This is a genomic window from Ahrensia sp. R2A130, from assembly GCF_000179775.1.
GTDB lineage: Bacteria > Pseudomonadota > Alphaproteobacteria > Rhizobiales > Rhizobiaceae > Pseudahrensia.
The window spans coordinates 288,358-971,718 of sequence record NZ_AEEB01000003.1 but is presented as its reverse complement, the minus strand read 5'-3'; the positions used below and the strand labels follow the sequence as shown (position 1 = coordinate 971,718).

Here is a 683,361-nt window from a genome sequence, read left to right as displayed (position 1 = left end):
ACGTGTCGGAAGAAAAGCTGGAACCGCGCCTTGGCGAACGGGCGGATAATTTCCGCAACGAGCGTGCGATGCCGCATGACATTCCACATCGGGTGCAAGCGTTGTCCGCCGACCTTGAAACATTCGAGGAGGATGACCGTCTTGCGCTGGTCTTGATGCAACATCCTGAACATCGAGCCATTGCCAAACGTGTTCAGACAATCGCGCAACATCCATACGGTGAAATCCGCGATAATCTCGTCGCGGAAGGTATTCGGCCGATAGACCTGTTGCGGTGCAAACTGTCGTTCTTCGGTGCGTCCCGCTTCGACCCGCGTTCGGACCGTTGGACCCGCATTACGCTTTACGCCGGTGCGCCGAGCGCCGATGAATTGACGGCAGAAAATGCAGGCGATTGCTTCTTGCCTGCATCGGCAACGCCTGCATGAAAGCCGGACATATCTCTCAAAACGAGTGGCTTGTGACGTTGCAAAAAGCTGCCATCGCCCGTGGCGTCGAACGCGAAACTGCGCGTGAACTTGCGGTCGGTTGCGGGCTATACCGAAGCGAAGAGGCGCTGGCGGAACTTGTTCTCGCGTTGACGAAATTCGCCCATGGAAAATCTGCCAAATTCGCAATCGGAGACGATAGCATCTGGCGGGCAGGGCAGGCGCGGGCGCTGATCGATGGACCGTCGATGATCGACCTTGCGACGATTTCCAGCGGCGTCGAAGCGCGTGTCGATCATCCATCGCTGCTACACGCCTTTGCCATCGCGCGAACTCAGGAAACCGGTGAGCATTTTTCCGACATTGCCAACAGCCTGACGCCAACGGATTTTGGTACGCCGGTGCTGATCCATGCTATTGCGGTGGCCAAGCCGATGGAGCGGATATTCAACACCTGCGCGCCGGATAATGCGGACTTTCGCGCGTTGCAGGTTATGGCTAGCGATCTGCTGGTTCCAGCAGACGACGCTAGCCGCGCTGATGCTGGCGCAGGTAATTCAGACAATGATTAATTCGACTTTGGAGAAAACACTATGGCGCAAATGACGCTGGACGAGATCGAGACACTGGCAACAAATGCGCTGGTTGGAGCAGGGACTTCTGCCACCAATGCGGGTGCCGTTGCGCGATCGACCCGGATGGCGGAACGTGATGGTGTTCGGTCGCATGGCTTGATGTATGTGCCGATCTACGCCGAGCACGTCCACTGCGGGAAAGTGGACGGTAAGGCCGAGCCTGCCGTCGAAACACCCAAACCTGCGCTGGTGCGTGTCGATGCGAAGTCCGGCTTTGCCCACCCGGCGATCGATGCGGGTTTTGATGCTATGGTCGATGCTGCACGTTCGCAGGGTGTGGGTGTGATGAGCATCTTCAACTCTTATAATTGCGGCGTGCTGGGCCACCATGCGGAGCGCATTGCGCGGGCGGGATTGTTGGGCCTTTGCTTCACCAATGCGCCAGCCTCCATCGCACCGGCCGGCGGCAAGAAGCCTGTCGTTGGCACCAACCCGTTTGCGCTTGGCGTCCCTGGCCCGGATGGCGAACCGACATTCGTTATCGACCAATCTGCTTCTGCCATCGCCAAAAGCGAAATCATGCTGCGGAACCGCGAAGGTGAACCCATTCCCGAAGGTTGGGCGCTGGACGCTGACGGCAACCCGACGACCGATCCGGCCATTGCGCTGAAAGGTTCCATGGTGCCATCGGGCGGAGCAAAAGGGTTCGGCGCTGGCTTGATGGTGGAGGTGTTTGCCGCTGCCCTTTCAGGCGCGGTGTTGGGCAAGGATTCCAGCCCGTTTTCCGGCACCGTAGGCGGCCCGCCCAACACGGGACAGACCTTCATTGCCATAGACCCGGACCCGCTTTCCAGCGGTGGTTTTGGCGAACGCGTTGCAGCGCTTGCTGAAGCGATTACCGCGCAAGAAGGGTCACGTTTGCCCGGCTCACGCCGTGTGGCAGCGCGGGCCAACACGTCCGGCAAAATCGAAGTGCCGGACGATCTGGTGGAACGCATCCGCGCCTTTGGCTAAGGCGATTTAGCCTTGATGCATGGCGTGTTTGGCGTCGATGCCCTCGGTGGTGATCATGGCATCGTCGATCTCGCGTTTCTTCTGCGCCAGCAATTTGCGCTGGTAGCGGGACTGTACGATGTCCACCAAAAGCAGCACCACGAGGACGAAGTAGAAGGTCGTTTTTGCCATCGGCTCCACGGGGTAACCGAACAGCATGATGTGGGCGAGGTGGCCACCTTCCGACACCAGCATGATGCCGACGATAAACAAGACGAAGAGGCCTAGCACTTCGTACATGCGGTTCTTCGACAAGAAGTCTGACACGCGATCTGCCAGAAACAGCATCATCAGGCCGGAGATGATGATGGCGGTCGCCATGATGAGGAAGAAGTCGGTCAGCGCCAGCGCCGACAGGATGGAATCGAACGAGAACACGAGGTTCATGATGACGATCATCGTGACCACTTGGGCGACCGATTTTATGCCGCGCTGCGCATCCGCATGGGGGTCATGAACCGCCATCATATGCATGATTTCTTTCATCGCCGTATAGATGATGAAGGCGCCGCCGAAGAGAACGATAAGCGAATGGCCGCTGATCTTGCCTTCCAGAATGCCGGGAATATTGACCGTGTAAAACGGTTCCTCGAAATAGGCGATTGCCTGGGTGACCACGAAGAGCAGCACGATACGCAGCGCAATCGCCATGAGAATACCCATGCGACGCACCCGTGATTGATCAGCGAGCGGTACGCGCTTCGACTCGATGGAAATGTAAAGCAGGTTATCGAAGCCAAGCACGGCCTGAAGCAGAACGAGCATGAGAAGCGTGAAGAAGTTTTGCAGCGTGAGAAGTTCAGCCAGCGAAAAGGTTTCAAACATTGATGCGTCGCCTGTAAATGAAGTGATGGGCCATGTGCTGGCCGCCTGCCAATAATGACGTATAGCGCTTTAATGCGCCCAGCGCGAAACCCGTTCCCACTCTGGTGCGTTTGCACAGCAGTGAAGTTTTGAAAAAGGTTAGATCATGAGCGCTCCTTGGAAACATGTCTGGATTACCGGTGCGAGCTCCGGCCTTGGCGAAAACTGCGCCCGCAAGCTGGCCGAGCAGGGGTGCCACGTTTCGATCAGCGCCCGTTCGGAAGACAAGCTGAATGCTATTGCAGATGGCAATTCCAACATCAGCGTCTACCCGTGCGATGTAACGGACCGTGAAAAGATGAACGCGGTCAAGGACGAGATGGAAGCGGCGCATGGGCCGGTCGATCTCGTTATTTTGTGCGCGGGAGCATGGTTCCAGAGTTCATTGACCGAGATGAAGCCTGAGAATTTTCAGAAGACGCTGGACGTAAATATCATGGGTGTCGTCAACGGTCTCGATGCCGTGCTGCCGGATATGATTGCCCGTGGTGAGGGGCATATTTCGTGGGTGTCGTCGGTGGCTGGTTATGGTGGTTTGCCCAATTCCGCCAGCTACGGTGCAACCAAGGCTGCGCTCATCAATATGGCGGAAGGTTCGCACGGCGAATTGGCCCGCAAGGGCATCGCGCTTTCGGTCATCAACCCCGGTTTTGTGCGGACGCCGATGACGGATAAGAATGATTTTCCAATGCCATTCCTGATGGAGCCGGAGGATGCTGCGGACAAGATGATTGCCGGATTGAAGGCGAAGAAGTTCGAAATCGCGTTCCCGTGGCAGCTCGTTTGGATACTCAAGTTCCTGAATATATTGCCGTATTGGCTCTACCTTCGGATCATCCAGAAAATCGCATGATATTTCGGGAAATAATGCAATCTTTGGGAAAACTTGGCCGTTAAATCGAAGGAAGCGGCTCGAAATCACGAACAATCGGGGCGGGCGGATGATCGGGACTGGGCTGTAGCCTCATCCCTTTTTTCCAAAGCTTCACCGCTTCCCAATGAATACCCGCGACGATTTTTACGGTCATCAAAGGGTAGCGGAAAAATGCGCGAAGAAGCGATTTGTCGGTCAGCTCGTCGCGGCTTCCGCGGAAATGCGTTCGCAGTGTCGCTGCTCCGTCCAACTTCAAAGCTACGCCTACGGTCAGCTCTGCGGCGGGCGGGGTGACATGGAAAAGGTAGTCGCCCTCGACCTTGTTGAAGGGGGAGACGTAGAACAGTTTCGCCATGCCGTGGCGGGCCGTACCGTTAACGAGATTGCCCGCGTGCAAAACGTAGGTGAGGTCTTGTCCGAATGTGTTGCGGACCTCGTAGATCATCAACACGGGGCGGTTTTCAGCGTCGACGCAAAAATAGACCGTGAGCGGATTGAAGGCGTAGCCGAGGATGCGGGGGTAGAAGAGCATGGTTATGCGCTCGACCTGTTGCTCAACGCCGGCGCGGCGAACTTCGCTCCATGCGAACTCAGAAACGGATGAACCGTCCCGCAAACCATGGTCGCGGTGGCGCAGGGAAAACAGGTTGAACCGACCCAGTGAAAACAGTTTCAGACCGTTGGTGGTTTCCGCGATGCGATCCACGTCGAGCGCCATGGAGAAGACGCGATAGTTGAGCCGGTGCTCCACGGGACGGATGCGCTTGTGGACGACTTCACCGTGATAGAGCGCGCCGCCGGACATCATTATTCTGCTGCTTGAAGCTGTGCCGCCGGATTGGAAATCGTGATGCGACCGGACTCGTTTTCGACTTCCCACGGGCGACGGACGCCGCCCAGTTGTTCAGCAACGGCAAGGCCGGACTGCAGCCCGTCTTCGTGGAAGCCGGAACCGAAATGCGCGCCACAGAACCATGTGCGGTTCGTGCCTTGGAGTGACCAAAGCTCTTGCTGCGCGTTCAGCGCGGCTTCATCGAAAAGCGGGTGGGCGTAGTCAAAACTTGCTGCGACGTTTTTCAATTCCATGTCTTCCGGCGGGTTTAGGGTGACGAAGATATCTTCGTCTGTGCCCAAATCCTGTAGCGCGTTCATCCAATAGCTCAGGCACAGGCGGCTGTTGGCATCCGGGGGCTGGCCGGGCTTGTCGAAGTCGATGTAATTCCAGGCATCCCAAACGCGGCGGCGCTTCGGCATCGCGGCGGGGTCGCGGTGAAGAACGGCGCGGTTCGGGGTGTAGCGGAATGAGCCCAGCAGGCGTTGCTCTTCTGCCGATGGTGCATCGAGCATATTCAGCGCCTGGTCGGCGTGGGTGGCGATGACGACGTCGTCGAAAGTTCGCACCACGCCATCTGCACCATGAACGTCCACGCGGTCGTGGTGGCGGACCACGCTTGTGGCTGCAGCATTCGTTTGAACGGCGAAATTTCCGTCGGCCACGACGGCGTTCAAATAGGTGCGTGAACCGCCTACGACCGTTCCCCATTTCGGGCGGTCTTCAACCTGCAACAGCGCATGGTTTTGGAAAAAGGAGATGAACGCGCGGGCGGGGTAATCCATCACGTCGCCCGCATCGCTGGACCAGATGGCGGCACCCATGGGCAGCAAGTGGTTTTCGATGAAGGCGCGGCTGTAGTTTTTGCTGGCCAAGTAATCGCCAAGCGATTGTTCGGTAGGAATAGCGTCGAGATCGGCAGCGGCTTCGCGAAAGAACCGTAGGATATCGCGTATCATCAGCCAGTGTGAGGGCTTGGCGATATTCGAGCGCTGACCGAAGAGGGCGGAGTAACTGCCGCCAGAATATTCGTAGCCGCCGGAAAACCGCGACACCGCAAAGCCCATGGTGGTGTCGTGAACCGGCACGTCGAGATGATCGAATAGGGCGACCAGATTGGGGTAAGTGGCGGTGTTGAAACAGATGAAACCCGTGTCCACGGCGACTGTTTGGCCGTTCACATCCATGTCCACGGTGTTGGTGTGGCCACCCAACCGGTCGTCAGCTTCCAGCAGCGTTACGTCGTGTTTTTTGGACAGTAACCAAGCGGCGGACAGGCCGGAAATGCCTGAGCCGATAACAGCGATATTTTTGGTGTTCATCTGGCCCGTTTCCATAATCGGATATAAATCCGCACGCTTTACATCAGGCTCCCAGTTACGGGATGCCCGCTGGTCGGGTTTCATGCAAGAGCCGATCAGCGTTTGGCGATGAGCCGGTTCAATTCGTCACGCCAGTCGATCATGCGGATGGGGGTTCCGTGGACGCCGTTTTCAAACGACACCATGCGGACGGGGTAGTTCGAACGGCGTGCCCGCAGTTTGCCGAGGAAACTGCGCCAGCCCGAGTGCGGGAACACCACGTCTGCCGTACCGTGAGCGACGACAATGGGTAAATCGCGCGTGTTACTTTTTATCGTCGCGCTGTCGAGAAAGCTGTCGTTCCAGCGGGCGCCCAGAAGGATGATGCCATCCAGCAGTGCGGCTTTGGCGGGGTCCGAGGCCAGCCGCCAGCAAATGCTGCCGCCCATAGAGCCACAAGCGATGTACAGTTTTCCGGCAGGTGACAGAACGCGGGCATGGGTGGCTAGTGCTTCGATATCGCTCGTGCCTTTGGGGCCAAAGCCTGCAAAGTCCGGTGTGATGAGCAAGCCGCGATTGCGGGCCATCAGGTTTTGCAGACGGTTGAAATTGCCGCCGAATGTCCAGTCGTTCACGCCCTGTCGGCGGTTGCCGCCCTTGCCGTGAACGTAGATTACCGTGACCGCAGCGCCGCCATTGTAAGCACCGACTTCGAACTTTTTCTTTGTGCCATTGGGTGAGGCGTAGCTGCGCACGCGGCGCTTCCACCGCACGGATGTATCGACGAAACGGTCATGGGCCTTGCGGCGCAGAACCTTGTCGCGGGCGACCATGTCGCGCTCGCGGTTGTAAGCTACAGTGATGTCGCCGGCACCGTCTTGTGTGACGGGTGCCGGATAGTTGAAGAGGTCGTTTTTGAACGGTGCCAGTTGTGCGGCGGCGGGAGCGGTCAACAACATTGCCGCTGAAAGAACGATTGCTCTCAATGCCATTTCGGTTCTCCCGCGACAGGTGTGATGCGCTTGGCGAGTTGGTTTTCGCGGTACGAAATCCAGCTGGCAGCCACGACGATTATCGTGCCGCCTACGATCACCCATGGGTCCACAGCTTCACCGAACACGAACCAGCCGAGTGCCACGGCCCAAACCAACTGTAAAAACGTGATCGGCTGGGTGACTGAAATAGGAGCGGCCGCCAGCGCCCTCGTCATGGCGTAGTGGCCGAAGGTGGCGGCGATGGCGCAGGCGAAGAGGAAGCCCAGCTCGCGCATGGTGGGCCACTGCCAATCCCACAGCGCAAGCGGAAACAGGAATATAGTCACGCAGATGGTGAGCATCACCACGATATCGGTGGACGACATGCGGCCCGTCAGGCTTTTCGTCATCAGGTAGGAAGCGGCGAACAACGGCGCGGTGCCGAGCTGCGCCAACTGTCCGATTGAGACTTCCTGAAAGCCGGGTCGGATGATGATGAGTGCGCCGATCAAACCTGCCACGACGCCGGCCATGCGGCGCAGGCGCAGCTTTTCGCCGAGGAAAATTGCCGCGCCGATGGTGACCACGATGGGCGTGACGTAGCCGATGGCTGTCACCTCGGCGATGGGTATGCGGGCCATGGCGAAGAACCACAGTGTCACACCAAGCGCATGGGCCAAGCCGCGCAGAGCGGAGAATTTTATCAGTTCGAATTCAGGCACATTTCGCATCATGCGAAAGATTGCCGGGGCCAGCAGCACGAGGCCAAAAGCGTAGCGGATGAAAGCTGATACCGGCGCGGGTAAGTCGGAGCCGAGTTCGCGCACGATGCCGGTGACGACCACGAACATGATCGTCGTCACAACCATCCACGCGATACCCTGAAGGGGGAGTGTTCGCGATGGTTTGACCGGTACGCTGGCTATGCTCACCGCAACAGTTGGGCGATTGCGGTGTCGGATGGTTTCGGCGTCATCTTCGGTGCTTCAGACGACAGGCAGCCAAGCTTTTGATCGCGCCAATGCGGTACGTTCTGCGCCATGATGCACTTTGCCATGTAGGAGCGGTCGTCCACCGTGAGGCAAATGATATCGCCGATCTCGTGGCGGCTGCCGAACTTGTCGGTGCAGTAGCACTCGATGACGCTGCCATCCTTGCGTTTTACATCGGCAAGCGCCGCCGTGGAGGCGGTGGCGAACAGTGCAAAACTGAGCAGCAATCTCAACATGCCTAAAGACTAGCACAGGTTCCGGCTTTGAACAGGGGGGTGCGTTTCAACTATCGCGAACCGAAGCGTTGATCGAGCCACGCGATGAAATCCGCCGTTGTCTCGTCGCGGTTTATTTCGTTCAAGCTTTCGTGGCGTGTGTCGGGCAGCAGGTTCAACGTGACATCGGACATGCCGCGCGCGGTCATTCTATCTGCCAGGTTCTGCATCGCCTTGCCGTTTTCGGTGCAAGGGTCTTTCAACCCGCCCACCAGATGCACGGGCAGGGTGGCGGGCAGCTTGGCCAGTTGAGCGTCGTCGGCACCAGCTTTCACGCCATCGGTGACGGACAACCACAGGCCCATGGTGACGGGAAAGCCGCATAGCGGATCAGCGACATAGGCATCCACCTCGGCGTCATCGCGCGACAGCCAGTCGAAGTCGGTGCGGTTTGGGGGAAAGGCTTTGTTCCAGGTATCGAAGGTCAGTGTTTTCGCAAGGCCGGACGGGACGTCGGAGCCTTTGAATGCTTTCTGAAATTTGAGGATGGAACGGAATACGGCGAGCAACGCACCGCCCTCAGCACCGGAATTCCAGCATGCGATGGCATCGGATGCGGTGGGATTTCGCAGCGCATGGTTCAGCGTGATGATCGAACCCATGGAATGCCCGAAGGTTATGAGCTGGGTTTCGGGATGTTGTTCCCGCGCCAGTTTTTGAACGGCGGTAACATCTGCCAGCACACCGTCGAGGCCGTCCGGTCCGAAATGGCCTAGCGACGATTGTGGGTGCTGCGTTCCGCCGTGGCCGCGATGGTCGTGGGCGATCACTGCATAACCGGCTTTAGTTAGCGCGTTCGCAAAGCGGCCATACCGCCCCGCATGTTCCGCCATTCCGTGGTTGATGTGGACGATAGCTTTTGGTGCGGCAGATGGTGCAGCGCGATAGATGGCAGCCGTGGTTCCGGTGTCCAGTTTCGTTTGCTTTGCTGTCCAGTCCATATATCAGCCCACCGTTTTCCTGTGCGGTGATACCAAGCACGGCTAAGGTGTTTTGACGAGGGTGTGATATGGCTCAGCCGCATTACCGGAACCGTCTGACGCCTCGCGCCGTTACGCTGTGTAATCCCGAACATTCGAGCATGACCCATGGCTGACGACAGTCGCGACCTGACCAGCGGCTCCGTTCGCAGCCGCCTGTTTCAATTAGCGGGCCCGATGACGCTTGGCATCGCGGCGGTTATGGCCGTTCCGTTGGCTGATAGTTATTTTCGGGGGCAACTCGGCACGGGTCCGTTGGCGGCCCTATCGCCCCGCTAATCTCATCTTTTGCAAACGAGAGCTTAGGTGCTGAGGTTATGGGCTTCGGACGTTGAGAGACATTTATCTGAGCGGTTTTTTCGTATTTTGTAATATAAAGTAATAATATTATTATATTTTACAACCAAGTACAACCGTCGAAAAATCTTTCTGTTTCAGTTGGTTCTCGAAAATGCAGCGAAAAATTTGGATTTATTACTGAATTACAACCAAGTTCGCGTACTTTACAGCAATCTGTAATTTCTAAATATCTCGGGTGAGGAATTCGATCAAAGCGCGGCTAGTGCGTTAGGCGACATGAAAAAAGAAACCCGAACTGAGCGTTTGGTCAGGTTAGAGAAGCAGCTCGAACATTCGATAGCTAAAAGTAAGGAAGCTGGAAATTCCGATTCTGAGTATTGGCTCACAGCTGCGAAACACAGTATTTCACGTACACTTGTTAGAGACGACGAGATAGAAGTTCTGATCAAATCGGGTGAGAAAAAATCAGAGAATAGTTGAATTCTTATTGCGATACCACACGGTACTGGCGCGAAAATTTTGATGAAAACAACACAAGATTTCGATTTTAGAACTGTAGGGGGGCATCTTAGGCTTCGTGCTTGGCGGAAATTTCGCGGGCTAAGTCAATCATCGGTCGGATCAGAAATCGGGGTCACATTTCAACAGGTTCAAAAGTACGAAAGTGGCGTCAGTTTAATACCAAGCAATCGATTGAAGGTTCTTAGTAGGAAGTTTTCCGTGGACCCTGAGGTGTTTAATTCTGACGCAAATTTGTTTGTCGATTGCATACGATATTCCATGATGGCTGAAAATAATACGTCTGAGAGTATTTTCCATGATGCTATTGAATTGAACTTAATACTTATGTTGGACGAAAATTATAACCTAAATATCAGGGCTTTGGCGCTCTTGGCTGACTACGTTGAACTAGGCGTGCCTATGTCATCGCAAGGAGTTTCGAATTGATTGCTGAAGATCAAAAATTTAAGAACATGAAAATACATTTGGACGGCGGTACTTTTATCCGCTGTCATTTCGAAGCCTGTACTATTGTTTTTTCGGGTGTCGTTGGATCTCATCTAGAAGGAAATCGGTTCGAGTCTTGCACCTTTGCTTTTTCTGGTCCTGCTCACTCTATGATCCGATATTTGTCATTCCTATCTCAAGCTGGCGACGTTGGCAGAGATACGGTTTCGAACCTATTCGCTGCAATCCAGAGCAGCCCGAAAACAAAAAGTTTTCAAACGCCGAGTAACTTAAACTAAATTTTCTGAAGACGGGATATATAACTGTGAGTGCGCAAACCTAACGATTTTCCGATCCTGTTTCGCCCTGATGTTTTCATATTTGCGCTTATGCGGGCTCGGCCATGCTGCGCAGCAAACGCTTTGTCCTCGATGTCGATTGTTATGGTATCCAGCGTTTGATCGTTTCTTCCCCGCGCCTTGTTTCGCGCGGCTTGCGCCGTTACATCACGGCCAACAGTTTTCCAATTCCCGCGCAGACTTTCCGTCGCGCCGCACACTTAGCGGAGGCAGCCCCTATGGCACGCCAGTTCATCTACCACATGCAGGGCCTCACCAAGACGTACACGGGCGGCAAGAAGGTGCTCGATAACGTTCACCTGTCCTTCTACCCGGACGCCAAGATCGGTGTGCTCGGCCCCAACGGTGCCGGTAAATCGACCTTGCTGAAAATCATGGCCGGTACGGACAAGGACTGGACCGGTGAAGCGTGGGCGGCCGACGGCACCAAGATCGGCTATCTGGAGCAGGAACCGCATCTCGACCCCGAGCTGAATGTTCGTGAGAACGTGATGACCGGTCTTAAAGAGAAAACGAGCATCATCGACCGCTACAACGAGTTGATGATGAACTATTCCGACGAAACTGCTGATGAAGGCGCTGCACTTCAAGACCAGATCGACGCTGAGGGTCTTTGGGACTTGGATGCGAAAGTCGATATGGCGATGGACGCGCTGCGCTGCCCTCCCGGTGATGCTGACGTTACTCCGCTTTCCGGTGGTGAACGCCGCCGTGTTGCGCTTTGTCGTCTGTTGCTGTCGGAACCCGATCTGTTGCTGCTCGACGAACCGACCAACCACCTCGACGCGGAAACCGTGTCATGGCTCGAAAAACATCTGCGCGAGTTCAAGGGCGCCGTGATGATCGTGACCCATGACCGCTACTTCCTCGACAATGTGACGGGCTGGATTCTCGAACTCGACCGCGGGCAGGGCATTCCCTACGAAGGCAATTATTCCGCCTATCTGGAAAAGAAGAAAAAGCGGATGGTGCAGGAAGGCCGCGAGCAGGACAGCCGTATGCGCCAGCTCGACCGTGAACGCGAATGGATGGGCACCAGCCCGAAAGCGCGACAGGCGAAATCGAAGGCCCGTATCAACAAATATAACGATCTTGTGGAAGCGGCTGACCAGCGCAAACCTTCCGACACGCAGATCGTCATTCCTGTGGCAGAGCGTCTTGGCCAAGTGGTGATCGAAGCTGAAAACGTGTCGAAGGGTTTTGGCGACCGCCAGCTCATCGAGAACCTGTCGTTCAAACTGCCCGCCGGTGGTATCGTCGGCATCATCGGTCCCAACGGTGCCGGTAAAACGACGCTGTTCAAGATGATCACCGATCAGCTCGACCCCGACACCGGCACCATGCGCGTGGGCGAAACCGTGAAGCTGGGCTACGTCGACCAATCCCGCGACAGCCTCAACCCTGACGCCACCGTTTGGGAAGAAATTTCCGGTGGTGCCGAGGTCATCAAGCTGGGCAAGCACGAGGTGAACTCTCGCGCTTATGTCGGCTCGTTCAATTTCCGTAAGGGCGACCAGCAGCAGAAGGTCGGCACGCTGTCCGGCGGTCAGCGCAACCGCGTGCATCTGGCCAAGATGTTGAAGTCCGGCGCTAACGTGCTGCTGCTCGATGAGCCGACCAACGACCTCGACACTGAAACGCTATCGGCGCTCGAAGATGCGCTCGAAGAATTCGGCGGCTGCGCCGTCATCATCTCGCATGACCGCATGTTCCTGGACCGTCTTGCCACCCATATGCTGGCTTTCGAAGGCGACAGCCACGTGGAATGGTTCGAAGGCAACTTCGAGGATTACGAGAAAGATAAGATCCGCCGTCTCGGAGACAACGCGTTGACGCCGAAGCGGATTCACTTCAAGCCGCTGGGGCGCTGATGAACTTATACATCTTGCTTGCTCTGAAGGAGGGCGTCGTGCATCGTTGATCGTCTATTTGATTGCCTCAGGTAAACTAATCAATGTCCTTCTACTATTGGCACACACTTGTCGTGGACGATTTGGCCGGTCCATTCGACGGTCGTGATACGAAAATTCACACCGATACAAACAAAAATCCGGATTGGTCGGATATGTCGATCTCGACGAATATCGGTTCGAGTTCCGTAACGTTTGATGAGGCAGAGTTTTCCGGGAATATAAGCCATTTACTTAATAACCGCACCGACTCATACGGTGAGTACGTGGCATCGTTCCGCGACACGGTGGTTTTCGACACGCTTTCATCTGATACCGACTCTGTCGGCCTCAGGTTTTCAGGCACGCTGTCGGGTGGCGAAGGTAACTCGTTGTATGGACGCGATCTAAGCGCGTCTAACTGGCATACGGTTACTACGACTGTAAGCGCGACAAACGTTTTTACCGGGGTGCGCTATTTCGAGAGTTTCGAGTGGGAATACGGTGTAACCAACAGCATAATTCTCGATATACCGATTTTTGGTCGGCTTGAAGCTTACGACGTGTCGTATTCGATTAGAGTGGACAAAGACAGTTCCGGCTGGCTGTCATTTGACTACGATGTCGACATTGCACAACCCGAAACCGTCGTGGTTTCCTCAAGTTCCGGGCTACACGCCGACAGCACTGATATAGAAAATATCATCGTTTTGACGCATGGTTGGCAGCCGTACTTATTGTCCAGACCGGACGAAATTGAAGGCCTTGCGACCTTGCGGGATGCTTTGGAGGCGAGACTGGAAGCCGAAGGTGTTCGGGACAATACGCTTATAGTGGAATACAAATGGCCGGATTCGGTTACGCCGCTGAATTTCCTCGCTTACGGAGAGGCGCGCGATGCAACTTACAATGCGGGACTACAGCTTAGTTCAAGCTTGGGTTCTCTAATTGGGGTGATCGACTCAAAAGATGAGGAGCGGGCAAGTCCTAATGTTCATTTTATCGGGCACAGTTTGGGCACATTGGTAAACGCGTTTGCTGCTCAATCACTATCATCGACCGATTATGTTCAGCAGGTAACTATTTTAGACAGTCCCCTTGATCCTGCAAAATTCTTTAATTCCTCGGAGTTGGCAGCTCTCGTTGATGGCGGTCTATCCGGTGCGGATGCCATCCCTCATGAACCGTTCTTTTGGACTTACATGAATTCCAGCAATATCGGCTACGTCGATAATTATTACGGCGATCAAACCAGTCTTATTTTCAAGGCGGCGGACAATTACGGACAGCCCATTGTTGGAACTGGACCTATTGTCGGAGAAGGCGGGGTTGTGTTCCCCGGAGCCAATCATGGCGAGGTTGTCGACGAATACGCTGAGATTGTCAGGAACGGGGATTGGCATTCGCCTGCTATAGGCAATCTATCCATCCCTCAGGCTTGGAACCCTCAATCAGTATTTGAGATTTTGGACATTGAGCGTGGCGGAGAGGAAGCCGATGTGCTGGTAGGGGACGATACCCAGAACTGGATTCTCGGTTACGATGGATCCGACTCGCTGATCGGTGGTCTGGACGCAGACCGCATGTTTGGTGGTCGAGGCGACGATTACTACCAAGTTGAGAATATCGCTGATGTCGTAGTTGAACTCGCAGGCGAGGGCGACGATATCATCGATACGTTTGTGTCTTACGACGTACCCGTGAATGTCGAGGTTCTGCGGATGCAGGGGACCGATGATCTGGCCACGAATGGTTCGGTGAACCGCGATATCATTCAGGGCAATTCCGGCGACAATTACATCAACGGTGCTGGTGGTCTTGATGTGATGATTGGTGGTGATGGCAATGACACCTACACCATCGATGACTCACAGGATGCAGTGGTCGAGGCCGTCGGTGGTGGTGATGACGTTATTTATTCCTCTGTCGATTACCTAATGAACCCTGATCAGGAAATCGAAACAGCCATTCTCACTGAGAATGCGGTTACGTTGCGCGGTGATGATTCCGACAATCAGCTGTTCGGCAATGACCTCGTCAATGTTCTCGAAGGCAAAGGCGGCACGGACTATCTGCTTGGGCTTGGCGGCGATGATATTTTTCAGGTGTCAAAAGAGGCTAATGCGACCGACCTCGACGTTTTCGGCGACTTCGAAGGTGCCGGTGTTATAGGCGGCGACCGGATTGCACTCGACGCTGCCCAGTGGGGCATGGACGGCATCGTCACGCAGCTTTCACAAACAAGCTTCGAAGTCTCTCGTGCCGATGGCACCAACGGCCAGCAGTTCATCATCGCCAATCTGGAACAAGGAAATAATGGCTTGTTGATGGGGGATGATTATTATTTTGGTTAGGCAACAAAACGGCGGTTTTTCAATCGCTTGAAGCGGGTAGGCTGGGTGTATTGGCCGGATTAGCTGTTGACGCTACAGGCGCAGCAGCGTTTCTTAGCGGCCATGAGATCATTCCGTTTGGAGAACCCTATGCGACTTTTGAAAACCCTTGCTCTTACTGCCGCTCTTTCCGCATCGCTTGCCATGTCCGTTTCGACATCGGCGCTGGCTGAAGATGCGTCCTGCTCCACAGTCACATTCTCCGATGTGGGCTGGACCGACATCACTGCCACCACTGCTGCGACCACCGAAGTGCTAAAAGCGCTGGGCTACGAGACCGAAATCAAGGTGCTGTCCGTGCCGGTGACATACGTATCGCTGGCCAAAGGCGATGTTGATGTGTTCCTCGGCAACTGGATGCCGACCATGGAAGGTGACATTGCGAAATATCGCGAAGACGGCTCGGTAGAAACCGTTCGCGAAAACCTCGAAGGCGCGAAATACACGCTGGCCGTCAACAAGGCCGCCGCCGATATGGGCATCAAGACTTTCGCCGACATCGCCAAGAACAAAGATGCGCTCGATGGCTCCATTTACGGCATCGAAGCGGGTAACGACGGCAACCGCCTGATTCAGGATATGATCGACAAGAATGCTTTTGGCCTTGAAGGCTTCAAGGTCGTTGAGTCCTCCGAAGCCGGTATGCTGGCACAGGCCACCCGCGCATCGAAAAAGGGCGAGCCTATCGTGTTCCTTGGTTGGGAACCGCACCCAATGAACGCCAATCTGGAAATGTCCTACCTCGAAGGTGGCGATGATTTCTTTGGCCCGAACCTCGGCGGCGCAACGGTCTATACCAACGTGTCCAAAGGCTATGTCGAGAAGTGCTCCAATGTCGGCGCGCTGCTGAAAAACCTGAAATTCTCGCTTGCCATGGAAAACGAGATCATGGGCGCGATCTTGAATGACGGCACAGAGCCATCTGCTGCTGCATTGGCATGGATGAAGGCCAACAAAGACATGGTCATGGGTTGGCTCGACGGTGTGACCACCAAAGACGGTGGCGATGCAAAAGCCGCAGTCGAAGCTGCGCTGGCTGGCTAATTCGCCTGTTTGAAAAACCTACGGGGCAGGGCGCGCAACGTCCTGCCCCGTTTCTTGTTTGGTGCGCTGTTTGGAGTTGACGTGTGATGGAATGGCTAACCGACAATAAGATCCCGGTGGGGAAGGCGGCTGAAAGCGTCGTGGATTGGCTCATCGCCAATGGCAGCGCGTTTTTCGATGCGCTGGAAAATGGCCTATCCGTCATTGTGGAAGCCATTCTGGCAGTGCTGCAGTTTCCGCCCCCGCTTATTGGCGTAGCCATAATCACGGTGATGTCGTTCCTGCTGCACCGTTCGATCATCTTCACCATCGCAATGGCGGTTGGGCTGCTTTTCATCGTCAACCAAGGTTACTGGGAAGAGACGACCGAGACGCTGACGCTTGTGCTGTCATCAGCCTTCCTATGCATGGCTATCGGTGTACCGATTGGCATTTATCTCGCGCATCATCCGCGTGCGTTTGCGATTGCGCGGCCGATACTCGACCTCATGCAAACGCTGCCGACCTTCGTTTATCTCATACCGGCCATCATCTTCTTCGGTATCGGCATGGTGCCCGGTCTGGTTGCAACCGTGATCTTCGTCATTCCGGCACCCATTCGTCTGACACAGCTTGGTATCGCGGCGACGCCTGCGGCCCTTCGTGAGGCTGGTACGGCCTTTGGTGCATCGTCATGGCAAATGTTGCGCAAGGTTGAGTTGCCCTATGCGCTTCCGCAAATCATGGCGGGGCTGACACAAACAATCATGCTGTCCCTCTCCATGGTAGTCATTGCTGCGCTGGTGGGGGCTGATGGTTTGGGCATTCCCATCGTGCGGGCGCTGAACACGGTGAACACATCGCTCGGCTTTGAGGCCGGTTTCGTGATTGTCGTTCTGGCGATCCTGCTGGACCGATTGCTGCGCGTGAAGAAGACATCGTGATGACCGCTTCTTCTGAAATTGCAAAGCCCATCGTTTCCTTCAAGGACGTCTCTATTGTCTTCGGGGCTGCGCCAAAGACCGCACTACCGATGATCGACGAAGGTCGAAACCGCGCCGAAATTCAGGAAGCGACCGGCCAAATTCTCGGTGTTGCGGAATGTTCGCTCGACGTCATGCCCGGTGAAATCGTCGTTCTTATGGGCCTGTCCGGTTCTGGAAAATCAACGCTCTTGCGCGCGGTCAACGGGCTTAACCCCGTCGTGCGCGGCTCCGTGGAAGTGGCGATGACTGACGACCTTGTCACCATGGCCGATCCTGCTAAAGCCAATCGCTCTACCCTGCGGAAACTGCGGCAGCAACGGGTTGCGATGGTATTCCAGCAATTTGGCCTGCTGCCATGGCGTAGCGTGCGCGACAATGTAGGCTTCGGATTGGAACTTTCCGGCATGGGCAATGCAGCTCGTCGCGAACGTGTCGATGAGCAACTTGAACTCGTCGGCTTATCGGACCGTGGCGACAGCATGGTGGGCGAATTGTCTGGCGGCATGCAGCAGCGTGTTGGCCTTGCGCGCGCGTTCTCCACTCAAGCACCGATCCTGCTCATGGACGAGCCGTTTTCCGCGCTGGACCCACTGATCCGTGACAAACTTCAGGATGATTTGCTGGAACTGCAGGAACGGTTGAAGCGCACTATTATTTTTGTCAGCCATGACTTTGAGGAAGCCATCAAGCTGGGCAACCGCATTGCGCTTATGGAAGGTGGTCGTATCATCCAAACCGGTACGGCGCAGGATATTTGCCTCAACCCTGCGACAGACTATGTGGCCGCGTTCGTGGAGCACATGAACCCGCTTTCCGTGCTGACCTCAGGCACGATTTCCACGGCCATCATCGGCTCCGACACGCCTTCGGGTCCATCCGTTGCCTACGACATGGCGCTTGGCCCGCTCATGGAAAAACTGCTCGATAGCGGCGGTTCGCTGGAGGTTACGAAGGACGGGCGTGTGGTTGGTATGGTCGGCATGGCTGACGTGGTGGCCGCGCTCAACCGTCGCTAAGTCGTACTTCGATCACACACGATAAAGCCGCTGCTCCGGAATACGTGCCTGCACTTTCTCGCCCGGTTTGATCGTGCCAGGTTTTTCGACCCACGCCACCAAACCGCGGCGGTTTCGCGCGGCTTTTACAAAGTCCAGTTCCACATCATCGCGGCCTTCGAAATGGCTGGCAATCGCACGGCCCGAAACACGGCAAGGCGCGTTGTCGCCGTCGATACGAAGCGTAACGCCACCTTCGAAAAACAGACATGTACGGGGTGGGAGTAGCGTAAGATCTTCGATCCCGTCGATCGTGAGATTCGCGCCGATCCATTCCGGTTTGATCTCTGGCAAGTCGAGAGCGCGCGCAACAACGCGCAACTCAGCAGGAGACAGAATGGAGAGCTGACGCTCGTTCGCCATTTCCGTGCCACGTGGATACCACGGTTCACGCCCACCGGATTTGCGCATATGGCCCGCATGATAATCGCCGGGAATGCCCGCAAAATCGAGGTCAAGCTGGTCCACCGCTTCGGTGCTAAAGCTGTTGCCCTTTGCTTTGAAGGTGCCTGAAACCACAGCATCAATGCGCTGTGCCTTCACCACATTGTCGGCCTCGTGATGGTTTGCAAACAGGTCGGCCATGTTAAAAATCTCTCTTCTTCGATGTGCCGTTCATAATGCAGGTTGTCTGTTTGCAAAAGCATTTGCGTGCCTCAAATCCACCTCGCATTTTCGTTAGCGTATGTTCTGGAACGCAGCCACGCCAGCCGCGTTGGTTTCTCAACAGTCCTCTTCAATCAGGTGCTTTCATGATCCGTTCGCTTCTTGCATCCGTCGCCATCACTGCTTTCACGTTGACGCCAGCCCTTGCTGAAACCTTCCCCATTGAGGGGTCGCAAGGCACGAAATTACAGGGCGAGGCAGTCGCCAGTTTCGATCAACCTTGGGCCATGACGTTCATGGATGACACGCGTGCGCTGGTCACCACCAAACCGGGCAAGCTCATCGTGGTTGATACGACCGATGGCTCCACAACCGAAGTGACGGGCGTGCCCAAAGCCACCGTTGGCGGGCAGGGTGGTATGGGCGACGTGGTGCTGCATCCCGACTTTGCGAGCAATGGCATGATCTATCTGTCTTTCGTTGAAAGCCTTGATGGTGGTGCCACACGCGGCGCCGTGGTGGTGCGCGGCAAGCTGGTTATGGCTGAAGGCAAGCCTCCTGCGCTGGAAGGGATCGAACCAGTATGGACCCAGCTTCCGAAATTACCGGGGCAGGGGCACTTCTCTCACCGCATCGCATTTGGGCCGGAGGGCAGCCCGCAAGCAGGCAATCTTTTCATCACATCCGGAGACCGCCAGAAGCAGACACCGGCGCAGTCTTGGGACATGGCGCTTGGTAAGGTCATCCGCCTGAATGATGATGGTTCTGTACCTGCGGATAACCCGTGGCAGGACAAGGGAGAACTGGCGAAGACGTTTTGGTCCACCGGACACCGCAATCTCTTGGGCATCGACTTTGATGCTTCCGGCCAGCTTTGGACGAACGAGATGGGTCCTAAACACGGTGATGAATTGAACCGCATCGAGGTTGGCAACAACTACGGTTGGCCGGTCGTTTCCAACGGCGACAACTATAACGGCGTGCCAATTCCCGACCACGACACGCGACCCGAATTCAACGCACCGGAGGCCTTCTGGGTACCGTCCATCGCACCTGCTGGGCTGGTAATCTATGACGGCGACACATTCGCCGACTGGAAAGGCGACGCCTTCATCGGTGGCCTCGTCAGCCAAGCGTTGATCCGTGTGGATATCGCCGCAGATGGTTCTGCTAGTGAAGCCGAGCGCTATTCGTGGAGAAAGCGTATCCGTGAAGTCGAGCAAGGGCCGGATGGAGCGATCTGGGTGCTTGAGGATCGCGACGGTGGCCGCCTCGTGAAGCTTACACCAGCCGGTTAGACATCGTCCGGATCGAATGGCTCCGGCAGATCTTCGGGGTTCTCCAAACCCCGTGGGCTGCCCCACTCCCGCAACTTGTCGTCAATCTCACCTGCCACAAAAAATCGTGCTGATTCGTGATCGTAGCCGTCGTCGCGAAGCTCGTCGTAGTCGGTGTGCATGTGCCGTATATGCGCGACGGTGGCCAAAAACGCACCGTCTCGCGGTGCCAATGATCGCATATGTTTGGACCGTGCGGCCTCGGCAATAGGCGCAAAATCAGCATAGGGCGCGAGCGGAATAAGCTCCCGCAGAGCTTTGTTGATAGCCTTCTGTCGCGGTGTCGTGGCGCGCATCAGCTTAGCGGGCTAGCCGCGATTCCAGCCAATGGGCGGCCTGCAGAGCTTTGGCGTCCTGCCCGAACGGAGCGATGATCTGAATACCAAGTGGAAGCCCTGTGCCATCGGCCAAACCTGCAACGTTGACGCAGGGCATGCCGAGTAACGTCCACAAGCGGTTGAAGCTGCTGTCGCCGGTAAACCCCAAACCTTCCGGTGCGGCACCCGTTGACGATGGAGCAATGAGCACGTCGCATTTATCAAACAGATCGCGGCTCGCCTTACGTGCGCGGTTGGCGATGCGTCTTGCGTCATCATAGGCGTCCGGCGTCACCGTTTCGCAGTTATCGAGATAGTCGCGCAAAGGCCCGCTCAACAGATCGCGGTGGTTCATGGCCTCGAAGGCCAACGCGTGTCGGGCCTCGAATTCTTGAATGGGGGTATGGGCCGCGTGAGCTGCTGCGACTGCCGTAGGCTCTTCGATATTGGTAACAGGCGCGCCCCAAGCTTTGGCGCGCTTGGCAGCGTGGTTGACAGCCTCGCGCATATCGACGCTCATTAGGTCGTCGATTGTAGACGCAAGAAGCCCGAAGCGCGGCGGTGTCTCATCGGTCCCGGAAACATACAAATCGCGCCCTGACATGGCTGAAGCCACAAAGGCACAATCGGCTGCGGTGGCTGCAAAAAACCCCGGTGTGTCCAGCGACCAGGAAAAGTGCTTCATGCCCACTGTAGGGAACAAACGAAAGCTCGGTTTATAGCCTGACACGCCGCAAAAGCTGGCAGGACGAATAACCGAACCACCGGTTTGCGAGCCTATGGCAGCCGGAAAAAAGCCTGCCGCAACGCCTGCAGCGGAACCGGAGGATGAGCCGCCCGGCGTGTGATTATGGTTGTGCGGATTGCGGGTCGCGCCGGGCGTAAACCATGCAAATTCCGTCGTTACCGTTTTGCCCGCAATGGTGCCGCCAGCGCGCCGCAGCATGGAAACGAGCGCAGCATCAGCTGCCGGAACATGGTCTTCGTAGATCGGCGAACCGTAGCAGGTTAGTGCATCTGCCGTGTCGAAAATATCCTTCACCCCAACCGCGATACCAGCCAACGGGCCTTTGTCCGGTTCGGTGTCAGGGTTGCGGTGGCTGTAGATGTTGAGATCAGCTTCGCGCTCTGCCGTTGCTTCATCACCAAGCCGAAGTGCTGCGGTAGCTGACAGCTCGCCACGTTCGATCTGTCGGGCAATATCTTGCGCGCGCAATGGTGCGAGAGGGTGCGAGTTCATGGCCGTGTTTTCTGTTATCAGCGTGGCGCGATACGTTTCCATAACCTGCCGTCGATCGCGATCAAACCGCTAAGAATGAGCGCCATCCCCACAATGTGTCGCGTTTCTAGCGTTTCACCGAGAAAGATCATTCCCAACACTATTGCCGAGGGCGGCACCAGAAAGGTTACGAGGGAGACATTCACCGCGCCTGCCTTTGACAGAATTTCGAAAAACAGGATGTAGGCGAAGGCGCTGCATATCACTGCCAAAGCAATCACGCTCCAGATTGCCAGCGCCGAAGGCATCGGCAGTGCCCACGGTTGGTCCCAGAGCAATGCCAGTGGTGCGATGAGTATTGTGGATGCTGTGAGCTGCCCGCGTGCGGTTTCCATTGGTGGCACTTCAGCAAAGCGCTTTCCGAACACGCTGGCAAAGCCGTAGGAAATTGTTGCCCCCAGCACCGAAAGCTGCGCCCAAGCGGATGCTTCCAGTCCTGCAAATGCGGCGCTGCCGATAAGCGTTGCAACTCCTGCAAAACCCAAAATAATACCTACCACCTTAGGTGCCGACATACGCTCGTCGCTGGTGGTCTGGTGAGCGATCAGGACAGTCCAGATGGGTGTCATCGCATTGACGATTGCGGCCAGTCCTGCGCCGATTTCCTTTTGGCCAATGAAGATGAGCAGAAAGGGGATGATATTGTTCAGCACCCCCATGATGGCAAAATTCTTCCACGCTTCGCGGTTGTGCGTGAAGCCGGTGCGCCAGAAAATAAGGACCGCATTAAGAGTGAGCGATGCCAGCGCGACACGCAGCAAGACTAACGTCAGCGGTGGGATTTCCAGAACAGCGATACGGGCGAATAGAAACGACCCGCCCCAGATGAAGGCCAGCAGAAACAACATGGCCCAGATGCGGGCGGATGGGGCGGGGTGTGATGTCATCGCCCGCCTGTCGCACCTTCAGCGTTCCGCAACCACCCGATAATGGTTTTCGTAGATTCTATTCACAGATGCGATAAGGGTTGGGATTACCGATTGTGCGGCCCAAATCGAGGTGCAGATGCGTGGCGTGTGCAGCGTTCGAGCCGGGGCCAAGAACGGTGGTGAAGTAATCGCAAGCGCCTTCGCGGACGGCGTTGAAATAGGCAGCTTCCCGCTCCTTCATGCCGCTTGAATCCCGAACGTCGATAACCGTGCCATCAGCGAAGCTGAATGAGAGAATATCCAGACCATAGCCGAAAGCGTGTTCAGACAATTTGCCTGTCAACGCGTTGTTGCGACGGCGGCACTGGAAGCCTGTTCCTGCTGTGATTTTCGTCAGTTGAGTTTCGAGATGAATTTGTGCGAGCGGCTGCGCGCGGTAAGTTATGTAGTTGGAAAGTGCTGTTGCGAACACGCAATCAACCGTTGCTTGCGATGACAGCGAGACCGGCATTGGGCCTGAAAATGTTGTGACGGAAATCGGCTGCTGAATACGGCACTCAGGATATTTGCCCTTTGGCGATGGCGATGTTTGCGCGTCACTCTTGGCAGCGAGTTCAGGAATGCACTGAGCACTGACCACCCTTTGCGGGCGAGGTTTCGATGCGGGGTCGGGCTTTTTTTCAGATTTTAATTCAACGGGTTTGCGGCGTGTCGGCTCTGCGGTTTGTTGATTTTCTTCAATGGTTTGCTGTGGTTTTCTGTTTTCTTGAGTCGGTTTTTGCGCGGGCTCAATGACCTGCGGTGATGCAGGCGAATTGCGCGGTGCCGGTAGCGTTACATCTGCTTGCGGAGCGGTATCAGCCAGATCATCATCTTCCACGCGTCCGCCTGGAATATCGTCCGGCAGCACATCGTCTGGAACAGTTTTCTGACCTGATACAGGTCGCGGGTCGGGCGTCGCAACCTCACCCTTCCGGCTGAGCAATTCTCGCTCGACAGGACCGGCCAAAGCGGTGGAACCGATGCTGACTGCAATGGCGCTGGCAAGAAGGTGGCGGACAAGAGCCATGTTGATTTCGGTCTCCGTGATGATCGGTCACGATTGCAGATTTGGTGCGTGGCGGTCTAGGTGGCTTAAAGTTTAGCTCGGTGCCGTCACATGACCCAACCCCTCAAAACCAAAAGCGTTGCCATTATTGGAGCCGGCATGGCTGGCTTTGCTGCCGCCAAGATATTGGCCGATGATGGCTACAAGCCGGTGATGTTTGAGAAAAGCAAAGGCATCGGCGGCCGTATGGCGACGCGACGTATCGATGACGAGGTCGCTTTCGACCATGGCGCACAGTACGCGCGGGTACGAAGCGATGAGTTTCTCGCATTTCTGGTTGGTTTGGGTGACTCTGCGGGCGTTTGGACGCCCCGCGTAAAGGACGACACGGTTGCGACCGATAAGCCGCTTTATGTTGGCGTGTCCGGTATGAACCGGTTGCTGGAACCACTGCGCGAGCGTGTTGACCTTCGTCTCAATACTTTGGTTTCGGGCCTGCTGGTTGGCGCTGATGGTGTGATCATAACTCTCGAAGATGGTTCTACAGAGAGTTTTGATCGTGTGATTTGCACCATTCCCGTACCCCAAGCACGGGTGCTGTTTGGTACGGATCAAGCGTTGGTCGATGCAATGTCGGTGGTCGAAGTTGATCCATGTTGGTCGCTGATGGTGACATTTGAACAACCGCTGGGCGTTACTTTTGATGCTTGGCGCAACGTCAGCGACGAACTCGGCTGGGTCGCGCGCAACACGTCGAAGCCGGGTCGAAATGGCCTTGATTGTTGGGTTGTCCATGCGCGTGGCGATTGGAGCCGCGAACACCTTGAGCGGACCAAGGAAGACATTGCGCCGGACATGCTGGCAATGTTCGCGGATGCTGTGAGCATCGATTTTCCAGAGGTGCGGTCTGCCCGCGCCCACCGCTGGCGCTATTCGCAAACAGTCACGCCACTGGGGCAGTCTTACCTTCAATCCGCCGACGGTCGCTGCTTTATCGGCGGCGATTGGGCGTTGGGTGGGCGCATCGAAGCGGCATTCGGTAGCGGCACGGAGATGGGCCGTGCCGCCATTGCCGCGCTAGGCTGATGCTTTCCCGTAGCCACCGGCTGCGGGTGTGTTGAGGATGACGGCTTCGCCGGCGACGACTTCGGTTTGTTCGGCTGGTGCTAAAAGTTGAATCGTACCATCCAAGCGGCGAATTTCGGTCTTGCCGCATTCGCCATTGCCACCGCCCGCAATGCCACGCGGGGCGTTAAGGCGGCTGGAGCCGATGATGGCGCAGGTCATGTCTTCGAGGAACCGCATGCGTCGCGTCGTTGCATCACCGCCGCGGAATTCCCCTGCGCCGCCGGAGCCGCGACGGATGGAGAATTCCTCCAGCACAACTGGGTAGCGCATTTCCAGAATTTCGGGGTCCGTCATGCGCGTGTTGGTCATGTGCACATGCACGGCGTCGGCACCGGGGAAGGCGTTGCCTTTGCGGTCGATACCTGCGGGGGAACCGCCACAGACGGTTTCGTAATTCTGGTGGCGTTCATTGCCGTAGGTCAGGTTGTTCATGGTGCCGGGGGCGTTGGCAAATGCGCCAAGCGCTTCGAATAAGCAGTTGGTGACGTGCTGGCTGGTTTCCGTGTTGCCAGCGATCACGGCTGCGGGATAGACGGGGCGCAACATGCAGCCATCTGGCACTATGATGTCGATGGGTTTCAGGCACCCTGCGTTCATGGGGATGTTGCCGTCCACCATCATGCGGAACACGTAGAGCACGGCTGCACGGGTGACGGGCAGGGGTGCGTTGAAATTGTTCTTCTGCATGTCCGACGTGCCGGTGAAGTCCACCGTCGCCTTGCGGGCGGCTTTATCAACGGTAATCTTGGCGACGATTTTCTGGCCGGTATCCGTGGGATACACCGCCTCGCAATCAGACAATTGGTCGATGACGCGGCGCACGCTTTCTTCGGCGTTGTTCTGAACGTGGGTCATATAGGCATCGACGACGTCCTGCCCGAAATGGGTGACCATCTTGCGAAGTTCGGCAACGCCTTTTTCGTTGGCGGCCACTTGGGCGCGCAAGTCGGCCATGTTCTGGCTAACATTGCGGCAAGGGTATTTGTGGCCGGTCAGTACGGCCGCCATTTCGTCTTCGCGGAAACGGCCTTCATCGACGAGTTTGAAGTTGTCGATCAACACACCTTCTTCTTCCACATGGGTGGCGAGTGGTGTGGCGGAACCGGGGGCGAGGCCACCGACATCGGCGTGGTGGCCGCGCGAGGCGACGTAGAACAGGATTTCGTCTTCTTTAGCGTCGGCGGAAAGTTCACCACCGAAGACGGGCGTGACGACAGTGATGTCCGGCAAGTGAGTGCCACCATTGTAAGGGGCGTTCAGCACATAGACATCGCCGGGTTTCATCGTGCCTTTGTTCAATTCGATGATGGTTTCCACAGAGCGGTCCATGGAGCCCAAATGCACCGGCATGTGGGGCGCGTTGGCGACAAGCTGACCGTCTGCATCGAAGACGGCGCAGGAATAATCGAGGCGCTCCTTGATGTTCACCGAGTAGCCGGTGTTCTGGAGCGTCACCCCCATCTGTTCGGCAATCGACATGAACAGGTTGTTGAACACTTCGAGCAACACGGGGTCGGCAGCGCCGTCCGTGCCGATCACAGCCTCGCGGGCCATCTTCTCGGTGCGGGTGAGGATGATGTGATCGAGGGCGTTGATCTCGGCAGACCATCCGGCCTCCACAACAATTGTCTGGTGGTCTTCGATGATGAGCGCGGGGCCGGTGAATGTGTTTCCTGGTGCGAGGTTTGCGCGACGGAACACGTCAGCGTCGTGGGCAGCGTTTGTAGAGAACATGTGTGTCGATGCGGACGCTGTAATACTGCGTGCATCGAGCGAATGTTCCGCTTCACTTGCGGATGCACCACCGCCGACAGCTTCCAATTCGATCGCTTCCACGATCAACGGCTTGTCGAAGGCAAAGCCGAACTGTGCGCGGTGGGCCTCTTCGAATGAAGCGCGCATGGCGGCTTCATCGGCCAGCGGCACGGCAATCGGGGTGTCGGTGCCATCGTATCGTAAGTGAATGCGGGCGTGGGTTTTGGTCTCGTCGGCAGGCACGCCTTGGCCGAGAACTTCTTCACGCACGGCTTTGTCCAGTTTGGCACGCCATATTTCGATCTGGGCCAAACCATCAGCGTCTAGCGGTTGAATGATGGCTTGCGAGCGGCTGGCGCGAATGTCTGCCAAACCCATACCGTAAGCGGACAGAATGCCGGAAAACGGGTGGATGACAACTTTCGTCATGCCCAGATTGTCGGCCACAGCACAGGCGTGTTGGCCGCCTGCGCCGCCGAAGCAGGTGAGGGCGTAGCCCGTCACGTCGTAGCCGCGCTGGACGGAAATGGTCTTGATGGCGTTGGCCATATTGTCGACCGCAATGCGAAGGAAGCCATCGGCAACCTGTTCAGGTGTGCGGCCATCGCCGATTTCTGCAGCAAGTGCGGTGAATTTTTCACGCACGGTTTCGACATCGAGTGGCTGGTCCTGATCGGGGCCGAAAATCGCGGGGAAGTTTTCCGCCTTCAGTTTGCCCACCATGATGTTGGCGTCGGTCACCGTTAGCGGTCCGCCACGGCGATAGCCTGCAGGGCCGGGGTTGGCGCCAGCGGATTCCGGGCCGACGCGGAAACGACCGCTTTCGTAGAAGAGGATGGAGCCACCACCGGCAGCGACGGTATGGATTCGCATCATGGGCGCGCGCATGCGAACGCCAGCAACTTCGGTTTCAAACGCCCGTTCGTATTCGCCGTCGCAATGGGAAACGTCCGTGGACGTGCCACCCATATCGAAGCCGATGACCTTATCGAAGCCGGAAAGAGCAGATGTTTCCACCGCACCCACGACGCCACCGGCGGGGCCGGAAAGGATTGCGTCCTTACCCGCAAACAGGTCGGCATCGGTGAGGCCGCCAGAGGATTGCATGAACATGAGGCGCGGTTGGTCTGTCGCGTCGCCGCCCAATTCGCGGCGAACCTGATTGACGTAGCGGCGCAGGATAGGTGACAGGTATGCGTCCACGACTGTGGTGTCACCACGACCGACGAGTTTGGCCAAAGCGGAAACTTCATGGCTGACAGAAACCTGAGCGAAGCCCACGGAGCGGGCGAGTTCAGCGACAGCCTGCTCATGTTCTGGGTATTTCCATGCGTGCATGAAGGCGATGGCGATGGCATCGACACCGGACGCGCGCACGGCTTCGAACTCAGCGCGGATGGCGTCGAGGTCGGGTGCAGCTTCTACGTTGCCGTCTGCCAGCACGCGCTCATCGACTTCTACAACCTGCTCGAACAGCTCTGCTGGTTTGATGATCTGACGGGCGAAAATATCGGGGCGGGCCTGATAGCCGATGCGAAGTGCGTCACCGAAGCCGCGGGTGATGAACAGCGCCACGCGGTCGCCCTTGCGTTCCAGCAGCGCGTTGGTGGCGACCGTGGTCCCCATTTTCACCGCGCCGATGCGGGCGGCGGGCAGCTTTTCGCCACGTGGCACGCCAAGCAGATTGCGGATGCCTTCGATGGCGGCATCGGGATAGGCTTCCGGGTTTTCCGACAGCAGCTTGTATGGATGCAGCGACCCGTCAGGCGCACGGCCAACGAGGTCTGTGAATGTGCCGCCACGGTCGATCCAGAAATCCCATTTGCCGCTCATCTTGATATTCTCCATACTCCCGATATGGGTGAGTTGTCGGCAATTTGTCGATAAATTGTCAATGAAAAACTTCTTATCAGCCATGATAGATGTGAGTGACTACAGGAGACGAGATGGCAAAGCAGAACAATAATGGGCAGCTCGGCCCCATCGTTTCGTCATCGCATCTGGCCGATGGTGCGATGCCTGCGCTGTCTGAAATGGAGTTCGCGCTTATCGTGGCGCAGAGCGCATTCGCCCGCTGGACGACCCGCTGCATGGACGCTGCCGGGCTGACAGGACTGACCTCACTTGAGGTGCTCGTCTTGCATTCCGCCCACCACCGCGAGCGGGCGAAAACGCTGGGCGATTTGTGCACGGTGTTGAACATCGAAGACACGCATCTGGTCAGCTATGCGGTGAAGAAACTGGTAAAGCTGGGGCTGGTGGAAAGCGGCAAGCGCGGTAAGGAGAAGACTGTTGCTGCGACCGAAAAAGGGCGCGAGGCATGCGAAAAATACAAGAACGTCCGTGAGACTTTGCTGGTTTCCAGCATAGTGGAAATGGGTTTGAACGAGGACGAAGTGAGCCGCGTGGCGGGGCTGCTTCGGGCGATTTCCGGTCAGTACGATCAAGCTGCTCGCGGTGCGGCCAGCCTTTAGGGAGATGACGATGGAATACGTACAGCTAGGCCGCACTGGCACACAGGTTTCGAAACTTTGCTTGGGCTGCATGTCGTTCGGCACGCCCGGTGGGCCGACGCATCCTTGGGTAATTCCCGAAGCCGATGGCGAGCCATTCTTCAAGCTGGCTGTGGAGAGCGGTATCAATTTCTTCGATACGGCGGATCACTACAATTACGGCGATAGCGAAGAGATCACCGGACGGATGCTCAAGAAATTCGCGCGGCGCGACGAAATCGTGGTGGCGACCAAGGTTGGTCTGACCATGGGCGAGGGACCGAACAAGCGCGGGCTTTCGCGCAAGCGCATTATCGAAGGCGTTGATGCATCACTGAAGCGGTTGCAGATGGATCATGTCGATCTGCTCTACGTGCACCGTCTCGACCCCGACACGCCGGATGAGGAAATGCTGGAAGCACTCGATCATGTGGTTCGAGCGGGCAAGGTCATCTACCCCGCCGCATCGTCGATGTATGCGTGGCAATTTGCGAAGCTGCGTGAGATGCAAAAGGCAGCCGGTTACACGCCGTTCGTTGCAATGCAGAATCTCCTCAATCTGGCTTACCGCGAAGAAGAGCGTGAGATGTTGCCTTATTGCGAGGCGGAAGGTGTGGCGGTGGTGCCATGGAGCCCGATTGCGCGGGGCTTTCTTGCTGGTAACAAACCGAAAGAAGGCGAGGGAACCAACCGCGCCAAAATCGATAAGGCGGGGCATCTGTTCGGCGCCAAGCAGGATTACGCGATTTTAGAACGGGTGCAGGCGGTGGCGGAGCAGATCGGAACTTCACCGGCTCAGGTCGCCTATGCGTGGGTGTTGCAACATCCAAACGTCACCGCACCTATCGTCGGTGCAACGAAACTGCACCAGCTGGAAGAGGCGATAGCGGCTTGTGATGTGAAGCTGACTGCAGCGCAGATCAAACGGCTGGAGACGCCTTACAAACCGCGTGCCGTGATGGGACATCAGTAAAGGTTATTTTTGACCCACGCTTTTTTGTCCAATACGGGCGCGACGACCAAGCAGCACCATTGCCAACACCGCGACCGCAAACAGCACTGTTTCAAACGTTACCGCTTCGCCCAGTAAAGCCGCAGCAATAGCTAGAGTGAAGAATGTTTGCAGCAATTGCAGTTGGCCGATGCGCGACAGGCCGCCCATGCGGAGGCCGGTGTTCCAGGCAAAGAAACCGAGAAACATCGAGAACAGGCTGACGTAGCCAAAGGATAGCCAGTGGCTCGTTTCGGCGGCGACGAATGATGCAGGGTCCGCGAGCCACCATGTTGCAAATAGAGAGGCCGGCAGCATTAGAACCAACGCCCAGCAGATCACTTCCCAGCCGGGCAGATGAGCTGATAGTTTGCCCGATACAACGTAGCCAGCAGATGCGGTAACCGCAGCGAGCAACAACCACAGATCACCGACTTCGGTGCCGGTTTTCCCGCCACCGGCTCGCAATGTGTAGATGATGACCAGCACAGCGCCTGCGATTCCGCAAATCCAGAACAGGGCGGATGGTCGTTCGCCTGCCCACAAGGCTGCGAAGATTGCTGTCGTGAGCGGCAGAATTCCCAGAACTACACCGCCGTGTGCAGATGGCACGGTGACCATGGCCAGCGCCATGAAGCCGGGAAAACCGAAGACCAAAGTAACGCCTGCAAATGTGAGCGCGGTCCAATGGTGGAACGGAAATTTGCGCTTCATCACAAGCAAGGTAGCAGTGGCGAGTATGCCAGCAGCGGCGGCGCGCGCGAACGTCAAAAAGCCGGGGTCGAACACTTCCACGCCGATGCGGGTCGCTGGAAGCGTGCCTGCAAAAATAATGACGCCTGTCAGACCCAGCACGATGGCGAGAGCTGGTGGCCCGGATTGGGGAGCACTGCTTGGCGCGGTGGACATGTCAGGTGGCTCTCATCACAGCGAAGTTGCAGCCGTGGCATAAAACAGTCTCGCGGCGAAAGCCCTTGCGTGATAAGATTCGCAAATGTCGATCTGGACCGATATCGGTGACTTTCTGGGCACCACCGTTCCTGCCGCTTTTACGCAGGTGGTCGAACAGGTGCGAACTGCGTTTGTCGGCGACCCGGAAACCCGCAGAAAGGTTTCCTTTTCCGTAGCCATTATTGCGCTTTCGGCAAAAATGGCGAAGGCGGATGGCGTGGTTACGCAGGACGAGGTATCCGCTTTCCGCGAGATTTTCGCCGTGCCGGACCACGAGCTGGATAACGTTTCGCGCCTCTACAATCTGGCGAAACAGGATGTGGCTGGTTTTCATTCCTATGCCAACCAGGTGCGTTCGCTGTTTCCCGGTGACGACCCGACCGATGCCGATATTTTGACCGACGTGCTGGATGCACTGTTTCACATCGCCAAGGCAGACACGTTTATCCACGAGAATGAGTTGCTGTTTCTAGAAGATATTTCCGTTATTTTCGGTTTTGATGCTGCTGCCTTCGAAGGGTTGAAAGCGCGACATATGCTCAATGCTGCGGATAACCCGTATCGCGTTTTGGGTGTCGAGCCAGACCTATCTTACGACGAGTTGAAGACCGCTTACCGTCAGCGGTTGCGGGACAATCACCCTGATAAGCTCATCGCTCGTGGCGTTCCGCCGGAATTCGTGGCCATCGCGAATGAGCGAATGGCCGCGATGAATGTGGCGTGGGAGACGATTGAGAAATTGCATCGACCTGAAACCCCCGATGCCAAATCGACCCAAGCGACCGAAGCTTCGTGAGCCACTCATTCAAAGCCGACAGCCCGAACGTTGACTGGATCGAAGAAGCCGTGAATTTCGGCGAGCGGCGCGGTGTCGATGGGCCTGATATTTTGCTCCTGCATTATACCGGCATGGACAGCGGCGACGGCGCGCTGAAATGGTTGTGTTGTGAAGAGAGCGGCGTGTCGTGCCACTATCTCATCTTTGAAGATGGCCGCACGTTGCAAATGGTGCCGGAGCGCTTGCGGGCGCACCATGCTGGCGCTGGCAGTTGGGAAGGGCGCGAGGACGTGAACTCCCGCTCCATCGGTATCGAGATCGTCAATGGCGGTCACCCGGCAGGCCTGCCGGAATTTCCGCCAGAGCAAATGCAGGCGGTCGCGGATCTGTCGCGCGATATTATCAAGCGCCATGGCATCGCAGCCCATCGGGTATTGGGTCATTCTGATATAGCGCCCGGCCGTAAGGTCGACCCCGGCGAAGCATTTGATTGGTCGTGGCTGTCGCAGCAAGGTGTTGGACTCTGGGTGGAGCCGGTGGAGGCTGCGTCAGGTTTGTTCCTTCAAGAAGGCGACGCCGGAGACCCGGTTCAGGCCCTTCAAGGCATGCTTGAACTTTATGGTTATGGACTGGAATGTGGCGGTAACTTCGACCGCAAGACGCGAGACGTCGTTGAGGCGTTTCAGCGCCATTTTAGGCCCAAACGGGTCGATGGAGTGGCTGATATTGCGACAATTGCGACCTTAAAGGCGCTTTTGGACGCAAAGCTGTTGAAAAACGGCTCTGACTCAATGTAACAAAATGTTACGGAGCGCGATAAGTTTGTGGCAAGGCTGCCTTATTCTGTCCGCCCTTTCATCGTCAGACACTCAAGCTCGCAGACTCCTTATGGTTGTTATGCGTCTGAATGTCTTCGCCACTGTCGGCGTCTCACCTTCGAGTCTTTGGGAATTCGAGATGAAATCTGCTTACTCCGCCGCCTGTGCAGCGTTCCTGTGCGCACTACTCGCTGGATGCCAAACGTCTCAGGTTGGAGTTAGTTCCTATTCCGGACCGGAAGCTTCCACAGCCTCCGTACCGACAGCGCTCCGTAATGAAGCGACAAGTTCAGCACGCACACCGCAGCAGCGTGCAGCAGAGAAGAAGCAGGCCGAGACCGATAAAAAAGAAGCCTCCGGTGAAACACCTTCCGCATTCAGCAACGAAGCAACCAGTTCCGCGATGACGCCAGAAGAGCGTCGTGCGAAACGCGACGAGGCCAAGAACGTGCAGACATCGCTTCTGCCGGGTGTGAAATGGGAAAAGAACGCTGCCAGCGCCGCGATCAAGCCTGCAGCGGAAACAAAATCTAAGCGCCAGACACCGCAAAAGGCGATGAATTCCCGCTACTCGAAATATTCCAGCATTATTCGCCGTCACGCCAAGGCGAACGGCATTCCTTATCGTTTGGCCAAGGCTGTTGTTCAGGTCGAAAGCAACTTCAAAGCCAAGGCCCGTGGTGCCGCCGGTGAAATCGGCTTGATGCAGATCATGCCAACGACCGCCCGCTACATTGGCTACAAAGGTAAGATGGGTGCTCTCTACAATCCTGAGACCAACATCAAATATGGCATGAAATATCTCGGCAAGGCGCACCGCCTCGGTGGTGGCTCAACCTGCGGTACGATCCTGAAATATAACGCCGGTCACGGTGCGAAGAAAATGAACAAGATCAGCCGCAAATATTGTGCGCGGGTTAAGGGCATTCTCGCAAAAGGCTGAATTAGGTAGCGGGCTCTGACTGCACTAGTTTTTTGATCTTCAGCGCTTTTTCAAAATGATCTAACCGGTGCGTTGAAATCCACCAGGTTGCCGCTTCCATCAGAAGTTCAGGGTCATCGTTACGGTTCTTGAAAAACGCGTAGAACGATAATCCAACGGTTTCCCCCTTCTTTTCGATCTTCTTGTCGCACACCTCGATAATTTTCGTTTGCAGCGAATCTCGCATGTGGCTGGCCTGTTTGGTTGGAAGATCGAGGAGTTGTTACCACCTCGATTGAGCGCACGTAATGACGTTGCCGCTGGTGTAGCCGCTCCGGCATTGCTGTTTTCGTTTGACCCGCCGTCATCCACCCCGCACAACGCGGCCACCAGCTGGCTGGACGGCCGCCCTGCACAGAACCGAAAGGGGTGCGGGGAGGAAAGTCCGGGCTCCATGGAAACACGGTGCCGGATAACGTCCGGCGGGGGTGACCCCAGGGAAAGTGCAACAGAAAGCAGACCACCGGCCAGCTTCTTCGGGAGTGCCGGCAAGGGTGAAAGGGTGGGGTAAGAGCCCACCGCAGGCGTGGCAACACGCTTGGCACGGCAAACCCCACCGGGAGCAAAACCGAATAGGGACACGTGAGGTTCGGGCAACTGGATCGGGCCGGTTTTCAGGCTTTTGCGTGTCCGGGTAGGTTGCACCGAGGTGGCGCGCAAGCGTCATCCCAGATGAATGGTCGTCAGCCGTTTTGCGCTTGCGCATGGCGGTTACAGAACCCGGCTTACAGGCCAGCTGGTGCCTTCTTTTACGCCACATATCATGGCGTATTTCAACGCTCCCTTAACCTTCAGGCTTCATCTTCTCTTAACCGCGAGCATTGGTTCGTGAAGGTGCGCGTGCGCGCAGACGGGAATGGTGGAAATCTCTTGTGGCAGGCAGTGATGATCGAGGGGCAGGTGGGGCAGACGTTACGACGCGCCTTCGTTTGCCCTCCACTTCTGTTTTGGGCCGCAGTTACGCGCTTAGCCGTGCGGGTAGGGCGCAGCTTCGCGCAGGCCGCGATACGAAACGTCTTCGTCTTCCCGGTGCACCAAACATGAGCACGCCCGACCAACCCCACATTCCTGTCATGCTGGAGGAAGTGCTTCGCGCGCTTCGTCCGCTTGATGGCTCCACCATCGTTGACGCAACCTTCGGTGCTGGCGGCTACAGCCGCGCCATGCTGGGTGGCGGTGCAACGGTGATTGGTATCGACCGTGACCCTGATGCCGTGGCGGCAGCGCAACCCATGCTAGCAGAATTCGATGGCAGCCTAACTCTACACCACGGCCGTTTTTCTCAACTCGACAAAATTTGTCGCTCTGCCGGTCACGAGACCGTTGATGGCGTGGTTGCCGATATTGGCGTGTCCTCCATGCAGATCGATCAGGCTGAACGTGGCTTTTCCTTCCTGCGCGATGGTCCGCTGGACATGCGAATGGAGCAAAGCGGGCCGTCGGCTGCCGATGTTGTGAACCTGCTGCCCCGCAATGACCTGACCCGCGTCATCGGTATTTTGGGCGAAGAGCGACAGGCATCCCGCGTTTCCGCGCAGATCGTTGAAGACCGCGCCAAGCGCCCCTTCGAGACCACGCTTCAATTGGCGTCGCTGGTCGAAAAAGTTTTGAGCCGTAAGGCGAAGGATAAGATCCATCCCGCCACCCGCACGTTTCAGGCGCTGCGTATTTTCGTCAACGGCGAGTTGGACCAGCTGGCGCAGGCGCTGCTGGCAGCGGAGCGCGTTCTCGTTCCCGGCGGACGGTTGGTGGTGGTGACGTTCCATTCGCTGGAAGACCGGCTGGTGAAGATTTTTCTGAAAGACCGTGCAGAGCAGGCGAGCGGTTCGCGGCACATGCCGGTGGTCGATATCACCACGCCGACATTCAACCAGATCAAGCGTGGCGCAATTTCGGCTTCTGCTGCGGAAGCTGAAATAAACCCGCGCGCCCGTTCTGCGAAGTTGCGGTGGGCTGTTCGCACTGAAGAACCGCCACGGGTTAATTCAAATGGCGATGATCTTTCTATATTCGGGCTGCCGCGTTTGCCCGATCCTGCTTCCATTTCTACAAGCTAAGGCATTTTTGAGATGATCCGCATCACTGACGCTGTTCTGCTTGCGACTGCTATTTGCGGTGCGGTTTACACGTTCCAAATCAAATACGAGGCAGAGGCTGCGGCAAAAGGCATGCGCTCGCTGAACGCTCAGATCGTGGCCCAGAATCGGAAGATCGCATTGCTTCAGGCTGATTGGGCGTTGGAGACCAGCCCGGCCCATCTGCAAATTCTGGCAGACCGCTACGCCAAACAGTTGAAGCTGCAGGAACTGGATTCGCAACAGATCATCGACCGTACGGAACTGCCCGCGCTTCGCATCGAGCGAACCGAGCCTGATGCGGAAATTTACGCCGATAAAGATGGGTCGGTGCTGACAGGCGGTATTGGCGAATTGCTGGAACGGGAGGCGCAACGCTAATGACCGTTGTGTTGAAAACACTGAAATCGATCCGTGTCACGGCTGCCCGCTGGCTGCCCGTTCGCGCTGCCCCCAGACGTCGTGAGGACCTCGCCACGCAAACTCGCGATCGCTTGATCGTTGTCATGTGCGGTGTCGTGGCCGTGTTTTCGATCATTCAGGGCAGGCTGGTTTATCTTGCTGCTGACGATGTGACCGGCCCTCGCGCGCGCATTGGTGCTGATATGGCAATCGAAGCAACACGCCCACGTATCCTGGACCGCAACGGGCAAGTGATGGCGCTGGATATCGAAACCCAGTCGCTGTTTGCCGAACCGAAATTGATCGAGCGGGCGCAGGAAACCTACGACATGCTCGCCACCGTTCTGCCGGACCTTCCAGAAGAAAAGCTGGTGAAGCGCTTGAAGGGCGATGCCGGTTTCATCTGGGTGAAACGCGAACTCACCCCTCGCCAGCAGGCTGATATTCTGGCGCTTGGCCTGCCGGGTATCGGCTTTAGGCCTGAAACGAAACGCTACTACCCCGGGGGCGCGACAGCGTCGCATATTCTGGGTCACACCAATATCGATAATCAGGGCATTGCCGGTATCGAGAAGCATCTCGATGACAGCTGGTTGCGCGATTTTCATGCCGCAGGCTTTGGTGTGAAAAAAGAGCTGAAGCCAGTTCAGCTTTCCGTCGACATGCGGGTTCAGCATTTTGTCCGACAGGCGCTGGTGACAGCGATGGAAAAATACCGCGCTATCGCCGCCGCCGGTGTCGTACTCGACGCCAACACAGGCGAAGTGATCGCCATGTCTTCACTGCCGGATTACGACCCCAACAACCCGGTCGATGCGCTGAAAAAAGACCGTCTCAACCGCATGAGTGCAGGCCTGTTCGAGATGGGCTCGACATTCAAGACCTTCACCACAGCGATGGCGCTGGACAGCGGCAAGGTGAACCTTCGTTCGCGTTTCGACGCCACCAAGCCGTTGCGTATCGGTCGCTTCACGATCAATGATTTTCACGGTAAGCGCCGTGTGCTCTCGGTGCCGGAAGTGTTCATCTATTCATCGAACATCGGCACTGCGAAAATGGCTGATGTCGTTGGCATTCCCGGCCACAAGGAATTTCTGACACGCATCGGCCTGCTGGATAAAATGCAGGGCTTCGAGTTGCCGGAAGTTGCCAAGCCGACCCAGCCGAAGAAATGGAAAAAAGTGAACTCGATCACGATTTCCTACGGCCATGGCGTGTCCACCACGCCGCTGCAAACTGCGGTTGCTGCCGCGTCACTGGTCAATGGTGGTCGCCTGATTCCGCCGACGCTGTTTCCGCGCAGTGCGGACGCTGCCGCGATGGCGGGCAAGCAGGTGCTGAAGCCGCAAACGACGGATGCCATGCGCTATCTGATGCGCCTCAACGTGCTGAAAGGTTCGGGCAAAAGGTCCGACGTTCCGGGCTTTCTGGTGGGCGGCAAGACCGGCACAGCGGAGAAGGTCGTGAACGGGCGTTATTCCAATGACAAGCGCTTCAACGCTTTTCTGGCAACCTTCCCCGTTAATGATCCGCGCTACATTGTGCTGGTTATCGTGGACGAGCCGAAGCCTGAGAAAGGCAAGAAATACGCGACAGCTGGCATGAACGCCGCGCCCGTTGTGGGTGAGATCGTGCGCCGCTCTGCCCCGCTGCTGGGTGTGGAACCAGACTTTCGGGTGCGCGACACCGCCACGCTTTCGTCCTACACGAGGTAGAGAAGCGACACGCGATTCCCGCAGCAGCACGGCGGAAGGATTTTTCATGCGTTTGAATGACTTGCTAGGCGGCGGCTTGCCGGAAGCGTCCCGCGATGATGTGGGCGCCTTAGACATCACCAACGTTACGGTGGATTCGCGCAAGGTGAAGCCCGGTGGGCTTTTCATCGCTGTCTCCGGATCTGCCCAGGATGGCGCGAAATTCGTGCCGATGGCAGTGGAAAACGGCGCGGTTGCTGTGCTTGCAGATCGCGATGCGGACATCGGAAAAATATCGGTGCCTGTTTTGCGAAACGGCAACATCCGCAAAGCGCTGGCCAATATCGCGTCGCGGTTTCATCCGCGCCAACCCGAAATTATTGCGGCTGTCACCGGCACGGCTGGCAAGACATCCGTTGCGTCCTTCCTGCGTCAGATTTGGGGCCACAAGGACGACGCCGTACCAGCGATGATTGGTACGACCGGTGTGTTTGCGCCGGGCCGTTCCGACTACGGATCGCTCACGACGCCAGACCCCGTGAAACTGCACGAATTGCTGGACGAGCTGGCAGGCGAGGGCGTGACCCATTGCGCCATGGAAGCGTCTTCCCACGGTCTCGACCAGATGCGGCTCGATGGTGTGCGCCTCGCTGTGGCCGGTTTTACCAATCTTGGCCGCGACCATCTCGATTATCACGCTGATATCGAAGAGTATCTCACCGCGAAACTGCGCCTCTTCGGCGACCTGCTGAAGCCCGGTCAACCGGCTGTCATTTACGCTGATGATGAGTTCAGCGGGCGGGTGATCGACCACGCAGAATTCCATGGATTGGATGTGAAGACGGTCGGTCGTGAGGGCGAGTTCATAGCGGTGAAGCGCATCGAGCAGCACCGCACGTCGCAGGTGGCGGAAGTGGTTTGCGACGGTGAAACCTATCGCGTGGAACTTCCGCTCGCGGGTGAATTCCAACTGGCAAATGCGCTGGTCGCTGCCGGTATGGCGATTGCTTCGGGCATGGAGGCGAAGGCTGCATTTATCGCTCTGACCACGCTCGAAGGTGCATCGGGCCGGTTGGAACTGATCGGCAAGACCACCGAGGGTGCCGCTTGTTACGTCGACTACGCGCACAAGCCTGAAGCGCTGGAAAATGTGCTTGCCGCATTGCGCCCCTACACGACGGGCCAGCTCGTTCTCGTCTTCGGCTGCGGCGGCGACCGTGACCCCGGCAAGCGCGCCATCATGGGTGAAATCGCGGCCCGTATGGCGGACCGTGTGATCGTCACCGATGATAATCCCCGTTCTGAAAACCCCGGAAGCATTCGCGCCGCTATTATGGAGGCCGCGCCTGACGCGACTGAAATTGGCGACCGGTACGAAGCGATCATCAATGCCGTCGAGGGGCTGGGAAGTGGCGACACGCTCATTGTTGCGGGGAAAGGCCACGAAGAAGGGCAGATCGTCGGCGACACGGTGCTGCCGTTCTCCGACCATGCCGTTTTGCGCGAAGCGCTGGCTTTGGATGATGCTGGAGAGGTTGGTGCAGATGAGGTCGAGGAAACCGCCCATGAAACTTTGTCCGTGGTCGAAGATATCGAGCCGGAAGCAGAGCTTGTTGCAGTAGAGCCTGAGATCGAAGCTGAAGGCGATCCTGTTGCGTCTTATCAGCAAGAGACGGAATCGCACACGCCGCCGCTTTGGACCCTCGACGCTATGGGTGAGGCGACCAAAGGTTGGTTGCCGGACGGCGACACAGAAATTGCGATCACGGGCTTGTCCATCGACACGCGCAGCTTGCAACCGGGTGACGCCTATTTCGCCATCCGGGGTGATGTTCACGACGGACACAAGTTTGTTGCAGCAGCCCACGCCGCAGGCGCTACAGTCAGTGTCGTGGCAAAGGATTGGGTTGGCCGGTTGGAAGGTGACTGCGGGAGACTGCTGGTCGTTGATGATGTTCTTCACGCGCTGGTGCGCCTCGGTCTTGCCGCCCGGGCCCGCACGTCGGCGCAAGTGGTTGCGATCACCGGTAGCGTCGGCAAAACGACCACCAAGGAAATGTTGCGAACCGGTCTTGCTGCTTGCGGCCATGTTCATGCCGCCGTCGCCTCGTTCAACAACCACTGGGGCGTGCCGCTGACGTTGGCTCGGATGCCAGCCGATAGCGACTTTGCGGTGATCGAAATCGGCATGAACCACCCTGGCGAGATCACGCCGCTGGTTCAGATGACGCGCCCGCATGTTGCGATCATCAACAACGTCGCCGCCGTGCATTTGGGTGCATTTGATAGCGTGGACGAGATTGCTCACGCCAAGTCTGAAATTTTCGATGGTTTGATACCGGGTGGCACTGCCGTCTTGAACGCAGATGACGAACGACTGCCCATCATGCTCGATCGCGCAACAGAAGCAGAAGTCGCCAACACAGTCCTCTTCGGCGAAGCGCCGGACGCTGATGTGCGGTTGGAAAAACTAAACCTGATGGATCACGCCTCCACGCTTTCCGCCAACGTGATGGGCGAACCCGTCATGCTGAAGGTCGGAGCGCCCGGACGGCACATCGCGCAAAATGCGTTGGTGGTTCTGGCCGTGGCCAAACTGTTCGACGCCGACCTTGCAAAGGTCTCGCTGGCACTGGCCGAGATGGAAGCTGTGAAGGGACGTGGGCAACAGCACAAGCTATCGGTCGGGCAGGGCGCGGCCGTGTTGATCGACGAAAGCTACAACGCCAACCCGACCTCGATGGCAGCGTCACTCGATCTGTTGGGCAGCCGCGAACCAGCACCGGGCGGTCGCCGCATCGCGGTGCTGGGCGATATGCTGGAACTGGGCGCAACATCGGCGCAACTTCATGCTGACATCGCAGACCCCATAAGCGACAACCGAATTTCGCGTGTCTTTTTGGCAGGGTCGGACATGCGCGCGCTGCGCGACACGCTGATGAACACCAAGGGCGTTCACGTCACCTGGTGCGATACAGCAGACGAGATCGGGGCCATCTTGGCCGATGAAATTCGCTCCGGTGATGTGGTGATGGTCAAGGCTTCGCTTGGAATGGCGTTTGCGAAAGTAATCAACCATTTGCTAGAGCGTTACGGCGACAAACCGGACGTGTGACACGCGACCACAAGCCTTGCGCGGTGAAAACCGAATGCCGGGCGCAATCGAGGACTATCGATGCTTCACTATCTGTCCGGGTTTGGCGACAGCCTGCCGCTGTTCAACGTGTTTCGTTACATCACATTTCGCACCGGTGGTGCGCTCATCACGTCGATGATGATTACGTTCCTGTTTGGCCCAATGATTATTCGTGCCCTGCGCGGAGTGCAGAAAAAGGGACAACCCATTCGCTCTGATGGCCCTGCAACGCATTTCAAAAAAGCCGGCACGCCCACCATGGGCGGCTTCATCATTTTGATCGGCATCGTCGGCGCGTCGATGCTCTGGGCCGATCTGTCGTCCGTGCTGGTTTGGACCGTGTTGCTGGTCACGTTGGGCTTTGGCGCGATCGGTTTTTACGACGATTATCTGAAAGTGACCAAAGCCACCGACAAGGGCTTTTCCGGCAAGATGCGGTTGCTGCTGGAGTTCATCATCGCAGCGTTGGCCTGCACTGCGATCATGCTGTTTGCCGATAAGGTCGCGAACGTTCAAGCGGTTGGGAATGATCTGGACCTGTCGTCGGCGCTGACCTTCCCGTTCTTCAAAACGCTGGTGCTGCAACTCGGCTGGTTCTTTGTTATCTTCGGTGCCTTCGTCATCGTGTCCGCTGGTAATGCGGTCAATTTGACGGACGGTCTCGACGGTCTCGCTATCGTTCCGGTGATGATCGCTGCTGCGTCTTTCGGCGTGATCGCCTATCTCGCGGGTAACGCCATTTTCGCTGATTATCTTCAAATCCACCATGTGCGCGGCACGGGTGAGCTGGCCATTATTTGTGGCGCTGTTATTGGTGCCGGTCTTGGCTTTTTATGGTTCAATGCGCCACCTGCCGCCATCTTCATGGGCGATACGGGCTCGCTGGCGCTTGGTGGAATGTTGGGCACCATTGCTGTCGCCACCAAACACGAGATCGTCCTTGCCATCATCGGCGGTTTGTTTGTGATGGAAGCGATGTCGGTCATTATTCAGGTCGCGTCGTTTAAGCTCACGGGTAAGCGCGTGTTCAAAATGGCGCCGATCCACCATCATTTCGAGCAGTTGGGCTGGACTGAAAGCCAGGTCGTCATTCGCTTCTGGATCATCTCCATCGTCTTCGCGCTGATGGGTTTGGCTACCCTGAAGCTACGCTGATCGAAAAGAAGCAGCTGCGCTAATGATTACTATCGATGTCACACACGAGCAAACGGTCGCGCTGTTCGGTCTTGGTGGTTCTGGTCTTGTTACCGCTGCTGCGTTGATGGCTGGCGGAACACAGGTCATTGCGTTCGATGACAATCCCGCAAGCGTCGAGCGTGCGGAAGCGCAGGGCATTACGTGTGCTGATTTGCGGACCATAGACTGGGACTGTGTCGATGCGCTCGTTCTCGCCCCCGGCGTGCCGCTAACCCATCCGCAGCCGCATTGGACCGTGGAATTTGCGCGCCGCAGCGAAGTGCCGATTGTGGGTGATGTCGAATTGTTCTTCCGCCAGATGGCGAAGGCCGGACGCCCCGCCCCGGTGATCGCGATTACCGGTACCAACGGCAAATCCACCACCACTGCGCTCATCGCACATGTGTTGAAGCAGGCCGGACGGGATGTGCAGATGGGCGGCAATATTGGCCGTGCTGTGCTGGACCTCGACCCGCTGTCGGAAACGCCCGCCAATCAGGTCTATGTGGTGGAAATTTCATCCTATCAGATCGACCTTGCGCCATCGATTGCGCCGCATGTCGGCCTGCTGCTCAACCTGACACCGGACCATCTGGAGCGGCACGGAACGTTGGAAAATTATGCCGGGATCAAAGAGCGGCTGGTGGCTGCGTCGGATCTCGCCGTTGTGGGGTTGGACGATGAACATTGCCGCGCAATTTCAGGCAGAATTAGCGCTTCTCGTACGCCGCTTGTAACGATTTCCAAAGATGGTGCTGCAGATGTCTTCTTTGCCGATGGCAAGCTGATTGTTGATGGCGACATGGTCATCGATCTGTCGGGCGTCGGGTCCCTGCGCGGTCAGCATAACGGTCAGAACGCTGCTGCGGCTTTCGCCGCCTGCCGGGCCGTGGGCTTGTCCAGCGAGGAAATTCAATCGGGCTTCAACAGCTTTCCCGGCCTCGCGCACCGTATGGAGCAGGCGGGGCATGTGGGCGATGTGCTGTTCGTCAATGACTCCAAGGCCACCAATGCCGAGGCGGTCGCGCCCGCCTTGTCCAGCTTTCCGAAGGTCCACTGGATCGCTGGTGGCTTGGCAAAAGACGGTGGCATCGGATCGCTTGCTCCGCAGTTCGACCGCATAGCCAAGGCTTATTTTATCGGAGAAGCGGCAGGATCGTTTGCAAGTCAGCTTCCGGATACCATTCCTTATGAAATTGCTGGCAGTTTGAAACAGGCCGTTAACCACGCCGCACGCGATGCTTCGCTTGCGGCTGGAAAGGGGGCAGAGGCGGTTGTGCTTCTGTCGCCGGCAGCGGCCAGTTTCGACCAGTTTCCGAATTTCGAGAAACGGGGCGAAGCGTTCAAGGATGCGGTGGCAGCGCTGGAGGGATACGTTCCCATCGGCGGCTGACGGCGCGTTTCACGCCGTTGAAAAAGGTTGCCGCCGCCATGATGTCTCGTGCCCGCAAATCCCCCGTTGCCGACTGGTGGTGGAGTGTCGACCGGTTGCTGCTGTTGGCAGCCCTGTTGCTGTTGGCATTCGGCTTCTTGCTGTCACTTTCATCCAGCCCTGCGGCCACACACCGACTGCCCATCGACGATAATTTTCATTTTGTGAAACGCCATGCGGTCTTCGTGGTGCTCGCGTTTTGTGTGCTCATCGGCACATCGTTTCTCGACATTCGTAACGTGCGCCGTCTGGCATTTCTCGGCTTTGCAGGTGCTTTGCTGGTCATGCTGGCCTTGCCCTTCATGGGCTATTCGGCGAAGGGCGCAACGCGCTGGTTCGAGCTTGGTCCAATCAAGTTGCAGCCGTCGGAGTTTCTGAAGCCAACCTTCGTTATCGTCAGCGCGTTTTTGTTTTCTGAAAGCTCGAAGCGGCCTGATATTCCCTGTACAGCGATGGCGATGGGGCTTTATCTGCTCTGCGCGGGGCTTCTGATTATTCAGCCCGATTTTGGACAAACGGTTCTCGTCACCGTGGTTTGGGGCGCGATGTTCTTCATGGCCGGAATGTCCTGGCGTCTCGTCGGATTTCTTGGTGGGTTGGCCGTCGTGGGTTCCGGTGCGGCTTACACGCTGATCCCCCATGTGCGTGACCGTATCGACCGCTTCGTCACGGGCACCGGCGACACATTTCAGGTGGATCGCGGCCTTCAAGCCATCACCAACGGCGGCTGGTTGGGGCAGGGGCCGGGCGAGGGTTCCGTGAAATACGGCCTTCCTGACAGTCATACCGATTTCATTTTTTCCGTCGCTGCCGAAGAGTTCGGCATCCTGCTCGCCATGGTTCTGGTCGGCCTGTTCGCCTTCGTCGTGCTGCGCGGCTTGTGGCACGGTTTGTCGGAGCGTGACCGTTTCGTGCAACTGGCCGTGTGCGGTCTGGTGCTGCAATTTGGCGTTCAGGCCTGCATCAATCTTGCGGTCAATCTTCAGCTCATTCCTGCCAAGGGCATGACGTTGCCTTTCATCTCTTACGGTGGCTCTTCACTCATTGCGGTGGCGTTCGGCATGGGCCTCGTTTTGGCGCTGACGCGGAAGCGTGCGGAGAGCTATCGCCGGTCCGAGGCACGAACGGTCCGTCGCCCCGTGCAGCTTGCAGGAGCACCAGCGTGAGCAACTCCATACTCTTGGCCGCTGGTGGCACAGGTGGGCATCTGTTCCCTGCGCAGGCGCTCGCACAGGAACTGAAGTCGCGCGGCTGGACCGTGCATTTGGCAACGGATAAACGCGGCACCCGCTACACGAGCGCTTTTCCCGGTGAGGCGGTACACGTTGTGCCATCGGCAACGTTCGGTTCGAAGAACCCGGTCGCGATGGCAAAATCCGCATGGACGCTGTGGCAAGGGCTGCGTGCCGCTGGTCGGGTGGTGCAAGCTATCGCGCCCAAGGCTGCGATCGGCTTCGGCGGTTACCCAAGCCTGCCGCCGATGTTCGCTGCCAATCGTTCCGGTGTGCCGCTGGTGTTGCACGAGCAAAACGCTGTTCTGGGCCGTGCCAACAAATTGCTATCGGGCCGTGCTGCCGCTGTGGCTGCTGGTTTTCCGAGCGACAAGCTTCCCGCTGGCACGACGATCACGGGCAACCCGTTACGGGCCGAAATTCTCGATATACTTGCCCAAGGTGCGGCTTACGCGCCGTCTGCTGGCGACGCACCGTTTCATCTCGTGGTCATCGGTGGGTCACAAGGCGCGCAGTTTTTTGGTGATACCATTCCGGCTTCCGTTGCTGCATTGCCGGAAGCCTTCCGTCGTCGCTTACGCCTGACATTGCAGGCCCGCGAAGAGCAGGTGGACGGCGCTAAGGCGTTGTTGGATGAGGCTGGTATCACGTCAGTGGTTGCGCCGTTTTTCGACCGTATGGGCGAGCGGCTTTCTTCTGCACATCTGATGATATGCCGCGCGGGTGCTTCCACGGTGTCGGAAGTCGCGGCCATAGGTGTTCCGTCTGTTCTTGTGCCGTACCCTTTTGCGCTCGACCACGATCAGGCGGCCAACGCTGCGGAGCTAGTGGCAAATGGTGGTGGCACCATAGCGCCACAATCGACGCTGGATCGGTCCAAACTCACTGGCCTAATCGCGGCTGCCATGCAGGAACCGGACAAGCTGTCCGCGCAGTCTGCGGCAGCACGTGCGTCTGCCAAGCCACGGGCCACGCATGATTTGGCTGATCTGGTGGAAAAGGTCGCCAAAGGCGGCTAAAGCCTCTGCCGAACAGGCCATCATCGGTCCTTGAAACACTCCCAACTCGAAGGGAAACGCCCCCATGCGCATGGCGGACGATATCGGTCTTATTCATTTCATTGGCATCGGTGGCATTGGCATGTCTGCGATTGCCGAGGTGCTTCACAATCTGGGCTACTCCGTTCAGGGTTCCGACCAGAATGACGGTGCCAATGTGCAGCGATTGCAGAAAAAAGGCATCGCGGTTCATGTCGGCCACCGTGCCGAAAACCTTGGCGAAAGCCGCGTGGTGGTAACATCCACGGCAATCAAGGAAGACAATCCTGAACGCATGGAAGCCAAGGCGCGCAGCCTGCCCATCGTGCGCCGTGCTGAAATGCTGGCGGAGTTGATGCGCTTCAAACAGGCGGTCGCCGTTGGCGGCACCCACGGCAAAACCACTACTACGTCGATGGTCGGCGCGTTGCTGGAGGCGGGCGGGTTGGACCCAACTATCATCAACGGCGGCATTCTGAACGCCATCGGCACGAACGCCCGCATGGGCGATGGCGCTTGGATGGTGGCGGAGGCTGACGAAAGCGACGGCTCCTTCCTCAAATTGCCCGCCACAGTGGCGGTGGTGACGAATATCGACCCCGAGCATCTCGATCATTACAAGACGTTCGACCGTGCGAAAAAAGCCTTCCGGCGTTTTATCGAAAATCTGCCGTTCTACGGTTTCGGCGTTATGTGCATCGACCATCCTGAAGTGCAGGCGCTTGTTGCGCGGGTCGAAGATCGTCGTCTGGTGACCTATGGCAACAATCCGCAGGCCGATGTGCGCTTTCGCAACGTGCGCGCGCAGGGCGCGAAGAATATCTTCGACGTCGTCATTCAGGACCGGCGTTCGCCGGATGCTATCGAGTTGAACGATCTCGAACTGCCGATGCCCGGTATTCACAATGTGTCCAACGCCACAGCCGCGATTGCGGTGGCTTGGCAGCTTGGGGTTGGCGCACAGGAAATTCGTGATGGGCTTGCAGCCTTCAAAGGCGTGCGCCGCCGCTTCACGCATACTGGTTCGTGGAACGGCGTCGAAGTGTTCGACGACTACGCGCACCACCCCGTTGAAATCTCCGCCGTGCTGAAAGCGGCACGCTCGGCTGTTCGCTCTGGCGATGGCACGGGCGGTCGGGTGATCGCGATCAAACAGCCCCATCGCTACACGCGCCTTGATGATTTGTTCGAAGAATTTGCGGCCTGCTTCAACGATGCCGATACGGTTTATGTCGCGCCGGTCTATGCGGCGGGCGAGCAGCCTATCGATAACCGCAACGCTGCGTCATTGGCCGAAGCCATCCGCTCCAGCGGGCACCGCGACGTGCAGGCCATCGAAGGGCGCGAAGCCATTGCCGATCTTATTCGCGCCAAGGCCAAGCCCGGCGACTACGTGCTGTTTCTTGGCGCTGGCGACATTACCGGTTGGGCCCATGCGCTGCCCGATGAGTTGGCTGCAAAATGAGCGGACAAGCGATCTTGGACCGTATCGATACGTCCGCCATTCGCGGACGGCTGACGGCGGATGCACCGATGTCGAAGATCACATGGTTTCAGGTGGGTGGACCGGCAGACCTGCTGTTTCAGCCTGCCGATGAAGATGATCTTTCAACGTTCCTGAAGATGCTGCCCGCCGATGTGCCGGTGATGGTTGTGGGCATTGGCTCTAACCTGCTGGTGCGTGATGGCGGGATCGACGGCGTTGTGATCCGCCTGTCGGGCAAGGGTTTTGGTGGGATTGAGTGTGTCGGCGATACACAACTTCGCGCAGGTGCTGCAGCACCCGACAAGCGCGTTGCCGCTGCGGCGTTGGATGCGGGGCTGGGCGGTTTCGCCTTTTACCACGGTATTCCCGGCGCTATCGGCGGCGCACTTCGAATGAACGCCGGGGCCAATGGTACGGAGACGACGAACCGCGTGGTGGAGGTTTCCGCCATCGACCGGCAGGGCGAACGCCATACGCTTTCTCATGCCGATATGGGCTACGCTTATCGCCACAGTGGCGCTGCGAAAGATATCATTTTCACGTCTGCTCTGTTAGAAGGTGAGCCGGCAGATGCGGCTGACATTCGTGCTGCGATGGACGAGGTGCAGCACCATCGCGAGACCGTTCAACCCATCCGTGAGAAGACCGGTGGGTCGACCTTCAAGAACCCTGATGGTCATTCCTCATGGAAGCTCGTTGATGCTGCAGGTCTGCGCGGATTTTCCATTGGCGGCGCGCAGATGAGCGAGATGCATTGCAACTTCATGATCAACACCGGTGGAGCCACCGGCCATGATCTGGAGACGCTGGGAGAGACGGTTCGCGAGCGGGTGTTTGCCGATAGTGGGGTGCTGCTGAACTGGGAAATCAAGCGGCTTGGTCGCTTCGAAAGTGGTCGCGAAGTGGTGCCGTTTCAGCCCTAATAACGCGCGATGTGATTTGCGACTAGCACTCATGTTTCGGGTGAGGTCGTGAGTCGTTCACGTCTCGTTCTTCCGCGTTTCGAAAATAGTTAACGGTCGAGCAAAATTTTCTTCGCCTGTCGATAATTTGCAAATTCACGAGTCTTTTGAGTCCGTTGGGCAGGCTGGTTCGTGAGTTGATTCAACGCTGTAACATGAGTTGATCGGTGCAGATGCTTGATCGACCCACGACCCTGTGATTCCCCTTTGCGCGGGGAAGCCTTTGGGATCGAAAACATGAAGCACGTTGCTGTCCTGATGGGCGGATGGTCGTCGGAACGACCTGTCAGCCTGTCGACGGGCAATTCCTGCGCCGATGCGCTGGAGGCCGAAGGCTATCGCGTCACGCGCGTCGATGTTGATCGCAACGTCTCCGCCACGCTGGCCGACTTGAAGCCCGATGTCGCCTTCAACGGATTGCACGGTCCTCATGGCGAGGACGGTACGATTCAAGGCATCCTCGAATATCTCGACATTCCCTACACCCATTCCGGCGTCATGGCGTCCGCGCTTGCAATGGATAAGGAGCGGGCCAAAACCGTTGCCCGCCGTGCAGGTATTCCTGTTGCAGAAGCCAAGGTGATGCACCGGCTGGAAGCGGCTGAAAAACACGTAATGAAGCCACCCTACGTGGTGAAGCCCGTCAACGAAGGTTCCAGCTTTGGCGTGTTGATCGTCTGCGAAGACCGCTCTACGCCGCCACAGGAACTATATTCCGACGAGTGGCCATACGGTGACACAGTTATGGTGGAACGATTCATTCACGGGCGCGAACTGACATGCGCTGTCATGGGTGATGTTGCGCTGGGTGTGACCGAAATCACGGCAGCTGACGGTGGCTGGTACGATTACGATGCGAAATACGCCGAAGGTGGCTCCACGCACGTCCTTCCGGCAGAAATTTTACCAAATATTTACCAAAAAATACAAACTCTGTCGCTCAAGGCGCATGAGGCTATCGGCTGTCGCGGGGTATCGCGTTCCGACTTCCGGCTGGACGACCGCGTTAATGGAACGGGTGAACTGATCTGGCTGGAAGTAAACACCCAGCCCGGCATGACACCCACCTCTCTGCTTCCCGAATTGGCCCAACACGCGGGTCACACATTCGGTGATTTGCTGAGCTGGATGGTGGAGGACGCTTCTTGCCAACGCTGACCGCATTTGCCGGTACCTTTTCAACGTTTGCGCGTTCACTGCGCCGCATCGTCGTCGGTGATGACGAGCCCGTTGCGGTTCGTGCCGCTTTGCGTCCGCGTATGCGGGTAGCCAAACACGCGCTGGATCGTACGCCGCTGCCGCGTGCCGGTGTCGGCTCCGCTCTGGCTGTTGCTTTCATATTCGGTGGCTGGACGCTGGGTGCAGGGCAGGGTGTGACGAGTAATCCGGTGGTAGATGCTGTTGCCGGTCTTGTGGGCATGCAGGCGACCGATATTCGGATCACCGGCCAGATCGAAACATCCGAGGCCGACATCATCGCCGCTCTCGGCCTTGGCGCGAAAGGTTCGTTGATTGGCTTTGATGCCGACGAAGCCCGCGCTCGATTGATGGAACTTCCTTGGATCCGCAACGCTGCAGTTCGCAAACTCTATCCTGGCAAGCTCGCGATTGCTGTTGCCGAACGTCGTCCTGCTGCTGTGTGGCAGTTGAACGACCGGCTGACCGTGGTGGACGGGAAGGGCGCGAAAATCGCCCGCTTCGGCATCACCGATCTTTTGCAGAACCGTTTCGCGCACCTGCCGCACCTTGTGGGTGAAAACGCCTCGCTGTCTGCCGCTAAAATTCTGCCGCTGGTCGCCGATCATCCCATCATCGCAGGTCAGGTGTCGTCTTACGTGTTTATCGCGGAGCGTCGTTGGGATCTTGAATTGTCCAACGGCATGAGCGTGAAGCTGCCGGAATATGGTGCGAAAAAAGCGCTGAACCGTCTCGCCACTTTGGCCGGTGAAGACCGGTTGCTCGAGCGTGAAGTTGCCACCGTTGATCTGCGTCTATCGGACCGCATCACTTTTGCGCTGGAACCGGCGGCCGCCAAGACCCGCGCCGAACTTGTGTCCGCCCGCCTCAAGGCGATGAAAAAAGCGGACCGCAAACTATGAGCCTGTTCCGTCCATCATCGCGCAACCGCCATCCGTCTGCTGTGTCCGCATCGCAGGGCACAATCATTTCCGTGCTCGATGTCGGGTCCAGCAAGATGTGCTGCATGATTGCCAAACTGCGCCCGCAGGAAGCTGGCGGCGTGCTTCCGGGCCGCACCCATTCGGTCGAGCTTCTGGGTTTTGGTCACCAGCGTTCCGCCGGTATCAAATCCGGTACGGTCGTGGATATGGACGAAGCCGAGCGCTCGTTACGGCTGGCTGTCGATGCGGCTGAACGTTCCGCTGGTTTAACCGTCGACCAACTTATCGTCTCGGTTTCTGCCGGCCGTTTGTCGAGCGACACTTACGCATCTTCCATCCGCCTTGATGGCAATGCGGTGGATGAAACCGACGTCAATGATGTGCTGGCTGAGGTGCATGACAATTCCGGTCACGAAGGCCGTACCACGCTGCATGCCATGCCGGTGGATTATACGCTGGATGGTGCCGCTGGTATCGCTGATCCGGTCGGCCTGATCGGTGAAGAGCTTGGTGTCGCCATGACCGTCACCAGCGCCGATGACGGCCCGCTTCAGAATTTAGAGAATTGCATCAACCGCACGCATCTGTCTGTTCAGTCCATGGTGGCAGCACCTTACGCGTCCGGTCTCGCCTGCCTCGTGGCGGATGAAATGCAGATGGGGTGCGTCTGCATCGATATGGGGTCGGGTACGACGACCGTTTCGATTTTCCTCAACGGCCAGATGGTGTTTGCCGACGCCATCGCGGTCGGCGGCCAACATGTGACCATGGATATAGCCCGCACGCTTTCCACCCGCGTGGCGGATGCCGAACGCATGAAAGTGCTGCACGGCAAGGCCGTCGCCAACACGACGGATGAGGGCGAGATGCTCGCCATTCCGACGCTGAATGACGACCCCCACGTGATGCCGCAGCAGATTTCCATTGCACAACTGTCGCAGATCGTCGGGCCGCGTATCGAAGAAACGCTGGAACTGGTTCGTGACCGTATCGCCCGTTCCGGCCTCGGTGGAGCTGTGGGTCGCCGTGTCGTGCTGACAGGTGGTGCCAGCCAGCTTTCCGGCGCTGCAGATATTGCCGCCCGCGTGTTGGGCGCTGATATTCGCCTTGGTCGTCCGCTTGGTATTTCGCGTTTGCCGCAAAATGCCAAAGGCCCCGCATTCTCTTCCGCATCCGGTTTGTTGATCCATCCGCAGATCGCCGGTCGCGAATATCATCCGCGTCATTCCCGCTCCACACCACGCCTTGGCGTTGCGGGCGAAGGCGCGTTTTCCCGCATGGGCAGGTGGTTCAAAGATGCCATCTGATTTCGAATCGACAGAACCCATTCATCCACCCCCGGAGGCCGGCCTGAGTTTGCCGACTGACACCCGCGAGAGCGGGGACACCGAACAAGGCCCTCCACTTCAAGCTAGGCCATTACCGAAGGACGAAACCATGACCATCAATCTGCAGAAGCCCGAAATTACCGAACTCAAGCCCCGCATCACCGTATTCGGTGTCGGCGGTGGTGGCTGCAACGCGGTCAACAACATGATCACATCCGGCCTCGATGGCGTGGATTTCGTGGTGGCCAACACTGACGCGCAGGCGCTCTCCGCTTCCAAAGCCGAACGCATGATTCAGATGGGCGTGCAGGTGACCGAAGGTCTCGGTGCCGGTTCGCAGCCCGAAGTCGGCGCTGCTGCTGCTGAAGAATCACTCGACGAAATCAAGGACCATCTGACCGGCACTCACATGTGCTTCGTCACCGCCGGTATGGGCGGCGGCACCGGTACAGGTGCTGCACCCGTTGTGGCCCGCGCTGCCCGCGAAGCCGGTATCCTGACAGTGGGCGTTGTCACCAAGCCGTTCTCGTTTGAAGGCGCGCGCCGCATGAAACTGGCCGATGCCGGTATTGGTGAACTGCAGAAGAACGTCGACACGCTGATCGTCATTCCCAACCAGAACCTTTTCCGCGTCGCTGACGAGAAGACCACCTTTGCCGGTGCCTTTGCCATGGCCGACCAGGTTCTCTATTCGGGCGTCGCCTGCATCACCGATCTGATGGTGAAAGAAGGCCTCATCAATCTCGACTTTGCAGACGTGCGTTCCGTGATGCGCGAAATGGGCCGCGCCATGATGGGCACCGGCGAAGCATCCGGTGATGGCCGCGCGATGGCTGCTGCTGAAGCTGCGATCTCCAACCCGCTGCTGGACGAAACATCCATGGCCGGTTCGCAAGGCCTGCTGATCTCCATCACCGGCGGCAAGGACATGACCTTGTTCGAAGTCGATGAAGCTGCAACCCGCATCCGCGAAGAGGTGGATTCAGAAGCCAACATCATTCTGGGCGCAACCTTTGATGAATCGCTGGAAGGCGTCATCCGCGTGTCCGTTGTGGCAACCGGTATCGATGGTGAAAACTCCGTTGCAGGAATGCCCGATCTTCAGCGCATGAACGACGCTGCCGAGCGCCTGCGCCAGACCGTTGCACCGAAGCTGGAAGCTGCTCCTGCACCGACCGCTGAAGCTCTTGGCGTGGCACAGGTCGAAGCGGAACTGGCTCTGCCATCCGCGATCGAAATCGAGCGTCCTGCTCATTCTGAAATCGCAGCGCCGGTTACTGCCGAGATCATCGACCCGATCAGTGATGCTGAATTCCAGTCTGCGCTTGAAGCACAGATTGCAGCGCCTACACCATCTGAGCCTGTGCAACTGCCTATCGCACACCGCGATACCGCAACGCAGCAGAATCCACCTGCAGAAGAAAACGGTCCATTGGGAATGTTCCGCAAGCTGGCCAATACAATCGGCGGTCACGGTGCAACTGAACCAGCGTCTGCGCCGGCACCAGTGGCGACCCGCTCGGTTCCCGTAACGGCCCCCGCGCCAGCCCCGATTGCAGCGCCTGCTGCACCACGGGCAGACGCTTCACCTTACGCTGCACCGCGCAATGCGGGTCTCGACATTCATGGTCGTCCTGCCGCAACTGCCCGTCCGTTGGCTGAAGAAGACCAGCTGGATATCCCGGCATTTCTGCGCCGTCAGAGCAACTGACACTGCATTGAACTGACGCGATGCGGTAAAATACGCCGCCTCGACGTTAATTATTGAAAAGCCCGCGAGTCGCAAAACTCGCGGGCTTTTTCTTTTGTAATGAAGCGTGATCCGAACCTTACCGGTTCGTTAACACTTCAATGCAATTTTAACGTTTCGTGAACTCGTCAAGCTACCTCAACCCGTTGTAGTAAATGCGAAAATTCACGTGTTGCAAATATGCTGCGATGTTAACGGACGGTAAGAAAGCGTGATTTGGTCTAAAATGCGGCAATCTGTAGGTTCTGCCGCAACGCCGAAGATGGCGACTCGCAGATCACGACCCGGGGGGCACACGGGTTTCTTCCAAACTGGAAGATATCAGCAAGTCGAGACACTTCTCCGGACCGACGGTCTCATACCTCATGGTTGGGGGCCGAAACGGGCAAACAAATTTACAGCAGGGGCCAAGGCCACTGCGCCAAGGGGTTAGCATGGTATCCATGAACACAGGCAAAGCTGCAGCCAAGAAGACGCTGCAGAACACATTGGCCGGTCGCGTAGAATTCAACGGCGTGGGCGTTCACAGTGGCAAACCTGTTTCCATGTCGATCTCTCCGGCTGATGCTGGAACCGGCATTACCTTCATTCGTAGCGATCTGCCTGTTGAAGAGCAGCGCGATATTCCAGCCGACATCACGGCTGTTGCCGCAACCGACCTTTGCACCGTGCTGGGCGATCCTTCCAAAGGTGAGGGCGGCAACCACGTCAAAACCGTCGAGCACCTGATGGCCGCCTTGATCGCTATGGGCATCGACAACGCTATGATCGAAGTTGATCGCGCTGAAATTCCGGTGATGGACGGCTCCTCCGAGGTCTTTATCGAAGCTTTTGAAAACGTCGGCATCGTGGCTCAGGCCCGCACCCGTCGTTACCTGCGCGTGTTGCGCGAAGTGCGCGTCGATATGGGCGCTTCCTACGCAGTCTTTACGCCTTGCTCTGATGGTCGGGGCGACGTCACAGAATATGACATTGAAATCGACTTCGACACGCCGCTAATCGGCCGTCAGTCCTGGTCCGGTGAGCTTTCACCATCGACCTTCAAGAACGAACTTTCCCGCGCCCGTACATTCGGTTTCATGCGCGATGTCGAGAAATACTGGGCCGCCGGTTTCGCGCTCGGTTCCAGCCTTGAAAACTCCGTCGTCATTGCCGACGACCACACTGTCATTAATCCGGAAGGCCTGCGCTACGAGCAGGAATTCGTTCGCCACAAAGCGCTGGACGCCGTGGGCGATCTTGCTCTGGCCGGTGCGCCGTTCCTCGGTACCTACAAGTCCTACCGCGGTGGCCATCGTTTGAACGCTCTGGCACTGGAGAAACTTCTCTCCGATGAGGCCAATTACGAGTGGACCGACGGCGAACCTGCTTCGCAGTCTAATGGCCGTTCCGTCGGTCGCGTAGAGTTGGTTGCTGTTCGCGCTCCTGCTTACAGCGCTGATAAATCCTGATTTCTTAGGTTGCCGGTTTTTGGCCGGTATTTTTGCAACAACGCCTAACTAAGGCGTGTGCCGTTAAGCACTGCCTTGAAAATGTGCCATTCAGCGCCCAGCAGTGCGGTAGTTGCCTTGGCGTTCATGCGTGCGGGGTGTAGAATTTTGGCTGCCTGACATCTATCGTCAGGCGGAAACGCTTAAACCACTTGATGGTTGGTGTGTTGAATGGTGGGAAATATGGTTCTTCGTTCTGGATTTATCGTTGCTGCGGCTCTTGCGCTCGGCGTTGCTGGCTGCGCCAAGGACGAGGACATCAATTCCTTCGTCGACCCGACGGTGCCTGCCGATCAGACCTATAACGAAGCGCTTGCCAATCTCGATGCCGGCAACTCTTCGGAAGCGAAGAAAAAATTCGCCAAGCTGGACCGTCAGCATCCGTATTCCAACTACGCCAAAAAGGCGGGCGTCATGTCCACTTATCTGGCTTATCGCTCTGCTGAATATCCTGAAGCGATTGCCCGCGGTAAGCGCTTTGTGCAGCTGTATCCGTCGAACGCGGAAGCGCCTTATGCGCTGTATCTCGTTGGCATGTCCCACTTCCGCCAGATCAATGATGTGACGCGTGATCAGGACAGTGCGAAAGCTGCCTATCAAGCTATGAGCAACCTCGTGCAGCGCTATCCCGAGAGCGAATATGTAGAAGATGCCAAACGCAAAATGCGCATCTCGAAAGACCAGTTGGCCGGTAAAGAAATGCTGGTGGGCCGTTATTATCAGGAGCGTCGCGAATATCTCGCTTCCATCAACCGTTACCGCACCGTCGTCGAGCAATTTGAAGACACGCGCCATGTGGAAGAGGCGCTTGCCCGTCTGACCGAGAGCTACTACGCGCTGGGTCTGCAATCTGAAGCGCAAACTGCTGCTGCTGTGCTGGGCCATAACTTCCCTGACAGCCAGTGGTACAAAGACAGCTATGCACTGTTGGACAAAGGTGGCCTTCGTCCGCTTGAGAATCAGGGTTCTTGGATTTCAAAAGCTGGCCGCTTGATCACCGGCGCATAGAGCCGCGCCAAGTTTCATCTTTATTTGAAAGTCAGGCTGAACCTCGAACAGGTTTAGCCTTTGGCTTGGGATGAAGCGGAACAAACCAAAAACATATAGACGTGACGGCTGGTTTGTGGTGGCCTGACTGTCTAAGTATTCCTGTATCGTTGGGCCGCTTTATTGTGGGCCGGGCAGATGGTGAGAACGGGCATGTTGCCTGCCAAACCTGAACAACCGGCAATCCGACATTCGGCATAGTTTTCAATCGCGGTACGCCCTTCATGCTCGCAGCGCTTTCAATTCGGGACATCGTGTTGATCCGCGCACTCGACGTGGATTTTGGCGCTGGCCTTGCGGTGCTGTCAGGCGAAACCGGTGCTGGTAAATCTATTCTGTTGGACTCTCTCTCACTGGCACTCGGCGCGCGGGGCGACGGCGATCTGGTGCGGGTGGGGGCAACGCAGGGGCAGGTCTCCGCAGTTTTTGACGTACCAGCGGACCACGGTATTTTCGATACGTTGGAAGAGCATGACCTTGTTGGCGATAGCCGTAGTGAAGGCGTCATTTTGCGCCGCACGCAAAACGCTGATGGCCGCACGCGGGCGTGGATCAACGACCGTCCTGTCAGCGTCACCCAGCTTCGCGCCATCGGTCGACATCTGGTGGAAATCCACGGACAGCACGAAGAACGTGCCATGGTGGACCCAGCTGCTCACCGCGATCTGGTGGACGCTTTCGGCGGGTTGGAAGGGCAGGTTACCGAGGTTCGCGCCGCCCACGTCGATTGGCGCGACAAGTTGCGTGAGCTGAATGTGCTGAAAGCTCGCGTCGAAAAGGCTGCCCGCGATGCAGATTACCTACGCGCCAGCGTGGAAGAATTGAATGAGCTTTCCCCCAAGGAAGGCGAAGAGGAAGAGCTCGCCGGTCGCCGTCAAACCATGATGTCGGCGGAAAAAATCGCCACCGACATAAATGAAGCTTACGAGGTGCTGGCCGGCCAGGCCTCGCCGATGCCGACTTTGGTGAACGCCATGCGGAAACTGGAGCGCAAGGCAGATGCCGCGCCGGGCCTGCTGGACACCGCAATCGAGGCTTTTGGCGTGGCCATCGACGGCCTGTCGGCAGCGGAAGATTCGCTGCAACACGCGCTGCGCCTGTCGGAATTTGACCCGCGTGAGTTGGAAAGTGCCGAAGAGCGCCTGTTCGCGCTGCGTGCCGCCTCCCGCAAATATAATGTGCCGGTGGAAGGTTTGGCCTCTCACTCTGCGCAACTGTCACAGGATCTCGCTGATCTTGATGCGGGCGAGGGGCGCTTGACCGAGTTGGAGGCCGCAGCAACAGGGGCGCACAACACGGTCAAAACTCTTGCGCTCGATCTTAGCGCCGCCCGGCAAGCCGCAGGCGAACGCCTGTCTGGTCGGGTGATGGAGGAATTGCCGGCGCTGAAACTCGACCAAGCCCGGTTCTTTGTGGCCCAGACCGTGGACGCCTACGAAATCACGGCTGACGGCTGCGACACGATCGAATTTCATGTGCAGACCAACCCTGGCACACGACCTGGCGCGATGATGAAGGTCGCCTCGGGCGGCGAGCTTTCACGCTTTTTGCTGGCGTTGAAAGTGGCGCTTGCTGATCGTGGTTCGGCCCCGACCTTGGTGTTCGACGAAATCGACACTGGCGTCGGCGGTGCCGTGGCGGATGCTATCGGCGGGCGGTTGGCGCAATTGGCTGAACACGTTCAGGTGCTGTCAGTTACTCACGCACCGCAAGTCGCCGCCCGCGCCGTGGCGCATTTGTTGATCTCGAAAGCCAAATCGGAAGGAAGTGGTGATGCCGTGGAAACCAAGGTTGAGCCCATCGACGGCGATGCCCGATTGGAAGAAATCGCCCGCATGCTATCCGGTGCCGAAGTGACCGACGAAGCCCGCGCTGCTGCTGCCAGATTGCTTGCATCATGAGCGGTGAGCCGATCCGTGAGATCGTGCCGCGCAAACTGACCGACGAGCAGGCAGCAGAAGAACTGGCCGCGTTGGCATCGGAAATCGCCGAGCATGATGCCCGCTATCACAACGATGATGCGCCAACGATCAGCGACGGTGCTTACGATACACTTCGGAAGCGAAACACTGCAATCGAGGAGCGTTTTCCCGATCTGGTGAGGGAGGATTCGCCATCCAATAACGTCGGCTCTCCGGTGCAGAGCAAGTTCGACAAGATCACCCACAAGGTGCCGATGCTGTCTTTGGACAATGCGTTCGACGATGGCGATGTGGCTGATTTTTCCGCGTCTGTGCGACGATTTTTGAACTGGAAAGAGGGCGACCCGCTAACGTTTACGGCGGAACCGAAGATCGATGGATTGTCGCTGGCGCTGCGTTATGAACGCGGCGAACTCGTATCCGCCGCAACGCGGGGCGACGGGCAGGTGGGGGAAAACGTCACCGCAAACGCCCGCACGGTGAAGGACATTCCGCGCAAATTGTCAGGCGGTAACGTGCCGGACATCGTGGAAATTCGTGGCGAGGTTTACATCGGCAAAGCGGATTTTGCTGCGCTGAATGTCGAGATGGAAGCTGCGGGTAAGCAGCTTTACGTCAATCCGCGCAACACGGCAGCGGGTTCGTTGCGCCAGTTGGACAGCCGCATCACCGCATCGCGGCCCTTGAAATTTTTCGCCTATGCTTGGGGGGAAATGAGCAAACTGCCTGCCGATACGCAATTTGCGATGATCGAACAGATGGCGGCGTGGGGGTTCTCCACCAACCCACTGACAGCGCGATTGGAAAGTGTAGAGGCGCTGGTCGCCCATTACCGCACGATAGAAGAGTCGCGTGCGGGGCTCGATTACGATATCGATGGCGTTGTCTATAAGGTCGATGATCTCGGCTTGCAGGGTCGCCTTGGTTTTGCATCCCGCGTTCCGCGCTGGGCTATCGCGCATAAATTTCCGGCGGAACTGGCCACCACAATTCTGCGCGAAATCGAAATCCAGATCGGTCGTACTGGCGCGCTTTCGCCCGTCGCGCGGCTCGATCCCGTCACCGTCGGCGGCGTGGTGGTGTCCAATGCCACGCTGCACAACGAAGACTATATCGCAGGTGTCGGTTCAAATGGAGAGCCCATTCGCGAAGGCCGCGACCTGCGTATCGGCGACACGGTGACGATTTTTCGCGCAGGCGACGTCATTCCCAAAGTCATGGATGTCGATCTGTCGAAGCGCACGGCAAAGGAGCCGTTTGAGTTTCCGACCGTTTGCCCGGCCTGCGGAAGTCCTGCCGTGCGGCCCATCGATGAGAAGACTGGACGGGCGGACTCCGTACGCCGCTGCACCGGTGGTTTCATATGCCCTGCGCAAGCTGTCGAAGGTATAAAGCACTTCGTGTCGCGCAATGCGTTCGACATCGATGGTTTTGGCGACAAGCAGGCCGAGCTGTTTCACGAGTTGGGAATGGTGATGAACCCTGCCGATATTTTCACGCTGCGAGAGCGCGACAAGCGTTCGCTAAAGCGGCTGGAAAATCGTGATGGTTACGGGAAGACCAGCGCCAACAAGCTGTTCGATGCCATTGACGATCGCCGCAAAATCGACCTGCACCGCTTTATCTTTGCGCTGGGTATTCGCCATGTCGGCGAGGGCAATGCAAAGCTGCTGGCACGCCACTATCGTGATGCGGATACGCTACTTGCTGCCATTGATGCGGCGCAGGATCGCGAAGGCGAGGCTTGGGTGGAGATGCTCGACATCGATGGTTTTGGCGAAACTGCCGCCACAGCTCTACTGGATTTCATGGCCGATCCGAACCGCCGTGGCGTGGTCGATGCCTTGCTTACAGAAGTGACGCCGAACCCTGTCGAACAGGTCGCGTCATCCTCGCCCATTGCGGGCAAAACAATCGTATTCACCGGTACGTTGGAACAGACGACTCGCAGCGAAGCCAAGGCCGTGGCGGAGCGCTTGGGTGCGAAAGTTTCCGGTTCGGTATCGGCCAAGACAGACCTGTTGGTTGCGGGTGAAAAGGCTGGATCGAAACTGAAGAAAGCCGCTGAACTTGGTGTCGATACGCTGGACGAGCAGGGTTGGCTCGATCTTGTTGCGAGTGCTTAGGATGATTTCATGAGGTTGGGGCGAAACGGTACGGATGCCGAGAACGATCCGCGTATCGAAGTGCAGGCAGAACTCGCGCGTAGAGAGAAACTGGTGTGGGCAGACCGCCCGCGTCGCTTGCGGTCACATGTGATGGCAACGTTACCGATCTTCCTCTTTGGCATACCCTTCTTCGCGTTTGCCGTTTTCTGGACGGCTGCTGCAGCAGGGTTCGACACACCCTCATCCTCTGATCCGTTCTCGATGATTTTCCCGCTTTTCGGCGTGCCCTTCATCCTCGTTGGCCTTGGCTTGTTGTCCAGTCCAATATGGGCGCTGCATAAGGCTCGAAAGACAATTTACGGGCTAACGGAAGATCGTGCGATCGTTATCACGCATGGCTTCAGCCGCAGTGTGAAGTCTTACAATATCGCCGATATTTCCCGATTAGAACGCATCATGCATGGCGATCAGTTCGGCGATCTTGTGTTCGGTGAAGAGCGGCGGCGCGGTAAGAAGGGGCGCACAATAACAACCAAGATAGGGTTTTACGGCATCTACGATCCCAAACGGCTCGAGGAAACGATGCGTGATCTCATGCGGGATGAGACATGAGCATTGCTCCTGCGCCTTCAGAGCGCGCTGAATTTATGGAAGGCGTTCGCGACAGCGCGCCATTCGTTTTATCGGTCTTTCCGTTCGGTCTTGTGGTGGGTGCACTTGCGATAAAAAGCGGCGGCGGTGCGGTGGAAGCGATGCTGCAAAGCGTTTTGTTTTTCGCTGGTGCCAGCCAGATCGTCATGTGGGAACTCTACGGGCTGTCGTCGCCATTATGGGTGATTGCGCTTGCTGTTTTTGCCGTGAATTTCCGTCTCGTGCTGTATTCTGCAGCCATTGGCCGCAAGCTTGAGCCATTACCCAAACGCAAGATGGTGGGCGCACTGTTCCTGCTCCAAGACCTGTCATTAGCTGTCGGTCTGCGCCGCGCGGATGAAGTTGGGCGTCTCAGCTGGGGTTACCATATGGGGCTCGCTTCGGTGCTGTATGTCGTGTGGCTGGCGGCGACGGCGGTGGGTATCGGGTTTGGTTCGTTGATCACCGACCCCAAGGCTATTGGCCTCGATATGTTGGTGCCGATTTACTTCATGCTGCTGGTCATGAATTTTCGCACCAAGCCAAATGCGGCTGCGATCTGCGGAACGAGCGCTGTTATGTGCGCGCTGGTCTATTACGCCTTGGGTTCGCCGTATCACATCGCTGCTGGTGGCATTGCCGGTATGGCTTTGGCTGCGATGCTGGCGAAACCTACGGTATCCGATGCGGAGGCTGCGGATGTTTGAGCAGCTGGATTGGTATCTGATGCTTGTCGTGTTGGTGGGCAGTGCGGTGACTTTGGTCAATCGCCTTGCGGGCCACTATATTCTGGCGCGTTTCGAACCTATTCCCTACCGCGTGGAAGCGGCGCTGGAAGCTGTGCCTGTCGCCGTGATGACAACTCTTGTGGTTCCCGCTGCAATCAACGGCGCTTTTCCGGAATGGGTCGCCCTAGCGGTGGCATTCGTGCTGGGGCTTCGCCTGCATTTCCTCATCGCGGTGTTGGGCGGTATCACGGTTTTGTTGCTCATGCGGCAGGCCGGACTTTAGGCATTTCGTTCAAACTGGGCGGGTGGCCTCGCGCAGCCAGCCTCTCACATCGCTTGAAACGCCTGAAGATAGCTCGTCGAAAACGCGGGCGTGATAGCTGTTCAACCATGCTGTTTCCGCCCCTGTCAGCAGGTCGACATCTACCAACCGCAGGTCGATAGGGGCGAAGGTTAGCGTCTCGAAACCGAGCATCGGTTGATCGCCGCCGGACACATGGTCTGCGTTATGCACCAACACTAAATTTTCAATACGGATGCCGAACTCACCCTCGCGGTAGTAGCCCGGTTCGTTCGATACGATCATGCCAGGCTTGAACGGCTCCATGCCACGTTTGGAAATGTTCTGTGGCCCTTCGTGGACCGATAGATATGAACCGATGCCGTGGCCGGTGCCGTGGCCGTAATCCATGCCAGCTTGCCACAAAGCGATGCGGGCGAGGCCGTCGATATCGACACCGCGTGTGCCAATGGGAAAACGTGCCATGGCGATTGCGATATGGCCCTTCAACACCAATGTGAAGGCGCGTACCGCATCTGCCGGCGGTGCACCGATGGCGACGGTGCGTGTGATGTCAGTTGTGCCGCAGTCGTATTGTCCGCCGGAATCCACAAGGTAAAGCTCGCCTGTCTGCAACGTTCGGTTGGTAGTTTCATCAACACGGTAATGGACGATTGCGCCGTGGGGGCCACTGCCGGAAATCGTATCAAAGGAGATGTCGCGCAGTTCCAATCCCGAGGCTTCGCCTTGCTCGCGGCGGAAATTTTCCAGTCGCGCGGCCGCCTCTATTTCATCGACGGATCCGTGGGATTGCCCGTCCAACCAGTGCAGAAAGGCGCACATGGCGATGCCGTCTTGGATGTGAGCGCGGCGGGAGCCTTTGATCTCGGCTTCGTTCTTGATGGCGCGGGGCAGAATAACGGGGTCGCGCGCTGCGATAACGGTACCGCCGCCGCCTTCTACAATCGTGGTCAGCGCAACAGAAGCTGAGTCCGGATCGAGCATGACCGTGCGGCCATCACTAAAGGTGGCCAATTCTGCATCCAATGTTTCGGGCGCTCGAAGATCTGCGACTTGGGTGAGAAACGCGCGCACTTCAATGTCGAGTTTTGCCTCGTCGATGAACAGCAGCGGTTCGTGTCCTGCCCGCAAGAGGGCATGGGCGAGCACAAGCGGGGTGTGGGCAACATCTGTGCCGCGAATGTTGAACAGCCACGATACTGACGTTGGATCGCTGATGAGGCAGCCATCGGCTCCATTGGTGGCCATGGTCGCTTCCAACTCTTCCAGCTTGTTGCGTGTCGTGCGTCCTGCCAGTTTAAAATCGTGGATGTGGACGGCACCGGCAGGTGGAGCGGGCTGGTCGTGCCATACGGCGTCCAGCGGGTTTTGAGTAAGCGGCTTGATGGTTGCGCCGGCTTTCTTAGCTGCGCTTTCAAGTTTGGCGAATTCGCGTGCGCCATGCAGCCACGGGTCGATGCCGATCACGGTGCCGCTTTCAATGTGGGATGAAACCCATGCAGGCAAATCGGTTTCAGTGTTCAGTACAACGCCCCAGTGGTCTGGGTCGGTCTGCTGCCCGGCTTGTAGGGTGTAGCGACCATCCGTCAGCAAGGCGGCACGGTTTTGTGTGATGATGGCGCTGCCTGCGGAGCCGGTGAAGCCTGAAATCCAAGCTAGGCGCTCTGCTTCGGCAGGCAGGTATTCGTTGTTCTGTGCATCGCGGTGGGGAACAATAAAGGCGTCGCAGTCGTGACGCTCCAACTCGCCGCGCAGAGCATTCAATCGATCGGCACCGCGCACCGGTTCACGAGCGGCTGTGAAGTTTTGAAACATGGGGCACCGGCGGTTCGAATTGTCTTGCGTCACCTATAGCCCATCAATGCGCTTCGTCACATCGGGCTATGTAACGGCTTGCTACAACAGGTTAATTGGTTCCTTGTTTTGCCATGCGTTTGGTGCATGGCAGAGATACGTCAGCCCCTCTTACAAATCTCGGCGTAAAACCTATTTCTAACTCATCGGACGAACACATCGGGTGAACGTCCTGGATGACAAGGATAAGACCATGGGCCTGCGTAACGCTTTCGACAAAATGATCATTGCTCGTGAGAAACAGGCTCGTCGCTACGTAGCCGGCGCTCTCCTGAACATGGATGACGAGACGCTGAAACGCGCTGGTCTGACCCGCGACGCACTGCGCCGTCAGGGCCCATCCAACTATCCGTTCTAAGCTTTAGATCCAGACGTTTTTCAAACGGGCGTGCCGCGCAAGCGGTGCGCCCGTTTCGCGTTTGGTACTTAAGCTTTGCGCATTAGCAGCGTTAGCCAGCCGTTGTGGATCAGCGCTTCATCAAAGACCAAACCTTGCGAACGATAGCGCGCGACAAGCCGTGTTTTTTGGTGCGGTAACAGGCCTGACAAAATGACGTGTGCGCCTGAGTTTAAGTGCTGAACCATCGGCTTGGCCAGTTGCTGAAGCGGGCCTGCCAAAATGTTGGCAAAGACCAGGTCGACATCACCAAAACGGGCAAAGCAAGGGTGCTCGAAACCCGTGGCGGTTTCGCATATCACGTCGCTGGCGACGCCGTTCAAACGGCAATTGTCGCGGGCAACATCGGTCGCAACCGGGTCAATATCTGTTGCGAGAACAGGAATGCGCAGTGCTTTTGCCAACGCTATGGCCAGCACGCCGGAGCCTGTTCCCACGTCCAGCGCGGATCGCAAGCGTAGCGGGCGGGAGCTTGATCGGCGCAGGCATTTTTCCAGCATCATCAGACAACCGGCGGTCGTGCCGTGGTGGCCCGTTCCGAAGGCGAGACCGGCATCGACCTGCACAGTGATCGGGCGGTTGGCGACGGCTGCGGCATCGTGGCCGCCATGTACGGTGAAGCGCCCTGCATGGACGGGAGCTAGGTCGCGCAGCGTTTCGCTTACCCAGTCTGTGATGGTTATTTCTTCGCGCAGCAGTTCGCTTGCAGGGGCGTTTTCGCCCAAAGCGTCAGCAACCAAACCGCGCACGCGGGTCTCGTCGTCAGCTTCGCAATAGATGCCGTATTGCCAATTGTCCGTGTCGTCCGGGTCTTCAAAAAGCGCGGTGGTCAGCACCTCTTCTTCAAAGACAGGATCGAGCACTTCGGCCAACGCGAATGCGTCAGCGCGCAGCGTGATGAAATAGAGGCGGATCGATGGTTCGGATGATTGTTCTGGCATGGCGATCGTTTGCACCAAGGTGCGGTGGGCCACAAGGCCGTGGGCCGATCATCCGTTACTTCGTTTCCTTTTCGACCATTTCCAACGCGTCTTCGTCTGCCGCAGCATCAACGGCCTTGGCTTCCTCAGCCTTCACTTTGGCGGCTTTGTTTTTCTTCTCGCCACCGTTTTTAGGTGTGGGGCCGAACGCCATCACCACGTCTTCCAGTTCCGGCACATTTTCCTGATCGCCATGCTTGAAATGGATGTCACCATTGGGCTTCACCCAGAACATGGTTTCGGTGTTTTCAGCGCGGGTCTCGCGGTAGTCTTCGTGGGAAAACTCGTCGGTGATGCGCGTGTTCTGGAAGGTCCAGCCCTGCCACATGTTGGTGCGTAGTTCAGATAGCGACTTGCCTTCATCGAAAAGCTGCCGCCCACCAAGCGTTACGCGGAGAGCGTTGCGTTCCTTCTCGTTTCGCAAGTTGCCGATCTGGAAGACGTTGTTTCGACCGATTTCCGGCCCGTATTCGGTGCAGACGAGCGAGTTGTAGGCGTCGTTGTCGGTTGCTGCGAGGATGTGGCTGTAGCGGTTGAAGATGATGTCGTGATGGGCGGATTCCGACAGCACGTCGCCATAGAACACCGGTACATCGGCCAGCCGCGCCTTTCGAATATGGTTCCAGTTGCCGTCTGCGATGAGGACGGGAATTTTCATCTCTTGCAGCTTTTCCGCCAACGCCTGCGTCCATGATGAGCCGCCGACGATAAGCAGGCCGGGGCGTTCGGCAGATTTTAGACCGAGCGCACTGGCGAGCGGGCCAAGCGAAAAGCCGTGCAGCAGAATTGTTGCGGCCACCACGAGGAAGGTGAGGGCAACGAGTTGGTTGCCTGCTGCCACGCCACTATCGGCAAGTTCTGCGCCGAACAGGCCTGCTACGGCTACGGCCACGATACCGCGTGGCGCGATCCATGAGATCAGGAAACGTTCGCGAAGGTCGATGCCCGAGCCGATGGTGGCCAACATGATGGCAATCGGGCGGGCGACAAAAAGGATGAGGAAGACGAACACAACCGCGCCCCAGCCCAACGCCTCAAAATCATAAAATCGCAGCGATGCGGTGAGCATGATGAACAGGCCGGAGACTAAAAGCACTGTGACCGTTTCTTTGAAGCGGCGCAGTTCCGTGAGGCTGGCCATCTTCGAATTGGCCATGGTGATGCCCATGATCGTGACTGTAAGGAGCCCGGATTCCTCCAAAATCAGGTTGGAAACCGAGAACGCCAACAATACGACGGCGAGAAGCACCGGCGCTTTGAGAAAATCCGGAACGAGACCTCTTGCGAAAACCGATGCCATGGCGCGACCGAGCAGCAATCCGCCGCCCACAGCAACGATAGCCCCAAGGACGACCATGCCTGCCAATGTGTAACCACCAAGATCGCCGTACAGGACGAGATAGACCTGAAAGGCCAGCACTGCGAACAGCGCGCCAATAGGGTCATTGACGATAGCTTCCCACCGCAGCAACGAGGCGGGGCGGGGCGACAGTTGCGCTTGCCGTAACAGCGGCATGATGACCGTGGGGCCAGTGACGACGAGAATGCCGCCCAGCACTGCTGCGGCTCCCCAAGGCAACCCCGCTGCGTAATGCGCGGCAAGGGTAGAGAATATCCACACGAGCGGACCACCGATCAAAATGACCCGCCGGACAGCCTTTTCAGTCTCTCGGATTTCCGAGAAATTGAGCGTCAGTCCGCCTTCAAACAGGACGATTGCGACGGCCAACCCGATGACGGGTTTGTAGAGATCACCGAAGTCTCCCTTAGGATCGAGATAGCCGAAGACCGGACCCAGCAGAAAACCTGCGACCAGCAGAAGAGCGATGGCAGGGATACGCAGCCGCCAGGCGACCCATTGTGCCGCGATACCGGCAGCACCGATGACCGCAATTTGCAGGGGAAGACTGTCCATTAAGCTGTTCTCATTTGCCGTTCGGCGGGAGCCTGACGCTCCTCTTACAGGTGCAAAACGGCTAAGTGAACGACAAACGCGCCTGACAACAGGTTCGTTCCGGTCACTTAAATACAGCCTGTATGGTCGTTAGCCCATCATATCCATGGCGCGATAAGCCTCGACATCGCCGTTCAGCCAGCAATTCTGCAAACCCTGAAGGGTTGCGGAGGGGAGCGCGTCGGCGCTGATGACGATCAGGGTACCGTCTTCCGTCCACATATCCATAACGTCACAGGCAACCGATGCCGGATCGGACGCGAGAAACGCCTGTGCCGGTGTTATGTCGGTACAAAACTGCTCTTGCTTTAGCGCGTGCATGGTCGGTCTGCTTTCTCGAGGAAAGAACAAGGTGCCAGCGCGAGGTGCAGGCCGGGATAATATATTCGTTCGACTTTTATCGTTTCTCCCATTTGGCTCTCATCGTTTCCCTCAATCGTGATCGGCCACGACCTTGCGCGTTGGCGGACATCGCGATTGCATGGGGCATGAGAATCCTCCCGACACTGTTATTCGCCGCGGCCTTTCTGGCAGCCTTTACTTCTGCACAGGCCAAGACCGCTTGCGCGCTGCCTACACCTTGCGAGGTGACGGGCGAGAATGGCGGCACCTATTACGTGGCCGCGCCGGAAGACTGGGATGGAAATGGTGGTTTGAAGCCGTTCGTCTTTTATCACGGCCACAGCGGGTCCGGCGCAGGCGTTGCCAAAAACAAGGGGTTGGCGAAATCGCTGGCGGAGCAGGGGTATCTGCTCATCGCGCCGGATGGACCGATGCTGCGCTATCGCAACCGCGAAACGCGCGGTTGGCCGGCGCGTGTCCAAGGTGAAATCAAACGAAGTGACCGCAACGATGTAAAGTTCACCGAAGCCGTGCTGCGTGACGTGGCACAGCGCTTCAAGCTGAACTTGGACGATACCGTCATTTCCGGCTTCTCCTCCGGTGGTTCCATGGCGTGGCACTTCTCCTGCTATTCTACGATGCAGGTTGCAGGCGTAGTGCCAGTCGCTGGGGCGCTGCGGCGACCGCACCCAAACAATGGCGTCGTTCAGGCGGATGGCTCTATCGCGCGATTCTGCCCCGGTGGGCCGCGCAAAGTGGTTCACATTCACGGTTGGTCGGACAAACAGGTACCGTTGGAAGGTCGTGGCATCGGCGAGTGGCATCAGGGCGATGTATTTGCCTCGCTCGACGTTCAGCGCCGCACCAACCGCTGCAATTCGCGCCCTGATATGGTGGAGGCCAAAGGTCCGTTCTGGTGTCGTGCCTTTACGTCTTGCGAAACGGGGCAGGCGGTGAAGTTTTGTCTGCACCCCGGCGGCCACGGCATGCCGCAAGGCTGGCTGGAAACTGGCCTCAACGGATTAAGCAATCCCGGCAACTAATTGGCCTGTCTTGCGTTGCTCCCACAGCGCCTAAAGCCGCACTTGACCCAACAGGGCGGTGCGGCCAAAACCGCCATAATTAGAGCCGGCTAACAGCCGGACAGCAGGGCCGGAAACCGGCCACTCACGGAGAACAAGCATGAGCGAACGCACCAGCGAGGGTGGCCTTCAGGTCGCCAAAATCCTTCACGATTTCATCAACGTAGAAGTGCTGCCCGGCACTGGCGTCGAGACGGATGCGTTCTGGGATGGTTTCGGCAAAATCGTCGCCGATCTTGCTCCGCGCAACGCGGAACTGCTCGCCAAGCGCGATGACCTTCAGGCCAACGTCAACGAATGGCACAAGGACAATCGCGACGGCTTTCAGAATATGGAAGTCTACGAAAACTTCCTGCGTGACATTGGCTACATCGTGCCTGAAGGTCCGGCGTTTTCCGTCTCTACCGGTCATGTGGATGATGAGATCGCAGCCATCGCCGGTCCGCAGCTTGTTGTTCCCGTGCTCAACGCCCGTTTCGCGCTGAACGCGGCCAACGCCCGCTGGGGTTCGCTCTACGATGCGCTCTACGGCACGGACGCGATTTCCGAAGAGGGCGGTGCGGCCAAGGGCGGCGGTTACAACGAAATTCGCGGCAACCGCGTCATCGCCTGGGGCCGCGATTTTCTGAACACAGCGGTTCCGTTGGCCTCTGGTAGCTGGACCGACGTGCAGGGCTTCTCGGTCGAGAATGCTGAGTTGAAAATTGCTATGGCCGACGGCTCCACCACCGCGCTGGCCACCCCATCGGATTTCTGCGGTTACAAAGGCACCGAGGCTGGTCTCGACAGTATTTTGCTCGCCAATAACGGCATGCATATCGATATCATCATCGACCGCCAGCATCAGGTCGGCCAAACCGATCAGGCGGGCATTGCTGATATCGTTCTGGAATCCGCGCTCACCACGATCATGGACAACGAAGATTCCATCGCTGCCGTGGATGCAGAAGACAAGGTCGGCGCCTACCGCAACTGGCTTGGTTTGATGAAGGGCAATCTGGAAGAGACGCTGGAGAAGGGCGGCAAGACCATCACCCGCCGCCTGAACGATGCCCGTGAGTACCTGTCCCCCACCGGCGAGGACGTGTGGTTCAAGGCGCAGGTGTTGATGCTCAACCGCAATGTCGGCCACCTAATGACCAATCCGGCCATCCTGATGGCGGACGGTGGTGAAATTCCTGAAGGCATCATGGATGCCGTCATTTCGGCTGCTTGCTCCAAGCACGACATTGGCGGCGGCAACGGCGCAGAAGACGGCCACCGGAAGAACTCTGCCCACGGCTCCATGTACATCGTGAAGCCGAAGATGCACGGGCCTGAGGAAGTGGCGTTCGCCAGCGAGATTTTCGCCCGCGTGGAAGAGCTTCTGAACATCGCGCCCAACAGCCTGAAAATGGGCATCATGGACGAAGAGCGCCGCACCACGGTGAACCTGAAAGAGTGCATCCGCGCTGCCAAGGATCGTGTCGTGTTCATCAACACCGGCTTCCTCGACCGCACCGGCGACGAGATGTTCACCTCGATGGAAGCGGGCCCGATGATCCGCAAGGGCGACATGAAACAGTCCGCATGGATTGCCGCCTATGAAGACTGGAACGTCGATATCGGCCTCGAATGCGGCCTCGCCGGTCACGCGCAAATCGGCAAGGGCATGTGGGCCATGCCGGACCTGATGGCCGCCATGCTGGAACAGAAAATCGGACACCCGAAGGCCGGTGCCAACACCGCGTGGGTGCCAAGCCCCACAGCCGCCACGCTGCACGCCACCCACTATCACGAGGTGAACGTCCACGAGGTGCAGGCCGAGTTGAAAAACCGCGACCGCGCCAAGCTGGCCGACATCCTGTCCATCCCCGTCGCTTCCCGCCCCAACTGGACGCTGGAGGATATTCAGGCCGAACTCGACAACAACGCGCAGGGTATTTTGGGCTACGTGGTCCGCTGGATCGACCAGGGCGTTGGCTGCTCCAAGGTGCCGGACATCAACGATGTAGGCCTCATGGAAGACCGCGCGACACTGCGAATTTCCAGCCAGCACATGGCCAACTGGCTGCACCACGGCATCGTGGACAAGCAGCAAATCCACGACACGTTCGCCAAGATGGCCAAAAAGGTCGACGAGCAAAACGCTGGCGATCCCGCCTATGAGAATATGTCAGGCCGCGAGAGCGAAAGCGTCGCGTATCAAGCCGCACTGGAACTGGTGCTGAAGGGCAGGGAACAGCCGAGTGGGTACACGGAGCCGGTGCTGCATCGTAGACGTTTGGAGAAGAAATCCAGCCTCGCCAGCTGACGGCGTGTCTAAACGTTACATGCGGCACGTTAACCACTGTTCGATTTAACGCTTCCATAAATACACGTCATTGTTACTCTAGTTGAGGGCAGATATGTGGGGTGCGTTGTGGCGGCGCAGCTTTTGGAATTGAAAGACAACGGTGCGTTATCGCGTGTGGTAAAATCTGCACGACTTGTTTTGAATGGCGACTTGAGTTTTCTGGCAGTGGAAACTGACGGGACTTTAGCTATAATTGACCTGGATGGCCTTACCTACGGCTATAATAGCTCACCAATTTCCTTTGCATCTCTTAAGTTGGATCAGGGGCAAATACTGGATATTTCTGATGTTCAGTCCGAAGATCATCAATCTACATTAGATTTACTCTTCTCTTCCTTCGGGACAGTGCGTTCGGCATTTATCGCTTCAGTGCCTACCACAATGGTAGGGCGAGCTTTTATTATCGTTCTGGGTCTGCAACCTCGTGAGCAACTGTCGACCGAACAACATTGGGAAATGCAGAGTTACGTCGAGTTGGCGGGTGATATTCTGGGCTTGATCGACAAGCTGTCGAAGCCGGATATCCTGCTTCAAGCGAGAGCATTGGCGTTCGATGCCGTTACAATCCCTCTGGGACTCGTTAGCAAATCGGGCATCTATCTGGACGTCAATAACTCGCTGGCAGCGTTGAACGGCATGACCAAAGAGGAGCATGTCGGGAAAAGCCTTGAAGAGGTCATTCCAGATATGGCGACCGCGTCCAGAAAACACCTCCGCCGCGCCATTGAAACCGGACAGCCAGTCATCAATGTGGAATTCGAGCTTCCCTCTGCAGAAACCGGCGGCGAACCTCGTCCATTCGCGATCAGCATTTATCCCAATTCCAGTGATGGCGAAGTGTTGGATCGTGCCTATTTTGTTATTATGGATCTGCAGGCGCATGCTGTCTATTTCGGCAAACGCCGGGATCAGAACCAGCAGGCTCAGATCGCGAATTCCGGTTTCGCGGAAAATTCGCCGCTCACGCCAAATCCTTCAGCAGGGTTTATTCTCGATACTTTGGTCAAGCAGCCGAAGTTGCGATCTCGCAAAGGCAGTTCCTACACCACGCTTCGCACTTGGCGGGCGGGTATCAAAGACAGCCAGATCGTGGCTATGCGCCATATGAAAAAGGCAGCGGATGCGAATTTCATCAATTCCGTGGCTGAAGAAATCGCAACCCATGTCAAAGTCTTGGTTGGTGCAGCTGCCATAGATCAGGTGGTGCCGGTTCCGGGAGGTCATACTGTCGATATGGAGCCATTTTCTGTGAGCATCGCACGGCAGGTTGCCAAGCTCATCGGTTCGGAGTTCGTCGAAGCTGTCAGCTCGCCACCGCGCAAGGGGTCTTCGCACCCGCGCAAGAGTTCTCGCCTGCCAAAGTTGATCCGGACAGCGTCCGTATCAGGAACCGTTCTTGTCGTCGATGATATCGCTTCATCCGGTGCGCATTTGGAACAGGTCGGCGAAGCCCTAAAAGGCGAAGCCGATGGATTGTTTAAAGTGGCCTGGATTGGCCCAAGTGGTCGCTAAGGGGCTGTTTACTGCAGCAATTCGTGTTATCGGCACGCCACGACCCGCAGGAGAGAGCGCATAGGCGCCGCCGAAGGAGCAACCGCCCCGGAAACTCTCAGGCACCATGGACTGCGGGAACCCCTCGGCTTTGGGGGGAGAATACAATCTGGAGAGTGGTGACGGCCTGATGGCTGTTGCCCACCGAAGGAGAAAGTGACGGCATGGCAGCTTGTTAAGTTGTTTGCCTGAACCAAACTCTCAGGTTTCACGACAGATGGGGTCATGCGCCAGCTTCGCTCGCGCGTGCCCGCAACATCGTCTTCAGGAAACCTGTCATGGTCGCCCACATCACGCCTACAAAAACCAAGTCCATCGCTGTCATCGGGGCCGGAATCACCGGCGTCACCACCGCTTACGCCTTGGCCAAGCGCGGCTTCGACGTCACGCTTTTTGACCGCCAGCCTTATGCTGCGATGGAAACATCGTTCGCCAATGGCGGCCAGCTTTCAGCGTCCAACGCCGCCGTGTGGAACCAGCTCGGCACCGTCATCAAGGGCATGCGCTGGGTGATGAAGAAGGACGCGCCGCTGCTCGTCCATCCCGGTCCGTCGTGGCACAAATATTCGTGGATGGCCGAATTCCTCCGCGCCATCCCGCGCTACGAAGCCAACACGATCGAAACCACGCGCCTCGCCATTGCCGCCCGCGAACACCTGCTCGAATGGGCGGGGGAAGAGAGCATCGACTTCGATAAGGAAGATCGCGGCATCCTGCATATTTTCGAATCTGAAAAAGAATTGAAGTCTGCCCAGAAGGTAACCGACCTACTCGCCAAAGGCGGGTTGGTGCGCGAGCCGGTAACGGCTGCGGAAATCGCTGCGCTCGAACCCACCTTGCGCGACGATTATGTCGGCGGCTTCTTTACCCCGTCAGACTTCACCGGCGACGTTCACAAATATTCCATGGGCCTCGCGGACGCCTGCAAGCGCCGCGGTGTGAAGATGAAATTCGGCACGGCTATCGACAAGGTTCGGCAGCACCGCGAGGGCGGCATCTTTATCAAACACGGCCCGTTGCTGGGCGAAGAGCGCGAGTTTTCCAAGTTCGATAACGTGGTTATCTGCGCCGGTGTCGGCAGCCGTCATCTCGCCGCCCAGCTAGGCGACCGCGTGAATGTCTATCCCGTGAAGGGCTATTCCATCACCGTGATGCTGGACGATAAGGCCTCGCAGGAAGCCGCGCCCCGCGTAAGCCTGTTGGACGAAGAAGCGAAAATCGTGACCTCGCGCTTGGGCGACAACCGTTTCCGCGTGGCGGGCACGGCGGAATTTGCCGGTGAAGACCGCGACATCCGCTCCGGTCGCATCGTGCCACTGACCAACTGGGTGCGGAAGAACTTCCCCGGTGTTTCCACCGAGCACGTTGTGCCATGGGCCGGCCTGCGCCCGATGATGCCCAACATGATGCCCCGCGTCGGCAAGGGCAAAGCGCCGGGCGTGTTCTACAACACCGGCCATGGCCACTTGGGTTGGACGTTGAGCGCGGCCACGGCAGACATGATCGCTGCGACGGTAGAAGCGGATTTTATGAGCAACGCGGCCTGATTTATCCCCGCCCGGTTTTACGGGCGTATGGTGGGCGCACTTTCCCCCACGAGCCGACGGTCCGGACCGTCCTTACCGTCGGGGGAGGGCGATCCTTCCGTCGCGCGCGCTTAACGAACGCAAGCGGGCGGAGCTCTATGTCGCACCGGCAGAGCTGCCACAACAGCTTCGGGACCGGACGTCGAACGTTAGCAATGGCGGGCCGAAGGCAAGGTCGATGAAACGTGAGTTTTGTGTTCGGGGAGGTGACGGGAATGGTGTTGAGACACACTCGCAGCAGGATCGAGCGGGGCGAAGGCGTATGCCATTTCGCCGAAACTAACGGCTAACGGCAGACTTCTTCGTCCCGCTGGCTCACATGTTGCCAACCGGGCGCCGAAAGGCGCGCCGGATTTTCGTGCAGGCTGAATGGCAGCTTACGGACGCCAGTAGTTGAAGTGGTCGTGCACGGTTTCACCATCGTACTGGCCACGCATGTCGATCAGCGGTGCGCCTTTTGGAGCGAGCGTCGTTAGCGTTTCGAGGTCCAGTTGTTCGCGGAACACGCGGTGGCCCAGCGTTACGATGACAGCGTGGTAGGCGCCGCCTTCGAACGGGTCGTCCACAATTGTCGTGCCGCGACCGCCTTCTGCGTGGTCATCATCGGCGACGGGATCGAAGTTGAACACTTCGGCTCCCTGCGCCCACATATAGTCCATCATTTTGAAGGTCTTGGAATTGCGGGTATCGGGGCAATCTTCCTTGAAGCTGCGGCCCAAAACCAGCACGCGTTTACCGGCCAGACGTTCGCCCTTGGAAGCGAAAAGTTCTTCCAGCTTGTCCACGAGGAAGTAGGGAGTTTGCTCGTTCACCGAACGGCCGGCGGCGACCAGTTCCATGGACAGGCCGTGACGACGGCCCGCATCCACCAGATAATAGGGGTCCACCGCGATGCAGTGACCACCCACCATGCCGGGGCGATAGTTGTGGAAGTTCCACTTGGACGAGGCGGCGGCGATAACGTCGGACGCGCGAATACCCATCTTGTCGTAGAGCGCCATGAGCTCGTTCATCAGGGCGATATTGACGTCGCGCTGGGTGTTTTCGAGGATCTTGGCCGCTTCAGCGACACGAATGGAGGCAGCGGGGAAAAGACCGGCCTTCACGACGCGGGAATAGAGAACTTCGAGAAATTCCGTCACCACAGGCGTCGAGCCTGCTACGATCTTCTTGATGTCGGCCAGCTTACGGGTCGGGTCTGCAGGGTTTATGCGTTCCGGCGAGTAGCCGAGGTAGAAATCAACACCTTCGCGCAGGCCGGAAGTGGCTTCCAGAATTGGCAGGCATTTCTCTTCGGTGGTGCCTGGGTCAACGGTGGATTCATACACCACCACGCAGCCCTTTTTCATGTGCATGCCGATATCGCGGGAGGCCGCGAGCAGGGGGGTGTAATCCGGCCGGTTGCGGCTGTTCACCGGTGTGGGCACGCAAACGAGAATGACATCAGCGTCGGCGAGATCGGAAGCGTCGGTGGTGTAAAGCGCATCGGCTTCCGCCAAATCAGCGCCGGTCACTTCGCCGGTGCGATCAATCTGGTTTTTCAGTTCGGCAATCTTTTCGCCGTCGATATCCAGGCCGATGGACCGGCTGTTGTGGGAAAATCCGCAGATGAGGGGCAGGCCGACATAACCAAGACCGACGACAGCGACGCGGGCCATAACTGGATCGGGCAGTGCTACAGGTTCGTGGTCGAGCAGTTGTAACGGCGCGCGCCTACGGGATGCTTCGTCAAATGCAATCGCTTCTACTGGCATAACCAAGGGAGCGGCGGCTTGCGCTGCATCGTGTTTCATAAAAATCATTTTCTGCCCTGCTTCAGTTCGCCCTTGGGCGCTTTCATGCCCTTGCGTTCACAATAGCTGGGCGAAATTTCCCATTCGTAACAATGGGTCACAAATGGGCAGCGACTGCGCACATGGTGAAAAAACCGTTAGCAGCGGCGCCGCTGAGATCAAGGAGGCTGATGAAAAGGGCTTGTTCAGGCGGGAAGGCCACCCCACTTATTGGGAACAAGGCATTAACCGGTGGAGAACCGACATGACGAAAAAGACAAAGATTGAACCTTTCGGTTCGCAGGTCGAATTCGCAGAGTTCGGGAAAAACGCCATCGCATATGTGCGCGAAGTGACCTCAGACGATCTCAATCAGCGTTTTCCGCAGGGGCCTGAGCTTCCGCAAGGTGTTGATCTTTGGGGATTGTTTACCGCGGATGGGCACCCGATTGCCGTGGCGGATGAGCCTATGGCGCTGGTTCACAATGCAAGCGAAATGGAACTGGAAACGGTCCAGCGCCACTAGCGGCTTCGAGACAACCGCAACTGCCCAAGATCAGGCCGCGTTGGCGCGGGGTTCGGCGATAAGCAGATCGAAAATGCGGGACGGGTCTTCGCTGGCACGGATTTCGGCCAGTTTCTCTCCGTCGCGCAACAGACGGGCGGCGCGCGACAAGGCTTTCAAGTGGTCGGCACCGGAGCCTTCCGGAGCCAGCAACATGAAGGCTATGTCGATAGGCTGATCGTCCATTGCATCGAAATCGAGAGGCTTAGACAGACGGGCGAAGACGCCGACAATCTTCTCGATGCCCGCCAGTTTGCCGTGTGGAATGGCGACACCGTTACCAACGCCTGTGGAACCAAGCTTTTCACGCTGCTGCAGGATTTCCAGAACATCGTGTTCGTCGCGATCGACGAGACGCGCGCCAATAACGGCAAGCTCCTGAAGAAGCTGGCGCTTGGAGCCAGCCTTCAGGTGCGTCACGACGCTATCGCGCGAAAGGATGTTCTGGAGTTCCATGTTAGGCGCTGTCCGTTACGCTGCTGTTGCGCTTTTAGCAGCGCCTTTTGATGGATCGACCCAGCCAATATTTCCATCCGCGCGGCGGTAGACGATGTTAATGTCACCGGAACCTGCGTTGCGGAACACGTTGACGGGATCGTCCATCAATTCCAACTGCATGACGGCCATGGCCACGGTTTGTGTGCGCACGGTTGTACCTGATTCTGCGATCACCAGAGGGGCTGAGTCTTGCTCGAGTTCTTCGTCTCCACCGGGTGTCTGCATTACGGAATAGGCGACTTCGGCCTGTTCCATGGATTGGCGGTCGTTGTGGTGGTCTTTGAGTTTACGGTTGTAGCGGCGCAGGCGTTTTTCGATGCGGTCTGCAGCATGGTCGAATGCGCCATGTGCATCGGGCTCACGGGCGCTGGTTTGCAGCACGACGCCGGAGTCCAGATGCACCATGCAATCGGCGATAAAGAAGGAGCCTTGTTTTTCCATAACAACGTGACCGGAGAATCCGTGACCAAAATATTTGTCCACAGCGTCGTTGATACGATCTTCGATACGGCCCTTCAGGGCGTCGCCGATATCCATCTGTTTTCCGGTGATACGCAGGCTCATGCGGTGCTTCCTTCTTCTTCGTCACGGCCGAAGCGGCCACGACACGAGTCTCAATTTAAGCCCCACGACTGTCGCGGTACAGATTGACAATGCAAAAATTCCGGTGCCCGAACTCGCTCGGGTCACGGCAAATCACTATCGGCTTGTTCGGATGGGTGGGGCGAGACCCGCGTTGGGCGGCGATTTAGGAAAAGTGGTGGCCGCTGTCAACAAACCCTGTTCGCGTCACCCTCCCTATTCTCAGCCCGCTTGTTCGATGGCTCGCTTTTCGCGGCGGCGTTGTACGGAGGAAGGAATTGCCATTGCGTCGCGATATTTTGCGACTGTGCGACGGGCAATATCTACGCCGCGCCCGCGCAATGCTTCGACTATTGCGTCGTCGCTGAGAACTGTGCGGGCGGTTTCGGCGTCGATAAGGGTGCGAATCTGCGCCCTAACGGCTTCGGCGGAATGGCCGCTGCCATCGTCGCCTTCAGTCGCGCCCAATGCCGTGGTGAAGAAATATTTCATCTCGAACAGGCCGCGCGGGGTCATGAGATATTTGTTCGAAGTGGCACGGCTGACGGAGGATTCGTGCATGGAAATGTCTTCGGCCACCTGTTTCAGCGTCATGGGGCGCAAATGGTCTATGCCGTGGATGAGAAAGGCATCCTGACGGGAAACGATAGACTTGCAGACTTTGAGAATGGTGTTGGCGCGTTGATCGAGACTGCGGGTCAGCCAGTTGGCGTCGGCCGCGCATTGTTGCACGAATTCATGGGCTTCGGTGGGTCGTGCGCCCTTGGCGCAGTCGCGGTCGACACGGGTGAGATAAGTTTCGTTCACCAAAACGCGGGGCAGGGTCTCGCTATTGAGCTCGACAATCCAGCTGCCGTCTGACGCTTCGCGGACCTCGGCATCCGGTGCGACGTGTTGCGTGGCTTGGCTGGAAAATGCGGTGCCGGGCTTCGGGTCCAGCGCCTGAATTTCCAGAACTGCAGCGCGCATGTCGGAGGCGTCGAGACCCGACAATTTCGCGAGCGCTGCGTAGTCGCGGCGGGCGAGAAGCGGAAGATTATCGATGAGGCTGGCCATTGCAGGATCGAAACGGCCGCGTTCGCGCAATTGCAGCGTCAGGCACTCGCGCAAATCGCGGGCACCAACGCCGCACGGGTCCATGCTTTGCAGCAGGTCGATAGCGGTGTTGGCTACCTCTTCGGTGCTGTCCAAGCGCTCTGTCAGCGCCAGTAGATCGAGTTGAAGGTAGCCACCATCATCGACGAATTCGATCATCGTTTGAACGAAAAATCGGACCTTTAGCTCGCATCGCATCAACGAAAGCTGCTCGTGGAGGTGGTCGTGAAGACTGGGTGCTGTAGTTGCACGCTCTGCAATATCCCAGTCATCGCTGGATGATGCAGACGAAATCGCAAGGCCGCCGCTTACGGATGCCGATTTATCCTCGTTGCCCACCGATGTGCGATCGTTGCGGTAATCCTGCTCGTCGGGAAAGACGTTTTCCAGGCTGGTACCAAGATTGTCGGCAAGAGTTTGAGCACTCACGTCAAGTTCAAGCGATAATGCGCTCAAAGGTTCGCGTTCATTGGATGACGTTGATTCTGGAACGTCACTGCGCCTGTCGTCGGCACCGTTTTCAGCGCGTTCAAGAAAAGGGTTCTTTTCCAACTGCTCGTCGATGAAGGCGTCGAGCTCGATATTCGACATGGCCAGCAGTTTGATCGACTGACTCAGCTGTGGCGTCATGACGAGAGACTGCGTTTGTCCCTGTCTCAACTTCAGCTTTTGAGAAAGTCCGATCATAGATGCCCGTACCCAATACCAAAACGGTCAGCGGCCTTGGCCAGCGCTTGCATAACAGCTTTAAGGCTGCGGCAAGTTCCGTGCCAGTTTACGCTTTGTGGGTTCGTTCTAGCAAGCTAGTCGACATCAAAGTGTGAATTGATCGCCCAGATACAGCCGCCGAACGTCAGGATTGTTAACGATCTCTTGCGGCGACCCATGGGTAAGCACCTGACCGGAGGCGATAATATAGGCCCGATCAATCAGACCGAGCGTCTCGCGGACATTGTGGTCGGTGATGAGAACGCCGATGCCACGCTTGGTAAGATGGCGAACGAGATCCTGGATATCGCCCACCGCGATGGGGTCGACGCCAGCAAAAGGCTCATCGAGCAGCATGAAGGCTGGACGCGATGCCAGCGCACGGGCGATTTCGAGGCGGCGACGTTCACCGCCAGACAGGGCGATGGAAGGCGATTTGCGCAAGTGGCCGATCTTGAATTCGTCTAGCAGCGAGTCGAGTTGCTCAGCGCGTTTTGAGCGATCTTTTTCGACCACTTCAAGGACGGCTTTGATGTTGTCCTCGACCGAAAGGCCGCGAAAAATCGAAGCTTCCTGCGGCAGATAACCGATGCCGAGGCGGGAGCGCTGGTACATTGGCATGTGGGTGACGTCATGGCCGTCCAGCTCGATCTTGCCTTCGTCAGGCTGAACGAGACCGGTGATCATGTAGAAACAGGTGGTTTTGCCCGCGCCGTTGGGGCCGAGCAGTCCAACAGACTCGCCACGCCGAACGCCGAGGCTGGCACCATCCACCACGGTGCGGCCTTTGTAGGTTTTTTTCAAACCACGCGCGAGCAGAACACCATCGCGGGCACGAGGCTCGATGGGTGTGCCGGGAGGGTGCGGTGCGGCAGAATGGTCTTCCTGCAGGGTGGATTTTTTGCGCATCCTTGCCGGCAGTGCAGGCAGCTTATCGCGCAAGAGTGCAATAGCTCGTTCGCGCTTCTTCGGCTTAACAGGTGGAGCGGGTATGGCGGTGTCAGAGACGGACAAGTGTGGGGCCTAGTTCTTTTTCTGGGTGCCGGGGGTGAAGGTCACCGTAGTGCGCCCCTTCGGACAAGCGGTCATGCGAGCTTGGTTATTGTTCAGATTCGCAACCAGCTTGCAGCCGGTTGCGACATTGTCAGCGCCTTGACTGACAACGACTTTGCCGGTGAGCGTGATTTGTTCGGTCGCTGTTATGTAAATTCCTTTGTCGGCGGTGACCGTATTCTCTTCGGACGTCGCAACCAGACCTTCGAACATTTCAAGTTTCTGCACATCCCGTTGAGTGCCTTGGCCACCGGCACCGTAGGTGACGATCAACTTACTGGTGGTCATGGTGCTTTTGCCCTGCACGACGACGACGTTGCCGTTGAAAACGGCTTTGTTCTGCTCATCCAACACTTCAAGCGAATCTGCTTCGATCTGGATCGGATCTTTGCCGTTGGAGCGGAAGCCATCGAAAGCGGCGCCGGAAACCTGGGCGAGGGCGGAGGTTGCAACGGCGGCTGCAAGGCCAAGGGCTAGAAGAGTTGTTCTGATCACGATGTGCTCTTTCAAAACTCGGTTCAGTTGGTGGCGGGGGCAGCCGAGGGAATGGAAGGCTCACCGCGTTTGATAGGCTTGTTGATGATCATTTTCACACGTTCTTTGAACAGAACACGCTTACCATTGTCTTGCACTTCGACCGAAGCTGCGTCGATCGTTGTTTCGCCACGCACAACGGTGACCGGCTTGTCGGACTTCATTGAGCCAGACTTGATGTCGATCTCGGCGTCATCAAGGCGAATATCCATACCGCGTGCGCCGGTGATGACCACACTGTCGAACAGGCGCATGGTTTCTGCCTTTTGGTCGTACACGCCGGAGCCTGCATCGACTTGGGCAAATGAGTTTGCGTCCATGGGGAGCTTGGCGTCGATGGCAGTCAGTTCTACAAAGCCGGGCTTGGTCAGGTCTTGCACCGCGCGGGCGGCCTTCACGTCATAGGGGCGTTTGTTGGCATCGAAGCCTTTCATCTTGGGCTCCTCCATGACCAGTTTGCCGTTGCTGATGGCGGAGGAAAGGACTTGAATGTTACCAAGCGGGGTCCAATTCCAAAGCGTCTGGCCTGCGAAAACCAGCACCATGAACGTGGCTACACCGGGCAGCGCCCAGCGGGAAATGCGAACAGCGACCGAATGGCGTTGGGCACGGGCGAAGTCTTCCGGAGTTCGTCGGTTTGCTGCGGGTGCGGTTTGTGTCTGAACGGCAGGCGCGGCTGTGATATTCTGCGCAGCGGCAGGCATGTCGAGATGCGCTGTGATCGTGCCGCTGGTCATGACTTGTTCCTGAATGCGGCTGTGGTCAATTCACCGCCACCTTGTCTGCTTGCCCTGCCGCGTCGCCCACGCAGCTTTGCCCCTAATGATGTTGTGCGTAGCGGAGATTTGCGGTGCGAATATGTTCCTGTCTCCTTTAGTCGCGCCTGCCTAGCTGTGTGCGAAGATGTCGGTGTCTTCCCAGCCTGCAAGGTCCAGCAGGCAGCGGGTGGGCAAGAATTTGAAACACTCGTCTGCCAGATGCTGGCGATCTTCGCGGGCCAGCCGCTTGAGCAGCGCATCACGAAGAGCATGAAGGTGAAGTACATCGGAGGCGGCGTAAGCCTGCTGCGCCTTTGTCAATTCTTCTGCTGCCCAATCGGAAGACTGCTGGACCTTGGACAGATCAACGCCAATCAATTCGTGGGTGAGGTTCTTAAGTCCGTGACGGTCCGTATAGGTACGGGTGAGGCGCGAGGCGATTTTGGTGCAGAAATTATTGTCCGAGAGCGCGCCGAATGCGTGGTATAAAACGGCTATATCGAAGCGCCCGTAGTGGTAAATCTTCTGCACGTTCGTATCGACCAGAAGTTTCTCGATATTGGGAGCACTGGTCTGGCCTTTTTCGATTTGCACCACGTCTGCCGTGCCGTCACCGGGCGAAAGCTGCACTACACAAAGGCGGTCGCGGCGGGGGCGCAGGCCCAGAGTTTCGGTGTCGATGGCGACGCTGTCGGAATAATTCGACAGATCGGGCAGATCGTTTTTATGCAGGCGAATTGTCATGGAAAATTGCTTTTCGGGCATGTGGCACACTTTAAGTGCGGTTAGAAATCGAAAGCCGCACGAAAAGCATACAGGAAAAGGGTTGCATTTGAATAACCATGAACGCCGCATCGGGGGATAATCACGGCTCGTTTACGTGCAATTATTGCTGGTGTGCGTGAGTGTTCGTGTGTGGCGATGAGTGATTGATGGGGAACTGGGTATGAACGGCGGCGGCGATACACTTCATATTCTTGGTGCCGGCGGTCATGCTGCTGTGGTGGCTGACTGTGCAGGCGACGCCGGATATTCTGCAATCTGTCTCTACGCAGATGCGGAACCGTTGGTGGCATTACCTTCCGACTGGTCGTTCGAGCTAACCGTTGATCCGGTGGCTACCATCGCTGCGCGGGGTGGAAGTGCCCATGTTGCGATTGGTGACAACGCTTTGCGCGGAAAATTTCTTGCTGCATTGCTTGGTGCCGGGGTCGATTACCCAGCGATATTTCACCAGAAATGTTCCATTAGCCGGTTGGCCAAAATTGGCGACGGCACTGTGGTGCTGGCTGGTGGTGTCGTGAATGCCCGTGCCGAATTGGGGCAGGGTGTCATCGTGAATTCCGGGGCAGTGGTGGAGCATGATTGCCGCCTTGCCGATGCGGTTCACCTGTCGCCACGTGCTGCTATTGCGGGTGGCGTTACAATCGGTGCGCGAAGCTGGATCGGTATCGGCGCCGTGGTTCGTGAAAGCATTACGATTGGTGATGATGTGGTTGTTGGAGCAGGCGCTGCTGTGGTCAACGATGTGCCATCTGGAACAACCGTTGTGGGCGTTCCGGCAAAACCGATCTGAAAATCGCGGTAGTTTAGGCTGCGATATACGCTTCCAGAACTGCTGCCGTACCATCGCGCCAGATGGAGGTGAGCGCTGTATCGAAGGCTTCTGCGAACGCGTATTGTTGTGCGAGCGCGCCATAGATTTCGGTCATTTTCAGCCAAGCGTTGGAATTTTCTTTGGCAAGCACGGCCTGGCGATTCAGGTTTTCCCAATCGGGATCGTTGGGCGCGACAGGGTTTCCGCCCTCTGTTACGCCGTAGCAGTAACGGCACCAAAGTGCGGATTCTAGCGCGAGGCCGTGGACGGAATCACCAGCTGCAAGACGGGCCTCGACGACTGGTAGGATGAATTTCGGTTGTCTGTTTGAGCCGTCAAAACACAGGCGCGGGATCGTGTCGCCGATGGCGGAGTTCGAGAAACGCTCTGTCACCTTGGCCAGATAGTCGGTCTTCGAAACGCCAGGAATATCCGGCACGGTGGGCACGATTTCTTCGCGCTCCAGCTTGGCGAGGAAGTCGGACACGAGCGGATGGAGCATTGCGTCATGGACGAAATGGATGTCGAGAAGACCGGCAGGGTAGGCGATCGTTGCGTGGCCGCCGTTCAAAATACGCAGCTTCATCAACTCGTATGGAGCGACGTCGGTGACGAACTCCACGCCCACGTTTTCCAGTGCGGGACGACCGTTGGTGAAAGTGTCTTCCATCACCCACTGGCGGAACGGTTCGCAGGCTACGGGGCGGGCATCGGCAATGCCGAATTCATCTGCCACCATGTCGATTTCGCGTTGCGAGGTGGCGGGCGTGATGCAATCCACCATGGAGTTGGGGAAGGCGACGTTGTTATCCACCCATCCGGCAAATGCCGTATCCTGCAACGCGGCAAGGCCCAGCGTGGTGGCGCGGGCTACGTGTCCGTTTTCAGGAAGATTGTCGCAGGACATGATCGTGAAAGGGGCGGTGCCGGCATCGCGGCGCGCGCGCAGGGCTTTCAGGATGCATCCGAAAACAGTTTTCGGGGCGTCGGGAGAGGCAGCGTCTGCGGCCACATCGACATGTCCTGCTTCGAAGCCCCCGGTCGTGGCGTCGATGTAATAGCCGCCTTCGGTGATCGTAAGCGATACGATGCGGATGGCCGGGTCGGTCATGGCCGCCACCACGGCGTCGGGGTGGGTTTCTGCATAGTCGATCATCGCGCCGCACACGCGGGCGGAAAAGCCATTGGGGTCGAGTTCGACGACGGTGGTCAGCCAGTCTTGTGCGGCCAAATCCGCGCGGATGGCTTCATCGTTTCCGCGCAGGCTTGCGCCGACCAGCGCCCAATCATGGTCGTGGCCCATATCGAACAGGCGGTCGAGATAGATGGCTTGGTGGGCGCGGTGAAAATTGCCGAGGCCGATATGCAAGATGCCACGGGTCAGCGCGCTTCGGTCGTAGCTTGGAACGGCAACATTATCGGGCAGCGATGGGAGCGTGGAATTGGATAATTTCAGTGTCATCAGCTCATCCACTGGCCGCCGTCGACATTGTAGGTTTGCGAAACAATGTAGTCGGATTCGGCTGATGCGAGAAATACGGCCATGCCGGTGAGATCGTCAGGTGTTGCGAAACGTCCGGCAGGAACGCTGGCTGAAACTTCAGCTTTCTTCTGGCCGGGCTTCTTGTTTTCCAGCTTAGCGAACATGGAATCGACGTGTTCCCAATGCTCGCCGTCGACCACGCCGGGGGCGATGGCGTTGACGTTGATGCCGTGTTTGATGAGGTTCAGGCCCGCCGATTGCGTCATGGAAATAACGGCGGCTTTGGTGGAGCAATAGACCAGCACGAGGCCTTCACCACGGCGACCGGCCTGCGATGCCATGTTGATGATTTTACCGCCATGCCCCTGATCAAGCATCTGCTTGGCGGCGGCCTGCATGGTGAAGAGGGTGCCTGCCACGTTGACGGCATAAAGCTTGTCGTAGCTTGCGCGGGTGATATCGACCGTCTCTGCTGCATCGAAAAGGGCGGCGTTGTTGACGAGAATGTCCAACTTGCCAGCCTTGGTAACGACCGCGCTAATTGCTGCGTCTATGCTGTCCTGATCGCTGACATCCAGATGCACGGCATAGGCCGCATCGCCAAGTTCAGAGGCGGTGGCCTGCGCGGCGGTAAGGTCAATGTCTGCAACCGCTACTGTTGCACCTTCGCGAATATAGGCCTGCGCAAATCCGCGACCAATGCCACGAGCCGCGCCAGTAATCAGCGCAGACTTCCCGCCAAGTCGTGCCATTACATCCGCAGTCCGTCATCACCGAATTTGTGAATGACGGCGGCGTCTGGTGTCAGATAAACCGTGTCGCCATGCTTAACGGCAACGTCCCCGGCGGCACGAACCGTCAATGGATCGCAGCCTTCCACGCCATGGATGTGGATGAAAGTATCGGAACCCAAATGCTCAGCTACGCCTACCGTGCCTTTCCAAGCGCCGTTCGTCGGCGTAGTGGCTACAGAGATATGCTCGGGGCGAATGCCGATGGTCTTGGCACCGAATTTCGCAGCTTCGGAACCCTCGATGAGGTTCATTTTGGGAGAACCGATGAAGCCTGCCACGAAGATGTTTTGTGGCGTGTGGTAGAGGTCGAGCGGGCTGCCGACCTGCTCGATGACACCGGCCTGCAGCACCACGATGCGGTCGGCCATAGTCATGGCTTCCACCTGATCGTGGGTGACATAGATCATGGTGGTCTTCAGGCGTTTGTGCATCTCGCTGATTTCCAGCCGCATGCCGACGCGAAGTGCAGCGTCGAGGTTGGACAACGGTTCATCGAAAAGGAACGCTGAGGGTTCACGAACGATGGCACGACCAATGGCGACACGCTGGCGCTGACCGCCTGAAAGCTGGCCGGGTTTGCGGTCAAGATAATCGGTCAGGTTCAGGGACTTTGCAGCCGCTGCGATGCGGGTGTTCTGCTCGTCCTCGGACATGCCCGCCATCCGCATTGGGAAGGCGATGTTCTTGCGAACCGTCATGTGCGGGTAGAGCGCGTAGGACTGGAAGACCATGGCCAGGCCGCGTTTGGACGGCGATACCTCGGTGACGTCTTGACCGTCGATGATCACCTTGCCTGCGGTCGTGTCTTCAAGGCCTGCAATGATGCGCAGAAGGGTGGACTTGCCGCAGCCGGAAGGGCCGACAAAAACGGCGAATTCGCCTTCTTCGATGGTCAGGTTCAACGGTGGGATGACTTCGGTCTCGCCGAAACGCTTCACCACATCTTCAAGTACAATATGTCCCATGATGTTTCCTTACTTCACGGCGCCGAAGGTGAGACCCTGGACCAATTGTTTCTGACAGAACCAACCCAATACAATGATCGGCCCGACTGCTGCTGCGGAGACTGCGGACAGGCGGCCAAAGAACAGGCCTTCCGGAGCGCGGTTGCCTTCGATGAGTGCCGACAGGGTCGATGCTTCAGTCGTGGTAAGCCGGACGGTCCAATAGGCCTCATTCCAGCAGAAGATGAAGGTCAGCAATCCGGTCGAAGCGATGCCGCCCCAAGCCAATGGAATGAGAATTTCCTTGATCTCGCCCCAGGTGTTCACGCCGTCCATCTGGCCGGCCTCGATGATGTCCTTCGGGATCTCTTTGAAATAGGTAAAGAGCATCCAGATGGCGATGGGCAGGTTGACCAGCGTCAGTACCAAGATGATGACAAAGTGGGTGTCGTAGATCCCGAGACTCTTGGCCAGGAATGTCATGGGGTAAAGCACGGCAGCTGCGGGCAGCATCTTGGTGGACAGCATCCACATCAAGACATCCTTGGTGCGTTTAGTCGGGTTGAACGCCATCGCGTATGCTGCGGGAACACCAACGACCAGCGCCAAAGCTGTGGCGAGAACCGAGGTGATGACCGAGTTCGTGGCGAAGCGCCAATAGTCGTAATTTTCGGTCATGTTCAGATAGTTGTCGAGCGTCGGCGTGAAGAAGAACAGGAATTCCGGCTTCACCGCGTCGGCGTCTGTCTTGAAACTGGTGAACACGAGCCAAAAGATCGGAAAGAAGAAAATAAGCGCGACGACCCAAGCAAAGACAGGTCTGCCGATGGTTCCGAATTTCGAATTTTGTGCAACGATAGCCATGAGCCTGCTCCCTATTCCATCAATGTTTTGCCGACCATGCGCAGCAAAAATATTGCGATGATATTGGCCAGGATGACCGCGAAGATACCGGTGGCGCTTGCCGCGCCAATGTTGTTGTTGGCGAATTCGCCGATCAGATAGGGCAGGTTCTTGTTGCCGTTGCCCCGGCTGACGATTTCGATCTCGGCGTAAAGCGACAGATGAAAAATGGCCTGGATCATGACGACGATCGCCATGGGTCGCCCCAGATGGGGCAGGGTGAGGAAGCGGAACATCGCCCACTTGCTCGCCCCGTCGAGGATGGCGGCTTCCTTCTGCTGTTCGTCTTCCGACTGCAGCGATGTCATGAAGATGAGAACCGCGAACGGTGTCCACTGCCATGTCACCATCATGATGACGGCGTAAGCGGAGTTCTGGGACGAACGGAAAGAGATCGGTTCGAATTTGGTCCACAAAGAGAAGAACCATCCGACAAGAGGCGCATCTTGAAGTGAGGCAACCACGTTGTTAATGCCGTCGATGGCCAAACCGTTCAGGCCGAGGACCGGATCGAGGATCATGTTGATCCACAACACGGCGTTCACCGCGGGCATGATGAAGAATGGTGATATGAGCAGCACCCGAACAATGCCCTGACCGGGGAAGGCTTTGTTGATGAGCACAGCGATCAAAACGCCGAGAATTACGGTCAGGAACAGAATGCTGCCGACAATGAAGACGCTGTTCTGCATCGCAAACCAGAAGTCTTTGGCATTGAGGACGTATTCGTAATTGCCGAAGCCGCGCCAGTTGTCGATGGACGGGCTTGTCCATTCAGGCCGGTTGAGGCTGTTGAGGACATAGCGAATGAAGGAGAAAAACAACGTGAAGCCGAGCGGCACGATCATCCATACAAGCAGTAGAATGACTGCTGGCGCTTGCAGAAGTCGCGGAAGCGTTCTGTTCGACATTATATCGTTCTCCCCAGAAACCAAAGATCTCGCAAACTCCGCTGCGTTAGGATTTTTTGGACGTTCTCACCACTTAAGGCGCGCCACCGTAAGGTAGCGCGCCGAAGAGCGGGGGTGAGCCCGAAAGACCCGACACCGTGTGCCGGGTCCTGCAGTGAAGCGTGGCTTATTCGTAGTAGCCAGCTTCTTTCATGACGGAGTCCGCGTTGGACTGAGCTGCCGCGAGGGCTTCCTCAACTGTCTTGGCACCGGAGAGAGCTGCAGAGAACTCCTGTCCGGCAGCGCTGCCGATTTCCGGGAATTCCGGGATCGCGACGAACTGTACGCCGGTGTAGGGCTTCAGTTCGGTGGGATCTGGTGCAGCCGAGTCGATAGCTGCCATCTCAGCAGATGCGAATTTCGCAACGGCCTTGAATTCCGGATATGCGTAGGTCGAGGTGCGCGTACCAGTTGGAACCTTGCCCCAGCCGAAGTCGGGGTGGTTTGCAACGGCCTTGATGTAGTCTTTCGACGTTGCCCACTCGATGAAAGCTTTTGCTTCAGCGGTGTTCTCGGTACCCGATGGTACAGCCATTGCCCAAGCCCAGAGCCAGTTCGCACCGACCGGGTTACCGGCGTTAGGCGACTGTGCGTAGGCGACCTGATCGCTTTCCAGGAAGGAAGCAGCGATTGTGGCATCGATCCACATACCGCATTTGCCTTCGTTGAAGAGCGCCAGGATCTCGTTGAAGGAGTTACCTTCGGATCCTGGAGGGCCGTATTTGCCCAGCAGATTGACGTACATGTCCATCGCAGCTTTCCACTCTGGCGAGTCGAGCTGTGGCTTCATGTCTTTGTCGAACCAGCGCGCGCCAAAGGAGTTTGCGATAGTCGTGATGAAGGCAGCGTTGTCGCCCCAGCCTGGTTTGCCGCGCAGGCAAGCACCGTAAACACCGTTGTCAGGATCGTGCATCGCTGCAGCGGCCTTGGTGATGTTATCCCAGCTGTCATTGTCCGCGATGGTGACACCGGCTTTGTCGGCCAGATCTTTGCGGTACATCACCATGGAGGATTCACCGTAGAATGGCGCAGCATAGAGCTTGCCGTCGTAGGAGAGACCCTTGCGCATGGCGGGCAGGATGTCGTCGACATCGTATTCTGCGCCGAATTCGAGTGGCTCGATCCAGCCTGCTTTACCCCAGATTGGAGCTTCCTGCATGCCGATGTTGATGATGTCGTACTGACCACCACCGGTTGCTGTGTCGGACGTGACCTGCTCGCGCAGAACGCCTTCTTCCAGCGAAACCCACTTCAGCTCGACACCGGTGTCTTTGGTGTAAGCTTCAGCGACCTTCTTCATGTTTTCCATGTGACCGTTGTTCACGATCGCGATGGTGAGTGATTTGGCGTGGCCATCTGCAAATGCAGTGGTTGCGCTCAGTGCCATTACCGAACCGGCAACGAGCCCGAGTGCGGATTTGGAAATCATGTTTCCGAGTTTCATCCTGTTTCCTCCCAAAGGTATGATGAATGTAAAAGCTAATGCAGCGTTCATGCGGGAGTCAACGAGAAATTTTACTCCTGTAAACTTTGGGTGTTTTGAAGCTAGGCCGATGCCCGCATAACAAGCTTACCCGGGAACAGCACTTCAGGCCGATTTTCACCAGGAGATTCCCCATCGATCATGCTGAACAATATCTCCACGCTGCGCTCAGCAATCGAGCTGTAGTCCTGTGCCACAGTGGTGAGTGGAGGGCAGGTGAATTGTGACCACGGATGGTCGTCATGGCCAGCAATTCGCAACGAACAGCCTTCGCCATATCCAACGCGAATGTCGTTTTGATAGGCCGCCGCAATTAGGCCAACCGCAAGCCGATCATTACTGCACAAGACTGTTTCTGAAGGCAGGGCGCAGCTGGAGAGTAGGCGGTTGCCTTCTTCGAGGCCGATGCGTTCAAAATCCCATTCCGAACGATCCACCTGTATGACCATCGGTTCGTGACCGAGTTGTTTCATCGTTTCAATATAGGCGTTGCGGCGTTTGTTTGCGTTGGGATTGACCGGCTCCATCTCAAAGAAACAGGGTGGCTCACCGGTGCGACAAAGGTAATCCACGATCATCTTGGTCGCTTGCATATTGTCGTGCCCAACAAAGGCCTCGCCGACGTTCAGGTTGCTGTCGAACACGACTGTTGGAACTTCTGACGTGAAGCTTTGGACGTTATCAAAATCGGAACTGCGACCCAACGGCGCTATCAACGCTCCTGCTGGTCGGAGCGATTGAAGGGTCGCCAGCGCATGGTTTTCAAGGTCGCGTTGTCCATGTGCACTGAACACCAGCGGCCAGTAGCCTGCCTCGATGCAGCGGCGCTCAATCATGCGCATGATTTCGGCAAAGAATGGGTCGCTGGAATAGGGAACGACGATGCCGATTGTTTTGGTCAGTTTGCGGTTCTGGTTGATGGCGAAAATGTTGGGCCGGTAATCGTAGCGTTCCAGGGCAAGTTCGATCTTGCTGCGTGTCGTAGGGCGTACGCTTTCCGGTGCGTTGAAATATTTCGACAGTGTTGGTCGCGAAATTCCGCTGACCACCGCCAGCTCCTCCATCGTATTGACCCTACGTCCGCCCATCTGCCTGCACCTTTCTAAACTTTCTTCACGTTGAATTTAATCAATGCGCCAAGCCGCAAGCAATAGTTTACGCGCGTATTTTTATCGTTGACATTAGATAGGCTGAAAAGCGTTGGTCAAGGGTCGGAGCAATTGTCGGCACGACGTAGCAACTCTTTGCCAGATGCCGAGTATCATCACCTCGTTCAATGGCTGCTGCATCAAACGAGGTGCAGGCGTTCGCCGAGCCCATTCTCAATCATACTGAGGAGGACTGTCGAATTTCGTTGTCTCGAATTTCGATGCGGCCTAGGCTTCCCTTGATGGTTCTTGCTCGAAGAGATTTGAGCGGGATGAAAAGGGAATACGGTGAGGCGTAGCCAGAAGGCACCAAACCCGTAACTGCCCCCGCAACTGTAAGCGGCGAGCGTTTCCGAAGAACACCACTGAATGAACCCCGCTCCAATGAGTGAGGCGATTTTGGGAAGGTTCGGATACGCTGTGACCCGCAAGTCAGGAGACCTGCCATCGTGATTTCACTCAATCCGGACGGGGATGTCTGGTAAGGAGACCGACGATGGAACATCTGCGTTTATTGCGAATGATCACGGGCTCATTGCCAACTCCGTTGATATGCGGAGGGCAATATGAGCCATCGACCACGTCACAAAATCACCGTTTGTGTATCCTGCCGGCACAAGAATAGCGAGTGTCGCCCCGGCCTCGCGCTTATTGAGAAACTGCGCAGCGCTATAGATGTTGCCTCCGACGTTGTGGGCGATGATTTTGCCGTGTCCGGAGTGGCCTGCATGGCCGGTTGTGACAGGCCTTGTACGGTGGCCTATCAGGCATCTTCCAAAACGACATATCTGTTCGGCGATATCGACGCCGATGCTGATATCGATGATCTCGTGGCATTTGCGCGTCAGTATAACGACCTGTCTGACGGGTGGTCTTCGGCCACAAAACGTCCTGTTGGTCTCGCTGAAAAAACGCTGGCGCGTATTCCAGCTGCCATTTTGGCGACCCACGTTACCGAAGAGCTGTTGCAATGACCGCTGCTGACACATCCACCGCCAATGTTGTGCTGGAATTGTCAGGCGTCGGCTATCTCACACCTGCGGGCAAGCCGTTGGTGGGCGAGATGGATATGAGCGTTCAGCGCGGCGAAATCGTCGCCATCGTCGGCCCCAATGGCGCGGGCAAGACGACGCTGATCCGGATGATTACCGCGCTGGCGAAAGCTACCTCAGGCACCATTCTTATTTCTGGTCTTCGGCTTGACCAGATGTCCTTTGCAGAGCGGGCGCGCCGCATCGCATATGTCGGGCAATCCGATGAGCCGGATGGGCGGCTGACTGTTCGCCAGTATGTGTCGCTTGGTGCCTTGCCGCTGACGCCGGATCGCCGTGACCGTGTTTCTTTGGCGCATTTGGATAATGCGATTGAGGCTGTCGGACTTTCCCCATTCGCGGCGAGCCGTATGGATAGCTTGTCAGGTGGTGAGCGGCAAAAGGCGAAGATTGCCCGTGCCATGTGCCAGCAGCCAGAACTTTTGGTGCTGGACGAACCGACGAACCATCTTGATCCGCAGGCGAGGGGGGAATTGCTCGGCCTCGTTGCGGACATGGGCATATCGGTCGTGGTCGCGCTTCATGATCTCACTTTGATCGAAACATTCGCCGACAAGGTTGCGGTGATGCAGGCTGGCCAACTGTCGGCCTTCGGCACTCCGCAAGATGTGTTGTCGCCCGAGCGGGTGCAGGACGTCTTCAATGTCACGATGCACCGTTTTCAACATCCCGGTGAAAGCCGTTTCATTCCTGCGCTGGATATACAGATCGCAAGACCATCCAACCGTTCGGCACTCAACAGCTGAATTTGAAAGCAGTCCCAATGACACGATTTATGATCGCACTGGCCATGGCATTGATGGCAGGCACGGCTCACGCTGCGCCTGTTACTGTCGACAATTGCGGCAAACCGCTCACCTTCGACAAGACGCCGGAACGCATGGTTGTTCACGATATCAACATGTCGGAAATGGCATTCGCGCTTGGCTTACAGGACCGGATGATAGGCGTTACCGGCATCACCGGCTGGTATAAAACAAGCGCCGAATTTGAGAAAAAACTCGGCGATATTCCTGAACTTGCGTCTAAATATCCGACGCTTGAGAACCTCGTTGCAGCTTCTCCCGACACGCTTTTTGCGGGCTGGTACTACGGCATGAAGCCGGGTGGTGATGTGACGCCGGACACGCTCGCTCCTCAGGGCATCAAAACCATCATTCTTACCGAAAGCTGCGTCCATCTTGATAAAGGCCGCAAGCCCGCATCGATGGATTTGCTGTTCACAGATATCGAGCGTCTTGGCGCGATATTCGACAAGGAGGATGAGGCAGATGCTTTGATTTCGGCTTGGAAAACGCAATTGGCAGGTATCGAAAAGTCAGTAGGTGACACTGACGCAAAACGCGTGTTTCTCTACGATTCCGGCGCTGACAAACCTTTTACCGCTGGAAAATTCGCCATCACCACCGCGATGATCGAGGCGGCAGGCGGCACCAATGTCACCGCAGATATGCACACCAGCTGGGGAACGACCTCATGGGAAGCCGTGGCGGCTGCTAATCCGGAATTCCTTATCCTGCTGGATTATCAAACCGGCGATGGCGCTGAAGGTCTTTTGGCGTTTCTCAAAGAGCATCCGGTGATGAAGTACACTGACGCTGTCAAAAACGAGCGCTTTATAAAGCTGCGCTATGAAGAACTTACGCCTGGTCCTGACAATATCGACGCTATCGCAAAGATCGCGCAGGCCATGCATCCAGAGGCGTTCTAGTTGATATGAAGCTTGCGCTGACGTTTGCTTCAGGTCTGCTGATCCTGATCGGGTTGACCGTTTTGGCTATTGCGGTGGGTTCGACAACTTTGCCCACCGGCGTAGTGATGGAAGCGTTGGGCTATGCTGTCACCGGACAGTCACCGGCAGATGATGCACATCCGCTGATGCGGATCGTTCTTGACCTACGGCTGCCCAGAGCCTTGTTGGCGTTAGTCGTGGGAGCAGGGCTCGGCATCGTTGGTTGTCTTTTGCAAACCGTCACGCGCAATGATCTTGCTGACCCGTTTTTGTTCGGCCTGTCATCGGGAGCTGCGGCGGGCGCGGTTCTGGTTATCACCGTAACCGGCGATATGCTGGGCATCTGGACGCTTCCGATTGCAGCCTTTGTTGGAGGCTTGTTGGCGTCTGCCATCGTGCTGCTTCTGGTGACAAGGCTGGAAGACCAAGGCCCGGCGCGTCTCGTGTTGGCTGGCCTTGCTGTATCGTTCTTGTTTGCAGCGATCACCAACTACATGGTGTTTGCAGGCGACCAACGCGCTGCGCATTCGGTTCTCTTTTGGACATTAGGTGGCTTGGGTTTGGCGCGCTGGGAATTGCTGCCTATTGCGCTAGCCGGTCTTGCAGCCGTTCTCATCTATGCGCAGACGCGCCATCGCCAGCTTGATGCGTTACTGGCAGGCGATGACACGGCGATGACGTTGGGGGTCAATGTGCCTGCAATGCGTGCCATCACGTTCCTCGTTTGCGCGTTCGCGACAGCGGCATTCGTGTCGCTAACAGGGGTTATCGGCTTTGTGGGCCTCATGGTGCCGCATCTGGCGCGCAGCTTGGTCGGGCCACTCCACCGCTCGCTCACGCTATTGGCCGCTGTTATTGGTGCTGGTCTTCTCGTTGCAAGCGATACGCTGGCTCGCACGATCCTGATGCCGCAGGAGCTGCCCGTCGGCATCGTAACCACAAGCATAGGCGCGCTGTTCGTGCTGCTTATCCTGCGCAAGGTATGATGGTTCCGCACATGCGCAACTTCAGCAATAACGCGAAATAGAGGGGTGTCGCTGGTGCCCAGAAGAGGACTCGAACCTCCACGACCTTGCGGTCACTGGCACCTGAAGCCAGCGCGTCTACCAATTCCGCCATCTGGGCACAGATGCGAACCGGCCTGCGTGTAGATGTGGGATGGGGGCAAGTCAATCACTTATGGCAGCTTATGAGGCTATCTTCTGCACGCAGGTGCAGCGGGATGTTATAAAGCTGCGGGAAACGTCACAGGGCAGTGTGGCGCTACCATCGTCGCCGTTTCCATTTGGACGCAAAGCGCTTAGGAAACAGGCCAACATCTGATCCACTTCGGCAGCGCGACTGCTGAAAACACGAGCTTGTATTAGCTCTGCACAAGACGAGGTTTTCGCCCATGTACACCAATAAGCTCGTCACCGTTTTTGGCGGTTCCGGATTTCTGGGGCGTTACGTTGTGCGGGAACTGGCTGAACGCGGTTATCGGGTACGCGTGGCATGTCGCAGACCGGATCTTGCAGGCCATGTTCAACCGTCCGGTGATGTCGGTCAGATCCAGTTCGTACAGGCTAACCTCCGTTACCGCTGGTCTATCGACCGTGCGGTTGAGGGAGCTGACATCGTGGTCAACACAGTTGGCATTTTGGCGGCCACTGGCAAACAGACGTTTGATTCGCTTCAAGCTCGTGGTGCCGGTTGGGTTTCCGAAGCAGCGGCTGCTGCTGGCGCGAAGATGGTCCACGTATCCGCCATCGGTGCTGATGAGCAATCCAAGGCCGACTACGCCCGCACAAAAGCGCTTGGAGAAGATATGGTTCGCAAAGCGTCGCCAGACGCGATCATCATGCGCCCGTCGATTATATTCGGCCCTGAAGATGACTTCTTCAATCGCTTTGCGGGCATGGCACGTATTGCGCCTGCATTGCCATTAATCGGTGGCGGCAAAAGCCGCTTCCAGCCCGTCTATGTGGGCGATGTTGCCAAGGCCATCGCCAATGCAGCCGATGAAAAGCTGGAAGCTGGCAGCACGTGGGAACTGGGTGGCCCGGAAGTTCTGACCTTCCGCGAGTGCATGGAGCGGATGCTTGATGTCATCGACCGTAAGCGAGCGCTTGTTTCCCTGCCATTCCCCATTGCGTCAGCCATGGGCAGCTTGCTGCAATTTGCACCAGGCGCACCCATCACGCCGGGGCAGGTGGAGATGCTAAAGAGCGACAACGTAGTGTCCGACGATTCTATAACGCAAAATCGGACACTCGAAGATGCGGGCGTTGAACCGACTGCGCTTTCTGCTGTTCTTCCGACCTATCTCGTGCGCTTCCGCAAGCACGGTCAGTTTGAGGCCAATCGCGGGCTTTAAGCTGCATTGATCTTGAGGATTGGCCAAGCGGTGTGAATCCGTGTCGATCCGGCAACATGTCGTTAGGTAATGCCTATATTCTCGCGAAAGCGTGACGGAATGCGCCGCACGTCCTAATTGTGCCTTTCTGCCTCGGCGTTAAATTGCTGCAAACTCTTGCAGCTTAGAATTCGCTAATATGACGACACCACTTGTTCAGGCGGTGTTCATTTGCTGGCAACTAAACTGCCGAATGGCACCACGCACTGGAAAGTAATTTCATGCAGACCCGACTAACCAGAACTCTTCTCGTCGCTGCTCTGTCGTCCAGCTTTGTGGTCATTGCTCCTGCGGTGCCTATCGTGGCTGCGCCAGCCCAGGCTGCGAACCTGTTCGACTCTCTCTTTCCACGCGCTGCCGAACGGCGCCGCGCAAAGCGCGCGGTACGACGTCTTGAGGCGCAACGTTACTACGAGGCGGAAAGAAGTCGTTTGCGTGCTGAGCGTAAGCGTCAACGCCGTGCAATCAGCAAGCCGGCCCGCATTAAAAAACCAATTTTCAAGCAATATGCCGTGCGCAAACAAAGCACTGTTGCGCTGGCAGGTCTTGCCGCCGCTTTCACAGCGCATGATCAAAAGCTTCTAGCTGCAGATGCGCTGCGTGGCGAAGCAGATGACCGCGCAGAATTGACGACCGGAGCGGTGGTCATTCCCACTATGGGCCCTACCGGTGTTGTTCCCGTTATTGCCGAGCCTGAAACTGCGCCAAACGCTGCGCCTGAGCGTGCGCCGTTGCCAACGGTTCGCTTGTCTGCCGGCGCTGAATATCTCGAGGGTATGAAACTGACCGCCCGTTCCGGTTTGGGTAAGGCGCTTGTTTCGCATTATCGCACAAACCCGGCATTCCTTTGGCTCGACGCTGATGGCAATCCGACGCCTGCCGCTCTTGAAGCTCATGCCATGTTGAAAGATGCGGATGCGGAAGGCCTAAACGCTGTCGACTACGCTGTGCCCCTGCCGACAGATGGTGCAGATGGTCCACTGAAAGCTGCAATGGCGTTTGAATTTGCGATGACGGCTGCTGCTGCACAGTATCTTGCAGATGCGCGTTTAGGCATCGCGGACCCGAACCGCGTTTCCCACTACCACGATTTTAAAGGTCTGAAGGCTGACTACAAAAAGCTGGTCGCTAAGTTGGCAGAAGAGGCGGCGCCTGCGACTGTGCTTGCTTCGGCTCATCCGGCAGATGCTAGCTACACAGCGCTGAAGCGTGAATTGGCGACGCTCTTGATTGAAGCTGGTGATGTGAAGATCATCACGATCAAGTCCGGCACCTTTATCCGTCCCGGGGGCACAAACGATCAGGTCGCCTCGATTGTCGAAGCGATCTCGTTGAAGATGAGCGCTGAAGAACGCGCTGAAGCTTTTGATGCGCTGATGATGGACTACAGCGATGGTGTTTACATAGAAGAGGCCGTTGAACTTGTTCGCGCGTTCCAGAAAAAGTCTGGTCTCAAGCCAGACGGTATTGTGGGTAAGAATACGCTGGCACGGCTGAAGTTCGACAGTCCGAAAACCAAGATCGACAAAGTGCGCCTCGCGATGGAGCGTTTGCGCTGGCATCCCGATAGTCTCGGCAGCCGTCATGTTTTCATTAACCAGCCCGCTTATCGCGCTACATTGATGAACGGCGGTAAGCCGCAGATTTCCATGCGTGCTGTCGTTGGCAAACCGCAGCACCAGACCAACTTCTTCCACGACGAGATCGAATATGTGGAATTCAATCCTTATTGGGGTATTCCACGTTCGATCCTCGTCAACGAAATGCTGCCCAAACTGCGCCGCAACCCATCACATTTTGACAATCTGGGCTATGAAGTAACCACGCAGGGTGGTCGCCGAATTTCATCAAGTTCCGTCGATTGGTGGAGTGTCGGTTCCAACTTCCCGTACAATGTGCGCCAGCCCCCTGGGCCAAAAAATGCTCTGGGTGAGCTGAAGATCATGTTCCCCAACAAACACGCCATCTACATGCACGACACGCCCGCCAAGTCATTGTTCAAGCGTGAAAAGCGCGCTTACAGCCACGGCTGTGTGCGATTGGCAGACCCTCGCGCAATGGCGGCTGCCGTGCTCGGCACTCGCGTTGATGATGTATCAGCTGAAATTTTCGACCGTCAAAACAAGACGCGCCGCTTGAAAACCAAGCTACCGGTCTTTGTGTCCTATTTTACGGCATGGCCTACCGCTGATGGAAAGGTTGAGTATTTCGGCGATGTTTATCAGCGAGATACGGCTTTGCTGAAGGCGATGAGCATGGAAGCCAAGGCACGTGAAAATGCGCGGGTGAAGTCCACGCTGGGCTGATCATCCTCTCTGGTAACCGGTATTGAAAACGGGTTCGCTGCCAACGCATCGGACCCGTTTTTACGTTCAGCCATTGCTTTTGGCCGCGCGATACACGACATAGCGGTTAGCATAAGCCGCATGACCGGCTGCGCGAGCGTCGCCCCCTGACATCGAAAGAGATGTCGGAAGGTTGGCGTACCCTCCCTACCATCGGACGGATATGCCGTCCCGAAAGACAGATTTTGACCAATTCCCAAGACAACGCTCTCGCCAATGGCGAGCGCGACACTTCATCTGATTCCGACAACAATGTCCGTCCGGATTCATCCATTTCCGCCAGTAACGCCTTCTCCGCACTTGGCCTGTCCAAGCGTGTGGTGCGGCCACTGGCCGTGCTGGGTCTGAAAGACCCGACACCGATCCAGACAAACGCTATCCCGCTCGTCCTTGAAGGCCGGGACGTAATGGGCCTTGCCCAAACGGGCACCGGCAAGACCGCAGCATTTGGTTTGCCTTTGATCGACCGGTTGCTGTCGGATGGCGATAAGGTTCAGCCGCGCAGCGTTCGTGCGCTCATACTCGCGCCGACCCGCGAGTTGGTGAACCAGATCGCTGATAATCTGCGGGCCTACGTGAAGAAGACGCCTGTTTGGGTGTCGTCAGTCGTTGGCGGGCAAAACATCAACACGCAAATCCGCCATCTGGCAAAAGGCACCGACGTGCTTGTCGCGACGCCGGGGCGTCTGCTCGACCTCGTCGACCGCAAGGCGGTGAAGCTGGATACGGCGAAATATCTGGTGCTCGATGAAGCCGACCAGATGCTCGATATGGGTTTCATCCACGCGCTGCGTCGTATCGAACCGCTGCTTGGCCGTCCGCGGCAGACGCTGTTGTTTTCCGCAACTATGCCAAAACTGGTGGAGGAGCTTTCCAAAAGCTATCTCACCAACCCCGAGCGTATCGAAGTCGCGCGCGCTGGTAAGGCAGCTGATAAGGTGCGCCAGAGCGTTCATTACATCGCTACTAAGGATAAGCTGAACCTGTTGTCGAAGCTGCTGGCGGAGCGTCCTGATGACCTTTCGCTGGTCTTCGGTCGCACGAAGCATGGCTGCGAAAAGCTGATGAAACAGCTTGTCGCGCAGGGTTTCGCGGCAGCATCCATCCACGGCAACAAAAGCCAGGGTCAGCGCGATCGTGCGCTGCGCGAGTTCAAGTCAGGTGCTGTGCGTATTCTGGTTGCCACCGATGTGGCCGCTCGCGGTATCGACATTCCTGCCGTCAGCCACGTTTACAATTTCAACCTGCCGGAAGTGCCGGAAAACTACGTTCACCGCATCGGCCGCACGGCACGCGCTGGGCGCGATGGCGAGGCAGTTGCCTTCTGCGCGCCGGACGAACGTAAGATGCTGCGAGATATTCAACGCCTGATGAACTTCGATATCGAAGTCGTTGGCGATGACGGCTCAATGAATTCGTCCGAACCCGACGCGCCCACAAAGGCGCAACGCGGTGGACGTGGCGGTGGCGGCGGTGGTGGCCATCGTGGTGCCAGTGGTGCGCCGAAGAAGCGACGCGGTAACGCTCGCCCTGCAGGTGGCGAAGGTACGGGTAGTAAACCACCTTCGAAAAAGCATCCACGTCGCGCGGCGCAAAACCGCGGGGAGGGTGGTCGCGGTGAAGGTGGTGATGCAGTGGCAGCACCGCGTTCCGAAGGCGGTCGCCCTAAGCGGACCAAACCTGCTGGTGGCAACCGTCGCGGTGGACCTTCTGGTGCTAAGCCAGCGACGGCTCGCGGTGATGGACCATCGGCTGGACGTCCACCGAAACGCAACACCAAGCGGCCACGCGGTTAAAAAATGGCCCGCGACACCGATTGCGGTGCGCGGGCCGAATTTTATGCGGGCTTACTTGCTGGTATAGCGCGGCATTTTACGGGTCTTGGATTTGACCTGTGATTTGACCGACTTGCCCGGGGCGACATAGGCTTTGACCGAGTTGTCACGCTTTTCCGTAATCGACTTTTCAGTCTGGGTTGGGAAGGCCAAGTCGACAGGCATGGGAGAAATGTTGATGGAAGCTGCAAAGGCACTGGTTGCCGAGAGCGAAGCTACGAGGATAGCGGTGAGAATGCGCATGATCTGTCCTTTGTCTTTCAAAATGAAGGGCGGTAGGGAACCGCTCTTCGGTGTGATAAACGGTATCTAATCACCGTTCAGATGTATAATTAATCACTGATTAGATTCTTGCAAGGGAATGTTGTAAAGAAAAATGACTGAGCAAGAAAAATCATATCATCACGGAGGCTTACGCCTTGCGATTTTGCAGGCAGCAGAGCGGAAAATCGCTGATCAGCCGATTCAAACGCTCTCTATTCGTGAGTTGGCGCGGGAAGCGGGCGTGTCGCCGGGCGCGCCATATCACCATTTCGGAGACCGAAACGGGCTGATGCTGGCGCTGTGCGAATACGGGCTCGACAAGCTTGTAGAAGCCGTTGGGGCGGTGCAGGGAAACGAACTGTCGACGAAAATCAAAGCTTATCTCGACTTCGCGGAAGCCCATCAAGAGCTTCACGATCTCATGTTCTCGGACGCCGCTGACGAGGCAGACCTCGACAACAGCTTGCAAGCAAAGCGGAACCTGCTGTTTGCTCAAATTCGCGCTGATCTTCAGGCGAGCAACCCTGAAAGAGGCGACACCGAACAGACCGATGACGCCATGGCGATCTGGTGCTTCTTGCACGGCGTCTCCCGCCTGTGCTGCAAGCCCGCCATGTTGGAAATCGTGCCGTCTGAAGACCTGCAGCGCTTTATCATGCGATCGATCGAGGCGTTAAAGGCGCGCTAGTTAAGGCTAGAAATTCGGTTTGGTTTAGCGTCTCCTTTCGAACTAGCTAGATTGCAGCGCACATTTGTTGGTATGAAGGCAGTAGTAATTGCAAAATCGAGGCTTCGAAACTTGCATCAAATTTAACCCTTGAAATGGATTCGGATTCCTATTAACTAAGTTTTAAGATTCTTGGAATCGTACAATTATAGTTAAGGAATCCATTATATGGTTCGTTATGGAAAATCACAAAAAGCGAATTTCGGAACGAGACCTTGTATTCCCGGTGCTGCGTTTGATTGCGGAGTTTGGAGATGAAGAGGGCGGGCTTGATATCAGTCAGATCACCCATCTGCTTCGTCAACGTCTGGTTCTTTCAGTCGAAGATAGAGCCATTCTGAGTGGTCGAAAGGATGATCGTTTCAGCCAAGTCGTCAGGAATTTGGTGAGTCATAGAACGCTACAACGCAAAGGATATGCCACTTATGAAAAAGATTACCGATTTCGACGTGGAGCATTATTTCTCACCGATCTCGGTGCGGCAGAAATCGGAGTAACACTTAAACCCAGACAGCCAGATTTATTTTACTGAGAAGGAGGAACAAGAACGAAAAAAAATGGCACCACGGTTACCCGTGATGCCAATGACAAACTCAATCAGCTCTAGCGGAACTGTTTTAAGTTAGCCGACACCGCTTTTACAGCACGCATGAGCTTCATATTCAACAAAGAATGGAGGCTTCAATGCCCAATTATTACGTTAACAGAAACGCTCAATCGAATGGTGATCATGAGGTTCACACGACCACAGGATGCTCCAACCCAGCCAATCCAGAGAATCGGATTGCGTTGGGCAATCACCTTACTTGCACAACTGCAGTTCAAAAGGCGCGGCAATATTACAGCCAGGTAAATGGCTGTTATTATTGCACTAAAGCTTGTCACACGACCTAAATAAATTGACCCTCACTGCAAAACACAGTGAGGGTCAATCCTCGATAGTTTGCCGTTCAAGTGCCCTCCACGAAGCTATCCAAAACCCGCTTTTCGCCAGCTTTTTCGAAATCAATCGTCAGTTTGTTGCCGTCGATATTGGTGATGGCGCCGTAGCCGAACTTCATGTGGAAGACGCGTTCGCCCAAGCCGAATTTACTGTCTTCTGCGCCGATGACGCTCTTCGCCACCAACTCACCTTCGATGGTCCGAGGGCCGCCGTTATAGGTGGTCTTATGGCCGGAGCGGGTGCCCCATGCTGTCTTGGCGTCGTCGGTTGCGTTTGCTTGCGCGCGTTTCCAGCCGGGGGAGGAGTAGCTGGAGCCATCGAAACCGGAGCGTCCGAAGTTGGAATTGCCGAAGCCGTTGCTGCCCGCTTTCTCGCTGTTGGCCGCTTTGTCGAAGCGGCTTTCGCCGTAGCCGCCATTTGCTGCGCCCCATTGGCGTCCGCTACCCAGTCCGCCCGCGCCATAGCCACCGTAACTGCCCGATGGTTCGACGACTTCGACATTGTCGGCGGGCAATTCGTCGATGAAGCGGGAGGGAATCGAGGACTGCCACTGGCCGTGGATGCGGCGGTTGGAGACGAACCAGATGTGGCAGTTCTTCTTGGCGCGGGTGATGCCGACATAGGCGAGGCGGCGCTCCTCTTCCAAGCCGGAACGCCCACCTTCATCCAAGCTGCGCTGGTGGGGGAACAGACCTTCTTCCCAGCCCGGCAGGAACACGGTATCGAATTCCAGACCCTTTGCGCCGTGTAGCGTCATTAGCGTGACGGCATCTAAATTGGGGTTGTTTTCGGTGTCCATGACCAGCGAGACGTGTTCGAGAAAACCGCGCAGGTTCTCGAATTCGTGCATGGAGCGGACGAGTTCTTTCAGGTTGTCCAGGCGGCCCGGTGCTTCCGCGCTGCGGTCGTTTTGCCAGAATTCTGTGTAGCCGCTTTCATCAAGGATGATTTCGGCAAGGTCGGTATGGCTGGTGCTGTCGATGAGCTGCGCCCAACGTTCGAAATTCAGCGCCAGCGTTTTCAGCGTGCCGCGCTGTTTTGCGCCGAGTTCCGATGTCTCCACCATCTCCTGCACAGCGACCAGCATAGGAATGCGACGGACGCGGGCGTGATCGCGGATTTTCTTGATCGTGGTGTCGCCGAGGCCGCGTTTCGGCGTGTTAACGATGCGCTCGAAAGCGAGGTCGTCCGCTGGCTGGCAGACGACACGGAAATAGGCCATCGCGTCGCGGATTTCCAAACGCTCGTAAAAGCGCGGGCCGCCGATGACGCGGTAGTTCAGGCCGAGCGATACGAAACGATCCTCGAACTCGCGCATCTGGAACGATGCGCGCATGAGGATTGCAATATCGTTGAGCGCGTGGCCCTTGCGCTGGACGGCTTCGATTTCTTCGCCGATTGCGCGGGCTTCTTCTTCGGAATCCCAACCCGCCGCGACCTTAACCTTTGGTGCATCGGTGTCGGTATCGTCGGTGAACAGCGTCTTGCCGAGGCGACCTTCGTTGTGCGCGATCAGGTGTGATGCGGCTTTCAGAATGTGCGTCGTGGAGCGGTAATTGCGCTCCAGTTTGATGACCTTGGAACCGGGAAAGTCCTTGTCGAAGCGCAGGATATTATCCACTTCCGCCCCACGCCAGCCATAGATTGATTGGTCATCATCACCGACACAGCAGATATTCGGTTCTGTCGTGTCATCGGCAATTTGTTTGGTCGGTTCGATATTGTCCGGAGATGATAAGACCGCGGGATTGTCCGAAGCTGATTTGGAGGCGCTATCGCCTTTGCCTGCCAGCAATCGCAGCCACAGATATTGGGCGACGTTGGTGTCCTGATACTCGTCCACCAGTATGTATTTGAAGCGCTCCCGGTACTCCAACAATACGTCAGGGTTCTCTTTGAACAGGCGGATGCACTCCACCAGCAGATCGCCAAAGTCGCAGGCGTTGAGGATTTTCAGACGGTCTTGATAGGCTCGGTAAAGTTCACGGCCACGACCGTTGGCGAAAGCGCGGGCATCGCCTTCGGGAACCTGGCTTGGTGTCAGCGCCTTGTTTTTCCAGCCGTCGATGAGACCGGCGAGCTGTTTCGCCGGCCAGCGTTTGTCGTCGATATTTTCAGCCTGAATAAGCTGCTTCATCAGGCGGACTTGATCGTCGGTATCGAGGATCGTGAAGCCGGATTTGAGCTGCACGAGTTCGGCGTGACGGCGTAGGATTTTTACGCAGATGGAATGGAACGTGCCGAGCCAGGGCATACCCTCCACCGCTTCACCCACTTGGGCCGCGATGCGGTGCTTCATTTCGCGCGCCGCTTTGTTGGTGAAGGTGACCGCCAGAATTTGGCTCGGCCACGCCATGCGCTGTTGCAGAATGTGGGTAATGCGCGTCGTCAGCACCCGCGTCTTACCGGTTCCTGCGCCAGCCAGCACGAGCAGGGGGCCTTCCGTGGTCAGCACGGCATCGCGCTGCTCCGGGTTCAGGCCGTCGAGATAGGACTGGGCACCATCAGCCGAAGCCGGACGCGATGCGCCTAAGGCGCGCGCTGTGATGGAGCCGCCGGATTGGGGCCGATTCGGGACAGGTTCGTTCATGGTCCGTACTTAGGCAGTCCGGACCTTTCTGCCAAATCTTGATTGTCAGGAAAGCTGCTACCTGCTGTCGCCGAACATGTCGCCCAGCCCACCGAGTACGGAGCCTTCGCCCGTGCTGCCGCCGTTTTGCGGTGCGGAGGCATGGATGCGACCTGCTAGGCGGGAGAAGGGCAGGGACTGAATCCATACGCGACCGGGGCCGCGCAATTTGGCGAAGAACATGCCTTCGCCGCCAAAGATGGACGACTTGATCGACCCTGCGCGCACAAAGTCGAAATCTATATCACCGGTATAAGCTGCGACGCAGCCGGTATCGACGTGGATTTCTTCGCCCGGTGCCAGGTCGCGAACGGTGGTCGTGCCGCCGACATGGACGAAAGCCCAGCCGTCACCTTCCAGCTTCTGCATGATGAAACCTTCACCGCCGAACAAGCCGGTCATGACCTTGCGTTGGAACTCGATGCCGATGGTCACACCGCGTGCGGCACACAAAAACGCATCTTTTTGGCAGATCAGGCGCCCGCCGACTTCGTCCAGTTTCACGGCTGCGATATGGCCGGGATAAGGGGAAGCGAAGGCGACGCGGGCTTTGCCGTCGCCGTTGTGGGTAAAGACTGTGGTGAACAGGCTTTCACCCGTGATGAGCCGCTTGCCCGCACCAGCCAGTTTGCCCAGCAGCCCGGCAGGCGCTTTGTAGGAGCCATCGCCGAAGGCTGTGGTCATCTCGATTGAGGGTGCCTTGAACATCATGGAGCCGGCTTCTGCGACTGCGCTTTCACCGGGGTCGAGTTCGATTTCCACGAACTGCATTTCGGAACCGCGAATGTCGAAATCGATGTCATCGTCTATGCCGCTATCGCGCTGGTGGCTGACATTGGGGACGGAAGGAACGGTGGACCAAGGCATGACATATCCGAATCAAGAGCGAGATTTGTGCAGTTTGATACCTTGAAAACTGCATGTCTGTGCAATCGTACACAGTGCGAAGCTTAGCGGTGTTCTTCCACGCTCATGTCCACCAGTGCAGTGTTGTAGGTGCGAAGTGCAGCCACCTGCGTGGCCCAGCCGACTATTTTGGTGGCGTCAGTGGCATCGCGCACTGGCAGGCGGGCGAGGCCACTTTCATCGAAGGTGCGGAGTGCTGCTTCCAGCGTGTCGTCGGGGCGTAAGACGACAAGGTCTTCTTCATCTGGCATTGCAGGGTCATCGTCTTCTGCAAGTGGTGCCATGAAAGAGGCGACCATGGTGTTGCGAACCATGAAGCGGTGCGGGCCGTCTGTTACGCGCATGCCGCGCATTTCCAGCTGCCACTGGAAATATGACCGCCCATGCAGCGCCTGGTTGATGCCGACGGCGATGGAGACGGTCAGCAACAATGCAATGGAAAGTGTGTAACCGCCGGTCAACTCGAACACCATGACGAGGGTTGATATGGGGGCCCCGAGTACAGCAGCTGCCACCGCACCCATGCCGAGAATAGCGTAAAGGCCTTGTGATGAGGCGAGTTCGGGAAAGACCTGCGACGCGATCAAGCCGAAGGCGCCGCCCACCATCGCACCTATATAAAGCGATGGTGAGAAAATGCCGCCACCGAAGCGCGATGCCAGCGTGATGGATGTGGCGGCGGTCTTCCAAACGATGAGTGCAAGCAGCAGCGGAAGCGTGAACTGGTTTTTCAACGCCATATCTGTTGCTTCGTAACCGACCCCCAGAATTTCAGGATAGAACACGCCAATGGCCCCCACCATCAAACCGCCGACAGCAGGGCGCAGCCAAAGCGGCATCGGAACAGCGCGGGCCGCGCGGTCGGTCTGTATCAGGCTCATTTGGAAGATTACCGCGACCATGCCGCAAACTACGCCGAGTAGCGCAAAGGCGGGGAACTCTAGGTAGGACGTGATCTGATATTCTGGAATTGAGAATGCCGCCGCATCGCCGAACCAAAGCCGCGTGAGTATGGTGCCCATCACAGATGAGATAACGATGGGTATGAAAGAGCGCTTGGAGTAGTGGCCGAGTATGACCTCATGGGCGAACAGCACGCCTGCGATGGGCGCGTTGAACGATGCCGATACGGCGGAGGCTACGCCGCAAGCCAGCAGGGTGCGGCGGCTCCAAACGGGCAGCGTGAACAGTTGGCACAGCGACGTGGCAATTGCGCCGCCCAGATGTACCAGCGGTCCTTCTCGACCGGCACTTGCGCCAAAGCCGAGCGATAGCGCGCTGATCGCGGCGGACCACAGGCCCGTGCCTATTTCAATGTTTCGGCCGCCGTGTGCTTTGGCTTCGATAACATCTGCCACGCCACCAGTGCGTCGTCCGGCTACGAAACGATCAAGCAGCCAACCAATGAACAGGCCGCCGATACAAGGGGTGAGCAATATCCATAGCCAGTGAATTTCTCGGGCTGCTGTCGTCACCGTTTCGGTATGCACGCCAAGCCACGTCAATTGAACCAGACCGATAGCTTCACGGAAGGCCACAGCTGCGATGGAGACCAGCAAACCGATGGCTAGCGAAATCAGCCACAGTTGTGGTTCCTTGCTGTCCATGAAGAACTGCACATTGGGCCTGACCCAACCGCGCATCTGACTTGGGCCATTACGGCAAGCATTCCAGAAACGGGTTGGCAGATCACTCATTCACGTAAGGCTCTGTCTGGTCCTTGGAGCATCGTTTCAATTCCGCCGAATGCTGATGGGTTGCCCCATGCCTGACGGACGACCGGCTTTGCCATGTTCTGCTGAAACGCCGTCAAGCGTGGCCATGATGTCATCTGGGAAACTTGCGACCTTAGGGCCTGTCATGTCCACATGCAGCGTAAGGCTTTCGCATGTTGCGCTAAGCCAACCGTCCGAATGATGCAGCTGTGCGAAGCAGTGCAGACGTTTGGCGTCGTAATCCACCAGTTGGATTGTGGTGTGCACTGTGTCGCCCAGATGAATTTCCTTCAGATAGCGAATATGGGCGTCAGCCGTGTAGGTCGTCAGCTTACGTTCTTCGGCATAAACCGGGCCGAGACCGAGGTGTTCGAAGAAAACGTCTATGCCGTTGTCGAACAGGACGCTATAATACGCCATGTTCAGATGTCCGTTGTAATCGATCCATTCCGGCTTCAACAGTTGGTCGGGGCTGCGAAAGGGTAGGGCATGCGTCATTGTTTTTCCTTTCAACGGCGTAACAAGAAGGTGTGCGGCAGTGGACCACGACCCGGCTTGTGATAATCTGCTAGGCTATGGTGTAGCGCTTGCACAAGGGCGGCGTTGAAAGACGCGTTGTCGTGGTGCTTTATTTTACGCTTATTCGACGCAAATACCGGCATGCCCGGGAAGGAAAACGTATTTATGGCACTCGCCGATCTTCAGGCCGCCAACCGCAATGATGGTGGCATCGAAACCGCCATCAGCATTCTCAAGCAACGCTTTGGGGAGCGCCTATCGACCCATCAGGCGTTACGCGAACAGCATTGCCACACGACGACGTACATTCCTTCGCAACTGCCGGACGCCGTGGTGCAGCCGCACACGACCGAAGAGGTGCAGGACATCGTGCGTATTTGTGCCGAGCATCGGGTGCCGATCATTCCCTTCGGAACGGGCACTTCGCTCGAAGGTGGTGTGAACGCGCCAGCCGGTGGAATTTCCGTTGATCTTATGAAGATGAATGCGATCTTATCGGTCAACGCGGAAGATCTCGACGTGACGTTGCAGCCCGGCGTAACGCGCGAAGATTTGAACATGTATCTGCGCGACCAAGGTCTATTTTTCCCCATCGATCCCGGTGCGAACGCTTCGCTGGGCGGAATGGCATCGACACGGGCTTCCGGTACGAACGCTGTGCGCTATGGCACCATGCGCGACAATGTCGTGAACCTGACCGTCGTCATGGCTGACGGGCGTGTAGTAAAGACGGCCGGCCGGGCCAAAAAATCCTCAGCAGGCTACGACCTAACTCGTCTCATGGTGGGCTCGGAAGGCACGCTTGGTATCATCACCGAATTGACGCTGAAGCTGCACGGTATTCCGGAGCAGATATCATCGGGCATCTGTCATTTTCCAACTGTCGATGACGCCTGTAACGCGACGATTCTAGCCATACAGGCAGGTTTACCGCTCGCGCGTATCGAGTTGTTGGATGCGTTAATGGCCCGTGCGACCAATCTCTATTCAAATACGGGTTACGAGGAACGACCTACATTGATGCTGGAATTCCACGGCTCGCCAGCTTCCGTTGCCGAGCAGACCGTTCTATTTTCTAACATTGCAGAACAGTTCGGCGGGACCGCAATCGAATGGCGGGAAACTGTTGAGAGCCGTAACGCCATGTGGAAGGCGCGTCATGATGCCTATCCGGCAATGCTGGCCTATCGCCCCGGTTCGCAGGGCATCGCGACCGATGCCTGTGTTCCGATCTCGCGATTGGCCGATTGTCTGGCTGAGACGATTGCCGATGTTGAAGAGCTCAATCTGGTTGCGCCCATTATTGGCCATGTGGGAGACGGGAATTTTCACGTTTCGCCACTGGTGATGATGGACGATGCCGACGAGGTTGCGCGGGCCGAAACTATGATCGAGCGGCTAAATCTGCGCTGCCTGTCTATGGAAGGCACCTGCACAGGTGAACACGGCATCGGGCAAGGCAAACGCCGCTTTTTGCGTTTGGAACACGGGGCAGGCGCGGATGTAATGTCGGCGATAAAAATGGCGCTGGACCCGAACGATATTATGAACCCCGGCAAGGTTGTGGGGCTGGATTGATCGCTGTTGGCAACCAAGGACGAGGTGACGTGCGATGAGGCTATTTGCCTTCCTCGGCGGTCTGCTTGTGCTGTTGCTGGTGGCTGCTGTTGCCGTTCCGCCGTTTGTTGATTGGGGGCAATTCAAAGACCGCTTTGAGGCTGAAGCGTCGCGGGTGATCGGCCAACCTGTAAGGGTTTCCGGGCGCACGAAAGCCAAGCTTTTGCCGTTACCTTCGGTGACCTTCACCGAAGTTTCTGTTGGCCCTGAAGGTGCACCGCTACTCCGGGCCTCCACCTTTCACGTCAACGTAGAACTGGCGCCACTGTTAAAGGGTGATGTGCGTATCGTTGATATGGCGATGGACGGACCGCAGCTTGATATCGCTCTCAATGAAGAGGGGCGTTTGGTTTGGCCGGAAGGGTCTGACAACCCGCGTGTGCCGCTTCGCGCTGAAGAGGTGGCTGTAGAAACGATCACCATCACCAACGGTCAGCTGCGTCTTTCCGACAGCCGGAGTGGGCGGGTTATCGAGCTTGCCGAAGTCGATGCAATTGCTTCTGCCGACACGTTGATCGGACCATGGCGTGGTGAGGGAAAGTTCACGCGGGACGGCATCCGTAATCGTTTCTCGGCAAGTTCCGGCCAGTGGAAGTCTGCGGGTCGGATAACCCTGAAGCTTGATCTGGAGCCGCAAGACCAACCCTATGATTATGCGCTGGACGGCACGTTCCGCTTTCAAAAACGGGTGCCAGCATTCGATGGCATCGCGCGGGTGAAACGAGCCGGCAATCCGAGCGACGCAGATCGTATTAGTTTCCCGCGTGTGGACCGCGCCACTGCACTTCCGGTGCAGCTAGAGGCCGATGTTCAGATCGCAACCGGAGGCGCGACATTCCCTGCATTCAAGCTGGATATAGGGTCTGCAATTGATCCCTATACGGTTACGGGTACGGCGCAGGCGGTGTTTGCGCAGCGTTTGAATTATCGGGTCGAGGCGGAAGGCCAGCAGATAAATTTGGCACGGTTGGAAGCTGCCTCACCGCAGTCTGAAGGCCAGTCGGCACAGTCGCGTTTGGAAGCGGTGTTGAATGTTTTGCGGCAAATTCCTGTGCCTGTCACACAGGGCGAGATTAGCCTTTATCTCCCAGCAGTAATTGCAGGTGGAACGGTCATTCGCGAGGTCGGTTTTGATGCACGCCCTGCAAAGGGGGCAGCCGATAGTTGGGAAATCCGAAACCTCGAAGCGCAATTGCCGGGTCGTACTGAACTTCGGGCTGATGGCGTACTGGACCCGGGCACCGAACCTCGCTTCGATGGCAATCTCATAGTTGCTTCCAAGCAACCTTCCGGCCTTGCGAAATGGCTTGGGCACGAGCCGGGAGAGGCGCTGCGGCAGCTGTCATCTGCGGGGATATCCACCAAGGCTGCCATTACCTCGAAGTCTGCGGTTTTGGATGATCTGGAAATCATCGCTGACGGCCAGCAGTTGACCGGGCGGATTGTTCGAAACTCATCTGCGGGCGGTCGTCCGTTGATTGAGGCGGACCTGTCTGGAACCGGTTTGGTGATTGAGCAAATGCAGGAACTTGCGGCCATGGTGTCCGGCGGCGGCAGCCCTGTTGCGCGCCATGATTTGCAGGTGGCGCTTTCTGCAGACCTGGTGGAATGGGATGGCGTCAGGGCCAATGGTGTGGTCGCGCGTGGGGAACGGCGCGGCGATATTGTTCGCTTGGAAACGCTTGAAATTCAGGATGTCGAAGGTGCTCGGGTTGATGCCACCTTAGACTTGAAAGGCGTGCCGCAGCGGCTGCGCGGAAATGCAAAGATTCAAATCACAGCTCAGGATGGTGAGGGCATTGCACGACTTCTGTCAGAACGAACCGGTCGTCCGCTGGTTCTACAAACCTGGATTTCTGATCCGGTTACGCTTGCTGATCTCGATGTGGCTTTGAGGATGGAAGCGGGAGATAACAGTCTTACCCTAACCGCCTCCGGAAATATGGGCGACAGCAGTTTAGATGCCTCTGCCGCTGTTGCGGCATCGGCTGAAAAACTCGCATCCGAGATGGCGCAAAGCCGTTGGACTGGCAGGGTTGTTTTGGACAATCCGCGCGCAGATTTGTTGCTCGCGCAGTTGGGTGTCACCGCTGCACCAATCACAGCCGAGGGAGCGTCGGTCGGGCGGGGTGCGCTTCGGGTGACTTTTGATGGCTCACCATCGCAAGGCTTGGCAACCGACGGAGCGTTGACCTTGCAAGAAGGTTATCTGAGTGGTGCGGGGAATACCCGTCTTGGCGGCACCGCTGCACAGCCCACGGTCAAGTTCGGCGGTACCGTTATTGCGGAGACACCAGACTTGGGCAGTCTCGCCGCATTGATGGCTCGACCGCTTACCCAAGACGCATTTGGTGTCTCTGCGAAGGCGCGTGGCGCTTTGACGTTTGATACGGCGAAGGCCGAGGCCACGCTTGATGATTTGTCCGCCAGATTTGGAAACAGCTCCATTTCTGGAAGGTTGGAACTCAACGCCAATGGTCCTGATCGTGCTGCACTTAAGGGGCGCTTGGAGGTCGATCAGGCAACGACCGCAGGGCTGCAAGCTATGGTTGGTTCCGGCGTGAAACTTCCCGCGCTTGCCAGTCTCGACGGGGATGTTGAACTCTCTCTAAGCCGTCTGAAAGTGACTGAAGGGCTTGATGCTGAACAGGTAAAAGCCACTGTTCGTCTCAATGACGGAGAACTGCAGTTCGATGATCTTTCTGCGCGTATGTTGGGCGGGTCTGTACTGGGGCGAATGCAGTTGGGTCGTGCTGGCGCGGCACAAACGGTTGCTGGTGACCTAACGCTATCACAGGGCGATGCTGCCGTTGTCACAGACTTAATAGGCTTACCCAATAGGTTGTCCGGGCGGGTTGGCGGCCAGTTGCGGTTCACTTCTAGTGGCGAAAACCCTGATGAAGCCCTCCAAACTTTGGCCGGTAGCGGGCGGATTTCTATTGAAAATGGCGAATTGGCCGGTCTGTCGGACGAAGCACTTGCGCCATTGTTGGCGCGGATTGATGCGCTCGATCCAACTGCTGTGCCAACACCGGCATCAATTGAAGATGCCGCACGCGAAGAAGTTTTAGCTGGTTCGTTTCAGTTTGGAGAATCGCAAGGAGATATTTCTGTTGCAAGCGGTGCTGTGCGCCTGTCTGGACTAAATCTTGTTTCATCAAAGATGCGCATTGCCGCAGATGGGCGTTACGATCTCAAAACAGAGCAGTTAGAGATTGGTGCGCGTGCTGGGTACGAAGCCGGGCGGGAAGAAATCGTCGGTGCGTCGCCTGAACTGGCGATACGTTTGGCAGGTTTGCCTGATGACTTGCAGGCAGAAGTTGATGTCGCTCCCATGACCACTTTTCTTGGATTGCGCGCTAGCGAAAGCAGGGAACGCCGCTTCGTGGCAGAGCAGGAATCTGTTCTTGAGCGTCAACGTCTTCAACGAACCGCCCGTCTGTATCGTTTGCAGGACGAGGCTGCTGAGCGCGCCCGCAAGGCTGCTGAAGCGGAAGCTGCTGCCGAACGGGAACGGATCCGTAAACGCGATGAAGCGGAAGCTGCACGTCGTGCTTTGGCTGAGGAGGTGCGTGCTGCTGCCCAGCAACGTGAAGAAGCCGAGCGGATTGCTGCGGAAAGACGCGCCAATGAGGCTAGCAGCCGTGCACGCTTGGAAGAGCTTCGCCTAAGGGCTGAACGTGAGCGGGCTGATGAGCTTCGTCGCCGTGCCGAGGACGCCCAGCGAGACCTAATCTTTGACCGGGATTTGTTTTAGCGGTTTAGGTCGCGACGTTTTCAGTCGCTAGTTTCTTGAGGTGATTAAAGACATACAGGCGCAGTGCCGACGATAGGTTGCGCTCTGTACCGCGAGTGGTGTCGATTTCGGCCACCAGTTGTGACAGCGAAACGCCTTGAGTGGCAGCAAGCGCCTTTAATTCTGCCCAGAACTCATCTTCCAGCGAGAAAGAAGTTCGGTGCCCACGGATGGTGATCGAGCGTTTGACGCTCACTTTTTCCGAAATGCGTCGAGCGATACGACATCTGCGCTTGCCGCTTCGCCGTCATCCTCGGTCTCCGGCAATTTAGCCTCTTTAACCTCGGCGCGTTCTTTGTCTGTCTCCACACGAACCGGTGAGGGTAGTGCGCTTACCGATGCGGGATTTGCAGGGCCTTCTTCCTCGTCTTCATCTTCGACGTCGGCATCGAATTGCAGGCCGAATTGAACGGAAGGGTCGAAGAAACCTGTGACAGCAGGAAAGGGGATCAGCATCGTTTCCGGAATGCCGTCAAAGGATAGACCGATCGAAAACGAGTGCTCTGTCGTTTCCAAATCCCAAAACTGGTGCTGGATAACGATGGTCATCTCGTCAGGATATTTTTCACGCATACGCGATGACAGACGAACGCCTGCATGACCGGTATCGAATGTAATGTAGAAATGGTGCTCGCCAGGCAGACCTGTGCGGGCCGCTTCTTGGAGCACTTTTCGCACGACACCGCGTAGTGCTTCCTGCGCTAGAATATCATAGCGGATCAGGTCTTCGATCTCTGTGTCGTCGGTTGTATCGTTCATCGGGCGCGTGGGCTCGTATTGCTCATTTATTAATGGAGTATGGGGTGCCAAAGCCGAGTGGGCCATACACTTTCTAAAAAATTACGCGCGTAAACGACGAAATAGTGCGGACAACTGCCAAAAATGAGCAAAAGTGGAGGCTTCTGTTGCCAGGTGCCTCCGAACCCCGCCTAAGGATATGACCCCCTAGGACTTAAAGTCGAAGTCGAGGCACAGCTTACGCTGCGACCCGTGCTTCTGCATAGTTGTTATCATTTGCAACTACTATAATGGCCCGATATCGGTGGGTACCATGCCGAGCAAAAACGCAGTCTTTACACCCTCGTCGATCCTATTTCGCCCCCGCCAGACAGCTTCGATTGGCTATTAAACAAGCCGTCTGGTGGAGGCGCCGGGTACCGCCCCCGGGTCCGAATGGTTTATTACACAGGTCATTTATCGCCATATCCGGATTGCTCCGGCACAACCAACATAGGGTTGGCACAGGCTTTTGAAAAGGGCAGGTTTTTGCCATCGGCTTTCTGGCGCTGCCTGCGTATCGGCAATTCAGGAAAGAGCGATGCTTTGGAAGCCGACTGGCGGCGATCCGGAACTCCAAAAGGAACTCATCCATGAGCGAATATCATGACGACGTGAAACGCTACGATTCAGGCGCTGATGAAGGCAAGATCGATGCCATCGTCAAACATTTGGGCATCGCTTTACGCGGGCGTGATTCTTCGCTGGTGTCTTGTTCCGACCAAACCGAACTCGACCGCGTGCGCGACAAGTGGTGCATGAAAAAGCTGGGTCAGGCCAATGGCGAAGCCTGCGAAAACGCTATCGGCAAAGTGTGTGAAATGATGAAGGGCGACCGCAACAAGAACCGTGTGACCTTCTATTATCTCACCGCTAAAGAATTGGATGTGTTGGATCAGCTCTAGAAGCGGTTCTATAATCCCACGAAAAAAGGGGCGGTCCGCTGGACCGCCCCTTTTTAATTCCATCAGCTATGCTGAAAACTAGCCGTAGACAGCTTCTTTTTTGAAGTGCTTGGCCAGCATGTAATAAACCACCGCGCGATATTTGTTGCGGTTGGATTTGCCATAGGTGGTGATGACAGAATCGATAGCCTCATCGAGCTGTGGACCGTCGCCGAGACCGAGCTTTTTCATCAGGAAGTTCTTCTTGATGCGTTCAAGCTCTTCTGGATCGGAGCTTGCGACGGTCGAAGCGTCTGCGTTGTAAATGGATGGACCGCAGCCGATGGTCACTTTCCGCAGAAGGTCCATGTCCGGTGACATGCCGCATTTGCTACGCAAGTCGTCCGCGTATTGCTCGATTAGTTCGTCCCGTTTGCTCATCATGCTCTCCTCAGCACATTTAGTGATGTATCCGACCGCAAGACTTGCGGATCGGGAATTCGCGTAAATGTGTTAACGGGGTCAACGCGGTACGTCTATGGAGATGATGAAACCATTGTGGGCTGTGGATGCCGCTTCTGTAAGGCTGGCGCAGACGCATGTCTCGTGGTGCAAGGACAACCATGCGCGCTTATCTCGATCTTCTGCAGCACATTCTCGATAACGGCACCGACCGCGGTGACCGCACAGGCACCGGCACGCGGTCGGTCTTCGGTCATCAGATGCGGTTCGATTTGGCTGATGGCTTTCCAATGGTCACGACAAAGAAGCTGCACCTGCGGTCGATTATCATCGAACTGCTGTGGTTCCTCAAAGGCTCTTCGAACATCGCCTATCTGCAAGACAACAAAGTGCGGATTTGGGACGAGTGGGCAGATGAGAATGGCGAGTTGGGGCCGGTCTATGGCGTACAATGGCGCTCTTGGCCGAAGAGTGATGGCTCGACGATCGATCAGATTGCTAACGTTATCGAGCAGATCAAGGCTAATCCGAATTCACGCCGATTGATGGTGTCTGCATGGAATCCTGCGTTGGTGGACGAGATGGCACTACCGCCTTGTCATGCGCTGTTCCAATTCTACGTCGCAGACGGAAAACTGTCCTGCCAACTCTACCAAAGGTCCGGTGATGTCTTTCTTGGTGTGCCGTTCAACATCGCGTCCTACGCGCTGCTAACGATGATGGTGGCGCAGGTGACGGGGCTGAAACCCGGCGAGTTTATTCACACGTTGGGCGATGCGCACCTTTACGCCAACCATTTTGATCAAGCCCGCGAACAGCTTTCGCGGGAGCCACGTGCACTGCCGCAAATGAAAATTGACCCATCGGTCGATGATATTTTCGGCTTTGAGTACGAGCATTTCGAACTCACCGGCTACGATCCGCATCCGCATATCGCGGCGAAAGTGGCGGTATGAACCCGCGCGTTTCGATTGTCGTTGCCGCTGCGGAAAACGGCATTATAGGCGCGGATGGCGATATGCCTTGGCGGTTATCGTCTGATTTGAAACGCTTCAAAGCGCTGACCATCGGCAAACCAATGATTATGGGGCGCAAGACCTTTGCCTCCATAGGCAAGGCCCTGCCGGGGCGCACATCTATCGTCGTCACCCGTGACCGAAACTATCAAGCCGAAGGTGCGGTGGTCGTGTCCGATCTGGATCAGGCTTTCGATCTGGCCCGCGAGGTAGCGTTTGCATCACAGGCAGATGAGATCGCTATCATCGGTGGGGGGCAAATCTATGCGCAGACGTTGGAACGCGCAGATATTGTTCACCTCACGACCGTTCACGCCGATCCCGAAGGCGACACGAGTTTTCCAACTCTTGATCCCCAGGAATGGTCTGTGGATCACGAGGAAACGGTGCCAGCAGGCCCTTCAGACAGCGAACCGACAACCTATCGTATCTATGAGCGAAAGGGTTCTGCATCTTGATCACCGGCCAGCGCGGCCTTGCCGCACCTTATCGTTTGGTAATTCGCGGTCGGCTTCGTTGAAAGCGATGCACCGCAACCCTATAACCTGACATGAACACGGCTCTTTCTGTGCGCGGTTAAGCCTGCCATAGAGCAAAGCTACAATTTCGACGATCAACCGACTTCTTGAACAAGGACATTATATGCCCTGGAGCAATCAAACCGGCGGTGGCCGGCCTGGTGGAAACAATGGCGGCCCAACGGGCGGCCCGTGGGGTCAGCCCCCACGCGGACCCGGAGGCCCTCCCGGTGGAGGCGGCGGTGGCGGTGGTAACCAACCGCCGGACCTCGAAGAAATGCTGCGCCGCGGTCAGGATCGTCTGAAAAACATCATTCCGGGCGGTGGCCCCGGTGGTGGCGGTGGCGGTATGCAGATTGGTGCTGCCGGTCTTGGCATCGTCGCTGTTCTGCTTGGTGGCCTATACCTCTTCTCCTCTGCCTATCAGGTGGAAGCGGATGAATTGGCCGTGGAAACCGTATTCGGTGTTCCGCGTAACGACGTTAATGAAGCTGGCCTGCACTTTGCATTCTGGCCGTTTGAACGCGTCGACAAGGTCAACATCGGTGTTCGTCAGGTGAATATCGGTTCCAGTGGCCGTGGTGGTTCGCAGCAGGGCTTGATGCTCTCCGGCGATCAGAACATCGTCGATGTGACCTTCTCGGTTCAGTACGATGTGAACGTTCCCAAGGACTTCCTGTTCAACGTCAATGATCCGACCGGCATGGTCGAGGAAGTGGCGGAAAGCGCCATGCGTGAAATCGTAGGCCGTCGTCCGGCGCAGGATATCTTCCGTGATGACCGTCAGGGCATCGCGCAGGATGTGCGTGAGATTACGCAGAGCATTTTGGACAGCTACGGCACCGGTATCGGCATTCGCGCACTGAACATCGAAGACGTGGCACCGCCTGCAAAAGTTGCCGACGCGTTTGACGAGGTGCAGCGCGCCGAGCAGAACGAGGACCAGTTCCAGGAAGAAGCGAACCGTTACTCCAACAAAGTGTTGGGTGAAGCGCGCGGTGAATCTGCTCAAATTCGCGAAGATGCTGCCGGTTACAAAAGCCGTATCGTTCAAGAAGCCGAAGGTGAGGCCGCGCGCTTCATCTCTGTTTACGAACAGTATGCCAAAGCACCGGAAGTGACGCGCAAGCGCCTGTTCCTTGAAACTATGGAAGGCGTGCTGCGCGATTCCAATAAGGTCATCATGGAATCCGGTGGTAACGGGCAGGGGGGCACAGGTGTTGTGCCATATCTGCCGCTGCCTGAAATTGGCAAACGTGCCAACTCCACCAACAACGGGGGAACCAACTGATGAGCAATCGTCTCACCGCCATCCTCGGCGCTATTGCCGTCGTCATTCTGCTGCTGTGGAGTTCGTTCTTCGTGGTCAACGAGCGTGAACAGGCTATCGTTCTTCGCTTCGGTGAAATCGTCCGTGTTGAAAGTGAACCGGGCCTCAATATGAAATTGCCATTCGGCTTCGCCGGTTTGGACACGGTCCTCATCATCGAAGACCGTCTGTTGCGCTTCGATCTGGACGATATTCGTGTTCAGGTTTCCGGTGGTAAGTTCTATGAGGTCGACGCCTTCATGACCTATCGCATCTCCGATGCTGCCAAGTTCCGGCAGCAGGTTGGTGCTTCTGTCACGCAGGCTGAAACACGGCTTCGTTCGCGTCTCGATTCGGCTCTTCGTCAGGTCTATGGCCGTCGCGGTTTCGAAGCAGCTCTTTCCGAAGAGCGTTCGGCCATGATGCGCGAAGTGCGCGACCAGATGCGTCCGGAAGCCGAAAATCTCGGCATTCAAGTCGATGATGTTCGTGTGCGTCGTACCGATCTGACCGCGGAAGTGTCCGATCAGACATTTGAGCGCATGAGCGCTGAGCGTCTGGCAGAAGCGGAACGCATTCGTGCCCGTGGTCAGGAAGCGGCCCGCCGTATCCGTGCATCTGCGGATCGTCAGACTGTGGAAGTGAAAGCCGAAGCCCAACGCGAAGCCGAAATTCTCCGCGGTGAAGGCGAAGGGGAGCGCAACCGTATCTTTGCAGAAGCCTACACCAAGGACGCGGAATTCTTCGAATTCTACCGTTCCATGCTGGCTTATAAAGAAGCGCTTGAGAATTCCGACACGACCTTGGTTTTGTCGCCGGATTCGCAGTTCTTCCGCTTCTTCCGCGATGCAAACGGTGCGCCAACGCGCTCCACGACAGGCTCGAACTAACTAACGGTGCGCCGACCATGGCTGAGATATTGGCTATGATCGGCGCATTTATCGCCATTGAGGGTGCGCTTTACGCTGGCGCACCCGGCTTTGTACGCCGAATGGCAGCGTTGGTGACTGAGATGGACGACCGCGAGATGCGAGTAGCTGGCTTCGTCGCCCTGTTCTTAGGCGTTGGAATTGTCTGGCTGGTGCGCGGATGACGAAGATTTAATCTCAAATGAAGGCGCGAACGGATGACACCGCTCGCGCCTTTCTTCACGATAAGACCATGATTTGCTGGCCGGGTGTTCCCTGCCACCACGGGAGATCGAATATGATCAAAAAGCTGTTCATCACCGCCGCCGCAGCGGCCGCCATGTTTACGACGCCTGCGCTGGTTTCGTCCTCTGCACCGGGCCTCGTGCCACTGGCGCACGCTGCCGGTCCTGTATCTGTGGCGGATTTGGCTGACGAGTTGATCGGCGCTGTGGTGAATATTTCTACCTCACAGAACGTTGGCAACAACAATGAAGGTACCAGCCGCGCGCCGCGCCCGAAGGTGCCTGATGGTTCGCCATTTCAAGATTTCTTTGATGAGTTCTTCCGCAATCAGGAAGAGGGCAACAGCGGCCCACCAAGCCGTCGCAACCAGCCGCGCAAGGTGAGCTCGCTTGGGTCCGGCTTTGTAATCGATCCTGCCGGTATCATCATCACCAACAACCATGTGATTGCCGATGCAGATGAGATCGAAATCGATTTCACTGACGGCACTTCGCTAAAAGCGGAAGTGATCGGTACTGACCCTAAAACTGATATTGCCGTTCTTCGAGTGACGCCGGAGAAACCCTTGCAGGCTGTGGCTTTCGGAAAGTCGGCAGGTGCCCGCGTTGGCGACTGGGTTATGGCTATCGGCAACCCGTTCGGGCAGGGCAGCTCCGTGACGCTGGGCATTGTGTCCGCCACCAAACGCGATATTCGTTCCGGCCCTTACGACAGCTTCATTCAGACGGACGCGGCCATCAACCGGGGTAATTCCGGCGGCCCACTGTTCAACATGGATGGTGAGGTTATTGGTATCAACACCGCGATTATCTCGCCTTCAGGTGGCTCTATCGGTCTGGGTTTTTCCATCCCCTCCGACCTCGCTATTAACGTCATTCAGCAACTGCGTGATTTCGGCGAGACTCGTCGCGGTTGGTTGGGCGTGTCCATCCAGCCCGTGACGGATGACATTGCCGAAAGCCTGTCCATGGCTGAAGCGCGTGGTGCGCTTGTTGCTGGTGTCACAAACAAGGGCCCTGCAAAAATCGCTGGTATTCAGGTTGGCGATGTCATCCTCGACTTTGACGGCAAACGCATTGAGCAGATGCGCGATCTGCCACGCATTGTGGCGGAAACGCCGGTCGGAAAAGCTGTTGATGTGGTCGTGCTTCGCAAGGGCGAAGAAGAAACGGTGCCGGTGACGCTGGGTCGTCTGGAAGATGGTGAGAAAGCTGCTGCCGAAGAAAGCGCAGAAGCAAAAGAGGAAACGGATGAGCCGAAGCCCGTTGTTGCGCTGGGCATGACCTTTGGCGAGTTGACCGACGAGCGTCGCGCCGAGTTCAAGATTGCCGATGATGTGAAGGGCGCGCTGATCACTGAGGTTTCTGATGGTTCCGCTGCTCAGGACAAAGGTATCAAACCCGGCTCTGTGATTAGCGAAATCGGACAAGAAGCGGTTGATACACCGGCAGATGTTGAGAAGCGCCTAGCAGCACTCAAGAAGGACGGTCGCAAAAAAGCGCTGCTTCTGGTTGCCGCCCCAGACGGTGACCTTGGATTTGTGGTGCTGAGCCTGAACTAAGTTGCTTCTGTGTTAATGGCGCTGGAACAGCGTAAGTGCTGTTAAATCAAATGACTGCATGAATCTGATAAGAAGGGCGGGCATCGAGTGCCCGCCCTTTTTCATTTCAAGTGCTGCCAAAATTCAGCCGACGAAATCGGCTTTGCGATAGCCCTGAATGTAGAGCAACGCCGTTAGGTCACCGTGATCGATGCGGAACTTTGCCTGTTCGGCCACTACGGGCTTTGCATGCAAGGCCACGCCGCTGCCTGCCAGTGTGAGCATGTCTAAATCGTTTGCACCGTCGCCAACCGCCATGACGTCATCTGCGGTAAGGCCACGTGCTGAGATGATCTCGTTCAATGCAATTGCTTTTGCTTCCTTGCCCAAAATTGGGTCGACCGCTTGCCCGGTCAGCTTTCCATTATGGCTTTCCAGAATGTTGGCGCGGTTTTCGTCGAAGCCGAGTTTTTCAGCAATGGCGCTGGTGAAGGCGGTGAAGCCACCCGACACGAGGGCGCAATATGCACCGTTGGCCTTCATAGTGCCGACCAATTGCGCACCACCCGGCATTGGGTCGATGCGGCTGTTAAGAACATCGTCCACAATGGTGTCTGGCTGCCCGCCCAACAGTGCGAGCCGCTCGCGGAAAGCGTCTTCGAAATCCACTTCCCCACGCATGGCGGCAGCCGTGATTGTGGCGACTTGTTCGCCAATGCCTGCAACGACTGCCAGTTCGTCGATGCATTCCTGCTGAATCATCGTGGAGTCCATGTCGGCCAGCAGCACGCTCTTGCGGCGGTTGTCGGCGTCCTGCACAACCACATCAATGGCCGCGCCGTTCAACGCGGCTAGAATGGCGTCACGGTCTCCGGAGGCGGTGTTCAACGGCAGATCGCAAGCGATGCCATCTGCCAAGAAATAAACGCCGCTGGCCCCAATTGCGTCGCGGGCTGTATCAGCAAGTTCTGGGGTAAGGCATGGGTTGGCCGGATTGGCGATAAGAGTGGCGACGCGCTCGCTCATTGGATATTTCGCTTTTGAAAGAGGGGCAGGGCGATGAATGAACCTCGACCGGATGCGATTTTGATAGCTGGACCTACTGCTAGCGGCAAGACAGGCCTAGCGGTTGAAACTGCACTTCGAGTTGGTGGCGAGATTATCAACACGGACTCTATGCAGGTTTACCCCAGTCTGCCGACCCTTACAGCGCAACCGAGTATGGATGAGCGTCAGGGCGTGCCGCATCATATGTTTGGGCACGCGCCACTTAATGAGCCCTACAGCGTTGCGCGCTGGCACACGGATGCGAAACTGGCTTTCGAAGATGTGCGAAGCAGAGACCGTGTTCCTGTTTTCGTTGGCGGAACCGGCCTTTATTTTAAAGCCATGCTGGAAGGCCTTGCGCCTGTTCCAACGATTGATCCGCAAATCCGCGAAGAGGTCCGTCAACGATCTTTGATTGGTGGCAGCGCTGCGATGCATGGCGAACTGGAGACTGTAGACCCTGATACGGCTGCAACGGTGCGACCAACAGATACCCAGCGCATCTGCCGCGCGCTGGAGGTTAAATTGTCGACGGGTCGTTCTCTGCTGGATTTTCGCAAGGAAGCTAAACGCGACCCGTTGCTCACGAAACATAGTGTTCAATCCACCGTGCTGATGCCGGACCGGGCTATATTGCATGAAAGGATCGAGGCGCGAGCGGTGACGATGCTTGAAAATGGAGCTCTTGATGAGGTGAAAGCCATCATCCGTCTCAATCTCCCGGCAGACGCAACTGTGATGCGCGCAATCGGTGTTCCGCAAATTACAGCCTTTCTTAACGGTGAGATCGGAAAGGTCGAGCTGCTACAGCGTCTTCAGGCTGCGACCCGACAATACGCAAAGCGACAATCTACTTTTTTCCGCGGACAGTTCGGAAATGATTGGGTTTTTCGCGATCCGCACAAAAGCTGATTTACATTCCAAACTGCTGTTCGGTTAGCCTTGTGTTTAGCTCTCGTCGTTAGTGTCTTTGCAATAGTTTCGTCTGCAATGACGGAATGGCTGGGTCACTTGCATTTCCCGGTTTCTCGAAGAGTGCGGAGCGTATGAAGCGATCGCAGGACGCAATATTCTGGATTTACGCTATCGGTGCCGCCGGTAGCCTGCTTCTGGCTGCCTCGTTTTGGGCCCTTCAATCCCTTCAAAACATTATATTTTTGGGTTTAACCGGTGAGCAGATTTCGCTTATTCTTGCATTGGTTACGCTGCTGTTCGGTCTCGTTGTGGCGCTTCCGGAACTTCGCTCGAAAGCCAAATTCAGCGAGGAATTGTCTGGTCGTACTGCCGAGCTTGAGGTCGCGGTCGTCACCGATCCGCTGACCAAGCTCTACAACCGCCGTTATTTTGAAGATGCTTTGAACGAGTATCTGGCTGAGTTCACCAAGATCGGTGCACCTCTTGCTGTGCTATCTCTCGATCTCGATCACTTCAAAAGCGTCAACGACACCTATGGCCATGATGCCGGGGATGTCGTTTTAAAACGCCTTGCTGAAAATTTGCAGGGGCTGATCCGTGAGCATGACATCGTTGCGCGAACGGGTGGCGAAGAGTTCTGCATTGTGGCGCCCTTTGCCAATCCTGCTCAAATCCGCCCATTTGCCGAGCGCATATGCCGTCATGTCGGCGAAATGCGCGTGGATATCGGCAATGTTGTCTTGCGCCCAACTATTTCGATCGGTGTTGCCTCCACCGTGGATGGTGTTTCCAACGTCAAAGAGCTGCTCAAACTTTCAGATCACAGGCTGTATTTGGCCAAAGAACAGGGCCGAAACCGCGTAGCAGCGTGATTTTTGGGGAAATGGCTGTTGACGCGGTAAAGCAGGCGTCTAATGTTCCAGCAACTTAATGGAGAGAACTATGTCCGAACTGGTAATCGTAGTGGGAATGCGCGTGGGCGTGATGGGCTGAAGGCCATCACGACGATGAAACGCGCGCCAGGCTCCTTCGGGGGCCTTTTTTATTGGGCGAATGACTTTTGGAAAGAATGGGAAGAGACAGATGAATACGCAGATTGAGACCGCTGAAGATTTAGGCCGCGAAATGACCGGCGCAGAGATGGTCGTGCAAGCGCTCATCGACAACGGTGTAACGGATCTGTTCGGCTACCCCGGCGGTGCTGTGCTTCCTATTTATGATGAGCTGCATCAGCAGAATAAGATTCGGCACATCCTCGTGCGTCACGAGCAGGGCGGCGGCCATGCGGCTGAAGGCTATGCGCGGTCCACCGGCAAGCCTGGCGTTCTTCTTGTCACGTCTGGCCCTGGCGCGACGAACGCGGTGACACCACTTCAGGATGCGTTGATGGATTCCATTCCCTTGGTTTGCATCACGGGGCAGGTGCCAACGCCGTTGATCGGTTCGGACGCGTTTCAGGAATGTGATACGGTTGGCATTACTCGGCCCTGCACCAAGCACAATTGGCTGTGTTCCGATGTAAACGATCTTGCCGGTATTCTGCACGAGGCTTTCCACGTTGCCACGCATGGAAGACCCGGTCCTGTGGTTGTTGATGTTCCCAAGGACGTGCAGTTCGCTACTGGCACTTACTATCCGCCCAAAGCCTTCGATCAGGGTGCTTACTCGCCCAAGACGAAAGGCGACGCACAGGCGATTGCTGATGCTGTCGCGCTGATGGCATCTGCCAAGAAGCCGATTCTTTACAGCGGTGGTGGTGTCATCAATTCCGGTGATGAAGCCACCAAGCTGTTGCGAGAGCTTGTGGCGGAAACGAATTTCCCCATCACCTCTACGCTCATGGGTCTCGGTTGCTACCCGGCTTCCGGTGACAACTGGCTCGGCATGTTGGGCATGCACGGCACCTATGAAGCCAACATGACGATGCATGATTGCGATGTGATGGTGTGCATCGGTGCCCGTTTTGACGACCGCATCACCGGTCGTCTCGACGCATTCGCGCCTGATGCCAAGAAAATTCATATCGACGTCGACCCGTCACAGATCCACAAAGTCGTCCATGCTGATGTGCCGATAATCGGTGATGTCGGCTCCGTTCTGGCCGATATGTTGGCCGAATGGCGCAAGCATAAGCACGACGCGCAGAAGGCCGAATTGAAGGAATGGTGGGCGCAGATCGATACTTGGCGCGCGCGCAATTCGCTCGGTTACAAGCAGAACGACGACGTTATCATGCCGCAATACGCCATCGAGCGGCTGCATGCGCTAACCAAAAACCAGAAGACATATATCACGACCGAAGTGGGTCAGCACCAGATGTGGGCGGCGCAGTATTACGGCTTCGACGAGCCTAACCGTTGGATGACGTCAGGCGGTTTGGGCACGATGGGCTACGGCCTGCCGGCGTCCTTGGGCGTGCAGATCGCACATCCTGATGCGCTGGTGGTGTGCATCGCGGGTGATGCCTCCGTGCAGATGAACATTCAGGAAATGTCGTCGGCCATGCAGCACAACACGCCGATTAAGATCATGATCCTGAACAACGAATATATGGGCATGGTGCGGCAATGGCAGCAGTTGTTGCACGGCAACCGACTGTCGAATTCCTACACCGAAGCCATGCCGGACTTCGTGAAACTAGCTGAGGCTTACGGGGCAAAAGGCATCCGTTGTACAAAGCCAGGTAAGCTGGATGAGGCCATTCAGGAAATGATCGACCATGATGGCCCGGTGATTTTCGACTGCTGTATTGTGGCGCTAGCCAACTGCTTCCCGATGATACCGTCGGGCAAGGCGCATAACGAAATGCTGCTGCCGGATGAGGCGACGGATGAGGTTGTCGGTTCTGCAATCGATGAAGCTGGCCGCGCGCTGGTCTAACGCAATCAAAACGGCGGCAGGTGCTACCTGCTGCCTCTCACCCCAAGGTGAGGCTGAAAGAGACAAGGGACCAGCAGATGGCCGATAAAATGCAAAATCAAGGCAACCCGATCGTATCGCCGCCGGCGTCCGCGTATTTCATCACGGCCAATCAGGACCAAGTGGTGCAACACACGCTATCGGTGCTGGTGGACAATGAATCCGGTGTGCTGGCACGGATAATTGGGCTGTTTTCAGCCCGTGGTTACAATATCGAAAGCCTGACGGTTTCCGAGACCGAACACGAGCGACATCTCTCGCGCATCACAATCATCTCCACCGGCACGCCCAAAGTGTTGGAGCAGATCAAACGACAACTCGAGCGTATGGTGCCCGTCCATCGTGTGGTTGACCTCACTCTAGTTGCCCACGAGCGTGGCCACGACAAACCGTTGGAACGTGAACTTGCGTTGGTGAAAGTGGCTGGCACAGGCGATCATCGCGTCGAAGCCCTTCGGCTGGCCGAAGCTTTTGGCGCGCAAGTGGCTGATGCCAATACCGGGCACTTTGTCTTCGAGATTACGGGCCGTCAGAACAAGATCGAGCAGTTCATTTCCATCATGGGGCCGTTGGGTCTGGTTGAGGTTTGCCGCACCGGTATCGCTGCGATGAACCGTGGTCCTGAGGGCATGTAATTTCTGCATGATTGTTGGCTATCCGAACGCGCCTTGTGCGCTTTGTCACAGCCATGCCGCGATGTTGGCGGTACTACTGAACGTGCAAAGGGGATGGATCGGTTTTCTCCGGAACCATTTGCAAGCAGCGGCTTTCAATCGCCCCTGAATAGTCGTTGTGGAGATTGCGGCGTTCCATCTGGAATGCCGCAATTTCATTTTTAAGGGCCGTTTGGTAGCAGGCCGCAATGGTGGACGCTGGCCCGTGCGGCGCGGTATGCTTTCTGCCAGCATCCTCTCGATCTCCTGCAGCTTATGACGAATACCGGCTCGCTTCCCCAATCCATCGACGCGACGAGCGAATTGCTCAACGCCAACGACTACGTTGCTGACCGTGCGCTGGCCACCGTTGTGTATTTATCGCTGAAGATGAACCGGCCTCTGTTCCTCGAAGGCGAGGCGGGGGTGGGTAAGACGCAGATCGCCAAGACCTTGTCTGAGGGGCTGGACCGCCCGCTGATCCGTCTGCAGTGCTACGAAGGCCTAGACATCTCCACTGCCGTTTACGAGTGGAACTACGCCGCGCAGATGATCGATATTCGCATGCGCGAAGCCTCAGGCGACACGGACCGCGATGCTATGGAGCAGGGGATTTTCTCCGAACGGTTCCTCATCCGCCGGCCAATCCTGCAAGCGCTACAGGCAACCGATGGCAAGGCGCCGATACTGCTGATTGATGAGTTGGATCGCACGGATGAGGCGTTCGAAGCTTTCCTTCTGGAAGTTCTCTCGGACTTTCAGGTCACGATACCTGAACTTGGAACCATCAAGGCCGAAGAGCCGCCTATCGTCATCGTGACCACCAACAGGACGCGGGAAATCCACGATGCCCTCAAGCGCCGGTGTCTCTACCACTGGGTGGACTATCCCGATGCGGAGCGCGAGTTGGAAATCGTCAATCGCAAGGTGCCGAATGCCTCTGCTGAACTGGCGTCACAAGTTGTCGCTTACGTGCAGAAATTGCGGAAGATGGAACTGTTCAAAAACCCGGGCATTGCCGAGACGCTCGACTGGGCCACTGCGTTGCTGGAACTCGATAAAATCGCACTCGATCCGCAGGCTGTGTCCGACACGCTTGGTGTGCTGTTGAAGTATCAAGACGATATCGCCGCGATTCAAGGCAGTGCTGGTGCAGAAATTCTGCGTGAGGTGCAGGCCGAAGCGAGGGCTGATGGTGCAAAGGCAGGTGCCGGAAAACCGCAGCTCTGACATGGCAAAAGCCTGCGTCACAGACACAGACGATATCGCCGAAGGCAAGCTGCCGGAAAACATCGTCTATTTCGCCCGTGCCTTGCGCGATGCTGGCCTGAAACTTGGCCCCGCCAGCGTGGTTGATGCTGTGGACGCTCTGCGGGCGGTGGGTATTGGCAGCCGTGATGATCTCTACTGGACGCTGCATTGCATATTAGTGGCCAAACGCGAGGACCACGCGACCTTTGATGAAGCGTTCCGGCTGTTCTGGCGCTCCCGTGATCTGGTGGAAAAGATGATCGCCATGTTCTCGCCCATGTCCGACCCGCGTACCGAGCCAGAGAAAGCTAGGGCTGCCCAGTCACGTGTTGCCGAGGCATTGTTCGGGCAAGAGGAACGCGAGGAGGCACCGGCAAAGCCGGAGTTGGAGATCGACGCGAGCTTTTCCATGAGTGCCAATGAAGTGCTGCGGACCAAGGATTTTGCACAAATGTCGTCGGCAGAGTTTTCTGCAGCTCGTGCCGCTATCGCGCAATTGTCGTTGCCAGACGACAAGATAAGGACGCGGCGTTTTAGGTCTGATGCATCAGGCAATCGTGTCGATATGCGATCCGTTATGCGTAAAGCGATGGCGACCGGTGGCGACCTGCTGTTGCCGCAGTTCAAATCGCCCCGCGAGGTGCAGCCGCCATTGGTGGTGCTGGCAGATATTTCCGGTTCCATGAGCCAGTACAGCCGTATTTTTCTGCATTTTCTCCACGCACTTTCCGGCAAGCGCGGGCGGGTACACACGTTCCTGTTCGGTACGAGGCTGACCAACATCACACGCGCCTTGCGCAGCAAAGATCCCGATCAGGCCATGGATGATGTGGCAGCGCAGGTGTTGGACTGGGAAGGCGGAACGCGCATCGGCGCGACGCTGCACCAGTTCAATCGCCAGTGGAGCCGCCGGGTGTTGGGGCAGGGGGCTAGTGTACTGCTAATCACCGATGGTCTGGAACGTGCGTCCGACGATCATGCTTTGGCAGAGCTGTCCGTCGAAATGGAGCGGTTGCAGAAAAGCTGCCGCCGCTTGATCTGGCTGAATCCTCTCTTGCGCTTTGATGGTTTTGAGCCTCGTGCAGCTGGTGTGCGGACCATGTTGCCCTTCGTTGATGATTTTCGCACGGTTCATTCGCTGGATTCTCTCACCCAGCTTTGCGACGCTCTTGATGGTCGAAAGCCGCAACGGAACCTGAGGATGACCGGATGAGCGAGATTACAGACGACGCTTTGAACATCGCGGAACGCTGGACTGGCGAAGGTCGCGCTATAGCGCTTGCTACCGTCGTGGAGACTTGGGGTTCCGCGCCACGTCCTGCTGGCAGCCAGTTGGTGATCGATTCTGACGGCAATTTCGAAGGTTCAGTTTCCGGCGGTTGTGTGGAGGGAGCCGTGGTGTTCGAGGCCGTCGAGGCCATTGAAACCGGTGCGCCTAAAATGCTGGAGTTCGGTATTGCCGATGAGGCCGCTTGGGAAGTTGGTCTGTCCTGTGGTGGGAAGATTCGCGTTTATGTTCAGCCGGTTGCGCGCGCGTGAAGAGCTCTGACCTCATTGTACTGAATGCTCTGCGTGCAGCCCGCCAACCGGCAGTCGTTGTGACAGAAATCGCTAGCGGTGATGTTCAGGTGCTCACTCAGGCAGAGGCATTGGCGCATGGGTTGGTCGATGAGATCAAGCCCCGCCTGCTGACTGGGAAGTCCGGCATGGTGGGCGTTGCCGGTGCTGAGTATTTTATCCAACTGCACCTACCGCCACCGCGTTTGGTCATAATTGGTGCCGTGCATATTTCGCAGGCGCTCGCGCCGATGGCGGCGCAATGTGGTTACGATGTTGTTGTGGTTGACCCTCGCACGGCCTTTGCAACCCCGGAGCGTTTTACCGGTGTGACGCTGCAAGCAGATTGGCCGGAACAGGTGTTGGATGCTGATCCGTTGGATGCTTGGACTGCCGTTGCAGCTGTTACCCACGATCCGAAGATAGACGATCTGCCCTTGAAGCGCGCGTTGGATGCGAGATGCTTTTATGTGGGTGCCTTGGGTTCGCGAAAAACTCACGGCAAGCGTCTCTCCCGTTTTGCCGAAGCGGGGTACGATGAGAGCCTGGTCTCGCGAATTGCTGCGCCCATTGGCTTAGATATCGGTGCGGCTAACCCCGCTGAAATCGCAGTCGCAGTGATGGCGCAAATCATTGAAGCCCATCGCCGCCGTCCCCTTGGCGACTTGGATAGCGCAGCATGATTTTTGGAGCGGCGCCGGTAGCGGATGCGGTGGGCTGCATTTTGGCTCACTCTACAGATGTCGGCGGCGGACGATTGAAAAAGGGGCGTTTGCTGAACGCCGAAGACGTCCAAGCTCTAGCCTCTGCTGGTCATAGTGAAGTGATTGTCGCGAGGCCTGACTCTGCAGATGTGCTGGAAGATCAGGCCGCTTTGCGCATTGCCAAGGCTTTGAACGCAGATTCTCATTTCTGCGGCTTGGCGCTCGCCGAACCGGGCACAGGGCGTGTGAATCTCCACGCCGTTCGGGCCGGTTTGTTTGATGTACAACGCGATGCGGTGGATCGGCTGAACCGCATTGATCCTGCAATTACACTCGCCACCCTTCCTAATGACAGCGTGGTGGAAGCTGGACGCATGGTGGCGACGGTGAAAATTATCCCGTTTGCCGTTGCTGAAGCGGATGTTGCTGCTGCCGAAGCATTGGCACGTGATAGCTTCATGCTGGCGGTTCATGCACCCACGGCGATGCGTGTCTTCCTCGTCCAGACCGAATTGCCGACCGTAAAAACGAGCGTGCTGGATAAGACCGCTCAACGTTTGGCCGATCGTTTGGCGCTGTCCGGTAGCAAAATTGCTGGCGAATGGCGGGTTCCGCATAGCGAGGCCGATGTTATCGAAGCTTTCACCGCTATCGAGAATGTTGGCGATTTCAGCGACGAGCGCGACATGCTGGTCATTTTTGGCGCGTCGGCCATCACAGACCGCGCAGACGTCATTCCCGCGGCGCTGAGGGCAGTTGGCGGCACGGTTAGTACGGTTGGTATGCCTGTCGATCCTGGTAATCTTCTGATGACCGGTCGTCTGGGTGGCCGGAACGTCATTGGCGCGCCTGGTTGCGCGCGCAGCCCTGCAGAAAACGGCTTCGATTGGGTGCTACAGCGTATAATCCATGTAGGCGGCTGCACCGATGAATGGATAAGCGGGCTAGGGGTCGGTGGGTTGCTGATGGAAATCCATGACCGACCCCAGCCGAGAGAAGGTTGATATGATCGGTGCCATAGTCCTTGCTGCTGGCCGGTCCACGCGCTTTGGCGAAGAGAACAAGCTGCTGGCAGAGTGGGGTGGCAAGCCTCTGGTTCGCCATGTGGTCGATGCGGCGTTGGCCAGCCAGCTTGACCGAGTGGTGGTTGTGACGGGCCACGAGCCGGAGCTGGTTGAGGCCGCGCTTCAGGAGGGTATAGCGACTATCCAAAATTACGAATTTCGCGAGGGTATGGCGGGATCGATTAGAGCCGGAAGTTACCGGCTGCAGGGGCATATGCACGTCATGGTTCTGCTTGGGGACATGCCACTGGTGACTTCGCAGCATATTGATCGAATGATCGCGGCTTTCGATGGCGAGCGAATTGTAGCCGCGACCTGCGACGGCGAGATCGGCAATCCGGTACTTTTCCCGAAGACGCAATTCGCACCATTGAAATGCCTTGATGGTGATCGCGGTGCACGGTCTTTGATGAGTGAAAATTCCACTATCACAGTAGAGATAGGGCAGGCGGCTGCGCGTGACTTCGATACACAGGACGAGCTAATCGCTCACTCCACCGGTCCAAATACCTCCTGAAACGAATCTTTCAAAGCAATGTCGCAATCGTCCATTGTGACAGGCAAGCCGAGGTCCACGAGGCTGGTGACGCCGTGTTCGCGAACGCCGCAAGGAATGATTCCTTCGAAATGGGAAAGTTCCGGTTCGACATTGATCGAGATGCCGTGGAACGACACCCATTTGCGTAAGCGAATGCCGAGCGCGGCAATCTTGTCTTCGGCGACCTTGCCGTTCTGGGATGGTCGGTCTGGGCGTTGCACCCAGACACCGACCCGGTCGGTGCGTCTTTCTCCACGAATGTTGAACTTGTCCAATGTTGCGATCAGCCAATCTTCAAGCGCGATTACGTATCGGCGCACATCTTTCTCACGTCGGTTCAGGTCTAGCATCACATAGGCCACCCGCTGGCCCGGGCCGTGATATGTGTACTGCCCGCCGCGACCGGTCTGAAAAACGGGAAAGCGATCCGGTTGGGTCAGGTCGGCCCCGTCGGCGCTGGTGCCTGCCGTATAGAGTGAGGGATGCTCCACAAGCCATACGCATTCTGCAGCTTTGCCGTCCGCTATCGCGTTGACCCGTTGATCCATGAAGGCGATAGCGTCTTCGTATTGAGTAATACCTGATGCGACGATCCACTCGACAGGTCGCATATCGGCATCGTTCATGAAGCTTGAGGCTGCCGATGCCGTATCGCGGGCATTGATTTTTTTGCTTTTCATATGCCTGCTTTCGCAAAAGCGCTTGTGTCTCGGCAACCCCTTTGTTACATCGCCCGCGCACCAGTGAAACGACCCTGGCATGTGCGGCCGTGGCGGAACTGGTAGACGCGCAGCGTTGAGGTCGCTGTGGGGTTAAACCCGTGGAAGTTCGAGTCTTCTCGGCCGCACCAGTTTTTGCAGATAATCTGCCCTTACGGGCAAGCTGCATTCTTAAATTGCCAGACTAATTTTCCGCCGAAGCAAGGAAGCGTTCCATGCCGAAGGGCTTTGCGTTGCCTGGCGCTAGATATGGGTTTGAAAAGGCAATTACGAAATAAAGTATGAGCCCTGTGTAAGCGGCGAACGCAGTGATTAGGCCCAGATTGACGGGCGTAATTTGCCAAGTGAAGTAGGCTGCCGAAATAAGCACGATCCCTGAAATTGCTGCTACCAGAAAGAGGGTAGAGGTCTCGGAGAGCGCGGCATTTTCCCGTGCCTCCCGCAGTTCTGATAGCTCACGAATATCGCTGAGCATGAAATTGAGCAGTCGTTCCTGCCGTTTCGTTTCCGGTGTGAGTTCAAGAATCGCTTCATATGTCGTCTCCCAAGACTTCCAAGCTTGAATTGAAAGGCTCCGCGGGCCTGCAAGTGCAGGCCACTCCTTCTCAACCACCACTTTCGCGTAGCTAACCAGTTCTGTGCGAATGCTGTCGGCATCATCGCCGCCATAGCGCTTTAAATCGTGATAGATGTCGCCGACCATGGCCGCTTCACGGGCAGATGTGTTGTGGACGTCTTTAATGCTGTCGAGTTCTTGAGCGAAGACGAGTGCTAACACGAGGCCGTGGAGGGCTGCGATGCGAAAGAGAACTGAACCTGCAAGGTCGTGGGTTTCTTTAGTTGCGTAATGACCCACGAGTTTCCGCGTTACCGCAAGGGTTGCTAGTGAGAGCGCGATAATGACGGCAATAAATACTGTTGCAGAAAGAACTACGGGCAGACTGAGCAGCGCACTCATGATGGCGTCCATTGAATTGGTCCCGGTTTGAAGCTGGTATTGAATCTGGATCGGCCTTCAGTTGGACCTGGCGAACTAAGCTTTGCCTTCCAAATCGCGCCTTGGCCAGCGCGTCAGCCAATTTGATAGGAGGGGCTTAGTTAATATCATCGGTTGGGGTGCGGATGATGGCGTGGTATTCCAAAAATTATTGGCGGCGAAAAACAGACCCGTCTTTATTGAAGGTAGGATGATGAACGACAAGGTTGATATGCCTGATCCTGCCGAAGACGTTGTCGATGAGACTTTGGTTGCCGATATGCGGCCCGAAGATATCACTTCAGAAACGCTATACACCGAAGACGGCGCGGTCCGCACCGAGGTTGTTCAGGTCGTCGAAAGCGCCATTGAGAACGACAACGACATTGCCTTGCGCGTGGCGTTGGTCGATCTGCACGAATCGGAAGTCGGCGACATTCTGGAAGCGTTGGAAGAGGGTAACCGCTCCAAATTTGTTGAACTCGCTGGCGATGCTTTTGACTTTGCAGCGCTAACGGAAGTTGATGAGGCCATCCGCCTCGATATTGTCGATCAACTCGACAATGAGAAGGTTGCCGAAGCCGTCCGCGAACTGGATTCAGATGACGCGGTCTACATTCTTGAGGACATGGAGGATGAGCAGCGCGAGGAAATTCTTGCGCGTATCCCGTTTCAGGAACGTATCAGGCTTCGCCGCTCACTTGATTATCCCGAAGAGTCTGCTGGTCGGCGTATGCAGACCGAGTTTATCGCGGTGCCGCCGTTTTGGACCGTGGGGCAGGTGATTGATTATGTGCGTGCAGGCGAAGACCTGCCGGATCGCTTCTCAGAACTTTTCACTATCGACCATCGCTTCAAGCTAGCGGGAATTCTGCCGCTGGACACACTGCTGCGCGCGCCGCGCGATACGGTGATCGAGACAATTCACGACACCAATTCCCACCCGATTGCAGCCGATGTCGATCAGGAAGAGGCTGCGCGAATATTCGAGCAGTACGACCTTCTCTCCGCTCCTGTTATCGACGACAGCGATCGCTTGGTCGGTGTGTTGACCATCGATGATGTGGTGGATGTGATCCAGGAAGAGGCCGCTGAAGATATTAAACGTCTCGCCGGTGTTGGCGACGAGGAACTCTCGGACAGCGTGCGCGATATTGCCCGTTCGCGGATCGTTTGGCTGACTATCAATCTGGCGACTGCAATTCTTGCTTCGGTTGTGATCGGCATGTTCAACGCCACCATAGAGAAGATGGTGGCACTTGCTGTGCTGATGCCCATTGTTGCTTCCATGGGCGGGAATGCCGGTACACAGACTATGACCGTGGCGGTGAGGGCGCTCTCCACGCGTGATCTTGATGCCTATAACGTGCGTAAAATCGTGCGAAAAGAACTGCTCGTTGGTGTGTTCAACGGGGCGGTCTTTGCGGTGATGATCGGCTTAGTCGCTACGGTTTGGTTCGGACAGCCATCACTGGGTGTCGTGATCGCAATAGCGATGGTGGTGAACATGATCTTCGCAGCAGCAAGCGGTATTTTGATTCCCATCGCACTCGATAAATTCGGTGCTGACCCTGCCATCGCATCCGGCGTGTTCGTGACGACGGTGACGGATGTTGTGGGTTTCTTTGCCTTTTTAGGGCTGGCAAGCTGGTGGTTCGGCATTTGAGCCGAACGTCTGATTGACTTTTACGTAAATCAGCCAAACATACAATGTAGCCGAAGTAAGAGCGCCCGACTTGACCGAGTATCACTCCATTACCGACCTCACTCGCGAGTTTGACGTCTCCACACGCACGATCCGTTTTTACGAAGACGAGGGGCTTATCAAGCCTTTACGACGCGGTCGCACACGGCTGTTCCGACCGTCTGACCGGGTTTTGCTGAAGCAGATTCTGCGCGGCAAGCGGCTTGGGTTTTCTATCGCGGAAATTCGCGAAATCATTGAGGTCTATCGCGCTTCAAAGGGTGAAGAGCCTCAGATCAGGCTGATGATGGCGCGCATTCAGGAAAAGACTGCAGAGCTTGAACAAAAGCGGCGGGACATCGAAGAGACACTAGCGGAGATGAACGCCGCTGAAGCGCAGTGCATCACACGTTTGGACGAAATAGGTGCTGCCAAATAGCTTGAGGCTCTCTTAGAGCCATCGCCGCACCATTTTTATGTAGTCCGGCCACTGTTGAGGAAAGAGCGCTGCCATGTGCCGCTCTTCGCGCTTGATCGCGAACTCGGCCAGAATCAGAAAAAGCGCTGCTCCGCCCAGCAGAAACCATCTGCTGCCCAGCGCGAATGCGAAGCCGACCATCAACATTACATTGGCGAGATAAATCGGATTGCGGGAATGGGCAAATGGCCCGTCCATGATGAGGTCCGTTGCCGATTTATGGGGCATAATGTTTGCCCGATGACGGCGAAAGGTCATCATCGCCCAGACATCGATTGCTATGGCCGCAATCACGATGGCCCAGCCGGTGCCGCGCATGAATGTCGTCACATCTTCCGGTTCCCAGCCTAGCGGTATGGTTTTGTCGAACACCCAGCAAAGCGCCATCATGCCGATGGTCATGAGCGGAGGCAGGGGCCAGGAATTGGGCGGGGCGATGGGTTTGTCGGTCATGGTTGCAAGTCACAGGATTCGCACCCTGTGTGCAAGTCATAGGTGAGTGGTTTGACACGTGACTAAAAAGTCACCTATAAACGTTGCATGGATACGATCTTCAAAGCGCTGAACGACCCGGCCCGCCGCGCGGTGTTGGACCTGTTGCGGGAACGCGATGGGCGCACTTCCACGCAAATCGAAGAGGCGCTTTTGGCGTCCGGTTTCGAGATGACGCGGTTCGGCGTGATGAAGCATCTCAAGGTTCTGGAAGTGGCCGATCTCGTCACCGTGCGCCGGTCCGGTCGATTCAAACATCACTATCTCAACGCCGTACCCATTCAGCAGGTCATGGACCGCTGGATGGAACCGCTGGTGGCCAAGCCGCTTGCGCGTGCGGTTCTCGACTTGAAAGCGTCCATAGAGGAGGACAAAACATGACTGCCACCGCACCACAGACGACGTTAGAAGAGCCGGACTTCATTCTGGCGACCGATATTGCTGCGCCACCGAAGAAGGTTTGGGAAGCGCTTACGGAATCGAACCACGTGAGGGCCTATCACTTTGCGTTCTGCACCATCGAAGGCCAGTTGAAGCAGGGCGAACGGTTCGATCACAAACTGCCGGACGGCAATTTGATGCTCGGAGGCAAGGTTATTTCCGTCGATCCGCCGCATCGGCTGGAAATGACGTTTGAGCCGGGTTGGGCCGGGCCAGACGCACAGTCGTCGCGCTGTGTTTACGAAATCGAAGCGACCGATACCGGCTCACGCTTCACCGTGCTGCATTTTGCAATTCCGGAAGGGCAGGACGGTGTGAAGGAGGGGTGGGCCAACATCGCAAACCGCCTGAAAGCCTATCTCGAAGATGGCATTACCAATCAGGAGTATGAAGCATGAGCACCGAGCTTACCTTCACGATGCTCACCGCGTTGCTCGCTGCGTGCCTCTGGATTCCCTACATCGTCGGTGTGAATTCCAACGAGTTCGAAGGGCAGGCGGAAAGCTTCGTGCGGCCGCCCGATCATCGGTTGATGCCGGCATGGGTTCATCGCGCCCACCGGGCCCACCTCAATCTTCTGGAGCAATTTCTGCCCTTCGCTATCATCGTCGTGATTGGTCATCTCGCCGGGGCGATATCTGGCTGGTTTGGCATTCTCGCCATCGCGTTCTTCGCGCTGCGGTGTGTTCATGCCGTGGGTATGATTTCCGGCTGGACGCAGATGCCGTTGCGCCCGCTGATCTTCACAACAGGGTTTGGTATCACGATAGCCTACGGCGTTCTGGTTCTGCTGAACTGAAGCTTGTCGCCAGCCTGACCATGCGGCATCGTGCGGGAAAGCAATTTCCTCACGGTGCCGCATGTCCATTCGCCCACTGCAAGACGGTGATTTTGATCGTTGGAAGCCCCTTTGGGATGGCTATTTGACGTTTTATGAGGCCGACCTTCCTGAAAGCGTTGCCCATTCCACCTTCGCCCGCATCATAGACCCTGAAGGCGATTTGCACGGTTTCGGATGGTTCTCCGAAAATGGTGAAATGCTGGGCATGACGACATTCCTCTACCACCCCACGACATGGGACGAGCGCTACCGCTGCTACTTGAATGACCTGTTCACGGTGCCCGCCGCGCGCGGTAAAGGTGTGGCACGGGCATTGATCGAGGCTGTGTATGACGCGGCTGCCGCTGCTGGCTCCGATCAGGTATATTGGACCACGCAAGAGTTCAATTATGCCGGTCGGATGCTCTACGACCGTGTGGGCAGCAAGACCCCCTTCATCAAATACAACAAGGTTTTGGACACATGATAGCCAACGACATCCGCGCCTTCGATTTCGCTCTGGGTGATGAGGCCGACATGCTGCGGGACTCCGTGCGCTCGTTTTCGCAGGACCGCATCGCGCCGCTGGCTGCTAAAATCGACAAGGAAGACTGGTTCCCCATCGAGCTGTGGCCGGAGATGGGTGCTTTGGGTCTCCACGGTATTACAGTGCCGGAAGAGTGGGGCGGAGCTGGCCTCGGTTATCTGGAACATTGCATTGCCATGGAAGAGGTCAGCCGCGCGTCTGCCTCTGTCGGCTTGTCCTACGGCGCGCACTCGAACCTGTGCGTCAATCAACTGTCACGCTGGGGTAACGAGGATCAGAAGGGTCGCTATCTCGAAAAGCTGGTGACCGGTGAACATCTCGGCGCATTGGCTATGAGCGAACCTGGGGCGGGGTCGGACGTTGTGTCGATGAAACTGCGTGCTGAAAAGAAGGGCGACCGCTACGTGTTGAACGGGTCGAAATTCTGGATCACCAACGCGCCGCAAGCCAACACGCTGATTGTCTATGCCAAGACCGATCCGGATGCGGGGCCGAAGGGCATAACTGCATTTCTTATCGAGAAAGAGTTTGAGGGTTTTTCCATCGCGCAGAAGCTCGACAAGATGGGGATGCGTGGGTCTGAAACCGGCGAGCTGGTTTTTCAGGACTGCGAGGTTCCTGAAGAGAATATTCTCGGCGAATTGAATGGTGGTGTGAAAGTTTTGATGTCAGGTCTAGACTACGAGCGCGCAGTGCTCGCCGCCGGCCCCATCGGCATCATGCAGGCTGCGATGGATATCGTGTTGCCCTACATTCACGAACGCCAGCAGTTCGGGAAATCCATCGGCGAGTTCCAGCTCGTGCAGGGCAAAGTTGCCGACATGTATGTTTCGATGAACGCTGCGCGCGCTTACGTTTATGCCGTTGCTAAAGCCTGTGACCGAGGCGAGACGACTCGCGAAGATGCAGCGGGTGCGATCCTGTTTGCTGCTGAACGCGCCACGCAGGTTGCGCTTGATGCGATCCAGTTGCTTGGCGGCAACGGCTACATCAACGACTACGCCACAGGGCGTTTGTTGCGTGATGCGAAGCTGTATGAAATCGGTGCGGGTACCAGCGAAATTCGCCGTATGTTGATTGGCCGTGAATTGTTCGCCCGCAGCGGTTGATATGCGGATGTGTGCAAAATTTAACAGAGCGAAGGAGTTGTTGGTTTTATGAACGGTGCATGAACCGGTCTTTCCGGTTCGGTTCAGGTGGGCGGTCCCAATGTGGTTCTCGTCAATAGAACGCTACACCGCCTTGGGGCAGGGGTGGGCCTTAATCGAGGAACCGACAACATGACCTTCAATCTTCGCAACACCATGATCGTGGCCACTGCATTCGCAGCGGCGATGTATTCCACCACCAACGCCAATGCTGAAGGCTATCACGTGCAGAAGCAGGCACGCACCCACGCCATCGCGTACAACGATGTGCTGAACGTTCGCGCATGGCCTGCTGCCAGCTCTCGCATCAAGTTTGGCGTCAACAACAACCGCAAGGTTTACGTTCAGCGCTGCATCATCAAATCCGGCACCGACTGGTGCAAGATCCGGCGCGGCGGCCGCACCGGCTGGGTGAATGGCCGCTATATCATCAAGGGTGGTGAAACCTTCGCCCGTCCGCATTACACGGCTTACGGCTGGCACTAACCGCCGTATTCAATGAGATTTTGCCGGGAGCGTCACGGACGCTTCCGGCTTTTTTATTGCGGATTAGTTCGAGCAATCGTCCCGCAAGCTCATCAGTCGCTCCGTGCCAGCCGTATCAAGACTGTTGGCGAGGTAGGGAGCGAAGAGGCCTTTCGCTTTCATGCCATCGGTCATGCACCCACAAAAACGCTGGCAAAACACGCCGTCGCGCAAAACCTCGCATGACCGTTTGCACTCACTGACAAAGCGCTCTGTTTGGTCCGGCGGTCCCACGACCGTTGTTAAGCACCAGATCAGGGCGATGAGAACAGGCTGGTGGATGAGGTAAGTCGCAAGCGAATGACGCGCGATAAACATCGCTGGTCGTTTCGCTATTTGCGGCAGGGCGACGGTGCGCAGGTGAGCAGGCAAACTGGTGCGAAGGCATAGTTTGGTTGTGGCTATTCCAGCGAGCGTGGCTGATAACCACGGGAACAATGGCACGTAATCGTTGGAAGAGCGCGGTGTTGGATTAAGACCAGCCCACCACAGCCATGGCGATGAAAAAAGCTCTGCCGTAACATTCTGGCCGATCCAGAACACGCCAACTGCCGTGATCGCAGCCACCCACCACGGCAGAAATACGAAGCCGGTACCCACCACTGTGAACAGTGCGATGGCGTGAAGAATGCCAAAGAAGATGAAAGCGTCGGGAACTGCAAACCATGTAGCAACTGTGATGATCGCAGCTGCACCTGAAATCTGGGCGAGACGGATGCCCCATGCCTGCCAGTTCATCGCACTGCGTGCTGAGAGGACCAGACTGACGCCGACTAAAAAGAGAAACGTGCTGGCGATTCCACGGGCAAAGAGTTTCCAGCCACCTTCAGCCGTCAGGCCAGGTTCCGCCCAACCGAAGAACTCCAGATCCCACGTAAAGTGATAGATTGCCATCGCGACCAATGCTGCGGCACGGGCAAGATCAACCGCTTCCAAACGTGATGGATTTTTCGCTTCTGCGGGTGGGGTGATTGCGGCGCTCATGGTGCGGCGATAGCATTGCGGTGAAGCGCACGAAAGTCGCCGCACAACTGGAAAGATTCGCAATCATGATTACTCTTCACGCCAACGGTGCAAACATTCCCGCTCTCGGCCTCGGTACATGGCAGTTGCGGGGAGAGGAATGCGCGTCAATCGTCGAACAGGCGTTGCGCGTGGGTTACCGGCATATCGACACTGCGATCATGTATGAAAATGAGGAAGCGGTAGGTGAGGGCATTCGTGCGTCCGGCGTTGACCGAGACGACATTTTCCTAACGACCAAGGTATGGCCAACGGATGTCACGCCTGAAGGTTTTGACGATGCAGTTGCCGGATCGTTGGAGCGACTCGGTGTCGAAAAAGTTGATCTTCTGCTGATCCATTGGCCGCCGAAAGAGCATGACGAAACGGTTTGGGCCCGCCTGCTGAATGGTGCTGCCGATGGCGGGCAGACCGACCACATCGGCGTGTCCAACTTCACGTCGCGTCAGCTTGGCGCGATGGTGCAAGCATCAACGCGACCTCTTGCGTGTAATCAGGTTGAGAACCATCCCTATCTGGATCAATCAATCCTCCGCGCGACCTGTGCTGAGCACGGGATGGCTTTGATGGCTTACTGCCCGATCTTTCGAGGCGAGCCCCTGTTTTCCGAACCTATCATCGAAGAGCTGGCCAAGAAGCACGAGCGCACCAAGGCGCAGATCGTGTTGCGCTGGCATATTCAACACTCCGGCTGCGGTGCTATTCCCAAAACTGCGACGCCGGAACGGTTGGCGGAGAACAAAGATATTTTCGACTTCGCTTTGGCCGTAGAAGATATGCGCGCGATCAAGACGCTGAACGTACGCCACGAGCGCATTTGCGACTTTGAGTTCTCACCGGAATGGGACGCTGCCTAAGCGCTTTTCGGCTCGCTTCGCGCTACCGCCAGTCCGGCAAGAACCAGCACCAACGCGATGAGTGTCGCTGGGCCGATAACCTCGCCAAGAACCAGCGCCCCCATGATAACGCCGACCACCGGAATGACGTTGAGCGCTAGGGCAAACAGCGCGTAGCCAACGCGCTTTACGATGGTGACGCGCAGCAGTTGCGCCAGCGCTGTCGGCATTATTCCAAGGTAGATGAGTGCCCAAAAGGCGTCGCTTGAGATACCGGTCGGAGGCGGCCCGACCGTCGCGAAAGCCAACGGCACGAGCATGATCATGCCTGCAAAGAATATCAAAGTGACCAGTCGAACCGGCGGAATATCGATACGGCGAATTAAAATGCCGGAAATCGTGTAGCAAATTGATGCTGCAACCACAGCCAGTTGCGCCATGACTCCCGCGCCTCCCAGACCTGTGAGGGCGTCTGCGCCCAAGACCGTAAGAACGCCTGCGAAACCAATCACGCAGCCGAGCGATTTTCGCCAACTGATCTTCTCATCATCTGTCGTGAGATGGGTTGCGATAAGCGCAAAGAAGGGGCCAACGCCCATTAGCAGAGAAGTCAGCCCTGCATTGATGGTCGTTTCGGCCCACGAGATAAGCAGGAATGGAAAGACCACATTGAAGGCTGCGGTTATGAACAACAGAACCCAGACTTTCGGCCCTGCCGGCCAGATGAAGCCGCGCCAGAGCGCGTAGGGCAGCAGCACCGCAAAGCCGATCACCACGCGCCACGTCGCTACCCAGACGGGTCCGGTATCAACGACTGCAATCTTGATAGCGATAAAGGCTGACGCCCAAACTATGGCTGTGACCGCCATCATCAGGAAATCGACGGGCTCACCGCGAGAAAGTTTTGGACTGCTTTGCATCGCGCCAAAAAGCACGGTGATACTGGCTTCGCAATCGAAAGCTGCGCTGTTGTCGGCTTATCGTTGCTGTTGGCGCGTAGGTGGCGAACCGCTAGTGTCGCGATAATTCCGAATAGAGCGAAACTACTCTCCGCATGAGCGCTGCCAACATCGCATCGACCCCGACACTTCCTCCCGTCACGGCACAGACCGTTGAAATTGGAGGCGGTGATCTATCGCAAGAACTGGTGGAGACCGGTGAGAAGCTGGCGCTGAGTCTTTGGCAAACGATCTACCAGCCGTGGACGCTTTACCAACTCGGCATAGTCATCGCCTTATATCTGGTGTGTTTGGCGATTTCGAAGCAGCTCGAACCGCCACTTGAAAACTGGGTGCGCGGGCTGAAGCTGAACTCCGGTTTCCTGCGGGTGCTGGCTGCGTTGCTGCGACGTGTGGAGTGGATTCTGTTCGTTCCGGCCTGTTACCTCGCATGGGTCTGGGCGGATAGCGTTACATATCCGTGGAACACATTTATCCTGCGCAGCGCCTATCTGCTTGCAGCGGCATGGCTGGTTATTAACGTCGCATCGCGCGTTATTCGCTCGCGACCGATTTCCAGAACCATTGCGATGATCGCATGGATCATCGTGGCGCTCAGCCTGACCGGTTATCTCGCCGCTACGCAGTCGGCCTTGGACGCCGTTGCGTTCTCTGCAGGCGAGGTTCGCATCTCCCTGCTGGTGGTGATGAAGGCCGTCGCGTTGCTGGTCATTCTCGTCTGGCTTGCGTCAAACACCGGTAACTACGCAGAAACCCGTATCCGCCGCATGACGGATTTGACGCCAAGCTTACAGGTCTTGATGGGCAAGTTGATCAAGATATTTCTTGTTATCATGGCGATTGTGGTGTCGCTCAACTCGGTTGGTATCGATCTGACAGCCTTTGCGGTCTTTTCCGGTGCCATCGGTGTCGGCCTTGGCTTTGGTCTTCAGAAGGTTGTGTCCAACTTCATCTCCGGCGTCATCATCCTGCTGGATAAGTCGATCAAACCCGGCGACACGATCCAACTCGACCAAACCTTCGGTTGGGTGAGAGAGTTACGCTCGCGCTTCGTCTCTGTGGTGACGCGCGATGGTCGCGAGTTCCTGATTCCCAACGAAGACTTTATAACCGAGAAGGTGATCAACTGGTCTTACACTGACAATCTCGTACGTCTCGATGTTGATTTTGGCGTGTCCTATGACAGCAATCCCCATCAGGTGTCAGAACTCTCAATTGAAGCGATCAACGCCTTGGATCGCGTTAGCAGCGTCAAGAAGCCGGTTTGCTGGATGACGGAATTCGGCGATTCATCGTTGAATTTCAAAGCGCGCTTCTGGATTTCTGATCCGCAGAATGGACTTACCAACATTCGTGGCCTCGTGATGCTGGCGCTGTGGGATGCCTTCAAAGAGAACGATATCGGCATTCCGTTCCCGCACCGCGAAATCATCATGCGCACTCCGGTCGAAGTCTCACAGCCACCTACAGAAGACTAAGCTCCTAGCATTATGGGGGAGGTTGGCGTTAACCATCTGTTAACAACGTGACCGCGATAATGGCTTGATATCATTGGGCCATGCAGAATCGTCATGGGTGGTATGCCCTCAAATGGTTCGATTTTGGCCACTAGCCACTTGTTGTTGAAACAGGACAGGAATACACAGCCGCTGCAACCTGAAAACACCGCAAGACGGTGTGCTGCATTCGCCGTATCGGCATTCTTTTTTCATTTTTGGGGCCAAATGGAACACACCGTAGAAAAGTCTTGTTGGAGCATCACCCTCTGGGCGGTGTTCGTCGTCGTCGGGCTGGTTGGGCTCGCCACATTGGTTGCTAATCCACCGCATGTGGAAACATCTTCCGCAGGCGCGACGACAAAATCGCGCGTCGCAAATTCCGACGCTGCGACAAAAATCAGCCAGTAGACCGAGCCCGCAATCAAAGCGCCTTTCTGCGCACCTTCCACGGTGCTAGCGTTGAGCCGAACTTGAATTTGGCCGCGACACTCTCATGAGAAACATCTCTGTAATTTATGTAGTGCCCATCACCGGTGCTTCGCTGTGAGCGCGCTCGACGTCTCGGCTCCGCTCGTTGGTCCGATGGTGGAGATCAACCGCCAGTCCTGGCAGCGCGTGAATACGGAACTTGATGAGGCACTTTCAGAGGCGGCAGCGGGCGGCAGTGAAGCTTCACGGCAGCGGCACCTCGATCGCGGGAAAATGCTGCCGCGTGAGCGAGTGCTGGCTTTGCTCGATCCCGGAACCCCATTCCTCGAAATCGGTGCCCTTGCCGCCAAGGGCGAATATGGTGGCGACATTCACGCTGCCGGATTGATTGCCGGTATCGGGCGCGTATCCGGACATCAGGTAATGATCCTTTGCAACGATGCGACGATCAAAGGCGGTACGCTCTATCCATTGTCCGTGAAGAAGCAGCTGCGCGCGCAGGAGATTGCGGAGCAGAACATGCTGCCCTGCGTTTATCTGGTCGATTCAGGTGGGGCCAACCTTCCCAACCAAGCGGACGTATTTCCCGACCGTGACCATTTTGGGCGGACGTTTTTCAACCAAGCCAACATGAGCGCCAAAGGCATAGCGCAGATCGCCTGTGTCATGGGTTCATGCACTGCTGGCGGTGCCTACGTGCCCGCAATGGCCGATGAGACCGTCATAGTGCGTGAACAAGGCACGATCTTCTTGGCAGGTCCGCCGCTTGTAAAAGCCGCAACCGGCGAGAACGTGACTGCCGAAGACCTTGGCGGAGCGGATGTGCACACCCGTCTTTCCGGTGTTGCCGACCATATGGCGGCCAATGATAGCCATGCACTGCAGATTGTGCGCGATATCGTGGCAGGCTTGCCGCCGCAAACCAGCGCGATCGATACGACTGATTTCGACGAGCCGCTCTATCCGGTGGACGATCTGGAGGCGGTGGTGCCGACCGATCTTCGCAAACCCTACGACGTGCGTGAAGTTATTGCGCGACTGGTCGATGGCTCGAAGTTCGATGAATTCAAAGCCCGATACGGAACCACACTCGTGACGGGCTTCGCCAAAATGTCCGGCATGCCGGTGGGCATCATCGCCAATAACGGCATCCTGTTTTCTGAAAGTTCGCTCAAAGGCGCGCATTTTGTTCAGCTTTGTTGCCAGCGAAAAATCCCGATTATTTTTCTACAGAACATCACCGGCTTCATGGTCGGGCGCGACTACGAAGCGGGCGGCATAGCAAAGGACGGAGCCAAGCTCGTCACCGCCGTCGCTTGTGCGCAGGTGCCGAAACTGACGCTGATCATTGGTGGTTCTTACGGCGCTGGCAATTACGGCATGTGTGGACGGTCCTACTCGCCACGCTTTTTGTTCATGTGGCCAAACTCCCGCATCTCGGTGATGGGTGGCGAGCAAGCAGCGCAGGTGTTGGCGACGGTGAAGCGCGATGGCATCGAACGCCGTGGTGGCGAGTGGTCCGAGGTGGAAGAGGCCGGGTTCAAACAACCCATCATCGATCAGTTCGAAGAGGAGGGGCATCCCTTCTTCTCGACGTCCCGCCTTTGGGATGACGGTATCATCCAACCGAAAGATACGCGCCGCGTTTTGTCACTCGCGTTGGCTGCGGCATTGAACGCGCCTATTCCCGAAACGCGCTTCGGCACGTTCAGGATGTAGCTGGTCGCCTCTTATGGAATACGGGCTGACATTTTTCATTGTGGCAGGCGTTATCGTCGTGCTGACCGGCATATCCAAGGCCGGCTTTGGTGCTGGTCTGGAAATGATGGCGGTGCCGACAATGGCGCTGTTTATCGCACCTCAGGTGGCCGCTGGTATCATGCTGCCTATCCTCGTGACCATCGATATGGCGAACCTATGGCGCTACCGCAAAACGTGGCGTGGCAAGGTGCTGAAAATCATGTGGCCTGCCGCCGCAATCGGCATCGGTGCGGGCGCTGCGACTTTTCACTTGTTGAATGCGGATGTGTTCCGCTTCGGTCTTGGCATCTTGTGTTTCATTTTTATCGTCCATCGGCTTGCTCAACATGTGCTGAACAAAGTCGCGACGGAGGGATTGCCCAACTGGCTGGTCGCGATTTTAGGCGCAATGGGAGGCTTCACCAGCTTTGTGGCCCACGCCGGTAGTCCGCCCGTAAAAATGGTTCTGTTGTCTGAGAACCTACCACCGAAGGAATTTGTGGGCACGAATTCCTACCTTATGGCCGGCATCAACGGCATGAAGCTCGTTCCGTATTTCTGGCTGGGGCAGCTATCGGTGCAGAATCTCACCACATCGCTGCAACTCGCACCGTTCATGGTGGTGGGTATTGCGGTAGGTTTCTGGCTGAACAGCCGCGTCTCGGCCGACGTTTTCACAAAGCTGATCTTCGCAGCCCTTGCCATTATTGGTGCAAAGCTGATCTGGGATAGTGCTCCGCTGCTGTTCTAGCTTCTGTTCACCTTGTGTTTCTCGCCGCCACACCGCAAAAGGGAAGGCGAGGCACTTTATTTGCGTGGCACCTTCCTTGCAATTTTCTCCTGAACAAGACGCGGCGCTGGTCGCAGTTTCCGACTGGCTCAAACAGGGCTTTCCGCAGGTTTTCCGTCTTTTCGGTTTTGCCGGAACGGGCAAGACCACGCTGGCACGCCATTTGGCCGAAGGTGTGGATGGCGACGTGTTATTCGCCGCGTTTACCGGCAAGGCTGCACTTGTTCTACGCTCACGCGGGGCAAAAAAGGCCAGCACTATTCATTCACTGATTTATCGACCGCGTGGCGAGGAGCTTGTGGAGGATGGTGATACCGGCAAGTCCAACATGACGCCGTTGTTCAGCCTGAATCGCCAAAGCCCTGTGGCTGAGGCATCGCTCATCATCATCGATGAGTGCTCTATGGTGGACGAGCAACTGGGTGCGGACCTGTTATCGTTCGGAACGCCTGTTCTGGTGCTGGGCGACCCCGGCCAGCTTCCGCCTGTTTCGGGTGGCGGTTTCTTCACAGATCACGAACCGGATGTGCTGTTGGAAACCATTCACCGGCAGGCACGGGACAACCCGATTATCGATCTGGCTGCCATGGCGCGGAACGGCGAGCCGATTCCCCACGGCACCTATGGCGATAGCAAGGTGATCCGCAAAGCCGATGTCGATCAGTCCGAGGTTCTGGCCGCCGATCAGGTGCTGGTGGGCACAAACCGCACTAGGCGGCGATATAACCAACGCTTGCGCGACTTGAAGGATTTTCAGGGGGCATTGCCTGCGTCTGGAGACAAATTGGTGGCGCTGCGGAACGATCCGGCCAAAGGTCTGCTGAACGGCTCTTTGTGGACCGTGAAAAGCGCGCCACAAACATCCAAGGCCTTCATGAACCTGCTCATCACGTCGGAAGACGATGGGATGGAACGACAATCTGCCCGCATCAAAGTGCTGAAAGCCGCGTTTGAAGACCCGGAAACCGAAGTGCCGTGGCAGATGAAACGCCGCTACGACGATTTCGATTACGGCTACGCGCTTACCGTGCACAAATCACAGGGTTCGCAGTGGGATGATGTCTATCTGTTCGACGAAAGCTATGCGTTCCGCGATCACTCGCAGCGGTGGCTTTACACCGCGATCACGCGGGCGGCGGAACGCATCACAATCGTAAGCTAGGCGAACTCGACCTTAGCTTTCATGGCCAATGCGCCATCAGGCGTTTCAGCCCAAACAGTGTCCGTTCCATTCCAATGGATGCTGAAGGGTCCCGTGTCGTAGAGCGGTGAGATTGCACGATAATCGAAGCTGGAAATTCGTTTTCCATTGCCATGTCGTGCAGCCAGATCAGCCAACAATGTAGCTGTAAACGGGCCGTGGAAGATCAAGCCCGGATAGCCTTCGACGTCGCGGCAATAGTCCACATCATAATGAATGCGGTGGCTGTTGAAGGTGAGCGCCGAGTAGCGGAAAAGCTGGACGGGCGAGGGCGTAATAGTCTCGGTGACCACCGCATTTGCAGGCGGTGCAGTTGGTTGCTGTGCAGGCTGGCCTGGCTCGGGGTCTTCGCGGAAGACGAGGCTTTGCTCTTCTGTGAAGCGGCCCGCTCCATCAGCGCCGCGATGGTCGTGCACCACGGTCACGAAACAAAGCGGACCGGTGCGTCCTTCTTTCATCACCACATTTTTTATCGTCGATATGCGCTTAACTGTTTCGCCGAAAAGTACGGGCGAGGTGACATCGAAACGACCTCCCGCCCACATGCGGCGGGGCAGGGCGACCGGTGGCAAAAACTCACCCATGGCGCTATGACCATCACGCCCCAAAGCGCTGCTGCGTGCTTCCGTCGGGAAGTAGAACCGGTGCCAGCCCAAGGGCAATTCGTCGCCAGTTTTCAGTTTTGGTTCGCGGTCTAGTGTCGCCTGCATAAGCCGTGCGGGCCCAACGTGAATCGTGTCGCTGGCTTCTTCGGTCTTGCCGATCCATGCGCGCAATTTCGCTTGATCCATGGTTCTTTCGGTTTCGCTCATGCTGTTTCTCCCACCTGTTCTTTCAGCCAGCCTATCAGTTGGGCCGCATCTGCCGTTAGGCCTTTATATCGGCGTTGCTCATCGCTCATATCGCGAAACTGACGGCAGAGGAGGGCGAGATTTTGCCGTCCTGTCGCGTTGTCTTTCAATCTCTCCAACTGCCGCAATTTGGTTCGTACGGTGAAGAGAATGTCACCGCTCTCCGGCAGTTTGTGTAAAGTCTGTAACTCCGTGCGGAGATATGCTTCGCCACCGGGCGGCAAGCCTTTCTCGCTGGTATGAGTCTCCCCCTTTTCCTCACGTAAATTGTAGTGGGGATCGAGCGACCAATTGGTGCGCCATAGGGGCGTATCTGCGCGAAGCATGTCGAAAATTCTGGTGATGCGGGAATGCATCCGGTCGTCAATCGGCACTGGCTCGTGGATGCGCTCCATAGTCTTGTCGAACTTGTCCTTGAATCGCCAAGATGACGGAAAGGCGAGGGAACCAGCAACCAATCGCCAGCCGTCTTCTTCGCGGCGCATAAGTAGTAGGTCGTCAGGAACGAGAAGTGCTGCCGCTGAAATGGGATGAGACGGATTGGCCTCTATCCGCACTTCGCCATCCTTGGTCGCAGTTCCGTAAGTTTCGAATTTCCAAGGGCTTGCGGGAATCAGGTGAAGTGCATCGCGAATTAGGCGCGCGACCTCCTCTTGCGCTGCTAGCGTATCGGAGCGTCCCATATTCACATCATGAAACGCTGTATCATACAGGGTGAGTTTCTCAGCGCGGAATGGTTCGACGTCTTCGTCCATCACCAGCCACGGTTGTCCGTCAATCGGCTTCAGGCCAATCGCAAATGGTGTTGCTAGCGCGATTGCTGGCGGAATGTTCGGCGCATCATCGTGGTTCTGCATGTTGGTTGATGGTTCCGTTTGCAGGTCTGTTCCGCTGGCGTTACTCATCGGTGAACGCAATCGCGAGTACTCAATATGGCAGTCGCTCTCTCCGTCAATCTCAACGCTGTTGCACAATTGCGCAATCGTCGCGATCTGCCGTGGCCATCGGTTGTTGGTATCGGGCGTATTGCTTTGGAGAACGGGGCTCATGGTCTGACGGTGCACCCCCGCCCTGACGAGCGCCACATTCGCTTTTCCGATTTGCCGGATTTACGCGCGCTGATTGATGATGAATTTCCGAAAGCCGAGTTCAATATCGAGGGCTATCCGACCGACGATTTTCTAGACCTTTGCGATACAAACGCCCCGGAGCAGGTAACTCTGGTTCCTGATGATCCTTCGCAGGCAACGTCTGACCACGGCTGGGACTTCAAGGCGAACCACAACATGCTTGCACCGATCGTGGCGCGTTTGAAGTCTAGCGGATTTCGCGTGGCGCTGTTTGCAGATGCGGACCCGGAGGGCGTGAAATGGGCGGCAGATACTGGTGCAGACCGGATTGAGCTATACACCGGACCTTATGCTGCGACCTATGACAGTCCATCGGCTGCGGAGCGCGAGCTGGATGCTTTGCAAGCGACTGCGGATGCTGCGCGGGAGGTCGGTCTTGGCACCCACGCCGGGCATGATTTGACCGTGGCCAATCTGCCGCCTCTCGTTGCGCGAATTCCGGATCTGTTCGAGGTTTCTATCGGCCACGGATTGACCGCAGATGCGCTGGAATTTGGAATGTCGGCCACTGTGAAGCGTTTTCTTTCAGCTTGCGGGCACTGACAGCGCCACATTCGTTGCCTTTGCTGCGCGGCAACGCTAAACCACCGCCGAAACGTGGCGGAAAGTCACGGACGCTTTCCACCTACCCAGCCTATCTGGCCCAACATACCTAAGGGGACACGCCATGCGCGTTTATTACGACCGCGATGCGGACTTAAATCTGATCAAATCCAAAAAGGTCTGCATCGTGGGCTACGGCTCGCAGGGTCGCGCGCATGCGATGAACCTGAAAGACTCCGGCGCCAAAGACGTGGTCATCGCACTGCGCGAAGGTTCTGCGACAATCAAAAAAGCAGAGGCCGACGGCTTCACTGTGATGTCCGTTGCTGATGCTGCCAAAGTTTCCGACCTGATGATGATGGCTGCTCCTGACGAGTTGCAGGCTGGTATCTGGAAAGATTCCATCGCCGGTAATATCCGCGACGGTGCTGCGATTGCATTTGCTCACGGCCTGAATGTGCACTTCAACCTCATCGAGCCAGGTTCCGGCATTGACGTCGTCATGATTGCGCCAAAGGGCCCCGGCCACACTGTGCGCGGAGAATACCAGAAGGGCGGCGGTGTGCCTTGCCTGATCGCCATCCATCAGGATGCGTCCGGTAATGCCCATGATCTTGCGCTTTCTTACGCCTGTGGCGTTGGTGGCGGTCGCTCCGGTGTTATCGAAACCACGTTCCAGGAAGAATGCGAAACCGATCTCTTCGGTGAGCAGGCTGTTCTTTGCGGCGGTGTCGTCGAACTCATCCGCGCCGGTTTCGAAGTGCTGGTGGAAGCCGGTTACGCGCCGGAAATGGCGTATTTCGAGTGCTTGCACGAAGTGAAGCTGATCGTTGACCTGATCTACGAAGGCGGCATTGCCAACATGAACTACTCGATTTCCAACACTGCCGAGTGGGGCGAGTACGTTTCCGGTCCGCGCGTGATTACACCGGAAACAAAGCAGGTCATGAAAGATATTCTGACCGACATCCAGACCGGTCGCTTCACATCCGAGTGGATGCAGGAATGGCATTCTGGCGCGGCCCGCTTCAAAGCGACCCGTCGTATGCATGATCGTCATCAGATTGAAGAAGTCGGTGAAAAACTGCGCGGCATGATGCCTTGGATCAAAGGCAATGCTCTGGTCGACAAAGATAAGAACTAAAGCATCAACCGGGTTGTTCTTATAAGAGCAACCCGGTCCTTAGCTGCTGACGCAAATCACAAAAAAGGCCCGCGTAAGCGGGCCTTTTTCGTTTTGGTGTTTCGCTATGTCTAGCCGCAGCGGCGGTAGTGGCCGCTATATGCGAGGTACAGACCTGTGCGCGGGTTGTAGCTGCGATACTTGGCAGCGCAACGTGCGTGGCGACCGCGATAATGGCGACGCGGCGCAACGTAGCGCGGACGCTCGTAATACACACGGCGATAACGACGTGGTGCATAGTAGCGCGGCTCGCGATAATGCCTGCGGGAACTGCGGTAATAGCGCCGTGGCGCGTAGTGTCTGCCTGAACGATAATGCCGACCGGAGCGATAGTGGCGCCCGTGACGGTAGCGTTTGTGGCTACGGCGATAGGAGCGGTCTGCAATAACAGCGCCTGCTACAGCGCCAATAAAGATGCCTGCTGCGATGCGGCGTTCACGCTTTCCTGCTTCCGCTGATGGCGTAACGGTGGTTGCGCCGATGGTGAAGGCAGCAATCGCTGCAATCGCCAGTGTAAATAGTCGTTTCATTGGTCTTCTCCTTGAATTTGCAACCGGCGGCACTTGCCCCGGTCCTGCTCTGCTCAAGGTGCGGCCAGCCGCATCACCAGCCTACGCGCCTTACTCAAGCGCAAAACTGCGCTTGGCGGATAGCATTTCATAACAAATCGTTAATTGTAAGGGCGAGTTTGTGACACGTTAGGGCAAGCTGTGTAGGGGTTTTACATGAGCTTACGCATCGCCACCTTCAACGCTGAGAACCTTATGGCGCGGTTCGATTTTTCCGGTTGGAAGCGGGAGGGGCGCCGCGACCGATCCTTGACCCTTCGCGAAATTGAAACCGAGGCGCAGTTTCGTGCTTTGGAGCAGGCGAGGGTCGTATCTCATGAGGATGATGCCCGTCAGATGACCGCGCTGGCTATTGCAGATTGCCGCGCCGACATCATCTGCTTGCAGGAGGTCGAAGATCTGGCGACGCTGGAGGCGTTCGAGCGCAACTATCTGCTGCCTATGACAGGTCTGGACTACCCACAAAAGGAATGGCGGCAGGGCAATGACGGGCGTGGCATTGATGTGGCTATCATGGCGCGTGAGAAGACGGCAGACGGTGAAGAGATCGAAATACGTTCGGTCAAAAGCCATGCAGGTCGAACTATGGCTGACCTTGAGGTGCTGACGCCGCGACTTATCGAATTGGGGTTTGAAAAAGACACCCGGCTTTTTCGCCGCGATTGCCTTGAGGTGAACCTAAAAGTCGGTGGCAAACATTTCACCGTTTTCGTGGCCCATTTCAAATCTATGGGTGGGCCGCGTGGTGGGCTGACGGGACGCGACTTCACCATGCCCGTTCGGCAAGCGGAGGCTGCAGGTGTGAAGCGCATCATCGAAGATAGATTTGGTGCAGAACGTGCAGCGGATATGCGCTGGATGGTCTGCGGTGACCTGAATGACTACGCCGCTCGTCTCGCCATCACTGGTGATAAAGCCGCTGGGCACAGCTTCGACTGGATCGCGGAAGAGACCCACGGTAGCGCGCCGCTTCTGGATGATGGTTTTGCGATCAATCTCGTGGATCGACGTGCACAAGATGATCGATGGACGTTGTTTTACGCTAACGGCAAGTCAGCCTCAGCCCGCCTGCCGCAGGAGCGACCCACGCGCCATCTGGTGCAGTTGGACTATCTGTTGGCATCGCCGCGACTTGCAAAGGGCAATGCAAAGGCTGTGCCAGACATCATCCGTAATGGGCAGCCATATCGGACAGTGTTTCCGCCCGACCAAGAGGTTGAGCGGTATCCGCGCACGGGTTGGGACCGGCCCAAGGCGTCCGATCATTGTCCGGTTGTTGTCAGTCTCGACATGGTGTGATGTCTCCCTTCCGCAGTTTGGCCGAGTCGGCAAACAGCCGGTCGCCATCAGGAGACGAACATGACCCTTTCCCTTTTTGAAATCGCCGCTTTGCTTTTGGCGCTTTCGGGATTCTTTGGCTGGTTCAACCATACAGTGCTGAAGCTTCCCCACACGATTGGGTTGCTCGTCATGGCGCTAATCTCTTCCGTCGCGCTGTTGGGTTTGGAAAGCGTTGTCCCATCGCTCGGCATCACCAGCACGTTGCAGGGTGCCATTGGCCAGATCGATTTTTATGCAACCGTGATGGAAGGAATGCTCGCCTTCCTGCTGTTTGCGGGTGCGTTGCATGTGGATTTCTCGTTCCTGCGCAGCCAAGCGTGGGCCATCGGCTTGATGGCAACTGTAGGCGTTGTTTTGTCGACCTTCATAGTGGGCGTAGGCTTCTGGTATCTGTCATCGCTGTTCGGCTTTGAGGTTCCGCTTATCTGGTGCCTCGTTTTTGGCGCGCTCATCTCGCCCACAGACCCTGTTGCCGTTCTCAGCCTGTTGAAATCCATCAATGTGCCTGAAGCATTGGAAGCCAAGATCGCCGGTGAAAGCCTGTTCAATGATGGCGTTGGCGTCGTCCTTTTTGCAATTCTGCTGACCATTGCGACATCAACAGGCTCCACCGAAGTAACAGTGCTACAGGTAGGTGAACTCTTCGTCGTGGAAGCGCTTGGCGGCGCCGTGTTGGGTGCTGTAACCGGTTGGATCGCTTACAAAGCTATGTCCACTATTGATGAGCACATGCTGGAAATTCTGCTAACGCTAGGCATTGTTGCGGCGACTTACGCCATCGCGCTTCGGCTTCATCTTTCAGGACCAATCGCCGTCGTTGTAGCCGGCCTGCTAGTGGGCAACCGTGGTGCCGACATGGCCAAGAGCGACCATACCAGAGTCTCTATGTTCAGCTTCTGGGAGCTGATCGATGAAATCCTGAACTCGGTTCTCTTTCTGCTTATCGGGCTGGAGGTTCTTATCATTTCTCTCGATCCCGGTTTCGCCTGGGTTGCGGCTGCCACCATTCCGCTGGTTCTCGCCGCGCGCTTCATCGCGGTTTCTACCCCGATCATGTTCTTGTCCATTCGCCAAAATTTCGAGGCCGGCGCGATACCGGTCCTGACGTGGGGTGGGTTGCGGGGCGGTGTATCTGTGGCCTTAGCATTGTCGCTGCCAGCCGTGACTCACAAACCGTTACTGCTGGCGTGCACCTATGCGGTCGTGCTGTTCTCGATCATCGTGCAAGGGCTGACCGTTAAAGCGGTCGTTAATCGCACTGTTGATCCGACGCTTATCTAGCCATCGAGGAAATGACATGAACGATAATAGGGGCCGCCGTTTCGCAATTTACGATGTGTTTTCAGCCGTTGTCATGGGCGGCAACCAGCTCGGTGTTGTTTTCGACAGCAAGGGTCTGGACAAAGAGAAGATGCAGGCGATTGCGAAGGAGTTCGGCTTCTCGGAAACTGTGTTTCTGTTCGAGGCGGAAGACGCGGCACATTCCGCTAAAGTCCGCATTTATACACCGGCCCGCGAATTGCCCTTTGCTGGCCATCCGACGGTGGGCGCGGCCATCGCCGTCGCGCGCGAACGCGGTATGGAGCAAGTGGGGCAGGGTATTGTTGTGCTGGAGGAAAATGTCGGGCCCGTGCGCTGTGGTGTGCGTTTCGATGATATTGGCGCGTTTGCAGAATTTGACGTGCCGGTTTTGGCGAGCTCTTCCGGACATGGACCGGACAAGGATGCGGTAGCCGCTGCTCTTTCCATTGGTCCACACGAGGTGGGCTTTGAAAACCACGAAACGAGTGAGTTTAACGGCGGGTTGCCCTATGAGTTCGTTCCGGTGAGAGACCGTGGCGTGCTGGATCGCGTGAAGCTTATCCCCGAGCTCTGGTCTAAAATCACGGCCTATCCCGATCACGACGGCGTCTATGTTTACTGCCGCGATACGGTGAACCACGACAGCCATTTTCAGGCCCGCATGTTCGCGCCGGGGAGCGGGATTGCAGAAGACGCAGCGACAGGCTCGGCCGTGTCCTCATTTGCTGGTGTCATTATGAAATTCGACCGACCGCGTGACGGATCGCAGGTGTTCAACATCGAACAGGGTTTTCAGATGGGTCGCCCGTCCATCATCCGACTTGAAATCGACGTTGAAAACAGGACGATGACGAGTGCCCGGATTGGCGGTTATGCAGTGCGTTTCGGCGGTGGTGTGCTGGAGGTTTAAGCGAATGCAGAAGGTGATTGCTGCGCTGCTTTCCGCTTGTTTTGCACTGCCGGTGACACTTGCTGTTAGCGCAGAACTGCCGTCCTCCGGTGACACCTTATTGCCGACTACGGATGCTGAAATCCAGCTAGGGCGCTTGCTGTTCTACGACCGCGTTCTGTCCGGCAGTTATCGCGTGTCTTGCGCTACTTGCCACAATCACGACCGTGCGTCTTCGAATGGATTTGCCTCGCCGCTTGCTGGTGATGAATTGGCAGTCGGCGGTTTGCCACTTTACGACGCGCTGAAACCTTCCGCCAAACACGCGCCTGCATTGTTCAATCTCGGCTATGCAGAATTTTACACGCTATTTTTCGACGGACGCGTTCAGCTGCAAACGGACGGGACCATTTCGACACCTGCGAGCGAAAATCTGCCAGAGATGCTTCGTGACCCACTTGCAGCTCAAGCGCTGTTTCCCGCTGTGACTGGCGATGAATTGGTGGGGAGTGTTGATAGCGATGTGCGCGATGCTGCGCAAAGAGGGCACTCTGCAATATGGGATGCGTTGGTCGATAGGCTGCATGATTTACCCGGTTATGAAGCGCCGGTTTTAGCCGCTTATCCAGATGTCAAAAGCCTCAAAGAGCTTCGCATCCATCATGTGGGTAACGCTATCGGCGCGTTCGTTGCGCATGAATGGCGTGCTGATCGCGCGCCTTACGACAGTTGGCTGGCAGGTGACCAAACCGCGTTGAATTCAGAACAACAGCGTGGACTGAAATTGTTCGAAGGCAAGGCGCAATGTTCAAGCTGCCATAAGGGGCGCTTTCAGACTGATCACGCGTTCCACAATAGCGCGTCACCGCCATGGCGGTTCGATCAACCGTTGAACGAACGAGACTTTCATCGCGATAGGTCTGATGTAACAGGATTGCCGCAGGACAGACATCGTCGCCGTACCATTTCACTGCGTAACATCAATGCCACTGCACCTTACGGTTTCGCTGGCAGTCATGAGGTGCTGCGAAGCTATGTCGAGGACCACATCGCGCCAGATGCGGGTATGCGGCAATGGTTGGCGCAGCGCGAGAAAGATCAAGCCGCGGAAGTTCTTGCTACAGAAATACTGGTAACCCACGACATGCCAAGTGTTCAGCTTACGCAATCCGAGATTGACGACCTGATGGCCTTTCTCGAAAGTCTGACGGATGAACGAAGCCTTTCTGGCCGTTTGGGAAAACCTGCAGACGTGCCCAGCAATCTCGCATTGGACTGAACGCAATGAACCAATACGCCGCCATACGATCTTCGTCCGAGACCGCGCCGATTGCTGATTTTCGCAGCGATACGGTCACGCGCCCATCTGCTGACATGCGACAAGCAATGGCAGAAGCGGAGGTGGGTGATGACGTTTACGGAGATGATCCGACGGTTCGCGCGCTTGAAGAAAAAGCTGCCGACCTGCTTGGTAAGCCTGCCGGAATGTTCGTCGCGTCAGGCACGCAATCCAATCTTGCTGCGCTTCTGGCCCATTGCGGTAGAGGCGAAGAATACATCGGTGGTGTTGGCTATCACATTGCAAAATATGAAGCGGGTGGAGCAGCCGTTTTGGGCGGTATCTCACCGCGCCACCTGACGCCACAAGCCAATGGTGCGTTGAACCCGGATGACGTGCGCGATGCCATCAATCCTGACGATTCCCACTTTGCAATCTCACGTTTGGTTTGCATGGAGAACACGTTCAACGGGCAGGTGGTCGACCAAGCGCAGATTGAGGAGGTGGCCACTATTGCTCACGATCACGAGCTTTCCGTCCATCTCGATGGCGCGCGGTTGATGAATGCGGTCGTCGCGTCAAACCGCAGCGCTGCTGAACTTGTTGAGCACATGGACACTGTTTCACTCTGCCTGTCGAAGGGTTTGGGTGCGCCCGTGGGATCCGTCCTGTGCGGCCCAACTGATTTCATTATAAGGGCTAAGAGGGCGCGCAAAATGCTGGGCGGAGGGCTGCGGCAGTCCGGAGTTCTGGCCGCCTGCGGTCTATACGCTCTGGAAAACAACGTGAGACGCCTCGCTGACGACCATGCCAGGGCCAAGCAACTTGCCGAACGTCTTTCCCAACTGGATGGTGTTGAAATCGACCTCGCATCGGTGGAAACGAACATGATCTGGCTGAAAATTCCGGCTGAACGAACCGTGCCTTTATCAGCGCATATGCGTGAACTTGGTCTTGTGGTTTCGGAACCTTCGGGGCGGGACCGTGTGATGCGGTTGGTATGCCATCTCGATATTGATGACTCCCATGTTGATAGCGTCGCAAATGCTTTTGCTGACTGGTTGGCAAGCTCGTGAGCGCGCCTGTTGCAATGGTCACGGGTGCCGCGCGCGGTATCGGTTTAGCGACGACGAAACTGCTGTTGGAAAGCGGCCACCGCGTTGTGATGCTTGACCGTGATGGCGACGAACTACGTAGGGCAATGGAGAACCTTTCAGGAGATGTCTTTGCCGAGATCGTAGATGTTTCTGAACCGGAAGCCGTCAATGCTCTCGCCGAGCGTGTTGGAGATCAGTTCGGTTCGCTCTGCGTCTTGGTCAACAATGCAGGTGTGGCGGACTTTGGCCCGATTGCTGAAACTGATTACGTCCGCTGGCGGCGTGTCATGGAAACCAATCTGGATGGGGTGTTTCTGATGACACAGGCCATGACCAGTCTGCTGGCGAAAGGGGCGGAGCTCTTTGGCAACGCGGCTATCGTCAATATTGCTTCTATATCAGGCCTGCGGGCCAGCACGTTGCGCGTGGCCTATGGCACGTCAAAAGCTGCGGTCGTGCAGCTGACGCTTCAACAGGCTGCTGAACTTGGTGAAATGGGAATTCGTGCCAACTGCATCGCACCGGGGCCTGTAAACACGAAGCTGGCACTGGCCGTTCACAGCGATGAAATTCGCGCCGCCTATCATGATGCTATTCCGCTGAATCGGTATGGATCGGAAAGCGAAATTGCCGAAGGCATCTGTTTTCTCACTAGCCCAAAGGCCAGCTACATAACGGGCCAAACTTTGGCCGTTGATGGTGGGTTTGAAGCCGTTGGTATTGGCCTGCCTGCGCTACGGGACTAGATAGCGAAAGCCGCTAAATTCAGACTTTTTGGCAAGGCTTTGTGTACCTTAACCGAAGGTTAATCCTCAGGCGCGATTATCCAGCTTGCAGCGCAGAATGCTGCATCTGGAGGTTCGATCATGGCCGTATTGCTAGCATTGCTGATTAGCGGATCAATTCAGGTCGCGCAGCTGACACCTGCCGAAACGCTAGACCCGATCACCACCGGTGGTCCTATCACCCAGCAGATGAAGCTTGAGTGGCAAGAGCGCCGCGACGCTTACGAGCAATGTAAGGCTTGCGTCTCGCAGCAGCCTTTCCCCGAAGGTGAATTGCCCGAAGACTGATCGCTCGTATTAATGACCGCCCATGACGCCCGTGCGGATATCATAGTCCACCGGTAAGCCGTATTCGGGGTCATCATCACTATCGACCATCAACTGTCCGGCCTTGTTCAACAGGTAATGGCAGTCACGTGACAGATGCCGCAGTTGAAGTGTTTTTCCCTGCGCTTCGTACTTGGTCGCTAGCGCCTCGATGGCCTGAAGAGCGGACTGGTCCACCACGCGGCTATCGAGAAAATCAACGATCACGAGAGACGGATCATCTTTAGGCGAGAATAGCTCGGCAAAGCCTTCCGTCGACCCGAAGAACAGCGGACCATCGATTGCGTAAACCTTTGCGCCTTCCGGCGTAATGTCGGTTTTAGCATGAATGCGGGTGGCATTGTTCCACGCGTAGGCCAGGGCGGAGACGATGACGCCCACGACCACGGCGATGGCAAGGTCGGTCAAAACCGTCACGACGGTGACAAGGATAATCACGAGACCGTCGGTAAGCGGGATTTTGCCGAACAGCTTGAGGCTGTTCCAGGCAAAGGTACCGATCACCACCATGAACATGACGCCGACAAGTGCAGCCAGTGGGATCTGTTCGATGAGTGGGGAGGCGACCAAGATGAATGCGAGAAGGAACAGGGATGCGGAAATGCCCGACAGGCGCGTGCGGCCGCCTGATTTTACGTTGATCATAGACTGGCCGATCATGGCGCAGCCGCCCATGCCGCCGAAGAAACCGGTGACCGTATTCGCCGCGCCCTGAGCCAGACATTCTTGCGACGAGCCACCGGATTTGCCTGTGATTTCACCCACGAGGTTCAGCGTCAGAAGGCTTTCGATCAGGCCGATGGCCGCCAGAATGATCGCATAGGGGAAGATAATTTCCAGCGTTTCCCAAGTCATAGGAACGCTGGGAATGCTGAATGGGGGCAGGCCGCCCTTAATGCTGGCAAGATCGCCGACGCTTGGGACGTCGATCCCAAAGGCCAAGACGATACCTGCGGTGATACCGATGCCGGCCAGAGGCGCTGGAATGGCTGTCGTTACGCGTGGGATAAAGTGAATGATCGCCATTGTGAGCGCGACCAGACCCAACATTAGGAAGAGCGTGGAGCCGGACATCCATTCCTTGACGCCATCGGTTCCGGGAACCTGAAACTGGGTGAGCTGGGCGAGGAAAATCACGATGGCCAGACCGTTCACGAAGCCCAGCATGACTGGGTGAGGGACGAGGCGAATAAATTTTCCCAGTCGGAACACGCCTGCAAGAATTTGTAATATTCCCATCAGCACAACGGTGGCGAACAGATATTCGACACCGTGTTGGGCAACCAGCGCGACCATAACAACGGCCAACGCACCGGTTGCGCCCGAAATCATTCCGGGGCGGCCACCGAACATCGCTGTGATCAGACCGACGATAAAGGCTGCGTAAAGACCTACTAGCGGATGGACACCCGCCACGAACGCAAAAGCCACGGCTTCAGGCACCAATGCCAGAGCAACCGTAAGGCCCGAAAGCACCTCGGTTTTGATCCGCATTGGCGTGAAGCTTGCCAGATCCATCTCGCCGCTCTGGTCGAATGGCAGGCGTTTGGCGAAGGTTGCAAGCGTTGCTCGGACCATGGGGGATTTTCCGTAATATCTGGGCGGGCGCAGCTGCCGTGACCGCATAATTTGGGCGGTTGGCAGAAGGCTGTGGATGAAGTGCACCGAATGCGCACAAACAGGGAAGGTATTGCTGCGGGTTAATCCTTTGTTGACCACGTCTGTCAATAGTTTGGGGCAAGCAAGGTGCGTCTCGCACCAGCCATTTTCGCCTCAAGGACAAACCTATGGCCGCCAGTGCATCGCCTCGCCAGTCGTCGTTTTTCGCTCCGCGTGAGCCGCGCATGGATGCGGGTGAGGGGCCATTCGGTTTTGGCTTGGCTGTTTCGGAAGATCAAACCGCTGCTCCTCAGTCGAAGCCTGCGCGGCTTGTGATGCCGAATTCGGAGCTTACTTCTGCGAAAGCGGGAAACGCGAAACGGTCAGTACCCGTGCGCAAGAAAGACAAAGCGCTTATGTCGTCGGCATCGCGCTCACTTCAACCCGGGCTGTTCGATGAATTGGACCGGACTGCGTCACGCACAGTTGCGGAGCCAGAGGTTAGTGCGGTCCATGAAGAGATCGCAATCACTGCAGCCCCTAGCATATCCGAAACTGCGCCTCGCGCCGGCGGTTCCTATGGCATGACAATCACAGCGTTCGCCGCAGTCGTAACTGTTGCGGGCGGTCTTGGTTTTGTAACCGCGCCTGAACCGGAACTCATTACCGGCTCTATCGCTGTTGTAGATCAGGTTTTGCAGGCACCGGTGGTTCAACCGGCTGCGTTTTTACTGCCTCAGGCGCAGACCGTGTCATTGCCCGTGTCTGCGGCGTTGGGTGTTGGCGAAGGTTTTCTGCTCAAAGTACTCGTCGTTTTGCTTTCGCTGTTCATCGCCGTCGGGGGTGGGTTTTGGTGCCTGCGCCGTCTGTTGTCCCCGAAAGCATCAAGCCTTCATTTTGATGGTCGCGACCAGCGGATTGATGCCTCATTGGTTCCGCCAAATATCTCAGCACGCTAGCATGCCTTTCACGCAGGGCTTGGACAGCTAGCTCAAAGCGTCATGTTGTCGGTGGTTGCCTAACGGTGTATTTGGTGTGTCGCAAACAAGATGGTTTTTGCCCTTACAAGGGGTCGGTTGCTATTGGGAAACCGTTTTAAGTGTGCAGAAAATGGAGCTGCTTGTGCTGCGCTCCGCTTCGCCGTTTTGAGGGAATAGACCATGCAGACCAGAGCTCGTGCTGTTGTCATTGGCGGAGGCGTCGTTGGCGTCTCCACACTCTACCATTTGGCCAAGAAGGGCTGGACGGATAGTGTCCTCATAGAACGCAAAGAGCTGACTTCCGGCTCCACCTGGCATGCAGCCGGTCTGCTGCCGCTGTTCAATATGTCCTATTCGGTCGGTCAGATTCACAAATACTCCGTGCAATTTTACCAAGATCTTGCGGTCGAAACCGGCATGGATACGGGCATCCGCATCGTCTCCAACATTCGGTTGGCGCGCAGCCAGGAGCGATGGGACGAATACGAATATTATATGGGCGTTGCCGAAACCATCGGTATCGATGTTCGCAAGATCACCAATGAAGAGATTGCAGAACGCTGGCCTTACGTGAACACGGAAGGTCTATTGGGCGGCATCGAACACCCGGACGATGGTTACATCCAGCCCGCTGATTTGACGCAGGCGCTGGCGAAAGCTGCCCGCGACATGGGCGCAAAAATTCACCGCAATAACGGTGTGAGCGCTATTACCAAAAAAGAAGACGGTGGCTGGATCGTGGAGACCGACGAGGGCTCTATCGAATGCGAGCACGTCATTTCCTGCACCGGCAATTTCGCGCGCCAGACGGGTCGCATGGTCGGACTGAATGTTCCCGTCATTCCTGTCGAACACCAATATATCGTCACAGAAGCGCATCCTGAAATTCAGAAATTCCGCGCTGAAGGTGGGCCGGAACTCTGCGTCCTGCGTGAAAGCGATTCCGCTTGGTACATGCGTGAAGAAGCCGGTGGCCTCATTCTCGGCCCCTACGAAAAAGGCGCGCCCTGCTGCTATGTCGATGGTCCCGACGATGACAGCGAGTACGAGTTGTTTCAGGAAGATCTCGACCGTCTTATGCCCCATATCGAAACCGCCGTTGAGCGCGTGCCGTATTTCGGCGAGGCAGGCATCAAGAAGGTTTATAACGGCGCGATTGCCTACACACCTGATGGCAACCCGATCATCGGACCTGCGCCGGGACTGGACGGCTTCTGGTTGAACGAAGGCCATTCCTTCGGCATCACCGCTGCCGGTGGGGCAGGGTGGCAGTTGGCGGAATGGATCGTCGACGGCGAACCGACCATAGACATGATGGGCGTCGACCCGCGCCGCTACGGCCCATACGCCACCGAAGGTTATCTGCGTGAGAAGAACGAGGAAGCCTATTCCAACGTCTTTACATTGCACTATCCAGACGAGGAACGCTCCGCTGCACGTCCGCTGAAGACCACGCCATCCTACGAGCGCCAGAAAGATCATGGAGCCGTTTTCGGTGCCGTTTATGGCTGGGAGCGTGCCAACTGGTATGCGCCTGAAGGCTACGAATTGCCTGCCGAGAAAGTTGGTGTTGGCGCTGACGTGATCATTCAGGAAAATCACGCGCCTGCCGATTATACGGGCCGCATTCGCGAACAGTGGTCGTTCCGCCGCTCCAACTATTTCGAGCATGTCGGCAACGAGGTGAAGGCCGTCACCGAAAGCTGTGGCCTGCTCGACATGTCCGCTTTTGCCAAGATGGAAGTTTCAGGCCCCGGTGCGCGCGAGTGGCTAGAATCCATTCTTGCCAATAAAATTCCCAAGAAACGTGGCCGCATTGCGCTCGCCCATGTGCTCACCAAGCATGGTGGCGTGAAAAGTGAATTCACCGTCTATGAGTGGAAGCCCGGACGCTTTTATCTGGTATCTGCTGGTTCTTATGAAGCGCACGACCACGATGTGCTGCGCCGCCATTTACCGATAGACGGTTCCGTCACGCTCAAGCCGCTGACAACGCAGCTCGGTGTGTTGGTTCTGGCCGGGCCCAACGCCCGTAAGGTGCTTGAGAAACTGACGCGCTCGTCGCTTACAAACGCCGATTTCCCATGGCTTTCCGGCCAGCCGATTTCAGTCGGCAAAGCGTCGGCCCATGCACTGCGTGTGAATTTTGTTGGTGAGCTTGGTTGGGAGTTCCACCACCCGATGGAGCAGCAAAATGCTCTTTGGGACGCTATCATGGAAGCTGGCGCAGAGTTCGGTATCAAGCCGTTCGGAATCCGCGCCATGACTTCGATGGCTATCGAGAAAAGCTACCGCCTGATCCCGCGCGAACTCTCAATCGAATATTCGGCCTACGAGTCCGCGCTCGACCGCTTCATCAAGATGGACAAGGAGTTCGTCGGTCGCGATGCGCTCGCTGCTCGCCATGAAAAAGGCGACGATTGGGTGTTTGCAACGCTTGAAGTTCACGGCGTTACCGACACCGATGCGCGCGGTTCTGAAGCAATCTACCGCGATGGAACATTGGTTGGACGCGCGACCCACGGCGGCTTCGGCTATCGCACCGGTAAGTCGTTGGCGCTATCTATGGTCAAACCAGGCAATGGCGAAATTGGCACCGAGCTTGAGATCAAACTGCTGGGCAAGATGCACAAAGCAACGGTGATCGAAGAAGGTGCGTTCGATCCGAAAAACGAACGCCTGCGCGCTGACGCGTGAATATAGGTGAGGCGGCTTAAGCCGCCTCGTCTTGCCGTTCGTTTCGTTCTTGCTGCGGCGATCGACCGTAGAGTTCGCGGTAGCATTTGGAAAAATGCGAGGCCGAAACGAAGCCACAGGCAACGGCGACTTCGATAACGGGTAGCGATGATTGCAGCAGTAGATGTCGTGCACGATCCAGCCGGATCTCCAGATAATACCGCGCGGGTGAACGCCCCATGTTCTGGCGGAACAAACGTTCGATCTGACGGCGGGACAGCCCTGCATATTCAGCAATATCCAGCAGTGTCAGTGGTTCTGAAAGATTGGCTTCCATCATTTCGATGATCGACAGAATACGAACATTCTGAACACCCAGTCTTGCCCTCAAAGGTAAGCGCTGGCGGTCGTGGGGGCCTCGCACACGGTCCGTCAAAGCCTGTTCGCAAATCGCGTTGATGAGGTTGTCGTCATGGTCTTCCGCGATGAGCGATAACATCATATCGAGTGCCGCTGTACCGCCAGCGCAAGTCCAGACATTGCCGTCGACTTCGAAAAGATCGGCATAAACGTCAGCTTTCGGGAATTTTTCCTGAAATCCGGGCAGGTTTTCCCAATGTATGGCGCATCTTCTGCCAGATAACAGGCCCGCCGAGGCCAGAACGTAAGCGCCGGTACACAATCCACCAACAGCGACACCGCGCTTGTGCTCCTCGCGCACCCAGCCCAAGAGCGACTTATCCGTGAAGTTTTCGACATTTATGCCTGAGCAGACGAAAACCATGTCCGGTCGTTCACGCCCGGCCAACATGCGCCGCTCGTCGGTCAATGATGTGTTGACGGAAACCTCCACACCGTTCGATGCCGTAACGGGGTTGCCATCAGAAGATGCTAGTCGCCAGTCGTAGCTCTTCCAGCACAGCATTCTGTTGGCCAGACGCAACGCTTCGATGGCTGTCGAAAAAGCAATCATCGAAAAATCGGGAACGAGGTAAAACACGATCGATCGTGTTTTGCGTTCGGTCGGTTGCGACGGTGCTGCGGGCACCGATTGCTGACCTCTTTCTAGCTGATCCATCGCATGCCTCCCAGCAGATGAACGTGCTGGCCGGCCGGACAGCGCTGTAAACTAACACTAAACGCCTGTGTCGCAAAGCGGCTATTCGTTTGGTTCTATCGGATTGATCAACCTGGCCTTTACCAAGTCTGTTCATTGGCTTGCAAAGGGTCAACGCCATAGTGGTGGTGAACAAACCCTTGTGGAATTGCGCCATGACCGCTGCTCTTGAGATTTCCGGCCTTGTAAAAGCCTTCGATAAACCTGCCGTTCAGGGCCTTGATCTGGAGGTCCGCGGAGGCGAGTTTTACGCGCTGCTTGGGCCGAACGGTGCGGGCAAAACAACGACGCTTCGGATGGTGGCCGGGCTGCTGCAACCGGATGCCGGAAACATTTCTGTTTTTGGTACAGATGCGTTGGCCGATCCGATTGCTGCCAAGGCAAAGGTCGCTTGGGTATCGGACGAGCCGATGATCTACGACAAGCTCACCCCACTTGAATATCTTGAATTCGTGTCCGGCCTTTGGGGCGTGCCTGCAGCATTGGGCGAGGCGCGTTCGCTGGAATTGGTGGATTGGTTGGGTCTCGGCCCGCATGCTGGTCAGCGTTGTGGTGGTTTTTCCAAGGGTATGCGCCAGAAGGTGGCGTTGGCCGGTGCGCTGGTTCACGAGCCGCAGCTCATCATTCTTGATGAACCGCTTACGGGTCTCGATGCTGGCTCTGCACGGCAGGTGAAAGATGTTTTATTGGCCAAGGTGGCGCAGGGAACAACGGTTATTATGACCACCCATATTTTAGAAGTTGCTGAACGCATGGCGCAGCGCATTGGTGTCATCGCCAATGGTCGCCTGATCGCTGAAGGCACGTTCGATGAACTACGCGGACGTTCTGTCGGCGGTAGCACGACCTTGGAAGAGGTCTTCCTTGAACTTGTCGAAGATGGCGGTGCAGAACAGGCGCTGGCAGCATGAATATCTCTGCACAAAACCCTGTCATATTGCCGGTCCGCTGGTTTGCGGGGCATGAAGCGCGGCTGATCTGGCGTGATTTCACGTCCTTGATGACTGGCGGCAAACCGCAACGCACGGCGTTGGTGTTCGCCATCATTGGCGGCTTTGCGATTGCAATCCACGCTTATGCTGCTTGGCTGCTCGGTCCTGCTGTTGAAGCAGGTATTGGTCCCACGCCACAAACGCTGATGATTGTCGGCGGTTCGTTGGTGATGTTCGTGTCGCTAATGATCAGTCAGGCCATCGAGTCCGTTACCCGCGCATATTATGCGCGTGATGATCTGGATCTCATCCTCACATCTCCTGCGTCTGCCGAGCGGCTGTTTCACGTCCGCACCAGCATATTGGCAGTCCAGACGGTGGCGCTTTCCGTGTTCATTGCGTCGCCCGCGATCAATGTTCTGGCGTGGCTTGATGGTCCGAAATGGCTGTCCGCTTACGGTGTTCTGATTTCACTCGGCCTTATGTCGACCGCATTTTCTGTTGCTTTGACACTGGTGCTTTTCCGTTTCCTCGGGCCACAACGCACACGCCTTATCGCGCAAATCGTTGCTGCGATCATCGGTGCTGGTTTCGTCATTGCGCTGCAAGGCTTTGCCATTATTTTCGGGCAAGGCGTGTCGCGCTTTGCTTTCTTTGAATCCGCTCAAAACGCCTCGGCGATGCCCGCTTTGGATAGTGCGTGGTGGATCCCTGTGCACGGCGCGATGGGCAATGGCGCAGCACTTGCCTTTATGTTGGTGCTCGGGTTCGCCGTGTTGGCGCTGACGGTCAGCTTTTCCGCGCGTCGCTTTGCAACGGACGTGCTTGCGGCTGCCGGTTTGCGCGAACCGCAAGCAAAAGTAACGGTCTTCAAGGGCTTTGCGCGCAACCAGAATCTGCGTGCAGGTCTGCGGAAAAAAGAATGGCGATTGCTGGCCCGTGATCCATGGTTGGTATCGCAGACGCTGCAACAGATCCTTTATCTCGTGCCGCCGGCATTGCTGCTCTACGTGAATTACGGCTCTGCTGAAGGGGTCGATACGGTTGTTGTCCCCGTCATCGTTATGGCGGCTGGCCAGTTGGCCGGCGGTCTCGCGTGGCTTTCGATTTCCGGCGAAGACGCCCACGAGTTGATTGTCACCGCGCCGGTGAAAGCGACCACCGTTTTGCGCGCCAAGATCGAAGCCGTGATGGTTGTCATCACTTGGGTGCTGGTACCGTTTGCAGCCGTGTTGGCGATGTTCTCGCCATGGGCCGGTGCTGTGGTGCTGGCCGGTGGAGCAGGGGCATCTGCCTGCGCCGTTTTCATCCAGTTGATGTTCCGCAGCCAAGCGAAACGTAGCCTGTTCCGTCGCCGTCAGGTGTCGTCGCGCGCTGCGACTATCTGCGAAGCACTAGCGTCGATCTTCTGCGCTGCGACGGCTGCTGTGTTGTTGCTTGCACCAATTCTGACGTGGCTGCCGATGATCGGTGTGGGTTTGGTTATGCTGTTTGCCTGGCTTCTACGGCCTTCAGAAAACCGCGTTTAGACGCGGCGCCGGCCACCGCGCCGGCGTCCGCCGCTCGCCCCGTCTGTGGTGGCATTGCTGACGACAGGTTTTGGTAGCGTCACTTCTGCTTCAAGCCGCGGAAACGCGTCCACCTTGTTGGGGAATGCCGTGGCGTTGATGAAGTGCTCTTGGAACCGTGGCTCGATTGCGGTTTCGATCTTCTCGATCTCGCGAACGGTCGACTCGATTTCGCGACGGTGATTCCTGTTGAGCAACGCCATGCGCGCACCGGTACCAGCGGCGTTCCCGACCGCTTTCACGTTTTCGATTTCGCAGTCTGGAACGAGGCCCAGCACTAGGGCATATTTCGGGTCGATAAAGGTGCCGAAGGCTCCAGCAAGCGACACCTTCGCCACGCGATCCGTGCCATGCTTGTCCAACAGCAATTTGACCCCGGCATAGAGTGCAGCTTTCGCCATCTGGATTGCGCGAATATCGCCTTGGCTTACAGTGATCGCGGGGCCACCTTCGGCTTGCCATAGCTTGTAGGAAAACGTGCGCTTGTCTTCGATGATGCGCGGCGAGTTCGCAGCCTTGCCGCCGTCCACCGTGCCGTCCTGCAACACGATGCCAGCGAGGAACATTTCTGCGACGACTTCGATGATTCCGGAGCCACAGATACCGGTGACGCCGATATCCTTCACGGCTTCGGCAAAACCTTCCTCATCCGACCACATCTCGGCGCCGATGACGCGAATGCGCGGTTCCAGCGTGACAGGATCGATGCGAACCCGTTCGATCGCGCCTGGCGCGGCGCGTTGGCCGCTGGAGATTTCTGCGCCCTCGAAAGCGGGGCCGGTCGGCGAGGAGCAAGCAAGTGTCCTGCCTTTATGGCCGAGCACGATTTCTGCGTTGGTGCCGACGTCCACGAGTAACGTCATTTCGTCAGCCGCTTGCGGCGCTTCGCACAGCGTGGCGGCTGCGGCGTCTGCACCCACATGGCCCGCGATGCAGGGCAATACATAGACCCGCGCGCCTTCGTTGACGTTCAAGTCCAGCTCGCTTGCCCAAGTGTGCACCGCGCCGGAGACCGCCAATGCAAATGGCGCGCCGCCCAGTTCTGTCGGGTCGATGCCGAGGAACAGGTGGTGCATGATCGGATTGCCGACGAAAACGCAGTCGAGGATATCATCGCCGGTAATGCCTGCTTCAGCGCATACTGTTCCAACCAACTCGTTGAGCGCTTCACGCAGTACGTTGGTCAGCTTTTCGCGCCCGTCCGGGTTCATCATCACGTAAGAAACGCGGCTCATCACGTCTTCGCCGAAACGGATTTGTGGGTTCGACGTGCCCGCCGTCGCCAACACGCGGCCGGACAGCAGCGAGGTCAGATTCATCGCAATCGTGGTCGATCCGATATCGCAGGAGATGCCAAACGCTTCGTTCTTCAGCCCCGGCCATAGCGACACAAGGGTGGGGCGGGATGATTCCAAATCTTGATGGATGGCTGCGGTGACGGACCATTCGCCTTTGCGAAGGATTTTTTGCACGTCCGCAATGAGGTGCTGCGAGACGAGCAGGTCTTCAAAGCCCCACTCGGTTTCCAGCGCGACTTTCAGCCTGTCGAGATCGCCAAGTGGTTTGTGCATGTCGGGCTCTTCGACGTCGACATAGCACATCTGAATTGCGGGGTTACGGTGAATGTCGCGGGTATCGGCAGCTTTGCGAATGCTCTGCTGGCTGACCGTGGCGTCGGCAGGAATTTCCACCACCATCGGCCCTTGAACCGTTGCGGAGCAGGACAGGCGTCGGCCTTCCTTCAGATCGCCACGCTTCTCTACAAACCTTGCTTCCTTCGGCGACCATTCAGACACACTTTCAGCAGCAGACGTAATGCCGTGCTTGGCAAACTGCCCGAACTGCGGCTCCACCTGACAGCGCCCACAAATACCCCGCCCGCCGCAAACGGATTCGACATAAACGCCGAGTTCACGTGCGGCGTCGAGGAGAGGTGTGCCAACGGGAAAGTGCCCGCGCTTGCCGGATGGAGTGAAAATTATGAGGGGATCGGATATTTGGTTCATAGTCTAACTACTGAATTCTCGTCGCAAGAGACCAGACTGCGGACACCATTGTGGCCGCGAGAAGGATTTGAAGCGCTAAAGATAGCACTCTTCCAAAGGACTTCGACATCCTAAACTGGTTCTCCGCGACGAATTTGCGAACGGCAAAATTCATCAATTCAAGACTACGGATGTACAAGAAGAGGGAAAAGAGTGTGAAAGCGGCAACTGGTACAATCGCCAGATAATCTGTCGAACGAATTACACTTCCATCTAACATGGGAGTTGTCGTTTCACGATTATTCCAAAGGTAAATTGCTGCGAATGCGCAAAATGCAGCGCGAATTATCATACCTACAAGGTCTGAAACATATTTTGCCTGATTGAAACGAGCTTCATTCAGTTCGGCATCCTCGGCGGTCGGCTCACCCGTTGCTATCAAACTTTGTTTTCTCACGAACCCGTACGTGCAGCGCGTCCACCACGGCGTCCACTGGCGCGACCGCCTGTTGCTACCGGAGCTGCAGGGGCGGTGCCGGGTGCTGCTACGACGTGGCCCTTGAAGTTTCTGATCCATTCGCCGCAGTCAGCGTCATTGCCTGCCAACACATTGGCGGCGTGGACCATTTCCATTTCCTGCGGGCGGCAGGGGTTCATGATGGCGCTGGTCATGCCAGCGGAGATGCACATGGGAATGAAAGCGGCGTTGATGCCGTGGCGATGGGGCAGGCCGAAGGAGACGTTGGACAGACCGCATGTGGTGTTCACACCGAGTTCTTCGCGCAAACGCCGCACCAGTGCAAAAACCTGCTGGCCCGCCGTACCCATCGCGCCGATGGGCATGACGAGGGGGTCCACGACAATATCGTGCGCGGGGATGCCGTAATCGGCGGCGTGCTGAACGATTTTCTTTGCGACTTCGAAGCGCACGTCAGGATCTTCGGAAATGCCGGTCTCGTCGTTTGAAATGGCAACAACCGGTACGTTGTATTTTTTGATAAGAGGAAGAATCGCTTCCAGCTTTTCTTCTTCGCCGGTGACCGAGTTCACCAGCGGGCGACCCTTGGCGACCTTCAGACCTGCCTCGATGGCGGCCGTCACCGAACTGTCGATGGACAGTGGCACGTCCACCAATTCCTGCACCATCTCCAGCGTTTTCACGAGAAGCGCGGGCTCGGTGGCGTTGGGATCGACCGATGTGACGCCTGCGTTCACGTCCAGCATGGTTGCACCTGCTGCAACTTGCGCCAGTGCGTCGGCTTTGACGGTCTCAAAGTTACCTGCCTGCATTTCAGCTGCCAGTTTCTTACGGCCTGTCGGGTTGATGCGCTCACCAATGACGCAGAATTTTTCCTCGAAACCGATCACGATTTCCTTCGAGGCGGAGGCAACGACTGTTCTGGTCATGTGGATGTTCGTCCTGATTGGTCTGTGTGCGACGCGTCTAACGCCGCCTGTTCTGGTAATTCTTGCGGTGATAGCGCGGCAACGGCTCACTCAAACGCGACATGAAATCACACATTTACGAGCATGGTACAGCTAACCATATTGCGACACAGAATGCCGCTTATGTTCCAATACGACTTGCATCACATTCGTCACACGTTCAAGTATGCCGTGTGCCGCACAGTAAATGGCGCAATCAGAATATTACAGCTATAGCCTGCAGAGCGGGCCGCAGTTTAGAAAACAGATCAAGAGGTTCTTTCTATGTCCGATGCCATCTACAGCGGTGACATTTCCGGTAAGCCCGTCGTTTCCATTGAGTATTTTCCTGCTGACGGCTTGATAAAAGAGCGCGCGCTGGCAACCGGCGCTCATGCGTTGCGTCGCTTTGACCCTGATTTTCAAACAGTGACTTTCGGTGCAGGTGCATCGCCTGTAGATGGTTCTGTCGAGTGGTCCACCCGCTTGTCGCAACTGACTGAAGTTCCGACTGCCAGCCACCTGACGCTTTGCACGTTTCCCACCAAAGCCGAGTTGTTCGCCTTTACGGATGAGCTTTGGCAGGCGGGCATCAAGCATCTTGTCGTATTGCGTGGGGATGCTGCTTCTGATGATGGCGGTTTAGGTGAGTTCGAATCCGTGGCCGATGCTGTTCGCGCTCTTCGTAAGCGTCGTGGATGGGAAATCTCGGTTTCTTGCTACCCTGAAACTCACCCCAAGGCGGAAAGCCGTGCTGCTGATATTGCTGTGCTTCTGGACAAGCAGCGCGCTGGGGCCAACCGTGCGATGACGCAGTTTTTCTTCGATAATGATGACTTCTATGCTTTTCGCAAAGAAGCGCGTGATGTTGGCGTCACCATACCGCTGGTGCCGGGCATTATGCCTATTCTTAACGCTGAGAAGATTTTCAGCTTTGCCGAAGATTGCGGTGCAAAGGTGCCTGCCGGTCTTCGCCAACGTTTTGAGGCTTGCGGCGATGACAAGGCAAAGCGCTCTGATGTCGCTCGCGAGTTCGTTCAAGAACAGGTTCGTGATTTGGCTCAGAACGGCGTCAAAGCTATTCACGTTTACTCTATGAACCGTGTGGATTTGACTGCGGATGCCATCCGCGCGTTTCAGGCTTGCTTCGATGGACGCGAAACCCGCGCGAAGTTGCGCCTCGTCAGCTAAGCGTGAGCTTGGCCGAGCGGGGCGGTTTGATAGCTGCCGCGCTCGTGTAGCCAATCGGCTGATGCCTGCAGACCACCAAACGGGAACACATGCATTTGCGTGATGTTCGTTTCGCCGGACAGCCATGCCTGTTCGATGGGTGACACCACTTCTTCGGGCGAATGTTTGGTCGCGAGCATGGCAATTGCGCCAGTGCGTTTCTTGAAGAAGTTCAGCGAGTTACCAACGCCACACATTGCGGCATACTTGATGAGTGTCGTGATCTTGGCAGGTCCAGCCACGCCAAGATGAATCGGTGTGTCGATGCCATCAGCTTTAAGCGCTTTCGCCCAGTCGATGAATTTTTTCCCGTCAAAACCAAACTGTGTGACGATGCGAAATTCTGCATCGCTTTGTGCACCAAAGGCCAGTTTGTCACGCAATACGTTCATTACGTCCACGCCTAGATAGGCCGGATTACCTTCGGGGTGGCCGCCAACCGCAATGAAGTTCACGCCACGACGATCAGCAACGCCGGTTTGTAAAATGTCCAATGACTGTGAGTACGGCCCCATCTGGGACGGCGCTTCGCCAGCGATAATCAAAATATCGTCGACGCCGCCTTCATTCACCAACCCGGCAATGCGGGCGTCGAGCGCGGCTTCACTTTCGATGCGGCGTGCAGGAACGTGGGGAACAGGGGAGTAGCCGAGGCCGCGAACTGTGGCCGCAGCCCTGATGAGGTCTTCTACCGGATCGACACCAACATCGGTGATATAAACGCGGGTGCCGGATGGCAGCATGCCCGCGGTCAGTTTCCCATCGTGAACGTGTTTTGCAGACACTTCCATCGATGCCGGAATATGGCTCATGTGATCGTTCGTCATGTTTCGCGGCCCCCATTCTTAACCAAAGCGACGAGTCGCTCCTTGTCATATTCTGCTTCGATTGCGTTCATCGCAGCGTCTGCTTCGGCTTCTAATTCGTCGCCAACCTCTTGCGGGTCGCCACGTCGCCATTCTGCCAGATATTCATCTGTTTCAGCAGCACCGGTGCGCATGGCGGCCATATCGATGGCTTCCGTGAAGCGCAGTGAGAGTTCGCGTTTGGCCTGATTGCGACGGCCTGCTTTGACCATCACCTGTGCAGGGATGTCGCGCCAATAGACGATTTGTAGCTTGGCCATGGGGTGTTCATCTCAATAAGTGTCGCGCGACTTTCGTCGAAAGCGTAGCGGAGAAAATGCGTGTTGGCGACGGAGTAATCTTCCGTTTGCGACGCACAGCTTCGTGAATGCGTTTAGCGGCGCTTTGCGCGCAAGATAATCTGCTCGGCGGGCCTGGTTGTCAGCCTTGCCACAGGACGCACGGTTTGACCCGGTTGCATTGAGAAGTCGAAGTTTCTCGCCAGTTGCGCGATGATGAGTGTGGCTTCGATGGTGGCGAAATTTGCACCAACGCAAACGCGGGGGCCGAGGCCAAATGGCATGTAAGAACCATCTATGATGTCTTTTTCGCGCTCTGGCATAAACCGCTCGGCGTCGAACTCGTCGGGCTTATCCCAATAATCGTGATGGCGGTGGATGACCCATGGTGCGATCATCAACATCGCGCCTTTCTTGATCTTTCGCTTGCCAATTTTCGTAGCTTCCGCCGCAACGCGTGGAATGAAGGTGATGGGCGGGTAGAGGCGCAACGTTTCCTTGAACACTGCGCGGGCGAAATGCAGATCGCGAATGTGGGAAAGCTTGAGCGGTGCGTCGCCCGCTATCGCCTCAACCTCCTCACGCACGCGCGCGACGATATCGGGCTGGGTGGCCAAAACGTAGAAGCACCATGTCAGCACGCTGGCGGAGGTTTCGTGGCCAGCCAGAAAGAAGACGCCCAACTGGTCGATCAGTTCTTCGCGGGTGAATGGTTTGTCGTCATCGTCGCGCGCGCCGATAATGTCGGCTGCGATGTCTTTATAATTGGCACCGGGTTGCAGATGGCTGTCCAACAGCTGCCCGAGGCAATCGCGTATCTTCGCGCAAGCCTCCAGCACGTGCTCGTGTTGCGGAATGTCATTCCACGGCGGGTCCATGATGAGGCGGCGAATTTCGACATGCGCCACGCTGCGTTCGAAAATGGAAAATGCCTCGAAGACGTCTTTGGCGATTTGCGATTTCAGGGTGGTTGAGAAAACTGTCCGACAGATAACGTCCGCCGTGAGGTGGCTCATTGCCATATCGAGAGAGAAGGGCGTGCCGCTTCCTGCATCGCGCTCCAATTGTTTTTCGAAGTCTGACAATGCGCCTGTCATAGACTGGAACGCCGCTGACAAGCGCATGTGAGTGAAGGCAGGAGCGACCATGGCCCGTTGTTTGCGCCAGGTGTCCGCGTGCGAGACGAAGATTGAGTCGCCGATAAGCGGTGCCACCGCGCCCACCATCAGATCGTTTTTCGGATAGATATCTGTGGGGTCGGTGAGAATGGTTCGCACCACCTTCGGGTCGTTCAAAATGATGATCGAACGTCGCGAATAGCCGATTGTGCCGGACGACACGCGATACACTTCCTTTGGCAGCAGGCCGATGAGGTTACCGTCGCGGGTTATCGCTGCACGCAAGAGTGCTGATAGTGGGCCCAGCGATTTTGGCCGTGGCGGTGTGAACGGTGCAATTTTTTGCAAAGTGGCTTCCGACTTCAAGAACCTGAAAGCCCCTTGAAACGCATCGGGGGGCGGGCGTAGTGTCAGTTTAATTGGACAAGGTAAGTTGTCCAGTCAAACTAAACCGGATTTGCCCATGGACCTGTTCCACATCCTCGTTGCCATGCACATCTGTACAGGTGCGGTTGGTTTGGTGGCGTTTTGGATTCCTGTCTGGTCGCAAAAAGGCGGTAGTCGTCATGTGAAGGTAGGGCGCGTTTTCACCATCTGTATGTTGGCAACTGGCACGGTTGCGGTGGGTATCGCGACCACAACTCTTGTTTCACCGCTGGAAACCCATCCGAAGCTTGATGATGCAGCGCTGGTGCGCGGAATTTTTGGTTGGATGATGCTTTATCTCGCCGTGCTGACCATCAATCTGGCTTGGTACGGCTGGAGCACGGCGGTCTATAAACGAGAGCACGGCCGCAACTGGGAGTGGCGCAATCTCGTGCTGCAGGTGCTGGTCACAATCGCTGCTGCCAACTGCCTTTGGCAGGGCTACAATCTGCAGGGTTGGCCGATGGAAGCCAGCCTTATGATGGGCATTTCCTTCGTTGGCTTTGCGACAGTTGCCACCAATATGTGGTTCCTGATGAAGGAGCGACCCGGCCCGAAAGACTGGCTTCTGGAGCATATCAAAGCGCTCGTTGGTGCCGGTATTTCGGTTTACACAGCCTTCCTCGCGTTTGGCGCGGTGCGGCTTATGCCGGAAGCTGCACTGAACCCTGCGCTGTGGGCTATACCGCTGGTGACCGGTGTTTCGATTATCATTTATCAACAGGCGAAGGTGCGACGGAAACCATCTGCTGGTCGTCGCAAGCGCAGCGAAGACGTGGTGGCTGCAGAGTGAAAACTGCATTGGTGACGCTTGGGCGGTTGCCCAAGGGGCTCGATATTTGTCGCGCGCTGAACGAGGCAGGATGGCGAGTGATTGTCGCCGAACCCTCGGAGCGACACCTGTGTGGTTTGTCCAATAGCGTCGCAAGAACCTTGCCTGCTACCGCGCCCAATGATGATGCCGATGCTTATCTGAACGACACGCTGGATATCATTCGCGGCGAGGGTGTGCAGCTTGTTGTACCTGTTTCCGAAGAGATCATTCACGCCAGTAAGTTAAAGCGGCACATGCCTAATGGTGTGCGGTTCTTTGGCATGGACCATGATGATCTGCTGCTGCTTCACGATAAATTTGCGTTCAGTAAAAGCGCTGCAGCTATCGGTCTTGCCGTTCCGGAAACGGCAATGCTGGGAAGCCCGGAAGCTGATGAGATGGTCTCGCAATATCGGGTCATCGTGAAGCCGCTCTATACGTGTTCGGGGCAGGGGCTTCGATTCATAGAACGCGGTGATGCGCTACCAGCAAAGACCTCTCAACCGATGCTTGTTCAGCGTGCTTTGCCGGGTCGGCATTCCAGCAGTTTTTCGGTCTGTCACGAGGGGCGGGTCATTGGGACTGTGATCTATCGCCCGGAAATCCTGTCCGACACGGTCAGCGTTGCTTTCCGGCAGGACCGACATGCTGGCGCAGAACGACAATGGGTAGAGCAGTTCGTTGCCGCGCAGAATCTGTCGGGCTTTCAGTCTTTCGATTTCATCGAAGATGAGGCCGGTGAGTCTTGCGCCATCGAATGCAATCCGCGTGCGACCAGCGGCATTCATTTCGTCACGGCTGAAAGCCTTGCTGCTGCCATCACCGATCCGGCCAATTGCCGATCGCTCGAATTTCGCAACGAGCCGGTAATGTACCAACTTTGGCCAACACTTACCGAGACGCAAAAGAGTATGTTCCGCTGGGGCGCTGGGTATGGCCACAAGATGACGACCTTGCTTGGTGCAAAGGAAGCGAATTTCTCCTGGCGCGACCCGATGCCGGTATGGGGGCAACCATGGGCCGCATGGCAAATCATGCGCGATGCGATGGGTAATGGTGTCAGCTTTGGTGAAGCTGCCACGCAGGACATCGCGTGGTTCGGCGATCCACCCTCAGTGGGTTGACTTCAGCCAAACCGCACAGCGTTCGCCGATCATGATTGTCGGCGCATTCGTGTTGCCGCCGATCACGCGGGGCATGATGGATGCATCTGCAATTCGCAGGCCTTCGACACCGTTCACCCGCAATTTCGAATCCACCACCGCACCAGCGTCCGAACCCATTCGGCAGGTGCCAACGGGGTGATAGACGGTGTCGGCGCGTTTGCGGATGATGGGCTCCAATTCCGCATCCGATTGCAGCCCTTCCGTGTGCAGTTCTTTTGCGCGCCATGGGGCTAGTGCGGGCGCATAGAGCAAATCGCGCATCTGCTTCACGCCTTTGGTCAGCAGGTCGAGATCGCGTGTATCGGTAAAGAAACCCATGTCGATTTCGACCTTGTCGCTGGGCTTGTTGGATTTCAGCCGCACTTCGCCACGGCTGTGAGGGCGCAAGACGCAAACGTGGCATGAGAAACCGTGGCCCAGATGGAGCTTGCGATTATGGTCGTCCACTATGCCGACAACGAAGTGATATTGGAGGTCTGGCCTGTCTTCGTCGGCCGCAGATTTCACGAAGCCGCCGGTTTCAGCAAACGTCGTCGTCAGCTTGCCGGTGCGTTTGTTGCGCCAGTTCACAATGCCTTTGAAGATATCCGCCGTGCCGGAAAAAGAGAGGCCGAAGACATCTTTCTTCTTCGATTTGAAGGCCATCACATAGTCGACATGATCCTGCAGATTCTGGCCGACTTCCGGTGCATCGTGGACGACTTCGATACCGTGCTCGCGCAAATGCTGGGCTGGCCCGATGCCGGACAGCATGAGCAGTTGAGGGGTGTTGAAAGCGCCACCCGCCAAAATTATTTCGTGGTTTGCGGTCAGCGTCTCTTCGTTGCCACTGCGCTTTACCACTATGCCGGTTGCGCGTTTGTCATCGAACACCAAACGCTGCGCCATGGTTTTCGTCATCACGGTTAGATTCGGCCGGTCCATGTGAGGGTGAATGTAGGCTGCTGCCGCGCTGCATCGTTCGCCATTTTTTTGTGTGACTTGATAAAACCCGACGCCCTCTTGCGTTTCGCCATTGAAATCATCCGTCACCGGCACCTGCATTTCGCGGGCGGCATCGAGAAATGCATTGGAGATGTCGTGAGGTGATCGAGCGTCACTGACAGAAAGCGGGCCATCGCCGCTGTGCAATTCCGAGTCACCGCGCGCATTGCCTTCGGACTTCAGGAAATACGGCAGCACATCTCTCCACGACCAGCCATCAGCACCCAGCTCCTGCCATTCATCATAGTCTTTGCGGTGCCCGCGAACATAAAGCATGGCGTTGATCGCGCTGGAGCCGCCCAGCGTTTTGCCACGCGGTTGAAAGCCTTTTGCTCCCAACTTCTCTGCCTGCGCTTTCGGGTTGTAGGCCCAGTTCAAAATGGGAGTGGGGAGGATCGCGGCGATGCCTGCAGGCATTCGGATTATGGCGTTTTTACCTTCGCCACCAGCCTCGATGAGGCATACCGAAATACTTGGATCTTCGGAAAGGCGACCAGCTACGGCGCAACCGCCAGACCCGCCACCGACGACGATGTAATCGAAATTTTTCATAACTCTCCCTTTGTGAAGTCACTTTGGAGAGCGAGTGGCTAGAGCGTCAAGCGGCACCTGTAAGGGCAGGGATTAAATCGCCGTAGCCGGTGAATCGTCTTTCGTAGGCCAGGCCCAATCGCTCCGCAGCCGCGCGGGCTTTGGCATCGAGTTCAGGGTCATCGGTCTGCGCTAGATAAAGCGCCTTGGTGTAGTTACCGAAATACATATCCCGCAGCTCCGGATGCTTATCCAGCCCAAGCGGCTTCACCATAAAAGTGTCGAAGTGGCGGGCGAGAAAGTCTGTGATGAAAAAGGTGGTGATGTGTTCGCCATCCTCCGCGTCGAACTGCTCGTTGCCAATATAGAAAGAAAAGCAGTGTGGTCCTGCAATGCGCTCTACACCAAGGCGCTCACAAACAGAGTCCAAGTGTCCACCTGTTCCGCAATCGGCGTAGGCCACGAAGATGCGCTCAAAGCCATCTGCGCGTGCTGAATGTATAGCCTCTTCCACGCCCGGCGCGATGCGTTCCGGGTGGTGGTGCCAATCGGCCGGCAGGCATTTCAGATCGATATGGTCGAGACCAAGTTGCTCGGTGACGGCCAAAATTTCCCGCGCAATCATGCCGCAACCGATGACGCGCACCGGTTGGGGCTGATGTGTAGTCATCAACTTAAGAAGACGGGCGCTGGTTGTGCTTGCGCGCCATGTAGTCCTTTGCGGTTTCCACTGCGACTGCCGCGTCGCGGCAATAAGCGTCGGCACCAATGGCCTGACCAAACTCATCGTTGAGCGGCGCGCCACCGACGAGAACGGTGTAGTCGTCCCGAATGCCTTTTTCGATCATCGTATCGATGACGACCTTCATATAAGGCATTGTCGTTGTGAGCAGGGCGGACATGCCGATGATGTCCGGTTCATGCTCGTCGATGGCATCGAGATAGTTCTCGACCGGGTTGTTGATGCCAAGATCGACCACATCGAAACCTGCGCCCTCCATCATCATACCGACAAGGTTCTTGCCGATGTCGTGAATGTCGCCCTTCACTGTACCGATGACCATCTTGCCCTGCTTCGGTGCGCCGGTGGCGGCAAGCAGCGGACGCAGAATGAACATACCGCCCTTCATCGCGTTGGCGGACAGCAAAACTTCGGGGACGAACAGAATGCCGTCGCGAAAATCCTCGCCGACGATCCGCATGCCTTCGACCAGCGCTTCGGTGAGCACCTTGTAGGGTGCCCAGCCACGGTCCAGCAGGATTTGCGTGCCTTCTTCGATCTCCGGCTTTAGCCCGTCGTAAAGATCGTCGTGCATTTGCAGCACGAGCTCTTCGTTGGACAGTTCGGTGAGGATGATATCTTCTTCGTCAGCCATAAACGTGGTTCCTTGCTCACGGCACTTTCTTGTGCGGAGAGTGTACTTTCCTACAAAAACGTCAACCCTTTCCAAAGCGACTCGCCGCGCCGCATTTAAGGTGGTGTATTGATGGAAAATTGAGAGTGGAAAAGCGACCATGTATCAGCAAACGAAACGTATTTTTGCGATTGGTGTTATCCTTGGCACTGCAAGTGCTGCGCTGGCGCATTCCGGTGCGACGGGCATCGTGAAAGAACGAATGATGACGATGAAATCGGTCGCCGCTTCAACCAAAGTGTTGAGCCGTCTGGATTGGAGTAATGTCCAGGCTGCGCGAACGAGTGCTGAGCGCGAAGCTACGGCGATTGCTGTCCATGCAAAGAAGATAGTCGCTCAGTTCCCTGTCGGCAGCACGCAGCATCCTTCTGAAGCCGGCAATCGCATATGGAGCGAGCAGGACCGCTTTGCAGCCATCGCATTGGAACTGGAGACCTCCGCACAAATGGTAGTGGAGCTTGCGCCTGCTTCATCAAATAATGCGGATATCGCGGGACCAATGAAGCGTCTGACTGCGACTTGTAAGGCTTGCCACGCAGACTTTCGGGTGAAGCGCTAGAAGCCCTGTTTTTACGTATTCTGGCATTTGATTTTTCGGTCGCATTTCCCTGCGACCTATCGCCGTTGCGACAGGTCTGTTCGCGCTCAGGCACTCGCATCTCGCTGCGCAATCGGATACTGCCGCCACAAGTTACTGTTCCGGGAGAGCGGATCATGAGTGAAACGGGTGGACGACGCGCTAGAGGCGGACGCGCAGGCGGTGGTGCAGCAGCAAGGCGGGCGGAGCGCACGTCGAGTGTTGTGGAGCATTTGCCTTATATTCAGCGCAAAATTTCCAATTTCGATATTCTCGATACCGAAGCGATGGACATCATCGAAGCCAATGCCGACACGGTGCTGGAAGAGATTGGCATTGAATTTCGCGACGACGCTGAAGCCCTTGCCATGTGGAAAGAGGCCGGTGCCGACGTTCAGGGCGAACGGGTGCATTTTCCCAAAGGCCTTTGCCGCGAGTTGATGAAGACTGCGCCTTCAAGCTTCACCCAGCACGCGCGTAATCCTGAACGGTCGGTGGAAATCGGTGGTCGCAATCTTGTTTTCGCCCCCGTATACGGCCCGCCATTCGTGCGCGATCTTGAAGGCGAACGTCGCTATGCGACGATGGAAGATTTCCGCAATTTCGTGAAAATGGCCTATATGGCACCCGCTATGCACCATAGTGGTGGCACAGTTTGTGAGCCTGTCGATGTGGCCGTGAACAAGCGCCATCTCGACATGGTCCACGCGCATATGACGCTGTCTGATAAGCCCTATATGGGCTCTGTTACCGCACCTGAACGCGCGGCAGACACGGTCGAAATGTCGAAGATTTTGTTTGGCGAAGATTTCGTCGATAATAACTGCGTCGTCACATCGCTGATCAACTGCAACTCGCCCATGGTTATGGACGATACTATGCTGGGCGCGCTGAAAGTTTATGCGCGCGCTAATCAGGCCTGTATCGTTTCTCCCTTCATCGTTGGCGGTGCCATGTCCCCTGTCACAGTAGCGGGTACGCTGACACAGGTGCTCGCCGAAGCGCAGGCGGCGATTGCGTTCTCGCAGCTTTGCCGCCCCGGTGCGCCGGTCATCATGGGTACGTTCGCGACGTCGATTTCCATGCAGTCGGGCGCACCAGCCTTCGGAACACCGGAACCTGCACAGGTGCTTTATGGTGCGGCACAGTTTGCCCGCAAATTCGGTGTTCCGTTCCGCTCAGGTGGCTCGTTGACCGGTTCCAAACTGCCTGACGCACAGGCCGCATATGAAAGCGCCAACACATTGCAGCCGACAGTTTTGGGTGGGGTGAATTTCTCGCTCCACGCAGCCGGTTGGTTGGAAGGCGGGTTGGTGTCGTCCTATGAAAAATTCGTCATGGATTGCGACCAACTTGCTGCCGCTCAGAAGATGGCTGCTGGTGTTGATGTGACCGAACACGGCCAAGCAATGGACGCGATCCGCGAAGTTGGGCCGGGCAGTCATTATCTTGGCTGCGATCACACGCAGAACAATTTCAAAACCGCGTTCTACCGCTCCACAATATCTGACAACAATTCGTTCGAGCAGTGGGAAGTGGAGGGCAACAAGTCAGCTCCCGAACGCGCCAACGTGATTGCGCGCAAATGGATTGCGGACCACGTTGCGCCCGAAATGGACCCAGCCAAACGCGAAGCGCTGGACGCGTATGTGGCGCGCAAGAAGGAGTCCATGCCGGACGCCTTCACCTGAACACGCGAGGTCAGGGCACCACATTGTCGGGAAGTTAAAAGCCGCGAAGAAATTGCGGATTTTATCCAGCAATCCGTCTGGAAGGCACCTTTGCGGCCAAACGAAAAATGAGATCGCTTTGAGTAACCTTGCAGATGAACTGAGATCCGACGTCCAAGGGCTGTTGGCTGCATCTGGTATGATGCCGTTCGGCTGGTTCACAGTCGACGGCGACCAGCGTGACCGAAAGCGACCCGCGCTTCTTATCGGTAATATCGGATCTAGCCTTTGGCCTGCATTCAGTCGAAGCGTTGAATTTTCCGACGGTTTGAAGAATCCAATGGATCGCTGGACCAAAGAAGTGGTCGAACCGATTGCCAGTGAGTTGAAGGCCGAAGCGCGTTATCCATTTGGCCAACCACACTGGCCGTTTCAAACTTATGCCAAGGCTGCGACTGGCATGGACAACAGTCCACTTGGACTCGTGATCCACCCAGAATTCGGGCTTTGGACAGCTCTAAGGGCGGTTTTTGTTTTCGACGACGACTTCGAGGTGCCGACGCATCATGTCGATTGGCACCCGTGCGATTGCTGCGTCGACAAGCCTTGCCTCAGCACTTGCCCAGTCGATTCATTTGGGCCGGATGGCTATGACTGGAAAGGTTGCAAGGCACACGTCGCTTCAGAGCAGGGCGTTGTTTGCTTAAGCGGCGGCTGCCTGGCTCGTCATGCGTGTCCGGTTGGCACCGAATACGCATATGATAACGAGCATCAGGCTTTTCACATGGCGGCTTACATCTAGCGGCGTCTGCCACCGCGACGACGACCACCGCCTTCGCTGCTGTCTTTCTGCTCAGCCGTAGAAATCTCGTTCACGAGTGGGCCTGTTGCCGCCACCACGTCCACCAGTTCAGGGCGCTTACGCTTCTTGTGCGTGTCGATAGCCCCACGCATGGCTGCGAGGTGCTCATAGGATGTACCGCAACAACCGCCAATGATCGCTGCGCCGGCGTCGATGGCGTAGCGCGCATAGTCAGCCATCAGTTCCGGCGTGCCTGTGTAGATGACCTTGTCGCCGGAGACGCGCGGGACGCCGCAATTCGCTTTGGCGACAACAGCGATCTTGTCTTGCGGCGCGGCTGTCATGTCTAGGATCGAGAACAGGAGATCGGTGGCACCGACACCGCAGTTAGCACCGATAGCGATCGGGCCAGCGGGGCGGGTGGTGGCAATTTCCATCAGTTGCGTGGGCGTGATGCCCATCATGGTGCGGCCAGCGGTGTCGAAGCTGGCGGTGAACACGAAATCGAGGCCTAGCGCTTCGGCAGCATCTGCTGCTGCATCAATTTCTTCGCGTGCCGACATGGTTTCGATCCACATGACATCGGCACCGCCATCGCGCAGGCCGATCATCTGTTCAGTAAAGCTTGCGATAGCAGCTTCGCGCGTAAGTTCGCCCAGCGGCTCAAACAATTCGCCGGTCGGGCCTACAGAACCGGCAACCAAAACAGGACGACCGGCGGCATCGGCAACTTTACGAGCGAGTTTTGCAGCTTTTTCGTTGAGCTCCGTCGAACGCTCTTGCGCATGGTGCAGCTTCAAACGATGGCGGTTTGCGCCGAATGTATTGGTGAGAATGATATCTGCACCAGCATCAACGAAGCCCTGATGGAGCGACATGACCTTTTCAGGTTCGTCCTCGTTCCACAGTTCCGGCGCGTCACCGGAAAGCAGTCCCATATTGAAGAAGTTTGTTCCGGTCGCTCCGTCTGCAAGCAGCACACCTTTTTCGTCCAGCAGTTCGCGCAGGCGACCCATGACGTCGATTCCTCGTTGCGTTGAAGCACTAAGCTTTAGGGGCGTATTGATGGCATCACAACGCCAAGACCCTGCGTGATTTTCGTGATTTAATCGATATGAGCTTCCCTATGGCCGGTTTGCCACACAGCCATATCTTGCGATTGCAGAATTCCCATGCCATTGAACACGCGAAGCTTTCCGGTCACCTTTAGAGGGAGCCGGCCGCGACGTCAGGAAACTGGCTTGACGCGGCGCCGCGCGGGCGGGAGGAAAACCGCGCGGCGAACTTCGGCGGGGGCCGGAGTTCAAGTCCACGGGCTTCGATGAAATAACTCCACAGCAGATTTATTGAAGCCCTTCAGGTGCTAGCTAAAAGACGCTTGTCCCAAGGGTAATTTGACAGCAACTCGTAGCCTGTCTCTGTAATGAGGCATTGGTCTTCCAGCTTCACGCCTTCATGGCCGCCGTGGCGACCGACATAGCTTTCCACGCAAACGCACATGCCGGGTTCCAACACGCCGTCGTAACCGTGGTGTTCGTGATCGACCGCATAGCGGATGGAGGGATATTCATCGCACAGGCCGACGCCGTGGAAGAGAACACCGTAGCGTGTCGGCATGCAGTCATCTGGCAATTGGGTCGCTGTCATCGATAGTTCGCGGAAGGACAAGCCTGGCCGCAGCATCGCGGTGTTGGCCTCCATCTGATCGATTGCGATTCGGTATAGTTCGCGCTGTTCCGCTGTTGGATCACCGTCGCCAGCGAGCCACGTGCGGGATATATCGCAGCAAAATCCGTAGGGTCCGATGAGGTCCGTATCAAAGGAAACGATGTCACCATCTTCGATGATGCGGGCGGACGATTCCTGAAACCAGGGGTTGGTTCTTGGGCCGGAAGCGAGCAGGCGGGTCTCGATCCACTCACCGCCGCGCCGAATATTTTCCGCGTGTAGAACGGCCCATAGATCGTTCTCGCTCATACCGGGCTTCAGCGCACGTTCCATCTCAGCCATCGCTGCTTCGCAGGACACAATTGCACGGCGCATGCAGATAACCTCATCGTGCGACTTGATCTTACGTGCCTCTTCCATGAGGTCTTCGCCGTAGATCACTTCGATGCCATTCTTCTCGAGACAAGGCACACCGTGGCTGTCCACCTGATCGAAAGCGCAGCGCATGTTGCCGCCGCCGTGTTCGCGCAAAATGGCTGCAATATCGTCAGCCCAGTTTTGGGCGAATTCCATGCAACGATTACCGCCCTCGAAATAGAACCACGCTGTGCAGCCGCGAACCTCGTCCACCATTCCTGTGTGGTCGGACAGATGTTCGCAGCTGTGGAATTCAAAAAGAATGACCGGACCATCGGTCGCAATGAATACGCAGCGCACCGGATTGTGTGCTGTCCAAAGCTGCATGTTGGTGCAATCCGTGGCGTATCGAATGTTCAGCGGATCATAGAGATGGATGCCGGCAAGATCGCGTTTGCGCAGTTCTGCACGGATACGGTCCAGTCGATAATGGCGCATGGCACCTAGATCAGGTGCAGCAAGGTTGGCGGTTTTCCATTCGGTTTCAGCAAGTTCGCCGTATCCGATGAGATGTTGATTCAGGCTTGCCGCCTTGGCGCGGGCATAAGCCTCCAGCTCCTCGAAGCCTGCATCCGTGCCGGGGTGCGTAGGAATAGCGAAGGGTTCGATCTTGCGTTTGTGGCGTCCGAACCCACTTATAGTACTCACGTGAACGTTCATTGCCTGCGCCCTCCTATACTGAGGCTGACATGAGGCTTCGGCCAACGACATGTCGAACCGCGTCAATTTGCGGAAGGGTGTGTCGTTTTCGTGTGCTAACGCTGGTTGAAGAGAGCGATTCGGTGGACAATGACCGAACGTCTAGGGGGAGTTTCTATGTTGGACGAAAAGCTTTGGAGTAAGAGGTTAGCGGCTTATAAATTGCCGCGTAACGGACGCGCGCTCTGGGAACTTACAGCCACGGTGGTGCCTTATGCCGCTGGCATTGTTACCATGTATTATGCGTTGCAAGTGAGCGTGCTGCTGACGCTGCTTTTGTCCATTCCGACAGGTGCGATGTTGGTGCGCCTGTTCACCATCCAACACGATTGCGGACACTACGCTTTCTTCACATCTAAGAAGGCGAATGACTGGGTTGGACGCCTTCTAGGTGTCTTCACCTATACGCCTTTCGACGACTGGCGCCGTGAACACGCCCTTCACCATGCAGGTTCCGGCAATTTGGACCGTCGTGGTTTTGGCGATATCGACACGCTTACAGTTCGCGAATATCGGGCGCTTTCGAAAGCTGGAAAGTGGAAATACTGGCTCTACCGCCATCCGGTAGTCTTGTTTGCCATAGGCCCGGCTTATCAATTCCTACTTCGCCAACGTTTGCCCACAAGCAAGACAGCCAATTCGATGCCTGTGTGGTCTGCAATGTCTACGAATGTCGGCATTGCGATTGTTTCCGGTCTGATGATCTGGGCGATGGGCTGGCAGGCATTTCTACTCATTCAAATTCCAACCGTTGTAGTTGGCGGTGCTCTCGGGATCTGGTTGTTTTACGTGCAGCACCAGTATGAAGAGACTCACTGGGACTTTGCAGAAGAATGGCAACGCGAAGAGGCGGCACTTCACGGTTCGTCTTTCTACGACTTGCCGAAGTGGCTCATGTGGTTGACCGGTAATATCGGTATCCATCACGTCCATCATATCTCGAGCCGGATACCATTTCACGCCTTGCCCAAAGTGCTGAAAGACTTTCCCGAGCTGCGCGACATAAACCGCCTCACGCTGTTGGACAGCATTAAGTGCATGCCGCTTGCGCTGTGGTGCGAAGAGCAGCGCAAGCTGATCAGCTTCCGTCAGGCACGTTTGCAGCTAGCGTTGGTTCGCGTCTAAAACACTCTACGAAGAGTTGCGGCGACTTACGAGAAGTCGCCGCGCATCCGCTTGCCCTCAGGGTCGAAGGGCGGTTGGTCCTGAAGCGTTGCTGAGCACATCTCTCCGATGATTTCCACATTCACGCCTTGGGCCCGTACGGTTTCAAGATGTTCTGTGGGTATGTAGCCTTGCGCCAGTGATTGGCTGACATGGTGCCCGTAGCCGCCAGAGGTTATCCAGCCGATCACTTCGTCGCCCAAGAAAATGGGTTCGTCGCCGATGCAGTCTGCATCGCTTGCCCCTGTGACGTTGAGGCAAATGCGGGTGAGTGGTGGCTTCTCCGAATGGGCGAAGACCCCGTCGCGGCCGATGAAATCGTTCTTCTTCTTTGAAACGAACCGATCAAGACCCGCCTCGAACGGTGTGTAGATCGGACGGAATTCGCGGAACCATGTGCCGAAATGTTTCTCCAGCCGCATGGCGAGCAAGGCGCGCATACCGAAAGGCTTGATGCTGAGGTCCTCACCTGCATCCATAATGCCGGTATAGAGGCGACGCAGATATTCCGGCTTCACCCAGATCTCGTAACCCAAATCACCCGTGTATGAGATGCGATTCACGAAAGCGGGCACGCTGGCGATCACGGTTTCGCGGTAGTCCATGAATTTAAAAGCATCGTGGGAGACGTCTTCATCCGTTAGCTTCGCAAAGACTTTCTGCGCGTTTGGTCCGGCAATCGACAGGCCCGTGAGTTCGAGGTTGAGATTGCGAATGGAGACCGATCCGTCATCAGGCAGATGCTGTTCAAACCAGCGCATGTGATAGATTTGCGCCTGACTTGATCCCCACATCTGGAAGCGTTCGTTGCCGACGTTGGGGCCGAAGCTATCCACACCCGCGCAAGCTATGGTGAAGTCGCCGTTGATCTTGCCGTCGTGGGTGACCATCGATGTAAGGGCAAGGCGCCCTTCCTTTGGAATGAAGTTTGTCATGACATGGCCCAACCACGCCCGAGCGCCGGGGCCTGTTACTTCGTATTTTGCGAAGTTGGAAATATCGGTGACGCCGACATTCTCGCGGCAGTTTTTCACTTCCGCTTTTACATGTTCGAAGTCGTTGGAACGGTGGAATGAGAATTCGTCCTCCGCATTTACGCCATCAGGTGCGAACCAGAGCGGCGTTTCCAGTCCCCAGCTGTCGCCCATCACAGCACCGTTGGCGAGGTGAATATCATAGAGCGGCGTCGTTTGATGCGGGCGCGCAGCGGGCAGTTCCTCATTGGGAAAACGGATGCGGAAGCGGCGGGAATAGTTCTCGCGCACCTTCGCATTCGTATAATCGCGGGTGACGTGCGGGCCGAAGCGGGCGACATCCATGCCCCATATATCGTAGCCGGGGTCGCCATCGACCATCCAGTTGGCGAGGGCGAGACCAACGCCGCCACCCTGCGAAAAGCCTGCCATAACTGCGCAAGCCGACCAATAATTCGGCACGCCGCGCACAGGGCCAATCAATGGATTGCCATCAGGTGCGAATGTGAAAGGGCCGTTGACGATGCGGCGGATGCCCGCTTTTTCGAAGGCAGGAAAATGCTTGAAGCCGATTTCAAGCGAAGGGCCGATGCGGTCCAGGTCTGGCTCCAAGAGTTCCTGTGCAAAGTCCCACGGAGTGTCTTTTGGAGACCATGGTGTTGCACGCTTTTCATAGGTTCCGAGCAACATGCCATCGCGTTCCTGACGCAGGTAAATCTCGCCTGAGAAGTCGATTGCGTGGATGACTTCCTTGCCGGTGGAGGCGTTGATTTCTGCCACTTCGGGCATCGCTTCCGTCAACAGATAATGGTGTTCCATGGCCAGTACCGGCAGTTCAACGCCGACCATGCGGCCCACTTCGCGTGCCCATAGGCCACCAGCGTTGACCACGTGGTCAGCAGTCATTGTGCCTTTGTTGGTGACGACATTCCACACGCCCTTGGCTGCGTCCCAATCGAGGCTTTCTACCTTGCATTGCAGCTCAATTTCAGCGCCTCCGATCTTGGCGGACTTCGCGTAGGCGTTGGTGGTGCCGTAAGGGTCGAGATGGCCTTCGACCGCATCCCACATAGCGCCGACGAAGTATTTTTCCTCCAATAGAGGCAGCAACTCCTTAGCCTCTGCGGTGGAAATCATCTCGGTTTCCATGCCGAGATATTTGCCGCGCGCGTGGCTCATTTTTAGCCATTCGAGACGTTCCGGCGTGTCTGCCAGCGCGACGCCACCCGTCAGGTGCAGGCCGCAGGTTTCTCCCGAAATTTCCTCAAGTTCTTTGTAGAGGCCGATTGTGTAGTCCTGCAGCTTGGCAACGTTCGGATCGCCATTCAGTGCGTGGAAACCGCCCGCCGCATGCCATGTTGACCCGCAAGTAAGCTGGTCGCGCTCCAGCAAGACAACATCCTTCCAGCCTGCTTTCGTGAGGTGAAACAGCACGGAGCAGCCAACAACACCGCCTCCGATAACGACCGCTTGCGCGTGGGATTTCATGGTCTGGCCCTTTCAGGACTTACGGATAGCTTATGTTGGTAAGAGGTTGACGCGTTGAGAGAATGCGGGCGATGCGCGAATGCGCCACGAAAGGTCATGAAGCGTTGAAACTGCGACATGTGCATCTCTAGAAACATTTCTATTGATGCTGCTTGTTGCCGAAAGCCAACTGTCCGGCCATCGTCGCCAAGAATGCACAAGCGAACAATTCAATGCCTTCTTCCAGCAACGGGCTTCCGGAACGTTCGGCAACTTCCGAAAACAGGGCTAGTAGCGCAAGCAACGGGAAAGGCCACCAGACAAGTGAACGGATGATGGTTGCTTTTTCTGCCCAAAGCTGAGGCAAGAACCGCAGCCCCCAGAAGATGAGCGCTGCCAGCACGATTGCTGTGACCAGAAATTTTGTCGGTTCGCCCACGCACCAGCCATCGGATACCGCCTGACAATTTGGCGTTTCGCGGACGAATAGTGCGAAGCTCATGGCGAGTGTGGCGAGAGCCATTGAGGCCACTATCGGATGCAGCAGGCGAGACAATGCAACGAGAGTTAGAACAACCGCCACTGATAGAAGGAACTGTTGTTCCGCTTCAAAGCCACGGTTTTCGACGAACAGGTTGTCCGGGCTGATGATGTAGGTGCCAATAGCCAATACAACGGCGATCACCAGTGCAATGATGCAAAGGCGGGCAGGAGGTAGGCAGGCGCGCAGTTCTTCTACGGTCATGGAACCTGTGGTTCTTCAAGCGAATAAGCTTGCCACACCGATACGATAATTCGCGCGCTTTGCACCATCAGAAATCGGTTGGCGCACCACCTTCTTCCTTACGTCTTTCGACGAAGGCCTCCAGCTCTTCGCGAATGGCCTCATCTAATGGTGGGGCTTCAAACTCTTCGATGATCTGCTTGTAGATTTTATTGGCACGTTCCGGTGTGCGAACTGAACCGCGTTCTTCGAAGTTTTCGTAGTTGTTCCAGTCGGAGAGAAACGGGGAGTAAAACGCGGTCTCGTAGCGATCTTGAGTGTGTTGGACGCCGAAGAAATGGCCGTTGGGACCAACCTCTTTGATGGTGTCTATGGCCAGTGTGTCATCATCCACGACCATCGGCTTCAGGTAGGATTGAAACTGTTGGAGCACTTCGCAATCCATGATGAATTTTTCAAACGAGGCGCAAAGACCGCCTTCTAGCCAACCGGCAGCGTGATAGACCACGTTGGTGCCTGACGTGACGGCCGCCCACATGGAATTCATATATTCCCATGTCGCTTGAGCGTCCGGCACGTTAGCAGCGCAAACACCGGATGAGCGCATAGGCAGGCCATAGAAGCGGGCCATTTGACCCGTAATTTGTGTAGCGCGAACATAGTCCGGCGTGCCGAAAGCAGGCGCACCTGTCTTCATATCCACATTGGATGTGAAGGTTCCGATAGCCGCAGGACAACCGGGTCGGATGCACTGCATCAAGACGATTGCGGCCAATCCTTCTGCAAGCGATTGGGTGACTGCGCCCACCATTGTGACCGGCGCCATGGCTCCTGCCAGCGTAAATGGCGTCACGATTGTCGGCTGCCCACGCCGTGCCAAACGCATCAAACCGTCCAGCATTGGAATGTCATGTTTAAGCGGGGAGGTGGAGTTGATGTTGGTGTACATGCGCGGTGTCGCGTCAAATTCCTCATGGCTCAGGCCGCCGGCGATGCGCGTCATCTCCATCACGTCTTCCACGCGCTCTTTGCCCAAGGAATAGGCGTGTACGGCTTTGTCGGTGATGGTGAGCTTGTCGTAGAGGCAGTCGAGGTGTCGCACAGATGGATGCAGGTCCATCGGTTCGACAGGGTAACCACCGGCAAAATGGATGCAGTTGAAATACTGCGTCAGCTTCAGGAAATTTCGGTAATCCTCACGCGTGCCGGTCCTGCGTCCATTGTCGATGTCGGAGCAATTTGGCGGACTGGAAACGTTGCCGAACAGAATGTGTTTGTCACCAATTGTGATGGTGCGGTCCGGGTTCCGCGGGGTAACCGTGAAGTGGTTCGGGGCGAGGGTGATTTTTTCCATTACCATGTCGCGGTCCATGCGAACGTTTTCGCCGGTCACCGTTGCGCCATGGGCTTTGAGAATATCGGCGGCTTCCTTGTTCAGGAATTCGATGCCGATTTCTTCGAGAATGCGCATCGCGCCATCGTGGATTTTTGCAACGCCCTCTGCATCCACAGGCTCTATCGGAGCGTCGCGCATGATGGGAATATCCCACGGCATCTGCCTTATGGCTGGGCCGCCGCGTCGCACATTGCCGCGTCTTCCGCCACCTCGGCCGGCTCGCGTTCGCTGTTCTGCTTCGACTGGTTCGGCCACGACTTAATCCTCCCGATTTCGTCGGACGGAAGCTTGTCTGCGATGATTCAATCCGGCAAGCGGTTTTGTAGCACTTTAGAGATTTTCGATGCGAAGCATCATTCAAGGGGAACCGAACCCATGACCGCATTCAACCTATCCCGTCAGCCAGCACAGGTTCTGGCCGCTGGTAGCCGCCATCAGACGGGCACTTTGATTTCCGAGACCTTTGGCGCTGGACGCAGGGTTCTGCTGGTGGCGGACCCTGTGATGGCCGAGCTTGGTCATCTGGGTGAGCTGCGGGAAGTCATTGAGAAGGCCGGTCATGATGTGGTGACGTTTTCTGATCTGGCGAGCGATCCGAAGGAGGCGTTTGTTGACGCTGCTGTTGAGTTGGGGCGTGCTGAGAATTGTGATTGTGTAGTGGGTCTTGGCGGCGGATCTGCGTTGGACACGGCAAAAGTGGTCGCCGTGCTGCTGCCATCGGGAGACGGAGCCGCAAATTACCGTTTGGCCGTTAAGCCTTTGCCTTGGCGCACTGTGCCGTTGGTGACTTTGCCCACAACTGCTGGCACGGGGAGCGAAACAACGGGCACGTCGATCATCTCGCAGCCTGACGGTGTGAAGAACTGGTTTTGGGGTCCGCCATTAATTCCGGATATGGCAATTATGGACCCCGAACTTACGGTTGGCTTGCCACCGTTCTGGACCTTCTACACCGGTATGGATGCGCTGGTTCATGCCATCGAATCCCGCACAAACCGCTACCGCTATGCGCCAAACAATGCGGTTGCTGAACGGGCTATCAGCCACGGTATTTCCTCACTTGAAGAAGCGGTAAAGGATGGCTCATCCATCACCGCTCGTTCGGGGATGATGGCTGCTGCGGCCCATGGTGGCACCGCGATTGGTAACACCGGTTGTGCGGTCGCGCACAATATCGGCCATGCAATGGGTTCCCTTGCAGGCGTGCCGCACGGACGAGCGGTTTCCATTGCGTTGGTGCAGACCATGGAATGGGCTGCGCAGGGTGCGCCGGACGGCTACGATGCGGTGGCTCACATCATGGGCGGCGAGGGGGCAGGTCATGTCCATGACAATCTTCATGCTTTGGCTGAGCGATGTGGCTACGGCCTCAGCCTAGATGCTGATGAACGAGAGAAGCTGGATGAAGAAGCCTTGGCGCGCGCCATGGTTGAGCCCGCCAATATCGATATGTTGACCGCCACCGCCCGCGACGCAGAAGATGGCGATGTTGAAATTCTAGCTGCGATGGCGCTTCGTTAGACCTCTTAGCAGCGGCCTAGACGCTCGCGTCCAATGCGGTTGCCTAAGCGATCAAAGGTCCAGCGATAACGGTCGTTCTTGAAGCAACCTTCGACTTGAGCCTGAAGCTTTTCCGCACCGCGGTCTTCAAGGTTGGTCAGTACATCCAACACTGTTTCGGAGGTGCATTTGCCGCTGGCTTGCTGGCGAACTGTGTCACCGTAGCTGTCGATGCGAAGCCCAACCTTTTCTACGCCGCGACATGCGCTCACACGCCAGCCGTCTCGCACTTGTTCCATGTTCAGGTTGGAGTAGCCGTCACGCTGAAGTTTCGCGATGAGATCATCTTTAGACATCGCAGAAGCGCAACGACCGACACGCTGCCGATTGCCGATCTCGCCATAACGGTTGATCGAGACTTCGACCAACCTGTCTCTGCTGCATGCTTCAGCAAGATACGGCGCACGACGGCGTTGCAGCACGCGAATGCGATCGAAACCGGCTCGCGTTAGAATGTCCGGGATGTCACTTGCTTTGATATCTGTTTGACATGCGCCGACGCGTTGCTGGTCGCGCAAGCGGCCAAAACGTCCGACCGAAACCTCCATGCGATCATTTCCGCGACAGGCGAGGGCGGTATAGGGTGGTCTGCGTGTTTGGGTTACTTCAACCCGGTCAAACCCGTTCTGCTCCAATACTTCGACGAGACGCCCCGGATCAAACTGCCGTTCGCATGGTCCGATGCGCCGTTCCGAACGAACTTGTCCACGCCGGTTTACAGCCACGCGAACGCGGTCGTCGCCGTTGCAGGCTTCAGCCGTAATTCGTGGAGGCTGGGCGTCAGTTACGACAATACGTCTATAGCCTTGCCGTTCGAGCGCAGCTTGCACACGAGCTGATACGTTGCGTCCATTCTGCGGCTTAGGTTTTGCGACCGGGCGTGAGCCTAGATCGCAGTTTCCGAGCGGTGTCGTGCTTGTGATGCGACCTAGGATAGAAACCTTCACCAGAAATTTGCTGTCGCCCCGGCATGCGTGGGTGCGTACGATTGTAAGACCGCGAGTAACGACCTTTCCCTCACGAAAACCGCCAGCTTCCAACACCCGCAAAATCGTGGCGTCATCGTTCGACAGATTGATCGACTGAGCCGTTGCTGGCGCGGTGCCTGCAAATATTGCTGCCAATGAACTCAGTGCAAATGCGGCACTTGGGAGAGCTTTTGTGGGAAATTTCATGCTTCTACGCCCGATCAATGCGATTCTCGACAAGAACTGTGTGCCGTAGCGCCTCGTTTCGCAACTCGAAGGTTAGTTGGCGCTGTCAGCTAGCTGTTGGAAGAAGGCAGAGTGATCCGGTAAACGCCTTTGAAGTCTTGGGGGTCGACCGGCTTGCCCTTGCGTCTGATTTCGATTTCACCAGCCAACGCCATGGCTACGGCTTGGGCGCGGATCGGCTTCATATGCTGCCGCCACACCTTTTCGTCCTTGCCACCAATAGCGCGCGCGACCTCGGACGGGCAGAGCGATTTAGATGCGCCCCGCTCTCTCGCAAGTTGCATGATTTTTTGGTGTAGATCCGGATCGGGTGCGTCAGACACCTCTTCAATGTCGTTTTCATTCTCGCTCATGGCTTCTTCCCAATTGGCCAGCCGTCATGCTTCGCCTTAACTGCGAGTAACACAGCGTAGGCTTGGTGCCACTGCCAACATGGTAAACGAAACGTTGTGGTAAGCATTTTGCCCCATCATGCTTGTTGGAATCTTTCCATTTTTGGATCGACGAGGAAATTTGCATGGCCGCTTGGAAGCGCAATCATTTTTTGTCGTTGCTTGGTGTGTTGGCGATAGCTCTTGTGTGCTCGGCGCTTCAGGGACGTGAGCCACTGCGGCATGTGCAGTCACAGCTGACTGATATGCGTTCCGGTGCGGTTGAACGACCGGCAACCGGCGATCTGCTGTTTCTCGCAATCGATAAGGAAAGCGTTGATCTGATCGGTCAATGGCCATGGCCACGCAGAATTCATGCAACGATTATCGACAAGCTTCTGGCTGCCGGTGTGCGTGATATTGCGTTCGATATTGATTTCTCGGCGCGTTCCCAAATTGAAGACGACCGACTGCTTGCCGACGCCTTGGCCCGTGCCGATGGTATGGTCATTCTGGCAGCATTCCAGCAGGCAGAAAGTATTGCTGCTGGTGCTCGTATTGCCACGAATCGGCCCATTGACGTTCTGCTCAGCCATGCATGGCCTGCCTCGGTCAACGTCATGGCCGACAAGAGCGGTATCGTGCGCTCTGTTCCGATATTGCAGATCGCTGATGGCGAAATGCTTCCGAGCCTTCCCGCTCTGCTGGCCGGTGCTGCGTTGGAGGAGGGGCCGCCGGTTTGGATCGACTACTCTATCGCGCCGTCATCCATTCCAGTTCATTCCGTAGCTGACCTTCTCAATGATGCCATTCCAGCCGGCGCACTTTTGGAAAAGAAGGTGCTGGTTGGCGCATCTTCTGTAGAACTGCGTGATACGCTGACCGTTCCCGTTCACGGGCTTTTGCCGGGAACTCTCGTTCAGGCATTAGCGACGGAAACGTTGATGCAGGACCGTTCGTTGGCTTTCACAGATGCCATCTGGGTGGTGTTGTTGGCACTGACGCTTTGTCTCCTACTTTTTATAGTCAGCCAAAGACGCTCTGTACCGACACAGATGTTGCTGACCTTGATCGTTATCGGCGGGCTGGAGCTGGTCGCTACGTGGCTGCAGATGCGCTACGCGCTTATTCTCGTCACGGCCCCTATCCATTTGGCGCTCATTTTAACCGGCGCAGGCTTTATTGCGATAGCGCTTTACCGCAGCAGGATTTTGATCGCGCGTTCCGGTATCGAGTCGCGAGACCTGCGCCAAATCTTGCGGCAAGTTGTGACGGACAATTTCGACGCTGTGCTGGTTTGCGATCCGAAAGGGCGCGTTATTTTTCAATCAAGCGCTGTCCAAACCGTCTTTGGCAACCATGTTGGTGACGTCAAAAGAGACAACCTCAATGCAGCCGAGCTTTTGCCGGAACCGATTGTTTCAGAAATGCTTCAGCTCGTTGGTTTCATAAGTGATCCGACTGATGAGCTGCCGGAGCCTTTGCGGAAGACGCGGGTCGTAGATGTTGTCGACGAACAGCGGCATGTCGAATACGTTATCACCCCCTCACAGCTAGGTGTGGAAAGCGTGGCCGAGTTGCGACACCGGAATTCTTCGCGCCATCTCATGGATAACTCTTTTGTTTGCCTTGTCGCGCGTGATGTCACGGCTGATCAACTTCATTTGGAAGAGGTTCAACGCAACGCACGGTTTGACCGTTTAACAGGCGCGATGAATCGCGCGTGGTTCGTTGAATGTCTTGATGCCGCGATGACAAATGAGGCCAACAACACAGTTATTTTCACTTTCGAGTTGCATGGAATGCGTGCGGTGAACGGCACATTTGGAATGGACTTTGGCGACCGTATTCTGGTCGACATGATGTTGCGTCTGGAGCGTTTTGCGCCAACCGGTGTGTCGGTTGCCCGGTTGGAGGGGGATACGTTTTCGGTTCTTCTTGATGTAGCCCATGATGAGCCTGCTGCTCGGGAACTGGCGCTTGATCTCAAGCACGTGCTCGAGGAGCCTTACCAGACAGGTAAAACGAAAGCTTTCATTCGCAGCACCATGGTGATGGCAACCTCTTGGCAGGGGCACAACAGCGGCGAAGATTATGTTCGTGCCGGTGAGTTGGCGCTTGCCTTTGCTCACGAGAATCCGGGTCCAGCAGTGACGGTTTATGCCGAACAGGTTGGCTCTAAAATTCAGCGGATGCTGAAAATTGAACGGGCACTTTGGGATGCCTTGGAAAACGATGAATTTCATCTGGTTTATCAACCGCAGGTACGGTTGAGCGACGAGCGTGTTATCGGAGCAGAGGCTTTGGTGCGCTGGCAGAGCGAGACGCTTGGTCCGGTCTATCCTGATGAATTTATCACAGTTGCAGAGCGCACGGGTTCGATACAGGCGCTTGGGGCTTTTGTGCTAGATCAAGCCTGTCGTGAAGCCTTGAACTGGCCGGAAGACACGAAAGTGTCGGTTAACGCTTCTGCCGCTCAACTGGCGGTTGGCGACTATGTCGGTGTCGTCGAGCGCACACTGAAATCAACGGGCCTCCCGGCCTCACGTCTGACCATTGAACTGACGGAATCTATGTTGGTTGCTGATGCCGGTGCAGCACTGGCGCAGATGCGACGTTTGAAGGCGATGGGCGTATCTATTGCGCTGGACGATTTTGGTACGGGCTATTCGTCTCTTCAATATCTGTCGAAACTTCCAGTCGACACCATCAAGATCGACCGCGCTTTCGTGCTTGATCTGGAGCGTAACGAAAAAGCGTGGTCGATCATCGACTCCATGCTGACGTTGGCCAAGGGCATGGGAATTGCCACCTGCTGCGAAGGTATTGAGACCTCAGAACACAGCGATAAAATGCGCGATGCGGGCTGCACCACGGCGCAGGGCTACTTATTTGGTAAGCCGCTATCTGTTGATCAGTTTCGCGCGAAACTGAGCCAGCGACAGGAATTGGCCGCCTGATTTTTGGCGAGTTGCGCCCAAACTCTTTTAGCTTTCTTGAAACAACACGCGAACGGCGCGACAATGCGGCGTCAGGCTGGGCACATCCGGTGTTGAGCTGACGATTCTGGGAGCCCGCATGGCCTATCGTAATTTTTCGACCGAGCAGCTTCAGGTGATGGACAATGGCCATCATCTGCATCCTTTCACCGACCACACAGCCCTCCACGAAGGCGGAGTTCGTGTGGTGACACAGGCTGATGGTCATCATTTTACAGACAGCGATGGCAAGAAAATTCTCGATGCCATGGCAGGTCTTTGGTGCGTGAATATCGGTTACGGACGCGAAGAACTGGCCAAGGTCGCCTACGATCAGATGCGCGAGTTGGCCTATTACAACACGTTTTTCAAAACGACCCATCCCGCTGTCGCACAATTGGCGAAGCGGATTTCCGATCTCGCTCCAGCCCACATGAACCGGGTATTTTTTGGTGCTTCGGGTTCGGAGAGCAACGATACTGCGATCCGCACTGTGCGTCATTATTGGAACCTCGTCGGCAAGCCCGACAAGCAGATCATCGTCTCGCGCCAATACGGCTATCATGGCTCTACGATTGCCGCGTCGTCTATGGGCGGTTTCGATGTTATGCACGCGCAGCTTGGTCCGGCACTGCCAGGCTTTCGCCACGTCATGGCACCTTATGCATTTGGTGAAGCCCATGACGGTGAAAGCGATGAAGTGTTCGGCCTTCGCGCGGCACAAACGGTCGAAGATGAGATTCTGGCCGCTGGTCCTGAGAATGTTGCTGCGTTCGTTGGCGAACCCATTCAGGGGGCAGGGGGCGTCAAGATTCCGCCCGCCAACTATTGGGGTGAGGTGCAGCGCATCTGCCGTAAATACGATGTGCTGCTTATGTTGGATGAGGTTATCACAGGCTTCGGTCGAACGGGTGAATGGTTTGGCTGTCAGGCCATGGGCATAGAGCCGGACACCATGACATTGGCGAAGGCAATTACTTCTGGTTACCAGCCACTTTCCGCTGTCGTGTTCAGTGACCGTGTTGCTGATGTGATTTCCAGTAACGGCGAATATTTCCACGGCTACACCTATTCCGGTCACCCTGTTGCCTGCGCTGTTGCGCTGGAAAACATCGACATTATCGAGCGCGAAGGTTTGGTGGAGCGCGTTCGCGATGAGACTGGGCCATACCTGACGCAGCGGCTGAACGAAGTGCTCGGCGACCACGCAATCGTTGGTGAAATTCGCGGTTTCGGACTTCTGGCAGCCATTGAAATTGTAAAAGACAAGACCAGCAAAGAGCGCTTCCATGGCGATCTCGATGCAGCGTCTGTCGTGCGTGACCATTGCATTGAAGCGGGTATGATGATGCGTGCCGTGGGCGATACGATGATCCTGTCACCGCCACTAACGTGGACAAAAAACACCATCGACGAGGCTGCAGAACTCGCCCGCATCGCACTCGATAAAACCGCCGCCGAACTTCTTTAGGAGACCAGATATGGACGCTCTTTCCACCGCTGATGGACCATTTGATCTCAATCAGGATCAGCGCTCGATGCGTGACATGATGCGCGATTTTGCTGCGGAAAAGGTCGAACCCTTTGCCGTGCAGTGGGATCAGGACCGGTACCTTCCGATGGATGTTGTGCGCGAGACTGCCGGTCTCGGAATGGGCGGACTTTATGTACGTGAGGATGTTGGTGGCAGCGGATTGTCGCGGCTGGATTCACTGGTGGTGTTCGAAGCGCTTGCGCAGGGTTGTCCGGCACTGTCTGCCTTCATCTCCATCCACAATATGGTCGCGTGGATGATCGACGTGAACGGTACCGAAGAGCAGCGCCAACATTGGTTGCCCAAGATGACGTCCATGGATGTGGTGGCAAGCTATTGCCTGACCGAACCGGGCTCCGGCTCCGATGCAGCGGCGTTGAAAACCAAAGCGGTGAAGGACGGGAACGAGTATGTGTTGTCCGGCACCAAGCAATTTATCTCAGGTGCGGGAACCAATGGTCTCTACGCCGTAATGGCGCGCACGTCTGATGATGGTGCAGGCGGTGTGTCGTGCTTCCTCATTGAAGACGGAACACCTGGCCTTTCTTTTGGTCCGCAGGAAAAGAAAATGGGCTGGCACGTTCAGCCCACCGCACAAGTCATTTTGGATGATTGCCGCGTTCCGCCCGCCAATATGCTGGGCGGCGAGGGTAATGGCTTCCGTATTGCAATGTCCGGTCTCGATGGTGGGCGCTTGAATATTGGCGCGTGCAGCGTCGGTGGCGCGCAATTGGCGCTGGAAAAGGCGCAAGCCTATGCCACGGAACGCTCTGCATTCGGCAAACCTATCGGACAGTTTCAGGCAACGCAGTTCAAGCTTGCGGACATGGCAACAGAACTCGAGGCCGCTCGCGTGCTGCTCTACAGCGCGGCTGCGAAGCTGGATGCCAAAGCCCCTGATGCGACCAAGGCTTGCGCTATGGCCAAGCGCTTTGCGACCGATACCGGATCGAAAGTAGCCAACGACGCGCTGCAGATATTCGGTGGCTACGGCTATCTCGCCGACTACGGCGTGGAGAAGATTGTGCGTGATTTGCGCGTCCATCAGATACTCGAAGGTACGAATGAAATTATGCGGGTCATCATTTCCCGCGCCATGGAAAAGGAAGCAGCGGCATGAGCCTGAAAATTGCATTTATCGGGCTGGGTAATATGGGCGGCCCGATGGCGGAAAATCTAGCCAAGGCCGGTCATGCCGTCACCGCTTTCGACCTGAACGAAGCTGTTGTTGCGACTGCTGAACATGGCGGGTGCGGAACGGCGGCCAACGCTGTTGAAGCTGCAGATGGAGCGGAAGTGATTATCACCATGTTGCCTGCGGGGAAGCATGTTGTTTCGGTTTATGAGGAGGTCGAGGACAAGATTGCTAGGGGCACCTTGATGATCGACTGCTCCACAATCGATATTGAATCGGCAAAACGTGCGCATGAGATCGCGGCGGGGCAGGATGCACACAGCGTCGATGCGCCGGTATCCGGCGGTATCATGGGCGCGAAGAACGCCACACTCACCTTCATGGCTGGCGGTAGCGATGCGGCATTGGATGCTGCCACGCCCGTTCTCGACGTAATGGGCGCGAAGATGGTGCGTTGTGGTGGCGCGTCAGCAGGGCAGGCGGCGAAGGTTTGCAACAATATGATTCTCGCCATCACCATGATCGGCACCTGCGAAGCTTTTGAGATGGGCCGTAGGCTCGGGCTGGAAGATCAGGCACTTTTTGATGTGGTGTCCACCGCCTCCGGCCAAAGTTGGTCCACTACAACCTATTGCCCCGTACCAGGGCCGGTGCCCACATCGCCTGCCAACAACGGCTATGCGCCGGGCTTTGCCGCCTCGCTTATGTCAAAGGATTTGGGGCTTGCCGCCCAGGCTGCGGAAACAACTGGCGCCTCCACACCGTTGGGAACACATGCGCGTGCGCTCTACGATACATTCTGCAAAAATGGCGGTGCCGATACAGATTTCTCCGGCATCATCGAAATGTTGCGCAAAGTGTAATTTTTTTTGCGACGCCGTATTCCCGGATCGGCACAGTTTTCCGGTAATGCTTCCAGCGCTAAAGCCTATATTTGCAGCTTGAGCGGTTAATTAGGCCTCCTGTTTGTTCGCTAGTTTCCATAACGGCGGGCGGTTGGCGACCGTCGGTTTTACTCCTCGTCAACCATCCCTTAGCCCCCCGTTAGGAAAGCCAGCCTAGTGTCGATCTCAAGGACGGATTGATCGCTGTTCCTGTTTCCCGGATCTGGTTTTGCGTACCGGGGGATAACGACGTCGACCGCGTATTTGGTTCGACACCAGTATGAATTGAGTACCTAAACCCCGCAGGAGAACCGCTTATTAGGCTGTCCTGCGGGGTTTTGCGTTTAGGCTTCCTGCGCTAGAGCGGCACTATGACAAAAGCGCGATCCATCATGTTGCAGGGTACCGGCTCTGACGTCGGCAAGACGGTTCTTGTGGCTGGCCTTTGCCGGTGGGCCACGCGGCGCGGGCTTTCTGTTGCGCCGTTCAAACCTCAAAACATGTCGAACAATGCAGCCGTCGCCGAAGTCCCACTGGCTGACGGTTCTGGTGGAGAGATCGGTCGTGCCCAATGGTTGCAAGCGTTGGCGTGCGGGCGACCGTCCAGCGTCGACATGAACCCTGTGTTGTTGAAGCCGCAGTCAGAGACCGGCAGCCAGATCGTGGTGCACGGTAAGGTGCGGGGCAGTGCCAAGGGACGCGATTACCAGAAGCTAAAGCCGCAATTTCTCGATGCCGTTCTGGAAAGCCACAAACGGCTTTGCGAAACGTCGGACCTCGTCATCGTGGAAGGAGCTGGATCGCCGGCGGAGATCAACCTTCGACAGGGTGACATCGCGAATATGGGCTTCGCGACAGCCGCCAATGTGCCTGTGGTTCTTGTGGGAGACATCGACCGTGGCGGAGTGATCGCCAGTCTCGTTGGCACCCACGCGATTTTGCCTGACGCTGACCGCGCCATGATTGCGGGTTACCTGATCAACAAATTTCGCGGAGACGTTTCCCTGTTCGATGATGGTTTGACGGCTGTCGAAGGTTTCACCGGGTGGAAGGGTTTTGGTGTCGTTCCGTGGCTACCAATGGCCAACCGGTTGCCAGCTGAAGACTCGGTGGCTTTGGAGAAAGGCGTCGACAATTTTGATGCCGGGGTCGGCGATGGAGCCACCGTTATCGTGCCAGTGTTGTCACGCATCGCCAACTTCGATGATCTTGATCCACTCCGGCTTCAACCAGGCGTGCGGCTCGTTTTCGTTCGGCCCGACGATGCTTGGCCGGTCGATGCGAAATTGGTCGTGCTACCGGGCAGTAAGTCCACCATTGCCGATCTAGAGCAGTTCAGAGCTTTGGGTTGGGACAAGCGTCTCGCGAGCCATGTGGAGCGCGGTGGCCACGTGTTGGGTATCTGTGGTGGCTATCAAATGCTGGGCCAAGTGGTGCGTGACCCTGATGGCATCGAAGGGCTTCAGAAAGAGGCTAAAGGGCTCGGTTTCCTCGATGTCGAGACCGTTCTCGTTCCTCAAAAAACCGTCCTCAATCGCGTTGCGATTGATCCACGGTCAGGCGCTCGTTTGGATGGATATGAAATTCATATGGGCCGCACCACAGGCGCAGATACTGCTTCGCCGATGGTCATGCTGGATGGTGCACCTGACGGCGCTGCCAACAAAGATGGCAGCGTTCGTGGCTGCTATCTTCATGGTCTTTTCGCTACGGACGAATGGCGTTCTGAATATCTGAAGAGTGTTGGAATCAGCGCACCGCTTATCCAATACAGGGATACTGTCCAAACAGCGTTGGACGAACTTGCCGACGCTCTCGAAGAGGTCGTTGATCCAGCAATCTTCGATCTTTGATACCTACGCTCTTGGTGCTGCGAACATAACGTCGGTGGATGTCGCGTATTGAATTGACGCGGTCTGGCGCTTGCTATTGTGTCGCATCTGCAAGTGGTCTGCCGCGTGCGCTTTACGGTGCACTGGCGGAGCAAAAGGGAATGTGACAGGGCTGACCCAAGTAGGGGGCCTTCAACCACAGCCGACCCCGCGACTGTAGCGGTGAGGTTCCTCTCATATCCACTGCCGTTCATTCGGCGGGAAGGGGAGAGGCAACCTGTGATCCGTAGCCAGGAGACCTGCCATCTGCACCGGTCGAAGCGCTTGCGCCGCGGCCACTAACCGGCGAACGGGAAATTTCGTCAGTGCAGTGTCTGTGGAGCATGTCTCCATGATCCCGCATGACCTCCCGAAAGCTATCAACGCCGTACGTGTGTGCGGTTATCGAAGACATTGGAGCTTTTGCGTTATCGAACAGAATCTCGTCCATGCAGGCGCGGAGACAGAACTTTTACACCACGGTCTTGTCTTGGGTGGGGCGCGGTCGGGTAAGAGTGCGTTTGCAGAAAAACTGGTTCTGGCAAGCGGTCGTCGCCCTGTTTATTTTGCGACCAGCCAAGTGTTCGATGGCGAGATGGAAGCCCGCGTCGATATCCACCGCCAACGCCGTGGCGACGAGTGGACGCTCGTTGAGGAGCCCCTTGAACTGGTCGATCTCTTGGCAAACCAATCAACCCAAGAAAGCTGTATTCTCGTTGATTGCCTGACGTTGTGGATCACCAATTTGATGATGGCCGAGCGGGCTGTGGACGATGAAGCAGATCGTCTCGTCGCGTTGATAGAAAGCCTCCCGTCGAATGCCAGAATCGTCTTCGTCTCCAACGAAGTCGGACAGGGCATCGTGCCAATGAACAAAATGGCGCGCGATTTTCGCGACCATGCCGGACGTCTTCACCAGAAACTTGCAGCCGCTGTTCCGAACGTGTGGTTCGTCACTGCAGGCCTGCCCCAAAAATTGAAATAGAGCCCCATCATGGACGCCCAGAAAATTCCTGCCACTGTCATCACCGGTTTTCTCGGTGCTGGTAAGACCACGCTTATCCGCAATCTGCTGGCGACCGCCAACGGCAAACGCATCGCGCTCATCATCAATGAGTTTGGTGACCTCGGCGTCGATGGCGATGTTTTGGCCGGTTGCGGAGACGAGACCTGCACGGAAGACGATATTGTCGAGCTGACCAACGGCTGCATCTGCTGCACTGTGGTTGATGATTTCATTCCCACCATCACCAAACTGATGGAGAGTGACCGCCGCCCGGACCACATCGTTATCGAGACGTCGGGCCTCGCGCTGCCACAACCACTGGTAAACGCGTTTAACTGGCCGGAAATCCGCGAGCAGGTGACGGTGGATGGCGTCGTAACTGTAGTGGATTCTGCAGCCGTCGCAGCGGGCCGTTTTGCCCATGACCATGATGCCGTGCAGCATCAGCGCGAGGCTGACGAAAGCCTCGATCACGATAGCCCACTTGAAGAATTGTTCGAGGACCAGATTAACTGTGCCGATCTGATCGTGCTGAACAAGACGGACCTTCTGCCGCTCGCCGCCATGGCTGCGGTGGAGCACGAGGTCATGCACGCTACCAAGCGTAAGCCGAAAATGATCCGTGCGGGCGAGGGCTCTTCGCCCAGCGCCGCCGTGCTTCTGGGCCTCGGTGTCGGCAGCGAAAACGATATGGAAGCGCGGCTTTCCCATCACGAATTGCACCACGCGGACGGCCACGAACACGACCATGATGATTTCGAGAGTTTCGTCGTTTCAGGCGGTGCGGTGGCTGATGTGCCGACGCTGAAAACCGATTTGGCGAAAATCATCGAAGCCAATGACGTGCTGCGTCTCAAAGGCTTTGTCGAAGTGTCCGGCAAGTCCATGCGCCTCGTCGTTCAAGCTGTGGGCAACCGCATCGATACCTATTTCGACCGCGACTGGCAGGCGGACGAGCAACGCGGTTCTCGCTTGGTGGTGATTGGTCAGCACGACATGGATGCGACTGCGATCAACGCTGCCGTTCAGGAAGCGCTGTCGTAAGCCATGCATCTTCTGCTCGCTCAGAAGGGGGCGTTGGCCGACGACGATGAAGCCATCGATCTCGGCCAGACGCCCGGCGATGTGCTGTTCGTCTCCGCCGCCGACACCGAACTTGCAGGCTTGGCTTCGGCGCATGATGGTTCGTTCGAGCTTCGCCTGGCGAACCAGATGCGGCTGGCCCATCCGCTTTCGGTGGACACATGGTGTGAAAATACGGTCGCCACTTCAAAGCTGGTGATCGTGCGTGTGTTGGGTGGTGCGAGCTACTTTGCCTACGGTCTTGACGCGATCTACTCAGCTTGTCGCGCGAATGGTGTCGAGATGATCGCGCTGCCGGGTGACGACAAACCGGACCCGTCGCTGGACCGGTTCAACACAGTGCCGGACGAGGTGCGTCTGGGATTGTGGCAGTTGCTTATGCAGGGTGGACCGGCAAATTTCACCGGATTTCTAGATGCTACTAAAGCGATTGCTGCTGGAACCACGCCGCGCATCGCTGAACCGCAACCACTGTTGAAAGCCGGTGTCTATTGCGCTGGTGAGGTGCGGGGTGATCTAGAAACTTTGCGTGCCAAATGGGTTTCTGACCGCCTTGTTGTACCGATCATTTTCTATCGCGCTTTGATGCAGGGCGGTTCGACAGGACCGGTCGACGGATTGGTAGAAGCGTTGAACGCAGCAGGCTGCAACCCGCTGCCGATCTACATTTCGTCGCTTAAAGACGCTGTGAGCCAAGAGGTCGTTCGCGGACTGTTCGGACAGACCTTGCCGCCGGTCGTCATCAACCTCACCGGATTTGCGGTGTCCACGGTTGAAACCACGCTTGGTGCCGAACGCGTGCCAACGGTGTTGGAAGAAGGCGGTGCTGTGGTGTTGCAGGCCGTGCTGTCAGGAGGCGCGCAAGATGCTTGGGCCGATGGCGCCCAAGGGCTTGGCGCGCGCGACCTTGCGATGAACGTCGCCCTGCCGGAAGTCGATGGCCGCGTGCTGTCCCGCGCTATCGCGTTCAAGGATGCGGCTCGATACGACGACGCAACCCAGTGCAATATCGTGCGTCACGAACCTGTTGCCGACCGGATTTCCTTCGTCGCTCAACTCGCTGCGAATTGGGCACGCTTGCGGGGGACTAAGCCACAGCATCGAAATGTAGCGCTTATTCTGGCCAACTACCCCAATCGTGATGGCCGCCTAGGCAACGGCGTCGGACTGGATACGCCCGCTGGAACGGTGGCGGTGTTGGAGGCTATGGCAGAGGCTGGTTATGCAACCGGCGACGCCTTTGCCGACAGCGAAGCGCTGATGGATTGGCTTCAAGCTGGACCCACCAATGCCGCGCGCGACGGTAGAGAGATCCGCGAGACTCTGTCGTTGGACGCATATGATGAAATGTTCGCAGAGTTGCCGCTGGTCGTGCGCGATGCGGTTATGGAGCGCTGGGGGGAGCCGTCAAGCGACCCCTACATCGATAGCGATCGCTTCGCGCTTCCGCTGTCCCGGTCCGGCAATACCTTCATCGGCATCCAGCCTGCGCGCGGCTACAATATCGACCCGACCGAGACCTATCACTCGCCGGACCTCGTGCCGCCCCACGGCTATTTTGCGTTCTACTTTCATCTGCGTCGGCAGGGCGTTCACGCCACCGTTCATATGGGCAAGCACGGCAATTTGGAGTGGCTTCCCGGCAAGGCGCTCGCGCTATCGCAAGCCTGTTACCCCGAAGCGGTGTTGGGGCCGGTGCCGAATATCTATCCGTTTATCGTCAATGATCCGGGTGAGGGCACGCAGGCGAAGCGGCGAACCGCTGCCGTTATCATCGACCACCTTACGCCGCCGCTAACGCGGGCGGAAAGCTACGGGCCGCTGAAGGAACTCGAAGCGCTGGTGGATGAATATTACGAGGCCTCCGGTGTCGACCCGCGACGGCTGGTCTATCTCAAGAAGGAAATTCTGCAGCTGCTTGAGGTCACAGGTCTCGATAAAGATGCAGGTATCGACGGCGACGATAGCGATACTGCGCTGGAGAAGCTCGACGCCTATCTGTGCGAGCTGAAGGAAATGCAGATCCGAGATGGCCTGCACATTTTCGGGCGCTCGCCAGAAGGGCGGCTGAAGACCGATCTTACCGTTGCACTGGCTCGCGTTCCGCGTGGCTTGGGCGAGGGTGCGGAGGCCAGCCTACAACGTGCGTTAGCCGCCGATCTGCTGGACGACCCGTTTGATCCGCTTGATTGCCCCATGGGCGAAAGTTGGGAAGGTGTGCAGCCCACCGTCTTGCAGACCGTGTCCGAAGACCCTTGGCGCACGAACGGCGACACGGTGGAGCGCATCGAATTGTTGGCCGCAAAGTTGGTGTCCGGCGAACTGGCCTGTCATGTCGATTGGCTTGCAACTCAGGCAGTTTTGGACGGTATCGAAACCCTCATAGCACCTGCTGTTGAAAGTTGTGGCCCTGCTGAACTCGATGGTTTGCTCACAGCACTCGACGGTCGGTTCGTCCCGCCCGGCCCATCCGGCGCACCAACGCGAGGACGGCTTGATGTGCTGCCGACTGGGCGCAATTTCTATTCCGTCGATACCCGCGCCGTTCCGACACCGGCAGCCTGGTATCTGGGCCAAAGGTCCGCCGACTTGTTGCTGCGCCGCCACCGGCAGGAACATGGCGAGTGGCCCGCTGCGCTGGCGCTTTCAGCGTGGGGCACATCGAATATGCGCACCGGCGGTGATGACATCGCGCAGGCATTAGCGTTGATCGGTGTGCGACCCGTGTGGGACCACGGCTCGCGCCGTGTGACCGGAACCGAGATCATCACGCTGGCCGAACTGGGTCGCCCGCGTGTTGACGTGACGCTCCGCATTTCCGGCTTTTTTCGCGATGCGTTTCCTGCCCAGATTGAAATCTTCGATAAGGCGTGCCGCGCGATTGCCGCGCTTGATGAAGACGATGCCGACAATCCTATGGCGGCGCGTGTGAACGCTCAAACGCTCGCGCTGGAAGCCGAAGGCATGGATGCCATTACTGCCCGTCGCAATGCTGGCCATCGTATTTTCGGCTCGAAACCCGGCGCTTACGGGGCAGGCCTGCAAGCGCTTATCGACGAGAAGGGTTGGGTTGATAAAGCCGATCTTGCCGAGGCTTATTTGCAGTGGGGAAGCTACGCCTATGGCGCGAAGGAGGAGGGCGCTCCGGCGCGAGCCGAGTTCGAAAGCCGTCTCGCAAACGTCGATGCTGTGGTTCAAAACCAAGACAATCGCGAGCACGACCTTCTGGATTCCGACGACTATTATCAGTTCGAGGGAGGCATCACTGCTGCGGTCGAAGAATTATCCGGTGAACGCCCTGCGATCTATCACAACGACCATTCACGGCCTGAACGGCCTGTCATTCGCACACTCGATGAGGAGATAGGCCGCGTTGTTCGCGCCCGCGTGGTGAACCCGAAATGGATCGCGGGTGTCATGCGCCACGGTTATAAGGGCGCGTTCGAGATGGCTGCGACCGTGGACTATATGTTCGCCTTCGCCGCCACCACCGGCAGCGTGCGGGACCATCATTTCGATGCCGTTCATGCAGCCTATCTTGGCGATGACGACGTGCGCGATTTCATTGCTGACAAGAATCCCAAGGCACTTGAAGAGATGGTGGACCGGCTATTGGAAGCAATCGAGCGTGGGTTGTGGACACCGCGCTCCAACTCGGCGAAATTCGACCTAGAACAATTAGCGGACCGCGGGTCTGCGGAAGGATCATCTGATGGCTGAAAAATCGAAGACGCTCGAGAACATGACCGAGGAAGAACTGAACGCGCGCCACACCGACAAGATGAAAAAGAAGAAGGCGGCGCGCGACAAGATCATCGCCACCAAGACCCGCGAGAAGGGTCTGGTGATGGTTCACACCGGCAAGGGCAAAGGCAAATCCACCGCCGCTTTCGGTGTCGTTTTCCGTGCACTTGGCAATGGTATGAAGGTTGGTGTCGTGCAGTTCGTGAAAGGCAAATGGCAGACGGGCGAACGGGTGATCCTCGAAAAGCTGGGCGATCAGGTGACCATGACCGCGATGGGCGACGGCTTCACTTGGGAAACGCAGGACCGGCAGCGGGACATCGATGCAGCCCGCGCAGCATGGGAGCGCGCTAAGGAAATGATTATGGACGATGAGCATGACCTCGTGCTGTGTGACGAGCTCAATATCGTGCTGCGATACGACTATCTGCCTGTCGAAGAAATCGTAGAAACCCTGCGCAACAAACCGGAAATGAAGCACGTCATTATTACAGGTCGAAATGCCAAGGATGAACTGATAGACTTTGCCGACCTCGTCACCGATATGACGATGGTGAAACATCCTTTCCGCGATGGCGTAAAAGCGCAGGTCGGGATCGAATTTTAAGAGCGGGCAGACGGCATGGGCATTCTCGACGACATTAAAGAGTATATTTCTGGCAACCCCTCAGTGAAAAAACTATCGGATGATCCGCAACTGACGTCGGAAATTTTGCTGCTCGTCAGGATGATGTTTGCCGACGGTGAACTGACGTCTGAGGAACTGCGCTTCTTCAAACTCATGTGCTCCACCGTCTTCGGCATCCGCGAAGAGGATGTTCCTGAGGTGCTCGCGTATCTTAAAGAGATTGGCTACGAGACCAACGCCCGACAGGCCGCCGGCACCTTCGAACACATGGACCATGCCCGTAAAAAAGAGGTGCTCGTTCACGTGGTTTCCATGGCGCGGGCCGATAATCGGCTCGTCAAGGAAGAGGTCGAGATGATCGCCCGTATTGCGCGCGTGCTCGACGTTTCCGTCGATGAGTTGAAAACCATCGTGTAAAGCAGCCGCCATGTGACGGTTTGCGGCCAACAGTGTCGCGAAAGCGTTTGCGGCGGGACGACTCCCACTATACCAAGACGATAAGTTCGATGGTGCCCCCCAGAAATGGATTTGGGGCTGAAAGCAATTTTCGTGCGGCTGACCCAAATAGGGGGCCAGAACGGAAGCTGTCGCAGAAGTTGCCGGTCTCGATCCGGCGCTTGCCCCTTCGACACGAGATGATCGCAAGGGAGCGTAAGCCAAATGACTGTTCAAGAAAAAATCGGCGTAATGATTTGTGGCCACGGTAGCCGCAACCAGAATGCTATGAAAGAATTCTCCACCGTATCCGAAGGGCTGAAAGGTCGGTTCGGCGATGTGCCAGTGGAATACGGCTATCTCGAATTCGCCAATCCCGTCATTTCCCACGGCCTCGATAAGCTGCGTGATGCAGGCTGCACCAAGGTGCTGGCGGTGCCGGGCATGCTGTTTGCTGCAGGCCATGCGAAGAACGACATTCCCTCTGTGCTGAACACATATCAGGCGCAGAATCCGGGCATGGAAGTGATTTACGGCCGTGAGCTGGGTGTTGATCTGAAAATGATCCGCGCAGCTGCTGCCCGAATTCAAGAAGCGATCGATGCTGCCGACAGTGAGGTTCCGCTGACGGAGACCATGCTGATGGTGGTTGGTCGCGGGTCTTCTGATCCGGACGCGAACTCTAACATCAATAAAATCATGCGGATGTTGTGGGAAGGCTTTGGCTTTGGCTGGGGCGAGGTTTGCTATTCCGGCGTGACGTTCCCACTGGTGGAGCCTGGCCTCGAACATGCGGCAAAGCTGGGCTACCGGCGCATCATCGTCTTCCCGTATTTTCTGTTCACCGGCGTGCTCATCAAGCGCATCTACGGGTTTACCGATGAAGTTGCGGCTCGGCATGCCGACATCGAATTTCTGAAGGCTGGTTATCTTGGAAGCCACGAACTCGTGCTTTCGACATTTGTTGACCGGGTGAACGAGATCGAGGCCGGACAGAACGTGATGAACTGCCAGATGTGCAAATATCGCGAGCAGGTTCTGGGCTTTGAAGATCAGGTTGGCTTGGCGCAGGAAAGCCATCACCACCACGTCGAAGGTATTGGCGGCGGGTTGGAAAATTGTCCCTGTAAGGGGGATTGCGATGCGTCTTGCCGCGATGAGCAGTTCTGCAAGGAGCACGGCTTGAAATGGACGCCATTGCATTCTCACGATCATGCACATGATCACACCCATGGCGACGGGCATAGCCACGACCATTCGCACTCCCATGATGACGGGCACCACCACCACCCGTACCCCCACGCTGACCATCCTCTGGGGCCCAACAGCATGACCCGCACCAGCCCGAACCTGAAAAAGGACTGATGCCTCTCTACGACCGCCATGTGATTGTCGACTGGTCTGCGGCCAACACGCCGAAGCGTGGGCGGGATTCCATCTGGCTGTGCGCGATGGAAATCGCCAAGGGGCAGGTGAGCGAGACCGCGCTGGAAAACATTTCCACCCGCGATCAGGCAATGACGCGGTTATACGAGATGATCGACGAGGCGCTGGCGGCTGACAAGCGGCTGTGCATCGGGCTCGACTTCGCCTTCGGATACCCGCGTGGCGGCGCCAAACGTATGACGGGCCAAGGACGTTGGGATAAGGTCTGGAACCATCTCGCGGCTCAAGTTGAAGACGATGACACGAACAAGTCGAACAGGTTCGATTTAGCCGCGCGGCTCAATCGTGAGACTTTCGATGATCTCCAAGGTCCGTTCTGGGGGCTGCCCAACGGGCACAACGGTCGATATCCGGGCCTAGGGCCGAAACGCCCAAGCTACGATGCGCTGCCTGAAAAAAGGCTGGTGGAGCAACGCGTGCCACGCGCTCAACCCGTTTGGAAACTTGCTTATACGGGGTCCGTTGGGAGCCAGACTTTGCTTGGCATTGCACGACTTGCTGCCTTGCGGGCGCGGTACGGGTCTAAGGTTGCGGTCTGGCCGTTCGAGACGGATTTTGCTGAAAAATTGGAAGCGCCCGTTCTCATAACCGAGGTCTATCCTTCGCTCATGGCTGCGCGGGCGGAAAGCGGTTTGCCGAAGGATGCAATTCAGGTTCGGACGCTGTGCAGCCGTTTCGCTGGTCTCGATAGCCGCGATGGATTTGCTGAACACCTCGCTTGCCCATCATCTTTGAGCGATGATGACCGTAAGATCGTGCTGGCTGAAGAAGGCTGGATTGTCGGCGCATCGACAGGTCTTGCCGACCCTGACAAAGCGGGCATCGTGCCTGCCATGCGACAATCTGCGAACCGCCCGCAGCCGGTGCATGTCGCACAGCGATCAATGGACTATGTGTCCGGTCCGGCTGCCATTTATCGCGCATCATTCGAAGAGGTTCAGCAGGACGAGCGACTGGCGAAACTGTCCGGGAATATGAGGACCGTGGCGACCCGGCTCATCCACTCATGCGGCATTCCGGATATCGTGGAAGACCTTGATTGGTCGAAAGGCGCAGCGGCTGCTGGAAAGGTTGCGCTGCAACGTGGGGCTAACGTGTATTGCGATGTCGAGATGGTTCGAAACGCGATTATCGCGAAGAATCTGCCGTCCCTCAATCCGTTGGTCTGCACGCTCAACGACACTGGTGTCGAGGAACATGCCCGCACCATTTCCAACACGCGGTCTGCAGCAGCGGTGGATTTCTGGGGCGAAGATTTGCACGGTGGCGTGGTCGCTATCGGCAATGCGCCCACGGCTCTGTTTCGCCTGCTGGAACGGCTGAAAGAAACCGGCGAGAAGCCGATCCTCATCATCGGCATTCCGGTGGGCTTTGTTGGCGCTGCGGAGTCCAAGCAGGCGTTGGCTGAGTCAGGCCATCCCTTCATCACTGTGCACGGAAAACGCGGTGGCTCGGCCATGGCAGGTGCTGTCGTCAACGCACTTGCGGGAGGCTTGAACTGATGTCGAATGAGACAGATGGACTGTCGATGAAGGTGATGGCGAACGGCTGGTACGGCCTGTCCTTCGGTTTGCTGATCGGGCTGTTGATGCGCGCGCCGGGGGCCGATGCCGTAGAGCCTGCTTTCGCAATCAACCTATGCGTCATGGCTGCGCTTTGGCTCGGCATCGCAATCGGAAACCCCACCAGCAAAAGCCGCGCTTATGCAGATATTGCTGCCGCTACAGCGACTTTCGTTTTGGCAGCTGTGGCGTTGCGGACCGAACCGATGCTGATGATCGCCGGATTTCTGTTCCAGACTTGGTGGAGCCTTGAACACCGTTCGGCCCGCTGGGGTGTCATCGGCCCGGTCTGGTTTCTCATCTTCGCATCGATGGCCAATCTCGGTTTTGCCATCGCATTGTTGGCACTGCTGACGGTGTTTTGATGGTTGCGCCTTGGTTGCATATCATCGGCATCGGCGAGGACGGTATCGCCGGACTGGCTGAATCTGCGCGGCGCGCGCTGGAGGAAGCCGAGGTCATCATTGGCGGTGATCGTCATCACGAACTTGCGGCCAACGTTACGGCAGAACGGATGCGTTGGCCGTCGCCGTTCAATGCGATGATCGACACGATCCGCGCGCAGAGCGACCGCAAGCCGGTTATTCTGGTGACGGGCGATCCGCTTTGGTATTCCGTCGGTGCACGTATCACGAAAGCTATTCCGGCAGACGAAATCCGCTTTCATCCGCAGCTTTCCGCTTTTCAATGGGCTGCTGCGCGGATGGGGTGGAGCATTGCGGATTGTGAGACTGCGACCGTTCACGGTCGAGCTGCCAGCCAGTTGCTACCTCACCTTGCCCCTAACATTCGCATTCTGCTTTTGACAAAAGATCGAACGACGCCCGCCACGGTGGCGGCTTTGTTGAATGAATGGGGCTTTGGCGAGAGCCGCATGACGGCACTTGCGGCATTAGGTGGGGAAGCGGAACAGCGCTTTGATGGCCTGGCAGTGGATTGGGCGCACGATGTGCCGGACTTCCACACGCTCGCGATCGAATGTGTGGCTGGGCCGGATGCCCGCTGGTATCCGCGTGGCGGCGGTCTGCCGGATGACGCTTTCGAGCATGACGGACAGATGACCAAGCAGGATGTGCGCGCCGTTACGCTGGCTAAACTTGCGCCATATCCGGACGCGATGTTGTGGGACATTGGTGCAGGGTGCGGGTCGGTGAGTGTCGAATGGATGCGCGCCGCGCGTGGTGCGGTGGCGTATGCGGTCGAACCAAAAGCGGAACGTCGTGCGATGATCGTCACCAATTCCGTCGCATTGGGAACCGAGAAAATTATCGTGGTCGAAGGCAAAGCGCCCGCCGTCTGTGCCGAACTTCCCCCACCGGATGCCGTGTTCATTGGCGGTGGAGCTACCACGCCCGGAGTGTTTGAAGCTGCATGGTCGGCGCTTCGCCCCGGCGGACGTTTGGTTGCTAATGGCGTGACGCTGGAAACCGAAAGCCGATTGGCCGATCTTCACCGCGAACACGGTGGCGAGATGGCTCGAATTGCTGTGCAGAAAGCGGAAGCTGTCGGCCCATATCGCGGCTGGCGCGCCTCCATGCCGGTGACACAGTGGTGCGTCGTCAAACCTATGGGAGAAGACGAATGACCGGCACTCTTTACGGCTTGGGTGTCGGTCCGGGTGATCCTGAATTGCTGACGCTGAAGTCTCATCGCATTCTCACGTCATCTCCTGTTGTTGCTTACCCAGCGCCGGATGATGGCGTGAGTTTCGCGCGTTCCATCGTGGCGGAATTCCTGCACAATGATCAGGTGGAATTTCCTATAATCGTTCCCATGCGGGTGGAGCGGTTTCCGGCAAAAGATGTTTACGATCAAGCGGCTCTTGGAATCGCATCGCATCTTGATTCAGGTCGTGATGTCGCGGTGCTCTGCGAGGGTGATCCGTTCTTCTATGGCTCGTTCATGTATCTCTATGAACGATTGGCCGGTCGTTATCCGGTGCAAACTGTGCCGGGGGTTTCTTCGTTGATGGCATCGGCTGCGCGGTTGGGACGTCCCCTCGCTGCGCGCAATGATGTGCTCACCGTGGTTCCCGGGCCGAGTGATGACGATACCATTCGTGGGCATTTGCAGAGCGGTGACGCCTTAGCTTTCATCAAGGTCGGTCGCCATCTGGAACGTCTGTGCGGGTTGATTGCCGAGGCAGGTTTGACCGGGCAGGCGGCTTATCTCGAACGGGTCACTCTACCTGCCGAACGGATCACGCCGTTGTCCGATGTGCCTGAGGGCGCCGCGCCGTATTTTTCGATCATTCTGCTTTATCGCGGAGCTGAAGACTGGATCACCAGATTGCCGGTTGCGAGCGCGTGAGTGCAAGACCCGTGATTGTTGCGTTGACCGATGCGCCTGTCTTGTCTGCTTTGCGTGAGGCAACGGGTGCACGTGTCCACGGACTGGAAGGTCGTGTGAGCAACGCTGATGTATCGTTCTCGCAAACGAAGCAGCATCTTCAGCATCTCTTTCGCGACGGGCATTGCATCATTGCTGTTATGGCGACGGGGGCGGTGGTGCGATTGCTGGCGCCTGTCATCGGTGAAAAACAAACCGACCCTCCGGTGATCGCCGTTGCAGAAGACGGGTCGAGCGTCGTGCCGCTGTTGGGCGGTCACCATGGGGCAAACCAGATGGCGCGGGTGCTGGCTGAAAAATTGAACGGCCACGCTGCGATTACCACTGCTGGTGATTTGCGTTTCGGCCTTGCCCTGGATTGCCCACCGAAACCGTGGGTGCTGTCCAATCCTGAGCAGGCGAAGGACGTGATGGCGGCTTGTCTGGCCGGACAAGCGGTTTCCGTGGACGGTGAGCTGGCCATGGATGCTGATTGGGTCCGCGAAGGTGATCTTACTTTCAGCGACAACGCACCAGTGCGCCTGACGTTCGATAAACGCGCGTTCGAAGCTATGCCGCACCAGCTTATCTATCGGCGGGCAGACCATGTTCTTGGCCTTGGTTGTGAGCGTGGTGCGCCTCTGGATCAGGTTCGTTCGCTGGCGCTTGATGCGCTTGAACAGGCCAACCTACATCGCGATGCCCTCGCTTGCTTGGCGACCATCGACCTGAAGGCAGATGAAGCTGCGTTGAACGACCTTGCTGTTGAATGGAACTTGCCGCTCAAGCTGTTTTCTGTGGAACGGTTGGAACAGGAAACGCCGCGTTTGGTGCATCCTTCCGACGTGGTTTTCGCTGAAGTGGGTTGCCATGGTGTGTCCGAAGGCGCAGCGCTGGCGAGCGTCGGGCAGGGTGGTGAATTGATCTTGCCGAAAATCAAATCAGCCCGCGCAACGGCCGCGCTGGCAAGGGGAAATGTCATGGATATCGAACAGGCAGAAGCGCGTTCAAGGGGCAAGTTGTTCGTCGTGGGCATTGGCCCCGGCAAAGACGATTGGCGTTCGCCCGAAGTGACATCAATGGTGTCGCAGGCAACCGATTTGGTGGCCTATTCTCTTTATCTCGATCTGCTTGGACCGCTGACTGAAGGCAAGACCCGCCACGACTTCGACCTTGGTGCGGAAGAGGACCGCGTTCGCCATGCGATGGAATTGGCGGGGCAGGGCAAGGATGTGGCGCTGGTCTGCTCCGGCGATGCGGGCATCTACGCCATGGCGACACTGGTGTTCGAGCTGATGGATGATGGCGATTTGTCGGACGCGGCCAATCGTATCGAAGTGCAGGTCTCGCCCGGAATTTCCGCTCTGCAAGCTGCAGCTGCTCGTGCTGGTGCGCCGCTGGGGCATGATTTCTGCACGATTTCATTGTCGGATCTTCTTACCCCTTGGGAGATGATCCAGAAGCGTGTGCGTGCCGCGGCTGATGGCGACTTCGTTATCGCATTCTACAATCCCGTTTCCCGCCGCCGTCGCACGCAACTGGCGTGGGCGCGGGATGTTTTGCTGGAGCAGCGGGGTCATCATGCGCCTGTCGTTCTGGCGACCAATCTTGGGCGTGAGGGTGAACTTGTTCGTATTGTACCACTGGGTGAATTGCTGGTGGATGATGTTGATATGCTCACCGTCGTCATCGTCGGGTCGAGCGACAGCCGTGTCGTGAAAACCGGCGATGGCAAAAGCTACGTTTACACACCGCGCGGTTACGCCGCCAAGGATACCTCCCGCATAGGAAATGCAGCATGACCGTTTATTTCATCGGCGCTGGCCCCGGCGCGCCGGACCTCATCACAGTGCGCGGATTGCGGCTTATCGAGAACTGTCCGGTTTGCCTTTACGCAGGTTCGCTCGTGCCTGAGGAAATCGTGGCCGCTGCGCCTGCTGATGCGTTGGTGATGGATACCGCGCCCATGCATCTGGATGCGATCATAGAAGAGACCCGCAAGGCACATGAAGCCGGTCACGACGTTGCCCGTGTTCATTCCGGCGACCCGTCGATCTACGGCGCGACGGCGGAACAGATGCGGCGCTTGGATGCGCTGGATATTCCTTATGAAGTTGTGCCCGGCGTCCCCGCATTTGCTGCTGCGGCTGCTGCGATGAAAACGGAGCTTACGCTGCCCGAAATCGCGCAGACGGTTATCGTTACCCGCACCGGAATGAAGGCATCTTCCATGCCGGAAGGTGAGCAGTTGGAGGTGCTGGGCAAATCCGGCGCAACGCTGGCCATTCATCTGTCGATCCGCAATCTTGTTTACGTACGCGAAGCGCTGGAGCCATATTACGGCGCAGACTGCCCGGTGGTCATCGCCTATCGCGCGACGTGGCCGGATGAACTTTATATCCGCACTACGCTGGCGGGAATGAAAGAGGCGGTGCGCGAGGCCAAGATCACCCGCACGGCACTCATCATGGTCGGTCCGGTGCTGGGCGATGTGGAGTTTCGTGACAGCGACCTCTACAACAAAGACTACTCCCACGTGCTGCGGAACCGCGGCAAAAAGAAGCGTGAGGCTGCTTAGGCTGCGATAAACGAGGGTACGATGGCTGACAAAAAACGGGTTCTCATTACTGGCGCTGCGGGCGGTATCGGCCTCGCGTTGATCGAGTATCTCGAGGACAAAGGGTTTTATGCCCTCGTCCACGTTCGCGACCGTGCACGTGCTGAAAAGCTGGTGGGTAACTATGGCCGCACAGCTGTTTGGGGCGATCTCACCAAGCCGGATGAAATTCAGGCTCTGGCTGAACAGGCGATTGCTGCCGGACCTCTGGATTGGATCATCCACAATGCTGGAATTTTGACCACCAGCACAGCCAAAGGTGGACACGGTGTCGGGCTGCACGGCGAGGTTAATGTTATCGCGCCAATGGTGTTAACCCGTGCGCTGGCATCTCACATGGCAAAAACATCCAGCGATCCGGTTGTTACTGTTGTGTCGTCATCAGCCGCCAACATGGCGCGGGCGCATGACTATGCCTCTTTGGCTGAACCGGATGGCTCATCGCTATTTGGGCATTATGCGGTGTCGAAAGCGGCGGCCAATGCTGCTGTTGTACGCCTTGCGGAAGAGTTTTCGGCGTTGCGTATTTACTCGACAGAGCCTGGATTTGTGAAGACTGACATGACAGCTGGTAACTCCCACATGCCGTCGACTTTGCGCTGGGCGTCCAAAATTATCGCATCAACTCCGGAGCGTGCAGCGCGGCGATGCTTTGCCTATCTGCTGGAGAACAACCCTCCGACCGGTTCGGTCATTCAAAAGGGTAAGGTTTTTAAAGACGCCAAGGCCGTTTGGCGAAGTGCGGAAGGGCAGGGCAATCTGTCTGCGTTGCTAAAAGCCGCAGGTCTGCCGAGCTAAAAGCTTCGTTAGCTTTTCGGCCGTTTCACCATGACGACAGGAATGTTTAACAATCGGGCGGCCTCAATTTTGGCGTAAGCACCGGCGCCGCCGGAGTTGCGGCAAACGATGGTGTCGACATTGTTTGCCTTCAGAAATGCCTCTTCAATTTCTGCCTCAGCAGACGGGCGAGACAGCACCAGCTTGAAATCTGCAAATGCGAGATCATGCACAGGTGGGTCGATCATCCTGATTATGAAACGAACGTTGGTTCGATTTTCGAATGCCTCCAGATATTGCGATCCAAGTGCCAACAGAACCGTGCTTCCGGCACGTAAATTTGCAGCTGCAGACTTCAAGTCGGCCACGGAGTGCCAAACATCACCTTCAACCGGCTGCCATATTTGCCGCTGATTTCGTTCGAACACGACGCCCGTCGCCTTTGCTGCCAGGGACGCATTGCGGCTTATAGTCTCCGCAAAGGGATGCGTGGCATCGATCAGGCGGGTGATATGGTTCTCCGCGATCCATTGAGCCAGCCCATTTGCGCCGCCAAAACCACCGACGCGCAACTTACCTTTCACCTCTCGCGGTTCCTTCGTTCGTCCGGCAAGCGATGTCGTGACGTCATGGCCTTCCGCCACCAGTTTCGCGGCCAACGCTACAGCTTCGCGCGTTCCGCCTAACAGCAGGATACGGTCAGCGCTCACGGGCAATGACCTCGCCCTGTCGGTCGACGATAAGAACTTCCACATCAACTGCTGCGCCGCGCAAGATACCCTTTACGATTGTCAAAGCTTCACGAGCGACATCTTTTGGCAGGTCGATTTCCATTGATTGCGCCATGGTCAGCACTTCGGCTGCCGTGTTTGCGCCTAGAATTTGGTCGCGGATAATTTTCTTCATCGCAAGGCTGGGCATGTCTTCGATCAGGCGGTCCACCCGACCGGCAAGCCACATAAAATCCACTTGGCTGCGGCCGGAATGGAGATCCAACGCGCCCTGTGCAAGCTTAGTGAACTTCGCAAAACCGCCCGCTAACGTGATCGCAGGAACTGGATGTACGCGCAAATATTTCAGCAATCCGCCGGCAAAGTCACCCATGTCTAAAAGTGCTGTTTCGGGCAATTCGTAGATGCGCTGTGCGGCGTCTTCCGACGTTGAACCTGTCGCTGCAATAACTCGTTCGTAACCGGCTTCGCGCGCGACATCTATGCCGCGGTGGATAGAGTGAATCCAAGCGGCGCAAGAAAACGGATGCACGATGCCGGTGGTTCCAAGAATGGAAAGTCCCCCGACGATACCGAGCCTGCCGTTCCATGTTTTTTCTGCCATCGCAGCACCGTCGGGGACGGAGATCGTGATTTCGAGATCGGGCGACATCAGATGATCACCGCAAAGTTCGGCCACGACATCGCGCATCATTTGGCGTGGAACCGGGTTGATTGCCGGTTCTCCGGGCGGGATGGGCAGGCCTGCTTTGGTGACCATGCCCACACCTTCGCCCGCGCAAAAGACGACACCTGATCCTTCAGGCAGCGGGCGCACTGTTGAGATGATAGTGGCGCCGTGGGTGACGTCTGGATCGTCGCCTGCATCCTTCACGATCCCCGCGCTAGCGCCTGCCTCGTTGAGGCTTTCGTAACACAGCGGAAAAGCTGGTGTTTCGCCCTTTGGTAGGGTGATCGTCACGGGATCGGGAAACTCGGCGGTGATCAGCGCTGTCAGCGCTGCTTTAGTTGCAGCGGTCGCGCACGCACCCGTGGTCCAGCCGCGTTTTAAAGGGGTATCGGAACTGGGTTTGTCGCGCGCCATGCCTGACCTATAGGCGACATAAATGGTGCGCAAAAGCGCTGGTTTCATTCTGCCTTCCGGTGCATTATCGCGCTATGACTGAGGGGTTCGCAAATTTGCCGATTTTAGAAGCCGGCCACGTGTGGCTGGTGGGTGCCGGGCCGGGTGATCCCGGGCTGCTAACTATGCACGCGGTCAACGCGCTGCGGCAGGCGGATGTGATCGTCTATGATGCGCTGGTAAACGAAGCGATCCTCGATCTGGCAGCACCGAATGCCCAGCGCGAATACGCAGGAAAACGTGGGGGCAAGCCTTCACCAAAGCAGCGTGATATTTCGTTGAAGCTAGTCGAATTGGCCCGTGCGGGTAAGCGCGTCTGCCGCTTGAAGGGAGGCGACCCTTTCGTCTTTGGGCGCGGTGGTGAAGAAGCGCTAACGTTGGTGGAGCACGATGTTCCCTTCCGCATCGTGCCGGGTATCACTGCGGGAATCGGTGGCCTTGCCTATGCGGGCATTCCCGTAACCCACCGCGATACCAATCAGGCCGTTACGTTTTTGACCGGCCACGATGCTGGCGGTGTGGTGCCTGATGCAATCGACTGGACGAGCGTTGCAAAAGGCTCTCCGGTGATCGTGATGTACATGGCGATGAAACATCTTGATGCGATTGCATGCCGACTGATGGCCGCAGGCCGCTCACCGCAAGAGCCGCTGGCGCTAGTATGCAATGCCGCCACCGACGCCATGCAGGTACACGAAACGACACTGGCTGAGGTTGCCACCGCCGATGGGTTGGTACGCCTTAAAGAACTTGGTCTTGCCCCGCCCGCCATCGTCGTCATTGGCGAAGTGGTGCGCATGCGCGCCGCGTTGGATTGGATGGGTGCGCTGGATGGCAAGGTACTCACCAGCGACCCGCTCGACATGCGTGGCCGCGCTGAAAGCGCCTAAGCCTGCAATGGGCTCGTCGTGAACTTCCAACGAGGTTTCATGATCGCTGCACCGTCTTCCGGCAGTGGCAAAACCATCGTGACGCTGGGACTTTTGCGAGCGATGCGAAATGCCGGTTTCGCCGTTCGCGGGGCAAAGTCTGGTCCTGACTATATCGATCCTAAGTTCCACGAAGCAGCTTGCGGACATGCGAGCGTCAATCTCGATAGCTGGGCGATGCGGTCCGAGTTGATCAAAGGCTTGGCATCAGGCGATGGAACGCTCGTGGTGGAAGCTGCGATGGGATTGTTTGATGGCGCGGCGGACGGTTCCGGCAGCGCTGCCGATCTTTCGATTCAGCTTGGTTTACCGGTGGTGCTGGTGGTGGATGCGGCGCGTCAATCGCAATCCATCGCTGCGCTGGTGTCGGGATTTGTGAACTTCAGAAGTGATGTTCAGATTGCGGGCGTCATTCTCAATCGGGTGGGTAGTGATCGCCACGATTCGATGTTGCGAGCGGCGCTGGCGCAAATCGAAATGCCTGTTTTCGGCAGCATCAAACGTGATAACCGGCTCGAATTACCGTCTCGGCATTTGGGGTTGGTTCAAGCGCAAGAACGGTCTGATCTTGAGAAATTTATGCAGAATTCCGGAGAAATCGTCGGCAATTCTGTAAATATGAATGCTTTGGATAATTTAGGACGTGATTTCAAAGGTCTGTACGAGAAAACGTCAATTCCGCCGCTTGGACAACGCATTGCAATCGCGCGCGATGAGGCTTTCTCATTCGTCTATCCGCACATGCTGGAAAGCTGGCGCGAGCAGGGCGCAGAGCTTCAATTCTTCTCGCCGCTCGCCGATGAGGCGGTGCCAAACCACGTCGATGCCGTTTTTCTACCGGGTGGATATCCTGAGTTGCATGCACAGAGATTGTCTAACGCTTCCAAATTTCATCCTTCGCTTAATCAAGCAGCTGCTCGGTCTGCAATCATTTATGGCGAGTGCGGAGGCTATATGGTTTTGGGAGAAGCCTTGATTGATGCGGATGGCGCCCCGCATCAAATGGCCGGTTTGTTGCCCGTCACGACCAGCTTTGCCGAACGAAAACTATCGCTCGGTTACCGCAACGCGCGGCTTCTGTCGCAGCTTGGACCGATACCAGCGGGTAGTGTTTTAGCGGGGCACGAGTTTCACTATTCCACTGTTGTGGCGCAGGAAAATGATAGACCGCTTTTTGCAGCAAGTGATGCTTTGGGACAGGATTTAGGCCAGCTAGGGTTGCAACGGGGCAGCGTCTCCGGTTCCTATCTGCACATGATCGATTTGCGACCGGAGGCTGCATGAAGGCGCTTGAACATGGCGGACGGCTTGACGCTGCAATCGCGAAGCATGGCGGTACAGCAAAGCAGTGGTTGGATCTTTCAACCGGCATAAACCCACGCGGTTATCTTGTTGGAGAAGTGCATCCCGACGCTTGGGCGCGTCTACCGGATACTGCGCGTTGGACAGCCGCGGTGGAGGCTCAACGCCATTCCTGCGAAGCGCCGCAACAGGCCGGGATTTCACTTGCGCCAGGCACGCAGATGCACATCCAGCAACTGCCTACGCTGTTCAAGCCTCAACCGGTTGCTATCGTTGGTTTCACCTATCAGGAGCACGCCCATTGCTGGAAGCGGGCAGGGCACAATGTTCTCATTACCGATGGATTGGAAAGTGCGAAGGCGACAGCGCGGATCATAATTGTCGTGAACCCAAACAATCCCGATGGCCGGCAATACGACCCCGATGAGTTGGCAGCTCTTGGTCGCAGCCTTGGCAGCAAGGGTGGTTTGCTGGTGGTTGATGAGAGTTTTGGTGATGTTGCACCAGACTTAAGCGTTGCGCCGCAAACCGGATTTGACGGGCTGGTAGTTCTTCGCTCCTTGGGAAAATTTTACGGTCTGGCTGGTGTGCGCTTTGGTGCTGCAATTGGCGCACCTGCTCTCACAGACAAGTTGGACGAAACGCTCGGCCCGTGGTCGGTATCCGGCCCAGCGCTTGATTTGGCTGCTCGCGCGCTGTCCGACCGGACATGGCGCACGCGTATGCGCCGCAAATTGAAGGCTGACCGTGACGACCTTGAAGCGACGTTGAAAGAGCGCAGCTTCAGGCTACTTGGCGGTACAAATTTATTCGTGCTGGTGGAAACTTCGCAGTCCAAAGCGCTTGCCGAGCACTTGGCTGGACATCGCATTCTGGTGCGTCAGTTTTCTGCCAAACCTGATTGGGTGCGTTTCGGTTTGCCGGGTTCGCTGCCCGCATTGAAACGTCTGGCAAAGGCGCTGGATGGAGCTCCTGGTTCGGTAGCGGTGTAGTTATGCTTCTACTTGCCTGCGCCATTGCGCTCGACATGGCGGTGGGCGACCCCGATTGGTTGTGGCGTCGTGCGCCCCATCCTGTTGTCTGGATTGGTAAGTTGATCGGCTGGGTTGATGACGTTCAACATCGTTTGTTCCGGTCCGTCACTTTTCAGTTCGCTGTAGGCGCTTGGTTATTGCTTGTTCTTGCCGTGATCGCATTTCTGATCTGGCTTTTGGTCACCACAATTCAAGCGGTTTTTCCCATTTTTGGCTGGTGTTTCGAACTGCTGATTGTCGCGGTGCTGATCGCGCAGAAGAGCCTTTCAGACCACGTTGCGGCGGTGGCTGATGGTTTGCAAAATAACGGTCTGACCGGTGGACGCATTGCCGTTGCAATGATTGTCGGGCGCGATGTCGAGAAACTGGATGAGACCGGCGTGGCGGCTGCGGCCATCGAAAGCTGCGCCGAGAATTTTTCAGACGGTGTTGTTGCTCCAATCCTTTGGTACGCAATTCTGGGCCTTCCCGGCATCGTATTTTATAAGGCGGTGAACACTGCAGACTCGATGATCGGACATCGCGATCCTCGTCATGAATGGTTTGGAAAGCCTGCTGCCATTTTGGACGACTTGCTCAATTGGCCTGTAGCAAGACTGTCCGCGCTCTTGGTGTTTTTTGTCTCATTGTTGGGGACTGCTTCAGCTTCCGTCCAAGATATTTGGAAGGTCACATTGCGTGATGCCCGCACCCACCGCTCGCCCAATGCCGGTTGGCCTGAGGCTGCGTTCGCCGCAAGCCTTGGCATCGCGCTCGGCGGACCTCGCATCTACCATGACGGACCTGTCGATGCGCCATATTTGAACCCGCAGGGGCTGCGCTCATTTGGTGTAGGCGAGATCAGGCGCGCGATTTCACTCTTGTGGCGTTGCGCCTTTTTGATTCTTGGCGCCGTCATCCTTGTCTGTCTCACTGTCCTGCTCAGCTAGCGGTCGAGGCTGAACCGGGCCGTTCGCCAGCACTTGTGCGATTGCAGTCTCATCGTCTTCGAAGTCGATCTGCATGACGGGGTTCTCCACCAGATCGACGATGCGCTTCACCATTTTACTGTCGGGTTTCCTCAGCTTATCTATGATCGTGAAGTGGTTTGCGTTGTCGAGAATTTTTGTCTCGCAAGACGTGCCAAGCATCGACCACCGCCGAGTAATTGCCCTGCTCTGACGATGGTATTCATCGCTTTCTTTATCCCCAACCCAAGCCTGAAACCGGTGCAGCGGAGGTGGCATCCAATCCAGCGGGCTAGAGGCGCGTGCGCTCTCGATATCCATTCCAAGCGCGTCGTTTATCGGCGTTTGCAACAATGGAGCGAGGTCGTAGAGACCGGAGATTCCCATGGCGGATTGCACGAGGTCTTCCGGTAGATCGGGGTGAATGCCCGGCCAGTCGGTAGCCAACATACAGGCCGCTAAATGTCCGCCTGCGGAATGGCCGGTGACGGTGAGTGGACGTTTGTAGGTTTGATAAAGAACGAGGCATGCGCGGCGCATTTCGTTTATGATGCCGGAAATCGTAATGTCCGGTGCAAGCGTGTAGGAAGGCAGAGCGACAGCCATTCCATTGCCCAAAAGACCTTCCGCCATATGGCTGAAGGCCGAGCGGTCCAGCCGCTGCCAGTAGCCACCGTGGATGAAGACAACAATGGGCGACGTTCGCGCATTGCCCACTTCATCGTCCGGCCAAAACAGGTCCATTTTGTTGCGGGTCTCAGGGCCGTAGGCGAGGTCGTATTCGGCGTCTAAACCTTTGGTCGCGCGGAAGTTTGCAGCGTCTTCGATATAGGCGTCGATGAGCTCTGCAGAGTTTTCGACGCGGCCTGAATTGTCGTATTCGGCTGCGTAATCTGGTCTGGTCATGCGTCGTTCTCCGCTAGGGCTATAGCTCGGGCTAGATCAGGAGTGGCTGCCACCAGAGCCTTGGCAGCATTGCTTTGCGGCGCGTCGAAAACGCTGTTGCAAGCCCCACGTTCGACGATACGCCCCGCATCCATTACCATCACTTCATCGCAGATCGCCCGCACCACGCCAAGGTCATGGCTGATGAACAACCACGCGATACCAAGGCGGTGGCGAAGATCTGCGATCAGATCCAGAATTTGCGCCCGAATTGAAACGTCCAACGCGGAGACCGGCTCGTCGGCAACGATCAGTGAGGGGCGCGTGATGAGCGCACGGGCCAGCGCCAAACGCTGCCGCTGCCCGCCAGAAAATTCGTGGGGGTAGCGGTGCAGGCTGTCGGCGGGCATGGCGACTTCTGCAAGAGCATCCAGCACGCGCTGACGACGTTCGTCCGCGCTCAGTTTTGGTTCCAGATGAAGCGGTTCGGCGATGAGACGTTCTACCGTGTGGCGTGGATCGAAAGAACTGCCGGGGTCTTGAAACACGGCTTGAACGGCACAGCGTACGGGCCGCATGGCGGCTTGATCTGCTGTGGCAATATCAGTGCTATTGATCAGGATCGAGCCGTTTGTCGGTTTGTCCAGCGCGAGTATCATCTTTGCCAGCGTGGATTTTCCGCAGCCTGACGCACCAACGAGACCGAGGCTTTCGCCCGCGCGAATATTGAAGCTGACATCATCGACCGCGCGAAATGGTTTGCCCTTTTGGAACAGGCTTTGGCGTGGTGTGGAGTAGTCGCGGGTGATGTTCTGAACTTGAACGATGGGCGCAGCAACCAACGCAACATTGGCAGGCTTCAGCGCTGGCCGGTGGGTCGAAGCTGCTGCCAATTTCGCCGTATAGGGATGAGCCAGCGACCGCAGCACGCTCTTTGTGGGGCCGTGGTCGACAATCTCACCCTCGCGCATGACGATCAAGTCGTCCGCCATATCCGCCACCACAGCGAGGTCGTGGGTGATAAGCATGAGCGCCATGCCGCTGTTTTCTACGCGGGCGCGCAGAAGATCGAGAATTTGTGCCTGCAGGACGACATCGAGCGCGGTGGTGGGCTCGTCTGCGATGAGCAGATCGGGCGATTGGGCGCAGGCCATGGCGATGGCGACACGCTGGCGTTGACCGCCGGAAAGTTGGTGCGGAAAACGACCCAACGGGAACCGCTCAACCGGAAGCCCTACGTCTGCCATGAGCTTTGCCGCTTGCCGGTGCGCTTCGCTTTTTGATGCGCCGGTGTGCAGGCATATGCCTTCTGCGATTTGATCGCCGATGGTGTGGACGGGGTTCAATGCCGTCATGGGCTCTTGAAAAATCATGGCGATGTCGTCGCCCCGCAAGTCCTGCATCAATTCGTCTGGGGCATTCAGGAGGTCGTGTTCTGCGAAATTGATGCTGCCTGTGGTGTGAGAACCCAGCGGTAGAAGCTGCATCACGGACAGCGCCGTCATGGATTTTCCCGAACCGCTTTCGCCGACGATGCCGAGGGTACGCCCCGGTTTCGCCTCCAGCGAAATGCCGCTCAGGATTTTGCTGCCGCCGATGCTGAGATGCAGATCGTTTATGGTTAGGCTCACGAGCGCAGCCTCGCCAGTTTCGGGTCGAGTGCATCGCGCAGGCCATCGCCCAGAAGGTTGAGGCCGAGCACGGTGACGACGATGGCAATGCCCGGCGCGATGGCCATATGGGGCGCGAAGCTCATCATCGTTTGCGCTTCGTTCAACATGCGGCCCCAACTGGGGAAGGGCGGTTGCGTACCGAGGCCGACATAGGCGAGGCCTGCCTCCTGAAGGATGCCCAACGCGAGTGCGATGGTGGCCTGGACGATCAGAATATCAGCGATGTTCGGAACGATATGTTCCACCGTGATGCGCGCCGAGGATTTGCCGGACACACGGGCGGCGGCGATGAAGTCTCGTTGCCACAGGGCCAGCGCTCCGCCACGTGAAAGCCGCGCAAAGACGGGAATGTTGAATATGCCGATGGCGATGATCGCGTTGATCGCACCGGGACCGAAGACTGCAGAAATCATCACGGCAGACAGCAGGGCCGGGAAGGCGAAGATGACATCGTTGCCGCGCATAAGAGCCTCATCCGGCAGGCCGCCGCGTGATGCTGCCCAACACCCCAACGGAACGCCGATGCCCATGCCGATGACCACGGCCACCACAGCGACCGCGATGGAGTTGCGTGCGCCGACCATGATCATGGAAGCGATATCGCGGCCAAAATGATCCGTGCCGAACCAGTGCGCGGCAGACGGTTTTTGCAGGCGGTCGCCGATGGCCAACGACGTGACATCGTAGGGCGTCCAGATGAACGAAATCGCAGCCATCGCGCAGATGATGAGCGTAACCGTCAGGCCGATCACGAAGCTGCGGCTGGCAAACGCGCTTTCACGAAAACCGGGCAGGCGATGAGTTTCCGGTACGCTCATGCAGGCGCCTTCCGCAGGCGCGGATCGACCACGGCGTAGAGAAGATCGACGATGAAATTGATGATGATGTTCGTCGCCACCAGCATCATGACCACGCTTTCAACCACGATGATGTCGCGCTGGGTGATGGCTTGAAACACGAGCCGCCCAAGACCGGGAAGATAGAACACGTTTTCGATTATGATGGTGCCGGCCAGCAGATAGGCGAATTGCAGGCCCATTATCGTCAGCACCGGAATGAGTGCGTTTCGCAGCGCGTGGCCCCACAGTGTCGCGCGGCGGCTCAAGCCCTTCGCGCGGGCTGTGCGGATATAGTCTTGCCCCATGGTTTCCAGTAGAGCCGAGCGGGTGACGCGGGCGAGGATCGCAGCTTGCGGCAGTGCCAATGCAATTGCGGGCATGGCGAGTGCTTTCAACGCTGGAAACACGCCTGCATCCCACCCCGGAAAGCCGCCTGCTGGCAGCCATTGCAGGCCGATGGCGAAGACATAGACCATCAACAGCGCGAACCAGAAATTCGGAATTGCGATGCCCACTTGGGTGATGCCCATTACCACCGTGTCGAGCATCGAGCCTCGACGCGATGCCGTCCACACACCTATTGGGATCGCTATAGCGGTCGATAAAACCAGCGCGATGATTGCGAGCGGAAGACTTACCGTGATGCGGTCTGCCACCAGATACGACACCGGTTCAGAGTAGATATAGCTGGTACCAAAATCGCCCTGCACCATACCGCCGACCCAACTAAGATAACGCTGCCAAAGCGGCAGATCGAGGCCCAACCGTTCGCGTAGAGCGGCTACCGCTTCATCGGTCGCGTTGATGCCCAGCATCACCTGCGCTGCATCGCCCGGTACCACTTCCATCGTGAGGAACACGAATAGCGACGCGACCGCGAGGGTTGCGATGGCCCATGCGGCCTTGCGGATGAGAAGATACGTCATGTGGCGGCGAGACTAGGGCAGGAGATGCGCGCTCACAATTACACTCTCTCAAGCCTCTGTCGATCATGCCACGGGCGACGTTGTGTCGTGTGGCCGCTACAAGGTGAGGATGGACGCATTCTTTCGATTCTTTGAAGCCTTTGGCCGCCCCTTCGAGCGCACAGACCAAGGCCCACCGCCCGCGCCGGGTTTGGGCTTTCTCGCCCATTTCGCAAGGCAGACGCCTTGGTCATTTACGGCCATGTTGGGGTTGGGGGGAGCCACCGCTCTGGTCGAAGCTCTCCTGTTCATCTTCGTTGGTTTGATCGTCGACATGATGAATGGCGGAGAGGCGTCTGCAATTTTCACCGACAACGCGACCACGCTCATCGCCATGGCCGTTCTTGTGGCCGTGATCCGCACTATCATCGCTACGGCGACTGCGGTCGTGGAAGAGCAAATTGTTGTGCCTGAGTTTTTTACGCTGGTGCGCTGGCAGTCTCACCTTGCTGTTTCACGTCAGGACGTCGGGTTCTTTGATGACGAGATGGCCGGGCGTATCTCGCAGAAAGTTTGGCAGTCTGGGCAAGCGTCCGGCGACTTCATGGTGTCGTTGCTCCAGATCATCTGGTTCATATCGATTTTCGCATTGACGACGCTGGTGGTCATTGCAGGCCTTGATTGGCGTCTGATGCTGCCTGTCTTGTTGTGGTTGGTTCTGGTCGCCGTTATCGCGCGCGTAGCAGTGCCGCGGGTGCGTGATCGGGGTAGGCGCATGGCTGAACAAACCGCTGTGCTGACAGGGCGTCTGGTGGATGGCTACGGCAATATCCGCACCGTGAAGCTGCATGCTGCCGAAGCTGCCAATGACGACTACATTCGCGCCGCTTGGGATGATGTTCTGGTGCTACTGCGCCGCTTTACCCGTGCCATTGCCGGTATGCGGATCGCGTTTCAGGCTGTGTCCAGCACCATGCTGGTTGTTGTGGCGGCTATGGCTCTTTGGTTGTTTTCGCTTGGAGAGTTAACCGCCGGTTCGGTAGCAATCGCACTGGCGCTTTGCCTGCGACTGAACCTGCTAATGGGACGGTTGTTGGGGCTATTGAACGGCTTGTTCCGCAATTTTGGCACCGTTCAAAACAGCGCTGCGCTCATTTCCCAGCGACCGACAATCGTTGATGCAGCCGATGCTTCTGAACTGGTTGTGAGAGACGCGGCAGTTGCGTTTCGCAAAGTTGATTTTGCCTATGAGGGGGCGTCTTCGGTTCTTGAGAATTTCGACCTTGCTATCGCACCTGGAGAAAAGCTGGGCATCGTGGGGCCATCGGGTGCAGGCAAGACGACGCTGCTTAACCTCTTGCTGCGCTTCAACGATCTTGATGCCGGGGCCATCGAAATTGATGGGCAGGAGATCGCCAAGGTTTCCCAGACATCGCTTCGTTCAGCCCTAGGTATGGTGTCTCAGGATACGGCGCTTCTGCATCGCAGCGTGCGAGACAATATCGCGTTCGGTATGAGCGATGTGAGCGATGAAGCGGTGTGGGATGCTGCACGACAGGCGCAGGCAGACGGGTTCATCGAAGTGCTGCGCGACGCCAAAGGACGCACAGGCCTCGATGCTCATGTGGGCGAACGTGGAGTGAAGCTTTCCGGTGGTCAGCGACAGCGGATCGCGCTCGCCCGCGTGTTCCTGCGCAATGCGCCGATATTGCTTTTGGACGAAGCGACTTCCGCACTGGATTCTCAAGTTGAGGCCGCGATCAACGAAAATCTGGCTGAGTTGATGCGCGGTAAAACCGTCATCGCTATCGCCCACCGGTTGTCCACCATCGCTCATCTGGACCGGCTGGTGGTGGTGGAAGATGGCCGGATTGTCGAAAGTGGAACGCATGACGAGTTGCTGCTGACAGGTGGGTTATACGCTGATCTTTGGGCGCGACAGTCGGGCGGGTTTCTCGATATTTAGGCTGCGAGAAAGTCTGTCACGGTTTTGGGCAGCTGTCCTGCTGCCAGCTCAGGCGGATGACCTTGACCAGATGCTTCGACGACGGTGAGATTGTTGCCGAGACTTTCCTTCATGGCCGTAACTTCTTTGTTGGTGACCAGCTTCGATTGCTCGCCGTGAATAAGCAAAACGGGCCGGTCTTTAAGGATCGCCAGTTCTTTCCAATATTCTGGCTGTTTGTCGTCGAAGCTGCCGCTGTTGGAATCGCGCACGAGATCGCGGGAACGGTCTCGCACGGGTTTACCGTTGTCATCGCGCCAGATCGCACGGGCGTAGGCTTTCAACTCGTCGGCGCTGCGGCCTTCCAAAAACTGTGATCGTCCGGCGGTGAGGCGTTCCACGGCCTCTTCCCAAGTTGCCGGTTCGCCACCGCGCTGGATGCGTGCTGTGTGCGCTGCGATACCGACGGGGTCGAAGGCGGGCGCGCCATCGTTGAACACGACCTTGCGGCAAAGGGTGGGACGGCCGGGCAGGGCGTTGAAAAGGATACCTGCAGACCGTCCGCTGACCAGCATGTCCACGTGATGCAAGTTCAAGCCGTCGCAGATCGAAATCAGATCGGCCGCGTCCGTTTGAACATCCGTTCCCGCAGCCTTTGCGCTGCTGGAGCGGCCACGGCCCCGCATGTCAGGGGTTATGATCGACGCAGGTCCATTCGTTTGCGCCAAAGCTGCGTGAGCAATTAATGTCAGCTGTCGTGCGTTCCCCAACTCTCCATGAAGCGCCAACAGGTGATTGCAGCTGCCGGTTCCGCCATCGGATCGGGTATAACGCCAGCCGTGCAGTATCTCCCCGTCGCGCATGGCGAGCGAAAAGGACGTGCGGGTGATATCTTGTGCTTCTTGGTCGCTCATGGTGTCCAGCGCTGGCGGGTAATTAGGACCTAACCCTGAAACAGCATAAACGTTGCCGCAAGAGACCTAGCCGCGACGACCTGCGCGAATGTCTTCGGAAATGGTCAGGCGTCCACCTTTGAGACGGGTCTTATAGACCTGATAATTTTCCATCACACGCTGCACATAGTTGCGGGTTTCCGAATAGGGGATCGTCTCCACCCAGTCGATAACCGTGTAGAGCTTTGCGCCACGGGGGTCACCAAAGCGCTCGATCCATTCTGCAGCACGGCGTGGCCCGGCGTTATAAGCGGCAAAGGTCAGCACGAACGAACCTCCGAAACGATCCATTTGTTGATCGAGAAATGCGGTGCCGAGCCGGGCATTGTAGCTGGCATCCGTGGTGAGTTTGCTGCGCGAATAGCGGATGCCGATAGATTGCGCGGTGCGTTTGGCCGTTGTCGGCAGCAGTTGCATGAGGCCGAGCGCGTTTGCAGGGGAACGGGCATCGATCTGAAATGTGCTTTCCTGCCGCGCGATTGCGTAAGCAAGAGGCAGGCCGGCACCGCTTGTTTTCGTCTGGCGCGAAATCGCGCCCAGCGGCCAGGCGAGACGGTCCGCACCGCGACCGCGCAGGAAAGCGGCTTTGCCAACTTGAAGTGATAATTGGTAGTCGCCGCGTTTTTCTGCCCTTGCTGCCAGCAAGGCGAGTTCGCCAGCGTCTTCTATATGGCGGCCTAGATGGCGGTAGATGATGCGGGCGCGGCTGGCATGGCCACCAGATTCAAGCTTCGCGATGGCTTTCACCAGCTCGTATTTCGCAAACGTCTTGCGGTCACCGCCGCTGGCGTTGCCCTTGGAAATGTTGATCGACTTGCGCCCCAATTCGCGGGCCGCAAGCTGGCCGTAATATGTGGTGTCGTGTTCTGCAGCGCGGCGGTAAGACACCGTGGCGTTGGATTTTTCGCCGTTGGCGGCATAGCTGCGGCCCAACCAGTAGTGACCGCGCGATTTGCTGAGTGGTGTGCCGGCCATTTTTATCAAACGAGCGAAATGGCTTTGCGCGGTCTTCGCATCTCCGCGCTTACGCAGTGCGATCCAACCAGCTTTGAAAGCTTGGTCCAATTGCCGGCGCGCAGATTTGGGTGTGTTGTGGGCTGCTAGCCGATAAGCGAGGTGGGTTTTGTTCGCCTCCAGCAGATCGGATATGACGATGCGCTGTTGCGTCCAGACTTGCTTTGCGACTGGTGCCGACAGCGACTTGGGATCAATGGCCAACAGCGCGTTGGAAGCGTTGGTGATGCGTTCGCGCCGTGTGTCGTACATCGCTTTCGTCAGCAGATGCATCGAATTGTTCTGCTGGCTCTTTGGTACGGCAGCAATGCGCTTGCCTGCGTCGCGGTTCTTGCGTTCCACCGCGATGCGCGCGGCGACCATGTGGGTCACGCCCGCTTTGCCTGCCAGACGCTCTGCGCCGCGCAAGCGACGTTTGGACAGCAGCATTTCAACACGGGCGCGATAGTCGGCACGGGTGAGAATGCGACCGAAGCGTTGTTCGATGGTGCGCTCGGTTTTGGCGTCCAGTTTGCTGCCACGCCATACAGGAGCGATAATGCTAAATGCGGATTTCGTGCGACCGGCGGCAAGATGTGCCTTGGCCAGCGCGATGCGGCCTTCATCGGTAACAGGTTCGGTCGCGCTGAAGGCAACGGCCAGCGCTTCGCCAGTGGTGGATTTGATCAACGCGCGTTCAATGTTGGCGCGCATGGTCTTTTGGGCAGGCCAATGGGGAAGTTGTGCCGCAACACCTGCAATCCACATGGCATCGAGGTTTTTGCCTGAAACGGCCAATGTCCAGCTCAATACGCGATATTCGAGTGAGGTTTTGGACAGTCTGGAAAGCGCTGACATGGCTTCGCCGGTGCGGCCACGCTTCACGGCGGCAAGACCGGCCTTCAGCGTTTTGGACGCACTTGCGTTGTCGCTGGCTTGGGACTTGCCGTTTGTGTTGGTGAGGCTGGCGGCGCTGCCATAGGTTTTGGCGGCGGCCACATGGGTGGCGGCGAATGGTAAGGCCATGCCCGTGGCGATGAGAGCTGCCACCGCGCAGCCGGTCGTCCAACGTTTCGATGATGTCGTCATATCTGCCGCCTCAACATATTTGCCCATGCCAACACGGCATGATCAGGTCGAAAGTGGCACCATGACGGCAAACGGTTTCCGGCAGGTTAAGCAAACCTTACCGCAACCGGTTAGTTTGTATTTACCTTGGTGCAGATCGTCGCGGCAGTTGGTGGAGGCAATGGTTGCCGCGACGGGGGGCGATGCCTATGGTCGCGCCGCGCCACCCGCGCAGTATTTTATTTCTCCGGAGCATAACCCGTGTCCTTTTCTGCCTCAGCTTTCACCGGCTCGTTTCCCGCCCTTGCTACACCGTTCAACACTGACGGATCGGTGGACGAGAAGGGATTTGCAGACTTTGTGGAATGGCAGATTTCCGAAGGTACCAATGGCCTCGTTCCCATGGGTACGACCGGTGAAAGCCCCACCGTCACGCATGAAGAGCACAAGCGCGTTGTCGATATCTGCATTGAGGTCTCTGCTGGCCGCGTGCCGGTTATTGCAGGTGCAGGTTCCAACAACACGGCTGCCGCTATAGAATTTGCCCAGCACGGCGAGAAAGCCGGTGCCAATGCGCTGCTGGTGGTGACGCCTTACTACAATAAGCCGAACCAGCGCGGCATGTTCGCCCATTTCGACGCGGTGGCGAAATCCACGTCGCTGCCCATCATTCTTTATAACGTGCCGGGTCGTTCTATCGTTGATATTTCGCCTGAAACCGTTGGCGAATTGGCGAAGGTCAATGACAATATCGTCGGTATCAAAGATGCCACGGGCGACGTTGCCAGAGCCAGTTTGCAGCGCGCGACTTGTGGTGCTGATTTCATTCAGTTCACCGGCGAAGACGGTTCTGCTCTCGGCCATCGCGCCCATGGCGGTGTCGGCTGCATCTCGGTGACAGCAAACGTTGCACCGCGCCTGTGTTCTGAATTTCAGGCAGCGCTTGCTGCGGGAAATCGTGAGCTGGCGCTGGAGCTGCAGGACCGCTTGATGCCGCTTCATACGGCCATGTTCCTTGAACCCAGCCCGGGCGGCGCTAAATATGGGTTGGAACTGCTGGGCAAGATGAAGAACATCATGCGTTTGCCCATCGTGCCGATTTCTACAGAAACCGAGCAACGCGTGCGCGCTGCGATGGTACATGCCGGATTGCTGAACTAGCTAACGCCGCGCCTGCCAATCAAAGGACCAGCCACTTTATGGCGAAGAAGAAAGCTGAAGGCGTCGGCAAGATCGTCGCTGAGAACCGCAAAGCGCGCTACAATTATGCTATCGAAGATAACTTCGAGGCGGGGTTGATGCTGCACGGTACCGAAGTGAAATCGCTACGCACCGGCAAGGCGAACATTGCGGAAAGCTACGCTAATTTCGAAGACGGCGAGATGTGGCTGATCAACGGCTATATTCCCGAATATCTGCAAGCCAATCGTTTCAACCACGAGCCACGTCGTCGCCGTAAATTGCTGATGTCGAAGCGTGAAATCTCGCGACTGTCTCAAGCCATTGCCCGTGATGGCATGACGTTGGTGCCCTTAAAGCTCTACTTTAACGACCGTGGCATGGCTAAGCTGGAAATCGGCTTAGGTAAGGGTAAAAAGAACCACGACAAACGCGATACCGAAAAGAAACGCGATTGGAATCGTGAGAAGGGCCGTCTGTTGCGGGATCGCGGTTAGACGGGCTTCTCTAGGAAACGGGCCGCGCCTCGATGATGACGAAGGCCTGAGCCCACGGAAAATCATCGGTGATGGTGACGTGAATAAATGGCTCCGTGCCCTCCGGCATCAAAGCGAAGAGTTGCTCTTCCGCACCATTGGTCAGCTTCATTGTGGGCTTTCCGCCGGGCAGATTCACCACACCCATGTCGCACCAGAACACGCCTTTGGCGAGGCCTGTGCCTAGCGCCTTGGAACAAGCCTCTTTAGCCGCAAAACGCTTTGCATATGACGCAGCGCGGTTTTTGCGGCGATCTGATTTTGCCTGTTCGGCCTCGGTAAAAATGCGGTTGGTGAAGCGATCGCCGAACCGTTCCAGAGATTTCTCGATGCGGCGAATGTCCATCAGGTCGCTGCCGAGGCCGATGATCATGCTTCGCTCACATTGCCTTTGGGTGCGGCGTTGCGCGCCCTGTCGCGAAGTTCGATGGCCTTGGCCATGAGTTTGGCCTGCCGCGCCTCACGGAAAAGGACTGCAGTTCGGCGAACGATGAAATATATCGGGATCGCGAAAAACAAACCCATGAGTGAACCACCCACCAACATCGGCCACAGGACGGGCTCCAACAGCCGGTTAAACGCGAAGCCGAAAGCGTCCCAATCGAAATGAGCGGCGGCTTTTCCCAGAGATTTCAAAGCTGCGATCAGTCCTTCATCACCCTTCACGGCCTTTTGCCCCAACAGGAAACTGCCGAGCTCATAGGCACCGACCCAGATGAGCGGGAAGGACAATGGATTGCCGAAAAACGTGCCGAGCGCCGAGGCGATGACGTTGCCCCGTATCAACCAAGCGAGAATAGCGGCGACGAAAAAGTGGAGGCCCATGAACGGTGTGCAGGATGTGAAAACCCCCACTGCAACGCCGCCTGCCACAGCATGAGGAGTAGCAGTTAGGCGCAGGATGCGTTTGGTCACGTAGCGACCGGAACGCAACCAAGAGCGGCGGGGCCAGATCAGCACCCGGCACGTCTCCCACCAAGTGGGTTTTATGCGCCTTTTCATCAGCATTTCTTACGCAACTTCCCATTCCCGCACGGCCCCACACCGCGCGATCTGCCCTTGTTCTAACCCAGTGCTGTTAACGCACGGTATGTGATCGCACTATGGCGGTAGATGTGGCGATTGATAGTGAATCGTTTCAACCCATGGACCTTTCGACCGTGGTGACGACATCCAACACTCTTATGTCCCGCAGCAAACGCGATAGATGTTTCAAATCCCACACTTCGACACCGAAAACCAAACGCGTCAGGTTAGCGTCCTGCGGTGACATGAACAGGTTGGTGATGTTGGCGTCTGCCGAACCGATAATGTCTGAAACCCGTGCCAAAGTGCCGGGAGCGTTTACGGCAATCACATCGATTTTTGCTGGAAAACGCTCGTTGCTTTGCGGTGCGAGGTCCCAGCGCAGGTCTAGCCATTCGTCGGATAGGTCTTCGAACTCCGTTAGTGCTTCAGCACCGATAGGATAGACGACGATGCCTTCGCCTGGCTTCAGAATGCCGACAATGCGGTCTCCCGGCACTGCGCCTATTTCTTCGTTCATTGATACCGCCTTGCCCGATGCGCCCACAACGGGAATGGCGTTGCTGAGCGCCTCTGCGGCTTCCGCATATTTTTCACGCCGCCTGCCGGGTAGACGGAACATGAAATCTGCAGCACCTGACAGGCCAGACATATTGAACCAACCGTCGCCGGACGGTTTTGTCGATGCGCCCACACGTTCCACACGATAATCCGGAAAGACGGCGGTCATAACGTCGAGCGCGGGCAGTTCGCCGCGTCCGACGGCTGCAAGGGCGTCGGCGACACTGGGGCGCGCAAGTTTTGGCAATACGGCCTCAAGTTTGGCAGGTTCGAATGTCTTGCCGCCGCTGGCGAAGGTGGATTTCAGGATTTTTTCGCCCATGCCGGAATAGCGCTGGATGCTTTCTTCACGGGTGGCGCGGCGAATGCCTGCGCGGGCCTTGCCTGTAACAACGACATTTTCCCACGCCGCAGGTGGCACCTTGTGAGAGCCTCGGACGATGTTGACCTCATCACCATTTTTCAACTGGGTAATGGCAGGGGCAGGGCGGCCGTTGATCTGGGCGGATGAGCAGGAATTGCCCACATCTGTATGAACGGCATAGGCAAAGTCGATGGCGGTTGAGCCACGCGGCAATGCGATCAGGCGGCCTTTGGGGCTGAAACAGAAGACCTGGTCGTGAAACAGTTCCAGTCTGGTCTGCTCCATCACATCATCGGGATGGTCGGGATCGGATAATGATTCGACCGTGCGCCGCAGCCACGCATAGGCACGGCTTTCTGGTAGCAATTCGGATTTCGCCCGGTTCTCGAAATCGTCCGCGTTGTAGATGCCGTCTTTATAAAGTGAATGCGCCGCGATGCCTTGTTCGGCAATTTCGTTCATGCCGTGGGTGCGGATTTGAAGCTCGACACGTTCATTGGATGGCCCAATGACGGTGGTGTGGAGAGAGCGATAGTCGTTCTGCTTTGGCGTCGAGATATAGTCTTTAAAGCGCTCCGGCACTGCGCGGTAGCGCATATGCACCACGCCCAGCGCAGCGTAACATTCTTCATCGCGCTCGACGATGACGCGAAAGCCGATCAGGTCGGAGAGTTGCTCGAAGGAGACCGAGTTGCGATCCATTTTGCGGAAGATGGAGTAGGGGCGCTTGTAGCGACTTTTAACTGTCGCGGTAATGTCGGCAGCGGCTAGGTCGCTCACGACGGTTCTTTCGATTTCTTCTACCAGACTGCGGGTTCGTTCGCGCATCTCCGCCAGCTTTTCATGCATTAATGCGTGGGCGTCCGGGTGCAGGTTTTGGAAGGAAAGCTCCTCCAATTCTTCACGTATGGATTGCATGCCCATGCGCCCGGCCAGCGGCGCGTAGAGGTCCATGGTTTCTTGGCTAATTCGTTCACGCTTATCAGGTGGAACGTGGTGCAGGGTACGCATGTTGTGCAGGCGGTCAGCGAGTTTCACCAGCAGCACACGCACATCATCCGCAATGGCGATGAGCAGGCGACGCAGATTTTCGCCTTGCCGTGTTTTCTTGGAAACCAGTTCGATTCCCTTGAGCTTCGTCAGTCCTTGTACGAGCTCACCGATCTCCTTGCCAAATTTCGCATCGATTTCGGCACGGGTGGAATCGGTGTCTTCGATGGTGTCGTGAAGCAGTGCGGCAACTACGCTGGCTTGATCAAGTTTCAGGTCCGTGACGATGGACGCCACTTCCAACGGATGGGTAAAATACGGGTCGCCGGATGTGCGGGTTTGGTGGCGGTGCTGGTGCATCGCGTAGACGTAGGCACGGTCCAACAATTCCTGATCGGCACCGGGAATATAGGACTGTACCCGTTCAAAAAGTTCCGTCTGGCGCATCATGTGCGCATGTTCCAACAACCTTGCTCAAAACCACATTAAAAGCATGATGTTTGGGGCGTGGCGTTACAAGCGCTAGAACCTGTTCTATTCGCGTTTTGACAACAAAAAAGGCCGACAGGGTTAGCTGTCGGCCTTTTTGAGACTTTAGTGACGCTCTGAACCTAGAAGTCGTCGGTTTTTTCCGGCGCAACAAGATTCTGCAGGCTCGACAGCAGATCTTCTTCAGACATGTTGTCGAAGGTAACGAGTGCGGGCGCATCTTCTGGTTTATCGGCAGTTTCGCCTTCGGCTGTGATCGGTGTTTCCATCACGTCCTCGGCTTCGTCCACTTCAACGTGCTTCTGCAGCGAATGGATCAGATCTTCCTTCAGATCGCCGGGCGAAAGCTGCTCGTCAGCAATTTCGCGTAGAGCAACGACAGGGTTTTTATCATTGTCACGATCAACGGATATCATCGCACCGGACGAGATTTGGCGAGCGCGGTGGCTGGCCAGCAGTACGAGTTCGAAACGGTTGGATACTTTGTCGATGCAGTCTTCAACGGTGACGCGTGCCATGGACAGCCCCCTGACTTGTGGTGAGTGCTTGTATTTTCGGAAAAAAGCGATTGGGCGTTGACTACTGTGTAGTGTGGGCGAAAGCAAGGCAAACCGTCACTGATGACCCGCCATTTGAACCAAATCTGCCGTTAGGCGGTTGCAGGGGTAAGAGTTGTGAAATCTGACAGCAGGAAAAGCGAGAGCCGCATGTTCGACGAACGAGAAAAAATCGCATTGATGATTGATGGCGCGAACCTTTACGCCACGTCGCGGGCATTGGGGTTCGACATCGACTACCGGCAAATGCTGGTAGCTTTCCAGAAGCGCGGCTACGTGTTGCGGGCTTATTATTACACGGCTTTGGTGGAGGATCAGGAGTATTCCGCAATCCGTCCGCTGATCGATTGGCTGGACTACAATGGCTACCGCGTGATCACCAAGCCGGCCAAGGAATTCACTGATGCTTCCGGTCGGCGCAAGGTAAAGGGCAATATGGACATCGAACTGGCGGTAGATGCGCTCGATCTCGCCGACACGGTAGACCATTTCGTGCTGTTTTCCGGCGATGGCGATTTCCGTGCTTTGGTGGAATCTTTGCAGCGAAAAGGCAGGCGGGTGACTGTTGTTTCCACTACATCCAGCCAGCCGCCGATGATTGCAGATGAGTTGCGCCGACAGGCAGATGTGTTCATCGATCTGAAAAGCCTGCAGGATGAAATCGGTCGAAGTGGCGGTGACCGTTCGGCACGGGCAAAACCGGCAGAAGATGAGTTTGATGATGACGATAATTACGGTGATGATGATTGACCGCTGAACATTCAGGCCTTGCGCTAGCCGACCCGCTGCGCGATTGCCCGCTTTGCCCACGACTGGTGGAATTTCGTCACGAGTCGCAGGAAAAATATCCGCATTTTTACAATGGTCCCGTACCAAGTTGGGGGCCGGATGCAGCCGATGGCGGCGCCAAGAGCGTTAAACTGCTTGTGGTCGGTCTTGCACCTGGAATGAAGGGTGCAAATGCAACGGGGCGTCCTTTCACCGGCGATTGGGCTGGCGATCTTCTTTACGCAACTCTCGATAAGTTCGACTTCACCGAAGGCACGTTTGCAGCTCATCCCGGTGATGGTTTGAAATTGAAGGGCTGTGCAATCACCAATGCGGTGCGTTGCGTACCGCCGCAAAACAAACCTGTTGGAGCCGAGATCAACACTTGTCGCCAGTTTCTTACGCAGACGCTGGATGAGTTGCCGAATCTCAAAGTCATGGTGACGTTGGGCAAGATCGCCCATGACAGCCTGTCGCGTACTTTGGGCGAGCGGGTGGCAGCCCATCCCTTTGGTCACAATCGAGAAACTGCGATGGGCGGCTATGCTGTGGTGTCGAGTTATCATTGCTCGCGCTACAACACGAATACCGGTCGTCTGACGCCCCAAATGTTCGAAGATGTGTTTGCCCGCGCCCGCGCTTTGGCTGACGGCTAACAGATCAATCTTTGCGGCTTGCCGCATGGCCCGGCAGTCGGCATAAGCACCCTGCCTTTTCCCGCCGCAGCAATCGCGGCCAGCTGGAGCGCATCGCGTGGCCGCAACTCGTCCGCCTAAAGAAGAAAATGCCGTCTGGGAGACCGTGTCTGTTATCATTCAGGCACTGCTATTGGCCGTCGTGCTTCGCACATTCCTGTTCCAGCCGTTCAACATACCGTCAGGCTCTATGAAGCCGACGCTGCTGGTGGGCGACTACATTTTTGTGTCGAAGTGGAGCTATGGATATTCCAAGCATTCCTTCCCGTTCAGCCTAGGGCCGTTTGAGGGGCGTGTGTGGGAAGGCATTCCCGAACGCGGCGATGTCGTCGTGTTCAAATACCCCAACGACACCAGCAAAGACTACATCAAGCGCGTGATTGGGCTGCCGGGTGACACGGTGCAGATGCGCGACAGTGTGGTTTACGTGAATGACAAAGCCGTCACCCGGGGCGAGCAAGGCGTGTTCGTGGACGAAGGTTCTCGCCGTTCCACACCGATTTATATCGAAACGCAGGACAGTGGCCGAAGCTACGAAACCATAGACTTCGACCCCGGTACGGTGGCCGACAACACGGAAGCATTTGTGGTTCCGGAAGCGCATTACTTTTTCCTTGGAGACAACCGCGATAATTCTGCGGACAGCCGCTTCGATGTGGGCATGGTACCTGCCGAAAATCTGGTCGGTAAAGCGCAGGTCATCTTCCTTTCCTTGAAGGATGGCACACCGGCTTGGCAGATTTGGAATTGGCCATCGGATATGCGCTGGGACCGCATTTTCAAAGGTCTGTAGGGTTTGTCTGCGCGCAAAAGCACCAACCGGATTGCCGAGCTTGAAGAGCTGATTGGCTACACATTCGCCAGCCATGATCGCTTGAAACGCGCACTTACCCACGCCAGCGCCACCCGCAAGCCGGGTGATAACTCACACTACGAACGGTTGGAGTTTTTGGGCGACCGTGTTTTGGGCGTCTGCATAGCCGAGATGTTGTTTGAAACGTTTCCTACCGCGCCGGAAGGCGAGCTGTCGGTGCGGCTGAATGCTCTGGTGAGTGGAAAGACCTGCGCGGCGATTGCTGATGAAATTGGTCTCCATGCCTTCATTACAACTGGCAATGACGTAAAGCATGTTACCGGAAAACGGATGCGTTCTGTGCGGGCCGATGTCGTTGAATCGGTTATCGCTGCTATCTATCTGGATGGTGGACTTGAACCGGCTCGTGACTTCATCACCCGTTATTGGGCTGGTCGTTTACACGAAACCGGTGCTGGAATTCGTGATTCAAAGACTGCATTGCAGGAATGGGCTCACACCCATTCAGGCGAAACGCCTGTCTATACGCTGGTTGAGAAAACAGGTCCGGACCACGATCCGTTGTTTAAAATTTCGGTTGCCATTCACGGTGTATCGGGAGGCAATGGAGCAGGGCGTTCAAAGCGCGCTGCCGAACAGGCTGCTGCACGTGCTGTGCTGTTGCGCGAAGGCGTTTGGAAAGAAGATGCCGCAGGGCTGATTGAGGAAGCTGGATGAACGATATGACCGACACGCCGACCGATGAAGCGCCGACCGCAGATGTGGGACCGTCACGCGCTGGCTTCGTCGCGCTTATCGGTGCGCCCAATGCGGGCAAGTCGACGCTTATCAATCGCCTTGTTGGCACGAAAGTGTCCATCGTTAGCCATAAGGTGCAGACGACCCGCACGGTGGTACGGGGTATCGCCAACCGCGACAATTCCCAGATCATTTTCGCCGACACACCCGGCATCTTCCAGCCGCGCCGCCGTTTGGACCGCGCCATGGTGGACGCTGCATGGGGCGGGGCAAAAGACGCAGACATGATATGCCTGCTGATCGACAGTGAGCGCGGTATTCGCGGGGATGCCGAGCGTATTCTCGACAAGCTGAAAAACGTGCATCTGCCCAAGGTTTTGTTGATGAACAAAATCGACCGCGTGCAGCGAGACAAGCTGCTGGCCCTTGTCGACCAAGCCAACAAGGCCGTGAATTTCGACCGCACCTTCCTCATCTCGGCCATGAATGGCGACGGTTGTGAGGACTATATGGACTATCTGAAAGACGAGCTGCCGGAAGGTCCGCATCTTTATCCGGAAGACCAGATTTCCGATCTGCCGGTAAAGATGCTGGCGGCAGAAATTACCCGCGAGAAAATCTTCCTGCGCTTGCATCAGGAGCTGCCTTACAGCGCCCATGTGGAAGTCGAAGGCTGGGAAGAGCGCAAGGACGGGTCGGTGAAAATCGATCAGGTGATCTACATTCAGCGCACGGCACACAAAAAGATGGTGATCGGTGCGAAGGGCGAGGTCATTAAGGCGATTTCCACCGCGGCCCGCACCGAGTTGGAGCAGTTGCTGGACCGCAAAGTGCACCTCTTCCTATTCGTGAAGGTGCGTGAAAACTGGATCGATGACCCCGAGCGCTACCGCGAGATGGGCCTGGAATTCCCGAAATAACCTATGGAATGGACCGATCAGGCGATTGTTCTGGGCGTTCGCAAACATGGCGAAACGAGTGTCGTTGCCGAATTGATGACGCGTCAACGCGGGCGGCATCTAGGCCTCGTTCACGGTGGGCGGTCCCGCACTATGCGGCCCATATTACAGCCGGGGAACCGTGTAACCGCGACCTGGCGTGCACGGCTCGATGAGCATTTGGGTCAGTTTCGTATAGAAGCCGACAACCTGCGAGCGGCGCGGTTGATGGAGACCGACTACGCAATTTATGCCCTGCAAACTTTGGCCTCACACCTGCGTTTGCTGGCGGAGCGCGATGCTCATCCTCAGCTCTACGACACGCTCGATCTTGTTCTGGATGCGCTGGATAATCCTGCCGCGGCGGGCGAATTGGTAATCCGTTTTGAACTGGCATTGCTGGACGAGTTGGGCTTCGGCCTCGACCTCAATGCCTGCGCGGCGACGGGTGCGCGGGCTAATCTTGTAAGCGTATCACCGCGCACCGGTCGTGCGGTTAGCGGTGCGGCTGCTGCCCCTTATGGCGACCGGCTACTGGCCCTGCCATCATTCCTCACCACCGCGCAGGCCGACCGCACGAGCGGTGCAGATGAAGAAACTTTAGCGCAGGGCTTCGCGTTGACCGGGCATTTTTTGCATCGCAACGTGTTCGGAGCGCGGGGGATAAATCCGCCTGCTGAACGCGACAGCCTGATCCGCGCAGTAACCTGAACCAACAGAAAGATAACCTAATGCCGATGGAAGTGATTGATGGTCATGAGGTTCTTATCGGAACGATACCTATGAAGGACGCTGCCACGATGTCTGGCCTGGAAATGATGCAGGGCATTTGTGCAGGGCGTTTGCCTGGCCCCAGCATTTGTGTGGCTATGAATTTTCGGATGCTGGAAGTCGAAGAAGGTGCAGTGACCTTCGCTGGTACGCCCAATGATGGTGTGATGAATCCCATCGGCACTGTGCATGGTGGTTGGGCGGCGACCATTTTGGATTCCGCGCTTGCTTGCTGCGTCCACACTCTTTGTCCGGTCGGTTATGCCAGTACATCTATCGATCTGAAGGTGAACTTCGTGCGCCCCATTTTGCCGACCACCGGCAGATTTTTTGCCAAAGGAAGCGTCATTCACCCCGGACGCCAGATCGCCACTTCGCAGGCCACGCTGACCGATGAGAACGGCAAGCTTTATGCCCACGGCGTTCAGGCTTGCTCGATCTTCAAAATACCCGTCTAGGCGGCGTTCGGTATGGCGGGCCTGTCGACTGGCTTTTCCTGAATGGGCATGTGGATGATTGCTGCGAAAATGCCCAACGCCACGCCCAGCCACCAAACGGTGTCGTAGCTGCCAGTTGTATCGCGCAGATAGCCGCCGAAATAGACGCCCAGGAACGATCCGATCTGATGCGACAGGAAAACGACTCCGCCCAACAGCCCCAGATGCCGAGTGCCGAACATGATGGCGACCAGCGCATTGGTAGGCGCCACGGTCGAAAGCCAGAGCAGGCCCATGATGATGGAATAGACGATGACCGTAGTGGGCGAGGGTGGCAAAAGCAGGAATGCTGCGGTGGCGATGGAACGCCCTATATAAAGCAGCGAAAGCAGCCACGGTTTTGAATATTTCTGCCCCAATACGCCGGACGCGAGCGATCCGAAGATGTTGAAAAGACCGATGAGCGCTATGCCCCAGACGGCGAGGTTCACGCTGAAACCGAGATCGGTGATGTAGCGTGGGAAATGCGCTGTGATGAACGCCACCTGAAAACCGCAAACGAAAAAGCCGGTTATGAGCAATAGATAGGAGCGGTGGCTCATGGCTTCGCTCAACGCCTGGCCGATGGTTTGCTCAACCGCTTCTTGCGTCATCCGCGCGTCCCGTGCGCTGCCATACAGCGGGATTGCGAGCACGGGAATAATGAGCATGAGCGCGGACAGAAGCACCAAGGCGTGCGACCAGCCGAAATTCGCGATCAAAGCGGCTGACAGCGGCGAGAACAGGAACATGCCTGCAGAGCCTGCTGCCGTTCCCATGCCGAAGACGATGGAGCGGTTCTCAGGCGACACGTTGCGCGCGAAAACCGACAATATGATGCCAAACGAACCCGCTGCAACGCCCAAACCGACCAACACGCCGCCGCCGATATGGAGCGCGGTTTCGGTTTCTGCCGTGCCCATGATGAACAGGCCAAGCGCGTAGATGATGCCGCCGGCGGCCAGCGATCTCCAAGCGCCGTAACGGTCCGCCAGTGCCCCAAAAACCGGCTGACCCAAACCCCACGCGAGGTTCTGAATTGCGATAGCGAGACCGAACGTCGTGGAGGTCCAGCCCATGTCGGCCAGCATCGGGGCCTGGAAAAAACCCATGGCAGAACGCGGACCGAAAGCCAGCAATGCGATGGTGCAACCGCATGTAATAATGAGCCAGACCGGCGGTTCCCAGCGGGTGGCGCTTGTGGAAGCCATGATGATGTTCCTTACGCGGTTTGCGCTGCTTTACATGCGCGTGTCGCGCCGGAAAATAGATGCGCTATCGCCGCTGTTGGCCTAAAGCTGTCGCAGAACCTTTGCCTGATGGAAAGACGCACCCATGAATTTCGATGACATCGCCGAACAACTCGTTGCAGCCCGTAGAGACGGTGTGCAAGCCGACTTGCCCGTGGTGGAAGGTGGGCTGTCCACCGAAGATGCGATGGCGATCCAGAACAAGGCCAACGCGGCCTATGGCGGCAAGCGCATCGGCTGGAAAGTCGGCGCGACCAATGAGGCGGCGCAGAAAGCCTTCGCGATCTCCGCCCCTTTCTTCGGTCCCATGCCGGATAGCGCATTGGTAGAAAATGGCGGAGCCATTGAGAAGAAACCGACGGTTGCTGCTTGTGAGCCCGAATACGCATTCAAAATGGCCCGCGCTTGGCCTGCCGAAGGCGAGGCGGTAAGTGCGGAGACGGCGACTTCTGCCGTGGCGTCCGTCCATGCCGCCATCGAAGTGATCGGTCGCCGCACAGGCACCGCCGCTTACCAGAATGGCACGGGCATCACGCTGGATTTCGCAGGCAATTCGCAGTTCATCGTGGGTGATGAAGTCGCTGATTGGGCATCTGAAAATTTGGCTGACGGCGTGGTGGAATCCATGGTCGACGGCGAAGTTGTGCAGACGGGAAACGGCCAGCCTGTTATGGGCGATCCGATCAATTCACTGGTTTGGTTGGGTGAGCAGTTGGTCGCGCAGGGCGACCGCATCGAAGCTGGCGAATGGGTGTCCACAGGCACCTGCACCCCGCCGGTCCCGGCGCAGGCGGGCACCACCTATTCGGCGAAATTCGCCGACTTCGGAAACGTCAGCGTGCGCTTCACGTAAGCCAGCTGTGCGCCCGCAAACCTTGCAGGCAGCGATGAGCGACCGCATATAGACCTAAGATCACGGAATATCAGGAGGCCGCATCATGGCCGAATCCCTTCAGGCACTGGCAAGTCAGCCGCTCGTCACCGCGTCCGGCAAGAGCTTTGAGCGTATTGAGCGCCCATCGCTGGAATTCACTGCTGAGGTGGAGCGCGAGACAGCCCCGCTTTACGAAAAGGTGCGCCATCACATTCCCGAGATCGAGTGGCCCATCCACGCGCCATATGTCTATGCGATCAACAAGCTGAAGAAGCAGCGCAACGCTGCAATTTTGGCCCACAACTACCAGACGCCGGAAATCTATCACTGCGTGGCTGATATTGCGGGCGATTCGCTGCAACTGGCGATGGAAGCGACACGGGTCGAGGCCGATATTATCGTTCAATGCGGCGTGCACTTCATGGCGGAAACTTCGAAGCTGCTGAACCCGTCCAAGACCGTCCTCATCCCCGACATGAAGGCTGGCTGTTCGCTGGCGGATTCGATCACAGGTGCCGACGTGCGGTTGTTGCGTGAGGCCAACCCCGGCGTGCCAATCGTCACCTATGTGAACACATCTGCCGACGTGAAGGCCGAGAGCGACATTTGCTGCACATCATCGAACGCCGTGCAGGTGGTGGAGAGCTTTGGGGTCGATACGGTCCTGCTGATTCCCGATGAATATCTGGCGCAGAACGTCGCGACACAGACCGATGTGAAAATCTTGACCTGGAAAGGCCATTGCGAAGTTCACGAGCGGTTCACCGCCGAGGAATTGTTGGCCTACAAAGAGGTCGATCCGGCAATCCAGATCGTCGCCCACCCCGAATGCCCGCTGGAAGTGACCGCCGTGGCCGATTTCACCGGCTCCACCAAAGGCATGATCGATTACGCGACTTCGCAAAAGCCGGGCGCGAAAGTTCTTCTGGTGACGGAATGTTCCATGGCATCCAACATTCAGGAACAGGCGCCGGGCGTTGAGTTCATCAAGCCCTGCAATCTTTGCCCGCATATGAAGCGCATTACACTGCCCAAGATACTCGACAGTCTGCTGGAGATGAAAGAGGAAGTGTTGGTTGATCCGACCATGGCGGAAAAGGCCAAACGTGCGGTAGAGCGCATGGTCAATCTGAAGAATTGATATGGACGTCTATCAGGCGTTCTTTTCGCTCAAACCCGGTACCAAAGACCTCGAGTTCGTCGCCGATCTGACGCGGATGATGGAACATCTTGTCGAAGCGAAGAAGATCGAAGGCTGGCGGTTGTTGCGCGCCAAGCTCGGCCTGACGCCTAAGACCATCGGCGGTGAATTTCAGCTGCTCATGGAAGTCCGCAATATGGCGCAGCTCGATGCGGCTTTTACCATCGCAGCCAAGCGAAGTGGCGATATGGAAGTGATGCATTTCGGCGTGAACTCGAAGATCGAAGACATCACATTCGCACTCTACCGCGACTTTCCCGATGCCGTGCGGCAAACCGGGGAAGAATTGTTCTAAAAAACGGTGTGTCATCAATCTGTCGCATCGGTTTTTTGACGACCTCACCGTTAGCCGCGCTATAGTGATCGGACACCTTGCTGCCGTGTCCCGGCAGACGCTGCGTCTTACGGACTTGCGGCCATGACCGAACAGCTTTCATTTCTCCGCCCCGTTACGTGGATGGGTACCGATGATGTCATCATTATCGGTGGCGGCCTCGCCGGGCTTTTTTGCGCGCTGAAACTAGCGCCGCGACCCGTTACGATTTTAACGGCAGCGTCGCTGGGGCGCGGTGCATCGTCCGCCTGGGCGCAGGCGGGAATCGCTGCTGCGGTGAAAGAAGGCGATACGGTTGAGAAGCATGTCGCTGACACCGTCACCGCCGGTGCTGGAACCGTGGACGAGAACATCGCTCGCCTGATGGCCGGTCAGGCTGCAGACCGTATCGATGATCTTCTGCGCTTCGGCGTGCCGTTTGATCGCGACCTTGAAGGTCGGCTTGAAGTGGCGCGGGAAGCTGCCCATAGCGAAGAGCGTATCGTCGGCGTGCAGGGCGACAAAGCGGGCAAAGCTATAATGGAGGCGCTGGTCGCCACCGTACGCGACACGCCATCCATCCGTGTGCTGGAAGGCTATGTGGTGCAGGACATTTTGACCCAAGGAAAATATGTCGATGGGGTCGTGGCTCGTGATCAGGCGGGCAGGGGGCCGAACAAAATTCGTTTGCCCGCGCGGGCCGTTGTTATGGCTGCCGGCGGCGTTGGGCACCTTTACTCAGTTACCACGAATCCCAGCGAAGCCCGTGGTGGCGGTATCGGTATGGCCGCGCGCGCTGGTGCTATTCTGGCAGATATGGAGTTCGTGCAGTTCCACCCCACCGCGATCAATGTTGGCAAAGATCCAGCACCGCTGGCGACAGAAGCCCTGCGCGGCCACGGTTGCACATTGGTGAATGACGCTGGTGAGCGGTTCATGGTTCCGATCCACCACGATGCCGAACTTGCGCCGCGTGATGTGGTGGCGCGTGGCATCTTTGAACAGGTGAAATCCGGCAAAGGCGCGTGGCTGGATTGCCGCGAAGCTGTTGGCGCGACCTTTGCCGAAGAATTCCCGACAGTGTTCGCTTACTGCAAAGAAAATGGCATCGATCCGGTGACCGAGCTTATTCCTGTGATTCCCGCCGCGCATTATTTCATGGGCGGAATTCTGACGGATGCCAACGGCCGCTCTTCACTGGATGGTCTGTGGGCTTGCGGCGAAGTGACATCGACGGGCGCCCACGGCGCAAATCGGCTGGCCTCGAACTCGTTGCTGGAAGCGGTCGTTTTTGCCGCGCGGATCGCCGAAGATATTCAGGGACTTCTACCTGCTCACAAGCTCAATCCATGGGCGCAGGATTCTGTGGAACTGACCGAAGCTGATGATGACGGCACCGACACAGAAGCCATGGCAACGTTGCGTAAAACCATGTCCGACGAGTTTGGCGTGGTAAGAACCGGCGAGGGTATGAAGGCCGGTCTGGCAATCATTATGGAGCTGGAACGCAACAATCAGCGCCAACGCTTCGATAACGCGCTGATTACCGCGAAGATGATCGCGGTATCAGCCATTCGCCGCCACGAAAGCCGTGGTGGTCATTACCGCACCGACTATCCTGAGCCGGTGGCGGAACTGGCCAAGCGCAGCTTCATCACAAAAAAACAGGGCGACCAGTTTGCTGAAGACATGATAGCGAACGGCAATAGTGAGAAATTGTCAGTATGAGCATTATTCCCCACGCACCCAGCTTGCCGCCCGTTATGGTGCGCGATGCCGTTCGTGCAGCACTGCTGGAAGACCTCGGCCTAGCTGGCGACCTCACAAGTAATGCCACCATTCCGGCTTCTGCAACCGCGCGTGCGGTGATGAACAGCCGAGAAGAAGGCGTTTTGGCAGGCATCACAATCGCCGAAGCTGCGTTTCGGGAATCAAGCGCTGAGTTGAGTTTCGAGGCGCTTGTTAAAGACGGTGAGTCGCTCGCTCCCGGTCAGGACGTGGCGATTATCGAAGGCCCGGCTCGCGCTATTCTCGCTGCCGAACGCGTTGCATTGAACTACGCCTGCCACCTGTCTGGTATCGCATCTTATACCGCGCAATTTGCGCGCATCATCAAGCACACAACGGCTCAGGTTTGCTGTACCCGCAAGACCATTCCGGGGCTGCGAACGTTTGAAAAATACGCCGTCAAATGCGGTGGTGGTTCCAACCATCGGTTCGGGTTGGATGATGCGATCCTGATCAAGGATAATCACATTGCAGTCTGCGGCGGTGTTCAGCAGGCTATCGCGCAAGCGCGCGCTTTTGCCGGTCACCTCATCAAGATCGAGGTCGAAGTCGACACACTGGAGCAACTTTCCATCGCGCTGGAAGCTGGCCCTGACGTTGTCATGCTGGATAATATGAGCCTGGAGCAACTTCGAGAAGGCGTTGCCATTGTGGATGGGCGTATCCCTATCGAAGCATCCGGCAATGTGAACATCGACACGATTCAAGGCATCGCCGAGACAGGCGTCGATATGATCTCCACATCGAAGATTACCATGAGCGCACCGACGCTTGATCTTGGGTTGGATATACGCATCAAAAGCTAGCTGTTGCGGAGCCTGCTGTGCCAATTTGTGAAACCTTGTCTTCACGAAAGACCAGTAGTCTCCTGTCGTGATCTATCGTGTTTTGATGCGGTTTCAGATCAAGAGAAAGCTTTGGAGATAGGCGATGACGCATACGCCACTTACCGCTAGTGCCGAAACACAGCCCACGGAAACTAATGTAGACGCACGAATTCAGCGCCAACGTACGCTGAAAGAAGGCGTTATTTCCTATAATGAGGGACATATTTCCACGAAATGCACCGTTCGTGATCTTTCCCCCGGTGGTGCTAAGTTACGCTTGCCCAACGATATAGCGTGGCCCAATAGGTTTCGCCTTCATATTGCATCAGACGGAATAACCGCCGAATGTGAAATTCGGTGGCGTGATGGGCTTACATTTGGTATTGAATTCATTGGTGAACTGCGGATGGATGCCGGTCAGAGCAGGCAAATGAATGTGACTGTGCCCGTTGCTCGCCCGAGTCTGTTGCGCCGCAAATAATCTTTAGACTTTCAGTGTGAACGGCTCACCCTGCATGCAATTCACACCTCTGCCAATGGCCTGAACTGCTTTTGTTAGGCGACCATTTAAATTCAACTGTTTGTCAGCCAGCCGGATCATCATAGGATTTGGTGTTGCTGTAGGGCTAAGGCTGCGCAAGCGGGATGTTAGTTCATCAAAATCTTGATCAAAGTTGCGGGCCGCAGCAATCATCAATGCAGACGCTGTCGAGCGGCTGACGCCTAGCCAGCATTGGCACAGCAACGGCTCTTCTCCGGACCAGCGACGACCGAGTTCAATTATCTGCGAAACGTCTTTGCGGGAAGGTGCGATGTAGCCAGCTAGCGGTCCTGGAATGTCGTTGAACTCCAGCGCCAACCACTCGCGATCTATTGCGATAGGTTGAGTGATGGATTTCCCCGGGCCAGCGAGAGAGACCATTGTGCGAGCACCCGTTTGCGCGATGACTTTGTCGAGCTCTGACAACGGGCTAACAACAATTACGCTCATCGCAGTGAATCCAACTCTTTATAGCGGGCAGCGAACTTTGCCTGCGCTTCTCCCGTTGACCACGGTTCAAGCGGCAGCATATCCGCCGACATTCCGTTGGGTCTGTTGAAATGCTTCTCAGCCTCTTGAACCGTGAAGCCAGCTAGACCGGTGGCCTCAAACCAAGCGGCAGCGCGATCCGCGAGTTTGATTGCTTTTTTCAACTTCGCAGGAATGGCGCTTTGCAGGCCAAAACGTTGATGGATGGCAGCTTCCAATCTGTTTTCAACATCGCGGTAATTGCCGCCCAGCACCTGTTTGAAAGGCGAGATCATGTCGCCGATCACGTATTCCGGCGCATCGTGTAGAAGCGCTGCGATGCGATCATCAACGGTGGCCGCTGGCTGTTGAATAGCAAAAATCTGTTCCACCAAGACGCTGTGTTGTGCGACCGAAAAGGCGTGCTCGCCATGGGTCTGGCCGTTCCAACGCGCAACGCGCGCAAGGCCGTGGGCAATGTCTTCCAGCTCTACATCGAGCGGTGATGGATCGAGCAGATCAAGGCGGCGACCGGATAACATGCGCTGCCAAGCACGGCCGGCAGGAAGAGCTGGCGTCATTGCGGCCAAGCGTAGTTCACCCAATCGGGCAGGGTGAGCATTACTTCTGTGCCATCAGCCGTGATTGGTGCGCCTTCCGTGATGGCTTTGGCTGCGCGGTCGAGGCGTACCAGCGCTAGGCCATGTTGGCCCGAAACCGACCCCAAGGTTCCGATTGTCCGGTCGCCCACCATCAATTCCGCACCAGATTCTGGAAGGTCATTCACTGCTGCAACATTTACGAAACGACTGCGCGCGGTGCCGCGATGCTGCATGCGGGAAACGACTTCCTGGCCAACATAGCAGCCTTTGTCGAATGCAACGCCGGAGCCTTTGGAGAACTGATCCATCGACATGTCGTGCGGGAAAACGCTACCCGGTTCAGCATCGACGCCTAATTCAGGAACGCCCAGCGCAATGCGGTGGGCAAGCCATGCATCATCGTCTGCTTTGGCTTCTGCTTGCATCCGATATGCGCGCCAGCCTAGTGCGGAAAGGCGAGGGTCGTCGAAGGCATCATCCGGTCGAGTGGCGTCGCCCCAGCTGGTAACAACGGCTTCTTCGAGCGGAGCCAGATCGACTTTCGCGCGCAGTTTGTAAAAGCCCAACCGTTTTATCAGCTCGTCACGCTGCTCTGCTGCGCAATCGAAACGGTAGCCGCCATCTATAGGTGTTATGAAGAAGTCGAACAGAATTTTGCCCTGCGGTGTCAACAACGCACCGAAGGCTGGCTTGCCGCTGATCAGGCATGTGACCAAATTTTCGAGAAAATGCGTCGCGTCCTCGCCCGTGCATGAAAAGGTGGCGCGATTGGTGTGTAGAATCTGGCTCATATCAGTCCCCTGACACGAAAAACGCCCATCGCCCATCCGGCGTTATGCCTACGCGATAGAAAATGTAGCTGCCAAATTCTTCCGAATCCAAAACTTCGCCTGCGGTCATAATCGTGAAGAGTTCCACTTTTTGCGGGCCGGTGAGTTTATCCAGCGGGTAGGCGAAGAAATATGGCCAGACATACAGTTCGAAATCGCTGCCTTCATCCATGTGAACGTAGCCTGTTTCCAGCACTTCTTTAAGGATGGCCAGAATTTCTATGCCGTCGCCGTCGCCTGAAATCTCTTTTAGAAAGTCGATTGGGTCAGCCTCGTTGCCGCCAATCGACAGGCTGGTGGCCTCTTCGCCAGTGCCAACGATGGGACGCAGCATTTCGATGTTACCGGTTTCAACGGCGTCCAGAATGCGTTGCCTCGTTTCGCGCACGGGGACAGGTAGCTTGGTAAAGTCACGTTCCACCATCGGGACCGGGCCGGAGGGCTGTGCTGCTCTGCCAGGTTCGGCTGCTTCATCGTCTGCCGTTGGGGCTGTCTCGGCTTCCGGTTGCTCGTCAGTCGTTGCGTCGTTTTCCAGCCCGGTTTCGGTGTTGGGCAGCGGAATGCTCTCGCCATCTTGAGCTCTGGGCACAATGAACGCGCGGGTTGGTACTTTTTTGGTGAGCGCGGACTGTGCGAATGCAGGTGCAACCGATGCGAAATTGATCATAGCGGCAAGACAAGCTGCTGTGGTGAGCGCGGGTATCAGTGCAAGACGAAACATCATGCCGGTAGTGCTAGCACAGCCGTGTTTTGTTTCCACGTATAGAGTCGATTGGCAGGCAGAGGCGCGTTGCGGCTATTGCAGCACGCGGCTGGCGTCGAAATGGCCGGAAGCAAGACGATCTGACAGACTTTCGATAAGGCCGCGTACGTTGTCTTCGCCGGCTTCGGTGAAGAGGCGTGTCAGGGCTACATCAATGGCAGAATCAGCTAGGATCGTTGGCTCGATGCCTTCTTCCAGTGCGCTGTCCCATGCTTCGTGCAGGAAATGACTGGCAACGCGCTGCTTCTCTTCGCGAATAAGCGCGTCAAGATTTTCATCAGAATCCAGAATCATATTGCCCGTCTCGCCTTGGCGTCGCCGGAGTACATGCTCCGATCTCAGCGCTTTATCTAACGCTTTGGCGCCGATGTGTGAACCGGTCGGTCGGCAGAGTGTGACGAAAAGGTTAATGCGCGCAGACACACTGCCCGCTTATCCACCGATAAGCCGTTTCCTTCAGCGCCCGTAACGGCGGTTGATCTGTCCGGCCAGTTGAGCCCCTTCTTCGACGTAGCGCTGTGATGCGAGTCGGGCGGATGATGTGCAAGTGGTGTAGCTGGCATCGAATGCACGATAACCGCGGTTGAATCGTGCGATCATGCGCGCTTTCCGCTTGGGCTGCGGCTCTTCAAGTTCGACCATGTTCGCCATGGCGTCACGCCACTTGCTGCCTTCGTTGGTGCCGCACAAAGCCCGCAGATAATGAATTGAACCCAGCACTTCCGATAAACGCATAAGCTTCGGGTCGTAGGGTGCTAACAATTCTGCTGCAGGCGGTGGCGTTACCTCGGTGTCCTCCAAAGCCGCATCTTGCGCGAGGGCGGGATTGGCGAGGCAAAGAACAATCAAAACTGGAATAGCGAAGCGCAACATGTGGCATGTTTGGCCCAGCATGGGGGCGGCTTCAAGGCGATTCTTCAAGCCTGCAGTTCGGTAATGAATTTTCGGCTCTCTCGCACCAGTTCTAGGGTGTTGGCGGTCAGCGGAATGCCGTCCAACTCGTCCAGCGTAAACCAGTTCACCGCTGCTGCATCATCGCCTGCCACGGCAATGCCGTATGGGCTTAGGGCGACGAACATGGCCAAGACGTAGTGGCGCTCAACTCGGTCATCGCCATCGCGCATGATGATTTCGAAAAAGCGGTTGAAGGCCACACGGTCGATGGTGAGGCGGGTTTCCTCTTTTACTTCGCGCCGCGCCGCGTCTTCCACCGTCTCGCCCAGTTCCACCAACCCGCCGGGCATGGCCCATGTGCCAGCATTCGGATTGACCGAGCGGCGGGCGAGCAGAATTTTCTCGCCACGCCAGATCGCGGTGCAAGCGCCGAGCAGCGGCGAGGTGGGATAATGGCGTGAAGACTTGGATGGCATGGCTTCGCTTAGCGCAGCGCTTCGGTTAGGAACAGGGTTGGATGTTTGTGGCGACAGGAGGCTGACCATGTGCGGGCGATTCAGCCTTGAAACCAATTGGACGGAAATGGTGCGGCAGTTTGCGCTGCGCTCCAATGTGGACCGTGGTCCCGCGCTTGCGCCGCGCCTCAACATCGCGCCGACGCAGCCGATCTTGATGGTGGGAGAACTGGGCGGGCAGGAGCGGAACGCGCTTCTCGTGCGGTGGGGATTTCTGCCCACATGGGTAGAAGACCCTAAGGACTTCCCACTCATCATCAATGCGCGTAGTGAGACGGCGATTTCCAAACCCTCCTTCCGCCACGCCATGCGCCACCGCCGCGCGCTCATTCCGGTCTCCGGTTTTTACGAATGGCAGCGCTTCGGGAAGGGGCAGCCGAGCCAACCTTATTATGTGAGGCCCCGCGATGATGGCATCATCGCGTTCGGTGCGTTGATGGAAACATGGACGGAGCCGGGCGGCACGGAAATGGACACGGGCTGCATCATCACCACTGCGGCAAACGACAGTTTTGCACCGATCCACCACCGCTTGCCGCTGGTCATTCAGCCGAAAGATTTCGACCGTTGGCTGGATTGCCGCACGCAGGAACCACGCGATGTCGCTGACCTGATGGTGCCGGTGCAGGACGATTTTTTCGAAGCAATTCCGGTGGGCAAAGCGGTGAACAAGGTCGCTAATGATGCCCGCGCCATTCAAACGCGCGTCGAGCCGATGACCGATGACGGCAAAGCGCCGGAAGCGGCTGAACAACAATTGTCGATGTTCTGATGGAAAATACGTCTCTGTTCTGGCCCGTTGCCAGCGGCTTTGCGCTGGGCGGTGGTCTTATCATCGCTATCGGTGCGCAGAACGCATTTCTGCTGCGGCAGGGACTGCTGCGGTCCCATGTTTTCATCCTTTGCCTCATCGCGGCGACGGCGGATGCTGCGCTCATCATCGCCGGTGTGGCAGGCGTCGGCACGTTGGTGCAGTCGAACCCAACCTTGCTGAAAGTCGTCACCTTGGGCGGCGCGATCTTCCTAACAGTTTACGCGCTGCAAGCGGCATGGCGGGCGTGGAAGCCGGACGCTTTGGCGGTGGAGGGGCAGGCGCCTGCATCGCTGGGCAAGGCGGTTTCCACCTTGCTCGCGTTCACGTTTTTGAACCCCCATGTCTATCTCGATACCGTGGTGCTGGTGGGGGGTATTTCGGCGCAATATGTGGGCGATGCGCGGGTGGCCTTCGCCGTCGGTGCCGTGCTGGCGTCTTTCGTGTGGTTCTTCTCGCTCGGTTACGGGGCGCGGCTGCTGACACCGCTTTTTGCCAAGCCGCGGGCGTGGCAGATTTTGGACGGTATCATCGCGATCATCATGGCGCTTCTTGCGCTATCGCTGCTTCAACGCTTCTTCACGTCTTGACGGCAGGGTGTGTGGCAACGATAAGCGAGGCATGACCATGCGCATCACCATCTGCTGCATTATTATTTCCTGAGTTTCTCGGGCCGGTCGATCTTTGCCACATCCTCAATTCCGGTCCGCAGCTTCCCTGCCACAGCCGAGATTTATCCGTGACCCAACTCACTCTCTACAACACGCTGACCCGCTCCAAGGAGCCGTTCACGCCAATCGATCCCAATAACGTTCGCATGTATGTCTGTGGGCCGACGGTCTATGACCACGCCCATATCGGCAACGCGCGGCCTGTCATCGTGTTCGACGTGCTGTTTCGCCTGCTGCGTCATATCTACGGCGAGGATGCGGTAAAATATGTTCGCAACATCACCGATGTCGACGACAAGATCATCGACCGCGCCCGCCGCGATTTTCCCGATCTCGATTTGAACGCGGCCATCGCGAAAGTGACGGAAAGCACCACCGCGCAGTTTCAGGCCGACATGAAGGCGCTCGGCTGTCTCGAACCCACAGTCGAGCCGAAAGCGACCGAACATATCGGCGGCATGGTGGAGATGATTTCCACGCTCATTGCCAAGGGCAACGCTTATGTCGCGTCCGGCGCGAAAGGGCGCGAGGTGCTGTTCGACGTCACGTCGGACGATGATTACGGCGTCCTGTCCAACCGCAAGCTGGACGACCAACAAGCAGGCGCACGGGTCGCCGTGGAAAGCCACAAGCGCAACCCCGGCGACTTCGTTTTGTGGAAGGAAAGCGCTGCCGATGAGCCCGGTTGGGACGGTGGCTTCACTTCTTCATCTGGGGGCGAAACCATCCACGGTCGCCCCGGTTGGCACATCGAATGTTCCGCCATGTCGAAAGCCCATCTGGGCGAAACCTTCGACATTCACGGCGGCGGGCTGGACCTCATCTTCCCCCACCACGAAAACGAAATCGCCCAATCCTGCTGCGCCAACAGCACCGACCGCATGGCCAACGTGTGGATGCACAACGGCTATCTGCAGGTCGAGGGCAAGAAGATGTCGAAAAGCGACGGCAACTTCATCACCGTGCATGACTTGTTACATACGGAGAAGGTGGGTGGCCGCAAGTGGCCGGGTGAAGTGGTGCGACTGGCAATCCTGATGACGCATTATCGTGAGCCATTGGATTTCACGGTGCGGCGGTTGGAAGAGGCGGACGACATTCTGATTAAGTTGAATAGGATATTTGACAGTCTCATGACGTCGACATTTGCGAAAGCTATTAGTCGCCCACCAGAACGCGCTGGCACGAACTCAGCATATAGGACAGCCAATCGAACAATTCTTAGTCTAGTTGAAGATCTCAATTTTAAGGCTGTACTTGATTTCCTAATCAGAGAACTCCGTGTTTCCTATCACAATCTCTCAGAAGAGAAGCAGTCTGATTGGCTTGATGCACTTGCTCGCATATTCCTGATGCTGGGCATAAAACCAGCACCTCAGCAAACAAGAAACGACGTGCGAGATAGCCAAATCGCCTATGCGGTACGGTCAAGAGCCGAAGCGATAGCTTCAAAGAATTGGCCTGTAGCTGATCGTATCCGTGACGAACTCCTCGCCCAAGGCATCCAACTCAAAGATGGCAAAGACCCGGAAACGGGTGAACGAACCACGACATGGGAGGTGGTTCGATGAGCCGCGAACGTCTGTATCTATTCGACACCACATTGCGCGATGGCGCGCAGACGCCGGGCGTCGATTTTTCGGTCGAGGACAAGATCGCCATTGCCGGAATGCTGGATGCGTTCGGTTTGGATTACGTCGAGGGTGGCTACCCCGGTGCGAACCCGACGGACACAGCGTTCTTCGAAAAACCGCGCACGAAAGACGCCACCTTCACCGCATTCGGCATGACGAAACGGGCAGGGGTTTCGGTGTCGAACGATCCGGGGCTTGCCGCGATTTTGCAAAGCAGCGCGTCGGCCATCTGCTACGTCGCCAAGGCGTCGGACGTGCATGTGCGCGTGGCGCTGGGCTGCACGAATGAGGAAAATCTCGACAGCATCCGCCAGTCTGTCGAGGCCGCGATTGCGGCGGGCAAGGAGTGCCTTGTCGATTGCGAACACTTCTTCGATGGCTTCAAATCCAACCGCGAGTACGCGCTGGCCTGCGCCCGCACGGCGGTGGAAGCGGGCGCGCGGTGGGTCGTGTTGTGCGATACCAATGGCGGCACCCAGCCCATCGATATTCGCGCCATCGTGGAAGCGGTGATCGAGGAGGCCGTGCCGGGCGACCATCTGGGCATCCACGCCCACGACGACACAGGGCAGGCGGTGGCCAATTCGCTGGCTGCCATCAACGCCGGCGCGCGGCAAATTCAAGGCACGATCAACGGTATCGGCGAACGTTGCGGCAACGCCAATCTCATCACCATCATCGGCACGTTGGGGCTGAAGCCGTCTTTCAACGAACGCTTCGAGATCGGAATTTCGGACGAAAAACTGCGCGGGCTTTCCAAACTGTCGCGCACATTCGACGAGTTGCTCAACCGCGCGCCGGACACGCAGGCGCCATACGTCGGCTCGTCGGCCTTCGCCACGAAAGCGGGCATTCATGCCTCCGCGCTTATCAAAGACCCGTCCACTTATGAACATGTGGAGCCGGAAGCTGTCGGCAACAACCGCAATCTCATGGTGTCCGATCAGGGCGGCAAATCGAACTTTCTCGATCAGCTCGGGCGGCGCGGCATCGAAGTGGCGAAGAACGATCCGAAACTCGACACGCTGATATCCATCGTGAAAGAGCGCGAGGCTTCCGGCTACGCTTACGAAGCGGCTGAGGCCAGCTTCGAGCTGCTAGCCCGCCGCACGCTCGGCACCGTGCCGGAGTTTTTTCGCGTGGAAGGTTTCCGCACATCGGTGGAGCGCCGTTTCAACGCCATGGGCGACGTCATCACCGTGTCTGAAGCCGTGGTGAAACTGGAAGTGGGCGGCGAAATTCTCCTGTCCGTCGCCGAAGGCAACGGTCCCGTCAACGCGCTCGATAAGGCTTTGCGTACAGATCTCGGCCGCTACCAGAGCGAGATCGAAGGGCTGGAACTGGTGGATTATAAGGTCCGCATCCTGAACGGCGGCACCGAGGCCATCACGCGCGTGTTGATCGAATCCGCCGATGCCGAAGGCGCGCGCTGGTGGACGGTCGGCGTGTCCGACAACATCATCGATGCCTCGTTTCAGGCGCTGATCGACAGCCTGAACTACAAGCTGGTGAAGAGCGGGGCGACCGCTTGAATACTCTCGCTGCGCCCGCGCCTAAACCGGCGGGCGATGAGGCAAAAGCCGGGTTCTTCTACGCGCTTGCCGCTTATGGGTTGTGGGGTTTCCTGCCGCTCTATTTCTGGGTGATGGAAGGCGTGCCGGTGCTGCAAATGTTGGCGCACCGCGTGGTCTGGTCACTGCCTGTGGCGCTGGCCGTTTTGGCAGCGACCGGGCGGTTGGGCGAATTGTGGGCGTTGCGGAAACAGCCGAAACTGCTTGCCATGATGGCCGTCACGGCGACTTTCATAACGGTCAATTGGGGCGTCTATATTCTATCGGTGGAGATGAACCTCACGTCGCAGGCCGCGCTCGGCTACTATATCAACCCGCTCATTTCCGTGCTTCTAGGCGTGGTTTTGCTATCGGAGCGGTTGGACCGCTTGCAGAAAATTGCCATCGGCCTCGCGCTGACGGGTGTTCTGGTGAAAACGATATCTGGCGGCACGTTTCCATGGATCGCGCTGACGTTGGCATTTTCGTTCGCCTTTTACGGCTATCTGCGGAAAACCGTCGCCATCGGCCCGACAGCGGGTTTCACCGTGGAAGTGGCGCTGCTGTTTCCCATCGCGTTGGGCTATCTCATCTGGGCTGAAATGCAGGGCGTGGGCCGTTTCACGCAATCGCTTGAGATGGCGGGGTGGCTCGCTTTTGCCGGGCCTGTTACGGCTGCGCCACTGATCCTCTACGCCTACAGCGCCAAACGGCTGCGGTTGGCGACGCTGGGGCTGATGCAATACATCGCCCCGTCGATGATTTTTCTGTTGTCCTTCACTTTGTTTGGCGAAGAGTTGGACATGGCGCAAATCATCACTTTCGCGCTGATTTGGAGCGCTTTGGTGCTTTACACGATATCCGTCATGCGGCCTGCAAAGCAGGGATGATGCCTTCCACCGTGTCGCTCATCAACGGGCGCGCGCGATGAGGGCTGTGCAGAAAGCCTGCACCTTCCATGTGGTCCATCAGCTCGCTGTAGGGGGTCCAGAAACCGCCGGAATTCAACAGAACCATCGGCTTGTCGTGCTGGCCGAGCTGCGACCAGGTTAGAATTTCCACCAGCTCTTCTAATGTGCCGATGCCGCCGGGCAAGGCGACGAACGCGTCTGCGCGGTCGAACATCATGCGCTTGCGGGTGTGCATGTCGGGCACTTCGATCATGTCTGCACCGGCGAGTTCATCTGCACCGTGCTCCTGCTCGCGCTTGATCAGGAAGGTCGGGATGATGCCGGTCACTTTGCCGCCGCCCGCCAAAACGCCCCTGGCTACCGCGCCCATAAGGCCACGGTCACCACCGCCATAGATCAGGCCCATATCGGCATTTGCTATGAGCCCGCCCAGTTGTGTTGCTTCCGCGACATAGCGATCATCGGTACCCGGTGAGGAGCCGCAATAGACGCAGATATTTTTGAATGCGGGTTTGGTCGTCGATGTGGCCATGGGGCGAGTCTCTGTTGCGTTTGGGCTGCGTTTGGTTCCTGTCGCCATAATGTGTTAACCACGCTGTGCCCAGATCATATGCTCTCAAGGTTTTTCTGCCTGTGGAGTTTAGTTTGGGCAGGGGCGAAAGGTGGTGGTGCGTATGTTGGGTTTTCTGGGGAATTTTGCGGCTTGGGTGCCAGCAGCCGGTGTTGCAACCGCCTCTGCGGCTTTGGTGGCTGGTTACGTCGTGGTCAACGATATTGATCTGTTCTCTCAAGACGTTTCACCGGCACCGATTGCTCTCGCTAATACAGACCAAGCCAAGGCCGATCTTAAACCGGCTGTGAAGGTTCCCGAAATTACTAAATCTGCCCTGGGACCAAAGCCTCCATCTTTCGATATTTTGCGGGTCGAAAAAGATGGCTCAATACTCATCGCCGGTCGTGCGCCAGCAAACGCTTCGGTCGAGCTTATCGATCAGAATGGGGAGGTCATCGCGACCACGAAGGCGTCGAACGCTGGCGAATTCGTAATTCTGCCTGGCGCAGAACTGTCGCCCGGCGACTACACGTTCTCACTTCGCGCCACACTGGAAGGCTCTGCTTCCATCGTGTCAGCGCAAGGCGGAGTGGTTCGCATTCCCGACCGCAATTCAACGAACAAAGATGGTGTGTTGGCCATGATCGTAGAGGGCGGATTGCCCAGCCGCATCGTAGCCAAGCCGTTTGCGGAAGAGGTGGAGGTAGCGTCCATCGCACCTGCCAAGGGTGTCGCCACTGACGCTGTGCCGCCAGCCCAAGAAGAACCGAATGTTGAGCCTGCACCAACTGAAGCAACTAATGATGCTGTGCTTTTGCCGCCAAAACCCGTGGTCGAAGAGGCGGTTGCTCAGCAGGTTGCACCTGTCGCTGCGAAGAATCCAACAGCCGTCTCCGTTGAGGCGGTCGAGGTTGAAAACGATACGGTCTTCATCGCCGGCGCTGTCAAACGCGGAAAATCAGTACGCGTTTACATAAATAACGAAGAGGTGGGCACAGCGCGTGGAACGCAGGATGATCGCTTTTTGGTGAAAAAGGAATTTCCTTTGGCAGCGGGCTCTCACTCGGTTCGTGCCGACGTACTTGATGCAACATCAGGAGAGGTTACGGGCCGTGCGGAGGTTCCGCTGGTGCATGAACCGCTGAACGATAGCGCAGATGTAGCAAGTGTGACCCCTGTCGCATCACCGCCTGCGCAAGCGGCTTCGCCAACCTATACGGTGCCCATCCGAACAGGGTCTGCAATCATCATCAAGCCGGGCGACAACCTGTGGCGCATATCGCGACGCAACTACGGGCAAGGCGTTCGCTACACCACGATCTATGAGGCCAACCGCGAGCAAATCCGCAATCCTAACCGGATTTACATCGGCCAGATATTCAAGCTGCCCCATCGCGCCGAGCAATAGAAGCGCATCCTGCGACCGCATGCGCGGTGGCTAAAGCTTGCAGAACCTTGCGGGCGTTCCCACATTCATCGTAAGAAACCGATGAATCGGAGGGACAAGCCATGCCGCGCCGTTGTAACAGCGAATTCGACTATGGTTTCGACCGTGCCGGTGAGATGGCTGACGTCTTCGCCGCTCTGTCCAACCCTGTGCGCATTGTTATTCTTCGTCATGTTGCCAGCAACGCCAATTGCGGCTGCAAGGACATCACCGATGTTCTGCCTCTAGCACAGTCCACCGTGTCGCAGCATCTGAAGGTTTTGATCGAAGCTGAACTCGTTCATGTGGAAACCGTGCCACCTCGCTCTCGTTATCGCGTCAACGAAGTTCTTCTGAAGAGCCTTTCGGACACGACCTGCGATTTTCTGAATTCCTGCTGTAATGGCGACCGCGCCGAAGCCTGATCGGGTTTTGCGAATATCCTTTTGAAAGAATCCCTTGTCCGAATCCGATGAAATAAAAAAAGACCGTTCGTCGCTGGCGACGGTGGTAGACCTTTGGCCTTACCTTTGGCCCGCTGACCGACCTGACCTGAAAGCCCGCGTCTTTTGGGCTGCATTTTTCCTGGTGCTAGCGAAGCTGATTACGGCAGTTATTCCGTTTTTCTTCAAATATGCCACTGATGCATTGAATGGGTTGGAACCGGAGGTCTGGTGGATTCCGATGGTCATGATGACGCCGATCATCATGGTCATTGCTTACAATGTTTCGCGTCTCGTGATGTGGGGCTTCACCCAGCTTCGCGATGCGCTGTTCGCCCGTGTCGGCCAGCATGCTGTGCGCCAACTTGCCTTCAAGACTTTTACACATGTTCACACGCTGTCGTTGCGGTTCCATTTGCAACGCCGCACCGGTGGTTTGTCGCGTGTCATCGAGCGTGGAACGAAGGGCATCGAAACTATCGTGCGCTTCACGATTTTGAACACACTGCCGACCATTCTCGAATTCGCGCTCTATGCGGGTATCTTTTGGTATTTCTTCGGGTTCTGGTACGTGGTCGTTATCGCCGTGACGGTGTGGGCTTATAGCTGGTTCACCATCCGCGCCTCTGACTGGCGCATCCAAATTCGCCGCGACATGAACGCCTCCGACACCGAGGCGAACACCAAGGCAATCGATTCACTGCTGAACTTCGAGACCGTCAAATACTTTGGCAACGAGCGCATGGAAGCAGATCGCTTTGATGTTTCGATGGCGAAATACGAGAAGGCAGCGACGAAAACATGGACATCGCTCGGCTGGTTGAACTTCGGCCAGATGGCGATTTTCTCAACCGGCATGCTGATCTGTATGGTCATGTCGGCCATGGCAGTTCAGCGCGGTGAGCAGACCATCGGTGATTTCGTGCTGATTCAGGTCTTTCTGATGCAGCTGTCGATTCCGCTCAATTTCATTGGTTTCGTGTATCGCGAAATCCGACAGGGGCTCACCGATATCGAAGACATGTTCGAGCTTTTGGGTGTCCCTGCCGAGGTGGTGGACAGCCCGGACGCGAAGGACCTTGTGATCGATAAGTCCGCGATCCGCTTCGAGAACGTCTCCTTCCACTACGATCCCAACCGCCCGATATTGAAGGATGTTTCTTTTGAAGTTCCGGCAGGCAAAACGGTTGCGATTGTCGGACCTTCCGGCGCAGGCAAGTCTACCATTTCGCGGCTGCTTTTCCGCTTTTACGATGTGCAGCGCGGTGCGGTTACCATTGATGGTCAAGACTTAAAGAATGTTACGCAGGAGAGCTTGCGGTCCGCTATCGGTATGGTCCCGCAGGACACGGTGCTGTTCAACGATACGATCGAGTATAACGTCCGCTATGGCCGTATGGATGCGAATTTAACGGAAGTACGTGAAGCGGCTGATATGGCGCAAATTGGAGACTTCATCGAACGCCTGCCGCAGGGTTTTGACACGCCTGTGGGCGAGCGTGGGTTGAAGCTTTCAGGCGGTGAGAAGCAACGCGTCGCAATTGCGCGCACGCTTTTGAAAGCGCCACCGATTCTCATTCTCGATGAGGCGACTTCAGCGCTGGACACTCAGACCGAGCAGGAAATTAAAGCTGCACTCGATATCGTATCGCGCAACCGTACGACGGTCGTAATTGCACACCGCTTGTCGACAGTGATCGACGCTCATGAGATCATCGTTCTGGAAGAGGGGCGGATCAAGGAGCGCGGAACCCATGGGGATTTGCTTGAGCAGGACGGTCTTTACGCAGCCATGTGGAACCGACAGCTTGAGGCTTCTGAAGCGGAAGCTGCATTGCGCGCCGCGCACGATAGCGATGAAATGGGCTTGGTGGTCCGCCGTCGCCCGGTTGAAGACGAAGGCTAGTTTCTGTGCACTCGTTTGCACGGTTTCAATTGCGACAACCTCTCAATCGCATGCGGTAGAACCGGTGCAGCTGGAGCTGCTTCTTGCAATCGACTCATCAACAAGCGTGAACCGCCGCGAGTATGCGCTGCAGCGTGACGGTCTCGCCAACGCCTTTCGAGATGAAGGCGTTTTGCGATCCATCAGGTCTCTTCAACCGCTAGGTCTGGTGATTTCCGTGGTGCAATGGTCTGAGCGTGGACGTCAGATTACATCGGTTCCGTGGACCCGTATTTCCGGTCGTGCTTCTGCAGAAGCCTTCGCGGCGCGCCTTGCAACTATGCCTAGGGCAGTTCGCGGTATGACGGACATTGCCGGCGCATTGGATTTTTCCCGTATTTCCATTCAGCAAAACGCCTACCGTGGCGCTCGTATGGTTATTGATGTCTCGGGTGATGGCTCTTCGGGGCAAAGCGATCCTTCATCCGCTCGTGACAGGGCTGTGAACGCTGGAATAACGGTGAACGGCCTCGTGATTCACTCCAAGGAATATGATCTTGGAACACTGGCTGATATCGACCTGTTCCAGCACTATTCTCAGCGAGTGACTGGAGGACCAGGCTCGTTCGTTATGGAGGCTGCCAACTACAATGATTTCGCTGATTCCATTCGTCGCAAACTCATTCGTGAGATTTCGGGTGCGGACTTTGCCGAACTCGTTCCAAGCCGATAGAAGACCTTGAGAACCAACATTTGAAAGCCAATCCATGTCCGTCGTAAAATCTGTCCGCGAGGCCATGGTTCCAATCCATCCCGCTGGCTATCCGTTTATCGCCATCTTTGGGGTGGTCTCGATCCTGCTGGGTTTCCTGTGGCAACCCTTGTTCTGGATAGGCGCCATTTTGACCGGCTGGTGTGCGCTGTTTTTCCGCGATCCTATCCGTGTGGTGCCGATAGACGATGATCTTATCATCAGTCCGGCTGACGGCACCGTGTCATCTATCGGTCAATTCGTGCCGCCGGCAGAGTTGGAACTGGGGGATGAGCCCCGCACACGCATTTCCGTTTTCATGAATGTCTTCAATGTCCACATCAACCGTGCGCCTGTGCGTGGTAAGGTGATCGTTTCCAAGCACAAGCCGGGTGCATTTTTGTCCGCTGATCTGGACAAGGCATCGATTGATAACGAACGGCACAGCATCGTAATTGATGGTCCGCATGGTCCGGTTGGGTCGGTTCAGATTTCCGGTCTCGTCGCACGTCGTATCATCTGCTGGAACGATGCTGGCGATACGCTGGGGCAGGGGGAACGCTACGGCCTCATACGTTTTGGCTCCCGCGTCGATGTGTTCTTGCCGGACGGAGCAACGCCGCGTGTGGCGCTTGGGCAAACAATGTTGGCTGGTGAGTCCATTTTGGCAGCCCATGGAGATGCCGTGCCGACTAGCCCTATTCCGCGGTCCATCTAGGCCATGAAAGCTCCGTTTCCCGAATTCGACCCCAAGGCCAAGGTTGACCCCAAAGCTGCAACGAGTGTCGAGCCGCCAGAACTCTTCCCGCCTGATGACGATGAGGGCACTGAACCGATTCACCGTCTGCGCGACGTTCCGTTCCGCATGCTGGTGCCAAACCTCATCACGCTTGGTGCGATTTGTTCCGGCCTTACCGCCGTTCGATTGGCTTGGGAGTCGCGGTTTGAACTTGCGGTTATCGCAATCGTTTTTGCTGCGATTCTGGATGCGTTGGACGGGCGGGTTGCCCGTATACTGAAGTCGTCATCATCCTTTGGCGAGCAGATGGATTCGCTCGCTGATTTCGTTAACTTTGGCGTCGCACCGGCGCTCGTCATGTATCTTTGGGTTCTCAAAGACATGCGCACTTTAGGCTGGGCGGTTGCGCTTATTTTCGCGATCTGCGGTTGCTTGCGGTTGGCACGTTTCAACGTGATGTTGGAAGATCCTGACAAACCGGATTGGTCCGTTGATTTCTTCACCGGCGTACCGTCACCAGCCGGCGCCTTGCTGGCGCTGCTGCCGCTCTATTTAGGGCAACTCGGGCTCGAACGTGGTATCGGCGTGGCGGCCTTGTCCTCGATCTATTTGCTTTTCGTCGGCTTCCTGATGGTGTCGTCACTGCCCACATGGTCTGGCAAACGGGCAGGGCAACGCATTTCACGTCGCCTCGTTGTGCCGCTGATGTTGGGTTTGCTGATCGCTGTGGTGCTGTTGTTCAGCTACCCGTGGGCGGTGTTGAGCGTGGTGTGCATCGCTTATTTGGCAACGATTCCGTTCAGCGTACGAGACCAGTCCCGCCGTTAAGTGCTAGAGAAACAGGCCCGCTTGTAAACGGGCCTGTTCGTTTACTCTGCAGCGTCGGAGATTGGTCGCTTGCGGTTATCACCCTCGTTGGCTGCTGCCGGCATGGGCACGATGCTGGCATCTTCTCCATCTCGCACAACTTCTCGCTCGACAGCTTTTTTCGTTTTCTTGTTGGCGGCTTTTGGCGCAGGTGCTGCGGTTCTTGCGTCCCGCATCATTGCATTCAAGTCGGCCAGCGCAGGCTCTTCCTCATCCATCACGGCCGCTACCATCTTGCGGGCTCTCAGACCTGCAATCTTGCTTGCCGTCCATTTGAACGGTGCTGCAAGGTTGGCTGGAAGCGCCAGCATTGATGGGATCATCACCAACGTCAGGATTGTGGAGAAGGCGAGGCCGGAGATGATGGCCGTCGACAGCTGCACCCACCATACCGATGTGATGCCACCCATGGAGATGGTGCGCGAGAAAAAGTCCATGTTTATCTGCGTCGCCATCGGCACAAGGCCAAGAATAGTGGTGACAGTGGTCAACATGATAGGGCGCAAACGCTGTGCCGAGGTTTTCAGCACAGCTTCGCGCGTTTCCACGCCCTCTTCACGCAAGCGGTTGAAGGTGTCGATCAACACGATGGCGTTGTTCACAACGATGCCCGCCAACGCGATCACGCCCGTGCCCGTCATGATTACGGAGAACTTTTGGCCTGTCGCCATGAGGCCTAGAAGCACACCAACAACCGCAAAGATGACAGTCACAAGCGTGATGATGGTTTGCCAGAACGAGTTATACATCGTCAGCAAAATAATGAACATCAGGAACAGCGACGCTATGGCCGCCTTGCCGAGGAAGGCCATGGATTCAGCCTGCTCTTCGTCTGCGCCCTTGAACACGAACTGCACGCTGCTTGGCCACGTTTGCTGATCCAACCAGGCTTGCACTTCGGCAACCTTGTTGTCGGGAGTAACGGCCTTGCCGTTCTCCATGAAACCATCTTCGATGTTGGCTTTCACCTCCATTGAATAGAGGCCGTCCTTACGGGTGATGGATGACACTTTTTGCTGCGGCGAGCGCGTGACAAAGTTTGCCAGTGGCACCTGTCCGCTGGTCGTTGGCAGCTTCAGTTTATCGAGGGTCGCAAAGCTACGTTCCTCGGCAGGCAAGCGGACGCGAATGTCCAATTCGTCTTCTGAATCGTCAGGGCGATATTTCCCGATAGGCACGCCGTCCGTTACCAGTTGAACCATCGAGCCGATGGACACGATATTTGCGCCGTAGCGACCTGCTTGTTCCCTGTCGACAGCGAGTTCCCACTCGATACCGGGCAGGGGACGACCGTCTTCGATGTCCTGAAGACCGGCAATGCCATCAACGAAAGCGCGTGCTTTGGCAACGGATGCGACCATCGCATCATAGTCGGTGGATTTCACCTGCAAACGAACGTCTTTACCGGTAGGTGGACCACCTTCGATTTTACGAACCTCGACCTTTACGCCGGGCAGAGCTGCTGTTTTGTCACGGATTTCGGCGAAGATCTCCGTCGCCATGCGGCGGCAGCAGAAGTCGTTCAGTTCGATCTGCAACTCGCCTACAACGTCGGCAGGTTTGTCCTGCACGCCGCCAATTGGGCTGCCCTGGCCACCGCCACCGGGGGCTGTGGCCGTGGAAACGGAGTTGCGAATGCCGGAAATAGTGAGAATTTTCGCATCCACCTCAGCTACTACATCGCGCACCTGACTGGCCGACAGGTTGCCACGTGCCGATATGAGGACGATCGCTTGGTCGGGTTCTTCATCAACGAAAAACTCAACACCGGCATTGCTCGACGGGAAGGCGATGAACATCACGTAATAGGCCGTGCCTAAAATCGTAAGCATCACCAGCGCGTTGCCGAGCAAGTTGCCCGAAGTCCATTTCAGGAAGGTGAGATAACCGCCCAGAGCGCCGGGGACTTTCTTGATGTCCAGATCGCGTTCGGATGTGAACATGAGGGTGACGGGGTCACGTTCTTTCTCTCTGTTGCTGCGCCAGTTCAGGAACGCCCAGACGAGAGGGAAGGTGACCAGCGCAACCACAAGGCCGAGAATTGTCGCGATACCGTCGCCAAAATCGAAGCCGATCATTTGGCGTGTCGCTTCTGCTGCCGATGCGCCAACCGCGTTCAGGCCCAGATCAACGCCACCGTCAGTTAGCGCGAAGACTGCGAAACCCATCATGATGGACGTCACGATTGCGGTGAACAGCACCCCACCGCTGCGTCCGATTTTAGTCGCAATCCAGCCGGTTAGCGCACCTGTGGTCGGTAGGAAAATAAGCGCGGTCAGCAGTGATGCTGTTAGAACCACGATCACCATGATTGGCAGATAAGACATGAATTCGCCGGGAACACCGGGCCACAGAAGTAGTGGCAAGAACGCGGCAAGCGTTGTCGCCGTGGACGACACCACAGGCCAGAACATTAGCTGCGCGGCGCGTTTATAGGCTTCGTCGGCCGGCATGCCTTCCGATAATTTTCGGTCCGCGTACTCGGTCACCACAATCGCACCATCGACCAACATGCCAACGGTCAGCACCATGCCGAACAGCACCATCATGTTCACAGTGATGCCGGCGAGAGCCAGGATGAGGAAGCCGACGGCGAAGGAAACGGGGACCGAAAGCCCCACCAACATGCCTGACCGCAAGCCAAGCGATGCCACTACAACCACCAGCACCAATGCGATAGCCGTCATAATCGACGCCTGAAGCGAACCCTGCACTTCGTTGATGAAGGAGGATTCATCCAACAGGAAGTTGATCTTGATCGTGGAAGGCCAGTCTTTGGAAAACGCAGCAACCTTTTCACGAACGGCTACGTTATTTTCGATGATGTTCTCACCGATGCGTTTCACCACTTGCAGCGCAATGGCCGGTTCGCCGTTTACGCGGGTGTATGCACTTGGGTCTTTGAAGGTGCGCCGGATTTCAGCGACCTGACCCAGCGTTACGACAGCTTCGCCGTTTTGCTTGATAGGGATCGAATAGACGTCAGCCGCGCTTTCCACGAGGCCGGGGACTTTCAGGTTGAAGCGACCCGAGCCATTGTCCAGCGTACCGGCAGCGACAAGCTGGTTATTAGTCGCCAGCGCGTTCAGCAATTCCGTCTGCGTGATGTTGTAGGATTCGAGTTTTGCAAGGTCGAGAACGACCTCCAGCATTTCCTCACGTTGACCGGAAAGATTAGCTTCTCGAACAGAGGTGATTGCTTCCAACTCATCCTTCAAACGGCGCGAATATTGGTAAAGTGTCCGCTCCGGTACGTTGCCCGAAAGTGTCACGATCAGCGTTGGCTGAAGCGCGAAGTTGGTTTCGTTGATGATCGGTTCATCTGCATCAGCAGGCATTTCGGCCTTTGCCTGATCCACTTTGTCGCGAATGTCGGCCAGCACTTTATCTTTGTCGGTGCCGATCTCGAATTCAAGAACGGCAACCGCATTCGACTGGTTGGCCAGCGTTGTCAGTTCTTTGAGGCCATCCAGCCCACGCAGTTTTGTTTCCAACGGCCGCACGAGCAGCCGTTCGGCATCGCCGGGTGAAATGCCCTGCTGCACAACGGAAACGAAATAGACCGGAACATCGATGTCCGGTTGCGCTTCCTTGGGGATGGTGACGTAGGAATAAGCGCCGGCGATAATCATCACCAGCATCATCATAACAACCGTCTTGGGACGGCTCAGAATGCTTGAAAGAGCCGAGGTCATGAGCGGGCCTCATTCGTTGTAAGCTCGGTTGTCGGGGCATCCGGTGCGGTTTCACTAGCGGGCGCCGTGGCGGTATCTGCTGGGACTGCCTCTACTGTTTCACCGGCAGCGACAAAGTTTTGCCCCAGCGTTATGACTTTCAGACCCGGTGTCAGGCCGGAGACCCAAATGCCTGTCTGGTCTTGCGCCAAAATCGTGATCGGGTGGAACGACACCTTGTTGTCAGTATCGACGGCGCGAACGCCAACTTCGCCGTCATCTGCCAAGGTGATCCAAGCAGACTCCAACTGGTAGGCCTGCGTTGCTGCTAGAGGAATGCTGGCCTCCGCGGTCAATCCATCGCGGATCATACGGTCACTGTTTTGAAGTTCGATTTCGATGCCGAATGTGCGGGTCGCCGCGTCTGCTGCGGGGGAGATGAAGGACAGTTTGCCAGGCACTTTCACTCCGCCGATGAGTTCGACTTCGGCTTTCATACCCTCGGTTAGTGCCACCACATTTGCTTCTGCAACCTGACCTGTGAACAACATCGGGTCTGTGTCCAACAGGGTGACGCAAACGCCGCCGGGGGCGAGATTGTCGCCAACCTGTGCAGTTGGGCTCTGTACGAGACCGGCAGTGGTTGCACGAATTTCTGTGCGCGACATTTCTTGTTTTGCAGATGCCACTGCAGCTTCGGCAGCGTTAAGGCCTGCCTGAAGTTCCCGCAACTTGGTGCGCGTTGCAAAGCCGCGTTCCACCAACTGGTTGGTTGCGTCAAAGTCAGCCTGCGCCTGATTGAGGCGCGCTTGCGCTTGTATCATTGTGGTCTGGCGAATGCCTTGGTCTATGACGCAGAGCAGATCGCCCGCCTTAACGGTGTCTCCCTTGCTGACCAGACGTTGCTCTACCGTTCCGCCGGTTTCAGCGCGCACGCTGATGGTCGCATCAGCTTCAGTGCGACCGCGAACCGAAAGGTTTGAGACCCGTTCGGTGGGCTGCAATTCAGTTACGCGAACGCGAAAAGCTTCCGTGACACGCTTGGCCTCACGGTCTGCGATTGGTTCTGATGAGCCGTCCCCCTGACCACCCAAAATGAGGTTGCCGGTGAACATCCAGCCGCCAATGGCCGCCAGAATTGCAAAGGATACGAGGTGGGAGCCGCGCAGTTGCATGATAAAATTCCCTTATTCGGCCGCTGCAAGGACAGGGGAGGAGGCGGCTAATTGGTTTTCAGGAAGGCTGGTTCCGGCGATGGCTTCCAGTTCGCCACGTCGTGAGCGAATGAAAGCCAGACCGGTTGTGAGGCAAGTGCGACCGTAGTCGCCGACCCAATCCGCTCCGGCCATATCAACCTCGCGGACTTCGCCGTCAATCATGGCGATTTCGTTCTCTAAATATTCGATCTGACGGTCTATGGCGACGCGTATATCTTTCGGATCCATCAACTCTGCGCACATTGCGAGGAGCAAAAATCCGCTTTTGAAGATGTCTTTCTGGGCGGGTTGTTTCAGGCTTTCCAGAAATTCCAACCGGCCCCCATCGCTGATGGAGTAGACCTTACGGGCAGGTTTCCCGACCTGCTGTTCTTCGCGCTGTGTGACAAGGCCATCATCGTGGAGGCGACCGAGAGTGGGGTAAATCGAACCGAAGCTCGCATCAACGAAATGGCTGAAATGCCCTTCTGAGACCAGTTTCCGGATTTCATAGCCGGTCGCGTCTCCGCAATTAAGAACGGCGAGGCATAGTGTTCTGACGTTCATAAGGGCTCGCGAGCGGGTCGTGATGATATGTTGGATCTATATATGTGCGATAATCATATATCAAGCAAGCATATGCTCGACCGATAGTGCTCTAACCGTCAGCTGACTGGTACAAGAATAGCGTCGTTTAACCAGTAAAGCGTCAAAATGCCCAAATAGGTTTTACGTTTTTGTTCAAGTGCTTGAAATGTCATTCATAAAAGCGCAGGAAACGGTGCTTTGTACAAATTAACCGGTAGGTCACGTCGTATTTGCCCAAGTTAGAGTCTTAGGCGCTTTCCGTCAGAAAACCCTGTTTGGACAAGCTGTATACTCCACCGTTTGTGTCGCAATCTTCCGATGCCAGTTCCAATACAGCGGGGATAATCGCCGAGGCTTCGGTCACGGTTTTCGGGTCCTCGCCCGGTGCGTATTGCGCGCGCATCTTTGTACGCAGATGGCCAGGATCCAAAAGGTTGGTGTTCAAAGCGTTCAGGCGGTTTTCCGCCGCATAGCTTCGTACCAATGCTTCTAGCGCGGCTTTAGACGCGGAGTAGGGGCCAACAAACGCTTTGGAATTACGCGCGGCACCGGAAGTGAGGAAAATTGCCCGTCCCGCATCGCTTTTTTGCAAAAGCGGATCAAGCGAGCGTATCAGCCTGTAATTGGCTGTAACATTAAGCGCAAAGACCTGCTCGAAAACGGCTGGCTTATTTTGCGCCAAGGGTGTCAGAACGCCCAACGCGCCAGCATTGCCGACCAATATATCGAGCTTGCCCCAACGCTCGTTGATGGAGCCGCCCAAGCGGTCGATAGCGTCGAAATCAGTCAGATCGAGAGGAACCAGCGTGGCCGTTCCGCCGTCTTTGCGAATAGCGTCGTCGAGATCTTCAAGCCCGCCAACCGTGCGTGCAACGGCGATCACGTGGGCACCAGCACGGGCTAACCCCAGAGCTGCTTCATAACCAATGCCGCGCGATGCACCGGTGACGAGAGCAACGCGGCCTTCCAGAGGCTTCTCACTCATGGCTCAGTTTCCGCCAGACAGCATAGAGATTGGGCGGACGTTATCGCCACCGACGTTTTGCCCGCCTTCGCGGTCCGTCAGCGAGGTCGGGTAGTCGCCAGTGAAACAGGCGTCACAAAATTGCGGCTGGTCGTTATCACGCGCTGCTTCGCCCGCCGCTCGGTACATGCCATCGACCGAAACGAAGGCTAGGCTGTCAACTTTGATGAAGGCGGCCATCTCTTCCATGCTCATGCGGGATGCGAGCAATTTCTGCTTTTCAGGTGTATCGACGCCATAAAAGCAACCGGAAACGGTGGGGGGCGAAGCGATCCGCATGTGCACTTCGCGGGCACCGGCATCCCGTACCATGGCAACGATTTTCTGGCTTGTTGTGCCACGCACGATGGAGTCGTCCACCAGCACCACGCTTTTGCCCTCGATCAGGCGGCGGTTGGCGTTGTGTTTCAGCTTCACGCCCATATGGCGGATCTGGTCGGACGGCGCGATGAAGGTGCGCCCGACATAATGGTTGCGGATGATACCCAGCTCGAAGGGCAGTCCGGCTTCCTGACTGTAGCCGATGGCTGCGGGCACGCCGCTGTCCGGCACGGGCACCACGATATCAGCATTGCAGGGCGCTTCGCGGGCTAATTCTTCGCCGATGGCCTTGCGCACGGCATAGACATTTTCGCCCTGCACGGTGGAATCCGGCCGGGCGAAATAGACGTATTCGAACACGCAAAAGCGCGGCTTGGCAGCTTCGAACGGGAAGTGGCTTTGCAAGCCGTCCTTGTCGATCACCACCAGTTCGCCGGGCTTCACATCACGCACGAAACGCGCGCCGATGATGTCCAGCGCGCAGGTTTCCGACGCCAGCACGTAGGAGCCATCGAGGTCGCCCAAGACGAGGGGGCGCACACCAAGTGCATCACGGCAGCCAATGAGCTTTTTAGCCGACAGGGCGACCAGCGAGAACGCGCCTTCGAGCTGTTTCACCGCGTCCGTCAGTTTCGGCACCAACTGCTGTTCGGTGCTGGTGGCGATGAGGTGAAGAATGACTTCGGTGTCGGAGGTCGATTGGAAGATCGCGCCACGGCGCTGCAACTCGTCGCGCAGGGTGGCCGCGTTGGTCAGGTTGCCGTTATGCGCTACCGCAAAACCGCCGCCTGCAAAATCTGCAAAGAAAGGCTGTACATTGCGCATGCCCTCGCCGCCGGTGGTGGAGTAGCGGTTGTGCCCGATAGCGGCATGGCCCGGAAGGCGGTCGATGACGGACTGCTTTGAAAAGGTATCGCCAATCAAGCCGACGTGGCGCTCTGCGTGGAAGGTGGCTCCATCAAAGGCGACGATGCCCGCCGCTTCCTGTCCGCGATGCTGCAGCGAGTGCAGGCCGAGCACGGTCATGGCAGCGGCATCGGCCTGTCCGTAGATGCCGAAGACACCGCATTCTTCGTGAAATTTATCGGCGTCTTGCATGGTGGGTCATCCAGCTTTGAGGTCGGTTAGCATTCAGGTGCGCTGTTCAGCGTCCTGTTCACCTTCGCGTGGTGCGTCTTCGCTTTCAAAGAAGCGTTTCACAACGTCTTCGAGATTTTCGGGCAGTGAATCGCGGATGTTGGTGCCGATGGATACCAGCATGGGGCGCGATTTTGCCTGCGCCACCCATTCCGGCTCGTTGTCATTGGCAAGCCACAGGAAGCCCATCAGAGTGATGATAACAAGCAAAGCACCGCGAGCGGCTCCAAAGATGAAGCCCAATGTGCGGTCCAGAACACCGACACGGCTGTCGATAATCATGTCGGCCAGCAGCATGGTGAGATAGCTGACGATGATGAGAACGACGAGGAAAATCGCCGCCGCTGCAATCGCATCCGTGACCAGCGAGCCTTCCTGAAGCGAGGCATGCAGACCGGCGACCATGGGCGACAACGCTTTGTAGAACGATGCGGCGGCAACAGCAGCTGCAACCCAGGAGACGATAGACAGGACTTCGCGGGAAAAGCCGCGGATCATCGCCAGAAGTGCTGAAATCAACATGATGACGACGAGAATACCGTCGAGCAGGGTGATGGACATGTAACGTAGCCTCGGAGTGCTGTTCGGCGCTGGGTTTAGGCGCCCATTGTGGCGCGGCTTTGGGCGCTAATGTGCAGGCGGCCACTCTTTGCCGGAATTGCGCCCATGGGGCAAGCGTTGCCGGTGGATCATCCCATCAATCATCATTTTTATCCGACGGTAATTCGCCCGGTGTGACCAGATCGACCACGAGATCGGACAGGCTTTCCAGCGTGTTGAGCCGCATGCCGGGTGTTTTTGCCAGTTCCGATGTCTTTGCGAAAGTGGCTTGCTCGAAGCCCAATTTGCCTGCCTCTTTCAACCGCGCGGAGGCTTGCGACACCGGACGCAGATGGCCGGACAGGCTGACCTCGCCGAAATAGACACAATTATCCGGCAATGGTTTGTTCGCCAGCGACGAGACGAGGGCGGCGGCGACCGCAAGATCAGCCGCCGGTTCGGAAATGCGGTAGCCGCCTGCGACATTGAGATAGACATCGTGGCCACCCAGCCGCACGCCGCAGCGGGCTTCGAGTACGGCCAAAATCATAGACATGCGCGCGCTTTCCCAACCGACGACCGCGCGGCGGGGCGTTCCCAATGATGATTCGGCAACAAGCGCCTGAATTTCGACCAACACAGGTCGACGTCCTTCAAGTCCTGCGAAAACGGCAGCTCCGGGGGCGGCCTTGTGGCGTTCACCGAGAAACAGTTCGGACGGGTTGTTGACCTGCTTCAACCCCGTATCGGACATTTCGAAAACGCCGATTTCATCCGTCGGGCCGAAGCGGTTTTTAACGGCGCGCAAAATGCGGAAATGGTGGTTGTTCTCGCCTTCGAAATAAAGGACCGCATCAACCATGTGTTCCACCACGCGGGGGCCGGCGATCTGGCCTTCTTTGGTGACGTGACCGACGAGGACGATGCAGGCGCCGGACTGTTTAGCGTAACGGATCATCGCCTGTGCCGAAGCGCGCACCTGGCTCACCGTGCCGGGTGCACTTTCTACCGCATCGCTCCACAGGGTCTGGATGGAGTCGAGCACGACGAGATCGGGGCGTTTCTTGTCCCCTTTGAAAGTTGCTTGAAGCGTGGTGACGATGTTTTCGACATTGGTTTCTGCCACCAGTTGGACCGGTGACTTTTCAACGCCTAGCCGCTGCGCCCGCAGCCGTACCTGCGCCACGGCCTCTTCGCCGGATACATAAACGACGTTATTGCCCGCGCGGGCCAGCGCGGCGGACGCCTGCATAAGAAGTGTCGACTTGCCAATTCCGGGGTCGCCGCCAAGCAGCAGGGCAGAGCCCGGCACAAAACCGCCGCCGGTGACACGGTCGAGTTCCGCGACCTTGGAGATTATGCGGGGAGAATCTTTCGTATCACCGTCCAGCGGCTCCAGTGGGATGATGCGTCCCTTGCGCTGAACTTTGCCCGGTCCGGTGGCGACGCCTGTGTTCGGGCTTTCCTCCACCAGCGTGTTCCACTCGCCACAAGCCTCGCACCGACCGGACCATTTGCCGGAAACGGCTCCGCAACCGGAGCAGACGAATTGGGTTTTCGGGGCGGCCAAGGTTCAGCCTGCTGCAGTGGTGGAGGGGAGAAGGCCGGTGGGTTCGCCGTCTATCGTTTCCAGATTTTTGCGCTTCCAGTAGTCGCGCACCCCGTCACGGCCCATGTCTTCATAAAAGGGAAGGAGTTCGTCTTCGCCGCGACTTTTCACAAAATCCATCAACGGGACCCCCGTGCCGCAGGACGTTTGAACCAGATCGATATCGAGGCTGAAAATCTGGCGGTTGCCTGCGGTTTCGGGAAATCGCGTGATGGCTTCATCCCAACCGGCATCATGGGGGTGCAAGACATTGGCGTTACCATAGACCCGTAAGATCAAGGCGTCGCCTTCGAACGCGCAGAACATCAGCGTCATGCGCCCATTTTCCTGCACATGGGCTGCGGTCTCGTTGCCGCTGCCAGTGACGTTCAGCCAGACGATCTTGTTGCGGTCCACAACGTGCAACATTCCGCCCATGCCTTTGGGCGACACATTTACCCGCCCATCGCGCCCGGCGGTGGCCACGAAAAACACCGGCTGTTTTTCGATGAAGGCGGTCAGTGTCGGGTTGAGGCGTTGCGCGGTGGGCATAGTGTTTCGTGCTCTGTGATAATTAGAACATATATAGAACATAAAGTACCTTGCGCCAAGAGCCGATCTTATTTCCACAAATCTTTCCCCGCGTATTTCCCGTCCTGTATCGTGCCCATCTCACCCCGCATGAGCCGGTCGTCCGGACCGACCTGATGACCGTGGGGTGACGATCCTTCCGTCGCGCGCGCTTAACGGACGCAAGCGGGCGGAGCGTCGGATGCCACACGCCAAACGCCAACACTCGGGCGGTTTACAGGGTAATGTCGCGGCACCGGTAACGGTGTGTTCTGTCGATGCAGAACTTGATGGCGAAAGCCGTTATCGCGGATGGGGGCCGACTTGCAGGCTGAGAGATGTCTGCGCAGCAGGATCGAGCGGGGCGAAGGCGTAAGCCATATTTCGCCTGAAACTACAGGCTAACGGCAGACACCTTTGCTCCGCTGGCTCACACTTTTGACGGGGTCGCTTTCGCTCGCCAAAGGCGATAGGCGACACCTTTTGCGCTCACGCTGTCGGCCACAAGTGGCCTTCGCTGCCCAATTTATGGGAATGAGCGCGGCACAACTAGCGCCGGGCGGCTCTTCGCCGCCTGCTGATCGCTCGGACGCTGGAAGGCGGGTCGAGGTAAAGTCGTGTCCAAACCCAACCCACACTCCGTCATCCTTGGGTCGGTGTCTGAGGATGACCAGCTCGGGGGTGAGCGTGGGGTGCGTGACGTCCCGCAGGCCTCGTGACCACCCACTCCGACTCTGGACCGCTCAAAGAAAGAAATACCACATGCGTCGTGGCGGGCAAAGCGTCAGCCGCCGATGATCTTCCGGGCGTATCTCGCGCCAAGACCTGTGAGCAATTCATAGCCGATGGTTCCAGCGGCGCGGGCAACATCATCCACCGGCACGTTGTTGCCGAACAGTTCGATCCAGTCGCCTTCGCCGATCGCGTCATCGGGCATGTCGGTCACATCGAAGGCGGCGAGGTCCATGGAGATGCGGCCGACGCCTTTCAGCGTGTGGCCCTTGTAATGGGTGACGGCAGCAGGAGCCACGAAGCGCATGGGCACACCGAAATTGCTGGCGGCGCGGTGGTAGCCATCGGCGTAGCCGGTGGACACATAAGCGAGGCGGGTGCGGCGGGTCATGGTCTCACTTGCGCCGTAACCGACGGCACCGCCGCGCTCGACCCAGCGGGTCTGCACCACGCGGCCTTCGAGCGTGACGACGGGGCGCATGGGATTGTCGACATCGTTCAACGCTTCGCCGCCGTAAAGCGCGATGCCAGGACGGGCGAGGTCGAAAGTATGATCTGTTGCCTGCAGGTCGGCAGCGCTGTTGGCTGCTGAGCGGGGGACACCGGGCAGAAGGTCTGCGCCTTGCAGGAAGCGTTCGCGTTGGGCCTCTGTCTGTGGGTGGCCGATATCGTCGGCGCAGGCGTAGTGGGTCATGAACAGCTGAACGTCGAGATGGTCCATCAAATGCGGTTGTTCGACGGTTCGGGCGAGTTCGTCGTAGCTGAGGCCGAGGCGGTTCATGCCGCTGTCCATATGGATCGCGCAAGGCAGGGGCGTGCCGCGCTGCTTTGCGGTTGCGGCCCAATTTTCGATCTGGGTGACGGAGCCGAGACATGGGATCAGCCCCGCATCGGCAAGCGCATTTTCAGCGCCGGTGAATAGGCCGTTGAGGATGAAACATCGTGCGTCGGGCGCAGTCTTCATCACGCGCAGACCTTCGCTGGATACGGCGACGAAGAACGTGCGGCAACCGGCGTCCCAAAGTGCGGGCACCACCACTTCGATGCCGCAGCCGTAGCCGTTGGCCTTCACCACAGCGCCGCATTCTGCGGGGGCGGCAAGTTTGGCGAGGTGGGTGTAGTTGGCCTTCAGCGCATCGAGGTCGATGGTGACACGACCTCCCGCCAACGCCTCGTCGATAACGTCCATCTTTATTCGAACTGCTCGGGAATGTGGCTGTCCTCCGCGAGGTCCGAGAATCGGGTATATTCGGGCTGGAAGGCGAGGTTGGCGATGCCGGTGGGGCCGTGGCGCTGTTTGGCGATGATGACCTCGGCCTTGCCGCGACCTGCCTCGTAGCGAATGAGGTTCTTCTCGTAGTCCTTGGAGTCCACATCGGCGATGGCGCGTTCGGCGTAATACTCGTCACGATAGACGAACAGCACCACGTCGGCGTCCTGCTCGATGGAACCCGACTCACGGAGATCGGACAGCTGCGGGCGTTTGTCTTCGCGGTTTTCCACCTGACGCGATAGCTGGGAAAGGGCGATGATCGGAACGTTCAATTCCTTCGCCAGCGCTTTCAGGCCGGTGGTGATTTCGGTGATTTCCTGGACGCGGTTGTCGGTGCGTTTGTTGCCGGACATCAGCTGGATGTAGTCGATGATGAGAACGTCCAGACCGCGCTGACGCTTCAAACGGCGGGCGCGGGCGGCCAGCGCGCCGACGGAAATGCCGCCGGTCTGGTCGATGTAGAGCGGGATCTTGCTCATCATCTGGCTACAACCGACGAGCTTCTCGAACTCACTGTCGTTGATTTCACCACGGCGAATTTTGGAGGACGAAATCTCGGTCTGTTCGGCGATGATGCGGGTGGCGAGCTGTTCAGCCGCCATCTCCAGCGAGAAGAAACCGACGATGCCGCCATTTACCGCTTTGTTCGTACCGTCGGGCTGCACTTCGAACTGGTAGCCCTCAGCAATGTTGAAGGCGATGTTGGTGGCAAGCGATGTTTTGCCCATGGCGGGGCGACCGGCCAGCACGATGAGGTCCGACGATTGCAAACCACCCATGCGGTTGTCGAGCGTTCGTATGCCGGATGCTACACCGGACAGATTGCCGTCGCGGGAGTGAGCCGCTGCGGCCATGTCGATGGCGGATATGACTGCGGAATTGAAATCGGAGAAGCCGCCATCATAGCGGCCCGTCTCGGCCAGTTCGAACAGGCGGCGTTCGGCGTCTTCGATCTGCACCGACGGCACCATGTCGACCGGTGCATCGAAGGCAATGTTGACCATGTCTTCGCCGATGCCGATGAGATTGCGGCGGATGGCGAGATCGTAGATCGAACGTCCGTAATCCTCGGCATTGATAACCGTGGTAGCTTCGACGGCCAGCTTCACCAGATATTCGGCAACGGTTATTTCACCGATTTTTTCATCTTCCGGCAGAAAGGTTTTGATGGTGATCGGGTTGGCGCGCTTCACAGCGCGAATCATATCGGCTGCCACGTTGTAGATTTGCCGGTGCAGCGGCTCGAAGAAGTGGTCGGCTTCGAGAAAGTCCGAGACGCGATAAAACGCATCGTTGTTGACCAAAATAGCGCCCAAAAGCGCCTGTTCGGCCTCCATATTGTGCGGTGCCGTGCGGTAGGGCGTTTGGCCTCCACCGGTTTGTTGGCCCGATCCGGGACCGGGAATCACATTGTCTGCTGCATCTGCCATGGGGAGGGTTTAACGCGGCAAAGGCACAACGCGCACGGCAAATGTGGTCTGGCGCGGAAAGAAAAAATTTCTAGCATGGGCGCTGGCTGCGACAGCGGGGATAACGTGCAAAAACGGCGGAGCTTTCGCCCCGCCGCTTGCAATTTTCTTGGAAGTGAGTCCGTCCGTCGCTTATGCGCTGGTCGTGTCTTCCGGAACTTCGACGTCGGCATTGTCGCCTGCACCGGCGCCTTCGGCGTCGATGTGGGCTTCTTCGTCGGGACCGGTCGCGCCAGCGTCGTCGAGGGTTTCTGCGGCAGCTTCTGCATCTTCGGGGTTGTCGAACACGTCGTCGATGGACAGTTCGTCCTCTTCGGCCACTTCGTCATCGCGGTCGAAGGCGTCACGGGATGTGAGGTCTTCACCGGCTGCCTGGCGCACGGCTTCGTCTTCGGAGCGGGCAACGTTCATGGTGATCGTGGCTTCGACTTCCGGGTGCAGCAGGATCAGAACCTCGTGGAGGCCAATGACTTTGATCGGCTGGCGAAGATCGACCATGGAGCGACCGACTTTGAAGTCGTTATCGGCCAATGTCTGCACGATATCGCGGGCGGCGACCGAACCGTAGAGCTGGCCGGTTTCACCAGCGGAGCGCACGGCGATGTAGGTGTTGCCGTTGAGCTGGGCAGCAAACGCCTCAGCTTCGGTCTTACGCTCTTCGTTCTTGGCTTCCAGCACAGCGCGCTGGCCGTCGAAATAGGACTGGTTGGCTTTGTTGGCGCGAAGAGCCTTGCCTTTGGGCAGCAGGAAGTTGCGGGCGTACCCGTCTTTGACTGTTACGGTATCGCCGAGGTGGCCGAGCTTGGCCACGCGTTCAAGAAGAATGACATCCATGGGATTTGTCCTTTTAGGTTGAATTCAGGTTGTGGGTGGAACGCCGGCGCGACGGGCGCGCAGGCCGAGAAGGGTTTCGGCAAGGCCGAGGATAAGAAGCAGCACGAGAGCGACCCCGAATATGAGCAATACGAAGTAGAGCGCGAACAAAATGACGCCGCGTCCGGCCATACCTTCGGTAAGGCTGTGAATGGTGGCGAGGCCGACTGCGATGAACATCATTCCGAAAGCGCCAGCGAAAACCATGCCCAACACGCCGAGGGTGGAATCACCGCCGATCAAGATAACCGCGATGCTGGCACCGAAAATTCCAGCCGCACCAAAGGGCAACGCTACCTGTGAGGGCAGGTGGTCTTTCGGACGGCTCGAACCGTGCTGGCCGGAGGCTGCGATAGCGCGTGAGAAGCGTGCGCCTAGCGCCATGGAGTAGAGGTAGAGCAGGATTAGAGAAAACGGCACAAGAAGTGGAACCGCTTTAACTAAAGAGCTCGCCATCTCCCTCACCTGCTGTGTCGCAGTAGGAGCCGCTCGCATGAGTTCTTCAAGCTCTTTGGATGTCTCGGAGAAGCGATCTCCAATCACAACTCCGATCAGTACAAAACCGATGCTTACTATTAGCGCGACCTGAAATAGAATTTTGGAAAGTGGATACCACTCCAAAACGCCGTCGCCATTGTCGTCTCTCGAAAGTCCGGCGACATAACCGACGTAGAGAGCAGGCCCGACAAACAGTATCGCGATAAGCATTGCAGGCTCGATGCCCATGAGTACCGCAATCAAGAAGAGGGCAATCAGGCCTGCAACTCCTGCAAGGCGAGGCCCTAGAGATAAAGATGCCACGAACAATGGCACCAACATGAATACCCAAAGTAGGGAGCCCAAACCGCCCAAGCCAACGGGTGCGACGGCGAAAAACGCTGTCAGCAGACCACAGGCAATGGTGATGAGGAGTGGGCGGTTGTTCATGATCTCGCTGTCCTACCCGAGTTGAGCAGTTAGAGCAGCGGCGCGACAATCGCGCCGCCAGTCAGCATTCAGTTAATGGCTTACTTGATGACGTAAGGGATCAAAGCAAGGAAGCGGGCGCGTTTGATGGCACGGGCCAGTTCACGCTGCTTTTTCAGCGATACGGCTGTGATACGCGAAGGAACGATTTTGCCGCGCTCGGAAATGTAGCGCTGCAGGAGTTTGACGTCCTTGTAGTCGATCTTCGGTGCGTTTTCGCCGGTGAATGGGCAAGTTTTGCGACGGCGCTGAAATGGGCGGCGTGCGGGGAGCTGTTCGATAGCAACCATGGGTCTTTATCCTCTTGGTCGGAAAATTACTGGTGAAACGTGTCGTCTGCAGATCAACGTGGAGGACGTGGACCACGTGGACGACGATCATCGCGATCGGATTTGCGAAGCATCGCGGACGGTGCGTCCTCGTGCTCTTCGACCTTGACCGTCATGTAACGCAGCACGTCTTCGTGGATGCGCATCTGGCGTTCCATTTCGGCAACCGCATCGGACGGTGCGTCGATGTTGATGAGCGCGTAATGAGCCTTGCGGTTCTTTTTAACGCGGTATGGCAGGGTTTTGAGACCCCAGTTTTCGATCTTGCCGACGGAACCGCCGTTTGCTTCCAGAACGCCTTTGAAGTGTTCCACAAGTGTGTCGACCTGCTGGGACGAGACGTCCTGGCGAGCCATGAAGATGTGTTCGTAAAGTGCCATGAAGGGCAGCCTTTCCTCGAGTACGTCATGCTTCCGGTGCGAAGCCTCACCGACCTATCTACTCGTGAGAGGAGGAAAGGTGGTTCGATGTGTCAGGAGCGGGAGCACGGGAGGACGGCGTGCATTGCACACCTGCGGGAAAACCCGCCCATCCGTTCAGCCACCAACCGGAAGCCCGACTGTTGCAAGCGCGTGTCTATAGGAATTTCGACATGATGCAAGCGCTATAGAAGCCGCAAAGTGATGACGCCTGCAAGAACGAGACAGGTGGCCAAAATCTTGCCGCCGGTCAGTTTCTCGCCAAGGAATATGACGCCGATGAAAAGAGCGAAAACGGTGGATGTTTCGCGCAAGGCCGTCACCACAGCGATGGGCGCTTGCGTCATGGCCCAAACCACCAGCGCATAGGCGGTAACGGAGCCTGTACCGCCCAGAATGAGCGGCTTCAGGCCAACGGTGAATGTCGCCTTCAGCGCGTCGAGATTGAGGAACGCCATGAGGGCTGCAAAGACGAAGGCATTGATGACCGTCATCCAGGCGATGTAGCCGATGGCGTGTCCGGAGACGCGGGCGCCCAGACCATCGAGCAACGAATATGACGCGATGAAGACTCCAGTGATCAGCGCTGCACCAACGGCGGTTGGGTTCCGCAAGCCGTCGCGGCCCTTCACCAAGCCAAGCGTGAAGATGCCGAAGACGATGAGCGCGATACCAGCCAATTCGCTCGTCGCGAGATCAGCGCTCAACACGGCGACCGAAAACAAAGCCACAAGGGCAGGGCCGCTGCCACGTGCAATCGGGTAAACCTGAGTGAAGTCGCCAAGACGGTAAGCGCGCATAAGGCTGAGTTGGTAGCCGGTGTGCACGACGACCGAACCGGCAAGATAAGGCCACGCTTCGGCAGGTGGCATCGGAACGAAAGGCAGGACCAGCAGGCCCAAAGGGGCGTGGCCGATGGTGACGGCGGTCATGGAGACGACCTTATCGGCGGTGGATTTTACCAGCGCATTCCACGATGCGTGGATTGCGGCGGCGCACATCACTACCAGAAAGATGGTGACGGTCATGCAGCGGTCATTGCTTGTTCCAGCGCCTGTGAGACGGCGTTGCAGATGGCGGCATAGTCGGTGGAACCGCGCCAGGCAGCGTCTCGGACCTTCTGCAGCACATCTATATCGGCAACAATCCGACCCGGGCGCGGCGACATCACCAACACTCGGTCCGCCAGATAGACTGCCTCGAAAACAGAATGGGTGACGAACAATAGAGTATGCGGATCGCAGGTGTGTCGTTCCAGCAGTAGGTCGTTGAGGCGGAAACGGGTGATCTCGTCCAACGCACCGAAGGGTTCGTCCATCAACATGATGTCTGGTTCGGTGACCAGTGCACGGGCGATCGAGGCCCGCATCGCCATACCGCCGGATAATTCACGCGGATAGGCAGAGGCAAATTCGGAAAGTCCGACTTCTGCCAAGGCTTCTGCGACGCGCTTGTTCGTGTCGGGTTTACCGTGAAGCGACAGCGGCATGGCGACGTTCTTCGTGATAGTTGCCCAAGGCAGCAGCGTCGCTTCCTGAAACACGAAACCGACTTCACTATCGGCTGCGACCTGAACCTCGCCAATCGTCGCGTCCTGCAGTCCGGCGACGATCCGCAAGATGCTCGACTTGCCGCAGCCGGACGGGCCGAGCAGCGCGACCCGTTCGCCGACCGAGACCTGAAGCGAGCAATCGTGCAATGCTTCCACGCCATTGTCGTATCGCAGTGACACGTCGCGCAATTCCACTGCTGGAGCGGGTGCGTGTGCAGAGGGGTTGTTGAAGTCGTCCATGGCTTGGTCTAGGGCAGCGCGGCGTCGTGTTGCAACGTAATAAGACGCGTGACGAGGTTTGCGAACCTCGAGTCATTTCAAGCTGATGCAGGAATCGCCTGACGCATGATCGTCGTTGATAATCTTCACAAGCAATTCGGCGGTGTTCATGCCGTCGATGGTGCGTCGCTGACCATCGAGACCGGTTCCATAACGGGGCTCATCGGGCCGAACGGCGCTGGCAAGACGACGCTGTTCAATATCATCGCAGGTCTGTTCCCGCCGACGTCGGGCACGATCCATCTTGATGGCGAGGACATCACCGGCCTCGAACCGCATGAGTTGTTCGGCAAAGGCCTGCTGCGGACGTTCCAGATCGCCCACGAATTTTCAACGCTGACCGTGTTGGAAAACCTTATGATGGTGCCGCCGAACCAGCTTGGCGAAAAGCTGATGAACACGTGGATACGCCGTGGTGCTGTGGCCGCTGAAGATCGCGATATCCGCGACAAAGCGCTGGAGGTGATCGACTTCCTCAACCTCGGTCATCTCACACACGAGAACGCGGGCAACCTTTCCGGTGGGCAGAAGAAGCTGCTGGAACTGGGCCGCACCATGATGGTGGATGCGAAGATCGTGCTGCTCGACGAGGTTGGCGCGGGTGTGAACCGCACATTGCTGGCGCAGATCGGCGACGCGATCATCAAGCTGAACGAAGAGCGCGGCTACACATTTTGCATGATCGAGCACGACATGGATTTCATCGCCCGCCTTTGCGACCCCGTTATTGTGATGGCCGAGGGTGCGGTGCTGGCAACCGGCACGGCGGCAGAAGTTCGGGCCAATGAAGAGGTCATCGAGGCCTATTTGGGTACCGGCCTCAAAAACAAGACACCAACTGCGAAGGCGGCTGGCTGATGTTCATGGAAGGCTTGAACCTCACCGGCGGCTATGGCGGCGCAGACATTCTCAAGGGCTGCTCGCTAGGCGTCGAAAAGGGCGAGATTGCTGTGATCGTCGGGCCGAATGGCGCGGGTAAATCCACTGCGATGAAGGCTATGCTGGGGATGCTGGATATCCGCGAGGGTTCGGTGATGCTTGACGGCGAAGACATCACCAAACTTTCGCCGCAAGACCGCATCGCCAAGGGCGTCGCTTTCGTGCCGCAGACTGCCAACGTCTTCACCGGCATGAGCGTCGAAGAAAACCTTGAAATGGGGGCGTTTCTCCGCACCGATGATTTCTCCGGCACCATGAACGAGATCTACGACCTGTTCCCCATCCTGCGCGAAAAGCGCAACCAGATGGCGAGGGAATTGTCCGGCGGGCAACGCCAGCAAGTTGCTGTTGGTCGCGCGTTGATGACACAGCCTTCGGTGTTGATGCTGGACGAGCCAACCGCAGGCGTCAGCCCCATCGTGATGGACGAACTCTTCGATCGTATTCTGGAAATCCGCGAGAAGGATGTCGCCGTCTTGATGGTGGAACAAAATGCCCGTCAAGCGCTGAACATCGCTGACCGTGGCTACGTGCTCGTCACCGGCGAAAACCGCTTCACCGACACGGGGGAGGCGCTTCTCGCCAACCCCGAAGTCCGCGCTTCGTTCTTGGGAGGCTGATGATGGATTTCCTCAACGCCATCGTGCTGTTCGCCAATTTCGTTTTCGTTCCGGGCCTCGCATACGGCGCGCAACTGGCGCTGGGCGCGCTGGGCATCACGCTGCTCTACTCCATCTTGCGCTTCGCCAATTTCGCCCATGGCGATACGATGGCGTTCGGCACCATGGTCACGATCCTGCTGACGTGGTGGTTCCAGTCGCTCGGCATCAGCTTTGGGCCATTGCCCACAGCTTTGTTGGCGTTGCCTTTCGGGGTGGCCGCCACCGCGGGCTTTGCATTGCTGACTGATAAGCTTGTGTACAAGCACTACCGGCAGGTGAAGGCCGTGCCGATCCGCATGGTGATGGCGTCTGTTGGTGTGATGTTCGTGATGAACGGCGTCGTGCGCTTCATCATCGGGCCGAACGATCAGAGTTTCTTCGATGGTGAGCGCTTCATCATCAAGGCGCGTGAATTCAAGAAAATGACGGGGCTGAACGAGGGGCTGGCGATCAAGTCGTCACAGGCGCTCACCGTTGTCGTTGCGATCATTCTGGTGGCTGCGCTGTTCTGGTTCCTGAACCGCACCCGCACAGGCAAGTCCATGCGGGCGTTTTCAGACAACGAAGATCTCGCTCTGCTGTCCGGTATTTCGCCCGATAAAGTAGTAGCCGTAACGTGGATACTCGCCGCTGGTTTGGCGACCATCGCCGGCGTGCTTTACGGCCTCGACAAGAGCTTCAAGCCCTTCACCTATTTCCAGCTGTTGCTGCCCATGTTCGCAGCCGCCGTTGTCGGCGGGGTGGGGCAGCCGGTGGGTGCTATTCTTGGCGGGTTCGTCGTTGCTTTTTCAGAAGTCACCGTCACCTATGCCTATAAGAAATTCATCACATATCTGGTGCCGGAAAGCTGGGCGCCGGACGGTCTGATGCAACTGCTGTCGACCGACTATAAATTCGCGGTCTCCTTCATCATCCTCGTCGTGGTGCTGCTGGTGCGACCCACCGGCCTGCTGAAAGGGAAGGTGATATGAGCCTGCCTCTGCGCGCCTTTTCGGGCTTCGCCATCATCGCAATTCTGCTCGTTCTCGTGGGTATTACCCAGTCGTGGAATGTGGCGTTGGCCATGGCTAATCTGGGCATCATCTCCGCCATCATGGCGCTGGGGGTGAACATCCAGTGGGGCTACGCCGGCCTGTTCAACGTTGGGATCATGGGTTTTGCCGCGCTCGGCGGTATGGCGGCAGTGTTGGTTTCGCGTGATCCGGTGGCAACCGCGTGGGCTGCCGGTGGTGCCAATCTCGGGTTGGCGCTCGTGGTGTTTGCAGCCGTTGTCGCGCTGGTGACGTATCTTGTTCGCACGATGAAAAAAGGTGTGGCGAAGAACCTCTCGGTTACGCTGGCGATCATCATCGGTTATTTCGCCATCCGATATTTCTATGACCCTGCCGTGAACGCCATCGAGGCGGACGACCCTGCAAGTTCCGGTTTCCTCGGTGGCCTTGGTCTGCCGATCACGCTGTCCTGGTTCGTGGGCGGCGTGTTTGCGGCTGGCGCTGCGTGGCTCATCGGCAAGGTCGCCCTTGGGCTGCGCTCGGATTACCTCGCCATCGCAACGCTGGGCATCTCAGAAATCCTGATCGCCATGATGAAGAACGAGGACTGGCTCACGCGCGGCGTGAAGAACGTCACCGGTTTGGACCGCCCTGTCACTGTGCCATACGAGGTCGATCTTCAGGTCAGCGACACATTCATCGGTTGGGTGGAATGGTGGAACGCCTCTGCGCTTTCAGCCGTCAGCGGCGATGAACGTATCGCGTTGTTGAAAAACCTCGTGATCGAGCAATCCAGCATCTTCGTGAAGCTGTCTTATATGAGCCTGTTCCTGGCCGTCTTGCTTGTCATTTTGGCGCTGTGCGTCTTCGCGCTGGCGTCACCTTGGGGCCGCATGGTGCGGGCTATCCGCGACAATGAAGTTTCTGCAGCTGCGATGGGCAAAAACGTCAAGCGTCGCCATTTGCAGATCTTCGTTTTGGGCTCCGCAGTCGTGGGTATCGCCGGTGCGATGCTGACCACGCTGGACGGGGCGTTCTTTCCGACCAGCTACCAGCCGCTGCGCTATACTTTCCTCATCTGGGTGATGGTGATCGTTGGTGGTTCCGGCAACAATCTTGGCTCGGTGCTCGGTGCGTTTCTCATCTGGTTCATCTGGATTCAGGCGGAATATGTCGGTCCGCTGGCGATGGAATGGGCGGTGTCCAGTCTCGATCCTGCCAGCCCAATTCGCGCGCATCTGCTCGACAGCGCCCAGCACATGCGTCTGTTCATCATGGGAATCGTGATGTTGACGGTGATGCGTTTCTCGCCCGGCGGGCTGCTGCCGGAGCGGCTGGCGCTGCATAAGCGGGTTTAATCGGGTCGGCGGTTAAATTCCGCTGCAGTTTGTCTTGATTGCGTTGCAATTGTGCGACAGGTTGCGCCCCAATGGTGCGGCAGCGTGCCAATTCGTTGGAGAGATATCCGGCGGATGGGCAGCGAGCGCGTCGGGAGGGCGCGTCACCACCAACTATCAATCTATCCCAGTCTTTTGGAGACACACATGAAGAAGATCCTTCTCGCCACAACCATTTTTGCAGGTCTGACCGGCGCAGCATTTGCTGACGGTCACGAAGTCAAAATGGGCGTGATCCTCGGTTTCACCGGTCCTATCGAATCGCTGACACCAGCAATGGCAGGCGCAGCCGAACTCGCCATGTCGGAAACCGCTGGCAAAGTGCTCGATGGCAAGACCGTCGTCCCCGTGCGTGGCGACTCCACCTGCACAGATGCTGCAGCCGCTTCCGCTGCCGCCGAACGTCTCATCACCGCTGAAGGCGTTGTTGGCATCATGGGTGCTGATTGCTCCGGTGTGACCACTGCCATCGCCAACAATGTAGGCGTGCCGAACGGTGTGGTGATGATTTCGCCATCCGCCACGTCGCCAGCGCTGACCAGCATCGACGATAAGGGCTTCTTCTTCCGTACCGCACCATCCGATGCCCGTCAGGGCCAGGTTCTGGCCGACGTGTTGAAGGACAAAGGCATCACCAAAGTCGCCGTGACCTTCACGAACAACGACTACGGCAAAGGCCTCGAAGCCTCCTTCAAGGAAGCGTTTGCAGCCGTTGGCGGTGAAGTCGCGATTTCAGCAGCACATGAAGACGGCAAGGCCGACTATTCCGCAGAAGTCGGCGCGCTCGCCGCTGCCGGTGCAGAACACCTCGTGGTCTTCGGTTATGTCGATCAGGGCGGTAAAGGCATCATCCAGACGTCGCTCGACACGGGCGCATTCGACAAGTTCATCTTGGCAGACGGCATGATCGGCGAGTCGCTGATCGAAGCTATCGGCGATGATCTCAACGGCACAATCGGCACGTTGCCGGGTTCCGATTCCGATGGCGCGAAGAAATTCGCCGAAGTGATGAAGGCTGCCGGTAACGACAAAGTCGGTCCGTTCACGCCGGAATCCTACGACGCTGCTGCGTTGATGATCCTCGCCATTCAGGCTGCCGGTTCGACCGACCGCGCTGCTGTGCAGGCGAAAATCATGGACGTGGCCAACGCGCCGGGCGAAAAAATTCTGCCAGGTGAGCTGAACAAGGCCATCGAAATCCTCAAATCCGGTGGTCAGGTGGATTATGAAGGCGCGTCCAACGTCAAATTCACCGACGTCGGTGAAGCTGCTGGTTCCTACAAGGAACTGGAAGTGAAGGACGGCAAGTTCGAGACCATCTCGATCCGCTAAACGCTTCGAGTTATGACTTTGAAACGCCCGGTCGTCTCCGTGACGATCGGGCGTTTTCATTTGGAGGACTGAGATGAAGACTGGCGCACAACTGCTTGTGGAAACGCTGCTGACAAACGGCGCAGAGATCGGCTTCGGCGTGCCGGGGGAAAGCTATCTCGCGGTGCTGGATGCGCTTTACGATGCGGGCGATGATTTCCGCTTCATCGGCTGCCGCAACGAAGGCGGTGGGGCGTTCATGGCGGAAGCCTACGGCAAGTTGACGGGCAAGCCGGGCCTGCTGTTCGTCACGCGCGGGCCGGGCATCACCAACGCCTCCATCGGTATTCACACTGCCATGCAGAACTCATCGCCCATGGTGGTGTTCGTCGGCCAGATCGCAACAGGCCTGCGGGGGCGGGAGGCCTTTCAGGAGGTCGACTACAAGCAGGTCTTCGGCGGCCTAGCCAAATGGGTGGTGGAGATCGACGACGCGGCGAGGGTGCCGGAACTGGTGTCGCGGGCGCTTACCGTCGCGCAATCCGGCAGGCCGGGGCCTGTGGTGGTGGCGCTGCCGGAAGACATGCTGGTGGCGAAGAGTGATGCGCGCATTCGGCCTGCGGTGACGGCGATGAAGCCCCATGCCAATGCGGGCGATGCAACCCCAATAATGGAACGCATTGCACAAGCCGAAAGACCTGTCGTGATCGTAGGTGGTGGAGGCTGGAATTCCAACGGCAAGACTGCGCTGCAAAACTGGGCAGAGGCGAATGCGCTGCCCGTGGTTGCCGCATTTCGCTGTCAGGATTTGATCGATAACAACTCGCCCAGCTATGTTGGTGATTCTGGCGTCGGGATGCCGCCCCATGTGCGTAAATTTCTTGATGAAAGCGATCTCATCATCTGCATCAATGCCCGCTTCGGCGAGATGCTGACGGACGCATGGACGCTGTTCGAACCCGAAACTTTCGACACACCGCTGATCCATATTCATGCCAGTGAGGCCGAACTGGGCAAGATATTCACGCCAGACGTTGCGGTGATGAGTTGCCCGAACGCGGCTTGCACGATGTTGGCTGGAACGTCCGTTATCGACGCACCTGTTTGGGCTGAACGTACCGTCACACAGCACAAGACTTGGGCTGCGACCATCGCTGCACCCATGCAAACAGGTGCGGTCGATATGGCGGCTGTGATGGAGATCATTCGCGACACGCTTCCCGATGATGCCATCGTCACCAATGGCGCGGGCAACTTTGCAATCTGGCCGGGTCGTCACATCGTCTATGGCGAGGGTATGACGATGCTGGCCCCGCAGTCCGGTGCGATGGGGGCAGGGGTGCCATCGGCCATTATGGCCAAGCTGGTACAACCGGAACGCTTTGCGCTGTGCTTTGCCGGTGACGGTGATTTCCAGATGAACTGTCAGGAACTCGGCACGGCGCTGCAACATGGTGCAGCACCCGTCATCTTGGTGCTGAACAACGGCACTTACGGCACGATCCGCATGCATCAGGAGCGGGATTATCCGCGCCGCGTTAGCGGAACGGAAATCGTAAATCCCGACTTTGCAGCACTCGCGCGATCTTATGGTTTCCACGGTGAAACGGTGGAGCAAACGGATGATTTTGCCGACGCTTGGAAACGAGCCTGCAAGTCTCCCACCGGTGCTGTTCTGGAACTCATCACCGATGCCGAAGCCATAACTCCGCGCACTACAATCACTGCGCTGCGTGGGGATCTCTAGCGCTTCGCCTTGATTTCACGAGCCGACTTGCTCAACTAGACCCCATACACGCCAAACTGCAGGATTTTTCATGCTCGCACTCACTTTTCCAGGACAGGGTTCGCAAGCCGTCGGCATGGGCCGCGCCATCGCGGATGCTTACCCCGAAGCGAAAGCCGTGTTCGACGAGGTGGATGACGCGCTGGGCGAAAAACTGTCGGCGGTCATTTTCGATGGTCCTGACGACGCGTTGACACTTACCACGAACGCCCAGCCGGCGTTGATGGCGGTATCGCTGGCTGTGTTGCGGGCAATGGAGTCGGAAGGTTTCATGGTCACCCGCGCCGATTACGTTGCTGGTCACAGTCTTGGTGAATACTCGGCTCTCGCGGCTGCCCGCGCCATTACGATCGGCGACACCGCCCGCCTGCTGCGTATTCGCGGTGAGGCGATGCAGGCTGCTGTGCCGGTGGGTAAGGGCGCGATGGCGGCCATCATCGGCCTTGAGCAGGATGCGGTGGAAACCGCTTGTACCAACGCCTCGCAGCCCGACGATGAAGTACAGATCGCCAACGACAATGGCGGCGGACAACTGGTTATTTCCGGTCACGCTGGTGCGGTCGAACGCGCCATGGAAGCCTGCAAGGAGGCCGGTGCCAAGCGCGCGCTGCCGTTGCCTGTTTCCGCGCCGTTCCACTCCACGCTGATGGCACCTGCTGCCGACCGCATGAAAGATGCTTTGGCCGCTGTGGACATCAAACCCACCATTGTACCGTTGGTTTGTAACGTGCTGGCCGATCCGATTTCCCACCCGGAAGACATTCGCAAAAACCTCGTCGAGCAAGTGACCGGTCGTGTGCGCTGGGCTGAAAGCGTCGAATACATGGCAGAGCAGGGGGTCAATCGCATTTGGGAGGTCGGTTCCGGCAAAGTGCTGACCGGTCTTGCCCGACGCATCGACCGCACCCTCGAAGGCACTGCTATTGGCGCGCCTGACGATATTTCTGCCGCGCTCGCGCAGCTCGGCTGACCAGTAAATTTACGGAGACAAACCATGTTCGATCTGACCGGCAAAACTGCCCTCGTTACCGGCGCTTCCGGTGGCATCGGCGTGTCCATCGCCAAGGCGCTTCATGCGCAAGGCGCGACTGTGGGTCTCCACGGCACCCGCGAAGAACGGTTGAAAGAAATCGCCGATGAGATGGGCGGTCGCGTTCACATCTTCCCAGCCAATATGTCCGACCCAGAAGCCGTCGCGGCACTTGGTAAGAAAGCCGAAGAAGAGCTTGGTGGTCTGAACATCCTCGTCAACAATGCGGGCATCACCCGTGACGGATTGTTCGTTCGCATGAAGGATGAAGACTGGGATGCGGTGATGAATGTGAATCTGCGTGCAGCCTTCCAGCTCACCCGCGAAGTCACCCATCCGATGATGCGCCGCAAGGGTGGTCGCATCATCAACATAACGTCGGTCGTCGGTGTGACCGGCAATCCCGGACAGGCAAATTACTGCGCTTCGAAAGCGGGCATGATCGGCATGTCGAAATCGCTGGCGCAGGAAATCGCATCGCGCGGCGTGACGGTGAATTGCATCGCGCCCGGCTTCATCGAAACACCGATGACGGACGCGCTGAACGACAAGCAAAAAGAGATGATCCTCGCCAAGGTGCCAGCCAAGCGGTTGGGCACGGGCGACGAGATCGCATCCTCCGTGGTGTTCCTTGCATCCGACGAATCCGCCTACATGACGGGCCAGACCCTGCATGTGAACGGCGGCATGGCGATGCTTTAATTTGCGCTCTTATTTTTGCGCTCACGCTGTCGGGCTTCGCCCTTCGCTGCGCGGGCGCGGCGCAGCTAGCGCCGGGCGGCTCTTCGCCGCCTGACGTTTCGCTAAAATGCGAAACGTCTTTGGCTTGATCGGACGTGCACGGATTGGCTGCGATCAGCCTTGAAATATCAAGCCGCTGCCGATGACCACGAGTGCTGCACCCGCGAATGCACCTGCGGCGGGGCGTTCTTTGGTTTTCATCCAGATCAGCGGCAGCATAAGGGCAGGCGTGGTGGCGGATAGTGTGGCGATGATGCCGGTTTCGCCACCGCTGAAGCCGTAGAGCAGCAGGGTCATGCCTAGCGCCATGGCGAGGAATGCGGACAGGCACACGACCGCGAACAGCTGCTTGGTCATCGTCACTTTTGCCTTGAGCGCCTGCATCGGGAGGAAACCCAACAGCGAAAGGCAGATTCCAGCTACGCCGACGCGCATGGCTGAAATCGTCACCGGATCAGCACCGGATTGCATGACAGGGCGGATGATGAGCGAGCCTACAGCTTGCCCCAATGCCGCGATCAACCCGCAGGCCACGCCGATCCACAAAGCGCCTTTGATACTTTCCCAGTGGTGGCGCTGCTCTTTGCGCTTGCCGTAGAGAATCGCCAGCATCACGCCTGCCGTCACCAACGCGATGCCGAACCATTCGCCTGCCGCTAGGGTTTCGCCAAGCACCAACCATCCCAACACTGCGGTCATGGGTGCGTTGCATGAAAACAGCATGGCCGTTCGACGCGGGCCTAGGCGGTTCAGCGTAATGAACAGAAAACTGTCGCCAAGAAAAATGCCGATCAGGCCCGACGCGATGATGGTGAGCCACCAGTTGCTATCGACCGTGCTGAAACCCTCGCGCCCCAACAGCGCGGTTGCCCCGATGAAGACCAGCAACATCACCAGCGTGACCCATTGGCGGTAGCGCACAAAGGCCATCGCGCCCATTTCCCCCGAGGGGCCGGACGATACGAGGCCGTTCAACGCCCAGCACAAGGCAGCCGCAAGGGCGGAAAGTTGGTAGATATCCATGGGACCAGCGCACCGATAAGAGTCGCGCCGCGCTACGCCCTTTCAGCCTGTCGCACAAGCAAAGCTGCCCTGCGGATGCCTTCAGCGGCTGAACGAGCGAAAATACGCAAGATTTCGGTGCATAGAACCTTCATCCTATCTGCCGATTGTCGCTTGATATGTAGCTAGGCGTTAACTAGGTAGAACCAGCAATTTAGCAGGCCGATAACGGAGAATACCATGAGCGATACAGAAGCACGCGTGAAGAAAATCGTTGTCGAGCATCTCGGCGTTGAAGAAGACAAGGTCGTGTCCAGCGCTTCCTTTATCGACGATCTGGGCGCAGACAGCCTCGACACCGTCGAGCTGGTGATGGCTTTCGAAGAAGAGTTCGGCGTGGAAATTCCAGACGACGCTGCCGAGACCATCCAGACTGTGAAAAACGCCGTCGATTATCTCGACAAGCACAAGGCCTAGGCCTCTACCGTCTGAGCGTTGGGCGCGGGAAACCGCGTCCGCCGCGCAGGCTATGCCGCGCCCCGTGCGGCGCGGTGAGTGTTCACTCCACCGAAAACGGGTATTTCCATGAGACGCGTCGTTGTAACGGGTATCGGCATGGTGTCGCCAGCTGGCGGTACCGCTGAATCCAGCTGGGCCAACATTCTTGCCGGTAAAAGCACCGCGCGGAAGGTGACCGATTTTCAGGTCGATGATCTGCCCGCGCAGATCGCTTGCCAGATACCGCGCGGCGACGCGCTGGATGCCTGGAACCCTGACGACTGGATGGAGGTGAAGGAACAACGCAAGGTCGATCCTTTTATCGTCTATGCCGTTTCCGCCGCGACGCAGGCCCTCAACGACGCCGGTTGGCACCCTTCTACAGAAGACGAAAAATGCGCCACCGGCACCATGATCGGGTCCGGCATCGGCGGTTTGCAGGGTATCGAGCAGACATCGCTTTTGCTGGCCGAGCGCGGCCCGCGCCGCGTGTCGCCGTTCTTTATCCCGGGCCGTTTGATCAATCTCGCATCCGGCTATGTCTCGATCATGCACGGCCTCAAAGGCCCCAACCATTCTGTGGTGACGGCCTGTTCCACCGGCGCACACGCCATCGGCGACGCTGGCCGTATGATCGCGCTTGGTGATGCCGACGTGATGGTTGCTGGCGGTGCAGAATCGCCCGTATGCCGCATTTCGTTGGCCGGTTTTGCCGCCTGCAAAGCGCTGTCCACATCCTACAATGATGAACCTGAGAAAGCGTCGCGTCCTTGGGATGCTGACCGCGACGGTTTCGTCATGGGCGAGGGCGCAGGCATCGTCGTGCTGGAAGAGTACGAACACGCCAAAGCGCGAGGAGCCAAGATTTATGGCGAGCTTGTCGGTTACGGTCTCTCCGGAGACGCCTTCCACATCACCGCACCTGCTGAGAATCACGAGGGTGCCTATCGCGCCATGAAGGCTTGCTTGAAGCGTGCTGGAATTGATGCTTCCGAGATCGATTATGTGAACGCCCACGGCACCTCAACCATGGCGGACACGATGGAATTGGGCGCAGTAGAGCGCCTTGTGGGCGATCATGCGCCTAACCTTTCCATGTCTTCCACCAAATCTGCCATTGGACACCTGTTGGGCGCTGCCGGTTCTGCTGAAGCGATTTTCTGCCTGCTCGCCATGCGCGACGGCATGATGCCGCCGACGCTGAACCTCGATAAATTGGACGTGGAAACGCAGATCGATTTGATCCCGCACAAAGCGAAAGAAAAAGAGTTGACCACTGTGCTGTCAAACTCCTTCGGCTTCGGCGGTACCAACGCCGCGCTTGCGTTCACGAAAGTGAACTGACGCACGAAGTTCGGCACCGACGCGCAGTTCTGCCATATTGAATTGCTTGTTTTAGCCAACACGGTTCGGTGAAGCGAACCCACCGATTTTGAAGAAGCGGCTTGAACCTTGAGTGACAACGACACCCCATTCGGACGCCAACCACGAGACGGTGCCTCCAACGAGGCAGGCGGTTATCGCCCCCGTTCCGAGTACGCGTTGCCACCACAAGCGCAAGGTCGCCCGGCGCCGCAAACGCCGGAGCAACCGCGTCCCGAGCCGGTGTACGAATATCGCGATTCCGTATCGCGTGAAGGCTTGGAACCTGTTGGCGAACTGCCGCCCACCAGCGACCCGAGAACGAAACGCCGGTCGCGGTCTGCCAAAAGCATGACGGTACGCCTGTTCAACTTCATTATGACGCTGGCAATCATCGGTGCGCTGCTGTTTGTCGGCTCCGTCTGGTACGGCAAGACGCAGTTCGAAGCGCGGGGACCGTTGGAACAAGACACGACATTCGAGGTTCCGCGCGGTGCCACTTTCGCATCCATAATCACTGGTCTCGAGCAGCAGAACATCATCCCCCAGCAAGGGCCTTTGCGGGTTTTTCTGCGGGGCGTTCAATCGTCGGGAAAAGCGTCTGATTTGAAGGCCGGTGAGTTTGCATTCAATCCCGGCATGTCTATGCGCCAGGTGATGATGCAGTTGACTGAGGGTCGTGCGATCACCCGTTCGGTCACGTTCCCGGAGGGCTGGACATCCTATCGCATTGTCGAGCGCATCATTGCCGATGAACGTTTGACGGGTGACGTTCTTGCCGTGCCTGCCGAAGGCAGTCTTTTGCCCAACACCTATGCGGTGCAAAAAGGCGATACACGTGATCAGTTGATCGTGCGGATGAAGGATGCTCAGCAGAAATCGTTGCGTGAAATCTGGAACAGCCGCGCTGATGGGCTACCTCTGAAGTCACCAGAAGAACTCGTCATCCTCGCTTCTATCGTCGAGAAAGAAACCGGCATCGGCTCGGAACGCCCGCACGTCGCGTCGGTTTTCATAAACCGCCTCAACAAAGGAATGCGGCTGCAGACCGACCCGACCGTGATTTACGGCATCTGGGGTGGTGAGGGTAAGCCGAAGGATCGGGGCGGTCTGCGCCGTTCCGAGCTGGATCGCCAGACGCCGTATAATACCTATCAGATCAACGGTCTGCCACCGACACCGATTGCCAACCCTGGCCGCGCTTCGATGGAAGCTGTGGCCAATCCGTTGCAGACTGATGACTTCTACTTCGTTGCTGATGGCACCGGCGGGCACGTCTTTTCGAAAACGTTGGCGGAGCACAATGCCAATGTGAAAAAGTGGCGGGCGATTGAAGCGCAACGCAAGCAGGATGCTGAAAAAGCGGCCAGCGAAGATGCGGATGCTGACACAAGCACGGCAAACTGACGCCACGCGTTGAAGTTAAACATTAATTCTGTTTGAGCATTAGGCCTCGCCTTGAACGAACAGGCGCTATGGAACACTCTAAAACCAGTTTTGCTTTTCAGAGTGCAGCCTTGTCCGATTCGTCCCCTTCAGACACGTCCACAACGCACGGTGTCGTGCCGCCACGTACCGGTGCGAACCCTGCCATGCAGCCTATGTTGCGCCGTGGTTTGATGCTGGTTTTGTCTTCACCGTCCGGTGCCGGAAAATCGACCATTGCGCGCAACCTGCTGCGGGACGATCCGGATTTGTCTTTGTCGGTATCCGTCACCACCCGTCCGCGCCGTGGTAGTGAGATTGATGGCAAAGACTATCATTTTGTTACCGAGCAAGCGTTTCTCGATATGCGTGACAATGGACGGCTGCTGGAATGGGCCGAGGTTCACGGGAACTACTACGGCACTCCGATGACGCCTGTTCAGGCCGCGATGGATAAAGGGCAGGACATGCTCTTTGATATTGACTGGCAGGGTGCCAGACAGATGTTCGAGGCTGTCCGCGCTGACATCGTATCGGTCTTTATCCTACCGCCATCGATGGAAGAGCTGCGCGCCCGATTGGAACGGCGGGCGGAGGATTCGCCGGAGATCATCACGCAACGGCTGGAGAATTCGCGCAACGAAATGCGCCATTGGACCGAGTATCAATATCCGCTGGTGAACGACGATCTCGACAAATGTTTTGCCGATGTGAAGGCAATTTTGCGCGCCGAGCGTTTGGCACGGGACCGCCGTTTGATGGCTGTTACAGATTTTGTAGAAAGCCTGCTGGAATAGGTCTAACGCCTATTTCTCGTTAGCCAGCGCCACGAAATCTTCTACGGCTAGTTCCTCAGCGCGTTTCGTGCCTTCGATGCCGGTTGCTTCCAGTCGGCTTGCACCGTTCATGCTTTTCAGGCTTTGGCGCAGCATTTTGCGGCGTTGGCCAAATGCAGCCTGTGTGATCTTTTCAAGATCGCTCACTGCGACAGGCAAAGGTTCTGCGCGGGGCTGCACCATAACGACGGATGATGTGACCTTTGGTGGCGGCCAGAAAGCCTGCGGCGATAGGTCGAATGCTATGTCGGCATGGCTGCGCCAACCGGCCAGAACACCAAGGCGACCCCATGCTTTGTCACCCGGTTCAGCGCAGATCCTCTGAGCCACTTCCCTTTGGAACATCAACGTCATGCCGTTCCAAAATGGTGGCCAATTGGTTCCGGTAATCCAGCCGGTAAAGAGTGGTGTGGCGATGTTATAGGGTAAATTGGCCGCGATTTTTACAGGGCCGCTTGCGCCTGCATCGGCAAGAACCTGTTCGTGGTTGAGCGCCAACGCATCTCCCTCGATCACCGTCAAACGCCCCGGATAAGCGTCCGAAATTTCCGCTAATACCGGAATGCACCGCGCATCACGTTCAATGGCCACGACATGTTTTGCCCCGCTTGCTAATAGCGCTCTGGTGAGGCCGCCGGGTCCTGGGCCGATTTCCAAAACCGTGTGCCGGGTGAGATCACCGGCAGCGCGGGCAATCTTCATTGTGATGTTGAGATCAAGCAGGAAATTTTGACCAAGCGACTTCTTTGTCGCCAGTTCGTGGCGGTCAATCACCTCGCGCAGTGGCGGTAGATCGTCGATATGGCTCAATGTGTGGCCTTGAAATTTTGACTCATTTCATCGGCCATTCGCAGTGCAGCAAACGTGCTGGCGGGGTTGGCCTTGCCGGTTCCTGCGACATCAAATGCTGTGCCGTGGTCTGGCGATGTGCGCACGAAGGGTAGGCCCAGCGTCACGTTTACGGTCTCATCGAAGGCCAGTGCCTTAGCAGGTATCAAGGCCTGATCGTGATACATGCAGACGGCTGCATCGTAGCGCGCGCGGGCAGGGGCGTGAAACATGGTGTCGGCTGGCAGCGGGCCCCAGCAATCAACACCGGCTTCCCGCAATGTTGCGATTGCAGGTGCGATGATGTCGCGATCTTCCGTGCCCATCGCGCCGTCTTCGCCGGCATGCGGGTTCAGGCCAGATATTGCTATACGTGGAACCGCGATGCCGAAACGTCTTTTCATGTCGTCGTTGGTGATAGTAACTGTCTCGATGATGTCCTGCGTGGTCAATGCACCGGGTACATCCGACAAAGGAACATGAATGGTGACGGGCACCGCTCGTAGTTCCGGGCCAGCCAGCATCATAACAGGCCGTACCGGCGAGGATTGCCCGGGAAAATGAGCGGCAAGTTCGCCGAGATATTCCGTGTGTCCGGGATGACGAAAGCCTGCGTCGTAGAGTGACTTCTTGTTGATCGGCAGCGTGACGACGCCCCGCGCATGTCCATCGCATACCGCAGTTACAGCGCTGTCGATGGCTTCGATTACGCCTGCTCCATTGCTCGTTTCTGCAACGCCCGGGCGTTCGGAGAGCTGGTTCTTTAGTGGCACCACCTGGAGTTCGCCTGCATTGTTCGCGGTAGGTTTTGCGAAGTCGTGCTGCACGATCTTGAGATCGAGGTTTAGCAATTTGGCGCGGGTGTTCAACTGATCTGGGTCTGCAAAGCAGATCAAGGGAGGCAGGGCGGCTTTAGATGCCACCAAGGCAAGAAGAATATCAGGTCCGATACCGGCGGGCTCACCGATGGAAACCGCAAGCGGCAGTTCAATTTGACGCGTCATATCAGCGGCGCTGAATTGTAGCGCGTTCCTTCAACTCGGCCAGATACTTCTTTTCCGTCTCTGATTGCTGCTCGGCAAAATTTGCGCCGCCGAAGAGGTCGGCCGATGTGCTGGATGTCGATGCACGCACTTCGCGTTTGCGACAAAGGGCGAGCATTTCAACGCCTTTATCGGTATCTTTCGTGCGCGTTACGCCGCCTTCGCTCAGGGCTCTTATTTCCTTTGCCCATTGGGGAGGAAGTTGCGAATCCAACAGGCGTCCGCGGTCGCGAACGGAGACGTCACGGAGAGATTTGGCCAGTTCGAGGGCATTTGTGCAGCCGTTCATACGCGTGCGGAACTGGTTGGCCTGTGCACGGCGGGCTGAAAGCTGACCGCGCTTGTCTGAGGGCACGACGAAGACGATTTGTTGCAGCGTGTATTCGCCTTCTTTTGCCCCTTGGGTTCCTGCAGATGACAGGAATCGTGGGCCTTTTGCTTTTTCGCCCAGACCGCCCCGGCCGGACGCCTCAGCGCGCATGCGGCTGCCTACGGCGCGCTGCCACGATAGGGATGCACGGATGTAGTCCTTGAAGCCGCGAACTGTGGTGCCGCTTCGGGATAGAACCTGACCAAGTTGAGGCTGTGTGAGTTTGTTGTTCTTGGCAAAACCTGCGTAGGCCGAACTGACCTCTGCATCGGACGCGACGGCATTAATCCTTCGCGCTTCTTTCATTTTGATCGCTTCGTCGATCAATTCGTTCGTGGCAATTGTGGTCGCGTTGCCCTTCATTCGGCGCAAGCGCACGAATTTGGCGCGGCGTGCAATATCGGTGCTGGTAATAGGTGTTTCATTGACCAAGACGGCGATGCGTGTGCCACCACGTTTGTTGATTGTTGCAACCTTGGGCGCGCCGACCACAGATTCTTGTGCCGGAATCGGTTCCTGCAAGGCAGATGTGGCGGATGACTTGCCGGAACCCGTGCAGCCCGCCACGGCAAGTGCTGCCAGCAGGAGTGAGGTAATCGACAAAGTTTTCTGCGGTGTCATCATTGTTATATTGGCTTACTAGCCCCTCTTAGCCGCCGATTTATCTGTTTTATTGGCCCGGTCGGCTGTCTTCTTCCCCGACGGGGAGATTTGGCCGCCAATTGCGGCACGGTCATGATCTATTCGTTGGCGAGGCGATCGAGCGTATTATCGCTGACCGTCTGCTGGAAGTCGCCCAGCGTCCGCAGCGAAATCTTGAAGGACACGGTTCTGTCCGGATCGGAATCGTCCAATGTGGAGTGGGCTTCTGTGAAAGCGATAGAGAAAGTCAGACATTCATCGATATACGACAAGAGCAGGGTGTCGCTGATAAGCGCATGGTCCTGAAGATCGTATGTAACCTGAGCTGATGCGCTCCAGTTTTCGGTGAAATTGATCGTTGTACCGGCAGCAATCTGGCTCCGATCATCAGGAAACGCGTAGTCAGGTTGAGCGGCGATGAATGCGTAACTGGCAAAAGCGCTGCCCCATGCGTTGCCATAGCTCGCCTCGACCTCACCACGACGCAGATCAATGCTGTCCTCGTCGAAACGGCCTTGCACACCGAGTGACCAGCCCGAGCTGCCGCCGAGAGAAAGCGCGGCGACGTAGTCGGACGTGTCTGATTCCAGACCTGATTCTTCGCCCGTGTTTGTCAGGTCGTCTTCGCGGGCAAATGGGTTGTGGTCACCAATTACGAAGCTTTGGCCCACCAAGCCGTTTAAGGTCACGCCATTGTCGAAGATACCAGAGTAGCGCAGGCCGATATTGGCACGGCTGCCATCTTCGATACGATCATAACCTGAGAATTTGTCGCGGTTAAACAGGTTGTTGGCATCGAAAACGAGGCTCTGGGCGTCTTCATTGGGTCGGGCGCCGGTGTAGCCAAGTTCGGGACGCAGGAAGACCTGCGCAATAGGTTCGAACACGTGACTGGATGTTTCGGTGGTCACGAGTAGCGGGTAGCGAACCTCGATACCGGCTGTTGGCAGGAAACGTGATGCATCGCCTCGATCAAATGACGAATTGGTCGCCAATGATGCGCTTGAGGCTTGGCCAGTCGCTTCCATGAAGTCGCCGCGAACCGAAGCTATTGGTGTGACCACAAAGCCGAAAGACGTTTCGATGGATTTTTGCCAGCTTAGGTCGACGCTGGCTCGAAGAGTTTCCCCGTTGATACCATTCACGCGGTTGTCGCCAGATGCTTTGATCGTGGCATCGAGTTGATTGCGTTTGATCGCAGCCACATTGACGTCAAGCTTGAACTCACCGCCAAGGAATTCGTCGTCGCGCACTGTGTTATAATCGAGAACCGGCAGAACAGTGGGCTGCTGGCTTTCGAATGAAAATGCGTTGCCCGTGCCCACAATAGTTTCGTTTTGAACCAGATATTGCTTGGCCGAGAGATTGAAATAACTGCGTTTTGCCAAGCCTGTGAGGTAGATCTGGTTGGTGACGTTCTGATCTGACAATCCGCTGATATCGTAAGTGCGGGCAAAGTTGCTGTCGCTCTGGGCAAGCAGGTTCCAGCCGAACGCCCAGTTCGGGTTAATATCGAAACGCCCATTGCTGGCGATCAATCCGCGTTCTCGCTCGCTGTTGTCCGGCGCGAATTCAAAACGGCCTTTGTTCTCTTGGCTGATGCCAGCGATGCGGATGTTGTAGAAGCCGTTTTCCAACTGGTGGCGCCACTCGGCCTGACCAAGAAAGCCCTGCTGGTTGTAGTAGGTGCCTGTCGCAGTCAGGTCATGGGATGGACCGGTTACGAGGAAATAGGATTGCTCGTAATAGGCACCGCGGTCGCTGCTATACCCGACGCGTGGGATCAAGAATCCGCTTTTACGTTTGATAGAGGGATCGGCATGCTGGAAGTAGGGCAGGAAGGCGATGGGCGCGCCGAAGAGTTCAAAGCGTGCATTGCGGTAGGTCACGGTTTTCTCGACACCGTCGAGAATGACTTTCTCGGCCTTGATCTGCCAGATGGGCGCCTTGTCCGGGCGTTCCTTGCAAGGCTCACAAGCAGTGTAAACGCCGTGGTTGAATACAGTTTTTTGTCCGGCAAAACGCTCGGCACTTTCAGCGGCAAAACGTGTGTTGTCTGGTGTTTCCACGCGCAGCGCGTTGACGAAGCCTTCGCCGAAATCATCGGTTAGATCAATTTCATCTGCAAAAATCCGGTTCCCGTCCGGCTCCAGAATTTCGACATTGCCGAAGGCTTTCACACGGCGTGTCTGCTGGTTGTAGGATACCCGGTCAGCAACAACATTGTACCCGTCATAGTCCATCTGCACGTTGCCGCGCGCGGTGACGATCTCGTTGTCATTGTCGTAAATCAGTTCATCCGCTTTCAGCAGAAGCTGGGCGTTCGGGTCGCGCTGCTCAAGGCTTTGGGCAAGGGCTGAACTTGTCGTGCCAATGCCCTGAAGGGCAGGGGCTGCGACCAGTGCAGTGGACAGCAGAAGCAGGCGGGCGGCTGACGCAATTCTTCGTTGCGCCGCAAGCGGGGCGCGAACGTGCCTATGGCTAGGGGCGGCGTTCATTCAGCCGTCCTCCTGATGCAGAAGCACCGTAATCGCAATGAGACTTCCCACCGTCGCAGGTGACCATGCGGCAATGACTGGAGATACCAGTCCGTTGCTGCCAAAAGTCACCACTAATTTCGTAAGAACATACAGCACGAAACCCGCCACAACGCCAGTCAGGATGCGCTTACCGTTGATGCCAAATCGTGCGAATGTTAATGAAACGGTGCCCGCAAGTAACACCATGGCCACAAACAGTAGCGGCAGAGCTAGAACCGAGTGCCAGCGCGTCTGAAACGGCTCGGGCGGACGGCCCGCCCGTTCTGCCAGTTCAGCCTGGTCGTCCAAATCCCAAAAACTCACCCTTTCGGCACTTGTCTGGCGGATTTCGAGCAATTCTGCCGTTATGGAAACCGGCACTACCATCACCGGAACGACCTTTGGTTTTTCACCAACGGTGAGGATGTTGGCCCGCTCCAACACATATCGGTTGGGCAGTGAGTCGGTGCCTGGTACCGCTTCTGCAAAGTTTGCCGAAGCAGCATCGATACGCTGTTCCGGCTTGCCGTCCTTGTCGAACAGGTAGAGCGAAACGCCCGACAGCTTTTTTCCGCGTTCCGCAGCTACTGCTGCGCGCAACACCATATCACCATCGGGGCGCGCGATGCGGGTCCAGAAATTCCATGTGGTGTCGCTTGTAACGCCAGTATTTTTTGCAAATACGACACCTTCCAACGACAGGGAAGACGCCTGCAAACGTAAGGAAAGCGGATTGTAAATCAGGCCCATTACAAGGCCTACGACTGCGGCAGCTGCACAAATGGGCGCAAGAAATTGCCACACAGAAACGCCTGAGGCCCGCGCCACAACCAGTTCCAACCGTTTGTTAAGCAGCAGCAGCGACGCCGAAGCTCCGAAAAGCACGGCGAAGGGAACGATATTTTCCGACAGAACAGGTGCGCGCAGCATAACAATGCTGACAACGTCGAAAAAGCCCACATCATCGATGCGCGCGGTACGGCGCGATAATTCCAACATATCCACAAGGGCGATGAGGAAGAAGAACACGAGGAAAACAAACATCGTGTTGCGCAAGAAATTCTTCGCCAGATATACGCTGAGTGTCTGGCCAATCATGACGCGTCACCAGCCAGTTTAGGTCCTATTGCTGCGCGCTTGGCAGAGACAATGAAGGCCGTGAATTTTTCCCACCGCTGTTGAATGTGCGATGAGAAATCCGGAGGAAAAAATACCTTGTCAGTTGCGAGTAATCGGAAGGAATTACCGATTGCTAACAAAGGGATGCCCCACACTGCTACCCATAACAAAGGCGTTGCTTTCAAGTTGTTTTCCACCAGAATTCCCGCACCACGAAGCAGGATCACGAGCACAACTGTGCTTGTGATCAGGACTGTTAGGCCTTGCCGGTGCGACTGCGGGTTGCCCATGCAAACGAGAATGACAATCGCCACCATAAAAGCGTACAGCCCGCTGGTGAAACGGGTATGGAACTCGACGCGAAAGCGATGCGGTGCGCGTTTGAACATCTCATCAGCAGGGTCGGGCGAAAACAGTTCCGACGTACGAAGTTCGCCTCGCGAGCGTGATTTTCCGTCGCCCGTACCACCTGAGAACGTCGACAGGTTAAAGGCGTAGCTGTCGAAATCGATGAAGGAGCTGTTGTTGGTCTTTACCGTCGTGCGTTGCACCTGGCCCTGACGAAGTACGAGGTAGGCGTCTTCTCCGATTTTTGAGATGGTGCCGGAATCTGCGAGATAGGTGAGATGCTCGTTTTCATCGCGCGTGTCGGTAATGAAAACGCCTTTCAACTCGCCACCGGGCAAGCGTGTTGCGATGTGGAACATCAATCCACCGCCTAGCTGCTGAAACTCGCCGTCTTTCACAACCACTGAAATCAGGTCAGCCCGCATGGTGTTCACGGTCTCACGCATTTTGGTGAGCGAGTGGGGGCCGCCATAAAGCGAAAGAAAATAGATCATGATCGCCATAAGACCGGCCAGCCACAGGAACGGACGGGCAAGCGACCAGCGGGATGCGCCTGATGCGTGCATCACCACCATTTCCGACTCATCGTTTAATGCGGAGATGGTTCGCACCATTCCGATCATCAGCGCCAGCGGTGCAACAGCTGCAATCAGGCTGGGAACGCCCAACGTGGTGATCGTCAAATAGGTCATGATGCCCTGTCCCTTGGACATGATGACATCGACTTCCTGAACCGCACGAACCACCCAGATAACGCCCACTAGCCCTGCCAGCGCTGTGGCGACCATCACCAGAGCTTTTTTGAAGACATAGCGTTCTAGGAGGCTGAGACCCATGCAGGCTGCGCTCTCTGTGCGGTTGATCTGTAAGGTTGTACGTCAAATTGTAGTCGGGCGATTAAGCACTCGTAATGGCTAAAAAGCGGCAAATGAACGGGGTTAATGAAGCGTTCTCATGCTGGCAGCGCTTTGTTTAGCGGTGGTGCAATGTGGCCACTGCGATGCGCCTTTGACCCTGCTGCCGTGAGTGCCTACCTATTGGCGGTGGGGCTGCGATAACCGCGCCCAAACGCCCATTTTACCGGAGTTCGCAATGAGCCGACTGCCCAAGATCACTTTCGCGTCAAACGAGTTGCCCAAAGACGGTGGCCTCGTCGTTCTCACCGATAAGTCGCTTACGCTTCCCGATGGGGTCGCCAGTGATTCCGTAACGCGGGCGCTGGATGTTGCCAAATTCGAAGGTGGCAAAGGCAAAACGGCGCAGATCTTGTGCCCGGCTGACAGTGGCCTCGACCGCTTGATCGTTCTCGGCACCGGTGATGTGGACGATCTGAACGAGCAGGACTGGCTGAACCTTGGGGGCAAGTTGCAGGCGGCCACTGGTGAAGGGGCCATCGCAATCGCTGCGCAGAACCCGATGCAGGCCGTTGCTATGGCGCAGGGTGCTGTTCTCGCATCCTATAAATTTGACCGCTACAAAACCAAGAAAGGCGGCAAGAAAGACGAGAAGAAAGATGCTCTCGCTCTTACATTCCATACCGATGACGTGGCTGCTGCAGAAGCTGCATGGGAATCGGCATCAGGCATCGCTGATGGCGTGATGCTGGCCCGCGATCTGGTTAACGAACCCGCTAACGTGCTGACACCAAAGGATTTTGCAAAACGCGCCAAGAAGCTGTCGAAGCTTGGTTGCAAGGTCACGGCCCTTGACGGCAAGGATATGAACAAGCTGAAGATGGGGGCGCTGATGGGCGTTGCCCGTGGTTCCCGTAATCCGCCACGCATGGCGATTATCGAGTGGAACGGCGGCAAGGAAGGCGAGAAGCCGGTGGCCTTCGTCGGTAAAGGTGTGACCTTCGATACCGGCGGCATATCGCTGAAACCGCCGGCAGGTATGGGCGACATGAAGGGCGATATGGGCGGCGCTGCCGCTGTTACCGGTCTTATGCACGCGCTGGCTGCCCGTAAGGCGAAGGCCAACGTCGTCGGCATCATCGGTCTGGTGGAAAACATGCCCGACGGCGATGCCCAACGCCCCGGTGACATCGTCACGTCTATGTCCGGCCAGACTATCGAAGTGCTGAACACGGATGCAGAAGGTCGGCTCGTGCTGGCGGATGCGCTGTATTATTGCCGCAAGGAATTCGATCCTAAATTTATGATCAATCTTGCTACGCTAACCGGTGCCATTCTTGTGGCACTCGGCAACCAACATGCGGGTCTGTTCTCCAACGATGATACCTTGTCGGAACAACTTTCTGCTGCTGGCGCGGTGACGAATGAGAAGGTCTGGCGGATGCCGCTGACCAAGGAATATGACAAGATGATCGACACCAAAAACGCCGATATGAAAAATATCGGCGGTCGTTTCGCTGGCTCGATCACCGCCGCGCAATTCCTACAGCGCTATGTCGGCGATACACCATGGGTGCATCTGGATATTGCAGGCACCGCGATGGATTCGCCGTCCACTGACATCAACAAATCATGGGCGTCGGGTTACGGCGTTCGTTTGCTGGATCGTTTGGTGGCCGATAATTACGAGAGCTAACTTCGACTGGAATTGAAGGCGGCGGCTCTAGTTTTTGGAGTCGCCGCGCTTGAACCAGATGTTGCCGTAGTACGTGCGCATGCCGAGGCGGTAATTCCTCATCAAACCGTCGCGCATAGCTGCCAATTCGGCAGCCGCTGCAACGTGATCGGCAGATCTGTTGGCCTTGCGTTCAGCACGGCGCATTTCCCGTTCGGCCTTTTTGCGTTGGCGCTCCAGTGACAGACGGAAGCGTTCAGCTGTGCTTCCCTTCTCCCGCATCACGCCTTCTCGGTCGAGTTTGGTCAGTAGGAAGGTTGTCTTGCTGCTGCCCAATGTTTCAATGACGGGTTTCTCACAAGACAGTTTCCCGTCGTCCAAGGTGCAGCTCGGAGTGTCATTGGCCAAAGCGGTTGCGGACAGCGTGAACAGCCCTAAAATTGCGATGGCGTAGCCGGTTTTGGAAATTATGGACATGGAAATGCCAAACCTGTCTTGCGGGCTAGTGCTTATGGGGAATACGAATGCCGGAACAGGCGTTTGCGTGCAAGTCTTGCGCCCATAACCGAACGGACAGGCCGCTTTGACCGATATCCATTTCTACCACCTGACAACCGGAAAGCTGGAAGCAGCACTGCCGCAGCTCGTGGAAAGGTGTCGTGGCCGTGAATGGAACGTCGTCATTCAGGCCGGACAGGAAGCTGCTCGCGACGAACTGGACGAGCTGCTTTGGACCTACAACGACGAGAGCTTTTTACCTCATTGGCGCGAAGGAAACGGGCCGGGTGAGGGTGGCGATAACCCCATCTGGCTCACCACCGGCGACGAACGCCCCAACAACGCCGCTGTCCGTTTCGTGGTGGCAGGTGCAACCGTATCAAAGCCTGAAGACTATGAGCGCGTCATCACCATGTTCGATGGCTACGACGACAATGCCGTCGCCCAAGCGCGGAGCCAATGGAAAGAGCTAAAAGCGGCTGGTCACACGCTGACCTATTGGCAGCAGAATGAAGAGGGGCGCTGGGGGAAGAAGGGATAACGTGCCAACCGGTCATTGCATCAACGATTGGTGGAACCACGTTTCTCGCTTCTCTTCAGCTGTGCTGAAAGGCAGACCGACTCGGCTCTGTACTCTGCAGAGCAATCCAATTTCGGGTTCTTGAACCCCTTGCCAAGTTTTACCCATTCATCGGTCCATTTTTGACGGCAAACAGCAGCTGTTCGTTGAACCTCACGGCACGGGAACTTCAAACTGGATCTGCTTGAAGACTGGGTGTTTTGTGGTGTCGATTGGTTATTCGTTTTTGCGGTCTGTTTGCTTCGAGCGCGTCTCTGGGCCGCTTCTGCCGCGCGTTTGGCTTCTGCTGCACGTTGAGAACGGGTCGTTACACGTCCTGTTGATGGATCGACTTGCTGAGTTCCGACATCGCGCTGTTGTCGCTGAAAATCCTGATTGGTTTTATTAGCGCTCCGGAAAATAGCTTCGCGTGAGGCCCTCTCGCGGCGTGAACGTTCCCGGCTTTTGCGGTTACGGTCGCGTTGCTCGCTCACTTCTGAACGAAAGCCTTCTGCAAGACTGCGGGCGGCGCGGACCATTTTCTCCGCGTTTCGTTGCACCTGCTCAGGGGAGAGAATTTCACCGCGATTGAGACCGAAGCTTGCGGCGAACAACTGCGTTTCTTTGCTTTTGATGGCCGGAAGGCGGGTGCGATAGGCGTTAATGTCAAACTCGTTCAAGACTCTGCTGCGGCATTTAATGGCTGCGCGGTTGATGCGCACAGCGCGGCGTTTGCTCTTGATGTCGCCAACCGACGCGCTGTTTTCGGTTCTGCAATTACCGACCTTCATTTTGCTTTCCGGCAGGCCGCGTTTGTAGTCCGACATGTATTTTTGGTAGGCGACATTTGCGGTCTTGGACTGGCGTCTCTTATCGCTGAAACCTTGCAGGCGCTTGCCCATGGCCGCCGCTGCACGTCGAGCGGCAGGCCCGGTCAGCAGTTCGTGCGGGCGCTTCGCATTGGTATCAACTGTCCCGTAAAAAGACTGGCTTGTGCTCCCAAAATTTCGCGCCCTGCTTGCGGCGAGGCGAAGCCCCTCCGGCGAAGTGTCTATTCTGGAATCGTAGCATTTGGGGCAATAGGTCCAATCGGTCTTCACCATTCCATCTGCTGAAAGCTGCACGGTGCTTGGTAACGCCGCGTAATAATTTGCAGTGGATTTTGATTTACCGAAACGGGCCAATGCCGTTGTGCCCCAGTTTGTCATCTGGACCGCACCAAAATTACGTGGTTTGAACACCAACCGGTAGAGCGGGAAGCCAAGACTGTAATCTTGCTCGACCTGCACATGCATGATGGTGAAACCAGCACCTGATCCACGCCTGCTTGCCCGGTCTGCGTTGCGGAATTTCGTTGCGCCTGCACGATCCGCAATCACCAGCATGTAGCTTAGTGAACCCTGATCCTTTGGCACCGCTTGCCGATATTGCTGAATATTCTGCTTCCGCTCTTGCAGGGTGTACTTCAGCGCACTCGATCCGCCACCTTGAGCCGCTCCCTGACAGCCGCTGATAAGCAGCGCTGACGATAGCGATACGATCATGACGCAAGTTCTGGGCGATATAAAAAACATTGTAACGTGCTAAAGATAAGAAAATGCGGAGGTTATTGCTGCTAGATTAGCGCGGTGGGACGTTCTGGCCAGTGTTTGTAGGACACAGGATTTGGCAAAATTGCATCGCCGTTTCCGTTCTATCATTTCGCGTATTCCCCGCGCCAAATGTTCGGCAGCTTAGCCCGCCAAAGCCTCGCTCAATTCCAGCCATTCTTCTTCGACACCAACGAGCCGGCGTTCAAACTCTGCCTTTTTCATCGCGATATCGCGGATGCGCTTGGCGTCTCGTTCGGTGCTGGCTTGGGCGAGCAGTTTGTCGAGCTTTTTGATCGCTTCGGCAGCCTTCCCCATCGTCGCCTCCAACTGCTTTACGCGGGCGCGGGAGCCGGACTGGTTGGAGCGCAGTTTTGCTTCGCGGCGGCGGCGTTCGGCAGCGTCCACATCGGCCGCGGATGGTTTGGCCTTCGACTTCCCTTGGGCCTCTTTCTCGGCTGGCTTGCTCTTCGGTGAGCCCGGACCTTTGAGGATGAGGCGGCGATAGTCTTCCAAATCCCCATCGTAGGGACCAACCGTGCCATCATGGACGAGCCAAAGCCGGTCCGCACTGGCTTCCACCAGATGACGGTCATGGCTGATGAGAATGACCGCACCGCGATAATCGTTCAGCGCCATAACAAGGCTTTCGCGACTGTCGATATCGAGGTGGTTGGTCGGTTCGTCCAAGATGAGGAGGTGCGGTTGGTGGAATGTTGCGAGGCCCAACAGCAGTCGCGCTTTTTCACCACCGGACAGCGACTTGGCTTTCGTGTCCATCTTTTCTGCGCCCAGCCCCATGCGGGCAACGCGGCCGCGCAATTTGCCGTCAGGCTCGTTTGGCACCAGCTTGCGGATGTGATCGACCGGCGTTTCTTCCGGAACGAGATCGTCCATATTGTGCTGCGCGAACATCGCGATCTTCAGCTTTTCCGACCGCCGCACCAAGCCGCCGGTGGCGTCCAAGCGACCAGCGATCAGCTTCGCAAATGTCGATTTGCCGTTGCCGTTCGCACCCAGCAGCGCGATGCGGTCATCAGCATCGATCCGCAATGTCATGTTTTCGATGACGGGCTGGCCCGGAGTGTAGCCAACCTGCGCGCCTTCCATATTGATGATGGGCGAGGCGGGACGGCGTTCAGGGCTTGGGAAATGCAGTGGCGCTACGTCTTCTGTTTGCACGGCAGAAATCACGGCCATCTTCTCCAACGCCTTCACGCGGCTTTGGGCCTGCGTGGCTTTGGATGCTTTCGCTTTGAAGCGATTAATGAAGCTTTCCATATGGGCGCGTTTGGCGTCCTGCTTCACCTTCATTTTGGTTTGCAGCGCGTTGCGTTCGGCGCGCGTTTTCTCGAAGAAATCGTAGTCGCCCTTGTAGGATGTCAGCTTGCGGTTTTCGAGATGGATAATCGTGTTGCAGCAGGTGTTCAGCAGGTCGCGGTCATGGCTGATGATGATGACCGTGTGCGGATAGCGGGAGATGTAGTTCTCCAGCCACAACGTGCCTTCCAGATCGAGATAGTTGGTCGGTTCGTCCAGCAGCAGCAGATCAGGTTCGGAAAACAGAACGGCAGCCAGCGCCACGCGCATGCGCCAACCGCCGGAGAAAGCTGAACATGGCCGCGCCTGCGCTTCTGCATCGAAACCGAGGCCGTGAAGAATCGCACCGGCGCGGGCTTCTGCGCTGTGCGCTTCTATGTCGTTCAGGCGGGTGTGAATGTCGGCGATGCGGGTAGGGTCGGTCGCGGTGTCGGCCTCAGCCAGCAATTCTGCACGTTCTTTATCGGCTTCGAGCACTGTTTCCAGCAGAGAAAACTCTGTGCCAGGCGCTTCCTGAGCCACCTGGCCCAAGCGCATTTTCTTACGCATCCGCAGCGAGCCGGTCTCCGGCCCGTATTCGCCGGTGATGAGCTTGAACAGCGTGGTCTTGCCGGTGCCGTTGCGCCCGACAAAGCCTACCCGCGCGCCCATGGGCACATGAATGGAGGCATTCTCGATGAGCAGGCGGCCCTGCATGCGGAAGGTCAGATCTTCGATATGTAGCATGGCCGCCTTCTGGCCCGCCGCGCCGCAAGGTGCAAGCGGTTATAAGGCGGCAAGCCGCTCCACACGCTGAAAATATATCAAATCGAGGGAAGGGGCGTCGTGGCCCATATGGGTCATCGCTGCATGAACCTGCCCGCGATGGTGGGTCTGGTGGTTGAACAGGTGAGCAAGAACAGGCGCGCGGGCCTGCGTTACAGCCTCGGGATTCGTCACCGGCGTGTACGTGAAGGTGTTTGTGAAATCCTCTGACGTGAGGCCATTCGTGTAGTCGATAATGCGCTCATCCATTCCTTTGCGCGCCTTAAGCAAGTCATCGAATGTTTCATGCAAGATCACGTCCAGGCTGGTGGGTGCTCCCGTGGTGCCGGTCAAACGAGCCATCCATATCTCGTCGGCCACAAGTATGTGGTTCAGCGTTGCGTGTATGGAGCCGAAGAAGAGGCCGACATCGCGTCGATATTCCTCATCTGAAAGCTGTGCCGCAGACGTGTAAAGCAGGCGATTGGCCCAGCCATTGTAGCGGGCGAACTGGGTAAAATGATCGTGCATGCGCTTGTGCCTCCGTCCGACGATGCTTACGCGAAAGCTAACTGAACCGGAGACGAACGCCCATGACCATTTTGCATTACGAACTTTGCGGCGCAGACAGTGCCCAAGTCTTCAGCCCGCATTGCTGGAAGAGCCGCATGGCGCTGGAGCACAAGGGATTGGACTATAAAACGGTCGCAGTTCCGTTCACGCAGGTCGCTACCCTGGAGGGCGGCGATGCTCGTCGTGTGCCGGTGATCCGCGACGGCGATACCGTTGTCGAAGACAGTCTGGCGATCGCGGAATATCTTGATGCCAACTATCCGGACACCCCTTCCGTATTGGGCGGGCCGGAAGCGGCCGCGCTTACCAGGTTCGTTGGCAACTGGTCGCAGAGAAACCTTCATCCGGCTGTGTCCAAGCTGGCGATGCTGGATATTCACGATGCACTTGCAGATACCGATAAGGCATTCTTCCGCCGCACCAGAGAAAACACGCTCGGGAGCACGCTGGAAGAATTTTCCGCAAAGTTTCCGAAGGATGGTGCAGAGTTGGGGCGTGCGCTGGAACCATTTGCCACGACGTTGCAGGGACAGCCCTATTTGGGCGGGAAAACTCCGCTCTTTGCTGACTACATCGTCTTTGGAGCGCTTCAATGGCTGCGCGTTACCAGCCCGCTGGATGTGTTGGACAAAACCAGCCCTGTCGGTGAATGGTTCGAGCGGTTGCTGGACATGTATGATGGTGTGGGCCGTTCCGTACCCAAAGCGGCCTAGCTTGCAGGCAGCGCGGGCAGGGGCTATGGAGCGGCCAACGTCGTTGGGTCAGCCCTGCGGCCTGTCATCTCCCACCTTTCGATATTCGACAAAGGAGCCAATCCATGGCCATCGAACGCACATTCTCCATGATCAAACCAGACGCTACTGCGCGTAACCTTACAGGCGCGATCACCAAGCACCTTGAAGACAACGGCCTGCGCGTCGTCGCCTCCAAGCGCGTGCACATGAGCCTGCGTGATGCAGAAGCGTTCTACGCCGAGCATTCCGAGCGTCCCTTCTTCGGTGAGCTGACAGAATTCATGTCGTCCGGCCCAACCGTCGTTCAGGTGCTCGAAGGTGAAGGCGCAATTCTCAAAAACCGCGACGTCATGGGCGCAACCAACCCTGCGGAAGCTGACGCCGGCACCATCCGCAAGGAATATGCTCAGTCGCTGGGCGAAAACTCCGTCCACGGTTCCGACGCTCCAGAATCCGCTGCACGCGAAATCGCTTTCTGGTTCGCCGAAAACGACATCGCGGGTTAAGCGCTTTGCTTGGCCTCACGCTGTCGGCTTCGCCTTCGCTCCGGCGGGGCGGGCTGACCGCCCGGTCGCTCTTCGCTCCGGTTGGAGCGTGGCCTAGAGACTGAAAAGAGCCTGCCGCGAGTTGATCGTGGCGGGCTTTTTTTGTGTGCGGATTTCTGTTTAGCCTGTTGGTTGGAGGAGATCGAAAATGACCCTAACGGCTGGTACCGATGCGTCCGAAGAAAAGCGCGACTACACGCTAACCGGCGAAAGTGCGCGGCAGGCTGTTGAGCGTGGGTTGGTGTCGGCGCAGTGGTATCACACCGATGTCGACCGCAAGGCGCTGCGCGAATTGATGGAGCGCAAGGATGGGCCTGCCATCCGCGATACGCTTTTGTGGCTTGGGCTAATGATGCTGTTTGCGGGCATCGGTATCTGGCTGTGGCCGAGCTGGTGGTCCGCGCCGTTTTGGCTGGCTTATGGCGTGCTCTACGGTTCGGCGGGGGACAGCCGTTGGCACGAATGTGGGCACGGCACAGCGTTCAAGACCAAATGGATGAATCGCTGGACGTACCAGATCGCGTGTTTCTGCATGATCCGAAACCCTATCGGCTGGCGGTGGAGCCACTCGCGCCACCACAGCGACACGATCATCGTTGGCCGTGACCCCGAGATTAACATCATGCAACCGCCTGATTTGGTGGTGGCCGCGCTCAATATGGTGGGGGTTCTGGATGCGTGGACGGGCATCAAGACCATGTTCATCAACGCGGCTGGCCGCACGGCTGGGGATCAATCGCTCTATGTGCCGGAACCGGAGCAGAAAACCATGTTTACTATCGCCCGTTGGTGGGTGGCTATTTACGCGGCGACCATCGCGCTGGCGGTAACGATTGGCTCTATTCTACCGCTAATGGTTATCGGTCTGCCGCGCCTCTACGGCGCTTGGCACCATGTGCTGACCGGTATTTTGCAACATGCGGGATTAGCCGAAAACGTTCTGGATCATCGTCTCAACACCCGCACCTTCTACGCCAACCCGATCAGTCGTTTCATCTACTGGAACATGAATTATCACGTTGAACATCACATGTTTCCGATGGTGCCGTATCACGCGCTGCCGAAATTGCATGCGCTCATCAAGCACGATCTACCGGAACCGAACACGGGATTCGTCGATGCGTTCGGTGACGTCTGGCAGGTGCTGAAACGCCAGATGGCGGGCGAGGATTATTGGCAGAAGCGGGAGTTGCCGAATGGTGCAAAACCGTATCGTGACGAGTTCCACGGCGACGTGGCGCTGGCCTAGCTTTCCCACCGCGCCTTTGCGCTGTTATCTGCATCCTTCGCATCCACCCATTCGCCCTCGCCACCATCGACCCGATGTTCTTTCTTCCAGAACGGCGCGTCGGTTTTCAGGTAGTCCATGACGTAGCGGCAGGCGTCGAAGGCGGCGTCGCGGTGGCGGCTGGTGGCGCATACGAAGACGATGCGTTCGCCCGGTGCGATTTTGCCGTAGCGGTGGATGACGAGTAGGGCGTCCACGGTGAAACGCTCGGCTGCGCGATTGGCAGCAGCCTCGATCTGGCTTTCAGCCATGCCGGGATAATGTTCCAGCTCCAGCGCCGAGAGGCTTTCGCCCTCGCTGCGGCAAAGGCCGGTGAAGGTGGCGACGGCACCCACATCGGTGCGGCCGGCTGTTAGCGCATTTTGTTCGGCAGCTGGATCGAAGTCTTCTGCCTGAACGCGGACGACAGGTGTCATCTCAACCGCCGGTCATGGGTGGGAAGAGCGCGATTTCGCGCGGTTCACCGATGGGCGTGGATTGATGCACGAGTTGCTGGTCCAGTGCCACTCGCACGATGTCCGGGTTTTCTAACGCGTAGGCATAGCCATCACCACGACCGGCCAGCCAGCCGAGAAGTGTGGTCACGTCGGTTACTGTTTCCGGTAGGTCGACAGTCTCTTCCGCGAGGCCAATGCGCTCGCGCAGCCATGCGAAATAGAGGACTTTCGTCGCCATTAATCGTCAATCATGTGTTTGACGCCGGCGCGGAAATAATCCCAGCCGGTGATGAGAGTGACCGCAGCGGCGACCCACAGAAGCGCCAAGCCAGCCTGCGTGGTGAAGGGTAAGATCTTGTCGCCTGCAGGCCCAGCCAACAGGAATGCGATGGAGACCATCTGCAAGGTTGTCTTCCATTTCGCCAACTGGGTGACGGGGACGGACACCTTCAGATCGGCCAGATATTCGCGCAGGCCAGAAACCAGAATTTCGCGGCTCAAAATCACCACGGCTGCCCAAATTGACCAACCCGCGATAGAGCCGTCAGCGGCCAACAACAGCAGGCACGCTGCGACCAGCAGCTTGTCCGCGATTGGGTCGAGCATTTTGCCCAATGATGATGTTTGCTGCCAGATGCGGGCCAGATATCCGTCGAAAAAATCTGTCACCGATGCAAAGACGAACAGGCCGAGTGCCCACCAACGGGCGGTGTCGGTGGAATTGTCGCGCTCGGTGAGGTCGAAGCACAGCACCACCAAGGGCACCACGAGAATGCGGGCATAGGTCAGCAGGTTGGGAATGCTCCAAGGGCCTGCTTGCCGGGTGGGGGTGCGCTGTTCTTTCATGATGGTGTCAAAGCCTATCGGCGGGCGTATTTCAACTCGCCATTTGTGTTGAAGCGTATCAGCGGCTTCAATTTTTCTGGAACCGTCACCCTTTTTGGAAGTGCGCGTGAATGCGGCGCGCCATGTTCTCGCTCACGCCATCAACCTCCATCAAATCTTCCACCGCAGCACGGCCTGCAGCTTTCGCGGAACCGAAATGGTGCAGAATTGCGCGCTTGCGAGACGGGCCAATGCCTTCGATCTCGTCTAGCGGGTTTTTTAGCTGGTCCTTTTTGCGCTTGGCGCGGTGTGTGCCGATTGCAAACCGGTGTGCTTCGTCGCGCAGGCGCTGGATGAAATAGAGCGTCGGATCGCGCAGGGGCAGGGTGAAATCTTTCTTGCCCGTCTGGTGGAATCGCTCTCGGCCCGCATCGCGGTCCACGCCTTTCGCTACACCGACCAGCGTGACCTTATCCTCCAGATCAAGCTCCTTCATAATCTCGCGACACGCGGAAAGCTGGCCCGCGCCACCGTCGATGAGAACGAGATCAGGCCACGCTGGCATCGTGTCTTCTGCAGATTCGTCTTTGGGCGACTCGTTGCCATTTTCTTTTTTCAGGCGGGCGAAGCGTCGGGTGAAGACCTCTTTCATCATTCCGAAATCGTCGCCCGGCGTGATCTCTTCGTCCTTGATGTTGAACTTGCGGTACTGGTTTTTGGCGAAGCCGTCCGGCCCCGCGACGATCATGCCGCCTACTGCGTTCGTGCCCATGATGTGGGAGTTGTCGTAAACCTCGATGCGGCGGGGTGGGCGGTCGAGTTGGAAGACTTCCTGCAGGCCTGCCAGCAATTTGTTTTGCGTCGCGCTTTCGGACAGTTTTCGGCCCAGTGCCTCGCGGGCATTTCGGGCGACCTGTTCCATCAACTCGCGCTTTTCGCCGCGTTGCGGCTTGGAAACGACGACCTTGTGGCCCGCTTTTGCAGACAGTGCCTCGGCCAGAAGTTCTTCCTGCGCCAACTCGTGTGAGGTCAACACCATACGCGGCACGGGCTTGTCGTCGTAGAATTGCGAGACGAAAGCCTCCAGCACTTCGGCTGGTTCGAACGTTTTGTCTGCGCGCGGGAAGTAGGCGCGGTTGCCCCAGTTCTGGCCCGTTCGGAAGAAGAATACCTGGATGCAGAAATGGCCCTGTTCTTCGTGGATGGCGAAGATGTCGGCCTCTTTCAGGTGCTGCGGGTTGATGCCTTGATGGCCGGAAACATGTGAAAGCGCAGCAAGGCGGTCGCGGTAAATCGCGGCGAGCTCGAAATCCATCTCGTCCGATGCTGTTTGCATGCGGGTGGAAAAGCGCTGTTTGATTTCCTGACTGCGACCCGACAGGAAATCCTTCGTTTGCTTCACCAGGTCTGCGTAGTCGTCTTTGGACACTTCGCCTGTGCATGGCCCTGCGCAGCGTTTGATCTGGTGCAACAGGCAAGGGCGCGTGCGGTTCTGGTAGAAGCTGTCAGTGCAGGTGCGAAGCTGGAAAATGCGTTGTAGCGCGGTGATGGTGCTGTTGACCGAACCTGCATTGGCGAACGGGCCGTAATAGTCGCCTTTACGGGTGCGGGCGCCGCGAAATTTGAACAGGCCCGGGGCATCGTGGTCGCTGGTGAGCAGGATATAGGGAAACGATTTGTCGTCGCGGATGAGCACGTTGTAGCGAGGCCGCAACCGCTTGATGAGGTTGGCCTCCAGCAGCAGCGCCTCGGTTTCGGTGTTCGTGGTGACGAACTCCATGTTGGCCGTTTCCGCGATCATTCGCGCGGTGCGATTGCCGCCATGGCCGACGCCGCGGGCGTAGCTCGACACGCGGTTTTTCAGGTTCTTCGCCTTGCCGACGTACAGCACGTCACCAGCGCGGTTCATCATGCGATAAACGCCGGGTTTCTTCGGCAGGCGGGTGACGAAATCGGCGATGACCTCCGCGCCAATTTTATCGGACGGGGGCGCTGTTTCTTCCCAGATTACGTCTCCGCTGTCGCGCGGTTTGGCGCGTTCGACGGTCTCCGTCGACTTATCCGGTGAAGGTGCAGAATCACTCATGGCTTTGGTTTAGCGCAGGCAGCGCCATCACCACAAAGCGTCTTTGACGCAGGCCTACAGCATCACCGTGGCGACGAGGTAGGCGACGTAGGAGGCGAGCAATACGCCGCCGATGCGTTTGCCGATGCGGACGCCTTTGAACATCGTAAGTGCGATGAGGAAAACGGTCGCTGCAGCCATGATCCAGATGTCGAACGTGACCACATGGCTCGCCACAGGAATGGGCCCGGCAACCGCAGCGGTGATGCCCATGATAGCTGCGATATTGAAAAGGTTCGAGCCGATGACGTTGCCGATAGCGACGGAGGAATTGCCCTGCCGCGCCGCCTGAATGCTGGTGGCGAGTTCCGGGAGTGACGTGCCGATGGCAACGATGGTCAGGCCGATGATTTCTTCCGGTACGTTCCAGATCGTGGCGATTGCCACGGCGTTGTCCACGGTCAGCCAAGCGGCCAGAGGCAGCGTCAGCGCTCCAGCTATCAGCAGCATCGCGATACGTTTCGTGTCGGTGGGGATTTCACCGACTTCATCTTCGATGCCGGACATATCATCGTTGGCAGACTGCTTGCGGGCGGCAAGAAATTGCTGACCAAGAAAAAGGAAAAGACCCGCCAGAAGAATTAAGCCTGAAATCTGGCTAACCTCGCCGCCTTGCAGCGCAATCATGAAGCCGATGGTCATGACCGCAAGGAACCCAAGCGTTACGCGGGTGTCGTCTTCACCGGAGTTAAGCGCTGCAAAGAAGGCTGGCACCGACAGCACCAGCAGAACATTGGCGATGTTGGAACCGACCACATTGCCCACCGCGAGACCGCCTTTGCCAATCCATGCCGCATCGAGCGAAACCACAAGTTCCGGAGCAGAGGTGCCAAAGGCTACGATTGTAAGGCCGATTATGAGGGGGGAGATCCCGTAACGGTTTGCCAGACCCACCGCGCCTTTGACCAGCCAGTCACCGCCAAAGACAAGCAGAACCAGGCCGAGAGCAAGGAGCAAATAGACGAGCATCGAAATTCCGGAAGTTCAGCTGGCTTCGCAAACAGTTAGGAACCGATGCGCCCGCCTGCAAGGGCTGAACGCGGTTCCGGCACCGATGTTCAGCACTATGTGTAAGACACTAGGCCGAGGGGAGAAGCGCTGCCAGATCGGCGTGATCGGTCGCAAAGCCCTGCTGCCATTTACGCACTGCCGGATGGGCGTCTTCCCATTTTCCTGCATAGCGCAAATCGAGATAGCCAAGGGATGCTGCCAGCGCGATGCCGCCGATGTTCAGGTTTGCGCCGGTCTCAGGCAGGTCGTCTGCAATTGCGGTGAGCGCACGGTTGGCCTTGTCCCAAAGGCGGTCCAGCCATGGCTGGTGCACCTTGTCCTCGGGGCGGAAGCGCATTTCGTAAATGCCGCCAACTGTGACGTCGTTCAGGCCGTCGCAAAGCGCCTCGTAGCGCTCGGCCAGATGTGGTTGCGCGGTGGGAAACAGTTTGCCGTTGCCGACGCGATCCAGATGACGGGTGATGACGCGGCTGTCGAACAGACCGGTTCCATCTTCCAGCACGAGGCAGGGAATTTTTGCCAGCGGATTGGCTTTGTCGAGGCGCGGGTCGCCGTTTGTGGCATCCACATTCACCACGTCGATTTCAACACCAGCGTGGTGGGCGGCCATGACGACCTTGGAAACGTAAGGGGAGGCCGCAGCCGCTAGGAGTTCCATCAGTAGTTCAAAACACGACAAGAGCCGTCGAATTCGTTCCAGCGGTCATATTTGCTCATGCAATATTCCACGTTGAAACCGTTGCCTGCAAAGCCCGCGCCGCTTTCGATAAGGAAGAACAGTGTCGGGTGCGTGCCGTCGGACATCTGCGCGTGGCCACGGCAATAGCGGCGGTTCACTTCGCGCAGATCATCATGGGGCTCGTTCACCTGCCGTTCGTGAATGCGGGTGATGTCTGCGATGAAAATATCGGGCTGGGTGTGATAATCCTGCGCGTTGTTGAAGCGCTTGACGATATCGTTCAGCACCTTGGCGTCGTGGCAATCCGGGAAGCTCTTGTGCTGGATGAGTTTGTCCAACAGTCCGGCTGATGCCGGTGCCACGAAGGCGGAGGCCGCAAGCGATGCAGCAAGGATGATGCGGGTGAACATGGAGGCGCTCCGTGTAGTCGGTTGTTTTCTTGTCAGCGCGGATGGGCCCGAAGTCAACATTTCACGAGCGTCCAGACAGGTTCTGAATGCGGAAACCATCAGATGCTTTCAGACCGTCTTGTTGGCGCAACACTCCGGCCAGCCATGGCAACAGCGTGTTCAGTTCTTCACGCAGTGTGTAGGGCGGATTGGCGATGACCATGCCGCAGCCGTTCAGGCTTTTGGGGTCGTTGGGCCGCTTCACCACCAACTCGGCGTTCAGCAGGTCGGGGAAGCCCATGGTTTGCAACGTGCCGAGCCATTCGTCGGTGTGGTCGCGTTTTTTCACCGGATACCATAGCGCCACGGTGCCACCCGCCCAGCGCTTGCGGCATTTTTCCAATGCGTCGATCATGCGGTCGAAGTCGTGGCCGTCTTCGAAAGGTGGGTCGATGAGCATGATGCCGCGCGCTTCTTTCGGCGGGGTGTGGGCACCGGCGGCGAGCCAACCATCGAGATGCTGCACACGGGTCTGGTAATCGCCTGCAAAATTGGAAGCCAGGACCGGGTGATCCTCTTCGTGCAACTCGTAAAGCGCCAGCCGGTCTTGTTTCCGCATCAGGTGGCGGGCGACGGCAGGCGAACCGGGGTAGGTGCCTTCGGGCGAAGCTGCGACAGCTTCTTTCCAGGGCGCGATGATTTCAGCGACGGCAGGCGAAACCGTAGCCGACAGCACTTTCGCGACGCCCAACTCGGCCTCGCCGGTTTTGCCCGCTTCCACCGATGCCAGATTGTAGCGCCCAAGACCAGCATGGGTGTCGTAGATGCGAAAGGCTTTTTCCTTGCCTTTCATATAGTCCACCAGCCGCGCCAGAATGATGTGTTTGAACACGTCAGCAAAATTTCCCGCGTGATAGGCGTGGCGATAGTTCATAGCGGGTGCGTGCTTTCGTTTGATCGGTTAGGCTCATCTAACAACTCGCCAACAGCATCGCCACCTTCGCGGAGTGCCAGCCATGAATAAACCTATCGATCAAACCACGCTGCATATGGCAACGGCCTGTCCGCACGACTGCCCGTCCACCTGTGCGCTGGAAGTAGAAGTGCTGGAGGGCGGCAAAATCGGCCGCGTTCGCGGGTCGAAGGACAACACTTACACCGACGGTGTTATCTGCGCGAAGGTCGCCCGCTATGCCGAGCGGGTGAACCATCCGGATCGTTTGCTGAAGCCTGTCCAGCGGGCAGGGGCGAAGGGTGCCGGTGAGTGGCGCGGCATCGATTGGGACGATGCGCTCGATCTCGTGGCCGAGAAGTTTTTGCAGGCTGAGCAGAAGCTGGGTGCGGAAACCGTCTGGCCTTACTTTTACGCTGGCACGATGGGGCTGGTGCAGCGCGATTCGATACAGCGCCTGCGCCACGCCAAAGGCTACAGCCAGCAGTTCGACACGATTTGCGTGAACCCGGCATGGAGCGGATTTTCGATTGGCACCGGCAGATTGATGGGGCCGGACCCGCGCGAAATGGCGGTGTCGGATTGCGTTGTGATCTGGGGTACGAATGCGGTGGCGACGCAGGTGAACGTGATGACCCATGCGGTGAAGGCGCGGAAATCGCGCGGCGCGAAAATCGTCGTTATCGACATCTATGAAAATGCCACGATGAAACAGGCCGACCTCGCGCTGTTGCTGCGCCCCGGTACCGATGGTGCGTTGGCTTGTGCCGTGATGCACTGCCTGTTCCGCGATGGCACTGCAGACCGCGCTTATATGGCGAAATTCGCCGATTGCCCTGACGAGCTGGAAGCGCATTTGAAAATGCGTACACCGCAATGGGCGTCCGAAATCACCGGGCTGCCGGTGGAGCAGATCGAAGAGTTTGCAGCGCTTCTGGGCAACACACCGCGCAGTTATCTGCGGCTCGGTTACGGTTTCACCCGCTCGCGCAACGGCACCACGGCCATGCACGCTGCCAGTTCTATCGCCACGGTTTTGGGGGCTTGGCAGCATAAAGGTGGCGGGGCGTTTCACTCCAACTCCGGCATTTTCAAAATGGATGGTTCGCTCATTCAGGGCGACAGTTTTGCCGACCCGAACGTGCGTGCGCTGGACCAATCGCAGATCGGACAAGTGCTGACCGGTGATGCGAAAGCGCTGCGCGGCGGCCCGCCCGTGACGGCGATGCTGATCCAGAACACCAACCCGATGAACGTCGCGCCGGAACAAAATCTGGTACGCGAAGGATTTGCGTGGGACGATTTGTTTGTGGCTGTCCATGAGCAATTCATGACCGATACGGCTGCGATGGCCGATCTCGTTTTGCCCGCAACCATGTTTGTAGAGCATGATGATATTTATCGCGGTGGTGGGCATCAGCATATTTTGCTGGGGCCAAAGCTTGTGGACGGGCCTGAGCTTTGCCGCACGAATTTCTTTGTTATCGAAGAGTTGGCGAAGCGGCTGGGTGTCGCCGACCATGACGGGTTCGGGTCCGACGAGCGCAGCCTGATCGACGATATGCTGAAGCGCAGCAATCGTGGGTCATGGAACGAAATCCACCGCGACCGCTGGATCGATTGCCAGCCGGATTTCCGTGAGAGCCACTATCTCGATGGTTTCGCCCATGCCGATGGCAAGTTTCACTTCAAGGCGGATTGGAACGCTGTGCCTTGGGGTCGTCCGCCTGAAAGTCTCGGCGTTTTGGGGCCGGTGTCTGATGCGCCAATGCTGCCGGACCATTGGGCGGTGACGGAAGAGGTGACCGAGAAATTCCCGTTCCGCCTCGCCACGTCACCGGCGCGGTCGTTCCTTAATTCTACCTTTGCTGAAACAACCAGCAGTAGGAAAAAAGAAGGGCGGCCAACCGTGTTGGTTCATCCCGATGATGCGGCGTCGCTCGGCATTGCTGATGGTGATGCGGTGCAGTTGGAAAGCGCTCGCGGCACCTGCCAGCTTCATGCGGAGTTCTTCGAAGGTGTGCGGCCCGGCGTGCTTGTCAGCGAGGGTATCTATCCGAATTCCGCCCATGCGGATGGTAAGGGGTTGAACAGCCTGACCGGGGCTGACCCAGTGGCGCCCCATGGCGGTGCGGCGTTCCACGATAACCGCGTGCGGTTGGTGAAGCTCTAGGCCTGGTCTTCAGCAGTTTTTATTTCTGGCAACATGAGGACATCGTCGATTGTAACCTTACGATCTTCGACCGCCTCGTCGCCGGACCAGCGGACCATTTTTTCCGCTATCAAACGCACGGCGTGGGGGTAGAGCTTGTGCTCCATGTCCAGCACGCGGGTCGATAGGGTTTCGGCGTCATCATTGGGGTGCAGCGGTACAACGGCCTGCGCGATAATCGGACCAGCGTCGAGTTCCGGGCTTACGTAATGCACCGTGCACCCATGCACCCGCACGCCGGCGTCAATGGCGCGTTCGTGGGTGTCTACGCCGCGAAACGATGGCAGCAGGCTGGGGTGAATGTTCACCACCTTGCCGCGCCATTTGCCAAGCAACGTTTGCCCGACAATCCGCATGTAACCGGCCATGCAAACCAGTTCCGCGCCAGCTTCCGTCATGGCCGCGCAGATCGCTTCTTCATGGGCTTCGCGGTCGGGATAGGCGGTGTGATCGACCACGCGGATGGGAAGGTCATGTTCGCGGGCTAGTTCAAGACCTAGAACATTTGGGCGGTTCGATAGAACGAGAACGATTTCGGCAGGAAAATCCGGGTCCATACAGGCGCGGGCGAGCGAGCCCATGTTGGAGCCGCGACCGGAAATCAGGACCGCAACCTTCAGCTTGCTCATGCGGTGGCAGCCCAGTTGATCTGGCCGGAGTAGCTGACTTCTCCATCACCTGCGGTGACCGTGCCGATGGTCGAGACGCGCTCGCCTTCGCCGGTCAGAATTTCGGTGATCGCATCTGCGCGATCAGCCGCAACCACAAGCACCATGCCAGTGCCGCAGTTGAAGGTTCGCAGCATTTCCGTTTCTTCGACGCCACCGGCATCCTTCAACCAGCTGAAGACAGGTGAGGGCGTAACTGCATCTAGGCCGATGGCAGCACCAAGATGTTTGGGCAAAACGCGGGGCAGGTTTTCCGTCAGCCCACCGCCGGTGATGTGGGCGAGTGCGTGGATGCCGCCAGCGGCCAGCGCCTTGAGAACGGGTTTCACGTATATGCGTGTAGGCGTAAGCAAAGCCTCGCTCAGATTGCCGCCTTGGAACGGTGCGTCGCTAGACCAATCCAATTCTGCACGTTCGACAATGCGGCGAACAAGCGAGTAGCCGTTGGAGTGGACGCCGTCGCTGGCCAGCGCCAATAGCACATCGCCTTCTGCCACATTGGCGGGCAGTAGGTCGCCGCGTTCGACAGCGCCGACGGAAAATCCAGCCAGATCATAATCGCCCTCGGCATACATGCCGGGCATTTCTGCCGTCTCGCCGCCGGTCAGCGCGCAACCCGCCATTTCGCAGCCTTTAGCGATGCCTGCAATCACGTTTTCAGCCACGCCATTGTCCAATTTTCCGGTGGCGAAATAATCGAGGAAGAACAGCGGTTCCGCGCCCTGAACGATGAGGTCGTTCACGCACATGGCGACGAGGTCGATACCAATCGTGTCGTGTCGACCTGTTTCGATGGCGATGCGCAGCTTCGTGCCGACACCATCGTTAGCGGCGACCAGAAGAGGGTCGGAATAACCTGTGGCCTTCAAATCGAAGACGCCGCCAAAGCCACCGATTGTGCCGTCGGCACCGGGGCGGCGTGTGGCTGCGATCAACGGACCGATTGCGGAGACCAGCGCGTTGCCGGCGTCGATACTTACCCCTGCGTCGGCATAGGTAAGGGGCACGTTGTGTTTTGAATCTTTGCTCATGGCGCTCCCTTAGCGGGCAAGCGTGGCCACGTCTTGTCCCACGCATCGCACAGTGGTGGAAAACTTATCGTAGATTGATGCGATGAGCGAACTTATCGCCATCGGAAATGGTCACCTGTGTGAAACCGGCCATGCGGCAAAGGTCAAGGAAATTCAGGTCTTCCGGTGTCTGCATGTTTTGAAAAAGCGGTGACGTGCGGGCCTGCGCTGTAAGAGCTGCAAGCAATCCGCGCATACGGTAAAGCGTGTCGTAGCGCCCCGGACCGCTGGCGACGATGATGAGCTTTTCGCCTTCCGCGCCTTTGGCAAAGATATGATAGTCGGGCGCATAACCACGCTTTAACTGCTGCGCGTTCAACCCGACTGTCAGGCCAATCCGCGAACGCCGATCAGCGGTGGGAATGGGGTCAAGCGGTGAAACATAGACCTCTTTCGTGTCCGGATCGGGATAGTAGTAGCCTGCGTGGCTGTCGCTTGCGGAGGCGGGGTGTGTTGTCAGAACTAAAAGCAGGGCTATGAAAATGGTTTTGATAATCCTGGATAGCGACATGGTTCTGGCCATCTTGTGGGTCTTGCAGGGCAACTGAAAAACATCGTCGCGCCGGGTCGTGATAGATGTCAATTCACTGCGAAGTGGATTCAACAATGCAATAGAAAAGTCACAGCCGTTTAAGATGATGTAATGACAGCCCTTGCGGTTGAAAACGTCGCTATGGCACGACACATCAATACCGAATGACGCACTGGCGTCAGCCTAACGAAACTTGTTGCAGAAAGCCGCCGTGACCATACCCAACATCATCACAATCGCGCGCATTATGCTCGTTCCTGCCATCGTCTGGGCGATGTTGCACGACCGCATGGCGCTTGCGTTCGCGTTGTTTGTGATTGCGGGAATATCGGACGCTGTGGACGGTGCACTGGCGCGGTGGCTGAAACAGCAGAGCGAATTTGGCACGATGCTGGACCCAATCGCCGACAAAGCGATGCTTGTGGCTGTCTTTGTACTGCTGGGCTTCATGGGCCACATACCGTCGTGGCTTGCGATTCTCGTGGTCTCTCGGGACATTATCATCGTGGCAGGTGTGCTGGTGGTGTTCGTGGCCGGACGCCCCTTCGAGATCGCGCCGTTCTGGGTATCCAAGGCCAACACGGTGGCGCAAATTCTACTGGCAGCTTTGGTGCTCGGCCTTCTGGCGTTTGAACTGGAAGCCGAAGGCCTGACAATGCTTCTGATATACGCCACCGCTATTCTCGGTGTTGTGTCTGCGCTGGCCTATATCGTTGAAGGATTTGCAGTGATGGAACGCGATGTGAAAACTGCCGAAAATGAAAAGCTGCCAACGCCAATCGAACGAGAGGCTGCTGAATAATGGCCGATGAGCCACTGTTAACACCGTCTGCCCGCCGCCAGTTGTTTTTCTGGCTTGGCGCATTCGTCGTCACCGTTTTGTTTCTGATCGTGTTCCGCTCGATCCTGTTGCCTTTCATCGCGGGCATGGCGCTGGCCTATATGCTCGATCCGGTGGCGGATAAATTGGAAAAGCTGGGCGCAAGCCGCTTGCTGGCGACGACTATTATTCTGTTCGTTTTCATCATCATGTTCGCGCTGGCGCTCATTTTGCTGGTGCCTGTTTTGTCGAACCAGTTTAGCGGTCTAATCCAGCGTATGCCGTCTTACGTGACGAGCCTGCAGAGCCTTATCGCCAGCGTGGAAAAGCCTTGGCTGCGTGATCTTGTGGGTGAAAGCGCCGACAATATTCGCGAAAATCTCGACGGGCTTTTGCAGCAGGGTGCGGGCTGGGCCAGCACCGTTCTTGGTTCCATTTGGCAGTCCGGTAAGGCGCTTGTGGACGTGTTGTCGCTCCTCGTAATTACCCCAATCGTGGCATTTTATCTGCTGCTGGACTGGGACCGGATGACCGCCAAGGTCGAAAGCTGGTTGCCGCGCCAGCACAAGGGCGAACTGACCGGCATTGCCGACGACATGAACGCAGCGATTGCCGGTTTTGTGCGCGGGCAGGGCACAGTTTGCCTCATCTTAGGCACGTTCTACGCTTTGGGTCTTACGCTGGCGGGGCTGAATTTCGGCCTGCTCATCGGAATGATCGCCGGCCTCATAAGTTTCATTCCCTTTGTCGGGTCCATAATCGGCGCAATCCTCGCTATTGGCGTGGCACTCGTACAGTTTTGGCCGGACTATATTTGGATTGGCGTTATTGCGGGTATCTTCGCGGTTGGGCAGTTTTTCGAAGGTAATTTCCTTCAGCCAAAACTGGTGGGTGAAAGTGTTGGTCTTCACCCTGTCTGGCTTATGTTTTCGCTGTCAGCCTTCGGTGCACTCATGGGCTTTACCGGCCTGTTGATTGCGGTGCCGGTGGCTGCCGCAATCGGTGTTTTGGTGCGCTACACACTTGGCCGCTACCTGCAAAGCCAACTCTATTTGGGTCGCGGCACCCGTGATGATGCTGGTGCGGAATGAGCCTGTCGCCGGTTGATCAGCTGCCACTGGATTTGCCGACAACCGCACAGGCGGCCCGAGCCGACCTTGTGGTGGCTTCCAGCAATTCACACGCGGCTGCTTGCGTTGACGCGTGGCCGGATTGGGCGGCACCGGTCGCGGTGCTTGCTGGCCCAACGGGTTCCGGCAAATCCCATTTGGCTTCCATCTGGTCGTCCATGAGCCACGCTGTTGTTCTGTCGCCGGGCGATGCGGTGCTGGCCGGTCGCGCTATGCTTCTTGAAGATGTGACGGCAGGCGGGTTTTCTGACGAATGGCTTTTCCACGCCATGAACGCCGCAATGCAACCCGGTGGTTCGTTGCTCATCACATCGCGCCAATGGCCCGGTGAATGGGGCGTGTCACTGCCGGATTTACAGTCACGCTTGCGTCTTGTGCATCTGGTGGAGTTGCACGAACCAAACGACGAATTGCTGCGCGGTGTGTTGTTCAAATTGTTTGCAGACCGGCAGTTGATCGTTGATGCGGCTGTGATTGATTACTGCATCACGCGCATGGAACGTTCGCTTGCATCCGCGCTTGCGGTAGTGCGGCAACTCGATGTGCTATCACTGGCGCGCAAGCAGGCCATCACCAAACCCTTGGTGGCGGAAGCCCTGCGTATGACCGAAGAAGGAGCCATCGCGTGAAGGCAATTTTGCCCGACGAATGGGCGGGCAACCCCGCACGCTACGTGAACCGCGAGTTCTCGTGGTTGCAGTTCAACCGCCGCGTTTTGATGGAAGCGGAACACACGGCCAACCCGCTGCTGGAACGGCTGCGGTTCCTGTCGATCTCCGCCGATAACCTGAATGAATTCCTGATGGTCCGTATCGCGGGCCTTGCCGGACAAGTGCGCGAAAACGTGGCGACGCTTTCAGACAACGGTCAGACGCCGGAAGAGCAGTTGGCAAGCGCCACCCGTGAGATCGGCGATCTTCAACGCCACCAGCACGCAGTTTTGGCGCAGTTGGAAACCGAACTCGACGAGCATAACATTGCCATTCTGGCAGGCTCTGAAATCACAGAAGACGAGCGCGAATGGATCGAGGATTATTTCCTTACTGATATTTTCCCCGTTCTCACGCCGCTGTCCATCGACCCCGCGCATCCGTTCCCGTTCATCCCAAATCTGGGCCTGACAGCAGTATTCAGTCTTGCGCGCAGGGCAGACAAAAAACCGATGACGGCATTGGTGCGCTTGCCGGGCAGTCTACAACGTTTCGTTGCTTTGCCGGTCACGGAAGAGGGGGCCGACGGGATGCCCGTTGCGCCCACGCGGTTCATTGCCGTGGAGCAGATCATCCAGCTTTTCATCGATCGTTTGTTCCCCGGTTACGTCGAGGTGGAAAGCGGCATGTTCCGCCTCGTGCGAGACAGCGACATCGAGGTGCAAGAAGAGGCCGAAGACCTCGTGCGGCTGTTCGAGACCGCGCTTAAACAACGTCGTCGTGGCATCGTCATCCGTCTGGAATTCACACCTGCAACGCCCGACACATTGAGGAAATTCGTCAAAAAAGCGCTGCATGTGCGCCGCGAAGAGGCTGCGATTCTGGATGGTATGCTGTCGCTCGATCATCTGAAGGAAATCGTCTCGGCAGCAGATGGCAAGCTGCGTTACGAGTCTCACAATCCGCGTTTTCCCGAACGCATTCGCGAGCATAACGGCGACTGTTTCGCGGCCATTCGCCAGAAGGATCTGGTGGTCCACCATCCTTATGAAAGCTTCGACGTTGTGGTGCGATTTATCCGGCAGGCGGCTGCGGACCCGGACGTGGTGGCGATCAAGCAGACGCTCTACCGCACGTCCAACGACAGCCCCATCGTGCAAGCGTTGATCGAGGCTGCGGAAAACGGCAAATCCGTCACCGCATTGGTGGAGCTGAAAGCCCGCTTCGATGAAGAGGCCAATATCCGCTGGGCGCGCGATCTCGAACGAGCAGGCGTGCAGGTTGTCTATGGTTTCATCGAATTGAAGACCCACGCCAAACTTTCGCTTGTGGTGCGTCGCGAGCAGGGCCGGCTGGTTAATTTCTGCCATATCGGTACGGGCAATTATCACCCGACCAACGCGCGTATTTATACCGACCTGTCTTACTTCACCGACGATGCTGCCATCGCCATGGACGTCGCCCGCGTGTTCAATTTCATCACCGGCTACGCTCAACCAAGCGGTTTGAAGAAGCTGCTGGTCTCACCTTCGAACATCCGCAAGTCGTTGACCAAACTCATCGACAACGAGCGGAAGCACGCGAAGGCCGGAAGGCCCGCCCAGATCTGGATGAAGATGAATTCGCTCGTCGATCCGAAAATGATCGATCAGCTTTACGCTGCAAGTATCGACGGTGTTCAGATCGATCTCATCGTGCGCGGTATCTGCTGCCTGCGCCCACAGGTGCCAGGACTGTCGGAAAACATCCGCGTCAAATCCATCATCGGGCGCTTCCTCGAACATGGCCGCATCTTCTGCTTCGGCAATGGCAGCGGCCTGCCGTCTAAGAAGGCGCTGGTCTATGCCGGTTCAGCCGACCTGATGCCGCGCAATCTTGACCGTCGCGTCGAGGTTCTCGTGCCACTGGAAAATGCGACCGTTCACCAACAGGTGCTGGACCAGATCATGCTCGGCAACCTGATGGACAATCAGCAGAGTTGGGAAATTTTGCAGGACGGTACAGCGCAGCGCATCGAACCCGCCGAAGACGCTGCACCCTTCGACGCGCAATCCTATTTCATGAACAATCCAAGCCTTTCGGGGCGTGGCAAGTCGCTGAAAAAATCTGCGCCGGTTGCCGTGCTCGATCCAAAAGCTGCGCGAGCGCCTGCGAAGGAACAGCCTGCTGCGACGGATATTGAAGTGACTGCACCAGAAATCGAAGCTGAAGCCACCTGATGACGCGTACTCTCAAATCCATCATCCGCGCCCAAGGGCGGCTGCGGAAACTCAATCCGGTGGCGATCATCGATATCGGCTCGAACTCGGTTCGTCTGGTTATCTATGAAGGTCTGTCGCGTTCGCCGACGCCGATGTTCAACGAGAAAATTCTTTGTGGCCTTGGTGCACACATCGCCAGCACTGGACGGCTGGACGATGAGGGGGTCGAACGAGCGTTGGCGGCATTAAGGCGCTTTCGCGTGTTGGCTGATCAGGTGGGCGCAGACGAGATGTATCCGCTCGCGACGGAAGCTGCGCGGGTTGCGGAAAACGGGCCCGATTTTACGCAGCGCGCCGAAGAAATTCTCGGCTGTAAAATCCGAATTCTGTCGGGCAACGAAGAGGCGACCTACGCAGCAAATGGCGTGGCTTGTGGCTTCGTCAGCCCTGTGGGCGTGGTGGCGGATATGGGCGGTGGGTCGGTAGAGTTTACCGCCATCGACGGCAAGCCAATTGGCAAATCCATCTCGCTGCCGTTGGGCGGCTTGCGGCTGGTGGACGAGAGCAACAATGACGTGATGTCCGCCCGTAAGCTGGTGAAAGAACAGTTGGCCAATAACCCTGTATTGGCAAAGCAAAAAGGCGGAACCTTTTACGCGGTTGGCGGCACTTGGCGGTCTTTGGGCCGCTTGCATATGGCGCGGGCGAACTACCCGCTGGCCGTCATGCACAATTACGAAATCTCGGCCAAAGAGGCCAAACGCCTGTGCAGCAGGCTAACCGGTAAGAACGGATCGGCCATGCGTGGCATTGAAGCTGTTTCTACCAACCGTCGCCATCTGTTGCCCTTTGGCGCGGTGGTGTTATCGGAAATCATGCGGCAAATGCAGCCGGAAAAAATCATGTTTTCCGCGCTTGGTGTGCGCGAAGGCTACCTCTATTCGCTGCTGCCTCCGAAGGTCCAAAAGGCCGACCCGCTGATTACGGCAGCGGAAGAATTCGCCGTATTGCGCGCCCGCTCTCCTGCCAATTCCCGCGAGTTGGTGCGTTGGACGGGCCGTGCCTTCAAGGCGTTCGGCGTGAAGGAAACGGAAGAAGAAAAGCGCTATCGCAAGGCTGCCTGCCTGTTGTCAGACATTACGTGGCGGAGCCATCCGGACTACCGGGGCGATCAGGCGCTGAACCTCATTTCTAACGCCGATTTCGTGGGCGTCGATCACCCCGGTCGCGCCTATCTCGCACTGGCGAGTTACTACCGCCACGAAGGGTTGATGAAAGAGGATGTCAGTCCGGAGATCATCGCAATCGCATCGCCGCGTATTCGAGAGCGCGCTCGACTGCTGGGCGCGTTGTTCCGCGTCGGTTTTCTGCTGTCGGCGGCCATGCCCGGTGTCTTGCCCAAAACGCGGTTCGAAGAGGCGAGGGGAGACGGATACCTGCTTACCGCGCCGAAGAGCCATGCAGATTATTATGGCGAGCGCTTGCAACGTCGCATCAACGGCTTGTCGTCGGTGCTGCAATATCCCGTCGAATGGGCGCTGGATTAAAATTTCTCCCCGCCCGTTTCACATCGGTTAAGTTCGCCATTCTCTTGTGCGCGAGCCGGTGGTCCGGACCGACCTGTCCGCCGCACGAGGGCGATCCTTCCGTCGCGCGTGAGTAACGTTCGCAAGCGGGCGGAGCGTCGGATGCCAATGGCCGAACGCCAACACTCGGGCGGTTAACAGGGAGATGTCGCAGCGTCAGCAATGGCGTGTCCTGACGATGCAGGACTTGGGCTTCGAAAGAGGTGCACTGCGGATGGGGGCCGACATGCAGGTTGAAAGACACCTGTGCAGCAGGATCGGGCGGAGCGAAGGTGTGCGTCACCTTACACCGAAACTACGGTATGAGACGAACACTTTCGCTCCGTCGGCTTACTTTTACGGGGTCGCTTTCGTTCGCCAAAGGCGAACGGCGACACCTTGCTTATCGCTCGGACGCCGGAAGGCGGGTCGATGCTTTCGCACAACCATTTCTAATTACCAATCAACTGTCATCCCCGCGCAGGCGGGGACCCACTTATCGACAAGCTGCACTCTCGCGAAGAAAAGACGACGCGGCCCTACCGCGCTCAATCATTACCGCATCATTTAGCAGAAGAGTGGTCCCCGCCTGCGCGGATATGATAGTCAGGAGTGGGTAGGAATTGCGAAAAAGTGATTCCCTAGAATTGTTTATGCCGATCCCTTCACCATCAGATTCAGTGCCTGCACACACGCGCCACTCGCTCCTTTTCCGAGGTTGTCGAGCAAGGCGATGAGATTCACATGGGTGTCGTTGCCGAAGACGTGGAGGTCCATCGTGTCGGTTCCGGCCAGCATGGTGGCATCGAGACGGCCCACCGCATCGCTTTCAGCCAGAGATGCGACGCGAACGTTGGTTGCGCCTGCGTAATGGGTTTCCAGCGCGGTATGAAGTTCGGCGCGGCTGGCGGCATTCGTGGCGGCTAGATGTAGTGGAACTTGCACGATCATGCCTTGGGCGAAACGGCCTACGGAAGGCGAGAACAGTGGTTCGTGATCCAAGCCGCCGTAGAGGGTGATTTCCGGCACGTGTTTGTGGGTCAGGCCCACCGCGTAGAGGAAATGCGGGGCGCTGATGGAGTCGTTGCGGGAGGCATCTTCCATCTGCGCGATCATGCCTTTGCCGCCGCCGGAATAGCCGGAGACTGCATTGATCGTCAGCAGCGCGTCGGATGGCAGAACGCCTGCCGCAGTGAGCGGATGGATGAGTGCGATTGCACCCGTGGAGTAGCAACCGGGATTGGTGACGCGGGTCGCGCTTGCGATTTTGTTCGCGTGGCCGGGGTCTAGCTCGGCAAAGCCGAAGGTCCAGTCGGGGTCCACACGGTGGGCGGTTGAGGCGTCGATAACTCTCGTATCACCGTCGATCATGGCGACTGCCTCGATGGCGGCATCGTCCGGCAGACACAGGATCGCGATGTCGGCTTCGTTCAACAACCGCCGCCGTGCCTCCACATCATGCCGATCGGCATGGGGAATGGACAGCAATTTCAAATCCTCGCGGGCGGAAATGCGGGTTATGATCTGCAGGCCAGTCGTGCCGTGCTCGCCATCAATATAGATTTTTGGTGTCACGATTTCGGGCTTTCCAATTGTGCGGGCGGCGGGTTCAGCGAAGGACGCTTCCGTTCCCACAAGGTGCCGAGCATGTACATGGCGATGGTGGCGCCAGCGTTGGATGTGATGTCGGCATGGTCGTAGGCGGGGGACACTTCCACCACGTCTGAGCCGACAACTTGCAGGTTTTTCAGGTGCCGCAACGTCAGCAGCGCTTGTGCGGAAGACAGGCCGCCGACGACGGGCGTGCCGGTGCCAGGAGCATAGGCCGGGTCGAGGCAGTCGATATCGAAGGTGAGATAGACATTTGTGCCGTTGGTGCGTTCGTAAACGCGCTTGGCGGCAGCCTCCGGTCCCATCTCGTGGAAGGCCAGCGCGTCGATGATTTCGATCCCATAGTCCTGCGGGGCGTGGGTGCGGATGCCGATCTGGATGGATGTATCGGGGTCGATCAAACCGTCTTTCACGGCGCGCGTGATCATGGTGCCGTGGTCGACGCGCTTGCCGTCATCGTCCCATGTGTCCTGATGGGCGTCGAACTGCACGAGAGAGAGCTTGCCGTATTTTTCGGCATGGGCTTTCAGCAGCGGATAGGTGACGAAATGGTCGCCGCCGATGGACAGCAGGTACGGGTCGCTTTCGGCATTGATGATAGCCGATGCCTGTTCGGCAATGCGGGCTGGCACCTGCTCGTTATAGCCGTAGTCGAATTCGCAATCGCCGTAATCCACGGTCGCGAGTTCGTCGAAGATGCGGGAACCGAAGGGGTATTGGGGGTCGTTGTCCATACCGGCAGATGCGCGGCGCACGCCTTGTGGGCCGAAGCGTGTGCCGGGGCGGTTGGACACTGCCGCGTCAAACGGTATGCCCCAAACAACTGCATCCACGCCTGCCAGATCTTTGGTATATTTGCGGCGCATGAAAGAAAGCGCACCTGCGAAGGTGGGGTCTTTCGATTGGATGTGCAGGTTTTCAGCGGTGAAGGCTGTATCGGTTTTGGACATGGCGGGTTTTCCGGTTCGGCAATTTCAACTGGAGTCACAACGCAAAAAGGCGGAGCATGTTGCCCCGCCTTTTCACAAAAATTCGTGGGGTGTGAAGCTTTAGCGCTTCGAGAACTGGAAGGAACGACGGGCTTTCGCGCGGCCGTATTTCTTACGTTCAACAACACGGCTGTCGCGTGTCAGGAAGCCACCGGCTTTCAAGGTCGGGCGAAGCTCCGGCTCGAAATAGGTGAGAGCCTTGGAAATGCCGTGGCGCAAAGCACCGGCCTGACCGGATAGGCCTCCGCCTGCGACCGTAGCGACCACGTCGAACTGCGTGTCACGTCCGGTAGCCAAAAGCGGCTGGCGGATGAGCATCTGCAAAACGGGACGTGCGAAATATTCGGTGAAATCCCGAACTTTCGTAGCCTTCGTGCCTTCACGACGGTTCTTCTTGGCGACTTCGCGCTTCTTGGTTGCACCTTCGATGATGATGCGACCTGTGCCTGGCTTCAGCCAAACGCGGGCGACCGCGTCTTTACGTTTGCCGGTGGCGTAAGCACGGTTGTGCTCGTCCACCTTGCGCTCATAAACAGGCGCTGCAGGATTACCTGCAAGCGACGGGTTTACGGGCGCTGCTTCTGCAGCTTCACCTTCGGCAGGTGCGGCAGCAGGTGCTTCGGTTGCAGCGGCGCTGGTTGCAGCACCGAGCTCTTCGAGAGACTTGATTTCGGCCATGTTTACGCGACCCTTTTATTCTTGGGGTTCATGCCGGCGACATCAACGGTTTCGGGCTGCTGAGCTTCATGCTTGTGCTCGGCATCAGCATAGACGTGCAGATTTTTCATCTGGCGACGGGACAGAGGACCACCGGGCATCATGCGCTCGACGGCTTTCTGCATCACGCGCTCTGGAAAACGGCCTTCGAGAAGGGCTTTCGCTGTGCGCTCTTTGATGCCGCCGGGATAACCGGTGTGCCAGTAGTATTTTTTCTGCTCGTACTTGTTGCCGGTGAAGGCGACTTTGCCGGCATTGATGATGATGACGTTGTCCCCATCATCGACATGCGGTGTAAAAGTAGGCTTGTGCTTGCCGCGCAGACGGTTTGCGACGAAGGAAGCGAGGCGACCTGGAACCATGCCGTTGGCATCGATCACGATCCACTTCTTCTCGACGTCCGCTGGCTTTTGCGTGAACGTTTTCATGGGAAGACCTGAAAGTTGGAAAAATTCGAATGTACAGACAGGCGCAAGCCGTTCTGTGCTGGGGTTTCTATAGGAGAGGGGTAGGGAACGGTCAAGGCGAGTTTCTGTGCCGTTTCTCGTGAAAACTACACGAAAACAAAGCGTTAGAAAATAGGTATTATTTTACCACATCATTTTTGGCGGAAATCAGCCGGTGGAATGGCGTAGGTGCCGGTGGCGTGGGCAATCGAGCCGCTTTCTTCATCTGCTTGGCGAATGTCGCAATCGAATACCATCAGCCGTTTGCCCAGTTTCAAAATCCGGCAATGGCCCAACAGGCGGCCAGCTTCTGCCTTCCGCATGAAGTTGATGTTGAGATTGGTGGTCACCGTCAGCGCCTGCCGCCCGATATGGGAGAGCGCGCAGGCGTAACCGCCCAGATCGGCCAGCGCGAAAAGGGTGGGGCCGGACACCGTACCGCCGGGGCGAAGGTTGGCGTCATTGGTGGTGAGCGCCACGGTGACGGTGCCTGCGCCGACGTCGATGATTTCAAGATCGGCATATTGATCGACAATCTGCGGGAAGACTTCCGGCAGGTAGGCGTTCAGTTCTTCGGCGGTCATGCAGGGGTGGAGTGTGGCGCTCATCTTTGGTCCGGCGTTACGTTCTTTCGCCTCAGTGTAGCGAACTCGTATTTTCGGGCAATCGTGCGGGTTGATGCAAACCAGTCGGGGGCATACCAATGCAGGGCACACTGCAAGTGACCTTATAATATTACCGGAGCGCCTGATGGCCGAGATCGTGAATATCAAAACTGCTGAAGCGATGGGCGATGCACCGGTGGTTGTGCAACTGCTCGAAGGCGGCATCACACGTTTGGTGCTGAACCACCCGCCCGCCAACGCGCTGTCCGATCAGGTGATCGCAGATTTGATGACGGCGCTGGAGCGGGCCGAAGGCGACGATACCCGCGTCATCATTCTGGCGGCTAACGGACATTTGTTTTGCGCGGGTCACGATCTTAAAGAAGTGACAGCAGCGCGGGAAGCCGAAGATGGGGGCAGGGCATATTTCACCGACCTCATGGTGCGGTGTTCCGAATTGATGCAGGCCATTGTGAACCATCGCTGTCCGATTATCGCAGAGGTGAACGGCTTGGCGACAGCCGCTGGCGCGCAACTGGTGGCGTCCTGCGATCTGGCGATAGCGTCTGAAGATGCAGCGTTCTGCACGCCGGGCGTTCATATCGGCCTGTTCTGTTCCACGCCGATGGTCGCGCTTTCGCGCAACGTGCACCGCAAACACGCGATGGAAATGTTGCTGACCGGTGAGGCGATTACGCCCAGCCACGCCCGCGAAATCGGCCTCATCAACCGCGTTGTGCCTGTGGACTACTTGCAGAAAATCACGCTGCAATACGCCCGCAACATCGCCAAGAAATCCAGCCACACGTTGAAGATGGGCAAACAGGCGTTCTACCAGCAGGCCGACATGCCGTTGGCGGAGGCCTATGCTCACGCCGCCGAAGTGATGGTGGAAAACATGCTGGTGGCAGATGCCAAAGAAGGCATCGGCGCGTTTCTGGAAAGCCGCGATCCGGAATGGACCGATGGGTGATCACGACCACTATACCGACGCGCATATTCGCGCCGTTCTGAAATCTGTCAAAACAGTCGCGATCATCGGGGCTTCCGCGAACACCGTTCGGCCTTCGTTTTTCGTAGCGCAGTATATGGCAGCAAAGGGATACGAGCTTTATCCGATCAATCCGGGGCAGGCGGGTAAGCCGATTGCGGGGGCTATGACCTATGCAACGCTCGCCGATGTGCCGGTGGCGGTCGATATGGTCGATATCTTCCGCAAGCCGGAGGCATTGCCGGGGATCGTGAGGGAAATCATCGCGCTGGAAACACTGCCGAAAGTGGTATGGCTGCAACTCGGCATTCGTGACGATGCGATTGCTGCTGCGCTTGAAATGGCGGGGATCACGGTCATTCAGAACCGCTGTCCGAAGATCGAATATGCGCGGCTATGCGGTGAGATCGGCTGGACCGGCTTTAATAGACGCACCATTTCATCGAAGAAGCCGAAGCTCGCAAAAGGCTTCCAGCATTACAGTTTGGACGGCGAATGAAGGGTGCATTGGTCGAACGCGGTCTGTTCTTGGCTATCCGCGTCATGATGATTTTGGCCGCTGGGTCCATCGGTTTCGTCCTCCTGTCAGCTGCAGGTCTGCAAGACGAAAACACGGAAGCCTGGCAGACGATTGGTGTCGATGAGCTTGTGCCGGGGACAGGAAAGCGGATCGTGGTTGCAGGCGAGCCATATCTGGTGCGGCATTTATCTGTGCCTGAAGTGCGGTTGGTCCAGTCGCGGGCCAATGCAGCTTCATTCGAACAGCGTCTGGTTTCGGTCGCCGTCAATGCAGGCCTGTCATTTGGAACATTTACGGTTGTTCCGGCCAAGCGTGGCGAGCCCGCGTGTGAACTCATATTTATAGCAGCATCGGGAACTACCGACGCGGCTTATCTCAACGGGTGCACCGACCAGCGCTACGACCTGATCGGACGTGCCGTCGAGCCAGCGACCGTTGACTTGCCGCTGCCGAATTTACGAGTGCGAAGCGGTGAATTGCAAATTGCACCGCCCGTCGAATAAGCGCTGTGAGCAGGATTTGCCAAAAGGCATCAACCATTCGCCAAACCGTTCTTTGACGCGCCGCGCGACATGACGGATAACGCGCTCACAGAATTTGAGACCAAACAGGACGACATATCATGGCCCGTGAACCTGGCTTCGACACACTTGCAATCCACGCTGGCGCACAGCCGGACCCTGCCACCGGCGCGCGCATTACGCCGATCTACCAGACTGCGTCGTTCGTTTTCGATGACGTGGACCACGCAGCCTCGCTGTTCGGCCTGCAGGCGTTCGGCAACATCTACACCCGCATCACCAACCCGACGACCGCCGTGCTTGAAGAGCGCGTCGCGGCGCTGGAAGGCGGCACGGCAGCGCTGGCTGTCTCATCGGGCCACGCAGCACAGCTGTTGGTCATGCATACATTGTTGCAGCCTGGTGATGAATTCGTTGCCGCCAAGAAGCTATATGGCGGGTCGATCAACCAGTTCGGCCAGTCGTTCAAGCATTTTGATTGGCATGTGAAATGGGCGGAAGACACGTCGCCTGCAGCCATCGAAGCTGCGATCACGGATAAGACGAAAGCAATCTTCATCGAAAGCCTCGCCAACCCCGGTGGCGTGGTGATGGACATCAACGCAATCGCGGAGGTCGCGCGCAAGCATCACATTCCGCTGATCGTGGACAACACGATGGCCACGCCATATCTGTGCCGCCCGATCGAGCATGGCGCAGACATTGTTGTGGAATCGCTGACGAAGTTCCTCGGCGGTCACGGCAATTCCATGGGCGGTGTCATTGTCGATGGCGGCACATTCGACTGGGGTAAAGACGATCGCTTCCCCGTGCTGACGCAACCGCGCCCTGAATATAACGACATGGTGCTGGCCGAAACTTTCGGCAACTTCGCCTTCGCTATCGCCTGCCGCGTGCTCGGCCTGCGCGATCTTGGACCGGCGATTTCGCCGTTCAACGCATTCCAAATCCTCACCGGCATCGAAACGCTGTCGCTACGGATGGAACGTCATTGCGAGAACGCCATGAAGGTCGCGCAATATCTGCAGGGTCACGACAAGGTCGAGTGGGTGTCTTATGCGGGCCTCGAAGGCGATCCGCATCATGAATTGCAGCAGAAATATATGCCGAATGGCGCAGGCGCTGTGTTCACTTTCGGCTTGAAAGGCGGCTACAAAGCGGGCGTCGATGTGGTTTCCAATGTCGAGATTTTCTCGCATCTTGCGAACATTGGCGACACCCGCTCGCTGATCATTCACCCCGCATCGACCACGCATAAACAGCTCGACGAAGAGCAGCAGACTGCCGCTGGTGCGGGACCGGACGTGATCCGCCTGTCCGTCGGTATCGAAAGTGCTGATGATCTGATCGGTGATCTGGCGCAGGCGCTGAAAGCCGTCTGACGAAATTCGACCTGCGGCGCATATCTTTGCGCCGCAGGTCACCACGTCCCCACATTTCGTGGTATGGTCTGCCAATGCCACGCATTTTCGCTCTTTTCATTCTGTTTGCCACCGCCGCCTGCACCCAGGCGACGCCCACCGCTGTGCTTTCCACCGAGCCGCTGGGCGAGGCTAAGAAAACGGGTGAGTTCGCCAATATCAATGTCCAGCCGCAGGGTCAGACGGCGCAGATTACCGATCAGGAAAGCGAGCAGGCCAAGGCTGAATTGAGAGCTGCGGGGCAACGCAGTGCTGCCCGCAAGCAAAGCGTGGAAGCCCAGAGCAACTCTGCCGCCGAAGTGCAGCGCCTGCGACGTCTCGCACTGGCTGAACAGAAGCGCAGGCTTGCAGAAATCGCCGCCACCAATCGCCAGAATTGAGCCTTGCAGTTTAATGCAGCGCCGTTGCGATGGTGGGAGCGGCGGCGTATCACGGTTACGCATTTCCTTTAGGTAGCAGCGAATCTCATGTCTGAACCTCTCCGCCTCGGCGTCGCCGGTCTTGGTACCGTCGGCTCCGCCCTCATCCAGCTCGTTCACAACAAGCAAAATATGCTGGCAGATCGCTGCGGCAGAACGATCCGCGTTACGGGTATGAATGCCCGCACGGCAGGACGCGATCGCGGATTTTCGACCGACGGTATGAAATGGTTCGATAACCCCGCCGATCTTGCTGTCAGCGATGATATCGACGTTTTCGTCGAGCTGATGGGCGGCGAAGACGAACCGGCCTTGGGCGCGGTGAAAGCGGCACTTTCCGCTGGCAAACACGTGGTCACCGCCAACAAAGCGTTGCTTGCCAAACACGGTGTGGAACTGGCGCTGTTGGCCGAAGAAAACGGCGTGCTGCTGAACTGCGAGGCTGCGGTTGCCGGTGGTATTCCGATCATCAAAGTGATGCGCGAGTCACTCACGGCCAACGCCGTTACCCGCGTGTTCGGTATTTTGAACGGCACCTGCAATTACATCCTTACGCGTATGGAGGCCGAGGGCATGACCTTCGAAGACTGCCTCGCTGACGCACAGAAACTGGGTTACGCGGAGGCCGATCCGACCTTCGACATTGAGGGTAACGACACGGCGCATAAGCTCGCTATTCTCGCCAGTCTCGCTTTCGGCACGCAGATTGCGGGTGATGCGATCTATCTTGAAGGCATCACCAAAATCACCATCGCCGATATCGAAGCGGCCAAGGAGATGGGTTACCGCATCAAGCTGCTGGGCGTGGCCACGCGCACAGCGGCTGGTGTGGAAAGCCGGGTGCACCCCGCTATGGTGCCGTTGGGTTCTGCGATCGCCGAAATCGGTGGTGTCACGAACGCTGTTGCTATCGAGGCTGATACGGTGGGTTCGCTGATGATGTCCGGCCCTGGTGCGGGTGGAGATGCCACGGCATCTGCGGTTGCGGGCGATATTTGCGATATCGCGAAATCCAAGCCCGGTCGGCAGCACGGCCCCGTTCTCGGCCAACCTGCAAATACACTGGTACCGCACGAACGCTCTGCGATGACCGCACATTCCGGCGGGTATTTCCTGCGCCTCAACGTGGTCGACAAACCCGGCACCATGGCGTCCATCGCCACGCGTTTTGCCGAACATGATATTTCGCTTGAAAGCATCGTGCAGAAACGTGGTGCCACCGATGATGGTGAAGCGCCCATCGTATTGGTCACCCACGAGACCAGCGAAGAGGCCATCGGAAAGGCGCTTGCCGGCATCCAAAGCGATGGCCGTTTGCTGGGCGAAGCTCAGATGATCCGCATCGAAAAGCTGAATGAGAGTTGAGATTCTAATTCGCTCCACCCTCTGAATCGATTGTAACCGTTTGCCTTTTCCGCGCCGCTCCCCGACAAGAGCGGTAACACGAACCGCAGAAATACGAGCCGCACCATGGATATGACCTCATCGAAAAACACCGGCCATCTGGACCGGATGCTGACCATGGAAATGGCACGGGTTGTTGAGGCTGCTGCGGTTGCTGCTGCGCGTGAGCGCGGGCAGGGCGATGAGAAAATCGCCGATCAGGTAGCCGTCGATGCCATGCGGACCGAGTTGAACAACCTGCCGATTTCCGGTCGCATCGTGATCGGTGAAGGCGAGCGTGATGAAGCGCCGATGCTCTATATCGGCGAAGAGGTTGGTAAAGGCGGACCGGAGGTCGACATCGCGCTCGACCCGCTTGAAGGCACGACGATTTGTGCCAAAAACCAGCCCAATTCGCTTGCTGTGATTGCTATCGCGGAACGCGGCAAACTGCTCTACGCGCCGGACGTTTACATGAACAAGATTGCCATCGGCCCGGGCTATCCCGCTGGCGTGGTGGATATCGATGCCAGCGCTACGGAAAATCTCCACGCCGTTGCCAAAGCAAAAGACTGCAAGGTGTCGGAAATTTCCACCTGCATCATGGATCGCTCACGCCATGCTGATTTGATCGCGGAAGTACGCGCTGCCGGTGCCGCCATTCGCCTGATCGGCGATGGCGATGTGGCGGGCATTATTCACACGACCGAACCGGACGAGACAGGCATCGACCTTTACATGGGCATTGGTGGTGCGCCGGAAGGTGTGTTGGCCGCAGCCGCTTTGCGCTGCACCGGCGGCCAGATGCAGGGGCGTCTCATTCTCGATACCGACGAGAAGATCGAGCGCGCGGCGCGTATGGGTGTCGATAATCCGAACAAGGCTTACACGATGGAAGAAATGGCGTCTGGCGATGTGCTGTTTGCCGCCACCGGCGTGACCGACGGCAACATGTTGCGCGGCGTGAAATTCAAGGATGGCATGGTCGATACGCATACGGTCGTGATGCGGTCATCCACCGGCACCGTGCGTTGGATCGAAGCGCGCCACCGCGACTCCACCAAGTCCTAATCAGTACAGCTAGTCTGTAGCGCTGCGAACCTCTTCGGCGAGGAGGCGCAGCGCGTCCGGCATGGATAGCTCGTGATTGAACTCCCCGCGTTCCAGAAACGTGATAATCTGCGCCATGACCAGCGGATTGTTCATCATGAACGTGTGGCTGACGGGCAGGGTGATGTGATCTTTCATGCCCTCAAGCCTGGTGCTCTCAACTGAGACTTTGCCGTCATTCGCCTTGCCGATGATCGCACCCGTGATGGGGTTGATGGAAATATCACCGGCAATGATGCCGGTTTCGACATCGATCGATGGAAGAGACGCTGTGAAGTTTCCATCACGGGTGCCGAGCTGCAAACCTGCGGGGCCATTGAACCAACCGAAAGCTGCAAGATCACCGAATGTATCGACAAGTTCCGACCCTTTGTTGGGCGGAGCCATCATCACTACGCGCCCGACATTTTCCGGTCGTTGTTCAGCCAGCCAGGCACGAACGAGAATACCGCCCATGGAATGGGTGACGAAATGTGTGCGTTGGCCGCCGCAGGCTTCGTGCCAATGGGGAAGGGTCCGGTCCACCAATTCGGTGATGGAGGCCTCTTTGGATGGATAGGATTCGTTTCGGACATCGTAGCCTGAACGCTCCAACACCTTTTCAAGCACCAGCATTGAGCGCGAACTGCGGGCGAGGCCGTGCAGCATGACCACGCAATCTTTCGGCGCGAAGGCTTTGTTTTTCTTCGTGGTCATTATGTCGGGCTATTCCAGTTCGATGACCTGAATGCGGCGATCCTCGAAGCCGAGCGCGATTTCACCGCGCTTGAGTTCGAGCGCCTGCTTGCCGAACATTTCGTGCCGCCAGCCGCGAAGGGTGGCAACGTCGGCATCATCATCGGCAGCGATCTTTTCAAGATCATCCATTGTGGCGATGATCTTGGTGGCCACGCCGTTTTGTTCGGCCACGGCCTTGAGCAAGACTTTGAGCAATTCCGCGGCGGCACCCGTGCCTTCCGGCGAACGTGTGGCGCGGGGAATGCGCTCGAGGTCTTCCTCGGGAATGTCCATCGCCGCGTCCACAGCGTCGATCAGACCTTCGGCAAAGCGGGAGTTTTCGAAGCCTCGGGGGAGAGCGCGAAGGCGGGACAATGCTTTCTCATCCCGCGGCTGTTGTTGAGCGATTTCGTATATGGCGTCGTCTTTTACGACACGGCCACGGGGCACATCGCGATCACGCGCCTGCTCTTCGCGCCATTGAGCAACGAATTTCATAACGGCCAATTCACGCGGCTTGCGCACGCGCATTTTCAGGCGTGACCAGGCTTTCTCGACGGGCAGGTCATAGGTCTCGGGATTGGTTAGAACATCCATTTCCTCATCGACCCAATGTTTGCGGTTCTTCTTTTCAAGGTCGGCTTTCAAGCTTTGATAGACATCGCGCAGATGGGTGACATCGGCGAGCGCATAGTCGAGCTGCTTCGTGGTCAGCGGGCGTCGTGCCCAGTCGGTGAACCGGGACGATTTGTCGATCACGCCACCTGTGATGCGGGACACAAGCGCGTTGTAGGCGACCGAGTCGCCGTAGCCACAAACCATCGCGGCGACTTGCGTGTCGAAGAGCGGCTTAGGGACGAGACCGCCGAGATGATAGACGATCTCAACGTCTTGCCGTGCGGCGTGGAAGACTTTGACCACGCTGGTGTCGGCCATCAGCTCGAAAAATGGCTGCAAGTCGATACCGTCAGCCATGGGATCGACGATACATTCGTCATCCGGCCCGGCGATCTGGATAAGGCACAGGATCGGCCAAAAGGTCGTCTCTCTCAGGAACTCCGTGTCGACGGTGACGTAATCGTGCTGGGCGAAGTCCTTGCACGCGGTGGCAAGCTCTTGTGTCGTTTCGATAATTTTCATTCGACAACCTAATCTGCGGAGAGCGCTTTATCCAGCCCGTACATTGAAAGGTACGCGGTCGGTCTTATTTTCGTTTGCGCTTACCCTGAATCATACGCTGCATGACGGGGGACGTGCGTGTTAGCCAGTTGAATTTTCCGCGCCCTTTTGCGTCCACAGCTTCGCGCACCTGCATTCGGTAAAGCGTGATGAGCGCTAACGAACCGTGGGTTGCGCTTATGAAGATGAAAAGCGCCGAGGGGCCATAGAGTTCCACCATGAGTGATGAAACCGGTGGGCCGAAACTCGCGCCGATGCCGTAGAAAAACATGAGACCAGCGGCGACCAGCACGTATTGGTCGGCGTTGGCGCGGTCGTTCGCATGGGCGGCTGCCAGCGAATAAAGTGGTAGCGAGAACGCGCCGAACACGAAGACACCTGCGTAGATGAGCCACGCGTCATCGCCTGCTGCGAATGAAATGAAGAGGCTGGCGAGCACCGCGCCAACGGTGGTCCAGATGAGGATCCAGCGCCTGTCATAACGGTCAGACAACATACCAAGCGGATATTGTAGCACCGCGCCGCCGACCACGCCGAGCGATATGAACGTCGCCACTTGGCTGAGAGAAAAATTCTGCACTTCGGCAAACAGTGGCCCAACAAAACGGAAGGCGGAATTGGTCATGCCGATGGCGATGCAGCTTGCGCTGGCGACCGGCGATAAGCGCCAGACTTCACGCAGATCGAAGCGCACGAATTTGGGTGGTTTCGGGTTCGAGTGGTCGCCAAGCGCAACCGGCACCAATGACAGCGAAATCATCAACGCCATGATGGCCAACAGTGTGAAGCCTTCCGTGCCAACTGCAGGCATGAGGAACTGTCCGCCGGACACCGCCAGAATATCGATGATGCGATAGACGCCAGTGACCTTGCCGCGAGCCTCGTTGGACACACCGGAATTCATCCAGCTTTCGATGGTGGTGAACAGGCCGGAAAAGCAGAAGCCGATGATGACGCGCGCGATGAACCAGACCCATGGATCAACGACCATGACCATGACAAGCGTCGCACAAGAGGCCAGCGAGGCGAGGGCTGCAAAAACACGCACATGGCCCACTGCGCGCAATATGCGAGGCGCGAACATGCAGCCGCCAAGGAAGCCGAGGAAGTTCGCAGAGCCCAAGTAACCGATTTGCGCTGCGCTGAATCCCTCCTGCGCACCGCGAACGGCGATGACGGTGGAGAACAAGCCATTGCCCGCCAGCAAAATTGCAGCGGCGATGAGAAGTGGGAAGAGGGGGCGTAGGGCCAGCATGTTCGCGGTGCCGAAGATCAGGTGTCACAACGCTAACAGCAAACGCACTGAGGCGACATGCCAAATAAAGCATCCGGGGGCTGCGTCATTCGCATGGCAGCGCTGCAGTTGAGGTGGACGGCAATCTTGACTTTGTACGGCCTGCATGGCCAAACGCGCGCAATCGAAAGGCCCGCCGAACGGGCCTGTTGGCGGTGCCGCAACGGCCTGTCATTTCGCCAGTCAGGATACCATCTATGCACCGTTACCGCAGCCACACCTGTGCCGATCTTCGCGCGTCGAATGTTGGTGATACCGTTCGCCTTTCCGGCTGGGTTCATCGCGTGCGCGATCATGGTGGCGTGCTATTCATCGACCTGCGCGACCATTATGGCATCACACAGGTGGTGATCGATCCGGACTCCAACGGCTTCAAAACTGCCGAAGACGTTCGTTCCGAGTGGGTGATTTGCCTTGAAGGAAACGTGAAAGCGCGCACCGAAGAGACCGTAAATTCTGATCTGCCGACGGGCGATATCGAGATTTACGCCCGTGAAATCGAAGTGCTGTCGCAGGCCGCTGAATTGCCGATGCCAGTGTTTGGCGAGCAGGAATATCCCGAAGACATTCGCCTGAAATACCGTTTCCTCGACCTGCGTCGTGAGACGCTGCACGCCAACATCATGAAGCGGCAGGCTGTTATTTCCGACATGCGGTCGCGCATGGAGACCGCTGGTTTCTTTGAATTTCAGACGCCGATCCTGACGGCATCTTCGCCGGAAGGCGCGCGCGATTTCCTCGTGCCGAGCCGTATCCACCCCGGGAATTTCTATGCGCTGCCGCAGGCGCCGCAGCAATACAAACAGCTGATCATGATGTCCGGCTTCGACCGCTACTTCCAGATCGCGCCGTGTTTCCGCGATGAAGACCCGCGTGCCGACCGGCTGCCGGGCGAGTTCTACCAACTCGACCTCGAGATGAGCTTTGTCGAGCAGGAAGATGTTCTGACGACCATGGAGCCTGTGATTACTGAAGTCTTCGAGCAATTTGCTGACGGTAAGACGGTGACGAAAAACTGGCCGCGCATTCCCTACCGCGAAGCGATCCGCAAATACGGCTCCGACAAACCGGACCTGCGGAACCCCATCGAAATGCAAAACGTGTCGGAGCATTTCCGTGGCTCGGGCTTCAAGGTCTTTGCCGGTATTTTGGATGCTGACGACAACAATGAAGTTTGGGCGATTCCGGTCAAAGGTGCTGGCAGCCGCAAACATTGCGACCGCATGAACAGCTGGGCGCAGGGCGAAGGTCAGCCCGGCATGGGCTACATTTTCTGGCGCGAGCTGGAAGGCAAGTTCGATGCGGCAGGGCCGATTGCGAAGAACATCGGGCCGGAACGCACCGAAGCCATGCGCGAGCAACTTGGCCTAGAACTGGGCGATGCCGTGTTTTTCGCCGCCGGTAACCCGGCCAAATTCGCATCCTTTGCGGGCGATGCCCGCACCAAGGCCGCTGAGGAAGCCGGTCTCATCAACGAGAACGCTTTCGAGCTTTGCTGGATCGTGGACTTCCCGTTTTACGAATGGGACGAGGAGAACAAGAAGGTCGAGTTCGGTCACAACCCGTTCTCCATGCCCAAGGGTGGCATCGACGCGTTGAACAACGAAGACCCGCTGAAGATCGACGCCATGCAGTACGATATGGTGTGCAACGGTTTCGAGATCGCTTCCGGCGGCATCCGCAACCACTTGCCGGAAACGATGGTGAAGGCGTTCGGCATCACCGGCCTGTCACAGGCCGATGTCGAAGAACGCTTCGGCGGTCTTTACCGCGCGTTCCAGTACGGCGCACCGCCGCACGGTGGCATGGCCGCTGGTGTGGACCGTATCGTGATGTTGATCTGCGGCACCAAGAACCTGCGCGAGATCACCATGTTCCCGATGAACCAGCAGGCGAAAGACCTGCTGATGGGCGCACCAAGTGCGGTGGACAAGCCGCAGCTGAAAGACCTTCACTTGAAGCTGAACCTGCCGAAAGAATAGATTTGGCAGTAGAGTTTTTCGTCGGCGAAATGGCTCTTGGCCATCGCCGACGATTAGGCGCTCGTCATATTTCAGCGCCGTATTTTCGGCCTCGCCCGCTTTTTCGTAGCGTCGAGTGCCTGCGCCGCTGACTGGTGAATAGGCAACTTGCTTGCCCATTCGACGTTACTGCGTGTGACGCCGATATCGTCGAGAATCTCGTCATCAAGCGATAACATGCCCCGGAACGCATCCCGCGCGACGTGCGCTTCTCTGTGAGCACGGTAGCGGCGCAAAGCGTTAGACAGATAAGCCTTCAGCATTTGTACGACCGTCGCTCCCAATGGACGCGGAGGCAATTCGGTGCAGCAGGGTGTTGATTGGTAGGCCATGGGTCTCTCCTTGAATGGTCACTGTCTGTTCAACCAAGCTGGGAGAGGTTGGCGATTCAATCAAACGAATAGATTTGACATTATCTATGATTTTAATTGATGATTTGATGTAAGGAGCATTGATATGACCGAACAGATACAAACACCGCTGATCGAACTGGATCTGCTGAGAACCGTTGTTGCAATAGCGGATACGGGTAATTTCTCTGCTGCATCCGAGGCTGTTTTCCGCACGCCGTCTGCTATTTCCATGCAGGTGAAGCGGATTGAAGAACTGCTGGGACGGCAGATATTTATTCGCGAAGCCCGCCATGTTTCGTTGAACGAAGATGGTGAAACGCTGGTAACCCATGCCAGACGAATGCTGGCGATGAACGCTGATACGGTGTCGAAATTCGTGTCACCGGAAATGTCCGGCATGGTTAGGCTCGGCGCAATTGACCATGCGGTCGACAGATTTCTGCCTGCGGTCTTGCGCGATTTTGCGAAGACACACCCCCAAATCCGGGTCGATGTAACGGTCGAGAATTCAGAACCGCAATATGAAGCTTTCCGACGTAGCGAGTTGGATATCGTGATTATCACTTGCCAAAATGATGGCAACGATAGTCGCAAGGTCGAACCACTGTTCAAGGAAGCTATGGTTTGGGCGGGTTTGAAAGGCGGCATTGCGGCTGAACGGGTGCCGTTGCCCGTTTCGGTTTGGGAGCAAACATGCGTCTGGCGGGAAAACGCGCTGGAAGAACTTGAGGCAAAAAACCGGGATTATTGCATCACCTTCAAGAGCGCACATCTGGCAGGCCAAAAGGCGGGTTTGCGTGCTGATCTGGCAATCGCGCCATTGCCGCTGTCATCCTGCGATGGGGAAATTGTGCCTCTGGACGCCAGACACAATCTGCCAGAACTCGACCATTACACGATGGGCATGATGGTGCGTGCCGATGCTGAAAGCGAGGTGCTTGCGGTGGCTGATGCTTTGCGCGCTAACGCTGCCAACACCATAGGGTGGAGGCCGCAAGAGACTGCGATGGGTGCACCAAACGTAATCGAGCGCGTGGCCTGAAAAGCAACGTGCCGGCGTTCTGATATGGGATCAGGTTGATCCTATGATGCTGGCGCGTTGGTATCTTTCGCCCGAATATATCCTGCTGAAACCTGCGCTATACGCGCCGGGTTCGTTACCGGCGGGAACATGGTTTGGAATTTTCCGTCGCCATCCAGCAGGAAAATGAAGGACGAATGTGAGAACACTTCGCCTTCTTCGGGGTGGGTGAAGAGGAATTCCTTTTTCACGTTGAACGCCTTGTAGGCTTCGGCAAGCGCACTCTCGTCGCCGGTAAGGCCGAGCATGCGGGGGTGGTGTTTGGCCATCGTGATTTGAAGGTCGGCTGGTGTGTCGCGCTCGGGGTCGACCGTCACCATGACGGGCGTTGCTGCGATGCCCATGCCGTCCAGCAACTCGGTCGCCTCCGCCATGTTGGGTAGCGCTAGTGAGCAGACGGCCTTGCAGTGGCCATAGCCGAAAAATACCAGTTGTGGTCGGCCGTCCGGGCTGGCGGAGCGGCGGGTGTTGCCGTGCTGGTCGGTGAGTTCGTAGTCGCCGGATTTCAATTGCGGAAAACCGGGCGTGTTGCTGGTATCGACCGGCGCGGCAGACAGGCTGGCGACTTTCGGTTTCGGGTCGATTGTTTCACCGAACCAAGCAGCAGCGCCGCCGACGAGCAAGCCGCCGACGATTGCCGTTGCCGCGAGGAGGCGGGTCGATAGCACGGTGCTACTCGTTGTCTTTCAGATATTGCTGATCGAACTCGACACCGAGGCCGAAATGGCCTTCAGCAGCCAGTTGTTTCAACACGCGCGGGTCGCGGCGGAACCATGGGCCTTTGCCTTTGGCGTCGGGGTTCTTTTTCGCCCAGTCTTTGGTCCACTTATTCGCCTTGGTCCATTCGGCGTCGCCCTTCGCGCGGATCTTCTGGACCATGTAGAAACGTGATGGGGAGTCCTCATCATCGCCGATCATCACGCCATCGACGTCCACGGCTTTGTTGCAGAAGGGCAGGAGATCGGCGGTTGCGCCGTTGAAGGCGGACTGGGCGTTCTTCAGCACCATGACGAGCGCGTTGTCGGCATCGCGGACGACACCGAGGTTGCGGCGGCCATCACCGCAATTATCTGCACAATTGCCCGATAGTTCGCACATGATGTCCACGACTTTGCCGGAGAACATCGCCTTTTCTTCACCGTATAGGCCCCATTCTTTTGCAGTTGAGCCTTCGGAAAAATCTGCGGCTTGCACGGATGTGGCAGTGAGCAAGGCGGCTGCAGCAAATACGAATCTGGTTGAAAATCTGCTCATCGTGTTCAGCCTTTCGGTTTCTTGGGAGCGGAAAACGGCGGCACGGAATCGTAATCTTCATGGCTGCGGAAGGTGATGCCTTTGTTCTCCACCACCTTGTCCACGAGGATGTAGTTTACACCGTCACGCTTGTAGTGGGTGCCCTTGGCGCGAATTTCGTCGCTGGCCAATTCCATCACTTTGTCGGTCTGGGCAAGTGGGTCTTCGTCTTCGATTTTCAGCACCATATAGACCGCGCCATCTTCGGTACGGATGCCGACCGGTATGCCGCCTGCCGCGCACCACAGCGCGCATGTGTGGTGGGACGTGCCGCGCACAGCTTCGGAAAAGCCCATGACGCCGGAATAGTAGCACCATGTGTCGATCACCTCGCCGGTGACTTCGATAGTCTCGCCCGTAGCGAAGGCTGGAGATGCGAAAAGCGAGGTGGTGGCTATGCCAGCTGCCGCAAGAAACGATTTTGAGCGTGTGAACATTGGTTTTCCCTAAATGCCAAGTTGTCGCAGGCTTGCAGGCCGTGCGGTCTGGCGCAATGGTCCGCCGTTCACGTTTTCGATCACGATTGTGCAATCGCCTCTATGACGAATTTTCTTTTTGCGATGCTGTTGCTTCTGGGCAGCCCGGGGCCGGGTGTGTTGACGCTGGCCGGTGTCGGTTCAGCCTTCGGCTATCGCGCGGGCTGGGCTTACGGGGCAGGGCTGTTCGTGGGTTCGAATATGGTGATGGCAGTGGCCGCTGGCGGGTTGGCTGCGCTGTTCCTCGCAAATGAAAGCCTGCGGCTGGTCTTCACGCTGCTGTCCACCGCGTATCTGCTGTATCTGGCAGCGAAAATCGCGTTTGCAGGATCGAAGCTCGCGTTCATAGGCGCGGACAAGGCACCGGGCTTTTGGGGCGGTATCACGCTGCAGGCGATCAACCCGAAGGCCTATGCGGTGGGGACGTTTGTGTTCTCGAACTTCCCGATGTTTCCAAATCAACTCTGGCTGGAAATCGCGGTGAAATTCGTGCTGCTGAATGCGGTCTGGATTCCGATCCATGTGCTGTGGCTGGCAGCGGGTGTGGCTGTGAATTCGCTTGATCTTCGACCCGCCGTTCAGCGCGGCATCAACATCGCCATGGCACTGGCGATGTTAGTTGTTGTCGGGTTGGCGCTTGCGTCCAACTTTTCAGGTTAGGCGCTACTTGGCCTTGACCTGAAGGTTCAACATTTCCGGCAATGCCTTCGGATTGGTTTGGCCGGTAACGATAAGGCTGCCGACGGAAACTGGCGCTGCTGGTTTGGCCTCGACCGATAGGGTGCCTTTATCCTTCACGAATGTGCCAACGGCTTTCGTCACCATGTCCGTCAGATCCGGCATGCCGAGACTGGCCATACCCATGCCGAGAAACATAGGTACGGAAGCGGCCAGTTGATCGCCGGTGGAGCCCATCTGCTGGCCCTGAAAATCGAGCAGACGTTGTGTTAACGATTGGTCGGTGAGCGACAGGCTGAAATCGTTGAGGTCGAGTTCGCTCAACAGTGCGATCACACCGGGGGACACTTGGCTTGTGGGGTTGGAGAGGTCTTTTGCCTGTTGGTCCTGCAACCGCTTCATGAACTCTTCCGTGTAACCAGACAGGGCATAGGCCATGTCGAGATCGAACATGTCCTTCAGTTTGATGTTCATGTTGTCGAGCGCGGCAACGCCGGTTGAAGGCGTGTAGGAGCCCGTTCCGGTCATGTTCATTTCCAGCTGCTCGTAACCGAGCTGCCCCAGCACGGCTTTCGCGCGCGGGTCCGGAATTTTGGTCAGATCGGCACGGATGTCCTTGATATTGGATTCCTGAGTAAACGACTCGCCGTCGGATGCCTTGCGAACTGCGGTTGTGGTGCTGGCCATGGAGAAGACTTCTGCTCCACCAACGGACACGGAGACATCTGCGATTTCCATGTCCAATGGTGTATCGAACAACGCCAATGGAGACGTGCCTTTGCCGAACGGCATGTCGAGGCCGGACAGGGTGAATTTGCCCATACGCCCGCTGGCGACCTTGCCCGTGCCGGTGAAGTTCGCGACGTCGATGCTTCTCATCTTGAAACGGCCACTGGTGCCGGACGCCATCATCTCGCCTGCACGCAAAGGCACGTCGAAGTCAGTTAGGGAAACGCCGTCGATTGTGAAGTTACCGTCGCGTGTGCCGCCAACGATGCCGCTGAAGTTGTAGCTGCCGAAGCGAACGCGTTTGGCCTTTTCCTCGTCGGTGAGGTCTTTTTTCATCAGGATTTTCGGCCAGTCGCCGAGTTTGGTTTCGATCACCGCGATGGCTGCGGTCGAGCCGCGCTTCTCGTCGACGAATTTCGTCTCGGTGGCGCGGATGGCGTCGTAGATCACGCGATCATCGGCCTCTTTAAGACCGTTGACGGCCAGTTCCTTCATCTCGATATCGGCACCGCTGGGCGCGTCTATTTTTACGTCTTTCAAAACAAATGACGACGGGTCGATTTCTTCGACGCTGCCATAGGTGAGCTTGGCGTCGCCAGCGAACATCTCATTCAGCAGGGTCAATCCTTCAGCAGCATAAGCGCCGGGTGACAGTGCCACGATGGCAGCGGAGGCGAGCAGGGTGGAGCGGGTGAATTTCAACATGAAACAGCTTTCTTGAGAGCTTCGGATTTAGTTGCAGCATAAACGATAAAAGATGGGCGAAACGTGACCTTACGCACAGTATGCGCGGGCTTGGGAAAACGCTGCGATTGCGCTACCGCAACACCATGGGAAAACACGACCAACCTGGTGATGATTCGGACGGCGGTGATGACCGCGGTATCGAACCCATCGATCTGAAAACCGCGCTCGAAGAGCGATATCTTGCTTATGCGCTGTCCACCATCATGGGCCGCGCTTTGCCGGACGTCCGCGACGGCATGAAGCCGGTGCACCGGCGTATTCTGCACGCCATGCGCCTGCTGCGGCTCAACCCCGAAGCGGGCTTTGCCAAATGCGCCCGCATCGTCGGTGACGTGATGGGTAAATTTCACCCCCACGGCGATGCCTCGATCTATGATGCGCTCGTGCGCCTGTCGCAGTCGTTCGCCGTTCGCTATCCGCTGGTGGACGGGCAGGGCAACTTCGGTAACGTGGACGGTGATAACCCCGCCGCCATGCGCTACACCGAAGCGCGGATGACGCCAGCGGCAATGTCGCTGCTTGAGGGCATCACCGAAGACGCCGTCGATTTTCGCGCAACCTACAACGAAGAAGACGAAGAACCGATCGTCTTGCCAGCGGCTTTTCCGAACCTGCTTGCCAACGGGTCTGCCGGTATTGCTGTGGGCATGGCGACCAACATTCCGCCGCACAATGTGGAAGAACTTTGTGACGCTGCGCTGCATCTCATCAAGTTTCCCAATGCCGGTTTCGACAAGTTGATGGAATTCGTGCCGGGACCGGATTTCCCGACCGGTGGCATCATCGTTGAAAGCCCGGCCTCGATGCTGGAAACATACAAGACCGGCAAAGGTGGTTTTCGCCTGCGCGCACGGTGGGAAAAGGAAGATCTCGGTCGCGGCCAGTGGCAGATTGTCGTCACCGAAATTCCCTATCAGGTCGGCAAGTCCAAGCTGATTGAAAAGACGGCTGAACTGCTGTTGGCGAAAAAGCTGCCGCTGCTGGACGATATCAACGATGAAAGTGCCGAAGATATTCGCGTTGTGCTGACGCCGAAGTCTCGCTCAATCGATCCTGCGCTGTTGATGGAACAATTGTTCAGACTGACCGATCTGGAAACACGCTTTCCGCTGAACATGAATGTGCTGGACGGCGGTAAGGTGCCGAAGGTCATGTCGATCCGTGACGTGCTGCGAGCATGGCTGGAGCACCGCAAGGTCGTGCTGGTGCGCCGCAATCGCAACCGCCTCGCGCAGATCGAGAAACGCCTGGAGGTGCTGGGCGGCTACATCATCGCCTATCTGAATATTGATGAAGTGATCCGCATCATTCGCACGGAAGACCATCCGAAACAGGCGTTGATCGCGCGGTTCGAACTGACCGACGCACAGGCAGAGGCCGTTTTGAACCTGCGCTTGCGGGCGCTGCATAAGCTGGAAGAAATGGAACTTCGCAAGGAGTTTTCTGACCTGAAAGAAGAGAAGGCGTCCATCGAAGGGCTGCTGGCCAGTGACGAATTACAGTGGAAGACGATTGCCTGGGAAGTCGGGCAGACGAAGAAAAAATTCTCCAAGGCAACCGATCTCGGCGCACGGCGTACGACCTTCGAGACCGCGATGGAAGTCGATCTCGATGCGGTTGCTGCGGCAATGATCGAGAAGGAGCCGGTGACAATCGTGGTGTCACAAAAGGGCTGGATACGAGCGCTGAAAGGCCATGCACCGGATTTTGCTGCGCTGACCTTCAAGGAAGGCGACAAGCTGCTGACGGCGTTTCATGCCGAGACCACCGACAAGCTGCTGATGTTCACCACTGCCGGTAAATTCTACACACTGGCAGCGGACAAGCTGCCCGGCGGGCGCGGCCATGGCGAGCCGGTTCGCATCATGGTGGATATGGACAATGACGCCGATATTCTGTCGCTGTTCATCCACAAACCGGGCCGCAAGCGGATGCTGGTTTCATCTTTGGGCAACGGTTTCGTGGTGGCGGAGACTGATCTGATTGCCAACACCCGTAAGGGCAAGCAATCGCTCAATGTGGCGATGCCTGTGGAAGCAAAGCTTTGTCCTGCAACCGATCACGAAGGTGAAGCGGGTGACCATGTTGCTGTGGTGGGCGAAAACCGAAAACTGCTGATCTTTCCGCTCGATCAAGTGCCGGAAATGGGACGCGGCAAAGGCGTTCGGCTGCAGCGCTACAAGGATGGCGGCGTGAAAGACGCGCGGCTGTTCAAGCTGGCTGACGGTCTAAGCTGGACCGACAGCGCAGGCCGCACCCATACGCGCACGGCAGACGAGTTGAAGGAATATATCGCAGATCGCGCGCAGGCCGGACGCATGGTGCCGAAGGGCTTTCCAAAGTCCGGGACGTTTGCGGGCTAACGCCTACTTTGCCGCCTCGATTACCGCCAGCGCCAGATTTTCTACACGCCAACCCAGCTTGCTGGGTGTCTGGCCTAGCCGCGCAATAACGATGCCCTGTTTGGGCACTATCGCGACGGACTGGCCGTCGTGGCCTGCCAACCAGCGAACATCTGCCAGTTTCGGATCGACAGGTTCGCCGCGTGCATCACGGGCGCGAGGCGGTTCTACCCACATGTGACCGCGTGCGTAGCGGCCATCGGATGCCGGGTGTGGTTCCAGCATCCAGTCGACATAGCCCGGTGGCAAAAGCTGTTGCACGCCGACCTTGCCGTCATTCAGCAGGAACTGCCCGAACAATGCCCATTCGCGTGCGGGGGCGTACATATAAGAGCCGCCGATAAAGGCGTCAGCCGTGCGTTCGATTACCGCGTTTTTCATGCCTATTGGTTCAAAAAGCTGGACTTCGGGGTACTGCATCGGCGGTGCGAAATTGCGGCCAGACGCGCGGGAGGCCTCCAGCTTGTCCACCCAGTAACGCGACAGGGCTACTGATGTGCCGGAGGAATAGGTGAAGTCCTTGCCGATGCGCGAACCGTCCGCGGTGTCAAGCGGCTTGTCGAGAACGTAGTTGGCGGGTTCTGGCTCCAGATAGAGCAGGCGGGTGACGTCGGAGACGGCCGCGTAGCCTTCATCCCAGTTCAACCCGCTGGCCATGCCCATTAGGTCGGCGGAAGAAATCTTGGCGCGTTCATCGTTCTTCCAGCCATCGAATAAGCCCGTGTCGGTTCGAGACAACACGCCTTGTTGTTCCAACCGCCCAATGATGGCGGCGGTGACCGTTTTGGTCATGGACCAGCCAAGTAGTGGGGTCTTGGCGTCGAAACCTTCAGCGTAGCGTTCAGCGACAATCTTACCGTCTTTCAAAACGACGACCGCCCGCATGCCGGGGCCGACAAGGTCGTTCTTTTCGATGATGCTCTGGAGGTCTGCGTTGATTGCGGTTTCCGGCGCGGCCTCGCCCGGCTGTTTGGCTTCGGCGTTTGGCAATGGCTCCAGCGGCGCATCACCATAGACATTGCGGCAACCGGCCCCTGGCGTGTGGACGGCCCTGGCCTTCGCAAAGAGACCCAACATGCTGGTGTGGGTGGAGCGGGTGGCCTCGTCGTTTTCAGCGCGGACAAGTTGCAGGCTAGGGTCCACAGGTACGATGTCGTTGGCGAGAATTTCGTCAACCTCACGCCCCGCCATATAGGTGTTGGAGCATACGATTTTTGCTGCAAAATTGGTGGCGACCAACAGGCGTTCTGGCGGCGCGACGGCGAGAAAAATGCCTGCTCCCGTAATCACGAAAACCACCAGCGCCAGCGCGCCCAGCAAAAATTTCTTCATTCTGTAACCTCATACCAACCGGCGACACCCAGACGCTCCTGCGGCAGGTAACGCGCCTTGTAGTCCATCTTTGGCGAACCTTCGACCCAATATCCCAAATGACAGTGGGGAAGCCCATTACGACGGGAGCGGTCGATTTGGTCGAGAATGATGAAAGTGCCGAGGCTACGGCGGTCTTCATCAGGCTCAAAAAAGGAATAGACCATCGACGGCCCCGTGGGCAGCTGGTCGTAGAGCACCACCGCGATGAGTTCACCTTCGCCTTTGCCGGTGATGCCGGTGTCGACGCCACGCCTGCGGTATTCGATCAGCGCCGTGTCGACATGGGTGTCTTCGATCATCATCGCGTAGTCGAGGACTGTCATGCCCACCATGCCGCCGTCGCGGTGGCGGCTTTCTATATAGCGGCGGAACAGGGAATATTGCTCGGCAGTTGGCGCTGCCGGAACCAGCTCGCCGATGAGGTCTTGGTTGCTTCGCCATATGCGGCGCATTGATTTGGTGGGCTGGAAGCGGTCCACAAGCACGCGTGTTGCGGTGCAGGCGCGGCATTTTTCGCAGGCGGGGCGGTAGGCGATGTTCTGGCTGCGGCGAAACCCGCCTTCAGTCAGTTGCGCGTGGACCGCCGGTGCTTTTTCTCCCACCAGATGCGTGAACACCTTCCGCTCCTGCAAGCCGTCCAGATAGGGGCAGGGCGAGGGGGCCGTGAGGTAGAATTGCGGTGTGTCGAGCGAATGAGCGGTCATGTCATCACAGACCGTAATAGATCGGCGCTGCGAATGAAAAGACGATCCAGAGTAAAATTATGAGGGGCACGCCTGCCTTCAGATAGTCGGAGAATTTGTAACGGCCCGGGCCGAGCACCAGCAGATTGGTTTGATAGCCGACGGGCGTTGCAAACGAACAGTTAGCGGCAAAAATGATGCAGACGATGAAGGCTTCGATCGGGGCATTCAGCTTCGTGGCGATACCGATGGCGATGGGGGTGAACAGCACGGCGGTTGCATTATTGGACAGAACATTAGTCAGGAAAGCTGTGACGATGAAGAGTGCGGACAACACCACCGCTGCCGATTGCCCGGCCATCAGGTCGACGACACCGTTGGCGATGGCCGCAGCGCCCCCCGTTCGTTCCATGGCGATGGCGGCGGCAAGCGATGCGCCGACCATCATGAAAATTTGTCGGTCGAAGGAATTTGCGGCTTGCCGGATGGACAGGCACCCTGCGGCAATGACCGCGTAGGCACCGATGATGGCGGCTGCAACGATGGGCATGATGCCGGTAGAAGCTGCGAGAATAACACAGGCAAAAATTGCGATGGCGCGGGGTGCGTAGGCGCGCAGCGGCACTTCGCCGGCAGATTGTTCCAGCAGCAGCAGCTCGCGGCTTTGGCGCAGGCGCTCGATGTCTTCCGGCAGGCCGCCGATCAACACCGTATCGCCCGGTTCCAGACGGATATTGCGAACCAGCCCGCGCGTCATCGACGAGCGGCGTTGCAGGCCGATGACCATGGTGCCGTAATTGGCGCGGATTTTCGACGCTTCCACAGTGCGGCCCGCATAGCGCGAACCGGGTGCAATGACGGCCTCTGCAATCATGAAGTTCTCGGTGATGCCCGTGAGCTTGTCGGAGCGGCGTTCTTCGGCGCGCTGGTCGGATGGCATTTCAGGCAAGCTTGCTGCGCCGGTGGCGAGCGCTTTGGTCAACGCCCTGCGGGTTGCTGCAACAATGACGGTATCACCGGCTTGAAGTGCAATGTCTTCGAACGGCGGCAGGATTGCTTTGCCGTCGCGCTGGATGGAGCGGACGGTGATACCTTCCAGCGATGGAAAGAAGCCAGCGATGGACTCTTCGCCTTCAAGCGGGTGGCCGGTTCCCACCGCGATCTGGGACAGAAATTGCCTGCCTGATGGGCGGGTGGTTTCGGCTGACGGGTCATCGCGGCGCAACAAAAATGGCATGATGAAAATGACGTAGAGAAAGCCTGCGCCTGCCAAAACAGTGCCGAAAACCGTGAAATCGAAGAAGCCGATGATGATGTCATAACGCTCTGCCACGCCAGCCACCAGCAGATTGGTGGACGAACCGATGAGGGTCGTCATGCCACCCAAAATGCCGACATAGGACAGCGGCATGAGCGCTGAGGACGCTGCGAAATTACGCTTGGCCGCAATCGCCATCACGATGGGAATGAACATCACCACCACCGGTGTGTTGTTCAAAAATGCACTGGTGACGGCTGCGGTAATGAGGAGAACGAAGATGGTTCGTGTGGGGCTCGAGCCGCCGACTCGGGACAGAATTTCCGCCGGCCGTTCCAGCGCATCGGTGTTGAACAGCGCTTGGCCGATGACCAGCAGGGCTAAAACCGTGATGAGGGCAGGGTTGGCAAAACCAAGAAGCAGATCAGCGGCGGACACTGCCTGTTCTTCGGAAATTTCGGGGCGCGGCACCAGCGTAAACAGCGCCATGAGCGCAACGATGGTTGCCAGCGATACGCCTTCGATCGACCAGCGTTCCGACGCAAAGGCAATGATGGTGCAGGTGATGATCCCGAAGGTCACCCACATGTGCAGATTGTCCATGAAGCGAGCCGCCGGTCCTGAGCGGGACCATCCCGCAAAGCGCTCGCAAACCTAGCTGGTTGCGGGCGCTATATAAAGCCAGTTGCGGTGCGGCGGTTCCGCTATGCCTGTATTAAAGTGGCAGGCTTAGGCGCGACCAACATATGTGCCGAGCAGAATATCGTGCAGCAGGCGCTTTTTCGATGAGAAGAATGACACGAGAAGCGGCAGGAACACGGCAATGCCCTGGATGAACCAGAAGAGCACGACGTGCAGGACGGCGATCACAGGGTTCAGCTTTTCGCCGTCCAAACGGTTCACCTTGATGCCCATCATGGACATGCCGACGGTCGCTTGACGTTCACCGCCCATGGTAAAAGCGTTATAGAAGCCTGCCACGACAAATGGCAGCACCGGGAAAAGGCCCCATGCGAGACCAAGTGTTGGAATGCCCAGAATTGCGACTATGATGGCGAAAGGAATACAAAGCACCGCAATGATAAGATAGTCGATCAGGAACGCGAAGGTTCGCGCGGTGCGGACGCCGTCCAATTCCTGCGCTGTCACGACCCGCGCTCCGGTCTGATTGTCGATTACTGTATCGTTCATGGATGTCCGCTTTCGGTCTGCCTCGTTCCCCTAATATATGGGAATGAGCAGGGTGCCGTTCAAGCGAAAGCTGATTTTCTCACGTGATTGCGGGGCTTTGCGCGTTTAGCTTTTCCGCAATGTGCATGGCGTGATATGTCAAAATCCCGTCAGCACCGGCGCGTTTGAAGGCGATCAGACTTTCCATGCGGACGCGGTCGCCATCCACCACTCCGGCGGCTGCTGCCAGCTCGATCATCGTGTATTCGCCGCTCACCTGGTAGGCGAAAACGGGCATGGAGAATTCGTCCTTCATGCGGCGGACAATATCGAGATAGGGCATGCCGGGTTTGACCATGAGCATGTCTGCGCCTTCATCGATATCCTGTTGTGCTTCTCGCATTGCGTCTTCGGAATTGGCCGGGTCGATATAGTAGGTCTTTTTATCGCCCTGCAGCAGACCTTCGGTGCCGATCGCTTCACGATAAGGTCCATAGAAGCCGGACGCATATTTTGCGGTGTAGGACATGATCGCTACGTCTTGATATCCGGCTTCGTCCAGCGCGACACGAATTGCACCGATGCGGCCGTCCATCATATCGGATGGTGCGATGATGTCTGCTCCGGCCTCGGCTTGAACCAATGCACCGGCGACTATTTGCTCGACGCTTTCATCATTCACGATCTCACCGTCGCGCAGCACGCCGTCGTGACCGTGGTCGGTGAAGGGGTCGAGCGCGGCATCAGTCATCACGCCGATTTCCGGCACCGCCGCTTTCACCGCGCGGATGAACTCGCAGATGATGTTGTCGGGGTTGGTGATTTCCGAACCCGTGGTGTCGCGTTTTTCCAGCGCCACATTGGGGAAGGGGGCAATGAGAGGAATGCCGAGACTGGCCGCTTTTTTGGCGACGAGGACAGCATGGTCGATGGTGAAGCGGGAAACGCCGGGCATGGCGTCTATGCTCTCTTCGCGATCTTCACCTTCGATCAGGAAGATCGGCAGGATGAGATCAGCCGGCGACAGGCGCGCTTCAGCCACCATGGCCCGCATCCAGGGGCAGCGGCGGGTGCGGCGCAGACGGGAACTTCCGGTCAACTCGTCGATAAGATGGGAAGTGTCGGTTGGTTTCTTCGGGGTGACCAAGGCTCGTCTCCGTCAAGGACGTTTTGTCCAATGTGTTGGACAGTCCTAGCGCGGGAAAAACCGTTTCGCCAAGCGCAGATGATAGAATCGGGTGAAAGTTTGATTCAGATGGTGAGTGCGCGCCGTAAAGCGTGACCAAAAGTGCAAATCATGTTTGAAAGCGTCATGGCCGAGACGCACGACATCAGCTTCGAGATTGAAGGGAAGGCGGGCATCATCACGCTCGACCGTCAACACGCGCTCAATGCGATAACTTCTGACATGGTGGATGGCATCGCGGCTGCGTTGGATGCTTGGGAGGATGATGAGCGCGTCACCCGCATCATCATCCGCGCGGTGCCGGGCAGGGCGTTCAGCGCCGGTGGCGATATTCGCCAGCTTTACGATCAGGCCGTGACTGGCGCGTTCGATTTCGATTTTTTCGTGCGCGAGTACCGGCTGAACGAGCGCATCCACGCGTACCCAAAGCCATATATCGCAATGGTGGATGGTATCGTGATGGGCGGTGGCGTTGGTGTTTCGTATCACGGCTCACACGTTGTGATGGGCGATCAGGCGCGGTTTGCGATGCCGGAGGTCGGGATCGGCTTCTTTCCTGACGTTGGTGCGTCCTATCTGTTGTCGCGGTTGAAAGGGCCTCTCAGTGTAAAAGCCGGGTTGTTCATCGGTATGACCGGTATCCGTATAAAAGCGCCGGACGCTGTGCAGCTGGGGCTTGCAAGCCACCATGTACCAGGCGAGCAGTTCGATGTTGTCGTTGAGCGATTATGCGAAGGTGGCAATGTCGATGAGATTCTGGCCGATGCGGCAATCATCAAGCAGAACTGTGCTTTGGCTGGTGATGCGGAATTGATTGCCGCCGCTTTTTCTCAAGACGACCCGCTCTCCATGATCGCAGCATTGGAAGCCAACGGCTCTAACGCAGCTGAAAGTATAGCGGCGAAAATGCGGGCCATGGCACCGCTTAGTCTCTTCGTCGCAAACCGTCTGGTTCGGAAAGGTCGCGGTCTTGATATGCGCGGCTGTATGGAGATGGAGTATCGTCTTGTTCGCTCCATGCTCACCGCGCCGGATTTCCGTGAAGGCATTCGGGCGGCGATCATCGACAAAGACGGCGCGCCTAAGTGGCAACCTGCGCGGTTGGAAGATGTGACGCCGGAGATGGTGGACGCCTGTTTCGCCGATCTTCCAGAAGGAGTGCCGCCGCTATGGTGATCCTCGCTAACGAGCAACGAACCAAAACCGGCGCAGCGAAGGTGGTCGAAGTTATCATAACGGTTTTTCTCGGCCTCGTCGCGCTGGGCTTCTTCGCACTGGCCGTTCACGCGTGGCTGCGGATGATCGGTTTTTGGCCTGGCGATGCTAACAGTTTCGATACGATGGATGCCACCTGGCGCAGCTACAGCGCTGTGCAGGCCGTGTTGCTGCCGGTGGTGGCTGTGGGGCTATGGACGGGCAATGCGTGGGGCCGCGTGGTGTGGTTTATGGCGGTCGCGCTGCATTGTGCTGCGTTCTTCACGTTTGCCAGTGGTTTGCAGTGGCAACTGGAACTGCTGATTTTCCACGGCGCCAGTTTGGCGATCTACCTGGTTTTGCTGATCGTCGGTTTGATCGTCACGAAGAAAGCCTGATCAAACAGCCTTTCGCTAAAATTAAAATCAATGTTTTCAATAATTTGCGATTCACTTGGTAACTTCACCTTAAGGCTGTCGTTTGACTCAAATTTTATTCGACGTGGCTACATTGTGTTGCAAGGCAGACGACATGATCCGCCGCAACAGAACAACGAGGCCACACAATGAACAACGCGAACACCGCAGAAATGATCGGCTTACCAGCCGAACAACCTACCGATAAGACTGACATCAAGCCGGTCTATCTTGAGGCTCTTACGCTGGTGGAACGTCTCCACCGTCGCCTGCTCGATGTCATCAAGGACGAATTCGAACGTAACGGCATTTCCGATATCAACGCTGTTCAGGCTTTGCTGCTCTACAATCTGGGCGACAGCGAACTAACAGCCGGTGAGTTGCGCACACGCGGCTACTATCTCGGCTCGAATGTTTCCTACAATCTCAAGAAGCTGGTCGATATGGGCTATATCCATCACCAGCGTTCGCGCACCGACCGTCGTTCGGTTCGTGTAAGCCTGACGGATGAAGGCAAGAAAATTGCCGGTATGGTCGATGCTTTGTACGAGCGTCACACCCAGTCTCTGGAGCAGATCGGTGAAATCGACCCGGCCAGCTTCGAGAAGCTCAACAAGTCGCTTCAGCGTCTTGAGCGCTTCTGGACAGACCAGATCCTTTACCGCCTGTAAAAAGCGAGCCGCGCTGCGGCCTCGGCGCGACGTGTTCCCCTTCGTATCCATCGCAACAGCGGCGGATGCGGAGGTAAAGCCGTTCGGTTTTGCCAATTTTGCCACAATAGAAGGGTAGGCGATACCTCGTAGGGATTTTCTATCATCAACTGTTTACCATTCTCGCCCTAGATTATCGGTGCGTGAGGGGCCAGATATGGTGCGGAGTACGGTCCCTCTATGAACCGTCCGTAAGAACCAAGGCACTTGTTTCACCATGTCCGCAAATACCCCTATTTCCCGTCGCACCGCACTCGGTCTTGCTCTCGCTTCTGCATCTGCTGCGGCACTGCCCCACCAGGCACTGGCTGAAACTGCGATCGACCGCATCCTGAACGCGCCAAACCGCGACAGCTGGAACGATTCCTTCGATGCCACCGCGCCGACAAAGGCGAAGGTCGTTACCTCGACGCCTATCTTTGCGCCGCAGACAATCGATTCTGTTCAACAGGCGATTGCTGAATACTCCAACATCGTCCGCAACGGCGGCTGGCCACGCGTGCCTGCTGGTAAGAAGCTGGAACTTGGTGTTTCAGATGATGCCGTTCGTGCTCTTCGCCAGCGCCTGATCATTTCCGGCGATTTGCCGCGCGGTGCAGGCGTCTCTCCTCAATTCGACACATATGTCGATGCTGCTGTGAAGCGCTTTCAGGCGCGCCACGGTCTGCCGTCCGATGGTGTTATGGGGCGTTATTCCTTTGCTGCGTTGAACGTTTCGGCTCCAATCCGCCTTGGTCAGCTGCAAACCAACCTCGTGCGCCTGAAAGCCATGTCCGGCTATCTGGGTGATCGCTATGTGATGGTGAACATTCCTGCCGCTGAAATCGAAGCCGTCGAACTGGGCCGCGTTGCCCAGCGTCACACGGCAATCGTGGGTCGTGAAAGCCGCCAGACGCCGATTCTCAATTCGAAGATTTATGAGCTGAACCTCAATCCTTATTGGACGGCACCGAAGTCGATCATTTTGAAGGACATTATTCCGCTGATGCGGAAAAACCCGAATTACCTGACCGAGAACAAAATCCTGCTCTTCGACGGCAACAGCCAAGAGGTTTCTCCGCAGTCGGTGAATTGGAACACGGAAGAGGCGGTCAAGCTACGCTTTCGCCAGGAGCCTGGCCGCATCAACGCTATGGGTTCGGTAAAGATCAATTTCCCCAATCCACACGCCGTTTACATGCACGACACGCCGCAAAAAGGCATTTTCAACAAGCTTCTGCGCTTTGAGTCGTCCGGTTGTGTGCGCGTGAAGAACGTGCGCGATCTGCTGGTGTGGTTGGCCAAGGACACGCCCGGCGCGTCCCGCTCCAATATCGAGAGCATCATCGCCTCCGGTGACCGTACCGATCTGAAGCTGACCGCTCCGGTTCCCGTCTATTTCGCCTATGTCAGCGCATGGTCGAACACGAGCGGCGTCGCGCACTTCCGTGATGATATCTACCAGCGTGATGGTGTGGACGAACTGGTGTTGAGCCAGAATTAAGCTCTTTCAGACGCAAATTTCCCAAAACTTGTCGCAGGTGCAGCCCTTGGGTTGTGCCTGCTGTTGGTTTAAGACGCGATCAACTGCTTTTTTGCCCTTAGAGGTGCCTCATGGCTTCTGCTGAAAAACTGGTCCCCGGATCGATCCACGACACATTCTTCAATCGTTCGCTTGCCGATACGGACCCTGCTATTGCGAAGGCGATAAGCGGCGAACTTGGTCGTCAGCAGCATGAAGTCGAGCTGATCGCATCGGAAAACATCGTGTCCCGCGCCGTTTTGGAAGCGCAGGGTTCGATCATGACCAACAAATATGCGGAAGGCTATTCAGGCCGCCGCTATTATGGTGGTTGCGAATTCGTCGATATTGCCGAAGATCTGGCCATCGAGCGTATTTGCAAATTGTTCGATTGCGGTTTTGCGAATGTTCAGCCGAATTCCGGTTCGCAGGCCAATCAGGCCGTGTTCCTGGCGCTGCTTCAGCCCGGCGATACAATTCTCGGCATGTCGTTGGACGCCGGTGGTCACCTGACCCATGGTGCGAAACCCAACCAGTCCGGTAAATGGTTCAACGCTATTCAGTATGGAGTGCGCAAGGAAGACGATCTGGTGGACTTCGATCAGGTCGAAGCGCTTGCCAAAGAGCACCAGCCGAAGATGATTATCGCCGGTGGTTCCGCCTATCCGCGTCAGATCGACTTTGCCCGTTTCCGTGAGATTGCCGATAGCGTCGGTGCTTATCTGCTGGTGGATATGGCGCATTTCTCCGGTCTCGTGGCCGGTGGCGCGCATCCAAGCCCGTTTCCTCATGCCCATGTGGCGACGTCGACGACGCACAAAACACTGCGTGGTCCACGTGGCGGCATCATTTTGACCAACGATGAAGCGCTGGCGAAGAAATTCAACTCTGCGATCTTCCCCGGCATTCAGGGCGGCCCGCTTATGCACGTCATCGCGGGTAAAGCGGTCGCGTTCGGCGAAGCGCTGACACCGGAATATCGTTCTTATGTTGCCGATGTTGTCGAGAACGCGAAGGCGCTTGGCGAAACGCTGCGGGCAGGCGGGCTGGATCTCGTATCCGGCGGCACGGACACCCACGTTTTGCTGGTCGACCTTCGACCCAAAGGCGTGACGGGCAAGGCTGCTGAGGCAGCACTTGGTCGTGCGAACATGACCTGCAATAAGAACGGTGTGCCGTTCGACCCTGAAAAGCCGATGGTGACCTCCGGCGTTCGTTTGGGAACGCCTGCTGCCACCACACGCGGCTTCGGAGTTGCCGAATTCCAGCAGGTCGGCGAATGCATTCTGGAAGTGCTGGACGGGCTTGCTGCTAACGGCGAAGACGGTAACGGCGAAGTCGAGCAGGCCGTGGCGAAGAAGATTATCGCGCTCACCGACCGCTTCCCGATCTACCCGAACCTGTAAGCCACGATGCGCTGTCCGTTCTGCGCGGCTGAAGGGTCGCAGGTCAAAGACAGCCGTGCGTCGGAAGATGATACCGCCATTCGCCGCCGCCGCGCTTGCGGTGAATGTGGCGGTCGCTTCACGACATTCGAGCGCGTTCAACTGCGCGAACTGACCGTGCTGAAAAAGTCCGGCCGCTCTGTGCCGTTCAACCGCGAAAAGCTGGAAAAGTCGCTTAGTCTTGCACTGCGGAAGCGCGATGTGGATGAGGCGAAAGTTGCACGAATGGTGTCGAGCATTATTCGCCAGCTAGAGGCGAGTGGCGAGACGGAGATACCTGTCGACACCATCGGAGCCATGGCGCTGGACGCGCTGAAAGACGTCGACCTGATCGCTTACATGCGGTTCGCAAGCGTCTATCGCGACTTCAACGAGGCAGGAGATTTCCGCTCGTTGCTTGATGAGCTTGAGGCCGATGGCGAGAAATGAGCCACGCACCCACGCTGAATGGATGGGTGCTTGTTTGCGACTGGCGCGTCGCCATCGCGGGCTAACAGGCACGAACCCCAGTGTTGGCACGTTGCTGGTGAAAGACGGGCGCGTTGTCGGTCGAGGCATCACCGCCAAGGGCGGCAGACCCCACGCCGAACGGGTGGCGCTCGATCAGGCCGGACCAAATGCGGTGGGTTCTATCGCTTACGTCACGCTGGAGCCCTGCGCTCATCACGGTGCAACCCCTCCCTGCGCGCAGGCGCTGATCAACGCTGGTGTTGCCGAGGTTCACACCGCCTATATCGACCCCGATCACCGTGTTGATGGCAAAGGCCATGCGATGTTGCGTGAGGCCGAAATCGCGGTTCATGCCGGGCAGGGCAGCGAAATTGCGGGTAGTGACATGCGTGGCTATCTAACCCGCAAGCGGCTGGGTCGTCCGATGGTCACGCTGAAACTGGCCGTCTCCCGCGATGGTATGTTGGGGCGAACGGGCGAAGAGGTTTCGATAACCGGTCCGCTTGCACGCGCCATGGTTCACCGGATGCGTGCCGAACACGATGCGATTGCTGTCGGGCGCGGCACGGTCGAGGCGGATGACCCTGATCTGACGTGCCGTTTGTCTGGATTGGAAGCGCGTTCGCCGGAGCGTTTCATCTTTGACAGTGCTGGTGTGCTGACAGAGACGTCGCGCTTGGTAGCCAGCGCGCGCACCGTGCCTGTTCATCTGATTTCGACGCTGCCGGGCTTGCCTGAGCATCTTCTTGCAAGTGGCGTCCGTCACTTCGCTGCCGAAGCAGAGAATGGCCATATCGCCTTGCCGGAAGTGCTGGACGATTTGGGCGCACGCGGCATTTCGAGCCTCATGTTGGAAGGCGGAGCGCAACTGGCTAGCAGCTTTTTGAACGCTGGACTTGTGGACGAAATCGCTTTCTTTGTTGGCGCGAAGGATGTGGGGCCGGATGGGATCGCTTCTCCGATCACGCTTGCCACCATTCCAGCGGAATTCAATGCCGGTCGCACATTGCAACTCGGTCCCAATCAACTGCATTTCTTTTCCAAAGGCTAGGCCATGTTCACCGGCATCATCACCGACATCGGCACCATCGAAAGCGTGGAGCAATTGCCGCAGGGCAGGCGCTTTACTGTGGCAACTGCCTACGACGTGGACGGCATTGATATCGGGGCATCCATCGCGCACGCAGGTGTATGCCTGACTGTCGTGGAAAAGGGGCAGGGCACCTATCAGGTCGAAGCGTGGGAGGAAGCTCTTCGTCTCACCACGGCGGCCGATTGGACTATGGGCACTCGTTTGAACCTGGAACGCGCGCTCAAGGTTGGCGATGAGTTGGGCGGGCACATCGTGGCCGGTCACGTCGATGGTATGGCTAACGTGGTGTCCGTGAAAGACGAAGGCGATGCCACGCGGTTCACGCTGGAAGCGCCTGAAAACCTTGCCCGCTTTATCGCCGAAAAAGGCTCCGTCGCGTTGGACGGCACTTCGCTTACCGTTAACGGCATCGATGGTGTTCGTTTCGATGTATTGCTGATCACCCATTCGCTCTCCGTCACCACTTGGGGCTATATGAAAGCCGGTGATCGTGTAAATCTCGAAATCGACACCATGGCCCGCTACGCAGCACGTCTCGCCGAGTTTCCTTCCACCTCAACCTGATTGCCGCATGATACTTGAGGCCAAGACCGGCCCCGCGACACTGCATTCGCCTTGTCATGTGCGCGCGGCCATGGTTTGAGCGGCCCAACCGCAGCCGGACCCATATCATGCCGCATATTCTCGTAATCGACGCTCCCTACTATTCGCACATCTCCAAAGGCCTCGTGGCTGGCGCGGAGGCAGTGCTGAAAGATCGGGGTGCGACGTGGGACAAGTTGGATGTGCCGGGCGTGCTGGAAATTCCAGCTGCCGTTTCGATGGCACTCGAAGGCATGGCGACCGGCGGCAAGCATTATGATGGATTCGTCACGTTGGGCTGCGTTATTCGCGGCGAAACGGCACATTTCGACATCGTGGCATTCGAAAGCGCCCGCGCGATCATGGATCTGACGATTGCCGAATGTTTGGCACTGGGTAACGGTATTCAGACCACCGAGAACGAAGAGCAGGCCAAGCGCCGTGCCGATACCGATGATCTCAACAAAGGCGGACACGCCGCCAGCGCTGCACTCGATATGATCGAACTTCGCAACCACCTGATGGGGGCCTAACCGATGGCCACCAAAGAACGCGCCATGAAGCCCGCCAACAAACGCGGTTCTGCTCGTCTTTCCGCCGTGCAGGCGCTGTACCAGATGGATATTGGCGGAGCGGGTCTGACCGAAGTGGTTGCGGAGTACGAGAACTTCCGGCTGGGCCATGAGATCGACGGTGAAACCTATCTCGACGCAGACCCATCATGGTTTCGCGGCATCGTCGGCGGTGTGGTTCGCGACCAGAAGAAGATCGACCCTGTCATCCATGATGCGCTGACGAAAGACTGGCCGCTCTCGCGTATCGACTCCACCCTTCGCGCCGTGTTGCGGGCAGCGGTGTTCGAACTCATCAACCGCCCGGACGTAAGCGCCCGCGTTGTGGTGAGCGAGTATATCGAGGTGACGAAGGCGTTCTTCGAAAGCGACGAGCCGAAAATGGTGAATGGCGTGCTGGACAAAGTTGCCCGCCAGCTTCGCGACGGCGAACTCGACCCGAAAAACCTGCCCGAAGGCGAGGCAGTCGAACCGCTTGCTGTCGAAGGTAAAGATGATGCGGGCGACGCACCTTCCGACCAGTAGCCATGGCGGCTGACGAAACCCATTTTATTCAGACATACCTTGCGCCACTCGCGTCGCCGGCAGCTTTGGGTTTGCGTGATGATGCGGCCTGCCTGAGCCCAAGCGCAGGAACCGATCTTGTCATCACCGCCGATACGCTGGTGCAGGGTACACATTTTCTGCCTGATGACCGGCCTTTCGATATTGCCGTCAAAGCCATCACCGCCAATTTATCGGACCTGATTGCCAAGGGTGCAGATCCGGTGGGATATACGCTGGCACTCGCTTTTCCTGAAAGCCCGTCTGATGATTGGATGAAGCAGTTCGCCGACGGGTTGAGCCAGCAGGCGCATGGTCTCCTGCTTGGCGGTGATATGACCGTTGGCGGCGATACGCTGGTAATCTCCGTTACCGCTTTCGGCGAAGTACCACAGGGAAAAATTGTGCAACGGCGCGGTGCATCGGTGGGCGATGTGATTTTTCTATCAGGCTGCATTGGCACCAGCGGCGCCGGGTTGCAGGCTATCCGTGATGTGCCTTGGGCGAAGCAAGCCGGATTGAGCGCAGCAGAGATTTCTGAACTGGCATCCGCCTATAGCGCGCCGATGATCGCCTTTCCGGATCTGGTGGCTGGTCTCGTTCGAACTCATGCCACGGCATCAATGGATGTCTCGGATGGCTTGCTGCTCGACCTGCAGCGACTGTGCAAAGCAAGCGAAGTGGGCGCGGTCTTGCAGGCAGATTCGGTTCCGTTGAACGCAGTCGTTTCACAGCTGGTAGATGCTGGTGCGTTTAGCCTCGAAGACGCTTTCACTGCGGGGGACGATTACGTCGTTTTGTTCACCGCGCCCGCATCGGCGCTATCCGAGCTGACATCGGGGCCAATGGCGAAGTGCCATCATATTGGAACGATACAAGAAGTCGGTTCTGGCGTGGTTGTTACGGATGTTTCCGGCCAACCTATGCCGATGGGCACACGGGCGGGATACGATCACTTTTCGGGCGGTTGATTGGGTTGGGCGTGTCGCCTTTCTTCCTGCGGTGTGCGACTGCTGAGTCACATCGAAACCAGCAATCAGCACTAACAGCCCATGTCCTCTGAACCGACCGGCGCACCGCAAGCCCAGATCGATATTGACCCGAACGCATCCGCAAAGCGCAACGCGCTGCTGTTGTCTTTGGCTCAGGCTGTTTGCGGTTCTGCTGCTCCTATTTCCATCGCTTTGGGCGGCTTGGCGGGGCTTTATCTGCTGGGTGCTGACAAGTCGCTCGCGACTGCTCCGGTGACGGGATACAATCTCGGCGTCGCGCTGATGGCGCTTCCGGCGGCGATGTTCATGGCGCGCGTCGGCAGACGTTTGGGTTTCATGTTCGGTTCGGTCATCGGTATCTGCGGTTCGCTGCTGTGCAGTTATGCGCTGATACAGGCCGATTTCTGGATGTTCTGCATCGGCATGGCGATGTCAGGTGGGGGCAGTTCTTTCGTCCAGCAATTCCGGTTTGCCGCTGCCGACCAAGGGACGCCGGACTTTAAGCCAAAGGCGATTTCATGGGTGCTGGCAGGCGGCATCTTTGCAGCGATTATCGGTCCGCAAACGGCGATTTATTTCCGTGATTTCTTCGCACCGATAGAATTTGCAGGCGCTTACTTTGCCGGCGCATTCCTTTGGTTGGCTGGCGTGTTCGTGCTGTCCATGCTGCGATTCGAGCGTCCTGCTACCAAGGCTGAACGGGCAGGGGCAGACAAGGGCCGCCCGCTGATGGAAATCATGGCGCAGCCGCGTTTTATGGTATCTGTGCTTTGCGCCACAGGTTCCTATGCCTTGATGTCGTTCGTCATGACGGGCGCACCGCTTGCGATGGCGATGTGCGGTTTTTCGCCGGACGATTCGACCTGGGGCATTCAGTGGCACGTCATGGCGATGTTCGGCCCATCCTTCTTCACCGGCAATCTCATCGCGCGTTACGGCAAGGAAAAGATCGTCGCTATTGGCATGGCTTTGCTCATCGCTTGCGCGCTGGTTGGACTTTCGGGAATTACGCTTGGCAATTTCTACATCGCGCTCATTTTGCTGGGTGTCGGCTGGAACTTCGGGTTTATCGGTGCGACCGCGATGCTGACCGATTGTTACGAGCCATCCGAAAAATCGAAAGCGCAGGGTGCAAACGATTTCATCCTGTTTGGTTTTGTCGCCTTCGGTTCGTTCATGTCCGGCCAAACGCTGAACACATTTGGCGAAGGTGGCTGGGATGCCATCAATATGGTGGTCTTTCCGGTCGTCGCTCTTTGCCTTGGTTCACTGGGCTGGTTGGCGCTGAAAACCCGCCGCGCGACTGCAAGCTAAAGCGAATTTCCGACCACCTGCGACAATATCCGCCGTTTTTTCGCCTCAAAGCTTGAAATTTTCCTAACTGCCGCTAGTCCTGTGCGCGGAAGTCGGGAGCCTTCCAAAGCTCCCGCCCGAAAAAACGTTCTGCTCTACCCGGCCAAATTCTGAAGCGGGATCATCAGGACACATCATCAACTCGGGAAGTTGAAAATGACCCCCCTTTATTTCGCAATCGTCTGCGGACTGTTGTCGATCGTCTATGCCATCTGGGCCTCGCGCTCGGTCATGAGCGCAGACGCCGGTAACGCTCGCATGCAGGAAATCGCTTCTGCAATTCAAGAAGGCGCACAAGCCTATTTGTCGCGCCAGTACATGACCATCGCCATCGTTGGCGCTGTTGTTCTCGTCATCGCATGGGCGCTGCTTGGTCCCGTTGCTGCCATCGGCTTCGCAATCGGCGCAATCCTGTCGGGTATCGCAGGTTTCATCGGCATGCTGGTTTCGGTGCGCGCCAATGTGCGCACCGCACAGGCTGCTTCGAAGTCGCTGGCTGGTGGTTTGGACATCGCGTTCAAATCCGGCGCGGTCACCGGCATGCTGGTTGCAGGTCTCGCGCTTTTGGGCGTTGCGGTCTTCTACTGGGTGCTGACTGGCCCGATGGGCCTCGCCAATACCGACCGCACCGTCGTTGACGGCCTCGTGTCGCTTGGCTTTGGCGCTTCGCTTATCTCCATCTTTGCCCGTCTAGGCGGCGGCATCTTCACCAAGGGTGCAGATGTTGGCGGCGATCTCGTCGGTAAAGTGGAAGCTGGTATCCCTGAGGATGACCCCCGTAACCCTGCCACCATCGCAGACAACGTTGGCGACAACGTTGGTGACTGCGCCGGTATGGCGGCTGACCTGTTCGAGACCTATGCGGTCACCGTGGTTGCGACCATGGTTCTTGCATCAATCTTCTTCACAGGTGCTGAAGCTTCGCTGCTGATGCTGCTGCCATTGGTGATCGGCGGCGTTTGCGTGCTGACTTCCATCGTCGGCACGTTTGCTGTGAAACTGGGCTCCAACAACTCCATCATGGGCGCGCTGTACAAAGGCTTCATCGCCTGTGCCGTGCTGTCGGCCATCGCGCTTGGTGCGTTGATGTTCTTCTGGGTTGGTTTCGATACGTCGTTCACCACATCCACGGGCACCACCTTCACCGCTGCTGACCTGTTCTACTGCATGTTGATCGGTCTCATCATCACTGGCCTCATCATCTGGGTGACGGAATATTACACGGGCGTCGAATACCGCCCGGTGCGTTCCATCTCGCAGGCATCGGTTACGGGCCACGGCACGAACGTGATCCAGGGTTTGGCTATCTCGCTCGAAGCGACTGCGATTCCTGCGATCATCATCATCGTCGGTATCCTTTCGACACACGCTCTGGCCGGTCTGTTTGGTATCGCGATCACCGTGACTGCCATGTTGGCTGTTGCCGGTTTCGTGGTGGCGCTCGACGCTTTCGGTCCCGTGACCGATAACGCCGGTGGTATCGCTGAAATGGCTGAACTGCCCGCAGAAGTACGCGCCACGACGGATGCGCTCGATGCAGTTGGTAACACGACCAAAGCTGTCACCAAGGGTTACGCGATTGGTTCCGCCGGTCTCGGTGCGCTGGTGCTGTTTGCAGCCTATACAGAAGACCTGAAGTTCTTTGCTTCAACCGCTCAGGAAGGCTCGGTCTTCTTCGGCATCAACGCTGACACTCTGTTCAACCTGTCGAACCCCTACGTAGTGTCCGGCCTGTTGTTCGGTGGCCTGCTGCCGTTCCTGTTCGGTGGCATGTCCATGACTGCTGTCGGCCGCGCTGCCGGTTCGATCGTTGAAGAGGTGCGTCGCCAGTTCAAGGCTGATCCGGGCATCATGGCCGGTACGTCGAAGCCCGACTATGCCCGTGGCGTCGACATCCTGACCAAAGCTGCGATCAAGGAAATGATCCTGCCATCGCTGCTGCCGGTTCTTTCGCCGATCTTCGTCTATTTCGCGGTCTCCGCGATCTCGACACCGGCCAACGCATTCGCTGCTCTTGGCGCGATGCTGCTGGGTGTGATCGTGACCGGCTTCTACGTGGCTGTTTCAATGACCGCCGGTGGCGGTGCCTGGGATAACGCCAAGAAGTCCTTTGAAGATGGTTTCATCGACAAAGACGGCGTGAAGCACGAAAAAGGTAGCGACGCGCATAAAGCGTCCGTGACCGGCGACACCGTTGGTGATCCCTACAAGGACACCGCTGGTCCAGCTGTGAACCCGATGATCAAGATCACGAACATCGTGGCGTTGCTGCTTCTCGCAGTTCTCGCACACTAACCTGTGTCAGCCCGGCCTCTCATTGAGGTCGGGCAGTTCACAAACAAAAAGGCCCGCGAACCGTTCTGGTTCGCGGGCTTTTTTGTTGTGCTTAGTAGCGCTAGCGGCCGAGAACGTTGCCCGGGTTGATAGAGCCTGCCGCGTTCAGAAGCTGTCCGACGAATGACAGTTCCTTGCCTCCGGTTGGTGTGACGCGACCGATGAAGTCGAACACTTTGCCGTCTTTCAGGCCGTAATTGGCGATCTGCTCCACCTGATCATTCTGGTCCATGTTCACAGCCAACACGCGCTGGTCGACGACCTGCGCTGCAAGGAATGCCACCGGGCGCTCCTTGCGTTGCGAGATGTAGTAGAATGTCTCGGTGCCGTCAGGCTCGGTCTGTGTCGTGGACGGTGTTCCCAGCGTTAGCAGAACCTGTTCGCGGGACGAGCCTTCAGGGACGAGGGCCAGCGCTTGATCGTTCACCTGATAGCCGTGGGTGTAGACCTGCCGACTAGGGTTACAGGCGGTCAGGGCGAGACTGACGGTCAGCGTTGCCAGCACCAGTGTAGCGCTTGCGGTTTTGCTTCGTTTCATGGTCATTTTCCCACTTCAATGCCCGGTTTAGACAGGTTTAGGCAGATTCAAACAGGGGCCGACAAAACGACCCTTTGAGATAGTACGCGGCGCGACCTATATCACACCAAAGCGCATACCACCTGTTTGGCGTAGCGCAGTTGAAATACTTCTAACGGACCCTGCCGCCATGTTCAAAGCCCTGATGGGCCTCGCTTCGAGGCACAAAGCGCCGCCCCGCCATGCAGACCGCCTTTATGGCGCGGTTGTGGCGCGCGCCCGAGATCCGTTGTTTTTCGCAAGATATGACGTTCCAGACACATTTGACGGGCGTTTCGAATCGCTGGTGTTGCATCTTTTCCTGCTGCACCACCGGTTGAAGGATGGATCGGATAAAGTGCGTTCTGTTTCTCAGGGCGTTTTTGACGCCTTTATCGATGACATTGATGCGTCTCTTCGCGAGGCAGGTGTGGGCGACCAGACGGTGCCCAAGCGCATCAATAAGATGACCCGCGTTTTTTACGGCCGCACAGGGGCAATCGAAGAAGCAATTGCTGCTGATGATCCGTTGCAGGAGATGGCAGCGATGGTGGCCAGGAACGTGCGACCGGATGAAGACGTAATAAGTGAAGCTGACCGTGCGTTGGCCGCATATTTGCTCGCGGGCGTCGAGAAACTGGCCGCGATGAATGAAGACGATATATTGGGCAGTTCCGACCCTTGGCCCCCGATACAGCAGGAGAGAGCAGCATGAGCGATTTGCCATTTTCCGTTCCGGTGAACGTGCGCACGCTTCCCAGCCGTGGCCGTGTCGAGGACTTCACCGCCGATGACGACCAACGTGCCGCAATTGCCGAAGATCAGGGGCTGATCGAGGTCAAAAGCTTCCACGGCTTTGCAACCGTAACGCCGTGGAAAAAAGACGGTGTGATGGTGCAGGGCAAGGTGCGGGGTAACCTCGTTCAGGCCTGCGCTGTGTCTGGTGATCCACTGACCGCAGACCTTGATGAAGAGTTCAATGCCGTATTTGCGCCGGAAGGCAGTGTGCTGCTGAAACCCAAGCTCGACGTCGATGGCGAGATCATTCTTGATCCGGAAGGCGATGATCCGCCGGAACCGTTCACCGGAGATTCGATTGATTTGGCAGAGGTCTGGTTGGAGTTTCTCGCGTTGAGCATCGACCCGTTTGCCCGCATTGAAGGTGCAGAACTGGACCAAGAAGAAGCTAAAACTGGCGAAACTTCTCCCTTTGCCGCATTGGCCGCTTTGAAAGAAAAATGACCAACCCACGTCTTATATGAGCCTTCTATTGGCCTTGGTGGACCGATATGCGAAAGCGAACCTCGCTTTTGCCCGTCTGCCCGGCGCGCCTGAACTACGATCTGGAGCATCATGACATCCAACAAGACCATTCGCGTCGCCCTCGATGTTATGGGCGGCGACCACGGGCCTGAAATTGTGCTGGAAGGTGCCGAGCTTTCGCGCCGTCGTTATCCTGAAATCCGTTACATGCTGTTCGGTGAAGCTGAAAGCGTTCTGCCGGTGCTGGAGAAGTATCCGCGCCTGAAGGAAGAGAGCACATTCCATCCTTGCGAAATGTCCGTGCCGATGGACATGAAGCCTAGTCAGGCGTTGCGGCAGGGCCGCAAGAAGTCCGGCATGTGGATGGGTTTGGAAGCCGTGAAAGCTGGGGAAGCCGATGTGATGGTTTCCGCCGGCAACACCGGTGCGTTGATGGCGATGTCGAAATTCTGCCTGCGCATGATGGACGGGATCGAGCGGCCTGCGCTGGCGGCAGTTTGGCCCAACCAGCAGGGCGAGAGCATCGTGCTTGACGTTGGTGCAACCATTGGTGCCGAGGCTGATACGCTGGTTGACTACGCGCTCATGGGCTCTGCCATGGCGCGGGCTTTGTTTTCGATGGAGCGTCCACGCGTTGGTCTGCTGAATATCGGTGTTGAAGAGGTCAAAGGCCTTGAAGAAATTCGCACCGCCGGTGCCCGCCTTCGTGAACTCGATATGGGCAATATGCACTATGCCGGTTTCGTCGAGGGTGATGATCTCGGCAAGGGCGGCGTCGATGTCGTCGTAACCGAAGGCTTTACGGGCAACATTGCGCTTAAAAGCGCGGAGGGCACCGCAAAGCAAGTCGGGCAATATCTACGCGACGCCATGAGCCGCACGTGGATGGCCAAACTTGGCTACATCCTTGCCAAAGGTGCATTTGAACATCTGCGCCAGAAGATGGACCCGCGGAAGGTCAACGGTGCAGTGTTTTTGGGCCTCAATGGTATCGTCATCAAAAGCCACGGTGGTACGGACGGTATAGGCATCGCCAGTGCCATTGATGTGGGGCACAATATGGTGCGCAATGATTTGCAGGCGAAAATTGCCGATGATCTCGAACGTGCCCGTTTTGGTGAAGAGCAGCCGGACACTGAGATGCAAGAAGCAGAAACGCCAGAAACCGCCGAAGGTGTCGCTGAACAGCCGGTCACGGTAATTGAGCCTAAAGCGGAAACGCTACAGCAGCCGGGTGAAGCAGACGCAGGAGAAAAAACATGATCCGCTCCATTATCGTCGGTTCAGGCGCTGCCAAACCCCGTAACGTCGTCACCAACGCGGAACTCGAAAAGCGCGTTGAAACGTCTGACGAATGGATTCGCCAGCGCACTGGCATCGAGCAGCGCTGGATTGCTGAAGACGATGAGACGACGGCGTCTCTTGGCGAAAATGCAGCCCGCGCTGCCTTGAAAGATGCCGATCTGACGCCGGACGATATCGATCTCATTATTTTGGCGACTTCGACGCCCAACAACACATTCCCCGCATCAGCTGTCGAAATTCAGAACCGCCTTGGCATGACGCACGGCGCGGCCTTCGACATGCAGGCCGTTTGTTCGGGCTTCGTCTATGCGCTCACAACTGCCGACGCCTTCATTCAGGCTGGACAAGCAAAGCGGGTTTTGGTGATCGGCTCGGAAACCTTTTCTCGCATTCTCGACTGGGAAGACCGCACCACATGCGTCTTGTTTGGTGATGGGGCAGGGGCCGTGGTGGTGGAACGCGGCGATGGCGTTGGCATGTCTAATGATCGCGGCATCCTGACCAGCCACTTGCGTTCGGACGGCTCTCATAAGGACAAGCTCTTCGTGGATGGTGGACCTTCGACTACCGGCACCGTGGGGCATCTGCGGATGCAGGGCCGCGATGTATTCAAACATGCCGTGGCAATGATCACAGATGTGATCGAAGATGCTTTCTCTGCTACCGGACTGAACGCTGATGACATCGACTGGTTCATCCCGCACCAGGCCAATAAACGCATCATTGATGCCTCCGCCAAGAAGTTGAATATCGCGCCTGAAAAGGTTGTGATGACGGTGGCCGAACACGGCAACACGTCAGCAGCGTCGATTCCCCAAGCCATCGACGTTGCCGTGCGCGACGGGCGCTTAAAAAAGGGCGATCTGGTGTTGCTTGAAGCCATGGGCGGCGGGTTCACATGGGGTGCGGTGCTGGTTCGCTGGTAGGTCTCGCGCCCAATAGAAAAATTCTATCGGGCTTTTTGACGCTGGCTCCTGCGAAAGTGTAAAGCTGGATTGACGCTTTCGACCGTCACCACTAACTTATACTTGGAATGTACGAGAGGGGCGCCGGCACAGCGCTCTCACCGGGAGCTTGAATTAGCAATGTCGGAAAAAACACTCACGCGAGCAGATTTGGCTGAGGCGGTTTACCGCAAAGTCGGACTTTCACGTCTGGAATCATCTAAATTGGTTGAGGCCGTTCTTGAAGAAATCTGCCAGGCAGCAGTTGATGGCGAATCCATCAAACTGTCATCTTTCGGCACGTTTGCGGTTCGCTCAAAGAATGAACGCGTCGGCCGTAACCCCAAAACCGGTGAAGAGGTGCCTATCACCAGCCGCCGCGTCATGGTGTTCAAGCCGTCCAACATTCTGAAATCCCGCGTTCTTGATGATCACAAGGCACGTTCTGACGGCAAAAAGTGACGGTGAGCGCGGCACTTGCGTCGCGCCTATGAGGTTCTAGTCTAAGCGGGGACCGAATCGAACCGGATGCACCTGCCATGGCTGATCAGGCTAAAAGCCCCGATGCGTTCAAAACTATCTCCGAAGTCGCAGAAGATCTCGATCTTCCGCAACACGTGCTTCGTTTTTGGGAGACGCGCTTCAAACAGGTGAAGCCGATGAAGCGCGGCGGTGGTCGTCGCTACTATCGCCCGGAAGATGTGTCGCTGCTCAAGGGCATTCGTTTTCTGCTCTATGCGCAAGGTTACACCATCAAAGGTGTGCAGCGTATTTTGAAGGAACAAGGCAGCCGTGCGGTCATCTCTGCACCAGAGGGGGGCTTTGCGCTTGCCACTGATACTCCGCAAAAGTCTGCTGTTTCCATCTCGGAAATTACCCGTGGCGAAACCGGAGCCGGTGCTTCTGCATCAGGAATGCGGGAGAGCCTGCAGGGCGCGCTTTCAGAACTGCTGGAATGCAAGCGCCTACTGGATCAGGTGCGTTAAATCCGGCTTGATTTGATGCTGCGCGTTGCGTAGGAACCGCGACAGTCGGAGTATGGCGCAGTCCGGTAGCGCACTCGCCTGGGGGGCGAGGGGTCGTAGGTTCGAATCCTGCTACTCCGACCATTTTGCTCGGTGGATGACTGAGTTTCCGAACACATACCGAGCGAACCTACGATTCTTTTTTCGCATCGCTGTGCGACGGCGGGGTTCGTATCCTTTGCCTCGGACTACTTTTAGGCTCTAGATGATAGAGGGCTTAGGGATTTCCAAATTCGCTTGGAGTTTCGGGAATTGCGGTGATATTTTCGAAAAGTAACGCGAATTTTCCCGAATTATAGCGTGCCTTCTGCGAGATATTTCCGCTCCAGCGCCATGCAGCCCCAGATGATGCCGATGAGCAGATACACGTGGCGCCAGTGGTCTAGGTCGATGACCCAGCCGACGAAAATGTGTCCGAGGAACACGCACCATGCGGCTTGCAAATAGGGCTGCCACGGGCGGCGTCGACCGAGCAGGGCAGCGCCACCAACGATGGTGATGAGCGTCATGAACATCCACGCTATGAACCCAAGCCAGCCATAGGCCATCAGCGATTTGACGTAGATGTTGTGGGTGTCTTCGCCGAGGAGGAGACCGAATTCGAGCGGACCGATGCCCAGCGGATTGACCAATGCCCATTCGAAACCGATGGCGTGGCGGGCAAAGCGCCCCAAACGCACGCCGTCATAGTCCTGCACGACCTTCGCACGTTGGGAAAACATGTCCGAGACCGTATCGAATTGCAGTGCGACGACCAAAAGTAGAATGACGGACGCCAGACCAAGAGCACCAAGAACAACAAGGCGCACTTTGGTTCGTGGGTCAGGTGCTGTCATCAGCAATACGACGAAAAACGCAGCACTTGAGAAAACGGTCAGGCCCCATGCGGCACGGGAGAATGACAAGAACAGGCCTGCAAGCAGGACCAGCAGCAATGCGGCGCGGACCGGTGCCAGCGAAATGGAACGAAACAGTAGGCCGTAGAGAAGGTAAAGCGTCGGCAAAACGAGGAACGGGCCAAAGACATTAGGGTCCTGAAAAGCTCCTTTGGCGCGATCGTAGAGCGTGAAAAGTTCCGCACCTGGAAATGCGCCGAAATAGCCTGCCACACCTAAAAATGAAGAGATCACCGCTCCCAGAACATATCCACGCATCAGCGGACGCAGACGGCCGGAATCGTTGTGGATCACCGCGCACCAGAACACCGACGTTAGGCCAAGAAACAGCGATACGGCGAGGTAAAGAGGAATGCCTTTCCAGTCGCCCATGGTGAACATGGACAGCAGACCGCCGAAATTGAAGAACACCCAAACACCAGCCAGCGCGACCGCCAGACGACCGAAGGTCATGCCTGCCAGCACATAAAGTGCCATCAACAGCAGTAGGAACAGTTCGTAAGGCGCAGGTTCACGAATGACAAAGCCGCCCAGAAGGGCGGCCAGTCCGATGGCAAATGTATCGAGGCGCGAGAGTATCGGATCACGCGTGCGGGGAGGGGCAGTGTTAACGGCGGGCCTGCCCGCTGCGCTATACCCGTCAGCGCTCGCGTAAGGGGTAGCCGTGGCGCTCAATATGCATTCTCGGTGTTCAGAAGTTTGATCGGCGTGATGATGCAGATGTAGAGGTCGAAGAGCACGGACCAGTTCTCAATGTAATAGAGATCGTGCTCCACACGTTTCTGGATTTTTTCGGGATTATCGACCTCACCGCGCCAGCCATTCACCTGCGCCCAACCGGTAACGCCCGGCTTCACCTTGTGACGACCGAAATAGCCGTCAACCACTTCGTCCCAGAGTTTGTTTTCCGTGTGGGCATTCACCGCGTGGGGGCGGGGGCCGACAAGGGATAGCTCGCCGCGCAGCACGTTAACGAGTTGCGGCAGTTCGTCGATGGACGATTTGCGGATGAACCGACCAACGCTGGTGACGCGTGGATCGTTTTTGGTAACGACCTTTTTGGCAGCGACATCAGCCTGATCGACATACATCGAGCGAAATTTCAGAACGTCGATGACCTCGTTGTTGAAGCCAAAACGCTTCTGTCGGAAGATCACCGGGCCTTTGGAGTTCGCCTTGATGGCGATAGCCGTCACCAGCATGACGGGCGACAGGGCGATCAATCCGAATATCGAGAATACAATGTCGAACGTGCGCTTCATCACCGAATCCCAGTCGGCAATTGGCTTATCGAACACGTCGAGAAACGGCACTGAACCCACATAGCTATAGGCACGGGGGCGGAAGCGCAGCTTGTTGGTGTGGGCCGACAGACGGATGTCCACCGGTAGCACCCAAAGCTGTTTCAGCATGGCCAGCACGCGGCTTTCCGCAGTGATGGGAAGTGATACGATGAGCATGTCGATGCGGGCGCGGCGACCAAATTCAACCAGTTCGGAAATCGTTCCCAGCTTGGGATAGCCAGCGACCATCGGTGGCGAGCGGTCGCTGTTGCGATCATCAAAGATACCGCAGATGCGGATGTCATTATGGGGCTGCGCTTCAAGGCTGGAAATCAGATCGCCAGCGTTCTCACCACCACCAACGATGACAGCGCGGCGTTCAAGGCGACCATCGCGTGTCCAGCGGCGAATGACGTTGGATACGACAAGACGGGACAGGATGAACCAGCCGAAACCTGCCAGATACATCGACCCGAACCAGACGCGGGAAAAGTCCAAAGACATGCGCATGAAGAAGGCAGAGAGCGTGAACATGGCAAAGACTGCAGTCCACACCATGAAGAAGCGCCCGAACTGGCGCATATGTGTCCGTAGTGATGCGACTTGGTAGCAATCAACGGCTTGAAGACCGGTGACGGTGAGCAAGCCCAACAGCACGACGGTGACGGCGTAGTTCCAGCGGAAACCGTCGATTGGCACGACATAAACGAATGTGATCGCGAGACCGATAGCTGAGATCATCAGCACATCAATAAGGCGTATCCACGCGGCGACCGCAAAAGGCGATACGGAATTCTGGGCAAACTGCGCTGCAACCTGTTCGGCGCGGTGCGACAGCTTTGCTGAATTGCGCGGCGCAGAACCTCCTTCTTGCGCCATCATGTTCGCTCGACTGAACGTGGCCTTTGGATCGTGATCTTCTGCAAGTATGTCGTTCATGTGGAACTGCCCATCCCGGAGTTAATCTGCGCAATTTGCGCTTGATTGAACTTACGACGTCCATATTTCCGAAAGGTTTCACCAGTCGTACACACACGCCCGTTTGATGCGATTAGTGCGTTGTATGGCGAATAGGGTTAATCAGCTGTCCATCGCGGCTTCGTAGGCTTTCATTACGTCGGCAGCCATAACGCTGGAGCTGTGCCGGTCGTGAACCAGTTGCGCCAGTTCTTCAGGGTCGGGCAGTTTCAGGCTACCTTCCAAGTGGCGGATCATGGTCTTTGCCATTTCCTGCGGATCGCCTGCGGGAATGAGATGCCCGTCAAATGGCGTCAGAATTTCCGGAATGCCGCCAACGCGGGTGGCCAACAGCGGAATTTGAGCGGCCAGCGCTTCCAGTACGATGTAAGGCATGCTTTCCGCACGGGATGGAACAACCAGCGTTTTGCCAAGCGGGAAAGCAACGCGTGCAGGCATTGGGTCGAAGAAACGGGTTTCCACTTGCGGAGCCAAGCCTGCTGCCACCTGTTTATAGCGCTCAAGATCCGGACCATCACCGACCAGTGTTGCGGTGATCTTCTTATTCAGTCGCTCGGCCACGATGGGTAGTGCATCGAGAAAAACGTCCACGCCCTTCAGATCGCGCATCATGCCGATATAGAGAAGGTCGCTCGCATCTTCAGCGGGTTTTATGTGCTCGAATTCCGGTTCGGTTATGCCGTTGCGGACGATGGAGTAGGAGGTGGTAAGGTTTGGAACCTTTGCGAGATAGCCGTCCTGTTCGTATTCACAAACGAAGACGAGGCGATCTGTGAAGCGCTCCAGCAGCCGTTCCAACGTGCCGTAAACACGGCCCGACATCGTTTTGGTGTCGTAATGCACTGAGCCACCATGCGGGCAATAAAGCCGCGCAGGCTTACGGCTACGCCAACCCAAAACGGAACCGATGAGCCGTGCATACGCCCCGCCCTTTGCGCCGTGGGAGTGCAGAATATCGAGATCCATCGACCGCAACAGACGGGTAAGCTGAAACATCACCTTGAGATCGGATGGTGAAATAGCGCGATCCATGGTGACGCGATGTAGACCGAGATCGAGATCGGACTCCAACTGCGCCATCATCTTTTCTTCGAACTCACCGCCGGTGTTGTCATCACAAATGACGCCAACCCGATGGCCCGCCGCTTTCTGTTCAGCGATGAGGTCGCGGACATGGCGGAAAATGCCACCGACGGGAGATCGGAAGCAGTGAACGATAGCAAGTGACTGGCTCATGGGCGCGATCAGAACAGGCGTTCGCGGGCGAAAATTGTATCACCCGGCATGATGGGGTCGGTGATTGGTACGCGACCAGTAATGACCTTGCCATTGATCTGGCGTGTGAGATCGACCGTCTTCTGGTGCGCGCGTGCGGAGAAGCCACCGGCGACGGCGACAGCGTTTTGCACGGTCATTCCAGGCACATAGGTATATTGTCCGGCGGCGCCTACTTCACCCATGATGAAGAAAGGACGGTAGCGTTCTACTTCCACCGACACATCAGGATCGCGTATGTAATCGGCAGCCAATGCGGTGGCGATGGATTTTTCGATCTGCTTCACAGTGCGGCCGCGAGCGGGCACTGCGCCGACAAGCGGGAAGGCGATATAGCCTGCCTTATCGACGCTGTAGCTGTTGGTAAGGTCGGTTTGTTCAAACACGGTGATGCGCATGCGGTCGCCACTGTCCAGGCGATACGGCTGTTGCAGCACTTTGTGCATGGCGGGTGGTGGTGGGGTGTATGACTTGGCGCAGGACGCCAGCAATGGGGCGCTAACGGCAATTCCAAACAGGGAAACGAACGCACGACGGTTCATCATCATTCACCACTCAAAACATAAGGTGCTGCCAACGGGGCAAAGCACAACTCGGTACTAAGGCGACTAAACGCCACTATGGTTAAGCTCGGGTAAAGGATGGCAACACCGCGAAACGTTTGATGTCGGTGACGAGAAAGACCAACCGTGCGCGCTACTCTTAACGCTCTGGTTACCATGAAATGAGAATGTCGCCCGGCGTATAATGTATGGAAATCCTCGCGATGAGCGGCCAGCACGAACTCACCAAAGATGTAGATGTCGACCTTGCAGGCATCTTCTCCAGCATATGGAGGCACAAGGGCAAACTGCTTTTGGCCGCCACGTTGGCCACGGTGCTCGCCTATTTCGTGTTGCAAACAATCGATCCGAAATACAAAGCCAGCGCACGCATTCTGATTAAGCAGAACGAACAGGTGCTGGGTGCGCCTACCGGGCAGACGCCGCAGCAAACGACTGATCGCTTTGATGAATCGGGTATGGCCAGTCAGGTGGAGTTGCTGCGCTCACCGGAACTTATCCGCGGCGTTGCCGAAAAGCTTTCCATGCAACAGCGCGAAGTGCTGGCGGGCGACGGTGGCGTGTCTGCGCCCAAGCGAATTTTGCAGATGCTGGGCTTGGTCAGCGATACCAGCAACGTGACGCAGGAAGATCGTCTCTACGAGGCTTTCGATGATAATCTCGTTGTGTACCAGGCGGAGCGTGCGCGTGTTGTCGTGGTTGAATTCACGTCCACAGACCGCAAATTGGCGGCTGAAATTCCCAACCTCATTTCGCGCGAATATCTTGTGTTGCAGGAAAAGCTTGCCCGTGGTGTTGGCCAGGACGAACTGGAATTGCTGAAGCCTGAAGTTGACGCACTGCGCACAGCTGTTCGTGAAGCTGATGGCAAAGTTGCTGATTTCAGAGAGAATTTCGACATTCTTGATGGTGCCGGCACAGGTACATTGGCAACGCAGGAACTGTCTGAACTAGCCACCGAGCTTGGCCGTGTACGTGCCCAGCGGTCGCAGGCTGAAGCTGATGCGAACGCGGTCTCCCGCGCTGTGCAGTCCGGTCAGCTGGACAATGCCAGTTCTGTTCTCAACTCGCCGCTGATCCAGCGCCTGCGGGAGCAGCAGGTTTCGTTGAACGGACAATTGGCGGAACGTTCCACAACGCTGCTGGCTCGTCATCCGGTGATCCAGCGGCTTCAGTCGCAGATTTCTAACCTCAATTCCCAGATCGGTCGTGAGGCCCGCAAAATTCAACGCAGTTTGCAGGAAAACGTCCGTACCGCGCGTTCGCGTGAACAGGCGCTTGTCCAACAGCGCAATACTTTGAAATCGGAGTCCGGTCGCGTCGGTCGCCGTCAGGTTGAGCTTGCAGAATTGCAGCGCGATGCAGATGCCAAACGCCAACAGTTGAACGCTTACTTGTTGTCCTATCAGGAAGCGCAGGCCCGCACGGCGCGTGAATATGTACCGGTGGATGCCTTCATTTTCGCAAGCGCGAACCCGCCGTCGCAGTCTTTCTTTCCAAAGGTCCTGCCCATTCTGGCAGGCACATTCTTCGGTGTTCTGTTGCTTGGCGCAATGGTGACGCTGGCCGGTGCAATCCTTACCGCGCCCGCAGCCGGGCAAACTGCGGCTCCCGCTCGTGTCGAGCCCGATACGGCTGCGCATTTGCAAAGCTACGCATCTGCAAAGCCAGCACCTTACGAACCGCAAACACAGGAACGGCGCGTCTTTACGCCAGCTATTGAAGCCGCCAAACGAGCGGCAAGCGTAATTTCGCCACTGCGCAGCGTTGATGCACCTTCCATGTCGCCGGAAGAACCGGTTGCCGGGAACGCTCTTTATCCGGGTATGACCGCAAATGATGCTGCATCAGCTTCTTTCCAACCGCGCTCCAACGCTGTTGCTGCTGCGACCGAACACTTGCTGCAGATCGGTGCCAAGCGCGTTGTCGTCGTCCCGGATGAACCCGGCAATGATGGGCGTGCAACAATGACGCTCGCCCGCCAGCTTGCCGAACGCGGTGCGCGTGTCGTGCTGGTCGATATGACGGAGGAGGGACACGCTTCCCAATCCATGCTGGGATCGCGGGACACTGCCGGTATTGGCGAACTCATCACTGAAGGTTGTGACCTTGGTGAAGCGCTGCACCGCGATACAGGTTCGCGGGTTCATGTGATCCCGATAGGTCGTGTTGCCGCGTCCGCTTCACCGCAGACCGCGTCTAAACTTGCCGCTGTTCTGGGCGCGCTACGCCATTCCTACGACTACGTGGTCGTGGATCGCGGCATGACGGAACTGGTCGGTCTTGACCGTGTGTTCGATAATGACACCGTGGTGGTGATCTCGTCGCAGCGTGACATCGAGACGGCCAAACGCTTGCACGATATTCTGCTGCGTGGCGGTTATGGCGATGCAATGATTATGTCTGGCAACGCTGTAGGCCAGATGGATGCAGATCGTCCGTTGCAGCGGGCGTAACGTCTAAACGCGGCCGTAAAGACGAGCGCGCAGGCGTTTTCCTGCTGTCCATAATTTCGGGTTGGAGCGCATCAGGCGCTTGGCAAACAGTTTCGCTTGCACATAGCTTGTGTAGCCCAACGCGGTGCGTTTTAGCGCAATGTTGGTCTCAAACATCGCCAAACGCTGGTCGCACCACGATGTCTTGTAACGCTCTTCGCCACGACCAAGGTCGAACGTATGCAGGCCGCGTTTCACGCAGTCTTCGATCACCAGATAGATCAGCATTTCGCCAGGTGAAATGGCTGTATATGCATCGTCAGCTATGGCGGTAAAACAGCCGTGGAATTGACCGTTTAGAATGCCGCCTGCAAACACCGCGCGAAGCTCGCCGTCGATCTCCAGCCCGTAAATCAAAAGTGCCGGTTCGTCCTGCCCAAGGCTGGCGGTTGCCAGTTCGCGAAAGAACGGCACCACGCCTTCGTTTTCAAATGTGTTCCAAATGCCGGCTTTGTCGAAGCGCTTTGCGGTCAAATCCATGGCGGTGTCCATGAACCAGTTCACTTCGTCCGGTGTGGAAGCGATGCGGAGATGACCGCCGCCGACGCTTTTCAACTTGTTGGTTTGCGAACGGAATTTCTTGCGTTTGCGCGAACCGTTGCGCCGGTTAAGGGCCGCGTCAAAACCACCTTCCAGTGAAAGCGCGTAGCCAAGATTGTGAGATTCCTGCCAGCGCAACAGCGCGAACGGATTGGTTGTCGCGTCCCAACTTACCGGTTGGCAGCAAAATTCCAACACGTCGACCGGGGCCAGTAAGTCGGCCATTTCCGCCACCAAAGCCTTCATGTCTGCGGAGGTAAGGCGTGGGATCAGGTCTTTATCAAACAGGCCCATACAGAAGTTGGAATGGGTGTCAGAGAGATAGCTGACCATGCGGTAGATACCGCGCCGATAGATGCTGAGAGGTAGAATGAACAGCACTTCGCCGCGCTTGCGCCCCACGACAATGCGCGGGTCCATCTTCGCGCCCCGGCCAGCATGTCGCGACCATGATTCAACCCAGTCATAGCTTTGATAAAGAGACGATGGCGCACGGGAGACGATATCGTCCCATTCATCGCGAAGACCTGCCATATCGTCATAGACGCTCAGCTCAATTGTGCCGGTGGCTGCGAGGTCGAGTTTGCTCTTTGCTAGCGGAACAGGCGCACCCGCTGCTGCGGGCACGACGTCATGCGCTGCCAGACTAGTGGCAAAGCGTGCTTTGGCATCTCGTTTCAAAATGGCGCTCCCCACCAAATGGCCTCGTCTTTATCGCAGGATTATTTCAACATTTAGCCTTTAGCCATTGATCGTTCCTTTCGATGTTCGAGAAACGGTTGTCATGATTAACGCAAAGACCAAACGCACACGGCAGATCCTTGCGGGCCTTCATATGACCGGTTTGGACAAGCTTTATCAGCAGTTTGAGAACGAACTCGGTATCATTGTGACGCTGCATCATGTGGCGCCACCTGAGACGAAGGCTTTCGATCCCAACGCATTGCTGACAGTGACGCCGGACTTTCTTGATGCCGCTATTGGACTGTTGAAGGCGAGGGGCTTCGATATCGTTGATCTTGATGAAGCCTCACGTCGCATTGTCGAACCCAAGCGCGGTCGCAGATTTGCAGTGCTGACATTTGATGACGGCTACAGGGACAATCTCGTCCACGCGAAACCCGTTTTGAACGGACACGAGGTTCCCTACACGATATTCATCGCGCCCAATCTGGTGGATGGTTCGGCCTGCATATGGTGGGAGGCAATCGACCAGGTCGTGGCATCGCGCGACAATCTGATGGTTCAAATGGATGGCCGCAACGAATTACTGGATTGCAGCACAACCGAAGCAAAGTATCGCAGCTACGATATATTGCTGGATTGGCTGACAAAGCGCGTGGACGAGGCCGATGTTCAGGCCCGTATCTGCGAACTTTGTACGTTGAATAAAATGGACGCGGCCCAACTAACCCGCGATCAGATTATGTCATGGGATGAGTTGCATGAGATCGAGGCTGATCCAAAATGCACACTCGGTGCGCATACGATGAACCACGCGGCGGTGGCGCGCCTCAAGCCGGAATCCGCGCTTGCTGAAATGGTTCAAAGTGCGACAGTTTTGGAAGCGCATTTCGGCAAGCGCCCACGCCATTTTGCCTATCCCTATGGATATAGAGAGGCCGCTGCGGGAAGAGATTTTGAGTTGGCGCGTGAAGCTGGTTTTACAACTGCGGTAACGACGCGCCCCGGCCTGCTTTACCCGCAGCACAACGATCACATGACCGCACTTCCGCGCGTTTCGGCCAATGGGTTGTTTCAGAAAATGCGGTATTTCGGGCCGTTGACCACCGGTTTGCCGACGTTGCTCAATCGCCGTGGGCGCAGGCTGGATGTCGCTTAATCTGGTTTAAACGCTTTCGGTGCTCATCCATTTGATGATGACCATGGCCGGTAGCACCCATAGAAAGCCGCTAAAGCCAAAATAGAGCATGTGCGCCCACCACGGAGCCGCTGCCAATGTGGCAGATGCGATAGCAACCGCGACTAGTGAATAGACGCAAACCAGAATTACGATCAAAAACATGCCGATCATTTTCTTGGCCCGAAGGGGCAGGGTGGTGCGCATGGTGGTCGCCTTTAGTTGGCCAGTGTCTTGGAAGTTGACATAGAGCGCCATGACCAACCGTGCCAGCCCTATAAGGGTGCGACAGATGGCTTCCACGACCCAATCAGCCCTTTACACAAGCTGATCGCGACGACACATGAGGTCCGTATCGTTCTTGAACCTGAGATGACCCGTGGAAAGTGCCCTGACCGCACCTGCTGATCCCCACCGCGCCGTTCGCCTTTGGCTTATGTTTGTGGCGTTTTTGATCGTCGTGATGGTGCTTGTTGGCGGCGCGACGCGGCTAACGGACTCTGGCCTTTCCATCACCCAGTGGGAGCCGATCAAAGGGTTTCTGCCGCCGCTCACGGCTGAAAAATGGGCGTCCGAATTTCTCGAATACCAGCAGACAGACGAGTTCAAACAGGTCAACAGCGCTATGACGCTGAGTGAATTCGAGTTCATCTACTGGTGGGAATGGGGTCACCGTTTTCTGGGGCGTTTGATCGGTTTGGCGGTGCTTATTCCGATGATCGTGTTTTGGGCTGCCGGCCGTTTGCCGGGTCGCCTCAAGGGCGGCGCACTGGCCGTGTTCTTCGGCGTTTGCCTGCAAGGTGCCATTGGCTGGTGGATGGTGAAGTCGGGCCTCGTTGATCGGGTGGATGTTTCGCAGGTGCGCCTTGCAGTTCACCTGACCATGGCCTGCCTGCTGCTGGCGTTGGTGCTGTGGTTGGCGCGCGGATTGCTACCCCGCCCTGCGCCTCCATTTCCTGCATTGGCTTGGCAAGGTGCGGCGGTATTCGGGTTGGTTTTGGTTCAGATATTTGCTGGTGGCCTTGTCGCCGGTCTTGATGCGGGCATGGCCTATAATTCGTGGCCTGACATGAACGGCGAAGTGCTGCCCGCAGGCGCTTGGGCTATTGATCCGATTTGGAAGAACTTCACCGATAACGCGATCATGACGCAATTCGTCCATCGCGTGACTGCCTATCTGCTTTGGGGCGCGGTTGCGCTTCAAGCTGTCTGGATATGGCGCGCGGGCGGAGGCGTGCACACGAAACGGGCCTTTGTGTTGTTTGCTCTAGTGACCGGACAAGCCATGATCGGCATCATCACATTGGTGATGCAGGTGCCTTTGCAATGGGCGCTTCTGCACCAGTTTGGTGGCGTCGTTGTTCTATCCGTTGCGGTCATTCATTGGCGAGCGATGGCTGGTCCTTCGAAGATTACCGCGATTGCATCTTCGCAGAACGGTCCGGCCACGCTACAGCCGGTGCATGACAACGCCTGACCGCCCCTTTCTAGACGTCGAATCCAGTATCAGCGGGCAACGCTGGGAAGAGCGCATGAGCCGCACGCAGGCGGGGCAGGCAGAGGCTATGCGCGAGCGCCATTCGATCCCCGAGTTGGTGGCTCGGGTTTTGGCGGCCCGCGATGTGACGGCCGACGAAGCGCTGGGTTTCCTTGACCCGAAACTGCGCGATCTTATGCCAGACCCGTCTCTACTCACCGGAATGGATGCGGCGGCTGATCGTTTGGTTTCCGCAATCGCCGCAAAAGAGCCTGTCGCGGTATTCGGTGATTACGACGTGGACGGCGCAACGTCCTCGGCTTTGCTGGCAGCGTTCCTGCGCAATTTTGATGTGCCGGTGGAAATCTATATTCCTGACCGTATTTTTGAAGGCTACGGCCCTAACGAAAATGCCATTCGCGAACTGGCCGAACGCGGCGCGAAACTGCTGGTGACGGTGGATTGTGGCTCGACTTCCCATGACGCGCTGGCGGTAGCGAAATCGCTCGGTCTCGATGCGGTTGTCCTCGACCATCATCAGGTGGGCGATGAGCTCCCCGACGTTATCGCGCTGGTAAACCCTAACCGGCAGGACGATCTTTCCGGTCAGGGACATTTGTGCGCAGCGGGAGTTGTATTTCTAACGCTCGTGGCGACGCAGCGGGCAATGCGTCAACAGGGAAAACTGCCAACCGATAAGCCGGTCGATCTGATGCAGTCGCTTGATCTCGTGGCGCTCGGTACTGTCTGCGATGTGGTGCCGCTGAAAGGCCTGAACCGCGCCTTTGTAACTCGCGGTATCGAGGTGATGCAAAAACAGCGAAATGTGGGTTTGGCCGCACTCGCCCGTGTTGCACGACAGGACGGACCGGCAGCGCCGTGGCATCTCGGCTTTGTGCTCGGTCCGCGCATCAATGCGGGCGGTCGCATCGGCGATGCTGCTTTGGGCGCGCGGTTGCTCACGACTTCCGATCCGACCGAAGCGGAAGAGATCGCACAGCAATTGGACACGTTGAACGGCGAACGACAGAACATCGAAACGGCCATGTTGGCGCAAGCTATTGACGAGGCCGAGGCAGAAATCGGGTTCAGCGAAGGGCCGTCTGTTCTAGTGACGGAAAGCGACACTTGGCACGCGGGAGTGGTCGGCCTTTTGGCTTCGCGCCTGAAGGATCGTTTCAATCGCCCGACCTTCGCGATTGCTTTTGATGGTCGAGGGCGCGGGCAGGGGTCCGGCCGTTCTATTCCCGGTTGCGATCTTGGCCGTACGGTTCGTGCGGCAGTCGATGAAGGCCTGCTGCTCAAAGGTGGAGGCCACGCCATGGCGGCGGGTATCACCATCGAACGAGATAAGCTGGGCGACTTCCGCGCGTTCATGGAAGAACGCCTCTGCGATGATGTGGCAACGGCGCGCCTGTCCCGCAGCGTTCGCATTGATGGTGCGTTGAGCGCGCGGGGCGCGACCGTAGAGATGTTCGATCAGCTGGCCGCTGCGGGTCCGTTCGGTGCGGGCCACTCGCAACCGTTGCTGGCCTTTCCGCGCCACACGCTGCGCTTTTCAGACGTTGTGGGTAAAGGCCATGTGCGCTTTTCCATTGGTTCGGCTGATGGCGCGGAACTGCGCGGCATCAGCTTTCGCGCGGTGGATACGCCGTTGGGCGATGCGTTGCTGGATGGTCGCGGCAAGGTGATGCATTTTGCGGGAACCTTATCGGCAGATTTCTTTCGCGGCACACGGCGTGTGCAGTTGCGATTGGTCGATGTAGCGCTCGCGCAATGAAGGCGCAAAGCGCATATGTCGCAGAATTTGAGGCATCCACACCCCGCACGAACCGTTAGCCTGCCAGCATGTTGATCGATGCTCAAAACATTCACAAAAGCTTTGCTACGCAGGACGGCCCGCTGCCAGTGTTGCGCGGTGTGGACCTGCAACTCGACAAGGGCGAAACGTTGGCGCTGACCGGCGAAAGTGGCTCCGGTAAAAGCACGCTGCTCTACCTCATTGCAGGGTTGGATAGCGTCGATGACGGCACCATCAGCGTAGCTGGCCGACAGGTGCATGGGTTGGACGATCAGGGTCGTGCGGAATTGCGGCGTGAAACCGTAGGTATCGTTTTCCAACAGTTCAATCTCATTCCCTCACTTACCGTGGGTGACAACCTGACCTTCCATGCGCGCCTTGCCGGTCGTGAAAATGAAGCGTGGACCGCTGAGTTGGCAGAACGTCTGGGTCTGACTGATTTTTTGCGTCGCTACCCCGAACAGCTTTCCGGCGGGCAACAGCAGCGTGTTGCCATTGGCCGCGCTTTGGCCGGGCGACCCAAGGTTGTGCTGGCGGATGAACCCACCGGCAATCTCGATGAAGAAACCGGCGAGCAAGTAGCTCAGCTGTTGCTCGATCTGGTGCGCGATACCGGCGCAGGCCTGCTTGTTGTCACCCATTCGTTGCGTCTTGCTAACCGGCTGAACAAACGTGTGCACCTCGCTAACGGGAAACTCGCTTGATGCGCGGTTTTCAGTCTGCGCTTTCTGCATTGCTGTCCCACTGGCGGCGCAGACCAGGGCAGTTTGTGACGCTGGTTCTGGGTCTATCGCTTGCCACTGCACTTTGGACCGCCGTGCAGGCAATCAATAGCGAGGCGCGCAGCAGCTATGATCGGGCTGCCAATCAGGTTGCCGGTGCTGATCGTGCGACTTTGGAAAAGGCAGACGGTGGCGCGATTTCGATGGGAGATTTCGTCCGCCTTCGCCGCGCGGGTTGGCTTGTAACGACGGTGCTGGAAGGCCGTTTGCAGCGAGGGCGTGTGATCATAAGGATCGTTGGTATAGACCCGCTGACATCCTCTGCCGGACCTTTGAATTTCGAAGGTGGTTCGGCTGAAACCCCTTACGAGATCCAAGATTTTATCGGCCAAAACGGCCTTGCTTTAGCTGCACCGGAAACGATTGCCGAATTGGATGGCGTTCCAAATTTACCGCGCTTAATACCGCAGGAGGGGCTGCCGCCACGAACACTAACTGTGGACATTGCTGCCGCCCAAGCCCTGCTGCAGCGGCCTGATGCGGTGTCCCGTTTGGTGCTGCTTGATCCGCAGCCTGTTGGTGCCGCCCCCTTGGGCGACATCGCGCCCGATCTGACACGAGTGGAACCGCAGACCGGACAGGATCTCGCGCGCCTGACGGACTCGTTCCACCTCAACCTCACCGCGTTCGGGCTGCTCACTTTTGCGGTCGGCCTGTTCATCGTGCACGGCACAATCGGTTTAGCCTTCGAACAACGCCGGGTGATGTTCCGCACGTTGCGGGTGCTCGGCGTGTCGTTGAAGCAGCTCGTGGTTGCGCTGGTGGTCGAACTCGCAGCATTGGCCGTGCTGGCAGGAACGGTGGGCGTGTTGTTGGGATCGGTTTTAGCGACGCTGTTGTTGCCCAACGTCGCCGACACTTTGCGTGATCTTTACGGCGCGCAGGTTTCCGGCAGCCTTGGTTGGCGCGCGGACTGGTGGGCGAGCGGCATCGCAATTGCTTTGTTGGGCACGGCGATTGCCGCTGCAGGCAGCTTGTGGCGCATTCGTTCGATGCCGATATTGGCATCAGCCCAACCGCGCGCTTGGGCTATGGTGTCGTCCAAAACACTGGTGATGCAGGCCGTATCCGGTTTCGTCTTTTTGGGTTTAGCAGCCGTTTTACTCGGCCTCGCAAGCGGCATTGTTGCTGCCTTTATCATCATTGCTCTCGTGCTTGTTGGCAGCGCCTTATTACTGCCGCCGCTTGCAAATCGGTTACTGGATTTTGGTCAATCGTTGGCTCGTCGCGCAGGTGCCGGGGCGACGGCACAGTGGTTCTGGGCGGATACGCGTCAACAGATTCCGGGCCTGTCGCTGGCATTGATGGCGCTGTTACTGGCGCTGGCGGCCAACATAGGTGTTGGCACGATGGTGGGCAGTTTCCGCACGACATTTGTGGGTTGGTTGGACCAGCGATTGGCGGCAGAGTTTTACGTCAACGCGCGTGATGGTCAGCAGGGCGAGAAGCTGAAAATCTGGCTTCAGACGCGCACCGATGCAGTGCTCCCTATTGTTGAAACGGAAGCCACGCTGGACGGGCGCAAGGGCGCAATTTTTGGCGTGGCCAACCACGCGACTTACCGTGATAATTGGCCGTTGCTGGAGCGTACGCCTCAAGTTTGGGATGAGGTCGCGCGGGGTGAGGGTTTGCTGGTGAACGAGCAATTTGCGCGCCGGTCTGGCTTGTCCTTGGGGGACGAAATATCAGCAGCGGGGCTGCCACCCACGCCGATTGCAGGTGTGTATTCCGACTACGGCAACCCCGCGCCGCAGGTCATGGTCGGCCTGTCGAAATTCTCCGCGCTTTTCCCGAATATCCCGCAACAGCGGTTTGGTGTCCGCGTTCCGCCGGAACGGGTCGAGGCTTTGAAGAATGAGATATCTGCTGAATTTGGCATTGAAGAGCGGTCGATGATTGATCAATCAGCTATCAAAGACCTCTCGCTCAGCGTTTTCGAGCGAACGTTCAGGGTGACGGATGCACTTAATGTTCTCACGTTGGCGGTGGCCGGCTTTGCGATCTTCACATCACTGCTCACATTGGCGACCATGCGTGTGCCGCAGCTCGCGCCTGTTTGGGCGTTGGGACTGACGCAGCGGCGGCTGGCCGCGCTCGAACTCGCCCGCACGGCAATACTGGCCCTCGTCACGGTCGTGCTTGCGGTTCCGGTGGGTCTGGCTCTCGCGTGGTTGCTGCTAGCAGTCTTGAATGTGGAAGCGTTCGGTTGGCGTATTCCGATGCAGGTGTTTGTTGGCGATTGGTTGCGGCTGGGTCTGCTGGCGCTGCTTGCCGCGCTTTTGGCGGCAGCAATTCCTGCCCGTCGTATGGCAGCCATGGCGCCTGCCGATCTTGTGAAGGTGTTTAGCCATGAGCGTTAGGTTTCTCGCTGCATTTGCACTGGCATGCTGGCTTCCAGTTGCCGCGCTCGCGCAAGGTTTTGGCGGCCTTGGCACGACCAGCGAAGGCTATGCGGTGCCGTCACCTGACGGCACGATTTCATTTCCGGCTGACCATGCAGCTCACCCCGATTACCGCATCGAATGGTGGTATGTGACTGCCAATATGACTGGGCCGGATGGGACGCCTTACGGTCTGCAATGGACACTCTTCCGCTCCGCCTTTCGCCCCGATGGTAAGCCCGGTTCGCAATTTTGGATGGGCCACGCTGCGGTGACGACACCTGACAAGCATTTCGTTGCCGAGCGTCGTGCGCGGGGCGGTATCGGGCAGGCTGATGTCGATGTGGAACCTTTCAACGCCTTCATTGATGATTGGGCGCTGAAGGCTGATGAGGGGCGCGATATTGATCGCGTTTCCATGGCTGCTTCAGGTGCTGATTTTGCGTTTTATGTAAAGCTGATCGCGCAGGGGCCGCTGGTGTTGCAGGGCATCAATGGTTATTCGCGCAAATCGGAAAGCGGCACGGCAAGTTATTATTATTCGCAACCCGCTTATGCCTTGAAGGGCACGTTGAAACTGCCATCTGGCGATGTTGCTGTCACCGGCTCCGCGTGGCTGGATCGGGAATGGTCGAGCCAACCGCTTTCCGGTGGGCAGCGCGGGTGGGACTGGTTTTCACTCAGCTTTGAAGACGGCCACAAAATGATGGCGTTTCAATTGCGTGAGGCTGAAGGCAAGAGTTTTACCTCTGCAACATGGATCACGCCGCAGGGCGACCCGACGCCAATTGATAATGGTGAGTTACAGCTTGAACCGCTGGCGATCAGCGATGTCGGTGGTCGTGATGTGCCTACAAGTTGGCGACTGCGTCTGCCGAGCCGTGATGTTGATGTGACCGTCGAAGCGCTCAACACACAGGCTTGGATGGCGACTTCGATACCCTATTGGGAAGGGCCGGTGACGGTGAGTGGTAACCGGAAAGGCAGAGGCTATCTTGAGATGACGGGTTACGACCGGCCGGACGGGTAGGGAATTGCGCTGCGGGTCGTGAGGCCGGGTTTTAGTTCGACGGGAAGAACCTCGACCGGATCGCGCTTTACGCCTTTTATGCGCGCAATCAGCGCCTGCGCGCCCTTGCTTCCCATTGTGCTGCGAGGGGTGGCGGAAGTCGTCACTCGAAGGGGAAGCACACGGTTAAGCGCCAGATCATTGAAACCGGCGATGCCGATATCGTCGGGAATTTTCATGCCACGGGCCTCGCAGGCGATGATGCCGCCAAGCGCCATATGGTCGTTCATGAAATAGATCGCGTCTGTCTCAACGGGCACTTCGTCCAGCAATGCTGTCACGCCATCTTCGCCTGCTGAAAATGAGCGGGCGTTGCTGATGCGTTTGTCCGCCACGAGTTCCACTCCCGCAGCCGCTAATCCGCGTTTGAATCCCTTGGCTCGTTTTTCTGCGCGCGCGTCAAAGCCTTTCCGGACACCTATATAGGCTGGGCGTCTGTAGCCCAGTTCAAGCAAATGATCCGCCATCGCGTGGCCGGCAGCCTCGTGATCGATGCCGACGCAAATATCGATAGGGTCATACGTTACGTCCCAAATCTGTAGGACAGGAATACGGGCGGCGCGCAGGCGTTCTTTCGCCTGTCTGGACTGATCGACGCCGGACAGCACCAGCCCGGCAGGTCGCCATGCTAGAATGCGCTCTATCCATTCGTCTTCGTTCTTGCGGGCATAGTCGGTCGTGTCGAACACGGTTTGGAATCCGTATCGCGTGAAGACGGTTCGCATGCCGTCGAAAATATCGCCGAACACTTCATCGTTGAGTGTCGGGACCGACACACCGATCAATGTTGAGTTTGCAGCAGCCAGCGAACCGGCCAGACTGCTGGGTTCGTAACCAAGCGCGCGGGCGATATCGAGTATAGCTGCACGACGCTCTGCCGACAGGCCTTCCACGCCCCGCATTGCTCGCGACACCGACATTGTACTGACGCCTGCGACCCGGGCGACTTCATCAATTGTAACGCGATTGGAGGGGCCGCGACGGCGCTTTCTGATGGTGGGATCGGCCAAGAAGTGCTTCCGTGTAAACGTTCATCTTTACGTTAGCGCTAACGTAGCACATGGGCAAATGCGGCGAAAATTGGTTGTTTTGACGGCTTAGCGTGTCTCAACTGTCGCATGGCCCGTTCAAGAGGCCTTTCTGGGAGTGACTTGTGCCGAAGATTCGTTTCGAGCAAATCGAGAAATATTACGGGAGCGTTCGCGTTCTCCCGCCGCTGGATCTTGAGTTGGATGACGGCGAGTTCACCGTGCTTGTCGGCCCATCGGGTTGCGGCAAATCCACCACATTGCGGATCGTAGCCGGGCTGGAAGAATTGTCCGGAGGTGAGATCTACTTCGACGACAAACCGATCAGCGGCTTGGAATCGAAAGAGCGCGATCTGGCGATGGTGTTTCAGGACTATGCGCTCTATCCGCACATGAACATCGCCAAGAACATGTCGTTTGCGCTGCGTTTGAACCGCACACCAAAAGCGGAAATTGACGAGAAGGTGAACCGTGTCGCTGAGATGCTGAACATCGGTCAGTTGCTTGATCGTAAGCCTGCAGAATTGTCAGGCGGCCAGCGCCAGCGTGTCGCCATGGGCCGTGCGCTCGTTCGCGATGCCTCGACGTTCCTTTTTGATGAACCGCTCTCTAACCTCGACGCCAAGCTGCGCGGTAAGATGCGCACCGAGCTCGCGGAAATGCGCGATAATCTCGACAAGAACATGATCTACGTCACGCATGACCAGATCGAAGCAATGACGCTGGGCGACCGTATCGTGGTCATGTCGGAAGGCATCATCCAACAGCAGGGCACGCCGGAGCAATTGTTCAAAGAGCCCGTGAACCGGTTTGTCGCTGGCTTCATCGGCAGCCCGACCATGAATTTCCTCGACGCTGAGATTAGCGAAACGGGGAAGGGCGTAACGGCTTCTGGCGACGGCTTTTCGCTTCTACTGGATGGACCGCTTGCGCAGCGTCTTAAATCTCATTCGTCGAAGAAGGTTGCTCTCGGCATTCGTCCGTCGTCGTTCAGCGACGATGTGTCTGTGGGACCGACCATGGACTTGCGACTGATCGTTTCGGAATATTTGGGCGCACAATCGACGCTCGTCACACGCTGCGGCAGCGAAGAGGTTCTGGTGGAGCACAACAGCTCTATTCCGCCTCGCGCTGGCGCTACGATGACGTTCGCCTTGCGCACCGACGAAGTTATGGCTTTCGATACCGAGACCGGTATTCGGATCTAATTCACTCAGCACTCTGGAGGAGAAACCTATGCTGAAATCACTAACCGCGACATTGATCGCATCGACCATCATGGTCGCTGGTACATCGGCGGCACTTGCCGACGGTCACGCCACCGGCCCATACGCGGCATATGCCGGTCAGACTGTGACTGCCATGTTCCCCGCGCACCCACATTACAACGCTGCCATGAAGGTGCTTCCGCAGTTCACGGAAGAGACCGGCATCAAGGTTGAAGTCGACCAGCTGCAGTATCTGAAAATGCGTGAGCGCCAGACACTGGAACTCACCAAGCGTGAAAGCGACTACGACCTCATCGGTTATGTCGTGTTCTCCAAGGCCGATTATGTGTTTGCCGACCAGCTGGAAAACCTGGCCCGTTACTTCATGAACCCGAAACTCGCCGATCCGAACTACGACGCGGAAGACCTGATCGACGGTTACGTGCAGAACATCGGCGTTGCCGGTGGTAAAAAAGGCTACCTTCCAGGTCCGACAGGTTCGCTCTTCGGCGTACCATTCGGTTCGGAAACTTCGGTTCTCGCTTACCGCAAGGATATCTTCGAGAAGCACGGCATCAAGGTTCCAGAAACCTATGACGAGTTGCTCGACGCAGCCTGCAAGATTCCTGAAGTTGAAAAAGGTATGGGCGGCATGGCCTCCCGCGCAGCTTCCGGCCATCAGGCATCGCACGCTTTCCTTCTGCACCTCGCCCCACTTGGTGGCCGTGTGTTCGACGACAACTGGAAGCCGATCATCAACAACGAAGCCGGTGTGAAAGCAGCCAACGCGCTGAAGACCATCGTCGATTGCGGCCCAGAAGGCGCCACGACATTCGGACCTTCGGAAGCTGCCAACTCGTTCAAACAGGGCAACGCTGCCATGTTCATGGACTCCATCGCTTTTGCTGCCGGTTTCGAAGATCCCGAGCAGTCCAAGGTTGCTGGTAAAGTCGGTTACGCGCTGCACCCTGAAGGTGTTCGTCGCGGTTCGCAGACCGGTGGTTTCGGTATCGGTATCCCGAAAAATGCGCAGAACAAAGAAGCGGCCTTCCTGCTTCTGCAGTGGCTGACGTCCAAAAAAGGTGACCTCGCTGTCGCCATGCAAGGCGGCAACCCATCGCGTTTCTCCACATATGAAAACGCAGAACTGAACGCGAAATACCCTTATTCCGCGACATTCGGTGAAGCGCTGAAATATGCTGACCCAGACTGGCGTCCAATCATCCCAACATGGGGTAAAATCAACGCCGACATCGGTACGTCCATGTCGAAAGTCTTGACCGAAGGTCTCGACCCGCAGGAAGCGCTGAACGGCGTTGCCGAGCGTGCTGAAAAGACCATGGACGAAGCCGGGTACTACACCTGGGTCAACGTCAAGTAACGGGAACCTCCCGACGGTCGCTCCTCGTTTGAGCGGCCATCTCCGTCCGATGGTTTCGAGCATCGGACGGAGAAAACTTCCGACTTCGCAATGGTCTGATTAGCGTTTTCGACGCACCGGGCGAATTGCGGAAAGATTTCGAACCAAACGAAAGCCGCGAACGCGCCATGACCGCCGCATCCCGCATCAACCGTATGACGCCTTATCTGTTTCTGGCTCCGGCTGCGCTCGTGCTGGTGATAGCGCTGCTCTACCCAATCGGCTTCATGATCTACGCGAGCTTCCTCGATTGGCGGCCATCGCAATATATTTCCGAGGCCGAATGGGTCGGCCTTCGCAACTACATCAACCTCGCTTCCGATGAGGCGTTTCTGGAAAGCTTCGGTGTCACGCTGCGCTTTGCCGCAATCGTCGTGACCCTTGAGATGGCGCTCGGCGTCGGTCTCGCGCTGCTACTGGATCGCAAACTGCGCGGCATGGCGGCACTCCGTACCATCTTCATTTTGCCAATGATGATCGCGCCCATCGTTGTCGGTCTCATGTGGCGCTACATGTACCACCCAACCGTCGGCATCTTTAACCGCACGCTGAAGGATTGGGGCTTCGATCCCATCCCGTGGCTGTCGGACGGTTCATGGTCCTTCGTAGCTGTGGTCATCGCAGACGTTTGGCAGTGGACGCCCTTCATCTTCATTCTGTCACTGGCGGCGCTTCAATCGTTGCCGCAGTCGGCATTGGAAGCTGCCCAGATCGATGGCGCATCCGGTTGGCAGAAGATCATCTACATTAAACTGCCGCTGATGATGCCGGTGCTCATCGTGGCAGTGCTGTTGCGTCTGATCGATGCCTTCAAAGTGCTGGAGGTTATCCTTGTGATGACCAATGGCGGACCGGGGCTGTCGACCGAGATTCTATCGCTTCGAATATTCAGGACCGCGCAGGAATTTCAGGAACTCGGCTACGCAGCCGCAATGTCCAACTACCTGCTCATCATGCTCATGCTGCTGACCATCGCGATGTTTGCCTATAACAGCTTGACGGAGCGCCGCTCCGCCCGTCTGCGGGCTGCTGCGCAGGAGGACGCGTAATGGCCGCTCCAAACCACCAGACAGCCAAGGGTAACGCGATCTTCTACGCCATCATGATGGTGCTGATCGTTCTCGCGCTCGGCCCGATCATGTTGATGCTGACCACGTCGTTCAAGGCGAATATCGACATCAATGATGCCAGCGTTTCGTCATTCTTTTTCACGCCGACGATCAAAAACTACGAAGCGGTTTTGTGTGATGTGCTTTGGTACAAACCGGAAAGCGTAGATTTCTGCGATCCCACATTCAGCCGCGCGTTGGGCAACTCGATCTTCATTGCGTTAATCTCCACCGCGTTGACGCTGGTGATCGGCTGCATGGCGGCTTACGCCTTGGTTCGCTTCCGCTTTATGGGTCGCGGTACCGTTTCCATGACGACATTGTTGATGCGCATGGTTCCACCTGCCGTGCTGCTGGTTCCGGTCTTTGGTATCTGGACGTTCCAGTTTGGCCTCGACAGCACCTATACTGGCATCATTCTCATCTATGTAGCGATGAACCTGCCATTTGTGATCTGGATTTTGCAGAGCTTCATTGTACAGGTTCCGATCCAGCTTGAGGAAGCGGCACGGATGGACGGGGCGAACCCGTTTCAAGTGTTCTTTCTCGTGGTGTTGCCGATCATCAAGCCCGGTTTGGCTGCTGCTGCGATCTTCACATTCCGCATCGCTTGGAATGAGTTCCTGCTGTCCAACGCACTTGCAGGTCGCAACACGCGCACCGTTCCTGTCACCATCGTGAACTCGATCACTGAGTACAATATCGACTGGGGTGTCATCATGGCGACGGGCATGCTGCTCGCAATCCCACCGGTGATCTTCACCTTCATCGCGTCCAAACAAATCATCACGGGCATGACAGCGGGGGCCGTTAAAGGTTGACCCGATGCTGGAATGGTTCCTCGCCCCGATTGACCTGACCCGTCCTCACGATGTCAGCTTTCTGACCGCGTGGCACGGTCGCTTCATGGTGTTGGCTTGGGGCGTCATGGTTCCGGTCGCCATCCTCTGGGCGCGCTTCTTCAAGATTGCAAAAGGCCAGAAATGGCCTGAAGAACTGGACAACAAGGTTTGGTGGCGGTCGCACTACATTCTTCAAAGCCTTGCGGCATTGGTGATGCTGTTTGCGATCTGGTTGATATGGGCACCTGCCGGTGATTCAGACATCGCCTGGTTGCATCGCTTCATCGGCTGGACGCTGACTGCGTTTTGCGCGACGCAAATTATTGCTGGCGCAACGCGCGGATCAAAGGGCGGGCCGACTGACCCGCGTGGCAGCATGTTCGGTGATCATTTCGATATGACGCCAAGACGTTTGATGTTCGAGTATCTGCACAAGACGTTGGGTTATATTTCCCTCGCACTCAGCTGGTTCACCATCTATCTCGGCATGTGGATCGCCAACGGTCCGCGTTGGATGTTCATATCGATCAGCATCTGGTTCTTGCTGCTGGCTGTGGCATTTATCATTTGCCAGAAACGCGGCATGGCGATGGACACGTATCAGGCCATCTGGGGCACCGACCCGAACTTGCCGGGCAATCGCCGCAGGCCAATCGGGCCGGGTTACCGCCGCCATTGATGAGCTTATTCGAACGTTTCCGCACCGATTTCTACCAATGCAGCATTTGCGCAAGCCAAATCCTGGTCGCCAGAACCTGAGCCGATGCCGATGCCGCCAATGAGTTTTCCGTCATGACGGATGGGAAGGCCACCGGGCAGGCCGGTCACGTTATTCTGCGTTGCCGCAGCGATTTTGGGCTGAAAATCAGCTGGAATAGCAGCGCTTGGTGCATTGTTGGACGCAGCCGTGCGGGCTTTCGTCAGTGCGCTTTTCTGGCTGAGGAACTTCGCGCCCGTCATACGAAGCGTGATGATGGTGTCGCCGCTAACATCGACGATGGCGATGCACTGCGGTTGGTCGATTTCAGTCGCTTTTTCAGCTGCTTTTTGCGCCATGCGCATTGCAGCGTCATGACTCAGCTGTTTGGTTTCGATAAAGTCACCCATTGCAGAATTCTCCCGATCTAATCGAATTTATAATTGAGGAAGCCATGTCTTTTTTTGAAGTACACGACCCGCGTTTTGGCAGCTATGTCATGTTCAACGCGCCGGTGAAACAGATTGCGACAGGTTTTGATTGGGTCGAAGGTCCGGTGTGGTTCGGTGATGCAAACTGCTTGTTGTTTTCCGACATTCCCAACCATCGCATCATGCGCTGGACGCCGGGCGAGGGGACGTCGATTTATCGCGCGCAGAGCAATTATTCCAACGGCCATACCCGTGATCGCGAAGGACGTTTGGTATCCTGTGAGCACGGGACACGTCGTGTCACGCGCACGGAATATGATGGCTCGATCACGGTCATTGCAGATTGTTTTGATGGAAAGCCGCTGAACTCACCTAACGATGTGGTGGTGAAGTCGGACGGTTCAATCTGGTTCAGCGATCCACATTATGGAATCAAGACGAACTACGAAGGTTACAAATCCGAACAGGAACTGCCTTGCGTCGTCTATCGGGTCGATCCGCAAAACGGCGACATCTCGGTCGTTGTAGATGACCTTGGTTGCCCTAATGGCCTCGCGTTCTCCAAAGACGAGAGCATTCTTTACGTGGCTGATACCGGTCCGATTTTCGAAGCCGATGCCCCCCGCGCGATCCACACATATGCGGTCGATGGCAATACATTGGGTAAGGGCAGCCATTTCCACACCATCGACCCCGGCGCAGCGGACGGTATCCGTATCGATGAAGACGACAACGTCTGGTCGTCAGCCGCAGATGGGGTTCATTGCATTTCGTCTGAAGGCGATTTGATGGGCAAAATTCTGGTGCCGGAAATCGTGTCCAACCTGTGCTTCGGCGGTCGCGCTAAGCACGAACTTTACATGACCGGGACGACAAGCGTTTACCGCGTCATTCTCAATCGTTCGGGCATTCAGATACCTTAAGGCTCTTTGCGAATGTATGTAATGAGGAACATCAAACAGGCCAGCAGAAAGAATATCGAACCGAACATCGCCCAGAAATTACCGATGCTGGCCATAATGAAACCGCAGGCTGAAATGACGAATAGCAGCCATCCAATCAGGTCTATTCGGCGGTTGCTGATTTTGAACATGGGGCGATCTTGAGCGGAATTTTGCGAATTTAAGAGTAGCGTATCCTGTTAGCGGCCTTCCAGAAATCGCATCAGTCCGGTTTCCCCAGCATCAAGATTGTTTCGTCTGCGTCCGCTCGTCAGGCCGGGGTCCAGTTTGCCGTCAAGATAAACGTCTAAAAGCGGGCTATGAACATAGCTGTTTCGCGCAACTGTAGGCGTGTTACGCAGCTTTTCTGCGACCTGTTTAACGGCAGCGACTGCATGCTTTCGTGTGGGCTTGTCTGCGGTTTTGCACAGTTGTTCCAATGCCAATGCAGACCCTCCGAAGGTACGGAAGTCCTTTAGCGAAACATCAGCTTCGGCGATGTCTGATAGATAAGCATTAAGCTGTGTAGCGTTTAGCGGGGCCGCGTTTCGCCTTGGCTGAAATAACCGTTTGCCGCCGCGTTTTTTCAAGGCTCGAAGCCTGCGTTTTAGAGCAGGGTCGCGCAGCCGCACCTTTGCTTCTTTTCCGGATTTTGCCGTAAAATCCAGCGTCAGTTCGCCGTCACTTTCATCGACATGTTTGTTCAAAAGTGTTGCCGTGCCTGCCGTACCATTTGCGGCATATTGTTCATGACCAGCGCGAACCCATTGGCGGTCGACCAGCCGCAATGCCGTTGCTGCAAGGCCGCGATCGTCTGAAAGTGGTTTGGTGATGTCTTCGGAAATAGCATCGCGGATACGCGGCAGTGCTTTGCCGAAACGCTTGAGGCGTGCGGCCTTTACGGCTTCACGCACGTCTGTCCAACGATCATGATATATGTATTGCCGCCGCCCTTTGGCATCATTGCCAATGACCTGAATATGCGCGGCAGGATCCAACGCCATGCGGACGTCAGTCCATGCTGGTGGCACTGGAAAACTGTTGAGTTCTGAAATCCGCCCTTCAGGAACGGGCCTGCCGCCTAACGTGTAAACGGTCTCATCTCCAGCACTACATCGTTCAACGAGCAAGTCTTCAGTGGGAATGACGAGGAGGCCCAAACGTTGAGCCTCCCCGCCATGAGTGATGCGGTTTGTGCGCCGCGTCATCTCACTATGCCTTGCGCACTTCACTGTGCGATTTCAGCACGGCGTCGCCGTCTTCCTGCTTGATGTAATAGGCAGGCTCGTCATCACTGGCTTCTCGGGTAACTTCGTTACCTTTGATTTTTCGTGTGATCTTTTCGGTGTATTTTGTGTCGATCTTGCCAGTACCGGTGCCATTGCCCCAGTCCCACTCGACATTCGTGCCTTCGCTATAACCGGCCATTGTCGGCCTCCTTACGCTGCATTCAGGTCGAGTTTTTCGTTCTCGCCCATGTCCGGCGCTTCGTCGGTGAAATAGCCTTTGGCGACTTCAAATCCTGCCTTGGCGATGTTCACATCATTGTCCCAGAATTCAGCCTGATCCGGCTTTACGGTAATGATGGCAACATCAGCCTTCTTCGGGTCGTCACCGAACCATGCTATTGCGGCTGCATCCCACAGGCGTTCTATCAAGGCTTGGTCGGTGCTCACCTCGGCGTGGCCTGAAACTGACACGTAGATCATGGATGATGAATCCACGAAGGACAGCGCGATATCGCGGTCGTGATGTAGCTCCTCGACTTTATGCGACTTACGGTCTGTGATGAAGTGGATGAGACCTTCATCCGCTTTCACATAGGGTGCCATCGGGCGGGACCGCAGAACGTCGCCGTCCTCGGTTGTGACCATACAGGCCGTCATTGGCTCGATGAGGTTCCAGAACTTCGTGAGTGCTTCTTTGCGTTCGTTGGACATAGTGATGCCTCCTGTTCGGGTTCGCGGCGACAACCGGTTGAATAGGAGACTGGTTCCGAAATATCTCGATTTCGAATGCGTGCGGAATGTCGCAGTTTGAATTTCGAGGCTAATTTTAGCTGGCCGGATCGGTAGGCGTGGTCGGCCAGTGGTCCTTATGGTGAATTGTTATAGATGATGAGTGATGCGAAAGCCTCGCTTGCGATATTCCTGTTTTTCAAGTCAGTGCATAAAGTTCTCAGATGTTCCCACGAGGGGCGAAGCTGCTGATAAGGTGGTAAGAACCTTGCAATAATAATGACCGGCGTTTGGGCGGCGGTTTTGGGAGCCTATACCGTGAGCACGCCGAAAAATTCCAACGACACGCAGCTGACCGAAGATGCGCTGGCCTACCACGCGCTGCCGCGCCCTGGTAAGCTGGAGGTTCGCCCCACCAAACCGCTGGCCAATCCGCGTGACCTGTCGCTGGCCTATTCGCCTGGCGTTGCAGAAGCCTGCACGGCGATTGCGAAAGATCCTGCGGCTGCTTCGCTGTATACCGGACGTGGCAATCTCGTGGCGGTGGTCTCCAACGGTTCTGCTGCGCTTGGTCTTGGTAATATCGGACCGCTGGCGGCCAAGCCGATCATGGAAGGCAAGGCGGTGCTGTTCAAACAGTTCGCCCATATCGACTGTTTCGACATTGAACTCGACGAGAGCGATCCGGAAAAATTTGCTGAGCATGTGATCGCGATGGAGCCGACCTTCGGGGCGATCAATCTCGAAGACATCAAAGCACCGGATTGCTTTGTGGTGGAACGCATCTGCCGCGAGCGGATGAACATTCCGGTTTTCCATGATGACCAGCACGGCACCGCAATCGTGGTGGGTGCCGCAATCACGAACGCCTTGCTGCTGACGAACCGTGAGTTTGCTGATCTGAAAATCGTATCAACCGGCGGCGGTGCGGCGGGCATTGCTTGCCTTAACATGTTGATGAAGCTTGGCGTGAAGCGCGAGAATATCTGGCTTTGTGACATCGACGGTCTCGTTCACAGCTACCGCACCGACGATATGGGACCAGAGAAAACCGCCTTCGCCCAGACCACGGACAAGCGCAGTTTGAACGATGTGATTGATGGGGCAGACCTGTTTCTCGGTCTGTCCGGCCCCGGCGTGTTGAAGGCCGAAATGGTGGCTCGGATGGCCGATGATCCGATCATTTTTGCGCTCGCTAACCCGACACCGGAAATCATGCCGGAAGAGGTGAGGGCGGTGGCGCCGGGCGCCATTATGGCGACTGGTCGTTCGGATTATCCCAATCAGGTGAACAACGTTCTGTGCTTCCCGTTCATCTTCCGCGGTGCATTGGATGTGGGTGCGACCACGATCAATGACGAGATGCAGGTCGCCTGCGTCGAGGGCATCGCGGCTTTGGCGCGTAAGACGTCCTCTGCGGAGACGGCTGAGGTCTATGGCGAGGAAGACCTGAAGTTTGGTCCGGACTATCTCATTCCCAAGCCTTTCGATTCCCGTCTGCTCACCGTTGTTGCCGGCGCTGTTGCTAAGGCTGCCATGGAGACCGGTGTTGCCGAGCGTCCTGTCGCAGATTTCGATGCCTATATCGCCAAGCTGAATGCGTCGGTTTATCGCTCGTCGATGTTGATGCGTCCGGTTTTCGATCAGGCTGCTTCTGTTGTTCGTCGTATCGTGTTTGCCGAAGGCGAGGATGAGCGGGTTTTGCGTACCGCTGTTGAGATGATCGAAGAAACCAACGACTTACCGATTTTGATTGGCCGTCCCGAGGTCATCTCACACCGGGTGAAGAAGCATGGATTGCCGCAGTCGATTGCGGATCAATTCGAGATCGTCAATCCAGAGTCCGATGCGCGGTATCGCGAATATTGGGACACGTATCACGCTGCAATGGCGCGCAAGGGCATCTCTCCGCAGCTGGCACAGGCGGTGTTGCGTACGAATACGACCGTCATTGCCGCCGTCATGGTGGCGCGGGGCGAGGCGGATTCGATGATTTGCGGCACCTTTGGTAATTTCCCGTGGCACCTGTCCTATGTCGAACAGATGCTCAAGACGGATGAGCTTTCGCCTGTTGGTGCGTTGTCGTTGCTTATTCTCGATTCTGGTCCGCTCTTCGTGGCCGATACCCACGTGAACAGCGAGCCGACCTCGCAGCAGATTGCTGATACCGTGGTCGCTACCGCGCGCCATATTCGCCGTTTTGGTATCGAACCCAAAATCTCGCTTTGCTCCAACTCGCAATTTGGGACGCTGAACACTGAGAGCGCCATTCGTATGCGTGGTGCCTTGGACATCCTCGATAAGGCCGGCCACGACTTCATCTATGAAGGCGAAATGCCGGTGGATGCCGCGCTCGACCCTGAAATTCGCGCGCGTCTGCTTCCCAACAGCCGTATGGAAGGCAAGGCGAATGCGTTCGTGTTCTCCAATGCCGAGACTGCCGGCGGTGTTAAGAACTCGCTGAAATCCGTCACCGGCGGTATCGAAGTCGGCCCGATATTGATGGGCATGGGCAACCGCGCTCATATCGTGACGCCGTCGATCACTGTGCGTGGCTTGGTGAACATCGCAGCGCTCGCCGGAACGCCGGTTCAGACTTACGCTTAAGCGATTGCAGCCTAGATAGCTTTGCCGCGAGACAGCACGCGAAGTCCGACATATTCACGGGTGAGGCGGTCTGCTTCCCACTTGGCGGCGTTGCTTTTAGCGCCGTCATCTTCCAGCGCTTTTCGAAAGCCGCTGCGGAGACGTTCGATCTGATCGTCCACGCGGGCGGCAATATCCTTGTCGTTGATCGGCGCACCCGCTGCGGTGTTGCACAACAGGCAGCCACGGTTTTCGCCTTTTTCAAGCGTCGCGCGAGCGCCCTGGAACACTGCGGAGATACGCTCTTTGCCCGGCACGTCTTCACTCTTCAGGCGTGCTTCGCCGGGTGAGACATAGATTTCGTCATAGGCGTTCAGCGCGCGCAGGAAGAGTTCCTTTTTGGAACCGAAGGCTTTGTAAAGGCTGCCGCGCGTGATCTCCATCGCATCCAGCAGATCGTGCAGGCTGGTGCCCTCATAACCCTTTTCCCAAAACGCATTCATTGCGGCTGAGACGGCCTCATCCATGTCGAATTCTCTGGGGCGGGCCATGGGTTTTCTCCTTCAGCTTTCGTGCGCCATACTATTATAAACCAATTAGTACACAACCCACTGTTCTGTGATGAGGTGTTACTAGACCATTCGGTTCCTAACGCTCATGTTGGCTTCATCGAAACAGCGGCACCACAGATAGCCGCCCCAATGAGGATCAACTACAATGTCTTTCACCACCCTTCGTGCCATCGCCCCCGGTGCTTCCGCTGCTCTTGCCCTTGGCCTGATGCTGGCCACCACCAACGTTGCCAAGGTCATGGCGGCAGAAGAGATCGCCACCGGCTCATTCTACGGCGAGAGCAAACACGTCACGACCGGCTCGGTGACCATCGAACGTGATGGCGACAAGGTCTTTGTGGTTCTCGGAGAGAATTTCTCTCTCGATGGTGCACCCAACCCGACATTGGGTTTCACGAAGGACGGAAAGTTCGACAAAGCGACAGAGTTTTCCGATCTGAAAAAGCTCAACGGCCGTCAGGTCTATGAGCTGCCCAAGGGCATCATGGTCAGCGCATATGATGCGATCACAGTGTGGTGCGCCAAGTTTGCCGTGCCGCTCGGCTCCGCAAAACTCAAATAGCCACCCCTTCAAGTCTTGCTAGGTGTGGTGGTTCCTCCCGGCCACCACGCCTTGCGGCCACCCATCCGAGACCCTCAGGATACCACGATGACCATGATCATGGACAACAATCAGGCTGACACGAGCCTTGCCAACCGCTTCGCACTGCCGAAGATCGATGTTAGTCTTATCGCTACCGCTACTATCGCAGGTGCCTTCGCGACGCTCGGTTTCGACCTGTTCGGCCAGACGATCTCACCCATGTTGAAGAGCGTTGCTTCTCCATTCTTAGGTGCCAAGCTTGCACCAGTGGCGCTAGCCAATCAGTCGCTTGCCGTCATTTTGGGCCTGCCCGGCAAGACGATTTCCGGCCTCGGTATCGGCCACGCCATGCATCTTCTCACCGGCTTGCTGCTCTATCCGCTTGGTTACATGCTGGTGTTCAAGCCCATCGCGGATGCGATTTTACGGACACCATGGTGGGTGAAGGGTGCTGTTTACGGCGCTGCGCTCTTCGTCTTCGCGCTCTACATCATGGCGCATCTGGTGGCCGGTAATCCGCCGTTCCTCGGCTGGGGTGGCATCACATGGGTCGCGCTTTGGGGGCACATGGTTTTCGGTCTGATCGTTGCCTGGTTCGATCACCGCCGCGCCATCTAGACAAACACAGTTTTTTCCCAAATGAGGGCGGGCGAGCCATCGCCCGCTCTTGTTTGTTAGGGCGACGATTTCTTCAGCAGGTCGCTTTCCCACCGCTTCCGCATGGTGTGCAGGAATGTGTAAACGCCGAGGAAGATGACGGGCACGGAAATGCCGATAATGATGGCAGGAGATAGCCAATCCGGTAGCACGCCGGTGAGCGATGCCGCCATGTAGGACACAAGGCCCACAAGATAGTAGCTAATCGCAACTGCGGACAGACCTTCCACGGTTTGCGCGATGACGACCTGCTGGCGGTGGCGGGCATCCATGCTTTTCAGCAAGAACTGGTTGTCGCGGTTGAGTGACAGGTCGATGCGTGTTCGCAAAAGGGAAAGCGCCTGGTTGAGATCATCGATCAAAACCTGCTGGCGACGCACAACACTCTGGATAGTGGACACGCCTGGATTGAGCCGCGAGCGCACGAAGCCGGTAACGGTTTGCAGCTCGCCCAGTTTTTCCTCTTCCAACGAGTCCAGTCGTTGTTGGACGATTTCGTTATAGGCAAGGCTTGCTGCGAAACGGTAACGGCAGCCTGCGGTTTCCGCGTGGGCTTCCTGCATCAGTGTCGAAAGCCGCTCGAAATGAGCTTCATCATCCAGCTCTTTCGCCTCCGAATTCATGGCGGACATGATGGTGCCCAACTCCATTTCGAAGCGGCGCAGTTTCTCGCCGGTGCGGCGGGCCAAGGGCAGGCCAAGCAGGCACATGTTGCGGTATGTTTCGACTTCCAGCAGCCGCTGTATGCGACGGCCCAGCTGTTCGCTAGGCGCTGCCGGTGCTTTTACCACAAACGTGATGAAGCCGTGCTCATCGGGAAATAGCGTGGAGCGCACTTCCAGATCGGTGCAAATATGCCCGCCCATGATGCGGCTGCCGAATGTTAGCTCCTTGAAGCCTGTCGATTTCGGCGAATGCAGCAGAACCCGCGTTAGGCAGATCGTTTTTACATGCTCGATGGTTGTGAGATCCCGCAGGAACTCACCGAGCTTGCCCTCTGCATCATCTGCGGAGCGCCGAAGCATGATCGAGACGAATTCGGAGTGCTGCTCAACTTTTACGGCGACGCCCTGACGTATAACCGCCCAATGACGTTCGCGAACCGCTTCGCTGGGAATTTCAAATACTGCGAGGATCTTCGCCAGTTCATCCGTTCCGGCCTGAAAGCACAGATGCACGACCTGATCGTCGTTCGAGACCGGCATGGCCGGTCGGGCATGCGGTTCCAGCACCAATGTGGAGCGGTCATCGTGAAATTGCCACGAAGCGGAAAGCGGTAGGGTTTGAATGGGGGCAGGGGTCATGCCTTGAGGGTCTTTCGTTCTATCAAAGTCGGCGGCCCCCTCAGGTCACCCTTTCTCCATAGGGCGGGTAGCGACGATTGGGAAGCGCAATGGATGCGGTACTTCCACATTAGGAGATCGCTCGCTAATACCACGGCCATGACCACCGAGCACAAATCCATCAATCGCGCCGCACCGGTACTGAGCTATGACGTGAACACGCCAAGCAATGCTTTGCCGCGTTTCGCCGTCGCACCGATGATGGATTGGACGGATCGGCACTGCCGCTACTTTCACCGTCAACTCACCCGCCATGCCTTGCTCTACACAGAGATGGTTGTGGCCGATGCTTTGATCCACGGCGATATCGAACGGCATCTGCGGTTTCATGCTGATGAGCATCCGTTGGCGTTGCAACTGGGTGGGTCCGAGCCTGAGAAGCTGATCTTTGCTGCGAAACTGGCGCAGGACTGGGGCTATGACGAGGTGAACCTCAATGTTGGTTGCCCATCCGATCGCGTGCAATCCGGCACATTCGGCGCCTGTTTGATGCGCGAACCGGAATTGGTGGCGCGGTGTGTGGAAGCCATGAAATCGGTGGTGGATAGTCCCGTTACCGTGAAATGCCGCATCGGTGTGGATGATCAGGAACCGCGAGACGCTTTGTTCAAACTGGCTGCAGATGTTTTTGCTGCCGGCGCCGACGGGCTTTGGGTTCATGCGCGTAAGGCTTGGCTGAAAGGCCTTAGCCCGAAAGAAAATCGCGATATTCCTCCTTTGGATTACGAGATCGTGCGGGAGCTGAAGAGGTCGTATTCAGATCGCTTCATTGGCCTAAACGGTGGTTTGGCTACTCTCGAGCAAGCGCAGCATGAGGGGCAGGGGCTTGATGGTGTCATGTTGGGGCGTGCTGCCTACCATGATAGCGACCAGCTGCGCGCTGTGGACAAATTGTTCTACGGCGATGATGCCGATTCTATCGATGACACCGCTCTATGCGAGGCAATGATGGAGCATGCTGCCGCCCATATCGCCGCTGGTGGCAGGCTGCACCATGTGACCCGCCATATGCTGGGCCTGTTTTCCGGCCGCCCCGGGGCGCGGCGCTATCGCAACGTGCTTTCGGTCGGCGCAGTGCCCCGTGATGCTGGGCCTGAGGTGATTGCCGATGCGTTTTCCGTAATGCGCCAGCAGGCGTCTGCAGCTTGAAGTCGAATGTGGAAATTAACCCTTTTTGCAAACTGTTTGCCTTAACCGTTGCTTAACCACAAAAGCCCGCGCAACGTGATCTTGAGCCGGTGGTACTGGCTCGTGAAGCGGATGCAGGTGTCGGGGCCGGATAAGAGCCCACCGCTGGATCGTACAGTCTTTACACGGGTTTGACCCAGTCGACGGCGTTTTATGCGCGTGAGGCTGGGACCGCGTAAATGTGCGATGCTAGACACCAGTCTAACACGCCATTTCAGACCCGGGGGCAGTGCCACCAGAACCTGTGCAGCATGGAACCCCATGTTGCCGCACTCTGGTCTGTGAGGTTGTCATGACCGACATGAAATCGAAATTCGCACGCGCGATGGGCGTAGCCCTTACGACTGCGTTGCTGGGCGGCGCGACACCCGCTTTTGCATCCGACGCGCACTGTTTTCCTAACGCCAAATTCGAACCGAGCGAGCCTGAAGACCGCTACGCTTTGGGCTTGATGACCGACCCTGAACAGGTGGCAGCCATCGAAGAATTGCAGGAGCTGCAATGGTCGTTGCGATTGAGCGTGCTGCCCGTAACCCGCCTTTCCGCAAAGCGTGATTTCTTCCCGGGTCGCGATCCGCTGGAGCAGCTTGATGCCGTGGATGGTACAGCAAGGCTGACCTACGAGGATGAAATTGCGAACCGTCGCACGGGCTCGAAATATATGTACGTCTCACCGGCCATGAAGCGGCTGGCGCGTCAGCGATCTGAATTGCGTTCGTTGAAGCGTAAGCCGTGCAACCCGCACGTTCTTTACTTGGGCAGCTATTAGGCTTTCTTGATCGCCGCCCTGACCAGATAGAGGGACAGTGCAGCTGCATTGGAAACGTTCAAGCTCTTGATGGGGCCGGGCATGTCCAACCGTGCAAGTGCTGTGCAGGCTTCGCGGGTTTGTTCGCGCAGGCCTTTGCCTTCGGCACCCAACACAAGTGCCACCTTCGACGGTTTAAGATCGTCGAGGGTTTCCTGCACTTCAAGCGGACCTTCGCTGTCCAAGCCGATAACCGCGAAACGATGCTCGCGCAGTTCATCCAGCGATTTGGACAGGTTCCGTATCGCCAGCATGTCCACCATATCCACCGCGCCAGATGCCGATTTTGCCAACACTCCGGTTTCCGATGATTGGTGACGCGATGTGACCAACACGGTCTTCACGCCCATGGCGACCGCGGATCGCAAGATCGCGCCTACATTATGCGGGTCTGTGACCTGATCGAGCACCAGAATGATCTGGTCGTCGGCGAAGTCGTAAAGATCTTTCGGTTCCTCGCGCAGCAGTGGTTCGCAATCGAGCAGCAGGCCTTGATGCACGGAATCCGCGGTGACCATGCGGTCTAGATCGGCTGTTTTACCGATGCGGATATCTAGGTCGGGGTGCTGCGCCAGCGCGTTGTGGTCCAGCCGCTCCATGCCACTATCAGTGGCGAGAAGCTGGCGCACTTTGCGCTTGGGGTTGCGAAGCGCTGCATCGACGGTGTGCACGCCGTAGAGCCAGACGTTTTCGACGATTTCGCCGCCTTTTGGACCACCACGGTTCGAACCGCCTCGTTGGCCTCTGGGTTTGCCGCCCTTTTTGTTGGTGGGGGGACCATCATGTTTTCTTATATTTTTCATGGCCGCCGTATGGCACATGAAATGCCTTGCGTCCTGCATTTCCGTGCGGCCAAGCGAAAATACCCGTCAGCGAAAAACTGTGGGGGAAGAAGAAGCGGGAACCGGTGGGGCGTGAGAGACGACCTATGCCGGTATTTTCGGCGAACGGTCACCCGTCACGCCCCACCCGGTTCTGCTGCGGGCGCCGCGAAAATCGCCTTTGCCCTCACACACCACTACATTTACGGCCCTTGCGGGCCGCACCTGCACCCCAACAGGCAGCCACGCACGATACGTGACCCGGGAAGAGAGCGCGGGGCTCCGAAACGCCTGGCCGTAAATTCCAGCCGCTCCGGAAGAACCGACCCCGCACGACAAGCCAACGGTGCGCACCGCCGGTTCCCTGTGAGAGGTGGGGCGATGATGACATGGTGGGGACGGGCGGGGAGAAGTTTTTTGACAGGGCTGAATGTCGCTACAGCAATGTTCCGTATATCGGATTATGCGACTTTAAGATCAGATGCTTTATCTGAATTAGATAGATGCGTTCGCCCGCACTCTCTTAATAATCTAAAGAATGATCGCAGAAGGCGGTTTTCATCGACGAAGTCGTCGACAAGGCCCGAAGAGCGGAGAGTTGCGATGGTTTGGTTGATTGTCCACGGCCCAACAGTTTTCGCATTGGGCACCGACAAAAGCCATTGGTACGGAAGCGATGAAGCCAGAGCCCGGAGCGGACGTTTCATTAGTACACTGGAGGACGTGATTGCAGGCGATGCACCGAACCACTTGTATCTCGGTGGAAAGTCCGCGTCAGACATGCCTGCACTTTTGGCGCATCCGCTATGGAACTGTAGTCAAGAATTCCGCGATCTCATCGAAGAGCTGGAACCTGGCATCCATGAGTTTTCACCCGTTCCTGTCTACGACAAAAAGCTGGAAAACGTCGTAGCAGAACGCTTTCTTCTCAGAGTTCGACAGTGCGTTCCGACCATTGATCCGGATACGTCCAATCCGGAAATAATTCATAGACCTTCCCACGCACCCGAAAGCGGGGATTTTTGGCTTAACTTGGCCCTATTACCTCTGGAAAAATATAAGAAGGCACCACCACTCAAGTTGAGTATGAAGTTCCCGTCCGATGTACATCTGTGGAGGGATTCTGTTCGCAATTCGTACGAGCAGGTTTTCATCTCGGATTTGATGAAGTCAGAAATGGAGAAACGCGGACTGTTTCAAGAGAAAAACTTGGCTATGTACCCTGCGGAGTAAGGTTTCGCAGTTCCATACAAGCTGCCTGACCAATCATCCTCGTCGCAAAAACCATCCTTTTTGCAACGGCAAATGGCACTGAACGAATTCAATAGCTTAGGTTTCGCAAAAATTAGTCGCAGAACTCGACCGGCTGTCCGACTAAAATGCTAAAGCGGAAATTCGTTTCACACGATGAGGCCCGCACACTCGATTGTCATCCCCGCGAAGGCGGGGACCCACTTTGCTGCTTAGTGATGTGGCGATGGTTTGGTGCGATTGGGGGAGCATCGCACTTCCAGCATAACCGGTGGAACTTGTTGATGAGTGGTCCCCGCCTTCGCGGGGATGACAGTGGAGTGGGGATGAAAACCGGGGGGTGGTCGTCAACGGAGTAGGGGCGGGCATGGCACGGTAGGATGTGGCAGCATGCTCACCTCATCCTCCTGTTGTCATCCAGGACGGCCGAAGGCCGAGCCTGGACCCAGAAAACAAGCAGAAGATCGCGCTTCCGCGTCTTCATATGGACGCGCTGTGCGCGGAGTCTTTGCTGGGTCCCGGCTCGCGCTGCGCGCGTCCGGGATGACAGGGGAGGGATGTGGGAAGATTAATAGAGTGCGAGGCAGGAAATCGAACCCCGCACGCGAAGCGTGCCCTCAAAGAATCGAGGGTTCGTTCCAAAGCCGTTCAGAACCGAGGCATCAAAAGCGGATAGATTGGAGCGGGTGAAGGGAATCGAACCCTCGTATTCAGCTTGGAAGGCTGCTGCTCTACCATTGAGCTACACCCGCATAATGCGAACCTATCGTGCCGGATGCACCCTGCCAAGCGGCAGTGCACATGCATTTTAAGGCTAGGCAAAAGCGCTGGCTGGTGGAGGAGGCTGGATTCGAACCAGCGTACGCTAAGCGAACGGATTTACAGTCCGTCTCCTTTAACCACTCGGACACTCCTCCAAGCCAGCGAGAGCGGTTATGGCGAAGGGCATTTTCACTGTCAACGTGAGAATGGGGCGATAACGAATGATATTGGGAAATAGGCCGCGACTTGCCAACCATATGCTGTGGCGTTGACACGCAAGAGGTTGCGACAGCATAGGAAAAGCCAAGCGCGGGTATGGTGAAAAGGTATCACGCGAGCTTCCCAAGCTTAAGTTACGAGTTCGATTCTCGTTACCCGCTCCAGTTCGTTGCTTCGTGCGATCAAACGCAGCAAAACTCTCCAATGCCTTACTTCATGCTCATTATAGCTGGTGTTGTGTTCGCCACACTCAGTCCGCCTCCGGCGATAGCGCACAGCACCTGCAACACATCTTCGGAACGATGCAGGGGTTGCGGGTGCAAGGGCGGTCCGGGCTATAGACATATTGCAAGTGGACGCTGTGTCGGCTTCAGACAATTGAAAAAGCGTTGCGGTACTCCGTCGACGCGGTATTGCCGGTTCGAGAATGCACCCGGCACGGGAGCCAATCGCAAATGCGCGACACACACGCACGCGAAAAAACCAAAGGGTCGGAAGAAAACGTCGCGGTAGCCGACCGCAAGCGAACGCTGACCTATACGGTGTTGCGGTCGGGGTGGGAATCCATCGTTAAGTTGGTGGATGACGGCGGGCTTGCGATTGCCTCCAACGTGGCGCTTTCGCTGCTTTTGTCGCTGTTTCCGTTTCTCATGTTGGTGGCTTCGCTGGTGCGGTTCTACGGAAACCCCGAGCTGGCGGAGGGCGTGGTCGATCTTGTGTTGGGCCACTGGCCCGGTGATGCGGCAGCGCCGATTACGCGCACGGTGGAGACGCTGCTGGATCAACCGGCGGGGGAGTTCTTCTCTTTCGGAACGGTTATCGCGCTGATATTGGCGAGCAACGGCGTGGAGAACGCTCGTGATGGCTTGAACCGCGCCTATAAGGTGAAGGAAACGCGGTCGTTTTTGTGGCGGCGACTTCAGGGGGCGTTCTTCGTGGTTGTGGGGGCGGTAGGGTTCATCCTTTCGGCCTTCATTTTGGTCGCCACACCCATCGTGTGGGATTTTGCGGTTTCGAAGTTCGATTTTCTCGAAGAGTTCGGCCTGTTGGTCACTGCTGGAAAATACTCCATCGCCATCGTGCTGCTTGGGCTGATCCTGTTCGCTTTCCATCGATACCTGCCGGATACGCGTTACCGGCGGCGCAGCATCATCTGGGGCATCTTGCTGACGATTGGTGCGATTCTGCTTGGCTCCTATCTGTTCGGCATCTACCTGCAGAACATCGCCAATTACACCGCGCTCTACGCGGGTCTTGCCGGTATGATGGTGGCCATCGTCTATCTGTATTGCATGAGTGTGCTGATGCTGTTCGGTGCGGAATTCAATTTTGCGCTGGCAAAGCGTCTGGCCGTCCAGCGAGCAATTCGTAAGAGCGCGCAGATCGCTGAGGCCGAAAAACCGGTTGAAGCGGAAAAACCGCAAGGAACCTCTTGATCGCAGGGCAGCTTGTCGTTAGCGGTACGCGGCGCATAGGGGTATAGCTCAGTTGGTAGAGCGACGGTCTCCAAAACCGTAGGTCCCGGGTTCGAGTCCTGGTGCCCCTGCCATGCGTAATTTCTCTAGAAATGGCCGGATGTCAGTTGCTGCATGAAGCGCGGCATCTGTTTTTTGACTTTGAAAAACCCTGCGGTTGCGTGGGGCCATATCAAAGCATCCCAGTCGCGCTGCAATTCGATCACCGCGATATTTCTCTCCTTCAATTTCGCAAATGCCGGTTTGAGCGCGTCTAGCGTTGGGCCTTGCGGCACAATTGCGACGGCCAGTTGTTGGATGTCATTTTCGGCGCACCAGTCGGTGAGGGCGGTTGCGTTTTTCAAGGTCGTTGCGGGCGGGTGGCTCAATTTCTGCAAGCGATCCGTCTGATCTGCCAGTGCTTCTCGTTCGAAATTGACGACAGCTTCCGCGGCACCATCTGCTGTTCGCAGGTTTGAGGTTGCGAAGGTCGTGATGGATTCGAACGTTTGGTCGCCTATCAGGTCTTCGACATGACAATCGTCGTCGGTGAGGAGCAGTGCGGTTTTCATACCGTTTCGCAAAGTGCCGCCTTGTCGAAGAGACTCGCGGTCAGGAAGATCGACGTCTGCAATCTCTTCCGCTTCGGTGGCGAGTTCGCCCCGTTTGGGTGAGAAGCGTCCGTTGCTGCACCGGTTTATAATCGCTGGGTCTGCAAGGTAGGTTTTGCCTGCGGTGTGAGCGCCCGCCACCCAGCGCCATGAAAGTGTATTGGAGGCTGCGTCGCCGTCGAGCAGATGATGGAAGAAGAATTCTGCGCCCAACGACCAGGGCAGGCGAAGCGTGTGCACCCAGATACTGGCAAACGACATGCGCGCGTGGTTGTGGAGATAGTTGGTTTCCACCAGCTCTTGCGCCCAAACGTCAAAGCACTCGATGCCGGTGCGGCCTTCGATGGCCTGCTGATAGGCGTGGTGGATACCGGTATTAGAGCTGAGGCGGTCGCGCTCATCGGCAACATCTTGCAAATAGTCGTTCCAAACCGTCGGGCGGTGTTCGAGCCAGCCCTTCCAATAGGTGCGCCAGACAATTTCCTGCACAAATTTACCCGAAGCTTTTGCGCCGTGGGTTTCCAGCGCCAGCAGGGCGAGTTCCTGTTCTGTCATCAGCCTTCGGCGGATGTAAGGTGAGAGCTTGGAAACTGTACTGTCACCTTCCAGACCACGGTCGATATTGCGGTTGCTCGAATAGTTGCTGCCCATTTCGGGGGCAAAGTTTTCCGCTTGCTTCAGGGCGTTTTGGCGGGTGGCGGGGAAGAAATTGTTTTTGTTCATGTGCGGACAACTTGAAACTGGACGGGTGGCCCTCGCGATAAAACTGCTTTTGGCGAGGGGATGTGTGGGCTTGCATGGTGCGGCTGTTTGCAAGATATGGCCAGCATGAGCGAGGGGATGGGACAAGATGCATCAGTCGTGATGGACCGAGATGCGCAGGACGACGCAGGGCTTGTGCGGCGAAGCGCGGCTTCGCTCTTTGTTGCCGTGCGTCGGGCGTTTCGGCCCGCCCGGCCTGCCTTGTCGATTAAGCGGATCAATCGGCTCCATCTCCTGCTTGCACTTGCTACGTTTGGAGGTGCGCTTTTGCTGACCTTCCTAGTCTTGGACCGTCCGACTGCTGAATGGGCAGAATTGCTCGCGGAAAGTGGCAGCGAACTTTATCACGCGGCGCAGATCGTCACTTATATAGGTCTGGCCGGTTGGATGCTGGCGGCGCTTCTCGTCTGCGGGCTAACAATTTCTGTGAGCCATTGGCGGCAGATGGTCCGCGATGACATGATGAAACGCATCGTGCTTTACGCCGACATCAACTTCGCATTTTTCGCCATTGGTATTTCCAGTTCGCTGGCTTGGATCATCAAGAACATGATCGGTCGTGCCCGCCCGCGCTTCATGGATGATATGGGGCTGTTGGCGTTTGAACCGATGTCATTCCTTGCGCGCTTCGCCAGCTTTCCATCGGGGCATTCGGCAACCATCGGTGCGGCCGCTATGGTGCTCACGCTTCTGGTTCCGCGCTACGCCAAACTTTGGCTATCGGTGGCGTTTGTTGGGGGCGTCAGCCGTGTCGTGGTTCAGGCTCACTATATGACCGATGTTGTGGCCGGGCTCGTGTTCGGGGCAGGGCTGACACTTTGGGGCGCTCGCCATTTGGCCCGTCGCGATTGCATGTTTCGGATCGAAAACGGATGGCTGCCTAATCGCAGGCGCCCGGTTTGAGTCGGGATCATTGCGGACTGGCTGGCTCATTCCTCTTACGTTCCGGTCAATTCGGGATATCGGACGCGTTTTTCTGATAAATTTTGCGAAATATCAAAAAAATAAGGTCAATTGGTCCGTATTTGCGTTCGGTCAACCCTTGACCGTGTCAGAAATATGTCTTGTATTCCCGCTGTCAGAGGACACCGCGTTCTCATGTGTTGCGTATCAGACTAGCACTTTCCGGATACAAGGAGAGGCAGGTTGATGCAGAGCAGTACGGGCACTTCGGGAGAGATAACAGGGCAGACTGCGCTAGTCGCGTGTGCCCCTATGTCTATTTCGACAGCTGCTTTTCCGCGGACGTTCCTTCGATACGAACTATTCGAACAGGGAAACAGGAAAGGCTGCTACCCCATGAAAACCAAACTTCTTTCGCTTGCGCTCGGCGCTGCCGCTATCGCAATGACCGGCACCGTCGCTTCGGCTGCCACTCTCGACGACGTTAAAGCCAAAGGCTTCTTGCAGTGTGGTGTCTCCACCGGCTTCCCAGGCTTTGCTTTCACCGATGACGCTGGCAACTGGCAGGGTTTTGATCCGGCACTGTGCCGCGCCATGGCTGCTGCAATTTTCGCTGGCGACTCCAATGCCGTCAAATTCACGCCAACCACCGGTAAAACACGCTTCACAGCGCTGGCTTCCGGCGAAGTTGACGTGTTGGCCCGTAACACCACCGAGACGTTCTCGCGTGATGTCGACCTGAAGTTCACTTTCGGTCCGGTCAACTACTATGACGGTCAGGGCTTCATGGTCCGCAAGTCGCTGGGTGTGACATCCGCACTCAACCTGTCCGGCGCAACGATCTGCGTTCAGACCGGTACGACCACCGAGCTCAACCTGGCCGACTACTTCCGCGCCAACAACATGACTTATGAGCCCGTGCCAATCGAAACCAACGCTGAAGCGCAGGAAAAATACCTCGCCAACGCTTGCGACGCTTACACCACGGATGCTTCCGGTCTTTCTGCTACTCGTTCCGCTTTCGAAGCTCCGAACGATCACATGATCCTGCCGGAAATCATTTCCAAAGAGCCACTCGGTCCACTCGTCCGTCAGGGCGACGATCAGTGGGCAGACATCCTGAAATGGACCCTGCTTGCGCTTATCACTGCTGAAGAAAAAGGCGTGACAGCCGCAAATGCTGACGAAATGAAAGCAAGCTCCACCGATCCAGACATCCAGCGTCTTCTTGGCGCTACCGAAGATGGCTTCGGCGCGATGCTCGGTTTGGACAATGACTGGGCGCTCAACGCCATTAAGGCTGGCGGCAACTATGGCGAAATCTTCGCCAAGTACCTCGGAACCGACACCGCTGTCGGCATCGAGCGCGGCCTGAACGCACTCTACACAGATGGCGGCCTGATGTACGCCGCACCAATCCGCTAAGGATTGAAATTGAGGGCGGTGATCCAAACGGATCACCGCCCTTTCTTCTTAAAGCTCGCGAAACACGCGGCAATTTCATTTATTTCGCTTTCGACGCGCGCCGCGCTTCAGGGCAATTCAACAGTTGTTTTGGTGTGTCTTTGGGCCCGAAACGCTGAGTACGAGGGGGCGGCATGAGCGTTGCAGCCGAACTAGACGGGCCAGCGGAACCCTTCCGCCTTTCGCAACTCTTTTACGATCAGCGATACCGGTCCATCACACTGCAGATCATCACGATCGCGGTGTTCATGTTGATGGTATCGTGGCTGGTCACGAATGTGATTCAGAACTTCGAAGACCTCGGAAAAACCTTCGGCTTCGATTTTCTTTGGCAACCTGCCTCCTATGACATCAACCAGAAGTTGATCGAATATTCGTCGGTCTCGCCGCATTGGAAAGCCGCGATTGTCGGCATTCTTAATACTCTCGTGGTGGCTTTTCTCGGCTGTATTCTGGCAACCATCATTGGCGTTGCGGTAGGCGTCGCTCGCCTCTCCAAAAATTGGCTCGTCGCTAAATTGATGACGGTCTTCATCGAAGCGATGCGCAACGTTCCGGTCCTGCTGTGGATCCTGCTTGCATCCACGGTGTTTTCCTCAGCATTGCCATCACCGCGACAGGCTCCTGTCATGTTGGGCGGAGGCTTCGTTCCCACCAACCGTGGTTTCTACGTTCCTGCACCCGTCTTCAACGACGGTTCGATTATTCTGGGCATCATTTTCATTGCCTCGATCATCGGGGCTTTCATCTTCCGCCGCTGGGCCGCCGCAAGGCAGGCGCGCACGGGTGACATCCTTCCCGTGTTCCGGATCACGATGGCTATTCTCATCCTCCCCGTGTTCGTCATGTTCTTCCTGCTGGGCATGCCCATCGGTCTTGAGCTGCCGGAATTGCAGGGTTTCAACTTTCAGGGCGGCCTCTACATTCGCAGCAGCTTCATGGCTCTGTGGCTGGCGCTTTCGTTCTATACGGCAGCTTTTATCGCAGAAAATGTCCGCGCTGGTATTCAGGCGATATCTAATGGCCAGTCCGAAGCGGCCTATTCGCTAGGTCTGCCGCCGAGTCGCACGATGAACCTCGTCATTCTTCCGCAGGCTTTGCGCATCATCATTCCACCGTTGATCTCGCAATACCTCAACCTGACCAAGAACTCGTCTCTCGCCATCGCCGTTGGCTATATGGATGTGACGGGCACGCTGGGCGGCATCACGCTGAACCAGACGGGCAGGGAGATGGAATGTCTCCTGCTGGTCATGGGGTTCTATCTTATCATCTCACTGCTCATTTCGGGTGCGATGAACATTTACAATAATTCGGTATCGTTGAGGGAGCGCTGATCTATGTCCGATACCCACGCTGAAACGGTGCGCTACGTCGCCACCCATGAACTGCCGGCGCTTCCGGCACCTGTGAACACCAGAGGCCCTGCCGCTTGGGCAAGAGCAAATTTCTTCTCGACCCCACGCGACACCATTCTTTCCATCATTGTTGGTGGTTTGATTGCGATCGGGCTTTGGAAATTGCTGCCTTGGCTTGTTTTCGATTCTGTATTTGTTGCGGGGTCGTTGAATGAGTGCCGCGAAATCGACAGTGGCGCATGTTTCGCCGTTGTAACATCGCGGTTCAACCAGTTGATATTCGGCTTCTATCCGCCGGAACTCTTCTGGCGGCCAATCCTGGCATTCGTGCTGATGTTGGTAGCATTCGCACCTGTGCTTCACGACAATCTTCCGCGCAAAATGCTCTGGTTCTCAGCAGTGTTTCCGCTATTGGCCTACTGGCTGATCTGGGGTGGCACCATTTGGGGCCCGCTGATGATCATCGCTATGATTGCTCTTGCATTCGTCGCTTTCAAAGCCGTCGCAAAATCCGTCAATCCCGTTGTTGGGCTTCTCGCAGCCGTTGCTGTTGGAATACTTTGGATGCTGTTCCTGCACGATCCAATCGTTAGTGCATTGAGCAGTGCCGTGAACGTAGGCCTCGAACCTGTGGAATCGAGCAAGCTGGGCGGCTTTCAGATTACCTTTATCATCGGTGTAACAGGCATCGTCGCATCGCTTCCCATCGGTATTCTTCTCGCATTGGGTCGTGGTTCTGACATGCCGACACTCAAGATGATCTGCGTCGGCTTCATCGAATTCATACGTGGCGTACCGCTCATCACGCTGTTGTTTGTGGCATCCACGCTGCTCAACTACTTCCTGCCGCCGGGCACCAATTTTGACATCGTGCTGCGGGTCATCATCATGGTGACGCTGTTTGCTTCTGCTTACATGGCTGAGGTCATTCGTGGCGGTTTGGCCGCTTTGCCGAAAGGGCAGTATGAAGCGGCTGACGCTTTGGGGCTGAACTACTGGCAGGCCACGCGCCTCATCATCTTGCCGCAGGCTTTGAAGATTTCGATCCCAGGGATCGTGAACACCTTCATCGGTCTGTTTAAAGACACGGTACTCGTGTCCATCATCGGCATTCTTGATCCCATTGGGATCATGCAGCCTATCCGCTCGTCTGCCGAGTGGAACGGTATCATCTGGGAGCTGCCCATATTCGTCGGGTTGGTGTTCTTCATCTTCTGCTTCCTGATGTCTCGCTACTCCATGTATTTCGAGCGCAAGCTCGACACCGGTCACCGTAATTAGGAGCGCCACAATGGCTCGCACACCCAAAAAGCCAGCGGCTGCCACCACCGGCAACGCACCAGAGGCGATCTCGAAGCCAAGCACTCCTGATGACCTGAAGGCCATCAAAGGCGTGGGCGGCGTTCTGGAAACGAAGCTGAACAAAATGGGCGTTTGGACGTATCACCAGATCGCCGGCTGGAAAAAAGCCGAGGTCGATTACGTCAATCAGTTCCTGAACTTTTCAGGCCGTATCGAGCGTGATGAGTGGATCAAGCAGTGCAAACGCATGGCGAAGGATGCGCCGAATGCGACAGCAGGCGCCACTGCCAAATCAGCATCCAAGAAAGCTGCTGCAGCCAAGAAACCGGCTGCGGCTAAAAAAGCTGCAGCTGCGAAAGCTAAGGCGCCAGTGGCTACGAAGGCTCCAGCGGCCGCAAAGGCTAAGGTAAACGGTACGAAGCTTGCCAAGTCATCGGCTGCTACAACGAAGGCTAAGCCGAAACAGACCACCAAGGCATCAATTGGTACCGTTCCATCGGTCGCACGGTCCGCAGATACTTCTGCAGCTACAAAGCCCGCCGGAATTGCATCCATCCCACCCGTTCCCGCGCAAGCGGCTTCCGCTGATGCCGGTACAAGCATGTCCGTTTCGGACACCGATGTTGCCATCGAAATCAACCAGATGAACAAGTGGTACGGCGACTTTCACGTGCTCAAAGACATCAACCTGAAGGTTATGCAGGGCGAGCGTATCGTTGTTGCAGGTCCATCAGGTTCCGGTAAATCCACGATGATCCGTTGCATCAACCGGTTGGAAGAGCATCAGAAGGGCCAGATCATCGTTGATGGTATCGAGCTCACGTCTGATCTGAAAAAGATCGACGAGGTTCGTCGCGAAGTCGGAATGGTGTTTCAGCACTTCAACCTGTTCCCACATCTGACGATCCTGGAGAACTGCACATTGGCGCCGATCTGGGTTCGCAAGATGCCCCAGAAAGAAGCTGAAGACATCGCGATGCACTTTCTTGAGCGCGTGAAAATCCCAGAGCAAGCCAACAAATTTCCGGGCCAGCTTTCCGGTGGTCAGCAGCAGCGTGTGGCGATTGCCCGATCGCTTTGCATGAACCCGCGCATCATGTTGTTCGACGAGCCCACATCGGCGCTTGATCCTGAGATGATCAAGGAAGTTCTGGAAACAATGGTGGGTCTCGCCGAAGAAGGCATGACCATGATCTGCGTGACGCACGAGATGGGCTTTGCCCGTCAGGTGGCCAACCGCGTGATCTTTATGGATGCCGGTCAGATTGTTGAGCAGAACGAGCCTGCCGAGTTCTTCGACAACCCGCAGCACGAACGCACCAGAGAGTTCCTCAGCCAGATCCTGCACTAGTCATCTACGCCTTTAATGGGCGGGAATATGTGACGTGAGAATTTTAAGAATTGCGCTGCGGTGGCTCCTACGAGTTGCCGCAGTTCTCGTTTTTATCGTTATCTTCTATCTAGCTGCGGCATGGCTGACGGCGGGTGTTCCGCGGCATATCACCAGCGCGCCTCTGCAGTCTGGCGGTGAGCGTGAAGTCCTATTGATCCAGACGCTTCTGCATGTGGACATAGCGGTCCCATACGACAGTGCGCTTCTGGCGAAATTTCCAGAGCTGGAAAACACCGATCTGCCGCTGGATGACCCCAACCTGCAATACGTAGCTTTTGGTTGGGGTTCGAAGGCGTTCTACACGACGGCTGGGCAGTATTCCGACATCCGTCCTGCGGCCGTCATTCGCGCTGTTACAGGTGATGATGCGGTGATGCGCGTGGTGGCGATGGGGTATCTCAACCCCGATGCCGATGATGTTGCTACGCTTTCGTTGAGCGTAGAGGCTTACGATAGTTTGCTGGCGTCGATCAAAAACAGTTTTACTACCGCGCCATCATCCGTCGCACTGCCGCTTTCCGGTCTTTCCATCGGCCCGTTCGATGCGTTCTTTGCCGCTAAAGGCCATTTCAATATCATCAATCCGTGTAACCAGTGGGTCGCTGATGTGTTGCACGATGCTGGTGTTCCTGTGGGGCGTTGGACGCCCACGACCTATTCGCTGATGCACTCTTTGGAAGAACTTTCGCCCTCCAATTTCCAGCGATAAATCCAGTCGACACGCTTTTGCAAACGCTCCTGTGGCGTGTGGCGCAGCACGAAATTACGCGCAAAGCTTAGCGGCTGTGGTAGGTGATAAATGCGACGGTTCTTGCGGGCCGTCGCCATGACTTTCGACACGCGCTCCATTCGCTCTTGCCCATATTGTGCAAACGCTCCGGCGAGATCACCGGTTTTTGCGCCGCAACACTTTGCCAGAACGGCGGCGTCTTCGATGGCCTGCGCTCCGCCCTGCGCTGCAAAGGGCAGCATGGCGTGGGCGGCATCGCCTATCAGCACCACGGGACCGTGGGACAGGGCCCTCGGTTTTTCTGCAGCGAAAAGCGGCCATCCGGTCCAGTTGAGTTTGTCTGAGGTGAGATACTCCGCGACAGGCGCATTCCAATTGGCGAAGTGTTGATTGAACGCGGCTCGATCTGTCAGAGGAATCATCTGGCCACGCTTTGGTTCGGCCTTGTCCGCCCATTGGGTCACGGCAACCAGATTGATCTCCCGGCCCATGCGCATGCCATATGTCACCAAATGCGAGTTGGGAGCCATCCAAAGATGCGTGTTGTTCGCCTCAATGCCATTTGGAATAGTACCTTCATTGAGCGCGGTGGCGCGCCACGCGATCTGGCCGGAAAACTCCGGCTTGGCGCGATCAGGAATGATGTCTGCCAATGATGACCAAACGCCGTCTGCAACGATCAGGCCGGTGGCATTGATCTCGCGGGCTGTCGTGCCGGATTGGGAAAGGACCGTCACGCCATTGGCATGGACGGCGGCATCCAGCACCTGTTCGTCGTAACGAATTTCGATGTCTTCCAAGCTGGCGCATTGACCGGCAAGTAGCGCTGCAAGGTCAGCACGGTGTATGACTGCGTAAGGCGCGCCGTGGCGTTTGCGGATTGTTTTGCCAAGTTCAAAGCGGTTCAACTCCGCGCCGGAAGAAGCGTTGTGCAGGGCGATATGCTCGGGAAAGGAGGCTGCACCGCGCAGCATTTTACCCAGTCCGAGACCATCGAGAACCCGAAAAGCGTTTGGTGTAAGCTGTATGCCCGCGCCTTCGCTGCGCCGCGATGGTGCGCGTTCCAGGACGATGATGCGAAAACCTTCGCGGCATAGGGCAAGCGCAGCTGTAAGGCCGGCAATGCCGCCACCGGCGACAACCAACGTGCGCTTGTCATTTGTCGTGCCCATATCAGGCGCGGCTGCCATGTCAGGCTGTTTCAGCGTCCATCAGGCAATTGGCCGGATCGGACTCGTTTGCCGCGAGGCTGGCGTCGAAGCGGAACAGGGTGGAGCAATAGGGGCAGACTTTTTCATCATCATCGCCCATGTCGAGATAAACGTGTGGGTGATCATAGGGCGCTGTTGCGCCGATGCACATGAACTCGCGCACGCCGATTTTGATCGTCGGTACGCCACCGTCGTTGTGAAAATGAGGGACAATCGCCTTCGCCATAGTGCTCGCCAGTCGTAGATGGGTGGTGGATGCCGTTCATGTTCGTGTAGTGCAGAGCGAACAGTTTGCAAAGCACTTGCCGCACCATCGTGCGGCGCAAGGAGAATTTGTCGTGGTGAATAGCGCAACGAGTGAAGAGCAGCAGATATTTTCCGGCGAACGGGCCAGCATCGCTTATTTCGATCTTGCTTCGGTCGGCGCAGAGCGCGGCACTGTATTGCTGGTACATGGCTTCGCCTCCACCGCGCAGGTGAACTGGATCGGCACCAGCTGGTCGCAGACTTTGCGGCAGGCGGGTTATCGCGTCATCGCGCTGGACAACCGTGGCCATGGGGCAAGCCAGAAGTTCTATGACCCGGCGGACTACGGGCCGGATATTTTTGCAGCTGACGCGCTGGCACTGCTGGATTACCTCGGCGTCGAGCGGTGTTATCTCATGGGCTATTCCATGGGTGCACGTATTTCATGCTGGCTGGCGCATCAGGCACCGCAGCGTTTTCCTGCCGTCGTGTTCGGCGGAATGGGTGAGCACATTTACGGCGGGCGTGGCGGGTACGCAGAGATTGCCGAGGCGCTTGAGGCCGATGATCCCGATGCTTCGGACAATCCGGCGGCGAAGGGCTTTCGTATCTTTGCAGATCGGGTCGGTGCTGATCGTTTGGCGCTGGCTGCTTGCATTCGTCCTTCCGCCCAACAACTTACGCCGGAAATTGTAGCGGGTCTTACTGTGCCGGTTCTTGTCGCTGTTGGTGATGAAGACGGAATTGGTGGAAGCGCCACGGTGCTGGCGGACCAAATTCCCAGCGGTGAGGCCTTTGTGATTGAAGGAAAGGACCACATGAAGGCTGTGGGCGATCTAAGCTACAAGAAGCGGGTTGTCGCGTTCTTTGAGGCGCACTCCTAGATGTCGGATTGCAATATGTTAGCGATCGAATTTGAAGGTGCGGAGGGCAACATTCTGCGCGGCGATATTGCTGGACACGACCACGAAGAAGGCAACGACATCGTGTTGTTTCTCCATGGCGGCGGACAGACCCGCCACGCCTGGAAAGGAACGGCGCAGGAGTTTGCAGCGTCCGGCAGAACGGCGATTACGCTGGATGCCCGTGGTCACGGTGAAAGCGATCATGTCCCCAGCGGACGCTACCGGTTCGACCATTTTGCTGAAGATGTGAATGCCGTGCTGGAACAGATCACAGCGCGCTACGGCAGGCCAATTGTGGTGGGCGCATCCATGGGCGGTTTGTCTTCGATGTTGGCGCACAAGATGCGCGTGGAGACTGGCAGGTCAGCAGGCTTTGATGCGCTGGTGCTCGTGGACATCGTGCCTGATATGGCCGCTTCCGGCATTGACCGAATTTTGTCGTTCATGAGCGATGGATTGGAAGCCGGTTTTGCATCGGTAGAGGATGCGGCCGAAACGGTGGCGGCCTATCTGCCGAACCGCTCTGCAAAAGGCAGTGTGCGCGGCTTGGCTAAAAATCTGCGGCAGCGCGAAGACGGGCGTTTCGTGTGGCACTGGGATCCGAATTTCGTGCGTGGACCGAACGCGATTATCACCGGAGAAAACAACACGGCAGAAGCGTTTAATCGCGCGGCTGATACGCTGGATATGCCGGTTCTGCTGATCCGTGGTGGCCGTTCCGATTTAGTAACACCGGAAGCTGCGCAGGCGTTTCTGAATAGGGTGAAGCAGGCACGTTTCGTGGACGTCTCCGATGCCGGTCACATGGTGGCGGGTGACCGGAACGACGTCTTTGGCGAAGCCGTTCGGGAATTTCTCGACGCGCTTTAGTTGCCACGAAATTCCGCTTTGCGGCGGGCTGCGAAAGCTGCGCGCCCTTCCGCATAGTCCGCGCTTTCAAACGTCGCGTCGCCCGCAGCTTGAGCTTTGGAAAGTTGCTCTGCGGTGTTCGCGAAGAGTGACAGCTTGTTGGCGGCATGGCTTAGCGGTGCGCCTTGCGCGATTTTTGTTGCAAGCTGGGTGATTTCGGAAGCCAGTTTTTCGCTGCCCGTCGTGGTAAGAAGGAAGCCGCTTGCCTTCATTGTAGCTGCATCTTCTACCGTCGCTGCGAACAACATTTTCCGCAGCATTTGTAAGCCGACGGCGTTTGCCAGCATGTCCATGGCCTCTGCCGGATAGGCGAGGCCGAGTTTAGCTGCTGGCACTGCAAAGGTTGCGTCTTCAGCCGCCAAACGAAGATCGCATGCTGCTGCCAAGCCCAACCCGCCGCCGAAACAGCAGCCACGAATTTCCGCGATTGTGGGAACAGTGGCGTTTGCCAGCGCTTGAAAGGCGACGACGTTGTCGTCTTCATATATCCGCGCGGAAGCTGCATCGGCACGCACGGTGTCGAACTCGCTTATGTCTGCGCCTGCGCAAAAATGTGCACCCTGGCCAACCAAGACGATTACCCGTGCGCCTTGTTCAATCAGCGTATCGACCGCTTTGCTAATGGCGCGCCAGCCGGCCTGATTTAGTGCATTGCGGCGTTGCTCATTGGCGATAGTTATCCGGCCGATATGATCTGAACAGGCAATGTGAACGGCGGTGTGATCAATACTTTGTCCGATATTGTGCATTATGATGTTCTCACTATCGGTTGATGGCCCTTCAATCTGGCTCGCCATTGCCCTATGTTCAGTTCCGCTGCAAGCAAGCCCAAGGCGCTAAAATGTCTGCTTCCGATACGATTAAAGACGATCCAGTAGTCCACCTCGATCCCGTTTGGGGCGCTGTGCGTGAAGAAGCGCAGGCTGCGTTGGACAATGATCCCGCTTTGGGAGGCTTCTTGTTTCGCTCAATCTTGAGCCAGAAAACGCTCGAGCAGGCGGTGATCACGCGCATTGCGCACCGTCTCGAACATGCCGATTTATGCGCCGATACCATTCGCGCGACCTTTGAAGAGATGATCCGTGCCGACCCTGAATGGTCGGCCACGATGCGCGTGGATATCGCTGCCGTCTATGATCGCGATCCTGCCTGCACGCGCTTCATCGAGCCTATTCTCTATTTCAAGGGTTTCCACGCCCTACAAACGCACCGGCTGGCGCATTGGGCGTTCAAGCAGGGGCGACGCGACTTTGCGCTTTATCTGCAAAGCCGCAGCAGCGAGGTTTTCCAGACCGACATCAACCCCGAAGCCCGTTTTGGTCGCGGTGTGTTCATCGACCACGCTACCGGGTTGGTTGTCGGCGCCACTGCAGTTGTCGGCAATGATGTGTCGATCATGCAGGGCGTAACGCTGGGCGGTACCGGCAAGGAATCAGGCGATCGCCATCCCAAAGTTCAGGACGGTGTTTTGATTGGGGCCGGCGCCAAGGTGCTTGGTAACATCGAAATCGGTCATTGCTCGCGCATCGCGTCCGGTGCGTTGGTGGTTAAAGCTGTTCCGCCAAAGACAACTGTTGCCGGTGTGCCAGCCCGTGTCGTTGGCGTGGCCGGATGCGCGCAACCCTCTCGCACCATGGATCAGATTCTGGCAGAGACCGTTCAGCAATAACTAACACGCGCCGCAAAAGGGCATTTTATGCTGAAACAGGACGAAATCGACAAACTGACCGACTATTTGAGCACGCTGTTTTCCAGCGATTCCATCGCGGTTCTGCAGCACCCTGAAGAGGATAATGTTGCGCTTGTTGCCAAGGATCAAAACTTTTTCGCTCGCATTGACCGCGATGAGGACGAAGGCGAGTTGTCATACAATTTCTCCAAGGAAATTCCCGACCAGCCGTTCGACGAGCTGAACGCTTCGGTGAAGGAAATCTTCAATTCGCAAGCCGTCGAAGTGCGTCGCCGTCCCAACAAATCCGACAGCGCTGAAATCTACAAAGGCGAGGAGTTCCTCGGTGTTTTGTACGACGATGATGATGCGGGCGACGGCATGCAAATCTTCAACATGGCAATCCTCGATATCGACCTTGAAGGCGATTTCGACGCTGATGATGAGGACGACGCCTGATGGCGATCTATGAGTTGGACGGAAAACGGCCCGATCTGGCCGGTTCCGATACCGCAAACGACCGTTGCTGGATCGCGCCCGACGCACAGGTGATGGGCGATGTCGTGCTGGAAGAGGATGCGAGCGTCTGGTTTGGTGCTGTACTGCGCGGCGACAATGAGCGACTGCACATCGGCAAAAATTCCAACATCCAGGAATTGTGCATGCTGCACACCGATATGGGTTTTCCGCTCACGGTGGGGGCTGATTGTACGATTGGCCACAAGGCCATTTTGCACGGCTGCACCATAGGTGAGGGCTGTCTTGTCGGTATGGGCGCGACCATCATGAATGGTGCTGTCATCGGCGAGGGGTGCCTGATTGGTGCCGGTGCGTTGGTGCCGGAAGGCAAGGAAATTCCAGCAGGCTCCATGGTGATTGGTGCACCGGGTAAGGTTGTTCGCGAATTGAACGATGGCCAGAAGGCTGCGCTTAAGATGGCAGCGGCCAGCTATGTCGCCAATTCCGCGCGTTTCCGCAAAGGCCTGAAGCGGCTCGATTAGCGCTTTCGACTACCTCTAAAATAAGTGGGCCGACACGTCGGGCATGACATGCCGGCCCTTGACCGGGTCGCTGTGGGGACGGGGAAGTGGGTGCGACCGGATCAATCTTGTGTTCAGGCAACCGAAGTTACCCGAAAATTTCTAGTAGCCCGCGACTTGCGAACGACGATCTTTGATCGATGTCCAGCGGCCGGAATGAAAACGCGATTGGCGTTTCAGGTACTGGTAAGGCGTTTTGCTCCAAAGCGAGACTTTGCCGCGCAGATTATCAAGCGCGAAGTCGCCGCGATCTGTGCGAACCGTCAGCACTGCATGGCCTTCGCCGTTTGCCTGTTTCACAACTGTGATGAGCAATGACGATGCAGGCCAACCCTTTTGCATCAACATATAGCGTTTCAGCAGGACGTAATCCTCGCAGTCGCCATAGGATTTTGGGTAGGTCCAGTGCTCTTCGACACCGTAAAAGTCTTGATCTGTTACAGGTGATACGGCAGCATTTGCGTAGGCGTTGATTTCCGTCAGCTCACGCCAGCGCTTTTTCGTCAGCCGCATGGGCTCCGCGTTTTTGGTGCGAACCGCACATTCCTGCGGTAGTTGCTGGCAGAAGTAAGCATGCCCGATTGGTTGGGATGTATTCCCACCCATATTCATATGCGCTGTTGCTGCAAAACTGGTCGTTGCTGTTGCCCCCAGCAAGACCAACGCGCCCAGCGTTGTTCCAAGTCGTTTCATTGTCGTCATCATGGTTTTAGTCTCCCGTCCACGAGGAGACCATGCCATTGTCGACTTGCTGCGCGGTGCAGTTTGGTCGCAGCTTTTGAGACGAATTTGCATCTAACTTTCCCGCCGAATTCTAGGGAAAGTTAACCATTGGAAATGGGCAGTGGGCAACTGCCAAGGAAATGACAGTTACGTCATGTCTGTTTTCTGGCGGCTAGATAAGTTCCGACAGCGATGGTGCTGGATGGGCACGGTCGAATTCGACACGCAGGCCACCGGGATAATGTTGAACAACGCGGCCTGACAGGCCTGCAACTTCCACCTGTGCCGACAGGGCAGGAATAACCTCGCAGGTCATGCTGGCACCTGACAGCGAAAGATCCTTGATCTGCACGGGATATGAGCGGCCATCGGTAAGGACCAAGCGCTCATTGCGTTCGTTGATGTTGGGAGTTGATGGGCCATCGCTCAGGACCTGATCGATAAGGTCTCTATCGGCATAGCTCTCGATATGCTCGGCCAGCTTATCGCGTTTACGCTCGGTCAGTTCCAACGCGAGCACAAAGCCGCCTTCGAAAATTCGCGTCACCTCGCCGGAAAGTCGCCCGAGTTCATCAAGGTAGACGATGATCGTTTGGCCGAGTTCTGCGGAGTCGAGTGCGGTGATGCTGACAGCGTTGTGCTGGATGTCAGTCGTCTGGCACGGCAATTCCAGCCCGTTGGGCAAAAGACAACGACCGGAGAGCTCCAGACGAAAGCGCTCGACGGCGCGATCATCTTCAAGATCATCGAGATACGGCTCGTCTGCGGATGGTTCCGGGATAATTTCGGGCAACTGGCTCATTTTGTGCGCACTGAAAGCTAAACGTGTGCGCACATAATGGCTGAACGTGGTTAACGAAAGCTGGCCGTTTGCCCGTGTTCGAAGCTAGTCTTGGCGGCCGCCTTCGATCACGGTGAAAGCACCAACCCGACGACGACCATTATCCGAGGCGCTGTCGTTTGACGTTTCGAACGGTTCGTTTGTTGGCAGGATTGACGGTGCTTCTTCGATATGGCGGCTGCCACGGCGTCGCTCGCTTGGGAATGGATGAAGATTGCCGGGCTCGCTCTGCAAGATGCGGTGATCGTTTGTATCCCACGGAACATCTGCTGTGCCGAGTGTTGGCGTGCTCTGCTCTTCCCACGGGCGAAGCATGCGGACGCTTTCAAGGCGGGCCGAGGTGATGGCCGCAGATCTGTCCCAACGTGGTTCACCAATGGTTGTGGTTATGCCAAGTGTGCGTTTGCCCTGTGCTCCGTTGAGGAACAACGGCATCAACAGTGTTTCCATTGCGACTGCATTGCCGGCGACATCGAGACCGGTGCTGCTCATCAAAACCAGATGGCCGTCACCGCCAATGTTGTTAGTCCAGTTGTCCACGGTGCGCTCGTCGACACCGTCGTAAGGCCAGGAGAATGGCTCGCTCTTCAACTCGCGTCCATAGATGTTGCACAGGTGCGTACCGGCGAGGCGGTAGTGATTGCGTGAACCAATACGCTCCAGCACAAACATGTCCGCCAACAGGTGAGGGCAGTCGTGGGGAAGCACGTCGCTGCGGTCCGGCCAGGCAAACGGGCGTGTCGGCACGGCACCGCTTCCGGTTTTCTGGAAGAGATCCATCCAATAGGAGAGCATCTCTTTTGTCTTTTCGTGGCGCATTTGGCTCGGTCCCTTTGCGGCCTGTGCCGAACTGATACGGTTCGGAACAATCCTGCTGCTGTTCGCCGACTGCGTTGCAGATGCCATGCCAGAGTGCCGCCGGGGCAGGGTGGAAGCCGCTTTTCCAAAGCGAAACAACTTGTTAACCTTAACGAACTGCTTCGATTGCGCAGATCATGTTTACCTGTCATTAAGGTGGGGAATTCCACGGCGGCACTACGATCCTTTGTGCCGGCAGGTTTTAAGCCCCAATAAGCTTTGGGGCGCAGCAAAACTACAGTCTGATAAACGACCTTGTCGGGGGACGGGGAAGTGGGCAGACAACAGCCCGGTGCTTCGCGCACCGGGCTTTTTTTTGGCCTGATTCTGGGTGTTTGGGTTTGAATATGAACGAGTTACAGAGACCAGAGCCGGAAGCTTCAGGGCCAGAGCCCTTGGAAGCCGAAAAGCCTAAGACGCCACCAGCTTTCAACCTCCCCGGTATCATCATGCTGTTGGGCGGGATAATGATTGCTGTTCACACACTCCGCAGCGAGATTTTGAGCACCGCTGCAGATTATGAAGTTCTTGAGCGCTTCGCCTTTGTTCCGGGCTTTTATGACGCTCCTGCGCAGGCGTTGTCCTATCCTTGGGCGCGCTTCTGGACACCGGTCAGTCACGCTTTTTTGCATGGCGACTGGACGCATTTGTTGATCAATCTCGTTTGGATGGCAGCGTTTGGTGGCGTGGTTGCCATGCGGTTCGGGGCAGTTCGCTTCATGATATTCTTCGCCGTTGGAAGTGCTGCTGGAGCGTTCGCTCATTATTTATCGGCGATGGGCGAACTCGTTCCGCTTGTTGGCGCATCGGGCGCGGTATCGGCTTGCATGGGTGCTGCGATGCGTTTTGCATTCGGTGATGGGCGCATGGCGCTGCGACCGGAGCAGCGGGCAACCGCGCCTGCAATGGGGCTTGTCGCGTCGCTGACCAATCGCAACATCATGATCTTCATCGGCGTCTGGTTCGCGCTTAACTGGCTGATCGGGTCGGGCGTCTTGCCCATCGCTGGTGAAGATAGCATCGCGTGGCAAGCTCATGTGGGCGGCTTCGTGTTGGGCTGGTTGGGCTTCGCATTGTTTGATCCGCTGTGGCGGGACCGGCTGCGATAGGGTGCTTACTTGCCGTAAACTGCTTTCGGATCGAAGAGCGGCGCATCGCCGACGATCTTCAATTCTGTATCCGGTCCGGTGCCAGTGACGCTGCGATAAAAGCATGAGCGGCGGCCCGTGTGGCAGGCAGCGCCGTGGCCCTGTGGCCTCGCGATCACCCAGATCGCGTCCTGGTCGCAATCGACGCGAATGTCTTCCACGACCAGCACGTTTCCCGATGTGGCACCTTTGTGCCAAAGCTCGGCTCGCGACCGGCTCCAGAAATGGGCTTCGCGGGTGGAAATCGTCAGCGCCAACGCCTCGGCGTTCATATAAGCGAGCATCAGAATTTCGCCGCTGTCAGCATCGCTGACGACGGTTGTTACCAGACCTGCGGCGTCGAATTTCGGCGCGAGGATGATGCCTTCTTCGTGGGTGTGCTTGTCCATATTGGATTCAGGCAGCTTGGCGCAGCAGTGTCATGTAACGAATCTGCTCCTGCGGATCATCGCGATAGGCACCGGTGAATGTGGTGGTCAGCGTGGTCGAGCCGTCTTTCTTGATGCCGCGCATGACCATGCACATGTGCTGCGCCTCGATCATCACAGCAACGCCGCGCGGTTCCAACACATCTTGAATGGTGTGGGCGATTTGCGATGTCAGGGCTTCCTGCGTCTGCAAACGACGGGCGAAAATATCGACTACACGGGCGATCTTCGAAAGGCCGACGACCTTACCATCGGGCAGGTAGCCGACATGGGCCTTGCCAATGATCGGCACCATGTGGTGTTCGCAGTGGGAATGAAAATGAATGTCGCGGATGACGACCATATCATCATAGCCGGACACTTCTTCGAAGGTACGGCCCAAGGCTTCCGTTGGGTCTTCGCCATAACCGCTGAACAATTCGCTGTAGGATTTAGCGACGCGGGCAGGGGTGTCTTGCAGGCCTTCGCGGGTGATATCGTCGCCGCTCCAGCGCAGCAGTGTTTTTACCGCAGCTTCGGCTTCGGCGCGTGTGGGCTTTGCTGGTAGTGTGGATGTCTCGTCGCCTTCCCGCAGGATGGCGTCAGTATCGACGATCTGGTCCATGATTGTTTTCCAATTCAAGGCTGCCCTTTATGTGAAGCCGGGGCATTTGGTCGAAACGGTGACGACATGCTGCGAGCGTGTGACAAACGATCTGTTTGTTTTCGGCTCCGCTGGTCCTAATATAGGGTAGAGCAGGCCTTTGCCAAGCGCTGCCCGCGAAGCCCACTGTCGCAATGGATATATATGCCATGAGCATCGATTCTGTTTATAACGCCAAAATTCTGGAATATGCGGGCAATATAGGCTCCATCGGGAGGCTGGATGCGCCGGATGGGACAGCGAAGGCGCACTCGAAATTGTGCGGCTCCACGGTAACCGTTGATCTCTCCGTTGAAGATGGTCGCATCGCTGAATACGCGCAGGATGTGAAAGCCTGCGCGCTGGGGCAGGCGTCTGCCGCGATTTTTGCAAAAGACGCTGTCGGGCGTTCGCTGGTTGAGCTGGAAGCATTGAAGGCTCGTATGCACGCGATGTTGAAAGACGGCGGTGAGCCGCCGGAAGCGCCGTTCGACGAGCTGAAATTCCTTGAACCTGTGCGCGAATACCGTGCCCGTCACGCTTCCACGTTGTTGGTGTTCGACGCTGCGGTGGACGCGATGAAGCAAGCCGTGTCGCAAGAGCGTTCGGTTGCCTAAAGGCTACAACCGCAATTACTCAGGCCCTTGGCCTAAGACACCCGCGCGGCTTCTGGGCGTCGGGCTGATCCGATTCTACCAACTAACGTTTTCAAGCTTCATCGGCGGCAATTGCCGCTACGTGCCCACTTGTTCTGAATATGGCTATGAGGCCATCGCCCGATACGGCCTTCTTCGCGGTGGTCTTATGACGCTGCGCCGTGTTGGCCGCTGTAACCCTTGGCGAAGCCTGAAGGGCAGCCACGGACATGACCCCGTTCCGTAAGAAAACGGGCCTTTAGAGGTTGTTAACCCTCATGCGGCCATGGCAAAGGCACCAACGACCACCCGCGACTGTATGCGGGACTGGATGACCGGAGCAGAACCATGTCGAATGAATCCCTAGAAATCCGCTTTCCTGACGGCAATGTCCGTCACTACGACCCCGGCACGACCGGCCGCGATGTAGCCGAAGGCATTTCCAAATCCCTTTCCAAAAAGAGCATGGCCTACATGCTCGACGGTAAGCTGACAGACCTGTCGGCACCTTTGGCCGCGTCTGGCGATCTCGAACTCGTCCTGCGTGATGACGACCGTGCGCTGGAACTCATTCGCCACGATTGCGCGCATGTGCTGGCGGAGGCCGTGCAGGACATCTGGCCGGACACAAAAGTGACCATCGGGCCGGTGATCGAAAACGGCTTCTATTACGACTTCGACCGCGAGACGCCGTTCACACCTGAAGATCTCGAACGCATCGAAAAGAAGATGCGCGAGATCATTCAGCGCAATGATCCGTTCACCCACGAAGTGTGGACGCGCGATCAGGCCAAGGCGCATTTCGAGAAGATCGGCGAGACCTATAAGGCCGAATTGATCGATGCGATTCCTGAAGGCGACAACCTGAACATCTACAAGCAAGGCGAGTGGATGGACCTTTGCCTTGGGCCGCACGGGCCTTCGACGGGCAAAATCGGCAACGCTTTCAAACTTATGAGCGTCGCGGGTGCCTATTGGCGTGGTGACAGCGACAACCAGATGTTGAGCCGCATCTACGGCACGGCTTGGGCTGACGAGAAGCAGTTGAAGCAATATCTGCACATGCTGGAAGAAGCGCAGAAGCGTGACCACCGGAAGCTTGGTCGCGAGATGGACCTGTTCCATTTTCAGGAAGAGGGGCCGGGCGTTGTGTTCTGGCACGCGAAAGGCTGGAAGGTCTTTCAGCACCTCGTGTCCTACATGCGCCGCCGTATCGAAGAGCACGGCTATGACGAGGTGAATGCACCGCAGATTCTCGACAAAGCCTTGTGGGAAACATCAGGCCACTGGGGCTGGTACCGCGAGAACATGTTCACGACGGTAACGGAAGACGAGCGCCAGTTCGCCATCAAGCCAATGAACTGCCCCGGCCATGTGCAAATCTTCAAAAACGGGTTGAGATCTTACCGCGAACTTCCTGTAAAAATGGCGGAATTTGGGAATGTACACCGCTATGAACCGTCCGGTGCCCTGCACGGGCTTATGCGGGTTCGCGGCTTTACGCAGGATGATGCCCACGTGTTCTGCACACCGGAGCAGCTTGAAGAAGAGTGCCTGCGGATCAACGATCTGATCCTGTCCACCTATAGTGACTTCGGCTTTGGCGACATCGTGGTGAAGCTTTCGACACGTCCTGAAAAACGGGTCGGTTCGGAAGAAGGCTGGGACCGCTCGGAAGAGATTATGGGCAAGGTGCTGGAGAAGATCGCTGCTGATAGTGACGGGCGCATCAAGACCGAGCTGAACCCGGGTGAGGGCGCGTTTTACGGACCGAAATTCGAGTATGTGCTGCGCGATGCCATTGGCCGCGATTGGCAGTGTGGAACGACGCAGGTCGATTTCGCGCTACCGGAGCGGTTCGGCGCGTTCTACATCGACAAGGATTCGCAGAAGCAGGAACCGGTCATGGTTCACCGCGCGATCTGCGGGTCCATGGAGCGGTTCATCGGTATCCTGATCGAACATTTTGCCGGTCATTTCCCGCTGTGGATTTCGCCGCTGCAGGTGGTCGTTGCGACCATCACCAGCGAGGCTGACCCCTATGGTGAAATAGTCGCGGAGGAATTGCGCGAAGCTGGACTTCGGGTCGAAACGGACTTCCGCAACGAGAAGATCAACTACAAAGTGCGCGAGCATTCGTTAGCGAAGGTGCCCGTCATCATCGCTGTCGGTGGTCGCGAGGCGGAGGAGCGGACCGTTTCCGTTCGTCGTCTCGGCTCCAAACACCAGACCAGCATGACGCTGGATGAGGCGGTTGCGAGCCTTTCGGATGAGGCGATTGCGCCGGATATCCGCCGGAAGATGGAAGCCAAGGCTGCGAAGCTCGCCGCCAAAGCCTAGTTCAGTAGAATTTCGATCCGCTTTTCTTCACCGGTTCCCACGGTGAAGGGCTGCCGGAATTCTTCTGCACCATAGCGGACGGCGGCTTCGTACTCGCCTTCCGCCAGCACCAATGACGGCGCGATTGATGAACTGGCGAACACCTGCTCGCCATCTGCGGTGAACACGGTCCACGCCGTGTTCGCCACCGCTACGCCACCGGCTTCCGACACCGCACGTAACGATATGGGCGAACCGCGGTGTTGGAGTTCGGCCTTGGTCAATTCGCCTGCCTTCACCTGAAGGTCGGCACGGACGGTGGCGTTGATGGTGCCGTAGCGTGACAGCACGTGGTAGGTGCCCGCCTTCAGCCGGATGATCTTGTCTCCTGCAACGTTGAGCGCGATGAGCTGGCGCTCACCGCTTTCATCCGCCTCGCGCTCGTAAATCGAAAACCGCAATTTTTCTGATGGAATCGGTTTGCCCGCCGCACTTGCTGCCAGCTGTAGACCGCCAGCCTCCAAAACCAATTCTTCCGTGCTGCTCTCACCTGACAGGACCACGCGCTTACCGGCTCCGGCCCGGCCAAACGCTGCGTGAATAAAGTAGGTGCCTGCATTCAGGTCGAAAGTGCCTGTGCCGCCGGTCGCTGTTGCGATGAGAGGAAGCGCCTCACCATCTCCGCCTCGCCTGTCGCGATAAACACGCCAGACCATTCCATCTTTGAGAACCGGCCCGTCGGTCACCAATTTTCCGGACAAAACCAAGCGGTAAATCGGGCGCCCATTTGTAAGATCGACGGCGCCTTCGGCATAGATTGTTTCGCCGCTCGCCAAGGAGGGCACGAAGCAAAGTGCAACGAAAATGAGGAAGTGTCTCAACATGGTTCTGGTGTCCTCGAAAATCAGCCCATTTTCAAGGCAAGTTCGCTTCGCTACATGGAACGCTTGAACGAACATGAGGCGACAACGCCATGAACGACCAGCTTGAACACCTTCGCAACCGCCGCTCCAGCCTATCGATGACCTTGGCAGAACCTGGTCCAGATGAGGCGCAATTGCGAGATATGATGACGATCGCTGCACGTGTGCCTGACCATGGAAAGCTCGCGCCATGGCGGTTCGAGGTGTGGACGCCAGCATTCCGGCAACGGGTGCACGGTGAACTTCAAACGATGCTGGACAGCTCCGATCTGCCGGATGTCGAGAAGCTGCGCAAAGGCATCGAGAAGCTGCTTCACGCGCCCACCGTCGTTGCCATTATCAGCACAGCCACGAATCATCCAAAAATTCCGCTGTGGGAGCAGCATCTGAGTGCGGGTGCTGCCTGTATGAACATGCTGCACGCGGCCAATGCCCATGGATTCGAAGCCCAGTGGCTGACCGCTTGGTATGTCTACGACACTCGTGCTTCAGCAAAATTGGGCCTTAACAATGGTGAGCAGATCGCCGCTATTGTTCACATCGGTTCCTCAGATGTCGCCAAGCAGGAGCGGGACCGCCCGAATCTCGATGATATTTTGACGGTTCGGGAGGCTTAAGCTGCATGTTCTACACTGCAGAAGAGGGGCATTCATTGCCGTTCAACCCGTTCAAGGCCATCGTTGCGCCACGTCCTATCGGCTGGATTTCCACATTGACCAAGGATGGTGCTGCCAATCTCGCACCCTATTCCTTCTTCAACGGCGTAGGTGACGCACCCGAAATGGTGATGTTCGCTTCTGGTGGGATGAAAGACAGCGCGCGCAACGCGATTGATACCGGCGAGTTCACCTTCAATTTTGTGGGCCGTGCCATGAAGGATGCGATGAATGCATCGTCCGCTTCGCTGCCATATGGCGAAGATGAGTTCGACCATGCTGGATTGACCAAAGCCGCCGGAGCCACAGTTGCTTGCCCGCGAGTGCAGGGGGCAGCGGCTGCGATGGAGTGCAAGCTTGTTGAAACGCTGACGCCCCAAACGCTTTCCGGGGAACCATCAAGCTATACGATTCTGGTTGGTCAGGTGACCGGCACCTTCATTGATGATGCGTTTGTGACAGAAGGCGGTCGTTTCGACATCGCCAAGGCGGACCCAATCATGCGGGCAGGGTATCGCGATTATTTTGGCGATGGCGGTTTGTTCGAAATGGAACGGCCCGGCTGACACTTGGCGCTGTTGTGAAGAAGATGTCTTGTTAATGTCGCAATTCGGGCCTACTTGATGCTCATCGAAATTAGACGAATACCTGCTGCCTCCCACCATCTACGATGGTCTCGCAACGGAATATCTCTTCAATCTCGACCACCGGCATCATTTCGATGCCTCCATTGCAAGACTCGAAAGTGAATATCATGACTTCAGGTACCGTAAAATTCTACAATGACACCAAAGGCTTCGGCTTCATCCAGCCAGATGACGGCGGCAAGGACGTGTTCGTCCACGCTACCGCTCTTGAGCGTAACGGCCTTACCGGTCTGTCCGAAGGCCAGAAGGTTTCCTTCGAAACCGACATGGACCCACGCTCCGGCAAGCCAGCCGTCAGCAAAATCGAAGCTGCCTAAATTTTTGGTAGTTTCTGGAGATTTTTTCTCCAGATGATTTTAAAGCCTCGGTTCGAAAGAACCGGGGCTTTTTGTTTTTTAGTGACCAGCGAGGGCCAAAGTGCGTTGCGCTAGTCGCAGGTGAGGGCGATCCACCATCTTGCCGTTGACCGATAAAACGCCTGCATCCGGTTCTGCGTTGAAGGCATCGACAATGTCGCGCGCGGTGGTGATCTCATCTTCAGTGGGGGACATGGTGGTGTTGATGGGCGCGACTTGGGCCGGATGAATGGCCATCTTCCCGGTAAATCCATCCATACGCGCTTCGCTGCATTCGTCTGCGAAACCCTCGGCATCTGAAAAATCGGGAAAAACCGTGTCCAACGCTTGAACGTTACAGGCATTCGCCACCAGCAATGTCACGGTCCGGGCATGGCGGAAAACGTCCGTATAACGCCCTCGCTCATCACGTTTGCGCAATGCTCCAATATCTGCGGAAAGATCTTCTGCGCCCCACGTGACGCCGGCCAGTCGCGGTAGATCGGCATCAGCATAGCTACCGACATTCAACAGGCCGCGAGCCGTTTCTGTGATAATGGCGATGATTTTCGTTGCACCATCAGTCTGGCCCACCTGCGCTTCATGGGTTCTCAGCATCGCTGATAGCTTTTCCACATCGCTGGCATGTTCGCATTTTGGCAGTACCACACCTTTTGGCTTCCCGGGCATGATGGCTGCTAGATCTGCCTCGACCCAACCGGTGTCGAATGCGTTGATGCGGACCCAAAGTTCAGGCGCTTTTTCGGTAGCGTTCTGCAAGTAGGTCGCGCTGGTTTCGCGGGCCTTTTGTTTGGCGGAAACTGCGACCGAATCTTCCAGATCGATGAACAAGGCGTCCGCGCCACTTGAGCCTGCTTTTTCGAGCTTTCGCTCGCTATCACCGGGAACGAAGAGTGCGCTCTTGATCATGTGTTTGCCTCCGGCCGCTTCAACATCATGGCTTGGCGGACGCATTCACACACCAACTCGCCACGTTGATTGAAACCTTCATGTTTGAATTCGACCACGCCTCTGTCCGGCTTGCTTTTAGAGGCGCGCAAGGAGGTGACTGTCGTGCGTGCGGAGACGGTGTCACCCTGCAAGACGGGGGCTGGAAAGCGTGTGTCGGTCATGCCCAGATTGCCGATTGTGGTGCCGAGTGTCGTGTCCTGCACCGAAAGACCGATCACGAGGCCCAGCGTGAGCAGTGAGTTTACAAGCGGCTCGCCCCATTCGGTGTCTTTGGCAAAGTGACGGTCGATATGCAGCGGTTGCGGATTCATCGTCATCAGCGAAAACGACATATTGTCGGCCTCTGTGATGGTGCGGCGCAATTCGTGCTCAAAAATCTGACCCACTGAAAACTCGTCGAAATACAGGCCCGGCATACGAATTCACCTCGGATTTTGCGTCAGCGACATGGTTAGCACGAATTCAATAAACGTGGTGAACGATCGTTTAACGCTTTCGCTTTAGCTTCCATTGCAGGGCGACGTGTTTTGGACGCCCGTGTATTGCGTTTTGTAGTGTTGGAGTAGTGTTGTGTTTGTGGAACGTTTTATGGCGTGGGCTGTTGCCCAACCGTCTTCCGTGCGTGCTGAGGGCATTGCCGATCTTACTGCCGCTTACCGCACCGATCAGGTTGCCGATCAGGATATCGAAGCGACCGAGCAGGTTTTCACTCTCTTTCTTGATGATCCCGATATTGTTGTGCGTAGAGCGCTTTCTGCAGGTCTTGCGACAAGCGACCGTGCGCCACGCGCGCTTATCTGGTCGTTGATGAATGACATTTTCACAGTTGCCGAACCGATCTTCGCCCGCAGCACACGCCTTACATCTGCTGAACTTACCAACGCCGCTACGAGCGGTTCATCCGCTATCGCAACCCTGATCGCAGGCCGCTCGCTGCTTGACGGGCAGGTGGTGCGTGCCATCGCCAAAGACGGTTGCGCTGATGCTGTGGAAGCGCTGCTGCACAACAGAACGATCATATTGGGTTCCGGCCTGCTGGATGAGGTCGCACAGCGCTTTGCTGATGATGGTGCCATTCGCAACGCGCTTTTGGACCAGCCGCAGATTTCCGCAATCTCCCGCCACCGTCTTGCTGCTGCAGCTGCTGCCGATATGGCGAAACTTACAATCGGCAACGCGACGCGTATTGCTGCTGTCGCTTCTGATGCACTCGACAAAGCTACTGTCGAGATCGCTACGCAGTGCGATGTGGCTGACCTTTCGATCTATGCAGCGCATCTTAGTGAGCAGAATGTCATTACGCCGTCACTGTTGGTCCGCAGCATTTGTGTGGGCAACGCGGCACTTTTCGAGACGATGTTTGCCACTGCAACATTGACCAACCTTAGCCGCGTTCAATCTATCATGGACGACAGCCGTCGCAGTGCCTTCCGCGCGTTGTGCAAGAAGGCTAATCTGCCCGTAGCGTCTCTACCATTGTTCGAAGCTGCTCTGAGCAACTGGACGCTTTGTGACGACCCGATGGACATGGTCGAAGCGCTGTTGGCTGCTGTTGAGGGTGAAGAACTTGTTGACGGTGCTCTTGTGGGCCTGCTGGGTCGCATCGCATCTGAACTGCATCGCAACCAGTCGCGCCGCCCGGACCAGCTCCTTCTGGCTGCAGCCTAGTAGCGAAACTGCTCGTCGAGGATTCGCTCTTCCCACGAGTGGTCCGGGTCGAACATCAGTACGCCGGTCATCTCGCGGTCTTCGTGAACGTGAACTTCGATTGCTGACTTAATTTCCGTGTTGTCGGCTACAGCATTTACCGGGCGTTTTTCGGTTTCCAGCACGGTTATCCGAACCTTCGAATGGTTGGGCAGCAACGCACCGCGCCAGTTGCGAGGGCGGAATGCGCTGACCGGTGTGAGCGCCAATAGCGGCGCTTTCAACGGCAGAATCGGGCCGTGGGCTGACAGGTTGTAAGCTGTCGAACCTTGCGGCGTTGCCACCATCAAACCGTCGCACACCAGCGCCTCCATGCGCTCGCGCCCGTCGATCTCAATGCGGAGTTTGGCAGCCTGTGCGGATTGGCGGAAGAGTGAGACTTCGTTGAACGCCATGGAGCGATGTTCGACGCCATCGGCGTCGGTGACAACCATTTGCAGCGGATGAATGCGGGCGCGGTGGGCTTTTGCGATACGGGCGGGCAGGTCATCGACCGCGTATTCATTCATCAGAAACCCGACTGTTCCCTTGTTCATGCCGTAGATCGGTTTACCCGCTTCCATCCACTGCAGCTGCGTTTGCAGCATGAAACCGTCGCCACCAAGGGCAACGATGACATCTGCTTCGGCAGGCGAGGTTTGGCCATAATGGTCCGTCAGTTCCGCCAAGGCCTGTTGGGCAGTCTCATTTGAGTTGGCGAGGAAGGCTAGGCTTTGGTTTGCCATGGCACCGGTGTGAACTGGCTGAGGGACGCAGAGCCTGCCACGAACTGCGCTGGAAAGACCAGCACCGTTCGCGACCCCAAGCTACTAGAGTTAAGCTACGATATTTTCTGCAGCAGTGCGTTCACGGAGTCCTTCGCGTCTCCGTAGAGCATCCGCGTGTTGTCCTTGAAGAACAGCGGATTTTCGACGCCGGAATAACCGGTACCTGCGCCACGTTTTGAAACGAAAACCTGCTTCGATTTCCAAACTTCCAGAACCGGCATACCGGCGATGGGTGAGTTCGGATCGTCCTGCGCCGCCGGGTTCACAATATCGTTGGACCCGACAACCATCACCACATCCGTGTCCGGCAGATCATCATTGATCTCATCCATTTCCAGCACGATGTCGTATGGCACTTTGGCTTCTGCCAGCAGCACGTTCATGTGGCCGGGCAGGCGGCCTGCTACGGGATGGATCGCGAAACGGACGTTCTTACCTTTGGCGCGGAGGCGTTGGGTAAGCTCTGAAATTGCTCCCTGCGCCTGGGCCACCGCCATGCCGTAACCGGGAACGATGACGACGCTATCGGCTTCATCCAAAGCTGCGGCGACCGTGTCGGCATCGGTGGCGATCATGTCGCCTTCGACTTCCATCTGCGGGCCGGATGTTCCGCCGAAGCCGCCGAGGATGACCGAGACGAACGAGCGGTTCATCGCCTTGCACATGATGTAGCTGAGGATTGCGCCGGACGAACCGACAAGCGCGCCCACAACGATGAGCAGATCATTGCCGAGGGAGAAGCCGATAGCTGCTGCTGCCCAACCCGAATAGGAGTTCAACATAGACACGACGACCGGCATATCCGCACCGCCGATGCCCATGATGAGATGGTAGCCGATGAACAGCGCGGCCAGCGTCATGATTGCGAGCGGCAGAAAGCCGCCGGTGTTGAGATACCAGAACAGGGAAAGAACTGAGATCGCAGCGGCAGTAGCGTTGAGCATGTGGCCGCCGGGCAGTTTTTCAGCCGCGCTTGTGACGCGACCGGACAGTTTGCCATAGGCGATGACCGAACCGGTGAAGGTGATCGCGCCGATGAAGACACCGAGGAACACTTCGACCTTAAGAATGGTCAGCTCGACCGCGCTTTTCTTGGCCAGCAAGGCGGCGAAGCCTTCGAGCTGAAGAACCGCGTTGGGGTCGAGTTCTGCAACGCGCACCATTTCGATATGGGCGTTCAGGCCCACGAAAACGGCGGCAAGACCGACAAGTGCGTGCATACCGGCCACGAGTTCCGGCATTTGGGTCATTTCGACCTTCGATGCCAATTGGTAACCGATGATGCCGCCAAGGCCGATCAGAATGATCGACAGCAACCATAGGCCCGAACCAGGGCCAATAAGCGTGGCAGTGACGGCGAGCGCCATGCCGACAATGCCGTACCAGACGGCGCGTTTTGCGCTTTCCTGACCGGACAGACCGCCCAGTGAGAGAATGAAAAGAATGGCTGCGACGACGTAGGCCGCGGTTGTGAAACCGTAATCCATCGACCGTTCCCCCTTAAGACTTCTGGAACATGGCAAGCATGCGCCGTGTGACGAGGAACCCGCCGAAAATGTTGATGCCCGCCATGAAGACTGCCAGTGCCGACAGCACAATCACCAGCCAAGAGCCGGACCCGATCTGCATGACCGCGCCCAGAATGATGATCGACGAGATAGCGTTCGTAACGGCCATAAGCGGCGTGTGAAGCGAATGCGACACGTTCCAAATAACCTGAAAGCCGATGAACACCGACAACACGAATACGATGAAGTGCTGCATGAAACTGGCCGGGGCCACTAGGCCGACCGCGAGCAGTAAGGCCGCGCCAACCGCGATGAGTGTGACCTGATTTTTCGTTTCTGCCTTGAACGCGGCAGTTTCTGCAGCGCGCTTCTGCTCAGGCGTTAGCTCCGGCACTTTTTCTTTTTTCGGAGCGGCAGCTATCGCTGCAATCTTGGGTGGCGGCGGTGGGAAGGTCACCTTTTTCGCGTGGGCAACCGTAGCGCCACGGATCACATCGTCTTCCATATTGTGAACGATGACACCGTCTTTTTCCGGGGTCAGGTCCGTCATCATGTGGCGGATGTTGGTGGCGTAAAGGTTGGAAGATTGCGTTGCCATGCGGCTCGGGAAGTCGGTGTAACCAACGACGGTGACGCCGTTTTTGGTCTCGATCTTCTCGTCCTTGACGGTCAATTCGCAGTTGCCGCCGCGTTCTGCTGCAAGATCAACAATGACCGAGCCGGGCTTCATTGCGGCGACCATGTCTGCTGTCCACAAGATCGGAGCATCACGGCCAGGAATCAGCGCCGTGGTGATGACGATGTCGACGTCTTTGGCTTGCTCGGCAAAGAGTTCGAGCTGCTTTTCGCGGAATTCAGGAGAGGAGGGGGCCGCATAGCCACCGTCGCCGGAACCTGATTCTTCAAAATCGAGCAGTAGGAATTCTGCGCCCATGCTCTCAATCTGCTCGGCAACTTCCGGTCGCACGTCGAAGGCGCGCACGATTGCACCCAAGGATTGCGCCGTACCGATGGCCGCAAGGCCAGCAACGCCTGCGCCAATGACCAACACTTTCGCTGGTGGCACCTTGCCGGCGGCCGTCACCTGACCGGTGAAGAAGCGTCCGAAATTATTGCCCGCTTCGATAACAGCGCGATAACCTGCGATATTCGCCATGGACGACAGGGCATCCATTTTCTGCGCGCGGGATATGCGGGGCACCATGTCCATGGCGATCATTGTGGAACCGGCCTTCGCCGCATTTGCCATCAATGTCTTGTTGTCGCTTGGATAGACGAAGGAAATGACCGTCTGGTCTTTCCGCATCTTCTTGGCTTCAGCTGGCTGAGGCGGGCGAACTTTCGCCACTACGTCTGCTTTTTCCCAAAGCTCGGCTGCGGTCTTGGCGACCGTCACACCGGCATCTCGGTAGTCTTTGTCTGAAAAACGTGCGGCTTTGCCTGCCCCGCTTTGGATCATACAATCGAAGCCTAGCTTCTGCAGGTCTACCGCAGACTGTGGCGTCATCGCCACGCGGCTCTCGTCTTTGACTATTTCTTTAGGTGCGCCGATAATCGTCATGCGGTTTTCCCGTTTTCAAGCAAGGATCTGAGACCACGTTGCAACGCAGCGCCTCATTCCTTCGTATTAATTTCTGGCTCCCACTTCGTTCTAGGCAGCGATTTCGTAAAAGGAAACGCCAACCGAGCTTAAACCCGCGCAAATGTGTCGCAGGAGGCAATTCTGAGCAGTAATTTACGGAAAATTGGTGCCCCCAACACGATTCGAACGCGTGACCTACTGATTACAAATCAGTTGCTCTACCAGCTGAGCTATAGGGGCTTCGCGGATGCGTTTATCGCGGGTCGGCGCATTGTGCAAGCGGGTAAAGGCTAGTCTCTTAATGTCAGGCGATCGCCGCGTTTTTCGTAGGACGATAGTGATTCCATGAATTGCTGGCCGAGCAGGCTGGTGCCGAGACGCCCAGGCTGGGCGACCATGACGCGCAGGTTGCTGCGTTCGATCCCCCCTAGGTAGAGACTGTCGATTGTCGCCATTGCGGAGCGACCCGTTCCGTTGGCGGTTTGGGTCAGAACCGTGAAAGCCAGATTATCAACATCGATTCCCGCCGCTTCCGCGTCTGTTGCAGCCAGAACAATTGCCGTTGCACCGGTGTCGACAAGAAAGCGCACGGATGCATCGTTCACGCCTGCCACGGCTTCGAAATGGCCATTGTCTGAGCGGATGAGAGTGACCTCTGTTCCGCCTTCCGTTGTGCTGCGTGAGATCGGGCTGCCGGGAATCAGGCCAGCCGTCAGGCGCGAGCCCAAGTCCTGAAGGTCGAAACGCAGCACGTAGCCACCCATCAACACCGCGATGATGAGGGCCCAGAGCGCCAACTGTTTTACAGAATCACCCAGCCGCACACCGTTGCCGAACATTCCGAAGCCAACAAATATGGCCCATAAAATGCCAGCGCCCGCGATTGCAAACTTTTCAGTCTCCATGCCCATGGTCGTGCCGGTATCGCCGGTGGCGATGAGCGCTACGAGAAGCAGCCCCGTCAGTCCGATCAATATCCAGAAGATGCGGGGCATCGGTTCAGCCGGTTTCTGACGATGATAGATCTATGACGTCACGGGTGCGCTGCCGCTGGAGGTTGCGCTTTGTAACTCGGCGGGGCTTTCGTTCCAGCTTTGCAATGCGGTCAGGCAGCTCGTCAGCCATCAAACGCTGGCGTTCAGCTTCTGGAATGTCGATCCAACTGGTGATCTCTGTTCCGGTGCGTCCACATCCGAAGCAATTGCCGGTTTTCTGGTCGATGGAGCATACGAGGATGCATGGGGAGGATATTGTGCTCATGGCGCTTGTGTAGTCGCTGCAAGCGCAATCCAAAAGCCCAGATGTGCGATCTGCTGTGTCGCACCCAGAATGTCGCCGGTATGCCCGCCGATATGATGGTGAGCTAATTTGGTCATAGCGAGCGTTCCAAGCGATGCGGCGATCAGCACTATGAGCGTCGTCTGTATTCCGAAGGTTGCTGCGAGAAGGAGTGCAGGGGCCAACGATATTACGAAAGTCGCTCGCATAGTGCCATGGTCCGGCATGCCGAAGCGTGCGGACAGGCCTGCCTCGTCTTTCCGTTGAGATTTGTTCTGGCTGCTTGTTGGGCGAGCATTGTCTATCGAAACCCAAGGCCACAGCATTGCTGCGCGTGAAAGGCTTGCGGATGTTATGAGCGAAATGGCGAATTGGGTTGAAGACATGGCGGATAATGTTTGGGCCATCAGGGCTGCGGTTAGAGACAGGCATAAGATCAAGGCTAATGTGCCATAGGTGCCGATGCTGCTGTCGCGCATGATCTCCAGCTTGCGGGCAATCGTATGTCCGCCCCAGAAGCCATCTGCGACATCGGCAAGACCGTCTTCGTGAAGCGCGCCTGTGATGATGATTGTTGTAGCTATTGCTATGATCGCAACCACAAGTGGCTGCAAACCAAGCCATATCGAGATGGATGCCAGAATGGTGGCTGGCGCGGCGATGATGATTCCGGCCAGCGGAAATGTGTGGGCCTGTTTCTGAAAATCGGGCAGCGGCGTGTTTTCACTATACGGGACCGGCAGGCGCGACAGAAAACGCAGCGAAGCCAACGTATCGGCAGGCAGATTGCGTAGGCTCTGCATAGTCTGTCGCTCCGGTGGTCGTTGCGGGTTGCCATCACGCCGCAAGCAGAATGCTTGTTTGCGTGCCACGCTGCGATATAGGTCGGCAACCGCATTCGCAATCAGACCTGAGCTCATGGCCGATACTGCAATTCCATTCGACGACATTCGTAACCTGCTCAACGATCTGCCGGGACCGGACACCAATGCCGCGCGTTTGGTGGCGGAACGTGACGCGCAACTGACGAAACCTGCTGGTGCCTTGGGCAAGCTTGAAAATCTCGCCGAGTGGGTTGCGACATGGCAGGGCAGGCGTCCTCAAATCACACGTCCGCTGGTGGCTATTTTTGCTGGCAATCACGGTGTGACCGATCAGGGCGTTTCGCCGTTCCCGCGCGAAGTGACCGCGCAAATGGTGGGCAATTTCACCAATGGCGGCGCGGCGATCAACCAGATTTGCGCCGCTTACGATTTGGGTCTGAAGGTGTTCGACCTCGCGCTCGACCTGCCCACGGGCGATATTTCACTGGAAGCCGCTATGGATGAGCGCACGTGCGCCGCCACTATGGCGTTCGGCATGGAAGCCATTGCCGGAGGCACCGACCTTTTGTGCATCGGCGAAATGGGCATCGGAAACACCACAATCGCGTCTGCGATCTATTGCGCGCTTTTCGGTGGGACTGGCGCAGATTGGGCCGGTCCCGGAACAGGCCATGACGATGCCGGTGTGAACCTGAAAGCCGAGGTTATCGACCGTGCGCTGGAACTTCACAAAGACGGTCTGCGTGACCCGCTGGAAGTGTTGCGTCGCCTAGGTGGGCGAGAAATTGCAGCTATGGCTGGCGCAATCCTCGCTGGTCGGGCGCAACGGGTGCCTGTCATCATTGATGGGTATGTGGCCGGTGCGGCCGCTGCCGTGTTGCATGCGGCTGACCCATCATCGCTCGATCACTGCATTTTTGCACATGTCAGTGCCGAGCCAGCCCATGCGCGCGCGTTGGCCGCCATGGGTAAGGAGCCGCTGCTGAACCTAGATATGCGATTGGGCGAGGGCACAGGTGCTGCACTTGCTGCCGGTATCGTTAAGGCTGCTGTACAGTGCCACACCGGCATGGCGACCTTTGAAGAGGCTGCAGTGTCCAACCGCGATGCGGCAGACAGCTAGGCCAAATCTACGCTGACATTGCGGGCGCTTGAACGACCTTCTGACGTTCACGCACTTTGGCGTTTTCGTTCTGGTCAGCCTGAGCCGTCGGCATTACGCGGCTGCGCGGGAACGTTGCTGTTACTTCGGTGCCCGCGCGAAGCTTTGAGCGCAGATCGAAGCGGCCATCGTGCATCTGCATCAAGGCTTGCACGATAGGCAGACCGAGACCGGTGCCTTGTTCCGCGCTTTTAATCGCGATTGAACCTTGGCCGAACGACGATAGAACGATGGGAATTTCCTCTTCAGGAATGCCCGGACCGGTATCGCGAATGGTAATGTATTGGCCACCACCGGAGGTCCAACCGCATTTCAACCAGATGGTGCCGCCCGACGGTGTAAACTTGAGGGCGTTGGACAGCAGGTTCAAAACGATCTGCCGCACCGCACGGGCATCTGCCCATACCGCAGGCATGTCGGGCTGAAGCTGAATGACCAGCTGAACTTTTTTCTGGTTCGCCTTCAGCTTCACCATCTGCTGCGATTCTTCTACCGCATGACCCAGTTTGACAGGCTCTTCGTTCAATTCGTAACGGCCAGCCTCAATGCGCGACAGGTCTAGAATTTCGTTGATAAGCTTTAGAAGGTGCGCGCCTGAGCGGTGAATGTCGGCGAGGTATTCTTTGTAATTGTCGTTGTCGATTGGCCCCATGACTTCGTTGCTCATAATCTCCGAAAAACCCAAAATAGCGTTCAGCGGCGTGCGCAATTCGTGGCTCATGGTGGCGAGAAAACGTGATTTTGCGAGGTTGGCTTCTTCGGCGCGCCTGCGTGCTTCTTCCGAGATGCCGCGTGATGCTTCCAGCTCCATCACCAGCTGGTCGCGTTCGGCGCGCGAGCTTATTGCATCGAGTTGGCCATCACGGATCAAACGACCCACGAAATGATAGAATGCGAGCGATACGATCATCAGCATCGCAAGACCCAAGGCAGGTACAGTGCTGACCATCATCAGCTGTAAGACGATGACCGTCAGCAAGGGCGCAGCGGCTGCAATGACGCCCCAGGAAATATTGCGCGAAGCGATGAACGAAAGTGATGTGACCACCATCGCGCCAAGGAAACACATGATCGAGAAAGCGCCGCTGGTTTCCAGCACCGGTAAATGAGCGAACAGGCCCGCCCACAAAACGCCACCGGCAAACTGGAAAGCTGTGAAAATACGCAACCATTTCTTCCGGTCGGTTTTGTCCTTTTCGAGCGCCAGAAATTTTTTGGCGTAGAGCTGGTTCAAGATTGCAAGTGCGGTGCTGCCGATGAGCCACCCGCCCAGAACCATAAGGTCGACGCCGAAATGCGTGGTGTAGGTAGCTATGGCCAGCAGGCTGATGACCATCACGAATGTTTGCTGCTGAACGTGTGCGTGACGGACGAGCAAATCATGATCGAAACTGGCTGCATGGGCATCACGAATGGTGGTGTGATTGCCTAATCCTTGGCGTGCCGCCTTAACCGCGCGGCCGGATTTTGACTGGCCGCTACCGCCGCGCTTTTCCACGATGGTTTTATCGGCGCGAGCCGAGGGCAGCGGAGATGCGGGCGTGTGCATCGGGTTGCGGAACTTTCAGAATTTCATTCGTCCCTGCATTTTGCTGCAAGATGGATAACTACGGGTTAAGAGCGATCACCTGCGAGTTCACAATTTGGTGGAAAACTGTGAAAAACCCGGCACTGGTGCAAGCGTGAGAAGATGGTTCCGAAAAGCTATGGAATTGGCATTGGCTGGCGCTGTTTTGGTGGCGATGTTTCTCGCAGTTGCATGGTTGGAGACGCGGTCAGTCCGCAGCCTTGAAGGGCGGGCAATCGCGGTCGATGGCGATTCGCTGGTAATGGACGGTGAACGCCTTCGCTTGGAGGGGATCGACGCGCCTGAAATGGACCAGACTTGCACACGCGGTGGAACTGAATGGGCGTGCGGACGCGATGCGAGAACGGCCTTGCGCAGGCTCATTCGCCCTGGCGTGGTTTGCGTAACGTCACGGGTCGATCACTATGATAGATGGCTTGCACGTTGCACGGTTGGCGAAAACGATGTGGCTCGGAAAATGGTACTTTTGGGTCTTGCCGTTGATTACGGGCGTTTTGAAGCCGAAGCGTTGGACGCTCAGAATCGTGGCGTGGGAATTTGGGCTGGCGACTTCGAAAACCCGCAAGACTGGCGGCGCAATCGCAGGATAGAATCACGAGCCGGTATTGGTGCATGGGAAAATTTGCGGCGCTGGATGCGCGGCGTTCGACACAATGATGTTCTGGGGGATGAATGATGAAACTATATGATGGCGGCAGAGCGCCCAACCCGCGACGGGTTTCGATTTACCTTGCAGAAAAAGGCATCGACGTGCCGCGTGAGGTCGTGGACATGGGGGCGCTTCAACACCGCAGCGATGCGGTGAGCACCCTTAATCCGCTGCAGCGGTTGCCGGTTCTGGAATTGGATGACGGCACCGCGATCACAGAAACAATCGCTATCTGCCGGTATTTTGAAGAACTGCACCCGGAACCGGCTCTGTTCGGCACTGGGGCGTTGGAGAAAGCACAGATCGAGATGTGGCAACGACGGGTCGAGTTCGGTCTGCTGCTTCAGGTCGCCAATGTTTTCCGCCATTCACACCCCGCAATGGTTGAATGGGAAAAGCCGCAACTCGCCGAGTTTGCTGATGCAAACCGCCCAAAAGTGGAAGCTTTTTGCCGTTTCTTGAATGCGGAACTCGCGGATCGTGAGTTTATAGTTGGTGGTGCGTTCAGTGTGGCTGACATCACGGCTCTCGTTGGGCTCGACTTCATGAAACCGGCCCGCCTTGCCATTCCCGATGACTGCGAACACTTGTCTGCCTACCACGACCGTCTACGCGCCAGACCATCGGCTAATGCCTGAGGATCTCTCCGCATTGCAGACCGGAATTGATGCCTGTCGCATCTGCATTGAACGGCCCGCGAAATTGCCACTTCCCCATGAACCCAGACCGGTCGCATGGCTTTCGTCTTCCGCGCGGCTTTGTATTGCGGGGCAGGCGCCGGGCTTGCGGGTGCATAAAAGCGGCTTGCCTTTCGACGATGCGTCTGGAAACCGGCTGCGGGAATGGATGGGTATCGACTGTGATCAGTTTTATGATCGCGAGAAACTTGCCATCGTGCCCATGGGTTTTTGTTTCCCCGGTTACGATGCGAAAGGTTCCGATTTGCCACCGCGTCGTGAATGCCGCGCCGTATGGCACGATGATGTTTTCGCCGCGATGCCGCAGATCGAGCTGATCATCGTCATTGGCCAATACGCCCAAAAATACCATCTGGGGTCGCGGATGGCGCGGAATATGACCGAGACTGCACGCGATTGGCGGACACACCTGCATAGCAACGAACATCGTGTCGTTCTGCCCATTCCCCATCCAAGCTGGCGCAACACAGCTTGGTTGAAGCGCAATCCGTGGTTCCAGAATGAGGTGGTGCCGGTTTTGCAGGCTCAGGTTCAGCGTTTGATGCTGTGATTTGCGTTCACTGATGCCGTAGCCAGGGGCGTGGAAAACGGTGTAGAATAATTTTCTACAGCGCGGAGATGGAGAGCGTCATGGACCGGATCGACAAAGCAATTTTGAACCTGCTGCAGCATGACGCGACCATGCCAGTGGCCGAAATCGGTCGCCGTGTTGGTCTGTCCACCACGCCGTGCTGGCGGCGTATTCAAAAGATGGAAGAAGACGGTGTCATCACAGCGCGGGTGGCTTTGCTGGACCCACAGTCGGTCAACGCTAAGGTCACGGTCTTTGTTTCTGTACGAACGGCCAGTCACAATGCGGAGTGGCTGAAGCGGTTTTCAGAGGTCACATCCGAGTTTCCCGAAGTGGTGGAACTGTACCGAATGAGCGGCGATATCGATTATCTGATGCGCGTCGTGGTGCCTGATATCGCGGCCTATGACCGCTTTTATCAGAACCTGATTTCGAAGATCGATATCACCGACGTGTCGTCATCGTTTGCCATGGAGCAGATGAAGTACACGACGAAGTTGCCGCTGGAAAACCTTCTAGCATAACGTTATTTTCCGCTGGCGTTTAGCCGCGCAAGCAGCGCGCTCGTGTCCCAGCGGTTGCCACCCATGCGTTGCACTTCGGCATAGAACTGGTCGACCAATGCCGTGACGGGCAGGCTGACGCCTTGCGTGTTGGCTTCTTCGAGGCAGATCGCCAAGTCTTTGCGCATCCAGTCCACGGCAAATCCGTGCTCGTACTGGCCCGCGTCCATTGTTTCGTGGCGGTTTTCCATCTGCCATGAACCTGCTGCGCCTTTGGAAATGACATCCACGACCTTCTTGATGTCCAAGCCAGCTGCCTGACCAAGGTGGATCGCTTCCGACAGACCTTGAACCAGGCCGGCGATGCAAATCTGGTTCATCATTTTTGTCAGTTGGCCCGCGCCGGTGTCGCCCATGAGGCCGACCATTTTTGCGTAGCTTTCAATGACCGGTTTTGCGGTATCGAAGGTTGCCTGATCGCCGCCTACCATGACCGTCAACACGCCGTTTTCGGCACCTGCCTGCCCGCCGGACACCGGTGCGTCGAGAAAACCAAAGCCCTTTTCTGCCGCGATCGCTGCCAATTCGCGTGCGACATCGGCAGATGCCGTGGTGTTATCAATGAAAATTGCACCGGACTTTACGGTCTCAAAGGCTCCGCCTTCGCCGGTTGTTACCGAGCGCAGATCATCATCATTACCAACGCAGCAGAATACGAAATCGGCGCCATCAGCTGCAGCTGCAGGTGTTGGGGCATGGCTGCCGCCGTGTTCTTTCGCCCACGCTTCGGCTTTGGCTGCGGTGCGGTTGAAGACCGTGACGTCGTGGCCACCCTTGTTTTTCAGGTGTGCGGCCATGGGGTAGCCCATGACGCCTAGTCCGATGAAAGCAACCTTGGCCATGCGAAGTCCTACTGCGAAATTGTATTAGTGGTCGGTAACAAAGCCTGAGCGGCGCCGCAATCGGTGAGCGAATTATCGGAAGGCGGTGAACGGGATGAAGCTGATCAGTTGACCCTGTTTTACCGCAGCGCCGTCCTCTGAAAGTTCGATGAAGCCGTCGCTTTCGCGAAGTGAGGAAATAAGGCCTGAGCCGTCGCGCGGGTATTTGGTAGCGTGAGCCATCCCGCCTTTGTGAGAGAGGCTACCGCGCAGGAATTCCCGCCTGTCTGGTTTGCGTGACTGCATGTCGAAATTGGCCTTCACCTGAAATCTGGCAGGTTCGAACCAGTCTTCGCCACCAAGGCGGCGGATTGCTGGGTGGGCGTACATCAAGAAACACACCATGGCGGCAACCGGATTGCCCGGCAGGCCGAAGAAATAGGCATCGCCACCGGACGCTTTGGGCATTTGACCGAACATCATGGGTCGCCCAGGTTTGACCGCGAGTTGCCACATATGGCGTTGGCCGAGTTCATCCAATGCTGCGAGCATGTGGTCTTCTGCGCCCAGTGAGGCACCACCGCTTGTTAGAACCACATCGCATTCTGCAGATGCTTTCAGCAGAGCCGCATGAACATCTGCTGCGGTGTCCTGAACAATGCCGTAGTCGACGACCTTTACAGGGAGGTCGCTCAGTAGTGCCTTCAGAAGCGGGCGATTGACGTCGAAAACCTCGCCGGACCGCAATTGTGTGTCGGCAGATGATGGCTCCCGCAATTCGGCTCCAGAAGAAAGGATACCGACTTTGAGCTTGTTGGAGACTTGCAGCGATGATGTGCCAATTGAGGTGAGAGCGGCCAAGTCCGCAGCGCTGATCCGCTTGCCCGTTTGCACCACCAGATCGTGCTGTTGGAGATCTTCTCCGGCGTGGCGGCAGTTTGCGCCTTGTTTCAATTTTGGAGGCAGCTTGACCGTCTCACCGTAAACCTCGCAGTCCTCCTGCATGGCTACGGTGTCAGCATGGGCTGGCATGACGGCGCCAGTGAAAATACGCGCAGCACTCGTGGGCTCGAGTGGGTCGGGCGCAAGATTTCCTGCTGCGATGCGTTGGAAAACGGGGAGCCAACCCCGCGCAATATCCTCGTATCGCACAGCATAGCCGTCCACAGCGGCGTTCGTGTGCAGCGGCACTGGAAAAGTGGCTGGGACAGGCGCAGCGGCTACGCGGTTCAGCGCTTCTTCGAGCGGAATCGCTTCCAGTGACGCGATGGGCGAAAGGCGACTTTTCAGAAGCGCGATGGCCTCGCCATGTGTCATGCGCTCCTTGTCTGTGAAGAAGCAGTCGTTGATCGGCCGTACCGTCATCTCCGCAGACCCGTTTGGGCGCAGATGAAAGCCGCAATGGCAGTGATGTCGTCGCGCCGAAACTGGGGCAGGGCGCAAGTGTTGTCCGCTGCCGTATTGGCTAAGGCTACGACGCTTGGATGCTCAGCATGCACGGGTGGTCGATCAGCTCGTGTTTCGCCCATACATTCGATTTTTGAAATGGGGCTGGCTTTGAAGCCCTCAACAAGCACCAGATCGCATGGGGCGAGCCGCGCCAGCATGTCTTCCAGTTCGGTTTCAGAGCCACCGCCTTCGTGCATCAACGCCCATCGTTGTTGGCCGACGATGGCGACCTCTTGAGCGCCTGCCTTGCGGTGGCGGAAGGAATCCGTGCCTTCGCGGTCGATATCGAAACTGTGATGGGCCCGTTTGATGGTGCTCACTTTCAGGCCGGATGCAGTCAAGTGTTCGACGAGACGCTCAACCAATGTGGTTTTGCCCGTGTTCTTCCAGCCTGTGATGCCAAAAACCGCCTTCGCATCACTTCTCATAGACCCAACCTCTTGCGGGCAATGTCCAGGTCTTCCGGGGTGTTGATGTTGAAGAACGGGTCGTCATCCATATCGAACTCGACTTCGGAAAGTTCGTAGCGTTTTGCGAATTCCAGAATTTTGCGTTTGTCTTCTGCAACGAGGAAATGCCGAAGATCGTCGACCAGTGATACGGGCCAGAGGCCGAAAACCGGATGAACGCGCCCACCTGAACGCGCCATTGCAATACCGTCGCCCGCGCTCTCAGACAGACGCTCCACGAGATCAAGCGGAATAAATGGGGTGTCGGACGCGCCGCTGATGACGTGGGAGGCACCTTGTTCGGCAGCCCATTCCATACCGGTCAGCACGCCTGCCAATGGCCCGACATGCCCTTGAACTGTATCGGCAAGCACTGGCAGTTTTTCGTCTGCAAACCTCTCCGGATCGCCGTTGGCATTGATCGCAAGATGCTTGACTTGTGGTGCAAGTCTTTCGATGAGCAGCGAGATCGCAGGACGTCCGCCCAACGTCATCAGGCTCTTTTCCTGCCCGCCCATGCGGCGCGACAAGCCACCAGCCAGAATGATGCCCGCGATCATGATGCGTCATCCGCTTTGTTGTCGAAAATAACCCGTTCTTGGCCAGCTAGAATTGTGAAGCGGTCGCCTCGCGCGCGACCGATCAATGTCAGGCCGGATTGCCGTGCCAGTTCTACACCCCAAGCGGTGAAGCCGGAGCGCGAAACCAGAATCGGGATGCCCATCATCACTGTTTTGATGACCATTTCGGAGGTCAGCCTGCCGGTGGTGTAGAAGATTTTGTCGTCCGCCGTTTCATTGTGCTTCGCCATCCAGCCCGCGATTTTGTCGACTGCATTGTGGCGACCAACATCTTCCACATAAACGAGCGGCTGATCTTCACGGCATAGCACGCAGCCATGGATCGCTCCGGCGTCGAGATAGAGGCTGGGCGTGGTGTTGATCTGTTTGGTCAGTATCGGCAGCCAGCTCGTGTGAAGGCGAGCATTGGATGCCAGTTGAATGTCGTCGAAAGCGTCAATCACATCGCTGAACACGGTGCCCTGCGCGCAGCCTGATGTGCGAACGCGTTTTTTCGATTTTACCTCGAAGTCTGTTTCCACTGGCGTTCGCACGATCACCACGCCAAGTTCATCATCGAATTCTATGGTGTCGATAGGATCAGTCGCGCGCAGCATGTTCTGGTTGATGAGATAGCCGAGCGCCAACAGGTCCGGATGGTCACCGATGGTCATCATTGTGACGATTTCCTGGCTGTTCAGGTAGAGCGTCAGTGGTCGTTCAGTGACCACGTGCAGGTCGACCGTATTGCCGTTCTGATCAAGACCGGTGACAGCTGTGGACAGGCCTTTGGCCTTTGGGTTCGGGGCGAGGAGATAGCTCATAACTGGCTTGTAGGGCGCAATGGTCTAGCCATCAAACGGCTTCCTGCGGTTTCAGCATCCGCGCATTTCGCCACATCAGCCATGCCACTGCGGTGCCGCCAATCGATGACAAAGCCATGATGATGTAGAGCGGCTGCGCGGCGTTCTCGATGGTGATAAGCGAGCCGGAAAGAGCTGCAAGTGCAGCACCGCCTGCAAGTTGAAAAAAGCCAGCCAAACCAGACGCGCTGCCTGCCAATTCGGGCCGCACGGACACCGCACCAGCGTTGGCGTTGGGCAGTGTCATGCCGTTGCCTATGCCGACTAAGACCATCGGCAGAAACAGATAGAGCGGGTGAGGCGTGTATAAGCTCATCAAATAAAGTGCTGCGAAAACGCCGACACAACACACCACGCCGCCCCACATCATCATGGGTTCGATACCTATGCGCTTGGAATACCTGCCCGACAGAAAGTTGCCTGCCATGTAGCCGATTGCCACCAGCGCAAAGTGCATGCCCAGCACTGAGGGGCTCATTCCGATAATCTTCACCCCCACGAAAGGCGCGCCGCCCAGAAAGGCGAAATACGCGCCGGAAGCGAGGGTGGAGCACAGCGTATAGCCCCAAACCATGGGTTCGCGCAGCAGGCTGCCATATTCCTTGATCTGCTGTGCCGGTGGTTGCGGGTTAGAAGTGTGGGTTTCGCCCAGATCGAACCAGATAAGAGCAAACATCAGTATTCCGACAAAGAACAGCACCACGAACGGCCCGCGCCAGCCGAACGCCTCGCCTGTGTAACCGCCGATTGTCGGTGAGATCATGGGAATGACAGCCATGGCCATTGTCACATAACCAATCATGCTGGCCGCATCACTGCGGTCGTAAAGGTCACGTATGATGGCTCGTGATAGCGAAATCGCAGCTGCGCTTGTCGCCTGAAGCACGCGCCCGACCAGCAGCATTTCGATGGATGTGGCGAAGATGCACAGCAACGTAGCGGCTATGAAAATAACGGCTGTCGTCAAAAGGACGGGGCGTCGCCCAAAGCGGTCTGCGAGAGGGCCGATGAAAAGCTGCGAGACCGCAGTGGCTGCAAGAAAGATCGTCAGCACATATTGCGCGATGGCCGGCGTCGTTTTCAACGCGATCCCTATGTCAGGCAGGACCGGCAGGAAGATGTTCATCGACATGACCGAAAGGCCCGCGATGATGGTCAGCGTTGCGATGCTCGGCGGTGTGGTTGCACCCTTCCAAAACGGGCGCTTTGGAATGTGTTGCCCGACTGAGCTGGGGGCAGTCGGGCTGTTATCTTCGGGCGATGTCATGTCTCGTGACTATGCCCTTGGGCGCTGCTTTGCCAGAGCTAAATGAGGCGCTGAATTCGATCCAAGACTGAGGCCACAGCGGCCCACAGCCTCGAAAAATTGAAGTGAAACGCTTCGGGTTTAACCCTCGGTCAAGCCAGCTTTACCGCGCTTGCGGTCGAACAAGCCGCCGAACATTGCGTAAAAGGCCAGCGAACGTTCGCGGCGGGCGGCGACCAGACCATTTTTGATGTCGGCGTTGGTGATCGCAGAGTTATGGTGTGTGGTGCGGGTCATGGTCTTTTCCTCTTCCGACTTGTTCGCCGCCGATTTGTTCGATTGCGATGAAGCCAAACTAGGGGCTGGTTTTTTTCCCGACAAACTCGTAAAACTCGCCGTCAGATCAAATTATTTGAACTGAAACGGATTGGATAACTGATGGCCTATCGTTTGCCCCCGCTCAATTCCTTGCGCGCTTTCGAAGCGGCGGCGCGGCTGATGAGCTTTCAGAAAGCAGCAAGCGAACTGTTCGTGACGCCATCTGCCCTGAGCTATCAAATACGGCAGTTGGAAGATCACCTTCAGATGCAGCTTTTCGAACGCCACAACCGTGCGGTTTCGCTGACGACGGCAGGCGAGCGGCTTTACCCCGGAACACACGAGGGTTTTGAGCGGTTGCAGGGCGCGGTTCGTTCTGTTGCCCGCACGGTGCAATCCAATGTCTTGGTTGTCTCCAGCGGCCCCGCCTTCGCTGCCAAGTGGCTCGCGCCTCGTGTTTATCGCTTCGTTGATGAATATCCGGAGATCGAATTGCGCATCGCAGCCAGCCTGAAGTTGGTGGATTTCAACGTTGACGAAGTGGATGTGGGCCTGCGGTTTGGCGGCGGTGTTTATGACGATCTCGTGAGCGAGCCGCTGTTTGATGAGGCTGTGCTGCCTTTGATCAGTCCTGATTTGCTGGAACGTTACGGTGGCAAGTTGGATGAAGCAGCGATGCAATCCATCACGTTATTGCATGATGATTCAGTGAGCTTCATGAAGGGCCACGCGAACTGGGCGCAATGGCTCGAGCGCGAGAATATTGCTGGTGTCGATACAGAAAAAGGGCCGCGCTTCAACCACGCCGACCATGGATTGGACGCGGCGGTGGACGGGGCTGGCATCGTGATGGGTCGCTTGTCGCTGGCTATGCGTGACATCAGGTCAGGGCGATTGGTGGCGCCGTTCGACAGCTATGTCATTCCCGAGGGTGGCTTCTTTTTCGTGGCCCCTGAACAAGCGTTCGAACTGCCCAGAATTAAGGCATTTCGATCTTGGATTAAGGCTCAGGCAGAAGAGGAAGCCGTTGAGATTGAAGCTTTTCTTGCCGACAAGCGCTCGCGGTAAAAGGTGAAGAGACCTGATCCGACAACGATTACCGCGCCGATGATCGCGAGCGTGTTGGGCACATTTCCAAAGGCGAGATAACCCAGAATTAGCGCCCAGATGAGGATCGAATATCTGAACGGCGCAACGAAGCCGACATCGCCGTGACGCATGGCAAGCACCGAAAACTGGTACCCCATCAATACCAATATCGCGGCAATAAGCAGGCCGATCCAAACTGTGGTTTCCACTGCGATCCATGGATCGAAAGACGCACCTATCAATCCCATGATGGTGATTGCGATTGCCGTCATGACGCTAACGAGACTGGAAGATACGCCGGATGGTAGCTTGCGCGTAGCCATATCGCGCAGGGTTAGAAACGCCGTGCAGATCAAGGCATAGATCGACGCGCTGGAGAATTCTTCTCCGCCCGGCTGGATGATCATCAGCACGCCGATAAAGCCAACTAGGATGGCTACATAGCGTCGCCATCCAACCCGTTCTCCGAATATGAAAGCTGCGGTCAACGTGATCGTCAATGGCAAGATCTGAAGCACGGCTGTGACATTGGCCAACAGCATTTGCGACAGCGCCGTGAGGAAGAAATAGGTTCCGCCGACTTCGCCGATCACGCGCAGCCATACCGAACCGTGTTTCATCTGGGTGGGTATCGTCGTTCTGGTTTGCCAGCCGCCCCGCAGCAGAAACCAGAGTAACATAAGCGGTACTGCGAAAAGCCCACGCAAGGCGATGGATTGAAACAACCCGATATCTGCCATTACCCACTTCATCAGCGCATCGTTAAAGGCGAAGCCTGCCATCGACAGCGTCATGAACAACGCGCCTTGGGCGTTGTCGCGTTCGCTAAATACGGGTGCGGAAATAGTCATGAGTGCAGTTCAAAGAAAAAGGCGTCGCCCGCAAGTGGGACGACGCCTTTTGTTGTTCAGTCCCGGTGATCTGTTCTAGCGAACGATAACCTTGGCACCGACCTTGGCGCGCTCGTAGAGGTCCGACACGTCATCATTTGCCATGCGAATGCAGCCAGACGACATGGCTTTGCCAATGGTCCAAGGCTGGTTGGTGCCGTGGATGCGGTAGATGGTGGAGCCGATATACAGGCCACGCGCGCCCATTGGGTTCACGCGCTTGTTCTTGGGGCCACCCTTGTAAAAACTTTTAAGTTTGATGCCCTGTTCACGTTTTACGCGCGCGATCATTTCCTGTGGAGGCGTCCAGCTTGGCCATTTGGCCTTGCGGGTAATTTTGTGAGTGCCGTTCCATTCAAACCCGTCACGACCAACGCCGACACCATATTTCATGGCACGGCCACGTTTGGTGACGAAGTAGAGACGGCGTTCGTCTGTATCGATGACGATAGTGCCGGCTGAATATTGCTTGTCGAAGCGAACCATCCGTTTGCGGATGGGCGATTTGTCGGACATGTAGCGGCGTTTGCTGGGCTTGCGGCCCTCTTTCCACGACATGCTGGAAATATCGTACCAACGCTCGGCAGCAGCGTAGGCTGCAGGGGCAGGCATCATGGATGCGGCAACGGCGACGGCAAGGCCTGTCAGCGTGGCGCGCAGTGCGGTCATTTTCAAAAACACTTGTGTTCTCCTCAGTATCGATCGGGGCAGATCATGGCGGCGCGTGTGTGCAACTTAAGGGTTAACACGGTAAGGGTGCGCTACCGCCAGAGGCTACGCGTGTCATTTATGACATTTCCTGCCCGTGCTGCACCCTCGCAACACTTGGCTAAAACTAGAGAGAACCGCCTAACCGAGGTTTAATTCTTTGAAGAAGTCGTTGCCTTTGTCATCAATGACGATGAAGGCCGGGAAGTTTTCGACTTCAATTTTCCAAACGGCTTCCATGCCAAGTTCTTCATATTCCACAACTTCTACATGTTTAATGCAGTCTTGCGCCAACCGCGCAGCAGGGCCGCCGATTGAGCCCAGATAAAAGCCACCATGTTGGGCGCAGGCGTCTCGTACCTGCCGTGAGCGGTTTCCTTTGGCCAACATAACCATGGAACCGCCAAAAGCCTGAAACTGATCGACATAGCTATCCATGCGTCCGGCCGTGGTTGGTCCGAAAGAACCCGACGGCATTCCGGCTGGCGTTTTGGCGGGGCCGGCATAATAGACGGGGTGATTCTTCATGTAGTCCGGCATCTCTTCGCCGGCTTCCAGTCGCGCACGAATTTTGGAATGAGCGAGGTCGCGCGCCACGATGATGGTGCCTGTGAGCGAAAGCCGTGTTTTGACGGGGTGCTTGGACAGTTCGGCCAAAATTCCGGCCATGGGCTGGTTCAGGTCGATATCGACCATGCCACCTGAGAACTCTGCTTCATCCACTTCTGGCATGTATTTCGCTGGATCATGCTCCAGCTCTTCGAGGAAGATGCCGTCTGCGGTGATTTTTCCCAACGCTTGCCTGTCTGCCGAGCAGGACACACCAAGCCCGATGGGCAGTGATGCACCATGGCGGGGCAGGCGGACGATGCGGACGTCATGGCAGAAATATTTGCCCCCGAACTGCGCGCCCACGCCCATCTGGCGGGTCATTTCGTGGACTTTTTCCTCCATCTCGATGTCGCGGAAGGCGTGGCCTTGCTCGGAACCTTCGGTCGGCAACCCGTCGAGATATTTGGTCGAGGCCATTTTCACGGTCTTGATGCACTGCTCAGCGGAGGTGCCGCCGATGACAATGGCGAGATGGTAAGGTGGGCAGGCGGCTGTGCCGAGCGTGAGGATTTTCTCGCGCAAGAATTCCAGCATCCTCTCCTCGGTGAGCAGCGATGGCGTGCCTTGGTAGAAGAACGTCTTGTTTGCAGACCCGCCGCCCTTGGCGATGAACTGGAATTTGTAGCTGTCCACACCTTCTGAATAAATATCGATCTGACCTGGCAGATTGTTGCGGGTGTTCTTCTCTTCGAACATCGAAAGGGGCGCGAGTTGTGAATAGCGCAGGTTCTTTTTGTCGTAGGCATCCATGATGCCTGTGCTGATCGCTTCTTCGTCGTTGCCAACGGTCAGCACTTGACGCCCGCGTTTGCCCATAACGATGGCGGTGCCCGTGTCCTGACACATGGGCAGGACACCACCGGCGGCGATATTGGCGTTTTTCAGCAGATCGTAAGCGACGAAACGGTCGTTCTGGGTGGCCTCGTCGTCTTTCAGAATGTCCGCAAGCTGCGAAAGATGCGCGGGACGCAGCAGGTGGTTGATATCCATAAACGCTTGTTCGGACAGCAAGCGAATACCTTCGGCTTCGACCTTGAGGAACGGTGTGCCGTCCACGTCGACTACTGACACGTAGTCGCTGCTTAGCTTGCGGTAAGGCGTTGGATCATCACCCAGTGGAAACATATCGACATGAGCGGAGGTGGTGCGTTCGTTTGACATGTCGGATCGGTTCTCGCGTTGTTTCCCGGATTTGAGAAACTTTTAGCGCGTGGAAGCGGCAGAAACACCCCTGAACGCACACGAAATTCGCGGCTGGGGCAGAACGTAACAAATGTAGGTTGGATGGTGGGCGATACTGGGATTGAACCAGTGACCCCTGCCGTGTGAAGGCAGTGCTCTCCCGCTGAGCTAATCGCCCATCCGTGGAACCCTATAGGGGCGGGTGCGTTGAGCCGTCAAGCGGTTCACTCGTTCGCCTGAAGCTGCGTAACCGCGCCTGCAAGCTCGGCGAAGTCATCGATCATCATGCTGGCACCCAATTCACTGATGGGGCAGTCGCTGTAGCCGAATGTAACAGCGATGGACGGTATGGATGCGGCCTTTGCGGCAGCTATGTCATTGATGCTGTCGCCGACCATGATGCATTGTGAGGCGGTGAACCCGAGTTCTTCGGCCAAATTGGTCAGATGCTTCGGATCCGGCTTCTTCACTGGATAGGTATCACCGCCGACGATCAGGGCAAACCGGTCTTCCCCGTCCAAAATGTTGAGAAGCTTTTTTGCCAGCCGTTCGTCTTTGTTGGTGCAGACTGCCAGCGTGAATCCTGCGTTCGACAGACCTTCCAGAGCGGCAATGCAGTTGGGATAAAATTCGGTTCCGTCTGCGATATGCGCTTCATAATGCGTGAGAAACCGCTCAAAAAGTAAATTTGCCTTTCCATCAGGTATGGGCCGGTCATGGTACTCGAACGCCTTCGCCAGCATCGCCTTAGCGCCCTGACCGACGATGTGCCCCACCGCTTCCATGGGAACCGGTGGCAGGTCGAAAGTAGCCGTCGCTGCGTTTAGTGCAGGGATAAGGTCGAGATGACTGGCAACCAGTGTGCCGTCGAGATCGAAGATGATGAGCGGGCGATTGGCCATAATTTCACGTCTTGTAGCGTTTTCCTGTTGTTGGTCATGCGTTGTGGCCTTCCAAAGAGCAATGGTGGTGGCGGCGAATGCAGTCTTCGTGTTAACCGCGCGTCAAAGCCGGTTTAATGGCCTGGAGGCCGATGTAATTATGACCACCATGAAGCAACGAGCAGGCGAGGCCGCGCTCGACTATGTTTCCGATGGCATGAAGCTTGGAATTGGCACTGGATCGACAGCAGAAGCCTTCGTGCGTGCGCTTGCGCCAAAAGTTGCCGACGGTCTTTCGATCATCGGTGTTCCTACATCGGAACGCACCCGCGAGCTTTGTGAAGAGCTTGGCGTGCCGCTGACAACGCTGGAAGAGACGCCTCATCTCGATCTCACCATTGATGGCGCAGATGAAATCGATCCTGATCTAGCGCTTATCAAGGGCGCAGGCGGTGCATTGCTTCGCGAAAAGATAGTAGCAGCAGCCTCGGATCGCATGATTGTGATCGCCGACACCAGCAAGATTGTAGAGACGCTGGGCACCTCATTTCCTGTGCCGATTGAAGTCGACCGGTTCGGATTGGCTTCAACGCGCAATGCGATTGAGAAGGCTGCCTCACAGCTTGGCCTTTCAGGTGACATTGTTGTGCGTACCAATGGTGACGCACCATACATCACTGATGGTGGCCATCTCATTCTCGACGCATCTTTTCGCCGTATTGTGGACCCAGAGCGCCTCGCGGTTGCTTTGAATGTAATTCCCGGCGTTGTGGAACACGGGTTGTTTGTCGGGCTTGCTGATATTGCTATCGTAGCGAGCGGCACGGGTGTAGAGATCGTGACCGCGAGCGGCGGAAAATAGGGCCTGCCGAACTTTCGGGTTCGGAACTTTGGCGAGAAATTAAACGGGTCGGCGGTTTGCCGGCTGCAATGTGCTTCAAGGAGCTCGATTATTATGACTTCACTGTTTTTCCGGCCTGTCGCTGCCATCGTCTTGAGCGTCGTTTTGGGTGCAACCTCTTTGGTTGCCGTATCGGCGCAAGAGATTTCCGAAAGTCATATGAGCGCGGCCCGCAAAGCGATCACGGCAACGAAGGCAACCAATACATTCGATAGTATTCTGATCGGTGCATCAGCACGGTTGAAAAATACATTGACCGCCAATAGCCCTGATCAGGCTGATCGCATCAGCACCGTGGTTGACGAGCAGGCCATCGCTTTGGCACCGCGTCGTGGAGACCTGGAAGGCGAGGCGGCCCGGCTTTTTGCCAATACGTTCACCGAATCTGAACTTACCGATATTGCGAATTTCTTCGGCTCACCCGTCGGCGAAAAATATCTCGATTCTACGCCGATCCTCGTGCGCGAGCTTGATAAAGCCGCGCGCATCTGGGCCAACGGCATCGCCCGCGATTTGGGGCAGAGCGTCAACAAGGCGTTGGCTGCTCCAGCGAACTGAGGTTCGACATCTGATAGGGTTAGGCTATTGCTGACCGCGTAACAGCTTTCGAGGATTCCGCTTTGGCTTACGACTATGATCTCTTCGTCATCGGCGGGGGCTCCGGTGGTGTTCGCGCTGCAAACCGCACCGCTGCTTTGGGCAAAAAGGTAGGTCTGGCAGAAGAGAGCAGATACGGTGGAACCTGCGTTGTGCGCGGCTGTGTTCCCAAAAAGCTCTACGTTTACGCATCCGGTTATCACGAGCATTTTGAAGATGCGGAAGGCTACGGCTTCAAGGTTGGAGACGTTTCCTTTGACTGGAATACCCTCGTCTCCCGGAAAGAAGCCGAGATCACAAGGCTGGAAGGCCTTTATCGACGTGGCCTTTCTGGCAATGAGGTCGAACTCTTCGACACTCGTGCGGAATTACGTGGGCCGCACAGTGTTTGGTTGAAATCGGAAGATCGTGAAGTCACTGCGGAGCGTATTCTTATCGCGGTTGGTGGCACCCCAAACCGCCACGAATCTGTCGAAGGCCATGAGTTGGCAATCACGTCAGACGAAGCGTTCGATCTGCCTGACCTGCCAAAAACTATTTTGATCGCAGGCGCTGGCTATATCGCTGTCGAATTTGCCGGAATTTTCAACGGCCTCGGCGTGGACACCCAAATTCTCTATCGCGGACAGGAAATCCTGTCCGGTTTTGACGATGATGTCCGCGCGCTTTTGCATTCTGAATATGAGAAGCGCGGTATTCGTATTCGCACCCATGATGTTTTTGCAAAGATCGAAGAGTTGGAAGGCGGACGCCGCCGCTGTCACCTGAAGAGCGGCGATGTGGTGGATGTCGACTGCGTCATGCTTGCGCTCGGTCGCTCGCCGCTAACGGCCAGTCTCGGCCTGGAATATGCCGGTATCGCGACTGACGCCAAGGGTTACATTGAGGTCGATGATTATTCCCGCACCAGTTGTGAGAGCGTCTGGGCTGTTGGCGATGTAACAGGTCGCGTTCAGCTGACGCCGGTGGCGATCCACGAATCCATGTGTTTCGTGTCGACAGAATACCGCGACACGCCACAGCGCCCGGACCATGAAATGATCGCCACTGCTGTCTTTTCGCATCCTGAAATCGGCACCGTGGGAATGACTGAGCTCGAGGCTTGCGAAGCCTATGACGAGTTGAACGTCTTCAAGGCTAACTTCCGCGCCATGAAATACGTGCTGCCTGATCGCGATACCAGGATGCTGATGAAGCTGATTGTCGACGCGAAAACCGACAAGCTGGTTGGCGCACATATAGTTGGGCCAGACGCTGGCGAAATGGCGCAGCTCCTTGCCATCCCTATGAAAATGGGCTGCACGAAAGCTGATGTGGATGCCACTATGGCGCTACATCCATCTGCTGCCGAAGAATTGGTGACGATGTACGAGCCAAGCTACACGGTGAAGGCTGGCATCCGCTCGGATGGTACGCCTGTTGCCCCTGTTAACATAATGGAACCTGCCGGTAACGCCTGATGCTCGCGGGAGCCACGCGCTCCTGCTTTCGGGAGTGATGTCGTTCATCGTGTCCGGCATTGCTACCGCACGTGTTTTAGGCGTTTCGGACGGTTTTCTGATGACGTGGCTGCCGTCTTGGGCACGTCTTAGGCCATCGCTTTTTCCTGCGTGCTGTTGATCGCGCCTGTTGCCCGCAAGCTGGTGGTTGGCTGTTGGGCCGCCACCTGCCTAGTCGGGGCGTTTGTTCTCCAACAGATATCGGATCACCGTCGGCCAGTGGCTTTCCCGATGGACCGAGCGGAAGAAACCGAGATGTCCTATGGGTCCGGATGGTCCTGGTTCAATGACATGATGCGTCAGATCAGCCGCCGTATAGCGCGCCATGAACGTTTCAACGGCCCGCTTTGTGGCCCATGGATCGTCGGCTGGTCTGAAGCTCGCTAACGGCAGTTTGACGTTCGGGAAATGTCGCGTGGCGGGCACGTCTTCCAGATCGAAGAAGTAATCCGGTCGAGCAATCCAGTCCGCCCAATCCTTCATAATCGTGCCGGGCATGCCACCCGCACCGGGAAAACTATCGGGCACATGACCCCAGAATTTCGCTAAGGCTCTGCCTGCGATTTGAGTTTGTAGCCAAACGCGGATCGGCTGGTCTGTTCCGCGCCAATATCCGTTCAGCGTTGCAACGGTCCCGTAACGCTCAAACAGTGACCACGCAGCCGATAGACCCGGTGCTTGGCCCCCATAGGAGTGTCCAAGCCCGACGATTGGACCGCCTTGCACGTGATCTTTCAGAAATTCGGCAACTGCGGTGAAATCATGTTCGCCCCATTGGAACATCCGCAGTTCCGGCCAACGGCTCCTATCACCTTTGGAGCCGTGCATGCCGCGATAGTCATAGGTCAACACTGCGGGTGCGCCGCCATAGATCAGGGCTTGAGCAAATTTCGTGTAGTAGCCACGCGGCGCACCGGCGGCAGAAGATATGAGAACGGCCGGTTTTTCGCTGTTAGGTGAGGGTGCCTGAAAAAGTGTTGCCCCCAGCGGCCAGCCACCTGCACTTACCAGTGTGAGGTCGCGAATACGCTCCGTCATGCCGTGCCGCCCAATCGAACGGTCGAGATGCCTTGCAAAAGCCCAAGCTTGGCGTCAAAACGCCTGCAAACAAAGAGGCGGCCCATGACGGGCTGAGGAGTAGTGATATGACCCAAGCGTGGTCCCCCAATTCGTGGCGTTCAAAACCGGCGTTGCAACTGCCGGAATATCCCGATGCTGATGCCCTTGCAAAGACCGAAGCTCGGTTGGCTTCGTTTCCTCCGCTGGTATTTGCAGGTGAGGCGCGTGCGCTAAAGGATCATCTCGCTGCCGTGTCACGCGGCGAGGCGTTTTTGCTTCAGGGCGGCGATTGTGCCGAGAGCTTTGCCGAGCACGGTGCTGACAACATTCGCGACTTCTTCCGTGTGTTTCTGCAGATGGCTGTGGTGCTCACCTACGGTGCCGCCAAGCCCGTCGTGAAAGTTGGCCGTATTGCTGGCCAGTTCGCCAAGCCGCGTTCGTCTGCGATGGAAACCAAGGATGGTGTCGAACTGCCGTCCTATAAGGGCGATGTGGTCAACGGGATCGAATTTGATGAGGAGTCTCGTATTCCCGATCCCGAGCGCCAGATCATGGCCTACCGCCAGTCTGCCGCGACGCTGAACCTGCTTCGTGCTTTCGCTCAGGGTGGCTATGCCAACCTGAACCACGTACACCAGTGGACGCTTGATTTCGTCAAGAACTCACCGCAATCGCAACAGTATCAAGAGCTTGCGTCGCGCATCACGGAGTCACTCGACTTCATGCGCGCCATCGGTATGGACCCGGAGAACAATTCCAATCTACGTGAAACTGATTTCTTCACCAGCCACGAGTCGCTTCTACTTGGATACGAAGAAGCTCTCACGCGCGATGATTCAATCACTGGCGAACCATACGCCACGTCCGGCCACATGCTGTGGATTGGCGACCGTACCCGTCAACCTGACCATGCCCACGTGGAATATTGCCGTGGTGTGAAAAACCCGATTGGCTTGAAATGCGGCCCGTCCACAACACCCGATGGTTTGCTGGAACTGATCGACATTCTGTCACCCGACAATGAAGCCGGTCGCCTGACGCTCATCGCACGTTTCGGCCATGATAAGGTTGGCGAGCATTTGCCAGCACTCATTAAAGCCGTTGAGCGCGAAGGCAAAAAGGTCGTTTGGTCCTGTGATCCGATGCATGGGAACACCATTTCTTCGGACAGCGGCTATAAAACCCGTCCTTTCGAGCGCGTGATGGGTGAAGTGAATTCCTTCTTCGACGTCCATGACGCTGAAGGTACGATTGCAGGCGGTGTGCACGTTGAAATGACGGGTAAAGACGTAACGGAATGTACTGGCGGTGCACGTGTCGTCTCCGACAGCGAACTTGGCGACCGTTACCACACCCATTGCGATCCACGCTTGAACGCTGATCAGTCGATTGAACTGGCGTTCCTTGTGGCTGATCGCTTGAAGCAGGCTGGCCGTTCAGCACCTGCTGAAGAGAAAGCAGCGTGACCCGCAACGGCTCATGCTCGTGCGGAGCGATTACGTTCCGCACGACCGGGTCTCTACGAGAATTGGCGGCGTGCCATTGCTCGCAATGCCGCAAGCAGAGTGGCCACTTCTACGTGGCCACTGACAGCGCGGATTCCGACCTTGCGATCAGCGACCCGTCTGAAAAACTGAACTGGTATGCAGCGTCTGACATAGCCAAGCGCGGGTTCTGCGGCACTTGCGGTTCTGCGATGTTCTGGAAGGTCAATGACAGCGATACGACTTCGATTCTGCTCGGATCGTTTGATGGCGAAACCGGCTTGACGCTCGACCGCCATATCTTTGTTGCCGATAAGGGCGACTACTACGATATTCCGACAGACGCCAAACGCTTCGATGGCGACGATTTGCACGATCCAAGGCCGCGACGCGGTTGATGCATCTCGCATCAAAACGCCTTACTGTGCTTCTCAGGCCATCACATTAAGCGCTGCACATGACCCAAGCTACTGACACACTTCGCATCGCAATCGCGCAGATGAACCCGACCGTTGGCGATGTCAGCGGCAACACGGATCTCGTGCGCGAAGCGCGGTCAGACGCGGCGCGGCAAGGTGCCGATCTTGTGGTGTTCACCGAACTTTTCATCTCAGGCTACTCGCCCGAGGATTTGGTGTTGAAGCCTGCTTTCATCAAGCGATGCCGCGAAGCAGTCGAAGCCTTGGCAGAAGAGACGAAAGATGGTGGTCCTGCCGTTCTGGTCGGGGTGCCGTGGCAGGCTGAAACTGGTTTGCACAATTCTGTGGCGCTGCTCGATGGTGGCGCTATCAAACTGCGCCACAAGGTCGATCTTCCGAACTATGGCGTCTTCGACGAGAAACGCGTGTTTGCCCAAGGACCGATGCCGGGACCTTTGAATTTCCGCGGTGTTCGCCTTGGCGTGCCGATTTGCGAAGATATTTGGGGCGATTTGGATGTCTGCGAAACGCTTGCAGAAAGCGGTTCGGAAATTCTGATCGTGCCCAACGGCTCCCCCTATTACCGGCAGAAGGTGGATGTGCGCTATCAGGTGGTGATGCGCCAGGTCATCGTGACGGAGCTGCCTATGCTCTTCGCAAATCAGCTGGGCGGGCAGGACGAATTGGTGTTCGACGGTGGTTCGTTCGTCATGAACGCCGACAAGAGCATCCCTGTTCAGATGAACCAATTTGAGAGCAGCGTCGCACTTACGACATGGCGCCGCGGCTCGGACGGTTGGGCCTGCGATCGCGGAGTGCAAACTCGTCTTCCAGACGTGCAGGAATGCGATTGGCGCGCCTGTGTTCTGGGGCTGCGCGACTATGTTGAGAAAAACGGCTTCAAGAATGTGGTGCTCGGCCTGTCGGGCGGGATCGATTCTGCAATTGTTGCCGCGATGAGCGTTGATGCTTTGGGTGAAGAGCGCGTGCGCTGCGTGATGCTGCCTTACCGCTACACGTCCGATGAGAGCCTCAAGGATGCGCAGGACTGTGCAAATGCGCTGGGCGTTCGATATGAAACCATCCCGATTGAACCGCCGGTTCAAGGCTTTCTCGACACGCTGTCCGATGTTTTTGAAGACACTGCCGAAGGTGTGACCGAGGAAAACCTGCAGTCGCGCGCACGTGGTGTCATTCTCATGGCGATCTCCAATAAGTTCGGCTCAATGGTGGTCACCACTGGAAATAAATCGGAGATGTCAGTTGGTTACGCTACGCTTTATGGCGACATGAATGGCGGTTTCAACCCGATCAAAGACCTTTATAAAATGCAGGTCTATGGCCTGTCGGATTGGCGCAATAAACACATGCCGCCGGACTGTCTCGGCCCATCGGGCGAGGTGATCCCGCAAAATATCATCGACAAAGCGCCGACTGCCGAACTGCGTGAAAACCAGACCGATCAGGATTCGTTGCCGGAATATCCGGTGCTGGATGCTATTCTGGAAAGCCTCGTGGAAAACGAAATGTCGGTGGACGACATCGTCGAGAAATTTGGCTTCGAGCGCGCCACCGTCGAGCGGATGGAGCATCTGCTCTACATCGCGGAATACAAGCGCCGACAGGCTGCACCGGGTGTGAAGATCACGCGACGCGCATTTGGTCGTGAGCGCCGCTACCCGATCACCAACAGGTTCCGTGACCGGTGAACCCGTTTGCGCCGACCAATTGGCAGCTGGCTCACGGCCGCACGCTAACGCTTGGGCCGAAGGCGCAGGTGATGGGCATCCTCAACGTCACACCGGATTCGTTTTCAGACGGTGGTCGCTTCGTTGATATCGATACGGCGCTAGATCAAGCTCGCGCGATGGTGGAGCAGGGCGCTTCGATAATCGATGTGGGTGGAGAATCCACCCGTCCCGGTGCTGATGTGGTGGATGGTAAGACGGAACGGGCGAGAGTGCTGCCCGTGATCGAGACGATTGCTGATAAGCTCGACGTTGCGATCTCGATCGATACCTATCGTGCTGATACAGCCAAGGCTGCTGTCGCGGCAGGTGCTCATATCGTGAACGATGTTTGGGGGTGCCAGCGTGAACCTGCGATTGCAGAGGTCGCAGCCAGAACAGGTGCTGGCCTCGTCATCATGCACACAAGTCGTGAGCGTGATGTGACGGGAGATGTGATGGCCGATCAGGTCACTTTTCTGCGCCGTTCGCTCGATATTGCGGCTGCAGCCGATGTCGGTCCAGCGTCCATTTTGCTCGATCCGGGCATCGGGTTCGGCAAGGACGCAGATGCGAATTGGGAAATTTTGGCACGGTTGGAAGAACTGATGGCTATGTCTCATCACCTGTTGATCGGAACTTCTCGCAAACGCTTCCTTGGCGAATTATCGGGGCACGATGCTGATCAGCGTGATGCTGCAACTGCGGCAACAAGCGTGTTGGCCCGCAAAAGCGGTGCGGCTGTGTTCCGCGTTCATGATGTGGCGTCCAACGTGGATGCTCTTGCCGTGGCGGATGCCTGGCGTGAAAGGGAATTGGCCTGATGGCAACGGGTTCAAAATATCAAATCAAACTGCAAAATTGTGCGTTCTATGCTCACCACGGTGTGTTGTCTGAAGAAACGCGCATGGGGCAGCGTTTCTTTGTGGATGCAGTTCTTCAGGTTGAGACCGAAGCAGACATCGCCGAGGACCAGATCGAAGGTACAGTTCACTACGGCGAGGCATTCGCGGTTATCGAGCGCCTTGTGACAAAGCAGACCCGCAAGCTTATCGAGGCGCTGGCTTCGGACATCGCAAAAGGTTTGCGCGCGGAATTTCCAGCGATCAGTCATGCGAGCATCACTGTGCGAAAACCATCTGCGCCCATCGAAGGAATTCTGGATTACGTCGAGGTGACGGTGTGCGACCCGCAGTGATGCGCCGCGCCTGGCTCGGTTTTGGTGGCAATATCGGCGACGTCGAGGCGGCGCTGCGTGTGTCGCTAACCGCGTTGGACGATCATAGGGACTGCGCTGTTGATGCCGTCTCACCGCTGTACAAAACGCCGCCATGGGGCCTGTTGAACCAGCCGCCATTTTTGAATTGCTGCGCGCAAATCCGGACTACGTTAGAACCCGAAGCCTTGCTCGACCTTTGTCAGAACATTGAGCTAACGGGAAAACGGGAACGGCTGGAGCGTTGGGGCCCGCGAACTATCGATATCGATATGTTGGTCTTCGAAGGTGTCGAGCAGGACAGCGATAAGCTGACCTTGCCGCACCCCCGCATGCAAGACCGGGCGTTTGTCATGCTTCCATTGTCGGATATTTCACCGGACTTGCAAATTGCAGGGCGCTCGGTGGCAGAAATTCTAGCCGACCTTGATACAAATGGGATCGAGCCGGTGCTGAGCGTCCCGGATTGGTGGCGCGCTAGTTGAGGTCGAAAGATGCGCGTTTAGGTGCGCCTTCGCGGTTCATCGTCAGGCCAATGAAGGGTACCTGTTTGCCTTTCACATCCACCAAAATGGTGATGTTGAGCAGGTTAGCGTTCTTCAGGTTTGCAACCATGGTGCCGGTTAGCGCTTTGCGCTTGATGCGCAAAAGCATTTTTCCGCCACGACGCTTGCCGGATGTGATGTCCAGACCCTTGCCCTCGGCGCCATCGAGAAATGCACCTTGGAAGCCTTTGCCACGTTTGGAAACAGTTGCTTCGATGGGCTGGGAAAACAGGCCGACACGGCATTTGCCCGAAAGCTTCATCGAGGTCGCTGCCTCATTCGTTCCTGCCAGACGACAGGTGAAGCGGGTGTTCTTGTAGGGCCCATTTACAATTGTGCCTGCGCCTGCCCAGGTACCGGACACGGTGTTAAAATACTTCGTGTCGGAAGCATGTGCAGCGGTGCTCGCGACAGCGAGCGAGACGGCGGCAAAAGCAAAACGGGTGGCAAAACGAAACGGGAAACGCATAACTCAATTCCGGACTCTGGTACTGCTGCGACTATCTGCCGGATTGGTTAACGCTTCGCTTCCGTCCGGCCCGAAGGTTCATCTTGTTGCGTAAAGCGTGTCAGTTCGCCCATGAAATCGCCAACGGTAGGGCGGTATTTCGCTGAGAATGGAAGAGGCCGGCAGATGTCGATTGCCGAGATGCCGATACGGGCGGTCAGCAAGCCGTTCACCACGCCTTCGCCCAAACGGGACGATAGTTTCGCTGCAATTCCGTGCCCCACGAGTTGCTGAACAAGGCCATCGCCAATGGCTATAGAGCCGGTCACGGCCAGATGCCCGACGACGTTTCTGGCCAAGCGCCAGAAGCTCAACGTGCCCGGGCGACCGCCATACAGATCGGCCAGAGCGCGTATAAGGCGTGTGTTCTCCACCAACACGTAGCCCACGTCGATCAACGCGCGAGGCGATACTGCTGTGACGAATGACACTCGTTTGGCGGATGCCATGACCAGCTTTGTTGCTTTGGCATCGAGGCCTGTCATCAGGTCGCGCTCTGCAAGCTGTACGAGATCAGCACCATCGATGATCTCGTTGAGATGCGCAGAAAGCTTGTCGCGTCCGGATTTCATATCGGCGCGGTCGTTGTAAAGTTTCAACAGCTTTTGCCCGATTGTTTTGGCGGCTTTAGCGTCGTCAGTTTCAATGGCAACGAGCGCTTCGCCTCGCAGGTCATCGATACGCGCCATGCGTCGCAGACCCCACAGTTCTCTAATGGTAACGGCCAAAGCCGCAAAAAATAGTAGGCCTGTCAGGGCGACCGCCAGCCAGCCAAGCCAGTCTTGGCGTGCAAAAAGATCACGAATGAGTTGGTCGACCCATAGGCCGATGGCGAGAGAGATGAGCGCACCGAGTGCGGTGAGAAACAGTTTGCCCCAGCCAAAACGGCGGTGTTTGGGAATTGCCACTGGCGGCGTGAGTTCCTCGGCCAGCTTCATGTCTTGGGCAATTTGAGGTGGCAATCGTTGAGCCGCTTCATCGGGCGTCGCCACCAGCACCGCTTCAGGCGTCGCTGTGCGGGGTTTGCGCTTCTTCACGGTCGGCTCTTGTTTTGGCGCCTCTGCTGACGGGGCAATAGTCGTGTCGTCAGGTAGATCGAAAGCTCTGGGTTTGCGGCGTTTGGTCATCGCAGTTTGTCTCCGATGAGGAATTCCAAGGCCCGGTCAAGGCGGATGTGGGGAAGGGAAAGGTTCACGCCTTCAGCCGTTTTTTGAAGTTGGGGAGGGCGGAAGCGAAGGAAACGAAGATCACCTTCTACGCCATCATATTGAAGCGCCTCATCGGGGTTTTCCGGTAGGTCGCCGGGGAAGAGCGCTGTTTTCGTGTCTCCATCGAATGTCTTTTTTCCGAGCCGTTCGCCTTTTTTAGGTGTTCCGACGATAACGGGCAGCGTGTCACCATCTTCCTTCATTTCGGCCTCTGTGGTGGCCCGTACCGCCGCCATGGCCACTACGTCTGTCTCAGCACCATCAAACTCGGCCTGTTGCATCGCTTTGCCAACCAGCTGCTGAAGGATCGCTTCCAGGCGGTCATGGTTTTCGTGGTGAAGGTGATCTGCTTTTGTTGCAGCAAAAAGAATACGATCCGTCCTCGTGCTGAACAAAGATGTGAGCCACGAACGTTTGCCAGGATTAAAGCACTGTAGAATATCTGAGACCGCATTCTGCAAATCTTCCACTGCAGATGGCCCAGCGTTCAAAGCTTGCAAGGCGTCCACCAGCACGATTTGACGGTCTAGCCGTGCGAAATGCTCTCGGAAAAACGGACGCACGACCAGAGTTTTATAGGCTTCGAAGCGTCTTGCCATCATCGCGTGAAACGTGCCGTCTTCTGCGCTTTCACCAGCGGGTAAATCCAACGGTGAAAAGGTGAGAGCGGGCGAACCTTCTAGGTCGCCGGGCATCAAAAAACGTCCCGGTGGGAGTGTTGAAAGAGCCTGCTCATCCTCACGGCATGAGCGCAGATAGCCGGTGAAAGTCGCCGCCAGTTTTTCTGCAGCAACATCGCTTTCAGGCATACTGGGTTGGGTTTCGCGAAGTGCTTCGTGCCATTTTTTTGCCAGATGATTGCGTACGGGAAGGCGCGACAGTTCCAGCGCTTCAGCAGACCATTGTTCGAAGCTTTTGCCCAGAAGCGGCAGATCGAGCAGCCATTCTCCCGGATAGTCGATGATATCCAGCGTTAGTTCACCGGCACCGAATGTGCGATTCCAAGTGGAGGCGGACTGATAGGCGATGCGTAGACGTATTTGCGAGATTGCACTGGTAGAATTCGGCCAGATACGCTCGTTCAACAGAGCTTCCAGATGTTGCTCGTATTTAAACCTCGGCACGGCATCATCGGGCTGTGGGCTCAATCGCGCTTCTTCAATGCGCCCATCTGCTTGTGCGGAAAACAGCGGCAGGCGACCACCGTTGAGCAGATTATGAATGAGCGAAGTTATGAAGACCGTCTTGCCAGCGCGCGAAAGGCCTGTGACGCCGAAGCGCAAGGTAGGCTCGAACATATGAGAAGCTGCGTCCGAAAGATTATCGAACACGATCAAGGCATCATCGGACAGCCGGGTTATCTTCGCCACGTTCTGCGACCTCCGGCTTACGTCGTTTCCAGAGATTTGGCCGTCACGAAATTGGTCAGCTCAGCAGATGATCTGCCAAGTGCCGACCAAGCCCCATCGAATTTCAAAATCGAAAGCGCTGATGTTGGGTAGCCTTGGACCGCAAGTGTTGTGGCCTCCAACGAACCGGGTGTTGCAAGATAACGCACCAGTTCATCGCAAGTGGGATTGTGGCCAACGAGAAGCAGGCTCTCAACTTTTGTCGCCCAGATTTCTGACAGATATGTATCGACGCTCCCCGCATAGATCGCTTCGACGTAGTCGATCGATGCTTCGCCGAGTGCGGGGGCGATTCGCGCTACTGTCTCTCTGGTTCTGGCAGATATCGATGCTACGACCCGCGCCGGGGCGATGCCTTGCTGTTGCATCCAAGATTGCAGCATCTCGCACTGCTTGCGTCCACGCCCGTTAAGCGGGCGTTCGATATCCGCAACTCCGGGCTGTGCCCAGGATGATTTCGCGTGCCTAAGGATAAAAAGTGTCTTCATCGTCAAGACCTAAGGCGAAGTTAGCCAACTGCCAAGCGGAACGGTGCTCTGTGTTGGGTTTTCTACAATGGTGAATGCGGGAAGCGGCCTCGTTGTATGGCGAACCAGTGGCCTTGATGTGGAATGAAGTGGTGCGTATACGAGCTTCAACACTCCGCGGGGCAGGGGCTTATCAAGCCGAACAACCGGGGTAGTGCTTTGGAGGGAGACCAAGAATGTCAGCACTTCTCAAGGACTATACGCCTACTGAATCTGAGAAATTCATGAATGCGCAGCAGCAAGCTTATTTTCGCGACAAACTTTTGGCGTGGAAAATAGATTTGCAGAGCGAGGCGGCTACTACGGTTGAAACGCTTCAGGAGCATAATCTGAATGCGCCTGATCTCAACGATCGTGCGTCGTCGGAATCTGACCGTTCTATCGAACTGCGAGCCCGTGACCGTCAGCGCAAGCTCATCACCAAAATCGATCAAGCGCTTAAGCGTATCGAAGATGGTGAGTACGGTTTCTGCCAAATTTCAGGTGAGCCAATCAGCTTACAACGTTTGGAAGCCCGGCCTATCGCCACGATGTCGCTTGAAGCTCAGGAACGCCACGAACGCCGCGAGAAAGTCTACCGCGACGATTAAGCTTGATCTTTAGATGTCTAGATAAATTCAGAGGCGGCCCTTCGGGTCGCCTCTTTTTTTGCCGTCTGCGATTATGAGCGTGTCGCTGTTACATCGCCTGAAGCTGGCTTCTCTGTTGCGCTGTCCATTGTAACCGTTGGCTCGGTCCGAACAGGCTGTGCACTTGGTGCTGGACGTTGAGGTGCCGCGATTGGGGCCGGACTTGCTGCAGGCGGTGTTGGTTTTGGCGCTGCCACAGGTTTTGGTTCTTCCACTGCTTTCACAGGCGCAGGTTTTGCTGGTGCTGGATCAGGCGCTGCGGGCTTGGAAGCTGTTTTGCCGGATTGAGCCTGCGGGCGCTGACGAATATCTGATTCGATGACGAGGTCGTTTCCGCCGCCAATCATAATCAAATGTTCCACATCATCACGACGCACCAAAACGATGCGGCGACGGTCATCGACCTGCGCTGCATCTGTAATCGCCAAACGTGCCTGTTTGCTGCGGCGACCACCTGCCAAACGCGGTGTCCGCACAAGCTTCATCACAAGCCAAAGGATGAGCAGCGCAACGAGAACCACGCCCAAAAGTGCAATCCAATTGGCGGTTGCCGGGTCAATGCCCGCAACAGGGGCGTCAAAAAATTCGATCATCGCGACAGGTCCATATTCGTTCGTTGAGGCTGGAAACAACAACCGGCCCAATGTTGCGCGGCACAGTGTCCATGCCGCGTTGTTCCGTCAAGTTTTACAGATACCTATACTCATGAACACCAAGGCTTTTGTTCGGCGGCACGATGTGATTCAAACGCGCAAACGCGCGCGGGGAACTGGCCAGATGAATCAAACGTCCCAGACGGACCTACAGCTAACCGATAAAGGCGTTGTCGGTGACGAAAAACCCGACCCGCAAGCTCCGCTGATTGATCGCGCTGAACGGGTCAACAGCGTTACGCGCCTTTTAGTGGTGGGGCTCGTGCTGCTGGGCTTCATGGGGCTTTTCACTATTCTGCCTGACGAGATGGCGCGCCGCGCAACGCTCATTATTTTGGGTCTGCTCGCTATGGTGGGCGTGTTCTTTGTGTTCTCGCTTGCGATTGGCTGGGTGCATCTTTCGTCACGTACGCGTGGCGACACATTCGCCAAATCGTTTCTGGATGGCTTGAGCCACGGCGCTGTGGTGATCGATTGGAATGGGCGGATTGTTTACGCCAACCATTCATATGGCGATATGACGGGGGCCACCAAAGCCAGTGACGTGGCGACTGTGGAACGGGTGTTTGCTCATTCGGATGAAGCTTCCGAGATCGTTTACCGCATGAACCAGAAGGTGCGTGCCGGCGAAACAGTGACAGAAGAATTCCGAATGATCCGCGATATTCGTGATCGTGATGCCAGTGGCGAAGCGTTCGCTCCGCGCTGGTATCGACTGACCGTCCGGCCGCAGGACCATGAAGACCACAAGCGACCATTGCTTGTTTGGGAAATCAGCGATGTCACGCAGGAACGTGCGCGACAGGAGAGTGTCTTTCAAGAACTCCAACATGCAATTGATTATCTCGATCATGCGCCAGCAGGTTTCTTCTCTGCCGGTGCTGATGGCGGCATCGTCTACCTTAATGCGACGTTGGCTGACTGGCTGGGAATTGATCTTGCACAGTTCAAGCCGGGGAGCATTTCAGTCTCCGAGTTGATTCTGGGTGATGGCGCGGCACTGCTTGGGTCGCTTGAAGTCGAACCTGGCGAAAGTGGCACCTCTGTTGTTGATCTCGATCTGGCACGTTCCAACGGCCAAAGCTTGCCAGTGCGCCTCTATCATAAAGTGCCTTACTCTCAGGACGGCGCGCCGGGCGCGACCCGGACGCTTGTTCTCAACCGCAGTGCCGGTGAGGGAATTTCAGAAGAGTTGCGCGCAGCGGAGGTGCGCTTCACGCGCTTCTTCAACAATACGCCCATCGCGATTGCGTCCTTTGCAGAAGACGGATCAATGGTGCAGTCCAACGCTCCATTCCAAAGGTTGTTTGCGCCTGTTCTCGCTGCCGCAAAGCGCCACCGCAAGGATGGCATCACCATTGATCAGCTGTGTGGAGAAAACGAGCGTGATGCCCTCCTGCTGGCCATGCAGGCGGCAAACGATGGCAAAGGCGAAATCGCCCATGTTGATTCAACATTACCATCCGTCGTCTCGAACCTGACGGGGGAGGAGGCCTCTGTTCGCTACCTGTTGTCTGCGGTTGCAGATGGCGAAGCTTCAGACGATGCAACTGGCACCAAGAGTGAGCGGGCTATCCTCTACGCGATCGATATGACCGAGCAAAAAGAGCTCGAGCGCCAGATGGCGCAAACGCAGAAGATGACTGCTGTCGGTCAGCTTGCTGGTGGTATTGCGCACGATTTCAACAACGTGCTGACCGCGATCATCGGCTTCTCCGATCTGCTGTTGGCGAATCATAGACCTTCAGACCCGTCGTTTCCCGACATCATGCAGATAAAGCAGAATGCTAACCGCGCAGCGGTGTTGGTTCGGCAACTGTTGGCATTCAGCCGTCGTCAGACATTGCGACCGCAGACGCTTTCTGTCCCTGATGTGCTATCGGACTTGCGCTTGCTGCTTGAGCGCTTGGTCGGTGACAAGATCAAACTGGACATGAAACATGGCCGCGATCTTTGGAATCTGAAGGCCGATATCGGCCAGTTCGAGCAGGTTGTCGTGAACCTGTGCGTGAACGCGCGCGATGCGATCAACGATACGCCACAAGGTCATGCCGGTGGTGGAGGGGCAGTCACCGTATCCACCCGCAACATGTTGGCCGAGGAAGTGAAGCCGGGAGTTTTTCACAAGGAGCTTCCGGCTGCGGACTACGTGGTCATCGAAGTGTCAGATACGGGCACCGGCATGTCGCCCGAAGTGATGCAAAAGATCTTTGATCCGTTCTTCTCCACAAAGGATGTGGGCAAGGGCACCGGCCTTGGCCTTTCTACGGTTTACGGCATCATTAAACAGTCCGGCGGCTATATTTTCCCTGAATCCGAAGTCGGGCAGGGCACCACCTTTGCAATCTACCTTCCTCGTCACGAGACGACTGCCGCAGAAGCGCAGGAAGCTATTGAAGAGGCCAAATCCAAAAAAGACGAAGGCAAACGCGATCTTGCCGGTAGGGCGACGATCGTCTTCGTTGAAGACGAGGATTCTGTGCGGGCCGTCGGTTGCCGGACGTTGCAGGCCCGGGGCTATACCGTACACGAAGCTGAAAATGGCGTCGAAGCCTTGGAGTTGTTGGAAGAGTATGGCGACGAGGTCACCCTCGTGGTGTCCGACGTTGTGATGCCGGAAATGGATGGTCCGACACTCCTCTCGGAAGTCCGAAAGCTCGGCAATTCGGTGCCATTCATCTTTGCGTCTGGCTATGCGGAAGATGCGTTCGAGAAGAATCTGCCAGAGAGCGAACACGGCAAGTTCGGTTTCATTCCCAAGCCATACTCGCTGAAACAGTTGGCGACCGCTGTGAAGGAGCAATTGGATGGTGAAGTTGGTCCTCGTGGTGATCTCATGGATTAATCGACTTCCGGCTGAATTCCGGTGGGTTGATAGAGATTATAAGGGCTGGTCTTTTGATAGCAGACAAAAAAGAGGCGCCGGATTGTTCGATCCGGCGCCTCTTTCGTTTCAATGTGGCGTTCCTCTAAAAGAACTTACGCTGCCACCAACCACTCTTTTTGGGCGTATCGTCTTCAGGTGCCTCAGCTGTGGCCGCAGGAGGTTCTACTGATGCGGTTTCGGTTGCCAATGCGGCTTCCTCAGCAGTATCAATAGGAGCTTTGAGGCGAGACGTTCTGCGCGCAGGCTTGGCAGGTTCGGCTTCAGCAGGTGGTGCCTCTGCAACAGCCTCTTCGCTTACTGCCTCCGTTGCCACTTCGGCTACAGGTGCTTTTCTCGTGCGACGGCCAGTTGGCTTTGGGACGTCCTCTTCCGTTGACGCATCCTCTGCTGCTGTGTTCTCGGTGACCGCTTGACCTTCAGATGCTGTCTCAGCTTCGGCCTTTGGTTTCCGGCGTGAGCGTTTGGTGCGGGCAGGGCGCTGAGGCGCCTCACCTTCATCATCTGATGTCGGTTCGGACTGCGCTTCCGCGTCACCGCTTTGGGCGTTAGCACCTTCTTCGGAGGCTTTCGCTTCACCATTTTCATCACGATTGTCATCGCGACCACGGCCACCACGACGGCGGCGGCGACGGCGTTTTTTGCCTGTTCCTTCGCCATCTTCGTTGCGTTCTGTCGCAGGTTGTTCGTCCGAGGGCGTTTCAGCAACAGCGTTTCCGGTGTCGTCATCAGCCTGCACTTCGATTGTGTCCGGATGGACAGCGGTATCGGCGACTGGTGTGCGGTTGGACAATTCGCCCTTTTCGATAGCGCACGGCGTGTTGCCGAGGCTTTCATCGGTGGCGACAGTGATGGCCACACCAAACCGGGCTTCGAGATCCGAAAGGTTATCGCGCTTACCGTTCAGCATGTAGAGCGCGGTTGCGCTGCTGACCTTTACGGTGAGATCGTTGGCGGACGAGCGGTTAAGATGCTCTTCGACTGCGCGAAGCACGGACAACACGACTGACGACGACGAGCGTACATGACCAAGGCCTTCGCACATTGTGCAAATCTGAGTCGTGCTTTCCAACACCGAAGCGCGAATGCGTTGGCGTGACATTTCCATAAGACCGAAATGTGAAATACGGCCAACCTGAATACGGGCACGGTCTTGTTTCAGTGCGTCTTTCAGACGTTTTTCAACAGCACGAACATTGCGGCGGTCATCCATATCGATGAAGTCGATGACGATGAGGCCCGCAAGGTCACGCAAGCGAAGCTGTCGGGCAACTTCATCTGCGGCTTCGAGGTTCGTGTTGACTGCCGTTTCTTCAACGGAGTGCTGGCGGGTTGAACGGCCAGAGTTCACGTCGATAGCAACGAGAGCTTCTGTCTGGTCAATGATGATGTAGCCGCCGGATTTCAGCGTCACCTGTGGTTGCAACATCGCGTCCAGCTGCGCTTCGACACCCATGCGGGCGAAGAGCGGGATGCGGTCACTGTAGAGTTTCACACGCTGGGCATGGCTCGGCATCAGCATCGACATGAAGTCGCGTGCTTCTTTGTAACCGGCCTCACCAGCGACCAGAATTTCACCCGTGTCATGGTCGTACAGATCGCGGATCGAGCGTTTAATAAGGCTGCCTTCCTCGTAAACGAGGCATGGTGCGGTCGATTCAAGCGTGAGCGTGCGAACGTTTTCCCACAGGCGCATCAGGTACTCGAAATCGCGCTCGACGTCGGTACGTTCGCGGCTTGCGCCTGCTGTGCGCAGGATCACGCCCATGCCCTGCGGCACTTCAAGGCTGGTTGCGATGGACTTCAGACGCTTGCGGTCGGCAGAGTTTGTGATCTTGCGCGAGATACCGCCACCGCGTGCGGTGTTTGGCATCAGCACAGAATAACGGCCGGCGAGCGAAAGATATGTGGTGAGCGCTGCGCCCTTGTTGCCGCGCTCTTCTTTGACAACCTGCACCAGGAGAATCTGGCGGCGCTTGATCACTTCTTGGATTTTGTAGTGACGGCGCGGTGCGCGACGGGCTGGAACTTCTTCCAAAGCGTCTTCCGGCGAACCGACCTCTTCTACAGGTGCGTCCGACGATGTTTCGTCTTCCGATCCGTTGTTTTCTCCGCGGCGACCACGTGAGCGGCCACCACGGCCGCGACCACGACCACGGCGGGAGCGAGGCTTTTCTTCCGCATCAGAATCATCACCATCGGAAGCTTCAGCTACAGCTTCGTCATCTGTTGTGGCTTCGTCGTTGGACGCTTCTGCTGCAGCAGATTTCCGGCTGCGGCGGCGCCGTGGTTTGGTTTCCTGCGCTGTTTCATCGTCGCCAGTTTCGGTCGTTGCCTCTTCTGCAACTGCCTCGTCTGGTGTTGCTTTCTTGGTTCGCGATGTGCGGCGACGCTTGGGCTTATCTTCGGCCTCAGCGTCTGCTGCGGGTTCCGCTGCTACATCAGCAGTTTCTTCGCTGACTTCAGGTTCTGCTTTTTTACGCGATGTGCGGCGGCGCTTTGGTTTTTCTTCGGCAGCATCTGCTTCAGGAGCTGCTTCTGCCTGCACGTCGGCGGCTGTGTCTTCAGCCACCACTTTTTTACGCGGCGCACGACGTCGCTTCGGCTTCTCTTCAGTTTCAGCTTCTGAAGCTTCTGTTGTCTCCGTTGTTTCTTCGGTGGCAACAGGGGCTTTGCGAGTTGTGCGACGGCGCTTTGGCTTTTCAGCTTCGTCAGCGGTCGGCGCTTCAGCTTCTTCGGCTGCAGCTTTTTTCTTTGGCGCAGCGCGTTTGCGCTTTGGCTTTTCTGCAGGCGCAGCTTCTTCCGATACGACATCTTCGCCTTCGTTGTCGGCGTTCAGCTCGGCGTCGGAGTCATCTGATTCTTCGCTCGTCTCTTCGTTGCGTGGTGAACGGCGACGTGAGCGGCGTTTGCGTGTCTTGGGCGCAGCTTCGACTTCGTTATCGTCAGAATCGCTATCATTATCGTCGTCGGACTGGTCGTCCTGCTGGTCGATAGCGGCATCAGCTTCGGCTTCACGGGCGGCGTGGTTGCGCGCGTCTTCTGCCTCGGCATCAATCAATGCCTGACGGTCAGCTACGGGAATTTGATAGTAGTCTGGGTGCACTTCGCTGAAAGCGAGGAAACCATGGCGGTTGCCGCCATAATCGACGAAAGCTGCCTGAAGCGATGGCTCTACACGCGTGACTTTGGCGAGATAGATGTTACCGCGAATTTGCGTCTTGTGCTCCGACTCGAAGTCGAATTCGGCAACCTGGTTACCCTTGACGATCGCGACCCGGGTTTCTTCCGGGTGGCCCGCATCTATGAGCATCTTGTTGTTTGCCATTGGAATGTCTTTCCGCAGGTCTCCACCGTCGCGCCAAAGACCTTAATCCGTCGATCAGTAAAGTTCGCGGGAGGTCGCTGATGGTATGGGGTGATCTGCTATGTTCGAAACCGCTTGGGTCGGCTGCACTTGGCAAGACCAACGGTTGCCCACTGGAGGTCGACGTCGGGCAAGGCATCGAGAATGCAGCAGCGCCTAGCGTGGCAAGATTTATCCTGCCGGGCGTTATGTGCGTCGATGTGCCGGTCGTTTCCATGATGTGGAGCGGTTTCCGCCATGTTGAGATCTGCAAGGCACATGCCCGGCAGGATCGGTGATTGCGCGGGTGACCACGCGTTTGCCCCTTGGCCAAATATGATGGCGAGGGCTGTTGCTTCGCGCGATCTGCTCTCCAGGGGTGCTGGAACGCGGCAGCCGCGCAAATTCGAATCTTCCGGCCAGAAGTTTTTGTTCAAGAATCAACAGGACAGTCAGCTGCAATAATGCCGCCAAACACTCGGCAAAGCGTTCATTCGGTCAAGCGTTTCGATGTGGGGTGCAGTCCGCAACCCGTATGCGCATCGAACGTAGCTTGCGGCCCCAATGCCCGCAGTTCCGTTCCCGCAGGATCCATATAACTGGTCCGTTGGCCGTGTTTAAGACTTAGGCACGCATCTATGAAAACACAAGTCGTGTTGTAACAGTACAACGAGAGCGTGATCAGCGTTTAATGTTGCGCTGCAATTCGTTGACGCACCATTAACCATGTTTCATGCACCGTGCATTATGTTGTTCCGTTCTGCATTCGCGTTGATCCTGACGCTGTGCCTGCTTTTTGGCGGGGGCGGGCGTATTGCTGCGCTTGCAGCGCAAGAAACCGCGCCTGAACCGGCCATCGCTTTTGCCGCGCGTGTTGTGGGTGACAAAACGCGGACGCGTCTGATTGTCGATTTTAATCGTGACGTCGAATTCGAGACGTGGTTTCTGGCAGAACCTGCGCGCCTTGTGATCACGTTGCCGCCGACGTTGTTTTCCATTGAAACGGAAGGGCGCAAACTCCCCGACTCCCTTGTGTCCGGTATTTCCTTTGGTGCGGCAGATGCAAACCGCAGTCAGGTTGTGCTTGCGCTTTCCGGCCCCGCAAGCGTTCGAAACGCTCAATTGCGTCTGGTCGTTGGTGAAGACCGCAGCAGGCTTATCGTCGAACTGGTGAAAAGTGACCCGAAGAGTTTTGCCGCTTCCGTTCGCAAGCCGGAAGAGGAAAAACCTGTTGTCGCGGTGAAGCCACCTGAAGAACAGCGGAAGTTCGTCGTTGTGGTCGATCCCGGCCATGGCGGTGTTGACGGTGGTGCTACCGGCCGTGGCGGCACCAACGAAAAAGAGATCACGCTTCAATTCGCCATGCTGATGCGTGAGGCGTTCAAAAAAGACGACCGCTATCAAATTATGCTGACCCGCGATGATGACAGTTTCGTTTCTCTCGATGATCGCGTGGCATTTGCGCGTCGTCATCATGCGGACCTGTTCATTTCACTGCATGCAGATTCGTTGCGCCAGCGGTCCATTCGTGGCGCAACCATCTACACCTTGTCAGAAGAGGGATCGGATACGTTGTCGCGAATCTTAGCCCGCAAGCAAAATCGCGCTGACCTCATGGCTGGTATGGAACTGCCGAAGGTGAAGCCCGGCGTGGCCGACATTCTGATAGATCTTACGCGGCGTGAAACGGAAGTCTATTCCGTACGGCTGGCGCGCAAAATGGTGGACAGCATGCAGGATGAGATCAAACTGATCCGTAACCCGCACCGTCACGCCGATTTTGCTGTGCTGCGCGCACCGGAAGTGCCGTCGATTTTGCTGGAGATGGGGTATCTGTCTAACGCTGAAGACGAGCGGTTGATGGCGTCACCCAAGTGGCAGGCGAAAGCCGTGATTGCGCTTAAAAAAGCGGTCGACAAATTCTTTGCCCCACGGTTTGCAATGCGATGACCGGGGCGATGAACTGCACGGTGCAAAATTACAACAACACATACGCATTTGGCGTGTGGCAAGATTTGCCACACTACGCTCCGATTTCTATCGCTAAAGCAGGGTCGAGCTGGTGCGGCGAAAGCCGGTTCAGGGCAGGGCGTATGCCTGACGATTTGTTTGGTGCAGCAGTGCTGCGCTGGAACCGCGAAAAGAGAATGACATGATTTTACGGCTGTTCGGATATTTGTTCGGCATTGGCACCGTTTTGCTGCTTGTGGGCGCAGCTATGGTGTTTCTCTACGCGAAAGATCTCGAAGCCGAGCTTCCCGACTATGAAGTTTTGAGCCGCTACGAGCCGCCGGTGACCACGCGCATTCACGCTGCTGACGGTGGTCTGATGGCTGAGTACGCCCGCGAGCGTCGGCTGTATCTTCCCATTCAAGCGATCCCGGACCTATTGAAACAGGCGTTCATTTCTGCGGAAGACAAGAACTTCTACCGCCATGGTGGCGTCGACTTTCTCGCTCTTGGCAACGCTGCTTTTGCGTATGGCGAGGCAAAGCTTTCAGGTCGTGATGCCCGCGCTCGTGGCGCTTCGACAATCACGCAGCAGGTTGCGAAGAACTTCCTGCTTACGAGCGACCGCACCGCTGACCGTAAGATCAAAGAGGCAATGCTAGCCTTCCGCATTGAGGAAGCATATTCGAAAGAGAAGATCCTTGAACTCTACCTGAACGAGATCTTCTTCGGTCTTGGCTCCTACGGTGTAGCAGGGGCATCGCTGGCCTATTTCGACAAGTCCGTTGGTGATCTCGACGTTCACGAAGTCGCCTATCTGGCTTCGCTTCCCAAAGCGCCGAACAACTATCACCCGTTCCGCCACACGGACCGTGCCATCGAGCGCCGCAACTGGGTGATCGGTCGTATGGCGATCAACGGTTACATCACGGACGCACAGGCCAGCGAGGCGCAGGCCAAGACACTCGGCGTTCGTACAGAGCGGAAGAACACTTTCGTTGCCAGCGGCGAATATTTCTCAGAAGAAGTGCGTCGTGAGATCATCGACCGTTACGGCAACGATGCGCTGTATGAAGGTGGTCTTTCGATCAGAACCACGCTTGAGCCGGACATGCAGGCAAAAGCGAAAGCTGCTCTTTCCAGAGGTTTGCTGACCTATGACCGCAAACGCGGCTATCACGGTGCATTCGATACGCTGACGCCGGAAGAAATAGCGGATGACTGGGGCAAGGCGCTGATTGAGAAGAAGGCTCTGCGGGACCGCCCTGAATGGACGCAAGCCGTTGTTTTGGACGTGAACGAAAGCACCGCCCGCATCGGCATCCGCCCTGAGCGATTGATCAATCAGGGTATTTCCGACGAACGCGCGGAAGGCTCAATCATTTTTGAAGACGCTCAATGGGCACGCAAACTGACGAACCGCGAAGGCGGCAAGAGAACGTCCGGTAAGGCGGAAACTTTTGCAGACGTTCTGAAGCCTGGCGACGTCATTCACGTCAGCAACAAAGATGGCCGTTGGGTGCTGGAACAGGTGCCAGAAGTCGGTGGCGCATTGGTCGCGATGGACCCCCACACTGGCCGCGTGTTGGCACTGGCTGGTGGCTTTTCTTTTTACGATTCACAGTTCAATCGAGCGACGCAGGCAAACCGCCAGCCGGGTTCCTCGTTTAAGCCCTTCGTTTATGCGGCGGCTTTGGACAATGGTTACACTCCTTCATCGGTAGTGCTGGACGGTCCGTTCAAGAAGGACCAAGGTGGTACGCTGGGTGTTTGGGAACCCAAGAACTACGGCGGCAAATATGCCGGCCCATCAACGCTTCGTCGCGGTATCGAGAAATCTCGCAACCTGATGACTGTGCGCCTGGCCAATGACATGGGCATGCCGCTTATCTCAGAATATGCCAAGCGCTTCGGCATCTATGACAAAGATATTCGCGGTCTCGCATCATCGCTTGGTTCGCGCGAAACAACTGTTCTTAAGATGGTCACAGCCTATTCGGTGTTGGCCAATGGCGGCAAAAGCATCAAACCTTCGCTGATTGACCGCATTCAGGACCGTTACGGGAAAACCATCTACCGCCACGAAGAACGCACCTGCGAAGCTTGCCAAGCGGAAAAGTGGGACGGGCAAGCCGAACCTGCACTGATCGACAATCGCGATCAGGTTCTCGACCCGATGACTGCGTATCAAATCACCTCCATGATGGAAGGAGTCGTCCAGCGTGGTACAGCCACGTCCGTTGCTGCGCTCGGAGTGCCTATTGCCGGCAAAACCGGTACCACAAATGACGAAAAAGATGCTTGGTTCGTTGGCTATTCGCCGGACATGGTGGTGGGTGTCTTCGTCGGCTACGACCGGCCTGAACCAATGGGTAAAGGCAACACGGGGGGCGGTTTGGCTGCGCCCATCTTCACCGAGTTCATGCAGGCTTCCATGAGCCCAACTGCTGCTATCGATTTCCGCGTCCCCAACGGCATCAAGCTGTTTCCAATCAACGCAAAGACAGGTCTTTTGGCCCGCCCCGGGCAGCCCGGCGTTATCATGGAGGCGTTTAAGCCTGGCACCAAGCCGCCGAGCAAGCAGACCGTTATCGGCTTCAAAAGCGAGATGTTGCGTGGCCAGCTTCGCGTTAACAAGGAAGCGCAGGAAGCTGTTCAACAAGGAACGGGTGGCCTGTTTTAACAAGCCACTAGCGTAGCGCCAAAAGCGGGCATAGGGGAGAGGTATGAGCCTCTTTCAAATCCGCACGCGCATACAGACTTGCTTTCATAGCGAAGAAACCCTCGCATGAATTTTTACGCGCAAAATGCCCGCTGGCTCGTGGGTGGCTTTCTGCTGGCGATGTTTTCCGGCTTCGGCCAAACGTTCTACATTTCCATCTGGGGCGCTGAAATCCGTGAGGCTTTTGACCTGAGCCATGGCGGGTTCGGGCTGGTCTATCTGGTTGGAACTCTGGCCAGCGCGCTGACCATGCCGTTCGTTGGGCGTTTGGTGGATGTCACCAGCGTTGCGGTGACTGCCTCCATCGTGATCGTTTCGCTGGCGATTGCGGCTGCCTCCATGGCTGTCGTGCAGTCAGTTTGGCTACTTATCGTGACCATCTACCTTTTGCGCCTGTTCGGACAAGGTATGATGACTCATACGGCGATCACCGCCATGGGGCGCTGGTATTCGGCCAATCGCGGCAAGGCCGTATCGGTCGCCTCCATCGGTCATCAGTTTGCCGAGGGACTGGCACCACTCACCTTTGTATGGATCGCTGGGTGGTTGGGTTGGCGCGGCAGTTGGTTGGCCGCATCTGCTGTGCTGCTGTTCGTGGCGCTCCCAGTCATCGTGCTTTTAATGCGTGTAGAGCGTGTGCCGCAGTCTGCAACAGATGTGGACGGCTATGCGGTTGAGACGGGTCGACAATGGACACGAGCGGAAATGCTGCGCGATCCGCTCTTCTGGCTTGCCGGGTTGGGCATTTTCTCACCAGCGTTTATCGGTACGTCGATCTTCTTTCATCAGGATTATCTGATCGACCTGAACGGCTGGTCACGTACCAGCTACGACCTATCCTTCGCGGTCATGGCCATCATTACTGTCAGCATGTCGCTCCTCACCGGTTATGCGGTTGATCGTTTCAGCGCGGCGCGGTTGTTACCAATTTTTATGGCTCCGCTGGCGGCGGCTTGTTTCGTGTTGGGTTCTTTCACCAACCCAGCAACATTGTTTATTTTCATGGTCCTGTTGGGCTTATCCTACGGCATGACCTCAACCTTGTTCGGCTCCATCTGGCCGGAGGTCTATGGCACCCGCAATCTCGGTTCGTTGCGGTCGGTCACCGTGTCTTTGATGGTGTTCATGTCGGCCGCAGGCCCAGGTGCTACGGGTGCGTTAATCGATTATGGAATCCCGTTCACGACACAGCTGATATTTATGGGAATGTTCTGTTCGGTTTCTATCATTGCCATGTGGTTTGCATCGCAAGGATTCCTTGCAAGGCGCAGACCGGTTGCGCCTGCCTGATCGCTTGGCTACAGCCGCTACATGACCGATATTTCCACACCCATCGTCCGCTTTGCACCATCGCCCACCGGGCGCCTGCATGTGGGCAATATCCGCACCGCTTTGTTCAACAAGCTCTTCGCTCTCAAACATGGCGGCAACTTCGTGTTGCGCATGGACGATACCGATACCGAGCGCAGCACGTCTGAATTTGCCAAAGGCATCGAAGAAGACCTGCTTTGGCTTGGGGTCACGTGGGATCGAATGGAGCGGCAGTCGGACCGCACCGAACTCTACGATGCAGCGGCTTCCAAGCTGCGGGAAGCTGGTCTTCTATACGCCTGCTATGAAACTGCCGATGAGTTGGACCGTCGCCGCAAACGTCAGATGGCTCGTGGTCTGCCGCCAGTTTACGACCGTGCTGCGCTAAAACTGACGGATGAAGAACGCGCGGCCTTCGAAGCAGAGGGCCGAACCGCCCATTGGCGCTTCCTGCTTCCTAACCATAGCGGTGATCCGTTCGAGACCAAGCGCACCGAGGTGCATTTTCCCGACCTTATGCGAGGTGACCAGACCGTTGATCTCGCCTCAATGTCGGACCCTGTTCTTGTGCGAGGCGATGGCACTTATCTCTACACGTTGCCTTCCGTGGTGGACGACCTCGACATGGGCGTGACCCACGTTATTCGTGGTGCGGACCATATTGCCAATACAGGCGTCCAGATTGCGGTGATGGAGGCTTTGGGTGGCAATGCGCCAACCTTCGGCCACCACAATTTGTTGCAGGATGCATCCGGCGAAGGTCTGTCGAAGCGTAAAGGCGCTTTGTCTATCGCGAGCCTGCGGGAAAGCGGGTTGGAGCCGATGGCAGTTGCCAGTGTTGCTGCTTTGACCGGTACGTCAGCTGATGTTGAAGCGCTGTCTTCTTTAACTGCTTTGGCAGATGTGTTCGATCCATCGACCGTATCGAAGTCCAACTCGCGTTTCGAACCACGAGAGATTTCAGCACTGAACGAACAGATCCTGCACCAGATGCCTTACGCAGATGCCCAGCCCCGTTTGCAGGCACTTGGCTGCGATGAAGGACATGTCTTTTGGGAAACCGTGCGTGCCAATATGACCGTGCTTAACGATGTAAGCGACTGGGTACCTATCATTCGTGAAGGGTTTGACGGTGCGATTATCGACGATGATGATCGCGATTTCCTGATCACTGCCGCCAAGGCTCTTCCTGCTGCGCCTTGGGGTGATGATGTGTGGAAAGAGTGGACCACTGCGTTGAAGCAAGAGACAGGCCGCAAGGGTCGCGGACTTTTCATGCCGCTGCGCAAGGTACTGACCGGACTTGAACACGGTCCGGAACTTGCCCCGTTGTTATCGCTTATCGGTCGGGAAGAAACTCTTCGCCGACTACCCTGATCGGACGAATTTCGGCAGGTTTGACATCAGAATGGTTGTCGATATTCGCCAGCGTTTCTTCTGCTGCAACCTGAATGGGCTTTTCGTCACCTGAGATTGTCTGAACAGCTGCTGGTCGCCAGGATGGTCTTGCCCGCGTGCTGACCTGTTCGACTGCGAGTTTCTTCTTTTTCTTCAAAGCTTTTTTGTTGAACAGCGGTGTGGCTATCTGCGGCGCTTCGCGTTTCACCAGCCGGTGGTTGCACGAACAGTTCGGATCGAATTTCTGTTTGAACGCGAAAGCGCGGGGCATGGCAGCGTAGTCGGTGCCATCAGCGTAAGAAATAGACTGCGCCATGCTCTCGTTGCTGGCCCTGTGAAAATACAGTTGCATCTCACGGCCCGGGCATAAATCGGCACAGGCTTCTGCGTCTTTTTCAAGATTTTTGGTCCGCGTGGAAAAGCTCACAGGGAAGGCGTATCCATCGCAAGTTCGCACGCACAGTGAGCGGACTTTGGCCTTGCCGTAGCTGCTGATAGATGTCGTCTGCAGTTGTTTTTCTTCGACCGGTTTATCGCTGAATGTCTTGCGGACTGTTCGTTTGATGCGAACTCTCTTGCGCGATTGCACAGGCTCGCGGCCCAGGACCACGACTTTGCGCTCGGCCAACGGGGCGGACCGTGTGCTTCCGAACAGACGCTCCAAAATCGAAACTGGTTTCTTCTTGGCTGTGGTTGTGCCGCAGTTGTTGCGCTGGTGAAGTCGCTCCAACTGCTTTTTTCCCTTATCGGATTCCGCGCGCGTCAATCGGCGGTCCGAGGCGCGCTTTTGCCCGCGCAGTGTTGGGCAAGCTTTGTGTTGCCGGGGGCCAAAGAAGCTTGGTTGCGCCGTGCAGCCCAAAAGCTTCATGCGTTTGGACAGTCCCACGTTTTTGCGTTGTTCAGCCGATGCCACGCGGCCTGATGAGTAGGCTGCAAGTTCGCTTTCGATCTTCACGCAAATGTGGGATTTTGCTTCTGCACTGGCGATGAATCCGGGGGTAATTGAGAACGTCACCGCAGCCAAAACAGCCGCGCCTGCAGAGCGCAAACAGAACCGTTTTGAGTTAAGCTGCAAGGCCAAATGCACAAGTTCCGCTATCACGACCCGTGTCATACGGGTTTCACTTCATGATTATGCGCAAATGCGGTTGCTGTCGGGTTAAGCGATTGGGCGGCAGTTTAGAAAGCGTGGGGGAACAACCCGCCGTCGATCAGAATGTTCTGGCCCGTGATGTAGCCGCCATGTGCCGAGCAAAGAAACGCGCAGGTGTTGCCGAACTCTTCCGCAGTGCCAAAACGCCCGGCTGGAATTTCACTCATTTGGCGCTGCGCCGCTTCATCAAATTCGATGCCGGCAGCTTTTGCACCGGCGGTGATTCCACCTCGCAAGCGTTTGGTGTCCATTTTGCCGGGGAGGATGTTGTTCATCGTTACGTTCTTGCCCGCGTAGAGTGGCCGAACACCAGCGAGGAACGCAGTGAGACCAGCGCGTGCGCCCGACGAAAGGTCCAGCCCTTCGATCGGCATAAGAACCGATAGCGAAGTGATGTTGACGATACGCCCAAAGCCCCGTTCAGCCATGCCCGGCGCAACCGCCTGAATGAGTTCGATGGGCGTAACCATGTTCTGCACAACGCCATCGAGAATCGCTTGGCGGTCCAATTCATCCCAGTTCTTGCGCGGCGGCCCGCCGTTGTTGTTCACCAGAATGTCGGGGTTCGGACAGGCTTCCAACAACGCCAGCTGCGCGTCATGGGTGCTGACATCGCCTGCCACTCCGGTCACCTTTGCACCTGTTGCTGCATGAATTTCTGCCACCGTTGCTTCAACTGTTTCGGCGGTGCGGGCGTTGACGATGACTTCGCAGCCGGCTTCAGCAAGCGCTATTGCGCAGCCTTTGCCCAGACCTTCGCTGGATGCGCATACGATGGCCTTACGGCCTGAAATTCCGAGATCCATTTGGAAAACTCTCCATTATTTTGGAAAATCATTGCAGAGTTTGGGAAACGAACAAGGGGGTTTCCGAAAACCGGCCTCGAAAAGGGAAAAAGACTCGTGCAAGTTGGAGGCCATTATTCAACCGCACCGTTCGCCCCATGAAACCGTTGCCGCAATATAGCGATATCGTCAGCGCCGCCGAGCGGTTGGCCGGTCATGCCGTGCTGACGCCGTTGTTACGCAACGATGTATTGGACGAGCTCGCTGGCGGGCGAATTTTCCTAAAGGCGGAAAATCTGCAGCGCACCGGATCTTTCAAGTTTCGTGGCGGCTATAACTCTGTCTCGCAATTGCCTGATACAGTTAGCAAAGGCGGTGTGGTGGCCTGTTCGTCGGGCAACCATGCTCAAGGTGTTGCTGCCGCTGCGGCCATGTTCGGCTATCCCGCTACCATAGTGATGCCGTCGGATGCACCGCAAACGAAGAGGGATCGCACCCGCCGGTTGGGCGCAACGGTTGTGGAATATGACCGCTTTACGGAAGATCGCGATGCGATTGCCGGGAAAATTGCCAGCGAAACGGGTGCTACATTCATTCACCCGTACGAGCACTTCGACGTCATCGCAGGGCAGGGTACTGCAGGTTTGGAAATCTGTCACCAGATGGCCGCTCTTGGCCAAACACCTGACGACGTCGTCGTTTGTGCTGGGGGTGGCGGCTTGATGGCGGGAATTCTGCTGACCATGGAACAGCATTTTCCCAATGCAACGGTCTATCCTGCAGAGCCCGTTGGCCACGACGATCAAGCCCGTTCCCACGCTTCAGGCGTTCGGCAGGGCGGCAATGTACAAACAACCAGCCTCTGCGATGCCATCGTTACTCCTATGCCAGGTGAGAAATCATTTGCGATATGCAGCGGGAAACTGGGCGCAGGACTGACTATTTCCGACGAAGAGGCGCTTGCGGCAGTAGCCTTCGCCTATCGCGAAATGCGGATCGTGCTGGAGCCGGGTGGCGCTGCTGCGCTGGCCGCCATCCTTTCCGGCAAGCTGGAAACCAAAGGTCGCTGCGTGGTTGCGACTTTGTCAGGCGGTAATGTGGACGATGATGTCTTCAAGCAGGCTTTGGACCTCTAGAAATGGACACTGTCGATCATCTCGCCAAATTAGTTGGGCCTGCAAAGGTCGATTTTCAGCGCAATACTGATGGCGTTTTGGTGACTGCGTCAGGCCCTTGGACAATCGCGTTCATTGAAGAGGTCGACGATGATATTCGTGCTTTTTCCATCGAAGGTTCTGCGAAACTTGTTTTAAACACGACGGCTGCAACGCAATTAGACACATCCGGTGCTTGGCTGATCGAGCGCCTTCGGCAACGTGTTGAAGAAGCGGGCATCGCATTTTCTCACGAAGACGACGAACCTCGCAGGCAGCAACTGGTGGATGTGATCCACCGGCGCGAGCGGCCCGAGACCGATGCACCAACACAGACGAAAAGCTGGCGCGGCCCCATCGTACGGCTGGGCGAAATCGGTATTGAGTTTGGCCGCGATTTGATGACTGCACTTTATATTTTGGGCTCGTCGGTTCGCGGGCCTTCGTCCAACGGCGGTTCTGGTCGCGGCCTGCGTGTCATGTCGATCCTGAACCAGATTGATCAGATGGGCTGGCGCGCAGTTCCGGTCGTTTTTGTCATGTCGTTTCTGATCGGCGCAATTATCGCGCAACAGGGCGCGTATCAGATGCAGGCCTATGGTGAGGAGCTGCTGGCGATCAGCCTCGTGGGTATTCTTCACTTCCGCGAGGTTGGCGTATTGCTGACGTCGATTATGGTGGCGGGCCGCTCCGGTAGTGCCATTACGGCGGAAATCGGTACCATGAAAATGCGTGAAGAAATCGACGCGCTACAAGTGATGGGCCTCAATCCGGTTGGCGTGTTGCTGTTTCCGCGCCTGCTCGCCATCATGATTTGCCTGCCGATTTTGACGCTGTTGAGCAATATCGCGGGCATTATGGGGGCGATGGTGGTGATGGACATTTATGTTGGAATCACGCCGTCGCAATTCATCACTACGTTGACCGAAGACATCTCGCCGCGTCACCTTGCTGTTGGGTTGGCGAAGGCACCGGTCATGGCACTCATCATCGGACTTGTTGCTGCTGTGGAGGGTTTGAAAGTTGGTGGTAGTTCGGAGTCCCTCGGACAGCGCACTACTGCGGCAGTCGTGAAATCTATCTTCCTTGTGATCGTGGTGGATGGCCTGTTCACGATTTTCTTCTCAGCGATGAACTTCTAGCCCATGTTTCCGCGCGGCGAGATCATATTGGGTGTTCGAGACATTCACGTATCCTTTGGTACGGCTCACATTCTGCGCGGGCTGGATCTCGATGTTCGTGCTGGAGAAATTCTGGGTTTCGTTGGTGGTTCAGGCACCGGTAAGTCGGTTTTGATGCGGGCTGTTCTCGGATTGGCGCAAAAGCAGCAAGGCTCGATCAAACTGTTGGGGCAGGACTACGATTCTGCTGATGAAACGACGCGCAACACGATGGATCAACGGCTAGGTGTTTTGTTTCAACACGGTGCACTGTTTTCTTCGCTTACTGTAAGAGAAAATATTCAGGTTCCGATGCGTGAATATCACTCACTTTCGCAGAAACTGATGGACGAACTTGCGGCTTTGAAGATGGATTTGGTGGGTTTGGCGGCACATGCAGCTGACCGTTACCCGTCCCAGCTTTCCGGCGGAATGGTGAAACGCGCAGCATTGGCGCGCGCTCTGGCGCTCGATCCTGATCTGGTCTTTTTAGATGAACCGACCTCCGGCCTCGACCCTATAGGCGCCGCTGATTTCGACGAACTGATCTCGTCCTTACGCGATACGCTTGGCCTCACCGTTTTCATGGTGACCCACGACCTCGATAGTATTCACGCCGTCTGCGACCGTGTGGCGGTGCTTCGGGACGGTAAGGTGTTGGTGGCAGGCTCGGTCGATGAAGTTTCATCGGTTGAGGATGAGTGGATACAGTCATATTTCCGCGGCAAGCGCGCCCGCTCATGAGGGATGCTGTCATCTGTATGCAGAACCGCGATCTATGGTTGTGGTGTGGCCTAGGGGGGCGCTAAAAGCGGCATATGGAAACACGCGCTAATACCATTGTTGTCGGACTGTTTATGCTGTCGGCGCTCGTCGCGTCGTTTGCGCTTGTCTATTGGTTCGGGGCCGTGGGCGACAAAGACCGCATGCAGCGCCTTGATGTGCGCATTCAGGGCGCGGTCTCAGGGTTGGTCGAGGGCAGCATCGTTCAGTTCAACGGCATTACGGTCGGTCGCGTTACCGGCCTTGCTTATGATAAAGATGATCCGCGTTTCGTGACGGTGAACACGCTTGTCGAGCCTGACGTTCCGCTGCGCGAGGACACCCGCGTCAGCGTTGGTGCCCGTGGCCTTTCAGGCGGTTCCTTTATCCAGTTGGAAGGCGGCACGCCTGATGCCTTGCGATTGGTGCAGCCGAACACACCGCGCGATGGCGTGGTGGAGCTTAAGGGTAATCCGTCTGCATTCACCGATATTATAGATCAGGTTGGATCGATTGCTGTACGGGCCGAGAAAGTGGTCGGCGTGTTGGAAGGCTTCGTGGAGCGCAATGATCAGGTGATTTCCGATACGCTTATCAACACCCGAAAATTCTCAAAGGCGTTGGCTGATAACAGCGAAGGCGTGGAGCAATTTCTCGCCAGCGCACAGAGCGTTGGCGTGTCGCTGGAAGCGCTGTCCGGCAAAATCGACGGCACTGTGACCCGCGTTGAAGCCATTCTTGCAGCCGTCGATCCGCAAACCGTATCTGGCACGCTTGAAAATGTTGAGAGCTTTACAAAAGGGTTGGCCGACCAACGCGCGGAAATCGAAACGCTTATTCAGGCTGCAGGGCAAGCGGTTGCCGATGTGCGAGGTGCTACGGCTCGCGTCGGACCGATCATCGGACGCATTGAAGAAACGGTGCAAGCCGTTGAACCGGCCCGTGTTCGCACCGCAATAGCTAATCTGGATCAAGCAACTGCGCGGGCCAGGGCCGTGTTGGAAGTTGTGGACGAAGAATCCGTGCAGCGTACCATAAGCAATGTTGAGCGCGCCTCATCCTCCATCGTGACCGCCACTGGACGCGCCAACGATATTATCTCTGCAATCGACGCAGAAACTGTGAAAGCGTTGGTGGCGGATATGCGGGTTGCGACGCAAAATGTTTCGACATTGCTGGCAGCGGTCGATGCGGAGCGCGTGAATGCCGCAGTTGATGATGTGTCCAAAGCTGCAAGGGCGGCTTCGGAAGCGGCGACTGATGCACGGGGCATCGTCACTGATGTTCGTAAGGTTACACAACCGTTGGGTGAACGGGCTGGCGACGTAGAAAAAATCCTCACCGATACGACCGAGCTGGCAGCGCGCCTGAACGAATCGTCGAAGAAAGTCGATGCGTTGCTCGAACAAGCCGGTGACTTGCTGGGCACCGAGGGCGATGGTGGATTGGCCGCAGATGCACGTTCCACATTGGCAGAGTTCCGCCGTACGGCGCGTAATTTCAGCGGCAATATGGCCCAGATTACTGGGTCAGTTACGAAGCTGGCAGATCGTGGCCTAGGGGACACACCGGCTCTCATTCGCGCCGCCACGCAGTCGCTCAGTCGCCTCGACCGTGTTATCCGCAACATTCAAGACAATCCGTCCTCGTTGATCTCCGGCTCCGGCGGTTCGCGTGTTCGGGAAACAACGAACGGTCGACCCCGACGATAAATCGGGCAACGGGCGGCAGGCAAAGTTTCGGGTAACAAAGCGGTATGATCTTCAAGGCAATCACAACAACGCTTCTGGCAGCTTTCGTGCTGTCTGGCTGCCAGTTGCTGAAAGCGCCGGAAAAGCCACGTGAAACCTATGAATTTTCTGCGCCCTCATTTGATGGCGGCGTTGCAGGTGGCACCAACGCGCAGTTGCTGGTCAAACTGCCAACGTCACTAAAAGCAATAGATAGTGAGCGCATGATTTTGCGCCCGACACCCAAGATCATAACTTATGTGGCCGGCGCTCAGTGGTCCGACTCGGTGCCGCGCCTCGTGCAAGCGAAGCTGGTTGAGGCTTTCGAGAACACTGGTTCAGCTGGCGCTACGGCGAAACCAGGTGATGGATTGGTCATCGACTTCCAGTTGATTCCAGATATTCGCCGTTTCGAGATCATTGGTGGTGAGGCTGTAATCGAGGTTTCGATCAAACTGCTTTCAGACAAATCGGGCAGGGTAGTTGCGTCGCGTATCTTCACGACAAGTGCTGCTACCGGAGGAAACCAGCCGGAAAACTATGTGGCTGCGTTTGATCGCGCATTCAGCTCATTTGCCGAAGACGTCATCGCGTGGACATTTCGTCAGGTCTAACGGTTACGTCTAAGTTTCCGTTCTAAGCCGCCGCTTCCAACCAGATCGGCACGTGGTCGGATGGTTTTTCCCAGTCGCGAACAAACGAGTCGATTCCGCAACCGTTGAACATATCTGCCGCTTCTGCTGACATGAGCAGGTGGTCGATACGTATACCGTGGTTCTTGGGCCATGCGCCGGCTTGGTAGTCCCAGAATGTATAGATGCCATCTGCGTTGGCTGATGAACGTAGAGCTTCTGTAAATCCGAGGTTTTTCAATGCCTCGAAGCGGGAGCGGGTTTCGTCGCGGAACAACGCATCGCCTTCCCAAACTTTCGGATTCCAACAGTCGTTTGGCTGTGGAATGACGTTGTAGTCGCCAGCCAAAATGAGCGGCTCTTCAAGCGCCAACCTGTCGGCGGCCCAAGCGTGGAGGCGGTCCATCCAGCGTAATTTGTAGTCGAATTTACGTGGGTCATCGACTGGATTGCCGTTGGGCAGATAGAGCGAAACCACCCGCAGTGATTTGCCTTCTATCGAGAATACGCCCTCGATAAAGCGTGCTTGTTCGTCTTCATCTTCGCTTTCTCGAAGAAGGGGCAAGCCTCGATTGACCTCGTCGAATGGCAGGCGGGAGAGAAGGGCGACGCCATTGAAACCCTTCTGGCCGTGGGTTTGAACGTTATAGCCTAACGCTTCTATCTCAGAGGCTGGAAAATTCTCGTCGACAGATTTGATTTCCTGCAAACCAACAATGTCCGGCTCGGCCTGTTTCAACCATTCGATCAGTACATCGTGTCGGGCTTTGATGCCGTTGATGTTCCAGCTTGCGATTTTCACCTCTGGCTCACATCGAAAATGAGGTACCGCAACCGCAAGACGCGGTAGCGTTGGGATTACGAATCTGGAAGCTCTGCCCCATTAGATCGTCGACAAAATCGATGATCGATCCATCCATATATTGCAGCGAGATCGGGTCGATCAGCACGGTAGCGCCTTCGCTGGCCAGCACGATGTCATCGTCGGACTTCGCGTCGGTGAGATCGAATTTATAGGAAAAGCCGGAGCAGCCGCCGCCTTCTACTGACACGCGCAGGGCATTCATGTCCGGCTCGGTGCTGAGAATACGCGCTACCCGTTTGGCCGCCGCTTCGGACACCACAACGCCGTTCACTTCGGCTTCGCTGCTTTGGGAATTCATCTCTTTGGACCCTGTCATTGGACTAGCCTTCTCATGCTCCGCTCACCCAACTATGTAGGAACGGGCACGGTGAGCGTCAATTATACGATTCTACCACCATCTATAGCTATATGCGGTGAGGCGAGAGCGTGACGACGGATATTTCGACGCTAGAGCCTGCGGAGCGATTTGGTCTCGCCCCCTACGCTTGTGATTGGCGCCATTCCCGGGGACGGTTGTTGGCAGAGCCTTCCAGCCCGACGCGCTCGGATTTTCAGCGCGACCGCGACCGCATCATTCACAGCGACGCCTTTCGTAGGCTTATGCACAAAACGCAGGTCTTCGTTCACAACCAAAACGACCATTTTCGCACTCGGCTAACGCATACGCTTGAAGTGGGCCAAATTGCGCGATCTTTGGCGCGGTCTCTCAATGTCGATGAGGACCTCGCTGAAGCTTTGGCGTTGGTTCACGATTTCGGCCACACGCCGTTCGGTCATGCGGGAGAACGCGCCCTGTCGCGGTGTTTGGAGCCTTGGGGTGGGTTCGAGCACAACGCCCAATCGCTTCGTGTGGTGACAGCGCTTGAGCACCGCTACGCCGGTTTCGATGGGTTGAACCTGACATGGGAAGTGCTCGAGGGCCTGGTGAAGCACAACGGTCCGCTGACCGATCGTGACGGTGACCCGCTGGATGAGCCGGTGCCAACCGCCATTTTCGCCTACAGCGAAAAGCACGACTTGCAGCTTTGGAGCTGGCCTTCCGTTGAAGCGCAATGTGCGGCGATTGCTGACGATATTGCCTACGACAATCACGATCTCGATGATGGTCTCCGGTCCGGGCTTTTTGACATCAATGATCTAGGTGACGTGCCGCTCTGCGCTGAGATTTTGCATGAAATCAGTCGTGATCACCCTAATCTGGAACGCTCTCGGATGATCCATGAACTCGTGCGTCGGCAGATCACGCGCATGGTGGAGGATGTGATCGCTGAAGCCTCCGGCCGTTTAAGCGAAGCTGCGCCCGTCAGTGCCGATGAAGTGCGGAAGCTGGACTACGCAATCGTAGCGTTTTCGCCTGTAATGGATGTGCTGGAGAAGGAGCATAAGCGCTTCATGTATCGCCGCATGTACCGGCACCCCAAGGTTATGGGCGCAGTGGGAGCGGCGGAGCAGGTGGTTGAGGAGCTGTTTCATCGGTACTTCGATGATCCTAACGCTATGCCTGCTGATCCTGAATGGCGGTTGGAGAATTTGGATGGTCACACAAAGGCCGGACGCATTGCTGACTATATTGCAGGAATGACCGATCGCTATGCCATGCAGGAACATGCGCGGCTGTTTGACCACACACCGCAACTGGGATAACCGCTGCCCACCGCAGCAAAGCGGCACTTATCCCGTATTTTGAGCAGTTTATCGCATGACCAACGTCTTCCAAGACTTCGAGCAACGCATTACGAATGTTCTGCAAGCCCTTCCAGATGTTGTAGAAAGTGGCGCTGATGTATCGCGCCTAACGGTCGAGCCACCGCGTGATTTGAGCCATGGCGACCTCGCTACCAATGCTGCGATGATCCTTGCCAAACCGATGAAAACCAACCCGCGCGCGCTGGCGGCGACTATTGCTGCGGAATTGGAAAAGGATGCCGATGTCGCATCCGTCGAGATTGCCGGTCCCGGTTTCATCAACTTGCGTCTTGTCGATGGCTTCTGGTCTCGCGAACTAACGCGCGTTTTGACCGAGGGTAGGCGCTATGGCGCCGATGCTACCGGCAACGGCAAAAAGGTGAATGTGGAATATGTTTCCGCCAACCCAACAGGCCCGATGCATGTCGGCCATTGCCGCGGTGCGGTTGTTGGTGATGCTATGGCGAACCTGCTGGAATTCGCGGGTTATGACGTTGTGCGCGAGTATTACACCAACGACGCTGGTGGACAGATCGATGTTCTCGCCCGCTCTGCGTTCCTGCGTTATCGGGAGGCGTTGGGTCAGGATATCGGGAAAATTCCTGAAGGCCTTTATCCCGGTGAATATCTGAAACCACTGGGGCAATCGCTGGTCGATGCTCATGGCGATGCGCTTCTGACGATGGATGAAAGCGACATGCTCGCTATCGTTCGCCCTGCGGCAATTGATGCGATGATGGACCTCATCCGCGCTGATCTCGCTGCTCTTGGTGTTCATCACGATGTGTTTTTCTCAGAGCGTAGCCTTCATGCGGGCGGCGAACAGGGCAGCGCGATTTCGAAAGCCGTGAACCGCCTAACCGATATGGGGCTTGTCTATACCGGCACGCTACCCCCCCCCAAAGGCACTGCGCCGGAAGATTGGGAAGACCGTGAGCAGCTTTTGTTCCGCTCCACCGATGTGGGCGACGATATGGATCGTGCGTTGCAGAAATCCAGCGGCGACTACACTTATTTTGCTGCTGACGTCGGTTATTTTCAGGACAAGTTCGACCGTGGCTTTGAAGAGATGGTTTTCGTGCTCGGCGCAGACCATGGCGGCTACGTGAAGCGCATGGAGGCGCTTGGGAAAGCAATTTCCGAAGACACGGCGAAAGTCACAATCCGTTTGTGCCAGTTGGTCAAACTGTTCCGTGATGGCGAGCCGGTGACTATGTCGAAACGTTCCGGCAATTTCATAACGCTGCGTGAAGTGGTGGACGAGGTTGGGCGCGATGCTGTGCGCTTCATGATGCTCTATCGGAAGAACGATGCGCCCTTGGATTTCGATTTCGCCAAGGTGAAGGAGCAGTCTCGCGACAACCCGATCTTCTACGTTCAATACGCCCATGCACGGTGCCATTCCGTGTTGCGGCAGGCCGCTCGCGACATGCCGAACCTTGATATTTCGGCTGATGCTTTGCGCGCTGCGAAGACGGAACTACTGCTTGATGATGGCGAAGATGGCCTCATGCGGAAGCTTGCGGAATACCCGCGCGTGATCGATGCAGCAGCCCGTTCGCAGGAGCCGCACCGCCTGTCATTTTACCTTTACGACCTGGCCGCGCTTCTGCACGGACAGTGGAATAAGGGCCGTGATGATGTGACTTTACGGTTTATTCACCAAGAAAACCCAGAATTGACCTTGGCCAGACTGGGTTTGGTTACGGCTGTCTCTGAAATCATAGCTTCCGGGCTTGCGATTATAGGGGCGGATGCTCCGCAGGAAATGCGGTAGCTGGAATTTGGCCGTAATCTTTCTGCACCACCAGTATTGGCGAGTTTTGAGTTAGGCACGACGCGTTTCGTCTGTGCCGCGTGCGGGGGGTGCCCGGCACGAGAGACAGGTGTCAGCTGTGTTCCCATATACCCCAGACGATCTTTGCCCCGTTTTGCTTCCGTCCTTTTGTGACGGCGAGACCCATTTGTGCTCCGCGTCCAATGCGGCTGAGGACCAGCTTGCCGAGCTGTCACGGCTCGTGGGCTCCGGCACCACGCTTGGCAGCGCAGGTGCTTCGCAATCTTTCCATGATGATCTGGCAATATTGGACCGCCCAGTAGCTCCGGCCCGCCCGGCATCTCCTCCAGCGCCCGTTGAGGCTGTGACGCCGCAGATTGAAATGGTCGATCATGCGCCACCGTTGCAGTTCGATTTGGAGATGGAATTGCAGCGTGCCTTCAATGGCGACCCTGCCGCCGCACCAGCACCTGCAGAAAAACCTGCGACGCTGCCATTTGCATCTATCGCTGCTGCAGCTGCTCCTTCAGTGGCGAGAGCCGTCGCAGATCCAGCACAAGTCACTCCAGCCACCACAGCGAAACCGAAAGTCGTTTCCGTTGTCGCGGTTAAACATGAAGCTCCAAAATCCACTGAGCCAGAAGCCGACTTTAGTGATCTTATCGCGGAAGAATTGGATCGCGCACTGCAGGAAGAAATCGCATCTGAAGGTTTGGGCGCAGAAACTGCGGCAGCAGCTGCGCCATCTTTAATGACCGATCCGGTTCTTGAAGCGGGGGGCGGCTTTTCCGCTGCTCCGGTAGCACCCAGAGCAGAAGCACCAGCCAAGGCTCCGATGCCTAGGATGGCACCTGAGCCCGATTTCAATGATGCTTATTCTGATCTAGTGGCCGATACATCTGACCCGGTTGCTGAATTCGATACCATGGTCGCGGATGCTCAGGCTCCCATCTACCACGAAGAAGAACTGCGCGTTCCACAGGTGCCGTTCGAGCCGAAACCCGCCAACCGCGGCGGGCGTAAAGCTGCGCTCGTTCTGTTGGGCGTTGCGATGCTAGGCGCGACAGCGGCGCTTGGCGTTTCGCTGTTCAGTGGCGGCGGCAGCAACCAAGGCGAAGTGCCTGTTCTTATGGCCGAAAAAGATCCTGTAAAGGTAAAGCCTGAAGATGCCGGCGGCAGTGTTGTGCCGAATCAAGATCAGGCGGTCTATGAAAGCGTCGAAGGTAAAGCTGTCGAAGCGCCGAAACAGGCCGAACTGCGCGACACCACCGAGACCCCAATTGCTGTCCAGACCACACGTGTCATCGAACAAAACGACGGTGCGCCCAAGGCTGCTGATCGCATTTTAACGCCGAAGCGCGTGCGCACGACCGTTGTGCGGCCTGATGGCTCTATCGTTACGGATGGTCCGCAGGAGACAGCCTCTGCTCCGCTGACTGCTCCAATCGTGGCGCCCACCCAGCCAACCGGCGCTTACACGGCACCAACTGCTGATCCGGCAACACCTGCGGCACCAGCCGCGCCGGTTGCTAAGCTTGCACCAACACCGGTGAAAATCGCTCCGGTAAAAGTTACCGCAGTGCCTGTTACGCCGGAACCGGTACCGGCTCCAAAGGTTGAAGAGCCTGCGCCAGTTGCTGCTGCACCAGCACCCGAATCTAAGCCAGCGCCAGCACCGGAGCCTGTGACGACCGCTTCTACCGCACCATTTGCGGTGCAGATTTCTTCCCAACGTTCGCAGGCTGCAGCACAACAATCCTACGCAGACATCTCCCGACGTTACGCCAGTATTGTTGGCGGCAAGGGCGTGGATATTCGTAAGGCTGTTGTTAAAGGGCGCGACTATTACCGCGTCCGCATTCCTGCGCAGTCTCGTAGTGAAGCCAACGCCATGTGTTCCAGCCTTAAATCTGCTGGCGGAGATTGCTTCGTCACCCGCTAAACGGTTGCACAAACTGCCGAATCAACGCCCGTCGTGCACAAGCACGGCGGGCGTTCGTCTTTTGGGCGCAGCGCAAAGCCGCTATCTTTCGGCATGGAAAAAGGAATCACTACAGCGACCGACCGAACCACCGCTCTGCTTTGCGGTGTTCGTGGTCTTGAACTCACCGATGAAGAGCGCGCCTTTATCAAGCGTTTTCAACCGTGGGGTTTCATCATATTTGCCCGCAACGTGGACAATCCCGATCAGCTTCTGGCGTTGACGGATGAGATGCGCAGCCTGTCCGACCACGATGCGGTTCCCATATTGGTCGATCAGGAGGGCGGTCGTGTTCAGCGGTTGAAGCCACCACATTGGCCTGCATATCCAACCGGCAAGGCGTTGGGCGATGTTTATCGCCGCGATAAGTCTGCCGGATGCCGCGCCGCATACCTCATGTCCCGTCTACATGCCTTTGATCTGCACGCAGTTGGGGTGAACGTTGATTGCCTGCCGGTACTCGATGTGCCTACGCCTGATGGTCACGACGTTATCGGCGATCGCGCCTATGGCTATGATGTGGAGACTGTGACTGACTTGGGGCAGGCGGCATGCGAGGGGCTGATGGCTGGAGGCGTTCAACCGGTGATAAAGCACATTCCGGGCCACGGGCGTGCAACCGCTGACAGCCACCATGCGCTACCCGTCGTGAGTGCGGATCTTGAGACGCTACGCCGGTCGGACTTCAAGCCATTCACAACGCTACAACACATTCCCATGGCGATGACGGCCCACGTTATTTACTCGGCCATCGACCCGAAACTGCCCGCCACGACGTCTAAAAAGGTGATGGACGAGATCGTGCGTGGCGAGATGGGCTATGATGGCTTGGTCATGTGTGACGACATCACCATGGGTGCACTTTCCGGTGGGTTATCTGATCGAGCTCGTGCCATATCGGCTGCGGGCTGCGATATTATTCTCCACTGCACAGGGCATATGGATGAGATGGTGGAAGTGGCCGAGAACACCCCGATTTTGAAGAATGATGCCTTGCGACGCGCGGAACGAGCCGTCGTAGGCTTATCGTCGTTCGATGATGCCGACGTTGCGGAAACGCGTCGCGAGTTCGCCGAGTTGATGGGCGAGGGGCCTTTGGTGGCCGCGGCTGACCCGACCGACTACGGACGCACAGCATGAGCGAGCCAGCCGCGAAACCGGATAACAATCCCGATCTTTGGGAAAGTGCCACGCCGGTAGATCGTGCGGTCAGTGACCCCGGATTTACAGTGGATATTGATGGCTATGAAGGTCCGCTCGATCTGTTGTTGGCGCTTGCCCGCACCCAGAAAGTCGATCTGGCGAAGATTTCGATCCTGCAACTGGCCGTTCAATACCTCGAATTCGTCGAGAAGGCCCGCAAGCTTCGACTGGAACTGGCTGCTGATTATCTCGTGATGGCGGCTTGGTTGGCCTTCCTGAAATCAAAGCTGTTGTTGCCGGAACCTGAAGAAGAAGAGGGGCCGAGCGGCGAGGATCTCGCCAATCAACTGGCGTTCCGCCTGCGGCGGCTGGAAGCTATGCGTGATGTGTCAACGCGGCTGATGAACCGGAACCGGCTTGGCCGCGATGTGTTTGGCCGCGGTGACCCTGAGCCGGTGATCGTGCACCGTGAACAACGCTATAACGCGACGATGTATGACTTGTTGTCGGCCTACGCAGCACAGAAACAGCGTCAAAGCGTGACCACAGTTACCATTTCGCAGCGGCAGGTTTGGTCGTTGTCAGAAGCCCGGGAAATTCTGGCGCGGCTAATTGGTGGCTTGGCCGATTGGACTCCGCTTGATGTCTTCTTGTCGCGCTATCTCGATGAGGGGTCTGATCGGCGTGGTGTGCTGGCCAGCACTTTTGCTGCATCACTTGAAATGGTGCGTGAAGGTAAAATCGAAGTCCAGCAGGCAGGAAATTTCGAACCGCTCTATATGCGGCGACCAACCACCAAATTGACCGACTCATTGGCGCAGACAACGTGAGGAACAAGCGATGACTGCAGACAATACAGCCGTGCACGCTGAAGATGCTGACGACGATGGGGCAGTCAGCAGCAATGTTTTGCGGTTCCCAAGCAGCATCGAAAGCGATGACGAAACGTCACCGGAAGCTTCTGATATTCCGCGTCAGGCACGGATGATCGAAGCCATTCTTTTTGCTTCGCACGAGCCGGTTCCTGAAAAACTGCTTGCAGAACAAATGCCAGAAGGTACCGATACGGCGGCGCTGCTTCGCGATGTTCAGGCTGCCTATGAGGGGCGTGGCGTCAATCTGGTGAAACTCGGTGATGCATGGGCATTCCGCACGGCAGAAGACCTGTCATTCCTGTTACAGAAGCAGGCCGTGGACCAACGCAAACTATCGAGAGCTGCCCTCGAAGTTCTGGCGATCATCGCCTACCACCAGTCTGTCACGCGCGCAGAAATTGAAGATATTCGTGGCGTTGCAACGTCTAAAGGCACGCTGGACGTGTTGATGGAAACCGGTTGGGTGCGGATGCGTGGCCGGCGGAAAACACCGGGACGACCGGTAACTTATGGCACGACACCTGATTTTCTCGATCACTTCGGGCTGGAGCGCGTACAAGATTTACCCGGTATGGACGAATTGAAGGGCGCAGGGCTGCTTCAATCTGATATTCCAAGTGGCTTTTCTGCGATGCCGATCCTTGGTGATCCCGATACGCTAGATGATGATGAAGACCCGTTGGGTGCGGATGATATTGAGGAATTAGGCCTGCTGCCGCCAACTGGTGGTGACTAGGGCGCTGCGCAAAAGCCAAAAAAGCTGGCTTGCGGCCTAGTTTTTTCCCCAAAGCAACCTTAACTCAAGAAGATAGCTTCGGCGACGAAAGGCGTGTTGCGGCACCGGCGCTGAGTCTCTAGTTTGCCGCTCAACAGTACGAGAAGCGCATGACGCGCTGTTCTCAAGGGAGAGTATTTATGGGTCAGATCGGTATTTGGCAGATCGCTATCGTTGCAGTTGTGGTCGTTCTTTTGTTCGGTCGCGGCAAGATTTCCGCCGTCATGGGTGATGTCGCCAAAGGCATCAATTCCTTCAAGAAAGGCTTGAAGGATGAGGATACGACCACTGCTGATGCTCTCGAAGAGGGCAAGGAAAAAGTGATCGACGCTCACGCAGAACGCACGAAAAGCAGCTAATCTTCGCTGCTAAGCCTGCTCGCATAAACCTCATCTACTAGGCCAGGAGCCTCGACGTGTTCGACATCGGCGCGACAGAAATGCTCGTGGTGGCTATTATCGCCATCCTGTTCGTCGGCCCGAAAGAGCTGCCGGGCATGCTCAGAACGTTTGGCCGAACCACGAAGAAATTGCGTGGCATGGCGGGCGATCTTCGCCAGCAGTTCGATGAAGCGATTGAAGACGCTGAGCTGGACTCGGTACGCGATACGATAAACGACGCTCGCAAACTCGATCCAACCAAAGCTATCAAGGACAAGCTGAACCCGCTCAAGGGTGAGTTGGAAGATGCCAAATCCATGATTGAAGAGGCTGCCGACTTCGATCCGAAAAGCTTTTCTGCGAATTACGGCGATGATGTTGGTGAGCCTGCAGCAAAGCCCAATCCCAGCGTAGGCAAGAACGCTGTTCCTGGATTTGCGGAGGTCCCACCTCCCGAAGCTGCAAAGCCGAAAACCAAGCGCAAGCCCACCGCCAAGTCAGCAACGGCCAAACCGGCAAAAGTAACTGCTACCAAGAAGCCTGCAGCGCGTAAAACGACTGCCTCCAAAAAGACGGATTCTGCCAAGCCAGCTGCGGCAAAAAAGCCTGCTGCAACGACCAAACGACCTGCTGCGAAGTCTGCAGCTAAGAAAACGGCGGCCAAAGCGTGAGCGAGACCGATATCGACGACACCGCAGCGCCACTGGTCGAGCACCTAACAGAACTGCGGCAGCGCCTTATCAAGGCGCTTATAGCTGTTGCGATCGTCTTTCTGATTGCGTTCATTTTTGCAGACAAGATTTTCCAGATTCTCGTTGTTCCTTACGAGCGGGCGGCTGGTGAAAATCAGGAACTGACGCTTATTTTCACTGCTCCGCAGGAATTTTTCTTCGCGCAGCTTCGTATTGCGTTGTTCACCGCACTCTTCGTTGCGTTTCCGGTGATCGCGTCTCAGATCTACAAGTTCGTTGCGCCGGGGCTCTACAAAAACGAACGTGGCGCTTTTTTACCGTTTCTGATTGCAACGCCGATCCTGTTTTTCCTAGGTGGTAGCCTCGTATATTTCGTGGTCATGCCGCTGGCGATGGCCTTCTTCCTGTCAATGCAGATGACGGGAAGCGATGGTGCTGCGGCCGTGCAACTGCTGCCGAAAGTATCGGAATATCTTGGGCTGATCATGACGTTGATCTTTGCCTTTGGGCTGGTCTTCCAGATGCCGGTGGTTATTTCGCTGTTGGCGCGGGCAGGGCTGGTGACCGAGCAGGGGCTTAAGGACAAGCGCAAATGGGCGGTTGTGCTGACATTTATCGCTGCTGCCGTTCTGACGCCGCCGGACCCTGTAAGCCAGATCGGTCTTGCCGTGCCAACGCTGCTTCTCTACGAATTGTCGATCTATGCAACACGACTCATCGAGCGCAAACGCGCCGATAAGGAAGAAGCAGAAGCGTAACATCCTGTTCGCTGGCTTCCGCCCCAGCTGACGGTCTAATTCATGTTTGATATTAAATGGATACGCGACAACCCTGAAGCATTCGATCAAGGGATGGCGCGACGCGGCCTTGGCCCGCAGTCTGATCGTTTGCTCGCGCTAGATGAAGCGCGGCGCGACCACATCTCCAAAGTTCAGGAAGCCCAGGAAGCACGCAATGCTGCTTCCAAGAAAATCGGTGCTGCAAAAGCGCAGGGCGATGAAGCCGGTGCGCAGGCAGCGATCAGTGAAGTTGCGAAGCTCAAGAGCTTTCTACAGACCGGCGCAGATGAGGAACGCACACTAAGTGCAGCTTTATCTGAGGCGCTGTCGACCCTTGATAATGTGCCGGCCGATGACGTTCCCGATGGTGCCGATGAGGCAGACAATGTTGAAACCCATCGTCACGGTGAGCAGCCCGCATTCGCATTCAAACCCAAGGAACATTGGGAGTTGGGCGAAGCGCTTGGCCAGATGGACTTTGATGCTGCTGCAAAGCTTTCAGGTAGCCGGTTTGTCGTTCTCAATCGCGGACTAGCACGGTTAGAACGGGCCTTGGGCCAGTTTATGGTTGATCTGCACGTGGATGAGCACGCCTATCACGAAGTTGCTCCACCAGTTCTGGTGCGTAGCGAGGTGCTTTTTGGCGTCGGTAACCTGCCCAAGTTCGAGGATGATCTCTTCAAGACTTCAGATGACCGTTATCTCATCCCGACATCTGAAGCGCCGCTGACCAATCTGGTGCGTGAATCGATTCTGGACGAGAAGACACTGCCGCGTCGCTACACGGCGCTGACCAATTGCTTCCGTGCGGAAGCTGGTTCTGCCGGTCGCGATACGCGCGGCATGTTGCGTCAGCATCAGTTCGCGAAATGCGAAATGGTTTCGATAACGACGCCAGATAATTCTGATGCGGAACAACAGCGCATGGTCGGCTGTGCAGAAGAGGTGCTGAAGCGCCTTGGTCTGCATTACCGGGTGGTGAAACTATGCACGGGAGATCTTGGATTTTCTGCGCGCCGCACCCTCGATATTGAGGTTTGGTTGCCGGGGCAGGATACGTTCCGCGAGATTTCCTCTTGTTCCACCTGCGGCGATTTTCAGGCTCGCCGCATGGATGCGCGCTACAGGCCGGAGGGTGAGAAGCAGCCCGTTCACGTTCATACGCTCAACGGGTCGGGCATTGCTGTCGGGCGTGCTTTGATCGCGGTTATGGAGAACTATCAGAACGAAGACGGCAGCATACGGGTGCCGGACGTTCTGCAATCTTACATGGGCGGAACGACCGTCATTGAGGCAACTTAATGCGCATTTTGATTACGAATGACGACGGCATCAATGCACCGGGTCTTGCTGTTATGCAGGCAATTGCCGCTAAATTTTCCGATGATGTGTGGACCGTTGCGCCTGAGACGGACCAGTCCGGCCTCGCGCATTCGCTAACGCTCAACCATCCGCTTCGCCTGCGGGAAGTCGCGCCGAAAACATTTGCGGTAAACGGCACTCCTACGGATTGCGTGATCATGGGTGTTCGTCAGGTTGTCGATGGTCCCGTTGATCTGGTGCTCTCCGGCGTGAATGCGGGGCAAAATGTTGGTGACTACGTTACCTATTCCGGCACCGTGGCAGGAGCTATGGAGGGTGTCCTGTTGGGCATTCGCTCGATAGCTCTCAGCCAGGCATTTAGCTTCGACTCACACCGCAAGGTGCCTTGGGAAACTGTGGAAGCGCACGGGGAGGCCGTCATTCGGTCCTGTCTTGATCTCGAGCTACCCAAGGACACGCTGATCAACATCAATTTCCCGAATTGTGGGCCTGATGACGTTGCTGGAATTGCGGTTTCTACCCAAGGGAAATTCGAGCATGGGCTTGGTATCGGTGAACGGGCTGATGGTCGTGGCCTGCCATATTACTGGCTTGAATTCATTGGTGAGCCGCCGGTGAACCAGCCCGGAACAGACATTGCAGCATTGGCTGAAAACCGGATTGCTGTGTCGCCCATCCGCATGGACATGACCGACCATGGAACGATGGATATGATGCGGGATACTTTGAAAGACGTAAGCCTTTGAGTGTTGCGCCAGAAAATTGGGATGGCGTCGAGGGCACGATAGGTCTCCTGCTGCGGCTGCGCGCTCTTGGTATTATGGATGAGACTTTTCTCACCCATGTGGAGAAGACACCACACGAACATTTTGTAGCGCCTGAACATGCGCGCTTTGCATCGCAGCCGTTCCCGCTGCCGCTACCATGCGGGCAGTTGGCCCATTCGCCAGATACGACCATTCGCATGCTGGATGCCGCGAGGCTGCATGCCAAAAATACGGTTTTGGAGATTGGTACAGGCGGTGGTTATCAAACGGCTTTGCTCGCCCGGATGACCAAGAAAGTTCATTCTATTGATCGCTACCGAATGTTGATAACGCGTGCCAAGGACAAGCTGGCGCGGTTGCAACTCACCAATGTCACATTTGATCAAGCGGATGGTTTGAAGTTGGGCGAAAACGGTGCGCTCTATGACCGCATTATCTGCGACATGAGTTTCGACTCGATGCCGCGCTTTCTGCTGGATAGCCTTGCCTCTGGCGGTATTATCATAACGGCTATTGGACCTGATCAGGGTGAGCAGATGGTTGTGCGCTTGATGAAAATCGGCAGCCGTTTTGAACGCGAAGACCTGTTTCCTGTCCGGTTTGCGCCTCTGGAGCCTGGGTTGGCAAAGGCACTTTAAAGAATTTGTGGCAATTCTTGGCCGTGATTTAACCGGCGATTAAGCCTGTTCCTGTTCTATCGGAGGCGTTGTACCGAGTATTCCGATGGATAAGTTATGCGTTCCAGCATCATCGCACCCCGTTTGCGCACGCTTTCAAGAGCTTCCGGCTTGCTTTGTTTGGCAGCCGTTACCAGCGCTTGCAGCAGCGGCGCGAGCCGGTTTGATCAAGTGCTAACCGCTTCTATTCCGTCGAGTTCAAATCAGTCGCAGATCATTGGCGGCGCGAACAACGCGCAATCGACAGCGACGACTGCACGCAATGGAATTTATGTCGCCAATCGAGCGACCAACCTGCCATCTGCCACAGCAACGCAACTTGCACCTGCTGTTAGCACCACATCGCTTCCAGCTGTCTCGCAGGTTCGCCGCTATCCACCAACAGCCGGCCGTCCCATCGTAGCATCAGGTGCTGATGCTGTTGCTTCACTGAGCCAGCGTCAGGCATTGCCGCCTAGTGCTGCTCAGGTTCGCGCATCGGTTCCATCTGCTCCGCCAGCTCCTAAGGGCGCCTTCGTTCTGGCTCCGCCAGTTCAGAACCCCAATGTTCTGACGACCGGTGGCACTGACCCGGTACAAACATCGTCGATTGCTTCCAACGTTTCGCAAGCGACAACTGGCGCACCCGCAACCCGTGGTTGGCAAGGTGCGACTGCTGCATCTGTTGAGCTGAAGCGCGGTGAGACGCTTTATAATCTGTCGCGCCGCTTTGGTGTTCCGGTTAGCGCATTGATGACGGCCAACAACATTAAAAATGCTGATGACGTTCAGGCTGGCACGCGGATAAATATCCCGTCTTATTCCTACGACACGTCCGCACCCGTTTCTGCGCCTGACCAGAACCCCATTGTTAAAGCGTCGCGGGCCTCGCGTGGCTTTCAGGGGCAGGCAGTTGGTAAGGTGACGACGCCAAAAACCCGTGCTGAGCGTGAGCTTGCTGAAAGACCGGAAGTTTTGCCGGTCGCGCCCCGTAACCAGAATGTTGCAAGTGTCGGCACGTCTTATACCGTTGTTTCAGGCGACACGCTTTACGCGATTGCGCTGAAGCACGGAAAATCTGTGGCTGACATTCAGACCGCAAACAACATGACGACGACTAACGTACGTCTCGGCCAGCGCCTTGTGATCCCCGGACGTGTTGACCGTTCAGCAACAGCCAGTATTCCCAAGGCGCAGTCGCAGCAGGTCGGTCCGGTTGTAACCAAGAAGCCAGCTGCGAAGAAGCCGGTTCAAACGGCAAGCGCCTCTGCGGCGGCAGGTTTCCTCTGGCCAGCCCAAGGTAAGATTTTGTCGCGCTTTGGCGAACGTGGTCCGCAGGGTTCCAATGATGGCATAGATATTTCGCTACCGGTTGGTACGCCCGTAAAGGCTGCCCGTAGCGGCACGGTCATCTATTCAGGTTCTGAACTGGAAGATTTCGGCAAGCTCATTCTCGTTAGCCACAACGATGGCTGGGTGTCGGCCTATGCCCACGCCAGCCAGACATTGGTCAGCCGCGGAGACAAGGTTTCGCGCGGGCAGGTGATCGCAAAATCGGGCAAGACCGGCAACACGACGGTTCCAAAGCTACATTTTGAACTGCGGAAGAATTCCAATCCGCAAAACCCGATGTCGCACCTCCCACGCTAACCGACCCTAGCTGAGGCGATGACCGAGCCGCCCCGCCAATTCTTGAACGAACTGCCACGCGACGCGGCCTGACCGGCTGCCGCGCGTGGTGGCCCATTCCAGTGCATCGCGTCTCAACTCTTCGTCATCTGTGCTGATGCCGAAATGCGCCACGTAGCCATTCACCATGGCGAGATACTCATCCTGCGAGCATTTGTGGAAACCGAGCCACAGTCCAAAACGGTCTGAAAGTGACACTTTCTCTTCAACAGCCTCACTAGGGCTGATCGAGGTGGAGCGCTCGTTTTCAATCATGTCGCGCGGCATGAGGTGGCGACGGTTGGAGGTGGCGTAGAAGACCACGTTTTCGGGCCGACCTTCCACGCCGCCATCGAGCGCTGCTTTCAGTGCCTTGTAGCTGGTATCGTCATGATCGAACGACAAATCATCACAAAACAGGATGAAACGGTGCGGCTCATTGCGAAGCAGCGCTAGAAGTTCCGGCATTGAATCGATGTCTTCGCGATGAATTTCAATCAATTTCAGCGGGTTATCGGCGCGTTCTTGATTGATGGTTGCGTGGGCTGCCTTAACAAGTGACGACTTGCCCATGCCGCGCGCACCCCACAGCAAGGCATTGTTGGCGGGCAGACCGTCTGCAAAACGAGCCGTGTTGTCGATAAGAATATCGCGAACCGTGTCTATGCCGTGCAGCAACACCATCTCGACGCGGTTGACCTTCGGCACCGGTTGCAACCACCCAAGCGCTGCGCTCCAAACGAAGGCATCGGCGGCTTTGATATCATTATCGGGGTGGGCCGGCGGCACTGCGCGCTCGATTAATGACGCGATCCGGTCGAGTTTTTCACCCAGACTTTCAAGGCTGATGGTTTCGGACATCGGGTACCCAGTGCTTCGTTTGATTTCATCGAATGCCTAGCAGTCGCACAAAGCTGGCGAAAGCCATCAAGAATACCGCCTCAAGCGGCGCGGGTTCGGTTGCAATGATAGGGTCGGACCCTATATTGCGGCCCACGAGGCAGAGGTATCTCTGCGCGACGATTCACACACCCGATTCACGAGAATAGCAGGCGCCGATATGTTCATTACCCCAGCTTACGCACAGACTGCCGGAGGTGCCGGAGGCGGCGTAATCGAGCTGCTGTTCCCACTTATTCTGGTGGGCGGTATTATGTGGTTTCTTGTTATCCGGCCACAACGTCAGGCGCAGAAGAAACGCGATGCCATGCTGGCTGCCGTGAAGCGCAACGATACGATCATCACCGGCGGCGGCGTTGTCGGCAAGGTGACCAAGGTTATCGACGATGCTGAACTTGAGGCTGAGATCGCTTCCGGCGTCAAAGTTCGCTTGATGCGCTCGATGATCGCAGACGTTCGCGTTAAGGGTGAGCCGGTGGCTGCCAACGACACGACACCGCCGGAAGACGGCGAAAAGCCTGCCAAGAAAAAAGGCTCCCGCACGCGCGTCTAATAGCGCCGTCCATCCGCAAAACTTTGGCGGCCGTTGCCGCATAGGGATACCTAACCATGCTGCATTTCTCGCGATGGAAAATGTTCTCCATCCTCGCTGCCGTTTTTCTCGGTATCATGTTGGCGCTGCCAAACATGTTCAGCCAGGAGCAGTTGAAAGCGCTTCCAGACTGGATGCCGAAAAAGCAGATCAGTCTGGGTCTCGACCTTCAGGGCGGGGTGCACCTTCAGGTCAAAATCGAGCGCGATGACATCGTGGCAGAGCGTCTCGAAGCGCTTGTCTCCGATATTCGGCAGCAAATGCGGGACCGGACACAGGGGCCACTTGGTTACAACGGCATTCGCGCCAGCGGTAATGGTGTAACCGTTCGGCTTCTCAGCGCCGCTGATGCGCCAGCTGCCATTGAACGCCTATCTACTTTGACCGAACCCGTGACAAACGCTTCGTCGCTTCTGGGTGGTCTTGGTGTGGTCGAGGTCGAGCAATCTGCACCATCTGATGGTGTCTTGCGCTACGACCTGACCGATGACGGTATTGATGAGCGTCTTCGCTCCGCTGTCTCTCAGTCCATCGAAGTTATCCGCCGACGTGTGGATGAACTGGGTACGACAGAACCGGTGATTCAGCGCCAGGGCGTTGACCGCGTCATCGTACAAGCCCCCGGTTTTGATGATCCGGAACGCTTGAAAGAGGTCATCGGTACGACCGCGAAACTTGGCTTTCACATCGTCGACAACTCTATGAGCGCTGCTGATGCGCTCTCAGGTCCCCGTCCTCCTGTTGGTACAATGGTTGTTCCAACCAGCGACCCTGAAAGCGGTGAAGCCAACGTTCTGATCCAGCGCCGCGTTTATATTTCCGGCGAAGATCTGGTGGATGCTCAGCAGGGTTTCGACCAACGGACCAACGAACCTATCGTGACATTCCGCTTCAATAACAAAGCGTCACAAGCGTTCTGCCGCTTCTCTTCCGGCAATATCGGTAGCCGCTTTGCTATCGTTTTGGACGACACTTCCATCTCAGCTCCAGTCATTCGCGATGCTATCTGCGGCGGCTCTGGCCAAATTTCCGGTAGCTTCAACGCGCAATCCGCAAATGACCTCGCCGTTCTTATGCGCGCTGGTGCATTGCCCGCCGACATTACTTTTGTTGAAGAGCGCACCGTCGGCTCCACACTCGGTGAAGACTCCATCGCAGCTGGTCAGTTCGCTGCTCTGATCGCTGCTATCCTCGTCATCGTCTTCATGCTGATGGCCTATGGCACTCTGGGTATCATCGCCAATCTGGCTCTGGCGGCCAACGTCTTCATCATCATGGGGTTGTTGTCTGTGATCGGCGCCACGCTCACACTGCCCGGCATCGCCGGTATCGTGCTGACCATGGGTATGGCTGTTGATGCAAACGTTCTTATTTACGAGCGTATTCGCGAAGAGAAACGGGCAGGGCGTTCTATCATGCAGGCCGTGGATATCGGCTTCCGGCAGGCGATGGGCACCATTCTTGATGCCAACATCACCACGCTGATTGCGGCCTTCATTTTGTTCTACCTCGGTTCCGGCCCCATTCGCGGCTTCGCGGTTACGCTGGCAATCGGCATCGTGACGTCGGTCTTTACCGCGTTCACGCTTACCCGCCTGATGGTCACGCTTTGGCTTCGCTGGAAACGTCCTCGCGACTTGCCCGGCAGCCTGATAACACTCGTGAAGGCCGGTACGCATGTCAATTTCATGCAGTGGCGTAAGATCAGCTTCCCGCTGTCGGCTGTTTTGCTGGTGGGTTCGCTTGCAACATTCGTGATCTCGAACCTGAACTACGGCATCGATTTTCAGGGCGGAACGCTGATTGAATATCGCACCAAGGCTGCGACAGAGAATGCAACAACGCTTCCGCCTGCTGATCTCGCCGATGTTCGCTCGCGCCTTTCCGAGCTCAATCTGGGCGATGTTCAGGTTTCGACTTTTGGGCAACCAGAAGAATTGTTGATCCGCATCGAAAGCCAGGATGGTGGCGACAACGCCGAACAATCAGCGTTGGCAAAAGTGCGAAGCGCGATGGATGATCACGAGTTCCGCAGGCAGGAAGTTGTGGGACCAACTGTGTCTGGCGAGCTCGCTCAGGCAGGTACTCTTGCAGTTCTCGTCTCGCTACTGGCGATCATGGTCTATATCTGGCTTCGCTTTGAGTGGCAGTTCGCGCTTGGTGCCGTTGCTGCAACCATGCACGACGTGATTTTGACGATCGGATTGTTTGCGCTTCTGCAAATAGAATTCTCGCTATCGTCTATCGCGGCCATTCTCACGATTGTGGGCTACTCGCTCAACGATACGGTGGTTGTCTACGACCGGATTCGAGAGAATTTGCGAAAATACAAGAAGAAGCCCATCCGAACGCTGCTGGATATGTCGATCAACGACACCCTGTCGCGTACCGTGATCACGTCTTTGACCACATTGCTGGCGCTCGTTTCGCTCTACATCTGGGGTGGGGAGGTGCTGCGTAACTTCACCTTCGCGATGATCTTCGGCATCTTGGTTGGTACTTACTCGTCCATCTTCATCGCTGCGCCAATTCTGATCCTGTTCAAGCTGCGGCCTGATGCTTTGGACAAAGGTGCCAACGATGTGTCGCCGTTCGGCGCACAGGAAGCGCAAGAGGTTCGCTGATTTGAGTGAAGAGACCGGCCAGACCCGGCAGACAGGATTGGTCTTTCAACAGGCGCATTTTCCCGGCCGCGCACCGGTGGACAGCTACGGTAATGGCGGTTTTCGTTTTGCCGATATGTCTCACCGGGGTTCAATCCTTTGCCTCCCGTCAGGCATCTACGGTTGGTCTGCCAACCTGCCTACCGACCTGACTGTAGAGAACTTTGCTCAGGTTCTGCAGGAAGACGGGCTTGAGGTTCTTCTAGTGGGAACCGGCACTGATCTGGTGCCTGTCTCGCAGAAATTGCGAGACGCACTATCGGCAAAAGGCATTGCTTGCGATCCCATGGGCACAGGTGCCGCTGCGCGAACGTTCAACGTACTTTTGGGCGAAGGCCGTGCTGTCGGGGCCGCCTTGCTGGCTGTTAAGTGACCGCGCTTAGCCTTGGTCGGGAATATCTTGGGTCCCTGAAACAGCGCGAACCATTATTTTATTTCGCTGACCTTCTTCTACCGGAACCACTACGGGGAACGGCACAAGTGCTGCATGCCTTCCACGGTGAGCTGAATGCGCTTGCTGCGAAATCGACCGAACCAATGGTGGGGCAGATCAGGTTCCAGTGGTGGCAGGAGGTCATCGAGGGCGGGCGTGATAACGAGGCGAAGTCTCATCCACTCGCGTCGCAATTGCTGCTGGGCGTTCAATCAGGTGTTTTCGATCCGCAAATGCTGACGCGAAAAATCGAAGCGCATATTTTTGACCTATACCATGACCCTATGCCCGATTTTCCAGCGTTTGAGGTTTGGTGCGGTGAAACACGTTCGGTTCTGTTCCAGCAGCTTTTGGCAACGGACAGAGCTGTTGATGGCGCATATGCTGATGCCTGCGGTCATGCAGGTGTAGCATTGGGTTATGCCGATGTTTTGAGTTCGCTGCCCCTGCATCGCGCAGCAGGACGACGGTTTTTACCTACAGAATTGTTGCAGCAGCACGAATTGCCGGAAAACGATTGGTTCAGCGCTCCTGATAGACTTCATGTGGATGTGATCCGCGCTGCCGCTTTGTTGGGACTTTCGCATCTCGATAAGGCCTTAACTGCTCTAGCTGCCTGTCCAAGCGATATACGCCCGTTGTTTTCCCCACTTTCGCCACTGCGTTCGACACTCGACATGCTCTCCAAGGCAGGCACCGATGCATTTGAAAAGCCTTGGCGGCTTAGCCAGTTGCGCATGCAATGGCAGTTGTTTCGCGGAATTTAATTTTTATCCGCTACTCTTTGTTCACTCTCTGCCAACCGTTTTCTGATTTTGTACGTGTTGGGGTCATGGGCGTTCGATACACTTAAGACAGTCTGAAGGAGAGCGACATGGACAAGCCACTACTGGAATGGCAAAGGCGTTTGCGCGGTATGGACGAGGCGACCTTGCTCGAAGCCTGGAAGAAGAAATCCAAAGATGATGGCGCTTGGACGCGCGAACCAGGTTGGTTTGCTGTGGTTGCTGCGCGCATGAAGCAACTCGGTAATATGGGCATCGATCTGGATGATGATACGCGCAAAACTCTTTGTCGCACCGCTATAGAAATCATAAACCGGCTTGAACACCAGTTGGCAGACGCCCGCGCTCCACTGCTGAACGAAATCCGAGATCTACATTCGGAACGCGATGAATTCGATCAGAAATTCGGAACGAAGACTGCGCGCTACTACATGTATGAGCAGGGCATTATCGACGTATTAGGCGACAAGCAGCCGTTCTCTGCGCGCTAATACGCACCGTCTCCGCTGCTACTCAGCAGCGGTGGCTTCAGGTTCTTCTGCCAACCAATTTGCCATATCATCAAGCGCTCGGCCGGTTAGCGCACGCTTTTTCGCGATTGCTTTGTCCTTCCCGCGCCAACGACCTTCGTGATCTTCAGGCTTCACGATCTGCACTGGCGGGAAGAGGCCGAAATTGACGTTCATCGGCTGAAAGCTCTTTTTGCCCTGCGGTTCGTCATAAGCGATGTGACCGCGAGTGATATGATTGAGAAGCGCACCCATGGCCGTTGTTTCCGGTGGTAGCTGAGGCTTATGTCCTGCACGTTCCTGCACAATGAAACGGCCTGTCATCAAGCCGATTGTAGCTGATTCCACATAACCTTCGCAGCCGGTGATCTGGCCGGCGAAGCGAACTTCTGGACGGGAACGCAAGCGTAACGTGTCATCCAGCAGGCGAGGGGAATCGAGATAAGTGTTTCGGTGCAGGCCACCTAGTCTCGCAAATTCCGCATTCTCCAATCCGGGGATAAGCCGGAAAATTTCGGTTTGAGCGCCGTATTTCAGCTTCGTCTGGAAGCCGACCATATTATATAACGTTCCCAAAGCGTTATCTTGCCGAAGCTGGACAACAGCGTAGGCTTTGGCCGTCGGGTTGTGAACATTCGTCAGACCCATTGGTTTCATCGGGCCGTGGCGCGGGGTTTCACGACCGCGCTCCGCCATAATTTCGATGGGGAGGCAGCCATCGAAATATGGTACGTTCTCCCACTGTTTGAATTCGGCCTTATCGCCTGCGATCAATGCATCAATGAAGGCTTCGTATTGGTCGCGGTCCATTGGGCAATTGAGGTAGTCTTTGCCTGTGCCGCCGGGCCCGACCTTGTCGTAGCGCGACTGGAACCAAGCCTTATCCATATCAACACTGTCGAAATGGATGATGGGAGCGATTGCATCGAAGAATGCGAGGGCATCTTGTCCGGTTTCTGCAGCAATGGATGCGGCTAGGTCCGGCGCTGTCAGCGGACCGGTGGCGATGATCGTCGTTCCCCAGTCTTTCGGTGGCAGGCCCGTCACCTCTTCGCGGATGAGCGTAATATTGGGGTGCGCGTCGATAGCGTCGTTGACCTTACCGGCAAACAACTCGCGATCGACGGCAAGCGCGGAGCCTGCGGGCACCTGCGTTTCGTCGGCACAACGCATGATCAGCGAGCCGGACATCCGCATTTCCTGATGCAACAGGCCAACAGCGTTGGCTCGGGCATCATCAGACCTGAAGGAATTGGAGCATACCAATTCTGCCAAACGGTCTGTCTGGTGGGCTTCTGTGCCGCGTATGCCGCGCATTTCGTGCAGGATGACGTGGTGACCGGCTTCAGCCAACTGCCAAGCTGCTTCGCTACCGGCCAAACCGCCGCCGATGATGTGTACTGGATTATCGCTCATGCGTTCGTCTAGAACGCCCGTTGCATGGTGACAACAGCCTATTGCTGGACTGTATCGGGCCGCTGGTCGCACCATGGTTGTTCGGCTACACCAAACTTATGAAACCCGCTCTCTCCATCATCTGCATTTCGCTTGGTATGTTCGCCGCTGGCTGCACATCGTCCATAGACCGTACGATTAGCACCTATGGCGCTGCGGGAACGCCCATGACGATTTGCTCGGGCTTCGGATGCGCGATCAAAGACAAGATGGTCTTTTCAGAATCTGACAGAAACAGCTTCGCACTGGCTATGGACACTGCGGATGATGCAAATGCCGAGCGGGCTGCTCTACGCAAAACCATCGGTCTTATGGAAGCCGCCACCCGCCGAAACCTGCGCCAACGGGCGGACAATCCATTTTCCTATCAAATTGATCGGGGAAAACGTGGGCAGATGGATTGTGAGGATGAGTCTCTCAACACGACCCGCTACCTGACATATTTGCAGGCCGAAGGGTTGTTGAAATTCCACAAAGTGAACCGGCATTACGCCAATCGTGGCGTTCTGCTGGATGGTCGCTATCCGCACAAAAGTGCGCGCATAAAAGCGGATGACGGTTCCGATTGGGCTGTCGATCCATGGAAGACCGCAACAGGCGGTGCTGCCGAAGTGATGCCACTGAAACAATGGTATCGTGAGCGGAACAGTGCCTCTCAATACGAATAACGCGACTAACATCTAAGCTAGTTGCAGAAACAAAAACGCTCGCTGCGGGAGGAGCAGCGAGCGTTTCTAGTTTGCTCTGAGAAGCTTGGGAGGAGGTGCCTTCAGAGCGAATTCGACCCATCATGGGAGGGTTGATGGATCGAAATTTTTATTTTCATCTTTCAAACTCGTGGCGCGGGAATATGTTCCCGAAACACTTGTCGAAAATTATTATTTAGCTGCGGACAGCGCGTTTAGCGATGAACGGAATGTCGCCGCGGGAAATGCCGAGGTCGTTCAGTTCACGATTAGACAAGCCGTTGAGTTCGTTGCGCGTCTGACGAACGCGGTTCCAAGTGCGGATGTTGTCGAAGAGGTCCATGGTTTCGTTCCTTGATGTGGTGCGAACCAATCAGCGGCCCGCCATTTGCAAAGCGCGTTGCCTGTGCATCGCGTAACCCACATCTAGGACTCTGGGCGAATTTGACGAGGGCTAAATAGGCATTGCAGCTATGCAATGAGTGCATTGCCCCTTACGTAAACGTAATGCCTTATTAATCTATTCTGCAGCAGCCAAATTCGAGCCTGAACGTCGCTTTAAAAGGTCTTTCAAAAAGGTGCCTGTATGGGAGCGCGGGGCTTCAGCAATCTCTTCAGGTGTGCCCATGGCGACCATTTCGCCACCGCCGTCTCCGCCTTCTGGGCCGAGGTCCATGACAAAGTCAGCGGTCTTGATGACTTCAAGGTTGTGTTCGATGACAGCAACTGTGTTTCCGCTGTCCACAAGCTCATGAAGAACGTCCAACAGTTTGGCGACATCGTGAAAATGAAGGCCTGTGGTGGGTTCATCCAAGATATAGAGCGTGCGACCGGTGGCGCGCTTTGATAGCTCCTTGGAGAGTTTCACCCGCTGCGCCTCGCCGCCAGAGAGTGTGGTCGCCTGTTGGCCGATTTTGATATAATCGAGCCCGACCCGTTTCAGCGTCTCCATCTTGTCGCGCACGGAGGGGACCGCAGAAAAGAAGGTGCAGCCCTCTTCGACGGTCATATCCAGAACGTCTGCAATGGACTTTCCTTTAAACTGCACCTCCAACGTCTCGCGGTTATATCTTTTGCCGTCGCAGACATCGCACGTGACATAGACGTCCGGCAGGAAATGCATCTCGATTTTGATGACGCCGTCGCCCTGGCAGGCCTCGCAGCGCCCGCCCTTCACATTGAACGAGAAACGGCCCGGCATGTACCCGCGCGCTTTGGATTCCGGCAGACCTGAAAACCATTCGCGGATCGGGGTGAAAGCGCCGGTGTAAGTGGCCGGGTTGGAGCGCGGCGTGCGGCCGATGGGCGACTGGTCGATGTCGATGATCTTGTCGAGATGTTCGAGACCTTCGATCCGGTCGTGTTTGGCCGGTTGGGCTCGTGACTTGTTGATGTGGCGCGAAGCCGCTTTGTAGAGCGTTTCGATCAGGAATGTGGATTTGCCGCCGCCGGACACGCCGGTAACTGCGGTGAAGGTGCCGAGCGGAATTTCGCCATCGACGTTTTGCAGGTTGTTGCCGGACGCACCAAAGACTTTAAGCATTCGTTTGGGGTCGATAGGGCGCCGTTCAGCAGGAACTTCCACCGCCAACTCCCCTGACAGATATTTACCGGTGATCGATTTTTTGGACTTCATGATCGCGGCTGGCGTGCCTTGCGCGATAATCTCGCCGCCATGGATGCCAGCATGGGGGCCGATATCGACCACATGGTCTGCAGTCATGATCGCGTCTTCATCGTGCTCGACCACAATGACTGTGTTGCCGAGGTCGCGCAGATGGCGAAGCGTTTCCAGCAAGCGGGCATTGTCGCGTTGGTGCAGGCCGATTGACGGTTCGTCCAACACATAAAGTACGCCGGTGAGGCCGGAACCGATCTGCGAGGCGAGGCGGATGCGTTGGCTTTCGCCACCGGACAAAGTGCCGGAATTGCGCGATAGGCTGAGATAATCGAGGCCAACATCATTCAGAAACTGAAGCCGTTCGCGAATTTCCTTCAGAATGCGGGAGGCGATTTCGTTTTGTTTGGCGGTCAACCGGTTTGGAAGGTCCGCGAACCAGTCATTGGCGTGACGAATGGACAGCTCAGCCACCTGCGATACATGCCTACCGTCGATCTTTACAGCTAGCGCTTCCGGTTTCAGCCGGTAGCCTTCGCAAGCGAGGCATGGCTTGCGGGACATGTATTTTTCGATCTCTTCGCGCATCCACGAAGAGTCCGTCTCTTTCCAACGCCGTTCGAGATTTCCGATCACGCCCTCAAAGGGCTTTTTCGTCTTATAAGTGCGTAAGCCATCGTCGTATTTGAATTCGACGGCCTTGCGACCGGTTCCAAACAGAATGGCGGTTTGGGCGTCTGCGGATAGCTTATCCCAAGTGTCCGAAATCTTGAAACCGAACACCTTGCCGAGCGCGGAAAGGGTCTGCGCGTAATAGGGTGATGGGGATGAGGATTTCGACCATGGCGCGATGGCGCCTTTATTCAAAGCAAGTGAACCGTCGGGAACGACAAGATTTTCATCCATCTTCTGCTGAGATCCCAAACCATCGCAGGAAGGGCAGGCGCCGAAGGGGTTGTTGAATGAGAACAAGCGCGGCTCGATTTCCGGAATCGTAAAGCCGGAGACCGGGCAGGCGAATTTCTCAGAGAAAATAATGCGTTCGTGAGTGTCGTTCTTCGACTTGTTCTTGGAGCCGCCGGCTGCAGTTTCTGATTCCGGCAACGGCTTGTCGGCCAATTCTGCGACTGCCATGCCGTCCGTCAGGCGAAGCGCTGTTTCCATTGAGTCGGCAAGGCGTGTGGCCATGTCTTCGCGCACAACTATGCGGTCCACCACCACGTCGATGTCGTGTTTAAATTTCTTGTCGAGGGCAGGGACGTCGGCTATTTCTAAAAACTCGCCATTCACTTTGACGCGCTGGAAGCCTTTTTTCTGAAGTTCGGCGAACTCTTTCTTGTACTCGCCCTTACGGCCCTGAACGATGGGGGCAAGAAGGTAGAGGCGCGTGCCTTCTTTCAGATCCATGACCCTATCGACCATCTGGCTTACGGTCTGGCTTTCGATGGGGAGGCCGGTCGCTGGCGAGTAAGGCACACCGGTGCGGGCGAATAGCAGGCGCATATAGTCGTAGATTTCGGTTACGGTGCCGACGGTGGAGCGCGGGTTCTTCGATGTTGTCTTCTGTTCGATGGAAATGGCGGGCGACAGGCCATCAATCTGGTCGACATCCGGCTTCTGCATCATCTCGAGAAACTGGCGGGCGTAAGCTGACAGCGACTCGACATAGCGGCGCTGACCTTCGGCATAGATGGTGTCGAAGGCGAGTGACGATTTGCCGGAACCGGACAGGCCGGTCATCACGATCAACGAGTCTCGAGGCAGGTCGATATCGACATTCTTCAGGTTATGCTCGCGCGCACCGCGCACCGAGATGAACTTGTCGTTGGGCTTTTTGCGGGCTGTCTTTTTCGCGGCCATTGGTCGTCCTGCATGTAATTCGGTCTGTTACAACCGTTGGCTTGAGCTACACCCGTGGTTGCTTGCGTCGCAACCCGAACAGGTCCGTCTTCAACGCATCACCCCCAACCCCGTTGCCGCACCTTTGTTCTGATGGCGGGCTGTTGTCACACGGAAATAGAACATATACAGAACATTATCGCGTCACGCAATCTGCTGAAAGCAGTGGATAAGGGTGCCAACGAGCGCGAACGTGGCGGCGCGATGTGGTGAATAAGACAGCGAGAGCGGCAGCCATAAGCGTGCCGCCGAAAAGTGTAGGAGAGTTTCATGGCTGGTAGCGTCAATAAAGTGATTTTGGTGGGTAATCTGGGGCGTGATCCGGAAATTCGCCGCACGCAGGATGGCAAGGCTATTGCCAACTTCTCCATTGCGACCTCTGAAACATGGCGCGACCGCAATAGCGGCGAACGTCGTGAAAAGACCGAATGGCACCGCATCGCCTGCTTCAACGAGGGCTTGAACAAGGTCATCGAACAGTATGTGAAGAAGGGCTCGAAGGTTTACATCGAAGGCCAGCTTCAGACGCGCAAATGGACCGACAATGCCGGTGTTGAAAAATACACGACTGAAATCGTGTTGCAGAATTTCACAGGCGTTCTCACCATGCTCGACAGCCGTAACAGCGGTGGCGACGGCGGCGGAGACAGCTTCGGCGGTGGTGGCGGCGGGGGTCAGATCGGTGGATCCGGCGGCGGAAACTACGGTGGCGGCGGTAGTGGGGGCGGCAACCAGGGTGGTGGCTTCCCAAGCGGCGGCGACATGGATGACGATATCCCGTTCTAGGAGTGTATCTTGTCCGGTCTCTTTGAGCGTTTGAAAGCTGATTGCGCTAGCGAATGGTCTGCTTACGTGGACCATCCGTTCGTCGCGGGTTTGGGCGATGGGTCGCTTCCGCAGGCTTCCTTTCAGGATTATCTAAGGCAGGACTATCTGTTCCTCATCCAGTTCGCCCGCGCCTACGCGCTTGGCGTTTACAAAGGGCGTGATCTTGCGGAGATGCGTGGCGCCCTCGAAGGTTTGAAGGCCATTCTTGATGTGGAAATGGACCTGCATGTGCGCCTGAGCGCACGATGGGGCGTGACCGCAGAGCAGTTGGAAAACACAGTCGAGAAGAACGGCACCATCGCTTACACGCGCTTTGTTCTTGATGCCGGGCAAGCCGGTGATCTGCTTGATCTATTCGCAGCCTTAGCGCCCTGCATGATCGGTTATGGCGAAATCGGTAAGCAATTGGCGGCGCAGGGTGCCGCAACTGAAGACGCTACGTACGGTGAATGGGTGCGCGAATATGCGTCGCCCGAATATCAGGAGGTTGCCCAATCCGCGCGGGACAATCTGGATCGCTTGGCTGAAACGCTTTTGACCGAGGCGCGCTATCCGCATCTGCGGAAATTGTTTGCGAAGGCTTCATTGTTGGAAGCTGATTTCTGGCAGATGTCTTGGGATAACAGATAGGTAAGGCGTTGAAGCAACGTCTCACCCACATCGCATTGGTCGTAGCCGACTACGACGAAGCAATTTCTTTTTATTGCCAAAAGCTGGGCTTTGACCTGATCGCAGATGAGGCGCAGCCAAAAGAGGACAAACGTTGGGTGTTGGTTCGGCCACCAGGGGGCGATGGGTGTTCAATTCTTCTCGCCAAAGCCCGGGTCGGTCAGGAACATGCCGTCGGCGACCAGTGTGCGGGGCGTGTTTTTCTCTTTTTAGAAACTGACGATTTTGATCGCGATTTCCAACGATACGTGTCTGCCGGGGTAAACTTCATTCGGGAACCCAAGACCGAGGCCTATGGAACGGTTGCCGTTTTCGAAGATCTGTACGGAAATCTCTGGGATCTGGTAGAATTCACGAAATAGCCGCGCTGATTTTCGCGTGATATGCTCTCGTGTCGCTCCAGAATTTCGAGAATTTCCCATGCCAGTCAAACGCCTGCTTCTCAGCTTAACCGTTCTTGCCGGTCTCACTGTTCCTGCTTTGGCCGGTGATGTCGTGGTGGATAAGGTGAAAGCCAGCCAAGGCAGTGATGGAACATGGCGGTTTGACGTGACTTTGAGCCATACAGATGAAGGCTGGGATCACTACGCTGATGCCTGGGAGGTTCTGGCGCCTGATGGTACGTTGCTGGCGCGGCGAGAGCTGGCCCATCCCCATGTTGAAGAGCAACCGTTCACCCGCTCGAGATCAGGCGTTCAAATTCCCGATGGTCTCGATCACGTTATGGTTCGCGGACGTGACAAGGTTCATGGATATGAGGGTGCTGCTGTTCGCTACGACTTGCCGTAGGGTGTCAGCCCAGCAGTTGCTTCATGCCGTCCGCCACGAATTGTACGGACAATGCGGCCAGCAGAATGCCGAACAGCCGCGTTATCACCATGCCGGTGGTTTCACCCAATATGTCGTTCAGCCGGTTTGCTAACAAGAGTGCCACAAGCAGGATCAGGCCGACTGAAAGCACGATGCCCGTCAGCGCACCGTATTCGGCAATTGTCGTGAAATCGCTGGACAGCAAGATCGCCGCTGAAATAGCGCCCGGCCCGGCTATAAGTGGAATAGCGAGTGGAAATACTGCGATGGAGCGCATTTCCTGCGTGCTCAATGCACGCTGGGCCTGATCCTCGCGGCGTTCTTGCCGTTTTTCAAAGACCATCTCAAAGGCCGTATAGAAGAGCAGCAGGCCACCTGCGACACGGAAAGCGGGCAGGCTGATACCCAGCAGTTCCAGCAGTGGTGCGCCGATAATCATAAACAGCAATATGATGCCGATACCCAGCAACGTGCCGAACAGCGCAATCTTGCGCCGCGCCTCGCCTGACAAGCCCACCGTTAGCGCCAGAAAAATAGCGATCTGACCGGGAGGGTCGATGGTAACGAAAAACGTCGCGAAGGCGTTTAGCATCTGATCTGTGGTCATGGCGGTGCCTCTTAAACCGGTCTCTCACCATCCATCACTACTCCGCGCGAGCGGTTTCGTCATGGCCAGATTGGCAACAGACGGGTTTTGCCAACCGCTTTCTGCAAGCTTTATTCATGTTTGGTCGAAAATCCGCCCAACGTATTGATAAGTTGCGGTATTTCATCCCCATCCGAATGCCCTGCAATTGGAGGTCATCTCGCCGATGGTGTAAGATCGTTTCACTGTTTCGGCATTGATTCTGCCGACAGATGGAGAAGCAATTTGGCCGACGAAAACGATAACGAAACCGATCGCGACGACAACGTAGAATCTGCCGGAAATGACGGTGGAGACGGCGCGTCGAATGATGGCGCTATAGTCCCGTCCGCACACGAAAATATCTCTATCGTCGATGAGATGCGCCGGTCTTATCTCGACTACGCCATGAGCGTGATCGTCAGCCGTGCGCTTCCCGATGTGCGTGACGGCCTGAAGCCTGTTCACCGCCGCATTCTGTATGCGATGCACGAAATGGGCCTCGACCACACGAAATCTTACCGTAAGTCCGCCGCCGTCATTGGCGAGGTGATGGGCAAATATCACCCACATGGCGACTCTTCGATTTATGATGCTCTCGTTCGCATGGCGCAGGATTTTGCCATGCGCCAGATGCTTATAGATGGGCAGGGGAATTTCGGCTCCATCGATGGCGATAAACCCGCTGCAATGCGTTACACCGAGTGCCGTTTGGCGCGTATTTCGGACGTGCTGCTGGACGATATCGACAAGGAAACGGTTGACTTTCAGGCGAATTATGACGGTTCCCAGCGCGAGCCGATGGTTCTGCCTGCACGTTATCCCAACCTGTTGGTCAACGGCGCTGGCGGTATTGCTGTCGGTATGGCGACAAACATTCCGCCACATAATCTGGGTGAGGTAATCGACGGTTGTCTCGCTATGATCGACAAGCCGGATATCGAACTTGCCGAACTTATGGAGCTCATTCCCGGTCCTGATTTCCCCACCGGCGGTATGATTTTGGGTCGTGCGGGCATCAAATCGGCATACGAAACAGGCCGTGGCTCCGTCATTATGCGCGGCAAGGCCCATATCGAAACAAGTGGCAGTGACCGCGAGGCGATCATCATCAATGAAGTTCCCTATCAGGTGAACAAGGCATCGATGGTGGAGAAGATTGCGGAGTTGGTGCGCGACAAACGCATCGAGGGCATTTCTGCCGTTCGCGACGAAAGCGACCGCCAAGGCTACCGTGTTGTTATCGAGGTGAAGCGCGACGCAGTTGCAGATATCGTGCTGAACCAGCTTTATCGTTACACGCCGTTACAAAGTTCTTTCGGTTGCAACCTTGTTGCGCTGAACGGCGGCAAGCCTGAGCAGATGAACCTTGTTGACATGCTGCGCGCGTTTGTCGGCTTCCGTGAAGAGGTTGTCACCCGCCGCACGAAATTCCTGCTCAACAAGGTTCGCATTCGTGCCCACGTGTTGGTCGGTCTTGCCATAGCAGTCGCCAACATCGACGAGGTGATTGCGCTTATTCGTAAGGCACCAGACCCTGCGACGGCCCGCGCGCAACTCATGGAACGTCGTTGGCCGGCGAAGGATGTTGCACCGCTGATTGCGCTAATCGACGACCCGCGTCACCGCATCAATGAAGACGGCACGTATAATCTCTCCGAAGAGCAAGCGCGTGCCATCCTTGATTTACGGCTTCAGCGTTTGACGGCTCTTGGCCGTGACGAAATCGCCGATGAATTGAACCTGATTGGCGCGGAGATCGCGGACTATCTCGATATTCTATCCAGCCGTGCCCGCGTGCTTGATATTGTCCGCACGGAGTTGGGGGAGGTTCGCGAAGAATTTGCTAATCCGCGCCGCACTGAAATTATCGACTCCGGCTACGAGCACGATGATGAAGACCTCATTGCTCGCGAGGAAATGGTCGTGACGGTTACCCACGGCGGCTACATCAAGCGTGTTCCGCTGGCCGCTTATCGCGCGCAGGCGCGGGGGGGCAAAGGCCGTTCCGGAATGTCGACCAAGGACGAAGATTTCGTCACACGGCTTTTCGTGGTCAACACACATACGCCTGTGCTGTTCTTCTCGACGCGTGGCATCGCCTACAAATTGAAGGTCTGGAAACTGCCGCTGGCGCAGCCGCAGGGGCGCGGCAAGGCGATGGTCAACCTGTTGCCGCTGCAAGCTGGCGAAACGATTACGACCATTATGCCGCTGCCGGAAGATGAGGGCAGTTGGGATTCGTTGGACGTTATGTTTGCGACAACACGCGGCACAGTGCGCCGCAACAAGCTATCGGACTTTGTGCAGGTAAACCGCAATGGCAAGATTGCCATGAAGTTGGACGATGAAAACGATGGAATTATAGGTGTCGAAGTCTGCTCGGCATCCGATGATGTGCTTCTGACGTCATCTGCTGGTTACGGCATTCGCTTCCCGGTTGATGATGTCCGCGTGTTCAACAGTCGCAATTCCGTTGGCGTTCGCGGCATCCGCATGGGTGCGTCCGACCACGTTATTTCCATGGCGATCATGCGCGGTTTCGCAGCCACGCCCGAAGAGCGCGTTTCCTACATCAAGCAGGCATCAGCATTACGCAGAGCGGCTTCTGCTGATGATGGCGAGGATGCAGATCTGGACGTAGTAGCCGATGATGAAGAAGTGACGGTTGCAAGTTCGCTTCCTGAAGAGCGCTATATTGAAATGGGTGCGGCAGAACAGTTCATCTTGACCATTACCGACCAGGGCTATGGCAAGCGGTCATCCAGCTACGATTTCCGAAAGTCCGGTCGTGGTGGCAAGGGCATCAAAGTGACCGATGTTTCCAAGGAAGGTGAGATCGGCCAGTTGGTTGGGGCGTTCCCGGTGGAAGATTCTGACCAGATTATGCTGGTGTCGAATTCCGGCCAGCTTATCCGTGTGCCTGTTGATGGCATTCGTTTTGCCAGCCGCAGCACCAAGGGTGTTCGTGTCTTCCGCACTGCGAAAGACGAGTCCGTGGTCGCGGTCGAGCGCATCTCTGAAGTACAGGATGACGATGAGGAAGATACAGCTGAGGATTCCGAAGCTTGATTTTTCGATCGCTCGAGCGTTTGATTTTGATCAAGCGGGCGAGAGCGCCTAATAATGGATTTGGATGAATGATCGACACACCCAGCCTGCTAACATTCGTTATCGCCAGTATCGCAATTCTCGTCGTGCCCGGACCAACCGTCACCGTAATTGTGGCCAATAGCCTCCGCAATGGAACGCGGGCAGGGCTGTTGAACATCGCTGGCACCCAAGCAGGTCTCATCATCCTGCTTGTTTTGCTGGGTTTAGGGTTGGAGGCCATCACTCAAACGGTGGCTTGGGCGTTTGATTGGCTGCGTCTGATTGGTGCAGGATATCTGATTTGGCTCGGCATCAAACTGCTGCGCAGTAATGGCGATCTGGGCATGCCTGACGTTAAGTCACGCAGCGATACGAGCTATTTTGTGCAGGGCTTCATTGTGATTTTGTCCAACCCAAAAGTGCTGTTTTTCTTCGGCGCCTTCCTTCCGCAGTTCATTGATCCAGCTGGCTCAACCTTCTTACAAACAATGGGTTACGGCCTTTTGTTCATGGTCTTGGCGACTTTGCTGGACACTGCTTACGCCCTTGCTGCTGGACGTGCTGGTTCGCTGCTTTCGCGTCGCAACGTTCGTGGGGTAGAAATAGCCGGTGGCTCATTGATGATCGGTGGCGGCCTGTGGCTTGCAGCCCAACAGCGATAGGGCCTCGGTTGCATCAATCAGACAGAGTCTTTAGCGAAAGCCTATGACAGGCAAGGCATTTTATCCCGGATCATTCGATCCCTTCACGCTCGGCCATCGCGACGTGTTGCGCGCTGCTTTGCGCTTAAGCGAGACTGTGGTCGTGGCGATTGGTCGGCACTCGTCCAAGGCGGGTATGTTGAGCCACGACGAACGGCGCGAATTGATTGAAGCCAGCCTAACTGCTGAAGAAGTGTCACGTATCGAAGTCGTGACGTTCGATGATCTTGCCACGGAAGCTGCTGTTCGCCATGGCTGCACGACAATGGTTCGCGGGCTGCGTGACGGCACCGATCTCAACTACGAAATGCAACTGGCTGGAATGAATGGACAACTCCGGCCTGAGGTTCAGACCGTTTTTGTGCCTTCAACTCCGGCAACCCGCCACATCACCGCCACTCTGGTTCGTCAGGTGGCTGCAATGGGTGGTAATGTTGCCCCCTTCGTGCCGGAACCGGTGGCCCAGCGCCTCGTTGCCCAACACAAAAAGATTTAGGCGAGCGAACCGCCGCCGATACCTCAGGAGAGCCAATATGAAACTTGCTGCTGCCCTTGCTTTGGGCCTGAGCATGACCGTGTCGTTCGCGGCTATCGCTGCTGATAAGGCCAACACCCTCATCATGCAGTTGAAGGATGGTCCTGTTACCATCGAGCTTTTGCCGGATGTGGCACCAAAACACGTTGAGCGCCTGAAGACGCTCGCTAACAAGGGCTTCTACGACGGTTTGAAGTTTCACCGCGTCATTCCGGGCTTTATGGCCCAGACCGGCGACCCGCGCGGCGATGGCACTGGCGGTTCCGATTTGCCGGACGTTCCAGCCGAATTTTCGTCGGTTCCGTTCAAGCGCGGTGTGGTCGGCATGGCGCGTTCGCAGAACCCGAACAGCGCAAACTCGCAGTTCTTCATCATGTTCGATGATGGCGAGTTCCTGAACAACCAATACACCGTCTTTGGACGTGTGACCGATGGCATGGGCAACGTCGATGCGATCAAAAAAGGCACCAGCGCCAACAACGGCTCGGTCTCGAACCCAGACACTATCGTGAAAATGCGGACCGCCGACCAAGGCTAATGCATCTCGCGAATTCATTTCAAAATCTCAAAGGACTGCAGCATGGCTGACATCAAAGACCCCGAAAACACACTCATTCTCGACACCACTAAGGGTGAAGTCGTGATTGAGCTTCTGACCGAAGAGGCGCCAGAACATGCCGCGCGCATTAAGGAATTGGCCCGCGAGAATTTCTACGACGGCATCATTTTCCATCGCGTGATCGATGGTTTCATGGCTCAAGGCGGTGACCCAACAGGCAGCGGCATGGGCGGTTCCAAGAAGCCGGACCTGAAGGCTGAATTCAACGACACGAAACACGTGCGCGGCGTTTGCTCCATGGCGCGTTCGCAGAACCCCAATAGCGCGAACTCGCAGTTCTTCATCTGCTTTGATGATGCGACCTTCCTCGACAAGCAGTACACCGCTTGGGGCCGCGTGATCGAAGGCATGGAGAACGTCGATGAGTTCTCGCGTGGCGAGCCACCGAAGAACCCCGACAGCATCACGACCATGAAAGTGGCTGCTGACGCGTAAGCTAGCGGCTCGAATATCTGGGCGCTGCGGGCGAAAGCCTGTGGCGCCTTTTTTTGTTGAAGGTCTGGTTTTGTTGAGGAGACGGTCGTGAAAATCGACGCATTTGATTTTGAGCTGCCGGAGGAGCGGATAGCTCTCCGTCCGGTCAATCCGCGCGATTCAGCAAAATTGCTTACCATCAACGCGGGACGTGACGGTGAACTGGCGGATCGTGTTGTGAACGAGTTGGCTGAGCTGCTGTCGCCCGGCGATGCATTGGTCTTCAATGACACCAAGGTTATTCCGGCTCAATTGGAAGGCATTCGGCGTCGTGAAGATGTTGAGGCGCGTGTTGGGCTGACACTTCATATGGAAGAAGCGCCGGATACGTGGCGTGCTTTTGTCCGGGGTGCCAAAAAGCTGAAATTGGGCGAATTGGTCGAGTTCGGTGGCGCGGATTTCACGGCTGAAGTGCTCGAAAAGGGCGACGCTGGCGAGATCGTGTTTCGGTTCAACAGATCCGGCCAAGCCTTGCGGGACGCGTTGGCCAAACGCGGGCATATACCTTTGCCGCCTTATATCGCGCTCAAACGAGGCGAAGACGAGCGGGACCGCAGCGATTATCAAACTATATATGCCCGCGACGAAGGCGCAGTTGCAGCCCCAACCGCTGGCCTACACTTTACCGACGAGCTTATGGCTAAGCTCGACGCGCGTGGCATCGAGCGGCACTTCGTGACCTTGCACGTCGGTGCAGGCACGTTCTTGCCCGTGAAAGTGGACGATACAGATGACCATGTGATGCACAGCGAACGCGGCATTGTTACACAAGAGACAGCAGATGCGCTCGCGCGGGTTCGATCTCGTGGCGGCAAAGTCGTCGCTGTCGGTACGACCTCATTACGACTGCTGGAAAGCGCGGCACAGGAAACTGGGAAAGTCACGGCTTGGCAGGGCGCAACGGATATTTTCATCCAACCCGGTTATAATTTCCTAGCCGTCGATGCGCTGATGACAAATTTCCATTTGCCGAAATCTACGCTTTTTATGCTGGTGTCGGCATTTGCTGGCTTGGATACGATGCGCAGAGCTTACGAACACGCGATTGAAAACCAATACCGCTTTTACAGCTATGGTGACTCGTCGCTGCTTTTCCCCGCATTAAGCGCTGAAACAAAAATAGGCGACACCTCTTTCGAAGTGCCGCCTACAAAAGCTCGATAATTCGCGGCTTGCTAGCGCACGATCACTTTCACGTTGCGCCCAACATTGGCGTAGAGATGCTGGATGTCTTCGTTACGCAGCCGTACACAGCCGCTTGAAGAGGCGGTGCCGATGGAAGCGGGATTGTTAGTACCGTGGATGCGGTACAGCGTGTCGCGCTTGCCCTGATAGAGATAGAGCGCAGCCGCACCCAATGGATTTGCAGGGCCGCCTGGCTGGCCGTTGCGCCATTTTGCCAGATGCGGTTTGCGCTTGATCATGGAAGCCGGTGGCGTCCAGGTCGGCCATTTGGCCTTACGTTTGATGCGGGCGCTGCCTTTCCAGCCAAAACCGGCTTTACCCACCGCCACGCCATAGCGCATTGCGCGGCCGTTGCCGAGCACATGGTAGAGATGCTTGCTGCCAGTATCGACGATGATAGTACCTGCTTTTTCGCGCGTTCTGTAGCGAACGGCTGTGCGCTGATAGAGTTTCGCACGAGCCGCACGGCGCTTTTGGGCCTTCGCCGTTCGCTGTCTCGACTGCTTGATCCGACGTGCTTTCGCGCGTCTTGCACGGTCACGTGAACGAGCGCGTTCACGCTGCTTGGCGCGTTTCTTTGCACGGGCTTTCCAACGCTCACGAAGAGTTTTCTGTTGGGCAACATTGATCACCAAACCATCAGCGTCGATTAGTTCAGTAAAATCGGGCTGGCTTGTGTTGGGCGCGATGACACGCGCTTGGGCAGGCAGGGCAAAAAGCAGCAACGCGGTCAGCATTGCTGCGATTACGACGGGTATTTTACGCATAAATAATTCTCGTTCGGCAGGCTCCATTGCCCCCACTTTGCCGTCACATCGGCCCTAACTTCAACGAGCCTTGGTGATTCTTCTGCTATCGACAGTCAGGTAATTGCGGACCTGTTGCTGGAATATCGCGGCTAGAGCGAGCCCATAGGTCGCGTGGACATACTACGCTGAAACCAGCCATGCTTTTGCGACGTTACTCCGATAACCAACTGCGGGCACGCGAGGAGACTACAATGGCTTTAACTTCAACTCTTCCCAAGGCAATTGCGCTAGCGATTTCGCTTTCATTGCCGATTGTTGCGGTATCGACTGCGGCGCCTGCTTTCGCGCAAAGTGTGAGTTTTGAAAGTGCAGAAACCGTTATTGGTGGGCAGATGCGTGCGTTCAGGGCGCGTAAGCACGATGAAGCGTTTGGATACGCTTCGCCCAATATCCGTAAAATGTTCGGAAACACAGACCGTTTTGTTGGCATGGTCAAAAGTGGCTATAGCGTTATTTACGGTGCGCAGAGCTGGACTTTCGGGCGCAATCGCCTTGAAGGCAAAGTCATGTATCAGGAAGTCGACATCATTGGACCTGATGGCTTTGCGTACGCAGCTTTATACACGCTGGAAAAGCAGGCGGATGGCACTTGGCGCATTGCCGGTGTGCAGGTCCGCAAGGGCGCTGCTGTCGCTACCTAGAAACGGCTACAGCGCAGCTATATCGCCTTTGGCCCAACCGTCTTGGGTTTCGGCCATGTAATCCGCGTAACGGCCCTGTTCGATTGCGTCACGCGCTCCAGCCATTAGCTGTTGGTAATAGGCAAGATTGCTCCAAGTCAGCAGCATTCCACCCAACGCTTCGTTGGCACGCATGAGGTGGTGAATATAGGCGCGGCTGTAGTCGCGCGCAGCCGGGCAGTCAGATTGTTCGTCTAGTGGACGATGATCTTCCGCGTGGCGGGCATTGCGCAGGTTCAATTTTCCGAAGCGGGTGTAAGCCGTGGCATGGCGACCCGCGCGGGTTGGCATTACGCAATCGAACATATCGACGCCCCGCGCGATGGACTTTAGCAAATCGTCCGGTGTGCCAACGCCCATCAGGTAACGCGGTTTTTCTGAAGGCAGTTCAGGGCATACCGTCTCCAGCATCCGCAGCATTGTTTCCTGCGGTTCGCCTACCGCAAGGCCGCCGATGGAATAGCCCTTCATGTCCATTGCACGAAGTGCGCGGGCTGATTCGACACGAAGTGCTTCATCATCGCCGCCCTGCACGATACCGAACATAGCGCGGGCGCTGTGATCCGATTGTGTTTTGAAGGCTGTGTGGCTGCGTTCTGCCCAACGCAATGAAAGCTGCATCGCACGTTCTATTTCATCGCGAGACGCGGGCAGGGCGATGCATTCGTCGAGTTGCATCTGAATATCGCTGTCGAGCAGTGCCTGAATTTCGATAGAGCGTTCAGGAGTTAACTCGTATTTTGCGCCGTCGATATGGCTTTTGAAGGTCACACCCTGTTCGCTCATCTTACGCAGATTGGCGAGCGACATGACCTGAAACCCGCCTGAATCGGTGAGGATCGGGTGGGGCCAGCGGGCAAACTCGTGCAAACCGCCAAGCTTTGCCACGCGCTCTGCGCCGGGGCGCAGCATCAGGTGGTACGTGTTGCCGAGAATCACGTCTGCGCCCAGGTCGCGAACCTGATCCATATACATGGCCTTCACCGTGCCTGCGGTTCCTACGGGCATATATGCGGGCGTGCGGATCGAGCCACGAGGCATCGACAAAGTGCCGCGACGTGCTTCGCCATCGGTGTTGTGAACGGCAAACTGGAACGTCGCCGATGTCTCGTCGCGCTCGCTCATATCGTTCGGCTCTGGCTAAATGGAAAATGGTGAGCCCACACGGACTCGAACCGTGGACATCCTCATTAAAAGTGAGGCGCTCTACCAACTGAGCTATGGGCTCTCCGGCGCGTTTCCGCAGCGGATGGCGATGCAATATGCAAAGGTTCTTCAAGCGTCAACCAGCACGTGCCAACGTGGTTGAAAAAGTCGCGCATCCGACAACTTTTTATCAAGATGACATTGCACGGACATCGGGCACAGACATTGCTAACGAGAAGGTGACATATTGTGGAGTGCCCGATGCCGCCATTTTGTGGCACCGCTGTCCTAACCTGTGATCCGATAAGCTGCTGATGACTTCTGAACTCACCCTTCTTGGCACCCTGTTTGCAGGACTGCTGTCGTTTCTGTCGCCGTGTGTGCTGCCACTTGTGCCGCCATACCTGACTTATCTTGCCGGTTCGTCGCTCGATGAGCTGACCGGGGAGCAGGACAGCCGTACCATTCGCAACCGCGCTTTGGGCAATGCGGCGTTTTTTGTTCTGGGTTTCACCTGTGTATTCGTGGCGCTTGGCGCTGGTGCTTCCACGTTCTCGCAGGTCATCCGGCAGAATCAGGACGTGCTGTCGACGATTGCAGGTGTGGTCATCATCGCCATGGGGCTTCATTTCCTCGGCGTGTTCAGATTCGCGTTGATGTATCGCGAAGCCCGCGTGCAGGTCAGCCCGGAACTCACCCGCAGCGCGACAGCCGCTGGTGCATTCGTAATGGGGTTGGCTTTCGCGTTTGGCTGGACGCCCTGCATCGGACCAATTCTCGGCGTGATTCTCGGCATGGCAAGCACCAGCGATACTGTGGGTGAGGGCGCTTTTATGCTGGGTGTCTACTCGTTGGGCCTCGGCATACCGTTCATGCTTGCCGCGCTGTTTGCAGGCCCGTTCCTGCGGTTCCTGCAGAGGTTCCGGCGGCATTTGGGGTTGGTGGAAAAGGCTATGGGCCTGCTGCTCGTGCTAACAGGCATCGCATTCCTAACCGGCGGAATGCAGACCATGGCGTTCTGGTTGCTGGAAACGTTCCCTGCGCTGCAACAACTCGGCTGACGAGTTTCCAGCGGCTTCGCTGATTAGCGCAACGTATAGAGGCGGGTCATGCGGCTGTAGTTTCGCTTGTCGCGGGCATCGAACAGGTTATTACGTTCACTATCCTGCTCGCTTAACCGATCAACCAGTTTCGCAGCGCGACGGTCCAATTGGCGGCACGTCTTGGAGCGGGGTAGCTTGCGCAGGCCGCGATGCACCTTTTGTGCGAATTCCTTGTAGTAACGACCATGCACGCGCTCGTGCTTGACCAGCAGGTTCGACATTTGCCGCCAGCGTTTACGGTGCCGCTTCGTGACACCTTTGGTGCTCGACAGCTTTGGCAGCGTGTATGTGATTTTCAACGCGACCTTCGCATTGATGATGCGACAACCCTTTGACGTTTTGCGGCGAACGAGTTGATACGTCACATCGCGCGAAGCCGTCGCCCACGCACGTTTGCGGTGCTGAAGAGAAAATGGGCCTTTGCGGCTCATGGATTTAGCGAAGTCAGAGGGTGTTTTGCCGGAAATACGGTAGTATTTCGTGCTTTCCTTGATCTTCAGCCCTTTGGCGGCATGGGCAGGAGCCGAAATGCTGACTGCAGCCATAATCGACGTGCCTAGGCAGATTGCGACAAGCCGTTTGAAACCCGAAAATACCACGCTACTTGCCCATCACCTTTGCCACGCCTGCGCCAACTGTAGCGCGACAATACTAACTGAATAGCCCAAGGCCAGCGTTTGTAATCTTATTGCGGCAATCGGGCCACTAGGTGCCGCGCTTTAACATCCGCGAGTTGCGCTGTTTAGCGACCAAGCCTGCAATGCGCGTCTGTTCATCAGCGTCAAATTTTTGCTGCATCGCGTGGTGCGTTTCCAACTCGCGATCGACGATTGCCATACCGCGCTTGCGCACATCGGCACAGTCCGGCCCCGGCTCAAGCTCTTTCAACTGCTCTTCGATTCGTTTGGCGAATGCGAATGCGATACGCACGTGAACGGCCTCATGCAGGCGCGTATAGGCGTCCATATTGTCCCAAGCAGCCGCCAGCTCACCCTTGGCTTTCGCGCGGCCAGTCCATTTGGGAAGTGTGACTTTCGCATCCACCGTTACATTGGCCGAGCGAATGGCACATTGGTTCTGCGTAGGTTTGAAGCGAATCTGCGGAATGATTTTGATGCGCGCCACTGCAACAGCGTGGCGTCCGCCGGTCAATTTCGGGCCTTTGCGGAGGATTTCCCGATCCAAATCAGCGGTGCTGTTGCCCTTGATCGAATAATAATCGACCGAAACACGGTTCTCGGAAACCGACTGGCAGCCAGCGAGAAGGATAAGGCCGGTAATGGCTAGCAAGCGTCGCATCACGGCCCTTTCTCGTTCTCATCGCCGCATCTGATGCGAATGTTATCGTTTCTGCAAGTAACAGCTACGTGCAGTATCGCTATCCGGTTCCTGCTTTCGCGCCGATCCACTCGTAACCCGGTACCGGCTCTTTCGGCACAAGAAACGCGAGACCTAGTGAAGCCAAGGCCATCGCAGTTCCGCACAAAAACACAGCCGCCGGACTGGTAAGCCACAGGATGCCAAAGCCTACCGGAATGAAAACGGCGGCAATGTGATTGATGGTGAAAGCGACACCCGTTGTGCCCGCAATATCGGCAGGGTCTGCGATCTTTTGAAAATAGGTTTTCTTGGCAATCTCCATCGCGAAGAAGGCGTGGTCGATGATGTAGAGTGCAATCGCGATCATCGGATCGGTGACGAAGGCGTAGGCGGTGAACACCATGGCCAAGCCTGCATATTGCACGATCATCGCATTGCGATCACCGATGCGGCCGATGAACTGGCCCAACAATGGTGCGGAAATCATCATCACCAGCGCGTTGGCAAAGAACAGGCCTGCCACATCAGCAAAGCTGTAGTCGAAGCGTTCGACCATCATCCAACTGGCGAAGACGAGAAAGATTTGACGTCTCGCGCCTGCCAAAAACGTTATAGCGTAGTAAAGCCAGTAGCGCTTTCGCACGATCAGGGATTTTGTTTGCGCGGTTGCCTCTGGATAGGTCGGCCAAGCTGCAACCATGAAAGCTACAAACGCCAGCGTAACGACACCCGCCGCTGCAAACATGACAGTGTAGCTGACCGCGAACACGTTTCCGATGCCGAAAATCGCACCGTAAGCAGCAAGCTGCGCTAATGAACCAACTCCCAGAATACGGCCCATGGTTTTTGCCGCCGTCGCCTTGGGAAGCCATTGCAGGCTGAGCGATTGATGCATCGTCTCGTAGTAGTGAAACCCTACGGACCCGATGAAGGTGGTGATGTAGAAGCCCATATGGCTTGGAAACACGCCTGTTGCGGCGGTTCCCAAAGCCAATAGTGCCAGCGATACCATAGCAAAAGTTTGCTCACGGATGGCCAACAGGAAGAACACCGCGGCGAATGAGAGAAACCCCGGTATTTCACGGATAGACTGCTGCAGCCCGATTTCCTTGCCGGTGAAACCCAGCACCTCGAATGCAAAGTTGTATTGCAGTGCGGACCATGAGGCGAAGGACAGCTGCATCGCTGCCGCCATCACCATCAACAAAACCGCAGGTGTGCGCCAGCGCGATGTTGGCATTGAAAGGTCTGGCGCTTGAACGGTCATTCCTTTCCATATGCCTCGCTATTGAGGCGGGCAATGGCTCTGGCGGCCAACACATGATTGCCAGCACGAGGAGCTTGGCGGTACCTTACAAAAAAGCAGCCCGCGATTGCCGACATCATGCCCCGTTTCACACCACTAGCCGCTGATCTTCCATCGACTGTTCCCTTTGTCGGGCCTGAAAATACCGAACGGGCACGCGGCCGCAGCTTCCGTGCGCGGCTGGGTGCGAATGAAAACGTGTTTGGACCTTCCCCCAAAGCCATTGAGGCCATGCAGAAATGCGCGGCTGAAGAGGCATGGTGCTATGGCGACCCGGAAAGTTTCGCGCTGCGTGACGCGATTGCAGAACACCACAACGTTGGCGTCGAAAACGTTGTGGTGGGCGAGGGGATCGACGGCCTGCTCGGTACGTTGACGCGCTTGCTGGTTCAACCCGGCACGCCGGTGGTCACGTCGCTTGGCGCTTATCCTACGTTCAATTTTCAGGTCGCAGCATGCGGGGGCGCCTTACACGCAGTTCCTTATCGCGATTGGTATGAAGACCCTGATGCACTGGCAGCAAAGACGTTGGAAACCAACGCGCCGCTGACCTATCTGGTCAATCCCGACAACCCGATGGGTACGTTTCACCAGCCAGCGGTAATCACGAAGCTTGTGGACCAACTGCCGGATGACGGTTTGCTGTGCCTCGACGAAGCCTATTGCGAGTTTGCGCCGCAAGACGAGTTGCTTCCAATAGACGTCAGCAACACCAAACTCATTCGTTTGCGAACATTCTCCAAAGCCTACGGTATGGCGGGCGCGCGGATGGCATATGCCATCGGTCACGCGGATCTCATCGGTGCATTCAACAAGGTGAGAAACCATTTTGGCGTGAACCGTATCGGGCAGGCCGGTGCTCTTGCAGCCTTGGGTGACCGAGACTGGCTCACACACTGCGTTTCACAAATTGCTGACGCCAACGCCCGATTGGCCGACATTGCGCGTGACAACGGACTAGCACCATTGGGTTCGCACGCTAATTTTGTTGCCATGGACACGGGCCGCGACGGAGCATTTTCCAAAGCGGTGGTGGAGGCGTTTGCTGCGCGGGACATTTTCATTCGTATGCCCGGCGTTGCGCCTCTGAACCGACATATCCGCATTTCTGCTGGAACTGAGCATGATCTGGATATCATTGCAGAAGCGATGCCTGCGGTTCTTGAAGAAGCAGACCGCGCAACATCGTCCGGCGCCTGAACTTCCACTGCTTGAACCTGAGCCAAGCTTCGGGCAAACGAACGCTATGAGCACAAAACACACACCGCGTCGTCTCGATCATTTGGTTCTGCCAGTGGCCGACGTCGATATTGCCCGTTCCCGCTACGAGAAACTCGGCTTCACAGTAGCGCCCACGGGCGTTCATCCGTTTGGAACTGAGAATTGCTGCGTGTTTTTTGAAGATGAGACGTTTCTTGAACCAATCGCCATCGCACAACGCGAAACCTGCGAGGCGGCAGCTTTGGCGGGCAACACGTTTGTTGCTAACGACCAGACCTATCGCTTCCGGCGCGGCAATGAAGGCTTTTCCCATCTTGTTTTGAAGTCTGACGATGCAGCTGCCGACAAGACGCTTTACGAGGCCACAGGCCTCGATGGCGGCGATATGGTGCATTTTTCGCGGGCTTTTTCGACACCAGACGGCCAAAGCGGTGAAGTGAGTTTCGAGCTGGCATTCGCTGGCGATCAGCGCGCTCCGGATGCGCAATTCTTTACCTGTCAGGTGTTGAACGCCCCAAAGGTCGACCGCAGTGCGCTACAAGCGCATGCCAACGGCGTCGTGGGTTTGAAAGAAGTCATTCTGTCGGAACCTAATCCGACTGACTTCCAGTATTTCTTCCAAACTTACCTCAACCAGCGACACATGGATGTTGATTCCTTCGGCATGTCGTTCACGACACACGGTGGTGTGGAGGGTGCGCAGGTTTCCGTTTACAGCCCGGATGGGATGCGCGCGTTCTTTGGGATGGATACGGAACGTGACGAACGTGGATTGCGTTTCGAGGCGTTCATCCTTGCTGTTACCGACCTAAGCGCCACACGCACTTTGTTGGTTGCCAATAGCGTTGCATTCGACGAACTGCGCGGACGGATTGTCGTTCGACCACCTGAAGACGAAGCTGCGGGCCAAGCCACAGGCTCCAACCATGGAACCGGGCAGGGCACCACGATGATATTTGAGGAAGTTGCATAATGAGCGCTGTTGAACCGCAAGCCAGCGTAAAAGTCGGCGATGTTACTTTTGCGCAGGATGCGCCGTTTTCGCTGATCGCTGGTCCCTGCCAGATGGAGGGCCGCCAACACGCTTTCGATATGGCGGGCGGGATGAAGGAAATCTGCGGTAAGCTGGGCATCGGTCTCGTCTACAAATCGAGCTTCGACAAAGCGAACCGCACCAGCCTCTCCGCCAGCCGTGGTATCGGGCTTGAAGCCTCGCTTGAGATATTCTCAGACTTGAAGAAAGAGTTCGGCCTGCCAACGGTGACAGACGTTCATACGGCAGAGCAATGCGCGCTTGTGGCCGCGCATGTTGATGTCTTGCAGATACCAGCGTTCCTTTGCCGTCAGACTGATTTGCTGGTCGCAGCGGCTGAGACAGGCGCCGTCATCAACGTGAAAAAGGGACAGTTCCTTGCGCCTTGGGACATGAAAAATGTTCTGGGGAAACTTACGGGAGCCGGCAACGGCAATGTCTTGATGACTGAGCGTGGCACGAGCTTCGGCTACAACACTCTGGTCAATGATTTTCGCGGGCTTCCGGAAATGGCTTCGATGGGGGCGCCGGTTGTGTTCGACGCCACCCATTCTGTGCAGCAGCCCGGCGGGCAGGGTGGTTCTACCGGTGGTCAGCGTGAATTCGTGGCGACCTTGTCACGTGCTGCAGTCGCAGTTGGTGTGGCCGGTCTGTTCATCGAAACGCATGACGATCCCGACAACACCACGTCTTCAGACGGCCCCAACATGGTGCCGCTGGATCAGATGCCTGCGTTGCTCGAACAGCTCATGGCCTTCGACCGTATCGCCAAAGGCCTCTAGTCGGCCGGCTGCTTCGTAGCGTCCGTAATCGCCTGAACCAGCGTATCGGCGGCCTGCGCGCCCATGACTGCGTATTTCTGGTCTATAATGAAGCACGGCACGCCGGTCACGCCCATCTGTTGGGCGGTTGCGATCTCTTCCTGCACTTCAGCGCGGTCTTTTTCCGTGGGTAGAAGTGATGCCACTATAGCGGTGTCCATACCCGCGTGTTCGGCAGCTTCTAGAAGAACATCGTGTTTGCCGATATTCGCGCCTTCGAGAAAGAACATTTGGAAAAGCCGCTCGACCAACAGGTTTTGTACGTCGCCGCCTTCGTTCTGGGCCCAGCGGATCAGGCGGTGGGCATCCAGCGTATTGGGTGAGACGGCGATATCGGAGAATTTGAAGTCGATCCCTTCGGCACGGCCTGCTTCTTCAATGCTGGAATAAATCTGCTGGGCGCGTTCCGGGCCGCCGAACTTGTCTTCTAGATATTTCGTGCGGTCTTTGCCCTCCGGCGGAAGGGTTGCGTCCAACTGATAGGGCCGCCAACGAACTTCCGTTGAGATGGAATCGTCAAGCTTACCAAGGGCTTCTTCCAGGCGCCGTTTGCCTATGAGGCACCATGGACACATGACGTCGGATACAACGTCGATGGACACTATTTTCGATGTTGGGTTTTGCGCACTCATTTTACTTCCTCGGTGGACCACCAGGTCGGGTATTGGGGCCCATAGAGTGGTTCGGCATCAGGCCGGCTAACGGATGTGCGCCGTGCGACAAAGCGTTGGCCCAGATGATATAGCGGGATGACGTAATGGCCGGAAATCAACAAACGATCATAAACCCTTACGGCAGCTACATATTCTTCTTCGGTACGTGCTGCGAGAAGAGTTTCAATGGCTGCATCTATAGCGGGCTCCGCCGTTCCTGCGAAATTGAACGAACCTTCGATGCTTTTGGACTGCGATCCCCAGCGGTAGGATTGTTCAGCTCCGGGAGACAGTGACGATGAATAGCTTGCAACGATGAGATCGAATTCGAACGAGCCTTTGCGCGCCTGATATTGCGCATCGTCAACGCTGCGCGGTTGAACATCGATGCCCAGTTTACCAGCAGATTCTTTGTAGGAAAGAGCAAGTCGTTCCACGTCTGCACCGCTAATGTTGGAGTCGCCTGCGAGCAGCATCTCCATCGATAGCTGCTTGCCATCAGGGCCAACTAACTTGCCTTCTACCAGCTTGAAGCCCTCGCCACGTAAAATACCCAGCGCAGCGCGTAGCAACTTACGGTCGAAACCGGAGCCGTCTGAAATTGGGGCCGTGTAGGTGCCATCTAGAACATCCGCGCTTACGGCATCTGGGAAGGGGGCGAGAATAGCTTTCTCTGCTTCACTTGCCGGTCTGCCGAGCGAAGATAACGGGCTGTTTTGCCAGTAAGACGATGTGCGTGTGTAAGCGCCGAAGAACAGGTTTTCATTGGCCCATTCGAAGTCGAACAGCATGGCCAACGCCTTGCGGACATTGCGATTGTCAAAGGGTTTGCGCCGTGTGTTGAACACGAAACCCAGCATGCCCGAAGGTGTTTTCTTGGCGAATTCTTCCTTCACGACATCGCCATTTGTAACGGCTGGAAAGTCGTATGCCGTGCGCCACTTGGCCGGGCTGCCTTCAGGATAAATTTCGAAAAGCCCCTTCTTGAAGGCTTCGAATTGAGCGGTGCCATTGCGATAATAGTCCACGCGCACCGTATCGAAATTGTGGAAGCCCTTCATCTGGGGCTCGTCCTTGGCCCAGTAGTCCGGATTGCGTTGGTAGGTGATGCGTTCGCCCGGTTTCACCTCGGACACGGTGTAAGGTCCGCTGCCCAATGGAGGCTCGATGTTGCTTTCACCAAACTTTTCCACGTCAGTGGCGTGTTTCGGTAGAACGGGCATCAGCCCGAAAAGCATAGGTGTTTCGCGCGAAGCGCGGTCGTTGAAGGTGAGCTTGACCGAATTATCGCCGGTCTTTTCCATTTTCTCGACGGCTTTCATGCGTGAATTGTAAGGCGGTCGCCCTTTTTCGCCCAGCAATTCGAATGTGAAGATGACGTCGTCGACGGTAACCGGCTGTCCATCGGCAAATTTCGCCTTGGGGTTCATGAAGAACTCGATGCTCTTGCGGTCCTCCGCCATGTCGACCTTTTCAGCGAGATGGCCGTAAAGCGTGAATGGTTCGTCGCGGGAGCGCTGCAGGAGCGACTCGATGACCAAATTGCCGAAGACGGGGTCCCATATACCTCTCCCGCCAGTGCGGATGCTTTTCAGATCGAACGGGTTGAGGTCATCAAACGAGCCCAACACGCCATAGACCAATCTTCCGCCCTTGGGTGCGTCGGGATTAGCGTAAGGGAAATGTGCGTAGTCAGCGGGCAGTGCAGGTGCACCGCGCATGGCAATGCCATGCTGGGGCTCAGCATGTGCTGGCGACGCGACTGATATGAGCACTGCAGAAAGTGCCGCAACCCAACTCCATCTCAACATTGTCATTGGTTTCGTCCCCGCATGGCCATCAGTCAGATTGGTGCTGGTCTGGTGAAGGGTCTGCAACCGCAGAAAGCGAATCAACCAGATAGCGCTGTTAGATAAGTTTGGTCGTTGGCATCAGTTTGGCAACAGTCGCGCAACAGCTTACCGGTCTCGCGCTTAGCCGCTTGTCATTGTGACGCCGCAATTGATAGAGACACGGACGCACGCACATTTGTAACGTAAGTTGTTGGTCGCGAAGCAATTCGTCCACACTCATTCACAGTCAAAATATCAGGATGCCAGTCATGTCGATCAACCTTTCCCGTTTTGCAGCTCCGGCTGCCGCGATGTCGCTGGCGGTGGCATTTGCCGCTCCTGCGTCTGCCCAACAAGCCCAGCAGGCTCCGACCTGGGCGAAGATTTGCTCTAAAGTCGGCGAAACAGACATCTGCAACGTTCAGTACAGCATTGTCACGAACACCGGCCAGTTGGTCACCGGCGTGAATCTGCTTCAGTCGAAGGGCGCAACCAGCCGCCGTATCTTTCAGGTTGCCGTGCCATCAGGCCGCTACATTCCTGAAGGCATCAAGGTGAAGATCGACAACGGCAAGGAGAACACCTTGCCTTACAGCCTTTGCCTGCCAGACCGGTGCCTTGCGGAAATTCCGTTGTCCGAAGGTCTTGTAAAGGCACTTAAGGGCGGTGGTGAAGTTACGCTGACATCCACCAACTTCCGTGCCCAGAAAAACCCGGTGAAAGTTTCCCTGAACGGCTTCACTGCATCCTTCGATGGCCCGCCATTGAAGCGCGATGAAGTGCAGAACCGCAATCAGAAGATTGGTGAAGAGCTTAAGCGCAAAGCGAAAGAAACTGCTGACAAGCTGAAAGCTGCTCAGGAAGCTGCAAAATCCGGCAACTGATCTTTCCGATCAATAGCCGATAATGAAAGGCCGATGCTCTTGGAGCATCGGCCTTTTTGTTGGAATTCTAAAAACCGCCTAGTGGCTGATCTGGTCGCGTGGCTCGTAGGCACCAGCGTCTGTGCGATGAAAAATCTCATCGATTTGCGGGTGGCGCAGCGGCTCGTCATCACTGTCGGGCACCAAATTCTGCTCGGAGACGTAAGCAATGTACTCAGTCTCCTCGTTTTCGGCGAAGAGATGGTAAAAGGGCTGGTCTTTGGCAGGGCGAATGTCTTCGGGAATGGCATCGTACCATTCGTCGGTATTATCGAATGTGGGATCGACATCGAACACGACTCCACGGAACGGATATACCCGGTGCTTAACCACCTGACCGATCTGAAACTTAGCGGTGCGCATATCTGCCTCGTTACTCCTGCTGCTGCTTCACAATAGATTACTGGTGGCCACACTTCCAGTGGGGGATATGGTTGATCAGCGAAGCTTCTTGACCCGCATTCCCGTCAGGCCTAGCCACTCACCATCACAAATTTTCTCGGGTAGCCCCGCACACAAGGACTGAAATCGACAACATGGCCGCGATTCTCTCCATGGCGTTGCCGTTCTTTGGGCTGATTCTGCTTGGCTACGTCACTGCGAAATACAAACGACTGGATGTCAGTGGTTTGGCGTGGATGAATTTCTTCATCGTCTACGTGGCGCTGCCAGCCCTGTTCTACAATTTGCTATCGCAAACACCCATAGAGAAATTGGGTAATTTCGCGTTCATATTTGCCAGCCTTTTGGGCACCTATATCGCCTTTGCCATCGCGTTCGCTATTGGCACTGCGGACACCGGCGGCGATATTCGCCAATCGACCATACAGGGGCTTTCCGGCGCCTATGGTAATATAGGTTACATGGGGCCTGGCATCGCTATTGGCGCGCTCGGCGAGCCGGCTGCGGTGCCTGTTGCGTTGATTTTGTGCTTCGACAACACGCTTCATTTCGCCATGGCACCATTGATGATGGCGATGTCGGGCGAGGGGGAGAAACAGTCCCCACTCAAGCTGGCTTGGGATGTGTTGAAAAAGATCTTCACCCATCCATTCATCGTGGCCACCATCGTGGGTGTGACCGCTGCAGCGTTAGAATTTAAAGCGCCGGAAGCGGCGCAGGTGTTGCTCGACTATTTGCAGGGTGCAGCGGCACCCTGCGCTCTGTTCGCAATGGGCGTTACCGTAGCACTCGCTCCGCGCGGCAATTTCCCTAAGGTCATGGCGGCTTTGGTACCGGTGAAGCTGATCGTTCATCCGGTGATTGTCTATTTGCTTTTGAGTTGGGTGGGCGACTTCGATCCGGTTTGGGTCTATGCGGCCGTAATTCTGGCTTCGCTTCCAACGGCCACCAACGTATTCGTCATCGCGCAGCAATATGATGTTTGGGTGGTTCGAGCATCGTCGATGGTTCTGGTCTCCACCATTGCGTCAGTGGTAACCGTCACAGGGCTGCTGTGGCTCATCGCCACGAAGACGCTGCCGCCGGACCTCTTTCCATCCGTTTGAACGAGACTACCGCGCGCCCAGACCTTGTCGCATTGCGAAACGGCGTAGTGGCTCAATGTTCCGCAGTGCTGCAATTCCGGCAACGCGCCCTGCCTGAACGGGCAGAAAGTCTGTCAGCAGTGAACGGTTCATAATGTCGACGCCAGTCGTTCGCAAATTTACGTCTGCTAGGCGACGGCTGTTGTAGGCTCTGGCGAAAGCCTCGGTTCCCGGTTCCTGATCAGCAAGCGTTGCAATCACGTCACTGATATCGCGGGCAGCAAGGTTGAAGCCTTGTGCGCCGATAGGCGGGAAAACGTGTCCGGCTTCGCCGACAAGCGCCACGCCTTTAGCAGCAAAGCGGTTTGCTGTTAGGCCGGTTAGCGGAAATGCCTGCAACCCGCGTTCGGCTGTAACTTTACCGAATGACGATTGCAGTCTGTCTTCAATGCGCATCGACAGAGTTTCGATGTCGAGATCAATCAGATCATGAGCGTCTTCAGGCTTCACCACCCACACAAGGCTCGAGCGGTGTTTCGTTCCCTTGATTGATGGTAATGGCACCTGTGTGAAGGGGCCGCTTTCGGTGTGGAATTCTGCCGAAACGCCGCCGTGAGGCAAACTGTGCGCGAAGGTCGTGACCAAGGCCGTTTGAGGATAGGACCAGGATCGGGTCGAAATTCCCGCAGCCTCTCGCAAGACAGAATTTCGGCCATCTGCAGCGATGACCTGAGGTACAGTCAATTCAGTGCCGTCATCTAACTGAAGCGTAACACCTTCAGATGAAACCTCGGCGGCGCTCACCAAAGCCGCATGACGCTGGACGTTGGCCATGTTTGTAAAAACCTGCTCGACCCGCTCGCACATGAGATTATTTGGGACATTGTGGCCGAAAGCATCCAGCCCGACCTCTGCTGCCTCAAAGTCTGTGATAGGTGCGCGGAGCAGTCTTTTTGAGCCGTCGATAAGGCGCATGGTCTTCAGTGCGGCGCTGTGTTCTTCGATGCCATCCCATAGTCCCGCTGCATCAAGCATCTCGACCGTCGGGTTCAGCATGGCGGTCGTGCGGCCGTCTTTGCTTGCTGCTTTTGGCGCAACCAGATGTACCTCGTGGCCAGCTTGAGCAAGTACGGCGGTTGCAATCAAGCCGGTCAAACCTCCACCAACCACTGCAAGAGGTATTCCGGCAACTTTTGTCGAGGTCATGAAATCCTACCTATTTGCTGCGCCTAAGCGTTTTGACGCTTCACCTGCGTCGCATACGTCTTCATATAGCTTAGGTTTCCTTGCACCCAATGGCATGGCCCGCCGCGAAACGTCACAGGAACATGCTTTGCCGACAAATGAGACCATCACTTCCGATCAGACAACAGGTTTCGAGAACCTGTCACGGACAGATGGCTTTCTGGCCAGCACGATCTCCAAACCACGCTGGCCGGTCTACGCCGCGACGCTGATCGCCGTTTTTATCGCGTGGTTCTGGATCGTCGCAATGTCGAAGGCGAGCGTTGGCAGTGGTTGGGAAAGCTGGGCCGGTGAAGGTTCTCTCATCGCCATTCTGATCGCGCTATGCACGCCCAACACTGCAACCGCTTCAGTGATCGAAGTGTATTCGGCCAGCGTCGCCATGTGGTTCATTATGTCGATTGCGATGATGTTGCCATCGGCGGCGCCGCTTATGCGTACTTATGCTGATATTGCCGATGTCGCTGCAGGCCAGGGCAAAAAAGTGGTTTCGATAGGCTATTTGTTAGCCGGTTATTTAGTGTTGTGGCTGGCTTTCTCGCTGGCGGCGGCAGCACTTCAAACCGTGCTCATGTTAGCGGATGCAGCTTGGTCGCCCTTACAACCTTTGGGTGGCCTTATAGCCGGTATAATTCTGCTGGGTGCTGGGGGGTACCAGTTTTCGCAACTACGGCACGCCTGTTTGGAGAAATGTCGCAACCCGTTCGCCACGTTGTTCGGTCAATGGACCACAGAACGCCAAGGCGTTTTCCGTATCGGTATGGAGCAGGGCCTCTTCTGCGTTGGCTGTTGCTGGGCGCTTATGCTGGTGATGCTGGTCGTCGGTACCATGAATTTGGCATGGATGGCATTCTTTACGCTTTTTGCGGTTGCGGAAAAATCCGGTTCCGGCAAGGTGACGTCATACGTTTCAGGCGGCATAATGCTCGTCTGGGGGGCTGGTTTGCTGGTCCTGTCTGCAATCAACTTCTGATCTGAACAGCACTGGACGATCCCAAATGGCTAAACCCGACTGGAGCATGAAGGGCGAACTCGTCCTTGCCTGTAACTGCACCGTATTTTGCCCATGCGTGCTGTCGCTTGGCGATCACCCGCCGACGGAAGGCTATTGCCAGACATGGGCAGGCTTCCGCGTCGATGAGGGCCATTTTGAAGACACCGACCTGTCCGGCATTAATCTGGGTCTGATGATGGAAATTCCCGGCTATATGAGCCGTGGCAACTGGACCGCCGGTCTGTTCATCGACGACAAAGCCTCCATCTACGCCACAAAGGCCATCACCAAGATCTTCACCGGCAAGGTGGGTGGGACGACTCACCTGCTTTCGATCCTCGTTGGCAATTTCCTTGGTGTGAAACGCGAGCCAATTTCTTACGAAACCGAAGGCAATACGCGCAACGTGAAGATCCCGAAGATATTGGATGGATCGGTTACGCCGGTGCCCGGAAAGAACGGCGACGAGGGTACGGTTATCAAAAATTCCCAGTACTGGATTGCCGAAGAAATCATCGTGGCAAAGTCCAATCGTTCGCGTTTCCGTGCCTTTGGCCGCAACTGGAATTTTGAAGGTCTGTCTGCGGAAGTTTGCAAGCTGGATTGGCATAGCTGATCCATTGGGTTAAGCCCGCGCGATGAATCGACCGGCCAACAATGTAGTGATCGCGTTTGCGGTCCACCTTTTTACAGCGTCCGGTGCGTTCTGGGCGTTTTTGGCGTTGGTGGCTGCTGCCGAGCAGAATTTTACGACCATGTGGTTCTGGCTCGGCGTCGCCCTTGTGGTGGATGGTGTTGATGGCCCACTGGCGCGCTACTTTAATGTGAAGTCGGTTTTGCCGAACTGGTCCGGCGAATTGCTGGATTGCATCATCGACTACGTGACCTTCGTGCTTATTCCGGCATTTGCGCTCTACCAATCGGGCTTTCTGGCCGAAATCTATTCGTTCATCTGCGCGGCGCTCATCGTTTGCACGTCCGCGATCTATTATGCCGACACACGTATGAAGAGCCGCGACAACTGCTTTATCGGCTTTCCGGTGTGCTGGAACATGCTGATCTTCACGCTCTTCGTGATGTCGCCAAGCTGGTACGTCGCGTTCGGTGCGGTGATCGTATCTGCTGCGCTGACCTTCGCGCCGATCATGTTCATCCATCCGGTGCGGGTGAAACTGATGCGTCCATTAAATCTTGGTGTGCTGGCACTTTGGGGCGTGTTCGGTTGCGTTGCGCTTTATGCCGGATATTACGGACAAGACGTGCCGTATTTCGCAATCGTGGGCATCACGATCACCGGACTATACCTATATTGCGTAGGCTTCGTGTTGCAGTTTCTCGGCAAGGTGGCTTAATCGCGGTTGAGAGCAGGGCGAACCAATAGGCGCGCGCGATGATTGAACTTCTCTACGACCCGGCTGTCTGGGCTAGCTTTGCGACCCTCACGATTATGGAAATCGTGTTGGGCATCGACAATATCGTTTTTATCTCTGTGATTATCAATCGTTTGCCTCCCGAACAGGCCGAGCGTGCCCGTAAGATTGGTCTCGCGCTGGCGCTCATTTTCCGCATTGCTCTGCTGCTGGTGATTACGTGGATCATCGGGCTGCAAAGCGATTTGTTCACAGCATTTGGTCATGCGTTCTCGTGGCGAGACCTCATTTTGATCGGTGGCGGCGTCTTCCTGATCTACAAGGCGACTGCCGAAATTCACGAGGAGTTCGAGGGCGAAACCGAGGAAGAAGAAGCCGAACGATTGTCGGTCACCAGCTTTGCGTCGATCATCGGTCAGATCATCGTTATCGATATCGTATTCTCAGTTGATTCCATCATCACCGCCGTCGGCATGGCCGAACACGTGGAGGTTATGATTGCAGCTGTAATCGTGGCGGTCGGCATCATGTTTGTTGCGTCCGGTACGGTCGCAGACTTCATTCGCCGCCACCCCACCACCAAGATGTTGGCATTGGCATTCCTTCTGCTTATCGGCGTTTCGCTGGTGGCAGACGGTTTGGGCTTCCACATTCCACGCGGATACATCTACGCAGCCATGGGCTTCTCAGTGCTTGTCGAAACGATCAATATTCTGGCCGGTCGCAAGCGCAAGAAGCAGCGTTTGACCAAAAGCCAGTGACACCGCTTCGATGACATTTGCCTCATCGGCCGCCCTCCGTATGCCGGGGGTGATGCCAACCTCGCTGATTTTCCTGCTGGAAGCCTTCGTGCTGGGCAACTGGATACCGCGCATACCGGAAGTGAAGGCTGTGTTTGGCTTCACCGCTTCTGAATTAGGTTTGGCGCTTTTCGTCATTTCACTAGGTACGATGATTGCATTTCTGGCCGGTAGCTTCGTGACGAAACTGCTCGGTCTGCGGCTCGCGTGTACGGTCTTCAATCCCATTTGGGCGTTGTCGATCATGGCGATCCCGTTCATGCCGAACGGCTTGGCCATGGGACCGGTGTTGCTGGCGGCGGGTATCTCAATCGGCATGACAGAAATTGGCATGAACACGGCTATTGATCGGCTGGAAGTCCGCACTGGCCGCCGTTTGATGTCGAAGGCTCATGGCTTCTGGTCGTTGGGTTCGCTTCTCGGTGCTGGCGTTGGTACCGGGTTTGCTGTGATGGACGTGTCGCTAACAGTGCATTTTGCGTTGGTATTGGGTGCGACCGCACTGGTTATGGTCTGGGCTGGTTTATCTATGCCGGAGTTCGACCGCGCAAAACTCGACGATGGGCCGCCTTTCAAATTGCCCAATCGAGGTCTGATCCTGCTTTGCATCATGCCCATCGGTATCATGTTGATCGAAGGTGCGTTTATCGACTGGTCTGCGCTCTTCGTGCAGCAGGAGTTGCAGGCCGGGCCGTTGGCCATCGGCTCGATCTTCTCCGCTTTCGCACTCGTGATGACCGTGACACGCTTTTCTGGCGATATGCTGCTTGAACGATTTGGCTCGCTGCGTGTCGCAAGGGTGTCCGGCGTGTCGGCGACCTTCGGGATTGCGCTGTTCTCGCTGTCGCAAAGCGTTCCTGTGGCGTTTCTTGGCGCATTGTTCTCTGGTCTCGGTGTCGCGATATTTTATCCGCTGGTGATGAGCGCTGCCGCAAAGCGCCCCGGTGATTCCGAAGACAACGTAGCTGCAATGTCGCTGTTTGCTTTCACAGCTTTCATGATCGCGCCGCCGGCAATCGGCTTTTTGGCGGACGCTATCGGCTTGCGCTGGGCGCTGGCGCTGCTCATACCAATTTCCATGACTGCCCTTGTGCTATCGGGCGAATTGAAAAAGGACGCATAGACCATGGGGGCATTTATCGAAGTGACTGAAACCGGTGGGCCGGAAGTCTTGAAACTCGCCCAACGCGATGTGCCGACACCTGGCGCAGGTGAAGCGTTGGTTCGTCAAACCGCCATCGGACTGAACTATATCGACGTCTATTTCCGAACCGGCTTGTATCCCGCGCCGTCGATGCCGTTTACGCCCGGTATGGAAGGGGCAGGGGTCGTTGAAGCGGTTGGTGAGGGCGTCACCGTCGTAAAGCCGGGCGACCGTGTGGCCTATGCATCAGCTCCAGTGGGCGCATATGCAGAAGAACGGCTCATTGCCGCAGATCGTCTTATGATCGTCCCTGAGGGCATCTCGGATGACGAAGCCGCAGCTATGATGCTGCAAGGCATGACCGCGCAATATTTGCTGCGACAGACGTTTAAGGTGAAGGCTGGCAACACCGTACTTTTCCACGCGGCAGCTGGTGGAGTTGGCCTCATTGCAGGGCAGTGGGGCAAAAGCCTCGGTGCAACCATGATCGGGACTGCAGGTTCGCCCGAGAAAATGGAATTGGCGAAAGCCAATGGCTACGACCACGTGATCAACTATCGCGATGAAGATTTTGTAGAGCGGGTGATGGAGATCACCGGTGGCGCAAAATGTGATGTGGTTTACGACTCTGTCGGCAAGGACACGTTCCCCGGTTCGCTGGATTGCCTGAAAACGCGCGGTATGTGGGCGAGCTTCGGTCAATCATCCGGCAAGCTTCCCGATGTGGATCTTGGTATCCTGGCTGCCAAAGGCTCACTTTTCGCAACGCGCCCAACACTGTTCAATTACATTGCGACACGGTCGCAGCTTGAAGAAACCGCTGGCGATCTGTTCGAGGTGGTGCAGTCCGGTGCGATGAAAATTGCCATCAATCAGACATTTCCGCTTGCCGATGCCAAAGGGGCTCATGAAGCTCTGGAAGGCCGCAGAACGGTTGGTTCAACGCTGCTCAAACCATAGTCAGCCCACGTGTGGATTGCGCGATAAAGTGATGGTGCGAAACCGCTGTGAACACTAAGGTTTTCCAATGAGCGCCGACGATGCAAAGCTTCTGGAAACCAAGGGCCTGACCAAGGTCTTCGGTACTTTGCGCGCTAATGATCAGGTCGATTTCGATATTCGTCCCGGCGAAATTCATGCTCTTCTGGGCGAGAACGGCGCGGGCAAGTCGACACTTGTAAAAATGCTCTTCGGCTCGTTGCAGCCGACCGGGGGGATCATTGAGTGGCGTGGCGAGCCTGTAACCGTGCCTTCGCCTTCTGTAGCAAGAAGCATGGGTATCGGCATGGTATTCCAGCATTTTTCTCTGTTCGAAGCACTTACTGTGGCCGAGAATATCGCGCTGTCCATGGAGCCGGATGTAAAAACCAGCCAAGTTGCCGAACGCGCACGGGAGCTTTCGAAGCAATACGGTTTGCCACTCGATCCTGACGCACTTGTGGGCGATTTGTCTGTTGGAGAGCGCCAACGTATCGAGATCATTCGTTGCCTTATGCAGGACCCTTCACTCGTTATTCTGGACGAGCCAACATCGGTGCTGACACCTCAGGAAGCGGATACGCTTTTTGAGACGCTGTTCCGGCTGCGCGACGAAGGGCGGGCGATCCTCTACATTAGCCACCGGCTGGAAGAGGTTCAGCGGTTGTGTTCGCGGGCGACAATCATGCGCCACGGCAAGGTTGTAGATATTTGCGATCCACGTGAGGAAACAGCGGCGACTTTGGCTGCCCGCATGGTTGGCGCTGAATTGCAGGATATTCGTCCTGCGCCCGTTTCGCTGGAAGCTGCGCCAGTCATTCTCTCAGTTCGTGGCCTATCTTTAGCACCTGACAACCCCTTTGCCGTTGCGCTGAAAAACATCAATTTCGACGTTCATTCCGGTGAAGTTCTGGGCATCGCAGGCATAGCAGGCGAAGGGCAGGGCGAGTTCTTTTCTGCTCTTTCCGGCGAGGTTGAGCAATTGCCCACCGGCGGAACCATAGAGTTGCGCGGCAATGACTTGTCGGCGCTGAACATCAGTGAACGTCGCAAAAAAGGCGCGGCATTTGTACCAGAAGAACGCCACGGCCACGGTGCTGTGACGGGCATGCGACTGACCGACAACATGTTGTTGGCTCGCCATAAATCCGATCAAGATAGCTTTCAAAGCGGTGGCGGGTTGGGCGTCATCGTCCGCAGCGCAATTCGCTCTGCAACAGACCGCGTGAATGCCGCCATGGACGTTCGCAAAGGCGCACCTGACCCCAATGCGGGGTCGCTGTCAGGTGGCAACTTGCAGAAGTTCATCATGGGCCGTGAGTTGGACCGCCAACCCGCGCTGCTTGTGGTAAACCAGCCGACATGGGGGGTGGACGCTGGCGCTGCGGGCCATATTCGCCAATCGCTTGTTGATCTGGCAGCTTCTGGTTCTGCAGTGATCATGATCTCGCAGGATCTCGACGAGATTTTCTCAATTGCCACGCGCATCGCGGTGATCGCTAAAGGCACGCTAAGTGAACCGACTGACGCGGCTAAAATGAGCCGTGAGGCCGTTGGTTTGCTAATGACAGGGCAGACTTCTGATCGGGCAGAGGTGGCGGCATGAGGATCGAACTCATCAAGCGGGCGGATGCTTCGCCGCTGTTCTCTATCGCGTCACCCTTTATCGCACTTCTGCTGACGATGATCGCGGGAGTGATCATGTTCCTGCTGTTGGGCAAAGACCCGGCAACTGGTCTTTACACGTATTTCGTGCAGCCGCTGCTCGACACCTGGTCACTTGAACAGATTTTGGTGAAGGCAACACCGCTGGCGCTGATCGGTATAGGCCTCGCTGTTTGCTTTCGTTCCGGCAACTGGAACATTGGTGCTGAAGGCCAATATCTTATCGGTGGTGCGTTTGGTGCGGCACTTCCCGTGTTTCTGCCGGGCGTCGATACATGGGTCTTACTGCCGGCAATGGTCCTCATGGGTATGCTGGGCGGGGCGCTATACGGCGCTATTCCAGCACTGCTTAAAACCCGCTTCGGAGCGAATGAAATCCTCACCAGCCTTATGCTGGTTTACGTCGCTCAACAGCTGGTCGATTGGCTTGTTCGCGTGCCGTGGCGTGATCCCAAAGGTATGGGCTTTCCCGGCACGCCAAGTTTTCCGTCGGGCGCGCAGATGCCGAAGCTTTGGCAATATGCAGACGCCCATTATGGGCTGGTGCTTGCAGTCGTGTTGGCAATTATCGTCTGGTTTGTGCTTTCACGAACCATGAAGGGCTTTGAGATCGCCGTTCTTGGCTCAAGCGCCCGCGCGGGGCGGTTTGCCGGTTTCAGCGCACGACGTATGACAATTTTTGCCTTCTGTGTTTCCGGCGCTCTGGCAGGTTTAGCCGGTATTGCCGAAGTGTCTGGCACCGTTGGCAAACTCGATGACAAACTATCTCTGGGCTACGGATTTTCCGCGATAATAGTAGCATTTTTGGGCCGCTTAAACCCGCTTGGGTGCCTTGCTGCAGCCTTCGTGCTGGCGCTCACCTATATCGGCGGTGAAAACGCGCAGATCGCTATGGGCATTTCAGACCGTGCAACACGGGTCTTCCAAGGCCTGTTGCTGTTCTTCGTTCTCGCAAGCGATACGCTCATCCAATATCAGGTCCGCATCGTTTCGACAGCAGCAAGGTCCGCATAATGGACGTTTGGGTTTCCATAATTTTGTCGGTCTGCGCGGCTTCCACGCCGCTGCTGCTGGCCGCAACCGGCGAACTCGTCGTTGAGCGCTCCGGCGTTCTGAACCTCGGCGTCGAAGGCATGATGATCATGGGAGCCGTCTGCGCGTTTGCCGGGGCTCAACTAACTGGCGACCCGTTTGTCGGAGCATTATTCGGTATTGTGGCCGGAGCCGCGTTCTCACTGCTCTTCGCCTTTCTCACGCTCATTCTGGTCGCCAATCAGGTTGCAACCGGCCTTGCACTTACGATCCTTGGTCTGGGCCTCTCAGGCATGATTGGCGAAGGCTTTGTAGGCCAGCCGGGCATCAAGATGGAGCGTATCGATATACCGTTCCTTTCTGATCTGCCTATCATCGGCCAGTTGGTCTTCGGTCAGGATCCGATTTTCTATGCATCAATCGCTCTGGTAATCGCCGTCTGGTTCTTCCTTTTTCGCAGCAGAAAAGGTCTCCAACTGCGAGCTGTTGGCGACAGCCACAGTTCGGCCCACGCACTTGGCATAGGGGTATTAAAAACACGCGCATTGGCTATCGTTTTTGGCGGCGCATGCGCAGGTTTGGCCGGTGCTCATTTGTCTCTCGTTTACGTACCGCAGTGGGTTGAAGGCATGACGGCGGGCAGGGGGTGGATTGCACTCGCGCTTGTTGTGTTCGCCTCATGGCGCCCCGGACGTCTCATCATCGGTGCGTACCTTTTCGGCGCAGTCAATATCGCGCAGTTCCACATGCAAGCGCAGGGCTTTGGCATACCGGCGCAGTTCCTGACATCGCTGCCCTATATCACAACAATCGTGGTGCTGGTCTTGATCGCCCGCAATCGCCGTCTCACAATGATCAATACACCCGCCGCACTGGGCCAGCCTTTCGTGCCCGATCGCTAAACACTTGCCTTCTTCTCATCTGTTTTCTCAACTCTCCAAGGATCAAACATGAAAAAGACCATTATCGCGCTCGCCGCAGCCACCGCCCTTTTGGGCACAGGCACCGCAGCGCTTGCCGACGGCCACGCCAAAACAAAAGCCTGCTTCATCTATATCGGCCCAACGGGCGATTTCGGCTGGACCTATCAGCACGATGAAGGCCGCAAGGCCGTCGAAGCGGAATTCGGCGATAAGGTCGAAACTGCATTTTTGGAAAACGTTCCAGAATCCGCTGAAGCGCAGCGCCCGATCGAACAGTTTGCCCGTTCCGGTTGCAACATCATCTTCACGACCTCGTTCAACTACATGGACCCGACCAACAAAGCTGCCGCAAAGTTTCCGGACGTGAAATTCGAACACGCCACCGGCTACAAGCGTGAGCATGCCAACGTTTCGACCTACTCGTCGAAATTCTATCAGGGCCGCTACGTGCAGGGTCAGATCGCAGCCAAAATGTCGACAACCGGCGTTGCCGGGTACATCGCGTCGTTTCCGATCCCAGAAGTTGTGCGCGGCATCAACGCGTTCATCCTGGGCGCACAGTCTGTGAACCCCGATTTCTCACTGAAGGTGGTCTGGGTGTCTACGTGGTTCGATCCGGCCAAAGAAGCTGATGCTGCCAAGGCATTGATCGACCAAGGCGTCGACATCATCACGCAGCACACGGACTCCACAGCGGCCATGCAGGTTGCTGCAGAGCGCGGCATCAAAGCTTTCGGTCAGGCTTCCGACATGATCAAGTTCGGCCCTGAAACACAGCTAACCGCAATCATCGACGACTGGGCCCCGCAGTACATTGAGCGCGTGAAAGCTGTGATGGACGGCACGTGGAAGCAGCAGGACGTTTGGCACGGTATGGACCACGGTTCCGTTGCCATGGCGCCTTACACCAACATGCCGGACGACGTGAAAGCTATGGCTATGGAAACGGAAGCCAAGATCAAGGCCAACGAATTCGAACCCTTCACCGGCCCGATCATGAAGCAAGACGGTAGCGAATGGCTGAAAGACGGCGAGAAAGCCGACATCGGCGCTTTGCTGGGCATGAATTTCTACGTCAAAGGCGTAGACGACAAACTGCCACAGTAAGCTTGAACCTACGAGTTGATGAAGGGCGCAACAGGCCACTGTCGCGCCCTTTTTCGTTCAGCGGAAAGCGCCGCATGCGCCGCCCGGTTCCTCTGGAGCGTTTGTCTGGATTTTCATGGCGTTTGAAGGAAGAGAATTGGACCCGTCAATCACTCGTCTGGCAATTCACCTTCAGGGAATGGCTGAATTTCTACGCATTCAGTGCACAGCTCGTAACCGGAGCGATGCTGAGCCCACGTCTTCTGATCTGGATGGTGAAGCGTTCCGGTGCTCATTTGGTCTAATGATTGCTCGTCGAGCTGAGCGTGCCGTTCAGGCACAAGCACTTCCGGTGTGGTGGCGGTGAAGATCGTACCTGTGACGATCAGTGCAGCAATGAGGTCCATGACCAACTCCTTCATCCGCCCGATGTTGAAGCTTTCCTGTAATAAGATTTAGGGGGCCGAATTAAAGGTCGCGTTACGGAGCATGGTAAAATTGTTCTTATCGGCAAATTCGATTTCGCGGGAGCTAATTAGCACTTGCCGGTCTTCAAACCATCCGGGTGTGAGTTCACACGGTGGAGGTTGATAAGGTCACAGCATACTACGCAGCGGCTTTCGCATTCTTGGAAAAGGACTGAATTTTAAAAGTTCCAATTTCAAAGGCTGTTGCAGACATACCAAAGTTCCAGCGGCCAATTTCGATACTAGCTCACCAACCATGATACACACATTTTATCACAGCGCCGAATGGCGAGGATGGGGAGCAGCATGGAAACTTGGATATGGGCTACGCTCGCTGCTGCATTCTTGCAGAACCTTCGTTCCGCAATGCAGAAGGCAATCAAGGGTCGTTTGTCGAACACCGGTGCCGCTTACGCCCGGTTCTTCTATGCTTGGCCGTTCGCCGTGGCTTACTGCGCGGCACTGATGTGGTGGACCGGTGAGCCGATCCCCGACGTTCATCCTATTTTCTTTGCATGGGTTGCTGCTGGCGGCCTCGTGCAAATTGCATTCACAGTTCTGTTGATGTGGATGTTTTCCTTCCGGTCGTTTGCGGTAGGAACTGTATTTTCCAAGCTGGAAATCGTCATAGTCGCAATCGCTGGCGCGTTGCTGCTTGGCGATTTTCTTTCGCCGCTGGCGTGGTTCGCAGTGTTCTGCGCAGCACTTGGTTTGCTGCTGTTGTCTTTAAAAGAAACGAGCCTCAACGCCGCTTCCATTCGCGAGGGCCTCACCAGTCCTGCCACAGCAATTGGTCTTCTTTGCGCTACGTGCCTTGGCTTGTCCGGCGTCTCGTATCGTGGTGCGACACTGTCTATTCCGGACAGTTCGTTCCTTGTGCGCGCAGCGTTTACGCTGGCCGTTGCACTGGTTTTCCAGACCATTGCCATGGGCCTTTGGTTCCTGTGGAAGGACCGTGGCCAGTTGCGCGCGGTGATTGCGGCTTGGCGACCGGCGCTACCCATCGGTATTGTTGGCATGGCGTGTAGCGTGGGGTGGTTCACGGCGTTTGCGCTGCAAAACGCAGCTTACATCCGTGCCGTGGGACAGGTGGAGTTGATATTTACGCTGGCGGTCGGCTGGTTCTGGTTCCGCGAGAAGGTAACTTGGCCGGAGCTTGCGGGAATTGCGCTCATTTCCGCTGCCGTGATGATGATCGTGCTGGCCGGCTAGACCTCTTTGGTGTCGAACATCAGCAGTTCCGCGCCACCGGTGGCGAAATTCCCCAGATCGGCAGCGGCTGCCTGACCTTCGGGCGAGGCGAGCGCAGCGTGGATCGTGGCCATGTTGGCAAAGTGCAAAATCGCCACCAGATGCACGCCGTTGCCCTCGTCTGGTCCAGCGACTGGCCCGTCGTTCAACTCGTATTTCAACAAGCCGGGGATGGTCTTGGCCAGCGGCAGATGGGTGGATGCGTAATAGGCATCGAACGCTATGGCGTCCTTGGGTGTGCGATAGACGGCGACGAGTTGGGCCATGACATTTCCTCCAGTGCGAAGGAGCCAGCGTGGCGCAAGGGCGGGTGGCTGACAAGCTGTGCCGACCATGCAAACGCCGGACATGCCAAAGCGCCCGGCCACCGTTGCGGTGCCGGGATGTGCTGGCAGTCGGGAACCGGTGGGGCGTAAGAGACGACCTATGCCGGTATTTTCGGCGAACGGTCACCCGTCACGCCCCACCCGGTTCTGCTGCGGGCGCCGCGAAAAGCGCCTTTACCCTGACACACCACTACATTTACGGCCCTTGCGGACCGCACCTGCACCCCAACAGGCAGCCACGCACGATACGAGGCCCGGGAAGAGAGCGCGGGGCTCCGAAACGATTGGCCGTAAACTCCAGCCGCTCCGGAAGAACCGACCCCGCACGACAAGCGAACGGTGCGCACCGCCGGTTCCTTGTGAGAGGTGGGGTGATTATGGGGGCTTGGGAGAGGGCGGGGAGAGAAAAGTGGACGCGCTACTTCAGATTTCCGATCAGTCATGTCGTTGCCAACCAGACAGATTTACGGCCGTGGTAGTGGTATAAATCGCAACTGAGATTTGAAGCCCAAACTCTCGATGAATTTTGTCGACTCTGCAAACGCCAATTTAGCTAGGAAAGGAACAGTCATTCTGCCGTCGTCGTTAGGCATATCGGCTATTACAAACTCCACAATGAAGTCCTCTCTGGCCATTGCGCGGATCTTCGCCGCTGTTTTTGGATGTCCTTCTTTTTCCAGAATGTCTGCAAAATCACCACGTACACGGTCATCGGCGAGCAACTCTGCGGATCGACGTCCTTGTTCGAAAAGGTACGCCGTAGAACTGGGTGATCTGCCAGTTCGCTTTACATGGATGAATCGCAATCCCTCGGGATCAAAGAGATCGCAGGCCTCTAACTTCGAGAATGCCCGATCAGCGCCGCCAAACCACTTCTGGTCCAGTAACAAGTATCCCGATGATGCGGCGGCACGGGTGTTATAGACCTCTTCAGCTTCGTAGCTAAGAGCGTGTGTTTTCTTACCTTTTTTAGATGTCTTGATAACTGTTCGCGCGTTCCAGCTTGGAAGAGATTTATCTTCTTCACGAACATGTCGATCAAAATAATCCTGCGCTGCGACCCGAATGGCGTCCGAAGGAACATACCATTGACCCTCGCTGATCACATGCTGCACTCCGTGCTTATCCTGCAGGCCACCGACTAAGCACCTATAAATTGACTTGCGACCAAGCATCCTATGGTCATCAGAGAACACGAGCACGTAGTCTTGATCCAAATGCTCTGGATGGATGACGGCGGCAGCGGGTCCCAATGCTTCTCTATAAACGGCGACACTTATATCCGGCTTCTCGCCTTTCATGCCGCGCCCCTGGAGTTTCGTGTAACTAGCTTCTCCGCTCAAAAAGGCTGGAAAACCAAGTTCAAAACCGGAGTCCGCCGTGCAAAGTAGATCGGCAGTTTGCTGTTTTAGCTCACGTATCTGAATCGGATCGACCACTGGTTTCAAGTGATCGTAATCCGCGAAGGCTGTGCTTTGGTAATCTATTGCTGCGTACAAATCTAAAGCGCGCTCAGCGACATCAGGAACCTCCGACAGAGGTTTCTTTGACGCGAAGGATAAAGATGAAGAGCCAACTGCTTGAAGCATAGTAGGATCATTACTTACCGGTCCAGCAACACGCTTGAGGAGCTCGAAGGAACGCAGGCCACCGAACGACTCGTAGGTGCTAGCTGATACGCTCTGCATAGCGGAATTCTTTGCGTCGATGAGGCTGGATCGCTGGATTGTTTTTAGGCCGCTTGCTGAAAGTAGGTTCATAGCAACCAGAATCCCGAAGTCGTGAACCTTGGTTTGATCGTTGAGCAAACTCGCGCCGTAGCCAAAAGTAAGTGCGAAACGCCGCTCTTTTGCAACAAAAGTCACGATGGATGCCGGAGAACTTCCCTTCTTCTCTGGGATTTCGAACGTTGTCCGGAGCGTAGAAAACCACATTGGCTCTTTAGGGAATGAATTTGTGAAAAAGCCTTCCATTTCAACAGCAGAGCCGGCCAAGCGGGTCATCCTAGACACCTCACCCGAAGTCAGCTTCTCTCGGAAATTCTCCGAGAGGACCTCAACTGCTGCTGTGCCGGGCTTGAATAGGTGCAGAGAGAACTTTTCCGACTTTGGCATCCTACTAGCCTCCCTCCGCTTTCATTCTCTCAGCTACACCCCGTAGTCCCGCCACAGCTGTCGCACTTCAAACACGTCCCGTTCCGCACCAGCGTAAAGTTCTGACATTCGGGGCAGCTTTCGCCTTCGTAGCCTTGCATTCTGGCCATCTCCCGCTGCTGGCCTTTGGACGGCGTTTGGGCGGGGGCGACTTCGGTGGTCGAGACTGTGGTGCGGCTGTTTTCTTCGTAGTCGCGTTTGAAGGCGACGGCACCGTCGTCCATCAGGCCGATTGGCTGGGTGGCCACCGCTACAGCAGCTGTAGTGCCACCGATGGAGGTGACGGTGGCGGCAGCTTTTCCGCCAGTTGGAGCGGATGCCGAGGCGAAACCGGCGGGCGTGTTGCCGTCGATCTTGCTGGAAACCACCGACAGATTATGACCACGGGTGAGGCCGCGGCTGACGGCTTCCGCTTCGCCAGCCTTCACGCCTTTGCCCAGCGCGGTGGAGCCGAAGTCGGACGTGTCCACATGGGCCAGATCGTGACGGTCGAGATAGGACACGGCCAACTCGCGGAACACGTAGTCGAGGATCGACGTGGCGTTCTTGATGGCGTCGTTGCCCATGACGATACCGGCAGGCTCGAACTTGGTGAAGGTGAAGGCCTCCACATATTCGTCCAGCGGCACGCCGTATTGCAGGCCCAGCGAAATGGCGATGGCGAAGTTGTTCATCATCGCGCGGAAGGCGGCGCCTTCCTTGTGCATATCGATGAAGATTTCACCGATCTGCCCGTCATCGAACTCGCCGGTGCGCAGATAGACCTTGTGGCCGCCAACGACGGCTTTCTGGGTGTAGCCCTTGCGGCGGTTCGGCAGCTTCTCGCGGCGGCGAACCTCTTTCTCGATGATGCGCTCGACGATCTTTTCGGAAATCTGGGCGGCAGCGGCGGTTTTCGGCGCTTCGATCAGGTTGTCCAATGCATCTTCATCCTCATCGTCTTCCACGAGAGAGGCGTTGAGCGGCTGGGACAGTTTGGAGCCATCGCGGTAGAGCGCGTTGGCCTTCAGGCCCAGCTTCCAAGACATCATGTAGGCCTCGGTGCAGTCCTCAACGGCTGCGTCGTTCGGCATGTTGATCGTCTTGGAGATCGCGCCGGAGATGAACGGCTGTGCGGCCGCCATCATCTTGATGTGGCTGTGGGTGGACAGCGACCGCGTGCCGATGCGGCCGCAGGGCGTCGCGCAATCGAAGACGGCGAGGTGCTCGTCCTTCAGGCCCGGTGCGCCTTCCAGCGTCATCGCTCCGCAGCAATAGATGTTGGCCGCCTGCACTTCGTCCTTGGAGAAGCCAATGGCGCCCAGAAGATCGAAGGAGAAGTCGTTCAGCTGCTCGTCGTTGAGGCCCAGCGTTTCCTTGCAGAAGGTTTCGCCGAGCGAGAATTTGTTGAACACGAACTTGATGTCGAACGCCTGCGCGAGACCAGCCTCGACGGCTTCGATCTGCTCCGGCCCAAAGCCTTTGGATTCCAGCGCGCCGTGGGAGACAGCGTTGGAGCCTTTCAGCGTGCCGTTGCCGACTGCGTAGGTGATCATGCGTTTGATTGTGGCTTCGTCGTAGCCGAGCGAACCGAGAGCTTCCGGCACGGCGCGATTGATGATTTTGAAGTAACCGCCACCGGCGAGCTTCTTGAACTTCACCAGCGCGAAATCCGGCTCGATGCCCGTGGTGTCGCAATCCATGACGAGGCCAATCGTGCCGGTGGGCGCAATGACGGTAGATTGGGCGTTGCGGTAGCCGTGCTCGTTGCCAAGCTCGACGGCGCGGTCCCATGCAGCTTTCGCGTGGTCTGATAGGCCAGCCCAGCGGGCGCGGCCTTCGAGCGATGCGTGGTCCAGCGGGACTGGGTTGATGGCGAGTGCGTCGTAACCTTCGGCATTGCCGTGGGCGGCGTTGCGGTGGTTGCGCATGACGCGGGCCATGTGTTCGGCGTTCGGCGCGTAGCCGGGGAAGGGGCCTTGCTCCTTGGCCATTTCAGCCGATGTTTCGTAGCAGATGCCGGTCATGATCGCGGTGATGGCACCGCAAACAGCGCGGCCTTCATCTGAATCGTAAGGAATGCCAGCGGTCATCAGCAGGCCGCCGATGTTCGCAAAGCCGAGGCCGGTGGTGCGGTAGTCGTAGGACAGCTGCGCGATTTCCTTCGACGGGAACTGCGCCATGAGGACAGAGATTTCCAGCACCATCATCCACAAGCGGGTGGCGTGTTCGAAGGCTTCCACGTCGAACGATTTATCGTCGCGACGGAATTGCAACAGGTTCAAAGAGGCAAGGTTACAGGCCGTGTCGTCGAGGAACATGTATTCCGAGCAGGGGTTGGACGCGCGGATTGGGCCAGCTTCGGGGCAAGTGTGCCAATCGTTCATGGTGGTGTTGTAGTGCAGGCCTGGGTCAGCGGACTGCCATGCGGCGTTGCCGATTTTGTCCCACAGCTCGCGTGCCTGAACGGACTTCACCACGGAGCCATCACGGCGGGCGATCAGATCCCAAGTGCCGTCAGCTTCGACAGCGCGCAGGAAGTCGTCTTTAATGGAGACGGAGTTGTTGGAGTTCTGGCCGGAGACGGTGAGGTAAGCGTCGGAATCCCAGTCGGTGTTGTAAACGGGGAATTCGATGTCGGTGAAACCCTGCTTCGCCAGCATGATGACGCGGGCGATGTAGTTTTCCGGAACCGAGTTGCGCTTGGCGGCGCGGATTTCGCGCTTCAACACAGGGTTGGATGCGGGCTCGAAGCACTGGTCGCCATCGGCCTCGCAGTTGATGCAGGCCTTCATGATGGCGGTCATGTGCTTGGAAACGACCTTGGAGCCGGTCACGATAGCCGCGACTTTCTGCTCTTCTTTCACCTTCCAGTCGATATAGGCCTCGATATCGGGGTGATCGATATCGACCACCACCATCTTGGCCGCGCGACGGGTGGTGCCACCGGATTTGATGGCACCGGCTGCGCGGTCACCGATTTTCAGGAAGGACATGAGACCGGAGGACTTGCCGCCGCCGGACAATGGTTCGTTCTCGCCGCGAATGTAAGAGAAGTTGGAACCGGTACCGGAGCCATATTTGAACAACCGCGCTTCGCGGACCCAAAGGTCCATGATGCCGCCTTCGTTCACCAGATCATCGCCAACGCCCTGAATAAAGCAAGCGTGGGGCTGCGGGTGCTCGTAGGAAGTCTTTGATTTCGTCAGCTTGCCGGTTTCGAAATCGACATAGTGGTGGCCCTGCGCGGGGCCATCGATACCGTAGGCCCAATGCAGACCGGTGTTGAACCACTGTGGGGAGTTCGGCGCGACCTTCTGGGTGGCCAGCATGAAGCAAAGCTCGTCGTAATAGGCCTGCGCGTCTTCTTCTGTGGTGAAGTAGCCGCCCTTCCAACCCCAATAGGTCCATGTGCCGGCTAGACGGGAGAACACCTGCTCGGCGGTCATTTCCGGGCCGTAGCGCTCTTCTTCAGGCAGCTTCTTCATTGCGTCCTTGTCTTCAACGGAACGCCACAGGAAGGAAGGAACGGAGTTCTCTTCGACCTTCTTGAGAGCCGCTGGCACACCTGCTTTGCGGAAATACTTCTGCGCGATGATGTCAGCCGCCACCTGGCTGTACTGTTCCGGCACCAAAATGCCTTCCAGTTTGAAGACGCTGGACCCGTCCGGATTTTTGATCTCGCTCGTTGCGGTGCGCATGGGCACGGCATCGAAAGGAGACTGGCCTGCGGTGGTGTAGTGGCGGTTGATACGCATCTTATTCGTGTCCTCGTGTGTCGCACTTCAGGCAGGTTGCCGAGTGCGCAAATCTTTGTTTTGGCGGGCAGCGTAAAACGCTCGCCCCTCCCTCAAAATTCCCAGAACCGGCGGCGCATTCGCCATCCGGCCATATGTGAAGCTTCGTTAGTTGCCCCGTCGGTATTCATGACTGCCATCAAGATCCGCGATCCGACCAAACGGTACTCGCAACATTCCTCAAACCACACAAATTGCCGCCCCGGATGTCGGTGTCGCAATGCGAAACCATTCCCCCGGCGGAACCAAAGCGGTGCCTGATGGGTCGTTGGTGAAATGCGGATACCCGTACCGATTCCAACCACCAGCGACGCTTCTTTTTTGGGCGCAAGCAGGCCCAAGCGTCAACCGGTTCCACATCATCTAGGGGGTGCTGTGGCCTTGCAGGCACAAGATAGGCGATTGCGCGACCAACGTCCAATCCCCAAGAGGTTTTGGAGATAAAGGTGCCGAAACAAAGAGAATTTGCAGATTTGTCCCCAAGGGCAATTTTGTGAGGGAAAAAACCGCACCCCCCAATTTCCGCCACTCCAGACTTTTTGTGACAAATTTGCGAAAAAATTGGTTGACCAAACGCTTCTCCACAGATCGCCTGATTCCCGATGCAGAAGTGCTAGACTGAGATCAGAATCGGCTGCGGTAGAAGTGTCGATTCAACTTTACACAATCGCTGCCGGAGAGCCTGATATGCGCCACGCCTTGAAACTTGCCGTGATTGGCTCTGCGTTTGCTTCTGTTGTCTCGCCAGCATTTGCAGAATCGTTCAGCGCCCATGTGAAGAAGTTGGAAGCGCGGGCGATCAAGGCCGGAATTTCCAAGAGCATTGTCAGCAAGGCCACAAGAGGCCTGAAGGCCGATCCGTCCATCGACCGCCTGACCAAAAAGCAGCCAGAACTGGTGAAACCCATCGGTGGCTATATAACCAGCCGCGTGAATGGTCGTTTGGTAACGACAGGCCGCGCCAAAGCGAAAGCCAACCGCAGGCTGGCCAAGAACTTAAAGAAGACCTTCGGCGTCGACCCGAATATCGTTTTTGCTATTTGGGGCATGGAAACCGGGTTCGGCGCGGGCATTGGCAAAAGTAATGTGCCGCGTTCGCTGGCGACATTGTCATGGAAGCAATATCGTGGCGACTTCTTCACCAAGGAATTCGTAGATGCGCTGCGGATCGCTGAAGCCGAGAAGCTGGACCCGCGCAAAATGGTTGGATCGTGGGCCGGTGCCATGGGGCAAACGCAGTTCATCCCGTCTAGCTTCCGCAAGTTTGCGGTGGACATGAACAACAATGGCAAGCGCGACCTTTGGCGTGAGACTGGCGACGCGCTGGCCTCGACCGCAAACTTCCTCGCCAGCTACGGATGGGTGCCAAGCCAGCCTTGGGGCATGCCCGTCAGCCTGCCAAAATCACTGCCGCGCGATGCCGCGACCCGAAGCTGGGCTGATTGGGCCAAGCGCGGCGTGAAGGCTTCCGGCAAACGCCGGTTTCCGAAATCCGGCGATGCGACGATGTTCTTTCCCGCAGGCGCGGAAGGCCCAGCTTTTCTTATAACGTCCAACTACGAGATCATACGCGAGTACAATTCTTCCGACGCCTACAGCCTTTCGGCAGCGCTGGTGGGCGACCGCATCGGCGGGGTAGGGTCGTTCAAGCCCAACTGGCCCACCGGCAAGACACTGAACAAAGCGGAACGAATGAAAGTCCAGTCGCGTTTGGCTGCCAAAGGCTTCGATGTTCCCAACCGGACAGGCCGCATCATCAAGGGTGTCCGAATGGCGATCCGGGACTTTCAACGTTCTATCAAGGTAACGTCGGACGGCTATCCCGATCAGGAGCTACTGCGGCAGCTTTCACGCTAGGCGCAATCCCGACAACTCATGTACAATTTATTCCCCAAGCCCTTCGCGGACAGCCCGTTGCCGCGCAAAAGCTGGCCGGATCGTTTACCCCTTTTCATGGTGCTGGCCGGAAAACGTCATCAAATCATGATCGGGCTGATAGCGCTGGCAATCGCAGCGCTGACCGTCGCCCCTATCGAATTGCAACGCAACATCATCAACGAAGCCATCGAGGGGCAGGATTTCGATTTGCTGCTTTGGCTGGCTGGTCTTTATCTGGCGGCCATTATCGCGCTGCAGGTCTCGAAATACGTCTTTGGAAATTACCAGAACTGGATTTCCCAGACGACTGTCCTGCGGATGCGAAAGCGGCTGTTTCCCAACTGCAAAGACCATGACAACGAAGACGGGTCGGGCAATGCGGTCGCCGTGCTCGGCAGCGAGGCCGACTATGTCGGCGAGTTCGTCGGTACAGGTTTTTCCGATCTGGTGGCTGATGGTGCAAAGCTGCTGTTCGCCATCGGCTACATGCTCATCGTCGAACCGCTGGTCACGCTGGTGGCGCTGGCGTTCTTTATTCCGCAGATCATTTTGGTTCCGCTCATCCAGAAACGGCTGAACCACTACATGCGCCAGCGCACCGATTATGTGCGCGACCTCTCCGACGACGTATCGAGCGCGCAAGAGGGGGATTGCGGCGAGGATGAGAAAAAGCGGGTGTTGGGCGACATTTTCGACAACCGTGCATCCTCCACCAGCCTGAAATATCTGATGAAGGCGCTGGTCAACATCATCAACTCGCTGGCACCCCTCAGCGTGCTGGTGTTCGGCGGTTACATGGTCATTCAAGGCGAAACGACCATCGGCACGATTGTTGCCTTCACCGGCGGTTTCGAGCGCATGTCCGGCCCGCTGCGGGCACTGGTCGATTACTACCGCGTCGCCTCATTACGCGCCGAACAATATGGCAAGATCGTAAGCTGGGACACGAAACGCGGCGAAAACGGCAGCGCAGGAGAAGGTGGCGATGAGGAAACTGCGGGATCTGGAGTACCTGCATAAAAGAGGACCTTTGGTGCCGCTTAGGCTGCCCATCGTCGGTCGCGTCCACTTTGCCACCCACCACGACGCCGTATCTGCGCTTTTGAAGGACAGTGATCGCTTTCGTATGCGCGATACAAAGGGTCGGGTCGTCGGTCTGAAATGGTGGATGCCACAAGCGTTGCAACGGCTGGCCGACAACATGCTGTCCAGCGACGACCCGCAGCACCGCCGTTTGCGCCAGGCCGTGGATGATGCTTTCGCACGCCGTCCCGTGGTGGATATGGCGGCCAGCGTGAAACAACGCGCTAACGATCTGTTGGACGACCTGTCCCGCACCGAACCCGTCGATCTCGTTTCCGCCTATGCCTCGGCTCTTCCTATTGCGGTCATCGCAGACCTCATCGGCCTGCGCCAGAACACCCGGGCAGTGTTCTTTGAAGCTGCACAGCACCTTGATGGCGTCACCGGTGCACTGAGTTTTCTGCGCATGTTCGGCCCACTAAAGCGCGCCCAAACTGCCATAGGTGATGAAATCATCGCTATTCGTTCAGGCGGTGGTGAACCCGGACTTCTGTCGGGACTGGTGGAGGGGCAGGGTGGTGAAAGCGGCCTTACCGACAATGAAATCATCGCCATGGCGTTTCTGCTTTTGATGGCCGGACAGGCAACCACCAAAAGCCTTATCAGCCTTGGCATTAATGAATTGCTGAACCGGCCCGATGAGGTCACAAAACTGCGCGAGACTTCGACTGGATGGCCGCTAGCGGTGGAAGAACTGCTGCGCTACTGCGCGCCGGTTCAAATGACCAAGCCGCGCAAGGTTCATGCGTCGGGAGATTTCTTCGGCACGGAACTGAAGATCGGCGACACGTTGATGGCCCATATCGCCGCCGCCAATCGCGACCCTGCCTATTTCGATGCGCCCGACGAATTGCACCTAGACCGCAAGCCTAACCGGCATGTGGGTTTCGGCACTGGCGTGCACTTCTGTCTAGGTTTCCAACTTGCGCGAATGGAAGCGAAAATCGCACTGCAAACGCTGTTCGAGCGTTTCCCAAACATGGCGCGCGCTGGCGAGCCTGAAAGGCTCAAGACCCTGGGCCAAGCCGGATTGTCGAAATTGCCGGTCCAGTTGAACTAGCGGGTCGCACCGTTGATCTTCATATCCCGCGCGACCATTACGACCACGCCGACGAACAGCGCCGAGCCGAAGAAGTAATACGTGCCGGGCAGGGCGAACCATGCTTCCGGCCCCACGGATTTCGAGAAGATGTAGGTCGCAAATAGCGGCCCGATAATCATCGCCAGCGTGTTGATCGACCCCAACACGCCTTGCAACAGCCCTTGCTCATTGTCCGGCACATCTTGAGACATCAGCGCCGTCAACACCGGCGCGCAAAGACCCCAGCCCAAAATATGAAACGCGATGCCAGGATATATGAGCCAACCAGCGGTAATGAACGGCAGCAGCGCAAAGGCGATGGTGGAGATGATGTAGCCTGTGAACAGCACGCGCCGCTCACCAAATTTCGGCACGACGATCCGCACCAGGTAGCCCTGTACGAAGGCCATGCAGACACCGACCCACGCCAGCGAGTAGCCAGCATAAGCCACGTTCCAGTCGAACTGCGCTTCGGTCCACAGCACCCAGATGCCCTGCAAACCCTGCTGCGCGAGGCCTGTGAGGAAGAAGGCTGCGATCAGAATCCCAAGCGAAGCGTAGCGGCGCACGTAGAGAATGGCTTTGAACGGATTGGCCTTGCTCATGTCGATAGCTGTGCGCTTTTCCGGCGGCAGGCTTTCCGGCACATAGAAGTAGCCGAATATGAGGTTGGCGAAGGATAGGCCAGCCGCAAGCCAGAACGGATATTGCAACCCGTATTGGCCTAAAACGCCGCCGATCAACGGCCCGATTGTGAACCCCACGCCAAACGCCGCGCCAAGCAACCCAAACGCTGCAGCACGATCTTCGCGCGGTGTGACATCAGCAATATAGGCGTTCGCGGTCGACACTGTTGCGCTGAAAACGCCCGCAAATATGCGCGCCACCACCAGCCACCAAAGGTTCGGCGCGAGCGCTAGTATAATGTAGTCGACCCCCAAGCCGCCCAGTGAAATCAACAGGATGGGGCGACGGCCGTAGCGGTCCGACAACATGCCGATAAACGGGCTGACGAGGAACTGAACGGCGGCGAAACCAGATAGCAGCAACCCATAGATGAAGGCGCTATCGGAAAAACTCTGCCCCGATAGCTCTTTCACCAGTTGCGGCAGGATCGGCCAAGCGAGGCCCACGCCCAACATATCGATGACCACGGTCGCGATAATGAAGGTTATCGCCGCTTTGGGAGCAGTGCCTGTTGGCGAGGTGCCTTTTGGAATGGAGTCTGCGGCGCTCAACGGGCAGCACCTTCGAAAATCAGCCCTAATTCCAAGGACTGGCCATGTTGAGGAAACATAATCCTCGCCTTTCGCAAAATTCGAAAAGCGGTTCCTCAAGCAAGTGAGCCCGCCGCCCTATCTTAATTGCACCGGGGTAGGCGCAACGTGCGCTGCCTTTAACGTAAAAGGGAATGCCACGCTATGGCTGATTTGAGCGCTACATCTTGCGATGCCAGTCAAAAATTTGGCGATGACAAGTCTTCCCGTATGGACGTCTTTCCAGCCTTCTTCAAAGTGCGTGACCGCGAAATAGTAATCGTTGGTGGTCGCGATGAGGCAGCCTCGAAGCTACGCCTTGTCTCTGAAACCTCCGCCCGTTTCACAGTGATCGCGGAAGAAACCAGCGAAGCCATGGATCGCGCCATCGCGTTGTCCGGCGCAACGCTGCTCACACGTTCGTTTCAGTTTGAAGACCTTGCCGATGCCGCGCTGGTGTTCTCGGCAATGGAAGACGAGCAACTCGACACGCAGATCGTAGAAGCCGCCCGCATGGTCGGTGTGCCGGTCAATGCCGTGGACAAACCGCATCTTTGCGATTTCATCACGCCGTCCATCGTCAACCGCGCACCTGTGGTGGTGGCCGTCTCCACCGATGGCACCGCGCCCGTGCTGGCCCGCCGTATCAAAGGGCAGGTTGAAAAGCTGTTGCACCCGCGCACCGGCGCGTTGGCTCGTTTCGCCGATGCTTTCCGTCCAGCTGTTGCCCGAGTGATGTCCAATGGCCGCGACCGCCGCATTTTCTGGGAGCGCTTCTTCAACACAGAGCCGGCCCGCGCCGTGCTGGATGGTCGTGAGGGCGAAGCCTGCGCTGCCACCCGCGATCTGCTGACCGCTGATAAGGATCGCGACGGTCTTGTCTCCCTCATCGGCGCCGGTCCCGGTGCCGAAGATCTGCTGACGCTGCGCGCCCATCGCGTGCTGCAAGATGCCGATGTCGTTCTTCATGATGCTCTCGTGCCACTGGAAATCGTTCGTATGAGCCGTCGCGATGCTGAGATCATTTCAGTCGGCAAGCGCAAGGGCTGCCATTCCAAATCACAGGACGAGATCAATCGTTTGATGGTTGAGAAAGCCCGCGAAGGCTTGAAGGTCGTTCGCCTGAAATCCGGTGACCCGATGATTTTCGGTCGCGCCGGTGAGGAACTCGCTCACCTCCGCAGCCACGGTATCGCCAGCGAAGTGGTGCCCGGTGTCACCGCGGCACTTGCCGGTGCTGCTGAAGCACAACTGCCGCTCACCCTGCGCGGCACAGCGTCATCGGTCATCTTCACGACGGGCCACGATTTAAATGGCGATCATCTGCCGGACTGGGCGCAGCTTGCGCTCTCCGGCGCGACGATCACCGTTTATATGGGCCGCACCGTTGCCCGCCGCACCGCGGATCGTCTGGTGCAGGCCGGTCTGCCATCTTCCACACCCGTCGCGGTGCTGGAAAATATCGGCCGCAGCGACACCCGCCGTTTGGTCGGCACGTTGGCTGATCTTGAAAAACTAGGCGACGAGAAGACGGCTGAAAGCGCCGCGCTCATCGTCATCGGCGAGGCCGTTGCAGGCCTCGATCTCGACCGTTGCGAACCCATCGTAACAGCTACCCAATCACATCTTATTGCAGCTTAAGGAGAACTCTCATGTCTAACCTCAAAGCCCCAGTCATCTTCACCGCCAACCGCTTGCTCGACGGCGAAGCCGTATGGCTCGGCGCCAATGGCCGTTGGGTCGAAAGCCCTGCCTCTGCCGTGGTCTCCCACACTGCTGAAGAGTTGGAAGCCACTCGTATCGCCGCCGCCCGTGGCGACCGCGAGAACCATGTGGTCGAGCCCTACGAAATGCCGGTTACTATCGAAGCAGGCGCTGCCGTCCCAGCATCCTACCGCGAACGTATACGCGCCGCAGGCCCGACCATTCGTCTGGACCTCGGTAAACAAGCGCAGCAGCCGCTCGCCGCTTAATTTGCGCTCACGCTGTCGGCTTGCCTCCGTTCACGGCTCGACAGTCGAACCGCTCATTCGCTTAATCTGAAAGCACCTCCCATGTACCGCTATGACCAGTTCGACCGCGACTTTGTTGACGCCCGTGTCGCCCAATTCCGCGACCAGGTGGAACGCCGCGTGTCCGGTGAATTATCGGAAGACAATTTCAAACCGATCCGTTTGCAGAACGGCGTCTATCTGCAGTTACACGCCTACATGCTGCGCGTGGCGGTGCCATACGGCACGTTGAACAGCGCCCAGATGCGGATGCTGGCCCATATCGCGCGCAAATATGATCGCGGTTATGGCCACTTCACTACGCGCCAGAACATCCAGTACAATTGGCCGACCCTGTCGGATATTCCAGACATTCTGGAAGACCTCGCCAGCGTCGAAATGCACGCCATCCAGACCTCCGGCAATTGCATCCGCAACGTGACCGCAGACCACTTCGCAGGTGCTGCCGGTGATGAGGTTGCTGACCCGCGCCCCTATGCGGAAATCCTGCGTCAGTGGTCCACGGTTCACCCGGAATTCCTGTTCCTGCCGCGCAAGTTCAAGATCGCCGTCGTCGGTTCCGACAAGGACCGCGCTGCGATGCAGTTCCACGACATCGGTCTTCAGGTGCGCCGCAACGATGAAGGCCAATTGGGTCTTCGCGTTTTCGTGGGTGGCGGCATGGGCCGCACGCCGATGATCGCCAAGCTGGTGCGCGACTTCCTGCCGGAAGCCGACGTGCTTGCCTATTGCGAGGCGATTTTGCGCGTCTATAACACCTATGGCCGCCGCGATAACAAGTACAAAGCGCGCATCAAAATCCTCGTTCACGAGACAGGGATCGACGTGCTGCGTAAGGATATCGAAGCCGAATTCGAGCGCATCCGTGGTGGCGTTCTCGATCTGCCGCAGGCGGATCGTGACGATATCGCAGCCTATTTCGCAGAGCCTGATTTCGAGCAACTTCCCGCGCAGAGCGAGACCTTTGAGACTGCAATCGCAGGCGACAAGAGTTTCGCCCGCTGGGCCGCGCAGAACGTCCACGCCCACAAACGCGATGGCTACGGCATTGTGACAATCGCGATCAAAGGCACCGGCGAAGCACCGGGTGATGCGACAGACGCGCAAATGGAAGTTATGGCCGATCTTGGCGAACGCTATTCCTTCGATGAATTGCGCGTCAGCCACGAGCAGAATGTCGTGCTGCCCCATGTTAAGCTGGACGATCTGCCCGCCGTTTATGCTGCGCTGCTGGAAGCAGAATTGGCAGCCTCAAACGCTGGTCTCATCACCGACATGATTGCTTGCCCCGGTCTCGACTATTGCGCGCTGGCGACGGCCCGTTCCATCCCCGTGGCGCAGGAGCTGTCACAGCGCTTTGCTGATCTCGACAGACAGAAGGAAATCGGCGAGTTGAAGCTGAAAATTTCCGGCTGCATCAACGCTTGCGGCCATCACCATGCCGGTAATATCGGTATTCTGGGTCTCGACCGTCGCGGCGTCGAAAATTATCAGATCACGCTGGGCGGTTCCGGCGATGAGACGGCGGCTGTCGGCGAAATTGTCGGCCCTGGCTTTGGTGCCGAAGAAATTGGCGATGCGGTGGAAACGCTGGTCGCGACTTATCTCGGCCTGCGCCTGACGGATGATGAAACCTTCCTTCAGGCCTATCGCAGGGTAGGGGCCGCGCCCTTCAAGGCTGCGCTTTATCCCGCTAAGGAGGCTGCGTAATGAGCACGCTTTTTGACCAATCCGGCGAGCGAGCCGACGATTGGCTGCGCGTCGAGGGCGACCAGCCGGTGCCTGCCACTGGTAATGTGATTGTGTCCATGGACCGTATCGCAGAGGCGCTGGACGCTGGTCGCAATGGACAGATTGGGGTTCATCTCGACCCGCTGGACGAGGTGACGGAGATTGCCGATCATCTCGACCGCATCGCGCTCATTTCGCTCGATTTCCCAAGCTTCGCCAATGGTACGTCGTACTCCAAAGCCCGTTGGCTGCGAGAGCGCCACGGCTTTACCGGCACACTGCGTGCCACTGGCGATATTCGTATCGATCAAGTGATGTTCTTCTACCGCTGCGGTTTTGATGAGTTGCTGATCGACCACGAACCAACAATCGAAGCGTTGAAGGCCGGCAAGTCACCAGCAATCAGTGAGCTTTATCAGCCCGCGCTTGGCGCAGAGGTGAAAGCAGGAAGCCGCCCGTGGCAACGCCGCTGGGCAGCAACAGGGAAGGGTGCGTGATGCAGATCCATGTGAACACCACAGATGGCCGTTCTGCCACGCTCGACGCGCTACCCGGTTTCCGCGTGATGGAAATCATCCGCGATTGGTCGAGCGAGTCCGGCATCGGTATCAAAGCCGAATGTGGCGGTGCCTGCGCTTGCGCCACCTGCCACGTTTATGTTGCGCCCGAATGGACCGCAAAGCTGCCCGACATGCTGGAAGAGGAAGAGGATCGGCTGGACGAAGCCTTCGACGTCGAAGCTAATTCCCGTCTCTCTTGCCAACTTTTGATGAGCGAAGAGCTGGATGGCCTCACCGTGACCGTCGCGCCCGACGCAGTGCTTATCGTCGAGCGCGAGGCCGCATAAATTCGGCTAGAAGCCCACGCGTAGGCCTACAAAGGCGTTGTGGGTATCAAAGTCGAAATCGTTTCCTGCGCCGGTTACAGAACTAAGGTTTGCGTCGATACTCTGGTACCGGTAGCCGACCTCTGCCGTAACACCGTCTATCACTTCAAACGCAAGGCCGGCGGTTGCCTGATAGGCGAAACCGCTGTCTGAATCGTTTAACGCGACGCCGCCCGGCAATGCGCCGGCCAACGGAGTGACGCCGTAGCCGTCAGCCTCCACGCGGCCATAGCCGATGCCTGCACCGAGAAACGGTTTGAACCGGCCCAAATCAAAATCGTAATACCCGCTCACCATAACGGTTTGGCCTGTGGCATCGCCAAAGGACTGGCCGGACGTGAAGGGCGTGACACCGCCTGCACCGTCAAAGGCCGTATGGGTATCTACGTCGAAATTGGAATAGGAATACTCCACCTCGGCGCGAAGATTGTTTCCGTATTTATAGCCCAGCGCGATGACGCCCAGATATCCGGTGTCGTACTCGTTGGACACTGAGGCGATGCCGAGACCGCCAACATTGAAGGCCGTGTCATCGAGCAGCGAAATGCCACCACGGCCAGCAATATAGAAATTGCCAACGCCATCGGAAACGACAGCGGGTGGGGCTTCAGGAACCGGATCGCTCTCCGGCAGGTCTGCAGAAAGTGCGGAGCCCGTAAACAACATAGAGCTGGTGAAGAGAGCCGCTAATGTCGTGGCGGCCAATATGGTGCGCGTCATGTCAGGTCCTTCCAAATGATGGCCGCGCCACTGCAGGCGCGACCGGCACGATTAGAAAAGACGTAAAAACGCGAGGCAATTGCGGCAGTGGCGATCAACAATTGCCCGCCACTGTCACAAGGTTTGAGCCGGGCTTAACTCTTTGGTGTCGGATAGACTTCCATCGACATGACATTCACCGTGTCCGGCTGGCTGATGGCGTATATGAAGGCGTTGGCAATGTCGTCGGGGCGCAAGGCATCCGGCTTTTCGCTGTCGAAAAAGGGCGTGTCCACCATGCCCGGCTCTATGTTGGTGACGCGCACGCCGGTGTCCTTGGTCTGCTCGAACATCATGCGGGCAAAGCCGTCGACATACCATTTCGTGGAGGCATAGACGGAGCCCGGAATAGTGACATGAGCGGCGCGCGAACCGGTGAGAACGAGATGTCCACCGCGGGTTTTCATGTGTTCTTGCGCCAATTTCGCCGTCACCGTCATTCCGAAGCAGTTGACCATGATCATGGTCTCAAATTGCGGAATATCTTCATCAAGGTTGCCGGATACCGATGCGCCAAGACCGGCATTGGCGAACACAACATCTAGCGGACCGAAGGTGTCGGAAGCGGCTTTGAACATCGCACGTTGATCGTCCGGCTTCGTCACGTCGCAGGAAATCGCGACGGCGTTGTCGGAGCCAAGTTCAGCGACGAGCGCTTCCAGCTTGTCTTTGGAACGGGCGGCAAGTGCCACCTTGTGTCCGGCTTTGACAGCGTGCCGCGCGCAGGCTGCGCCGATACCGGACGACGCTCCGGTGATGAGGATGTTTTTGGACATATGACAGTCTCGCTCTTCTACAAATCTTGGGAGGAGGTTCTGCTATCACAACCCGCCTGAGCGCTGCGGGTTTCGCGCCTTCCAAAAGAATGATGAAGCGCAAAGAAAAAGGGCGGCACCATTGGCACCGCCCTTTCTCAATTTAATGTCGTACCGCTTAGAGCGAGTAGTACATGTCGTACTCGACCGGGTGTGGGGTCATTTCGTAGCGCTCGTTCTCTTCTTCTTTGAGAGCGATATAGGCTTCGATCTGGTCCTCGGTGAAAACACCGCCTTCCGTAAGGAACTTCATGTCCTTGCGGCAGGCATCCATGGCTTCGCGAAGCGAACCGCAGACGGTTGGGATCTTCTTGAGCACTTTTGGCGGCAGATCGTAGAGATCCTTGTCCATAGGTTCGCCCGGGTGGATCTTATTCTTGATGCCGTCGAGGCCAGCCATGAGCATCGCGGAGAACGCGAGGTATGGGTTTGCCATCGGATCGGGGAAACGCACTTCCATCCGCTTGCCCTTGGGCGAAGAGGTGTAGGGAATGCGGCAAGATGCGGAACGGTTCTTCGCGGAGTATGCGAGAAGCACGGGTGCTTCGTAGCCCGGTACAAGACGCTTGTAGCTGTTGGTGGACGGGTTGGTGAACATGTTCAGCGCTTTGGCATGTTTGATGATGCCGCCAATGTAGAACAGGCACATTTCCGACAGACCGGCATATTCATCGCCGGCGAAAAGCGGCTTGCCGTCTTTCCAGATGGACTGGTGAACGTGCATGCCGGTACCGTTGTCGCCAAAGACGGGCTTGGGCATGAAGGTCGCGGATTTGCCATAGGCGTGGGCGACGTTCTGAACAGCATATTTGTACAGCTGCACTTCGTCTGCCTTACGGGTCAGCGTGTTGAACAGCATGGAAAGTTCGTGCTGGGCCGCAGCCACCTCGTGGTGATGCTTTTCGACCTTCACATTCATCTTGCCGAGCACGGTGAGCATCTCGGAGCGGATGTCCTGTGCGGAGTCGACAGGGTTGACGGGAAAGTAGCCGCCTTTGGTGCGTGGACGGTGACCCATGTTACCGGCTTCGTAGTCGGTGTCGGTGTTCGTGGGCAGCTCGTCAGAATCCACCTCGAAGCCCGTTTTGTAGGGGCTCGACGAGAATTTCACATCGTCGAAGATGAAGAATTCAGGTTCCGGACCGAAATAGGCCGTGTCACCAAAACCACCGGAGGTGATGTAGGCTTCAGCGCGTTTTGCGGTCATGCGCGGGTCGCGGCCATAGCCTTCGCCGGTGTCCGGCTCGAGAATGTCGCAGAAGATCGCCATCGTGGAATGAGCGTAGAACGGGTCCATGTAGGTCGTCTCAAGATCCGGCATGAGAACCATGTCGGAATCGTTGATAGCCTTCCAGCCTTCGATGGAGGAACCATCGAACATCGCGCCATCGGCAAACAGATCTTCGTCCACCTGGCTGTGGTGCATGGTGACGTGCTGCATCTTGCCGCGCGGATCGGTGAAACGCAGGTCGAGATACTCAACGCTGTCGTCTTTCATCTTTTTGAGAATGTCGTTGGCAGTGGTCATTGTCGTCCCTTCTGACAATAGAAGTAGTGGAGGAAGTTTGGTTGGGAGGGCGCCGCGTTAAACGGCTTCAGCACCGGTTTCGCCGGTGCGGATACGGATTGCCTGCTCAATGGCCGACACAAAAATCTTACCGTCGCCGATGCGACCGGTTTCAGCTGCCTTGCGGATGGCTTCGATGGCATCTTCTGCCTGATCGTCATTTACGACGACCTCGATTTTCACCTTGGGCAGAAAGTCGATTACGTACTCCGCACCGCGATAAAGCTCGGTATGGCCTTTCTGGCGGCCGAAGCCTTTTGCTTCGAGCACGGTAATACCCTGCAGGCCGACGTCCTGAAGCGCTTCCTTCACCTCGTCGAGTTTGAAGGGCTTGATGATGGCTTCGATCTTTTTCACGGGTGGGCTGTCCTTATTTGCAACGGCCACGAAAATGGCCGGTGGGTGCGCGCCGCCTTCGTTTGTATCAACGGGGCTGGTGCGCTGCTGTTAACTTCCATGCAACACTTGTGCCAGTTTGCGCAATATGGACCAAAAAATCTCCACAAGAGGCGTTTTTCTTTCAGAATCGGCCCAAAGTAGCGATGGTTTTGAAGGTTGGGCCCGAAACTCGGGCGGTTTTTGCCAAAAAGCGAAGATTCCAATTATGCGGCGCAGCACTAAATCGCCCGTCAATTCGGCAAATGCCCATTATTTGAGCAACACGTCCGATTGAGCAAAGCGGGGAATTGGGATCAGGCAGGCCAGCAAAGCTGGCGCGGCCGAAGAGGCCGCCGGGCGAAGCCCGCCCCATCGGAGCGCCTTGCGCGTGAGATCAAAGAATCCAGCAAGAGCCTGCGCGCGGCGTCGCGTTCCGGCATCATTCGCTCGAATTGCATTCAGCAATTCGCAAGACGCGAATGATGGTGCGGCTGAAGGGACTCGAACCCCCACATCTCTCGATACCAGAACCTAAATCTGGCGCGTCTACCAGTTCCGCCACAGCCGCAACGTAACGGGCGGGCGATAGCAAGCCTTGGCGCGTTCCGCAACGGCTCAATTGCAGTCATTTGTTTGGAGGCACCGCGTGTCGGTTCATTATTAACCGGCACATCCTTTAACCAGTATATCGCATTTGACTCGAATGTTGCTGCGTATGCGGTATTTCTAAGGCTGCAGTGGTGATCGTATTTACATATGGCCGCTAGTTTGCGCCGAATATCTCCGCAACTCGCGGGTGAGCGGCAGTGACGACCAGCTTAGGCGGCATGGTCGGGATGAGGCGAAAGACAAAGTGTTGATGGCATCCGATACCGGTTCGCGACTGATCTCACGGGTTCATGTGGGTGGTAATGCCTTGCGCGCGCTCCGTGACGAGTGGCAGCGGCTGGAAGCACTTTCGCCAACAGCCGTTCTGTTTCAGAGCCTTTCGTGGTGCAGCACCGTTGCTGGCCGCATGGAAGATGCCGATCTTGCCGATATTCGTATTTTCACCGTTTCGCAGGATGGTGCGTTGGTGGCTTTGCTGCCGATGCGCCTGCTGCGGAAGACGGGTAGGGTGGTGCTGACAGGTCTGGCTGAACCCTTTCAGGAGTTCACCGACATGCTGCTTGATCCGCAGGTGAATGCGGAACTGGCCTACGGTTTTCTGCACGCTGACATGCTGCAGGAGAAGGCCGACTATATTCATTTGGGGCAGGTGAGAGGCGACAGCGCGTTGGCGCGGGGCTTGGCTGACCGGGTACCTGTCGCCGGTGAAGTGGATGCTGCGCCCTACGTTCAATTGTCCGACTTTAAGGACCACGCAGAATATCTGCCGACGGTTCGTGCCAAAACTCGCAAGAACATGCGCAACATGAAAAATGTGATGGAGCGCACCGCGCCGGTGACCCACGTTATAACGCAAAATACCGAAGAGACCTCGGCTCTTGTGGAGCGCACTTACGAGAACCGTGCTGCATGGCTGGAAGAGCGCGGCCTCAACTCATCCTCCTTCGATGACGAGATGTTCCTCTATATATTGCGTGATCTGGCAAAGCTCGGCGACGAGACCTTTCGCTCCATTGGCATGACGCTGAAGCATGGTGAGACGATCATCGCTGAAATGTGGGGCTTCATTCATAACGAGCGCTACTACGCTTACATGTCGAGTTGGAACGCGGAATACGCCACCAAAGGCCCGGGACGCATGCATTTGGGCACCGTTGTCGAAACGGCCTTTGGCGAAGGTGTCAAAAGCGCCGAGTTCATGATCCCCGTCGTGCCGTATAAGCAAACATGGGCCACGAACGAAGTGCAAGTGAACGACCATCTGCTGGCGATGACATTCACCGGACATCTCTATGTAAAAGCATGGGTGGATTTCGCCCGCCCGCAGATCAAGAGCCTTGCCTATAAGATGCCAGCGCCCATGCGCCGTGGCATCTGGGCGGTGGTGAACAGGCTTCGCGGCAAGCAAGACGACTAGCCGCTGGCGTTGCGGTACCTTTTACTAGGTCCGCCAACCAGCATTCCCATTGCAGGCCAGCGTTTTTTCCCCTAAACGACGCCGAACCCGAGCTGGGCCCATGCGTGAATGCGCGCGGGGGCCGTTGCAAAGCTTGTAGAAATTACCAGATAGCGCAGCGCTCGCACTTTCCAATTCGAGAAAGGTGCGCAGCTTTTGCAAAGCCACATGAAGGACACGATCCATGCAGGTCACCGAAACGCTCAATGAAGGTCTCAAGCGCGAGATCACGGTTCTCGTACCGGCCACCGATATGGTCGCCGAACGCGATGCCAAGCTGTTCGACCTGAAGGACAAGGTGAAGATCAACGGCTTCCGCCCCGGCAAGGTGCCGATGTCCCACGTCACGAAACTCTACGGCAAATCCGTCATGGGCGAGATGGTCAACGAGACCATCGACAAGCGTACCAGCGAATTGCTGAAAGAGCGTGGCGAGAAAGCGGCCCAGCAGCCCAAGATCACTATGACCGAGGACGAGGCAGAAGCCGAAGAAATCCTGTCCGGAAACAAAGACTTCGAATTCAAGGTTTCCTACGAAATCATCCCCGCCTTCGAAGTGGCCGACATGAAGGGCCTGAAAATCGAACGCCCCGTCGTTGATGTTTCCGATGAGGAAATCGACGAGCAGGTGAAGCGTATCGCTCAGAACAACGCCAGCTACTCCACCAAAAAAGGCAAGGCTGCTGACGGTGACCGCGTGACCATGGATTACCTTGGCAAGGTCGACGGCGAACCTTTCGAAGGCGGTAAAGACGAAGGCGCGAAACTCGTCATCGGCTCCGGCCAGTTCATCCCCGGCTTTGAAGAGCAGCTGACCGGCACCAAGGCTGGCGACGAAAAAGACATCAAAGTCACGTTCCCAGAAGAATATCAGGCCGCCCATCTGGCTGGCAAAGACGCTGTCTTCGAAGTGAAAATCCATGAGATTGAAGCCGCTGACGATTTGAAGATCGACGACGAGATGGCCAAGACCCTCGGCCTCGACAGCCTAGATAAGCTCAAAGAAGTCATCAAAGGCCAGATCGAAAGCCAGTACGGCACCCAGACCCGTGCCAAGGTAAAGCGTCAGCTCCTCGACCAGTTGGACGAAGCCTACACCTTCGATCTGCCGGAAGGCATGGTTGAGCAGGAGTTCAACAACATCTGGACCCAGATCACCAACGATCTACAGCAAGCTGGCAAGAGCTTCGAAGACGAAGATACGACCGAAGAAAAAGCCAAAGAAGACTATATGAAGCTCGCCAAACGCCGCGTGCGCCTTGGTCTGGTTCTGGCCGAAATCGGCGAAAAAGCTGAAGTCGAAGTGACAGAAGCAGAATTGCAGCAAGCTCTCATGCAGCAGGTTCAGCAATATCCGGGCCAGGAAAAGGAAGTCTATGAGTTCTTCCGCTCCAACCCTGATGCTGTCGGTTCCATGCGCGCGCCAATCTTTGAAGAGAAGGTTGTCGACCATATTCTGGAGTCAGCTGACGTGACCGATAAAACCGTCACAAAAGAAGAACTGATGGAAGACGACGAACTGCCAGTCTAAACTTCGGCAAATCAAACAATAAAAAGGCCCGCATCGTGCAAACGATGCGGGCCTTTTTGCTTTGGGTCCGGTGCATTCAGCCGCGACGGTTCGGCGGCTCCAACGCTTCGGAAGCAATCCGGTGTTCACGCCGAAGCTGATCCTCCATAGCCTTCATACCGATCAGCGTGATCGAATAGCGTCGCAGGTTTTTCGTCACACGCCGTTTCACGTCTTCGAGTTTGTGACCAGATTCTGAAAAGTTCATAGTTTGGCTCCCTCAAGCGTTTGGTCTGTTGTGTTGGACCAACCGAATGTCCGCAAAATCGTTCCACATTTGTGGGGTCGCCAGTTTCAAACGCTGCTGCGTGAGAATTCACACTGCGGCGGGTGCCGGGTTTTGGAACACTATCGCCATACGCGGTCATACCCGTTGCGAAATCTCAGATGTGGCTGCGAAGCAACAGACGTTTAACGAGGCTTCCCCTAGAGTGTTGCAAGGGGAATTGGCCGTTTTTCAAACACAAACGACTTCCAAAGCCGTTTGTGCGGCCATGCACCTGCATACAACCGCAAGAATCACGCTTCGGAAGCCCGAAATTGCGTGAAACAGGGAATTTTACAACACATGGACGCCAAGACCTTCGATAAAAGTAAAATGCCAAGCCGTCATGTGACGAAAGGGCCTCAGCGCGCGCCGCACCGGTCTTACCTCTATGCGATGGGGCTGACCGAGCAGCAGATCGACCAGCCGCTCGTCGGCGTTGCCACCTGCTGGAACGAAGCTGCCCCTTGCAACATCTCGCTCATGCGCCAGGCGCAGAGTGTAAAAAAAGGCGTTGCTGCAGCAAACGGCACCCCACGCGAATTTACTACCATCACCGTGACCGACGGTATCGCCATGGGCCACCAAGGTATGAAGGCGTCGCTGGTTTCTCGCGATGTCATCGCCGACACCGTGGAACTCACCATGCGCGGCCATTGCTACGACGCTCTGGTTGGCCTTGCCGGTTGCGACAAATCTCTTCCGGGCATGATGATGTCCATGGTGCGCCTCAACGTGCCGTCCGTCTTCCTTTATGGCGGGTCTATCCTGCCGGGGAATTTCCGTGGCCAGCCCGTCACCGTGCAAGACGTGTTCGAAGCCGTTGGCCAGCATTCCGTTGGCAACATGACCGACGAAGACCTTCATGAACTCGAGCAGGTCGCTTGCCCGTCTGCCGGTGCATGTGGCGCCCAGTTCACCGCCAACACCATGGCGACCGTTTCCGAAGCCATCGGCCTTGCGCTGCCATATTCTGCTGGCGCTCCGGCTCCTTACGAGATGCGTGACCGTTTCTGCACCGCCGCCGGCGAGAAGGTCATGGAGCTTTTGGCCCGCAACATCCGCCCACGTGACATCGTGACGAAGGAAGCGCTTGAAAATGCCGCAACCGTGGTTGCCGCATCTGGTGGTTCCACCAACGCGGCACTCCACCTGCCAGCCATCGCCAACGAAATCGGCATCGACTTCGATCTGTTCGACGTCGCCGAAATCTTCAAGCGTACCCCATACATCGCCGATCTGAAGCCGGGTGGAAAATACGTCGCCAAGGACATGTTCGAGGTCGGCGGCATTCCGCTGCTTATGAAAACGCTGCTCGACGGCGGATTCCTTCACGGCGAGTGCATGACCGTATCCGGCCGCACCATCGGTGAGAACATGGACTACGTGAAATGGAACGCGGACCAAGACGTCGTCTATCCCGTGTCCAACCCGATCACGCCCACCGGCGGTGTCGTCGGCCTGCGCGGCAACCTCGCACCTGAAGGCGCGATTGTGAAAGTGGCCGGTATGGCCAACCAGACCTTCACCGGTCCGGCCCGCTGTTTCGACTGCGAAGAAGATGCGTTTGAAGCCGTGTCTGCCGGCAATTTCAAAGAAGGCGAAGTGCTGGTCATCCGCTACGAAGGACCCAAAGGCGGCCCGGGCATGCGCGAGATGTTGTCGACAACTGCAGCTCTCTACGGCCAAGGCATGGGTGACAAAGTCGCTCTCATCACAGATGGCCGCTTCTCCGGCGCAACGCGCGGTTTCTGCATCGGCCATGTTGGTCCGGAAGCTGCCGTCGGCGGCCCGATCGGTTTGTTGAAAGATGGCGATATCATCGAACTCGACGCAGTCGAAGGCACGATGAACGTGCAGGTGAGCGACGAAGATATGGAAGCGCGCCGTGCCGAATGGCAGCCGCGCGAGACCGACTACACTTCCGGCGCAATTTGGAAATATGCTCAGACTGTTGGCACCGCCCTGTACGGTGCCGTCACCCATCCAGGCGGAAAGGCCGAAAAGAACTGCTATGGCGACGTTTAACGCTTTTTCTTCAATAGTTTTCTCAGCAGTGATCCTAGCGGTCACTGCCACGGCCTCACACGCCTTCGATCCATCGAAGACGTTCAAGGCCGGTGAGGAACCGCGCGAGATTTTGCGTTACGGCTTCAAGGCGCTGAAGGACAACCGCATCGAAGATGCGATGGGTGCCTTCCGCTTTGGGGCAGAACAGAACGACGTTATGGCCCAGTGGAAACTGGCCCGCATGATGCAAAACGGCGATCAAGGCGTCCGTAATCACGCTGATGCCGTGATGCTGTTCAGAAAAATTGCCAACCGCCACGGCGACCAGATGCCACCGGCGCGTGAGATGGTTTACGTTTCCGGAGCATTGGTCACTCTGGGCCTTTACGCGCTTCATGGCGTTGAAGGTTCCGGCATGAGTCGCAATCCGCGCACGGCTGAAAGCTATTTCTACCGCGCCGCCGCCCTCTATCATGACCCCGAAGCGCAGTATCAGCTGGGTTCTTTGTATCGCGGCGAGGTTTTGGGCGAAGCCAGCCCGCGAAGTGCTGCGCGTTGGTTGAGCCTGTCCGCACGCAAGGGTCATCCTTGGGCGCAGGCGGAACTGGGCCAAATGCTCATCGATGGTGAAGGCCTGCGCAGCAGCCCGGTTCGTGGCCTCGTTATGCTGGCCCGTTCCATTGATACGCTTGGCACCTTGGACCCTGTCGTGACCGCTATAAACAAGAACGCTTGGGCTGCAGCCAGTGAGTCGGATCGCAAGTCTGCCGACACCGTGCTGGCCGCTACGCGCCTTAACGGCCCATCGCCCTATGCCTCGCGCCGCCTTGTGCGCTCCATGGGTTTCCCAAGGGTTGCTGGCCAATAAAGGCTTGGCAGGCACCTAAGCCCAGCCAGATAGCGCCACCCCAAGTGCAGCGCAGATTGCCAACACCAGCAAAACGCTGCGGTGCAGTTTCAGCAGCAACACAGCCGCCACCGCCGCTATTGCGCCCACGCGCCAGTCGAATGTTTCGAGCGCAGGTCGCGGCACGCGCAACCAACCTTCAGCAGGGCTAACCGTGGCGAAGAAAACGTGGATCGCAAACCACATAGACAGACTGCCGATCACACCCACCACCGCTGCTGTGACGCCGGAAAGCGCAGCCCGCAGCCCGCTGCGCGATGACAGCCATTCCACATATGGCGCTCCGACGAATATCCATGCAAAGCAAGGAATGAAGGTCGCCCAAAGCGTGATTGCAGCGCCATAGAGCGCCCACGTGATATTTGAACCATCCGGTGCGGCACGTTCGGCGGCGAGGGTGCCGACGAATTCGGTGACCAGTATCAGCGGCCCCGGCGTGGTTTCCGCCAACCCCAATCCGTCCACCATCTCCGCCGTCGTCAGCCAGCCGAATGTCGTGACCGCCTCTTGCGTCATATAGGCCAGCACCGCGTAAGCGCCGCCAAAGGTGACGGTGGCGAGCAATGAGAAAAAGCGCGCCAGATCGCCGAACACTTGCGGCGCAAACAGCGAAACTGCGGCCACTGGAATGAGCCAGATCGACAGCCAGATCGCAGCCGTTCGTATCGTGTCGCTGGTGGCCACACGAATTTCGACAGATGGTTCCGCCGCATCGTTCCGCCCGTACCACCAGCCCGCAAGCGCGGCGGCCACAATGACAAGCGGGTAGGGCGCGCCAAACAGGAAAAGCGCGATAAATGCAGCAAGCGCCAACCATCGGTGAAAATTGCTCACCAATGCCCGTTTAGCGACCCTTAAAAGCGCCTCGATGACGATCACCAGAACGGCAGCCTTGATGCCGAGGAACAGCGCCGCCGTGAATGGCAGTTGGCCATAGGCTCCGTAAAGCAAGGCGAGCACTGCTATAAGGATTGCACCAGGCAAAACGAACAGCCCGCCAGCGAGCAACCCACCTTTCACGCCATTGGTTTTCCAGCCGCAATAGGTTGCCAACTGCATGGCTTCGGGTCCGGGCAACAACATGCAAAAAGAGAGGGCGGCCAGATAGCTTTTCTCCGACATCCACCCGCGCAGTTCCACCACCTCGCGGTGCATGAGTGCGATTTGGGCTGCGGGGCCACCAAAGGACAGAAATCCTATCTTCGCCCAGACCGGCAATTCCTCGCGTAGGGTAGGGACAGTCACGAGGTGTGGCCTTCGTCAAAACCATCACGGGCCCAACGGTAAAGCGCATCATAAAGCGGCATGGCGGCATCCAATTGTGCACCATCATCACGATACATCCGCGACAGCCCCACCGACATTGCCAACAACCCGGCGGCTTGTGGCGAGGTCTTGTGACTGTCCGTATCGGCAGCGCGTATGACAGTGGAAAGACGATCCAACGCCTCGGTGCGAAGGCCGAATGTATCGAGCATCGCATCGAAACTGCAGCGATCACCCTCATGGGCGAAGCCAAGACCCTCTACGTCAAACGGCGTTGCACCGAATTTCTCAGCAACCAATTCGACATCTGACGGCGGCACATAAAGGAACCGCGCATCACGATCTACGAAGCGGCGGATTAGCCAGGGGCAGGCGATGCGGTCGATTTTAGGGCGGTGTCTTGTCACCCATAAAGTGCCGTTGCCATCAGGAGATGACGGAATTACAGCGTTGGGAACCAACGACAGGGGTGCGTCACGCCATGCGAAATGACCGCCTTCCAGCACTTCACATTCAAGCCCTTCAGCACGAAGAAGCGCCGCGACGCCTTGCGAAATTTTGCGCCCCTTCTGGCAATAGACGACCGACCGGCGACCATTGAGAAAAGCAGCGAGCGATGCCGTATCGGTGTGGGCAAACCGAACAGCGGTCGGCACCACCTGCGGGTCTTCGGCAAAGTCATCATCGATACGGATATCCACGATAATCGGGCAATCCGGCAGGCCGATGAGGCGGGAAAGTTGGGTGGATGAAATTTCGGCAAAAGCGGTCATGGGGCATCCTTGGCTCGTTCGCACCATATGGACAGGTTTGGCGAACGGTTCACGCTATCAGCGCAAACGGGCGGGTTGGGATGCGGGCTTTCGACTTGCGTCTCACGGGGTGCCTGCCGACCCCATGACGATGTTGTGTCAGCAGCGGGCCCACAGATCAACTGGAGATTGACCGAGGCCCGCTGGATGCTTGTCTATTGTCCGAAGCGTCCCCTTAGGAGAAGCGCCCCGCCGCATGGGCCAGCATGGTGTAAACCTTGCCGGTGTCGGACGTGAGATAGGTCTGCGTCATGATGTTGTCGCGGTCGTTGCGGGCAACGTCTGCAATCAACCGCTCGAAATCATCGACATACCGGTCCACCGATGTGCGGAAACCTTCATCGCGCCCGTATTTGTCGCTGATTTCATCAAATGTGCGCTGGCCTTTCGATGTGTAGATCGAACGGTCGAACACGTTGCGGTCACCGCGCTGGTAGCGGTCCCAGATGGAAACTGCCGTGTCGTGCTCGATGGCCTGCGCGATGTCTTGCGACAAGCCAGAGAGTGAAACACCCTGCTTGACCTTAGGTGCTGCAGGCTCATCGTCCTGCGAGGCGCGGCGCAGCAGGTCCGACACCCATCCACCGCTGCTGTCTTCCACCTGTGGCGCTGGTGCGCGTTCAGGAATGGCGACATCGAAGTCCAGCGCACCGCGCAAACTTGGTGCTTCCGCAACCGGCTGTGGTGCAACCGATACAGGAGCAGGCTGCGGTGCACGCTGGCGCGGCATTGGTGCAGGCTCACGAACTTCAGCAACCGGTTCCGGCTGTGGGGCGGGTCTCGGTGATGGCGGCGCAACAGGTGTTGGCGCAATCGCTTGGGCAGCTACCGGGGCCGCAACAGGGGCAGGTGGTGCCACCGGCGCTGGTGCGGGTTGCGCCACACGCTGCGTTTCAACATTGGAAGGTGAAGCATCCTGAAGGCGCGCGTTGCGCCCAACGATGTCGTTGAGGTCTTTCAGCGCCTTGATCTGATCGGACACCACGCGGCGCATGGCCGTCGTGCTTTCCTTCGTTTCTTCCGGCAGGTCGATCACCGATTTCCTAAGATCATCACGAGTGCTGGCAAGGTCTGCGCGCAAGGCTTGCGCTGCTTCACGCATTTCCTGCGTGGCGGATGCGAACCGCTCCGTGGCATCGTTAGCTGCAAGGCCAACGTTCTCGGCCAAGCCGCGTGTCAGCTCGGTGGCACGGCCTTCGGCGTTCATAACAGCCTGCGCCATGATACCGTTGAAGCTGTCCATCAACTGACGCAGATCTTCCGATTTCGACACAAGGCCGCTGGTGAGCGTTTCGATAGCGTCGCGACGATCATCAAGGCTGACGGCGATATTGGACTGCGTCTGGTCGAGCAGGCGTGATACAGAATCGAGCGAGCGGCCCTGTTGCTCGAAGCGTTCTGCGATCTCTGAAATCTCCACCAGAACCGTCGATGAGATGTCCTTGAGACCGAGGTAATTCGTCTCGATAGTTTCTGTCGATTTACCCAGATCGGCGGAGGCTTGATCCACCGCGCGGCGGAAGCCCTGCGTGGTGCCGGACAGCATTTGCTGCGCGCCGGTCAGGCGTTCGTCTGCGCTGGTGATGACCTCTGACAGTTCACCGGTTGAGCCATCAAGGCGTGCCAGAAGCGCGCCAATGTCGTTGCGCAAGCGGTCGTTGGTGGACGACAACGCTTCCATGGTTTCGGTCGATTTCGCGGTGATTGTGTTCACCAGTGCAGCGTTTTCCGCCTGCACCCGTTCGCTCACTTCGCGCGTCACGTCGCCGATTTTCTGCGTCACTTGTTCGCCGGTGGCGATGAGCTGTCCGCTCTGGTTCTCAACGACTTCGCTCAATCCCTGTGAGGAGCGGGCGAGTTTGCCGATGAGGTCCGTTGTGCGGTCTTCCAGTGCCACGTAGCGGGCCGACAGGTCTTCTGCAGCGGCCTGCGCGGAACCTTCCATGCGCTCGTTGGAAGCAATGAGAGCGGTTTCCAATTTGGCGGCGGCAGCATCGGCTGCGGCTTTCAAAGCGTCAGATGTCACCACAAGGCGCTCCGACAGGCTGGTTGCGATGTCGTCTGTGCGGTTGGCCAGAATTTCGGCAACCTTCTGCCCTTCGCCCTGGAAGTTCTGCAGCATGGGCAGCGTGTCGCGGGTGAGAAGCTGCGAGAGCTCGCGGGAGCGGGCGGCCAGCGTTGTGTTGAGTTCTGCCGTGCGCTGGGCAAGCGACATGGACACTTGTTCGCTGCGGGCATCCAGCGCTGCATCTGCAGCAGCAACCTGCGCGATCATGGTGCCTTCAAGCGACTCCACCGCCGCGCGCAACTGGCGCTCGGCCCGTTCGGCTTCTGCGACAAGGGCTTCGGTGACGCCGTTCATGTTTACGTCGAGCGCACCGGCAAGGTCTGCCGCTTTCTGGGTGAGCGTATCGTTCACCCGCGTTGCAGCTTCCTCAAGCGACGCGCCAATGGCGTCGGTGCGGGTGCCAAGGGTGAGGGCCAACACTTCGGCCTGTTCCTCGAATGTATCCTTCAGGATTGTTGTGTGTTCGGTCAGAGCACGGCTGGCTGCATCTGCGCCGCCGGACAGGGTTTGATCTAGAGCCGCAGTGCGTTCGGCCAAGATACGTTCGGCGGCATCGGCACCACCGGAGATCGTCGCGCTGAGCTCTGCCGTGCGCTGGGCAAGCATCTGGTCTGCAACGCTGACATCTTCGACGAGAGTTTTTTGCAGCGCATCAACCTGGCCCTGCAAAAGCTCGTTAGCCTTCTCGGCACCGCCACTGATGGCGTTCTGTGCTTCCGCAACACGACGACCAAGCACCGTGTTGGCAAGACCAAGCTGCTCTTCTACGCCGCTGCGCAGTTCGTCCGTGCGTTCAGCCAGAATGCGGGCAGCCTCCGTGGACTGTGACCCAAGCACATCCTTGGCCTCTTCGATGCGCGACCCGATGGCGAATTCCGCTGTACCGATCTGCTCTTCGAAAGTGGCCTTGAGTGCCTGCGTGCGCTCTTCCAGAATGCGCGCTGCATTTGCAGCGCCACCGGTAAGCGTTTCGTCGATCTGGTCAATACGAGCGCCAAGCGCGATATCGACGCCTCCCAGCTGCTCGTCGAAGCTGTCTTTCAACGATCCGGCGCGCTGTTCCAGTATCCGGTCTGCGGCCGCTGTGCCTTCGGCCAGCGTCCTGTCGATTTCGCCCATACGTGCGGACACGCGGGCTTCGATATCTTCGATACGGGCGGCGAGGCGGGTGTCGATCTGCTCGGTTTGCGCGCTGGCGACGTTTGCAAGCTCTGCCGTGCGGTTCGCCAGTTTCTCCTCGACTTCGGACAGGCGGCTTGCTGCTGCCAAATCGAAGTCCATAGTGCGGCCTGCAATGGCATCGTCCAGTTCAGCGATGCGAGCGCGCGCGGCTTCTTCAAAACCAACTGCGTGTTGGCCGAGGCGTTCGGAGACGGAGGCCATTTCTGCCTGACTCATATCGGCAAACGATGCGACCTGACCGGCGATACCATCGCGGATTTCCGTCAAACGGGTGGCACTCATGGATGCGAAAGCATTGACCTTCTCATCAAGGCGGCGATCCACATCTTCAATACGTCCGGCAGTTTCATCTGCAAAGGACAACACGCGTTGCGCCAGTTTGGCGTCAATCGTGTCCACATGCTCGGAAACATTCTGATTGATCTGCTCTACACGGGCAGCAAGCGACATGGAGAGTTCCAGCGCCTTGGAGTCCAACTGCTCCTGCGTATCGGAAAGAGCTTGGCCGATTTCACCTGCCAGCTGTCTACGACCGTTATCGAACACCGCGGCAGCCTCGCTGGTGCGCTGCTCAAGTGCGTTGGAAAGTTCAACGCTGCGCTGGCCAAGGCTATCAACCAACGCTGTGCCTCGGGTGTTCAGGCGTTCATCAAGGGCAGCAAACTGGCTTTCGAGTTTTTCAGTAACATCGCCCGTCAGGAAGCTGACGCGGTCGGTCATGTCTTTGGTGCGAATTTCCATCTCGGCAACCGTTGCGGTGCCGCTGGACGTAATACTGTCCACAAGACCCGCAGCGCTGTCGCCGATACGCTGAACCAGTTCTTCGGACTTCGTTGTCAATAGTTCGTTCAAATTTTCGCTTACAAATCCAAGGCTTGCCTGAACATCTTCAACTGAATTAACAGTGCTTGTTCCCGCAGACATAAGCTTTGCGATCACGCTTTCGCTGGCGCTGGTCAAACGGCCCGACATTTCTTCGGCGCGGCCATCCAGTTCGGAAATCATGTTTTGCGACACGAAACCAAGGGACGCTTGCACGTTCTCCATCGTTTCGGTGGCGCGTGATGCGGACCCATCCAACTGGCGCACGATGCCGTGGCCGAGCTGTTCGATGTTGGTGCCGATTTCACTGCCAGCAGTGCCCAACTGTTCCAGCAGTGCGATGCCGGAATCGGACAGCGATACGCGCATGCTTTCGTTGGAAGCGGCCAAGGACGCGGCAAATTCCTGCTGGGTGGCCGATACTGTGTCGGCAATCTGGCGGGCCGAATTCGTCAAATCTTCCTGCAGCACTTCGCTTGCACCGGCTATGGAAGAGCGCACGCGCTCTGTATGGGAGACGATGGCTTCACGTTCGGACGCAAGCTCTTGGACAAGACCGCGCATGCGCAACTCGTTGTCGGAATAGGAGCCTTCCAGCGTTGCAACTTCACTGTGCACCAGCGTTTCAAGTTCACCAGCACGCTGCATGGCGCGCTCGATACCTTCGGTCAGCGATACAACTTCGCCGCGCACGGCTTGGCCGACGGTGCGGATTGCGTTGGCGGACTCTGTTTCCGGCTCGATCAAGCGATAGGCTGCTTCCGTCATGGAACGGGCTGCGAGTTTCAACTCGGCAGAGCGGCGCAGCATCAGGGCATAGGCCCAGATGAAGAGCAGCGGCACGAGAACGGCACCAGCGAGATAAACAAGCTCAGGCCGTGTCACGATGCTGGCCCATGAACGCGGGTCGAATATCTCTTCGCCCAACTGCTGAAAGCCTGCCCACAAAGAAGCGCCGATCCAGAGGATCGACAGCAGCGTGGCGAACCAGAACGGGCTGGATGAGGGTTTTTTGGCCAAGGCTGCACGCAGGCGGGCGGTTCCGGCGCGGGTGTCGTCGTTGGCGGGGCGGTTACGCGGAGAAACAACGCTGCGTTGCTGTTGCTGTGCAGGCTCCGGTTCGGATGTCTGCTGATAAGGATCCGCTTCGTCGTCTGCAGCAATCGCGTTGAAGTCGATTTTCAGCGCATCTTCCACTGCATCCAGCGCATCGCGCTCGGTCGCGTTTCCGGAAGGGGTGCCGGACTTCACAGATGGTTTCGCCGATTTTGCCATAACGCAGTCAACCTCACTCACCGGCGGTGCACCCGTTGTCGGACGCATCGCCTTAATACAAAAGCGCTGCGCATTCCCGCGCAGGCCAGTAGTTTCGGGGCGGATGATAGAGAAATGGCCGGTTTACAGGCGCATTTCGGTTGTTGGCAGCCGTCCCGCCGCACGCCTTTAATAGGGTGCACAACGCCCGAATGGTACAGGAATCATGGTTGCCCACCGGGCAATTCGTTAAGTTTGGTTAACGTTTGAGGCCGTTTTTGCGTTTTGGGCGCAACATATGTGTCACGCGGACGGTGTGAAAATTCACCATACCAAAAATTTCCCGCCGTGTTTAACGACCCGTCAATGTAACCGGCGTGAATTGAAACATAACCGGTGCGTGTTGTACCGGACCACGGTTTCAAGGATACCAAAAATGCCCCGCGCTGCTTTTTCATCTGCCCATGCCTATGTCGCTACCCGTGCCGAAGGTCCGGCAGTCGCTCATCGCGCAAATAAGGGCGGCGCAGAACAGCGTAGTGATGCGCCGGTGGATATGGTCCATCTGGCACGCCAATCATTGGGCAACCGCTCCTTGGAAGTCGAAATTCTTGCGCTGTTCCGCGCCCAGTCCGATCTTTATCTGGAGCGCATTCGGCATGCGGCCGACGATAAAGCGCGTTCGATGGCCGCCCACACCTTGCGTGGCTCCGCGTTGGGCATCGGTGCCTGGCAGTTGGCGGAAGAGGCCGCTGTCTTGGAAAAACACCCCGACCGCACCGCGCTGATCGATGGCTTTGCTGATACACTGGACCAGACCAACCGCTTCATCGGTGCGCTCATTGATATGTAGTCATATTGGCTGCGCGTCACTGTCAGCTTGACTTGACGCATCGGCGGGTTACACCGCCAATCAATACAAGTTGCAGCACTCGGAGCCGTTGTCATGGCCAAAGTCACCTATATTACCCACGACGGCACGAAGTTCGAAGTCGACGCTGAAAACGGCTCCACCGTCATGGAAAATGCCATCCGCAACGCAGTGCCCGGCATCGAAGCCGAGTGCGGCGGCGCATGCGCCTGCGCGACCTGCCACGTCTATGTCGATGAAGCATGGACCGAGAAGGCCGGTGCACCGGAAGCCATGGAAGAAGACATGTTGGACTTCGCCTACGATGTGCAGCCCAATTCCCGCCTATCGTGCCAGGTTAAAGTGCGTGACGAGTTGGACGGCCTGATCGTTCGGGTGCCTGAACGCCAAGCCTAAGCGTCTAAGCGAACGAATTTGCCACGTTGCCCCGCCTCGCGGGGAATTCCATTCCTTGTGGAGCACACCACTCATCCGCATATGAGCGGAAACGGACGAGTGCGTCCGATAAACTGATTTCTGGAAGCTGATTCATGTCCGATACCATCGCAGAAACTGACGTCGTCATCGTAGGCGCTGGGCCGGTTGGCTTGTTCGCTGTTTTCGAACTCGGCCTGTTGGACCTGAAATGCCACCTGATCGATATTCTGGATCGCCCGGGCGGCCAGTGCGCTGAGCTTTATCCCGAAAAACCGATCTACGACATTCCGGCATGGCCGGAGATTTCAGGCCAAGGTCTTACCGACCGTTTGATGGAGCAGATCCAGCCATTCGGCCCTGAGTTCCACTTCAACCGCATGGTTGCAGGTCTCGAAAAGCAGGATGATGGCTCGTTCATCGTCACAACCGACGAAGATGAGAAGATCGCCTGCAAGGTCGTTGTGATCGCTGCCGGTGGCGGCTCATTCCAGCCCAAGCGTCCGCCTGTGCCGGGTATCGAAGAATATGAAGACACATCGGTCTTTTATTCCGTGCGCCGCATGGAAGAGTTCCGCGATGAAGACATTCTCATCGTGGGTGGTGGAGACTCGGCACTCGACTGGACGCTGAACCTGCACCCAATCGCAAAATCGGTCACTTTGCTGCACCGCCGCGATGCTTTCCGTGCAGCGCCCGATAGCGTGAACAAAATGCGCGCCAAGGTAGAGGCCGGTGAAATGGCGATGCACCTCGGTCAGGTCACCGGTCTGAACGGTGAAAACGGTCAGGTCACTTCGGCTACGGTCAAAACCTCCGAAGGCGATATGATCGACGTGCCGTGCACCCGCGTGCTGCCGTTTTTCGGCCTCACCATGAAGCTCGGTCCGATTGCAGATTGGGGCTTGAACCTCGACCAGAACCTCATTCCCGTGGACACCGAAAAATTCGCCACGAGCGAAGAGGGCATTTTTGCGATCGGCGACATCAACACCTATCCCGGCAAGTTGAAGCTCATCCTGTCCGGTTTCCATGAAGCCGCGCTAATGGCCCACGCCGCCAAAAAACACATCGCGCCCGACGAGCGTATCGTGTTCCAGTACACAACGTCGTCGACCAGCCTGCAAAAGAAGCTGGGCGTATAAAATCACGCGAGCGACACGCGATTACCGCTGTGTCGCTCGATGGTTCCTGCAAGGTCCATCTCAAGCAGCAACATCTGCACCGCACCAGCGGGCAGGTCCGTATGGCGGATGAGATCGTCTATATCGACAGGCGCGTGGGATAAGGAGCGTTGCAATTTCTCTCTGTCACTTTGATTTAGATTGTCTTCGTAACCATCTGTTTCATAGTCACTATCGTTCAGAGAATAAGACAGCTGACCTTGCGCATCGGTCAGTGGCTGCAATGCCGCAACCACATCCGCACCATTGCGCGCCAGCTCAGCGCCTTGACGGATAAGGTGGTTCGTACCCTCACTGCGCGGGTCCAACGGTGAGCCGGGAACGGCGAAAACCTGTCGCCCCATTTCATTCGCCAACCGTGCGGAGATAAGCGAACCGGAACGCTTCGCCGCTTCCACCACAACCAGCCCCATCGCCATACCGGCCACGATGCGGTTGCGGCGGGGAAAGTCCTGCGCGCGGGGTTTGAAGCCCAACGGCATTTCGGAAATCGCCGCACCACCAGTAGCAAGAATGGCGTCCAGCAACGGCCCGTTTTCAGGCGGATAAAGGTGGTCAACGCCGCCTGCGAACACAGCCACCGTGCCCGTCTCAATACTTGCTTTGTGAGCGGCAGAATCAACGCCACGGGCCAAACCGGAAACGATGAGGTAGTCCGACGAACCGATATCTCGTGCGAATTGGGCGGTGAGTTTCAGCCCCGCCACCGAGGCATTGCGCGACCCAACGATGGCCACAGCATCGCGGCCCAACGCAGTTCTGTCACCTCGTATTGCCAACACCGGCGGTGGCCTGTCGCCAAAGCGCAGGGCAGGCGGGTAATCTGGCTCACCAAGGCACACGAAATCTCCGCCACCTCTTGTGAGCGCATCCATCTCGCGCTTTGCGATATCGGCATCAGCAACTTTGATCGCTTTCGCGCCAGCCTTTGCTGCCAAATCGGGCAGGGCGTTCAACGCCTCACTCGCCGTCCCGAAACGGCGGATCAGATCAATGAACGTTGCAGGCCCGACGCGCGGGGTGCGAATGAGGCGCAGCCATGCCAGCTTTTGCTCGTCTGCAAGCCGGATCCCAGCGGTAGGCGCAAGCGCATCGCTCATGCCGGTTCGTCGGTTTTCTTGGCGCCGATCTTAGGCTCGCGATGGTTCGTCAGCCGGTCGATGTTCGCCCGATGCCGCCAGAAAATCAGCGCAGACATGACGAGAAATAGCCCTGTCACCGCAGGGGCGATTGCGGGGGAACTCCATAGCGCAATCGGCACGGCAACTGCGGCCAATAGAGCGGCCAGCGAGGAGTATTTACTCGCATAGGCAGTCGCCAGCCAAACCACAGCGAAGACCACCACGCCCCACCACGAAAAGCCTGCCAAAACGCCCAGATAAGTGGCGACACCTTTACCGCCTTTGCCTTTTAGCCACACGGGGTAGAGGTGACCGAGGAACGCCCCCAGACCTGCTAAAACCGCAAGCGTCGGTTCTCCGCCGCCGAGCGACAGGAACGTCATGACGGGCACAAACCCCTTCATAACGTCGAACAGCAGCGTGGTAAGCGCCAAGCCCTTGCGGCCCGTCCGCAGCACATTGGTTGCGCCGATATTGCCGGAACCGATGGAGCGAACATCGCCCGCGCCGCCGATCTTCGCCACCAGCAGACCGAAGGGAATGGAACCTGAGAGGTAGCCCATCAGGAACGCAAAAATGAAGATGGTCAGAGACATCAGCGGCCAGTTCTTTCGTTGATAACGAAGTTAGTCCTCTTGAGAAAAGACCGTGCGGCCAGCGACAACCGTTTTCAAGACCCGTCCTTGCAACAACGCATCTTGGAACGGCGTGTTGCGCGAGCGAGAGCGCAATTTGGTGTCGTCCAGCTTCCAAGGCGCATCGGGGTCGAAGATCACGAAATCTGCACGCGCACCTTTCGTGATACGTCCACACTTTCGGCCAAGGCGACGAGCAGGTGCGAGGCTGAGGCATTTGAGAACGCGCATCAGCGGAATGTCGTCGCTGTGGTGCAGGCGCAGTGCTGCAGCCAATAAGCTTTCAAGGCCCACGGCACCGTCGGCAGCTTCTGAAAACGGCAGGCGTTTTGTATCGACATCCTGCGGATCATGGTTCGACACGATCATGTCCAGAGCCCCGGAGCGGATACCCTCCACCATGGCAAGACGATCGTCGACCGAACGCAACGGTGGCGAGACTTTGAAGAAGGTGCGGTAGGGACCGATATCGAGTTCAGACAAGCAAAGATTGGCGACAGCCACACCGCCCGTTACGTCTCGTCCTGCATCTTTCGCGCGGGCCAGCACTTCCACCGATTCTGCCGTAGACAGGCAAGAGGCGTGATATTTCGCCCCCGTCATTGCCACCAACCGCATGTCGCGTTCCAGCGGGATGATCTCGGCCTCGCGTGGAATGCCCGACAGCCCCATGCGGGTGGCGTTGATGCCTGCGTTCATGACGCCGCTGCCCAGATGTGGATCGCGGTGGCTGGCCATCACAAGCGCGCCGATGTCAGCGGAATATGTTAGAGCGCGGCGCATCATCTGCGAGTTGGCGATGGTCTTTCGGCCATCGGTGAAGGCAACAGCACCGGCGTCTTTCAGCAAGCCCATCTCGGTCATCATCTCGCCGTTTTGCCCTTTGGAAAGCGCAGCAGCGGGCAGAATGCGGACGGGGGATTTTGCGCTGGCCGTGGCGCGAACAAAGTCCACTAGCGATACATCGTCTATCACCGGGTCGGTGTCCGGCATCATCACCATGGTCGTCACGCCACCGGCGGCTGCGGCACGGCCAGCGGTCTTGATGGTTTCGCGATGTTCGCCGCCGGGTTCCCCGATGAACACGCGGGCGTCGACCAGGCCGGGTGCGAGAACGGCGCCCTGACAATCGACGATCCCTTTGCCGTCAGCGAATTCGTCGCGCGACAAGCCTTTGCCGATAGCGGTAATCTTGCCTTTTTCGGCCAGCACATCGCCATGGATATCCAGACCCGTTTCCGGGTCCATGATGCGTGCGTTGATGAACAGGCGGCGGCGGGGTGGAGACTGTTTCATTGTGCGTCTCCTTCACGGGCTTGCGCCAACATTTCCATCACCGCCATTCGAACGGCCACACCCATTTCCACCTGTTCGACAATCACGCTTTGCACGCCGTCGGCGATGGTGGATGCGATTTCCACACCACGGTTCATCGGACCGGGGTGCATGACGATGGCGTTCTTCTTCGCCAGTTTCACGCGCTTCTCGGTAAGACCGAAATAGCGGTAGAATTCGCGGGCGGACGGGATGAAGGCACCGGCCATACGTTCGGTCTGCAATCGCAGCATCATCACCACATCGCAGCCAGGCAGGCCGTCTTCCATAGATCGGAAGACCGTTACGCCAAGGTCCGCAATCGAACTGGGGCAAAGCGTCGAAGGCCCGATGACCCGCACCTGAGCGCCCAGCGCGTTGAGTAGGTGGATGTTGGATCGCGCCACCCGCGAATGGGCGATGTCGCCGCAAATCGCCACGACAAGCCCTTCGATAGAGCCTTTGTGGCGGCGGATCGTCAGCGCATCCAGCAGCGCCTGTGTCGGGTGTTCGTGTGCGCCATCGCCCGCGTTGATGACCGCACAGCCGACCTTTTGCGCCAGCAAGGCCGCTGCACCGGCTGCGCTGTGGCGCATGACCAGCAGATCGGGGTTCATGGCGTTCAGGGTGGCGGCTGTGTCGAGCAGCGTTTCGCCTTTTTTTACAGACGACGTCGCCACCGCCATGTTGATCACATCCATGCCCAACCGCTTGCCCGCAATCTCGAAGGACGAGCTGGTGCGGGTAGAGTTTTCGTAGAACAGGTTGATCAGCGTGCGGCCCGCCAGCGTAGCGCGGCTTTTATCGGTGCGCTTGGAAACGTCCACCATCTCATCAGCGCGGTCCAGCAGCGCCACAAGATCCGCAGGCGATACGCCTTCGATGCCTAAAAGATGCCTCAGGCCGAAGCCGGGCAGGCGAAATGCCGGCGCGTCCAATTCTGAGCGCGGCTGCTGTGAAGAATGATTTGTCATTAAAGGTGGGTGATAGGCGCGAGGGTTCGCCCACGCAACCGGTATGGTGTTGTTTCCCACACTGCCGTTAACGCCGCGCCGTGTTATGAGAGCTGCACATGGTGAATCGGCAAAGTGGACGCAACCTTGGCAAACGATACGACACGGGCAGCCAATGCCTTTTCACGAAACACGGTACTGAATGGCGCGGCCAACGGCCTGCCGGACCCTGTGCTGGAAGATCTTGCAGAGCTAGCGATCTATACAGAAGCGCGACAGGCGAAGGAATTGGCGAGGCTGACCACGTTGTTTCAGCCCCGTTTGGACGGCGATGCTGCTGCCTTTGATTTCCATCCCGCCTTCCACGCGCTTGCTCGCCGTGGGGTCACCGCTGGTCTCGCTGGTTCTGTTTGGAGTAACGAGGAAGTCGAGGCGGGCGCGCGGCATCTCACCCGCGCTTTGCGTCTGGCAACTGCCGCCACGCTGGAACCGACACATCTGACATTGCTGTCGCACACCCATGCCAGCATGGCGGCGTTGATGAACGACAGCGAAAGCCTTGGCCGCTGGGCGTCCGGCCTCATGTCGCGCCAATACGATACCGGAGCCAGACTATCGGCTGAAAAACAGGGGCTCACCGTAGCGCTCGCCGTGGACGCGGTGATGACGGCTGAAAAAGGCGAGGGTGGCTGGACCATCACCGGTCGTGGGCTTCCGCTACCAGCGCCCGCCGCTGATCTCATTCTCGTGCGGGGCCAAACCACCGCAAACGGACCGCCACAAGCAGAAACCTGTTTCGTTATCGACCGTTACGCTGCCGCATCATCCGGCTTACGGCTTTCGATTTCAGATGGCGCAGCGCACTGCGACTTTGCCAATGTTCCAGCCCAACCAATCGGTCGTCCTGGTGACGGTGCAGATGTGATGGCTGAACTCACAACGCTCCTACGCCTTGATCGCGCCGTCATAGAAGCAGGAACAATGAAAGCAGCGATCTCCCGCGCAGCAGAAACCGCTCATAATGACGCGCAGTTGCGGGCGCTGGCAGATGCCGCGCTCGATGTGGCCGCAGCCCATGCGCTTGCCTTGCGGTTAGCCGCCAGTTTCGACCGTGCGGCCGATGACCCCGTAGAAGCCGGATACGCCCGCCTGATGGCCCCCGTTGCAGCCTTCTGGAGCGGTCGCTTGTTGGCGCCAGTCCTCGCTGAATGTGGCCTAACCACAGAACCGGCCCGCTCGCCCGCAGCGCTTTGCGATGATGTCGCACAGATCGCCCGTCGCGGCCCGCGCACCGTGGACCGTGTCGTGGATCGTGTGGCGCAAGACCTTGGCGAAAGCGGTGAGGGCACGGCCAATGTGTTGCGCTCGTCACGCGAAATGGCGGTGGCCGACCCGGGTTCGATCCGCATGTTCATGGAACAGCTGGCCTTTGCAGCAGCAGCTGCAGAGTTGCAGCGTATCGCGCCGGGCATATTGGCAGAAGCCTTTACTGAGACCCGTTTGGGCCGCCCGTGGCGCAGCAGCTACGGTATGTTGGATGCCCGCCACGATGCTGGTGATATTCTGGAAGCGCTAGGTTGCGCGTCTATCCACAGGGCGTAACCGCCGGAATACGGGGATGTTAACCTTCTCTTAAGTATGAATTTGCGCGAGCAGGGCCAGCCAAGCATTCTAGCTGCAACTGGAATCTGCACGCGGCGGCGTATTTTGTGTTTCGAACTCTATTGATCCTTTGGCTGGCACCTATTGTTTTGCTCGGCATCTGGGGCGGCCTTGCCGCCAACGATATGCATTTCGGCTATCAGTTCTTCAGCCGCGCATTTTTCGATCACATCATGCAGATTTACGGCAATCTGTTGGGCATCGACCCGCAGATCATACCCGGCATGGTGGTGAAAGCGGTTATTTTCGACAGCGCTGTCATTATTCCACTGCTCATCGCGTTTCGTATGCGCGCCCGCTGGTGGCCTCAGGCCAAGGCAAAGATCGGCAGCTTTATCGCGGCGGCAAAGCCCGCATCGCGTCGCAGCATCCCTGCAGAATAAGGCTGGCCGCCAAGGCATCCAGCTTGCCGTCAGCTTTCATCTGCGCGGCCTTCTTGGCGCTGACACCCTCCAGCGCCTCGCTGGTGGACAGGCTTTCGTCCCAAAGCTGAATGGGTAACTCCGTCAGCCGTGACAGATTACGGGCGAAAGCGCGCGAAGATTGCGCGCGCGGCCCCTCCGACCCGTCCATGTTCAACGGCAACCCAATCACGATGCCGGACACCCGTTCTGCCGTGGCGAATTCCAGCATGGCCTGAACGTCTGGCGTGAATTTCGTGCGTTTGATGGTTCGCACCGGAGAAGAAATGGCCCAATTCTCATCGCTGATCGCCAGCCCGATAGTTTTGGTACCAAGATCGATACCCAAAAGCCGTCCGCTGCCTTGCAAGGCATCGGCAAATTGGGCCAACTCTGCGGGATTCGTAGCGTCCATGGCTGCGCTTATAGACAAGGCAGCTTGATATGAAACTCACCTTCCTCGGCCATTCCGCCTTCCGCATCGACGCGGGCGCAGCTCACATCCTCATCGACCCGTTCTTTTCCGGCAATCCAAGCTTCGATGAAGCGGGCAGGGCAGAGGCTATTGAGGGCATCACCCACATCGCGCTCACCCACGGCCATGGCGACCACGTGGGCGATACGGTGGCGATTGCAGCAGAAACCGGCGCGACGGTGATCGGTAATTTCGACCTCACCAGCTGGCTTGCTGCAAAAGGCGTGGCCAACACCGATGGCGGCAACACCGGCGGCACGCTGCACCACGAAGGTTTTTCGGTCACCTTCACCCAGGCATTCCATTCCTCCACCCATGTGGATGAGAACGGCGTGTCCCACGATCTCGGCAGCGCCAACGGCTTGGTCTTTCATTTCGCCGATGGCCCCAGCGTGTATCACATGGGCGACACCGATATTTTCGGCGACATGGCGCTTATTCAGGAACTCCACCAGCCGCAGATTGGTCTCGTCCCCATCGGCGACCGCTTCACCATGGGCGGCGCAGTCGCAGCGCTAGCCTGCCAGCGCTACTTCAAATTCGAGACCATCGTGCCCTGCCACTACGGCTCATTCCCCATCATCGACCAGTCGGCAGACAGCTTCGTGGCCGCAATGAACAGCAGCGACACGGTGAAGGTGGTGGAACCGGGCGGTTCGCTAGAGTTGTAGAAGAAGGCAGGGGCTTTATTCCCCGCCGTCCCGTCGCTAGAAGCGGGGCAGAAACTTCCGCCCATTCCAGCTTCATCGAAAGCCCCGCCCATGTCCGTCGATCTTGCCACCGTAAAGCGCGTTGCTGCGCTGTCCCGCATCCGTGTTTCTGATGAGCGCGCCGAAGAGCTGGTGCCGGAGCTGAACACCATCCTCGGCTTCGTGGAGCAGCTGCAGGAAGTCGATGTCGAGGGCGTCGAACCCATGACCTCCGTGGTCGACATGGACATGCGAAAACGCGCCGATGTGGTGACCGATGGCGAGATGGCCGAGGCCGTCACCGCCAACGCGCCGGGAAGCGATGACAACTTCTTCGCGGTTCCTAAAGTCGTCGAATAGACAATTGCTTACAGCCGCCATTCCAAGCATCACATTAAGCCGGACCGCCCGCCCATGACCGATCTCACCGCCCTCACCATCGCAGACCTGCGCGATGGCTATGCCGCCAAATCCTTCTCCGCCCGTGAGGTGACGGACGCTTACCTCGGCGCGATCGAGGCCAAGAACGAGCGCCTTAACGCATACATCGTCACCACGGCGGAGCAGGCCCGCGAGATGGCGGGTGCTTCCGACAAGGCGATTGCCGCTGGCACCGCGCGCCCGTTGGAAGGTGTGCCGCTGGGCATCAAGGATCTCTACGCCACCAAGGGCGTCCACACCCAAGCGTGTTCCCACATTCTCGATGGCTTCAAGCCGCCCTACGAATCCACCGTCACGCAGAACCTGTGGGATGATGGCGCGGTGATGCTGGGCAAGCTGAACATGGACGAGTTCGCCATGGGGTCGTCCAACGAGACGTCCTATTACGGCGCGGTAGTGAACCCTGTAAGCGAAACCGAAGACCTCGTCCCCGGCGGCTCGTCGGGTGGCAGCGCAGCAGCGGTTGCGGCGAACATGTGCGCGGCGGCTACCGCGTCGGACACCGGCGGCTCGATCCGCCAGCCAGCGGCACTCACCGGCACCGTGGGCATCAAGCCCACCTATGGTCGCTGTTCGCGCTGGGGCATGGTGGCGTTCGCCTCGTCGCTCGATCAGGCTGGCCCCATCACCCGCACCGTGCGCGATGCCGCGATCATGCTGCGGAGCATGGCGAGCAGCGACGCTAAGGACACCACCTGCGTCGACATGCCGGTGCCGGACTACGAGGCCGCCGTGGGCAAGTCCATCAAGGGCATGAAGATCGGCATTCCGCGCGAATACCGAATGGACGGCATGTCCGATGAGATCGATGCGCTTTGGAAAGAGGGCGCCGAGCGGCTCCGTGATGCGGGCGCGGAGATCGTCGATATCTCGCTGCCCCACACCAAATACGCGCTGCCCGCCTATTACATCGTGGCCCCTGCGGAAGCCTCGTCGAACCTCGCCCGCTATGATGGTGTGCGCTACGGGCTGCGGGTGGATGGCGAGAACATCACCGATATGTACGAGCGCACCCGCGCCGCAGGCTTCGGCGACGAGGTGCAGCGCCGCATCATGATCGGCACCTATGTGCTGTCGGCCGGCTTCTACGACGCCTACTACACCCGCGCCCAAAAGGTTCGCACGCTCATCAAGCAGGATTTCGAACGCGCCTACGCGGATGGCATCGACTGCATCCTCACCCCCGCCACCCCCAGCGCCGCATTCCCCATCGGCGACGTGAGCAAACAGGAAGACCCCGTCGCGATGTATTTGAATGACGTGTTCACGGTAACGGTGAACATGGCGGGACTGCCGGGCATCGCCGTGCCAGCAGGCGTGGACGCGAAGGGATTGCCGCTAGGGTTGCAACTGATTGGGAAGCCATTCGGGGAAGAGGATTTGTTCCGGGTGGGGGCAGTTTTGTGAAGCTTGGACGCCAACGCTTTGGTCAATGAGAGGCAAGTTCAAAGCAACAAAACCGACCTCTAGATTGACCGATTTTGAGTTGACCCGACTTGAGATCGCAGCGTCTAACCACGCAGAAACAGCAAAGCGGGCTCGTTCTCAACTCAGTGACTCGTTAGGTTGTTCTCTTTGGGCGTTTAGGACAGCGGTCGCTACGTTAGTAGCCAATAGAGTTATCGGTGACATCGCTAATTCCATCAACGCATCGCAAGCGGAACATGCCGTCAAGCATGGGATGCGGTTTGGAATGCTACGCGGACTAAAGATATCCAAAGATAACGTGAAGCTAGAACAAGGTATCTGGTTAGAAAAAATCTACTTCAACGCATTCGCGCCGGTGTTGGCATCCTATTCTCCAGCGGAAAAAGGCAAGGCGAAACCATCGCCTTGGGTCGCTTTAGACAACGGCATTGAAGGCACAGCGCACTGTCAACTAGTTGTTGATCCAGCGACCGGTGCGTTTGAAGAAAGCGTAGAGGAACAAATTTGGTTGATCGCATGCGTTATTCGGTTGGCCACCGCACCAGCAGTGGATGTCCCTTATGTTTCCAGCACAAGTTTCCATCCTCCGTCTTTAAATTTAGAACAACCAATCTTCAAAGTTCGTGACGGGTTGCGTCAAAGATTTCAAATTTCTGACAGCGTCATCACAATTGATGGCGATATTTTGCGACACATCTCGGAAATTATTAGATTGCTTCAAACTTTCGAGGACTTGGTTTTTCTGCGTGAGTGCATGACACTCTTTGATGAAAGTTGCGTGGCGGATAATCTTCGAAAGTCTGTGACCTTTTCTTTCATGGCTCTTGAACGGATTTTCCGAAGCGAGCGGCGTGACACGGCGAAAACTATATCAAAATGCGTCGCTGTTCTGACCAGCTTTCGTGCCGATGAGCGAGATAGAGCCTTTGCTAAGACGTTAGAAGTCTACGACATTCGTCAAAACACTCTTCATAGAGGACAGGAACCGACCGCGGAACAAGCGCTCACGGTAGTCAATGTTGTCCGTACTGCCTTGATGTATGTTCTGAAGTCTGGGCATTCGCCAGATGTAGAGACCCTGTTGTTGGATTGGAAAATGGGCTTTGAGAAGTCGCAGAGCTAATTAGGAGTTGCTAGTTTTCGACCCGCGACCGCACAGTAACAGTGTCTGGCTTTGTCATCCCCGCGCAGGCGGGGATCCACTCTTCAACAAGCTCTATGTACAGCGGCGGCAATGCGATGCTGGTCAGTCATCGCTTTACCATCGCCACATCATTTCGCGGAGAAGTGGGTCCCCGCCTTCGCGGGGATGACAAGCGGTGAGGGGTAATGGGGACGGTGGTGGGTGTTAGCTGGCATTTATGGTCTGAACCGTCTCACAAGATCGCTATGCCGAGATCATCCCACATCGGGTTGCCTTCCTCGATCAGCCGTATTTTCCATGCGCGGTTCCACTTCTTGATGGCCTTCTCACGGGCGATGGCGAGTTCGATGTCGCCATGTTCTTCGAACCAAACAAGACGGTGGACGTCGTATTTGTTTGTGAAACCGGCAGCTTTACCCTCGCGGTGCTCTAGTAGGCGGCGGTAGAGATCGTTGGTGACGCCGCAGTAAAGTGTGCCGTGCGGACGGCTGGTGAGGAGATAGGCATAATAGTGGTGGTCACGGGGCATGAGGTAGCGTGAAGGGTGGGGCTGGGATTGTCACGCTAGGAGTTCGCTACCCCCTCGACTGTCATCCCCGCGCAGGCGGGGACCCACTTTTCTGCTGAATGATGTGGTGATCAGGGAGTGGGGTGGAGCCGCGTCGGTCCTTTTGCGGCGTTGAGAGCTTGTTGATGAGTGGGTCCCCGCCTGCGCGGGGATGACAAAGGAATTTGGGATGAGCAGGGATCGCTGAATAAATTTGTCCCCAACCACCCATGCCACACTGCCCCCATCCCCACACAGGGAACCGGCGGGGCGCTCCGTTTGTGTCGTCGTGTGGGGTCGGTTCTTCCGGGGTGGCGGGTTTAACGGCCGTTTGCTTTGGAGCCCCGCGCTCTCTTCCCGGGCGGTTGTTCGCGCTTCCGTCGGCCGTGGTGTGCAGGCGTGTCTGGTAACGGACACGGATGTAGTGGTGTGTCAGGGCAATGTGAGGTGAAACTCCTCACCGCAGCAAGAACCGGGTGGGGCGTGAGGGGAAACCCTTTTCGCCGGAAACTACCGGCTAACGGGTTGCCTATCACGCCCCACCGGTTCCCGAACTTTCCAGGTTTCGGGCCAGGACTGATGCAAACCCCGCGGTGCCGCACCAACAAGCGCACCGGCGGGCGCTTTCGCACGTCTGCCAGCGGGCCGTTCGGGTGTTCGGCTCAGCTTTTCGCCAGCGCGGCTTTCAGGTGGTCGCCAGCGCCACGAGGGCGTCCACATCCAGCGGCGCGTTGACGATTTCCAACTCGCCATCGGCACCGCGCGGCCACTCGTCCATGGCGCGGTCGGTGTAGAGTTCGATGCCGTTGCCATCGGGATCATCGAGATAGACGGCCTCGCTCACGCCGTGGTCGGCGGCCCCCGTAAGGCCGACCCCGCATTTCGCAACCTGTGCGATTGCCGCGCCGAGGCTTTTGCGGTCGGGGTAGAGAAAGGCGGTGTGGAACAGGCCGGGATGCCCCTTCGGCGCGGGCGCACCGCCACGGCTTTCCCACGTGTTGAGGCCGATATGGTGGTGATAATCATCCGCCGCCAAAAAAGCCGCCTGCGTGCCATAGCGCTGCATCAGCTTCAGGCCGATGACATCGCGGTAAAAGGCGATGGACCGTTCGAGGTCCGACACGCGCAGATGCACATGGCCGATGCGGGTACCTGCCGGAGCAGAAAAAGGGGTGGGGGAGGTCATGGGCGTGGTCTCGTGTGGTGATCGGCCTTCAAGGTCGGGGTTGGGCGGAAATTTTCAAGGCTGCATCACGGATGATTGAGGGCTGACAAAAGCGCCGCACGGGCTTATGAATTGCGGGAAACCTCCCCATTCGTAAACGCTCAGGTCCGCATCCATGTCCGCCCCAGCACTCGTCGATACCCGCACGCCCAACGAAGCCCATTTCTTCCCCGGTGAAGACCACCCGTGGGAGCTGGTCATCGGGCTGGAAGTCCACGCGCAGGTGACGAGCGAGGCGAAATTGTTTTCCGGCTCCTCCACCGGTTTCGGCGCAGAGCAGAACAGCCACGTGTCGCTGGTCGACGCCGCCATGCCCGGCATGCTGCCCGTCATCAACGAGCACTGCGTGCGGCAAGCCGTGAAAACAGGGCTTGGGCTGAACGCGCAGATCAACAAGAAAAGCGCCTTCGACCGCAAGAACTACTTCTATCCCGATCTGCCGCAGGGCTATCAGATCAGCCAGCTTTACCACCCCATCGTCGGTGAAGGCGTCGTGCAGGTGCAGGTGGGGCCGGACAAGAAGGGCGATTTCGAAAGCGTCGAAATCGGCGTCGAGCGGCTGCATCTGGAGCAGGATGCAGGTAAATCGATGCACGACCAGCACCCGACCATGAGCTACGTGGACCTCAACCGTTCCGGCGTAGCACTCATGGAAATCGTGTCTAAGCCGGACATTCGCTCCATCGACGAGGCGAAAGCCTACGTCACCAAGCTGCGCTCGATCCTGCGCTATCTCGGCACCTGCGACGGCAACATGGACCAAGGCTCCATGCGGGCTGATGTGAACGTGTCCGTGCGCAAACCCGGTGGCGAGTTCGGCACGCGCTGCGAGATCAAGAACGTCAACTCCATCCGCTTCATGGGCCAGGCCATCGACTACGAAGCCCGTCGCCAGATCGATATTCTGGAAGAGGGCGGCAAGATCGATCAGGAAACCCGTCTGTTCGACCCAGTGAAGGGCGAAACGCGGTCTATGCGGTCGAAAGAAGAAGCGCATGATTACCGCTACTTCCCAGACCCGGACCTGCTGCCGCTGGAGTTCGACGATGCCTACGTCGAAACCATCCGCGCAGAACTGCCGGAATTGCCGGACGAAAAGCGGGCGCGCTTCCAAGCCAATGGCTTGAGCGAGTACGATGCCTCCATCCTCGTCGCCGACAAGGCTGTGGGCGATTATTACGAGCAGGTTGCCGAAGGCCGCGATGCCAAACTGGCCGCAAACTGGACGATCAATGACCTGTTGGGTGCGCTCAACAAGGCCGGAACCGATTTGGCGGACTCACCTGTCAGCGCAGCTCAGTTGGGTGGTATCATCGACCTCATCAAGGCCGACACGATTTCCGGCAAGATCGCGAAGGACGTTTTTGAAATCATCTGGAACGAGGGCGGCGACCCAGCCAAAATCGTTGAAGATCGTGGCATGGCACAGGTCACCGATACTGGTGCAATCGAAGCGGCCGTGGACGAGATCATCGCAGCCAACCCTGAAAAGGTGGCGCAGGCCAAGGAAAAGCCCGCGATGCTGGGCTGGTTCGTCGGGCAGGTGATGAAAGCAACCGGCGGCAAAGCCAATCCGAAGGCGGTGAACGATCTGCTGCGGGCGAAGATTGGCGAATGAGTGTCGTTGTACGCCGCGCACATGGCACCGAGGTTGCTGATGCTCGTGACCTTACGAACCGCTCTTGGCTGTCCACCTATCCGGCATTGATCGGGCAGGCGGAGACGGAAGAAATCATCACGACGCGGCACTCAGCCGATGTGTTCCGCGAGCAAGCAGCGCGAATACAGGACCGGTTTCTGGTGGCGTTGCAGGGTGAAAAGGTCGTGGGCCATCTTTACGCGTTCCAGAAAGACGGCATGTATGTTGACCGGCTGCATGTCGATCCGCAGATGAAAGGTCTTGGTATCGGTAAGGCGTTGCTCGGCAATCTTGAGCAGCAGCTTTTTCCGGACTCGCGCATCTGGCTGGATGTTCTGCGCGGCAATGACGATGCTATCCGCTTCTATGAAACGGTGGGCTATACTCGCGACGGTGAAACGGATGCCTGCGGCGGTTTGGCCGGAATTTCGGCGATTATTTTTGACAAGACAGTTGGCTGAACAGGACGGGTAATTCCGATGACGAACGAGACCGTTGAAACCTTTCGTCGCGATGGTGTGGCCGTCATCCGCGATGTGCTGGATACTGGCTGGCTGGACCGGCTCGCTCAGGCCGTCGAGACCAACATGGCAGCACCAGGTCCACATGGAGCCAACCACGCAGAAGAAGGCGGTGCCTATTTCGGTGACTACGTAAACTGGCAACGCATCCCGACCTTCATCAACATTGCCCGCGATGGCCCACTGGGCGAACTGGCTGCCAACTTGATGGGTGCAAAGCGTGCGCAATTCTTTCACGAGCATGTGCTGGTCAAAGAGCCCGGCAATTCTTCCGCAACGCCGTGGCACCAAGACATGCCGTATTACTGTGTGGCCGGTCCGCAGACCGTCAGCCTTTGGGTGCCGCTTGATGATGTGGACGAAGCGCAGAGCCTGAATTTTCTCAAAGGTTCTCACGTCGGCGCAAAGACCTACATGCCGCGTCGTTTCAAAACGCTGGAGCCGCTAGAAGGCGACACCACGGCCTATGAACCCTTTCCGGAAATCGCTGAAGATGATCCGAACATCGTGTCCTTTGCGGTGAAGCGTGGTGACGTGCTGGCCTTTGATTTTCACACGTTGCACGACGCGCCACCGAACCCGATGCCCACACGGCGGCGGGCGGTCAGCTTTCGCTTTACGGGCGATGATGCCCGTTATGTTGAGCGCCCTCACGCGGTTTCACCGCCGTTTCCGCAAATGGGTTTGAAGCTTTCCATGAACGATACGCTGCCGGAAGACTGGTTTCCAACTGTCTATGCCGAATGACGCGGTGGACCTGATCGGCATTCAGGTTTAACAACGAAATATACGAGGGTGCGTTGCGGTTAGCGGCGCGAAATGAGCGGCAACATGAAAAACTTCTTCCTGCAATTCTTCACTTGGTGGCACGGGCAAACGCTCGGCACGCGGTTTTTCACTTGGCGCAATGGCGAGCTTGTTGGCGAAGACGCCAGCGGAAACCGGTATTATCGCTCTGCTGAAGACAAACGCTGGATCACCTATAATGGTGACATAGACGCTTCTCGTGTTCCGGCCGGTTGGCACGGTTGGTTGCATCACCGCACCGATGTTTCGCCGGCCGACGAAGAATACGAATTGCGCGAATGGGAAAAGCCGCATCTTGCTAACATGACGGGCACGGCAGCTGCCTATCGCCCGCAAGGTTCGCTTGCGAACGCTGCATCACGCGACAAGCCTGCCGCCGACTACGAGGCTTGGACTCCATAGTTCACCCCATAACCAACACTGTCGCCACATTCCGGCGGCACGTGCAAAACAATCAGATGCAAATGGCGGCGAATATGATGCGAATTCTAATGGCCGCACTGATGGCAACTGTTGCCAGCACGGCTTTAGCCCAGACAGATGGCTTTACTGAAGAAGAGCAGATCTCGCGGATTGCCAACAAGGTCGCCGTGTTTGCCGGTCTCGACAAGATCACCGGACGCATCACCACGTTCGACGTCTATATGGACGAGACCGTAAAATTCGGTCAGCTCGAACTTACGCCGCGCGCATGCTATTCAAGCTCGGCTGCGGAAACGCCCAAGACCACGTCCTTCATCGAAGTCGACGAAATCACACTCGACCGTCGCATCCGCCGGATCTTCTCCGGTTGGATGTTTGCCGAAAGCCCGGGGTTGAACGCCATCGAGCACCCTGTGAACGATGTGTGGCTGAAAGCCTGCAAGCAGACTTCGGATGTGCCACCACCACCGCCATCAACCAACTAGTCGTCAGACGAAGCGAGCTTCCACGTCCAAAGCATCCGATAGCAATTTGAGATAGTCACGCTTGGGGATTTCCAATGCGCCGAACTGGCTCAAATGTTCCGTATTGAACTGGGTGTCCAACAGAACAAATCTGTTGAAATTCAGCCGGTCCACCAGATGCGCTAACGCAACTTTGGAGGCGTCGCGGGTGCGGGAAAACATGCTTTCCCCGAAAAACGCACCGCCCAGCGATACGCCATAAAGGCCGCCTACCAGTTCGCCATCCAGCCAACTCTCCACGCTGTGCGCATGTCCCATAAGATGCAGCTCACTGTAGAGCTGACGAATCCGTTGGTTGATCCATGTCTCTTTACGATCTGGCGCTTCTTCCGCGCATAGATCGACAGTCCGCTCGAAAGCCGTGCTGATACGGAGGTCGAATTTTTCCTGACGGATGGTGCGGGCAAGCCGTTTTGGCGTGTGAAAACCATCAAGCGGGATGACGCCGCGATAGTCCGGCTCCACCCAGAACAAGCCTGGGTCGTCGGCAGAATCTGCCATAGGGAAAATACCGCTCGCATACGCTTTGAGCAGGACTTCCGGCGTGATCTCCATCATCAAATTGTCGATATTCGACATCGTAGCTGGAAAGGATCAGTCGGTTTTGTTGGCCAGATATTTCTCCAGCCAGTGGATGTCGTAATCGCCTGCAATCACGTCTTCGTTGCGCACGAGATCCTGAAACAGAGGCAGGGTTGTATCGATACCATCCACCACGAACTCGTCCAGCGCACGGCGAAGGCGGTTCAGGCACTCGGTACGCGTACGGCCAACGACGATCAATTTGCCGATGAGGCTGTCGTAATATGGCGGCACGCGGTAGCCGGAAAACACACCGGAATCGACTCGGACACCCAAGCCACCGGGCGGGTGGTAGTACGTAATTTCCCCGGGTGACGGCACGAAGGTGCGCGCGTTTTCAGCGTTGATGCGGCACTCGATGGCGTGGCCCTGAAAGCGCACGTCTTTCTGTTCGAATGTCATGCCGTTGCCCATGGCCACGTTGAGCTGCTCGTTGACCAGATCGATTCGGGTGATCATCTCGGTGACCGGATGCTCGACCTGCAATCGGGTGTTCATTTCGATGAAGTAGAATTCGCCGTTCTCGTAAAGGAATTCAATCGTACCTGCGCCGCTATAGCCCATGTCGCCGATTGCTTTGGCGCAGATGCCGCCGATTCTCTCACGCTGCTCAACGGTCAGGGCAGGGGAATTGGCCTCTTCCAGCACCTTTTGATGGCGACGCTGAAGTGAGCAGTCTCGCTCACCAAGATGAACACCACGACCCTTGCCATCGCCCATAACCTGCACTTCGATGTGGCGAGGTGTAGCGAGGTATTTCTCGATATAGACAGAATCATCGCCAAACGCAGCGCCCGCTTCGGTGCGGGTTGTCTGTAGGGCTGTTGTCATTTCGTCGTCATTGTTGACGACCTTCATGCCACGGCCACCACCGCCGGATGCGGCTTTGATGATGACGGGATAGCCGATGTCATTGGCGATGCGGCGGGCATCATCCAACTCGGTCACAGCACCATCGGAACCGGGAACAATTGGAATGCCCAATTCTTTGGCTGTCTGTTTGGCAACGATCTTGTCACCCATCATGGAGATGTGTGCGGAAGATGGACCGATGAATGTGATGTTATGAGCTTCGAGTATCTCGGCGAACTTGGCATTCTCCGACAGAAAACCGTAGCCGGGATGGATCGCGTCAGCGCCGGTCACTTCGCAGGCTGCGATGATCTGGTGCACATTGAGATAGGAATCGCGCGATGCTGGCGGCCCGATACAAACGCTTTGGTCCGCCAGTCGCACGTGCATGGCATTTGCGTCAGCCGTGGAGTGCACGGCAACCGTTGGAATGCCCATTTCCTTGCAAGCGCGCAAAATGCGCAGCGCGATTTCGCCCCGGTTGGCGATCAGAACCTTGTTAAACATCTCAGCCGCCTCAGCTCAGCATGACCAGAGCTTCGCCGAACTCCACTGGCTGGCCGTCGACCACGTTGATGGATTCGACCGTGCCATCTCGCGGCGAAGCGATCTGGTTCATCGTCTTCATGGCCTCGACGATCAGGATCGTGTCGCCTTTTTTGATTTTGTCTCCGACCTTCACAAACACATCTGCACCAGGTGCTGGTGACAGATAGGCGGTACCGACCATGGGAGAGGGTACCGGCTCACCGGCACCGGCAGGTGCCTCTGCCGGAACAGCGGCAGCAGGTGAAGCGGCTGCAACCGGGGCAGGGGCTGCTGCGGCAGGCTGAACTTGCATCGGCGCAGCAACGGCGACTGCGCCACGTGCCAAACGAACGTGGAATTCGCCAAGGCCGACCTCGATCTCGTTCAGGTCGGTATCGGTCAGCATCTCTGCCAATTCGCGAATGAGCTTGGTGTCGATTGCTGTTTTCGCGTTCTTGGATGCGGACATAGCTATGGTTCCCGGACTATTTACATGAATCAGTCATGCCACGCTGGCATGGGGGCGTCGACAGGTTTGAGCGTCGAATTCGCCTATGAACAGGTGGTTTTGCCGCATTGGCGCACGTTTTCGATTTTTTCGCGCAATGTATCGGCACCCAAGGCTCCAAAAATAACCTCATCGCCGATGACGTAGGATGGTGTGCCGTTGATTCCCAAGCTGTTGGCGAGGTCGTTGGCTTCGCGGAAAGCGTCCAACACATCGGGTTTCTGCCCTTCGGTGTTGATGGCATCAATATCGAGGCCCATTTCCTGCGCGATACGAAGGGCGCGATTGCCGTCTTTCATGCCTTGAAGCGACAGCAACTTGTTATGGAATTCCTCGTATTTCTCAGGGAACAGGCGGTAGACGCCGGTTGATACGCGGCTGGCTTCAACAGAACCTTGCGACAAAATTGGCAGCTCTTTCATCACGAATTTCAGGTTCTTATCGCTTTCCAAAAGCGTGTTCATGTCTTCCATGGCGCGTTGGCAAAAACTGCAATTGTAGTCGAAAAATTCGACTACCGTTACGTCACCCTCAGGATTTCCGATGATACCCTGATTAGCCGAAGCGAAGATTGTCTCGCGGTTTTCATCCAGTGCGCGCTTGGCCGTTTCTGCAGCCTCTGCTTGCTGCTTGGCCTCAAGCGCCTGCTGCACCTCGACCATCAATTCCGGGTTGGCCAACAGGTAATCACGAATGATCTGCTCGACCGCAGCTTTGTCTGTATCGTCCAAAGCCAATGCGGGTGCAGGCAACATGATGGCGATAGCGCATAGCGCACTGCGCAGAAATTTGACGGACATAGAGTAAGGCCTTTCGCAAGCGCGGCACAGGTCGTGCAAAGTTAGTTCTTATAACCGATGATGTCTTGCGCGCGAAGCCAACCAGGTTCGCCGCGCTTGAAACCTTTTTGAGCACGTTCCGCAAAGCTGCGGGCTTGTCCGCGACGCCCGGTGCGAACAGCATATTCTGCAGAGGCAAGCAGAGCGCGTGCTGTCTGGTCCGTCTCGCCATATGCGCGGGCCAGATACTGGTAGCCGGCAACAGCAGTAGGATCGCGGCTTACACCTTTGCGCAGTTGATCAATTGCTTCCGGCAAATCCTTACGATTGCCACTCTCCAAAAGGGCGTGGCCCAGTTGAATGCGAAGAATACCGGCACCGGTGCCGTCGAGCTTAACAGCCTTACGAAAGTGAGGAGCGGCTTGTTTTGCCCGACCTGATCGTAGCAAAATTTCGCCCTTCATTTCGTGGGCGTAGGCGTTGTTTGGCATACGGTCCAAGAGCTTATTGATCATCGGAATGGCACGACGGGGCGAGCCATAAAGATAGGTGGTTATAGCGCGACCGTAGATCCGGGCATTCTCGGAAAGGCTTTTGTTTTGCAACAAAGAGCGGGCGTAGCTGCTGCCGCCAACATAGGCTGCCAGTTTAGCGCGGACGAGATCGTGACGCGCTTGCATGGAAGCAGGAATTGGTTTGTTTTTGTAAGGGCTGGACTGCACGGCACTCGTGAGATCGCGGATACGTTCGTTCGGGGCAGGGTGGCTGCGCAGATAGGGGTCTATACGACCGCCAATAATTGATGATGCGCGGGCAAGCCGTTCAAACGTCTTGATTAAACCACGGGGGCTTTGACCTGTTGCCTTCAGCAACCGAACGGCTGTTCGGTCAGCAGCCGTTTCTTCTCCGCGACGGTATTGAAGAATGTCGCGCATCGCGATGCCACCACCACCTGTGGCGATTGCTGCACCCGCCTGCGCAGTGTTGCCACTGCCGGAAACAGCACCTGCAGCAGCAATGCCAACGCCCAGAAGGCTTGTCCAACGGGCGATGCGGCGGGCATTTTCCATGCGTTCCCGCAGCTTAACCTGATGGCCGCCAATGATGTGGCCAAACTCATGAGCGATCACGCCAATAACTTCGTCAGGTGTTTCCGCCTGCAACAAAAGTCCGGTGTTGATGAACATTCCGCGCCCGGAAACGAAAGCATTGAAGCTTGGGTCGTTGACGATGATGAATTCTACCGAGCCACGACGAAGGCCTGCAGCCTTCATCAGAGGGGCGGCATACATGCGGATGAGAGCTTCGGTTTCAGCATCGCGAACAAGCGAGATGCCACGGCTTTGCGCATTTGCGATCGTCGTTGGTGTCGATATTGCGACCGCAAGAAAAACCGCCAGCAGGCTTTTGAAAAACCGTATCACCATGGCAGCACTGTTCGCATTCCTGTCTCCGACACAACCCATTCTTAGCCCAGCAAACAGGGCCTTTCGATGGCAAAGAGCAGGTCGGCGCTCACGATGTTGCGAGACGCCGAAATGATCGTTGGTTCCGATCAGGATTTGCCGGTCGGCTGCAACAGGAAGGCGGGAACGTGATCGCCCAATCCTTTGCTGGTCGGGCCGTCATCGTCGTGGTTCCGGGACCGGTCACGTCCGCCGCCCCTGTTACCATCATTGTTGCGGTCATTGTTACGATCGTTGGGCTTCTTTTCAGCCCTGTCGTCACGGCGCGGTTCGCGCTTGGGGCGCTCTTGTCGTTCAGCAGGTTCCTTAGCGGCGACCGGTGCAGCCTCTTCAACCTTGGTCTCTTGCTCCGGTGCACGGCGTGATGTGCGGCGAGGGCGCTTTGTGGATCGTTCTTCGCCATCGGTTTCAGCTTCCGGTGCGGCTTCGTCTTCGGCAGGCGCTGCGCGTTTGCTGCGTCTGGCGCGTTTGGGCGCTTCGCCTGAATCATCGGATTTCGGCGCTGCACGACGGCCGCGCTTTGGCTTGTCGTCGGCCTCATCCGCATCGTCGGCTTTTGCGATAGGCGCGCGGCCAAGATATTCGATCTCGTCGCCGGTCAGAGCCATCACTGCTTTGATGTAGCGATCATCGGCAGGCGTGACGAAGGTGAACGCCCAACCATCGCGACCGGCTCGGCCGCAGCGGCCAATGCGGTGCACATAGTCGTCCGGATGGATCGGCACATCATAGTTGAAGACGTGGGAAACGTCGGGAATATCGAGGCCGCGCGCGGCAACATCGGACGCCACAAGATGCGTGATCTCATTGTCGCGGAAAGCGGCCAGTGTCTTCATGCGTGCGGACTGGTCCATATCACCATGCAGCGAACCGACGGAATAGCCGCGCTTGGTCATGGACCGGTGCAGCGTCGCCACATCCACCTTGCGATTGCAGAAGATGATAGCGTTCTTGATGTTGTCCTGACTGTCGATCACATCGCGCAGCTTGGCGCGTTTTTCGAAGTCCTTTTTCGGAGCTTTGACCAGCTTTTGCTCGACGGTTTTTGCCGTTGTTGCAGCAGCAGCCACCATCACCTGAACAGGATTTTGCAGGAACTGGTCAGCCAATTTTTCGATAATCGGCGGCATGGTTGCCGAGAAGAAAAGCGTCTGGCGCGTGAACGGCACCATTTTCACGATGCGCTCGATGTCGGGAATGAAACCCATGTCCAACATGCGGTCGGCTTCATCGATGACGAGGATTTCTACGCCATTCATCAAGATGCGACCACGCTCGAACAGGTCCAGCAGACGGCCTGGCGTCGCGATCAGCACATCAGCTCCGCGATCAAGGATCTTCATCTGCTTTTCCATCGACGTGCCGCCGATGAGAAGGGCCACGTTGAGCTTGTGGTTTACCGCGTATTTCTCGAAATTCTGCTCAACCTGAGCAGCAAGTTCGCGCGTCGGTTCAAGGATCAGCGTGCGGGGCATTCTGGCGCGAGCACGGCCTTTTTCTGAGAGCGAAATCATGGGTAGCGTAAAGGCCGCAGTTTTGCCCGTACCGGTTTGGGCAATGCCCATGACATCGCGGCGGTTCAGGACTTCGGGGATGGCCTGCGCCTGAATGGGCGTTGGCTCGGTGTAACCGGAGGCTTCGACAGCCGCCAAGACTTTCGGGGACAACCCGAGGTCGGAAAATTTCATGTGTGCTTTGGCTTTGCTTTGGCCGCGTCCGGCATGGCGTCGTCAGCGGCGGGGAAGGGGTCGATCAGCCGACCTCGCGCCGGCAAACGGGAGCGGCATACGCATATCGCAAGCCGCCAGAACGCCCGTTGAGTAGGCCGCAGCGCCAATTATGTCAAACAGAGGGGGAACAGCGGCCCGCCGAGCAGTCACTCAGTCGGCCAGAACTTCCCGCATGACTTCCCAGCGACGCTTGGCGGCGGGTGTGTTGGGACCATCATAACCGGCGCTTATCATGCCCGGAGCGAGCACGATGTCGTTGGCTGCAGCAAAACTATCCAGCTTTGCATTTAAGCTTGCCGCCGTCTCTTCATTGCGTGGCCCCACATAGCCCGCAGCAACGAGTTTCTTGGCTGGAACTTCGATCAGCCGCACACTATCGCTTTCAGGCTTCGGCAGCGTTTCCATCGTCCACTTTTTCGGCATCGTGAACCGGATTGTGTAAAGACCATCCTCTGTTGGCGTAGTTGTTACCGGAGCCGTCATAGCAATTTTTGCACCATCGCCACCGCCCATTGGCTGTCGTTCTGTAACAGGTTGGGTTGTTACCGGAGCGGTCATCGCAATTTTCTCGCCGGGCCTGTTCTTGCCAAAAATATAGCTGGCGAGAGGTGCAAAACCCATCTGGCTTGCTGCGCGACGATCGTCCGCTTTCACATCGACCTCGGCCACAAGATACGTCGCGTATGCGCGCAACTCGACACCGTCTACCGCTTTGATGACCTCGAATTCCGGACCTTCGATTTGATCTGCCGCAAAGCTGGGTGTCAGCATGGCAAGGGAGGTGAGGGCGGTCGTCATAAATGTGCGAAGCATGAGGTTGTCTCTAGTCTGGATAATGCCTTTAGAACGCACATATCCGCTGCCGGTTGCCTCAAACGTCGATCATCTCTTCATCCATGAACGACGCATTTTCCTGAATGAAGTTGAAGCGCAGTTCCGGTTTGGTGCCCATGAGCCTGTCGATACTGTCTTTTGCTGGGATTGGTTCATCAATATTCACCCGCAGCAGCGTGCGTTTAGCGGGATCCATCGTGGTTTCTTTCAATTGCGCGGGCATCATTTCGCCAAGGCCTTTGAAGCGCCCAAGATCGACCTTCTTGCCTGATTTGAACTCGCTCTTCAGCAACTCGTCTTTATGGGCGTCGTCGCGCGCATACATTGTTTTGCCGCCTTGGCTGAGTTTGTAGAGCGGAGGCACGGCCAGGTAGAGCGAACCTGTCTCGATAATTCCCGGCATTTCCTGATGGAAGAACGTGATGAGAAGTGACGCAATATGCGCGCCGTCGACGTCCGCATCGGTCATGATGATAACGCGGTCATAGCGCAGATCGTCAGCTGAAAATCTTGTTCCGGTGCCGCAGCCCAGCGCCTGAATGAGGTCTTGAATCTGCTGACTGCTCGCCATTTTATCGCGTGTGGCAGAGGCAACGTTGAGGATTTTACCGCGTAGCGGAAGGATAGCCTGGCTCTTGCGATTGCGGGCTTGCTTGGCGGAGCCGCCAGCGGAATCGCCCTCCACGATGAAGATTTCCGTGCCGCCCTTGGCGTTTTTGGAGCAATCCGCCAGCTTGCCCGGCAGGCGCAATTTGCGCGTTGCATTCTTGCGGTTGACCTCTTTTTCCTGCCGACGGCGCATCCGCTCTTCGGCGCGGTCCACCACCCAATCCAACAGTTTGGCCGATTGGGCGGGTGAGGCGGCAAGCCAATGGTCGAAGGCGTCACGGATGGCGCTTTCTACGATGCGGGAGGCTTCCACGGTCGCAAGCTTATCCTTGGTTTGACCCACAAATTCTGGCTCGCGCACGAAGACGGAAATCATGGCAGCCGCTGACGTCATCACGTCATCCGTGGTGATCATCGCGCCCTTTTTGTTGCCGACGAGTTCGGCGTAGGACTTCAACGAACGGGCGAGGGTGGTTCGCAAACCTGCCTCGTGGGTGCCGCCTTCTGCCGTGGGAATGGTGTTACAGTAGGAGTTTACGAACCCATCATCGCCGTACCACGTAATCGCCCATTCTACCGCGCCGTGGCCGGAGCGTTTTTCGGTTGTTCCGGCAAAAGGTCGGTCGGTCACCTGCATTTGCTTGCCGAGTTTTTCGAGCAGAAAATCTTTCAACCCGCCGGGGAAATGGAACACGGCCTTGTCCGTCACCTCGTCCTTGCCGGAAACAAGGGCGGGGTCGCAGGACCAGCGGATTTCCACGCCACCGAAGAGATAGGCTTTCGATCGCGCCATCTTGAACAAAGTCAGCGGCTTGAAACGTGCATCCTTGCCGAAAATCTGGGCATCGGGATGAAAGCGAACCTTGGTGCCGCGCCGATTTTGAACTTCGCCCACCAGTTCCACGGGCCCGACAGCATGACCGCGCGAAAAGGACTGACGGTATAGCTCACGATTGCGCGCCACTTCCACGATCAGATCGTCCGACAGCGCGTTCACGACCGAGATGCCGACGCCGTGCAAACCGCCGGATGTCTCGTAAGCCTTGCCGTCGAATTTTCCGCCAGCGTGCAGCGTGGTCATGATGACTTCGAGCGCGGACTTGTCTTTGAATTTGGGGTGAGGGTCCACGGGTATGCCGCGCCCGTTATCCGTGATCGTCAGATAACCTTCGGCATCCAACTCGACCTCGATCCAAGACGCGTGGCCCGCCACGGCCTCATCCATGGAGTTGTCGATAACCTCGGCAAACAGATGGTGCAGCGCTTTGGAGTCCGTGCCGCCGATATACATACCCGGCCGACGACGCACGGGTTCGAGGCCTTCGAGAACCTCGATATCGGACGCGTTGTAGTCACCCTCAGTTTTGCCTTTGACAGGCTTGGCGGCTGCCTTGCCGGTTTTCACAGGCGTACTCGGCGTTACCTGCGTGGTCGCAGGTGTCGATGCGCCACCGGAAAAGAGATCGTCCGACATATGTGGTCCTCAGCGCCGGATCGCATCCGGCGAATCAAGTCAGTTTGCTAAGCTGTAAGATAGGTCAGTTGCGCGGCCAGGCCAAACGACTGTTCTGCATGCGTTCGCAGGTGATGTACGACCATGGTGATCAACACATATATGTTGCATAAGATATATTATGGAACATTATTAGATGTCCGAATCCAAGACTTCTGCGGGTCGTTACAATTTTAGACGTATTGGAGCCTCGTTTTAATGGGTCACCGTTAAAGACGAGGGATACACGCCCGCATGGGTTTTCATTTGCAGAGCATCCTAATGCCGACGATCTTTCTCGCTGACCATCATGACCAAGTTTACACGTTCTGGAAGGACCACGGCATGCGTGGGCTTTCCGTGGCCCATGTCGATTCCCATTGTGATATGCGCGGGCTGTTGATTGATCGGCCAAGCCAGAGAGCTTGTTTCACATCGCATCGTGAATCCACTTTTGTTGATCGCGGCAACTTCATGACCCATGCGATCATGGAGGGCATGGTCAAGCGCATCACGTGGATTCACAACGAGCACAGCGGCCGTGGATACGACCACGGTCCTGTGGTGGCTTATGAGAGCGACAAGCTGGCACCACTTTACCGCTTCCGCCACAATCGCAGCGACCGGCAGGACATGCCGCTAGCGTATCACGAATGCCTGTTCGAAGACTGGAATGGCCTTCGCGAGCATGAGCAGTTGGACCTCGACTGGGACGCCCTCGCCTCCGTCGAATTCTCAGATGAACTGCAGAACAAGATGATTGGCGGCTTTCTCGACACCGATCTGAAGCACACGCCAGATGTGACTTTCCTCATCTATTCACCGGGTTATTCGAACCCGGACCGTTCCATCTACCGCGATTTCGGCAAGGAGCTCGCGTCAAAATTCAAGGCCGACATCGTGACACTTCCTGAGCAGGAGTTGGTGACGGATGGTGAGCGGTTCAGCGCGGTTCGTGGCGCCGTGAAGAAGTTGATTCCGCCGCAGATGATGACGACGAAGCACGCAGTGACGCGCTGGGCGCGGTTGCGGGCCACGGCGAACGACCTCGAAGTGCCAAAAGCCGCTTAAGCCTTAAATTGCAGGCCGTCGAATGCGGGTTCTACATGGTCCGGCGTGGCAGCTAGAACTGTTTCGTAGTCCAGCGGCGTGTGCATATGGGTCAGTATTGCGCGTTGAGGTTTGAGTTTCTCGATCCAGGCCAACGTCTGATCGAGACTTAAATGGCTGGGGTGTTCGCGGTATTGCAGCGCATCAATGATCCAGACGTCCAAGTTCTCTAAATATGGTAGAGCTCGTTCGTCCAACGCACTGACATCACTGCAATATGCGACGTTGCCAATGCGGAATCCGAGTGACAAAATATTGCCATGCGGCTGTTCGAATGGCAGTAGCTCAATGTCACCACCGGCGCCTGAAATCGTGAACGGTTGTTTGGCTACGATTCGGTTCTCGTCGAGGATAGGCGGATAGTTCGAGCCTTCGGGCGTCTCGAAGCAATAGCCAAAGCCCTCGTGCAGCCGTTGCGACGTGAAATCATCCGCCCAGATGGGCACGCGACGGCGTTTTGGGTCGTTGATAACGAAGCTGCGGAGATCGTCGATACCGTGGATGTGATCAGCGTGGCTGTGGGTATAGACCACGGCGTCGGCCCACGAAATTCCAGCAGTAATCATCTGCTCGCGGAAATCCGGTCCGGTGTCGATGACCACTGTAGTGGTACCGTCTGGGCCGAATTTTTCGACCAGCATAGACGCGCGACGTCGACGGTTCTTCGGATTCTTCGGGTCGCAATTGCCCCAGTCATCGGCGATGCGTGGCACGCCCGGTGACGAGCCGCAGCCAAGGATCGTGAAGCGGGTTTGGCCGACTAAATCAGCCATCGTCAGCACGCGGCACTTTGGAGAAAAGGCGGTGAAAATTGTCGGTCGTTTGGGCCCACACTGCGTCACGATCCATGCCCCAAACGTCGCCCAGAACGGCTGCTGTATGCGCCGTCCATGCCGGTTCGTTGCGCTTGCCGCGATTGGGCATTGGCGCGAGATATGGCGCGTCGGTTTCTACCAAAACGCGGTCGTGAGGTATGTCGGCTGCGATATCGCGGATATCCTGGCTGTTTTTGAACGTCAGGATGCCGGAAAACGAGACGTATAGGCCAAGCTCGATACCTTTGTGAGCCAATGCCGCGCCGGATGAGAAACAGTGCAGCACGGCAGGGAACGCCCCTGCCCGTGTTTCCTCTTCCAAGATGGCCATCATGTCGTCGTCAGCGCTGCGCGCGTGAATGACGAGGGGCAGGGCGGAGCGTCGGGCGGCGTCGATGTGGACGCGGAAACTGGCGGCTTGGTTGGCGCGGTCCGACTTGTCGTAGTGGTAGTCGAGGCCTGCTTCGCCGATGGCGACAACGAGCGGATCGTCTGCCAGTTTCAACAGTTCGTCGGCGGTCACGTCCATCTCTTCATCGGCATTGTGCGGATGAGTGCCGACGCTGCAGAACACGTCGTCGTAGCGCTCGGCCACAGCGCGCACCTGTTCGAATTTCCGCACGCGGGTACAGATGGTCACCATTCGGCGCAGGCCCGTTTCGCGGGCGCTTTCGATGACCGCATCAAGTTCCGGCGCGAAGTCGGGAAAATCGAGATGGCAGTGGCTGTCGACGAGATAGGTCACGCGGCAGGCTCCACATAGCGTGGAAACACACCTTCAGGCTTCTCGATTACGGTTGCCGTGTCTAGGCGATTGTCGCCGCCCAGATATGCGAAATCGCGCTGATCTTCCGGTATTTTCAACTGATCCAACAGCTTTTCGGCGCTCTCTGGCAGAAACGCTTGAACCAATATCGAAACCTGACGTACGACCTCTGCGGTCACGTAAAGCACTGTCGCCATGCGCTCTGGATCGGTCTTTTTCAGCCCCCACGGAGCTTGTTCATCGAAATAGCGGTTGGCAGCGTCCAGCGTGGCCCAGATGGCGTCCAAGGCTTCGTTCGGCACTGTGCGGTCGATCGCGTCGCGGCAGGGGGCCAGCATGCCGTCAGCAGTCGCGAGAAGGGCAGTATCTGCCTCGGTAAAGGCCCCTGCTCCGTCGAGCTTGCCATCACAATTCTTGAAGATCATCGACAGCGAACGCTGCGCCAGATTGCCGAAATTATTCGCAAGATCCGCATTCGTGTGATTCACGATGTCATCATGGCTGTAGCTGCCGTCGGAGCCGAACCGCACCAGCCGCTGGCAATAATAGCGCATGGCGTCGATGCCATATTCGGCGGCCAAATCCATCGGGTCGGCAACGTTGCCCAGTGATTTCGACATCTTCTCACCATTAGCCAGCAGGAAGCCATGGCCATAAACGCGCTTGGGCAGGTCGATACCGGCGGACATGAGGAAGGCAGGCCAATAGACAGCGTGGAAGCGTGTAATATCCTTGCCGATCACGTGAAGATCAGCAGGCCAATAGGACCATAATTCGCTCTCGGTATCGGGATAACCCGCACCGGTGAGATAGTTCGTCAGCGCGTCGACCCACACGTACATAACATGCTTGTCGTCGCCCGGAACCTTCACGCCCCAGTCGAACGTCGTGCGGGAAATCGACAGGTCGCGCAGGCCGCCTTTTACGAACGACACTATCTCGTTCTTGCGGCTTGCCGGTGCGATGAAATCCGGCTGCTCGTCGAACAACGCCAGCAGCTTGTCGCCATAGGCGGACAGGCGGAAGAAGTAGCTTTCCTCTTCGACCCATTCCACCGGGGAGCCTTGCGGGCCGAGGCGTTTGCCGTCTTCGGTCAGCCGTGTTTCGTCTTCTTCGTAGTAAGCTTCATCGCGCACGCTGTACCAGCCGGCATAGGCGTCCTTATAGATGTCGCCATTCGCTTCCATCGCGCTCCAGATGGCCTGGCTGGCGCGGTGATGGTCTTCGTCCGACGTGCGGATGAAGCGGTCCCACGAGATGCCGTAATGCTCGGTCATCGACTGGAATGCGTCGGAATTCTTATCCGCCAGCTCTTTCGGCGTAATGCCGAGATCACGCGCCGTTTGGAACATTTTTTGCCCGTGGACATCCGTGCCGATCTGGAAACGGACGTCATAACCGTCCAGCCGCTTGAAGCGGGCGATGGCATCGGCACAGATGAATTCGTAGGCGTGGCCGATATGCGGCGCGCCGTTGGGATAGGAAATCGCTGTGGTGATGTAATATTTTTGCGCCATGGGGCGAGGTATTCTCCGCGTTTCCGGCATCACTTGCGCGCCGGAATTTGGGTAGCACCTATCAGGAACGCGCCACGGAAAAAAGGTCGCTGAACAGGTTCAGCAACACCTGTTTCTTATCGAGATTGTAGGCACCGGCCAAACGCACCGCATCGCGCACCTTGGTGTGCAGGTCTGCCCAGCGGGCCATCCATGCCACGGGCACGTTCGGGTTTTCGCGTACGCGGCTGGCAATCCAGTCTAACACCAGCTCGATGAACAGGTCGTAGGCCGCCTCGCCGCCACGTTTCGACAAATTATCGGCCAGCATGTGAACCGCCACCCAATCCCGCGCTTCACCGGGTTTCGGCTGCTTCATCAGGCTTTCGAATTGACTATAGAATTTCAGCACATCGCCTTGTTGCAACTGGATTGCGCGACGGACGGAACCTTGGGCGAGGCGAGCGGCATCGCCACTACCCTCTCCTGCACCATCTAATGAAACCGTATTGAGAATGCTGGATATATTCTCAGGCGAAAGAGGATCGAGCGGCAACACACGGCAGCGCGAACGGATGGTTGGCAACAGTGAACCCGGCGCGTGGGCCAAGACAAAGAAGATGGATTTTGCCGGTGGTTCTTCCAACATCTTCAGCACAGCATTGGCGGCACTCGTGTTCATATCGTCGGCAGCATCGATGATTGTGACGCGGTAGCCACCACCACCGGCTGTCATGCCGTAAAACGGCACGGTACGGCGAATCTCATCGACCGAAAGCTGCGTCTTGAACCGTTCGCCTTTGGGGTCCCAAGGGCGGGTGAGGTGCAGCAGTTGATTGTGTGAACCCTGCGATACGGAGCCGTGCAGCGCATCGGAAATGGAACCCCCGTCAAATGCCTCGGGCGCATGAGCGCCTGCAGGATGAGCAAACAGATGTTTCGCAAAGTTCAGCGCCAGCGTCGATTTTCCTACACCACGGGGGCCGGAAATCATCCAAGCGTGATGCAGACGCCCTGCCCTGTGGGCGCTGGTGAGCTGAGACATGGCACCATCATGACCAACAACGCTGCGGCTCGCCGCCGGAATGGCGATGCCGTCCAGCCTGTCGAATACGGGCCGTTCCTCATCTTCGACCATTACGCGGACACCGCTTGGGCGGCGAAGAAGTTATCGATCACACGGTCGACCTGTTTGCTGACCGTGCGAAGGGTTTTGGACGCATCAATAATCTTGCAACGGTCAGGCTCGGCTTTGGCGATGGCGAGATAGGCATCGCGACGAATGTGCTGCTGCGCCAGTGCCTCGCTTTCATAGCGGTCCGGCCCATCGTCTTTCCAAACGTCAGCCGCGCGTTTCAGCCCCTCTTCGGGGGAAAGATCGAACAGCAATGTAAGATCGGGGCGCGCGTCTTCTGTGACGGCGCGCTCCAGCATGTCCATCATGTTGGACGACACACCGCCGCTTGCACCTTGATAAACCCGGCTGGAATCCATGAATCGATCGCACAGCACAATCGCGCCACGCGCCAATGCCGGTTTGATGAGTTCACGCACATTGTCTGCGCGGGCAGCAGCGAAAAGTACGGCTTCCAATTCTGTGCCGAATGGTTGTGCTGCGCCGGAAAGAACAACGTGGCGTACGGCTTCTGCGCCCGTTGTGCCGCCGGGTTCGCGGGTGACTACGACCTCGTGGCCATCATCTTCCAGCTTCTTGGCGAGGCGCTTTATCTGGGTGGACTTTCCAGCCCCTTCCCCGCCTTCGAATGTGATGAAGTGACCGCGCACGCTTTGCTCTCCGATTGTCCGCTGTCAGCGATAGGCGGAGCGAGGTTGCAGCGCAACGGCGCTAGTCGAAACGAACCAGGCCGATCAACAGCTCCTGCACTGCATCGACCGCGCGTTGGGTTATCGTGCCTGTGCCAACATCTTCAGCAGCGTAGAGCGGAGTTTCTTGCGTGACCTCGCCATCGACACTGACCTGCAGTTTGCCGATGCGGGTGCCAGCCTCGACTGGCGCTTTGATTGGCCCTTGAAAAACGATGTCGGCTTTCAGCCGGTCGCGGAAACCAACAGGCACGAAGATAGAAAGTGCGCCTTCCGCCTTCAACGGAACGCCTGATTTCGCCCCACCGAACAATGTGGCCTCACCTACGATCTCACCTTCTTCGAACAGCTTGATCGACTGGAAAGCACGAAATGCCCAGCGCATCATTTTGATCGCTTCGTTACGGCGCTCGGCCTGAGAGGACATGCCGTTCAGCACGATGATGATGCGTTTATCGCCAACCTTCGCAGATGCAGTAAGGCCGTAGCCGGAAGCTTCCGTATAGCCGGTTTTGAGGCCGTCAGCACCATCGACACGGCCTAGAATCGGGTTGCGGTTTCGCTGGCGAACCTTGTTCCAGGTGAATTCCGGCTCAGCGTAGATTTGGTAGAGTTCCGGATAGGTGCGGATAAGATGCCGGGCCAGCAGCCCAAGTTCACGTGCTGTCACGCGCTGGTTCGGGTCCGGCAGGCCGGTGGAGTTGGTGAAGTTGGATTTCTCCAACCCAATTCTGCGTGCGCGTTGGTTCATAAGGCCCGCAAAACCTGTTTCGGAGCCAGCCATACCTTCGGCAATCGCCATAGCAGCATCATTGCCTGATTGCACGATCACACCGCGAATGAGGTTTTCAAGCGCGATATCATCGTTCAAATCAGCGAACATCGTGGAGCCACCGGAGGTCGCGCCGCCGCGCTGCCAGACGTCTTTGGAGATCGTGAACGTATCATCCAGCTCAAGTGCGCCACGTTTAACGGCGTCGAAAACGACTTCCATCGTCATCAACTTGGCCATGGAAGCCGGCGGCATCAGTTCATCGGCATTCTTTTGAAACAGCACGGAGCCAGTCTCGTAGTCCATAACAATGGCTTGTTTGGCTGCCGTCTCGAACGACTGGGCAAAAGCTCCGGTCAATCCGGCCAGCAAAAACAGTGCAGCAGCGGCAAGGCGCATGATCATGGATATGGTCCCGTATGCAAGCAGCACGTGCCCCCCTGGCACATACGCGCCGAGATACTACGAAGCCTACGACATCTTCACAACGGGGCAAGAACGGGAATTCGTCGCCTACTTCTTTTTGGACTTTTTCTTCGGCTTTGCTTTGCGTGCGTAAAACGGATCGATCGGTCCGGCTTCTGCGAAAGGATCTGCCGCGATATGTTTGATCGAGCCGGTAGCGAAGCGGTCCACTTCATTGGCCGCAAAGAGCGAGCCACCCACGCCGCCCGGCCTGAAGCTGGCCTCCAGATATGGTGCATCAAGGCCATGTAGCGGTGCATGACCAATCCACTGGACACGGACATTACCGATGCCCTGCTTTTGATAGCCCAGCAGTTCAGAACCTTTCGCTGAAAGATCTATGATGCGTTTGGAATGGTAAGGCCCGCGATCATTCACCCGCACCGTAACGGACCGGCCATTGTCCACATTCGTCACCCGCGCGTAGCTGGGCAACGGAAATGTCGGGTGTGCGGCAGAAAGGGCGAACTGGTCGTAAACTTCGCCATTGGCTGTCAAGCGACCGTGGAAGTTGGGACCGTACCAAGAGGCTTGACCGCGCCGATCATAACCCGGCTCTTCTTTTGGCACATACCACTTACCGCGAATTTTGTAGGGCTTACCCACCTGCCGACGACCACCGCCCTTGCGAACGATCAGGCTGGTGGAAACGCGCGGACTGGCTGCCACACCGTAAGCGGATTCAGAGAACTTCGTTTCGTCGTTGATGTAAGGTTTGCCCGCGCCTGCAGGCATAGCTTTGATGATCGACTGATTAGCCGTGCCGCCGCAACCGGCAAGTGCCAGCGCAGAAGCAGTAAGGCCAATCCATGCGAAGGGGCGCGTGACGTGGTGCACTTTGAAACTTAATCCGGAGCGGAGGTGATCTGAAAAACAGTCTCACAATCCAGTTTACCCTTCGTTAACTCGCGTTTTCCCACTCTGTGTCAAAGGACACTTTCACGCTGATAAATTATTCGTATTCAGCACTTACAAAATTTTCCACCAAGGCTATTGAGGATGAATGCTTTCCTTGAGTTTCTGAGCAATCCCAACAGCCTCGCCCATGCTGCGGCTGGCCTTTATGCGCTGGGTCTTTTGACACGCAACCAAATCCTGCTGCGTGTTCTCATTCTGGTCGGCACCGGTTTTTACATTGCCTACTATTATCTAGCGCCTTCGATTCCATTGTGGGAGGCGATCATCTGGAGCTGTATTCTTGGTACCGCGAACATTTACGTTCTGGCCGGTTTGACGCTGGACCGGACGACATTCGCTCTCTCAAGCTGGGAACGTGCGCTCTACGCAAAGTTTCCCGGGCTGGCTCCGGGTGAATTCCGTCGTCTGGTGCGTAGTGGTACATGGATCGAAGGTGATGGCATCAAACACCTGACCATCGAGGGCGAGAAACAGGGTCATCTGTTCTGCACCTTGGATGGATTGGTCTCGATCAATCGCCAAGGCGAGGACTTCGCCGTCGAAGGTGGGTGCTTTATCGGCGAAATCGCGTACCTGCTGAACACGCCTGCTACAGCAACGGTGACGGCCGCGCCGGGAACGTGGACGATGCGTTGGGAGTTCGAAGCGTTGCGGAAGTTGGAACTTCGCTACCCTGCCCTGCGGATTGCGATACGCGATGCGTTCAATGTCGATATGGCACGCAAAGTGGCGCGCACCGGTTTGGTGGAACGTGGCAGCGACAACATATTCATCGCAACTTCGACAGCAGGAGCAGCGCAAACACCGAGCGCCGCCTGAAAGAGGTTAGACCAGTCTGCTCTGACTTTTAGCTGCCGCCACAAAGCCCGAGAACAGCGGGTGCGGTTCGAATGGTCGTGATTTCAACTCGGGATGGTACTGCACGCCGATGAACCACGGATGGACGTCGCGCGGGTATTCAACGGTCTCGGGCAGCAATCCGTCCGGGCTCATGCCGGAGAACACCAGACCGGCAGCTTCCAGCTTATCCTTGAAGTCGATATTCACTTCATAGCGGTGGCGGTGGCGTTCCGAGATTTGGGTATCGCCATACATTTCAGCGATGATCGTGTCTTTGCCGAGAGTTGAGTCATAAGCGCCGAGCCGCATCGTGCCGCCCATATCGCCCTGCTCCATGCGTTTCTCAAGCTGGTTGCCCTTGAGCCATTCGGTCATCAGGCCAACCACAGGTGCATCGGTTTCGCCGAATTCCGTGGATGAGGCACCTTCGATGTCTGCAAGGTTCCGCGCGGCTTCCACCACGGCCATCTGCATGCCGAAGCAGATACCAAAATAAGGAATTTTCTCTTCGCGGGCGTATTTTGCAGCGGCAATTTTGCCTTCACTGCCGCGTTCGCCGAAGCCGCCGGGCACAAGGATGCCATCTACGCCGGACAGAATTTCGCTGATGTCTCCCGCGATCAGTTCATCGCTTTCAACCCAATGCAGCTTCACCTTGGAGTTGTTGGCAATGCCGCCGTGAACCAGCGCTTCCATGAGGCTCTTATAAGCGTCCTTGAGCACGGTATATTTGCCGACGATTGCAATCGTGACTTCGTGCTCAGGATGATGAATTGCGTGGGAAATATCGTCCCAGACCTGCATTTTGGGCTTGGGCGCAGGGTCGATACCGAAGGAATCCAGAACTTGCTGGTCTAGCCCTTCGCGGTGATAGGCCATTGGCACGTCGTAGATGCTGGACGCATCCAACGCCTGAATGACGGCTTCGGAGCGCACGTTGCAAAACAAAGCCAGTTTCCGGCGTTCTTCTTCTGGAATTTCGCGGTCGGCGCGCACCAGCAAAATGTCCGGCTGGATACCGATGGAACGTAGCTCTTTGACCGAATGCTGCGTTGGCTTGGTCTTCAACTCACCGGCAGCCGCGATATACGGCATGTACGACAGGTGCATGTACAGGCAGCCGTTACGCGGCAGATCATTGCCCAACTGTCGGATTGATTCGAAGAAAGGCAGACCTTCGATGTCGCCCACCGTGCCGCCGATTTCTACCAGCACGAAGTCGTACCCGTCGTTACCTTCCAGCACGAACTCCTTGATGGCGTTCGTGACGTGGGGAATCACCTGAACAGTAGCGCCGAGATAATCGCCACGGCGTTCTTTTGCGATGATATCGCGGTAGATGCGGCCTGTGGTGATGTTGTCGGATTGCTCTGCCGGACGCCCGGTAAAGCGCTCGTAGTGACCAAGATCGAGGTCGGTCTCCGCCCCGTCATCGGTGACAAAGCATTCGCCGTGCTGATAGGGCGACATCGTGCCCGGATCGACATTGATATAGGGATCGAGTTTTCGCAGCCGGACCTTATAGCCCCTTGCTTGCAAAAGTGCTCCGAGAGCGGCTGAAGCAAGGCCTTTCCCTAGGGAAGACACCACGCCGCCGGTGATAAAAACATAACGCGCCATGGGAGTGGAGCCTTAGACGCCCGAACAGCAAAAGCAAAACCGTTTTGCAGCAATTCACACAGTTCACGCGGAAAAATTCATCTTCCGCGCGCTGAAAGCGAAATTACTCGGTCGGAACACCTGTTGAAGGCTGCGGAGTGCCAAGATTTTCAAGATCGTTGAGCAGACCACCAGCATCGGGAACGTTGGCCGGAGGCGTTGCTGTGCCGCTATCGGTCGGAACACCTGTCGGTGCAGTTTCCACCTGTCGCAGAATATCTTCGGTGCGGTTGTCACGGTTTGCGACCACTCCCAGCGCGACGGAAGTAGCAAAAAAGCCCGCAGCAACGATGGTTGTCGTCTTGGTCAAAGCATCAGCAGCACCACGCGCCGATATGAAGCCCCCGCCACCGCCGCCACCACCGCCGATACCAAGGGCACCGCCTTCAGATTTTTGAAGAAGGACCAGCACGATAAGCGCCAGAACCAGCATGATGTGAACAACGATGAGGACTGTCGTCATGGTCGGGATACTGCCTGTAAGAATAATGGTGCGCCGAAAGGCACCGCTGCGCGTCTTAATGGAAAAGGCGGCGAAAGCAAACGCCGTCCCAGTTTATGTCTTGCGGTAGGCTTCGCATATGGCCAACAGATCAGCCGCTTTCAAGCTGGCCCCACCCACCAATGCGCCATCGACATTCTCGATCATCAGCAATTCCGATGCGTTACTCGGCTTCACCGAACCACCGTAGAGAATGGTCATGCGCTCACCGTGTCCGCCGAACCTTTCCGCCAGTTCTTCACGAATGAATGCGTGGATCTCGCGAATATCGTCCGGGCTGGGCGTTTTGCCGGTGCCTATGGCCCAAACGGGTTCGTAGGCCACGACGGTGTTTTCTTCTTCCGCACCATCGGGGATCGAATTGCTGATCTGCCCGCGCAGCACGCTTTCCGCTTCACCGGCATCATATTGCGCTTCGGTTTCGCCGATGCAGACGATTGCTGTCAGGTCAGCGCGCCAGCAGGCTTTTACCTTGGCGGCAACGTCTGCATCTGTCTCTCCGCAATCCGTGCGGCGTTCGCTGTGGCCGACGATGCAGAAATCAGCTTCGCAATCGGAGATCATTTCAGCTGAAATCTCACCAGTATGCGCGCCTTCGACCTCAGCATGGCAGTTTTGTGCACCCACCATCAGCGGCGTGTCTTCCGCCAATGTTGTCGCAACATATAGAAGCGTGGCGGGTGGACAGACAGCAAGATCAAGCTTTTCTGCCAGTTCCGCATCCAAGCCTGCTGCCAAAAGCGCCAGTTGGTCGAGCTTGTCGCGCTCGCCGTTCATCTTCCAATTGCCTGCTACGAGTGGCTTGATATCGGGTGTCATCTGGATGGCTCCATGGCCGTTTAGGCTAAGGGTGAACACGTTGGCGTGAGGCCTAGCCCGCATCAGCCTAAATGCAAAGCTCGTATAAGGCGCAGCGCTTGCGGCACCGCGTGACCGTCCATATGTTGCCGCCAGGCGCAGCGTTGCGGATTCTGCACGCTGCCATTTCTATTCCACCCAAATGAGGTGTTTCGACGTGCTAGGTGCTCTTCGTGGTTTTGTAACTGGCTGGACGGCCAAAATTCTTCTTATCCTGCTGGTTGCCAGCTTCGCGCTTTGGGGCATTACCGGCTCCATTCTTAGCGGCGGTGACACTACATCCGTAGCGGCTGTGGGCGAAACCAAAGTGCCAGTGAGGGAATTCCTGTCGGCCTATAACCGCAACATGAACGAAGTGCAGCAGCGGGCCGGACGTCGTTTGACCCGCGATGAAGCACGCATATTCGGTGTAGAGCAGCGCGCATTGGGCAACGTTGTAGCTTGGGCAACGTTGGACGAGTTTGCACGTGTCCACGGTCTGGCACTGTCCGACAAACAACTCGCGCAGATGATCGCCGAGAACCCGGCGTTTCATGACTCCACCGGCAGCTACAATCGCGAAACATTCCGCCAGGCGGTGTTTCAGGCACAGATGCGGGAGAGCGATTTTATAGAAGCCCAGAATGCCTCCGCAGTCCGCAGCCAGTTGACTCGCTCCTTCGCGGACGGCCCCATTCTGCCGGACACGTTTAAGGCAGCGCTGGCGAACTACGCGCAAGAGCAGCGTGTCTTTGAATATCTGACGATTACACCCGCCATCGCTGGTGAACCAGCCGCCCCAACTGCGGAGCAGTTGAAAACATATTTTGAGGCGAACAAGGCCAACTATGCAGCGCCTGAATACCGCAAGCTCGATCTTCTAAGCCTGCGCCCTGAAGATCTCGCGGCATCCATGGAAGTTAGCGACGAAGAGATCGAAGCTGATTATCAGGCCCGTATCTCACGTTATCAGGAGCCGGAACGCCGTCGTGTTCAGCAAATCGTATTCCCCTCACGTGAAGCAGCAGAAGCGGCCAAAAAATCACTTGAAGAAGGCGCTTTCTTCGAAACCGTGGTCGCTGAAGCCGATCGCACAATGGCGGATGCAGACCTTGGTTTGATGGCCAAAGACGCCCTGCCCGCTCATTTGCAAGACCCTGCCTTCGGGCTTGAGGTAAATGCGATCAGCGATGTGATCGACGGGCCGTTTGGTTCGGTCATCGTGCGTGTGACGGAGGTCAATGAGGCCCGCACAACACCGCTTGATGAAGTGAAAGACACGATCAAGAACGCCATGGCGCTGGAACGTGCTGCAAGCCGCATCACGAGCCTGTCTGAAGAAATCGAGGACAGCCGCGCCGGAGGTTCTTCGCTTGCTGAAGCAGCACCTAAATTCGATCTGAAAATCCGCAGCGTTGAAGTCGATGCCCGTGGTCGCACACCAGATGGCACGCAGCTCACCGATATTCCCCAGTCGTCCGATCTATTGCGCCAGGCGTTTGAGACGGAAGTCGGGGCACAGGCCAGCGCTCTGGACATCGGTGCAGCAGGTTTCGTCTGGTACGATGTCACCGAAATCGCAGCCGCCCGTGACCGCACTCAAGACGAGGTGACGGAACGCTTGACGACAGATTGGATGGCAGCAGAACGCGGCAAGATGGTCCAACAGAAAGCTGAAGCTTTGAAAGCCCGGCTTGATGGTGGCGCGTCCATGCGAGAACTGAGCGCTGAGGTTGATCCTTCCACTCTAGGCGCTGCGCCAACGACACAGCCATTAAACCGCACCGGTACTGCTCAAGGTTTCCCCAGCGCTGCCACGCAAGAAGGCTTCAAGGGTGCTGAAGGCCACATTGCTATCGTTGATGGCTCGGAAGCCGGAACAAGCATTTTGCTTAAGGTGAAAGAAGTTCGCTTGCCGGAAGCTGCAGCCGCGCCGAATGTCGATCAACAGGTTAACATCGCCAACGAAGGCGCTGCCGATGATCTGTTGAATCAGATGATTGCGCGCCTGCAAGGTGAGTACGGCGTGACGCAAAACCCGCAGACCATAGATATGGCTTTGACCCAAGGCCGCTAGCATGGACGATCTTAAACCATTCATCGCGATTGTCGCTGAGGGTCGTTCGCTCACCCGCGAAGAAGCCACACAGGCCTTTGACGTGATGATGTCGGGTAATGCCACACCATCGCAGATTGCCGGTTTTTTGATGGCTCTGCGTGTAAAAGGCGAAACCGTCGACGAGATCACAGGCGCGGTTACGACTATGCGCCATCACATGTTGAAAGTGGATGTGCCAGACGGCGCAATAGATATCGTGGGAACCGGTGGTACTCAGACGGGTACGGTGAGCATCTCGACATGTTCCGCCATCGTGGCAGCGGGCGCGGGTGCGAAGGTCGCCAAGCATGGCAACCGCGCGCTTTCATCCAAAACTGGCACTGCCGATACGTTGGAGGCCTTGGGTGTCGATCTCAGTACCGGCGCAGATGGCGTACAGCGATGCGTAGAGCAGGCAGGCGTCGGCTTTATGTTCGCTCCCGCCCATCACGCCGCCATGCGTCATGTGGGTCCATCGCGTGTCGAACTTGGCACGCGCACGCTGTTCAACATTCTTGGGCCGCTCTCAAACCCTGCCGGTGTGAAGCGACAATGCGTCGGTGCCTATTCGCCCGACCTGTTGGAACCAATGGCGCAGGTGTTGCTCAACCTTGGTTCCGAACATGTCTGGCTGGTCCACGGCGACGGTATGGACGAGTTGACCGTTACAGGCACCACAAAGGTCGTGGAAGGCCGCGATGGTGTTCTACGCACGTTTGAAGTCGAGCCAGAGGATGCTGGCGTTGGTCGCCATGCAATCGAAGACATTCGTGGTGGTGACGCACAGCACAATGCGGCTCGTCTTCGCGCTGTCTTAGACGGTGAAGCAGGCGCCTACCGCGACATCGTGTTGATGAATGCCGGTGCCGGTCTCCACGTCGCCGGCCTTGCAAACGACCTTAAATCCGGTGCTGAAATGGCTGCCGAAAGCATCGACAGCGGGGCAGCCAAAGCTGCTCTCGCAAATCTCGTTGCTGCGTCAAACGGTGAAGCAAATGGCTGATATTCTTGATCGTATCGGCGCTTACAAGCGTGAGGAAATAGCTGCCGCTAAAGCACAGGTTTCACTAGCCGATCTCAAGGCCCGCATGACGGACGTCACACCTCCACGCGGCTTTGCCGATGCTTTGAGAGCCAAGCACGCAGCTGGCGATTACGCGCTTATCGCAGAGATCAAAAAGGCCAGCCCATCGAAAGGGCTCATCCGAGAAGATTTCGATCCCGCATCATTGGCTAAAGCTTACGAAACCGGTGGTGCGGCCTGCCTGTCCGTTCTCACCGACACGCCATCGTTTCAAGGCGCCCCTGCGTTCCTAGGTGAAGCGCGAGACGCCACGGCCCTGCCCTGCCTGCGCAAAGACTTTCTCTACGACACCTATCAGGTGCATGAGGCCCGCGCTTGGGGGGCAGACTGCATTCTCATCATCATGGCTGCCATCGACGATGATACCGCCAGAGCGCTGGAAAATGAGGCGTTCGAACTCGGCATGGACGTGCTCGTTGAAGTTCACGACGAACCCGAACTCGATCGTGCGCTCCATCTCACGTCCCCTTTGATCGGCATCAACAACCGCAATCTCAAAACGTTCGAGGTCAGTCTGACGACCACAGAGATCCTCGCTCCGAAAATTCCCGATGACAGGATTGTTGTAGGCGAATCCGGCCTCTTCACACCTGATGACCTTGCGCGCATGACGCGCTGCGGTGTGGAGACATTCCTGATCGGTGAGAGCCTTATGCGTCAGGAAGATGTTGCAACGGCCACCCGTGAGCTTCTGGCCCGGCCTATAGCCGCATGAGCGGCAGCCTCACCCATATCGGTAAGAGCGGCGAAGCTCACATGGTTGATGTTGGTGACAAGGCCTCCACCACCCGTGAAGCCATCGCTACCAGCGCGGTGACGATGCTGCCGGAAACGCTTGCAATGATCGAAGCTGGAAATGCCAAAAAAGGCGATGTGCTTGGCACCGCTCGCATTGCCGGCATCATGGCCGCAAAGGAAACATCGCGGCTCATCCCCCTTTGCCATCCCATTGCCTTGACCAAAGTCACAGTCGATTGCGAGCCAGACGAGACCTTGCCGGGTATTCGCATTCGCGCGCTTGCCCGCTGCACCGGCCAGACAGGCGTCGAGATGGAAGCGCTCACCGCGGCCAGCACAGCAGCGCTTACAATCTATGACATGGCCAAAGCGGTTGATCGCGGCATGTCCATCGGGCCCACGCGACTGGAAGCCAAGAACGGTGGTAAATCGGGCGACTGGACCGCCGACGCCACGTGAGCGGCTTGCTGTCTGTCGATGAAGCCCTAGCCCGCATTCTGGCAGATATCGAAACTTTGCCCGCTGAAAACGTTCCAATTTACGAAGCTGCCGGACGCATTTTGGCGATTGACCTAACAACAACGCGAGACCAGCCTCCGTTTGATGCTTCAGCAATGGATGGCTACGCGCTTCGTGCGTCTGATCTTAACGGCAACTCAGGAGAGTTTGCTGTGGTTGGTGAAAGCGCCGCTGGCCATCCATTCGCAGGCGAATTGCCTGCCGCTTGTGCGGTCCGCATCTTCACCGGTGCGCGTATTCCGCAGGGCGCCGATACGATTGCCATTCAAGAAAATGCCAGCGCTCAAGATGGCCGGGTAACGATCGAAAAAGCTGAGAGTCCTGGTCGTTACATTCGTAAGGCAGGACTGGATTTCCGCGCGGGTGATACTCTGCTTGAGGCAGGCATTCAGCTTTCCCCGGCACGATTATCGCTTGCGGCATCGATGGGGCTGCCCACCCTGCCCGTTAGACGAAAGCCGAGTGTCGCCATCATCGCATCGGGAGACGAACTGGTTTCTCCCGGTGAAGACGTGCCCGAAGGAGGTATCGTCAGTTCCAACAATCTTGGTATTGCAGCCATCGTAAAGGCAGCAGGGGGCGAGCCTGTCGATCTCGGTATCGCTATTGATACGCGTGCGGCACTGGCGGACAAATTCGCGCGCGCATCCGATTGCGACGTGGTCGTCACATCCGGGGGCGCAAGTGTGGGTGACCACGATCTTGTACGACCGGTGTTGCAAGATCATGGCGTTGAGCTGGACTTCTGGAAGATCGCCATGCGCCCCGGAAAGCCACTCATATTTGGGCGCAAAGGCAAGCAAAGCTATCTCGGTCTGCCGGGTAATCCCGTGTCCAGTCTGGTTTGCTCGCAGGTCTATCTCGCTCCGCTCATCGGCGCTCTTCTCGGCGCAAGGTCGCAAGGCGTTTTGCGCGAGGGTGTGTTGGGGAGTAGCCTTCCCGAAAATGACGAACGTCAGGAATATATGCGGGCCGTTTTCGATGATGGCAAACTTGTGCCTTTCGACAATCAGGACAGCTCTATCCTTTCCAGCCTTGCCCGCGCCGAAGCTTTGGTTATCCGGCAAGCAGGCGCACCAGCTGCCAAGGCGGGTGACAAATGTTCCTACATTTCGGTCGTTTCAGGCTTGGGCTTGTAGAACACATTGGCAACCTGTTAACTTGTTCTTGGTTTGTACGGTGTCATGATTCGACGCCGACGCAATGGAGACGAGGCAAATGCTCACCAAAAAGCAGCACGAACTGCTAATGTTCATTCAGGAACGCATGAAAGAGGCTGGCGTCCCGCCGTCGTTTGACGAGATGAAGGATGCGTTGGACCTGAAGTCCAAGTCCGGCATTCACCGCCTTATCACAGCGTTGGAAGAAAGGGGCTTCATCCGCCGTCTTCCCAACCGTGCCCGTGCTTTGGAGGTCATTAAGCTTCCAGACTCATATCAGCCTAGCCCGGCAGGCCGCAGGCCGTTTGAGCCTAGTGTCGTCGAAGGTGGCTTAGGCCGCGCTCCCGAAATGGTGGCTAACGACACCGGTCCCGCCATGACGGAAGTGCCTGTCATGGGCCGTATTGCGGCTGGTACGCCCATCTCCGCTATTCAGGAAAACACCCACACCATCGCTGTCTCACCAGATATGCTGGGGCGTGGTGAACATTACGCGCTGGAAGTCAAAGGCGATTCAATGATTGAGGCTGGCATTCTGGATGGCGACACCGTGGTTATTCAACGCGGTGATACAGCGACACCGGGCGACATCGTGGTGGCATTGGTCGATCACGAAGAAGCCACGCTGAAGCGTTTTCGCCGTAAAGGTGATTCAATCGCTCTGGAAGCTGCAAATCCTGCCTACGAAACCCGTATTTTCGGCCCGGACCGCGTTGCGGTGCAGGGCAAACTGGTGGGGCTCATCCGCAGCTATCATTGATTGCTATGGAAACGGTGCCGGTTCCACGGGCGCGGTGAGCCAATCACCGCGCGTTCAACCGTGGCATCCGACAGCGAGCCATCTGCACCCAAATGTATAGCAACTGATCCGCCTGACCGTAGACTGGTTTCGTCAAATACCAACGGACGCTCAGCAACGGGTACGTGATTGCATGCGTCTGGTAGACGAAATGGAGCCACGAGAATATCGGCAATTTGACAGTCCGTCCAAAGGCTCGCTGAGGTCTTGAGACTCACGATCTGCAGGCCGTTTACAGTGGCTGAACAGGCATCAGCGTCACATTGGAATCGCAACGAAGAGTGGGGCGTTCCATCTGCTTGGTTAGGCGGATAAGCAGTTTGCCAAATTTCCGTGATGAACCTGCTGCCTCGTTCCCTCAACAGACTTGGCTCGGTGCTTTCACTCAATATCGCGATCTGCCTGCCATCTTCAGAAATGAGGATTGCTGGCATCTTGGTAGTCTGAGCCAGAAGCACCGCAGGTAATAGGAATGCCAAGCCAAACAGCTTAAGCTTGGAACGGGCGAGCGTCATGATCAGTAGGCCGGCCGTCGCGCAGATAAAGGACGAGACAGGTATGCGTCCGGTGATACCTTGCGGACCCATGTCGGACACCGAGTTTGCCACAGCAACCACCCATTCCGTCGACCATGCCATCGCCGCCAATGGCCAGTCTTGCAGCCCGAATGGAAGCGCCAACATGGACAGCAGGGCCAGCGGCATCACCGCGAATGAAACGACAGGCATCGCAGCGAGGTTCGCCAGCAATCCAAGCGGTGCAACCCGCTGAAAATGGTAGGCGGCAAATATGCCTGTCGCCAAACCGGCCACCAGCGATGTCAAAGCTAAACCGCCCACGTCGCGCCGTAAGACGCGACCTGTTCCGGCAATCAAACCGCCTTTGCGAAATGTCTTCGGGCGCGCTGCATTGCGCCGATTGAGACCTTCGTAAACAGCCACCAGCGCTGCCACTGCAGCAAATGACATCTGAAATCCGGCAGACAATATTGCGCTTGGACTTACAAGCATCACAACCAAAGCTGCCAAAGCCACGTTGCGCATCGTTAGCGCTTTGCGATCCAGCATAATGGCGCCGAGCATAATCGCGACCATGATCCATGCCCGTTGCGTTGAAACGGCCATGCCGGACAAGGTCAGGTAAATCGTTGCCGCGGCCAACCCTCCTGCCGCCGCCCATTTTTTTACCGGATAACGAAGCGCAATTTGCGGAAACAACGCGAAGACTGCGCGCAGCCCGCCCATCGCGGTCAATGAAACAAGCGCCATATGCAGGCCGCTGATAGCCAATATGTGGGCAAGCCCGGACCGGCGCAGCGCCTCGGTGGTTGGCGCAGAAATGCCACTTCGGTCCCCCACTATAAGGGCTGCCGCGATGCCGCCCCCCTCGCCTGGAACGCTTTGGCGAATGAGACTCGCCAACCCGTCCCGAACGGCCTGAATACTGCTGACCGCTTCTACAGGCCGCGTTGCCGTCGGTGCACCGAGAAAGAAACCAGACCCTGAAAGGCCGTCAAACCATGCTGAAAAGGCGAAATCGTAACCGCCTGGATAAGCTGGACCAGATGGCGCGCTAAGACGCGCGAGGCCTTCCAACCGACTGCCTACCGGCGCGTCGGGGCCACCAGCTCGGGCGGTCACGCGAAAGATTCGTTGCGACCCGTCCGGTCGCGCTAACTCGCCTTCGGTAACCGCTATCCGGTAGCGGACGCTGCCATTGGCGCGCATTTCTCTTTGCAAAACTGCGCCCGCAATCGTGGCGATCCTAGGACGTTCAAGCATTTTGGTGTCGTTAGCCGCAGTGTGGAGTCGGGTTAGTCCCGCCCCTGCTGCAACCAACATGCAGCCCATGAGAGCAGCATGAAGCATCGGGCGATTTCTACTGACGAACGCAACAACCATAAAAGCCAGGGCCAGCACCTCGAACGCCCAAGGCCAAGGCTCGCGTGGCAACTGAAAGTATCCCGCAATTCCTACCGCCAGACATACCGGTGCCCAAAGAAAGCCTGCACCACGATCCACCTCGATTTGAAGCTGGCGTGAAAGCGTTGCACCCGCGATAGAAAGTCGATGCCCAAAGCGCGAACGCAAAGGCAATGGTTCCGGCGCGATAAGCCCAGAATCATTCCAGCCCTGCCATTCCGTGATTTGCGAGCTGTCATTGGAAGATTCAACCGACCAAGCTAAATCTCCATCAGGAGACTCCGTCACATTCTGATCGGGCTTTAAAAACACGCGCACTCCGAACGGCGCTTACACATAACCGGAAGTGCGACCGTCGCTTGTATGATGACGGTCGTATGCTAGAGGGGCAACGTCCCCTTTTGTTCTCCGCATCCGCAGACACGCTCTGGAAGGCCAATCTTGACCAAGCCCGTAATCACCCGTTTCGCCCCCTCGCCCACCGGTTTTCTCCATATCGGCGGCGCACGCACGGCGCTGTTCAATTGGTTGCTGGCCCGCTCTCTGGGCGGCAAAATGTTGCTGCGCATCGAAGACACCGACCGCGCGCGCTCAACAGATGAAGCCGTCGACGCATTGCTGGATGGCCTGACATGGCTGGGGCTTGATTGGGATGGCGAACCGATTTCGCAGTTCTCCCGCGCCGACCGTCATCGCGAAGTTGTTGATGAGCTGTTGGCTAAGGGCGAAGCCTACCCTTGTTACGCCACGCCCGAAGAACTGACCGAGATGCGCGAGAAGGCGCGCGCCGAAAAGCGGCCACCGCGTTACGATGGTCGCTGGCGTGACCGCGACCCCGCCGAAGCGCCGGAAGGTGTGAAGCCTGTGATCCGCATCAAAAGTCCGCAGGATGGGGAGACCGTGGTAAACGATCTGGTTCAGGGCGAAGTGCGCTTTCCGAACGCCGATCTCGATGATTTGGTTCTTCTGCGTTCCGACGGATCGCCCACGTACATGCTGGCCGTTGTTGTTGATGATCACGATATGGATGTTAGCCACATTGTTCGCGGTGACGACCACCTAACAAATGCCGCAAGGCAGACAATTATCTTCAACGCGATGGGATGGAATGTGCCAGAAATGGCTCATATTCCGCTCATTTACGGTGCTGATGGTGCTAAGTTGTCCAAGCGCCACGGTGCCATTGGCGCTGAAGCCTATCGTGCCATGGGCTATTTGCCGGACGCGCTGCGTAATTATCTCGTTCGTCTGAGCTGGTCTCATGGAGACGAGGAGTTCTTCACGCAGGCGCAGTTGGACGAATTGTTCAGCTTGGATTCCGTAGGGAAATCCCCGGCTCGCTTTGATTTTGCGAAGCTGGAGAACATGAACGGCCACTACATTCGCGCAGCAGATGATGCTGATCTTGCGGCACGTTTGCAGGGGCTTCTGCCCGAAGTTGAGGGTGGCAGCTGGTTTTCCGAACGCTGGAACGACACGCGACACGCACAGCTTGTAGAGGCCATGCCGGGTTTAAAAGAGCGTGCCAAAACGCTGCTGGACCTTTTAGAAGGTGCGCGTTTTCTGTTTGTTGAGCGACCACTCAATATGGAAGAAAAGGCTGCTGCTCTGCTGGGTGAAGATGCACAGGAGCGGCTGGCTATGTTGTTGCCGGACCTTCAGAAAATCGAAACTTGGTCTGTGGAAACCGTTGAAGACGCAGTTCGTGTATTTGCGAAAGCCAATGAGTTGAAACTGGGCCAGATTGCCCAGCCCATTCGGGCGGCCACGACCGGTAAAACCCAGTCACCGGGCGTATTCGACGTGATGGCTGTGCTTGGCAAGGAAGAGTGCATCGCACGCTTGCAGGATCAAGCCACCTGAAAGCTGCACGCCGCTAGCCATGTTTGACCAATTGCTGATCTGCAAAACACTCGCTTCGCTTGTGGCCGGGGGAGCGATAGCTTATCAAACGGCAGGGAGATTGTTCGTTCGCCAATAGACACCGGCACTTGTCGGGTCTGGCGAACGAAACGATTCCGGGGCCTGCCTTTTCAATGGTTGCGCCCTACGGACCGCTGTTGAAAGGAACAATATGGCTGACGAGAACGCGACCCTTAGAATTGGCGATGAGACCTGGGAATTTCCCATTCGGTCCGGCTCGGTTGGTCCCGATGTCATGGATATCGGCACACTCTACAAGCACACAGACCGTTTCACGTTTGATCCGGGTTTCACCTCCACAGCATCTTGTGAAAGCAACATCACATATATTGATGGCGATGCAGGCATTTTGCTGCACCGCGGTTACGCCATCGACGATCTTGCTGAGCATGGCGATTTTCTAGAGACCTGCCATTTGCTGCTTTATGGCGAACTGCCAACACCCGCGCAGAAGAAAGATTTCGAAGAACGCGTAACGTATCACACCATGTTGCACGACCAGATGACGCGGCTTTATTCGGGCTTCCGTCGTGACGCGCACCCGATGGCTTTGATGGTCGGTGTTGTTGGCGCACTTTCCGCTTTTTATCACGATTCCACCGACATCACCGATCCTGAGCAGCGCGATATCGCGTCCCTGCGCATGATTGCAAAGATGCCGACTATTGCGGCAATGGCCTACAAATACACCGTCGGTCAGCCGTTCGTATATCCGCGCAACGACCTCGGCTACGCGGCAAATTTTCTGCAGATGTGCTTTGCCGTACCGGCTGAAGACTACAAGGTGAACCCGGTTATGGCCCGCGCCATGGACCGCATTTTCGTTTTGCACGCAGATCATGAGCAGAACGCTTCGACATCTACCGTACGTCTGGCCGGTTCTTCCGGTGCCAACCCATTTGCTTGCATTGCTGCCGGCATCGCATGCCTGTGGGGGCCCGCACATGGTGGTGCCAATGAAGCAGCGCTTAACATGCTGCACGAAATCGGCACGCCGGACCGCATTCCCGAGTTCATCGCTCGCGCCAAGGACAAGAACGATCCGTTCCGCCTGATGGGCTTCGGTCATCGCGTCTATAAGAACTACGATCCACGCGCGAAAATCATGCAGCAGACGTGCCATGAGGTTCTCAACGATCTGGGCATCACCGATGACCCAATCCTTGATGTTGCGATGGAATTGGAAAAAATCGCAGTCGAAGATCCATACTTCAAAGAACGTGGTCTTTATCCGAACATCGACTTCTACAGCGGCATCACGTTGAAAGCCCTTGGCTTCCCGACCGACATGTTCACCGTGCTGTTCTCACTGGCCCGCACCGTGGGTTGGATTGCGCAGTGGCGTGAGATGATTGAGGATCCACGCCAGAAAATCGGTCGTCCGCGTCAGCTTTACACAGGCGAAACACATCGCGATTACGTGCCGGTCGATAAGCGCAAGTAAGCTTTTAACGCGACGCCTTGTTGCGCAGAAGCTCGGCAATCACAAACGCCGCCCTTTCTCCGGGCGGCGTTTTTGTTTCCATGGCACGACGCACGTCTTTGAAACCGTCCAACTGCCTCAGACGGGCGGGTCCTTCGATAAATAACTCTTCAAGATGACGCGCCAATCGACCGGGTAACACCAGTTCATTGATCTCTTCAGGTACGATCAACCGGTCCACGATGAGGTTAGGCAACAATGCTGACCAAGTCGTCACCATGCTGGCAAACGGTCGCGCCACAGCATCAAGCTTATAGCCCGTGACCATGGGAACGCCGTGCAAAGCAAGCTCCAGCGCGACAGTGCCTGATGTCGCTAGCGCCAGATCGACATCTGCAAATGTGCTGTCATTGTCCTCGCTAGAAACAATCTTCGGTGCCGTGCGCCATGTTGCGGTGTGTCTTTCGATGGTGCTTCGGTGCCTTGGGACCGCAGCGATCACCGCTTCAAAGTCATGACCGCGCGCTCTTAGTAGCTCGACCGTCGCACCGAACGCTGGAAGCATTCGGTCAATTTCGCCGCGCCGTGAGCCGGGTAGCACCAGAAGCTTTGGTCGCGCACTTGGTGGTCGCTTTTTCGTCGGAAGCGCCGCGACATGTCCTGCAAGCCTATGTCCGACATAGGTCGCAGGTGGACCGCCGAGCTCTGCCAAAACACGAGGCTCGAAAGGCAATATTGCCAGCACATGGTCGATATAGGCACGCATGGTCTTGGCCCTGCCCGACCGCCATGCCCAAACGCTGGGACAAATATAGTCGACGATCGGTACATTAGGCAGCTTCTTACGCACACGCTTCGCCACGGCATGTGTGAAGTCGGGGCTGTCTATCAAGACAATCATATCAGGACGCTTGGAGATGATGTCGGCCACCACTTGGTGAACCCGCCGTACGATGGTGGGCAGCCGGGCGATAACGGCTGAAAACCCCATGACCGCAATGTCTTCAATATCGAACAGACTGCTGACACCACGCTGCTCCATAGCTGGACCTGCAAGCCCCGCATATTTCGCGTCGAGGTCTTTGATGTCGTTGAAGCCATCAATGAGATCGGCGCCCAACAGGTCACCCGATTCCTCTCCGATCACGAAATAGAACGTCTTGCTCATGCCGCTATTCCTGTCAGGAACAGGTCGCCACGTTGAGCGATGTCGATACAGGTTTCACGCTCAAGTATCAGTGTTGCGCCAGCTCGAACTGCTATACCGTCCAAACCAGCAGCAACAGCGCGCGAAACCGTTTCCGGCCCAATCGTTGGCATATCGACCCGATGATCCTGTCCGGCTTTTGGTGCTTTCACCATAACGCCCCCGCGTTGCAACGGCAGGCGGCCATTGTCTCGCAAATCCATGATACGCCGCAGCATCGCGTCAGTGCCTTCCGCGCCCTCTACCGCGACAGGCCGACCGCCTATAACGACGCAGGCCTGCCCCATATCAAAGGGAGACATCGCATCGAGAAGCTGGAAACCCAGATCAATTCGGTTGCGGTCCTTTGTGCCTGGGGCGCCAGAAAAACGGCCTTCATCCACGACAAGCGATGGTGCAATATCAGCAGCACCTAGAACCTTGAGTCCCCGCTTTTCAATAACCGTTATGACCGACCCTAGAACCGCATCGTCTCCCTTGAGCAACTGTCCGAGGATAGTAGGTAGAGTACGAAGTGTGGGCCAATCCATCTGGCTGAATTTCAAGTCAGGGCGGCCATCAACACCGCCAGCCAGAACGATGTGGCCAATGGAGTGTTCCTTGCAAAGTGGGAATATCTGCCCGACCTGCTCCCAGCGCAAATCTTGACCATCGAGATTCTCAAATGGTTTTTCCGTCACGCCTGGCAGGCGCAAAATGTAAGGCTGAAGGCCAACTGTAGTAAGCTGCGTCGCCAATTGAATTGGCAATGCGCCACTACCTGCCAATATGGCAACACGGTCGTGCTCTGCACGCCACGTCATAAGCGGGCTACGAGGCCGGCAAGCAAAACGGGCGCCCGCTTGTCTCGCCAACAAAAATCAAAATATCGCGCATCAGCGGGTCCTCGCAGTTCTCCAACATCGCTTCTGCCTTCTCGCGCATTGGCCCGGTCGCAGCAAAAAGCTCATCATAGCCCGCACGTACCGCCTTCATGGAAGCGCGATCCATCTTGGCGCGTTTCATCCCGATTAAGTTCAAGCCAATCAGGTTTGCACGGTGCCCGGTGGCCATCCCAAACGGGATAACGTCACCTTCAATGCCTGCAAGGCCGCCTATAAAGGCGTGATGCCCAATGCGGCTGAACTGATGCACGGCAGAGCCACCGCCGAAAATCACGCTATCGCCTACAGTACAGTGACCAGCAAGCATCGTGTTGTTCGACATGATAACGCCGTTTCCGACAATACAATCGTGGGCCACATGAGCGTTGGCGAGCAGGACGCATTTATCGCCCACAACCGTTTTGCTGCCGCCGCCTTCTGTGCCCGTGTTGATCGTCACACCTTCGCGCAGCACGCAATCTGAGCCAACGGATAGGGTCGCATTCTGACCGTGAGGCTTCAAATCTTGCGCAACAGCTCCGATAGAAGCGAATGGAAAGACGCGTGTCCGCGCGCCCAGACGTGTATCGCCCTGAATAGAGCATTGAGCTAGGAGTTCGACACCGGCTTCAAGAACCACCTGCGGCCCCACATGGCAAAACGGACCGATACGAACACTGTCTCCCAACTGCGCACCCTTTTCGATAACCGCACTTGGATGGATGGAAGAGTTATTGTTCATCGCGGTCGACCATCATGGCACTGATCTCGGCTTCGGCCACTTTCACGCCGTTCACTTCAGCAATGCAGGCAAATTTGAAGATGTTACGCTTCTGGCGGATTTTCTCGATCACGTATTCTACGACGTCGCCCGGCCCCACGGTCTTGCGGAATTTAGCCTTGTCGATTGTCATAAAATAAGTGGTTTTTGGATCACCAGTATAGTGATGCGCAGAGCAGATGGCGCCAGCTGTCTGGGCCATACCTTCTACCAAAAGAACACCTGGCATAATCGGAGTGTGCGGAAAGTGACCCGTGAAATGAGGTTCATTGAACGTCACGTTTTTGATGCCACGTGCGCTCTGATCACCATCAATATCAACAATCTTATCAACCAACAGAAACGGATAGCGATGTGGGAGCAGCTTCATCAGGTCGCTGATATCCAGCGTTTTTAGCTCTTTGGATGTCTCGGTCATTACTTTTCCGCCTGTGGTTTCTTTCTGTCGGCTTCCATTGCCTGTGCCTCACGGCGCAAACGCCCAATGTCGCGCATCCAATGGCGGATTGGGCGGGCTGGAACACCGCCCCATTGTACACCTGCCGGTACGTCGCCAGACACACCGCTGAGTCCAGCAATCTGTGCTCCATCACCGATGGAAACGTGACCATTGATGGCGCACTGTCCGCCAAGAACCACGTAGTCGCCGAGTCGAGCGCTGCCTGCAATACCGGTTTGGCCCACAATAACGCAGTGACGACCGATGATGACGTTGTGCGCGATCATCACCAAATTGTCGATTTTGGTGCCCTCGCCGATGACAGTATCGCGATTAGCTCCGCGGTCGACGCAGCTGTTGGAGCCTATTTCTACATCGTTTTGAATGATAACTCCGCCGGTCTGCGGCACTTTCAGGTGCCCGCCAGGTCCCATTGCAAAGCCAAAGCCATCACCACCAACCCGCACACCGCTGTGCAAGATGACGTTGTCGCCAAGGTGAGCTGCGATGACAGACGCGCCTGCTGCAATCGCACAGTTGCGGCCAATCATGACGTTTGGTCCGATTATTGCATTTGGACCAATCAGCGTGTTGCTGCCGACGCACACATTAGCGCCAATAACAGCGCCGTGCTCGACGGTAACGCCCTCTTCCAAGATTGCGGTCTCGTGAATGCCTGCGGCGGTAGAAATACCGTCGCACAATATTGATGTTGGTCTTGCTGCGGAGGGAAACATAGCAGCCATAGCGCGAGCGAAGGATTTATAAGGCTGATCACTTACGAGAACAGCGACACCTTCCGGAACGCCGGAACGATAGCGTTCGCTGCATATAACGGCGCTTGCTCCGGTATGTGCAAGAGCGTCCACATATTTGGGATTCGATAGAAAAGTTAGACTACCTTCGGCAGCCGCCTCGATCGGAGATACCGAAATAACTTCGACCGACTTGTAGTCATCATCGGCGAGTTGCGAGCCTGTTAGTTTGGCCAAATCTCCAACGGAAATAGGCCCTTCAGATCGGAAAAAATCACTCAAGCGAATGGGTTTCCTAACTCGGGTTTCCGCTGGACGAGAAAACTATCACGAATAGCTAGGAACCAGGCTGCGTGATGAAACGACAACCCAGTCCCCACGATTAGCCCTATTAAAACTTGGTGCTGACACCAAACTTGAAGAACTGCTTCTCGTCGAAATCTTCTTCGGCAAGAACGTGTGCAAAGTCTGCACGCAATGGGCCGAATGGCGAGTCCCAGAGAAGGGATGCACCGACCGATGCTCGGATAGAGTTCTCGTCACGGATAGTCGGGTCAATCTTATCGAAGTCGTTGCCATACACTGTACCTGCATCGGCAAACAGTGCCGCACGCAGACCGTAAGAGCGTGGAAGCAATGGCAGCGGGAACTGAACTTCAGCTGTCACACTGGCGAAATATTTGCCACCAAGCGCTTCACCGTCGGTAGCGCGTGGACCTAGACCACGGCTGTCGAAACCACGAACCAGATTGCCGCCTTTAAAGAAGTTGTCAGTGATTCGGAGATCGTCAGAACCAAATCCTTCAATCGCACCTGCCGTAGCACCACCGAACAGAACAATGTCAGCGTCTTCGGAGAGCAAATAGTAAGCGTATAGTTCTGCTTCTGTACGAACATATTCAGCGTCACCACCGAGGCCCGCAATATCCTGACGGAACTGGGCATAAATGCCTTCGCGAGGGCTCTTACGATTATCGATTGTCGAATAGGTCAGTGCGTAGCCAATGGACGATGTAGAATATGGGCTACGATTCAACGTGTCCTGAACAGCTGTCGATACGACAGTGCCTGGGTCAATAGACAGGTCCTCGTAAGTGTAGGTGTAATTGACCGAAGCCGTCAGATTGTCAGTTAATGGAGCAGCAGCCCGCAAGCGGAACGATGTCGTTTCCGAGTCGAAAGACTTGTCGTCAGTATCACCAGACGTCGTTCTAGAGATGTCAAAACCGGCAGCAATACGGTTGCCAAGGAAATATGGCTCGGTGAACGATAGTTCGTATTTTTCCACATCATCGCCAAGGCCGGCGGAGATTTTCAGGAATTGACCACGACCAAGGAAGTTTTTCTCGGTGAGAGAGACTTCAGCAATTGGACCGTTGGCTGACGAATAACCGCCACCGATTGAAAATTCACCGGTCGCTTTGTCTTTAACGTTCACGACAACGACCACACGGTCCGGCGCGGAGCCTGGACGTGTTGTCATGCGTACCGAGTCAAAGAAACCTAGAGCATCAAGGCGGGTCTTGGCTTTGTTCACAAGAACGCGGTTGTAAGCATCGCCTTCCGAGATATCGAACTCGCGGCGTATGACATATTCGCGTGTACGGGTGTTACCTACAACGTCGATGCGTTCGACATACGTACGTGGACCTTCATCAACGAAGAATGTGATGTCGATTGTGCGGTTTTCAAAGTTGCGGTCACCACGTGGCGTAACTTCTGCAAAAGCGTAACCCGATGCAGCGATAGCATCGGTCATAGCAACAAGCGTTTTTTCAACATTACGAGCGCTGTAGATGTCGCCAGAGTCAATTTTCAGATTGTCCTGCAGCAAACCATCATCAACAACAGCCAACGCATTATCGATCTGGATGCTGCCGAAACGATAGAGGTCGCCTTCTTCAACAGTGATAACGATATTATAGACGTTATCGGCTGAATCGAATTCCGCGACTGCAGAAATCACCTGAAAATCGGCGTAACCGCGGTTGAAGTAGAAGCGGCGCAACCGCTCCTCATCCGCGCGCAGGCGGTCTGGATCGTAGATATCATCGCGTTTCAACCAAGACAACAGATTGCTCTCGTTGTGGCTGATGATGTCCGCCAAGCGACGATCACCAAAAGCATTGTTACCGACAAACTCGATGTTCTTAATCTTGGTGCGACCACCTTCATTGATAACGAAGATGACATTGACGCGGTTGTTGTCGAGCTGGTCGACACGAACTGTGACCTGCGAGTTGGCACGGCCGGAGCGACGAACCACTTCGCGGACGCGCTCAAGGTCGCTGTCTACTTTGTCCTGGCTAAAAATACCGAGGCTCTGCGACTGCACAATACGACCGAGCTGATCGTCTTTTACTTTCTCGTTGCCTTCAAAGCGCACGAGATTGATCGTTGGATTCTCTTCGACCTCGACCAGAAGCGCGCTGCCTGCACGTGAGATGCGCACGTCGGAGAACAGACCTGTCGCGAACAGAGCGCGCAGCGATTCATCCGTATCGAATGTCGTGTAGTTCCGACCCGGCTTCACCGTCACGTATGAGCGAATGGTGTCTGCATCGACGCGGCGGTTGCCACGAACATCAATCCGATTGACGACAGCGGCCTGCGCAGCGGTAGCACCGCTGCCTGCGACCACGATGGCAGATGGCACGCCCACGACAATCAATGTCAGGGCGATGAGAATTTGCCGAATGGCTTTGGTCTGGAACATAGTGAAGGCTTTCATGAAGCTCTCTTGCAATCTGGTTTGAACACGCCTGGCGCGTATTCCCACCAAGACCCCTTATTTTCTCTCATACAGGCCAAACCGCGCACGGTAGAATCCTGCAATTGTTAATTGTTTCTACAAGCTTTCAGACACGACGCAACCATACTGCACCAACGCTCTCGCCAAATTGTTGAAAGCGTTGCCAACAGGTTACAACAACGGCAACCTTGGTAAACGAAACGTTAACAAATAACGCCATTTAGCCTGAAAACAGCCGTGCAATGTCGTTGCTCGTAGCAAAAATCATCATCATCAAAACGCATGTCAGGCCGACACGATACGCTATTTCCTGCGCTCTAGGGCTCGCAGCCCTGCCCCGTATGGCTTCGTAGGCGTAAAATACCAGATGACCACCGTCGAGCATGGGAATCGGAAAAAGATTCATCAATCCGATTGAGACGCTCAACGCTGCGGCAAGAGAAAGCAGCGAAACAATACCAAGTGTCGCGACCTGAGAGGTCATTTGACCGATTCCCAATGGCCCACGCAGTTGATCTGCATCCTGTTTGCCTAGAAAAATATCCCGCAGGAAATATCCTGTTCGGCTGATAATGAGCCCAATGGCGTCGATGCTTTTGACAAATGCCTCACCGATTCCCAAATCACGGTGCACGAAATTTTCGACGCCACGTCGTGACGAAATACCAATGAGGCCGACTTTGTAGGTGTTTCCAAACTGGTCTTTGCGCTCGGTCATGAGCGGCGCAACGATGAAATCGAGGCTCTTGCCGTCGCGATCCACGGTGAACGCAAGCGGCTGATCAGAGCTGATCATGGTCAGTCGCGATACATCTTCAAAATCTGCGACATCCTGCCCCTCCACAGAGGTAATGAGGTCGCCCGGCAGAATACCCGCCTGCTGTGCGGGTGCGCCTTCTGTAACTTCACCAACAACCGCAGGGACTGTGACCTCGCCCTGATAGACGAACACGCCGGTGTAGATGACGCTGGCGAGAATGAAATTTGCGATTGGACCTGCCGCGACCACAGCTGCACGGCGCCAGACGCTCTTGTTTTGAAACGCTCCGTCAAGCTCTTCGCTCGTCATGCCCTCCAAAGCATGCGCATCCGGGGCGCTCGCTTCGTTGGCATCGCCCAGAAAACGCACATAGCCACCTAGCGGAATGGCGCATAATTTCCACCGGGTTCCGTGTTTATCGGTACGGCCGATCAATTCCGGGCCAAAGCCAACTGCGAAGGCATCAACCTTAACGCGATTCCAGCGAGCAACTGCAAAGTGACCGAGCTCATGGAAAAAGACGACAATCGTCAAAACCACGATGAACGGCAGCACTTTCGTCAGCGCGAAGTCCCCAAGAACGCCAAGGGTGCCTAAAATATCCATTCAGCGTGTCCTTCCGAGGAACGCACAAGCCAAAGTGGTTGCGTTCGGTGCAATGTGCAGAGGCATTACAGGTTCTGCAACCCGTAGATCAGCGCGACGGGGACGCAGGCAAATAGCAATCCATCAACCCGGTCGAGAAAACCACCATGTCCGGGGATTAAGCCGCTGGAATCCTTTTTACCGGAACGGCGTTTGACCCAGCTCTCGAACAAGTCTCCCGTTTGCGAACAAACTGACAGGACAATGGCAAGTGCAATCCACCATGGAGAGGCAATTGTCGGGAAAATCAGCATGAAAATACCGGCGGTGATGATTGCACCAAGAACGCCGCCCAAAGCACCAGACCATGTTTTGTTTGGCGAAACAGTGGGCATGAGCTTGGGCCCTTGCAGTTTGCGACCCGTGAAATAGGCCACGACATCGGTCATCCACACGCAGACGAAAACGAACAACAGTGGGGCAAATCCGCCCACTTCGCGGATGATCGGAAAAGCCAGCTCAGGAATGGCGCAATAGAGAGCCCCTACCCCCATCCACCGAACATCGGAACGTTCTTGCCCGCTATTGATCTGTTCCAGAATAAACCCGAGCAGCACGAATGCCAAAACAACGTAGAGAGTTAAGTCGAAAGCGCCCGATAGCAAAATCGCAATGAAGCCAACGGTAAGCAAAACGTCGGGCGTATCGAATGGTGTCGTGCGAACCATGCCTTGCCATTCATAGAACAGCACCGCCGATAAAGCTGTTGCCAGCAGCCACCAAGCTGTGCCGCCAATCCATGCGACGCCAATCACAACAGCAAGCAAAACTATAGCGGACATTATCCGCTGGCCGAGCTCGCTTTCGCGGGCGCGACCGAAGCCAGCACCTAAAATCATGTAGCAACCCGGGCGAGCTGTGTGGTGTCGGCCAAACCACCGAAGCGGCGATCCCGCGAAACATATTCACCAATCGCAGCTTCCAATTGAGCCTTGTCGAATTCCGGCCACATGCAGTCAACGAAAACAAATTCCGAATAAGCCGCTTGCCAAAGCAGGAAATTGGAAAGTCGCTTTTCGCCGGACGTGCGAATGATCAACTCTGGATCGGACCAACCTGCTGTGTCCATATGAGCAGCAATCGTGTCTTGCGTCACTTCGCTTGGGTCGAGAGTTCCTGCAGCCACAGCTTCCGCAATACGTTGCGTCGCGCGGGCAAGTTCATCGCGGGCACCGTAGTTGAAAGCAATGACCAGCCGTGTGCGCGTATTGTTACGCGTTAGGGCTACGGCTTCGTCAAGCAGCGGCAGGATGTCGGACGGTACACCGTCGCGCGAACCGATGATGGAGATACGCACATTTTCCTTGTGCAAATCAGCCAGGTCGCGGCGAATAAATATCTTCAACAACCGCATCAGTTCGTTGATTTCGGCAGCTGGTCGATTCCAGTTTTCAGATGAAAATGAGAACAGTGTCAGTGTTTCGATGCCCAATTCGCCTGCAGCACGAACTGTAGCCCGAACCGCTTCAACACCCTTACGGTGACCACGGGAGCGATGAAGCCCTCTTGCCTGCGCCCAACGACCGTTCCCGTCCATGATGATGGCAACATGTTTGGGAACGCCCGGCGCGCGCGTGGAACCGAATGCTGAGACGGGGTCTGCCGTATCTTGCGTTTCGTTCGGGCATCGCGGTGCGATGGTTGCGTGTGTGATTTCAAAAGTCATGGTGCCGTGTCCCCGTTAGCCAAGCGAACCGGCTTAAACCTGCATGATCTCGCCTTCTTTGGTGGCAAGCACCTTGTCGACTTCGTTGACCTTATCGTCGGTCATTTTCTGAACTTTCTCAGACGAGCCACGGGCTTCGTCCTGTCCAATTTCTTTATCTTTCTCCGCCTTCTTCAGCGTTTCCATAGCATCACGACGGACATGGCGGATCGTCACTTTGGCATCTTCAGCGTAAGTTTTTGCCACTTTGACAAGATCGCGACGGCGTTCTTCGTTCAGATCCGGCATTGGGATGCGCAGGTTCTGACCATCAACAACAGGGTTCAGGCCAAGGCCTGCTTCCCGAACTGCTTTTTCGACAGGCCCGACCATCGATTTATCCCAGATTTGAACCGTGATGAGTTTCGGTTCCGGCGCACCCACATTGGCCACCTGATTGATTGGCATTTTCTGCCCGTAGGCATCCACCATCACCGGGTCCAGCAGGCTTGCCGAAGCGCGACCGGTGCGAAGGCCGCCAAGATCTTTCGTAAACGAGGCGAGCGAAGTCTCCATACGTTTTTCTACGTCTTTCAGATCGATGCCATCAGCCATGTTGTGTCTTCCCTGATCGTGTGTCCCACACCGCCATACCCGGCAGTGTAAAACCTCTTCATTGCCCGGTCATGCCTGTTTGGCAGAAACCGTCGAATATGTGCCCTGCCCGGTCAAAACCCGCGATAGAGAACCTGGTTCGTGGATGGAGAAAACCACCACATCAATACCATTGTCCCGCGCGATAACCGCAGCAGATGTATCCATGACCGCCAGCTTCTGTTCGATCAGCTGATCATGGGTGAGCGTGTTCAAACGCTCTGCGTTTATGTTCTTTTTGGGGTCAGATGTGTAGATTCCGTCAACCTGAGTGCCTTTCAGGATTGCGTCAGCACCAAATTCCGCTGCCCGCAATGCGGCTCCACTGTCGGATGTGAAGAACGGGCTGCCTGTTCCACCGGCGAAGATCAACACATCTCCGCGTTCCCGCGCCTCTATCATGCCACGCTGGGTAAAAGTCTCACAGACCTGCGGTACAGCAAGGCCGGACAGCACAGTTGCACCGACGCCACGTGTGTCGAACGCCATGCGAAGTGCCAGCGCATTCATGACGATAGCCAGCATCCCCATGTGGTCGCCAGTCACGCGGTCTGCGCCGCTAGCGGCCAGTTGGACGCCGCGAAAAATGTTCCCGCCGCCTACTGCCAACGCAATGGAGCAGCCCAGCTGTTTGGCTTCGATCACGTCGTCAACGACGCGCGCCACGAATTTGGGATCAATTCCGGAAGGCTGATCGCCCATCAGAGCTTCACCCGAAATCTTGTATAAAATTCGTTTGTAGATCGGGCTTTGCATCGAATCCGGAGGGGCGCATTTGTAACTGCTTGCGTCTAACCCATGCATTGCGGTGTGTCACGCCAGCCCGTCACTTGCCATTTACCGCTGGCCGTAAAAACAGCCCATAAAAATAGGGCCGCTGATTTTCATCAACGGCCCTACTCAGTTCAAATGATGTGGACTGTTAGCCCTTGCTCATCGCAGCAACTTCTGCAGCGAAGTCGCCTTCTTCTTTCTCGATGCCTTCACCAAGCTGGAAGCGGGTGAAGCCTTTGAGTGCGATTGGGCCGCCAACATCACCTTCAGCATTCTTCAATGCCTGCTCAACGCTGTTTTCGCCGTCGATGACGAAAGTCTGCGACAAAAGCACGTTCTCTTCGAAGAACTTGCGGATGCGGCCTTCTACCATTTTCTCGATGATGTTTTCCGGCTTGCCGGACTCACGAGCGGACTCTGAGAAGATTTTCTTCTCACGTTCCACCAGATCAGGATCCATATCGTCTTTCGTTGCGGCCAGCGGGTTGGTGGCAGCAACATGCATGGCAACCTGACGACCCAAGGCGTGAAGCTTGTCGGTATCACCGGCTGATTCCAGCGCAACCAGAACACCGATTTTACCGAGACCATCTGCGGTCGCGTTATGGACGTAAGAAGCGACAACGCCGTTCTCTACTTCCATGACGGCGGCGCGGCGCAGTGACATGTTCTCACCAATTGTGGCAATGGCTGATGTGACAGAATCCGCAACGGTTTTGCCGCCGAGGTCTGACGCGTTGATTGCATCGACAGAACCATCTGTATCGGCGGCCACTTTAGCGATGCCTGAAACCAATTTCTGGAAATCTTCGTTGCGCGAGACAAAATCAGTCTCTGCATTGAATTCGATCACAGCAGCTTTGTTGCCGCGGCCTTCGACACCGACGAGACCCTCAGCCGCAGTACGGCCCGATTTCTTGTCTGCTTTGGCAACGCCTTTTTTGCGCAGGTAGTCAACGGCAGCTTCAATGTCGCCATTGGTTTCGTTTAGCGCATTTTTGCAGTCCATCATGCCTGCGCCGGTCATTTCGCGCAGTTCTTTGACCATCGATGCGGTAATAGCCATCTCAGGTTCCTTTCGCTGGGGCAGCGCGGGAGGCGGTGCCGTTTGTGCTAATTTTCAAGGGAAAGCGCCGCCCCGGTACGGAGCGGCGCTTTCCTATTAAATGGGTCGAACCCCGAAGCCTTCAAGCGGCCAGCTATGCAACAGTCGCATGACAGGTCGCTATTGGCATGCGCTGCCTACTTGGCGGCGGCCTGAGCTTTCCAATCCGAAATCTGCGCTGCAGAAAACGGCATGTTGGCGTCGATTTTTTCGATCTCGGCATCAGTCAAAGCGGCAATCTGGGCAAAAGTCGTGATGCCCTGTTCGTTCAGCTGCGTTTCAGCAACCGGACCGATACCGTTGATCGTTTTCAGATCATCAGCGTCACCGGCTGGTGCCGTAAACATAGGAGCAGCAGCCTTGTCGTCGCCGGATACTGCTTCAGCAACGCCAGTAGCGGCGGCAGTGGCGATGTTCGACACTGCATCCATGACGGAAGCAGCAGTTTCCTGAACGGCACCAGCAGCGGTTGATGCTGCATCAACAGTTGCAGCAGCGGCAGAAGACGCGGCAGCAGATACATCGTTGAGAACAGTTTCCTGAGGTGCTTCAGCCTGTGCGCCGAGATCAACGCCGGAAGAACCCTGCTGCCGAGCGATACCGTCGATGCATGCTTTTGCGATCAGATCGCAATACAGAGCAACGGCACGCGACGCATCATCGTTACCCGGGATCGGGAAGTCGATGTTGTCTGTGCTGGAGTTGGAGTCGAGAACCGCGCAGACAGGGATTTTCAGCTTCTTGGCTTCCTGAATGGCAATCGCCTCTTTGTTCGTGTCGATCACGAAAATGAGGTCAGGCGTGCCGCCCATGTCCTTGATGCCGCCGAGTGCACGCTCAAGCTTGTCGCGCTCGCGGGTCAGGTTCAGGAGTTCTTTTTTGGTGTAGCTGGACTGATCAGCAGTCAGCAGCTCTTCCAACTCGCGCAAGCGCTTGATGGAGTTGGAAATGGTTTTCCAGTTGGTGAGCATGCCGCCCAACCAACGAGCGTTGACGTAATACTGTGCCGAACGGCGCGCAGCATCAGCAACAGCTTCGGAAGCGGTGCGCTTGGTGCCGACGAACAGCACGCGGCCGCCACGGGCAACCGTGTCGGAAACCTGCTTCAGTGCTTGATGCATAAGCGGCACGGTCTGCGACAGATCGAGGATGTGGATATTGTTGCGTTTGCCAAAGATGTACGGGTCCATCTTTGGGTTCCAGCGGTGGGCCTGGTGGCCAAAATGCACGCCTGCTTCAAGCAGCTGACGCATAGAAAATTCGGGAAGAGCCATTGGGTCTCATCTCCTGTTTACCGGTTGGTCCTGGCGCGGGGAAGAAACGACAGCGTATGCTGCCGCACCGGAAGTGCAGGTCGATGCCGTGTTATCGCTAACTGGAGGCTGTGCGGCTTGCCCGAAGGTAACCCGGTGACCAACACGCTCCCGCGTGTGGAATGAGGCGGCGTTTAGCACAACAGGCAGAGTTGGCAACCCCGAAGAGCCTGTGAGTCATGTTCAGAGTGATTCAGCCAGCTGGCACCGTCTTGCGCCAGATAATGAACTGATTGTTGGCTGGCATCTCGGAGTCACTGTGAAACGATAGCCCGTTGGCCTCTGCAAGCTCATCGACGCGGGCGAAATCTCTGATGCCGCCATCATCATAAGTACCACGCAGGAAGGCATCGAACTGCTCGTTGCTGGGTGTGGTGAACTCGCCATCATATTTAAACGGACCATAGAGCATCATCATTCCGCCGGGCTTCAGCGCCTTCGCAGCACCTGCAATGTAAGGTTCCAGATTGGCAGACGACATGACGTGGATGCAGTTGGCGCTATAAACTGCGTCGTAGGCCTCTTGAAAATCAGGAAAGCGTGAGACGTCAATTTGCAACGGAGCCAACAGATTGGCGCGGCTGGCTGCCAACACAGTTTCGCGCAATTCAAACTCTTCAAGCGAACGGTCGCTGGGTTGCCAGATGATATCGGGCATCGCTTCGCTGAAATGGAGCATGTGCTGGCCGGTCCCGCTGGCGATTTCGAGGACCGTCGCACCGTCTTGCACGCGTGCGCGCAGCTTCGCGGCGATGTCCTTGCGGTTACGATCGGCTGATTGGCTGAACTTCGGCTGCATTGGCTAGACGAGTTCCGCGTGTACAACGCCATCGATTGCCTTCAAGGCGTTCGCGATTTGGGGCGATACAAGACGCTTGCCGGGCAGTTCGACCTCCACTTCGCGGCCACCGTCGAAATCGATCACCACCAGCTTCACTATCCCCTCACCCTGCTTGCCCAACTGAGATGCAATTGACGGCAGCGGGCTGGCGTCTCGCAGGAAGATGTTGAGCAGATATTGCGTGCGTGCCGCTTCATCCTCGATGCCACGGATCATCATGACACGCAGGCTCACGCCCTCCGGTCGATCTTCACCAACGACGTTCAAAATCAGCGAACGGCCAGCTTGCAGAAGTTCAGATGCGGCTTCCAATTGCTCATCGAACAACACGACTTCGAACTGTCCCGTAGCATCGGAAAGCATACCGATGCCCATACGCTTGCCGCGTTTGGTTTTGCGGTATTGGATGGACGAGACTGTGCCGCCCAAAATACCGGGGGCTTGGCCGGACGCTTTGACCGCTAGCTGGAAATCCGCCCAGCTCTGCGCCCGCAACTTCTCCAACGTTGTTTGGTACTCGTCCAGCGGATGCGCGGAAAAGTAGAAGCCCATAGCGGCATGTTCACGCTGCAAACGCTCCGCAGCCGCCCATGCAGCCACCTTCGGCAACACCACATCGGTTTCACCGGTATCTCCACCAAACATATCGGAGATGCCGATGGCCTCGTTTTCTGCCACGCGCACCGAATGACCGATCAGCCGGTCGAGCCCACCGATCAACTCTTCCCGCGCAGGCCCAAACCCATCGAACGCACCAGCATGAATGAGGTTCTCCAGCATCTTCCGGTTCAACTGTTTGGGGTCCACACGGGAGAAGAAGCTTGTGAGGCTTTGGAACGGTCCATCGCGATCACGAACCTCCACGATATGTGCCACAGCCTGCGCACCAACGCCTTTGATCGCAGCAAGCGCATAATGAATTTTGCCGTCTTTGACCGAGAATTTCACCTGCGAAGAATTCACCGATGGCGCAACGACTTCGATTTTCGCCCGCACGGCTTCTCGGTAAAAGTCGTTCAACTTGTCAGTGTTACCCATATCGAGCGTCATCAGCGACGCGAGGAATTCGACGGGGTGGTTCGCCTTAAGCCAAGCGGTTTGGTAGCTCAGCAACGCGTAAGCTGCGGCGTGGGATTTGTTGAAACCGTAGTCGGCAAACTTCGCCAAGACATCGAAGATGTAGTTCGCCTGCTGCGCCTTGATGTCGTTCTTCTCGCAACCGTCGACGAAACGGGCGCGTTGCGCTTCCATTTCCGACGCGATTTTCTTACCCATCGCGCGGCGCAGCATATCGGCTTCGCCCAGTGAATAGCCGGACAGGATCTGGGCGATCTGCATGACCTGTTCCTGATAGATGATGACGCCCTGTGTCTCTTTCAGAACATGCTCGATCTTCGGGTGGTAATAGTCGGCCTCCTCCTCGCCATGCTTACGCGCGTTGTAGGTCGGAATGTTCTCCATTGGGCCGGGCCGGTAGAGCGCGACGAGAGCGATGATGTCTTCGAACGCATCCGCCTTCATGCCGATGAGCGCCTTGCGCATGCCCATGGATTCCAGCTGGAACACACCGACTGTTTCGCCGCGCTGCAGCATCTTGAAAGTCGCTTCGTCGTCCAATGTCAGCTTGTCGACATCAACTTCGACGTTTCGCTCTTTGAGATAATTCTGCGCGGTACGAATAACGGTGAGCGTTTTCAGGCCAAGGAAATCGAACTTAACCAGCCCGGCTTTTTCCACCCACTTCATGTTGAACTGCGTCACCGGCATATCGGAACGTGGGTCGCGGTAGAGCGGCACAAGTTGGTCAAGCGGCCGGTCGCCGATCACGATGCCGGCGGCGTGGGTGGAGGCGTGGCGGTATAGGCCTTCCAGCTTGAGAGAAATATCGATTAAATGATCGACTTCTTCCTCTTTACGCGCCTCGATCAGCCCCGCTTCCTCCACCACAGCACGATAGAGCGGTGTCGGGTTGGCTGGATTGTTCGGCACCATTTTGCACAGGCGGTCCACCTGCCCGTAAGGCAGCTGCAACACGCGTCCCACATCACGCAGCACAGCCCGGGCTTGCAGCGTTCCGAACGTGATGATCTGCGCCACTTGATCGCGACCGTATTTGTCCTGAACGTAACGAATAACCTCGTCACGGCGATCCTGACAGAAGTCGATATCGAAATCCGGCATTGAGACGCGTTCGGGGTTCAGGAACCGCTCGAACAGCAGCGAGAACTGCAATGGGTCGAGATCGGTGATCGTCAGCGACCACGCAACCAGCGAACCGGCACCAGAGCCCCTGCCCGGTCCGACTGGAATTCCCTGTTCCTTCGCCCATTTGATGAAGTCGGCAACGATGAGAAAGTAACCGGGGAATTTCATATTCTCGATGACGGATAGCTCGAATTCGAGACGTTCGTTATATTGTTCGCGGGTGTACCCGTCTGCCAGCGGGTGCACCGCCAATCGATCTTTTAGTCCATCGACAGCTTGCTTGCGAAGTTCCGCCGCTTCCGCCGCCAACGGATCGTCTCCCACGCCGCCGGTGAAGAACGGCAGGATGGGGTCAAGTTCCTGAACTGCGAACGCACAGCGCTGGGCAATGATCGTGGTGTTGTCGATCGCCTCCGGCAAATCGGAAAACAACACGTTCATTTCTGCGGTGCTTTTCAGATAATGATCAGGCGTCAGCCTCCTGCGATCATCTTCCGAGACCATTCGTCCTTCAGCAATACAGATGAGCGTATCGTGAGCGCTGTAATCCTCGCGCTTGGCAAAAAAGACCTCGTTCGTAGCCACGATGCCGATGCCCAACTCGTAGGCCATCGCCAATATTTCGCCTTCGCGCTTTGGGGAGTAGCCAGCCTGTCGTTGCAATTCGATGTAGAGCCGGTCACCAAAAGCGTCATTCAATCGTGCCAGTCGCGCCCTGGCCTCTGTTGGATGATCATCGACAATCATCGCGTCGATTGGACCATGGGCGCCGCCGGTAAGGATAATCAATCCGTCATTGTGCTCAACCAATTGACCCATTGAGATATGTGGCCGCGATTCAACTGCACCCTCCATATACGCTAGGCTGACCAGCCGAATGAGATTCTGATAGCCGCGCTCATCGGATGCCAGCAGCACCAGCGTTGGAAACGCCACCATCGCCTGTTGCGTGCTGCCGCTGCGGGAACCCCGCCCTTCATCATCGAAATCGACTTCCAGCGTGCAACCAATAATCGGCTGTAAGCCTTCCTTGGCCGCTTTGCTGGAAAATTCCAGCGCGCCAAACAGATTACTGCGGTCGGTAATCGCAAGTGCAGGCTGGTCATCGTCTGCCGCGAGCGTCATCAGCTTTGCGAGCGGAACGGCACCCTCAAGCAGCGAATAGGCCGAATGGGTGTGCAGATGAACGAACGGGCGCTCTGGTTTGGGGAGCGCGGCTTTCTTCAAAGCCGCTATCACTTCTTCTTTCTTGGACATCGACTCACACCCGGACCAGACACAACGCTCAGACAATGGGCCTTGCCACCGTCGTACTCAACGGCTGCATAGACGCGCTTGTGCGAAACTTTAGCGAGGAACGATTTGCAGATCGCGGATCGTTACAATCCGGTCCATACGCGCGGCCAGCTCGTGGTTGTGGGTAGCGATGAGTGCTGCAAGACCAGTGGAGCGTACCAGTTCGGTGAGAGCCCCGAAAACAAGATCGGATGTCGAGGGATCGAGATTGCCCGTTGGTTCATCTGCAAGAAGCAGTCGCGGTTGGTTGGCCACAGCACGGGCGATTGCGACGCGCTGCTGCTCACCGCCTGAAAGCTCTGAAGGCCGGTGCGTCGCACGCGGAGACATATTCAACATGTCCAGCAGTTCGTCGGCACGACCACGCGACTGCTCGGCGCTGGCACCGGCGATCTGAAGTGGCAAAGTTATGTTTTCCCGTGCGTCCAATTCGGGCAGCAGGTGGTGGAATTGATAAATAAAACCAATTCTCGTGCGCCGCATGGCGGTGCGCTCTGCATCACTCAAGCTACCGCACTCACGACCGCCGATTTGTAACGAGCCCGCATCTGGTTTCTCCAGAAGACCAGCAAGATGCAGCAGTGTGGATTTACCCGCGCCGGATGGTGCAACAAGCGCCACCAACTCGCCTGCACCGATAGACAATTCGGCATTATCCAAAACGGTGAGCGCGTGTTCGCCTTCGCCGTAGGTCCGACGAATTCCACTCATTTGAAATACGGCATCACTCATAGCGAAGCGCTTCCACCGGATCGAGACGCGCGGCACGCCATGCAGGAAACAGTGTCGCAAGTAGCGAAAGGCCAAGCGCCATAAAGACGACCATCAGCGTTTCGCCCATATCCAACCGTGCAGGAATTTCAGACAGGAACCGGACGGTCGGGTCCCACACACTTGTGCCCAGAAGCGATGAAAGCCCCTCGCCCATCGCGTTTATGTTCTGGCTGAATAGAACGCCAAGTCCGAAACCCGCGATCGTGCCGAAAACACCAATCGACGCGCCTGTTATCAGGAAAATGCGCATAACGGCCCCACGGGTCGCGCCCATGGTACGTAAAATAGCGATGTCGCTGCCCTTCTCCTTAACAAGCATGAACAGGCCCGAAACAATATTCAGCGCCGCGATCAGCAGGATCAGCGTGAGGATCAGGAACATGACGTTCCGTTCCACCTCCAACGCGGAAAAGAAACTGGCGTTACGCTGCCGCCAATCGGACACAGAGATCGGGCGCTCCGCCCCAGCCTCCATCGGACCGCGCATTTTCTCCACATCATCGGCGTCCGTGATGAACGTCTCGATGACATCGACGACCTGCTCCTTGTTGAAATAGAGCTGCGCTTCCAACAGCGGCATGAAGACGAAAATATTGTCATACTCGCTCATGCCCATCTCAAAGATGGCCGTGACCGGATAGCTTTTCACCCGTGGCGTGACGCCGAATGCGGTCTTGTTTCCGTCTGGTGTGACCAGCGTAATTGAATCGCCGAGGTAAAGGTTGAGATTGCGGGCCATCACCGCACCAATCGCAACACCATCACCGGCGTCGAAACCGTCCAGCGTGCCTTCAACGATGTTGGAACCTACCGATGGCAGACGTTTCAAGTCGCCTTCGCGCATGCCACGTACTCGCGCTCCGCTACCGCCCTTGCCGCCCGATGCAAGCACTTCGCCCTCAATCAGCGGGAACGCGTAAATTACGCCGTCGACAGCCTCGAGACGACTTGCGACCGCATCATAGTCGGTGAGTGCGTATTCTGTCGGGGCGACGATAAGGTGACCGTTGATGCCGAGAATACGGTCCAGCAGCTCGGTGCGAAATCCGTTCATAACAGCCATCACGATAATCAGCGTTGCAACGCCCAACATGATGCCAACGAACGAGATGATCGAGATCACCGAGATGAATGTTTCTTTGCGCCGCGAACCAAGATAACGCCGTGCAAGCATCCACTCGAAGCGCGAAAACGCACCAGTTTTACCCGGCAGACTGTCGCGCAGATTCGTGTTTGCGCTTTCCGCAACGCCGGTCATCGCCACATCAACCACCGAAGCGTTTCCGGCTATCAACATGCCATGCAGTCAGTTGGTTGATTGCAGCATCGATAGAGACGGTGTGTCGTTCACCGCTGGCGCGAGCTTTCAATTCGACCTCACCTGTCTTCAAGCCACGTGGCCCAACGATGAGCTGCCACGGCAGTCCAATCAGATCCGCAAGCGCGAACTTACCACCAGCTCGACCGTCCGTGTCGTCATACAACACATCAAGGCCCGCCGCACTCAGCTGCGCGTACATGTCATCACAAGCAGCATCAGTCACTTCGTCACCAGAGCGAAGATTGATAAGGCCCACGTCGAATGGAGCCACGCTGTCTGGCCAGATGATGCCGTTTTCATCATGTCCAGCTTCGACCAACGCCGCGACCACGCGGCTCGGGCCGATGCCATAGGAGCCCATTTCAACTGGCACATCCTTACCGTCCGGTCCTGTTACTTTCGCGCCCATGGGCTCGGAGTATTTGGAACCGAAGTTGAAAATATGACCGACCTCGATACCGCGCGCGTTAAGCTGCTCGTCTTCAGGAACCTCGGCCCAAAGAGCTTCGTCATGCATCTCGTCCGTACGGGCATAGCCTGAAGTCCAGTCATCCACGATACCTGCGATAAGTGCGTCATCGCTATAATCGACTCCCGCATCAGGAACTGTCTTTTTCGAAAAATCCGAGTGGCAGAACACTTCGCTTTCGCCGGTATCAGCCAAAATTAGAAATTCGTGAGACAAATCCCCGCCAATCGGCCCGGTATCGGCCCGCATCGGAATGGCTTTCACACCCAACCGGTCGAATGTGCGGAGGTAAGAGACGAACATCCTGTAATATGCCGCACGCGCTGCATCAGCATTCAGGTCGAAGCTGTAAGCATCCTTCATCAGGAACTCGCGACCGCGCATCACGCCGAAGCGTGGGCGAACCTCGTCGCGAAACTTCCACTGGATATGGTACAGGTTCAGTGGCAGGTCTTTGTAGCTTTTGACGTAGGTACGGAAGATGTCAGTGATCATCTCCTCATTTGTTGGGCCGAACAGCATGTCGCGCTCGTGCCGGTCCTGAATGCGCAGCATCTCTTTGCCGTAGTCATCATACCGACCGGACTCGCGCCACAGGTCAGCACTTTGAATTGTTGGCATGAGCACTTCCACCGCGCCGGCGCGGTTCTGCTCTTCGCGCACGATCTGCTCGACCTTGCGTAAAACCTTCAAGCCCAGCGGTAACCAGGAATAGATGCCGGCAGATTGTTGTTTGATCATGCCCGCTCGCAGCATCAGCTGGTGAGACGCAATTTCGGCCTCGCGAGGTGCTTCTTTAAGAACAGGAAGAAAATATTGGGTAAGGCGCATTGGTGGCTTGTCCAATCATGCTGGCGGACAAACCGCCTGCGAAAAGCATGCCCCTCAAACCTCATTCCTCGATTCGCAGCAAGTGCAGAGCTAATACAGGTGCTTTCCCCCGTTGATTTCCGCGCCGCACAGCGTCATAGAGCAGATAGCGGACAGGTGGCCGAGTGGTTTAAGGCAGCAGTCTTGAAAACTGCCGTGCGTGGAAGCGTACCGTGGGTTCGAATCCCACCCTGTCCGCCATTTCTTTTTCTTCACCTGAAATACCTACTAACGCCTTGAAAGGGCTAGTGGTTTTTGCGGTTCGAAACCCCTGATTCCGCATGTATGGTAATGGGGCTGCGAACACCAGTTTGATGAGTGTTTTACGGTGTTCGGGATTGTCAGAAGTCCATAGTTTCCAAGGGTTTGCGAGAAAGTTCATTGCGGTTCGAAAACTAACATCGAAGTCTTGGTTCAAATCCGGCTTCTGCGCCAGATTCTCGGCAATCAGTGCCTTTTCAGCTTCAAGCCTGTCTAACTTGTTCTCATAGGCTGAAATGGCATTTGGACTTGAGGTATCAATCAAGCGATCTGTCAGACGGCTGATTTTGGTTTTGATCCTTGCCAAAGCTTTCTTTTGTTCCTCGAGCTTGGCTGCAAAGCCTGCGATGCGGGCATTCCAGTGCGCGCGGAACATGGCTGCTGCTGTAGCCATGAGACTTGCATGGGGGCGCATGGATTGAACAAGGTTTTCGAACTCCCCTTCAATCATTTCCTTGCGGATGGTTTTTCGGCATTCGTCGCACTCTTTGTTGAAGCATTCATAGTACGGGTAGCGTTTGTTGCGGCCTTTAGCATAGTAAGCCGTCAGAGGCTTGTTGCAGCATCCGCATGTCACGAAACCTTTGAGCGGGAAATCGCTCTCCGTGTTTGCTCCTGAGCGAATAACAGCGCCTTCATTCAAGCGGGCCTGGATGCGCTGAAACGTGTCCCATGAGATCAACGCTTCGTGTTTGCCTTTGGTGAGCGGTACGTTCCAAGGTTTGTATTCGTAATAGCCTACATAGATTTTATTGGTAAGAAGATTGGCAATGCGTTGCGGGTGTATCTCTCCCTTGTTGTCACGTGCGAATATTGAGTGCGGCTCTAAAAAGCGTTTCACGTCCACCTGTGTTTGAAAACGTCCAGTTGCAAAGCCTTCAAGGGCCTCTTGAATAAGAGAAGCATGAGGTTCATCGCGCACAATCATTTTGCCGCTATGGCCTTTGACGCGCTCATAGCGATAGCCCGTTGGCACCCAGAATGGAAAGTACCCGTTTATCAGACGCGCTTTCATGCGGTTGACGACCTGCTCACCGTTTTTCTGGCGTTGGTGCTGCGAAACAGAGGCAAGCATGTTCTCGACAAGCTGACTGTCACTATCATCACCAAACTCAATCGAGGGGCTTTGCAGTTTTGCGCCAACCGAGCCGATAGCACTTCGCAGTTTCCAATGGGCCTCAATGCCTCTGGCAATGCGAGAGATATCATCAATAAGGACGATTGGCTCTTGGCTTCTGTTTTTGCGTAGCCATGTGAGCATGGCTTTAATCGCGGGGCGATCTACAACGCCGCCGGATACACCTTCATCACGAAAAACTTCTACGACCTCGTGACCTTTGTAGGGGAACTATATACGTGTGTGACCCAAGTCGGATGACTCATATCAGGTCGTCAATATCCGCTTGCTGATCCCTCAGGCGTTGGTATTCGATTTCTTCCCGATCATTGTTTGCCATCTCCTCTGCAATATCCTTAGTCACGTATCCCCGCCCTTCGATGTTCACGAACCGCTCTTTATTGCGCCACAGAATTGTCCCGACATATCTTGGCTTATCATCGCTGAATATTTCTAGGCCGGTTGCCTCAATCGCTTCTACCAGATCGCCGCGCTGAACAGGGCCACCAAAGCCTCGAATCACGCGCGCCGCCACGTCAGCAACACGCTTAGGATTGTTGCGACGTCTCATTTGGTTCCCTGAATGTTCCTGTGAATAGCGGGGAGTACTCACAGCGTCCCCTTCAGCGATAAGCGTGTCCCGATCAACAGATGCGCCTGAAAATTCTTCGTAGGCCTTAATGAACCGCTCGGCTCGCGCAATCGCGTTCTTCGATTCAATGATCGTTTTCAGTGCTTTGCGTATATCGTCGTTCATGATCGTCTCCCGTTCACAGCGAACTTGCACCACGGGATACATCAGAGTCAAAACGCGATTCTCATCAAAGGCTTAGAGGCCATTCATCCCCACTCAAAACTTGCCGAATTGTTTGTTGAATGGTAAATGAAGGATGCGATCTGGTACGAAGTGACCGGGTGCCCTTGCAGGGGCCCCGGTCTAGGTGCCAGCATCTCTCGGTAGCGGGATTGTGCTAAGGCCGAGAGCGAAGGCAGTTTCGTGCGTAGTAACGCTACGCGACTATAGCGATTCCAGTCGGAGCGCACAATAGGCACGCCACACAGGAGTGCCTGTGATGAGCCAAAAAGCTTGTCATTGGGTAGACCCGTACACTCGCATTCGGCATGGCCGAATTGAGTTTGTGCGCGGCCACTACCGCTGCTGCCTCTAAGGTAGTGGGGGTAAGACCCACAACGTGTCTGTCCGGCGGCGTAGCCGCTTAAGATGGCTCGGAAGAGCCGCTGCTATCCTTATCGGATGGTGGCGGTTTCTTTTTGGAACGGGCCTTCTCCGCTAGCTTGTCAGCTTCTACCTTGTCAGTTTGCCCGAACCTTGCCAACGCCTCTCCAAAATCCATGTCGAGAGATAAAGGCGGTTCGTATTTCTTTGGTCTGCGGGTCACGCGATCAATTCCTTGTAGGAGAGTTTGCCGCCATCAGCCCATTTCAGCAGATCGTTGACGCGATCACCTTCGCCATGTTCGCGGCGATTGTAGCGCCATGCGAACTCCGAAAGATAGCGATGCAAGTGCTTGCCACTCACCCAATGGTGAATGCCATAGACCTGCCGTTTGAATTGCGACCAAGCGCCTTCGATTGAGTTGGTGTGATAATAATTGCCGGTGTGTGCATACTGGCCTGCGCCGTGGTTCACCGTCTGGTGGAAGTATGCGGTCGATAGGCCGCGATACCCGCCATACTCGTCAGTCACAACGATTTCGCCTTCCTTCACGTTGTCAAAGACGCGCTGTTTGACGCCATGCAGGTTGGGAATGTGCATCACGCGAAGTTCACCGTTGCGCTCCAACGCGCCCCATACGACTTCTTTGCCTACAGGGCCGCGACCGGCGTTCTGGCGCTTGTTGGCGTGTTTGTTCTTTTCCTTGCCACCCATGAAAGTCTCGTCAATTTCCACCGGTCCCTGCATCTTGCGATTGAACGAACGTGTACGCGCAGCAAAGCGAAGGCGTTGCGTCATGAACCAAGCGGTCTTTTGAGTGACGTGAATGTCCTTGGCGAGCGTGGTGCTGGCGATGCCCTTCTTGTGGGAAGTGATAAGCCAGATTGCCATGAACCATTTACGCAGAGGGATTTTCGAGTCTTCAAAGATCGTGCCGACTTTGATTGAGAAGCGCTTGCGGCACTCTTTCTCGCTGCACTTGTGGGTTTTGCCGTCTTTGAAATGCATGACGCGAGTGGAGCCGCAATGTGGGCAGTGAGCGCGTTCGTTGTTCTCGCCCCAACGGATTGAGCGAAGGTGGTCGATAGCGGTTTGCTCGTCTGGAAAGGCTTCCATCATTGCGAAGAGGCTATCAAACTGCATTTTCATCGGTACGGCTCCTATGCTGTACCGATAATTTAGGCTTTTATCGGACCCAAGTCAATGGGTCACACACGTATATATACCCCCAAATTTTGGGTGCGCAGTGCAAATTTCACTCAAACATAGTCGCCAATGTCGAGCTTACCGCCACCGATCCATATAATTCCAATGGGAGACGCCTCGCCTGGAAAGGGCGCTCACGTCCCATAGCGGGTCATATTCATCGCCAATCTCGCGTAAGCCATGGGTCACCGTTTGGAAGAGTGCGGGCATGAAACGTAGCGTTTTGAACTGGCTTTTGAACTTTTCAACTTCTGAACGAATGTTGACTGTCACACCCTTGCTAGCGACGCCCATGCCGCGATTAAACTCATGCAGCAACATGAGAAAACTCCCCTGATCGCGCTCTTTTTGGACGCTCTCCCTCAAATTGCTCGCATGCTTCCAACCCTCGAAGCCATCAATTGTGTTTTCAATCGTCTTCATCAGATCATAGTCGCCTAAGTTTCCTGCGATGGAATGCAGGAATACGAGCGGATACCAAGCATCCGTGGTGAAGTTCACACTTGTATCCCCGGCGCGCGCTGTATCAGACAACAGCTTTAACATTCTTACGATGTCTTCGTAGCGCTCACGAATGAGAAGTCGCTCTGATGGTTTGGTCCGAAGAATTTTCTCAAGATGGAAGAAATAGATGATCTTCGCGCCATTCGGGCCATTGAAGCGTTTGACGTAGTCTTGGATGGATGAAGTCGTTACCGTTTCGGGATCAATAGAGAAATCGCTACAGAATTTTGTGATTTCCTTATTTGCGTCAAAGCCATCAAGCTTTTCCGAATTCAACTGCCTCTGGGTCTCCTCGCTTCTATCGGCTGAAAGCCGAATTTCGGTAGAAACCGCCTCAGAGCCGTAGTGCTTATTCATTCTCAATGCATATGATGCATTTATCATGTTGTAGCGAATATCAATCGCCCGTTCCGCTAGGAATTTTTTGTCTTTCAGGCGATAATAATTTTGAATTGCCAATTCAGATTGCCCGGTCACAGCAGCGTTTCTGGCAAGCGAATAATCAAGGAAATTCTTGGTACTTTGCGAAAGGTTCATTTCTGACATTTGTATCAGATGTCCGATGACACTCTCGGAATGGTTAATCAATGGCAGACCATCCTGCGTTGCGATAAGACATTCGAGTAGCTTTATCCGCTTCGCCCCTTCGGGCGTTTGGACGGTCGTTGATTCCAGTTCACGATCCAAGAACTCGCGATCTTCGCTATTCGCCGCAATTTTCTCGATCCACGATTTCTCGTCATCGGTCGGCGAAGAACTCAGAAATCGCCATTTCTCACGGTAGAGTTGTTCAAACGCCTCAGAGCCTTCACCGCTAAAACCGCGATTAACATCCGGCCTTAGTCCTGCCGATAGACCGGCGGTCAGCCATTGAGTTTCCAAACCGGAATCAATGAGCCCTTCTGTTTGTGCGCGCTCGACAATCGAGGTTTTGTAATCAATTGGATTGCTTTCGAGGCTTTCATTGACCACCTCATGCGTGATCTCAATGAGTTGGTCGACCCCCTGCTTTGGCATGACTGGCTCAAAGAAAACCGCAAGAGTTTCGTCTTTTACGGCCCATGCGCTGCGGGTCTTTGAGGGATTAATTTCGGCTTTGACCCTGACAGGCCGCTTAGCTGCCTTTTCAAAGGGTGCGCCGAGCAAGATTTTATCCGCTTTAACTATGAAGTCAGTATGTAGCTGATGCCAATGGAAATAAAAATAAAGCGTCCAAATGATCGTTTCATGCCCGTTACCTGACTTAGAGAAACTGGCCGCAAATGAGCCGGAGATAAGGCTGTCTGATATTCCGGCCAGTTTACATGCGGCCCTAACGATCTTCTCCCGTTCAACAACGGTTCGCTTCTCGCTGAGTGCCTTCGCCAACAATTTCCGAGCCTGAACGGCCTTTTGATTCGTTGGGTTCGGCCCAACCTTCTTAAGTTTCAGGGCATCTGATTCAAAGCGACGTTTGAATTTGTCAAACGACATCGATTGCAAAATCGTTTATCCTACGGTTCGGGGTGTAGATTAAATATTGGGTCTTCATATCCAATATCCTCCACCAGTTGCCCATTCTCATCAACTCTCTGCCCGTTGATG

The 683,361-nt window shown here is 56.7% G+C and carries 639 protein-coding genes, 12 tRNA genes, 2 other RNA genes, 4 pseudogenes and 4 riboswitches (1 of these 661 only partly in view); of the genes and pseudogenes, 370 read left to right on the top strand and 287 right to left on the bottom strand.

Features of this window, described 5'->3' with window-relative positions:
* The 3 genes and pseudogenes from R2A130_RS18655 to R2A130_RS05410 all read left to right on the top strand — a co-directional run.
* Positions 1–428, top strand: a pseudogene (locus R2A130_RS18655) (hypothetical protein); the annotation flags it as partial.
* Complete coding sequence (locus R2A130_RS05415; RefSeq protein WP_009757772.1) at positions 425–1,000, top strand: hypothetical protein; 576 nt, start codon at positions 425–427, stop codon at positions 998–1,000. The pseudogene R2A130_RS18655 and the gene R2A130_RS05415, both read left to right, overlap by 4 nt.
* 21 nt (positions 1,001–1,021) lie before the next feature.
* Positions 1,022–2,017, top strand: a complete 996-nt coding sequence (locus tag R2A130_RS05410) for an Ldh family oxidoreductase (protein WP_009757771.1) — start codon at positions 1,022–1,024, stop codon at positions 2,015–2,017.
* Positions 2,018–2,023: 6 nt separating this feature from the next.
* Here R2A130_RS05410 and R2A130_RS05405 read toward each other — a convergent pair whose 3' ends face one another.
* Positions 2,024–2,881, bottom strand: a complete 858-nt coding sequence (locus R2A130_RS05405) for a TerC family protein (protein ID WP_009757770.1) — start codon at positions 2,879–2,881, stop codon at positions 2,024–2,026.
* Positions 2,882–3,026: 145 nt separating this feature from the next.
* Between R2A130_RS05405 and R2A130_RS05400 the strand changes: the two genes are divergently transcribed.
* Positions 3,027–3,773: an SDR family NAD(P)-dependent oxidoreductase gene (locus R2A130_RS05400; protein WP_009757768.1), complete on the top strand. Its 747-nt coding sequence runs from the start codon at positions 3,027–3,029 to the stop codon at positions 3,771–3,773.
* Between the two features lie 40 nt (positions 3,774–3,813).
* Here the strand turns inward: R2A130_RS05400 and R2A130_RS05395 are convergent, their stop codons facing one another.
* From R2A130_RS05395 to R2A130_RS05370, 6 genes are all read right to left on the bottom strand, one after another.
* Positions 3,814–4,602, bottom strand: a complete 789-nt coding sequence (locus R2A130_RS05395) for a DUF1365 domain-containing protein (RefSeq protein WP_009757767.1) — start codon at positions 4,600–4,602, stop codon at positions 3,814–3,816.
* Positions 4,602–5,948, bottom strand: coding sequence for an NAD(P)/FAD-dependent oxidoreductase (locus R2A130_RS05390; protein WP_198008611.1), 1,347 nt, complete (start codon positions 5,946–5,948; stop codon positions 4,602–4,604). Before R2A130_RS05390 ends, R2A130_RS05395 begins: the two co-directional genes overlap by 1 nt.
* 95 nt (positions 5,949–6,043) lie before the next feature.
* Positions 6,044–6,919: an alpha/beta hydrolase gene (locus R2A130_RS05385; RefSeq protein ID WP_009757765.1), complete on the bottom strand. Its 876-nt coding sequence runs from the start codon at positions 6,917–6,919 to the stop codon at positions 6,044–6,046.
* Positions 6,910–7,833, bottom strand: coding sequence for a DMT family transporter (locus R2A130_RS05380; protein WP_009757764.1), 924 nt, complete (start codon positions 7,831–7,833; stop codon positions 6,910–6,912). Before R2A130_RS05380 ends, R2A130_RS05385 begins: the two co-directional genes overlap by 10 nt.
* Complete coding sequence (locus R2A130_RS05375) at positions 7,830–8,129, bottom strand: hypothetical protein (RefSeq protein WP_009757763.1); 300 nt, start codon at positions 8,127–8,129, stop codon at positions 7,830–7,832. The genes R2A130_RS05380 and R2A130_RS05375 overlap by 4 nt, the downstream gene beginning before the upstream one ends.
* 50 nt (positions 8,130–8,179) lie before the next feature.
* A complete protein-coding gene (locus R2A130_RS05370) occupies positions 8,180–9,109 on the bottom strand; it encodes an alpha/beta fold hydrolase (RefSeq protein WP_009757762.1) in 930 nt (309 codons plus the stop codon).
* Positions 9,110–9,256: 147 nt separating this feature from the next.
* Between R2A130_RS05370 and R2A130_RS18390 the strand changes: the two genes are divergently transcribed.
* The 7 genes from R2A130_RS18390 to choV all read left to right on the top strand — a co-directional run bounded on the left by R2A130_RS18390 (position 9,257) and on the right by choV (position 18,062).
* The gene (locus R2A130_RS18390) at positions 9,257–9,427 is read left to right on the top strand and encodes a MatE efflux family protein (protein ID WP_009757761.1); all 171 of its coding nucleotides are present in this window, start codon (positions 9,257–9,259) and stop codon (positions 9,425–9,427) included.
* 543 nt (positions 9,428–9,970) lie between these two features.
* Complete coding sequence (locus R2A130_RS19125; protein WP_050786055.1) at positions 9,971–10,396, top strand: helix-turn-helix transcriptional regulator; 426 nt, start codon at positions 9,971–9,973, stop codon at positions 10,394–10,396.
* Positions 10,397–10,973: 577 nt separating this feature from the next.
* Entirely contained in the window at positions 10,974–12,626 is a 1,653-nt protein-coding gene (gene ettA, locus R2A130_RS05360) for an energy-dependent translational throttle protein EttA (protein WP_009757759.1), read from the top strand.
* Between the two features lie 83 nt (positions 12,627–12,709).
* Complete coding sequence (locus R2A130_RS05355) at positions 12,710–14,998, top strand: calcium-binding protein (protein ID WP_009757758.1); 2,289 nt, start codon at positions 12,710–12,712, stop codon at positions 14,996–14,998.
* Between the two features lie 129 nt (positions 14,999–15,127).
* Positions 15,128–16,081, top strand: coding sequence for a choline ABC transporter substrate-binding protein (gene choX, locus R2A130_RS05350; RefSeq protein WP_009757757.1), 954 nt, complete (start codon positions 15,128–15,130; stop codon positions 16,079–16,081).
* Positions 16,082–16,167: 86 nt separating this feature from the next.
* Positions 16,168–17,004, top strand: coding sequence for a choline ABC transporter permease subunit (gene choW, locus R2A130_RS05345; protein ID WP_009757756.1), 837 nt, complete (start codon positions 16,168–16,170; stop codon positions 17,002–17,004).
* Positions 17,004–18,062, top strand: coding sequence for a choline ABC transporter ATP-binding protein (gene choV / locus R2A130_RS05340; RefSeq protein ID WP_009757755.1), 1,059 nt, complete (start codon positions 17,004–17,006; stop codon positions 18,060–18,062). The genes choW and choV overlap by 1 nt, the downstream gene beginning before the upstream one ends.
* Before the next feature lie 12 nt (positions 18,063–18,074).
* Here choV and R2A130_RS05335 read toward each other — a convergent pair whose 3' ends face one another.
* Complete coding sequence (locus R2A130_RS05335) at positions 18,075–18,686, bottom strand: MOSC domain-containing protein (RefSeq protein ID WP_009757754.1); 612 nt, start codon at positions 18,684–18,686, stop codon at positions 18,075–18,077.
* A gap of 167 nt (positions 18,687–18,853) precedes the next feature.
* Between R2A130_RS05335 and R2A130_RS05330 the strand changes: the two genes are divergently transcribed.
* A complete protein-coding gene (locus R2A130_RS05330; RefSeq protein WP_009757753.1) occupies positions 18,854–20,005 on the top strand; it encodes a PQQ-dependent sugar dehydrogenase in 1,152 nt (383 codons plus the stop codon).
* Here R2A130_RS05330 and R2A130_RS05325 read toward each other — a convergent pair.
* Genes R2A130_RS05325 through R2A130_RS17445 form a run of 4 tightly spaced genes read right to left on the bottom strand, consistent with a single transcriptional unit; the run spans position 20,002 to position 23,578 of the window.
* Complete coding sequence (locus tag R2A130_RS05325) at positions 20,002–20,340, bottom strand: DUF2293 domain-containing protein (RefSeq protein ID WP_009757752.1); 339 nt, start codon at positions 20,338–20,340, stop codon at positions 20,002–20,004. The two genes, R2A130_RS05330 and R2A130_RS05325, sit on opposite strands and share 4 nt — an antisense overlap.
* Positions 20,341–20,344: 4 nt before the next feature.
* On the bottom strand, positions 20,345–21,601 hold the full coding sequence (locus tag R2A130_RS05320) for an amidase (protein WP_009757751.1): 1,257 nt from the start codon (positions 21,599–21,601) through the stop codon (positions 20,345–20,347).
* Positions 21,602–21,618: 17 nt separating this feature from the next.
* Complete coding sequence (locus tag R2A130_RS05315) at positions 21,619–22,527, bottom strand: DMT family transporter (protein ID WP_009757750.1); 909 nt, start codon at positions 22,525–22,527, stop codon at positions 21,619–21,621.
* Positions 22,528–22,585: 58 nt separating this feature from the next.
* Entirely contained in the window at positions 22,586–23,578 is a 993-nt protein-coding gene (locus R2A130_RS17445) for an extensin family protein (protein WP_009757749.1), read from the bottom strand.
* A 90-nt stretch (positions 23,579–23,668) separates the two neighbouring features.
* Here R2A130_RS17445 and R2A130_RS05305 point away from each other — a divergent pair, with 90 nt between their 5' ends.
* Entirely contained in the window at positions 23,669–24,643 is a 975-nt protein-coding gene (locus R2A130_RS05305) for an NAD(P)/FAD-dependent oxidoreductase (RefSeq protein WP_009757748.1), read from the top strand.
* On the opposite strand, the gene R2A130_RS05300 is transcribed toward R2A130_RS05305, so the two are convergent.
* On the bottom strand, positions 24,635–28,273 hold the full coding sequence (locus R2A130_RS05300) for a hydantoinase B/oxoprolinase family protein (RefSeq protein WP_009757747.1): 3,639 nt from the start codon (positions 28,271–28,273) through the stop codon (positions 24,635–24,637). The two genes, R2A130_RS05305 and R2A130_RS05300, sit on opposite strands and share 9 nt — an antisense overlap.
* A gap of 113 nt (positions 28,274–28,386) precedes the next feature.
* On the opposite strand from R2A130_RS05300, the gene R2A130_RS05295 reads away from it, so the two are divergent.
* Together R2A130_RS05295 and R2A130_RS05290 are read left to right on the top strand one after the other, a co-directional pair.
* Complete coding sequence (locus R2A130_RS05295) at positions 28,387–28,914, top strand: winged helix DNA-binding protein (protein WP_009757746.1); 528 nt, start codon at positions 28,387–28,389, stop codon at positions 28,912–28,914.
* A gap of 10 nt (positions 28,915–28,924) precedes the next feature.
* On the top strand, positions 28,925–29,905 hold the full coding sequence (locus R2A130_RS05290; RefSeq protein ID WP_009757745.1) for an aldo/keto reductase: 981 nt from the start codon (positions 28,925–28,927) through the stop codon (positions 29,903–29,905).
* A gap of 3 nt (positions 29,906–29,908) precedes the next feature.
* Here the strand turns inward: R2A130_RS05290 and R2A130_RS05285 are convergent, their stop codons facing one another.
* Complete coding sequence (locus R2A130_RS05285) at positions 29,909–30,832, bottom strand: DMT family transporter (RefSeq protein ID WP_009757744.1); 924 nt, start codon at positions 30,830–30,832, stop codon at positions 29,909–29,911.
* 85 nt (positions 30,833–30,917) lie between these two features.
* Between R2A130_RS05285 and R2A130_RS05280 the strand changes: the two genes are divergently transcribed.
* The 3 genes from R2A130_RS05280 (at position 30,918) to R2A130_RS17440 (ending at position 33,413) form a co-directional block, all read left to right on the top strand.
* Positions 30,918–31,670, top strand: a complete 753-nt coding sequence (locus R2A130_RS05280; RefSeq protein WP_009757743.1) for a DnaJ family molecular chaperone — start codon at positions 30,918–30,920, stop codon at positions 31,668–31,670.
* Entirely contained in the window at positions 31,667–32,449 is a 783-nt protein-coding gene (locus tag R2A130_RS05275) for an N-acetylmuramoyl-L-alanine amidase (RefSeq protein ID WP_009757742.1), read from the top strand. Before R2A130_RS05280 ends, R2A130_RS05275 begins: the two co-directional genes overlap by 4 nt.
* Before the next feature lie 424 nt (positions 32,450–32,873).
* Complete coding sequence (locus tag R2A130_RS17440; RefSeq protein WP_198008636.1) at positions 32,874–33,413, top strand: lytic transglycosylase domain-containing protein; 540 nt, start codon at positions 32,874–32,876, stop codon at positions 33,411–33,413.
* A gap of 1 nt (position 33,414) precedes the next feature.
* Here the strand turns inward: R2A130_RS17440 and R2A130_RS05265 are convergent, their stop codons facing one another.
* The gene (locus R2A130_RS05265) at positions 33,415–33,639 is read right to left on the bottom strand and encodes a DUF6500 family protein (protein WP_009757740.1); all 225 of its coding nucleotides are present in this window, start codon (positions 33,637–33,639) and stop codon (positions 33,415–33,417) included.
* Positions 33,640–33,781: 142 nt separating this feature from the next.
* Between R2A130_RS05265 and rnpB the strand changes: the two genes are divergently transcribed.
* The 23 genes and pseudogenes from rnpB to R2A130_RS05155 all read left to right on the top strand — a co-directional run bounded on the left by rnpB (position 33,782) and on the right by R2A130_RS05155 (position 61,490).
* An RNA gene (gene rnpB, locus R2A130_RS17455) (RNase P RNA component class A) lies at positions 33,782–34,196 on the top strand.
* Positions 34,197–34,492: 296 nt separating this feature from the next.
* Positions 34,493–35,509 (top strand): 16S rRNA (cytosine(1402)-N(4))-methyltransferase RsmH, encoded by a 1,017-nt coding sequence (gene rsmH / locus R2A130_RS05255; RefSeq protein ID WP_040304669.1) that lies wholly within the window; start codon positions 34,493–34,495, stop codon positions 35,507–35,509.
* A 12-nt stretch (positions 35,510–35,521) separates the two neighbouring features.
* Positions 35,522–35,908: a putative protein TonB gene (locus R2A130_RS05250; protein WP_009757738.1), complete on the top strand. Its 387-nt coding sequence runs from the start codon at positions 35,522–35,524 to the stop codon at positions 35,906–35,908.
* On the top strand, positions 35,908–37,644 hold the full coding sequence (locus tag R2A130_RS05245; RefSeq protein ID WP_009757737.1) for a penicillin-binding protein 2: 1,737 nt from the start codon (positions 35,908–35,910) through the stop codon (positions 37,642–37,644). Before R2A130_RS05250 ends, R2A130_RS05245 begins: the two co-directional genes overlap by 1 nt.
* A gap of 46 nt (positions 37,645–37,690) precedes the next feature.
* Positions 37,691–39,136: pseudogene (locus tag R2A130_RS18940) on the top strand (UDP-N-acetylmuramoyl-L-alanyl-D-glutamate--2,6-diaminopimelate ligase); the annotation flags it as partial.
* Positions 39,137–39,202: 66 nt separating this feature from the next.
* A complete protein-coding gene (locus R2A130_RS18935) occupies positions 39,203–40,738 on the top strand; it encodes a UDP-N-acetylmuramoylalanyl-D-glutamyl-2,6-diaminopimelate--D-alanyl-D-alanine ligase (protein ID WP_256364870.1) in 1,536 nt (511 codons plus the stop codon).
* Between the two features lie 60 nt (positions 40,739–40,798).
* Positions 40,799–41,914: a phospho-N-acetylmuramoyl-pentapeptide-transferase gene (gene mraY, locus R2A130_RS05235; RefSeq protein ID WP_009757735.1), complete on the top strand. Its 1,116-nt coding sequence runs from the start codon at positions 40,799–40,801 to the stop codon at positions 41,912–41,914.
* A 22-nt stretch (positions 41,915–41,936) separates the two neighbouring features.
* Positions 41,937–43,328: a UDP-N-acetylmuramoyl-L-alanine--D-glutamate ligase gene (gene murD / locus R2A130_RS05230; RefSeq protein WP_009757734.1), complete on the top strand. Its 1,392-nt coding sequence runs from the start codon at positions 41,937–41,939 to the stop codon at positions 43,326–43,328.
* A gap of 38 nt (positions 43,329–43,366) precedes the next feature.
* On the top strand, positions 43,367–44,533 hold the full coding sequence (locus R2A130_RS05225) for an FtsW/RodA/SpoVE family cell cycle protein (RefSeq protein WP_040304667.1): 1,167 nt from the start codon (positions 43,367–43,369) through the stop codon (positions 44,531–44,533).
* Positions 44,530–45,618: an undecaprenyldiphospho-muramoylpentapeptide beta-N-acetylglucosaminyltransferase gene (gene murG / locus R2A130_RS05220; RefSeq protein ID WP_009757732.1), complete on the top strand. Its 1,089-nt coding sequence runs from the start codon at positions 44,530–44,532 to the stop codon at positions 45,616–45,618. Before R2A130_RS05225 ends, murG begins: the two co-directional genes overlap by 4 nt.
* Before the next feature lie 64 nt (positions 45,619–45,682).
* The gene (murC, locus tag R2A130_RS05215; protein WP_009757731.1) at positions 45,683–47,101 is read left to right on the top strand and encodes a UDP-N-acetylmuramate--L-alanine ligase; all 1,419 of its coding nucleotides are present in this window, start codon (positions 45,683–45,685) and stop codon (positions 47,099–47,101) included.
* Positions 47,098–48,045 carry a UDP-N-acetylmuramate dehydrogenase gene (murB, locus tag R2A130_RS05210; protein WP_009757730.1) on the top strand — a complete coding sequence of 316 codons (948 nt, stop codon included), beginning with the start codon at positions 47,098–47,100 and terminating at the stop codon, positions 48,043–48,045. The genes murC and murB overlap by 4 nt, the downstream gene beginning before the upstream one ends.
* A 276-nt stretch (positions 48,046–48,321) precedes the next feature.
* Entirely contained in the window at positions 48,322–49,242 is a 921-nt protein-coding gene (locus R2A130_RS05205) for a D-alanine--D-alanine ligase (protein WP_040304666.1), read from the top strand.
* Positions 49,230–50,183, top strand: coding sequence for a cell division protein FtsQ/DivIB (locus R2A130_RS05200; RefSeq protein WP_009757728.1), 954 nt, complete (start codon positions 49,230–49,232; stop codon positions 50,181–50,183). The genes R2A130_RS05205 and R2A130_RS05200 overlap by 13 nt, the downstream gene beginning before the upstream one ends.
* Positions 50,180–51,511, top strand: coding sequence for a cell division protein FtsA (gene ftsA / locus R2A130_RS05195; protein WP_009757727.1), 1,332 nt, complete (start codon positions 50,180–50,182; stop codon positions 51,509–51,511). The genes R2A130_RS05200 and ftsA overlap by 4 nt, the downstream gene beginning before the upstream one ends.
* A 130-nt stretch (positions 51,512–51,641) precedes the next feature.
* A complete protein-coding gene (gene ftsZ, locus R2A130_RS05190; RefSeq protein WP_009757726.1) occupies positions 51,642–53,243 on the top strand; it encodes a cell division protein FtsZ in 1,602 nt (533 codons plus the stop codon).
* Positions 53,244–53,716: 473 nt separating this feature from the next.
* Positions 53,717–54,733, top strand: coding sequence for a UDP-3-O-acyl-N-acetylglucosamine deacetylase (gene lpxC / locus R2A130_RS05185; RefSeq protein ID WP_009757725.1), 1,017 nt, complete (start codon positions 53,717–53,719; stop codon positions 54,731–54,733).
* A 222-nt stretch (positions 54,734–54,955) separates the two neighbouring features.
* The gene (locus tag R2A130_RS05180) at positions 54,956–55,780 is read left to right on the top strand and encodes an outer membrane protein assembly factor BamD (RefSeq protein ID WP_198008610.1); all 825 of its coding nucleotides are present in this window, start codon (positions 54,956–54,958) and stop codon (positions 55,778–55,780) included.
* A 263-nt stretch (positions 55,781–56,043) separates the two neighbouring features.
* Positions 56,044–57,720: a DNA repair protein RecN gene (gene recN / locus R2A130_RS05175; protein ID WP_009757723.1), complete on the top strand. Its 1,677-nt coding sequence runs from the start codon at positions 56,044–56,046 to the stop codon at positions 57,718–57,720.
* Positions 57,717–59,867 carry an NAD-dependent DNA ligase LigA gene (gene ligA, locus R2A130_RS05170; RefSeq protein ID WP_009757722.1) on the top strand — a complete coding sequence of 717 codons (2,151 nt, stop codon included), beginning with the start codon at positions 57,717–57,719 and terminating at the stop codon, positions 59,865–59,867. The genes recN and ligA overlap by 4 nt, the downstream gene beginning before the upstream one ends.
* Before the next feature lie 9 nt (positions 59,868–59,876).
* The gene (locus R2A130_RS17430; protein WP_009757721.1) at positions 59,877–60,461 is read left to right on the top strand and encodes a hypothetical protein; all 585 of its coding nucleotides are present in this window, start codon (positions 59,877–59,879) and stop codon (positions 60,459–60,461) included.
* Positions 60,458–61,186: an AzlC family ABC transporter permease gene (locus tag R2A130_RS05160; RefSeq protein WP_009757720.1), complete on the top strand. Its 729-nt coding sequence runs from the start codon at positions 60,458–60,460 to the stop codon at positions 61,184–61,186. Before R2A130_RS17430 ends, R2A130_RS05160 begins: the two co-directional genes overlap by 4 nt.
* A complete protein-coding gene (locus R2A130_RS05155; RefSeq protein WP_009757719.1) occupies positions 61,179–61,490 on the top strand; it encodes an AzlD family protein in 312 nt (103 codons plus the stop codon). Before R2A130_RS05160 ends, R2A130_RS05155 begins: the two co-directional genes overlap by 8 nt.
* A gap of 9 nt (positions 61,491–61,499) precedes the next feature.
* Here R2A130_RS05155 and R2A130_RS05150 read toward each other — a convergent pair whose 3' ends face one another.
* Positions 61,500–63,323 (bottom strand): aminopeptidase P family protein, encoded by a 1,824-nt coding sequence (locus R2A130_RS05150; protein WP_009757718.1) that lies wholly within the window; start codon positions 63,321–63,323, stop codon positions 61,500–61,502.
* Between the two features lie 232 nt (positions 63,324–63,555).
* Here R2A130_RS05150 and R2A130_RS18650 point away from each other — a divergent pair, with 232 nt between their 5' ends.
* Positions 63,556–63,720, top strand: a complete 165-nt coding sequence (locus R2A130_RS18650) for a hypothetical protein (protein WP_009757717.1) — start codon at positions 63,556–63,558, stop codon at positions 63,718–63,720.
* A gap of 68 nt (positions 63,721–63,788) precedes the next feature.
* Here R2A130_RS18650 and R2A130_RS05140 read toward each other — a convergent pair whose 3' ends face one another.
* The 3 genes from R2A130_RS05140 to R2A130_RS05130 all read right to left on the bottom strand — a co-directional run bounded on the left by R2A130_RS05140 (position 63,789) and on the right by R2A130_RS05130 (position 67,014).
* Complete coding sequence (locus R2A130_RS05140; protein ID WP_040305053.1) at positions 63,789–64,700, bottom strand: 50S ribosomal protein L11 methyltransferase; 912 nt, start codon at positions 64,698–64,700, stop codon at positions 63,789–63,791.
* 55 nt (positions 64,701–64,755) lie between these two features.
* On the bottom strand, positions 64,756–66,654 hold the full coding sequence (locus R2A130_RS05135; RefSeq protein WP_009757715.1) for a sodium:proton antiporter: 1,899 nt from the start codon (positions 66,652–66,654) through the stop codon (positions 64,756–64,758).
* Between the two features lie 129 nt (positions 66,655–66,783).
* Entirely contained in the window at positions 66,784–67,014 is a 231-nt protein-coding gene (locus R2A130_RS05130) for a hypothetical protein (protein WP_009757714.1), read from the bottom strand.
* A 167-nt stretch (positions 67,015–67,181) separates the two neighbouring features.
* On the opposite strand from R2A130_RS05130, the gene R2A130_RS05125 reads away from it, so the two are divergent.
* From R2A130_RS05125 to R2A130_RS05110, 4 genes are all read left to right on the top strand, one after another.
* Positions 67,182–68,078: a PHB depolymerase family esterase gene (locus R2A130_RS05125; RefSeq protein WP_156798382.1), complete on the top strand. Its 897-nt coding sequence runs from the start codon at positions 67,182–67,184 to the stop codon at positions 68,076–68,078.
* 139 nt (positions 68,079–68,217) lie between these two features.
* Complete coding sequence (locus R2A130_RS05120; protein ID WP_009757711.1) at positions 68,218–70,410, top strand: malate synthase G; 2,193 nt, start codon at positions 68,218–68,220, stop codon at positions 70,408–70,410.
* A gap of 123 nt (positions 70,411–70,533) precedes the next feature.
* Positions 70,534–71,964 (top strand): PAS domain-containing protein, encoded by a 1,431-nt coding sequence (locus R2A130_RS05115; protein WP_156798381.1) that lies wholly within the window; start codon positions 70,534–70,536, stop codon positions 71,962–71,964.
* Positions 71,965–72,001: 37 nt separating this feature from the next.
* A riboswitch (glycine riboswitch) is annotated at positions 72,002–72,084 on the top strand.
* An 18-nt stretch (positions 72,085–72,102) separates the two neighbouring features.
* Positions 72,103–72,230: riboswitch (glycine riboswitch) on the top strand.
* Between the two features lie 51 nt (positions 72,231–72,281).
* Positions 72,282–73,550, top strand: a complete 1,269-nt coding sequence (locus R2A130_RS05110) for a D-amino acid dehydrogenase (protein WP_009757709.1) — start codon at positions 72,282–72,284, stop codon at positions 73,548–73,550.
* Positions 73,551–73,966: 416 nt separating this feature from the next.
* On the opposite strand, the gene R2A130_RS05105 is transcribed toward R2A130_RS05110, so the two are convergent.
* Positions 73,967–75,391, bottom strand: a complete 1,425-nt coding sequence (locus tag R2A130_RS05105; protein WP_009757708.1) for a nucleotide sugar dehydrogenase — start codon at positions 75,389–75,391, stop codon at positions 73,967–73,969.
* Positions 75,392–75,626: 235 nt separating this feature from the next.
* On the opposite strand from R2A130_RS05105, the gene R2A130_RS18645 reads away from it, so the two are divergent.
* The gene (locus R2A130_RS18645; RefSeq protein ID WP_009757706.1) at positions 75,627–75,887 is read left to right on the top strand and encodes a DUF1150 family protein; all 261 of its coding nucleotides are present in this window, start codon (positions 75,627–75,629) and stop codon (positions 75,885–75,887) included.
* Positions 75,888–75,917: 30 nt separating this feature from the next.
* Here the strand turns inward: R2A130_RS18645 and R2A130_RS05095 are convergent, their stop codons facing one another.
* From R2A130_RS05095 to R2A130_RS05065, 7 genes are all read right to left on the bottom strand, one after another.
* Positions 75,918–76,382, bottom strand: a complete 465-nt coding sequence (locus R2A130_RS05095) for a PTS sugar transporter subunit IIA (RefSeq protein ID WP_009757705.1) — start codon at positions 76,380–76,382, stop codon at positions 75,918–75,920.
* 15 nt (positions 76,383–76,397) lie between these two features.
* Positions 76,398–76,988 carry a ribosome hibernation-promoting factor, HPF/YfiA family gene (gene hpf / locus R2A130_RS05090; protein WP_009757704.1) on the bottom strand — a complete coding sequence of 197 codons (591 nt, stop codon included), beginning with the start codon at positions 76,986–76,988 and terminating at the stop codon, positions 76,398–76,400.
* A 240-nt stretch (positions 76,989–77,228) separates the two neighbouring features.
* The gene (rpoN, locus tag R2A130_RS05085; RefSeq protein ID WP_009757703.1) at positions 77,229–78,788 is read right to left on the bottom strand and encodes an RNA polymerase factor sigma-54; all 1,560 of its coding nucleotides are present in this window, start codon (positions 78,786–78,788) and stop codon (positions 77,229–77,231) included.
* A 126-nt stretch (positions 78,789–78,914) separates the two neighbouring features.
* A complete protein-coding gene (gene lptB, locus R2A130_RS05080; protein ID WP_009757701.1) occupies positions 78,915–79,718 on the bottom strand; it encodes an LPS export ABC transporter ATP-binding protein in 804 nt (267 codons plus the stop codon).
* Positions 79,719–79,832: 114 nt separating this feature from the next.
* Positions 79,833–80,357, bottom strand: a complete 525-nt coding sequence (locus tag R2A130_RS05075; protein WP_009757700.1) for an LptA/OstA family protein — start codon at positions 80,355–80,357, stop codon at positions 79,833–79,835.
* Between the two features lie 23 nt (positions 80,358–80,380).
* Positions 80,381–81,133, bottom strand: a complete 753-nt coding sequence (gene lptC, locus R2A130_RS05070; RefSeq protein WP_009757699.1) for an LPS export ABC transporter periplasmic protein LptC — start codon at positions 81,131–81,133, stop codon at positions 80,381–80,383.
* 150 nt (positions 81,134–81,283) lie between these two features.
* Positions 81,284–81,898 (bottom strand): ribonuclease D, encoded by a 615-nt coding sequence (locus tag R2A130_RS05065; RefSeq protein WP_040304660.1) that lies wholly within the window; start codon positions 81,896–81,898, stop codon positions 81,284–81,286.
* 202 nt (positions 81,899–82,100) lie between these two features.
* On the opposite strand from R2A130_RS05065, the gene R2A130_RS05060 reads away from it, so the two are divergent.
* Positions 82,101–82,730, top strand: coding sequence for an acetyltransferase (locus R2A130_RS05060; protein ID WP_009757697.1), 630 nt, complete (start codon positions 82,101–82,103; stop codon positions 82,728–82,730).
* A 13-nt stretch (positions 82,731–82,743) separates the two neighbouring features.
* Here the strand turns inward: R2A130_RS05060 and R2A130_RS05055 are convergent, their stop codons facing one another.
* From R2A130_RS05055 to R2A130_RS05025, 7 genes are all read right to left on the bottom strand, one after another.
* Positions 82,744–84,213 (bottom strand): mannitol dehydrogenase family protein, encoded by a 1,470-nt coding sequence (locus tag R2A130_RS05055; RefSeq protein WP_009757696.1) that lies wholly within the window; start codon positions 84,211–84,213, stop codon positions 82,744–82,746.
* Entirely contained in the window at positions 84,213–84,986 is a 774-nt protein-coding gene (locus tag R2A130_RS05050) for an L-iditol 2-dehydrogenase (protein WP_009757695.1), read from the bottom strand. Before R2A130_RS05050 ends, R2A130_RS05055 begins: the two co-directional genes overlap by 1 nt.
* Complete coding sequence (locus R2A130_RS05045) at positions 84,986–85,993, bottom strand: ABC transporter ATP-binding protein (protein ID WP_009757694.1); 1,008 nt, start codon at positions 85,991–85,993, stop codon at positions 84,986–84,988. The genes R2A130_RS05050 and R2A130_RS05045 overlap by 1 nt, the downstream gene beginning before the upstream one ends.
* A 9-nt stretch (positions 85,994–86,002) precedes the next feature.
* Entirely contained in the window at positions 86,003–86,836 is an 834-nt protein-coding gene (locus R2A130_RS05040) for a carbohydrate ABC transporter permease (protein ID WP_009757693.1), read from the bottom strand.
* An 11-nt stretch (positions 86,837–86,847) separates the two neighbouring features.
* Positions 86,848–87,786 (bottom strand): carbohydrate ABC transporter permease, encoded by a 939-nt coding sequence (locus tag R2A130_RS05035; protein ID WP_009757692.1) that lies wholly within the window; start codon positions 87,784–87,786, stop codon positions 86,848–86,850.
* Positions 87,787–87,952: 166 nt separating this feature from the next.
* Entirely contained in the window at positions 87,953–89,269 is a 1,317-nt protein-coding gene (locus R2A130_RS05030; protein WP_009757691.1) for a sugar ABC transporter substrate-binding protein, read from the bottom strand.
* Between the two features lie 101 nt (positions 89,270–89,370).
* The gene (locus R2A130_RS05025) at positions 89,371–90,396 is read right to left on the bottom strand and encodes a LacI family DNA-binding transcriptional regulator (RefSeq protein WP_009757690.1); all 1,026 of its coding nucleotides are present in this window, start codon (positions 90,394–90,396) and stop codon (positions 89,371–89,373) included.
* A 286-nt stretch (positions 90,397–90,682) separates the two neighbouring features.
* Positions 90,683–90,920: riboswitch (cobalamin riboswitch) on the top strand.
* Between the two features lie 102 nt (positions 90,921–91,022).
* On the opposite strand from R2A130_RS05025, the gene R2A130_RS05020 reads away from it, so the two are divergent.
* The 4 genes from R2A130_RS05020 to R2A130_RS05005 are packed head-to-tail and all read left to right on the top strand — an operon-like array spanning position 91,023 to position 94,226.
* The gene (locus R2A130_RS05020; RefSeq protein WP_009757688.1) at positions 91,023–91,430 is read left to right on the top strand and encodes a DUF1636 domain-containing protein; all 408 of its coding nucleotides are present in this window, start codon (positions 91,023–91,025) and stop codon (positions 91,428–91,430) included.
* On the top strand, positions 91,427–92,254 hold the full coding sequence (locus R2A130_RS05015; protein WP_009757687.1) for an ABC transporter ATP-binding protein: 828 nt from the start codon (positions 91,427–91,429) through the stop codon (positions 92,252–92,254). The genes R2A130_RS05020 and R2A130_RS05015 overlap by 4 nt, the downstream gene beginning before the upstream one ends.
* Positions 92,255–92,271: 17 nt before the next feature.
* Positions 92,272–93,219 (top strand): ABC transporter substrate-binding protein, encoded by a 948-nt coding sequence (locus R2A130_RS05010; RefSeq protein WP_009757686.1) that lies wholly within the window; start codon positions 92,272–92,274, stop codon positions 93,217–93,219.
* Between the two features lie 5 nt (positions 93,220–93,224).
* Positions 93,225–94,226, top strand: a complete 1,002-nt coding sequence (locus tag R2A130_RS05005) for an iron ABC transporter permease (protein WP_009757685.1) — start codon at positions 93,225–93,227, stop codon at positions 94,224–94,226.
* A 52-nt stretch (positions 94,227–94,278) separates the two neighbouring features.
* On the opposite strand, the gene R2A130_RS05000 is transcribed toward R2A130_RS05005, so the two are convergent.
* Positions 94,279–94,365: transfer RNA gene (locus R2A130_RS05000), tRNA-Leu, on the bottom strand.
* A gap of 268 nt (positions 94,366–94,633) precedes the next feature.
* On the opposite strand from R2A130_RS05000, the gene R2A130_RS04995 reads away from it, so the two are divergent.
* The 3 genes from R2A130_RS04995 (at position 94,634) to R2A130_RS04985 (ending at position 99,776) form a co-directional block, all read left to right on the top strand.
* Entirely contained in the window at positions 94,634–95,596 is a 963-nt protein-coding gene (locus tag R2A130_RS04995) for a complex I NDUFA9 subunit family protein (RefSeq protein WP_009757683.1), read from the top strand.
* Positions 95,597–95,856: 260 nt separating this feature from the next.
* The gene (locus R2A130_RS04990) at positions 95,857–97,941 is read left to right on the top strand and encodes a murein L,D-transpeptidase (protein ID WP_009757682.1); all 2,085 of its coding nucleotides are present in this window, start codon (positions 95,857–95,859) and stop codon (positions 97,939–97,941) included.
* A gap of 224 nt (positions 97,942–98,165) precedes the next feature.
* On the top strand, positions 98,166–99,776 hold the full coding sequence (locus R2A130_RS04985) for a DEAD/DEAH box helicase (RefSeq protein ID WP_009757681.1): 1,611 nt from the start codon (positions 98,166–98,168) through the stop codon (positions 99,774–99,776).
* A gap of 51 nt (positions 99,777–99,827) precedes the next feature.
* Here R2A130_RS04985 and R2A130_RS04980 read toward each other — a convergent pair whose 3' ends face one another.
* Positions 99,828–100,058: a hypothetical protein gene (locus R2A130_RS04980; RefSeq protein WP_009757680.1), complete on the bottom strand. Its 231-nt coding sequence runs from the start codon at positions 100,056–100,058 to the stop codon at positions 99,828–99,830.
* A gap of 133 nt (positions 100,059–100,191) precedes the next feature.
* Between R2A130_RS04980 and R2A130_RS17425 the strand changes: the two genes are divergently transcribed.
* Both R2A130_RS17425 and R2A130_RS18380 read left to right on the top strand, forming a co-directional pair.
* Positions 100,192–100,767: a TetR/AcrR family transcriptional regulator gene (locus R2A130_RS17425; protein ID WP_009757679.1), complete on the top strand. Its 576-nt coding sequence runs from the start codon at positions 100,192–100,194 to the stop codon at positions 100,765–100,767.
* Positions 100,768–100,984: 217 nt separating this feature from the next.
* Positions 100,985–101,338 carry a hypothetical protein gene (locus tag R2A130_RS18380; RefSeq protein WP_156798378.1) on the top strand — a complete coding sequence of 118 codons (354 nt, stop codon included), beginning with the start codon at positions 100,985–100,987 and terminating at the stop codon, positions 101,336–101,338.
* 418 nt (positions 101,339–101,756) lie between these two features.
* On the opposite strand, the gene R2A130_RS04970 is transcribed toward R2A130_RS18380, so the two are convergent.
* The 4 genes from R2A130_RS04970 to R2A130_RS04955 form a co-directional block, all read right to left on the bottom strand.
* Positions 101,757–104,339 (bottom strand): ATP-dependent helicase, encoded by a 2,583-nt coding sequence (locus tag R2A130_RS04970; protein WP_009757678.1) that lies wholly within the window; start codon positions 104,337–104,339, stop codon positions 101,757–101,759.
* A gap of 57 nt (positions 104,340–104,396) precedes the next feature.
* Positions 104,397–105,245, bottom strand: coding sequence for an AIM24 family protein (locus tag R2A130_RS04965; protein ID WP_009757677.1), 849 nt, complete (start codon positions 105,243–105,245; stop codon positions 104,397–104,399).
* Between the two features lie 83 nt (positions 105,246–105,328).
* Positions 105,329–106,981 (bottom strand): chloride channel protein, encoded by a 1,653-nt coding sequence (locus R2A130_RS04960; protein WP_009757676.1) that lies wholly within the window; start codon positions 106,979–106,981, stop codon positions 105,329–105,331.
* A 36-nt stretch (positions 106,982–107,017) separates the two neighbouring features.
* Entirely contained in the window at positions 107,018–107,497 is a 480-nt protein-coding gene (locus R2A130_RS04955; protein ID WP_009757675.1) for a thioesterase family protein, read from the bottom strand.
* A 186-nt stretch (positions 107,498–107,683) separates the two neighbouring features.
* Here R2A130_RS04955 and R2A130_RS04950 point away from each other — a divergent pair, with 186 nt between their 5' ends.
* Positions 107,684–109,096 carry an FAD-binding oxidoreductase gene (locus R2A130_RS04950; RefSeq protein WP_009757674.1) on the top strand — a complete coding sequence of 471 codons (1,413 nt, stop codon included), beginning with the start codon at positions 107,684–107,686 and terminating at the stop codon, positions 109,094–109,096.
* 34 nt (positions 109,097–109,130) lie between these two features.
* Complete coding sequence (locus tag R2A130_RS04945) at positions 109,131–112,892, top strand: AsmA family protein (protein ID WP_009757673.1); 3,762 nt, start codon at positions 109,131–109,133, stop codon at positions 112,890–112,892.
* 4 nt (positions 112,893–112,896) lie between these two features.
* Here the strand turns inward: R2A130_RS04945 and R2A130_RS04940 are convergent, their stop codons facing one another.
* The 3 genes from R2A130_RS04940 to ssrA form a co-directional block, all read right to left on the bottom strand.
* Positions 112,897–113,127, bottom strand: coding sequence for a ribbon-helix-helix domain-containing protein (locus tag R2A130_RS04940; protein WP_009757672.1), 231 nt, complete (start codon positions 113,125–113,127; stop codon positions 112,897–112,899).
* On the bottom strand, positions 113,124–113,690 hold the full coding sequence (locus tag R2A130_RS04935) for an SspB family protein (protein ID WP_009757671.1): 567 nt from the start codon (positions 113,688–113,690) through the stop codon (positions 113,124–113,126). The genes R2A130_RS04940 and R2A130_RS04935 overlap by 4 nt, the downstream gene beginning before the upstream one ends.
* 132 nt (positions 113,691–113,822) lie before the next feature.
* Positions 113,823–114,191, bottom strand: a transfer-messenger RNA (tmRNA) gene (gene ssrA / locus R2A130_RS17995).
* Positions 114,192–114,301: 110 nt separating this feature from the next.
* On the opposite strand from ssrA, the gene R2A130_RS04930 reads away from it, so the two are divergent.
* The gene (locus R2A130_RS04930; RefSeq protein WP_009757669.1) at positions 114,302–114,613 is read left to right on the top strand and encodes a DUF2853 family protein; all 312 of its coding nucleotides are present in this window, start codon (positions 114,302–114,304) and stop codon (positions 114,611–114,613) included.
* Positions 114,614–114,691: 78 nt separating this feature from the next.
* On the opposite strand, the gene R2A130_RS04925 is transcribed toward R2A130_RS04930, so the two are convergent.
* Positions 114,692–115,033, bottom strand: a complete 342-nt coding sequence (locus R2A130_RS04925; RefSeq protein WP_009757668.1) for a DUF2853 family protein — start codon at positions 115,031–115,033, stop codon at positions 114,692–114,694.
* Between the two features lie 182 nt (positions 115,034–115,215).
* On the opposite strand from R2A130_RS04925, the gene R2A130_RS04920 reads away from it, so the two are divergent.
* The 6 genes from R2A130_RS04920 (at position 115,216) to R2A130_RS04895 (ending at position 120,612) form a co-directional block, all read left to right on the top strand.
* Positions 115,216–116,010: a thymidylate synthase gene (locus R2A130_RS04920; protein ID WP_040304655.1), complete on the top strand. Its 795-nt coding sequence runs from the start codon at positions 115,216–115,218 to the stop codon at positions 116,008–116,010.
* Positions 116,007–116,528: a dihydrofolate reductase gene (locus R2A130_RS04915; RefSeq protein WP_009757666.1), complete on the top strand. Its 522-nt coding sequence runs from the start codon at positions 116,007–116,009 to the stop codon at positions 116,526–116,528. Before R2A130_RS04920 ends, R2A130_RS04915 begins: the two co-directional genes overlap by 4 nt.
* 184 nt (positions 116,529–116,712) lie before the next feature.
* Positions 116,713–117,879 carry an FtsH protease activity modulator HflK gene (gene hflK, locus R2A130_RS04910; protein ID WP_009757664.1) on the top strand — a complete coding sequence of 389 codons (1,167 nt, stop codon included), beginning with the start codon at positions 116,713–116,715 and terminating at the stop codon, positions 117,877–117,879.
* Entirely contained in the window at positions 117,876–118,787 is a 912-nt protein-coding gene (gene hflC, locus R2A130_RS04905) for a protease modulator HflC (protein WP_156798377.1), read from the top strand. Before hflK ends, hflC begins: the two co-directional genes overlap by 4 nt.
* A 17-nt stretch (positions 118,788–118,804) precedes the next feature.
* Positions 118,805–118,990 (top strand): DUF2065 domain-containing protein, encoded by a 186-nt coding sequence (locus R2A130_RS17990; protein ID WP_040304653.1) that lies wholly within the window; start codon positions 118,805–118,807, stop codon positions 118,988–118,990.
* Positions 118,991–119,103: 113 nt separating this feature from the next.
* Positions 119,104–120,612: a Do family serine endopeptidase gene (locus tag R2A130_RS04895; protein WP_009757661.1), complete on the top strand. Its 1,509-nt coding sequence runs from the start codon at positions 119,104–119,106 to the stop codon at positions 120,610–120,612.
* 123 nt (positions 120,613–120,735) lie between these two features.
* Here R2A130_RS04895 and serB read toward each other — a convergent pair whose 3' ends face one another.
* Positions 120,736–121,617, bottom strand: coding sequence for a phosphoserine phosphatase SerB (gene serB, locus R2A130_RS04890; protein ID WP_009757660.1), 882 nt, complete (start codon positions 121,615–121,617; stop codon positions 120,736–120,738).
* A gap of 33 nt (positions 121,618–121,650) precedes the next feature.
* On the opposite strand from serB, the gene miaA reads away from it, so the two are divergent.
* The 10 genes from miaA (at position 121,651) to R2A130_RS19115 (ending at position 131,218) form a co-directional block, all read left to right on the top strand.
* Positions 121,651–122,550: a tRNA (adenosine(37)-N6)-dimethylallyltransferase MiaA gene (gene miaA, locus R2A130_RS04885; RefSeq protein ID WP_009757659.1), complete on the top strand. Its 900-nt coding sequence runs from the start codon at positions 121,651–121,653 to the stop codon at positions 122,548–122,550.
* Positions 122,551–122,636: 86 nt separating this feature from the next.
* Entirely contained in the window at positions 122,637–123,425 is a 789-nt protein-coding gene (locus tag R2A130_RS04880; RefSeq protein WP_009757658.1) for a GGDEF domain-containing protein, read from the top strand.
* Between the two features lie 211 nt (positions 123,426–123,636).
* A complete protein-coding gene (locus R2A130_RS04870; RefSeq protein ID WP_009757657.1) occupies positions 123,637–125,433 on the top strand; it encodes an acetolactate synthase 3 large subunit in 1,797 nt (598 codons plus the stop codon).
* A 77-nt stretch (positions 125,434–125,510) separates the two neighbouring features.
* On the top strand, positions 125,511–126,107 hold the full coding sequence (gene ilvN, locus R2A130_RS04865) for an acetolactate synthase small subunit (protein ID WP_009757656.1): 597 nt from the start codon (positions 125,511–125,513) through the stop codon (positions 126,105–126,107).
* A gap of 294 nt (positions 126,108–126,401) precedes the next feature.
* The gene (locus R2A130_RS04860; protein WP_009757653.1) at positions 126,402–127,355 is read left to right on the top strand and encodes a MoxR family ATPase; all 954 of its coding nucleotides are present in this window, start codon (positions 126,402–126,404) and stop codon (positions 127,353–127,355) included.
* 1 nt (position 127,356) lies between these two features.
* Positions 127,357–128,589 (top strand): VWA domain-containing protein, encoded by a 1,233-nt coding sequence (locus R2A130_RS04855; protein WP_009757652.1) that lies wholly within the window; start codon positions 127,357–127,359, stop codon positions 128,587–128,589.
* Entirely contained in the window at positions 128,586–128,915 is a 330-nt protein-coding gene (locus R2A130_RS04850) for an XdhC family protein (RefSeq protein ID WP_009757651.1), read from the top strand. The genes R2A130_RS04855 and R2A130_RS04850 overlap by 4 nt, the downstream gene beginning before the upstream one ends.
* Positions 128,912–129,616 (top strand): XdhC family protein, encoded by a 705-nt coding sequence (locus tag R2A130_RS04845; RefSeq protein WP_040304651.1) that lies wholly within the window; start codon positions 128,912–128,914, stop codon positions 129,614–129,616. The genes R2A130_RS04850 and R2A130_RS04845 overlap by 4 nt, the downstream gene beginning before the upstream one ends.
* Positions 129,613–130,641 (top strand): molybdopterin-binding protein, encoded by a 1,029-nt coding sequence (locus R2A130_RS19120; RefSeq protein WP_009757649.1) that lies wholly within the window; start codon positions 129,613–129,615, stop codon positions 130,639–130,641. The genes R2A130_RS04845 and R2A130_RS19120 overlap by 4 nt, the downstream gene beginning before the upstream one ends.
* Positions 130,613–131,218, top strand: coding sequence for an NTP transferase domain-containing protein (locus R2A130_RS19115; RefSeq protein ID WP_371179369.1), 606 nt, complete (start codon positions 130,613–130,615; stop codon positions 131,216–131,218). The genes R2A130_RS19120 and R2A130_RS19115 overlap by 29 nt, the downstream gene beginning before the upstream one ends.
* Here R2A130_RS19115 and lipB read toward each other — a convergent pair.
* On the bottom strand, positions 131,191–131,919 hold the full coding sequence (gene lipB, locus R2A130_RS04835) for a lipoyl(octanoyl) transferase LipB (RefSeq protein ID WP_009757647.1): 729 nt from the start codon (positions 131,917–131,919) through the stop codon (positions 131,191–131,193). The genes R2A130_RS19115 and lipB overlap by 28 nt on opposite strands.
* 83 nt (positions 131,920–132,002) lie before the next feature.
* On the opposite strand from lipB, the gene R2A130_RS04830 reads away from it, so the two are divergent.
* Positions 132,003–132,089, top strand: a tRNA-Leu gene (locus R2A130_RS04830).
* A 53-nt stretch (positions 132,090–132,142) separates the two neighbouring features.
* Here R2A130_RS04830 and R2A130_RS04825 read toward each other — a convergent pair.
* Positions 132,143–132,928, bottom strand: coding sequence for a DUF4239 domain-containing protein (locus tag R2A130_RS04825; protein ID WP_009757646.1), 786 nt, complete (start codon positions 132,926–132,928; stop codon positions 132,143–132,145).
* Positions 132,929–133,166: 238 nt separating this feature from the next.
* On the opposite strand from R2A130_RS04825, the gene mgtE reads away from it, so the two are divergent.
* Both mgtE and R2A130_RS04815 read left to right on the top strand, forming a co-directional pair.
* Entirely contained in the window at positions 133,167–134,600 is a 1,434-nt protein-coding gene (mgtE, locus tag R2A130_RS04820) for a magnesium transporter (protein ID WP_371179379.1), read from the top strand.
* Positions 134,601–134,670: 70 nt separating this feature from the next.
* Positions 134,671–135,057, top strand: coding sequence for a MerR family DNA-binding transcriptional regulator (locus tag R2A130_RS04815; protein WP_009757644.1), 387 nt, complete (start codon positions 134,671–134,673; stop codon positions 135,055–135,057).
* Positions 135,058–135,069: 12 nt separating this feature from the next.
* On the opposite strand, the gene R2A130_RS04810 is transcribed toward R2A130_RS04815, so the two are convergent.
* On the bottom strand, positions 135,070–135,549 hold the full coding sequence (locus tag R2A130_RS04810) for an isoprenylcysteine carboxylmethyltransferase family protein (RefSeq protein ID WP_040304649.1): 480 nt from the start codon (positions 135,547–135,549) through the stop codon (positions 135,070–135,072).
* 87 nt (positions 135,550–135,636) lie between these two features.
* Here R2A130_RS04810 and R2A130_RS04805 point away from each other — a divergent pair, with 87 nt between their 5' ends.
* The 6 genes from R2A130_RS04805 to R2A130_RS04780 all read left to right on the top strand — a co-directional run bounded on the left by R2A130_RS04805 (position 135,637) and on the right by R2A130_RS04780 (position 139,030).
* Positions 135,637–135,969 (top strand): helix-turn-helix domain-containing protein, encoded by a 333-nt coding sequence (locus R2A130_RS04805; protein ID WP_009757642.1) that lies wholly within the window; start codon positions 135,637–135,639, stop codon positions 135,967–135,969.
* Positions 135,966–136,427, top strand: a complete 462-nt coding sequence (locus R2A130_RS04800) for an SRPBCC domain-containing protein (RefSeq protein WP_009757641.1) — start codon at positions 135,966–135,968, stop codon at positions 136,425–136,427. Before R2A130_RS04805 ends, R2A130_RS04800 begins: the two co-directional genes overlap by 4 nt.
* Complete coding sequence (locus R2A130_RS04795; RefSeq protein ID WP_009757640.1) at positions 136,424–136,828, top strand: MAPEG family protein; 405 nt, start codon at positions 136,424–136,426, stop codon at positions 136,826–136,828. The genes R2A130_RS04800 and R2A130_RS04795 overlap by 4 nt, the downstream gene beginning before the upstream one ends.
* A gap of 61 nt (positions 136,829–136,889) precedes the next feature.
* On the top strand, positions 136,890–137,336 hold the full coding sequence (locus R2A130_RS04790; protein WP_009757639.1) for a GNAT family N-acetyltransferase: 447 nt from the start codon (positions 136,890–136,892) through the stop codon (positions 137,334–137,336).
* Positions 137,333–138,505 carry an isovaleryl-CoA dehydrogenase gene (locus R2A130_RS04785; protein WP_009757638.1) on the top strand — a complete coding sequence of 391 codons (1,173 nt, stop codon included), beginning with the start codon at positions 137,333–137,335 and terminating at the stop codon, positions 138,503–138,505. Before R2A130_RS04790 ends, R2A130_RS04785 begins: the two co-directional genes overlap by 4 nt.
* A gap of 171 nt (positions 138,506–138,676) precedes the next feature.
* Positions 138,677–139,030 (top strand): SH3 domain-containing protein, encoded by a 354-nt coding sequence (locus R2A130_RS04780; protein WP_009757637.1) that lies wholly within the window; start codon positions 138,677–138,679, stop codon positions 139,028–139,030.
* Between the two features lie 63 nt (positions 139,031–139,093).
* Here R2A130_RS04780 and R2A130_RS04775 read toward each other — a convergent pair whose 3' ends face one another.
* Complete coding sequence (locus R2A130_RS04775; RefSeq protein WP_050786053.1) at positions 139,094–140,053, bottom strand: heparan-alpha-glucosaminide N-acetyltransferase; 960 nt, start codon at positions 140,051–140,053, stop codon at positions 139,094–139,096.
* 65 nt (positions 140,054–140,118) lie between these two features.
* Here R2A130_RS04775 and R2A130_RS04770 point away from each other — a divergent pair, with 65 nt between their 5' ends.
* Complete coding sequence (locus tag R2A130_RS04770; RefSeq protein ID WP_009757634.1) at positions 140,119–140,949, top strand: aldo/keto reductase; 831 nt, start codon at positions 140,119–140,121, stop codon at positions 140,947–140,949.
* On the opposite strand, the gene R2A130_RS04765 is transcribed toward R2A130_RS04770, so the two are convergent.
* Entirely contained in the window at positions 140,946–141,800 is an 855-nt protein-coding gene (locus tag R2A130_RS04765; RefSeq protein WP_156798376.1) for a DMT family transporter, read from the bottom strand. The two genes, R2A130_RS04770 and R2A130_RS04765, sit on opposite strands and share 4 nt — an antisense overlap.
* 182 nt (positions 141,801–141,982) lie before the next feature.
* On the opposite strand from R2A130_RS04765, the gene R2A130_RS04760 reads away from it, so the two are divergent.
* From R2A130_RS04760 to R2A130_RS04740, 5 genes are all read left to right on the top strand, one after another.
* Complete coding sequence (locus R2A130_RS04760; protein ID WP_009757632.1) at positions 141,983–143,365, top strand: mechanosensitive ion channel family protein; 1,383 nt, start codon at positions 141,983–141,985, stop codon at positions 143,363–143,365.
* A 93-nt stretch (positions 143,366–143,458) separates the two neighbouring features.
* The gene (locus tag R2A130_RS04755; protein WP_040304647.1) at positions 143,459–143,794 is read left to right on the top strand and encodes a hypothetical protein; all 336 of its coding nucleotides are present in this window, start codon (positions 143,459–143,461) and stop codon (positions 143,792–143,794) included.
* 135 nt (positions 143,795–143,929) lie between these two features.
* Positions 143,930–145,534, top strand: coding sequence for a carboxyl transferase domain-containing protein (locus R2A130_RS04750; protein WP_009757630.1), 1,605 nt, complete (start codon positions 143,930–143,932; stop codon positions 145,532–145,534).
* A gap of 13 nt (positions 145,535–145,547) precedes the next feature.
* Positions 145,548–146,306: a sulfite exporter TauE/SafE family protein gene (locus R2A130_RS04745; RefSeq protein WP_009757629.1), complete on the top strand. Its 759-nt coding sequence runs from the start codon at positions 145,548–145,550 to the stop codon at positions 146,304–146,306.
* Between the two features lie 76 nt (positions 146,307–146,382).
* On the top strand, positions 146,383–147,507 hold the full coding sequence (locus tag R2A130_RS04740; RefSeq protein ID WP_009757628.1) for an ATP-dependent RecD-like DNA helicase: 1,125 nt from the start codon (positions 146,383–146,385) through the stop codon (positions 147,505–147,507).
* Here the strand turns inward: R2A130_RS04740 and R2A130_RS04735 are convergent.
* Positions 147,504–148,358, bottom strand: a complete 855-nt coding sequence (locus R2A130_RS04735; RefSeq protein ID WP_009757627.1) for a MaoC family dehydratase N-terminal domain-containing protein — start codon at positions 148,356–148,358, stop codon at positions 147,504–147,506. The two genes, R2A130_RS04740 and R2A130_RS04735, sit on opposite strands and share 4 nt — an antisense overlap.
* Positions 148,355–149,302, bottom strand: coding sequence for a DUF3445 domain-containing protein (locus R2A130_RS04730; RefSeq protein ID WP_083804173.1), 948 nt, complete (start codon positions 149,300–149,302; stop codon positions 148,355–148,357). Before R2A130_RS04730 ends, R2A130_RS04735 begins: the two co-directional genes overlap by 4 nt.
* Before the next feature lie 27 nt (positions 149,303–149,329).
* Between R2A130_RS04730 and R2A130_RS04725 the strand changes: the two genes are divergently transcribed.
* Both R2A130_RS04725 and ilvC read left to right on the top strand, forming a co-directional pair.
* Positions 149,330–150,070, top strand: a complete 741-nt coding sequence (locus R2A130_RS04725) for a pyridoxine 5'-phosphate synthase (protein ID WP_009757625.1) — start codon at positions 149,330–149,332, stop codon at positions 150,068–150,070.
* A gap of 124 nt (positions 150,071–150,194) precedes the next feature.
* Positions 150,195–151,214, top strand: a complete 1,020-nt coding sequence (gene ilvC / locus R2A130_RS04720) for a ketol-acid reductoisomerase (protein WP_009757624.1) — start codon at positions 150,195–150,197, stop codon at positions 151,212–151,214.
* 110 nt (positions 151,215–151,324) lie between these two features.
* Here the strand turns inward: ilvC and R2A130_RS17410 are convergent, their stop codons facing one another.
* Positions 151,325–151,783 carry a BA14K family protein gene (locus R2A130_RS17410; protein ID WP_009757623.1) on the bottom strand — a complete coding sequence of 153 codons (459 nt, stop codon included), beginning with the start codon at positions 151,781–151,783 and terminating at the stop codon, positions 151,325–151,327.
* Between the two features lie 195 nt (positions 151,784–151,978).
* On the opposite strand from R2A130_RS17410, the gene R2A130_RS04710 reads away from it, so the two are divergent.
* The 7 genes from R2A130_RS04710 to R2A130_RS04680 all read left to right on the top strand — a co-directional run bounded on the left by R2A130_RS04710 (position 151,979) and on the right by R2A130_RS04680 (position 158,803).
* Positions 151,979–153,121: an endonuclease/exonuclease/phosphatase family protein gene (locus R2A130_RS04710; RefSeq protein WP_009757621.1), complete on the top strand. Its 1,143-nt coding sequence runs from the start codon at positions 151,979–151,981 to the stop codon at positions 153,119–153,121.
* 60 nt (positions 153,122–153,181) lie between these two features.
* Positions 153,182–154,444 (top strand): sodium:proton antiporter, encoded by a 1,263-nt coding sequence (locus R2A130_RS04705; protein ID WP_009757620.1) that lies wholly within the window; start codon positions 153,182–153,184, stop codon positions 154,442–154,444.
* Between the two features lie 16 nt (positions 154,445–154,460).
* A complete protein-coding gene (locus R2A130_RS04700) occupies positions 154,461–155,375 on the top strand; it encodes a PhzF family phenazine biosynthesis protein (RefSeq protein WP_009757619.1) in 915 nt (304 codons plus the stop codon).
* Positions 155,376–155,379: 4 nt separating this feature from the next.
* The gene (locus tag R2A130_RS04695) at positions 155,380–156,633 is read left to right on the top strand and encodes a cytochrome-c peroxidase (RefSeq protein WP_009757618.1); all 1,254 of its coding nucleotides are present in this window, start codon (positions 155,380–155,382) and stop codon (positions 156,631–156,633) included.
* A 5-nt stretch (positions 156,634–156,638) separates the two neighbouring features.
* Positions 156,639–157,709: a low-specificity L-threonine aldolase gene (gene ltaE, locus R2A130_RS04690; protein ID WP_009757617.1), complete on the top strand. Its 1,071-nt coding sequence runs from the start codon at positions 156,639–156,641 to the stop codon at positions 157,707–157,709.
* Entirely contained in the window at positions 157,706–158,476 is a 771-nt protein-coding gene (locus R2A130_RS04685; RefSeq protein ID WP_009757616.1) for an SDR family NAD(P)-dependent oxidoreductase, read from the top strand. The genes ltaE and R2A130_RS04685 overlap by 4 nt, the downstream gene beginning before the upstream one ends.
* A gap of 120 nt (positions 158,477–158,596) precedes the next feature.
* A complete protein-coding gene (locus tag R2A130_RS04680; RefSeq protein WP_009757615.1) occupies positions 158,597–158,803 on the top strand; it encodes a hypothetical protein in 207 nt (68 codons plus the stop codon).
* Positions 158,804–158,812: 9 nt separating this feature from the next.
* Here R2A130_RS04680 and R2A130_RS04675 read toward each other — a convergent pair whose 3' ends face one another.
* On the bottom strand, positions 158,813–160,420 hold the full coding sequence (locus R2A130_RS04675) for a SulP family inorganic anion transporter (protein ID WP_009757614.1): 1,608 nt from the start codon (positions 160,418–160,420) through the stop codon (positions 158,813–158,815).
* Between the two features lie 209 nt (positions 160,421–160,629).
* Here R2A130_RS04675 and R2A130_RS04670 point away from each other — a divergent pair, with 209 nt between their 5' ends.
* On the top strand, positions 160,630–161,400 hold the full coding sequence (locus R2A130_RS04670; RefSeq protein WP_009757613.1) for a hypothetical protein: 771 nt from the start codon (positions 160,630–160,632) through the stop codon (positions 161,398–161,400).
* A gap of 201 nt (positions 161,401–161,601) precedes the next feature.
* A complete protein-coding gene (locus tag R2A130_RS04665; protein WP_009757612.1) occupies positions 161,602–164,118 on the top strand; it encodes an FAD-dependent oxidoreductase in 2,517 nt (838 codons plus the stop codon).
* A 16-nt stretch (positions 164,119–164,134) separates the two neighbouring features.
* Here the strand turns inward: R2A130_RS04665 and R2A130_RS04660 are convergent, their stop codons facing one another.
* Entirely contained in the window at positions 164,135–165,070 is a 936-nt protein-coding gene (locus tag R2A130_RS04660) for a GlxA family transcriptional regulator (protein ID WP_247869248.1), read from the bottom strand.
* Between the two features lie 299 nt (positions 165,071–165,369).
* Here R2A130_RS04660 and R2A130_RS04655 point away from each other — a divergent pair, with 299 nt between their 5' ends.
* Both R2A130_RS04655 and R2A130_RS04650 read left to right on the top strand, forming a co-directional pair.
* Entirely contained in the window at positions 165,370–166,125 is a 756-nt protein-coding gene (locus R2A130_RS04655) for an ABC transporter ATP-binding protein (RefSeq protein WP_040304642.1), read from the top strand.
* Positions 166,122–167,675, top strand: a complete 1,554-nt coding sequence (locus tag R2A130_RS04650) for a hypothetical protein (protein WP_009757609.1) — start codon at positions 166,122–166,124, stop codon at positions 167,673–167,675. The genes R2A130_RS04655 and R2A130_RS04650 overlap by 4 nt, the downstream gene beginning before the upstream one ends.
* Here the strand turns inward: R2A130_RS04650 and R2A130_RS04645 are convergent.
* On the bottom strand, positions 167,672–169,720 hold the full coding sequence (locus R2A130_RS04645) for an ASKHA domain-containing protein (RefSeq protein WP_009757608.1): 2,049 nt from the start codon (positions 169,718–169,720) through the stop codon (positions 167,672–167,674). The two genes, R2A130_RS04650 and R2A130_RS04645, sit on opposite strands and share 4 nt — an antisense overlap.
* A gap of 432 nt (positions 169,721–170,152) precedes the next feature.
* Complete coding sequence (locus R2A130_RS04635) at positions 170,153–171,106, bottom strand: methyltetrahydrofolate cobalamin methyltransferase (protein ID WP_009757607.1); 954 nt, start codon at positions 171,104–171,106, stop codon at positions 170,153–170,155.
* A 303-nt stretch (positions 171,107–171,409) separates the two neighbouring features.
* Here R2A130_RS04635 and R2A130_RS04630 point away from each other — a divergent pair, with 303 nt between their 5' ends.
* Entirely contained in the window at positions 171,410–172,315 is a 906-nt protein-coding gene (locus R2A130_RS04630; protein WP_009757606.1) for a methylenetetrahydrofolate reductase, read from the top strand.
* On the opposite strand, the gene R2A130_RS04625 is transcribed toward R2A130_RS04630, so the two are convergent.
* The 3 genes from R2A130_RS04625 to R2A130_RS04615 form a co-directional block, all read right to left on the bottom strand.
* A complete protein-coding gene (locus R2A130_RS04625) occupies positions 172,312–173,181 on the bottom strand; it encodes a methylenetetrahydrofolate reductase (RefSeq protein ID WP_009757605.1) in 870 nt (289 codons plus the stop codon). The genes R2A130_RS04630 and R2A130_RS04625 overlap by 4 nt on opposite strands.
* On the bottom strand, positions 173,178–173,480 hold the full coding sequence (locus R2A130_RS04620) for a virulence factor (protein ID WP_009757604.1): 303 nt from the start codon (positions 173,478–173,480) through the stop codon (positions 173,178–173,180). The genes R2A130_RS04625 and R2A130_RS04620 overlap by 4 nt, the downstream gene beginning before the upstream one ends.
* 113 nt (positions 173,481–173,593) lie before the next feature.
* Positions 173,594–174,964 (bottom strand): cytochrome P450, encoded by a 1,371-nt coding sequence (locus R2A130_RS04615; protein WP_009757603.1) that lies wholly within the window; start codon positions 174,962–174,964, stop codon positions 173,594–173,596.
* 115 nt (positions 174,965–175,079) lie between these two features.
* Here R2A130_RS04615 and R2A130_RS04610 point away from each other — a divergent pair, with 115 nt between their 5' ends.
* Positions 175,080–175,835 carry a hypothetical protein gene (locus tag R2A130_RS04610; RefSeq protein ID WP_009757602.1) on the top strand — a complete coding sequence of 252 codons (756 nt, stop codon included), beginning with the start codon at positions 175,080–175,082 and terminating at the stop codon, positions 175,833–175,835.
* Between the two features lie 116 nt (positions 175,836–175,951).
* On the top strand, positions 175,952–176,980 hold the full coding sequence (locus tag R2A130_RS04605) for an ATP-grasp domain-containing protein (protein WP_156798374.1): 1,029 nt from the start codon (positions 175,952–175,954) through the stop codon (positions 176,978–176,980).
* On the opposite strand, the gene R2A130_RS04600 is transcribed toward R2A130_RS04605, so the two are convergent.
* From R2A130_RS04600 to R2A130_RS04590, 3 genes are read right to left on the bottom strand one after another with little or no spacing between them, the layout of a single operon-like run.
* Entirely contained in the window at positions 176,969–178,558 is a 1,590-nt protein-coding gene (locus R2A130_RS04600; protein ID WP_009757600.1) for a GMC family oxidoreductase, read from the bottom strand. The two genes, R2A130_RS04605 and R2A130_RS04600, sit on opposite strands and share 12 nt — an antisense overlap.
* A 46-nt stretch (positions 178,559–178,604) precedes the next feature.
* A complete protein-coding gene (locus tag R2A130_RS04595; protein ID WP_040304636.1) occupies positions 178,605–179,207 on the bottom strand; it encodes a DUF1638 domain-containing protein in 603 nt (200 codons plus the stop codon).
* A 4-nt stretch (positions 179,208–179,211) separates the two neighbouring features.
* Positions 179,212–179,913, bottom strand: a complete 702-nt coding sequence (locus R2A130_RS04590; RefSeq protein WP_009757598.1) for a cobalamin-binding protein — start codon at positions 179,911–179,913, stop codon at positions 179,212–179,214.
* A 139-nt stretch (positions 179,914–180,052) separates the two neighbouring features.
* Here R2A130_RS04590 and R2A130_RS04585 point away from each other — a divergent pair, with 139 nt between their 5' ends.
* The 3 genes from R2A130_RS04585 to R2A130_RS04575 all read left to right on the top strand — a co-directional run bounded on the left by R2A130_RS04585 (position 180,053) and on the right by R2A130_RS04575 (position 183,001).
* Positions 180,053–180,511 carry a cytochrome c gene (locus R2A130_RS04585; RefSeq protein ID WP_009757597.1) on the top strand — a complete coding sequence of 153 codons (459 nt, stop codon included), beginning with the start codon at positions 180,053–180,055 and terminating at the stop codon, positions 180,509–180,511.
* Between the two features lie 155 nt (positions 180,512–180,666).
* Positions 180,667–182,220, top strand: coding sequence for a trimethylamine methyltransferase family protein (locus R2A130_RS04580; protein ID WP_009757596.1), 1,554 nt, complete (start codon positions 180,667–180,669; stop codon positions 182,218–182,220).
* 319 nt (positions 182,221–182,539) lie between these two features.
* Positions 182,540–183,001: a hypothetical protein gene (locus R2A130_RS04575; RefSeq protein WP_156798373.1), complete on the top strand. Its 462-nt coding sequence runs from the start codon at positions 182,540–182,542 to the stop codon at positions 182,999–183,001.
* Here the strand turns inward: R2A130_RS04575 and bmt are convergent.
* Both bmt and R2A130_RS04565 read right to left on the bottom strand, forming a co-directional pair.
* Positions 182,998–184,017 (bottom strand): betaine--homocysteine S-methyltransferase, encoded by a 1,020-nt coding sequence (gene bmt, locus R2A130_RS04570; RefSeq protein WP_009757594.1) that lies wholly within the window; start codon positions 184,015–184,017, stop codon positions 182,998–183,000. The genes R2A130_RS04575 and bmt overlap by 4 nt on opposite strands.
* Before the next feature lie 340 nt (positions 184,018–184,357).
* Positions 184,358–185,746 (bottom strand): Xaa-Pro peptidase family protein, encoded by a 1,389-nt coding sequence (locus R2A130_RS04565; protein WP_009757593.1) that lies wholly within the window; start codon positions 185,744–185,746, stop codon positions 184,358–184,360.
* Positions 185,747–185,902: 156 nt separating this feature from the next.
* On the opposite strand from R2A130_RS04565, the gene R2A130_RS04560 reads away from it, so the two are divergent.
* Positions 185,903–186,910 (top strand): fatty acid desaturase, encoded by a 1,008-nt coding sequence (locus tag R2A130_RS04560; protein WP_009757592.1) that lies wholly within the window; start codon positions 185,903–185,905, stop codon positions 186,908–186,910.
* A gap of 26 nt (positions 186,911–186,936) precedes the next feature.
* On the opposite strand, the gene R2A130_RS04555 is transcribed toward R2A130_RS04560, so the two are convergent.
* The 3 genes from R2A130_RS04555 to R2A130_RS04545 form a co-directional block, all read right to left on the bottom strand.
* Complete coding sequence (locus R2A130_RS04555) at positions 186,937–189,411, bottom strand: FAD-dependent oxidoreductase (RefSeq protein ID WP_009757591.1); 2,475 nt, start codon at positions 189,409–189,411, stop codon at positions 186,937–186,939.
* Positions 189,412–189,550: 139 nt separating this feature from the next.
* Positions 189,551–190,135 carry a hypothetical protein gene (locus tag R2A130_RS04550; RefSeq protein ID WP_009757590.1) on the bottom strand — a complete coding sequence of 195 codons (585 nt, stop codon included), beginning with the start codon at positions 190,133–190,135 and terminating at the stop codon, positions 189,551–189,553.
* 67 nt (positions 190,136–190,202) lie between these two features.
* Complete coding sequence (locus tag R2A130_RS04545) at positions 190,203–191,765, bottom strand: trimethylamine methyltransferase family protein (RefSeq protein WP_040304635.1); 1,563 nt, start codon at positions 191,763–191,765, stop codon at positions 190,203–190,205.
* A gap of 120 nt (positions 191,766–191,885) precedes the next feature.
* Between R2A130_RS04545 and R2A130_RS04540 the strand changes: the two genes are divergently transcribed.
* Positions 191,886–193,031: an iron-containing alcohol dehydrogenase gene (locus R2A130_RS04540; protein ID WP_050786051.1), complete on the top strand. Its 1,146-nt coding sequence runs from the start codon at positions 191,886–191,888 to the stop codon at positions 193,029–193,031.
* A 5-nt stretch (positions 193,032–193,036) separates the two neighbouring features.
* Here the strand turns inward: R2A130_RS04540 and R2A130_RS04535 are convergent, their stop codons facing one another.
* Positions 193,037–194,245, bottom strand: coding sequence for a hypothetical protein (locus tag R2A130_RS04535; protein WP_009757587.1), 1,209 nt, complete (start codon positions 194,243–194,245; stop codon positions 193,037–193,039).
* A gap of 89 nt (positions 194,246–194,334) precedes the next feature.
* A complete protein-coding gene (locus tag R2A130_RS04530; protein WP_009757586.1) occupies positions 194,335–194,637 on the bottom strand; it encodes a DUF3253 domain-containing protein in 303 nt (100 codons plus the stop codon).
* 164 nt (positions 194,638–194,801) lie between these two features.
* Here R2A130_RS04530 and R2A130_RS04525 point away from each other — a divergent pair, with 164 nt between their 5' ends.
* The 18 genes from R2A130_RS04525 to R2A130_RS17405 all read left to right on the top strand — a co-directional run bounded on the left by R2A130_RS04525 (position 194,802) and on the right by R2A130_RS17405 (position 218,704).
* On the top strand, positions 194,802–197,615 hold the full coding sequence (locus R2A130_RS04525; protein WP_009757585.1) for an EAL domain-containing protein: 2,814 nt from the start codon (positions 194,802–194,804) through the stop codon (positions 197,613–197,615).
* Positions 197,616–197,733: 118 nt separating this feature from the next.
* Positions 197,734–199,104, top strand: coding sequence for an aspartate aminotransferase family protein (locus R2A130_RS04520; protein WP_009757584.1), 1,371 nt, complete (start codon positions 197,734–197,736; stop codon positions 199,102–199,104).
* 10 nt (positions 199,105–199,114) lie between these two features.
* Positions 199,115–200,287 (top strand): acyl-CoA dehydrogenase family protein, encoded by a 1,173-nt coding sequence (locus R2A130_RS04515; protein ID WP_009757583.1) that lies wholly within the window; start codon positions 199,115–199,117, stop codon positions 200,285–200,287.
* Positions 200,284–201,165, top strand: coding sequence for a 3-hydroxyisobutyrate dehydrogenase (gene mmsB, locus R2A130_RS04510; RefSeq protein WP_009757582.1), 882 nt, complete (start codon positions 200,284–200,286; stop codon positions 201,163–201,165). The genes R2A130_RS04515 and mmsB overlap by 4 nt, the downstream gene beginning before the upstream one ends.
* A gap of 392 nt (positions 201,166–201,557) precedes the next feature.
* The gene (locus tag R2A130_RS04505) at positions 201,558–203,039 is read left to right on the top strand and encodes a cobyric acid synthase (protein WP_009757581.1); all 1,482 of its coding nucleotides are present in this window, start codon (positions 201,558–201,560) and stop codon (positions 203,037–203,039) included.
* 98 nt (positions 203,040–203,137) lie between these two features.
* Positions 203,138–203,340: riboswitch (cobalamin riboswitch) on the top strand.
* A 69-nt stretch (positions 203,341–203,409) separates the two neighbouring features.
* The gene (gene cobU, locus R2A130_RS04500) at positions 203,410–204,042 is read left to right on the top strand and encodes a bifunctional adenosylcobinamide kinase/adenosylcobinamide-phosphate guanylyltransferase (RefSeq protein WP_009757580.1); all 633 of its coding nucleotides are present in this window, start codon (positions 203,410–203,412) and stop codon (positions 204,040–204,042) included.
* A 9-nt stretch (positions 204,043–204,051) separates the two neighbouring features.
* Positions 204,052–205,107, top strand: coding sequence for a cobalamin biosynthesis protein CobW (gene cobW, locus R2A130_RS04495; RefSeq protein ID WP_009757579.1), 1,056 nt, complete (start codon positions 204,052–204,054; stop codon positions 205,105–205,107).
* A 3-nt stretch (positions 205,108–205,110) separates the two neighbouring features.
* Positions 205,111–208,866 carry a cobaltochelatase subunit CobN gene (cobN, locus tag R2A130_RS04490; protein ID WP_009757578.1) on the top strand — a complete coding sequence of 1,252 codons (3,756 nt, stop codon included), beginning with the start codon at positions 205,111–205,113 and terminating at the stop codon, positions 208,864–208,866.
* Positions 208,859–209,497 carry a cob(I)yrinic acid a,c-diamide adenosyltransferase gene (gene cobO, locus R2A130_RS04485; RefSeq protein ID WP_009757577.1) on the top strand — a complete coding sequence of 213 codons (639 nt, stop codon included), beginning with the start codon at positions 208,859–208,861 and terminating at the stop codon, positions 209,495–209,497. The genes cobN and cobO overlap by 8 nt, the downstream gene beginning before the upstream one ends.
* Positions 209,498–209,512: 15 nt before the next feature.
* Positions 209,513–209,935: a TerB family tellurite resistance protein gene (locus R2A130_RS04480; RefSeq protein WP_009757576.1), complete on the top strand. Its 423-nt coding sequence runs from the start codon at positions 209,513–209,515 to the stop codon at positions 209,933–209,935.
* A gap of 243 nt (positions 209,936–210,178) precedes the next feature.
* Complete coding sequence (locus R2A130_RS04475; protein WP_009757575.1) at positions 210,179–211,318, top strand: sirohydrochlorin chelatase; 1,140 nt, start codon at positions 210,179–210,181, stop codon at positions 211,316–211,318.
* On the top strand, positions 211,318–212,901 hold the full coding sequence (locus tag R2A130_RS18930) for a precorrin-8X methylmutase (RefSeq protein WP_009757574.1): 1,584 nt from the start codon (positions 211,318–211,320) through the stop codon (positions 212,899–212,901). Before R2A130_RS04475 ends, R2A130_RS18930 begins: the two co-directional genes overlap by 1 nt.
* Positions 212,901–213,326, top strand: a complete 426-nt coding sequence (locus R2A130_RS04465; RefSeq protein ID WP_009757573.1) for a hypothetical protein — start codon at positions 212,901–212,903, stop codon at positions 213,324–213,326. Before R2A130_RS18930 ends, R2A130_RS04465 begins: the two co-directional genes overlap by 1 nt.
* Positions 213,326–214,546, top strand: a complete 1,221-nt coding sequence (locus R2A130_RS04460; protein WP_009757572.1) for a bifunctional cobalt-precorrin-7 (C(5))-methyltransferase/cobalt-precorrin-6B (C(15))-methyltransferase — start codon at positions 213,326–213,328, stop codon at positions 214,544–214,546. The genes R2A130_RS04465 and R2A130_RS04460 overlap by 1 nt, the downstream gene beginning before the upstream one ends.
* On the top strand, positions 214,543–215,271 hold the full coding sequence (gene cobI, locus R2A130_RS04455; protein ID WP_009757571.1) for a precorrin-2 C(20)-methyltransferase: 729 nt from the start codon (positions 214,543–214,545) through the stop codon (positions 215,269–215,271). Before R2A130_RS04460 ends, cobI begins: the two co-directional genes overlap by 4 nt.
* Positions 215,268–217,091, top strand: a complete 1,824-nt coding sequence (gene cobJ, locus R2A130_RS04450) for a precorrin-3B C(17)-methyltransferase (RefSeq protein WP_040304631.1) — start codon at positions 215,268–215,270, stop codon at positions 217,089–217,091. Before cobI ends, cobJ begins: the two co-directional genes overlap by 4 nt.
* Positions 217,088–217,867 (top strand): precorrin-4 C(11)-methyltransferase, encoded by a 780-nt coding sequence (gene cobM, locus R2A130_RS04445; RefSeq protein WP_009757569.1) that lies wholly within the window; start codon positions 217,088–217,090, stop codon positions 217,865–217,867. Before cobJ ends, cobM begins: the two co-directional genes overlap by 4 nt.
* A gap of 21 nt (positions 217,868–217,888) precedes the next feature.
* Positions 217,889–218,704, top strand: a complete 816-nt coding sequence (locus tag R2A130_RS17405) for an SDR family oxidoreductase (RefSeq protein ID WP_009757568.1) — start codon at positions 217,889–217,891, stop codon at positions 218,702–218,704.
* Between the two features lie 8 nt (positions 218,705–218,712).
* Here the strand turns inward: R2A130_RS17405 and R2A130_RS04435 are convergent, their stop codons facing one another.
* Positions 218,713–219,393: a cobalt-precorrin-6A reductase gene (locus R2A130_RS04435; protein WP_009757567.1), complete on the bottom strand. Its 681-nt coding sequence runs from the start codon at positions 219,391–219,393 to the stop codon at positions 218,713–218,715.
* Entirely contained in the window at positions 219,383–220,498 is a 1,116-nt protein-coding gene (locus tag R2A130_RS04430; protein ID WP_040304984.1) for a cobalt-precorrin-5B (C(1))-methyltransferase, read from the bottom strand. The genes R2A130_RS04435 and R2A130_RS04430 overlap by 11 nt, the downstream gene beginning before the upstream one ends.
* A gap of 74 nt (positions 220,499–220,572) precedes the next feature.
* On the opposite strand from R2A130_RS04430, the gene cobA reads away from it, so the two are divergent.
* Genes cobA through cbiB form a run of 4 tightly spaced genes read left to right on the top strand, consistent with a single transcriptional unit; the run spans position 220,573 to position 224,731 of the window.
* Entirely contained in the window at positions 220,573–221,427 is an 855-nt protein-coding gene (cobA, locus tag R2A130_RS04425) for a uroporphyrinogen-III C-methyltransferase (protein WP_040304982.1), read from the top strand.
* 39 nt (positions 221,428–221,466) lie between these two features.
* On the top strand, positions 221,467–222,750 hold the full coding sequence (locus R2A130_RS04420) for a cobyrinate a,c-diamide synthase (RefSeq protein ID WP_040304630.1): 1,284 nt from the start codon (positions 221,467–221,469) through the stop codon (positions 222,748–222,750).
* A complete protein-coding gene (gene cobD / locus R2A130_RS04415; protein WP_009757563.1) occupies positions 222,747–223,760 on the top strand; it encodes a threonine-phosphate decarboxylase CobD in 1,014 nt (337 codons plus the stop codon). Before R2A130_RS04420 ends, cobD begins: the two co-directional genes overlap by 4 nt.
* 2 nt (positions 223,761–223,762) lie before the next feature.
* Positions 223,763–224,731: an adenosylcobinamide-phosphate synthase CbiB gene (gene cbiB / locus R2A130_RS04410; RefSeq protein ID WP_040304628.1), complete on the top strand. Its 969-nt coding sequence runs from the start codon at positions 223,763–223,765 to the stop codon at positions 224,729–224,731.
* Here the strand turns inward: cbiB and R2A130_RS04405 are convergent.
* From R2A130_RS04405 to R2A130_RS04390, 4 genes are read right to left on the bottom strand one after another with little or no spacing between them, the layout of a single operon-like run.
* Positions 224,657–225,655, bottom strand: coding sequence for an alpha/beta hydrolase (locus R2A130_RS04405; protein WP_009757562.1), 999 nt, complete (start codon positions 225,653–225,655; stop codon positions 224,657–224,659). The two genes, cbiB and R2A130_RS04405, sit on opposite strands and share 75 nt — an antisense overlap.
* Positions 225,652–227,265, bottom strand: coding sequence for an ABC transporter ATP-binding protein (locus R2A130_RS04400; protein ID WP_009757561.1), 1,614 nt, complete (start codon positions 227,263–227,265; stop codon positions 225,652–225,654). Before R2A130_RS04400 ends, R2A130_RS04405 begins: the two co-directional genes overlap by 4 nt.
* A complete protein-coding gene (locus R2A130_RS04395) occupies positions 227,262–228,125 on the bottom strand; it encodes an ABC transporter permease (RefSeq protein WP_009757560.1) in 864 nt (287 codons plus the stop codon). Before R2A130_RS04395 ends, R2A130_RS04400 begins: the two co-directional genes overlap by 4 nt.
* Positions 228,122–229,072 (bottom strand): ABC transporter permease, encoded by a 951-nt coding sequence (locus R2A130_RS04390; protein WP_009757559.1) that lies wholly within the window; start codon positions 229,070–229,072, stop codon positions 228,122–228,124. The genes R2A130_RS04395 and R2A130_RS04390 overlap by 4 nt, the downstream gene beginning before the upstream one ends.
* Before the next feature lie 109 nt (positions 229,073–229,181).
* Here R2A130_RS04390 and R2A130_RS04385 point away from each other — a divergent pair, with 109 nt between their 5' ends.
* Positions 229,182–231,017, top strand: a complete 1,836-nt coding sequence (locus R2A130_RS04385) for an ABC transporter ATP-binding protein (protein WP_009757558.1) — start codon at positions 229,182–229,184, stop codon at positions 231,015–231,017.
* On the opposite strand, the gene R2A130_RS04380 is transcribed toward R2A130_RS04385, so the two are convergent.
* Positions 231,014–231,910, bottom strand: coding sequence for an alpha/beta fold hydrolase (locus R2A130_RS04380; RefSeq protein WP_009757557.1), 897 nt, complete (start codon positions 231,908–231,910; stop codon positions 231,014–231,016). The two genes, R2A130_RS04385 and R2A130_RS04380, sit on opposite strands and share 4 nt — an antisense overlap.
* A gap of 66 nt (positions 231,911–231,976) precedes the next feature.
* Entirely contained in the window at positions 231,977–234,031 is a 2,055-nt protein-coding gene (locus tag R2A130_RS04375) for a lytic transglycosylase domain-containing protein (RefSeq protein WP_050786049.1), read from the bottom strand.
* Between the two features lie 240 nt (positions 234,032–234,271).
* Between R2A130_RS04375 and dapA the strand changes: the two genes are divergently transcribed.
* On the top strand, positions 234,272–235,171 hold the full coding sequence (gene dapA / locus R2A130_RS04370) for a 4-hydroxy-tetrahydrodipicolinate synthase (RefSeq protein WP_009757555.1): 900 nt from the start codon (positions 234,272–234,274) through the stop codon (positions 235,169–235,171).
* A 38-nt stretch (positions 235,172–235,209) separates the two neighbouring features.
* Positions 235,210–235,686, top strand: a complete 477-nt coding sequence (smpB, locus tag R2A130_RS04365) for an SsrA-binding protein SmpB (protein ID WP_009757554.1) — start codon at positions 235,210–235,212, stop codon at positions 235,684–235,686.
* 10 nt (positions 235,687–235,696) lie between these two features.
* On the opposite strand, the gene acpS is transcribed toward smpB, so the two are convergent.
* The 4 genes from acpS to rpoZ form a co-directional block, all read right to left on the bottom strand.
* Positions 235,697–236,098 (bottom strand): holo-ACP synthase, encoded by a 402-nt coding sequence (acpS, locus tag R2A130_RS04360; protein ID WP_009757553.1) that lies wholly within the window; start codon positions 236,096–236,098, stop codon positions 235,697–235,699.
* Positions 236,095–236,685 carry a DUF2062 domain-containing protein gene (locus R2A130_RS04355; RefSeq protein WP_198008609.1) on the bottom strand — a complete coding sequence of 197 codons (591 nt, stop codon included), beginning with the start codon at positions 236,683–236,685 and terminating at the stop codon, positions 236,095–236,097. The genes acpS and R2A130_RS04355 overlap by 4 nt, the downstream gene beginning before the upstream one ends.
* Positions 236,686–236,863: 178 nt before the next feature.
* Positions 236,864–239,116: a bifunctional (p)ppGpp synthetase/guanosine-3',5'-bis(diphosphate) 3'-pyrophosphohydrolase gene (locus tag R2A130_RS04350; RefSeq protein ID WP_009757551.1), complete on the bottom strand. Its 2,253-nt coding sequence runs from the start codon at positions 239,114–239,116 to the stop codon at positions 236,864–236,866.
* 161 nt (positions 239,117–239,277) lie between these two features.
* Positions 239,278–239,673 carry a DNA-directed RNA polymerase subunit omega gene (rpoZ, locus tag R2A130_RS04345; protein ID WP_009757550.1) on the bottom strand — a complete coding sequence of 132 codons (396 nt, stop codon included), beginning with the start codon at positions 239,671–239,673 and terminating at the stop codon, positions 239,278–239,280.
* Between the two features lie 189 nt (positions 239,674–239,862).
* Between rpoZ and R2A130_RS04340 the strand changes: the two genes are divergently transcribed.
* The 7 genes from R2A130_RS04340 (at position 239,863) to R2A130_RS04310 (ending at position 244,894) form a co-directional block, all read left to right on the top strand.
* The gene (locus tag R2A130_RS04340) at positions 239,863–240,462 is read left to right on the top strand and encodes an NYN domain-containing protein (RefSeq protein WP_009757549.1); all 600 of its coding nucleotides are present in this window, start codon (positions 239,863–239,865) and stop codon (positions 240,460–240,462) included.
* Entirely contained in the window at positions 240,459–241,136 is a 678-nt protein-coding gene (locus tag R2A130_RS04335) for a uracil-DNA glycosylase (protein ID WP_009757548.1), read from the top strand. Before R2A130_RS04340 ends, R2A130_RS04335 begins: the two co-directional genes overlap by 4 nt.
* A 97-nt stretch (positions 241,137–241,233) precedes the next feature.
* Entirely contained in the window at positions 241,234–241,968 is a 735-nt protein-coding gene (gene lepB / locus R2A130_RS04330) for a signal peptidase I (RefSeq protein WP_009757547.1), read from the top strand.
* Positions 241,969–241,971: 3 nt separating this feature from the next.
* Positions 241,972–242,706 carry a ribonuclease III gene (rnc, locus tag R2A130_RS04325; RefSeq protein WP_009757546.1) on the top strand — a complete coding sequence of 245 codons (735 nt, stop codon included), beginning with the start codon at positions 241,972–241,974 and terminating at the stop codon, positions 242,704–242,706.
* Positions 242,707–242,711: 5 nt separating this feature from the next.
* Positions 242,712–243,647 (top strand): GTPase Era, encoded by a 936-nt coding sequence (era, locus tag R2A130_RS04320; RefSeq protein WP_040304971.1) that lies wholly within the window; start codon positions 242,712–242,714, stop codon positions 243,645–243,647.
* Positions 243,648–243,650: 3 nt separating this feature from the next.
* Entirely contained in the window at positions 243,651–244,376 is a 726-nt protein-coding gene (gene recO / locus R2A130_RS04315; RefSeq protein WP_009757544.1) for a DNA repair protein RecO, read from the top strand.
* 20 nt (positions 244,377–244,396) lie between these two features.
* On the top strand, positions 244,397–244,894 hold the full coding sequence (locus R2A130_RS04310) for a PaaI family thioesterase (RefSeq protein WP_009757543.1): 498 nt from the start codon (positions 244,397–244,399) through the stop codon (positions 244,892–244,894).
* On the opposite strand, the gene R2A130_RS04305 is transcribed toward R2A130_RS04310, so the two are convergent.
* Entirely contained in the window at positions 244,891–246,024 is a 1,134-nt protein-coding gene (locus R2A130_RS04305) for an MFS transporter (protein ID WP_247869238.1), read from the bottom strand. The two genes, R2A130_RS04310 and R2A130_RS04305, sit on opposite strands and share 4 nt — an antisense overlap.
* Between R2A130_RS04305 and R2A130_RS18925 the strand changes: the two genes are divergently transcribed.
* The 7 genes from R2A130_RS18925 to R2A130_RS17400 all read left to right on the top strand — a co-directional run bounded on the left by R2A130_RS18925 (position 246,023) and on the right by R2A130_RS17400 (position 251,646).
* Positions 246,023–246,208, top strand: a complete 186-nt coding sequence (locus R2A130_RS18925; protein ID WP_247869237.1) for a hypothetical protein — start codon at positions 246,023–246,025, stop codon at positions 246,206–246,208. The genes R2A130_RS04305 and R2A130_RS18925 overlap by 2 nt on opposite strands.
* A gap of 39 nt (positions 246,209–246,247) precedes the next feature.
* Entirely contained in the window at positions 246,248–247,015 is a 768-nt protein-coding gene (locus R2A130_RS04300; protein ID WP_009757540.1) for a 2-keto-4-pentenoate hydratase, read from the top strand.
* An 85-nt stretch (positions 247,016–247,100) separates the two neighbouring features.
* Positions 247,101–248,177 (top strand): quinolinate synthase NadA, encoded by a 1,077-nt coding sequence (gene nadA, locus R2A130_RS04295; RefSeq protein ID WP_009757539.1) that lies wholly within the window; start codon positions 247,101–247,103, stop codon positions 248,175–248,177.
* A 1-nt stretch (position 248,178) separates the two neighbouring features.
* Positions 248,179–248,532, top strand: coding sequence for a DUF6614 family protein (locus R2A130_RS04290; protein ID WP_009757538.1), 354 nt, complete (start codon positions 248,179–248,181; stop codon positions 248,530–248,532).
* A gap of 123 nt (positions 248,533–248,655) precedes the next feature.
* Positions 248,656–250,278, top strand: coding sequence for an L-aspartate oxidase (locus tag R2A130_RS04285; RefSeq protein ID WP_009757537.1), 1,623 nt, complete (start codon positions 248,656–248,658; stop codon positions 250,276–250,278).
* The gene (gene nadC, locus R2A130_RS04280) at positions 250,275–251,144 is read left to right on the top strand and encodes a carboxylating nicotinate-nucleotide diphosphorylase (protein ID WP_009757536.1); all 870 of its coding nucleotides are present in this window, start codon (positions 250,275–250,277) and stop codon (positions 251,142–251,144) included. The genes R2A130_RS04285 and nadC overlap by 4 nt, the downstream gene beginning before the upstream one ends.
* A gap of 124 nt (positions 251,145–251,268) precedes the next feature.
* On the top strand, positions 251,269–251,646 hold the full coding sequence (locus tag R2A130_RS17400; protein WP_050786048.1) for a PilZ domain-containing protein: 378 nt from the start codon (positions 251,269–251,271) through the stop codon (positions 251,644–251,646).
* Positions 251,647–251,649: 3 nt separating this feature from the next.
* On the opposite strand, the gene R2A130_RS04270 is transcribed toward R2A130_RS17400, so the two are convergent.
* The 7 genes from R2A130_RS04270 to R2A130_RS04240 form a co-directional block, all read right to left on the bottom strand.
* Positions 251,650–252,156, bottom strand: a complete 507-nt coding sequence (locus R2A130_RS04270) for a tyrosine phosphatase family protein (protein WP_009757535.1) — start codon at positions 252,154–252,156, stop codon at positions 251,650–251,652.
* Positions 252,153–252,755, bottom strand: coding sequence for a YfbR-like 5'-deoxynucleotidase (locus tag R2A130_RS04265; protein WP_009757534.1), 603 nt, complete (start codon positions 252,753–252,755; stop codon positions 252,153–252,155). Before R2A130_RS04265 ends, R2A130_RS04270 begins: the two co-directional genes overlap by 4 nt.
* The gene (locus R2A130_RS04260; RefSeq protein ID WP_050786047.1) at positions 252,752–253,567 is read right to left on the bottom strand and encodes a folate-binding protein YgfZ; all 816 of its coding nucleotides are present in this window, start codon (positions 253,565–253,567) and stop codon (positions 252,752–252,754) included. The genes R2A130_RS04265 and R2A130_RS04260 overlap by 4 nt, the downstream gene beginning before the upstream one ends.
* A 1-nt stretch (position 253,568) precedes the next feature.
* Positions 253,569–254,330: a hypothetical protein gene (locus R2A130_RS04255; RefSeq protein WP_009757532.1), complete on the bottom strand. Its 762-nt coding sequence runs from the start codon at positions 254,328–254,330 to the stop codon at positions 253,569–253,571.
* 72 nt (positions 254,331–254,402) lie between these two features.
* Positions 254,403–254,663 (bottom strand): hypothetical protein, encoded by a 261-nt coding sequence (locus tag R2A130_RS04250; RefSeq protein WP_009757531.1) that lies wholly within the window; start codon positions 254,661–254,663, stop codon positions 254,403–254,405.
* 162 nt (positions 254,664–254,825) lie between these two features.
* Positions 254,826–255,290 (bottom strand): TIGR02301 family protein, encoded by a 465-nt coding sequence (locus tag R2A130_RS04245; protein WP_247869236.1) that lies wholly within the window; start codon positions 255,288–255,290, stop codon positions 254,826–254,828.
* Positions 255,287–255,808 carry an NUDIX hydrolase gene (locus R2A130_RS04240; protein ID WP_009757529.1) on the bottom strand — a complete coding sequence of 174 codons (522 nt, stop codon included), beginning with the start codon at positions 255,806–255,808 and terminating at the stop codon, positions 255,287–255,289. Before R2A130_RS04240 ends, R2A130_RS04245 begins: the two co-directional genes overlap by 4 nt.
* On the opposite strand from R2A130_RS04240, the gene R2A130_RS04235 reads away from it, so the two are divergent.
* The 5 genes from R2A130_RS04235 (at position 255,807) to rarD (ending at position 261,334) form a co-directional block, all read left to right on the top strand.
* Positions 255,807–256,550, top strand: coding sequence for an SOS response-associated peptidase (locus R2A130_RS04235; RefSeq protein ID WP_009757528.1), 744 nt, complete (start codon positions 255,807–255,809; stop codon positions 256,548–256,550). The two genes, R2A130_RS04240 and R2A130_RS04235, sit on opposite strands and share 2 nt — an antisense overlap.
* Before the next feature lie 14 nt (positions 256,551–256,564).
* Entirely contained in the window at positions 256,565–257,179 is a 615-nt protein-coding gene (locus R2A130_RS04230) for a LysE/ArgO family amino acid transporter (protein ID WP_371179378.1), read from the top strand.
* A 149-nt stretch (positions 257,180–257,328) separates the two neighbouring features.
* Positions 257,329–258,831, top strand: coding sequence for a cysteine--tRNA ligase (gene cysS, locus R2A130_RS04225; RefSeq protein ID WP_009757526.1), 1,503 nt, complete (start codon positions 257,329–257,331; stop codon positions 258,829–258,831).
* A complete protein-coding gene (cimA, locus tag R2A130_RS04220) occupies positions 258,828–260,426 on the top strand; it encodes a citramalate synthase (RefSeq protein ID WP_009757525.1) in 1,599 nt (532 codons plus the stop codon). Before cysS ends, cimA begins: the two co-directional genes overlap by 4 nt.
* Positions 260,423–261,334, top strand: coding sequence for an EamA family transporter RarD (rarD, locus tag R2A130_RS04215; protein WP_009757524.1), 912 nt, complete (start codon positions 260,423–260,425; stop codon positions 261,332–261,334). The genes cimA and rarD overlap by 4 nt, the downstream gene beginning before the upstream one ends.
* Here rarD and R2A130_RS04210 read toward each other — a convergent pair.
* Positions 261,309–261,887: a TIGR00730 family Rossman fold protein gene (locus R2A130_RS04210; RefSeq protein WP_009757523.1), complete on the bottom strand. Its 579-nt coding sequence runs from the start codon at positions 261,885–261,887 to the stop codon at positions 261,309–261,311. The genes rarD and R2A130_RS04210 overlap by 26 nt on opposite strands.
* A 142-nt stretch (positions 261,888–262,029) precedes the next feature.
* On the opposite strand from R2A130_RS04210, the gene R2A130_RS04205 reads away from it, so the two are divergent.
* From R2A130_RS04205 to pssA, 6 genes are all read left to right on the top strand, one after another.
* Entirely contained in the window at positions 262,030–263,316 is a 1,287-nt protein-coding gene (locus tag R2A130_RS04205) for a LysM peptidoglycan-binding domain-containing protein (protein WP_009757522.1), read from the top strand.
* A gap of 101 nt (positions 263,317–263,417) precedes the next feature.
* Entirely contained in the window at positions 263,418–263,759 is a 342-nt protein-coding gene (locus tag R2A130_RS04200) for a helix-turn-helix transcriptional regulator (protein WP_009757521.1), read from the top strand.
* A 34-nt stretch (positions 263,760–263,793) separates the two neighbouring features.
* Positions 263,794–265,683: an ABC transporter ATP-binding protein/permease gene (locus tag R2A130_RS04195; RefSeq protein WP_009757520.1), complete on the top strand. Its 1,890-nt coding sequence runs from the start codon at positions 263,794–263,796 to the stop codon at positions 265,681–265,683.
* A 64-nt stretch (positions 265,684–265,747) separates the two neighbouring features.
* A complete protein-coding gene (locus R2A130_RS04190; protein WP_050786046.1) occupies positions 265,748–266,395 on the top strand; it encodes a DUF1194 domain-containing protein in 648 nt (215 codons plus the stop codon).
* A 34-nt stretch (positions 266,396–266,429) separates the two neighbouring features.
* A complete protein-coding gene (locus tag R2A130_RS04185; protein ID WP_009757518.1) occupies positions 266,430–267,131 on the top strand; it encodes a phosphatidylserine decarboxylase in 702 nt (233 codons plus the stop codon).
* 3 nt (positions 267,132–267,134) lie between these two features.
* Complete coding sequence (gene pssA, locus R2A130_RS04180) at positions 267,135–267,980, top strand: CDP-diacylglycerol--serine O-phosphatidyltransferase (RefSeq protein WP_009757517.1); 846 nt, start codon at positions 267,135–267,137, stop codon at positions 267,978–267,980.
* 41 nt (positions 267,981–268,021) lie between these two features.
* On the opposite strand, the gene R2A130_RS04175 is transcribed toward pssA, so the two are convergent.
* From R2A130_RS04175 to R2A130_RS04100, 16 genes are all read right to left on the bottom strand, one after another.
* Positions 268,022–271,714: an efflux RND transporter permease subunit gene (locus R2A130_RS04175; RefSeq protein ID WP_009757516.1), complete on the bottom strand. Its 3,693-nt coding sequence runs from the start codon at positions 271,712–271,714 to the stop codon at positions 268,022–268,024.
* The gene (locus R2A130_RS04170; protein ID WP_009757515.1) at positions 271,711–272,868 is read right to left on the bottom strand and encodes an efflux RND transporter periplasmic adaptor subunit; all 1,158 of its coding nucleotides are present in this window, start codon (positions 272,866–272,868) and stop codon (positions 271,711–271,713) included. The genes R2A130_RS04175 and R2A130_RS04170 overlap by 4 nt, the downstream gene beginning before the upstream one ends.
* 12 nt (positions 272,869–272,880) lie before the next feature.
* A complete protein-coding gene (locus tag R2A130_RS04165) occupies positions 272,881–273,456 on the bottom strand; it encodes a PadR family transcriptional regulator (RefSeq protein WP_009757514.1) in 576 nt (191 codons plus the stop codon).
* Between the two features lie 268 nt (positions 273,457–273,724).
* A complete protein-coding gene (locus tag R2A130_RS04160; RefSeq protein WP_009757513.1) occupies positions 273,725–274,462 on the bottom strand; it encodes an SDR family NAD(P)-dependent oxidoreductase in 738 nt (245 codons plus the stop codon).
* Between the two features lie 3 nt (positions 274,463–274,465).
* Entirely contained in the window at positions 274,466–275,920 is a 1,455-nt protein-coding gene (purF, locus tag R2A130_RS04155; protein WP_009757512.1) for an amidophosphoribosyltransferase, read from the bottom strand.
* Positions 275,921–275,953: 33 nt separating this feature from the next.
* Positions 275,954–276,520 (bottom strand): CvpA family protein, encoded by a 567-nt coding sequence (locus R2A130_RS04150; protein ID WP_009757511.1) that lies wholly within the window; start codon positions 276,518–276,520, stop codon positions 275,954–275,956.
* Positions 276,521–276,656: 136 nt separating this feature from the next.
* Complete coding sequence (gene radA / locus R2A130_RS04145; protein WP_009757510.1) at positions 276,657–278,069, bottom strand: DNA repair protein RadA; 1,413 nt, start codon at positions 278,067–278,069, stop codon at positions 276,657–276,659.
* A gap of 3 nt (positions 278,070–278,072) precedes the next feature.
* Positions 278,073–278,639 (bottom strand): pyridoxamine 5'-phosphate oxidase family protein, encoded by a 567-nt coding sequence (locus R2A130_RS04140; RefSeq protein WP_009757509.1) that lies wholly within the window; start codon positions 278,637–278,639, stop codon positions 278,073–278,075.
* A gap of 802 nt (positions 278,640–279,441) precedes the next feature.
* The gene (gene alr / locus R2A130_RS04135; RefSeq protein WP_009757508.1) at positions 279,442–280,578 is read right to left on the bottom strand and encodes an alanine racemase; all 1,137 of its coding nucleotides are present in this window, start codon (positions 280,576–280,578) and stop codon (positions 279,442–279,444) included.
* Between the two features lie 2 nt (positions 280,579–280,580).
* Positions 280,581–281,999: a replicative DNA helicase gene (locus R2A130_RS04130; protein WP_247869247.1), complete on the bottom strand. Its 1,419-nt coding sequence runs from the start codon at positions 281,997–281,999 to the stop codon at positions 280,581–280,583.
* A gap of 264 nt (positions 282,000–282,263) precedes the next feature.
* Complete coding sequence (gene rplI / locus R2A130_RS04125; protein WP_009757506.1) at positions 282,264–282,965, bottom strand: 50S ribosomal protein L9; 702 nt, start codon at positions 282,963–282,965, stop codon at positions 282,264–282,266.
* 24 nt (positions 282,966–282,989) lie between these two features.
* A complete protein-coding gene (locus R2A130_RS04120) occupies positions 282,990–283,931 on the bottom strand; it encodes a hypothetical protein (protein WP_009757505.1) in 942 nt (313 codons plus the stop codon).
* 80 nt (positions 283,932–284,011) lie between these two features.
* A complete protein-coding gene (rpsR, locus tag R2A130_RS04115) occupies positions 284,012–284,260 on the bottom strand; it encodes a 30S ribosomal protein S18 (protein ID WP_009757504.1) in 249 nt (82 codons plus the stop codon).
* A gap of 53 nt (positions 284,261–284,313) precedes the next feature.
* Positions 284,314–284,679 (bottom strand): 30S ribosomal protein S6, encoded by a 366-nt coding sequence (rpsF, locus tag R2A130_RS04110; RefSeq protein ID WP_009757503.1) that lies wholly within the window; start codon positions 284,677–284,679, stop codon positions 284,314–284,316.
* Between the two features lie 224 nt (positions 284,680–284,903).
* Positions 284,904–285,746 carry a DMT family transporter gene (locus tag R2A130_RS04105; RefSeq protein WP_009757502.1) on the bottom strand — a complete coding sequence of 281 codons (843 nt, stop codon included), beginning with the start codon at positions 285,744–285,746 and terminating at the stop codon, positions 284,904–284,906.
* Entirely contained in the window at positions 285,743–286,510 is a 768-nt protein-coding gene (locus tag R2A130_RS04100; RefSeq protein ID WP_009757501.1) for an ABC transporter ATP-binding protein, read from the bottom strand. The genes R2A130_RS04105 and R2A130_RS04100 overlap by 4 nt, the downstream gene beginning before the upstream one ends.
* 105 nt (positions 286,511–286,615) lie before the next feature.
* On the opposite strand from R2A130_RS04100, the gene R2A130_RS04095 reads away from it, so the two are divergent.
* The 8 genes from R2A130_RS04095 to fabG all read left to right on the top strand — a co-directional run bounded on the left by R2A130_RS04095 (position 286,616) and on the right by fabG (position 295,368).
* Entirely contained in the window at positions 286,616–287,407 is a 792-nt protein-coding gene (locus R2A130_RS04095; RefSeq protein WP_009757500.1) for an ABC transporter ATP-binding protein, read from the top strand.
* The gene (locus tag R2A130_RS04090; RefSeq protein ID WP_009757499.1) at positions 287,407–288,108 is read left to right on the top strand and encodes an ABC transporter ATP-binding protein; all 702 of its coding nucleotides are present in this window, start codon (positions 287,407–287,409) and stop codon (positions 288,106–288,108) included. Before R2A130_RS04095 ends, R2A130_RS04090 begins: the two co-directional genes overlap by 1 nt.
* Positions 288,108–289,121 carry a branched-chain amino acid ABC transporter permease gene (locus R2A130_RS04085; RefSeq protein WP_247869235.1) on the top strand — a complete coding sequence of 338 codons (1,014 nt, stop codon included), beginning with the start codon at positions 288,108–288,110 and terminating at the stop codon, positions 289,119–289,121. The genes R2A130_RS04090 and R2A130_RS04085 overlap by 1 nt, the downstream gene beginning before the upstream one ends.
* A complete protein-coding gene (locus R2A130_RS04080; protein ID WP_009757497.1) occupies positions 289,118–290,500 on the top strand; it encodes a branched-chain amino acid ABC transporter permease in 1,383 nt (460 codons plus the stop codon). The genes R2A130_RS04085 and R2A130_RS04080 overlap by 4 nt, the downstream gene beginning before the upstream one ends.
* A 186-nt stretch (positions 290,501–290,686) precedes the next feature.
* Positions 290,687–291,871 carry an ABC transporter substrate-binding protein gene (locus R2A130_RS04075; RefSeq protein WP_009757495.1) on the top strand — a complete coding sequence of 395 codons (1,185 nt, stop codon included), beginning with the start codon at positions 290,687–290,689 and terminating at the stop codon, positions 291,869–291,871.
* 73 nt (positions 291,872–291,944) lie between these two features.
* Positions 291,945–293,597: a thiamine pyrophosphate-dependent enzyme gene (locus R2A130_RS04070; protein ID WP_009757494.1), complete on the top strand. Its 1,653-nt coding sequence runs from the start codon at positions 291,945–291,947 to the stop codon at positions 293,595–293,597.
* A gap of 70 nt (positions 293,598–293,667) precedes the next feature.
* Positions 293,668–294,606 carry an ACP S-malonyltransferase gene (gene fabD, locus R2A130_RS04065; RefSeq protein WP_009757493.1) on the top strand — a complete coding sequence of 313 codons (939 nt, stop codon included), beginning with the start codon at positions 293,668–293,670 and terminating at the stop codon, positions 294,604–294,606.
* A 24-nt stretch (positions 294,607–294,630) separates the two neighbouring features.
* The gene (gene fabG / locus R2A130_RS04060) at positions 294,631–295,368 is read left to right on the top strand and encodes a 3-oxoacyl-[acyl-carrier-protein] reductase (protein WP_009757492.1); all 738 of its coding nucleotides are present in this window, start codon (positions 294,631–294,633) and stop codon (positions 295,366–295,368) included.
* Positions 295,369–295,521: 153 nt separating this feature from the next.
* On the opposite strand, the gene R2A130_RS04055 is transcribed toward fabG, so the two are convergent.
* Positions 295,522–296,430, bottom strand: a complete 909-nt coding sequence (locus tag R2A130_RS04055; RefSeq protein WP_009757491.1) for a DMT family transporter — start codon at positions 296,428–296,430, stop codon at positions 295,522–295,524.
* Between the two features lie 219 nt (positions 296,431–296,649).
* On the opposite strand from R2A130_RS04055, the gene R2A130_RS04050 reads away from it, so the two are divergent.
* The 4 genes from R2A130_RS04050 to gmk all read left to right on the top strand — a co-directional run bounded on the left by R2A130_RS04050 (position 296,650) and on the right by gmk (position 300,491).
* A complete protein-coding gene (locus R2A130_RS04050) occupies positions 296,650–296,886 on the top strand; it encodes an acyl carrier protein (protein WP_009757490.1) in 237 nt (78 codons plus the stop codon).
* A gap of 108 nt (positions 296,887–296,994) precedes the next feature.
* Complete coding sequence (gene fabF, locus R2A130_RS04045) at positions 296,995–298,251, top strand: beta-ketoacyl-ACP synthase II (RefSeq protein ID WP_040304620.1); 1,257 nt, start codon at positions 296,995–296,997, stop codon at positions 298,249–298,251.
* Positions 298,252–298,449: 198 nt separating this feature from the next.
* Positions 298,450–299,676, top strand: a complete 1,227-nt coding sequence (mltG, locus tag R2A130_RS04040; RefSeq protein WP_371179377.1) for an endolytic transglycosylase MltG — start codon at positions 298,450–298,452, stop codon at positions 299,674–299,676.
* A 185-nt stretch (positions 299,677–299,861) separates the two neighbouring features.
* A complete protein-coding gene (gene gmk, locus R2A130_RS04035) occupies positions 299,862–300,491 on the top strand; it encodes a guanylate kinase (RefSeq protein ID WP_009463853.1) in 630 nt (209 codons plus the stop codon).
* A gap of 9 nt (positions 300,492–300,500) precedes the next feature.
* Here the strand turns inward: gmk and rsmA are convergent, their stop codons facing one another.
* The 6 genes from rsmA to lptF all read right to left on the bottom strand — a co-directional run bounded on the left by rsmA (position 300,501) and on the right by lptF (position 308,235).
* Positions 300,501–301,340 carry a 16S rRNA (adenine(1518)-N(6)/adenine(1519)-N(6))-dimethyltransferase RsmA gene (gene rsmA / locus R2A130_RS04030; RefSeq protein ID WP_009463803.1) on the bottom strand — a complete coding sequence of 280 codons (840 nt, stop codon included), beginning with the start codon at positions 301,338–301,340 and terminating at the stop codon, positions 300,501–300,503.
* Entirely contained in the window at positions 301,337–302,362 is a 1,026-nt protein-coding gene (pdxA, locus tag R2A130_RS04025) for a 4-hydroxythreonine-4-phosphate dehydrogenase PdxA (protein WP_009463800.1), read from the bottom strand. The genes rsmA and pdxA overlap by 4 nt, the downstream gene beginning before the upstream one ends.
* A 1-nt stretch (position 302,363) precedes the next feature.
* On the bottom strand, positions 302,364–303,374 hold the full coding sequence (locus R2A130_RS04020; protein WP_198008607.1) for a SurA N-terminal domain-containing protein: 1,011 nt from the start codon (positions 303,372–303,374) through the stop codon (positions 302,364–302,366).
* 137 nt (positions 303,375–303,511) lie between these two features.
* Positions 303,512–305,911 carry an LPS-assembly protein LptD gene (locus R2A130_RS04015; protein WP_009463793.1) on the bottom strand — a complete coding sequence of 800 codons (2,400 nt, stop codon included), beginning with the start codon at positions 305,909–305,911 and terminating at the stop codon, positions 303,512–303,514.
* Positions 305,912–307,030, bottom strand: coding sequence for an LptF/LptG family permease (locus tag R2A130_RS04010; protein ID WP_009463792.1), 1,119 nt, complete (start codon positions 307,028–307,030; stop codon positions 305,912–305,914). It lies immediately after the preceding gene.
* Positions 307,027–308,235 carry an LPS export ABC transporter permease LptF gene (gene lptF, locus R2A130_RS04005; RefSeq protein WP_009463791.1) on the bottom strand — a complete coding sequence of 403 codons (1,209 nt, stop codon included), beginning with the start codon at positions 308,233–308,235 and terminating at the stop codon, positions 307,027–307,029. Before lptF ends, R2A130_RS04010 begins: the two co-directional genes overlap by 4 nt.
* A gap of 256 nt (positions 308,236–308,491) precedes the next feature.
* Between lptF and R2A130_RS04000 the strand changes: the two genes are divergently transcribed.
* Positions 308,492–309,949 carry a leucyl aminopeptidase gene (locus R2A130_RS04000; protein ID WP_009463790.1) on the top strand — a complete coding sequence of 486 codons (1,458 nt, stop codon included), beginning with the start codon at positions 308,492–308,494 and terminating at the stop codon, positions 309,947–309,949.
* A gap of 27 nt (positions 309,950–309,976) precedes the next feature.
* On the opposite strand, the gene R2A130_RS03995 is transcribed toward R2A130_RS04000, so the two are convergent.
* Entirely contained in the window at positions 309,977–310,405 is a 429-nt protein-coding gene (locus R2A130_RS03995) for a hypothetical protein (protein WP_009463789.1), read from the bottom strand.
* A 106-nt stretch (positions 310,406–310,511) separates the two neighbouring features.
* Between R2A130_RS03995 and R2A130_RS03990 the strand changes: the two genes are divergently transcribed.
* Positions 310,512–310,967 (top strand): DNA polymerase III subunit chi, encoded by a 456-nt coding sequence (locus tag R2A130_RS03990; protein ID WP_009463788.1) that lies wholly within the window; start codon positions 310,512–310,514, stop codon positions 310,965–310,967.
* A 20-nt stretch (positions 310,968–310,987) separates the two neighbouring features.
* On the opposite strand, the gene R2A130_RS03985 is transcribed toward R2A130_RS03990, so the two are convergent.
* The 3 genes from R2A130_RS03985 to R2A130_RS03975 all read right to left on the bottom strand — a co-directional run bounded on the left by R2A130_RS03985 (position 310,988) and on the right by R2A130_RS03975 (position 315,169).
* Positions 310,988–312,280, bottom strand: a complete 1,293-nt coding sequence (locus R2A130_RS03985) for a hypothetical protein (RefSeq protein WP_156798370.1) — start codon at positions 312,278–312,280, stop codon at positions 310,988–310,990.
* A 438-nt stretch (positions 312,281–312,718) separates the two neighbouring features.
* The gene (locus tag R2A130_RS03980) at positions 312,719–314,620 is read right to left on the bottom strand and encodes an ABC-F family ATP-binding cassette domain-containing protein (protein ID WP_009463786.1); all 1,902 of its coding nucleotides are present in this window, start codon (positions 314,618–314,620) and stop codon (positions 312,719–312,721) included.
* A gap of 39 nt (positions 314,621–314,659) precedes the next feature.
* On the bottom strand, positions 314,660–315,169 hold the full coding sequence (locus R2A130_RS03975; protein WP_009463785.1) for a DinB family protein: 510 nt from the start codon (positions 315,167–315,169) through the stop codon (positions 314,660–314,662).
* 62 nt (positions 315,170–315,231) lie between these two features.
* Here R2A130_RS03975 and R2A130_RS03970 point away from each other — a divergent pair, with 62 nt between their 5' ends.
* The 3 genes from R2A130_RS03970 (at position 315,232) to R2A130_RS03960 (ending at position 317,739) form a co-directional block, all read left to right on the top strand.
* The gene (locus R2A130_RS03970; RefSeq protein WP_009463784.1) at positions 315,232–315,924 is read left to right on the top strand and encodes a glutathione S-transferase family protein; all 693 of its coding nucleotides are present in this window, start codon (positions 315,232–315,234) and stop codon (positions 315,922–315,924) included.
* Between the two features lie 104 nt (positions 315,925–316,028).
* Complete coding sequence (gene ndk / locus R2A130_RS03965) at positions 316,029–316,451, top strand: nucleoside-diphosphate kinase (protein ID WP_009463783.1); 423 nt, start codon at positions 316,029–316,031, stop codon at positions 316,449–316,451.
* Between the two features lie 187 nt (positions 316,452–316,638).
* Positions 316,639–317,739 (top strand): fatty acid desaturase family protein, encoded by a 1,101-nt coding sequence (locus R2A130_RS03960; RefSeq protein ID WP_009463782.1) that lies wholly within the window; start codon positions 316,639–316,641, stop codon positions 317,737–317,739.
* On the opposite strand, the gene R2A130_RS03955 is transcribed toward R2A130_RS03960, so the two are convergent.
* The 8 genes from R2A130_RS03955 to R2A130_RS03920 all read right to left on the bottom strand — a co-directional run bounded on the left by R2A130_RS03955 (position 317,736) and on the right by R2A130_RS03920 (position 324,178).
* Positions 317,736–318,194 (bottom strand): molybdenum cofactor biosynthesis protein MoaE, encoded by a 459-nt coding sequence (locus R2A130_RS03955; RefSeq protein ID WP_009463781.1) that lies wholly within the window; start codon positions 318,192–318,194, stop codon positions 317,736–317,738. The genes R2A130_RS03960 and R2A130_RS03955 overlap by 4 nt on opposite strands.
* A 1-nt stretch (position 318,195) precedes the next feature.
* Complete coding sequence (gene moaD / locus R2A130_RS03950) at positions 318,196–318,453, bottom strand: molybdopterin converting factor subunit 1 (RefSeq protein ID WP_009463780.1); 258 nt, start codon at positions 318,451–318,453, stop codon at positions 318,196–318,198.
* Complete coding sequence (pgsA, locus tag R2A130_RS03945) at positions 318,453–319,061, bottom strand: CDP-diacylglycerol--glycerol-3-phosphate 3-phosphatidyltransferase (RefSeq protein ID WP_009463779.1); 609 nt, start codon at positions 319,059–319,061, stop codon at positions 318,453–318,455. Before pgsA ends, moaD begins: the two co-directional genes overlap by 1 nt.
* 85 nt (positions 319,062–319,146) lie before the next feature.
* On the bottom strand, positions 319,147–321,126 hold the full coding sequence (gene uvrC, locus R2A130_RS03940; protein WP_009463778.1) for an excinuclease ABC subunit UvrC: 1,980 nt from the start codon (positions 321,124–321,126) through the stop codon (positions 319,147–319,149).
* 54 nt (positions 321,127–321,180) lie between these two features.
* Entirely contained in the window at positions 321,181–322,134 is a 954-nt protein-coding gene (locus R2A130_RS03935; protein ID WP_009463777.1) for a calcium/sodium antiporter, read from the bottom strand.
* A 109-nt stretch (positions 322,135–322,243) separates the two neighbouring features.
* The gene (locus R2A130_RS03930) at positions 322,244–322,834 is read right to left on the bottom strand and encodes a glutathione S-transferase (RefSeq protein ID WP_009463776.1); all 591 of its coding nucleotides are present in this window, start codon (positions 322,832–322,834) and stop codon (positions 322,244–322,246) included.
* Positions 322,834–323,265, bottom strand: a complete 432-nt coding sequence (locus R2A130_RS03925) for a hypothetical protein (protein ID WP_009463775.1) — start codon at positions 323,263–323,265, stop codon at positions 322,834–322,836. Before R2A130_RS03925 ends, R2A130_RS03930 begins: the two co-directional genes overlap by 1 nt.
* A gap of 61 nt (positions 323,266–323,326) precedes the next feature.
* Positions 323,327–324,178, bottom strand: coding sequence for a 23S rRNA (adenine(2030)-N(6))-methyltransferase RlmJ (locus R2A130_RS03920; protein ID WP_009463774.1), 852 nt, complete (start codon positions 324,176–324,178; stop codon positions 323,327–323,329).
* 82 nt (positions 324,179–324,260) lie between these two features.
* On the opposite strand from R2A130_RS03920, the gene R2A130_RS03915 reads away from it, so the two are divergent.
* Positions 324,261–326,369 (top strand): molybdopterin oxidoreductase family protein, encoded by a 2,109-nt coding sequence (locus R2A130_RS03915; protein ID WP_009463773.1) that lies wholly within the window; start codon positions 324,261–324,263, stop codon positions 326,367–326,369.
* On the opposite strand, the gene purN is transcribed toward R2A130_RS03915, so the two are convergent.
* From purN to R2A130_RS03900, 3 genes are all read right to left on the bottom strand, one after another.
* Entirely contained in the window at positions 326,366–327,037 is a 672-nt protein-coding gene (purN, locus tag R2A130_RS03910; RefSeq protein WP_009463772.1) for a phosphoribosylglycinamide formyltransferase, read from the bottom strand. The genes R2A130_RS03915 and purN overlap by 4 nt on opposite strands.
* Positions 327,034–328,107, bottom strand: a complete 1,074-nt coding sequence (purM, locus tag R2A130_RS03905) for a phosphoribosylformylglycinamidine cyclo-ligase (protein WP_009463771.1) — start codon at positions 328,105–328,107, stop codon at positions 327,034–327,036. Before purM ends, purN begins: the two co-directional genes overlap by 4 nt.
* Before the next feature lie 64 nt (positions 328,108–328,171).
* The gene (locus R2A130_RS03900; protein WP_009463770.1) at positions 328,172–328,669 is read right to left on the bottom strand and encodes a hypothetical protein; all 498 of its coding nucleotides are present in this window, start codon (positions 328,667–328,669) and stop codon (positions 328,172–328,174) included.
* Positions 328,670–328,889: 220 nt separating this feature from the next.
* Between R2A130_RS03900 and R2A130_RS03895 the strand changes: the two genes are divergently transcribed.
* Genes R2A130_RS03895 through ppx form a run of 5 tightly spaced genes read left to right on the top strand, consistent with a single transcriptional unit; the run spans position 328,890 to position 335,026 of the window.
* Entirely contained in the window at positions 328,890–329,480 is a 591-nt protein-coding gene (locus tag R2A130_RS03895; protein ID WP_009463769.1) for a CDP-alcohol phosphatidyltransferase family protein, read from the top strand.
* Positions 329,480–330,589 (top strand): AI-2E family transporter, encoded by a 1,110-nt coding sequence (locus tag R2A130_RS03890; RefSeq protein WP_009463768.1) that lies wholly within the window; start codon positions 329,480–329,482, stop codon positions 330,587–330,589. Before R2A130_RS03895 ends, R2A130_RS03890 begins: the two co-directional genes overlap by 1 nt.
* On the top strand, positions 330,586–331,257 hold the full coding sequence (locus R2A130_RS03885; protein WP_009463767.1) for an ATP/GTP-binding protein: 672 nt from the start codon (positions 330,586–330,588) through the stop codon (positions 331,255–331,257). The genes R2A130_RS03890 and R2A130_RS03885 overlap by 4 nt, the downstream gene beginning before the upstream one ends.
* Complete coding sequence (locus R2A130_RS03880; RefSeq protein WP_009463766.1) at positions 331,254–333,497, top strand: RNA degradosome polyphosphate kinase; 2,244 nt, start codon at positions 331,254–331,256, stop codon at positions 333,495–333,497. The genes R2A130_RS03885 and R2A130_RS03880 overlap by 4 nt, the downstream gene beginning before the upstream one ends.
* Complete coding sequence (ppx, locus tag R2A130_RS03875) at positions 333,497–335,026, top strand: exopolyphosphatase (protein WP_009463765.1); 1,530 nt, start codon at positions 333,497–333,499, stop codon at positions 335,024–335,026. Before R2A130_RS03880 ends, ppx begins: the two co-directional genes overlap by 1 nt.
* 669 nt (positions 335,027–335,695) lie before the next feature.
* On the opposite strand, the gene argC is transcribed toward ppx, so the two are convergent.
* From argC to R2A130_RS03850, 5 genes are all read right to left on the bottom strand, one after another.
* A complete protein-coding gene (gene argC / locus R2A130_RS03870; protein ID WP_009463764.1) occupies positions 335,696–336,619 on the bottom strand; it encodes an N-acetyl-gamma-glutamyl-phosphate reductase in 924 nt (307 codons plus the stop codon).
* On the bottom strand, positions 336,616–337,605 hold the full coding sequence (gene speB, locus R2A130_RS03865) for an agmatinase (RefSeq protein WP_009463763.1): 990 nt from the start codon (positions 337,603–337,605) through the stop codon (positions 336,616–336,618). Before speB ends, argC begins: the two co-directional genes overlap by 4 nt.
* 99 nt (positions 337,606–337,704) lie before the next feature.
* Positions 337,705–338,163, bottom strand: a complete 459-nt coding sequence (rpsI, locus tag R2A130_RS03860; RefSeq protein ID WP_247869246.1) for a 30S ribosomal protein S9 — start codon at positions 338,161–338,163, stop codon at positions 337,705–337,707.
* A gap of 161 nt (positions 338,164–338,324) precedes the next feature.
* A complete protein-coding gene (gene rplM / locus R2A130_RS03855) occupies positions 338,325–338,789 on the bottom strand; it encodes a 50S ribosomal protein L13 (RefSeq protein WP_009463758.1) in 465 nt (154 codons plus the stop codon).
* A 170-nt stretch (positions 338,790–338,959) separates the two neighbouring features.
* Positions 338,960–339,415, bottom strand: a complete 456-nt coding sequence (locus R2A130_RS03850; protein ID WP_040304617.1) for a PaaI family thioesterase — start codon at positions 339,413–339,415, stop codon at positions 338,960–338,962.
* A 142-nt stretch (positions 339,416–339,557) separates the two neighbouring features.
* Here R2A130_RS03850 and R2A130_RS03845 point away from each other — a divergent pair, with 142 nt between their 5' ends.
* The 7 genes from R2A130_RS03845 (at position 339,558) to glpX (ending at position 345,738) form a co-directional block, all read left to right on the top strand.
* Entirely contained in the window at positions 339,558–340,385 is an 828-nt protein-coding gene (locus R2A130_RS03845) for an enoyl-CoA hydratase (RefSeq protein WP_009463754.1), read from the top strand.
* Complete coding sequence (locus R2A130_RS03840) at positions 340,378–340,902, top strand: CoA-binding protein (RefSeq protein WP_009463752.1); 525 nt, start codon at positions 340,378–340,380, stop codon at positions 340,900–340,902. The genes R2A130_RS03845 and R2A130_RS03840 overlap by 8 nt, the downstream gene beginning before the upstream one ends.
* Positions 340,899–341,426: a hypothetical protein gene (locus tag R2A130_RS03835; protein ID WP_009463750.1), complete on the top strand. Its 528-nt coding sequence runs from the start codon at positions 340,899–340,901 to the stop codon at positions 341,424–341,426. The genes R2A130_RS03840 and R2A130_RS03835 overlap by 4 nt, the downstream gene beginning before the upstream one ends.
* 119 nt (positions 341,427–341,545) lie before the next feature.
* Positions 341,546–342,826, top strand: a complete 1,281-nt coding sequence (locus R2A130_RS03830) for an O-acetylhomoserine aminocarboxypropyltransferase (RefSeq protein ID WP_009463748.1) — start codon at positions 341,546–341,548, stop codon at positions 342,824–342,826.
* 74 nt (positions 342,827–342,900) lie between these two features.
* Entirely contained in the window at positions 342,901–343,245 is a 345-nt protein-coding gene (locus tag R2A130_RS03825) for a hypothetical protein (RefSeq protein WP_009463747.1), read from the top strand.
* Positions 343,246–343,332: 87 nt separating this feature from the next.
* Positions 343,333–344,649 carry a homoserine dehydrogenase gene (locus R2A130_RS03820; RefSeq protein ID WP_009463745.1) on the top strand — a complete coding sequence of 439 codons (1,317 nt, stop codon included), beginning with the start codon at positions 343,333–343,335 and terminating at the stop codon, positions 344,647–344,649.
* Positions 344,650–344,754: 105 nt separating this feature from the next.
* Entirely contained in the window at positions 344,755–345,738 is a 984-nt protein-coding gene (gene glpX, locus R2A130_RS03815) for a class II fructose-bisphosphatase (protein WP_009463743.1), read from the top strand.
* 9 nt (positions 345,739–345,747) lie between these two features.
* Here glpX and R2A130_RS03810 read toward each other — a convergent pair whose 3' ends face one another.
* The 3 genes from R2A130_RS03810 to R2A130_RS03800 form a co-directional block, all read right to left on the bottom strand.
* Positions 345,748–346,473, bottom strand: coding sequence for an alpha/beta fold hydrolase (locus tag R2A130_RS03810; protein WP_009463741.1), 726 nt, complete (start codon positions 346,471–346,473; stop codon positions 345,748–345,750).
* A gap of 9 nt (positions 346,474–346,482) precedes the next feature.
* Positions 346,483–347,628: a ribonuclease D gene (rnd, locus tag R2A130_RS03805; RefSeq protein ID WP_040304903.1), complete on the bottom strand. Its 1,146-nt coding sequence runs from the start codon at positions 347,626–347,628 to the stop codon at positions 346,483–346,485.
* Positions 347,629–347,698: 70 nt separating this feature from the next.
* Positions 347,699–348,928, bottom strand: coding sequence for an MFS transporter (locus R2A130_RS03800; RefSeq protein ID WP_009463737.1), 1,230 nt, complete (start codon positions 348,926–348,928; stop codon positions 347,699–347,701).
* Between the two features lie 236 nt (positions 348,929–349,164).
* Between R2A130_RS03800 and aspS the strand changes: the two genes are divergently transcribed.
* On the top strand, positions 349,165–350,949 hold the full coding sequence (aspS, locus tag R2A130_RS03795) for an aspartate--tRNA ligase (RefSeq protein WP_009463735.1): 1,785 nt from the start codon (positions 349,165–349,167) through the stop codon (positions 350,947–350,949).
* Between the two features lie 71 nt (positions 350,950–351,020).
* Here aspS and R2A130_RS03790 read toward each other — a convergent pair whose 3' ends face one another.
* Positions 351,021–351,320 (bottom strand): hypothetical protein, encoded by a 300-nt coding sequence (locus tag R2A130_RS03790; RefSeq protein ID WP_156798369.1) that lies wholly within the window; start codon positions 351,318–351,320, stop codon positions 351,021–351,023.
* Positions 351,321–351,444: 124 nt separating this feature from the next.
* Between R2A130_RS03790 and R2A130_RS03785 the strand changes: the two genes are divergently transcribed.
* Positions 351,445–352,383 (top strand): LysR family transcriptional regulator, encoded by a 939-nt coding sequence (locus R2A130_RS03785; RefSeq protein WP_009463731.1) that lies wholly within the window; start codon positions 351,445–351,447, stop codon positions 352,381–352,383.
* Positions 352,384–352,424: 41 nt separating this feature from the next.
* Here R2A130_RS03785 and R2A130_RS03780 read toward each other — a convergent pair whose 3' ends face one another.
* The 3 genes from R2A130_RS03780 to R2A130_RS03770 are packed head-to-tail and all read right to left on the bottom strand — an operon-like array spanning position 352,425 to position 354,152.
* Positions 352,425–353,090: an SCO family protein gene (locus R2A130_RS03780; protein WP_009463730.1), complete on the bottom strand. Its 666-nt coding sequence runs from the start codon at positions 353,088–353,090 to the stop codon at positions 352,425–352,427.
* Positions 353,091–353,094: 4 nt separating this feature from the next.
* Positions 353,095–353,676 (bottom strand): hypothetical protein, encoded by a 582-nt coding sequence (locus R2A130_RS03775; protein ID WP_009463729.1) that lies wholly within the window; start codon positions 353,674–353,676, stop codon positions 353,095–353,097.
* A 5-nt stretch (positions 353,677–353,681) separates the two neighbouring features.
* Positions 353,682–354,152 (bottom strand): hypothetical protein, encoded by a 471-nt coding sequence (locus R2A130_RS03770; protein WP_009463728.1) that lies wholly within the window; start codon positions 354,150–354,152, stop codon positions 353,682–353,684.
* Between the two features lie 102 nt (positions 354,153–354,254).
* Here R2A130_RS03770 and R2A130_RS03765 point away from each other — a divergent pair, with 102 nt between their 5' ends.
* Positions 354,255–354,851, top strand: a complete 597-nt coding sequence (locus R2A130_RS03765) for a LysE family translocator (RefSeq protein WP_040304613.1) — start codon at positions 354,255–354,257, stop codon at positions 354,849–354,851.
* 3 nt (positions 354,852–354,854) lie between these two features.
* On the opposite strand, the gene R2A130_RS03760 is transcribed toward R2A130_RS03765, so the two are convergent.
* A complete protein-coding gene (locus R2A130_RS03760; RefSeq protein WP_009463725.1) occupies positions 354,855–356,303 on the bottom strand; it encodes a hypothetical protein in 1,449 nt (482 codons plus the stop codon).
* Positions 356,304–356,428: 125 nt separating this feature from the next.
* On the opposite strand from R2A130_RS03760, the gene parC reads away from it, so the two are divergent.
* On the top strand, positions 356,429–358,708 hold the full coding sequence (gene parC / locus R2A130_RS03755) for a DNA topoisomerase IV subunit A (protein WP_040304896.1): 2,280 nt from the start codon (positions 356,429–356,431) through the stop codon (positions 358,706–358,708).
* A gap of 3 nt (positions 358,709–358,711) precedes the next feature.
* Here parC and R2A130_RS03750 read toward each other — a convergent pair whose 3' ends face one another.
* The 5 genes from R2A130_RS03750 to hemB all read right to left on the bottom strand — a co-directional run bounded on the left by R2A130_RS03750 (position 358,712) and on the right by hemB (position 364,379).
* Positions 358,712–360,079 (bottom strand): serine hydrolase, encoded by a 1,368-nt coding sequence (locus tag R2A130_RS03750; protein WP_009463709.1) that lies wholly within the window; start codon positions 360,077–360,079, stop codon positions 358,712–358,714.
* Complete coding sequence (locus tag R2A130_RS03745) at positions 360,076–360,825, bottom strand: arginyltransferase (protein WP_009463708.1); 750 nt, start codon at positions 360,823–360,825, stop codon at positions 360,076–360,078. The genes R2A130_RS03750 and R2A130_RS03745 overlap by 4 nt, the downstream gene beginning before the upstream one ends.
* 4 nt (positions 360,826–360,829) lie before the next feature.
* A complete protein-coding gene (locus R2A130_RS03740; RefSeq protein WP_009463707.1) occupies positions 360,830–362,665 on the bottom strand; it encodes an SLC13 family permease in 1,836 nt (611 codons plus the stop codon).
* 126 nt (positions 362,666–362,791) lie between these two features.
* Positions 362,792–363,253, bottom strand: coding sequence for an RDD family protein (locus R2A130_RS03735; RefSeq protein ID WP_009463706.1), 462 nt, complete (start codon positions 363,251–363,253; stop codon positions 362,792–362,794).
* Positions 363,254–363,332: 79 nt separating this feature from the next.
* Entirely contained in the window at positions 363,333–364,379 is a 1,047-nt protein-coding gene (gene hemB / locus R2A130_RS03730; protein ID WP_009463705.1) for a porphobilinogen synthase, read from the bottom strand.
* Between the two features lie 165 nt (positions 364,380–364,544).
* Between hemB and R2A130_RS03725 the strand changes: the two genes are divergently transcribed.
* The 13 genes from R2A130_RS03725 to R2A130_RS03665 all read left to right on the top strand — a co-directional run bounded on the left by R2A130_RS03725 (position 364,545) and on the right by R2A130_RS03665 (position 377,564).
* Positions 364,545–365,594 (top strand): enoyl-CoA hydratase/isomerase family protein, encoded by a 1,050-nt coding sequence (locus R2A130_RS03725; RefSeq protein ID WP_040304892.1) that lies wholly within the window; start codon positions 364,545–364,547, stop codon positions 365,592–365,594.
* Positions 365,588–366,010, top strand: a complete 423-nt coding sequence (locus R2A130_RS17395) for a DUF6163 family protein (RefSeq protein ID WP_009463702.1) — start codon at positions 365,588–365,590, stop codon at positions 366,008–366,010. The genes R2A130_RS03725 and R2A130_RS17395 overlap by 7 nt, the downstream gene beginning before the upstream one ends.
* 191 nt (positions 366,011–366,201) lie before the next feature.
* The gene (gene ldtR, locus R2A130_RS03715) at positions 366,202–366,699 is read left to right on the top strand and encodes a transcriptional regulator LdtR (RefSeq protein WP_198008624.1); all 498 of its coding nucleotides are present in this window, start codon (positions 366,202–366,204) and stop codon (positions 366,697–366,699) included.
* A gap of 256 nt (positions 366,700–366,955) precedes the next feature.
* Positions 366,956–368,221, top strand: coding sequence for a murein L,D-transpeptidase (locus tag R2A130_RS03710; RefSeq protein WP_009463700.1), 1,266 nt, complete (start codon positions 366,956–366,958; stop codon positions 368,219–368,221).
* A 110-nt stretch (positions 368,222–368,331) separates the two neighbouring features.
* Positions 368,332–369,645 (top strand): serine hydroxymethyltransferase, encoded by a 1,314-nt coding sequence (glyA, locus tag R2A130_RS03705; protein ID WP_009463699.1) that lies wholly within the window; start codon positions 368,332–368,334, stop codon positions 369,643–369,645.
* A gap of 6 nt (positions 369,646–369,651) precedes the next feature.
* Positions 369,652–370,113, top strand: a complete 462-nt coding sequence (gene nrdR / locus R2A130_RS03700) for a transcriptional regulator NrdR (protein WP_009463698.1) — start codon at positions 369,652–369,654, stop codon at positions 370,111–370,113.
* Positions 370,100–371,185, top strand: coding sequence for a bifunctional diaminohydroxyphosphoribosylaminopyrimidine deaminase/5-amino-6-(5-phosphoribosylamino)uracil reductase RibD (ribD, locus tag R2A130_RS03695; RefSeq protein ID WP_040304611.1), 1,086 nt, complete (start codon positions 370,100–370,102; stop codon positions 371,183–371,185). The genes nrdR and ribD overlap by 14 nt, the downstream gene beginning before the upstream one ends.
* Positions 371,186–371,188: 3 nt before the next feature.
* Positions 371,189–371,791, top strand: a complete 603-nt coding sequence (locus R2A130_RS03690; RefSeq protein WP_009463696.1) for a riboflavin synthase — start codon at positions 371,189–371,191, stop codon at positions 371,789–371,791.
* Positions 371,792–371,898: 107 nt separating this feature from the next.
* A complete protein-coding gene (gene ribH / locus R2A130_RS18375; protein WP_009463695.1) occupies positions 371,899–372,342 on the top strand; it encodes a 6,7-dimethyl-8-ribityllumazine synthase in 444 nt (147 codons plus the stop codon).
* A gap of 3 nt (positions 372,343–372,345) precedes the next feature.
* On the top strand, positions 372,346–372,906 hold the full coding sequence (gene nusB / locus R2A130_RS18370; RefSeq protein WP_009463694.1) for a transcription antitermination factor NusB: 561 nt from the start codon (positions 372,346–372,348) through the stop codon (positions 372,904–372,906).
* 2 nt (positions 372,907–372,908) lie between these two features.
* Positions 372,909–373,895 carry a thiamine-phosphate kinase gene (gene thiL / locus R2A130_RS03675; protein WP_009463693.1) on the top strand — a complete coding sequence of 329 codons (987 nt, stop codon included), beginning with the start codon at positions 372,909–372,911 and terminating at the stop codon, positions 373,893–373,895.
* A gap of 81 nt (positions 373,896–373,976) precedes the next feature.
* Positions 373,977–375,230: an MFS transporter gene (locus R2A130_RS03670; RefSeq protein WP_009463692.1), complete on the top strand. Its 1,254-nt coding sequence runs from the start codon at positions 373,977–373,979 to the stop codon at positions 375,228–375,230.
* 195 nt (positions 375,231–375,425) lie between these two features.
* Positions 375,426–377,564 carry a sodium-translocating pyrophosphatase gene (locus R2A130_RS03665; RefSeq protein ID WP_009463691.1) on the top strand — a complete coding sequence of 713 codons (2,139 nt, stop codon included), beginning with the start codon at positions 375,426–375,428 and terminating at the stop codon, positions 377,562–377,564.
* Between the two features lie 100 nt (positions 377,565–377,664).
* Here R2A130_RS03665 and R2A130_RS03660 read toward each other — a convergent pair whose 3' ends face one another.
* Positions 377,665–378,147 (bottom strand): outer membrane protein assembly factor BamE, encoded by a 483-nt coding sequence (locus R2A130_RS03660; RefSeq protein WP_156798368.1) that lies wholly within the window; start codon positions 378,145–378,147, stop codon positions 377,665–377,667.
* 163 nt (positions 378,148–378,310) lie between these two features.
* On the opposite strand from R2A130_RS03660, the gene R2A130_RS03655 reads away from it, so the two are divergent.
* The 7 genes from R2A130_RS03655 to R2A130_RS03625 all read left to right on the top strand — a co-directional run bounded on the left by R2A130_RS03655 (position 378,311) and on the right by R2A130_RS03625 (position 382,780).
* The gene (locus R2A130_RS03655) at positions 378,311–378,874 is read left to right on the top strand and encodes a ubiquinol-cytochrome C chaperone family protein (RefSeq protein ID WP_009463689.1); all 564 of its coding nucleotides are present in this window, start codon (positions 378,311–378,313) and stop codon (positions 378,872–378,874) included.
* The gene (locus R2A130_RS03650; protein WP_009463688.1) at positions 378,871–379,401 is read left to right on the top strand and encodes a DUF177 domain-containing protein; all 531 of its coding nucleotides are present in this window, start codon (positions 378,871–378,873) and stop codon (positions 379,399–379,401) included. The genes R2A130_RS03655 and R2A130_RS03650 overlap by 4 nt, the downstream gene beginning before the upstream one ends.
* A gap of 111 nt (positions 379,402–379,512) precedes the next feature.
* Positions 379,513–380,685, top strand: a complete 1,173-nt coding sequence (plsX, locus tag R2A130_RS03645; protein WP_009463687.1) for a phosphate acyltransferase PlsX — start codon at positions 379,513–379,515, stop codon at positions 380,683–380,685.
* Positions 380,682–381,653 (top strand): beta-ketoacyl-ACP synthase III, encoded by a 972-nt coding sequence (locus R2A130_RS03640; RefSeq protein ID WP_009463686.1) that lies wholly within the window; start codon positions 380,682–380,684, stop codon positions 381,651–381,653. Before plsX ends, R2A130_RS03640 begins: the two co-directional genes overlap by 4 nt.
* A gap of 159 nt (positions 381,654–381,812) precedes the next feature.
* A complete protein-coding gene (locus R2A130_RS03635) occupies positions 381,813–382,133 on the top strand; it encodes an integration host factor subunit alpha (RefSeq protein ID WP_009463685.1) in 321 nt (106 codons plus the stop codon).
* 77 nt (positions 382,134–382,210) lie between these two features.
* A complete protein-coding gene (locus tag R2A130_RS03630; RefSeq protein WP_009463684.1) occupies positions 382,211–382,657 on the top strand; it encodes a MerR family transcriptional regulator in 447 nt (148 codons plus the stop codon).
* A 46-nt stretch (positions 382,658–382,703) separates the two neighbouring features.
* Positions 382,704–382,780: transfer RNA gene (locus R2A130_RS03625), tRNA-Pro, on the top strand.
* A 209-nt stretch (positions 382,781–382,989) separates the two neighbouring features.
* Here the strand turns inward: R2A130_RS03625 and R2A130_RS03620 are convergent.
* From R2A130_RS03620 to R2A130_RS03605, 4 genes are all read right to left on the bottom strand, one after another.
* Positions 382,990–384,267, bottom strand: coding sequence for an O-antigen ligase family protein (locus R2A130_RS03620; protein ID WP_009463683.1), 1,278 nt, complete (start codon positions 384,265–384,267; stop codon positions 382,990–382,992).
* The gene (locus R2A130_RS03615) at positions 384,264–385,814 is read right to left on the bottom strand and encodes an undecaprenyl-phosphate glucose phosphotransferase (protein WP_009463682.1); all 1,551 of its coding nucleotides are present in this window, start codon (positions 385,812–385,814) and stop codon (positions 384,264–384,266) included. Before R2A130_RS03615 ends, R2A130_RS03620 begins: the two co-directional genes overlap by 4 nt.
* A gap of 141 nt (positions 385,815–385,955) precedes the next feature.
* Complete coding sequence (locus R2A130_RS03610) at positions 385,956–387,089, bottom strand: glycosyltransferase family 4 protein (protein ID WP_009463681.1); 1,134 nt, start codon at positions 387,087–387,089, stop codon at positions 385,956–385,958.
* 8 nt (positions 387,090–387,097) lie between these two features.
* On the bottom strand, positions 387,098–387,676 hold the full coding sequence (locus R2A130_RS03605; RefSeq protein WP_009463680.1) for a polysaccharide biosynthesis/export family protein: 579 nt from the start codon (positions 387,674–387,676) through the stop codon (positions 387,098–387,100).
* Positions 387,677–387,894: 218 nt separating this feature from the next.
* Between R2A130_RS03605 and R2A130_RS03600 the strand changes: the two genes are divergently transcribed.
* Entirely contained in the window at positions 387,895–390,147 is a 2,253-nt protein-coding gene (locus R2A130_RS03600; protein WP_198008606.1) for a GumC family protein, read from the top strand.
* Between the two features lie 3 nt (positions 390,148–390,150).
* On the opposite strand, the gene R2A130_RS17390 is transcribed toward R2A130_RS03600, so the two are convergent.
* Positions 390,151–391,407 (bottom strand): GNAT family N-acetyltransferase, encoded by a 1,257-nt coding sequence (locus tag R2A130_RS17390; protein WP_009463678.1) that lies wholly within the window; start codon positions 391,405–391,407, stop codon positions 390,151–390,153.
* A 103-nt stretch (positions 391,408–391,510) separates the two neighbouring features.
* Between R2A130_RS17390 and R2A130_RS03590 the strand changes: the two genes are divergently transcribed.
* Positions 391,511–392,569 carry a polysaccharide deacetylase family protein gene (locus R2A130_RS03590; protein ID WP_009463677.1) on the top strand — a complete coding sequence of 353 codons (1,059 nt, stop codon included), beginning with the start codon at positions 391,511–391,513 and terminating at the stop codon, positions 392,567–392,569.
* A gap of 6 nt (positions 392,570–392,575) precedes the next feature.
* On the opposite strand, the gene R2A130_RS03585 is transcribed toward R2A130_RS03590, so the two are convergent.
* On the bottom strand, positions 392,576–392,782 hold the full coding sequence (locus tag R2A130_RS03585) for a DUF2842 domain-containing protein (protein ID WP_040304867.1): 207 nt from the start codon (positions 392,780–392,782) through the stop codon (positions 392,576–392,578).
* Between the two features lie 184 nt (positions 392,783–392,966).
* Between R2A130_RS03585 and R2A130_RS03580 the strand changes: the two genes are divergently transcribed.
* From R2A130_RS03580 to R2A130_RS03560, 5 genes are all read left to right on the top strand, one after another.
* Positions 392,967–394,064 (top strand): COX15/CtaA family protein, encoded by a 1,098-nt coding sequence (locus R2A130_RS03580; RefSeq protein WP_009463675.1) that lies wholly within the window; start codon positions 392,967–392,969, stop codon positions 394,062–394,064.
* Complete coding sequence (gene recJ / locus R2A130_RS03575; protein ID WP_009463674.1) at positions 394,051–395,844, top strand: single-stranded-DNA-specific exonuclease RecJ; 1,794 nt, start codon at positions 394,051–394,053, stop codon at positions 395,842–395,844. The genes R2A130_RS03580 and recJ overlap by 14 nt, the downstream gene beginning before the upstream one ends.
* Before the next feature lie 68 nt (positions 395,845–395,912).
* Positions 395,913–396,569, top strand: a complete 657-nt coding sequence (locus R2A130_RS03570; RefSeq protein ID WP_009463673.1) for an ABC transporter ATP-binding protein — start codon at positions 395,913–395,915, stop codon at positions 396,567–396,569.
* Complete coding sequence (locus tag R2A130_RS03565; RefSeq protein ID WP_009463672.1) at positions 396,569–399,007, top strand: ABC transporter permease; 2,439 nt, start codon at positions 396,569–396,571, stop codon at positions 399,005–399,007. Before R2A130_RS03570 ends, R2A130_RS03565 begins: the two co-directional genes overlap by 1 nt.
* The gene (locus R2A130_RS03560; RefSeq protein ID WP_009463671.1) at positions 398,997–400,058 is read left to right on the top strand and encodes a lipocalin-like domain-containing protein; all 1,062 of its coding nucleotides are present in this window, start codon (positions 398,997–398,999) and stop codon (positions 400,056–400,058) included. The genes R2A130_RS03565 and R2A130_RS03560 overlap by 11 nt, the downstream gene beginning before the upstream one ends.
* On the opposite strand, the gene R2A130_RS03555 is transcribed toward R2A130_RS03560, so the two are convergent.
* Positions 400,037–401,107 carry a LacI family DNA-binding transcriptional regulator gene (locus R2A130_RS03555; protein ID WP_009463670.1) on the bottom strand — a complete coding sequence of 357 codons (1,071 nt, stop codon included), beginning with the start codon at positions 401,105–401,107 and terminating at the stop codon, positions 400,037–400,039. The genes R2A130_RS03560 and R2A130_RS03555 overlap by 22 nt on opposite strands.
* Positions 401,108–401,250: 143 nt before the next feature.
* On the opposite strand from R2A130_RS03555, the gene R2A130_RS03550 reads away from it, so the two are divergent.
* The 5 genes from R2A130_RS03550 to R2A130_RS03530 all read left to right on the top strand — a co-directional run bounded on the left by R2A130_RS03550 (position 401,251) and on the right by R2A130_RS03530 (position 406,383).
* Positions 401,251–402,333, top strand: coding sequence for an ABC transporter ATP-binding protein (locus R2A130_RS03550; protein ID WP_009463669.1), 1,083 nt, complete (start codon positions 401,251–401,253; stop codon positions 402,331–402,333).
* Positions 402,334–402,361: 28 nt separating this feature from the next.
* On the top strand, positions 402,362–403,714 hold the full coding sequence (locus tag R2A130_RS03545; protein ID WP_009463668.1) for an extracellular solute-binding protein: 1,353 nt from the start codon (positions 402,362–402,364) through the stop codon (positions 403,712–403,714).
* Between the two features lie 167 nt (positions 403,715–403,881).
* On the top strand, positions 403,882–404,802 hold the full coding sequence (locus tag R2A130_RS03540) for a carbohydrate ABC transporter permease (protein ID WP_040304864.1): 921 nt from the start codon (positions 403,882–403,884) through the stop codon (positions 404,800–404,802).
* On the top strand, positions 404,802–405,683 hold the full coding sequence (locus R2A130_RS03535) for a carbohydrate ABC transporter permease (protein WP_009463666.1): 882 nt from the start codon (positions 404,802–404,804) through the stop codon (positions 405,681–405,683). The genes R2A130_RS03540 and R2A130_RS03535 overlap by 1 nt, the downstream gene beginning before the upstream one ends.
* A 4-nt stretch (positions 405,684–405,687) precedes the next feature.
* On the top strand, positions 405,688–406,383 hold the full coding sequence (locus R2A130_RS03530) for a cytochrome b561 domain-containing protein (RefSeq protein ID WP_009463665.1): 696 nt from the start codon (positions 405,688–405,690) through the stop codon (positions 406,381–406,383).
* 5 nt (positions 406,384–406,388) lie between these two features.
* On the opposite strand, the gene R2A130_RS03525 is transcribed toward R2A130_RS03530, so the two are convergent.
* Positions 406,389–406,811 (bottom strand): heme-binding protein, encoded by a 423-nt coding sequence (locus R2A130_RS03525; protein WP_009463664.1) that lies wholly within the window; start codon positions 406,809–406,811, stop codon positions 406,389–406,391.
* A gap of 44 nt (positions 406,812–406,855) precedes the next feature.
* On the opposite strand from R2A130_RS03525, the gene R2A130_RS03520 reads away from it, so the two are divergent.
* Positions 406,856–407,755 carry an SMP-30/gluconolactonase/LRE family protein gene (locus R2A130_RS03520; RefSeq protein WP_040304607.1) on the top strand — a complete coding sequence of 300 codons (900 nt, stop codon included), beginning with the start codon at positions 406,856–406,858 and terminating at the stop codon, positions 407,753–407,755.
* Here R2A130_RS03520 and R2A130_RS03515 read toward each other — a convergent pair.
* From R2A130_RS03515 to R2A130_RS03500, 4 genes are read right to left on the bottom strand one after another with little or no spacing between them, the layout of a single operon-like run.
* Positions 407,752–407,925 carry a hypothetical protein gene (locus R2A130_RS03515; protein ID WP_009463662.1) on the bottom strand — a complete coding sequence of 58 codons (174 nt, stop codon included), beginning with the start codon at positions 407,923–407,925 and terminating at the stop codon, positions 407,752–407,754. The genes R2A130_RS03520 and R2A130_RS03515 overlap by 4 nt on opposite strands.
* Positions 407,926–407,973: 48 nt before the next feature.
* On the bottom strand, positions 407,974–408,981 hold the full coding sequence (locus tag R2A130_RS03510) for a DNA topoisomerase IB (RefSeq protein ID WP_009463661.1): 1,008 nt from the start codon (positions 408,979–408,981) through the stop codon (positions 407,974–407,976).
* A gap of 4 nt (positions 408,982–408,985) precedes the next feature.
* Positions 408,986–409,201 carry a DUF2945 domain-containing protein gene (locus R2A130_RS03505; RefSeq protein ID WP_009463660.1) on the bottom strand — a complete coding sequence of 72 codons (216 nt, stop codon included), beginning with the start codon at positions 409,199–409,201 and terminating at the stop codon, positions 408,986–408,988.
* Between the two features lie 11 nt (positions 409,202–409,212).
* On the bottom strand, positions 409,213–409,713 hold the full coding sequence (locus tag R2A130_RS03500; protein WP_009463659.1) for a pyridoxamine 5'-phosphate oxidase family protein: 501 nt from the start codon (positions 409,711–409,713) through the stop codon (positions 409,213–409,215).
* A gap of 297 nt (positions 409,714–410,010) precedes the next feature.
* Here R2A130_RS03500 and R2A130_RS03495 point away from each other — a divergent pair, with 297 nt between their 5' ends.
* Positions 410,011–412,338 carry an NADP-dependent malic enzyme gene (locus R2A130_RS03495; RefSeq protein ID WP_009463658.1) on the top strand — a complete coding sequence of 776 codons (2,328 nt, stop codon included), beginning with the start codon at positions 410,011–410,013 and terminating at the stop codon, positions 412,336–412,338.
* An 11-nt stretch (positions 412,339–412,349) separates the two neighbouring features.
* On the opposite strand, the gene R2A130_RS17385 is transcribed toward R2A130_RS03495, so the two are convergent.
* Complete coding sequence (locus R2A130_RS17385) at positions 412,350–412,868, bottom strand: TetR/AcrR family transcriptional regulator (RefSeq protein ID WP_009463657.1); 519 nt, start codon at positions 412,866–412,868, stop codon at positions 412,350–412,352.
* A gap of 166 nt (positions 412,869–413,034) precedes the next feature.
* Between R2A130_RS17385 and R2A130_RS03485 the strand changes: the two genes are divergently transcribed.
* Together R2A130_RS03485 and R2A130_RS03480 are read left to right on the top strand one after the other, a co-directional pair.
* On the top strand, positions 413,035–413,451 hold the full coding sequence (locus R2A130_RS03485; protein ID WP_009463656.1) for a DM13 domain-containing protein: 417 nt from the start codon (positions 413,035–413,037) through the stop codon (positions 413,449–413,451).
* Between the two features lie 87 nt (positions 413,452–413,538).
* Complete coding sequence (locus tag R2A130_RS03480) at positions 413,539–414,090, top strand: hypothetical protein (protein ID WP_009463655.1); 552 nt, start codon at positions 413,539–413,541, stop codon at positions 414,088–414,090.
* Between the two features lie 56 nt (positions 414,091–414,146).
* Here the strand turns inward: R2A130_RS03480 and R2A130_RS17380 are convergent, their stop codons facing one another.
* Positions 414,147–415,433: a DUF3422 domain-containing protein gene (locus R2A130_RS17380; protein WP_009463654.1), complete on the bottom strand. Its 1,287-nt coding sequence runs from the start codon at positions 415,431–415,433 to the stop codon at positions 414,147–414,149.
* A gap of 138 nt (positions 415,434–415,571) precedes the next feature.
* Between R2A130_RS17380 and dusA the strand changes: the two genes are divergently transcribed.
* Both dusA and R2A130_RS03465 read left to right on the top strand, forming a co-directional pair.
* Positions 415,572–416,621, top strand: coding sequence for a tRNA dihydrouridine(20/20a) synthase DusA (dusA, locus tag R2A130_RS03470; RefSeq protein ID WP_009463653.1), 1,050 nt, complete (start codon positions 415,572–415,574; stop codon positions 416,619–416,621).
* Positions 416,622–416,952: 331 nt separating this feature from the next.
* Complete coding sequence (locus tag R2A130_RS03465; RefSeq protein ID WP_009463652.1) at positions 416,953–417,429, top strand: hypothetical protein; 477 nt, start codon at positions 416,953–416,955, stop codon at positions 417,427–417,429.
* On the opposite strand, the gene R2A130_RS03460 is transcribed toward R2A130_RS03465, so the two are convergent.
* Positions 417,426–418,271 (bottom strand): RNA methyltransferase, encoded by an 846-nt coding sequence (locus tag R2A130_RS03460; protein ID WP_247869232.1) that lies wholly within the window; start codon positions 418,269–418,271, stop codon positions 417,426–417,428. The genes R2A130_RS03465 and R2A130_RS03460 overlap by 4 nt on opposite strands.
* A gap of 621 nt (positions 418,272–418,892) precedes the next feature.
* Between R2A130_RS03460 and R2A130_RS03455 the strand changes: the two genes are divergently transcribed.
* A complete protein-coding gene (locus tag R2A130_RS03455; protein ID WP_040304605.1) occupies positions 418,893–419,522 on the top strand; it encodes an imm11 family protein in 630 nt (209 codons plus the stop codon).
* A 696-nt stretch (positions 419,523–420,218) separates the two neighbouring features.
* Here R2A130_RS03455 and R2A130_RS03450 read toward each other — a convergent pair.
* Positions 420,219–420,292 (bottom strand) — tRNA-Gly (locus R2A130_RS03450).
* Between the two features lie 80 nt (positions 420,293–420,372).
* Positions 420,373–420,457, bottom strand: a tRNA-Tyr gene (locus R2A130_RS03445).
* Positions 420,458–420,611: 154 nt separating this feature from the next.
* On the opposite strand from R2A130_RS03445, the gene R2A130_RS03440 reads away from it, so the two are divergent.
* From R2A130_RS03440 to R2A130_RS03430, 3 genes are all read left to right on the top strand, one after another.
* Positions 420,612–420,685 (top strand) — tRNA-Gly (locus R2A130_RS03440).
* Positions 420,686–420,976: 291 nt separating this feature from the next.
* Complete coding sequence (locus R2A130_RS03435) at positions 420,977–421,957, top strand: YihY/virulence factor BrkB family protein (RefSeq protein WP_009463648.1); 981 nt, start codon at positions 420,977–420,979, stop codon at positions 421,955–421,957.
* Positions 421,958–421,994: 37 nt separating this feature from the next.
* Positions 421,995–422,070: transfer RNA gene (locus R2A130_RS03430), tRNA-Trp, on the top strand.
* Positions 422,071–422,082: 12 nt separating this feature from the next.
* Here the strand turns inward: R2A130_RS03430 and R2A130_RS03425 are convergent.
* On the bottom strand, positions 422,083–423,309 hold the full coding sequence (locus R2A130_RS03425) for an FAD-binding domain-containing protein (protein ID WP_009463647.1): 1,227 nt from the start codon (positions 423,307–423,309) through the stop codon (positions 422,083–422,085).
* A gap of 306 nt (positions 423,310–423,615) precedes the next feature.
* Here R2A130_RS03425 and R2A130_RS17375 point away from each other — a divergent pair, with 306 nt between their 5' ends.
* The 6 genes from R2A130_RS17375 (at position 423,616) to R2A130_RS03395 (ending at position 430,477) form a co-directional block, all read left to right on the top strand.
* The gene (locus tag R2A130_RS17375) at positions 423,616–424,251 is read left to right on the top strand and encodes a phosphatase PAP2 family protein (protein WP_009463645.1); all 636 of its coding nucleotides are present in this window, start codon (positions 423,616–423,618) and stop codon (positions 424,249–424,251) included.
* A gap of 396 nt (positions 424,252–424,647) precedes the next feature.
* Positions 424,648–425,676 carry an amino acid ABC transporter substrate-binding protein gene (locus R2A130_RS03415; RefSeq protein WP_009463644.1) on the top strand — a complete coding sequence of 343 codons (1,029 nt, stop codon included), beginning with the start codon at positions 424,648–424,650 and terminating at the stop codon, positions 425,674–425,676.
* 173 nt (positions 425,677–425,849) lie between these two features.
* On the top strand, positions 425,850–427,052 hold the full coding sequence (locus R2A130_RS03410; protein WP_009463643.1) for an amino acid ABC transporter permease: 1,203 nt from the start codon (positions 425,850–425,852) through the stop codon (positions 427,050–427,052).
* A gap of 3 nt (positions 427,053–427,055) precedes the next feature.
* Complete coding sequence (locus tag R2A130_RS03405) at positions 427,056–428,354, top strand: amino acid ABC transporter permease (protein ID WP_009463642.1); 1,299 nt, start codon at positions 427,056–427,058, stop codon at positions 428,352–428,354.
* A gap of 622 nt (positions 428,355–428,976) precedes the next feature.
* Positions 428,977–429,726 (top strand): amino acid ABC transporter ATP-binding protein, encoded by a 750-nt coding sequence (locus tag R2A130_RS03400; RefSeq protein ID WP_040304847.1) that lies wholly within the window; start codon positions 428,977–428,979, stop codon positions 429,724–429,726.
* Positions 429,727–429,760: 34 nt separating this feature from the next.
* Positions 429,761–430,477 (top strand): TIGR02117 family protein, encoded by a 717-nt coding sequence (locus tag R2A130_RS03395; protein ID WP_040304603.1) that lies wholly within the window; start codon positions 429,761–429,763, stop codon positions 430,475–430,477.
* On the opposite strand, the gene R2A130_RS03390 is transcribed toward R2A130_RS03395, so the two are convergent.
* Positions 430,423–431,688 (bottom strand): FAD-dependent monooxygenase, encoded by a 1,266-nt coding sequence (locus R2A130_RS03390; RefSeq protein WP_009463640.1) that lies wholly within the window; start codon positions 431,686–431,688, stop codon positions 430,423–430,425. The two genes, R2A130_RS03395 and R2A130_RS03390, sit on opposite strands and share 55 nt — an antisense overlap.
* Position 431,689: 1 nt before the next feature.
* Positions 431,690–431,935, bottom strand: coding sequence for a zinc-finger domain-containing protein (locus R2A130_RS03385; protein ID WP_009463639.1), 246 nt, complete (start codon positions 431,933–431,935; stop codon positions 431,690–431,692).
* A 112-nt stretch (positions 431,936–432,047) separates the two neighbouring features.
* On the opposite strand from R2A130_RS03385, the gene R2A130_RS03380 reads away from it, so the two are divergent.
* Together R2A130_RS03380 and R2A130_RS03375 are read left to right on the top strand one after the other, a co-directional pair.
* Positions 432,048–432,839, top strand: a complete 792-nt coding sequence (locus tag R2A130_RS03380; protein WP_198008605.1) for an alpha/beta fold hydrolase — start codon at positions 432,048–432,050, stop codon at positions 432,837–432,839.
* 15 nt (positions 432,840–432,854) lie between these two features.
* A complete protein-coding gene (locus tag R2A130_RS03375; RefSeq protein ID WP_009463637.1) occupies positions 432,855–433,730 on the top strand; it encodes an alpha/beta fold hydrolase in 876 nt (291 codons plus the stop codon).
* Here R2A130_RS03375 and R2A130_RS03370 read toward each other — a convergent pair.
* On the bottom strand, positions 433,727–434,566 hold the full coding sequence (locus R2A130_RS03370) for an enoyl-CoA hydratase-related protein (protein WP_009463636.1): 840 nt from the start codon (positions 434,564–434,566) through the stop codon (positions 433,727–433,729). The two genes, R2A130_RS03375 and R2A130_RS03370, sit on opposite strands and share 4 nt — an antisense overlap.
* Positions 434,567–434,610: 44 nt before the next feature.
* On the opposite strand from R2A130_RS03370, the gene cysE reads away from it, so the two are divergent.
* The 4 genes and pseudogenes from cysE (at position 434,611) to R2A130_RS03355 (ending at position 436,439) form a co-directional block, all read left to right on the top strand.
* Positions 434,611–435,438, top strand: a complete 828-nt coding sequence (gene cysE, locus R2A130_RS03365; protein WP_009463635.1) for a serine O-acetyltransferase — start codon at positions 434,611–434,613, stop codon at positions 435,436–435,438.
* 27 nt (positions 435,439–435,465) lie between these two features.
* Positions 435,466–435,645, top strand: a pseudogene (locus R2A130_RS18920) (DUF3126 family protein); the annotation flags it as partial.
* 9 nt (positions 435,646–435,654) lie between these two features.
* Positions 435,655–435,897, top strand: a complete 243-nt coding sequence (locus R2A130_RS18915; protein ID WP_040304839.1) for a DUF3126 family protein — start codon at positions 435,655–435,657, stop codon at positions 435,895–435,897.
* Positions 435,897–436,439 carry a gamma carbonic anhydrase family protein gene (locus R2A130_RS03355; protein WP_009463633.1) on the top strand — a complete coding sequence of 181 codons (543 nt, stop codon included), beginning with the start codon at positions 435,897–435,899 and terminating at the stop codon, positions 436,437–436,439. Before R2A130_RS18915 ends, R2A130_RS03355 begins: the two co-directional genes overlap by 1 nt.
* A 141-nt stretch (positions 436,440–436,580) precedes the next feature.
* On the opposite strand, the gene R2A130_RS03350 is transcribed toward R2A130_RS03355, so the two are convergent.
* The 3 genes from R2A130_RS03350 to R2A130_RS17370 all read right to left on the bottom strand — a co-directional run bounded on the left by R2A130_RS03350 (position 436,581) and on the right by R2A130_RS17370 (position 438,861).
* Positions 436,581–437,180, bottom strand: a complete 600-nt coding sequence (locus tag R2A130_RS03350) for a transglutaminase-like cysteine peptidase (protein ID WP_040304836.1) — start codon at positions 437,178–437,180, stop codon at positions 436,581–436,583.
* 193 nt (positions 437,181–437,373) lie between these two features.
* Positions 437,374–438,003 carry a type IV pilus assembly PilZ gene (locus R2A130_RS03345; RefSeq protein WP_009463631.1) on the bottom strand — a complete coding sequence of 210 codons (630 nt, stop codon included), beginning with the start codon at positions 438,001–438,003 and terminating at the stop codon, positions 437,374–437,376.
* Positions 438,004–438,087: 84 nt separating this feature from the next.
* The gene (locus tag R2A130_RS17370) at positions 438,088–438,861 is read right to left on the bottom strand and encodes a PAS domain-containing protein (RefSeq protein WP_009463630.1); all 774 of its coding nucleotides are present in this window, start codon (positions 438,859–438,861) and stop codon (positions 438,088–438,090) included.
* Between the two features lie 434 nt (positions 438,862–439,295).
* Here R2A130_RS17370 and R2A130_RS03335 point away from each other — a divergent pair, with 434 nt between their 5' ends.
* Positions 439,296–440,009 carry a rhomboid family intramembrane serine protease gene (locus R2A130_RS03335; protein ID WP_009463629.1) on the top strand — a complete coding sequence of 238 codons (714 nt, stop codon included), beginning with the start codon at positions 439,296–439,298 and terminating at the stop codon, positions 440,007–440,009.
* 5 nt (positions 440,010–440,014) lie between these two features.
* On the opposite strand, the gene hisI is transcribed toward R2A130_RS03335, so the two are convergent.
* Together hisI and folE are read right to left on the bottom strand one after the other, a co-directional pair.
* Complete coding sequence (gene hisI, locus R2A130_RS03330) at positions 440,015–440,437, bottom strand: phosphoribosyl-AMP cyclohydrolase (protein WP_009463628.1); 423 nt, start codon at positions 440,435–440,437, stop codon at positions 440,015–440,017.
* Positions 440,438–440,444: 7 nt separating this feature from the next.
* On the bottom strand, positions 440,445–441,080 hold the full coding sequence (gene folE / locus R2A130_RS03325; RefSeq protein WP_009463627.1) for a GTP cyclohydrolase I FolE: 636 nt from the start codon (positions 441,078–441,080) through the stop codon (positions 440,445–440,447).
* 188 nt (positions 441,081–441,268) lie between these two features.
* On the opposite strand from folE, the gene R2A130_RS03320 reads away from it, so the two are divergent.
* The 3 genes from R2A130_RS03320 (at position 441,269) to thrS (ending at position 444,073) form a co-directional block, all read left to right on the top strand.
* On the top strand, positions 441,269–441,715 hold the full coding sequence (locus tag R2A130_RS03320) for an iron-sulfur cluster assembly scaffold protein (protein WP_040304830.1): 447 nt from the start codon (positions 441,269–441,271) through the stop codon (positions 441,713–441,715).
* Positions 441,708–441,980: a membrane protein insertion efficiency factor YidD gene (gene yidD, locus R2A130_RS17965; RefSeq protein WP_083804167.1), complete on the top strand. Its 273-nt coding sequence runs from the start codon at positions 441,708–441,710 to the stop codon at positions 441,978–441,980. Before R2A130_RS03320 ends, yidD begins: the two co-directional genes overlap by 8 nt.
* Before the next feature lie 101 nt (positions 441,981–442,081).
* The gene (thrS, locus tag R2A130_RS03315) at positions 442,082–444,073 is read left to right on the top strand and encodes a threonine--tRNA ligase (RefSeq protein ID WP_009463624.1); all 1,992 of its coding nucleotides are present in this window, start codon (positions 442,082–442,084) and stop codon (positions 444,071–444,073) included.
* On the opposite strand, the gene R2A130_RS03310 is transcribed toward thrS, so the two are convergent.
* Complete coding sequence (locus tag R2A130_RS03310; protein WP_050786040.1) at positions 444,070–444,936, bottom strand: hypothetical protein; 867 nt, start codon at positions 444,934–444,936, stop codon at positions 444,070–444,072. The genes thrS and R2A130_RS03310 overlap by 4 nt on opposite strands.
* An 89-nt stretch (positions 444,937–445,025) precedes the next feature.
* On the opposite strand from R2A130_RS03310, the gene R2A130_RS03305 reads away from it, so the two are divergent.
* From R2A130_RS03305 to R2A130_RS03295, 3 genes are all read left to right on the top strand, one after another.
* Entirely contained in the window at positions 445,026–445,592 is a 567-nt protein-coding gene (locus R2A130_RS03305; RefSeq protein WP_009463622.1) for a nitroreductase, read from the top strand.
* 5 nt (positions 445,593–445,597) lie between these two features.
* A complete protein-coding gene (locus R2A130_RS03300; protein WP_009463621.1) occupies positions 445,598–446,197 on the top strand; it encodes a flavin reductase family protein in 600 nt (199 codons plus the stop codon).
* A 188-nt stretch (positions 446,198–446,385) separates the two neighbouring features.
* Positions 446,386–446,595, top strand: coding sequence for a cold-shock protein (locus R2A130_RS03295; RefSeq protein ID WP_009463620.1), 210 nt, complete (start codon positions 446,386–446,388; stop codon positions 446,593–446,595).
* A 78-nt stretch (positions 446,596–446,673) separates the two neighbouring features.
* Here R2A130_RS03295 and R2A130_RS03290 read toward each other — a convergent pair whose 3' ends face one another.
* Both R2A130_RS03290 and R2A130_RS03285 read right to left on the bottom strand, forming a co-directional pair.
* Complete coding sequence (locus R2A130_RS03290; protein WP_009463619.1) at positions 446,674–447,543, bottom strand: CoA ester lyase; 870 nt, start codon at positions 447,541–447,543, stop codon at positions 446,674–446,676.
* Positions 447,540–448,001: a MaoC family dehydratase gene (locus R2A130_RS03285; RefSeq protein ID WP_009463618.1), complete on the bottom strand. Its 462-nt coding sequence runs from the start codon at positions 447,999–448,001 to the stop codon at positions 447,540–447,542. The genes R2A130_RS03290 and R2A130_RS03285 overlap by 4 nt, the downstream gene beginning before the upstream one ends.
* Positions 448,002–448,173: 172 nt before the next feature.
* Here R2A130_RS03285 and R2A130_RS03280 point away from each other — a divergent pair, with 172 nt between their 5' ends.
* Positions 448,174–449,253: a DUF2336 domain-containing protein gene (locus R2A130_RS03280; protein WP_040304601.1), complete on the top strand. Its 1,080-nt coding sequence runs from the start codon at positions 448,174–448,176 to the stop codon at positions 449,251–449,253.
* Here R2A130_RS03280 and R2A130_RS03275 read toward each other — a convergent pair.
* From R2A130_RS03275 to R2A130_RS03245, 7 genes are all read right to left on the bottom strand, one after another.
* Positions 449,250–450,017: an NAD kinase gene (locus R2A130_RS03275; protein WP_009463615.1), complete on the bottom strand. Its 768-nt coding sequence runs from the start codon at positions 450,015–450,017 to the stop codon at positions 449,250–449,252. The genes R2A130_RS03280 and R2A130_RS03275 overlap by 4 nt on opposite strands.
* Before the next feature lie 95 nt (positions 450,018–450,112).
* A complete protein-coding gene (locus R2A130_RS03270) occupies positions 450,113–451,546 on the bottom strand; it encodes an NAD(P)(+) transhydrogenase (Re/Si-specific) subunit beta (RefSeq protein WP_009463612.1) in 1,434 nt (477 codons plus the stop codon).
* Positions 451,547–451,559: 13 nt separating this feature from the next.
* Positions 451,560–453,128: a Re/Si-specific NAD(P)(+) transhydrogenase subunit alpha gene (locus R2A130_RS03265; RefSeq protein ID WP_009463610.1), complete on the bottom strand. Its 1,569-nt coding sequence runs from the start codon at positions 453,126–453,128 to the stop codon at positions 451,560–451,562.
* Positions 453,129–453,313: 185 nt separating this feature from the next.
* Positions 453,314–453,389 (bottom strand) — tRNA-Thr (locus tag R2A130_RS03260).
* Positions 453,390–453,439: 50 nt separating this feature from the next.
* Positions 453,440–454,144, bottom strand: a complete 705-nt coding sequence (locus R2A130_RS03255; RefSeq protein WP_009463608.1) for a TIGR02281 family clan AA aspartic protease — start codon at positions 454,142–454,144, stop codon at positions 453,440–453,442.
* Between the two features lie 4 nt (positions 454,145–454,148).
* Positions 454,149–454,409, bottom strand: coding sequence for a DUF1289 domain-containing protein (locus tag R2A130_RS03250; RefSeq protein WP_009463606.1), 261 nt, complete (start codon positions 454,407–454,409; stop codon positions 454,149–454,151).
* A complete protein-coding gene (locus R2A130_RS03245; RefSeq protein WP_009463603.1) occupies positions 454,406–455,230 on the bottom strand; it encodes an adenosylcobinamide-GDP ribazoletransferase in 825 nt (274 codons plus the stop codon). The genes R2A130_RS03250 and R2A130_RS03245 overlap by 4 nt, the downstream gene beginning before the upstream one ends.
* A 115-nt stretch (positions 455,231–455,345) precedes the next feature.
* On the opposite strand from R2A130_RS03245, the gene cobT reads away from it, so the two are divergent.
* Complete coding sequence (cobT, locus tag R2A130_RS03240) at positions 455,346–456,374, top strand: nicotinate-nucleotide--dimethylbenzimidazole phosphoribosyltransferase (protein ID WP_009463601.1); 1,029 nt, start codon at positions 455,346–455,348, stop codon at positions 456,372–456,374.
* 7 nt (positions 456,375–456,381) lie between these two features.
* Here cobT and R2A130_RS19090 read toward each other — a convergent pair whose 3' ends face one another.
* Positions 456,382–457,962 (bottom strand): HAMP domain-containing sensor histidine kinase, encoded by a 1,581-nt coding sequence (locus R2A130_RS19090; RefSeq protein WP_009463599.1) that lies wholly within the window; start codon positions 457,960–457,962, stop codon positions 456,382–456,384.
* Positions 457,963–458,095: 133 nt separating this feature from the next.
* Here R2A130_RS19090 and R2A130_RS03230 point away from each other — a divergent pair, with 133 nt between their 5' ends.
* From R2A130_RS03230 to R2A130_RS03215, 4 genes are all read left to right on the top strand, one after another.
* The gene (locus R2A130_RS03230; protein WP_156798366.1) at positions 458,096–458,677 is read left to right on the top strand and encodes a thermonuclease family protein; all 582 of its coding nucleotides are present in this window, start codon (positions 458,096–458,098) and stop codon (positions 458,675–458,677) included.
* Positions 458,677–459,288 (top strand): glutathione S-transferase family protein, encoded by a 612-nt coding sequence (locus tag R2A130_RS03225; protein ID WP_009463596.1) that lies wholly within the window; start codon positions 458,677–458,679, stop codon positions 459,286–459,288. Before R2A130_RS03230 ends, R2A130_RS03225 begins: the two co-directional genes overlap by 1 nt.
* Positions 459,281–459,898 carry a uracil-DNA glycosylase family protein gene (locus tag R2A130_RS03220; RefSeq protein ID WP_009463594.1) on the top strand — a complete coding sequence of 206 codons (618 nt, stop codon included), beginning with the start codon at positions 459,281–459,283 and terminating at the stop codon, positions 459,896–459,898. Before R2A130_RS03225 ends, R2A130_RS03220 begins: the two co-directional genes overlap by 8 nt.
* 80 nt (positions 459,899–459,978) lie before the next feature.
* The gene (locus R2A130_RS03215; protein WP_009463592.1) at positions 459,979–460,443 is read left to right on the top strand and encodes an Lrp/AsnC family transcriptional regulator; all 465 of its coding nucleotides are present in this window, start codon (positions 459,979–459,981) and stop codon (positions 460,441–460,443) included.
* A 2-nt stretch (positions 460,444–460,445) separates the two neighbouring features.
* Here R2A130_RS03215 and R2A130_RS03210 read toward each other — a convergent pair whose 3' ends face one another.
* The 7 genes from R2A130_RS03210 to R2A130_RS18360 form a co-directional block, all read right to left on the bottom strand.
* Positions 460,446–461,324, bottom strand: coding sequence for an NAD(P)-dependent oxidoreductase (locus R2A130_RS03210; protein WP_009463590.1), 879 nt, complete (start codon positions 461,322–461,324; stop codon positions 460,446–460,448).
* Positions 461,325–461,396: 72 nt separating this feature from the next.
* Positions 461,397–462,668 carry a gephyrin-like molybdotransferase Glp gene (glp, locus tag R2A130_RS03205; RefSeq protein ID WP_009463588.1) on the bottom strand — a complete coding sequence of 424 codons (1,272 nt, stop codon included), beginning with the start codon at positions 462,666–462,668 and terminating at the stop codon, positions 461,397–461,399.
* On the bottom strand, positions 462,665–463,180 hold the full coding sequence (mobB, locus tag R2A130_RS03200) for a molybdopterin-guanine dinucleotide biosynthesis protein B (RefSeq protein WP_009463586.1): 516 nt from the start codon (positions 463,178–463,180) through the stop codon (positions 462,665–462,667). The genes glp (R2A130_RS03205) and mobB overlap by 4 nt, the downstream gene beginning before the upstream one ends.
* Positions 463,177–463,761 (bottom strand): molybdenum cofactor guanylyltransferase MobA, encoded by a 585-nt coding sequence (gene mobA / locus R2A130_RS03195; RefSeq protein WP_009463584.1) that lies wholly within the window; start codon positions 463,759–463,761, stop codon positions 463,177–463,179. The genes mobB and mobA overlap by 4 nt, the downstream gene beginning before the upstream one ends.
* A complete protein-coding gene (fdhD, locus tag R2A130_RS03190) occupies positions 463,758–464,585 on the bottom strand; it encodes a formate dehydrogenase accessory sulfurtransferase FdhD (protein ID WP_009463581.1) in 828 nt (275 codons plus the stop codon). Before fdhD ends, mobA begins: the two co-directional genes overlap by 4 nt.
* 31 nt (positions 464,586–464,616) lie before the next feature.
* A complete protein-coding gene (locus R2A130_RS03185; RefSeq protein WP_009463579.1) occupies positions 464,617–465,891 on the bottom strand; it encodes a multidrug effflux MFS transporter in 1,275 nt (424 codons plus the stop codon).
* 120 nt (positions 465,892–466,011) lie between these two features.
* The gene (locus tag R2A130_RS18360; RefSeq protein ID WP_009463577.1) at positions 466,012–466,167 is read right to left on the bottom strand and encodes a hypothetical protein; all 156 of its coding nucleotides are present in this window, start codon (positions 466,165–466,167) and stop codon (positions 466,012–466,014) included.
* 141 nt (positions 466,168–466,308) lie between these two features.
* Between R2A130_RS18360 and gcvA the strand changes: the two genes are divergently transcribed.
* On the top strand, positions 466,309–467,256 hold the full coding sequence (gcvA, locus tag R2A130_RS03180) for a transcriptional regulator GcvA (protein WP_040304597.1): 948 nt from the start codon (positions 466,309–466,311) through the stop codon (positions 467,254–467,256).
* On the opposite strand, the gene R2A130_RS03175 is transcribed toward gcvA, so the two are convergent.
* The 5 genes from R2A130_RS03175 to R2A130_RS03155 all read right to left on the bottom strand — a co-directional run bounded on the left by R2A130_RS03175 (position 467,196) and on the right by R2A130_RS03155 (position 471,571).
* On the bottom strand, positions 467,196–468,128 hold the full coding sequence (locus R2A130_RS03175; protein WP_009463571.1) for a DMT family transporter: 933 nt from the start codon (positions 468,126–468,128) through the stop codon (positions 467,196–467,198). The two genes, gcvA and R2A130_RS03175, sit on opposite strands and share 61 nt — an antisense overlap.
* Positions 468,129–468,203: 75 nt before the next feature.
* Positions 468,204–468,848, bottom strand: a complete 645-nt coding sequence (locus R2A130_RS03170; protein ID WP_009463570.1) for a L,D-transpeptidase — start codon at positions 468,846–468,848, stop codon at positions 468,204–468,206.
* A gap of 168 nt (positions 468,849–469,016) precedes the next feature.
* Positions 469,017–470,648 (bottom strand): fumarate hydratase, encoded by a 1,632-nt coding sequence (locus tag R2A130_RS03165; RefSeq protein WP_009463569.1) that lies wholly within the window; start codon positions 470,646–470,648, stop codon positions 469,017–469,019.
* 124 nt (positions 470,649–470,772) lie between these two features.
* Positions 470,773–470,847 (bottom strand) — tRNA-Val (locus R2A130_RS03160).
* Between the two features lie 46 nt (positions 470,848–470,893).
* Positions 470,894–471,571, bottom strand: a complete 678-nt coding sequence (locus R2A130_RS03155; RefSeq protein WP_009463568.1) for an HAD family hydrolase — start codon at positions 471,569–471,571, stop codon at positions 470,894–470,896.
* 139 nt (positions 471,572–471,710) lie between these two features.
* Between R2A130_RS03155 and rpiA the strand changes: the two genes are divergently transcribed.
* The 4 genes from rpiA to R2A130_RS19110 all read left to right on the top strand — a co-directional run bounded on the left by rpiA (position 471,711) and on the right by R2A130_RS19110 (position 474,668).
* Positions 471,711–472,412 carry a ribose-5-phosphate isomerase RpiA gene (rpiA, locus tag R2A130_RS03150; RefSeq protein ID WP_009463567.1) on the top strand — a complete coding sequence of 234 codons (702 nt, stop codon included), beginning with the start codon at positions 471,711–471,713 and terminating at the stop codon, positions 472,410–472,412.
* A 93-nt stretch (positions 472,413–472,505) separates the two neighbouring features.
* Positions 472,506–473,009, top strand: coding sequence for a DUF2059 domain-containing protein (locus R2A130_RS03145; protein WP_009463566.1), 504 nt, complete (start codon positions 472,506–472,508; stop codon positions 473,007–473,009).
* A 62-nt stretch (positions 473,010–473,071) separates the two neighbouring features.
* Positions 473,072–474,508, top strand: coding sequence for a glutathione-disulfide reductase (gene gor / locus R2A130_RS03140; protein WP_009463565.1), 1,437 nt, complete (start codon positions 473,072–473,074; stop codon positions 474,506–474,508).
* The gene (locus tag R2A130_RS19110) at positions 474,492–474,668 is read left to right on the top strand and encodes a DUF2798 domain-containing protein (protein ID WP_371179376.1); all 177 of its coding nucleotides are present in this window, start codon (positions 474,492–474,494) and stop codon (positions 474,666–474,668) included. Before gor ends, R2A130_RS19110 begins: the two co-directional genes overlap by 17 nt.
* Positions 474,669–474,718: 50 nt before the next feature.
* Here the strand turns inward: R2A130_RS19110 and R2A130_RS03135 are convergent, their stop codons facing one another.
* A complete protein-coding gene (locus R2A130_RS03135; RefSeq protein WP_009463564.1) occupies positions 474,719–475,585 on the bottom strand; it encodes an alpha/beta fold hydrolase in 867 nt (288 codons plus the stop codon).
* 107 nt (positions 475,586–475,692) lie between these two features.
* On the opposite strand from R2A130_RS03135, the gene R2A130_RS03130 reads away from it, so the two are divergent.
* Genes R2A130_RS03130 through folK form a run of 6 tightly spaced genes read left to right on the top strand, consistent with a single transcriptional unit; the run spans position 475,693 to position 480,937 of the window.
* Complete coding sequence (locus R2A130_RS03130) at positions 475,693–477,072, top strand: class II 3-deoxy-7-phosphoheptulonate synthase (protein ID WP_009463563.1); 1,380 nt, start codon at positions 475,693–475,695, stop codon at positions 477,070–477,072.
* Positions 477,069–477,488: a GFA family protein gene (locus tag R2A130_RS03125; RefSeq protein ID WP_009463562.1), complete on the top strand. Its 420-nt coding sequence runs from the start codon at positions 477,069–477,071 to the stop codon at positions 477,486–477,488. Before R2A130_RS03130 ends, R2A130_RS03125 begins: the two co-directional genes overlap by 4 nt.
* A gap of 59 nt (positions 477,489–477,547) precedes the next feature.
* Entirely contained in the window at positions 477,548–479,218 is a 1,671-nt protein-coding gene (locus R2A130_RS03120) for an NAD+ synthase (RefSeq protein WP_009463561.1), read from the top strand.
* The gene (gene folP / locus R2A130_RS03115) at positions 479,215–480,060 is read left to right on the top strand and encodes a dihydropteroate synthase (RefSeq protein WP_009463560.1); all 846 of its coding nucleotides are present in this window, start codon (positions 479,215–479,217) and stop codon (positions 480,058–480,060) included. The genes R2A130_RS03120 and folP overlap by 4 nt, the downstream gene beginning before the upstream one ends.
* The gene (folB, locus tag R2A130_RS03110; protein ID WP_009463559.1) at positions 480,060–480,434 is read left to right on the top strand and encodes a dihydroneopterin aldolase; all 375 of its coding nucleotides are present in this window, start codon (positions 480,060–480,062) and stop codon (positions 480,432–480,434) included. The genes folP and folB overlap by 1 nt, the downstream gene beginning before the upstream one ends.
* The gene (gene folK / locus R2A130_RS03105; RefSeq protein WP_009463558.1) at positions 480,434–480,937 is read left to right on the top strand and encodes a 2-amino-4-hydroxy-6-hydroxymethyldihydropteridine diphosphokinase; all 504 of its coding nucleotides are present in this window, start codon (positions 480,434–480,436) and stop codon (positions 480,935–480,937) included. The genes folB and folK overlap by 1 nt, the downstream gene beginning before the upstream one ends.
* On the opposite strand, the gene R2A130_RS03100 is transcribed toward folK, so the two are convergent.
* The 4 genes from R2A130_RS03100 to R2A130_RS03085 are packed head-to-tail and all read right to left on the bottom strand — an operon-like array spanning position 480,930 to position 484,610.
* On the bottom strand, positions 480,930–481,466 hold the full coding sequence (locus R2A130_RS03100) for a hypothetical protein (RefSeq protein ID WP_009463557.1): 537 nt from the start codon (positions 481,464–481,466) through the stop codon (positions 480,930–480,932). The genes folK and R2A130_RS03100 overlap by 8 nt on opposite strands.
* Positions 481,467–481,513: 47 nt before the next feature.
* The gene (locus tag R2A130_RS03095) at positions 481,514–482,632 is read right to left on the bottom strand and encodes a YcjF family protein (protein WP_009463556.1); all 1,119 of its coding nucleotides are present in this window, start codon (positions 482,630–482,632) and stop codon (positions 481,514–481,516) included.
* Positions 482,629–484,083, bottom strand: a complete 1,455-nt coding sequence (locus R2A130_RS03090; RefSeq protein WP_009463555.1) for a YcjX family protein — start codon at positions 484,081–484,083, stop codon at positions 482,629–482,631. The genes R2A130_RS03095 and R2A130_RS03090 overlap by 4 nt, the downstream gene beginning before the upstream one ends.
* Before the next feature lie 17 nt (positions 484,084–484,100).
* Positions 484,101–484,610: a histidine phosphatase family protein gene (locus R2A130_RS03085; protein ID WP_083804165.1), complete on the bottom strand. Its 510-nt coding sequence runs from the start codon at positions 484,608–484,610 to the stop codon at positions 484,101–484,103.
* Positions 484,611–484,825: 215 nt separating this feature from the next.
* Here R2A130_RS03085 and dksA point away from each other — a divergent pair, with 215 nt between their 5' ends.
* Positions 484,826–485,239 carry an RNA polymerase-binding protein DksA gene (dksA, locus tag R2A130_RS03080; RefSeq protein ID WP_009463553.1) on the top strand — a complete coding sequence of 138 codons (414 nt, stop codon included), beginning with the start codon at positions 484,826–484,828 and terminating at the stop codon, positions 485,237–485,239.
* A gap of 71 nt (positions 485,240–485,310) precedes the next feature.
* On the opposite strand, the gene R2A130_RS19085 is transcribed toward dksA, so the two are convergent.
* Positions 485,311–485,871, bottom strand: coding sequence for a flagellar biosynthetic protein FliO (locus tag R2A130_RS19085; protein WP_009463552.1), 561 nt, complete (start codon positions 485,869–485,871; stop codon positions 485,311–485,313).
* Positions 485,872–485,983: 112 nt separating this feature from the next.
* On the opposite strand from R2A130_RS19085, the gene cckA reads away from it, so the two are divergent.
* Positions 485,984–488,776: a cell cycle histidine kinase CckA gene (gene cckA / locus R2A130_RS03070; protein ID WP_371179358.1), complete on the top strand. Its 2,793-nt coding sequence runs from the start codon at positions 485,984–485,986 to the stop codon at positions 488,774–488,776.
* Positions 488,777–488,900: 124 nt separating this feature from the next.
* On the opposite strand, the gene R2A130_RS03065 is transcribed toward cckA, so the two are convergent.
* Positions 488,901–492,143 carry a ribonuclease E/G gene (locus R2A130_RS03065; protein WP_009463550.1) on the bottom strand — a complete coding sequence of 1,081 codons (3,243 nt, stop codon included), beginning with the start codon at positions 492,141–492,143 and terminating at the stop codon, positions 488,901–488,903.
* A gap of 80 nt (positions 492,144–492,223) precedes the next feature.
* Between R2A130_RS03065 and R2A130_RS03060 the strand changes: the two genes are divergently transcribed.
* From R2A130_RS03060 to gltX (R2A130_RS03030), 5 genes are all read left to right on the top strand, one after another.
* Positions 492,224–492,460, top strand: a complete 237-nt coding sequence (locus R2A130_RS03060; protein ID WP_009463549.1) for a hypothetical protein — start codon at positions 492,224–492,226, stop codon at positions 492,458–492,460.
* A gap of 427 nt (positions 492,461–492,887) precedes the next feature.
* Positions 492,888–494,111: an N-acetylmuramoyl-L-alanine amidase gene (locus tag R2A130_RS03050; protein ID WP_040304594.1), complete on the top strand. Its 1,224-nt coding sequence runs from the start codon at positions 492,888–492,890 to the stop codon at positions 494,109–494,111.
* Positions 494,112–494,316: 205 nt separating this feature from the next.
* Positions 494,317–496,794, top strand: a complete 2,478-nt coding sequence (locus R2A130_RS03040) for a penicillin-binding protein 1A (RefSeq protein ID WP_040304803.1) — start codon at positions 494,317–494,319, stop codon at positions 496,792–496,794.
* 105 nt (positions 496,795–496,899) lie between these two features.
* Positions 496,900–498,123: an MFS transporter gene (locus tag R2A130_RS03035; protein ID WP_009463542.1), complete on the top strand. Its 1,224-nt coding sequence runs from the start codon at positions 496,900–496,902 to the stop codon at positions 498,121–498,123.
* Positions 498,124–498,144: 21 nt separating this feature from the next.
* Positions 498,145–499,521 (top strand): glutamate--tRNA ligase, encoded by a 1,377-nt coding sequence (gltX, locus tag R2A130_RS03030; RefSeq protein WP_009463540.1) that lies wholly within the window; start codon positions 498,145–498,147, stop codon positions 499,519–499,521.
* On the opposite strand, the gene R2A130_RS03025 is transcribed toward gltX (R2A130_RS03030), so the two are convergent.
* Together R2A130_RS03025 and R2A130_RS03020 are read right to left on the bottom strand one after the other, a co-directional pair.
* Complete coding sequence (locus R2A130_RS03025) at positions 499,484–500,656, bottom strand: DUF2865 domain-containing protein (protein ID WP_009463538.1); 1,173 nt, start codon at positions 500,654–500,656, stop codon at positions 499,484–499,486. The genes gltX (R2A130_RS03030) and R2A130_RS03025 overlap by 38 nt on opposite strands.
* 65 nt (positions 500,657–500,721) lie before the next feature.
* Positions 500,722–501,501 carry an SDR family oxidoreductase gene (locus R2A130_RS03020; protein WP_009463536.1) on the bottom strand — a complete coding sequence of 260 codons (780 nt, stop codon included), beginning with the start codon at positions 501,499–501,501 and terminating at the stop codon, positions 500,722–500,724.
* Between the two features lie 137 nt (positions 501,502–501,638).
* Between R2A130_RS03020 and R2A130_RS03015 the strand changes: the two genes are divergently transcribed.
* From R2A130_RS03015 to R2A130_RS02995, 5 genes are all read left to right on the top strand, one after another.
* Positions 501,639–502,616 (top strand): threonine/serine dehydratase, encoded by a 978-nt coding sequence (locus tag R2A130_RS03015; RefSeq protein WP_009463534.1) that lies wholly within the window; start codon positions 501,639–501,641, stop codon positions 502,614–502,616.
* 2 nt (positions 502,617–502,618) lie between these two features.
* Positions 502,619–503,776: an ABC transporter permease gene (locus R2A130_RS03010; protein ID WP_009463532.1), complete on the top strand. Its 1,158-nt coding sequence runs from the start codon at positions 502,619–502,621 to the stop codon at positions 503,774–503,776.
* 3 nt (positions 503,777–503,779) lie between these two features.
* Positions 503,780–504,538, top strand: a complete 759-nt coding sequence (locus R2A130_RS03005) for an ABC transporter ATP-binding protein (protein ID WP_009463530.1) — start codon at positions 503,780–503,782, stop codon at positions 504,536–504,538.
* Positions 504,539–504,612: 74 nt separating this feature from the next.
* Positions 504,613–506,268 carry an MlaD family protein gene (locus tag R2A130_RS03000; protein WP_009463528.1) on the top strand — a complete coding sequence of 552 codons (1,656 nt, stop codon included), beginning with the start codon at positions 504,613–504,615 and terminating at the stop codon, positions 506,266–506,268.
* 44 nt (positions 506,269–506,312) lie between these two features.
* Positions 506,313–506,900: an ABC-type transport auxiliary lipoprotein family protein gene (locus tag R2A130_RS02995; protein WP_009463526.1), complete on the top strand. Its 588-nt coding sequence runs from the start codon at positions 506,313–506,315 to the stop codon at positions 506,898–506,900.
* Positions 506,901–506,922: 22 nt separating this feature from the next.
* Here the strand turns inward: R2A130_RS02995 and xth are convergent, their stop codons facing one another.
* Positions 506,923–507,720 carry an exodeoxyribonuclease III gene (gene xth / locus R2A130_RS02990; RefSeq protein WP_009463524.1) on the bottom strand — a complete coding sequence of 266 codons (798 nt, stop codon included), beginning with the start codon at positions 507,718–507,720 and terminating at the stop codon, positions 506,923–506,925.
* A gap of 7 nt (positions 507,721–507,727) precedes the next feature.
* Positions 507,728–508,054 (bottom strand): iron-sulfur cluster insertion protein ErpA, encoded by a 327-nt coding sequence (erpA, locus tag R2A130_RS02985; protein ID WP_211098024.1) that lies wholly within the window; start codon positions 508,052–508,054, stop codon positions 507,728–507,730.
* 155 nt (positions 508,055–508,209) lie between these two features.
* On the opposite strand from erpA, the gene R2A130_RS02980 reads away from it, so the two are divergent.
* From R2A130_RS02980 to R2A130_RS17365, 13 genes are all read left to right on the top strand, one after another.
* A complete protein-coding gene (locus R2A130_RS02980; RefSeq protein ID WP_009463520.1) occupies positions 508,210–509,427 on the top strand; it encodes a deoxyguanosinetriphosphate triphosphohydrolase in 1,218 nt (405 codons plus the stop codon).
* Between the two features lie 55 nt (positions 509,428–509,482).
* Positions 509,483–511,246, top strand: coding sequence for an arginine--tRNA ligase (gene argS, locus R2A130_RS02975; RefSeq protein ID WP_009463518.1), 1,764 nt, complete (start codon positions 509,483–509,485; stop codon positions 511,244–511,246).
* Positions 511,247–511,364: 118 nt separating this feature from the next.
* Positions 511,365–513,188, top strand: coding sequence for an SPOR domain-containing protein (locus R2A130_RS02970; protein ID WP_156798365.1), 1,824 nt, complete (start codon positions 511,365–511,367; stop codon positions 513,186–513,188).
* Positions 513,189–513,281: 93 nt separating this feature from the next.
* Positions 513,282–514,367, top strand: coding sequence for a beta-N-acetylhexosaminidase (gene nagZ / locus R2A130_RS02965; protein WP_050786036.1), 1,086 nt, complete (start codon positions 513,282–513,284; stop codon positions 514,365–514,367).
* Positions 514,364–515,200 (top strand): ScpA family protein, encoded by an 837-nt coding sequence (locus R2A130_RS02960; RefSeq protein ID WP_009463512.1) that lies wholly within the window; start codon positions 514,364–514,366, stop codon positions 515,198–515,200. The genes nagZ and R2A130_RS02960 overlap by 4 nt, the downstream gene beginning before the upstream one ends.
* A gap of 10 nt (positions 515,201–515,210) precedes the next feature.
* The gene (scpB, locus tag R2A130_RS02955) at positions 515,211–515,981 is read left to right on the top strand and encodes an SMC-Scp complex subunit ScpB (protein ID WP_009463510.1); all 771 of its coding nucleotides are present in this window, start codon (positions 515,211–515,213) and stop codon (positions 515,979–515,981) included.
* A gap of 179 nt (positions 515,982–516,160) precedes the next feature.
* Positions 516,161–516,379 (top strand): twin-arginine translocase TatA/TatE family subunit, encoded by a 219-nt coding sequence (locus R2A130_RS02950; protein WP_009463508.1) that lies wholly within the window; start codon positions 516,161–516,163, stop codon positions 516,377–516,379.
* Positions 516,380–516,435: 56 nt separating this feature from the next.
* Entirely contained in the window at positions 516,436–517,071 is a 636-nt protein-coding gene (gene tatB, locus R2A130_RS02945; protein ID WP_009463506.1) for a Sec-independent protein translocase protein TatB, read from the top strand.
* On the top strand, positions 517,068–517,850 hold the full coding sequence (tatC, locus tag R2A130_RS02940) for a twin-arginine translocase subunit TatC (protein ID WP_009463504.1): 783 nt from the start codon (positions 517,068–517,070) through the stop codon (positions 517,848–517,850). Before tatB ends, tatC begins: the two co-directional genes overlap by 4 nt.
* Before the next feature lie 42 nt (positions 517,851–517,892).
* Entirely contained in the window at positions 517,893–519,173 is a 1,281-nt protein-coding gene (serS, locus tag R2A130_RS02935; RefSeq protein WP_009463502.1) for a serine--tRNA ligase, read from the top strand.
* On the top strand, positions 519,173–519,940 hold the full coding sequence (gene surE / locus R2A130_RS02930) for a 5'/3'-nucleotidase SurE (protein ID WP_009463500.1): 768 nt from the start codon (positions 519,173–519,175) through the stop codon (positions 519,938–519,940). The genes serS and surE overlap by 1 nt, the downstream gene beginning before the upstream one ends.
* A complete protein-coding gene (locus R2A130_RS02925) occupies positions 519,937–520,599 on the top strand; it encodes a methyltransferase domain-containing protein (RefSeq protein WP_009463498.1) in 663 nt (220 codons plus the stop codon). The genes surE and R2A130_RS02925 overlap by 4 nt, the downstream gene beginning before the upstream one ends.
* Positions 520,600–520,695: 96 nt before the next feature.
* Positions 520,696–522,267: a peptidoglycan DD-metalloendopeptidase family protein gene (locus tag R2A130_RS17365; protein ID WP_009463496.1), complete on the top strand. Its 1,572-nt coding sequence runs from the start codon at positions 520,696–520,698 to the stop codon at positions 522,265–522,267.
* 6 nt (positions 522,268–522,273) lie between these two features.
* On the opposite strand, the gene R2A130_RS02915 is transcribed toward R2A130_RS17365, so the two are convergent.
* Positions 522,274–523,146 carry an ATP-binding protein gene (locus R2A130_RS02915; RefSeq protein WP_009463494.1) on the bottom strand — a complete coding sequence of 291 codons (873 nt, stop codon included), beginning with the start codon at positions 523,144–523,146 and terminating at the stop codon, positions 522,274–522,276.
* Positions 523,147–523,345: 199 nt separating this feature from the next.
* On the opposite strand from R2A130_RS02915, the gene yajC reads away from it, so the two are divergent.
* From yajC to R2A130_RS02890, 5 genes are all read left to right on the top strand, one after another.
* The gene (gene yajC / locus R2A130_RS02910) at positions 523,346–523,738 is read left to right on the top strand and encodes a preprotein translocase subunit YajC (protein WP_009463492.1); all 393 of its coding nucleotides are present in this window, start codon (positions 523,346–523,348) and stop codon (positions 523,736–523,738) included.
* Positions 523,739–523,794: 56 nt separating this feature from the next.
* Entirely contained in the window at positions 523,795–526,401 is a 2,607-nt protein-coding gene (gene secD, locus R2A130_RS02905) for a protein translocase subunit SecD (RefSeq protein ID WP_009463490.1), read from the top strand.
* Between the two features lies 1 nt (position 526,402).
* Entirely contained in the window at positions 526,403–526,813 is a 411-nt protein-coding gene (locus R2A130_RS02900) for an Mth938-like domain-containing protein (protein ID WP_009463488.1), read from the top strand.
* Positions 526,810–527,640: a squalene/phytoene synthase family protein gene (locus tag R2A130_RS02895; RefSeq protein WP_009463486.1), complete on the top strand. Its 831-nt coding sequence runs from the start codon at positions 526,810–526,812 to the stop codon at positions 527,638–527,640. Before R2A130_RS02900 ends, R2A130_RS02895 begins: the two co-directional genes overlap by 4 nt.
* Before the next feature lie 107 nt (positions 527,641–527,747).
* A complete protein-coding gene (locus tag R2A130_RS02890) occupies positions 527,748–528,149 on the top strand; it encodes a hypothetical protein (RefSeq protein WP_009463484.1) in 402 nt (133 codons plus the stop codon).
* 18 nt (positions 528,150–528,167) lie between these two features.
* Here R2A130_RS02890 and trmFO read toward each other — a convergent pair whose 3' ends face one another.
* Positions 528,168–529,583 carry a methylenetetrahydrofolate--tRNA-(uracil(54)-C(5))-methyltransferase (FADH(2)-oxidizing) TrmFO gene (trmFO, locus tag R2A130_RS02885; protein WP_009463482.1) on the bottom strand — a complete coding sequence of 472 codons (1,416 nt, stop codon included), beginning with the start codon at positions 529,581–529,583 and terminating at the stop codon, positions 528,168–528,170.
* Between the two features lie 41 nt (positions 529,584–529,624).
* Between trmFO and R2A130_RS02880 the strand changes: the two genes are divergently transcribed.
* On the top strand, positions 529,625–530,290 hold the full coding sequence (locus tag R2A130_RS02880) for a hypothetical protein (protein WP_009463480.1): 666 nt from the start codon (positions 529,625–529,627) through the stop codon (positions 530,288–530,290).
* A gap of 214 nt (positions 530,291–530,504) precedes the next feature.
* On the opposite strand, the gene R2A130_RS17955 is transcribed toward R2A130_RS02880, so the two are convergent.
* Entirely contained in the window at positions 530,505–530,651 is a 147-nt protein-coding gene (locus tag R2A130_RS17955) for a DUF1127 domain-containing protein (RefSeq protein WP_009463478.1), read from the bottom strand.
* 177 nt (positions 530,652–530,828) lie between these two features.
* Positions 530,829–533,786, bottom strand: a complete 2,958-nt coding sequence (gene uvrA, locus R2A130_RS02875; protein ID WP_009463476.1) for an excinuclease ABC subunit UvrA — start codon at positions 533,784–533,786, stop codon at positions 530,829–530,831.
* Between the two features lie 309 nt (positions 533,787–534,095).
* Between uvrA and R2A130_RS02870 the strand changes: the two genes are divergently transcribed.
* The 4 genes from R2A130_RS02870 to R2A130_RS02855 are packed head-to-tail and all read left to right on the top strand — an operon-like array spanning position 534,096 to position 536,111.
* Positions 534,096–534,611, top strand: a complete 516-nt coding sequence (locus R2A130_RS02870) for a single-stranded DNA-binding protein (protein WP_009463472.1) — start codon at positions 534,096–534,098, stop codon at positions 534,609–534,611.
* Between the two features lie 9 nt (positions 534,612–534,620).
* Positions 534,621–535,283 carry a thiaminase II gene (gene tenA / locus R2A130_RS02865; RefSeq protein ID WP_009463470.1) on the top strand — a complete coding sequence of 221 codons (663 nt, stop codon included), beginning with the start codon at positions 534,621–534,623 and terminating at the stop codon, positions 535,281–535,283.
* 8 nt (positions 535,284–535,291) lie between these two features.
* Positions 535,292–535,684, top strand: coding sequence for a VOC family protein (locus tag R2A130_RS02860; RefSeq protein WP_009463468.1), 393 nt, complete (start codon positions 535,292–535,294; stop codon positions 535,682–535,684).
* A 58-nt stretch (positions 535,685–535,742) separates the two neighbouring features.
* Positions 535,743–536,111: a hypothetical protein gene (locus tag R2A130_RS02855; protein WP_009463466.1), complete on the top strand. Its 369-nt coding sequence runs from the start codon at positions 535,743–535,745 to the stop codon at positions 536,109–536,111.
* A 4-nt stretch (positions 536,112–536,115) separates the two neighbouring features.
* Here the strand turns inward: R2A130_RS02855 and R2A130_RS02850 are convergent, their stop codons facing one another.
* Positions 536,116–536,739: a MarC family protein gene (locus R2A130_RS02850; protein ID WP_009463464.1), complete on the bottom strand. Its 624-nt coding sequence runs from the start codon at positions 536,737–536,739 to the stop codon at positions 536,116–536,118.
* A 357-nt stretch (positions 536,740–537,096) separates the two neighbouring features.
* Here R2A130_RS02850 and gyrA point away from each other — a divergent pair, with 357 nt between their 5' ends.
* The 6 genes from gyrA (at position 537,097) to queA (ending at position 543,343) form a co-directional block, all read left to right on the top strand.
* Positions 537,097–539,829: a DNA gyrase subunit A gene (gene gyrA / locus R2A130_RS02845; protein ID WP_040304790.1), complete on the top strand. Its 2,733-nt coding sequence runs from the start codon at positions 537,097–537,099 to the stop codon at positions 539,827–539,829.
* Between the two features lie 68 nt (positions 539,830–539,897).
* A complete protein-coding gene (locus R2A130_RS02840; protein ID WP_009463460.1) occupies positions 539,898–540,512 on the top strand; it encodes a LysE family translocator in 615 nt (204 codons plus the stop codon).
* Between the two features lie 43 nt (positions 540,513–540,555).
* Entirely contained in the window at positions 540,556–541,047 is a 492-nt protein-coding gene (coaD, locus tag R2A130_RS02835; protein ID WP_009463458.1) for a pantetheine-phosphate adenylyltransferase, read from the top strand.
* Between the two features lie 37 nt (positions 541,048–541,084).
* Complete coding sequence (locus R2A130_RS02830; protein ID WP_009463456.1) at positions 541,085–541,624, top strand: peptidylprolyl isomerase; 540 nt, start codon at positions 541,085–541,087, stop codon at positions 541,622–541,624.
* 42 nt (positions 541,625–541,666) lie between these two features.
* Positions 541,667–542,140 carry a peptidylprolyl isomerase gene (locus R2A130_RS02825; RefSeq protein ID WP_009463454.1) on the top strand — a complete coding sequence of 158 codons (474 nt, stop codon included), beginning with the start codon at positions 541,667–541,669 and terminating at the stop codon, positions 542,138–542,140.
* Positions 542,141–542,227: 87 nt separating this feature from the next.
* A complete protein-coding gene (gene queA / locus R2A130_RS02820; RefSeq protein ID WP_009463452.1) occupies positions 542,228–543,343 on the top strand; it encodes a tRNA preQ1(34) S-adenosylmethionine ribosyltransferase-isomerase QueA in 1,116 nt (371 codons plus the stop codon).
* A gap of 11 nt (positions 543,344–543,354) precedes the next feature.
* Here queA and R2A130_RS17360 read toward each other — a convergent pair whose 3' ends face one another.
* Entirely contained in the window at positions 543,355–544,131 is a 777-nt protein-coding gene (locus tag R2A130_RS17360; RefSeq protein ID WP_247869230.1) for a L,D-transpeptidase, read from the bottom strand.
* Positions 544,132–544,364: 233 nt separating this feature from the next.
* On the opposite strand from R2A130_RS17360, the gene R2A130_RS02810 reads away from it, so the two are divergent.
* Positions 544,365–544,814, top strand: coding sequence for a DUF4864 domain-containing protein (locus tag R2A130_RS02810; RefSeq protein ID WP_009463448.1), 450 nt, complete (start codon positions 544,365–544,367; stop codon positions 544,812–544,814).
* 6 nt (positions 544,815–544,820) lie between these two features.
* Here R2A130_RS02810 and tgt read toward each other — a convergent pair whose 3' ends face one another.
* Entirely contained in the window at positions 544,821–545,978 is a 1,158-nt protein-coding gene (gene tgt, locus R2A130_RS02805; protein ID WP_009463446.1) for a tRNA guanosine(34) transglycosylase Tgt, read from the bottom strand.
* A 27-nt stretch (positions 545,979–546,005) separates the two neighbouring features.
* Positions 546,006–546,081: transfer RNA gene (locus tag R2A130_RS02800), tRNA-Lys, on the bottom strand.
* Positions 546,082–546,313: 232 nt separating this feature from the next.
* Here R2A130_RS02800 and R2A130_RS02790 point away from each other — a divergent pair.
* On the top strand, positions 546,314–547,060 hold the full coding sequence (locus R2A130_RS02790; RefSeq protein ID WP_009463444.1) for a cytochrome c biogenesis CcdA family protein: 747 nt from the start codon (positions 546,314–546,316) through the stop codon (positions 547,058–547,060).
* 23 nt (positions 547,061–547,083) lie between these two features.
* On the opposite strand, the gene R2A130_RS02785 is transcribed toward R2A130_RS02790, so the two are convergent.
* The 3 genes from R2A130_RS02785 to R2A130_RS02775 form a co-directional block, all read right to left on the bottom strand.
* Positions 547,084–547,647 (bottom strand): DUF922 domain-containing protein, encoded by a 564-nt coding sequence (locus tag R2A130_RS02785; RefSeq protein WP_040304586.1) that lies wholly within the window; start codon positions 547,645–547,647, stop codon positions 547,084–547,086.
* Between the two features lie 160 nt (positions 547,648–547,807).
* Positions 547,808–548,401, bottom strand: coding sequence for a DUF922 domain-containing protein (locus tag R2A130_RS02780; protein WP_009463440.1), 594 nt, complete (start codon positions 548,399–548,401; stop codon positions 547,808–547,810).
* A gap of 79 nt (positions 548,402–548,480) precedes the next feature.
* Entirely contained in the window at positions 548,481–549,689 is a 1,209-nt protein-coding gene (locus R2A130_RS02775) for an MFS transporter (protein WP_009463438.1), read from the bottom strand.
* A 117-nt stretch (positions 549,690–549,806) separates the two neighbouring features.
* Here R2A130_RS02775 and R2A130_RS02770 point away from each other — a divergent pair, with 117 nt between their 5' ends.
* From R2A130_RS02770 to kdsA, 3 genes are read left to right on the top strand one after another with little or no spacing between them, the layout of a single operon-like run.
* Positions 549,807–550,928 carry a pyridoxal phosphate-dependent aminotransferase gene (locus R2A130_RS02770; protein ID WP_040304583.1) on the top strand — a complete coding sequence of 374 codons (1,122 nt, stop codon included), beginning with the start codon at positions 549,807–549,809 and terminating at the stop codon, positions 550,926–550,928.
* A gap of 46 nt (positions 550,929–550,974) precedes the next feature.
* A complete protein-coding gene (locus tag R2A130_RS02765; RefSeq protein WP_009463434.1) occupies positions 550,975–551,922 on the top strand; it encodes a VOC family protein in 948 nt (315 codons plus the stop codon).
* Entirely contained in the window at positions 551,922–552,764 is an 843-nt protein-coding gene (gene kdsA, locus R2A130_RS02760; protein WP_009463432.1) for a 3-deoxy-8-phosphooctulonate synthase, read from the top strand. The genes R2A130_RS02765 and kdsA overlap by 1 nt, the downstream gene beginning before the upstream one ends.
* Here the strand turns inward: kdsA and R2A130_RS02755 are convergent.
* Together R2A130_RS02755 and R2A130_RS02750 are read right to left on the bottom strand one after the other, a co-directional pair.
* Positions 552,761–553,435, bottom strand: a complete 675-nt coding sequence (locus R2A130_RS02755; protein WP_009463431.1) for a DsbA family oxidoreductase — start codon at positions 553,433–553,435, stop codon at positions 552,761–552,763. The two genes, kdsA and R2A130_RS02755, sit on opposite strands and share 4 nt — an antisense overlap.
* On the bottom strand, positions 553,432–555,273 hold the full coding sequence (locus R2A130_RS02750; RefSeq protein ID WP_009463430.1) for an extracellular solute-binding protein: 1,842 nt from the start codon (positions 555,271–555,273) through the stop codon (positions 553,432–553,434). Before R2A130_RS02750 ends, R2A130_RS02755 begins: the two co-directional genes overlap by 4 nt.
* A 284-nt stretch (positions 555,274–555,557) precedes the next feature.
* On the opposite strand from R2A130_RS02750, the gene R2A130_RS02745 reads away from it, so the two are divergent.
* Positions 555,558–556,172: an invasion associated locus B family protein gene (locus R2A130_RS02745; protein WP_009463429.1), complete on the top strand. Its 615-nt coding sequence runs from the start codon at positions 555,558–555,560 to the stop codon at positions 556,170–556,172.
* Positions 556,173–556,250: 78 nt separating this feature from the next.
* On the opposite strand, the gene hspQ is transcribed toward R2A130_RS02745, so the two are convergent.
* Complete coding sequence (gene hspQ, locus R2A130_RS02740) at positions 556,251–556,574, bottom strand: heat shock protein HspQ (protein WP_009463428.1); 324 nt, start codon at positions 556,572–556,574, stop codon at positions 556,251–556,253.
* A 173-nt stretch (positions 556,575–556,747) separates the two neighbouring features.
* Between hspQ and R2A130_RS02735 the strand changes: the two genes are divergently transcribed.
* Positions 556,748–557,719 carry an AEC family transporter gene (locus tag R2A130_RS02735; RefSeq protein ID WP_009463427.1) on the top strand — a complete coding sequence of 324 codons (972 nt, stop codon included), beginning with the start codon at positions 556,748–556,750 and terminating at the stop codon, positions 557,717–557,719.
* A gap of 6 nt (positions 557,720–557,725) precedes the next feature.
* On the opposite strand, the gene R2A130_RS02730 is transcribed toward R2A130_RS02735, so the two are convergent.
* Positions 557,726–558,904 carry a UbiH/UbiF family hydroxylase gene (locus tag R2A130_RS02730; RefSeq protein ID WP_040304573.1) on the bottom strand — a complete coding sequence of 393 codons (1,179 nt, stop codon included), beginning with the start codon at positions 558,902–558,904 and terminating at the stop codon, positions 557,726–557,728.
* Positions 558,905–558,998: 94 nt separating this feature from the next.
* Between R2A130_RS02730 and R2A130_RS17355 the strand changes: the two genes are divergently transcribed.
* The 10 genes from R2A130_RS17355 (at position 558,999) to R2A130_RS02680 (ending at position 568,956) form a co-directional block, all read left to right on the top strand.
* Positions 558,999–559,916, top strand: a complete 918-nt coding sequence (locus R2A130_RS17355) for a DUF2182 domain-containing protein (RefSeq protein WP_009463425.1) — start codon at positions 558,999–559,001, stop codon at positions 559,914–559,916.
* Positions 559,917–559,941: 25 nt separating this feature from the next.
* On the top strand, positions 559,942–560,553 hold the full coding sequence (locus R2A130_RS02720) for a DUF1326 domain-containing protein (RefSeq protein WP_009463424.1): 612 nt from the start codon (positions 559,942–559,944) through the stop codon (positions 560,551–560,553).
* Positions 560,554–560,575: 22 nt separating this feature from the next.
* Complete coding sequence (locus tag R2A130_RS02715) at positions 560,576–561,289, top strand: phosphatidylcholine/phosphatidylserine synthase (RefSeq protein ID WP_009463423.1); 714 nt, start codon at positions 560,576–560,578, stop codon at positions 561,287–561,289.
* Positions 561,290–561,327: 38 nt separating this feature from the next.
* Entirely contained in the window at positions 561,328–562,068 is a 741-nt protein-coding gene (locus R2A130_RS02710; protein WP_009463422.1) for a TerC family protein, read from the top strand.
* Between the two features lie 10 nt (positions 562,069–562,078).
* A complete protein-coding gene (locus R2A130_RS02705; protein ID WP_040304570.1) occupies positions 562,079–563,230 on the top strand; it encodes an MFS transporter in 1,152 nt (383 codons plus the stop codon).
* A gap of 3 nt (positions 563,231–563,233) precedes the next feature.
* Complete coding sequence (locus R2A130_RS02700; protein ID WP_009463420.1) at positions 563,234–564,211, top strand: quinone oxidoreductase; 978 nt, start codon at positions 563,234–563,236, stop codon at positions 564,209–564,211.
* 67 nt (positions 564,212–564,278) lie between these two features.
* The gene (locus R2A130_RS02695; RefSeq protein ID WP_009463419.1) at positions 564,279–565,835 is read left to right on the top strand and encodes an ABC transporter ATP-binding protein; all 1,557 of its coding nucleotides are present in this window, start codon (positions 564,279–564,281) and stop codon (positions 565,833–565,835) included.
* Positions 565,832–566,908, top strand: coding sequence for an ABC transporter permease (locus R2A130_RS02690; protein ID WP_009463418.1), 1,077 nt, complete (start codon positions 565,832–565,834; stop codon positions 566,906–566,908). Before R2A130_RS02695 ends, R2A130_RS02690 begins: the two co-directional genes overlap by 4 nt.
* Complete coding sequence (locus R2A130_RS02685) at positions 566,908–567,828, top strand: ABC transporter permease (protein ID WP_009463417.1); 921 nt, start codon at positions 566,908–566,910, stop codon at positions 567,826–567,828. Before R2A130_RS02690 ends, R2A130_RS02685 begins: the two co-directional genes overlap by 1 nt.
* A gap of 48 nt (positions 567,829–567,876) precedes the next feature.
* Positions 567,877–568,956: a BMP family ABC transporter substrate-binding protein gene (locus R2A130_RS02680; protein ID WP_009463416.1), complete on the top strand. Its 1,080-nt coding sequence runs from the start codon at positions 567,877–567,879 to the stop codon at positions 568,954–568,956.
* Between the two features lie 149 nt (positions 568,957–569,105).
* On the opposite strand, the gene R2A130_RS02675 is transcribed toward R2A130_RS02680, so the two are convergent.
* Complete coding sequence (locus tag R2A130_RS02675; RefSeq protein ID WP_009463415.1) at positions 569,106–569,342, bottom strand: hypothetical protein; 237 nt, start codon at positions 569,340–569,342, stop codon at positions 569,106–569,108.
* A gap of 366 nt (positions 569,343–569,708) precedes the next feature.
* Between R2A130_RS02675 and R2A130_RS02670 the strand changes: the two genes are divergently transcribed.
* On the top strand, positions 569,709–570,614 hold the full coding sequence (locus R2A130_RS02670; RefSeq protein WP_009463414.1) for a DMT family transporter: 906 nt from the start codon (positions 569,709–569,711) through the stop codon (positions 570,612–570,614).
* On the opposite strand, the gene R2A130_RS02665 is transcribed toward R2A130_RS02670, so the two are convergent.
* The 3 genes from R2A130_RS02665 to R2A130_RS02655 all read right to left on the bottom strand — a co-directional run bounded on the left by R2A130_RS02665 (position 570,611) and on the right by R2A130_RS02655 (position 576,869).
* On the bottom strand, positions 570,611–570,919 hold the full coding sequence (locus tag R2A130_RS02665; protein ID WP_009463413.1) for an EthD family reductase: 309 nt from the start codon (positions 570,917–570,919) through the stop codon (positions 570,611–570,613). The genes R2A130_RS02670 and R2A130_RS02665 overlap by 4 nt on opposite strands.
* A 524-nt stretch (positions 570,920–571,443) precedes the next feature.
* Complete coding sequence (locus R2A130_RS02660) at positions 571,444–573,093, bottom strand: TIGR04141 family sporadically distributed protein (protein ID WP_009463412.1); 1,650 nt, start codon at positions 573,091–573,093, stop codon at positions 571,444–571,446.
* Between the two features lie 29 nt (positions 573,094–573,122).
* Positions 573,123–576,869: a vitamin B12-dependent ribonucleotide reductase gene (locus tag R2A130_RS02655; protein ID WP_009463411.1), complete on the bottom strand. Its 3,747-nt coding sequence runs from the start codon at positions 576,867–576,869 to the stop codon at positions 573,123–573,125.
* Between the two features lie 684 nt (positions 576,870–577,553).
* Between R2A130_RS02655 and R2A130_RS02645 the strand changes: the two genes are divergently transcribed.
* Genes R2A130_RS02645 through R2A130_RS02635 form a run of 3 tightly spaced genes read left to right on the top strand, consistent with a single transcriptional unit; the run spans position 577,554 to position 580,929 of the window.
* Positions 577,554–578,765, top strand: a complete 1,212-nt coding sequence (locus R2A130_RS02645; RefSeq protein ID WP_156798362.1) for a lytic murein transglycosylase — start codon at positions 577,554–577,556, stop codon at positions 578,763–578,765.
* 18 nt (positions 578,766–578,783) lie between these two features.
* Entirely contained in the window at positions 578,784–579,806 is a 1,023-nt protein-coding gene (locus tag R2A130_RS02640) for an ABC transporter ATP-binding protein (protein WP_050786034.1), read from the top strand.
* Positions 579,772–580,929, top strand: coding sequence for a cytochrome P450 (locus R2A130_RS02635; protein WP_083804161.1), 1,158 nt, complete (start codon positions 579,772–579,774; stop codon positions 580,927–580,929). Before R2A130_RS02640 ends, R2A130_RS02635 begins: the two co-directional genes overlap by 35 nt.
* On the opposite strand, the gene R2A130_RS02630 is transcribed toward R2A130_RS02635, so the two are convergent.
* Positions 580,926–582,188: a TCR/Tet family MFS transporter gene (locus tag R2A130_RS02630; protein ID WP_009463405.1), complete on the bottom strand. Its 1,263-nt coding sequence runs from the start codon at positions 582,186–582,188 to the stop codon at positions 580,926–580,928. The genes R2A130_RS02635 and R2A130_RS02630 overlap by 4 nt on opposite strands.
* A gap of 183 nt (positions 582,189–582,371) precedes the next feature.
* Here R2A130_RS02630 and cysG point away from each other — a divergent pair, with 183 nt between their 5' ends.
* The 5 genes from cysG (at position 582,372) to R2A130_RS02605 (ending at position 586,796) form a co-directional block, all read left to right on the top strand.
* Positions 582,372–583,847, top strand: coding sequence for a siroheme synthase CysG (cysG, locus tag R2A130_RS02625; protein ID WP_009463404.1), 1,476 nt, complete (start codon positions 582,372–582,374; stop codon positions 583,845–583,847).
* 11 nt (positions 583,848–583,858) lie between these two features.
* Positions 583,859–584,179 carry a DUF2849 domain-containing protein gene (locus R2A130_RS02620; RefSeq protein ID WP_009463403.1) on the top strand — a complete coding sequence of 107 codons (321 nt, stop codon included), beginning with the start codon at positions 583,859–583,861 and terminating at the stop codon, positions 584,177–584,179.
* Between the two features lie 81 nt (positions 584,180–584,260).
* The gene (locus tag R2A130_RS02615; RefSeq protein WP_009463402.1) at positions 584,261–585,928 is read left to right on the top strand and encodes a nitrite/sulfite reductase; all 1,668 of its coding nucleotides are present in this window, start codon (positions 584,261–584,263) and stop codon (positions 585,926–585,928) included.
* A complete protein-coding gene (locus tag R2A130_RS02610; RefSeq protein ID WP_009463401.1) occupies positions 585,928–586,446 on the top strand; it encodes a DUF934 domain-containing protein in 519 nt (172 codons plus the stop codon). The genes R2A130_RS02615 and R2A130_RS02610 overlap by 1 nt, the downstream gene beginning before the upstream one ends.
* Positions 586,446–586,796 carry a 2Fe-2S iron-sulfur cluster-binding protein gene (locus tag R2A130_RS02605; RefSeq protein ID WP_009463400.1) on the top strand — a complete coding sequence of 117 codons (351 nt, stop codon included), beginning with the start codon at positions 586,446–586,448 and terminating at the stop codon, positions 586,794–586,796. The genes R2A130_RS02610 and R2A130_RS02605 overlap by 1 nt, the downstream gene beginning before the upstream one ends.
* 6 nt (positions 586,797–586,802) lie before the next feature.
* On the opposite strand, the gene R2A130_RS02600 is transcribed toward R2A130_RS02605, so the two are convergent.
* The 5 genes from R2A130_RS02600 to R2A130_RS02570 form a co-directional block, all read right to left on the bottom strand.
* Positions 586,803–587,555, bottom strand: a complete 753-nt coding sequence (locus tag R2A130_RS02600; RefSeq protein WP_009463399.1) for an outer membrane protein — start codon at positions 587,553–587,555, stop codon at positions 586,803–586,805.
* Between the two features lie 134 nt (positions 587,556–587,689).
* Entirely contained in the window at positions 587,690–588,370 is a 681-nt protein-coding gene (locus R2A130_RS02595) for an SDR family oxidoreductase (RefSeq protein ID WP_009463398.1), read from the bottom strand.
* A gap of 157 nt (positions 588,371–588,527) precedes the next feature.
* Positions 588,528–589,937 carry a type I glutamate--ammonia ligase gene (gene glnA / locus R2A130_RS02590; RefSeq protein ID WP_009463397.1) on the bottom strand — a complete coding sequence of 470 codons (1,410 nt, stop codon included), beginning with the start codon at positions 589,935–589,937 and terminating at the stop codon, positions 588,528–588,530.
* Positions 589,938–589,994: 57 nt separating this feature from the next.
* Positions 589,995–590,333 carry a P-II family nitrogen regulator gene (locus tag R2A130_RS02585; RefSeq protein ID WP_009463396.1) on the bottom strand — a complete coding sequence of 113 codons (339 nt, stop codon included), beginning with the start codon at positions 590,331–590,333 and terminating at the stop codon, positions 589,995–589,997.
* Positions 590,334–590,837: 504 nt separating this feature from the next.
* Positions 590,838–590,922 (bottom strand) — tRNA-Leu (locus tag R2A130_RS02570).
* Between the two features lie 291 nt (positions 590,923–591,213).
* Between R2A130_RS02570 and R2A130_RS02565 the strand changes: the two genes are divergently transcribed.
* Positions 591,214–592,380 (top strand): GNAT family N-acetyltransferase, encoded by a 1,167-nt coding sequence (locus R2A130_RS02565; protein WP_009463395.1) that lies wholly within the window; start codon positions 591,214–591,216, stop codon positions 592,378–592,380.
* 223 nt (positions 592,381–592,603) lie between these two features.
* On the top strand, positions 592,604–593,950 hold the full coding sequence (gene tig / locus R2A130_RS02555) for a trigger factor (RefSeq protein WP_009463393.1): 1,347 nt from the start codon (positions 592,604–592,606) through the stop codon (positions 593,948–593,950).
* A 76-nt stretch (positions 593,951–594,026) separates the two neighbouring features.
* On the opposite strand, the gene R2A130_RS18355 is transcribed toward tig, so the two are convergent.
* A complete protein-coding gene (locus R2A130_RS18355) occupies positions 594,027–594,197 on the bottom strand; it encodes a hypothetical protein (protein WP_009463392.1) in 171 nt (56 codons plus the stop codon).
* Between the two features lie 360 nt (positions 594,198–594,557).
* Here R2A130_RS18355 and ilvD point away from each other — a divergent pair, with 360 nt between their 5' ends.
* Together ilvD and R2A130_RS02545 are read left to right on the top strand one after the other, a co-directional pair.
* On the top strand, positions 594,558–596,282 hold the full coding sequence (gene ilvD / locus R2A130_RS02550; RefSeq protein ID WP_009463391.1) for a dihydroxy-acid dehydratase: 1,725 nt from the start codon (positions 594,558–594,560) through the stop codon (positions 596,280–596,282).
* Complete coding sequence (locus R2A130_RS02545) at positions 596,269–597,132, top strand: tetratricopeptide repeat protein (protein ID WP_009463390.1); 864 nt, start codon at positions 596,269–596,271, stop codon at positions 597,130–597,132. The genes ilvD and R2A130_RS02545 overlap by 14 nt, the downstream gene beginning before the upstream one ends.
* 15 nt (positions 597,133–597,147) lie before the next feature.
* On the opposite strand, the gene chrA is transcribed toward R2A130_RS02545, so the two are convergent.
* The 3 genes from chrA to R2A130_RS19080 all read right to left on the bottom strand — a co-directional run bounded on the left by chrA (position 597,148) and on the right by R2A130_RS19080 (position 604,617).
* The gene (gene chrA, locus R2A130_RS02540) at positions 597,148–598,416 is read right to left on the bottom strand and encodes a chromate efflux transporter (protein ID WP_009463389.1); all 1,269 of its coding nucleotides are present in this window, start codon (positions 598,414–598,416) and stop codon (positions 597,148–597,150) included.
* Complete coding sequence (locus tag R2A130_RS02535; protein ID WP_009463388.1) at positions 598,413–599,210, bottom strand: sulfurtransferase/chromate resistance protein; 798 nt, start codon at positions 599,208–599,210, stop codon at positions 598,413–598,415. The genes chrA and R2A130_RS02535 overlap by 4 nt, the downstream gene beginning before the upstream one ends.
* A 214-nt stretch (positions 599,211–599,424) precedes the next feature.
* Positions 599,425–604,617, bottom strand: a complete 5,193-nt coding sequence (locus R2A130_RS19080; RefSeq protein WP_198008602.1) for a hypothetical protein — start codon at positions 604,615–604,617, stop codon at positions 599,425–599,427.
* A 394-nt stretch (positions 604,618–605,011) separates the two neighbouring features.
* Between R2A130_RS19080 and R2A130_RS02525 the strand changes: the two genes are divergently transcribed.
* From R2A130_RS02525 to R2A130_RS02515, 3 genes are all read left to right on the top strand, one after another.
* Positions 605,012–605,428, top strand: coding sequence for an Hpt domain-containing protein (locus R2A130_RS02525; RefSeq protein ID WP_009463385.1), 417 nt, complete (start codon positions 605,012–605,014; stop codon positions 605,426–605,428).
* A gap of 93 nt (positions 605,429–605,521) precedes the next feature.
* Entirely contained in the window at positions 605,522–605,842 is a 321-nt protein-coding gene (locus R2A130_RS02520; RefSeq protein WP_009463384.1) for a 2Fe-2S iron-sulfur cluster-binding protein, read from the top strand.
* Between the two features lie 134 nt (positions 605,843–605,976).
* Complete coding sequence (locus tag R2A130_RS02515; protein ID WP_009463383.1) at positions 605,977–607,005, top strand: NAD(P)/FAD-dependent oxidoreductase; 1,029 nt, start codon at positions 605,977–605,979, stop codon at positions 607,003–607,005.
* Positions 607,006–607,007: 2 nt separating this feature from the next.
* Here R2A130_RS02515 and dprA read toward each other — a convergent pair whose 3' ends face one another.
* Genes dprA through R2A130_RS02495 form a run of 4 tightly spaced genes read right to left on the bottom strand, consistent with a single transcriptional unit; the run spans position 607,008 to position 611,088 of the window.
* The gene (gene dprA / locus R2A130_RS02510) at positions 607,008–608,144 is read right to left on the bottom strand and encodes a DNA-processing protein DprA (RefSeq protein WP_009463382.1); all 1,137 of its coding nucleotides are present in this window, start codon (positions 608,142–608,144) and stop codon (positions 607,008–607,010) included.
* A complete protein-coding gene (plsY, locus tag R2A130_RS02505) occupies positions 608,141–608,761 on the bottom strand; it encodes a glycerol-3-phosphate 1-O-acyltransferase PlsY (protein WP_009463381.1) in 621 nt (206 codons plus the stop codon). Before plsY ends, dprA begins: the two co-directional genes overlap by 4 nt.
* Before the next feature lie 30 nt (positions 608,762–608,791).
* Positions 608,792–610,096 (bottom strand): dihydroorotase, encoded by a 1,305-nt coding sequence (gene pyrC, locus R2A130_RS02500; RefSeq protein WP_009463380.1) that lies wholly within the window; start codon positions 610,094–610,096, stop codon positions 608,792–608,794.
* Positions 610,093–611,088, bottom strand: a complete 996-nt coding sequence (locus tag R2A130_RS02495) for an aspartate carbamoyltransferase catalytic subunit (protein WP_009463379.1) — start codon at positions 611,086–611,088, stop codon at positions 610,093–610,095. Before R2A130_RS02495 ends, pyrC begins: the two co-directional genes overlap by 4 nt.
* 126 nt (positions 611,089–611,214) lie before the next feature.
* Between R2A130_RS02495 and R2A130_RS02490 the strand changes: the two genes are divergently transcribed.
* Positions 611,215–612,669, top strand: a complete 1,455-nt coding sequence (locus R2A130_RS02490; protein ID WP_009463378.1) for an acyl-CoA dehydrogenase — start codon at positions 611,215–611,217, stop codon at positions 612,667–612,669.
* 107 nt (positions 612,670–612,776) lie between these two features.
* Entirely contained in the window at positions 612,777–613,112 is a 336-nt protein-coding gene (locus R2A130_RS02485) for a DUF6105 family protein (protein WP_009463377.1), read from the top strand.
* Here R2A130_RS02485 and ruvX read toward each other — a convergent pair.
* The gene (gene ruvX / locus R2A130_RS02480; protein WP_009463376.1) at positions 613,063–613,545 is read right to left on the bottom strand and encodes a Holliday junction resolvase RuvX; all 483 of its coding nucleotides are present in this window, start codon (positions 613,543–613,545) and stop codon (positions 613,063–613,065) included. The two genes, R2A130_RS02485 and ruvX, sit on opposite strands and share 50 nt — an antisense overlap.
* Positions 613,546–613,574: 29 nt before the next feature.
* Between ruvX and R2A130_RS02475 the strand changes: the two genes are divergently transcribed.
* The 4 genes from R2A130_RS02475 (at position 613,575) to R2A130_RS02460 (ending at position 617,286) form a co-directional block, all read left to right on the top strand.
* A complete protein-coding gene (locus R2A130_RS02475; RefSeq protein ID WP_009463375.1) occupies positions 613,575–614,276 on the top strand; it encodes a metal-dependent hydrolase in 702 nt (233 codons plus the stop codon).
* 90 nt (positions 614,277–614,366) lie between these two features.
* Positions 614,367–614,654, top strand: coding sequence for an Asp-tRNA(Asn)/Glu-tRNA(Gln) amidotransferase subunit GatC (gatC, locus tag R2A130_RS02470; protein ID WP_009463374.1), 288 nt, complete (start codon positions 614,367–614,369; stop codon positions 614,652–614,654).
* Positions 614,655–614,708: 54 nt separating this feature from the next.
* Positions 614,709–616,142 (top strand): Asp-tRNA(Asn)/Glu-tRNA(Gln) amidotransferase subunit GatA, encoded by a 1,434-nt coding sequence (gatA, locus tag R2A130_RS02465; protein ID WP_009463373.1) that lies wholly within the window; start codon positions 614,709–614,711, stop codon positions 616,140–616,142.
* Positions 616,143–616,206: 64 nt separating this feature from the next.
* Positions 616,207–617,286: a hypothetical protein gene (locus tag R2A130_RS02460; protein ID WP_156798361.1), complete on the top strand. Its 1,080-nt coding sequence runs from the start codon at positions 616,207–616,209 to the stop codon at positions 617,284–617,286.
* Positions 617,287–617,539: 253 nt separating this feature from the next.
* On the opposite strand, the gene R2A130_RS02455 is transcribed toward R2A130_RS02460, so the two are convergent.
* Together R2A130_RS02455 and R2A130_RS02450 are read right to left on the bottom strand one after the other, a co-directional pair.
* Positions 617,540–617,836: a GIY-YIG nuclease family protein gene (locus R2A130_RS02455; protein ID WP_009463371.1), complete on the bottom strand. Its 297-nt coding sequence runs from the start codon at positions 617,834–617,836 to the stop codon at positions 617,540–617,542.
* 703 nt (positions 617,837–618,539) lie between these two features.
* Complete coding sequence (locus R2A130_RS02450; RefSeq protein ID WP_009463370.1) at positions 618,540–619,040, bottom strand: VOC family protein; 501 nt, start codon at positions 619,038–619,040, stop codon at positions 618,540–618,542.
* A 154-nt stretch (positions 619,041–619,194) separates the two neighbouring features.
* On the opposite strand from R2A130_RS02450, the gene gatB reads away from it, so the two are divergent.
* The 5 genes from gatB (at position 619,195) to R2A130_RS02425 (ending at position 622,954) form a co-directional block, all read left to right on the top strand.
* Positions 619,195–620,697 (top strand): Asp-tRNA(Asn)/Glu-tRNA(Gln) amidotransferase subunit GatB, encoded by a 1,503-nt coding sequence (gene gatB, locus R2A130_RS02445; RefSeq protein ID WP_009463368.1) that lies wholly within the window; start codon positions 619,195–619,197, stop codon positions 620,695–620,697.
* Positions 620,694–621,179 (top strand): GNAT family N-acetyltransferase, encoded by a 486-nt coding sequence (locus R2A130_RS17350; protein ID WP_009463367.1) that lies wholly within the window; start codon positions 620,694–620,696, stop codon positions 621,177–621,179. The genes gatB and R2A130_RS17350 overlap by 4 nt, the downstream gene beginning before the upstream one ends.
* 18 nt (positions 621,180–621,197) lie before the next feature.
* Positions 621,198–621,986, top strand: a complete 789-nt coding sequence (locus tag R2A130_RS02435) for a phytanoyl-CoA dioxygenase family protein (RefSeq protein ID WP_009463366.1) — start codon at positions 621,198–621,200, stop codon at positions 621,984–621,986.
* An 84-nt stretch (positions 621,987–622,070) separates the two neighbouring features.
* Positions 622,071–622,448, top strand: a complete 378-nt coding sequence (locus R2A130_RS02430; RefSeq protein WP_040304760.1) for an NADH:ubiquinone oxidoreductase subunit NDUFA12 — start codon at positions 622,071–622,073, stop codon at positions 622,446–622,448.
* A 77-nt stretch (positions 622,449–622,525) separates the two neighbouring features.
* The gene (locus R2A130_RS02425; protein ID WP_009463363.1) at positions 622,526–622,954 is read left to right on the top strand and encodes a DUF2155 domain-containing protein; all 429 of its coding nucleotides are present in this window, start codon (positions 622,526–622,528) and stop codon (positions 622,952–622,954) included.
* A gap of 3 nt (positions 622,955–622,957) precedes the next feature.
* Here the strand turns inward: R2A130_RS02425 and aat are convergent, their stop codons facing one another.
* From aat to parE, 8 genes are all read right to left on the bottom strand, one after another.
* Positions 622,958–623,572, bottom strand: coding sequence for a leucyl/phenylalanyl-tRNA--protein transferase (gene aat, locus R2A130_RS02420; RefSeq protein WP_009463361.1), 615 nt, complete (start codon positions 623,570–623,572; stop codon positions 622,958–622,960).
* A gap of 15 nt (positions 623,573–623,587) precedes the next feature.
* Positions 623,588–624,934 carry an acetyl-CoA carboxylase biotin carboxylase subunit gene (gene accC, locus R2A130_RS02415; protein ID WP_009463359.1) on the bottom strand — a complete coding sequence of 449 codons (1,347 nt, stop codon included), beginning with the start codon at positions 624,932–624,934 and terminating at the stop codon, positions 623,588–623,590.
* A gap of 10 nt (positions 624,935–624,944) precedes the next feature.
* On the bottom strand, positions 624,945–625,424 hold the full coding sequence (gene accB / locus R2A130_RS02410; protein WP_009463357.1) for an acetyl-CoA carboxylase biotin carboxyl carrier protein: 480 nt from the start codon (positions 625,422–625,424) through the stop codon (positions 624,945–624,947).
* Positions 625,425–625,507: 83 nt separating this feature from the next.
* Complete coding sequence (locus R2A130_RS02405) at positions 625,508–626,263, bottom strand: DsbA family protein (protein WP_009463355.1); 756 nt, start codon at positions 626,261–626,263, stop codon at positions 625,508–625,510.
* A 41-nt stretch (positions 626,264–626,304) separates the two neighbouring features.
* Positions 626,305–627,669: a M48 family metalloprotease gene (locus tag R2A130_RS02400; protein WP_009463353.1), complete on the bottom strand. Its 1,365-nt coding sequence runs from the start codon at positions 627,667–627,669 to the stop codon at positions 626,305–626,307.
* A gap of 128 nt (positions 627,670–627,797) precedes the next feature.
* Entirely contained in the window at positions 627,798–629,396 is a 1,599-nt protein-coding gene (locus R2A130_RS02395; RefSeq protein WP_009463351.1) for a DEAD/DEAH box helicase, read from the bottom strand.
* Between the two features lie 192 nt (positions 629,397–629,588).
* A complete protein-coding gene (locus tag R2A130_RS02390; RefSeq protein WP_009463347.1) occupies positions 629,589–630,251 on the bottom strand; it encodes a heme-binding protein in 663 nt (220 codons plus the stop codon).
* Positions 630,252–630,309: 58 nt separating this feature from the next.
* The gene (gene parE, locus R2A130_RS02385; protein WP_009463345.1) at positions 630,310–632,355 is read right to left on the bottom strand and encodes a DNA topoisomerase IV subunit B; all 2,046 of its coding nucleotides are present in this window, start codon (positions 632,353–632,355) and stop codon (positions 630,310–630,312) included.
* 273 nt (positions 632,356–632,628) lie between these two features.
* On the opposite strand from parE, the gene R2A130_RS02380 reads away from it, so the two are divergent.
* Positions 632,629–633,444, top strand: a complete 816-nt coding sequence (locus R2A130_RS02380; protein WP_009463343.1) for a UPF0489 family protein — start codon at positions 632,629–632,631, stop codon at positions 633,442–633,444.
* On the opposite strand, the gene R2A130_RS02375 is transcribed toward R2A130_RS02380, so the two are convergent.
* The 7 genes from R2A130_RS02375 to R2A130_RS02345 form a co-directional block, all read right to left on the bottom strand.
* Complete coding sequence (locus R2A130_RS02375; protein WP_009463341.1) at positions 633,441–634,256, bottom strand: MBL fold metallo-hydrolase; 816 nt, start codon at positions 634,254–634,256, stop codon at positions 633,441–633,443. The two genes, R2A130_RS02380 and R2A130_RS02375, sit on opposite strands and share 4 nt — an antisense overlap.
* Positions 634,249–635,043 (bottom strand): TatD family hydrolase, encoded by a 795-nt coding sequence (locus tag R2A130_RS02370; protein ID WP_009463339.1) that lies wholly within the window; start codon positions 635,041–635,043, stop codon positions 634,249–634,251. Before R2A130_RS02370 ends, R2A130_RS02375 begins: the two co-directional genes overlap by 8 nt.
* A complete protein-coding gene (gene metG / locus R2A130_RS02365) occupies positions 635,040–636,581 on the bottom strand; it encodes a methionine--tRNA ligase (protein WP_009463337.1) in 1,542 nt (513 codons plus the stop codon). Before metG ends, R2A130_RS02370 begins: the two co-directional genes overlap by 4 nt.
* Before the next feature lie 61 nt (positions 636,582–636,642).
* Entirely contained in the window at positions 636,643–637,698 is a 1,056-nt protein-coding gene (locus tag R2A130_RS02360; protein WP_009463336.1) for a DNA polymerase III subunit delta', read from the bottom strand.
* Positions 637,698–638,345 (bottom strand): dTMP kinase, encoded by a 648-nt coding sequence (tmk, locus tag R2A130_RS02355; protein ID WP_009463334.1) that lies wholly within the window; start codon positions 638,343–638,345, stop codon positions 637,698–637,700. The genes R2A130_RS02360 and tmk overlap by 1 nt, the downstream gene beginning before the upstream one ends.
* A 61-nt stretch (positions 638,346–638,406) precedes the next feature.
* Positions 638,407–639,561: a D-alanyl-D-alanine carboxypeptidase family protein gene (locus R2A130_RS02350; protein WP_009463332.1), complete on the bottom strand. Its 1,155-nt coding sequence runs from the start codon at positions 639,559–639,561 to the stop codon at positions 638,407–638,409.
* A gap of 108 nt (positions 639,562–639,669) precedes the next feature.
* Positions 639,670–640,458: a septal ring lytic transglycosylase RlpA family protein gene (locus R2A130_RS02345; RefSeq protein ID WP_009463329.1), complete on the bottom strand. Its 789-nt coding sequence runs from the start codon at positions 640,456–640,458 to the stop codon at positions 639,670–639,672.
* A 162-nt stretch (positions 640,459–640,620) separates the two neighbouring features.
* Between R2A130_RS02345 and R2A130_RS02340 the strand changes: the two genes are divergently transcribed.
* Positions 640,621–641,358 carry a cyclic nucleotide-binding domain-containing protein gene (locus R2A130_RS02340; RefSeq protein ID WP_009463327.1) on the top strand — a complete coding sequence of 246 codons (738 nt, stop codon included), beginning with the start codon at positions 640,621–640,623 and terminating at the stop codon, positions 641,356–641,358.
* A gap of 6 nt (positions 641,359–641,364) precedes the next feature.
* Here R2A130_RS02340 and R2A130_RS02335 read toward each other — a convergent pair whose 3' ends face one another.
* The 3 genes from R2A130_RS02335 to tpiA form a co-directional block, all read right to left on the bottom strand.
* Entirely contained in the window at positions 641,365–642,999 is a 1,635-nt protein-coding gene (locus R2A130_RS02335; protein ID WP_009463325.1) for a CTP synthase, read from the bottom strand.
* Positions 643,000–643,102: 103 nt separating this feature from the next.
* On the bottom strand, positions 643,103–643,501 hold the full coding sequence (gene secG / locus R2A130_RS02330) for a preprotein translocase subunit SecG (RefSeq protein WP_009463323.1): 399 nt from the start codon (positions 643,499–643,501) through the stop codon (positions 643,103–643,105).
* 93 nt (positions 643,502–643,594) lie between these two features.
* Positions 643,595–644,359, bottom strand: coding sequence for a triose-phosphate isomerase (gene tpiA, locus R2A130_RS02325; RefSeq protein WP_009463321.1), 765 nt, complete (start codon positions 644,357–644,359; stop codon positions 643,595–643,597).
* A gap of 196 nt (positions 644,360–644,555) precedes the next feature.
* Between tpiA and R2A130_RS02320 the strand changes: the two genes are divergently transcribed.
* The 6 genes from R2A130_RS02320 to lexA all read left to right on the top strand — a co-directional run bounded on the left by R2A130_RS02320 (position 644,556) and on the right by lexA (position 650,736).
* Positions 644,556–646,454, top strand: a complete 1,899-nt coding sequence (locus tag R2A130_RS02320) for a SurA N-terminal domain-containing protein (RefSeq protein WP_009463317.1) — start codon at positions 644,556–644,558, stop codon at positions 646,452–646,454.
* Position 646,455: 1 nt separating this feature from the next.
* Positions 646,456–647,478, top strand: a complete 1,023-nt coding sequence (trpD, locus tag R2A130_RS02315; RefSeq protein WP_009463314.1) for an anthranilate phosphoribosyltransferase — start codon at positions 646,456–646,458, stop codon at positions 647,476–647,478.
* Entirely contained in the window at positions 647,471–648,274 is an 804-nt protein-coding gene (trpC, locus tag R2A130_RS02310; RefSeq protein ID WP_009463312.1) for an indole-3-glycerol phosphate synthase TrpC, read from the top strand. Before trpD ends, trpC begins: the two co-directional genes overlap by 8 nt.
* On the top strand, positions 648,271–648,756 hold the full coding sequence (gene moaC / locus R2A130_RS02305) for a cyclic pyranopterin monophosphate synthase MoaC (protein ID WP_009463311.1): 486 nt from the start codon (positions 648,271–648,273) through the stop codon (positions 648,754–648,756). Before trpC ends, moaC begins: the two co-directional genes overlap by 4 nt.
* On the top strand, positions 648,753–649,955 hold the full coding sequence (glp, locus tag R2A130_RS02300; RefSeq protein ID WP_009463309.1) for a gephyrin-like molybdotransferase Glp: 1,203 nt from the start codon (positions 648,753–648,755) through the stop codon (positions 649,953–649,955). Before moaC ends, glp (R2A130_RS02300) begins: the two co-directional genes overlap by 4 nt.
* Before the next feature lie 79 nt (positions 649,956–650,034).
* Positions 650,035–650,736, top strand: a complete 702-nt coding sequence (lexA, locus tag R2A130_RS02295) for a transcriptional repressor LexA (RefSeq protein ID WP_009463307.1) — start codon at positions 650,035–650,037, stop codon at positions 650,734–650,736.
* Here the strand turns inward: lexA and R2A130_RS02290 are convergent.
* Positions 650,730–652,796: a ComEC/Rec2 family competence protein gene (locus R2A130_RS02290; RefSeq protein WP_371179375.1), complete on the bottom strand. Its 2,067-nt coding sequence runs from the start codon at positions 652,794–652,796 to the stop codon at positions 650,730–650,732. The two genes, lexA and R2A130_RS02290, sit on opposite strands and share 7 nt — an antisense overlap.
* 342 nt (positions 652,797–653,138) lie before the next feature.
* On the opposite strand from R2A130_RS02290, the gene gltX (R2A130_RS02285) reads away from it, so the two are divergent.
* On the top strand, positions 653,139–654,560 hold the full coding sequence (gene gltX / locus R2A130_RS02285; protein ID WP_009463303.1) for a glutamate--tRNA ligase: 1,422 nt from the start codon (positions 653,139–653,141) through the stop codon (positions 654,558–654,560).
* Positions 654,561–654,771: 211 nt separating this feature from the next.
* On the top strand, positions 654,772–656,064 hold the full coding sequence (gene gltA, locus R2A130_RS02280) for a citrate synthase (RefSeq protein ID WP_009463301.1): 1,293 nt from the start codon (positions 654,772–654,774) through the stop codon (positions 656,062–656,064).
* A 4-nt stretch (positions 656,065–656,068) separates the two neighbouring features.
* On the opposite strand, the gene lpxB is transcribed toward gltA, so the two are convergent.
* The 18 genes from lpxB to proS form a co-directional block, all read right to left on the bottom strand.
* Positions 656,069–657,211 (bottom strand): lipid-A-disaccharide synthase, encoded by a 1,143-nt coding sequence (gene lpxB, locus R2A130_RS02275; RefSeq protein WP_009463299.1) that lies wholly within the window; start codon positions 657,209–657,211, stop codon positions 656,069–656,071.
* A complete protein-coding gene (locus tag R2A130_RS02270; protein WP_009463297.1) occupies positions 657,208–658,053 on the bottom strand; it encodes an LpxI family protein in 846 nt (281 codons plus the stop codon). The genes lpxB and R2A130_RS02270 overlap by 4 nt, the downstream gene beginning before the upstream one ends.
* A gap of 7 nt (positions 658,054–658,060) precedes the next feature.
* A complete protein-coding gene (lpxA, locus tag R2A130_RS02265) occupies positions 658,061–658,855 on the bottom strand; it encodes an acyl-ACP--UDP-N-acetylglucosamine O-acyltransferase (RefSeq protein WP_009463295.1) in 795 nt (264 codons plus the stop codon).
* On the bottom strand, positions 658,845–659,312 hold the full coding sequence (gene fabZ / locus R2A130_RS02260) for a 3-hydroxyacyl-ACP dehydratase FabZ (RefSeq protein WP_009463293.1): 468 nt from the start codon (positions 659,310–659,312) through the stop codon (positions 658,845–658,847). The genes lpxA and fabZ overlap by 11 nt, the downstream gene beginning before the upstream one ends.
* Positions 659,312–660,370 carry a UDP-3-O-(3-hydroxymyristoyl)glucosamine N-acyltransferase gene (lpxD, locus tag R2A130_RS02255; RefSeq protein ID WP_009463291.1) on the bottom strand — a complete coding sequence of 353 codons (1,059 nt, stop codon included), beginning with the start codon at positions 660,368–660,370 and terminating at the stop codon, positions 659,312–659,314. The genes fabZ and lpxD overlap by 1 nt, the downstream gene beginning before the upstream one ends.
* A 109-nt stretch (positions 660,371–660,479) precedes the next feature.
* On the bottom strand, positions 660,480–662,819 hold the full coding sequence (gene bamA / locus R2A130_RS02250; RefSeq protein WP_009463289.1) for an outer membrane protein assembly factor BamA: 2,340 nt from the start codon (positions 662,817–662,819) through the stop codon (positions 660,480–660,482).
* A gap of 241 nt (positions 662,820–663,060) precedes the next feature.
* The gene (gene rseP, locus R2A130_RS02245) at positions 663,061–664,206 is read right to left on the bottom strand and encodes an RIP metalloprotease RseP (protein WP_009463285.1); all 1,146 of its coding nucleotides are present in this window, start codon (positions 664,204–664,206) and stop codon (positions 663,061–663,063) included.
* Positions 664,207–664,271: 65 nt separating this feature from the next.
* A complete protein-coding gene (locus tag R2A130_RS02240; protein WP_009463283.1) occupies positions 664,272–665,084 on the bottom strand; it encodes a phosphatidate cytidylyltransferase in 813 nt (270 codons plus the stop codon).
* Positions 665,081–665,911 (bottom strand): isoprenyl transferase, encoded by an 831-nt coding sequence (locus R2A130_RS02235; RefSeq protein WP_009463281.1) that lies wholly within the window; start codon positions 665,909–665,911, stop codon positions 665,081–665,083. The genes R2A130_RS02240 and R2A130_RS02235 overlap by 4 nt, the downstream gene beginning before the upstream one ends.
* A 33-nt stretch (positions 665,912–665,944) precedes the next feature.
* On the bottom strand, positions 665,945–666,505 hold the full coding sequence (gene frr / locus R2A130_RS02230; protein ID WP_009463279.1) for a ribosome recycling factor: 561 nt from the start codon (positions 666,503–666,505) through the stop codon (positions 665,945–665,947).
* A gap of 69 nt (positions 666,506–666,574) precedes the next feature.
* Positions 666,575–667,300 (bottom strand): UMP kinase, encoded by a 726-nt coding sequence (gene pyrH, locus R2A130_RS02225; protein ID WP_009463277.1) that lies wholly within the window; start codon positions 667,298–667,300, stop codon positions 666,575–666,577.
* 166 nt (positions 667,301–667,466) lie between these two features.
* On the bottom strand, positions 667,467–668,384 hold the full coding sequence (tsf, locus tag R2A130_RS02220) for a translation elongation factor Ts (RefSeq protein WP_009463275.1): 918 nt from the start codon (positions 668,382–668,384) through the stop codon (positions 667,467–667,469).
* 176 nt (positions 668,385–668,560) lie between these two features.
* A complete protein-coding gene (rpsB, locus tag R2A130_RS02215) occupies positions 668,561–669,697 on the bottom strand; it encodes a 30S ribosomal protein S2 (protein WP_009463273.1) in 1,137 nt (378 codons plus the stop codon).
* 232 nt (positions 669,698–669,929) lie between these two features.
* Positions 669,930–670,535 carry a DUF938 domain-containing protein gene (locus R2A130_RS02210; RefSeq protein ID WP_009463269.1) on the bottom strand — a complete coding sequence of 202 codons (606 nt, stop codon included), beginning with the start codon at positions 670,533–670,535 and terminating at the stop codon, positions 669,930–669,932.
* A gap of 3 nt (positions 670,536–670,538) precedes the next feature.
* Positions 670,539–674,039 carry a DNA polymerase III subunit alpha gene (gene dnaE, locus R2A130_RS02205; protein WP_009463267.1) on the bottom strand — a complete coding sequence of 1,167 codons (3,501 nt, stop codon included), beginning with the start codon at positions 674,037–674,039 and terminating at the stop codon, positions 670,539–670,541.
* Between the two features lie 90 nt (positions 674,040–674,129).
* Positions 674,130–674,810 carry an ABC transporter ATP-binding protein gene (locus tag R2A130_RS02200; RefSeq protein ID WP_009463265.1) on the bottom strand — a complete coding sequence of 227 codons (681 nt, stop codon included), beginning with the start codon at positions 674,808–674,810 and terminating at the stop codon, positions 674,130–674,132.
* Positions 674,803–676,110 (bottom strand): lipoprotein-releasing ABC transporter permease subunit, encoded by a 1,308-nt coding sequence (locus tag R2A130_RS02195; protein WP_050786060.1) that lies wholly within the window; start codon positions 676,108–676,110, stop codon positions 674,803–674,805. Before R2A130_RS02195 ends, R2A130_RS02200 begins: the two co-directional genes overlap by 8 nt.
* A gap of 7 nt (positions 676,111–676,117) precedes the next feature.
* Positions 676,118–677,473: a proline--tRNA ligase gene (gene proS, locus R2A130_RS02190; protein ID WP_009463261.1), complete on the bottom strand. Its 1,356-nt coding sequence runs from the start codon at positions 677,471–677,473 to the stop codon at positions 676,118–676,120.
* 150 nt (positions 677,474–677,623) lie between these two features.
* Between proS and R2A130_RS02185 the strand changes: the two genes are divergently transcribed.
* Positions 677,624–677,713 (top strand) — tRNA-Ser (locus R2A130_RS02185).
* Positions 677,714–678,206: 493 nt separating this feature from the next.
* On the opposite strand, the pseudogene R2A130_RS18885 reads toward R2A130_RS02185, so the two are convergent.
* The 6 genes and pseudogenes from R2A130_RS18885 to R2A130_RS02155 form a co-directional block, all read right to left on the bottom strand.
* Positions 678,207–679,046 (bottom strand): annotated as a pseudogene (locus tag R2A130_RS18885) (recombinase family protein); the annotation flags it as partial.
* 106 nt (positions 679,047–679,152) lie between these two features.
* On the bottom strand, positions 679,153–679,647 hold the full coding sequence (locus R2A130_RS02170) for a hypothetical protein (RefSeq protein WP_009463259.1): 495 nt from the start codon (positions 679,645–679,647) through the stop codon (positions 679,153–679,155).
* Between the two features lie 460 nt (positions 679,648–680,107).
* On the bottom strand, positions 680,108–680,290 hold the full coding sequence (locus R2A130_RS18350) for a hypothetical protein (RefSeq protein WP_009463257.1): 183 nt from the start codon (positions 680,288–680,290) through the stop codon (positions 680,108–680,110).
* Positions 680,287–681,216: an IS1595 family transposase gene (locus tag R2A130_RS02165; protein ID WP_009463255.1), complete on the bottom strand. Its 930-nt coding sequence runs from the start codon at positions 681,214–681,216 to the stop codon at positions 680,287–680,289. The genes R2A130_RS18350 and R2A130_RS02165 overlap by 4 nt, the downstream gene beginning before the upstream one ends.
* Positions 681,217–681,351: 135 nt before the next feature.
* A complete protein-coding gene (locus R2A130_RS02160) occupies positions 681,352–683,250 on the bottom strand; it encodes a hypothetical protein (protein ID WP_040304531.1) in 1,899 nt (632 codons plus the stop codon).
* Between the two features lie 20 nt (positions 683,251–683,270).
* Positions 683,271–683,361, bottom strand: partial view of a hypothetical protein gene (locus R2A130_RS02155; protein ID WP_009463251.1) — the end only. The gene runs 356 nt beyond the window's last position; 91 of the gene's 447 nt are visible here — the last part of the coding sequence; the start codon falls outside the window, past its right edge — the gene reads right to left on this strand; its stop codon occupies positions 683,271–683,273.

Coding starts and splice junctions, on each gene's coding strand:
- recN (WP_009757723.1), top strand. CDS start 56,044: ATGCTCGCAGCGCTTTCAATTCGGGACATCGTGTTGATCCGCGCACTC.
- ribD (WP_040304611.1), top strand. CDS start 370,100: ATGGCGAGAAATGAGCCACGCACCCACGCTGAATGGATGGGTGCTTGT.
- R2A130_RS03830 (WP_009463748.1), top strand. CDS start 341,546: ATGGCCCGTGAACCTGGCTTCGACACACTTGCAATCCACGCTGGCGCA.
- R2A130_RS04990 (WP_009757682.1), top strand. CDS start 95,857: ATGCAGACCCGACTAACCAGAACTCTTCTCGTCGCTGCTCTGTCGTCC.
- moaD (WP_009463780.1), bottom strand. CDS start 318,453: ATGGCGACGAAAGTCCTCTATTTCGCATGGCTGCGCGAGCGCATTGGC.
- aspS (WP_009463735.1), top strand. CDS start 349,165: ATGCACCGTTACCGCAGCCACACCTGTGCCGATCTTCGCGCGTCGAAT.
- R2A130_RS18650 (WP_009757717.1), top strand. CDS start 63,556: ATGGGCCTGCGTAACGCTTTCGACAAAATGATCATTGCTCGTGAGAAA.
- R2A130_RS03270 (WP_009463612.1), bottom strand. CDS start 451,546: ATGGATTACGGTTTCACAACCGCGGCCTACGTCGTCGCAGCCATTCTT.
- era (WP_040304971.1), top strand. CDS start 242,712: ATGACCGACACGCCGACCGATGAAGCGCCGACCGCAGATGTGGGACCG.
- R2A130_RS03665 (WP_009463691.1), top strand. CDS start 375,426: ATGACCCCCCTTTATTTCGCAATCGTCTGCGGACTGTTGTCGATCGTC.
- R2A130_RS17385 (WP_009463657.1), bottom strand. CDS start 412,868: ATGGCCCGCCCCAGAGAATTCGACATGGATGAGGCCGTCTCAGCCGCA.
- R2A130_RS17955 (WP_009463478.1), bottom strand. CDS start 530,651: ATGGACCTCTTCGACAACATCCGCACTTGGAACCGCGTTCGTCAGACG.
- proS (WP_009463261.1), bottom strand. CDS start 677,473: ATGCGCCTTACCCAATATTTTCTTCCTGTTCTTAAAGAAGCACCTCGC.
- R2A130_RS04950 (WP_009757674.1), top strand. CDS start 107,684: ATGGCACTCGCCGATCTTCAGGCCGCCAACCGCAATGATGGTGGCATC.
- R2A130_RS04520 (WP_009757584.1), top strand. CDS start 197,734: ATGGCCTATCGTAATTTTTCGACCGAGCAGCTTCAGGTGATGGACAAT.
- R2A130_RS03280 (WP_040304601.1), top strand. CDS start 448,174: ATGGCGTGGGCTGTTGCCCAACCGTCTTCCGTGCGTGCTGAGGGCATT.
- R2A130_RS03100 (WP_009463557.1), bottom strand. CDS start 481,466: ATGCGTTTCCCGTTTCGTTTTGCCACCCGTTTTGCTTTTGCCGCCGTC.
- R2A130_RS03710 (WP_009463700.1), top strand. CDS start 366,956: ATGTCCGCAAATACCCCTATTTCCCGTCGCACCGCACTCGGTCTTGCT.
- R2A130_RS04385 (WP_009757558.1), top strand. CDS start 229,182: ATGGACGCATTCTTTCGATTCTTTGAAGCCTTTGGCCGCCCCTTCGAG.
- R2A130_RS04095 (WP_009757500.1), top strand. CDS start 286,616: ATGATCGTCGTTGATAATCTTCACAAGCAATTCGGCGGTGTTCATGCC.
- R2A130_RS02730 (WP_040304573.1), bottom strand. CDS start 558,904: ATGACCTCGACAAAAGTTGCCGGAATACCTCTTGCAGTGGTTGGTGGA.
- tpiA (WP_009463321.1), bottom strand. CDS start 644,359: ATGACACCCGATATCAAGCCACTCGTAGCAGGCAATTGGAAGATGAAC.
- R2A130_RS04475 (WP_009757575.1), top strand. CDS start 210,179: ATGACTGTTCAAGAAAAAATCGGCGTAATGATTTGTGGCCACGGTAGC.
- choV (WP_009757755.1), top strand. CDS start 17,004: ATGACCGCTTCTTCTGAAATTGCAAAGCCCATCGTTTCCTTCAAGGAC.
- R2A130_RS02350 (WP_009463332.1), bottom strand. CDS start 639,561: ATGATCATGCGCCTTGCCGCTGCTGCACTGTTTTTGCTGGCCGGATTG.
- R2A130_RS03405 (WP_009463642.1), top strand. CDS start 427,056: ATGTCCGATACCCACGCTGAAACGGTGCGCTACGTCGCCACCCATGAA.
- R2A130_RS05055 (WP_009757696.1), bottom strand. CDS start 84,213: ATGACACTGAAATTATCCAATTCCACGCTCCCATCGCTGCCCGATAAT.
- R2A130_RS04790 (WP_009757639.1), top strand. CDS start 136,890: ATGTCCATTCGCCCACTGCAAGACGGTGATTTTGATCGTTGGAAGCCC.
- R2A130_RS02495 (WP_009463379.1), bottom strand. CDS start 611,088: ATGACAAATCATTCTTCACAGCAGCCGCGCTCAGAATTGGACGCGCCG.
- R2A130_RS02995 (WP_009463526.1), top strand. CDS start 506,313: ATGATCTTCAAGGCAATCACAACAACGCTTCTGGCAGCTTTCGTGCTG.
- R2A130_RS18645 (WP_009757706.1), top strand. CDS start 75,627: ATGACGAAAAAGACAAAGATTGAACCTTTCGGTTCGCAGGTCGAATTC.
- R2A130_RS05180 (WP_198008610.1), top strand. CDS start 54,956: ATGGTTCTTCGTTCTGGATTTATCGTTGCTGCGGCTCTTGCGCTCGGC.
- R2A130_RS04255 (WP_009757532.1), bottom strand. CDS start 254,330: ATGATGTTTCGTCTTGCACTGATACCCGCGCTCACCACAGCAGCTTGT.
- lpxB (WP_009463299.1), bottom strand. CDS start 657,211: ATGAGCAAGACGTTCTATTTCGTGATCGGAGAGGAATCGGGTGACCTG.
- R2A130_RS04560 (WP_009757592.1), top strand. CDS start 185,903: ATGTTGGACGAAAAGCTTTGGAGTAAGAGGTTAGCGGCTTATAAATTG.
- R2A130_RS17365 (WP_009463496.1), top strand. CDS start 520,696: ATGCGTTCCAGCATCATCGCACCCCGTTTGCGCACGCTTTCAAGAGCT.
- R2A130_RS02435 (WP_009463366.1), top strand. CDS start 621,198: ATGACGAACGAGACCGTTGAAACCTTTCGTCGCGATGGTGTGGCCGTC.
- R2A130_RS05280 (WP_009757743.1), top strand. CDS start 30,918: ATGTCGATCTGGACCGATATCGGTGACTTTCTGGGCACCACCGTTCCT.
- R2A130_RS04300 (WP_009757540.1), top strand. CDS start 246,248: ATGAATTTCGATGACATCGCCGAACAACTCGTTGCAGCCCGTAGAGAC.
- ldtR (WP_198008624.1), top strand. CDS start 366,202: ATGATCGGCTTACCAGCCGAACAACCTACCGATAAGACTGACATCAAG.
- tig (WP_009463393.1), top strand. CDS start 592,604: ATGCAGGTCACCGAAACGCTCAATGAAGGTCTCAAGCGCGAGATCACG.
- R2A130_RS05315 (WP_009757750.1), bottom strand. CDS start 22,527: ATGACATCACACCCCGCCCCATCCGCCCGCATCTGGGCCATGTTGTTT.
- R2A130_RS02680 (WP_009463416.1), top strand. CDS start 567,877: ATGAAAAAGACCATTATCGCGCTCGCCGCAGCCACCGCCCTTTTGGGC.
- R2A130_RS02240 (WP_009463283.1), bottom strand. CDS start 665,084: ATGATTTTAGGTGCTGGCTTCGGTCGCGCCCGCGAAAGCGAGCTCGGC.
- R2A130_RS03530 (WP_009463665.1), top strand. CDS start 405,688: ATGCTGGAATGGTTCCTCGCCCCGATTGACCTGACCCGTCCTCACGAT.
- R2A130_RS04000 (WP_009463790.1), top strand. CDS start 308,492: ATGAGCCGACTGCCCAAGATCACTTTCGCGTCAAACGAGTTGCCCAAA.
- R2A130_RS04925 (WP_009757668.1), bottom strand. CDS start 115,033: ATGAGCAAACGGGACGAACTAATCGAGCAATACGCGGACGACTTGCGT.
- R2A130_RS03985 (WP_156798370.1), bottom strand. CDS start 312,280: ATGCATGTGCAGGTCGAGCAAGATTACAGTCTTGGCTTCCCGCTCTAC.
- R2A130_RS03290 (WP_009463619.1), bottom strand. CDS start 447,543: ATGATCAAGAGCGCACTCTTCGTTCCCGGTGATAGCGAGCGAAAGCTC.
- cobN (WP_009757578.1), top strand. CDS start 205,111: ATGCATCTTCTGCTCGCTCAGAAGGGGGCGTTGGCCGACGACGATGAA.
- R2A130_RS03745 (WP_009463708.1), bottom strand. CDS start 360,825: ATGACCGCTCATTCGCTCGACACACCGCAATTCTACCTCACGGCCCCC.
- glp (WP_009463588.1), bottom strand. CDS start 462,668: ATGACGGTACGGCCGATCAACGACTGCTTCTTCACAGACAAGGAGCGC.
- R2A130_RS04555 (WP_009757591.1), bottom strand. CDS start 189,411: ATGAAATCCCACGCGCAAGCGGTCGTTATCGGAGGCGGTGTTGTTGGC.
- R2A130_RS04945 (WP_009757673.1), top strand. CDS start 109,131: ATGAGGCTATTTGCCTTCCTCGGCGGTCTGCTTGTGCTGTTGCTGGTG.
- cysE (WP_009463635.1), top strand. CDS start 434,611: ATGTCTGCTTCCGATACGATTAAAGACGATCCAGTAGTCCACCTCGAT.
- R2A130_RS04465 (WP_009757573.1), top strand. CDS start 212,901: ATGTCGAATGAGACAGATGGACTGTCGATGAAGGTGATGGCGAACGGC.
- R2A130_RS02235 (WP_009463281.1), bottom strand. CDS start 665,911: ATGACTTTTGAAATCACACACGCAACCATCGCACCGCGATGCCCGAAC.
- R2A130_RS04565 (WP_009757593.1), bottom strand. CDS start 185,746: ATGAACGTTCACGTGAGTACTATAAGTGGGTTCGGACGCCACAAACGC.
- metG (WP_009463337.1), bottom strand. CDS start 636,581: ATGGCGCAAAAATATTACATCACCACAGCGATTTCCTATCCCAACGGC.
- R2A130_RS03320 (WP_040304830.1), top strand. CDS start 441,269: ATGAGCATCGATTCTGTTTATAACGCCAAAATTCTGGAATATGCGGGC.
- R2A130_RS04270 (WP_009757535.1), bottom strand. CDS start 252,156: ATGAGCGTAATTGTTGTTAGCCCGTTGTCAGAGCTCGACAAAGTCATC.
- R2A130_RS02685 (WP_009463417.1), top strand. CDS start 566,908: ATGGACGTTTGGGTTTCCATAATTTTGTCGGTCTGCGCGGCTTCCACG.
- R2A130_RS02695 (WP_009463419.1), top strand. CDS start 564,279: ATGAGCGCCGACGATGCAAAGCTTCTGGAAACCAAGGGCCTGACCAAG.
- cysG (WP_009463404.1), top strand. CDS start 582,372: ATGGCTGATTTGAGCGCTACATCTTGCGATGCCAGTCAAAAATTTGGC.
- R2A130_RS02160 (WP_040304531.1), bottom strand. CDS start 683,250: ATGTCGTTTGACAAATTCAAACGTCGCTTTGAATCAGATGCCCTGAAA.
- R2A130_RS05290 (WP_009757745.1), top strand. CDS start 28,925: ATGGAATACGTACAGCTAGGCCGCACTGGCACACAGGTTTCGAAACTT.
- R2A130_RS03345 (WP_009463631.1), bottom strand. CDS start 438,003: ATGAGCCAGTTGCCCGAAATTATCCCGGAACCATCCGCAGACGAGCCG.
- R2A130_RS04200 (WP_009757521.1), top strand. CDS start 263,418: ATGCCGCGCCGTTGTAACAGCGAATTCGACTATGGTTTCGACCGTGCC.
- R2A130_RS02400 (WP_009463353.1), bottom strand. CDS start 627,669: ATGGTGATACGGTTTTTCAAAAGCCTGCTGGCGGTTTTTCTTGCGGTC.
- R2A130_RS02775 (WP_009463438.1), bottom strand. CDS start 549,689: ATGACCGTTCAAGCGCCAGACCTTTCAATGCCAACATCGCGCTGGCGC.
- R2A130_RS04205 (WP_009757522.1), top strand. CDS start 262,030: ATGTTGGGTTTTCTGGGGAATTTTGCGGCTTGGGTGCCAGCAGCCGGT.
- R2A130_RS03025 (WP_009463538.1), bottom strand. CDS start 500,656: ATGACACGGGTCGTGATAGCGGAACTTGTGCATTTGGCCTTGCAGCTT.
- rpoZ (WP_009757550.1), bottom strand. CDS start 239,673: ATGGCACGCGTCACCGTTGAAGACTGCATCGACAAAGTATCCAACCGT.
- R2A130_RS17410 (WP_009757623.1), bottom strand. CDS start 151,783: ATGAAACGACTATTTACACTGGCGATTGCAGCGATTGCTGCCTTCACC.
- R2A130_RS05095 (WP_009757705.1), bottom strand. CDS start 76,382: ATGGAACTCCAGAACATCCTTTCGCGCGATAGCGTCGTGACGCACCTG.
- R2A130_RS04635 (WP_009757607.1), bottom strand. CDS start 171,106: ATGACCAGAACAGTCGTTGCCTCCGCCTCGAAGGAAATCGTGATCGGT.
- R2A130_RS04090 (WP_009757499.1), top strand. CDS start 287,407: ATGTTCATGGAAGGCTTGAACCTCACCGGCGGCTATGGCGGCGCAGAC.
- lpxC (WP_009757725.1), top strand. CDS start 53,717: ATGGTATCCATGAACACAGGCAAAGCTGCAGCCAAGAAGACGCTGCAG.
- R2A130_RS04070 (WP_009757494.1), top strand. CDS start 291,945: ATGAAGACTGGCGCACAACTGCTTGTGGAAACGCTGCTGACAAACGGC.
- R2A130_RS02705 (WP_040304570.1), top strand. CDS start 562,079: ATGACATTTGCCTCATCGGCCGCCCTCCGTATGCCGGGGGTGATGCCA.
- R2A130_RS02380 (WP_009463343.1), top strand. CDS start 632,629: ATGGGTTTTCATTTGCAGAGCATCCTAATGCCGACGATCTTTCTCGCT.
- R2A130_RS03775 (WP_009463729.1), bottom strand. CDS start 353,676: ATGAGCAGATTTTCAACCAGATTCGTATTTGCTGCAGCCGCCTTGCTC.
- R2A130_RS03760 (WP_009463725.1), bottom strand. CDS start 356,303: ATGTTGAAATTCACCCGCTCCACCCTGCTCGCCTCCGCTGCCATCGTG.
- R2A130_RS03540 (WP_040304864.1), top strand. CDS start 403,882: ATGACCGCCGCATCCCGCATCAACCGTATGACGCCTTATCTGTTTCTG.
- R2A130_RS05030 (WP_009757691.1), bottom strand. CDS start 89,269: ATGAAACTCGGAAACATGATTTCCAAATCCGCACTCGGGCTCGTTGCC.
- R2A130_RS02810 (WP_009463448.1), top strand. CDS start 544,365: ATGGCTTTAACTTCAACTCTTCCCAAGGCAATTGCGCTAGCGATTTCG.
- R2A130_RS03785 (WP_009463731.1), top strand. CDS start 351,445: ATGACCGAACAGATACAAACACCGCTGATCGAACTGGATCTGCTGAGA.
- scpB (WP_009463510.1), top strand. CDS start 515,211: ATGACTGCAGACAATACAGCCGTGCACGCTGAAGATGCTGACGACGAT.
- R2A130_RS03525 (WP_009463664.1), bottom strand. CDS start 406,811: ATGGGTGACTTTATCGAAACCAAACAGCTGAGTCATGACGCTGCAATG.
- cobD (WP_009757563.1), top strand. CDS start 222,747: ATGAAGGCGCTTGAACATGGCGGACGGCTTGACGCTGCAATCGCGAAG.
- R2A130_RS04130 (WP_247869247.1), bottom strand. CDS start 281,999: ATGGAGGCCGAACAGGCGCTTTTGGGCGCTATTTTGGTCAACAACGAT.
- ilvC (WP_009757624.1), top strand. CDS start 150,195: ATGCGCGTTTATTACGACCGCGATGCGGACTTAAATCTGATCAAATCC.
- R2A130_RS03385 (WP_009463639.1), bottom strand. CDS start 431,935: ATGGCGAAGGCGATTGTCCCTCATTTTCACAACGACGGTGGCGTACCG.
- R2A130_RS02765 (WP_009463434.1), top strand. CDS start 550,975: ATGAGCACAAAACACACACCGCGTCGTCTCGATCATTTGGTTCTGCCA.
- R2A130_RS04165 (WP_009757514.1), bottom strand. CDS start 273,456: ATGAACGTCAGAACACTATGCCTCGCCGTTCTTAATTGCGGAGACGCG.
- R2A130_RS03900 (WP_009463770.1), bottom strand. CDS start 328,669: ATGGCCAGAACCATGTCGCTATCCAGGATTATCAAAACCATTTTCATA.
- hspQ (WP_009463428.1), bottom strand. CDS start 556,574: ATGCGCACCGCTAAGTTTCAGATCGGTCAGGTGGTTAAGCACCGGGTA.
- R2A130_RS05335 (WP_009757754.1), bottom strand. CDS start 18,686: ATGGCCGACCTGTTTGCAAACCATCACGAGGCCGACAATGTGGTGAAG.
- R2A130_RS04290 (WP_009757538.1), top strand. CDS start 248,179: ATGGACGTCTATCAGGCGTTCTTTTCGCTCAAACCCGGTACCAAAGAC.
- R2A130_RS05385 (WP_009757765.1), bottom strand. CDS start 6,919: ATGGCATTGAGAGCAATCGTTCTTTCAGCGGCAATGTTGTTGACCGCT.
- R2A130_RS03670 (WP_009463692.1), top strand. CDS start 373,977: ATGTCCTCTGAACCGACCGGCGCACCGCAAGCCCAGATCGATATTGAC.
- R2A130_RS04805 (WP_009757642.1), top strand. CDS start 135,637: ATGGATACGATCTTCAAAGCGCTGAACGACCCGGCCCGCCGCGCGGTG.
- R2A130_RS03890 (WP_009463768.1), top strand. CDS start 329,480: ATGGCCGATGAGCCACTGTTAACACCGTCTGCCCGCCGCCAGTTGTTT.
- R2A130_RS04760 (WP_009757632.1), top strand. CDS start 141,983: ATGAGCGCTGCCAACATCGCATCGACCCCGACACTTCCTCCCGTCACG.
- R2A130_RS03310 (WP_050786040.1), bottom strand. CDS start 444,936: ATGTTGAGACACTTCCTCATTTTCGTTGCACTTTGCTTCGTGCCCTCC.
- R2A130_RS05160 (WP_009757720.1), top strand. CDS start 60,458: ATGAGCATTGCTCCTGCGCCTTCAGAGCGCGCTGAATTTATGGAAGGC.
- R2A130_RS02710 (WP_009463422.1), top strand. CDS start 561,328: ATGATTGAACTTCTCTACGACCCGGCTGTCTGGGCTAGCTTTGCGACC.
- R2A130_RS04100 (WP_009757501.1), bottom strand. CDS start 286,510: ATGGACGACTTCAACAACCCCTCTGCACACGCACCCGCTCCAGCAGTG.
- R2A130_RS05320 (WP_009757751.1), bottom strand. CDS start 21,601: ATGAACTCGCACCCTCTCGCACCATTGCGCGCGCAAGATATTGCCCGA.
- R2A130_RS03485 (WP_009463656.1), top strand. CDS start 413,035: ATGTCTTTCACCACCCTTCGTGCCATCGCCCCCGGTGCTTCCGCTGCT.
- dusA (WP_009463653.1), top strand. CDS start 415,572: ATGACCACCGAGCACAAATCCATCAATCGCGCCGCACCGGTACTGAGC.
- R2A130_RS17445 (WP_009757749.1), bottom strand. CDS start 23,578: ATGGCTCTTGTCCGCCACCTTCTTGCCAGCGCCATTGCAGTCAGCATC.
- R2A130_RS04430 (WP_040304984.1), bottom strand. CDS start 220,498: ATGGCGCGCGACAAACCCAGTTCCGATACCCCTTTAAAACGCGGCTGG.
- mraY (WP_009757735.1), top strand. CDS start 40,799: ATGCTTCACTATCTGTCCGGGTTTGGCGACAGCCTGCCGCTGTTCAAC.
- gltX (WP_009463540.1), top strand. CDS start 498,145: ATGACCGATATTTCCACACCCATCGTCCGCTTTGCACCATCGCCCACC.
- ligA (WP_009757722.1), top strand. CDS start 57,717: ATGAGCGGTGAGCCGATCCGTGAGATCGTGCCGCGCAAACTGACCGAC.
- plsX (WP_009463687.1), top strand. CDS start 379,513: ATGACATCCAACAAGACCATTCGCGTCGCCCTCGATGTTATGGGCGGC.
- R2A130_RS03820 (WP_009463745.1), top strand. CDS start 343,333: ATGTCTGAACCTCTCCGCCTCGGCGTCGCCGGTCTTGGTACCGTCGGC.
- R2A130_RS03390 (WP_009463640.1), bottom strand. CDS start 431,688: ATGGCAGCCGCGCCTGATATGGGCACGACAAATGACAAGCGCACGTTG.
- R2A130_RS02675 (WP_009463415.1), bottom strand. CDS start 569,342: ATGGACCTCATTGCTGCACTGATCGTCACAGGTACGATCTTCACCGCC.
- R2A130_RS04540 (WP_050786051.1), top strand. CDS start 191,886: ATGACCGCATTCAACCTATCCCGTCAGCCAGCACAGGTTCTGGCCGCT.
- rpsF (WP_009757503.1), bottom strand. CDS start 284,679: ATGGCACTTTACGAACACATCTTCATGGCTCGCCAGGACGTCTCGTCC.
- ltaE (WP_009757617.1), top strand. CDS start 156,639: ATGAACCAATACGCCGCCATACGATCTTCGTCCGAGACCGCGCCGATT.
- R2A130_RS04700 (WP_009757619.1), top strand. CDS start 154,461: ATGAACGATAATAGGGGCCGCCGTTTCGCAATTTACGATGTGTTTTCA.
- R2A130_RS03005 (WP_009463530.1), top strand. CDS start 503,780: ATGTTTCCGCGCGGCGAGATCATATTGGGTGTTCGAGACATTCACGTA.
- R2A130_RS02535 (WP_009463388.1), bottom strand. CDS start 599,210: ATGACCGCTTTTGCCGAAATTTCATCCACCCAACTTTCCCGCCTCATC.
- R2A130_RS04755 (WP_040304647.1), top strand. CDS start 143,459: ATGGGTGGTATGCCCTCAAATGGTTCGATTTTGGCCACTAGCCACTTG.
- R2A130_RS04620 (WP_009757604.1), bottom strand. CDS start 173,480: ATGGCCAAGCTACAAATCGTCTATTGGCGCGACATCCCTGCACAGGTG.
- R2A130_RS18925 (WP_247869237.1), top strand. CDS start 246,023: ATGGCAGAACGCGGACCGAAAGCCAGCAATGCGATGGTGCAACCGCAT.
- choX (WP_009757757.1), top strand. CDS start 15,128: ATGCGACTTTTGAAAACCCTTGCTCTTACTGCCGCTCTTTCCGCATCG.
- R2A130_RS02430 (WP_040304760.1), top strand. CDS start 622,071: ATGAAAAACTTCTTCCTGCAATTCTTCACTTGGTGGCACGGGCAAACG.
- R2A130_RS05035 (WP_009757692.1), bottom strand. CDS start 87,786: ATGTCGAACAGAACGCTTCCGCGACTTCTGCAAGCGCCAGCAGTCATT.
- mobA (WP_009463584.1), bottom strand. CDS start 463,761: ATGATCGCGGGCATCATTCTGGCTGGTGGCTTGTCGCGCCGCATGGGC.
- surE (WP_009463500.1), top strand. CDS start 519,173: ATGCGCATTTTGATTACGAATGACGACGGCATCAATGCACCGGGTCTT.
- cobO (WP_009757577.1), top strand. CDS start 208,859: ATGGCTGAAAAATCGAAGACGCTCGAGAACATGACCGAGGAAGAACTG.
- serB (WP_009757660.1), bottom strand. CDS start 121,617: ATGAGCGAGCGCGTCGCCACTCTTATCGCCAATCCGGCCAACCCATGC.
- mgtE (WP_371179379.1), top strand. CDS start 133,167: ATGCCTGATCCTGCCGAAGACGTTGTCGATGAGACTTTGGTTGCCGAT.
- R2A130_RS17430 (WP_009757721.1), top strand. CDS start 59,877: ATGAGGTTGGGGCGAAACGGTACGGATGCCGAGAACGATCCGCGTATC.
- R2A130_RS05205 (WP_040304666.1), top strand. CDS start 48,322: ATGAAGCACGTTGCTGTCCTGATGGGCGGATGGTCGTCGGAACGACCT.
- glpX (WP_009463743.1), top strand. CDS start 344,755: ATGGATATGACCTCATCGAAAAACACCGGCCATCTGGACCGGATGCTG.
- R2A130_RS04870 (WP_009757657.1), top strand. CDS start 123,637: ATGAATACGCAGATTGAGACCGCTGAAGATTTAGGCCGCGAAATGACC.
- R2A130_RS02745 (WP_009463429.1), top strand. CDS start 555,558: ATGTCGATCAACCTTTCCCGTTTTGCAGCTCCGGCTGCCGCGATGTCG.
- R2A130_RS03835 (WP_009463750.1), top strand. CDS start 340,899: ATGAAGGGTGCATTGGTCGAACGCGGTCTGTTCTTGGCTATCCGCGTC.
- R2A130_RS04695 (WP_009757618.1), top strand. CDS start 155,380: ATGCAGAAGGTGATTGCTGCGCTGCTTTCCGCTTGTTTTGCACTGCCG.
- R2A130_RS02670 (WP_009463414.1), top strand. CDS start 569,709: ATGGAAACTTGGATATGGGCTACGCTCGCTGCTGCATTCTTGCAGAAC.
- R2A130_RS04825 (WP_009757646.1), bottom strand. CDS start 132,928: ATGGACGCCATCATGAGTGCGCTGCTCAGTCTGCCCGTAGTTCTTTCT.
- R2A130_RS02405 (WP_009463355.1), bottom strand. CDS start 626,263: ATGTCCGTCAAATTTCTGCGCAGTGCGCTATGCGCTATCGCCATCATG.
- R2A130_RS03095 (WP_009463556.1), bottom strand. CDS start 482,632: ATGACCAAACGCCGCAAACCCAGAGCTTTCGATCTACCTGACGACACG.
- R2A130_RS05265 (WP_009757740.1), bottom strand. CDS start 33,639: ATGCGAGATTCGCTGCAAACGAAAATTATCGAGGTGTGCGACAAGAAG.
- argS (WP_009463518.1), top strand. CDS start 509,483: ATGACCAACGTCTTCCAAGACTTCGAGCAACGCATTACGAATGTTCTG.
- R2A130_RS04595 (WP_040304636.1), bottom strand. CDS start 179,207: ATGACTACACATCAGCCCCAACCGGTGCGCGTCATCGGTTGCGGCATG.
- R2A130_RS02825 (WP_009463454.1), top strand. CDS start 541,667: ATGGCTGACATCAAAGACCCCGAAAACACACTCATTCTCGACACCACT.
- R2A130_RS05125 (WP_156798382.1), top strand. CDS start 67,182: ATGAGAATCCTCCCGACACTGTTATTCGCCGCGGCCTTTCTGGCAGCC.
- R2A130_RS03225 (WP_009463596.1), top strand. CDS start 458,677: ATGAAACTATATGATGGCGGCAGAGCGCCCAACCCGCGACGGGTTTCG.
- R2A130_RS04105 (WP_009757502.1), bottom strand. CDS start 285,746: ATGACCGTCACCATCTTTCTGGTAGTGATGTGCGCCGCCGCAATCCAC.
- R2A130_RS02785 (WP_040304586.1), bottom strand. CDS start 547,647: ATGGCTGCAGTCAGCATTTCGGCTCCTGCCCATGCCGCCAAAGGGCTG.
- R2A130_RS04015 (WP_009463793.1), bottom strand. CDS start 305,911: ATGAACGCCGCCCCTAGCCATAGGCACGTTCGCGCCCCGCTTGCGGCG.
- R2A130_RS03535 (WP_009463666.1), top strand. CDS start 404,802: ATGGCCGCTCCAAACCACCAGACAGCCAAGGGTAACGCGATCTTCTAC.
- R2A130_RS03020 (WP_009463536.1), bottom strand. CDS start 501,501: ATGGATCTCGGAATTTCAGGCCGTAAGGCCATCGTATGCGCATCCAGC.
- R2A130_RS03500 (WP_009463659.1), bottom strand. CDS start 409,713: ATGTCCAACGAACGCAAAGAAGCACTCACGAAGTTCTGGAACCTCATC.
- recJ (WP_009463674.1), top strand. CDS start 394,051: ATGACAACGCCTGACCGCCCCTTTCTAGACGTCGAATCCAGTATCAGC.
- R2A130_RS03915 (WP_009463773.1), top strand. CDS start 324,261: ATGAATAAACCTATCGATCAAACCACGCTGCATATGGCAACGGCCTGT.
- R2A130_RS04140 (WP_009757509.1), bottom strand. CDS start 278,639: ATGCCCACCGCGCAACGCCTCAACCCGACACTGACCGCCTTCATCGAA.
- R2A130_RS02750 (WP_009463430.1), bottom strand. CDS start 555,273: ATGACAATGTTGAGATGGAGTTGGGTTGCGGCACTTTCTGCAGTGCTC.
- R2A130_RS05395 (WP_009757767.1), bottom strand. CDS start 4,602: ATGATGTCCGGCGGCGCGCTCTATCACGGTGAAGTCGTCCACAAGCGC.
- R2A130_RS04880 (WP_009757658.1), top strand. CDS start 122,637: ATGGCTGGGTCACTTGCATTTCCCGGTTTCTCGAAGAGTGCGGAGCGT.
- R2A130_RS03660 (WP_156798368.1), bottom strand. CDS start 378,147: ATGACCATGAAACGAAGCAAAACCGCAAGCGCTACACTGGTGCTGGCA.
- R2A130_RS04170 (WP_009757515.1), bottom strand. CDS start 272,868: ATGCAACTGCGCGGCTCCCACCTCGTATCCTTTGCAATTCTGGCGGCC.
- R2A130_RS03725 (WP_040304892.1), top strand. CDS start 364,545: ATGGCCGAGACGCACGACATCAGCTTCGAGATTGAAGGGAAGGCGGGC.
- cckA (WP_371179358.1), top strand. CDS start 485,984: ATGAACACCAAGGCTTTTGTTCGGCGGCACGATGTGATTCAAACGCGC.
- frr (WP_009463279.1), bottom strand. CDS start 666,505: ATGGCTGATGGCATCGATCTGAAAGACGTAGAAAAACGTATGGAGACT.
- bmt (WP_009757594.1), bottom strand. CDS start 184,017: ATGGGTCGCCTGCGCGAACTGCTGGACGAAAAAGGTGTGCTGCTTGCA.
- R2A130_RS03415 (WP_009463644.1), top strand. CDS start 424,648: ATGAAAACCAAACTTCTTTCGCTTGCGCTCGGCGCTGCCGCTATCGCA.
- R2A130_RS04710 (WP_009757621.1), top strand. CDS start 151,979: ATGAGCTTACGCATCGCCACCTTCAACGCTGAGAACCTTATGGCGCGG.
- R2A130_RS03460 (WP_247869232.1), bottom strand. CDS start 418,271: ATGAAAAATATAAGAAAACATGATGGTCCCCCCACCAACAAAAAGGGC.
- R2A130_RS02620 (WP_009463403.1), top strand. CDS start 583,859: ATGTCTAACCTCAAAGCCCCAGTCATCTTCACCGCCAACCGCTTGCTC.
- ettA (WP_009757759.1), top strand. CDS start 10,974: ATGGCACGCCAGTTCATCTACCACATGCAGGGCCTCACCAAGACGTAC.
- R2A130_RS02360 (WP_009463336.1), bottom strand. CDS start 637,698: ATGGTCGAAGATGAGGAACGGCCCGTATTCGACAGGCTGGACGGCATC.
- ftsZ (WP_009757726.1), top strand. CDS start 51,642: ATGACCATCAATCTGCAGAAGCCCGAAATTACCGAACTCAAGCCCCGC.
- R2A130_RS02525 (WP_009463385.1), top strand. CDS start 605,012: ATGCCCCGCGCTGCTTTTTCATCTGCCCATGCCTATGTCGCTACCCGT.
- R2A130_RS02755 (WP_009463431.1), bottom strand. CDS start 553,435: ATGAGTGCGCAAAACCCAACATCGAAAATAGTGTCCATCGACGTTGTA.
- R2A130_RS05110 (WP_009757709.1), top strand. CDS start 72,282: ATGGTCGCCCACATCACGCCTACAAAAACCAAGTCCATCGCTGTCATC.
- R2A130_RS04970 (WP_009757678.1), bottom strand. CDS start 104,339: ATGAACGAACCTGTCCCGAATCGGCCCCAATCCGGCGGCTCCATCACA.
- fabG (WP_009757492.1), top strand. CDS start 294,631: ATGTTCGATCTGACCGGCAAAACTGCCCTCGTTACCGGCGCTTCCGGT.
- miaA (WP_009757659.1), top strand. CDS start 121,651: ATGAATGAACCTCGACCGGATGCGATTTTGATAGCTGGACCTACTGCT.
- R2A130_RS02610 (WP_009463401.1), top strand. CDS start 585,928: ATGAGCACGCTTTTTGACCAATCCGGCGAGCGAGCCGACGATTGGCTG.
- folK (WP_009463558.1), top strand. CDS start 480,434: ATGCGCCGCGCCTGGCTCGGTTTTGGTGGCAATATCGGCGACGTCGAG.
- R2A130_RS02890 (WP_009463484.1), top strand. CDS start 527,748: ATGGACAAGCCACTACTGGAATGGCAAAGGCGTTTGCGCGGTATGGAC.
- R2A130_RS03975 (WP_009463785.1), bottom strand. CDS start 315,169: ATGCACGATCATTTTACCCAGTTCGCCCGCTACAATGGCTGGGCCAAT.
- R2A130_RS02870 (WP_009463472.1), top strand. CDS start 534,096: ATGGCTGGTAGCGTCAATAAAGTGATTTTGGTGGGTAATCTGGGGCGT.
- R2A130_RS17395 (WP_009463702.1), top strand. CDS start 365,588: ATGGTGATCCTCGCTAACGAGCAACGAACCAAAACCGGCGCAGCGAAG.
- purN (WP_009463772.1), bottom strand. CDS start 327,037: ATGAGCAAGCTGAAGGTTGCGGTCCTGATTTCCGGTCGCGGCTCCAAC.
- secG (WP_009463323.1), bottom strand. CDS start 643,501: ATGACGACAGTCCTCATCGTTGTTCACATCATGCTGGTTCTGGCGCTT.
- R2A130_RS02615 (WP_009463402.1), top strand. CDS start 584,261: ATGTACCGCTATGACCAGTTCGACCGCGACTTTGTTGACGCCCGTGTC.
- R2A130_RS02455 (WP_009463371.1), bottom strand. CDS start 617,836: ATGCCCCGTGACCACCACTATTATGCCTATCTCCTCACCAGCCGTCCG.
- R2A130_RS03145 (WP_009463566.1), top strand. CDS start 472,506: ATGACTTCACTGTTTTTCCGGCCTGTCGCTGCCATCGTCTTGAGCGTC.
- mobB (WP_009463586.1), bottom strand. CDS start 463,180: ATGAGAAGTGATGCGAAGGCGGTTTTTGGCATCACAGGCTGGAAGAAC.
- R2A130_RS04310 (WP_009757543.1), top strand. CDS start 244,397: ATGCCGATGGAAGTGATTGATGGTCATGAGGTTCTTATCGGAACGATA.
- cbiB (WP_040304628.1), top strand. CDS start 223,763: ATGCTTCTACTTGCCTGCGCCATTGCGCTCGACATGGCGGTGGGCGAC.
- R2A130_RS02395 (WP_009463351.1), bottom strand. CDS start 629,396: ATGAAATTTTCCGACCTCGGGTTGTCCCCGAAAGTCTTGGCGGCTGTC.
- R2A130_RS03960 (WP_009463782.1), top strand. CDS start 316,639: ATGACCCTAACGGCTGGTACCGATGCGTCCGAAGAAAAGCGCGACTAC.
- R2A130_RS03505 (WP_009463660.1), bottom strand. CDS start 409,201: ATGGCCGGTTATAGCGAAGGCACGAATGTCGAGTGGGACTGGGGCAAT.
- R2A130_RS03970 (WP_009463784.1), top strand. CDS start 315,232: ATGACCATTTTGCATTACGAACTTTGCGGCGCAGACAGTGCCCAAGTC.
- R2A130_RS03370 (WP_009463636.1), bottom strand. CDS start 434,566: ATGGCGAGCCAGATTGAAGGGCCATCAACCGATAGTGAGAACATCATA.
- R2A130_RS03085 (WP_083804165.1), bottom strand. CDS start 484,610: ATGAAGACACTTTTTATCCTTAGGCACGCGAAATCATCCTGGGCACAG.
- R2A130_RS03410 (WP_009463643.1), top strand. CDS start 425,850: ATGAGCGTTGCAGCCGAACTAGACGGGCCAGCGGAACCCTTCCGCCTT.
- R2A130_RS03050 (WP_040304594.1), top strand. CDS start 492,888: ATGTTTCATGCACCGTGCATTATGTTGTTCCGTTCTGCATTCGCGTTG.
- R2A130_RS05140 (WP_040305053.1), bottom strand. CDS start 64,700: ATGCCAGAACAATCATCCGAACCATCGATCCGCCTCTATTTCATCACG.
- R2A130_RS03065 (WP_009463550.1), bottom strand. CDS start 492,143: ATGGCAAACAACAAGATGCTCATAGATGCGGGCCACCCGGAAGAAACC.
- R2A130_RS04550 (WP_009757590.1), bottom strand. CDS start 190,135: ATGACCGTAGAAGAACTGCGCGCCTGCCTACCTCCTGCCCGCCTTTGC.
- R2A130_RS05250 (WP_009757738.1), top strand. CDS start 35,522: ATGATCCGCATCACTGACGCTGTTCTGCTTGCGACTGCTATTTGCGGT.
- R2A130_RS02605 (WP_009463400.1), top strand. CDS start 586,446: ATGCAGATCCATGTGAACACCACAGATGGCCGTTCTGCCACGCTCGAC.
- R2A130_RS05020 (WP_009757688.1), top strand. CDS start 91,023: ATGAGCCATCGACCACGTCACAAAATCACCGTTTGTGTATCCTGCCGG.
- R2A130_RS03845 (WP_009463754.1), top strand. CDS start 339,558: ATGGCCGAGATCGTGAATATCAAAACTGCTGAAGCGATGGGCGATGCA.
- R2A130_RS04895 (WP_009757661.1), top strand. CDS start 119,104: ATGATCAAAAAGCTGTTCATCACCGCCGCCGCAGCGGCCGCCATGTTT.
- R2A130_RS04935 (WP_009757671.1), bottom strand. CDS start 113,690: ATGAACGATACAACCGACGACACAGAGATCGAAGACCTGATCCGCTAT.
- cobA (WP_040304982.1), top strand. CDS start 220,573: ATGACTGAGGGGTTCGCAAATTTGCCGATTTTAGAAGCCGGCCACGTG.
- R2A130_RS02270 (WP_009463297.1), bottom strand. CDS start 658,053: ATGACGTGGCGTGCAGAGCACGACCGTGTTGCCATATTGGCAGGTAGT.
- R2A130_RS03980 (WP_009463786.1), bottom strand. CDS start 314,620: ATGCTACATATCGAAGATCTGACCTTCCGCATGCAGGGCCGCCTGCTC.
- R2A130_RS03605 (WP_009463680.1), bottom strand. CDS start 387,676: ATGATGATGAACCGTCGTGCGTTCGTTTCCCTGTTTGGAATTGCCGTT.
- R2A130_RS03930 (WP_009463776.1), bottom strand. CDS start 322,834: ATGGAACTCCTAGCGGCTGCGGCCTCCCCTTACGTTTCCAAGGTCGTC.
- folB (WP_009463559.1), top strand. CDS start 480,060: ATGGCAACGGGTTCAAAATATCAAATCAAACTGCAAAATTGTGCGTTC.
- R2A130_RS03425 (WP_009463647.1), bottom strand. CDS start 423,309: ATGAACAAAAACAATTTCTTCCCCGCCACCCGCCAAAACGCCCTGAAG.
- R2A130_RS19085 (WP_009463552.1), bottom strand. CDS start 485,871: ATGATCGAATTTTTTGACGCCCCTGTTGCGGGCATTGACCCGGCAACC.
- R2A130_RS17425 (WP_009757679.1), top strand. CDS start 100,192: ATGACTGAGCAAGAAAAATCATATCATCACGGAGGCTTACGCCTTGCG.
- R2A130_RS04305 (WP_247869238.1), bottom strand. CDS start 246,024: ATGGGTTTTTTCCAGGCCCCGATGCTGGCCGACATGGGCTGGACCTCC.
- glnA (WP_009463397.1), bottom strand. CDS start 589,937: ATGACCACTGCCAACGACATTCTCAAAAAGATGAAAGACGACAGCGTT.
- R2A130_RS04240 (WP_009757529.1), bottom strand. CDS start 255,808: ATGGTCAGCCTCCTGTCGCCACAAACATCCAACCCTGTTCCTAACCGA.
- R2A130_RS05305 (WP_009757748.1), top strand. CDS start 23,669: ATGACCCAACCCCTCAAAACCAAAAGCGTTGCCATTATTGGAGCCGGC.
- fabD (WP_009757493.1), top strand. CDS start 293,668: ATGCTCGCACTCACTTTTCCAGGACAGGGTTCGCAAGCCGTCGGCATG.
- R2A130_RS02200 (WP_009463265.1), bottom strand. CDS start 674,810: ATGAGTGATGCCGTATTTCAAATGAGTGGAATTCGTCGGACCTACGGC.
- purF (WP_009757512.1), bottom strand. CDS start 275,920: ATGCAAGACGCCGATAAATTTCACGAAGAATGCGGTGTCTTCGGCATC.
- R2A130_RS02780 (WP_009463440.1), bottom strand. CDS start 548,401: ATGCGACGCTTGCTAGCCATTACCGGCCTTATCCTTCTCGCTGGCTGC.
- R2A130_RS02475 (WP_009463375.1), top strand. CDS start 613,575: ATGAAACTCACCTTCCTCGGCCATTCCGCCTTCCGCATCGACGCGGGC.
- R2A130_RS03035 (WP_009463542.1), top strand. CDS start 496,900: ATGAATTTTTACGCGCAAAATGCCCGCTGGCTCGTGGGTGGCTTTCTG.
- R2A130_RS19125 (WP_050786055.1), top strand. CDS start 9,971: ATGAAAACAACACAAGATTTCGATTTTAGAACTGTAGGGGGGCATCTT.
- gcvA (WP_040304597.1), top strand. CDS start 466,309: ATGGCCTATCGTTTGCCCCCGCTCAATTCCTTGCGCGCTTTCGAAGCG.
- dprA (WP_009463382.1), bottom strand. CDS start 608,144: ATGAGCGATGCGCTTGCGCCTACCGCTGGGATCCGGCTTGCAGACGAG.
- pyrH (WP_009463277.1), bottom strand. CDS start 667,300: ATGCAAAGCCCGATCTACAAACGAATTTTATACAAGATTTCGGGTGAA.
- R2A130_RS04405 (WP_009757562.1), bottom strand. CDS start 225,655: ATGACCAGACCAGATTACGCAGCCGAATACGACAATTCAGGCCGCGTC.
- speB (WP_009463763.1), bottom strand. CDS start 337,605: ATGTCCAAAACCGATACAGCCTTCACCGCTGAAAACCTGCACATCCAA.
- hisI (WP_009463628.1), bottom strand. CDS start 440,437: ATGGACAAGCACACCCACGAAGAAGGCATCATCCTCGCGCCGAAATTC.
- R2A130_RS03295 (WP_009463620.1), top strand. CDS start 446,386: ATGACTTCAGGTACCGTAAAATTCTACAATGACACCAAAGGCTTCGGC.
- hflK (WP_009757664.1), top strand. CDS start 116,713: ATGCCCTGGAGCAATCAAACCGGCGGTGGCCGGCCTGGTGGAAACAAT.
- R2A130_RS03800 (WP_009463737.1), bottom strand. CDS start 348,928: ATGCTGGCCCTACGCCCCCTCTTCCCACTTCTCATCGCCGCTGCAATT.
- R2A130_RS02565 (WP_009463395.1), top strand. CDS start 591,214: ATGGCATCCGATACCGGTTCGCGACTGATCTCACGGGTTCATGTGGGT.
- R2A130_RS04785 (WP_009757638.1), top strand. CDS start 137,333: ATGATAGCCAACGACATCCGCGCCTTCGATTTCGCTCTGGGTGATGAG.
- R2A130_RS03655 (WP_009463689.1), top strand. CDS start 378,311: ATGTTCAAAGCCCTGATGGGCCTCGCTTCGAGGCACAAAGCGCCGCCC.
- kdsA (WP_009463432.1), top strand. CDS start 551,922: ATGAGCGCTGTTGAACCGCAAGCCAGCGTAAAAGTCGGCGATGTTACT.
- ppx (WP_009463765.1), top strand. CDS start 333,497: ATGACGCGTACTCTCAAATCCATCATCCGCGCCCAAGGGCGGCTGCGG.
- R2A130_RS03955 (WP_009463781.1), bottom strand. CDS start 318,194: ATGACACCTGTCGTCCGCGTTCAGGCAGAAGACTTCGATCCAGCTGCC.
- R2A130_RS04390 (WP_009757559.1), bottom strand. CDS start 229,072: ATGACGTATCTTCTCATCCGCAAGGCCGCATGGGCCATCGCAACCCTC.
- R2A130_RS04175 (WP_009757516.1), bottom strand. CDS start 271,714: ATGACCTCGGCTCTTTCAAGCATTCTGAGCCGTCCCAAGACGGTTGTT.
- R2A130_RS05225 (WP_040304667.1), top strand. CDS start 43,367: ATGATGTCTCGTGCCCGCAAATCCCCCGTTGCCGACTGGTGGTGGAGT.
- rplI (WP_009757506.1), bottom strand. CDS start 282,965: ATGGATGTCATTCTTCTTGAACGCGTGGCCAAGCTCGGCCACCTCGGC.
- R2A130_RS03455 (WP_040304605.1), top strand. CDS start 418,893: ATGGTTTGGTTGATTGTCCACGGCCCAACAGTTTTCGCATTGGGCACC.
- R2A130_RS04965 (WP_009757677.1), bottom strand. CDS start 105,245: ATGCCTTGGTCCACCGTTCCTTCCGTCCCCAATGTCAGCCACCAGCGC.
- R2A130_RS03630 (WP_009463684.1), top strand. CDS start 382,211: ATGGCTGATCAGGCTAAAAGCCCCGATGCGTTCAAAACTATCTCCGAA.
- R2A130_RS04285 (WP_009757537.1), top strand. CDS start 248,656: ATGACCGAACAGCTTTCATTTCTCCGCCCCGTTACGTGGATGGGTACC.
- R2A130_RS04505 (WP_009757581.1), top strand. CDS start 201,558: ATGACAAAAGCGCGATCCATCATGTTGCAGGGTACCGGCTCTGACGTC.
- R2A130_RS03130 (WP_009463563.1), top strand. CDS start 475,693: ATGACCCAAGCGTGGTCCCCCAATTCGTGGCGTTCAAAACCGGCGTTG.
- R2A130_RS04745 (WP_009757629.1), top strand. CDS start 145,548: ATGGAATACGGGCTGACATTTTTCATTGTGGCAGGCGTTATCGTCGTG.
- R2A130_RS03255 (WP_009463608.1), bottom strand. CDS start 454,144: ATGCCCCGCATCTTCTGGATATTGATCGGACTGACGGGGCTGCTTCTC.
- R2A130_RS05025 (WP_009757690.1), bottom strand. CDS start 90,396: ATGGGCGGACGTAGGGTCAATACGATGGAGGAGCTGGCGGTGGTCAGC.
- R2A130_RS04260 (WP_050786047.1), bottom strand. CDS start 253,567: ATGAGCCAGATTCTACACACCAATCGCGCCACCTTTTCATGCACGGGC.
- R2A130_RS02635 (WP_083804161.1), top strand. CDS start 579,772: ATGAGGAAACTGCGGGATCTGGAGTACCTGCATAAAAGAGGACCTTTG.
- lptF (WP_009463791.1), bottom strand. CDS start 308,235: ATGGGTCTCAGCCTCCTAGAACGCTATGTCTTCAAAAAAGCTCTGGTG.
- R2A130_RS03920 (WP_009463774.1), bottom strand. CDS start 324,178: ATGAACTATCGCCACGCCTATCACGCGGGAAATTTTGCTGACGTGTTC.
- rseP (WP_009463285.1), bottom strand. CDS start 664,206: ATGGATATTTTAGGCACCCTTGGCGTTCTTGGGGACTTCGCGCTGACG.
- R2A130_RS04460 (WP_009757572.1), top strand. CDS start 213,326: ATGGTTGCGCCTTGGTTGCATATCATCGGCATCGGCGAGGACGGTATC.
- R2A130_RS03285 (WP_009463618.1), bottom strand. CDS start 448,001: ATGCCGGGCCTGTATTTCGACGAGTTTTCAGTGGGTCAGATTTTTGAG.
- R2A130_RS05325 (WP_009757752.1), bottom strand. CDS start 20,340: ATGCGCGCCACGACACCGCGACAGAAGGCTATCAACAAAGCTCTGCGG.
- R2A130_RS04855 (WP_009757652.1), top strand. CDS start 127,357: ATGGCAAAAGCCTGCGTCACAGACACAGACGATATCGCCGAAGGCAAG.
- R2A130_RS05375 (WP_009757763.1), bottom strand. CDS start 8,129: ATGTTGAGATTGCTGCTCAGTTTTGCACTGTTCGCCACCGCCTCCACG.
- R2A130_RS04800 (WP_009757641.1), top strand. CDS start 135,966: ATGACTGCCACCGCACCACAGACGACGTTAGAAGAGCCGGACTTCATT.
- R2A130_RS04680 (WP_009757615.1), top strand. CDS start 158,597: ATGGCCGTATTGCTAGCATTGCTGATTAGCGGATCAATTCAGGTCGCG.
- choW (WP_009757756.1), top strand. CDS start 16,168: ATGGAATGGCTAACCGACAATAAGATCCCGGTGGGGAAGGCGGCTGAA.
- ruvX (WP_009463376.1), bottom strand. CDS start 613,545: ATGGACGCTACGAATCCCGCAGAGTTGGCCCAATTTGCCGATGCCTTG.
- R2A130_RS04610 (WP_009757602.1), top strand. CDS start 175,080: ATGGACCTGTTCCACATCCTCGTTGCCATGCACATCTGTACAGGTGCG.
- trmFO (WP_009463482.1), bottom strand. CDS start 529,583: ATGAGCGATAATCCAGTACACATCATCGGCGGCGGTTTGGCCGGTAGC.
- R2A130_RS03690 (WP_009463696.1), top strand. CDS start 371,189: ATGTTCACCGGCATCATCACCGACATCGGCACCATCGAAAGCGTGGAG.
- R2A130_RS17400 (WP_050786048.1), top strand. CDS start 251,269: ATGACGCATACGCCACTTACCGCTAGTGCCGAAACACAGCCCACGGAA.
- R2A130_RS04085 (WP_247869235.1), top strand. CDS start 288,108: ATGATGGATTTCCTCAACGCCATCGTGCTGTTCGCCAATTTCGTTTTC.
- R2A130_RS02450 (WP_009463370.1), bottom strand. CDS start 619,040: ATGACCTCCCCCACCCCTTTTTCTGCTCCGGCAGGTACCCGCATCGGC.
- R2A130_RS04770 (WP_009757634.1), top strand. CDS start 140,119: ATGATTACTCTTCACGCCAACGGTGCAAACATTCCCGCTCTCGGCCTC.
- R2A130_RS04705 (WP_009757620.1), top strand. CDS start 153,182: ATGACCCTTTCCCTTTTTGAAATCGCCGCTTTGCTTTTGGCGCTTTCG.
- lptB (WP_009757701.1), bottom strand. CDS start 79,718: ATGCGCAAAAAATCCACCCTGCAGGAAGACCATTCTGCCGCACCGCAC.
- R2A130_RS04955 (WP_009757675.1), bottom strand. CDS start 107,497: ATGACGCATGCCCTACCCTTTCGCAGCCCCGACCAACTGTTGAAGCCG.
- serS (WP_009463502.1), top strand. CDS start 517,893: ATGTTTGATATTAAATGGATACGCGACAACCCTGAAGCATTCGATCAA.
- dnaE (WP_009463267.1), bottom strand. CDS start 674,039: ATGTCCAAGAAAGAAGAAGTGATAGCGGCTTTGAAGAAAGCCGCGCTC.
- R2A130_RS04735 (WP_009757627.1), bottom strand. CDS start 148,358: ATGAGCGAAACCGAAAGAACCATGGATCAAGCGAAATTGCGCGCATGG.
- fdhD (WP_009463581.1), bottom strand. CDS start 464,585: ATGAGCTATCTCCTCGCCCCGAACCCAAAGGCCAAAGGCCTGTCCACA.
- R2A130_RS04265 (WP_009757534.1), bottom strand. CDS start 252,755: ATGACGCCAGCTCTTCCTGCCGGCCGTGCTTGGCAGCGCATGTTATCC.
- R2A130_RS17990 (WP_040304653.1), top strand. CDS start 118,805: ATGGCTGAGATATTGGCTATGATCGGCGCATTTATCGCCATTGAGGGT.
- thiL (WP_009463693.1), top strand. CDS start 372,909: ATGGCGGCTGACGAAACCCATTTTATTCAGACATACCTTGCGCCACTC.
- R2A130_RS05040 (WP_009757693.1), bottom strand. CDS start 86,836: ATGGCTATCGTTGCACAAAATTCGAAATTCGGAACCATCGGCAGACCT.
- nadA (WP_009757539.1), top strand. CDS start 247,101: ATGGCCGAATCCCTTCAGGCACTGGCAAGTCAGCCGCTCGTCACCGCG.
- R2A130_RS02425 (WP_009463363.1), top strand. CDS start 622,526: ATGCGAATTCTAATGGCCGCACTGATGGCAACTGTTGCCAGCACGGCT.
- R2A130_RS04055 (WP_009757491.1), bottom strand. CDS start 296,430: ATGGATATCTACCAACTTTCCGCCCTTGCGGCTGCCTTGTGCTGGGCG.
- cobM (WP_009757569.1), top strand. CDS start 217,088: ATGACCGTTTATTTCATCGGCGCTGGCCCCGGCGCGCCGGACCTCATC.
- accC (WP_009463359.1), bottom strand. CDS start 624,934: ATGTTTAACAAGGTTCTGATCGCCAACCGGGGCGAAATCGCGCTGCGC.
- R2A130_RS02195 (WP_050786060.1), bottom strand. CDS start 676,110: ATGACCGGCGTTGCGGAAAGCGCAAACACGAATCTGCGCGACAGTCTG.
- R2A130_RS04590 (WP_009757598.1), bottom strand. CDS start 179,913: ATGGCTGACGAAGAAGATATCATCCTCACCGAACTGTCCAACGAAGAG.
- R2A130_RS03375 (WP_009463637.1), top strand. CDS start 432,855: ATGTTAGCGATCGAATTTGAAGGTGCGGAGGGCAACATTCTGCGCGGC.
- R2A130_RS04630 (WP_009757606.1), top strand. CDS start 171,410: ATGTCCGATGCCATCTACAGCGGTGACATTTCCGGTAAGCCCGTCGTT.
- R2A130_RS03305 (WP_009463622.1), top strand. CDS start 445,026: ATGAACGACCAGCTTGAACACCTTCGCAACCGCCGCTCCAGCCTATCG.
- R2A130_RS02855 (WP_009463466.1), top strand. CDS start 535,743: ATGCCAGTCAAACGCCTGCTTCTCAGCTTAACCGTTCTTGCCGGTCTC.
- R2A130_RS03275 (WP_009463615.1), bottom strand. CDS start 450,017: ATGGCAAACCAAAGCCTAGCCTTCCTCGCCAACTCAAATGAGACTGCC.
- R2A130_RS04780 (WP_009757637.1), top strand. CDS start 138,677: ATGACCTTCAATCTTCGCAACACCATGATCGTGGCCACTGCATTCGCA.
- R2A130_RS04350 (WP_009757551.1), bottom strand. CDS start 239,116: ATGATGCGCCAGACGGAACTTTTTGAACGGGTACAGTCCTATATTCCC.
- R2A130_RS04530 (WP_009757586.1), bottom strand. CDS start 194,637: ATGAGCGAGAATGAAAACGACATTGAAGAGGTGTCTGACGCACCCGAT.
- R2A130_RS03565 (WP_009463672.1), top strand. CDS start 396,569: ATGCGCGGTTTTCAGTCTGCGCTTTCTGCATTGCTGTCCCACTGGCGG.
- R2A130_RS04920 (WP_040304655.1), top strand. CDS start 115,216: ATGCGCGCTTATCTCGATCTTCTGCAGCACATTCTCGATAACGGCACC.
- gltA (WP_009463301.1), top strand. CDS start 654,772: ATGGCTGACGAGAACGCGACCCTTAGAATTGGCGATGAGACCTGGGAA.
- R2A130_RS04250 (WP_009757531.1), bottom strand. CDS start 254,663: ATGATTCTGGATTCTGATGAAAATCTTGACGCGCTTATTCGCGAAGAG.
- recO (WP_009757544.1), top strand. CDS start 243,651: ATGGAATGGACCGATCAGGCGATTGTTCTGGGCGTTCGCAAACATGGC.
- glyA (WP_009463699.1), top strand. CDS start 368,332: ATGGCTTCTGCTGAAAAACTGGTCCCCGGATCGATCCACGACACATTC.
- mmsB (WP_009757582.1), top strand. CDS start 200,284: ATGAGCCTGAAAATTGCATTTATCGGGCTGGGTAATATGGGCGGCCCG.
- R2A130_RS03590 (WP_009463677.1), top strand. CDS start 391,511: ATGATTAACGCAAAGACCAAACGCACACGGCAGATCCTTGCGGGCCTT.
- R2A130_RS02545 (WP_009463390.1), top strand. CDS start 596,269: ATGGCGACGTTTAACGCTTTTTCTTCAATAGTTTTCTCAGCAGTGATC.
- R2A130_RS03850 (WP_040304617.1), bottom strand. CDS start 339,415: ATGAGCGCCACACTCCACCCCTGCATGACCGCCGAAGAACTGAACGCC.
- dksA (WP_009463553.1), top strand. CDS start 484,826: ATGTCAGCACTTCTCAAGGACTATACGCCTACTGAATCTGAGAAATTC.
- nrdR (WP_009463698.1), top strand. CDS start 369,652: ATGCGCTGTCCGTTCTGCGCGGCTGAAGGGTCGCAGGTCAAAGACAGC.
- R2A130_RS02850 (WP_009463464.1), bottom strand. CDS start 536,739: ATGACCACAGATCAGATGCTAAACGCCTTCGCGACGTTTTTCGTTACC.
- R2A130_RS03545 (WP_009463668.1), top strand. CDS start 402,362: ATGCTGAAATCACTAACCGCGACATTGATCGCATCGACCATCATGGTC.
- R2A130_RS18380 (WP_156798378.1), top strand. CDS start 100,985: ATGGAAAATCACAAAAAGCGAATTTCGGAACGAGACCTTGTATTCCCG.
- R2A130_RS02640 (WP_050786034.1), top strand. CDS start 578,784: ATGTACAATTTATTCCCCAAGCCCTTCGCGGACAGCCCGTTGCCGCGC.
- R2A130_RS03175 (WP_009463571.1), bottom strand. CDS start 468,128: ATGACTATTTCCGCACCCGTATTTAGCGAACGCGACAACGCCCAAGGC.
- yajC (WP_009463492.1), top strand. CDS start 523,346: ATGTTCATTACCCCAGCTTACGCACAGACTGCCGGAGGTGCCGGAGGC.
- trpC (WP_009463312.1), top strand. CDS start 647,471: ATGGCTGATATTCTTGATCGTATCGGCGCTTACAAGCGTGAGGAAATA.
- R2A130_RS03300 (WP_009463621.1), top strand. CDS start 445,598: ATGTTCTACACTGCAGAAGAGGGGCATTCATTGCCGTTCAACCCGTTC.
- uvrC (WP_009463778.1), bottom strand. CDS start 321,126: ATGAGTGATTCTGCACCTTCACCGGATAAGTCGACGGAGACCGTCGAA.
- R2A130_RS17360 (WP_247869230.1), bottom strand. CDS start 544,131: ATGCGTAAAATACCCGTCGTAATCGCAGCAATGCTGACCGCGTTGCTG.
- gmk (WP_009463853.1), top strand. CDS start 299,862: ATGCAGCCTATGTTGCGCCGTGGTTTGATGCTGGTTTTGTCTTCACCG.
- R2A130_RS04585 (WP_009757597.1), top strand. CDS start 180,053: ATGTATCAGCAAACGAAACGTATTTTTGCGATTGGTGTTATCCTTGGC.
- R2A130_RS02520 (WP_009463384.1), top strand. CDS start 605,522: ATGGCCAAAGTCACCTATATTACCCACGACGGCACGAAGTTCGAAGTC.
- R2A130_RS02375 (WP_009463341.1), bottom strand. CDS start 634,256: ATGGCTGATTTAGTCGGCCAAACCCGCTTCACGATCCTTGGCTGCGGC.
- R2A130_RS04480 (WP_009757576.1), top strand. CDS start 209,513: ATGGGCATTCTCGACGACATTAAAGAGTATATTTCTGGCAACCCCTCA.
- R2A130_RS18355 (WP_009463392.1), bottom strand. CDS start 594,197: ATGAACTTTTCAGAATCTGGTCACAAACTCGAAGACGTGAAACGGCGT.
- R2A130_RS18930 (WP_009757574.1), top strand. CDS start 211,318: ATGCCTCTCTACGACCGCCATGTGATTGTCGACTGGTCTGCGGCCAAC.
- R2A130_RS04810 (WP_040304649.1), bottom strand. CDS start 135,549: ATGACCGACAAACCCATCGCCCCGCCCAATTCCTGGCCCCTGCCTCCG.
- R2A130_RS03355 (WP_009463633.1), top strand. CDS start 435,897: ATGGCGATCTATGAGTTGGACGGAAAACGGCCCGATCTGGCCGGTTCC.
- R2A130_RS04525 (WP_009757585.1), top strand. CDS start 194,802: ATGGCCGCTTGGAAGCGCAATCATTTTTTGTCGTTGCTTGGTGTGTTG.
- R2A130_RS03250 (WP_009463606.1), bottom strand. CDS start 454,409: ATGAGCACAATATCCTCCCCATGCATCCTCGTATGCTCCATCGACCAG.
- R2A130_RS02660 (WP_009463412.1), bottom strand. CDS start 573,093: ATGCCAAAGTCGGAAAAGTTCTCTCTGCACCTATTCAAGCCCGGCACA.
- R2A130_RS05405 (WP_009757770.1), bottom strand. CDS start 2,881: ATGTTTGAAACCTTTTCGCTGGCTGAACTTCTCACGCTGCAAAACTTC.
- nusB (WP_009463694.1), top strand. CDS start 372,346: ATGGCCACCAAAGAACGCGCCATGAAGCCCGCCAACAAACGCGGTTCT.
- R2A130_RS19090 (WP_009463599.1), bottom strand. CDS start 457,962: ATGCACACGCCCGCATCTCCGCTGCCCTCGGCTCGCGCCGATAAAACC.
- R2A130_RS17380 (WP_009463654.1), bottom strand. CDS start 415,433: ATGACCCCTGCCCCCATTCAAACCCTACCGCTTTCCGCTTCGTGGCAA.
- R2A130_RS04645 (WP_009757608.1), bottom strand. CDS start 169,720: ATGAACCAAATATCCGATCCCCTCATAATTTTCACTCCATCCGGCAAG.
- R2A130_RS04575 (WP_156798373.1), top strand. CDS start 182,540: ATGGATCGCTGGACCAAAGAAGTGGTCGAACCGATTGCCAGTGAGTTG.
- R2A130_RS04725 (WP_009757625.1), top strand. CDS start 149,330: ATGGCAGTCGCTCTCTCCGTCAATCTCAACGCTGTTGCACAATTGCGC.
- R2A130_RS04860 (WP_009757653.1), top strand. CDS start 126,402: ATGACGAATACCGGCTCGCTTCCCCAATCCATCGACGCGACGAGCGAA.
- R2A130_RS03215 (WP_009463592.1), top strand. CDS start 459,979: ATGGACCGGATCGACAAAGCAATTTTGAACCTGCTGCAGCATGACGCG.
- R2A130_RS03510 (WP_009463661.1), bottom strand. CDS start 408,981: ATGACGCGGCGCACAAACCGCATCACTCATGGCGGGGAGGCTCAACGT.
- R2A130_RS05390 (WP_198008611.1), bottom strand. CDS start 5,948: ATGAACACCAAAAATATCGCTGTTATCGGCTCAGGCATTTCCGGCCTG.
- R2A130_RS04930 (WP_009757669.1), top strand. CDS start 114,302: ATGAGCGAATATCATGACGACGTGAAACGCTACGATTCAGGCGCTGAT.
- smpB (WP_009757554.1), top strand. CDS start 235,210: ATGGCGAAGAAGAAAGCTGAAGGCGTCGGCAAGATCGTCGCTGAGAAC.
- pdxA (WP_009463800.1), bottom strand. CDS start 302,362: ATGACGCGTCAAATTGAACTGCCGCTTGCGGTTTCCATCGGTGAGCCC.
- R2A130_RS03350 (WP_040304836.1), bottom strand. CDS start 437,180: ATGACGACAATGAAACGACTTGGAACAACGCTGGGCGCGTTGGTCTTG.
- nadC (WP_009757536.1), top strand. CDS start 250,275: ATGAGCATTATTCCCCACGCACCCAGCTTGCCGCCCGTTATGGTGCGC.
- R2A130_RS03265 (WP_009463610.1), bottom strand. CDS start 453,128: ATGACGATTATCGGCGCACCTAAAGAAATAGTCAAAGACGAGAGCCGC.
- folE (WP_009463627.1), bottom strand. CDS start 441,080: ATGGACCAGATCGTCGATACTGACGCCATCCTGCGGGAAGGCGACGAG.
- R2A130_RS03570 (WP_009463673.1), top strand. CDS start 395,913: ATGTTGATCGATGCTCAAAACATTCACAAAAGCTTTGCTACGCAGGAC.
- R2A130_RS03220 (WP_009463594.1), top strand. CDS start 459,281: ATGCCTGAGGATCTCTCCGCATTGCAGACCGGAATTGATGCCTGTCGC.
- R2A130_RS04600 (WP_009757600.1), bottom strand. CDS start 178,558: ATGAAAAATTTCGATTACATCGTCGTCGGTGGCGGGTCTGGCGGTTGC.
- R2A130_RS02915 (WP_009463494.1), bottom strand. CDS start 523,146: ATGTCCGAAACCATCAGCCTTGAAAGTCTGGGTGAAAAACTCGACCGG.
- rpsR (WP_009757504.1), bottom strand. CDS start 284,260: ATGGTTGCTATCGAACAGCTCCCCGCACGCCGCCCATTTCAGCGCCGT.
- uvrA (WP_009463476.1), bottom strand. CDS start 533,786: ATGGCCGCGAAAAAGACAGCCCGCAAAAAGCCCAACGACAAGTTCATC.
- R2A130_RS05015 (WP_009757687.1), top strand. CDS start 91,427: ATGACCGCTGCTGACACATCCACCGCCAATGTTGTGCTGGAATTGTCA.
- R2A130_RS03210 (WP_009463590.1), bottom strand. CDS start 461,324: ATGGCCAAGGTTGCTTTCATCGGACTAGGCGTCATGGGCTACCCCATG.
- R2A130_RS04765 (WP_156798376.1), bottom strand. CDS start 141,800: ATGATGGCGGTCACAGCCATAGTTTGGGCGTCAGCCTTTATCGCTATC.
- R2A130_RS03400 (WP_040304847.1), top strand. CDS start 428,977: ATGTCCGTTTCGGACACCGATGTTGCCATCGAAATCAACCAGATGAAC.
- R2A130_RS04625 (WP_009757605.1), bottom strand. CDS start 173,181: ATGACGAACGATCACATGAGCCATATTCCGGCATCGATGGAAGTGTCT.
- tsf (WP_009463275.1), bottom strand. CDS start 668,384: ATGGCTATTACCGCATCGATGGTCAAAGAACTGCGCGAAATGACCGGC.
- R2A130_RS05330 (WP_009757753.1), top strand. CDS start 18,854: ATGATCCGTTCGCTTCTTGCATCCGTCGCCATCACTGCTTTCACGTTG.
- R2A130_RS18390 (WP_009757761.1), top strand. CDS start 9,257: ATGGCTGACGACAGTCGCGACCTGACCAGCGGCTCCGTTCGCAGCCGC.
- R2A130_RS02595 (WP_009463398.1), bottom strand. CDS start 588,370: ATGTCCAAAAACATCCTCATCACCGGAGCGTCGTCCGGTATCGGCGCA.
- R2A130_RS02790 (WP_009463444.1), top strand. CDS start 546,314: ATGACTTCTGAACTCACCCTTCTTGGCACCCTGTTTGCAGGACTGCTG.
- R2A130_RS04960 (WP_009757676.1), bottom strand. CDS start 106,981: ATGAGTGATCTGCCAACCCGTTTCTGGAATGCTTGCCGTAATGGCCCA.
- ndk (WP_009463783.1), top strand. CDS start 316,029: ATGGCCATCGAACGCACATTCTCCATGATCAAACCAGACGCTACTGCG.
- R2A130_RS03465 (WP_009463652.1), top strand. CDS start 416,953: ATGACCGACATGAAATCGAAATTCGCACGCGCGATGGGCGTAGCCCTT.
- R2A130_RS04210 (WP_009757523.1), bottom strand. CDS start 261,887: ATGGCCACATCGACGACCAAACCCGCATTCAAAAATATCTGCGTCTAT.
- R2A130_RS17355 (WP_009463425.1), top strand. CDS start 558,999: ATGGCCCGCCGCGAAACGTCACAGGAACATGCTTTGCCGACAAATGAG.
- R2A130_RS04380 (WP_009757557.1), bottom strand. CDS start 231,910: ATGAGCGACCAAGAAGCACAAGATATCACCCGCACGTCCTTTTCGCTC.
- gatA (WP_009463373.1), top strand. CDS start 614,709: ATGACCGATCTCACCGCCCTCACCATCGCAGACCTGCGCGATGGCTAT.
- R2A130_RS03010 (WP_009463532.1), top strand. CDS start 502,619: ATGGACACTGTCGATCATCTCGCCAAATTAGTTGGGCCTGCAAAGGTC.
- R2A130_RS05130 (WP_009757714.1), bottom strand. CDS start 67,014: ATGCACGCGCTAAAGCAAGAGCAGTTTTGTACCGACATAACACCGGCA.
- thrS (WP_009463624.1), top strand. CDS start 442,082: ATGTCGAATGAATCCCTAGAAATCCGCTTTCCTGACGGCAATGTCCGT.
- R2A130_RS03635 (WP_009463685.1), top strand. CDS start 381,813: ATGTCGGAAAAAACACTCACGCGAGCAGATTTGGCTGAGGCGGTTTAC.
- R2A130_RS05295 (WP_009757746.1), top strand. CDS start 28,387: ATGGCAAAGCAGAACAATAATGGGCAGCTCGGCCCCATCGTTTCGTCA.
- R2A130_RS04010 (WP_009463792.1), bottom strand. CDS start 307,030: ATGATTGGCCAGACACTCAGCGTATATCTGGCGAAGAATTTCTTGCGC.
- R2A130_RS05300 (WP_009757747.1), bottom strand. CDS start 28,273: ATGAGCGGCAAATGGGATTTCTGGATCGACCGTGGCGGCACATTCACA.
- R2A130_RS03935 (WP_009463777.1), bottom strand. CDS start 322,134: ATGCTCGTCTATTTGCTCCTTGCTCTCGGCCTGGTTCTGCTTGTCTTT.
- fabF (WP_040304620.1), top strand. CDS start 296,995: ATGAGACGCGTCGTTGTAACGGGTATCGGCATGGTGTCGCCAGCTGGC.
- gatC (WP_009463374.1), top strand. CDS start 614,367: ATGTCCGTCGATCTTGCCACCGTAAAGCGCGTTGCTGCGCTGTCCCGC.
- R2A130_RS05005 (WP_009757685.1), top strand. CDS start 93,225: ATGAAGCTTGCGCTGACGTTTGCTTCAGGTCTGCTGATCCTGATCGGG.
- R2A130_RS03770 (WP_009463728.1), bottom strand. CDS start 354,152: ATGTTCACACGCTCAAAATCGTTTCTTGCGGCAGCTGGCATAGCCACC.
- R2A130_RS04160 (WP_009757513.1), bottom strand. CDS start 274,462: ATGAGTGAGAAGCCTCTGGAAGGCCGCGTTGCTCTCGTCACCGGTGCA.
- plsY (WP_009463381.1), bottom strand. CDS start 608,761: ATGTCTCTGACCATCTTCATTTTTGCGTTCCTGATGGGCTACCTCTCA.
- rsmH (WP_040304669.1), top strand. CDS start 34,493: ATGAGCACGCCCGACCAACCCCACATTCCTGTCATGCTGGAGGAAGTG.
- R2A130_RS04775 (WP_050786053.1), bottom strand. CDS start 140,053: ATGAGCGCCGCAATCACCCCACCCGCAGAAGCGAAAAATCCATCACGT.
- R2A130_RS03480 (WP_009463655.1), top strand. CDS start 413,539: ATGACCATGATCATGGACAACAATCAGGCTGACACGAGCCTTGCCAAC.
- R2A130_RS05120 (WP_009757711.1), top strand. CDS start 68,218: ATGAGCGAACGCACCAGCGAGGGTGGCCTTCAGGTCGCCAAAATCCTT.
- R2A130_RS04185 (WP_009757518.1), top strand. CDS start 266,430: ATGTCCGTCGTAAAATCTGTCCGCGAGGCCATGGTTCCAATCCATCCC.
- R2A130_RS03015 (WP_009463534.1), top strand. CDS start 501,639: ATGAAACCGTTGCCGCAATATAGCGATATCGTCAGCGCCGCCGAGCGG.
- moaC (WP_009463311.1), top strand. CDS start 648,271: ATGAGCGGCAGCCTCACCCATATCGGTAAGAGCGGCGAAGCTCACATG.
- R2A130_RS04535 (WP_009757587.1), bottom strand. CDS start 194,245: ATGAAATTTCCCACAAAAGCTCTCCCAAGTGCCGCATTTGCACTGAGT.
- R2A130_RS03610 (WP_009463681.1), bottom strand. CDS start 387,089: ATGAGCCAGTCACTTGCTATCGTTCACTGCTTCCGATCTCCCGTCGGT.
- ilvD (WP_009463391.1), top strand. CDS start 594,558: ATGGACGCCAAGACCTTCGATAAAAGTAAAATGCCAAGCCGTCATGTG.
- murD (WP_009757734.1), top strand. CDS start 41,937: ATGATTACTATCGATGTCACACACGAGCAAACGGTCGCGCTGTTCGGT.
- coaD (WP_009463458.1), top strand. CDS start 540,556: ATGACAGGCAAGGCATTTTATCCCGGATCATTCGATCCCTTCACGCTC.
- R2A130_RS04395 (WP_009757560.1), bottom strand. CDS start 228,125: ATGAGCGTACCGGAAACTCATCGCCTGCCCGGTTTTCGTGAAAGCGCG.
- R2A130_RS02335 (WP_009463325.1), bottom strand. CDS start 642,999: ATGGCGCGTTATGTTTTTATCACCGGCGGCGTGGTGTCTTCCCTAGGG.
- R2A130_RS04995 (WP_009757683.1), top strand. CDS start 94,634: ATGTACACCAATAAGCTCGTCACCGTTTTTGGCGGTTCCGGATTTCTG.
- R2A130_RS04650 (WP_009757609.1), top strand. CDS start 166,122: ATGAATATCTCTGCACAAAACCCTGTCATATTGCCGGTCCGCTGGTTT.
- R2A130_RS02735 (WP_009463427.1), top strand. CDS start 556,748: ATGGCCGCGATTCTCTCCATGGCGTTGCCGTTCTTTGGGCTGATTCTG.
- R2A130_RS04120 (WP_009757505.1), bottom strand. CDS start 283,931: ATGAACAACCGCCCACTCCTCATCACCATTGCCTGTGGTCTGCTGACA.
- cobW (WP_009757579.1), top strand. CDS start 204,052: ATGGACGCCCAGAAAATTCCTGCCACTGTCATCACCGGTTTTCTCGGT.
- ribH (WP_009463695.1), top strand. CDS start 371,899: ATGCCGCATATTCTCGTAATCGACGCTCCCTACTATTCGCACATCTCC.
- R2A130_RS04075 (WP_009757495.1), top strand. CDS start 290,687: ATGAAGAAGATCCTTCTCGCCACAACCATTTTTGCAGGTCTGACCGGC.
- R2A130_RS04655 (WP_040304642.1), top strand. CDS start 165,370: ATGACCGCTGCTCTTGAGATTTCCGGCCTTGTAAAAGCCTTCGATAAA.
- R2A130_RS03495 (WP_009463658.1), top strand. CDS start 410,011: ATGACCGGCGTTTGGGCGGCGGTTTTGGGAGCCTATACCGTGAGCACG.
- R2A130_RS03615 (WP_009463682.1), bottom strand. CDS start 385,814: ATGAACGACATACTTGCAGAAGATCACGATCCAAAGGCCACGTTCAGT.
- R2A130_RS04150 (WP_009757511.1), bottom strand. CDS start 276,520: ATGTCCATCACCCTGCTCGACGGTATTCTCGTCGTCATCATGTTGATT.
- R2A130_RS03515 (WP_009463662.1), bottom strand. CDS start 407,925: ATGTTCAAAATCAGCAACCGCCGAATAGACCTGATTGGATGGCTGCTA.
- R2A130_RS17405 (WP_009757568.1), top strand. CDS start 217,889: ATGGCTGACAAAAAACGGGTTCTCATTACTGGCGCTGCGGGCGGTATC.
- murB (WP_009757730.1), top strand. CDS start 47,098: ATGAGCGGACAAGCGATCTTGGACCGTATCGATACGTCCGCCATTCGC.
- cobI (WP_009757571.1), top strand. CDS start 214,543: ATGACCGGCACTCTTTACGGCTTGGGTGTCGGTCCGGGTGATCCTGAA.
- R2A130_RS02340 (WP_009463327.1), top strand. CDS start 640,621: ATGAATGCTTTCCTTGAGTTTCTGAGCAATCCCAACAGCCTCGCCCAT.
- R2A130_RS02210 (WP_009463269.1), bottom strand. CDS start 670,535: ATGCAGCCGAAGTTCAGCCAATCAGCCGATCGTAACCGCAAGGACATC.
- R2A130_RS05400 (WP_009757768.1), top strand. CDS start 3,027: ATGAGCGCTCCTTGGAAACATGTCTGGATTACCGGTGCGAGCTCCGGC.
- R2A130_RS04915 (WP_009757666.1), top strand. CDS start 116,007: ATGAACCCGCGCGTTTCGATTGTCGTTGCCGCTGCGGAAAACGGCATT.
- lptC (WP_009757699.1), bottom strand. CDS start 81,133: ATGACCAGCGGCACGATCACAGCGCATCTCGACATGCCTGCCGCTGCG.
- rpoN (WP_009757703.1), bottom strand. CDS start 78,788: ATGATCGGACTTTCTCAAAAGCTGAAGTTGAGACAGGGACAAACGCAG.
- R2A130_RS05135 (WP_009757715.1), bottom strand. CDS start 66,654: ATGGACAGTCTTCCCCTGCAAATTGCGGTCATCGGTGCTGCCGGTATC.
- R2A130_RS02960 (WP_009463512.1), top strand. CDS start 514,364: ATGAGCGAGCCAGCCGCGAAACCGGATAACAATCCCGATCTTTGGGAA.
- R2A130_RS02665 (WP_009463413.1), bottom strand. CDS start 570,919: ATGGCCCAACTCGTCGCCGTCTATCGCACACCCAAGGACGCCATAGCG.
- R2A130_RS03840 (WP_009463752.1), top strand. CDS start 340,378: ATGGGTGATCACGACCACTATACCGACGCGCATATTCGCGCCGTTCTG.
- R2A130_RS17440 (WP_198008636.1), top strand. CDS start 32,874: ATGACGCCAGAAGAGCGTCGTGCGAAACGCGACGAGGCCAAGAACGTG.
- rpsB (WP_009463273.1), bottom strand. CDS start 669,697: ATGGCTCTTCCCGAATTTTCTATGCGTCAGCTGCTTGAAGCAGGCGTG.
- R2A130_RS04080 (WP_009757497.1), top strand. CDS start 289,118: ATGAGCCTGCCTCTGCGCGCCTTTTCGGGCTTCGCCATCATCGCAATT.
- R2A130_RS02770 (WP_040304583.1), top strand. CDS start 549,807: ATGCCCCGTTTCACACCACTAGCCGCTGATCTTCCATCGACTGTTCCC.
- rplM (WP_009463758.1), bottom strand. CDS start 338,789: ATGAAAACGTTCACGCAAAAGCCAGCGGACGTCGAGAAGAAGTGGATC.
- R2A130_RS03185 (WP_009463579.1), bottom strand. CDS start 465,891: ATGACATCGCCCGAAGATAACAGCCCGACTGCCCCCAGCTCAGTCGGG.
- R2A130_RS05155 (WP_009757719.1), top strand. CDS start 61,179: ATGTTTGAGCAGCTGGATTGGTATCTGATGCTTGTCGTGTTGGTGGGC.
- pyrC (WP_009463380.1), bottom strand. CDS start 610,096: ATGAAACAGTCTCCACCCCGCCGCCGCCTGTTCATCAACGCACGCATC.
- R2A130_RS05050 (WP_009757695.1), bottom strand. CDS start 84,986: ATGGCACGACTTGGCGGGAAGTCTGCGCTGATTACTGGCGCGGCTCGT.
- R2A130_RS04670 (WP_009757613.1), top strand. CDS start 160,630: ATGGCCGCCAGTGCATCGCCTCGCCAGTCGTCGTTTTTCGCTCCGCGT.
- R2A130_RS05370 (WP_009757762.1), bottom strand. CDS start 9,109: ATGGACTGGACAGCAAAGCAAACGAAACTGGACACCGGAACCACGGCT.
- ftsA (WP_009757727.1), top strand. CDS start 50,180: ATGAGCCTGTTCCGTCCATCATCGCGCAACCGCCATCCGTCTGCTGTG.
- R2A130_RS03245 (WP_009463603.1), bottom strand. CDS start 455,230: ATGCAGAGCCTACGCAATCTGCCTGCCGATACGTTGGCTTCGCTGCGT.
- R2A130_RS05355 (WP_009757758.1), top strand. CDS start 12,710: ATGTCCTTCTACTATTGGCACACACTTGTCGTGGACGATTTGGCCGGT.
- R2A130_RS02840 (WP_009463460.1), top strand. CDS start 539,898: ATGATCGACACACCCAGCCTGCTAACATTCGTTATCGCCAGTATCGCA.
- R2A130_RS02720 (WP_009463424.1), top strand. CDS start 559,942: ATGGCTAAACCCGACTGGAGCATGAAGGGCGAACTCGTCCTTGCCTGT.
- R2A130_RS05010 (WP_009757686.1), top strand. CDS start 92,272: ATGACACGATTTATGATCGCACTGGCCATGGCATTGATGGCAGGCACG.
- R2A130_RS05245 (WP_009757737.1), top strand. CDS start 35,908: ATGACCGTTGTGTTGAAAACACTGAAATCGATCCGTGTCACGGCTGCC.
- R2A130_RS19115 (WP_371179369.1), top strand. CDS start 130,613: ATGACCGACCCCAGCCGAGAGAAGGTTGATATGATCGGTGCCATAGTC.
- R2A130_RS02950 (WP_009463508.1), top strand. CDS start 516,161: ATGGGTCAGATCGGTATTTGGCAGATCGCTATCGTTGCAGTTGTGGTC.
- R2A130_RS05065 (WP_040304660.1), bottom strand. CDS start 81,898: ATGACAATTCGCCTGCATAAAAACGATCTGCCCGATCTGTCGAATTAT.
- pssA (WP_009757517.1), top strand. CDS start 267,135: ATGAAAGCTCCGTTTCCCGAATTCGACCCCAAGGCCAAGGTTGACCCC.
- R2A130_RS03925 (WP_009463775.1), bottom strand. CDS start 323,265: ATGTTCACCCGCATCATCCTTGCTGCATCGCTTGCGGCCTCCGCCTTC.
- alr (WP_009757508.1), bottom strand. CDS start 280,578: ATGGACGTTATCGACGAGGCGTTGGCGGGAGGTCGTGTCACCATCGAC.
- R2A130_RS03060 (WP_009463549.1), top strand. CDS start 492,224: ATGGTATGGGGTGATCTGCTATGTTCGAAACCGCTTGGGTCGGCTGCA.
- R2A130_RS03640 (WP_009463686.1), top strand. CDS start 380,682: ATGATCCGCTCCATTATCGTCGGTTCAGGCGCTGCCAAACCCCGTAAC.
- R2A130_RS03650 (WP_009463688.1), top strand. CDS start 378,871: ATGAGCGATTTGCCATTTTCCGTTCCGGTGAACGTGCGCACGCTTCCC.
- purM (WP_009463771.1), bottom strand. CDS start 328,107: ATGAGCAAAGATTCAAAACACAACGTGCCCCTTACCTATGCCGACGCA.
- R2A130_RS19120 (WP_009757649.1), top strand. CDS start 129,613: ATGATTTTTGGAGCGGCGCCGGTAGCGGATGCGGTGGGCTGCATTTTG.
- R2A130_RS02830 (WP_009463456.1), top strand. CDS start 541,085: ATGAAACTTGCTGCTGCCCTTGCTTTGGGCCTGAGCATGACCGTGTCG.
- R2A130_RS04660 (WP_247869248.1), bottom strand. CDS start 165,070: ATGATTGCTTTTTCGACAGCCATCGAAGCGTTGCGTCTGGCCAACAGA.
- bamA (WP_009463289.1), bottom strand. CDS start 662,819: ATGAAAGCCTTCACTATGTTCCAGACCAAAGCCATTCGGCAAATTCTC.
- R2A130_RS02165 (WP_009463255.1), bottom strand. CDS start 681,216: ATGAAAATGCAGTTTGATAGCCTCTTCGCAATGATGGAAGCCTTTCCA.
- R2A130_RS04730 (WP_083804173.1), bottom strand. CDS start 149,302: ATGAGTAACGCCAGCGGAACAGACCTGCAAACGGAACCATCAACCAAC.
- acpS (WP_009757553.1), bottom strand. CDS start 236,098: ATGATCATCGGCCTCGGCAGCGACCTGATGGACATTCGCCGCATCGAG.
- R2A130_RS03120 (WP_009463561.1), top strand. CDS start 477,548: ATGACCCAAGCTACTGACACACTTCGCATCGCAATCGCGCAGATGAAC.
- secD (WP_009463490.1), top strand. CDS start 523,795: ATGCTGCATTTCTCGCGATGGAAAATGTTCTCCATCCTCGCTGCCGTT.
- R2A130_RS04795 (WP_009757640.1), top strand. CDS start 136,424: ATGAGCACCGAGCTTACCTTCACGATGCTCACCGCGTTGCTCGCTGCG.
- R2A130_RS03825 (WP_009463747.1), top strand. CDS start 342,901: ATGCCACGCATTTTCGCTCTTTTCATTCTGTTTGCCACCGCCGCCTGC.
- R2A130_RS03885 (WP_009463767.1), top strand. CDS start 330,586: ATGAGCCTGTCGCCGGTTGATCAGCTGCCACTGGATTTGCCGACAACC.
- R2A130_RS03765 (WP_040304613.1), top strand. CDS start 354,255: ATGACGAATTTTCTTTTTGCGATGCTGTTGCTTCTGGGCAGCCCGGGG.
- R2A130_RS05285 (WP_009757744.1), bottom strand. CDS start 30,832: ATGTCCACCGCGCCAAGCAGTGCTCCCCAATCCGGGCCACCAGCTCTC.
- cobU (WP_009757580.1), top strand. CDS start 203,410: ATGATCCCGCATGACCTCCCGAAAGCTATCAACGCCGTACGTGTGTGC.
- R2A130_RS03600 (WP_198008606.1), top strand. CDS start 387,895: ATGAGCGGCCAGCACGAACTCACCAAAGATGTAGATGTCGACCTTGCA.
- R2A130_RS02515 (WP_009463383.1), top strand. CDS start 605,977: ATGTCCGATACCATCGCAGAAACTGACGTCGTCATCGTAGGCGCTGGG.
- parE (WP_009463345.1), bottom strand. CDS start 632,355: ATGTCGGACGATCTCTTTTCCGGTGGCGCATCGACACCTGCGACCACG.
- R2A130_RS03520 (WP_040304607.1), top strand. CDS start 406,856: ATGTCTTTTTTTGAAGTACACGACCCGCGTTTTGGCAGCTATGTCATG.
- R2A130_RS04050 (WP_009757490.1), top strand. CDS start 296,650: ATGAGCGATACAGAAGCACGCGTGAAGAAAATCGTTGTCGAGCATCTC.
- R2A130_RS04375 (WP_050786049.1), bottom strand. CDS start 234,031: ATGACGACATCATCGAAACGTTGGACGACCGGCTGCGCGGTGGCAGCT.
- R2A130_RS05045 (WP_009757694.1), bottom strand. CDS start 85,993: ATGGGACATATTGTACTTGAAGATGTGGTGAAGCGTTTCGGCGAGACC.
- aat (WP_009463361.1), bottom strand. CDS start 623,572: ATGTCGAATATCGACAATTTGATGATGGAGATCACGCCGGAAGTCCTG.
- gatB (WP_009463368.1), top strand. CDS start 619,195: ATGTCCGCCCCAGCACTCGTCGATACCCGCACGCCCAACGAAGCCCAT.
- rpiA (WP_009463567.1), top strand. CDS start 471,711: ATGACCACCATGAAGCAACGAGCAGGCGAGGCCGCGCTCGACTATGTT.
- parC (WP_040304896.1), top strand. CDS start 356,429: ATGGGAAAACACGACCAACCTGGTGATGATTCGGACGGCGGTGATGAC.
- R2A130_RS02390 (WP_009463347.1), bottom strand. CDS start 630,251: ATGCTTCGCACATTTATGACGACCGCCCTCACCTCCCTTGCCATGCTG.
- R2A130_RS18360 (WP_009463577.1), bottom strand. CDS start 466,167: ATGACCCGCACCACACACCATAACTCTGCGATCACCAACGCCGACATC.
- hpf (WP_009757704.1), bottom strand. CDS start 76,988: ATGAGCCTGCGTATCACCGGAAAACAGATGGATATCGGCGACGCCCTG.
- tgt (WP_009463446.1), bottom strand. CDS start 545,978: ATGAGCGAGCGCGACGAGACATCGGCGACGTTCCAGTTTGCCGTTCAC.
- pgsA (WP_009463779.1), bottom strand. CDS start 319,061: ATGAAAGAACAGCGCACCCCCACCCGGCAAGCAGGCCCTTGGAGCATT.
- R2A130_RS03810 (WP_009463741.1), bottom strand. CDS start 346,473: ATGACCACGAAGAAAAACAAAGCCTTCGCGCCGAAAGATTGCGTGGTC.
- nagZ (WP_050786036.1), top strand. CDS start 513,282: ATGGAAAAAGGAATCACTACAGCGACCGACCGAACCACCGCTCTGCTT.
- R2A130_RS04580 (WP_009757596.1), top strand. CDS start 180,667: ATGAGTGAAACGGGTGGACGACGCGCTAGAGGCGGACGCGCAGGCGGT.
- fabZ (WP_009463293.1), bottom strand. CDS start 659,312: ATGACCGAGACATCCAAAGAGCTAAAAACGCTGGATATCAGCGACCTG.
- R2A130_RS05105 (WP_009757708.1), bottom strand. CDS start 75,391: ATGATTTTTATGAAACACGATGCAGCGCAAGCCGCCGCTCCCTTGGTT.
- R2A130_RS17350 (WP_009463367.1), top strand. CDS start 620,694: ATGAGTGTCGTTGTACGCCGCGCACATGGCACCGAGGTTGCTGATGCT.
- accB (WP_009463357.1), bottom strand. CDS start 625,424: ATGTCCGCATCCAAGAACGCGAAAACAGCAATCGACACCAAGCTCATT.
- R2A130_RS04340 (WP_009757549.1), top strand. CDS start 239,863: ATGTTCGACGAACGAGAAAAAATCGCATTGATGATTGATGGCGCGAAC.
- R2A130_RS04665 (WP_009757612.1), top strand. CDS start 161,602: ATGCAGACCAGAGCTCGTGCTGTTGTCATTGGCGGAGGCGTCGTTGGC.
- R2A130_RS03735 (WP_009463706.1), bottom strand. CDS start 363,253: ATGAACGATACAGTAATCGACAATCAGACCGGAGCGCGGGTCGTGACA.
- R2A130_RS03155 (WP_009463568.1), bottom strand. CDS start 471,571: ATGGCCAATCGCCCGCTCATCATCTTCGATCTCGACGGCACACTGGTT.
- R2A130_RS03790 (WP_156798369.1), bottom strand. CDS start 351,320: ATGGCCTACCAATCAACACCCTGCTGCACCGAATTGCCTCCGCGTCCA.
- lpxA (WP_009463295.1), bottom strand. CDS start 658,855: ATGAACAATAACTCTTCCATCCATCCAAGTGCGGTTATCGAAAAGGGT.
- R2A130_RS03435 (WP_009463648.1), top strand. CDS start 420,977: ATGCGCGACACACACGCACGCGAAAAAACCAAAGGGTCGGAAGAAAAC.
- R2A130_RS02170 (WP_009463259.1), bottom strand. CDS start 679,647: ATGAACGACGATATACGCAAAGCACTGAAAACGATCATTGAATCGAAG.
- R2A130_RS03560 (WP_009463671.1), top strand. CDS start 398,997: ATGAGCGTTAGGTTTCTCGCTGCATTTGCACTGGCATGCTGGCTTCCA.
- R2A130_RS03165 (WP_009463569.1), bottom strand. CDS start 470,648: ATGTCAAACGAACGCACCACCTCCGCTCATGTCGATATGTTTCCACTG.
- trpD (WP_009463314.1), top strand. CDS start 646,456: ATGGACGATCTTAAACCATTCATCGCGATTGTCGCTGAGGGTCGTTCG.
- R2A130_RS04850 (WP_009757651.1), top strand. CDS start 128,586: ATGAGCGAGATTACAGACGACGCTTTGAACATCGCGGAACGCTGGACT.
- R2A130_RS03135 (WP_009463564.1), bottom strand. CDS start 475,585: ATGACGGAGCGTATTCGCGACCTCACACTGGTAAGTGCAGGTGGCTGG.
- R2A130_RS04980 (WP_009757680.1), bottom strand. CDS start 100,058: ATGCGCATTCTCACCGCTATCCTCGTAGCTTCGCTCTCGGCAACCAGT.
- R2A130_RS04420 (WP_040304630.1), top strand. CDS start 221,467: ATGATCGCTGCACCGTCTTCCGGCAGTGGCAAAACCATCGTGACGCTG.
- R2A130_RS03740 (WP_009463707.1), bottom strand. CDS start 362,665: ATGGACAATCTGCACATGTGGGTGACCTTCGGGATCATCACCTGCACC.
- R2A130_RS05150 (WP_009757718.1), bottom strand. CDS start 63,323: ATGTTTCAAAACTTCACAGCCGCTCGTGAACCGGTGCGCGGTGCCGAT.
- R2A130_RS03000 (WP_009463528.1), top strand. CDS start 504,613: ATGGAAACACGCGCTAATACCATTGTTGTCGGACTGTTTATGCTGTCG.
- ilvN (WP_009757656.1), top strand. CDS start 125,511: ATGGCCGATAAAATGCAAAATCAAGGCAACCCGATCGTATCGCCGCCG.
- R2A130_RS17370 (WP_009463630.1), bottom strand. CDS start 438,861: ATGCGCCACGAAAAGACAAAAGAGATGCTCTCCTATTGGATGGATCTC.
- lexA (WP_009463307.1), top strand. CDS start 650,035: ATGCTCACCAAAAAGCAGCACGAACTGCTAATGTTCATTCAGGAACGC.
- murC (WP_009757731.1), top strand. CDS start 45,683: ATGCGCATGGCGGACGATATCGGTCTTATTCATTTCATTGGCATCGGT.
- R2A130_RS02715 (WP_009463423.1), top strand. CDS start 560,576: ATGAATCGACCGGCCAACAATGTAGTGATCGCGTTTGCGGTCCACCTT.
- R2A130_RS02690 (WP_009463418.1), top strand. CDS start 565,832: ATGAGGATCGAACTCATCAAGCGGGCGGATGCTTCGCCGCTGTTCTCT.
- R2A130_RS02655 (WP_009463411.1), bottom strand. CDS start 576,869: ATGCGTATCAACCGCCACTACACCACCGCAGGCCAGTCTCCTTTCGAT.
- R2A130_RS05410 (WP_009757771.1), top strand. CDS start 1,022: ATGGCGCAAATGACGCTGGACGAGATCGAGACACTGGCAACAAATGCG.
- cobT (WP_009463601.1), top strand. CDS start 455,346: ATGGCCGATACTGCAATTCCATTCGACGACATTCGTAACCTGCTCAAC.
- cimA (WP_009757525.1), top strand. CDS start 258,828: ATGAGCCGCGAACGTCTGTATCTATTCGACACCACATTGCGCGATGGC.
- R2A130_RS03995 (WP_009463789.1), bottom strand. CDS start 310,405: ATGTCCATAATTTCCAAAACCGGCTACGCCATCGCAATTTTAGGGCTG.
- R2A130_RS04675 (WP_009757614.1), bottom strand. CDS start 160,420: ATGGTCCGAGCAACGCTTGCAACCTTCGCCAAACGCCTGCCATTCGAC.
- R2A130_RS02600 (WP_009463399.1), bottom strand. CDS start 587,555: ATGACGCGCACCATATTGGCCGCCACGACATTAGCGGCTCTCTTCACC.
- R2A130_RS02700 (WP_009463420.1), top strand. CDS start 563,234: ATGGGGGCATTTATCGAAGTGACTGAAACCGGTGGGCCGGAAGTCTTG.
- R2A130_RS04235 (WP_009757528.1), top strand. CDS start 255,807: ATGTGCGGGCGATTCAGCCTTGAAACCAATTGGACGGAAATGGTGCGG.
- R2A130_RS03750 (WP_009463709.1), bottom strand. CDS start 360,079: ATGAAGAAATTTTTGCTGGGCGCGCTGGCGCTGGTGGTTTTCGTGATT.
- R2A130_RS04515 (WP_009757583.1), top strand. CDS start 199,115: ATGGACGCTCTTTCCACCGCTGATGGACCATTTGATCTCAATCAGGAT.
- lipB (WP_009757647.1), bottom strand. CDS start 131,919: ATGAAAAGCAAAAAAATCAATGCCCGCGATACGGCATCGGCAGCCTCA.
- R2A130_RS05060 (WP_009757697.1), top strand. CDS start 82,101: ATGAACGGCGGCGGCGATACACTTCATATTCTTGGTGCCGGCGGTCAT.
- R2A130_RS05415 (WP_009757772.1), top strand. CDS start 425: ATGAAAGCCGGACATATCTCTCAAAACGAGTGGCTTGTGACGTTGCAA.